This window comes from Pseudarthrobacter sp. lyk4-40-TYG-27 (genome assembly GCF_030209295.1).
GTDB lineage: Bacteria > Actinomycetota > Actinomycetes > Actinomycetales > Micrococcaceae > Arthrobacter.
In genome coordinates, this window is the sequence record NZ_JARVSH010000003.1 from 1 (window position 1) to 668,589 (window position 668,589).

The 668,589-nt window shown below is 66.8% G+C and carries 618 protein-coding genes, 4 tRNA genes, 3 pseudogenes and 4 riboswitches; of the genes and pseudogenes, 311 read left to right on the top strand and 314 right to left on the bottom strand.

Annotation, left to right across the window (positions count from 1 at the left end; genetic code table 11):
* The coding region (locus QRM96_RS04475) for an HNH endonuclease signature motif containing protein (RefSeq protein WP_285318573.1) at positions 1 to 791 on the top strand (791 nt) is incomplete at its 5' end.
* Between the two features lie 174 nt (positions 792 to 965).
* Here QRM96_RS04475 and QRM96_RS04480 read toward each other — a convergent pair.
* From QRM96_RS04480 to cycA, 3 genes are all read right to left on the bottom strand, one after another.
* Complete coding sequence (locus tag QRM96_RS04480; protein ID WP_109864392.1) at positions 966 to 1,715, bottom strand: LamB/YcsF family protein; 750 nt, start codon at positions 1,713 to 1,715, stop codon at positions 966 to 968.
* Positions 1,699 to 2,502, bottom strand: coding sequence for a hypothetical protein (locus QRM96_RS04485; RefSeq protein WP_285319059.1), 804 nt, complete (start codon positions 2,500 to 2,502; stop codon positions 1,699 to 1,701). The genes QRM96_RS04480 and QRM96_RS04485 overlap by 17 nt, the downstream gene beginning before the upstream one ends.
* 78 nt (positions 2,503 to 2,580) lie before the next feature.
* Positions 2,581 to 4,107 carry a D-serine/D-alanine/glycine transporter gene (cycA, locus tag QRM96_RS04490; RefSeq protein ID WP_133831185.1) on the bottom strand — a complete coding sequence of 509 codons (1,527 nt, stop codon included), beginning with the start codon at positions 4,105 to 4,107 and terminating at the stop codon, positions 2,581 to 2,583.
* A 48-nt stretch (positions 4,108 to 4,155) separates the two neighbouring features.
* A riboswitch (glycine riboswitch) is annotated at positions 4,156 to 4,251 on the bottom strand.
* Positions 4,252 to 4,350, bottom strand: a riboswitch (glycine riboswitch).
* 289 nt (positions 4,351 to 4,639) lie between these two features.
* Positions 4,640 to 4,740: riboswitch (glycine riboswitch) on the top strand.
* Positions 4,741 to 4,898: 158 nt separating this feature from the next.
* Between cycA and gcvP the strand changes: the two genes are divergently transcribed.
* The 6 genes from gcvP to QRM96_RS04520 all read left to right on the top strand — a co-directional run bounded on the left by gcvP (position 4,899) and on the right by QRM96_RS04520 (position 13,223).
* The gene (gene gcvP, locus QRM96_RS04495; RefSeq protein ID WP_285318575.1) at positions 4,899 to 7,781 is read left to right on the top strand and encodes an aminomethyl-transferring glycine dehydrogenase; all 2,883 of its coding nucleotides are present in this window, start codon (positions 4,899 to 4,901) and stop codon (positions 7,779 to 7,781) included.
* Between the two features lie 5 nt (positions 7,782 to 7,786).
* Positions 7,787 to 8,935, top strand: coding sequence for a glycine cleavage system aminomethyltransferase GcvT (gcvT, locus tag QRM96_RS04500; protein ID WP_018763958.1), 1,149 nt, complete (start codon positions 7,787 to 7,789; stop codon positions 8,933 to 8,935).
* A 119-nt stretch (positions 8,936 to 9,054) separates the two neighbouring features.
* Positions 9,055 to 9,438, top strand: coding sequence for a glycine cleavage system protein GcvH (gcvH, locus tag QRM96_RS04505; protein ID WP_018763959.1), 384 nt, complete (start codon positions 9,055 to 9,057; stop codon positions 9,436 to 9,438).
* Positions 9,435 to 10,757 carry a serine hydroxymethyltransferase gene (glyA, locus tag QRM96_RS04510; RefSeq protein WP_285318576.1) on the top strand — a complete coding sequence of 441 codons (1,323 nt, stop codon included), beginning with the start codon at positions 9,435 to 9,437 and terminating at the stop codon, positions 10,755 to 10,757. Before gcvH ends, glyA begins: the two co-directional genes overlap by 4 nt.
* Positions 10,758 to 10,830: 73 nt before the next feature.
* On the top strand, positions 10,831 to 11,844 hold the full coding sequence (gene lipA, locus QRM96_RS04515; protein ID WP_285318577.1) for a lipoyl synthase: 1,014 nt from the start codon (positions 10,831 to 10,833) through the stop codon (positions 11,842 to 11,844).
* A gap of 68 nt (positions 11,845 to 11,912) precedes the next feature.
* The gene (locus QRM96_RS04520; RefSeq protein WP_285318579.1) at positions 11,913 to 13,223 is read left to right on the top strand and encodes an MFS transporter; all 1,311 of its coding nucleotides are present in this window, start codon (positions 11,913 to 11,915) and stop codon (positions 13,221 to 13,223) included.
* 61 nt (positions 13,224 to 13,284) lie between these two features.
* On the opposite strand, the gene QRM96_RS04525 is transcribed toward QRM96_RS04520, so the two are convergent.
* The 3 genes from QRM96_RS04525 to QRM96_RS04535 form a co-directional block, all read right to left on the bottom strand.
* Complete coding sequence (locus tag QRM96_RS04525) at positions 13,285 to 15,630, bottom strand: glycoside hydrolase family 65 protein (protein ID WP_109863625.1); 2,346 nt, start codon at positions 15,628 to 15,630, stop codon at positions 13,285 to 13,287.
* A gap of 136 nt (positions 15,631 to 15,766) precedes the next feature.
* Positions 15,767 to 16,504, bottom strand: a complete 738-nt coding sequence (locus QRM96_RS04530; protein ID WP_133831191.1) for an HAD family hydrolase — start codon at positions 16,502 to 16,504, stop codon at positions 15,767 to 15,769.
* Positions 16,505 to 16,699: 195 nt separating this feature from the next.
* Positions 16,700 to 17,317 (bottom strand): alpha/beta hydrolase, encoded by a 618-nt coding sequence (locus tag QRM96_RS04535; RefSeq protein ID WP_026265134.1) that lies wholly within the window; start codon positions 17,315 to 17,317, stop codon positions 16,700 to 16,702.
* A 173-nt stretch (positions 17,318 to 17,490) separates the two neighbouring features.
* Here QRM96_RS04535 and QRM96_RS04540 point away from each other — a divergent pair, with 173 nt between their 5' ends.
* From QRM96_RS04540 to QRM96_RS04560, 5 genes are all read left to right on the top strand, one after another.
* Positions 17,491 to 17,748 carry a DUF6458 family protein gene (locus QRM96_RS04540; RefSeq protein ID WP_018763712.1) on the top strand — a complete coding sequence of 86 codons (258 nt, stop codon included), beginning with the start codon at positions 17,491 to 17,493 and terminating at the stop codon, positions 17,746 to 17,748.
* Between the two features lie 227 nt (positions 17,749 to 17,975).
* Positions 17,976 to 18,782 (top strand): DeoR/GlpR family DNA-binding transcription regulator, encoded by an 807-nt coding sequence (locus QRM96_RS04545; RefSeq protein WP_285318581.1) that lies wholly within the window; start codon positions 17,976 to 17,978, stop codon positions 18,780 to 18,782.
* Complete coding sequence (locus QRM96_RS04550; RefSeq protein WP_109863628.1) at positions 18,779 to 19,801, top strand: 1-phosphofructokinase family hexose kinase; 1,023 nt, start codon at positions 18,779 to 18,781, stop codon at positions 19,799 to 19,801. The genes QRM96_RS04545 and QRM96_RS04550 overlap by 4 nt, the downstream gene beginning before the upstream one ends.
* Before the next feature lie 2 nt (positions 19,802 to 19,803).
* Positions 19,804 to 21,900, top strand: coding sequence for a PTS fructose transporter subunit IIABC (locus QRM96_RS04555; protein ID WP_018763715.1), 2,097 nt, complete (start codon positions 19,804 to 19,806; stop codon positions 21,898 to 21,900).
* 67 nt (positions 21,901 to 21,967) lie between these two features.
* Positions 21,968 to 22,246: an HPr family phosphocarrier protein gene (locus QRM96_RS04560; protein ID WP_018763716.1), complete on the top strand. Its 279-nt coding sequence runs from the start codon at positions 21,968 to 21,970 to the stop codon at positions 22,244 to 22,246.
* A gap of 174 nt (positions 22,247 to 22,420) precedes the next feature.
* Here QRM96_RS04560 and QRM96_RS04565 read toward each other — a convergent pair whose 3' ends face one another.
* The 3 genes from QRM96_RS04565 to ku form a co-directional block, all read right to left on the bottom strand.
* The gene (locus tag QRM96_RS04565) at positions 22,421 to 22,852 is read right to left on the bottom strand and encodes an SRPBCC family protein (protein WP_018763717.1); all 432 of its coding nucleotides are present in this window, start codon (positions 22,850 to 22,852) and stop codon (positions 22,421 to 22,423) included.
* A 2-nt stretch (positions 22,853 to 22,854) separates the two neighbouring features.
* Positions 22,855 to 23,694, bottom strand: coding sequence for a class I SAM-dependent methyltransferase (locus tag QRM96_RS04570; protein ID WP_285318582.1), 840 nt, complete (start codon positions 23,692 to 23,694; stop codon positions 22,855 to 22,857).
* 148 nt (positions 23,695 to 23,842) lie between these two features.
* Positions 23,843 to 24,943 (bottom strand): non-homologous end joining protein Ku, encoded by a 1,101-nt coding sequence (ku, locus tag QRM96_RS04575; RefSeq protein WP_285318583.1) that lies wholly within the window; start codon positions 24,941 to 24,943, stop codon positions 23,843 to 23,845.
* Positions 24,944 to 24,983: 40 nt separating this feature from the next.
* Here ku and QRM96_RS04580 point away from each other — a divergent pair, with 40 nt between their 5' ends.
* Entirely contained in the window at positions 24,984 to 27,485 is a 2,502-nt protein-coding gene (locus QRM96_RS04580; protein ID WP_285318585.1) for an ATP-dependent DNA ligase, read from the top strand.
* Positions 27,486 to 27,603: 118 nt separating this feature from the next.
* Here the strand turns inward: QRM96_RS04580 and QRM96_RS04585 are convergent, their stop codons facing one another.
* Positions 27,604 to 27,861, bottom strand: coding sequence for a hypothetical protein (locus QRM96_RS04585; protein ID WP_285318587.1), 258 nt, complete (start codon positions 27,859 to 27,861; stop codon positions 27,604 to 27,606).
* Positions 27,862 to 28,293: 432 nt separating this feature from the next.
* Between QRM96_RS04585 and QRM96_RS04590 the strand changes: the two genes are divergently transcribed.
* Together QRM96_RS04590 and QRM96_RS04595 are read left to right on the top strand one after the other, a co-directional pair.
* On the top strand, positions 28,294 to 29,880 hold the full coding sequence (locus QRM96_RS04590) for an MFS transporter (protein ID WP_018763722.1): 1,587 nt from the start codon (positions 28,294 to 28,296) through the stop codon (positions 29,878 to 29,880).
* 220 nt (positions 29,881 to 30,100) lie between these two features.
* The gene (locus tag QRM96_RS04595) at positions 30,101 to 31,243 is read left to right on the top strand and encodes an FUSC family protein (protein WP_109863633.1); all 1,143 of its coding nucleotides are present in this window, start codon (positions 30,101 to 30,103) and stop codon (positions 31,241 to 31,243) included.
* Here QRM96_RS04595 and QRM96_RS04600 read toward each other — a convergent pair.
* The 5 genes from QRM96_RS04600 to QRM96_RS04620 are packed head-to-tail and all read right to left on the bottom strand — an operon-like array spanning position 31,193 to position 37,386.
* Positions 31,193 to 31,972: an SDR family NAD(P)-dependent oxidoreductase gene (locus QRM96_RS04600; protein ID WP_285318589.1), complete on the bottom strand. Its 780-nt coding sequence runs from the start codon at positions 31,970 to 31,972 to the stop codon at positions 31,193 to 31,195. The genes QRM96_RS04595 and QRM96_RS04600 overlap by 51 nt on opposite strands.
* A gap of 26 nt (positions 31,973 to 31,998) precedes the next feature.
* Positions 31,999 to 33,852: an IucA/IucC family protein gene (locus QRM96_RS04605; protein WP_285318590.1), complete on the bottom strand. Its 1,854-nt coding sequence runs from the start codon at positions 33,850 to 33,852 to the stop codon at positions 31,999 to 32,001.
* The gene (locus QRM96_RS04610) at positions 33,849 to 34,436 is read right to left on the bottom strand and encodes a GNAT family N-acetyltransferase (RefSeq protein ID WP_285318592.1); all 588 of its coding nucleotides are present in this window, start codon (positions 34,434 to 34,436) and stop codon (positions 33,849 to 33,851) included. The genes QRM96_RS04605 and QRM96_RS04610 overlap by 4 nt, the downstream gene beginning before the upstream one ends.
* Positions 34,433 to 35,773, bottom strand: a complete 1,341-nt coding sequence (locus tag QRM96_RS04615; RefSeq protein ID WP_285318593.1) for a lysine N(6)-hydroxylase/L-ornithine N(5)-oxygenase family protein — start codon at positions 35,771 to 35,773, stop codon at positions 34,433 to 34,435. Before QRM96_RS04615 ends, QRM96_RS04610 begins: the two co-directional genes overlap by 4 nt.
* Entirely contained in the window at positions 35,770 to 37,386 is a 1,617-nt protein-coding gene (locus QRM96_RS04620; RefSeq protein WP_285318594.1) for a pyridoxal phosphate-dependent decarboxylase family protein, read from the bottom strand. The genes QRM96_RS04615 and QRM96_RS04620 overlap by 4 nt, the downstream gene beginning before the upstream one ends.
* A gap of 362 nt (positions 37,387 to 37,748) precedes the next feature.
* Here QRM96_RS04620 and QRM96_RS04625 point away from each other — a divergent pair, with 362 nt between their 5' ends.
* Positions 37,749 to 38,069 (top strand): hypothetical protein, encoded by a 321-nt coding sequence (locus tag QRM96_RS04625; protein ID WP_285318595.1) that lies wholly within the window; start codon positions 37,749 to 37,751, stop codon positions 38,067 to 38,069.
* Positions 38,070 to 38,150: 81 nt separating this feature from the next.
* Here the strand turns inward: QRM96_RS04625 and QRM96_RS04630 are convergent, their stop codons facing one another.
* The 7 genes from QRM96_RS04630 to QRM96_RS04660 all read right to left on the bottom strand — a co-directional run bounded on the left by QRM96_RS04630 (position 38,151) and on the right by QRM96_RS04660 (position 45,285).
* Entirely contained in the window at positions 38,151 to 38,480 is a 330-nt protein-coding gene (locus QRM96_RS04630; protein WP_018763726.1) for a GNAT family N-acetyltransferase, read from the bottom strand.
* A gap of 15 nt (positions 38,481 to 38,495) precedes the next feature.
* Complete coding sequence (locus QRM96_RS04635) at positions 38,496 to 39,863, bottom strand: acyltransferase family protein (RefSeq protein ID WP_285318596.1); 1,368 nt, start codon at positions 39,861 to 39,863, stop codon at positions 38,496 to 38,498.
* An 85-nt stretch (positions 39,864 to 39,948) separates the two neighbouring features.
* Positions 39,949 to 40,347: a DUF1304 domain-containing protein gene (locus QRM96_RS04640; RefSeq protein WP_018763728.1), complete on the bottom strand. Its 399-nt coding sequence runs from the start codon at positions 40,345 to 40,347 to the stop codon at positions 39,949 to 39,951.
* A gap of 36 nt (positions 40,348 to 40,383) precedes the next feature.
* Entirely contained in the window at positions 40,384 to 41,235 is an 852-nt protein-coding gene (locus QRM96_RS04645) for a class II fructose-bisphosphate aldolase (protein ID WP_018763729.1), read from the bottom strand.
* On the bottom strand, positions 41,235 to 42,701 hold the full coding sequence (locus QRM96_RS04650) for a GntP family transporter (RefSeq protein WP_018763730.1): 1,467 nt from the start codon (positions 42,699 to 42,701) through the stop codon (positions 41,235 to 41,237). Before QRM96_RS04650 ends, QRM96_RS04645 begins: the two co-directional genes overlap by 1 nt.
* Before the next feature lie 154 nt (positions 42,702 to 42,855).
* Complete coding sequence (locus QRM96_RS04655; protein WP_018763731.1) at positions 42,856 to 43,755, bottom strand: NAD(P)-dependent oxidoreductase; 900 nt, start codon at positions 43,753 to 43,755, stop codon at positions 42,856 to 42,858.
* A gap of 30 nt (positions 43,756 to 43,785) precedes the next feature.
* Positions 43,786 to 45,285, bottom strand: a complete 1,500-nt coding sequence (locus QRM96_RS04660) for a four-carbon acid sugar kinase family protein (protein WP_109863641.1) — start codon at positions 45,283 to 45,285, stop codon at positions 43,786 to 43,788.
* A gap of 172 nt (positions 45,286 to 45,457) precedes the next feature.
* Here QRM96_RS04660 and QRM96_RS04665 point away from each other — a divergent pair, with 172 nt between their 5' ends.
* Entirely contained in the window at positions 45,458 to 46,162 is a 705-nt protein-coding gene (locus QRM96_RS04665; RefSeq protein WP_285318598.1) for a FadR/GntR family transcriptional regulator, read from the top strand.
* A 114-nt stretch (positions 46,163 to 46,276) separates the two neighbouring features.
* On the top strand, positions 46,277 to 46,489 hold the full coding sequence (locus tag QRM96_RS04670; RefSeq protein ID WP_018763734.1) for a dodecin: 213 nt from the start codon (positions 46,277 to 46,279) through the stop codon (positions 46,487 to 46,489).
* A gap of 83 nt (positions 46,490 to 46,572) precedes the next feature.
* Here QRM96_RS04670 and QRM96_RS04675 read toward each other — a convergent pair whose 3' ends face one another.
* On the bottom strand, positions 46,573 to 46,779 hold the full coding sequence (locus QRM96_RS04675; RefSeq protein WP_018763735.1) for a hypothetical protein: 207 nt from the start codon (positions 46,777 to 46,779) through the stop codon (positions 46,573 to 46,575).
* A gap of 149 nt (positions 46,780 to 46,928) precedes the next feature.
* Positions 46,929 to 47,843, bottom strand: coding sequence for a helix-turn-helix domain-containing protein (locus QRM96_RS04680; protein WP_109863642.1), 915 nt, complete (start codon positions 47,841 to 47,843; stop codon positions 46,929 to 46,931).
* 197 nt (positions 47,844 to 48,040) lie between these two features.
* Between QRM96_RS04680 and QRM96_RS04685 the strand changes: the two genes are divergently transcribed.
* The 10 genes from QRM96_RS04685 to QRM96_RS04730 all read left to right on the top strand — a co-directional run bounded on the left by QRM96_RS04685 (position 48,041) and on the right by QRM96_RS04730 (position 57,782).
* Positions 48,041 to 48,862: an aldo/keto reductase gene (locus QRM96_RS04685; protein WP_285318600.1), complete on the top strand. Its 822-nt coding sequence runs from the start codon at positions 48,041 to 48,043 to the stop codon at positions 48,860 to 48,862.
* Positions 48,863 to 48,917: 55 nt separating this feature from the next.
* On the top strand, positions 48,918 to 49,889 hold the full coding sequence (locus QRM96_RS04690; protein WP_018763738.1) for an aldo/keto reductase: 972 nt from the start codon (positions 48,918 to 48,920) through the stop codon (positions 49,887 to 49,889).
* Positions 49,883 to 50,905 carry an NAD-dependent epimerase/dehydratase family protein gene (locus QRM96_RS04695; protein ID WP_285318602.1) on the top strand — a complete coding sequence of 341 codons (1,023 nt, stop codon included), beginning with the start codon at positions 49,883 to 49,885 and terminating at the stop codon, positions 50,903 to 50,905. Before QRM96_RS04690 ends, QRM96_RS04695 begins: the two co-directional genes overlap by 7 nt.
* Positions 50,906 to 50,986: 81 nt before the next feature.
* Positions 50,987 to 51,703, top strand: a complete 717-nt coding sequence (locus tag QRM96_RS04700; RefSeq protein WP_018763740.1) for a TetR/AcrR family transcriptional regulator — start codon at positions 50,987 to 50,989, stop codon at positions 51,701 to 51,703.
* A 126-nt stretch (positions 51,704 to 51,829) separates the two neighbouring features.
* Entirely contained in the window at positions 51,830 to 53,086 is a 1,257-nt protein-coding gene (locus QRM96_RS04705; RefSeq protein ID WP_018763741.1) for an acyl-CoA dehydrogenase family protein, read from the top strand.
* A 48-nt stretch (positions 53,087 to 53,134) separates the two neighbouring features.
* Positions 53,135 to 54,331: an acetyl-CoA C-acetyltransferase gene (locus QRM96_RS04710; protein ID WP_285318605.1), complete on the top strand. Its 1,197-nt coding sequence runs from the start codon at positions 53,135 to 53,137 to the stop codon at positions 54,329 to 54,331.
* Between the two features lie 40 nt (positions 54,332 to 54,371).
* Positions 54,372 to 55,928, top strand: a complete 1,557-nt coding sequence (locus QRM96_RS04715) for a long-chain-fatty-acid--CoA ligase (protein WP_285318607.1) — start codon at positions 54,372 to 54,374, stop codon at positions 55,926 to 55,928.
* Between the two features lie 99 nt (positions 55,929 to 56,027).
* A complete protein-coding gene (locus QRM96_RS04720) occupies positions 56,028 to 56,861 on the top strand; it encodes an aldo/keto reductase (RefSeq protein WP_285318608.1) in 834 nt (277 codons plus the stop codon).
* Between the two features lie 130 nt (positions 56,862 to 56,991).
* Positions 56,992 to 57,255, top strand: coding sequence for a GlsB/YeaQ/YmgE family stress response membrane protein (locus QRM96_RS04725; RefSeq protein WP_018763745.1), 264 nt, complete (start codon positions 56,992 to 56,994; stop codon positions 57,253 to 57,255).
* A gap of 125 nt (positions 57,256 to 57,380) precedes the next feature.
* A complete protein-coding gene (locus tag QRM96_RS04730; protein WP_109863649.1) occupies positions 57,381 to 57,782 on the top strand; it encodes a hypothetical protein in 402 nt (133 codons plus the stop codon).
* Positions 57,783 to 57,963: 181 nt separating this feature from the next.
* Here the strand turns inward: QRM96_RS04730 and QRM96_RS04735 are convergent, their stop codons facing one another.
* A complete protein-coding gene (locus tag QRM96_RS04735) occupies positions 57,964 to 58,806 on the bottom strand; it encodes a putative protein N(5)-glutamine methyltransferase (protein WP_285318609.1) in 843 nt (280 codons plus the stop codon).
* Between the two features lie 189 nt (positions 58,807 to 58,995).
* Between QRM96_RS04735 and QRM96_RS04740 the strand changes: the two genes are divergently transcribed.
* Both QRM96_RS04740 and QRM96_RS04745 read left to right on the top strand, forming a co-directional pair.
* Positions 58,996 to 60,042, top strand: coding sequence for a lactonase family protein (locus QRM96_RS04740; RefSeq protein ID WP_285318610.1), 1,047 nt, complete (start codon positions 58,996 to 58,998; stop codon positions 60,040 to 60,042).
* A 176-nt stretch (positions 60,043 to 60,218) separates the two neighbouring features.
* Positions 60,219 to 63,395, top strand: coding sequence for an alpha-amylase family glycosyl hydrolase (locus tag QRM96_RS04745; RefSeq protein ID WP_285318611.1), 3,177 nt, complete (start codon positions 60,219 to 60,221; stop codon positions 63,393 to 63,395).
* A gap of 83 nt (positions 63,396 to 63,478) precedes the next feature.
* Here the strand turns inward: QRM96_RS04745 and malQ are convergent, their stop codons facing one another.
* A complete protein-coding gene (gene malQ / locus QRM96_RS04750) occupies positions 63,479 to 65,698 on the bottom strand; it encodes a 4-alpha-glucanotransferase (protein WP_285318613.1) in 2,220 nt (739 codons plus the stop codon).
* Between the two features lie 285 nt (positions 65,699 to 65,983).
* On the opposite strand from malQ, the gene QRM96_RS04755 reads away from it, so the two are divergent.
* Entirely contained in the window at positions 65,984 to 67,030 is a 1,047-nt protein-coding gene (locus QRM96_RS04755; RefSeq protein ID WP_018763751.1) for an aldo/keto reductase, read from the top strand.
* 184 nt (positions 67,031 to 67,214) lie between these two features.
* Positions 67,215 to 67,511: a DUF3040 domain-containing protein gene (locus QRM96_RS04760; protein WP_081624215.1), complete on the top strand. Its 297-nt coding sequence runs from the start codon at positions 67,215 to 67,217 to the stop codon at positions 67,509 to 67,511.
* On the opposite strand, the gene QRM96_RS04765 is transcribed toward QRM96_RS04760, so the two are convergent.
* From QRM96_RS04765 to QRM96_RS04810, 10 genes are all read right to left on the bottom strand, one after another.
* Complete coding sequence (locus QRM96_RS04765) at positions 67,422 to 68,468, bottom strand: DMT family transporter (RefSeq protein WP_285318615.1); 1,047 nt, start codon at positions 68,466 to 68,468, stop codon at positions 67,422 to 67,424. The genes QRM96_RS04760 and QRM96_RS04765 overlap by 90 nt on opposite strands.
* Positions 68,465 to 69,061, bottom strand: coding sequence for a TetR/AcrR family transcriptional regulator (locus QRM96_RS04770; protein WP_285318617.1), 597 nt, complete (start codon positions 69,059 to 69,061; stop codon positions 68,465 to 68,467). The genes QRM96_RS04765 and QRM96_RS04770 overlap by 4 nt, the downstream gene beginning before the upstream one ends.
* 73 nt (positions 69,062 to 69,134) lie before the next feature.
* Positions 69,135 to 69,677, bottom strand: a complete 543-nt coding sequence (locus QRM96_RS04775) for a gluconokinase (RefSeq protein WP_285318618.1) — start codon at positions 69,675 to 69,677, stop codon at positions 69,135 to 69,137.
* Positions 69,674 to 70,765, bottom strand: coding sequence for an L-idonate 5-dehydrogenase (locus QRM96_RS04780; protein ID WP_285318619.1), 1,092 nt, complete (start codon positions 70,763 to 70,765; stop codon positions 69,674 to 69,676). Before QRM96_RS04780 ends, QRM96_RS04775 begins: the two co-directional genes overlap by 4 nt.
* Positions 70,765 to 71,535: an SDR family oxidoreductase gene (locus tag QRM96_RS04785; protein WP_285318620.1), complete on the bottom strand. Its 771-nt coding sequence runs from the start codon at positions 71,533 to 71,535 to the stop codon at positions 70,765 to 70,767. The genes QRM96_RS04780 and QRM96_RS04785 overlap by 1 nt, the downstream gene beginning before the upstream one ends.
* Positions 71,532 to 72,473, bottom strand: a complete 942-nt coding sequence (locus QRM96_RS04790) for a 2-hydroxyacid dehydrogenase (RefSeq protein WP_285318621.1) — start codon at positions 72,471 to 72,473, stop codon at positions 71,532 to 71,534. The genes QRM96_RS04785 and QRM96_RS04790 overlap by 4 nt, the downstream gene beginning before the upstream one ends.
* Positions 72,474 to 72,516: 43 nt before the next feature.
* Positions 72,517 to 73,272 carry an SDR family oxidoreductase gene (locus tag QRM96_RS04795; RefSeq protein ID WP_285318622.1) on the bottom strand — a complete coding sequence of 252 codons (756 nt, stop codon included), beginning with the start codon at positions 73,270 to 73,272 and terminating at the stop codon, positions 72,517 to 72,519.
* A 143-nt stretch (positions 73,273 to 73,415) separates the two neighbouring features.
* On the bottom strand, positions 73,416 to 74,429 hold the full coding sequence (locus tag QRM96_RS04800; protein ID WP_285318623.1) for a 5-oxoprolinase subunit C family protein: 1,014 nt from the start codon (positions 74,427 to 74,429) through the stop codon (positions 73,416 to 73,418).
* Complete coding sequence (locus QRM96_RS04805; RefSeq protein WP_285318624.1) at positions 74,426 to 75,157, bottom strand: 5-oxoprolinase subunit B family protein; 732 nt, start codon at positions 75,155 to 75,157, stop codon at positions 74,426 to 74,428. The genes QRM96_RS04800 and QRM96_RS04805 overlap by 4 nt, the downstream gene beginning before the upstream one ends.
* Before the next feature lie 2 nt (positions 75,158 to 75,159).
* Positions 75,160 to 75,945, bottom strand: coding sequence for a LamB/YcsF family protein (locus tag QRM96_RS04810; RefSeq protein WP_018763289.1), 786 nt, complete (start codon positions 75,943 to 75,945; stop codon positions 75,160 to 75,162).
* A 392-nt stretch (positions 75,946 to 76,337) separates the two neighbouring features.
* Between QRM96_RS04810 and nac the strand changes: the two genes are divergently transcribed.
* Both nac and QRM96_RS04820 read left to right on the top strand, forming a co-directional pair.
* Positions 76,338 to 77,300, top strand: a complete 963-nt coding sequence (gene nac / locus QRM96_RS04815) for a nitrogen assimilation transcriptional regulator NAC (RefSeq protein WP_018763288.1) — start codon at positions 76,338 to 76,340, stop codon at positions 77,298 to 77,300.
* A gap of 123 nt (positions 77,301 to 77,423) precedes the next feature.
* Positions 77,424 to 77,666, top strand: coding sequence for a hypothetical protein (locus QRM96_RS04820; protein ID WP_018763287.1), 243 nt, complete (start codon positions 77,424 to 77,426; stop codon positions 77,664 to 77,666).
* A gap of 99 nt (positions 77,667 to 77,765) precedes the next feature.
* On the opposite strand, the gene QRM96_RS04825 is transcribed toward QRM96_RS04820, so the two are convergent.
* Together QRM96_RS04825 and QRM96_RS04830 are read right to left on the bottom strand one after the other, a co-directional pair.
* The gene (locus tag QRM96_RS04825) at positions 77,766 to 78,461 is read right to left on the bottom strand and encodes a 4-carboxy-4-hydroxy-2-oxoadipate aldolase/oxaloacetate decarboxylase (RefSeq protein ID WP_018763286.1); all 696 of its coding nucleotides are present in this window, start codon (positions 78,459 to 78,461) and stop codon (positions 77,766 to 77,768) included.
* Between the two features lie 46 nt (positions 78,462 to 78,507).
* Positions 78,508 to 79,716, bottom strand: coding sequence for an aspartate transaminase (locus QRM96_RS04830; RefSeq protein WP_285318626.1), 1,209 nt, complete (start codon positions 79,714 to 79,716; stop codon positions 78,508 to 78,510).
* A gap of 332 nt (positions 79,717 to 80,048) precedes the next feature.
* Here QRM96_RS04830 and QRM96_RS04835 point away from each other — a divergent pair, with 332 nt between their 5' ends.
* From QRM96_RS04835 to QRM96_RS04855, 5 genes are all read left to right on the top strand, one after another.
* A complete protein-coding gene (locus tag QRM96_RS04835; protein WP_285318627.1) occupies positions 80,049 to 80,612 on the top strand; it encodes a hypothetical protein in 564 nt (187 codons plus the stop codon).
* A gap of 322 nt (positions 80,613 to 80,934) precedes the next feature.
* Positions 80,935 to 82,314: an MFS transporter gene (locus tag QRM96_RS04840; protein ID WP_133831227.1), complete on the top strand. Its 1,380-nt coding sequence runs from the start codon at positions 80,935 to 80,937 to the stop codon at positions 82,312 to 82,314.
* Between the two features lie 252 nt (positions 82,315 to 82,566).
* Positions 82,567 to 83,427 (top strand): SDR family NAD(P)-dependent oxidoreductase, encoded by an 861-nt coding sequence (locus QRM96_RS04845; RefSeq protein WP_285318629.1) that lies wholly within the window; start codon positions 82,567 to 82,569, stop codon positions 83,425 to 83,427.
* A 123-nt stretch (positions 83,428 to 83,550) separates the two neighbouring features.
* The gene (locus QRM96_RS04850; RefSeq protein WP_018763281.1) at positions 83,551 to 83,850 is read left to right on the top strand and encodes a DUF4193 domain-containing protein; all 300 of its coding nucleotides are present in this window, start codon (positions 83,551 to 83,553) and stop codon (positions 83,848 to 83,850) included.
* Between the two features lie 125 nt (positions 83,851 to 83,975).
* On the top strand, positions 83,976 to 85,046 hold the full coding sequence (locus QRM96_RS04855; RefSeq protein ID WP_285318631.1) for a quercetin 2,3-dioxygenase: 1,071 nt from the start codon (positions 83,976 to 83,978) through the stop codon (positions 85,044 to 85,046).
* A gap of 53 nt (positions 85,047 to 85,099) precedes the next feature.
* Here the strand turns inward: QRM96_RS04855 and QRM96_RS04860 are convergent, their stop codons facing one another.
* The 11 genes from QRM96_RS04860 to QRM96_RS04910 form a co-directional block, all read right to left on the bottom strand.
* A complete protein-coding gene (locus tag QRM96_RS04860; RefSeq protein ID WP_285318632.1) occupies positions 85,100 to 86,335 on the bottom strand; it encodes a DUF3500 domain-containing protein in 1,236 nt (411 codons plus the stop codon).
* On the bottom strand, positions 86,313 to 88,046 hold the full coding sequence (locus QRM96_RS04865; RefSeq protein ID WP_285318634.1) for an FAD-dependent monooxygenase: 1,734 nt from the start codon (positions 88,044 to 88,046) through the stop codon (positions 86,313 to 86,315). The genes QRM96_RS04860 and QRM96_RS04865 overlap by 23 nt, the downstream gene beginning before the upstream one ends.
* Positions 88,046 to 88,927 (bottom strand): fumarylacetoacetate hydrolase family protein, encoded by an 882-nt coding sequence (locus tag QRM96_RS04870; RefSeq protein WP_109863668.1) that lies wholly within the window; start codon positions 88,925 to 88,927, stop codon positions 88,046 to 88,048. The genes QRM96_RS04865 and QRM96_RS04870 overlap by 1 nt, the downstream gene beginning before the upstream one ends.
* A 59-nt stretch (positions 88,928 to 88,986) precedes the next feature.
* Positions 88,987 to 89,976, bottom strand: a complete 990-nt coding sequence (locus QRM96_RS04875; protein WP_350224058.1) for an alpha/beta hydrolase fold domain-containing protein — start codon at positions 89,974 to 89,976, stop codon at positions 88,987 to 88,989.
* Between the two features lie 119 nt (positions 89,977 to 90,095).
* On the bottom strand, positions 90,096 to 91,109 hold the full coding sequence (locus tag QRM96_RS04880) for a bile acid:sodium symporter family protein (RefSeq protein ID WP_285318636.1): 1,014 nt from the start codon (positions 91,107 to 91,109) through the stop codon (positions 90,096 to 90,098).
* Positions 91,110 to 91,203: 94 nt separating this feature from the next.
* Entirely contained in the window at positions 91,204 to 92,763 is a 1,560-nt protein-coding gene (locus tag QRM96_RS04885; RefSeq protein WP_285318637.1) for an acyl-CoA synthetase, read from the bottom strand.
* A gap of 7 nt (positions 92,764 to 92,770) precedes the next feature.
* A complete protein-coding gene (locus tag QRM96_RS04890) occupies positions 92,771 to 94,099 on the bottom strand; it encodes an MFS transporter (protein WP_109863672.1) in 1,329 nt (442 codons plus the stop codon).
* Between the two features lie 106 nt (positions 94,100 to 94,205).
* A complete protein-coding gene (locus QRM96_RS04895) occupies positions 94,206 to 94,661 on the bottom strand; it encodes a MaoC family dehydratase (RefSeq protein WP_018763272.1) in 456 nt (151 codons plus the stop codon).
* Positions 94,662 to 94,704: 43 nt separating this feature from the next.
* On the bottom strand, positions 94,705 to 95,919 hold the full coding sequence (locus QRM96_RS04900; protein WP_285318640.1) for an acyl-CoA dehydrogenase family protein: 1,215 nt from the start codon (positions 95,917 to 95,919) through the stop codon (positions 94,705 to 94,707).
* Position 95,920: 1 nt separating this feature from the next.
* On the bottom strand, positions 95,921 to 96,814 hold the full coding sequence (locus QRM96_RS04905; protein ID WP_285318642.1) for an amidohydrolase family protein: 894 nt from the start codon (positions 96,812 to 96,814) through the stop codon (positions 95,921 to 95,923).
* Positions 96,815 to 96,816: 2 nt separating this feature from the next.
* Complete coding sequence (locus tag QRM96_RS04910) at positions 96,817 to 97,755, bottom strand: SDR family NAD(P)-dependent oxidoreductase (RefSeq protein WP_109863675.1); 939 nt, start codon at positions 97,753 to 97,755, stop codon at positions 96,817 to 96,819.
* Between the two features lie 131 nt (positions 97,756 to 97,886).
* Here QRM96_RS04910 and QRM96_RS04915 point away from each other — a divergent pair, with 131 nt between their 5' ends.
* Positions 97,887 to 98,354 carry a MarR family winged helix-turn-helix transcriptional regulator gene (locus QRM96_RS04915; RefSeq protein ID WP_133831446.1) on the top strand — a complete coding sequence of 156 codons (468 nt, stop codon included), beginning with the start codon at positions 97,887 to 97,889 and terminating at the stop codon, positions 98,352 to 98,354.
* A 1,289-nt stretch (positions 98,355 to 99,643) separates the two neighbouring features.
* On the top strand, positions 99,644 to 99,883 hold the full coding sequence (locus QRM96_RS04920; protein ID WP_285318644.1) for a hypothetical protein: 240 nt from the start codon (positions 99,644 to 99,646) through the stop codon (positions 99,881 to 99,883).
* Positions 99,884 to 100,150: 267 nt separating this feature from the next.
* Here the strand turns inward: QRM96_RS04920 and QRM96_RS04925 are convergent, their stop codons facing one another.
* Positions 100,151 to 101,074 (bottom strand): phosphotransferase family protein, encoded by a 924-nt coding sequence (locus QRM96_RS04925; protein ID WP_018763257.1) that lies wholly within the window; start codon positions 101,072 to 101,074, stop codon positions 100,151 to 100,153.
* 412 nt (positions 101,075 to 101,486) lie between these two features.
* Between QRM96_RS04925 and QRM96_RS04930 the strand changes: the two are divergent.
* Positions 101,487 to 101,885, top strand: a pseudogene (locus tag QRM96_RS04930) (recombinase family protein); the annotation flags it as partial.
* 427 nt (positions 101,886 to 102,312) lie between these two features.
* On the top strand, positions 102,313 to 102,492 hold the full coding sequence (locus QRM96_RS20995) for a PaaX family transcriptional regulator C-terminal domain-containing protein (protein ID WP_350224060.1): 180 nt from the start codon (positions 102,313 to 102,315) through the stop codon (positions 102,490 to 102,492).
* On the opposite strand, the gene QRM96_RS04935 is transcribed toward QRM96_RS20995, so the two are convergent.
* Genes QRM96_RS04935 through QRM96_RS04945 form a run of 3 tightly spaced genes read right to left on the bottom strand, consistent with a single transcriptional unit; the run spans position 102,410 to position 107,093 of the window.
* Entirely contained in the window at positions 102,410 to 103,378 is a 969-nt protein-coding gene (locus QRM96_RS04935; protein WP_018763256.1) for an alpha/beta hydrolase, read from the bottom strand. The genes QRM96_RS20995 and QRM96_RS04935 overlap by 83 nt on opposite strands.
* On the bottom strand, positions 103,375 to 104,367 hold the full coding sequence (locus tag QRM96_RS04940) for an alpha/beta hydrolase (RefSeq protein WP_018763255.1): 993 nt from the start codon (positions 104,365 to 104,367) through the stop codon (positions 103,375 to 103,377). The genes QRM96_RS04935 and QRM96_RS04940 overlap by 4 nt, the downstream gene beginning before the upstream one ends.
* A complete protein-coding gene (locus tag QRM96_RS04945; RefSeq protein ID WP_285318646.1) occupies positions 104,364 to 107,093 on the bottom strand; it encodes an alpha-L-rhamnosidase in 2,730 nt (909 codons plus the stop codon). The genes QRM96_RS04940 and QRM96_RS04945 overlap by 4 nt, the downstream gene beginning before the upstream one ends.
* Before the next feature lie 151 nt (positions 107,094 to 107,244).
* Between QRM96_RS04945 and QRM96_RS04950 the strand changes: the two genes are divergently transcribed.
* Entirely contained in the window at positions 107,245 to 108,075 is an 831-nt protein-coding gene (locus QRM96_RS04950; protein WP_109044001.1) for an IclR family transcriptional regulator, read from the top strand.
* Positions 108,076 to 108,107: 32 nt separating this feature from the next.
* On the opposite strand, the gene QRM96_RS04955 is transcribed toward QRM96_RS04950, so the two are convergent.
* Positions 108,108 to 109,607: a glycoside hydrolase family 43 protein gene (locus tag QRM96_RS04955; RefSeq protein ID WP_285318648.1), complete on the bottom strand. Its 1,500-nt coding sequence runs from the start codon at positions 109,605 to 109,607 to the stop codon at positions 108,108 to 108,110.
* Positions 109,608 to 109,971: 364 nt separating this feature from the next.
* Here QRM96_RS04955 and QRM96_RS04960 point away from each other — a divergent pair, with 364 nt between their 5' ends.
* Positions 109,972 to 111,135, top strand: coding sequence for a GDSL-type esterase/lipase family protein (locus QRM96_RS04960; RefSeq protein ID WP_285318650.1), 1,164 nt, complete (start codon positions 109,972 to 109,974; stop codon positions 111,133 to 111,135).
* A gap of 450 nt (positions 111,136 to 111,585) precedes the next feature.
* Here QRM96_RS04960 and QRM96_RS04965 read toward each other — a convergent pair whose 3' ends face one another.
* The 6 genes from QRM96_RS04965 to QRM96_RS04990 all read right to left on the bottom strand — a co-directional run bounded on the left by QRM96_RS04965 (position 111,586) and on the right by QRM96_RS04990 (position 120,232).
* Complete coding sequence (locus QRM96_RS04965; RefSeq protein ID WP_285318652.1) at positions 111,586 to 112,050, bottom strand: DUF8821 family protein; 465 nt, start codon at positions 112,048 to 112,050, stop codon at positions 111,586 to 111,588.
* Positions 112,051 to 112,220: 170 nt separating this feature from the next.
* Positions 112,221 to 114,512, bottom strand: coding sequence for a family 78 glycoside hydrolase catalytic domain (locus tag QRM96_RS04970; RefSeq protein ID WP_285318653.1), 2,292 nt, complete (start codon positions 114,510 to 114,512; stop codon positions 112,221 to 112,223).
* A 38-nt stretch (positions 114,513 to 114,550) separates the two neighbouring features.
* Entirely contained in the window at positions 114,551 to 115,558 is a 1,008-nt protein-coding gene (locus QRM96_RS04975; protein WP_285318654.1) for an oligopeptide/dipeptide ABC transporter ATP-binding protein, read from the bottom strand.
* Entirely contained in the window at positions 115,555 to 117,660 is a 2,106-nt protein-coding gene (locus tag QRM96_RS04980) for a dipeptide/oligopeptide/nickel ABC transporter permease/ATP-binding protein (protein WP_285318656.1), read from the bottom strand. Before QRM96_RS04980 ends, QRM96_RS04975 begins: the two co-directional genes overlap by 4 nt.
* A complete protein-coding gene (locus QRM96_RS04985) occupies positions 117,657 to 118,610 on the bottom strand; it encodes an ABC transporter permease (RefSeq protein ID WP_350224059.1) in 954 nt (317 codons plus the stop codon). Before QRM96_RS04985 ends, QRM96_RS04980 begins: the two co-directional genes overlap by 4 nt.
* A gap of 65 nt (positions 118,611 to 118,675) precedes the next feature.
* On the bottom strand, positions 118,676 to 120,232 hold the full coding sequence (locus QRM96_RS04990; RefSeq protein WP_285318659.1) for an ABC transporter substrate-binding protein: 1,557 nt from the start codon (positions 120,230 to 120,232) through the stop codon (positions 118,676 to 118,678).
* Positions 120,233 to 120,450: 218 nt separating this feature from the next.
* Between QRM96_RS04990 and QRM96_RS04995 the strand changes: the two genes are divergently transcribed.
* Complete coding sequence (locus QRM96_RS04995) at positions 120,451 to 121,710, top strand: glycoside hydrolase family 1 protein (RefSeq protein ID WP_285318660.1); 1,260 nt, start codon at positions 120,451 to 120,453, stop codon at positions 121,708 to 121,710.
* Between the two features lie 167 nt (positions 121,711 to 121,877).
* A complete protein-coding gene (locus QRM96_RS05000; RefSeq protein ID WP_285318662.1) occupies positions 121,878 to 122,786 on the top strand; it encodes a methyltransferase family protein in 909 nt (302 codons plus the stop codon).
* Here QRM96_RS05000 and QRM96_RS05005 read toward each other — a convergent pair.
* The 3 genes from QRM96_RS05005 to QRM96_RS05015 form a co-directional block, all read right to left on the bottom strand.
* Positions 122,761 to 123,198: a universal stress protein gene (locus QRM96_RS05005; RefSeq protein WP_285318663.1), complete on the bottom strand. Its 438-nt coding sequence runs from the start codon at positions 123,196 to 123,198 to the stop codon at positions 122,761 to 122,763. The two genes, QRM96_RS05000 and QRM96_RS05005, sit on opposite strands and share 26 nt — an antisense overlap.
* A gap of 34 nt (positions 123,199 to 123,232) precedes the next feature.
* Positions 123,233 to 123,517 (bottom strand): metallothionein, encoded by a 285-nt coding sequence (locus tag QRM96_RS05010; protein WP_502934876.1) that lies wholly within the window; start codon positions 123,515 to 123,517, stop codon positions 123,233 to 123,235.
* 92 nt (positions 123,518 to 123,609) lie between these two features.
* Positions 123,610 to 124,332 carry an AAA family ATPase gene (locus QRM96_RS05015; protein ID WP_109044013.1) on the bottom strand — a complete coding sequence of 241 codons (723 nt, stop codon included), beginning with the start codon at positions 124,330 to 124,332 and terminating at the stop codon, positions 123,610 to 123,612.
* 104 nt (positions 124,333 to 124,436) lie between these two features.
* Between QRM96_RS05015 and QRM96_RS05020 the strand changes: the two genes are divergently transcribed.
* Positions 124,437 to 124,733 (top strand): hypothetical protein, encoded by a 297-nt coding sequence (locus QRM96_RS05020; protein WP_018763239.1) that lies wholly within the window; start codon positions 124,437 to 124,439, stop codon positions 124,731 to 124,733.
* A gap of 51 nt (positions 124,734 to 124,784) precedes the next feature.
* Positions 124,785 to 126,332: a carboxylesterase/lipase family protein gene (locus tag QRM96_RS05025; protein ID WP_285318666.1), complete on the top strand. Its 1,548-nt coding sequence runs from the start codon at positions 124,785 to 124,787 to the stop codon at positions 126,330 to 126,332.
* On the opposite strand, the gene QRM96_RS05030 is transcribed toward QRM96_RS05025, so the two are convergent.
* The 5 genes from QRM96_RS05030 to QRM96_RS05050 form a co-directional block, all read right to left on the bottom strand.
* Complete coding sequence (locus QRM96_RS05030) at positions 126,310 to 126,750, bottom strand: SRPBCC family protein (protein WP_285318668.1); 441 nt, start codon at positions 126,748 to 126,750, stop codon at positions 126,310 to 126,312. The genes QRM96_RS05025 and QRM96_RS05030 overlap by 23 nt on opposite strands.
* Before the next feature lie 80 nt (positions 126,751 to 126,830).
* A complete protein-coding gene (locus tag QRM96_RS05035) occupies positions 126,831 to 127,322 on the bottom strand; it encodes an RpiB/LacA/LacB family sugar-phosphate isomerase (protein WP_285318670.1) in 492 nt (163 codons plus the stop codon).
* Positions 127,319 to 129,088: a dihydroxyacetone kinase family protein gene (locus tag QRM96_RS05040; RefSeq protein WP_285318672.1), complete on the bottom strand. Its 1,770-nt coding sequence runs from the start codon at positions 129,086 to 129,088 to the stop codon at positions 127,319 to 127,321. The genes QRM96_RS05035 and QRM96_RS05040 overlap by 4 nt, the downstream gene beginning before the upstream one ends.
* Positions 129,089 to 129,122: 34 nt before the next feature.
* Positions 129,123 to 129,896 carry an SDR family NAD(P)-dependent oxidoreductase gene (locus QRM96_RS05045; RefSeq protein WP_133831270.1) on the bottom strand — a complete coding sequence of 258 codons (774 nt, stop codon included), beginning with the start codon at positions 129,894 to 129,896 and terminating at the stop codon, positions 129,123 to 129,125.
* Between the two features lie 27 nt (positions 129,897 to 129,923).
* The gene (locus QRM96_RS05050; RefSeq protein ID WP_285318674.1) at positions 129,924 to 130,748 is read right to left on the bottom strand and encodes a sugar phosphate isomerase/epimerase family protein; all 825 of its coding nucleotides are present in this window, start codon (positions 130,746 to 130,748) and stop codon (positions 129,924 to 129,926) included.
* A gap of 187 nt (positions 130,749 to 130,935) precedes the next feature.
* On the opposite strand from QRM96_RS05050, the gene QRM96_RS05055 reads away from it, so the two are divergent.
* The 5 genes from QRM96_RS05055 to QRM96_RS05075 all read left to right on the top strand — a co-directional run bounded on the left by QRM96_RS05055 (position 130,936) and on the right by QRM96_RS05075 (position 135,571).
* Positions 130,936 to 132,273 (top strand): MFS transporter, encoded by a 1,338-nt coding sequence (locus QRM96_RS05055; RefSeq protein WP_285318676.1) that lies wholly within the window; start codon positions 130,936 to 130,938, stop codon positions 132,271 to 132,273.
* 36 nt (positions 132,274 to 132,309) lie between these two features.
* On the top strand, positions 132,310 to 133,221 hold the full coding sequence (locus QRM96_RS05060) for a transketolase (protein ID WP_285318677.1): 912 nt from the start codon (positions 132,310 to 132,312) through the stop codon (positions 133,219 to 133,221).
* A complete protein-coding gene (locus QRM96_RS05065) occupies positions 133,218 to 134,228 on the top strand; it encodes a transketolase family protein (protein WP_285318678.1) in 1,011 nt (336 codons plus the stop codon). Before QRM96_RS05060 ends, QRM96_RS05065 begins: the two co-directional genes overlap by 4 nt.
* 121 nt (positions 134,229 to 134,349) lie before the next feature.
* Entirely contained in the window at positions 134,350 to 135,009 is a 660-nt protein-coding gene (locus QRM96_RS05070; RefSeq protein ID WP_109044021.1) for a GntR family transcriptional regulator, read from the top strand.
* A 112-nt stretch (positions 135,010 to 135,121) separates the two neighbouring features.
* Positions 135,122 to 135,571, top strand: coding sequence for a transferase (locus QRM96_RS05075; protein WP_109044022.1), 450 nt, complete (start codon positions 135,122 to 135,124; stop codon positions 135,569 to 135,571).
* Positions 135,572 to 135,605: 34 nt separating this feature from the next.
* On the opposite strand, the gene QRM96_RS05080 is transcribed toward QRM96_RS05075, so the two are convergent.
* Positions 135,606 to 136,658: a LacI family DNA-binding transcriptional regulator gene (locus QRM96_RS05080; protein WP_285318680.1), complete on the bottom strand. Its 1,053-nt coding sequence runs from the start codon at positions 136,656 to 136,658 to the stop codon at positions 135,606 to 135,608.
* 161 nt (positions 136,659 to 136,819) lie between these two features.
* Between QRM96_RS05080 and QRM96_RS05085 the strand changes: the two genes are divergently transcribed.
* Positions 136,820 to 138,736, top strand: coding sequence for a pectate lyase-like domain-containing protein (locus tag QRM96_RS05085; RefSeq protein ID WP_502934877.1), 1,917 nt, complete (start codon positions 136,820 to 136,822; stop codon positions 138,734 to 138,736).
* An 81-nt stretch (positions 138,737 to 138,817) separates the two neighbouring features.
* Here the strand turns inward: QRM96_RS05085 and QRM96_RS05090 are convergent, their stop codons facing one another.
* The 11 genes from QRM96_RS05090 to arfA form a co-directional block, all read right to left on the bottom strand.
* A complete protein-coding gene (locus QRM96_RS05090) occupies positions 138,818 to 139,855 on the bottom strand; it encodes a HoxN/HupN/NixA family nickel/cobalt transporter (RefSeq protein WP_285318682.1) in 1,038 nt (345 codons plus the stop codon).
* Positions 139,855 to 140,823, bottom strand: a complete 969-nt coding sequence (locus tag QRM96_RS05095) for an urease accessory protein UreD (protein ID WP_285318684.1) — start codon at positions 140,821 to 140,823, stop codon at positions 139,855 to 139,857. Before QRM96_RS05095 ends, QRM96_RS05090 begins: the two co-directional genes overlap by 1 nt.
* Entirely contained in the window at positions 140,820 to 141,437 is a 618-nt protein-coding gene (gene ureG / locus QRM96_RS05100) for an urease accessory protein UreG (RefSeq protein ID WP_018763222.1), read from the bottom strand. Before ureG ends, QRM96_RS05095 begins: the two co-directional genes overlap by 4 nt.
* A 42-nt stretch (positions 141,438 to 141,479) precedes the next feature.
* Positions 141,480 to 142,148, bottom strand: a complete 669-nt coding sequence (locus QRM96_RS05105) for an urease accessory protein UreF (protein ID WP_285318685.1) — start codon at positions 142,146 to 142,148, stop codon at positions 141,480 to 141,482.
* 141 nt (positions 142,149 to 142,289) lie between these two features.
* Positions 142,290 to 142,769, bottom strand: coding sequence for an urease accessory protein UreE (gene ureE, locus QRM96_RS05110; RefSeq protein WP_018763220.1), 480 nt, complete (start codon positions 142,767 to 142,769; stop codon positions 142,290 to 142,292).
* Between the two features lie 19 nt (positions 142,770 to 142,788).
* Entirely contained in the window at positions 142,789 to 144,546 is a 1,758-nt protein-coding gene (gene ureC, locus QRM96_RS05115) for an urease subunit alpha (RefSeq protein ID WP_285318687.1), read from the bottom strand.
* Complete coding sequence (locus QRM96_RS05120) at positions 144,543 to 144,881, bottom strand: urease subunit beta (RefSeq protein ID WP_018763218.1); 339 nt, start codon at positions 144,879 to 144,881, stop codon at positions 144,543 to 144,545. Before QRM96_RS05120 ends, ureC begins: the two co-directional genes overlap by 4 nt.
* Before the next feature lie 11 nt (positions 144,882 to 144,892).
* Positions 144,893 to 145,195, bottom strand: coding sequence for an urease subunit gamma (locus QRM96_RS05125; protein ID WP_018763217.1), 303 nt, complete (start codon positions 145,193 to 145,195; stop codon positions 144,893 to 144,895).
* A 92-nt stretch (positions 145,196 to 145,287) separates the two neighbouring features.
* A complete protein-coding gene (locus QRM96_RS05130) occupies positions 145,288 to 146,292 on the bottom strand; it encodes a LacI family DNA-binding transcriptional regulator (RefSeq protein WP_285318688.1) in 1,005 nt (334 codons plus the stop codon).
* Positions 146,292 to 146,879: an HhH-GPD-type base excision DNA repair protein gene (locus QRM96_RS05135; RefSeq protein ID WP_018763215.1), complete on the bottom strand. Its 588-nt coding sequence runs from the start codon at positions 146,877 to 146,879 to the stop codon at positions 146,292 to 146,294. Before QRM96_RS05135 ends, QRM96_RS05130 begins: the two co-directional genes overlap by 1 nt.
* A gap of 59 nt (positions 146,880 to 146,938) precedes the next feature.
* Positions 146,939 to 148,465, bottom strand: coding sequence for an arabinosylfuranosidase ArfA (gene arfA, locus QRM96_RS05140; protein ID WP_285318689.1), 1,527 nt, complete (start codon positions 148,463 to 148,465; stop codon positions 146,939 to 146,941).
* A gap of 309 nt (positions 148,466 to 148,774) precedes the next feature.
* Between arfA and QRM96_RS05145 the strand changes: the two genes are divergently transcribed.
* Positions 148,775 to 149,722, top strand: coding sequence for an ANTAR domain-containing protein (locus QRM96_RS05145; RefSeq protein ID WP_285318691.1), 948 nt, complete (start codon positions 148,775 to 148,777; stop codon positions 149,720 to 149,722).
* A gap of 31 nt (positions 149,723 to 149,753) precedes the next feature.
* On the opposite strand, the gene QRM96_RS05150 is transcribed toward QRM96_RS05145, so the two are convergent.
* The 5 genes from QRM96_RS05150 to QRM96_RS05170 form a co-directional block, all read right to left on the bottom strand.
* Entirely contained in the window at positions 149,754 to 150,554 is an 801-nt protein-coding gene (locus tag QRM96_RS05150) for an anti-sigma factor domain-containing protein (RefSeq protein WP_285318692.1), read from the bottom strand.
* Complete coding sequence (locus QRM96_RS05155) at positions 150,541 to 151,119, bottom strand: RNA polymerase sigma factor (RefSeq protein ID WP_018763211.1); 579 nt, start codon at positions 151,117 to 151,119, stop codon at positions 150,541 to 150,543. The genes QRM96_RS05150 and QRM96_RS05155 overlap by 14 nt, the downstream gene beginning before the upstream one ends.
* A 50-nt stretch (positions 151,120 to 151,169) precedes the next feature.
* On the bottom strand, positions 151,170 to 151,613 hold the full coding sequence (locus QRM96_RS05160) for a class F sortase (protein WP_285318693.1): 444 nt from the start codon (positions 151,611 to 151,613) through the stop codon (positions 151,170 to 151,172).
* Between the two features lie 431 nt (positions 151,614 to 152,044).
* Positions 152,045 to 152,881 (bottom strand): DUF4397 domain-containing protein, encoded by an 837-nt coding sequence (locus QRM96_RS05165; RefSeq protein WP_285318694.1) that lies wholly within the window; start codon positions 152,879 to 152,881, stop codon positions 152,045 to 152,047.
* Positions 152,882 to 152,999: 118 nt separating this feature from the next.
* A complete protein-coding gene (locus QRM96_RS05170; RefSeq protein ID WP_109044035.1) occupies positions 153,000 to 154,013 on the bottom strand; it encodes a LacI family DNA-binding transcriptional regulator in 1,014 nt (337 codons plus the stop codon).
* Between the two features lie 132 nt (positions 154,014 to 154,145).
* On the opposite strand from QRM96_RS05170, the gene QRM96_RS05175 reads away from it, so the two are divergent.
* On the top strand, positions 154,146 to 154,487 hold the full coding sequence (locus tag QRM96_RS05175) for a YciI family protein (protein WP_109044036.1): 342 nt from the start codon (positions 154,146 to 154,148) through the stop codon (positions 154,485 to 154,487).
* Positions 154,488 to 154,652: 165 nt separating this feature from the next.
* Here the strand turns inward: QRM96_RS05175 and QRM96_RS05180 are convergent.
* Positions 154,653 to 154,725: transfer RNA gene (locus QRM96_RS05180), tRNA-Lys, on the bottom strand.
* 208 nt (positions 154,726 to 154,933) lie between these two features.
* On the opposite strand from QRM96_RS05180, the gene QRM96_RS05185 reads away from it, so the two are divergent.
* The 3 genes from QRM96_RS05185 (at position 154,934) to QRM96_RS05195 (ending at position 157,526) form a co-directional block, all read left to right on the top strand.
* Entirely contained in the window at positions 154,934 to 155,593 is a 660-nt protein-coding gene (locus tag QRM96_RS05185) for a hypothetical protein (RefSeq protein ID WP_018763206.1), read from the top strand.
* Positions 155,594 to 155,896: 303 nt separating this feature from the next.
* On the top strand, positions 155,897 to 156,514 hold the full coding sequence (locus QRM96_RS05190; protein ID WP_026264994.1) for a DUF47 domain-containing protein: 618 nt from the start codon (positions 155,897 to 155,899) through the stop codon (positions 156,512 to 156,514).
* A gap of 1 nt (position 156,515) precedes the next feature.
* On the top strand, positions 156,516 to 157,526 hold the full coding sequence (locus tag QRM96_RS05195; protein WP_109044037.1) for an inorganic phosphate transporter: 1,011 nt from the start codon (positions 156,516 to 156,518) through the stop codon (positions 157,524 to 157,526).
* A 25-nt stretch (positions 157,527 to 157,551) separates the two neighbouring features.
* Here the strand turns inward: QRM96_RS05195 and QRM96_RS05200 are convergent, their stop codons facing one another.
* The 5 genes from QRM96_RS05200 to pstS form a co-directional block, all read right to left on the bottom strand.
* The gene (locus QRM96_RS05200; protein ID WP_109044038.1) at positions 157,552 to 157,950 is read right to left on the bottom strand and encodes a hypothetical protein; all 399 of its coding nucleotides are present in this window, start codon (positions 157,948 to 157,950) and stop codon (positions 157,552 to 157,554) included.
* A gap of 94 nt (positions 157,951 to 158,044) precedes the next feature.
* Entirely contained in the window at positions 158,045 to 158,824 is a 780-nt protein-coding gene (pstB, locus tag QRM96_RS05205) for a phosphate ABC transporter ATP-binding protein PstB (RefSeq protein WP_018763202.1), read from the bottom strand.
* A 79-nt stretch (positions 158,825 to 158,903) separates the two neighbouring features.
* The gene (pstA, locus tag QRM96_RS05210) at positions 158,904 to 160,016 is read right to left on the bottom strand and encodes a phosphate ABC transporter permease PstA (RefSeq protein ID WP_018763201.1); all 1,113 of its coding nucleotides are present in this window, start codon (positions 160,014 to 160,016) and stop codon (positions 158,904 to 158,906) included.
* Positions 160,017 to 160,949: a phosphate ABC transporter permease subunit PstC gene (gene pstC / locus QRM96_RS05215; RefSeq protein ID WP_018763200.1), complete on the bottom strand. Its 933-nt coding sequence runs from the start codon at positions 160,947 to 160,949 to the stop codon at positions 160,017 to 160,019.
* Positions 160,950 to 161,052: 103 nt separating this feature from the next.
* The gene (gene pstS / locus QRM96_RS05220; protein ID WP_018763199.1) at positions 161,053 to 162,174 is read right to left on the bottom strand and encodes a phosphate ABC transporter substrate-binding protein PstS; all 1,122 of its coding nucleotides are present in this window, start codon (positions 162,172 to 162,174) and stop codon (positions 161,053 to 161,055) included.
* Positions 162,175 to 162,425: 251 nt separating this feature from the next.
* Between pstS and QRM96_RS05225 the strand changes: the two genes are divergently transcribed.
* From QRM96_RS05225 to QRM96_RS05235, 3 genes are all read left to right on the top strand, one after another.
* A complete protein-coding gene (locus tag QRM96_RS05225; RefSeq protein ID WP_285318697.1) occupies positions 162,426 to 163,553 on the top strand; it encodes an FUSC family protein in 1,128 nt (375 codons plus the stop codon).
* A gap of 126 nt (positions 163,554 to 163,679) precedes the next feature.
* Positions 163,680 to 165,053, top strand: coding sequence for a DNA repair protein RadA (gene radA / locus QRM96_RS05230; RefSeq protein ID WP_285318699.1), 1,374 nt, complete (start codon positions 163,680 to 163,682; stop codon positions 165,051 to 165,053).
* A 111-nt stretch (positions 165,054 to 165,164) separates the two neighbouring features.
* Positions 165,165 to 166,853, top strand: coding sequence for a sensor histidine kinase (locus tag QRM96_RS05235; protein WP_285318701.1), 1,689 nt, complete (start codon positions 165,165 to 165,167; stop codon positions 166,851 to 166,853).
* 17 nt (positions 166,854 to 166,870) lie between these two features.
* On the opposite strand, the gene QRM96_RS05240 is transcribed toward QRM96_RS05235, so the two are convergent.
* Positions 166,871 to 167,110, bottom strand: coding sequence for a hypothetical protein (locus QRM96_RS05240; RefSeq protein ID WP_285318703.1), 240 nt, complete (start codon positions 167,108 to 167,110; stop codon positions 166,871 to 166,873).
* A 116-nt stretch (positions 167,111 to 167,226) separates the two neighbouring features.
* Here QRM96_RS05240 and QRM96_RS05245 point away from each other — a divergent pair, with 116 nt between their 5' ends.
* The 4 genes from QRM96_RS05245 to QRM96_RS05260 all read left to right on the top strand — a co-directional run bounded on the left by QRM96_RS05245 (position 167,227) and on the right by QRM96_RS05260 (position 171,430).
* Entirely contained in the window at positions 167,227 to 167,715 is a 489-nt protein-coding gene (locus QRM96_RS05245) for an NUDIX hydrolase (protein WP_285318705.1), read from the top strand.
* A 103-nt stretch (positions 167,716 to 167,818) separates the two neighbouring features.
* Complete coding sequence (locus tag QRM96_RS05250) at positions 167,819 to 168,703, top strand: LysR family transcriptional regulator (RefSeq protein WP_285318707.1); 885 nt, start codon at positions 167,819 to 167,821, stop codon at positions 168,701 to 168,703.
* A gap of 161 nt (positions 168,704 to 168,864) precedes the next feature.
* Complete coding sequence (gene kdgD, locus QRM96_RS05255; RefSeq protein ID WP_285318709.1) at positions 168,865 to 169,779, top strand: 5-dehydro-4-deoxyglucarate dehydratase; 915 nt, start codon at positions 168,865 to 168,867, stop codon at positions 169,777 to 169,779.
* Between the two features lie 37 nt (positions 169,780 to 169,816).
* Positions 169,817 to 171,430 carry an aldehyde dehydrogenase (NADP(+)) gene (locus QRM96_RS05260; RefSeq protein ID WP_285318710.1) on the top strand — a complete coding sequence of 538 codons (1,614 nt, stop codon included), beginning with the start codon at positions 169,817 to 169,819 and terminating at the stop codon, positions 171,428 to 171,430.
* 1 nt (position 171,431) lies between these two features.
* On the opposite strand, the gene QRM96_RS05265 is transcribed toward QRM96_RS05260, so the two are convergent.
* Positions 171,432 to 172,667: a beta-ketoacyl-[acyl-carrier-protein] synthase family protein gene (locus QRM96_RS05265; RefSeq protein WP_285318712.1), complete on the bottom strand. Its 1,236-nt coding sequence runs from the start codon at positions 172,665 to 172,667 to the stop codon at positions 171,432 to 171,434.
* A gap of 10 nt (positions 172,668 to 172,677) precedes the next feature.
* Positions 172,678 to 174,291 (bottom strand): peptide chain release factor 3, encoded by a 1,614-nt coding sequence (locus QRM96_RS05270; protein ID WP_018763189.1) that lies wholly within the window; start codon positions 174,289 to 174,291, stop codon positions 172,678 to 172,680.
* A gap of 195 nt (positions 174,292 to 174,486) precedes the next feature.
* Between QRM96_RS05270 and QRM96_RS05275 the strand changes: the two genes are divergently transcribed.
* The 3 genes from QRM96_RS05275 (at position 174,487) to disA (ending at position 176,594) form a co-directional block, all read left to right on the top strand.
* Complete coding sequence (locus tag QRM96_RS05275) at positions 174,487 to 174,729, top strand: hypothetical protein (protein ID WP_109044044.1); 243 nt, start codon at positions 174,487 to 174,489, stop codon at positions 174,727 to 174,729.
* 40 nt (positions 174,730 to 174,769) lie between these two features.
* Positions 174,770 to 175,273, top strand: coding sequence for a 2'-5' RNA ligase family protein (locus tag QRM96_RS05280; protein ID WP_285318713.1), 504 nt, complete (start codon positions 174,770 to 174,772; stop codon positions 175,271 to 175,273).
* Positions 175,274 to 175,517: 244 nt separating this feature from the next.
* A complete protein-coding gene (gene disA / locus QRM96_RS05285; RefSeq protein WP_018763186.1) occupies positions 175,518 to 176,594 on the top strand; it encodes a DNA integrity scanning diadenylate cyclase DisA in 1,077 nt (358 codons plus the stop codon).
* Between the two features lie 54 nt (positions 176,595 to 176,648).
* Here the strand turns inward: disA and QRM96_RS05290 are convergent, their stop codons facing one another.
* The gene (locus QRM96_RS05290; RefSeq protein WP_285318714.1) at positions 176,649 to 177,332 is read right to left on the bottom strand and encodes a hypothetical protein; all 684 of its coding nucleotides are present in this window, start codon (positions 177,330 to 177,332) and stop codon (positions 176,649 to 176,651) included.
* A gap of 148 nt (positions 177,333 to 177,480) precedes the next feature.
* On the opposite strand from QRM96_RS05290, the gene QRM96_RS05295 reads away from it, so the two are divergent.
* From QRM96_RS05295 to QRM96_RS05305, 3 genes are all read left to right on the top strand, one after another.
* The gene (locus QRM96_RS05295; protein WP_018763184.1) at positions 177,481 to 178,425 is read left to right on the top strand and encodes an iron-sulfur binding domain-containing protein; all 945 of its coding nucleotides are present in this window, start codon (positions 177,481 to 177,483) and stop codon (positions 178,423 to 178,425) included.
* A gap of 60 nt (positions 178,426 to 178,485) precedes the next feature.
* Positions 178,486 to 178,917, top strand: coding sequence for a DUF3592 domain-containing protein (locus QRM96_RS05300; RefSeq protein WP_285318715.1), 432 nt, complete (start codon positions 178,486 to 178,488; stop codon positions 178,915 to 178,917).
* An 80-nt stretch (positions 178,918 to 178,997) separates the two neighbouring features.
* Positions 178,998 to 179,480 carry a hypothetical protein gene (locus QRM96_RS05305; protein ID WP_109044047.1) on the top strand — a complete coding sequence of 161 codons (483 nt, stop codon included), beginning with the start codon at positions 178,998 to 179,000 and terminating at the stop codon, positions 179,478 to 179,480.
* Positions 179,481 to 179,487: 7 nt separating this feature from the next.
* On the opposite strand, the gene QRM96_RS05310 is transcribed toward QRM96_RS05305, so the two are convergent.
* From QRM96_RS05310 to QRM96_RS05340, 7 genes are all read right to left on the bottom strand, one after another.
* Positions 179,488 to 179,661 carry a hypothetical protein gene (locus QRM96_RS05310; protein ID WP_018763181.1) on the bottom strand — a complete coding sequence of 58 codons (174 nt, stop codon included), beginning with the start codon at positions 179,659 to 179,661 and terminating at the stop codon, positions 179,488 to 179,490.
* 69 nt (positions 179,662 to 179,730) lie between these two features.
* On the bottom strand, positions 179,731 to 180,423 hold the full coding sequence (gene dhaM, locus QRM96_RS05315; protein ID WP_018763180.1) for a dihydroxyacetone kinase phosphoryl donor subunit DhaM: 693 nt from the start codon (positions 180,421 to 180,423) through the stop codon (positions 179,731 to 179,733).
* Positions 180,420 to 181,052, bottom strand: coding sequence for a dihydroxyacetone kinase subunit DhaL (gene dhaL, locus QRM96_RS05320; RefSeq protein WP_109044049.1), 633 nt, complete (start codon positions 181,050 to 181,052; stop codon positions 180,420 to 180,422). The genes dhaM and dhaL overlap by 4 nt, the downstream gene beginning before the upstream one ends.
* Before the next feature lie 2 nt (positions 181,053 to 181,054).
* Positions 181,055 to 182,056: a dihydroxyacetone kinase subunit DhaK gene (gene dhaK / locus QRM96_RS05325; RefSeq protein ID WP_109044050.1), complete on the bottom strand. Its 1,002-nt coding sequence runs from the start codon at positions 182,054 to 182,056 to the stop codon at positions 181,055 to 181,057.
* A gap of 238 nt (positions 182,057 to 182,294) precedes the next feature.
* Positions 182,295 to 182,804 carry an amino-acid N-acetyltransferase gene (locus QRM96_RS05330; protein WP_018763177.1) on the bottom strand — a complete coding sequence of 170 codons (510 nt, stop codon included), beginning with the start codon at positions 182,802 to 182,804 and terminating at the stop codon, positions 182,295 to 182,297.
* 34 nt (positions 182,805 to 182,838) lie between these two features.
* Entirely contained in the window at positions 182,839 to 184,965 is a 2,127-nt protein-coding gene (locus QRM96_RS05335; RefSeq protein ID WP_285318717.1) for a S9 family peptidase, read from the bottom strand.
* Positions 184,966 to 185,052: 87 nt separating this feature from the next.
* Positions 185,053 to 187,545 carry an ATP-dependent Clp protease ATP-binding subunit gene (locus tag QRM96_RS05340; protein WP_026264823.1) on the bottom strand — a complete coding sequence of 831 codons (2,493 nt, stop codon included), beginning with the start codon at positions 187,543 to 187,545 and terminating at the stop codon, positions 185,053 to 185,055.
* A 247-nt stretch (positions 187,546 to 187,792) separates the two neighbouring features.
* Between QRM96_RS05340 and QRM96_RS05345 the strand changes: the two genes are divergently transcribed.
* On the top strand, positions 187,793 to 188,434 hold the full coding sequence (locus tag QRM96_RS05345) for a hypothetical protein (RefSeq protein WP_240617655.1): 642 nt from the start codon (positions 187,793 to 187,795) through the stop codon (positions 188,432 to 188,434).
* Positions 188,435 to 188,523: 89 nt separating this feature from the next.
* On the opposite strand, the gene QRM96_RS05350 is transcribed toward QRM96_RS05345, so the two are convergent.
* The 3 genes from QRM96_RS05350 to lysS form a co-directional block, all read right to left on the bottom strand.
* Positions 188,524 to 188,856 carry a histone-like nucleoid-structuring protein Lsr2 gene (locus QRM96_RS05350; protein WP_018762634.1) on the bottom strand — a complete coding sequence of 111 codons (333 nt, stop codon included), beginning with the start codon at positions 188,854 to 188,856 and terminating at the stop codon, positions 188,524 to 188,526.
* A 142-nt stretch (positions 188,857 to 188,998) separates the two neighbouring features.
* The gene (locus tag QRM96_RS05355) at positions 188,999 to 189,175 is read right to left on the bottom strand and encodes a hypothetical protein (RefSeq protein ID WP_018762635.1); all 177 of its coding nucleotides are present in this window, start codon (positions 189,173 to 189,175) and stop codon (positions 188,999 to 189,001) included.
* Positions 189,176 to 189,177: 2 nt separating this feature from the next.
* A complete protein-coding gene (gene lysS, locus QRM96_RS05360; protein WP_018762636.1) occupies positions 189,178 to 190,716 on the bottom strand; it encodes a lysine--tRNA ligase in 1,539 nt (512 codons plus the stop codon).
* A 68-nt stretch (positions 190,717 to 190,784) separates the two neighbouring features.
* Here lysS and QRM96_RS05365 point away from each other — a divergent pair, with 68 nt between their 5' ends.
* Positions 190,785 to 191,699 (top strand): alpha/beta fold hydrolase, encoded by a 915-nt coding sequence (locus QRM96_RS05365; protein ID WP_285318720.1) that lies wholly within the window; start codon positions 190,785 to 190,787, stop codon positions 191,697 to 191,699.
* Here the strand turns inward: QRM96_RS05365 and atzF are convergent.
* Genes atzF through QRM96_RS05390 form a run of 5 tightly spaced genes read right to left on the bottom strand, consistent with a single transcriptional unit; the run spans position 191,677 to position 200,372 of the window.
* Positions 191,677 to 193,539 carry an allophanate hydrolase gene (gene atzF, locus QRM96_RS05370; RefSeq protein WP_285318722.1) on the bottom strand — a complete coding sequence of 621 codons (1,863 nt, stop codon included), beginning with the start codon at positions 193,537 to 193,539 and terminating at the stop codon, positions 191,677 to 191,679. The two genes, QRM96_RS05365 and atzF, sit on opposite strands and share 23 nt — an antisense overlap.
* Positions 193,536 to 197,282, bottom strand: coding sequence for an urea carboxylase (gene uca, locus QRM96_RS05375; protein ID WP_285318724.1), 3,747 nt, complete (start codon positions 197,280 to 197,282; stop codon positions 193,536 to 193,538). Before uca ends, atzF begins: the two co-directional genes overlap by 4 nt.
* Positions 197,279 to 197,950 (bottom strand): urea amidolyase associated protein UAAP2, encoded by a 672-nt coding sequence (locus QRM96_RS05380; protein ID WP_285318726.1) that lies wholly within the window; start codon positions 197,948 to 197,950, stop codon positions 197,279 to 197,281. Before QRM96_RS05380 ends, uca begins: the two co-directional genes overlap by 4 nt.
* A complete protein-coding gene (locus QRM96_RS05385; RefSeq protein WP_285318728.1) occupies positions 197,947 to 198,822 on the bottom strand; it encodes an urea amidolyase associated protein UAAP1 in 876 nt (291 codons plus the stop codon). The genes QRM96_RS05380 and QRM96_RS05385 overlap by 4 nt, the downstream gene beginning before the upstream one ends.
* Before the next feature lie 44 nt (positions 198,823 to 198,866).
* The gene (locus tag QRM96_RS05390) at positions 198,867 to 200,372 is read right to left on the bottom strand and encodes an amino acid permease (protein WP_285318729.1); all 1,506 of its coding nucleotides are present in this window, start codon (positions 200,370 to 200,372) and stop codon (positions 198,867 to 198,869) included.
* 229 nt (positions 200,373 to 200,601) lie between these two features.
* Between QRM96_RS05390 and QRM96_RS05395 the strand changes: the two genes are divergently transcribed.
* Both QRM96_RS05395 and QRM96_RS05400 read left to right on the top strand, forming a co-directional pair.
* Positions 200,602 to 201,273: a TetR/AcrR family transcriptional regulator gene (locus QRM96_RS05395; protein WP_018762643.1), complete on the top strand. Its 672-nt coding sequence runs from the start codon at positions 200,602 to 200,604 to the stop codon at positions 201,271 to 201,273.
* Positions 201,274 to 201,330: 57 nt separating this feature from the next.
* Positions 201,331 to 202,167 (top strand): alpha/beta fold hydrolase, encoded by an 837-nt coding sequence (locus QRM96_RS05400; RefSeq protein ID WP_018762644.1) that lies wholly within the window; start codon positions 201,331 to 201,333, stop codon positions 202,165 to 202,167.
* Positions 202,168 to 202,183: 16 nt separating this feature from the next.
* Here the strand turns inward: QRM96_RS05400 and QRM96_RS05405 are convergent, their stop codons facing one another.
* Positions 202,184 to 203,683: a DHA2 family efflux MFS transporter permease subunit gene (locus QRM96_RS05405; protein ID WP_018762645.1), complete on the bottom strand. Its 1,500-nt coding sequence runs from the start codon at positions 203,681 to 203,683 to the stop codon at positions 202,184 to 202,186.
* Positions 203,684 to 203,811: 128 nt separating this feature from the next.
* The gene (locus QRM96_RS05410) at positions 203,812 to 204,378 is read right to left on the bottom strand and encodes a type 1 glutamine amidotransferase domain-containing protein (protein ID WP_018762646.1); all 567 of its coding nucleotides are present in this window, start codon (positions 204,376 to 204,378) and stop codon (positions 203,812 to 203,814) included.
* 308 nt (positions 204,379 to 204,686) lie between these two features.
* On the opposite strand from QRM96_RS05410, the gene QRM96_RS05415 reads away from it, so the two are divergent.
* The gene (locus tag QRM96_RS05415) at positions 204,687 to 204,953 is read left to right on the top strand and encodes a hypothetical protein (RefSeq protein ID WP_018762647.1); all 267 of its coding nucleotides are present in this window, start codon (positions 204,687 to 204,689) and stop codon (positions 204,951 to 204,953) included.
* Positions 204,954 to 204,991: 38 nt separating this feature from the next.
* On the opposite strand, the gene QRM96_RS05420 is transcribed toward QRM96_RS05415, so the two are convergent.
* From QRM96_RS05420 to QRM96_RS05490, 15 genes are all read right to left on the bottom strand, one after another.
* The gene (locus tag QRM96_RS05420) at positions 204,992 to 205,918 is read right to left on the bottom strand and encodes a 4-phosphopantoate--beta-alanine ligase (RefSeq protein ID WP_285318732.1); all 927 of its coding nucleotides are present in this window, start codon (positions 205,916 to 205,918) and stop codon (positions 204,992 to 204,994) included.
* Complete coding sequence (locus tag QRM96_RS05425) at positions 205,919 to 206,812, bottom strand: Rossmann-like and DUF2520 domain-containing protein (protein ID WP_109044062.1); 894 nt, start codon at positions 206,810 to 206,812, stop codon at positions 205,919 to 205,921.
* Positions 206,805 to 208,364, bottom strand: coding sequence for a PH domain-containing protein (locus QRM96_RS05430; RefSeq protein WP_502934878.1), 1,560 nt, complete (start codon positions 208,362 to 208,364; stop codon positions 206,805 to 206,807). Before QRM96_RS05430 ends, QRM96_RS05425 begins: the two co-directional genes overlap by 8 nt.
* Positions 208,361 to 208,873: a PH domain-containing protein gene (locus tag QRM96_RS05435; protein WP_285318734.1), complete on the bottom strand. Its 513-nt coding sequence runs from the start codon at positions 208,871 to 208,873 to the stop codon at positions 208,361 to 208,363. Before QRM96_RS05435 ends, QRM96_RS05430 begins: the two co-directional genes overlap by 4 nt.
* Positions 208,854 to 209,399: a DUF3180 domain-containing protein gene (locus QRM96_RS05440; RefSeq protein WP_018762652.1), complete on the bottom strand. Its 546-nt coding sequence runs from the start codon at positions 209,397 to 209,399 to the stop codon at positions 208,854 to 208,856. Before QRM96_RS05440 ends, QRM96_RS05435 begins: the two co-directional genes overlap by 20 nt.
* The gene (gene folK / locus QRM96_RS05445) at positions 209,396 to 209,941 is read right to left on the bottom strand and encodes a 2-amino-4-hydroxy-6-hydroxymethyldihydropteridine diphosphokinase (protein WP_018762653.1); all 546 of its coding nucleotides are present in this window, start codon (positions 209,939 to 209,941) and stop codon (positions 209,396 to 209,398) included. Before folK ends, QRM96_RS05440 begins: the two co-directional genes overlap by 4 nt.
* Positions 209,938 to 210,330 carry a dihydroneopterin aldolase gene (gene folB / locus QRM96_RS05450; RefSeq protein ID WP_043424218.1) on the bottom strand — a complete coding sequence of 131 codons (393 nt, stop codon included), beginning with the start codon at positions 210,328 to 210,330 and terminating at the stop codon, positions 209,938 to 209,940. The genes folK and folB overlap by 4 nt, the downstream gene beginning before the upstream one ends.
* A gap of 14 nt (positions 210,331 to 210,344) precedes the next feature.
* The gene (gene folP, locus QRM96_RS05455) at positions 210,345 to 211,283 is read right to left on the bottom strand and encodes a dihydropteroate synthase (protein ID WP_018762655.1); all 939 of its coding nucleotides are present in this window, start codon (positions 211,281 to 211,283) and stop codon (positions 210,345 to 210,347) included.
* Between the two features lie 6 nt (positions 211,284 to 211,289).
* The gene (folE, locus tag QRM96_RS05460; RefSeq protein ID WP_026264829.1) at positions 211,290 to 211,934 is read right to left on the bottom strand and encodes a GTP cyclohydrolase I FolE; all 645 of its coding nucleotides are present in this window, start codon (positions 211,932 to 211,934) and stop codon (positions 211,290 to 211,292) included.
* A gap of 9 nt (positions 211,935 to 211,943) precedes the next feature.
* Positions 211,944 to 214,007: an ATP-dependent zinc metalloprotease FtsH gene (ftsH, locus tag QRM96_RS05465; protein ID WP_018762657.1), complete on the bottom strand. Its 2,064-nt coding sequence runs from the start codon at positions 214,005 to 214,007 to the stop codon at positions 211,944 to 211,946.
* 172 nt (positions 214,008 to 214,179) lie between these two features.
* Positions 214,180 to 215,268, bottom strand: a complete 1,089-nt coding sequence (locus tag QRM96_RS05470; protein WP_285318741.1) for a LacI family DNA-binding transcriptional regulator — start codon at positions 215,266 to 215,268, stop codon at positions 214,180 to 214,182.
* Between the two features lie 41 nt (positions 215,269 to 215,309).
* On the bottom strand, positions 215,310 to 215,861 hold the full coding sequence (gene hpt / locus QRM96_RS05475; RefSeq protein WP_018762659.1) for a hypoxanthine phosphoribosyltransferase: 552 nt from the start codon (positions 215,859 to 215,861) through the stop codon (positions 215,310 to 215,312).
* A 30-nt stretch (positions 215,862 to 215,891) separates the two neighbouring features.
* Positions 215,892 to 216,956, bottom strand: a complete 1,065-nt coding sequence (tilS, locus tag QRM96_RS05480; protein ID WP_285319066.1) for a tRNA lysidine(34) synthetase TilS — start codon at positions 216,954 to 216,956, stop codon at positions 215,892 to 215,894.
* Between the two features lie 123 nt (positions 216,957 to 217,079).
* Positions 217,080 to 218,210, bottom strand: a complete 1,131-nt coding sequence (locus QRM96_RS05485; RefSeq protein ID WP_018762661.1) for an Rv3626c family coenzyme F420 biosynthesis-associated protein — start codon at positions 218,208 to 218,210, stop codon at positions 217,080 to 217,082.
* Positions 218,211 to 218,474: 264 nt separating this feature from the next.
* Positions 218,475 to 219,992, bottom strand: coding sequence for a D-alanyl-D-alanine carboxypeptidase/D-alanyl-D-alanine-endopeptidase (locus QRM96_RS05490; protein WP_285318743.1), 1,518 nt, complete (start codon positions 219,990 to 219,992; stop codon positions 218,475 to 218,477).
* Positions 219,993 to 220,146: 154 nt separating this feature from the next.
* Between QRM96_RS05490 and QRM96_RS05495 the strand changes: the two genes are divergently transcribed.
* The 3 genes from QRM96_RS05495 (at position 220,147) to QRM96_RS05505 (ending at position 222,903) form a co-directional block, all read left to right on the top strand.
* Positions 220,147 to 220,635, top strand: a complete 489-nt coding sequence (locus tag QRM96_RS05495; protein WP_018762663.1) for an inorganic diphosphatase — start codon at positions 220,147 to 220,149, stop codon at positions 220,633 to 220,635.
* Positions 220,636 to 220,778: 143 nt separating this feature from the next.
* Positions 220,779 to 222,122: a carboxylesterase family protein gene (locus tag QRM96_RS05500; protein ID WP_285318745.1), complete on the top strand. Its 1,344-nt coding sequence runs from the start codon at positions 220,779 to 220,781 to the stop codon at positions 222,120 to 222,122.
* A gap of 7 nt (positions 222,123 to 222,129) precedes the next feature.
* Positions 222,130 to 222,903 (top strand): DUF429 domain-containing protein, encoded by a 774-nt coding sequence (locus QRM96_RS05505; protein WP_285318746.1) that lies wholly within the window; start codon positions 222,130 to 222,132, stop codon positions 222,901 to 222,903.
* Here QRM96_RS05505 and QRM96_RS05510 read toward each other — a convergent pair.
* On the bottom strand, positions 222,900 to 225,326 hold the full coding sequence (locus QRM96_RS05510) for a phosphoketolase family protein (RefSeq protein ID WP_285318748.1): 2,427 nt from the start codon (positions 225,324 to 225,326) through the stop codon (positions 222,900 to 222,902). The genes QRM96_RS05505 and QRM96_RS05510 overlap by 4 nt on opposite strands.
* Before the next feature lie 167 nt (positions 225,327 to 225,493).
* Between QRM96_RS05510 and QRM96_RS05515 the strand changes: the two genes are divergently transcribed.
* Positions 225,494 to 226,093 (top strand): hypothetical protein, encoded by a 600-nt coding sequence (locus QRM96_RS05515; protein WP_018762667.1) that lies wholly within the window; start codon positions 225,494 to 225,496, stop codon positions 226,091 to 226,093.
* A 53-nt stretch (positions 226,094 to 226,146) separates the two neighbouring features.
* On the opposite strand, the gene QRM96_RS05520 is transcribed toward QRM96_RS05515, so the two are convergent.
* The 4 genes from QRM96_RS05520 to serS all read right to left on the bottom strand — a co-directional run bounded on the left by QRM96_RS05520 (position 226,147) and on the right by serS (position 230,308).
* Entirely contained in the window at positions 226,147 to 226,731 is a 585-nt protein-coding gene (locus tag QRM96_RS05520; protein ID WP_285318751.1) for a histidine phosphatase family protein, read from the bottom strand.
* A gap of 60 nt (positions 226,732 to 226,791) precedes the next feature.
* Complete coding sequence (locus QRM96_RS05525; RefSeq protein ID WP_285318753.1) at positions 226,792 to 227,676, bottom strand: HAD family hydrolase; 885 nt, start codon at positions 227,674 to 227,676, stop codon at positions 226,792 to 226,794.
* Positions 227,677 to 227,880: 204 nt separating this feature from the next.
* The gene (locus tag QRM96_RS05530) at positions 227,881 to 228,885 is read right to left on the bottom strand and encodes a type IV toxin-antitoxin system AbiEi family antitoxin domain-containing protein (protein WP_285318754.1); all 1,005 of its coding nucleotides are present in this window, start codon (positions 228,883 to 228,885) and stop codon (positions 227,881 to 227,883) included.
* A 142-nt stretch (positions 228,886 to 229,027) separates the two neighbouring features.
* On the bottom strand, positions 229,028 to 230,308 hold the full coding sequence (gene serS, locus QRM96_RS05535) for a serine--tRNA ligase (protein ID WP_285318755.1): 1,281 nt from the start codon (positions 230,306 to 230,308) through the stop codon (positions 229,028 to 229,030).
* 88 nt (positions 230,309 to 230,396) lie between these two features.
* On the opposite strand from serS, the gene QRM96_RS05540 reads away from it, so the two are divergent.
* Entirely contained in the window at positions 230,397 to 231,485 is a 1,089-nt protein-coding gene (locus QRM96_RS05540; protein WP_109044075.1) for a diacylglycerol/lipid kinase family protein, read from the top strand.
* A gap of 64 nt (positions 231,486 to 231,549) precedes the next feature.
* On the opposite strand, the gene QRM96_RS05545 is transcribed toward QRM96_RS05540, so the two are convergent.
* From QRM96_RS05545 to QRM96_RS05555, 3 genes are all read right to left on the bottom strand, one after another.
* Positions 231,550 to 231,756, bottom strand: a complete 207-nt coding sequence (locus QRM96_RS05545; RefSeq protein WP_018762673.1) for a hypothetical protein — start codon at positions 231,754 to 231,756, stop codon at positions 231,550 to 231,552.
* A gap of 95 nt (positions 231,757 to 231,851) precedes the next feature.
* Positions 231,852 to 232,832, bottom strand: a complete 981-nt coding sequence (gene pheA / locus QRM96_RS05550; protein WP_018762674.1) for a prephenate dehydratase — start codon at positions 232,830 to 232,832, stop codon at positions 231,852 to 231,854.
* Complete coding sequence (locus QRM96_RS05555) at positions 232,832 to 233,158, bottom strand: rhodanese-like domain-containing protein (RefSeq protein ID WP_018762675.1); 327 nt, start codon at positions 233,156 to 233,158, stop codon at positions 232,832 to 232,834. The genes pheA and QRM96_RS05555 overlap by 1 nt, the downstream gene beginning before the upstream one ends.
* Positions 233,159 to 233,372: 214 nt before the next feature.
* Here QRM96_RS05555 and QRM96_RS05560 point away from each other — a divergent pair, with 214 nt between their 5' ends.
* The 3 genes from QRM96_RS05560 to QRM96_RS05570 all read left to right on the top strand — a co-directional run bounded on the left by QRM96_RS05560 (position 233,373) and on the right by QRM96_RS05570 (position 236,087).
* The gene (locus tag QRM96_RS05560; RefSeq protein ID WP_285318757.1) at positions 233,373 to 234,779 is read left to right on the top strand and encodes an amidase; all 1,407 of its coding nucleotides are present in this window, start codon (positions 233,373 to 233,375) and stop codon (positions 234,777 to 234,779) included.
* A gap of 136 nt (positions 234,780 to 234,915) precedes the next feature.
* Entirely contained in the window at positions 234,916 to 235,143 is a 228-nt protein-coding gene (locus QRM96_RS05565) for a hypothetical protein (protein ID WP_018762677.1), read from the top strand.
* 473 nt (positions 235,144 to 235,616) lie between these two features.
* Positions 235,617 to 236,087 (top strand): LapA family protein, encoded by a 471-nt coding sequence (locus QRM96_RS05570; protein ID WP_285318759.1) that lies wholly within the window; start codon positions 235,617 to 235,619, stop codon positions 236,085 to 236,087.
* Positions 236,088 to 236,149: 62 nt separating this feature from the next.
* Here QRM96_RS05570 and QRM96_RS05575 read toward each other — a convergent pair whose 3' ends face one another.
* Genes QRM96_RS05575 through QRM96_RS05585 form a run of 3 tightly spaced genes read right to left on the bottom strand, consistent with a single transcriptional unit; the run spans position 236,150 to position 240,313 of the window.
* Positions 236,150 to 237,676 (bottom strand): carboxyl transferase domain-containing protein, encoded by a 1,527-nt coding sequence (locus QRM96_RS05575; RefSeq protein ID WP_285318760.1) that lies wholly within the window; start codon positions 237,674 to 237,676, stop codon positions 236,150 to 236,152.
* A gap of 1 nt (position 237,677) precedes the next feature.
* Positions 237,678 to 238,892, bottom strand: coding sequence for a CaiB/BaiF CoA transferase family protein (locus QRM96_RS05580; protein WP_285318761.1), 1,215 nt, complete (start codon positions 238,890 to 238,892; stop codon positions 237,678 to 237,680).
* 53 nt (positions 238,893 to 238,945) lie between these two features.
* Positions 238,946 to 240,313, bottom strand: a complete 1,368-nt coding sequence (locus tag QRM96_RS05585) for an SLC13 family permease (RefSeq protein ID WP_285318763.1) — start codon at positions 240,311 to 240,313, stop codon at positions 238,946 to 238,948.
* Between the two features lie 129 nt (positions 240,314 to 240,442).
* Here QRM96_RS05585 and QRM96_RS05590 point away from each other — a divergent pair, with 129 nt between their 5' ends.
* Positions 240,443 to 241,141 (top strand): FadR/GntR family transcriptional regulator, encoded by a 699-nt coding sequence (locus tag QRM96_RS05590; RefSeq protein WP_018762683.1) that lies wholly within the window; start codon positions 240,443 to 240,445, stop codon positions 241,139 to 241,141.
* Between the two features lie 138 nt (positions 241,142 to 241,279).
* Here QRM96_RS05590 and QRM96_RS05595 read toward each other — a convergent pair whose 3' ends face one another.
* Together QRM96_RS05595 and QRM96_RS05600 are read right to left on the bottom strand one after the other, a co-directional pair.
* Positions 241,280 to 241,768 carry a DUF4190 domain-containing protein gene (locus QRM96_RS05595; RefSeq protein ID WP_285318765.1) on the bottom strand — a complete coding sequence of 163 codons (489 nt, stop codon included), beginning with the start codon at positions 241,766 to 241,768 and terminating at the stop codon, positions 241,280 to 241,282.
* A gap of 34 nt (positions 241,769 to 241,802) precedes the next feature.
* Positions 241,803 to 242,375 (bottom strand): LysE/ArgO family amino acid transporter, encoded by a 573-nt coding sequence (locus tag QRM96_RS05600; protein ID WP_285318767.1) that lies wholly within the window; start codon positions 242,373 to 242,375, stop codon positions 241,803 to 241,805.
* A gap of 95 nt (positions 242,376 to 242,470) precedes the next feature.
* Here QRM96_RS05600 and QRM96_RS05605 point away from each other — a divergent pair, with 95 nt between their 5' ends.
* On the top strand, positions 242,471 to 243,394 hold the full coding sequence (locus QRM96_RS05605; protein WP_109044085.1) for a LysR family transcriptional regulator ArgP: 924 nt from the start codon (positions 242,471 to 242,473) through the stop codon (positions 243,392 to 243,394).
* On the opposite strand, the gene QRM96_RS05610 is transcribed toward QRM96_RS05605, so the two are convergent.
* Positions 243,354 to 244,265 (bottom strand): nuclease-related domain-containing protein, encoded by a 912-nt coding sequence (locus QRM96_RS05610; protein WP_109044086.1) that lies wholly within the window; start codon positions 244,263 to 244,265, stop codon positions 243,354 to 243,356. The genes QRM96_RS05605 and QRM96_RS05610 overlap by 41 nt on opposite strands.
* Positions 244,266 to 244,505: 240 nt before the next feature.
* On the opposite strand from QRM96_RS05610, the gene pgm reads away from it, so the two are divergent.
* A complete protein-coding gene (gene pgm, locus QRM96_RS05615) occupies positions 244,506 to 246,167 on the top strand; it encodes a phosphoglucomutase (alpha-D-glucose-1,6-bisphosphate-dependent) (protein WP_285318768.1) in 1,662 nt (553 codons plus the stop codon).
* Positions 246,168 to 246,251: 84 nt separating this feature from the next.
* Here the strand turns inward: pgm and QRM96_RS05620 are convergent, their stop codons facing one another.
* A complete protein-coding gene (locus QRM96_RS05620) occupies positions 246,252 to 246,857 on the bottom strand; it encodes a malonic semialdehyde reductase (protein WP_285318769.1) in 606 nt (201 codons plus the stop codon).
* Positions 246,858 to 247,055: 198 nt separating this feature from the next.
* Between QRM96_RS05620 and QRM96_RS05625 the strand changes: the two genes are divergently transcribed.
* Positions 247,056 to 248,408, top strand: a complete 1,353-nt coding sequence (locus QRM96_RS05625; RefSeq protein ID WP_285318770.1) for a uracil-xanthine permease family protein — start codon at positions 247,056 to 247,058, stop codon at positions 248,406 to 248,408.
* A gap of 12 nt (positions 248,409 to 248,420) precedes the next feature.
* Here QRM96_RS05625 and QRM96_RS05630 read toward each other — a convergent pair whose 3' ends face one another.
* The gene (locus tag QRM96_RS05630) at positions 248,421 to 249,338 is read right to left on the bottom strand and encodes an SGNH/GDSL hydrolase family protein (RefSeq protein ID WP_285318772.1); all 918 of its coding nucleotides are present in this window, start codon (positions 249,336 to 249,338) and stop codon (positions 248,421 to 248,423) included.
* Positions 249,335 to 250,222: a GAF domain-containing protein gene (locus tag QRM96_RS05635; protein ID WP_285318774.1), complete on the bottom strand. Its 888-nt coding sequence runs from the start codon at positions 250,220 to 250,222 to the stop codon at positions 249,335 to 249,337. Before QRM96_RS05635 ends, QRM96_RS05630 begins: the two co-directional genes overlap by 4 nt.
* Positions 250,223 to 250,407: 185 nt before the next feature.
* Between QRM96_RS05635 and QRM96_RS05640 the strand changes: the two genes are divergently transcribed.
* The 5 genes from QRM96_RS05640 to treS all read left to right on the top strand — a co-directional run bounded on the left by QRM96_RS05640 (position 250,408) and on the right by treS (position 257,715).
* A complete protein-coding gene (locus tag QRM96_RS05640) occupies positions 250,408 to 251,292 on the top strand; it encodes a LysR family transcriptional regulator (RefSeq protein ID WP_285318776.1) in 885 nt (294 codons plus the stop codon).
* A 151-nt stretch (positions 251,293 to 251,443) separates the two neighbouring features.
* A complete protein-coding gene (locus QRM96_RS05645; RefSeq protein WP_285318777.1) occupies positions 251,444 to 252,541 on the top strand; it encodes a tartrate dehydrogenase in 1,098 nt (365 codons plus the stop codon).
* A gap of 138 nt (positions 252,542 to 252,679) precedes the next feature.
* A complete protein-coding gene (gene dctA / locus QRM96_RS05650; RefSeq protein WP_285318778.1) occupies positions 252,680 to 254,128 on the top strand; it encodes a C4-dicarboxylate transporter DctA in 1,449 nt (482 codons plus the stop codon).
* A 1-nt stretch (position 254,129) separates the two neighbouring features.
* A complete protein-coding gene (locus tag QRM96_RS05655) occupies positions 254,130 to 255,326 on the top strand; it encodes a glycerate kinase (protein ID WP_285318779.1) in 1,197 nt (398 codons plus the stop codon).
* A 112-nt stretch (positions 255,327 to 255,438) separates the two neighbouring features.
* Complete coding sequence (gene treS, locus QRM96_RS05660; protein WP_285246729.1) at positions 255,439 to 257,715, top strand: maltose alpha-D-glucosyltransferase; 2,277 nt, start codon at positions 255,439 to 255,441, stop codon at positions 257,713 to 257,715.
* A gap of 60 nt (positions 257,716 to 257,775) precedes the next feature.
* Here the strand turns inward: treS and QRM96_RS05665 are convergent, their stop codons facing one another.
* Positions 257,776 to 258,996, bottom strand: a complete 1,221-nt coding sequence (locus QRM96_RS05665) for an ROK family transcriptional regulator (protein ID WP_285318780.1) — start codon at positions 258,994 to 258,996, stop codon at positions 257,776 to 257,778.
* Between the two features lie 193 nt (positions 258,997 to 259,189).
* On the opposite strand from QRM96_RS05665, the gene QRM96_RS05670 reads away from it, so the two are divergent.
* The 9 genes from QRM96_RS05670 (at position 259,190) to QRM96_RS05710 (ending at position 268,575) form a co-directional block, all read left to right on the top strand.
* On the top strand, positions 259,190 to 260,287 hold the full coding sequence (locus tag QRM96_RS05670) for a Gfo/Idh/MocA family protein (RefSeq protein WP_243835394.1): 1,098 nt from the start codon (positions 259,190 to 259,192) through the stop codon (positions 260,285 to 260,287).
* A complete protein-coding gene (locus QRM96_RS05675) occupies positions 260,284 to 261,114 on the top strand; it encodes a hypothetical protein (RefSeq protein WP_285318781.1) in 831 nt (276 codons plus the stop codon). The genes QRM96_RS05670 and QRM96_RS05675 overlap by 4 nt, the downstream gene beginning before the upstream one ends.
* A 113-nt stretch (positions 261,115 to 261,227) precedes the next feature.
* Entirely contained in the window at positions 261,228 to 262,553 is a 1,326-nt protein-coding gene (locus tag QRM96_RS05680) for an ABC transporter substrate-binding protein (protein ID WP_109044098.1), read from the top strand.
* Between the two features lie 9 nt (positions 262,554 to 262,562).
* Positions 262,563 to 263,525 carry a carbohydrate ABC transporter permease gene (locus tag QRM96_RS05685; protein WP_018762698.1) on the top strand — a complete coding sequence of 321 codons (963 nt, stop codon included), beginning with the start codon at positions 262,563 to 262,565 and terminating at the stop codon, positions 263,523 to 263,525.
* Positions 263,525 to 264,418, top strand: coding sequence for a carbohydrate ABC transporter permease (locus QRM96_RS05690; RefSeq protein WP_018762699.1), 894 nt, complete (start codon positions 263,525 to 263,527; stop codon positions 264,416 to 264,418). Before QRM96_RS05685 ends, QRM96_RS05690 begins: the two co-directional genes overlap by 1 nt.
* Before the next feature lie 45 nt (positions 264,419 to 264,463).
* Complete coding sequence (locus QRM96_RS05695) at positions 264,464 to 265,216, top strand: sugar phosphate isomerase/epimerase family protein (protein ID WP_018762700.1); 753 nt, start codon at positions 264,464 to 264,466, stop codon at positions 265,214 to 265,216.
* Complete coding sequence (locus QRM96_RS05700; RefSeq protein WP_018762701.1) at positions 265,213 to 266,340, top strand: Gfo/Idh/MocA family protein; 1,128 nt, start codon at positions 265,213 to 265,215, stop codon at positions 266,338 to 266,340. The genes QRM96_RS05695 and QRM96_RS05700 overlap by 4 nt, the downstream gene beginning before the upstream one ends.
* Before the next feature lie 19 nt (positions 266,341 to 266,359).
* On the top strand, positions 266,360 to 267,550 hold the full coding sequence (locus QRM96_RS05705) for a Gfo/Idh/MocA family protein (protein ID WP_285318784.1): 1,191 nt from the start codon (positions 266,360 to 266,362) through the stop codon (positions 267,548 to 267,550).
* Positions 267,551 to 267,573: 23 nt separating this feature from the next.
* Positions 267,574 to 268,575 carry a sugar phosphate isomerase/epimerase family protein gene (locus QRM96_RS05710; protein WP_285318785.1) on the top strand — a complete coding sequence of 334 codons (1,002 nt, stop codon included), beginning with the start codon at positions 267,574 to 267,576 and terminating at the stop codon, positions 268,573 to 268,575.
* A 263-nt stretch (positions 268,576 to 268,838) separates the two neighbouring features.
* On the opposite strand, the gene QRM96_RS05715 is transcribed toward QRM96_RS05710, so the two are convergent.
* On the bottom strand, positions 268,839 to 269,192 hold the full coding sequence (locus QRM96_RS05715; RefSeq protein WP_018762704.1) for a hypothetical protein: 354 nt from the start codon (positions 269,190 to 269,192) through the stop codon (positions 268,839 to 268,841).
* 140 nt (positions 269,193 to 269,332) lie between these two features.
* Here QRM96_RS05715 and QRM96_RS05720 point away from each other — a divergent pair, with 140 nt between their 5' ends.
* A complete protein-coding gene (locus QRM96_RS05720) occupies positions 269,333 to 269,857 on the top strand; it encodes a DUF6328 family protein (protein WP_285318787.1) in 525 nt (174 codons plus the stop codon).
* 33 nt (positions 269,858 to 269,890) lie between these two features.
* Here the strand turns inward: QRM96_RS05720 and QRM96_RS05725 are convergent, their stop codons facing one another.
* From QRM96_RS05725 to QRM96_RS05740, 4 genes are all read right to left on the bottom strand, one after another.
* On the bottom strand, positions 269,891 to 271,015 hold the full coding sequence (locus tag QRM96_RS05725) for a glycerate kinase (protein WP_285318789.1): 1,125 nt from the start codon (positions 271,013 to 271,015) through the stop codon (positions 269,891 to 269,893).
* A 76-nt stretch (positions 271,016 to 271,091) separates the two neighbouring features.
* Positions 271,092 to 271,901: an SDR family oxidoreductase gene (locus tag QRM96_RS05730; protein ID WP_285318791.1), complete on the bottom strand. Its 810-nt coding sequence runs from the start codon at positions 271,899 to 271,901 to the stop codon at positions 271,092 to 271,094.
* A 35-nt stretch (positions 271,902 to 271,936) separates the two neighbouring features.
* Entirely contained in the window at positions 271,937 to 272,401 is a 465-nt protein-coding gene (locus QRM96_RS05735) for a hypothetical protein (RefSeq protein ID WP_018762708.1), read from the bottom strand.
* 153 nt (positions 272,402 to 272,554) lie between these two features.
* Positions 272,555 to 273,331 carry a class I SAM-dependent methyltransferase gene (locus QRM96_RS05740; protein ID WP_133831457.1) on the bottom strand — a complete coding sequence of 259 codons (777 nt, stop codon included), beginning with the start codon at positions 273,329 to 273,331 and terminating at the stop codon, positions 272,555 to 272,557.
* Between the two features lie 207 nt (positions 273,332 to 273,538).
* On the opposite strand from QRM96_RS05740, the gene QRM96_RS05745 reads away from it, so the two are divergent.
* From QRM96_RS05745 to QRM96_RS05755, 3 genes are all read left to right on the top strand, one after another.
* Positions 273,539 to 275,182 carry a sensor histidine kinase gene (locus QRM96_RS05745; RefSeq protein ID WP_285318793.1) on the top strand — a complete coding sequence of 548 codons (1,644 nt, stop codon included), beginning with the start codon at positions 273,539 to 273,541 and terminating at the stop codon, positions 275,180 to 275,182.
* A 19-nt stretch (positions 275,183 to 275,201) separates the two neighbouring features.
* On the top strand, positions 275,202 to 276,752 hold the full coding sequence (locus QRM96_RS05750) for a putative bifunctional diguanylate cyclase/phosphodiesterase (RefSeq protein WP_018762711.1): 1,551 nt from the start codon (positions 275,202 to 275,204) through the stop codon (positions 276,750 to 276,752).
* A gap of 175 nt (positions 276,753 to 276,927) precedes the next feature.
* Positions 276,928 to 277,959: an EAL domain-containing protein gene (locus tag QRM96_RS05755; protein ID WP_026264838.1), complete on the top strand. Its 1,032-nt coding sequence runs from the start codon at positions 276,928 to 276,930 to the stop codon at positions 277,957 to 277,959.
* 12 nt (positions 277,960 to 277,971) lie between these two features.
* Here the strand turns inward: QRM96_RS05755 and QRM96_RS05760 are convergent, their stop codons facing one another.
* The 3 genes from QRM96_RS05760 to QRM96_RS05770 all read right to left on the bottom strand — a co-directional run bounded on the left by QRM96_RS05760 (position 277,972) and on the right by QRM96_RS05770 (position 280,004).
* Entirely contained in the window at positions 277,972 to 278,787 is an 816-nt protein-coding gene (locus QRM96_RS05760) for a glycerophosphodiester phosphodiesterase family protein (RefSeq protein WP_018762713.1), read from the bottom strand.
* A gap of 28 nt (positions 278,788 to 278,815) precedes the next feature.
* Entirely contained in the window at positions 278,816 to 279,079 is a 264-nt protein-coding gene (locus QRM96_RS05765) for a hypothetical protein (RefSeq protein WP_285246709.1), read from the bottom strand.
* A 106-nt stretch (positions 279,080 to 279,185) separates the two neighbouring features.
* Positions 279,186 to 280,004: an HAD family hydrolase gene (locus tag QRM96_RS05770; RefSeq protein ID WP_285318796.1), complete on the bottom strand. Its 819-nt coding sequence runs from the start codon at positions 280,002 to 280,004 to the stop codon at positions 279,186 to 279,188.
* A gap of 89 nt (positions 280,005 to 280,093) precedes the next feature.
* Between QRM96_RS05770 and QRM96_RS05775 the strand changes: the two genes are divergently transcribed.
* Positions 280,094 to 280,525, top strand: a complete 432-nt coding sequence (locus QRM96_RS05775; RefSeq protein ID WP_026264842.1) for a LexA family protein — start codon at positions 280,094 to 280,096, stop codon at positions 280,523 to 280,525.
* A gap of 26 nt (positions 280,526 to 280,551) precedes the next feature.
* Positions 280,552 to 281,832 (top strand): Y-family DNA polymerase, encoded by a 1,281-nt coding sequence (locus QRM96_RS05780; protein ID WP_026264843.1) that lies wholly within the window; start codon positions 280,552 to 280,554, stop codon positions 281,830 to 281,832.
* 54 nt (positions 281,833 to 281,886) lie between these two features.
* Here QRM96_RS05780 and QRM96_RS05785 read toward each other — a convergent pair whose 3' ends face one another.
* The 4 genes from QRM96_RS05785 to QRM96_RS05800 all read right to left on the bottom strand — a co-directional run bounded on the left by QRM96_RS05785 (position 281,887) and on the right by QRM96_RS05800 (position 283,774).
* A complete protein-coding gene (locus QRM96_RS05785) occupies positions 281,887 to 282,033 on the bottom strand; it encodes a lmo0937 family membrane protein (protein ID WP_109044233.1) in 147 nt (48 codons plus the stop codon).
* Positions 282,034 to 282,355: 322 nt separating this feature from the next.
* Positions 282,356 to 282,964 (bottom strand): maleylpyruvate isomerase family mycothiol-dependent enzyme, encoded by a 609-nt coding sequence (locus tag QRM96_RS05790; protein ID WP_208294378.1) that lies wholly within the window; start codon positions 282,962 to 282,964, stop codon positions 282,356 to 282,358.
* 17 nt (positions 282,965 to 282,981) lie between these two features.
* On the bottom strand, positions 282,982 to 283,425 hold the full coding sequence (locus QRM96_RS05795; protein WP_165837967.1) for an SRPBCC family protein: 444 nt from the start codon (positions 283,423 to 283,425) through the stop codon (positions 282,982 to 282,984).
* Complete coding sequence (locus tag QRM96_RS05800) at positions 283,418 to 283,774, bottom strand: ArsR/SmtB family transcription factor (RefSeq protein ID WP_285318799.1); 357 nt, start codon at positions 283,772 to 283,774, stop codon at positions 283,418 to 283,420. The genes QRM96_RS05795 and QRM96_RS05800 overlap by 8 nt, the downstream gene beginning before the upstream one ends.
* Positions 283,775 to 284,020: 246 nt before the next feature.
* Between QRM96_RS05800 and QRM96_RS05805 the strand changes: the two genes are divergently transcribed.
* The 8 genes from QRM96_RS05805 to QRM96_RS05840 all read left to right on the top strand — a co-directional run bounded on the left by QRM96_RS05805 (position 284,021) and on the right by QRM96_RS05840 (position 292,756).
* On the top strand, positions 284,021 to 285,190 hold the full coding sequence (locus QRM96_RS05805) for an ABC transporter substrate-binding protein (protein ID WP_133831348.1): 1,170 nt from the start codon (positions 284,021 to 284,023) through the stop codon (positions 285,188 to 285,190).
* 274 nt (positions 285,191 to 285,464) lie between these two features.
* Positions 285,465 to 286,484: a VOC family protein gene (locus QRM96_RS05810; RefSeq protein WP_285318800.1), complete on the top strand. Its 1,020-nt coding sequence runs from the start codon at positions 285,465 to 285,467 to the stop codon at positions 286,482 to 286,484.
* Between the two features lie 7 nt (positions 286,485 to 286,491).
* On the top strand, positions 286,492 to 287,454 hold the full coding sequence (locus tag QRM96_RS05815) for a fumarylacetoacetate hydrolase family protein (protein WP_285318801.1): 963 nt from the start codon (positions 286,492 to 286,494) through the stop codon (positions 287,452 to 287,454).
* Positions 287,451 to 288,485, top strand: coding sequence for a cyclase family protein (locus QRM96_RS05820; RefSeq protein WP_285318802.1), 1,035 nt, complete (start codon positions 287,451 to 287,453; stop codon positions 288,483 to 288,485). Before QRM96_RS05815 ends, QRM96_RS05820 begins: the two co-directional genes overlap by 4 nt.
* Before the next feature lie 54 nt (positions 288,486 to 288,539).
* Positions 288,540 to 289,664 carry an FAD-dependent monooxygenase gene (locus QRM96_RS05825; protein WP_285318803.1) on the top strand — a complete coding sequence of 375 codons (1,125 nt, stop codon included), beginning with the start codon at positions 288,540 to 288,542 and terminating at the stop codon, positions 289,662 to 289,664.
* The gene (locus QRM96_RS05830) at positions 289,661 to 290,734 is read left to right on the top strand and encodes an amidohydrolase family protein (protein WP_285318804.1); all 1,074 of its coding nucleotides are present in this window, start codon (positions 289,661 to 289,663) and stop codon (positions 290,732 to 290,734) included. The genes QRM96_RS05825 and QRM96_RS05830 overlap by 4 nt, the downstream gene beginning before the upstream one ends.
* Positions 290,735 to 290,745: 11 nt before the next feature.
* Entirely contained in the window at positions 290,746 to 291,747 is a 1,002-nt protein-coding gene (locus tag QRM96_RS05835) for a fumarylacetoacetate hydrolase family protein (RefSeq protein ID WP_285318805.1), read from the top strand.
* 13 nt (positions 291,748 to 291,760) lie between these two features.
* Positions 291,761 to 292,756 carry a Gfo/Idh/MocA family protein gene (locus QRM96_RS05840; RefSeq protein WP_285318806.1) on the top strand — a complete coding sequence of 332 codons (996 nt, stop codon included), beginning with the start codon at positions 291,761 to 291,763 and terminating at the stop codon, positions 292,754 to 292,756.
* Positions 292,757 to 292,818: 62 nt separating this feature from the next.
* On the opposite strand, the gene QRM96_RS05845 is transcribed toward QRM96_RS05840, so the two are convergent.
* From QRM96_RS05845 to QRM96_RS05870, 6 genes are all read right to left on the bottom strand, one after another.
* The gene (locus tag QRM96_RS05845) at positions 292,819 to 293,601 is read right to left on the bottom strand and encodes an SDR family NAD(P)-dependent oxidoreductase (RefSeq protein WP_109044120.1); all 783 of its coding nucleotides are present in this window, start codon (positions 293,599 to 293,601) and stop codon (positions 292,819 to 292,821) included.
* Positions 293,602 to 293,672: 71 nt separating this feature from the next.
* On the bottom strand, positions 293,673 to 294,635 hold the full coding sequence (locus tag QRM96_RS05850) for a LysR family transcriptional regulator (protein WP_109044121.1): 963 nt from the start codon (positions 294,633 to 294,635) through the stop codon (positions 293,673 to 293,675).
* 55 nt (positions 294,636 to 294,690) lie between these two features.
* Positions 294,691 to 296,259, bottom strand: coding sequence for a GMC oxidoreductase (locus QRM96_RS05855; protein WP_285318808.1), 1,569 nt, complete (start codon positions 296,257 to 296,259; stop codon positions 294,691 to 294,693).
* Between the two features lie 16 nt (positions 296,260 to 296,275).
* Complete coding sequence (locus QRM96_RS05860; RefSeq protein ID WP_285318809.1) at positions 296,276 to 297,769, bottom strand: MFS transporter; 1,494 nt, start codon at positions 297,767 to 297,769, stop codon at positions 296,276 to 296,278.
* 158 nt (positions 297,770 to 297,927) lie between these two features.
* Entirely contained in the window at positions 297,928 to 298,737 is an 810-nt protein-coding gene (locus QRM96_RS05865) for a hypothetical protein (protein ID WP_285318810.1), read from the bottom strand.
* Positions 298,734 to 299,774, bottom strand: a complete 1,041-nt coding sequence (locus QRM96_RS05870; RefSeq protein ID WP_285318812.1) for a Gfo/Idh/MocA family protein — start codon at positions 299,772 to 299,774, stop codon at positions 298,734 to 298,736. The genes QRM96_RS05865 and QRM96_RS05870 overlap by 4 nt, the downstream gene beginning before the upstream one ends.
* A gap of 106 nt (positions 299,775 to 299,880) precedes the next feature.
* On the opposite strand from QRM96_RS05870, the gene QRM96_RS05875 reads away from it, so the two are divergent.
* Positions 299,881 to 301,143 carry an ROK family protein gene (locus tag QRM96_RS05875; RefSeq protein ID WP_109044126.1) on the top strand — a complete coding sequence of 421 codons (1,263 nt, stop codon included), beginning with the start codon at positions 299,881 to 299,883 and terminating at the stop codon, positions 301,141 to 301,143.
* Positions 301,144 to 301,170: 27 nt separating this feature from the next.
* Here QRM96_RS05875 and QRM96_RS05880 read toward each other — a convergent pair whose 3' ends face one another.
* On the bottom strand, positions 301,171 to 301,584 hold the full coding sequence (locus QRM96_RS05880; RefSeq protein WP_109044127.1) for a C-glycoside deglycosidase beta subunit domain-containing protein: 414 nt from the start codon (positions 301,582 to 301,584) through the stop codon (positions 301,171 to 301,173).
* Between the two features lie 70 nt (positions 301,585 to 301,654).
* Here QRM96_RS05880 and QRM96_RS05885 point away from each other — a divergent pair, with 70 nt between their 5' ends.
* Positions 301,655 to 302,644, top strand: coding sequence for a restriction endonuclease subunit R (locus QRM96_RS05885; RefSeq protein WP_285318814.1), 990 nt, complete (start codon positions 301,655 to 301,657; stop codon positions 302,642 to 302,644).
* 64 nt (positions 302,645 to 302,708) lie between these two features.
* Here the strand turns inward: QRM96_RS05885 and QRM96_RS05890 are convergent, their stop codons facing one another.
* From QRM96_RS05890 to QRM96_RS05970, 17 genes are all read right to left on the bottom strand, one after another.
* Positions 302,709 to 303,713 carry a sugar phosphate isomerase/epimerase family protein gene (locus QRM96_RS05890; protein WP_109044129.1) on the bottom strand — a complete coding sequence of 335 codons (1,005 nt, stop codon included), beginning with the start codon at positions 303,711 to 303,713 and terminating at the stop codon, positions 302,709 to 302,711.
* 13 nt (positions 303,714 to 303,726) lie between these two features.
* Positions 303,727 to 304,914, bottom strand: coding sequence for a Gfo/Idh/MocA family protein (locus tag QRM96_RS05895; RefSeq protein ID WP_206073858.1), 1,188 nt, complete (start codon positions 304,912 to 304,914; stop codon positions 303,727 to 303,729).
* Complete coding sequence (locus QRM96_RS05900; RefSeq protein ID WP_109044130.1) at positions 304,911 to 305,309, bottom strand: C-glycoside deglycosidase beta subunit domain-containing protein; 399 nt, start codon at positions 305,307 to 305,309, stop codon at positions 304,911 to 304,913. The genes QRM96_RS05895 and QRM96_RS05900 overlap by 4 nt, the downstream gene beginning before the upstream one ends.
* 9 nt (positions 305,310 to 305,318) lie before the next feature.
* Positions 305,319 to 306,089 (bottom strand): nuclear transport factor 2 family protein, encoded by a 771-nt coding sequence (locus QRM96_RS05905; RefSeq protein WP_285318816.1) that lies wholly within the window; start codon positions 306,087 to 306,089, stop codon positions 305,319 to 305,321.
* Between the two features lie 10 nt (positions 306,090 to 306,099).
* Positions 306,100 to 307,125, bottom strand: coding sequence for a sugar phosphate isomerase/epimerase family protein (locus QRM96_RS05910; RefSeq protein ID WP_109044132.1), 1,026 nt, complete (start codon positions 307,123 to 307,125; stop codon positions 306,100 to 306,102).
* Positions 307,126 to 307,145: 20 nt separating this feature from the next.
* Positions 307,146 to 308,249: a sugar phosphate isomerase/epimerase family protein gene (locus QRM96_RS05915; RefSeq protein ID WP_285318817.1), complete on the bottom strand. Its 1,104-nt coding sequence runs from the start codon at positions 308,247 to 308,249 to the stop codon at positions 307,146 to 307,148.
* A complete protein-coding gene (locus tag QRM96_RS05920; RefSeq protein WP_109044134.1) occupies positions 308,246 to 308,641 on the bottom strand; it encodes a C-glycoside deglycosidase beta subunit domain-containing protein in 396 nt (131 codons plus the stop codon). The genes QRM96_RS05915 and QRM96_RS05920 overlap by 4 nt, the downstream gene beginning before the upstream one ends.
* 64 nt (positions 308,642 to 308,705) lie before the next feature.
* A complete protein-coding gene (gene carA, locus QRM96_RS05925; RefSeq protein WP_285318819.1) occupies positions 308,706 to 310,265 on the bottom strand; it encodes a c-glycoside 3-oxidase CarA in 1,560 nt (519 codons plus the stop codon).
* Complete coding sequence (locus tag QRM96_RS05930; RefSeq protein WP_285318820.1) at positions 310,262 to 311,038, bottom strand: TIM barrel protein; 777 nt, start codon at positions 311,036 to 311,038, stop codon at positions 310,262 to 310,264. Before QRM96_RS05930 ends, carA begins: the two co-directional genes overlap by 4 nt.
* 33 nt (positions 311,039 to 311,071) lie before the next feature.
* A complete protein-coding gene (locus QRM96_RS05935) occupies positions 311,072 to 311,443 on the bottom strand; it encodes a nuclear transport factor 2 family protein (RefSeq protein ID WP_285318821.1) in 372 nt (123 codons plus the stop codon).
* Positions 311,444 to 311,448: 5 nt separating this feature from the next.
* Positions 311,449 to 312,285 carry a carbohydrate ABC transporter permease gene (locus QRM96_RS05940; protein ID WP_285318823.1) on the bottom strand — a complete coding sequence of 279 codons (837 nt, stop codon included), beginning with the start codon at positions 312,283 to 312,285 and terminating at the stop codon, positions 311,449 to 311,451.
* Positions 312,286 to 312,288: 3 nt separating this feature from the next.
* The gene (locus QRM96_RS05945; protein WP_285318825.1) at positions 312,289 to 313,248 is read right to left on the bottom strand and encodes a carbohydrate ABC transporter permease; all 960 of its coding nucleotides are present in this window, start codon (positions 313,246 to 313,248) and stop codon (positions 312,289 to 312,291) included.
* Between the two features lie 54 nt (positions 313,249 to 313,302).
* Positions 313,303 to 314,601 carry an ABC transporter substrate-binding protein gene (locus tag QRM96_RS05950; protein WP_109044140.1) on the bottom strand — a complete coding sequence of 433 codons (1,299 nt, stop codon included), beginning with the start codon at positions 314,599 to 314,601 and terminating at the stop codon, positions 313,303 to 313,305.
* Positions 314,602 to 314,831: 230 nt separating this feature from the next.
* Positions 314,832 to 316,046, bottom strand: a complete 1,215-nt coding sequence (locus tag QRM96_RS05955) for a sensor histidine kinase (RefSeq protein ID WP_285318827.1) — start codon at positions 316,044 to 316,046, stop codon at positions 314,832 to 314,834.
* 205 nt (positions 316,047 to 316,251) lie between these two features.
* Complete coding sequence (locus tag QRM96_RS05960) at positions 316,252 to 316,479, bottom strand: DUF2188 domain-containing protein (RefSeq protein ID WP_109044142.1); 228 nt, start codon at positions 316,477 to 316,479, stop codon at positions 316,252 to 316,254.
* A gap of 170 nt (positions 316,480 to 316,649) precedes the next feature.
* Positions 316,650 to 318,122, bottom strand: coding sequence for a C-glycoside deglycosidase beta subunit domain-containing protein (locus tag QRM96_RS05965; protein WP_109044143.1), 1,473 nt, complete (start codon positions 318,120 to 318,122; stop codon positions 316,650 to 316,652).
* A gap of 30 nt (positions 318,123 to 318,152) precedes the next feature.
* A complete protein-coding gene (locus QRM96_RS05970; protein WP_285318829.1) occupies positions 318,153 to 319,445 on the bottom strand; it encodes a C-glycoside deglycosidase beta subunit domain-containing protein in 1,293 nt (430 codons plus the stop codon).
* Between the two features lie 118 nt (positions 319,446 to 319,563).
* Between QRM96_RS05970 and QRM96_RS05975 the strand changes: the two genes are divergently transcribed.
* A complete protein-coding gene (locus tag QRM96_RS05975) occupies positions 319,564 to 320,433 on the top strand; it encodes a ThuA domain-containing protein (protein WP_285318831.1) in 870 nt (289 codons plus the stop codon).
* A 2-nt stretch (positions 320,434 to 320,435) separates the two neighbouring features.
* Here QRM96_RS05975 and QRM96_RS05980 read toward each other — a convergent pair whose 3' ends face one another.
* Together QRM96_RS05980 and QRM96_RS05985 are read right to left on the bottom strand one after the other, a co-directional pair.
* Complete coding sequence (locus tag QRM96_RS05980; protein ID WP_285318833.1) at positions 320,436 to 321,371, bottom strand: carbohydrate kinase family protein; 936 nt, start codon at positions 321,369 to 321,371, stop codon at positions 320,436 to 320,438.
* 42 nt (positions 321,372 to 321,413) lie between these two features.
* A complete protein-coding gene (locus tag QRM96_RS05985) occupies positions 321,414 to 322,202 on the bottom strand; it encodes an alpha/beta hydrolase (protein ID WP_285318834.1) in 789 nt (262 codons plus the stop codon).
* A gap of 179 nt (positions 322,203 to 322,381) precedes the next feature.
* On the opposite strand from QRM96_RS05985, the gene QRM96_RS05990 reads away from it, so the two are divergent.
* Positions 322,382 to 323,410 carry a hypothetical protein gene (locus tag QRM96_RS05990; protein WP_285318836.1) on the top strand — a complete coding sequence of 343 codons (1,029 nt, stop codon included), beginning with the start codon at positions 322,382 to 322,384 and terminating at the stop codon, positions 323,408 to 323,410.
* Positions 323,411 to 323,500: 90 nt separating this feature from the next.
* Positions 323,501 to 325,045, top strand: coding sequence for a chaplin family protein (locus QRM96_RS05995; protein ID WP_285318837.1), 1,545 nt, complete (start codon positions 323,501 to 323,503; stop codon positions 325,043 to 325,045).
* Positions 325,046 to 325,217: 172 nt separating this feature from the next.
* Here the strand turns inward: QRM96_RS05995 and QRM96_RS06000 are convergent, their stop codons facing one another.
* Both QRM96_RS06000 and QRM96_RS06005 read right to left on the bottom strand, forming a co-directional pair.
* Positions 325,218 to 327,296 (bottom strand): putative bifunctional diguanylate cyclase/phosphodiesterase, encoded by a 2,079-nt coding sequence (locus QRM96_RS06000; protein ID WP_165837968.1) that lies wholly within the window; start codon positions 327,294 to 327,296, stop codon positions 325,218 to 325,220.
* Positions 327,297 to 327,454: 158 nt separating this feature from the next.
* Positions 327,455 to 328,117, bottom strand: coding sequence for a GntR family transcriptional regulator (locus QRM96_RS06005; RefSeq protein ID WP_285318839.1), 663 nt, complete (start codon positions 328,115 to 328,117; stop codon positions 327,455 to 327,457).
* A gap of 262 nt (positions 328,118 to 328,379) precedes the next feature.
* Between QRM96_RS06005 and QRM96_RS06010 the strand changes: the two genes are divergently transcribed.
* The 12 genes from QRM96_RS06010 (at position 328,380) to QRM96_RS06065 (ending at position 341,375) form a co-directional block, all read left to right on the top strand.
* Positions 328,380 to 329,546, top strand: coding sequence for a 4-oxalomesaconate tautomerase (locus QRM96_RS06010; RefSeq protein WP_255414754.1), 1,167 nt, complete (start codon positions 328,380 to 328,382; stop codon positions 329,544 to 329,546).
* Positions 329,543 to 330,568 carry an amidohydrolase family protein gene (locus QRM96_RS06015; protein ID WP_018762740.1) on the top strand — a complete coding sequence of 342 codons (1,026 nt, stop codon included), beginning with the start codon at positions 329,543 to 329,545 and terminating at the stop codon, positions 330,566 to 330,568. Before QRM96_RS06010 ends, QRM96_RS06015 begins: the two co-directional genes overlap by 4 nt.
* Before the next feature lie 19 nt (positions 330,569 to 330,587).
* A complete protein-coding gene (ligK, locus tag QRM96_RS06020) occupies positions 330,588 to 331,271 on the top strand; it encodes a 4-carboxy-4-hydroxy-2-oxoadipate aldolase/oxaloacetate decarboxylase (RefSeq protein ID WP_285318842.1) in 684 nt (227 codons plus the stop codon).
* Positions 331,272 to 331,317: 46 nt separating this feature from the next.
* Positions 331,318 to 332,238: an amidohydrolase family protein gene (locus QRM96_RS06025; RefSeq protein ID WP_018762742.1), complete on the top strand. Its 921-nt coding sequence runs from the start codon at positions 331,318 to 331,320 to the stop codon at positions 332,236 to 332,238.
* 29 nt (positions 332,239 to 332,267) lie between these two features.
* Entirely contained in the window at positions 332,268 to 333,674 is a 1,407-nt protein-coding gene (locus QRM96_RS06030; protein ID WP_285318843.1) for an MFS transporter, read from the top strand.
* A gap of 158 nt (positions 333,675 to 333,832) precedes the next feature.
* Positions 333,833 to 335,176, top strand: coding sequence for an ABC transporter substrate-binding protein (locus tag QRM96_RS06035; protein ID WP_285318844.1), 1,344 nt, complete (start codon positions 333,833 to 333,835; stop codon positions 335,174 to 335,176).
* Entirely contained in the window at positions 335,176 to 336,069 is an 894-nt protein-coding gene (locus QRM96_RS06040; RefSeq protein WP_018762745.1) for a carbohydrate ABC transporter permease, read from the top strand. The genes QRM96_RS06035 and QRM96_RS06040 overlap by 1 nt, the downstream gene beginning before the upstream one ends.
* Positions 336,066 to 336,905 carry a carbohydrate ABC transporter permease gene (locus QRM96_RS06045; protein ID WP_018762746.1) on the top strand — a complete coding sequence of 280 codons (840 nt, stop codon included), beginning with the start codon at positions 336,066 to 336,068 and terminating at the stop codon, positions 336,903 to 336,905. Before QRM96_RS06040 ends, QRM96_RS06045 begins: the two co-directional genes overlap by 4 nt.
* Positions 336,906 to 336,946: 41 nt before the next feature.
* The gene (locus QRM96_RS06050; protein WP_285318846.1) at positions 336,947 to 338,029 is read left to right on the top strand and encodes an ABC transporter ATP-binding protein; all 1,083 of its coding nucleotides are present in this window, start codon (positions 336,947 to 336,949) and stop codon (positions 338,027 to 338,029) included.
* Positions 338,026 to 339,366 carry a glucosylglycerate hydrolase gene (ggh, locus tag QRM96_RS06055; RefSeq protein WP_285318848.1) on the top strand — a complete coding sequence of 447 codons (1,341 nt, stop codon included), beginning with the start codon at positions 338,026 to 338,028 and terminating at the stop codon, positions 339,364 to 339,366. The genes QRM96_RS06050 and ggh overlap by 4 nt, the downstream gene beginning before the upstream one ends.
* 45 nt (positions 339,367 to 339,411) lie before the next feature.
* On the top strand, positions 339,412 to 340,590 hold the full coding sequence (locus QRM96_RS06060) for an ROK family transcriptional regulator (protein WP_026264852.1): 1,179 nt from the start codon (positions 339,412 to 339,414) through the stop codon (positions 340,588 to 340,590).
* A gap of 44 nt (positions 340,591 to 340,634) precedes the next feature.
* Complete coding sequence (locus QRM96_RS06065; protein WP_285318851.1) at positions 340,635 to 341,375, top strand: SDR family NAD(P)-dependent oxidoreductase; 741 nt, start codon at positions 340,635 to 340,637, stop codon at positions 341,373 to 341,375.
* A gap of 5 nt (positions 341,376 to 341,380) precedes the next feature.
* Here the strand turns inward: QRM96_RS06065 and QRM96_RS06070 are convergent, their stop codons facing one another.
* Positions 341,381 to 342,934, bottom strand: a complete 1,554-nt coding sequence (locus QRM96_RS06070) for a glycoside hydrolase family 32 protein (RefSeq protein ID WP_285319067.1) — start codon at positions 342,932 to 342,934, stop codon at positions 341,381 to 341,383.
* Positions 342,935 to 343,209: 275 nt separating this feature from the next.
* Here QRM96_RS06070 and QRM96_RS06075 point away from each other — a divergent pair, with 275 nt between their 5' ends.
* The 5 genes from QRM96_RS06075 (at position 343,210) to QRM96_RS06095 (ending at position 348,957) form a co-directional block, all read left to right on the top strand.
* Positions 343,210 to 344,646, top strand: a complete 1,437-nt coding sequence (locus QRM96_RS06075) for a glycoside hydrolase family protein (RefSeq protein WP_285318852.1) — start codon at positions 343,210 to 343,212, stop codon at positions 344,644 to 344,646.
* A 65-nt stretch (positions 344,647 to 344,711) separates the two neighbouring features.
* A complete protein-coding gene (locus tag QRM96_RS06080) occupies positions 344,712 to 346,046 on the top strand; it encodes an ABC transporter substrate-binding protein (RefSeq protein WP_285318853.1) in 1,335 nt (444 codons plus the stop codon).
* A gap of 9 nt (positions 346,047 to 346,055) precedes the next feature.
* Entirely contained in the window at positions 346,056 to 346,937 is an 882-nt protein-coding gene (locus QRM96_RS06085) for a carbohydrate ABC transporter permease (RefSeq protein ID WP_285318854.1), read from the top strand.
* Positions 346,934 to 347,839, top strand: coding sequence for a carbohydrate ABC transporter permease (locus tag QRM96_RS06090; RefSeq protein ID WP_285318855.1), 906 nt, complete (start codon positions 346,934 to 346,936; stop codon positions 347,837 to 347,839). The genes QRM96_RS06085 and QRM96_RS06090 overlap by 4 nt, the downstream gene beginning before the upstream one ends.
* Before the next feature lie 47 nt (positions 347,840 to 347,886).
* Positions 347,887 to 348,957, top strand: coding sequence for a LacI family DNA-binding transcriptional regulator (locus QRM96_RS06095; protein WP_285319068.1), 1,071 nt, complete (start codon positions 347,887 to 347,889; stop codon positions 348,955 to 348,957).
* 25 nt (positions 348,958 to 348,982) lie between these two features.
* Here the strand turns inward: QRM96_RS06095 and QRM96_RS06100 are convergent, their stop codons facing one another.
* The 4 genes from QRM96_RS06100 to QRM96_RS06115 all read right to left on the bottom strand — a co-directional run bounded on the left by QRM96_RS06100 (position 348,983) and on the right by QRM96_RS06115 (position 353,461).
* The gene (locus QRM96_RS06100) at positions 348,983 to 349,951 is read right to left on the bottom strand and encodes a ribokinase (RefSeq protein WP_285318856.1); all 969 of its coding nucleotides are present in this window, start codon (positions 349,949 to 349,951) and stop codon (positions 348,983 to 348,985) included.
* A complete protein-coding gene (gene uriT, locus QRM96_RS06105; protein WP_109044159.1) occupies positions 349,948 to 351,375 on the bottom strand; it encodes a uridine transporter UriT in 1,428 nt (475 codons plus the stop codon). The genes QRM96_RS06100 and uriT overlap by 4 nt, the downstream gene beginning before the upstream one ends.
* Positions 351,376 to 352,449: a uridine-preferring nucleoside hydrolase UriH gene (uriH, locus tag QRM96_RS06110; protein WP_109044160.1), complete on the bottom strand. Its 1,074-nt coding sequence runs from the start codon at positions 352,447 to 352,449 to the stop codon at positions 351,376 to 351,378.
* A gap of 148 nt (positions 352,450 to 352,597) precedes the next feature.
* Positions 352,598 to 353,461, bottom strand: coding sequence for a GAP family protein (locus tag QRM96_RS06115; RefSeq protein WP_109044161.1), 864 nt, complete (start codon positions 353,459 to 353,461; stop codon positions 352,598 to 352,600).
* 125 nt (positions 353,462 to 353,586) lie between these two features.
* On the opposite strand from QRM96_RS06115, the gene QRM96_RS06120 reads away from it, so the two are divergent.
* From QRM96_RS06120 to QRM96_RS06135, 4 genes are all read left to right on the top strand, one after another.
* The gene (locus QRM96_RS06120; RefSeq protein WP_285318859.1) at positions 353,587 to 354,792 is read left to right on the top strand and encodes a sensor histidine kinase; all 1,206 of its coding nucleotides are present in this window, start codon (positions 353,587 to 353,589) and stop codon (positions 354,790 to 354,792) included.
* Complete coding sequence (locus QRM96_RS06125) at positions 354,789 to 355,430, top strand: response regulator (RefSeq protein WP_109044163.1); 642 nt, start codon at positions 354,789 to 354,791, stop codon at positions 355,428 to 355,430. The genes QRM96_RS06120 and QRM96_RS06125 overlap by 4 nt, the downstream gene beginning before the upstream one ends.
* Positions 355,431 to 355,514: 84 nt before the next feature.
* Positions 355,515 to 356,561: a LacI family DNA-binding transcriptional regulator gene (locus tag QRM96_RS06130; protein ID WP_109044164.1), complete on the top strand. Its 1,047-nt coding sequence runs from the start codon at positions 355,515 to 355,517 to the stop codon at positions 356,559 to 356,561.
* A gap of 45 nt (positions 356,562 to 356,606) precedes the next feature.
* On the top strand, positions 356,607 to 357,713 hold the full coding sequence (locus QRM96_RS06135) for a GTP pyrophosphokinase (protein ID WP_109044165.1): 1,107 nt from the start codon (positions 356,607 to 356,609) through the stop codon (positions 357,711 to 357,713).
* 58 nt (positions 357,714 to 357,771) lie between these two features.
* On the opposite strand, the gene QRM96_RS06140 is transcribed toward QRM96_RS06135, so the two are convergent.
* Complete coding sequence (locus QRM96_RS06140) at positions 357,772 to 358,113, bottom strand: YegP family protein (RefSeq protein ID WP_285318862.1); 342 nt, start codon at positions 358,111 to 358,113, stop codon at positions 357,772 to 357,774.
* Between the two features lie 297 nt (positions 358,114 to 358,410).
* On the opposite strand from QRM96_RS06140, the gene QRM96_RS06145 reads away from it, so the two are divergent.
* The gene (locus QRM96_RS06145) at positions 358,411 to 358,626 is read left to right on the top strand and encodes a transcriptional regulator (protein WP_109044167.1); all 216 of its coding nucleotides are present in this window, start codon (positions 358,411 to 358,413) and stop codon (positions 358,624 to 358,626) included.
* Between the two features lie 260 nt (positions 358,627 to 358,886).
* Here QRM96_RS06145 and QRM96_RS06150 read toward each other — a convergent pair whose 3' ends face one another.
* Entirely contained in the window at positions 358,887 to 359,840 is a 954-nt protein-coding gene (locus tag QRM96_RS06150; protein ID WP_109044168.1) for a carbohydrate ABC transporter permease, read from the bottom strand.
* Positions 359,840 to 360,808, bottom strand: coding sequence for a carbohydrate ABC transporter permease (locus QRM96_RS06155; protein ID WP_502934881.1), 969 nt, complete (start codon positions 360,806 to 360,808; stop codon positions 359,840 to 359,842). Before QRM96_RS06155 ends, QRM96_RS06150 begins: the two co-directional genes overlap by 1 nt.
* A 331-nt stretch (positions 360,809 to 361,139) precedes the next feature.
* Between QRM96_RS06155 and QRM96_RS06160 the strand changes: the two genes are divergently transcribed.
* The 4 genes from QRM96_RS06160 (at position 361,140) to QRM96_RS06175 (ending at position 363,631) form a co-directional block, all read left to right on the top strand.
* Positions 361,140 to 362,375 carry an ABC transporter substrate-binding protein gene (locus tag QRM96_RS06160; RefSeq protein ID WP_285318864.1) on the top strand — a complete coding sequence of 412 codons (1,236 nt, stop codon included), beginning with the start codon at positions 361,140 to 361,142 and terminating at the stop codon, positions 362,373 to 362,375.
* A gap of 147 nt (positions 362,376 to 362,522) precedes the next feature.
* On the top strand, positions 362,523 to 362,768 hold the full coding sequence (locus QRM96_RS06165) for a low affinity iron permease family protein (protein WP_206073861.1): 246 nt from the start codon (positions 362,523 to 362,525) through the stop codon (positions 362,766 to 362,768).
* Positions 362,731 to 362,958, top strand: a complete 228-nt coding sequence (locus QRM96_RS21000; protein WP_206073862.1) for a low affinity iron permease family protein — start codon at positions 362,731 to 362,733, stop codon at positions 362,956 to 362,958. Before QRM96_RS06165 ends, QRM96_RS21000 begins: the two co-directional genes overlap by 38 nt.
* Before the next feature lie 283 nt (positions 362,959 to 363,241).
* On the top strand, positions 363,242 to 363,631 hold the full coding sequence (locus tag QRM96_RS06175) for a hypothetical protein (RefSeq protein WP_285318867.1): 390 nt from the start codon (positions 363,242 to 363,244) through the stop codon (positions 363,629 to 363,631).
* 69 nt (positions 363,632 to 363,700) lie between these two features.
* Here QRM96_RS06175 and QRM96_RS06180 read toward each other — a convergent pair whose 3' ends face one another.
* Positions 363,701 to 363,880, bottom strand: coding sequence for a hypothetical protein (locus QRM96_RS06180; RefSeq protein ID WP_109044171.1), 180 nt, complete (start codon positions 363,878 to 363,880; stop codon positions 363,701 to 363,703).
* A 372-nt stretch (positions 363,881 to 364,252) separates the two neighbouring features.
* On the opposite strand from QRM96_RS06180, the gene QRM96_RS06185 reads away from it, so the two are divergent.
* The 3 genes from QRM96_RS06185 (at position 364,253) to QRM96_RS06195 (ending at position 366,322) form a co-directional block, all read left to right on the top strand.
* Positions 364,253 to 364,657 (top strand): hypothetical protein, encoded by a 405-nt coding sequence (locus tag QRM96_RS06185; RefSeq protein ID WP_285318869.1) that lies wholly within the window; start codon positions 364,253 to 364,255, stop codon positions 364,655 to 364,657.
* 159 nt (positions 364,658 to 364,816) lie between these two features.
* Positions 364,817 to 365,566, top strand: a complete 750-nt coding sequence (locus tag QRM96_RS06190; RefSeq protein WP_285318870.1) for a hypothetical protein — start codon at positions 364,817 to 364,819, stop codon at positions 365,564 to 365,566.
* A 33-nt stretch (positions 365,567 to 365,599) separates the two neighbouring features.
* Positions 365,600 to 366,322 (top strand): class F sortase, encoded by a 723-nt coding sequence (locus QRM96_RS06195; RefSeq protein ID WP_285318872.1) that lies wholly within the window; start codon positions 365,600 to 365,602, stop codon positions 366,320 to 366,322.
* Positions 366,323 to 366,342: 20 nt separating this feature from the next.
* Here the strand turns inward: QRM96_RS06195 and QRM96_RS06200 are convergent, their stop codons facing one another.
* Entirely contained in the window at positions 366,343 to 366,663 is a 321-nt protein-coding gene (locus tag QRM96_RS06200) for a hypothetical protein (protein ID WP_165837963.1), read from the bottom strand.
* Between QRM96_RS06200 and QRM96_RS06205 the strand changes: the two genes are divergently transcribed.
* Together QRM96_RS06205 and QRM96_RS06210 are read left to right on the top strand one after the other, a co-directional pair.
* The gene (locus QRM96_RS06205; RefSeq protein ID WP_109044176.1) at positions 366,599 to 366,889 is read left to right on the top strand and encodes a cupredoxin domain-containing protein; all 291 of its coding nucleotides are present in this window, start codon (positions 366,599 to 366,601) and stop codon (positions 366,887 to 366,889) included. The two genes, QRM96_RS06200 and QRM96_RS06205, sit on opposite strands and share 65 nt — an antisense overlap.
* 73 nt (positions 366,890 to 366,962) lie before the next feature.
* Positions 366,963 to 367,493: a YbhB/YbcL family Raf kinase inhibitor-like protein gene (locus QRM96_RS06210; RefSeq protein ID WP_285318874.1), complete on the top strand. Its 531-nt coding sequence runs from the start codon at positions 366,963 to 366,965 to the stop codon at positions 367,491 to 367,493.
* A 25-nt stretch (positions 367,494 to 367,518) separates the two neighbouring features.
* Here QRM96_RS06210 and QRM96_RS06215 read toward each other — a convergent pair whose 3' ends face one another.
* The 6 genes from QRM96_RS06215 to QRM96_RS06240 form a co-directional block, all read right to left on the bottom strand.
* Positions 367,519 to 368,406, bottom strand: a complete 888-nt coding sequence (locus QRM96_RS06215; RefSeq protein WP_285318875.1) for an SDR family oxidoreductase — start codon at positions 368,404 to 368,406, stop codon at positions 367,519 to 367,521.
* Positions 368,407 to 368,493: 87 nt separating this feature from the next.
* Positions 368,494 to 369,381 (bottom strand): helix-turn-helix transcriptional regulator, encoded by an 888-nt coding sequence (locus QRM96_RS06220; protein ID WP_285318876.1) that lies wholly within the window; start codon positions 369,379 to 369,381, stop codon positions 368,494 to 368,496.
* 30 nt (positions 369,382 to 369,411) lie between these two features.
* Positions 369,412 to 371,748, bottom strand: coding sequence for a beta-galactosidase (locus tag QRM96_RS06225; protein ID WP_285318877.1), 2,337 nt, complete (start codon positions 371,746 to 371,748; stop codon positions 369,412 to 369,414).
* Positions 371,749 to 371,758: 10 nt separating this feature from the next.
* The gene (locus tag QRM96_RS06230) at positions 371,759 to 373,075 is read right to left on the bottom strand and encodes a cellulase-like family protein (RefSeq protein WP_285318878.1); all 1,317 of its coding nucleotides are present in this window, start codon (positions 373,073 to 373,075) and stop codon (positions 371,759 to 371,761) included.
* Positions 373,072 to 376,389: a DUF5107 domain-containing protein gene (locus QRM96_RS06235; RefSeq protein ID WP_285318879.1), complete on the bottom strand. Its 3,318-nt coding sequence runs from the start codon at positions 376,387 to 376,389 to the stop codon at positions 373,072 to 373,074. Before QRM96_RS06235 ends, QRM96_RS06230 begins: the two co-directional genes overlap by 4 nt.
* 93 nt (positions 376,390 to 376,482) lie before the next feature.
* A complete protein-coding gene (locus QRM96_RS06240) occupies positions 376,483 to 376,869 on the bottom strand; it encodes a CBU_0592 family membrane protein (RefSeq protein ID WP_018763332.1) in 387 nt (128 codons plus the stop codon).
* 258 nt (positions 376,870 to 377,127) lie between these two features.
* On the opposite strand from QRM96_RS06240, the gene QRM96_RS06245 reads away from it, so the two are divergent.
* From QRM96_RS06245 to QRM96_RS06255, 3 genes are all read left to right on the top strand, one after another.
* Positions 377,128 to 377,577 (top strand): helix-turn-helix transcriptional regulator, encoded by a 450-nt coding sequence (locus QRM96_RS06245; protein WP_026265025.1) that lies wholly within the window; start codon positions 377,128 to 377,130, stop codon positions 377,575 to 377,577.
* On the top strand, positions 377,574 to 377,993 hold the full coding sequence (locus tag QRM96_RS06250) for a VOC family protein (RefSeq protein WP_018763334.1): 420 nt from the start codon (positions 377,574 to 377,576) through the stop codon (positions 377,991 to 377,993). The genes QRM96_RS06245 and QRM96_RS06250 overlap by 4 nt, the downstream gene beginning before the upstream one ends.
* Before the next feature lie 92 nt (positions 377,994 to 378,085).
* Positions 378,086 to 380,476, top strand: coding sequence for an ATP-binding cassette domain-containing protein (locus QRM96_RS06255; RefSeq protein ID WP_502934879.1), 2,391 nt, complete (start codon positions 378,086 to 378,088; stop codon positions 380,474 to 380,476).
* A 146-nt stretch (positions 380,477 to 380,622) separates the two neighbouring features.
* On the opposite strand, the gene QRM96_RS06260 is transcribed toward QRM96_RS06255, so the two are convergent.
* Positions 380,623 to 381,594: an alpha/beta hydrolase gene (locus tag QRM96_RS06260; RefSeq protein WP_285318881.1), complete on the bottom strand. Its 972-nt coding sequence runs from the start codon at positions 381,592 to 381,594 to the stop codon at positions 380,623 to 380,625.
* 56 nt (positions 381,595 to 381,650) lie between these two features.
* Between QRM96_RS06260 and QRM96_RS06265 the strand changes: the two genes are divergently transcribed.
* The gene (locus tag QRM96_RS06265; RefSeq protein ID WP_285318883.1) at positions 381,651 to 382,223 is read left to right on the top strand and encodes an MOSC domain-containing protein; all 573 of its coding nucleotides are present in this window, start codon (positions 381,651 to 381,653) and stop codon (positions 382,221 to 382,223) included.
* Positions 382,224 to 382,354: 131 nt separating this feature from the next.
* Here QRM96_RS06265 and QRM96_RS06270 read toward each other — a convergent pair whose 3' ends face one another.
* The 8 genes from QRM96_RS06270 to QRM96_RS06305 all read right to left on the bottom strand — a co-directional run bounded on the left by QRM96_RS06270 (position 382,355) and on the right by QRM96_RS06305 (position 389,555).
* Positions 382,355 to 383,335: a cyclase family protein gene (locus tag QRM96_RS06270; RefSeq protein ID WP_285318884.1), complete on the bottom strand. Its 981-nt coding sequence runs from the start codon at positions 383,333 to 383,335 to the stop codon at positions 382,355 to 382,357.
* Positions 383,332 to 383,589, bottom strand: coding sequence for a hypothetical protein (locus QRM96_RS06275; protein WP_018763339.1), 258 nt, complete (start codon positions 383,587 to 383,589; stop codon positions 383,332 to 383,334). The genes QRM96_RS06270 and QRM96_RS06275 overlap by 4 nt, the downstream gene beginning before the upstream one ends.
* Before the next feature lie 9 nt (positions 383,590 to 383,598).
* The gene (locus tag QRM96_RS06280; RefSeq protein ID WP_285318886.1) at positions 383,599 to 384,936 is read right to left on the bottom strand and encodes a TRAP transporter large permease subunit; all 1,338 of its coding nucleotides are present in this window, start codon (positions 384,934 to 384,936) and stop codon (positions 383,599 to 383,601) included.
* Between the two features lie 79 nt (positions 384,937 to 385,015).
* The gene (locus QRM96_RS06285) at positions 385,016 to 385,795 is read right to left on the bottom strand and encodes an NAD(P)-dependent oxidoreductase (protein WP_109044186.1); all 780 of its coding nucleotides are present in this window, start codon (positions 385,793 to 385,795) and stop codon (positions 385,016 to 385,018) included.
* A 45-nt stretch (positions 385,796 to 385,840) separates the two neighbouring features.
* Entirely contained in the window at positions 385,841 to 386,467 is a 627-nt protein-coding gene (locus tag QRM96_RS06290) for an RraA family protein (RefSeq protein ID WP_018763342.1), read from the bottom strand.
* 23 nt (positions 386,468 to 386,490) lie between these two features.
* Positions 386,491 to 387,498, bottom strand: coding sequence for a tripartite tricarboxylate transporter substrate binding protein (locus QRM96_RS06295; RefSeq protein WP_285318887.1), 1,008 nt, complete (start codon positions 387,496 to 387,498; stop codon positions 386,491 to 386,493).
* A gap of 48 nt (positions 387,499 to 387,546) precedes the next feature.
* The gene (locus tag QRM96_RS06300; protein WP_018763344.1) at positions 387,547 to 389,049 is read right to left on the bottom strand and encodes a tripartite tricarboxylate transporter permease; all 1,503 of its coding nucleotides are present in this window, start codon (positions 389,047 to 389,049) and stop codon (positions 387,547 to 387,549) included.
* Positions 389,050 to 389,051: 2 nt separating this feature from the next.
* Positions 389,052 to 389,555: a tripartite tricarboxylate transporter TctB family protein gene (locus QRM96_RS06305; protein WP_285318888.1), complete on the bottom strand. Its 504-nt coding sequence runs from the start codon at positions 389,553 to 389,555 to the stop codon at positions 389,052 to 389,054.
* Positions 389,556 to 389,675: 120 nt separating this feature from the next.
* On the opposite strand from QRM96_RS06305, the gene QRM96_RS06310 reads away from it, so the two are divergent.
* Positions 389,676 to 390,476 (top strand): IclR family transcriptional regulator, encoded by an 801-nt coding sequence (locus QRM96_RS06310; protein ID WP_285318890.1) that lies wholly within the window; start codon positions 389,676 to 389,678, stop codon positions 390,474 to 390,476.
* Between the two features lie 126 nt (positions 390,477 to 390,602).
* Here QRM96_RS06310 and QRM96_RS06315 read toward each other — a convergent pair whose 3' ends face one another.
* The 3 genes from QRM96_RS06315 to QRM96_RS06325 form a co-directional block, all read right to left on the bottom strand.
* On the bottom strand, positions 390,603 to 391,973 hold the full coding sequence (locus QRM96_RS06315) for an MFS transporter (RefSeq protein ID WP_285318891.1): 1,371 nt from the start codon (positions 391,971 to 391,973) through the stop codon (positions 390,603 to 390,605).
* 199 nt (positions 391,974 to 392,172) lie between these two features.
* Complete coding sequence (locus QRM96_RS06320; RefSeq protein ID WP_285318893.1) at positions 392,173 to 393,045, bottom strand: NAD(P)-dependent oxidoreductase; 873 nt, start codon at positions 393,043 to 393,045, stop codon at positions 392,173 to 392,175.
* A 134-nt stretch (positions 393,046 to 393,179) separates the two neighbouring features.
* Positions 393,180 to 393,383 carry a hypothetical protein gene (locus QRM96_RS06325; protein WP_018763349.1) on the bottom strand — a complete coding sequence of 68 codons (204 nt, stop codon included), beginning with the start codon at positions 393,381 to 393,383 and terminating at the stop codon, positions 393,180 to 393,182.
* Between the two features lie 305 nt (positions 393,384 to 393,688).
* Between QRM96_RS06325 and QRM96_RS06330 the strand changes: the two genes are divergently transcribed.
* Both QRM96_RS06330 and QRM96_RS06335 read left to right on the top strand, forming a co-directional pair.
* The gene (locus QRM96_RS06330; RefSeq protein ID WP_285318894.1) at positions 393,689 to 395,032 is read left to right on the top strand and encodes a glycosyltransferase family 87 protein; all 1,344 of its coding nucleotides are present in this window, start codon (positions 393,689 to 393,691) and stop codon (positions 395,030 to 395,032) included.
* Between the two features lie 28 nt (positions 395,033 to 395,060).
* Positions 395,061 to 396,317, top strand: a complete 1,257-nt coding sequence (locus tag QRM96_RS06335) for a glycosyltransferase 87 family protein (RefSeq protein WP_285318895.1) — start codon at positions 395,061 to 395,063, stop codon at positions 396,315 to 396,317.
* On the opposite strand, the gene mptB is transcribed toward QRM96_RS06335, so the two are convergent.
* Together mptB and QRM96_RS06345 are read right to left on the bottom strand one after the other, a co-directional pair.
* Positions 396,314 to 397,930 (bottom strand): polyprenol phosphomannose-dependent alpha 1,6 mannosyltransferase MptB, encoded by a 1,617-nt coding sequence (gene mptB, locus QRM96_RS06340; protein ID WP_018763352.1) that lies wholly within the window; start codon positions 397,928 to 397,930, stop codon positions 396,314 to 396,316. The two genes, QRM96_RS06335 and mptB, sit on opposite strands and share 4 nt — an antisense overlap.
* A gap of 86 nt (positions 397,931 to 398,016) precedes the next feature.
* A complete protein-coding gene (locus QRM96_RS06345; RefSeq protein WP_502934880.1) occupies positions 398,017 to 398,427 on the bottom strand; it encodes a MerR family transcriptional regulator in 411 nt (136 codons plus the stop codon).
* A gap of 196 nt (positions 398,428 to 398,623) precedes the next feature.
* On the opposite strand from QRM96_RS06345, the gene QRM96_RS06350 reads away from it, so the two are divergent.
* Positions 398,624 to 400,123, top strand: a complete 1,500-nt coding sequence (locus QRM96_RS06350) for a SulP family inorganic anion transporter (protein ID WP_285318897.1) — start codon at positions 398,624 to 398,626, stop codon at positions 400,121 to 400,123.
* Positions 400,124 to 400,203: 80 nt separating this feature from the next.
* Here QRM96_RS06350 and QRM96_RS06355 read toward each other — a convergent pair whose 3' ends face one another.
* The 5 genes from QRM96_RS06355 to QRM96_RS06375 form a co-directional block, all read right to left on the bottom strand.
* Complete coding sequence (locus tag QRM96_RS06355) at positions 400,204 to 401,325, bottom strand: NAD(P)/FAD-dependent oxidoreductase (RefSeq protein ID WP_133831400.1); 1,122 nt, start codon at positions 401,323 to 401,325, stop codon at positions 400,204 to 400,206.
* An 80-nt stretch (positions 401,326 to 401,405) separates the two neighbouring features.
* Positions 401,406 to 402,449, bottom strand: a complete 1,044-nt coding sequence (locus tag QRM96_RS06360) for a Gfo/Idh/MocA family protein (protein WP_285318899.1) — start codon at positions 402,447 to 402,449, stop codon at positions 401,406 to 401,408.
* Positions 402,449 to 403,231, bottom strand: a complete 783-nt coding sequence (locus QRM96_RS06365) for an amino acid ABC transporter ATP-binding protein (RefSeq protein ID WP_285318900.1) — start codon at positions 403,229 to 403,231, stop codon at positions 402,449 to 402,451. Before QRM96_RS06365 ends, QRM96_RS06360 begins: the two co-directional genes overlap by 1 nt.
* On the bottom strand, positions 403,228 to 404,016 hold the full coding sequence (locus tag QRM96_RS06370) for an amino acid ABC transporter permease (RefSeq protein WP_018770382.1): 789 nt from the start codon (positions 404,014 to 404,016) through the stop codon (positions 403,228 to 403,230). Before QRM96_RS06370 ends, QRM96_RS06365 begins: the two co-directional genes overlap by 4 nt.
* Positions 404,017 to 404,125: 109 nt before the next feature.
* Positions 404,126 to 404,983 carry an ABC transporter substrate-binding protein gene (locus QRM96_RS06375; RefSeq protein ID WP_109044197.1) on the bottom strand — a complete coding sequence of 286 codons (858 nt, stop codon included), beginning with the start codon at positions 404,981 to 404,983 and terminating at the stop codon, positions 404,126 to 404,128.
* A 172-nt stretch (positions 404,984 to 405,155) separates the two neighbouring features.
* Here QRM96_RS06375 and QRM96_RS06380 point away from each other — a divergent pair, with 172 nt between their 5' ends.
* On the top strand, positions 405,156 to 406,265 hold the full coding sequence (locus QRM96_RS06380; protein ID WP_018763360.1) for a LacI family DNA-binding transcriptional regulator: 1,110 nt from the start codon (positions 405,156 to 405,158) through the stop codon (positions 406,263 to 406,265).
* A 3-nt stretch (positions 406,266 to 406,268) separates the two neighbouring features.
* Entirely contained in the window at positions 406,269 to 406,673 is a 405-nt protein-coding gene (locus QRM96_RS06385) for a DUF1003 domain-containing protein (protein WP_018763361.1), read from the top strand.
* Between the two features lie 9 nt (positions 406,674 to 406,682).
* Here the strand turns inward: QRM96_RS06385 and QRM96_RS06390 are convergent, their stop codons facing one another.
* The gene (locus tag QRM96_RS06390; protein WP_018763362.1) at positions 406,683 to 407,426 is read right to left on the bottom strand and encodes a FadR/GntR family transcriptional regulator; all 744 of its coding nucleotides are present in this window, start codon (positions 407,424 to 407,426) and stop codon (positions 406,683 to 406,685) included.
* Between the two features lie 228 nt (positions 407,427 to 407,654).
* Between QRM96_RS06390 and QRM96_RS06395 the strand changes: the two genes are divergently transcribed.
* The 6 genes from QRM96_RS06395 (at position 407,655) to QRM96_RS06420 (ending at position 413,779) form a co-directional block, all read left to right on the top strand.
* Positions 407,655 to 409,019: an MFS transporter gene (locus tag QRM96_RS06395; protein ID WP_285318901.1), complete on the top strand. Its 1,365-nt coding sequence runs from the start codon at positions 407,655 to 407,657 to the stop codon at positions 409,017 to 409,019.
* Between the two features lie 95 nt (positions 409,020 to 409,114).
* Positions 409,115 to 410,857 (top strand): dihydroxyacetone kinase family protein, encoded by a 1,743-nt coding sequence (locus QRM96_RS06400; protein ID WP_285318902.1) that lies wholly within the window; start codon positions 409,115 to 409,117, stop codon positions 410,855 to 410,857.
* Positions 410,854 to 411,324 (top strand): ribose-5-phosphate isomerase, encoded by a 471-nt coding sequence (locus QRM96_RS06405; protein WP_109044201.1) that lies wholly within the window; start codon positions 410,854 to 410,856, stop codon positions 411,322 to 411,324. The genes QRM96_RS06400 and QRM96_RS06405 overlap by 4 nt, the downstream gene beginning before the upstream one ends.
* Complete coding sequence (locus QRM96_RS06410; protein WP_109044202.1) at positions 411,308 to 412,120, top strand: triose-phosphate isomerase family protein; 813 nt, start codon at positions 411,308 to 411,310, stop codon at positions 412,118 to 412,120. The genes QRM96_RS06405 and QRM96_RS06410 overlap by 17 nt, the downstream gene beginning before the upstream one ends.
* The gene (locus QRM96_RS06415) at positions 412,117 to 412,917 is read left to right on the top strand and encodes a sugar phosphate isomerase/epimerase family protein (protein ID WP_285318903.1); all 801 of its coding nucleotides are present in this window, start codon (positions 412,117 to 412,119) and stop codon (positions 412,915 to 412,917) included. The genes QRM96_RS06410 and QRM96_RS06415 overlap by 4 nt, the downstream gene beginning before the upstream one ends.
* Before the next feature lies 1 nt (position 412,918).
* Positions 412,919 to 413,779 carry a phosphogluconate dehydrogenase C-terminal domain-containing protein gene (locus QRM96_RS06420; protein WP_285318904.1) on the top strand — a complete coding sequence of 287 codons (861 nt, stop codon included), beginning with the start codon at positions 412,919 to 412,921 and terminating at the stop codon, positions 413,777 to 413,779.
* A gap of 99 nt (positions 413,780 to 413,878) precedes the next feature.
* Here QRM96_RS06420 and QRM96_RS06425 read toward each other — a convergent pair whose 3' ends face one another.
* Positions 413,879 to 414,919 carry a LacI family DNA-binding transcriptional regulator gene (locus QRM96_RS06425; protein WP_026265037.1) on the bottom strand — a complete coding sequence of 347 codons (1,041 nt, stop codon included), beginning with the start codon at positions 414,917 to 414,919 and terminating at the stop codon, positions 413,879 to 413,881.
* A 294-nt stretch (positions 414,920 to 415,213) separates the two neighbouring features.
* Here QRM96_RS06425 and QRM96_RS06430 point away from each other — a divergent pair, with 294 nt between their 5' ends.
* From QRM96_RS06430 to QRM96_RS06460, 7 genes are all read left to right on the top strand, one after another.
* The gene (locus tag QRM96_RS06430) at positions 415,214 to 416,533 is read left to right on the top strand and encodes an extracellular solute-binding protein (protein WP_133831408.1); all 1,320 of its coding nucleotides are present in this window, start codon (positions 415,214 to 415,216) and stop codon (positions 416,531 to 416,533) included.
* A 6-nt stretch (positions 416,534 to 416,539) separates the two neighbouring features.
* A complete protein-coding gene (locus tag QRM96_RS06435; RefSeq protein ID WP_018763371.1) occupies positions 416,540 to 417,442 on the top strand; it encodes a carbohydrate ABC transporter permease in 903 nt (300 codons plus the stop codon).
* Between the two features lie 92 nt (positions 417,443 to 417,534).
* Complete coding sequence (locus tag QRM96_RS06440) at positions 417,535 to 418,347, top strand: carbohydrate ABC transporter permease (RefSeq protein ID WP_018763372.1); 813 nt, start codon at positions 417,535 to 417,537, stop codon at positions 418,345 to 418,347.
* 14 nt (positions 418,348 to 418,361) lie between these two features.
* Positions 418,362 to 419,552 (top strand): Gfo/Idh/MocA family protein, encoded by a 1,191-nt coding sequence (locus tag QRM96_RS06445; protein ID WP_285318905.1) that lies wholly within the window; start codon positions 418,362 to 418,364, stop codon positions 419,550 to 419,552.
* A gap of 35 nt (positions 419,553 to 419,587) precedes the next feature.
* Complete coding sequence (locus tag QRM96_RS06450; RefSeq protein WP_285318906.1) at positions 419,588 to 420,592, top strand: sugar phosphate isomerase/epimerase family protein; 1,005 nt, start codon at positions 419,588 to 419,590, stop codon at positions 420,590 to 420,592.
* 50 nt (positions 420,593 to 420,642) lie between these two features.
* Positions 420,643 to 421,341 (top strand): ThuA domain-containing protein, encoded by a 699-nt coding sequence (locus tag QRM96_RS06455; protein WP_285318907.1) that lies wholly within the window; start codon positions 420,643 to 420,645, stop codon positions 421,339 to 421,341.
* Positions 421,326 to 422,441 (top strand): Gfo/Idh/MocA family protein, encoded by a 1,116-nt coding sequence (locus tag QRM96_RS06460; protein WP_285318908.1) that lies wholly within the window; start codon positions 421,326 to 421,328, stop codon positions 422,439 to 422,441. Before QRM96_RS06455 ends, QRM96_RS06460 begins: the two co-directional genes overlap by 16 nt.
* Positions 422,442 to 422,465: 24 nt before the next feature.
* Here the strand turns inward: QRM96_RS06460 and QRM96_RS06465 are convergent, their stop codons facing one another.
* Positions 422,466 to 423,617, bottom strand: a complete 1,152-nt coding sequence (locus tag QRM96_RS06465; protein WP_026265040.1) for a GGDEF domain-containing protein — start codon at positions 423,615 to 423,617, stop codon at positions 422,466 to 422,468.
* A gap of 246 nt (positions 423,618 to 423,863) precedes the next feature.
* On the opposite strand from QRM96_RS06465, the gene QRM96_RS06470 reads away from it, so the two are divergent.
* The 9 genes from QRM96_RS06470 to QRM96_RS06510 all read left to right on the top strand — a co-directional run bounded on the left by QRM96_RS06470 (position 423,864) and on the right by QRM96_RS06510 (position 434,072).
* Entirely contained in the window at positions 423,864 to 425,225 is a 1,362-nt protein-coding gene (locus QRM96_RS06470; protein ID WP_109044213.1) for a hemolysin family protein, read from the top strand.
* Positions 425,218 to 426,258, top strand: coding sequence for a hemolysin family protein (locus QRM96_RS06475; protein WP_109044214.1), 1,041 nt, complete (start codon positions 425,218 to 425,220; stop codon positions 426,256 to 426,258). Before QRM96_RS06470 ends, QRM96_RS06475 begins: the two co-directional genes overlap by 8 nt.
* 286 nt (positions 426,259 to 426,544) lie before the next feature.
* Positions 426,545 to 427,708 carry a ribosome small subunit-dependent GTPase A gene (rsgA, locus tag QRM96_RS06480; RefSeq protein WP_285318909.1) on the top strand — a complete coding sequence of 388 codons (1,164 nt, stop codon included), beginning with the start codon at positions 426,545 to 426,547 and terminating at the stop codon, positions 427,706 to 427,708.
* Positions 427,709 to 427,752: 44 nt separating this feature from the next.
* Complete coding sequence (locus tag QRM96_RS06485; RefSeq protein WP_285318910.1) at positions 427,753 to 428,463, top strand: alpha/beta fold hydrolase; 711 nt, start codon at positions 427,753 to 427,755, stop codon at positions 428,461 to 428,463.
* A gap of 49 nt (positions 428,464 to 428,512) precedes the next feature.
* Positions 428,513 to 429,613, top strand: coding sequence for an agmatine deiminase family protein (locus tag QRM96_RS06490; protein WP_018763382.1), 1,101 nt, complete (start codon positions 428,513 to 428,515; stop codon positions 429,611 to 429,613).
* Positions 429,610 to 431,382: an amidase gene (locus QRM96_RS06495; RefSeq protein ID WP_285318911.1), complete on the top strand. Its 1,773-nt coding sequence runs from the start codon at positions 429,610 to 429,612 to the stop codon at positions 431,380 to 431,382. Before QRM96_RS06490 ends, QRM96_RS06495 begins: the two co-directional genes overlap by 4 nt.
* 183 nt (positions 431,383 to 431,565) lie before the next feature.
* Positions 431,566 to 432,414, top strand: a complete 849-nt coding sequence (locus QRM96_RS06500; protein ID WP_285318912.1) for a pentapeptide repeat-containing protein — start codon at positions 431,566 to 431,568, stop codon at positions 432,412 to 432,414.
* A gap of 59 nt (positions 432,415 to 432,473) precedes the next feature.
* Positions 432,474 to 433,724, top strand: coding sequence for a D-arabinono-1,4-lactone oxidase (locus tag QRM96_RS06505; RefSeq protein WP_285318913.1), 1,251 nt, complete (start codon positions 432,474 to 432,476; stop codon positions 433,722 to 433,724).
* Between the two features lie 9 nt (positions 433,725 to 433,733).
* Complete coding sequence (locus QRM96_RS06510) at positions 433,734 to 434,072, top strand: hypothetical protein (protein ID WP_285318914.1); 339 nt, start codon at positions 433,734 to 433,736, stop codon at positions 434,070 to 434,072.
* Positions 434,073 to 434,118: 46 nt separating this feature from the next.
* On the opposite strand, the gene QRM96_RS06515 is transcribed toward QRM96_RS06510, so the two are convergent.
* Both QRM96_RS06515 and QRM96_RS06520 read right to left on the bottom strand, forming a co-directional pair.
* Positions 434,119 to 434,652, bottom strand: a complete 534-nt coding sequence (locus tag QRM96_RS06515) for a MarR family winged helix-turn-helix transcriptional regulator (protein WP_109044219.1) — start codon at positions 434,650 to 434,652, stop codon at positions 434,119 to 434,121.
* Between the two features lie 128 nt (positions 434,653 to 434,780).
* Positions 434,781 to 435,602 (bottom strand): LysR substrate-binding domain-containing protein, encoded by an 822-nt coding sequence (locus QRM96_RS06520; RefSeq protein WP_206073865.1) that lies wholly within the window; start codon positions 435,600 to 435,602, stop codon positions 434,781 to 434,783.
* Between QRM96_RS06520 and QRM96_RS06525 the strand changes: the two genes are divergently transcribed.
* Positions 435,565 to 435,969, top strand: a complete 405-nt coding sequence (locus QRM96_RS06525) for a DUF5997 family protein (protein WP_026265045.1) — start codon at positions 435,565 to 435,567, stop codon at positions 435,967 to 435,969. The two genes, QRM96_RS06520 and QRM96_RS06525, sit on opposite strands and share 38 nt — an antisense overlap.
* A 3-nt stretch (positions 435,970 to 435,972) precedes the next feature.
* On the opposite strand, the gene QRM96_RS06530 is transcribed toward QRM96_RS06525, so the two are convergent.
* Entirely contained in the window at positions 435,973 to 436,353 is a 381-nt protein-coding gene (locus QRM96_RS06530) for a VOC family protein (protein ID WP_109044220.1), read from the bottom strand.
* Positions 436,354 to 436,507: 154 nt separating this feature from the next.
* On the opposite strand from QRM96_RS06530, the gene QRM96_RS06535 reads away from it, so the two are divergent.
* Entirely contained in the window at positions 436,508 to 437,137 is a 630-nt protein-coding gene (locus QRM96_RS06535; protein WP_285318915.1) for a hypothetical protein, read from the top strand.
* Between the two features lie 60 nt (positions 437,138 to 437,197).
* Positions 437,198 to 437,806, top strand: a complete 609-nt coding sequence (locus tag QRM96_RS06540) for a DUF6919 domain-containing protein (protein ID WP_018763392.1) — start codon at positions 437,198 to 437,200, stop codon at positions 437,804 to 437,806.
* Between the two features lie 21 nt (positions 437,807 to 437,827).
* Here the strand turns inward: QRM96_RS06540 and QRM96_RS06545 are convergent, their stop codons facing one another.
* Entirely contained in the window at positions 437,828 to 438,310 is a 483-nt protein-coding gene (locus QRM96_RS06545) for a pyridoxamine 5'-phosphate oxidase family protein (protein ID WP_018763393.1), read from the bottom strand.
* 66 nt (positions 438,311 to 438,376) lie between these two features.
* Positions 438,377 to 439,768 (bottom strand): flavin monoamine oxidase family protein, encoded by a 1,392-nt coding sequence (locus QRM96_RS06550; protein WP_109044222.1) that lies wholly within the window; start codon positions 439,766 to 439,768, stop codon positions 438,377 to 438,379.
* A gap of 138 nt (positions 439,769 to 439,906) precedes the next feature.
* On the opposite strand from QRM96_RS06550, the gene QRM96_RS06555 reads away from it, so the two are divergent.
* Positions 439,907 to 440,617, top strand: a complete 711-nt coding sequence (locus tag QRM96_RS06555) for a TetR/AcrR family transcriptional regulator (RefSeq protein WP_231369923.1) — start codon at positions 439,907 to 439,909, stop codon at positions 440,615 to 440,617.
* A gap of 15 nt (positions 440,618 to 440,632) precedes the next feature.
* Here the strand turns inward: QRM96_RS06555 and QRM96_RS06560 are convergent, their stop codons facing one another.
* On the bottom strand, positions 440,633 to 441,562 hold the full coding sequence (locus QRM96_RS06560) for an NADP-dependent oxidoreductase (protein WP_285318918.1): 930 nt from the start codon (positions 441,560 to 441,562) through the stop codon (positions 440,633 to 440,635).
* Positions 441,563 to 441,712: 150 nt separating this feature from the next.
* On the opposite strand from QRM96_RS06560, the gene QRM96_RS06565 reads away from it, so the two are divergent.
* Both QRM96_RS06565 and QRM96_RS06570 read left to right on the top strand, forming a co-directional pair.
* On the top strand, positions 441,713 to 442,840 hold the full coding sequence (locus QRM96_RS06565; RefSeq protein ID WP_285318919.1) for an L-talarate/galactarate dehydratase: 1,128 nt from the start codon (positions 441,713 to 441,715) through the stop codon (positions 442,838 to 442,840).
* Positions 442,841 to 442,849: 9 nt separating this feature from the next.
* A complete protein-coding gene (locus QRM96_RS06570; RefSeq protein WP_109044860.1) occupies positions 442,850 to 443,581 on the top strand; it encodes a FadR/GntR family transcriptional regulator in 732 nt (243 codons plus the stop codon).
* 107 nt (positions 443,582 to 443,688) lie between these two features.
* On the opposite strand, the gene QRM96_RS06575 is transcribed toward QRM96_RS06570, so the two are convergent.
* Positions 443,689 to 443,771, bottom strand: a tRNA-Leu gene (locus QRM96_RS06575).
* Between the two features lie 396 nt (positions 443,772 to 444,167).
* On the opposite strand from QRM96_RS06575, the gene QRM96_RS06580 reads away from it, so the two are divergent.
* The 7 genes from QRM96_RS06580 to pknB are packed head-to-tail and all read left to right on the top strand — an operon-like array spanning position 444,168 to position 453,621.
* Positions 444,168 to 444,917 carry an FHA domain-containing protein gene (locus QRM96_RS06580; protein WP_018762788.1) on the top strand — a complete coding sequence of 250 codons (750 nt, stop codon included), beginning with the start codon at positions 444,168 to 444,170 and terminating at the stop codon, positions 444,915 to 444,917.
* Positions 444,914 to 445,396, top strand: coding sequence for an FHA domain-containing protein FhaB/FipA (locus QRM96_RS06585; protein WP_018762789.1), 483 nt, complete (start codon positions 444,914 to 444,916; stop codon positions 445,394 to 445,396). Before QRM96_RS06580 ends, QRM96_RS06585 begins: the two co-directional genes overlap by 4 nt.
* A 2-nt stretch (positions 445,397 to 445,398) precedes the next feature.
* Entirely contained in the window at positions 445,399 to 447,096 is a 1,698-nt protein-coding gene (locus QRM96_RS06590) for a PP2C family protein-serine/threonine phosphatase (RefSeq protein WP_109044858.1), read from the top strand.
* Positions 447,093 to 448,490: an FtsW/RodA/SpoVE family cell cycle protein gene (locus QRM96_RS06595; RefSeq protein WP_018762791.1), complete on the top strand. Its 1,398-nt coding sequence runs from the start codon at positions 447,093 to 447,095 to the stop codon at positions 448,488 to 448,490. Before QRM96_RS06590 ends, QRM96_RS06595 begins: the two co-directional genes overlap by 4 nt.
* The gene (locus tag QRM96_RS06600; RefSeq protein WP_026264867.1) at positions 448,487 to 449,947 is read left to right on the top strand and encodes a peptidoglycan D,D-transpeptidase FtsI family protein; all 1,461 of its coding nucleotides are present in this window, start codon (positions 448,487 to 448,489) and stop codon (positions 449,945 to 449,947) included. The genes QRM96_RS06595 and QRM96_RS06600 overlap by 4 nt, the downstream gene beginning before the upstream one ends.
* On the top strand, positions 449,944 to 451,659 hold the full coding sequence (locus tag QRM96_RS06605; RefSeq protein ID WP_133832428.1) for a serine/threonine-protein kinase: 1,716 nt from the start codon (positions 449,944 to 449,946) through the stop codon (positions 451,657 to 451,659). Before QRM96_RS06600 ends, QRM96_RS06605 begins: the two co-directional genes overlap by 4 nt.
* A 15-nt stretch (positions 451,660 to 451,674) precedes the next feature.
* Positions 451,675 to 453,621: a Stk1 family PASTA domain-containing Ser/Thr kinase gene (gene pknB / locus QRM96_RS06610; RefSeq protein ID WP_285318922.1), complete on the top strand. Its 1,947-nt coding sequence runs from the start codon at positions 451,675 to 451,677 to the stop codon at positions 453,619 to 453,621.
* A 20-nt stretch (positions 453,622 to 453,641) separates the two neighbouring features.
* On the opposite strand, the gene QRM96_RS06615 is transcribed toward pknB, so the two are convergent.
* From QRM96_RS06615 to QRM96_RS06625, 3 genes are read right to left on the bottom strand one after another with little or no spacing between them, the layout of a single operon-like run.
* Complete coding sequence (locus QRM96_RS06615) at positions 453,642 to 454,283, bottom strand: aminodeoxychorismate/anthranilate synthase component II (RefSeq protein ID WP_018762795.1); 642 nt, start codon at positions 454,281 to 454,283, stop codon at positions 453,642 to 453,644.
* Positions 454,280 to 454,450 (bottom strand): hypothetical protein, encoded by a 171-nt coding sequence (locus QRM96_RS06620; protein ID WP_018762796.1) that lies wholly within the window; start codon positions 454,448 to 454,450, stop codon positions 454,280 to 454,282. Before QRM96_RS06620 ends, QRM96_RS06615 begins: the two co-directional genes overlap by 4 nt.
* 2 nt (positions 454,451 to 454,452) lie before the next feature.
* Positions 454,453 to 455,247: a class E sortase gene (locus QRM96_RS06625; protein WP_018762797.1), complete on the bottom strand. Its 795-nt coding sequence runs from the start codon at positions 455,245 to 455,247 to the stop codon at positions 454,453 to 454,455.
* Positions 455,248 to 455,420: 173 nt separating this feature from the next.
* Between QRM96_RS06625 and QRM96_RS06630 the strand changes: the two genes are divergently transcribed.
* Together QRM96_RS06630 and QRM96_RS06635 are read left to right on the top strand one after the other, a co-directional pair.
* The gene (locus QRM96_RS06630; RefSeq protein ID WP_018762798.1) at positions 455,421 to 455,672 is read left to right on the top strand and encodes a cell division protein CrgA; all 252 of its coding nucleotides are present in this window, start codon (positions 455,421 to 455,423) and stop codon (positions 455,670 to 455,672) included.
* Between the two features lie 34 nt (positions 455,673 to 455,706).
* Positions 455,707 to 456,312 (top strand): DNA-3-methyladenine glycosylase I, encoded by a 606-nt coding sequence (locus QRM96_RS06635; RefSeq protein WP_109044856.1) that lies wholly within the window; start codon positions 455,707 to 455,709, stop codon positions 456,310 to 456,312.
* A gap of 189 nt (positions 456,313 to 456,501) precedes the next feature.
* Here QRM96_RS06635 and QRM96_RS06640 read toward each other — a convergent pair whose 3' ends face one another.
* The 3 genes from QRM96_RS06640 to QRM96_RS06650 all read right to left on the bottom strand — a co-directional run bounded on the left by QRM96_RS06640 (position 456,502) and on the right by QRM96_RS06650 (position 458,942).
* Positions 456,502 to 456,969 (bottom strand): carboxymuconolactone decarboxylase family protein, encoded by a 468-nt coding sequence (locus QRM96_RS06640; protein ID WP_018762800.1) that lies wholly within the window; start codon positions 456,967 to 456,969, stop codon positions 456,502 to 456,504.
* A gap of 539 nt (positions 456,970 to 457,508) precedes the next feature.
* The gene (locus tag QRM96_RS06645) at positions 457,509 to 458,387 is read right to left on the bottom strand and encodes a rhomboid family intramembrane serine protease (RefSeq protein WP_026264872.1); all 879 of its coding nucleotides are present in this window, start codon (positions 458,385 to 458,387) and stop codon (positions 457,509 to 457,511) included.
* Between the two features lie 9 nt (positions 458,388 to 458,396).
* A complete protein-coding gene (locus QRM96_RS06650; RefSeq protein ID WP_018762802.1) occupies positions 458,397 to 458,942 on the bottom strand; it encodes a peptidylprolyl isomerase in 546 nt (181 codons plus the stop codon).
* A gap of 155 nt (positions 458,943 to 459,097) precedes the next feature.
* On the opposite strand from QRM96_RS06650, the gene QRM96_RS06655 reads away from it, so the two are divergent.
* Complete coding sequence (locus QRM96_RS06655) at positions 459,098 to 460,084, top strand: hypothetical protein (protein ID WP_018762803.1); 987 nt, start codon at positions 459,098 to 459,100, stop codon at positions 460,082 to 460,084.
* Between the two features lie 112 nt (positions 460,085 to 460,196).
* Entirely contained in the window at positions 460,197 to 461,072 is an 876-nt protein-coding gene (locus QRM96_RS06660; RefSeq protein WP_109044853.1) for a glycosyltransferase family 2 protein, read from the top strand.
* Positions 461,073 to 461,096: 24 nt separating this feature from the next.
* On the opposite strand, the gene QRM96_RS06665 is transcribed toward QRM96_RS06660, so the two are convergent.
* The 12 genes from QRM96_RS06665 to dnaA form a co-directional block, all read right to left on the bottom strand.
* Entirely contained in the window at positions 461,097 to 462,038 is a 942-nt protein-coding gene (locus QRM96_RS06665) for a DMT family transporter (RefSeq protein ID WP_285318928.1), read from the bottom strand.
* An 82-nt stretch (positions 462,039 to 462,120) separates the two neighbouring features.
* Positions 462,121 to 462,196 (bottom strand) — tRNA-Ala (locus tag QRM96_RS06670).
* Between the two features lie 71 nt (positions 462,197 to 462,267).
* Entirely contained in the window at positions 462,268 to 462,447 is a 180-nt protein-coding gene (locus QRM96_RS06675; protein ID WP_491339498.1) for a DLW-39 family protein, read from the bottom strand.
* An 8-nt stretch (positions 462,448 to 462,455) separates the two neighbouring features.
* A tRNA-Ile gene (locus tag QRM96_RS06680) sits at positions 462,456 to 462,529 on the bottom strand.
* 97 nt (positions 462,530 to 462,626) lie between these two features.
* Positions 462,627 to 463,289, bottom strand: coding sequence for a DUF3566 domain-containing protein (locus tag QRM96_RS06685; protein ID WP_026264877.1), 663 nt, complete (start codon positions 463,287 to 463,289; stop codon positions 462,627 to 462,629).
* Positions 463,282 to 465,960, bottom strand: coding sequence for a DNA gyrase subunit A (gene gyrA / locus QRM96_RS06690; RefSeq protein WP_109044851.1), 2,679 nt, complete (start codon positions 465,958 to 465,960; stop codon positions 463,282 to 463,284). Before gyrA ends, QRM96_RS06685 begins: the two co-directional genes overlap by 8 nt.
* Positions 465,961 to 466,015: 55 nt before the next feature.
* Positions 466,016 to 468,103 (bottom strand): DNA topoisomerase (ATP-hydrolyzing) subunit B, encoded by a 2,088-nt coding sequence (gyrB, locus tag QRM96_RS06695; RefSeq protein ID WP_133832424.1) that lies wholly within the window; start codon positions 468,101 to 468,103, stop codon positions 466,016 to 466,018.
* 378 nt (positions 468,104 to 468,481) lie between these two features.
* On the bottom strand, positions 468,482 to 469,036 hold the full coding sequence (locus QRM96_RS06700) for a DciA family protein (RefSeq protein ID WP_018762810.1): 555 nt from the start codon (positions 469,034 to 469,036) through the stop codon (positions 468,482 to 468,484).
* A complete protein-coding gene (gene recF / locus QRM96_RS06705) occupies positions 469,026 to 470,231 on the bottom strand; it encodes a DNA replication/repair protein RecF (protein WP_285318930.1) in 1,206 nt (401 codons plus the stop codon). The genes QRM96_RS06700 and recF overlap by 11 nt, the downstream gene beginning before the upstream one ends.
* A 45-nt stretch (positions 470,232 to 470,276) precedes the next feature.
* Positions 470,277 to 471,161, bottom strand: a complete 885-nt coding sequence (gnd, locus tag QRM96_RS06710) for a phosphogluconate dehydrogenase (NAD(+)-dependent, decarboxylating) (protein ID WP_109044849.1) — start codon at positions 471,159 to 471,161, stop codon at positions 470,277 to 470,279.
* Between the two features lie 106 nt (positions 471,162 to 471,267).
* Positions 471,268 to 472,392 carry a DNA polymerase III subunit beta gene (gene dnaN / locus QRM96_RS06715; RefSeq protein ID WP_018762813.1) on the bottom strand — a complete coding sequence of 375 codons (1,125 nt, stop codon included), beginning with the start codon at positions 472,390 to 472,392 and terminating at the stop codon, positions 471,268 to 471,270.
* Between the two features lie 537 nt (positions 472,393 to 472,929).
* On the bottom strand, positions 472,930 to 474,351 hold the full coding sequence (dnaA, locus tag QRM96_RS06720) for a chromosomal replication initiator protein DnaA (protein ID WP_018762814.1): 1,422 nt from the start codon (positions 474,349 to 474,351) through the stop codon (positions 472,930 to 472,932).
* 466 nt (positions 474,352 to 474,817) lie between these two features.
* Here dnaA and rpmH point away from each other — a divergent pair, with 466 nt between their 5' ends.
* The 8 genes from rpmH to QRM96_RS06760 all read left to right on the top strand — a co-directional run bounded on the left by rpmH (position 474,818) and on the right by QRM96_RS06760 (position 480,504).
* Positions 474,818 to 474,955, top strand: coding sequence for a 50S ribosomal protein L34 (gene rpmH, locus QRM96_RS06725; protein ID WP_003800212.1), 138 nt, complete (start codon positions 474,818 to 474,820; stop codon positions 474,953 to 474,955).
* A gap of 40 nt (positions 474,956 to 474,995) precedes the next feature.
* Positions 474,996 to 475,406, top strand: coding sequence for a ribonuclease P protein component (rnpA, locus tag QRM96_RS06730; protein WP_081624186.1), 411 nt, complete (start codon positions 474,996 to 474,998; stop codon positions 475,404 to 475,406).
* Entirely contained in the window at positions 475,399 to 475,791 is a 393-nt protein-coding gene (gene yidD, locus QRM96_RS06735) for a membrane protein insertion efficiency factor YidD (RefSeq protein WP_018762815.1), read from the top strand. Before rnpA ends, yidD begins: the two co-directional genes overlap by 8 nt.
* A gap of 15 nt (positions 475,792 to 475,806) precedes the next feature.
* Entirely contained in the window at positions 475,807 to 476,772 is a 966-nt protein-coding gene (yidC, locus tag QRM96_RS06740) for a membrane protein insertase YidC (protein WP_018762816.1), read from the top strand.
* A complete protein-coding gene (locus tag QRM96_RS06745; protein ID WP_109044848.1) occupies positions 476,772 to 477,317 on the top strand; it encodes a Jag family protein in 546 nt (181 codons plus the stop codon). The genes yidC and QRM96_RS06745 overlap by 1 nt, the downstream gene beginning before the upstream one ends.
* Before the next feature lie 20 nt (positions 477,318 to 477,337).
* Positions 477,338 to 477,988, top strand: a complete 651-nt coding sequence (gene rsmG / locus QRM96_RS06750) for a 16S rRNA (guanine(527)-N(7))-methyltransferase RsmG (RefSeq protein ID WP_018762818.1) — start codon at positions 477,338 to 477,340, stop codon at positions 477,986 to 477,988.
* Positions 477,989 to 478,077: 89 nt separating this feature from the next.
* On the top strand, positions 478,078 to 479,157 hold the full coding sequence (locus QRM96_RS06755; protein WP_269208836.1) for a ParA family protein: 1,080 nt from the start codon (positions 478,078 to 478,080) through the stop codon (positions 479,155 to 479,157).
* Between the two features lie 66 nt (positions 479,158 to 479,223).
* Positions 479,224 to 480,504, top strand: a complete 1,281-nt coding sequence (locus QRM96_RS06760) for a ParB/RepB/Spo0J family partition protein (RefSeq protein ID WP_285318934.1) — start codon at positions 479,224 to 479,226, stop codon at positions 480,502 to 480,504.
* Positions 480,505 to 484,957: 4,453 nt separating this feature from the next.
* Here the strand turns inward: QRM96_RS06760 and trxA are convergent.
* The 5 genes from trxA to QRM96_RS06785 form a co-directional block, all read right to left on the bottom strand.
* Complete coding sequence (gene trxA, locus QRM96_RS06765) at positions 484,958 to 485,284, bottom strand: thioredoxin (protein WP_018762822.1); 327 nt, start codon at positions 485,282 to 485,284, stop codon at positions 484,958 to 484,960.
* Positions 485,285 to 485,320: 36 nt separating this feature from the next.
* On the bottom strand, positions 485,321 to 486,277 hold the full coding sequence (gene trxB / locus QRM96_RS06770; protein ID WP_133832420.1) for a thioredoxin-disulfide reductase: 957 nt from the start codon (positions 486,275 to 486,277) through the stop codon (positions 485,321 to 485,323).
* 208 nt (positions 486,278 to 486,485) lie between these two features.
* A complete protein-coding gene (locus QRM96_RS06775) occupies positions 486,486 to 488,099 on the bottom strand; it encodes an ABC transporter substrate-binding protein (protein WP_285318936.1) in 1,614 nt (537 codons plus the stop codon).
* A 164-nt stretch (positions 488,100 to 488,263) separates the two neighbouring features.
* The gene (gene murJ, locus QRM96_RS06780) at positions 488,264 to 490,396 is read right to left on the bottom strand and encodes a murein biosynthesis integral membrane protein MurJ (RefSeq protein WP_133832418.1); all 2,133 of its coding nucleotides are present in this window, start codon (positions 490,394 to 490,396) and stop codon (positions 488,264 to 488,266) included.
* Positions 490,397 to 490,456: 60 nt separating this feature from the next.
* Positions 490,457 to 490,957 (bottom strand): NUDIX hydrolase, encoded by a 501-nt coding sequence (locus QRM96_RS06785; protein WP_018762826.1) that lies wholly within the window; start codon positions 490,955 to 490,957, stop codon positions 490,457 to 490,459.
* 208 nt (positions 490,958 to 491,165) lie between these two features.
* Between QRM96_RS06785 and QRM96_RS06790 the strand changes: the two genes are divergently transcribed.
* From QRM96_RS06790 to QRM96_RS06865, 16 genes are all read left to right on the top strand, one after another.
* Positions 491,166 to 492,674 (top strand): CCA tRNA nucleotidyltransferase, encoded by a 1,509-nt coding sequence (locus QRM96_RS06790; protein ID WP_133832417.1) that lies wholly within the window; start codon positions 491,166 to 491,168, stop codon positions 492,672 to 492,674.
* Complete coding sequence (locus tag QRM96_RS06795; RefSeq protein WP_285318938.1) at positions 492,671 to 493,255, top strand: histidine phosphatase family protein; 585 nt, start codon at positions 492,671 to 492,673, stop codon at positions 493,253 to 493,255. Before QRM96_RS06790 ends, QRM96_RS06795 begins: the two co-directional genes overlap by 4 nt.
* A gap of 635 nt (positions 493,256 to 493,890) precedes the next feature.
* Positions 493,891 to 494,022 (top strand): hypothetical protein, encoded by a 132-nt coding sequence (locus QRM96_RS06800; protein ID WP_255414772.1) that lies wholly within the window; start codon positions 493,891 to 493,893, stop codon positions 494,020 to 494,022.
* A 48-nt stretch (positions 494,023 to 494,070) separates the two neighbouring features.
* A complete protein-coding gene (locus QRM96_RS06805; RefSeq protein ID WP_133832415.1) occupies positions 494,071 to 495,534 on the top strand; it encodes a glycosyltransferase family 87 protein in 1,464 nt (487 codons plus the stop codon).
* Positions 495,527 to 496,969 (top strand): phytoene desaturase family protein, encoded by a 1,443-nt coding sequence (locus QRM96_RS06810; protein WP_285318940.1) that lies wholly within the window; start codon positions 495,527 to 495,529, stop codon positions 496,967 to 496,969. Before QRM96_RS06805 ends, QRM96_RS06810 begins: the two co-directional genes overlap by 8 nt.
* Before the next feature lie 87 nt (positions 496,970 to 497,056).
* Positions 497,057 to 499,045: a penicillin-binding transpeptidase domain-containing protein gene (locus tag QRM96_RS06815; protein WP_018762832.1), complete on the top strand. Its 1,989-nt coding sequence runs from the start codon at positions 497,057 to 497,059 to the stop codon at positions 499,043 to 499,045.
* 25 nt (positions 499,046 to 499,070) lie between these two features.
* The gene (locus QRM96_RS06820; protein ID WP_109044839.1) at positions 499,071 to 500,753 is read left to right on the top strand and encodes an ABC-F family ATP-binding cassette domain-containing protein; all 1,683 of its coding nucleotides are present in this window, start codon (positions 499,071 to 499,073) and stop codon (positions 500,751 to 500,753) included.
* 54 nt (positions 500,754 to 500,807) lie between these two features.
* Entirely contained in the window at positions 500,808 to 501,581 is a 774-nt protein-coding gene (locus QRM96_RS06825) for a DeoR/GlpR family DNA-binding transcription regulator (protein ID WP_133832412.1), read from the top strand.
* Complete coding sequence (locus QRM96_RS06830; protein ID WP_018762835.1) at positions 501,578 to 502,786, top strand: MFS transporter; 1,209 nt, start codon at positions 501,578 to 501,580, stop codon at positions 502,784 to 502,786. The genes QRM96_RS06825 and QRM96_RS06830 overlap by 4 nt, the downstream gene beginning before the upstream one ends.
* Positions 502,787 to 502,859: 73 nt before the next feature.
* Positions 502,860 to 504,356: a bifunctional phosphatase PAP2/diacylglycerol kinase family protein gene (locus QRM96_RS06835; RefSeq protein ID WP_285318943.1), complete on the top strand. Its 1,497-nt coding sequence runs from the start codon at positions 502,860 to 502,862 to the stop codon at positions 504,354 to 504,356.
* Between the two features lie 149 nt (positions 504,357 to 504,505).
* Positions 504,506 to 505,429, top strand: coding sequence for an ABC transporter ATP-binding protein (locus QRM96_RS06840; RefSeq protein ID WP_109044837.1), 924 nt, complete (start codon positions 504,506 to 504,508; stop codon positions 505,427 to 505,429).
* Entirely contained in the window at positions 505,429 to 506,319 is an 891-nt protein-coding gene (locus QRM96_RS06845; RefSeq protein WP_231369906.1) for an ABC transporter permease, read from the top strand. The genes QRM96_RS06840 and QRM96_RS06845 overlap by 1 nt, the downstream gene beginning before the upstream one ends.
* A 261-nt stretch (positions 506,320 to 506,580) precedes the next feature.
* Positions 506,581 to 507,984: an amino acid permease gene (locus tag QRM96_RS06850; protein ID WP_285318944.1), complete on the top strand. Its 1,404-nt coding sequence runs from the start codon at positions 506,581 to 506,583 to the stop codon at positions 507,982 to 507,984.
* A 20-nt stretch (positions 507,985 to 508,004) separates the two neighbouring features.
* Positions 508,005 to 509,306 carry a M18 family aminopeptidase gene (locus QRM96_RS06855; RefSeq protein ID WP_285318945.1) on the top strand — a complete coding sequence of 434 codons (1,302 nt, stop codon included), beginning with the start codon at positions 508,005 to 508,007 and terminating at the stop codon, positions 509,304 to 509,306.
* Positions 509,307 to 509,599: 293 nt separating this feature from the next.
* Positions 509,600 to 512,329 (top strand): WecB/TagA/CpsF family glycosyltransferase, encoded by a 2,730-nt coding sequence (locus QRM96_RS06860; protein WP_285318946.1) that lies wholly within the window; start codon positions 509,600 to 509,602, stop codon positions 512,327 to 512,329.
* Positions 512,330 to 512,441: 112 nt separating this feature from the next.
* Positions 512,442 to 517,133, top strand: a complete 4,692-nt coding sequence (locus QRM96_RS06865) for a DUF4082 domain-containing protein (RefSeq protein WP_285318947.1) — start codon at positions 512,442 to 512,444, stop codon at positions 517,131 to 517,133.
* Positions 517,134 to 517,293: 160 nt separating this feature from the next.
* On the opposite strand, the gene QRM96_RS06870 is transcribed toward QRM96_RS06865, so the two are convergent.
* Complete coding sequence (locus QRM96_RS06870) at positions 517,294 to 518,547, bottom strand: hypothetical protein (RefSeq protein WP_018762843.1); 1,254 nt, start codon at positions 518,545 to 518,547, stop codon at positions 517,294 to 517,296.
* A 260-nt stretch (positions 518,548 to 518,807) separates the two neighbouring features.
* On the opposite strand from QRM96_RS06870, the gene QRM96_RS06875 reads away from it, so the two are divergent.
* The 3 genes from QRM96_RS06875 to QRM96_RS06885 are packed head-to-tail and all read left to right on the top strand — an operon-like array spanning position 518,808 to position 522,302.
* Positions 518,808 to 520,220, top strand: coding sequence for an O-antigen ligase family protein (locus QRM96_RS06875; protein WP_018762844.1), 1,413 nt, complete (start codon positions 518,808 to 518,810; stop codon positions 520,218 to 520,220).
* Positions 520,217 to 521,113, top strand: coding sequence for a chain-length determining protein (locus QRM96_RS06880; RefSeq protein ID WP_285318949.1), 897 nt, complete (start codon positions 520,217 to 520,219; stop codon positions 521,111 to 521,113). The genes QRM96_RS06875 and QRM96_RS06880 overlap by 4 nt, the downstream gene beginning before the upstream one ends.
* On the top strand, positions 521,094 to 522,302 hold the full coding sequence (locus QRM96_RS06885; RefSeq protein WP_018762846.1) for a glycosyltransferase: 1,209 nt from the start codon (positions 521,094 to 521,096) through the stop codon (positions 522,300 to 522,302). The genes QRM96_RS06880 and QRM96_RS06885 overlap by 20 nt, the downstream gene beginning before the upstream one ends.
* Here the strand turns inward: QRM96_RS06885 and QRM96_RS06890 are convergent.
* From QRM96_RS06890 to QRM96_RS06935, 10 genes are all read right to left on the bottom strand, one after another.
* Positions 522,286 to 523,872 (bottom strand): glycosyltransferase, encoded by a 1,587-nt coding sequence (locus QRM96_RS06890; RefSeq protein WP_018762847.1) that lies wholly within the window; start codon positions 523,870 to 523,872, stop codon positions 522,286 to 522,288. The genes QRM96_RS06885 and QRM96_RS06890 overlap by 17 nt on opposite strands.
* Positions 523,853 to 525,352, bottom strand: coding sequence for a lipopolysaccharide biosynthesis protein (locus tag QRM96_RS06895; protein ID WP_285318951.1), 1,500 nt, complete (start codon positions 525,350 to 525,352; stop codon positions 523,853 to 523,855). Before QRM96_RS06895 ends, QRM96_RS06890 begins: the two co-directional genes overlap by 20 nt.
* Positions 525,353 to 525,382: 30 nt before the next feature.
* Positions 525,383 to 526,507, bottom strand: coding sequence for a DegT/DnrJ/EryC1/StrS family aminotransferase (locus tag QRM96_RS06900; RefSeq protein ID WP_018762849.1), 1,125 nt, complete (start codon positions 526,505 to 526,507; stop codon positions 525,383 to 525,385).
* A complete protein-coding gene (locus QRM96_RS06905; RefSeq protein WP_285318953.1) occupies positions 526,504 to 527,163 on the bottom strand; it encodes an acetyltransferase in 660 nt (219 codons plus the stop codon). The genes QRM96_RS06900 and QRM96_RS06905 overlap by 4 nt, the downstream gene beginning before the upstream one ends.
* Positions 527,156 to 528,325: a DegT/DnrJ/EryC1/StrS family aminotransferase gene (locus QRM96_RS06910; protein WP_018762851.1), complete on the bottom strand. Its 1,170-nt coding sequence runs from the start codon at positions 528,323 to 528,325 to the stop codon at positions 527,156 to 527,158. The genes QRM96_RS06905 and QRM96_RS06910 overlap by 8 nt, the downstream gene beginning before the upstream one ends.
* Positions 528,325 to 529,317: an NAD-dependent epimerase/dehydratase family protein gene (locus QRM96_RS06915; RefSeq protein ID WP_285318955.1), complete on the bottom strand. Its 993-nt coding sequence runs from the start codon at positions 529,315 to 529,317 to the stop codon at positions 528,325 to 528,327. Before QRM96_RS06915 ends, QRM96_RS06910 begins: the two co-directional genes overlap by 1 nt.
* Complete coding sequence (locus tag QRM96_RS06920) at positions 529,314 to 530,438, bottom strand: Gfo/Idh/MocA family protein (protein ID WP_018762853.1); 1,125 nt, start codon at positions 530,436 to 530,438, stop codon at positions 529,314 to 529,316. The genes QRM96_RS06915 and QRM96_RS06920 overlap by 4 nt, the downstream gene beginning before the upstream one ends.
* Before the next feature lie 27 nt (positions 530,439 to 530,465).
* Positions 530,466 to 532,058, bottom strand: coding sequence for a sugar transferase (locus QRM96_RS06925; RefSeq protein WP_285318957.1), 1,593 nt, complete (start codon positions 532,056 to 532,058; stop codon positions 530,466 to 530,468).
* Between the two features lie 150 nt (positions 532,059 to 532,208).
* On the bottom strand, positions 532,209 to 534,896 hold the full coding sequence (locus QRM96_RS06930; RefSeq protein WP_026264892.1) for a helix-turn-helix transcriptional regulator: 2,688 nt from the start codon (positions 534,894 to 534,896) through the stop codon (positions 532,209 to 532,211).
* Between the two features lie 303 nt (positions 534,897 to 535,199).
* Entirely contained in the window at positions 535,200 to 537,440 is a 2,241-nt protein-coding gene (locus tag QRM96_RS06935; RefSeq protein WP_285318959.1) for a PKD domain-containing protein, read from the bottom strand.
* Between the two features lie 434 nt (positions 537,441 to 537,874).
* Here QRM96_RS06935 and QRM96_RS06940 point away from each other — a divergent pair, with 434 nt between their 5' ends.
* The 7 genes from QRM96_RS06940 (at position 537,875) to QRM96_RS06970 (ending at position 547,135) form a co-directional block, all read left to right on the top strand.
* Positions 537,875 to 538,741, top strand: coding sequence for a glycosyltransferase family 2 protein (locus QRM96_RS06940; RefSeq protein WP_231369907.1), 867 nt, complete (start codon positions 537,875 to 537,877; stop codon positions 538,739 to 538,741).
* Between the two features lie 4 nt (positions 538,742 to 538,745).
* The gene (locus tag QRM96_RS06945) at positions 538,746 to 539,738 is read left to right on the top strand and encodes a glycosyltransferase (RefSeq protein ID WP_018762858.1); all 993 of its coding nucleotides are present in this window, start codon (positions 538,746 to 538,748) and stop codon (positions 539,736 to 539,738) included.
* Positions 539,735 to 541,030 carry a glycosyltransferase family 2 protein gene (locus QRM96_RS06950; RefSeq protein WP_285318961.1) on the top strand — a complete coding sequence of 432 codons (1,296 nt, stop codon included), beginning with the start codon at positions 539,735 to 539,737 and terminating at the stop codon, positions 541,028 to 541,030. Before QRM96_RS06945 ends, QRM96_RS06950 begins: the two co-directional genes overlap by 4 nt.
* 75 nt (positions 541,031 to 541,105) lie before the next feature.
* Positions 541,106 to 543,319, top strand: coding sequence for a hypothetical protein (locus QRM96_RS06955; RefSeq protein WP_285318963.1), 2,214 nt, complete (start codon positions 541,106 to 541,108; stop codon positions 543,317 to 543,319).
* The gene (locus QRM96_RS06960) at positions 543,300 to 544,130 is read left to right on the top strand and encodes a glycoside hydrolase family 16 protein (RefSeq protein WP_165837987.1); all 831 of its coding nucleotides are present in this window, start codon (positions 543,300 to 543,302) and stop codon (positions 544,128 to 544,130) included. Before QRM96_RS06955 ends, QRM96_RS06960 begins: the two co-directional genes overlap by 20 nt.
* Positions 544,131 to 544,196: 66 nt before the next feature.
* Positions 544,197 to 546,131 carry a hypothetical protein gene (locus QRM96_RS06965; protein WP_285318964.1) on the top strand — a complete coding sequence of 645 codons (1,935 nt, stop codon included), beginning with the start codon at positions 544,197 to 544,199 and terminating at the stop codon, positions 546,129 to 546,131.
* A complete protein-coding gene (locus tag QRM96_RS06970; protein ID WP_285318966.1) occupies positions 546,128 to 547,135 on the top strand; it encodes an aminoglycoside phosphotransferase family protein in 1,008 nt (335 codons plus the stop codon). Before QRM96_RS06965 ends, QRM96_RS06970 begins: the two co-directional genes overlap by 4 nt.
* A gap of 78 nt (positions 547,136 to 547,213) precedes the next feature.
* Here the strand turns inward: QRM96_RS06970 and QRM96_RS06975 are convergent, their stop codons facing one another.
* From QRM96_RS06975 to QRM96_RS06985, 3 genes are all read right to left on the bottom strand, one after another.
* Positions 547,214 to 548,701 carry a lipopolysaccharide biosynthesis protein gene (locus QRM96_RS06975; RefSeq protein WP_285318968.1) on the bottom strand — a complete coding sequence of 496 codons (1,488 nt, stop codon included), beginning with the start codon at positions 548,699 to 548,701 and terminating at the stop codon, positions 547,214 to 547,216.
* Positions 548,698 to 549,888 carry a glycosyltransferase gene (locus QRM96_RS06980; protein WP_285318969.1) on the bottom strand — a complete coding sequence of 397 codons (1,191 nt, stop codon included), beginning with the start codon at positions 549,886 to 549,888 and terminating at the stop codon, positions 548,698 to 548,700. Before QRM96_RS06980 ends, QRM96_RS06975 begins: the two co-directional genes overlap by 4 nt.
* A gap of 131 nt (positions 549,889 to 550,019) precedes the next feature.
* Positions 550,020 to 551,039 carry a glycoside hydrolase family 16 protein gene (locus QRM96_RS06985; RefSeq protein ID WP_285318970.1) on the bottom strand — a complete coding sequence of 340 codons (1,020 nt, stop codon included), beginning with the start codon at positions 551,037 to 551,039 and terminating at the stop codon, positions 550,020 to 550,022.
* Between the two features lie 85 nt (positions 551,040 to 551,124).
* Positions 551,125 to 551,294, bottom strand: a riboswitch (cyclic di-AMP (ydaO/yuaA leader).
* Positions 551,295 to 551,664: 370 nt separating this feature from the next.
* Here QRM96_RS06985 and rpsF point away from each other — a divergent pair.
* From rpsF to QRM96_RS07020, 7 genes are all read left to right on the top strand, one after another.
* On the top strand, positions 551,665 to 551,970 hold the full coding sequence (rpsF, locus tag QRM96_RS06990; protein WP_013602900.1) for a 30S ribosomal protein S6: 306 nt from the start codon (positions 551,665 to 551,667) through the stop codon (positions 551,968 to 551,970).
* A 71-nt stretch (positions 551,971 to 552,041) separates the two neighbouring features.
* Positions 552,042 to 552,617 carry a single-stranded DNA-binding protein gene (locus QRM96_RS06995; RefSeq protein WP_018762866.1) on the top strand — a complete coding sequence of 192 codons (576 nt, stop codon included), beginning with the start codon at positions 552,042 to 552,044 and terminating at the stop codon, positions 552,615 to 552,617.
* Between the two features lie 126 nt (positions 552,618 to 552,743).
* Entirely contained in the window at positions 552,744 to 552,983 is a 240-nt protein-coding gene (gene rpsR / locus QRM96_RS07000) for a 30S ribosomal protein S18 (RefSeq protein ID WP_003800144.1), read from the top strand.
* 17 nt (positions 552,984 to 553,000) lie between these two features.
* Positions 553,001 to 553,453, top strand: coding sequence for a 50S ribosomal protein L9 (gene rplI / locus QRM96_RS07005; RefSeq protein ID WP_018762867.1), 453 nt, complete (start codon positions 553,001 to 553,003; stop codon positions 553,451 to 553,453).
* 172 nt (positions 553,454 to 553,625) lie between these two features.
* Positions 553,626 to 554,630 (top strand): YdcF family protein, encoded by a 1,005-nt coding sequence (locus QRM96_RS07010; protein WP_285318971.1) that lies wholly within the window; start codon positions 553,626 to 553,628, stop codon positions 554,628 to 554,630.
* Between the two features lie 41 nt (positions 554,631 to 554,671).
* Complete coding sequence (locus QRM96_RS07015) at positions 554,672 to 555,520, top strand: PhzF family phenazine biosynthesis protein (RefSeq protein ID WP_285318973.1); 849 nt, start codon at positions 554,672 to 554,674, stop codon at positions 555,518 to 555,520.
* A 94-nt stretch (positions 555,521 to 555,614) separates the two neighbouring features.
* On the top strand, positions 555,615 to 556,241 hold the full coding sequence (locus tag QRM96_RS07020) for an FMN reductase (RefSeq protein ID WP_133832437.1): 627 nt from the start codon (positions 555,615 to 555,617) through the stop codon (positions 556,239 to 556,241).
* Here QRM96_RS07020 and QRM96_RS07025 read toward each other — a convergent pair.
* A complete protein-coding gene (locus QRM96_RS07025) occupies positions 556,238 to 556,813 on the bottom strand; it encodes a hypothetical protein (RefSeq protein WP_285318975.1) in 576 nt (191 codons plus the stop codon). The two genes, QRM96_RS07020 and QRM96_RS07025, sit on opposite strands and share 4 nt — an antisense overlap.
* 720 nt (positions 556,814 to 557,533) lie before the next feature.
* Here QRM96_RS07025 and dnaB point away from each other — a divergent pair.
* The gene (gene dnaB / locus QRM96_RS07030) at positions 557,534 to 558,916 is read left to right on the top strand and encodes a replicative DNA helicase (RefSeq protein ID WP_109044819.1); all 1,383 of its coding nucleotides are present in this window, start codon (positions 557,534 to 557,536) and stop codon (positions 558,914 to 558,916) included.
* On the opposite strand, the gene QRM96_RS07035 is transcribed toward dnaB, so the two are convergent.
* A complete protein-coding gene (locus QRM96_RS07035; protein ID WP_285318976.1) occupies positions 558,913 to 559,914 on the bottom strand; it encodes an acyl-CoA thioesterase in 1,002 nt (333 codons plus the stop codon). The two genes, dnaB and QRM96_RS07035, sit on opposite strands and share 4 nt — an antisense overlap.
* Before the next feature lie 157 nt (positions 559,915 to 560,071).
* Complete coding sequence (locus tag QRM96_RS07040; RefSeq protein ID WP_018762874.1) at positions 560,072 to 560,506, bottom strand: DoxX family protein; 435 nt, start codon at positions 560,504 to 560,506, stop codon at positions 560,072 to 560,074.
* A gap of 179 nt (positions 560,507 to 560,685) precedes the next feature.
* Here QRM96_RS07040 and QRM96_RS07045 point away from each other — a divergent pair, with 179 nt between their 5' ends.
* From QRM96_RS07045 to QRM96_RS07055, 3 genes are all read left to right on the top strand, one after another.
* Positions 560,686 to 561,966: an MATE family efflux transporter gene (locus QRM96_RS07045; RefSeq protein ID WP_285318977.1), complete on the top strand. Its 1,281-nt coding sequence runs from the start codon at positions 560,686 to 560,688 to the stop codon at positions 561,964 to 561,966.
* Between the two features lie 55 nt (positions 561,967 to 562,021).
* A complete protein-coding gene (locus QRM96_RS07050; protein ID WP_285318979.1) occupies positions 562,022 to 562,612 on the top strand; it encodes a hypothetical protein in 591 nt (196 codons plus the stop codon).
* Positions 562,613 to 562,712: 100 nt separating this feature from the next.
* Positions 562,713 to 563,066 carry a hypothetical protein gene (locus QRM96_RS07055; RefSeq protein ID WP_018762877.1) on the top strand — a complete coding sequence of 118 codons (354 nt, stop codon included), beginning with the start codon at positions 562,713 to 562,715 and terminating at the stop codon, positions 563,064 to 563,066.
* 19 nt (positions 563,067 to 563,085) lie between these two features.
* On the opposite strand, the gene QRM96_RS07060 is transcribed toward QRM96_RS07055, so the two are convergent.
* Complete coding sequence (locus QRM96_RS07060; protein ID WP_285318981.1) at positions 563,086 to 563,631, bottom strand: CGNR zinc finger domain-containing protein; 546 nt, start codon at positions 563,629 to 563,631, stop codon at positions 563,086 to 563,088.
* Between the two features lie 71 nt (positions 563,632 to 563,702).
* Here QRM96_RS07060 and QRM96_RS07065 point away from each other — a divergent pair, with 71 nt between their 5' ends.
* Positions 563,703 to 564,737: an EamA family transporter gene (locus QRM96_RS07065; protein WP_109044816.1), complete on the top strand. Its 1,035-nt coding sequence runs from the start codon at positions 563,703 to 563,705 to the stop codon at positions 564,735 to 564,737.
* A gap of 98 nt (positions 564,738 to 564,835) precedes the next feature.
* Here the strand turns inward: QRM96_RS07065 and QRM96_RS07070 are convergent, their stop codons facing one another.
* Positions 564,836 to 565,102, bottom strand: a complete 267-nt coding sequence (locus tag QRM96_RS07070) for a WXG100 family type VII secretion target (protein WP_018762880.1) — start codon at positions 565,100 to 565,102, stop codon at positions 564,836 to 564,838.
* Positions 565,103 to 565,315: 213 nt separating this feature from the next.
* Here QRM96_RS07070 and QRM96_RS07075 point away from each other — a divergent pair, with 213 nt between their 5' ends.
* Entirely contained in the window at positions 565,316 to 565,588 is a 273-nt protein-coding gene (locus tag QRM96_RS07075) for a DUF2277 domain-containing protein (protein ID WP_018762881.1), read from the top strand.
* 3 nt (positions 565,589 to 565,591) lie between these two features.
* Here QRM96_RS07075 and QRM96_RS07080 read toward each other — a convergent pair whose 3' ends face one another.
* From QRM96_RS07080 to QRM96_RS07105, 6 genes are all read right to left on the bottom strand, one after another.
* A complete protein-coding gene (locus QRM96_RS07080; RefSeq protein ID WP_285318983.1) occupies positions 565,592 to 567,859 on the bottom strand; it encodes a heavy metal translocating P-type ATPase in 2,268 nt (755 codons plus the stop codon).
* Positions 567,860 to 567,887: 28 nt separating this feature from the next.
* Positions 567,888 to 568,127, bottom strand: coding sequence for a heavy-metal-associated domain-containing protein (locus QRM96_RS07085; RefSeq protein ID WP_018762883.1), 240 nt, complete (start codon positions 568,125 to 568,127; stop codon positions 567,888 to 567,890).
* A gap of 49 nt (positions 568,128 to 568,176) precedes the next feature.
* The gene (locus tag QRM96_RS07090; RefSeq protein ID WP_285319069.1) at positions 568,177 to 568,506 is read right to left on the bottom strand and encodes a metal-sensitive transcriptional regulator; all 330 of its coding nucleotides are present in this window, start codon (positions 568,504 to 568,506) and stop codon (positions 568,177 to 568,179) included.
* Positions 568,507 to 568,835: 329 nt separating this feature from the next.
* Positions 568,836 to 569,348: a universal stress protein gene (locus QRM96_RS07095; protein WP_026264907.1), complete on the bottom strand. Its 513-nt coding sequence runs from the start codon at positions 569,346 to 569,348 to the stop codon at positions 568,836 to 568,838.
* A gap of 94 nt (positions 569,349 to 569,442) precedes the next feature.
* Positions 569,443 to 570,207, bottom strand: coding sequence for a class F sortase (locus QRM96_RS07100; protein ID WP_285318984.1), 765 nt, complete (start codon positions 570,205 to 570,207; stop codon positions 569,443 to 569,445).
* A 102-nt stretch (positions 570,208 to 570,309) separates the two neighbouring features.
* Positions 570,310 to 571,074: a hypothetical protein gene (locus QRM96_RS07105; protein WP_285318985.1), complete on the bottom strand. Its 765-nt coding sequence runs from the start codon at positions 571,072 to 571,074 to the stop codon at positions 570,310 to 570,312.
* A gap of 276 nt (positions 571,075 to 571,350) precedes the next feature.
* Here QRM96_RS07105 and QRM96_RS07110 point away from each other — a divergent pair, with 276 nt between their 5' ends.
* The 3 genes from QRM96_RS07110 to QRM96_RS07120 are packed head-to-tail and all read left to right on the top strand — an operon-like array spanning position 571,351 to position 572,989.
* Entirely contained in the window at positions 571,351 to 571,551 is a 201-nt protein-coding gene (locus QRM96_RS07110; protein ID WP_018762888.1) for a hypothetical protein, read from the top strand.
* 51 nt (positions 571,552 to 571,602) lie between these two features.
* Positions 571,603 to 572,709, top strand: a complete 1,107-nt coding sequence (locus tag QRM96_RS07115; protein ID WP_285318986.1) for a WD40/YVTN/BNR-like repeat-containing protein — start codon at positions 571,603 to 571,605, stop codon at positions 572,707 to 572,709.
* Entirely contained in the window at positions 572,702 to 572,989 is a 288-nt protein-coding gene (locus QRM96_RS07120; RefSeq protein ID WP_026264908.1) for a MoaD/ThiS family protein, read from the top strand. Before QRM96_RS07115 ends, QRM96_RS07120 begins: the two co-directional genes overlap by 8 nt.
* Before the next feature lie 70 nt (positions 572,990 to 573,059).
* Here the strand turns inward: QRM96_RS07120 and QRM96_RS07125 are convergent, their stop codons facing one another.
* A complete protein-coding gene (locus tag QRM96_RS07125; protein ID WP_018762891.1) occupies positions 573,060 to 573,296 on the bottom strand; it encodes a hypothetical protein in 237 nt (78 codons plus the stop codon).
* Between the two features lie 123 nt (positions 573,297 to 573,419).
* Entirely contained in the window at positions 573,420 to 574,646 is a 1,227-nt protein-coding gene (locus QRM96_RS07130) for a pyridoxal phosphate-dependent aminotransferase (RefSeq protein WP_285318988.1), read from the bottom strand.
* 155 nt (positions 574,647 to 574,801) lie between these two features.
* On the opposite strand from QRM96_RS07130, the gene QRM96_RS07135 reads away from it, so the two are divergent.
* Together QRM96_RS07135 and QRM96_RS07140 are read left to right on the top strand one after the other, a co-directional pair.
* Positions 574,802 to 575,725 (top strand): AEC family transporter, encoded by a 924-nt coding sequence (locus tag QRM96_RS07135; RefSeq protein ID WP_285318989.1) that lies wholly within the window; start codon positions 574,802 to 574,804, stop codon positions 575,723 to 575,725.
* A 50-nt stretch (positions 575,726 to 575,775) separates the two neighbouring features.
* Positions 575,776 to 576,864, top strand: coding sequence for an ATP-dependent DNA ligase (locus QRM96_RS07140; RefSeq protein WP_285318990.1), 1,089 nt, complete (start codon positions 575,776 to 575,778; stop codon positions 576,862 to 576,864).
* Between the two features lie 106 nt (positions 576,865 to 576,970).
* Here the strand turns inward: QRM96_RS07140 and QRM96_RS07145 are convergent, their stop codons facing one another.
* Positions 576,971 to 578,290: an MFS transporter gene (locus tag QRM96_RS07145; protein WP_018762895.1), complete on the bottom strand. Its 1,320-nt coding sequence runs from the start codon at positions 578,288 to 578,290 to the stop codon at positions 576,971 to 576,973.
* Positions 578,291 to 578,520: 230 nt separating this feature from the next.
* Between QRM96_RS07145 and QRM96_RS07150 the strand changes: the two genes are divergently transcribed.
* From QRM96_RS07150 to QRM96_RS07205, 12 genes are all read left to right on the top strand, one after another.
* On the top strand, positions 578,521 to 579,396 hold the full coding sequence (locus tag QRM96_RS07150; RefSeq protein ID WP_285318992.1) for an IclR family transcriptional regulator: 876 nt from the start codon (positions 578,521 to 578,523) through the stop codon (positions 579,394 to 579,396).
* A gap of 164 nt (positions 579,397 to 579,560) precedes the next feature.
* Positions 579,561 to 580,442, top strand: a complete 882-nt coding sequence (locus QRM96_RS07155) for a shikimate dehydrogenase (protein WP_285318993.1) — start codon at positions 579,561 to 579,563, stop codon at positions 580,440 to 580,442.
* Entirely contained in the window at positions 580,442 to 582,319 is a 1,878-nt protein-coding gene (locus QRM96_RS07160; RefSeq protein WP_285318995.1) for a bifunctional sugar phosphate isomerase/epimerase/4-hydroxyphenylpyruvate dioxygenase family protein, read from the top strand. Before QRM96_RS07155 ends, QRM96_RS07160 begins: the two co-directional genes overlap by 1 nt.
* A gap of 53 nt (positions 582,320 to 582,372) precedes the next feature.
* Entirely contained in the window at positions 582,373 to 583,260 is an 888-nt protein-coding gene (gene pcaH, locus QRM96_RS07165) for a protocatechuate 3,4-dioxygenase subunit beta (RefSeq protein ID WP_285318996.1), read from the top strand.
* Positions 583,261 to 583,264: 4 nt separating this feature from the next.
* Positions 583,265 to 583,822: a protocatechuate 3,4-dioxygenase subunit alpha gene (pcaG, locus tag QRM96_RS07170; RefSeq protein ID WP_109044808.1), complete on the top strand. Its 558-nt coding sequence runs from the start codon at positions 583,265 to 583,267 to the stop codon at positions 583,820 to 583,822.
* A complete protein-coding gene (locus QRM96_RS07175; RefSeq protein ID WP_285318998.1) occupies positions 583,819 to 585,288 on the top strand; it encodes a lyase family protein in 1,470 nt (489 codons plus the stop codon). Before pcaG ends, QRM96_RS07175 begins: the two co-directional genes overlap by 4 nt.
* The gene (locus QRM96_RS07180) at positions 585,281 to 586,099 is read left to right on the top strand and encodes an alpha/beta fold hydrolase (RefSeq protein ID WP_285319000.1); all 819 of its coding nucleotides are present in this window, start codon (positions 585,281 to 585,283) and stop codon (positions 586,097 to 586,099) included. Before QRM96_RS07175 ends, QRM96_RS07180 begins: the two co-directional genes overlap by 8 nt.
* Positions 586,096 to 586,536, top strand: a complete 441-nt coding sequence (gene pcaC / locus QRM96_RS07185) for a 4-carboxymuconolactone decarboxylase (RefSeq protein WP_018762903.1) — start codon at positions 586,096 to 586,098, stop codon at positions 586,534 to 586,536. Before QRM96_RS07180 ends, pcaC begins: the two co-directional genes overlap by 4 nt.
* Positions 586,533 to 587,732, top strand: a complete 1,200-nt coding sequence (locus QRM96_RS07190) for a thiolase family protein (protein WP_285319002.1) — start codon at positions 586,533 to 586,535, stop codon at positions 587,730 to 587,732. Before pcaC ends, QRM96_RS07190 begins: the two co-directional genes overlap by 4 nt.
* Positions 587,732 to 588,421 carry a 3-oxoacid CoA-transferase subunit A gene (locus tag QRM96_RS07195; protein ID WP_018762905.1) on the top strand — a complete coding sequence of 230 codons (690 nt, stop codon included), beginning with the start codon at positions 587,732 to 587,734 and terminating at the stop codon, positions 588,419 to 588,421. The genes QRM96_RS07190 and QRM96_RS07195 overlap by 1 nt, the downstream gene beginning before the upstream one ends.
* 1 nt (position 588,422) lies before the next feature.
* Positions 588,423 to 589,097 (top strand): 3-oxoacid CoA-transferase subunit B, encoded by a 675-nt coding sequence (locus QRM96_RS07200; protein ID WP_109044803.1) that lies wholly within the window; start codon positions 588,423 to 588,425, stop codon positions 589,095 to 589,097.
* A gap of 23 nt (positions 589,098 to 589,120) precedes the next feature.
* Entirely contained in the window at positions 589,121 to 589,933 is an 813-nt protein-coding gene (locus QRM96_RS07205; RefSeq protein WP_285319004.1) for an IclR family transcriptional regulator domain-containing protein, read from the top strand.
* Between the two features lie 7 nt (positions 589,934 to 589,940).
* On the opposite strand, the gene QRM96_RS07210 is transcribed toward QRM96_RS07205, so the two are convergent.
* A complete protein-coding gene (locus QRM96_RS07210; protein WP_285319005.1) occupies positions 589,941 to 590,375 on the bottom strand; it encodes a hypothetical protein in 435 nt (144 codons plus the stop codon).
* 301 nt (positions 590,376 to 590,676) lie between these two features.
* Between QRM96_RS07210 and QRM96_RS07215 the strand changes: the two genes are divergently transcribed.
* The 8 genes from QRM96_RS07215 (at position 590,677) to QRM96_RS07250 (ending at position 598,815) form a co-directional block, all read left to right on the top strand.
* Positions 590,677 to 592,209 carry an efflux RND transporter periplasmic adaptor subunit gene (locus QRM96_RS07215; RefSeq protein WP_285319007.1) on the top strand — a complete coding sequence of 511 codons (1,533 nt, stop codon included), beginning with the start codon at positions 590,677 to 590,679 and terminating at the stop codon, positions 592,207 to 592,209.
* Positions 592,206 to 592,931 carry an ABC transporter ATP-binding protein gene (locus QRM96_RS07220; protein WP_018762910.1) on the top strand — a complete coding sequence of 242 codons (726 nt, stop codon included), beginning with the start codon at positions 592,206 to 592,208 and terminating at the stop codon, positions 592,929 to 592,931. The genes QRM96_RS07215 and QRM96_RS07220 overlap by 4 nt, the downstream gene beginning before the upstream one ends.
* Positions 592,928 to 594,169, top strand: coding sequence for an ABC transporter permease (locus QRM96_RS07225; RefSeq protein WP_285319009.1), 1,242 nt, complete (start codon positions 592,928 to 592,930; stop codon positions 594,167 to 594,169). Before QRM96_RS07220 ends, QRM96_RS07225 begins: the two co-directional genes overlap by 4 nt.
* A gap of 7 nt (positions 594,170 to 594,176) precedes the next feature.
* Positions 594,177 to 594,596 (top strand): hypothetical protein, encoded by a 420-nt coding sequence (locus QRM96_RS07230; RefSeq protein ID WP_285319010.1) that lies wholly within the window; start codon positions 594,177 to 594,179, stop codon positions 594,594 to 594,596.
* 364 nt (positions 594,597 to 594,960) lie between these two features.
* Positions 594,961 to 596,142, top strand: coding sequence for a Re/Si-specific NAD(P)(+) transhydrogenase subunit alpha (locus QRM96_RS07235; protein WP_285319011.1), 1,182 nt, complete (start codon positions 594,961 to 594,963; stop codon positions 596,140 to 596,142).
* A complete protein-coding gene (locus QRM96_RS07240) occupies positions 596,142 to 596,450 on the top strand; it encodes an NAD(P) transhydrogenase subunit alpha part 2 (protein ID WP_285319013.1) in 309 nt (102 codons plus the stop codon). The genes QRM96_RS07235 and QRM96_RS07240 overlap by 1 nt, the downstream gene beginning before the upstream one ends.
* On the top strand, positions 596,447 to 597,820 hold the full coding sequence (locus QRM96_RS07245; protein WP_285319015.1) for an NAD(P)(+) transhydrogenase (Re/Si-specific) subunit beta: 1,374 nt from the start codon (positions 596,447 to 596,449) through the stop codon (positions 597,818 to 597,820). Before QRM96_RS07240 ends, QRM96_RS07245 begins: the two co-directional genes overlap by 4 nt.
* A 74-nt stretch (positions 597,821 to 597,894) precedes the next feature.
* Complete coding sequence (locus QRM96_RS07250) at positions 597,895 to 598,815, top strand: diacylglycerol/lipid kinase family protein (RefSeq protein WP_018762917.1); 921 nt, start codon at positions 597,895 to 597,897, stop codon at positions 598,813 to 598,815.
* Between the two features lie 21 nt (positions 598,816 to 598,836).
* Here the strand turns inward: QRM96_RS07250 and QRM96_RS07255 are convergent, their stop codons facing one another.
* The 6 genes from QRM96_RS07255 to QRM96_RS07280 all read right to left on the bottom strand — a co-directional run bounded on the left by QRM96_RS07255 (position 598,837) and on the right by QRM96_RS07280 (position 604,945).
* Positions 598,837 to 599,562, bottom strand: coding sequence for a maleate cis-trans isomerase family protein (locus QRM96_RS07255; RefSeq protein WP_109044795.1), 726 nt, complete (start codon positions 599,560 to 599,562; stop codon positions 598,837 to 598,839).
* Between the two features lie 8 nt (positions 599,563 to 599,570).
* Positions 599,571 to 600,998: an amidohydrolase family protein gene (locus QRM96_RS07260; protein WP_285319017.1), complete on the bottom strand. Its 1,428-nt coding sequence runs from the start codon at positions 600,996 to 600,998 to the stop codon at positions 599,571 to 599,573.
* A 32-nt stretch (positions 600,999 to 601,030) separates the two neighbouring features.
* The gene (locus QRM96_RS07265; protein WP_285319019.1) at positions 601,031 to 601,819 is read right to left on the bottom strand and encodes an aspartate/glutamate racemase family protein; all 789 of its coding nucleotides are present in this window, start codon (positions 601,817 to 601,819) and stop codon (positions 601,031 to 601,033) included.
* Positions 601,816 to 602,499: a GntR family transcriptional regulator gene (locus QRM96_RS07270; protein ID WP_109044792.1), complete on the bottom strand. Its 684-nt coding sequence runs from the start codon at positions 602,497 to 602,499 to the stop codon at positions 601,816 to 601,818. Before QRM96_RS07270 ends, QRM96_RS07265 begins: the two co-directional genes overlap by 4 nt.
* Before the next feature lie 80 nt (positions 602,500 to 602,579).
* Entirely contained in the window at positions 602,580 to 603,935 is a 1,356-nt protein-coding gene (locus QRM96_RS07275) for an MFS transporter (protein WP_018762922.1), read from the bottom strand.
* Between the two features lie 176 nt (positions 603,936 to 604,111).
* Positions 604,112 to 604,945 (bottom strand): ACT domain-containing protein, encoded by an 834-nt coding sequence (locus QRM96_RS07280; RefSeq protein WP_109044791.1) that lies wholly within the window; start codon positions 604,943 to 604,945, stop codon positions 604,112 to 604,114.
* A gap of 157 nt (positions 604,946 to 605,102) precedes the next feature.
* Here QRM96_RS07280 and QRM96_RS07285 point away from each other — a divergent pair, with 157 nt between their 5' ends.
* Positions 605,103 to 606,167, top strand: coding sequence for an FUSC family protein (locus QRM96_RS07285; RefSeq protein ID WP_133832365.1), 1,065 nt, complete (start codon positions 605,103 to 605,105; stop codon positions 606,165 to 606,167).
* A gap of 49 nt (positions 606,168 to 606,216) precedes the next feature.
* On the opposite strand, the gene QRM96_RS07290 is transcribed toward QRM96_RS07285, so the two are convergent.
* Positions 606,217 to 607,461 (bottom strand): MFS transporter, encoded by a 1,245-nt coding sequence (locus tag QRM96_RS07290; RefSeq protein ID WP_240617706.1) that lies wholly within the window; start codon positions 607,459 to 607,461, stop codon positions 606,217 to 606,219.
* 155 nt (positions 607,462 to 607,616) lie between these two features.
* Here QRM96_RS07290 and QRM96_RS07295 point away from each other — a divergent pair, with 155 nt between their 5' ends.
* Positions 607,617 to 608,360, top strand: a complete 744-nt coding sequence (locus QRM96_RS07295; protein ID WP_109044861.1) for an IclR family transcriptional regulator — start codon at positions 607,617 to 607,619, stop codon at positions 608,358 to 608,360.
* Between the two features lie 112 nt (positions 608,361 to 608,472).
* Positions 608,473 to 609,660: a 4-hydroxybenzoate 3-monooxygenase gene (locus tag QRM96_RS07300; RefSeq protein WP_109044789.1), complete on the top strand. Its 1,188-nt coding sequence runs from the start codon at positions 608,473 to 608,475 to the stop codon at positions 609,658 to 609,660.
* A 37-nt stretch (positions 609,661 to 609,697) separates the two neighbouring features.
* On the opposite strand, the gene QRM96_RS07305 is transcribed toward QRM96_RS07300, so the two are convergent.
* Positions 609,698 to 610,237, bottom strand: a complete 540-nt coding sequence (locus QRM96_RS07305; protein ID WP_018763706.1) for a TetR/AcrR family transcriptional regulator — start codon at positions 610,235 to 610,237, stop codon at positions 609,698 to 609,700.
* Between the two features lie 55 nt (positions 610,238 to 610,292).
* On the opposite strand from QRM96_RS07305, the gene QRM96_RS07310 reads away from it, so the two are divergent.
* Positions 610,293 to 611,333 (top strand): FAD-dependent monooxygenase, encoded by a 1,041-nt coding sequence (locus tag QRM96_RS07310; protein WP_285319021.1) that lies wholly within the window; start codon positions 610,293 to 610,295, stop codon positions 611,331 to 611,333.
* On the opposite strand, the pseudogene QRM96_RS07315 reads toward QRM96_RS07310, so the two are convergent.
* A pseudogene (locus QRM96_RS07315) lies at positions 611,308 to 611,463 on the bottom strand (acyl-CoA thioesterase); the annotation flags it as partial. The gene QRM96_RS07310 and the pseudogene QRM96_RS07315 sit on opposite strands and share 26 nt — an antisense overlap.
* 7 nt (positions 611,464 to 611,470) lie before the next feature.
* Positions 611,471 to 611,974 (bottom strand): GNAT family N-acetyltransferase, encoded by a 504-nt coding sequence (locus tag QRM96_RS07320; protein WP_109044787.1) that lies wholly within the window; start codon positions 611,972 to 611,974, stop codon positions 611,471 to 611,473.
* Between the two features lie 155 nt (positions 611,975 to 612,129).
* Between QRM96_RS07320 and QRM96_RS07325 the strand changes: the two genes are divergently transcribed.
* From QRM96_RS07325 to QRM96_RS07335, 3 genes are all read left to right on the top strand, one after another.
* A complete protein-coding gene (locus tag QRM96_RS07325; RefSeq protein ID WP_018763702.1) occupies positions 612,130 to 612,645 on the top strand; it encodes a MarR family winged helix-turn-helix transcriptional regulator in 516 nt (171 codons plus the stop codon).
* Between the two features lie 131 nt (positions 612,646 to 612,776).
* The gene (locus QRM96_RS07330) at positions 612,777 to 613,064 is read left to right on the top strand and encodes a hypothetical protein (protein ID WP_285319024.1); all 288 of its coding nucleotides are present in this window, start codon (positions 612,777 to 612,779) and stop codon (positions 613,062 to 613,064) included.
* Positions 613,061 to 613,993: a serine/threonine-protein kinase gene (locus QRM96_RS07335; RefSeq protein WP_285319025.1), complete on the top strand. Its 933-nt coding sequence runs from the start codon at positions 613,061 to 613,063 to the stop codon at positions 613,991 to 613,993. The genes QRM96_RS07330 and QRM96_RS07335 overlap by 4 nt, the downstream gene beginning before the upstream one ends.
* Here the strand turns inward: QRM96_RS07335 and QRM96_RS07340 are convergent.
* Positions 613,990 to 614,667 carry a histidine phosphatase family protein gene (locus QRM96_RS07340; protein WP_285319027.1) on the bottom strand — a complete coding sequence of 226 codons (678 nt, stop codon included), beginning with the start codon at positions 614,665 to 614,667 and terminating at the stop codon, positions 613,990 to 613,992. The two genes, QRM96_RS07335 and QRM96_RS07340, sit on opposite strands and share 4 nt — an antisense overlap.
* 142 nt (positions 614,668 to 614,809) lie before the next feature.
* A complete protein-coding gene (gene purB, locus QRM96_RS07345) occupies positions 614,810 to 616,252 on the bottom strand; it encodes an adenylosuccinate lyase (RefSeq protein WP_285319029.1) in 1,443 nt (480 codons plus the stop codon).
* 167 nt (positions 616,253 to 616,419) lie between these two features.
* On the opposite strand from purB, the gene QRM96_RS07350 reads away from it, so the two are divergent.
* Both QRM96_RS07350 and QRM96_RS07355 read left to right on the top strand, forming a co-directional pair.
* Entirely contained in the window at positions 616,420 to 616,725 is a 306-nt protein-coding gene (locus QRM96_RS07350) for a hypothetical protein (RefSeq protein ID WP_109864191.1), read from the top strand.
* Complete coding sequence (locus tag QRM96_RS07355) at positions 616,722 to 618,095, top strand: hypothetical protein (protein WP_285319031.1); 1,374 nt, start codon at positions 616,722 to 616,724, stop codon at positions 618,093 to 618,095. The genes QRM96_RS07350 and QRM96_RS07355 overlap by 4 nt, the downstream gene beginning before the upstream one ends.
* A 1-nt stretch (position 618,096) precedes the next feature.
* On the opposite strand, the gene QRM96_RS07360 is transcribed toward QRM96_RS07355, so the two are convergent.
* Together QRM96_RS07360 and QRM96_RS07365 are read right to left on the bottom strand one after the other, a co-directional pair.
* Complete coding sequence (locus QRM96_RS07360) at positions 618,097 to 618,996, bottom strand: glycoside hydrolase family 25 domain-containing protein (RefSeq protein WP_231369934.1); 900 nt, start codon at positions 618,994 to 618,996, stop codon at positions 618,097 to 618,099.
* A 195-nt stretch (positions 618,997 to 619,191) separates the two neighbouring features.
* The gene (locus QRM96_RS07365) at positions 619,192 to 619,617 is read right to left on the bottom strand and encodes a phage holin family protein (RefSeq protein ID WP_285319034.1); all 426 of its coding nucleotides are present in this window, start codon (positions 619,615 to 619,617) and stop codon (positions 619,192 to 619,194) included.
* A 105-nt stretch (positions 619,618 to 619,722) separates the two neighbouring features.
* On the opposite strand from QRM96_RS07365, the gene QRM96_RS07370 reads away from it, so the two are divergent.
* The 5 genes from QRM96_RS07370 to QRM96_RS07390 all read left to right on the top strand — a co-directional run bounded on the left by QRM96_RS07370 (position 619,723) and on the right by QRM96_RS07390 (position 625,293).
* Complete coding sequence (locus tag QRM96_RS07370) at positions 619,723 to 620,841, top strand: histidinol-phosphate transaminase (protein ID WP_018763693.1); 1,119 nt, start codon at positions 619,723 to 619,725, stop codon at positions 620,839 to 620,841.
* Between the two features lie 150 nt (positions 620,842 to 620,991).
* Complete coding sequence (pdhA, locus tag QRM96_RS07375; protein WP_018763692.1) at positions 620,992 to 622,224, top strand: pyruvate dehydrogenase (acetyl-transferring) E1 component subunit alpha; 1,233 nt, start codon at positions 620,992 to 620,994, stop codon at positions 622,222 to 622,224.
* Positions 622,224 to 623,204, top strand: coding sequence for an alpha-ketoacid dehydrogenase subunit beta (locus tag QRM96_RS07380; protein WP_018763691.1), 981 nt, complete (start codon positions 622,224 to 622,226; stop codon positions 623,202 to 623,204). Before pdhA ends, QRM96_RS07380 begins: the two co-directional genes overlap by 1 nt.
* Before the next feature lie 7 nt (positions 623,205 to 623,211).
* Positions 623,212 to 624,672, top strand: coding sequence for a 2-oxo acid dehydrogenase subunit E2 (locus tag QRM96_RS07385; protein WP_285319036.1), 1,461 nt, complete (start codon positions 623,212 to 623,214; stop codon positions 624,670 to 624,672).
* 3 nt (positions 624,673 to 624,675) lie between these two features.
* Complete coding sequence (locus QRM96_RS07390) at positions 624,676 to 625,293, top strand: phosphatase PAP2 family protein (RefSeq protein ID WP_285319037.1); 618 nt, start codon at positions 624,676 to 624,678, stop codon at positions 625,291 to 625,293.
* A 39-nt stretch (positions 625,294 to 625,332) separates the two neighbouring features.
* Here QRM96_RS07390 and QRM96_RS07395 read toward each other — a convergent pair whose 3' ends face one another.
* The 4 genes from QRM96_RS07395 to QRM96_RS07410 all read right to left on the bottom strand — a co-directional run bounded on the left by QRM96_RS07395 (position 625,333) and on the right by QRM96_RS07410 (position 628,291).
* Positions 625,333 to 625,668: a hypothetical protein gene (locus QRM96_RS07395; protein ID WP_018763688.1), complete on the bottom strand. Its 336-nt coding sequence runs from the start codon at positions 625,666 to 625,668 to the stop codon at positions 625,333 to 625,335.
* Positions 625,669 to 625,824: 156 nt separating this feature from the next.
* Positions 625,825 to 626,253 carry a universal stress protein gene (locus tag QRM96_RS07400; RefSeq protein WP_285319070.1) on the bottom strand — a complete coding sequence of 143 codons (429 nt, stop codon included), beginning with the start codon at positions 626,251 to 626,253 and terminating at the stop codon, positions 625,825 to 625,827.
* Positions 626,254 to 626,297: 44 nt separating this feature from the next.
* Positions 626,298 to 627,590 (bottom strand): aminotransferase-like domain-containing protein, encoded by a 1,293-nt coding sequence (locus tag QRM96_RS07405; RefSeq protein WP_285319038.1) that lies wholly within the window; start codon positions 627,588 to 627,590, stop codon positions 626,298 to 626,300.
* A gap of 143 nt (positions 627,591 to 627,733) precedes the next feature.
* Entirely contained in the window at positions 627,734 to 628,291 is a 558-nt protein-coding gene (locus QRM96_RS07410; protein ID WP_018763685.1) for an NAD(P)H-dependent oxidoreductase, read from the bottom strand.
* 121 nt (positions 628,292 to 628,412) lie between these two features.
* Here QRM96_RS07410 and QRM96_RS07415 point away from each other — a divergent pair, with 121 nt between their 5' ends.
* From QRM96_RS07415 to QRM96_RS07440, 6 genes are all read left to right on the top strand, one after another.
* Positions 628,413 to 629,024 (top strand): TetR/AcrR family transcriptional regulator, encoded by a 612-nt coding sequence (locus QRM96_RS07415; protein ID WP_491328911.1) that lies wholly within the window; start codon positions 628,413 to 628,415, stop codon positions 629,022 to 629,024.
* 356 nt (positions 629,025 to 629,380) lie between these two features.
* Complete coding sequence (locus QRM96_RS07420) at positions 629,381 to 630,364, top strand: ABC transporter permease (protein WP_109864197.1); 984 nt, start codon at positions 629,381 to 629,383, stop codon at positions 630,362 to 630,364.
* Between the two features lie 2 nt (positions 630,365 to 630,366).
* The gene (locus tag QRM96_RS07425; protein ID WP_018763682.1) at positions 630,367 to 631,356 is read left to right on the top strand and encodes an ABC transporter permease; all 990 of its coding nucleotides are present in this window, start codon (positions 630,367 to 630,369) and stop codon (positions 631,354 to 631,356) included.
* Positions 631,353 to 633,590, top strand: coding sequence for an ABC transporter ATP-binding protein (locus QRM96_RS07430; RefSeq protein WP_109864198.1), 2,238 nt, complete (start codon positions 631,353 to 631,355; stop codon positions 633,588 to 633,590). The genes QRM96_RS07425 and QRM96_RS07430 overlap by 4 nt, the downstream gene beginning before the upstream one ends.
* A gap of 51 nt (positions 633,591 to 633,641) precedes the next feature.
* Positions 633,642 to 635,357: an ABC transporter family substrate-binding protein gene (locus tag QRM96_RS07435; RefSeq protein WP_285319041.1), complete on the top strand. Its 1,716-nt coding sequence runs from the start codon at positions 633,642 to 633,644 to the stop codon at positions 635,355 to 635,357.
* Positions 635,358 to 635,449: 92 nt separating this feature from the next.
* On the top strand, positions 635,450 to 636,514 hold the full coding sequence (locus QRM96_RS07440; protein WP_285319042.1) for a Gfo/Idh/MocA family protein: 1,065 nt from the start codon (positions 635,450 to 635,452) through the stop codon (positions 636,512 to 636,514).
* A gap of 99 nt (positions 636,515 to 636,613) precedes the next feature.
* Here the strand turns inward: QRM96_RS07440 and ald are convergent, their stop codons facing one another.
* Positions 636,614 to 637,732 carry an alanine dehydrogenase gene (gene ald / locus QRM96_RS07445; RefSeq protein WP_018763678.1) on the bottom strand — a complete coding sequence of 373 codons (1,119 nt, stop codon included), beginning with the start codon at positions 637,730 to 637,732 and terminating at the stop codon, positions 636,614 to 636,616.
* 233 nt (positions 637,733 to 637,965) lie between these two features.
* On the opposite strand from ald, the gene QRM96_RS07450 reads away from it, so the two are divergent.
* Positions 637,966 to 639,186, top strand: coding sequence for a PucR family transcriptional regulator (locus QRM96_RS07450; protein ID WP_285319043.1), 1,221 nt, complete (start codon positions 637,966 to 637,968; stop codon positions 639,184 to 639,186).
* Positions 639,187 to 639,202: 16 nt separating this feature from the next.
* Here the strand turns inward: QRM96_RS07450 and QRM96_RS07455 are convergent, their stop codons facing one another.
* From QRM96_RS07455 to ptsP, 3 genes are read right to left on the bottom strand one after another with little or no spacing between them, the layout of a single operon-like run.
* Entirely contained in the window at positions 639,203 to 640,018 is an 816-nt protein-coding gene (locus tag QRM96_RS07455; RefSeq protein ID WP_231369933.1) for an alpha/beta fold hydrolase, read from the bottom strand.
* A complete protein-coding gene (locus tag QRM96_RS07460; protein ID WP_018763675.1) occupies positions 640,018 to 640,440 on the bottom strand; it encodes a helix-turn-helix domain-containing protein in 423 nt (140 codons plus the stop codon). The genes QRM96_RS07455 and QRM96_RS07460 overlap by 1 nt, the downstream gene beginning before the upstream one ends.
* Before the next feature lie 53 nt (positions 640,441 to 640,493).
* A complete protein-coding gene (gene ptsP, locus QRM96_RS07465; RefSeq protein ID WP_285319044.1) occupies positions 640,494 to 642,179 on the bottom strand; it encodes a phosphoenolpyruvate--protein phosphotransferase in 1,686 nt (561 codons plus the stop codon).
* A 160-nt stretch (positions 642,180 to 642,339) separates the two neighbouring features.
* Between ptsP and QRM96_RS07470 the strand changes: the two genes are divergently transcribed.
* The 6 genes from QRM96_RS07470 to QRM96_RS07495 all read left to right on the top strand — a co-directional run bounded on the left by QRM96_RS07470 (position 642,340) and on the right by QRM96_RS07495 (position 648,809).
* Positions 642,340 to 643,068 carry a TetR/AcrR family transcriptional regulator gene (locus QRM96_RS07470; protein WP_109864202.1) on the top strand — a complete coding sequence of 243 codons (729 nt, stop codon included), beginning with the start codon at positions 642,340 to 642,342 and terminating at the stop codon, positions 643,066 to 643,068.
* 88 nt (positions 643,069 to 643,156) lie between these two features.
* On the top strand, positions 643,157 to 645,211 hold the full coding sequence (locus tag QRM96_RS07475; RefSeq protein ID WP_018763672.1) for a PTS mannitol transporter subunit IICBA: 2,055 nt from the start codon (positions 643,157 to 643,159) through the stop codon (positions 645,209 to 645,211).
* On the top strand, positions 645,211 to 646,374 hold the full coding sequence (locus QRM96_RS07480) for a mannitol-1-phosphate 5-dehydrogenase (RefSeq protein WP_018763671.1): 1,164 nt from the start codon (positions 645,211 to 645,213) through the stop codon (positions 646,372 to 646,374). Before QRM96_RS07475 ends, QRM96_RS07480 begins: the two co-directional genes overlap by 1 nt.
* Positions 646,375 to 646,583: 209 nt before the next feature.
* Positions 646,584 to 647,075 (top strand): GNAT family N-acetyltransferase, encoded by a 492-nt coding sequence (locus QRM96_RS07485; protein ID WP_285319071.1) that lies wholly within the window; start codon positions 646,584 to 646,586, stop codon positions 647,073 to 647,075.
* A 41-nt stretch (positions 647,076 to 647,116) separates the two neighbouring features.
* Positions 647,117 to 647,554 (top strand): MarR family winged helix-turn-helix transcriptional regulator, encoded by a 438-nt coding sequence (locus tag QRM96_RS07490; protein ID WP_285319045.1) that lies wholly within the window; start codon positions 647,117 to 647,119, stop codon positions 647,552 to 647,554.
* Between the two features lie 28 nt (positions 647,555 to 647,582).
* Positions 647,583 to 648,809: an MFS transporter gene (locus QRM96_RS07495; RefSeq protein WP_285319047.1), complete on the top strand. Its 1,227-nt coding sequence runs from the start codon at positions 647,583 to 647,585 to the stop codon at positions 648,807 to 648,809.
* Positions 648,810 to 648,888: 79 nt separating this feature from the next.
* Here the strand turns inward: QRM96_RS07495 and QRM96_RS07500 are convergent, their stop codons facing one another.
* From QRM96_RS07500 to rraA, 3 genes are all read right to left on the bottom strand, one after another.
* Positions 648,889 to 650,331, bottom strand: a complete 1,443-nt coding sequence (locus tag QRM96_RS07500) for a sugar porter family MFS transporter (RefSeq protein WP_133832346.1) — start codon at positions 650,329 to 650,331, stop codon at positions 648,889 to 648,891.
* Between the two features lie 211 nt (positions 650,332 to 650,542).
* On the bottom strand, positions 650,543 to 652,207 hold the full coding sequence (locus QRM96_RS07505) for an MDR family MFS transporter (protein ID WP_018763666.1): 1,665 nt from the start codon (positions 652,205 to 652,207) through the stop codon (positions 650,543 to 650,545).
* Positions 652,208 to 652,333: 126 nt separating this feature from the next.
* On the bottom strand, positions 652,334 to 652,828 hold the full coding sequence (gene rraA, locus QRM96_RS07510) for a ribonuclease E activity regulator RraA (RefSeq protein WP_285319048.1): 495 nt from the start codon (positions 652,826 to 652,828) through the stop codon (positions 652,334 to 652,336).
* A gap of 115 nt (positions 652,829 to 652,943) precedes the next feature.
* Here rraA and QRM96_RS07515 point away from each other — a divergent pair, with 115 nt between their 5' ends.
* From QRM96_RS07515 to QRM96_RS07535, 5 genes are all read left to right on the top strand, one after another.
* Positions 652,944 to 654,227 (top strand): MFS transporter, encoded by a 1,284-nt coding sequence (locus QRM96_RS07515; RefSeq protein ID WP_285319049.1) that lies wholly within the window; start codon positions 652,944 to 652,946, stop codon positions 654,225 to 654,227.
* Between the two features lie 137 nt (positions 654,228 to 654,364).
* The gene (locus QRM96_RS07520) at positions 654,365 to 654,973 is read left to right on the top strand and encodes a TetR/AcrR family transcriptional regulator (protein WP_018763663.1); all 609 of its coding nucleotides are present in this window, start codon (positions 654,365 to 654,367) and stop codon (positions 654,971 to 654,973) included.
* 287 nt (positions 654,974 to 655,260) lie between these two features.
* Positions 655,261 to 656,460, top strand: a complete 1,200-nt coding sequence (locus QRM96_RS07525) for an NAD(P)-dependent malic enzyme (protein ID WP_285319050.1) — start codon at positions 655,261 to 655,263, stop codon at positions 656,458 to 656,460.
* Positions 656,461 to 656,556: 96 nt separating this feature from the next.
* A complete protein-coding gene (locus QRM96_RS07530; protein ID WP_018763661.1) occupies positions 656,557 to 657,060 on the top strand; it encodes a DUF456 domain-containing protein in 504 nt (167 codons plus the stop codon).
* A 42-nt stretch (positions 657,061 to 657,102) separates the two neighbouring features.
* A complete protein-coding gene (locus QRM96_RS07535; protein WP_285319051.1) occupies positions 657,103 to 658,080 on the top strand; it encodes a hypothetical protein in 978 nt (325 codons plus the stop codon).
* Here QRM96_RS07535 and QRM96_RS07540 read toward each other — a convergent pair.
* A complete protein-coding gene (locus QRM96_RS07540) occupies positions 658,077 to 658,718 on the bottom strand; it encodes a LysE family translocator (RefSeq protein WP_285319052.1) in 642 nt (213 codons plus the stop codon). The genes QRM96_RS07535 and QRM96_RS07540 overlap by 4 nt on opposite strands.
* Positions 658,719 to 658,825: 107 nt before the next feature.
* On the opposite strand from QRM96_RS07540, the gene QRM96_RS07545 reads away from it, so the two are divergent.
* On the top strand, positions 658,826 to 659,281 hold the full coding sequence (locus QRM96_RS07545) for an Lrp/AsnC family transcriptional regulator (RefSeq protein ID WP_081624212.1): 456 nt from the start codon (positions 658,826 to 658,828) through the stop codon (positions 659,279 to 659,281).
* Positions 659,282 to 659,286: 5 nt separating this feature from the next.
* On the opposite strand, the gene QRM96_RS07550 is transcribed toward QRM96_RS07545, so the two are convergent.
* The 3 genes from QRM96_RS07550 to QRM96_RS07560 form a co-directional block, all read right to left on the bottom strand.
* Positions 659,287 to 659,952: a hypothetical protein gene (locus QRM96_RS07550; protein ID WP_285319054.1), complete on the bottom strand. Its 666-nt coding sequence runs from the start codon at positions 659,950 to 659,952 to the stop codon at positions 659,287 to 659,289.
* Entirely contained in the window at positions 659,949 to 661,430 is a 1,482-nt protein-coding gene (locus QRM96_RS07555) for a WXG100 family type VII secretion target (protein WP_018763656.1), read from the bottom strand. Before QRM96_RS07555 ends, QRM96_RS07550 begins: the two co-directional genes overlap by 4 nt.
* A gap of 84 nt (positions 661,431 to 661,514) precedes the next feature.
* Positions 661,515 to 661,982 carry an Lrp/AsnC family transcriptional regulator gene (locus tag QRM96_RS07560; protein WP_018763655.1) on the bottom strand — a complete coding sequence of 156 codons (468 nt, stop codon included), beginning with the start codon at positions 661,980 to 661,982 and terminating at the stop codon, positions 661,515 to 661,517.
* 329 nt (positions 661,983 to 662,311) lie between these two features.
* Between QRM96_RS07560 and gluQRS the strand changes: the two genes are divergently transcribed.
* Both gluQRS and QRM96_RS07570 read left to right on the top strand, forming a co-directional pair.
* On the top strand, positions 662,312 to 663,208 hold the full coding sequence (gluQRS, locus tag QRM96_RS07565; protein WP_285319056.1) for a tRNA glutamyl-Q(34) synthetase GluQRS: 897 nt from the start codon (positions 662,312 to 662,314) through the stop codon (positions 663,206 to 663,208).
* Between the two features lie 9 nt (positions 663,209 to 663,217).
* Positions 663,218 to 663,835, top strand: a complete 618-nt coding sequence (locus QRM96_RS07570) for an HD domain-containing protein (protein ID WP_018763653.1) — start codon at positions 663,218 to 663,220, stop codon at positions 663,833 to 663,835.
* Here the strand turns inward: QRM96_RS07570 and QRM96_RS07575 are convergent.
* Both QRM96_RS07575 and QRM96_RS07580 read right to left on the bottom strand, forming a co-directional pair.
* Positions 663,832 to 665,148 carry an ATP-binding protein gene (locus tag QRM96_RS07575; RefSeq protein WP_285319057.1) on the bottom strand — a complete coding sequence of 439 codons (1,317 nt, stop codon included), beginning with the start codon at positions 665,146 to 665,148 and terminating at the stop codon, positions 663,832 to 663,834. The genes QRM96_RS07570 and QRM96_RS07575 overlap by 4 nt on opposite strands.
* Before the next feature lie 125 nt (positions 665,149 to 665,273).
* Positions 665,274 to 666,224 carry an L-lactate dehydrogenase gene (locus QRM96_RS07580; protein ID WP_133832332.1) on the bottom strand — a complete coding sequence of 317 codons (951 nt, stop codon included), beginning with the start codon at positions 666,222 to 666,224 and terminating at the stop codon, positions 665,274 to 665,276.
* 87 nt (positions 666,225 to 666,311) lie between these two features.
* On the opposite strand from QRM96_RS07580, the gene ggt reads away from it, so the two are divergent.
* Entirely contained in the window at positions 666,312 to 668,144 is a 1,833-nt protein-coding gene (ggt, locus tag QRM96_RS07585; protein ID WP_285319058.1) for a gamma-glutamyltransferase, read from the top strand.
* 92 nt (positions 668,145 to 668,236) lie between these two features.
* On the opposite strand, the pseudogene QRM96_RS07590 reads toward ggt, so the two are convergent.
* Positions 668,237 to 668,589, bottom strand: a pseudogene (locus tag QRM96_RS07590) (amino acid permease); the annotation flags it as partial.

The window sequence follows — 668,589 nt, forward strand, 5'->3', positions numbered from 1 at the left end:
GCACCCTCACCCAGCTCCGCGCCGACGCCGCCGCGTCACTGCTCCTCGGCGCCGGAAACGCGACAGCCCCGGGTGAAGCTGCCGCAGATGCCGGTGCTATCGGCAAGATCCCCACGCCGCGGGCTGATGTCCTGGTCACGGTCCCGGTGTTCTCGCTGCTGGGCCTCACCGATGAGCCGGCCGTGCTGGACGGGTTCGGGCCGGTCCCGGCATCCATGGCACGCAAGCTCGTCGCCGGCGGCGCGGAATCGTTCTACCGGGTCCTGGTCGACCCCCGCGACGGGGCACCCCTGGAAATCGGCCGCACCCGCTACCGGCTCCCGGAGACCATCAAACAATGGCTCCGGCTGCGGGACACCACATGCACCTTCCCCGGCTGCACCAACCACACCCCCGACAACGACACCGACCACCTCAACCCCTGGCACCACGGCGGCACCACCGGAACCCACAACCTGGCCCAACTCTGCCCCCGACACCACCGCCTCAAACACCACACCGCCTGGACCCCCGACCCAGCCACCAAAAACAAACCACCCGGCTGGACCTCACCCACCGGCCGACACTACAAACCCGAACAACACGACCCCCAACCAACCCACTGGCCACCAGGAACCCTGCCGGCCAGAACTCATGCAATACCCATCCAATTCCACGGCGAACAGGCAGGCATTGAAGACCTCCCGCCATGGGAACCGGACGACGCCAACCTCATAGACCTCAGTGACCTGTCACCGGAAGACCCGCTCTGGGCAGAGTTCTTCGAGACGCCGTTTGCCCTGTCGGAGTGACGCCGGTCAGCTGAAGTGACACTGGGGCGACCCCGGTTCAGCGGATGCGACGCTGGGGGGGACCTCGGTTCGGTCAGAGTGACGCCGGTCAGCTGAAGTGGCACTGGTGCCGATTCCGGTCAGCTGCGGTGCCGCTGGAGCAGCTAAGCCGGCATGCCCTACGGCTGCAGGCTCCTAGGCGAAGGACTCCAGCCCGACGCCGGCTGCCTCAAGCCCTGCCCTGATCCGGGCCGCCATCTCTACGGCGTCAGGAGTCCCACCGTGAATGCACAGGGAGTCCGGCCGGAACGCAATGACAGTTCCGTCCGCGGCCGCCACTTCGCCTCGCGTAGCCAGGCGAACAGCCCGTTCGACCACCGCATCGACGTCGTACAGGACGGCATCGTCCTCGGAAAGCGGCACCAGGCTGCCATCGGCGCGGTAGGCACGGTCGGCGAAGGCCTCGACGAACACCGGGTGCCCCGCTTCCTTGGCCTGCTTGAGCAGCTCCGAGCCGGGGAAGCCCAGGATGGGCAGGCCGGGATCGTAGGCGTTGACGGCCGCCACCACGGCGGAGGCTTGCTCGGCGTCATGGATCACCGCTTCATACAGGGCTCCGTGAGGCTTGACGTAGTCCACAGAGGCACCCACCGCATGCGCTACGCCGTCGAGCGCCCCCAGTTGGTACAGCACGTCACCGAAGAGCTCATCAAAACTCATGTCCAGCGCGCGGCGGCCGTAGCCGGCCAGATCGCGGTAGCCGAGGTGGGCCCCGACGGTGACATCCAGTTCGTAGGCGGCCCTGCAGCTGTCCAGCATGGTGATGGGGTCACCGGCGTGGAGGCCGCACGCCACGTTTACGCTCGTGGCCACCTGGAACATCGCCGGATCGCCTCCTGCCGTCCAGGAGCCGAATGATTGCCCTACGTCAGCGTTGAGATCCAAGTGTGTTGCCTTCCAGCGTCAGGTTGTCCGGCGCGGCAGCGGCGGTCAGCTCGCCGGGAATGGTGTCCGGCATCGGCCCAAAAGCCTCGCGGGCGTTCCTGGCCACTGCGCGGCCCATCATGAGGTTACCGGCTCCACCCACAACAGCCCCTATCCCGAAGGGCAGGGCGCGGCCAAATAACGCAGTGCCCTGCCGCTTCAGGAGGTTCTTCAGGAAGGCCGACTGGATCCGCTTACGGACGCTCCCGAATCCCGGCACCACCATCGACTTGGACAGCACGCTCCCCCAGGCATTGCCTGCGCTGTTGCCGGCTGCCTGGCCGCTGAGGGTCCCCAGCAGCGCAGTGCCCTCTTCGCCGAGCATGATGGCCATGACCATGGTGCCGGCTTTCTCCGGGTTGGTCAGCCTGATGCCGTGCAGTTCAGCCAGCGACGTTGCGTAAAGGGCCGTGGCTTCCAGGAAGCCAACTGTGGCGGCCGCGGAAAGTCCCAGCGACGCCACGGTTCCAACGCCGGGGACGACGGCGGTGGCACCCACCAGGGCGCCTCCTCCGGCGACAGCCCGGAGGTAGTCGCGTTCCGCGATGTCTGCCAACTGCGCGGCTGTTGCCCGCGGATGCTTCTTCTGGAGCCTCCGGATGTAGCCCACCACCAAAGGCCGCTGGATCTGCACGGCCTTCAGGATAATGTTGTGAACGCCGGGCTTGGGCTTGCCCTGGGCGTCAAACATCGCGTTATGGGCGGTTTCCTGTGCGATACGGAGTGCGGGGTTGCTGCGCCGGGCCATGGTCACCTTCATTCAAATCGACCTGCAGCGCGTGGCTGCCGTGTCATCCCATCCTAAGTGGATAAACACTAAGCATGCTTACACTTTTTGGGCCGGCTCTTCTGCGTCCGCGCGTTCGCCGCGGCGACCGGCGGCCTCGTCGGCCCGAAGCTCGGCCCGGAAGACCTCGAAGCGGGCCAGGTGCGCGGGACGGCGCCGGAGAATGGCCCACGCCACGCCGAGGATGACGAACCAGACGGGAGTCACCAGCAGGGCAGCGAGCGTGTCGGGCTGGGTGGTCAGGGCCCAGAGAACGAAGGCGAAGAACGCGTACACCACCCACACGGCGGGGATGCCACCGGGCATCTTGAACTTCGAGGCCGCGTGCAGGTGCGGGCGGCGACGCCGGAAAGAGATGTAGCTCGCGAGGATGATCGACCAGACAAAGACGAAGCAGACGGCGGACACGGTGGTCACCATTTCAAAGGCCATGCCAACATCCTGGCCCGCATACATGAGTACGACGCCGGACAGCAGCAGGACGCAGGACAGGAACAGCGCGTTGCTGGGCACCTTCCTCGTGGAGAGCCGGCTGAAGACACCGGGGGCGTCGCCTTCCTGGGCCAGGCCGAAGACCATGCGGGACGTGGAGTAGATGCCGGAGTTCGCAGAGGACATCGCCGAAGTGAGGACCACCAGGTTGACCACCGTGGCCGCGGCGCCGAGGCCGGCCAGGGAGAACATCCCGATGAAGGGGCTGTGGCCGGCGGCGAACTGGGTCCACGGGGTGACTGCCATGAGGATGACCAGCGCGCCGACATAGAAGAGCAGCACGCGGACGGGGATGGCGTTGATGGCCCTGGGCAGCGTGCGCTCGGGATTCTTGGCCTCGGCGGCGGTGGTGCCCACCAGTTCGATGCCCACGAAGGCGAATACTGCAATCTGGAATCCGGCCACAAAGCCCATGAACTCATTGGGGAAGAACCCGCCATGGCTCCACAGGTTGGTGAAGCTAGCCGTGCCTGCGTCGCTCTGGAAACCGGTGAAGATCATGAAAAGTCCCACGATGATCAGGGCCGCGATGGCGACGATCTTGATGAGGGCGAACCAGAACTCTGTCTCGCCGAACGCCTTGACCGTGGCGAGGTTCAGCAGCAGCAGGATGCCCACCGTGGCCAGGCCCGGGATCCAAAGCGGCAGCGCCGGCCAAAGTTCTTTTGAGTACCCGGCGATGGCGATGACGTCCGCGATTCCGGTGATCACCCAGCAGAACCAGTACGTCCACCCGGTGAAGAAGCCTGCCCACGGACCCAGGAGGTCGGCGGCGAAATCACTGAAGGACTTGTAGTTCAGGTTGCTCAGCAGCAACTCGCCCATGGCCCGCATGACGAAGAAAAGCATGAAGCCGATGATCATGTACACGAAGATCACGGAAGGTCCGGCGGCGGAAATGGTCTTGCCGGAACCCATGAACAGGCCTGTGCCGATCGCGCCACCAATGGCGATGAGCTGGATATGCCGGTTGGTGAGTTGCCGTTCCAGGTGGGGAGGCCCGCTGCGGGCCGCCGTGGCAGCACCCTGGCCGCGGGCTGGTTCGCTGTTGGACGTGGGGGGATGAATCGCCATGAGGAACTCCATCGATAAAGCGGCTTTTGGAGCCGCAAAGATTTGGTTCCTCCCCGCTCTGTTGTGGACCTGAGAGTTTCCGCAGCCAAAGCCGCTTGCACCGTCGGTGAGCCAAGGTCATGCCCGGCTGCTTTCCAGAGTTGCCTGTCCGCGGCGGTACGTGGGCCTGAGAGTTTCCTGGGGAGGGTTTGCTCCTACGGCGCCTGCTGGGTGTACCCGGCAGGACTCTCCCGCCGCAGGTCGAAGGCGTATTCAGTTGGAGGTCGGCGGCTTTTTGGGCCGCCGCCGGGCATGCACGGGACAGGCGCCGACTGGTAGGCCGCTCCGGATACGCTGAGCCAGCCACCGGCGGCGCCAATCCCGGGTTCAGTGTGGTGTCCGTCACGATCGAATGTCAAACCCCTTCCGACACAAGCGGGAACGAAGGCATCACGCGCCCAGTCAAGCCCCTCACCGAACCTGGCCGATTTGCCAATGACGGGTTCGTCCCGATACCTTGTGAGCCGAATCACCCACATTTGAATAAGCCTTTCGAGCTGTGACGGGAGAGTCCTCCCGGCGAATCACCGGGCAGGCGCCGTAGGAGCAAATCCTCCCCAGGAATCTCTCAGGCCCATGTACCGTCACGGCGAGGCGACTCTGGAAAGCAACCAGGCTCCGGCCTGGTTCACCGACGGTGCAAGCGTCCCCTGCCGCCAGCAGGCAACGCGGAATCTCTCAGGTCCAATACAGAGCGGGGAGGAACCCATCCCACGCCGTGCCACCCTGGCCGGCCAGACCTGGAGTTCCTCATGACGATTCAGTCGCTTCCAACATCCTTCGTGGACCGCCATATCGGCGCGCGCCGCCAGGCCGACGTCGACACCATGCTCAAGGCCGTGGGCTACGACAGCGTGGACGGCCTGGTTGACGTGGCCGTCCCCGCGTCCATCCGGCAGGAAACTGCGCTCAAGCTGGCCGACGCCCTCAGCGAGGTTGAAGTCCTCACGGAACTGCGGAAGCTTGCCGCCAAGAACAAGACTGCCGTCCAGATGATCGGCCAGGGTTACTACGACACCGTGACGCCGCCGGTGATCCGCCGCAACATCCTGGAATCCCCGGCCTGGTACACCGCCTACACGCCCTACCAGCCGGAAATCTCGCAGGGCCGGCTTGAGGCGCTGCTGAACTTCCAGACCATGGTGCAGGACCTGACGGCGCTCCCGATAGCCAACGCTTCCTTGCTGGATGAAGCCACCGCCGTGGCCGAGGCCGTGCTCCTGATGCGCCGCGCCAACAAGTCCGCGGCAGCCAAGGACGGCAAGACTGTCCTGGACATCGACGTACTTCCGCAGACCATCGCTATTGTCAGGGGCCGTGCGGAGGCGCTGGGCTTCGAGGTGGAGGTCGCGGACCTGTCCAAGGGCCTGCCGGAGGGTGCCATCAATGGCGTCGTGCTGCAGCAGCCCGGCGCCTCCGGCCGCGTATGGGACCAGTCCGCCGTCATCACCGCTGCCAAGGACCGGGGCGCGCTGGTCACCGTGGCTGCGGACCTGCTGGCCCTGACACTGATCACACCTCCGGGCGAGCAGGGCGCGGACATTGCCGTTGGCTCGGCCCAGCGCTTTGGTGTGCCGTTGTTCTTTGGGGGGCCGCACGCCGCCTACATGGCTGTCCGCAAGGGCCTGGAACGTTCCCTGCCCGGCCGCCTGGTTGGGGTGTCCAAGGACGACGCCGGCGTTCCCGCTTACCGCCTGGCTTTGCAGACCCGCGAGCAGCACATCCGCCGCGAGAAGGCCACGTCCAACATCTGCACCGCCCAGGCGCTGCTGGCCATCGTTGCGTCCATGTACGCGGTGTACCACGGCCCCGACGGGCTGAAGGCGATCGCAGAGACCGTCCACAACAAGGCCAGGGTCTTGGCAACAGCACTCACGTCACTGGGCCGCGAACTGGTCACGGACTCCTTCTTCGACACCCTCACCGTCAGCGTTCCGGGCAAGGCCGCCAAGGTGGTCACCGCCGCTGAAGCCCGCGGCATCAACCTGCGCTTCATCGATCCGGACACGGTGGGCGTCTCCGTTGATGAGACGACGACGGCGGCAACACTTTCCGCCGTCGCCGTCGCCTTTGGCGCCGGTCCGGTGGGTGATGCCCAGGGATTCGAACTGCCCGACACTATTTTGCGCACCTCGGCCTACCTGCAGCATCCGGTGTTCAATACGCACCGGTCTGAACCCCAGTTGCTGCGTTACATTCGGAAGCTCTCGGACCGTGACCTGGCGCTGGACCGGACGATGATTCCGTTGGGTTCGTGCACCATGAAGCTGAACGCCACGGCCGAGATGGAGGCCATTTCCTGGCCGGAGTTCGCCTCGATCCACCCGTTCGCCCCGGACTCCCAGACCGAGGGCTGGCGCGAACTCATCGCCGGCCTGGAAGCGGACCTGGCCACGATCACCGGGTATGACCAGGTGTCCATCCAGCCCAACGCGGGCTCCCAGGGCGAACTCGCAGGGTTGCTCGCGATCCGCGGCTACCACCACTCCCGGGGCGAGCAGCAGCGCACCGTGTGCCTGATCCCGGCCTCGGCGCACGGCACCAACGCCGCCTCCGCCGTCCTGGCCGGGATGAAGGTGGTGGTGGTTGCCACCGCCGCTGACGGCACGATCGACCACGAGGACCTGACGGCCAAGATCGAGGCGAACCGGGACGTCCTGTCGGCCATCATGATCACCTACCCCTCCACCCACGGCGTGTTCGACGGGGACGTCCGCGAAGTCTGTGACGCCGTGCATGCTGCCGGCGGCCAGGTCTACATCGACGGGGCCAACCTGAACGCCCTGGTAGGACTCGCCCAGCCGGGCCGGTTCGGCGGCGACGTCTCGCACCTGAACCTGCACAAGACCTTCTGCATCCCGCACGGCGGCGGGGGACCCGGCGTCGGGCCCGTTGCCGCCAAGGCGCACCTGGCACCGTTCATGCCGGGCGATGCGAACAAAGCCGCGCACGAGCCCGGGCACGGTGTGGCGATCTCGGCGTCCCGGTTCGGTTCGGCCGGGGTGCTGCCGATTTCGTGGGCGTACGTGAAGCTGATGGGCGGGCAGGGCCTGACCGAGGCCACCAAGTCCGCGCTGCTGGCGGCCAACTATGTCGCGTCCCGCCTGAACGAGTACTTCCCGGTCCTGTACACCGGCGAAGGCGGGCTGGTGGCGCACGAGTGCATCCTGGACCTGCGCGAACTCACCGCGAAGACCGGGGTCACGGCCGAGGACGTGGCCAAGCGGCTGATCGACTTCGGTTTCCACGCCCCCACCCTGTCCTTCCCCGTCGCGGGCACGCTGATGGTGGAGCCCACCGAGTCCGAGGACCTGGCCGAGATCGACCGCTTCATCGAGGCCATGATCACCATTCATGGCGAGATCCAGCAGGTGGCCAGCGGCGACATCACCCTGGAGGCATCCCCGGTGCGCAACGCACCCCACACTGCGGCCGCCGTCGTCAGCTCTGACTGGGACCGCGCCTACCCGCGGGAGCAGGCGGCCTTCCCCGTAGCCTCGCTCCGCCAGGACAAGTATTTCCCGCCCGTCGGCCGGATCGACGGCGCCGCCGGCGACCGGAACCTGGTCTGCTCCTGCCCGCCCCTCGAAGCGTTCGAGACTTCGACAAGCTCAATCACCGGATTGGAAGACTGATTCCCATGACCGAGAACTACACCGCTCTTTTCGAGCAGCACAAGAAGGCCGGGGCCTCATTCACGGACTTCGGCGGCTGGCAGATGCCGCTCAAGTACGAGTCTGAACTCGCGGAACACCACGCCGTCCGCAAGGCCGCCGGGCTGTTCGACCTCTCCCACATGGGAGAAGTCTGGGTGACCGGCCCCGAGGCCGCCGCGTTCCTGGACTACGCCCTGGTGGGCAAGATCTCCGCGGTCGCCATCGGCAAGGCAAAGTACTCGCTGATCTGCAACGAAGACGGCGGCATCATCGACGACCTCATTACCTACCGCCGGCCATCCCCCGAAGAAGGCGTTGACAGGTACCTGGTGGTGCCCAACGCGGGCAACGCCGCAGTGGTGGCCAAGGAACTCCTGGAACGCTCCGCCGCCTTCGACGTCACTGTGGAGGACGCCTCCGCCAACACCTCGCTGATCGCCGTCCAGGGACCGAATTCCGAAGCGATCCTCCTGACGCTGGTCCCGGCCGAACAGCACGCACTACTCACCGGGCTCAAGTACTACGCCGCCGTGGAGGTGGGCATCGCCGTCAACGGCACGGTCCAAGACCTGCTCGTGGCCCGGACCGGCTACACCGGCGAGGACGGGTTCGAGATCTACGTTCCCAACCTGGACGCGCCCGCGCTGTGGGAGGCACTGCTCCAGGCCGGCGAAGGCTCCGGCCTGGTGCCCGCCGGCCTCGCCGCCCGCGACTCGCTACGCCTCGAAGCCGGGATGCCGCTCTACGGCAACGAACTCTCCCGCTACGTCAACGCTTACGCGGCAGGCCTGGGCCCCGTGGTGTCGCTGGCCAAGGAAGGCGACTTCGTGGGCAAGGACGCCCTGGCAGCCATCAAGGCCGCCGGAGTCGGATCAACCATCGGGCAGAAGCTGGTGGGCCTCAAGGGTGCCGGACGCCGCGCCGGCCGCGCCCATTACCCCGTCCTTAAGGACGGCACCCTGGTGGGCGAAGTAACCTCCGGCCAGCCCTCCCCCACCCTCGGATACCCCATCGCCATGGCCTACGTCGAGGTCGAATTTGCTGAAGTCGGCACCGTCCTTGACATCGACCTCCGCGGAAAGCCCGAGCGCTTCGAAGTGGTCCCCCTCCCGTTTTACAAGCGCCAGAAGTAGCTTCCGGGGCTGGGTTCGGCCCGGGGGGCCGCACCCGCAGGACCCAACGCCCGCTCACTTGTTGCGGGAATCAACCCAACGCTTTCTCACTTTCTCAACACGAACCCAAGGAAACACACATGGCAAAAGTTGTAGCTGAACTGAAATACTCCGCCGAGCACGAATGGGTTGCTGTGGACGGATCCGGGCCTGCGGGGATCGGGATTTCCGCCGTGGCGGCCGACGCCCTGGGCGACATCGTGTACGTGGACCTGCCGGAGGTCGGCTCCATCGTCACGGCCGGCGAAACCTGCGGCGAGGTGGAATCCACCAAGTCCGTCTCCGACCTCTACGCCCCGGTCACCGGCGAGGTCACCGAGATCAACGACGGCGTGGTCTCGGACCCCGCCCTGATCAACAGCGATCCCTACGGTGCAGGCTGGCTCTTCAAGGTGTCCGTCACCGAGGAAGGCCCGCTCATGTCCGCCGAGGAATACGCCGCAGCAAACGGCGGCGAGCTGTGAGCGCCCCGGCAGAAGTGGGCGCCTTCGAGCAGGTGGCCTCCCCCAGCCTGAACGCCGACCTGTCCGTCCTGGACCCTGAGGTTGCCGCCAGGATCGACGACGAGCTTGGCCGCCAGCGCGACGGCCTGGAAATGATCGCCTCCGAGAACCACACGGCCGCCGCCGTCATGCAGGCCCAAGGCTCAGTCCTGACCAACAAGTACGCTGAGGGCTACCCGGGCAAGCGCTACTACGGCGGCTGCGAACACGTCGACGTGATCGAGCAACTGGCGATCGACCGGGTGAAGGCCCTGTTCGGCGCGGAGTACGCCAACGTCCAGCCGCACTCCGGAGCCCAAGCCAACGCCTCCGTGATGCACGCCCTGATCAAGCCCGGCGATACCATCATGGGCCTGAACCTGGCGCACGGCGGCCACCTCACGCACGGCATGCGCATCAACTTCTCCGGCAAGCTCTACAACGTGGTGCCGTACCAGGTCCGGGAGGACACCCACACCATCGACATGGCCGAGGTGGAACGCCTGGCCCGGGAGCACAAGCCGCAGCTCATCGTGGCCGGCTGGTCCGCCTACGCCCGCCAGCTGGATTTCGCCGAGTTCCGCCGGATCGCCGATTCCGTGGGCGCGTACCTGATGGTGGACATGGCGCACTTCGCCGGGCTGGTCGCAGCAGGCCTTCACCCGAGCCCGGTGCCGCACGCGCACGTCACCACCTCCACCACGCACAAGACCCTCGCCGGTCCGCGCGGCGGGATCATCCTGAGCAACGACGCCGACATCGCCAAGAAGATCAACTCGGCAGTGTTCCCGGGACAGCAGGGCGGCCCGCTGGAACACGTCATCGCCGGCAAGGCGGTGGCCTTCAAGATCGCCGCCACCGAAGAGTTCCGCGAACGCCAGGAACGTGTGCTCGCCGGCGCGCGCCTGCTGGCAGAACGCCTGGTCCAGCCGGACGTCACCGCAAAGGGCATCAGTGTGGTCTCCGGCGGCACCGACGTGCACCTGGTCCTCGTCGACCTGCGCAACTGCGAACTTGACGGACAGCAGGCCGAGGACCGGCTCGCCGCGATCGACATCACCGTCAACCGCAACGCCGTGCCCTTCGACCCGCGCCCGCCCATGGTCACCTCAGGCCTGCGCATCGGCACCCCGGCGCTGGCCACCCGCGGGTTCGGCGAGGACGCCTTCCGGGAGGTTGCGGACATCATCGCCGAGGCATTGACGGCCGACGCCGGCGCGGACCTTTCCGGGCTCCGTCACCGCGTCGAGGCCCTGGCCAAAGCCCACCCGCTCTACCCAGGCATCGCACCCCTGTCCTGACCCTGGTTCCGACAGGCTCAGCGAACGGTCGTTGAGCCTGTCGGCCCCCCTTCGAGCAAACAAAGGAACAACGATGACATTGGCACCTGAAGGCCGGAAGATGCTGCGGATCGAGCAGCGCAATGCTGCCGTTCCGGTGGAGCGGAAGCCGGAATGGATCAAGGCCAAGGTCCAGATGGGCCCGGAGTTCGTCGGGCTGAAGAACCTGGTCAAAAAGGAAGGCCTGCACACCGTCTGTGAAGAGGCCGGCTGCCCGAACATCTTCGAATGCTGGGAAGACAAGGAAGCGACCTTCCTGATCGGCGGGTCCGAATGCACCCGCCGCTGCGACTTCTGCCAGATCGACACCGGCAAACCCTCCCCTATGGACATGTTCGAACCCACCAAGGTGGCCCGCTCCGTCCAGTCCATGCAACTGCGCTACGCCACCGTCACCGGCGTGGCCCGCGACGACCTCGAAGACGAAGGCGTCTGGCTCTACGCCGAAACCGTCCGCAAGATCCACGAACTGAACCCCGGCACCGGCGTGGAACTGCTCATCCCCGACTTCTCCGGCAACCCCGACCACATCAAAGCGATCTGCGACTCCGCCCCCGAAGTCTTCGCCCACAACGTCGAAACCGTGCCCCGGATCTTCAAACGGATCCGGCCCGCGTTCCGCTACGACCGCTCCCTGGACGTCATCACCCAGGGCCGCAACCTGGGCATGGTCACCAAATCCAACCTCATCCTGGGCATGGGCGAAACCCGCGAGGAAATCTCCGAAGCCCTCCGCGACCTCCACGAAGCCGGCTGCGACCTGATCACCATCACCCAATACCTCCGCCCCTCCGAACGCCACCTCCCCGTGGACCGCTGGGTCAAACCCCAGGAATTCGTGGACCTCCAGCACGAGGCCCAGGACATCGGCTTCCTCGGCGTCATGTCCGGCCCCCTGGTCCGCTCCTCCTACCGCGCCGGCCGCCTCTGGGCCACCGCCATGCGCAAAAAAGGCCGCGACATCCCCGCCGAACTCGCCCACATCGCCGACGGCATCCAGGACTCCGGCACCACCCGCCAGGAAGCCAGCACCCTCCTGGCCGGGTAATCCAGGACGAGGTTCGGCCGGCCCGGCCAGGGTGGTTGTCCCGGCCGGAACCCCCCTAGACTTGGCCTATGCCCACGCCCAAAGCTTTGCGGCCGTTTGCCCATCGCGAGTACCGTGTGCTGATTGCGGCCCTGGCCATCTCGATTTTCGGGTCCGGGATGTGGGCCGTGGCCATGGTCTACCAGGTGATCCACCTGGGTGGCGGCCCATTGGACCTCTCCCTGGTGGCAGCGGCGGGCAGCGTTGGCCTGGTGGCCTTCGTCCTGGCCGGCGGGATCGCGGCCGACCGGGTCCCCCAGCGCCGCCTCATCATCGCCGTGGAAGGCGCCAACCTTGCCGTGATCGCCGCCATCAGCGGGCTGGCGATCGCCGGTTGGCTGGAATTGTGGCACGTGGCGGTGGGCGCGTTCGTGCTGGGGGTGGGTGCGGCGTTCTTCTTCCCGGCGTACTCGGCCATCCTGCCGCGCATCCTGCCACCGGAGGACCTGCTGGCGGCCAACGGCATGGAAGGGTCCATGCGGCCGGTTTTGCAACAGGCGGCCGGGCCCGCGGCGGCAGGCGTCCTGGTGGCAGCGCTCTCGCCGTCGCACGCAGTAACCGCGGTTGCCGGTTGCCACTTCGCGGCTTTCGTCATCCTGAACTTCCTGCGCCCCCAGGAACGCCCGGACACCCGCGGCGAAGGCGGGGAAGCGGCGGAAGGCGCGGAACGCCGTCGGCAATCCTTCATCCGGGACTTGCGTGAGGGCGTCAGCTACACCGTGCGCACCCCTTGGCTCCTGTGGACACTCCTGTGGGCCTGCATCTCGGTGCTGTTCCTGATCGGCCCCATCGAGGTGCTGCTCCCGTTTGTGGTCCGCGACCAGCTCGGCGGGGATTCCAGCGCGTTCGGGTTCCTGCTCGCCATCATGGGCGTCGGCGCTGCCCTGGGCTCGCTGCTCACCGCGTCCTTCCGGCTGCCGCGGCGGTACCTCACGGTCATGATGGTGTCCTGGGGTGCCGGCAGCCTCCCCCTGGCCGCGATCGGCGTGATGGACAACTTCTGGGCGGTCGGGGCGGCCCTCCTCGTGTTCGGTGCCACCGGCAGCGTCGGCATGGTCATCTGGGGCACCCTGCTCCAGAGACGCGTGCCGCCGCACCTGCTGGGAAGGATTTCCAGCCTGGACTTTTTTGTGTCGCTGGCCCTGATGCCGGTCTCCATGGCGCTGGCAGGACCGGCGGCGGAGGTACTGCCCATCTGGCTGATCTTCCTCGTGGCCGGCGGCGTGTGCCCCATCGTGGCGGTGGTGGCCATGGCAGCCGCCAACATGTCCCGCGATGATCGCGCGCACCCGCTGGACGCGGCACTCCAGGTGGAACGGGCGACGACGGCAGGAGACTAGGGCGGCGGGCGCACCACCGTCTCCTCCCGCCGTCGGACCCACCCGGGTGCCCGGCAGGGGCCTAGCTGTGGCCGCGGACCACCGGGATACTCGCCGTCGGAAGGCCGCTGGGGAAGACCGTCGGTTCAGGAATGGCCACCGGCTCCAGCGGGACCTGTACGCCCTGCGCGGCCGCGAGGACCCGCTGGCCCCTGACGTCAACTTCCAGGGGTTCGCCTTCCTGCACGGTGAGGGTGATGGAACCGGACGCGAGCTGGACCAGCAGCAGCCGGCCCCTGACCTTCAGGTGGAAGGCCAGCGAATCCCACTCCGCGGGCAGGCGCGGATCGAAGAACGGGACCGGCCCTTGGTCCCGCAAGCCTGCGAAGCCGCACACCAGGGAGGACCACACGCCGCCGGTGGAGGCGATGTGGACGCCGTCGATCGTATTGCCGTGGGTGTCGTCCAGGTCGATGAACGCGGCACTGGTGAAGTGGTCCAGGGCTTCCTTTGAATACCCCACCTCGGCCGCCATGATCCCCTGCACGCAGGCGGACAGGGTGGAGTCGCCGGTGGTGATGGGATCGTAGAAGTCGAAGGCCCGCTGCTTCTCCCGTGCCGTGAAGTCCTGCCACTGGAGGAACATGGCCAGGACCGTGTCCGCCTGCTTGAGGACCTGGTGGCGGTAGATCACCAGCGGGTGGAAGTGCAGCAGCAGGGGGTACTTGGACCGCGGGGTGGTCCAGTCCCAGGCTTCCAGGGTCATGAAGTCGTTGTCCTGGGAGTGCACCTGCAGGTCCTCATCGAAGGGCAGCTGCATCCGGTTGGCGGCCTGCTCCCAGAGCTCCCGCTCGGCGTCGTCGATCCCGGGGTGGTCCAGCGCCGCGGCGACCCGCAGGTTGAAACGGGCCATCACGTTCGTATAGAGGTTGTCGTTCACCACGGCCGTGTATTCGTCGGGCCCGGTGACCCCATGGATGTGGAAAAGGCCGTCCTTGCCGAAGAAGCCCAGGGAGATCCACATCCGGGCCGTCTCGATGAGCAGTTGGGCACCCATTCCGTCCCGGAAGGCGGCATCGCCGGTGGCCCAGAGGTACCTGTTGGTGGCGAAGGCGATCGCGGCCGCGATGTGGAACTGGGCCGTTCCGGCAGCGTAATAGGCACTTGCTTCGAGTCCGTTGATGGTGCGCCACGGGAAGAGTGCACCATCAACGCTCAGTTCCTTGGCGCGGATCTTGGCCTCTGGCAGCATGCCGTGGCGGAACTCCAGGACCTGCCGCGCGCCGTCGGGGTTGGTGTAGGTGAGGTAGGGCAGCAGGTACACCTCCTGGTCCCAGAAGTAGTGCCCCTCGTAGCCGGAGCCGGTAACTCCCTTGGCGGGAATGCCGGCAACATCGGCGCGGGCCGTCGCCTGGGCAAGCTGGAAGAGGTTCCACCGGATGGCCTGCTGCAGCCCCGGGCTGCCGCCGCCCACCACAATGTCGGACGTTGCCCAGTAGCCGCGGTAGTGGGCCATGCTCTCGGCGAAGATCTCGTTCACCGGACGAAGGGCTTCCTCGGCCACCGCGGCTGCATCGACGTTCGGGTCCTGGACGCGGCGGCCGGCGGCGTAGCTGACGCTCTTTTCCAGCCGGAAGGGTTCGTCCGGCTCCACTGCCAGGACATACCGGACGCTGCTGTCATCCTGGTCCACCAGGGTTTCGAAGGGCTGGTGCCCCGCAGAGGTCCAGTGGTCCACGGCCAGGCCCACCCGTTGCTTTGATTCTGCGGCCTCCCACGAGAGGCGCAGCGAACCGTCGCCGCCGTCAAGGTTTACGGGCAGCAGTACCCGTCCGGCGTGGCGGCCGGACCGGCGCGGATCGTGCACGGAGTGGTCCTCCACCGGCTGGTCCTGGCGGTTGATCACCTGGGAGGTGACGTCCAGCGAAACCAGCCGGTCCGTGGCCACTTCCAGCGAGATGCCGAGGCAGCCGCGGGACTCGAAGCCGACGGCGCGCCGTTCAGTGGTGGTCACGGCGGCCCCGGAACGGCACTGCCAGGTGATGCGGCATTCGTAGATTCCGGTGGAAAAGTCCACGGCGCGCCGGTATTCCAGGACCTCGGACTCGGCGAGGCTGAGGCTTTCGCCGTCCACCACCACCGCGAAGTTGTTGGCATCCGGAACGTAGATGATGCGTTGCCCGGTCCGGGCAAAGCCAAAGGCGTTTTCCGCGTGCTTGATGTCCCAAATTTCATGCAGCCCGTTGATGAAGCTGCCGGGCAGGCCGCCATCCGCCGCCGCCCAGTGGGCGCCGCGGATACCCAGGTGCCCGTTTCCCAGGGCAAAGAGTGTTTCGAGGGTGCCTGCGCCACCAGCCTCGTGGCGGGTTTCGACGAGTTGCCAGGGGGTGTCGGGGAACCGTTCGCGGTCCGCGGTAATGACTGCCATGGTGGGGATCCTTTTGGCCTTGCTGGGTGCCGCCGGGGGGCGGGCACGAGGTATTCGGGGAGAATGCGCTGCTCGGATGGGTGCCGCTGGGGGGGGTAGCGGCACCGGAAGCCCGGGGGGAACGGGCATCACCGGCTTAGGGGATGAGTTCCTGAAGGTCATTGACCACCAAGGTGGCACCGGCGTCCAGGAGCGTCTGCCGGCCGGCGCCCCGGTCCACCCCAATGACGGAGTGGAACGATCCGGCCCGTCCGGCCTGCACCCCGGACACGGCGTCTTCAACCACCACGCACTCGGCGCTGGAGAGGTCCAGCAGTTTCGCGGCGTATTCGTAGGTGGCAGGGCTCGGCTTGCCGGGCAGGCCCTGTTCCGCGGCAACCACCCCGTCCACCACGACCGGGAAGTGATGGCTGAGCCCGGCCGCCTGCAGGACGGCGGGCGCGTTCCGGGAGGACGAGACGACGGCGACTTTGAGTCCCTGCGCCAGCACCGCTTCGAGGAACCGCACCGAGCCGTCGAAAGGTTCGACGCCGGCGCTGACGATGTCGTTGAAGATCCCGTTCTTCCGGTTGCCCAGGCCCTGGACCGTTTCGTGGGCGGGGTCGTCGTCGAGCGGGCCTTCGGGCAGGGTGATACCGCGGGACGAAAGGAAGTCCCGCACCCCGTCGAAGCGGGGCTTGCCGTCAATATGGTCGAAGTAGTCGCTTTCGCGGTACCCGGGAACGTCCGGATGCGAGGCCAGGTAGCCGTCGAAGAGTTCCTGCCACGCGCGCTCATGCACTGTGGCTGTGGGCGTCAGTACTCCGTCGAGGTCGAACAGGATTGCGGCGGCGCCGGTCCAGTCGGTAGTCCCGGGTGACGTGAGGTGTGTCATCAGCGGTGCGGTGTCCTTTCAGTCTGCGGACAGCCGGCCCCGCCGGTGCGGCCACAGGAGGCTCCCGTGCGCACGCGCACAGCAGCATCTCCGTGTCCGCCCACTGCAGGACCGATCATGGCCACAGACGAGTGTAAGCGCTTGCAAATTTGACTGGCAACTGTTTTTTCCCGGCCCGGCAGCACCGGGCGGAGTTCAGCGCAGCACGTAGTGGCGCAGGAATGCGCTGATGTCCACCATCTCGGCTTTGGACATGGCGTGCCCCATGCCCGGGTAGGTCCGGGCCGTCAGCAATGTGTTGGCAGCCAGCCACTCGGCGGTGTAGGCAGTGGCGTCCTCATTGATCACCAGGTCCGCCTTGTCCCGCCCCCAGAAGAACGGCGGTTTGGTGTCGAAGGAGTCCATCGTGGACAGGAGTTCGTTGTTGAGCACGAAGCCGGACAGCCCCACCACGGCCTTGTAGTCATCGGGGTGCAGCCGCATGAGCGTGCTTGCCATCGCCATCCCCTGGGAGTACCCCATCAGGGTGACGCTGCTGTGCTGGTCCTTGACCGATCCGATCCAGGCCCGCACGGAGGTGGCCGCGGAGATAACGTCCGCAAAGTCGTTGGCCAGGAAGTAGTCCAGCAGGAACCATCCCCAGTGGTCCCCGATGGGCATGGGAGCACGCAGCGCGGCGAACGTGAACTCCTGGGGCAGGTACTCGAAGAGGCGCACCATCCGGGACTCGTCCGTGCCGTAGCCGTGCATCATCACCAGCAAGGGGGTGCCGGCGCGCAACTCTTCCGGCTTGGACCACACAACTGTTTCCACCGGACCAGCCTAGCGAGGCGTGCACGCCGCCCCGGCGCGGTGATTGAATCCGGAATCGCCGGGAGGTAGCGTGTCGCCTGACAGACAGCATGCTTAGCAGTGGCACCATACGCACCACCATCACCGCAATGCCCTACCAGCGCCGCGCAGGACGCGGCTATAAGGAGCACGTCATGAGAATTGGCTCGTCTATCTTCCTCATCGCCCTCGGCGCCATCCTTGCCTGGGCCGTGGCTCCAGGGCTGATCCCGTTCGTGGACCAGCAGCTGGTGGGCTACATCCTGATCGCCGTGGGCGTGATTGGGTTGATCGCCTCGCTGATCCTGGCCTCCCCCGGCCGGAGCCGCCGCGTCAGCGAGTCCCGTTCGGTCATCGATCCCAACACTGGCGAGCGCATCACCCGGCACGAAACCCGCGACGGCGGCATCTAGCCACAGCGAATCCCGGAACGCGAGTCCGGAGTAAGCCATGAACCCGGAGAGCCGGGCTGGACCATCCCAAGTCCGGCCCGGCTTTCCTGCGTCAACAAGGGTTGCTCGCCAACCGATTTTGTTTCGTGTGGGTTTCCATTGACAAACCAACATAAGCAAAGATAAAGTCAAGTAACTCAACATCAATGTGATGCCAGTCACGCAGGAACCTACGCAACGGAGGGTACGTGTTCGCCGAAGAGCGCCAGCAAAAGATTGCCGAGCTTGTCGCCGGCAACGGCCGGGTCAGCGTGACCCTGCTGGCAGAGCGCTTCCGCATCACCACCGAAACCGTGCGCAGGGACCTTGCCGCCCTGGAGAACGCGGGTACCGTCCGCCGGGTCCACGGCGGCGCCGTGGCTGCCGACCGCTTCAGCACCACCGAAGAAAGCGTCACCGAGCGTGCCATCCAGCGGCCGGACCAGAAGATCCGCATCGCGGAGGCCGCACTCGCGCTCATTCCACGGAACTCGCCGGCCAGCGTCCTCATGGACGGCGGCACCACCACCGAGGTCCTGGCGGACCTGCTGGTGCGCCGTACCGCCATCGAACCGACCGACGGAACCGGGCCGCACCACGAACTGGTCGTCATTACCCACGCCGTCCCTATCGCCAGCAAGCTCTCCAACGTTCCCGGCGTAGCCCTGCAGATCCTGGGCGGGCGCGTCCGCGGCATTACCCAGGTGGCCGTGGGGCAGGCGACGGTGGACGCCGCCGCCCGCATCCGCCCGGACATAGCGTTCATCGGCACCAACGGCATCCACGCCACCTTCGGCGTCAGCACTCCCGATCCTGAAGAAGCGGCCGTCAAGGCCGCCTTCGTCCAGTCGGCACGCCGCATTGTGGTGTTGGCCGACTCCTCCAAGCTGGACACGGAAACCCTGGTCCAGTTCGCCTCCCTGAAAGACCTGGACACCTTGATCACAGACAGTGAACCCGGGCCCGAACTCGCGGCCGCCCTGGAAGACGCCGGCGTCGACGTGGTGATCGCATGATCGTCACCTTCACGGCCAACCCCAGCCTTGACCGGACCGTTGCCCTGCCCGGCCCGCTGGCCCGCGGTGAGGTGCAGCGTGCCGTCTCCGTCCGCCAGGAGTCCGGCGGCAAAGGAGTCAACGTCTCCCGCGCCCTGGTGGCGTCCGGCCTCGATTCCCTGGCGGTCCTGCCCGGAGCGGACGGCGATCCCGTCCTGGCCGGACTGCGCGAGCAGGGGGTGCCTTTCGTCTCCCTGCCCATCGACGAGCCGCTGCGGACCAATGTGGCGCTCACCGAACCCGGCGGCGTCACCACGAAGATCAACGAACCCGGGCCGGTCCTGGCCGCAGACCAGCAGGAAGCGCTCATCAAGTTGCTGCTGGAAAGCTCACGCGGCGCCAACTGGGTGGTCCTGGCCGGCTCGCTGCCACCCGGGTTCCCGGACAACTTCTACGCCATGGTGGCCCGGCGGATCCGGGAGGCGGGCAATGGCACAGCGCCGCTGATCGCCGTCGACTCCTCCGGGGCGCCCCTGGCCGCCTCCCTGACCGACGCCGGAAGCTCCGACGACGGTACGGGCAGCGGCGCAACAACCCCAGGTTCCGGGAAACCGGACCTCCTCAAACCCAACGCCGAAGAACTGGCTGAGCTGGCCGCAGCCGCCGGTTTTGCCCCGGCCACCGGAGACGAGCTGGAAGCGGACCCGGCTGCAGCCGCAGCCGCCGCGGCCGCCGTCGTTCGTTCCGGTGTGGGTGCTGTGCTGGCAACTCTCGGTTCCAAGGGAGCTGTCCTTGTAACGGCCGACGGCGCGTGGCTGGCCACGCACCCGCCGGTCGCCGCAGTGAGCACGGTGGGTGCGGGCGACTCCGCGCTGGCCGGCTACCTGCTCGCCCACGGCCGGGGATCCGCCCCGGCCGACTGCCTTCGTCAGGCGGTGGCCCACGGTGCCGCCGCCGCTTCCCTGCCGGGTTCCACTGTTCCGGCAGTACACCAAACAACCCCGGATGCCGTAACCATCACGGCCCTTCGAAAGGATTGACAGTGACTCAGCTCATCACCACGGAACTGGTCGAGCTCGACCAGAACCTGGGTAACGCGCCCGAAGCGGTGATCCGGCATCTGGCAAGCAAGGTAGCTGCCACCGGACGTGCCTCAGAAGTCGAGGGCCTCTTCGCCGACGCCTTTGCCCGCGAGCAGAAGACCGCCACCGGCATCCCCGGCGGCATCGCCATCCCGCACTGCCGCTCGGCCGCCGTCACGGTACCCACCCTGGCCATGGCCCGCCTGAACCCCAAGGTGGACTTCGGCGCCAAGGACGGCCCGGCGGACCTGGTCTTCTTCATCGCCGCCCCGGACGGCGCGGACCAGGAGCACCTGAAGCTGCTCTCCAAACTGGCCCGCTCCCTGATCAAGAAGGACTTCACCGCAGCGCTGCGCAACGCCTCCTCCGAGGCCGAGATCGTGGAACTCGTTGAAGGGGCCTTGGCGGACAAGCCCGCCGCGCACGCTGCCACCGCCCCCGCGGACGCGGTACCGGTTGGTGCCAGCGTTGGCGCAGGTGCCGCCGGCTCCGCCGCCGGTGCCCCCGCCGCCGGTGCGGCCGGGTCCGGCGGACGCGGCCCCAAGCGCCTGGTAGCCGTCACGGCCTGCCCCACCGGGATCGCGCACACCTACATGGCGGCCGATTCCCTCGTGGCAGCCGCCCGGGAAATGGGCGTGGACCTCCAGGTGGAAACCCAAGGCTCGTCCGGTGCCAAGGCACTGGACCCCGCCGTCATCGCCGCCGCGGACGCCGTCATCTTCGCGGTGGACGTGGATGTGCGCGGCAAGGAGCGCTTTGCCGGCAAGCCCGTGATCAACGCCCCCGTGAAGCGCGGCATCGACGAGCCGGACAAGATGGTCCAGGAAGCACTCGCCGCAGCCGACAACCCCCACGCCCGCCGCGTCCCGCACTTCGGTGCCGAGGAGCAGGCCGAGCACGAGGCTGAGGAGAAGGGCGAGCACATCGGGCAGAAGCTGAAGAAGGCCCTGCTCACCGGTGTCAGCTACATGATTCCGTTCGTGGCAGGTGGCGGCCTCCTGATCGCCCTCGGCTTCCTCATGGGCGGCTACCTGATCACCAAGTACGCGGACAACATCGTGGTCCAGAACAGCCTGTTCAACCTGCCCACCGAGTTCCCTGACAACGCGTGGGGTCCGCTGGGCGCCTACCTGGGTGCGGTGCTCTTCAAGATCGGCGCGCTCTCGCTGGGCTTCCTGGTCCCGGCGCTGGCCGGCTACATCGCCTACGCGATCGCCGACCGTCCGGGCATCGCCCCCGGCTTCGTCGCCGGTGCCGTGGCCGGATTCATGGGAGCCGGCTTCCTCGGCGGCATCGTCGGCGGCCTGCTCGCCGGTTACATCGCCCACGTGGTGGGCCGCCTGCAGGTAGCCCGTTGGCTGCGTGGCCTGATGCCCGTGGTGATCATCCCGCTGCTGGCATCGCTGGTGGCGTCCGGCCTGATGTTCCTGATCCTGGGCGGCCCGATCGTGGCCATCACCAAGGGCCTGAATGCCTGGCTGTCCGGCCTGACCGGTGCCGGCGCCATCGCGCTCGGCGTGATCCTGGGCCTGATGATGTGCTTCGACCTCGGCGGTCCCGTCAACAAGGTTGCCTACTCCTTCGCCGTCGCCGGCCTGGGGGCAGCAACCATCGACAACCAGGCACCCTGGCAGATCATGGCCGCGGTCATGGCCTCCGGCATGGTTCCCCCGCTGGCCATGGCGCTGGCCTCCACCGTCCTGAACAAGAAGCTGTTCAGCCTCGCAGAGCAGGAAAACGGCAAGGCCGCCTGGCTGCTGGGGGCGTCCTTCATCTCCGAAGGCGCCATCCCGTTCGCCGCTGCAGACCCCCTGCGCGTCATCCCCGCCAGCATGCTCGGCGGCGCGGTGACCGGCGCCATCTCGATGGCGGCGGGCGTCGGATCCAAGGCACCGCACGGCGGCATCTTCGTCTTCTTCGCCATCGACAACTTCCTGATGTTCGTCGTCTCGATCGTGGTCGGTACGGTAGTTACGGCCCTGTCCGTGATCGCCCTCAAACGCTGGGCAGTCAAGAAGACCGTTGATACGGTTGAACCGGTTCCCGTAACCGTCTAAGCCGGCCCCGACCCACCTATCCTCCCGGCGCTGAACCATCAGCACGCCGAACGACTAAGGAGCAACAATGCCAGAACGCACCGCAACCGTCGCCAGCCGAGTGGGCCTGCACGCACGCCCCGCCGCCATCTTCGCTGAGGCGGCAGGCGAGTTCGACCTGGAGATCACCATCGCCCGCGAAGGGGAGCCGGCAGACGAGGCAATGGATGCCGCCAGCATCCTGTCCCTCATGAGCCTGGGCGCCTCGCACGGCGACGTGGTGGTCCTCCGCGCCGAGGGCGCGGGTGCGGACGACGCCTTGGAACGCCTGGTGCAGATCCTGGAAACGGATCACGACGCCGAGTAGCAGCCACGCTGCCTGGCAGCACACAGCCGGCGGCCGCCGTCGGGCTTCCCTCAAGGAGGGGTGCCCGACGGCGGCCGCTTGGCTTTAAGCGCCACGCCACCCAAGCAACTCGCAGTTGTTGTCTTTTTGTACGCCCAAAACGACAACATGTGCGACCCAGTTGGGAGGCGGGGATCAGCCGCGTTCGGCGATGGCCTTTACGTCCGCCACCAGCTTGTCCCACATCGCCTGGGAGTGGGCGGCGGCTTCCTCGCTGGGGTTGTTGTCCTGGGCCAGGGACAGCCGGGTGGTGCCGTCCTGGTCCTCCAGGGTCCATTCGAGCGTGTGGTAGTTTCCGGGCTCGTCAGGCTGGCCGGAGAGCGGACTGAAGTGGGTGTGGACCAATTTCCGTCCAGGTTCCACGGCCAGGATCTCGCCCTTGTCCTGGTACGGTTTCCCTTCCCATTCGCCCAGCCAGATGATGGGGCTGCCAACCTTCCAGTCCGTCTGCAGGGTGGCTCCGAACATGAACTCCTTCACCGCCGCGGGGTCGGTGATCACCTCCCACACACGGTCCGGCGGGGCATCGATGGTGGTGACTGACGTTGCCACGTGGTTTCCGGTCATGCTCAATCCTTCCTCGCGGTGAAGACCAGGTATTCCCATTCCATCTGGAACGGGATGTCGCCGTGCGCGTCCCCATAGGAGTCCGCCAGGTCCGTGAGCGCCCGGTCCAGGGCTTTGACCTTGTCCGGGTCATCGGCCAGTGATTTGTACACGGAGATCATCGGGCCATAATGCGATTTGAAGTACCTGACGAAGTCCGCCGGCTGGTGGAAGCTCCGGACGGCCAGGTTCTGCTTCCGGGTGCGGATCCCGGCCGCCCTGTCCCCCAGGAGTTCGCGGAGGTGTTCCTCGCTCCCCCACAGCGTGGCGGGCTGGGCACCCGCCGGGGGTGGGGGCGCGAACGGTCCCAGGGCGGCAAACAATTCCCCGATGAAGCCTTCCGGCGTCCAGCAGAGCAGCCCGATGGTGCCACCCCGTTTGCAGACGCGGAGCAGTTCATCGGCGGCGGCCTGGTGGCGCGGCGCGAACATCACCCCGATGCAGCTCATGACGGCGTCGAACTCCTCATCGCCAAAGGGCAGGGCTTCGGCGTCAGCCTCCGTCCAGTCGAGGGTGACGCCCCGGTTGGCCGCCTCTTTCCGGCCTGCGTCGAACAGCTCTGGGGTGAGGTCGCTGGCCACTACTTTGGCGCCCATCATGGCAGCGGGAATGGCTGCGTTGCCGGTCCCTGCCGCAACGTCGAGGACACGCTGCCGCGGTTTGATGCCGCACGCCTCCACCAGCACGGCACCCAGTTCCAGGAGCAGTTCGTCCGCGAGCGCCGGGTAGTCCCCCGACGCCCACATGGCCCGGTGCTTTGCCTTGAGTTGCCGGTCCGCCTCCGCTGCTGCCTGGTCGTTCATGTCCGCGCCCCTTTACGTGCCCGTTCCCACGGGTCCGTTCCGAATGGGTGACAGCACGCTGTTGGCACAGCGGAGGCTGCGATGCGACTCATTGTGGACGCGATGGCAGCCCCTGTAAAGGCGCAGCAACTGTTCCGGCCGGACAGGATCAGGCAGGCTTGCGGGTCCTGGTGCTGGTCTTCGCGGCCGGTTTGCCATCCGCTGCGCCGGTGGATTTGGTGCCGGCGGACTTAGTGCCCGAGGTCTTGGCGGCGGTTTTGGCCGCCACCTTCGCGGCAGCCTTCGTGGCAGTGGCCTTGCCTGCCTGCCTCGTGGTGGCCGGCTTTGCCTCATCGGTACCTGTCTTGGCAGCGGCTGTCCTGGCGCCGGACGCTTTGGTGCCGGCGGCCTTGCGTGCTGGCTTGGCAGGTTCCCCGTCCGCCGCGTCCTCGCCGCCGTCGGAATCTCCGCCCGAGGCGGCACCTCCGCGCTTCCGGTCCAGGCTCCGCTTCAGGGCTTCCATCAGGTCGATGACCTCGCCCTTGCCGCCCTCACCGGACTCGACGCCGAAAGTCTCCTCCGTATCCAGCGATTCACCCTGTTCGAGTTTCGCCTCAATGAGCTGGCGGAGTTGCACCTGGTACTCGTCGGTAAAGGAGGTGGGGTCGAAATCAGCTGCCATGGACTCCACCAGGGCCGCGGACATGTCCCGTTCCTGCGCCGAAATCCGGATGTCTGCTTCGAGGGAGGGGAAGCTGGCCTCCCGCACCTCGTCCGGCCAGAGGAGGGACTGCAGCACCAGCACGTCGTCCTTGATCCGCAGGGCCCCCAGCCGGGTCTTCTCCCGCAGCGCGAATTGGACCACGGCCACCCGGTCCGTGTCCTCCAGGGCCCGCCGCAGCAGAACGTACGCCTTGGGCGACTTGGAATCCGGTTCCAGGTAGTAGCTCTTCTCGAACATCATGGGTTCTAGCTGCTCGGACGGCACGAACTGCACCACTTCGATCTCGTGGCTGTTCTCGGCCGGAATGGACTTGAGTTCCTCCTTGGACAGCACCACGGTCCGGCCGTCCTCCTCGAACGCCTTCTCAATGTCCGAGTAGTCCACCACCTCCCCGCAGACCTCGCACCGGCGCTGGTAGCGGATCCTTCCGCCGTCGGCGTTGTGCACCTGGTGCAGACTGATGTCATGATCCTCAGTGGCGCTGTAGACCTTCACGGGCACGTTGACCAGCCCGAACGCGATGGCACCCTTCCAGATGGCTCTCATTCATACAGTCAACATCAGAGCGGGCCGGAGGTGAAGACCTGTGGCCGGCACTAGGGAACGTGTCCGGGTGGCGGGACGCGAATTGACGCTCACCAACCTGGACAAAATCATCTATCCGGAGACCGGCACCACCAAGGCTGACGTGCTGGCTTACTACGCCGCAGTGGCCCACGTCCTGATCCCCGCCGCGGCCAACCGGCCGGCCACCCGCAAGCGGTGGGTCAACGGCGTGGGCACGGCAGGCAAGCCCGGTGAGGTGTTCTTCCAAAAGGACCTGGAGGACTCGGCCCCCGGCTGGCTGCCCCGGGCCGCGATCACCCACAAGGACCGGACCATCCACTACCCCCTGGTCAATGACGCCGCCACGCTGGCCTGGTTCGGGCAGATCAACTCACTCGAAATCCACGTGCCGCAGTGGCGGGTGGATGCACACGGCAACCAGTTGAACCCGGACCGGCTGGTACTGGACCTTGACCCGGGTGAGGGCGCGGGCCTGCCGGAATGCCGCGAGGTGGCACTGCTCGCGCGGTCCATCCTGGAGGACGTGGGCCTGGAACCGGTGCCGGTGACCAGCGGCAGCAAGGGCATCCATCTCTACGCCGCGCTGGACGGTTCCCAGACGTCCGAGCAGATCTCCGCTTTCGCCCGCGAACTGGCCCGGGCGCTCGAGGCGGACCACCCGGACCTCGCCGTCAGCGATATGAAGAAGACGCTGCGCAGGGGCAAGGTGCTGGTGGACTGGAGCCAGAACAACGCGGCGAAAACCACGGTGGTTCCCTACTCGCTGCGCGGCCGGCCCACGCCTATGGTGGCAGCCCCGCGGACGTGGCGGGAAATCGGGTCTCCCCGCCTGAAGCACCTGGACTACCGGGAAGTGCTGCGCCGGGTGCGGGACGGCAAGGACCCGTTCGCCGTCGTCGTCAATGCTGCGGCCCGCGCGGAGGAACCGGAGGACGGGCACGACGGCGACCCCCGCCTGGGCGCGTACCGCTCCATGCGTGATCCCAAGGCAACGCCCGAGCCTTTCGCGGGCATCCCGACGGGCGGGAACGCGTTCGTCATCCAGGAACACCACGCCAGCCGGCTGCACTGGGACCTGCGCCTGGAGCACGAGGGCGTCATGGTGTCCTGGGCGTTGCCCAAGGGGGTCCCCCAATCCGGCGGCAAGAACCACTTGGCCGTCCAGACCGAGGACCATCCCATGGACTACCTCACCTTCCACGGGACCATCCCCAAGGGACAATACGGGGCGGGTGAGATGACCATTTGGGACACCGGCACCTACGAACTGCACAAGTGGATCAATGGCAAGGAAGTCATCGTCACCCTGACCGGATCGGAGGGTGGTGGCCTGGGAGGGCCCACGAAACTGGCGCTCATCCACACCGGCCGCGGCCGGGACAAGGACGGGGAGAAGCAGTGGCTTATCCACCTCATGGACCCGGAACACGCGGGCGGGAGACCACGGCACGCGCCGACGGGAGCAGCAGAGCCGTCGCCGGAACGGGGCGAAGCCGGCGCAGGTGGCACGGCGTCTGCTGCGGAGCCTGCCCGGACCGCGCCCACCGCACCGGATCCGTCCCCGGACCCTGCCGAATACCGGCCCATGATGGCCACGGCGGGCACCGAAGCCGACCTGCGCGGCAGCACGTGGCAATTCGAACTCAAATGGGACGGGGTCCGGGCAATCCTGGTGGCCGACAGGGAAAAGATCCGGATATTGAGCCGCAACGGCAACGACGTGACCAAGACCTACCCGGAGCTTACGGACCGCGCCTGCTGGCCGGAGCAGCCGTTCGTGGCCGATGGCGAGATCATCGCCGTCGGCCCCGGCGGCAGGCCCGACTTTGGGCTCCTTCAGGGCAGGATGAAACTCACCCGGGCCGCCGACGTCGCCAAAGCCCGCACCGCCATCCCGGTGCAACTGATGCTGTTCGACCTGCTTTTCGACGACGGGAAAGACCTGCGGCGCCAGCCGCTCAGCACCCGGCGGCGGAGGCTCGAGGAGTTCTTCAGGCCGTCGGCCTGTCCGGTGGACCTGTCCATGGTGCTCGAGGAACCGGTGGGGCTCCTGCTGGACAGCGCCAGGGAGCTGGGCCTGGAAGGAATCATGGCCAAACGGACGGACAGCCGGTACGTCAGCGGCCAACGGACCCGGACCTGGATCAAACTCAAGCTTGAGCAAACCCAGGAAGTGGTGGTGGGCGGTTGGCGGCCGGGGAAGGGCGGCCGGGAAGAGACGGTGGGCTCACTGCTGGTGGGGATTCCCGATGGCGACAAGCTGCAGTACGTGGGCCGGGTGGGCAGTGGTTTCAGCATGCGCGAGCTCACGGAACTGCGGCAAACCGTGGAACGGCTGGGCCGGAAGGCATCCCCGTTCCACGATGTCCCCCGTTTGGACGCAGCGGACGCCCATTGGGTGGCCCCGGAACTGGTGGGAGAGGTGACCTACAGCGAATGGACCGGTCCGGGCAGGCTGCGGCACCCGCGGTGGCGGGGCTGGCGCGTTGACAAGGACCCGGCGGAGGTGGTCCGGGAATGAGGCCCCGGTTTGCGGCGTACAGTGCGCGCGGCAAGACGGAAATTACCCGGCGCCCGCGACATTTCCGGGGCGCCAGGTAATTTGCGTTTCGATCGGTGCAGTGGCCTTTGCCAGGCGGCTAGGAGGAGTGCGGCATCTGCGGCCGGCCGGTCCGGTGGACGGCGGTTACTGCCGCCTCGTGGCCCATGCGGCCGTATCCGGCAGCCCGGTCCTTCGGATGCCGGCGTTTGCCGCCGCCATCCGGCCATGCATTCTGCCGGGCCAGGGGGACAGCCCCGCTTACTGCGGGCCCGGGTGTGACCTGGGCGTCCATGGCTGCGGCAAGATGGTCCGCCACCTCTGGCCTGATGTGGAACTGGTTGGACTCTTCACCCATGTCTTTTTCCCTTCTTTCCATCGTTCTTCGTTGAAACGAGGCGCCGGCCGGGCGCCCGGGCGTGCGCGGGCAGTCAGCCGAAAAGAAGTGTGTTCATCGCTCTACCATAAGCACCCCGAAGGCTCCTGTGAACCCCTCCAGAGGCCGTGACCGTGCTCACTTCCGCGCCCGCATTTACCCAAATAAACGGCTTGAAACGGTTCCCGGGGAAAAATTTTTGGTAACGGCGCCGTTGATCAGCCTGCTTCCCAGTAGTAGCGCGGGAATCCACGGCGAAAAAAGGTACCAAATGCGGCGCTTCAGGGGTGGAAAAGGGAGCATGCTACGCCATTGAGCCGAGCAAACGCCATAGACATCCCGTAAAATTGAAGGCCTGCCCGGAGCGGGGCAGCTACAAGTCGCAAGCAAATGACCTCCACAGGAGTTGCCCAAATGCCCACAGACCGAAGCAGTAACCACTCTCCAGCAGGCGCCAAGAGCGCCCGCGGAACCGACCCTGCGGCCCCCACGGCTGCCAAGAAGCCCAGGCTCCTGCCACGCCGCCGGCTCAAGGAATCCGACGTCAACGTAGTTGACCAGCCCATGCTCAAAAAAGCACTGGGCGGCACCATCGTTGGAAACACGATGGAATGGTACGACGTCGGCGTTTTCGGCTACCTCATCACCACCATGGGGCCCGTGTTCCTGCCGGAATCCGATCCCACGACGCAGAACCTCTTCCTGCTGGGCACGTTTGCGGCGACCTTTATCGCCCGCCCCCTCGGTGGCGTCATCTTCGGCTGGCTCGGCGACAAAGTGGGCCGGCAAAAGATCCTGGCCACCACGCTGATGATCATGGCGGCCAGCACGTTCGCCGTCGGCCTGCTGCCCGGATACGCCCAGATTGGATTGTGGGCGGCAGCCTTGCTGGTGCTCCTCAAAGTCATCCAGGGTTTCTCCACCGGCGGTGAATATGCCGGTGCCACCACCTTCGTCAGCGAGTATGCCGCCGACAAGCGCCGTGGCTTCTTTGCCAGCTTCCTGGACCTGGGCAGCTACATGGGCTTCGCTATCGGCGCGGCCTTGGTCTCGGTCCTGCAGTTGACCCTGGGCCAGGCCACCATGGAGGACTGGGGCTGGCGTATCCCGTTCCTGATCGCGGGCCCGCTGGGCCTGATCGCTGTGTACTTCCGGAGCAAGATCGAGGAGTCGCCGCAGTTCCAGGCCACCCTGGACGCCCAGGAGGCAAACGCCAAGAACGCCTCCGAAGGCACCCCTACGGCCAAGGGACCTGTCGGTATCGTCAAGGCCTACTGGCGTCCGATCATCGTGGCCATGGTTGTGGTTGCGGCCGCCAACACGGCTGGTTACGCCCTGACCTCCTACATGCCCACCTACCTGACCGACGCCAAGGGTTACGACGAGCTCCACGGCACGCTGTTGACCATCCCGGTGCTGGTAGTCATGAGCCTTTGCATCCCACTGACCGGCAGGCTGTCTGACCGGATCGGCCGCCGCCCCGTGCTGTGGATCGGTGCGGTGAGCACCATCGTCCTGGCCGTTCCGGCGTTCCTGTTGATCGGTATCGGTGCCGTTTGGTCCACCCTGGCAGGCCTGGCCCTGGTTGCCTTCCCCGTGACCTTCTACGTGGCCAACCTCGCCTCAGCCCTGCCGGCCCAGTTCCCCACGTCGAGCCGCTACGGAGCCATGGGCATTGCCTACAACTTCGCGGTGGCGATCTTCGGCGGAACCACACCCTTCATCGTGGAACTGCTGATCAAATCGACCGGCAACGACATGATGCCGGCGTACTACCTGATGGCAACCTCTTTGGTTGGCGCCGTGGCCATTTACTTCCTGAAGGAATCCGCCAACCGCCCCCTCCCGGGATCGATGCCCAGCGTTGATACCCAGGCGGAAGCCAAGGAACTGGTGGAGACCCAGGACCAGAACCCGCTGATCAACCTGGACGAACTGCCGTTCGACACCCAGGACGGCACGGATCCGCATGCACACCGCGGTGTTCCGGCAGGAGCGTAAGCTCCCGCCTGCCGCCCGGGCATTCTTGTAGCCCACGCTCACAGGCCCGCTCCTGTGCTTCCTGCGGGAAGTACGGAAGCGGGCCTTCGCGTGCCCGCCGGATGTCCTGGTGTGTCAGGAGCCCAGCCGGCAACATATGACTCTGCGGGATGCCTGGTGATACGTTCCCAAAGGCCCTATCAGGCGCCGGCACCGCAGTAACAGGGAATGGATTCGGGATATGAAGCGCGTAGTGGACCAGGTGCGCGCGCTGCACCGGCTGGAACCGGCCACCAACGACCATCTTGCGGCGCTCCGGGTTGCCCTGAGTGTCGCAGCCCCCTCCCTGGTCCTGTTGGCCTTGGGCAGGACTGACCTGATCATCTACGCCGTGTTCGGTGCCCTTACCGGGATGTACGGCCGCTCGGAGCCCCACCAGTTGCGGCTTCGGCACCAAGGCCAGGCCGCCTTGGTACTGCTCTGCGGAGTGGCCGTGGGGATCACGCTGTCCATCAACCACCTCCATTCCTGGTGGCTGGTGGCCGTGGAAGCCACCCTTGCCGGGGTGGGCTCCGTCTACTCGGACCGGGTGCGGCTGAAACCCAACGGACCCTTCTTCGGCATCCTGGCCCTCGGAGCCTGCGCTTCCGTTCCTGTCGCGGTCCCTTGGTATGTGGCGATGCTCATCGCCGGCGGATCGGCTGTGTTCTCCATGGCTGTGGGCTTCAGCGGCTGGATACGGCGCAGGTCCTGGGAACCCGGCGCCACCAGGGCCGTGCCCTCCCCCACCCCGGCGGGCCGGCGTGAGCTGCTGGTCCACGCCGCACGGTATGTGCTGGCCGTGGGCGCAGCCGGAACAGTGGGCGTCCTCAGCGGCAGCGGCCATCCGCACTGGGCCATGGCAGCCGCGGCAGTGCCGCTCGCCGGGGCGGACCTTCCCAGCCGTGTCCGGCGCGGCATCCACCGCATCGTGGGGACCTTCCTGGGCCTGGCCGTGACCGCCGTCGTCCTCCTTCCGGCACCCTGGACGCTGGCCGGGCTCTACCCCGCGTTCCAGGAGCCCGCGCGCCATGCCCAGGTGCTGGCCCTCCTGGTGATCCTTTTCCAGTTCGCCACCGAGCTGTTCATGACCAGGCACTACGGCTTGGCCATGGTCTGGTTCACCCCGGTGATCCTGCTCATGACCCAACTGGCCTCGCCGGCCGAACCGGGGGTCCTGATCCTGGAGCGGGCCGTGGAAACGTTGGTGGGCGCGCTGCTGGGCATCCTGGTAGTGGTGGCCGTCCGCCGCTCCGGGCCGCAAGCAGGCACCGGCTTCGAAGGCCCGGTACAGCTACCCGGGGTTGCGCTCCGGCTTGGGTTTGCGCGCCGGTCCCGCCATTAGCCGCGCCGGCGCCAGCTTGGCCACGGCGGCCACCGCCTTGTAGCGCCTGGAAGGCACGGACACCGCCTTGCCGCGCTCGTTGTCCGCCAGGCCTTCCCGCACCACCCGCTCCGCACGCAGCCACGTCCAGGACGGGGCCACGGACTTGTCCATGCCCATCCGGTCGTGGAACTCGGTATGCGTAAACCCCGGACATACCGCGGTGACCTGGATCCCGCGCGAGCGGTACGCCAGGTTGGCCCACCGGCTGAAACTGACCAGCCATGCTTTCGCTGCCGAGTAGGTGCCGCGGGGTAGGAAGGCGGCCACGCTGGCCACATTGATGATCCTGCCCTCCCCGCGTTCGAGCATTCCGCCGAGCGCCGCGTGGGTGAGCACCATGGCCGTTTCCACGTGCAGCTTCAGGTGGTCTTTTTCCGCCCCGATCGGGTTGTCCTCGAAGTTGTGCAGCAGCCCGATACCGGCATTGTTCACCAGGATGCCCACCGGCCGCGCGGGGTCCTTGAGACGTTCGACGACGGCGGCGACGTCGGCGTCCACCGTGAGGTCAGCGGGCAGGACCTCAGCCGTGATTCCGTACCGCCGGTGCAGGTCCGCCGCGGTTTCCTCCAGGCGGGAGGCGCTGCGGGCCACCAGGACAAGGGGGTGCCCCTGGGCCGCGAGCTGCTTGGCGAATTCGTGTCCCAGCCCGGCGCTGGCTCCGGTAACGAGTGCGATTGTTGGCGTCATGCTGCCAGCCTAACCAGTTGCCGGTACTACACCCCTGCGAACCGGGCCAGCGGGTTGGCCAGGCGTCCGGCCAGCTGCAGGCCGCCGGAGGGATCGGAGAGGTCCAGCATGTGCTGGTTGTTGCGCAGCTGCAGCCGGTTGAGGCAGGACAGTGGAAAGTCCGGGGCGAACAGGTTGTGTCTTGCGAACTGGTCCGCAAGCTCTGGATGCTCCGCCTGGTAGTCCCGGATGGCTGCGGCTGCGGTGCGCCAGAACTCCTCTTGGGGCAGGGTGCCGTCCTCGTCCAGCAGGGCCGCGAGGAAGCGGAAGATGCAGTCGAAGACGTCGGTGAAGATCGCCAATACCTTCTCCCCGTCAGGAATCGCGGCCTTGATCCTTGCGGCTTCGGCGGGCACCTCCAGCCGGTCCCCCATCACGACGATTTCCTCGGCGATGTCCTTCATGACGGCCCGCACGGGCACGCCGTTTTCCAGGACCAGGATGACGTTTTCGCCGTGCGGCATGAACGCCAGCTCATAGCGGCAGAGGCAGTGCACCAGGGGAACCAGGTAGGCCTCGAAGTACCGGCGGAGCCATGTGGCGGGCGCCAGTCCGGAACGTTCGATCAGTGCGGCGGCCATCGGTTTTCCTGCCGCATCCACATGCAGGAGCGACGCCATGGTGGCCAGCTGCCCGCCGTCGCGCAGCAGCGGCAGCGGACTTTCCCGCCAGAGCGCGGACAGCATCTTCCGGTACGGTGAGCCTTCCGCGGAGCCGGCCTCGTAATGCGGGTTGTGGTAACCGACGGCGGCTACCTCGCCGATCATGGTGAACCCGCGGCGCTGCAGCGCCGGGTCTGAGCCGATCAGTTCCCGCAACCAGTCGTTGATGGCGGGCGTCGCCTTCATGTACTGAGGGGAGAGTCCGCGCATGAAGCCCATGTTCAGCACTGACAGGGCGGTCTTGACGTAGTGCTTGGCGGGGGCCGCGGTGTTGAAGAACGTCCGGATCGACTGCTGTGCCTGGTATTGATCGGTTCCCGTACCCAGGTGGACGATGCGTTGCCGGGCGATCTCCGCCGCGAACGTACCCGTGAGCTTGTTCTGCCACTGCCAGGGATGCACCGGCATGAGGAAGTACTGCTCCGGCTCGAGTCCCTGTTCCGCCAGCACGGCGTGGAAAGTGTCCAGCAGCGGCCCCAGTTCGGCGGCCAGGTGTGTCCGGTAGTCCAGCCCCGCTGCGCAGGTGAAGACGGCGCAGCTGCGGTGCACGGCGATCCATTCCAGGCGCACGGCGGCACCGGTTTCGGGAGCGAAGGCGTGGTAGTCGCCGATGCCGAAGCCCAGCCGGCCGTTGTTGGCCACGAAGCAGGGGTGGCCCTCGGACATGCTGCGTTCGATGGCCTGGAAATCGGCGGCAGCGTCCGCGCCGCGGGTTATTCCGGCCGCCAGTTCCGCGGAGTCCGGCCTGCGGTCCGCCAGTTTGTAGGCGTGTCCGGCCAGCGTGCTGCTGATTTCTTCCAGGTAGACCGGAAGCATGGAGATGGTGATGCCGAGGGTCGTGTGGAAGGCCGTGATGAACTCCATGGCGTCCAGCGGCGCCTCGGCGCCCTCGTGGAGATGCCGGATTGAACCGGCATCGATGGACCAGTGGTCCAGGTCCAGGATCCGCGCGTCGAAACGGTACTCGCGGGTTCCGTCGTCGCTGACCACCCGATAGCTGGCGGCGTGGTCCATCTCCTGAAGGCGCTCAGGCGCAAGGATCCGTTCGTGCGAGAACTCGGCGAGCGCTTTGCGGAGCAGATGCCTGTTGGCTGCCTCCCAGCGGTGCGGGCTGAGGTGGGAAACGTCGGACGGGAAGGCAGCGGCCGGGGCGGAGGCGGTGTACAGGTTTGTGGTCACAGTGGTGCTCCATTGCGGTCGGAGTAGCGGTCAGGCGGGTTGGTGGCGGTGAAGGGGCTCAACGCCCGGGCGGCCAGGTAGTCCTCCCGGCTGCAAAAGCTCAGGAGCGCGTCCTTGTCCGGGAGGGCCACCACCCCCTCAGGGCGGAAGCCGAGCCGTTTATTGAGGGCGTGGATCCGGGTATTCCGGACGTCGGGTTCCACAACGATCCGGTCCACCCCGGGCTTGGCGAACAGCCGGGCCAGCACGGCATCCATGACGGCCGTGGTGAAGCCGGCAACAGGAGCGTTCGACGGCGGAGCCACCAGCAGGTGCATGCCGGCGTCACCGGGCCGGACCGGGTAGGCCGTGGCCAGCGGTGAGGACGCGGGCAGGTACTCCTCAACGAGGAAGGCTGGAATGCCGTCGTCGAGCCCCAGCAGGGCATGGTGGTGTCCGCTCGACTGGATGGCTGCGTACTCCTTTTCGACGTCGTCAACGCCGGAGGCCAGCATTCCCCAAAAGGAGGCGTAGGGCCGCGTGACCCAGCTGTGCAGGAGCGGGGCGTCGGCCGCGGGGTCGACGCAGCGGAACGTGAATCTCATGCGGGCACCTCCGCCGTGATGCTCTCCGGTGCGCCGAACTGTTGGAACGCGATGCTGCGTTCCACCGGGTAGACCTCCCGGCCGCTAATTGCCCGGAGGATGCACGAGTTGCGGTAGGCGCCCATGCCCAGGTCCGGGGTGGCGAATCCGTGGGTGTGCAGCTCGGCGTTCTGGACGAAGATCTCTCCGGGTTCCACACCGGTGCTGTAGTTGCGGTCCACCGCAAAACGGCCCCCGCTGTCCCGGGCAATCCTGTCCCGGATTCCCGCGAGGAACTCCGGTTCCCGGTAGGTGTAGCCGGTGGCGAAAACCACGGCGTCGCTGTCCAGGGTGTAGGCGGTGCCCTGCTCGTCGTGGTGCAGGCGCAGGGTGTGGGTTCCGGCGGCGGCGTCCCATGCGGCGGCTGTGAGCGTGGAATGGGTCAGCAGCCGCGTGTCCACCATCCCGGCGAGGCTCCGGGTGTAGAGGAGGTCGTAGATTGCGTCGATCAGGTCCGCGTTGATGCCCTTGTAGAGGTTCTTCTGCGTCTTGTTGAGGTGGTCGCGGCGGTGCGGCGGGAGGCCATGGAAGTAGTCCACGTACTCGGGCGAGGTCATCTCGAGGGTCAGTTTGGTGTACTCCAGGGGAAAGAACCGGCCGGAGCGGGTCACCCAGTCCAGCCGGTACCCGTGGGCGTCCGCGTCCGTGAGCAGGTCATAGTAGATCTCCGCCGCACTCTGCCCGCTGCCCACGATGGTGATGCTGCGGCGCTGCTGCAGGTCCGCCTTCCGGGCCAGGTAGTCGGCATTGTGGAAGGCCATGCCCCCGCGGCCTGCGGCGGCCTCGGCCATGATGCCATGGCCGGCTTCCGGTACGTAGGGGCTGGTGCCGGTGCCCAGCACCAGCCGGCGGGCGGAAAGTACCTCCGTGCCGCCGGGGCCGGAGACGGCCAGCCGGTACACGCCGTCGTCGTACGCCGCATCCAGCACGGTTGTGCCAAAACGTACCGAAGGCAACTGCCCGGCCACCCACTGGCAGTACTGGTTGTATTCGGCTCGCAGCGGGTAGAAGTCCTCGCGGATGTAGAACCGGTACAGCCGGCCGGTCTGCTTGAGGAAGTTCAGGAACGAGTAGGGCGAGGTGGGATCCGCCATGGTCACCAGGTCCGCCAGGAAAGGGACCTGCAGGTGGGCCGGCTCCAGCATCATGCCGGGGTGCCACTCGAAGGATTCGCGCTGGTCGAGGAAGATGCCGGCCAGGCCCTCGACGGGCTCAGCCAGGGCGGCGAGGCCAAGGTTGAAGGGGCCGACGCCGATGGCTGCGAAGTCATGGACCTGGCCGGCTGCGGGGGTGGTCATGCGGCGGCACCGTCCTGCAGGAGGTCCGCGCCGGTGCGGCGCAGGAGGTCGATGATGCCGGCGATGTCCTCTAGGGTGGCTTCGGCATTGAGGAGGGTGAACTTCAGGTAGTGGCGGCCGCCCACCGTGGTCCCGGCAACCACCGCCCGCCCGGACGCGAAGACGGCGGCGCGCACGGCAGGATTGAGCGCGTCGGCGGCGTCCTCACTGAGCCGCGCTCCCCCGTCCAGCCGCGGGCGGTAGCGGAACACCAGGGTGCTGAGCTGCGGCGGTGCCGCGAGTTCGAAGTCGTCGTCTGCCTCCAGGAGCAATCCGACGCGACCCGCGAGGTCGATGGCTTCGTCGAACAGCGCGCCGATGGCGTCCGCCCCCATGATCCGCAGCGTGAGCCACAGTTTCAGGGCGTCGAAGCGGCGGGTGGTCTGGAGGCTCTTGTCCACCTGGTTGGGAATGTCCGCAAGGGCAGCACTTTCCGGGTTCAGGTAGTCGGCGTGGAAGGTGACGTGCCGCTGCATGGCCCGGTCGCGGACCAGAAGCGCGCTGGAGCTGACGGGCTGGAAGAAGGTCTTGTGGAAATCCACGGTGACCGAGTCCGCGAACCGGGTCCCGTCCAGGAGGTGCCGGTACCGGCCGGAGACCATGAGGCCGCCGCCGTAGGCGGCGTCCACGTGGAGCCAGGCGCCGGAGGCATGGGCAAGGGCAGCGAGGTCTGCGAGCGGGTCCACCGCGCCAAAGTCGGTGGTCCCGGCGGTGGCCACCACCGCCATCGGGACCAGGCCGGCCCGGTTGGCGTCGGCCAGGGCATCGGCCAGGGCTTCGGGGTCCATCCGGCGGTCCGGCGTGCAGGGGACGCTGATGACGGCGTCGAATCCGAGGCCGAGCATGGCGGCCGACTTTTGGATGCTGAAGTGGCTGTCCCCGGAGGTGAAGATCCGGAGTTTATCCAGCAGCGCCGGCAGGCGGAGGCCGCTGCGGGCCGGGTCCTGGCGGAGGCCTGCCACTGCGTGGTTGCGGGCGATCAGCAGCGCCTGCAGGTTGGACTGGCTGCCCCCGGAGGTGAAGATACCGTCAGCGGCGGCGCCCAGGTGCAGCCGTTGCGCGGTCCAGTCGATGAGGCGCCGCTCGATCATGGTGGCCCCCGCGCTTTGGTCCCAGGTGTCCAGCGAGGAGTTGACGGCGGAAAGGACGGCCTCGCCCACCAGTGCCGGGATCACCACCGGGCAGTTGAGGTGCGCCGCGTATTTGGGGTCATGGAAATAGACGGCGTCGCGCAGGTAGACGTCCTCGAGCTCCTCCAGTGCCGCAGCGGTGTCCCGCAGCGGCACGTCCAGGTCAACCGCCCCCACCCGGGCCTCCAGCGCTGACGGTTCGACGCCGGTAAAGGGCCGGGTGGTCCGCTCCAGCTTGGTGGCCACGGCAGTGACACCCTGCAGGACCTGCGCCACGTACCGGGCTGAATTCCTGGCATTGAGGAGGTGGTTGCTGGCCCCGAACGCCAGTTCCAGCCGCGAGGCAAAGTCCTGGCCGGCGGAAGCGGCTGGCGGGCCCTGTGGTGAGGCGGTGGCGGGAAGCGGTGTTTCCACGTGCGGAGCAGGGTGGGGCATCAGCGGCATGGGTTTCCTTTGCTGGGCATTGCCGGAGTGGCAGTGGTCGTAGCAGGCAGGGCTGGAGCGGAACGTCCCTGCCCTGCCTTTTTGTAAGGCAAGCCTTACTTAGGTAACCCTTTTAATCAAACTTTTGTGATGTATTTCGTGTTGAACCGCGGATTCGGCGTTCCGGAGCATCGGCAGGTCCCCGCGACGCTACGCTTGGGGTTAAGCGGGTACTGGGGATTGCGGGCCATCACCAGATGCCGGAACTTGTGCATCAATTAGTAAGCATGCTTTTCTTATGGGGTAGATGAACCTCCGCAAGCAGTTCGCGGCGGGACTGCCGGCCATGGCGGTTCCGTGAAAGAAGCCCAAGGAAGAACATAATGACCACCGCAATGGATGAGCAGCTGATGGCGTTTGGGGAGCGCCGCGAACCGGCTGAGCAGTTTCCGGCCACCACGGTACCTGTCGACGCAGGACTGCTGGTGACCCTCAATTCGCGCATGCACTGCCGCACGCCGATGCAGCTTGTCGATCACGGGGAACTTCCGGTCCGGCAGCCCGTTTACGTTGACGGAACCTCCGTGGTGGCACTGCGGCCGGAGGCGGCCGAAACCGTCACCACCTATCGCTGTGCCTGCGGCTTCACCATCGACGACCCCGGGACCGCCTGGGCGGTCAGCGATTCGGCCCTGGCCAGCTGACCCTGCTCCGAGCGCGGGCGCCGGCCCGCGGCCAGCGAATGTGATCGGCGGATGCGATCAGTGGATGGGGCCGGCGGGCGGTCAGCGCTCGGGCCAGTCCACGAACTGTTCGTAGCCCTCGTGCTTGCGGAGGTAGCTGGACATAAACGGGCAGTGCGGAATGATGCGTTTTCCGGTGGCTACCACGTCATCCAGGGCAAAATGCGCCAGCACCTTGCCCAGCCCCTGCCCCTCGAAGTCCTGGCCCGTTTCGGTATGGGTGAAGTCGATATGTCCCGGCAGGTCGTGGAAGAAGGCCTGGACAGCGAGCCTGCCGTCCACCAGGAGTTCGTACCGGTGGTCCGCGTCGTTGCGCCGCAGGGTGACGTTGGGGGTGAACTTATCCTCTGTGGACATGGTGTTCTCGGTCATGGTTTGACACTGGCACTACTTCACCCCGCTGGCAATGCCCCTTCGGCCGCGCCTCCGGCGGGAGGTGGTCCGGGCCGCCGGCCCGCCCGCCGGCCGTCGCGGGGGCCTGGTCCCGGCCGATGACCGTCGCCGCAGCGGAAACCCGCCCAGCAGGAGGATCGCCGCGGAAAAGCACAAGGTGCCGGCAGCCAGCAGCCCCAGTGACAATCCGTTGAGGGCGGCGTCCGCCGCGGGAAGGAAGACCACGACGACGGCGGCCGCAGCCAAGGCGGGCCGGCTGCGGTAGGCGTGTGGCGCCGTTACCCGGTCCTCAAGGCGGCCGAAGGCGGCAGCGACGGGGAGCAGCAGGACGACCAGGGCCAGGACCACCACGGGCCGCGACCACCACCACGCGGCGGTGCCGGCGCCGGGCTTGGGGAACGGCACCAGGAGCAGCAGCCCTGACATCGCGCCCAGCAGCGGCAGGTGCCACAAGTACACCGTCAGGGACCGGCTGCCCGCCACGCCCACGAGGCGGCCAATCCAGCGGACCTCGGCGAGCGACGCGAGGACCGGCCGCGCCAGCTCCATCGCGGCCAGCTGGGAAACGCCCAACAGGACCAGGGTGAGGTTGGGTGGATTGAGGTTCACCAGCATGTTGCCGGTGTACAGGCCCAGCCCCGTCACCACACCCAACGCAAGGTTTGCTGCCAACGCGATGGCCAGCAGGCCCGAACGGGAAAGCCGGGACGTCCAGCCGTCGGCCGCCAGGAAGCCCAGTTGCTGCACTGCGCACCACACGAACACCAGGTTCGCGTAGGCCAGGTTCGGCAGCGCCCCCCGGAGGCAATCCACGGCAACCACCAGGCCGAGGAGCAGGCCCAGCGCCAGCCAGGGGGAACGCGCATGGAGCGCCGCCAGGACCGGAATGTTCAACTGCGCCGCGAGGTAGGCGGCCAGGAACCACAGCGGCATGCCGGCGCCGGTGGCCATGAGCTGGACCACTTGAGGGTCCACCCCGAGGGCACGGGCCAACAACAGTCCCAGGACCATCGCCGCAAGCAGCGCGGTGGCCGGACGGACCAGGCGCAGCAGCCGTGCACGGATGAACTGGGCCGCCGTCCCGCCCCGCGCCTTCATCCGGCGCCAGGACTGCAGGCCGGTCACACCCCCGGTAACGAAGAACAGGGGCATGACCATGAAGATCCAGATGACGGGGACAAACCAGTCCTGGTCGCCAAGGGTGTTCTCCGTTGTCACGGTCCCGTCCGGGTGCAGGACCGGACTGACCATCATGGAATGGCCCACCACCACCAATGCCAGGCAGACGAAGCGGACAAGGTCGATCGCCGGATCACGGGCTGCCGTGTCCGCGTGGTCTTGGTTCCCCTGACCCCGCCGCACCGCGTGGCCTTACAGCGTTCCGACCCTGTTCACAGCACCATTCTGCGCCTGTTGCCGGTGGTGTAGAAGAGGCAGGGGTGCCGGGCTAGAGCACAGCCACCAGGCCCAGGACGACGGCGAGCAGCGGCGTTGCGCCCTGGGTGGCCGCCGCGCGGAGGTACTTGCGGCCGCTGAGGGCCAGGACCACGGCCGCCAGGAGCATGGAGCCGCAGCTTGAAAACACCAGGGTCCAGCCCGCCACGTGCTGCGCCGGACCGGCCCCGAACACCACCAGGCCGATTCCGACCAGGGCACCCACTGCCAGGAACAGGTTGTAGAACCCCTGGTTGTACGCCAGCGGCCTGGTGATCTCTGCATGGTCCTGGGATCCGATGCTGAAGCGTTTCCACGTGGCGGGCCGGGTCCAGGTCACGGATTCCATGGTGAAGATGAAAACGTGCAGCGCCGCGGCGAGGAAGGCAAAAAAGAGGGAGGCCAGGATCATGGCTTGATCCTAGCCTCCCCCGGAGTGGGGTCTTTCCTACCGTGCCAGCGTGGCCAGCGTGGCGGTGGCGAACTCCTTGGCCGAGTGGTTCCACCGGGCCAGCAGGCCCTGCAGGTTTTCGCCGTCCGCACGGTGGGCGGGCAGCTGGTCCTGGAGGGTGGCCAGCACGCCGGTCCGCAGCTCGGTGTTGAAGTTGACCTTGCCTACGTTCATGGCCGCGGCTTTCACCAGTTCCCCGGCGGGGATGCCGGAAGCGCCGTGCAGCACCAGCGGAATGTGGACCCGGGCCGCAATGTCCTGGAGCACGTCCCAGCGCAGCCGCGGCTCGCCCTTGTACTTGCCGTGGACATTGCCCACGGCCACGGCAAGCAGTTCCGCGCCGGTACGGGACACGAAGTCCTCCACCTGCGCCGAGTCGGTCAGGCCTGCAACGTCGGCGCCGGACTGGTCTGCACCGAAGGCGCGGTCCTCGTCGCCGGCCAGGCCGCCAAGTTCCGCTTCGAGCACCACGTCCGGGCCCAGCAGGGCGCGGGCCGACTTGACCAGGGCAATGTTGTCCTCGTAGGGAAGGGATGAACCGTCGGCGAGGACCGAATCCGCCCCTGCCGCGACGGCGTCGGCCATCACCTTGAGGTCGCTGGCGTGGTCAAGCTGCACGGCCACCGGAACCGCGGCCGCGTCGGCCAGGGTGCGGAGCGCCGCTATGAGCCTGAGCCCGTTCGCGGTGGCGGCGGTCTTGGGTGCCACCAGCAGGATGGCACCGCGTCCTGATTCCTCTGCGGCGCCCACCACGGCCAGCGCGGTGGTGAAGTCGTAGCAGGTGAAGGCCGGCACGGCGGAACCCTGCTGCAGGGCGGTGGTGACCAGGTGGTCCAGTCGGGTACGCATCAGACGCCCAGGCCTCCCACCAGGATCCAGGCCACGAAGGTCAGCGCGAAGCCGGCCAGGCCCAGGATGGTAGTCAGGACGGTCCAGGTCTTCAGGCCGTCCGAGACGGTCAGGCCGTAGTATCGCACCACCACCCAGAAGCCGGCGTCCGTGACGTGGGAGAGGCCCAAGGCGCCGAAGCCGATGGCGATCACGATCACGGCGATCTGGGCCGGGCTGTAGCCGCCGCCGCTGACCGCTGCGGAGAGCAGGCCGGTGGTGGTCACGATGGCCACGGTGGCCGAACCCTGGGCGGCACGCAGTGCGAGGGAAATGATGAAGCCGAGCAGCAGCAGCGGCACGCCGAGCGTGTCCAGGGTCTTGGAGAGCGCCCCGCCGATGCCCGAGACCTGCAGGACGTTGCCGAAGACGCCGCCGGCAGCCACCACCATCAGGATGGAGGCGATGGGAGGCAGGGCGCCTTCGAAGATTTCACCGGTCTCCTTGAAGGACCAGCCGCGGCGGACCGCGAGCAGGAAGAAGGACAGCGCCACGGCCACCAGCAGGGCCAGAAACGGGTTGCCGATGAAGGCTGCCAGGCCGTAGAGGGGATCGCTCTTGGGGAGGATGAGGGTGCCGGCGGTACCCAGGAGGATCTGCACGATCGGGGCGGCGATCAGGAAAATGATCAGGCCCGGGCGAGGGGGTGCGATGGCGGCGGCACCGGGGCCGTCGTGGCCCACCTTGACCAGTGAGTCGGAACCGAACTCCTCCACCTGGGTCTTCACGGCCGGCAGCAGCTCGTAGTCCTTGCGGTTCATGATGGACGCCACCCAGTAGGACAGGAAGCCGAGCGGAATGCAGATGAGCAGTGAGATCAGGGCGATCAGCCCGATGTCGGCACCCAGCACGCCGGCGCCGGCAACGATCCCCGGGTGCGGCGGAACGGCCACGTGGATGGCGAGCATGATGCCGGCCATGGGCAGGCCGAACTTAACCGGGTGGACTTTGGCGATCTTGGCGAAGGCGTAGACGATGGGCACCAGCACGATGATGCCGACTTCGAAGAACACGGGGATGGCCACCAGGAAGCCGACGGCGGTCAGCGCCACGGCCACCCGGCGGGCGCCGAGTTTGCGGGTGAAGTGGTCGGCCAGCGACTGGACACCGCCGGAGACCTCGATCATGCGGCCCAGCACGGCGCCGAGCGCGATCAGGATGGCCACCTTGCCCATGGTGCTGCCCACGCCGCCGGACACGACGGTGAAGATGTCCTGCAGCGGGATCGTGGCGGCCACGGCAACCAGGATGCTGACGGTCAGCAGGGCCACGAACGCCTGGATCTTGAAGCGGATGATCATCACCAGCAGGATGGCGATGCCAACGGCGGCGATGGTGAGCAGCAGCGGGGTGCCCAGCTCCACGGCGGGCTTGATGGCCGGAGCATCGGCCGCCCGCTGTATCAGCGGGCTCATCAGGTGGTTCACGGGAAATGTCTCCTTTGACGTGCCGGTCCGGGGCAGACGGGCATCAGGTATCACGGCGGGGATGGAACGCTGCGGAACTAAGCCGCAACGCTGGGAGGTACGACGACGGCGGAGGGGGGACCGCCGTCGTCGTACCGTTCGGGGGGAGAGACGCTTACTTGGTCCTCTTGGCCGGGGCGACCACCTTGATGACGGCGGAGTCATCGGCCGCGGCGAGGCCCTGGGCCTGGCCCAGCAGGTAGAGCTGCTCGGCGGCGGCGGCAACGGGGGCTGCCAGCCCGGCCGCGCGGGTGGCTTTGCCCACGATGCCCATGTCCTTGACGAAGATGTCCAGGCGGGACAGGACCTCGGCGCCTTCCTCGTTGTAGGCCTCCAGGATGCGGGGGCCACGGTTGGAGAGCATGAAGGAACCGGCAGCGCCGGCTTCGAGGGCGGCGAGGGTCTTGGCCTGGTCCAGTCCCAGCGCGTCGGCCAGGGCCAGGGCCTCGGCGGCCGCGGCGATGTGGACGCCGCACAGGAGCTGGTTGACGGTCTTCAGGGCTTGGCCGTCGCCGGGGTTGTCACCCACCACGGTGAGCGTGGAGGCCAGCAGGTCCAGGGCGGGGGCGGCCTTTTCGCGGGCTTCGGGGGACGCGCCGACGACGATCAGCAGGTCGCCTTCGCCGGCGCGCTTGGGGCCGCCGGACAGCGGGGCGTCCACCAGGTCCACCCCGTATTCGGCCAGCTTGGCCACGGTGGCGGGGATGGCGTCGGTGCCCACCGTGCTGCCGAGGATGACGACGGCGCCCGGCTCCAGGACGGAGGCCACGCCGTTTTCGCCGAAGAGGACGTCGTTGAGCTGCTCGCCGTTGCGGACGGCCAGGAGGACGGCGTCCGCTCCCTTGGCGGCTTCGCGGGCGGTGGTGAAGGTGGCGATGCCGGCTTCTTCGGCGAGCTTGAGGCGGGGCTCGGCGATGTCGAAGCCGTGGACTGTGAGCTGGGAGGCCAGTCGGGTGGCCATGGGCAGGCCCATGGCGCCGAGGCCCAGGACGGTGATGGTGTAGTTGCTGGTCATGGTGTTCTCCGTTGAATTTGTTCGGAACTCTTAGAACTTGTTGCTGAGCTTGCGGGTGACCTGGGCCAGGGAGTCGTCGTCGCCCACGTTGCCGGCGAACACGATGTAGGGGATGCCCTTGGCGGGGCCGTCCACCGGTTCCCAGAGGCTGACGATGCCCGGGAGCATGGGGCCGCGGACAATGCCGTGCCGGATTTCCAGGCCGTGGGCGGCGACGTCGGAGGACGTGATCCCGCCCTTGGCGATGACGAACCGCGGCGGGAAGGTCTTCAGGGTCCGGTTGACCACGTCCACGACGGCGGCGGAGACGGTACGGGCGATCCGCAGGCTTTCGGCGGGGTCGTCCGTCTTGATCAGCAGGCGGCTGGTGTGGACGATCACGTCGCCGGCGTGTAGGGCCTCGACCACGGCGTCCACCGTGCGGTCCAGGTGCTCCTTGGCGTTGGGGTCGGCTGTTCCAGCTTCGGCGGCGAGGAGCTTCTCGACGTCGATCTCGATGATGCGCGCCGAGCTGTGTTCGGCGGTGAGGACGTTGAGCTGCCGTGTGGTCACGCCGACGTGCGAGCCCACCACGATCAGGCCGCCCGCCTCCGACGGGGTGTTGCCTGCGTAGGCCTCTTCGGAAGTCAGTGCGGCCCGGATCTCCTGGCCGATGCGGCCGCGGACGAACGGCGGGCCCACTCGGTACAGGAGCTTCTTGCCGCGGCGTTCTGCCTCTTCCAGTCCCAGCGCCAGGGCGCGGAAGTCATTCTCGGTGACGATGTCCGCCACGATGGGCGTGGAATCGGTGGCGGGCTCGATGGCGTCCGCGATCGCCTTGGCGGAGATAGCTGGGTCCTGGGCGGCGGCGCCGGCACGGATGATGTTCAGGTCCAGGACGATCACTGAGTCCGCCGGGAACCTGCCCTGGGATTTCTCGGCGACGTAGTCGGCCATGACGGAGGTGCTGAAGCCGAAGGACGCATCCTTGGCGAATTCGGTCTCGGAGACGGGGACCACGGTGCCCTTCGCGTCACCGGTGCCGCGCATGTAGTGGACGCCGCCGATGGTGAGCCGGCCGGCGTCTGGGAATGCGGGGACCAGGACCACGCCGTCGGTCGTCTCGCCGCTGACCCCGGCAACGGTGGCCGCGATGACGTCAGGCTCCAGGGGGTAGTGGCCGCGGAGGGTGGAGTCGCTGCGGCTGACGAATCCCAGCCGCAGGGAGTCGGGCGATCCTGCCGCCGCGAGGGCGTTGCGGACCACTTCCTCATTGCGGGCAGCCGCTTCGGCGGGGTCGAGGGACCGGGTGTTGGTGAGGACGTAGACCGCGGGCTTTCCCTGCGCAAAAGCCCAGCTGAAGTCCTCTACGTCCCACCTGGTGAGCACGGGGAGGTCTGCCACGGACTGGGTGCCGGTGGGGTCGTCGTCGAGCACCACCAGGACGCGGGGAACCTCTGCGTTGGAAGCGGCCAGGGAGCCGGCAACGAGCCCTGCGGGGATCTCGAGGTCAGCCGGATAGGCGGCCAGAAGGTCTGCTTCAAGCGTCACAGTGCACTCCATTGTGTAGCGATCCGGGACCCGGATACTGATGTAAGGGTAACTGTAAGATGTCTGACATCTTGCATTTGAATGTTAGTGTGGCACACGGCATAAAGACGCGCAAGTAGACTTGTCTGACATATCCGCCGGGCGTTGGCCGGAAGCAGGAAGCGGGGGAACCATGGCAAGGAAATCGCTGGTCGGCATCGTGGCCGATGAGCTGCTGGACCGCATCATCGAAGGCGAGTTTCCGCCCGGCGCCACGGTTCCGGGAGAGCTGGAACTCAGCGCCCGCCATGAAGTCAGCCGCATGACGGTCCGTGAGGCGATGAAGACGCTCCAGGCCCAGCAGATCCTCAGCGTCGAACGAGGGCGGGGGACGTTCGTCAACCCCCTGAGCCGGTGGACATCGCTGGAAGCGGTGCTGCGGGCGGCATCGGAGGGCAAGAACGACGCCGACGCCTCCATCCAGCTCATCGAGCTCCGCCGGATGCTGGAAACAGGAGCCTGCGAACTTGCCGCCGGACGCATCTCGGAGGAGGACATTGCCTCCTTGTTCGCCTACGTCTCGGCCATGAAGGCCGCCAACAGCATCAACGACGTCGCAGCGTTCGTAGAGGCCGATCTCGGCTTCCACGAAGTCATCCTGCGCGCCTCGGGGAACGTCTTCGTCTCCGTCCTGTTCGAGCCGCTGCACCGCGTCCTGGAAAAGCGCCGTGCCGAGACGTCGGCGGTACCGGCCATCCAGGAACACGCCATCGGACACCACCAGAACATCGCCGAGGCCCTTGAGTCCCGCGACCCGGCCCGCTCCCGCACCGCCATGGACGCCCACATGCAGCAGACCCTGGACGACCTGCGGAACCTGGTCCTGCCCGCCAAGTGAGCCCGCGGGCGGCCTGCATGAAGGGGGCCGGTCCTCTGGTCAACGCTCTCGCAGTGCCACTAGGCTTCAGGGACGGCCCGCAACCGGGAGCAACGATGATCACGAGGAGCGAAGTTGTCCAACCACACGTACAGCATTTCTGAAATTGTCGGCACCTCCACCGAAGGCGTGGACGACGCCGTCCGGAACGGGATCGCCAAAGCCTCCCAGACCCTCCGGAACCTCGACTGGTTCGAGGTGAAGGAGATCCGCGGCCACCTGGAGGAAGGCAAGGTCGCGGACTGGCAGGTGACCATCAAACTCGGCTTCCGGCTGGAAGATCACTGAGCACTCCAGCCTTAACGCCGGGAGGTCGTGAAGCGATGGCTTCACGACCTCCCGATTTAAGCTTGGTGCCCCGGGCTCGTGCCTTAGTTGGCTGTTCCCGGGCTGCGGCGCCGCCAGACCGTTGGAACGCCGTCGAACGCGGGGAAAACCTGGCCTTCGAAGAAGGACAGGACGGTGCGGGAATCGGAGTCCGGGCTCCACAGTCCGGAGGCCGGGCAGTGCGAACCTGTGGCTGTGGACGTGGCGCCGGCGGAAGCCTGGCGTTCCTTCAGCAGTGCGATGCGTTTCATCGTTGAGACCATCCTGGGGTGGTAAGAACCGGGCGGGGAAGCTTGTTCTTCAACCCTAGGAAACAGCCGGCCGAAGCCCAATGGGCGGCTGGCCAGAATCGGTGCCATTCGCTGGACGAATGTACAGTTACGGTACCGAGCCGCGGCGCTTAGTCCGCCGGCCCGCCGTCGGCCACCGTGGCTGCGTCCCGCAGCGCGCCTGCATCTCCCGCACCGGGAGCACTGGGGGCACCCAGGCTGCCAAGCAGGGCCAATGCGTCCGACGACGGCGAGCCCGGACGGGCGGAATACACCCGCAGCATCTGGTCGGGATCCTCCGGCAGGACCAGGTTCTCGAAGTTCAATTCCAGGTCGCCCACCGCCGGATGGTGCAGCCGGACAGTGCCCGCCGCCCTCGTGGCCACCCGGTGCCCGGCCCACCACTGGCGGAAATGCTCGCTGTTCACGGCCAACTCCCCCACCAGGTGGTTGGCCTGCGGATCGTTGGGATGCCGGCCCACGTCGAGCCGAAGGGATCCGGCGGCTTCGGCAGCCACCGTCTTCCAGTCCCTGAAAAGCTCCCGCGCCGCTGGATCAAGGATGGTCCAGCGGGTGAGGTTCCGCTCCGCCGCCGGCAGCGCCGGAAAATCGGCGAACAGCAGGAACGCCATCCGGTTGCCGGCCAGGACATCGCTGCGCCGGCCCAGCACCAGGGCGGGCACCTCCCCCACCGCGTCGAGGAGCTGGCGCAGCGCGGGCCGGACGCCCTGCGCTGCGGCCGTACCGGCCTCGCGCGGACCACCGGCACAGTTCTCCAGCAGGTCCAGCATGTGCGCGTGCTCGCTGCTGTCCAGCCGCAGCGCCCTCGCGACGGCGTCCAGGACGGTGCGTGAGGGGTGGATGTTGCGCCCCTGCTCCAGCCGGACGTAGTAGTCGGTACTGACCCCGGCCAGCCGCGCCACTTCCTCCCGCCGCAGCCCCGGAACCCTGCGGGCACCGGTGCTGGGACCCGTTCCGGCAACCTCCGGACTCAGCCGGGACCGCATGGCTTTGAGGAATTTTCCGAACTCGGCGCTTTGACCCATGCAGACCATTCTGCCCGGGAAGGGTGCCCCGCTCCACCCAAAAGGTAGGACTGGGAATCCTAGGAAAAACAGGAACAGCCTTCTCTGCTGACTTGTCGGGCAAAAGTGCATAGTCTCAGGAGTGAGCCAGCGGAAACCGCTTTCTTCGTCGAGCAGCCGGCACCGATCCACATCACCATCGTCCTAGGAGCACACCCATGTCAGAGCTGACACTCAACAACGGCGTCACCATCCCGCAACTTGGCTTCGGCGTTTTCCAGGTTCCGCCGGAAGACACCCAGCGCACCGTCGAGGACGCCCTCGAGGCCGGCTACCGCCACATCGATACCGCCGCCGCCTACCGCAACGAGGCCGGAGTGGGTGCGGCGCTTGCCGCCACCGGCATCGCCCGCGACGAGATCTTCGTAACCACCAAGCTGCGCAACGGCGAGCAGGGCCGCGCGCAGGAGGCGTTCCAAAACAGCCGCAAAGCACTGGGCCTGGACTTCATCGACCTCTACCTCATCCACTGGCCGGTGCCCTCACAGGGTTTGTTCGTCCAGGCGTGGAAGGAGATGGAGCGGTTGTACCAGAACAAGGAAATCCGCGCGATCGGGGTCTCGAACTTCTTGTCCGACCACCTGGACACCCTGCTTGAGTCCGCCGAAACCGTCCCCGCCGTCAACCAGATCGAACTGCACCCCAGCTACCAGCAGGCGGACCTCGCCGCAAAGTGCCGGGACCTGGGCATCGCCGTGGAGGCGTACAGCCCGCTGGGCCAGGGCGGGGACCTGAACGGAAACGCCGTCACCGCGATTGCCAGCGCCCACGAGGCCACCACCGCCCAAGTGGTACTCGCCTGGCACCTGGCCCAGGGAAACATCGCCATCCCCAAGTCGGCCAACCCCGGCCGGATCCGGGAAAACTTCGCGGCATCATCGCTCACGCTCTCCGCCGACGAACTGGCCGCCATCACGGCGCTTGAGTCCGGTGCCCGCATCGGGTCCGATCCCGCCGTCGCGGCCTTCACCCAGATGTAGGTTTCGACAAGCCCGACCACCTGGCCGACAAGCTCCACCACCGAAAGGAATTTCCGTGCAGTACACCCACCTGGGCCGCTCCGGCCTGAAAGTTTCCCGCCTCTGCCTTGGCACCATGAACTTCGGGCCGCAGACGGAGGAAGCGGACGCCCACAGCATCATGGACTCCGCCCACGCGTCCGGCATCAACTTCTTCGACACCGCCAACGTCTACGGCGGGGCAGACCACCGCGGCTGGACCGAGGAAATCATTGGGCGCTGGTTCGCCAAGGGCGGCGAACGCCGCGAGCACACCGTCCTGGCCACCAAGCTCTACGGCACCATGACGGACCGGCCCAACGAGTCCAAGCTCTCGGCACTGAACATCCGCAGGGCCCTGGATGCGAGCCTCAAGCGGCTGCAGACGGACTACATCGATGTGTACCAGTTCCACCACATCGACCGTGACACACCGTGGGACGAGATCTGGCAGGCCATCGAGGTGGCGGTGCAGCAGGGAAAGATCCTGTACTCCGGCAGCAGCAACTTTGCCGGCTGGCACATCGCCCAAGCCCAGGAAGCGGCGCGGCGCCGGAATTACACCGGGCTGGTCAGCGAACAGTCCATCTACAACCTGTTCATGCGGCAGGTGGAGCTGGAAGTCATCCCGGCGGCGCAGCAGTATGGCCTGGGCCTGATCCCCTGGTCACCGCTGCAGGGCGGCCTGCTGGGCGGCGTGCTGAAGAAGGAGCGGCAGGGCGTGCGGCGTACCGAAGGCCGCGCCGCCGAGACATTGAAGAAGCATGAAGACCAGATCCGCCAGTACGAGGACTTCGCCGACGAACTGGGGCACGAACCGGGCGACGTCGCACTGGCGTGGCTGCTGCACCAGCCCGCCGTGACCGCCCCGATCGTGGGCCCGCGCACGCAGGAACAACTGGATGCCGCCATCCGCGCCCTGGACGTCACACTCGACGCAGACGCGCTCAAGCGGCTTGACGACATCTTCCCCGGCCACCGCACGGCACCGGAAGACTACGCGTGGTAACTCCCCTGGCTGCCGGCACGGTGGCGCCACGGAACCTCCTCTTCATCGGCGGCACCGGGGTCATCAGCGCGGCGGCGGCAGAACACGCCGTCGCGCTCGGCCACCGGCTGACCATCCTGAACCGGGGCCAATCCACCAGGCCGGTTCCGGACGGTGCTGAAGTGCTGCACGCGGACGTCCGGGATGCGGCCGCGGTCCGTGAGGTGCTGGGCGGCAGGGAGTTCGACGCCGTGGCGGACTTCATCGCCTATACCCCGGACCAGGCGCAAACCAGCATGGATCTGTTCCGGGACCGGGCGGGCCAGTACGTCTTCATCAGCTCCGCCTCCGCCTACCAGAAGCCGCCCACCAGGCTGCCCATCCTGGAGTCCACGCCGTTGAAGAATCCCTTCTGGCAGTACTCCCGGGACAAGATCGCGTGCGAGGAACTGTTGTTCCGGGCCTACCGGGAAGATGATTTTCCGCTGACGGTGGTCCGGCCGTCGCACACCTACGACCGCACCAAAATCGCCATGGTGGGCGGCTGGACGGACATCCACCGGATGCGGAGCGGGCTTCCGGTCATGGTGCACGGCGATGGCACCTCACTCTGGACGCTGACGCACAGCAAAGACTTCGCGAAGGCGTTTGTTGGCCTGCTCGGAAGGCCCCAGGCGGTGGGTGAAAGCTACACCATCACCTCGGACGAATACCTGCCGTGGAACCAGATCTACCGGCTGTTCGCCCGGGCGGCCGGCGTCCGTGAACCCGAACTGGTGCACGTGGCATCCCAGACCATCGCCGCGCACGACCAGGAACTGGGTTCAAACCTGCTGGGCGACCGGTCCCACTCGGTGGTCTTCGACAACACCAAGATCAAATCCTTGGTCCCGGACTACACCGCCACCATCCCGTTTGCGGACGGAGCCCGGGAAATTGTCCAGTGGTACGACGCCCACCCGGAGCTGCAGCAGGTCAACGAGGCCTACATGCAGCTTTCGGACAAGCTCACCGGCTGGGCCCGGCAAGGCGCCTGATCCGTACCTGCCGGCGTGGCCGGCCTGCCGCACCATCCCGCGGCAGGCCGGCCACAGTGCCGCTGTGCTAGATTTCGGCGCATGACCCCACCCCCTCCCAGCCATCCTGCCGACGGGCCTGTCGCCGCCGCCATCGAACTCCTGGCAAAGCAGGGTTTCGATGCAACGTCTGTTGAGGAACTCGCGGAGGCCTCGGGCATGAGCCGCAGCACGTTCTTCCGGAGGTTCGGATCCAAGGAGGATGTGGTCTTCGCTGACCACGAGCGCATCCTGCAGCAGGTGAACACCCGGCTGGCGGACTCACGGCTGGAGCCACTGGCCGCCGTCGCGGACGCCGCGCTCCTGGTGTTCGACCACCACTTGCGGAACCGCGCAACGTCCCTGGCCCGGTACGGGCTCCTGCAGGCGGTGCCGGCCCTCCGGGACCGGGAACTGGTCACCTCCCACCGCTATGAACGGGCATTCCTGCGGTACCTCAACGACACCCTGCCCAGGGACGGCCGCCGCGAGTACGCGGCCGTTGCCTTCGCCGCAGCCGTGGTGGCCGTGCACAACGCCTTCCTGCGGCAGTGGCTTCGCGCGCCCTTCGCGGCCGGGGAATCCGGGCAGCCTGACAGGTCGGCAGCCCTCGCCCGTGAACTCGCGGCCCTGGCCGAAACGTTCCGGCCAACCCTCCTCGGTCCCGGCGCCCCTGTTGACGCCACGGAGCAAAGGGCGGCCACCGTCGTCGTCACCGTGCTCGCCGGCCCGGCAGACAAGGATGCCATCGCCCGGGCGGTCCGCGATGCGTTGCCCTGACGCCCAGCCGCATCTGGTACGGAGTTTCTTGACGTGGAACTGCGTTTCAGTGCATTCTTAGTCGGTGCGGCGTGAGCCACATCACCCGGGTGGCCCGCAGCCGCCGCTGAACCAGAGGATGCAGACATGACGACGACGTCGCCCAGCCCAGCACCCACCGTCACCGGCGGTGCGCCGGACTTCCCGGCCGGGACGGTGGAACCCGAGTACCTTCTCACCGAGGCCCTCGGCACCGATCCCGCCTCCGTCTTCGCCGGCATCAGCGCCGAGGACCGGAAGTACTGGGACCGCGCCCGCTGCTTCGTCCAGGAGGAAGTCCTCCCCGTCATTGACGGCTACTGGGAGCGCGGCGAGTACCCGCTCCACCTCCTCCACCGCCTCGGCGAACTGGACCTGCTCCGCGACGGCACCGCCGTGGACGGCTTCGAACCGATGAGCAGCATGGCCGCCGGACTGGTGAACATGGAAATCAGCCGCGGGGACGGATCCGTGGCCACCATGATCGCGGTCCAGGGCGGCCTCGCCCTGCGGTCCGTCGCCGAGTGCGGATCCGAGGCGCAGAAGGAACGCTGGCTGCCCGCGATCGCCCGCGGAACCGAGTACGCAGCCTTTGCCCTCACAGAGCCCACCCATGGATCCGACTCCGTAGCCCTGGAAACCACGGCAACCCGCACTGACGGCGGATTCCTGCTCAATGGCGAAAAGAAGTGGATCGGCAACGGCTCCATCGGCGGGGTCAGCGTTGTCTGGGCGCGCGGCGACGATGGCCAGGTGCACGGCTACCTGGTCCCCCAGGATTCCCCCGGCTACGCCGCCACCAGGATCGAGGGCAAGCTGGCCCTTCGCGCCATCTGGCAGGCCCACATCCGGCTGGAGAACGTCTTCGTCCCCGAAAGCAACGTCCTGCCGGGCGCACGCACGTTCAAGGACACCGCCCGCGTCCTGTTGGCGACCCGGCTCGGCGTGGCCTGGTCCGCCGTCGGGCATGCCACGGCCTGCTACGAGACAGCCGTCCAGTACGCCAAGCAGCGCAAGCAGTTCGGCCGGCCGCTGGCCGCGTCCCAGATCATCCAGGAGCGCCTGGCGCGGATGCTCAGCGAACTGGCCACCATGCAGCTCATGGTGGTGCAGATGACCCGGCTCGACGAAGCCGGAACGCTGACCCCGGAGCAGGCCTCGCTGGTCAAGTACACCTGCACCCGGACGGCCCGCGGGATCGCCTCCAATGCCCGCGACATGTTGGGCGGCAACGGCATCCTGCTGGCCAACCGGGTGGCCCGGCACCTGGCCGATATCGAAGCGATCCATACCTACGAAGGCACCGAAACCGTGCAGGCCCTGATCATCGGCCGCGGCATCACGGGTGTCTCCGCCTTCGCCTGACCCTTACCGGCTGACTTTGGCCGCCCCATCGTCCCGAAAGGACTGTTCTTGAACCAGAACGCCAACATCCCCGTCATCCTCGGCGGCGCCCGGACACCTTTTGGCAGGTTCCGCGGCGGCCTCACCCCCTTCTCCTCGAGCGAGCTGGGCGCCCACGCGATCCGGGCGGCGCTGGAACGGACGGGCGTGGCCCCGAAACTCATCGGAGCCGTCATCGTGGGGCAGGTCATCCAGGCCGGGGCCGGCCAGGGCCCGGCGCGGCAGGCCAGCCTGGCCGCCGGCATCGGCTGGGACGTTCCCACCATCACCATCAACAAGCTCTGCCTGTCCGGCCTGACGGCAGTCATTGATGCCGCCCGGATGATCCGCACCGGCGAAGCCGACTTCATTGTCGCCGCCGGCCAGGAGTCCATGACCAATGCGCCGCACCTGGTCCCCGGGCTGCGCGCCGGCGTCGTCATCGGCGATGCCCCCATGCTGGACTCCCTGAACCATGACGGGCTCCAGGATCCGGTGAGCGGCAAACTGATGGGCGAGGCAACTGACGCCGGAAATGTTGAGCGCGGGATCACCCGTGCCGAGCAGGACGCCGTGGCCGCCCGCTCGCACCAGCGTGCCGAAGCGGCGCGCGCTTCCGGTGCCCTGGCAGAGGAAATCGCGCCGATCCAGGTACCGCAGCGCAAGGGCCCCGCCGTGACCCTTGAGCACGACGAGGGCATCCGGCCGGACACCACGGCCGAATCGCTGGCGCAGCTCCGGCCTGCCTTCTCAAAGGATGCCGCAGCCACCATCACCGCCGGCTCGGCGTCGCCCCTGTCCGACGGCGCGGCGGCGCTGGTGATTGCCAGCAAGGCCGCCGCCATCGCCGCGGGGCTGGAATGGATCGCCGAGATCGGCGCACACGGCCAGACTGCAGGCCCGGACGGATCGCTGCACTCCCAGCCCGCCCGGGCCATCGAGCGTGCCCTCAAGGTCGAGGGCCTCAGCACGCAGGACCTCGACCTGGTGGAAATCAACGAGGCCTTCGCCTCGGTCCTGATCCAGTCCGCGAACGATCTTGGCATCGACGCCGAAACGGTCAACGCCGAGGGCGGGGCGATTGCCCTGGGCCACCCCGTCGGCGCCTCGGGCGCCCGCCTGGTGCTGCACCAGGCATTGGCGCTGAAACGGCGTGGCGGCGGCACCGGCGTCGTAGCCCTCTGCGGGGGCGGCGGCCAAGGCGACGCCCTCATCCTCAAAGCCTGACCCTCCCACCAGCGAGTCCCTCCCACCAAGGAAGCAGGCCATGACCAACACCAGCACCGCCGACGGTTTTGCCACCATCTCCGTCGCCGCCATCCTGGCCGAATCGGCACACCGGACCCCGGACAGCATTGCCCTCGTCGTCGGTGAGGACCAGGTCCGCTACCGGGACCTGTGGAGCCAGACCCGCGCCTACGCCGGAGCGTTGCGGGCCCGCGGCATAGGTACGGGAGACGCCGTCGCCGTCCTGATTCCCAACGTTCCGGACTTCGCGCGGGTTTACTACGCCATCCTGTCCCTGGGCGCCATCGTGGTCCCCGTGCACGCCTTGCTCAAGGCCCGTGAGATCGAATATGTCCTGCAGGACAGCGGGGCCGGGCTGCTGATCTGCGCTGCCCCGCTCCTGGCCGAGGGTGCGGCGGGTGCTGCCGCCAGCGGAGTGGACGTTGTGACGGTGTTGGCACCGGACGACGACGGGTTCCCCCGGCTGGAGACGGAGGCCGCCGCCGCCGACCCCATCCGGACCTATGAACCCTGCCGCCCCTCGGACACGGCCACCATCCTTTACACCTCGGGCACCACGGGCAAACCGAAAGGGGCGCTGGGCACGCACTTCGCCCTGGTGGAACAGACCAGCGTCCTGCTCACCAGCGTGATGGACTTCCGGCCCGGCGACGTCCTGTTCGGTGGACTGCCCCTGTTCCACACCTTTGGCCAGACCGTTGTCCTCAACACGGGACTCCGCGCCGGCGCCACGATCGTCCTGATGCCGCGATTCACCGGCGCAGACGCCCTGCAGCTGCTGGTAAAGCACGACGTGAACATCTTCCTCGGCGTGCCCACCATGTACGTGGCTCTCCTGGAAGCCGCCAAGTCAGCGCCTGAACGGCCGGCGGCCTTGCGGTACGGCATCTCCGGCGGGGCCTCCCTTCCGCTGGCCGTGATGGACCGGTTCCGCGACGTCTTTGGGGTGGAAATCCATGAAGGCTACGGCCTCACCGAGACCTCCCCAGTGGCCGCCTTCAACCACGTGGGCACCCCTCCCCGGCCGGGAACCATCGGGGTCCCGATCTGGGGCGTGGACATCGAGATCGCCCGTCCCGAGACGGTGGAAAGCATCGAACTGCTGCCCAACGGGGAACTGGGCGAGCTCGTGATCCGCGGACACCTGCTGATGAAGGGCTACCTCAACCGCCCGGAGGCAACGGCAGAAGCCGTGGTGGACGGCTGGTTCCGCAGCGGCGACCTTGGGACAAAGGACGACGACGGCTACCTCACCATCGTGGACCGCAAGAAGGACATGATCATCCGCAACGGATACAACGTCTATCCCCGGGAGGTGGAGGAAGTCCTGCTGACCCACCCGGCCGTGGTCAGCGCCGCCGTTTACGGAATTCCGGACGAGATGCATGGGCAGGAGATCGCGGCCGCAATCGTACTGGACCCGGGAGCCGCCGTCACCGAATCCGAGCTGGTCGAGTTCGCCAGCACCCGGCTGGCGGCCTATAAGTACCCGCGGGTGGTCAGGATCCTCTCCGAACTGCCCCTCGGACCAAGTGGAAAGATCCTCAAGCGGAAACTGGCCGGGGACGCCGGCTAAGCCCGCGGGACCGGCACACCGGAGGACAAACCCCAAAGCTTCCCCCGAAACCTCATGGACGAAGGCACCGCCGCGGCCGATTCAGGGCAGACTGATGCCATGACACTTGCACCGCTCATCCCCCTCAATGACGGCAACAGCATTCCCCAAATGGGCCTTGGCACCTGGCCGCTGGACGACGACCAGGTGGCTGCCGCCGTCGTACATGCCGTGGAAGCCGGGTACCGGCACATCGATACCGCCGTGAAGTACGGCAACGAACGCGGCGTGGGCAACGGCATCCGGGCGAGCGGACTGGACCGCAGCGAGCTCTTCATCACCACCAAGCTCGACGGTGAGTTCCAGGGCCACGACCGCGCCGTCTCAGGGCTGGAAGACTCGCTGAAACGCCTGGGCCTGGAGTACGTTGACCTTCTGCTGATCCATTGGCCCCTCCCGGGCAGGGACCAATATATTTCCACCTGGCAGACGTTCGAGCGGCTGCAGGCGGAGGGGAAGGCCAGGTCCATTGGGGTGTCCAACTTCAAGCCGTCGCACCTGGAGCGCCTGATGGCGGAGACGGACGTGGTGCCCGCGGTCAACCAGGTCCAGCTCAGCCCCGCAATTACCCGGACCGCTGAGCGCGAATTCCATGCCAGGCATGGGATCGTCACGGAATCCTACAGCCCATTGGGCGGATCCGGAGCCGGTTTGCTGGGTGCCCCCATTCTGGCGCAACTGGCGGAAAAACACGGGAAAACACCTGGCCAGCTGGTCCTGCGATGGCACATACAAAACGGATTGGTAACGATTCCCAAGACCTCTTCCGCGGAGCGGATGCGGGAGAATCTGGACGTGTTCGATTTCGCCCTGGATCCGCAGGATCTAGCGGAACTTTCGGTATTGGACGAGGGTCCCGGCGCCGGCAACGATTCCGACAAAACCGGGCATTAAGAACAGCCTGGACAGCACTTTTCCACAAAACAGGTTGGCAAATAGATAGTAAGCATGATTACTATTGAGCCAGAAGGATGAAGTGCCTCCGGGACCCGGAGGCCTCCTCTACCTAGGAAGAGAGCAACAAATGGGATTTATTGCATTTCTGATTCTCGGACTTATCGCTGGTGCGATCGCTAAGGCGATCCTCCCGGGCAGGCAGGGTGGCGGCTGGGTCGTCACGCTGATCCTGGGCGTTGTTGGCGCGCTCCTCGGCGGCTGGCTGGGCGGAATGATCTTCGGCAGTGGACTGCAGGAGTTCTTCTCCATCCAGACGTGGCTGCTGGCGATCGTCGGCTCGCTGATCGTCCTTGCCATCTACGGCATGGTCACTCGGCGCAGCGCCCGCTAACAGCTCGGGCAAGCCAGGAAGCCGGCTTGGGGACACCCTCCCCAGGCCGGCTTTCATTTTCTCCGGCAACGGGTGCCCCCGCGTATGCCGGAACTGACAACCCTCTCGCAGAGCAGGAGTTCATCATGAAAAACAAGCTTCTTTTGGGTGTGGGCGTGGCTGTCGGCTACGTTCTCGGCTCACGGTCCGGCCGTGCAGCGTATGACAAGCTGAAGGCTCGCGCGGCCGGCCTGTGGGACAGCAAGCCGGTTCAGGACAAGGTGGCAGCAGCCACGGAGGCCGTCAAGGAAAAGGCCCCTGAAGTGGCCGACCAGCTCGGCGAAGCCGCCCGCAGGGCAGGCACTGTGGTTGGCTCGGCACTGCACCGCGAGGGTGCCTCCGACGGGAGCCGGACCTCCGCCACCGTTACCGGCACCCCACCGGCTGAGAGTGCGGCGGGGCTGGGCGAGGACCACATTCCCGCCCACAGCACCCACCCGGAGACCACCAACCTTGGCACCTCGGACGCGACCGCAGGAAAGGCCTGACTCCAGGTCTATTTGTTTGCATTTAGCGCTGCGGCCGTGTGACAAGCACAGCCGGCCAGTGTTGTGCTACAACTGAATCGCCTTGCTGGCCGTCGCGATCCTTGGGGGACGCGGCGGCCGGCATCGTCTTAAGGGCGGCGGGGTCACTTCCTTAGGCAAAATTCCTGCCCCGCGACAGCACTTAGCCCCGGCTGGTCCCGGGCAGGGCGCGCCCCGCCACCACCGTCGCGTCCAAGTCCTCCGAGCGGACCGTCTGCGTCCGGAACCCGGCCGCAGCCAGGATTGCAGATGTGCCGGCCGCCTGGCGTTCACTGGTTTCGATCAGCAAGTGTCCCCCGGGCGCGAGCCACTCGATGGAGCCGGCGGCAACGCGGCGGTGGAAGTCCAGCCCGTCCTCGCCGCCGTCCAGTGAAGCCACCGGCTCGTAGAGCCGGGCTTCGGGCGGCATGGTCCTGATGGCCCCGGTGGGCACATAGGGCGCGTTGACGGCCAACAGCCTGACCCGGCCGTGCAGCGAGGAAGGGAGTGCCTCGAACAGATCGCCCCGATGGACGCGGCCGCCCAGCGGCCCGATGTTTCGCATCGCACACCGTGCGGCTGTGGCGTCGATGTCGGCCGCGTGCAGCTCCACACCGGGCAGCGCGTAGAGGATGGCAGCCCCCACGGCGCCGGACCCGCAGCACAGGTCGACGACCACCTGAGCTACCGCCAGGGAAGAGCCGGACAAGAGGGCCACAGCATGGTTGACCAGCAGTTCAGTACGGCGACGCGGTACGAAAACCCCGGGCTCGACAACAATGCGGCGGCCCGCGAACTCCGCCCAGCCCAGCACGTACTCCAGCGGCACCCCTTCAACGCGCCGCTGCACATTCAGCGCGAGCTCCGCAGGCCCGGACGCGTCCGACAGCAGCAGCCGGGCCTCCTCCTCGGCGAAAACGCAGCCGGCGGAACGCAGGAGGGTGGCGATGTGGTCGAAGGCCCGGGTGGGGTGGCTGTCAACGGCGCTTGATTCAGGATCTGGCATATCGACGCCTCTCATGTGAATCAGCGGGAACACTCACCGACACCGTCCGCCACCAGTCTGGACCGGCATGCGGTGGACAACGAAAACTGCAGAAGACGGCATCGTCGCCTGCTGCAACAGCCGGACTTCCCCATGCTAACGGCCAGCCCGATGCAGGGAAATGGGGCCAAGTGTTGAAAGGATGGAACCATGACCACCGGCACAGCCAGCAGCGCTCTTTGGATCGGCAGCTACACCGACGACGCAGGCGGCCGTGCCAGCGGCATCGGCGCGGTGGGCACGCGCCAGGACGGAAGCCTTGAATGGCTGGGCACGGCGGTCGAGGCCCCGTCGCCGTCGTTCGTGGCCGTCCACCCAACTCAGCCGGTGGTGTACGCGGCCGCCGAGCACCGCCAGGAAGTGCGGGCCTACCGCCGCCGGGGCAATTTCGGTTTGGAGCCGCACGGACAGCCCCAACCGGCCGGCGAGGCCACGTGCCATGTCGCCGTGGATCCGGCCGGGCGGTTCCTCACTGCGGCGTGCTGGGGTGACGGTCAGGTCCTCCTCTACGAATTGGATAACGACGGCGCCATCACCGGGCGGTTCCCCGGCGCACCATCGGTGGATCCCTACGCCGGCACGGCCCCCGGCAGCCCCAGGCAAAGCCGCGCCCACGCCGGCCTGGTGCTGCAGGACGGCCGCATCATGACCACCGACCTGGGCCATGACGTGCTCCGTATCTGGAACTATGTGCCGGGAACCGGGCTGGTTCCCGACCATCATGTGGTCCTCCCCCGCGGCAGCGGTCCCCGGCACATGGTCCAGCACCATACCGGCGCCGTTTTCATCGTGTCCGAATACTCCGTGGAGGTCTTCGTGGTCCGCGCGGCGGCCGGCACCTACGAACTGATATTCAGCGGACCGGCCACGGCAAGCGGTGGCAAGGACAGCGATTCCGCGGCCGAGATCTGCCTCGGCCCCCAGGGCAGGTTCGCCTATGCCGGTGTCCGCGGCTCGAACATCATCAGCGTCCTGGCCGTCACAGAAGGCGGCACGGAACTCATCCCCGTCAAAGACGTCCCCAGTGGCGGTGACTGGCCCCGGCACCACCTGGTCCGGGGAAACCGGCTGCACGTAGCCCACGAACGGTCGGACAACATCGCCACATTTGACCTGGACCCCGCCAGCGGCATCCCCGGCCCGGTCCTGCACCGCCTTTCCACCCCGTCACCCACCGCCCTCATAAACGCCGGTTAACAGCAAGGCACCAGGGAACGCCAGCTTCCCCAAACGCTGGAGTAATCCGGTGCAAGCGCTTACAGTTGTGACTTGGTTCACAAGGACAGCAAGCTGCCCTTTCGAGCTCTCCTGCCGCATCCCCATGTCAACGGCACGCCTGTACAGCAGCGCTGCTTCCCAGGAAGGTCTCACCCTTGTTATTCCGCACCCCCCATGGCGCGCCCCCACGCGCCCACCTGCCGGGCACACCGGCAGCATCCCAGCACGTCACTGCGTCCCGGCGGAACAAACAGTCCCGCCGCGCCGCATCCCGGCCAACTTCCGCAATCCACCTCACCGCTGCCCGGTCCGCCGCCGCATTGCTGGCAACGGCACTCGCCGCAGGCATCGCGGTCCTTCCGGCCCAGGCGGCGCCCGGCATCAAGGATTCCGGACCCAAGAACCCGGACTCCGCTCCGGCACTGCATTCGCTGCGCGGCCCCGTGACCGACGAAAACTTCTACTTTGTCATGGCGGACCGGTTCAACAACGGCAGCACCGCCAACGACCAGGGCGGCCTGGGCCCGGATCCCATGGTGTCCGGCTTCGACCCCACCAAGAAGGGTTTCTACAACGGCGGCGACCTGGCCGGCCTGCGAAACAAGATCGATTACATCCAGGGCTTGGGCACCACCTCCATCTGGTTGACGCCCAGCTTCAAGAACAAGGCAGTCCAGCCGGAGGACAAGTCGGCCGGGTATCACGGTTACTGGGTCACCGACTTCACCCAGATCGATCCGCACCTGGGCACCAACGATGAACTCAAGGCGCTCATCGACGAGGCACACGCCCGCGGCATGAAGGTCTACTTCGACATCATCACCAACCACACGGCGGACGTCATCGGCTACGAAGAGGGCGACCGCAAAGGCTACGTATCCAAGGACGCCGCACCGTACAAAACTGCCTCGGGCCAACCGTTTGATGACCGGGATTACGCCGGCACCGGGACCTTCCCGCAGCTGGATGCCGGGACATCGTTCCCCTACAAGCCGGTCCTGGCGCCCGGCGAAGAAAACCTCAAAGTACCGGCCTGGTTGAACGATCCCACGCTGTACCACAACCGGGGCGACACCACCTTCACCGGCGAGGACTCCATGTACGGCGACTTCTTCGGCCTCGATGACCTCTTCACCGAAAACCCCACGGTGGTGCACGGCATGGAAGACATCTACACATCGTGGATCGGCAATTTTGGCGTGGACGGCTTCCGGATCGACACCATGAAGCACGTGAACAACGAGTTCTGGCAGGAATTCGGCCCCAAGGTCCTTAGCTACGCCAAGGAACACGGCAAGGCCGAATTCTTCATGTTCGGCGAGGTGTTCGATACCAGCAAGAGCTTCACCTCCCAATTCACCACCCGCAACAAAATGCAGGCAGTCCTGGATTTCCCGTTCCAGGATGCCGCCCGCAACTTCGCGTCCAAGAGCCAGGACGCCAAAGGACTCCAGGCCTTTTTCGCCGGCGATGACTGGTACACCGACGCCGATTCCAACGTCTACGAACTGCCCACCTTTCTCGGAAACCACGACATGGGCCGCATCGGCAGCTTCATCAGCCAGGACAACCCCGCCGCAGGCGACGCCGAGAAGGTGGCACGGGACGAACTGGCCCACGAGCTGATGTACTTCTCGCGCGGCAACCCGGTGGTGTACTACGGCGACGAACAGGGCTTCACCGGACCGGGCGGTGACCAGGATGCCCGGCAAACGCTCTTCGCCAGCAAAGTTCCGGACTACCTCGACGACGACCTGCTGGGCACGGACGCCACCCACGCCACCGACAACTTCAACCCAAGCCACCCGCTGTACGCCAAGATCCGGGAGCTTGCTGCCCTCACCAAGGAGCACCCGGCGCTGCGGAACGGCGCACACCAAAACCGTTACGCCTCCGACGGCCCGGGCATCTACGCCTTCTCCCGCACGGACGCCCAGGACCAGCGCGAATACGTGGTGGCACTGAACAACAGCGCCCAGGCCCGGACGGCGGACGTTCCCACCTACATCGCCAAGCGCAGCTACACGCGCGTTTACGGCGAAGGCGCCAATGAAGCCAAAACCTCTGACGACGCCAAACTGACGGTGACCGTCCCGCCGCTTTCCGCCGTCGTCTACGAATCCTCAGGCCGCATTCCGCACTCAAAGGCCGCTCCCGCCGTCGCCCTCCAACAGCCGGCAGCAGCCACGAGTGAAAACGGGCGCATCCAGGTGACGGCCGACGTCGACGGCAGGTCGTTCTACGAGGTCACCTTCGAGGCCAGGACGGCGGGCGGCAGCTGGGAGCCGATCGGGACGGACGACACCGCCCCGTACCAGGTGTTCCACGACGTTGCGGCCTTGGATGCCGGGACACCGCTGGAATACCGCGCCACCGTGCTGGACAACGGCGGCCACACAGCCACCAGCCAAAGCCGCTCCACCAACGTTCCCGCGCCCCTGCTGACCCTCCAGAAGCCTGCCGAAGGCAGCAGCGTCGAGGGCAAAGTGGAGCTGAGCGCCACGGCTGACCCGGAGAAGGCAAGCCATGTGGTGTCCTTCGAGCGCAGCGTCAATGGCGGGGATTGGACGTCGGTGGGCACCGACTCGTCCTCGCCCGTGTACTCGGCCACTGATGACGTCTCCGGACTGGCGGACGGTACCAAGGTCCAATACCGGGCGGCGATGATCGGCGCCGGCTTCAACGTCACCAGCGGCACCAGGACTGTCTTGGTGGGCCAGGCCCCGCAGCCCGACTCGGTCACGGTGGCCGGATCACTGAACCTGGCCATGGGTTGCACCGCGCAGTGGGATCCGGCCTGCCCGCAGGCAAAGATGGTCCTGGACCCGGCGGACCGGATCTGGCGGCTGACCGTGGACCTGCCGGCCGGGAAGTACGAATACAAGGCAGCGCTCAACGGCGGCTGGGACGAAAACTACGGCGCAGACGGCCAGCTCAACGGGCAGAACATCGTGCTGGACCACCCCGGCGGCCCGGTCACGTTCCGCTATGACAACAGCACCCACCTGCTCAGCGCCGTCTTCGCGTCGCAGCAGCCGGCCGCCGTGGCAGCCGCTGGAAGCATGGACAGCGAGCTGGGCTGTGCCTCGGACTGGGAGCCGTCCTGTGCCCAGGCGCAGCTGGTACTGGACCCGGCCGACCTCCTCTGGAAGCTGTCCATCCCGGACCTCCCGGCGGGAAGCTACGAGTTCAAGGCCGCCCTCAACAAGTCATGGGACGTCAGCTACGGAGCGGGCGGGGCAACGCCTGGCGCCAACATCGTGTTTAAGCACGACGGCGGCCCGGTCACCTTCCGCTACGACCACTTCACCCATGTGATGACCGCCGGCTAGCGTTCGCCGGCAACACACCGAAGGGCCCCGCCGCTTCCCGGGCAGTTCACCCAGCGGCGGGGCCCTTCGTCAATGAACACCAGTCAGGATCCGTGCAGGGCCCCCTCCACCACCGCGAGCAGCGAGTTGAACCTCTTGTTGGCCGGAAGGTCGTCCAGGAACACCGGTTTGCCGTCGGGGCCGCCCAAAGGCACCTGCCAGTTGGGGTACAGCGCTTCGGTGGTCCCGGGCTGGTTCTGGACCCGCCGCTCCCCCACCGCATCCACCAGGGCCACGCCGAGCAGCACCGAAGGCGCCTGGGCCAGCAGCAGGTGCAGCGCCTCGATGGTGTTCGCCTCGGCACCGGGTTCGCCCGGTCCGGTGGTGTTCGCCTCGGTGAGATAACCGCGTTCGCGCAGCAGGGCGAACATCTTTTCCAGCGACGCATTGTGCTCGGCCCGCTCGTCCTCCTCGGAGCGCTCCAGCAGGCCAAGACGGCTCCGCAACGCCACATGGTCACCCGCGAGGTAGCCGGCGGTGGGCGGGAGGTCGTGCGTGTTGACGCTGGCGAGTGCCTGCGTCCGGTACTTTTCGGGCGCCAGCGGGGAGTCGCCGTCGTACTCGAACCACAGGATGGACGTGCCCAGGATGCCGCGGGCAGCGAGGTAGTCACGCACCCACGGTTCAAAGGTTCCCAGGTCCTCCCCGATCACCACGGCACCGGCGCGGTGCGCTTCGAGGGCGAGGATGCCGATCAGGGCCTCATGGTCATACCGGACGTAGGCGCCGTCCCCCGGCGCGTTGCCGGCAGGGATCCACCACAACCGGAACAGGCCCAGGATGTGGTCAACGCGGATACCGCCGGCGTGCCTCAGCACGGTGGCGAGCATGTTGCGGAACGGCTCGTAGCCGGTTTCTGCAAGCCGGGTGGGGTGCCATGGCGGCTGGCCCCAATCCTGGCCCTGCTGGTTGTACATGTCCGGCGGCGCGCCCACGCTGGTGGCCGGCGCCAGCACGCCGCGCAGCGTCCACGCGTCGGCACTGCTGTGGTCAACCCCTACGGCGAGGTCGTGCACCACTCCCAGCCGCATTCCGGAGCGCAAGGCTGCCTGCTGCGCTTCTTCCAACTGTTCGTCGCAGATCCACTGAAGCCAGCGGTGGAAACCGATCCGGTCCGCCAATTTCTCCCGCAGTGCCTCCGCCTCGCGGGTTCCGATGGCGCAGGCCGGGTCTGTCCAGAGCGGATCGTCCGGCGCGAGGTCCTCCCTGATGGCGGACCAGAGGGCAAAGTCGTCCAGGCCGCTGCCGGAGATACGGCAGAACTCGTCGAACGCCGCCTGCCGGGCCGGCGAGCGCCGGGTGTGGTACAGCATTTCCAGCGCCTGCAGCTTCGCCGCGTAGACGGCATCGCGGTGCAGCCGGGCCCCGTCCCTGTTCAGCCCGGCGACTTCCTCGTGCAGCTTTTCCAGCGCCGCCCGTTTCCGCGGCCGCAAGTAGGCAAGCTCGGGGACCGCCTCAATACGGATGTAGAGCGGGTTGAAGAACCGCCGCGTGGACGGGGAATAGGGCGAGGGCTGGATGGGTGGCACCGGTTCCGCCGCATGCAGGGGATTGACCAGCACATAATCGGCGCCGCGCCCGCCACTGATCGCCGCCAGGTCCGCCAGGTCCGCGAAATCGCCGATGCCCCACGAGCGCTTGGACCGGACCGAATACAACTGCGTGGCCAGGCCCCAGCCGCGCCGCTCCATCAGGGGCGCCGCCGTGTCCAGGCGCCCCGGCGTCACCACCAGCGTGGCAGTGGCCGTGGCGCCCTCGGAGTCGGCGTGCAGGGTATGCCAGCCCAGCGGGAGATCCGGCGGCAGGGAAAAGGTGGCGCGTCCGGTGGGGATGCCGTCGACGTCCCGGGGCTGGACCCAGACGTCCTCCTGGGCCGCCTCGAGTGAGCCTGCGCCGCCTTCGAGGGCGACCGTCAGCCGGGCCGTTGCGCCGTCCCGGACATGGACCGGAACCTGGGCGGGCTCACCCTGCTTGATGACGACGGCGGGCGGCAGCATCCGCCGCCATGGCGCCAGTTCCGCTTCCGCCAGGGCAGCTTCGATGTGCTGGTTCGTATGGGCCTGCACACCCAGGGCGGCGAGCACCTTGATCAGCGTTGGCGCGGCCACGGAGTGCGGGAGCCCGTCCCAGCCTTGGAAGGACGTGCCCACGCCGTGCGCATCCGCCAACTGCTGGAGCAGGTGCGGATCCACCGGCGCCTGGGCGGCGGGAGGGTCTGCGGGCATGTTTGGCCGTGGTGCGTGCTGCTGGTCTGAAGCCGTCATGGGTGTCCGCCTCGTCTGTGATGGTCCCGAACTTACAGTGCTGCCTGTTGCCCCGGGAGCTGACACCCCAGTGCACAACCGTTGGTTCAGATTATTGCAGGGGGCAGCCGGGGCGAAACCCGGGCCGAGGATGGCGGCGGCCGCCACAAAACGTCATCCTGCGGCGCTCCGGTTACTCCATGCGACGAAAAGAGAAGGACTAAGGCGGAATTCTGCGGCCGTCCGCGGAATCTGTGTAGCGTCATGACGATCCACGGCGCGGCAACTATATGGAGGAGACCGGAGATGAGCCTTAGCGAACTGCGGGTGTTCGGACGGTCAGGCACCCCCATCAGCCCGCTCACCCTTGGCACCATGAACTTTGGCGAAGGAACCGGTGGGCCGCCGGGCGCCCCCACCGGCGCCGATGAGGCCATCCGCATCATCCACGCGGCGCTTGATGCCGGCATCACGGCGGTGGACACCGCCGATGTCTATTCCCAGGGCGAGTCCGAACAGGTGGTGGGGAGGGCACTGCGCGGCCGGCGGGATGACGTCTTCCTGGCCACCAAGTTCCACGGCCAGATGAGCCCCAATCCGGCGCACTCGGGCAACTCCCGCCGCTGGATCACCCAGGCCGTCGAGGGCAGCCTCCGCCGGCTGCAGACGGACCGCATCGACCTGTACCAGGCGCACCGGCCGGACTACAACACCGACGTCCTGGAAACCATCACCACCCTCAACGACCTCATCCGCCAGGGCAAGATCCTCTACTACGGCACGTCGGTGTTTACCCCGGCGCAGCTCGTCGAAGCGCAGTGGCTGGCAACCACCAACCACCTGATTCCGCCGCTGGGCAACCAGGTTCCCTATTCAATGCTGGTCCGCGGCAACGAACGCGACGTGCTGCCCATCGCCCAGCAGTACGGGCTGGGCGTGCTGGCGTACGGACCCTTGGCCGGCGGCTGGCTTTCCGGCAGCTTCGTCCTTGACTCGGGGAAGCCGCCCACCCGGGTGCACACGCTGCCGGGGCGGTACGACATTTCCGGGCCCTCCAGCGAGCGGAAGCTGCTGGCAGCGGATTCCCTGGCCCGGCTGGCGGACAAGCTGGAGATGCCCCTGGTGGACCTGGCCGTCGGCTTCGCCCTGACCCACCCCGCGATCAGCAGCGTAATCATCGGCCCGCGCAGCGAGGAACACCTCCAGGCATACCTCCGCGCCGCGGATGTCCAGTTGGGCGAGACGGTCCTGGACGCCATCGACGATCTGGTTCCGCCGGGGACCAACTTCGTGGAGCGGGACGCCGGGGCAATTGTCCCGTCCATCGAGTTCGCCGAATTACGACGCCGGTAGCGGGCCCACGGGCGCGGCAGCACGGTCAGCGTCCGGCAGCACCGTCACGGCCCAGCGTCGAACGACACCGGCGGGCGGGACGGCGGGGCGGGCGGGGCGGGCCGCCGGGGAAACTATTGACTAAGCGGTAGAAGACTCCTACGGTCGATAGCGAAACCGCCTCCCAGGGAATACAGGGGCTGCCATGCCAATGTCCGATGAGGAGCGACGCCTGCTCAAGGAGCTGGAACTGGGGCTGATCGCGGACGATCCCCATCTGGCCATGGAACTGCTGTCCGGCTATCCAGCGCGCCGTTTCCCCACAGCTCTCCTCCCGGGATTGGCGGTGGCGGTCATCGGCCTGGTGTTGATCCTGGCGGGGGCAGGTCTGCCGGCGCCGGGCGCGGTGGTGCTAGGAATCCTGCTGCTGGGGCTGGGCGCCTGCCTGTTGCTGGGCCCCATCGGGTTGAACAGGAGCGCGCGGCGGCAGCCCACCGCCTGACAGCGCCGCTGGTGAGCGCGGACCCGGGATGGCTGCCGGCCCTGGTACGGCCCGGGTGCGCGGCGCCAGGATGAACAGGCTGGCCAGGACCGCGGCGGCGCCAAGCCAGCCGAGCGCCGGAAGCCGTTCACCCACTACGAATACCGCCAGTACGGCGGCAACCACCGTTTCGAGCAGCGAGATGCCGGTGGCCGTGCTCGCCCCCACCCGGGCAAGGCCCCAGCCGAACAGGAGATAGCCGGCGAACATCGGCACCACCGCCATGTAGGCGCCGACGCCGACCGTGGACCAGGAGGCCAGGAGTGGGCCGCCCGTCAGGGCAAGGACCGGCATCAGGAAGAGCCCGCCCAGGCCAAAGACCGTGCCCATGGCCGCCCTGGGTGTGACACCGTCCCCGATCAGGCGGTGGGCTGCCCAGGAATACAGGGCGTACGTGCTGCCGGCCAGCAGTCCCAGGGCCACTCCCGCCGTGGTGGTCCAGGAATCCGGGGCGGCGGGCCCGGCAGGGCCATGCCCGACAAAGGAAAGGAGCGCCGCTCCACCCACTCCGAGCATTGCCCCGGCAATCCACCGCCGGCGCAGTGGATTCCTGTCCGCCGCCCGCTCGATGAGGGCCGCCGCGATGGGGGCCGAGCCGATGGAGACCACAGTTCCCACGGCCACGCCGGAGAGGTGCATTGAGCTGTAGAAGGCCAAGGGATAGACAGCCACCGCTGCCGCCCCCAACAACACCAGTCTCCACCGCCGGAACAGGCCGGCCGGCCGGCTGGCAATGTGCCGTGCGGCGTACAGAGCCTGCAGCAACCCGCCCGCCCCCATGGCCACCGCGCCGATGGCCAAGGGACTTACATCCGGTGCGAAGGTGGCGGCCGTCCCGGTGGTCCCCCAGAGGACGGACGCCGCCACCACGGACAACGCTCCCCAGGGCAACGCAGGGCGGCGTGGAGTGGAGTTCACAGCGCGTCCAACAGTTGCGCGGCGATGGCCCGGGCTTGCCGCAGCGGCGCGTCGCCGCCCTCCAGGCCTGCCCTGGCCATGGCACCTTCGAGGAGGAAGGCCAAGTGGGCGGCAACGGCGGGCGCCTGCCCCTCCCTCCCGGGCAACAGTGCCGTGACGTGCCGGGCCAGGAGTTCCTCTACTTCCTCCTTGTGGAGCCGCACTGCAGTCCGCCCGGGGTCCCCCGCGGGCAGTTCAGCCGCCGCGTTCAGCAGCCCGCAGCCGCGGAATCCTTGCTGGTAGGCGGCATTTGCGTGGTCCAGGTAGGCGTCGAAGACCGCGAGTGCCTGCTCCGTCGGGGTCCCGGCCCTTTCCAGCCGCGTCCGGTAAAGGCCCAGCCACTCCTCATGCCGTGCTTCCAGGTAGGCGGCCACGAGGTCCGCTTTGGACGCGAAGTTGTTGTAGAGGCTCTTTTTAGCCACGCCCGCCTCCGCAGTGATCGTGTCGATCCCGGTGGCCGCAACGCCGCGGGCATAAAAGAGGCGGGCGGCGGCGTCGAGCAGCAGTTCCCGGGCGGGAGGCCGGCTGGGCGCCGAGGCGCGTGACACAGGCATGGGGCTCCTTGCGGTGATGGTAGGTAGACCAGTCTACCTACCACCAGCGTAGGGCGGAACACTTGCTTCTTGACTAGGCGGTGCGGACCGTCCGGGCGGACATGGCCTGGAGCTCCGTGGCCAACCGTTCCACCAGGAGTGCCGGGGGTTCGGTGATATCGGCCAGGACGTGGGCCTCGTCCTGGTCCAGTTCCTCCAAGGCGGCGAACTGGGATTCCAGCAGGGTCCGCGGCATGAACTCGTGGGCGCGGGCTTCCATCCGCGCTCCAATGGTGTCTGTGCTTCCGGTGAGGTGGATGAAGACAACATCCGGCGCTGCGCTGCGCAGCAGGTCCCGGTACCGGCGCTTCAACGCTGAGCAGGCGACGATCGGCGGGACTGTCGTGACGCCGTCGGCCTTTCCTGCGAGCAACTCCCCCAGCGTGCCAAGCCAGGGCTCCCTGTCAGCGTCCGTGAGCGGTATGCCGGCGCCCATTTTCTGCTTGTTGGCGGCCGGATGGAAATCGTCGCCATCGAAGAACGGCATGTCCAGGCGCAGGCCCAGCAGGGAGCCCATGGTGGATTTCCCCGAGCCGGACACGCCCATCACCACCAGGGGCGGCAACGGGGCGTTCACCGTTGCTCCCCGTTCCCGTCGAAGCTGAGGAGGACTTTGCCGGAGCTGGTGGAGTCTTTGGCGACCTCGAAGGCGTGCAGGGCGTCCTCCACGGGGTATTGGTGGGTGATGACGGGGCTGATGTGCAGGGACCTGTCGGCAAGCGCCGCGATGACCTGGTCGATTTCGTCGTTGAAGCGGAAGGAGCCTTTGAGGTCCAGTTCGCGGGTGATGGCCAGCGAGATGGGCAGCGGTTGCATGCCGGTGGGCAGCAGCCCGACCATGACCACGGTCCCGCCGCGGACCGCGCCGCGGATGGCGGAGGCCAGTCCGTGGTGGTTGCCGGAGGATTCGATCACGACATCCGCCTCCACGGCGGCGATCGCTTCGGTGTCTGCGGCGTTGATGACCTGGTCGGCACCGACGGCCCGGGCGATCTCCAGCGGTTTGGGATGGAGGTCCACAGCGGTGATGTGCGCGGCTCCGGCGCGTTTGAGGACCGCGACGGCGAGGGCACCGATGGGGCCGGAGCCGATCACCAGCGCGGTTTTCCCGGCCACGTCCCCGGCCCGGGAGACCGCGTGCCAGGCCACGGACGCGGGTTCGACCAGGGCGGCTGTGCGCAGGTCGATGCCCTCGGGCAGGGACCGCAGCATCCGGGCCGGCAGGTTCACGTACCGGCTGAAGGCGCCGTCGGTGTGCGGGTAGCGGGCGGCGCTGCCCAGGTACGTGCACCCGGGTGAGAGGTTGGGCCGGTCCACAGGGTACCTGGCCGCGCCCGGACCCGGGGTGGCGGGGTGGACGGCGACGGCGGTTCCGGGCTGCGGCCCCTGGCCGTTGGCCGCTGCGCGGACCACCACACCGGAGATTTCGTGGCCCAGCACCAGGGGCGCCTTCAGGATGGATTCCCCGGCCGCACCGTGCAGCCAGTAATGCAGGTCCGACCCGCAGATCCCGCCATACAAGACCTCAACCACGGCCTGGTCATCCGCCGGCCGGGCCAGCGGGACCACATCGACCCGGAGATCCCCCGCGGCGTGGGCCACCACGGCCGGACCGGAGCCGGGCAGCATGTGGGCCCCTGGCTGGACGGGTGTGTTCGCGGGCATCAGACCACCACCGTCATTCCGCCGTCGATGAAAATGGTCTGCCCGTTCACGAAATCCGACCCGTCCGAAGCCAACCAGACCACCGGCCCGGCCAGATCCGCCGGCGTGCCCCAGCGGCGGGCCGGGGTGCGGCCCAGGATCCAGGCATTGAACTGTTCGTCATCCACCAGGTTCTGCGTCATCTCGGTGTGGATATACCCCGGCGCGATCCCGTTGACCTGCAGGCCGGACCCGGCCCACTCGGCCGTCATCGCCCGGGTCAGGTTCCGCAGCCCGCCCTTGGCCGCAACATACGGGGCAATCGTGGGGCGGGCCAGGTCCGTCTGCACCGAACAGATATTGATGATCTTGCCCCGGCCCCGCGGAATCATGCACCGGGCCGCCTCCCGCCCCACCAGGAACGCACTGGTCAGGTCCGTGGAAATCACCCGCTCCCAATCCGCCACGTCCAACTCCAGCATCGGCACCCGATGCTGGATCCCGGCATTATTCACCAGAATCTCCAACGGACCCACATGCTCTTCGATCCACGCGATACTGCGGCCTGCCGCCTCACCATCGGTAACGTCAAACGCGACACTATGCACCCGGCCCGGGGCATAATCGGCGGCCATCGCCGCCTCGGCCTCCTTGAGCCGCTCCCCGTTGATGCCATTCAACACAACCGTTGCACCGGCGTCCGCCAACGCCCGGGCCAGCGACGAGCCGATACCGCGGCTCGACCCCGTCACCAACGCAACCCGGTCCGACAAATCAAAAAGTGAACTCATGCGAACGGTCCCTGCTGCACCAGGTTGACCGGGGTTTCGCCGGCGGCGAGGGCCTCAAGCTGCCGTTTCAGGAGTTTGAGGATCCGCGGCTCGAACGCTGACGCGTTGCCGCCAACGTGGGGGGTGATGAGGGCGTTGTCCGAGGACCAGAGCGGGTGGCCGGCGGGCAGCGGTTCGGGGTCGACCACGTCGATGGCGCAGTGCAGGCGGCCGGACACCACTTCAGCCGTTAGGGCGTCGGTGTCGATCACGGAGCCGCGTCCGACATTGACCACCAGGGCGCCGTCCGGCAGGGCGGCCAGGACCTTGGCTCCCACCAGGTGGTGGGTCGCCTCGGTGAGGGGAAGGACGGAGACCAGGATGTCGTGGTCGGCGGCGAGCGCTGCGAGTTCATCCGGACCGTGGACCCGGCCGTCCGCATCGGTCCGTGCGGCGCTTCCCACCCGGGTCAGTGTGACTTCGAAAGGCTCCAGGCGGCGGGCCAACTCCTTCCCGATTCCGCCGATGCCCAGCAGCAGGACCTTCCGGTCGGCCAGCGACTGGCGGCGTTGCGGGGCCCAGTTCTCCACCTGCTGGTCCCGGACAGCTTGGTCAATGCCCCGCAGTTTGGCGAGGATAAGGCCAACGGCCAGCTCCGCGGTGGCAGCCGCATGGACGCCCGAGGCGTTTGCCACGGCGGCGGCCGGACCCGCTGCCTCGCGGACGCCGTCGAACCCTGTTGACTGTGTTTGCACGAACTTCAGGTCAGGCACCTTGCCCAGGGAACCCAGCACGGCGCCGGCGTCGATGTAGGGGAGGATGACGCCGTCGATCCCGCCCAGGTGGGCGCCCGGTGCTTCCGTCATGTCCCACACCACCCCGCGGAGGCTGCCCGGAAGTGGCGACAGCTGGGCCAGGAGCTCGGAATCGGGAAAACTGACGGTTTGCACGTGCTGCATCGTTGAAGGCCTATCGGTTGGTGGGAAGGTGCTGCGGGGATCGTTATGCGTCGCGGCGGTCGAAGGTGAGGCCACCCGGGACCTGGAAGGTGGGCATGAGTTCAAGCATGCCAACGTTGACGTGGCGCGGGGTTTCGATGGCGTAATCAAGGGCATTGACGATGTCGTCCGTGGTGAGTGATTCGTAGCCCTCGTAGTAGGTCTGCCAGGCTTCTTCCATGGCCTCGGGGCTGCCGCCCAGGTTGCGGCCGAAGATTTCGGTTTCCACCCGGCCGGGGCAGATTTCGGTGACGCGGATGCGCTTGCCGACCGTGTCGTTGCGCAACTGCCGGGAAATCTGGTGCACCGCGGCCTTGGTGGCGTGGTAGGCGGTGTGGCCGTAGAAGTTGTAGAGCCCGGCGATCGAACTGATGTTGACCACGTGGCCCAGGTCCCGCTCCACCATGCCGGGCAGCACCAGCCGCGTGAGCTGCAGCAGGCCGCGGAGGTTGACGTCGATGAGTTCGTCGATGTCCTGCTCGGAGGAGTCCAGGATGTTGCCTGTCCGGGAGACGCCGGCGCAGTTGACCAGGACGTCCACCTTGAGGTCGCGGACGACGCCGGCCAGGGCGGCGGTGTCGGTCAGGTCCACCACATGCTGGACTGCTCCCGTGCGGTCGGCCAGTTCGGCGAGGCGTTCCTCGTTGCGGGCCACCGCGTGGACGGTCAGTCCGCGCTTGGCGAGACGCTCGGCGATTGCCGCGCCCATGCCGGTGGACGCTCCGGTGACGAGGGCTGTGGTGTAGTCGGAAAAAGGCACAGGGACTCCAAAAAGTGGTAGGTGGCGGGGCTTTTAGGTCCGGCAATGGACTGGACGTTGTGGCCCCCCGGTTGGCAGGGGTTAGGGATCGCGCGGCATTCTGTGGGTGCGGTCCTGGGCGGTGGGACGGTCAATCATGATGTTCAGGCTCCTGACGCCGGGCTGAGTTCGTGCCAGCGCTGGCCGGCGCCGACCCCGAGGAGTCCGAAGACCGTGTTCACGGTGTTCCGGAGTCTGTCCAGTTCCAGGCAGGCTGTGCGGTGCATGGCTGTTGCTTCAGCCACGGTTGTCTTCCTGAAGGTGACGGTGTGTCCGGGCCTGGATTGCGCCAGGACATCCAGGGAGCGGCTAGTGACGACCCCCAGGACCGGATAGCCCGCCGTTACGCCCCGTCCCCGGTGCAGGACCAGCAGTTCGTCCCGGGACGGAACCTCGATGGCCCCCACCGGGACACCGCGGGAGAGGACCTCGGAGGTGAGCTGGCGTTCGGGCAGTGCGCCGCCGAGCCGGAGTCCGATGTGGTTGCTTCGGGGGCTCACGGTGTACTGCGTGGTGAAAAGCAGGTCTGCGGTGTCGCCGAATTCGGCTACGTCCGGCCCGTCGGTGACGTCGATGACCGGGTGGGTGGTGAATTCCGGCTTTGCCAGCCCCAGCCGGAACAGGGGCAGGCCGAAGTGCGGCTGGGTGATGGGTGCGGTGGTCTTTTGCGTTTCAAGTCGGGTGCCTTCAACAAGTTTCAGTCCGAAGCCCACCACCGTGTCCGGTGCGCAACTGCCCAGCAGCGTAGGGACGGTGAAGGATCCGCGGACGGCGATGTAGGCCCGGAGACCGGTGCGGATTCCGCGGACCGTCACTGTTTCGCCGGCCCGGACGGAGACGGGCTCCCATTGGGGGCAGTCGCGGCCGCCCACCGAGAGGTCCAGCGGGGCGCCGGTCACGGCGATCAGCAGGTCCGTGGTGGCGCGCATCCTGAAGTCCAGGGCGGTGAGTTCCAGCAGCGGATCGTTGTCCCCGTTGCCGGCCAGGATGTTCGCGGCCTTGGCCGAGAACTGGTCCAGGGCCCCGTTGACGGGAAGTCCGAATGCAGGACCCTTTGTCCGGCCAAGGTCGGTGACGACAGAGTGTCCGGGCTGGAGGACGATCAGTGCCCCGGTCATGGCCGGGCCTCCAGGAACTGCCCCTCGCACTTTTCGAAGTCCTCCGCTGGAATGCGGTAGAAGCGCAGTTCATCGCCGGGGACGTAGGGCACCAGTGGTTCGCGTGCTGCGTCCAGGACCGTCAGGGGGGTCTGGCCGATGACACACCAGCCTCCTGGTGCGACGGCGGGCGCGATCACGGCCTGGCGTCCGGCCACGGAGACTGCACCGGCGGGTACGGAGAGCCGCGGGTCCTTGAGCCTGGGGACGGGGACCGGGAAGTCTGGTCCGTCCATCATGGGCGAGCCTGCCGGCGCTCCGAGGCAGCGGATGACGTAGGTCTTGGCCGTGTGCCGGGCGATCACGTCCTGGACATCCAGGCCCTGGTGCTCTGCCACGCTTTCCAGGTCCGGCCCGTAGCTGCCCCCGTACACGACGGGTACCTCGAAGCGGCGCGGCTCGCGCAGGGTGGTGCCCACAAAGTCCAGCTGGCGCATCCCCAGGAGGATGAACGCCCTGACCTGGCGGGCGGAGGTGAGGTAGGGATCGAATTCCACCAGGACGGAGTCGTACGTGGGAACGGCGCCATGGATGCCGTCGACGCCGACGCTGGCCAGCCAGCCGGCCAGGGAGTGGACCGTGGCCCAGTTGGTTTCTGCGTCGCCGGACTGTGCCACCACACGCAGGGCGGCGTCGCCCGACTCGTAGATGTCCAGCATTGTTCGGCTGGTTGTCGTTGCGGCGGCCATGGTCAGGAAACCTTTTGCTTTGCGGCGAGCACCTGTGCCAACGGGGCGATGGTGACGCCTGCGGCGATCAGTTCGCTGCGGACCAGGCGGGCAAGTTCGACGGCGCCGGGGTTGTCGCCGTGGAGCAGCACCGTGTCGGCATGGATGGCGATGTGGCTGCCGGAGACTGTTTCGATGAGTCCTTCGGTCACCATCCGCACGGTGCGCCGGACAATGGCGGAGGGGTCGTGGATCACGGCGCCGGGCCGGCTGCGCGGCACCAGAGTCCCGTCATCCTGGTAGGCGCGGTCCGCGATGCCAACGATGGCCACCCGCAGGCCGCGCTCCGCCGCTGCAGTGGCGAGTTCACCGTCCTGCGCCAGGATGATCAGCTTCGGGTCCACCCGGGCGGCGGCATCTGCTACGGCCCGGGCGTAGTCCGCTCGGGTGGCCACCAGGTTGCCCAGGCGGCCGTGGGGAGCCAGGTGGGAGACGGTACCGCCGTGGTAGGCGGCAAACGCCGACAGGGCACCCAGCTGGTAGATGACGTCGTTGCGGACTTCGTCAGCCGTGAGGTCCATGGCGCGGCGGCCGAAGCCGCGAAGATCCGGGAAGCTCGGGTGGGCGCCGATGCCGACTCCCGTTCTGACACATTCAGCCACGGTGGCGTCCATGATGTCAGGGTCCCCTGCGTGGAAGCCGCAGGCGATGTTGGCGCTGGACACGATTTCCAGCAGGGCTTTGTCGTCACCGATCGAGTAGGCGCCAAAACCTTCACCAAGATCCGCTACGAGATCGACTGTGGGCATTGCGGGCCTTCCTCTGCTGGTGCTGCGGGTGTAAATCAGTGTGGCATCGGGATTGGAGCCACACAAAGACGAATGCGGTATCACGCTATAGGGAACAGTTATGACCTTTTGAGGCGCCATTGGCGACCCAAAAAATTCAACCGGACCATGTTTAGTGACGCCAAGACTGGTCTTTCCAGCAAATTGTTTCCCTGCTTATGCACAAAACATATGCCGGCATCAAAACCGGTGATGGCTTGGGTGGGGATAGAATGCTCTGGTCATTGGAAAGTCATCTGCAATTAACCTATGCCCGAGACTCGGATCACACAAAGACGTATTGCCTGTCCCGCCATAGCGCCAACGTATGACCCCGCAGGCTGTGCCGTCCCCGGCTGGAAAAGAGGAGCGCTATGGACACCCGGAAGCTGGCGTACTTCGTGAAGATCGTCGACTCAGGAAGCATCACGAAGGCGGCCGCCGCCCTCCACGTCGCCCAGCCGGCGCTGAGCCAGCAGGTGTCGGCCCTGGAAACGGAGCTGAAGCAGCGGCTCCTGATCCGGAGCAAGCAGGGCGTGGAGCCCACGGCGGCCGGCCATACCCTGTACCGGCATGCGCAGACCATCCTGCGGCAGGTGGAGCAGGCCAGGATCGATGTGGCAGCTTCAGGAGCTGCACCTTCAGGCCGCGTCTCCATAGCAATCGCTCCCTACAGCATGGCCTCAAGCCTCACTCCGCGGATTATCCGCGAAGTAGGACGGCGCTACCCAGACATCGTGCTGCACCTGACCGAGATTTACGGCGGCGTGCTCAGCGAGGCCATCAAGAACGGGCGGCTGGACATGGCCCTCATCTATGAACCGGGGCCCATCCGGGGCGTGCAGTTCACCACCCTCATCGTCGAGGACCTGTACCTGGTGGTCAACGCCGCGCGGGAGCTTCCGGTGGACCCAGGGGCCGGCACCATCGCCCTGGAAGCGGCGGCCACCCTGGGCCTGTTCCTGCCCGAACGGATCCACACCCTGCGCCAGGTGGTGGAGGCGGGCTTCGACAGCAAGGGCCTCACGCTGCACCTGGTAGGGGAAGTGGAATCGGTGCCGTCCCTGACCAGGTTGCTGCGCAGCGACCTGGGTGCGACCATCCTGCCCAAGTCGGCCGCGGATGCACTGTTCCACGAGGAGGACTTCCGGGTCCTGCGGATCACCGGGCCTGCATTGCAGTGCAAGATCGCGCTGTGCACTCCGGACCACGAACCGCTCTCCGAGGCCGGTTCCGCCGTACTGCTGGTACTGAAGGAAATGCTCCAGGAAATGCTGCGCAGCAAATACCAGCCGCTTTCCAGCGAAAAACCCTCCGCCGCCGCGGATGCGTCATAAGCGGCCCTTATCAGGTCACGCTCCATTAGTCTTATCCATGGAATTTACTGCGTCCTAGGATAAAAGCCATAAAGGTTCGCCAACGGCGTTTACCCGGCACAAATGATTTCCTTGGAGCCCAGCATGAAAAAAATCACCAGCCTGCAATACCGGAATTCCTCTGAACGACGGATCCAGCTCAAGGCCAGCACCGGTTCGCATTGCCCCACTAATGGCTTCTGGCGGGCCGAAGACGGCGCAGCTTCGGATCCGGTATTTGTCTTCGAGGGCAGCATGATGCCACCGGGCAAGCGGGGATCCACCATGTGGTACCTGGACGACTCCCAGGTGGGGCCGCCTGCGTACCTTCTTCCGGGGATGAACTGAGGTGGCGTGAACCACCGCACCGCCGGCGGCCAAGAAGGCCCGGAGTTCCGAAAGGAACGCCGGGCCTCTCTGCTTTAACCCCATCGATGGGGGGTGGAGCTACAGCGCAGGCTCCAATTCGGCGTCCTCCACCAGCAGGCCTTTGGCCTTCAGCACGTCGGTCAGTTTGCACAACTCGATGGTGGTGCCGCCTTCCTTATACCGGCGGATGAGGTCGTCCTCAGCGTCCACGCGTGCCTGCGACAGCTTGATGACTTCCTCGATCTCATCCTTGCGGACCACCACCACGCCGTCGGCATCACCCAGCAGGACATCGCCCGGGTAGACAATTTCGTCGCCGAACACCAGGGGATGGTTGATCGGGCCAATGGTTTCCTTGACGGTCCCCTTGATGCAGACACTGCCGGAGAACACCGGCAATCCGAGTTCAATCAGGTCCTTGGTGTCGCGGACACCTGAATCCGTGACCATACCCGCCAGGCCTTTCGCCTTCATGGCGTTGCCCAGCACGTCGCCGAATGTCCCGGCTTCCTCGTACTCACCGGCTGCCACCAGGACAACGTCACCCTTCCGGGCGTAGTGGATGGCCACCTGAAGCATCAGATTGTCCCGCGGTGCACAGACCACGGTGACGGCGGGGCCACAGAAGGACATGCTGCGGTCGATCGGCTTGATCTTCGAACTCAGCGCACCTTTGCGGCCCTGTGCTTCATGCACTGTGGCAGAGGAGAACTTGGAAAGTCGCTGAACGGCATCTTCGGAAGGGCGGTCGAATTTCGTTTTGACATGGATCATGGGGTACTCCTGTTTTGTAGAAAGCGTGGGCTGAGTAGTGGTTAGGTCAGGCCAGCGCCCTGACGGCCTTTTCGATGGCAGCGATGGCATCGTCGATCACCGGCAGCCCGGTGGCATAGGAAATCCGGAAGTAGGGGCTTAGTCCGTACGCCGATCCCTGGATGACGGCAACTGACGCCGCTTCCAGCAGGTACAGCGTGAAGTCCTCGTCGTTGCTGATCTGCCTGCCATCGGGCGTCGTCTTGCCGATGACACCGGCGCAGTTGACGTACGCGTAAAAGGCGCCTTCCGGCGTCGCGCACTGCAGGCCATTGACCGCGTTCAGCCCGGAGACTGCCGCATCACGCCGTTCGCGGTACACCTCCACGCTTTCGCGGACGAATGCGTGGTCTCCGGTGAGTGCCGCGGCGGCAGCCGCCTGGCTGATGGAGGACGGGCAGGAGGACATCTGGGACTGCAGCTTGTTGATGGCAGCCACCAGGGGCGCCGGTCCGCCGGCGTAACCCAAGCGCCATCCGGTCATCGCGTAGGCCTTGGACACCCCGTTGGTGACCAGCACACGGTCCTTAAGCTCAGGGGCAACAGCCACGAGACTGGTTATGGGCTCTTCGCCGAAGTGGATCTCGTCGTAGATCTCATCGGTGAGGACATAGACGCCAGGGTGGTCCTTGAGGACGGCGGCCAGGCCTGCCAGTTCTTCGCGGGAGTAGACGGCTCCTGTGGGGTTGGATGGCGTGTTGAGGATGACCCACTTGGTGTGCTCCGTCAGTGCGCCTGCCAGCGCCTCAGGGGTTAGTTTGAAACCGGAGTCCTCACCACAGGAAACGATGACGGGGGTGCCTTCGTTGGCGAGCACCATGTCCGGGTAGGAGACCCAGTACGGCGCGGGAATGACGACCTCGTCGCCCGGATCGAGGGTGGCCATGAACGCGGTGAAGATGACCTGCTTGCCGCCTCCCCCGATGGTGATTTCGCCGGCGGTGTATTGCTGCCCGGTTTTGCGGTGCAGCGTCTGCAGGATGGCCTTTTGCAGTTCGGGCGTCCCGGTGACCGAGGTGTACTTGGTTTCACCACGGTCGATGGCCGCGACGGCAGCGTCCTTGATGTGCTGCGGCGTGTCGAAATCCGGCTCGCCGACCGTCAGGTCCAGGATCCGGCGGCCCTCGGCCTTGAGCTCCCGGACACGGGCCGCCGCGGCAACGCTGGGTGAGGATTTGATACGGGTTACGCGTGATGCGGGCACGAATTCAGGCATGGTGTTTTCCAGGCTTCCGGTACGGATGGGGGTGGTTCATTTGAGCCTAGGGAAGGAGCCGCCCCCTTGGATAAGACCTAAAGTGCGTGGACAGATAAGCAGCCCTTATGACGGAGCACTTAGAACTTTCGCCTATTGCTCCACGCACTTTCGGTATTGCCCTGCCGGCTTGCCTGGGGCGTAGCCTGCAGGGTGGATCACGGGCCCACCGAACGCAACGCGCCGCTACCTCCCGCGACGCCTTCAATGCGATGGGCCGAACCGCAGGAGGGGTACGCCTGCCGGCGGGAGGCCGCGCGGCATGCAAACTCAAACGGAGACAAGGAGCAGAGGTGCCCGGCAGAGAAATTCACGATCGGATACCTCCGCGTACAGCCGGCACCGGAACGGGTGCGGCCGGCGTGGCAGCGTACCGGTACCGCGGCGTCCCGCAGCCGGACCCCGCCACGGCCCGAGCCCAGCAAGCCTTGGCCGTGCTGGCCCAGCTGAGGACGACCCTCGCACTTCGGTCCAGCAGGGTACGTGCCCTCACCGCCGAGTTGGGTGATTGCCTTGCCCAGGCCGTGTGCGATGGCGTGAAGGTTGCCGCGGTTGCGAAGGCCGCCGGACAGCCTGCAGCCAGTATCCGGTCTGCCGCCCTGGCACGCGGCGAACTGTACCCGTCCGGCCAAACCCGAAGCGGGCATCTTCATCTCATTGCGGGATTGGCGTCGGAGCTTGCGGCAGCCGAGGGCGCCCGGAGTGCAGCGGAAGACGAACGAACGCGGGTACTGGCTTTGGCCAGAAAATCCCGGCTCCTCGACGACTACCAACTTGCCGGGGCAAGCGGGCTCAAGTCCGACGAAATCCGCAAAATGACCAGGGGCGTCGGCTTGCGTGTAGCCCAGCCGCAGTAATCGTCCCGCCTGATCCCCGGCCGGCGGCCCGGCGGGCCTTCCGCTCTCCCATCCCCATTCCACGGCGGGCTTCCGTGTTGTCCAAGGTCTCCGGCTCGTCGACTCCAAGCCATAACGAATCGCTATGTAGGTACATAAAAGCCGACTTTGTGTGACCCATACCGCAAACGTTAACTTGATGTTTGAGGCCGGTCCGCAAAGCCGTCAACACGATTTGCGAGAGAGCTCACAGCAGGACCAACAGGACATTCCATTCAAGATCTCTTTCCGAGAGCCCAGGTTTAGCGGCAACCGGTGTTCACCCATCACCCACGGAGACGAAATGACAGAAACCACACTTCCCAGGAAGACCCCGGTCAAGGCCGCAATCGCGGCCTGGATCGGCACGACGTTGGAGTACTACGACTTCGCGGTGTATGGCACCTCGTCGGCGTTGGTTTTGAACGTGCTCTTCTTTTCACCCGATCTTCCCCAGGGCCTCAGCGTGCTGCTCGCCATGATCACCTTCGCGGTCGGCTACGCGGTACGCCCCCTCGGCGCCCTCATCCTGGGACCGCTGGGCGATCGTCGCGGCCGCAAGTTCGTCATGATGATCACACTGTTCGGCATCGGCGGCTGCACCTTCCTGATCGGGTGCCTGCCCACGTACGCCCAAATCGGTCCTCTTGCTCCGATCTTGCTCGTGCTGATCCGCGTCATCCAAGGACTGTGCCTTTCCGGTGAGCAGCCCAGTGCCATCACCATGAGCCTGGAGCATGCTTCCGAAGGCCGGCGCGGGTTCCTCGCGAGCTTCACCACCTTGGGTTCCTCCTCCGGCACGCTGCTCACCCTGCTGGTGTTCATCCCGATCGCCGCCATGCCCTCGGAGCAGTTGCTGAGCTGGGGTTGGCGGCTGCCGTTCTGGGCCTCCGCCCTCGTCGTCGTCGCTGCCTACCTGATCCGCCGCCACATCGAGGAGCCGCCGGAGTTCGTAAAGGCCCAGGCCGCCAAGGTGAACGCTGCTCCCCTCCGGCATCTTCTGCGCTTCCACTGGCGTGCTGTGCTGCGGATCGTGTTCTGTGCCCTCATCGCGGGCACCAGCTACATGATGCAGACCTTCTCGGTGGCATTCGGTACCGCCGGATACAAGCTGGATAAGCCGACCATGCTCCTGACGACTACCGTCTCGGCCGTGATCGCGCTCGGCATCACACCCCTGGCTGGATTCCTTGTGGACAAGATCGGCCGCAAGACGATGTTCCTCATCGCAACGGGCGGCGTGGGCGTCACGATGGCGCCCTATCTGTGGTCAATCACGACCGGCAACTGGTCGCTGATCTTCCTGTTTGGCATCATCAACTACTCCCTTTTCTACTCGATGGTGAACGCGTCCTGGCCGTCATTCTTCGCAGAGATGTTCCCCGGCCGGCTGCGCGTCTCCGGACTCGCCCTTGGGACCCAGGTCGGCTTTGCCATCTCGGGCGTCATCGGCCCCGTTCTCTCGACAGCACTCGCTGGCCCCGACCTGAAAGATTGGGTCGGACCGTCCATGGTCGCGCTCGGGTTCATGGTCCTGGCAGGAGCCTCAGCCCTGACCGCCAAGGAGACCAAAAAGTACACCCTCAAGGAGCTCGACGAGGTGCAGCAGAGCGAACGGGAAACGTCCGTCCTCACGGCCGCGGCCATGTCCCCAACCTCAGCTGCCCGGGGCCTCGCCGGTTAGCCGAATAACGGGATGACAGGTTATCTCCCTTGAGATGATCACGGACTCGCTGTACGTCCCACAACGTTGATTCCGTTGTGAACAAGTGAAGACCTCTTAGTGACGGCACCAACAGCCAACCACTAAGGGGTCTTCCTGTTGCCAGGGCCGCCGCACCACAAACACCCGCGTACCCTGGTTCCAGTCCGGAAGACCCTGGCCCGCCGCCCCAATAAGTGCTGGGATAGTGCTGGCGATGTGGAGGCGATGGCGATGGCACGGTTGGACGGGCGGATTGCGGTAGTGACCGGGGCAGCCGGCGGCATTGGACGGGCGGTTGCTGCCGGCCTTGCCCGCGAAGGGGCCGCCGTCGTGGTGGTGGCCCGCAGCCAGGCCCGCGCCCTGGCGGCCATGGCGGATATCCGGACCCGCGTCCCGGCCGCGGAGCTGGAGCCCCTGGCCTGTGACCTCTCGCTGCAATCGTCCATCCGTGAGGCCATGGCCCAACTTCTTTCCCGTCACGACCGGGTGGACGTCCTGGTGAACACCGCCGGCGTATTCCGCAAGGAACGCCAGGAAACCGCGGAAGGGCTGGAGCTCACCTTTGCCACGAACGTGATGTCTTATTTCCTGGTGACCGGACTCCTCCTGGATGCCCTCAAGAAGGGTGCCACAGCCGCCCTGCCGTCACGCATCATCAATATCGCCTCCAAATACGGCAACGTCAGGCTCCCGTTCGATGACCTGCAGACCGCCACGGGCAAATACAGTTTCCTCCGTTCCACGCCACCCACCATGCTGGCCCGGATCCTGCTGACGCAGGAGTTCGCCGAACGGCTCCGCGGCACGGGCGTGGTGGCCAATGCGGTGCACCCCGGACTGGTGCGGAATACGGGGCTGCTGCAGGACGTGGGCGGTCCGTTGCGCCGGCTGACCAACACGCTGGGCAAATCGGCGGAACGGGCCGCGGACACGCCGCTGTGGCTGGCAACCTCGCCCGAGGCTGCAGCCGTGACCGGAAAGTTGTGGGCGAAGCGGAAACAGCTTCCCACCCCGGGCATGGGATCGGACCCGGAAGCCAGGCGGCGGTTGTGGGAGGCGTGCGTGCGCCTGGCCGGTACGGATTTCGCGTGAACGGCTCCCGGACGGCAACGGACGGGCCAACGTAGCGGGCAGGGAATTTGTTGACGCGCCCCTGCGTTGTCGATCTGTCCAGAACAATCTGGACAACTGCAGCTCGACAGGAGAAAACACCACATGTCAGTTGACTACGACGCTCCGCGGGTTACTCCCGAGGAAGAGCCGAACGTCGCTTTGGAGGAGCTGAAGTCCGATAAGTCCGGCCGCCGGGAGGCCAGTCCCGACATGGACGAGACGGACCTCGCGGACAGCTTCGAGCTGCCCGGCGCGGATCTTTCCAACGAGGAACTCCTTATCCAGGTGGTCCCGGTGCAGGCCGATGAGTTCACCTGCATGTCCTGCTTCCTGGTCCACCACCGCAGCCAGCTGGCCCGGGAAAAGGACGGCAAGAAGTACTGCAAGGAATGTGAGGGATAGCCGGCAGGCAGGCCGGCCAGGTTCGGATTCCAACCATTGGAATCCGGGCTCGTGGACGGAGCGTGTGGAAGCCATGATGTAAGTCACGCTCCGGCAAGGGCCGGCCGACTGGAAAGAAGGAAACCATGTCCCTCAGCGTTGAGGAAATGAACAAGCAACTCCCGGTGGCCAACGCGCTGCCCGGCGAGGCAGTCCCGTATTACATGGCGTCCGGTGAGGGCGCACGCTACGAGATCAACGGCCAGCTGGTGACAGTTATCGCCCGCGCCGCCGATACCGGAGGGATCTTCAGCGCAGCCTACGTTTCAGGCGGCATGGGAGCCGAATCCCCCTTTGTCAGCCACAGCATCGAGCACAAGACGCTCTATGTGTTCGATGGAATCCTGCACGTCTGGCTGCCTGGCGAGAGCCGGATCCTCACGCCGGGCGACTCGGTGGTCATCCCCCCGAACACCCCGCACGCCTACCGGATGGCAAGCCACTACACCCGGTTCCTGAACTGGATGACTCCCGGCGGCGGCGAAGCCTACTACGAGCGGGTCGGCACCCCCATCGATTCTCACGTCCCGCCGGCCAGGCCCGGGCACAAGGCAAGCCTGCAGGAGCAGGCCGAGGTGGGCGCCGAGTTCGGCATCACGTTCCCCGACGTTGAGCGCGTGGCGCCGTCGTTCAAGCACGACGCCGGCCTGCCGCCCACGCAGAGCCCCTACTTCCTTAGCGCCGGCGAGGGGGAGCGGCTGGCCAGCTACCAGACGATGTTCACCTACCTGTCCCGGCCCGCCAACACCGGCTCCAACTACTTCGCCGTGCACACCAAGGGCGCCAAATCCCCCTACATTCCGCTGCACTTCCACTCGCAGCACACGGAGAACTTCCTCTGCACCGAAGGCCGGATGTGGCTCTACGCCAACGGCCGCGAGATGCTCCTGACCAAGGGCGACTTTGTGCATGCCCCCGCCGGAACCGTCCACTCGTTCGCGCTCGATGCCCACAACACCCAGATGGTGGGTTTCCTGACGCCCTCGGTGTTCAACGGGTTCTTTGAGTACTTCAACAAGCCCACGGAGGACTACATCTACACCGAAGGCGGCGAACCGTACATGGACATGGAAGGCTTCGGCCGCGCCCAGGCCGAGATGGACCTGACCGTGGTGGGTCCCCCGCCGCAGCGCCGCGCAGCCCTGGACATCCCCTAAGCCGCACCACAGAAGGCCCGGACTTCCGAAAGGAAATCCGGGCCTTCCCTGTGTCACCGGGTGGTTTGCCTGACGAGTTCCCGGCCGTAGTCGTTGCCGTTGGGCGTGCGGACCACGGTGTGCATGTGGAACGGGGCAGGCTCCTCGTTGCTGAGGAACACGCCGGTGTGGTGGTCCAGCTCCAGGACCACCACGGGGCTCTGCAGCCGGAAATAGAACGCCTCCCCGCCTTCCCAGCCGCCGATCCAGCTAAAGCATGTCTCGCCGTAGTGCTCGCGGATTTCGCGGCGGCGGGCTGCTCGCGGGCCTTCCGGGAGGTACGCGGTGAAATCGTCCACCACCGCGTCCAGCAAGGCGCGCGCCCCGGAGGGCATATCAGCAACCCGGATGCCCTCGTACGGGATCACCCGGTTGTCCTGGAAACAGCCGCCCAGGTGCCGTTCGTCCCCGGGGTGGAGGCGGCCTTCCGGCATGGCAGGGTCCACCATTGACCCGTAGACAACGGCGCCGGAGCGCAGCTCGGCTGGCAGGGCGCCCATCAGTTCCCGGGCCAGGGCGATGCGCTCCTTGAATACATTGACGCCCCGGTGTGGGCCGGCGTCGATCATGTCCGGCTCGGCGCCCATGAACACCGGCGAGATGACCAGCTGGGTCCCCGCGACCAGGCAGTTCAGCGCCGCGTGGTGGCCAAAGAGCTGCCACCCCCACGGTTCGGTTTCTGACGGCCCGCCGTAGAGGGCGAAGTTGTAGCTGAACTCGTTCATCAGCAGCGGCAGTTCCACCAGGTCACCCAGGAAGCCGTTGATGCGCATCAGGTTCCGCACCAGTTCAAACCCTTCGGCGCTCAGGCTGGCCTCCACCACCCCAAGCACGGCGTCGCGCACTGCGGGTTCCAGTTCATCGAGCCGGAGGCCGGTGTCGTGCTGCATGAACTCCGGGTTGGCCCAACTCTGCCATTCGGGGGCGTCCACCGCATAGCTGAGCTTCCGGGCCAGGTCAGTGTCCAGGGTGCCCAGGAGTTTGCGGGCTGCCGCCACCATCTGCGCGGTGCGCGCTTCTTCGCCGGGCCGTGCCGGTGCGAGCGGGTACAGGCCTTCCCGCCGGACGCCGTCGCTGGTGATCCCCGTGAAGGGCTGCGGGTAGAGCTGCTGCCACCCTTCGATCATGGGCCCGGCGAACGAATCGATCTTGGCGGCTTCCGCGTACTCGCGGGCGTCCAGTCCGCGGATCCCAGCGACGCGCGGGTGGTCCGGGGAGAACAGGTAGTCACGGAAGGACGGCGTCTGCACGGATGCTCCTGGTGGTCTCGAGGGAAGTGGGCGACCAGCCGGCCGCCACGGACAAGGCGGCGCCTGCGGCCGCGGCGGAATTGCCCCGCCACGCCACGTGCTGGTCCGGGCGGACCAGCAGGGTGCCGGCGCCCCATACCTGCGAAAGGTGCGTGCCGTCGTCGGCTGGTCCGACGACGGCGATGGTCACCGGGCAGCCGGTGCGGGCAGCCGCCGCCAGCACCGGCTGGTAGGCTTCCGCCGCCGGCACCCCGGCCAGCGCGCCGGCGTCGGCCAGCAGCGTGAAGCCGATTCCCAAGTGGCTGTACAGGGAGGTGCCGTCCGCCAGCCAGGCGTGTGGCAGCAGGGCGCCGGGGGTGGCTGAGGGAAGGTAGTGGATGGGGTCCTCGGCGGGGGCTGGCAGGGCGTCCGGCACCACCAGGGTTGAGTCCGCGTACGAATAGCCGAGCACCAGGCCCAGTGAGTCGAACTCGCTTTGCTTTATGGCCAGTGCCGCATTGGCGGCCCGCCGCGCCGCGTCGCCCCGTGCCCCTGGGGCCGCGAGGTGGGTGTCCGCGAAGTGGTACGCCAGGGCCTTGCCGTTTTCGGCGGCGTCCCGGATGGTGCGGGCGGCCACCGGGCGGCGCTCCTCCCCATAGCTGGGCAGGAGTCCGGGGCCGGCCCATCCGTTGATGGCGGCGGCGAGCTTCCAGGCCAGGTTGGCGGCGTCGCCGACGCAGGTGTTGAAGCCGTGGCCGCCCCACGGCGGGTTCAGGTGTGCGGCGTCGCCCACCAGGAAGATGCCGCCGTGGCTGTACTCCGGGGCCAGCAGCATCCGGGCGGTCCACGGGTCGGTGGCCACCACGTCAATGTCCACCTCCGCGCCCACGAGGGAGCGGACCATCGCGGCGGCATCTTCCGTGGTGACGTTGACGGCGGGATCCACGCCCTGGACGATCGCCCACCAGGTGCCTTCCAGGTCCATGGGCCCCACCATGCCGGAGGTTTCGGACCCCACCACCCAGTACTGGACGGCCGGGTCCAGTGCGATGGCGGATGCCAGGGACTGCGAGCGGAACAGGATGCTGACGTTGGACAACGCCGCGGAGCCGCCCTCCAGCCGCAGCCCCAGGCTGCGGCGGACGGTGGAGGACCCGCCGTCGGCTCCGATCAGGAACCGGGCGCAGATGGTGCGGCAGTCACCGGAGGAATCAGTGACGACGACGGCGTGCGGCCCGGTGGCATCGCCGCCGGCAGGGCCGACATCGGTGACTTTCCACCCGGTCACGAACGTGACCAGGGGGTTGTCCGTTGCGGCCTTGCGGAGGACTTCCTCAAGGACCGGCTGCGGCACCTGCTGGCCGCACTCGGGTTGCGGCCCGTACCGGCCGGGGACCAGTTGGAAGGCGTTGCGGAACCGGCGCAGTTCGTGGGCGTCGGAGCCGGTGAGCCCGGTGCAGAAGATCACGTCCTGCCCGTAGTCCACCGGCAGCGGCGCCGCGCCCCGAAGCAGGTCCGCGAGCCCAAGCCGACGCAGGTGGGTCATGGTGCGGGCGTTGGTGGTCTTGGCCCGCGGCCGGGTGTGGTCCACGGCGGTGCGGGGTTCGATGACGGTGCTGGCAATGCCGCGGGAGGCGAGGTCCAATGCCAGGAAGAGCCCGCTGGGGCCGCCGCCGGCGATGAGGACCTGCGCCTCCGCCGGAAGGTCTACAGCGTGATGGGATGCGGTCATCAGGCACGGCTCCGCAGGGAAAGGTCCCCCACCGGCGTGGTCAGCGTGCCGAGCTTCTCGATCTCCACTTCCACGGTGTCGCCGGGCTGGAGTAGCCACTGCGGGGTGCGGGCATAGCCAACGCCGTCGGGGGTGCCGGTGGCGATGACGTCGCCGGGGTGCAGCGTGAACGTCTGGCTGATGAGGGCGATGATGGCGGGGACGGAGAAGATCATGTCCCGGGTGTTGCCGTTCTGGGCCTCGATACCGTTGACGCGGGTGCGGACCTGCAGGCCGTCGCGGAGGTCCCCCACCTCGTCACGGCTGACCAGGGGGCCCAGCGGCCCGCTGAAATCGCCGTTCTTGCCCAGGGTCCACTGCGAGGTGAGCTTCTGGGCCCTGCGCGAGGTGATGTCGTTGAACGTGGAGTAGCCAAAGACGGCGTCCCCGGCGGCGGATTCGTCCACTGACTCGACCCGGCGGCCGATGTATGCCGCCACTTCACCTTCCCAGTCCAGCCCGTCTTCACCGGCGGGGACGGGGACCGGGACGTTGCCCACCGACAGGGACGCCGTCCAGCGGGCGAACAGGGTGGGGTACGGGGGCAGTTCCTGGTCCTTGAAGCTGCCCTCGGCAACGTGTGCCTTGTAGTTCAGCCCGACGCAGATGACCCGGGCCGAGGCCGGGACCAGCGGCACCTCGGTGACGCTGGCGCGCTCCAGCCAGGCGCCGGCGTCGGACCCTTCACTGCCTGCCGCGCCGGCAACCAGGCCCGCGGCCTTGTCCTGCCAGCCCTCGGCGTCGGCCCAGAAGCCGGGGACGGGTGCGAGCGGGAGGACGCGGGAACCGGCGAGGGTGGCTGCCCAGGGTTCGCCGTGGTGGGTGATGCCGATGAACTGCATGGGGGCCTTTCAGGTCCGGTTCCCGGAGTGCGCGTACACACCGGGCAAGGGTTGGCAAATCAGTGCAGGTCCGCCTGGCGGCGGAAGAACTCGATGGTGGCGGCGGTGGCCTGTTCCGCGGCCGTGGTGCTGCGGTCCGGGAGCTGCCACATGTGGTCCGCGTCCTCCAGCAGGAGGAGGTCGACGACGTTTCCGGCGGCTTCCAGCGCGGCGGCGAAGGCGGTGGACTGTTCCACGGGGACGAAGCGGTCGGCCGTGCCATGGATCAGCAGGAACGGCGGCGCGTCCGGGTGCACGTAGGTGGCGGGACTGGCGGCGCGTGCTTTGGCGGGGGCGTCCGCCGGCTGGGCGCCGATCAGCAGGGATTCCCGGGAGCCGGGGTCGTCGGCGCGTGCAACGGCGTCAGGCCGCGCCTGGGACCCCATGGCCGCAAGGTCAGTGGGCGGGTACCAGGCCACGACGCCGGCCACTTGGCTGCCCCCGTCAGCATCGGGGCTAGGGGCCGGGTCCACAAATTCCGCGCTTCCTGACGTCAGGCCGAGGAGGCTGGCCAGGTGGCCGCCGGCGGAGTCACCCCAGGCGTAGATCCGGTCCGGGTCCACCCCGTACTCAACAGCGTGGGCCTGGAGCCAGCGGACGGCTGCTTTGGCGTCCAGCAGCTGCGCCGGGAAGGTAGCGGTGTCCGTCAGGCGGTAGTCGGCCGAGGCCACCACGAAGCCGGCGGCCGCGAGCTGCTCAATGGGGCTGAGGCGGAAACCGTCCACGCCAGGGCCCAGGGAGGACCGCTCCCCCGTCCGCCAGCCGCCGCCGTGGAAATGGACGACGGCGGGGAGGCCGGCCTGGCGGCTGCCCGCGCCTGCCGCAGGCGCCGCCGCCGGAAGGTAAAGGTCCAGCAGCAGCGGGTCCGCGTTCTGTGGCCGGCCGAACTCGATCCCCCGGAGGATCCGCAGTGCCGTCATCGTTGACTCCATGTGTGCCGCGCCGTTTCTGTCCTGTTGCCTCTGTCCCGGCGTTGCCGGGCGCCGGACCAAGGTGTGGTCCGCGTTCATGGACTCAACTGTGGGGCATGGGCGGGTCCGGATGCGCGGGTGGTTTCACTGAATGAAACTGGTTCGCTGAGGACCGCACGGTGACTGGCAGGAGCCCGGGGATGACCCGGACGGTTCGGTCAGCGCGCTTCCTGCGCCGGTGGCTCTTCCTTCAGCGGACGCCTGGCCAGCCACGCCGCAACGATGGCGCCGGAGATGTTGTGCCACAGGGAGAAAACGGCGGACGGGAGTGCAGCGAGCGGGGTGAAGTGCGCGATGGCCAGCGTCGATGCAAGGCCGGAGTTCTGCATCCCCACTTCGAACGCCAGGGCACGGCGGGCCTTGTCGTCCAGGCGGCCCAGCTTGCCGGCCAGGTAGCCCAGGCCCAGGCCGAAACCGTTGTGGAGCACCACGGCAAGGAACACGATGGCACCGGCGTCGAGGATCTTGTTGGCGCTGCCGGCCATCACGATGGCCACGATCAGGGAGATCACGACGGCGGAGGCCCAGGGCAGCGCGGGCAGCACCTTCGCAACGAGCTTCTTGAGGAACAGCCGGGCCAGCAGTCCGGCGACCACGGGCAGGAGCACCGTCTTGACGATGTCCAGCACCATGCCGGCGGCGTCGATCTGCAGGTACGAGCCGGCCAGGAACAGGACCAGCAGCGGCGTGACGATCGGGGCGATCAGGGTTGAAACGGAGGCGACGGCGACCGAGAGGGCAACGTCGCCCTTGGCCAGGAACGCCATCACATTGGAAGCGGTTCCGGAGGGTGCGCAGCCCACCAGGATGACGCCGACAGCGAGTTCGGGGTTGAGGTTGAGGGCTCCGGCGATGAGCCAGCCGGCACCGGGCATGATGACGTAGTGCGCCACGATTCCGAGGGCCACCGCCCATGGCCGCTTGGCCACCGCCGCGAAATCCGGCGGGGTCAGGGTCAGGCCCATGCAGAACATGATGATGCCCAGCAGGTAGGGCACGCCCTGTCCCATGGGCTTGAAGACTGCGGGAAGCAGGAAGCCGGCGATGCCTGCGGCCACCACCAGGAGCGGGAACACCGTCACCGCGATGCGGGCGATCCGGCTTTCCGCTTCCAGCGCAGGGTTGGCGGGTGCCCCGTCCGGGGAATTCTGGGGTTTAGTTGCCTCAAGCATCCAATCATGGTGACACCGGCCGGCCGGGCTCCGCCAATTGATGACCGGGAAGGGTAACAACGGCGGAGCCCTGCCGCGCCAGGACGTTCACCCGTCAGAGCTGTTTGCGGAGCTCCATCTTGCGGATCTTCCCGCTGGCTGTGCGGGGCATCTCGGCCACCACCACCAGGGACTTGGGAATCTTGTACCGGGCCAGCCGGCCGTCGAGGAAGCTCCGCAGCTGCTCCTCCGTCAGCGATTCGCCCTCCCGCAGGGTCACGATCGCCTGCGGCACCTCGCCCCATTTCTCGTCCGGGACACCGATAACGGCCACGCTGCCCACGGCGCTGTGCTCGGCGATGACAGCCTCCACCTCGGCCGGGTAGATGTTCTCCCCGCCGGAGATGATCATGTCCTTGAGCCGATCGGAGACAAACAGGAAGCCTTCCCCGTCCCGGTAGCCCATGTCCCCGGAGCGGAACCAGACCGAATCGGCGTAGCTTGCGGCCGTCGCCTCAGGCCGGTTCCAGTACTCCTTGATCACGTTGGGCCCGGAGATCTGGATCTCCCCCACCTCCCCGGGAGCCACGGCGCCGCCCATGGGATCGGCGATCCGGACGTCGGTGAAGAAGTGCGGAAGGCCTGCCGAACCGGCCTTCTCCCGTGACCGCGCCACGGGGAGCATGGTGACTCCCGGCGCTGTTTCGGTCATGCCGTAGCAGCTGGTGAACCCGATGCCGCGGTCCTCGTACGCATCCAGGACCCGGCGGGGAATGGCGGAGCCGCCGCACGTGAGCTTGTCCAGGGAGCTGAGGTCCGCCCCCTCCCAGCCCGGGTGTTCGCAGAGCAGCTGGAACGTGGTGGGCACCCCGTTGAGGGTGGTCACCTTGTGCTGCTCGACCAGTTCCAGGACCCTGGCGGGATCGAACTTGGCTTCCAGCACCACGGTGGCGCCCTTCAGGAGCATCGGCAGCAGGCCCATGTCCAGCGATGCTACATGGAACAACGGCGAGATCATCAGTGCCACGTCGTTGCGGTTCAGGTCCATGTCCACGATGGTGTTGATGCAGTTCCACGTGATGTTCCCGTGGGTCAGGAGCGCACCCTTGGGTTTCCCGGTGGTCCCCGAGGTGTAGAGGATCATTGCCCCGTCATCGTGCCCCACCGGCACGTCGGGGTGGTCCGGCGCCGCCGCCCGCAGCGCCTCTTCGTAGGGTGCCACCTCACAGGGAACGACGGCGGCGGGTGAGGTGCCGGCGGAAGGTTCCGTCCCGCCGTCGGCCGCCATCACCAGGCGATGGGTGACCCCTGTCCCCTCCGCCGCGGCGGACGCGGACGGTTCCAGGGCGGCCGCGTTGACCAGGAGCCGGGCCCCGGAATCCTCCAGCTGGAACTGAAGTTCAGGCGGAGCCAGCCGGGTGTTGAGCGGGACGAAGATGGCGCCCAGCAGGCCGCAGGCGAAGAAGGTCTCCACGAAGGACGGGTGGTTCTCGCCCAGGTACGCCACCCGGTCCCCCTTGACCACTCCGCGGCCCCGGAGTGCGTTGGCCAGGCGGTCGGCCCGCTCGGCCAGTTCCTCGTAGCCAAGGGTGCTGGTTCCGGAAATGAGGGCTGCCTTGGAACCTGATTTGTGCCGGCGGCGCTGCAGCCAGGATCCAACTCCGTTGTTGTCCATGGTTCTCCTAACGGACCGTGGTGAGGTCGTTGTTCTTAGATTCCCGCGTCAGGGCGATGAAGACAATCGATACGAGGGCCATGACGGACAGGAACACCACCACCGGAACGATGCTCTGGCCGGAATCCTTATAGAGACCGGCGATGATGCCCGGGGTGAACCCTGCGCCGATGAGGGTGGCCAGCTGGTACCCCACCGCGGCACCGGTGTAGCGGGACGTGGTGCCGAACTGTTCGGACACGAACGCTGCCAGCGGCCCGTACAGGGATGAGTGCAGGACCAGCGCCACGGTAAATGCCACGAAGACCAAGCCGACATTGCCGGAGCCCAGCATGCCGAACATCGGGAACAGGTAGGCGATGAACAGGGCCAGGCCGGCGATCATCACGGGCCGGCGGCCGAACCGGTCTGACAGGCGGCCGCCCAGGAGGACGAAGACGATGGAGATGGCCGAGGCCCCGGCGAACGCGTACAGCACACCTTGCTGGGGTGCGCCCTTGGAGACGGCATAGGTGACCGAGAAGGTGGGCAGCACCACCTGCAGGCCGAACCCGGCGGCGCCGGCGAACATGATCATGATCAGCGCTTTGGGCCGGCGCAGCACCTCAAGGAGCGGGATCTTGCGCTTGGTGCCGGCCTGGGCCTCCTCCTGGGCCACCGCTTCGGCGAAAATGGGGCTTTCCGAGACCCGGAGGCGGACGAACATGCCCACGATCAGGAGCACAAAGGACAGCAGGAACGGCACCCGCCAGCCCCAGGCAAGGAAAGCGTCCTGCGGAAGGGCTGAGAAGGCACCCATCACCAGGGTGCCCAGCACGGCGCCGGTAGGCGCGCCGGCGTTGACGAACGACGCCGCGAAGCCGCGCCGTTTCGGGTCCGCGTGCTCCAGTGCCATGAGCGCGGCGCCGCCCCATTCACCGCCGACGGCGATGCCCTGGCAGACCCGCAGGAGCACCAGGATCACGGCGCCCCACGGCCCGATGACGCCGGCGCCCGGGATCAGGCCGATGAGGGTGGAGGCGATGCCCATCATGGCCATCGAGATGATCAGCATCCCCTTGCGGCCCACCTTGTCACCGAAGTGGCCGAAGATGACGCCGCCCAGCGGCCTGGCCACGTACCCGGCGGCGAAGGTGGCGTAGGCCGCCACCACGCCCACCCATTCGTCCGTGCCGGCGAAGAAGACCTTGGGGAAGGCCACCGCTGCGGCCGTGGCGTACAACAGGAAGTCGTAGAACTCGATGGTGCTGCCCAAATAGCTGGACAGGATGACCGTGCGCGCTTCCTTGCGCTTGGCGGCCGTGCCCGCGGGTGCGAGCGTGGTGTGTCCGGACATGGCCGTTCCTAAAGACGGAGGAATGTGGGGTTTTTGGGGTTGCCTGAGGCGGCGGCGCCGGAGGGCGCAGCCTGGGTTTGGATCGGCTGTTACTGGTTGAAGCGGCTTACTTGTAGAAGCGGGCCAGGAATTCGGCGACGACGGCGGGCCGTTCCTGGCCTTCGATCTCGATGGTGGCGTTGACCTTGATCTGGGCGCCGCCCTTGACCTCGGTGACGTCGGCGATGGTGGCCTGCATGCGGACCTTGGAGCCGACCTTCACCGGGGAGGTGAAGCGGACCTTGTCCAGGCCGTAGTTGACCTTGGTGGTGACGCCGTCGACGTCGAACAGCTCTCCCCAGAACGGGATGATCAGCGACAGGGTGAGGAAGCCGTGCGCGATGGGGGCGCCGAACGGGCCGTCTTTGGCGCGTTCGGGGTCGGTGTGGATCCACTGCTGGTCGTCGGTGGCGTCCGCGAACTGGTTGATCTGGTCCTGGGTGATCTGGCGGTAGTCGGTGGTGCCGAGGTCCTTGCCGGACAGGGTGAGCAGGGTGTCGAAATCGACGACGAGATTGGGCATCGTTGCCTCCTGGCAGTTGTTTGTTGGGTGAAGAAGTAGTGGTTCAGCGGGTGAAGGCGCTTTCGCCCGTGAGGGCGCGGCCGATGATGAGGGCGTTGATCTCGTGGGTGCCTTCGTAGGAGTAGACGGCCTCGGCGTCGGCGTGGAACCGCGCGACGTCGGCCGCGAGGGTGATGCCGTTTCCGCCCACCACTTCGCGGGCCAGCGCTACGGTGTCGCGCATGAACAGGGATGTCTGCATCTTGGCCAGGGCCGAGTCCTGGTCGCGGTAAATGCCTTTGGCCTGCTGCTCGGTGAGCCTGACCACCAGGGACAGGCTGGCCGTGACGTTCCCCAGCATGCGGGCCAGTTTCTCCTGGACCAGCTGGAAGGAACCCAGGGTGCGTCCGAACTGACGGCGTTCGTTGACGTAGGCAAGGGCTGCCTCGAAGGCACCTGCGGCTATTCCGGTGGCGATCCAGGCGACGTCCGAGCGCATGGCCCGGAGCATCGCCGCGACGTCCCTGAACGAGTCCACGTTGTGCAGCCGCATGGACTCGTGAACACGGACGCCTTCCAACGTGATGTGGGCGTTCTGCATCATCCGCAGGGCCGTCTTCCCGTGGATCTTCTCCAGCGTGACCCCGTCGGCCTCCCGGTCCACGAGGAAGGCCTTGACCTGTCCGTCGGCTGCATCCCTGGCGAAGACGGCCAGGACGTCCGCGGTGGCGGCGCCGCCGATCCAGCGCTTGGCGCCGTCAAGGATCCAGCCGTCCCCTTCACGGCGTGCGGTGGTGGAGAGGCCGCCGGCGATGTCCGATCCATGCTCGGGCTCGGTCAGGGAGAAGACGCCCTTGAGCGAGAAGTCGATGACCCGGGGCATCCACTCGCGCTGCTGCTCCGCCGAGGCGCCCACCCGGATGGCGGTGCGGAACAGGCCGGCCTGGGCGGTGTACCAGGTGGCCAGCGAGGCATCGGTGCGGGCAAGTTCGAAGATCCGGAAGCCCTGGTAGATTCCGCGCGCGGGCCCGTCTTTGGTGAGTTCCGCAGGTTCCATCAGGTCCAGGTCGATCAGGGGGCGGGCGAGTTGCTCCGGGAACTCCCCGCGTTCCCAATACTCGGCCAGCAGGGGTTTTGCTTCCCGGTCCAGGAAGTCACGCAGCCGGGACAGGACCCGGCGCTCGTCTTGAGTGAGCAGGGACTCCGCGTCGTACCAGTCCGCCGCTTGGTAGAGCCGGGCACCCACGCCCGCAGCCGTCGTCGTGCTGCTGGTGCCCATCTCAGCCGCCCAGCCCGAGGAGGCGCACCGCGTTGTCCTTGAGGATCTTGGGCCGGACCTCGTCCTTCAGGGGCAGGTCCGCGAAGGCACCGAGCCATTTCTGCGGGGTGATCAGCGGGAAGTCGGTGCCGAACAGCACTTTGTCCTGCAGGTAGGAATTGGAAGCCTTCACCAGGGACTCCGGAAAGTACTTGGGCGACCAACCGGAGAGGTCGATGAACACGTTGGCCTTGTGCGTGGCGATCGAGTTGGCCTCGTCCTGCCATGGCACCGAGGGGTGGGCCATGATGATCTGCAGGCCCGGGAAGTCCGCGGCCACGGCGTCCAGCAGCAACGGGTTGGAGTAGGCGAGCTTGATGCCGTACCCGCCGGGCAGGCCCGCTCCCATGCCGTTCTGACCCGTGTGGAAGATGGCCGGCAGGCCCAGTTCCTGGAGGGTCTCCCACAGCGGGTAGAAGCGTTCGCTGGACGGGTCGAAACCCTGCAGGGACGGGTGGAACTTGAAGCCGCGGGCGCCGAGTTCAACGGCCTGGTGCTTTGCTCCGGCGATGGCGTCTTCGCCGGTGCGTGGATCGACGCTGCCGAACGGGATCAGGACGTCATTGTTCCGGGCGGCGCCGGCGATGAGCTCCGGGATGCTGTTGGGTTCGTGCTTGAGCTGGATGCGGGCGTCCACGGTGAAGACGACGGCGGCCATGTTCAGTTCGCGGTACACCTCGGCGATGCGGTCCAGGGAGGGGGTGCGGTCCTCGGCCTTGAAGTACTTGGCGGAGGCTTCGGTCAGTTCCTCGGGCAGGGAGCCGTGGCCGCAGCTGTCCACCTCGAGGTGGACGTGCATGTCGATGGCGTCGAGCTTGCTGGCGTCGACGTCCAGCTCGTAGCGGTCCGTTGCCATGATCAGCGTACCTGGGCCGGTTCGGGCTTGAGGTCCTCCGGCAGTGGCAGGAATTCCTCGCCGTAGCTCTGCAGCGTTTCCGGGGTGAACAGCTGGCCGGCGTCTTCCTGCAGCGCCTCATAGCTCCAGCCGCCCTCACGGTACTCGGTGGTGGCCGCTTCCGGGTGGGTCCAGACCTGCAGCCGGTCACCGCCGGCGCCGATGGCCTGGCCGGTGATGGCGGCGGCCTCGTCGGAGGCGAGGAAGGCGACCAGCCCGGCGACGTCGTCGGCCGTTCCAAAGCCCAGGTCATGGCGGAAGAAGGACGGCATGGCCTCGCCGCGCTCGTCCGCCTCCACTGCCTTCTGAAAGTAGGGGACGGTCTTGGTCATGGGGGTGGCTGCCACGGGAATGACGCTGTTAACCGAGACGCCTGCCTTCTTCATTTCCAGCGCCCAGGTCCGGACCATGCCCACGATCCCGGCCTTCGCCGCCGCATAGTTGGTCTGGCCGAAGTTGCCGCGCTGCCCGGTGGGCGACCCGATGGTGATGATGCGGCCCTGCACGTTGTTCTCCTTGAAATACGCGAAGGCCTCCCGGACGCAGGTGAAAGTGCCCTTAAGGTGGACGTTGATGACCAGGTCGAAGTCCTCGTCCGTCATCTTCAGCAGGGACTTGTCCCGCAGGATTCCAGCGTTGGTGACCAGGATGTCCAGCCGTCCGAACGTGTCCACTGCTCCGGCCACCAGCGCCTTGGCGGCGTCCGTCGTCCCTACCGGAACCACCACCGCGGCGGCCCGGCCGCCGTCGGCCTCGATCTGCGCCACAGCCTGGGCGGCAGTCTCGGCGTTCACGTCGTTGATGACGACGGCGGCGCCCTGGCGGGCCAGTTCCCGTGCGTAGGCAAGGCCAAGGCCCTGCCCGCTGCCGGTGACGATTGCAACCTTGCCGTTCAAGCTCATTGGCCTGCTCCTTCGCATGCGCCGGCCGAAGCCGTTGGGGTGGTCCCACTGCGGTGTGAGATCCTTGTTGGGATCAATGAAATTACGGATCATTGAAAAAGTCAACGATTGTTTTTTACACCGGAGTTGTGATGGCCACCTTGGGCACCGAAGTTCAGACCCCCCGCCTTGCGGCAGCGAGGATCGGCAGTGATGTGGGCCTGCTGCTGGCCAAACTGCACGCCGCCGGCTCGGTGCTGAACAACAAAGCCCTGGCTGACTTTGGCCTGCGGGAGCGCTCCTTCTCGGTCCTGACGCTGGCGTGCAGCGGTCTGGAGCCGACGCAGCGGGAACTGGCGGACTTCCTCAGCCTGGACCCGAGCCAGGTGGTCACCTTGGTGGACGACCTGGAGCGCCGCGGCCTGGTGGAAAGGGCGCAGGGGAAGCAGGACCGGCGCGCCAAGATCATCGTCTCCACGGCCGAGGGCCGCAGGATGCATACCAAGGCCCGGGCAGCCCTGGACGCCGCGGAACTTCACCAGCTGGCCGGACTGACCGACGGTGAGTCCCAGGAACTGAAGCGGCTTTTGCGCAAGGCCCTGTGGGGCGCGGCGGAGTAGGCGTCCGGCTGGATTTCTGTAATTCTCATCGTCCCGCTGTGGCTACCACGACCCCGACGTTTCTTCGACGAGGTTTCGGACGACCCAGAATCCCCTGACGCCTCCCGTCAAACGCCGGGTCCCCACGGCAGAGCCGCCTAGACACGGCCTATGCCGTACACGTCATCCGAGCGCCCGCTGAAGGATCCTTTACCGGGCGCCGCCGACCCGGATGTAGTTGTCCGGCACCGAAAGTGAGTTTTGGTTTTTCAGCCAAGGCACCCAGCTAGATCGCGGTATAGAGCTGGACAAGGGTAAGTGCTCCAATAACGAGGCTGGCCATGCCGACCATGCCCGATCCGATGGTGCAAAACTCTTTTGCACGGGTCCCACGACGTAAGAAACTGGCGGCGGACAGACCAAGAGCTAGGATTCCGGCACCCCCAATGCAAAGAACTGCAGAAAAAGGGCGGATGGGCAGTCCGTCAGCCAGGAACAAAGTGAGCGGAAACGCCAGAAGGATTAACGCCGCCCCTGCCACTGCTGTCAAGACCAGGCCGACCCGGCTCCATCGAAAAGCGCTTGTCACCTTGCCCCTAATTGGATTGGACTACCTCCATCTTCATCTCGCCAGTCGCCGCTGGCCACCCTCGACAAACTGTGCCCGCTGGGGGATCCCCACCGGACGCCGTTGCCTCGGATACCTTCGGAGTAAATTTAGAGCATGAAAGAAAGGTCCGCCGACCGGGTAACGGTGCCTGATGTTGTCGGGCTGCCATTTCATCTCGGTCGCGATGTGGCATGGGAAGCTGGCGTGAGCCTAGCGAACCCGGATCCCGATGGACCGCCAATCGGCGCCCTAGCTTGGCCCGGACTTTTCTACATCACATCGCAGCGTCCCGCCACCGGCACCATCGTCTATCGCTGGGATTCTGTGGCAGTCGAGGTTATCGCGCACGGAGATGCGGAGTCCAACGCAGGGTTGGAGCACCCTGATGGCTCTCCTGCGGGCTCGGCCCATGCCACGACGCCGCGGCCTGAGCAACGCGTCGATCTCACGGAGACGGAGCCTCCATTGGAGTGACCTGCAAGGCACTGAGCAGCGGATATGAATACCGGCAAGGTCGAGCAACGTCTTCAGTTCGGTTTCCCATGCGCCCTGTAAAGGATGGTGCATGGGCCACCTGCTCCCGACTTCGCGGCGTAGGCTCGGGCCTATGCGGATTGTGCGAGCTGCTCCAGATGACTCCGTCGGAGGTGGCGATCTACCGCCGAGCTACAGAGTGCGTTTTTGGTTTCCACCGCCGGCCATGAATTTCGCCTGGCTCGTTGATGAATGGGATATCACCGATGCCAGAGAAGTCACTGACGTTATCGCCTGGGCAAGAAGCAAAGCAGGAGGAAATCCCTTCGAGATTTTCCTCCGCTGGGAGGATCACCATACCTCCAAAAACGATCAGCCAGAGCCGTACTCCCGGTATGCACTGATCTACGGGAAGCCTGCAGTCGAAGAAGCGACCACAGAGACCATCTCCTTGAAATCGAAGTAAACCGAGCGACGCTGGGGCGCCCGCTTGGGGATCCCTCACCGGGACATTCCAGCAGAGCCATGCGTCGTCAGTCGTCTGGCGGTTGCGTATTGGGGGGCTGGGGTTTCGTAGGGCGTGTGCTGCGCTTGTTCGAGGTGGCCCGGGGCGGCGCGGAGGCTGTCAGCGAGGTCGAACAGGACTCTGATGCCGGCCTAAAGGGCGCTCCTGCTCCTGTGGGGCGGTGCTTGGTCCGCGGTGTAAGCTGCGCTCCCGATTCCCGCGTCACTGTCACACGAGCAGCGCCTCGAGCTCCGGAAGTCGGCGGAACAGCTCGGGGAGGCCGCGCACCCCGTTGCGCACGGAATCGTGCGACAGCGCGAGGTCAGGGCCGGTGCTCGCCTCGACGCCGGCGAGGCACCGGAGGATGTTCCACCTCGTGTGCCCCAGCCAGCCGCCAATCATGAAAACAAACCAGCTTGGACCTGGCGGCGGCAGCGCCCCGCCCCCCGCGACATAGCCGTCGAGAACCGAGCGGAAAATGGCGGGCTTGATGTCGTTGAAGCCAGGTCCCTTCGCGAGGCTCAGCGCGGTCGAGCCGAGCTCACCGGACAGGTCGAGCATCCCCGAGAGCTCCCAGTCGAGCACCACCGGCCGTCCCTCTCGAGCGAGCAGGTTCCATGGTTGGATGTCCCCGTGGGTCAGCACGACGGGGCCGGGCCGTTCGCAGGTCTCGACGAAGTGGGCAATCGCGAGGAACGTCTCGACATGGGAGGCGAGCTCGTCGGCCCACGGTTGCCGGGTGGCCACCGCCCGCGCGGCGAGCTCGGCCCAGTCCCTTGACTTCGGGTCCTCGACCGACACACCGGTCCACGCGACGTCGAGCGCGTGGATGCGCGCGAGGATCTCACCGATCTCAAACGCGTACGCCGCCGACACCGGCGCTTCGGGCACCTTCTCGCCTTCGACCCACCGGTGAACAAGCGTGTAGTGGCTGGCCGAGAGCGGCTCCGGCATCGGAATGCCGGCAGCGAAGGCCGCCCGTTCAAAACTGAACACGTCCTCGACGCGATAGGTCCGGCGGCGGTCGACGAGGTTCAACTCTTTCACCGCGAACGACCCCTGATCGGTGTCGAGTCGGTACATCCGGTTGGCGAACCCGCCGTGGACGCGGATCATCGGCCCGGTCGGCGTACCGAGATCCGAAAGGTCCATCGAGTCATTCTAGGAGCCGGCACTTCATTGATGCACCGAACTTTCCCGTACATCGCTCACCGCGCGCTTGAAATTCCGGTAGATCGCTTCCCCGGCGCCTCCAGGAGCGGACCCAACCCGACTAGAACATGACGAGTGCACCTCCTGATTCGGAGACACAGTGTGCCTCCATACCTGGCTCTGTTCCTCAATTCCCAATTGTCGACCCGCCGGCCTCCCGGTACTAGAGGCCTCACCGCCTGACCGTGGACGAGGGTTCGACCAATGCGCCCGCAAGCCGGTCGTTCACCGGCCGCTCCGGCGCAGCCTTTCGGCTCTCTGTACTTCCGCGGGTTTCCGGCTTTCCAGGATTCCCGTATACCCCGCCCGAATTAATGCCCGGTGAAGGGGCCTTATACGCTACAGCCCAATCATGCTCATCGGTAATGCCCGCTGCTCGACCAGCAACCAGGACCTCACCGCCCAGCGTCATGCCCTCCACGGCCTGGGAGCCGACGTCGACATGGTCCACGCCGACCACGGATTTGCCGGCACTAAGCGTGACCTGCCCGGCCTGAAAAAGAACCTGGCGGCGTGCCGCAACGGCGACACCTTCGTTGTCACCAAACTTGACCGGTTGGCAAGGTCCCTGCCGGACGCAAGGGATATTGCCGACGAACTCACACGCAAGGGCGTAATCCTCAACATTGGAGGCAGCATCGACGATCTCCATGACCCGGCTGGAAAGCTGCTGTTCAACGTCCCTGGCATGGTCGCGGAATTTGAATCCGACTTTGTTCGCGCCCGGACCCGTGAAGGCATGGCGGTGGCGAACGTGATCGCTCCCCGGCAGTGAGGGCACGGCCTTGGAGCTTTCGTGCCGAAGACTCTCGACCAAAATGACGCCTCCTGCAGTGGACTTTGAACACTCCGATTTCCATACCCGTCTGCACACGTCCCGTACTTTCGGGGCAGCGTGTGCAGACGACTTCGGAAAATGAAAGCCACTTTGATTGCCAGTCATCGAGAGGGATCGTGACTTTTTCGAAGCCGGCATAGTTGGCGTCAGCCTACGCTCTGGCGTCGCCACCCATCTCTAGATCTGGGCCCGCCGCTCTGCGCGGACGGCCGCTGCTTGAGGCGTGGGATCCTGACGACGTCCGCCGGCAGTACACGCCATACATCGATACCTACGGCCCGGTCCCCTGGACCCGCACCAGCTCAGCGGCGAAGAGGCCTTCTGGCTGCGGACCGGGGTCATTGACGCGTGGCGGGCGTTCCCCTGGGAGGACCCCGGCCTGCCGCCGGAACTCCTCACCCGCGAATTTTCCGGGTCAGGGCGTAGGACCCCACCGCCTATGCCGCCCGAACCGCCGCCAGTTCCGCCGCCAGGAAGTCCAGGGCGGGCTGCCCCTCGGGAAGCCCTGCCGTGTGGTTGAGGTGGCCGTGGACGGCACCCCGGGCCAGGAAGGAGGACACCGGAACCCCGGCCCGCTCCAACGAGGAAGCAAAAAGCTCGGTCGAGCCGCGGGCGTCGTCGTATTCGCAGGCCAGGAGCGCTGTGGGCGGAAGGCCGGCGGGATCGGCATACCCGGGCATCGCATAGGACGGCGCCATGCTGACAGGTCCGCCCACGTAGTTCTCCGCCGTGCGGATGCAGTCCTCCAGGGTGAACCGTAAATGCCGGGGCAGGCCGGCCATGACCGCCTCGTCGAGGCCGCCGGCCGGCGGCGGGAGTTCGGCATGAAGGAAGGGGTAGGCCAGCAGGAGCTTGGCCGGCAGCGGCTTGCCCGCGTCAACCAGGTAGAGCGCGGCGCCCACGGCAAGGTTGCCGCCGGCACCGGCACCGCCCAAACAGAGCAGGTCCGGATCCAGCCCCAGGGATGCGGCGTTCTTCCGCGCCCAGAACCATCCCGTCAGGGCATCGTCATGCGGAATGGGGTAGGAGACCCCGTCCCGTGCCAGCCGGTAGTCAACGGACAGCACCGGCGTCCCCCGGTCCGCAAGCACCCGGGCCAGGTAATCAGATTCGGGAATGTCCACGCTGCCGCTGACGAAGCCGCCGCCGTGCAGCCACACCAGGGCCGGGCTGCCGGTTCCGGATGCTTCGCCGTAGATCCGGAGCGACACCGGCCCGTGCCGCCCGTCCGCAGTGACCGTGTGGATGGGGACGTCGGGGCCAGGCGTCCGGACGGCGTCGGGATTCAGGAACCGCGGGCCTTCAGGGCTGGCAAGGTATTCGGCGAAACCGTCGGCGGTTCCCCCCGGGCCGCCGGCCGTGGGAGCCTCCGCGGCAACCGCCGTCGGCTCTGTCCGTGGTGTCATGGCGTGCCCAGCTTCCTGGAGAAGTAGCGGACGGCAGAGTCGAGGATGTCCGCCATCCTGTCCTCCGCGCCGAAGAAGCAGTGGTCGGCGCCCTCGATGGTCACCACCTCATGCTCCACCCCCGCCTCGGCGAGCGCAGCGGCCAGCAGGTCGGTCTGCGAATGCGGTACCAGCCCGTCGGAGTCACCGTGCACCAGGAGGAACGGGGCGGCGCCGGCGTCCACGTAGCTGACCGGGCTGGCCGCAGCCAGCAGCTCCGGATCATCCGAGCCGCCCACCAGCATGTACTCAGGCTGCAGGGACATGCCCGGCGGCACCGCCGCGGTCAGGGCAGCGGGAAAAAGGCCCTCAGGCATGGACATGGGAGGGATGTCCACCAGCGAGGAAACACCGTAAAAGTCGACGACGGCGCTGACGCCACTGGAGTGCCCTTGCGCACCAAGTCCGCCTTCAAGGCCGCCGTGGTTGCCGGTCAGTCCAAGGAGGGCCACCAGGTGGCCGCCGGCAGATTCACCCCAGGCGCCGAACCGGTCCGGGTCGACGTTCAGCTCTGCGGCAAATTCGCGCAGGTACCGGACGGCGGCTTTGAGGTCGTGGAGCTGGGCGGGGAAGGGTGCCTCAAGGGAGTGCCGGTAGTCAGCCGTGGCACAGGCAATGCCGGCCTCGTTGAGCAGCCGGAACACCGAGTTGGGTGCGAACGTGGGCGGCAGTTCCCGGCGGTCGCCCAGCTGGAACGCGCCACCGTGCACCCAGAGCACCAGCGGTGTGGGGCCGGACGCCTGGCGCGGCAGCCAGATGTCCAGCTTCAGCGGCCGGAACCCGATGGCCCGGGCATACGTGATTTCCCGGTGCACTGCGGACACGTCGGAGACCTGCTCCGGTGTTCCGGGCGCGTCAAAGACGGGGAACGCCGGAACGTCCCTGCCGCCAGGCCGGGAAACGTCAGGACGGGCGGGGTCGAGTATGCCGGTAGCGTCTTCCACTGTCATAGTGTGCTCCTCATCAGTTCGGGTTTGGCAGCGTCCCCACCGGTGGCGGCAACGAAAGTATGGATTCCCGGCCCGACGACGACGGCCGGTTCGCCGGGCAGCAGCACCTCCGCGGTGGTGCCGGCGGGGATCGTGGCAGTGAGCGTCAGCCCGGCGTCGTGCTGTTTCCCCGGGGACGCTGCCCCCTCCGCCACGGCCCACTCCACCTGGATCAGGCCGCGTGGCCCCAGATGGGAGGTGGAGGCGGAGGCCAGCCCGGCGCCGGGGCGTGGCTCGATGATGATCCGTTCCCAGCCGGCGCTTCCCGGTGCCTGGCGCAGCCCGGCCGTATACCGGTGCAGGAAGGTCACCACGGCCCCCTTGCTGTAGTGGTTGAGGGACTGGTGTGCGGTGCCGGCGGCGTCGATACCGTTCCACAGCTCCCACACGGTGGTGGCGCAGCGGTCCACCATGGCCAGCCAGGACGGTTCCGTGTCCTGCATGAGCAGCTTGTAGGCCAGGTCCAGTTCACCGTTGTCGGCAAGGGCGGGGAGCAGGTAGGGCGTGGCCAGGAAGCCCGTGCCCAGGTGCGTGCCGGCGTCCCGGATCAGCTCCGCCAGCTGCGCGGTGACCCCGGCACGGCGGTCGGAGCCGACCAGGCCGAAGGCCAAGGCGCGGACGCAGTTGGCCTGGCTCGGTTGGGTGACGTGGCCGTCCGGTCCGAGGTATTCCGTTTCCCAGGCGTCCCGGATCCGGCCCGAGAGTTCTGCCAGCTCGGCCGCCTCGTCGTGGCGCCCCAAAACGCTGGCGATGCGTGCCATCAGGTCCGTGGTGTGGCGGTAGTAGGCGGTGGCCACGATGCCGTTGTCGGCGCTGCGGGCGGCGAAGAGGTCCGGCTCGGGGCCGTCCGGTTCCATCCATTCGCCGAAATGGAAGCCCGTGTCCCACAGGTATTGTTCGTGCGGTGCCGGGGTGGGGTGCGCGGCGGCCCTGGCGGGGTGCCGCTGGGTTTCGGCGGAGGTCCGGACGAAGCCGAGCCAGCGCTTCATCGCGTCAAAGTTTTCGGCCAGGATCGAGGCGTCACCGGTGGCCAGGTAGAGCTCCCACGGCACCATGACGATTGCGTCGCCCCAGCCGGCGGAGCCGTTGGTGAAGCCCATGAAGTCGGCCGAGGTGACGGCGGGGCCGGCCGACGGTGAAATGTTGGCGATGACGCCGTTCTCCCATTGGTCCGCTCGGACGTCCCGCAGCCACTTGCGGGAGAACCCGGTGACGTCGTACAGGTAGGCGGCGGCGGGGACGAACAACTGCCAGTCTCCGGTCCAGCCCGCTTTCTCGCGCTGGGGACAATCGGTAGGGACTTCGCAGGAGTTCCCCAGGAAGCTCCATTCCGCGATGTCGTGGAGCGTGTTCAGCCGCTCGTCGCTGCACCGGAAGGTGCCTAAGCGTTCCAGGTCCGTCCGGACCAGGCAGCCGGTGATGTCCCCCGGATGCAGGTCCCGGCTAAGGCCCTGCACGGACACGTACTGGAAGCCGTGGGTGGTGTGGCGGGGTTCGAAGACCTCGCCGGGTGCGCCGGAGGAGATGACCGTGTCCACCTGGCCGGCGTCGAGGAACGCCCCTGGTGAGCGGAAATTGTGCGGACGCAGGTGGTCCCGGGTGGCGTCGCCGTCGCTGCCGAGGGCCTCGGCGTATTCCAGCGTGACAACTTCGCCCGGCGCCCCCAGCTGCGTGAGGTGGATCCAACCGTGGATGTTCTGGCCGAAGTCCACCACCTGGTTGCCGTTTGGAAGGCGGGTGATGGAAGCGGGGGTGAGCTCGCGGGTGACCCGGGTGGGCGGGGCGAGGGGTCCGGCCAGTGCGTCCACACTGCCGGGACGGACGACGGCGGGACGGGGCAATGGTGCCGTGCCGGCGGAAAGTGCGCGGCCGGCGTCGTCCGATCGAAAATCGACGCGCTGGCCTGCCATGAGGTCCGCGCTGGTGATCTCCGTGGCCGACACCTGCCACGTCGCGTCCGTGCCGATGACCTGCCTGCCCGCCCCGGACTCCAGCTCGAGCTGCGCCAGGAGGGCGGTGTCCGTGCCGTACGTGTCGGCGTCGCGCGTGTAGCCGAAGCTGCCGCGGTACCAGCCGTCGGTGAGGACGGCGCGGATGGTGTTGACGCCTTCGCGGAGCAGGCCGGTGACGTCGTGGGCCTGGACCTGGAGGGTGGTGTTGTAGCTGGTGGAGCCGGGGGTGAGCTGCTGGTCTCCGACGCGGCGGCCGTTGATGAAGAGCTCGTAGATGCCGTGGGCAGTGGCGTAGGCGCGGGCCTGCTCCGGGGCGGTGTGCAGGGTGAAGGTTTTTGTGAGGGCCCAGCCGGGCCGCTCCCCGGGGGCGGGGACGTTCTCATCGCCGGGCCCGATCCACTGCGCCGTCCAGTCGGAGGCGTGCAGGAGGCCGAGCTCCACGGACATCGGTTCGGACCAGCCGCTGGCCGTTTCGGTGCCGGCGGGGTCGATGTTCCAGGTGCGGACCCGCCACTCGAACCGGCTGCGGGAGTCCAGCGCGGGGCCGCTGTAGGGGATGCCGCCGCTTTCAGCCGACTCCACCCTGCCGGTATCCCAGCCGTTGCCGGCGCTGATCCGGTAGGCGGCCTGGCGGACGGTTCCGGCGGGCGGTGTCCAGCTGAGCCGGGGTTCGCGGATGGTCAGGCCCATCGCCTCGGACAGGTGTTCGGCCCGAAGCCGGGTGGGGGCGGTCATGCGGCGGGACTCCTGGAGTGCGGTTGCTGGGAGTTCCAGCTTCGTGTGCCGCCACCGGTCCCCCACAGGGTGCTTTCAATGGTTGGAATAGTATTGTGGTTCAGCTCACTGCGGGCCACCGCAACGATCCACGGCGCGAGGAACCACTGCCATGACTGCCACCCCGGAAACGGATACCCCGCCTGCCCGCGGCAAGCGGCCGAAACAGGGCGAACCGGTCATTGACCGGGCGCTGAGCCTGCTCGCTGTCTTCTCGGACCGGCGCCGGGCACTGACCCTGTCCGAGTTGGCCCGGTACGCGGAGATGCCGGCGCCCACGGCGCTGCGGCTGATCGCCCGGCTGGTGGCGTGGGGTGCATTGGAACGGCTGGACGACGGCCGCTATGTGGTGGGGGTCCGGCTGTGGGAGGTGGCTTCGCTGTCGCCGCGCGGGCATGGGGTGCGGGAGATCGCGCTCCCCTACCTGGAGGACCTTTTCGAGGTCACCCGGCACCACGTCCTGCTGGCGGTGCGGGACAACGAGCAGGCGGTGCTGATCGAGCGTCTGTCCGCGAAGGACGCCACCGAGGTGGCGTACCGGGTGGGCGGCCGGGCACCGCTGCGGTCCACGGCCGTGGGCCTGGTGCTCCTGGCCGGAGCGGACCAGCAGTTCCAGGAAACCATCCTGAAGCGGCCGCCGGAGATCGAACCCGGCGTATCCGAGATGCCCGAGGGTCAGCTGCGCCGGACCTTGTCCGATGTGCGGCGGACCGGCATCGCCATGATCCGCCGCAGCCTGCCCTCCCGGACCGTGTCCGTGGCTTCGCCCATCTTCGACGCCCAGGGTGCCGTGGTGGCGTCCCTGTCCATCGTGGTTCCGGACGGCTCCACGCCGCCGAACGTCCTGGGCCCGGCGGTCCGCGCCGCCGCCAGGGCGGTGTCCCGCAACCTCGGCTTCCAAGCACAGGCAAGCGCGGACGTCAGGACGCACTCCCAGGGGTAGCGGCGGCACCGGCCGCGTCAGTCCTGGCCGCCTCAGTCCTTGCCGCAATAGTCCAGGCGGCGAACCACGACGTCTCCTTCCACGGCGTAGGCGCCGAAGGCCCGCCCGGTGAACGCCTTGGCGGTTTCAAACGCCCAGTGCCTGCCGTCCAGTTCGGTGAGCAGCACCTCACTGGCACGGCCATCCGGGGCAGCATCAGGTGCCGCAGGCCGGGCGAGGAGGCGGATCCTGTCGCCGCCCACGGCCCCGGCCGTGAAATCGCGCGACGGCGGCTCGGCCAGGATCGCCAATTCAACGTCACCGTGCGGGAGCGTTGCCTCCCAGGTGCGGTCAAAGCCTGCGACGACGGCCCGCGCGGTGACCGTCACACCTGCGCTGCTGCTGCCGGCTTCAACGCCGAACCAGTTGTCCTCCGCATTGCGCACGGCGATGCCGCCGCTCCCGCCGGTGACGTCCAGGACGGCCCGCAATTCGATGCCGAGGTGGCGCTGACGCTGCCCGACGAAGGCGGGCCGGGGCGCGTCAAGGGTGTTCCCACCACCAGTGATGACAAGTCCCCGATCCGTTGGCGTGGTGAAGTCCGATGGTGTCCGCCGGACTCCAATCCAGTGCAGATGGTCCAGGCCGGCACCCGCGGTGAAGTCATACCCGGCCCGTTCCCGCAGGACGGCGGAAGGCACCGGCATGCTCGCGTATGGCCAGTCGTCATCCCAGTCCACCGTGGTCAGGAAGGTTTCGCGGCCCAGCGGGGAGAACGCCTGGGTGAGGCCCACCGGACGGACGCCCAGCAGCACCATGGCGGTGCCGCCGTCGGGAAGCTCCACCAGGTCTGCGTGCCCGGTGTTCTGGATGGGCGAGCCCGTACCGGCCGCGGTGAGGATGGGATTGTGCGGCGCCGCCTCGAAGGGTCCGTCCGGGCGGCGCGAACGGGCCACCGTGACGGCGTGGCCCCTGTCCGTCCCGCCCTCGGCCGCCAGCAGGTACCACCAGTCGCCGCGCCGGTAGAGGTGCGGACCCTCAGGCGAGTAGAGGCCGCTGCCCCGCCAGAGCGGCCTGGGCTCCTCTAAGGCTGTCCCGGTCTCCAGATCCACGCGGACCTGCTGGATCGCGTCCGGGTGCCGGGCGAAGGTCACGTACGCGGTTCCGTCCTCATCCCAGGCCAGGTCCGGGTCGATGCCGTCCACCGCATCGATGACAATCCCGTCGCTCCAGGGGCCGGCGGGGTCTGTGGCCGTGAACAGCACGCAGCCGCGGCCCCCGAGGAAGACCGAGACGATCAGGTGGAACACGCCGTCCCGGTAACGGAGCGTCGGCGCCCGGGCCCCTCCGGGCGTCGGGACGTTGGCAACGTGGACCTGCTCCTCACGCGTGGCCACATGCCCGATCAGCGCCCAGCTTTGCAGGTCCTGGCTGTGATAAACCGGCAGTCCGGGGAGGTATTCGAACGATGACGTCACCACGTAGTAGCCGTCCGGGGTACTGACAATGGTCGGGTCCGGGTTGAAGCCGGGAAGGATGGGGTTGGAGTGCATCCAGCCATCCTTTCGCCTGGCCCGGCCCACCGTGTGGCCCTATTTCATTCGTTGGAAGGCGTGCCGGCGCAGGCGGCGCGGACCACTACTGGAAGCTGCCGCGGCGGAGCCCAAGATCTTCGGTGCCGGACAGGCCTGCGGTGATCCTGAGGCCGTCCAAGAAAACCTCCCGGTGGACGGGCGCGGCAGAGTTCCAGGGTCCTGGCAGCGGCGGTGGCGAGCGCCGGCGTGGCCTCAGTGTTCCACTGCCGCAAACATTGATCTTTCGCTCAATGAAAATCGCGATTCTTCTGCTACCCAGGGAGGACAATCCTTAGAAGGATCAACCGCGAGGGCGCGAACCTGGGAACATTGAGGAACTAAATTGACATCATCATTGACCGAGCTGGATCTTGCCACCGGAGACACCGCTCTTGTTTGTGGTGCACTCCGAGGCGCCCTAAACGTGGAAGTCGTAGCTGATGGAATCAGCATCTCCCGTCTGCCGGGATGGACTCGCGCTCAGTACGGTGATGACCTAATGATCGGCAGAGCCTCGTCCGAAAGCTCGGGCGTGCGGCTGGTGTTCTCGACGTCAGCCTCATGGGTTGAACTTGATATGACGTTCACTCGGGTCTCACTTGAGTTTCTGGGATTCCCTGTCCGTCCCGCGGCGGTTAGTCTCACGACCGAAGGTGGACACGAGGAAACCCTCTTCTTTGAGGAGGGAAGTGTCTTGCAGATTCGCCCCACCCAACCTCCTGTTGCGGTCCCCGGTTCGCCGAGTCGTGTTCGTTTCGAATTGCCGCCGACCGACGCTGATCAGACTGTGGAAATCTGGCTGCCCCACAACTCCAGCATCCGACTCCACCGGCTCCGTGCTGATGCTGAACTGAAGCCCGTCGCCCCTACAGGACCTCGGTGGATCCACTATGGCAGCTCCATTAGCCAAGCATCGGAGGCAGATACGCCGTTGGGTGTCTGGCCGGTGATAGCAGCACGCCAGTTGGGGCTGGATCTACTCAACCTCGGGCTCGGCGGTTCCGCGCAGCTGGACCCCTTCGCTGCCAGGTCCATCCGAGATGAGCCGGCTTCACTGATCACGCTCAAACTTGGAATCAATGTGGTCAACGGGGCGACATTTCGGACGCGCACTTTCGGTCCGGCCGTTCACGGTTTCCTCGATACAATCCGCGAAGGACAGCCCGAAACCCCTATCGTCGTCATCGCACCCATTTTCTGCCCGGCGCACGAAGACAATCCGGGACCTACGTTGGTTGAGAATGCCACCGCACGTGGAAGCGACATCCCACGGCGGCCAAATGATGGCCAGCTGACACTCCGGGAAATTCGACGGACACTTGCTTCCATAGTCGAGGCGAGGTCGGTTAGCGATCCGAATCTCTATTTCTTGGACGGGCTCGAACTCTTCGGCGCCGACGACGCCAAGTACCTGCCCGATGACCTCCACCCGGATAACACGGGCTACAAACTCATGGGCGAACGCTTCACGGCGATCGCCCGGCGAGAACCGTGGCTTTCCGTGTAGGAGCATTCCTGAGGGCCAAGTAATCGTCCTACGTGATAACGGGTCCACCCAAAGCCACGGAATGCACCCAGGTAGTCAGCGCCAGGTGTGCTTCCTGCTGACACAGGGACTCACCCAGCGAAGCCGCGCGAAGGCGGCTTCGCTGGGATCCCCCCAGTTCAGAACCGGCGCAATGCCGGATGTCACCGGCGGCCAAGTCAGGAACGGCACCCTGCCAGATCCCGTTCTCATTGGTGCCAGCGGACGAAACCGTCGTCAACAGCTGCCGCGGACTTGTCAACGTCTATTTCCAGGGCAGCAAGTGGCAGGTACGCCTGCGCGTCCGTTGCCCACCGGCAGGGACTCGACGAACCGTTCCGCCGGGCCCCCGGTACCAGAGCACGTGGGCGGGATCCGGGCCGGGCGCTCCAACCGGCCCCGCGGATCCAGGCGATGCCCCCGCTTCAGCGCTCAGTACTCGCCCTTGATGACGAAGTAGGAGCCGCGGATGGTGCCCGCAAGCTTGGACTTCTGGCGGGCGAACTTGAAGCTGGACGCCAGTTCCTCCGGAACGTCCATGCCGTCCGAGAGTTTGAACCCGACCGCCCGCTTGCCGCCTTCCTCAATGCCGTACATGACGTTGATGGCCAGCCCGGACTCATAGAACACGTACGCCATCCGCAGCCCGTCCACCTCGAAAGAGGACACCTCAAGCGGCTTGGAGGTGATCACCAGGTTCCGCTCGGTGGAGAGGATGTTGTGGACATAGTCAACCGTTTCCGGCGCCTCGTCCGCGGGGACCACGGTGAAGTCGTGGTCGTATTTGTTCTTGTAGTAGCGTGCCTCGTTGGCCCGCAGCCCGGCCAGCGCGTCGGCAACGGGCGACGATTCCAAACCAACGGTGGACACGTTCTTGAAATCCACGGTGTACGGCATGAGTCCTCCTGGGAATGGTCTTTTGCCACATCGTTGCAGATCAGCTCCTCCGCTGCACCATATTGATGCAGCGGAGGCGCCGTTTCCGTGGATTCTTACAGCCGTGAGCCTGCTGTACCCATGGCTCCTCGTCGGCTTTCAGGCAGGTTCCGCCCGGCCAGCGGCCCCCGTCAGCTGGCCACCGACGGTTCCCGCACGGCAACAGGGCATTCAAAGTGACGCGTCCCGCCCTCCATGGCGTGCCGGGAACCGTCCGGAAGCACGACGTCGGCCGCCACCCCGGCAGGGACGGCCGCCTCCAGGCGGAACGCACCGCCGTCGAGCGTCCATTCCACCCGGACCTCGCCGTGCGGGGTTTTCAGGGAGGTTTTGGCCCAGTTGATCCCGTCCCCCGGCTGCGGTGCGATGAGCACCCGGGCGTAGCCGGGTTGCAGCGGCCGGATGCCGCCGATGGCTTTGTGCATCCAGTCGGCCACCGCGCCCAGGGCGTAGTGGTTGAAGCTGGTCATTTCACCGGGGTTGATGGTGCCGTCCGGGAGCATGGAATCCCAGCGTTCCCAGACTGTGGTGGCTCCCATCGTCACCGGGTACAGCCAGGACGGGCAGCCCTCCTCCAGCAGCAGCCGGTAGGCCTCGTCCATGTGGCCGGTGTCCGTCAGCGCGTGGGTGATGAACGGGGTGCCGGCGAACCCGGTGGACACGCGGTAGTTGTTGGCCCTGACGAGTTCGGCCAGGCGGTTCCCGGCGAATTCCCGCAGCTCCGGGGTGGGCAGGATGCCGAAGGCGATGGCCAGCGCGTAGACGGTGGTGCAGTCGCTGCGGATGGTGCCGCCGGCTGCCACGTAGTGTTCAGCGAAGGCGGTCCGCACCCGGGCGGCGAGCGCCTCGAAATGCGCTTCGTCGTCGTGCTTTCCCAGCAGCCCGGCAGCCTGCGCTGTGAGGCGCGCGGTGCGGTACATGCAGGCGGTGGCCACCACGCCGGTGTCCGCCTTGGCCGCCCATGGCTGGTCCGGCGCGGCGTCCGGGTCCAGCCAGTCGCCGAACTGGAAGCCGGAGTCCCACAGGCCGGTGGGCGAGAGCAGCCCCTCCACGCGGCGGGTGTGCGAGGCCATTGACTCGTACTGGTTCCGCAGCACGCTGATGTCCCCGTAGGCCTCCCAGAGTGCCCACGGCACCCACACGGAGGCTTCGCTCCAGAGCGCCGAGGATTCCGGGGCCGGGAATTCCGGCGGTTGCGGGCAGTACTTCAGGGCATCGGGCACGGTGATGGGTACCAGGCCGTTTGCCGCTTTTTGCTCGGCGGCGAGGTCCAGCAGCCAGTCCTGCAGGAAGCCCTTGACGTCGTACAGGTAGGCGGCGGTGGGGGCGAAGACCGCGATGTCGCCGGTCCAGCCGAGACGCTCATCGCGCTGCGGGCAGTCGGTGGGCAGGTCCAGGAAGTTCCCGCGGAGGCCCCAGACGATGTTGCGGTGCAGCTGGTTGACGAGCTCGTTGGAGCATTCGAAGGTGCCGGTGCGCTCAAGGTCGGAGTGGACCACCACGGCCTCGACGTCATCCGCGGTCAGCGTTCCCGGCCAGCCGGCGATTTCGGCGTAGCGGAAGCCGTGGAAGGTCTTGGTGGGTTCAAAGACGTCTTCCCCGCCGGAGAGGATGAACGTGTCCGTGGCCTTCGCGGACCGCAGGGGCCGGACACCGAGTTCGCCGTTTTCCAGCACCTCGGCATGCCGGACGGTGATGGCCTGCCCGGCCTCGCCCCGAACGGTGAACCGGAGCCAGCCCACCAGGTTCTGGCCGAAGTCCACCAGTGTCCGGCCGCCGGGTGAGGTGAGGATTTCCACGGGACGGACGACGCCGGCGCGCACCACCGGCGGGCCCACCGGCTCAGCGAGCCGGCCGCCGTCGAACGCCAGTTCACGCACGCCCGTCCAGTCAGCGCCGGGCACATAGCCGGGCTCCGCCCAGCCCTTCTGATAAAGGCGGGCGTCGATGGTCTGCCCGTCGTAGAGGTCGTTGAAGGTGGTGGCGGAGGGGCCTGCCTGCCAGGTGGTGTCCGACGCGATCGACTGGACGTGGCCGTCCTCGAACTCGATGTCCAGCTGCCCGAAGAACCCCAGCTCACTGCCGTAGAGGTTGGACATGCCGTGCCAGGCCAGCCGGCCGCGGTACCAGCCGTTGCCCAGTTCCACCCCCAGCACGCTGGTGGGGGCCACCAGGGACGTGACGTCATAGCTGCGGTAGCGGAGCCGCCACTCGTAGGAGCTCCAGCCCGGGCTCAGGACGTCGTCCGCCACCGGTGAGCCGTTGATGAACGCCTCATAGACGCCGAAGGCAGTGGCCCGCAGCGTCGCCCTCACCACGCCGCCGTGGCCCTCCTCAAGCGTAAATTCCTTGCGGAGCAGCGGGGCGCCGTCGAAGTCCTGCTCGGGCGAAATCATGGCGGCGAGCCAGGGAGTGGAAGTCATGGAAGGAGGGATCCGTTCTGAAGTTGAGGCAAGGGGGTTCAGGCGTAATGGCAGGCGACGTCGGCCGTCCCCACCCGTCGCAGCGCCGGCCGCTCGGCGGCGCACAGGTCGGTGGCCAGGGGGCAGCGGAGCCGGAAGGGGCAGCCGCCGGGTGCGGGCACCGCAGCCGCCCCGGTGCGGACGCCCAGTGATTCGCGGGCCTCTCGGCGCGCCGCCTGCTCCGCCGGACGCGGCACCGGGGAGGCGGCCACGAGCGCCTGGGTGAAGGGGTGCCTCGGGTTTTCAGTAACGGCCGCGGCAGGTCCGCTTTCCATGACCTGCCCGCGGTACAGCACCACCACGCGCTGGGCCAGGAATTGCACCACGGCGATGTCGTGGGCGATGAACAGGTAGCTCAGGCCCCGCTCGTCGCGGAGGTCGGCCAGCAGGTTGAGCACCTGCGCCTGGGTGGAAAGGTCCAAGGCGCTGACGGCTTCGTCGCAGACCACCAGCTGGGGATCGCAGATCAGGGCACGCGCCACGGAAATGCGCTGGCGCTGGCCGCCGGAGAACTGGCTGGGGTACCGGTCCACGGCGTCCCGCGGCAGGCCCACGCGTTCCAGCATGTCCCCGGCCTTGGCGCGTGCCTCTGCCGCTGAAACCCCTCGCAGGCGCAGCGGTTCGGCCAGGGACGTGCCGATGGTGTTCCGCGGGTTCAGCGATGAGTTGGGGTCCTGGAAGACGGCACGCAGTTCCCCGCCCAGAGCCCGGCGCTCCGCGGCGCCGGCGGAGGTGATGTCCTTGCCCTGATAGGTGATGGTGCCACCAGAGACCTTTTGCAGGCCCAGGATTGCCTTGCCGATGGTGGACTTTCCGGATCCGGACTCCCCCACCAGTCCCACGGTCTCGCCGGGGGCGATGCTGAAGCTGACATGGTCGACGGCGGCGGGGGCCGCGGCTGCCTTCCGGCCCCGGCCGTAGCGGACCACCAGGTCCTTGACCTCCAGCATGGGAGTTGCGGCGGAAGGCGGCGTGGAATCGCGGCGTTCGGTGACTGCGGTGCTCATGCCAGGTCCTTTTCGACGATGGTCTGCAAACTGCGCGGGTTCTGTGTGGGGGTGATCTCCAGGGCGCGGGCTGCGGGTACGTCCGTGGCCAGCCAGTCCATGCCCTCGACGGCGAGCTGGTCCGCCTTGACGCACCGCACCAGCCCTTCGCCGGCCCCGGAGGGCAGCAGCGGCACGGGTTCCAGGCAGGCGGACCCGGCGAACTGGCAGCGGGCGGCGAACCGGCACCCGGTGGGCCAGTCCTTGGGCTGGGGGACCTGACCTTGAATCGTGGCGAGGCGTTCCGGCATATCGTCTGCGTGGTTGGCGTGCGGGTCTGCGGCCAGGAGCGCCAGGGTGTAGGGGTGCCGGGGATTGTCCAGGATGCTGTCCGTCCTGCCGTTCTCCACCACCTGGCCGGCGTACATGACGGCAACCTGGTCACAGATGTCCGCCACCACGCCGAGGTCGTGCGTCACCATCACCACGGACATGCCGGTGTCCGTCACCAGGGAGCGCAGCAGGGACAGGATTTCGGCCTGCACCGTGACGTCCAGGGCGGTGGTCGGTTCGTCAGCCACCAGCAGTTTCGGCTGCCCGGCGAGCGCCAGGGCGATGGCCACGCGCTGGGCCATGCCGCCGCTGATCTGGTGCGGATAGGTCTTCAGGATGCGTGCAGCGTCCACGATCCCCACCTTCTCCAGAAGGTTCCGGGCTTCCTCCCGGGCCTCCGCCTTGCCCATGCCGCGGAGCCGCCGGATGGTGGCGGTGAGCTGGTAGCCCACCGTGAACATGGGATCCAGGGCGCGCATGGGTTCCTGGCTGATCAGGGCGATGTCCCGGCCGCGGACGGTTTCCATGGCTTTGTCGGTGGTGGCGGCAAGGTTCCTGCCGTTCCAGAGGATGTGGCCGCCTGTGACGGAGACCCCGGACGGCAGCAGCCCCAGGAGGGACAGCGCGGTCATCGTCTTGCCGCAGCCGGACTCCCCCACCAGCCCCAGGACCGTGCCTTGTTCGACGTCGAAGGAGACATCGGTGACCAGGGGGACGCCGCTGCCCGCAACGGTACTGTCGACGCCGACGGAGAGGTTGCGGACGCTGAGCGTCCCCTTCGCCACGCCATCCTGCGTGACGGGAGCGGGGGCTGCTGAAGCGATGGTGGCGACTGCCTTGGCGCGCTGGCGCCGGGCGGCGGCGGAAGGCAGATGTGAAGCGGTGGCGTTGGGCGCCTTGCCGAGGGCGTTGCCGATTGCGTTGGCCGACAGGACGGTCAGGGCAAGTACGTGCCCGGTGGGCACCATCATCCAGGGTGCGTCATAGACGTGCTGGGAGGCGCCTTGAATCATTCCGCCCCAGCTGGGCTGCGGGATGGGCGGCCCGAATCCGATGAACGCCAGGCCTGCCTGGATCAGCATGCCGACGGCGAAGATCAGCGCGGCCTGGACGACGATGGTGTTGGTCAGGCCGGGCAGCACATGGCGCAGGCTGATACCGGCGGTGCTGACACCGTCCACTTTGGCGGCGTCCACGTACAGCTGCGACTGAAGGGATTTGGCCTGCCCGAGCATCACCCGGTAGATGCCGGCCGAGATCAGGACGCCCAGGATTCCCATGATCATCGGAATATTGGTTCCCACGGCACCGATCACGGCCAGGATGATCACGGTGCCGGGCAGCGACATCATGATCTCGGTGACGCGGCTGACCGCGTTCTCCACGCGCTCGCCGGCGGCTGCGGCCAGCATCGCAAGAAGCGTTCCGAGTCCGACGGCGACTATCACCGTGATTATTGACGTCCCGAGGGTGCCGGCGGCGGAGGCGAAGATCCGGCTCAGGAGGTCACGGCCCAGTTCATCCGTGCCAAGCCAGTGCGCGGCGGTTGGGCCGGAGAGGACGGCGGTGAAGTCCTGGTCCTCGGTCTTGAACGGCAGCCACAGCGGGGCAGTCAGGGAGGCGGCCACGAGGACGGCCAGCCAGGCCACCCCTGCGATGCTCCCGGGTGAGCCGAACAGCTTGCTGCCGGTGAACTTCTTCGGCGCGCCGTGGCGACGTGTGTTGCGAAGGTCCGCGGCCGTCGTCGGCTGTGCTTGGTCTGCGGGCGCGGGGGCAACGTTGGGAATCATGAGGCACGCAACTTCGGGTCGAGGAACTTGGTGGCGAGTTCGAGCACCAGGTTCACGGCGACCACCACCACGGTGGCGATCACCACCACGCCCTGCACGGACGGGGCGTCGTGGGTGCTGACGGAGTTCTGGACGGCCTGGCCCAGGCCGGGCATGGCGAACAGTTGCTCCGCGATGACCGAACCGCCGAACAGCTGGATGAACTGCAGGGCGATGCCGGCCACAATCGGGAGGCTGGCGTAGCGCAGGGCATGGACGTAGAGGATTTTCCAGGTGGGTGTGGCCGTGGCACGCAGCGTGCGGATGTGTTCCTGCTGGAGGGCCTCGAGCATGGAGGCACGGGTCTGCCGGGCGATGAATGCCCCTCCGCCCACCGCCAGGGTGATCACGGGCAACGCCAAGGACAGGGCCCAGTCCTGTGGGGAGGCGTCAAAGGGGACATAACCGGTCGCCGGGAAGACGGAGGACTGGACGGCCAGCAGGTAGACGAAGATGATGCCGATCCAGAAGGCGGGCAGGGCAACGGCCATGCCTGCCACTCCACCGATGATCCGGTCCACGACGCCGCCGCGGACGGCTGCGGTGACGCCCAGGCCGATGCCAAGGACCGCGCTGAGGACGGTGGCGCCGGCAGCCAGCGACGCGGTGACGGGCAGCCGGCTGGCGAGGTCGGCGCTGACCGAGCGGCCGTCGATGAGCGAGACGCCCAGGTCGCCCTGGACGGCGGAACCGAGCCAGGTGAAGAACTGCGCCGGCAGCGGATCGTTCCAGCCCATCCGCTGGTTGACCTCGTCGATCGCCTGCTGGGAGGCGCCTGCGCCGAGGGACACGGCCCCGGGGCTGCCCGGCATTGCGTGCACCAGCAGGAATGCCAGTACCGCAACCACCAGCACGGTGGCAAGCGCCATCAGCAGGCGCTTGGTAATGAATAGTGCCATGGTGACCTCCATCGGTCAGGCCCTCCCCGGGCGGCCCTGGCCTTGGTGGACAAGGGCCGCCCGGGACGGTGCGGGTATCAGCTGGCCGGCGTGTAGGACGAGAGGAGCGGGTAGGCGTTGGTGCCGGCGAACTTCACCTGCGCCACCTTCTTGGTGTTGTAGCCCTGGTTGGTCAGGGCCTCGTACAGCGGGATCATCCAACCGGATTCCACCAACCGGGTGTTCAGCTTCGTGGCGGCGGCCTTCACGGCGGCGTCGTCCTTCGCTGCAGCCAACTCGCCGGTGGCGGCGCTGAGCTGGTCATCGGTGGCCTTTTGGACGTTGGTGAATCCGTTGAGGACGGCGCCGTACATCACGCCGACGGGGTTGTCCCAGTTCAAGGGAGCGTAGCCCAGGGGCGTGGTGGCGACGGCGGCGAAGGCTTCGTCGGTGGAGGCTGCCATCTTCACGTTCATGGTGATGCCGACGGCGGCGAGGTCCTTCTGGACTGCCTGCAGGTCCGTCTGGGTTTGTGCGCTGGCGATGATGGTGAACTCGAAGCCGTTGGGGTAGCCAGCCTCGGCCAGCAGGCTCTTGGCCTTGTCCGGGTTGTACGCGAACTTGGTTTCGAGGTCCTTGGTGAAGCCGGCCGAATCCTTGGGGAGGGCGTTCCAGGCGGGGATGTCGCCCTTGTGCAAGGCGTCCACCAGGGCCTGGCGGTTGATGGCGTACTGGATGGCCTGGCGGACCTTCTCCTGGGCGAACGCCGGGGCGGTCTTGCCGATCTTGTCGAAGGAGATCATGGTGTTGACGGTGCCGCCGATCTGCGAAACGCCAATGCCCTTGGACTTCGCGAAGTCAACGGTGTTCGAGGTCAGCATGGCCACGTCGGCCTGGCCGGAGACCAGGGCGTTGGCGCGGGCCTGCGGGTCCTGGACAACACTGAAGACCACCTTCTTGTAGGCGTACTTGGAAGCGTCAGCGCTTTTGTCGTTCTTCACCAGGACGTACTTGTTGCCCTTCACGGTGGAGGGGTCAAGGGTGTACGGGCCGGAACCGTCAGGGGTCGCCGCGAGGCTGGAGGTGTCGGCGACACCGTTCTTGCCCACGATCATGCCGGTGGTGGAGGCCAGGTTCTTCTCGAATCCGGGCTGCGGCTTGGCGAAGGTCAGGGCCACCTGGGTGGGGCTGACCACGTCCACGGAGGTGATTTCCTGGGCGCCGCCCTTGGCGACGGCGGAGTAGGCGCTCAGTGCGGGATCGGACCGGCGGTCCAGGTTGGCCTTGACCAGGGCGGCATCCAGTTTGGAGCCGTCGGTGAACGTGACGTCGTCCTTGAGGTTCAGCGTCAGGACGGTGTTGTCCGCGTTGTAGCTGAAGTCCTTGGCGAGGCCCGGACCTGCGGAACCGTCCGGCTGAAGGGTCATCAGGCTGTCGTAGAGGCCTTCGAAGAACTGGCGCTGGGCTGCGGAGACGCGCAGCGGGTCGAAACCGAAGGAGGCTGAGTCGCTGTCGATGGCCAGGGTGAGGCTGCTGGTATCAGCCTTTGCGGCGGCTTGGCTGGACCCGCCGCCGCAGGCGGCCAGGGAACCCATCAGCAGGGCACCGGCCAGAACGGCGGAGCTCGCACGGGCGGTGGAGTTCGGAAGTTTCATGTAGTGCGCCTTTGCATTCTGATGTGATGACGGAGGAACGGTTGTGGGGGCTGGCTGCTCGCCGGCTCCCTTCAAGAATCAGCCGTGGCCGCAGGCGCCAAACATGACAATGTCATTGATTGAAAAAGTATTGTGGCGGCGGTCACGCCGGGCGGAAGGATGGATGGAAGGCAGCGAAGCCTCGGACGCCTGCACGCGTCCATCACGAAAGGAACCCCATGACCAACCCGTTCCCCCGCGACTTCCTTTGGGGCGTGGCCACCGCCGGCCACCAGGTGGAAGGCAACAACGTCAACAGCGATACTTGGTTCCTGGAGCACCTTCCCGAAACGATTTTCGCGGAGCCGTCCGGGGATGCCGTGGACCATTACCACCGTTACGCCGAGGACATCGCACTGATCGCCGGCCTCGGTTTTACCAGCTACCGTTTCTCCGTGGAATGGGCCCGGATCGAGCCGGAGGAAGGCCAGTTTTCGGTGGCTGCGCTGGACCACTACAAGCGGGTGCTGGAAGCCTGCCACGACCATGGACTCACCACGGTGGTCACGTTCCACCACTTCACGTCACCGCTGTGGCTCCTTCGGATCGGCGGTTGGGAGGGCAGCCGGACGCCCGAACTCTTTGCCCGCTATTGCGACCGGGTCATGGCCCACCTGGGTGACCTGATCGGCGTCGCCTGCACCCTGAACGAGCCCAACCTCCCTTGGCTGCTGGAGTCATTCGGCATCGGCGGGGAAGCCCCGGAGAACCGCGGCATGGTGCCCATCTGGGCCGCCGCCGCCGAGCGCCTGGGCGTGGAGGCAGCCACCCTCGCGCCGTTCCAGTTCTGCTCCACCGAGGCGGGGTTCCAGGTCAAGGTGGCCGCGCACCGGGCCGCCACCAAGGCCATCAAGGCCCGCCGCCCGGACCTCCAGGTGGGGTGGACCCTCGCAAACTCCGATATCCAGGCGCTGCCCGGTGGCGAAGGGATTGCAGACCAGGTACGCCGCGACGTCAACGAACGCTTCCTCGAAGCCTCCCGCGGCGACGACTTCGTGGGCATCCAAACCTACGGCCGCACCGTGTACGGCCCGGACGGCCATGCCCCGGCGCCGGAGGGTGTGGCCACCAACCAGATGGGCGAGGAAATCTATCCCCAGGCGCTGGAGGCCACCATCCGCGAGGCCCACAGGATCGCCGGCATCCCGGTGATTGTCACCGAGAACGGCCTGGCCACCGAGGATGACACGCAGCGGGTAGCGTACCTGCGGACGGCCGTCGACGGCGTAGCTTCCTGCCTCGCGGACGGCATCGATGTCCGCGGGTACATCGCCTGGACCGCGTTCGACAACTTCGAATGGATCTTTGGCTACGTGCCCAAGTTCGGCCTGATCGCCGTCGACCGCTCCACCCAGGAACGGACCCCCAAGGAGAGCGCACGCTGGTTGGGGAACCTGGCCAGGGAGCACGCCCGGGCCGGGGCACCGCAGCCCGCCTAGCATCAAGGGCAATGGTTCGGGTTTCCACGGGAAGCCCGGACCATTTCTGTTCCGCCGGAACCGGCGGCGCATTCGCTAGGCTGGGACATGCCGCAGACTGTCGCGGCGAGAATGGATTCGGGGGATCTGTGCCGCAGCCAGGCCAGTGGGGCAGGGCGTACTTTGCCGTGCAAGCTGTCGCCGGGTGTTTGTGGTGGATTGCGGTATTCCTGGACCCGGCGGTGCGCCGGGCAACGCTGGGAGGCCTGGACCCGGTCCTTGTTGCCGTATTCGACGTTCCGCTGTTTGTCCTTGCCTCTGCGGCCGCAGCCTGCGGAGTGCGGTCCGCAGCGTTTGCCGGCACCGCGTGGACCACCGTTGTTGCCGTCGCCCTGGCCGTCTATGCCACGGTGAGCACCCAGGCGGGCCCCGGTGTGCTGGCCATGGGCGCCGCCACTGCGGGGTCGGTTGCCGGACTGTGCCTGGTGCTGTTAGGCCGCATCCCCACGGCGTGGATTGTCCGGGGCCCGTTTGCGTTCCGTCCGGCCCCGAAACGCACCAAGGCAAGAGTCCATGTTGCCGCCACGTTCGGACAGATTGTCGTGTTCTGGGGTTTCTTCCTCGGGCTGGTACCGGCCTGCCTGGCCTTTCTCGAGCAGCGCTGGGGGTTGGGCCTGGACATCCCTGCCGTTGCCGTCCCGGCCGGCGTCGCCATCCTCATCCTTGCGAGCGCTTTGGGGATCTGGTCTGCCGCCGTGATGTCCACCCTCGGGGACGGGACACCGTTGCCGTCCGTGATGGCAAACCGCCTGGTGGTTGCCGGGCCGTACCGCTGGATCCGCAATCCGATGGCGGCGGCGGGCATTGTGCAGGGGGCCGCCGTCGGGCTCATCCTGCAGTCGTGGCTGGTGGTTGGCTATGCGGTGCTGGGCTCACTGGTGTGGAACTATGCCGTCAGGCCACTGGAAGAAGCAGACCTCTCGAAGCGTTTTGGCCAGGAATTCCAGCGCTACCGCGAAACCGTCCGGTGCTGGATCCCGACTTTTCCCGGCAGCCGCCGGACCGGCACCGCTAATCAACGGCCGGTTCGCGGATAACCAGCACCGGGCAGTGTGAATGGTGGATGGTCTGGTGCGAAACGGAGCCAAGCATCATGCCGGTGAATCCGCCGTGGCCGCGGGAGCCCACCACTATAAGGTTGGCATCTTTGGACGCCTCGATGAGCGCCGAAGCCGGGTTCCCCTCCACGACGCGGCCGGTGATGGCAACGTCCTGGTCCTTGACGCGTTCCAGCTCCGCCTCCAGGATCGCCTGCGCGTCCTTCTCGAAGATTTCATAGTCCCAGGCGGTGCCCAGTGCGTCACTGACGTAGGGGAAGTTCCAGGCGGTTACGGCCTGCACCTCACCGTGCCGCAGCCTGGCTTCCTGCACGGCCCAGTCCATGGCGGCCCGTGACTGTTCCGATCCGTCCGTTCCCACCACGATCTTGTACTTTCCGTTACCGGCCATGGCTCCCCTTTTCCGTTCCAGGCTTCCAGCCGGGTCACCCCTGGCCGGCGGCGGCGCCCTGGGCCGGAACGGCCACGGTCGAGTGCTCGGCTTTGGGGGCCCGGTGCGGATTTCCCGCTTCCTTGGCACAGTGGAGGCAGCAGTAGATGCCTGCTTCGCTTTCCACCGGATGGCCCAGGATCCGGCAGCCGCAGTGCTCGCAGGCGGGAGCCATCATGTGGATTGCACACTCAAAGCTGTCGAACGTGCCGGTCTGGTTTCCCATACTGACGGTAAACATGCGGCCCTCGCTGCTGCCGCAGACATCGCACGCGCCCATGGTCCCTGCCTCCTGATATTGCTGCCTGTTCCGGACAATCAAGTTGACCGCTTGGAGCCTTTTCCTGCCTAGGGGCGAAGGTCCTCCGGCAGCTAGAGGTGGCGGAGGTAGCGTTCGGGCGAGTCCATGAACCGTTGCCAGTTCGCCACGAGCTCCAGCTCCGCCCAGGACCGGGACCGCAAACCCCAAGGCCCCGCTTCCAGGATGGTCGCGCCGGGCAAGGCGGCCAGCAGCGGCGAATGGGTGGACATGATCACCTGGGACTGGCCGCCGGCCAACAGTTCCTTCAGGACGGACAGGAGGCTCAGGCAGCCCGAAAAGGACAGTGCAGACTCCGGTTCGTCAAGGACCCAGAGTCCGGCTCCGCGGAACCGGTCGGCTGCCAACTGCAGGAAGGACTCGCCATGGGACATGTCATGGAACGGGATGTCCGGCGTGAACGTGCTGGGATTCTTTTCCAGGTAGGTGTACAGCCCGTGCATTGTCTCGGCCCGGAGAAAGTAGCCCCGCCGGGTGGCGCCCGGGTTCCGGACCAGCTGCAAATGGTCGCCGAGGACGGACTCGGTAGGCCGGGTGGTGTGCCTGGCGCCCGTGGAACCGCCCTCCGGGGACAGCCCGTAGGCGAGCGCGATGCCTTCCACCAGCGTGGATTTACCCGAGCCGTTCTCACCCACCAGGATGGTGGCCGGGCCCAAGTCGAGCCCCTGATCGAGGACTTGGGCCACCGGCGGCAGGACGGCCGGCCAGCGTACGCGGTCAAGGACGTTCGAGGGGTCCTCTGCCAGCCGCCGGATCGGGTAGGAGCGCAGGGGCATGGGCCCATTCTTACAGGAAAAGATTCTTCTCCACTTCACCCATCCATCCCGGGTCCCGCTCCGAAGTCCAGTGGAACAGGTGGACCGAAGGCTAGGACGGGACAATGGATGCCGTGGACCAGCAAGCCCTGACGGGGGCCGTCATCAAGGAGCACCGGCTGGATATCTGGCAGCTGTGGATTGAGTTCGTGGGGCTGGGCGGCGACGCCTCGGAACAGCTCATCCGAGCGTACTGCGCCGGCGAAGCCACCCTGTCGGCGAAGGAACGGGACGCCCTGTCGTTGGCCGTCAATGAGCACTGCACTGCCAGGGGGCTGCCGCTCCGGGCACCACTGAGCAGTTCCGCCCTGCTCCTCGTGCACACCGGAAAGGACTCCCCGTCGGGAGGCCTGCAAAGCTAGGCAGGCCCCCGGGGAAGCCGTGGGCCTCCCCGGCGACGTAACCTGTCAACCATGACCCTCCTCTCCACCCCCGGCGGTTCCCTTCGCGGCACCTCCCTCGGAACTGACGGGACCACCGTCCACCGCTTCCTTGGCATCCCGTACGCCGGGCCGCCGTCGGGCGTGAACCGCTTCCGCCCGCCCGTGCCGCTGGAGTCGTGGGACGGGGTGCTGGACTGCACCGCCGCCGGGCCTGCGGCACCGCAAAACCCCGAATCCCCGGCACCTCCAGGTGCCGTGCCGCGGAGGTGGAGCGAAGACGGCTGCCTGAACCTGAACGTCTGGGTGCCGGAAACCGGCGGCCAGGCGCGGCCGGTGATGGTTTGGATCCACGGCGGTGCGTACCTGCTGGGCGCCAACAGCGATGCCATGTACGACGGCGCCAGGCTCGCCGCCGCGGCGGGCGCGGTGGTGGTGTCCATCAATTACAGGCTCGGCGCGCTGGGCTTCCTGCACCTGGCGGACCTGCTGGGGGACGGGTACGTCGACTCGTCCAACGTTGCATTGCTGGACCAGCTGGAGGCCCTTCGCTGGGTCCGCCGCAACATTGGCGCCTTCGGCGGCGACCCGGGGAACGTGACCATTTTTGGCGAGTCGGCAGGAGCCGCGGCGATTGGCACCCTGCTGGGGATGCCGGCGTCGGAAGGGCTGTTCCGCCGGGCCATCATGCAAAGCGGAACGGCCGAGCGCTTCCGCCAACCGGAGGAGTCCGCGCGGATCAGCGCGGCATTCCTTGACCTGTGCGGCCTGGCCCCCTCGTCTGCAGCGGAACTCCTCACCCTCCCGGCGGAGCAGCTGCTGGCAGCGCAAAAAGGCCTTGAGAAGCGTTTCGCCGCGCAGTCCTACGCAGTCCCGCTCCCCTTCCAGCCGACAGTGGGGACGCCGTCATTGCCGGCGCCGCCGCTCGACGCGGTCCGGAACGGGGTGAACAGCGGCGTCGGCCTGCTGATCGGAACCAACCTCAACGAGGGCTCGTTTGCGGTGGAGATGCGCCCGCCCTCGGCGGCCGACCCCGGATACCCGGAGCGTGCCGCCGCCGTCCTTGCCGCGGCCGGGATTCCAGCCGCCCATGCCGGCGGATACGCGGCCGCGCTGGAGGAGGTGCTGCAGCGTGAACCGGCAGGCAAGGAACTCCTGGAATCCGCCATTGCCGATTCCCTGTACCGGCAGCCCAGCAACCGGCTCCTGGCGGCACGGCGCGCGGCGGGCGCCGCCGGGAAAAGCTTCGCCTACCTGTTCACGTGGCGCAGCCCGGCCATGGGCGGCAGGCTCGGGGCCTGCCATGCCCTGGAAATCCCGTTCGTCTTCCGGCACCTGGACGCACCGGCGGCGGCTTTCCTCACCCGCGGCAGCGCACCACGCCGGCTCAGCGGCGCCATGAGCGGGGCCTGGGCAGCTTTTGCGCGGACGGGGTCACCGGACACGGCCCAGCTGGCGTGGCCCGAGTACGGGCACGGACGCAGCACCATGGTGTTCGACGACGAGACGCGCCTCGAGGCCGACCCGCGCGGTGCGCTCCGGGCGTTTTTTGAGGCCGTCAGCCCGCTGCCAGCGAGTTAAGCGTGTCCCGGATGCCGTTCAAGGCGGGGTCCCGCAGTGAGTTGAAGGCCGGTTTCAGCAGCGGCTGGATGATCTTGGCCGGCCCGTTGATGCTGAACTCGGCCGTGTACGTGACCACAGAACCTGTGCCGCTGGGCCGGACGTCGATGGAGTCGTACGAGGTGACGGTCTTGTTCTCGCCCCGGAGCTTGATGTGGTTGTCCGAGAGCTCGATGACCTCGTAGGTCAGGGCCTGGCGTTTGCCGCGAAACTCGGATTCGGCGTGGTACTTGTGCCCCACGGCCACCGGCCCCGGCGTGATCTTGTCCATGACAGGGGTGTTGGGGTCCCATTTGCTGGTGTTCTCGAACTCGCTCAGGAAGGCAAAGGCCTTCTCCGCGGACAGGTTGGTTTCCACACTTCCGGTGACTGTGATCATCACCCCAGTGTAGGAGGACCAGGGCGGGGAGCGGCGGCCATTCTGCGCCGTGGCCCCGCCCAGCTCCTAGGCAGCGCCTGTCAGCAGGACTCGAAGTCGGTGAGCACCTTCACTTTGCCCGCCGAGGCCGACGCCGGGTCGAACGTGTAGCCGATCCATTCCCTGGCGAGGCGGCGGGCGAGTTCGATGCCCACCACCCGCTGGCCCATGGTGAGGACCTGGCAGTCGTTGGACAGGATGGAGCGTTCCACGGAGAAAGAGTCGTGGGCGGCGGTGGCGCGGATGCCTTCGACTTTGTTGGCGGCGATGGCGACGCCGATTCCGGTACCGCAGAACAGGATGGCCCGGTCAGCGGCGCCGTCCCGGATAATCTCGCCGGCGGCAATGCCCACGTACGGGTAGGGCTTGGCGAAGTCATCCGGCGCGTCGCTCCGGTTGACGCCGATGTCGATGACCTCGCTGACGCGCGGATCGTTCCGCAGGTCCGCGAGGACCTTGTCCTTGTAGTCCACGCCCGCTTCATCCGCGCCGACAATGAGCCGCAGCCCCATGGTGTGCCCTTCCGTTGTCATGACTCAGCGGCCGCCGCCGCAACGGTGGCGGTGCTGCCTTCGGACCCGGCGGCGCCGGTGAAGTGCGGCCCCATGACGGCGAAGACCATGGCCAGCGATGTGGCGCCGGGATCCGCCGTGCCCAGGCTCTTTTCCGCAAGGGGCCGGGCCCGGCCCTTAAGGGGAAGGAGGTCCGCGGTGCCTTCCGCCGCAGCAGCGGATTCCTGCGCGGCTTCCTGCCATGCACGGCCCGTTTCCACGCCCTCGGCCACTGCGCGGCTAAAGGCGGAGGCGAAGGGCAGCAGGGCATCCACCATGGTCTTGTCGCCTGTTTCGGCCTTGCCCAACTGGATGATCCGGTCAGCGAATGCGGTCACGGCTGCTGCCAGCGCGCGCGGTTCAGGGGCCGAGGAGTTGCCCAGCGTCTCGCCAAATGCACGCAGCGCCGCTCCCCACAGGACGCCGGAGGTGCCCCCTGCCTTGTCCGCCCAGGCGTCCCCGGCGGCAGCCAGCACATCACCGGCACCGGCGCCGTGGCCCAGGGCGGCGGAGGCGGCTGCGGCGGCCGCGTCGACGCCGCGGACCATGCCCCGGCCGTGGTCGCCGTCGCCGGCAATCGCATCCATGCGGCCCAGCCGCTCTTCGGCGTCGTGCAGGGACGAACGGGCGGCATCAATGGCCGCTACGCAGGCGGCGGCGTACTCGCGGGAGGCGTCCGTGGCGACGAACGCCGCAGCGGCCGCGCCGCCGTCGGCCGTTTCCTCGACGCCCCGGGCCCCGGCCTCCAGGGCAGCGTTGCCGCGGCGGTAGGCAGGCGTCTCCGCAGGGGCAACCCACAGCGGCTCAAGTTCCTCATCAAGCCAGGTGATGGTGAGCGAGACGCCGGCCATGTCCAGGCTGGTCACCAACTCGCCCACCTCGGGCATCACCAGCGTGTAGCCGGCGGCACGCAGCAGTGGCGCCACGGTCCCCCAGAGGACGAAGAGCTCCTCATGCTTGGTGGAGCCGAGCCCGTTGAGGATGACGGCGATGCGCTTGCCGGCGTGCGGTGGCGTTTCAGCGAGCACCCGGGCCACCAGTTCGTGGCCAAGGTCCTTGGCCGAAGGCAGGTCGGTGTCGTGCAGGCCGGGTTCGCCGTGGATGCCCAGGCCCAGGCCCATCTGCCCTTCGGGCAGGGTGAACAGGGGCGATTCGGCGCCCGGGAAGGTGCAGCCGGCAAACGCGCTGCCGATGGTCCGCGTCAGGTCGTTGGCCTTGCGGCCCAGGCGGACCACCTCGGCCAGGTCCGCGCCGTTCTCGGCGGCGGCGCCCATGACCTTGAACACCGTGAAGTCACCGGCGATGCCGCGGCGTTTCGCTGATTCCGACGGCGGGGCGCTGGCGATATCGTCAGTGACCAGGACGTTCTCCACCGCGATGCCCTCGGCGGCAAGGCGCTCGCTGGCCATGCCGAAGTTCATCACGTCGCCGGCGTAGTTGCCGTAGGTGAAGACGACGCCGGCACCGGACTCGGCGGCCTTGGCCACCGAGTAGGCCTGCTGCGCCGACGGCGAGGTGAAGATGTTGCCCACCACCGCGCCATCGGCGAAGCCGGCACCGATCAGCCCTGCGAAGGCCGGGTAGTGGCCCGAGCCGCCGCCGGCCAGGACTGCCACCTTGGGCTGTGCCGGCCGGAAGCGGCGGACGGCACCGCCGGGAACCTGCCGGACCAGGTCCGCGTGGACGTCGCAGAACCCGGCGAGGGCTTCCTCGGCGAAGTCGGAAGGGTCGTTGAAGATCTTGGTCATGGAGGGAGCTTTCTGGCTGGCGAGGGGCCGGCTGCTAGTGGATGTGGCTGCCGCCATTGATGTCGATGGTGGTGCCGGTGAGGTAGGCGGAGTCCTCGGAGGACAGGAAGGTGATCACGGAGGCCACTTCTTCGGTGGTGGCGTTGCGGCCCAGCGGGATGCCGGCGTTGATGGCTGCTTCCTGTTCCTCGGTGCTGCCCACGCGGATGTTGGTGTCCACCGCACCCGGGGTGATGGCATTGACGGTGACGCCGGTGGTGCCGAGTTCACGGGCCAGGGCCTTGGTGAAGCCCAGGATGGCGGCCTTGGCAGCGGAGTAGGGAACCTTGCCGAAGACGCCGCCGCCGCGCTGGGCGGAGACGGAGGACATGTTGACGATCCGGCCCCAGCCGTTGTCGATCATGGCGGGCAGGAAGGCCTTGGTCACCAGGTAGGTGCCGGTGGCGTTGACGTCCATGACCTTGTGCCACAGCTCGAGGGTGGTTTCCAGGAATGGCACCGGGGAGGTGATGCCGGCGATGTTGGCCAGGGCGCCGACGGGCGGGAGGTTGCCGGCTGCCACTTCGGCGGCGACGGCGGCCTGGGCGGCGGTGACGGAGGCTTCGTTGGCGACGTCGATCTCGTGGCCGAACGCGGGGACATTGAATTCGTTGCCGATTTCGGCTGCGACCTTGGCGGACTTCTCGCCGTCGAGGTCCAGGATGGCGATGCCCCAGCCCTCACGGGCGTAACGGCGGGCGCTGGTGATGCCGATGCCCCGGTCCGAAGTTGCTCCGGTGAGGACGGCGGTGCGCTGGATGGCGGTCATGGTGGTGCTCCTTGGGGTGTGTGCAGGTCAGATGAGGTCGGTGATGAAGCTTGCAGCCTTGGCGGCGGCGGCCGGGCGTTCGTCATGGGTGACGTCCCGGGTTTCCAGTTCGAGCGAGAAGTGGCCGGCGTAGCCGTCGGCCGCGAGACGCTTCAGGCCCCCGGCGAAGTCGGCGTTACCGTTGCCGATGCTGAGGTTGATGTTCCCGGGCACGGCGTCGCGCAGGTGGACGTGGCTGATGCGTCCCGCATGAACGTCCAGATAGTCCTGGATGTCCTCGCCGGCGGCGGTGACATGACTGAAGTCCATGACGATTCCGACGCCGGATCCGGCCAGCCGTTCGGCCAGCAGTCCCGCACGTTCCAGGTTCCAGCAGAACCGCAGGAAGTGCAGGGACTCGGTCCAGAGTTCGACGCCGAACCCTGCAGCGCGCCGGGCCGCAGCCGCGAGCTGCCCGGCAATGAGGTCCAGGTCTTCCTCGACGCTCCGGACCGGGTTGTGATCGAGGGCGCCGCAGGGCAGCACCAGGGCGTTGGCCCCGATGTTGGCAGTGAGGGTGAGCAGGGCGTCCAGGTGGCGCCGCCTGGCGTCCTGTCCATTGGAGTCGAGGACTGCGTTCAAGTCCCCTATGTCGCCGTTCACTGAGCGGACCCGCAGACCGGAAGCGATGACTTCCTGCGACACCGCCGCCACGGCGGCCTCGTCAAGTTCGTAGGGGACGTGGTCGCAGACCCCGGGCAGGGCGCCCAGATCGATCTCTTCGAATCCCAGACCCTTCATGGTGCCCAGGGCAGTGCCCAGGTCCTGGTGCCGGAAGCTGATGGATGAGCACCCAAGTCTGGAATGGAACATCATTGATCCTTTGAATCGTGCCGAGCGGTAGTGATGGGCACCACAGTACTGGCGTTAACTGTCAACAGTCAACTCTGAAAGTCGACTGTTGACAGTAAAAATGAGGTGCGTCACACTGGGTCGTACCAATTTGTCAACAGTCGACAGCGGCGGACCTTCCACAGCCGCTTTTCGAAAGGGAACCACCATGAGCAAAGATGCTCTGACCATGCGCGGCCCGGTCCACGGCACCAAGGACGCCCGCCGAGTTGCCATCGGATCCGGCGTGGGGGCCGTCATCGAGACGTATGACTTCATCGGCTTCGGCACCGCTGCCGCACTGTATTTCGGCACCGCCTTCTTCCCCGGCAGCGATCCCGTCACGGGGACCCTCGCCTCCTTCGCCACCTTGGGCGTCGGCTTTGCGGCCCGTCCGCTGGGCGGCATCATCGGCGGGCACCTGGGCGACAAGGTGGGCCGCAAGCCCGTCCTGGTCTCCTCGCTGATCCTGATGGGCCTGGCCACCTTCGCCATCGGCCTGCTCCCCACCTACGCCGCCGTCGGCCTGTTGGCTCCGGCACTGCTGGTCTTCGTCCGCATCGTCCAGGGCCTGGCCTTCGGCGCGGAGTGGGGCGGCGCCATCCTGATGAGCTACGAGCATGCGCCGTGGAAGACCAAGGGCAAGTACACCGGCATTGTCCAGGCCGGCTTCCCGGTGGGCCTGCTGCTGGCCAACCTGACGTTCCTCGCAAGCGCCGGCCTCGGCGGTGAACTTGCCTGGCGCATCCCGTTCCTGGCCAGCATCGTGCTGGTCGCCGTCGGCCTGGTCATCCGGTCCAAGGTTCCCGAGTCCCCCGTTTTCGACGAGGTCAAGGACAGCGGCACCATCGTCAAGGCACCCATCGTCGAGGTCATCAAGACGGACTGGCGCAACATCGTCAAGGGCATCGGCCTGCGCATCGCCGAGACCGCCGGTTACGCCGTATCCATCACCTACATGATTTCCTACCTCAACAGCCAGCACTTGGCGGACAAGACCCAAACCCTCGTCGCCCTCTGCATCGCCTCCGCCATCGGCATCTTCGCCACCCAGGCCTGGGCGGCACTGACGGACCGCATCGGCCGCCGTCCCCTCTATGTCTGGTCCACGGCCTTCGCCGCACTGTTCGCGATCCCCATGTTCCTGCTGGTCAACACCGGCCTGTTCATCGCCATCATCCTCACCATCGTGATCTCCTACGCGGTCTGCCAGAACTCTCTGGCCGGTGCCCAGGGCGCCTGGTTCCCCGAGCTCTTCCAGGCCAAGACCCGCGCCTCCGGCGCCAGCCTGGCCTACCAGATCTCCGCCATGGTGTCCGGCTTTACGCCGTTCATCACCACCTTGCTGTTCGTCAGCTTCGGCTGGATGGGCCCGGCGCTGCTCTTCGGCGCCTACGCCCTGATCGGCCTCTGGGCCGCGATCGCCACCCGGGAAACCTGGGGCAAGCGGGAACGGCAGCTCGCAGACGAAGCCACCAAAAGCACCCCCAACACGGTCAACGCCTGAATGACCACCACGCACCAGAGAATCACGGAGCACGCAATGCCTACAGAAACCGTCCAGGACGCCGCCCCGCAGGGACAGACACATCAGGCTGGGGTGACCCCGGAGCGGGTGGACAAGATCAGCGCCGCCGCGTACCGCATCCGGCACCACGCCCTGAACATGGGCGAAGTCCAGGGCCAGGGCTACGTGGGGCAGGCCCTGGGCGCCGCGGACATGCTGGCCACCGTCTACGGGGACCAGCTGCGGTTCAGGGCGGAGGACCCGCACTGGGAGGCCCGCGACCGGTTCCTGCTTTCCACCGGCCACTACGCGATCGGCCACTACGCCGCCCTCGCCGAGGCCGGCATCGTCCCGGTCCAGGAGCTGGAAACCTATGGTTCGGATGACTCGCGGCTGCCGATGTCCGGGATGTCCACCTACACCCCCGGCATGGAAATCTCCGGCGGCTCCCTGGGCCACGGGCTGACCATCGCCGTCGGCATGGCCCTTGGCCTCCGCTACCAGGGCTCCAACGCCCGGGTGTTCAACTTCCTCTCCGACGGCGAACTGGATGAGGGCTCCACCTGGGAGGCCGCCATGGGCGCGCACCACCACCAGCTGGGCAACCTCACCGCCATGGTGGACATCAATGCCCTGCAGGCCGACGGCAAGACCGACACCGTGCTTCGGACCGAGCCGGTCACCGAAAAGTGGGAATCGTTCGGCTGGTACACCCAGCGCGTGGACGGGAACGACGTCGGCGCGCTGCTGGCAGCGTTCGACAACGCAGCCGCCCAGGCCGCCGCCGTCGGACGTCCCTCCGTGATCCTGTGCGACACCAAGGTGGGCCGCGGCGTTCCCCTGCTGGAGGAGCGCGAAAAAGCGCACTTCATGCGCATCGAAGAACACGAATGGCAGGTCTGCCGCGAGCAGCTCACCGCCGGATATGAAGGAAAGGCTTCAGCATGAGCACCACCACGACGACGGCCACGCCAGCCAAGCCCAAGCTGAAGACCTCGGCGATGATCGCCTCCTTCGCGGACCCCGGCCAGAAGACCTCCTCCGCGCCGTTCGGGCACGCCCTGGTCAAGGCCGCGCAGGAGAACGACAGGATCGTGGGCCTAACCGCGGACCTGGGCAAATACACGGACATGCACATCTTCGCCCAGGCCTTCCCGGAACGGTTCTTCCAGATGGGCATGGCAGAGCAGTTGCTCTTCGGCGCCGCGGCCGGCCTGGCCGAAACCGGGCTGGTCCCGTTCGCGTCCACCTATTCGGTGTTCGCGGCCCGCCGCGCCTACGACTTCCTGTGCCTGGACGCTGCCGAACCAAACCTGAATGTCAACATCGTGGGCGGCCTGCCCGGCCTCACCACCGGGTACGGGCCCAGCCACCAGGCCACCGAGGACATGGCGATCTTCCGCGGCATGCCCAACCTGACCATCGTGGACCCCTGCGATTCGGTGGACATCGAGCAGGCGGTGCCGCAGCTGGCAGCGTCGGAAGGCCCCACATACCTGCGACTGCTGCGCGGCAACGTGCCCACCGTCCTTGACGAGTACGGCTACACCTTCGAGCTGGGCAAGGCCAAGGTGCTGCGTGGCGGCAACGACGTCGTGTTCATCTCCTCCGGCCTGATGACCATGCGCGCCCTCCAGGCAGCCAAGGCGCTGGCGGCACACAACGTGGACGTCGCCGTCGTGCACACCCCCACCATCAAACCGTTCGACGCCGAAACCGTCCTCGCGGAGATCAATACCGGCCGCCTCGCCGTCACGCTGGAAAACCACTCCGTGGTGGGTGGACTGTTCGAAACCGTCGCCTCCGCCGTGGTCACCGCGGGCCTGGGCAAGCGCGTGGTGCCCGTGGCACTCCCGGACCAGTTCCTCGATGCCGGCGCCCTGCCCACCCTGCACGACCGCTACGGCCTGGCCACGGACCGCATCGTCGCCAAGGTCCTGGGCGAACTCGGCTAAAGGCAAGCCACCCCAGGAAAATGCACGGCACCGGTCCCAAGCCGGTGCCGTGCATTCTGCCGTACTATCGAAACTACTCCCGACTGTAGACAGTCGACTTATGACATTGAGGACAGAAGCCATGGCCGGACTGACCGCCCCGTTGCTGGGACTGGAAAAGAAGAGCCTCCGCGAGCAGGCGCTCTCGGCGCTGCGGACCGCCATCACCAGCGGAGAGCTGGAACCCGGGCGCCACTTGGTGGAAACCGAACTGTCCGAGATGCTGCAGATCAGCCGCGGCACCCTGCGCGAAGCCCTCCGCCAGCTTGAACAGGAGGGCCTGCTCTCCGCTGGGCCCCGCGGCAGGCTGTCCGTCCGCCACCTGGACGAAAAGGAAATCCGGGACATCTACTCCGTCCGCGCCGCCTTGGAGTCCCTCGCGGCCCGGACCCTGTGCGAACTGCCCGACCGGCAACAGGTCACCGACTCGCTGCACAAGGCCATTGACGCCATGGATGCCGCAGCCAGCGGCACCCTGGAGGAACGGATCGAATCCGACCTCGAATTCCACCGCACGCTGTGCCGGCTCACCGGCAACGAAACGCTCCTCCACTCCTGGGAGTCCCTGGAGGGCTCCATCCGGATGTCCATCATGTTCGCCGGCCTGGAAAAAGGCGTCCGCAACATGAGCGTGGACCGGCACAAGGACATCGTCGCCGCCATTGATACCGGCGACGCCGCGCTGGCCCGGAAGACCATCCTGGAACACATGGACACCGCGGCCGCCAACCTGGTGGCATAGCCCGTCGGCGGCACCAAAAACCGCGCCGCCTGGGCGCGTTTGGGAATCCTCGAAAGCTCCCGGCCGTTAACCTACTGTGCGGTAGAGTGCCGCAGCGTTAACGAGGGACGGTATGACCGCAAAGTTTGTGTCAGTTGAGGACGACGCCGGGAAGATCACCCGGTATGCCCGCCACGACAACGGCGGCGGCCTCATCGCTCCAGGAGCGAAGGTGGCCGAGAGCGCACGGATCGGCCCCATGACCTACGTGGAGCACGGTGCGCAGGTGGGTGCTGGCTGCAGGATCGGGCACGGCAGCTGGATTGACCGTGACGCACGGATCGGTGACCGGACCGTGATCGGCGACGGTGTGCGCATCGGTCGTGGCACAGTCATTGGCAACCGGGTCCATATTGGCAGCCATTCCAGGATCGGCTCCGGCGTCCTGGTGGAGCACGGCGCCCACCTGGTCACGGACAGCACCGTGCCCGATGGCAGCGAAGTCCTCGCCGGGGCGCACTCGCGCCTGGCCGCCACCGCGCACCGGCCGCACCGCAAAGCCAAGGGAAAGCTCGCGGCGTAGGCCCCGGCCTTTGCTGGAATGCGCGCCGGAACGGTCAGGGAACCGTACTGGCGCGCACCACCAGTTCCGCCGGATAGACCACCGGGTCCATGTGCTCCCCGGGGGATCCGATCGCGCTGACCAGGAGTTGTCCTGCCGCAGAAGCCATGTCCACCATGGGGTGCGCCACGGTAGTGAGTCCCAAGCCGTTTGATGCCTGGATGGCGTGGTTGTCGAAGCCCACCACTGCCACATCCTCCGGTACCCGCCGGCCCGTGCCCCGAAGGGCATCCACGACGCCGAGGGCCATGAGGTCGGAGGCGGCGAAAATCCCGTCCACTCCGGGCGCCTGGGCCAGCAGGCGCCCGGCCGCGGCGGCGCCTCCCGTCGTCGTAAAGTCCCCGTGGATGACGGGCCCGGGCTGCAGGCCCGCGTCCTTGAGTCCCTGGAGCCAGCCGTCAAGGCGGTCGACGGCGGCCGTCATGTCGGTGGGGCCGGCAACACTTGCCAGCGTGGTGCGGCCCGAGGATGCCAGGTGCCGGGCTGCCAGCCGGCCGCCCTCGAAGTTGTCCAGGTCCACGTAGGGGATTCCCGCTCCCGTGTCCCAGGGCCTGCCGATGAAGACGGTGGGCAGCCCCGTGGCACCCAAGGTCTCCACCCAGTCATCGGCGCGGTGGTGGGACACCACGATGGCACCGTCCACGTGCCCGCCGCGCAGGTAGCGGAGGGTCCGGGCGGAGTCGTCCCCGGCCCGGGACATCAGGAGCACCAACTGCAGGTCGGTGCCGCGCAGTGCTTCATTGACGCCCGTGATCACGGCAGCGAAGTAGGGGTCCATCATGACCCGGGCGTCAGGTTCAGGGATGACCAGCGCCACCGAACCGGCGCGCCGGGTGACCAGGCTCCGTGCAGCGCGGTTCGGGGTGTAGCCCAACGCCACGATTGCGGCATCGACGGCGGCCTGGGCGTGCGCACTCACCTTGGACCCGCCGTTGATGGCGCGGGATGCGGTGGAACGGGATACCCCGGCGGCCGACGCCAGGTCCTCCAGCGTGGGACTGGGCCGCCCTGCTCCTGGCGTGCCCGGGCGGCTGGAGTTTGCGTTCATTCCACCGACAATACGACACCGAGGGTGCGTGGGAGCGCTCCCGAAAAGCCTTGCCTGGGCAAAAACGCAATGCTACGCTTCCCCGACGGGAGCGCTCCCACCACTCGGCCCGGCTGCCCCAGTTGCCCTGGCCGTCCACCCCATCACCGACAGGACCAGCAATGCCGCTAGCCCCACGCCCTGATACAGCCAACCCCGTATTGTTACCGCGCCCGCACCGGGCCGGGACGATTGCGGCCGCCGCCGCCTTGCTCATGGGTCTCTTCGCCGCCGGCGGGGCAGCACCCGCGCAGGCCGCAGCACCGGCCCTGGGCCCGGCAGCCCAGGCACCGGCGTCGCCAGTGCCCCCAGCCCCGGCACCGGCTGCAGGGAATCCGTTCGGACCCAACACCTACGTTTTCGATCCCGGCATGCCGGTGGCCCGGATCCAGGCCACGGTGGACTCCATTGCGGCGCAGCAGGTGGACGACGAAATGGGGATCAAGCGCTATTCCCTGCTGTTCAAGCCCGGCACCTACGGCACGCCCCAGGAGCCGCTGATCATCCAGGTGGGGTATTCCACCGAGGTTGCGGGCCTGGGCGCTGCCCCCACCGACGTCACCATCAACGGGCACGTGGACGTCTACAACCGGTGCCTGGCCGCTGACAACTGCATCGCGCTCAACAACTTCTGGCGCTCCTTGTCCAACCTCACCATCAACGTCACGGGCCTTGAGGGCTGCCGGAGCTCCGCCAACTTCTGGGCCGCCTCCCAGGCCTCCCCCATGCGCCGGGTCAACATCACCGGCGGCAACCTCTCCCTGATGGACTACTGCACGGCCGGTCCGCAGTATGCCAGCGGCGGTTTCATCGCTGATTCAAAGACGGGCGCCGTCATCAATGGCTCCCAGCAGCAGTACCTGGTCCGCAACAGCAGCATCGGGAGTTGGTCCAATGGAGTCTGGAACCAGGTGTTTTCAGGGGTGAACGGGGCACCTGCCGATTCCTTTCCGAACCCGCCGTACACCACCTTGGACAGCACTCCCGTCAGCCGCGAGAAGCCCTACCTGACCGTGGATCCGGCCGGCCAGTACAGCGTCTTCGTGCCGGCCATCCGCCGGGACGCGGCCGGGACCTCGTGGGAGAACGGCCCGACGGCCGGCCGCAGCATCCCCCTCGCCGACTTCTACGTCGCGACGCCCGCCGATTCGGCGCAGGCCATCAACTCCCAGTTGGCCCGGGGAAAGAACCTGCTCCTGACCCCGGGGGTCTACGACGTTGACCGGAGCATCGAGGTCAAGCGGGCCGGAACCGTGGTCCTGGGACTCGGGATGGCAACCCTCACCGCCGTCAACGGCTCAGTTCCCCTGACGGTGGCAGATGTCCCCGGAGTGGACATCGCCGCCGTCACGGTGGACGCCGGCGAGGTGAATTCGCCCGCCCTGATGCGCATCGGGAAGGGCAATGGGCCGTCCAGCTCATCCGTGCACACCGATCCGGCAAACCCCACCACGCTCCATGATGTGTTCTTCCGCGTCGGTGGACCGCATAGCGGCAAAGCCTCGGTCAGCCTGGAAGTCAACAGCGACAACGTCCTTCTGGACCACATCTGGGCCTGGCGCGCCGACCATGGGAACGGCGTCGGCTGGACCACCAACACCGGTGCGAACGGTGTGATCGTCAACGGCAACAACGTCACGGCCACGGGCCTGTTCGTGGAGCACTACCAGCAGTACAACGTCATCTGGAATGGAGAAAGCGGGCGCACGGTCTTCTTCCAGAACGAGCTGCCCTACGACGCCCCCAACCAGGCCGCGTGGCAGCACGACGGGGTCCTGGGCTGGGCAGGCTACAAGGTGGCAGACTCCGTCAAGGCCCACGAGCTCTGGGGCGGCGGCAGCTACGTTTACACCAACGTCGACCCCAGCATCCACGCAACGAGGGGCTTTGAGGTGCCGGTAACGCCGGGCGTGAAGCTGCACAGCCTTTTGACGGTGAACCTCGGCGCAGGCACGCTCGATCACGTGGTCAACGACACGGGGGCGCCGGTCTCAACCGACGCCGTGGGGGTTCCCAGCTACGTGGCCGATTTCGGCTGACCGGCTGATTCCGTCCGTTGCTGATTCTGTCCGTTAAGGTCCGGACCTGGCGGGGCGCGGTGCCGGTGGTACCGCGCCCCGTCACTTGGTCCGGAACGCCTTGCCCTTCAGCGCCGCGCCGGCCCATACGGCCAGCAGCAGGGCCACCAGCAGCAGGCCGGCGTCGCCCAGGTCGATCGATCCGAGCCACCCCGTCACGGGGTCGTCAAGGGCCAACGCGGCGTGCAGGAATCCGCCGAGCGTGATCACGGCAATGAACAAGGCGGACACGGCCGAGATGCCCGTGACCACGGCGTTGAAACCGAGCTTCCGCCGGGGGTCGTCCAGCGCGGAGCGGTACATCCGCAGCATGGCCATGCCGTTCACCGAGTCGCAGAGTGTCATCGCGGCGGCGAAGGCGACCGGCAGCGCAAGCAGGGCGAACGGCGGCACTCCGGCCAGCGAGGCCGCCGTCGTCATCATCAGCAGCCCGATGGTGGTGGCAGTGTCAAAGCCCAGGCCGAACAGGAACCCGATCACGTAAATGTTCCGCGGACGGCGCACCCTGGACAGCGGCCGGGCCAGCAGCCGCGCCACCGCGCCTTGCGGTTCCAGGTCCCGGGGCTCGACGGCGGCGCCGTTGCGGGCGCGGCGGTAGGCGCCGGCGGAACGGACGAAGGCGGAGCCGTTGAACAGTCCCATGGCCAGCAGGAACAGGCCGGATACGCCGCTGCCGATCAGGCCCAGGACCAGGTTGCCGGCCGAACCGTCCTGCATCAGTCCGCCCACCAGGGATGCCCCCGCGATGACCAGCACCCCGGCGAGGGTCACCACGGAGCTGTGCCCCAGGCTGAAGGCGAAGCCAACGCTGACCGGGTCTTGACGTTGCGCCACGAACTTGCGGGTGGAGTTGTCGATGGCTGCCAGGTGGTCCCAGTCGTAGCTGTGCTTCACGCCGGCCAGGTAGGCGGTGAGGAACAGGCCCCAGGTCAGCGGTTGGCCGCCGCCGCCGGCCGTGCCGGCGAGCAGGAGGACGACGGCGGCGGCGTGCAGGGCGGCCACCGCGCCGAAAGTGAACAGCGCGCGGGTCCGGAGCGGCAGGGAGTCCCGGTCCCGGTAGAGGGCGGCGATGCTGGTCATCAGTGCTTCCGCAGGTCCAGCGGGCCCTGGCCGTACCAGCGACTGCGCAGGAAGTCGGTGCAGGACCGGAGCAGGCGGTTCAGTTCGTCGGTGCTGTTGGAGAGGCTCCGCAGAACCAGCCCGGAAGTCCCCGCAACTGGGCGCGTCAGTGAGATGCCGGTCAGCGCTTCGCGGCCGGCCGTGAGCCCGTGCAGGTCATCGGCGAGCGCCTGGTCCACCCTCGCATCCACCACCACCAGGGACCCGAGGTGGCTGTGGCCTTCCATGAATCCGAGCCCGGTGACGTCGTGCAGCGGTGGCCTGATCAGCAGGTTGTCCAGCGCCAGCAGGTGGGTTCCGCCGTCGGATTCGACGCGGATTTCGTTGCGCAGCCGCACTTCCCGGTATTGGAAAGCCGAACCGTCCGGCGACCAGCCGGGAGTGACCACCTCAGCCATGACCAAGGACGACGACGGCCGCAGGGTCACGGAGGTCCGCTGCCGGTAGCTGGCCTCGCGGTAGGCGATGAGCTGGTCCGGCATGAATTCCAGCCGCGCCGCCTCCCCCAGCCGCACCACCATCCGCTGCTCGGCAAAGGACCCGGGAGTCCGATAAATCTTGGTCGCGGACTGGGTGGTCAACAGCAGGTCAGCCCCCTCCCCGACCTCCACATCCAACACGAAAAGATCCGCCCCAAGATAAGCCCCGCCAGGATTGACGACGACATAACAAACCTGCCCGGAGTCATCAAGATAGTGCGGGCGGAGTACTCGAAGAGCGCCACGGTGATATTGATACGTCGCGACTGAACGCTGACCGCGTAAGGCGACCCGAAGCTCAAGCTCGCCCATCGGGGGCCGATCAGCGGACGCGGGTGATAGGGGCCGCGGCGTGGCGGGCACCGCGAAGCGGGCACGGCCCCTATCATCCGCGGGCGCAGGCCCCGGCGAGGTGCCTGCTTGAGGTGACCCGACCGCCGTCGTACTCATGAGGCCAAATCAAGCATCAGGACGTCGTGCCGGATCCAGTCGATGACCTTGTCCAGGCCCTCGTCAGTTTTCAGGTTGGTGAAGCAGAACGGTTTGTTGCCTCGGAATTCCTTGGAATCCCGCTCCATGACGGCCAGGTCAGCGCCGACGTGGGGCGCGAGGTCGGTTTTGTTGATGATGAAGAGGTCGGACTTGATCATGCCCTGGCCGGCTTTGCGGGGGATCTTTTCGCCTTGGGCCACGTCGATGATGTAGATGGAGAAGTCGACGAGTTCGGGGCTGAAGGTGGCGGAAAGGTTGTCGCCGCCGGATTCGACGAAGATGACTTGCAGGTCGGGGTGGCGGGTTTTGAGTTCCTCGATGGCGGCGGTGTTCATGGAGGTGTCTTCGCGGATGGCGGTGTGCGGGCAGCCGCCGGTTTCGACGCCGATGATCCGGTCCACGGGGAGGATGCCGTTGGCGGCAAGGATTTTGGCGTCCTCGATGGTGTAGATGTCGTTGGTGATGGCGGCCATGGAGATTTCCCCGCTCATGTGCCGGGTGAGCCGCTCCACGAGCTGGGTCTTGCCAGCTCCCACGGGTCCGCCGATGCCGATCTTGATGGGTTCAGACATGTGTCCTCCTTTGACTCAAAAGCACAGTATTTTCAAGCACGATCAGCTCATGAACATGCGGGCACGTTGGCGTTCGTGCCTCATTTGCGAGATTTCCAGGCCGGGGCTGACGGCCCCAAGGTCGTCCGGCGTGAGGTGCGCGATCGTGGCGATGGCGGCAGCGACGTCGTCGTGCGCTGCCCGCAGCACCCGCTGCCCGGCGTTCTGGCCCAGCGGAATGGCGCGCACGGCGTTCTGCGTCAGCGAGGTGACGGTGGCGAAAAGGTAGGCGGCGAGCGCTTCCTGGAGCGGAACGTCCAGGGAGCGGGCGACGACGGCGAACGCGAGCGGCTGGTGCCCTGCGGCCCGGCCGTCACCCACCAGGTCCCGGTACAGTCCCAGCGCAGGTGAAGGAAACACCTCAGCCCCAATCTCCAGCAGCCGGAGCCCCATTTTGACGCTCGCCTCCCGAACCTGCCGCGGCAGCAGAGAAGCAGAAAGAAGAGAATCCAGCTCCCCCACATCAGCCCCTTCATAAAGGAACCGAATCGCCAGCCCATCCGAGTAAGTAAGCTGCTGCGACACAAAAGCACCGAGCCACACCCCAAAAGAAGCCTCATCAGCGACCACCCCGGCGTCGACATAGGTCTCGAACCCAAGCGAGTGGGCAAACGCCCCAGTAGGAAGCGCAGAGTCAGTCAGCTGCTGCAGCGCCAGCTGATACCCGCTCACTAAGCGCCTCCCAAAGGCGCGAGACCCAAGCGACGGCCCGGGATGGGGGCTGCGGCGTGGTGGGCACCGCGAAGCGGGCACAGCCCCCATTCCGGGTCGGCGCAGCCAGCCCGGCCAGCGCCAAGAGCCGAAGACGACGACCTAGTGCGAGTGTTCAGCATGGCGGAAAGGCACAGGCATGACGCGTTCCTGGCGGGTGTAGGGCACTGAGTTGTGGCGGAGGTAGTCCTCGACGGTGTGGTCGTAGGCGCACACCATGACATCGGCCCCGTACTCGGAGGACGCGTCGAAGAACTGTGCCTGGAGGTGCCTGTTGCCGAGGGAGTGTGCGGTGACGCCCATTTCGTGGATGGTGCGGGGTGCGATGACCAGGACGTCGGTGGGCAGCACGGACACCACGATCATGTTGGCCTCTTCCACGTGGAGGATGTCGCCGTCGCGGAGGTCCCCGGAGCCGGCGGACAGTCGGATGCCGATCTCCTTGCCGTGGTCCGTGGTGGCGCGCTGGATGCGCTTGACCAGCTGGGAGCTGGGAAGCATCACCTTTTCCCGGTGCAGTCCGGCGTAGGTTTCGGGGTCCGGGAGGTCGTGCAGGTTGCCGAGGACTTTGTCGATGATCACGTGGGGGCTCCGGTGGGGTCTAGAACAGGAAGTAGCGCTGCGCCATGGGCAGGACGTCGGAGGGTTCGCAGGTGACGTCCGCGCCGTCGACCGTCACCTGGTAGGTTTCCGGGTCCACCTGGATGTCCGGGGTTGCGTCGTTGTATTTGAGGTCGGCTTTGGTGAGGTTGCGGATGCCGGAGACGGGCCGGATGACCTTCTCCAGCCCCAATTCCCCGGGCACGCCGGCGTCGATCGCTGCCTGGGACAGGAAGGTGATGGAGGACTGCTGCACAGCCTTGCCGAACGTGGCGAACATGGGCCGCATGGTGCGTGGCTGCGGTGTGGGGATGGAAGCGTTCGCGTCTCCCATCAGGGCGTAGGCAATCTGGCCGCCCTTGAGCACCAGCTCAGGTTTGACCCCGAAGAAGGCCGGGTCCCAGAGCACGAGGTCGGCGAATTTGCCCACCTCCACCGAGCCCACCGAGTCCGCGATGCCCTGGGCGATGGCCGGGTTGATCGTGTACTTGGCCACGTAGCGCTTGAGCCGGAAGTTGTCGCTGCCTGGCGAGCCGTGGCTGCCCGGGCCGGTCCTGCCGTCGCCCTCGTCCAGGGCGCCGCGCTGCTTCTTCATCTTGTCCGCCACCTGCCAGGTGCGGGTGATGACCTCACCCACCCGGCCCATGGCCTGCGAGTCGGAGGAGGTAATGGAGAAAATGCCCAGGTCCTGCAGGACGTCCTCGGCGGCGATGGTCTCGGCGCGGATGCGGGAGTCCGCGAAGGCCACGTCCTCGGGGATGTCCGGGTTGAGGTGGTGGCACACCATGAGCATGTCCAGGTGTTCTTCGATGGTGTTGCGGGTGTAGGGCAGGGTGGGGTTGGTGGAGGCGGGCAGGACGTTGGGCATGCCGGCGATCTTGATGATGTCCGGCGCGTGGCCGCCGCCGGCGCCTTCGGTGTGGAAGGTGTGGATCACGCGCCCGTTGATGGCCCGGATGGTGTCCTCCACGAACCCGCACTCGTTTAGGGTGTCGGTGTGGATGGCCACCTGGACGTCGTATTCGTCGGCGACGGTGAGCGAGGTGTCGATCGAGGAGGTGGTGGATCCCCAGTCCTCGTGGACTTTCAGGCCGATGGCGCCGGCTCGGATCTGCTCGGCGAGGGGTTCGACGGCGGACGCGTGGCCTTTCCCGAACAGGCCGATGTTCATGGGCAGCCCTTCGGCTGCCTGCAGCATCCGCTGGATGTGCCACTTTCCGGGCGTCACGGTGGTGGCCTTGGTGCCTTCAGCCGGGCCGGTGCCGCCGCCGATCATGGTGGTCACGCCGCTGGCCAGGGCGGTGGGCACCTGATCCGGGGAGATGAAGTGGATGTGGGTGTCGATGCCGCCGGCGGTAAGGATTTTCCGTTCCCCGGCGATGATTTCAGTGCTGGCCCCGATGACGATGTCCACGCCGTCGGTGATCTGCGGGTTGCCCGCCTTGCCGATCCTGAAGATGTGCCCGTCCCTGATGGCCACGTCCGCTTTGTAGATGCCGGTGTAGTCAAGGATGACGGCGTTGGTGATGACGGTGTCGGGGATGTCTGCGCCCTGGACGTTCCCGTCCCTGGTGGCCTGGCCGTTCTGGCCCATGCCGTCGCGGATGACCTTGCCGCCGCCGAACACCACTTCCTCGCCGTAGGCGGTGAAGTCTTTTTCGATCTCGAGGAACAGGTCGGTGTCCGCCAGGCGGATCTTGTCCCCGGCGGTGGGGCCGTAGAGGTCCGCGTACTGCCGGCGTGGAATCTCGAAGCTCACTTTGCGCCCCCGTCCAGGCGGGTGCCGCCGTCGAGCTTTCCGTTGACGGCGTTGCTGAGTCCGTAGACCTCGCGTGCGCCGGCCAGTTCGATCAGCCGTACGCTGCGGGAGTCGCCGGGTTCGAACCGGGCGGCTGTTCCGGCCGGAATGTCCAGGCGCCGGCCGTAGGCCGCCTCCCGGTCGAAGGACAGGGCGGCGTTGGCCTCGGCGAAGTGGAAGTGGGAGCCCACCTGGACGGGCCGGTCACCGGTGTTGGTCACCGCAACGTCGATGGACTCCCGGCCGGGGTTCGCCGTCACGGGCTCGGGCCGGAGGATGTACTCGCCTGGGATCATTGCGGCGCTCCTTAGCGGATCGGGTTGTGGACGGTGACCAGCTTGGTGCCGTCGGGGAACGTGGCCTCGACCTGCACGTCATGGATCATCTCGGGCACCCCTTCCATGACGTCGTCACGGCCCAGCAGGGTGGTGCCGTAGCTCATGAGCTCGGCCACGGTCCTGCCGTCCCGGGCACCTTCGATCAGTTCGTAGCTGATGATGGCCACGGCTTCGGGGTAGTTGAGCTTGAGTCCCCGCCCCTGGCGGCGGCGGGCGAGGTCCGCGGCCACTACGATCAGGAGCTTTTCCTGCTCACGCGGCATCAGATGCATGGGGTTCCCTTCGACGGCCTGGGGCGTGCTGCCAGCCAGCCTAGGCCGGTCACGTTTCCGCCACGTTTCAGGTCCATCATCCGGACGGAACGCTAGGGTGCGGATTCCCGGATCTTCAGCTCGAACCCTGATTCCATGTGCACGCCCTGCCCGGATGTTTCGCGCCCGCCGATCCGGTCCAGCAGCAGGCTGATCGAACGCTCCGCGATCTCATCCATGCCTGGGGAGATGGTGGTCAAGGACGGGGACGCGAAACGGGCCTCGTCGATGTCGTCAAAGCCCGCGACCGCCACGTCCCCCGGCACGCTGACGCCCCTGATCAACAATTCGTGCATGGCGCCCAATGCCAGGACGTCGTTCAGGCCGAAAACGGCGTCGAACTGCACGCCCGAGGCCATCAGTCCCGCCACGGCGGCGGCACCTGTATCGCGGCGCCATTCGGCGGGGGCCACCAGGTCGGCGTCGAATTGGACGCCCGCCTGTTCCAGCGCCTTCCGGTACCCGTTCATGCGCAGTCCCGCGGTCCCGGTGGACTCCTCCGGGTGGGCGCCGATGACGGCGATGCGACGGCGGCCGGCCTGCAGCAGGTGGGTGGTCAGCGCAGCCGCGGCTTCCCCGTTCTTCATGGTGACCAGGTCGAAGCGGGGGTCCATGATGTGCTCGCCGAGCATCACCAGGGGTTTGGTGCCGGCGCGGGCGGCGATGGCGTCGGCGTCCAGCACCAGCGGGGTGAAGAGCAGCCCGTCGGTGAGCTGCCGGAACGTCCCGTGCAGGGCGCTGAGTTCAACGGAAGCCTCAGCGCCGGACTGCTCCACCAGCACCCGGTAGCCGCGGCGCGATGCGGCCTTCATCAGCCTGGACGCCAGTTCCGCGTAGTAGGGCGCCGAGAGGTCGGAGAGCACCAGGCCCAGCATGGACGTCTTGCCCGAGCGCAGGCTTCGGGCGGTGAGGTTGGCCTCATACCCCAGTTCAGCAATGGCGTCCTGCACACGCTGCTTGGTGGCCGGGCGGATGAACTCGTAGTCGTTCAGGACGTTCGAGACCGTTTTGAGCGAAACGCCGGCCGCGCGGGCGACGTCGTTCATGGTGACTGCCATTAACGTTCTTTTCCTGCCTTCGCCGCCGCCTTGGCCGCTTGCTTGCTGGCCCGCACCTTGGCCAGGGATTCCGGGTCCACGATGTCCGCCACGGACAGGTAGGAGCCCTCTTCCCCGTAATGGCCGGCCGCTTCCCGCCAGCCGGGCGCGTCAAGGCCCCGCTGCTTGCCCAGCAGGGCCAGGAAGATCTTTGCTTTTTGCTCACCGAAGCCGGGCAGCGCCTTGAGCCGCTTCAACACCTCTGCACCGTCGGGTGAGCCCTTGGTCCAGATGGCTGCGGCATCGCCGTCCCAGTGGTCCCGGACAGCCTCGGCGAGCGCCTGCACCCTGCCGGCCATGGATCCGGGGAAGCGGTGGACGGCGGGCCGTTCCTTGAAGATCTCCACGAATTCCGCGGGGTCGTGCCCGGCGATGGCCTCGGGCGTCAGGGTGCCCATCCGGGTCCTGATCTTTTCCGGTCCGGCGAAGGCCGATTCCATGGTGACCTGCTGGTCCAGCAGCATGCCGGTCAGCAGGGCGAAGGCGTCCTCACTCAACAACTTGTCCGCGGCGGGATCGCCCGTGATGTGCAGTTCCATGCCGTCCATCCTCCCACCTGCGGGCCGTCGTCGTCATGGGGCCGCCTCCGCCCTGGCACGCGGCCCGTTCAGGCCTCCACGGCGAGCCGGATCATGGACCAGGACACGGCCGGGAGCTCGGCTGTCAGGTGTCCGCCGTCGGCCTTGGCCGTGACGTTCTCCGCCGGCAGGACGGAGCTGGAATCGTCGGCCGTGGCCTGCCAGTAGGGGTCCTTGTTGGAGTAGGTCAGCGCCTCGATGACCCGGACGTTGCCCAGTCCCCCGACGGCGGCGTCAAGTGTCAGTGCCCCGGCGGCCGAGCGGTTGACGGCGAACACCACCGCCTCGCCCTTTGCCGCGTCGTAGGTGGCGACGGCGGACAGGGCGGCGAAGTCGGCCGTCGTACCTCCGCTGACAAGGGGGGATTCGACGGCGAGTTGCAGGACCGTGCCGGACGCGTGCCGGGAGGTCAGGGCGAACGGGTGGAAGGTGGTCTGCTTCCAGGACCGGCCGCCGGGTTCGGTCATGATGGGGGCGATGACGTTCACCAGTTGCGCGAGGCTTGCCGAGTGGACGCGGTCCGTGTTCCGGAGCAGCGTGACCAGCAGGTCCCCCACCACCACGGCGTCGGCCACCGTGTAGGTGTCCTCCAACAGGACGGGGGCCACGGGCCAGTCGTTTCCGCTGGGGACTTTGGATTCGCCGCGGCTCATGTGCCAGACGTTCCATTCGTCGAAGGAGATGTTGACCTGTTTGGTGGACTTTCGGACGGACTTCACGTGGTCGATGTGGCTTATGATGTCGCGGATGAAGGCTTCCATCTTGTGCCCGGCGGCGAGGTGTTCCTGGAGGTCGCCGGAGTCTTCGAAGTACTGGTGCGCGGAGACCAGGTCCACCACGTCGTAGGTTTCGGTCAGGACCACACGCTCCCACTCACCGAACGTGGGCATCGTGGGGCCGGAGCTGCCGCAGGCCACGAGTTCCAGGCCGGGATCGATCATGCGCATTCCGCGGGCGGTGTCCGCGGCCAGCCTGCCGTACTCCTGGGCGTTCTTGTGCCCGATCTGCCAGGGGCCGTCCATTTCGTTGCCCAGGCACCACATCCTGATGCCGTAGCCGGTGGCGGCACCGTTGGCGCGTCGTTGCTCTGAGAGGGCGGTGCCGCCGTCGATGTTGCAGTACTCCAGCAGGTCAAGGGCCTCCTGGACGCCGCGGGTGCCCAGGTTGACGGCCATCATGGGCTCTACACCTGCCTTCGCGGACCACTTGGCGAACTCGTCCACGCCTACGGAGTTGGGGTCGGTGGAGTGCCAGGCCAAATCCAGCCGGACGGGCCGCTGGTCCACCGGTCCCACGCCGTCCTCCCAACGGTATCCGGAGACGAAGTTGCCGCCGGGGTACCGCACCGTGGAGACGCCCAGTTCACGGGTGAGCTCAAGTACATCCTTCCGGAAGCCGTCCTCGTCGGCATCGGGGTGGTCCGGCTCGAAGATTCCGGTGTACACACAGCGCCCGAGGTGCTCAACGAAAGCGCCAAAGGTGCGCCGCCGGACGGGGCCCACGGTGAAGGCGGGATCGAGGGTGATCGTTGCCGGGGTGGATTCTGTTGGGGTCACGAAAACATCCTTGTGTCAGATTATTTACAACGTTATAGAAACATTCTTTGCGGTTCTGTCCGGCGAGTCAAGGAAACGGGGAAGTCCGTGGTGTTTGCCCTCTCCCCCACATGCGCCCGGCGGGGCAGGGTCCCACCTGCGGCAATGGCCCGAAGGCATCGCAGGAGCAGGATTCCAAGTACTGCCCCATCCCAAAAACAGGTACCAGCTACGCATTCACCGGGTGCTTCCTGGCCACTAAATTCTTCCCAGAGGCAATACCACTTCCGGCTTTCGGTACTTGACTCACTAGGGGGTGTGGGACTGGCAATGAATGCACCACACCCACGTACAGGTTTCCCGGCCCGCAGGGCCCGGGTAGTAAGCGGGGCCGGCGACGAGGAGCTCTTTGAGACCAAGGGCTCTCCCCCAGCCGTCGCCGGCCCTCCATCCTCACGCGGCCCCGGCGGGGGCAGTGCTGCCACGGTTGCGCCTGCCTCTCCAGGACCCGACGGCCACCGTAATCCAGCCCTCCTGTTGGACCTGGTCAGCGGCGCCCAAACCCTCGCCGACTCCCTGGACCTGCTGGTGGCCGCATCCGCCGGGCACATCGCCAGGACGGCGGGGATTGAGGTGGGTTGCGGCCTGGTGCTGCAGCAGCCCAAGCGGAGTCCGGCGCTGTCCGGCACCTCCGAAGAGGTCCTCCGCCTGCTCGGCTGGGAACGCGGGTCCGCGGAGGGGCCGGTGACCGATGTCTTGTCGGGAGGCCACCCGGTGGCGGTGCTTCAACGGAACGGTGACTTCCGCTGGCGGCAGTACTCCGGGCGGCTGCAGTCCGCCGGATACGGCAGTGCCTTGGCAGTAAGGCTCCCGCTGGACGCCGGGGTCCAGCGGGAGCAGATATTTCCCGCCGAGGCCGACCCCCGCCGGATGACCGCGGCCCTCGCTTTCTTCGCACCGGATGCGAAAGCCTTTCCGCTCCAGGTCATCGCCGAGGCCCGCGGGTTCGCCACCCTGGCCGCCAGGAGCCTTCACATGGCCATCGACCTGCACGCTGCCCGGTCCCTCGCGACCGACCTCCACTCTGCCCTGGACAGCAGGACGTCCATCAACGTCGCCTGCGGGGTGATCATGGCCCAAAACAGGTGCTCCTACGAGGAGGCGTTCGCCATCCTCGCAAAGGCATCGAGCCACCGGAACATTAAGGTCCGCAAGGTGGCGGAGGGCATCCTGGAGCGGCTTCCGGAGGGGGCGCCGCAGCCGCACTTCGGCCGCTGACATGTTGTGATCCCTGCGTTTCACCCGTGGGTCAGGACGTCAGCGTGCCCCTGGCGATGCTCACGCTGGAGTGTGCGGGGTTGCCATCCATTGGTTCGTCCGACACATCCACCACCGGGTACTGGGAGAGGTCCAGGCCGGTGGGCACCTGAAAGGTTCCGGACGTGGAGTTCATGACGCCCAGGCTGACCAGCCGGGTCAGGTCCGGGGCGATCAGCCACACCTCCTGGTAGCCCTTGGCTTCATCCTTGTCCAAGCTGATTTCCAGCTTGCGGGAGCCGTCTGGACCCGTCACGACCTTCGCCGACCCTGACGCTGAGTGCTGGGCCAGCGGCGCCAGCCGGGCAGCAGCAAGTTCCTGGGGCCCGGGCGGACGGTTCAACGCCCAGATGGCACCGGAAACCACCAGCGCAGCAGCGGCCGCCGTTGCCAGCAACGGGCCGGGGCGGTGCCACCACGCGGCTTTGGTCCTGCCGCCCCCGGCCCGGCCACCGAGCCGGATGACGTTCGACGGCGGCGCCGGCGCCGGCGCCGGCGGCGCGGCCACCCCTGACGCCACCGGGCCTTCCGCCGACTCCTTCACGGCGAGCGGATCCTCCCGCAGTGATTCGGAAAGGCCCAACTCCCGATGGATTCCAGCCCATACCTGGGGCCCGGGCACGGCCAGGCGGCCGACGTCGGGGGATGCCTTCACGGCATCCACCGTGCGGCGAAGGGCGGCAAAGTCATTCGCGCACTCGGGGCAGGCCGCAAGGTGATCGCGGCCATCCGGGTCCTCCCGCCCCTCATAGAGTGCCAGGAGGCTCAACTGTTCCGGATCAAGATGCGGCATGGTCTACCTCCAATCTGCTGCGTAGATGCGACAGGCTCCGGCGGATGTGGCTCTTGACCGTACCAAGCGGGAGCCCGAGCTTTCGTGAGATCTGCTCGTGCGTCAGGTCCTCGTAGAAGGCCAGTTTCATGATGGACCCCTGCGGCTCGCCGAGCCTCTCCAACTCCCCGTCCAGAAGCAACCGGTCCGCCAGCATTTCCGCCGCCTCCGTGCCGGTTCCGGCATCGTCCCCCATGCCGGCCCCGGCCGCGGCGAAGGCCTTGCGCGCTTCCCGGGCCGCCGCCGAATGGGCGTCGGTAATGGCGTTGCGCGTGATTCCGACGATCCATGCCGGAAGCCTGGCCACCTGGGGGTTGAAGGTGTTCCGTGAACGCCAGGCCCGGATAAAGACCTCCTGGGTCACATCGTCGGCGGCCGCACGGTCCGGAAGGGAACGCAGGGCCAGGGTTTGCACCAGGGGCGCGAACTCGCGGTAGGCCGCTGCCAGCGCGTTCTCGTCCCCGGCCAGGAAAGAATCGGTCAGCGTGTCGTCCCACCCGCGGGAGGCCTGCCCGGGAAGCGTCACAGGCAACTCCTTCCCGGCTTCGGTGCACGAGTCAAGCGATTGGCCACCGATCATGCAGGAACCGCGGTGACAATCACATTGTCGCTGTAGTCCATCCGCTCGTCCAGCCACCTGCCGCCACAGGTGACCAGCTTGAGTTCGTGCGGGCCGGACCGGCGGAACAGGGCGCCGCCGTCGAATTTATCCTTGGCCATCATTTCCACTCCCACCACCCGGTAGGTAACCGGCGGGGCTCCGTCCCGGCCCACCCGGATGACGGTCCCGGCAGCGAGGGACTTCAATGCCGAAAACGGCGCCCGGTCCGAGGTGGTGTCGATATGGCCGGCAATGACGGCGGTTCCCTCCGCCGCGCCGGGGGCCGGACCGAATTTGTACCACGACGCCCGGTTGAAGGCCTCAGGAATTTCCATCACTCCCTCTGCGGAAACTCCCCCGGGCACCACCGGCATATCGATGGCCGTGCCCGCCACGGTCAAGGAGGTGGGCGCGGACACGGCCGGAGCTGCGGGCGCAGTGGCGGGCCGGACCGGGATACCCCCGGCAGGAGGAACAACCGGGCGGACGGGAACCGCAGTTCCGCCGGGACCGGTGGGAGTGGGCTCTTGTCCGGAGAGCGCCGGACCGGGAGAACCGGTCCCTGGCGACATAGTTGCCATCGGGGGGACCGCTTCTCCCCCTGGGTTGCCGGCTCCTCCGGAGCTGCCCAAACCGCAGCCGGACAGAACCAGCGCGGCAGCCACCAGCGCGGCGGCCCCGCCACCTGCCGCATGGCGCCGGCGGCAGTCCGGTGCCGTCGTCGAGCTTGCCGTCATTCCTAACGCCTCCCCTCCACGGTGCTTGTTGACCTTGGCAGGACCAGCCCAAGGGGCCCGTCCTTTGACGGGCCGGGCCCCTTGCGCTTACGTCCTTCGCGGATTCCGCGAGGCTACTGCCCCGCCCTCCGGGCACGGACCGTGCGGGCCGCGCCTACCGCGCCCGCGAGGAGGGCCAGTGCTGCCAGTCCGAATCCGGCCGTGGCTACGGCAGTACCCGCTCCGCCGGAACTCGCCGAACCGTTAAGCGCACCCGGCACCGAGCCCGGCGCCGAATGCAGGCCCTCGATGGTTTGCACGGCAAGTTTCAGGTTCTGGTCAGCCAGGCTCCCCCAGGCATAAACGATGGTGTGTGTTCCCTCGGCCACCGCCACGTCCGCCGGGCCTATCACCGGAGTGGTGGTGCCCGTGGCGGCCACTGCGGCCGGGACGGTGCCCGGATCGAGGGTGAGTGTCTTCTCGTTCGGGTTGGCCAAGTTGGTGATCACGGGGGTGGCGCCGGCCAGCACATCGACGGCTGGGGCGGCGGCGGCATGCCTGACTGTCAGTTTGCCTTTTCCGGCCGGGGTCTGGGACACATCATTGGTGAAGAGGCTGGCTGTCGGCTTGCCATCCGCACCCAGGTGGGCCGCGGCAGTGTAGTTCCCGTTGGCCGCAAGGTTGACGCTTACGGGACCAATGGCGGGTGCGGACGCGTCGGCGGCATCGGCCGCGGTGATCGCAATTTCGTAGCTGCCGGCCGGAAGCGCGAGCGGCCCGGCTAGGGTTCCCGGGGTGAAGTCATCAAGGGTACGGTTTCCGTTGACCCAGACGTCAACGGTCAGTCCGGGGACCCCGTGCAGCACGGAAAGCTGGGCGTCCCCGTCGGCTGCCTGGGCGGGACCGGCCAGAGCGATTGCGGCTGCAATGGCTGCTGCACCGGCGCCTGCGGCGAAGTATGTTTTGCGCATGTCCATCTCCTTGAACGGCCCGGCTGGCGGGCATTTTCTGCTGACACTCCTACTACCGGCCCAACCCCGGATTTGGATGCAGATTCATGGAGTTTTTTTGGTTCTGCGCGCTCCCCGCCTACGCGGGGGCGGCGGTGCTGGCCCGCACCACGAGCTCGGGCGGGACCACAGTTGAACTGACAGCGGCGCCGGACTCGATTTCCTTGAGCATGATGTCCATGCAGCGCCGTCCGAGTTCCTCGAAGTCCTGCCGGACGGTGGTCAGCGGCGGCGTGAAGTACCCCGCTTCCGGCTGGTCGTCGAAGCCCACCACGGAGACGTCGTCGGGCACTTTGATCCCCGCTTCCGTGAAGGCGCGCAGCAGGCCCAAAGCCATCTGGTCGTTGCCCACGAAGATGGCCGTCGCGGTGCGCCCGGACGCCAGCTTGCGGCCGATCGCGTAGCCGCTGCCTGCGCTCCAGTCCCCTTCCACCAACAGCGACTCCTCCAGCCCGGCCTCCCGGAGCGCGGCGCGCCAGCCCTCCGCACGCTCGGCGCCGTCAGTCCAGTCCGGCGGGCCCGCGATGTGCCCGATCTGCCGGTGGCCTTCCTTGATGAGATGTTCGACGGCGAGCCTGGCTCCCGCGCGCTGGTCCACCATCGCGCCGCTCACCGAGGCACTGCCGGCGGAGCCCACAGCCACCACGGGCACGGGAAGGTTCATCTGTTCCAGCACGGCCAGGGTGTCCGAATGCGGTACCAGCACGGCGATACCGTCCACGGCCTGGTCCATGAAATGGCCCACCGCGTTGGATATGGCGTCCCTGCCGACTTCCCGCAGCGCGGCGATACTGACGAAGTAGCCGGCGTTGCGTGCTGCCTGCTCGACGCCCAGGAGGGTATTGGCAGGGCCGTACTGCGAGAGTTCGCTGGCCAGCACGCCGATGGTCTGCGAGCGCCGGGTGACCAGGCTCCGGGCAGCGGTATTGCGCCGGTACCCCAGTTCGGCAATGGCCGCCTCCACCTTTTCCCGCGTCGCCTTGCTGACGTTGGGGTGGTTGTTCACCACCCGGGAAACGGTCTGGTGGGAGACGCCGGCTACCCTGGCCACGTCTTCCAGGCGCGGCATCCGGCCCTTGCTGGTATTTGCCATGTGCCTATTGTGCCTTTCGGCCGCGGCGGCAGCCTGTTTTGCAGCGCCAGCGGTGGGAACAAATCCTTGCGCGGCCCCCTGGTGATCGGAAGGATGAAGGTGATCCGCGCCTGCAAAGAAGGAGCCCGCCCAATGACCAAGTACCTGATCTCGTTCCCCAGTGGCGTCATGGACATCCCCGACGGCGGGCTGCAGGAAGTTGCCGACGCGGCCCATGCGGTGGTCCAGGAGGCAAAGGAAGCCGGTGTCTGGGTGTTTGGCGGGGGCATCGACGAGAGCGTCCCGCCCGTGATGGTCAGCGGCGACGGAGCAGTGCGCGAGGGCACCTACCCCCAGACAGCGCAGATCGAGGGCGGCTACACAATACTGGAGTTGCCCACGTACGACGCCGCCCTCCACTGGGCCTCCAAGATCGCCACCGCCTGCCGCTGCGCCCAGGAAGTGCGGGCCTTCCAATACGATCCCGCCAGCTGAACGCCGAACACGGCAGACACTGGGGCCCTGGAGCAGCGGTGGAGCTGGCGTTCCCATCTCGTTCCGTGGCGGGATACGGCGCAACGGGATAGTCGTGCGAGCCTGAATCCCAGCCTTAAAAGGAAAAGGCCCGCCTCACGGCGGACCTTCAAAACCTTCTGTGGGTGGGCCCTGTGGGGCTCGAACCCACGACCCACGGATTAAAAGTCCGATGCTCTACCAACTGAGCTAAAGGCCCCTGCCGGTCGGTCAGACACGCTGTGTCGTTCCGCCCGGCCCAGTCCATTTCTGGACGTTAATACTCTAACCCATGGTTCCGGCGTCTTTCGCACCTGGTCCGGGAGCCGCCGTCGTGCGCTTGTCCGGGACCAAAGGCACTTTCTGCGGGGACCGGGCGAACGCGAAGACGCTCGATTTCCGCTGCGGCACAGGAGTAGCGTGGGGGCATGAGCGAGCAAGCAGGAACCAGCCCCTACGGCGGCAGCAACCGGCACCACAAACCAAAGCCGTTCGCCCCAATGGATTTCGAGCCGTTCGCCGGCGGCGCCGATCCCGCCCGCGTCTCGGAGGCCGCCCACCTTGCCGCGCAGGCGCTGGTCCGCCATGGCCGGGACAGCGACGATCCCGTCATTACCGAACGCCTGGTGAAGCTCGCCGACGAGCAAGGCCTGGATGCCATTGCCGAGATGTGGGCCGAAAGCCCGGCCCGCTCCCTGCCCGGTGCGCTCTGGCGGCTCTACGCGCTCCGTGCCGCCACCGTCCGTGACCCCGAGCGGATATCTGTCTACTTCCGGGCCGGCCGGGACACGGCACAGGTGTCCAACGTGGTGGCCGGTGCCGCCGAGCCGCCGGGCGCTGATGAAATGCGCACCATGGCGGACGCCATCCTCTCAGGCGCGTTCGACGGCGATTTCGACGTCGCGCTGGAACGCTCGGCAGCTTTCTGCCGGGTGGTGGCCCTCGGCCAGGCCACGCTCGCGGACGGCGCCGAGCACGCCAATGAGGCCCACGCCAGCAAGCTGACCCGCAACTCGCACCAGCTGGTCAAGACCGCCGAAGACCTGGAACACGCCGCCAACGCGTGGCGCCTGGGCGAACTCGATTAGGCGCCGCCCTGATATTTTCCGCACCCGTCAACGGCCGGCTGTCAAGATTGACTTGGGCGGGGCGAAGTAGAAGACTGAAGCCGGTGCCGAGCCGCGAAACCCCCGGGCTTCAACAATTAGCCGCCTAGAGCGGCCTACCGCCGAGAGGCGTATCCGGTTCGGCACCATTTTTCTGCCCTCGTCCCGGCAGCCAATTCAAGGCACACTCTTTCGGGCCGGTAGAGTAGGCGACAGTTGCGCGTCGGCGTCAAGTCACACGGCAGCAACGCCCGCCTTGAACAGTCCCCGGAGACCGGTAAACACGTGAAGCTGCGCCTTTTTCCCCAGGAGCCCGCAGGGCTGAACCTCCTATCGCAGATGGCACAACAGATCGTGCTGGCCAGCGCAACCCTGGCCGAAATCCTTGGCGTACCCGCGGACGAACACGGCAAGCTCGTAGATCACATGCACAACCTCGAGGCCAAGTCCGCCGAGCTGCATTTCGCGCTGCTGACGCACATGCGCTCCAGCTTCGTGAACCCCCTCCCCCGCGAGGACATGTACGCCCTGTCCCGCTACCTCAACGAGGCCATGGAGAAGATGGACGCGGCCGCGGAACTGGTGGCCCTGTACAAGTTGGACCGCCTGCCCAAGCGGGCGGCCGACCAGCTGGAGATCATCAGCCGGCAGGCGGAGCTGACGGTTGATGCCATGCGCCGGCTCAATGACCTGGACGACCTCGAGGATTACTGGATCGAGATCCTGCGCCTTGCAAAACGCGCCGAACGCACCCACCGGGTGTGGGTTGCCGACATGATCGCCGACATGAAGTGGGCGCAGTACTCGCGCAACCGGGACATCGCCAACCAGCTGGTGGAGGTCACCAAGGACATGCGGCGGGTGGCCACCCAGGTAGGCAGCATCATCGTCAAGGAATCCTGACGTGGCCGCAGCCATCTTTGCTGGGGTGGTCCTGCTGGCCGCAGCGTTTGCCTTCCTGAACGGCTTCCGTGATGCCTCCACCTCGGTTGCCCTCGCCGTGCGGAACCGCGCACTCACGCCCAGCGTGGCCGTGCTCCTGGCTGCGTTCTTCAACTTCGTGGGCGCCCTGCTGAGCGCGATGCTTGCCGTTGCAGCCAGCCGGACCTGGATCAATCTCCCGGCCGGCCCGGGCGGCCTCGCCATCCTGGTGGCCGGCCTGGCCAGCGCCTGCGCCTGGGGCCTGCTGATGTGGCGCCGCGGCATCCCCGCCTCCTCCACCCATGCCCTGGTGGGCGGACTCGCAGGGGCGGGACTGGCCAGCCTTGCGGTGGGAGGCCCTGGGGTGGCCGGCGTGGACCAGTCGCTGCTGTTCCAGGTGGTCCTCCCGCTGGTGCTTTCCCCGCTCGTGGCCTACAGCGGATCCTTCCTGCTGGTCTATCCGGCCACCTGGGGAGCGCGCTACACCCAACCCAACGTGGTGAACCAGCGGTTCCGGAGGGCGCAGGCGATTGCCGCCGGCGCGGTGGCTTTCGGCCACGGCCTGCAGGACGGGCAGCGCGTCAGTGCCGTGCTGTTGCTGGCCCTGCTTGCGGCAGGGTACGCCGACGGCGGGATCCCCATCTGGGTGGCTTTGCTGTCGGCGGTGATGATGACAGCCGGGACGTTGTTCGGAGGATGGCGGATCTCGTACACCATCGGCTACAAGATCACCCGGATCGATCCCCTGCGCGGCTCCGTGGCGCAGACCTTCAGCGCGCTCATGCTCTTTGTGGGTGCCATCGGGTTGCACTGGCCGCTGTCCACCACCCACACCGTCACGGCGGGCACCCTGGGCGCGGGCGAGAACCAGCACTTTTCCGTGACCAACCGGAAGCTGGTCATCAGGATCATCTGGCTCTGGGTCCTGACGCCGGTAGCCACCTGCGCCTTGGCCTTCGTGCTGGCGCTGGCGCTGTCACCGCTGGCCAGGTAGCCGGGAACCGAAGAAGTGCGTGGCCCTAGATGGCAGCGGGTGCTGCGTCGGGGCCGAGCAGGATCGCGGCCAGCTCTTCGGCAGACAGGTTCGCCGCCGTGCAGAGTTCATCCCGGGCGACACCCGCAGAAGAAGCCTTCCGGACCGCCTGGCGCAGCGCTTCGAGGGCGCTGTCCAACTCCCACTGCTTGCCCTCGAGGTAGGAACTGGTCCGCCACACCTCCGTGAGCACATCCTCCGCATCCCCGGCCGCCGCTATTGCCTCCGGGTCGATTTGCGGGACGAGCGGCCCGCCCCCAAGGGTGGCGGCGAGTCCGGCGGCCGCGTCAAAGTCCTGCACGTGCACGGCGGGCTTCGCCGGTGCGCCCGCAGCGGGTACGGAAACCGTAAGCTGGGGGCCGGGGTTGCTGGCCGTCTGCGTCATGGCAAAACTCCTAAAGCTGGCTTACTACTAGTTTCAAAAGTATCTAGTTCAGCGTACTAAATGCTGTCGGAGTTCGCCACCACGGAGCAGCTGCCTACCCGAAGCGTCCCGAGACGTAGTCTTCGGTGGCCTTCTGCACCGGGTTGCTGAAGATGGTGTGGGTGTCACCGTACTCGATCAGCTTGCCCGGCTTGCCCGTGCCGGCAATGTTGAAGAAGGCCGTCTTATCGGAGACGCGGGCGGCCTGCTGCATGTTGTGGGTCACGATCACCACTGTGTACTGGTCCTTGAGCTCATTGATGAGGTCTTCAATGGCCAGGGTCGAAATCGGGTCCAGGGCGGAGCAGGGCTCGTCCATCAGGATCACCTGCGGCTCCACGGCGATGGCGCGGGCGATGCACAGCCGCTGCTGCTGGCCGCCGGAGAGGCCGGAGCCAGGCTTTTCGAGCCTGTCCTTGACCTCGTTCCAGAGGTTGGCGCCTTTGAGCGAGCGCTCCACCAGGACATCGGCCTCGCCCTTGGAGATCTTCTTGTTGTTCAGCTTGACGCCGGCCAGAACGTTGTCGCGGATGGACATGGTGGGGAACGGGTTGGGCCGCTGGAAAACCATTCCAATCTGCGAACGGACCGTCACAGGGTCCACGCCGGGGCCATAGAGGTTGTCGCCGTCCAGCAGCACCTCGCCTTCCACGCGGGCGCCGGGGATGACCTCGTGCATGCGGTTCAAGGTCCGCAGGAACGTGGACTTGCCACAGCCGGAGGGGCCGATGAACGCGGTGACGGACTTGGCCTCGATGTTGATGCTGACGTCCTCCACGGCGAGGAAATCGCCGTAATACACGTTCAGGTCCTTGACGTCGATGCGCTTAGACATGGTGTTCCTTCACTTACTGGGTATGGGTTGAAGTCTAGGATCCGCCACGGTGGGACGGAAGGCCGGGCCGGCGGCCTGGTTACCGGCCGGTCTTGGGGGCGAAGATCCTGGCAATCAGGCGGGCCGCCAGGTTCAGGACCATGACCAGGATGATCAGCACCAGTGCCGCGCCCCAGGCCCGCTGCGAGGACGGATCCGGGTTCGATGGCGAGGTGGGGTTCAGGATCTGGGTGTAGATGAACGTGGGCAGTGATGCCATCCACCCGCCGAATACATTGGAGTTGATGCTCGTGGCAAAGCCCGCGGTGACCAGGATGGGTGCCGTCTCGCCGATGACCCGGGCGATCGCCAGGGTGACGCCGGACGCGATGCCGGAAATCGCCGTCGGGATGACCACCTTGAGGATGGTCCGCCACTTGCGCACGCCCAGGGCGTAGGCGGCCTCGCGCAGTTCGTTGGGGACAATCTTGAGCATTTCCTCGCTCGAGCGGACCACCACGGGGATCATCAGGACAGAAAGGGCGACGGCGGCCACGGCACCGGTCTTGGTCCCCGGGCCCACCACCACGAAGAAGAATGCGGCGGCAAAGAGGCCGGCCACGATGGAGGGGATGCCGGTCATGACGTCCACGAAGAACGTGATGGCCTTGGCCAGGCGGCCGTCGTGGCCATACTCCACCAGGTAGATGGCCGTCAGCAGCCCCACGGGTACGGAGATGACGGTGGCCAGCAGGGTGATCTGTACGGTGCCCAGGATCGCGTGGTAGATGCCGCCCATGACCGGGCCACCACCCTCCACGGCCTTGTTGTCGAACGCGCCCGTGACGCCGTTCATGGAGGTGGTGAGGAAGCCGGGATCCAGGAGTCCCGGAATGCCGTTCACCAGCACCGTCCAGATCACCGAAACGAGCGGCAGGAGGGCCACCAGGAATGAGCCAACCACCAGGCAGGTGGCCAGCTTGTCCTTGGCCCTGCGGGAACCTTCCACCGCTGCGCTCCAGGACACCAGGCCGATGGCGAAGAGCAAGGCCGAGACCACTCCCCACCCGAACGCATTGAAGCCGATCAGGGCAAGGATGGCTGCGCCGACGATCAACGCCGCGGCAAGGACGGCGTAGGGGGCGTATTTGGGCAGCTGGCCCTTGGTGAGCGCGGACCGCTTGCTGCGGACCGGGGTAAGCGTGGAGGTCATTTAGTTGGCTCCCGAGAATTCTTTGTGCCGGGTGATGACCCAGCGGGCGATCATGTTCACGGCCAGGGTGATGACGAACAGGACCAGGCCGGCGGCGATCAGGGTGCTGACCTTGATGCCGCTGGCTTCCGGGAAGTTCAGGGCGATCTCGGCCGCGATGGTCTGGTTGCCGGACTGGATCAGGCTGGCGGTCAGGGCGCCGGAGGACAGGACCAGGGCAACGGCCATGGTTTCGCCCAGTGCGCGGCCCAGACCCAGCATGATTGCGCTGATGATGCCCGGGCGGGCGAAGGGCAGCACGGCCATCTTGATCATTTCCCAGCGGGTGGCACCGAGCGCCAGTGCCGCCTCCTCGTGCAGCTTGGGGGTCTGCAGGAAAATCTCCCGGGACAGCGAGGTGATGATGGGCAGGACCATGACAGACAGGACGATGCCCGCAGTGAGGATGGTCTTGCCGGTGGTGGAGGCGGGGCCCTGGAAGATGGGAAGCCAGCCCATGTTCTCCGCGAGCCATCCGTAGGCGGGAGAGATCTGCTTGGCCAGGAACGCCGCGCCCCAGGCGCCATAGACCACGGAGGGGATGGCGGCGAGCAGGTCCACGACGTAACCGAGTCCGGAGGCGAGCCGGCGCGGCGCAAAGTGCGAGATGAAGAGGGCTACTCCGATGGCCACCGGGGTGGCGATCACCAGCGCGATGACGGCGGCGATCAGGGTCCCAATGACAATGGGCCAGATGTAGGCGAAGAAGCCCTGTCCGCCCTGGATCTTGTCGGCGGGAGCGGTCAGCGCGGGAATTGCCTGGACCACCAGGAAGAGTGCGACGCCGAAGAGGACGGCGAGGATCAGGCAGCCGGCGGCCAGTGCGGCCCCGGAGAAGACTTTGTCCCCGGTGCGTCCGGCGCCCTGTGAACTGGTCAGGGAGGTGGCGGTCATTCGACGGCCCTTCGATTCGTTGCTGGATTAAGGAAGCAGGGTGCAAAGCCAAGTTCCCCGCACTGCCTTCCGGCAGGCGGGGAACCCGGTTTTGCGGCGATGGTTAGGACTTGACCTTGATCGAGTCGATGGCCTTGGCGGCCTTGGCTGCGAGGTCGGAGGACAGCGGAGCGGACTTGGCCGAGTCCGCGGCGGCCTTCTGGCCCTCAGCGGAAACTACGTAGTGCTCGAAAGCCTTGACCAGGTCAACGGTCTCCTGCTTGTCGTACGTGGTGCACAGGACGTGGAAGGACACCAGGACGATCGGGTAGGCGCCGGCGATGGTGGTCTTGCGGTCCAGCTTGATGGAGAGGTCGTTGGCGGCGCGGCCGTCAACGGGCTTGCCGGCGTCCACTGCCTTGGCGGCGGCATCGGCGGAGATCTTGGTGAAGGAATCGCCCACCTTGATCTGTGCAACGCCCAGCTTGCCGCTCACGGCGGAGTCGTCGGCGTAGGTCACGGCGCCGGGGGTGTCCGTCACGGTCTTGACCACGCCGGAGGTGCCCTTGGCGTTCTCGCCCTGGAGGCTGGCGGGCCAGACACCGGCGGCCTTGTCCGTCCAGACGTCGGAGGCTGCGGCGGACAGGTAGTCCGTGAAGTTCTGGGTGGTGCCGGAGTCGTCCGAGCGGTTCACCGGGGTGACCTTGAGGTCGGGCAGCGAGACGCCCGCGTTGAGGGCAGCGATCGCGGGGTCGTTCCACTTGGCGATCTGGCCGCGGAAGATCTTGGCGACGGTGGTGGCGTCCAGCTTCAGGTCGGTGACACCGGGAACGTTGAAGGCCACGGCGATCGGGGAGATGTAGACGGGGACGTTGATGGCGCCGTCGGGGCCGCACACGGACTTGGAGGAGGCGTATTCGTCATCCTTCAGGTAGGCATCCGAACCGGCGAACTGGGCCGAGCCGTCGAGGATTGCCTTGCGGCCGGCACCGGAACCGTCCGGGGAGTACTGCACGCTCGCGCCGGAGTTGGCGGAGGCGAAGTTCGTCTTCCATGCGTCCATGGCCGCACCCTGCGCAGAGGAACCGATGCCGGTCAGCGTGCCGGTGACCTTGGTGCCGGACGAAGCCTGGTTGCCTGCAGGCGCGGTGCCCGTGGCGTTGTCTGAACCGCAGGCGGACAGCGCGAGTGCGCCCGCAGCGATAACAGCGATAGCCGCGTGGCGGCCGAAGCGAAGTGCCTTCACTAGATGTACCCCTTCCAGGGTTATTCAGGTGCGGGACAGGGACGGAGAACCCTGCTGCGCGATGCGTACGTTGTGTACCTTCAAGAAAGTTATGGGCCGCAGGTAACGGGATGGGCTGTCCAAAGTGAACGGATGATTAACGACGGCGGGATATTGGCTGACAAATGCCGGGTCACCATTGCGCAGATCACATCCGCAGCCGTAGTGGAGCCGTGCCCGGCAGTGGACGGGCACTGAATAGACTTGACCGCATGGCCATCCCAGCAGGACTCTCAGCAGGCCGGCGGTTCCTGCGCACCCGCATCCGGACCGGGCTGATCCGCAGCCGCAACTCCTTCGTCCCAGCCATCCAGATGACCATCTGCGCCGTCGGCGCCTACGCTTTCGCGGAGTACGTCCTGGGCCATTCCGGGCCCCTGTTCGCCGCCACGTCCTCGCTGATCGCGCTCGGGTTTTCCCGGGAGCCGCGGCTGCGCAGGGTGATGGAGGTGGGCCTGGGCTGCACCATCGGCATCGCCGTGGGCGACCTGCTCCTGCACTGGCTGGGCGGCGAAATCTGGGTGGCCGCCGTCGTGCTTCTCTTCTCCATCCTGCTGGCCCGGTTCCTGGACAGCGGAAACATCTTCACCACCCAGTTGGCACTCCAGTCGCTGCTGGTGGTGCTGCTGCCGGCACCGTCCGGGGGCCCGTTCACCCGGAGTATCGACGCCGTGGTGGGCGGCCTGTGCGCGCTGCTGGTAACCATCCTGGTGCCCAAGGACCCCCGCCGTGAGCCACGCCGCGACGTCCAGAAACTGCTGCATGAACTGGCCGAGGTCCTGCGTGAATGCGCAGGTGCGCTGGCGAACAGCGATTCCACGCAGGCGTGGCACGCGCTGATCCGCGGCAGGAACTGCCAGCCCCTGGTGGATGCCATGCGGCAGTCCCTTCGGGCGTCAGGGGAAGTGGCCACGCTGGCGCCGGCCTACCGGCGGCACCGCGACGAGCTGGAACGGCTGAAGCAGTCGCTGGACTTCATCGACCTGGCGCTGCGGAACAGCCGCGTCTTCGCGCGGCGGCTGACCAGCGCCATCAACCACACCGCCCTCTCGGACGAGGCAACAGACAGCATTGCCGGGGTGCTCCAGGAGACGGCTGCCGCCATTGATGAGCTCTCGCTGGGCCTGGCGGAAACGCACGACGGCGTCCGGCGCGCCCACCTGCGCACGGCCCGGCGCGACCTCAGTGAGATAGCGCTGCGGCTGCACCCGAAGCTGTTGGAGGTCCAGCGGCTGGAGGGCGAAACGGTGGTCATGCTGTTCCGCCCCCTCATGGTGGACCTGCTTGAAGCAACAGGCATGGACGCGGCCGAGGCACGGGACATCCTGCCCGCGCTGTAAGAACCGGCGGCTAAGCCTGGGCCCATGGCCGCAGGGTTCCCCGGCCGGGCTTGCGAGGTCCGGGAGCGCGTGGGGACGAAGGCCGCGTCGACGCTGATGTCAGTGGCCGCCGCTAGGGTTGAACCCATGGCAACAAAGACTTCCCGGGCATCAAAGGCGCCCGCCTATAAATGCGCCGAATGCGGCTGGACCACCGCCAAATGGGTGGGCCGCTGCGGCGAGTGCCAGGCGTGGGGCACCGTCGAGGAAACGGGCACCGCGGTGGCCCGGACCACGGCCGCCACAACGGTGCTGGAACCGGCGCATCGTATCGCGGATGTTGACGCCACTACGGCGGCGTTCCTGCCCACCGGCGTGGACGAGCTGGACCGCGTCCTGGGCGGCGGGCTGGTTCCCGGCGCGGTGATCCTGCTGGCGGGTGAACCCGGCGTGGGCAAGTCGACGCTGCTCCTGGACGTGGCGGCCAAGTTCGCCCGGACAGCCCAGGACGTCCTCTACGTCACCGGGGAGGAGTCGGCAGCCCAGGTGAAGCTGCGCGCGGAGCGGATCGACGCCGTCGCGGAGTCCCTCTACTTGTCCGCGGAGACAGACTTGGGCCAGGCACTGGGCCAGGTGGAACAAATTGAACCGCGGCTGCTGATCGTGGACTCCGTGCAGACCCTCAGCAGTGCGGACGTTGATGGCAGTGCCGGCGGCGTTTCCCAGGTGCGCGAGGTGGCGGCATCGATCATTGCCGCGGCCAAGCGGCGGAACATGACCACTTTGCTGGTGGGGCATGTCACCAAAGACGGTTCGATCGCCGGGCCGCGGCTCCTGGAACACCTGGTGGATGTAGTGTGCCAGTTCGAGGGCGAGCGGCACTCCCGGCTGCGGATGCTGCGCGCCGTGAAGAACCGCTACGGACCCACCGATGACGTGGGCTGCTTCGACCTCAACGAAAACGGAATCGAGGGCCTCGCCGATCCCAGCGGGCTGTTCGTCAGCCGCACCAAGGACCCTGTTTCGGGCACTTGCATCACGGTCACCATGGAGGGGCGCCGTCCCCTGCTCGCCGAGGTTCAATCACTCCTGGCCGAAAGTCCCAACGCGCAGCCGCGCCGGGCCACCAGCGGCCTGGACAGTTCACGGGTGTCAATGCTGCTGGCGGTACTGCAGCAGCGAGCGGGAACCATGCTGCACAAGGACGATTCCTACGTCGCCACCGTTGGCGGCGTCAAGCTCAGCGAACCGGCCACGGACCTCGCCGTGGCCCTCGCAGTAGCATCGGCGAAGGCCCGCAAACCGCTGCCCATCCGGCTGATTGCTTTTGGCGAGGTGGGGCTGGCCGGCGAAGTCCGTCCGGTACCGGGGATCAACCAGCGCATCCAGGAGGCCCACCGGTTGGGATTCACGCACGCTGTGGTCCCCGCCAGCCACACGGGGCCCGGTCCCGTGCCCGCCGGTTTCTCAGTGCGGGAAGTGGAACACCTGACGGAGGCGCTGAGCCTTTTGATCGGGTGACCGCATGCCAATAAACCCGCCGCCCACCGTGAGAACCTGCATTCACCCGGGTACTGTGGCTGCAGGACCTTCTTGCAAACGGAGGCATGACATTTCTGTGCTGGGGGCAGCGTGGTAATCCGGGAACCGCAGGGCACCACCGATGTGCCCGGCCTGGCGCGCATTGCGCTGCCCGAACCAGTGGTGTCGGACCGGCTTGACGGGCTCTTCGGTGGGCTGAGCGCCCGGCAACGGGTGATGGCCAGCCAACTGCCCGTCAGCCTGACCGTGGCACTGGTGGTGGTGGCGGCCGCCGTGTTCAGCCCGTGGACCCTCACGGACAGCAGGTTCCTGAACGCTTTGCTGTTCCACCTGGCGATCGCCGCAGCGTGCGTCGCCGTCCCGTGGGGACGGCTCCCGTCCGGAGCATTCGCCGCCATCCCGCTTCTTGACTGCCTCGCCATCGGCTTTACCCGCGAGGCCGGCGGGCCGCCGTTCAGTGTCCTGAGCCTGATGCTGGTATTCCCCGTCATTTGGCTCTCGGCCCAGGTCCGGCCGTACATGCCCGCCCTCGCCATTGGCGGGACCGTCCTCAGCACCGTGGTCCCGGCAGCAGCACTGGGGTCGCCGCCTGTGGCCGGCTCGATGATCCGTGTCCTCATCCTGCCCCTGGTCATGTCCGTTATGGCCGTAACCGCGCACGTGGTGGCCACCACCATCCGCCGGCACCGGACCAAGCTGATGGACAGCGAGTATCACCTTGGCCGGACGCTGGACGAAAGCGTCCGGCGCCAGAACCTGCTTGATGCAGTGCTCGGCGCCGTGGGCGTAGGCGTGTGGGTGGTGGACCGCAACGGCAACACGGTGCTGACGAACAAGACCCTGCAGTCCGATCCCGCGCTGGCCGGCCTTGTTGCAGTGGGCGGCGGACATACCCAGTTGCTGGCGGCAGACCGCACCACCCCTGTTCCGGCCGGTTCACGTCCTGCTGAGCGCGCCGCCGTCGGGGAAGTGTTCATGGACGAGCTCTACTGGGCCGGACCGGCGGACGGCCAGCGCGCCTATTCAGTGAGCTCACATGGCTTTCCTGCTGCCGGCGGCCAGGAAGCCGGTGGGGTCATCACCTTCGCGGACGTGACCGAGCTGATCAGCGCCCTGGCTGCCAAGGACGACTTCGTGGCCACCGTTTCGCACGAGCTGCGGACTCCCCTGACCTCAATCCTCGGCTACCTCGAACTGGTCCTCGACGAGCCTGGCCACGACGACATCCGGGCAGAACTGCTGGTGGTCCGGCGCAACGCTGACCACCTGATGGGCCTGGTCAACGACCTCATTGCCGTGGCCTCCGAACGCGTGGAGCTGTCCCTGGAGGAGACGGACCTTGCCCAGCTGGTGAGCCGCGCGGTTGACGCCGCACTGCCCCGCGCGGCCGGGAACGGCCTGCAGGTGAAGCTCGAGGTGGAACAGCCGCTCCCCGTGCGCGCAGACCCGGCCAGGATCAGCCAGGTCCTGCACAACCTGCTGTCCAACGCCGTCAAATACTCCCCGGACGGTGGGCTCATCACCGCCACCGCTGCCAGGACCGAGGCCGGGCTGGTTTGTTCCATCACGGACACCGGCGTGGGCATGAGCGAAGAAGAGCAGGAGCAGGCATTTACCAAGTTCTTCCGCTCCGCGCGCTCGCGGTCCACCGCCATACCGGGGGCAGGGTTGGGATTGCCGGTCAGCAAGACCATCGTGGAAGGCCACGGCGGATCGATCAGCCTGGCCAGCGAACCCGGTGCGGGCACCAGCGCCACTTTCATCCTGCCGGAATCATGAGCCGCCCGGGGCGGCGATCAGGAACCGGAGCCGGTCAACCAGTTCGAGACGTCACTGCGCAGCACCAAAAGGGGCCCGCCGGTTGAGCTGACGTTGCCGTTTGCCACGTAGTAGCCGCGGCCGGATCCCGTTCCCCCGGCGGCACGGTCCAGCGCTTCCACCAGGTGCCGCGGCAGGTGGCCCTGCGGACCCAGGCTGCGGAGTTCAGCAACTTCCTCCGGCGTAAGCCGTCCCAAAACCTCAGCAATATTGGCCATGACCGGGTCCCTTCGAGCAGAGTGCCTGAAGGAATAACCTAAAGCAGGGCCGTGAATACCACGTTAACATCGGACGGCGATTGAGCGTCGTCAACAACAGCCGGGAAGGAACCCAAATGCCGGTTCGAAGTGCAGGCATCCTGCTGTACCAGCGGCCTCAGGGCCACGCGGTCGGCCCCGGCGATGGGCTGCAGGTGTGGATCGCCCACATGGGCGGCCCGTTCTGGAGCAGTAAGGACGCCCATGCCTGGTCCATCCCCAAAGGGGAGTACTCCGACGGCGAGGATGCACTGGCCGCGGCGCAGCGCGAATTCGCCGAGGAAATGGGCGTCCCCGCCCCTGACGCCGAATACCGCCTGTTGGGTGAATTCCGGCAGTCGTCGGGAAAAATCATTACCGTCTTCGCAGCCGAGGCCGGGTTTTCACCGGAAGCCATCCGCAGCAACACCTTCCCCCTTGAATGGCCCAAGGGATCGGGAAAGATCCAGCACTACCCCGAGATCGACGACGCCCGGTGGTTCCCGGAGCAAGAGGCCCGGCTCAAACTCGTGAAGGGCCAGCTGCCCGCCCTGGACGCGCTGCTCCAGGACCTTTCACCGGCTTAGGCAGGAGCTTGCAGCTGTTCCTTGGCCCGGCCCTGACGGCGGCCACTGACATTACGATGCCCGGCTAAGCTAAGTCGTTACCTTTTGATACCCGGAGGGCATCATGTTCACGTTCGACCAACTGGCCGGCTTCATCGCCGTAGCGGAGGAGCTGCACTTCGGCAGGGCTGCCGAGCGGCTGAACATGACGCAGCCTCCCCTGAGCCGGCAGATCCAAAAGCTGGAGAAGATCGTCGGGGCCGAGCTGCTGGAGCGGGACAACCGCAAGGTGGAGCTCACCTCCGCCGGCCGGACGTTCCTGGACGAGGCCCGACGGCTCATGGCGCTGGCCGAACGCGCACCTGCAACGGCCCGCCGGATCGCGTCCGGACGCTCGGGCGTGCTGCGGATCGGTTTCACGGCAGCCAGCGGCTTCAGCATTCTTGGCCCCGTGCTGGACGAGCTGTCACGCATCATCCCCGACGTCGATATCGAGCTGCAGGAACTGGTCACCGGCGAGCAACTTGCGGGGCTGCTGACCGGCGAACTGGACCTGGGCCTCGCCCGCCCACCCTTCGACCGTGCCACCTTTGACTCGCGCCTGCTTTACCGGGAATCCATGGTGCTTGCCGTACCGGAAGGTCACCGGCTCGCACTCCTGGACCGGCCGGTCACCGCGGACGACCTCAACGACGAGCCACTGATCATGTACTCCCCCACCCAGGCCCGATATTTCTACGACCTCGTCGTCCGCATGTTCCCCGTCCGGCACGCCAACGTGGTGCATACGGTCAGCCAGATCCTCACCATGGTTTCGCTGGTGGCCGCAAAGCGGGGTCTGGCCTTCGTTCCCCACTCGGCCACCACGCTGGGCATAGTCGGCGTCGGCTTCCTGCCACTGGCGGGCGGGAGCCGCGAGCCAGTGGAACTGCACGCCCTGTGGAACCGGCGGATCACCAACCCCGCGCTCTCCCGCCTGCTCCGGGACCTGGAATTCGCCACGGAATAACTGCGCTTCCCGGGTCCGGCACAAGGCACGCGGATTCATTCATCTATGCCTCAAAGGTATCAAAGCATCCAAAAAAGCACTTGGACAGGCATCAATGACGGTCCCTAGGCTGGAGAAAACCACCCAGACCCGCCGCCCGCGGCAACACACCGGAGGACCCCATGGCAAGGTACACACCCCAGGAACTGGCGGACACCCTCAAGGAAGGACTGCTGTCCTTTCCCGTCACCTCGTTCGATGCAAACTTGGCGTTCGACGAGGAGAACTACCGCAAGCACCTGGCGTGTCAGGCAAGCTTCCCGGTAGCCGGCCTGTTCGCTGCGGGCGGCACCGGCGAAGGCTTCTCCCTCACCCCGGCCGAATCGGAACGTGTGGTGCGCACCGCCGTCGACGAAGTGGGAGCCCGGGTCCCCGTGCTGGCATCGGCCGGCGGGTCCACCGCCCAAGCCATCGAAAACGCCAAGGCGGCAGAAGCCGCCGGCGCAGAAGGCATCCTGCTGCTGCCGCCCTACCTGACCGAAGCAGACCAGGAAGGGCTGGCCGGACACGTCAGTGCCGTCTGCCGCGCAACCTCGCTCGGCGTCATCATCTACAACCGCGCCAACGCCATCTACAAGGACACCACCGTGGCGACCCTGGCCGAACGGCACCAGAACCTGATCGGGTTCAAGGACGGCGTCGGAGACCTGGAACATGACGCCCGCGTCTACGCCAAGCTCGGTGACCGGCTCTTCTACCTGGGCGGCCTGCCCACCGCGGAAACGTTCGCCCTGCCCCTGCTGCAGCTGGGGATGAGCACCTACTCGAGCGCCATGTACAACTTCGTCCCGCAGTTCGCGCTGGATTTCTACCAGGACGTCCGCAACAACGACCGCGCCGCCGTCAACAAGAAGCTCAACGAGTTCGTGGTCCCCTACCTGGACATCCGCGACCGCGTGAAAGGCTACTCGGTGTCCATCGTGAAGGGCGGCCTGGACGCCATCGGCCGGTCGGCAGGGCCGGTGCGCACGCCGCTGCAGAACCTGGCTCCGCAGGACCTCGCGGACCTCAAAGCCCTGATCGCCACCGTTTCCTGAGAGACAAACAGCACCACTCCCACCACAGGAGGAACCCATGAACCTCACCGGACATTCACTCATCGCCGGCCGGACGGTTGCCGGCGACGGCAAGACCACCAACGGCTTCGATCCGGCCACCAATAAGGCCCTGGAACCGGCCTATTCCCTGCTCACCGCGGAACAGCTCAAGGCCGCAACGGCCGCAGCCGCCGAAGCGTTCCCGTCCTTTCGGGCCCTGGACCCGGAAACCCACGCCGCGTTCCTGGAAGCCATCGCGGACAACATCGACGCCATCGGGGATGAACTCATCACCCGCGCCGGGCAGGAAACCGGCCTGCCCGCAGCCCGGCTCACCGGTGAGCGTGCCCGCACCACCGGCCAGCTGCGCCTGTTCGCCGGCGTGGTCCGCCAGGGCGACTTCCGCGGCGTCCGGATCGACCCCGCCCTCCCCGACCGCACACCGCTCCCCCGCGCAGACATCCGCCAGCGCCAGATACCGCTCGGCCCGGTGGCCGTGTTCGGCGCCAGCAACTTCCCGCTCGCCTTCTCGACGGCGGGCGGAGACACTGCCTCGGCCCTCGCCGCAGGCTGCCCGGTCGTCTTCAAGGCCCACAACGCCCACCCCGGCACCAGCGAACTCGTCGGCCACGCCGTCACCAAAGCCGTCAAGGACCACGGCCTGCACCCCGGCGTGTTCTCCCTGATCTACGGTCCCGGCTCCAGCATCGGCCAGGCACTGGTCGCCGACCCCGCCATCAAGGCTGTCGGCTTCACCGGGTCCCAGACCGCCGGCATCGCCCTGATGCGCACCGCCGGCGCGCGCCCGGAACCCATCCCGGTCTACGCGGAAATGTCCTCCCTGAACCCGGTCTTCGTTTTCGAGGGCGCCCTCGCCGGCAGCCCCGAAAGCATCGACGCCCTGGCCCGGCAATACGTCGCCTCCGTCACGGGCAGCTCAGGCCAGCTGTGCACCTCCCCCGGCCTGCTGTTCGCCCCCGCAGGCGAGCCGGGAGACAAACTCGCCGCCGCCGTCGGACGCGCCATCGCCGCCAGCACCGGCCAAACCATGCTCACCGAAGGCATCGCCGCGTCCTGGAACACCGGAACCGAAGCGCTCAGCTCGGCCGCCGGCGTCGAACTCATCGGCCAGGGCTCTCCCGGCCCCACCGAAAACGCCCCGGCACCGGCCATCTACGGCACCGGCGTGGACCAGTTCACCGGCAACCCCATCCTGCACCAGGAAATCTTCGGTGCGGCGTCCCTGGTGATCCGCTACAAGAGCATCGAAGACCTGCTGCAGGCTGCCTCCCGGATAGAGGGCCAGCTCACCGCATCCCTGCAGCTCACCGAACCGGACTACCCGACGGCGGCACGGCTGATCCCCGTCCTCGAACAAAAAGTGGGACGCATCATCGTCAACGGCTGGCCCACCGGGGTGGAAGTAGGCCACGCCATGGTCCACGGCGGCCCCTTCCCCGCCACGTCGGACACCCGCACCACGTCGGTGGGAACGCTGGCCATCAACCGCTTCCTGCGCCCGGTGGCCTACCAGGACCTGCCCCAGGAACTGCTCCCCGAAGCGTTGCAGGACGCCAACCCCTGGCACCTGAACCGGCGGATCGACGGCGAGGTCGCCCCCGCCGAAGCGGAAGCCGCGCTGGGCGCGTAACTTACGCGCCCGTTATCACCAAGGCCACGCTGTGGCCGCCAAAACCGAAGGCATTCACCAGCCCTGCCGGGGCAAATCCCGGCGGAAGGCGGTGGGTGCCTTCGGTGATGACGTTGAGGTCCACGTCGGGGTCCTGCTCCTCCACGTTAAGCGTTCCCGGCACCTGGCCGGTCCGCAGGGCTTCGAGGACCACGACGGCGGCCAGGGACCCGGCACCGCCCAGCAGGTGGCCGGTGTGCCCCTTGGTGGAGGTGACCGGCACGTCGGCGCCGAAGACGGCGTTGATGGCCTGGCCTTCCAGCCGGTCACCAACGGGAGTGGAGGTGGCATGCGCATGGATGAACCCGATGTCCGCCGGCTGCATCCCGGCCGAGTCAAGCGCCTTCTGCATGACCCGGCGCTGCATGGCGGGGTCCGCGGCCACGATGTCGTTGGCGTCGGAGGTCACGGCCCCGCCGGCCACGGCACCCAGCACGGCGGCACCGCGCGCACGTGCGTGTGCCTCACTTTCCAGCACCACCACTGCGGCGCCTTCTGCCAGCACAAAGCCGTCCCTGCCGCCGTCGAACGGGCGGGAGGCGCGCTGCGGATCGCCGGTGCGCGTGGACAGGGCACGGATCTGCGAAAAGCCGCTGATCACCAAATCGTTCACCGAGGCGTCCACCCCGCCGGCAATCACGACGTCGGCGGCACCCGAGCGGATCATTTCGGCGGCCTGCACAATCGCCTCAGCCCCCGACGCGCAGGCGCTCACGGGCGTCCGGGCGCCGCCACGGGCACCAAGGTCGATGGACACCCACGCGGCGGGGCCGTTGACCATGAGGCGGGTGAGGGTGTGCGGGGACACCTTGCGCGGGCCGGAGCGTCCCAGCGCGCGGTCCTGCTCCAGGGTGGAGCCAAGGCCGCCGTAGGCGGAACCGATCACCACGGCGAACCGCTCCGGGTCCACGTCCGGGGTGCCCGCTTGGGTCCAGGCTTCCCGCGCCGCGACCAGGGCCAGCTGGCCGCAGCGGTCCATCCGTTTCATTTCACGGGTGCCCAGGTGCTCCGAAATGTCCGCCGTGACCTGCCCGGCGATCTTGACCGGCAACTGCTCCGCCCAGTCCTGGGTCAGCTCCGCAATCCCTGAGCGCCCGTCCAGAAGCGCCTCCCAGGTTTCCTTCACGGTGGAACCGAGCGGGTTGATGGTTCCGGCGCCGGTGACCAGGACGCGTGGTTGGACAGGCATGTCAGGCATCGGAGCCGCCTTACTTCGCCGGGTTGTGCGTGCCGATGGGCAGCAGCGTCAGGTCCGGATGGTTCTTCTCGATCCGCCGCAGCGCCCAAACGTCATTGAACAATGCGAGGTATTCGCCGTCGGACCGCAGGAGCACCTCCGCGCCCGGAACGTTGGCCAGGGCAGGCATAGCGTCCGCCGTCGAAATCCGGGCCAGGGAGTACGGCAGGCGCTCCAGGCGCATGGGAGCGCTGAAGTCGTGCGCCATGCGGTCCTCCACCACCTCGAACTGCATCGGTCCGACGGCGGCGAGCACCGGCGCCTGGTCGCCGCGGAGGTCGGAGCGGAGGAGCTGGATGACGCCCTCGTGCTCGAGTTGTTCGATGCCGCGGCGGAACTGCTTGAACTTGCTGGGGTCCTTGGACCGTGCCACCTGGAAGTGTTCCGGGGCGAACAGCGGGATGGCCGGGTATTCCACTGCTTCGTCAAGGAACAGGCTGTCTCCCACCCGCAGCGAGGAAGCGTTGACCAAGCCAACCACATCGCCGGGGTAGGCCTCGTCGATGACCTCGCGTTCGCGGCCGAAAACCTGCTGTGCGTACTTGGTGGCGAATGATTTTCCGGTGCGGGTCTGGGTGACCACCATCCCGCGCTCAAAGACGCCGGAGCAGACGCGGATAAAGGCCACGTGGTCCCGGTGCGCCTTGTTCATGCCGGCCTGGACCTTGAACACGAAGCCGGAGAACGGCGCTTCCACCGCTCGGGGGTTGCCGTCGATGTCCGGCCGGGGAGCTGCGGGCGGAGCGAAATCCACCAGGGCGTCCAGCAGTTCCTTGACACCGAAGTTGAGTGCGGCCGAACTGAACAGGATGGGGGTGGCCTTGCCGGCGTGGAAGGCATCGACGTCGAACTCAAGGTTGGACTCGATGACCAGTCCGGCCTCATCCACGGCGTCGGACCAGTTGCTGCCCTGGTTTTCGGCGGCTTCCTCCGGGGTGAAGTATTCCGTGATGGCGATCTGGGCGCCGGCATTGTTCCGCTGGAACCGGGCAAAGCGGTCGTTGCGGAGGTCCCAGACGCCGCGGAAATCGCCCGAGATGCCCACGGCCCAGGTCAGCGGCATGGGCTGCAGGCCGGTGCGTTCGGTGATTTCATCCATCAGGGCCAGGGCGTCCAGGCCCGGGCGGTCCCACTTGTTGATGACGGTGATGATGGGCAGGTTGCGCTGCTTGCAGACCTCGAAGAGCTTCATGGTCTGGGTTTCCAGGCCCTTGGCGGCGTCCACCAGCATCACTGCACAGTCGACGGCGGCGAGCACCCGGTAGGTGTCCTCGGAGAAGTCGGCGTGGCCGGGGGTGTCCAGCAGGTTGATGACGGTGTCCCGGTAGGAGAACTGCAGCGCCGCAGAGCTGATGGAGATACCGCGGTCCTTTTCCATCTGCATCCAGTCCGAGACCGTTTCCCGGCGGTTGGCCTTGCCGCTTGAGGCGCCGGCCGTGCCGATCACCTTTGCGTGCAGGGCCAGCGCTTCAGTGAGCGTGGACTTACCGGCGTCCGGGTGGGAAATGACGGCAAAGGTCCTGCGGCGGCCCGCTTCCTTGTGAATCTCGGAGATCCGGGCGGGGGTCAGGACATCTTGGGACACGGTGCTACTTTCGCTGCGGTTGTGGCTGCCCAGGGGCCTGTCGGGTAGTGCGCTGCGACTCAAGGGCGGGGAATGTCATTGGCAAGCGGCCAAAGTACAAGTTTATCGCAGGGCCGCAAACGGGAGCCGTTCCGCTTAACGAGTGCGAAACCGGACGTTCAAGGCCACGAAATGCGTACCGGCTAGCTTGGGCGGATGATGCACGGTCCCACCTTCTCCGGCAACCTTTTCTTCGATCCGCTGGCAACAAACCTCGGCAACAACCTCGCGGCAGGCCTGGCCACCGCCGGAACTGCCGACCCGGCTCCCGCCAGGCACCCCGGGGCGGCGCGGAAGCGCGGTGTCCAGTCGGCCGCCGAACACAAGGCGCTCCGGGCAGCCTCCCTCTCCAAAGTCAGCCGCGACCTGGAGCGGATGCTCAGGGAACGTAAACGCTGACGTTCCCACCATCGTGCCGCGGGAACGGCATGATGTGTTCATGCGCAGCATCGAGCTGGTCTTCGATGACCCCACCGATTCCCTGGTCAGGGCCGACTGGGCACGGCTTGCGGCTGCCGGCCTCCCCAGCCTGGCGGCGCACACCTCCCCCAGCAACAGCCCGCACATCACGCTGGCTGCAGGCGCAGAGCTGGAGGCCGGTCCGGATGGACCCTGGGACCAGCTGCCCCTGGACGTGACGTTCTCCGGGGCAATCATTTTCCCTGCGGGTACGGGGAAGTACGTCCTGGCCCGCTCGGTCCTGCTGGATCCCGCCCTCTTGGACCTGCACCGCGCGCTGCACCGGAACGTGTCCGGGGCGCTTCCACTGACGTGTCCGGGAGCCTGGACGCCGCACGTCACCATTGCCCGGCGCATCGCCGGGCCCCAACTCGGAACAGCGATGGACCTGCTGGACCTGCGCATCGAGGGCCGGTGCACCGGCGCCAGGCTTTGGGACGGGAGCACCAGGACCGTGACGCCCCTGGCCGCCGGGTCCTCCTGACCCGGGCCCGGAGTCCGGGCCAACGACGGGCAAAGTGCCCTCCCGGGACCGGCCGCAGCGCCCACTTTCCCTCCTGTTCCAAGCACCCCCTAATGAGGCACTTTGGGGCTTGCCCGTGCGGAAGTGGCGTTTCTTACCCCTATCATTGAGCTTGCGGGAATCAGCGCACTTTTTGATCCTGCCGGCCAACTGCGGATGCCGGCATTCCCGCGGCCGGCGGTCCGCACCTTTGAAGGGAAACACCATGGCGCGGAGCCCCGAAGAATCGCTGCGGGCCACTCTGGGCAGGGTAGCCCCCGGAACGCCCCTCCGCGACGGCCTGGAACGCATCCTCCGCGGGCGTACCGGTGCGCTGATCGTCCTGGGCTCCGACCGGACCATCGACTCCATCTGCTCCGGCGGTTTCGATATCGGGATCGAGTTCTCGCCCACCCGGCTGCGGGAGCTGGCCAAGATGGACGGTGCCATCATCTGCGACAAGGACGCCGGCAACATCCTGCGGGCCGCCGTCCAGCTGGTCCCGGACTCAAGCATCGAGACGCAGGAATCCGGAACCCGCCACCGCACGGCCGAGCGGGTGGCCAAACAGACCGGCGTCCCGGTAATCTCCGTGAGCCAGTCCATGCAGATCATCGCCCTCTACGTCAATGGCCTCCGGCACGTCCTGGAAGGCTCCGAAAACGTCCTGGCCCGCGCCAACCAGGCCCTTGCCACCCTTGAGCGCTACCGAGCCCGGCTGGACCAAGTCACCAGCTCCCTTTCGGCCCTGGAAATCGAGGCGATGGTGACGGTGCGGGACGTGGCCGTGACCTTGCAGCGGCAGGAAATGGTCCGCCGCATCTCCGAGGAAATCTCCCAGTATGTCCTGGAACTCGGCGAGGACGGCCGGCTTCTGTCCCTCCAGCTCGACGAGCTCACGGTGGGCCGGGGCCCCGGCAGCGACGTGATCATCCGCGACTACGCCAGCCCCAACGCCTCCGCGGAGGACATCGAGAAGGCCGTCAGTGAACTGGTGAACCTGGGGCCAACGGAATTGATCGACTTGGGCAAGATTTCGGCGATCGTGGGATTCGCCGGCGGCGAGGCCAATCTCGATGCCGTCGTGCAGCCGCGCGGCTACCGGCTGCTGTCCGGCCTGAAGGCAGTTCCCAAAGCCGTGGCGGACCGCCTGGTGGACCATTTCGGTGGCCTGCAGTTCCTGATGGCCGCCACCATCGATGACCTGATGACCGTGGACGGCATCGGCGACCAGCGCGCCCGCACGGTCCGCGAAGGACTGAGCCGGATGGCCGAAGCAAGCCTCCTGGACCGCTTCCTCTAAGCACGAATCGAGCTCCCGCGCACCGGGAAACCTCCCGGAGGTTTCCCGGTGGGCTCAGTTCAGCTGGAACACGGCCTTCGGGCTGGCCCGCGAGCCCAGTTTCGCGGTGAAGATGTAGTACGCCCCGCCACCGCCGGGTGCTGCCGAGACGGGCTTGCAGCCATCGGCGCTGCGGTTCCGGCCCCAAGGGAAGTTGGCGGTTTCGCTGGCGCCGGGGGCAATGACCTTCTCCAGGTCCTCGCTTGACGCCTGGCAGTCCTTGGAGGAGAAGATCCGGTCCGAGCCGCTGGTGACCAGGAACTCCATTTGCGAGGTTCCGATATTGACCTCGCAGGGCACGGTTCCGCCGTTGGTGACCTTCAGCGTGAGCATCGGGTTTTCGCCGGGACCATAGGCGGCCTTGTCCGTGGACGCCGTCACGGTCACCAGGTTCTGGTTGCACGTGGGTGTGGCTGCGGCAGTAGGCGACGGCGTTGCGGAGGGCGTCGCGGACGGCGTGGCGGGCGGCGCCGGGGAAGCCGCCGGATCAGCGGTGGAAGGTTGGGTCGAGGAGGCCTGCTGCGAGCCGCCCTTGAAGGCCCCCGCCAGGGCGAGGCCGCCCAGCACCAGGGCAATCACCAGGAGCAGGGCACCGCCGGCTGCCAGCCGGCGGCGACGGTACACGGCCGGGCTCGGCTTCCGGACGCTGCTGGAACCGGATGCCGTGCCGCGTGCTGATGAATTGCCTTGCCTGCCCATCCTCCTAGGCTATGGAACGCCTCTGGTTCTGCACGGCCACCACGCCGCCGGGCCGCCATCGCTCTGGTCACAACCGGTTTTCAGCGGGCCGGAAACGATCAACTACAGTGTTGGAATCGACACTCAAACCATCGCCACCACCCCGGCCGTGCCCGGCCCGGACCGCCTGCAGCGGCTCCATCACCGGATCAACGGCTGGTTCGCCGGCATCGCCCGCGACCTCCCCTGGCGGGAGCCTGACTGCTCCCCCTGGGGCGTACTGGTCAGCGAGATCATGCTGCAGCAGACCCCCGTGGTGCGGGTGCTTCCCGTCTGGCACGAATGGCTCAAGCGCTGGCCCACCCCGGCCGGCCTGGCCGGCGAACCCGCGGGCGAAGCCGTGCGGTCCTGGGGCCGGCTGGGCTACCCCAGGCGGGCACTCCGGCTGCACGCCGCGGCCACGGCCATTGTGCAGGACCATGGCGGCAAGGTCCCGGACACGTACGCGGCCCTGTTGGCACTTCCCGGGGTGGGCAGCTATACGGCTGCGGCGGTGGCCGCCTTCGCCTACGGCCGCCGGGAAACGGTGGTGGATACCAACATCCGCCGGGTGCACGCCCGGCTGATCTCCGGCGTCGCCCTTCCCGCCCCCGCGCTGACCGCGGCGGAGATGCGCCTGGCCGCGGCACTGCTGCCGGACGACGACGACACCTCCGTGCGCTGGAACGCTGCGGTCATGGAGCTGGGAGCGCTGGTGTGCACGGCCCGGGCACCCAAGTGTGCCGCGTGCCCGGTGAAGGACTCCTGTGCCTGGCTCGCGGCGGGTGAGCCGCCGCCGTCGTACGTGCCCAAAGGCCAGGCCTGGCACGGCACCGACCGGCAGGTCCGCGGCGCCGTCCTGGCCGTCCTGCGGCTGGCCGATGCGCCCGTGCCGCCGGAGATGTTCCAACGCGAACCCGCCGACCTCGGCTTCGCCCCGGAAGGCGTCGGCGTGCCGCTGGCCGCCCTGCACCGGCTCAACTCCGCGCCCGAACAGCTGGAACGGGCGCTTGCCGGGCTGCTCGCGGACGGCCTGGCAGAAATGCACGACGGCGGCTACCGGCTCCCGGCCTGAGCCGCCCGAAGTGCGGGACGGGGATGGCATACTTCTTGGTGACCGGAACCGGGGGAAGCCATGAAGATCATTCTGTACATCGTGTGGGCACTGTTCGTCGCCGCCGCCATCGTCGCGCTGGTGCGCTCCGTGCGCAAAACCAGGCAGCAGGACCAACGGACGGCGGCCTGGCCCAAGACGCAGGCCACAGTAACCGGCAGCACCACCGGCTGGACCAGCGGCGTGGGCGGCTCCAACCGGAACCTCCGCCACTACCCCACCTACCAGTTCACGGATCCGCAGGGCACCCGCTTCATGGGCAAGTCCGAGGTCTCCCTTGCCGAGCAGCCCGTCCCGGGATCCCTCGTGGAGGTGGCGTACAACCCGGCGAATCCCAACGAGTCGTTCCAGGTTTCCTCATCGTCACGTGCCGCCCTCGGCTGCCTGATCCCGTTCTTCGCGGTCTTCGCCATCGCCCTGTTCTGGTTCATCGGAATCTTCCCGTTCGGGTGACCGCGGGGGCGGGTAACGATGTTGCCGCTAATCCGGGACGAACCGCCCTGTAGTCCCGCCCCGGGACGTAGCCTGAAAGTATGGGCAGGCCCGGACTCCTGTTGGTTTTGATCACCGCCGCGGTGTCCCTGCCGGCGTGCGGATCCACCCCCAGCGCGTGCCCCGCCATCGCGCAGGCCACCGCCGTCTCCGTCACAGTCAGCGCCGACTACGCTCCGCGGGTCGGCAAGCTGCATCTTCGCGCCTGCCAGGACGGTACGTGCAAGGAAGGGGACCTTGAACTGCGCCCCGGCAGCGCATCCGTTGACCAAGGCTGCGCTGGTGGGATCTGTTCCGCCACGGCCTCGCCCGACGGAACCGCAGTGGGGATGCTCATGCTGGAAACCCTGACCGAATCACCCATGGCCATCACGGCCTCCGGCGCCGCCACAGACGGCTCCGCCCTGCCCGTGCGGACCCTGGAATTCCACCCGCAGGCGGCGTATCCCTTCGGTAAGGAATGCGGCAAGGTCGTGTCAGCATCCGTCACGCTGGACAGCTCGGGGCTGCACCCGCGGACCTGAGCCGGGGCTAGAAGAGAGCCGGCTGGCTGAAAGGTTCGCCTCCCGACGTTCCGGGCACCACACCGCCGTCCACCGGCTCAGCGGTCCATTCGAACCCGAGTTCCGCGAGCAGCTCCTCCACGGATATCTGGCCGTCCAGCACTTCAATATCCGGTGGGTTCTCTGCAGGCGGCCGTTCCATGGCATCGAGCTTATTCCCAGGAAAGCGCGCAGGCCTCCGGAACACACCGCGAAGCCACGGATTGGAACGTCACGGTTCACCGAAGCCGGACTGCACCAAGGCGCCCACGTAGCTCACGGCCCGTTCGGCATCCGCGCCCCAGGCCTCCACATGCAGGACCGAACCCTTGCCTGCGCCCAGGGTCATCAGGCCCGTCATGGAGGCGCCGTCCACCCCGTTGATGGTCACTTCCGCGTCGAGGGAGGACAGGCCGCCGGCCATTTTCGCCGCCGGCCGGGCGTGCATGCCGGCCTGGTTTACCAGCTCGAAGTCACCGGTGCAGTCCGGTGGTGCGCCGGCGCCCGGGCCCTCATCGGCGGCCTGGCCGGAATCCGGCGCCGGCTGGCGGGCCGGGCCGAACGCTGCCTCCGCAGCACGCTTGACTGCCTGCGCGTCAGCCCCGCCCTGCGCGGCCACCGCCGCGGCCACCAGGCCCTCCACCAGGGGCGCATCTGCGAGCAGGACGCCTTCGGGATCTCCCAGGAACTCGAGTGCCGATTCGGCGGTCATCACGGCCGACCCCAGGTCCGTGAGGACCACGGTCCCGTCCCCGCCGGCCTGCTCCAGGGCGGCGAGGACCTTTTCCAGGCTGGTGCCGATCCTGCCGTCGTCGGTGCCTCCGGCGGCAAGGAGCACCACACCAGGTGCCATCTGGGCGGCAAGTTCCGTGGCGCCATCGGCAATCTTTGCGCTGTGGGACACCACCACGATGCTTACGGTCACGCGGCAGCCCCGACTGCCGCGCGCAGGATCAAGGCGCTGGAAACAGCGCCGGGATCCCGGTGCCCGGCACTGCGTTCGCCGAGGTAGCTGGCGCGGCCCTTGCGGGCAATGAGCGGATCCGTGGCAACGGCACCGGCCTCGGCAGCTTCCGCTGCCGCCACGAGGACGCCAAGGAGGCCTGCGCTGCCGCCGTCCGCAGCCGCCCGCGCAGCGTCAACCGCGGGTGTCCACGCGTCCACCATCGTCTTGTCCCCTGGCTCCGCCTTTCCGCGCGCCACGATCCCGTCCCGGGCGGCTGCCAGTGCATCGGCCCAGGCGGAGGGATCGATCTCGGCAGCATCGCCCACCGCCGTGGCGGCGCGCAGGAAAGCGGTACCGTAGAGCGGGCCGGCAGCACCGCCAACCTTGGACATCAGGGTCATTGCCGTCATCTTCAAGGCCGCGCCGGGTGTCTCCGGCATGGATTCGCCGAGCTTGGCCAGGACCGCCTGGAAGCCGCGGTCCATGTTCTCGCCGTGGTCCGAGTCCCCGATGGCCCGGTCCAGTTCGATCAGTTCCACCCGGTGCTCGGCCATGGCCTGCGCGCAGAGGGTCAGCCATTTCACGGCCCAGTTCGCGTCCAGCCCCATGGTTAGACGCCCCAGCGCAGGGCAGCGGTGTGGACGGGGGCGTCCCACAGTTCCGTAAGCTCGTCATCGAGCCGGAGCACCGAGATGGAGCAGCCCTGCATCTCCAGGGCGGTGATGTAGTTGCCCACCAGCGAGCGCTCCACCGTGGCCCCGGCGTCGGCAAGCACCTGCACGGCCCGCCGGTACACGATGTAGAGCTCGCTCAGCGGGGTGCCGCCCATGCCGTTGACGAACAGCAGCACCTTGTCCCCTGCGCTGACGTGCAGGTCGGCAAGGACGGGTTCCAGCAGGCGGTTGGTGATGCTGTCTGCGTTTTCCATCGGGATTTTGTGCCGGCCTGGCTCGCCGTGGATACCGATGCCGATTTCGATCTCGTCGTCGGCAAGGTCGAAGCTCGGGGTGCCGGCGTGGGGAACGGTGCAGGCAGACAGCGCAACGCCCATGGTCCTGACGTTGGCATTGACCCTCTCGCCAATGGCGGCCACGGCGTCGAGGTCGTCGCCGCGTTCCGCCGCGGCCCCGGCGATCTTTTCCACCAGGACGGTGCCTCCCACTCCGCGTCGGCCGGCCGTGTAGAGCGAGTCCTCCACTGCGACGTCGTCGTTGACCAGGACGGTGCGGACGGTGACGCCTTCGGCCTCGGCGAGCTCGGCGGCGGTTTCGAAGTTCAGGACGTCACCGGTGTAGTTCTTGACGATATGCACCACCCCGGCGCCGGAATTGACGGCCAGGGTGGCCGGAAGGATCTGGTCAGGCGTCGGTGAGGTGAACACCGCCCCCGGCACGGCGGCGTCGAGCATTCCTTTGCCCACATAGCCGGCGTGCAGCGGCTCGTGGCCGCTGCCTCCGCCGGAAACCAGCCCCACCTTGCCGGCCACGGGCGCATCCTTGCGCGTGATGTAGATGGGGTCGTTGCTGACCGTGACAAGGTCGGCGTAAGCCAGGCCAAACCCCTGGACGGCTTCCTCGACGACGGATTTGGGATCGTTGATGAGTTTCTTCATGGCGGTGCTCCTGGCTGCGCTCCTGGAGGATGTGTTTTTTGACCCTACTACCGGGGTGGCCGGTGGCGGTAGGTTCGTTCGATCCGGTTTTCCCCGCACCCCTGCCCCGGACGCAGCAAAGGGACAGCCCCCAATGACCGTCCCTTTCCTGAGGCCCCCCATATCCCGGCCACAGATAGTTTATCCATCAATTCGAATAATGCAAGGACGGGTCATTGATTCCTTGCCGGGACGGCGTTCAGAGGATGCGGATCATCCGGGTGTTGCCCAGGGTATTCGGCTTGACGCGGGCCAGGTCCAGGAATTCCGCCACGCCTTCGTCATGGGAGCGCAGGAGCTCCGAGTACACCTCAGGGTCCACGGCGGACTGGTCGGCCATCACTTCGAATCCGTGGCGCTTGAAGAAGTCCACCTCGAATGTCAGGCAGAAAACCCGGGCCACGCCAAGGGCCCGGGCTTCCTCCAACAGCTTCTCCACCAGGACGTGCCCCACCCCCTTGCCCCGCCATTGCCCGGAGGCCGCGAGCGTCCGGATTTCGGCAAGGTCCTCCCACATGACGTGCAACGCCCCGCAGCCGATCACTTCGCCGTCACTGGACTCGGCGATCCTGAACTCCTGCAGGCTCTCGTAGTACGCCACAGTCTCCTTCGCCATCAGGATGCGTTCCTCAGCCAGGGGCGCCACGAGCTTCTTGATGGCCGGGACGTCGCTGGTGCGTGCAGGGCGGATGTGGAAGGAGTCAGTCACAAAGCCATCCTACGAGGTCGGGGTGGCCGGGAATTTAGAGGCCGAGTTCCGGCGGCAGCTCGGTCTCCTGGCCCAGGACGTTCCTGGCCAGGAACCACTCCACCACCTGGTACCAGACCTTGGCGTGCTGTGGCTTGAGGATCCAGTGGTTCTCGTCCGGGAAGTAGAGGAACCGGTGCGGCGTCTGCCCGTCGTCGTCCGCGGCCAGCCGGGACTTGGACAGCAGCTCATACCAGAGGCGCAGGCCCTCGCCGATGGGCACCCGGTAGTCCTTGTCGCCATGGATCACCAGCATGGGGGTGCTGATGTTTTCCGCGTGGAGATGCGGGGAGTTCTCCAGTGCCATCTCCTCGGTCATTTCCTTCAGCCAGTACTGCGAGGCATCCGTGGTGGGACCGAATTGGTCCAGGGCCCACAGGCTGGCGTGGGTCACCACGGCCTTGAACCGGTCCGTTTTGCCCGCAACCCAGTTGGCCATGTAGCCACCAAAGGAGCCTCCCATGGCGGCGGTCCGCGCCGGGTCAATATCCGGGCGCTCCACGGCGGCGTCCGTGACGGCCATGAGATCGGTGAACGGCGCTTTCCCCCAGGAACCCCAGCCGCGCTGGATGTGCGATTGCCCATATCCGGTGGACAAGGCCGGATCGGGGAGCAGGACGGCGTAGCCCTTGGCCGCCAGGAGCCAGGGGTTCCAACGCCAGGTCCAGGCGTTCCAGGAGCCCAGCGGACCGCCGTGGATCCAGAGCAGCAGCGGCGCCGGGGACCCGGCAGAGGCACCCTCCGGCAGCGCAAGGTATGCGGGGACGCGGGAACCGTCGGCAGCGGAGGCCGCGATGCGCTCCAGCCGTCCGGGACTAGCCGGGCGTTCGGCCGGAGCGGGCAGGCGCGTGGTTTCGCCGCTGGCCAGGTCGATGCGCACGGCCTCGGGTGGGAACGCATAGGAACTCCGGAGGGCGTACGCGTGGCGTCCCTCCGGAGAGATGGCGACGTCGGTGTACGCCGCGGAGTCCTGCGTCACCCGGGTGACGCCCACCTCGGCGGCAGCGGACGGAACGCTGACCCGAAAAACCGGCGACGCGCCGTCGTCGTCCGCCGTGACGAGGATGGCGGAGCCGTCCGGAAGCCAGGCTGCGGGCTTGGCCCAGCGGTCCCAGTCATGGGCGAGGGGCTGCAGGCCGGAAGCGTCGTCGACGGCGGCGTCACCGGACACGTCGAGCAGGTGCAGCTTGATCTCCGGCGCCTTGTGCGGGGTGGAGTCGGACTCGCTGACCACCACGAGCGTCCTGCCGTCAGGGCTGACGGGCCCCGGAAAGTAGCTCATGCCTTCGTGGTCCAGCAGGACCTTGAGGCTGCCCGAGGCCACATCCACGGCCACGAGGATGGATCGACTGTCAGCCTTGGCGAGGGGCTTGGCGTAACTGCTGTAAATGGTCTTCCCGTCCGGGCTGACCACGGTTTCCGCCTCGCGCAGCCGGGGCCCGGCGTCGGGCGTGAGGTTGCGCAGGGCAAGGGGTGCGGTGGCGTCAACCGTGGCGGGCTTGCCAGGAGCCGTGTCCTCCCCCGGTTCGACGGCAAAGATGCGCGGCTGGGCCGGCCCCAGGTCCGCGTCCCAGTAGCGGACCGGGTATTCGCTGTGCAGGATGGCCGAGACCTTCTTGTCCTTCCGGGACTTGCGCCGCTCGGCGTCGTCTCCTTCGTCGGCGGATCCGGCCAGGACCTCTGCCGTCACAAAGGCCGCGTCGGCGTCCCTGGCCGTCATGATGCGGCTGATGCCGCCGGGCCGGCTGAGGACCACCCGGGCTTCGCCGCCGTCGGAGGGAAGCATCCAGAGCGCGTTGACCGGCTCCTCGTCCGGGCTGTCCGGGTCCGGCCGTGCGGATGTGAAGTACACGTCACCGTTGGCCGCGAAGGCGGCACCCGCTTCGCCCTTGGCGCTGCGGGTGATGCGGCGGGCGTGTTTTTGTCCTGCCGGGTCCAGCTCCCACAGCGCCGTGGCGAATTCGGTGCCCTTGCCGTTCAGGGTGCTGACGGTGGTGACAAGCCGCGAACCGTCGGGGCTCAGGGCAAGGCCGCTTACCCGTGGGATGGAGAGGTAGTGGTCGAGGTCGTGGAAGGGGGTCAGTGGTTGCTCATCCGGGATCACCGGTTCCAAGTTAGCCATGCCCCGATTCAACACGGTTTGTGCCGCTGATCACAATGCGAAAGCCCCGCCGCTCCGAGGGGAGCGGCGGGGCTTTGGCTGTGGAGGCTAGACGCTTGGGGCGATCTCCGGGATGCGCGGCTTGGCGTTGCCGGCGAAGGTGAACTTCGCGTCGTCGCCTTCGCCCTCGACATCCACCACGACGATGTCGCCGGGGTGGATCTCGCCGAAGAGGATCTTCTCGGAGAGCTGGTCCTCGATCTCGCGCTGGATGGTGCGGCGCAGCGGCCGGGCACCCATGGCGGGATCGTAGCCGCGGGTTGCCAGGAGCACCTTGGCGGCCTTGGTGAGCTCGATGCCCATGTCCTTGTCCTTGAGGCGCTTCTCAAGGCGGGTGACGAACAGGTCCACGATCTCGATGATCTCGTCCTGGGTCAGCTGCGGGAACACCACGACGTCGTCAACACGGTTCAGGAACTCGGGGCGGAAGTGCTGCTTGAGTTCCTCCGTGACCCGTGCACGCATGCGGTTGTAGCCGGTCTGCGTGTCGGTGCCGGACTGGAAGCCGGTGGCGACGCTCTTGGAGATGTCCCGGGTACCCAGGTTGGTGGTCATGATGATCACGGTGTTCTTGAAGTCCACCACGCGGCCCTGGGAGTCGGTCAGGCGGCCGTCTTCCAGGATCTGCAGCAGCGAGTTGAAGAGGTCCGCGTGGGCCTTTTCCACTTCGTCGAACAGCACCACGGAGAACGGACGGCGGCGGACCTTCTCGGTCAGCTGGCCACCCTCTTCGTAGCCCACGTAGCCCGGAGGGGCACCGAAGAGCCGCGAGACGGTGTGCTTCTCTGAGTACTCGGACATGTCCAGGGTGATGAGGGCGTCCTCTTCACCGAACAGGAACTCGGCGAGGGCCTTTGCGAGCTCGGTCTTGCCGACGCCGGTGGGGCCGGCGAAGATGAACGAGCCGCCGGGGCGCTTGGGGTCCTTGAGCCCTGCACGGGTGCGGCGGATGGCCTGGGAGAGCGCCTTGATGGCCTCGTCCTGGCCGACGACGCGCTTGTGCAGTTCCTCTTCCATCTTGAGCAGGCGCGAGGACTCTTCCTCGGTCAGCTTGAAGACGGGAATGCCCGTGGAGTTGGCCAGCACCTCGGCGATGAGGTCCTCATCCACCTCGGAGATGTCGTCCATGCCGCCGGACTTCCAGTGCCGTTCCTTCTCCGCGCGCTCGGAGATCATCTTCTGCTCCTTGTCACGGAGCGAAGCTGCACCTTCGAAGTCCTGGGCGTCGATGGCGGATTCCTTCTCCATCTTCAGCTTGGCGATGCGCTCGTCCATGGCCTTGAGCTCCGGCGGAGCTGTCATGCGGCGGATGCGCAACCGGGCGCCGGCCTCGTCGATCAGGTCGATCGCCTTGTCCGGCAGGAAGCGGTCCGAGATGTAGCGCTCGGCGAGGCTTGCGGCGGAGGCCAGGGCACCGTCGGTGATGGTGACGCGGTGGTGTGCCTCGTACCGGTCGCGCAGGCCCTTGAGGATCTCGATGGCGTGGGCCACGGAGGGTTCCTTGACCTGGATCGGCTGGAAGCGGCGCTCCAGCGCGGCATCCTTCTCAATGTGCTTGCGGTACTCGTCCAGCGTGGTGGCACCGATGGTCTGCAGCTCGCCGCGGGCCAGCATGGGCTTCAGGATCGAGGCCGCATCGATGGCGCCTTCGGCGGCACCGGCACCCACCAGTGTGTGGATCTCGTCGATGAACAGGATGATGTCGCCGCGGGTGCGGATCTCCTTGAGGACCTTCTTGAGCCGCTCTTCGAAGTCGCCGCGGTAGCGGGAACCTGCCACCAGGGAGCCGAGGTCCAGCGTGTAAAGCTGCTTGTCGCGGATGGTCTCCGGAACATCGCCGCGCACGATCGCCTGGGCCAGGCCTTCGACGACGGCGGTCTTGCCGACGCCGGGCTCGCCAATGAGGACAGGGTTGTTCTTGGTGCGGCGGGAAAGGACCTGCATGACGCGTTCCATTTCCTGCTCGCGGCCGATGACGGGGTCCAGCTTGTTCTCGCGCGCAGCCTGGGTCAGGTTGCGGCCGAACTGGTCCAGGACGACGGAACCGGCGGGTGCGCCTTCGGGCTGTCCGCCACCGACGCCTGCGCCGGTGGTTTCCTTGCCCTGGTAGCCGGAGAGGAGCTGGATGACCTGCTGGCGGACCCGGTTGAGGTCTGCGCCGAGCTTGACCAGCACCTGGGCGGCGACGCCCTCACCCTCGCGGATGAGGCCGAGCAGGATGTGCTCCGTGCCGATGTAGTTGTGGCCCAACTGGAGGGCTTCGCGCAGCGAGAGCTCCAGTACCTTCTTGGCACGGGGGGTGAAGGGGATGTGGCCGGAAGGAGCCTGCTGGCCCTGCCCGATGATCTCCTGCACCTGCTCGCGAACGCCGTCGAGCGAAATGCTCAAGGACTCAAGAGCTTTAGCGGCAACACCCTCACCCTCATGGATCAGACCCAAGAGGATGTGTTCGGTACCGATGTAATTGTGGTTCAGCATGCGTGCCTCTTCTTGGGCAAGCACAACTACGCGACGGGCACGGTCCGTAAATCGCTCAAACATTTCGCCACACTCCTAGCTACGACGTACTTTGATGCTACGTGGCCGGTCCGGAGTTGTGGAGCGTGTTCGCCACAGGGGAAACATGGGTCTTGGCGGAATAATGCCGCGCCCACTCCAAAGGACCTGGGACACCGGGCATCAGCGGTCAAAGGAGTCCATCAAAGAACCCTTGTCCCCGGCCGGGTGTTGCGCCATTCTTGGCCATAACAACGGGCCTGGCCGCTTCAACGGGAGCAACGAGGGCAGCGTGAACCAACAGGGAGGGCGGGAGATGCCGAAGGTGGACCTGGAACGCGTCAGGCGCCCGGCGGGGGTTGCACTCGCGGCGGGCGGGGTTTGGCTGATCGGCATCAGCCCGGTGCCGGGGGTATACCTTGAGCCCGACGCTGCGCGGCGGCTGGACATGCTCCGCAAAGGGCAGCGCTGGTGGGTGGCGGGACAACATGTCGCCGCGGCGGGAACCGCTGCCATGCCCGCGGCGTTTGCGCGGCTGGCCCTCGCCCTCCCGCCGGGAAGGAGCAGGGCACTCGCCGGCACAGCCGCGGTCGCACTTGCCGCCGGAGCGCCTCTGTTCGTCTCCGAACTTGCAATGCGAGCATCGGACCTGGAGCGCTTCGCGGCGCGCCGCTTCCCGGCATGGCCGTTCTACGCCTATGCGTGGCTGCATGTGCTCGCGCTCGGGTCCCTCTCCGGTGCCCTGGCAACCTTGCCGCACCGGAAAAAGGAAGCGGCAGCGGTTGGCCTTGCCAGTGTCGGATGTGCGGTAGTGCTGGCGAAAACAGGCGATATTCCGCCTTTCGTCTTCTATGTCACCGAGCAGTTTGCTGCCGGCAGCCTGCTGCGCCGTGAATCGCGCCGCGGCGAATCCCCGGGTGCGCTGCGGGATTAATTCCGCCCATACCCTTATTACGTGCCGCAGACAAAAGCCCTGCCTCCCCAAGGCGGGAAGCAGGGCTTTTAGCCAGGTTGGCTCCGTAGCTAGGAATTTGCCTTTTGGTAGGCCTCCTGGATTTCAGCCTGAATTCGGCCGCGGCTGTTAACGGTGTAGCCGTTATCCCGGGCCCATTGCCGGATTTGCGCCGAATCGTGGCTGCGGCCGCCGGTGGGAGCCTTGGCCCGCTGGGCGGTGCGACCTCCGGTAGCCTTGCGTGCAGCGTTAATGAACCTCTCCAGTGAAGACCGAAGTTCAGCGGCATTGGCTGCCGACAGGTCAATCTCGTAGTTGACCCCATCGAGGCCGAACTTAACATTCTCGTCTGCGGATCCCCCATCCAGATCATCAACGAGGATGATGTTTACTTTCTGTGCCATTAAAAGTCTTCCTCTTGCTGGAAAGTTCGATTTTCAGAAAAGCAGGATGTTTCCCTAAAAAGTATGACTCTTATGTTGGCAACGCGTCAAAGCGCCTTTTGGTTCCCGGTGGATAAAGGCGGAAAGTCGGCGGGGATTTAATCTATTGCGATTCCGGCCGGGGGCCGTCGGCGGGCCGCGCCGGGAGCGAATCCGCCTCGGCCTGGGCACGGGCCTCGGCCTGGCGCTCAGCCTTGTCCGCGTTGAAGATCGCCTTCATGGCAAACCAGAAAATCAGGCCCACCACCAGGGAGGGAAGAATGACGGCTACGTATTCCATGGTCAGTGCCCTTCGGGCTTCAGCAGCGGGAACAGGATGGTTTCGCGGATACCGGCTCCGGTGAACAGCATCACCAGCCGGTCGATGCCCAGGCCGATGCCGCCCATGGGCGGGGCGCCGTACTCAAGGGCGCGCAGGAAGTCCTCGTCCAGCTGCATGGCTTCGACGTCGCCGGCGGCCGCGTGCAGGGACTGCTCGGTGAGGCGTTCGCGCTGGATGACGGGATCGATCAGCTCGGAAAACGCGGTGCCGCGTTCCATGCCGCCGATGATCAGGTCCCAGGCCTCGATCAGCCGGCCGTCCTCACGGTGCGGGCGGGCCAGCGGCTGGGCCGAGGGCGGGTAGTCGTACACGAAGGTGGGGTTGAGCAGGGTGGGCTCCACGATTTCGCCGAAGAGCTCAACCACCAGCTTCTCGGCGTCCCACTTGGGATCAACCTTGACCTCGTGCTTGGCCGCGAGCTCGCGGAGCACGTCCACGGAGGTGTCCGGCGTAATGTCCTGCCCGACCGCCTCGGAAAGCCCCGGGTAGACGGGCAACCAGGCCCAGTCGCCGTCGAGGTTGATCTCCCCCGCCTCGGTCTGCAGCACGCGTCCGGCCCCCACGGCGTCCGCGGCGTCAAGGATGATCTCCTTGATCCGTTCGGCCATGACGAACTGGTCAGCCCAGGCCTCGTAGCACTCAAGGGTGGTGAATTCGGGGCTGTGGGTGGAATCGACGCCCTCGTTGCGGAACACGCGGCCCATGTCGTAGACGCGGTCGATGCCGCCCACCACTGCCCGCTTGAGGTACAGCTCGGTGGCGATCCGGAGGGTCATCTTCTGGTCGAACGCGTTCATGTGGGTCTCGAACGGGCGTGCCAGGGCGCCGCCGTGGACCAGCTGCAGGATGGGCGTTTCCACTTCCACGTAGCGGTGGCGGAACAGCGTTTCGCGGATGGAGCGGGTGATGGCGGCCCGGGTGTAGACCATTTCGCGGGCTTCGTCACGGACCATCAGGTCCACGTAGCGCTGGCGGACGCGGGTTTCCTCGTTCAGGTCCGCGTGCAGGACGGGCAGCGGGCGGAGGGCCTTGGATGCCATGGACCAGGATTCGGCCATGACGGAGAGTTCGCCGCGGCGGGAGGAAATTACCTCGCCCTTGATGAACACATGGTCGCCCAAGTCCACCAGGGCTTTCCATTCCGCGAGGGCTTCCTCCCCCACGTTGGCCAGGCTCAGCATGGCCTGCAGGCGTGTGCCCTTGCCGTCGGTGCCGCCCTCCTGCAGGGTGGCGAAGCAGAGCTTGCCGGTGTTCCGGACGAAGACCACCCGGCCGGTGACGCCCACGGTGTCGCCGGTGGTGTCGTCCGCTTCGAGGTGGGCGTACTTTTCCCGGATCTCGGCGAGGGAATGCGTGCGTTCCACTCCCACGGGGTACGCCTCCGCGCCGCGCTCAAGAAGTTTGGCGCGCTTTTCCATGCGGATCCGCATCTGCTCGCTGGCGTCGAGGGGCTCCGGGGCGTTCTTGGGCGCGGGGGTGTTTTGGGAAGTCACAATCATCAAGTTTACCGGGATTTGGCCACCCGGACTTTCAGCTGGCCCGCAGGCTTGCCCCCTAGGATGGGCGGGTGAAAGAACGGGTACTTCCAACGCACGACGGCGGCAGGCTGGCTGTCTACAGCTACGGCACCGCGGATGCGCCGGGAGAACGGCGCGTCGTGGTGATCGGCGGCGCGTTCCTCACCGCCTCGATCTACCGCCCCTTCTCGGTGGAACTGGCGAAGGGGCTGGGCGAGGGCTGGGCGGTGGACGTGTACGACCGGCGCGGCCGGGGCAACTCCTCCGAGCAGCCGCCGGGCTACTCCATGGCCACCGAAATTTCGGATGTCCGGACCGTGATGGATGCCACCGGTGCCCGGAACATTCTGGGCCACAGCCTGGGCGGGGCGGTGGCGCTCAACGCCGTCCAGGAGTTCACTGGCACCGGGTACGTGCCGGACAAACTCGCGGTGTACGACGCCGCGGTGAACATCGACGGCAGCATCGACACCGCCTGGCTGGACGGATTCGAGGACGCCGTCAACAACGGCAGGGTTGGCCGCGCCCTGGCGTACATGGAGAAGGCCACCAGTCCCGGCTCCGTCATGGCACGGATCCCGGTTCCCGTGCTGGCCGGCCTGATGGCCGTGCTGTCCCGGACCAAGGTGAACACATTGTTCCGCGAGGTGATGCCCAGCGGAGTGGGTGAGCTGCGTGCGGCCTTCGACGAAAAGGACCACGCGCGGGACTTCAGCGTGCTGCCGGCCGGCACGCATTTCATGGCCGGCGGCAAGAGCCCCGACTACTACAAGGTGACCGCGGAGCGGCTGCACGCAGCCGTTCCGGGCAGCACCCACCAGCTCTCACCCAAATGCTTCCACGGCTCCATTCCGGCGGCGGTCAAGGAGCTCGTGGCTGATGTCTCCACGTACTTCACCGGCGGTAATCCGGGCGGGCCGCCCCGCCCGGATTCCTCCGGAGCTATCCCCGTTCCCCGCGGCTGAAGCCCGCCAAGGCAGCCTCCCCCAGGTCCCGCCACACGGTCCGCGGCTTCGGTTCTTTGCTCCGGTCAGCCAGCCAGTCGCCCCAGGCGGTGATGTCCTCCCCGCCCGCGGCGGCCACGGCGTCACAGGCGAAGCCGACGGCGGCCGTCCCGTCACGGAGCTGGACCGACCCGAGCAGCATTGGCTCGGGAAGGGCGGCCAGGAACGTCCCCAAGGCCGCGGGCGGCAGCAGCCACCGCTCCCCGGCCAGCTCTGCGCCGTCGTCGGACCGGTACACGCCTGGCTTCGGCGGCACCGTGTCCAGTGCCACCATCCGGTAGCGCGCAGCGGTGCGGACGGGCCCGTCCCAGAAGGCGCCGAGTTCCTCAAGCTCGCGGGCCAGCGGCTGGCCCTTGCGGTGCGCGCCCACCACCACCAGCGGCAGGGCCGTTGCGCCGGCGGCGACCGGCCAGGGAATGGGCGACGACGGCCGGGCGGCTCCTGCGGCTGCCTCCAGTCCTGCGGCACCAGGCGCCGCCCCGGCCGCGAAGAGTCCAGGCTGCGCTGGGGTGGTTTCCAGCCGGCGGGCGATGTCCGCCGCCACGGCGTCATCGAACGCCCGGCCCACCACCGTGACGCCGAACTGGGCGCCGTCCACCCCGCCGGCCGGGACAGCCACGGCACAAAGATCGAACAGGTTGCAGAAGTTCGTGTAGGTGCCCAGCAACGAGTTCACCCCCACCGGATCCGCGGCAACCTCTGCCAGGGTGGGGTGGAACGGCGCCGTCGGAACCAGGAGGGCATCGAAGCCCTGGAGGCGGCCCATGGCGGTGGCCTTCAATTCCTCCAGCCTGGCGGTGTCGGCGACGTACCGGGAGGCGGACACCGTGCCGGCGGCACGGATGATGCCTTCCACGGTGGAATCGATGCCTGCACGGCCGCCCGTGCCGGCGTCGTGCTTTGCCAGGAAGTCCCCAACTGCAGCGTGGCGTTCGGCCACCAGCGCTCCGTCGTAGAGCAGCCGTGCTGCCTGGAGGAACGCGTCGAACTCGATCGCTTCGGCATCCACCCCGCTGGACCGCAGGCGGTCCACCTGCCGCTGGAATTCCGCAGCCCACTCAGGCGGCAGGGCCGGGAGGCTCGCGGGGTAGGCCACCCGGGGCCGGGACGGCGCTGCGAGCTTTGTGTCCGCGGGCCACGCCCGGGCACCGCCGGCCATGATGCCCATGGCGAGCTCGGCCGTGGCCAGGTCCCGGGCGAAAATCGTGACGGCGTCCCAGGACCGGCAGGCCGGCACCACCCCTGCCGTGGAGACCACGTTCAGCGTTGCCTTGATGCCCACGATGCCCTGCAACCCGGCGGGAACCCGGCCGGATCCTGCCGTGTCGGTGCCGATGGCGATGTCCACCAGTCCCAGCGCCACGGCCACGGCGGACCCGGAGCTGGACCCGCCGGAGATCCGGTCCGGCCGGCGGGAGTCCCGGACGGCGCCGTAGGGGCTGCGCGTTCCCACCAGGCCGGTGGCGAACTGGTCAAGGTTGGTGGCGCCGAGGACCATGGCACCCGCGGCGCGGAGCCGCGCCACGGCTTCGGCATCCTGCTCCGGCACGTAGGCGAAGCCGGGGCAGGCCGCCGTGGTGGGAATCCCGGCCACGTCAACGTTGTTCTTCACGGCCAGCACCAGTCCGGCCAGCGGCAGGTGCGCACCCCGGGCAACGGCGGCGTCGATGGTTGCCGCTTCGGCCAGGACGTCCTCGCGGCCGCGTAGCATTATCCAGATTTCCGGGCGGTCCACGGCGCCAACCGCGGCCAGTGCTGCCTCGGCGCGCCGCGTGGCGGCGCCTGCGGGTGCCGGGTTCATACCGTGGCCCCTTCCAGTTCCAGGTCCTCCACCTCGAGCAGCGCAAGGTCGCTGCCGCCGAGGACAACCACCGCCTCCCCGGCAACCACCTGCGAACCCGCCGTGGGCAGGACACGGAGCACCACACCGTCGCACGGCGCCTCCAGGACTGTCTCCATTTTCATGGCCTCCAGCGAGACCAGCGGCTGGCCCTTCGCCACCCGGTCGCCCTCGGCCACATCCACCTTCCAGACGCTCGCGGCGAACGGGGCGGAGACCAGGGACCCGCCGTCCGGAACCACCACGTCATCTGCTGCGGGGGCGGCGACGGCGGCGAGCGCGTCGGCACGGTCGAACTCGCCGGCGTCAGCCCATGCCTGCCGTTCCACAGCGAAAGCCGCACCCTGCTTGTCCCGGAACGCCTCGATGGACGCGCGGTTTTCGGCCAGGAACTGTTCGTGCTCAGCGAGCGAGAACGTGCCGTCCTCGATCTCCACGCCGCGGCCGCGGCCGGCCGCCATGTCGGCGCGCAGGTCCAGGAGTTCCTCCGGGCTGACGGGGTACCAGGAAATCCGGTCGAAGAAACGGAGCAACCAAGGCGATCCGGGTTCGAACGGAGCGGAATCGGCGTACCGGGACCACACCTGGGTGGTGCGGCCCACGAACTGGTAGCCCCCGGGGCCCTCCATCCCGTAAATGCACATGTACGCGCCGCCGATGCCCACCGCGTTCTCCGGGGTCCAGGTGCGCGCCGGGTTGTACTTGGTGGTGACCAGGCGGTGCCGCGGATCCAGCGGCGTGGCCACAGGCGCACCCAGGTACACGTCGCCCAGGCCCAGGACCAGGTATTCGGCGTTGAAGACGGTGTCGAAGACGTCATTGACGGAGTCCAGGCCGTTGATCCGGCGGATGAACTCGATGTTCCACGGGCACCACGGTGCATCATCCCGGACGCCGGCCATGTAGCGTTCGATCGCCTCGCGGGTGGCGGGGTCGTCCCAGGACAGCGGCAGCCGGACGGTGCGGCTGGGAACCACCAGCTCGGAGCTCGCCGGCAGGGCTGCCTCGACCTCCTGGACCAGGCCCAGCAGCCGGCGGGTGGACAGGGCGGACGGGTCCACCTTGATCTGCAGCGACCGGATACCCGGGGTCAGGTCAACGATGCCGGGCACCCGGAGCGCTTCGATGTGCTGGTGCAGGGCGTGGACCCGGGCCCGCAGGCCCAGGTCGAGCACCATGTCGCCGTATTCCACCAGCAGGTTGTCATCGCCGGAGCGGCGGTACGTGACCGCGGGCCGGCCGGAACCGTCCGGCACCCGGCCCAGGACGCCGTCGTCGCCATCTCCGCGGACCGGCCCCGGCGTTGCCGCTTCCGCTGCCGGAAGCTTCAGGGCGGCACTGCCGGACCAGCCGGCGTCGCCCGGGAGGACCAGCTGGCGGCCGGGACCCAAGTCCGCGGCCGACGGCGCCTGGCTGGCTTTGATGGGCACGAACCGGACCTTGTCCCCCGGACGGAGCTGGCCGAGCTTCCAGCGCTCGGCCGTCACGACGGTGACGGGGCAGACGAACCCGCCCAGGCTGGGCCCGTCCGGGCCAAGCAGGATGGGGGTATCGCCGGTAAAGTCCAGGGCGCCCACCGAGTAGGCGGTGTCGTGGATGTTGGACGGGTGCAGGCCTGCCTCGCCGCCGTCGGTCCGTGCCCAGCGGGGTTTGGGGCCGATGAGACGGACGCCGGTGCGGGCGGAATTGAAGTGCACCTCATACTCCGCGGCATACAGGTCCTCGATATCTTCGCGCTGGAAGAACTCGGGGGCGCCGTGCGGCCCCTCGGCCACGGCCAGTTCCCAGGTGGACACGAGGACGGGGCGGCTGTCGGCGGGCACCGCTGCGGCCGGGCCTGCGGCCGGTACCCCATCCACCGTGACCGCGCGGAGTACGTCGCCGGCGCGCAGAACCCGTCCGGCGTGGCCGCCGAACTGGCCCAGGGTAAAGGTTGACGCGCTGCCCAGGTAGGCGGGAATGTCCAGGCCGCCCTGGAACAGGATGTAGCCGCGCAGGCCCTTGCCGGTGGCCGTGCCGACGTCGAGCGTCCCGCCTGCCGGGACGGTCACGGGGGTCCAGGCGGGCACCTCCACGCCGTCAACGGTCACTGTGACCTCCGCGCCGGTGACGCAGACGGTGGTGGCATGCGTGAACACCAGGCTGGGTCCAGTCATGGTGAACTCCAGGCCCGGGACCCCTTCGGGGTTGCCCAGCGCAGTGTTGCCCAGGCGGAAGGAGAGGTCATCCATGGGGCCGCTCGGCGGAACGCCGATCTGCCAGAGCCCGGTGCGTCCCGGCCAGTCCTGCACGCTGGTCTGCAGCCCGGGTCGTTCCACGGTGATCCGCGGTTCGGGGTCCCCCACGTTGTCCAGGGTGCTGGTGGAGTGCTCGACGGCGCGGACCACGTTCATGCCGCTCACGGCGCGGAGCAACCCTAAGTTGGTCTCGATGCCATCGATCCGGGTGTTGCCCAGCGCAACGGCGAGGCGGTCGAAGGCCTCGGTGCGGCTTGCGCCGGAGGTGATGATTTTGCCCAGGAGGGGATCGTAGTTGGTGGAGACGTCGGTGCCGGTCTCCACCCAGGTATCCACGCGCGCTTCCTCCGGCCCCGGGTAGGCGGCGCTGGTGACGGTTCCGGCGCTGGGCTGGAAGCCGCGTGCCGGGTCTTCTGCGTAAACGCGGGCCTCCACGGCGTGCCCGGATACCGGCAACGCATCGGGCACGTCCGCCAACACCGTGTGGGCTTCGGCGCCGGCCTGGGCGAGGCGGAGCATCCATTCCACCAGGTCCACCCCCGTGACGGACTCGGTGACGGGGTGCTCCACCTGGAGCCGGGCGTTGACTTCCAGGAAGGAGGCTTCCTTGCGGGCGGAGTCGTAGACGAACTCGACTGTGCCGGCCGAGCGGTAGTTAAGGGAGGCGCAGAGGGCGCGGGAACTGCGGTGCAGTTCCTCGCGCAGATCGACGGGCAGGTCCGGGGCGGGGGCCTCCTCGAGGACTTTCTGGTGGCGGCGCTGGAGGGAGCAGTCCCGGTCGCCCAGGCTGACCACCCGGCCTTCGCCGTCGCCAAAGACCTGGACCTCCACGTGGCGGGCGTTCTCCACATACCGTTCGGCGAAGACCCCTGCGGTGCCGAAGCTGGCACCGGCAAGCCGGGCGACGCGAGGGAAGCTGTCCACGAGCTCGGCCTCCGTGCGGCAGACCGTCATGCCGATCCCGCCGCCACCGCCGGTGGCCTTGAGCATCAGCGGGAACCCAATGGTTGCGGAGGCCGCGACGGCGGCGTCCACGTCCTCAAGCAGGCCGGAACCGGCGATCATGGGTACCCCGGCCGCCCGTGCGGCGTCGCGCGCGGTGTGCTTGGTTCCGAAGATCCGCAGCTGTTCGGGGGTGGGGCCAACAAAGGCGAGACCTGCGGCTTCCACGGCCTCGGCGAAGGCCGCGTCCTCGGACAGGAAGCCGTAACCAGGGTGGATGGCGCCGGCGCCGGTTTCCTTTGCCGCGGCCAGGATCGCCTCCACCCGGAGGTAGGACTCCTTGGCGGGCGCTGGCCCCAGCAGCACAGCCTCGTCGGCGAGCCGGACGTGCTTGGCGCCGCGGTCGGCCTCGGAGAAGACGGCGATGGTGCGCAGCCCCAGTTTCCTGGCAGATTCGATGATGCGGCACGCGATTTCGCCGCGGTTGGCGATCAGGAGGGTGTCGAAGAGTTTTGTGGTGGTCACAGTGCAGCCTCCGGCCGGGTGACGATCATGCGGACGGGCGTGGGGTTGAAGCCGTTGCACGGGTTGTTGATTTGCGGGCAGTTGGAGACGAGCACCAGGGTGTCCACCTCCGCCTTCAGCGCAACGCGCTTGCCGGGGGCGGACAGTCCGTCCACGATCCCCAGGGCGCCGTCCGGGTCCACCGGGACGTTCATGAACCAGTTGATGTTGGACACCAGGTCCCGCTTGCCCAGGCCCCAGCGGGAGCCCTCGATCAGGAAGTTCTCCACGCAGGCGTGCTGTTCGCGGGTGTGCTGGCCGTAGCGCAGGGTGTTGGATTCCTGCGAGCAGGCGCCGCCAATGGTGTCGTGCACGCCCACTTCGTCCGCAACAACGGTCATCAGGGCAGCATCGGTGTCGGCGCGCAGGACCGAACCGGTGGTGAGGACGATGGACTGCTGTGCGGCGATGGTGGCTGCCGCCGAGTAGCGCACGGTGGTGTCCCCGGCTGCGTAGAGCAGGCAGTCAACGGCCTGGTTGCCTTCCAGGTCCACGATGGTCAGCACGTCGCCGGCTACTACCACTGCCGACCAGGGGCCGCGGGCTTCGACAAATTCGTCCAGGATCAGGGTGCCGGGGGCAAGTGCCGTGCCTGCAGCGTCCGGGCGGGTCTCAATGGCGGTGTTCATCGGGCGTTCCTTGCGGTGAGATCGTGTTCGGTATTGAGCAGGGCCTGCAGGTGTTCCGGGGCCAGTGGGCCAACCAGGCGGCCGGCTTCGAGTTCGCGAAGGTCCTGCGGCGCGTGCCATGCAAGGATGTCCACGGCAGTTCCGGTGAACTCCCGGCGGGGGTCCAGCGGGTGCGCTGTGTTGGCCAGGACCAGGACGGCGTCCAGGTGGAGAAGGAGTTCGACGGCGGCACCGGGGCCTGCGCTGCCGGTGAAGGTGATGCTGCCGGCCGGGTCAACGGTGATGCCCTTGAAGAAGGACAGCGACGGAGCGACGTCCCGCGGACCCATCCCGTTCTTCAGGGCGCCCAGCGTGAGCAGTTCGCGCGCCGCCGGAGATGCGCTGTGGACTGTTCCCGCACCGTATTTCGCGGTGTTGCCGGTGAGCGTGGTGGCGCCCGTCAGGGCATCATGCCGGGCGGAGGTATCGGCCACGATGGTGGCCATCAGCCGGCCGGCGTCGGACAGCAGCGGGTGCCCGGCAGCGGGATAGGCCTGCCACGGGACCTTGACGGTGTCGGCGACATTCAGTCGTTCGTGGGTGGCACCGGTCCGGTACAGGAGCGCGTGGACGCAGCCGTCGCCGGCGGTATCCGTGAGCCGGATCCGGGTGCCGCGGGCCAATGCCATGGTGGTGTAGCGGCCAAAGGCGAGGGACTCCGCCCAGGTGGGGGATGCGTCGTCGGGCATCCCGGACAGGAGGCGCCCTGGCGCGGAGGCGGCCGGGACGAAGCGCATGGTTTCGGCGGTCTTGCCGTGCTGGTCCCTGGCGTGGGCGCGGGCGCCGGCCGTGGTGGCGGTGCCGGTGGCGGCCGTTTCGATGGTCTGTGTCATGGTCGAGGTCCTGGTTGTTGTCGGGAACGATGGGAATTTAGGGCTCAGGCCCTGGTGGCTGCGAGGTTCCTGCGCCGGACCCAGACGCCCAGGAGCAGGACGGCGGCGACCATGAGCGGTGCGGACCACAGGAGCAGCCCGTTGTCGCCGGAGGGGTCGTACACCTCGGGCCGGGGCCAGGCGAGGTTGACCACCATGAGGCCTCCGTAGAGGACGGCGAGGATGTTGACCGGCAGGCCCCAACGGCCCAGGGAGAACAGGCCGGCAGGCATGGTCTGGCCCACCCGCGCCCAGTCACCGCGGAGGCGGTTGATCAGCTGCGGGACGGTGACCAGGAGGTAGGCGATGTAAACCATCACGATGCAGACGCTGCACAGGGTGGTGAAGAGGGCAGCGTTGCCGACGTTGATGGCCAGCACGGCAACTGCCAGCGCGCCGATCACGATCGAGGGCCACATGGGCGTCCCGCGGGTGGGGTGGACGGAGGAGAGCAAGGCCGACGCCGGGAGCTTGCCGTCGCGGGCCATCGAGAATACGAGCCGGGAACCGGCGGTCTGGATTGCCAGGGTGCAGACGAAGATGGCAATGGCAACGTCAACCAGCAGGACCTTTCCCCAGAAGGTTCCCAGTACGGCGGTGAGGACGTAGGGCAGGCCTTCGGTGGCGAGGCGGCCGTCGTCGAGGCTGGGGGCGGCCATCAGGGCGGTGATGATCATCAGCGCGCCGCCAATGCCGGAGATGAGCAGGGCGGAGAGGATGGTCCGCGGTGCGGTGCGGCGCGGGTCCTTGGTTTCCTCGGAGAGCTCCCCGGCGGAGTTGAAGCCCACCATGACGTAGGCGGCCATGAGCCCCGAGACCAGGAAGGCTCCCACGGCGCCGAGGTCCGAGCCCACAAGGACGGTGGTGTCCGCCACCACGTCCGGACCGCGCTGGGCGGCGCTGATGAGGGCGAGGATCACGGCTGCGACGCCGACGATTTCGCAGGTGACACCGACGGAGTTCACGTGCGCCATGAGCTTGACGCCCAGGGAGTTGATGATGGTGGTGGCCACCAGCAGGACGGCACCCAGGATCACCGCGTTGGATGCCCCGGTGACGGTGTTGAGGGCGGGGTCACCACCCACCACCTGGAATCCGTCCCACAGCTGGGGCAGGACCACCTGCAGGGCGATGGCTGCGGCTGCCGCGGTGACCACCTGCGCGATGGCCATGAACCAGCCGGCAAACCAGCCCACGGCTTCCCCGCCGACGCGGCGCGCCCACTGGTAAACGGCTCCGGAGAGCGGGTAGCGGGCGGCGAGTTCGGCAAAATTGAGGGCCACGAGCAGCTGGCCCACCAGCACTACCGGCCAGGTCCAGAAGAACGCGGGACCAGCGAAGGAGTAGCCGAAGGCGAAGAGCTGGAAGATGGTGGTGAGGATGGAGACGAAGGAGAAACCGGCGGCAAAGGAAGCGTAGCGGCCGAGCTTTCGGTGCAGGGTGGGCTGGTAGCCAAGGGACGTCAGGTCTGCATCGTCCTGGTGGACGGTGGGAAGAACGGTGGATGTCATGGGAATCTCCGGGGCTGGAAAGGGATCTTGGGGGCGAAGCCTTCCGGCAGTGCAGCGCTCGGCCGAAGGCTGCGGATTACCGGTCACTTGATAGTTTTCCAGCGCGATGTCCCCAAACAGTTTCCCCTCTGTAAAAGGCGGATAGACATCTTGTTTCGGGGATATTTCCATCCCCTCACCGTTCCCGCAGGGCACCTTCGAGCCCGCTCTGCGGTGCAAGAATGAGTCGGTGACTTACGCCGGACCGGGACGCCCCCGCCACCAACAGCCATCACGGCCAGGCGCCACCGCCCGCGACGAAATCCTCGATGCCGCGGCGGAACTGTTCACCACCCAGGGTTTCGCCAGCACCTCCACCCGGTCCATCGCGGACGCGGTCGGGATCCGGCAGTCATCGCTCTACCACCACTTCAAGACCAAGGACGACATCCTTGAGGACCTGCTCGAGGGAACGGTGTCCGGCGGCCTGGAGTTTGCCCGGGCCGTGGCCGCGCTGCCCGCCGGCAGCACAGGGACCGAAAGCCCGGCCGGGAGCCGGCTGCACGCCGTCGCACTGTATGACGGCACGCAGCTGTGCAGCGCACGGTGGAACCTCGGCGTCCTCTACCACCTGCCCGAGGTCCGGAGCACGCGTTTTGCCCGGTTCCTGGCCGACCGGCAGGAACTGCGGCGGCTCTACGGGGAACTTGGCAGCGGCCTGTCCGCCACCGCCTCCGGGCCGGACGGCGGCGACTTCACCTTCCGCCTGGTCGAATCACTGATCTACCTCCGCGCAGACGGTGCGGCAAACGCAGAATCGGCCCTGCAGGCGGCGGATGCCGGGCTCATCCTTTGTGGACTCGGCGCGGAACTCCCGGCCATCCGCGCAGCCAGCAGGGAGCTGATCAGGCGGCTCGCCTGAGCCTGGCCGCACCGGCCAGTGATGCCCGCACCCGGCTTGCTCGGCTAGGCTCGGAACATGACGCGAGAGAACATCAGGACCCCCGACGGCGGCACTGTGGAGCTCTTCTCCACCGGCGCGGAACTCGCTTCGGCTGGTTCGGGCGTGGTGGTGGTGCCGCCCTCCATGGTGACGGCTGCGGACTACACCAAATTCGCCCAGAAACTGAGCGCCGCCCTGGGCCGGCCGGTGCACACGTTCAACCGCCGCGGCCGCGGCTCATCGTCCCCGCAGCCCGAGGACTACACGCTGGACGTGGACATCCGGGACCTGGACACCGTCATGAAGCACACCGCCAGCACTGACGTCTTCGGCCACAGCTTCGGTGGAGCGGTTGCCCTGCACGCGGCACGGACGCTGCCGGTGGAACGGCTGGCCGTCTACGACCCCGCCGTCTCGGTGAACGGCAGCGTCACGGCCAGCTGGATCGTGGAGTACGAACGCGCCGTTGCTGCCGGAGACGACGACCGGGCCCTCGCGGTGATCCAGCGCGGCCTTGAGGCCGGCGGCACGTTCTCCTCGCGCATGCCGCTGTCCATGCTGACGCTGGCCAACAAGCTGACCGCGGGCACCACGGAGGGCAAGCAGCAACGCGAACTGATGCGCACCGGCGTCCGCGAGATCAAGGCCATCATCGCCGCAGACATGCCGGCCGAACCGTTCCAGGCGCTCCCCCTGGAGACGCTGATCGTGGTGGGCGAAAAGAGCCCTGCCTACTTCGGCATCGCGTGCGGCCAGATCCACGACGTCCTCTCCGGCTCCAGCTACACCATCCTGCCCGGCTTCGGCCACGACGGCGCCATCAAGGCCCCCGACAAGCTGATCAAGGAACTGAGCGACTTCTTCGCCGGCTGATCCCGGCCCGGTTGGGCTAGTGGGCGCCGTGGCCCGGTCCGGCGCCTTCAGTCTTGCGCATCATGGCGGACAGCACGACGGCGGCAAGGGCTATGACGGTTGCCGTCAGGAAGGCGGCGCTCATCCCGGCGACGAGCCCCGACGTCGCACTCACCACGGCGAAGATGGACACGAGCAGCGCCGTCCCGGCGGCGCCGGCCACCTGCTGGGTGGTGCTCATGATCGCGGAGCCGTGCGAGTAGAGGTGCGGTGGCAGCGGGTTCAGGCCAGTGGTGAAGGCCGGGGTGAACAGCAGGGCCAGGCCGAAACTCAGCCCGACGTGCAGGGTGATGATCCACCACACCGCCGTGCCGGCGTCGAGCATTGAAAACTGCCAGAGCGTCACCACCATCAGGATGGATCCCGTCACGGTGAGCGGCAACGGGCCCACCCTGTCGAACGCGCGGCCGATCACCGGGCCGAGCAGCCCCATGGCCAGGCCGCCGGGGAGCAGCGCGAGTCCGGTTTCCAGCGAGCCCAGGCCCCGGACTTCCTGCAGGTAGAGCGGCAGCAGGATGACCCCGCCGAACAATGCCATCATGGCCACCACCATCAGCAGGACCGAGACGGTGAACATCCGGAATTTGAACGCACGCAGGTCCAGCAGCGGCGCAGCGGCCTTCTGCAGGCGGACCTGGCGGAGGATGAAAACCGCGAGGGCGGCCACGCCGATGACCAGGGCGGCGATGGCTGCGGCGCCGGGACCGGACTGGCCGCCGTGGCCGCCGCCGATTTGGCTGAGTCCGTACACAAGGCCGCCGAACGCGGGGACCGTGAGGAGCACGGAGGAGAAGTCCAGCTTGGTCTTCTCCGCCTCACCCACGTTGGTGAGGAATTTTGCGCCGATGGCCAGGGCCGCCAGCGCCACCGGCAACACGAACACGAACATGAAGCGCCAGGTGAAGTGTTCGAGGATCAGCCCGGAAACAGTGGGGCCCATGGCCGGGGCGACCGAGATGGCGATGCTGACGTTGCCCATGACCGCGCCGCGCCTGGCCAGCGGGACCAGGGTGAGGATGGTGGTCATCAGCAGCGGGAGCATGATGGCCGTGCCGCCTGCCTGGACGATGCGTGCCAGCAGGAGGACTTCGAATCCGGGGGCCACGGCGGCAAGTGCGGTGCCGCCGGCAAACAATCCCATGGCCAGCATGAAAACGGCCCGGGTGGACAGGCTTTGCAGGATGAAACCGGTGGTGGGGATGACCACGGCCATGGTGAGCATGAACCCGGTGGAGAGCCACTGGACGGTGGGTGCGTCCACGCGGAGGTCCACCATGAGCCGCTGCAGGGCGACGTTCATGATGGTCTCGTTGAGGATCACCACGAACGTCGCCACCAGCAGCGTGCTGATGATGGTCACTGACTCCCGGGACATCTTCTCCGGCGCAGCGGGCCCGGTGCCCGTGCGGGGTTCCGCGACGGTTCCTGCGGCGGGAACGGACTGGCCGCCGGCGTTGGGAGAGACTTCGGTAGACATGGGTGTTCCCTCAGGGGTTCTTGAAAGTGATGGGCGGTCGGCGCCGCTGCAGATGCCAACACTCTACCCGCTGGAGTAATTCCCCGGCACGGGAATTTCCCCTAAACCCTGAGGGAACAGTTGGGGCTTTAGGCTGTCTGGCCCGCGTGCCGGCCTTCCGAGATCTCCTCCACCAGCTTGCTGTTGAATGCCGGGAGGTCATCCGGGTTGCGGCTGGTCACCAGGCCTTGGTCCACCACAACTTCCTGGTCCGACCAGTTGGCGCCGGCGTTCTTCAGGTCCGTCTCAAGGGTGAAGTAGGACGTGACGTTCCGGCCCTTGATGACTCCTGCATCAATCAGCAGCCACGGCCCGTGGCAGATGGACGCCACCGGCTTGTGCTGTTCAAAGAAGCTGCGCGTGAAGGCCCGGGCGTCCTTGTCCACCCGCAGGTGGTCCGCGTTGACAACCCCGCCGGGAAGGACCAGCGCGTCATAATCGGAGGGATTTGCCTCCGCCACCGTGAGGTCGACGTCGAAGGTATCGCCCTTGTCCGTGCCGTTGTAGCCCTGCAGCTTGCCGCTCTTGGGCGCCAAAAGGGTGGGCTCGCCGCCGGCGTCCTTCACGGCCTGCCAGGGACTGGTGAGCTCCACCTGCTCCACGCCGTCAGTCAGCAGGAATGCGACCTTCTTGCCTGCGATGTTGTGCTCCGACATAGCTCCTCCTTGCCTGAGGCGGACCATGCACCACTGCGGTGCCCGGATCCGCTTCCAGAGTTGAATTCCTGACAACTTCCACCCTAGGAAAGGTGAAAGTGATAAGCAAGCTGACTATATTGGAATCCACGTGACGCCGTGGTGGCGGTTCCTTCCCGGGACCTTCGACTCTGGCGGTGCGGCTGTATGCGGGATTGGGGTACAGACAGGACCCGGTTTCCGGCAGTAAGGTTTCACCTACGCGCAGTGCTCTCGTAGCCGCAGCGGCCACCCCACGGGCCACTTCGGATTGGTGCAAGGAGGCCCCGATGACAGTAGAGCGAATGTTCCAAGGCGTCCCCTCGGACCCGGACCCGTGGATGTCCGGCGACACTCCCGAGGACGTCCGGCAGTTCGCCATCGAATCGCTCCGGTGGCAGGCGCAGGAGATCATCGATGAGGTGCTCTGCAGCAAGGATCCGCGGGAAGAGTGGGTGCGGGACCGGCTCCGCGGGTGCGTGGCCAGGAATCCCGGGCGCCCGGAGCGCGCGCTCCTCGAACAGCTCATGAACAGCCCGGACAGGCCGGGCTGGTAGCCCGGGCCATGTGACGCCGGGCTGCAAGCCGCCGGCGCTCAGGAACTCAACGGCATGTTGTCGATCAGGCGGACCGGGCCCACCTTGGCCGCGATGAGGGCCAGGGCGTCGCCGCGGAACGGGGTCTCCCTGCAGTTTTCCGCCAACGGCTCAAGCGTGCCGGGGTCCACCACGTCGAAGTAGTCCAGTTCCACCAGCGGCTGGGACTCCACCAGGGCCAGCGCCGATTCCAGGTCCAGCGGTTCGTGGGCATTTGCGCGCTGTTCCAGCAGCCGCAGTGCCCGGGACAGGACCAACGCGGCTTCCCGCTCGTCCGCGGACAGGAAGCGGTTGCGGCTGGACAAGGCCAGCCCGTCCGCAGACCTCACCGTGGGCACACCAACGATCTCCACCGGGAAGTTCAGGTCCGCCGCCATCCGCCGCACCAAGGCCAGCTGCTGGGCGTCTTTCTGTCCAAAGTACGCCCGGTACGCCGGCAGTCCGCCGGGCAAAGCCGGGTTCGCGGACCCGGCCGGAAGACCGGCAGCGGGCATGCCGTAATGCAGCAGCTTCGCCACCACGGTCAGCGCGCCGTCGAAATGGCCCGGACGCGACGCACCCTCCCACTTTTCGCCAAGGCGGCCGGAGGTGATCCGAACCAGGGGTTCCCCGTTTGGATAGACCTCCTCCACGGATGGCGCGAAGGCCAGGTCCACGCCCTGTTCCTCCAGCAGGGCAAGGTCCGCCTCAAGCGTCCGCGGGTAGCGGTCCAGGTCCCCGGCGTCGCCAAACTGCAGGGGGTTGACGAAGATGCTCGCCATCACCACGTCGTTCTGCTCGACGGCGGTGCGCGCCAGCGCGGCATGGCCGTCATGGAGTGCGCCCATGGTGGGCACCAGCCCCTGCGAGAGACCCTTCTTGGCGCCAAGGAGCCTGGCGCTCTCGGCGTGCAGGCCTGCGACGGTGGTGACGAGTTGAATGGACATTCAGTCTTCCTTCGGGTCGAGGGCCTCGCGCAGCCCCTTCAGCTGGTCGGGTTTGAGCAGTCCGCGGCCTTCTGCCCGCAGGGCTGTGGCCCGGGCCATCGCCAGGTAGGCTTCCAGCACGTCACCGTGCCCGCCGCCGTCGAACTCCCGCAGCGCTTCCGCGTGGGCACGGACCGTTCCCACGTCACCGCGGGCCACGGGGCCGGTCAGCGCGGATTCCCCGGAGGCCAGCGCGTTTTCCAGCGTTGCCCGCAGGAGCGGGCCGAGCATGCGCTCCGGCAGCTCCACCCCCACCTCGCGCAGCAACTGGGATGCCTGGGCAACCAGGGTGACCAGGTGGTTGGAACCATGGGCCAAGGCGGCGTGGTAGAGGGTCCTGTCCGCTTCGGCGATGGCCACCGGCTCCGCCCCCATCTCCACCACCAGGGCCTGGGCGATCGGCAGCATGGCGGCATCTGCGGTCACGCCAAAGGTGCAGTCCAGGAGCCGGGTAAGGTCCAGGCTCATGCCCGTGAACGTCATGGCCGGATGCAGGGCCAGCGGCACGGCACCGGCGGACCGCACCGGGTGCAGCACGCCCACGCCGAACCGGCCGGAGGTGTGGGCCACCAGCTGGCCGGGCTGCCAGGCGCCGAGCTTCGCCAGTCCCTCCACGAGGCCCGGCAGGGCGTCGTCGGGCACGGCCAGCAGCACCAGCTCGGCGCGCTCCACGATGTCCTGCACCTCCAGGATGGGAACGCCCGGCAGCAGGGCCTCAGCCCGTTCCCGGCTTGCGTCCGAGACCGCCGAGACCCCGACGACGGCGTGCTCTGCTGCGCGCAGGGCCGCGCCCAGCACGGCCCCCACCTTTCCGGCGCCGATGATTCCGACGCCGAGGCGTCCGGGTTTAGCCATGCTGCTGGCCCTCCTGTTGGTAAGGGGTGCTGGTGGTCATAGGTCCCGCGGCCGGGGCAACCTGCTGGAGCCACTGTTCCGTGGTTTGCCGTTTCCGGGCCAGCCGGGCACGCGCAGACTGGTCGTTGAAGAGCTGCCGGGCCTCATCCAGACCCGCCTGGGCCAGCCGCGGGACGACGGGTCCGGCGGTGGTGTGCAGCACCAGGTCCGCCACCCGGAACCGCCGCGCCAGGGGCCCCTGCTGCAGGGCCAGCGACTGCGTCCGCTGATGGGGAACCACCACCAGCTCACGCCACCACCGCCCGGAGCGGATCAACAGGGCCGTGTCCGTGGCGGCAAAGCCGTTGCGGCGCCACGCAAAGGGTGCCAGGAGCCAGGCCCGCCGCGGCGTGGTGATGAACCCGCCGTCGGAATCCCTGCCGTTCAAGCCGGCTGCAAAGACGGCCGCGGGCTGGTCAGTACCGGGGTCCGGCAGCACCAGGGAGAGCATGGCCAGGACGTCGGGAAGTTTACCCACCGGCAGGAGGATGGTCCGGGTATTGCCCTCGACGGCGTTGCCGGACTGCCCGTAACCGGCCACGTTCACCTGCATCCGGTACCAGCCGAACGGGCGCCACAGCGGGGACTGGGCCACTTTTACCGCCTGGATCCGGCCGGGCGGAAGGGTCTGCGCCTGGGTGTCCAGCAGCCCGTACCTCAGCCGGATGCCGTCCGGCGAGACTGCCGCCGTGAAGTTGTAGCCCCTGTTGAAGAAATTCCAGTAGCCGGCCGCCAGGCCCAGCACCGCCGGCACCAGGTAGAAGTAGAAGGCGCGGTTGTCCGTCACCGCGGACAGCACCACGGAGGCGGCGCCGCCCACCACCACGAAAAAGCTCTGCTCACTCAGCAGCAGCGAACCGAGAAGGCGCGACGGCGGGACGGCAAGTACCGGGAATTCGGGCTCCTCGGCTGCGGCCCGGGCCGGCTGTCCGGCACCGGAAAAGCCGGCCCCGGGCACGGCGACGGCTGCGGCACCCGACGCGCGGGCCAGGATGGTGGCACGCAGTTGGCGCGCATCATCGATCCTGAGGTAGGCGAGCCGCACCGCGGACTCCCCCGCGTCGGCCACCTCGAATTTGAGTTCGGCCAGGCCGAAGATGCGGGCCAGCAGCGGCTGCACGATGTCGATGGCCTGCACCCGGTCCAGCCGCGCCTGCCGGTGCTGGCGGAACAGCAAGCCGCTGGTGACCCGGACGTAGCCGCCGGACACCTGGTACTTGGTGAAGTACCAAGTCAGCACGAACCCCAGCACCGCCACCACCAGCACGGCCGCGCCACCGCCCAGGAGCCACGGAGCGCGCCGCCCCAGGCCTTCCTCGAAAACGGGCTGGCCCTGCAGGGCCCGTTCAAAAATGTCCCGCCCAAAGAAGAACGCAATGGCGGCCAGGGCAAACCAGCCCCTCACAAACGGTGACGCGGGGTGCACCCGCTGCCAGCCGTCGTCGGACGCTGCTGCGGTGTCCCGGCCGGCCGCTGCGGGCGGCACCGCCGGCAGTTGGCCGTCAGCGGTCACAGCCCGGCCAGCCTGGCTTCGCCGCGTGCCGTCAGCTCTTCCCTGAGCCGGGCGCCCTCAGCGGCCGGCAGGCCGGGAATGCGTGCATGGGTTCCGGGCGAGGCGGTGTGGAGCTTCAGCGTGCACAGGCCCAGGGCCCGCTCTACCGGCCCCACGGCGATATCCACGTACTGCATGCGGCCGTACGGCACGGCCATGGTGCGCTGGAAGAAGATGCCGCCCCTGACCAGCAGGTCCTCGTCCCGCTCGGCGTAACCGATGGCCCGGACCTGCCGCGGAATGAGCACCAGCCGCCACAAGGCCAGCACCAGCATGGCGGCCGGGACGGTCACGGCAAGCCACACAGGCGGCCAGGACCACCAGCCCAGGATGACAAACACCAGCGGAGCGGACAGGGCCAGCACCGCAACCAGGTTGCCGAGGGCCCACTCCGCCAGCCGGACCGTGACGTACCGTGGCGACACCCGCTGCCAGGAAATACCGGGCGGGTCAATCGCCTCGGTACGCATATTCGCCTTCCCCGGCAGCCTCGCCGCGGGCAGGGCGGCCCTTGCCGTCGGTGCTGGTGGTGTCGCCGTCCTCCGGAGGGATCCGGCAGAACCGTTCCACCACGAGCCCCACCACGATCATCACCAGGCCGCCGCCGGCCATGGCCAAGGCAAGCCAGGTGATGCCCTGGTCGCTCCGCAGGCTCCAGATCCGCAACTGGTCCAGGACGATGCCCGCGTGCCAGCCCAGCAGGACCGTTCCGGCGTAGGCGCACGCCTGGGCGAGGATCAGTGTCCTTGCGGCCAGGAGCGGATCAAGTTGGGTCTTCTTTGCCTTGCTGCCGGGCTTGAGGCTGTTGCGCCACCGCACGACGCGGATGCCCAGGATCAGCGTGATGATGACGATGACGCCCATGGTGGCCAGCGCGGTGGCGGGAAGGACTGGTGTGGCAATGCTGTAGCGGCTGGTGACCACGGTCGCCGACCAGCCCGCGACGGCAAGGATGACGCCGATCAGCATCAGGCGCAGCGGGTTGATGGGTTTCATCGCGGCTCCACCGCTCCTGCCGTCGGCATCCCGTCGAAGTCCCCGAAACCGTCGAACGGCGCAAGGTCGCCGAAGTCCGGGGCACGGACCGCCAGGGCGCTGATCCGTTCCCCGCCCAGCATGGCGGCGGGTTCGATCAGCGACCACGGGTACAGGACGAAGGCCCGGGTGGCAGCACGGGGATGCGGGAGCGTCAGCGCCGGATCGTCACTGTGCAGGTCGCCATAGGTGATGATGTCGACGTCGAGCGTCCGCGGCCCCCAGCGGACCTCGCGGACGCGGAGGTGCTTGTTCTCCACCGCCTGGCAGTGCTCCAGCAGTTCCTGCGCACCCAGGCTGGTCTCCACGGTAATCACCATGTTCAGGAAGTCCGGCTGGCCGGACGGGCCGCCCACGGCTTTGGTCTGGACGATCGGGGAGACAGCCAGGAGCCTGACTTCCGGCGGATCCACGAGGTCGGCCACGGCTTCGGTCAGGGTTTCATTCCGCTCGCCAAGGTTGCTGCCCAAGGCCAGCACGGCCTTGGTGTAGGCGCGGTTCATGCCGGCTCCCCGGACAGGCCGCTGTCGGCCGGGACACGGCTCCGGTGGACGGTCACGGCGACGTCGCCAAAAGGCACTGCGATGGGAGCCTGGGGTTTGTGGACGGTGATGTCCACCGCCTGGAGCGGGAATTCGTCAAGCAGGCTCTCGGCAATCCGCACGGCCAACGCCTCGATGAGGTTCAGGGGTTCCCCGGCGATCCAGTCGGTAATACGCTGCGCCACCTCGCCGTAGTGCGCGGTGTCCCGGACGTCGTCTGACTCCGCTGCTGCGGCGAAGTCAAGATAGAGCACCGCGTCCACCACGAAAGGCTGGCCCTCGCGGCGCTCAAAATCAAACACGCCGTGATGACCGACGGCGGTCACGCCCGTCAGCGTAATCCTGTCCATGGGGCCCCCCGGCCCTAGTGCGTCTTGGGTACGGCTTGTGGCGTGGGTACCGCTGCCATGCGGGCAGCGACCTTGACGGCGTCAAGGCTTGGCCCGACGTCGTGCACGCGGACTGCCCATGCGCCGCGCGAGGCGCTGATGGCGGTGATTGCCGCCGTGGCACCGTCCCGTTCCTCCGGAGCGGCGGACTTGCCGGCCACGGTGAGCAGCGTGCCCAGGAACCTCTTGCGGGAGGCCGCCACCAGGACCCGGTGGCCCAGGCTGTCCAGCTGGTCCAGGTTCTGCAGCAGCTCCCAGTTGTGGGCGTCGTTCTTGGCGAACCCCAGGCCGGGGTCCACGATGATCTGCTCGTGGCTGACTCCTGCGGCGTAGAGCTTGTCCCGCACCCCCGCCAGCTCGGCCACGACCTCGCCTGCCACGTCCGTGTACTCAGCGAGTGAATTCATGGTCCGGGCGTCCCCGCGGCGGTGCGTGAGGACGTAGGGGACCTTGGATGCTGCCACGAGCTCCGCCATCTCCGGTTCGATGGTCAGCCCGGAGACGTCATTGATGATGGCGGCGCCGGCCTTCAGGGCGGCGGCCGCAGTGGCGGCGTGGGTGGTGTCGATGCTGACCAGCGCACCGGCCTTCACGAGTGCTTCGATGACCGGCAGGACGCGCCGCTGCTCTTCTTCCGGCGTGACGTCCTCGGCACCGGGGCGGGTGGACTCCCCGCCGACGTCGATGATGTCCGCCCCTGCGTACAACATCCGCAGGCCGGCAGCGATGGCGGTGTCCGCGGTGGGGTGCTTTCCGCCGTCGCTGAAGGAATCCGGGGTGACGTTCAGGATCCCCATGACCAGTGTGCGGCCGGTGGGGAGGTCCTCGAAGCGGGCCGCCGGGCGGGGCTTGCGGAGGATGGGCAGCGGCGAGGTCGCGGGCCCCGTTCCGGGGGCTGCGGCTAGTGAATCCATGGTTTGTTACCTTCCGAGGATGAGGCTCATGGCCTCGGCACGGGTGGCCGGGTCATGCAGCTGCCCGCGGACCGCACTGGTGACGGTCTTCGCTCCGGGCTTGCGGATGCCGCGCATCGACATGCACATGTGCTCGCATTCGACAACGACGATCGCCCCGCGGGGCTTGAGGTAGCGGACCATCGCTTCGACGATCTCCGTGGTCAGCCGCTCCTGGACCTGCGGGCGGCGGGCGTAGATGTCCACCAGCCGGGCCAGCTTGCTCAACCCGGTGACCTTGCCGTCATGCGACGGGATGTAGCCAACGTGCGCCACCCCGTGGAATGGCACCAGGTGGTGCTCGCAGGTGGAATAGAACGGAATGTCCTTGACCAGGACGAGTTCCTCGTGGTCCAGGTCAAAGGTGGTGGACAGGACCTCGGCGGGGTCGTGGTGCAGCCCGGCGAACACCTCGGCGTACGCCTTCGCAACCCGTTTGGGGGTATCTACGAGCCCGCCGCGGTCCGGGTCCTCGCCGATGGCGAGGAGGATCTCGCGGACCGCCGCCTCGATCCGGGGCCGGTCCACTCTTTCATGTTTTGAGGACCGGTGACCGCCTTCCGCCAGGTGATCGGCGGAGGCGGAAACGTCGTCGTCGTCGAAGGAAGTCACAGGGAAAGCTTAGCCGCGAAGGGTGCCGGGCCCCGATTCGGGGGTGCCGCCATGAAACGGCGCATCCTCCGCAACACCTTGGGAATGCGGCGGCTGGGCGTCCAGCGGCTCGTCCATCCGGGCCTTCTTCGCTTCCTCCTGGGCCTCGCGTTCTGCCCGCTCCAGGCGGCTCTCCACCGGACCCGCCATCTGCACGGGGCGGGTTTCCTTGGACAGCCACACCTCGCGGAAGTCACGCTTGCGGACGTCACGGAAGATGTCGGCGATCTCGGCCTGGTTCAGGGTTTCCCGCTCCAGCAGTTCCAGGGCCAGGATGTCCAGGATGTCCCGGTTTTCGGTGAGGATTTCGTACGCTTCGTCATGGGCCTGCTCAATCAGGCGGCGCACTTCCTCATCCACGACGTACGCGATCTGGTCCGAGTAGTTGCGCTCGTGCCCGGCGTCGCGGCCCAGGAACGGCTCGCCGCCGCCCTGGCCCAGCCGGACCGCGCCGACGCGTTCGCTCATGCCGTATTCGGTAACCATCTTCCGGGCGGTGCCGGTGGCCTTTTCGATGTCGTTGGAGGCGCCGGTGGACGGATCGTGGAACACGATCTCCTCGGCGACGCGCCCGCCCATGGCGTACGCCATCTGGTCCAGGAGTTCGTTGCGGGTCACGGAGTACTTGTCGTTGTCCGGCACCACCATGGTGTAACCCAGGGCCCGGCCGCGCGGGAGGATGGTGATCTTGGTGACCGGCGCAGAGTTCCGCAGGGCCGCGGCAACCAGGGCGTGCCCGCCCTCGTGGTAGGCGGTGATCTTCCGCTCGTGTTCCTTCATGACGCGGCTGCGCTTCTGCGGGCCGGCCATGACGCGGTCGATGGCCTCGTCCAGGGCGCGGTCATCAATCAGGTTCGCGTTGGAGCGGGCGGTAAGCAGGGCGGCCTCGTTGAGGACGTTCGCCAGGTCCGCACCGGTGTAACCCGGCGTCTTCTTGGCGACGGCCTTGAGGTCGACGCCCGGAGCCATCGGCTTGCCCTTGGCGTGGACCTTGAGGATCTGGTCGCGGCCGATCAGGTCGGGGGCCTCCACACCGATCTGGCGGTCGAAGCGGCCCGGACGCAGCAGTGCCGGGTCCAGGACGTCGGGCCGGTTGGTGGCGGCGATCAGGATGACGTTGGTCTTGACGTCGAAGCCGTCCATCTCCACCAGCAGCTGGTTGAGGGTCTGCTCGCGTTCGTCGTTGCCGCCGCCAATGCCGGCGCCGCGGTGCCGGCCCACGGCGTCGATCTCGTCCACGAAGATGATGGCGGGCGAGTTGGCCTTGGCCTGTTCAAAGAGGTCGCGGACGCGGGAGGCACCGACGCCGACGAACATTTCCACGAAGTCCGAGCCCGAGATGGAGAAGAAGGGGACGCCTGCCTCACCGGCCACTGCGCGGGCCAGCAGCGTCTTACCGGTGCCTGGCGGCCCGTAGAGCAGCACGCCCTTGGGGATCTTGGCGCCGACGGCCTGGAACTTTGCAGGCTCCTGCAGGAATTCCTTGATTTCCTGCAGTTCCTCCACTGCCTCGTCGGAACCCGCGACATCGGCGAAGGTCACCTGCGGCATGTCCTTGCTGACCATCTTGGCCTTGGACTTGCCGAACTGCATGATCTTGGAGCCGCCGCCCTGCATCCGGGTCATCAGGAACCAGAACAGGGCGCCCAGGAGGATCACGGGGATCAGGAGCGAGAGCAGGCCGGAGAACCAGTTGCTCTCGATGGGCTGGTCTGTGAAGCCTTGGGCGGGCTTGGCGTCGGTGACAGCCTTCACCACATCCTGCGCGCGGGCGTCCACGAAGAAGAACTGTACGCTCTTGCCTTTGTCCTGCCCGTTCACCTGCAGGTTGTCCTTCAGCGTGAGGTCAACGCGGTTTTCGCCGTCGAAGATCTTGGCCTGCTCCACCTTGTTGCTGGAAAGCAGCTCCAGGCCCTTGTCCGTGTCGATCCGGGCTGCACCGCCGGGGGCGAGCGTTGCAAAAGCCACCAGGAGCAGACCGACCACAACGACGATCCAGATGCCCGGGCCTTTGAAGAAGTTCTTAGCTTTCATCTGTTCGGGGGCTCGCCCCGTCCCTTCCGGTAGTGCTTCACGGCGAGTAGTCTGCGCGCGTGATGGTGCTGCGTCAGCTTCTAGCTATACACCGTCCGGAGTACATCACGCATAGCGAAAAGCAAAAGTTCCCTGTGGGCGTAGCGGGCCCGGAAGTCAGGGAATGCCCCGGTCAGGGCTGTTCCGGCGGCGCTGCGACGGACCCGCGGGTTACCAGCGGGCAGCCGAGGAGCACCGGGCCGGATGTTCCGCCGCGGGCGTCGGCGCCGGTTCTGGGGGCTTCGCCGGATTCGGCTTCGATGGCGTCGGCTTCGATGGCGTCGATCAGCCGGTCCGCCGCCCACGCACCCATTTCGTAGTGCGGCAGGGCCACGGTGCTCAGGCCGGGGTGGAGGCTGGCGGCAATCAGTTCCTGGTCATCGAAGCCGACGACGGACAGGTCGCCCGGGATGGAGAGGCCCAGTTCCGCGGCCGCGCGGTAGGCGCCCATGGCCATGCGGTCGTTGTAGCAGAAAAGGCCCGACGGCGGGTGGCCGCTTCCCAGCATCCTGCGGGCGGCAGCGTATCCCCCGGCAGCATCGGACGACGCCGGCTCGACGGGGGCGGAGGAACCGTCCAGGCCCGCGCGGGTCAGCGTGTCCCGGAAACCCTGCAGCCGCCGGACGGTGGAGGGAACGTCCTCGGTGTTGTTGATGAACCCGATCCGGGTATGGCCCGCGGCAAGGAGGGCTTCCACCGCGGCGGCCGCACCGCCGTACTCGTCCGGGACCACTGCCGGAAAACTGTCATCCGCTGTGACGGCATCCACCAGCACCGAAGGGACCTTGCCGAGGTTGGCGGGCGCCTGCAGGTACCGGTGGTACATGGTGGCGTAGAGGATGCCGTCAACCTGCCGCTCCAGCAGGGACTCCACGTCGGTTTCACGGGAGCCGTGGTCCGCCGAGCCCGCAGTGTTGATGATCATCAGGGTGTAGCCCCGGGCGCGGGCCGCTTCATCGGCGCCGAGGATGATGCGGCCGGCATGCGGCGTGGTGGCCACATCCTCGCTGACCAGGCCCAGCACGCCTGACTTGCGGCTGCGGAGGGCCCGGGCCAGCCGGTTGGGCCCGTACCCCAGCCGGACCGCCGTCGACTTCACTTTTTCGCGGGTTTCGGGGCTGACGCGGGCGTATGGCGCGTCATTGAGGACATGGGAGACGGTGGTGGCGGACACCCCTGCCGCCCGGGCCACGTCCCTGATGCCAACGTTCCTGCTACCCACGGTGGTGGCCCCGGGCAGCAGGGGCTGCTGTCGCGGGCAGCTTATTCGTAGACGTGCGGGGCGAGGGTGCCCACGAAGTCCAGGTTGCGGTACTTTTCGGCGTAGTCCAGGCCGTAGCCCACCACGAATTCGTTGGGGATGTCGTAGCCAACGTACTTGACGTCGATCTCCACCTTGGCGGCCGTGGGCTTGCGGAAGGCGGTGCAGATCTCCACCGAGGCAGTGCCGCGGGATTCCAGGTTGGTCTTCAGCCAGGACAAGGTGAGGCCGGAATCGATGATGTCCTCGACGATCAGCACGTCCTTGCCCATCAGGTCGGTGTCCAGGTCCTTCAGGATCCGCACCACGCCGGAGGACTGCGTCCCGGAGCCGTAGGAAGACACCGCCATCCAGTCCATGGACACGTGGCTGTGCAGGGCCCTGGCCAGGTCCGCCATGACCATCACGGCCCCCTTGAGGACACCGACAACGAGGATCTCGCGCCCTTCATAGTCCTTGTCGATCTGCGCGGCGAGTTCGGTGATCCGCTGCTGGATCTGTTCCTTGGTGTAGAGAACGTGCTTGAGGTCTGCCTGGACGTCGTTTGAATCCACCAATGGCTCCTGTTTAGATGCGGGGTGCGACTATTTTTCGGGCGGTTTTTGAGGCCGGAATACTAGCTTCCCACAGCGCGCCCGTTCACGGGGAACGGAAGCGGCGCCTCCCGGGCTGCCGGCACCGGCAGGCCGTTCCAGTTGCGCCAGCGACAACCGGTACACGCTCACGCCGCCCGGAAGCTCCACCGGGCCTGCGGAACCCTGCCGCCGCAGCAGCGCTTCCGCCGCCAAAAGGCGCTGGTAGCCGGGCTGCTGGCCGCCGGCGTCGGCCGCTGCCTTGGCAATCACGCGGAACCTGATGGCTGGGGCCAAAGCCCCCAGCGCCTCCTCCGGCAGGCTGAGGTCCGTGCCGTCCCGCTCCACGAGGGAGGCATAGGTGCTTTCCGCCACATCTTCGAGGTAGTCCGCGTCCAGCTGCAGGATCGCGGCGGTGCGGGCCAGGGACTCGGCCACTCCCGGACCCAGCTTTTGCTCAAGGTGCGGGAGCACTTCCACCCTGGTGCGCGAGCGGGCGAAGGCAGGGTCGGTGTTGGTGGGGTCGTGCCAGGGTTCCAGCTCCTCGACGGCGCAGATCTCCTCCGTATCTGCCCGGCGCAGCCCCAGGAACGGGCGCAGCAGCACGCTGTGTCCGGTTCCTGCGCGGGCGGGCCGCATGCCGGCGAGGGACCGCGTTCCGGAGCCGCGGGCCAGGCCCAGCAGGACCTGTTCGGCCTGGTCGTCGAGGGTGTGTCCCAGGAGGATGGCGCCGGCGCCCTGCTGGTCCGCTGCAGCCTCCAGCGCGGCGTGCCGGGCCTCGCGGGCCGCAGCTTCGGGGCCCATGCCGGCCGCCGAGACCGTGACGGTGCGGATTTCGACAGGATCGAGGCCCAGCTCCCGCAGGGCTTCAGCGGTGCGGGCGGCAACCTGGGCGGACCCTGCCTGCAGCTGGTGGTCCACCACCACGGCGCCCACGGCCAGCGGGTGGCCGTCAACGTGGCCGCGCCGGGCGAAGTAGGCGGCCACCGCGGCGAGCGCCAGGGAGTCGGGCCCGCCGCTGCATGCCACGGTGATACGGCGGGGATAGCCGGCGTCGGCGAGCGCTTTTTGCAGCATTTTGCGAGCAGTGCCGACGACGGGGGCGAGCCTGCCGGGACGGCGCCGTCCGCTGCGGCGCGGGGTTGGGCCGGTGGAAGGATTCTCAGGCATGGGCGGGTGGTGCGGCTGGGCGTCCGGCAATCAGAGGCCCATCCGGTCAATCCACAGCTTGGCGTCGTGGATCTCCGGCTCCGTGGGCAAGTGGTCCACCGACTCCCAGACCCTGTTGAAGCCCTCCATGCCGGCCACGTCCACCACCGCGCGGACAAAGCGGGCGCCGTCGGAGTACTGGCGCATTTTCGCGTCCAGGCCCAGGAGGCTCCGGATGAACTTTTCGATCACGCCGCGGTCCTTGCCGCGGTCGTTGAACCGCTGCCGGATGGTCTTCACGGAGGGGACGATGCTGGCGTCAACGGCGTCCATCACCACGTTGGCGTGCCCTTCGAGGAGGCTCATCACCGCGGTGAGGTGGGAGATGGCGGCCTTCTCTTCGGGGTCCTGCAGCAGGTCCAGGATGGCGCCCCGGCCGGGCGTGTTTCCGGTGGCGGAACGGTCCTTCAACGAACGGGCAGCGGCGGAGGCGCGCTCCATCAGGGAATCGACGTTCCCCAGCAGGTGGCCGCTGAGTTCGTCGATCTGTTCGAGCATGTGGTGGCGCAGCCAAGGTGCCGCGGCGAACTGGACCCGGTGGGTCTGCTCGTGCAGGCACACCCAGAGCCTGAAGTCCTCCGGCGCGACGTTGAGTTCACGCTCCACCGAGACGATGTTCGGTGCTACGAGCAGGAGCCGGCCCGCAGCAGGCGCACTGGAGTTCTCGGCCAGGGCCGCGAAAGGATCGTACTGGCCCAGCACCTTGCTGGAGAGGAAGGCGAGCACGGCGCCGAGCTGGCCGCCGGTGATGGCGCCGCTGACGCTGGCCGCGGAGGGGCTCAGGGTGCCGCGGCGGCTGTCCAGCATCTTCTGCATGGCGGGCTTGAGCATCACCGCGAAGCTCTGGGTGTTGGCCTTGGCCCAGGATGCCCGGTCCACCACCAGCACGGAGGAGTCCCGCAGGTCCCGCGCGGCTTCCAGGCCGGTGATGTCGTGGACATGCGGGACGGATGCGTCGGCGAGCCGGCGGAGGCTGTCCACCGCCTCGCCAATGGCCTTTTCATCCAGCACCGGGCCGGCCGGAGCCAGCCGCGCCGCCGCGGAAGCAGCGAGGTCCCAGTTGATCAGGGACTGGGCCGTTGGGGACAACGTCGGTGCGGACTCGCGCGCGGTGGACTCCATGGTCCCATCAGAACACAGCGCGCCGGACAACGTCCTTAAAGTTCGCTGACCGGCGAACTTCCACAGCCACCGCACAGGGCGTCGAAAGCGGCGGCCCAGCCGGCCCGGCCATCGTTGGGGTACAGGCCAAGAACCCTCAGAAGGAGGCCGCCATGATCCCCTACCGCCCCATCCCGCCCCTGGCCGCAGGCCCGCGCAAGGGCTGGGCGTCGGTGCTTGCCGCCGTCGTCATGGCCGCATTGCTGGGCGTGCAGCCGCAGCAGGTCAGCGGCAGCCGCACCCGGCCAGCGCCGTGGCCGCACGGTCCAGCGCCTGCTTGTTCCCTGCCGCCCCCGGCGTGAGCCCGTTGCCGATGAACGAGAACACCAGGAGCCGGCCGTCCGCGTCCACCACGTAGCCGCTCAGGGCCAGCACGGTGTTCAAGGTCCCGGTCTTGGCGCGCACCAGGCCTGCCCCGCCCGCCGTGCCGGCATCCCCGTACCGGGTGTCCAGGGTGCCGGACAGGCCGCCCACCGGAAAGCCGTCCAAGGCGCCGCGAAGCCTGGCATCGGCACCGGTGGTCATGGCCCTGACCACGTCCGTGAACTGGCGGGCCGATACCTGGTTGCCCAGGGCCAGCCCGCACACGTCCGCCAGTTTGATGGTGTCCGTGGCGACTCCGGCGGCCCCCGCCTCGGCAACGACCGCTGCCGTTGCGCCGTCATTGCTGCCGGACCGGCCGGTGGCCAGCGCCGCCATCCGGCCCATGGTCTCGGCCAGGTAGTTGTCCGATACCTGCAGCATCAGGTCCACCTGCTCGGCCACGGTGGCCGATTCAACCTCTGCCAGCACCACGGGCTGCGCCTGCACGGCGGCGCCTGCCGCCGTGGCCGTGCCGGGTGCGCGTTCGACGCCGGCCGCGACGGTCAGGCCCGCTCCGGCACCTGCAGCGCGGAGCCGCGCAGCGAATTCCCCGGCCGCGGCCATGGCTGCGTCCTGCGGCCGTGGGCCTGTGGTGACCGCAGGATCGAAGCGCGCGGAGTTGAGGGCGAGTGGGTAGAGCGGGGCAATTTCGCCGGCTTCCACGTCGCCCGCCAGCCAGGCCGGGTTCAGCGCCGGACCGGTGAAGAGCGAGTCATCCAGCAGCACTGTAATTTCCCCGGTGGTGCCGGCAGCCCGCAAGGCATCCACGGCCTGCGCCGCAAGGGTGGCCAGGCCGGCGTGGCCCAGGGTTTGTTCGGGCCGCGACTCCCCGGCCCCCAGCAGGACGTCGCCGCCACCTACCAGCACTACCTGCCCGGGAGCGGGACCGCGCAGCACCTTGGTGGCGAAGCGGTGGTCCGGCCCCAGGGTCCGCAGCGCGGCTGCCGACGTCAGCAGCTTGAGGTTGGACGCCGGCACCCGGCCTTCCGAACCGCCCCGGTCAAAAAGGACCTGGCCGGTGGACGCGTCCTGCACCATGCCCGTGAAAGTGCCGCCGCCGTCGGTGGTCAACAGCGGATCCACTTGGGCCGCCACCGCCGAGGGCGCGGGCACCGGCGCGGACTGCTGGAGCGGGGCAAGGACTTGCGGGGCGGACACCGTGGCGGGGATCTGCTGCCAGGCCGGAACCGGCGCGGCCGGGACAGTCGCTCCGGGGGCGACGAATCCCGGTGCCACCAGCAGGGCCGCCGGGACTGCCAGGACCAACAGCAGCAAGACCACCAGCACCGGGGGGATGGCCGCCCGCAGGGCCTGGCCCAGGCCTGCGGAGCCCAGGGAACGCCGGCCACGCCGGGATTCCGTGCCGGTTGTGTTGCTCATGCTGGTGCTGGTCCTCAAGTCCTGAAATTTCCCCACAAGTTCCTGATTCCAGGGCCTCTCGCTATATCCTCAATAGTAGTCGGCGGTACCGACACTCTCTTTTGTGGGCCGTCAAGTGTGCCGCGCACCCCCTGTAATTGCCGAGGAGCATTCCATGAAGCACGACGTGACCATCGAGATCCCCAAGGGATCACGCGTCAAGTATGAAGTTGACCACGAGACCGGCCGCGTCCGCCTGGACCGCGTCCTCTTCACCTCCATGCAGTACCCCACCCACTACGGGTACTTCGAAAACACCCTCGGCGAGGACGGCGACCCGCTGGACGCGCTGGTGCTGCTGCAGGACTTCGACCTGCACCCCGGCGTCATCGTCGAATCCCGCCCCATCGGCGTCTTCAACATGACCGACGACGGCGGCGGAGACGCCAAGATCCTGTGCGTCCCGGTGGATGCCCGCTTTGACCACATCCAGGAAGTGAGCGATGTCAACGAGTTCCTGATCAAGGAAATCGAGCACTTCTTCACCCGCTACAAGGACCTGGAGCCCGGCAAGTGGGTCAAGGCCGAGGGCTGGGGCGACCGCGCCGCCGCCGAAGCCGAATTGGAAGCCTCCATCAAGCGCTACGTGCCCACCGGCCACTAATTCCTGCGGCGGCCCGCCTGGGCGCGGCCTTCGCCACAAGTCCCCGCATCTCGGACTATTCCCCGCATCACGCGATGGGGAATTGTCCGGGAGGCGGGGATTTCTGTTGTCCGGCCACTGGAAATCTGTGGAATCGTGGACCTGTGCCTACCGAGCCGACGCTTAACTCCACGTTGTTGTTCAATCCGCCCTGCGGCCCCGTCACCGGCTGGCGGGACGGCGATGTCCTTCGTGCCACCGGAATCCCGTACGCCCGGGCCCCACGTTTCCAAGCCCCGGCACCGGTCGCGGACTGGACCAGCGACTATGCCGCCACGGCGTTGGCCCCGGCCTGCCCGCAAGGCCCGGTCCCGTTCCTCGACGACGTCCTGGGCACCACCTACGGGGAGCTCCCGGGCAGCGAGGACTGCCAGAACCTCTCCATCACCATGCCCGGCGACCTCCAGCCGGGGGAACGGCTGCCCGTCATGGTGTGGATCCATGGAGGTTCCTACACCACCGGATCCGGAGACCTGGCCATCTTCGATCCCGCCAGGCTGGTGGCCGAAAACCGCGTGGTGGCGGTATCCGTGACCTACCGCCTGGGCCTGTTTGGGTTCCTGGCCACGCCGGCCGGGCGTCCAGGCAACCTGGGTCTCCTGGACCAACTGGAAGCCTTCCGCTGGGTACAGCGGAACATCGGGGCGTTCGGCGGCGACCCGGGCCGGGTGACCGCCTTCGGCCAGTCCGCCGGCGGCGACGCGATCGCCCACCTCATGGCCACGCCGGACGCGCCCGGGCTCTTCCAGCGTGCCATCATCCAAAGCGCACCGCTGGGCATTGCCCGGGGACGCGCCCGGATGAACCATGCCATGGGCATCGCCGCCGAAACGGTGACCGAGGAAACACCGGCCATGGAGGTGGTGGAACGCGAGGCACAGGTAGCCCAGGTGGCGCGGAAGTTCGGGATGCTCGCGGCCATGCCGTTTGGAACGCAGTACGGCCACGATCCGCTCCCGGAGGAGGATGCCATCGAGGCGGCCTGGGACCGGACCGCACCCGCGATTGACGTGCTGATCGGGCACACAACCGAGGAAGCCCGATTGTTCCTCCCCCGCAGCCCGTGGCTCATGCGGTTGGCCGCCGTTCCGTTGGTGGGTGCCACTGCCGTCCGCGCCATCGACTGGGTGGTCACCGAAACCGTGTACGGCCGGGCCACCCGCCGCTTTGCCCGCCGGCACGCAAAGGCAGGCGGCCGCGCGCACCGGTACGTCCTGGACTGGCACGCCCCCGGCAACATTTTCGGCGCAGCCCACACCATCGACCTGCCCCTGCTGCTCGGCACCCGGAAGACCTGGGACGGCGTGGGCCTGATCAACGGTGCCCGGTGGGAGGACGTGGACCTGACCGGCCGTTCAGTGCGGGCCCTGTGGGCCGGCTTTGCCCGGGGCGATGACCTGGGCGAAGCCGGAGCCGTTGACGGGGCGCTGCGCTACAGGCGCGTCTGAGCCCGGCATGAAGAGCCTCGGCGTGGACCTCGCGGCGGCCACCAAGAAGACCGCGGTGGCGGTCATCGAGTGGGGCGCAGGCAGCACGGGCAGCGGGGCCGCCCGGCTCACCCACCTGGCCCTGGACGTGGACGACCAGCACATCGTAGAGCTGTTCGGCAGCACCGACATGACCGGCGTCGACTGCCCCGTAGGCTGGCCCGATGCCCTGATCCCGTTCCTCACCGGGCACCTGGACAACATCGCGGCCCCCGTCCTTGAACACGACGGAATCGCCGGCCGCCGGCTGCTCGCGTACCGGGACACGGACCGCTTCGTCACGCGCGAAACCGGGCTGATCCCGCTCAGCGTCTCCGCGGACCGGCTGGCCCACCCTGCCATGCGCTGCGCGGTCATCCAGGCAAAGATCGCCCAACTCCACGGCCCGCAGCCAAGGGACGGTTCCGGCCGCCTGGCCGAGGTGTACCCCGCGGCGTCCCTGAAGATCTGGGGCCTCAACGGCCGCGGCTACAAGGGCCGCGGCGTCCCGGAAGCCGAGCGCCTGGCCCTCCTGCTGGCCGCCCTCGAGGAACAGGCGCCGTGGCTGGACCTGGCCGGGCACCGCGACAGCCTGGCAGGCTCGGACGACCTCTTCGACGCCGTCATCGCCTCCCTGACCGCCCGCGCCGCCGCCCGGCGTCGTACCCTCCTGCCGGACAGCACCCACGCAGCGGCCGCCCGCACCGAAGGCTGGATCCACCTTCCGGACTGCCGCCTCGACGAACTCCCGGACAGCTCCTAGCCGCCCAGGGTCCAGTTCCGGATTTCCGCCGGGTCCTCGCCATGCGTGCGGGTGTGCTCGCGGGCCCGGTTGCGCCGGTCCTGCAGCTCCTGGCGCAACAGCGCGTGCTTCCCCGCCAGGCCGGGGATACGGTCGATCGCGTCGATGGCCAGCGTGAAGCGGTCAATGCCGTTGAGCATGGCCATGTCGAACGGCGTGGTGGTGGTGCCCTCTTCCTTGTATCCGTGCACGTGCAGGCCCTGCTGGTTGGTGCGGCGGTACGCGAGCCGGTGGATCAGCGCCGGATAGCCGTGGTAGGCGAAAATGACCGGCTTGTCGGCGGTGAAGATCCCGTCGAAGTCGTGCGCGGGGAGGCCGTGGGGATGCTCGCTGTCATCCTGCAGCCGCATCAGGTCCACCACGTTCACCACCCGTACCTTGAGCTCGGGAGCGCCGTCCCGGAGCAGTTCCGCGGCGGCCACGGTCTCCACGGTGGGGACATCACCGGCGCAGGCCAGGACGACGTCGGGCTCCTCACCTGGCACCTCGGACCCCGCGAACGTCCAGATGCCCAGGCCACGCCGGCAATGGTTGGCGGCCTCCGCCGGACCCAGCCAGGTGGGTGACGGTTGCTTGCCGCTGACCACGATGTTCACGTAGTCCGTGGAGGCCAGGCAGTGCTCCATGACGGAGAGCAGGGTATTGGTGTCCGGCGGCAGGTAGACCCGGATGACCTCTGCCTTCTTGTTCACCGCGTGGTCGATGAACCCTGGATCCTGGTGCGAGAAGCCATTGTGGTCCTGCTGCCAGACGTGCGAGGACAGCAGGTAGTTCAGGGAAGCCACCGGCCGGCGCCATGGCAGCCCGCGGGAAACCTTCAGCCATTTGGCGTGCTGGTTGAACATGGAATCGACAATGTGGACGAAGGCCTCGTAGCAGTTGAAGACCCCGTGCCGGCCGGTTAGGAGATATCCTTCCAGCCAGCCCTGGCACAAGTGCTCGCTCAGCACCTCCAGGACCCGGCCGGAGCGCGCAAGGTGCTCGTCGACGTCGTCGATCCTGTACTGCCACACCTTGTCGGTGGCCTCGTAGACGTTCTGCAGCCGGTTGGAGGCCGTCTCGTCCGGGCCGAACAGCCGGAAGTTCTCCATGTTCTGCGCGATGACGTCCCGCATCCAGGAGCCCAGCGTGACCATGGGGCTCACCCGTTCGGTACCCGGGTGGTGTACCTCCACGGCGTGGTCCCGGTAGACGGGCAGCTTCAGGGCGCGCCTGAGCAGTCCGCCGTTGGCATGCGGTGTGGCGCTCATGCGGAAGTCGCCGGTGGGGGCGCCCTCGGCGACGTCGGCGCGGAGCCGGCCGCCGCCGTCGAACAGTTCCCGGGGCCGGTAGGACTGCATCCATTCCTCCAGCTGCTTCAGGTGGTCGCCGTTGGTGCGGACTTCGGCCAGCGGCACCTGGTGCGCCCGCCACGTGCCTTCAACCTGCAGCCCGTCCACGGTCCGCGGCCCGGTCCAGCCCTTGGGCGAGCGCAGCACGATCAGGGGCCAGCGGTGTCCGCCCTCCCCCGCGTCTTCACCGGAAGCGTCCTGCCGGTGGGCATCCTGGATTGCTTTGATGTCCGCCAGGCACCGGTCCAGGACGCCGGCGAAATCACGGTGTGCCTGTTCCGTGTTGTCCGGGTCGGCCACGGTGACGAAGTACGGTTCGTGTCCGTACCCGCGCAGCAGCTGCTCCAACTGCTGCTCAGGCATCCGGGCCAGGATGGTGGGATTGGCGATCTTGTAGCCGTTCAGGTGCAGGATGGGCAGCACCGCGCCGTCCGCTGCGGGATCCAGGAAGTTGTGGGAGTGCCAGCTGGCAGCCAGGGGCCCGGTTTCCGCCTCGCCGTCGCCAATCACGACGGCGGTCACCAGCTGCGGGTTGTCGAACACCGACCCGTACGCGTGCGCCAGGGAGTACCCGAGTTCCCCGCCTTCGCTGATGGAGCCGGGAGTTTCCGGGGCGGCATGGCTGGGGATGCCGCCGGGGTAGGAGAACTGCCGGAACAGTTCAGCCATGCCGGCCTCATCGTTGCCCACGTGCGCATAGATTTCGGAGTAGGTCCCCTCCATCCAGGCATTGGCGACGACGGCGGGACCGCCATGGCCGGGACCGGCAACAAAGAGCATCTCCAGGGAGTCGCGGCGGATCACGCGGTTCAGGTGGGCGTAGACGAAGTTAAGCCCGGGCGTGGTGCCCCAGTGGCCCAGCAGCCGGGACTTGGTGTCCGCCGCCTGCAGCGGCTCCCGCAGCAACGGGTTGGAGCGCAGGTAAATCTGCCCCACGGAGAGGTAGTTGGCGGCGCGCCACCAGCGGTCCACCAGGGCCAGATCGTCCGCCGACGCCCCGGCCTGCCCCCGCCGGTCGTGCCGCATGTCGTCGTGCCCTGTATTCCCGGCCATAGCCATCCTTACATCGGGTGTGCCGCTGGGCGGCCGTTCCCCCATGGCAACAGATGAAGGGGCACGCAGGCAAGGCCCGGCGTCGTGCCCCGCGCCCATTCTAGGACTTTCACACCCCCGGCCGCGGCGGTTTCGTCATTTCTACTTCCGGGTAGTGTGTACCCAGAATGTTCACGCTGACCATCAACCAGACTGACAGCCGGCGCGACGGCGACCAGGTGCCGCAGCTGCTCAAAGCGCTGCGACATATCCCTGCGCGCCTGGATTTTGACCGGTCCGTCGAGGATGAAGTGCAGGGTGTGGTGGACTGCCCGCACCAGGCTGTGGAGGCGGCGCTGATCGCTTTGCGCAGCGGATCCTGGTACGTGGGAATCGGCGCCGGGCCGGTGGACGAGCCGCTGCCCAACCAAATCAAGGACGCCACCGGCCATGGCCTGGTCTACGCGCGCAGGGCCGTGGACCGGCTCCGCAGCAGCAAGGAGCGGATTCCGGTTGCAGTGGAGGGGCCCCTTGCCGATGTGGCCCATGACGCGGAGGCCGTGCTGCGGCTGCTCGGACACATTGTCCGGGACCGTTCCGGCGCCGAATGGCGGGTGCTGGACCTGCTGACGCCCGGGGTCCGCGGCCAGCAAAAAGCGGTGGCGCAGGAACTGGGCATCACCACCCAGGCTGTCAGCAAGGCAGTGTCCCGGGCGCAGTGGAACGAGGAACATTCCGCCCGGCCCGCGGCAGCGAGGCTGCTGGCCCTGATCCTCGAAGCGAGGTAGCAGGGCCCGCCCTGCGCTGGGGCAGGCCTGCTTAGCCCCCGTCAGGAGGCTGTTCAGGCTCCCGCGGCCGCCATCATCGGTTCACCGTTGAAATACTCCAGCTTCCACCCGTCCACAGCATGGTGGTGTGCCACGTTCAGGGCGGCGTTGTCCACGCTGGCCAAGGTCTGGCCGATGGCACGGCTGAGGCTGACCCGCAGCAGGGTGCCGTGCGCCACCACCAGTATCCGCTGCCCACGGAATTCCTCCGCCAATGCCTCAAGCGCGGCGAGGCCACGGTCCGCCGCCTCGGCTTCGCTTTCAGCACCCTTGAACCCGCCGGGCACTCGCAGCGCCTCCAGTTCGGGGCCGGCCTGCATTCCTTCGGCCGGTCCGAAGCTGCGCTCGGTCAGTTCGGGGATGCGCCGGGCCACCGCGAACCCCAATCCTTCGGCGATCAGGTCCGCGGTCTCGGCGGCCCGGCTCAGCGGGGAGGACACGATCACGTCCCATTCGTACGGGGCCAGGACGGCGACAGCGTCACGTGCCTGGCCGCGTCCGACGTCGTTCAAGGGGATATCGGTGGCACCCTGCAGCCGGCGTTCGGCATTCCAGTCGGTCTGGCCATGGCGGACGAGGGCGAACGTCGTAAGGGTCATGGTCCTATTCTGCCTTGGTGCCCGGTGCCGGCTGGAATCCGGGCTGCCGGAGTGGGCAGGTCATAGGAGGCTGCGCAGTACGTGTGCGGCGCCGTCGTCGAACACCGAGTGGGTGACCTCATCGGCTGCCGCAATCACTTCCTCCGGAGCCTGCCCCATGGCAACTCCGCGGCCGGCCCAGCTGAGCATCTCGATATCGTTCCGGCCATCGCCAACGGCCACGGTGCGGTGCTGCTCGATCCCGAGCCGGAGCCGAAGGTTCTCCAGGGCACTGGCCTTGGTCACCCCTGCCGCTGCGATATCCAGCCATGCGGTCCAGCCCACCGAGTAGGTCACCCCGGCCAGTCCCACGTGGTCGATGGCCTCGTTGAATTCCTCGGGCGTGTTTTCAGTACTGAACACCACCACGCGCACCGCGGTGGCCTCCAGCATGGTGTGGAAGTCGACGCCTACGGCCTCGACACCGAAGCTGGCGTCCTGGAACCGTTCCGTGGAGAGGAAGTTTCCATCGGCATCCTCCAGCGCGTACTTGGCAGAGGGGAGCCGTTCCCGGAGGGCCCTCAGGGCAGGCCCAGGGTCGAAGGTGGCTTTGTGGATGACCTCGTAGCCGTTGGCCAGTTCGGGGTGGAGCCGGAGGGTCACGCCGCCGTTGCAGCAAACAGCGTAGCCGCGCTCTATGCCGATCTTTTCGATGACGGGGAGGGTGGCATTCAAGGAGCGGCCGGTGGCGATCATTACCTCGTGCCCGGCCGCCACTACCGCCTGCGCCGCGTCCCGCACGCCCGGCGTCATGTGGCCGTCGTGGTCCACCAGGGTGCCGTCCACGTCCAGCGCGACCATCAGCTTCTGGCCGATTCCCGAAAAGACGTAGGTGTTGGTGTTGTCTTGGTTGTTCTCTCGCCGGTCATCGTTGCCGGCGACTGAGGTTTCAGTCAGCGTTGTCATTGAAACAGTGAAGCAGACGTCACTGACAGGCGCTAGGACGCAGGACACAGCTTTACTGAACTGTTGATTAACTGCGGGTTTCCGCACCTCGAGGCGGGTCACCGGTGGTTCCGCGGTACCGCCTGTCAGAGGCTTGATCGCAGAGGACACCCTTCTAGAATCTGATTCGCGAACAAGCTTAGGGATAACCGGGGGTAGGGGCACTCACCTGCTCCGGATGCCGGCAGCCAGGAGTTTGGCGCGTAGCCGGTCAGGATTCTGCAAGTCGGCCCAGCGCCAACGGACGAAGCCATGACCAAGTGACCGGATCCGGTCCTCACGGATCTTCTCCCGATAGACCGCCTCCTCGGCGGTGATTCCTCCGCGCAGGGCGGCCTGAACATACTTGCCTTTGCCGTCGAATTCGCCAACCACCCCCGGGTTCGGCCACCAGCAGTCAGTCCTCCCAATGAAACCCTCCCGGTCGGCAAATGTGCGCTGAAGGACGGGCTGCTCAAAGCCAAGGAACTCGAAGACTGCCCTGCTGTAGGACTCCCCTACAGATTCCGATAACGGGCTGGCAAGGGAAGCGGCGCGTTCGGCACGTGCCGCGGCGGAAGCGTGCGGAAGCGCCCGGATCCCGTCCCGGATGTCCTGAAGCGACCACAAGCTGGCATCAGCGGGCATTCGGCCAGCCTTGTGCAGCTTTCGTGCGGCTCCGTCAGCAACAACCAGCGCCTGGCTCAGGCTGCGGGTTGCCATGATGTCCAAAGTGGTCTCCACCAGCCCGAGACTGAGGAACTCGCCGTGGCGCACAGGTTCATGTACCTGCTTTAGCCGGTATTGGAGGGGGTAGGACCGCACCTCCCGCGCTTCCCGGGCGGCCTTGTCCGTGCCGAGGACCACGAACGGCGACTTCCTGATCCCGCTGCGGCCCGGCAGGCTGGTTGCCAACTCCACACATTGGGGGTCGCCCAGCGTTGGTAGGCCGATGGCCCATGCAGCCGTCTGCCCACAGAGGACCGCGCCGCTGACGGATCTCGCAATCGCCGCCGTCGACCACGCGAAGCGTTGTGCGGGCGTGGCACCGATCCAGTCATTGGTCCGCACGTAGAAGCCTCGCCGGAGCCGTACGAGCTGCCCGGCCTTGAAGGCGCGGTGCAGGGCATCAGTGCCGACGCCGGTGCGGAGTATGGCGGCAGTATCAATCAGGCCAGGTGGTATCTCCATATCCCAAGGATGCGGGGCTGGAGCCTGCCGGGCGGTTCGCCCGCGGCCGTATGTGGACAGTTCTGGGCGAAACCAAAGCTTGTTCGCGCATCCGATCGGTGAAGGACTGGTTGCGCGAACAAGCCTATGAAAAGGGACGGCCCTACAGGACCGGCAGAACCTCGAGCCCGCCGAGGTACTTCTGCAGCGCTTTGGGTACCTTGACCGAGCCGTCCGCGTTCTGGTGGTGCTCCAGCAGCGCCACGATCCAGCGGGTGGTGGCCAGGGTGCCGTTCAGGGTGGCCACGGCGCGGGTGCCCTTGGCGACGCCGTCAGCCTTGACCGCGCGCTCACGGATGTTGAGGCGGCGCGCCTGGAACGTGGTGCAGTTGGAGGTGGAGGTCAGCTCGCGGTAGGCGCCCTGGGTGGGGACCCACGCTTCGCAGTCGTACTTCCGGGCCGCGGACATGCCGAGGTCGCCCGCCGCGGTGTCGATGACCCGGTACGGCAACTCGCACTTGGCCAGCATCTCCTCTTCCCAGGCCAGCAGGCGCTGATGCTCGGCGGCGGCTTCTTCGACCGTGGTGTAAATGAACATTTCCACCTTGTTGAACTGGTGCACGCGGATGATGCCGCGGGTGTCCTTGCCGTGCGAGCCGGCCTCGCGGCGGTAGCAGGAGCTTTGCCCGGCGTAGCGGATGGGGCCCTTGGAGAAGTCCAGGATCTCGTCCGCGTGGTAGCCGGCCAGGGCCACCTCGGAGGTGCCCACCAGGTAAAGGTCGTCTTCGGCGAGTCGGTAGATCTCGTCGTCGTGCTTCACATCGAAGCCGGTCCCCTGCATCGTCTCCGGACGCACCAGCGTGGGGGTGATCATGGGGATAAAGCCCGCTTCAATGGCCTGGTCCATGGCCATCTGCAGCAGCGCCATTTCCAGCCGGGCTCCAACGCCGCGGAGGAAGTAGAAGCGGGCACCGGAGACCTTGGCGCCGCGTTCCATGTCAATCGCGCCGATCAGCTCACCGATCTCCAGGTGGTCCTTGGGCTCAAAGTCCGGGAACTCGCGCGGGGTGCCGACGGTCTTGACCACCACGTAGTCGTCCTCGCCGCCTTCGGGAACACCATCCTCCACCAGGTTGGGGACGGTGCGCAGCAGCTCTTCCTGCTTGGTCTGCGCGGCATCGGCCTCGGCGGAGGCCGCCTTGACGGAGTTGGCCAGCTCCTTGACCTCTGCCAGCAGTGCCTGCTTCTCTTCACCCTTGGCCTGCGCCACCTTCTTACCGAAGGCGTTCTGCTCGGCGCGGAGGTTTTCGAAGCGGATCAGGGCGGCGCGGCGCGCGGCATCCGCGGAGATGATCGCGTCCACCACTGATTCGTCCGCGCCGCGGGCGCGCTGGCTGGCACGGAACTTGTCCGGGTTTTCGCTGAGGTCTTTTACGTCGATCACCAGACAAGGGTATCCAATACCGCGCACGACGGCGGGCGGCAGGCCCCGTGCGCCGGGCCGCCGCACGCCGGGCTACTGTTGAACCACCATGAGCGACTGGATTCTTTACCTGCTGATTGCGGTGGCCCTTGCCTTCGCCACCTCCAGCTGGTGGGGGGTCCGGCGCCTGCAGGCCCTGCACGTGCGCAGCACAGTGGCCGGCGAAGCCTACGATCCGGGCCTGGCGCAGCAGCGGGTGGCCGTTGTCCTCAATCCGATCAAGGCGCGGGCAGAGGAAGCAAAGGCCACCATCCAGCGCGCCTGCCTGGCAGCCGGCTGGGAGGAACCGGCCTTTTTCGAAACAACCGCGGACGACCCCGGCTTTTCCCAGATGCAGGCTGCCTTGGCCGGCAAGCCCGACGTCGTCCTGGTGGGCGGCGGGGATGGCACGGTCCGCGTGGTGGCCGAGGCCCTCGCACACACCGATGTTGCCATGGGTTTGATACCGCTGGGAACCGGCAACCTGCTGGCCAGGAACGTCGACCTTGACGTGAACGACCTCCACGGGAACGTTCAGACGGCGCTGTTTGGGCGGCAGCGCTACATCGACACCGCCCGGATGGCCATTGAGAACTCCCGCACCGGGCACTACTCAGAGCACGTCTTCCTGGTCATCGCCGGGATTGGCATGGATGCCGAGGTCCTGGCGGACACCAACGACGGGTTGAAGAAGGCGGTGGGCTGGCTCGCTTACACCGAGGCTGGCGTCCGGCACCTCCCGGGCCGGCGGAAGAAGGTGTCCATCTCGCTGGACGGCAGCCCGGAGCAGGTGCGGAACATCCGCAGCGTACTTTTCGCCAACTGCGGGCTGGTGCCGGGCGGCATCGACTTCATTCCGCAGGCAATGATTGACGACGGCATGCTGGACGTGGTGGTCATGAGTCCCCGCAGCGCCCTGGGCTGGCTGCTGATGTACATGAAGATCATGTTCAAGCACAGCGGAAAACTGCCGATCATGACGGTCTACAGGTCGGTCAAGGTGGTCATCAAGTGTCCCGAGCCCATGCCCACCCAAATCGATGGCGACACGTCCGGGGAAGCGACCCAACTCACCGTCCAGGTGGAACCGAAGTCATTGCTGGTAAGGGTCAAGGCACACGAGCCGGGCGGCCCGGGGCAGGCGAAAACCCGCATCTAGGCGTGCAAGGCCCATCAGCGGCTGGGGAAATGCCAGGCCGGCCTGACCGGCCGGCTCACGTGGATCAGGCTCCGGCGTCCTTCTTCTCCGCCTCAGCTGCTGCTTTGGCAGCGGCATGGGCCTCGGACTGTTCACGGATCATTGCCTGTTCCTCTTCGAAACGCAGGCGGTCCGCGCGGTCAGCATCGTCGCCATCCCAGTCCTGGTTGTCTGCGGCAGGCTTGGGGTTGACGATCATCCCCTGGCCGTCATTGTCAGTGGTGCTGGTCATGACCCGCTCCCTTCATTAGGGGCCATACCCCGTGTGGATCAAGCAAGCATACGCATTGTGCACACCCCGCGGAAGTAGTCCGAAAGGCAATTTGCCTACGCTGTGGGCGAAGATCCGGAACCGCTTTCACCTGCGGTGGATGCCGCGTCAAGTATGGATCCGACCCAGTCCCGGGCCGCCGAAAAGGCGGCATCGGAAGTATGCGCCGCCACCGCCGTGGCCTGCCTGTCCGCCCGGGCATACGAACCCAGGAAACGGGTCCCGGGGCTGATCCGGTGCAGTCCCGCCAGGGCATCCGCAACACGTGCCTCGCCGGCGTGGCCATCCGCGTCGATGCTGAAGAAGTAGTGGCCCAGGTACTGCCCCGTGGGACGCGATTCGATCCGGCTGAGGTTGACGCCGCGGCTGGCAAACTGGTCGAGGATCTCCATCAGCGCACCCGGACGGTCCTCCGGCAGCGGGACAACAAGCGTGGTCTTGTCCGCGCCGGTGCGTTCCGGAAGGACACCCGGACGGCTCACCAGGATGAAGCGCGTCACGGCGCCCGGATTGTCACCAATGTTTTCCGCCAAGACCTGCAGGCCCGGATGCGCTTGCGCTACGAGGGGCGCACAGATGGCGGCATCGTAATGGCAGTCACCGTCCAGCAGTCCCATGGCCGCGGCCGCGGTTGAAGACCCCGGAACATATTCCGCACGGGGCATGTTGTTTTCCATCCACATCCGGCACTGGGCCCACGCGTGGCCATGGGTGGACACGTGCCGTACGTCCTCCCTGCGCACGCCAGGCCGGGTCACCAGGACGAAGCTGATGGGTACCAGGACCTCGCGGATGATCCGCAGCTCTTGGCCGCTCGCTATCGCGTCGAGGGTGGCGGTGACGCCGCCTTCGACCGAATTTTCAATCGGAACCATGGCAGCGTCGGCAGAACCGCTGCGCACTTGGTCCAGGGCGGCATTGACGTTCGACGCCGGCACCCGGACTGCTTCTTGCGCACCGGGTACCTGCAACAGGGCAGCCTCGGTGAACGTGCCCTCGGGTCCGAGGAACGCGTAGGTGGGGGGACTGCCGTGCACTACAGCACCAGCGGCTTGAGTCCGTTGTCGGAGACCAAGGGTTTGCCCGATTCGAGCCACTGGTCCATCCCGCCGGAGACGTTGATGGCGGTGTACCCCTGGCCCGTGAGCCACTGGGCAACACGGAACGACCTTCCGCCGGTCCGGCAGATGACATACACGTCCTCATCCGGATCAAGTTCGCCCAGCCGGGCCGGGATCTGGTCCATGGGGATGTGGAGTGCACCGTCGGCATGCCCGGCGACCCACTCGTAGTCCTCCCGGACGTCCAGGATGACGGCATCAGCCGGGATGTCGTGGACGGGCACGGTATCAAAATCGCTCATCGGAGTCCTGTCGTGGCGGATCAGAGTCACGTTAAAGCCTAGTCCTTCGACCACGGGTGGTGCGGAAACCGGCAAGCTAGGCTGGTGGCTCCCGAGGAGGTTTCCATGTCCCGTCAGCAGCCTGCCCGTCCGGCGCCAATACAGTCGCGCCCCGGCCGGGACGTCGGCGGGGATGCCGGACCGTCCACGGCCAAGGAGCCGGAGGGCCGGGTCCTTGGCTGAACTTCACGAACTGCCCGCGCTGGACCTGCGGAACCTCCTCCGCGCCGGGACGGTGTCCGCTGCTGAGGCCACCACACATTTCCTGGCGCGGATCAGTCGGCAGAACCCGTTGCTGGGGGCCTTCATCACCGTTACCGCGGACCAGGCCATGGAACGGGCCCGGGCGACTGATGACCTCTACTCCCGCACCGGTACCGACGACCTCCCCCTGCTGCACGGCATGCCGCTGGGCTTCAAGGACCTCACCGATGTGGCGGGCGTGGTTACCACCCACGGAAGCGCCGCCGTCGAGCATAAACCGGCTCCCGCGGACGCTCCCCTGGTGGCACTCCTCACGGAGGCCGGCGCGGTTTCCCTGGGCAAGACCCAAGTACCCGAGTTCGGCCTGACGGCCTACAGCGAAAACCGCATCGCGCCGCCGTCGCGCAATCCTTACGCACCCAGCAGGAGTTCGGGCGGGTCCTCCGGCGGCAGCGCTGCCGCCGTGGCGGCGGGCTTGCTGCCCTTCGCGCCAGGGACCGACGGCGGTGGTTCAGTCAGGATTCCGGCAGCCGCCTGCGGCCTGGTGGGGCTGAAGCCGGGCCGTGGCCTGGTGGCTGCCGGGGAAAGCAGCGGTGACCCGGCCCGGCTGGTGGTCCCGGGCCCCCTTGCCCGGACCGCCAAGGATGCCGCCCTGATGCTGGACGCCATGGCCCCGGGGAACGAATACCTCGCGGGCATAGGCCAGGAGCCGCCACCGTTGAGGATCGGCGTCACGCTGGAGAGCCCTTGGTCCGGCACCTTCCCCTTCAGTATCGAACCCGAAGCACTCGATGCCCTCCGGGCAGGCGAAAGGCTCCTGGAACACGCCGGCCATAACCTGGCCGAAGCTGCCGTGCGGTACGACAACCGCTATCCCGATGCCTTCACCACCGCCTGGACGGCAGGAGTGGGTTCTGCACGGATCAGCCCCTCCCGCGAAGCGCTGCTGGCGCCGTTGACCCGGACCTTCCGGCGTCGGGCCCAACAACGCAGCCCGGCGAAGCTCGCCGAAGCCCTGGCGTTCCTGCGGCAGTTCCAGCACGACACCGTCGCGCAGTACGGCCAGTGGGACCTGATGATGATGCCCGCGCTGGCGCAGACACCCCGCCCCGTGGGCTGGTTCACCGGGACCGGCCACGGCGGCGGACGCTGGCCGGCCGTGCAATGGCCAGGAGATGCCGACGGCGACTACCGGAAGCAGTGCGAATATGCGCCGTGGTCCTCGATGGTGAACGTATGCGGATTGCCGGCCATAACGCTCCCTGTCCACTGGACCGGTGGATCCGCCGGAAGCGGACTCCCAATGGGCGTCCAACTGGTGGGTCCCTTAGGCTCGGAAGCCCTCCTGCTGCAGGTGGCGCATCAACTGGGCCTCTAGGCGCCGCGGCGGTGTGGTGTTGTTGACCTGAACCTAACGCCCGCTTAACCCGGCGGTAACCCCGGCGGCGCAGACTGGAAAAACCACCTTTCGCACCCTCCGTACGCCTTTCCGCCCAATGAGGAGCTGCACCACCATGAATGCTGAACAGCACGCCACCGGCGCCGGCCCCACAGAAACTGCTGACGACGGGCGGCCGGACCTGAGCAACTCCAACGTCAGGGAGGACCTGGCCATGGCCGGCCGCTGCGGCCTGGTGCACCTGCCGACGGGCCGGGCCTGCCTCCTTCCGCTGCGCCACGGCGGCCCCTGCGAGTTCCACCGCCCGCAGGAGGCGCAGGACGTGGTGACCGGCGGCCGCTGACAGGCGCCGGCCACCACGGTATCGACTCCGGCAACAAACAGGAGGACCATTAAAGGGCAGTCACCATGAGGAGGTCTGTGATGTGCTATTCATCAAGCAAGGACTTCGGGTGGGACGCCAGGAAAGAAACCAGGCGCCGGCCTGAAGAGCGGCCTGAGACCCACGAAACTCCGAAGCCGGCCAAGGCACCGGAATTCACGTTCTGGGCCTTTCCGAAGTGGCGCAGGTCGCCTGTGCCGGGGACTCCCTCCGCCGAACGGAGCAAGGAAAGGGTCTGACGCCCGGCCCTACACGGCCCGGGGCAGTAGTCCAAGGAGGGGTTCCCGTCGGGGCCCCTCCTTCCCCAGGGCTCCCAATCCAGCCTGCCTTTCATGCAGCAGTAGACGCGCGCGGCGCGCTCGTTGTGCTGCGGCAACCCGGGCGTCTATGGTTGCACCATAAGCATGCTTAGCATTCTGCGAAAGGACACGGGCATGAGCGAAGGACAGTACACGCCGGGACCGAACAGCCAGCCGGACCCGGACGTCAGCGTCACGCCGTCGGCCGCGGACCGGGCGGCAGGCGGCCGGGACGCAACCTACGGTGGCGCGCCGTCCTACGCCCCGGATGCCCCGGATACACCCGCGGTTCCAGCACCATCAGCGGGCACGGAAAAAGCCGCAGCGGGTGGCCGCACACCCGAAAGCAAAGTTACCCGCGCCGGCGTCATCTGGGCTGGCGTTGTCGCCTCACTGATCCTGTTGATCCTGCTGATCATCTTCATCCTGCAGAACCAGGAACAGGCCATGGTGCAGTTCCTGGGTTTTGAGGGGTCTGTCCCGCTGGGCATGGCACTCTTCATTGCCGCCGTCACCGGCGGGGTCCTGGTGGCTGTGGCAGGTGGGGCGCGCATCCTGCAACTGCGCGCCACAGCCCACCGCGCCAAGGTCCGTCAACGCCGCTAGGGCAAGCGACGGCCGGAGCCGCCGGAGCGAATCCGCCGGCGGCTCCCCGGGCGTGCGTTGCGTCAGTTGCCGCCCAGGTTCCGGTACTTCCGGAACCGCGCCCCCACCAGCCCGGCCACGGGGATGTCGGCAACGGATGCGAGTTCGTATTCGATGGCACGGGCCATCCGGGCACAGAATTCGCGCGGCTCCAGGGACGCGTCGTCGCGCTCGTCCACAATGTGGTCCACCAGTCCGTTCGCATACAGCGCCGCCACATTGACGCCCTGCGCCTGTGCCATCCCGGGCGCGAAGGCCGTGGTGCGGTGCACGATCGCACTGGCGCCCTCGGGCGGCAGCGGCGACAGCCAGCTGTGCTGCGCGGCGATGGTCCTGTCCGCGGGCAGCAGTGCCAGCGCCCCTCCCCCGGCACCCTGGCCAAGCAGCACCGAGACGGACGGCGATTCCAGGCCGATCAGTTCGTACAAAGAGCGTGCGATCTCGCCGGCGAGGCCGCCTTCTTCCGCCTCCTGGGAGAGCGCGGCGCCTGCGGTGTCGATGACAGTGAGCAGGGGGAGCCGCAGTTCTTGGGCCAGCTTCATGCCGCGGCGCGCTTCCCGCAATGACCCGGGCCCCATACCGGCGGCGTCCTTGCGCAGCGGGCGGGCATGGCCGAGCACAATGCAGGACCGGCTGCCGAACCGGGCCAGCGCCAGCAGCAACCCGGGGTCCTTTTCCCCCTGCCCCGTCCCGTTCAGCGGCAGGGCGTCGCTGGCGCCGAACTTGAGGAGCTGGCGCAGGTCCGGCCGCCGCGGCCGGCGCGAAATCCCGATCGACGTCCAGGCGTCCACGGGGGCCGGCCGCACGGCCAAAGTGGCCGGTGCGGCGGGCCGGACCACCGTCCCTGACGCCGCCTCCCGCCGGGGCGCCAGGATGTCCAGCGCCCGGGCCACCAGTTCCGCGAGCTCTTCGGGCTTCACGACGCCGTCGATGAGCCCCTTGTTGAACAGGTTTTCCGCCACCTGCACGTTGTCCGGGAAGGACTCCCCATGCAGTGCTTCGAACACCCGGGGGCCCAGGAATCCCAGCAGGGCGCCCGGTTCGGCAACATTGATGTGGCCCAGCGACCCCCAGGATGCCATCACGCCGCCGGTGGTGGGGTGCCGGAGGTAGACCAGGTAGGGCAGGCCGGCCTGGCGGTGCGCCCGGACGGCTCCGGTGATTTTGACCATGGACAGGAACGCCGGCGTCCCCTCCTGCATCCGGGTTCCCCCGGAGGCCGGGCCCGCCAGCAGCGGCAGTCCCTCCGAGGTGGCCCGTTCGACGGCGGCAACGATCCGCTGTGCCGCGGCGTGGCCGATGGAGCCGGCGAGGAAGGAAAACTCGCTGACGATCAGCGCCACCCGGCGCCCCCGGATCAGCCCGGTGCCGGTGAGCACCGATTCGTCGGCTCCGCTGCGTTCGCGGGCTTTGGCCAGGTCACGGGCATACTCTTCGGACAGCGCCGGCTGGTGCGGCGGCGTATCCCAGGAGACAAACGAATCCTGGTCCACCACGGCGTCGATCAGTTCGGCGGCGCGCAGGTGCCGCACTTTTTCGGTGGTTGGCATGCTAGTTCACCCCGGCCGCCACGGGAGCCGGCAAACCGAGCCATGCGCGGATGGCAGGACCGTCCGCGTCCAGCAGCGGCGGCGCGGCGTGGTCCTTCACGGTGGTTTCGGCTGTGTCCCCCTGTTCGAAGAACCGCAGCGGGGGCCCGGGGAGGCTGACGGTTCCGAGCAGCGGATGCTCCACGTCCACCACGAGCCCTTGGGAGGCCACCTGGTCCCACGCGTACACCTCGTCCAGGGAGCGCACCTTCCCTGCCGGGATCCCGGCGTCGTTCAGTTTCTCCAGCAGTTCCGCCGCGCCGTAGCCGGCGAAAGCGCGTTCGACGGCGGCAATCACCTCGGCGCGGTTCCGCACACGTTCGGCGTTGCTGGCGAATCCGGGCGCTGCCGGGTCCAGGCCGAAGGCCGCCGCAAATGACTGCCAGAGCTTCTCGCTGCCGACGCTGATCTGCACGCTGCCGTCCTTGCAGGTGAACAGCCCGTAGGGGGCGATGGACGGGTGGTGGTTGCCCTGTGCCTGCGGAACTTCGCCGGCCACGGTGGTCCGGGTGCCCTGGAAGGCGTGGACGCCGATCAGTGACGCCAACAGGGAGGTGCGCACCACCTGGCCGCGGCCGGTGTGGTTCCGTTCCACCAGCGCCGCCAGCACGCCAAAGGCTCCGTTCATGCCGGAAAGGAGGTCTGCGATGGGGACGCCGACGCGCTGCGGGTCTTCGGGCCCGGAGCCGGTGAGTGACATGAGTCCGGCCTCGCCCTGCAGGATCTGGTCGTAGCCGCTGCGCCGGGATTCGGGCCCGTCATGGCCGAAACCCGTGATGGACAGGATCACCAGCCGGGGGTTGAGCGCATGGATGGCGGCCGTGGAGAAGCCCAGCCGGTCCATCACGCCGGGACGGAAGTTCTCGATGACCACGTCCGCACGCTCCAGCAACCCGCGCAGCACTGCCTGCCCGTCCTGGCTCTTCAGGTCCAGGCTGATGGATTCCTTGTTGCGGTTGCAGGACATGAAATAGGTGGACTGCAGGTCATCTTCCGGGCCCACGAAGGGCGGCCCCCAGCCGCGGGTGTCATCCCCGGTGCCGGGGTTTTCCACCTTGATCACGCGGGCGCCGAGGTCCGCCAGCATCATGCCGGCGTGGGGCCCCGCCAGTGCACGGCTCAGGTCGACGACGGTGTGCCCCGCCAGGGGGCCTCGGGAATTTTCGGCTGAGCTCATGTGCTTGGGTTTCCTTTCTCAAGTGCGGGCGGCGTGGCGGGCGGCTGCGCCGGCTAGAGCCAGCCGGGGACCACCAGCGCCAGCCAGGCCAGGATGGGTCCGGCCACGATCACGATGCCGCTGTAGCCGAGGATCTTCTTGTAGAACCGGTCCTTGTCCACGCCCTCCGGGGCATTGGCCAGGACCAGGGCACCGTTGGTGGAGAACGGGGAGACGTCCACGATCGTGGCTGAGACCGCGAGCGCGCAGATGACGCCGACGGCGCCGATCTCACCGGTGGAGAGGAAGGGCACGGCCAGCGGGATGAGCGCGGCCAGGATGGCGGTGGAGGAGGCGAAGGCGGACACGATGGCGCCGATGAAGCAGATGATGAGGGCCGCCAGCAGCGGCATTCCCATGCCGGCCACGCCGCTGGAGACGAATTCGATGGTGCCCGCTTCTTCCAGGACGCCAACGAAAGTCAGCATGCCGCAGATGAGCAGCACGGTGGACCAGCTGATCTTGTTGATGGCACCCTTCTGGGCCGCCGGCGAGACCAGCGCAAGGACGATCGCGATGGTGATGGACACGAAGCCGACGTCCATCTTGAACCCGAGGGCCACGACGGCCAGCACGACCAGGCCCGCAATGGTGACCAGTTGCGGAATCCGCTCCTTGCGCTCCTTGGTGGCGGCAACGCCGTCGCCTGCCGGGTCGCGGGGGCCGTACATGCCGGAGCCGAAGCCTTTGAACGGAACATCGGTGCCGGCTTTGGCGCCGACGCTGACTGCCATCCGTGCCTCGGCGGCCTGCTCCACGAACTGACCCACCTTGGAGGACATGAGGTTCCTGCCGCCCAGGACCACAAAGAGGACCAGGGAGATGACCAGGTTGAAGATGAAGCTGGAGAGGAAGAGTGCTGCCGGGCTGAAGGCGAGATCGGTCTTGGCGATGATGCCGTTGACGGTGACGCCGTAGACGGCGATGGGCGAGAAGCCGCCGGCCTGGGCACCGTGGATCACCATCATGCCCATCAGCAACGGGCTGATCTTGTATTTTCCGGCGAAGCTGAGGGCAATCGGGGCAATGATGGCGACGGCGGCGGGAGACAGCGCGCCCACGGCCGTGATGACGGCGGTGATGGCGAACATGACCCAGGGAATCAGGGCGACGCGGCTGCCCACCAGCTTGACGGCGCCCCGGACCAGGAGGTCGATGGTGCCGTTGTTTTGCGCGATGGCGAACAGGTAGGTGACTCCGACGATCGTCAGGAAGAGGCCGCCGGGGAAGTTGGCAAGGATGTCATTGGTGGACATGCCCAGCACCAGTGAGCCAAGCAGGAAGGCGCCCACGAAGGCGAGGGCACCCATGTTGAGGGGCAGGACGGTGGCGAGCAGGAACATCGCCGCCAGGATGATGATCGATAAGACAGGAGCGGACATCGTTGGTCCTCCATTGGAACGAAAGAATGTGACGTGAGTTACTGGCTCACTGGACTAGCCTCTTAGACAGTGAGTCTATCTGTCAATAGATGAAGGGGGTATTCTGGTCCGAGAACCTCGGGAGGAACTGTGGAAAAGACGGCACGGGCGGGCCTGGAGCGGGTCTCGCGTCCCCGGCTCTATGAGCAGCTGGTGGAGCAGATCCTCGCCTACATCGAGTCGGCCCAGCTCCGCCCCGGGGACCTGCTGCCTGCCGAACGCGACCTTGCCGAGCGGCTGGGAGTTTCCCGCGCCACCCTGGCCCAGGCACTCGTGGCCCTCGAAGTGCTGGGAGTGATCGACGTGCAGCACGGCACAGGGGCAGTCCTGGCACGGCGTCCCAGCGTGGCATCCGTCATCAAGGGCCTCCGCGAGCACCAAAGCCGGCTGCCGGAGATCGTCGAAGCCCGCAGCACCCTGGAAGGGAAGCTCGCGGCACTGGCCGCCGAACGCCGGACCGGGGACGACCTCGCCGCCATCGACAACGCCCTGGACGTCATGGCACGGGAGATCAACGACGGCGATCGAGGCACCCATGGCGATGAGCTCTTCCACCAGGCCATAACCGCGGCGGCGCACTCCTCCGTGCTGGCGCAGCTGATGGCCTTCATCGCCGAGATGATCCTGGAAACCCGGATGGAATCGCTGGGCCAGCCCGGGCGTCCGGAACAGTCACTGGCGTCACACCGCCGGATCGCCGACGCCATCCGCGCGCAGGATCCGGCCGCAGCAACGGAGGCCATGCTGGCGCACATCGACCTCGTCTCGGACGTGGAACTGCTCCGCTAGCGGCACGACTGCAGGTTCGCAGCGGCAGCATCCCCGTCGCATGGACCAGTCCTCCTGCCATGCGCAGGGGAGCAGTCCAACCGGAGGGGACTTTATTCGGTGCCGACCCTTAACCGCCGCGCGGCGGGGGCAGGGCGCCTAGAACGTCCCGGAATTCGAACCCGTGGTGCTGGCAACGGTGAGGCCGATGATGAGCAGCAACCACAGGGCGCCGTAGCCCAGCAGGCACAGGTAGCCCAGTACCAGGCCTGAGATGGACATCCCCTTGCCGGACGGCTCGCGCCTGAGGGCGAGGTGGCCGGTAATGATGGCTGCCAGCTGGGGAAGGAGCAGCCAGCCCATGATGACGGAGGCGATGCCGCAGACCATGCTGGCGATGCTCAGGGTCTTTGGCTCGGCCGGCCTGCCATAGTAAGCCGGCTGGCCGAAGTATTGCCCCTGGCCGTACTGGGACTGGTTGAACTGGCCCTGGTTGTAGCTTGGGCCGTACTGGGACTGCCCGTATTGGCCGTGTCCGTACTGCGTCTGGCCGTATTGGGCCGGCGGTTGGTAGCTGGGCCACGGCGCATCGTTGCCCTGGCGGTCGGGACGCTGGTAGTCGGGCCCCTGGGACGGCTGGTCAGTCATGGTTTCTCCCCTGCGGATCTGGCTCCAGCCTACTTCAGTGCAGGACCAGGCGGACGGCCAGCACCAGCATCAAAACACCGATGCCTGCATCGATCCAGCGCCAGGTGCGCGGGCTGCCCAGGACGCCCGCCAGGGCCCGCGCCCCGTACCCCAACGCTGAGAACCACAGGATGCTTCCGGCCACGGCGCCGGCGGCAAAGATCCAGCGGAGGTCCGGCCCCTGCTGGTTGGCCAGGCTGCCGAGCAGCACCACGGTGTCCAGGTAGACGTGGGGATTCAGGAACGTGAGGGCCGCCGTGGTGGCGAAAACCGAGTGTTTGGACCGGGGCTCCTGCTCCGCCAACACTGAGGGCTTCGCTGCCGCCAGGAAGGACCGGACCACGAACCACAAAAGGTAGGCGGCCCCTGCCCACCGCAGGACTTCGAGCACCCCGGGGAAGCGGGTCACCACGGCCCCGATTCCGGCTGTACCGCCCACGATCAGCAGCGCGTCACCGGCCATGCACACCGCCACCACCACGCCGATGTGTTCGCGGCGGATCCCCTGCCGCAGGACGAAGGCGTTCTGGGCACCGATCGCCACGATGAGCGCCAATCCGGTCAGCATGCCGGTTATCCACGAAGTCCACATGGCTACGACGGTAGGGTCCTATGAGATATGTAGGCAAGTAAAGGATTCTGCGTACGCATTAGAATCTCTTCATGAATCTGGAGCATCTTAAGGCCCTGGTTGCGGTTATCGACGAAGGAACATTCGAGGCGGCGGCGGACCTCCTGCGCATCACGCCGTCAGCCGTCAGCCAGCGGATCAAGGCCCTCGAGGGATCCGTGGGCCAGGTCCTGGTCCGCCGCCGGTCGCCCTGCACCACCACGGACGCCGGCGCACTGCTGCTGCGCATGGCACGGCAGGTCCAGGTGCTGGAGGCGGAGACATCGGCGGCGCTGGGCGCGGGGCCGCCAGCCCGCGCCCACCTGCCCGTGGCCATCAACGCCGACTCCCTGGCCACCTGGTTCGTCCCCGTCCTCCATCGGGCCGCCGAATGGGAGGACGCCGTGCTGGACCTGCGTGTCGAAGACCAGGGCTACAGCAGCCAGCTGCTCCGCGAAGGAGACGTGATGGGCGCCGTAACCTCTGATCCCGTGCCCGTCAGCGGGTGCCGGGCAGAAATGCTGGGTTCCATGCGGTACATCCCGGTGGCCAGCGCCGGACTGCGGCGCCGGTTTGCGGCGGCCGACAGTGTTGACTGGGCCGCCATGCCCGTCCTGAAATTCAACGCCAAGGACAACCTCCAGCTGCAACTGCTGGCGGCCAAGGGCATTGCGCAGCCTCCCCCCACGCACACCGTGCCGTCATCGGAGGGCTTCTTCGCGGCGGTCAAGGCGGGCCTGGGCTGGGGCATGATCCCCGAGCTCCAGCTCACGGATGGCCTTTCGGACGGCACCCTGGTCCGGCTGGATGACGGCTACCAGGATGTGGCCCTCTACTGGCAGGCCTGGACCCTCGATTCTGACGGCCTGAACCGGATCACCCGCGCGGTACGGACCGCGGCCAAAGACCGGCTGCGGCCCGGCGGCGGAGAGGGTGTCAGCGGGCCAAGTAGGGCAGGAAATAAACGGCAAAAATGACGAAGGCCGCCAGCAGGGCCAACTTCCCGCCGCTGGTGCCGCTCTGCTGCGCTTTGGCTTTCCCGCCGCGCCGGCCGGCCCGGATCCCTGCCGGTGCTCCTGCCCGGGATCCGCCGGCCGGCAGGTTGCGGCCGGCCGGATGCCGGGACATGCTTCCGCTGCGGCCCTTGCCGTCAAGTGGCCTGCTCCCTTCCGCAGCACCCGCGACGGGGCCGCCAGGCGGCAGGGCCCCTGCCGGGCGCACCACGGTTCCGGGGCGGACGTTCCGCAGGGCCGTGATGCCGGGCTCCTGTTCATGCGTGAGCTGCTGGCCCAGTTGCTCGTACAACCCCACCACCGCCTGCGGATCCAGCACCGGCGGAAGCGCCTCAATGGTCCGCACCACCCGGTGGGAACCCGCCACGGCTACATCGGAGGCGGTCACCCCGAAGAGATCCGGCTGGGCCGCCATGCAGATGAGCGGACGCACCAGCCGGCGATGCTGGGGGGCCAGCACCGAGGCGACGGCGGCGCACTGTGCCAGCGCTCCCTCCACGGCCTGGGTCCGCGCGTAGCGGCCCTGCCAGAGCACGCCGGACACTACGCGCACTTCGCCGGACCAATTCTTCGAATCAACCACCACCACCCCGCCGGGGCCCACCAGGACATGGTCAAGGTTGGCCTTGGGCCGGCCCGGCCAGTGGACATCGTGCAGCACGTACCAGCCCCGCGGGACCAATTCGCTGAGCTTGTCCGCCACCACCCGCTCCCCCAGGGCTCCGGCGTCCCAGGCCTTGGTGGACCGTTCGGCCTCATCCAGCTGGCGCTTCAGCCTGGCAACGCGTTCGGCAGCGAGCCTGGACTGCTCGGCTGCCCCGTCTCCTGCCCCCATTGGACGTCCCCGCTTCCTTGCCGGACGGGACGATCGGCGGGTCCCGCCGTCGTCCGTTGCTTTCGCTTGCGTGCCTGGAATTTTCTTGAAAATAGCAGGGCGCTGAAGGGCCGGTATATAGGTACTTTCACGGCGCGGTACTCAGGTGCACTACTTGCTTGGTGACGTCATTGCGTGTCACAGCGTCCGGATCCTGGGCAATTCGTTTTGACTCCCGCCAGGTTCTGGCATGCTGGTCCCATGGCTAGCCGCGCGGGTACAGTTGCCCAACCCCAGGACCTTGTTGACATCACTGCGCTCCTTGATGCGTATTACGACATCGCGCCGGACCTGGGTGATCCCGGCCAGCGCGTGGTGTTCGGCACCTCCGGGCACCGGGGCTCCAGCCTCAAAGCGTCCTTCAATGAGCAGCACATCGTGGCCATCACCCAGGCGATCGTGGAATACCGGGCAGCGCAGGGTGTCACCGGCCCGCTGTTCCTGGCCAAGGACACCCATGCCCTGAGCGAACCGGCGCAGAACTCCGCCTTGGAGGTGCTGGCCGCCAATGGCGTCCACGTCCTGGTGGACGCCCGCCACGGCTACACCCCCACCCCGGCCTTGAGCCACGCCATCCTCACATACAACCGGAAGGCCGCGCCCGGCGCCCCGCAGGCTGACGGCATTGTGGTGACCCCCAGCCACAACCCGCCGGCCGATGGCGGCTTCAAGTACAACCCGCCGCACGGCGGACCCGCGGACTCGGACGCCACCGGCTGGATTGCCAACCGTGCCAACGAACTGCTGGAGAACGGACTGCGCGGCGTCAAGAGGATCCCGCTGGCCGACGCGCAGGCCGCGGACACTACCGGCAAGTTCGACTTCCTGAGCAGCTACGTGGATGACCTTCCGTCCGTCCTGAACCTGGACGCCATCCGCGAGGCCGGAGTCCGGATCGGCGCCGATCCCATGGGCGGGGCGTCCGTGGACTACTGGGGCGAGATCGCCGAACGGCACCACCTGAACCTCACCGTCGTCAACCCCACCGTGGACCCGCAGTGGGCCTTCATGACCCTGGACTGGGACGAGAAGATCCGGATGGACTGCTCGTCGCCGTCCGCCATGGCCTCCCTGATCAGCCGGATGTCGGTGGGTGCCGACGGGTCCGTGCCCTTCGACGTCGCCACCGGCAACGACGCCGACGCCGACCGCCACGGGATCGTCACCCCCGACGGCGGCCTGATGAACCCGAACCACTACCTCGCGGTCGCCATCGACTACCTCTACCGCAACCGCAGCGGCTGGAACCCCGAATCCGTGGTGGGCAAGACCCTCGTGTCCTCCTCGATCATCGACCGGGTGGCGGAGAGCCTGGGCCGCAAGTTGGTGGAAGTCCCGGTGGGCTTCAAATGGTTTGTCCCCGGTTTGCTCTCCGGTGAAGGCGCGTTCGGCGGCGAGGAATCCGCCGGCGCATCCTTCAACAAACTGGACGGCAGCGTGTGGACCACCGACAAGGACGGAATCCTGCTGGCGCTGCTGGCCTCCGAGATCACCGCCGTGACCGGGAAGTCGCCGTCACAGCTGTACAAGGCGTTGACGGACCAGTTCGGCGCTCCCGTCTACGCCCGCATTGACGCAGCCGCCACGCGTGAGCAGAAGTCCAAGCTGGGGAAGCTCTCCGCCGCTGACGTCACGGCCACCGAACTGGCCGGGGAGGCGATCACCGCCAAGCTCACCGAGGCACCCGGCAACGGCGCTGCCATCGGCGGCCTGAAAGTGGTCACCGAGAACGCCTGGTTCGCTGCCCGCCCGTCCGGCACCGAGGACGTGTACAAGATCTATGCCGAGTCCTTCAAGGGTGAGGAACACCTCAAGCAGGTGCAGGCCGAGGCCAAGGCGCTGGTCGACAGCGTCATCGCCTGACCGGAAGCCCCGCAGCTTAAGCACGAACGCCCCATCACCAAGTGATGGGGCGTTCGTGGTTTAGCCGCGGAACGTGCCGTGGCGTCAGACGGTGCGGACGGCGTCGTCGTAGGAGTACTTGGGCTTCGCCTCGCCCCAGGCTTCCTCACCGGGCTGGCCGATGTTGACCACCAGGAAGCTCTTCTGGTTACCGGCCGGGAAGAAGGCGGCGTCGATGGCCTTGAAGTCGGCGCCGGTCATCGGTCCTGCGGCGAAACCGAGTGAGCGGACGGCCAGGATGAAGTAGCCGGCCTGCAGGTGGGCGTTGTTGTTGCCCGTCGCGGCGGCGAGCTCGGGATCGGCATCGTACATGGCCTTGGGGGCGTTGTAGCCGGGCAGGAAGCTGTCCCACTTGCCCGCCCAGTCGGTGTCATAGCTAAGGATGGCCACCAGCGGAGCCGACGCGGTCTTGGCCTGGTTGCCGCGGGACAGCGCATCCACCAGGGTGGCGCGGGCTTCGGGCGAGCGAACGTACGTGACGCGCAGCGGCTGGGAGTTGAAGGCGGTGGGCCCGAACTTGGTCAGTTCGTAGATGGCCTGCGCCTGCTCCTCGGTCACCTCGCCGGTGAACGTGTTGGCGGTGCGGGCCCGGGCGAAGATCGCGTCCACGGCCGCCGAATCGATAACCGCTTCTTCGTGTGCAATGGTCATTGGCTTACCTTTCGCTGTGCCGCCCGCCTACCGGGGTGGCCTCTGTGCTTTCCATAGTTGCAACTTCAAGTGCTTGGTTCCTCTTCCCATGACGGCAGGTGACGTTGGCCACAACGGACGGCAGCGAAATACTTGGCGGTATTCTGGACCGAGTTATCCTTCGCCCCCTCGCGGCACCCCTGAAAGGCATTCCTTCCCATGAGCATGCTCGGAATCAAATGGAAGCTGCACGGCACCGGCAAAACCATCAAGCCCGGCCAGGTGGTGGCCCCGGATGAGCGGCTGGCCTGGCCCCTGACCATCGGCGTGGGCATGCAGCACGTGGTGGCAATGTTCGGCGCCACCTTCCTGGTGCCCATCATCACCGGGATGCCGCCGGCCACCACGCTGTTCTTCTCCGGCATCGGAACCCTGCTGTTCCTGGTGGTCACCAAGGGCCGGGTGCCCAGCTACCTCGGCTCCAGCTTTGCGTTCATCGCGCCCATCACAGCCTCGCAGGCACAGTTCGGCATCCCGGGCGCGCTGGGCGGCGTGGTGCTCGCCGGTGCCACCCTGGCCCTCGTGGGTGCCGTGGTGCAGAAGTTCGGCGCCGGGTGGATCAACCGGCTGATGCCGCCCATCGTCACCGGCGCCATCGTCGCGTTGATCGGCCTGAACCTTGCCCCCGCAGCCAAGCAGAACTTCGACGCCGCACCCATCACGGCCGTCGTCACGCTGGCCACGATCATCCTGGTCAGCGTCCTGTTCCGCGGAATCCTCGGCCGGCTCAGCATCCTGGCGGGCGTCGTGGTGGGTTACCTGGTGGCCATGCTCCGGGGCGAGGTGGCCTACGACAAGATGGACGCCGCAGCCTGGGTTGGCCTGCCGCAGTTCCAGACCCCCGAGTTCCACATCGGCGTGCTGGGACTGTTCGTCCCTGTAGTCCTGGTGCTGGTGGCGGAGAACATCGGCCATGTGAAGTCGGTTGCCGCCATGACGGGGCAAAACCTTGACGGCGTCTCCGGCCGGGCGCTGATGGCCGACGGCGCGGCAACAGTCCTCGCCGGCCTTGGCGGCGGCTCGGGAACCACCACCTACGCCGAGAACATCGGCGTCATGGCGGCTACCAAGGTGTATTCGACGGCGGCCTACTGGGTGGCCGGCATGTTCGCCATCCTGCTGAGCTTCTCCCCCAAGTTCGGCGAATTGATTGCCACCGTCCCGGCCGGCGTCCTGGGCGGCGCGGCCACCATGCTGTACGGCATGATCGGCATCCTCGGCGTGAAGATCTGGGTCCAGAACAAGGTGAACTTCGCCAATCCCGTAAACCTGACCACCGCGGCTGTGGCCCTGATCATCGGCATCGCCGACTACACCTGGACCATCGGCGACCTCAAGTTCACCGGCATCGCGCTGGGCTCGGCAGCCGCACTGGTGATCTACCACGGCATGCGCGCCATCGCCAAGGCGCGGGGAACAGCGGCCGAACCCGAAACCGAGCAGACGGGACTGCCGCCGGCCGTCAAGGCTGCCATGAATGCAGCCTCGAAGCGGACGCCCAGGAAGCGCTGACCCGGACCGGCGTCAGGCCACCCGGTCCGCCCTCCCATCCGGGCCGCCGGCTGCCGTGCCGGGGCCCATCGCCGGTCCCTTGGCCGGGTGTCCCGGCGGGAAGGGACCGGGCAGGCCTTGGCCGAAGACCGGGCCGGGCTGCGGCCGCTTGGCCGCCAGCGCGTCGGCCTGGCGGGGCCGCAACTGCTTGAGCACCCACGGCATGAAATATTGCCGCGCCCACACCAGGTCCTCCGCCCGGGCCTGCGTCCACCCGTGGGCCGGCAGCGGCTTCGGCTGCAACGGCTTGAGCGCATGCTCCACTCCCAGCGCATCAAGGGTTGCCGCGGCCACGGCGTGGTGGCCCAGCGGCGACAGATGCAGCCGGTCCGGGTCCCACATTGACGCGTGCTGAAGCTCGGGCAGGCACCACAGGTCAACCATGATGGCGTGGTGCCTGGCCCCGATGGTGTGCAGGTGCTCGTTGTAGATGGCCACGCGGCCGCGGATCTTGCCGAACACCGGTGTGTTGCCCCAGTCCGGGCCCGCAAAAAGAAGCACGGTGGCACCGGTGGCTGCGAGCGTGCCGATGGCATGGTCCAGCTTCCCGGCCAGTTTGTCCGGATCGCCATGCCTGAAGATGATGTCGTTGCCACCGGCGGCAATGGCGACAAGGTCCGGCTTCAAGGACAGCGCCGCGGCCAGTTGACCGTCGAGGATCTGCCGCAGCAGCAGTCCCCGGATGGCCAGGTTGGCGTACGCAAAGTCGGGACGGCGGGACGCCAGCTCCTCGGCCACACGGTCCGCCCAGCCCCGAAGGCCGCCCAGGCTGAGCGGTTCCGGGTCGCCGATTCCTTCGGTGTAGGAGTCTCCCAGGGCAACGAACCGGCGCCAGGGGTGGCCGTCCGGGCTGTCCGCGATGAGGCGCGGCTCCTGCTTCTGGATGGTCATGCTGTCCTCCCTTCTGCGGGAGGCGGGGTTTCCGTCTTCACCGCAGCGTTCCTGCGGGGTTGCTTTCCGGTTGGAAAGCCCCGCCCCGCCGCCGACGGGCGCGGAAGCTCCGCGACGCCGTCGTACGCTTCCTGCCGCAACGCGGACGGCGTTGCGCCGCTCCGGTCCCGGCCGGTCCCCGGGGCCACGACGTTCAGGGCCGCGTCCCGCAGGTCAAGCTCATGGTGCAGTGCCTGCGTCTGCAGGAAGAGCAGCGCGGCCTCCCTGCTGAGGCCGTATTCGCTGGAAAGGCTGCGCACGGCCAGGTCCACCAGGACCAGGGAGCTTTGGACGACGGCGAGGCCGGCCGTCGCTTCGGCTCTCTCGGCCACGCGGAACACGAGGCGAAGGGCCCGGGCCATCTGGCGCACAAAGCCCTGAATCCTGACCAGGTCATCGCTGGTAAACGCGTGCGGCACGCCCGCGTAGAAGGTGATGGCGGCACTCGTCCCGCCTTCAGACATGATGGGAACGGAGAGCATCGACTGCACCCCATGGCCCGACGCCGCACTCGCGTAACCGGGCCAGCGCCGGTCACGGCTGAGATCGGATACCAGGACGAATTCCTCGGTGCGCATGGCCTCCATGAGGGGCCCGTCGGCAAACGAGCACTGTTCCCGGTCCGCCTCCCGCGCCTGCTCCGCGCTGGCCGCAAGCGTGCGTCCCTGGCCCAGGCGGAAAAGCGTGGCGGCCCAGCCGATACCGCGGCGTTCACCCTTGATCTCGCTCATAAAGTCATGGGTGACTTCCCGGAGGAAGGTTTCGACATCCTTGTTGTCGAAGACCGGCTCCGGGGTAACAGGAAGCAGCCCCCAGCCAACCTGCTCCGAAGGTTCAGCCGCCATGTTCCAGCCCTGTTCGAAGCGCTTCGGCTTACTACAAAACCTGGTTCCCAGAATACGTCCGAACCGGGCCCTGGCGGGAGTGGCAGCAGGAATAAGCCAAAAAGAGGAAGAAATTGTTCGCTGATAGGGTCCCTGTACGGCAACAGCTGCACCGCAGCACAGGTCCGGCCGGAGAGGAGCCCCGTTTGGACACCCGGAAGCTGAAATATTTCCTGGCGGTGGTGGACCACGGCGGGTTCAACCGCGCGGCCGAACACCTGCTGATCGCCCAGCCTTCACTGTCCCAGACCATCGCGGGCCTGGAAAGGGAACTGGGTGTTCCGCTGTTCCACCGGATTGGCCGCCGCGCCGTCCTCAGCGACGCGGGCAGGGAGCTGGTGGGGCCGGCCCGGCTGGTGATGCGGGACCTGGACGCCGCGCAATCCGCGGTTCAGGCGTTGCGCGGCGTCCGCAGCGGGCAGCTGGACATCGTCACCATGCCCTCGCCCGGAATCGAACCGCTGACCTCCATGATCGCCGCGTTCACCCGGTCCTATCCGTCGGTGAGGCTGAACGTGGAGGCAGCCTTCACGCCGGAGGAGGTCATCGAGTCGGTGCGCAACGGCAGCACCGAGATCGGGCTGGCCGGTTCTGCCACCGCCATCCGCGTGCCCGGGGTGGAAGTGCTTGGGCTGGAGCGCCAGCCGCTGATCCTGATCGTCAATCCGCAGGCAGACACCTTTGGCCCGGGTAAGGCCATCGCGCGGGAGGACCTGAACGGGCACCGGCTCATCGCCAGCCAGCGGGGCTCCCTGATGCGCTGGCTGGTGGATGACGCCCTGGCGCGCGGGGTCAATGCCGAGATCGTCGTGGAAGTGGCCCACCGCACCTCGGTCCTGCCCCTCGTCCTGGCAGGGGTGGGGCACGCGGTGATGCCTTCCTCGTGGGCCCCGACCGCCGGGAAGGCTGGCTTGCGCACGCTCCTCATTGAGCCGGTTTCCCACCTGGAGGTGGCCATCCTGAGCCGCAAGGACGACCTCACGCCAGCGGCGCGCGCCTTCTTGCAGGTGGCCAAGGACCACGTGGAATAGCCACCCATCGTTGATAGGCCCTTCCTATCAGCAGGATCGAATCTTGGTCTTGGACGCCCAACCCGCTGCGCCCGTCTACTTGAAGAGGAAGAAAACAGTGTGACCGGGGCGACACCCGCACACTGCCCGCACTCAACGAGGAGGTAGGCACATGAGCGCCAACCAGACATTCAGCATCGCTTCGATCCCGGCCGACGGCGTGGGCAAGGAAGTGGTGTCCGCAGGCCGCCGAGTCCTGGACGCCCTGGCCGAACACTCGAACGGAAAGTTTGCCTTCGACTGGACCGAGTTCCCTTGGGGCAGCGAGTACTACGCCAGGACCGGCCAGATGATGGACCCCAAGGGCCTGGACGCCCTGAAGGACTTCGACGCCATCTACTTCGGGGCCGTCGGCTGGGAAAACGTCCCGGACCACATCAGCCTCTGGGGCCTGCGCCTGAACATCACCCAGAACTTCGACCAGTGGGCCAACATCCGCCCGGTGAAGTTCCTCCCCGGCGTGCAGTCCCCGCTCCGCAAGGCCGACACCACCGAATTGGACTGGGTGGTGGTCCGCGAGAACAGCGAGGGTGAATACGCCGGCCTCGGCGGCCGGAACCTCAGTGGGCGCGGACCCGGCAATGAGGTGGCGCTGCAGACCGCCCTGTTCACCGAGAAGGGCTGCGAGCGCATCATGCGGTTCGCCTTCGACCTGGCCCGGACCCGGGCCGTCAAGAAGGTTTCCTCAGTCACCAAGTCCAACGCGCAGCAGTACGGGATGGTCCTCTGGGACGAGGTCTTCAACCGCGTCGCCCTGGACTACCCGGACGTCCAGACCGAAAGCGTCCTGGTGGATGCCATGAGCGCCAAGTTCATCCTCAAGCCCGAGGATCTCTCCGTCGTCGTCGCCTCCAACCTGAACGCCGACATCCTCTCCGACCTCGGCTCGGCGCTGGCCGGCAGCCTGGGCCTGGCGGCCAGCGCCAACCTGAACCCGGAGCGCCGCTTCCCGTCCATGTTCGAACCCGTCCACGGCTCCGCACCGGACATCGCCGGCCAGGGCATCAGCAACCCGATCGGCGCCATCGCCAGCGCCGCCCTGATGCTGGACCACTTCGGCCTGCACGCGGAAGCCCGCCAGGTGGAAGCCGCCATCGAAGCGGCCACCGGCGCCGGCCACCTGACCCGCGACGTGGGGGGCAAGGCAAACACCGGGGACGTCACCGAAGCCATCATCAAGGCCCTGACGCTCACTCCGGCAGCGGTCTAGGCACGCAGTAGCCCCCGGCGCCGCCATCCGGTTGCCGATTCCAAGCACGGGGCGGGCGGTGAAGCAGTACCGCCGGCCGCCCCGCACCAACTTTCTTCAGAACATCCTCCAGCGACATTCCACAATGAGGTAGGAATCATGGACCACACCAGCACCGCCGCGGCTACAACAGCGGCCCCGAAAACCCGGTGGTACCGCCAGCTGTACTTCTGGGTACTGACGGCGATCGTCATCGGCATCCTGGTCGGCTGGCTCGCCCCGGCAACCGGTATCGCCATGGAACCGATCGGCACCACTTTCGTAAACGCGATGAAGATGCTCATCGGGCCCATCGTGTTCCTCACGATCGTCGGCGGCATCGCCAGCGTGGCTGACCTGAAGAAGGTGGGCATGACCGGGCTGAAGGCGCTGACCTACTTCCAGGTCGGCACCATCTGCGCCCTGGCATTCGGCCTGGTAGCCATCAACGTCTTCCGGCTCGGCGAAGGCGTGAACGCCGATCCGGGCGCCATAAAGACCTCGGACTCGGCCGCCAAGCTGATCGATGCGGGCCAGCACCAGGAATGGTGGCAGTTCATCACCAACATCATCCCCACCAGCGTGGTCCAGCCCTTCGTGGTTGGCGACATCCTGCAAATCATCTTCATTGCGGTGGTCTTCGGAATCGCCCTGAACGCCCTGGGCAAGGTGGGCGCCCCGGTCCTTGACGGGGTGCAGCGGCTGACCGGGGTCATGTTCAAGATCCTCGGCTTCATCATGAAAGCTGCGCCCCTGGGAGCCTTCGGTGCCATGGCCTTTGCCGTGGGCAAGTATGGCGTCTCATCGCTCACCAGCATGGGCGGCCTGATCGCCCTGTTCTATGCCACCTCCATCCTCTTCGTCGTGGTGGTCCTCGGCTCGGTCATGGCGTTCCTGAAGCTGAACATCTTCAGCATGATCCGGCACCTCAAGGAGGAATACATGCTCATCCTGGGCACCTCCACCGCCGAGCCCGCCCTTCCAGGCCTGATGCGCAAGCTTGAGAATGCCGGAGTCAAGAAGGAAACGGTCGGCCTGGTGGTCCCCACCGGCTACAGCTTCAACCTGGACGGCGCTGCCATCTACCTGTCTTTGGCCGCCCTTTACATTGCCCAGGCCACCAACACCCACCTGAGCATTGGCCAGCAGCTGGGCCTGCTCGCGGTCATGCTGCTCACCTCCAAGGGCGCGGCAGGAGTCGCCGGCGGCGGCTTCATCGCCCTCACCGCCACCCTGGCCACCATCGGGACCATCCCCGCCGCCGGAATCATGCTGATCTTCGGCATCGACAAGTTCATGTCCGAATGCCGGGCCCTGGTTAACTTCACCGGCAACGCCGTGGCCACCCTGTTTATCGCCTGGTGGGACCGCACCCTCGACGCCGACCGTGTGCGCCGCGTCTTCGCCGGCGAAGCCGTGGACCCGCTTCCGGCCCTGGCGCCGGGCCACCTCGAGGCCGCCGACGGTTCAGGCGCCCACCCCCACAAGGAGCCGGCCCTCCAGGAAAGTACCGCCGGCGTCGAACCTTCCCTGCCTGCCCGCAGTCCCTTCTACTCCGAAACCGCCTGACATGCCCGCCAACACCACGGTCCGCGCCCTGATCGCACCTGACAAATTCAAGGGCAGCCTCACCGCAGGCGAGGTGGCACACGCCCTGGCGGCCGGGCTCCGGTCCACCGCCGGGGCCGCCCGGACCATCGAATGCGAGCTGCTTCCGCTGGCCGACGGCGGGGACGGCAGCGTGGACGCGGCCGTCTCGGCCGGCTTCGCCCGGCACGCCTGCACCGTCACGGGCCCCACGGGTCAAACGGTCCGGTCGTCCATCGCATTCGACGGCGTCACCGCCGTCGTCGAAGTCGCCAACACCTGCGGGATCGCGCTCCTGGCGGACGGCTCCCTGGATGCCCTTAATGCATCCAGCCGCGGTTTCGGTGAGGCGGTCCGGTTCGCCCTGGGCCTGTCGCCCGCGAGGATCGTCCTGGCCTTGGGCGGCAGCGCCAGCACCGACGGCGGCATGGGAATGTTGTCCGCCCTGGGATACGCCTTCCTCGCGGCCGACGGCACGGAACTGCCGGGGACCGGCCACGCACTCGGCCGGATCCACGCCGTCCGGGGATCCCTCCTGCCAGGCCTGGCAGGGACGGAACTGGTGGTCGCCAGCGACGTCTCCAATCCCCTCACCGGACCGACCGGGGCAGCGGCCGTCTTCGGGCCGCAAAAAGGCGCCGGCCCGGCGGATGTCGACGCCCTCGACGCCGGGCTGGAACATTTCGTGGGCAGGATGGCGGACGCGGGGTTCGGCGCCCCGGCCGGCCTGGCACGGCATGACGGAGCCGGCAGCGCCGGGGGAATCGGGTTCGCCTGCCTGCTCCTGGGCGCGCGCCAAGTCTCCGGAGCGGACTTCTTCCTTGACCTGCTGGACTTCGATGCCCGCAAGGACGGCTGCGACGTCGTCATCACGGGCGAAGGCAGCATCGACGCGCAGACCCTCGCCGGCAAGCTGCCCGCCGCGGTGGCCCGGCGCTCCGGCACCCGCACCCTCATCGCCGTTGCCGGTCGCTCCCTGCTCCCCCGGGAACGCTGGGCGGACCTGTCCCTGGCGCAGGTCTACGCCCTGGCCGACTACACCAGCCGGGACTCCGCCAAGGACCCCGTGCTGTCCTCCGCCCTGCTCACCCGGATCGGCCGCGACATCGGCCGGCAGATCGGCCAAGGCATCCGCCAGCCCGGCACGTTTGTCCCGTCCACCGGTTGCACCGCCCAGTAGCATCGGGAGAGGGAACACCGAATACTCCCTGTCCGGCTGGGTACCTTTCCACGGGCAAGGGGCTACGGAGCATCCATGCCAGCACGGAGACGAGCAGTGGAAAGAGGAGCTTATGCGGGAGCCGGGGACCAGCGAGCGCGTTTCGGATGCGGATAACACCGCCGGAGTCGGGGAAGGGGAGGCAGCCGCCACGGAGCCGGCAGCGGACCTGGAAGTCACTTTCGACGAACAGTTCTTCGCCGCCCGGCCAAAAGCGCTGCGGCCCGTCGCGAGGCGGCGCCAATTCGTGGGCAACAGGCCCTCCTTCGAATTCGACGGCCGGAACGCTGCGTACGTGGATTGGCTGCGCAACCAGGCCATGCTCGGTGACGCCAACGTCCTGGCCCGGCAATTGTCCGGCCAGGCCAGCATGTGGCAGAACTCGTACGCGCATCCGAACCCCCGGGCCGCCGTCGAACGCGCCCCTGTCTGGTTCACCGCTTACCCGCTGTCCTTCATCACCGAGCCGGGCCGGTCCTTCCTGTCCGCCCTGGGAGACAAGGCCATGTGGGAAGCCTTCCGCGAGATCGGCATCCGCGGCATCCACACCGGGCCGGTGAAACTGGCCGGCGGCATCAGCGGCTGGTCGCACACGCCCAGTGTTGACGGGCACTTCGACCGGATCAGCATGGCGATCGATCCGGTCTTCGGCACCGAAGAAGAGTTCCGCAGCATGTGCGAGGTCGCTGCCGAGCACGGCGGCACGGTCATTGACGACATCGTCCCGGGCCACACCGGCAAGGGCGCCGACTTCCGGTTGGCCGAAATGAACTTCCGCGACTACCCCGGGATCTACCACATGGTGGACATTCCGGAGGAGGACTGGAACCTCCTGCCCGATGTCCCGGAGGGGGCAGATTCGGTCAACCTCAGCCCTGATTCTGAACAGGCGCTGCAGAAAGCCGGGTACATCATCGGCAGGCTCCAGCGCGTCATCTTCTACGAACCCGGGGTGAAGGAAACCAACTGGAGCGCCACCCGGCCCATCGTGGACACCACCGGCAAGACCCGCCGCTGGGTCTACCTGCACTACTTCAAGGCCGGGCAGCCCTCCATCAACTGGCTGGACCCCACCTTCGCCGGGATGCGGCTGGTGGTGGGCGACGCCCTGCACTCCCTGGTGGACCTGGGCACCGGGGCGCTCCGCCTTGACGCCAACGGGTTCCTGGGCGTGGAAAAGAGCGCCGAGGAACAGCCCGGCTGGTCCGAGGGCCACCCGCTGTCCGAGGCCGCCAACCAGCTGATCGGATCCATGATCCGCAAGGTGGGCGGGTTCTCCTTCCAGGAACTGAACCTCACCATCGACGACATCAAGGCAACCTCCGAATCGGGTCCCGACCTGTCGTACGACTTCATCACCCGCCCCGCGTACCACTACGCCCTTGTCACCGCGGACACCGAATTCCTGCGTCTGACGCTGCGCCTGTCCATGGAGATCGGGGTGGACCAGGCGTCCCTGGTCCACGCCCTGCAGAACCATGACGAACTGACCTACGAGCTCCTGCACTTCGCCGCCGGGCACCGGGAGGAGATGTTCGAACTCAACGGTGAGGAACTCACCGGCGCACAGCTCGCCGAGCAGGTCCAGCAGACCCTGCGGGACCGGCTGACCGGTGAGAACGGACCGTACAACGCCGTCTTCACCACCAACGGCATCGCCTGCACCACCGTCAGCTTCATCATGGCCGCCCTGGGCATCCAGGATCCGGACGCCGTGACCCCGGAGCAGGAGGCACAGATCCGGGACGTCCACATCCTCCTGGCCATGTACAACGCGCTGCAGCCGGGAGTCTTCGCCCTCTCCGGCTGGGACCTCACGGGCATCCTGGCCCTGGACCGGAGCAGCGTCCGGGAACTCACCTCCCAGGGCGACACCCGCTGGATCAACCGCGGCGCGCACGACCTCATGGGGACCAGCCCGGACGCCACCACGTCCTCGGCGGGCATGCCGCGGGCGCGCAGCCTGTACGGCACGCTGCCGGAGCAGCTTCAGGATGCGAACTCGTTCGCGCGCAGGCTGCAGCGGATCCTTGCCGTCCGTGAGGACAACGGGATTGCCACGGGCACGTTGCTCGATGTCCCCGAGGTCTCCAACCGCGGGGCACTGGTGCTGGTCAACCGGCTCCAGGACGGCGCCTTGCAGGTCACGGCGCTCAACTTCTCCGGGCAGGACATCGCCGGCAGCATCCAGTCCAACGAGCTGCCCTCCGGGGCGAACGTCAAGGACCTCTTCAGCGGCGAGACGGTGGGGCAGGTGGACGACCTGCACAGCTTCTTCCTCGAACTGCCGGCCTACGGCGGGACGGCACTGCTCCTTACCGAGGCGCCGGAGCCGGACGCGGAGGCTTAACGGAGGACGCCGGGCGGCGCCGGAGGATTCGTTCCCGGCGCCGCCCGGCGCTACTCTGTACTATCCCGCGATCGCGCCCGCCAGCGTGGCTTCGATGATGGACGGCGAGAGGACGTACTGGGTAACCAGCTGGCTCGCGCCGAGGACGGCCGCCTGGTCGCCTGCCCGGGAGACATTGATGCGCAGGTGCGAGGTGGCCAGCGGCGGGGAGCGCCGGTACACCACCTCACGGATTCCCGCCACCAGGTGCTCACCCGTTTCGCCGAAACTGCCGCCCACCACGATGACGGACGGGTTGAGCAGGTTCACCGCGGTGGCAAGCACCTCACCGATGTCCCGGCCGGCCTGCCGCAGCGCCTGGATGGCCTGCAGGTTGCCGTCGGCGGCGAGCCGGAGCACATCCGCGCCCCTGGCGACGTCCACGCCCTGGTCCCGGAGGGAGCGTGCGACGGCGGGCCCGGACGCGAGTGCCTCAAGGCACCCGTAGTTTCCGCAGGCACACAGGACCTCCGCACCGCGGGCCACCTGGACGTGGCCAAGGTCGCCGGCCGTGCCGTTCGCCCCGCGCTGCAGCTGCCCGTTGCTGATGATGCCGGACCCGATGCCGGTGGCCACCTTCACGAAGAAGAAATTGTTGTGCTCGGGCCAGTGGGCGGACTGCTCCCCCAGCGCCATGATGTTCACGTCGTTGTCCACGAGCACATGGACGGGCAGGGACCGCTGGACGTAGCTGACCACGTCGAACCCGTCCCAGCCAGGCATAATGGGCGGCTTGACCGGTTTTCCGGTGTCGTGTTCCACCGGCCCCGGAAGCCCGATGCCAATCCCGGCGAGTTCGGTGACGCTGCGTCCCGCGGACGCCAGCAGTTCCTTGCCCTGCGCAACCACCTGGTCCAGCACAGCTTCCGGCCCGTCTGCCACCTGCAGGGACAGCCGATGCTCGGCGAGGATTGTCCCGCCAAGGTCGGTGACGGCGACAATCACGTGCGTGGCACCGACGTCGACGGCCAACACCAGGCGGGCGGACGGGTTGAAAGCAAAGCGCGACGGCGGCCTCCCGCCGCTGGAGAGTGCCTCACCGGCAGGTCCCACCAGGCCGGAGAGCATGAGCGCGTCGATCCGGGAGGCAACCGTGGACCTGGCGAGGCCCGTGCTTAGGGCGAGCTCGGCACGGGTACGGGCCCTGCCGTCCCGCAGCAGCTGGAACAGGTCCCCCGCGCGCGACAGATTGCCGGCGTCGGATTCCTTTCCGAGCTGTTTCCCGGCGGGTGGAGAAGTCATGCACTAAGTCATAACACTCTTACTTAGCACTGTCATCACGCCAGAAGAATAACGAGAAACAAGCAACTTTTGCTTGACGCGCGGCAAAAGTAGTTCTACCTTGTGACTCAGGGCACATTCGTGAATCCGATGGCTGGTATCCACCACGGTGATCCCACCACTGCAGAGTCCGCTTACGAAGAGGTAATTGAACTTGTCCCATCACACCGCGCCGACAGACCAGCCCTTGGGGGTTGGCATCCTGGGGGCAGGACCGGTGACCCAAGCTATCCACCTTCCCGCCCTGGCCCGGCTCCGCGATGTCCTGGAGGTACGGCACATCATGGACGTCGACGCAGCCGTTGCGGCTTCCGTGGCGGCGCGCGTCGGGGCAACGTCCAGCACCAGCATGGACGAGCTGCTGGGCGATCCGGCCGTGGACATCGTCGCGATCTGCAGCCCCCACCAGTTCCACGCGGACCAGGTCATCGCCGCATGCCGGGCCGGCAAGAAGGCTGTCCTCTGCGAAAAGCCGTTTGCAATGAACGCCGAGGAAGCCACCCGCATCTCTGCGGTCAGCACCGAAACCGGGGTCCCGATCGTCGTCGGCGCCATGCACACCTTCGATCCGGGCTGGCTCGCAGCCGAACAGAACTGGGGCGACCTTCCCGAAACGGCCCACACCATCCGTTCCTCGATCGTCCTGCCACCGAACGCCCGGTTCGAAGACTTCGCCACGGAAATCCTCACCCGCCCCGCCGCCGGGCGGCCGGACTACTCGGACATCGAGGTCCTCAAAGCCGCCCTCCACGGCGGGATCATGGGCCTGGCCATCCACGACCTTCCGCTGGTACGCCGGTTCACGCCCGATTTCGAGCACGTCGACGTCCTGCAGGCACGGCACGTCCGCCCGTTCGGCTACGCGGTCTCGCTCCGGACCCCCTCCCGGGTCATTGAACTGCGGGCCGTCATGAACGGCACCTGGAAGCCCGAGTGGACTTTCGAGGCCATCGCCGACGATTCCGCGCTCCGGATCGACTTCACACCCTCCTACGTCCAGGCCGGCTCCGCTGTGGCCACCTTTACCCGCAATGACGGCAGCGAGACCACCAGCTTCGGCCCGTTCGGCCACAACGGCTACGAGGGCGAGTGGCGCGAACTTGCCGGGCTCGCCAACGGAACCCGGCAGGCCCCGCCCGCCCAAACCCTGATCGACGACCTCACGTTCGCCCTGGCCATCGCCGAGGCCACGGTGGAAAGCGCCGCCCTGGACCATGCGGCCGCAGCCGACACGGCAGGAGTTTCCGCATGAGCGCCCACTTCACGGTGCACGCCACGCCCGCAGCCCGGGAGGCAGGCGCCGTCACCGAGACCGTGGCATCGCTGCCTGCAACGTTCGGCCCTATGCCGGCCGGCCATTCCGGGCAGGCCGACGTGCGGGTGGTTGCGGGCAGCAGTGGATGGGCCGCCGAAGCCGCCGGCGCCGTGCAGGCAGGGGCCCGCGGCATTGTGGTGGCCAACCCCGTGCCCGAGGACACCTCGGGGCTCGCGGCTGCCGCGGACGCGGCGGGGGCCGTCGTCGTCCTCGATCTCCGTTGGGCAGCGAACCCGGCCCTGGTCGGCGAAGGTTCCGGCGCGGATGCCCGTGGCGCAGTGCGCAGCGGGCTCGGCAGCGCCTCGCTGCTGGACAGCGTGGCGACGGCGGCGCCCGGCACCGATCCACGGCAACTCCTCAGCGACCACTTCGCCGCCTTGCTTGCCGTGGCGGGCCGCCTGGACGGCGTGGCCATCCTGCGCCTGGACACCTCCGGTTACACGGCCAGCGGCCGGCTGGCAAACGGTGCGCCGTTCACCGCCCAGGGCGTGCTGACCGCCGCCCGGCCCGCCGGCGTCGACATCCGCCTTTACACCGCCGACGGCGGGGTTGCCGTCCGGGTCCCCGACCCTGACGCCGCATGGCCTGCCGAGGTCCGGGTCACCGGGCCGCACGGCGACCTCCTGCTTCCCACCCTGTACGAATCCGCCCACCGGTTTGCGTGGCGGCGCCTGAAGGAACACCTCAGCGCCGGCACCAGGCCGGACGACCTGGCCGGGTTCGCCCGGCTGACCGACCTTTACGCAACCCTTACCGCCACGTAACCGCCTTTTAGATACGCAACCGAACACAGCAGCCCAGTCCCACCTCCACTCTCAACGATGAGCAGGACCGTACCCACGGCACACTGCGTCCGACGGTCCCGAAAGGACACACCATGAATGCATCTTCCGAACCACGCCGCTCCTTCTCCCGCCGCGGTTTCCTGGGCCTGACAGCTGCCGCGGCCTCCGTGCCGCTGCTGGCAGCCTGTGGTGGCGGCTCGGCGTCCCAGGGCGGCGGAGGCGGGGCCGGCGGGACCGTCAAGTTCTGGGACATGCCCTGGGCAACGCCGGCCTACAACGACGCCGCCAAGAGCATCGCCGAGGGCTTCTCCGGTGCCAACGGCAGCAAGGCCAGCTACCAGATCATCCAGTGGAACAACTTCTACCAGACCTTCTCCTCCGCGATTGCTTCCAAGACCGGCCCCGCCGTTTCCACCGGCGGCGGCTTCCAGGCGTTCCAGTTCGAGCAGCAGGGCCAGATCGCCTACGCGGACAAGGTGATCGACAAGCTGAAGGCGAACGGCCAGTTCGACGACTTCCTGCCCGGCGTGCTGGACCCGTTCAAGTCGGACAAGGGCTATGTGGCTGTTCCCTGGCAGCTGGACATGCGCGTCTTCTGGTACCGCAAGTCCCTCTTCGAGAAGGCAAACGTTGCCCTGCCCACGGACTGGCCGTCCCTCCTTGAAGCCGGCAAGGCCCTGAAGAAGGTCGGCGCGTTCGGCTTCACCACCGGCGCAGGTGCCGGCAACAACTACGCCAACCACTCCATGATCATGATGATGGTCAACAACGGCGGCGGCGTGTTCAACAAGGACGGCGAGCTGGACCTGTTGAATGACCGCAACGTCGAGGCCATGGAGTTCGTCCTGGAGCTCGTGTCCAACGGCATCGTGGACCCCGCCGCGGTCAGCTACACCACCGACAACATGTCAGCCCAGTGGAAGGACGGCAAGGCGGGCTACGGCCTATTCCAGGTGAACGTTCCGCAGCGCGTGGGCGACACCTCCGGCGACCTCCTGGTCGCTGACCCGATCAAGGGCCCGCACGGGGACAAAGCCACCATCGTGTTCCCGAACAACATCATGATGTACACCAACACCCCGTCCCAAGACGCCTCCGAGGAGTTCCTGGTGTACTACCTGGGCCAGCTCAAGCAGCTGTGGCAGAAGAAGCTCATGTCCGCACTGCCGGTCTTCAAGTCCATCACGGAGATGCCCGAGTTCGCGGACGATCCCAACAACGTCAAGATCGTCAAGGACTGGCAGCCGATCGCCAAGACCTTCGCCTCCCAGGGCAGCAGGCTGAACGCGAATCTTGCCGCCCTCGACGGCGGCCAGGCCCTGAACCAGTTCAGCCAGACCATCATCACCGGAAAGGCCGACGCCAAGACCGCCCTGCAGACCTTCCAGTCCGGCCTCGAGTCCGTCCTGAAGAAGTAAGCGCCCGCCATGTCCTCCACCACTGCACAATCCGGCCTCGCCCGGGCCCGCCGCGGGCTTGCCCCCGGCGGGTCCGGGGCCGCCCCGGGCAAACGCAAGAGCAAGCTCTCGGCCCAGGCCACCAGGACCTTTTTCTGGCTCCTGCTCCCCTCTGTGGTCCTCCTGGTCCTGATCCACGGCTACCCGCTGATCTACGCCGCGGTCCAGGCTACGCACGACGGCGACCTGCTCCAGACCGGCAACTTCGTGGGCGTCCAGAACTTCTCCACTGTCCTGAGCTCACCGGCGTTCTGGAAAGCCGCCCAGTTCACCCTCTGGTTCACCATCGTCGGCGTGTTTGGATCCTGGCTCGTGGGCCTGGGCCTCGCCCTGCTCCTGCGCACCAAGATCCCCGCCGGCAATACGTTCAAGGTCCTGCTGCTCCTGCCCTGGGTGGTGCCGATCGTGGTGTCCTCCACCGCCTGGAACTGGCTGGTGGCCACCCCGGACAGCCTGATTCCCGCGCTGTTCCGGAACCTTGGCCTGGGCACCCCGCTGTTCCTGGCAGACCCCACCCTGGCCTCCATCACCGTGATGGTCTTCAAAGTCTGGGTCAGCTTCCCGTTCATGATGATGATGATCTCCGCCGCCCTGGCCTCCGTGGACACCACCGTCTATGAGGCCGCCAGCATGGACGGCGCCAGCCGCTGGCAGCAATTTACCCAGATCACCCTGCCGCTGATCGCCCGCTCCACCTACATCAGCTGGATCCTGATGACCATCTTCTGCGTCAACGACTTCCCCACCATCTACCTGCTCACCGGCGGCGGACCCGTCAACGCCACCACCTCCCTGGTGGTCTTGGCCTACCGCACCGTGTTCCAGGACTTCGCCACCGGCCCCGGCGTGGCCATCGCCTTCCTCATGACCATGACCCTGGTGGTCATCTCGGTCATCCTGTACCGCCAGATCCGAAAGTCGAGTGTCGAATAATGAGCGCAGCAGTCCACGCCCATCCCCAATCCGGCCCGGCCCTGGGAGTCGGCCAGGCAGGCAACACCCGCCGGGTACTCTCCGAAGCCGGCCAACGCGGCCGCTGGTGGCGGTTCATCGCCATCCTCATCATCACCGCGATCGTGCTGGTGCCCATCATGGTCACCATCGTGCTCGCCTTCACCCCCGGTCCCAACAGCACCGCCACCGGCCTGACCTTCGAGAACCTCAGCAACGTGTTCTCCAAGACCCTTGCCGCCACCTGGCTGAAGAACAGCCTGGTCACCACCCTCTCCACCGTGGTGGTATCGGTGGCGGTGGCCGCACCCGCCGGCTACGTCCTCTCCCGCGGCCGGTCCAAGGCCGTCTCCGGCTACTCCCTGCTCCTGTTCGTCATGCAGTCGCTGCCCATCATCACCTCGGTGGTGCCGCTGTTCATCCTGTTCGCCGGGATGGGCCTGGTGGACAACCTCCTGGGCCTGACCATCATCTACGTCGGTTCCACCATGACGGTGGCCACCTGGATGATGGCCGCATACTTCGACTCCATCCCCATCAGCCTCGAGGAAGCGTCCTGGATCGACGGCTGCTCCGTCTTCGGATCCTTCACCAAAGTGGTCCTCCGAAACTCCCTCCCCGGCGTCCTCTCCACCGCCATCTTCGCCTTCCTCTTGGCCTGGAACGACTACCTCGTGGCCATCGTCTTCCTCCGCTCCAACGAAATCTTCACCCTTCCCATGGGCGTGCAGTCCTTCTTCCAGCAAAACGCGACAGACTGGACCTCAGTCATGGCCCTGGCCGTGGTCATGATGCTTCCGCCCGTCATCGTGTTCGCCGCCCTGAACAAATACTTCAGCGTAGGTGGCATCGGCGGCTCCCTCGCCGGCCGCTGACCGCCGCATTCGACCAACCGCTTCCCAACACCGCTAAGGAAACCCATGTCCTACTCGCTTCAGCTCTACACGCTCCGCAACGCCATCTCCGAGGACCTGCCCGGCACCATCAAGAAGGTTGCTGATATCGGCTTCACCCAGGTGGAGCCCTACAACTTCGTAGCCACGGCCAAGGAACTCGGCGCAGCCCTGAAAGAGAACGGCCTCACCGCACCGTCCGGCCACGCCCCGCTGATGAGCCAGGACCAGGACGAGATCTTCACCGCGGCCAAGGAACTGGGCATCAGCACGGTCATTGACCCGTTCCTGCCCGCCGAGCACTGGCAGAAGGCCGAAGACATCCAAGCCACCGCCGAAAAGCTCAACCAGGCTGCCAGGAAGGGGGCCGAGTACGGCATCCGGGTGGGCTACCACAACCACGCCTGGGAGCTGGAGTCCATAATCGACGGCCGCACCGCGCTGGAATACTTCGAATCCCTGCTGGACCCGGAACTCGTCCTCGAAGTGGACACCTACTGGGTAGCCGTGGGCGGGCAGGACCCGGTGGACATCCTGGCAAAGCTGGGTGACCGGGTGAAGTTCATCCACATCAAGGACGGCCCCCTCACCAGGGACAACAAGGCCCAGCAGCCGGCGGGCCAGGGCAAAGTGCCGGTCATGGACGTGATCGCCGCGGCCACGTCGCTTGAAGTGGGAGTCGTGGAGTTCGACGACTACGCCGGTGACATCTTCGAAGGCATCGCCGAAAGCCTTGCTTTCCTGAACAGCAACACCGCAGCCGAGGGGGCCAACGCATGAGCACGCCCGCAGCAAAATCTTCCCGCAAGGGCCCGGTGGGCGTCGGCGTGATCGGCGCCGGGGTGATCAGCAAGCAGTACCTGGACAACCTCACTGCGTTCCCGGACTTGAAGGTCCACGTCATCGCGGACCTCTTCGAGGAGGCCGCCGAGGCGCGGGCCAAGGAGTACGGCATCCCCGAGTGGGGCGGGGTGGAGAAGGCCCTGAACCACCCCGACGTCGAAATCATCGTCAACCTCACCATCCCGGCAGCACACGTGGAGGTGGCCACCGCCGCCGTCAACGCCGGCAAGCACGTCTGGACCGAGAAGCCCTTCTCCCTGGACCGCGAGTCCGGGCTGGGCCTGCTCAAGACGGCGGACACCGCCGGTATCCGCCTGGGCTGCGCCCCGGACACGTTCCTCGGTGCCGGGATCCAGACCGCCCTGCGCCTGATCCAGCGCGGCGACATCGGCACCCCGCTGACGGCGATGACCACGTTCCAGACCCCCGGCCCGGAGTCCTGGCACCCCAACCCGGCGTTCCTCTTCCAGCACGGTGCCGGCCCGCTGTTCGACATGGGCCCGTACTACCTCACCACCCTGGTCCAGGCGTTCGGCTCCATCCGCAAGGTGGCCGCCGTCGGGTCCAAGGCCAAGGATGTGCGCGTGATCGGTTCCGGCCCCAAGGCGGGCGAGAAGTTCACCGTCGAGGTGCCCACCCACGTCTCTGCCATGGCGCAGTTCGAGTCCGGCGCCTCCTCGCACAGCGTCTTCTCCTTCGAGTCCCCCCGGACCCGGATGGGCTTCGTGGAGATCACGGGCACCGAAGCAACCCTGTCGCTGCCGGACCCCAACTACTTCACCGGCGAGATCAAGCTCTGGCGCGCCGGCGACGAGGACTGGACCACCGTTCCCGCCACCGGGCCCGCTAACGGCCGCGGCATGGGCGTGCTGGACATGGCTCGCTCACTGCGGGCAGGAACAGCCCACAGGGCCACCGGCGACCTGGCGTACCACGTGCTGGACACCATGGTTTCGATCAGTGAGTCCATCGACTCCGGCACGTTCATCGACGTCGAAAGCTCCGCCCCGGCATCCTCCGCCATCCCGGAGGACTGGGCTCCGGAAACCGCCACCCTCTGACAGGCAGCAGGAACGCATCATGAGCACACCCGCACACCCCTCCGATTCCACGCCCTCCCGACGGTCCGGCCGCCCGTTGGGTGTGGCCGCGATCGGTTACGCCTTCATGGGCAAGGCGCACTCCAACGCATGGCGGAACGTGGCCAGCTTCTTCGACGTCCCGGCCTTCGAGCAGAAGGTCCTCGTGGGCCGGGACGCCACCGCCGTGGCCGAGGCCGCGGCCGCGTACGGCTGGGCGGAGTCGGCCACCGACTGGCGCGCCGTGATTGAACGGGATGACATCGACATCGTGGACATCTGCGCGCCGGGGTGGATGCATGCCGAGATCGCGATCGCAGCGCTGGAGGCGGGCAAGCACGTGCTGGTGGAGAAGCCCCTGGCCAACACGCTGGCCGAGGCCGAACTCATGACGGCCGCTGCCGCCAAGGCCCGTGCCCGGGGCGTGCAGTCGATGATCGGCTTCAATTACCGGCGCGTCCCGGCACTTGCCCTGGCCAGGGAACTGATCGCCGAGGGACGCCTGGGCACGGTCCGGCACGTCCGCGCCGCCTACCTCCAGGACTGGCTCGCCGATGCGCAGGCGCCCATGACCTGGCGGCTGCGAAAGGAAACCGCCGGGTCCGGCGCGCTGGGGGACATCGCCAGCCACGCCATCGACCAGGTCCTCTTCCTCCTCGGCGACCAGGTCAGCGAGGTCAGCGGCCGGCTGCACACCTTCGTGGACCGCCGTCCCGGCACAAGTGGTCCCGCAGGCGGCCTCGAAGAGGTGACGGTCGACGACGCCGCCTGGGCCACATTATCCCTCACCTCCGGGGCGGTCGCCTCAGTGGAGGTCTCCCGGGTGGCCACCGGCCGGAAGAACGCCCTCCAGATCGAGGTGTACGGCGAGAAGGGCAGCCTCCTGTTCGACCTGGAAAACCTCAACGAACTCGGCTTCCTGGACGCCACCGCCCCCACCCGGGAGCAGGGCTTCCGCCGGATCCTGGTCAACGAACCCGAGCACCCCTACCTGGAAGCGTGGTGGCCGCAGGGACACATCATCGGCTGGGAACACACCTTCACCCACCAGGTCCGCGACTTCCTGCTGGCGGTCCGGGACGGAACCCAGCCGTCGCCGTCGTTCGAAGAAGGACTGAACGTCCAGTACGTCCTGGACGCCGTGGAGGAATCCGCAGCCAATAAGAGCACCCTCACCGTCGTGCGCCACTAGCGCCCCACCACCAAGGAGCCCCCATGCCCCGCCCGTTCACCCTGTTCACCGGCCAGTGGGCCGACCTGCCCTTCGAAGAAGTCGCGCGCCTGGCCTCCGGCTGGGGCTACGACGGACTGGAAATCGCCGTCTCCGGCGACCACCTGGACGCCTGGCGCTGGGACGAACCCGGCTACGTCGAGTCCAAACTCGAGATCCTGGACAAGTACAACCTCAAAGTCTGGGCCATCTCCAACCACCTCAAAGGCCAGGCAGTCTGCGATGACCCCATCGACTTCCGCCACCAGGCCATCGTCGGCTCCAAAGTCTGGGGCGACGGCGACCCCGAAGGTGTGCGCCAACGCGCCGCGGAGGAAATGAAACACACCGCCCGGCTCGCCAAAGCACTGGGCGTGGACACCGTGGTCGGGTTCACCGGCTCCGCCATCTGGCAGTACGTGGCCATGTTCCCGCCCGTCCCGGAAAAAGTCATCGACGCCGGCTACCAGGACTTCGCCGACCGCTGGAACCCCATCCTGGACGTCTTCGACGAACAAGGCGTCCGGTTCGCCCACGAAGTCCACCCCTCCGAGATCGCCTACGACTACTGGACCACCGTCCGCACCCTCGAAGCGATCGGCCACCGCGAAGCATTCGGCCTGAACTGGGACCCCTCGCACATGATGTGGCAAGGCATCGACCCCGTCTCCTTCATCTGGGACTTCAAGGACCGGATCTACCACGTGGACTGCAAGGACACCAAGATCCGCCAGACCGGACGCAACACCGTCATGGGCTCCCACCTGCCTTGGGGCGACCCCCGCCGCGGCTGGGACTTCGTCTCCGCCGGACGCGGCGACGTCCCCTGGGAAGCCTCCTTCCGGGCCCTCTCCGCCATCGGCTACAACGGCCCCATCAGCATCGAATGGGAGGACGCCGGCATGGACCGCCTCCACGGAGCCCCCGAAGCCCTCGCCGCCCTGAAAAAGTACGACTTCCCCGCCTCCCAAACCAGCTTCGACGCCGCCTTCAGCAGCAACGACTGACGCGGCGTGCGGACCCTCCGGCCGGGGCAGCAGTGCGAGGTGTGGATCGAATCCTGATGGCGAAACCATCTTCCTGTCCGCCAATGACGGCCACACGGAGTCTTTCTCGACCACGCACGGTCATGCCCAGCTCGCCCGGATCCGTGCAGATGGCACCGGCGTCGAACAACTCCCACGGAGGCTGATACAGCATAGGCCCATACAGCAAAAACGGTGGCCCCTGGTTCCAGTATCTGATCCAGGGGCCACCGTCTTAGGTCGCTTTATCCGGCGTCAAAGCTCTCGTCGTCGTCATTGGGCGATTCCTCCTGCGGGAGGTCGTTTCCGCTGCCGTCCGGAAGGCCCGTGGCTTCCTCGCCGGATTCGGAGGAAACCGGCGCCGAACCTTGGGAATCGTCATTCGACTCATCGATTTCCGCGGCGCTGGACGGAAGGTCCATGTCGTGGGGCACGGGTTCCTGGCCCGCTCCCTGCTGCGGTTCGTTGGTGTCCGCGCCGGCGGAAGACCCGCCACCGGACCCTTGGCCCTGCGTACCGGCCGCTTCCTGCTCGGCAGTGGGGGTGCCGTAACCGCCCGGGGCGGACTCGGGTTCAGCCTGCTGGTTTTCCTGCGTCATGCTTCCTCCTGTGTGCCAACTGCGGGTGATAATCAGCAAACTTATCAAGTCTGGGTGCAAGTGCAACGGGATGCCTTGTTTCCGGGTACGGGAGGAGTAGAAAGAAGACCTGGTACTTGGCCTGCAAGGAAGGAGCACCGGTGTCCAATGTTGAGGACTACACGGGCCGGACGGGACGGAATGAGACCCGCGAGGAGCAGCTGGACCGCAACTGGGCAGAACTCCTGCAGGAGCTTCGCGTGCTCCAGACCGGGGTGCAGATCCTGGCCGGCTTCCTGCTGACGCTGCCGTTCCAGCAGCGGTTTGAAACGCTTGATGGCGTAGAGGTGGCCCTCTACCTCGCGAACGTCGTGGTGGCGGCCCTGACCACCGCCTTCATCCTCCTTCCGGTGAGCGTGCACCGCAGGCTGTTCCGCAAACGGTTGAAGGAAACACTGGTGTCCAGCGCGGACACCATCACCAAGATTGCCCTTGGCGGCATCGCCCTGCTCAGCGCGGGCACGGCAGCCCTCGTCTTCGACGTCGCGGCCGGGCGCTCGGCCGGAGTTTCTGCCGGCGGAGCTTTGCTGGGCATCATGGTGGTGCTGTTGGTATTCGTTCCGTTCCGACTCAACAAGCGGGCTTCGGGGAAGCCCGCCCCGCTTCCTCCCGGCAAGGCGCAGTAAGGCGGACTTGGGCGCCCTGCAACCCCTGGCCGGCTAGGCGCCTTCGAGCACCTGGCTTGTTGCCCAGGCGAGGTACTTGCCCGCGTTGGCGACGGCGTCGTCCGGGCTCGCTGCCACGTCCAGCAACTGCGCCGCTGCCACCACGCCATGCTTGGCGAGGTCTTCGAGGGTCACCAGGATCCGGCCGGCCACCACGATGACCGGAATCCCGCGCTCCCGGGCTGCATCCGCGAGCGCAATCGGCGCTTTGCCGGTCAGCGACTGCGAATCCATGGACCCCTCCCCTGTGATCACCAGGTCTGCGCTGTCCAGCTGGCCGGCCAGGCCGGTCAGGCCGGCCACCAGCGCGAAGCCGCCCTCCAGCGTGGCGTCGGTGAAGGCAAGGAACGACGCCGGGAAGCCGCCGGCGGCGCCCGCCCCGGGGACGTTCACGTCCCGGCCCGTCACTTCCCGCAGTATGGATGCCCAGTTGCGCAGGCCGGCGTCGAGCAGTTCGGCAGCTTCCGGGTCCGCACCCTTCTGGGGGCCGAAGACGTGGGCTGCACCGGACGGTCCATACAGCGGGTTGCGGACGTCCACGGCGATCCGGAAGGTGGTGGCCGCGAGCCTCGGGTCCAGCCCGGATGTATCCAGGGATACGACGTCGGCCAGCGACCCGCCGCCCAGCGGCACCACATTCCCGGCACCATCAAGCGGCTTCAATCCCAGGGCGCGCAGGGCGCCGCTCCCGGCGTCGGTCATTGCCGAACCGCCCAGGCCCAGCACGATCTCGGTGGCGCCCGCGTCCAGGGCGGCGGCGATGAGCTGGCCGCAGCCGTAGCTGTGGGCGCGCAAGGCGTTGGCAGGGGTCGGTTCCATGTCGGCCAGTCCGGACGCCTGGGCCGTCTCGATCACTGCCGTGACCGTGCCGTCGGCCCCTTTGTGGATGGCCCAGGCGGCGCCGACGGGGGCAAGGATCGGTCCCACCACGGCGTTGAGCCGCTCCTCGTACCCGGCCGCGACGGCGGCCTCCAGGGTCCCCTCTCCGCCGTCGGCGATGGGGAACTGGGTGGCCACGGCATCCGGGTAGACCCGCAGTGCCCCTTCGGCGATGGCGGCGGCCGCTTCTGCCGCCGTGAGGGACCCCTTGAATTTGTCCGGAGCAATAAGAATGCGCATGCGCTCCATCATGCCAGTATCCGCCGGGAAAGCGCTTGCCATCGTAATACGGACGCCCAGGGCGCCGGAAGTGCTGTTACCCCTGGCGCCATTCGTCGCCGGCGAGGTGGGAGCCCGCTTGCGGTCCCATCTGCAGCATCCCGCCATCCACCACCCAGGCCGCACCGGTCACGTAGCTGGAGGCGGGCGAGGCGAGGAACGCAATGACGTCGGCGATCTCCCGCGCGTGCCCCGGCCGGCCGAGCGGGACACCGGGCCGCCTGATCGTCGTCGGGTCCTGGTCCTCCTGCCCCGTCATGGGCGTGGCGATCTCGCCTGGGGCCACCGTGTTGGCCGTGATGCCGTACTGGCCCAGTTCCAGGGCAAGCGTCTTCATGAGGCCGCCGAGGCCGTGCTTGGAGGCATCGTAGGCGGAGGAGCCGACGCGGGGCTGGAACTCATGGACGCTGGACACCGCAATCAGGCGCCCGCCGCTGCCGGCGCGGACCATGTACCGGGCCGCGGCCTGCAGGCAGACGAAGGCCCCATTGAGGTTGGTATCCAGGATCCGCATCCAGTCGTCGATGCCCATGTCCAAAAACCTGGTGTTCGCCCCGGTGCCGGCGTTGTTCACAAAGACGTCCAGGCCACCCAGCTCCCCGGCGAGGTCGTCGATGACTCCGGCGGCAGCACGGAGTTCGGTGGTGTCCAGCTGCCGGACTACGGCCCTCCGGCCCAGGCTCCGAACTTCCTCGGCAGTACCCTCGGCACCCGCCCTGTCCGTATGCCAGGTGACGCCAACATCCAGGCCGGCGCGCGCGAGCGCCACCGCGGTGGCCTTGCCGATCCCGGAATCGGAGGCAGTGACGATGGCAGCGGTAGGCGTGAAATTGCTGGTGTCCGGCATGGCGGGCCTTTCATCGGGGGCAGGCGGGTAGCAGGTCAGGCGGGGCGGCGGAGTTCCGGCTCGTAGGGCCCGTCGGTGCCGCTGGAGCGCCCGCGTGGTCCGGCGGCCAGGGTGGGCGGGCTCTCGGGCGCAGACATCCACGGCACGGCGAACGTCACCACGGGCCGGCCGTCGTCGTCCGCGGACCTGACGGTCAGGCTTCTGGTGCCGGGAGGCACCGACGGGGCAAAGACCTGCAGGTTGCGGGTGCCCACCGTGGCCGAATCCTGCAGGGTGTATTCGGTCCCGAAGTGATCCTGGAGCGTGAGCCGCGGCTCGGGCGCACCGTCCGAGGGCAGGTGGATGTTGACCACCAGCCCGGACGCCCACACCTCCACGGACAGGATGGTGAATTCGGCAACCTCGGTGACATGCCGCCCGTAGGTGGGCGGGAGCAGCAGCCTGCGGAGCGCCCCGGACGGAATGAACTGACGGGTGCTGTTGCCTTGGTCCCCTGCCACAGCTCTTTCCTTTCCTGCGGCCAATTGATAAGCGTACTTACCATAGAGCCTCCGGATCCGCTCCATGTCAAGGACCCGCGCCAGGACTGTGTGGATGGCCTGCGGAGATACCCACAGGCCTGCGGAAACGTGCGGAAAAGCAGGCCCAGCGCGCTACCGCCGGGGCCGGACCACCGCGTAATATCCGGGCACCCGGTCCTGCCCGGGGACGCCCGTGACCGGATTGGTTTCGATGGCAGCGTGGCCGTCTTCCAGGAGTTCCCAGTCCGACGGCGGGAACGCCCGTTCGCGTTCTTCGGGGCCGAAGTGGCCGGGCATCGGCAGCCCGCGGATGGCCAGTTCCAGCGGCGCCGGGATGCCGCGCGTGGTGGCACCGAGGTGGGACACGTACTCCACCGGGTTCCCGTGGAAGTTGGTTTCCGCCATGAAGACGGTGCCGCGGTTGCCGGCCAAGGTCCCCAGGTTTTCCACGAGCGCCTTCTGGTGGGCGGGATCGAGGACGTGCAGGACTCCGCGAATGAAGACGTTGGCGCCATCAGCACCCGCATGGATTGACTCTGCCAGGGCAGCGCCGGCGCCCGGTGCAGTCATGTCGAGCGCTTCGAAAGCAGGGTTGGCAGCTCCTGCGGACTGCCGCCGCGCTATGTCAACCGCGTGCGGCGACACATCCACGCCAATTACCCGCGGGAAGACACCCGCGAGCGCCCGGGTGAAACCGCCGTGGCCGCAACCGGCGTCCACCACCGGGAGGGCCGGGTCCAGGTAGCGCAGGAGGTTGTCCCGGTAGCCGAGGAACTCGTGGTCGCTGCCCGAATCCCACAGGACCTCGCCGCCCGGGCCCGTGGCGGTGATACCGGCCCAATACTGGTCCCACGCCTTATGCCGGTCCTTCGGAGCACTCCGGGACAACCTGACGAGCTTGGGGATCAACAAGTACTTCCGCCAGGCGGACGACGTCGATTTGGTTCGGGAGGACACGGCTCAAATATATGTTCCCGCTCCCGCAGGCGGCGCACCTTGCGCTACATTACGGCGCGCCCCGGCGCGGGGCGGCGGTTGGGGCGCGGGACGGCCGTAGTGGCCCCCTGCACCCTGCATCCCCCTACAATGTACTCAACTGGGAGGGAAGGGAGCACTGTGACGGCTGTCCCGAGTGATGTGCGCCTGCCCCGCACCGCCGTCGTTGCCGATCCCGACGCCGGGCGCCTGGCCCTTAACGCACACGCCCTGCGGGAGGCCGGCTACACCGTCCTGGAAGCCGCCGACGCCGCGTCCCTGGCCCGGCTGCTGGCTGCCGGCGAGCCTTCCATCATCGTCGCGGACGCGCCGCTGTCAGCGGTCCGGACGACCGCCCCGGTCCTGGTGATGGTGGACCTGGACGATCCGGCGGACATTGGGGCAGCGAACCCGCCCGGCATCCACGACTGCATCACCAAGCCGCCCGCACCGCAGGAACTGGTCCACCGCGCGTCGGTCCTTATCGAGCAGGCATCCCGCCGCCGCGCGTCACGGGAGGAGGCGGAGGGGCTCCGCGAACAGCTGCGTGAAGTGTCCGCGGCGGTGCGCGCCACCAACAATCCCCAGGAAATTGCCGACCACGTCGTGGCCGGATTCGGCCGGACCTTCAAGGCCGATTACGTTGTCCTTTCCACCTTCGAGGACCACAGGGTCCCGGTGATCACGGCCACCTGGCGCCGGGGCGGGCTCGTGGAGCTGCGCCCCGAAGCCCTGCCTGGCGAGGACGAAGCCCGTGCCACGGCGGATGCGCTCTGGGCGGGCACGGAAACGCTGTCTGCCGACGGCAGCGAGGCCGATGCGGATGCCCCCGCGAGGCCCGCACCCGCTGTAGCCGGGGCCGCCTCCACCCTGGCAGTTCCCATCGGCGAAGGAAACTCGTCCCTGGGCATCATCTGGATCGCCATGATGGAGCGGCCCAGGACCTGGTCCAGCGCCGAGCTCGGGCTGATCCAGCACGTGGCGGGCAACGCCGCGTACGGACTGATCCAGAGCCACCTGATCAACAGCCAGCAGCAGGTGGTCAAACAGCTGCGGGAACTCGACAAGGCAAAGACGGACTTCCTGGCCACCGTGAACCACGAGCTGAGGACGCCGCTGACCTCGATCATGGCCTACCTGGACATGATCCAGGAGAGCACTGAACACCCGGTATCCAAGGAAGTCCACCAGATGCTGGACATCGTGGTCCGCAACACCGAACGGCTGCGGACGCTCATCGAGGATATGCTCAGCGTCTCGCGTGGCGGACTGGATGACACCGTGATGCACTTGGCGCCCGTACGCCTGGGGCAGACCCTTGACCTGGTGGCCGCCGCACTGCGGCCGCTGGCCACGCTGCAGAACGTCACCATCGACGTCGATCCCGTTCCAGAGGATCCGGAGATCCTTGCCGACGAGGTACAGCTCCAGCAGGTCTTTACCAACCTGGTGTCCAACGCCATCAAGTTCACCCCCAGCGGCGGACGCATCGAGGTGGGCAGTGAGTCCTACGCCGGTGCCGACGGATCCAAATGGGCCACTGTCCGGATCGCCGACACCGGAATCGGCATTTCCAGCGACGAGATCAACCATGTGTTCACCCGCTTCTACCGGGCCTCCAACGCCATGAACGGGGCCATCCCGGGCACCGGCCTGGGCCTGGCCATCTCCAAGGACATCGTGGACCGCCACGGCGGCAGCATCGATGTGGCCTCCACCCTGGGCGCCGGGACCACGGTGACGGTCAGCCTTCCCCTAGGCACCGACCACGCCCAGGTCAACTAAGCGGGAAGGAGGACTGGCAATGTTTGCCGACGACGACCCCCGGCTTTCCCAGCTGCTGGAAGGCATTGTCCGGCTCGCTTCCGGCGACCTCACCTCCCGGATTGAGGTCTCCCCCGCCCGGGACGAACTGGACGCCATCATCATGGGCACCAACCTGCTCGCCGAGGACTTGGAGATCATCTACCAGGAACTCGAACAGCGGGTCCAGGTCCGGACCCAACTGCTGCACGAAGCCCACCTGGAAATGCAGAAAATGGCGATGCAGGACCCCCTGACCGGCCTGGCAAACCGGTCCGCCCTCATCGAAGCCCTTCGGACCGCGCTGCTGGCCGTGGACGGAAGGACCCTGGAACCGGCCGGCGAGTGCCCGGCAATCCTGCTGATGGACCTGGACTCGTTCAAGTCGATCAACGACAGCCTTGGACATACCGCCGGCGACCAGGTGCTGGTGACCGTGGGCGAACGGCTGCGGGGCGCGGTGCGCGTTTCCGACGTCGTAGCCCGCCTGGGCGGGGACGAATTCGCCATCGTGATGCCCACGGCATCACCGGACCAGGCCGCCATCGTGGCGCACCGCATCCTGGCGGCGCTCAGCGAACCCATCGAGCTCCCCGGCCGCAGCGTGCGCTGCGGTGCCAGCATCGGGCTCAGCCTGGGCAGCGAAGGCCAGAGCCCGGAGGACATGCTGATGGAGGCCGACGTCGCCATGTACGCCTCCAAGGCGGAGGGCCAGAACAAGCTGCACCGGTTCGAACCCGCGCTGCTGCTGATGCGGCGCCTCCGCAGCCAGCTGGTGGATGACCTGCGCGCAGCCATCAAGGAGGATGGCCTGACCCTCTACTACCAGCCGGTGGTTGAGCTCAACACCGGACGCGTCGAGGGCGTGGAGGCGCTGGTCCGCTGGAACCATCCCACCCGGGGCTTCATCATGCCGGACGAGTTCATCCCGCTGGCGGAGGAGGCGGGGCTGATCTCCGAGCTGGGCCTGTGGGTCCTCAGGACCGCTGTGTGGCAGCTGCGGGAATGGATCGACAGCTCGCTGGTGGACAGCGATTTCTCCGTGCGGATCAACATCTCCGCCACGGACCTCCAAAGCCTGCAGTTCATCGAGGACGTGCGCAACGTCCTGAAAGAAACCCGCGTGCGGCCCGACCAGGTGGTCCTGGAACTGACGGAAGTGGCAATCGTCAAGGGCAATGAGCTGGACCGATACTCGCTGGGCGGCCTGCGGGGCCTGGGCGTGGGCATTGAAATTGACGATTTTGGCACGGGCTACTCATCCATCAGCTACCTCCGCCGTTTGCCGGTGGACCGGGTCAAGGTTGACCGGTCGCTGATCACCGGACTGGAGAGCGATCCCAGCCAGCCGGGCCTGGTGGCAGCAGTCCTCCAGCTGGTGCGTGCCTGCGGGCTGGAAGCTGTCTGGGAGGGCGTGGAAACGGCGGAGCAGGCGGAAATCCTTCGCAGCCTGGGCTGCCGCAGCGCCCAGGGCTACTACTTCGGCCGGCCGGTCCCGCCCGACCAGATTCCAGGTTTATTGAAAGAGCGGGCGGAAAGCGCTAACCAGTAGTGCGCAAACTACTGCGCTTTTGTGGCCGCCGTTATACGATCAGCGTGCGGTGTCGGGCTTTTTCGTCGCCGCGGAATTTCAGGTCTCACAGCAGCACCGGACTCTAAAAGGCGTTTTTGAAATTGAACATTAATGGGCCAATGGGTCATTACTTCGTCAACTGGGGGCGTAGCTAATGTCGGTTCGTGTACAAGCATGGGGAATTATCGCCGCAGTACTCTCGGATACGGATCCCGCGGGGGCCGCTGTCCGGCAGCGGCTGAGCGACAGCCTCGATGAGAATCCCGGCGTGCCCGAGCGGGCCCTGCTGGAATATCTCCTGGAGGCCCGGAGGAGCGACGCCAACACGGCGGAAACCATTGAATCCGTACGGCAGATGCGCCTGGCGCCGCCCGTACTGCCACCGAAGCTGGCCGAACAGTTGGACGCCATCCGCAGCGCCTCCCGGATCAGCGCCCTGCTGGAAAACCACATGCTGATGACCGCCTTCCAGCCCATCTACGGGCTGGAAGGAAAGGCCGTGGTGGGTGTGGAGGCGCTCTCGCGCTTCGTCAGCGACGACGGCGCCACCGCGGAACTCTGGTTTGCCGAGGCAGAGGCCGTGGGCCTGGGCGCGAACCTCGAGTTCTCAGCCCTTGGCTCGGCTGCAGCAGCTGCCCGTGACCTGCCCGGTTCCCTCTACGTGTCCCTCAACATCTCCCCCACGTCCTGCATGGACCCGCGGCTGCCCGAACTGTTCGAGCACATCGAGCTCCCCATCGACCGGGTGGTGCTCGAATTGACGGAAGACATTCCGGAAGAGGAATACCTTCAGTTCATCTCCGCACTCAATCCCCTCCGCGAAAAGGGCCTCCGGATCGCCGTGGACGACACCCACACCGGAGCCGGCGCCCTGAGCCGCATGATCCACCTGCGCCCGGACTTCCTCAAGGTGGGCCGCAACGTGATCGGTGACGTGGACAAAGACGGCGTCCAGCGCGCCCTCGCCGCTTGCCTGGTGGACTTCACGGACCAGATCGGCATCACCCTGGTGGCCGAAGGCATTGAGACAGTGGGCGAGCTGAAGGTCCTGACGGAACTCGGCATCAGCGCCGGCCAGGGCTACCTGCTGGGCCGCCCCTCGGTACGGCCTGAGGACTGGGCCAACTGGAACACCCGCCTGGACGTGGACGGCCTGGAACGCCACCTGGCCAGCCCCGGCGAGTAGCCGGCACGGAACCTACCGGGGTTCCTGCGCCGGCGGCCACTGGCCGCGTGCACTGAGCACCTCGCGCAGCAGGTCCGCACGGTCCGTGACGATGCCGTCCACCCCCAGCTCGAGGAGGCGGTGCATCTCAGCGGCCTCGTTGATGGTCCAGACATGCACCACCAGGCCAAGGTCGTGGGCGCGGCGGATGAAGCCTGCGGTGACCACGGGGACCCGTCCGTACCGCACGGGAACCTGCAATGCCTGGATATCGCGGAGCGGCCGGCGCATGATCCGGCGGAAGGCCGCCCGCGGAAGGACAGGTCCCAGGAGGGTGAAGAGGGCATTCGAGGCCACGCCGGCGGAGGAGGCCACCGGCCGGCTGAGCAGCTTCAGCACCGCCCGCCGCCGCCGGTCCGAAAAGCTGGTGACCAGCACCCGGTGGTGCACCTGGTGCCGCTCGATCGCGGCGGCAGTGCTCCGCACCGAATCCCAGTCCTTGACGTCGAGGTTCAGCCTGGCCTCCGGCAGGCCGGTGACCAGCTCGTCGAACGTGGGAATGGGTTCACGGCCGTCGATCCGCGCCTTCGCCACCTCTGCGGCGGCAAGATCCCCGACCCTGCCTCTGCCGTCGGTCACCCGGTCCAGGAATTCATCGTGGAACAGCAGCAGCACGCCGTCCGCCGTGGTGTGGACATCCGTTTCGAGATAGCGGAAGCCGAGTTCGATGCCGGCGCGGAACGCGGCCATGGAGTTTTCCAGCCCGTCCACCGAGAAGCCCCGGTGGGCCATGGCGATGGGAAGCTGCCGCCCGGCGTCGTCGGGGTGTTGAAAAAAGGGCAGGGTCACCCTGCGAGCGTACCCGAGGCCCGCACCGTCAGTCCCGGCAGTCGGTCTCGCCACAGGGCAGGATGTCCACGCCGTCGCCGCAGTGCAGCAGGACGCGTCCGCGGCCGCCATCCAGGTGGACCCAGACGGCGCTGTGGTCTGCGGTAATGGTGTCCACTACCCCGCTCGCTTGGAAGCCGGGTGACAGCAGGACGCGGACCCTGTCGCCCTGGCGCAACTGCTTCCAGTGCGGATCAGGCGTTGCCTTGCGCAGCGGCGCATCTGCTGCGCGCTGTTTGACGCTTCGTGCCATCGGAACCCCCTGTGAGCCGGCCGGTGAGGGGCGAACCCTCCAGCCTTGACGGTACAGACGAAAGGTAAACGCCAGGTGAGCGCCAGCTGGAAGTACGGGGCGGGAGTCAGGAAAACTGGACGCCCAAGGCTGCCAGCCTGGCCTCCAGGACCTGGGCCACGCCGTCGTCGTCAAAATGCGGTGCCTGCCGGCCCGCCGCCCTGATGGCCTCGGGGTGGCCGCTGGCCATCGCGTAACCGTGACCGGCCCAGCGGAGCATTTCGATGTCGTTGGGCATGTCGCCGAAGGCGACCACGTCGGCGGCATCGATGCCCAGTGCGGCCGCGTACTCGGCCAGGGTGACGGCCTTGTTCACGCCCGGGAGGGACAGTTCCAGCATGGCGACGCCGGGCGAGGAGTGCGTGGCGGCGGCCAGGTGTTCGACGGCGGGCGCCACCTCGGCGAGGAAGTCGTCCGGGGTGCCCTCCCGGACAATGGCCAGGAATTTGACCACGGAATCGTCCCCGGTGAGCGTTTCATGGAGCGGCGCCGGAGTGAATTCGGCGAGGAGTTCGCTGGATTCGTTTTCGATGAAGCCCGGCTCAAGGTGGAACCCGGTGAGCGTTTCGGCGGCGAACAGCGCGGTGGGACGGAGTTCCTTGATGACGCGGCGGATTTCCAGGACAGCAGCGGTGGCCAGCGCACGGGCGGATACCAGTTGGTCCGCTTCCAGGTCCCAGACGACGGCACCGTTGGAGCAGATCACCCGTCCGGCGTGGCCCAGCTGCTCCTCAAGCGGGTGCAGCCAGCGCGGAGGGCGCCCGGTGACGAAGACCAGTTCGACGCCGGCATCCCGGCAGGCGTGGAAGGCGCGTATGGTGCGCGGGCTGATTTTTCCGTCGTGCCCAAGGATCGTTCCGTCAATATCGCTCGCAACCAACCGCATCCTGCAAGTCTACGTTGGCCGCCGGCTCCCGTTGTCGGCCTGCGGGGCTACACTGAAGTATCGAACATATATTCGAATAAAGGTGTGTTGTGGGCGTTATTATTGGTCCCCGCGTGATAGATGCGGGCGTCTCCTTGTTATCGGTGCTGATCTCGCCCGTGGCAGTGGCGGCGGGGTTTCCGTCGCCCGCACAGGACTACTTCGATGGCCGGATCGACCTGAACGCCCACCTGATCAAGGACATCACCAGCACGTTCGTGGTCCGGGTAACCGGGGACTCCATGGAAGGCGCGGGCATCAGCGACGGCGATGAACTCATTGTGAACCGGGCCCTGGAACCGCGGGACGGGTCTGTGGTGATCGCCGTCCTGGACGGAGAACTGACGGTCAAGCGCCTGCGCATCACCGGCAACGGCGTGGTGCTGCAGGCGGAAAACCCGCGGTATCCGGACATCCGGGTACCGGCCCTGTCCGAGCTGACCATCTGGGGCGTTGCCACCCGGTGCCTCCATCATGTGTGAAGTGCATCGTGGCTAAGCCGGCCCCCATGCGGAGGATGCCGCAGATCGCCCATGTGGACGTCAACTGCTTCTACGCGTCGGCGGAGCGCGCCTTCGATCCCTCCCTGGAGGGCCGGCCGCTCGTGGTCCTGTCCAACAATGACGGCTGCGCGGTTACCCGGTCCCCCGAGGCGAAAGCCCTCGGCATCTCCACCGGGGAGCCCTGGTTCAAGCTCGCGCCGCGGGCCAAGGAATGGGGCCTGGTGGCCAAGTCCAGCAATTATGAGTTGTACGGGGACATCAGCGCCCGAGTCATGGAACTTCTCGGCCGCTACTCGGCGTGGCTGGAGGTCTACAGCATTGACGAGGCGTTCCTCGGCGTCAAGGGCGAACCGGACCAGCTGTTGGTCCTTGGCCGCCGGATCAAGGAGGCCGTGCTGCGCCACGTCGGGGTTCCGGTGTGCGTAGGGATAGCTCCCACCAAAACACTGGCCAAGCTGTGCAACAAGTGGGCCAAGAACAATCCCGCATTTGGCGGGGTGTGCCTCTGGGAGTCAGTGCCGCCGCCGGTGCGGGAGGGCTTGATGGGCCGGTTGCCCGTGGACGAGATCTGGGGCGTCGCCGGGCGCCTGGCCAAGCGCCTGAATGCCATGGGGATCTTTACCGTGCTGGACCTGATGCACGCCGACCCGGTGGCGATCAGGGGCAAGTTTTCGGTGGTGCTGATGCGCACCGTCCTCGAACTGCGCGGCACTGCCTGCATTCCCATGGAGGAGGAGCGCGTTGGCCGCGACCAGTTGATCTTTTCCCGCTCGTTCGCCACCCCGGTGACCACCTCTGCCGGTGTGCGGGAGGTGCTGGGCATTTACAGCCAGCAGGCGAGCGCACGGCTGTCCAAACACGGCCTCCAGGCAAAGGTGCTGACGGCGTTCGCAGCCACCTCGCCGTTCCGGAACCAGGAGCAGGCGTATCCTACGGTGTGCGTCCGGCTTCCCATGCCCACCGCGGATCCGCTCCTGCTCACCAGGGCCGCGCACGCTCTGCTGCCGAAAATCCGGGAAGGGCTCAGGTATGCGAAGGCGGGCCTGATGCTGACCGATCTTCGGCCCACCGGCAACCAGCCACCGCTGGAGCCTTTCGAGAACCGGCACGAGGAACGCGGCATCGGGCCGCTGCTGGAGGACGTCAGCCGCCGCTTTGGGCGCGGTTCCATTGGATTGGGGTACGCAGGCGTCAAGTCCGGCCTTGACTGGACCATGAAGCGCAATATGCGTTCACCCCGGTACACAACCCACTGGGACGAACTGCCGCTGGTCAAGGCCGCCTGACCTTCGGGTCCCCGCCGGCGGCACCAAGGCCGGCGGCGGGGACCCTCGTGGCCATCAGGCGCGGGACCTGCCGCGGACAAAGTGGAAGATCAGGACTACCACGGCAACAACCAAAAGGATGTGGATGAGCCCGCCGCCAATATTGGCGAGCAGTCCGAGGAGCCAGAGAACGGCGATGATAATAGCGATCCAAAGCAACATGAATTTCTCCTGCATTGTTATTGGCTGGAACTGCTGCATGTGCAGTACGGCGCCTCAGCCGGGCCTACTGCAAGGAATACACCCCTACCTCCCACTCCAGGCCCCCATGCCGCTTCCGTTCATCAGCACGGCCGGTAAAACGTCGCAGTGGCCTGCTGAATCGCCACACCGAAATTGTGTGGCAAATCCCAGACTATTTCAGGACGCCCCTGCTGGAAATGGCAGGGCATCAAAAAAATAGACGTGTCCCCTTTGTGCGTGATTTCGCGCATGGATGCAAAATCCCCGCAGCTCTCCTGGAACGCACCGGGGCCGGGCAGGATCAGGCGGTGGTGAACCGGGCAGTTGCCCCGCCGTCGAGGGCCCCGCTGGGCAGCCGGCGGTCCATGAGCACCATCAGGAGGTGGTGGGCGGCGCCGCGGAGGGGCTCGCCGTCGCCGAAGGCCCAGTCCAGGTCTGTGGCCTCGAGCCGGACGCCGGCCAGGTCAAGCCGGAAATGCTTCCGGCTGAGGGGGCTGGTCGCATGATCGAGTACCGTGCGGAGGCTTGCATCACTGACCGGGTGTTTGAGGCCGAGCGGGATGGTGATGTCCAGGCCATGGACGATGTCGTGGGTAAGGGCTCCCTGGAGTCCACCGCCGGGCGGTTTCCACAGCGTGTCCTCGTTCGCGCGCCAGCGGTGAAGCAAGGTGCTGACCGGCTCCTGGGCGTCGTGGCGGGCGACCCGATCCGCCATGCGGGCGAAGTTGCCGCGCGAGCGGAGCAACTCGCCGATGAACCGTGGGGTGGAGAAGCGCAGGGGCATGGCCATGTGCGCGACGACTTCCCGCACGCGCCAGCCGGCGCAGAGCGAGGCGGCGTCCCACGCCTGTTGCGGCAGCACTTCCAGGATTTTGGTAAAGGCCCGCCGCTCGGCCGCTATGTTTGCCATGGAGTAGCTGTCCGCACTCATCGGTGGGCTCCGGCGTGCTGTGCCAGGTAGGCCTCGAAGCGGTCCAGCGAGGTGAGGAATCCGGCCTGGGCTGCGGGATCGAGCATTGGCTCCGGAACGTTCGTTTGTTCGATGTCGACTTGGGTACGGCGCGATCCCAGCTCGGTGAAGGTGATGGTCACGGTCATCCCCGAGTGGTCCTCAATCCACGACAGGCGCTCCGGCGGGGTCACCTCAACGTACCGTGCGCTGGTCGGGTAGGTGCTGCCGTCGCGGTCGTTGACCATGACGGTGGTGAAGGCACCCCCGACGCGGGCATCCACGGTGATTGTGTCCAAGGGCGTGGTGACGCCGGCCGGACCCCAGAAGTGGGTCAAATGCTCGGGTTCGACCATGCAGCTGAAGACCAGTTGCCGTGGCGCCTCGAAGATGCGGGTGAAGCGGAGGGTGTTCTCATTCATGGCGGTCTCCATTCGGGGGTTCCTGCAGGTTGCGGAGGTGTTGGTCGAGCTTGTCGAAGCGCTCGGACCAAAGGCGCCGGTTCTCCTCGATCCAGCCGGCAGCGACATCGAGGGCCTGCAACTCCAGGTGGCAGGGGCGGAACTGGGCTTTCCGGCCTCGACTGATCAATCCCGATCTCTCGAGAACCTTCAGATGCTTGGAGATACCCGGAAGGCTCAAGTTGAACGGTTCCGCCAGTTCGTTGACGGTGGCGTCGCCGGCGGCGAGCCGGACCACGATGGCCCGGCGCGTCGGGTCGGAAAGCGCACTGAACATCGCGTCGAGCCGCTGATCTTCCGCAACTGTCATGCGGGGCTCCAGAATTTCTCCATCCCTATATTTTACTTATTAGCTAATTAACCGTCAAGCAAAATAAGGTGGCTTCCGGGCTGGCGCTGCCACCCGCAAAAAGACGCTTCACGACGTTTTTTGACGCCTCGCGACGCCACGTTGCGCGTTCGCGTCGCCGGGTGAACCAGTACGACACGAACGATTGTGGGCCTGGTGGGCGCTCCGTAACCTCGTCTCAGCATCCGCCCCAGCAAAGGAATCCCCATGACCAACCCGCAGGACAACGGTCCGCAGAAGTCCACACGCATCGTGGCCGGCCAGTCAGCCAAACCCAAGCGCCCCCTGGGCCTGAAAATCGGCATTGCCGCCGCAATCCTGGCCCTGGTTGGCGGTGGCGCCGCCGTCGCCTCAGCCGTCAACACTGGCGCCCCGGCCGCAACCCCGGAAAGCGCCCCGGCCGGCAATCCGGCAGCCGAGCTGAAGCTGGGCTATTTCGGCAACGTCACGCACGCCCCGGCCCTGGTGGGCGTCAGCAAAGGCTTTATCGCCGGGGAACTGGGCAGCACCAAACTCAGCACCCAGGTCTTCAATGCCGGTCCGGCCGCCATCGAAGCCCTGAACGCAGGCGCCATCGATGCCACCTATATCGGCCCCAACCCGGCCATCAACTCGTTCGTCAAGAGCCAAGGCCAATCGGTGAGCATCATCGCCGGAGCCGCCGCCGGCGGGGCGCAGCTTGTGGTCAAGCCGGAGATCACCTCCGCCGCAGACCTCAAGGGCAAGACCCTTGCATCCCCCCAGCTGGGCGGCACCCAGGACGTCGCCCTTCGGGCCTGGCTCTCATCACAGGGCTACAAAACGAACGTGGACGGCAGTGGCGACGTCGCCATCAACCCCACCGAGAACGCCCAGACGCTCAAGCTGTTCCAGGACGGAAAGCTCGACGGCGCGTGGCTGCCCGAGCCTTGGGCCTCCCGCCTGGTGTTGAACGCCGGCGCCAAGGTGCTGGTGGATGAAAAGGACCTGTGGGACGGCTCCCTTTCGGGCAAGCCGGGCGAGTTCCCCACCACCATCCTGATCGTCAACCAGAAGTTCGCGGCGGACCACCCGGACACCGTCAAGGCGCTGCTGAAGGGCCACGTGAAATCGGTTGAGTGGCTCAACAACGCCTCTGCCGCCGACAAGGCCACGGTGATCAACTCCGCCTTGAAGGAAGCCGCCGGCGCGGAGCTGAAGCCGGATGTCATTGACCGGTCCCTGAAGAACATCGTCTTCACTGTGGACCCGCTTGCCGGAACCTACCAGAAACTGCTGGCCGACGGCGTGACCGCCGGTACCACCAAGCAGGCCGACATCAACGGCATCTTCGACCTGCGGGCGCTCAACAGCGTGTCCGGCGAGAAGACCTCGGCAGCCGGGCTCGGCAAGGAATAGTCCCGCCGCACGCCCGCTCACTTATTACCCCTTTTCGGTCAACGCCCGCTCACTTCTTTCGGGAAAGTGAGCGGGCGTTGCCGTTTTGGGAGCAACAAGTGAGCGGGCGTTGCCGTTTTGGGAGCAACAAGTGAGCGGGCGTTGCCGGGGGGAGTATCAGCGTGGCGGATATCTGATATCGAAAACCTGCCATTCCCCGAATATATGAAGTGCCTCACAGTGATTACAGGACCTGCACCAAACCGCAGCCGGTAAAACCCAGAAGGACTTCAACGTGGAAACTCCCCTCTCCCATCTTGCCCACCTCGAAATCACCAGCCCGGACGTCGAAGCGTCCGCACGGTTCTACGAGGAAAAGTTCGGCATGCGCGTCGTCGACCGTGTGGACGGCAACGTCTACCTCCGCTGCTGGGGCGACTACTACCGCTACAGCCTGGTGGTCACCGAAGGACCGGAAGCATCGCTGGGCCGGATGGCCTGGCGCACCAACTCGCAGGCCGCCCTCGAAGCAGCCGCCCAGCGCATCGAAGCGACCGGCGTGCAGGGCACCTGGACCGCAGGCGGCCATGGCTACGGCAAGGCCTACGAATTCACGGGCCCCTACGGCCACCACATGCGCGTCTTCTACGACGTGGAAAAGTTCGTCGCCGAGCCCGGCTTCGAATCCACCTACCCGGACCGGCCGGAGCGCCGCAGCAGCCACGCCGCAGCACCGCGTTTCCTCGACCACGTCACCGTCGCAGCCTCCGACGTGCGCGGCTTCGCCAAGTGGTACGGCGATGCCCTGGGCTTCCGCGTGATGGCCTTCGTGGACCTGGACGAAGCACCCATCACCGTGTTCTCGGTCCTGACCACCAACGAAAAGTCCCACGACCTCGGCGTCGTCAAGGACACGTCCCAGCGTGCCGGCCGAGTCAACCACATCGCTTTCTGGGTGGACACCACAGAGGACCTGCTCCGCACCGCGGACGTCATGATGGAAAACGGCACCCCCATGGAATATGGCCCCTCCATCCACGGCGTGGGCGAGCAGAACTTCCTCTACTTCCGCGAACCGTCCGGCCTGCGCGTCGAGCTGAACTCCGGCGGCTACCGCAACTACGTCCCGGACTGGGAGGCCAACACCTGGAAGCCGTCGGAGGGCTCCAACAACTTCTACAAGAACGGCGCCATGCCGCACTCCATGACCGAATCGTTCCCACCGGCTGAAGGCTTCACGGCCACCGAGGAAGGCGCGTCGCCGGAGATGAAGGAAGCCCTCCTGAACCCGTACGCCAAGCAGGGACGGGGCTAACGGCACCATGGCCGAAGCACCTTACGCACTCATCCGGTTCCAGGAGCCTGGCGGCGGCAAGGCCCGCGCGGGCCTGCTGGTTGATGACAGGGTCCTGCCCCTGGACGAGGACATCAACTCCCTGATCGAGCACTGGGACACCACCGAAGGCCAGCTGGACTCGCTGGCCGCCTCTGCAGGCGAGGACACAGGCCTGGCGATTGCCGACGTCGAGGTCCTGGCCCCCGTGGAGCCGGCCCAGATCCTGCAGACCGGCGCGAACTACCGCAAGCACGTGATCGACCTGGCCGTGGCGCACCGCGAGCCGGGCGAAGACGCGGAAGAGGTGCGCGCCAAGACTGCGGAGATGATGGACAAGCGCGCGGGCCAGGGCACGCCGTACTTCTTCATCGGGCTTCCGACGGCGGTCGCGTCCGCCACGGACGACCTCACCCTGCCCGCCTACAGCAAGTCCCACGACTGGGAGCTGGAACTGGCCGCGGTGATCGGGAAGACTGCGTTCCGGGTCACCCCCGAAGAAGCCCTGGAGCACGTCTTCGGGTACACCATGGTCAATGACATCACCACCCGCGAGTACGTCTTCCGCAAGGACATGCCCGCCATCGGTTCGGACTGGTACCGCGCCAAGAACGCCCCCGGCTTCCTGCCCACGGGCCCGCTGCTGGTGCCGGCCAAGTACTTCGGCGACCCGCAGGACGTCCAGGTGACGCTCAAGCTCAACGGCAAGGCCATGCAGGACGAGTCCACCCAGGACATGATCTTCGGCGTTGCCAAACTGGTCAGCGAAGCCTCGCAGATCATGCCGCTGCGCCCCGGCGACCTTATCCTCACAGGCAGCCCGGCCGGCAACGGCCAGCACTGGGGACGGCTGCTCCAGGACGGCGACGTCATGGAAGGCACCATCACCGGGCTGGGCACCCAGTTCATCCACTGCAAGGACGAAACTCCAACCGAAAGCAGCAAGCCGTGACCACCCAGGACACAGCAACCGGCGCCGGGGAATCAAGTACTGATTCCCCGGCCATCCGGCGTGAAGACCCGCTCGGCAGCATCCGCGCCATGGCCCGGGAACACAGCAACTGGGGCCGTTGGGGCCAGGACGACGTCCTGGGCACCCTGAACTTCATCGACGCCGCCAAGCGGGTCGAGGCCGCCGCGCTCGTCAGCACCGGGGAGGCGTTCTCGCTCTCCCAACCCTTCGATACCAACGGTCCGCAAAAAGGCTGGCGCCGCCGCACCAACCCGGTCCACACCATGACGGACACGGGCGTTGACGCTGAACGCGGCAACCAAGGCTTCCCGCACGGTTTCGGCGGCGCTGACGACGTGATCGCCATGCCGCTGCAATGCTCCACTCAGTGGGATGGCCTGGGCCACATCTTCGACCAAGGCAAGGCCTGGAACGGCCGGGCCGCCGGCGACGTCGTCACCTCCGAAGGCGACCTGGTCACCGGAATCGAAACCGCCGCGGCGAAGATCGTCACCCGGGGCGTCCTCCTCGACGTCGGCCGGGCGCTTGGTCCCGACCTGGGACGGGACGACGGCGAGCTCCCGGACGGGTTCGCCATCACCCCCGAGCACCTCGAGCGGACCATCGAACTCCAGGGGCCCAGCTCCGAGGTGCGGCGCGGCGACATCGTCGTGATCCGCACCGGGCAGTACACCCGGGTGAGCCGCGACGGCTGGGGCGACTATGCCGGTGGCTCGGCCCCGGGGCTGTCCTTCAGCACGGCACCCTGGCTGCACCGCAGCGAGATCGCCGGCATCGCCACCGACACCTGGGGTTTCGAGGTCCGGCCCAACGAGTTCGACGGCGCATTCCAGCCACTCCACCAGATCGCCATCCCCAACCTGGGCCTGTTCCTGGGCGAGATGTGGGACCCCGACGCATTGGCGGAGGCATGCGCGGCGGACGGCAGGTACGACTTCCTGCTGACCGCAGCACCGCTCCCCATCACCGGGGCCGTCGGATCACCGGTCAACCCGATCGCCGTCCGGTAGCTTTCACTACAACAAACCACCAGCAGTAACGCCGTCAATACAAAGGAGTCAGCGATGGCAGCAGTACAGAACGTCGGAATCGTGGGGGCGGGAGCCGCGGGGCTGGCCGCCGCCATCCTCCTGGCCGACGCCGGAATCCGGGTGGAAGTCCTCGAGAAGGCAGACGCCCCGCAGACCCTTGGGTCCGGCATCACGCTGCAGGGGAACGCCTTGCGCGTCCTCCGCCAGCTCGGCGTCTGGGACCAGGTGGAGGCCAAGGGCTACGCCTTCAGCACGCTCGGCCTGCGGGCCCCGGACCCGGCCGGCACGGTGCTCGCCGTCCTGGAGGACATCCGCACCGGCGGCGACGACCTCCCGGCCACCATGGGCATGTACCGGCCGGACCTTACAGCCATCCTCCGTGAACGTGCGGAACAGGCGGGTGCCCGGATCAGCTACGGCCGGACGGTCACCAGCATCACGGACGACGACGGTTCGGTCACCGTGGGCACCGCCGACGGCGGCACGGCCACTTACGACCTCCTGATCGGCGCCGACGGCCTGCACTCGGCCGTCCGCAAGGCCATTGGCATCGACGTGGAACCCCATCCAACCGGCATGGGCATCTGGCGGGCGTTCGTGGAACGGCCGGCGGAGGTGGTCCGAACCGACCTCACCTACGGCGGCCCCTGCTTCATTGCCGGCTACTGCCCCACCGGCCCGGACACCATCTACGCCTACCTGGTGGAGAAGGCCCAGGAACGCAAGCACGAGGACGGCCCCCGCATCATGGCCGAACTCGCAGCAGCCTATGGCGGGCCGTGGAACGAGATCCGCGCCAACCTGGACCACAGTGCCCGCATCAACTACACGTGGTTCACCACCCATCTGGTGAACGGACCCTGGAACCGCGGCCGCACGGTGATCATCGGCGACGCCGCGCACAGCTGCCCCCCAACGGTGGCACAGGGTGCCGCCATGGCCCTGGAGGACGCCGCCGTCCTGGCCGAGCTGCTGATCAAGGCCGACGACGTCACCGAGACTCTGTTCAAGGAGTTCAGCGACCGCCGGCTGGACCGCGCCACGGCAGTGGTGAACGCCTCGGCCCAGCTGGGCCAGTGGATGCTCGACGGCGTCCGCGACGCCGATGTGCCCGGCCTGATGCACGGTCTGTCCGTCATGTTGAAGGAGCCGGCATGAGCACCCGTCCCGGCCCGAACCCCACGGTGGATGTGCACGCCCACATCCTGCTGCCGGCCCTCCAGCAGCTGGTGGCCGACGCCGATCCGGAGGGCTTCGGCGCCCAGCAGGCCCTGGAGGTGCGCCGCAACGGACCCGAATCCATGGCCGCCTCGGGCCGGATGATCAAGGAACGCTGGCCGCAGCTGACCGACCTGGACCGCCGGCTGGCGGACATGGACGCCCAGGGCGTGGACGTGCAGCTGGTCTCGCCGTCGCCGTCGCACTTCTACTACTTCGCCGGGGAGGATCTGGCCCTTCAGCTCGCCCGGGCCGCAAACCAGGCGGTGCGCGGGTTCGTGGACCGCGCGCCGGGCAGGCTGAACGGGTTGGGCCTGGTCCCGCTCCAGCACCCGGGCCTGATGGTGGACGCCTTGGAACACGCCGTCCTGGAGTGCGGCCTGCTGGGCGTCGAAATCGGGTCCTTCGCCGCCACCCCCGGGGACCCGGAACGGAGCACCGTTGAACTCTCGGACCCCCGGCTGGAACCGTTCTGGACCCGCGCCGAAGAGCTGGGCGCCGTGGTGTTCCTGCACCCGTTCGGCTGCTCGCTGGATGAGCGGCTGGACCGCTTCTACCTGGCCAACACCGTGTCCCAGCCGGCCGAGAACGCCGTGGCCCTGTCCCACCTGATTTTCAGCGGTGTCCTGGACCGGCACCCCGCCTTGAAGGTCCTGGCCGCCCACGGCGGCGGCTACCTGCCCACGACGCTGGGCCGGTCGGACCGTGCCTGGAAAGTGCGTCCGGAGGCACACGGGTGCGCCGCGCCGCCGTCGTCCTACCTGAAGAAGCTGTACTTCGACTCCCTCGTCCACAGCCCGGCTGAACTGCGGGCCCTTCTTGCCGCCGCCGGGCCGGAGCAGGTGCTGCTCGGCTCGGACTACCCGTTCGACATGGGGTCCGACCTTCCGGTGGACGAGGTGGAAGCCGCCGCACTCCCGACCGACGACGAGACACGGGTCTTGGGCGGCAACGCACGGGCCCTGGGCATCACCGCGGCAGCCGCCCTGGCCACCCGCCCCAACGCCTAAGGAACACCCACATGGTTAAGATTGCCCGTTGGAACCACGACGGCGGGACGCGGTCCGGCTTCGTGGACGGCGAACACTGCTACGCGCTGCCGGCAGGCCAGTCCGTACAGACACTGCTCGATGCCGGCCTGCAGGAGACACTCGACCTTGCCCGAAAAGTCACCGCATCGGCCGCACCCGTACCGCTGGCGGAGGTGCGGCTGCTGGCCCCACTGGAACCGGCCACCATCCGGGACTTCGTGGCGTTTGAGGAACACGTGGAGGGAGTGCGGAAAAGCATCGACGGTGTGGCCGGCGTAGTGCCCGAATGGTACGAGGCACCCACGTTCTACTTCACCAACCCGCACACCGTCACCGGTACGGGCGAGGTGATTGGGATTCCCGCAGGCTGCACGGACCTGGACTTCGAAACGGAGGTTGCCGCCGTCGTCGGGCGCGTTCCCGGCAGCGACGGACGGAACCTGGACGCCGAGCAAGCCCACCGGCACATCTTCGGCTACACGGTGCTCAATGACTGGTCCGCCCGGGACCTCCAGCGCCGGGAGATGAAAGTCAGCCTGGGTCCGTGCAAAGGCAAGGACTTTGCCAACACGCTGGGGCCCTGGATCGTCACCGCCGACGAATTCGAGGCCCTGCACGACGCCGAGGGCTTCCTGCCCATCTCCATGTCCGTCGAAGTCAACGGGCAGCTGATCGGGCAGGACCTGCTCTCCAACATGGGCTGGCCGTTCGCCGAACTGGTGGCCTATGCGTCGCAGGATTCCGTGGTGCGGCCAGGGGACGTGCTGGGCTCCGGCACCTGCGGCAGCGGCTGCCTGGCCGAGCTCTGGGGCCGGAACGGGGCACAGACTCCCCCGCCGCTGAAAACCGGTGACGTGGTCCGGATGACCGTGGAGGGGATCGGCACCATCGAGAACACCGTGGGCTCCCGGCGCGAAGCCGTGACGCGCGTGCCTGCCCGGACCCGGCCGCGCACCCGCAGCATCCAGCCGGCCCCCGTGGCCTCCCCCTAAAGGAGAACTGAGAATGACAGGTCAACCGTTGAGGGTCGGCATCTTTGGAACCGGCGGCATCGCCGAACGGGCCATGGTGGAACCCTCCACCCTCGTCGACAGTGTGCAGGTCATCGCCGTCGGCTCCCGCGACCCTGAGCGCGCCCGGGCCTTTGCCGACCGGTTCGGGATTAAGGCGGCCGGTGACTACGCCAGCGTGATGGCGAATCCCGACGTCGACCTCGTATATGTGGCACTCCCGCCTACGGCCCATGCGCAGTGGGCGGTCGCCGCGCTGCGCGCAGGCAAACACATTCTTTGCGAAAAGCCGCTCTCCGCCAACGGAACCGACGCGCGGGCCATTGCCGACGCTGCCGAGGCCACCGGTCGCTCGGCGTTCGTCGGATTCCATTACCGACTTCACTCGTTCACCCAGCGGCTGCTCGACGTGATCGGATCGGGTGTGCTCGGCGACATCGACGACGCCTCGATCGACTTCAGCATCCCCCACTTTGTGGTGAAGCCCGGCAACATCAGGCTGAACGGCGACCTGGGCGGCGGGGCCGTGATGGACGTCGGCTGCTACGCCATCGACCTCCTGCGGGCGGCATGGGGCGAGGCGCACGTCGTATCGTCGTCGGCCCGGCTGTACGACGGCGATCCCCGCGTCGATATGCAGACCGATTTCGTGCTGGCGTTCGAGACGGGCATCAGAGCACGGGTCCGGGCCTCGTTCCTGGGCGACGACAAAGGTCAAATGTCGCTGACCATCGTCGGCTCCGCAGCCACCCTGCACGCGACAAGCGTCATCGTTCCGCAGTGGGGAGCCACGCTGCGCGTCGCCGCCGGCGAGAACCTGCTCATCGACGAAAAGGCCATGGAGGGTGAATCGAGTTACGTCGCCCAGCTTGAGCACCTCGTGGACGTGCTCGCCAGCGATGGCCCGTCACCCCTCACGGCAGCGCACGCCACGGCCACGATGGCCCTCGTCGACGACGTCTACCGCGCAGCGGGGCTGCAGCCCCGCTGAGGTGACGCCCAACTGGCACCCCACCTTCGCCACGGTCATGCCGTGCCCCAGCAGCCCATCTGTCAGCCCGGCAGCACAGCCGACCAGCCGCCGTCCACCATCAGGTTCGCTCCCGTCACGTAGGACGCTTCGTCGGACGCCAGGAACAGCGCGCAGGCGGCCACTTCCTCCGGCACGCCAATCCTGCCCAGCGGAATGCTGCCGGCGATGGTCCGCATGGGGTGGTCGGGTGCGAGGAGGTTGCCCTCGGTGGCGGCGGTGCGGACCATCCCTGGGCTGACGGCATTGACACGCAGCCCGTGCGGCGCCCCTTCGGCCGCCAGCTGTTTGGTCATGGCCACCACGGCTCCCTTGGTGGCGGTGTGCGCCAACCGGCCATTGGTCATGGAGCCCGTCACCCCGGCGGTGGAACCCACCAAAACGATGGCGGCGTTCCGCGCGGCGATCAGCTGCGGCCAGAAGTACTTCACGGGCAGGAACACCACGTCCATCTCGTGCTCCAGGTTCCACTTCCAGTCGGCGTACGTGAGCTGCTCCACGGGAGCGAACCGTGTGATGGCCGCATTGGCATAGAGGATATGGACCTGCCCCTGGGCTTCCGCGACTTCCCGGGCCCAGGCGGCTACGGCGGCCTCGTCCGTCAGGTCCACCCGGCTGCTGCCCATGCGGCCCCCGGCTGCCGTGACCGCCGCGACCGTGGCTGCCGCGCCGTCGTCGTCCATGTCGCAGCCCAGCACCATGGCACCGGCCGCAGCGAACGCTAGCGCCGCGGCCCTGCCCTGGCCGCTGGCCGTTCCGGTGATAACGGCGGTCTTGCCGGCCAGGCGCTGGCTGGAAACGGGCATGGGGTTCCTTCCGAAAGCATGTTTCTTCGACTTTCGCAGGAACCGGCCCGGCGCAGAACGCCGTCTTGGGTCTAGATGGTATCCGCCTCGTGGATGGTCAGGGGGTGGGCGGCGGCGGGAAAGAGTTCGTGCAGCCGGGCGCAGGAGCGCTGCACCACCGAACGCAGCCAGACACCGGCAGGGTCCTCCGCCTGCGAGGGGTGCCAGTACATGGCCTCCACCAGGGACGCTTCTGCATCGTCGTCGAACTGAAGCACCGCAATGTTGGCGCCGCGCTGGGCCCGGGCCGCCAGCATCCCGGGCACCAGCGCCACCAGGTCCGTTCCCTCCACCAGCAGGGGCAGCGACAGGAACCCGCCCACCACGGCGGCCACCCGGCGCTGGATGCCGCGCGATTCGAACAATTTGTCCGCGGGAGTGCTGATGCCCTCCCCGAAATAGCCGACGGCGTGAGGCACCTTGGCCAGGTCGGCAAGGGTAAGGCGGGGCTGCTGGAGCAAGGGGTTGCCGGCGTCGGCAACGGCCATGAAGCTGTCCCTGAAGAGCTGCCGGCTGGCCCCCTGCATCTGGTACCCGGTGGGCCCGACGAGCAGGTCGATCTTGGAGTAGTCAGCCATCTGGCCCTGGATCCCGGACTTTGACGTGGGAACGAAATCCACGGAGACCCCGGGCGCCTCCTCCCGCAGGATGCCCCGGAGCGGGCCCACGATCAGCGCCGCCGCATAGTCGGAGGCGGCAATCACGAACTCCCGCTCGCTGGACGCCGGATCGAACCCGGAGCGCACGCGGGTGGCCCGCTGGATGTGAAGCATGGCTTCATCAACCAGCGGGACCAGGGACTGGGCGAAGGGCGTCAGGTCGTAGGTGCGGCCATTGCGGACCAGGAGTTCGTCGTCGAAATGGCGCCGAAGCCTGGCCATGGCCGCGCTGGTGGCAGGTTGGCTGAGCTGGAGGCGCTCAGCGGCCCGGGTGATGTTCCTCAGCTCCAGCAGGACCTGCAGGTGGGGCAGCAGGTTCAGGTCCAGGTTCTTCATACCCACAGGTTAGCCGCGCCGGGGCGCCCGGAACCGCCGCCGGACCGCGCGCGCTTCAGGATCCCAGTTCTCGGGCGACGCGCCGGGCACCGCGGACGGCGATGGCCACGCTCATGAGCGTGGGGTTCATGGCCGTGGCTGTCGGTATGAGCGCGTTCCCGCCCACCACCAGGTTCTCGTAACCCCACACCCTGGACCATGGATCGGCAACCGAGCTGCCGTCGTCGGCTGCTCCCATGCGCATGGTGCCCTGGTAGTGCAGGCTGGAGCCGTTGGGCATCAGCCGGGGTTCGGCCACAAAGACGCCCAAGGCTTTGCCTGCACGCCTCAGCAGGTCGGTGGCCTGGGCAATTTCCGCCTCTTCGCGTTCGGTGAGTGCGTACTCGATGGTCATGTTGGGGAAACCGCGGTAGTCGGGCTCATGGTCGTCGAAGCTGACGGCGTCCTCGTAGCGGGGATGCTTGCGCATGCCGTAGCCCATGTTCACGTAGCCCCAGCGGTTGTCGGAGTACGGGGTGCCCGGTTCCATTGGGAACGGGGTGGACTCTGAGTACATGACCTGCACGGAGAAGGGGTGTTCGGGTTCGGAGAAGGGGATGCGGTTGACTGCGGCCACGGGGTCGGCGGGATTCTGGGCGCGCCGGGCCAGTTCCGCGTCAAGGTCACCCTCGGCGGCGAAGCGGAGCATCTTGTCGGCGTCGAGGGCCACGGTGGAGATCACCACCGGGTGTTCGGTCAGGTAGTGGCCCAGCGCTTGGGGGCGGATGCCCGAGGCCCACAGGAGCTGCGGCGAGCGGAAGGCATCTGCCGCTACCACCACCACGTCCGCCGGAACAAAGGACTCCGTACCCGTGCGGAGATCCTGCACGGTGACCCCGGTGGCCCGGTTTCCGTCGAGTTCAACCCGGCGGACCAGGGTGAGATCGCGGAGTTCGAACCGCTGTGAGAGCGCGTTGTCGGGATCGATCAACGGCCCGAGGACGACGTCGGCCCCCGCCCAGCGCACGGACCCGTCGGGTTGCGGGTCGCCGGCCACCGGAAGGGTGCCCACCCCGTAGCCGTCGGGCAGCTCGGCGCCGAACTCTTCGTCCAGGAGGGAGCGGATGGCTTCGCCGACCTTGGAGTCTGCGAAGGCTGCACTGTGGACGTGCAGGAGACCCTTGGCCTCTTCAATCAGGCCGTCCCACTCGTCGTCGGCGATGAAGGGGATCTTTTCGCTGAACGCGGGCGACGGCGTCGCGCAGGTCCAGTGCGCGCCCTGGCCGCCAACGTTGGTGGCGGCAGCCGCCGCCGGGAACGAGGGGGCGTGCGCTGACCCTTCTCCGCCGAAGTCCAGGAGGTGCGTGCCCTGGCGCGCGGTGAACATGCCCTCGGTGACTGTTGCTGCCGGAATGCCGAGGGACTCCCGGAACGCCCCGGCCTGCGGCCCCTGCGACATTTCCCGGGCGCGTGCTTTCTTGGCCGGGTCCGGGATGTTCCGGACGCTCTCGCCGGGAAGGGCTGTCAGTTGCGGCCCGGCTTCGAACATCACCACCCGGGCGGTGGGGACTTGCTCCAGCAACAGGCGGGCGTAGGTGGAACCGATAGGTCCGCTGCCGACGACGGCAATGGTGGGGTTGGACATGATGTCTCCTTTGAGATCAGGCCGGGAGGGTTTCGGAAGGTGCGTGGGCGGGGACGGGTTCGTCGGACAGGCGGCCGTGCGGGAGCAGTACTGCCGCCAGGATGCCCAGGGCGTAGGCGCAGGCAAGGGCAATGAAGATGGGTGTGAAGACGGACGAGTAGATCTGGGCGACGTCGGATTGGACCGCCGGTGACGCTTGGTGAACCTGCTGCGGGGTGAGGGTGGAGGCGTCCAGCCCTGCCGGCAGGAGGGCCGCCACCCCGGAGCCGATGACGCCGCCGATGACCGCCGTCGCCACGGTTGATCCCACCTGCCGGACCAGGTTGATGGTTGCGGTGATGGTGCCGGTCTGGCCTGCGGGGACGGCGCCCTGGACCACGGCCACGATGAGGCTCATGAACGCCCCGGTGCCCAGGCCCACGGCACCCATCACGATCATGGGCGCCCACAGCGGGAGGCCGGCCGGGAGCAGCGCCATCACCAGCAGGGCCACGGCTCCCAGCACCGTTCCGCCGACCGGGAAGATCCGGTAACGCCCGGTGCGGCTGGCCAGCCAGCCCGTGAGGAGGTTGCTGATCAGCATGCCGAAGACGGTGGCGATGGGAACCAGCCCGGACACCGTAGCCGAGGTCCGATAGGCCATCTGGAAGTAGGTGGGCAGGTAGGCGGTGATGGAGAAGAAGCCGACGCCGATGATCGCCGAGAGCGCCGTACCGGCAGCAATGGTGCGGTTAGCGAAGAAATGCAGCGGAATGATGGGCTCAGGTGCCCGCCGCTCGATCAGGAAAAAGGCGATAAAGCCCGCGATGCTGGCCGCGAGCGCGCTTCCGGCCGCAGGGCCGCTGTCCCTTTCCGCGGCCCAGGAGGCGGCAAGGACGAGCGCCACCAGCGCGGAGGTAAAGACGGCGGAGCCGGCGATGTCGAAGTGCCGGGGTGGCGGGCCCGGCTCCAGGTGGGGAACGGCCACCAGTGCCAGGGCGAACGCGGCGGCACCCACCGGGATGTTGATCCAGAAGACCCACTGCCAGCCCCAGTAATCGGTGATGGCACCGCCCACCACCGGGCCCACCAGGATGGCGATGGGAAAAGCCGCCCCGATGATGGCCATGTAGCGGGGCCGTTCCCGCTGCGTGGTGACGCGGGCGATGATGGTCTGCGACATGAGCTGCAGGCCCGCCGAGCTCATGCCCTGGAGGACACGGGCGGCAATGAGCCACGCGATGTCCGTGGCAAAACCGCAAGCCAGGGATGCGGCCAGGAACATCACCAGGGAAACAAGGAAGATCCGCCGGGCGCCGAGGACATCGCCGAGCCTGCCGAGCACGGGCAGCAGCACCGTGCTGGCCAGGGTGTAGCCCACCACCACCCAGCTCATCAGCTGCAGGGCACCCAGCTCTCCGGAAATGGTGGCAAGGGATGTGGAGACCACTGTGTGGTCCAGTGCCCCGAGGAACGAGACAGTGAGCAGGGAGGTGGTGAGGAGGCGAAGCTTTACAGGTGATAGTTGCATAGTGGTCTGTCCGAACGATCGGACCGTCGACGCGACGTGGTGTGCCCCCGGCGCACCAACACGACGGGGAACGGGTCCGGATGGGACCCCGGCGCCACTCCCCACCCTACAACCACTTAAGTCTAAAAACAACAAAAGATTGCATGGAATCGACGGAGTCACTGGGCCGCCCGCGCGCTCGCCACGTCGTGCGCCAGCCGTTGGTCTTCCAGCAATTCCTGCAGGTCAGCCACCTCCCTGCCGCTCGAGGCAGCTTCGATGGCGCGGCGCAAGGCCAGCCGGGCCGGAGCCTCGTAGCGCTCCGGCGCCCTCAGCGCCCCCTCCACCGTCGAGGTCTCCAGCTTGACCCGGCCGGCAGCATGGTCAATGGCAACCTCTGTCCTGACCTCGCCCAAGGCCAGGACCTGGATCAAGCCGCCCGCGGCGGGTCCTTCGAGGGCGGTGCCCACCAGGGTGGACGGAATGCGGCTTCCGCCGGCCACCGGAGAATCCAGCAGTGCCAGGACGCCCTGCGCGGCCGCCATACCCGCCCGGAGGGTCAGCTGGGAACCTGTCAGGGTCCGGGCCCAGCCGAGGCCGTCACGGATCACGGCATCCAGGAGCGCGGCGGGGGCGGCGCACTCCACGGTGACCACCCTCGGCAGGGTCCCGCGCCGCGCCCGGACCGCGTTCGCCACCATGTCGGCGCGGAGGCCGGGGCGGTCGACGACCACCGGGATATCTCCGGACCAGGTGCCCGCTGCGAAGACCTCCCGGGGCAGGGCCGCGGGATCCGCGATCACCACCGCCGCCGCTCCCTCGTCCCGGGCATCCAGCAGCCCGGCCCACCAGTTGCCGGAGCCGGGGATGACGGCAACAGCACCGCACACGTCATCCGCCAGCCTGGCACTGGCGGGAAGCCCGGCCGCGGCCGCCACGTACGCGGGCGACCGGGTAAAGACGCCGGCACGGGGCCCCAGCGGCGTCACTGCCGGCCCGCTTCGAGGATCTTTGCGGCGGCAGCATCAGCCAGGTCGACTGCGTGGTGCGCGTCAGCCAGCAGTTCGCGGTACTCCACCGGGACCCCCGCTTCAAGGCGCGAGGCCAGGGCGCGCCACTCAGCCACATAGCCATCCACGGGATCCCTCCCGTATCCGGTCCACTGTCCATCGTCCGCGCGTACATTGATGACGGCGCTTCCCGCATGGACGAAGGCCGGCGGGAAGGTGACCTCGATCCGGTCATGGGAGGTGGCGATGGCCATGCGCCAAAAGGCGTCAGGGCCTTCCGGAAGCATGGTGAGGGCGAGTTGGACCAGGACACTGCCTGCCCGGTACCCCACCAGGTAACCGATGGGCGGGGCGAGCCGTGCATAGACAACCTCGTCCACGCCTGGTGCGACGTCCCTGACCGCAGGCAGGTCATGGATGGCCAGCCCGATCAGCAGCTGCCGCAGGACTCCTGCAGCCACCGCCGGATCGCCCAGGTCCGGGCGGCCGTGGGCTGCGGCCTGGAACGGGCCGCCTTCCGCCACGAGCCGGTGGTACCTGTCGTTGGGCGGAAGCGCCAAAGTGACCGATACGGCCCGCACCCCGCCGTCGAGCGCAGCAAGGTGGCGCCTGGCGCGGCCCCAGGCTGCATCGAACACGTGGTTTGTGCCCACTAGGAGGATGGCGCCGGCCGCCCGGCAGGCATCGATGGCGCGGCTGGCATCTTGCTTGGTGGTGGCCAGGGGCTTTTCGCAGAAGATGGCCCGCTTGCCGGCCGCCACTGCCGCCAGGATATGGCGGGCGTGTTCTGACGGCGGGCTGCAGACAGCCACCACCTGCACCTCCGGGTCTGCCAGCAGCGCCCGATCCCCGCTGGACCAGCGCACACCACACGGTTCAGCAAGATCCCGGGAACGGCCACTTCCGGCGTCGGCGATATGCACCACATCAAACAGATCCGGGAGCCCGCGCAACACCGGCAAATGAAGGGCCGCAACGCCAGGTCCGGCTCCGAGTATCCCTATTTTCCAAGGCATCGTCGCCCCCTTCTTATGTCTCTATTATTCATAAGTTGGCGAATTTTTAGCCATAGTTGATCTGATTTCGCGCCTTAGTCGCGTGCAATGTGTGAGAATTGGTGCCATGACGACAGACTCCACCCTCCGTTTCGGAGCACAAACGGACGAAGTGACCAGCCTGCTGCGGATCGTCAACCTGGTGCGGACAGGCGAGGCAACCACCCGGCCGGAAATCGGCAAGGTTACCGGGCTGGGCCGGGGCGTCGTGAGCCAGCGGGTAGACCAGGCCATCGCGATTGGATTCCTGGGTGACGGCGACTTCGGAGCCTCGTCCGGAGGCCGCGCGCCGCGGACCCTCCGCTTTCGCTCAGAACAGGGGCGGATTGTCATCTGCGCCCTCGGCGCGGCACACATCAGGGTTGGCTTCGCGGCGCTCGACGGCGACATCATTGACCACGCACACCGCAGCTGGGACATCGCCCAGGGACCGGAGAAGACGATCGATGCCGTCATGGCCCTTGTTGAGGATGTGCTCAAGCATCATCCTCCCGTGCCGGTATGGGGCGTCGTGGTTGGCCTCCCGGGACCGGTGGACTTCGCCACAGGACAGCCCGTGGCTCCGCCGATCATGCCCGGTTGGAACGGCTTCGACGTCCGGACGCCCTTCGAGGAACGCTTCAACGCGCCGGTATGGGTGGATAACGACTCCAACCTGCTGGCGCTTGGTGAGCGGGCCCGCCGTCGCGACATGCTCACGGACCTGATCTACTGCAAGATCGGCTCGGGGGTCGGCTCCGGCCTGCTGTCCAAGGGCCGGATCCACCGTGGTGCCAACGGCGCTGCCGGGGACATCGGCCACGTCCGGGTTTCCGACTCCAACGAGCAGTGCCGCTGCGGCAAGGTCGGATGCCTCGAAGCCGTGGCCGGCGGATGGGCCCTGGTGCGGGACGCAGAGCAGGCCATCAAGGAAGGCGTCACCACTTCCCTGGCCGGCCGGGCAAAAGAGCGGGCACTGACGCTGGAGGACATCACGCTCGCGGCACAGGCCGGTGATTCGCTCGCCATCTCACTCGTCCAGAAGTCCGCCCATGTAGCCGGCGAGACCATTTCAGCCCTGGTCAACATGTTCAACCCGGGAGTCATTGTCATCGGCGGTGCCATTGCCTCCGCAGGCGAGGTGTTCCTGGCCGAGGTACGCCAACGCGTGTATGAGCTGTCACTGCCCCTCGCCACCCGCGACCTCACCATCACGTTGTCCGTGAACGACGAGCGCGAACCGTTGCGCGGCGGAGCCGAGCTTGCGCGCGAGCAGTTGTTCGACGTCACCTTCCCGCGCTGGTTTGCCGAAGGCCGGCCATCCCCCGAACGCACGGCAGTGCCGGCCTGACCTGGCATTCCCGTCCGGCAGCGCCGCTCACGCCACGTCGCGGGAAACGCCCGGCACCACGGCAGGACGTACAGCCAGCCGGGCCTCAACGCGGAACGGGAGTACCAGCGCAGACCCTGATGGTGCCTGAAGGTAAGGCACCATCAGGGTGAAATCGACAGCGACGGTGTGGGCGCCGGCGGAGATTTCCTGCGGGACCGCCAGGACAAGCCTGTCCTGGATGAACCACCAGCCGGGCTCGGCCCGCAAGGCCTCGGCAGGCACGCGCCTGGCACCCAGCACCACCGACACCCGGTCCGCCGCCACCGGCACTCCATCCACCTCCACAGCCAGGCCGGCCACACTGGAGAGCGGCATCGAACGGATCCACGGCAAACCGAGCCGGAGCTCGAAACCAGCGGGAACGGCGGTCAGCGCATCGTCACGTAAAGCGGTTTCCAATCCAACACCCTTCCTTTATCCTGAAACTGACATAAGTTTGTCAGTTAAGTGCATTAAAGGAAAGAGAGCCATGGCTAACGAAATTCCCGGCGGCTGGACCCTCTGCGCCAGCTCATTCAACTGGGTGCCCGACATCGTGGCCGCCCGGCGGACGGCCAGGGACATCGTTTCCGGCATTGCGGACTCGGTGCGGACGGTGGAGCTCGAACCGGGGCTCGTATGGCGGTCCTTTCCCGCTCCGCAGGACGATGAGGTGGACGCCCTCCGGGAGTCCCTGGCGGCGAAAGGGGCCCGCATCAGCATTGTCGGGGCGAGCCTGGACGACTTCACCGCCCCCGGCACCAGACGGTCCCAGAAGGAGCGGCTGGACTTCCTGGTGCCCCAACTGCACGCTGCGCACCGGGTGGGAGCCCACGGAGTGCGCCTGCCGATCGGCCAGGCAGGGCCAGAACTGCTCACCCTGCTGCAACCGTTGCTGCACCGGCTGGACCTGGTGTTGTACGAGGAAATCCAAGGGCGGCAGGCCCCGGGGAGCCCCGGCGTCGACCCTGCACTGGAGGCGATTGCCGCGCTGGCGGATGACCACGTGCGGGTGCTCGTGGACATCAGCATGCTCATGCCCGCCCTTCCCCCCACCTACCTCGGCGAACTTCGCCAAGGCGGCATTCCCGCGGACCTCCTGGCACGCCTGGAACACGACTGGCTGGATCCCGCCACCCTCGACGCCGTCACGGCCCTGCTCCGGTCGGGGCAGGTGCCGCCGCGGATCCACACCCTTTACATGAACCTGTTGATCCGTTTCGGCCGCAGCCAAGCAGGAGACCTGCAGGGCATCATGCCCTTGGTGGGGGCCTTCCACCTGAAGTTCTGGGACCTGCACGACGACGGCGGGCGGGTTTCGCAGCCGCTGCGGGACCTTGCCGCCCTGCTCAGCCGGAGCAGCTTCACCGGCACGCTGACCAGCGAGTGGGGCGGCCACGAGTGGCTGCAGGACGATCCCACCGAGATGACGCGGCGGCACCTGGCCCTGGCGGAGGCAGTCCTTTCCACGGGTGGTTGAGCCTGCGAACACAACACAACGGCCGGCCCGGAAACTTCCGGGCCGGCCGTTGTGTTTGGCTTTGCTATTTGGTGCTGAAGGCGGCGTCGAAGGCGGCCGCAGATGGCTCGTAGCCGGAAAGCCTGCGGACAAACTCAAGCGCTTCGGGCGCGCCGTCCAGCCGGTCCATGCCTGCGTCCTCCCATTCAACTGAGAGCGGTCCGCGGTAGCCGATCGAATTAAGCATCCGGAACGCGTCCTCCCAGGGCACATCGCCGTGGCCGGTGGAAATAAAATCCCAGCCCCGGCGCGGGTCGGCCCACGGCAGGTGGGACGACAGCCTGCCGTTGCGTCCGTTGACCAGCCGCTTCTTCGTGTCCTTGCAGTGCACGTGGTAAATGCGGTCCTGGAAGTCCCACAGGAATCCCACGGGATCAATGTCCTGCCAGACCATGTGGCTCGGGTCCCAGTTCAACCCGAAGGCTTCCCTGTGCCCGATCGCCTCCAGGGTGCGCCGGGTGGTCCAGTAGTCGTAGGCAATCTCGGACGGGTGCACCTCGTGGGCAAACCGGACGCCCACCTCGTCAAAGACGTCCAGGATCGGGTTCCACCGGTCGGCAAAGTCCTGGTAGCCGGCGTCGACCATCTTCTCCGTGGCCGGCGGGAACATGGCAACGTACTTCCAGATGGACGATCCCGTAAAGCCCGTCACCGTCTTCACGCCAAGCTTCGCGGCCAGCCGCGCGGTGTTCTTCAACTCCTCGGCGGCGCGCCGGCGGACGCCCTCAGGGTCGCCGTCGCCCCACACCACGTCCGGCAGGATACCCCGGTGCCGTTCGTCGATCGGGTCGTCGCACACTGCCTGGCCCTTGAGATGGTTTGAAATGGTCCATACCTTCAGGCCGTTGCGTTCGAGGATGTCCAGCTTGCCCTGAACATAGGCATCATCATCCCAGCGCCACGGATCCAGATGGTCGCCCCAGCAGGCGATCTCCAGGCCGTCATAGCCCCACTCGCCGGCGAGGCGGGCCACTTCTTCGAAGGGCAGGTCGGCCCACTGGCCGGTGAACAAAGTGATCGGTCGTGCCACGGATGTCTCCTCCCTATGCTGCCGGGGCGGGCACGCCGGCGGCGACCCGTGTCCAGGCGGAATCATTGTCAGAACTGCGTTCAACGGCCTCCAGCACCTGCTGCACCTGCAGCCCTTCGGCGAAGGTCGGTTGCGGGTGGGCGCCGTTGGCGATGCCCTCCACCAGATCCTTCACCTGGTGCGAGAACCCGTGCTCGTAGCCGAGCATGTGGCCGGCGGGCCACCACCCGGACAGGTACGGGTGCTCCGGCTCGGTGACCAGGATCTTCCGGAACCCTTGGCGGTCCGGGGAAGCGGTCCGGTCGTAGAACTGGACGCTGTTGAGGTCTTCGAGGTCGAAGGCGAGGGCCCCCTTGTCCCCGGAAACCTCAATGTGCAGGGCGTTTTTCCTGCCGGTCGCGAACCTGGATGCCTCGAAGGAGGCCAGGGCGCCGGATTCGAAGCGGCCGGTGAAAATGGCGATGTCATCCACCGTGACCTTGCCGAATCCCGCACCCGCGGTTCCGGACAGCCCCGCGCCCGATTCGAGCAGCGGCCGTTCCTTCACGATGGTCTCGATCACGCCGGAGACCGTGCGGAGGGTGAGGCCGGTGACGAACTGGGCGAGGTCGATGGCGTGGGCTCCGATGTCGCCCAGCGCACCGGATCCGGCGTGTTCCTTCTGCAGGCGCCAGGCGAGCGGCATGTCCGGGTCAACCAGCCAGTCCTGCCGGTAGGAGGCCCGGACCTGGCGGACTGTTCCCACCGCACCTTCGGCAATGAGATTGCGCATGAGGGTTACCGCGGGGACGCGGCGGTAGGTGAACCCCACCATCGCACGAAGGCCGCGTGCGGCGGCCCTTTCCGCAGCTTCGGCCATTGCTTCGGCTTCGGCCACGGTGTTGGCCAGCGGCTTCTCGCACAGGACGTGCTTTCCCGCCTCCAGGGCCGCAATGGCGATCTCGGCGTGGGAGTCCCCTGGGGTGACAATGTCGACGACGTCGATGTCTTCCCGCGCGATCACGTCGCGCCAGTCGGTGGCCGCCTCAGCCCACCCCCACTTCCGCGCCGCCTCATTCACCGCCTGGGCGTTCCGGCCGACAATGACCGCCATGTCCGGCTCGGCGGGAAGGTCGAACACCCGCGGAGCCGTGCGCCAGCCCTGGGAATGCGCAGCGCCCATGAACCCGTACCCGATCATGGCCACGCGCAGGGTTGTCATGCCAGCACAACCTTTCGGTCCACGGCCACCCGGTTCCCCACGTACCGCATTGGAGCGATCTGCATGTAGAGGAGGCGGAGGGTCAGGATGACCTCGACGTCGATTTCCTCGCCGGCGTCGGGAACACGGTCCAGCGGGATGATGATGTCCGGCTTGTCAGCCACGAACCACAGGGTGTCCCACTGCTCCGGAAGCTCCGCGATGGAGTAGGAACGGCCCTGCAGTTCGAAGCGGAGGGATTCCTTGGAGATTTCCACGCCGTTGACGGTTGCCGCGACGTCGTCCACGGCGGACAGCCAGAGACTCCGGTACCACGGGAGCTGGACGGCTACGGAGATGCCTTCCGGGTGCCGGCGGACGTCGGCGTCCTGGAAAAGGGAGTTATGGGTTGCCATGATTAGTCCTTACTCAAAGGTCTCGACGAAAGTCTGGTGGGGTGCCGGCGGCTGCGGTTCCAGCGTCTGCCGGGCGGACGGACTGTAGGGGTGGTACTCGCTCGGGACCGGCTGGTCCGCGGGCGGCATGAAGACGGGCTTTCCGTCGTCACCGAAGTACATGAGGTCCAGGGCGAAAGCGTGCTGGTTCTTCTCGGCGAAGCTGATCCAGTTTTCCTCGAAGGGTGCCCGCAGCAACTCGTAGCAGCGGAACTTCCAGATCTTCCATTCGCCGTCCTGGCGCAGGAAGTCCACCGCGTATTTGCACCAGACCCAGTGGGCCCAGACTTTCTTGCCCTGGACTTCGCCCGGCGAGTACATGTAGTCGGGGCTCTCCTTGGCCACGTCCGGGTCGGTCAGGCCGGACTCGTTGCCGGTCATGATCCAGACGCCCTTGGCGGTCTTGCCGTCGGCCGCCACTTCGATGACCGGAGTGGTGGTGTAGTGCAGGATCAGCTTGCCTACGGGTTTGGGGCGGCCCTGGTGGTACCGGATCACGCTGTCGTAGTCGGTGTACTGCCCGGCGTTCGTGTACCGGGCACGTACCCCCGGGGTGCCCGGCTTGACCCAGAGCGGGATGATTTGCTCATCCTCAAACGCATTGTGGAGGTACATGTAGCGGTTGAACAGGTTCTCGATGTCCCCCCGGTCGTTGGCCCGGCGCGCCAACCGGAGCGCTTCGCCAAGGTCGGCGCGGAGCCGGTCCACCTCGGCAGGGAGGTCGGTGTCGATCGCAGGCATTGAATTCTCCTTAGGCGGGAACCACTGATTCTTCGATGGCCTTGCGCATGAGGGCGTGCTGCTTCTTGACGAGCTCGATGGGGTCGGATTCGCCCAGGTCGGCAAACGCGTGGCCCTCCCACTCGCTGGACAGGAAGCCCTGGTAGCCGCCCTTGACGAACTGGCGCACAATCCTCGGAATGTCCATGGCGGGCTCGTTGCCGTCCCCGTCGATGTCATAGAACTTGGCGTGGACGTGGAACATCTGCGGCATGATGTCCAGCCATTCCTCCGGTGGAACCAGGCCGTGCATGTTGAAGGCGAGCCGGGTGAAGGGACCGAGCTGCGCCGGATCGAAGTTGTTCTCCCGCAGGTAGTCCTCAAATTCCTGGTTGCGTTCCTGCATGGGCAGGGGCTTGCGCCAGATGTCCTGCATGACGGCGAAGTGTTCCTGCGGCAGGCCCATCTGGGTCAGCGTGCGGAACAGGGTGGGAGAGAGGCTGTGCATGGTGGAGCTGAAGTCGGCGGTGAAACCCAGACGGTCGCTGTCCAGTTCGGCGTACATCTCCCGGATCTGCAGGATCTTCGGATCGTTGGGGCCCTGGGGGGCGTGGATCTCGTAGCCCAGCTTCTGGTCGTACTTTTCGGCCAGGGGAAGAAGCCGCCGCAGCAGTTCCTTGCCGGCGGACCGGATCACGATCTTGTTGAAGCCGAGCGTGTTGGCGGTTTTGAGTTGCCTGGCGAAGAAGTCGAATTCCTCGTCCGGCGTCATGTCCCGGTCCTTGCGCCGGCCCATGTCCAGGTTCGTGCCGACGGCGCTCGGGGTGAGGCCGTAGCGGTCCATGCTGTCGCGCCACAGTTTCACGAAGTCGTCATCCACGTCGGGATAGGTGCGCAGCATTTGCGCGATGTTGAATTCGACGCCGGGGCCCAGGCCTTCGTCGGCGACGGCCTTGATCAGGGTCTCGGGGGTGTACAGCCCGGCAGCGAATTCGGAGGTGAGTGAGTAAAGGGTGATGCCAAGCTCGATGCCGGAGCCTGCGATTCCTTCTGACATGTTCTGTGATCCCTTCGGTGTCAGCCGCGGACGGGCTGGGCGAGGTGGCTGTTGAGGATGCGTCGCGCTTCGGCGGCGTCGGTGACCATGGCTGAGCCGGCGTCGGCAGCGGCGGAGCGCTGGACGGCCTGCTCGCCGCGGATGATGTCGAACGGGTCCTGCCAGTTGTTCCAGTGCCAGCCTTCGTATTCGCTGGAAATCGCACCGGAATAGCCGTTCTCCACCAACTGGCGGACAAGGCCGCGCGCAGGCACGGACGGCTCTTCGCCGTTCTCGTCGATGCCGAAGAACTTTCCGTGGACGTGCCGGACCCACGGCATGATTTCCAGCCAGGTGTCCAGCGGCGCGGGGCCGAACAGGCCGGTTCCATTGATGGCAAAGTCGATGCCCAGGTCCGGGCGGCCGTTGCGTGCGGCCAGGCCGATAAAGGCGCCGAACCGCTCGCCGTGGACTTTCTGCGTGTTGGGCGGTCCTTCCGCGTAGAAACCGTTCCACAGGTCCACCACCTGCTGGAGCAGGTCCTCGGATGCTCCGCGGCGGCGGTAGGCCTCCAACAGCGAAGGGGCGAAGCCGGTGACGGTGGCGCCCCAGTCTGCGGTGAACCCCAGGAGCGGGGAGTCGAGCTTCTCGTAGCGGTCGCGCAACGCAAGGACGCGTTCGTGTGCCCCGTGCTGGTCGGCGTGGACCTCCAGCGCCAGTGTGACGCCGTACTTTTCTGCGACGGGAAGGAGGCTCTCCATGGCATCGGGTGTCAGGGAGATTTGAACCCGGGCGATCGGGAAGCCGAGCCTGGCTGCCACTTCGATCTGCTTGCGCATGTATTCGACCAGTTCATCGTGGTTCATGAGCCGGTCGCGGCGGATTCCGGTGTCAACGTTGACGGCGAGCGAGGTGGGCACCAGGTCCACCTCCGCCACAAGGTCCCGGAACTGCCCCACGAAATTGTCATCGACGTGGTCGGGGAAGCCGCGCAGGCTGGAGAAGCCAATGACTTCGAGCCCGGGTCCAAAGCCCTCGGCCGCCACTTTGCGGATCAGGCCGTCGAGATCGTATTGCCGGCCGTGGAAGGCGCGGGTGAAGCTGTAGAGGGTGACGCCCTGGATGGGCGTGCCAAGGCTGGTCATCGTTGTGCCACCTTCATGGTCTTGGTGTCGTGCTCTTCGATGTGCAGCACGCCGTGGTCGGTGATGATGTACGGAATGTAGAGCTTCAGGTCCACCCGCACCTCGTGCCCAGCCTTGGAAGGATCGACGGGAAGGTCCCCGGACAGCACGGCGGAGTCCAGCGGGAACCACCATTCGCCGGTCTGGTCCACGAGCTCCCCGAAGCTGAACGTGCGGTTGTTCATGGTCCAGCGCAGCGATTCCTCCGGTGCGGCGACACCGTCAATGGTGAGGGCGGCCCCGGCGATGCATGATCCCGGGAGGGCCCGGTACCAGGGAATGCGGACCTCGACGGCGGCGCGGCCGTCCTGGCTGGTAAGTGTTCCTTGCTCGATTATGCGGTCGGCGATCATCGAGACCTCCTTGTCTGCGGCATGCCTTGCCGGCATCGGAATAGCGGCAACGTGCGCTTATTCATTATTTAGTCATTCTATTGTCTGAATCAGACATAAGTAAAGCGTCGGCGAGTTCCGCCGCGATTTTCGCTGCGCCGCGGACCGCGAGCGCCACCGATGTCAGGGTGGGGTTGCACGCCGTGGCGGTGGGAATCACGCCATTGCCGGCCACGAAGAGGCCGGGGACCTGCCAGACCTCACTGTCCGGAGAACACACGCTTCCGCCGTCGTCGTACTGCCCCATCCGCGTGGTGCCCTGGTAGTGCAGCGAGGCACCCGGCGGGAGGACGAACGGCCGCTCATCGATCGGCTCTCCCACAGCCCTGCCGAGCCGCACAATCTCCTCCTTGGCCCGCTCAAGCACCCCCCGGTCCTTGTCGGTCAGGCTGTAGTGGATGCGCAGGGCAGGCATCCCATAGCTGTCCACGGCGGCGTCGTCGAAGGCGACCCTGTCGTCCCGCTGGAGGTCCTTGGCACAGAACAGCCCCAGCCCCACAATCGATCCGGGAACGACCGGGTCGTCGTCGGCAAGGGGGATGGGTGAAGCATCCAGCTGCATGATCTGGCCATGGAACGGCATCTCATCCGTGTACGGCACCCACGTCACTCCGCTTTGCTCACTGAGGGTTCCGTCCGCACTGGACCGACCCTCCTCGGCACTGACGCCGCGCAGCCGGGTGGCGAACACCACCTGGGCCTGGTCATTGAGGTAACGGCCCAAGGCCTCCGGCCGGATCCCGGAAGCCCACAACAGTTGGGGGGTGCGCAGGGCGTCACCGCCCACCACCACATAGCGCGCGGCAATCCGGTGCGTGCCGCCACCCCGGCGGTCTTCCACCTCGACCCCGGCGGCGCGGCCGCCCTCAACCAGGACCCGCCGGACCAGGGACTCGTCGAACAGGTCGAACCGCTGGTTATCCCGGGTGGCAGGACCCATCACGACGTCGGATCCGGACCATACAAGACGGCCGTCGGCTCGTCGGTGCACGGCGAGGGGCATGGGCTGGACGCGGAAGGCCGGGCTGCGGCCGTCGTCGACGGCGGCCGCGAGCCGATCGTGGACGAGGCCGGAGAACGGTGCCGCTTCAAAGGCAGAAGTGGTGACGCCGAGGAGGCGCTCGGCTTCGTCCAGCAGCTGGTCCAAGTCCGGCAGGAACCCAATGCGTTCCTTTCCGCCGGGGCGCGGGCAGGCGGCGGTCCAGTGGGCGGCCATGCCGCCCACGTTGCTGGACATTGCCGCGACGGGCATGCCGTCCTCGCCCGGGAAGGCGTAGCCGTCCTGCAGCAGATACGTTCCGGGACGGGCGCGCCGTTCGCCGCTCTTCACGGCGCCGGGCGAATTGACCGTCTCAGCCCCGGGGCCGGGGCCTTCCGAAGCCCGTTGGGCCGCTGCACGGCGGGCCTGGTCCTCGATGTTCTTGACGTGGGCGCCCGGCGGAGAACTGACCGTGGGTCCCACCTCGAACATGGCGATGCTGGCGCCGGGGGCCCGCTCACTGAGGATGCGGGCGTACGCGGATGCGGTGGGCCCGCTGCCGACGATGGCTACATCGACAGAGGCGGGGTAGCGGCTGGTGCTCACCGTCCTGCCGCCAGTTCCTGGATGCGCCGGACAGACTTGGCGGACTCAATCGTGGGGTAGTACTCAAGCCCGATGGGGCCGGCGTAGCCGCTGTCCTGCAGGTCGGTGAGCCTGGCGGCCCAGTCGATTGAACCTGATCCCGGTTCGCCGCGGCCCGGCGCGTCGGCAACCTGGACGTACTTGACCAGCCGGCCCGCGTTGGCGAGCTCAGCCGCCACGTCCTCCCGTTCCACTGTTGAGTGGTAGAGATCGTAGAGGACGCCGAAGTTGGGCGAGTCCACTCCCCTGGCGACATACACGGCCTCGGAGGTCCGGTCCAGCAACGCCCCGGGGTGGTCCACCCGGATGTTGACCGGCTCCAGGACAAGGGTGATCCCGGAGCCTTCGATGTGCGCAACGCCCTTGGTGAAGATCTCAATGAGTTCATCGAGCTGGTCCTGCCGCTTGCGTCCGCCGAAGCCGGTGCCGCTGCCTACGACGATCCGCGGGCAGCCCAGTTCCCGTGCCACCTTTACGCCGGCATCGAGGCCCTCGTAGAAGGGCTCGTGGTTCTTCGGCGGAATCATGAACTGCATCCGGGGCTCGGCTAGCTGGGCGGTGAGCTGGACACCGGTTTCCTCAAGTGCCGCCTTGAGAGCCGGGATGTCCTTGCCGGTGGGACCCCACATTTCCACGGCATCGAAGCCTGCCGCGGCCGCCGCGCGTACGCGGTCTGCGGCGCTGTCGCCTGCTTCGGAGAACAAAAGGTCGATATTGGGTGCGAGCTGGAACATGGCTGTCTCCTGGAATTCTTGGAAAGGGGGTGGCTAAAACATGGGGTGGTCGTGCACCGGGTGGTCCGGGACGGGCTGGAGCACATCCCAGTGCTCCACGATGCGCCCGGCTTCGAAGCGGTAGATATCTGCGACGGCGGCGTCGGGACGCCCGGGTCCTGATGCCCGGACGTGCACCATGGCCAGGTCTCCGTCAACGAGGATCCGCTGGACCTCGAAGCGCGAGTCCGGTGAACCGTCGAACTTCGGCGTGAGCATCCGGATGGCGGCCTCCGGACCGTCCGGGATGGTGGGATTGTGTTGCTTGTACTCATCGGCAACAAGGAACTCGAAGGCTTCCCGCACCCGTTTTTGGGTGTAGAAGATCTCCACGAAGCGTTCAAACGCTTCGCGGTTGCCGCTCATGCGGGTCAGCCTTTGAGTCCGCCGGAGAAGCCCTGGATGAAGCGCTTTTGCGCGAACAGGAACAACGCCAGGATGGGAATCATGGACACGATGACGATCGCGAAGATGGAATTCCACTTCGAGACCAGCGACCCGATGAAGTAGTACATGGCTACCGGGAGCGTCTGGTTGGCGGATCCGCCGAGGAAGATCAGCGAGGTGAAGAAATCGTTCCACACGATCAGTCCGGCGAAGATGGTGACTGTTCCGGTAGCCGGGGCCATCATGGGAAACACCACCTTGGAGAAGACTTGGGTCTTGCTGGCGCCGTCGATCGTGGCGGCTTCCTCGTAGTCCGTCCCGAGGCCCCGGAAGAAGTTTGAGTACAGGAAGATCGAGAGCGGCAGCAGCATCCCGGTATACAGGATGATCAGGCCCCAGGCCGATCCGGTGAGCCCCAGTCCGCGGGCGCCCATGTACAGCGGTACCGCGCCGAGTTGGCCCGGAAGGATGATGGCTACCAGGAAGAGGTAGTACGCCGCTTTGCTCCACCTGCGGGTGCTGCGGGAAATGACGTAGCCGGTAATGGAGCCCAGTGCGATCAACCCGAGGATGCTCCCGGTGGTGATGACGAGGCTGTTGACCAGTCCGGCCATGACGTTGGAATTGCCGGTTGCCGTAAGGACCTTGACGAAGTTGCCAAAGTCCGGATTGCCGGGCAGGGCCAGGGCGGAGGTGGTGTACATTTCGCTGTCCGGCTTCAGCGCCGTGGTCACCAGGAAGTAGAACGGGGCGAGGAAGATCAGGGCCAGGGCCCACAGCCCGATTTCGCGGATCAGGGTGAATTTCGTGTAGCGGAACATGGGTTAGTCCTCAGGATTCGATCGCGTCAGACGCTGCTGGATCACGGCGAAGATCAGGATGATGAAGGCGAGCACCAGGGCCAGGGCAGCGCCGCCGCCGAAGTTGCCCAGCGCGAATGCCTGCTTGTACACCTGGGTGGCCAGCGTTTCCGTGGCCCCTGCCGGGCCGCCGCCGGTAAGCGCCATGATGGGGTCGAAGACCCGGAGGCCCTGGACAATGCCCAGCGTGGTGGCGATTGCGACGGCGGGACGGATGGCCGGCAGGGTGACGTTCCGGAAGCGCTGCCACAAGTTGGCGCCGTCGATTGCCGCGGCTTCTTCCACCTCCACCGCAACACCGGTGAGTCCGGCCATGAAGATCACCATGGCGAACCCGGTGGAGGACCACACCAGGACCACCAGGACTGTCCAGATGGCCCACTGGGGGTCTGCGAGCCAGGGCTTTGCCAGTTCACCGAGGCCCACCGCCTTCAGCAGGACGTTGATGGGACCGTTGAAATCGAAGATGTACTTCCAGATGTAGGCGGTGGCGAGGGGGCTGAGGACCACCGGCATGAAGAACAGCGTGCGGAGGATGTAGCGCGTCTTCACCACACGGTTGAGTCCCAGCGCAATGATCAGCCCGGCGATGTTGCCCAGCAGTACCGATCCGAACGCGAGGAACAGTGTGTTGGAGAGGGCGCCAACCTTGGTGGGGTCCTTGAAGATTGCCTCGAAGTTGTTCAAACCGGTGATCTTGAAGGAACCGATTCCCGTCCAGTTGGTAAAGGCGAAGAACCCGCCGATACCGGTCGCCACGTAGTGGATGGCGATAACGAGGGCGATCCCGGGGAGCGCCCACCACCAGTGTCCAAATTCCAGGGAGCGGCCCCGGGGACGGGCAGGCCGGCCCGTCCCCGGGGCGCGCTTGCCTCGCCGGGGTGCTTCTGCTGCTTCGCTCTTGGGTTGCATCGTCGCAGTCATGATAATTCCTTGCTTGTCCCGTTGAGTCGTTGGAACGGTAGTGGAGTGGAAGACTTACTGTCCCCAGGCGGCATCCATGGCCTGCAGGACCTGGTCAGTGGTCTTCTGCCCGGTGATCAACCCCTGGACGCCGGTGGCCAGGGCGTCGTAGACGGACGAGTTGGGCCACTGGCTGTTGGGCAGGGGCCCATACTTTCCGCCCTTGATCAGGTCGGCTACGTTCTTGTAGGCACTGCCGTTGAAGTCATAGCTGTCCAGTCCGCTGACAGGAAGGGCGCCGTCAATCTCGGCAAAGGCCTTGGTCTGTTCCGGCTCGGCAGCCCAGTCGAGGAATGCTTTGGCAGCGTCCTTGTTCTTGGAGGCGGCATTGATGGAGAACGCGTAGTTGGCGCTGGCGAACGTGTAGGCCTTGTCGGAGGCCTGCTCGGCCGGGAGGGCGCGGACATCGAATTCCGAACCGGCTGCTGCGGTCTTCAGCTGCTTCCAGCTTGGGGCGGGGATGAAGCCGGCGACGGAAGTTCCGCTGGCAAGGCCTTGGGTAATGGCATCAAATCCCGCGCCGGCGGCACCTTGCTGGAAGCAGCCCGCATCATTGAGCTTCTTCACGGCGTCGAGGGCAGACTTCCACCCGTCCGAGCCGGCAAACGTTACCTGGTTCGAGGTCCGCTTGGCATTCCAGTCAGGATCGCCTGCATAGACCCGGCTGGCAGCAAGGGACATGGCCATCAGCCCGGTGTTCGGGGCGGCCGCGCCGGCCAAGGCGAAGAAGGACTTGCCGGAAGACTGAAGGTTCTTGCACTGCTTCTCCATGGCGGCGAAGTCTGCGGGGAAGTCGGTGATGCCGGAGGCCTTAGCGGCCGTTTCGTTGGCCACCAGGCCTACGACAGTGATCTCCATGGCTTGGCCGTAGACCTTGCTGTCCGCGCCGAAGAGGGCGTCGCTGCCGGAGGGAACCAGTTTTTTGGCGGCATCATCCAGCGGCTCCAGGAAGCCTGCCTGTGCGAGGGGAAGGATACTGCGTCCCTGCCCGGAACCCGGCGTCGTGACCACGACATCCGAGGCGTTACCGGCCTGGAGTTGGGTCCGCAGGGTCTGGTCGTAAGAATCATTGGGCTGCGGGTTGAACGTGATCTTCACGTTCGAGTGGGACTTCATGTAGTCCTCCGCCAGCGTCTGGAAGGGGCTCTCGATGGTGTTGGAAGTGGCGAAGGAGAGGGAAAATTCCTGCGATCCACCGGAAGAAGAGGTGCTGCTGGCGGAGGTGGAGCAGCCAGAGAGGGCGAGGGCCGCAATGGTGGGAACGGCGAGGGCGCCGACCACCTTCAATCCCGCGGGGCGACGGTGCTGTGTCATGTCCAGCCTTTCAGACTTCGTTGTCGAGGAATCCGGGGTCGTGACCCCGGTCACTCACAAGTATGCGGGAGATGTGTAGAAAAAGCACATAAGTATTGCAGATGACAGACATAAGTTTCACGAAGGTTCGCAGAAGGATCACATAGAGAGCAGTGATGGCGCGGCCGGTCCAGCACGCGTTGTGTGGGCTGCCCTTCGGTGCCACGCCCCGGAGGGCGCGTGGCGGCTGCTTAGCTGCCCGGCCCCAGGTAAATGGTGACGATGGTCCCGGTCTCGGGGGCGGGACCGAGGTCAAGTCGGCCACCGGCCGCAGCGGCAATCCGGGCACAGGTTGCCAGGCCCAGGCCGGATCCGGGCGGGTCACCCTGGCGGTCAAGGCGCACCAGCGGATCGAGCACGCGTTCGCGGTCGGCGGAGGCGATGCCCTTGCCGTTGTCGATGACGCGCAGGACCGCACCGTCGTCGCCACGGTGGCCGGTGATGTGGACGACCGGCGGGACGCCAGGCCGGCTGTAGGCCAGGGCGTTGTGGATGAGGTTTTGCAGGAGAACCCTGGTCTGGACCGGGTCCGCGGTAAACAGCAGCTCCCCCGAGTCCACGGACGCTCCCGACTCCTCCACGGCGGTGGCCAGGTCCGCGATGACGTCCCCCACGAGGTCCGCCAGGGAAACCGCGGCGGGCTGCAGGTCACCGCCGATGGTGGCGAAGGCCAGGACGTCCTCGACCATCGCCAGCATGCGCCGCCCGGTCCGGCCGACAATGCCCAGGTACTCCGGAAGCCGGGCGTCGTCGCCTGCTTCTGCGTCCATCTCGCCCAGTTCCACGAATCCGAGGATCGAGGTCAGCGGGTTGCGGAGGTCGTGGCTGATCCTGCCGGCAAACTCCGCCAGGAGGGTGTTGCTCCGCTCGGCTTCGGCCAGCGCATCAGCCAGGCGGCGTGCGCGGTGTTCCAATTGCAGGACGTCGACGATTTGGGCGGCGAGGATTTCAAGGCCGCGGAGTTGTTCGCCGCTGAGCCGGCCGGTTTCCCGGGCGCCGGCACAAAGGGTGCCAAGGACAAACCCGTCGTCGGTCACCAGCGGAATGGAGGCATAGAACCTGACACTGCCCCGCCGGCCGTCCACGTAGGGGCTTTCGCGGTACCGGGGGTCCAGGGAAGCGTCCTCGAGGACGGTGGGCTCACCGCTAAGGAACCCCACCGCGCACATCGAGTCTTCCCTGGTGCACAGATACGGTTCCAAGCCCGCGGTGGCTGCCTGGTACTGGAGGTCTTCGGTGATGATGTTGATGGCTGTCACCGGCTGGCCACAGACCGTGCGGGCCAGTTCAACAAGGTTCTGCAAGCGTTCCGAGGCAGCCGGAACTTCGACATGTCCGTCCGGACCTGGAATGGGCAGCCCGGTTCCGGCAAGGACTGCGTCTCGGACCATCTCGTTCACCGTCATGGCCGGCGCGCCTTGTTATTAGCGCGCTCGAACCACCGGCCATCCGCGCGTGCGGTGGCCAAGCCTTCCATGCCAGGATCGTCCACCGGTCCAGCATCGCATACCGGCGTCGCCGCACGGGGAAAACACAGGAGGGCCGGCTCAAATCCATGAGCCGGCCCTCCTTGCCTTCCCGGGCGCCGCGGCGTCCGGGAAGGTGAACCAATCAGCCCGGGACGTTCCGGGGATCGTTGCCGTAGCTGTACTTCTCCCCGATCTGGCCGTCCTGGTTTTTGATGACGTGTTCCACCTTGTCTGTTTTCGCGGCGTCGCGGCCGGCGGCCACCCCCTCTTCCTTGGTGCCGTAGCCCGCACCAAACGCGCGGTCAGCGCCTTCGCGCTTGTTCTTCCACTGGCCGTCTTCGTAGTACGTCTCGATATCGCCCTGAGCCATTGCACACTCCCTCTGCTGTTTGGTTCCAAGACGCCTGCTGCGCAAGCGCGGAAAACGAAAAGCCCCGCTGTACATGTTGTTGTAAAACGGGGCCTTCGCGGCAGCCACTCCGCCTGTTGGGGGGCCGGCGGAGGAGCTGACACCAAAGTAATAGAAAGCATGCTTAGTTTTCAAGCCGGAACGGAACGCATGCTCTTCCGAATCAGGTCATGCTGCCTGCGCACCAGCAGCAAGGGGTCCACCTCCCCCAGTTCGGCGAACGCATGCCCCTCCCATTCACTTGACCAGTAGCCGCGGTAGCCGGCTTCGACGAAGACGCGCACCAGCTCCGGATAGTCGATTGCGGGCTCGTTGCCGTCGTCGTCGATGTCGTAGAACTTGGCGTGGACGTGCAGGATCTGGGGCATAATGTCCGCCCACTCCCGCGGACTGACGTGGCCGTGCATGTTGAAGGCGAGATGGGCGAAGGAGCCAAGCCGGGCAGGATCGAAGGCCCGGCCTTTCAGGTATCCAATGAACTCCTCCTGGCGCGCCCGCATCGGCGCGTCGGTGGCCCAGATGGCCTGCAGCTTCTCCACTGCTTCGTTATCGAGCCCGGCACGGCGGACGGCCCGGAGGAGCGTGGGCGACATGCTGTGCATAGTCGAGGAAAAATCGGCGACAAAGCCCAACAGCGGCGAATCGAACTCCGCGTACACGTCCCGGACCTTCATGATTTCCGGCGAGTTCGGCCCGAGTGGGGCATGGATCTCGTACGCGAGCTGGAGTTCCAATTTTTCGGCCAAGGGCAGCAGGCGGCGCAGGAGGTCCGGTTTGGCGCTCTGGATCCGGACCAGCGGGAAGCCAAGTTTTTTGGCTCCGTGGAAAAGAGTCTCCGTGAACTCGTACTCCTCATCCGGGGTCATGTCACGGTCGCGCCGCCGGCCCATGTCCAGGTTGGCTCCAAAGGAGCTGGCGGTGAAGCCGTATTTGTCGAAGGAAGCGTGCCACGACCGGGCGAAATCATCTGTGACGCGCGGGTAGGAGGGCAGCACCTGGGATGCCACAATTTCGATGCCCGGCCCGATTCCCAGCTCTGCAACGCGGTTGAGCAGGCCGTCGAAGTCGTACCAGCCGGCCCTGAATTCGGCGCTTGCCGAGTAGAGCGTGAGGCCCAGCGAGAAGGGGTCCCCGGCAGCCGCGGGCGGAGGCGGTGTATCCGCCGTCGCCAATGCAGGTGCGGGTGCCGGCCTGTCCGTGACGCTCAATTCCAGCGTCTGGTTCACATAGTTGGGGACGTACATGCCCGGACCGCCATCCGGGCCCGGGGCAATCTGCATGTACGGCAGCCTCAGCTCACCGATGAGCTGGACCGTATGACGGCTGCCCAAGGTGGCGGCAGTGGCCCTTTTGGCGATGAGGAGGGGGTGGTCCTGGAGGTACCAGAGGGTTTCGCTGTGTGCGGCCAGGTCCGGGAGTGCGTAGCGGATGCCACCGAGTTCCAGGGACAAGTCCCCGGCCGGGATTTCCTCGCCGTCGATGGTGAGCGCGAGGCTGGTGACCGAGGAGAGCCAGAGGCTCCGGTACCACGGCAGGGTCAGGGAGAGGGCAAGGCCCTCCGGGTGGGCCCGGAGGCTGGATTGGTCAAGAAGTCCGTTCGGCATGGGTGTCTCTTTACTGGGAGCAGGAATAGGTCAGACGAGGTCGGAGGTGATGCGCCGGATCAGGGCGTGCTGGCGCCGCACCTGCTCGATGGCCCGCCACGGAGTCCGGTCGCCCTCGTACTCGCTGGAGAGGAAGCCGGTGTAGCCGGAGTCCTTGAGGGCTTGAAGCACCGGGCGCCACGGAATCTGCTGGTCTTCCAACTGTTCGTTGATGTCGTGGAATTTCGCCTGGATGAACACCACGTATGGTGCTATGTCCTTCAGGTCTGCGGGGTCCACGCCGATCCCGTCCAGGAAGGCGGGGCGTGCCTCCCGGGTCTCGCCTTCACGCAGCGGGATGGGGCGGTCCTGGAAGATCCCGGTATCGATGAGCAGGCCGAAGTTCTTGGTGCCAGTGCGCTCGATCAAGCCAATGTAGTCATCCACCACGGGATGTTTAATGGGTGTTGGTGAGTGGATCTCGGGGCAGATGACCACGTCCAACTCATGCGCCAGGTCCAGCGAGCGCTCCACGGATTCGGTCCAGATGGGGTCCGGTACAAGGTCACCGGAGATAACGCCGATCTTGGGCCGGACAAAGCTGAAGCCCAGCATGCCGGCAAGTTTCAGGTCGCGCTGGAGCGCTTCCGCCCCTTCCGCAGCGGTCATGGACCGGCCCGGGCGCAGCCGGGTGTCGATCCAGGACCCGTAGTTGGTGGGCTCGAGGGAGTACTTTTCCAGCAGGTTGAACCAGGTGTCGATCCAGGCCGGCGAGGGTTCCGGATAGCCGGGGACATGCGCCTCGCCGAGAATCTCCACCCCGGTGGCGCCGACATCGGCAACGTGGGCCAGGGCGGTTTCCAGGTCCAGGACCGTTCCGTAGTCGCCCATGTAGCTGTAAAGGGAGACGCCGTAGCGGAACGTACCCTCGCCGCCTTCGGGGGCCAGCGTGACCTTTCGGCTGACCCGGTGGATGGTGGGCTGGTGCTCCACCGGAATGTAGGACATCCGGAGGCGCAGTTCGACCGTAAGGTCGTGCACTCCCTGCGGCAGGCCGCCGTCGAACGGCACGGTGACTACCGCCGCTTCCTCCAGCGGCCAGCGGACGCCGTCGCTGTCCCATAGCTGCTGCAGGGTGAACGTGCGGCCACCAAAACTCCACAGCGGGACGTGCGGTTCAACATCCACCAGGCCGCCGACACGCACCGCGACGCCGTCGATGAGGGACGCGGCCATGCCCCGGTAGGAGGGCATCCGGAGCCGGAACTGGAAGCCCGTGACGCGGCCGCCTTCGGTGACATTACGGAAGCCGGCCGACTGGATGAGATCTCTTTCGAGAAGCATCGTTGCTCACTCTCTCTAGGTTCCCGACGAGCATACCAGCATTATGTCTCTTTTCTACTAAAGTATGTAGACTTCCATCCTAACTTCCCTACTATTCAAGAATCGAGGCGTTGATGCCATGACCGAGATGTTGAATGCCCTCATCCTTTCCGGCCACATGACCCGGGAGCACGACAACGAGGTCCGCAGCTTCCGCCAGCACAACCAATGGCTCACCACCGTCCTTGAGGACACCGGCCGGTTCCGGGTCAGGGTGGTGGAGGACCCTCGGGGGCTGGGGTCGAACATCATCGACAAGTACGACGTTGTCCTGGTGGTATTCGAGGGCCGCGACGGCTACCACGACAAGGCGGTGGGATTCGGCCCGGAGACCGACGCCGCGTTGCTGAAGTTCGTGCACCAGGACGGCAAGGGCATCGTTTGGTTCCATGGCTCTGCCGTGCAGGAGGACGACTGGGGCTACCCCGAGGAGTACAACATCATGCGTGGCGCGAAGCTCAGCGTGCCCACCGGACTCCGCCCGCGCCCGTGGGGGGAAGCCTTGCTGCAGACCGCCGAGCCCCGCCACCCCATCACGGAAGGCATCAGCCGGACCTGGACAGTGACCGGAGACGACATCCTGACCGGCGTCCACCTCTACGAAGGAGCAGAAGTGCTTCTCTCAGTATTCGACGACCTGGAATCCTACGAGCACGCACCCATGTGGCCGATGTCCCACTATCCCGTGGCCATCCCGCCGGAAGGACCAAGCGGCCTTCCGGGCATTAACACGCAGCAGCCGCTGGCCTGGATCAACAACTACGGCGAGGGCCGCAGCTTCACCATCACCATCGGGCACGATATCGACACTTTCCGGCGGATTGAGTTCATCCGGATGTTCCCCCGCGGCGTTGAGTGGGCCGCGACGGGGAAAGTCACCCTGGAAGGGCCGGACCGGCGCGGTGAGCGCCGCTTCCTGCCGTGGCCGTACTACAACCACGAAGGATAGCGCTACCCGCCCACTGTGTTCAGTTCGGTTCGGGTGGGCGGGTTGGCGCCGGGGCGCGACACCGTAACGGCAGCCGCGCGGGCAGCGTGCGCCAGGAGTTCGGCCAGCCCTTCGGCGGGCAGGCCGCGCAGTTCCTCGCGGTTCTGCGCGCCGTCCAACTCCCGGTCAACCAAGCCGGAGAGGAGCGCGGCCATGAACGAGTCGCCGGCGCCCACGGTGTCCGCCACCTCCACTTTGGGCGCGGGCACTGACGTTTCGCCGGCGCGGCAGATACCCCAGGGCCCGTCCGCGCCCCGGGTGACCACCACCAGGGCAGGGCCCTCCTCCCCGCCAAGCGCCAGCCAGGCGCGCGCGGAGTCCAGCACATCCTGGCCGGGGTAGAGCCATTCCAGGTCCTCGTCCGAGGCCTTGACCACGTCCGCCAGGCTGACGAACTTCTCCGCCTGCCGGCGCGCGTAGTCCACATCGGTGATGATGCTGGGACGGCAGTTGGGATCAAAGCTGATGGTGGCGGCCGGGTGGGCATGCTCGACGGCGGCCAGCACCTCGGCGGCGCCCGGCGCCAGCATGGTGGCAATGGAGCCGGTGTGCAGCAGCGTGGTGCCCTGCAGCATGAAGCCGAGCCGGTCCACAAGGCCGGGCAATTCCCAGGCGAGGTCGAACGTATAGGTGGCGGCGCCGTCGTCGTCAATCAACGCGGTGGCAACGCTGGTAGGCAACCCGTCCGGAGGCAGCGGCAGCATCACGGAACTGGCGCGAAGGTGCGCGGCCACGGAGTCGCCGTAGGCGTCCCGGCCGTAGCGGCCGATGAACTGCACCGGATGATCCAGCCGGGCCAGGCCGACCGCGACATTAAGGGGACTGCCGCCCACGTGCGCCTCGATTCCCGAGGCACGCTGGACGACGTCGACAAGGCCTTCGCCAATAACTGTGAGCATGGTCATACTCTGCCAGAAAGCGGGCCTGGTCAGCAGTTCATGTCAGCCCAGCAGCCGGGCCACCAGCTCGCGGCACACTTCATACGCCGGGGACTCGGGATTAATCAGGTCGAAGTGGTCACCGGGCACCATGACCAGTTGCGCAGGCACGCCTCCGGCTCCGCTTGCGTCCACGTACAGCGCAGACATGGCCAGCGGCACGTCGTCATCCGCCTCAGCATGCACCGCATAGACCGGGACATCCAGCGGCAGGGCGGCCATGGGGTCGGCGCGGCGGTAGCGTCGAGGAAATTCCGACGACGGACCGCCAAGCAGGTTGGCCACCGCGCCGTTGCTGAGGTTCAGGCGTTCGGCCTCGGCCACGTTCAGGACGCCCGATTGACTGACAACCCCCGCGAGGCGGACGCCGCCGGTGTCCGCGGGCTCCGCGCCCGGCCCCAGCCCGGCCAGGCGCCTGCGGCCCGCGGCCCAGACGGCAAGATGCCCGCCGGCAGAATGGCCCAGGGCCACCACTTTGCCGAGGTCAAGCGAGTGCCGCCCCGCCAGGTCGGCGAGTTTGTCGATCCCGGCCAGGACATCCTGGAAGGTGGCTGGCCAGCCCCCGCCGTTGCCGGCGCGGCGGTACTCCAGGTTCCAGGCAACCATCCCATGTTCGGCGAGATCCAAGGCAAGCGGCTCCCCAAGCTCCGCCCCGTACGTTGAGCGCCAGTAGCCGCCATGGATCACCACCACTACCCCCCGGCCCTGCCCGGCCGCGGGAAGGTCTGGCAGGAAAAGCTCACCCCATTGGCCGGGGTCCGCGCCATAGGAGTACTTCAGCCGCTGCACCATGCGCCAGAGACTACAGGGACCGGGCGTGGGCGGAAGCCGCGCCGGCGACAGCTGCAAACGATCCGGCATAAGCGAAAGTTCCCTCTTGCTTAGTTTTTCTATTTGCTGGACTTGGCCTAAGACCTGTGCCTATGCTTGGTGCTGCTTGTAAGAGCAATCTCTGGGGGGAGGCGTTCTGAGTGAAGTCACATCATAATCCGTGGGCTTTTCTCCGCCCCCTCCTGCTTGCCCTCGCCGCTACTGCCGCCTGGGTAGCGTTGTCCGCCGGAGGCGCTTCTGCTGATACCGGTGCGGACGATTCGGACTCCCGGCATTCCATGCTCGGATCGGTCGGATCATCCCTTCGCTCCGTCACCACCGCCGTTGCGCATCAAGCCAAAGGTGCCTTGGAACCGGTGGAGGCCACCCTCAAGGGCGGTCCGGACAATGCGCCTGTCGCGAGTGTTCCGGCGTTGATCCCCGCGCCATCCCTGGGCCCGGCGGTGAAAGACGTCACCGGACTTGCCGACCAGGTGGTGCAGTCCGTTCCCGTCGTCAACCGCGTAGTGCCTGCCGGAACGGTGGGCACGGTGGTGGACCCGGTTGCCGGCACTGTCGGTACCGTGCTGGACCGTGCGGTGGAAACCGTGGCCCCAATTGCCGGCGCTGTTCTTGAGCCCCTTGAGCCTGTTGTGGAACCTGTCACCGACGCCGTTCCCCTTCCCGGCGTTAACCCGGCTGACTCCGGCCCGGTTCCCCCCGTGGTCACCGACGCCATCGACACTCTCACCTCTGATCCGGCGTCGACCCCCGCTCCTTCCGTGACCGGCCTTCCGCAGGCAGGCCACGAAGCGGATGCGTCTGTCACGGTCGCAAACGCCGATGCCGCCGGCACCGCGCCGGGTCGAGCCGCGATGATTCTCGGAGACGCCCTGCCCGGAACCGGCCAGGCCTGTGACACCCGAATGAATTCGGTGGCAAACGCCCCGGCACTTGCCGAAGCCGGCCCGGACCACGCACCAATCCATGAACCTTCTGATTCCCTGCCGGGCGTGCCGGGTGCCACTACCGGCGGAAGCAGCTCCTCCGGGGGCAACGGCCCGGCCGTCCCCGCATGGCTCAACGCCCACCATTTCTACGTTCCTGCGGCGGGTACCGCCGCCATCGAGGGCCGTCTGCTCGCAGCCCCGGCACCGGTGTCCTTCGACCCCGGATCTTCCCCTGATTAGTTGAGGCCCCTCCGCGCACTCACGTGCGGAAACTGAGCCATTTCCGGGCCCAAGAAGTATGCCCTATTCAACTTTTCAGGAGAACTTAAAATGATGCATCGCAACATTCGCAGGTGCCTGCTCGGCACCGCATTTGCCGGCGGACTGCTGGCCTTCGGCGGTGTCGCCGCCAACGCAGCAGACACCACAACCTCGGGAAATGACGGGCTACTTTCAGGCACTCAGGTGGTGGCCCCGATCAACATCCCGGTCAACCTCGGAGCCACTTCGCTGGGACTTGTTGGCGACTCCGCAGCGAGCACACAGAATGCCGGAGCACCGGCAGCACCCGCTCCGGCACCCGCCGCATCCACTAACGGCGGCGACGGGATCGCATCCGGAACCCAGGTAGTGGCGCCGATCACCGTTCCCATCACCCTGGGGGCAACCTCGGTGGGCGCTGTTGGCGACTCGGCAGCAAGCACCCAGAACCCCGCCACTTCGGGCACGGCACCGGCAGCCCCCGCTCCAGCGGCGACCACCACTGGTAGTGACAGCATCGCGTCCGGAACCCAGGTAGTGGCGCCGATCACCGTTCCCATCACGCTGGGGGCAACCTCGGTGGGCGCTGTTGGCGACTCGGCAGCAAGCACCCAGGACCCCGCCACTTCGGGCACGGCACCGGCAGCCCCCGCTCCAGCGGCGACCACCACTGGTAGTGACAGCATCGCGTCCGGAACCCAGGTAGTGGCGCCGATCACCGTTCCCATCACGCTGGGGGCAACCTCGGTGGGCGCTGTTGGCGACTCGGCAGCAAGCACCCAGGACCCCGCCACTTCGGGCACGGCACCGGCAGCCCCGGCGCCCGCGGCGACCACCACCGGCGGCGACGGCATCGCGTCCGGAACCCAGGTAGTGGCGCCTGTAACTGCACCGATCAACCTCGGGGCCACGTCCGTGGGCCTCGTCGGTGATTCAGCTGCAAGCACCCAGAACCCCGCCACTTCGGGCACGGCACCGGCAGTCCCGGCGCCCGCGGCGACCACCACCGGTAGTGACAGCATCGCATCCGGAACCCAGGTAGTGGCGCCTGTAACAGCGCCGATCAACCTCGGGGCCACGTCCGTGGGCCTGGTCGGGGATTCCGTCGCCAGTGTTGAGGGCTCCAGCACCGCGGGCACCACGACGGCACCCGCTGGACCCATTACCACCGGCGGAACCGACGGGGTCCTCTCCGGAACGCAAGTGGCGGCCCCGATCACTCTTCCGGTCTCCCTTGGCGCCACCTCTGTGGGCGTGATCGGTAATTCAACGGCCACAGTAGTGAACCCCCCGGTTGTCACGCCGCCAGTTGTGACCCCGCCGGTGGTGAACCCCCCGGTGGTTACTCCTCCGGTCGTGAACCCTCCGGTAGTTACCCCGCCGACCATCACCACCCCGACAGTCACCACTCCGTCCACCGAGGTTCCGGCGGCCCAGCCGGGGGCCGGCGCTGCTGACATCCGCGCCGCAGCGGCTCCGATGCAGGCCAACTATGCTGCAGCCCCGACGGTCCTGGCCAACACGGGGGTGAACACCGGCTTGTTGCTGGTGGGCCTGCTGTTCCTGGCCTTCGGCGGTCTCCTCACCCTGGTCCTGCGTCGGAAAAGGGTCTAATCCCGGTCATGGCGTGAATCGTCTACGCACCTGAGAAGACGCCGGGAGTCCAGGAATTACAGTGGACCCAATCCGGCCGGGAAGGATGAATGGTTACAGCTGTGGCGCCGGGCGGTCGGGACAACGAACCGCTCGGCGCCGCTGCACGACCCGGTCCGGTCCCCCGGAGCCGTTAGCCAGGCGGACGCCTGCGGCCCTTCTTGGTCAGGTATGGAAGGGCCGCCTGGACATCACGGAGTGCCTGGGGGCGGCCGTAGAGATACCCTTGCCGGTAGTCGCACCCAATTCGATTCAGGTAATCGGCCTGCTCGTTGGTTTCGATCCCTTCGGCGGTAACCGCCATGCCAAGGTTGTGCGCCATGTCCACCATGGAGACCATGATTGGCGAGTGGTAGGCACCGCCGGTGATGAGCCGGGTAAAGGACTTGTCCAGCTTAACGGCGTCCACAGGCAGCTCGTGCAGACGGCCAAAGGATGAATAACCCGTACCAAAATCGTCCACGGAAATCCTAACGCCCCGGCGGCGAAGCTCCGCCAACTGCGTGATGACTTCGGTCTCCTCACCGAGAAACACACTCTCGGTGACCTCAAGAACCAGTTGTCCCGGATCAACCCCGGCGGTCTGCAAAATCCGCAGCACCGATCCCGCATACTCCGTGTCACGGATTTCCAGCCCCGAAACGTTGATTGCAATGCTGCGCCCGGCATCTTCCGCCAGCCATCCGGACATGTCCGTGCAGGCCTTGGTCAGCATCGCCGCACCGAGGTCCCGGATGAGGCCCGTGCTTTCGGCATGGGAGATGAAGTCGGAGGGCAATCGCAGCTTGCCCTCATGCTGCCACCGGGCCAGCGCCTCCAGCTGGACCACTTCCCCGCTGCGCGCCACCACCACCTGATAAAAGGGGACAACGGCGCCCGTGGCAAGTGCTTTTCGGAGGTTCTCCTGCAGTGCAGCGCGCTCGATGAGCTTGCTCATCATTTCTGGCTGGAAACTCACGAAACGGCTCTTGCCCGCGGCTTTTGCCGCATACATGGCGATATCGGCCCGCCGCAAGAGGTCCTCGCCGCTATCCCGGCCAGGACAGTCAGTACCGGACCGTGCTATCCCGATACTCAGGCTCGGCGTGATCTGGACACCCCCCACATCTATGGGTCGACGGGACAGATCTACGAGCCTCTCCGCGATACTGTCCGCGTCGCAGCCGTCTGGGATGATCACGACAAACTCGTCGCCCCCTATCCTGGCGACAATGTCGTCGTTACGGATAACGCCACGGATACGTCGGGCGAGCTCGATGAGCATCCGGTCTCCGGACTGGTGCCCATAGACATCGTTGACCTCTTTGAAATCATCCAGGTCCAACAGCAGCAACGCCGCATGCTGCGGACCGCCGGAGCTGCATGCCCTTCGCAATTCCTCATTGAACAGCGCCCGGTTCCCCAAGCCAGTCAGCGGATCGGTAAACGCGAGCCTCCGCAGGTCATCTGCCCTTTTGGCAAGGTCGCGCATGGCTTGATCGGCCTTGACCTCAGCCTGCCGCTTCGCAGTAACGTCCCGGAAGCTCCATACCCTCCCGACGATTCGATCCCCAATCATCTGGGGGCGGGAAAAACGCTCGAAAACCCTGCCGTCCTTGAACTCCAAAACATCCAGGCTCTCGGCCTGCGGCTGGTCATAAAGCTCCCGGACCTTGGCCAGGAAGGCGTCCGGTTCCTCCAGCTGTTCTACCACCAGATCAATCACTGCTTGATCGTCGTGGGTCGCCAACATGGTGCGCGGAATCCTCCACATAGACGCAAAATTTGCGTTGATGCCGGTGATCCGGCCATCCACTCCAACGACCAAGAGCCCGTCAGCAGTAGACTCAAGCGTCGCGTTTAGCAGCGAGACGAGATTCTGCAGCTCTGCCGTTCCACCCTCATGGTCCCGCAGCTCACGAATGGTGAGCACCACGTACGGGTCCCGGCTCGATCCGCCGAAGCCGACTTCAACCGTAAAGCTGTGGCCCCCTACCCACTGTCCACGCGTATGGAAAACGTCGGGGTCGCCTGCGGGTTCATTTGCGGCCCCGGCGACACCCGTGGTTGTTTGCATCTTCCACTCAGGAAGCAGGGACGTGACAGGTACTTCGTCAAGCTCTCCCGGGCCGCGCCCGAACAGTTTTTCCGCGGACGGATTTGCCGAGACGATAATCCCGTCTTCCCGCCTCAGGACGAGAATCGCGCACCGCGCCAGCTCAAGTACCTTCATGGCCGAAAAGGCTGGCCGAACAGCTGCCGCGTGACTGTCCATAAACCCCTCACATCCTCGAATCAGTTGCTGTCCAAGGTAACTTACTCCCGGGTAACCATGTGTGCCGGGTCCTCAGCACTCGTGGCGGGACCGCACGTTGTGCGGGGTGGCGCGTCCTAGGTGTGCGTTGAGCGGATGACGTCAGCGACGCTTTCCAAGTGCACCCGCATCGCATCAGCGGCCGCATCCGGATTGTGCGCGCAGACGGCATCGATGATCGCGAGGTGCTGGGGCAGCGAAACTGCCGGCCGGCCAGGCTGCCGGGCGAGCCGGAACTGGAAGCGAACGGCCTGGCCGCGGAGCCGGTGGATGGTAGCTGCGGCCGTTTGCTGTGCGCTGATGTCGATGACCCTGGCATGCAGGATCTGGTTGCACTCCGAATAGGAGTCCCGGTCGCCGCGTGCCACGGCGTCCTTCATCCGCCCGGCAAGCTCCTGAAGCTCGACGGCTTCATCGTCCGTGATCCGTTCGGCCGCCTTCCGTGCGCAGAGCGCCTCGAGGGCGGCACGGACCTCGGTGATCTCAACCGCCTCTTCCACGGAAACAGCGCGCACGCGGGCGCCGCGGTTCTGGACCCGCTCCACCAAGCCTTCGACCGTCAGTTCTGCCAACGCCGCCCGAATGTTTCCCCGGCTGGCTCCATATTCGGCGGCCAGGTCCGCCTCCACTAAGCGCTGGTTTGGCACCAGGTCTCCGCCCACGATGGCAGACCTCAGCATATCCACCAGTTCGGCAACCGTTAGGGACGGCCGGGCCGTGGTACCTCCCAGGGTTTCCATGCTTCGCCACCTCCGTGCGCCTGTCCAAGGCAAGCAATATTGTCAACAACTTTGTACCAGCCTACTTGCCCCTCCTTCCAGGGACATCCACGGCAAAGCGGACCGTCAACATAAATGTATAAGAAATTGTTGACAATCTTGAATGTAACTTGGTTCACTTGAGGCGACGGCGTCGCAACCGAGGGCGCCCTCCCACATCACCGAAGGACAGACCATGGATGAGGGCATTCCCTTGACGGCGAGCGCAGGCCGTGTGGACCCAGTGGCGCCGCATACCAAGCATGCTCACGTCGGACAGCCAGACGGGGGCCAAACCCCCGTACCCTGTTGGCTTATGCGCGGCGGGACGTCGAAGGGCCCGTTCTTCCGTGCCACCGATCTCCCGGCCGACACAGCCACCCGGGACGCGGTCCTGCTTGCTGCCATGGGCTCGCCGGATCCGCGACAAATCGACGGACTGGGCGGCGCCCACCCATTAACCAGCAAAGCCGGTATTGTCTCGATCTGTGATCGGGATGGGGTGGACCTTGAGTTCCTGTTTGCTCAACTCCAGCCGGACAGCAGCCAGGTGGATACCACGCCCAACTGCGGTAACATGCTGGCGGCCGCGCTCCCGTTCGCGATTGAGTCAGGACTTCTAACTCCCGACGGCGACACCACCACGGCGCGGGTCCTCACCGTGAACACCGGCATGGTCGCCGAGATTACAGTCCGGACGCCCATGGGGCCGGCAGGACGGTACGTCGAATACGCCGGAGACGCCCGGATCGACGGTGTTCCCGGCACGGCCGCGCCAGTGACCATCAACTTCCTGGACACGGCGGGCTCGGTCTGCGACTCACTGCTGCCCACCGGCAACCTCCGCGACACCGTGGATATCGCCGGGGTGGGGGCGGTGGAGGTGACCTGCATCGACAATGGCCAACCGCTGGTGATCATCAACGCCGGTGACCTGGGCCGCACGGGGCGGGAGTCCGTCGTCGACCTTAACAAGGACACCGAACTCAAGGGCCGCCTTGAGGACCTGCGGCTGGCATGCGGAAAACTCATGGGCCTCGGCGACGTGACGGGCAAGAACTACCCCAAAATGACCCTGGTCTCAGCGCCGGCCTCCGGCGGTGCGGTCAATACCCGCAGCTTCATCCCGCACGTCTGCCATGAATCCATCGGCGTGCTCGCCGCGGTCACGGCCGCCACCGCCGCAATCCTCAAAGGGACTGTGGCGCACGACGTCGCCGTACTGCCAGAGGGAACCGCGCCCACGGTCGCAGTTGAACACCCCAGCGGTGAATTCACCGTCGAGCTCGGCCTGGACGCCCACGACCCCACCAAAGTGGTCAAATCCGCGCTGATCCGCACGGCCCGGCTTCTCATGGCGGGCGCCGTCATGGTCCCCGCCCATCCCTCATTCCAGGAGCACACACTGTGATTATCGACATCCACGGCCACTACACCACGGCCCCGGCCGCCCTGGGGCAGTGGCGGGACCGGCAGGTCGCCGCACTGCAGGATCCCGCCTTGGCGCCGTCCCCGGCAGATTTGAGAATTTCCGACGACGAACTCCGGGAGAGCATCGAAGCGAACCAGCTGCGGCTCATGGACGAACGCGGGATCGACCTCACCGTCTTCTCGCCGCGGGCTTCCTTCATGGCACACCACATCGGTTCCTTCGAGACCTCGGCCGAGTGGGCGTCGATCTGCAATGAGCTCTGCTACCGGGTCAGCCGGCTCTTCCCGGACCGGTTCGTCCCGGCCGCGATGCTTCCCCAGTCCCCCGGCGTGGATCCGGCCACATCCATCCCGGAACTCACACGCTGCGTTGAGGAATACGGAGCCGTGGCCTTGAACCTGAACCCCGACCCTTCCGGCGGGCACTGGACCGCTCCGCCGCTGACGGACCGGTACTGGTACCCGATCTACGAAAAAATGGTCGAATTCGACATCCCCGCCATGGTCCATGTCAGCACGAGCGTCAATCCAGCCTTCCACACCACGGGCGCGCACTACCTCAACGCCGATACCACCGCCGTCATGCAACTCATCCAGGGCGACCTGTTCACCGACTTCCCCACCCTAAGACTCGTCATCCCGCACGGCGGCGGTGCCGTCCCGTACCACTGGGGACGCTTCCGGGGCCTGGCCATGGCACTGGGCAAACCGGCCCTCGAAGAACACCTGCTGCGCAACGTCTTCTTCGATACCTGCGTCTACCACCAGCCCGGGGTCGATCTGCTCCTGGACGTCATCCCCACCAGGAACATCCTGTTCGCCTCCGAAATGATCGGCGCAGTCCGGGACATCGACCCCTGCACCGGCCACAATTTCGACGACACTGCCCGCTACCTCGACGCCGCCGGGCTGAACGAAGCCGACCTTGCCGCCGTCCACGAACAGAACGCCCGCACCGTCTACCCCCGCCTCAACGCCCTGCTCAAGCAGCAGGGCCGCTAGCCATCCCAGGAGCCCGAACATGCAGGAACTCGGCGTGGTCCACACCACCATCACCCGCGCAGCGGAACAGGACGTCAAAGCCCTCTCCGCCTTCGGCGTCAGCACCATCCACGAAGCCATGGGCCGGCTGGGCCTCATGCGCCCCTACCTTCGCCCCGTCTACCCCGGCGCCGCCATGTGCGGCACCGCCGTCACCGTGCTGCTCCAGCCCGGAGACAACTGGATGATGCACGTCGCCGCCGAACAGGTCCAGCCCGGGGACGTCGTGGTGGCCGCGTGCACCACCGAAAGCGAAGACGGCTTCTTCGGCGACCTGCTCGCCACCTCACTCAAAGCCCGCGGCGCACGCGGATTGATCATCGACGGCGGCTGCCGCGACGTCGCCGCGCTGGAGGAGATGGACTTCCCGGTCTTCAGCCGCGCCATCAACTCCAAAGGCACCGTCAAAGCCACCCTCGGATCCGTCAACACCCCCGTTATCTGTGCCAACGCCCTGGTCAACCCGGGCGACGTAGTGGTCGCGGACGTCGACGGCGTCGTCGTCGTCCCCGCCGCGCGCGCCGCGGACGTCGCGGAGGCTGCGCGGAAGCGCGAAGACAACGAAGAGGCGAAACGCCTCCGTTTTGCCAACGGAGAACTCGGACTCGACATTTACAACATGCGCGGACCCCTCGAAGAGGCAGGCCTGCGCTATGTCCACTGACGCACGCGGGACTGCCGCCCATTCACCTGCCGGCCAAAGGAACCCCATGGACAGCACCTTCACCAAGTCACCCGGCTGGCTCGACTGGTACAGCAACCCCTCCACGCCACGCTTCACGCTTCCGGCGGGCACAGTGGACGCGCACTGCCACGTCTTCGGGCCCGGGAACGAGTTTCCGTTCGCGCCGGAGCGGAAGTACACGCCCTGCGACGCCGGCAAGGACCAATTGTTCGCCCTGCGGGACCACCTGGGCGTCAGCCGCAACGTGATCGTGCAGGCCACCTGCCACGGCGCCGACAACAGCGCCATGGTGGACGCCGTCCGAGCCTCCAAGGGCCGCGCCCGCGGAGTGGCCACCGTCCGCCCGGACATCAGCGACGCCGAGCTGGAACGGCTGGACGCCGCAGGGGTGCGTGGTGTCCGGTTCAACTTCCTGAAGCGGCTGGTCAACGCGGCACCGCAAGAGGAACTGGCCGCAATCGCCCGCAGGATCGCCCCGCTGGGCTGGCACGTGGTCATCTACTTCGAAGGCCAGGACCTAGAAGGGCTGGAAGGTTTCTTCGGTTCGCTGCCCACGCCGCTGGTGGTGGACCACATGGGGCGCCCCGACGTGGCCAAACCGGCGACCGGGCCGGAGTTCGGCAGGTTCCTGCGCTTCGTGGAGAACAATGACGTCTGGGTCAAGGTCAGCTGCCCGGAACGGCTCAGCATCTCCGGTCCGCCCGCGCTGGACGGGGAGCCCGCCCCGTACCGCGACGTTATGGCGTTCGGCCGCACCGTCGTCGAGGCATTTCCGGACCGTGTCCTGTGGGGAACCGACTGGCCACACCCGAACCTCACGCACCACATGCCGGACGACGGACTCCTGGTGGACTACATCCCGCACGTGGCCACCACCCCGGACCTCCAGCACAAACTCCTCGTCACCAACCCCATGAACCTCTACTGGCCCGGCGAAAACGCCTAGCCTGCCTCCCTCTTGCCCCAAGGATTCCAATGATGCATTCCAACGCCGCCAACCGCCTTGACCGGTTGCCAATTTCCAAATTCCATAAGATCGCCCTGGTGGCCGTCTCGTTCGCCTACTTCTTCGAGTTCGCCGACATCAACAGCTTCGCCACCACCGTGCCCAAACTGATCAAGCTGTGGGGTGTCAGCGTCAACGAGGTGGCATACGTGACGTCCGCTTCCTTCGTTGGCATGTTCTTCGGCTCACTCATCGCCAGCTGGATGGCAGACCGCTGGGGCCGCAAGAATGCCCTGGTCATCACCACCCTCTGGTACGCGTCCTTCTCGCTGGTAGCCGCGTTCTCCTGGGACATCGTGTCGCTGGGCCTCTTCCGGATCCTCACCTCGGCCGGGCTCTCCGCCATGACCGTGGTGGCGGTCATCTACGTCAACGAACTGTTCCCCGCGGCCAAGCGCGGCAAGTACCAGGCATACGCGATCGTCATCGGCATCTGCGGGACACCGGCCACCAACCTCATCGCCAGCCTGGTGGTCCCCCTGGCGGACTGGACCTGGCGGCTGGTCTACGTATGGGGCGCACTGGGCATCCTCTTCATCCTGTTCACGCGGCGGCTCAAGGAATCCCCGCGCTGGTATGAAAACAAGGGCGACTACGCCAAAGCAGACGCCATCCTCAAGGAAATCGAGGCCACCGTCAGCGCGGAGAAGGGAGCCCTCCCCGCGCCCGCCGCCCCGGTCGAAACTCCCGCCGCCGCCAAGGCACCCCTGACGCTGCTGCTGCAGAAGAAATACCTGGCACCCACCCTCCTCCTCACCGTCCTCTGGGTCACCCAGACCATCGGCTTCTTCGGCTACTCCAGCTGGGCACCCACGCTGCTGGCCAAGGAAGGCTTCAGCGTTGAAAACTCCATCTTCTACGTGGCACTGACCACGGTCGGCGCACCCCTCGGCTCCTACCTCGCGTCCCTGGTCACGGACCGCTTCGAGCGAAAGTGGTGCCTGGTGGTCTTTGGCACCGTCATCGCCGTATGCGGCCTCCTCTACGGCCTCACGTTCAACCCGGTGCTGATCGTCCTGTTCGGCTTCCTGGTCAACCTGTTCGAGCGCGGCTACACGGCACTTGCCTACGCCTACTCGCCCGAACTGTTCGACACCAACGGACGCTCCATGGGCACCGGCGTATCCTACGGACTGGGCCGGCTTTCCAATGCTGCCGGTCCGCTGATCATCGCTGCCCTCTATAACGGCAGCGGCTACCAGAGCGTCTTCTTCTTCATCGCCGGCACCTGGCTCTTCGGCGCCGTCGCCCTGGCCATCTTCGGCCCCGCAACGCAAAAGGCCCGCTTGTTCGCGGCAACGGGGGCAGACCCCGCAGCCGGGCCGGTGAACGGAACCGCCGCAGTCAGGACGCACGACGGCGGCATCCGCCACTAATCCGCGCGATCCAGAGCCCGGTGCCGCACGGCGGCACCGGGCTCTTTCCGTTAACTCCGGGGGCCGCACGCTCCCCACGGAGGGTTGACACTGCGCCACTTATGTCTAATGCTTAAACGAAAGTTTGTGCAGTGGCGCACATCCGATGGGAGCAGTCAATGACAGACACCACATTCCACCCCCGGCGCAGTGCCGTTTCCCGCAGAAGCCTCCTCCTGGCCGGATTGGGAACGGCCATGTCAGCGCCGTTCCTGGCATCCTGCGCGGGGTTCGACACCAGCGGCGCGGCCGCAGGCCAGGGAACCGTAGGGTTCCTGTCCACCCAGTTCACCCCGGTGGAGGAAAAGCAACGGTACGAAGCGGTCCTCAAGAAGTTCGCCAAGGTGCCCATGGCCTACAACTCCGTGGACCCCGGCGTTTTCTCCTCAACGGTGAGCACCCAGGCGGCCGCCGGGAACGTGAAAACCTCCCTTCTGGGCGGCCTGCACGGTGAACTGGCCCCGCTCGCCGACTCCCTCGAGGATGTCGACGCCCTCCTCCGGGACCTGGCCGGGCGCGGGTTCACCAAGGAAATGCTTGACCTCACCAAGGTGGGCGGCGCCACCTCGCGCTATGTCCCCTGGATGCAAGCCACCTACGTGGTGGCCGTGAACAAGAAGGCCCTGGAGTGGCTGCCCGCCGGCGTGGACGTCAACGACCTGACCTACGAGGGCTACCTGGCCTGGGCCAAAGCCGCCAAACAGGGTGCCGGCAGGCCGGTATTCGGGATGCCCGCCGGCCCCAAAGGCCTGCACCACCGCTTCTACCAGGGGTTCCTGCTGCCCAGCTTTACCGGCGGCCAAATCACCACGTTCCGCAACCAGGATGCGGTGGCCGCGTGGTCCTATATGCAGGAACTGTGGTCCGCCATGGCCCCGGCCTCCACCAACTACGACTACATGCAGGAACCCCTGGCCCGCGGCGAAATCCTGGTCGCCTGGGACCACGTTGCACGCCTGGTCAACGCGCCGGCAGACAAACCCGACGACTGGCTGATGGTCCCGGCGCCCCGTGGGCCGAAGGGGCGTGGATACATGCTGATCATCGCGGGTATGGCATTGCCCAGGAACGGCAAGGACCGCGATCTTGCCGAGAAGGCCATCCGGGCCCTGACCGAGCCGGCCTCCCAGATCGAGACCCTGCGCAGCAACGCGTTCTTCCCTGTGATCCAGACCGAACTTCCCTCGGACCTGACCGGTGCCATCGCGCTGGAGGCCGCAGCGGTACGCCGGCAACAGCGGTCCGCCGGGGCGTTGCTGGCACTTCCGCCGGTAGGGCTGGGCGCCAAGGAAGGGGAAGTTTCACAGATCTTCAAGAACTGCTTCCAGCAGATTTGCCTGGAAACCCGGCCCATCCAGCAGGTCCTCGATACGCAGGCAACCCAGCTGAACACCATCCTGAAGGGCCTGAATGTTCCTTGCTGGGCGCCCGATCCGATCTCGATGAAATGCGAGGTAGCGTAATGGCCGTAGAGGCACCCCCCACAGCAGCCGCAACAGTTGCTCCACCGCGGCGGCGCAGGATACCGCCCGCGGTCCTGCTGATTGCCCCGTCCGTCATCTTCATGGCCCTGCTCCTGGGCTGGCCCGTTATCCAGGGCGTCCTGCAGGCCTTCAAGGATGACCAGGGCTTCACCCTCGAGTTCGTCAGCCGCATGGTGCAGGACCCGTACTTTTGGCCGGCAGTCCGCAACACGCTGCTCCTGATCGTCGTGATGATCCCCCTGCAGTTCGCGCTTGCGATCGCCATGGCCCTGATGCTGCGGAGCAATCCGCGGCTGCACAAGGTCCACTTCTTCATCTGGGCCATTCCCCTGGCCCTCAGCGACCTGGCGGCCGGTTTGGTTTGGCTTGCGATCTTCAACGACCGCGGATACCTGAACTCGGTGCTCTCATGGATGGGCCTGCAGGGCACTTCGTGGCTCGCCTACGACAACCAGACCAGCATGTTCATCTGCGTCCTCATCGCCGAACTCTGGCGGGCAACCTCCCTGGTGCTGATCATCGTCGTCGCCGGGCTCCAAGGCATCCCCAAGGACTACGACGAGGCCGCGCAGGTATTTGGTGCCACGTTCTGGCAGCGCCTGCGGCACGTGACCCTGCCGCTGCTGAAACCCAGCCTCCAGGTGGCCTTGATCCTCCGGACCATCCTCGCTTTCCAGACGTTCGCCGTGGCGCAGGCGCTAACCGGCCAGAATTTCCCCCTGGTGGTGGGCGAAACGTACCGCTGGTACACCGGGCTGCAGAACCCCAACGTGGCTGCCGCACTGGCCCTGGTCATCCTCGTCGTCTCGATGGCCACGTCGATCTTTTACCTGCGGGCGCTCCGCGACAAGAACCAGGGAGGACTCCGATGAGCCCCACAGTGGACACCATACCCATCGCCCGGCAGAAGCGGAACCGGTTCCTGCTGCAGGCGGCATGCATCGCCGTCTCGCTGTTCATGCTGATTCCCATCTACCTGATCTCCCTCGCAGCGCTTTCCACCAGGGCGTCGCTCAACGATTTTCCGCTCTCGCTCCTTCCCACCAACCTCTCCGTGGAAACGCTCAACGGCTTCCTGGGGGCGACGGGCATTTTCGGGGCACTGGGGAACTCGCTGATCGTCGGGGCCGGAACGCTGGTCCTGGCGGCGCTGATCGGCGTACCCGCGGGATACGCGCTGGCCCGCTTCAGCTTCCGAGGCAAGGATCCCTACCAACTCTTCCTGCTGTTCACCCGTGCCCTGCCGATCGTGGTGCTGTCCGTCCCGCTCGCCAGGCTCTTCCTCACGGTGGACATTTACGACACGACCTATGCAGTGATCCTCCTGCACACCGCACTGGCGCTGCCCACCACAATCCTGATCTCCGCCAGCGTTTTCCTCAGCGTTCCCATCGATGTCGAGGAAGCGGCACGCCTTTTTGGCTGCTCACCGCTCGGCGCATTCGGGCGGGTGGTGCTGCCCATGGCACTGCCGGGCCTCGCCGCGGCGTCGATCTTTACCTTCGTCATGTCCTGGAACGAAGTGCTGGGTGCGTCGATCCTCACCCTTGACCACCGCACCCTCCCCGCCCAGGTCCTCAGCTCATTGTCCGACTCCCCGCTGGCGTACCGGTTTGCGGGCGGTTTTGCCCTGGTCATTCCGTCCATCATCTTTATCGCGCTGATGCGCCGCTACCTCACCAACATGTGGGGCTCAACCATCCGTTAGGCCGCGCCGGCCGCCCCCCACTTTCCCCAAAGGAGCCGATTGTGGCTGATATCCAGATTTCCAACCTCGTCAAGACCTATCCGGGCGGATCCGAGCGCGCCACGGACGACGTGTCCCTGTCCATCCGCGACGGCGAGTTCACCGTCCTGCTCGGACCGTCCGGCTGCGGGAAGACCACCCTGCTGCGGATGATCGCCGGACTCGAACTTCCGGACTCCGGCTCGATCTCCATCGGCGGCCGCGACGTCACTTACCTGCCGCCAAACAAGCGCAACCTCTCCATGGTGTTCCAGTCCTACGCCGTATTTCCGCACCGCAAGGTCCGCTACAACATCGGCTTCGGGCTGCGGATGGCGAAGGTGCCGGCCGACGAGATAGAGCGCAAGGTCCAGTGGGCCGCCGATCTTCTCCAACTGGGCCCATACCTGGACCGGCTTCCCGCCAACCTCTCCGGCGGACAACGGCAGCGGGTGGCCGTGGCACGGGCCATCGTGATGGATGCCGATGTGCTGCTAATGGATGAACCGCTGTCCAACCTCGACGCCCTGCTGCGCCTGACCTTCCGGTCCGAGCTCAAGAAGATCGTCCAGGACCTCGGCACCACAACGGTCTACGTCACCCACGACCAAAGCGAGGCGTTGTCCCTCGGGGACCAGGTGGCCATCATGCGCAAGGGCCGCATCGTCCAGCTGGGAGATCCGCTGGACGTCTACGATGCGCCCGCCGACCAGTTCGTGGGCGGCTTCATCGGGTCCCCGCCCATGAACTTCCTGGATGCCGCGGTCAGCCACGACGGCGGCACGCTGGTCCTGGGTGAACAGCAGCTCATGGCGCCGTCCATCCTGCGCTCTTTTGCGGGCAAGGACGTTCTCCTGGGCGTCCGGGCGGAGAACGTGACAGTCAGCAACCAGCGCTCTTCAGGCGACGTGGCGGCCACGGTCCTCGTCGTCGAACCGATGGGATCCACCGTCCTGCTCACGGTGGATGTGGACGGCCACAACCTCAAGGTCCAGGCACCGCCCACCTTTAAAACGGCTCCCCGGCACACCATCTGGCTGGGCTTCGCCCCGAACACCATGCGCGTCTACGACCGCGAAACATCAATGGCACTGGAGGCCAAATGAACCCGACACGCTCCCTGTCCAGTGAAGAACTGCGCTCAGCCGCCATCGACGTGCTGAAGATCAACGACCTGGGCACCATGACCAGCGCCGCCCCCAACCTGTACCCCCATATGTGGAGCTGGGACGCGGCATTCGTTGCCATCGGGCTTGCCCGCACGAACGTCCCCCGCGCCGTCACGGAATTGCGCAGCCTGCTCAGCGCGCAGTGGTCCACGGGGATGATTCCCCACATCGTCTTCAGCGACAACGACACCGGCTACTTCCCGGGCTTCGACCGGTGGGGAACAGCAGACGCTGCAGCACTGCCCGCAGGAATCCGCAGCAGCGGCATCTGCCAACCGCCCGTGCACGCCATCGCCCTGCGCCACATCGTTGACCGCGGGCGGGAAAACGGCGGCGCCGACCAGGAGGCGGCCGAGGAATTCCTGGCCGAGTCCTTTGACGGTTGGCTGGCGTGGCACCGGTGGCTGGCCACGGTCCGCGACCCGGACGGTGTGGGTCTGGTTGAAATCCACCACGGTTGGGAATCGGGCTTCGACAATTCACCCCGCTGGGATGGCCCCTACTCAAGGATCGTGCCGGGGACCGTTCCGGCCTACACCCGCCGGGATGTCCTGCACGTCGCAGACGCCAGCGAACGGCCCGACGACGCCGAGTACACCAAGTACCTCTGGCTGGTGCAGCAGATGGCAGAGGTTAAATTCGATGACGCCGCAGTGCAGGACGTGGTCGATTTTCGGGTCCGGGACGTCTTCTTCTCCGCCATCATGGCGGCGTCCAGCGAGGTCCTCGCCGGACTGGCCCTGGAACTCGGACGTGAACAAGACGCCCTGGAGCTCCAGGGAACGGCAGCGCGGTTCCGTGCGGGGGTGGCGTCCACGGTGGACCCGGAAACCGGGCTGGCCAGGGACTACGACGTGCTTGCCAAGGAATGGATCGGCACCGAGACGGTCTCCGGCTTCGCCCCCCTCGTCGCCGGCGGCGATACCGCCCTCCTCGCGGCCCAGCGGGACCTCCTGCGCGGACCGCGCTGGATGGGCTTCCCGGACCTCCGGTTTCCGCTGCCCCCTTCGACCTCGCCGGCCAGCGACGCGTTCCGGCCGCGGACCTATTGGCGTGGACCGGTATGGCCCTTCCTGAACCTGCTCCTGGGCTGGGCCAGCGCCCGTGACGGTGCCACGGGGCTCTTCGCGGAGCTCCGGTCCGCATCACTTCAGCAACTCTCCGACCTGCAGTTCGGCGAGTACTACGAGCCCTTCACCGGCGAACCGCTGGGGAGCCTCGCCCAGGCATGGACAGCGGCAGCAGCCTTGGAGTGGATGGGAACCGCGCGGTAGGACGCGTCGGGCAAGTAGGCTTGTGGACCGGGAGAAGGGGGCCGCGTGACCGTTGAAAGAGTGCCTGCCAGCTTGGGTGGAGCGACGTCGCACGGACACCTGCTGGAGCTGATCCGCGCCGCGGACGGATTGTCCCGCCAGCAGCTCCTTTCCACCACGGGGATGTCACGGGCCACGTTGTATGAACGGTTGGATACCCTCACCCGCCGGGGCTACATCTATGAAGCAGAACCGCTGGATTCAACCGGCGGACGCCCTTCGCGGAAGATCCGCTTCGAAGACCGGGGCCGGGTGGTCCTGGCCATCACGCTCGGCCAGACCCACGGCACCGTAAGCATTGCCGACACCACCGGCAGGCAATTGCGCTCCGTGACCAGGGGGCTCGACATCAGTGAGCCCGCCGCGTCCGTCCTGGATCCGTTGATCCAGGACGGACGCGCGCTGCTGGCGCAAGGCGCGGGTGAGACCCTCCTGGGCATCGGCGTCAGCCTCCCCGCGCCGGTGGAGGCAGTCACCGGATTCGTGAAACACCCAACCACCATCCCAGGCTGGGCCCCGGACTCGGTGGTGTCGGCCGTGAAAGCGGCATGGGATCTGCCCCTTGTCATCGAAAATGACGCGCGCGCCGCCGCCCTGGGCGAACGGAACAGCGACACCGAAACGGTTGTCTACGTGAAGGTCGGGACGGGCATCGGCTGCGGCATCGTGGTGGAGGGATCAATCCTCCGGGGCGCCCACGGGTCGGCCGGCGACATCGGCCACATCCGGATGACACCGGACGGGCCGCTGTGCCGGTGCGGGCGCCGCGGCTGCCTCGCAGCCTACAGTTCCGGCCGCGCCATCCAGGACCAGCTCGGTCATCTGGACTTTTCGACGGCGGGCCAGGTACGCGATGCAGCGATGGCCGGAAACGCCGAGGTGCTGAACGCCCTCGACTCGGCTGCGGACGTCCTGGGGCAGGCACTTGCCGCCACCGTCACCACGCTGAACCCGGACCGGCTGGTACTCGGCGGGCAGTTGGGTTCCCTGGCAACGTTCGTGGAGCGGGTGGGCCGCCGGGTCCTCGCCGACGTCGTTGACCGGATCGCCGAAGGCATGGTGGTGGAAGCAGGCCACCCGGAAGACCTGGCGGCCTGCCACGGACTCACCACACTGGTGATGCGCGACATCTTTGCCCCCCGCGCCGTTGACCGGATGTTCTCGGATGTGACGGCCCTGGCGTGACGCCTGGGCCGTCACGCCTCCCACCATCGAAGGAAAGGCTGACCGTGGCACGCATCTTCATCACCGGCTCCACTGACGGGCTGGGCCTGGCGACGGCGGAGACGCTGCTCCGGGACGGCCACGAGGTGATCGTGCATGCGCGGTCCTCCCGGCGGCTCCCCGCAGTACAGCACCTGCTGGACCGCGGGGCGCAGAGCGTCGTCGGAGACCTGGCCGTCCTAACGGACGTCAGGCAACTGGCGGCGGACGCCAACGGAATCGGCGGCATCGACGCCGTCATCCACAACGCCGGCGTACTCAGCGGCCCGGCGCTGCTGCCCGTCAACGTGGTTGCCCCTTACCTGTTGACGGCCCTCATGCCGGGTCCGCGCCGCCTGGTCTACCTGAGCAGCGGCATGCACCGCGGCGGCGACGCCGGCCTGGCCGGACTGGACTGGGAAGGGCGCACGACGACGGCCTCCTACTCCACCACCAAGCTCCAGGTCACTGCGCTGACCTTGGCGCTGGCCCGGCTGGTGCCACGCGTCGCCAGCAACGCCGTCGACCCCGGCTGGGTGCCCACCCGGATGGGTGGCCGGTCGGCGCCTGACAGCCTGGAACTGGGCCACCGCACCCAGGAGTGGCTGGCCACCAGCGATGATCCGGAGGCCTTGGCCAGCGGCGGCTACTGGTTTCACCAGGCGCGGCAAACCCCGCATCCGGCAGCCGGCGATCCCCGCTTCCAGGATGCTTTGCTGGCGCAGCTCGCGGACTGCACCGGCACCACCCTGGAAGCGCTCAGCTAGACCGTTCAGAAGGCACGGATGGTAATTCCGGAAAAGACGGCCGGTCCCCCGTCGCTGTAGAACGAGATGCCGGTATCGCCGTCGGTGAACTGCACCTGCTGCGACAACACCGTGTGCCCGGCGTTCACGAACACCTCCACGCTCTGGGTGTCCACGAAGATGCGCAGGTGCACGGACCTGGCGGCGGCGTCAATGGGGGCCGCGGCACGGGTATACGGCACCAGTGAGTAGCCGGCAAGGTCCGAGGGTGCACGGTCGACGTAGAGCTCAGCACCGTATTTGCCGATATTTGTGTGGCGGGCACCGTCCGCGGAGCGGCCGACGGACACGCCCACATTTGCCGCGGCGCTCCAGGAGATGTCCAGCTCCAGCTCATAGGCCCTGCCATTCCAGGGCAGGACGACGCTGCCCTCCACCGTCCGGTCCGGGAGCACCGTGGTGGAGGTGGCGTAGCCTGCCAGCGCGGGAACCGGGCTGCTCAACAGGCTGTACCAGCCTCCGCCCTGGCGCACCAGGCGAATTTCGCGGACGATCGAGTTTTGGCCGTTGTACCCGTCGGTGGCGTCTGTGGGAACATCCCGGGCCGCGTATTTCCAGTTGTTCATCCAGGCGACGGCGTACCGGCGCGTCTCCGGCGCATCCGGCACCGGCCAGGTCACCGCCGCATACGAGTCCCAGCCCCAGTCCAGCCATTGCGGATTGTCCACGTCGTCGGCAAGGAACTGGTTTCCGTCCCAGGTTCCGGTCCAGTAGGCGTACGTCATGGGCAGCCCGATGCTGTAGGCGTCCATGCTGGCGCCCAGCACCCAATGCCAGGTGCCGTCGTCGGCCTTCATCTGGAACAGGTCCGGACACTCGATGCCGCCCAGCGCGTGGTTGGGGTAGTCGAAGTTGCGTTTCAGCTGCCAGTCCCGCAGGTTCACGGATGTGTAGAAGGCGGCGTACCGGGCGCGGCCGATCACGCACACCCATTCGTTGCGGGCAGCGTCCCAGTGGATCTTGGGGTCCCGGAACCATTCCGCGTTGTCGATCTCTGCCTGTGTGGTGGCCGCCCGTCCGTCCGTGTTGACGATTACCGGGTCCGCGAGGGCCGTGAACGTGTAACCGCCGTCGATGGACCAGTAGAGGTACTGCTCCTGGTATTTCCTGATGCCGTCCGTGGGCTGCGTGGCGAGCACGACGATCGCTCCGGCGCCGAAGCCTGCGGTGTTGGCGGTGTCCACCACTGCGGATCCGGACCACACGGGAAAATCGGGCTGCAGCGGCAGCGCCACGCCGTGATGGGTGAAGGCCACGGCGTCGGTGGTGCTGGCATGGTCCCACCCGCCCTGCCCGTTGTTTTGAGTGGAATGCAGGTAGTACAGGTGGTGGGCCCCGTTGACGAACACCGGCCGCTGGGGATCGCACAGCCATCCCGATGGCGGGGTCATGTGGAAGACCGCGCGCAGGGAATCCCGGGCGTGCGCGGGTGGGGCGGAAATGGCTCCGGCCGCCAGGAGGGCGAACGCTCCTGCTCCGGTGCCTTGCAGGATGTGGCGGCGGGACATGGCATGGGTCATCATTGACTTCCTCTCGCGGGGGCGGCGGCTCCGCCGCCGGGCGCTCCGTGGGGAACACTCGTTGGTCCGCACGGTCACCGCAGTGCTTAAGCGCTTTAGCAGGACAAGTTACCCAGCGGCGGCGGATTGGTCAAGCGTTTCAGCAAAGTGGCCCACGTCATAAATGAGGCCGCGGGCCCTTAGGAAAGTATTTTTGCTAAAACGCTTGATCAGCGCCTGCTTTCACGCTAGCTTCTAGGTGATCAAACGCTTTAGCAGAACGGACATCACCGCTGATGAGCTACCCAGTCTTCTTCCAGCCCGCCGATGCGTGGGTTGGAGACCTTATCCCCTTCCAAAAGGATGGCGAGTTCTGGCTCTTCTATCTTCATGAAGTGCGCGCCGATCCGAAGCCCGGTACGGCGTGGAACCTGGTGACCACCAAAGACCTCACGCAGTTCCAGGACCATGGCGTGGCCCTCCCCCACGGCACCGCAAACGACCTGGACTTCAACTGCTATACCGGCAGCATCGTCGCCGACGAGTCCGGCGTCCACCACCTCTTCTACACGGGCCAGAACCCGGCCAACCTCGGCCCCGGCGGACTGCCCCTGCAACTGGTCATGCATGCCACCAGCACCGACGGGATGGCCACCTGGACCAAGCACCCCGAACTCACCTTCGGCGCCCCGGACGGGTACGATTCCGCAGACTGGCGGGACCCCTTCGTCTTCCGCGATGAGGCAGCCGGCGTGTGGCGAATGCTCCTCGCCGCCAGGCACTCCACCGGACCGGAACGCCGCCGGGGCGTGATCGCGCAGTGCGTCTCCACCGACCTGATGACCTGGTCCCACGCCGAACCCTTCTGGGATCCCCGCCGGTACATCACCCATGAGTGCCCCGACGTGTTCCAGTGGGGCGGCTGGTGGTACATGGTCTACTCGGAGTTCTCCGAAACCTTCACCACCCGGTACCGGATGGCCACGAGCCCCGACGGCCCGTGGACCGTTCCGGCCCGGGACAGCATCGACGGGCGCGCCTTCTACGCTGCAAAAACGGCGGAGCGGGACGGCAGGCGGTTCTTCTTCGGCTGGATCGCCAGCAAGGAAGGAAATTCCGACGACGGCGCCTGGCAGTGGGCGGGCACCATGGCCGTGCTGGAGGCCCGCCAAAACGCCGACGGGACGTTGGCGTTCGGGTTCGCCGACGAACTGGTGGACAGCTTCTGGGACGACGTCCCGCTTGAGCTTGGAAGCGGGCTGCCCCTCCGGCTGGACGTCCCGGACGGCTACGCTGCCGCCATGTCTGCGAATCCGATGCCCACGCAGTTCTACGCCAAGGCGGTGCTGTACATCGCCCCCGGCACCACGGAATGCGGGCTGCTGCTGCGGTCGACCGCGGACGGCGACCACTCCTACGTCCTCCGCCTCGAACCGAAACGCGGCCGCCTGGTGTTCGACCGCTGGCCACGAGCCGTCACCGGCGACGCCCAATGGCACGTCTCGGGCGACGTCCCATACGCCATAGAACTTGAACGCCCGTGCGACCTCGCACCCGGACGCCACACGCTGGAAGTGGTGGTGGACGGCGATCTGTGCGTCGCCGTCGTGGACCGGCAGGTGGCCCTGAGTACCCGCATCTACGACCTCCCCACCGGCGCACTGGGCGTGTTCGCCGGCGAAGGTTCGGTCACTGTCACAGATCTCGAAGTCCTCAAGCGCACCGACAACTGAATACCCATCCTCCATTCCATCCGACCCGTTCCAACGATCCGTTCAATCAAGGGAGATTGCCCCAAATGAAAAACCTGCTCCGCGCTGCCGCCGTCGCAGCCGCCACCGCCCTGGCACTGACCGCCTGTGGCGGCGGCAGTTCCACGAATTCCTCCGACGTCAGCCCCACCGGCGAGATCAAGCCCCATGAAATCTCCTGGCTCCTTTCCCGCCCGGCAGATGGCGCCGTCATCAACATCATGAAGAAGCTGGCCGACGAATACGCCGCGGACCACCCCGGCTTCAAGCTGAACCTGATCACCACCCCTGACCGGCCCTCCTACATCCAGAAGCTTGAGACCCTGGCCGCGGCCAACAAGCTTCCCGAACTTTTCGACACCGATGCCACCCCGTTCGCCCAGCAGCTGGCCAAACAGGGCAAGATGCTCGACGCCGAGAAGCTGCTGAAATCCCTGGACATCTACGGCAACTACCGCCCCGGGGCACTGGACTACCAGCGCTTCGACGACGGCTCCCTCTACATGATTCCGTTCCAGTTCGAGCTGGAGTTCATGTGGTACAACAAGGCACTGCTGGCCAAGGCCGGCGTAGCCGTACCCAAGTCCCTGGACGATATCCCCGCCATGTGCACCGCCCTGCGCAGCAAGGGAATCACCCCCATTGCCATCGACGGCCAGGACCAATGGCCGCTGGAGCGGTACGTTGCCTACCAGCCGTTCCGCGAAGCCGGCCCCGACTTTGTGCAGAAACTGAAAAAGGGCGATGCAAAGTTCAGCGATGCCGCCGGGCAGAAGACCGTCAACTGGATGGCCCAACTGGGCAAAGCCAAGTGCTTCCAGGACGGCTTCTCCGCACAAGGCTACTCCGACGCGCAGAACCAGTTCACCTCCGGCCAGGCCGCCATGTACAACATCGGAACCTGGGAGCTGCCCAGCCTGGCCACCGACAAGCTCAACCCCGCCGTCCGCAACGACGTCGACTTCTTCACCCTGCCCACCACCGCAGGATCGGTGACGGCTGCGAACGAGTTCGTCTCGCCGTCGGGCATTGGCATGGCCGTCAACGCCAAGACCTACGATCCCCTGGTCAGCGACTTCCTGAAGTTCGCCCTGAAGAAGTACCCCGCCCAATACGCGGCCACCGGCGCACTGTCGCCCACCACCGACGTCCAGACCACCGTCCCCGCCAACGCCACGCCGCTGTTCCAAAAGGCCCTGGACCAGGCAAAGGACCTCGGGTCCAAGCAGGCCATGCCGTGGGACACCCAGCTGGACCCCACCACCAACGGCCGGCTCCAGCAGGAACTGGTCCTGCTGGTCCAGGGCGAGGTCACTCCCCAGCAGTTCACGGAAACGCTGGACAGCACCATCGCCCAGAACGCCCCCAAGTTCTTCAAGTAAAGGTCCGCCATGCTGCCCAACAGGTCACGGACATCGGTCCTGGTCTTCCTGCTCCCGCCGCTGCTGCTCTATGGCGCTGCGGTCCTCTTCCCCATCCTGCAGTCCCTGTTCCTGAGCTTCTTCTCCTGGAACGGCATCAGCGAGATGGAATTCGTCGGCCTGGCGAACTACATCCGGATGTTCGTCGGCGATGACATCTTCTGGCGGGCGTTCCTGAACGCGCTGATCTACCTCGCCATCTGCCTGGTGCTGCAGCTCGGCGGGGCCCTGGCGGTCGCGAGCCTCCTTACCTCCCTCCGCCGCGGACGGGAGCTCATCAAGACCGTCTACCTGCTGCCGGCCGTGATTTCCACGGTGGCCATTGCCTTCCTCTTCGTCCGGATCTACTCGCTGGAACCAGTGGGGCTGCTGAACCAGCTGCTCCACTGGATCGGACTGGGCAGCCTGGAACGGCCGTGGCTTTCGGATGTGAACACGGTCCTGGCGGCCGTGTCCGCACCGGAAGGCTGGCGGTTCACCGGGTTGTACATGCTGATCATCTACGCGGCACTGCTCGCGGTGCCCAAGGAACTGGAGGAAGCGGCCGTCCTGGACGGCGCGTCCCGCTGGACCCTGTTCAGCAAGATCCGGTTCCCGTACATCCGCCCGGTGTGGATCACCACCACCATCATGGCCACCACCTACGGCCTGCGGGGGTTCGACATCCCCTACCTGATGACCAACGGCGGTCCGGGGCAGTCCTCCGAGCTGCTCACCACCTATATGTACAAGACGGCGTTCACCAGCACGGACTTTGGCTATGCGAGCACCATCTCGGTGTTCATCGTCATCGAGTGCCTCGCCGCCGTCGGCCTCATCCTGTTCCTGCTGAAGCGAAAGGCAGACGCATGATCACCCAGGCAGCCCCGCCCGCCCAGCCGCCCGCCGTCGTACCTCCCACGCCCACCGTGAAGCGCCGCAAGCGCCGGCCGGACCTGTTCCGCACACTCTCCCGGGTGCTGATCATGCTCATCGTGATCGTGCAGGTGTATCCGCTGGCATGGCTGTTCCTGACCAGCCTGCGCAGCGAACGCGACTTCGCCACCGGCGACCCCTTCGCGTTGCCGAGTTCGCTGACGTGGGAGAACTACGCCCGGGCCTTCGAAACCGGCGACCTGGGCCGGAACATCCTGAACAGCTTCGTGGTGACCATGGGCGCCAACGTGCTCATCGTCCTGCTGGGGATGATGGCCGCCTATGCCATCCAGGTGCTGGGGTTCCGGCTCAGCAAGCTGGTCCGCGGGCTGTTCCTCATCGGCATCATCGTCCCGGTGCAGATCGCGCTGGTTCCGCTGTTCATCGACTACTCGCAGGTGAACCTGCTGGATACGTACCAGTCGATGATCATCCCGCTGGCCGGTTTCTCCCTGCCCATGTCCGTCTATCTGTTCTCCTCGTTCTACGAATATATTCCCAAGGAGACATATGAGGCGGCGTCCCTGGACGGTGCGGGACCGTACCGGATCTTCGGCCTGATCACGCTGCCACTGTCAGTGAACACGGTGGTCACCGTGGTCCTGGTGAACAGCATCTTCATCTGGAACGACTTCATTTTCGCCAACACGTTCGTGCTCTCCGAGGACCTCAAGACCATCCCCCTGGGCCTGCAGAACTACATCGGCGCCATGGGCAAGGTGGACTGGACGGCAACCTTTGCGGCCGTGTGCGTGACCATCACCCCGCTCCTGCTGGTGTTCCTGGTGCTCAACAAGGCCATGATCCAGGGGCTCGAGAGCGGAGCGACCAAGGGATGACGGCCCCTGCTGCTGGATATACTCCTGAAGGAGGGCAGATGAGTTCAATGGAGAATGGTGCAGGCGCGGCCGGCGGCGTGCCGCAGGATCCGCCGCACGCGCCGGAGCGGGCCCACCCCGTGACCCTCCGCGAGGTCGCGGAAGCGGCCGGTGTTTCCACCGCCACGGTATCGCTGGTGGTCAACAAGAAGAAGGACGCCCGCATAGCGGAGGAAACCCGGCGGCGCGTGAAGGAGGCCCTCCGCACCCTGGGCTACCGGCCCAACGCGATGGCAAAGACCCTGGTCAGCGGCACCTCCAAATTCATCGGGCTGGTGGCCGACGGTGTGGCCACCACGCCCTTTGCCGGCCAGATCATCCACGGGGCGCAGGACGAGGCGTGGAAGCACGGGTATGCGCTGCTCATCGCCAATACCGAGGGCAATGGCGAGCTGGAGCAGGACGCCATCAGCATGATGCTCGAATACAAGGTCCGCGGCATCCTCTACTCCACCTGGTTCCACCGGGCCACCGATATTCCGGCCCCGTTGCGCGAAGCCGACTTCGTCCTGGTGAACTGCTTTTCCGATGAGCCGGGCGCCCGGGCCGTCGTCCCGGACGAGGTCCAGGGTGGCCGGTCTGCCACGGAGATCCTGCTGCGGAACGGCCACCGGCGCATTGCGTTCATCAATGCCACCATTCCGGCGCCGGCCAAGGATGGCCGGCTGGCCGGATACCGGCGGGCCCTTGAGGAGGCCGGTGTCCCGTTCGATCCGGCCCTGGTGATGGAGTCCTATCCGGACCAGGAAGGCGGCTACCGGGCCACGGCGGAACTGCTCACACGGGATGTCACCGCCGTGTTCTGCTACAACGACCGGATGGCCATGGGCCTCTACGACGGCCTGCGGGAACACGGCCTGGCCATCCCGGACGACATGGCAGTGGTGGGGTTCGACAACCAGGAAGTGATTGCCGCCCACCTGCGCCCGCCGCTGTCCACGGTTGCCCTGCCGCACTACGAGTTGGGCGCTGCGGGTGTCCGGATGCTCCTGGGCCTCGACCCAGCCGTCGGCGGGGCAGCGAAGATCCACTGCCCCGCCGTCGAGCGGGCCTCCGTCCAGACCAAGGCCCGGGCGTAACCCCCGGCTGATCCCGCCGGCGGCGTCAGGACGCGCGGAGGCGGCGTTCGACGTCGGCCGTCTCCGGGTACGCCGCCTGGGTGCCTTTCCGGGTGGTGGCCAGGGCGGCCGCCACAGAGGCGAAGGCGGCAGCTTCGGCGAGGGCGTCTCCGGCGGCCAGCCGGACGGCAACCGCTCCCGTGAAGGCGTCGCCGGCCCCGGTGGTGTCCACGGCGTCCACGCGCGTGGGCGCCACGAAGGTCACCTGGGCGCCGGGAGCCGCCTCCGAATCCAGCACCACGGACCCGTGCGCGCCGAGGGTGACGAGGACCTGCCGGATCCCCCGCCCGGCAAACCGCTCCCGGACCGTATCCCATTGCGCCGCGTGGGCCTCCGCGCCCGGGACCGAAGCCCCGGGGCCAAGGAACAGCGCCGCCTCGTGGGCGTTCACCAGCAGGACGTCTGTCAGTTCCGCCAGCTCCGCCGGAATGTGCGCGTACGGCGAGAGATTCAGCAGAACCGTTGCGCCGGCGTCGTGCCCTGCCTGCGCGGCGGCCAGCACGGTGGGCATGGCCACCTCCAGGCAGAGGCTGACGACGGCGGCACCGTCCAGGACGTCCGCGGCGCCGGCGACGTCGGCGGGGGACAGCGTGCCGTTGGCTCCTGCGGAGATGATGATGTTGTTCTCGCCGTGGGCGTCCACGGCGATCACCGCGACACCGGTGGGTTCGCTGGAGGTCCGCACGTGCCCTACGTCCACCCCTGCACCGGCAACCGAGGCCTGGAGCATGTTGCCGTTGGCGTCATCCCCCACGGCCCCCACCAGGCTGACGTGTCCGCCGAGCCGGCCCGCGGCCACGGCCTGGTTGGCGCTCTTGCCGCCCGGGTTCACGGCGAATCCGTTGCCGTGCACGGTCTCGCCGGGCTGCGGCAGGCGTTCGCAGTAGATGGTCAGATCTGCATTCAGGGAGCCGACGACGACGATCCGGCCGGTGTTCTGCGCCTCGCCACTCACGGGGCCACCTCGGCCTCAACCGGCTTGGGGATCAACAGCGAGGCGGCGAACGCCGCCACGGTGAGGGCCAGCCCGACAAGCACGACGGTCAGGTAGGAGGCCTTCGCATCGCCGAGCGCCTGCGTGGCCACCAGGACCGCGGGCAGGATGAGGAAGCTCAGGCCCGCACCCAGGTTGAAGGCGCCGGCATTCATGCCGGGCAGGAAGCCGGGGTTGCCGGCGGGCGAGAGGACAACGCCGAGTCCGTTGAGCATGATGTTGACGGTACCGGCGTACATGATGCCCAGCAAGACGGTGCCGGCAATCATCATCGGCAGGCTGCCCAGGCCGAAGAAGGCGATGACGGCCAGTGCTGCGATGCTGCCGAGGAGCCCGATCCGCAGCACCTTGGTGTACCCGAGGACGGGGGCCAGCCGCCCGCTGAGCGGACCCACCAGCCAGCCGAGCAGGGCGTACGGGGTGAGGATGATCAGCGACATTTCGGTGGGGCCGATGCTGAAGCCGGGCGCCGCGGCCTGGACGTAGGCCGGGACGATGCCGTTGATGACGGCGAAGATGCCGGTCATGGTCAGGGTGGTGGTGAGCAGGGGTGCCCAGGTGGCGCGCTGGCGCAGGTGCACGGTTTCCACCATCGGCTGGGCGGCCCGCTGTTCGGTGCGCCAGAAGGCGAAGAAGGCGACGGCGGAGACGAGGACCAGCGCCAGGCTCAGGATCAGCGTGGCGGCCGAGAAGCCGGCCACCAGCTTGGAGCCTTCGTTCAGGGCGGTCAGCAGGGCGCCCACAGCCACGACGATGAAGAAGACGCCGCGCCAGTCCATGGTGGTGCCGGCGGCAGGCTTGCTCTCCCTGGCAAGGACCAGGACGAGGGCGGTGGCGGCAGCGGCCAGGACCACCATCAGCCAGAAGATGCTGCGGAAGCCGAAGTGCTCGGCGAAGTAGCCGCCCACGAAGGAGTCGACGCCGGCCACGCCGCCGTTGACGGCGGTGATGAGGCCCATGAGCGTGCCGTATTTGCGCGGGTTGCTCACGGCGGAGCGCAACATGATCAGGCAGAGCGGGACGGTGGGTCCGCTGACGCCCTGGATGATGCGGCCCACGAAGAGCCAGGTGACGTCCGGGGCGAGCGCGGCGATGACGGAGCCCGCGGCCATCAGCACCATCATGCCCACCAGGACCTTCTTGCGTCCCACAATGTCGCTGAGGCGGGGCAGGAACAGGGAGAACAGGGCGGCGGCTGTGAAGAACCAGGTCTGGGAGAGGCCGATGACGGCCTGGTCGGTCTTGAGTTCCTCGCCCATGGTCACCAGGGCGGGGCTGAGCATGGAGGCGTTGAGCTGGAACGCCACGCAGGCGGCCAGCAGGGCGGTCATGAGGGCTGCGGTATTGCCGCGGCCGGTGGTGGTTTCGGTGGTCGTGGCGGTCATTTACTTGACCCCTACGGCGGTGAGGTGGGCACTGCGGCCGGGTTCGACGTCGGACGCGGTGCCGTTGTCCTTAAGGTCACGGGCGCCGGGCTCGCCGATGCGGACCAGCGCGTCGGTGACGAGGTCCCAGAACCGCGCGTGGTCCAGGTCCACGGCCACGCTGGTGTGGCAGTCGGCGGGAGCGGGGGCGCGGAAGTCGGCCACGGTCATGCCGAGGGTGAGGGTGCCCTGCAGTTCGATGTTGACCGGCACCTTGCGGGTGCTGACGATGCTGGGATCGATCACGTAGGCCACGGCACAGGGGTCGTGGACGGGCGGATAGTCGAAGCCCTGGGCGTCCTTGTAGGTGTGGGCGAAGAAGTCCATCAGTTCGGTGACGAACTTCGCCGGGGTGGTGCCGATGGCGGCGATTTTCGCCACGACGTCCGGGGTGGCGAGCGCTTGGTGGGTGAGGTCCAGGCCCACCATCACCACGGGCCACTTCTCGTTGAAGACGATGTTGGCTGCCTCGGGGTCGATGATGATGTTGAACTCGGCCACGGCGCTCCAGTTGCCCACGTGGTAGCCGCCGCCCATCAGGACCACTTCCTTGACCCGTTCCACGATGCGCGGTTCCTTGCGGGCGGCCAGGGCGATGTTGGTCAGGCCGGCAGTGGGGACCAGGGTGACGGTGCCGGGTTCGTGGGCCATGACGGTGTCGATGATGAGGTCCACGGCGTGGCGCGGGTCCAGCTCGATGGTGGACTCGGGCAGGGCGGGGCCGTCCATGCCGGACTCGCCGTGGATGTCCGGGGCGGTTTCGATGCTGCGGACCAGGGGCCGCGGGCAGCCGGCGGCGAAGGGGACTCCGGTGATGCCGGCGATGGTGCCTACGGCCAGGGCGTTGCGGGTGACTTTTTCGAGGGTCTGGTTGCCCACCACCGTGGTGACGGCCAGCAGTTCGATGTTCGGGTTGCCGTGCGCGAGCAGCAGGGCTACGGCGTCGTCGTGGCCGGGGTCGCAGTCCAGGATGATCTTCCGGGGCTGGTGCTGACTCTCTTGCGGGTTTGGTTCCACGATGGTTCTCCACGTCATTGGGGCCTGCCGGGGAGGCAGGGGTCCAGTATTCCGGGAGTGATCATGGCACCGTTTTGTGGTCCACGTCAAGCGCTTAACGTGGCGGCGGCGTTTGCCCACGTCAAACGCTTGATGCCTTGCGCCTGCTGACTGGACCAGCGGCTGCCTAACCGAAGGGATTCCAGGCCGCATCCGGGAAAAGTGCCGCCAGCGCGGCCCGGAGCATCAGGAACCCCACAATGCCTGCCACCCACAGCACCGCCTCCCCGGCCACCCGCGACAGCCACGCGCCAAGGCGCGCCAGCGGGGCATCCAGCACGCTGCCAAGGGCAAGCCTGCCGGCCACCAGGAGCCCGGCAGGCAGCAGCATCACCAGGCAGTAGGCGCCAAGGAGGGCAGCGGAAAGGGCCCAGCCAGCACTGGAGGTCGTCAGCAGCCCAATTGCGCCGATATACGGCAGCATGGTGGGCACCTCGAGCAATCCCGCGAGCAGCGCCAGGCCCAGCAGTCCGCCGGGGGTCCCCACTGCACGGCCAATCCTCCGCTGCCACCGGGCCTCGACCGGTGATGGCCCGGGCTCCTGCGCAGCGGCCACCCCGCTGGACCGCTCGGCACGGGCGCCGCGGCCCTGGAGGCGTGCAGTGTCCGGGGAACCGGTCATCCTGCTTGGAAAGGGCGGCTCCGTCGGCGTGGAAACCCCGCGCCCGGGCCTTCCTCCCAATACGGCCCACGCCAGCAAGCCGCCGCCCGCCACCAGCATTCCCCACTGCACGGCAGGCAACCCGCCGAGGGCCCCGAGGTCCGCACCCCACGCCCCGGCGGCCCCGGCCACACCTGTCAGCAGGCCAAGTCCGAGCAGGAAGTAGAAGAGCCCGATGGCTGCGAGGTAGGCCGCCGCCTTTCCGGTGACGGCTGCCCGCCCCCCGGAGTCCCGGCGCAGGAGCAGCCACACGGGAATCACCAGCGTGCCGATGCTGGTGCTGTCGATCAGGGCGAGGATGGCCAACTGGGCCAGGAGTTCTGCAGTCACAGGAAGAGTCTGCGCCAACCTGCCTCCTGGCGCGTCGGGCATCGGAGGGAGGGCGGACTCATCCTTTAGTCGCAGAAACCGCGCTTGAGACAGGCCGGCGCTCCCCTCTGCGGCAGGATGGGACCATGCATTCAACACCGGGCACCATCCGCCGTGAGGACGTGGTCCTGGCCCTGGCTTACGCGGGGCTCACCTGGCTGCTGCACTCACTGGGCATTACCGCTACCGGCGCCCCGGCAGTCCCTTCGCTGGAGCCATGGTGGCCCGCGCTGGCGCTGGCCGGATCCGCCGTCGTGGTGCTGCGCCGGAGCACCACCCGGGTGATGGTTCCGGTTTCCCTCCTCGCAGCGGTGGCGCTCCTGCTGGCGGGGGCGGCCGGCGGGTTCTTCCTGCTGTTCGAAGCCGTCTTCTCACTGGTGTTGTTCGGCACCGCGAAAGCGGCCAAGACGGCGGAGGTGGCGGTCCTTGTCCTGTGCGCGGCCGGAGGGGCGGCGGCATGGCTGGCAGGTGGGTCCTTCGCCGATGGCGTTGTAGCGCTGCTCGCCGGTGCCATGGTGCTGCTGCTGCCGGCCGAATGGGCAGGGAATGTCCGCAAGGCCAGGGAACTGGCCGTCAGCGAGGGGGCGCGTGCCGCTGCAATCCGAGGCGCGGCACGCGACCAGGCACGGCTGGCTGCCCGTGAGCACGAACTTGAGCTCGCCGGCGCGCGGCAGGAGATGGCGCGTGAGCTTCACGACGTCCTTTCGTCCAGGCTGTCCGCGATCGCGTTGCAGTCGGCTGCTGCGCTGAACACCGCGGACCCGGCCTTGGACCGGGAGGTCCTGGCCCATGTGCGCCGCGAAAGCGTAGCGGGGCTGCGCGACCTGAACGCCATGATCCGGATGTTGAACGCCGGGGAGCCGCGGGCCCTGGCCGGCGATGTCGGGGATTTGGACGCCGTCATTGCCGGCCATCGCGCTGCCGGGATGGACCTCGAATGGAACAACGCCCTCCCCGGCGGAGGCGAGGACCTTCCCGGCGGCACGCAGGCTGCCATCCACCGGTTGATTGCCGAATCACTGGTCAACGCCGGGCGGCATGCCGCGGGAGCCAGCGTCCGGGCCAGCCTTGAGGAAGTTCCTTCCGGCATCCGGCTGAGGGTTGCTGACGATGGCGGCACCGAGGAACCGCAGGGAAACACGGCCGGAACAGGGACGGGACTGCCCAGCATGAGGGCCCGGGCTGAGCAGCTGGGCGGGTATGCGATCGCCGGCCCTGAAGGCCACGGCTGGAGAGTAGAGGCGTTCCTTCCGACAAACGGCACGGGCACGGTGGAGAACGAGGCATCATGAGCGGACGAATCTCGGTATTGCTCGCGGACGACCATGCCGCCATCCGTGTGGGGATCAGGATGGTGCTCCACGGGGCACCCGGGTTCGATGTGGTCGGCGAGGCAGGTGACGGTGCCACCGCCGTCGCCATGGCCCGGACCCTGCGGCCGGACATCGTCCTGATGGACGTGCGGATGCCGGTGAGGGATGGAGTGTCGGCTACTGCCGAAATAGTCTCTGCCGGGTTGTCGAAAGTCTTGGCTTTGACCACTTTTGACCACGATTCCTATCTTTTTGGCATGCTGTCCGCCGGCGCCGCCGGCTTCCTGTTGAAGACCGCTGAACCCGCAGAAATACTCCATGCGCTGGGCCGCGTCCACGACGGCGGGACTGTGATCGCGCCCGAAGTGGCCGGCCGGTTGGTGTCTGCGGCCATCAATGGAGCAGCGGCGGCACCCACCCCGGCAGCGCCGGCCGGTGAGCTGACCGCCCGGGAACGGGAGGTGCTGGACTGCCTGGGCGATGGCCTCAGCAATGCCCGCATCGCACGCCACCTGTCCATCTCGGAAGCAACGGTCAAGACCCACGTTTCAAACGTATTGGCAAAGCTGCAGGTGGAATCCCGCCTGCAGGCTGCGTTGGTGGCAAGGACTCTGTAGCGGGAATGCCGCCGTACCGCGGCGGCGCGTCCGTGGTGGGCGGCCCGATCAGCTGCCGGCACCGGGTCGCACTACGATCGAGGTATGGATTCCGGGGAACGAGTGCAGCAGCGGGCGCGGCCCCGGAGGGTAACGGCGGCCATGGTGGCCGCGCGGGCCGGTGTTTCGGTTGCCACGGTGTCGCTGGTGGCCAACGGCAAGACGGCCGGCCGGGTCTCCGAGGACAACATTTCCCGGGTGCAGGAAGCCATTGCCGAGCTTGGCTACGTGGTGGATGGCATCGGCAGTTCGCTGGCCAAGGGCGTCAGTTCGATCGTGATCCTGGTGGCACCGGATATCTCCAACCCATTCTTCGCCAAGGTGATCAGCGGGGTCCGGGAATCGCTGGGGCCCAATTACCAGCTGCTCCTCTCGGTCACGGACTCAGGTGAATTTCCCAAGGCTGCGGACGTCCGGAAGCTGATGTCGCTGCGGCCGGCAGGCCTTTTGGTTGATGCCCCGAATGCCGGGTTCCTGGCGGACCTTTCCGTGGCCGGCCCCCTGGTCCTGCTGGACGCTCCCGGCCTGGAGTCGTTTGCGCCGGCCGTGAACCTTGACGTCGCCCAAGGTGCGCGGGAGCTGGCCGCGCACCTTGCCGGGGCGGGCCACCGACGCGTGGCCTACCTGGACAGCGTTACCGGAACCGCCACGTTCTCCATCCGCCGGGAGGCCTTCCTGGCCGAAGCCGCCTCACTGGGCATGACCGTGGATCCGGACCAAATGCCCGCCACCACCATCGATGTGGGTGCCGCGGCGGCTGTCTTCGCCGACGCGTGGCCGGACTGGCAGCGCGCGGGGGTGACCGCCGTCGTCTGCGCCACGGACACCCATGCGTACGGGGTGCTGCAGGAAGCCCGCGTGGCCGGGGTGCGCATTCCCGCGGAGCTGGCCGTGGCGGGGTTCGATGACCTGCCGTATTCGGCGACCAGCAGCCCGGGCCTGACCAGCGTGCACCTGCCGGCGGCAAGCCTGGGGCTGAAGGCTGGTGAACAGCTGCGCCGGCTGATGGAAGGGCGGGCGTTGGAGCAGGAGGAACTCGTCCTGGAAAGTTCCCTGGTGGTGCGCGGCTCCACGTCGGCAGGCGAAACGTAGCGGCGCCGGCGGGTTCCTGTCGGACCCCGGCCGTAAGCTGGGATTATGCCGAGTAACTGGGAGAGTCTGGACGCGTCGCAGCGTGAGTCGGTACAGCACAATGTGGAGATCTATGAGCGCGTCCGCCCTGCCCTGAAGCTCATCACCCGGGACGTCCTCCTCACCCTTCGTGACATGCTCAAGGGTACCGAGGTGACTCCGCTGTTCGTCAGCGGCCGCACCAAGACGGTGGAGTCTTTCAAGGAAAAGATCTCGCGGACCGAAGAGCCGCTGGAGCACGGCGGCCCGCGGCTGCTCAAGTTCCCGGACCCGTTCCGGACGCTCAATGACATGGTGGGCATCCGGGTGATCACCAAGCTCCCGGCGGAGAACGCCGTGGTGGCCAACATCATCAAGCGCCAGCGGCAACTCTTCGACTGCCGTGGCGACCGGGAGAAGGACATCGGCTCCATCGAATCCGGCACCTATGGATACTCCAGCCGGCACCTGATCCTGCGGACCATCCAGAACGAGGCCGTCAAGGAGTACCAGCAGGTCTTCAATCCGGACGCCGTGCCCAACGGCAGCTACTTCTTCGAGTGCCAGATCCGTACCATCTTCGCCCATGCGTGGAGCGAGATTGAGCATGACATCAGATTCAAGGCCGAGGATCCGCGCGCGTGGACACCGCACTTCGACCGGCAATTCACGGCCACCGCCGCCATGCTGGAGACCGTGGAGACGGCTTTCGCGGACCTGCATGAACGGTACGAGGAAGTCCGCAGCTTCTGGGACATGGACGGGGAAGGCGCGGCAGCCCTCACCCCGAACCGGATCCGCGACGTCTGGCGGACCCTGCTCCCGCACGTTGACCGGAAAGTGGACGACGACTGGGGCTGGGCCGCGGAACTCCTGGCCGCCCACGGCCTCAACCAGACCGTGCAACTGGCGGGCCTGCTCAGCGCCAACCGCATCACCGAGGTCCGCAAGGCCCTGGACCACCGCTACTCCCCCGGCCCCGACCGGCTGATGGATGACCTCCTGCTGTGGCAGTACGGCACCAAGCACATCGACCTCACCGCAGAACCGGCCGACGCCGTCCCGCACCCCCGGCGCGACAGCCTCCTGCGGCGGCTGCGGCAGATCGAGCGGTACAGGATGACGAAGACGTAAGGGTTCGTGTTAGGAGCATTTGGCTGCTCCATGGGGCGAAACCCTCTTCCCAGGCCGTTCAGGAAAGGTTGTGGACTGCCCCGGCCCAGCGGGGGCCGGAGACGGCCCGGCGGACAGCCCGGGCACGGGCGTGGAAGTCGATCTTTGGCATTCGCGGAGAAGGGTCAGCGCGACTGCCGGGATCATTCAAGGTGGCGGGCGGTGCCGCATTGGCGGCTGTTGTGGCGTGGTCGGCGATCAGTCCCATGCCGGCGTATTCGCGTACAGCGGCGATGCCGGCAACGGCGTCGGTCTTGGTATCGAAGGGCTTGGACACTGCCATAACGGTTCCATCGGGTGCTGTCAGCCGGAACCTGAACGCTGATTCTGCGTCGATAAATAGTTCGAACATTCCTGCCATTGCGATCCTTTCGTCTGCGGGATCTTGAGGCGGCACCGTTGCCGCCAGAGGGGCACGAGGCATCGTTGCCTTCGTTTTCCCTGGTAGATCCCGCCGTCCAAATTTTCATCAATTCAGCATGCGTTCCTCGAGTTTCTCGTGGGACCGCTTGCCGGCGCAAGGTGTCCCTCGGCATCCGGTAGAAGTGATCACCCGCTCTCGGGTGCGGGCGCACTCGCTTTCACGAGACGGCGTCGGCTCGCCGCATGTCGTCAACACATGTTGACCCAACTTCCATGCGTCAACTAATGTTGACGCATGGAGGTGGAGCAGATGAAAACTTTGGTTGCATCCATGGACGGGAAAGGACCGGCTGAAGCACTGCAGGCAGTCGCCCAGCTGCAAAAGGAAGTCGGGCGCGCGGAAGCGTCCCTGGTCCGGAAAGCCCGGCAGGCCGGCCTTTCCTGGGAAGCCATCGCCCTGTGCCTGGGCGTGAGCAAGCAGGCCGTCCACCGCAAATACGGGAAGCGGTAGATGCTGTTTCCCGCTCTTGGCTGCTGGCGGCGAGGTTGCTTCAGCTTTGCGTAGCGTCCGTTACCGGCGCTTTAGAGGGACGAGTAGAAGCCAAAGGCGTTCACCGGATGCGGGTATCAGCTGTTTCCAAACGTGGTTGCTGGGACGGCGCGAAACGATGGGTACCTGGGCGCCGGCCCGATCCATCCATCGTGTTCCCCCGTTCTGTGAAGGTCAATATGCAGGCATCCGCTCCCCTAGGACCCTCAAGAGCGCTCCGGTTACCCCTTCCTGCCTTCGGTGGCGACCCCTTCGATAAAGTGGCGCTGTCCGAAGGCAAAAAGGATGAGCATGGGGAGCGTGATCAGGAGCGTCGCGACCATGACGTATTGGTAGTCCCCTTGGCCGCCGTTGGTGGGGCTGTACTTAGTCATGGCGTAGGCGATGCCCAGCGGTGCCGTGAATCCCTCAACGGACCCGGCGTTGAGGTAAATGAGCGCGGACTGCAGGTTGTTCCAGCTTGCCTGGAATTCGAAGATGAAGATCACTACAAGCGAAGGCACAGACAGCGGCAGGGCGATCCTGCGGAACAACCCGAAGTAGCTGGCTCCGTCGATTCGCGCGGCCTCGAAGAGCTCCCGTGGCAGTCCCAGGAAGAACTGCCGTTGCAGGAAGATGTAGAACGCCGAGCCAAACAGGTTCATCCCGAAGAGCGGTATCCAGGTTCCCAGGACGCCCAGGTTTTTCCAGATGAGGTACTGCGGCACCATGGTGACGGCGCCCGGCAACATCATCGTCGCCAGCACAAGCCCGAAAAGGATGTTCCGGCCCGGGAAACGGAAATAAGCGAACCCGAACGCGACCAGGGAACTGGAGAGCGTCACCAGCGTGGCGGCCAGCACCGCGATCAGGAAGCTGTTGGTCACCCAGTTCACCAGCGGGAGCTGATCCCAGACTTCGACGTAGTTCTGCGGGGAAAACGTCGCGGGGATCAGGGCGTTGTCGAAAACCTCCCCACGGGGCTTGAGGCTGGCGGCAATGAGCCACACGAGGGGATATAGGAACACGGCACTGATCACCGTCAGGACGACGCCGAGCACCACCTTGCCCGCCGTGGTGCGGGGACGCCGGACACGACGGCGCGGGGCAGACGTGGCAGTGGCGGAACGGTCAGCTTCCGCCAGCAGGGTGCTGGACGCCGGTGTCGCGCCGGTGTCGGTATTGGTGGTGGCCATCAGCGCTTCTCCCCCTCGTAGTAGACGAACCGGTTTCCCACCCGGACCTGCACCAGGCTGATCAGCAGGATCAGCACGAACAGCACCCAGGCCATGGCAGAGGCGAACCCGAAGTTGAATTCCCGGAAGGCCTGCTGGAACAGGTAAATGCCGTAGAACAGCGAGGCCTCCGGCGAGGCGCTGGTCTGGTCACGCCAGAAGAGCAGATACGCCTGGTCGAAGACCTGGAGCGCCGCAATTGTCAGGACGATCACGTTGAAGAAGATGGCCCCCGAAATCATCGGGACGGTGATGGAGAAAAATTTCCGCACCGGGCCGGCGCCATCCAGGGCCGCGACCTCATAGAGTTCCCGCGGCACACTTTTGAGTGCGGCCAGAAAGATGACCATGGTGCCGCTGACCCCCCACAGCGTCATCAGCACGATCGACGGCTTTACCCACGCCGGGTCGATCAACCACTGCGGACCGGAGATGCCGAAGAACGCCAACGCCTGGTTAATGGCCCCCGTGTTGCCGTTGAGCAGCAGCAGGAAAACCGCCGCGGTCGCCACCGATGGTGTCATCTTCGGCAGGTAGTAGATGGTCCGAAAGATCCCGGCCCCCCGGCCCACGCGGTTTAGGAGCAGGGCAAGCCCCAGCGCGACACAGATCTCCAGGGGAACGGCCATAACCGCGTAGAAGAGCGTGTTGGCCAGCGAGGAGGCGACTTTCGGATCCTGAAACAGGAGCTGGTAGTTGGTCACACCGGCGGGCTTGGCCACGTTCGTCGCCAGGTTGTAGCGGCTGAAAGAGATAACCAGGCTGTAAGCCATCGCACCGAGCATGAAGACAAGGAAGCCCACAATCCACGGCGAGATGAACAGATAGCCCGCCAAGGCCTCCCTGCGGTTGTATTTCACCCGGGGCGCCCGGGCCCTCCGGGGTTCGCCCCCGGGGCGCCGGATTCGCGCGGCTGATTTGGCTGTCATGTGGCAACACCCTTTCTCCCGTGGCTCCACGGCGGTCTCTGCCCGGCGGCGCGCCGGCATCGGGGCCGGTCCCTTGCGTCACACCGCGGCGTGGGCTAGCTTTCGAATTAGGAAGCTTGCTTACAGTGTTGCACTCGAATCGCTTTTAGCCGAGGGTCTCGCGGCAGCGACCACCACCACTGACGATTAGGAGGATGCAATGATGCATTTCCGGAAGACGGCATACACCGCGGTTCTGGCTCTGGCGGTTACAGGCACGACGGCCTGTGGCGGCGGTGGCAGCAGTGCCCCCGCCGCAAGCGCAGACTTTTCCAAGGACGCCTCGGGGACGATGACGGCATGGGCCTTCGATAACGCCGACGACGTCGGCAAGGCACGCATGGGATACGCATCGTCCCAGCTCTCGAACGTGAAGATCACGATGGATCAGACGCCCTTCGATGCGCAGAAATTCACTACCCGCGCGGCCAGCGGCGAGGTACCCGACGTCGTCCAGATGGACCGCGCCTTCGTCGCGACGTACGCTGCCGAGGGGCTGATCAAGCCGCTGGACGGCTGCTTCAAGGCCCAAGGCATGGACCCGGCAAAGCAGTTCTACCCGGCCGTCACCCAGCAGGTGACCTATCAGGACAAGGTCTGGGCAGTGCCGCAGTTCTATCAGCCGGCAGCCATCATTCTGAACCAGAAGGTTCTCCAGGGCGCCGGCGTAACGGCTGCGGACATCGACACCTCAAACAAGACGAGGCTGCTGGACGCCGTCGGAAAAGCGTCGAAGGCCGACGGCGGTAACCCCTCAACGCTCGGCTTCGACCCGGTGGCCGCCGGGCAGGCCGAACTGTGGATCCTCGGCCAGGGCGGACGGCTGGTGGACGACAAGGGAGCCCCCGTCCTGGACGACCCGGCGAACGCAGCGGCGCTCAGCTTCCTGAAGCAGATCTACGACGCACAGGGCGGCTATGCCAAGGCCAAGAGCTTCTCCGATTCCTTCGACACGTTCGGTAAGCAGAACCAGTTCGTCAAGAACCAGGTGGGTGCCCAGGTTGACGCCCAGTGGTACGTCAACGTTCTGGCCCCCTATTCGCAGTCCCTGGACTTGTCCGCCGTTCCTTTTAGGGACAAGGACGGCAAACCGTTCACCGTGGCAGGAGGAACGTCCTTCGTCATTCCTGCGAACGCCAAGAATCCCAACGCCGCCTGCGCGTGGATGACATCCCTGGTCACCGACGACGCATGGAAGGCCGCCGGGGAGGCTCGTGCACAGAAAATCGCCTCGACGCCGGGCGGCATTAACACCGGGCTGTTCACCGGTTCCCCGTCGGCCGACAAGCTGATCAGGGACGCCTTCGTCAAGCCGAGCGGCAATCCCGGCTTCGACGAAACAATCAAGACGTACTACGACGTCCTCCCTGCCGGCAAGACCCTGGGTGCCTCCCCTGCGGGTCAGACCATCAAAACGGAACTGAACAACGCCATCGCCTCGGCCCTGCTGGGGACCAAGGATCCGGGCATGGCGCTTGCTGACGCCCAGGCCGCTGCCAAGCGCGCCTACGACCAGTCGGGTTCCTAAGCTGTTGTCGTTCCGCGCCGCGGTCAGGTCCGGGCTGTTGCGCGGAACGACTGTAGGCGTCTATCCGCCGGCGTTGGTGCCACACTGAAGGTAACCGGAAGACCGGCCTTCCCACTCCTGCCGGGCCGGCACTCCGCAAGGGAAAGCGTGACGGAATGGTTCAGCATGCGGGGCGGGAACGCCCGGATATCTTATCCGGTCCACAACCCGACGGCGGCGGTCCTCGGCCACGCGTGGGTGTTCGTCGGTGCGGTAGTCGTCCTGATCATCTGGCCCTTCACCGGCCCTCTCCTTGGCTTCTCCGACACCTGGCAGCTGGCGATCAATACCGGCAGCGACGATTGTCACCTTCCGTGTGGTCTTCATCATCATTCTGAACACCCAGAACCGTGACACGGCGGCCCTCCACGTAAAGTTGGATGCCCTAATGCTCGAGCTCCAGGTCGGGAATGCCAAGCTCTACGACGCCGAGCATGAGGGCGAGAAGGAGATCGAGGCCCAGCGGATGCGGATTGCTGGCGCCGCCGGACAAGGTGGCCGGGACCGCCGGGCGGATCCCCCTGCGGCCGCGGGTCTGGCCTAGGGTCATTCCGGGCGCCCTTATTGCTGGAGGGACCGTAATGCGGGGTCTGGAGAGCCGCGGAGAAGCGCGTTCAGAAAGCACTCGAAGGGCATCCTGTCCCCGTCGCGGTCGGCTAGCCAGGCCATCGCCAAGCTTCAGGAGGCCCTCACCCAGACGGCAACGAAAGCTCAGGGCGGCCAAACGGGGCAGGCCCAGCAAGGCACACCGGTCACGGTCCCTCAGGTAACTGTGACCGACGTCGTACCACTCTCACCTGACGACGCGCGCGGCACCGGACTCGCCGTTGCAGGCGTGGTTCCACACCCTCCAAGGCAGCTACTGGACGAATGCGGGCGCGATCGGACTGGGAATCGTTGCAACGGCCGCCATCATCGTGGGCCTCAATGCACTCATCGGGCAGCCGGGCATCGCGGTTGGCGCGATCATCACCCTCTTCATCGGCAACCCGCTTTCCTCACTGACCCAACCCAAGGAGTTCCTCCCCGCACCGTGGGGTGATGTCGGCCAATGGCTGGTCCCCGGCGCCTCCGGGACGCTCCTGCGCGACCTCTCCTACTTCCCCGACGCTGCCACCGCGTTCCCATGGCTCGTACTGGCCGGCTGGGCCACTGCCGGGGCGGTCCTGATCGCCGGAGGCCACTTTCGCAACGCTCCGGCCATCGCCGACATCTAGGACTGCCCATGGCGTCACAAGCCGGGCTCAGTGGTTGCCCCGGGAATGCGGGATGCCCAACTCGTGCAACTATTCGGACCCGTCGTCCGCTGCTTCAAGGTGCTTGGCCATGGCTTCAACTGCCTGGTTCCACCGTTGGGTAAGAGCTTGCTTGCTCAGTGGTTCGAACATGCCGGTCAGGACTTTCTCCAGCGCATCATAAGCGGCGTCTTTGACGCGTTCCTGAGCCGCCGGGCTGTAATAGTTCATACCAATGATTCGAGACTCCCCCCGCGAAGGATGGCCGCTTGCAGCCATCGGCCCTGGACCCGTCCGCGGGGGCAGCGGGCACGAATCATTAGTAGAGAGGGCGATACCATATCGGCCAAGACCTTTTGGAGGGGTGTACTCGTGCCGCAACGATTAACCCAAGCGCCAGCATCGCCCTCACGCCGTCCCGTGATGACGGTGGTCGCGGCCGTATCGATGTTCGCTTTGGCAGGATGCGGTGCGGGTCCTGGTAACCCCGTGTATGGTCCAGGCACGTCGGCAGCGGCCCCAGCTGTTGCAAGCTCCTCACCAGCACCAGCGCCGTCCGATATTCCCGCTACGGACGCTGGTGGGCCGTCGGGGGCTGCTTTGATGGTCTGCGGCGACGAGACGCGGGGCAACATCAGCCGGATTCTGGCCCTTTCCTCCGCTCCAGGGACCACCGCATCCTGGGCGGAAAAAATCTACACCTGCACCTATGCGCTTCCCGCCGGGCCCCTCGTCCTCTCGGTCAAAGAAGCCGCAGACACGGATACCGCCCGAGCCGACTTTCAGGACCTGCAGCAGACCACACCGGCGTCCGCACCGATCGAAGGATTGGCCAACCTCGGATTCCCGGCATTCCAAACGCCCGCCTCCGCCGTCTTCGCGAAGGACAACTTCGTGTTAACCGTGGACGCGGCAGCCCTCCCGGAAACAGTTGGACCAAACCAAGTCATGCGCGCCGCGTTCGCCTACCAGGTGGCGACTACAGTCCTTGCCTGCTGGTCCGAATAGCACCAAATTCCCCCGGCAGGAACTCCAAGCCCGCCTGGTTGGGACGAGGCGTTTCCCGGCAGTGACCAATCCGTGATCCAGGCCACAACGAATTGCTGAAGTCACAGTCATGGGCGTGCCCATCAGGGGAGCGTTCACTGTCAACGGAGGAAACTCGTCATGAAGAAATCCGCTTTCCTGATTGCCCCGGTCCTGGCCCTGGGCGCCCTCGCGCTCTCCACCAGCCCGGCCCTCGCCGCAGACAACACGATGTACCAGGCAAACCTCGCAGCTATCAACGGCAGCAATGCCTCTGGAACCGTCATGATCACCGTCAACGGCGACCAGGCCACCGTGACCGAGAAGGTTTCCGGCCTCGCTGCGATGTTCAACGGCAGCCCCTACCCGCACGTCCAGCACATCCATATCGGTGCCAAGGGAACCTGCCCGGACATGTCAGCTGATACCAGCAAGGACGGCGTCATCAGTACCACCGAGGGCGCCCCCTTCTACGGCGGGATCGGCACCACCTTGTCCACCAGCGGTGACACCAGCCCTGCTGCCGGAACCGACCTGAAGGTCGCCGGGATGGGTGCCTCCTACACCTATAACCGGACCTTCACTCTGGACGCAAAGACGGCTGATTCGCTCAAGGCCGGGACCGCCGTCGTCGTCGTCCATGGCTTGGATCCGGCAACCCTGCCCGCCGCCGCGCAAAAAGAACCCAGCGATCTGGTCCCGTCCCTGCCGCTGGCCGCTACCTCGCCGGCCCTTTGCGGGACGCTGAAGGCAATGCCTGCCGGAGCCCCGGGCACAGGCCTCGCCACTCCGGCCCCGGCTGGCCCGGACCTGGGACTCCTCGCCGCCGGTGGCGGCCTCTTCCTGGCAGCCGGCGGAGCCTACGCGCTGCGCCGCAAGATGGCAGCCTAAGGGCCGAGAAGCAAAGGGAATTTCAGGGCTCTGATGGGATCTGAAACGAGCAGCCGCCGCGGACGCCTTGTCGCGTCTGCGGCGGCCGCCATGCTCCTGGCCGGCGGCATCACCGCCATCGGCCTGGGCCTGCACGCCGAACCACCCAACCCTTCTCCAACCAGCAGGGTGACGGCTGCAGCACCATCTCCCGACCCAACGATTCAGGCGCCCCCTTCGTCGCAGGCGGCTGTGGATCCGGCAGCGACCGACCCGACCATGCTTCCCGCGCCGCCGGACGCCGCCCTGCCGGCCTCCGTCCCGGTCCGGGTCCAAGTCCCCTCCATCGGGGTCGATGCAGGCCTGATTCCACTGGGCAAGCAAGCGAACGGCGAAATCCAGACCCCGTCCGGTGAACCGGGTTCTCCCGGGGGCTGGTACCAGGACTCACCCACCCCCGGCCAAACGGGGTCCGCGATAATCCTTGGCCACGTGAACGCCACCAACAGCGATGTCGGGCTGTTCTACCGGCTTCACGAAGTCACCCCAGGCCAGGACATCACCATCACCCGCGCAGACCACACAGCTGCCGTGTTCACCGTGGACAAGGTCGATGTCTACCGCAAAGCCACGTTCCCCACGATCGAGGTCTACCAAAACGCGGACCGCCCCGAAGTCCGGCTCATCACATGCGGCGGCTACAACCCCGCTACGAGGGAATACCTGGACAACACCGTCGTATACGCACACCTCACCTCCAGCCACCCCGCATCCTGATGCCTGCACCGCCCGCCCGTTCACGGTCGGCCTCGGTCCCAGGGCTTTCCGATGCCGATCCCGAAGGCCAACTCCATGAAGACCATCAAGACCAGCCAACGCCTCACCCTGACCCTGATAGGCGCAGCGACGATCATTGGGGCCAGCGCGTGCGGAACCGCCAGCGGCACAAGTTCATCGCCGGCGTCGTCAACAGCGGCCGGATCCGCCAGCGCCTCCATGGATCCAGGCATGAACATGGGCTCCTCCCCAGTGGCTTCGGCAACACCGTCGTCAATGGGAGAGGCCACTGGCACCTCAAGCGGCTCCGCCGGGACGGCGGCCGAGAGGACGATCCACATCAAATCATTCGCATACACCGGCGCGGACAGTGTCCCGGCAGGATCGACGGTGACAGTGATGAACATGGACAACGTGGCCCACACCGTAACCGCAGACGACGGATCCTTCGACGCAGTCGTCAAAGCCGGGACCAGCACTACCTTCACCGCCCCGGCAAAGCCGGGCACCTACACCTACCACTGCACCTACCACTCCAACATGCAGGGAACACTGAACATCAAATGAGCCACAGCTTGCCCTATCGCAGGGCCCTAAGCATACTGATGAAACACCACAGAATCAGTGCGACAGGAGACACATGAATCTCGAACAGGACCCCTATTCCCGCCTGCCTCAACTTCCCGAGTTCACGCTGTCCAGCACAGACATTTCCGACGGCGAGACGCTTCCGGTGGCGCAAGCGAGCGGCAAAATGGGAATAGAGGGGGGCAAAGACCAGTCCCCCCAGCTCGCTTGGGAAGGATTCCCGCCGGAAACCCGCAGCTTCGCGGTCACCGTATTCGACCCCGACGCTCCCACCGGCAGCGGGTTCTGGCACTGGGCGGCGTTTAATCTTCCGGTATCCACCACATCCCTGCCATCGGGTGCGGCGGATTCCGGGCTGCCAGCCGGCGCCGTGCAGTTGGCCAACGACGCCGGCATGCGCGGCTTCGTTGGGGCTGCTCCCCCACCGGGGCACGGCGTGCACCACTATCACGTCGTCGTTCACGCCGTTGACGTCGAACACCTGGACATCCCGGCCGATGCCAGTCCCGCCTACCTCGGCTTCAACCTCTTTACCCACGCAATAGCGCGGGCCCGGATAGTGGCAACCTTCGAGCAGCCCTAGCAGGCGGCCTGGCGAACGAAACAGGTCACTCCTGTGGGGCAGCCACCCAGCCCGTGGTCAGGCCGGTGACCCGGCTGCCGTCCAGGTCGGCCAGTTTGGTGGCCACGAAGTCGTGCGCCCAGGACGAGGTCTGGATCCGGAAGGCCGGCTCAGCGCCTTCCATGGTGGCCAGCACCACCGCCGCGACATCCGCCGGTTGCTGCGCGCTGCTGCTGGCGAACTGTGTGCTGGTTCGTTCCAGGTAGGCCGAGATGGCAGGGGTGTAGGAGCCGGCCGTTTCCAGCAGGGCCGGGACATCGATCCCGGCGTTCGCCACGAAATTGCTGGACACGGCACCGGGTTCAATGACGTGCACCCCGACGCCAACGGTCTTGGCCACGGGCTGCAGGCTTTCCAGGAATCCCTCAACGGCGAATTTGGCGGCGCAATAGGCTTCGTTGAAGGGCTGGCCCACTATCCCGCCCACCGAACTGATGGTAACGACACGTCCGCCGCTCTCACGCAGGTGCGGCAGGGCGGCGCGGGTCAGGGCCACCACGCCAAAGAAGTTAACCTCCATGGCGCTGCGGAAATCTTCCAGACCCAGCATTTCCACCGTACCCACCGCCGCACTTCCGGCGTTGTTGACCAGCACGTCCAGCCGGCCGTAGGAACTGATGCAATACGCAATCTCACGGTCGATGTCCGCCGTGTCCGTAACGTCAAGCCGACGAATGTCCAGGGATACTCCGGCCTCATCGGCCGCGGCCCGAAGCGCGTCCGCGCGCTGCAGGTCGCGCATGGTGGCAATGACCGTCCAGCCTGCCCGCGCGGCCTCCACCGCGGTGGCAAGGCCTATGCCCGTGGACGTTCCGGTAATCAGCACCACACCCTTGGCCGGCGTAGGTGACGGGTCAACGTTCTGATCGCTCACGGGCGCTCCTTGGTGCTGCTGGTGCTTGGGCCATTGGATGCCTTCAGTTTCTCCGGAGTCCCCGGATCCAGCAAGGTGCAGGCTGCCTTACCCCTTCCGCTCCGCCCGGTACGCGCTGGGGCTGACCCCGTGCAGCCGGCGGAACTGGCGGGAGAAGTAGAACTGGTCCTGCAGCCCCACCTCGCGGCCCACCTGCGCGATAGTCAGGTCCGTGGTATCCAGCAGGTGCCGCGCCCGCGCCATTTTCAGGGCCGTGTGGTGTGCCAGCACTCCCCCGCCGGTCGCCTCCCGGAACAGCTTGCTTAGGTGCGACGACGAAACACCCACCAGCGCAGCCAGGTCAGCCAGCCGGATGGCACCGTCCGCCCGCTCCTCCAGGTAGTTCATGGCCTGCTGCAGCGGCGTCCCCTTCTCCGGAACCCGGCGATCCACGGCCAACATGGCCAGCAGCTTCCACGCCATCCCCGCCGTGGCCACCAGGCGGGCGGGTGACTGGTCCTTCTCCAGGGCGCTGACGATCTCATCCAGCATCGCTGTCATCCGGTCTGCCGCCACCACCGGAACAATGCACCGGCCGGGCCTGACCCCGGCGCCCTCAACCAGCTCCGCCGCATCCGTTCCGCGGACGTGGCACCACCAGATCGTCCATGGATCATCCGCGGCGGCACCATACGCGTGGGCCTTGCCCGTGCCGCCGGGAAGGACGACGGCGGTCCCCTTGCCGACGTCGGTCCGCGCACCGGCGGTTTCCACCCACCCGCGTCCGTCAACACACAGGATGACGATGGTTTCCTCCGCGCCCTGCGGCCGGTAGCGGCCATGGTCCGCGGCGGCGGGAAACAATCCTGCGTCGGTGACTATCAGGCGCCGGGTGATGGGACGGTTGAGGGCTTCGAGGACCAAGGGCCGGGGAACCACCACCAGCCGCTGATTCTGGAATCCATGCGCCCGTTCCACCTGCGTCCCCTCCGTCAAGAAACGTCCATCCTACGACGGCGGGAGGGCTCAGCCCAGGTCTTCCCGCCAATCGGACCAGCACACCAGCTGCACCCTTTCAACGGCAAGCAAGTCCCCGGACGTGGCGTCCCGCAGGCGCTGGGCCGCGGCGGGCAGCCCCACCTCTGCATCTTTGGAAAGCGGCAGGACCTGGAGCAAGACCTCCGAGCCGGCGCGGATGCCGGCATCGCCGGTGTCGATGACCCACTCCGATCCGTCCCAGAAGCGGTCGGCCACCACACGGCCGTCCACGAGCAGCCGGGCAACGTCACCCGCCCAGGTGACCTCCAGCTCGGTGGGCGCACCGCCGGTGGCGGCGTCCGTCGTCGGAAGTTCAATCCTGTACTCCGCGGAGAGCTCCGCCATCGCTTCCCGGCCCGGCGCGGCAGCCCGGCCCGCCAGCGAGCCGAAGGACGCCGGAATGGCGGCCGCAGCGCGGACCGGCACCAGGGGAACGTCGCGGCGGGCAGGTGCCCTCAACTGCATTGCGGCAGATACAGCCTCAAACCGCCCGGTTTCGCGTGCATACCGCCGGACCGAGGGCGCGCCCAGCGAGCGGCCCGCCAGCAAGCCGACGGCGTCCATCCACACCGGTTCGGCGGACAGCACCAGCTCCCGGCCGCGCGGCGTCTCCAGCACCCACGCCTGGTCCGCCAAGGAAGCGGGGAGGACCAGGATCTTCAAGGCACCCCCGGAACACGTCGCCGTCAGCTGAGCCAGGGAGGGGCGGACAGCCCAGGCATTCCCGCCCAGCGGAGCAGCCTCGCCTTCCAGGACCGTCCCCTCCGGCAGGCACAGCCGCGGTTCGATGCCCGCTTCCGCGGCGAGCACCAGTGTCGGCGGTCCCCCGGAATCGAGCACTGTCAGCGCGGACGCGGTGGCCCAGAGCAACCGGACGCCCCCAACCTCCAGGTTCACCGGCCAGGCGGCGATGGTGCCTGCGGGGATGTCGACGGGCACGTCCGGAACCGTCACAGGCCCATCTGCCAGACCCAGGCGGAACTGCGCACCACTATATGCCGGAAGCGGTATATGCGGCTGGTGCCAGGTAAGGAACACAAAACCGGACGTCCCGTCGGAGCGCAACGCCCAGCGCAGCGTCTCCGAGTCCTCCACGCCGGACGGCTCCCGGTCCGGCAGGGTGGACGGCATCGGCGCCAGGAGGTCCCCGAACGCGGCGAGGAACGCGTGCTGCCGGCGCAGCAGGGCAAAGCCCGGCGCCAGCCTGCCGGATGCACCGATGGGCGCATGGAAGTCGTAGTCGAACTCCGGGAGGTCGTTCGGGTAGCCAGTCGCCTGGGTCTCCTGCAGGCCGGCCGCGGGGTTCGTCCCGCCGGCGAACATGTAATAGCCCTGCCAGCCGGAGCCGCTGCCGATCTTGTTGTTGGACACGGCCGCCACGTCCTTGCCCGCTGGCCATGGCCGGCGTTGATAGGCCGTGGCCATGCCGCCGGTCAGCTCGCAGGTGGCCGCCGGATAAAGGTCGGAGGTGGACCGGGGCGGCGCGGCCTCGTTTCCGGACAGGTGTTCGCGGAGGTCGGCCCCGATGCCGGGATCGTCCCACTGGTGGCTGAAGAAGTAGTGCTGGCGGAACGTCGGATCCCACGGCGCGCCGGCATCCACCCAGAATCCGTCCCCGTAACCGCCGAAGACCGGCAGCACCTCGGCCCCGGGCAGGTCCGCCCCGCCCCACGCGGTCGCGGTCCAGAGGGGGGCGCCGAGCCCGGCCGCCCGGGCCAGCTCCTTCAACCGGGAAAGATGGGCCGGCTGGTCGTAGAGCTCGTTTTCCAACTGGATGCCGATCACGTTGCTGTCCGGCCCGCACAAGCCGCGCAGTTCGCCCCCCAGCCGGTTGTACCAGCGCTCCACCATGTCCAGGTAGGCGGGATCATTGGTGCGGTGGCGGACGGGGGCCGCCTGCACCCAGTCCGGAAAGCCGCCGTTGCGGACCTCGCCGTGGGCCCAGGGCCCGATGCGCAGGACGACGTCCAGGTCCAGCGCGGCACAGAGCCGGACGAACGCCGCAACATCGAGGTTGCCGTCAAAGCGCGGATCACCTTCCACCGGCTCGTGGTGGATCCAGAAGACGTAGCAGGCCACTACGGTGATACCGCCGGCTTTCATCAGGCGGAGCCTGTCCTCCCAGCGGTTCCTGGGCAGCCGGCTGAAGTGGATTTCCCCGGAGACCGGGATGGCCGGGCGTCCGCCACACTCCAAGTAGTGGTTGGTGACCCGCCACCTGCCGTGCGGATCCTCGGTGTTGCTCATGGCCGGCCGCAGCAAGGCATTGCCGTGCGGCCGGTGGGTGGCGGTCAGGAGGTCAAGGGCCGTGTTCGGGGAGGGCATGGCGGATCTTTCAGGTCACGGGTGCGGTACGGATCAGGTGGTTCATGCGGCGCTGCCAGTCTTCGTCGGCCCACAGGGGGTGGTGCGGCGCAGCGTTGGAGCACAGCACCATGCCCCACACGCCGTGCTCCAGGGCGGTGCGGATGGCGTGTTCGGCGAGGTCGCGGCCCACCGGCCCCTCCTCGAAGGTGCCCAGCAGCGGTGTGTAGCCGATCCAGCCCTCGCCCACCACCGCGGGAACGTCCTTCCAGCGGGCCCATGCGGCGATGGCGGTCACCCGCGATTCAATCTCGCGCCGCATCACTTCCCGGTAGGGCCCGTATTCGTTGTACAGCCAGGTGTCCCAGGCATCGGGATCGAGCCAGTCGTAGCCGTAGAGCATCTGGCCGGTGACCACGGTGGCGCGGTACTTCCATTCCGCCAGGCGGCCATACTCCGCGACCGAGGGTGCGCCAGGCTTCAGCAAAGCCCGCAGTGCCCGGTTGGGAAACCCGCCGCTCCCTTCGGAACGGATGTCGATCTGCTGCTGCAGGGCGTCCAGCACGCCGTAGCTGTACACGTGGAACTGCGCCGCGCCCAGGCCATCGGGCAGGGTATGCATGGCAAGGTGCGGCGGCTTGCCGTAGCTGGCCGTGATCAACAGGTCCGGATGCAGCGAGCGCAGCCGATCCACCTCACTACTGCCGTTGGCGAGCGGCGGGAGGATGGAGAAGTCCACCTCGTTGTGCAGTTCCACCAGGGCGATGCGGTCCCGGTGCCCGGCATCTGACACCTCGCCGATCAGCCGGTCCCAGGCGTCGGCCAGGACACGGTACCGGCCTTCCAGCGGGACGGCGTCGATGGCTTCGAACCATTCCGGCGATTCTGCGAAGGCGGGTGACTGCTGGTACTCCCAGCTGGCCAGGATCACCACCAGCCCGTGCCGGGCGGCGGCCTCGAACAGGTCCAGGAGCCGGGTCCGCAGGTTGATCCGGTACCCGCCGGGAACGTCATACCAGCGGGTCCCCCTGCCGTATATCCCGCCGTCGGGCGCCGTTCCCAGTCCTTCGATCACCAGGTCCTCCGCGAGCGCCTCCAGCCCCAGCCCGCCATGGAGCAGCAGCGGCGCAGCGCAGATGCGGACGGCGTTGTATCCGAGCCCGGCGGCCCGTGCGCAGGCGGCGTCCAGGTCCGCGTAGGGTCCGCCCGCCTCGGCGCGGGTGTACCAGGAGAAGTCCCAGAGGCTGATGGCCAGGCGGGGCGGAAGGTGCGACGGCGGTGCGCCCGTCAGGGAGCGCGTGTCGCCGTGCACCGTGCCGGACCCGAGGTAGCGGGGTTCCTCCGTCACGGGGCACCGGTTCCTTCCAGCTGCGGCTTGCGGGTCAGCAGGCGGCCCCGCCCGGCCAGGTCCCGCAGTGACGCAGCCGCCGTGCGGCGGGATGCAGCGGTGTCGGTGGCGAACAGCAACAGTTCCGGGAGGGATGTGGCGAAGTAGTCGGGCGCGGCTGGGGCGGCTTCGAGTTCGTCGGCCCGTTCCTCCAGCCGGCGCCATACGTCCTCGGCGTCGCCACCCCTGCCCAGGCGGGACATGGCGACGCCGCGCCAGTAGTCGGCCGGGCCGGCCGGGCCGGGGTCAACTGCCAGGGCGCCCGCCTGCCGGCAGGCCCGAGTCCAGGCCTCCACCGCGGCCTGAGCGTCCCCGGCACGTTCCAGCGCATCGCCGAGCGCCACGAAGCGTTCAGCCATGCTGTCCCGGGGATGCCGGCCTTCGCCCAGGTTCGCGGGCGCTTCGATGCCCGTGCGCAGCAAGGTGGCGGCCGCCGTCGGGTCCTGCTCCATCAACGTCCGCGCATGCTGCACCGCTGCCCGGTCGTAGGCGGCGAGCACCAGGCCCTCGCCCCCCTCGAACGGCTGGAACGTTCGGGATCCCAGGAGCACCAGGGCTTCCTGCGGCCGCCCCACGTCGGTCAGCAGGTTGGCGTAGAGAACGGCAAGATCGTCCCGCGCCAGGACGGCCGGTCCATGCTGTTCGATGGCGGCGAGCCGCTCCCCGGCGGGCAGCCCGCGGAGTTCCGACAGGACGGACCGTTCGAAGACGAGCCGCGCGTCATCCGGGCTTAGTTCCAGGGCCCGGGCAAAATACGCATCAGCGGCGGCGGGGTCGCCACCGGTATTAACCGTGGCCAGCGCAGCATTGCGCCACACCACGGGATCGGTGGACCCGTGGATCAACGCCTTCTGCAGGTGGCCCAGCGCATCCTTGGTCCGTTCCGCGTCAAGCAGCCAGCAACCCAGCAGCGCGTGCGCCACGGGATCACGCGGGTCGGCTTCGAGGGCCCGGTGCAGCGCATCGAACTCGTCCAGGCCGTACGGGAAGGCATGGGTGGTGTCCGCCCGCCGCGCCTTTGTCCGTTGCGCGGCAGCCTCCTGCGGGTCCAGCAGTTCTTCCAGCCATCCGGCGCGCAAGTAGTGGCGGATGGGCGCGGGGTTGCCGAAGGCCGGGTCAGCACCCGCGGGCGGCGCGCTTTCGGTCAGGTCCAGGGCGAGCTGCCACTGGCCTGCGCGGGCCAGCCAGCAGGCGACGGCCAGGCCGGTCTTGGGGTCTGCGACGTCAAGGGATCCGGCGAGCGAGAGGGCCACGGGATCGAGTGGATCCGCGGCCAGGATGTCCTGCAGCAGCCGGGCGCTGTCAGCCCTGCGGCCCAAGTTTTCCAGGGCCAGGTACCGGAGATGCCTGGCTTCCGGGCTGGTTGATTCCAGGGCCAGCGCGGCATCGGCATGACGGAGCCCGGTGGCCGGCTCACCTTCCCGGAGGGCCAACCGGGCCAAGGCGAGGCGGGCAGGGTGCGCCCAGGCCCTGTCCCAGGCGGCCTTCCCGAAGCGTTCACGGGCCTCAGCGAGCCGGCCCGTTCGTTCCAGGACCAGGCCCAGCCGGTAGCTTGCCTCCCCGCTGGGAGGGTTCAGGTTGCGGCCGGTCAGCCGGTCCAGGGCGGTTTCAAGGAGCTTCCGGGCCCCGGCATAGGCCCCGGTCCGATACTGGGTGGCAGCAAGGGCGGTGGCGGCGCGGGAATCCCCTGGATCCCGGCGGAGCATCTCCTCAAGGTAGGGCTGGGGCCTCCTGGTGGGGTGCCGGTTTTGGGCCAGGTGGGTTGCGGTGACATGGAGCTCGTCAGCGCTTTCGATCTCCCGCGGAGGCGCTGGTTCGGTGGCTGCCCAGGGCTCTGCGGGACGGTCCGTTGGCTGCCGTGGGGTCCAGGAGATGAGTTCCCTGGCGCCTTCCATGACGCTGAGGGCCAGGTCCGTTTCCTCGGCCGGGGCGGGCAGCTGAACCGTGGCGGTGAAGGGCCGGTCCGGGGATAGTCCGGCGGTCCACGTGTGGAGGGTTTCGCCATGCAGGGCCAGGACCACCGTGGCATTTTCCGTATGGCCCGTGCCGGCAACACCCACCGTGGCGGTCCGGCCGGCGTCGTCAAGGGTAAGCGCGACGGCGGCCTCCAGGTTCGCCTGGTGCGCCGGGCCGATGTGCCGGATGGGGTACCAGTACTGGCTGAAGGTGCGCGTCTCGCCAGGAGCGAGGTAGCTGAAGTCCGGCTGGTTGTCGGTGAAGACGCCGGCCATCAACTCGACGTACGGGCCGTCGTCGTCCGTTAGGTGCTTGTCCCAGGCCTTGCCCACGGAACCGTTCCCCCACGTCCACTGTTTCTTGCCGGGTGCAATGCTGCGGTCCGCCCAATGCACGAAGCCGGCCTTGGCGTCGTGGTCGTATCCGCCGAAGAAGCTGTCAGCCGTGTCTGTGACCATGTAGGACGTGGGGACGGGGATGTTGGCGTAGAAATCGAGCCGGTCGGCATCCGGGGTTCCATGCTGTCCGGCGAGCGCGGGGTAGTCCACGCCGTAGTAGGGCCGGTCGGCGCGGGGGAAGGCCGTGATGGCGCGGCGTGCATGGTCCGCCACGTGGGACACGTCGGTGGGGAAGAAGGACTGGTAGTTCCCGTGCACGCGGGCGGCGGCGTTCGCCCACCACAGGAAGGTTTGGGGCTCGTCCGTACGGTTGTAGAGCCGGGCCTCCACCTCGATGAGGGAGCTGCCTGGCCGGAGGCGGACGCCATGGGTTCCGCGCATCCGCTGCAACGGGTCCAGGTCCGTGTGCCAGGCGGTGACGCTGCCGTCGCCGGCAGGCTCCACGGCGGTTTCCACCGGCAGGAACGTGCCGGGCCGGTGGTGCTGGGGCCAGTTGAATTCCACTCCGCCGGAGATCCAGGGCCCGGCCAGTCCCACCAGCCCGGGCTTGATCACGTTGTTCCGGTAGAAGAAGTCATAGCCTGCGGTCTTGTCATATCCCACGTGGATGCGGCCGCCGATTTCGGGCAGCAGCATCAGGCGGACGTACCGGTTTTCCAGGTGGATGGCCTGCCACAGCCTGGGCTTCCTGTCCGGTTCGATGCTGTCGATGAACGGCATGGGGTACACCTTGCCGCTGGATCCCTGGTACACCCGCCGGTCAAGGAACAACGGATACCGGTCCGGCTCCCCTGGGGTGTAGGTGTCGATAAGGACGGGTTCGCTCCAGCAGGCCACGCCGCCTGCATCCAGGATGTCCTGCTGGTCCTGCGGCGCATCGGGCAGCACAATCCTGCCCGGCGGGGTAAGTTCGTTGGTCACCCCCCAAGGCTATGAAGGCGCCCTAGGCGGTGGCCATGGCAAAAACGCGCGATTATATGGACGATCGTGTACGCGGCGTTGGCCCCGATGAGCCTAAAGCGCCAGCCGCGGCCCGTCCCCGGCGGGATGGACCGACGGCATGACCGGCAGGGACCCGGTAAGGGCTTCCACCACAGCGAGCTGGCCGGTGCCGTCCGGAACCCCCGGGTACTGGACCTGCGCCGGTTCGAGGGAGGGGGCCGGGTCTTCCTGCCGCATCCGGACCAGCGCCACCGCGGAGATCAGGAACCAGGCCACGTTCGTGACGACGGACGGCCAGGCCCCGTGCAGGGTTCCGTTAATGATGAAGGCAACGGAACCGAACAGGTTGGCCGTCTGGAAGCCCTTGCCTGCCTTCAGCCAGCCCATGGAAACGGCCAGGTACGCACTGAGTATCGCAACCGCGCCTGCCCAGCCGGCAATTTCCCACAGCAGTTCCATGGCGTCCTTCCAAGATGGTGCCTGCGCAGTATCCGGGCAGGGCTCAAGATGGTGAATCAAGGTTTGGTTTCGCCGCGTGCCGGACCCGCGGGACCGCTCACATCCAGCTCTGCGTTGCCTCAAGCCCTGTTCGGGCGAGGACCTCATACGCTGGCCGGCGGCATAATCATACCCCGCACCCCGGAGCACTTTTGACGCCCGGTTCCCCGCCGCCGAAGAGGGTGGACAAGACCCCCGCGGCGTAGCACGATCGGAGCTGTGACCAGCAGTCCAGCCGCCGATCCCTACCTCCGGGAACTCACCCAACTCCGCCGCGTCAAGGACCGGATGGACCGGGAGTACGCGCAGCCGCTGGACGTTGAATCCCTCGCCAGGGACGTGCACATGTCCGCGGGCCACTTCAGCCGCCGGTTCAAGCTCGCCTACGGGGAATCCCCGTACAGCTACCTCATGACCCGCCGCATTGAACGCGCCATGGCGCTTCTCCGCATGGGGGACCTCAGCGTGACGGACGTGTGCTTCGCCGTCGGCTGTTCCTCGCTGGGGACCTTCAGCACCCGCTTCAGCGAACTGGTGGGGATGCCGCCCAGCGTCTACAAGCAGGAGGCAGCGAACTCGACGGCGGGGATCCCCGCCTGCGTGGCGAAGCAGGTCACCAGACCGGTCAGGAATCGAGAAGCGCCCGACCCTGAGCCGTTACTAGCATGACTGCCATGGACATCAACATTTCCTCAACCTTCCTTCCCGCCACCGATCCCGACGCCTCGCTGGCGTTCTACCGCGACGCCCTGGGCTTCGAAATCCGCAACGACGTTGGCCGGGGCACCATGCGGTGGATCACCGTGGGGCCGGCCGGCCAGAAGGACGTCTCCATCGTCCTGCATCCGCCGGCGGTAGACCCCGGCATCACCGACGACGAGCGCCGCACCATCGCCGAAATGATGGCCAAAGGCACCTACGCCACGATCGTCCTCTCGTCTCCGGACGTGGACGCGGCGTTCGCCAAGGTGGAGGCCGCCGGGGCCGACGTCGTGCAGGAACCCATCGACCAGCCCTACGGAGTCCGCGACTGCGCCTTCCGCGACCCGGCCGGCAACACCGTGCGCATCAACCAGCAGCCTTAGGCATATAACCAGCAACGTATAAAACGGACGACGCCGCGGGAGGCTGCCAGCGCAGCCTCCCCGCAGTGCCGCCCAGGACACAGGGGGACACCTTGAGCACCGACACCAGCACCGACGCCGCGCACACCGGAATGCATCTGGCCGACAGCCACGACATCATCCGGGTCCAGGGCGCACGGGAAAACAACCTCAAGGACGTCAGCCTTGAGCTGCCCAAGCGGCGGCTCACCGCGTTCACGGGAGTATCCGGCTCGGGCAAGAGCTCCCTGGTGTTCGCCACCATCGCCGCCGAATCGCAGCGCATGATCAACGAGACCTACAGTGCGTTCGTCCAAGGCTTCATGCCCAGCCTGGCCCGGCCTGATGTGGACCGGCTGGAGGGGCTCACGACGGCGATCATCGTGGACCAGGAGCGGATGGGCGCCAACCCGCGGTCCACCGTGGGCACCGCCACGGATGCCAACGCCATGCTGCGGATCCTGTTCAGCCGGCTGGGCCAGCCCTACGTCGGGCCGCCCACCGCCTTCTCCTTCAACGTGCCCACCCGCAAGGCCAGCGGCGTCATGAGCACCGAAAAGGGCGGCCGGGTGGAAAAGAACGTGGTCCGCCAGGTGACCTACCTCGGCGGCATGTGCCCGAGGTGCGAGGGCATGGGCAACGTCAGCGACATCGACCGGACCGCCCTGTACGACGATTCGAAGTCCCTGGCCGAGGGCGCCCTCACCGTCCCCGGCTACTCCATGGACGGCTGGTACGGCCGGCTGTTCGAGGGCATGGGCCTGCCCATGGACAAACCGATCGCGACGTTCACGGCGAAACAGCTGGACACGATGCTGTACGCCGAGCCCACCAAGATCAAGGTGGAGGGCGTCAACCTCACCTTCGAAGGCATCATCCCCAAGATCCAGAAGTCCATGCTGTCCAAGGACGTGGAGGCCATGCAGCCGCACGTGAAGCGGTTCGTGGAACGGGCGGTCACGTTCGCCACCTGCCCGGACTGCGGCGGCACGCGCCTCACGCCGGAGGTGCTCGACTCGCGGATCAACGGCAAGAACATCGCGGACCTGTGCACCATGCAGATCAGCGACCTCGCGCAGTGGATCCGCGGCCTGGACGAGCCCACGGTGCGCCCGCTGCTGGCCGGGCTGCGGGACCTCCTGGATTCCTTCGCGGAGATCGGCCTGGGCTACCTGTCACTGGACCGTCCGGCCGGCACCCTGTCCGGCGGCGAAGCGCAGCGGACCAAGATGATCCGGCACCTGGGCTCGTCCCTCACCGACGTCACCTATGTCTTCGACGAGCCAAGCATCGGCCTGCACCCGCACGACATCGAGCGGATGAACACGCTCCTGCTGCAGCTGCGGGACAAAGGCAACACCGTCCTGGTGGTGGAGCACAAACCGGAGATGATCGCGATCGCCGACCACGTCGTCGACCTCGGTCCGGGCGCCGGTGCCGGCGGTGGTGAGATCGTCTACGAGGGCGACGTCGACGGGTTGCGTGCCAGCGGCACCATCACCGGGCGGCACCTGGGTGACAAGTCCCGGCTGAAGGACTCGGTCCGGGCGGCCCGCGGCGCGCTGGAGGTGCGCGGCGCCTCCACCAACAACCTGCGCGACGTGGACGTCGACGTGCCGCTGGGGGTGCTGTGCGTGGTGACGGGCGTGGCGGGGTCCGGCAAGAGCTCGCTGATCCACGGCTCATTGGCGAAGCGTGACGGGGTGATCGTCATTGACCAGGGCGCCATCAAGGGGTCCCGGCGCAGCAATCCGGCCACCTACACCGGTCTGCTGGAACCCATCCGCAAAGCCTTCGCCAAAGCCAACGGGGTCAAGCCCGCGCTGTTCAGCTCAAACTCCGAGGGCGCCTGCCCCACCTGTAATGGCGCCGGCGTGATCTTCACCGAACTCGGCGTCATGGCCACGGTAGAGTCCACCTGCGAGGAATGTGAGGGCCGCCGGTTCCAGGCCGCCGTCCTGGAGTACACCCTGGGCGGGAAGAATATCGCCGACGTCCTGGACCTGTCCGTGGACGCGGCGCTGGCGTACTTTGCCGACGGCGAGGCCAAAACGCCCGCGGCGCACAAGGTCCTGGAGCGGCTTGCCGATGTCGGGCTGGGCTACATCACCCTGGGCCAGCCACTGACCACGTTGTCCGGCGGCGAGCGCCAGCGGCTCAAGCTTGCCTCGCAGATGGCTGAGGCCGGGGAGATCTACATCCTGGACGAGCCCACGGTGGGCCTGCATCTGGCCGACGTCGAACAGCTCCTTGGCCTGCTGGACCGGCTGGTCGGCTCCGGGAAGTCCGTCATCGTCATCGAGCACCACCAGGCGGTCATGGCGCACGCGGACTGGATCATCGACATCGGCCCGGGAGCCGGGCACGACGGCGGCTCGATCGTTTTTGAGGGTACGCCGGCGGATCTGGTGGCCGGCCGGGCCACGCTCACCGGGCAGCACCTGGCGGCCTACGTCGGAGCTTGATCCGGGCGGTGCCGGCGGTTGCGCCTGCCGGCGGTTGCGCCTGCCGGCGGTTGCGCCTGCCGGTGGTTGCGCCCGCCGGCGGTTGACCCCGGCGCCGGTTGCGCCTGCCGGCGGTTGACCCTTTCGGTGGTTGAGCCTGTCGAAACCTAGCTCCGCTGGAGCTGCCCCAGGAAGGACACGGTAGCTGCAGCGATCTGCTGCTGCGCTGCCTGCCGGCTGATACCGGGTTCGCCGTCACCGGGCTGCGCCCCGTAGTCGCCAAAGAACGCGTGCACCCCGCCCTGGACCGCGGCGAACTCCGTATCCACGGGGAGGAGGTCCCGGGATGCCTGGATCTTGGCGGGGGTGCTGAGTCCGTCCTGGCTGCCGGAAACGGACAGGACGGACAGGCCGGTCCGCCCGCGCAGGGATTCGATCGGGTAGGAAGCGTAGAGAACCAGCCCGCTGACATCGGTGTTGGCCAGGGCGAAGGACGATGCTGATACCCCGCCAAGTGAGTGGCCGCCCACCGCCCAGGTCCTGATGTCCGGGTTGTCGGCCATGGCGCTCCTGGCCTGGCTTCCGTCCAGCAGGCTGAGCCCCAGCGGTTCCTTCAGGATGACCACCCGGTATCCGGCCCCCACGGCGGGGGCCAGGATGTCCTGGTACGCCTTGGCGTCCACCCGGGCACCCGGGTAGAAAACCAACCCCTTGGTGGCAGTCCTGCCCTCCGGTGACATGGTGATGGCGGTGGCTGACTCGGTGACGGCGAGGTCCGACGTCGGGCCCGCCTCCGCTGCCTGGCCCGGCTGGTAGGCAAAGGGGCTTAGCCAGGCCAGGCCGGCGGCGAGCGCCAGCACGGCGATCCTGCCCGCCCAGGCGCCGACGGCCCGGACACGGGAGCGGGGCCGCGGAACATCGCGGCGCACCCACAGCAGGATGGCCCAGACGACGCCGGACGCAGCCGCCGCCAGCAGGAGGCCCGGCAGCAGGGGGTGTCCGCCCAGGACGGCGGGATTGCCGGCAAGCATCCACGCGGGAACCAGGAGGAGGGCGGCGGCACAGGCCACCGACGCCCAGAAGAGGACGGTCCTGTGCCTGGCGGGCAGAACCCGGGCTGCGGTTGGTGAGGTATCCATGGGTCTGATCTTTCCACCGGGCGGCCGGATTGCGGGGAACGGCATACGCTGGCGGTATGGCTGAAAGCTTCCGGTACGACGTCGAGATCCTGCACCTGCTGGTGTCCCCCGCGCACGCCTACTTCGGCCGCGCCCGGGACGGTGCCGCCGATGTTCCGACCGAAGATGCTGCGCAGGCTGAGGTGGTGGCCGGGAAGGGCATCGTGGGTGACCGGTTCTTCGGCAAGGCCGCCCACATGGACGCAGCGGTGACCCTGTTCGCCGTCGAATCCCTCGAGGCGATCGCCGCCGAGCTGGGCTCGCAGCCGTTCGATCCCCTGCTGACCCGGCGGAACGTGGTGCTCCGCGGGGCGCAGCTGGCGCCGCTGCTGGGCCACGATTTTTCGCTGGAGTCCGGCGGGGACGTGGTGGAGTTCCATGGCGGCAGGCATGCCCAGCCCTGCGCGTGGATGGACGGGATGCTCGCCCCGGGCGCCCACCCGGCCATGCGGGGCCGCGGCGGCATCCGGTGCCGCGCCCTGACCGGCGGGTTCCTGCACCGGGGCCCTGCCGTGCTGGCCAGTCCGGTGCCGCTGGATCCGGGCCGGGCCGGGGAGTCGAGTTTCCTGCGGCCGTCGCGGCTTCCCTAGTAACGCGTACGACGGCGTCACGCACGGCACGCTTTCGGCCCGCCATCGGCGGGGAAGCCCCGGAATCCCTGCCCACCGCCGTCGTGCGCTGCCTGAAAGCGTGCCCCGCGTGACGCGGGTGCGGCCTCAGCTCACATGATGGCGGTGGCGTTGGCCGGGGAGCCGGTGCCGCCGGTGATGTTCAGCGGCTTGATGCTGATGAACGCATCCCACGTGGCCGTGCTGCGCATGTGCCGCGCCAGGGGGCCGAGCCGCCACAGCTCCCCGAGCGGCATGCCGAGCTTGGCCAGGAGCTGCTGGTGCATCATGCCGTGGTCGTTGAAGGCGGACTCCCGGTAGGGACTGTCCGGGACGGCGGGGAGGCATTCGACGGCGAAGTTGTCGGCGGCGACGACGGCGAACCGGCTGTCCCAGGCCCAGGCCACGAACTCCTGCGACTGCGCCACGCCTGTTGCCTTCCGGCTCTCACGGAGGCGCCGTTTCTCTTCCGGGTCCAGCGCGAGGAACCATTCGCACCACCCGGTGTGGAGCAGGAGGATGTCGCCGGGACGGGTGGTCAGGGACTGGGACTCCATGGCCGCCTGAAGCAGGTCAAGGCCCAGCGGTTCCCCGCCAGCATGGTCGATGGGCTCCCCCACGCTTTTCCGGAAACCGTCGAGATCCACCAGGACTCCCCGCCCGGCGATGGGGTGCTCCGCCCATTCCTGGATGCCAAGGTCCGGCGTGCCCTCGGTGATCCGGTGGTCCGGGACGCCGTTGTAGAAGCCAACGTCATCTGCGCGACGGTGCCGGAGCCCGTCAATCTGCGTCGACCCTTGGAGGTAATACCCGTCCAGGTAGTCGTCCCGGTGGGCAGGGTGGGAGGAGTAAATGGTATGCCGGGGCGCGCTGCGTTTGAGCGACATCCCCGGGTCAAAGGCATCTGCGGGATAGTCCAGCCCGAACACGGTCCCGGACCGGATGCTGTTCCTGGCCTCGAGGAGGGCAGCCGGCGTGATGAAGGACGGCGTGCCCCTGCCCGGTTCGGGGAACAGGCCCCACGATGCACCCGCCAGGTTGCCCTCCCTCGCCAGGAGCTCCGCGAAGGTGGGAAAGGTTCCGGGTGCGGTCATCGGGTGGTGGCTTCCTGCTGCTGTTCGGCCTGTTTCCGGGGGCGCTGGTAGCTGAGCAGGAACCCGGCCACGGCGCACACCGATGCGGCAATGCACACGGGCGGCTTGACGTAGGTGTTGAAGAACTCGAGCCAGGCGTTTTGCCCGGCCACCAGGCCCGCGGCCTGCCCGGCAACGAACAGGACGCCGCCTGCCAGGAGGACGCCAAGGGTGAGGGTGAAGACGGTCTGGATGAACCTTCGGGGTGTGTTCATGGTGGTTCCTTAGATGGGCAGGATGCCGAGAATGATCAGCACGCCGATGACCAGCAGGGGCAGCGCATAGTGGGTGAGCAGGCGGGCGAAGGTCTTGATGGGATTGACGTCCGCGATGCCGCAGGCAACATACAGCGGTGCACCACCGGGCGGGACCGCGGCCTCGCAGGAGGAGAAAATGAGGACGGCGACGGCGGCAGTGGTGGCAGGCACCCCGGCCGCCACAAGGGCGGCCACGCCCACCGTTCCCACGGCAGCCATCGTGGCGGTGGCGGACAGGGGGGCTGCAACGGCGATGACGATCAGTCCGATCAGGATGGCAAGCAGCCACAGTGGCAGGTTCAGCCCGTTCAGCAGGGCGGTCATTTGCTTGGGCAGGCCGGTGGCGGCGAGCGCGTTGGCGCCGGCGAAAGCGAACAGCACCGTGACGCCGACGATGCCGAACCGCGGGGCCGAGCCCTGCAGCAAGGTTCCCCAGTCCCGGCCGGTGCGGGGCAGCTGTTTCCTGCCCAGCAGCGCACCCGTGATGAGGAGGACCACAGGGATCCAGACGATGACGCTGACGGACTTGCTGACGTCGCCACCGGTCCAGTCGGAGAGGGCCGAGGTGAGGAACCCGGAGGTGATGGCAAGGGGGATGGCGACGACGACGAACAGCAGGAGCGTGGCCCATCCCTGGCCGAACGCGGTCCGGACCGACAGGCGGTGGGCGGCGTCGAGCGGCGCCATTCCGCTCTTCCTGATGAGCAGCCACGTGACGATGAGCCGGTGCAGGAAGCACCACAGGCCGCCGAACAGCAGGGGAAGGACCAACGCGTTGATGTCCAGCAGGGGCCCCACCGTGGCCGAGCCGACCAGGACGAACATTGAGGCGCTGAACGGGAAGGTGATGCCCATTCCCGCGTTCCCGGCCACGAGGGTTGCGGCCGCCGGCTTGTCGAGCTTGGATTTTTCCATCCAGGGGATGGTCACGGAGCCTACCGTTGCGGCAATGGCGGCCTGGTTGTGGACCACTCCGCCCAGGCCGGCGGAGGCCACGGTGGAGACCCAGGCCGGACCGCCCTTGACTCCGCCGATGAGCGAGTTCAACAGGTCGATCAGCCGGTCCAGGACGCCGCCCTTGTCCAGCAGGTAGCCCATGAAGACGAACGCCATGGTGGCGTAGACAATTTCGTCGGTCGCTGCCGAGGAAAGCGCTGACCAACCAACCTGTGCCGCGGCGGCTCCGGTAAACGGCAGCACCACCAGGAAGCCCAAGATCATGGCTTCCCCCACGCTGCGCTTGATCGCCGTCGTCCAGAGCAGGATGACGGCAAGGTAGGCGCCAAGTGCCCAAATGCCGATCATGCTGCTGCTCCTGTCGGCGGAATGCCGGTTGCTGTTGACATCACGTATTTCCCGTTCTTGATTGTGCCCTGCTGTGCGGTCAGCGCAAGGCCGGTTCCGTGGCCTGCGCCATCCGGGCGAGGGCGGCGGCGGAGGCGGTGGTCATCTCGGCCGGGACACCGAGGTCTGAGAGATAGTTGGCGGTGTCCTGCATCTCCTTGGAGCGGCGGACGGCATGCTTGGCGGTTCCCGTGAGGAACCTGTCGATGACGGCCTGGCCGTCCCCCGCCAGCTGGTTCGCGATCTGGCCGCGGATCCACTCCTCCAGGCCTGCCGCGTGGCCGGCCTGGACCGCTTCGACCACCACGGACGCCAGGCCCTTCATGAGCACGCTGCGGAGCAGTTTGTGGGCCATCGCTGCACCGGGCTCGCCGTCGGCGATTTCCACCTGCACGCCGAGCGGTCGCAGCAGTTCCGCAACGGCCTGGGCGCCAGGACCGCTCACCATGAGCGGGGTCTTTTCCCCCAGGGCGGAGACGGGTCCAAGGATGGCGACGTCGGCAAAGCGGGCTTTGCTGGGCAGCTGTCCGAGTTCCTGCATGACGCCCGGGGAAGATGATGTGAAATCGGCGTAGACGCTGCCGTCACCCAGGACCGGCAGGCATTCCTGTGCCACGCTGCGCGCAGCCGCGGCTCCGGTCATCACCAGGACGATCTCAGCCCCGGCACAGGCCTCGGCCGCCGTTGCCGCCCGGGAAACACCTTCCGGGGTAGTGGCGGCAACGGGATCGAACCCGCTGACCTGGTGGCCCGCAGCTGCGAGCGCTGCGGCGTAGGTGGCTCCGGCTTCGCCGAGGCCAATGACGGTGCACGCTGTCATGGTTTGCTCAGTTCTTTCTCGTGACGATCTTGGTGGTGTGGCGTTTCAGTTGCGGGCGGCGACGATTGCCTGGCGCCGGCCGGTTTCATCAGCGAACACGGCCTCGGCGGCGTCGGCGACGACGGCGGCCTGGTCCCGGGGGATGACCACCACGCCGTCGGAGTCACCAACGATGACATCGCCGGGCAGGACGGGGACGCCGCCGAAGGCGACGGCGGTCCCCAGCCTGAAGGGGCCATCCTTGTAGGGGCCGGCGGGCGAAGTAGCCCGGGCGAAGACGGGCATGCCGATCTCGCCCAGCGCCTCGGCGTCGCGCGCTGCTCCGTCCAGCACGAAGCCCGCGACGCCGAGGTTGATGGCGCGCTCACCGATCAGTTCACCAAGGAGGGCGCGGGATTCATCTGCGCCGCCGGCGACCACGATGACGTCTCCGGGACGGGCCAGCTGCAGCGCTGCGTGGATGCCCTTGTTGTCGCCGGGCCGGGTCCACACGGTGAACGCCGGTCCGGCGAGCTTCGCCCCGGGCCAGACGGCCTGGATGGCGGAGTCCGCGACGCCGAGCCGGTCCATGGCGTCGCCGATGTTGGCGGCGGGCAGCTTGGCGAGCCGGTCCACGATGCCTTGGTCGGGGCGGGCGAAGTCGGCGGTGGTGTCGATGGCTGGAGTTGTCATGGTCGATTCCTTAGAGGTGCGGATCAGTCTTTTTTCTGGACTAGCGGAAGGACCTTCTTGAAGTCGTCTTCCTGGCCTGCCCAGAACTGCTGGTAGTCGGTGCCGTTGAGGTAGCTGGTCTGCAGGCCCAGGTCCTTCATCTTCTGCACCACTGCCGGGTCTTCGATGGCCTTCTCGATGGCGGCTTCGAGCTTCTTGGCCACGTCAGCGGGGAGCCCGGCGGGAGCGGAGTAGCCGCGGGCAGTCCCCGCGGTCAGGTCGTAGCCGGACTCCTTGAATGTGGGGATCTCCGGCAGTGAGGGGGCGCGGTCCCCGGACATGACACCCAGCACGCGTGCCTTGCCCTGCTTGCTGAGGTCGTTCACGTCGCTGACATTGGCCACCAGGACGTCAACATGCTTGCCCAGGAACGCGGTGGTGGCCTGCGAGGCGCCCTCGGAGAAGTGGACCGGGGCGAACTCCGAGCCGGTGCTTTCCTGGATCTGGGCCAGGGCGAAGTGTTCGCCGGTCTGGATGCCGGTGGTGCTGGCGGTGAGTGACTTCGGCTTGGCCTTGACCGCGTCGAGCAGCTCTTTCAGGGACTTGTACGGGCTGTCCGGCTGGACGGCGATAACGGTGGGGTCGATCACCTGCCGGCCCAGCGGCTGGAAGCTGTCCCTGGTGTACTTGGCGCCGCGGGCCGGGTCCAGGGGTGAGACCACCACCGAGGGGGACCCGGTGGCACCGATGGTGTAGCCGTCCGGCTTGGCACCGGTCAGCGCCGTGTAGCCGATCTGGCCGCCGGCACCTGGCTTGTTGATGACCTCAACGTTGGTGCCGAGTTCCTTTTCGAGGACCGGCTGGATGAGCCGGGCGGCGGTGTCCACGGCACCGCCCGACGAGAAGGCCACGATCAGGTCAATGGACTTGCCCTTCTTGGGAAAGTCGCCGGCGGCCGCACCGGAATTGCTGGCTCCGACGTTGGCGCCGCAGCCGGTGAGGGCGAGCAGGGACGCAGCTGCGACGGCTGCGAAAATCTTTTTGCGTGACATGGTTCTTCTCCTTTGAAGGGTGCGGGTGCAGGGATTGCGGGTGTGGAGTCAGGCCTCCGGGTCCTCCATGAGGGCCTTGGGCTTGCGGAGTTTGAGCAGCGGACTGCAGATGATGAGCAGGCCGATGCCGATCAGGACGGCGGAGATGGGACGGCTGGTGAAGACGGTGAAGTCGCCCTGGGAGATTTCCAGCGATTCGCGCAGGGAGCGTTCCATCAGCGGCCCGAGCACCAGGGTGAGCACCATCGGAGCCAGGGGGATGTCGAGGTTCCGCAGTGCCAGGCCAAGGAGGCCGAAGCCGATCATGACATAGACATCGAAGACGCTGAAGTTGATGGTGTAGGCCCCGATGACCATGAACACGAGGATCACGGCCGTCAGGATGGGGGTGGGCACGCGGAGGATGGAAGTCCACAGCCCCACGAGCGGGACGTTCAGCAGCAGCAGGAGGACGTTGCCGATGAAGAGGCTGGCGATGATGGCCCAGGCGATCTCCGAGTGATCCGTGAACAGGCTGGGTCCCGGGGTGAGGCCCTGCTGCAGGAACGCTCCCATCAGCACGGCGATGGTGGGCGAAGCGGGAATGCCAAGGGTAAACAGCGGGATGAGGGCAGCGTTGGCGTGGGCGTTGTTGGCGGTCTCCGGACCGGCGACGCCTTCGACGGCCCCCTTGCCGAGCTCGTGGCGGAACCGGGAGAACCTTTTCTCCGTAGCGTAGGAAAGGAGCGAGGACACGGACCCGGTCATGCCGGGAATGAGGCCCAGGCCGAAGCCGACGCCGGTGCCGCGGGCCATGGCGGGTGCACTGCGGCGCCATTCCGTCCGCGACGGGAACAGCTGCCGGAAACCGGGGGCATGCACCACCGGGGTGGGCTCGTTCCGGCGGAAGGAGAGGATTTCGGAGAGCCCGAAGACGCCGACGATGACGGCAACGAAGCTGACCCCGTCCATCAGGTTGTCGATCCCGAAGGTGAAGCGCGGTGCTCCGGCCACGGGATCGATGCCCACCATGGAGATCAGCAGGCCCAGGGCGCCGGAGATCAGTGCCTTGACCATGGACTTTCCCGCCAAGGCGACCAGCAGCGAGATGCCCACCACCATGAGCGCGAAGAATTCGGGCGGCCCCACCAGCAGGCCCATCTCACCAAGCGGCTTGGCTGCGGCCACCAGGCCGACTGTTGCGATGGTGCCGCCGATGAAGGAACCGACGGCGGCCAGCGTCAGTGCCGCTCCGGCCCTTCCCATTTTTGTCATGGCATAACCGTCGATGGTGGTGATGGCGGAGGAGGCTTCGCCGGGAGTGTTCAGCAGGACGCTGGTGATGGTGCCGCCGTACTGGGTTCCGTAGAAGATGGCACACAGCATGATGATGGACCCCGCGGGGTCGAGGTTGAGCGTCAGAGGGATGAGCAGTGCCACCCCTGCCACGGGGCCGACGCCGGGCAGGACGCCGATAATGGTGCCAAGCAGGCAGCCAAGGAAGGCAAACAGCAGGTTTTGCCAGGTCATGGCGGTGGCAAATCCGCCGAGCAGTTCGTTGAGGGTTTCCATGCCTAGAGTCCGATCAGGTTCAGCGGAGTAAATGCCGATACGGGAAGGGCCACGTTCAGGCCGTAGTTGAAGGCGTAGAAGGCACCGACGCTTCCCGCCAGGGCGATGATCAATGAGGGCACCCATGCCCGGCGTCCGCGGATTTTCAGGTGGTAGAGCAGGAACGCGAACATGCTCAGCTGGAAGCCCAGCAGGTCCATGACCGCTGCCAGGATGACCAGGCTGGCCACGACGGAGATGACCACCCCTTTGTCCACGCCCTCGCCCTTGGCGCTGGGCCGGCGGAGTTCCTGGAGGAGCCAGATGGCCGACATCGCCACCAGGAGAGCCCCCATGGCGAAGGGGAACAGGCCGGCACCGGGGCCCAGGGACGTCCAGAGCCCCAGGCTCACCGAGCTGACCAGGACATAGATGCCGACGGCGGCGAAGGCGCAGATCCCCGCCAGCACACCGCGGGCAACCCGAATGGTGCTCCCCGTTTTCGTCGTGACTGACTCCGTTGTCATGAGTTTCCTTTTCACAGCGCGTCATTGCGTTTCATAGAATGAAACTATATTGCGTACTGAGAAATAGTGACAGGAGACACAAGGACTGTCAAGCGCAAAGAACTTACATAGAATGAAAGAATGGCGACGATGACTTCCACCACGGCCGGCCCGGCAGAAGAGGGCCCCAAGTCCTCGAACATGCGCTCCCTTTCCAGGGCCATGGAGGTCTTCGCCGAGCTGCAGCGGGCCGAGCGGCCGCAGCGGCTCAGTGATCTGGCACGGAATTGCGGCATGAGCCTGCCCACCACGCTGCGGATCCTGCGGGTGCTGCAGGATTTCGGAATGGTGAGCCAGACGGACAAGTCCTACCGGATCGGCCCCGCCGTCCTGCCCGCCGCACGGAGCTTCTTGGAGAACGATCCCCTGGTGGTCGCTGCCCGCCCCGTCCTGCAGCAGGTCGCATCGCAAACCGGGCTGACAGCGTCGCTGTACTCACGGCTCGGCTTCGAGCGCATCCTGGTGGCCCGCGTCGACGGCGAGGCGCCCCTCCGCTACGATCTCCCGCTGGGCAAGCGGCTGCCCCTGACCCTCGGCGCCGCAGGAAAGATCCTGCTGGCATCCGCGTCCGATGACGAACTTCAGCAGGCGGTGGCGGCAGCTGCTGCAGCCGGCCAGGAAGACGCCGATCTGACGGCAGAGGAACTGCGCGCGCGGCTCCCTGAACCCGGAACCGACTACGCGTTCTCCGCCGACGAGCGTGCCACCGGCGTCCTGTCCGTGGCCATGGCCGTTCCCAACCGGACGGGCCGGCCAACCGAATCCATGTCCCTCACCAGCCCGGTGGAAGCGGCCAGCGAGGCCACGCTGAAGGCCGGGGTCCCGGAGCTGCGCCGCGCCGCAGTCCGGCTCTCCGAGCTCCTGGAGGGCTCGGTCTACTGAGCGGGCCCGGGACGTCGGACCGCCAGGAAACCATCCCGTGAGACGCCAAATGCCCGGCTGGGCTCCCCCTGCCGGGCATTTGGCGTGGCGGCCGACCCGGCGACCTCCCGCCGTCGTCCGTTGCCGTCAGCTGCCTGGGCGCGCTTCCTTCAGGCCCTCGAGGTCCTCAAGCGACTTGCCTTTCGTGTCCGAGGACATCAGGGTGGCCACCGCGGACACGAGGCAGATCCCCAGCGTGGTCAGGCCGATGGTGAGCGGCACGTTGGTGGAACCGGGAGGAGCGATCGCGGTGAAGATGCTCGGGAAGAATGAAGCGATCATCAGCCCGATGTTCTGCGAGACGGCGAAGCCGGTGACCCGGATCCGCATGGGGAACTGCTCCTGGAAGAACGTGGCGAAGGTGGCGTTCCACATCTGAAAGAAGATGCCCTGCACGATCACGACGCACACGAAGACCAGCGGCAGGCTGCCCTGCTGGATCGCCCACAGGTACCCGGTGACCAGTACGCCGCCAATGACCCCGCCGGCCGCCATGAGCATCCGCCGGCCGATCCGGTCGGACAGTGCACCGAAAAACGGGATGGTGATGACGGCAGCAATGTTGGCTACCAGGGTCACCCAAAGGAACTCGCTGCTGGAGAAGCCGTTGCCGTAGCCCTTCTGGGTGGCGTAGGAGACGCCGAAGATCAGGGTGGCCATGCCGATCACGTTGGTGAACGTCATGGCGACGCAGCGGACCAGGACGCCGGGGCGGGTGCGGAGGAGTTCGATGAGCGGGAAGCGCTGCTTGGCCGGGGCTGCTCCGGACTGCGCGGCGTACGCAGGGGGTTCGGTCACGCGGCGGCGGATCAGGTACCCGGCCAGGATGACGACGGCGCTGAGCAGGAACGGGATGCGCCAGCCCCAGGAGCTGAACTGGTCCGCCGGGAGGAGGACGGCGAGCGGGAGGAGGACGGCGGTGGCCAGGATCGAGCCCACCTGGGTGCCCTGCAGGCTGAAGCTGGCGAAGAACCCGCGCTTTGCGTCAGGGGAATGCTCCACGATCATGGCGCTGGCACCGCCCAGTTCACCGGCAACGGCGAAACCCTGGATGAGCCTGAGGATCACCAGCAGAGCGGGCGCCAGGAGGCCCACCTGGCCGTACGTGGGGAGCAGGCCAACAGCGAACGTCGCGAAGCCCATGAGCAGCATCGCGAACACGAGCACTTTCTTGCGGCCGTGCCGGTCACCATAGGCGCCGAGCACCACGGCGCCGATGGGACGGGAGACGTAGCCGACGGCGTAGGTGGCCAGGGAGGCGATGATGGCGACGGTGGGGTTCCCGGACGGGAAGAAGATGGCGGGGAAGACCAGGGTTGCCGCCAGGGAGTACAGCGCGAAGTCGTAGTACTCGAGGGCGCTTCCGATCCAGCCACTCATCGCGGCCTTCCTGGGGTCCCGAATGCCGGCTCCAGCCCCTTGGCTGGTGAGGGGCGCGCGGGTTGGGGTGGTGCTCATGTGCTTGTCCTTCGTCTTCATTGGCAAGGAACCGGAACCGCTGGTGGGCAATGCTCAGGGTTTGGTGTGTTGCGCCGGAGCCGGATCGGGCAGGAGCGGCAACTCTTGAATCGATTCATCAAATATAGAAGGTGACGCGGACAACGTCAACGGCAAGCGCTATCCCGACGGGCCGGGGCGCCCTGGAAAGGAGCCCCTGCTACCGGCTGGCGTGATAAGCGGCGGCCATGTCCTGCTTGGCGCGGCCCTGGTCAGCCACCCGGTCCAGCCGGGCGGCAGCGGCCTCGGCTCCGTCGAGTTTCAGGCCTTCGGCTGCGGCGGCATCGACAATGAGGTGGGCGTCCTTGCGGGCGGTGTCCACGGCGAAGGACGCCGGCTCCAGGCCGTCGTCAAGGATGAGTCCCATCTTGGTGCGCAGGTACGGCAGGTCCAGCGAACCGCCGTCGAGCACGTTGAGGAACTGCCCGGGATCCACGCCCAGCGCCTGGGCAAGCGCAACCACCTCGCCCGCGGCGTTGGAGGCGGCAATGACCCAGCTGTTGACCACCAGCTTGAGCCGGGCGGCCGAACCCTTGGCGGGGTCGTCGCCGGTCCAGAGGGTGCGGGCGCCGATGGCATCGAGGACCGGCGCTACGCGGGGGCGGATGGCTTCGGGGCCGGCGGCGAGGACCAGCAGTTGGCCCGCCTCGGCGGGGGCGCGGGTGCCGGAGACAGGTGCTTCCACCAGGTCCAGGCCGAGGTCGGCGGCCAAGGCGGCGAGAGTGGGAACGTCCTGCACTCCCACGGTGGTGGACTGGATCCAGGCCGTGCCGGCGCGGATGCCGGGCGCCGCCTGCCGCATGACCTGCGCCACCGCGGCGGCGTCGTACAGCATGGTGAGGACAACGTCGGCGGCTTCCACCGCGTCGGCGGGGCTGGCCGCCCGCAGGGCACCTTCGGCGGCGAGCGGCTCAGTTTTGGCCGGATCCCGGTTCCACACCGACACCTTGTGGCCGGCCCGGAGGAGGTTGCGCGCCATGGCCGCTCCCATGATTCCGGTCCCCAGCACCGCCACGCTCATCGAGTTATCCATGCGACTATTCTCCTGACCCTGCCCTGCTCTCAGGGCAGACGAACAGCAGGTACCCATGCCGGGATGAGCCCAAACGCGGGAGAACGCGCGTCACAAACGGGAGCGGCGCCGCTGGATTGGCGGCAAAGAAGCGGCTACCAGGCCTGGTGTTCCCGGGTGAGGCCGAAGGGGACCGCCTCGCTGAGGGCAACGGTGAATTTGTCCACGCCGTGCCGGGTGACGAGGATACCGTGTCGCTTGCCGGTGAGGGCGTGGGCCTTGGCGGCTGCGACGGCGGCGTCGAGTTCGCTGTCCATGCTCTGGCGGTCGGACACGGTCAGGGTCAGGGGGAAGTTCATTGAATGGCGCCTTATGTCTTTCGTGGGGTTGGGGTGGTCATTCGACGCCCTGCGCTCCCCCTGGCTGCATAGGCGGTAGGCACTCACGTGCCTCGCACCATGGTGCCTGAGCAAATAAGTGCCAGCAACTTTAGATAAAGGCCGCAGGTCAGGCGCGTGGAGTCCCTGGATTGTCCTGACAATTATTGGCGGAGATGCGCCGTGAATTAGAGTTGAACGGGACTGGAACCCGAAATCCAAGGCCTCCAATCTCCATGAGACCCGCTTCGGGGCATGACCCGAGCCATTTTGCGCCGCCGCTGACAGTGCAACGACCTGACAAGGAATCCGCCATTTCCACCGACGCTCTCTTCGGCAACCTCACCCGGATCCGCGACGTCATCCTCCCGGCGAGGGTGCGTACGGCGTTGAACAGCGGGCGCGGACTGCTGGGCGGCTTCATTGTGGTGCACCTGGTCTTCCTGGTGTTCGGCGCATCCTTGTCCCTGCGCGGTGAAGCTTTCAGCGACACCTTCATTTACCGCGAGTGGGCCATGGCCGGCTTCAACGACGCGAACCTCTCCGGCGGCCCCAGCCCCTGGGTCTACCCCATCCTGGCCTTGATCCCCATGGCCATAGCGGGCGTGGCGGGACCGGGGCCGTTCTTCTTCCTCTGGGTCCTCATGACCACGCTCCTCAACGGCTGGGCGCTGCTGAAACTCACGGAGCGGGGCCGCAACACCAACGCCATCCCCGCCGGCTGGTGGTGGCTGGCCTTCACGTTCCTGATGGGCTGGCTGGGATTCGCCCGCGTGGACGGACTCACCGCCCCGCTGGTCCTGGTAGCCCTGGCGTACGGGGTCCAGCGCCCGTTCGTGGCCTCGGTCCTGCTGGCCATCGGCACCTGGGTGAAGGTGTGGCCGGCAGCCATCATGCTGGCCCTCTTCGCGGTGGTAAAGAACCGCCTGCTGGTGGTGCTGGCAGGAATCGCGACGACGGCGGGCGTCGTGGCGCTGGCGGCCGCCCTGGGCAGCGTTCCCAAGCTCCTGAACTTCCTCACGCAGCAGGGCGACCGTGGCATGCAGCTTGAGGCCACCTTCACCACGCCTTGGCTCTGGCTGTCCGTCCTGAACGCGGGCGGTTCCCGGATGTACATGAACACGGACATCAACTCCATGCAGGTGGACGGTCCGGGCACCGCCACCATGTCCTTCCTGATGCAGCCGCTCCTGGTCCTGGCCGCGCTGCTGGTGGCAGGCCTTGCGTTCTGGGCGCTGCACAACGGCAAGCAGCACAAGGTGGCCGGCGGTGTAGACCGCACCGAACTGCTTCTCGCCGGCGCCCTCGCCCTGGCCGCCGCCTTCGTGGTCTTTAACAAGGTGGGCTCCCCGCAGTTCATGGTGTGGCTGGGACCTGCCGTCGCCGTCGGCCTGGCGCACAGCTGGCGCGAATGGCGCGTCCCGGCGGCGATGCTGATCGCCATCGCCGTGGCCACGTACTTCATCTACCCGCTGTTCTACGACGCCCTCAGCCACAACAACCCGTGGATGGCCCTGGTCCTGACCATCCGCAACGTCCTGCTCGTGGTCCTGTTCCTGTGGAGCGTCCGGCGCCTGTACTCCCTGGGCAGGAAGACCGCAGCACCCGCCCCCGCGCTCAAGGAGACCTGAGATTTCCACGAGGTTCTTTGACCGCCTGGTGACGGTCCGCAGCAAAGTCCTCCCGGCCACGGTGGTGGACTGGTTCGCCCGCCCGTCCAGTGTCTGGTGGGGCTTCGCCGTCGTGCACCTGTATTTCCTGGGCTGGATGGCGTCCTTCTTCCTGAACGGCAATACGTTCAGCGACACCGAGCAGTACCGGCAGTGGGCGATGGCCGGCTACAACCCGGCGGACCTGACCGGGAAGATCAGCCCCTGGGTCTACCCGGTGCTGGCGCAGATCCCCATCTTCCTTGCCAACATCGCCGGGCCCGGCCCCTACCTGCTGGTCTGGTTCCTGATCATCACGGCGCTGAACGCCGTCGGACTGCTCTACCTGACCCGCGGACCGCGGACCGTCACCGGTGTTGCCCCGGCCTGGTGGTGGCTGTTCTTCACGGTCTTCATGGGGTACCTCAGCTTTGCCCGGGTGGAAGGGATCACCGCCCCGATCGTCCTGATCGCGCTGCTCTATGTGGCGGAACGGCCCGTGGTGGCAGGCGTCCTGCTCAGCATCGCCACCTGGATCAAGGTGTGGCCCGCAGCCGTGCTGGTGCCCATCGTGATCGCCAGCCACAAGCGTGTCCAGGTGGTGCTCGCCGGCGCCGCTGTGACCGCCGTCGTCGGCCTGGGAACCTGGCTGACCGGCGGCCTGCCGCACATCATGGATTTCCTCACCAACCAGGGCGAGCGCGGCATGCAGCTCGAGGCCACGTTCTCCACCCCCTGGGTGTGGCTCAGCGTCTTCCACATTGCCGGCTCGAAAATGGCGGACAACACCGCCATCAACTCCACCGAGGTCTACGGGCCGGGGGCCGACGTGGCCGCGTTCCTGATGCAGCCGCTGCTCATCCTCGCCGCCCTTGGCGCTGCCATCCTGCTGGTGCGTGCCCTGCGGCGCGGCGCCGAGCGGGAAGAACTGTTCCTCGAAGGCGCCCTGATGATGGTCACCGCGTTCATCGTCTTCAACAAGGTGGGCTCCCCGCAGTTCATCATCTGGCTGGCACCGGTGATCATCTCCGGCCTCACCCACGACTGGGATCGTTGGAAGGTCCCGGCAGCGTTGCTGATGGGCATCGCCATGACCACCTTCGTGATCTACCCGCTGTTCTACACGCCGCTCATCCACGCCCACCCGGTCATGGCGGCCATCCTCACCACCCGCAACGTGCTCCTGGTGGTGCTGCTGTCGTGGTCGGTGAAGCGCACCGCGGAGCTGGGCCGGAAAACCGCCGCGCAGGTACCGGCAGGAGCCTAGGGCGCCTCGGAGCGGTCGACGGCGGCGCGGGCTTCAGCCCGTCGCGCAGCCCGGCGTTCCACCGCCCACGTCCACGCCCGCCGCGCCACATCCAGCGGCCTGCCTTCGATCAGCAGTTTCCGGGTGTGGACATCCAGGACCAGCAGGTAGAACGTGAAGGCCAGGGCGGTGAAGAATGCCAGGGACGAGGCGTCGATGGGCAGCTCCACGAAGGACCAGACCGAAAGCTGGTCTTGGGCGCCGAACACCACGAAGAACGTCACGCCCACGTACAGCGAGCGGATCTGCCAGTCGTCCCGGATGCCGGTGACGGCCAGGAACGGCAGGAACCACAGGATGTACCACGGCTGGATGATGGGGGAAAGCATCACGACGGCGGTGAACGCCAGGGCCATCCGCCGCACCGCCCGCGAGTAGTCGCCGCGGAACATCAGCAGCAGGACCAGCCCGATTGCGGCCCACTTCATGCCGGTCCGCAGCAGGGTGGCCAAGGTTCCGCCCGGCAGCCCCAGGGCGTTGGCCAGCATCTCCACCTGCTGGCCCAGGAAGCCGGAGGGCGAATAGCCCGTATAGCCGGGGGTGGGGTCCATGATGGCCCAGGTCCAGCCGATGCCCAGGTTGAACGGGATGCCGCTCAGGGCCAGGACGCCAAAACTGATGCCCGCCGTGGCCGCCCACATGAGGAACTTGCGCGGCCAGGTGGCGCCCGGGCCGGCCCACATCAGGCCGATGAACGGCAGCAGCAGCACCGTGATGGGCTTGATGCCGATTGAAGCGGTCACCAGGAGGATGCCCAGGAGGTAGCGGCGGGTGGCGGCCAGGTACACGCCGGCGACGGCGAGCCCCACCATGAGCGCGTCGTTGTGCGCGCTGGCGATGAAGCTGATGAGGAACAGCGGGTTGGCCACGGAGACCCAGAGTGCGCGCGCCCCGTTGATGCCGTGCAGCTCGGCGAGCTTGGGCACGTAGATGACGCAGAGCAGCACGCCGACGCCGGCCAGCAGGCGGAACAGCAGGACGGATGCGTCCGGTTGGGCACCGGTCAGTCCCACCACCCCGCGGGCCAGCCACAGGAAGTAGGGGCCGTAGGGTGTCCGGTTTTCCGCCCAGGCGGGGTCGGCGCCAAGCGCGAACCAGTTGTTGAGGGTGGAGATGCCAACCTCGTAGGGGTTTTGGCCTTCCATCACCAGCCGGCCCTGGCCCGTGTAGGCGTAGACGTCGCGGGAGAAGACCGGGACACAGAACAGCAAGGGCAACGACCAGGCGGAGATGGCCACCACCACGGACCGCAGCGAGGAATGGCCCCAGTCCCCCAGCCGCTGGCCCAGCCGGAGCCAGGAGCGCATCAGCAGCATGGCCCCGGCGGTCAACAGGACGGTGGAGACCGCCACTCCCCACCCCTCGGTGCGGAGCGCGATCACCACGGGCTGGCGGATCATGGGCGAGCCGTTGGCAATCCAGCCCGTGCCGATCGAACCGACGAACATCATCAGGGCGCCGATGAAACCTTCAATGGTTGCCAGGTAGGCGCGGCCCTTGGCAGGCACGGAAGCATCGGCCGGTTCGCCCGGCCGGCTGTCCGATGTCCTGAGGTGTGACCCGCCTGCCGTCATGATGTGTGTGGTCCCCTACCTTGTTACGGCCCTGGCTCAACCAGCTTCAAGGCCGCCCTGCAACCCGGCCATTTTATCAGCCATGCTTATTGCTGCCCCGGGCCATCCTGCCGGGCACGAAGCAGCGCAAGGAATTCGTCGGCCATGCCAAGTTGTTCCTCCAGCTTGGCCCGGCGCCGGGCAGTCTCCTCGATGAATTCGTTCAGTTCGGACCTTACACTTGCGTCCTCCACGCCCGGTTCGGCCGCCTCCAGCGCGTCGATGACCCGCAAGAGGCCGGACATGGCCTCGAGCGTGAACCCCAGTGGCTTCATCCGGCGGATCAGGAGCAGGCGCGTGAAGTCACGCTCGGTGTACAGGCGGAACCCGCCTTCGGTGCGCCCCGACGGTTTGAGCAGCCCAACCTCGTCGTAGTGGCGGATGGTCCGTAACGACATTTGGGAACGGTCGGCCAGTTCCCCGATATGCATCGTGGCCACCACTTCTTCAGCGGTCATTTCGTTCACCATCACGTCACCAATCCGGCTCAACCCTCACGTTAGGGTAGTGTTGCAGATGCAGCCGAGAGTTCCCGGCGCATTCTCTCTCCATCCCCATTGTCTTCCATGACCGGGCTGGACCCGTGCGCACCGTGGCACGCAAAACGTTGACCACCCACCCTCCCCTGAGGGCCCACGTCCCTGGAGCCGCCCCTTGTCCATCGCCGACAATCCCCGCCTTCTTCGGAAGCCGGTCACGGTCCTGACCGCGCTGCGCTCCCCGCGGCAGCTTTCCCGCGAGGTCCTTGCCGGCATGGTGACCACCCTTGCGCTGGTCCCTGAAGTCATATCGTTTTCGATCGTCGCCGGTGTCGATCCAATGGTCAGCCTGGTGGCCTCCATCGTGCTGGCCCTGACCATGTCGGTCCTCGGCGGCCGGCCGGGCGTGGTGACGGCGGCGGCGGGCTCCGTGGCATTGGTGATCGCGCCGCTGGTCCACGAGCACGGCGTCGAGTATGTCCTGCCCACGGTGCTCCTCGCCGGCGTCATCCAGATCGTCTTCGGCCTGGCCGGACTGGCCCGGCTGATGCGGTTCATCCCGCGTTCGGTGATGATCGGCTTCGTCAACGCCCTGGGCGTGCTGATCTTCATGGCACAGGTGCCGCACGTCCTCAATGTCCCCTGGCTCGCCTACGTCCTGTTCGGCCTGACGTTCGCGATCATCTTCATCCTCCCGCGCTTCACCAGGGCGGTCCCGTCGCCGCTGGTGGCGATCGTCGTCGTCACCGCCATCGCCATCATCGCCGGCCTCGCTGTTCCGAACGTCGCGGACGAGGGCCCGCTCACCGGCAAGATGCCCGGGATCACCCCGTTCCTGTTCCCGGTGAGTGTTGAGACCTTCCAGCTGATCCTGCCCACCGCGCTGAGCGTGGCGTTCGTGGGGCTCATGGAAACGCTCCTCACCGCAAAACTCGTGGACGACATCACGGACACCCCGTCGCACAAGGGCCGCGAGTCCTGGGCCCTGGGCGTCTCGAACATCTTCGCCGGCCTCTATGGCGGCATCGCCGGCTGCGCCATGATCGGCCAGACCGTCCTTAACGTAAAGACCGGGCAGGCCCGCACCCGCATTTCGACATTCGTGGCGGGGATCTTCCTTTTGGCCCTGGTGACGGGGCTCAGCTCGATCATGGGACAGATCCCCATGGTGGCGCTGGCGGCCGTGATGATGGTGGTCGCCGTGACCACTGTGGACTGGCACAGCGTCAAACCGTCCACGCTGAAGCGGATGCCGGTCCCCGAGACGCTCGTCATGGGTGTCACGGTCGCCGTCGTGGTCCTGACCGGAAATCTCGCGTACGGGGTTCTGGTGGGCGTCATCCTCGCGATGGTGCTGTTCGCACGCCGCGTGGCCCACGTCATCACCGTTGAGCGGACCTTGGCGGTCGACGGCGGGAGCGTCCGCTACGAGGTGGTGGGGCCATTGTTCTTCGGCAGCAGCAATGACCTCGTGGAGCACTTCGCCTACGCCGACGACCCCGCCTCCGTGACCATTGACCTCAGTCGGGCCCAAATCTGGGACGCTTCAACCGTTGCCGCCCTGGACTCGATCGAGACGAAGTACGCGGATCATGGCGCCGAAGTGGCAATCGACGGCCTGGACGAGCGCAGCACCGGGTTCCACCGCCGCCTCACGGGGCATTTGGGCGCCTGATTCCGGACGGCATCCGGTCCGGCAGGCACAGGCAAAGGGGCGGAGCCGCACTCAGCACGGCCCCGCCCCTTGGGCCCGGCCTAGGAGAAGCGTCCCGGCCGGAAGGTGGCCAGCATGGGGTGCTTCCTGCCGGTCAGGATTTCCCCGGCCAGGAGCTCACCGGCAATGAGTCCCAGCGTGGCGCCGGAGTGCGTGAAGGCAACGAAGCATCCGGGCACCTGGCCCAGTTCGCCCAGGACGGGTTCGCCGTCCCCGGGAATGGGCTTGTAGCCCATCTTCCAGGAGGCGGGCTTGAGTTCCGGATTGCCGGCAACAAGCTTCGATGCCTCATCGGCCAGTTCCTGGACCACCTCATCGGGGATGCTGAAGGAGCCGTCCGCGTGCTCGGTAATGCGTTCCTCGTACCAGTCGTGGTCCAGGGCAAACGTCCCGCCCGGGTTGGGCCGCAAGGCTGCGCGCGGGGTGTTCATCACCGCGGCCACATCGTGCTGCACCTGCTTGGTCACCACCAGCATGGACACGGGAGAGCCGTTCGGGATGTGCACTCCCAGGGGTTCGACGACTGCGGGGGTCGCTGCGCCGCAAGCCACCAGCACGGCGTCGGCCGGGTATGTCCCGCCCGACGCTGTCTCCACGCCGGAGGTGCGGCCGCCTTCCACCATGACGGTGGCTTTTCCGGCGTTCAGGACCAATTCGCCGCCGCGGGCGTGGAACTCCTCCATGAGGAAGTCGATCAGGTCCGGCAGGCTCACCCAGCCCTCGCCGGGATTGAAGATGGCATTCTCCGGCACGGCGTCCGCATCAATGCCGGGGGTGGTGGCTGCGATATGGCTGGGGGCGAGAAGCCGGGAGTCGTAGCCGATGGACTTTTCGTAGGCGTGCCGGCCCGCGGTGGCCTCGCCCTGCCCGGCAGCATTCCACATCAGGCCGCCGCCAAACTGCAGCCAGTCGCGGCTGGGGTCCGAGGCGAAGAGGGTACGGTAGCGGTCAACACCGGCCACCCGCAGCTGGTGGTACGGGGTGGACCGTTCGCCGGCGGAGTTGAGCCACGACAGCGAACGGCCGCTGGCCTCGCTGGCGAGCCCGCGCTCGGTCAGCAGGATCACGGACGCTCCCTCGCGGAGCAGGTGCACTGCGGTGGATACCCCGAGGATGCCGCCGCCGATGACGGCAACGCGCTTGGTGGCTGGAAGAGAGGACATGGTGTCCCTTTCTGTGGAATTCGTGGTTGCGGAAGACGCTGACGATGCGTCAGGGAAAGCAGGGGAAGTTAAGTGTGGCGTTAGGCCAGGGCGTGGATGCCCTCGATGACCTTCAACACCTCAAGCGGTTCGGCGGGATCCACCGGCAGCGGCCCGTTCCCGCGCAGGGCTGTGGCCAACCGGACGTAGAACTGCGGGTAGGCGCCGCGTTCGGCGCGGACCGGCGCGGTTGCCCCGTCCACCCCCAGGAGCCCCCAACGCTCCTGGGGTTCCACGCCATAGGCGGGGTCCGACGGCGGCATCCCGGCAACGAGGGCAGGTTCCTGTCCGTCCAGGCCCCACTTGGTGTAGCCGGCGCGGGAACCGAGGACGTGGAACCGCGGCCCGGCCTGGGCGGCCATGCCGTTCATCCAGAGCCGCGTGCGGACGCCGGAGGCGTGCAGCAACGACACGAAGGCTTCGGTATCCGCCGCGTCCGGATGCGGACCGCGATTCGCAGTTTCGCCGTAGCTCCGTTCCACCGGGCCGAAAAGGTGGATGGCCTGGTCGATCAGGTGCGCGCCGAGGTCGTGCAGGATGCCGCCGCCCTCGGAAAGGGACACCGTGTCACGCCAGTTGCCGAAGCCTTCGGGCCGCCACCATTCGAACCGCGATTCGAAGCTGGTGATCCTGCCAAGGCCTCCGGACGCCAACACTTTCTGGAGGGTGAGGAAGTCTGCATCCCACCGGCGGTTCTGGAACACCGTCAGCTGCACCCCGCCGTCGGCCGCCCTGCTGATCAGCTCCGCGCCCAAGGCGGAGGTGGGGACGAAAGGCTTGTCCACCACCACGTGCAGGCCGTGGGCGATGGCTGTCGCGGCCAGGCCGTAGTGCGTGTGTGGCGGGGTTCCCAGGATGACGAGGTCCAGGTCCGCTGCCAGGGCGAACAGCTCCTCCGGGGTGCCGGCAATCCGTGCCTGCGGATAGAGGCGTGCCGCCTCCGCCGCACGGTCCGGCTGGGCCGTGACGATGACGTCCAGCGAGAAGTCCGGGTTGGCCGCGACCAGGGGCGCGTGGAAGACCTTGCCGGAGATTCCAAAGCCGACGACGGCGGTCCGGATGGGTGCCGCTGCAACCGCACCCATCAGAGCACCTCGGAGAGGAAGCGCTGGAGGCGTTCGCTGCGGGGGTTGTCGAAGAGTTGGGCGGGTGTCCCGGCCTCTACCACTTCGCCTTCATCCATGAAGACCACTTGGTCTGCCACTTTCCGGGCGAAGCCCATTTCGTGGGTGACGACGAGCATGGTCATGCCGCGGCGGCCCAGGCCGGCCATGAGGTTCAGGACGCCTTTGACCAGTTCGGGGTCCAGGGCGCTGGTGGCCTCGTCGAAGAGCATCACTTCGGGTTCCATGGCCAGGGCGCGGGCGATGGCGACTCGTTGTTGCTGGCCGCCGGAGAGGTCACGGGGGCGGTGGTCGGCACGTTCGGCGAGGCCAACCTCGGCGAGCCGTTGGCGGGCGCATTCCATGGCCTGGGCCTTGGGCATGCCTTTGACACTCCAGAGGGCGAGTGCCACGTTTTCCTCGGCAGTGTGGTCTGGGAAGAGGTTGAAGTGCTGGAACACCATGCCGATGCGGGTGCGGAGGGTGTCCGGGTTGACGGTCAGGGTGCTGTCGCCCGCGAGCAGGACGTTTCCGCTTTTAGGTTCGTGCAGCCGGTTGACGCCGCGCAGCAAGGTGGATTTGCCGGATCCCGAGGGGCCGATGATGCAGGTGGTTGTGCCCGGCGCCACGGTGAGGCTGACGTTGCGCAGTACCTCGATGTCGCCGTACGCCATGGTGAGGTTGCGCAGTTCCAGGCTTGAGCCGCGGAACGACTGCGCCTCAGGGGTGGCGGTATTCATGGTGGTGGGGGTGGGGGTGTTCATGTGTTGCTCCCGGCTGTGAGCGGCGAGGCCGCGTCGAGTTCCTTGACTTCCTTCAGTCCGCTGGTGGGTGGTGCGGCGCGGCGGCGGCCGGTGCGGAACTTGTTGTCGAAGTGGTTCACCAGGTGCGTCAGCGGGACGGTGATCACCAGGTAGAGGAGGCCGGCGGCCACCAGGGGTGAAAGGTTCCCGGACAGCACGGCGGCGTCCTGGCCCACGCGGAAGAGTTCGCGTTCGGTGACCAGCAGGCCCAGGAAGTACACCAGGGAGGAGTCCTTGACGATGGCGATGAACTGGTTCACCAGCGCCGGGAGGACCCGGCGGACACCTTGGGGCACCACCACCAGGGCCATGGACTTGGCGTAGCTCATGCCCAGGGCACGGCAGGCCTCGCCTTGGCCCTTGTCCACGCTGAGGATCCCGGCGCGGAAGATCTCCCCAATGTAGGCGCTGGCGATGAGGCTCAGCGCGATGATTCCCAGCGGGTAGGGGGACGGGCCGAAGATCGACTGGCTCAGGCGGGCAAAGCCCTGGCCAATCAGCAGGATGGTGAGGATGGCGGGCAGGCCGCGGAAAAGGTCCGTGTAGATCCTGGCCGGGACGCGCAGCCACTTGGACGGTGAAATGCCCATGACGGCCACCACCATTCCCAGCACCGTGCCAAGGACGGTGGCGGCAATGGAGATGATCAGCGTGTTCAGCAGGCCGACCGCCAGGAGTTGGGGCAGGACCTCGGCCATAGCGCCGAAGTCAAAGAAGGTACGGATGATGGTGTTGAGCCAGTCCATGGTTGCTCTCAGACGTAGATGAAGGGGAGGTGCCGGGCAGGCCGCGTAAGGCGGCCCGCCCGGCCAGGTGGCCCGAAGGCCTGCCAGCCCGGCAAATGATGCTTGGGGCTTACTTGCTTGGCGAGGGTGATGCGGCCTGCTCAGCCTTGGGCAGGTACTGCTCGGGCATCGGTGAGCCCGGGAACCACTTCTGGTAGAGCTTCTTCCAGGTGCCGTCTTCCATGGCTGCGGCCAGGCCCTTGTTCAGGGCTTCCTTGAAGGCCGTCTTGCCCTTGGCCACTGCGAACCCGGCCGGGGCGTCGAAGGACGGTATATCCGCGGCGCTGACCAGGCCGTGCTGCTCCTCATAGGCCTTGGCGGCCTCATAGTCCAGGAAGTGCGCGTCCACGGTTCCGCTGTTCACGGCGGCGATGGCGGTGTTGTTGTCAGGGAAGCGGACCAGGCTGGCCGAGGTGAAGTTCTTTACCGCATAGGCTTCCTGCAGGGTTCCCTGGACCACGCCCAGGCGTTTGCCGGCCAGCCCGTCGGCGCTGGTGATGCCGGAGGTCTTGGTGGTGATGACCGTGAGGTAGCCGGCCAGGTAACCGTCCGAGAAGTCCACGGTTTCTTTCCGCTTGTCGGTGATGCCGATGGCGGCGACACCGGCGTCAAACTGTCCGTTGGCCACAGCGGCGAGGAGGCCCGAGAAGTCCTGCCCGGTGAAGACTACGTTGTCCACACCGGCCCGGTGGGCCACGTCCTTGAAGAGTTCGACGTCGAAGCCGGTGAAGTTTCCGGAGGCATCGGCGAACGTGTACGGCTTTGAGTCACCGAGGCTTGCCACCCGGATGGTGCCGGGCTGGATCAGTCCGTAGGGGTTGTTTTCGGTGGTGGAGGCGGCCGAGGTGGAGCCGCAGCCGGAAAGTGCCAGGACCGCGGCCAGGGCTGCTGCGGCAAATCCGGCAGGTCGGAGGTTCTTTTTCTTCACAGCGTTGTCCAATCGTTGGTGGGAAGGCGGTGCTGTCAGGGCCGCCGAAGAAAGTCGCCGATGGTCTTGTTGAGTCCGGTCTCACACCTTAAGATTGAGACCGGACTCACATCGATGGATAGAAATGTAGCTGAAGTCACAGGGGGCGTCAACACCCCCTCGAAAGGTGAAGATGAACGGTGATGGAGCACGACGGCGGGACGTAACCGTTGCCGACGTCGCAAAAGCTGCGCAGGTCTCCAAGGCGCAGGCCGCGCGGGCACTGGGCAATTACGGCGCTGTCAGCGACGACGTCCGCGAGCGCGTCCTCGCGGCCGCCGAAGCGCTTTCCTACCGGCCCAACGAGCTGGCCCGCAGCATGAACACCGGCAAATCGCACACCATCGGCGTGGTGGTGGGTGACATCGAAAACCCGCATTTTGGGCTTGCCACGCGGGGCATTACGGACACGGCCAAAAAAGCCGGCTACAACGTCATCCTGGTCAACACTGATGAGGACCGGGCCGCAGAAGTCGACGCGGTGCGGGTTTTGCTGGACAAGCGGGTGGACGGCCTTATCGTCGCCCCGGCGTCATCCGTGGACACCGAACACCTACAGGATGTCCACCGGTCCGGACGCCCCCTGGTGTTCATCGACCGCACCGCCGGTGACCTTGAGGTGGAGACCATGGCCGTGGACATGGTGAGGATTTCCCTGGAGGCCACACAATATCTTCTCGAGGCAGGGCACCGGCGCATCGCCTTTATTTCCACGCTGCGGACCGACTCGCCCTATACGCCGGGCATGACCTTGGAGTCCTCCCAGATTGCGGACCGCATTGAGGGGATGCGGCAGGCTTTCCTTGCTGCGGGACTGCCCTTCCCGGAAGACCTTGTCAGGTTGAATGCGGGCGACGAAGACTCCATCCGCAGCATCACCCGCGAAGTACTGCGGGACCCCAACCGCGCCACAGCCGTGGTGGCATCGGATGGCCTGATCGCCCTCAGTGTGGTCGAGGCCATCCAGGAACTGGGCCTGTCCATTCCGGCCGATGTTTCGTTCCTCATGTATGACGACTTCGCCTGGACCAGGCTCGTGAGCCCACCCCTTACCGTTATTGCCCAGCCCGTCTACAACATGGGCGTTGCAGCGGCCAAGGCGCTCATCCGCCAGATAGAGGGCCTACCCTCCGCCGCTCCGGCACAGTTTACTGCCACCTTGGTGCGGCGCGGATCGGTGGGACCGCTCCAGACGGGAGGGGACCGGGCCGACCTGCAACCGTCCGGACTGGGTCTACCCTGAGCCATGAGCCTCCAACAGAAGACCTGGCACGAGAAACACAAAGCTTCCCTGAGCAAGGGCCAGCGTGCCGCTGACATCATGCGCAACGGGATGGGAAGCTGGCCCTTCGTTGGCAGCTTCATCGGCTTCATGCTCATCTGGGCCGCCATCAATACCGTGGCACTTGCCGCCAACGCCTGGGACCCGTACCCCTACATCCTGCTGAACCTCCTGCTTTCCATGCTCGCCGGACTGCAGGGCGCCATTTTGCTCATCGCCGCCAAGCGGCAGGACGCCATTGCCGCAGCCATGGCCCAACACGACTACGACACCAATGTCGAGGCAAAAAAGGAGATCGAGCTGCTGATCTCCATGAACCGGGTCCAGCTGGAAATCCTGCAGGAATTGAAGAAGGCGGCTGCCAGATAGGGCGGCGCCCTACTGGGCGGCGTCGTATCCTGCCAGCAGGCGCCGGGACGCTGTCTGCATGTGCGAGCGCATGGTGGCGGTCACGGCGTCGGCATCGCGGGCCGCCAAGGCTTCGTGGATCCTGGCATGCTCCTTGAGGGCGGCCGCAGCATGGCCCTCATCAGTGAGGGCCCGGTCCACCCAGATCCGCAGCAGCGAGCGGATACTTTGCAGGAGTTCCTGGAGAACCTGGTTGCCTGAAGCCGCAGCGATTTCGCGGTGGAAGGCTGCGTCCGCCTCGACGAAGGCGCCGAGGTCATCCAAGGTGCGGGCCATGGTGTCCAGATTGTCGCGCATCCGTGCCAGCGCTTCATCCGTAATGCGCTCCGCGGCCAGCTGGGCAGCCTGCACTTCCAGTCCGCTGCGCAGTTCCACGAGCTCGCGCGTGCGTGGGGCGCCCAACATCATGCCCCAGCTCAGGGTGCGGGGCAGAAGCTCCGAGACACCGTCCCGAAGGTAGGTTCCGGACCCCGGCCGGACCACCACGATGCCCAGGATTTCCAGCGCGGCGAGGGCCTCACGCACCGCAGACCGGCCCACGCCAAGGGAGGCGGCCAGCGTGCGCTCGGCAGGCAGCCTGGTTCCCGGTGCAATGTCGCCACTCGTAAAGAAGGCCAGCAGGCGCTCGGCCACTTCCGACACTACTGAACCCTGCCCCAGAGAGCCCAGGGCGGCACTGATCTTGGCCGTCGAGGCGGCGGATTCTACGGACACCTCCCAAGCGTAACAACTGGTTGACCACGCCCGACTGCAGGGAGGGTCCGCATGATGACCGCAATGTACTGACTCCAACTCGTCAACCGGTTGACCAATTTACATTTCGGTCCTATGGTGGAACTCACAGCTTCACGCACCGCGGCGCCTCCCAGTCCGCGCGTATCTGAGACAACCCCACGCCTCCAGTGACGGATGCGGCCGGGGCACCAACATCTAGGAGTCAATGTGGACACCACACAATCGGTGGTCGAAAAATCCGCAATCAGGAAAGTGGCGATCCGGCTTGTCCCGTTCGTCGCACTGATGTTCTTCATCAACTACCTCGACCGCACCGCCATCTCTTTCGCCGGCCCCAACGGCATGAACAAGGACCTGGCGCTGAACGCCGCCCAGTTCGGTTTCGCCTCGGGCGTGTTCTTCATCGGCTACATCCTGCTTGAAGTCCCCTCCAACCTGGCGCTCCACAAGTTCGGCGCCCGCCGCTGGCTGGCCCGCATCATGGTCAGCTGGGGCATCGTCTCCCTGCTGTTCACCTGGGTGGCCAACGTTGAACAGCTCTACATCCTGCGCTTCATCCTGGGTGTGGCCGAGGCCGGCTTCTTCCCCGGCGCCATCCTCTTCCTGAGCCTCTGGGTTCCCGCACGGCACCGCAGCAAGATCCTGGCCTTGTTCTACCTGGCCCAGCCGCTCACCACCGTGGTCGGCGCCCCGCTGGCAGGCCTCTTGATCCAGCAGCACGGCCTCTTCGGCCTTGAAGGCTGGCGCGTCATGTTCCTCGGCGTGGCCGTTCCCGCCATCCTGATCGGCATCATTTCCTGGTTCTACCTGGCCGATTCCCCCGCGAAGGCCAAGTGGCTCTCCGCCGAGGAAAAGACCTGGCTGACGGGCGCCCTGGAAAAGGAAAAGCACGAAACGGCCGCCGGCAACAAGCACGTCAGCGTCCGCACCGTGTTCGGCAACGGCCGCGTCTGGATGCTCTCCCTGATCTACTTCGGCTTCATCTACGGCCTGTACGCCCTCGGCTTCTTCCTGCCCACCATCATCTCCGGCTTCGAAGGCATTTACGGCACCAAGTTTGACGTCCTCCAGAAGGGCCTGATCACTGCCATCCCGTACCTGCCGGCAGCCTTCGCCCTCTACTTCTGGTCAAAGGACGCCACCAAGCGCGGCGTCAAGACCTGGCACATTGCGGTTCCGGCACTGGTGGGTGGACTGAGCATCCCGCTGGCACTCTTTGCGGGAAGCCCGGCAGCCACCATCGCCGTCATCACCATCACGGCCATGGCCATCTTCGCGGCACTCCCCAACTTCTGGACGGTTCCCACCCAGTTCCTGACCGGCGCGGCAGCGGCAGCGGGCATCGCCCTGATCAACACCGTGGGCAACCTGGCAGGCTTCAGCGCCGGCTACATCACCGGCTGGCTCAAGGACTGGACAGGCGACTACACCGTGCCGATGTTCGTCGTGGGCGGGTTCATGCTGCTGTCCGCCGTCCTGATGGTGGCCCTCAGCCGCTCCGGCCGTGCCAACGAGGTCGTCCGCACCGAGGCACTGGATCCCGCCGGCGCCGCACAGCACGCCGAACCGTAGCAGCCCGGGGGCATCCGCCTCATCCGCGGGATGCCCCCGCACCATCCCACCCCCCGAACCAGATCGTCCCCCCAGCCAGGCCCAGGAGCTTTCCCATGACCCGCCTCTTCAACGAACCTTCAGCCTTCGCTGACGAAATGATCGAGGGCTTCGTCGCCTCCCACGGACGCTGGGTCAAACGCGTTTCGGGTGGCGTGGTCCGCAGCACCAAGAGCATCCCGGACACGGTGGCACTGGTGATCGGCGGAGGCTCCGGCCACTATCCCGCGTTTGCCGGCCTGGTGGGCCAAGGCCTGGCGCACGGTGCCGCAATGGGCAACCTGTTCGCGTCGCCGTCGGCGCAGCAGGTTTACAACGTGGCCAAGGCGGCCAACAACGGCACCGGGGTGCTGTTGGGCTACGGCAACTATGCCGGCGACGTCCTGCACTTCACCCAGGCCCAGGAGAAGCTGCGCAGGGAAGGCATCGATTGCCGCAGCATCGCCGTCACCGACGACGTCTCTTCCGCCCCGGTCGAAGAGCACACCAAGCGCCGCGGCATTGCCGGGGACCTGACCGTATTCAAGGTGGCGGCCGCCGCCGCGGAAGCACGCTACGGAATGGACGCGGTGATGGAAATCGCCGAACGCGCCAACCACCGCACCCGTTCCTTCGGGGTGGCCTTCAGCGGATGCACCCTGCCGGGAGCCACCCAGCCCCTGTTCTCTGTCCCCGAGGGCCGCATGGCCGTCGGCATGGGCATCCACGGAGAGCCGGGCATCGACGAAACGGCGATTCCGACGGCGGATGAGCTCGCCGGACTCCTCGTCGCCAAGCTCTTGACCGAGGTGCCGGAGGGCGTGGACCCCAAGGGTGCACGCGTGGTCCCCATCCTGAACGGCTTGGGCAGCGTGAAGTACGAGGAGCTGTTCGTGGTCTACCGCCGCGTGGCGCAACTCCTCGCCGAGGCCGGCCTGCAGGCAGTGGATCCGCAGGTGGGCGAGCTGGTCACCAGCTTCGACATGGCCGGCACGTCCCTGACGCTCTTCTGGCTCGACGACGAACTCGAAGCCCTCTGGAACGCCCCAGCGGACGCCCCGGCCTTCCGCCGCGGCGCCGTCACGGCCGAAGCGCTGCAAGAGACCGTCGACGAGGTGGCCGACGTCGAACTTCCCATTCCCGAGGCGACTCCCGCGTCCCGTGCCGGGGCCGTCCGTGTCCTCGCAGCGCTCGGCGCGGCCAAGGACGTGGTGGACGCCAACGCAGGCGAACTGGGCCGCATCGATGCGGTCGCCGGCGACGGCGACCACGGCATCGGCATGGAGCGGGGCGTCGGGGCCGCCGTGAAGGCCGCGGCAGACGCCGTCGCCCGCGGCGCCGGGGCTGCCACCACCCTCTACTTCGCCGCAGACGCCTGGGCGGACAAGGCCGGCGGCACCTCCGGCGCCCTGTGGGGCATGGCCCTGCGCGCCGTCGGTGACGCTGTGGGCGATGACAAAGCTCCCGACGCCGGTGCCGTCGCCACCGGAGTGGCCGGCGCCGCTGCAGCCATCATGGACTTCGGCAAGGCCAAGGTAGGTGACAAGACGCTGGTGGACGTGCTGGTTCCCTTCCGGGATGCCCTCACCGCCGGCGTGGACAGCGGAAAGCCGTTGTCCGGAGCCTGGGACGCTGCCGCCACCGCCGCGCAGCAGGCCGCCGAGGACACCGCCAACCTGCTGCCACTGATGGGCCGGGCACGTCAGCACGCCGAGAAGAGCCTTGGTACCCCGGATGCGGGCGCCGTCTCCATGGCCCTGATCGTGCGGGCCATCCACAACACCCTCAGCCAGAACACCACCATCAAGGAGAACGCATGAGCGCCAAACTGCGCCTGGTCATCGGAGCCGACGACGCCGGTTTCGACTACAAGGAAGCCCTCAAGGCCGACCTCGAGGCCTCCGACCTGGTCGAGTCCGTCGCTGACGTGGGCGTGGACGCCACCAGCCACACCCCTTATCCCTCCGTAGCCATCGCAGCGGCGGAACTCATCGCCGCAGGAAAGGCCGACCGCGCGCTGCTCGTCTGCGGAACCGGGCTCGGCGTCGCCATCGCAGCGAACAAGGTCCCCGGCATCCGCGCGGTGACCGCCCACGACAGCTTCTCCGTTGAACGCGCCGTCCTGAGCAACAACGCCCAGGTCCTGACCTTCGGCCAGCGCGTCGTCGGACTTGAACTCGCCCGGCGGCTCGCCAGGGAATGGCTCACCTACACCTTCGACGAAACCTCCGCCTCGGCAGAGAAAGTTTCCCTGATTAAGGACTACGAAGGTGTCACTTCCTGCTAAGCCCCGCACCGGACCCACGGCCATTATCGGTGTCAGCCTGAAGATGTACTTCGGCTACGCCCGCTCGGTGGACTACTGTCGCGATATCGCATCCATCGCCTTCGCCCACCCCGCGGTGCAAAACGGCGACATCGAACTCTTCGTCCTGCCCATCCTCCCGGCGCTCCCGGAAGCGGCACGGATCCTCGGTCCGGCAGGTGCTGCCACCGGAGCGCAGGACGTCTTCTGGGAAGACGAAGGCGCGTTCACCGGCGAAGTCGGCGGCAAAACAGTAGCTGAACTCGGTGGCCGCTACGCCGAGGTGGGCCACGCTGAACGCCGCCGGATCTTTGACGAGGACCAGCGCGTGATCGGACTGAAGACCGCCGCGGCCTACCGCAATGGCCTGACCCCCGTCCTGTGCGTCGGGGAACTGCACCGCGGATCCGTTGAGGAAGCCATCGCCCAGTGCACGGCGGAAATCGATGGCATCCTCAAACGCGCGTCATCGCTGGCAGCGGCCGCCAGGACCATCGTGGCATACGAGCCGCAGTGGGCCATCGGCGCTCCGGAGCCGGCCACGCCCGGGTATATCAACGCCGTCATTTCGGGCCTGGACGAGCACCTGCGCAGCCTCCCGGGGCAGGAAGACAGCCGCGTCATCTATGGCGGCAGCGCCGGGCCGGGCCTGATCACCCAACTCGGTCCCGCCGTCGCCGGCCTGTTCCTGGGCCGCTTCGCCCACGACCCCACAGCACTGAAGGCCGTCCTTGACGAAGCCGCGGCGCGGCTGCAAACGATGGCGGTGCCGGCATGACCTCACGGATTGGGCTGAGCAGTTACGCCTTCTTCTGGCAGCTCTCGGCCAAGGTCTCCCAGCCACTGAGCCTTCATGATGTCCTGGAGCGGACCGCGGAACTGGGCGTGGACCTGTTCCAGGTTTGCGACTACGCACCCCTGGAGGCCATGGCTGACACGGAACTCCGAGCCGTGCGGGACACCGCGGACAGGCTGGGAATCTCCCTGGAGCTGGGCACCAAGGGCATCCGACCGGACCACCTGCGAAGGTTCCTGCACATCGCCGGCATCCTCGGCTCGCCGCTTCTGCGCACCATGATCAACGCCCCCGGCCACAGCCCCACCACGGAGGAAGCGGTGGCGATCTTCAAGGACGTGCTGCCGGAATTCGAGGATGCCGGGGTGAAGATCGCAGTGGAAACCTACGAACAGGTCCCCACCGCCCGCATCCTGGACGTGATCCGCGGCGTGGACAGCCCGTACCTGGGGATCTGCAGCGACCCCGCCAACACCGTCGCAGCGCTGGAAATGCCCCGCGAGGTCATTGACGCCGTCGCCCCCTACGTCCTGAACATGCACATCAAGGACTTTGCCTTCAGCCGCAAGGACGGATGGGTGGGCTTCACCTACTCCGGCGCGCCGCTTGGCGAAGGCCTGCTCGACTACGCGTACATGGTCGAAAAAATCCGGCCGCACGAAAGAAACATCAACCAGATCGTCGAACACTGGCTGCCCAGGCAGGACACCGAGGCGGACACCATCCGGCTCGAAAACCAGTGGACCCGGCACAGCATCAAATTCCTAAGGAGCAAGTGAAATGTCAGCAGAAACTTTGACCGTCGCCGTCATCGGAGCCGGAGGCAAGATGGGGATGCGCGTTTCCCGCAACCTCCAGAAGTCCGGCCACATCGTCTTCTACAGCGAGAACTCCCCCGCCGGCCAGGAACGCGTCCAGGCCGAAGGCCGCCAGATCACCGCCACGGACGACGCCGTCAAGGGCGCCGACGTGGTGATCCTCGCCGTCCCCGACACCGTCCTGGGCATCGTCTCCGAAGGTTTGGTGCCGCAGATGAAGGCCGGCGCCATCCTGCTCACCCTTGACCCCGCTGCCGCCTACGCGGGCCTGCTGGCCAAGCGCGACGACGTCGTCCAGGCAGTCGCGCACCCGTGCCACCCGTCGGTGTTCCTGGAGCGCACCACCAAGGAGGAATGGGCCGACACCTTCGGCGGCGAGGGCGCCCCCCAGAACGTCGTCGCCGCCATCGACGACGACGCGCCGGCAGCCACCCGCGACTCTGCGGAGGCCGTCATCCGCACCATCTACGCGCCGGTCATCGACGTGCACTGGGTCACCGTCAAGCAGCTTGCCATCCTGGAGCCCACCCTGGTGGAAACCGTGGCCTGCATGATCGGTACGCTGCTCAACGAGGCGCTGCACGAGACCGTCCACACGGCCGGCGTGCCGGAGGAGGCGGCCAAGGCCATGTTGTTCGGCCACGTCCAGATCGCCCTGACCAACGCCCTGCGCGGGTCCAACCCCTTCTCGGAAGCCTGCGAAATCGCCATCCAGTACGGCAAGGACACCATCATCAAGGACGACTGGAAGAAGATCTTCGACGACTCCGAACTCGACGGCGTCATCGCCAAGATGCTCAAGCTCGAAGCCGTCAAACGCTAGGAATCCCACCGCACGGCGGCTGCCACCCCGGTCTTTTCGGCCGGGTGGGCGGCCGCCCGTCGTTTAAATCCTGGACCGGGCCAGGCCCCGTGCTCGCCGTCAGTCCGCGGGAGGTGCAGTGGATTCCCGGACGATCACCTGCGTGGCCAGTTCCACGCGGTGCGAATCCAGGACCTCACCGCGTGCTTGCCGCAGCAGCGACCGCAGGGCAGCCCGGCCCATCTCCTCCAGCGGTTGGGCCACGGACGTCAACGCCGGGACGGACTCTTCACCCTGGATGGTGCCGTCGAACCCGATGAGGCTGATGTCCCCGGGGACCCGGAGGCCGTGGTGTGCAGCTTCGGCCAGAACCCCCAGGGCAATGCTGTCGCTTCCGGCGAAGATGGCCGTGGGGCGGTTTTCGAGGCGGAGCAGTGCCTTCAGGCCGGCAACTCCGCTGTCCCGGCGGAACCTGCCGCCGGTGACGATGTATTGGGGATCCACGGGCACGCCGTGGGCCGTCAAGGCCGCCATGTAGCCGTGCAACCGGGCCTGATTGCACTCCGCCCGCTCGATTCCGCCGATGTAGGCAATGCGCCGGTGGCCCAGGTCCAGGAGGTGCTCGGTGGCGGCCTTCCCCCCGGCCCAGTTCGTGGCACCGATGCTGACCACGTCCGCCGGCGGCGGATTGAGCGGATCGATGACGACGACGGGAATGTGGCGCCGCCGGAAGGCATGCAGCTGCGCCTCGCTGAAGGCCGAGGTCACCACGATCATTCCCGCCCTGCCATCGTCGACCATGCGCTGGGCCCGGCGTTCAGCGCTTTGGGCGGAGGGTGCCGTGGGGCCCGTAACGCTCAGCATGACCTCGACGTCCTCGGCTGCGGCGAAGTTCAGTACTCCCGCCAGGACTTCGGAGGTATAGGCGGATGTGAGGACATCCACCACCACTTCGATCACCGTGCCTGTCCTGGTGGCGGTACGCCGCTGCACCGGCGACTGGTATCCGGCTTGTTCAAGTGCCCGGAGGATCCGGGCCCGGGTATCCGGTGCCACGTCCTCACGGCCGTTGACCACCTTCGAAACCGTGGGAGTCGAAACCCCTGCCTGCAAGGCAACTGCCGCCAGAGTCGCCTTTTGCGTGCGCTCAGTCCTTACCAAGGGACCATCCCATCCTTCGAAACATTTCGACTACGGCAATCTTGCACCCAATAACCCGAGGGGTCAATGAAGTCCCTGTAAGAATGCAAAAAGAGGCTGCTTGTGGCCCTTGACTGTGATGCGGCTCACCGATACATTTTGACAACCGGCCGCAAGTTTTCGAAATATTTCGAGCTATTGTCGGTGCGACCATCAACCGAATCGATGTGGGTGATCCGCCTCGGAGCCGAGGCAATGCCTGCTTCATACGTTACCGGGACCCAGCGTTGAGCCCGGAGGATGAACGGAAACGACATGACATTTCGAAAGTTGCGTTCGGCAGCCGTGGCAATCACTGCGGCAGGACTGGCAGTCAGCCTCGCCGCCTGCGGTTCTTCAGGACCGGCAGGTTCCAGCGTCAGCAGCGACTCGGCCAGCATGTGGGGCCTGACCGGCGGCAACCAGCCTGTCCTGCAGAAATCGGTGGACGATTGGAACCAGGCAAATCCGGACAAGTCGATCAAACTCGATTTCTTCGCCAACGACGCGTACAAGACAAAGGTCCGCACGGCCATCGGCGCCGGTGAAGGACCCACGTTCGTCTACGGCTGGGGCGGCGGCGTGCTGAAATCGTACGTCGATGCCGGCCAGGTGGATGACCTGTCCACGTTCGTCAAGGACAACCCGCAGGTCAAGGACCGCTACCTTCCATCGGTGCTCAAGAACGGTGAAGTAAACGGCAAGACCTACGCGTTGCCGAACAACAACGTCCAGCCGGTCGTCCTCTACTTCAACAAAGACGTCTTCGACAAGGTCGGTGCCCAGCCGCCCAAGACCTGGGACGACTTGATGGCCCTGGTGCCGAAGTTCAAGCAGGCCGGCATCGCTCCCTTCTCCCTGGGCGGCCAATCGAAGTGGCCGGACCTTATGTGGCTCGAGTACCTCGTGGAGCGCATCGGCGGCCCTGAAGTCTTCGCCAATATCGCTGCCAACAAGCCCGGTGCCTGGTCTGATCCTGCCGTGAAGGAAGCGCTCACGAAGATCCAGGAGCTGGCCGGCGCCGGCGGGTTCATCAACGGCTTCTCTTCGGTGGCTGCAGACAGCAACGCGGACCAGGCCCTGATGTACACCGGCAAGGCAGCGATGATCCTGCAGGGCGGCTGGATCTACCAGGGCATGAAGAAGGACGCCGCGGACTTCGTCAAGAGCGGGAAGCTTGGCTACACCACCTTCCCCACGGTCTCCGGCGGCAAGGGAGACCCGGCGAACGTCGTCGGAAATCCCTCCAACTTCTGGTCCATCTCAGCCAAGGCGACTGACGCCCAGAAGAAGGCCGCCTTGGACTATGTCAAGGACGGCATGTTCACCGACGCGAATACCGACGCCCTCATCAGTTCCGGCGCTGTGCCGGTGGTCAAGGGAATTGAAGACAAGCTGGCCGCCTCGCCGGACAAGGATTTCCTGACCTTCGTCTATGGCCTGGCCAAGAACGCCCCCAGCTTCACGCTCTCCTGGGACCAGGCGCTCAGCCCGGCCCAGGGAGACGCCATGCTGTCGAACCTGGACCAGATCTTCCTGCAGAAGATCAGCCCGGACCAGTTCATCAGCACCATGAACGCCACGATAGGAAAGTAAGCGGCCATGGCGGTTCTTGGTTCTACCAACCGGGGGGTCCGTGACTCGGGCCCCTCGGGGTGGCTCGCGGTCCCGGCGCTGGTCTTCTTCCTCGCCTTTGCCGTCATCCCGCTGATCGGCGTTGTCTTCCTCAGCTTCACAAGCTGGAACGGACTGGGCGAGATCAAGCTGCAGGGCCTGGCCAGCTGGACGACGGTACTGACCGATCCGGTAACGGGCAACGCGCTGGTCGTGACTGCCAAAGTCATGTTCTTCTCGTTCATCGTCCAGGCCCCCGTCAGCCTGCTGCTGGGGGTCTTCACCGCCGGCGGCCAAAAGTACCGGGCGGCCCTTGCCGTCCTCTACTTCCTGCCATTGCTGCTGTCGTCCGCGGCCGTTGCCATCGCTTTCAAAGCCCTGCTCGATCCCAACTTCGGCCTGGGCCCCGGATTCAACCTGCCCATCCTCGCCCAAGACTGGCTGGGCAACTCGGATCTGGTCCTCTTCGTGGTCGTCTTCGTTATTGCCTGGCAGTTTGTCCCGTTCCACACACTGATCTACCAAGGCGGCGTGCGCCAGATCCCGGCCTCGCTCTATGAGGCAGCTGAAATCGACGGCGCAGGCCGGTTGCGCCAGTTCTGGAACATCACCCTGCCGCAGCTGAAGTACACCATCATCACCTCCTCCACCCTGATGGTGGTGGGCAGCCTGGCCTACTTCGACCTGATCTTCGTGCTGACCGGCGGCGGACCGGGCTACAGCACCCGGCTCCTTCCGCTGCATATGTACCTCACGGGCTTCAAGGCCAATGACATGGGCGCGGCGAGCGCCCTCGGCGTCATGCTGATCGTCATCGGCCTGGGACTGGCGCTCCTGCTCCAGCGCCTGGGCGGAAAGAACCGCAACGCGAGCCAATTGGAAGGTGCCTGATGGCGTCCACGACACAACTCCCGATTCCCCCTTCGCCGGCCACCCGAACCATCGCGGAAAAACCGGCTGTCAGGTCCAAGGGGCCAGGCCGGATGCGGCCGAACCTCCTGGGCGGCCTGGGCGGCTGGCTTTGGCTCGCCGTCATCATCGTGCCCATCTATTACGTGGTGATCACCAGCTTCAAGAACCAGGCGGGGTTCTTCACGTCCAACCCGATGCTGCCGGCAACGGAACCTACGCTGGATAACTACAAGCTGGTGCTGGACAACAACTTCGCCAGGTACTTCGCCAACAGCCTGATCGTCACGCTGGGCACGGTGCTGCCGGCGCTGCTGGTCTCCTTCATGGCCGCGTACGCCATCGTCCGCGGACGGGGAAAATTCCTGAGCCTGACGAACAACCTTTTCCTCCTGGGCCTGGCCATCCCGCTGCACGCCACGATCATCCCCATCTACTGGATGATCACCAAGGCCCACATGTACGACACGTTGCTGGCGCTGATCCTGCCGTCCGTGGCCTTTGCCATCCCGGTCAGCGTCCTCATCCTCTCCAACTTCATGCGGGACGTCCCCAATGAGCTGTTTGAGTCGATGCGTCTGGATGGTTGCTCGGACTGGGCCATGATGTGGCGGCTTGCGCTTCCCATGACCAAGCCCGCCGTCATCACCGTGGGCATCTACAACGCCCTCCACGTCTGGAATGGCTTCCTCTTCCCACTGATCCTGACGCAGAGTCCCGCCACCAGGGTGCTGCCCCTGTCGCTGTGGACCTTCCAAGGCGAGTTCAGCGTGAACATCCCCGCCATTCTTGCCTCCGTCGTGCTGGCCACCCTTCCACTCCTCGTGGTGTACGTCATCGCCCGCCGGCAGCTGCTCAGCGGCCTGACCGCCGGCTTCAGCAAGTAGAAAGGACCGATGCCATGAGCATCGCCAAACCCCTCCGGGTGGGCATGGTGGGCTACGCCTTCATGGGTGCCGCCCACTCCCACGCCTGGCGCACCGCGCCACGGTTCTTCGACCTGCCGCTGCAGCCACAGCTCACCGCAGTGGCCGGGCGGAATGCCGACGGCGTCCAGGCGGCCGCAGACAAGCTGGGCTGGGACTCGGTGGAGACAGACTGGCGGCGCCTGATCGAACGCGACGACATCGACCTCATCGACATCTGCACGCCCGGCAACACCCACGCGGAGATCGCCATCGCGGCCCTCGAAGCCGGCAAGCACGTGCTGTGCGAAAAGCCGCTGGCCAACTCCGTGGAAGAAGCCGAACGGATGACACTGGCCGCGGAGACTGCCGCGAAGCACGGCGTCCTCTCCATGTGCGGCTTCAGCTACCGACGCACCCCGGCCCTGGCACTGGCCAAGCGCTTCGTGGAGCAGGGACGGATCGGCGACCTCCGGCACGTCCGGGCCCAATACCTGCAGGACTGGCTCGCCGACGCCAACGCCCCCATGACCTGGCGGCTGGACAAGGCCAAGTCCGGATCCGGGTCCCTGGGCGACATCGGTGCGCACAGCATCGACGCCGCCCAGTGGGTCACGGGGCAAAACATCAGCGGGGTCTCGGCACTGCTGGAAACCTTCGTCCCCGAACGTCCGCTGGCAGGCGACCTGGTGGGCCTGGGCGGCCACGGCGACGTCAGCAGCGAGGCCCCGCGCGGGAGTGTCACCGTCGATGATGCGGCCATCTTCAGCGCAAGGTTCGACGGCGGCGCCTCCGCGGGCGCGATCGGCGTGTTTGAAGCTACGCGGTACGCCCTGGGCCGGAAGAACGCCATGCGGCTGGAGATCAACGGCACCAAAGGTTCCCTCGCCTTTGACTTCGAGGAGATGAACGTCCTCTCCTTCTACGACGCGGCCGAATCGCCCGACGCAGGATTCCGCCGGATCTTCGTCACCGAGCCCGAGCACCCGTACGTCGGAAACTGGTGGCCCACCGGGCACGGCCTCGGGTACGAACACGGCTTCACCCACCAGGTAGTGGACCTCGTCACCGCCATCGGCGAAGGCCGGCAGCCTGAACCGTCCTTCGCGGATGCCCTGCAGGTACAGCGGGTCCTTGCTGCCGTGGAGTCCAGCGCCGCGAATTCGAGCCAATGGCAAAAAGTCTGAGCGATCCACAGCTCCAAGAACCCAAGGAACACCCAATGACACGACCAATCACGCTGTTCACCGGCCAATGGGCCGACCTGCCCTTCGAGGAAGTGGCCCGGCTTGCCGGCGAGTGGGGTTTTGACGGGCTGGAAATCGCCTGCTGGGGCGACCACCTGGACCCCCGCCGGGCAGCGGAGGACGACAACTACCTCCAGGGCCGGCTGGACATCCTCGAGAAGAACAACCTCCAGGTGTTCGCCATCGCCAACCACCTGACCGGCCAGGCCGTCTGCGACGACCCCATTGATGAGCGTCACCAGGGCATCCTCTCGGCGGAGGTCTGGGGCAACGGGGAGCCTGAAGGGGTACGCCGCCGGGCAGCGGAAGCCATGAAGGACACCGCCCGGGCGGCCGCACGGCTTGGCGTCAAGACCGTGACGGGGTTCACCGGTTCCTCCATCTGGAAGGCCGTCGCCATGTTCCCGCCCGCCACGCAGGCAATGGTCGACGCCGGCTACCAGGACTTCGCGGACCGGTGGAACCCCATCCTGGATGTCTTCGACGACGTGGGAGTCCGGTTTGCCCTGGAGGTCCACCCGTCCGAGATCGCCTACGACTACTGGACCACGAAGCGGACCCTTGAAGCTATTGGCCACAGGGAAAATTTTGGGCTGAACTTCGATCCCTCCCACTTCATCTGGCAGGACCTGGATCCCGTGATGTTCCTCCAGGACTTCGCGGACAGGATCTTCCATGTGCATGTGAAGGAGTCCGTCCGGCAGCTGGATGGGCGCAACGGCCGGCTGGGTTCACACCTCGCCTGGGCGGACCCCCGCCGGGGCTGGGACTTCGTCACGGCAGGACACGGTGACGTGCAGTGGAACCGCATCTTCCGGACACTGAACGCCATTGGCTACGAGGGTCCCACCAGCATCGAATGGGAGGATGCTGGAATGGACCGCCTCATCGGCGCCCCGCAGGCCCTTGCCATGGTCCGGGAACTGGCACGCATCGCCCCGCCCGCAGCCGCTTTCGACGCCGCCTTCGCGAGCCGCTGATCCCTGCTCCTTCCGGCCCGCGAGGCCGGTAGCCAAACAAAGGAAATCCAATGACAGAACGCAAGCATGCACTGGTGGTCCGGGGCGGCTGGGACGGCCACCAGCCCTACGAGGCCACCGAGCTCTTCATTCCCTATCTCAAAGACAACGGCTATGACGTCCGGGTGGAGGAATCCCCCAAGGTCTACGCCGACGCCGCGTACATGGCCGGGGTGGACCTGATCATGCAGTGCATGACCATGTCCACCATCGAAAAGGACGAGTTCGCCGGACTGCGGGCCGCCGTGGAGAACGGCACCGGCCTGGCCGGCTGGCACGGTGGAATCGCCGATTCCTACCGGAACACCTCCGACTACCTGCACCTGATCGGCGGCCAGTTCGCCTGCCACCCCGGCAAACACCCGGATGAGTGCATCGGCGAGCAGTCGGACAACTATGTGCCCTATACCGTCAATATGCTGCCCGCGGCGGCCGAACACCCCATCACCCGGGGCATCCAGGACTTCGACCTGGAGACCGAGCAGTACTGGGTCCTCTCGGACGACTACATCGACGTCCTCGCCACCACCACCCAAAAAGTCCGCGAGTGGGACCCCTGGCACCGCGAAGTCACCTCCCCCGCCATCTGGACCCGCCAGTGGGGCAAGGGCCGGATCTTCGTCTGCACGCCCGGGCACCGGGTGGAAATCCTGCAGGACCGGAACATACGCACCATCATCGAAAGGGGCCTGCTGTGGGCAAGCCGTTGAACGTAGGGATCATTGGCTGCGGAGCCATCATCGCCCAGTACCTCGCCAACTTCCCGCGCCTGGACCAGATCCAGCTGGTGGCCGTCGCGGACTTGGATCCCGCGCGTGCCCAGGCCGTGGCGGATGACTACGACGGAGTCCGCGCCGTCTCCGTGGACGAACTGCTCGCCGCTGACGACATCGACCTGGTCCTGAACCTGACCATCCCCGCCGCGCATGCTGACGTTGCGCTAAAGGCGATCGCCGCCGGCAAGAGCGTCTACGGCGAAAAGCCGCTGGCAGCCACAACCGAGGAAGCACGCCAGGTGCTGGATGCGGCACGCGAGGCCGGTGTCGCCGTCGGCTGCGCCCCTGACACCGTGCTGGGCACCGGGATCCAAACCGCCCGCAAAGCGATCGACGACGGCCTGATCGGCGCACCCATCTCGGCCACCGCCACCATGGCAACTCCGGGGCACGAACGCTGGCACCCAAACCCGGACTTCTACTACCAGCCCGGCGGCGGGCCCCTCCTGGACATGGGGCCCTACTACGTCACGGCCTTGGTGACGCTGCTGGGACCGGTGGTGTCCGTGGTGGGTGCCGCCAGCCATACCCGGAACCAACGAACCATCGGGTCCGGACCGCGGCAGGGCGAGCAGGTAGCCGTTAACATCGACTCCCACGTCACGGGCGTCCTGGTCCACGCCTCGGGTGCACTTTCCACCCTGTTCATGAGCTTCGACGCCGTGAAGTCCAAGTCCCCGAACATCGAAATCCACGGCGAACGCGGATCCCTGGTGGTGCCGGACCCCAACCACTTCGACGGCGACGTCCAGCTGTTCTCCCTGGGCGCCGAGGACTGGGAAACACTTCCCGCCTCCGCAGGCTACATCGACTCCGGACGCGGGTTCGGCATCGCTGACCTGGCTTCCACCCCGCAGGGCAAGGAACCGCGCGCGGGAGGTGCCCTGGCCTACCACGTCCTGGAAGTCATGGAATCCATCCTCGATTCGGCCCGCAAGGGCACCTCCGTGGCCATCCAGAGCACCGTGGACCGGCCCGAAGCCGTGGCCCTGACGCTCCTTGCCGGCCAGGCGGACGCCCTCCAGCCGCACTGACCGGCAGTCCGGAGCCGCGCCGCCCTACAGCATCTCGTCGCTGCGGGCGGCGCGGTTCCTGCCCAGCGATTTGGCCCGGTAGAGGGCCGCATCGGCCGAAGCGATAAGGCGGTCCACGCTGGAGGTGCCGGCGTCGTAGACGGAAATCCCGTAACTGGCCGTGGGCAGCTCCAATCCGCCCGGCGCGGCAGCGTCGGCCAGCCGCCTGCTGATCTCCTCCGCGATTGCCTCCGCCCGCTCGGCGCTGGCCCCGGGAACCAGGATGACGAACTCCTCCCCGCCGTACCTCCCGGTCAAGTCCGTGGAACGCACGGTGGCTACGCAGGCGTCAGCGAAGGCCTTCAGGGCAAAGTCCCCGGCAGCGTGCCCGTAGGTGTCGTTGACCGTCTTGAAATGGTCCAGGTCGGCAAGGATCAACGCCCCGGATCCGCGGGTGATGGCGCGGTCTGCGAGCTGCTCGGCAGCAAGGTCCAGGAACGCCTTGCGGTTCAGGAGCCCGGTGAGGTCATCGCGGGTGGCCACCACGCGGAGGGCACGCGTCTGCTGTTCGCTGCTCAGTGCTGCCATGCTGAAGGAGACCACCACCAGCAGCACCATGGTCACCATGGTGGTCACGGCGGACCCGAAGACCGTGACGAACACTGGACCGTCCTGGCCGTCCAGGAGGAAGGCCACCCACCGGAACAAGTAGAAAACGGACAGCCCTCCAGCAGCCACGGCCATGGGAATGCGGACCCTCGAGTAGCCGGGTTCCAGGCGCCACAGCTCATGGGATGCCAGCCCGATGGTGGCGCTCATGGCGGCGAGGAACACGGCGCCACCGGACCATGTGTTGGTGGCCGGGTGGTCCAGCACGGAGGCAACCAGCGTGACCAGCGGGATGCCCGTGAAGGCCCACTTCGGCGGCGGCGCCGTCCGCAGGGAACGTGCCCCGGCCCAGACCGCCACCGCACCGTACACCAGCACCGCGTTACCCAGCGGATTGGCCCAAACCTGGTGGGGGGTGCCGTTCAGCAGGAAGCAGCCCGACCCCGCCAGGAAGAACACCAGGGCAACGCACCACCAGCCGCTGTACGGGGAGCGCGTCACCCGGTAAGCGGAAAAGTAGAAGAGGACCACCAGCGCCAGGGCCATCAGGCCAAACGCGATGCGCAGGGTTGCGGTGTCCAGAACCATATGCAGGAAGTCCCCCCAAAAGCCCGAATGCTGCCGCAGCAAGTATCACACCCCGCCGCGCCTGGCAGAAGAACCCCGCACCATGATTAAGCGCGGAACCCCGCACTGGACGGGATCTGGAACCCGCTGGGAACTTCGCCGGCGGGAGCGGAGTTGAACCGGTTATGGACGACCCTCCTTCACACATGCCCTGGCCCCTCTGCCGCCTGACCGGACCACCGGCCACCACAGGAGAGGGGCGCCCCAATGTATGAATGGATCATGCTGGGCATCGGCCTGGTCCTGACCGTCGGTACCGGCTTCTTCGTCGCCTCCGAGTTCGCCCTGGTGAACCTTGACCGGCATGACCTCGAGTCCCGACAGGCCCGCGGCGAGAAGCGGCTGGGCCCCACCATCAAAGCGCTGCGGATCACCTCAACCCACCTTTCCGGTGCGCAGCTGGGTATCACGCTGACCACCCTCCTCACCGGCTACACCTTTGAACCGGCCATCAGCCGGCTGCTCAGCGCGCCGCTCACCTCGCTGGGCGTTCCCGATGCGGTGGTTCCCGCCGTTGGCTCCGTTGCCGGGATCTTCCTGGCCACGGTCTTTTCGATGGTGGTGGGCGAGCTCGTCCCGAAGAACTTCGCCCTGGCACTGCCGCTGGCTACCGCCAAGGTGGTGGTCCCGTTCCAGGCCCTGTTCACGGCTGTGTTCAAGCCGGTGATCCTGCTCTTCAACAACACAGCCAACCGGATCATCCGGGGGTTCGGGATCGAACCGAAGGAGGAGCTCTCCGGTGCGCGCAGCGCCGAGGAGCTGAGCTCCCTGGTGCGCCGCTCCGCCGTCGAAGGGGTCTTGGACCTTGACCACGCCACCCTGTTGCGCCGCACCCTGCGTTTTTCGGAGTACAGCGCAGCGGACGTGATGACTCCGCGCGTGCGCATGGCGGCTGTCGCGTCCGGTGACACCGCCGAGGACATTGTGGCCCTTGCCACGGCCACCGGCTACTCCCGCTTTCCCGTGATCGGCCGCGACCGGGACGAGGTGCTGGGCCTCCTGCACGTCAAGCAGGCGTTCGCGCTGCCCCTGGACCAGCGCGCCGGGACCACCGCGGCGGGGCTGATGGTTGAACCGCTCAGGGTCCCGGAGTCGATGGGCGTGGACACCCTCCTGGGCCTCCTCCGCCGGCAGGGGCTCCAGGTGGCCATCGTCTCCGACGAGTACGGCGGTACCGCCGGAATCGTCACGCTCGAGGACCTGGTGGAAGAGATAGTGGGCGAACTCGAGGATGAACACGACCGCGCACGGGCGGGTGTGGTCCGGGTTGGCCGGTCCGTCACGTTCGACGCGGCGCTGCGCCCCGATGAACTGCTGGACCGCACCGGCATCGAGGTTCCGGACGGGGAGGAGTACGACACAGTTGGCGGGTTCGTCACGGACCAGCTGGACCGGCTGCCGGAGCTGGGCGACGAAGTGGCGGTCGACGGCGGCACCCTCCGTGTGGAGCGCGTGGCGGGGATGCACGTGGAGCGGCTCCGCTTCACTCCCGCCGGGGCCGCCGAACCGCCGCGGAGCCCGCATGACCGGATGATCGACAACCTGACCCAGGAGCTGGCCCATGAGTGACTACCTTCCCGGCATCATCTGGCTGGCCGTGCTCCTGCTGGTGAACGGCTTCTTCGTCGGTGCCGAGTTTGCCGTCATTTCCGCACGCCGGTCCCAGATTGAGCCCAAGGCGGAGGCGGGGAGCAAGGCGGCCAAAACCACCCTGTGGGCCATGGAGCATGCCACCCTCATGCTGGCCACCAGCCAGTTGGGCATCACTGTCTGCTCGCTGGTCATCCTGAACGTCTCCGAGCCCGCCATCCACCATCTCCTGGAAATCCCGCTGGGCCTGACATCCCTGTCCTATGAGGCGATCAGCATCATCGCGTTCGTTGTGGCGCTGCTGCTGGTGACGTTCCTGCATGTAGTGGTGGGGGAAATGGTGCCCAAGAACATCTCCTTCTCGGTTCCCACCCGGGCGGCCCTGTTGCTCGCTCCCCCGTTGGTCCTGGTGGCCCGGGTTTTCAAACCGGTGATCTGGTCGCTGAACGGGATTGCCAATGCCGTCCTCCGGCTCTTCCGGGTGGAACCCAAGGATGAGGCCACCAGCGCTTACACGCTGGACGAGGTCGCCACCATCGTGGAGCAGTCCACCAGGGACGGGATGCTGGCCGACACCAGCGGCACCCTGAGCAACGCGTTCGAATTCACGGCCAAGACCGTGGCAGATGTCCAGGTCCCCCTGGCGGAGATGGTGCTGCTGCCGGAGTCGGCCACGCCTGCTGATATCCAGCTGGCCGTAGCCAGGCACGGCTACTCCCGGTACATCCTGACCAACCCGGCCGGGGAACCTGGCGGCTACCTCCACCTGAAGGACGTCATGGACCTGACCACGGCCGCGAAGTTCCACCAGCCGGTGCCGGCCAAGCGGATCCGGCGTCTCGCCTCGGCCTTCGCCGGCGCCGACCTTGAGGATGCGCTGGCCGCCATGCGCCGGACGGGGGCCCACGTGGCCCGGGTGTTCGACGCCGGCGGCAGGACCACCGGGATGCTCTTCCTCGAAGACATCATCGAGGAGCTGGTGGGCGAGGTCCAGGACGCCACCAGCGCCTAGCGGCCGGAGGGGGGTGGATCCACGGGAGTCCGCACCCTTGTGGTCCAGGCTCTGGTGCCCGACGCCGGCGGCCACTAAAGTGGGACCCGGCCCCATCCTGCCGTTCCCGGCAGGATGACGGGACCCGCACGAGGGAGAGGAGGTGGCTTTGATGACTGCGACTGCCGCGCGCCGTGAGCGCCCCGCATCAACACCATCAACCATCCTTTCCCGTTGCACGCGCCGTTCCTGAGATTCCTGACCGGTACCTCGCGCCTGCTCCGGGAACCTTTCCGAGGACACCAACGTGCATATTCCTTCAGGCAACGCCCTGGACAACCCTGGCATCAACAACCCTTCAACGGCCGAGGGCCCTTTCGCCTACGGCTACACGCCCGCCGTCGCCCGCCATTTCGCCGCGCATCCCAACCCCGAGGCCACCGGCACCGGGCGGGTGGTGCGCGTGGACCGAACGCTGCTGCTGGTCGCCGTCGCCGACGGGCTGCTCCACCTGCCCTACCCGCTCACCGGCGACCAGCCCGTCACCGGTGACTGGGTCTGGATCGGCCCCAACCGCGCCGGCGGGCGCCAGATCCTGGCCATCCTGCCCCGCCGGTCCGAGCTCAGCCGCAAACGTGCCTTCGAGGACTCGTCCGCCGAGCAGGTCCTTGCCGCCAACATGGACACCGTTGGCGTGGTGGTGCCCGTGGACCGGCCGCTCACCCACAACCGGCTGGAACGGACCCTGGTGGCGGTATGGGACTCGGGCGCCACTCCCCTGGTGATCATCACCAAGGCTGACCTTGCGCAGGTGGCGGACGACGTCGTCGGGAAGGTGGTCCTTCAGGCGGCGGGCGTGGACGTGGTGACCACCTCTGCCGAGAACGGCGACGGCATCGACGAATTGATGGGCCGCATTCCGGCCGGAGGCACCATTGTGCTCCTGGGTCCGTCCGGAGCCGGCAAGTCCACCTTGATCAACGCCTTGGCGGGGCAGGAAGTCCAAGAGACCGGTGCGGTGAGGTCCGGCGATTTCAAGGGCAAGCACACCACCACCGCCCGCGAACTGGTGCCGCTGTCCAACGGCACGGTGCTGATGGACACACCCGGCGTGCGGGGTTTCGGGCTGTTCGACGCCGGCGAAGGCCTGGGCGGGATGTTCGGCGACGTGGAGGAACTGGCCGCAAGCTGCCGGTTTGCGGACTGCGCGCACGGAACTGAGCCCGGTTGCGCAGTCCGGGAAGCGATTGACGCGGGCTTCCTGGAGGAACGGCGCTGGAATTCGTACCTGAAGATGCAGCGTGAACTCGCAGCCCTGGCCCGCCGCTCCGACGTCGCCGCCCAGCGCGCTTACCACCGGGAGTGGCAGCAGAAGGTGGTCTCCGCGGGAAAGTCGCAGCGCTCCGCAGAGCGCGAGGCCTTCGAACGCGGCAGCCGGAACGCCGGGAAGGGCCGGAACCGGAAGCGGTAGCGGCCCCTTGCTCCGGCGCAGGGGGTGGGGGGTAGGGTGCGGTCATGGACATCATCCTGGTACCCGGATTCTGGTTGGACGCTTCATCCTGGGCGGAGGTGACACCTGCCCTGGAGGCAGCGGGCCACCGCCCCCACCCCCTGACCCTGCCCGGACTGGAATCGGTGGACTCCAGCCGGGCCGGAATAGGGCTGCAGGACCACATAGACGCCGTGGTCCAGGCCGTCGATGCCATCGGCGGCAAGGTGGTCCTGGTGGGGCATTCGGGAGGTGGCGCCATCATCCACGGGGCCGTTGACGCACGGCCGGACAAGGTGGAGCGCGCCATCTACGTGGACAGCGGCCCACTGGGCGAAGGGGGTGTGATCAATGACGAACTGCCCGCCGAGGGTGACGACATTCCCCTTCCGCCTTGGGAAAGCTTCGATGACGCCGACCTGGTGGACCTGGACGACGGGCTCCGCCGGGCCTTCCGCGCACACGCCATTCCCGAACCGCGGGGCGTGGCCTACGGCAGGCAGCACCTGCATGACGAGCGCCGCTACGCCGTGCCCGCCACTGTGATTGCGTGCGAGTTTCCCGCGGCCCTGCTCAGGGAGTGGATCGCGGCCGGCAGTCCGTTCGTCGCCGAGCTGGCGCGGGTCCACGACGTCGACTATGTCGACCTGCCCACCGGCCACTGGCCGCAATTCACCAAGCCGGCGGAACTGGCACGCGCCATCCTGGCGGCCGTTGACCGGTCAGGCATGGACTGAATCGGCGTAACCCTTGCGCACGACACATCCGCCTCTCCATAATAAATGAATGTCATTCATTTATTCGACCGCCGTTGGGGCCACCGCCGCCCCCAACCACGTTTCGCCCTCCGCCACCACCGGGATGCCCGCCGAGTGGGAGGCCCACCAGCGCACCTGGATGGCATTTCCGCCACCCAACGAAACCTTCGGTCCAACAGGCAGCCCGACCCTTGACCGCGCCCGCGCCGCGTGGACCAGGGTGGCACAGACCATTGCCAGGTACGAGCCGGTCACCGTGGTCGCCGATCCCCGGGACGCCACGGCCGCACGGGAATGGCTCGGCACGGGCATCGACATCGTGGAGGTCCCCCTCGATGACGCCTGGCTTCGGGACAGCGGACCCACCTTCGTACACCAACCGGACGGATCAGTGGCCGCCGTGGACTGGATCTTCAACGGTTGGGGCGCCCAGGAATGGGCAGCCTGGGGCAACGACGAAGCAGTGGCAAAGGCCGTCGCCGCCACAACCGGCGTCCCCGTCCGGACAAGTCCACTGGTGAACGAGGGCGGCGGATTCCACGTGGACGGTGAGGGGACAGTGTTGCTGACCGAGACCGTCCAGCTTGATCCCGGCCGCAACCCCGGCGCCACCAAGGACTCCGTGGAAGCGGAGGTTTCCGCGGCACTGGGGACCAGCAAGGCCATCTGGCTGCCGCGCGGACTCACGCGCGATTACGACGAATTCGGCACCCGCGGCCATGTGGACATCGTGGCAACCTTCGCTGGACCCGGCACCATCCTGCTTCACCGCCAAGACGACCCCGCACACCCGGATCACGCCGTCTATCTCCAACTGAAGGCGGTCCTGTCCGGCCAAATGGACGCCCAGGGCCGGCCGCTGCGCATTATCGACGTTCCCGCGCCCACAACCCTCAAGGACGACGAAGGTTGGGTGGACTGGTCCTACATCAACCACTACGTGGCTAACGACGTGGTGGTGCTGTGCAGCTTCGATGATCCCAACGACGCCATCGCCGCAGGCATCCTCGAGCGCGCGTACCCGGGCCGAACTGTGGAACTGGTGGACGCCCGCGACATCTTCGCCTTCGGCGGCGGCATTCACTGCATCACCCAGCAGCAGCCTGCCCCGAGGGAGGAGGCCGCGTGAAACTGGTCGAGGAGCAAAAGTCCGCGCCCGCAGCCCGCCCGTTCAACGTCGTCGAGGCCGGCATCAGCCGGCTGCGTGCGGCGCTCGAGTCCGGCGAGGTCACCAGCGAGGAGCTGGTGGAGCTGTACCTGGAGCGGATCCGAAAATATGACTCATCAGGCATATGTCTAAATGCCATGGTGGTCATGAACCCTGCGGCGGTGGCCGAGGCGCAGGCGTCCGATCGGCGCCGGGCGGCCGGCTTCACGCTGGGCCCGCTGGACGGCATCCCCTACACGGCCAAGGACAGTTACCAGGTCCGCGGCCTCACCGTGGCCGCCGGTTCCCCGGCGTTCAAGGACCTGGTGGCGCAGCGCGACGCCTTCACCATTGAACGGCTCCGGGCCGGCGGCGCAGTCCTGATCGGGCTTACCAACATGCCTCCCATGGCCAACGGCGGGATGCAGCGCGGGGTCTACGGGCGGGCAGAAAGCCCATACAACGCGGACTACCTCACGGCCGCCTTCGCGTCAGGTTCGTCCAACGGCTCCGGGACCGCCACCGCCGCCAGTTTCGCGGCGTTCGGCCTCGCGGAAGAGACCTGGTCCTCCGGTCGCGCCCCGGCGTCCAACAACGCCCTGTGTGCCTATACCCCCTCGCGCGGGGTCATTTCCGTCCGCGGAAACTGGCCCCTGGTGCCCACCATGGACGTGGTGGTTCCGCACGCCCGGACCATGGCCGACCTGCTCGAAGTCCTGGACGTCGTGGTGGCGGACGACGCCGAGGCACGCGGGGATTTCTGGCGCGTCCAGCCGTGGGTGCCGGTACCCAAAACATCAAGTGTCCGCCCGCCGTCGTACGTTGAGCTGGCCGTGCCGGACGCTTTCGCAGCAGCCGGCGTCCTCGCGGGCAAGCGGCTGGGTATCCCCCGGATGTACATCAACGCCGATCCCGACGCCGGGACGTCGGACCATCCGGGCATCGGTGGTCCCACGGGGCAGCGGATCAATACCCGGGACTCGGTGCTGGACCTCTGGAACGCAGCCCGGCAGGACCTCGAGGCCGCAGGCGCGGAGGTCATCGAGGTGGACTTCCCCGTGGTGTCCAACTACGAAGGGGACCGGCCGGGCGCGCCCACCATCGCCACGCGGGGATTCGTGTCCCCGGAGTATCTGCGGCGGGAGATCGTGGACCTGTCAGCCTGGGCGTGGAATGACTTCCTTGATGCCAACGGTGATCCGCGGCTGAACCGCCTGTCTGACGTGGACGGCTCCGCCATCTTCCCAGCCCCTGAAGGTTCGCTGCCGGACCGCTACGACGGGTTCGATGACGACATCAGCGACTATCCCGCCTGGATCCGGGAGTACGGCGTTCCAGTCCTGGCCGATATTCCGCACCTGCCCGAAGGATTGGCGGGGCTGGAGGAAACCCGGCGCGTCGACCTGGAGGAATGGATGGACCGGCTGGGACTGGATGCCGTGGTGTTCCCGGCAGCTGCCGACGTTGCACCCGCCGATGCCGACAGCAACGAGGCTTCCGCAGACATCGCGTGGCGCAACGGCGTGTGGGTGGCCAACGGAAACCTGGTCCCCCGGCACCTGGGCATCCCCACGGTCACGGTCCCCATGGGAGTCGTGGCTGACCTTGCCATGCCCGTGGGCCTGACCATCGCCGGCAAAGCGTACAGCGACACGGACCTGCTCCGGCTGGCCGCGGCCTTCGAAACCACCGGCAGCCGCCGCGTCCCGCCGCCGCGCACCACGCAGGCAGGAGATACAGGGACCTCCTGACAGAGCACGCCCGCAATGGCTATTCTGGTCGCAGTGACTTGCATGCATTCCCTGTGACCTCCCGCTGCCGGCAGTTCTTGTCCTTCAGTACAGGAACGGTGATTCCGTGCGCCCCGGAGGGGGACCCGAACCCGGGTTCCCCTCCTTTCCGCACCCTTATCGGAACCACCCCAGGGAGCCCCCATGGAACCCACCACCCCACGCCTCACACCTGACTGCACCCAGTGCTTTGCACTGTGTTGCACCGCCTTCGGATTCACCCGCTCCGCGGACTTTGCCATCGACAAGCCGCCAGCCACCCCGTGCCCCAACCTGGCAGGCGACTTCTCCTGCACCATCCACCGCAGCCTGCGCGCCCGCGGGTTCGCAGGCTGCACGGCGTTTGACTGCTTCGGCGCCGGCCAGGCCGTCAGCCAGCGGCTCTTCGGAGGGACCAGCTGGCGGGACGATCCCCGGTCGGCCAAGGACATGTTTGCCGCCTTCAAGGTCCTGCGGCAGCTCCACGAAATGCTCTGGCAACTGGACCGGGCGGAGTCGCTTGCTTACAGCCCGGAAACGGCACGGGAGGTGGGCCAGGTACACAGCCTCGTACAGGGAATCGCCGGTGGAAGCCTCGAAACGGTCCTTGCAGCCGACGTCGGGTCCCTCCATGAGAGTGTTGGCGCGGTTCTGCGGGAGGTCAGCGAGGAGGTCCGCGCAGGTTACTTCGACCCCGATCCGCGCGTTGTCCGCCTGGCTCCAAGTGCCGATCTGGCAGGCGCCGACCTCCGCGGCTGGCAGCTGTGCGGTGCGGACCTGCGCGGGGCCTGCCTGATCGCCGCCGACCTGCGCGGCACGGACCTGACGGCTGTGGACCTGCTGGGCGCCGACCTGCGGGACGCAAGGCTGGACGACGCCGACCTGGCGGGAGCGCTGTTCCTCACCCAGGCGCAGGTTGCCGCGGCGCGGGGCAGCGCGGCCACGAGCCTCCCGGCGGGTATCGGACGGCCCGGACACTGGCGGGCCGCCGCCCGCACAGCGGAAGTGCCTTGACATCCCACTTTGTTAGCGCTGACAGTGGGATGACCCCAACACCAAGCGAAAGCCACTCAATGAAGAACTGGGCAGGAAACCTCCAATACTCCTCCGCTGATGTCCGGCGGCCGGAATCGGTCAGCGAACTGGCTGCCATCGTCGCCGGATCGACGCGGGTGAAGGCCTTGGGGTCACGGCACTCATTCAACAGCGTCGGCGACACGGACGGTGTGCACGTCCTCCTCGATGCACTCCCCCAGCAGGTGGAGGTGGGTGCGGACCGTTCAACGGTCCGGGTCAGCGGCGGGGTGAGCTACGGTGCCCTGTGCCGGAAGCTGGAAGAGGCCGGCCTTGCCATCCACAACATGGCATCACTGCCGCACATCTCGGTAGCCGGCGCGGTGCAGACCGGCACCCACGGTTCCGGCGTCAACAACCCCGCACTGGCCGGCGCCGTGGAATCGATCGACATGGTTCGGGCCTCGGGCGAGCAGGTCACGCTGTCCCGGAAGGACGGGGACGATTTCCTGGCCAGCGTGGTGGGCATGGGTGCCCTCGGCATCGTCACCGGGCTGGAACTGGCGGTACGGCCAAGCTTCAGCATGCGCCAGCGCGTCCTGGAAGACCTTCCGTGGGATGCCGCGCTGGAGGACTTCACCGCCATCGTGTCCAGCGCCTACAGCGTCAGCCTCTTTACGGACTATGCCGGTGACACCGTCAACCAGGTCTGGCTCAAAGCCCTTGACGGGGAAGAGCCGCTGGCCAACCTGTACGGCGCCACATCGGCCCAGCGCCCGCGCCATCCACTGCCGGACATGTCTGCCGAGAACTGCACCCTCCAGCTGGACCAGCCCGGGCCCTGGCTGGACCGTCTGCCGCATTTCCGCCATGAATTCACGCCGAGCAACGGGGACGAGCTGCAAAGCGAGTTCATCCTGCCCATCGGGCAGGCCCCCGCGGCCCTCCAGGCGGTCCGGGCCCTCGCGGACGAGCTCGCACCCCTGCTCTTCGTCTCGGAGATCCGCACCGGCGCCGCCGATAAGTTTTGGCTCAGCCCGTTCTTCCGGCAGCCGAGCGTGGCCTTGCACTTTACCTGGAAGCCGATGCAACCCGAGGTGGAGGCTTTCCTTCCGGTCCTTGAAGAAGCCCTGCGGCCCTTCGGGGCGAGGCCGCACTGGGGGAAGCTGTTTACCGCGGACGCTTACGACTGGGAGAAGCTCTATCCGCGCTTCGCAGACTTCCGGGCCTTCGCCGCCGGGCACGATCCGGAGGGCAAGTTCCGGAATGGGCTCCTGGACAGCATCCTGGGGGTTCCCGCGCGCCGGTAGGCTGGAAGCATGATCCGCCGCCACGCAGCCCTCACCGCCGTCCTGTCCGCAGGTTTGTTGTTGACCGGATGCGGAGCGGCAGGGGACGCGGCCGGCAACGCGGCCAGCGCCGCCGCTTCCCAGGCCGCCTCCGCCGTTGCCCAGGAGGTCACCAAGCAGATCTGCGCCAGGGTCCAGGACGGACTTGTCAGCGTGGACGATAAGAAGGCGCTGGCAGGGTTGGTGTCCGCGGCCCGGGAGGCCGGGGTCCCGGCGGAAATCACGACGCCGCTCGGCGACGTGGCTGCATCCGGGGACCAGGTGCCGGCGGACTCGGTCAAAGCCCTCAAGGACGCCTGCCCGGCCTGACCAGCACGAGGGTTCCGCGGACGTTCGGCACGCTCCCCGCGTGTGATCAGTTCTGCCGGGGCTGGTCCCAGCCGCGCATGCCGCCGGCACGGCTGGCCTGGCCGCGGTGCCCCGTACGGTGTTCGGGCGGCGCGAAGGGGACCACTCCGGAGTCATGGCCCGGCGGGACCGCGTGGACGAACTTCGTCAGCTCCTCGCGGAGGGCTTTCCACGAAATATCGGAGTCGCGCGGGTAGGCGTTGACCTCCGCTTCCCGTGCGGCTTCGACCGCGGCACTGCCCGCATCCGTCAGTTCCACCTTTAGTTGCCGGCGGTCCGTGACCTGGCGGGTCCGGGTAATCAGGCCGGCGGCTTCGAGCCGCAGGAGGACCCGGCCCAGCGTCTGGCTCTGGACCCGGATTTCCTCGGCAAGTTGTTCCTGGTTCAGCGGACCCTCCGTCAACCCTTCCAGGGCAATGACGGCGGCACGGGTGAGGCCAAGGTGGGCCAGGGCATCGTCCTGGCGCCGCTGGATCAGGCGCGCCGCCAACGCGATCAGGCGGTAACTGCTCCGGGCATCAGGATCGAGGTTGCTGGTCATCGGGCCGCGGCCTTCCTGCAGGTGGCAAGGTGCTGGTCACCCCGCGTCGCTACCCTCCTACAATAAGCATGCTTAGCAACATATTCGCAAGTAGACTTATTATTTGGCCGCGACGGACCCGTGAATGATTATCTTTTGCCCTTTTTCCGCGATCCCCTGCCACGGCCCTTGTCCGGGTTGGGAGCATAGCGCTGGGCCACTTTCGGGGCTTTTTTGGTGCCGGTTCCCCGCCGGTCCGGTTTGGGATCCTTCTTTTCCTTGACCGGCTGGGCAGAGGGCTGCCGCGAACTGTGGGCAGTGCGCCCGCGGACGATGCCGATGAACTCTTCAAGGACCTCGTCCGTGGCGTCAACAGGCCAGGCCAGCCCGATTTCCGTCCCGTCCAACCCGGTCAGCCGCCGCGCCACCGTGTCTTTGACGTTGAGGTGGCGCGCCACCGGCATGGGGAGGATCACCAGCCCGGCGCCGGTGGCAACCACCTGGAGCGCCGCCTCCGGTCCACCCAATGAGGCCACATCCAGGATCGATTCCTCTTCCAGGTCGGCGAGCGCCACTTCCTCGAACACGGAGATCTCGTGGCCTTTGGGGGCCACCACCACGGGCTGCTCCTCATACAGCGGGATGACATTGAGGCCGGTCCGGTCCACCGGAAGCCGGACAAAGGCCATGTCCGCCCTGCCGTCGCGAAGCACCTCCAGCTGGTCGCCGTCGTCAACCATGGATGCGCGCAGCGGAATATCCTGCATCCGCTCCTCCCACCGGCGGATCCACTTACCGGGCGTCACTCCTGCCACGTAGGAGATGCGAAGCATCCGCGGCTCTGCGCCGGCAACGGCGTCCGGGGCGTCAGGGGCAGGGGTATTGTCGGCGGGCACGTCTTCACAGTACCCGCCGCCCGGATACCCTTGAAGCATGACCTCTGCAAACTCCCAGTCCATGAAGCCGGCCACCGTTGCCAAGAAACTTGGCATCTACCTGCCTGCTGCGCCGCAGGAGTTCCAGGATTCAACCATCACCCGCGAGGAATTCGCCGAGCTCCAGGCCAACCCGCCGGAGTGGCTCGCCGAGCTCCGCCGCAACGGCCCGCACCCCCGCCCGGTGGTGGCACAGAAGCTGAACGTGTCCATCAGCGGCCTTGCCCGCGGCGGCGTGGAGGAAGCGCTTACGACGGCGGAAATCACCGCCCTGCTGCAGGCACCGCCACAATGGCTGGTCACCGAGCGTTCCACGCACGCTGCCGTCCGCGCCGAGGCCCAGCGGGTCAAGGAAGAGGCGGCGAAAAAGCAGGCCAAGAAGGACCGCGCGAAGGCGGAGTAGCCCTCAGTCCTGGTGGATCTGGATGTAGTTGCCGCAGCCGTCGTCGAACACGGCACTGGTGCCGAAGGGATCCGTGGTGGGCGGCGTCTTGAAGCTGACGCCGGCCGCCGTCAGCCGTTCGAATTCGGCCTGGACGTCCGGGACGCCGAAGACGATGGCGGGCAGGCCCGCTTCGCGCACGGAGTTCATGTAGTCCGCGCCGATCGGGTTGTCGCTGGGCTCCAGGAGCAACCCCGTGGAACTGTCGTCCGCGCCGGGGTCCTTGATGATGTAGAGGTTGTACTCAGGCATGGCCATGAGCGTGTCAAAGCCCAGGGTCCCCGTGTAGAAGGCATGGGCCGCTGCGGGATCCTGGACATGAATGCTGCACATTTTGATACGCATGGGTCCACGCTACCCACCTCCCGATGCTTTGCAGTACCCCCTGTGGCCATTCCCTGACGCCATTGACGCGGTGCCCGGAAGACGATGCAATGGAATGACCAGCCCGGGCGTTCCGGCCGGGGCCTGCGGGCGCTGGAGGTGCACAATGTCAGCCATGGCCGAATTCCTGTTCCAGGGACTGCATCAAGGTGCGTGGGCGGTCCTGTTGTGTGGTCCGGTCCTGGTTGCCAGCGTGGCCGCCACAGTTTTTGCCGTAAGACGCCGGGCACTGGGACCCAAGGGCCGCGCCGCCGAGGTGCCGGACCAGCTGTTCTGGGACCTTTTCCTGGGCTCGTGCGTTGCACTTCCGGCGTTGATCATCCCTGCGATGGTGTCCCCCTGGTCCGGGCTTGTCATGGCGGGCGCGGCGGTGGCCGCGGGAATTGCCGCCCACCACGCCACCCCCCGGTACCTGGCCTGGCATGCGGGCCGCCGTGAGCACCGCCGGCAGCTCTCTGCCCATCAGGCGGCGACGGCTCGGCATGACGAGCTTTTGCTCCGCTGGCGCCGCTATGAGCTCGATCCGGCCAGCATGATCGACTACCCCGCCCTGACGGACGTGCGCCTGCCGGAGACCTCCGCCCTGATCAAGGCGATGCGCACGGCGGACCAGCTGCGCACTGCCGCGCACGCGACGTACCCGGACGCCGTCGGGAGCCTGGCGGCGACCCTGGCGGCGGCCGAACGGGCGGCCGAACGGGCGGCCGGAATTCCATCCCGCCAGCCGGCCGACCAGGCCGGCTGAGGTTAACTGCTGTGTCGGGGGCGGTGGATCGGGCCGCCGCCCCGGCGATAGCATCCGAAGATGAAGCCTGAGGAAGTGCCCGTCCGTGACAAGTTCGGCCGGCTGTTGGAGGACCGTGGAGTCTGGCGCCAAGCCACTACCCTTGAGGCCGCCGGGGAACTGACGGCCCGGTGGCTGGAGGGCGGTAGTTCCTACCAGCCCGGACACTTTGCCCCGGGCTCCGACGACGAGACCAGGCCCATCGCCGGGGCCTTGGCAGAGCTGAACCGGCACGGCCTCTTCACCAAGGAATCCCAACCGGGCATCCGGGACGGTGCGGCGGCGCAACGCGAATACGTCACGGGCTTCTGCAGTGCGGCCACCGCTGGTGAACTGCTGGCGCTGTCCACCCGCACCGAACTGGTGACGGTGGCGCACGCGCCTGGCGAGGCCAGCAGCGCAGCCATCCCCGTGACCATCGCCGGATCGGAAGTGACCACGGTCCTCGGCTCCAGCGAAAACCCGGTGGAAGAGGAACAGATCCGGGACTGGGCCGTGGAAACCAACGATGCCCTGGCCCTGCTCCTCGCGGACTCCTGGTACGTGGAGATCCTGGATCCGCTGTGGGGCCGCAATGACGTGCTGCTGCCGGCAGTCCTGCAGGCGTTGAAAAGGGCGGAGCAGCCGTAGCCGCTCCGCCCCCTGGTTCTGCTAAAGCTCCACGGTTCCGCTCTCGCCAACACTCATCCGACTGTTGGTGACCTTAGACTTCACCCACTGCAGCACGGTGGCCGCAGTGCCACCCGGGCTGGTCCAGTACTCCGCGGAGTCCGATTCGACCCGGAGCAGGCACACTTCGGGGGTGTCCGGACCGTCGGGGAACCACGCCTCGACCACCTGGTTCCACATTTCGTGGATCTTGGCCCGGTCCGTGACCACCTCGGCGGTTCCGGCAACGGAAACCCATTCGGTGTTCTTGCCAAAGGCGACGTTGACGCGCGGATCTGCCCGGACGTGCGCCACCTGCGAGGTGCCCAGGCCGGTGAAGAACCACATATCGCCGTCGTCCATGACCTCCTGGACTGCCAGCGGCCGGCTGACGAGGGCGCCTTCTTCGTTGATGGTGGTGACCATCCCGATCTTGGCATCGTTGATGATCTCAGTAACCTTGCTGATGCTCTGCGCGTCAGTCATGCCTCACCTCGTTCGTCTGAAGTCGGGGACGCTCCCCGCCGCCAGCCTATTAGTAAGCATGCTTATTTACCAGCCGGCGGCAACCGGAACCTTCGCCACCTCGGCGATGCGCGCGGCGGTCAGGCGCCCCATGCGGACGGCACCGTCGACGTGCTGGTAGCCTTCCGCGGCCAGGTCGGACGAGGACCAGTAGATAGGACCCACGGGTGCCAGCTGGTCCTTGCCGTAACGATGCAGGCCGCCCAGGTCGTAGCTGGAAGCGTAGGCGCCCCGGGTCCACTCCTCCGAGCCCCAGTCGGACTCGTAGTAAACCTCCGGAGCCAGGGCTTCGTCGCCAAGGAAGCCGGCAATGGATTCCAGGATGGCCTTCTTCCGGGCGTCGGCGCTGAGCTCAAAGACGGCGTCCGCCTTCTCATCCGAGACGAAGCCCACCAGCGTGCCGCGGGAATCTCCGTAGTTGGTGTTGTCGTAGACCTCCTGCACCAAAGCATCCGCGCCAAAGCCGGTACCCGAAAGTCCCTTGTCCCGCCAGAAAGGAGTGGCGTAGACGGCGTGGACCTTGATGACCAGGCCCAGGGACTGGTGCTGGTGCATCTGGTGCTGGCGGCGCGGCAACGGCGGGTTGAACGAGACTCGGGAATAGAGGTTGGGCGGCACGGCCATGACCACAAACCGGGCGTTGACGGTAGCGCGGTCAGACTCGACGGCGGCCCGGTAGCCGCCGTCGGCATCCTGCTCCCAGTTGATGGTGCGCACCGGGGAGTCCAGGACGACGTCGTCGCCCAGTTCCTGCGCCTGAAGCAGCGAAACCTGTTGCATCCCGCCCACCACGCGCCGGTCGAGGATGAAGTCCTCGTCCGTCAGGTGGGTGAACGAGCCGGCGGAGGCGGCCATCAGGACCGCCTGCAGGGCGGAGAAGGCGTGGGCCGGCTTGGTGAGCATGCCGCCCGCGATGAAGAGGCCAATGTTCTTGCAGGCTTCCTCGTTGGCCGAGTGTTGCCGCAGCCAGTGATGGAAGGAAATGGTGTCCAGTTCGCGGGCCTTCGGGTGGGCCCACGGTTCCGTGGCGCCAATCTCGGCGGCCAGGCCGTCCAGGAGGGCCACCAGGCGGTCCATTTCGACGGCGGTGTCCGCGTCCACGGGGAAGGAGTCGCCGGTGTAGCGCACGGGGGTGCCGTCCGCGCCGATGTAGATGGACTCGCCGTCGCGGTAGCGCGGGTAGGTCTCCAGGTTCAGTTCCCGGAGGAGTTCCAGGAGGGCGGTCTGGTCCGGGGAAACCCACTGGCCGCCAATCTCGAGCATGGCGCCGTCCACGGTGTCCGTCCAGGTGCGGCCGCCCACGCGGTCGCGGGCCTCAAGTACGGCGACGGTGAGGCCGGCCTTCTTCAGTTCACGGGCGGCGGTGAGTCCGGACGGCCCGGCTCCAACGACCACGACGTCGCGGTTCAGGTTCAGCATGATGTCCTCTCTTCGGCTTCCCTAGTGATGGAAACCACTAAATGAATGGCATTCATTTAGTAGAACTATAACCGGTGGCATCCGGGAGCGGAAGTCCCGGATGGAATAATGCTGGAGACTACCGACGAAAGGGCAGGAATGCCGGCACTATCAGCCGCACAGGGACGCGCCGCCACCAGCGGGGGCGCGCAGAAGAGGCGGGCGGGCAGGCCGTCGGCGGCGGTCTTGGACAAAGCGGGGATTACCTCGGCCGCGCTGAAGCTGGTCAGCCGCAAAGGCTATGACGGGCTGACCATGGCCGCCCTCGCCAAGGTGTTGGACGTTGCGCCGTCCGCCCTCTACAACCACGTGGCGTCCAAGCACGACGTGCTGCTCCTGGTGGAGGACCATCTAATGTCCTTGGTGGATGTCTCCGGATTCGGCGGCAGCAGCTGGGAAGACGCCGTGCGCACCTGGGCCTGGAGCTACCGGGATGTCTTTGCAGAACACACCCCGCTGATTCCCGTCATCGCCGTCCTGCCTGTGACGGATGCCCCGCAGACCCTCGCCATGTACGAGACCGTCAGCAAGGGATTTTCGGACGCCGGCTTTCCCCAGGACCGGATCGTACCCTCCATCGTGGCACTGGAGTCCTTTATCTTCGGCTCCGCCTACGACGTCACGGCGCCCGAGGACATTTTCGACGCCGGTTCAATGGCGGAATCCACGCCCTATTTCACGGCGGCCGTGAGACATTCGGCATCAGGGCAGGAGGCCTCGGCCGGGCAGGAACGCGGCCGCCCGGCCGACACCGCCTTCCGCCTCGGACTCGAGGCGCTGATTGCAGGATTCGGCGCAATCAGGAAATAACGGGCAGTTGCGGACTCAGACTGTGTGATCCACCGTCACCACGATCTTGCCCCGGGTATGCCCCTCCATGTTGAGCCGGAATGCGTCCGCGGCCCGGGCCAGGGGAAACACCTCGGCAACCTCCACCCGCATCTTCCTTTCATCCACCAGGTCCGCCAGTTCCTGAAGCTGGGCGCCGACAGGGCTGACCCACATCCAGGTGCCGCCATGCTCTTCAACGTCACTGTCGGCGATCGAAGCATGCCGTCCGCCTTCTGCAAGCACGTCGAGGGTGGCCGCCAGGTTGCCGCCGACAAAATCGGCAACCACGTCCACCCCGCCGGGCCGCAGGGACCGGACCCGGTCGGCAAGACCGTCACCATACGTGACGGGGTGCGCGCCCAGGGAGCGGAGGAAATCGTGGTTCTTTTCCGACGCCGTCGCAATGACTTCGGCGCCCAGCGCCACGGCAATCTGGATGCCCAGGGATCCCACGCCGCCGGCGCCGCCATGGATCAGTACGGTCTCGCCTGCGCTGAGGCCAAGGCGGTTCAGCACCTGGTAGGCAGTCAAGCCCGCCAGCGGAAGGCCTGCGGACCCGCTCCAGTCAAGGGCGGCGGGTTTCCGCGCCAAGAGCCTTTCGGGCAAGGCAATGTATTCGGCGAAGCTGCCGCCGTGGACGTAGTCCTTGCGCCCGTAGGCGATCACTTCGTCGCCGGGTTTGAACTGCCGGGAATCGATTCCCACCGACTCCACCACGCCTGCCACATCCCATCCCGGGATCGCCGGGAACTGCAGGTCCATGGCCGCATCCAGGTAACCCGCCATGATCTTCCAGTCCACCGGATTGACTGCAGCCGCCTTCACCTTGACCAGGACCATTCCCGGACCCACCTTCGGCATGGGCTGCTCGGTGAGCTCAAGGACATCGGGGCTGCCGTATTCGCTGTAGGTAATTGCTTTCATGCCTGGGTCAACAGCACCGCAGCCCGGCGCTATTCCTGCCGCGATCCCGGAGTGGTGAGTACAACAAAAGCCCAAACTTGTAATACAAGTTATCAACTTATATCCTAAAGAGGTGGGCGATGGAGCCCAGTCACGCCCCTAGGAGTATCAATGAGTACTGTCGATCTGATCCGGCACGTCAAGCTGTCCACCGCGCGCCTGCCGCTCACTGTTCCCATCAGCGACGCCAAAGTCTTCACCGGCCGGCAGAAGCCCATGACCGAGGTGGTCTTCCTGTTCGCCGAGATCACCACCGAACTCGGGCATTCGGGCATCGGCTTCAGCTACTCCAAACGGGCCGGCGGACCGGCACAGTACGCCCACGCCAAAGAGGTCGCCGAGGGCCTGATCGGCGAGGACCCCAACGACATCGCCAGGATCTACACCAAACTCCTGTGGGCCGGGGCCTCCGTGGGCCGCTCCGGCGTCGCCACCCAGGCCCTGGCCGCCGTCGACATCGCCCTGTACGACCTGAAGGCAAAACGCGCGGGCCTGCCCCTGGCCAAGCTCCTGGGCTCGTACCGCGACTCGGTACGGACCTACAACACCTCCGGCGGCTTCCTTAACGCCACCCTCGAAGAAGTCAAGGACCGGGCCAGCCGGTCCATCGAGGAAGGCATCGGCGGCATCAAAATCAAAGTAGGCCTGCCGGACAGCACGGAAGACCTCCGCCGGGTCGCCGGCATCCGGGACCACATCGGCCCCGACGTCCCACTGATGGTCGACGCCAACCAACAGTGGGACCGCGCCACAGCCCTGCGCATGGGCCGCCGCCTCGAAGACTTCAACCTGGCCTGGATCGAAGAACCGCTGGACGCCTACGACTTCGAAGGCCACGCCCACCTCGCCCACGTCCTGGACACCCCCATCGCCACCGGCGAAATGCTCGCCTCCGTCGCCGAACACAAAGCCCTGATCAACGCCAACGGCTGCGACATCATCCAACCCGATGCCCCACGCGTCGGCGGCATCACCCAATTCCTCCGACTCGCCGCCCTCGCCGACGAACGCGGCCTGGGCCTAGCCCCGCACTTCGCCATGGAAATCCACCTCCACCTCGCCGCCACCTACCCCCGCGAACCCTGGGTAGAGCACTTCGACTGGCTCGACCCGCTGTTCAACGAACGCCTCGAAACCAAAGACGGCCGGATGATCGTCCCGGACCGCCCCGGCCTCGGCATCACCCTCAGCGACCAAGCCCGCGCCTGGACAACCGAAAGCGTGACCTTCGGCGCGTAACCTTGACCCATGAGCCGGAACCTCACCGCGGATCTCGCCGCTGACCTTCGCAACCGCATCGTCGACGGTGTCATCCAGCCGGGCGAGAAGCTGCCCAGCGAAAACACGCTCATCAATGATTTCGGCGTCAGCCGCACGGTGGTGCGTGCAGCCCTGACAAGGCTGCAGGCCGAGGGACTCGTTGAAACCGAACGCGGACGCGGCAGTTTCGCCCTCACGCCGCCCTCGGACGCACCGCCGGCCATGCCGGGTGGACGTCCAGTGGCCAGCACAGAGGACAGGCTCCACCTGCTGGAATTCCGCATGGGCGTGGAGACGGAGGCCGCGGCATTGGCGGCCCGCAACCGCACGGACAGGCAGTTGCGGGCCGTCGGCACCGCATTGGAGGCCTTTACCGAAAGCTCGGGCCACCCCGCCCACGCCATGAAGTCGGACTTCGAATTCCACCGGGCCGTGGCTGCGGCCTCCGGCAACCCCTATTACTCCGACTGCCTGGCAGCCCTGGGGCAGACCATGATCGCGATGCCGCGCACCCGCCTGATGACCGGCGTCGAGCATTATGCCCGGGACCATTTCGACCAGGTGGTGCTGGAGCACCGCTCCATCCTGGAGGCCATCGCCGATGGTGACGAGGCGGCCGCGGCAGCTGCCATGCGAAGCCACCTGGCCAATTCACGACGCCGGTTCAAGGCGTCCGCGCGCCCGGCCGCGCCGCAGGACGCTTCGCCGCCGCATTCCTAAGCGTGTTCGCACACCCGTTCTTTATAGGGACGGATCCGCGAACCAGCCCATGAGCGGCCGGGAACGCAAAAAAGCCCCGGTCCAAGACCGGGGCTTTTCCATATGCGTGCGCGAGGGGGGATTTGAACCCCCACGCCCTTTCGGACACTGGCACCTGAAGCCAGCGCGTCTGCCGTTCCGCCACTCGCGCGCAACTTCTTCCACTCAGCCGGCCCGGATTTCCGTACCTGCACCTCGTAAAAGCAGCGAGATCAAGCATAACGGACACATGCGGCAAATTACCAATTGGCCGCCAGGCCGCCGCCTTCGGCACCCCCGGACCCGGCTGTCGGCAGGGAAAAAACTGCACCGGAACGGGCCTTCGACGCCGCCGAACGCCGGGCCGGCGCGAGGGACGCCCGGATGTGAAGACGAACTTTTGCCGCCGCCCGGCCGTTGTGGATTAAGGTCATTCACGGGGCTGGACAGTAGTATCGGATACAGGAGCGGCTGCCGTCGGCAGCCACCCCACAATGCGGCGCACTGCACTGCAGGTGCTGGTCAGGAACAACGGCTTCCCTGGAACCGGGGGGAAAGGAGAAGAACCATGGGTCTGCTGGACAGGGTCGAACGCGGCATTGAAAAGGCCGTCCGCGGTGTCTTCTCCACCGGTTCCAAGGCCCAGGTCGAGCCCGTGGAGATTGCCAGCAGGCTCCGCCGCGAAGTGGACCACAAGGCCCTTACCGTGGCCGCAGGCCGCACATTGGTGCCCAACGTTTTCGATGTCCAGCTCAGCGATGAGGACTTCCGGCGGGCACAGGAGTGGGGCACTCCCCTCGCCGAAGAACTCTGCGACGTCGTCATCAACCATGTCCGCGGCCAGGGCTACATCCTCCAGGGGCCGGTCAGGATATCCTTTCGCCGGGAGTCCGGGCTTCGGGCCGGTGACTTCGAGATCGCTTCCTCGACCGAGAAATCCCAAGGTGCCCCGGCTCCGGCACCCGCCCAGGCGCGGCCCAATGTTCCCGCGGCACCGAGCCGGCAGCCGGCGAGGCTCCAGCCTGTGCTCGATATTGACGGCCAGCGTTATTCGCTGAACGCCCAGTCCATCATCCTGGGCCGGTCCTCCGAGGCAGACATCCACATCGAGGACACCGGTGTCTCGCGCCGCCACCTCGAAATCCGCACGGCCGACGGCGTAACGAATGCGGTGGACCTTGGTTCCACCAACGGCAGCTACGTCAACGGGCAGAGGGTCTCCGGAAGCACCGAACTCACGGACGGCTCCACCATCACGATGGGACGGACAAAGATTATCTTCCGCCTGCTTCCTGCCAGCCCGGGTGGCCGCGCATGAGCGACCTCACCATCACCGCGCTGCGGTTCGGCTTCCTGCTGCTCCTCTGGGTGCTCATCTTCAGCATCGTCTCGGCCATGCGCCGCGACCTCATGGTGGGCCGCAAGGCAGCTGCCGGCGCACCCACGGCACGCCAGGTCCGCCGTAACCCGGAACTGGCCGAACCGCTGCAACAGCCTGTGAAGCAGCAGGCCCGGCAGCTGGTCGTGGTGGAAGGCCCACTCAAGGGCAAAACCCTTCCCCTGGCCGCCAGCCCCATCCTCCTGGGACGCGCCCAGGAAGCCACCCTGGTCCTGGAGGACGATTACGCCTCCGGCCGCCACGCCAGGCTGTTCCCGCAGGGAAGCCGGTGGTTCATCGAAGATCTCGGCTCCACCAATGGAACATACCTGGGAGACCAGCAACTGACCCGCGCCTTGCCGGTTGAGCCAGGGGTACCCGTGAGAATCGGCAAGACGGTCATCGAATTGAGGCCGTAGCCGTGGCCGTCACTGAAAAAACCGCACCCGGACCCGATCCGGCGGAGCGGCCCCTCATCATGCGTTACGCAGCGCGTTCGGACGTGGGCCGGATCCGCTCCAAGAATGACGACTCCGCCTACGTGGGCCGGCACCTCGCGGTGGTGGCCGATGGCATGGGCGGGCACGCAGGTGGTGACGTCGCTTCCGCCGCCACCGTCCTGGACATGATCCACCTGGACCGGCCCGACTACGGCGACGATGCCGGCACCATCCTGGCCGACGAAATACAGACCGCCAACTCCCTGCTCTCCGAACTCGTGCACATCAACCCCAAGCTCGCGGGGATGGGCACCACCGTGACCGCCCTGCTGCTGGCCGGGGGGAAGCTGCACTTCGCCCACATCGGCGATTCCCGCGCCTACCGGCTCCGCGACGGAGAATTCAAGCAAGTCAGCGTTGACCACACCTTTGTCCAGCGGCTGATCGATGAGGGCCGCCTCCGGCCCGAGGAAGCCGAAACGCACCCGCACAAGAACGTCCTGATGCGCGTCCTGGGTGATGTCGACGCCAGCCCCGAGCTGGACCTGGACACACTGGAAGCGCGGCAGGGCGACCGCTGGCTGCTCTGCTCGGACGGACTGAACTACGTTGCAGGGCATGCCGTGGAACGGACAATCCGGGAAACCAAGGACCTGCGCGAGTGCGCGGAAACCCTGGTTGACCTGACCCTTGAGGCCGGATCCCCGGACAACGTCACCGTGGTGGTGCTGGACATCGTCCCGGAAACGGCCGACGACGTCAGCACGGCCGCCGTCGAGATCATCATGCCGCCGCCTGGCAGCATGCCCGCTGCCGCGGCAGCTGCCGGAGGGGCCGCCAAGCCTGCAGCCCCCGCTTCGGATCAAGCCAGGCAGGCTCCCGCGCCGCCGGACACCGGCACCGGCGACGATGCAAAGGAACCTACATCCACCGCAGCCGCCGACGGCGACGCCACTGACCCGGACTCACGTTCCGCCGAGCCCGGCAGCACGGACCCGCACTTGGGCGAACACCTGTCCGCCGAGGTCCTCCGCGAGGAGCTTGCCTCCCGCCCGCATGAACTGGTGGGTGCGGCTGCTTCCGCCGCGGAATCCGGGTCCATCCCCACGGTTGCCGGGCGCACCGTGGCCAGGCGCGCAGCAACATTGCTCACCCACAAAGCGGAACCGGCCGGCGACACCGCGGACACCCTTGTTCCGCTTCGTCCCCGCCGCTGGATCGCGTGGTCCGTTGCAGCCGCCGTGGTGGTCGTGGTGGCCATTGGCCTCTGGCTGGGCTATGCCTGGACTCAAACCCGCTATTACGTGGGCGAGTTTGATTCCCGGGTGGCCATCTACAACGGGGTTTCCCAGCGGCTTGGCCCCATCCAGCTCTCATCCCTCGAAGCCGTGACTGATATCCGGATGGATTCCCTGCCGCCCTTCTCGCAGCAGCGCGTCCGCCAAACCGTGCCGGCGAACGACCTCTACGACGCCCAGCGGATCGTCAAGAACCTCGAGCTGACGGGCAGCACGTCACCGGAAGAGGAATGCCCCAAGCCGTCCGCGTCCGCGTCGCCACCCGCACCAACCGACAGTGCGGCTCCTCCGCCGGCATCAGGCGCCCCCGTACCGGCGCCCACCCCGACGGCACCGTCACCATCTCCCACACCCACCATCACCTGCCAGGGGGCCAAATGAGCCAGGTCAACACCGCCCCCAAGCCCCGCCGCAACGTTGAGCTCCTCCTGCTGCTGCTTGCCCTGACGGTGGGCATCGGCGCGAACATGCTGGTGGGTGTGGACCAGCAGAAGGCCTTTGACTCCGATTTCTGGTTCCAGTCAAGCCTGTTGGCCGCAGCATCCCTGGCGTTCCACGGCGTCCTGCGCTTCCGCGCGAAATATGCTGATCCGGTAATACTTCCACTGGTAGTTGCCCTGAACGGCCTGGGCCTGGCGATGATCCACCGGCTGGACCCTCCCGGCGGTGATACCGGGAACAACCAGCTCCGCTGGACCCTGATCGCCATGGCCGTGGCCATTGCAGTCATCTGGTTCCTCAAAGACCACAGGGTGCTGCGCCGGTTCACGTTTATTTCACTGGCGGCCAGTGCAGTCCTGCTGGTGCTCCCCCTGATTCCAGGCATCAGCGCCGGTGAAATCCTCGGTGCCCGCGTGTGGATCCGGATAGGTCCCATGACCTTCCAGCCCGGTGAAATCGCAAAGATCACCCTGGCGATCTTCTTTGCCGGCTATCTCTCCTCCAACCGGGACCTCATCCTGCTCGCAGGCCGCAAGGTGGGGCCGCTGCAGTTCCCGCGTTTCAAGGACCTCGGCCCCATGATCGCCGCCTGGCTGGTGAGCATTGGCGTCCTGGTCTTCCAGAGCGACCTTGGCTCCTCCGTCCTGTTCTTCGGCCTGTTCATCGTCATGATCTATGTGGCCACCAGCCGCATCAGCTGGGTCGTCATTGGCATGGCGCTGTTCCTGGGTGGCGGCCTCATCGCCTCGCAGGTTTTCTCCCATGTGGGCCTGCGGATCGACGGCTGGCTGAACGCCTTCACCGATGAGGTCTACGGGCGGCAATACGGCGGCAGCTTCCAGATCGTCGAGGGCCTCTTCGGCATGGCCAACGGCGGCCTGGTGGGTACCGGCCTGGGGCAGGGGCGCCCCGACCTGGTTCCGTTCGCCAACAGCGACATGATCATTGCCTCCCTGGGCGAGGAGCTGGGCCTGATCGGACTTTTCGCGGTGGTCCTGATGTACCTGCTGCTGTTCACCCGCGGGTTCCGGGCCGCCCTGGGTACCCGGGACGCCTTTGGAAAGTTGCTGGCCTGCGGACTGTCCTTCGCAGTGGCGCTTCAGTGCTTTGTGGTGATCGGCGGCGTCACGCGGCTGATTCCGCTGACCGGCCTCACCACGCCCTTCCTGGCTGCGGGAGGCTCGTCCCTGCTGGCCAACTGGATCATCGTGGGGCTGCTGCTGATGATCTCGCACACGGCCCGTGGACCGGTGGACACCACTCCGCTGCCGCCGTCGGCCGGGTCCGAATCAACAGGTATTGATACTCCAACCGAGGCGGTGAAGCACGCATGAACCAGGCAATACGGCACTCATGGGTCGCGGCCATCGCAATGTTCGCCCTGATCTTCGGGGCCATCAGCTACGTGCAGGTGGTGGGCGCCGATGAGCTCAAGGACAACCCGTGGAACAAGCGCGCCATCCTCCAGACCTACTGCAATGACCGGGGTTCGATCATTGTGGGCGGAACTCCGGTGGCGGAGTCGGTGGAGAGCAACTCGGAAACCTGCAAATTCCAGCGCACGTACACCCAGCCCGAGCTGTACGCGGGACTGACCGGGTATTTCTCCCAGAACTACGGCGCCACGGGGCTGGAGCAGTCCATGGGGGCCGAACTGGCAGGCAACTCGGACCAGCTCTTCCTGGACCGCGTAGGCCAGCTCTTCCTGGGCAACCAGCCCAAGGGCGCGTCGGTGGAACTGACCATCGATCCACAGATCCAGCAGTTGGCCTACAGCCTCATCCCGGATGGCCAGCGCGGCTCGATCGTCGTCACCAATCCCAAGACGGGCGCCATCCTTGCGATGGTGTCCAAGCCGTCCTACAACCCGAACCTGGTGGCCACGCAGGATCCCACTGCGGAGAGCACCAACATCAACGAACTGGTCAAGGTGCCCGGCATTAACCTGAACCAGAACGTTAGCGGCCCCACCGGCGCGCTGCTCGCCCCGGGATCCGTTTTCAAGCTCGTGGACACGGCGGCCGCGCTTGCCTCGGGGAAATACAATAAGGACAGCGTGCTGCCCAATCCCGCTGAGATGCCATTTGACGGCATCCAGTACAAGCTGCCCAACTACGCCGGCGGCAACTGCTACACCAGGGACACCGCCACGTTCGCGTTCGCACTCCAGCAGTCCTGCAACACACCGTTCGCGAGCATCGCATTGGACCTTGGCCGCAACGCCATCGCCGACCAGGCTAAGAAGTTTGGGATTGGCGAGGATGTCGGGGACCAGCTCAAGCTCGGCCATGCCCAAGGCAACGTGTTCCCCGACAACCTGGACAAGCCCGGACTGGCCCAGTCCGCCATCGGCCAAAAGGACGTCCGGGTCACGCCGCTGCAGGTCAACATGATGACGAACGCCATCGCTAACGGCGGCGTCCAGATGGCGCCAAGCCTCGTCAAGACCCTGCGGTCCCCGGATCTGCGCGTCATTGACGAGCCCCAGCCGGCACAGCTCAGGACGTCCACTACCCCGGAAATCGCCAAGCAAATCACCGACTGGATGACCAGCGTGGTGACCGACGGCATCGCCAAGGGCGCGGCCGTCCCCGGGGTACAGGTCGCTGGCAAGACCGGCACCGCTGAACTCGGAAACGGAACCAACAACTCGTGGTTCACCGGGTTCGCCCCCGCTGATAACCCGAAGGTCAGCGTCACGATTGTCATGGAAGGCGTAGACATCTACGCGGGAGCAAAGCTGACCAGTCCCAACGCGAAGAAGATTTTTGAGGCGGTGTTGAATAAGTGAGGCCTACAACGGGAATCACCCTCGGCGGCAGATTCCAGCTGACCACGCGGATCGCGATCGGCGGTATGGGCGAAGTCTGGAAAGCCAAAGACCTCGTCCTGGGCCGCATCGTCGCGATCAAGGTGCTGAAGGAGGAGTACACCGGCGACCCCGGCTTCCTGCAGCGTTTCCGCGCCGAGGCCCGCCACACGGCCCTGCTGAACCACGTGGGCATCGCCAACGTCTTCGACTACGGCGAAGAGGAGGGCTCCGCCTACCTGGTCATGGAACTGGTTCCGGGGCAGCCGCTGAGCAGCATCATCGAGCACGAGCAGGTGCTTTCACCGGACCGTACGCTCTCGATGATCGCCCAGACTGCCCGGGCCTTGGCCGTCGCGCACGCGCAGGGCCTGGTCCACCGCGACGTCAAGCCGGGAAACCTGCTGATCACCCCCGACGGCCGGGTCAAGGTGACCGATTTCGGCATCGCCCGCCTCGCCGACCAGGTCCCCCTGACCCAGACGGGCCAGGTCATGGGAACAGCGCAGTACCTGGCGCCGGAACAGGCCACCGGGCAGACCGCCACCGGTTCATCGGACATCTATTCCTTGGGCGTCATCGGCTACGAGTGCCTCACCGGCCACCGGCCTTTCTCCGGTGAATCGCAGATCGCCATTGCCTTGGCCCAGGTGAACGATGCACCGCCACCGCTCCCGGAGTCTCTCCCCACCCCGGTCCGTGCGCTCCTGATGTCCATGCTGGCCAAGGATCCGAAGAACCGCCCGGCCAACGCCATCAAACTGGCCGAGGCCGCGGAGGCCATCCGGAACGGCGACATCAACGCAGCTCGCGCCGCCGTGCCGGGCATGCTGCTGTTCGATGCCGAGACCGGACCCATCACCGCCCCGGTGGACACAGCCACTGCTCCCACCGGCGTGATCGGCGCGCAGCGTGATTCCGCTCCCACCGCAACGTCGGCATTGCCGGTCCTGGGCGCCGGTGCCGCCGGTGCCGCGGCCGGGGTTGCTGCAGGCGCAGCGGCCGCCGGCGCGGACGGCCCGCAGGGGCATCTTGCGCGCGCCAACGCCCTGGCGGCGGAACGGAACTGGGACCAGGAGGAGGAGAGGTACGACGACGGCCCCGCCGACGAGCCGCGGCGCAAGGGCCGCAGTCCCTGGACCTGGCCTTTGGTCGCCCTAATCCTGCTGCTCCTGTTTGCCCTGGTGGGTTTCCTGTTGAACCAGGTGGGCCTCTTCTCGCCGGCCGGCAACCCGACGTCCGGCACCAGCACCAGCACCAGCAGCACCCCTTCCCCGTCGGCCACCCCAACCCGCACCACAGCGTCGGCCACGCCCACGCAGACCCGCAGCACACCAACGCCCACGCCCACGCCCACCCAGGACACGGTCAACGTGATTCCGGCGGCCTACCTGGGCAAGGATTACCGGCAGGTCCAGGCTTCGCTGGCCGGCCTGGGGCTCCAGGTGACGGTCCTGCCGCAGGAGAGCACCGCGACCCCGGGAACTGTCCTGGAGCTGAACCCCACCGGAACAGTGCCCAAGGGTTCGCTGATTACGGTCATCTACGCGACGGCTCCGAAACCCGCCCCCACCACGGCGGCCCCGACGCCGGCGCCCACCACCTCACCCGTGGCGGGGCCGACGCCCATCTCACCGCTGCCAACCTGTGCGGCCGGCCAAACGCCCGGAACGCCCCCGACCTGCACTCCCTGACCGCCGGGACCACCAGTGAATGAGTCATCACGCACACCGCTGCACCGGGAGGACAACGTCCCGGTGGATAACCGGCGTGTCCTGAGCGACCGGTACGAGCTCGGCAGCCTCATTGGCCGCGGTGGCATGGCTGATGTCTACCGGGGAACAGATACCCGCCTCGGCAGGACCGTGGCCATCAAACTGCTGCGCCCGGACATGGCCAGGGACCCCCAGTTCCAGGCACGGTTCAAGCGCGAGGCCCAGGCGGTGGCTGCCTTGAACCATCCCTCCATCGTGGCCATCTTCGATACCGGCGAGCACCTGGTCCACGATGGCTCCGCCGAGGATGTGCGGGTGCCCTACATCGTGATGGAATTCGTTGAGGGCAAGACGCTGCGCGACATGATCCGCGCCAAGGAAGTGACCATAGATCACGCCATCGATTACTGCCTTGGCGTGCTGGCGGCCCTGGAATACAGCCACAAGGCCGGGATCGTTCACCGGGACATCAAACCGGCCAACGTGATGTACTGCCCCGGAACCAATTCGGTGAAAGTGATGGACTTCGGCATCGCACGGGCCATCGCTGATTCCTCCGCCACCATGACCCAGACCCAGGCGGTGGTGGGCACGGCGCAGTACCTGTCTCCGGAGCAGGCCAGGGGCGAAACTGTCGACGCCCGCAGCGACCTCTACTCCGCAGCGTGCCTGCTCTACGAAATGCTGACTTCCCGGCCGCCGTTCGTTGGGGACAGTCCGGTATCCGTGGCGTACCAGCACGTTCGGGAAATCGCCGATCCACCCAGCAGCCTGAACCCCGACGTTTCTCCCGCCTTGGATACGGTCATCGCCAAGGCTCTGCAGAAGAACCGCGACGACAGGTTCCAGGATGCCGCAGCTTTCCGGCGTGCCCTGCGGGCTGCGAAGGCCGGCGTGGCCGTTCCGGCCGTGGCGGCGTCGGAGGCGCCCACGGATCCCAACGACCATGTACCGGATGCCCAGCCGCGCACTGAGGCTTTCGCGGCAACGGGCGCAAGCTTCCTTGATGATGCTCCCACCGGGCGGCTGGCTGCCGCCGGCCTGTACCACGACGACGACCCGGCCGGTCCGCTGGAAGTGGCGGACGCGCACACAACGGCTGAGCCGCTCCCGCTCGGCCTCCCTCCGGAACGCGAGCCCAGCAGGCCGCAGAAATCCCGTCGTCGTGCGTGGATTGCCACCCTGGTGATCTTCACCCTGCTGGTCCTGGCAGGGGCCGGCCTCTGGCTTTACGAAACAGTCAACCGGCCGGCGCCCGTGGCCAAGGTTCAGATACCTTCGGTGGCGGCCATGACGGAGAGCGCCGCGCTGCAGACGCTCTACAATGCGAACCTGCGTCCCAAGATCACCAGGCTTCAGAACGACACCGTTGCCAAGGGAACGGCCATCGGTACCGACCCTTCGGCCGGGGCGTCGATGGATCCAGGTGCCGAAGTGGTCCTGAACGTCTCGGATGGGCCCAGCGCGGTGAAGATTCCTGACAGCCTTCCGGGCAAGACCGAGGCTGCCGCACGCGACATCCTTCGCCAGGTGGGCCTGGTGGGCGCTCCATCGACCACCACGGCTAACAGCGCCACAGTGCCGGCGGGAATCGTCATTACGTCGAACCCGGCTCCCGGGCAGAGCGTCGGCGTGGGCACCAGCGTCGAGCTGGTGGTGTCCACGGGCAAGGTGGTGGTTCCAGAACTGCGGGGACTCTCACGCGAGGAAGCCGAGGCCGCGCTGAAGGGGATCGGTTTGGTCCCCCTGGTGGTGGAGGTGGAGAACTCCCAGGTGGAACCGGGCAAGGTGACGGATCAAAGCGACCCCGTCAACGCCGCCGTCGAACAAGGAAAGACCATCACGGTGGTGGTTGCCAAGGCCCCCGCCCCGGCGCCGTCCCCGACGCCGACCCCCACCGACACGCCCACGCCCACGCCGAAGCCCACCAAGAAGGGCTGAAGCGCCGTCCGGCGGTCCGGTTAGTGCTGGATAAGTGGGCTTAGCTTGGCCGCACGCGCCGCGGCGCCCTTCATGCCCAGGGACTCAAGCCAGTTGCCAAGCATCTGGTATCCGCCCTCGGTGAGGACCGATTCCGGATGGAACTGGACGCCGCAAAGCGGTGCGGTCTTGTGCTGCAGTCCCATCACCACCCCGGACGCGGTTTGTGCCGTGACCTCCAGGACGTCGGGAATGGATTCCCGGACCGCCGCCAGCGAGTGATAGCGGGTGGCCGTGATGGGGGAGGGGAGGCCGGCGAACACGCTGGTGCCGCTGTGCTCCACCTGCGAGGTCTTGCCATGCATCAACTCCGGGGCATGGGTGACCGTGCCGCCGAACGCCTCCGCCAGTGCCTGGTGGCCCAGGCACACACCGAACATCGGCACGCCGTGTTCGCCGCACCACTTGATCAGCTCGATGCAGACGCCTGCCTCGGCGGGGTTGCCGGGGCCGGGTGAAATCAAAACGCCGTCCCGGGCGCCGGCGAGTTCGATCGCCTCGGCCAGGGTGACGTCGTCGTTGCGGACCACCGTGGTTTCGGCGCCGAGCTCCTGGAGGTAACCCACCAGGGTGTAGACAAAGCTGTCGTAGTTATCCACTACGAGGATCTTGGTTGTGGTCATGGCTGGTCTGCTGAACCAATCGTCGAGTCGGTGAATTGGGTGAAGTGGGACATCCAGGGGAACAGGAACTGGACCATCAATACCAGGGCAAGGGCGACCAGTACCAATGAGAAGACAATCCTCAGCCAGAGCGGACCAGGGAGGTGGCGGAATATCCAGGCGTACATGCTCAGCCTTTCCCTGTGGCGGCTGCAACCTGTGCCGCGATCTCGGCCGGCGGGCCGGCGGACGCCGGACGCCAGCTGTCCAGCAGGGCATAGGCAATGATGCGTTCTTCGGCGCCGAAGCGGGGGTTGCAGCTGGTCATGGTGAGGTAACTTTCCGTGGGTGCCACACCGGGTTGGGTGGGTACCGGTTCCAGGACGTCAGTGCGCGACGGCAGCACGATCTGGTTGTTGCGAAAAACGTAGACATAGAAGCCGTCCCTGGTCTGGACGTAGATCTTGTCCCCCGGCACCAGGGTATGGATGTTGTCCAGCACCGCGCCGTGCGTCTGGCGGTGGCCGGCCACCGCGAAGTTGCCCACCGCACCGGGCATGGCCGTGTTGCTGTAGTGTCCCAGCCCCAAGGTGTCCAGCACATCCTGGCTGGTCCCCTGGACAATCGGACGGGTGTAGGTGGCTCCGAACCGGGGGATGTACATGATGCCGATCGTGCCGGCGTGGCCCGGGGCGGTACCCACCACTGGCGTGCCGAAATCCTGCCCGCCTGCCGGTGGCGCGGCGGGTGCCGTTGCTGCCGGGGACGGCGCAGCGGTGCTGAGGTCCTGGGCAAATTCCTTGATGACCTGGCTTTGCTTGGCGTCTGATTCAACGTTGGTCCACCACAGCTGCCACGCCACGAAGAGCAGGAGGATGATGCCGGCGGTGATCAACAGTTCCCCGATGACCTGGATGGTTCCACGTAGCAGGGAGCCACGGCGGGCGGGCGGGGCCACGGGCCCGGCCTTCTCCTGCAATACCACGCGTTCTCCTCCGGGCGTCCACCCAGGGCACCGGGTGCCCATCAACTGCGGCTAGAATTGGCTGCTAGTAAGAATCCAGATTTGACCAAGATCGCGCAGACCGCTGGCAATTTCCTTCTTGCAGGATATCAAGCCCGGGCCGCCGAGCTTGCCCAGCCTGCCAAGGAGAGCCAGTGCCCGAGTCGAAACCTCGCAAGAAGACTGCCAGCACCGCCCAGCCGGCTTCCACCGATTCATACAAGCCCAACCCCGTCTGGTTCAAGCCGGTGATGTTCGGCCTGATGATCATCGGACTCTTCTGGATCATCACGTTCTACATCAGTGAGGGACGTTTTCCGGTCCAGGCGTGGCAGTCGTGGAACATCGTGGCAGGCTTCGGCATTGCCATCGTGGGGTTCCTGATGACCACCCGCTGGCGTTCCTGACGCGTTCGCAACGCTACTTTCGAGGAGGATCCCCCTGTCTCCCGATTCCGCCGGCGTGATTATTGGCGACGACGGCCTGGCCCGGCCCGCGTGGGCATCCACGGATCCGTTGATGCGCGCGTACTACGACCAGGAGTGGGGGCTGCCCGTCACTGACGAGCAGGGCCTCTACGAACGTATTTGCCTGGAGGGATTCCAGGCCGGGCTCTCGTGGGCCACCATCCTGCGCAAGCGTCCCGGCTTCCGTGCCGCCTTTGCCGGTTTCGATCCCGACGCCGTGGCCTTGTTCGGCGATGCGGACGTGGAACGGCTGATGCGGGACCCGGGCATCGTCAGGAACCGCCTGAAGATCCACGCCGCGGTCAAGAACGCCCGGGCCACCGTGGAGCTTCGAAACGACGGCGGGCTGGTGGACTTTGTCTGGAGTTTCCGCCCGGCGAGCACCCCGCGTCCCCGAGTAGCGTCGGACATTCCCACCCAATCGGCGGAGTCGGTCGCATTGTCCAAGGCGTTACGGAAACGGGGCTTCTCGTTCGTTGGCCCCACCACCATGTTCGCCCTGATGGAAGCCGTGGGAATAGTGGACACGCACCTCCTGGCGAGCCACCGTCGCGGTTCCTCCGGGATCTGGGCCGAGTAGCGCCGCGCCGCGTCGGCTGTCCGCAGCTGTTGGCAAGGTTATCCACAGTGTGGATAACCTTTGTGGCATCGTGCCTCCGAGGTCTCCTGTGGCGCGTTGCTGCCCGACCGGCCGAAATTTGCCCGCAAGATGTGGTTATTAACAGTGTGGAATACCTGTGGATAACCAGCGTTGCGGCCGGACCCGTCATTACGGACGGCTGCGCCTGACGGGGTGGTGGCTGGTGATGGAAACCCGATTGAAGGCATTCATGGTGACAGCCACCCAGCTCACCGCGGAGAATTCCTCCGCCGTGAGGCACTGCCTTGCATAGGCTTCTTCACTCTCGCGCGATTCCTGGTCGGGGAGTTCCGTAATGCTTTCCACCAACGCCAGCGCAGCCCTTTCCTTGTCCGTGAACAGGGCCGTTTCCCGCCATGCCGGCAGCACCGCGAGCCGCTGTGGACTTTCACCTGCCTCAGCGGCCTTCCGCACGTGCAGGTCCAGGCAGTAGGCGCAGCCGTTGATCTGCGAGATCCGTACATTGAGGAGCTCCAGCAGGCCAGCGCCCAAGCCGGCGGCTTCCGCTGCTTCCTGCACCTTCAGTCCGAGGCCGCTGATCGCCCTCCACAGAGCCGGGTGCTGCTTGTCGAGGTACAGGTGCTCGGTGGCGCTCACGGGAGTCCTTCAAGGTAGTACGGCTGGGCAAGGCACCATCATAGGCAGAGGCGCCTGAGGGGCCGACGACGCGGTTATGCACTTAACAACATCCCGATACCCACAAGTTATCCACAACTGTGGGTAACCCCGTGGAAATCACAGGCGGTTGGGCGGTCTGGCCTACTCGCACCACGGATCCAGCGCGGGAAACTACAGGGTTGTTACTTATTAACAGTGTGCATAACGCTGTCGATAAATCCGGGTATTGCCTTCTATTGGCGCGCTCAGGGGGTGCTTTGCGGGCAGTTGTCCACATGTTGGTCCTGGATCGTCCGCTTATCCACTTACGCACACCCCTGTCCCCACAGGTTATCCACAGGTGTGGAGAAATCGAGGATATCCGGGGCCGAGAAGTAAATCGCTAGCCACTGTCCGGGAAACGGCGCCTGAACTACACCCCTGTAAGTTACCAACACTGTGGATAAGGCCTGTGGAAAAGACGAATGCCCGGCACCTGTGGTGCCGGGCATTCAGGGGTGCTTCTGGACCGCGGGGAGTTACAGGGAGACCCGCAACCATGTCAGGGCAACAAGCAGGGCCACCACCGCGGCGAGCCCTGCGGCCTGGATGAGGCCCTGCCGGCGTCCCCGCGGGGTATAGGCGAGGACGGCTGCACAAAGCCCGCCGGTGACCAGTCCGCCCAAGTGGGCCTGCCAGGCGATTTGGGGGACCAGGAAGCCGATGACACCGTTGATGGCAATCAAGACCCACAGCTGGCGGGTATCGCCTCCGCGCTGGCGCTGGACCAGCAGCATGGCGCCGAAGAGGCCGAAGATCGCTCCGGACGCCCCAACCACCCCGAAGAGTTGCTGGCCGGGAACATAAAGCGGTGTCAGCAGCAGGTACCCCACGGAACCGCCCAAGGCCGAAATAACGAACAGCGCAAGGAACCGCAGGCGGCCCAGGATTGGTTCCAGGGCCTGGCCGAAGATCCACAGCGTGTACATGTTAAGCAGAATGTGGAGGAGGTTGTCCGGCGAGTGCAGGAATGCCGAAGTGAGCATCCGCCATGGTTCGAACTCGTTGTACTTCGGTTCTGCGTAGATGTTGGCAAAGGCCAAGGCCCGGTAGACGCCTTCATTGGAAATGACGAACTGCAGGACCTGGAGAAGCGCGCAGACCGCAATGATGGCAAACGTCACCATCGGCCTGCCGGTGGCCACGGCCCCGCCGTAGACCGTCCGGACTTCGGGCGTCGTCCGCCGGGTTTCGTTGACGCAGTCAACGCACTGGAATCCGACGGCGGCCGCCCGCTGGCAGTCCGGGCACGCCGGGCGTCCGCAACGCTGGCAGCGCACATAGGAGGGCCGGTCCGGATGCCGGGGGCACACCGGAACCTGCGCGGACGGCTCAGCCGACGGAATTCCGTAACTCATGCTGTGGTGTTAAAGCTGTTCGATGTCGATGCTGTTGATGGTGACATCCTCCACGGGGCGGTCACCCATGCCGGTGCGGACACCCTCTATAGCGTCGACGACCTTCTTGGACTCCTCGTCCGCCACCTCACCGAAGATGGTGTGCTTGCCCTGCAGCCAGTCCGTGGGAATGGTGGTGATGAAGAACTGTGAACCGTTGGTGCCTTTGCCCATCTGGATGCCGGCGTTGGCCATGGCGAGCTTGTAGGGCTGGTTGAAGCTCAGTTCCGGGTGGATTTCGTCATCGAAGCGGTAGCCGGGGCCACCGGTTCCGCGGCCCAGGGGATCGCCGGCCTGAACCATGAAGTCCTTGATGATGCGGTGGAAGATGGTTCCGTTGTACAGCGGAGTGCCGGTCTTGTCCTCACCGGTTTCCGGGTGGGTCCAGGCCTGCTCGCCGGTGGCAAGGCCAACGAAGTTCTTGACCGTCTTGGGCGCGTGGTTCCCGAAGAGGTTAACCACGATGTCGCCGAGGCTGGTGTGGATGGTTGCTTTTGCAGTTGCGATGGCAGTCATAAGCCTCATTCTTCCATGTCCCCTATGGGCGGCAACGGCTGCGGCAGCAGTTCCGCGCTGGGTGAAATCGGCCTAAAATCCGCAGAGTGAATAGCCCGGGGTGGTCCGGGCACGTAGGCTAGCGACAGAACCGTCACATTAATCGGGAGGTAGTTGTGAAGAAATCGGATCGTATTGCCCGTGACCTTGAGCAGTCGGTCACCAGTGCGGTGGAAAATGCCAAGGACTGGGCGGCCCCCCGGGTGGAAGCAGCGGTGGATTGGGCTGTCCCGCGGCTCCAGCACAGCCTGGATACCGCATCTCCCAAAATCCAGGAAGGCCTGAAGACCGCAGCTCACAACCTGGCTGACGGTGTTGCCACCGTGACTCCCAGGATCCAGGACGGACTGGCCCAGTTGGCGCCGAAGATCAACGACGTCGTGGAAAACGCATCACCCAAGCTTCACGACGCCCTGGACAAGGCAACTCCGGTGGTCCTGAACGCCCGTGACCGCGTGGTGGTGGACTACCTGCCCAAGCTCTCCGACCAGATCGGCGTGGCTTCGGAGGCCGTTCACCGCACCCTTGAAGGCGCACCTGCCCGCGTCGACGCCGTCGCCCAGAAGCTTGGCGACGCGGGAATTGTGCACGCCATCCAGGAACAGGCACAGGCCACCGGTACGCAGCTCAAGGCCGCCGCAACCGAGGCTGGACGCACCGTCGGTATCCAGCTGTCCCAGCCCGAGCCCAAGAAGAAGCGCGGCTGGTTGGTCTTTGGCGTGATTGCCGCCGCAGTGGCCGCGGGCGTTGCCGCGTGGAAGGCTTCCAAGCCCGTGGAGGACCCCTGGAAGACTCCGTCGCCGGTTACCCCCACGCCTGCCCCGGTGCCGGCCACCACCGTCAGCGAGGTCAAGGAACACGTGGCTGACGCCGCTGGTAAGGCTGCAGACGCCGCAGGTTCCGCAGCCTCCGCCGTCGCGGACAAGGCAGCGGACGCCGCCGAAGCGGTCAAGGACAAGGCTGCAGACGCCGCTGACAAGGCCAAGCACGTGGCCGACGACGCGGCCGACGAAGCACCCACCGCCGCAACTGACGCCAAGACGGCTACCAAGAACATCGCGTCGAACATCGGCAACGACGTCAAGGGCACCACCGAGGCCTAGTCCTTCGCCGCGCACAAGGGGCTCCGTTTTGAACGGGGCCCCTTTTGTGTGTCCGCGGAAGCTCATGGGCCACGCCGCGGCAGGACACGGCCCGGATGCTAGATTTGATCTGATGTCAGCCGATCGATCCTCTGGGGATGCCTTGAACGACGCAGCCGAACAGCTCCGCGTGTCCATCGTTATCCCGGCGTACAACGAGGAAAGCGTTATCAGGCAGTGCCTCATCGCTGCCATCTACCAGTCGGTTCCCGCCCACGAAATCATCGTGGTGGACAACCTCTCGAGCGACCGCACTGCCGCGATCGTCAGCCAGATGCAGCTCGAATACCCGGAAAGCCCCATTATCCTGCTCAGCCAGGACCGGGAGCAGGGCCTGATCCCCACCAGGAACTTCGGGCTCGACCACGCCACGGGGGATGTCCTCGGGCGGATCGACGCGGATTCCATCGTCGAACCCGACTGGGTGGAGCAGGTCCAGAAGGCCTTTGCAGATCCCGTCGTCCAGGCCGCAACGGGGCCGGTGGTGTATTACGACATGCCCATGCGCCGTTTTGGGCTCAAAGCGGACGACAAAATGCGCCAGCTCATGCTGAAGCTGGCCAAGCACCAGTACCACTTCCTGTTCGGCTCCAACATGGCCCTGCGTGCCAGTGCCTGGGAAACCATCCGGGCCGAGACCTGCCGGGACGAGAAAGACGAGATGCACGAGGACATCGATTTGTCCCTGCACCTTGCCGACCATGAACTGCCGGTCCGCTACTGGCCGCAGATGGTGTCCGGCATGTCCGCACGCCGGCTTGAGGACTCTCCGCGGGACTACCGCTACTACGTCACCCGCTTCGACCGGACCTACAAAGCCCACAACGTGCGCAAAATGGCATTAAAGGCCCCCATGGTGGTCTTCTTTTCGGTGTATTTCCCGGCAAAGCTCCTGCGGGCCATCCACACCGTCAACACCGCCCAACCCGTCCGCCGCGGCGGACAGTAAGGCCCGGCGGCGGCAGGCTTCCTGTCAGTCCGTTCCCAGTTCCGCCAACGGACGGCCCGACGGCGGTTCCTCCCCGGGCGGCAGTGGCCGCTTCCCTGCCCTTCCGGACCGTTGCCCCAGGACAACGACGGCGAGTCCCGCCAGGATGAGGCCCAGCCCGGCGTACGTGCCAGCCGGAAGGGTCTCGTGCAGGAAGACGGCTGCCAGAAGTGCGGCCCCGGGAATTTCCAGCAGGATGATCATGGAGACGATGAGGGGACTCATGGTGGCCAGCAGGTGGTTGAAGGCCGTATGGCCCACCAACTGCGCGCAGACGGTGATGGCCGCGATACCCAGCCACCCTGCCGGCTCGAACCCTGCCAGGGGCTGGCTGGCCGCCAGGGCCAGCACCGCCACGAGGACCGCGCACATCCCGTAGCAGAGCGTGGTGTATGTCCCCGTGGTCATGCTCTGCCGGGCCTTGCCGCCTGCCAGCGTGTAGAGCCCCGCCAGCGCGCCGCCGGCCATCGCCAGCAGGTCTCCGGTGAGTGCCTGCGAAGAGGTTCCCAGGTCGAAGCCGGTAATGGCGACAACACCGCCGAAGGCAATCCCCAGTCCAGCGAGGACCTGCCAGCGGTGTCGGGTTCCGCGGACGAGCTGGAAGACGGCAATCCAGCCGGACTGCAGGCACACCAGGGCTGTGGCGGCCGCAACGGAGGTCAGTTGCAGCGAAGTGATGAAGCAGGCGAAGTGCAGGGCGAGGGCGACGGCGGCCAGCAGGGACCAGCGGAACTCGCGGGCCGTGATGCGGCCGAACTTGCGGGGCTCCCGGATGAGCGTGGGGGCAGCCATGACCACGGAACCGATGGCGTTGCGCCAAAAGGCAATGGCGAGGGCGCTGACGCTCGTGGCGCCCAGGGTTGCGGCGATCAAGGGGCCTGACGAGGCGACGCCGAGGACACCCAGGGCCGCGAAGAAGAAGTTCAATGGATACCCCCTGGAGCCGTCCCCGGAGGGAAAGGAGAACAAAAAGTCCCGGCCGGCGTTTCCGCCGACCGGGACTTTCCTATGGTGGAGGCACGGGGACTCGAACCCCGAACCCCCTGCTTGCAAAGCAGGTGCGCTACCAATTGCGCCATGCCCCCATAAGAAGCAACCCGTCCATCATACCCCAGGAACCGCGAGGCCTTGACGGCTTCCTTACCTGGCGCCCAAGCTAGTCAACCGTATCGGTTGACTTGCTCCAGACTGTTTTCCGGGCTTCGGATTCCTGTGCTTTACGGAAGACCAGGAAGCCTGCGATTGCCGCTGCGAGTACCAGCAACTTCTTCACATGCTCCCCGTTCCGGCCGGGTACCGGATGTATCCGGACCAAACCTCCGTTTGAAACCTGCACAGGTTCCGTGGGCGTACCAGGACTTGAACCTGGGACCTCTTCGTTATCAGCGAAGCGCTCTAACCGCCTGAGCTATACGCCCCGATGCCTCATCGGGCCGAGATATGACTTTACAGCACATCCCGGCCCGATCTCAAATCGGGCATTTCCACCGGATTACCCCCGGTGAAACCGGGTTCTTAATCGTCCGTCAAGGTGACGCCGATTCCACCCACCAGCGTGGCGGAAATGTTGTAGAGGACGGCGGAGAGCATGGACAGCGCCGTCAGCAGGACAACGTTGACCACAGCGATGATGGTGGCGAATGAGGCCACCTGCCCCAGCGATGCCACCTTCTTCAGTTCGAAGCCGCCGCTTTCGGAGCCGGCGAGCGTTCCCAGCAGGCTGTCCACCTGGTCGAAGATTCCGGTCAGGTCCAGCACCGTCCACAAGACGATTGCTGCCACCACGGTGACGATGCCAAGTGCCACCGAGAGCAGGAATGCCATCTTCAGTACGGACCAGGGGTCCACCTTGCTGATCAGCAGCCGGGCCCGCCGTACCTTTGCTTTCGGCGCGGGCTTCACCAGGCCGGGATTACCCTGTCCCTGGGCCGGCCGCTGGCCGGAGGCTGCAGGGCGCTGGCCCGGCTGACCCTGGAAGGGCCGCTGGCCGGGCTGCGCGGGGCGGTCGCCCTGCTGCGGGCGCTGGCCCGGAACCGCGGGACGCTGGCCCGGGGCACCTGCGGCCGCTGCCGGTCGCTGCTGCGGACGGACGGGGGCGTTCACGCGGGGCGCCGCTGAAGGCCGGTTCCCGTCAGGAACAGTGCTGTTCGGCTTGGGAAATGAGTCGGAATTACTCACTCGTTACCTCCGTGTTGTCTTCGTTCGGCTCAGCGTCGCCCGAGGCGTCCTCTGACTCAACGGCCGGTGATTCTTCTGCCATTGCTGGCTCGGCGGAATCCCCAGCGGGACCGCCATCTTCAGCCAACGTTACGTCATCCTCAGCGGATTCATCGTCCTCGAGGCCCCGTTCGCTGTTACGCGCCACCTCGATAATCCGGTCATTCTTGTCCGGCTTGGCGAAGATGACGCCCATCGTGTCACGACCCTTGGCCGGAACACCGGCCACGGAGGACCGGACCACCTTGCCGCCCTCCATGACCACCAGGACTTCATCCTCTTCCTGGACGATGAGGGCTCCCACGAGGTGGCCGCGTTCTTCCTGGTATTTGCCTACCTTGATGCCGAGACCGCCACGGCCCTGGAGGCGGTATTCCTCCACCGCCGTGCGCTTGGCGTACCCGCCTTCCGTCACGATGAAGACGAACGAGCCGTCAGTCACCACGTCGGCGGCCAGCAGTTCGTCGTCCTCGCGGAACTTCATCCCGGTAACGCCGGAGGTTGCCCGGCCCATGGGTCGCAGGGCGTCGTCCGTAGCGGTGAAGCGGATGGACTGGCCCATGCGGGAGACCAGGAAGAGGTCGTCTGTTTCCGAGACGAGCTGCGCCGACACCAGTTCGTCGCCGTCGCGCAGGTTGATGGCAATGACGCCGGCGGAACGGTTGGTGTCGTAGTCCTCGAGCCTGGTCTTCTTCACCAGGCCCCGCTTGGTGGCGAGCACCAGGTACGGCGCCTGCTGGTAGTCCTTCAGGTCCAGCACCTGGGCAATGTGTTCGTCAGGCTGGAATGCGAGCAGGTTGGCAACGTGCTGGCCCTTGGCGTCCCGGCCCGCTTCCATGAGCTCGTACGCCTTGGCACGGTATACACGGCCGAGGTTGGTGAAGAAGAGCAGCCAGTGGTGCGTTGTGGTGACGAAGAAGTGTTCCACGACGTCGTCGCCGCGAAGCTGGGCACCCTTGATGCCTTTGCCGCCGCGCTGTTGTGAGCGGTAGTTGTCACTGCGCGTGCGCTTGACGTAGCCGCCGCGGGTGATGGTGACCACCATTTCCTCTTCGGGGATCAGGTCTTCCATGGACATATCGCCATCGAAGCCCATGAGGATCTTGGTGCGGCGGTCGTCGCCGTGCTTGTCCACGATTTCGGCCAGCTCGACGCTGATGATCTCGCGCTGGCGCTGTTCGGAGGCCAGGATCGCGTTGTATTCGGCGATCAGGGCCTCGAGCTCGGTGTGCCGGTCCTGGATCTTCTGGCGTTCCAGGGCGGCGAGGCGGCGCAGCTGCATGTCCAGGATGGCGCGGGCCTGCAGCTCGTCGATATCAAGAAGTTCCATCAACCCGTCGCGTGCGGCTTCGGTGGTGTTCGAGGCGCGAATCAGGGCGATGACTTCGTCGAGCATATCCAGTGCCTTCAGCAGGGCACGGAGGATATGGGCTTCCTCCTCGGCCTTGCGCAGGCGGTACCGGGTTCGGCGTGCAATGACGTCCATTTGGTGCGTCACCCAGTGCCGGATGAAGGCGTCCAGGCTGAGTGTCCGGGGCACGCCGTCAACGATGGCCAGCATGTTGGCGGAGAAGTTGCTCTGCAGCTCGGTGTGCTTGTAGAGGTTGTTCAGCACCACCTTGGGTACGGCGTCGCGCTTCAACACGATCACCAGGCGCTGGCCGGTGCGGCCGGAGGTTTCATCGCGGAGGTCCGCGATGCCGGAGATTTTGCCGTCCTTGACCAATTCGGCGATCTTGATGGCCAGGTTGTCAGGGTTGGCCTGGTACGGCAGTTCCGTGACCACCAGGCAGGTGCGTCCCTGGAGTTCCTCCACCGCGACCACTGCACGCATGGTGACGGAACCGCGGCCGGTCCGGTAGGCGTCTTCGATGCCCTTGTGTCCCAGGATGGTGGCACCCGTGGGGAAATCCGGGCCCTTGACCCGCAGCAGCAGTTCTTCGAGGAGTTCCTCGCGGGTGGCGCCGGGGTTGGCCAGGTACCACTGGACCCCGTCCGCCACTTCCCGCAGGTTGTGCGGCGGGATGTTGGTGGCCATGCCGACCGCAATGCCGGAGGATCCGTTCACCAGCAGGTTGGGGAACCTGGCGGGCAGGATGGTGGGTTCCTGGTTCTTGCCGTCGTAGTTGTCCTGGAAATCGACGGTTTCCTCGTCGATGTCGCGGACCATTTCCATGGCCAGGGGCGCCATTTTGGTCTCGGTGTACCGGGGTGCGGCGGCACCGTCGTTGCCTGGTGAACCGAAGTTCCCCTGCCCGAGCGCCAGCGGATAGCGCATGGTCCAGTCCTGGATCAACCGGACCAGGGCATCGTAGATGGCAGTGTCGCCATGCGGGTGGTACTGGCCCATGACTTCGCCCACCACGCGGGCGCACTTGTTGAAGGAACGGTCGGGGCGGTATCCGCCGTCGAACATCGCGTAGAGCACGCGGCGGTGGACGGGCTTGAGGCCGTCGCGGACGTCCGGGAGGGCGCGCCCTACGATGACGGCCATGGCGTAGTCCAGGTAGGAACGCTGCATTTCCGTCTGCAGGTCCACCTGTTCAACGCGGTCGATCAGCACGTCGCCTTCAAGAACGGTGTCCGGTTCTCCGGCCTCGGGGGCGGGAATCTCGGGGGTTTCGTCGCTCATTCTTTATTTTCCGTTTCAGGTATATGTCTGGTTCCGAATACTTTGGAGCGGGTCCTTAGATGTCCAGGAACCTGACGTCCTTGGCGTTCTGCTGAATGAAGTTGCGCCGTGACTCCACGTCTTCGCCCATGAGGACGGAGAAGATCTGGTCGGCGGCGAGGGCGTCATCCATGGTCACCTGCAGCAGGGTGCGGTGGTCAGGGTCCATGGTGGTATCCCAGAGTTCGGTGTAGTCCATCTCGCCCAGGCCCTTGTAGCGCTGGATGCCGTTGTCCTTCGGGATGCGGCGTCCAGCCGCTTGGCCAGCCACCAGTTTGGCGTCGCGTTCGCGGTCGCTGTACACGTAGTCGTGCGGCGCGTTGGACCATTTGATCCGGTACAGCGGCGGTTGCGCCAGGTAGACGTAGCCGTTCTCGATCAGGGGACGCATGTAGCGGAACAGCAAGGTCATCAGCAAGGTGGTGATGTGCTGGCCGTCCACGTCGGCATCGGCCATGAGGACGATTTTGTGGTACCGAAGTTTGGCGAGGTCGAAGTCCTCGCCAATCCCGGTGCCGAACGCGGTGATCATGGACTGGACCTCCGCGTTGCCCAGGGCCTTGTCCAGGCGGGCACGTTCCACGTTCAGGATCTTGCCGCGCAGGGGCAGGATGGCCTGTGTTTCGGGGTTGCGGCCGCGCTTGGCGGAACCGCCGGCGGAGTCGCCCTCCACGATGTAGACCTCGCACTTTTCCGGGTCCTTGGAGGAGCAGTCGGAAAGCTTGCCCGGCATGCCGAACGATTCCAGCGGGCTCTTGCGCCGGGCGTTGTCGCGGGCCTTCCGCGCGGCCATGCGCGCCTGGGCCGCCGAAATGGCCTTGCGGATGACGTCACGGGCGGGGCCGGGGTTGCGCTCCAGCCAGTCACCCAGGCCGTCGGTGACCACGCGCTGGACGAATCCCTTGACCTCGGAGTTGCCCAGCTTCGTCTTGGTCTGGCCTTCGAACTGGGGCTCCGCCAGCTTGACGGAAATGACGGCGGTGAGGCCCTCGCGGATGTCGTCGCCCGTGAGGTTGTCGTCCTTTTCCTTGATGATGCCCTTTTCCCGGGCGTACCGGTTTATCAGGGACGTCAGTGCGGCACGGAAGCCTTCTTCGTGGGTGCCGCCCTCGTGGGTGTTGATGGTGTTGGCGTAGGTGTGCACGCTCTCGGAGTAGGCACTGGTCCACTGCATCGCCATTTCCAGGGCAATCCGGCGTTCGGTGTCCTCGGTTTCGAAGGCGATGACGTCCTCGTGGACCACCTCCACCTTCTTGCCCGAGTTCAGGTGCTTGACGTAGTCCAGCAGGCCTTCGTCGTACTGGTACACCACGGTTCGGTGTTCGGCGCTGATCTCACCGTCGGTGCTGAGGTCGTCAAGGTCGAGGTCGCCGTCGGCTTCATCACCTTCGGCGGCACGCTCATCCGTCAACGTTATGCGCAGGCCCTTGTTGAGGAAGGCCATCTGCTGGAAACGGGCGCGGAGGGTCTCGAAGTCAAACTCGGTGGTTTCAAAGATCGCCGGGTCCGGATAGAAGGTCTGGGTGGTGCCGGTGGCATCGGTCTCTTCACCCTGGACCAGGCTGCCCTGCGGCTTGCCTCCGTCGGCGAAGGACATCCGCCAGACGTGGCCCTGGCGCCGTACCTCGGTGTCCACCCTGCTGGAGAGGGCGTTGACCACGGAAATGCCCACACCGTGCAGGCCGCCGGAGACCGCGTAGCCGCCGCCACCGAACTTGCCGCCGGCGTGCAGGATGGTCATTACCACCTCGACGGTGGGCTTGTGCTCGGTGGGGTGCATGTCCACCGGGATTCCGCGGCCGTCGTCGACAACTTTGACGCCGCCGTCGGCCTGCAGGACCACTTCGATATGGCTGCAGTAACCGGCGAGTGCCTCATCCACGGAGTTGTCCACCACCTCATAGACCAGGTGGTGGAGTCCTCGGGGACCCGTGGAACCGATATACATGCCCGGGCGCTTGCGGACAGCTTCGAGGCCTTCAAGGACAGTGATGTCGCTGGCACCGTACTCCCTTGGGCTGGCAGACGCAGCCGGGGTGTCAGGGGTACGGCCATCCTCGACCGCTGTATCTGCTGCCAGAATATCTGTATTGTCGTTAGCCACAGGCGCTGCGACTCCTCTGTTCTCGATGATGGCCGGCTGATTTCTTTTCGCAGGGAAAAGTGACCCGCCAACAGGCACAAACTTATGGCGCCGGTGACTCGATGACGGTCGGTGATCCGCGCTCTGCGTGCGGGACGCGCGCGGAGAACGGACTGAAGTCAACGTTTCATCCGCGCCCAGTTATCTCGGTCAATTCTACCGCGAACACGCCCAGATCCTCGCATTCCAAGGCCGTGGGCGGACGGTGAATGTGCCTGTGCGAGGCTCTTGGCCCCGCCTAGGACGGCCCGGTGGTACGCCCTCCGGGTGCCCATACACGCCGCGGCCCTTACCGGCCTCTATACGCCTTTGGGCGAAGTTTCAAGACCTGCGGCCCGGCTATCCGTAGGTGTCCCGCGGACCACGCCCGTTGACACTGCGTCCACCCTTGCGCCAGCTGGGCGCTGTGGGGCCGAGGACCTGGATCCTGGTGACCACGCCGTCGCCCAGTTCCCGGCGGAATTTCTCCAGCAAGCTGGTGCTCAGCAGCCTGAGCTGGGTGGCCCAGGCCGTGGAGTCACACCGAACGTGCAGGGTGGTGTCGGTGAAGCTTTCGGGTGTGCAGTGGGCTGAAATCTCCGGGCCCACCAAGGTGGCCCACTCCGCCATGACGGAACCCACCGCTACCGGGGAGGTCCAGCCGCGTTCTGCAACCAGCCGCCCAACCACTTTGCCCAGGCCGAGCGGGTCCCGGCCGGTGGCATGAAACTGGCTGAAGCCCCGGGTGTCACGGATACTGCCCTTGGCTTTTTGCGAACCGGGCCGGGGCGCCTTCCTGCGGACTTCGCCGCGGGCGGCAGCCGCCTCCCGCATCCGGTTCAGTGCTGCTTGCGGGGCATCGATGTGGTCAGGTTCGCGGCCGGGCTGCAGCCCGGCATCCTCGTCACTGCTCATCGATTCCTCCCGGGATGACCTTCACCCGCCGTCCGGACAGCTCTTCCGGAATATCGGCGTCGACGGCGGCGGTCACCAGGACCTGTTCCGCGCCGGAGACTATAGCCGCCAGTTTACGCCGCCGCTGGACATCGAGTTCGGCAAAGACGTCGTCCAGGATGAGGATGGGGGCGGACCCGCCGGTGCGGGCGTCATCGAGCATGACGTAGTACGACGCCAACCGCAGGGAGAGGCACATGGACCAGGTCTCCCCGTGCGAGGCATATCCCTTCGCGGGTGCCTGTCCGAGGATGAGCTCCAGCTCGTCGCGGTGCGGGCCGACGAGCGAGATGCCACGTTCAAGTTCTTTCTTCCGTGATTCCGCGAAAGCCTGGATGTAGCGCTCCGTCAGCTGTTCGACACTGAGCAAGCGCAGGTCCTCCTGCGCGGCGGACGAAGCCCCGGCCGTGGTGCGCTGGGCGTATGCGGCCGGGACGCCGTCGTCGTCCATCTGGTTCTGGAGGGTCGAACGGTACAGGGCATCGGCGGGCTTGGAAGCATCCGTCAGCTCGGCGTAAGCGCGGGCGAGGTGCGGGCGGAGCCGTTCCACCAGTTCCAGCCGTGCGTGCAGCAGCTGTGCCCCGGCACGGGCCATGTGCTGGTCCCAAACATCCAGGGTGGCTTCATGGGCAGTCGTGAACCGTCCGGCCCGCGCTGATTTCAGCAGGGCGTTGCGTTGCTTCAGGACGCGGTCGTAATCGCTGCGGGTGGCTGCATGATGCGGAATGAGGCTGGCGAGCAGTTCGTCCAGGAAGCGCCGGCGGTTGGCGGGATCCCCCTTGACCAATGCCAGGTCCTCGGGAGCGAACAGGACGGTCTGGCAGATGCCCAGCAGGTCGCGGGCGCGGACCGGGTTGCTGCGATTGATCCGGCCGCGGTTGGCCCGGCCGGCATTGATTTCCAGCTCCAGCACCGTGGTCTGCTCTCCGCGGACCAAACGGGCCCGGACCAAGGCGCGCTCTGTGCCGAACCGGAGCAAGGGGCCATCGGAACTGACCCGGTGGGAGCTGAGCGTTGCCAGGTAGCCGATGGCCTCCATCAGATTGGTTTTGCCGATGCCGTTGTATCCCACCAGGACGGTAACGCCCGGGCCGAGGCTGAGGTCAACCTGGGCGTAGCTGCGGAAGTCCGTCAGGGAAAGATGTTCAAGATACACGCGGTGGTCGGCAATTCTGGAACCGGTGGCGGCTCCTGCTGGATGCTACTTGGCGGGACGGGTTGCATGGCCACCGAACTGGTGGCGCAGCGCAGAAACCATCTTCATCGCGGGGGACGTGTCCTCCCGGGAAGCAAAACGGGCAAACAGGGCGGCCGTGATGGCCGGGGCCGGAACCGCATTGGCGATGGCCTCTTCAACTGTCCAGCGGCCCTCACCCGAATCCTCCACGTAGTCGTCGATGGACTCCAGGCCTGGATCTTCATCCAAGGCTTTGACCATGAGGTCCAGCAGCCAGGAACGGACCACGGTTCCCTTTTGCCAAGCGCGGAACGTGCCCGGCAGGTCCGTGACGATGTCCTTGGCGGCAAGCAGTTCGTACCCTTCGGCGTACGCCTGCATCAGGCCGTATTCGATCCCGTTGTGGACCATCTTGGCGTAGTGGCCGGCGCCGATTCCGCCAACGTGGACAAAGCTGTCAGCCCTGTCGCCCTCAGGCCGCAAGGCATCAAAAACCGGCATGGCGCGTTCAATGTCGCCGGCGTCACCGCCTGCCATCAGGCCGTAGCCGTTCTGTAGGCCCCAAACCCCGCCGGACACCCCGCAGTCGGCGAACCGGATGCCCTTGGCGGCAAGCACCTCACCATGTTTCTGGTCTTCCGTGAACCGCGAGTTTCCACCGTCGATCACAAGGTCGCCGGGCTCGAGTTTGCCGGCCAATTCGGTGATGACGGAGTCTGTCACGGGGCCGGCCGGGACCATGACCCAGATGACCCTCGGCGCCGGGACGGCGGCGATCAGGTCTTCGACGCTTGCGGCATCCGTGACATCGGGATTCCGGTCGTAGCCGGTGACCTCCACGCCGCCCTTGCGCAGGCGTTCACGCATGTTGAAACCCATTTTGCCGAGGCCAATCAGTCCAATGTGCACGGTGAGACTCTTTTCTGCGCTGGTGTGTGAAGGCTGGGAGCCGATGGGTGGACCCACGCCGCCCGGGTTCCCTGGCCGAGCTTGCGAGGCAAGGCGGCGGTGGGGACTAGTTGGGCAGGCGGACAGGCATCACCAGGTAGCGGTAATCATCCTGGTCTTCGCCGTCGGCATCTGCCTGCGCCGTGATCATGGCGGGCTTGGGTGCCGTGGTGAACGAGAACCGGACGAATTTCGTCTCGATGACACTGAGGCCCTCAATCAGGTAGTGCGGGTTGAAGGCCACGGTGATGTCCTCGCCGGACAGCTGCGCTTCAAGCTCCTCCGACGCCTGGGCGTCCTCGCCGGTTCCGGCATCAAGGTTGAGCAGTCCGCTGCTGAAGGCCAGGCGGACCGGAGTGTTGCGTTCGGCGACAAGTGAGACGCGGCGGACGGCTTCCACCAGCTCTTGGGTTTGCACCGTGGCATGGATGGGTGTGGATTCCGGGAACAGGGACCGGATCTTCGGGTAATCGCCATCCACAAGCAGGGACGTGGTGGTGCGGCCGCCGCTTTCGAATCCGATCAGCCGGCTGTCATCGTCGGAGAGGGCAAGGTTGATGTCGCCGCTGTTGCCGAGGGTTTTGGCCACTTCGTTGAGGGTTTTGGCCTTCACCAGCGCGCTCGTGGAGATTCCTGGAGTCACAGGCTTCCACGGCACTTCGCGCATGGCCAGCCTGTACCGGTCGGTGGCAAGGAGGGTGATCAGGTCATCCTCGATTTCCATCCGCACGCCCGTGAGGATGGGCAAGGTGTCGTCCTTGCTGGCGGCGATGATCACCTGGGAAACAGCTTGCGCAAAAGCGTCCCCGGGAACGGTGCCGCTGATGGCAGGAAGGGCAGGCAGCGGCGGGTACTCGGCTTCCGGCATGGTGGCCAGGTGGAAGCTGCTTCGACGGCAGGTGAGTGTGACCTTGTTGCCGTCGGTTTCAACGTCCACCGGGGCCGAGGGGAGGCTGCGGCAGATGTCCGCAAGCAGCCGGCCGGAAACCAGGATGGTTCCTTCGTCCCTGATATCGGCGGCGATTTCCAGCCGTGCGGATGTTTCGTAGTCAAAGCTCGAGAGGCTGACTGTTCCCGCTTCGGCCTTCAGGAGCAGGCCGGAAAGGACGGGGACCGGCGGCCGCGGAGACAACGAGCGGGCTGTCCAGGTGACGGCTTCGGCCAGGACGTCCCGATCGACTCTGAACTTCACGGAAGGGTGCCGCCTTTCATTGCTGCTGCCATGTAAACCCGGGAACTTCGCAGTGAAACTCCGGAAGATGTTGTGCGCGCCGCGGCCGGTGCATGGTCCGTGCAGACGGAAACCACACAAAACCCAGGGATGGGAGCGCTGCTGACAGCTTAGCCGGAAGATCCGCGATTAACCCATCCCCAAGCACCCGGCCCGGCCCTTCAAGGGGCCGGAGGGCCCCCCCGGTTGAGGTGCCGATGGATCTTGTTGTTTGAGGGAATTCAATTTTTTGGGATTCGTAGTGTTAATAACTGCTGTGGAAACTGTGGATAACCCGATCCTGGCCCACGTTTCCGGGGTTAAGCCCTGTTCACGGACTGTGCGTTACCTGGGTTTTAAACAGGGTGTGGATGGGGACAACCCAAAGAGTCATTTTTGATGATCCACAGACGGCTTAAGGGTTTTAAGCCCATTAAGCGCGCTTGTCCCCTTAAGTATCCACAGGCTTATCCACATGCCCCTGTTAATAAGGTATAGAGTGCGTGGCCCGGTGTGGATTCAGGAGTCGCGCTGCTGCTGCTTGATCCGGTTGGTCAGTTCCGTCACCTGGTTGTAAATCACACGGCGTTCGGCCATCAGCTCACGGATCTTTCGGTCGGCATGGATCACTGTGGTGTGGTCGCGGCCGCCGAGTTCCTGGCCGATCTTGGGGAGCGACATGTCCGTCAGTTCCCGGCAGAGGTACATGGCGATCTGGCGGGCCGTGACAAGGGTCCGGGTGCGGGACTTGCTGCAGAGCTCTTCCATGCTGAGCTTGAAGTAGTCAGCGGTCTGCTGGAGGATCTGCGCTGACGTGATTTCCTGTGCACCGTCGTCAGTGATCAGGTCCTTGAGGACCATTTCCGCAAGCGCAACATCCACCGGCTGCCGGTTGAGGCTGGCGAAGGCGGTGACGCGGATCAGGGCGCCCTCAAGTTCGCGGATGTTGCTGGAAATCTTCGACGCGATGTACTCCAGGGCGTCATCAGGTGCCGACAGTCCCTCGCTGAGCGCCTTTTTCCGCAAAATTGCGATGCGCGTTTCGAGTTCCGGCGGCTGGATGTCTGTCAGCAGTCCCCATTCGAACCGCGACTTCATCCGGTCTTCGAACCCGGCGAGCAGCTTGGGCGGCTGGTCCGAGGTGATGACCACCTGTTTGTTGTTGTTGTGCAGCGAATTGAACGTGTGGAAGAACTCCTCCAGCGTGCGGTCCTTGCCGGCCAGGAACTGGATGTCATCGATCAGCAGGACGTCCACGTTGCGGTACGTGGTTTTGAAGCTGGCGCCTTCGTCGTCCCGGATGGAGTTGATGAAGTCGTTGGTGAATTCTTCGGAGTTGACGTACCGGACCCGGATCCCGCTGTAGAGCCGGCGGGCGTAGTGCCCGATGGCGTGCAGGAGGTGCGTTTTGCCGAGGCCGGAGTCGCCGTAGATGAACAGCGGGTTGTAGGCCTTGGCGGGTGCCTCGGCAACGGCGACGGCGGCTGCGTGGGCAAATCGGTTGGAGGAACCAATGACGAACGTGTCGAAGACGTACTTGGGGTTCAGCCGGCCGAATTCATGCGACGTGCTGGGCAGCATGGGCTGCGGCTTTTGTTCGATCAGCTGGTCCGGCGCGAACGCAGGCTCGACGACGGGTTCGGGCTCTTCGTGGATGGGCACCAGATCGGTGTCGACGTCGATGGCGCAGCGGATGTCCTCGGAGAAGACATTGTGCAGAGCATCGTCCAGGGCGTCCTTGACCTGGGTCTGGAGCACTTCGCGGGTGAGCTCGTTGGGGACGGCCACCAGGAGGGTGGAGCCGATCAGGCCTTGGGCCTGGGCGAGGATGACGAAACCCCGCTGGCGCGGTGAAACACGGTGGTCCTGTTCCAGCAGGCTGACAACCCGGCGCCAGGAACTTCCGACAGTATTGGCGTGGTTGGCTTCGTCTACTGTCATCAATCGGTTCCCTCAAAACTTGCTATGCCTGCATTGCCTGCAGCCCAAGTCCGGAACCAGGCTGCTGGCCCAACTTAATCCACAGGGTTATGCACAGTCCGTGGATAATCGGCTACTGGGACACTCTAGGGGATCAAAAGCCTAGAAGATAGCTGGCTATCCGGCTGTGGATAATTACACGGTTGTGGTTCCTTGGAGGCCCCTGTGAGCCACTTCATCCACAGCCTGTTGGGATACTTAGACACAGCTGGGGATAGCACCGCAGGGCCCTCCCGGTTTGACTCGGGGCCTCGAATTGCCCTAACGTTGTGAAGTCCTTTGTGTCCGCTTTTTGGCCCCATCTGAACTTCCAGGCGCAGTGCGCTTGGACAGCCGGGGGAAGCGTGCATATACAAAACTTAGCGTCGGCCAGTTCTTCCCCATATTGATCGGGTGGGCGCACCTTTGATCCACTGGAGTAACTAACGTGAGCAAGCGGACTTTTCAGCCGAATAACCGCCGTCGAGCCAAGAAGCACGGCTTCCGCCTTCGTATGCGTACCCGTGCCGGCCGCGCCATCCTGGCAGCCCGTCGTGGCAAGGGCCGCACCGAGCTTTCGGCCTAAATAACTGACTTGTCGGTAGACATCCCTTTGCGAGTTTAAGGTGCTGGCCGCCCGCAACCGCCTGAGGACTGCAACCGATTTTTCAATAACCGTACGTTCCGGTGTCCGCAATGGACGCCGGAACGTAGTGTTATATGCGGCAGCCATCGCTGCCGACGAACCCAGCCGGATCGGGTTCATTGTTTCCAAGAGTGTAGGGAACGCCGTGGTCAGGAACCTCGTTAAGAGGAGACTGAGGGAAGCGGCTGCCGCCTCACTGAGTGAACACGCAACTGGACTCGCCATCGTGGTGCGGGCACTGCCCGCCTCCGCGTCTGCCAGTTGGGATCAACTGCTGGCGGATTACAACGCAGCACTGGAAACAACGCAGAACCGGCTGGCCGGACGGCCACCACGGCCTGCCGCCAAAGGTTCGGCCGGTACAACACGGGAGGGGACAACGCGTGCCTAGCACCACTGCCGCCGTCGCCCGCATCCGGAACGTGACCGCCGCCGTCGCAAAGTTCCTCTGGAACCTGCCCCGGAACATCCTCATTCTCTTGCTGATGGCCTACCGCAAGGTGGTTTCTCCCTTGTACGGCCCCGTCTGCCGATTCTTCCCTTCATGCTCGGCCTATGCCCTTGAAGCGGTCACCGTACACGGCGCTGTGAAGGGAAGCTGGCTCGCAGTCAGGCGCCTTGGCCACTGCCACCCATGGAATGCCGGCGGAGTGGACCACGTCCCCGCCGGCGGCCGGGAATGGCCTGCGGGCCGAACCCCCACAATTGTTGTGCTGAACAATCCGGACCGGTACCTGGTTGCTCGGACTGATGAAGAAGGCCGCAGTGCGGCCTGACGAATAGGGATAAGTATGGACTTCTTTGGAACAATCATGGCCCCGTTCAAGTGGCTGGTTTCCATCATCATGATTGGATTCCACGATGGCTTGAGCGCCATCGGCATGCCCGCCGCAAACGGCTGGACCTGGACTCTGTCCATCATCGGACTGGTGCTGGTGATCCGTGCCGCCCTGATCCCCGTATTCGTCAAGCAGATCAAGGCGCAGCGCGGCATGCAGCTGCTGCAGCCCGACCTGAAGAAGCTGCAAGACAAGTACAAGGGCAAGACGGACCAGCTGTCCCGCCAGGCCATGGCCCAGGAACAGATGGCCATGTACAAGAAGCACGGCACCAACCCGTTCTCCGCCTGCCTTCCCATGCTGATCCAGATGCCCTTCTTCTTCGCACTGTTCCAGGTGCTTTCGGGCATTTCCCAGGCGAAAGACCAGGGAGCCGGCATTGGTGCGATGAGCCACGAACAGGTAGTGGAGTTCGATGCCTCCAGCATCTTCGGTGCGCCGCTGTCCGCCGCCCTGCTGCACGGCGGTGCCGGGAACACAGCCGTGGTGGTGCTCTCGATCGTGATGATCCTGGCCATGACGGCGTCCCAGTTCATCACCCAGAAGCAGATCATGGCCAAGAACATGTCTGAAGAAGCCATGGCCAGCCCATTCATGCGGCAGCAGAAGATGATGCTTTACATCCTGCCGGTAGTCTTCGGCGTGGGTGGCATCAACTTCCCCATCGGCGTTCTGATCTACTGGACCACCACCAACCTCTGGACCATGGGACAGCAGTTCTTCGTGATCCGCCGCATGCCGACGCCGGGATCCCCCGCTGCCAAGGCCCTCGCCGAACGCCGCGCAGCCAAGGGCCTGCCGGCCCTTTCCGTCCTCACCGGCAAGCGGGATGAAGCAGCCGACGCCGCCGCGGCTGCCGCCGTGGAAGCCAAGGGACAGCGCGTCCAGCCCCAGCGTAAGAACAGGAAGAAGAAGTAATGTCAGCCGAGAGCACCGAGCACGTCCTTTCCGAAGAGATTGCAGACCAGGACGAGTCCCCCGCTAAGGCCTCTGCGGCCAGCCGCCTCGAGGAAGAGGGCGACGTCGCCGCAGACTACCTGGAGGAACTGCTGGACATCGCCGACATCGACGGCGATATCGACATCGAGGTCCGCAACGGCCGCACCTACATCTCCATCGTCGCGGAGGAAGAAACCGAGGGCCTCGAAGGCCTGGTAGGAGAAGACGGCGAGGTGCTTGAGGCTCTCCAGGAGCTCACCCGGCTGGCCGTACTCTCCGCTACGGAGAACCGTTCACGGCTTGTGCTGGACATCAATGGCTACCGCCAGGAACGTACCGGCCACCTGCAGAAGATCGCCGAAGATGCCGCAGCATCCGTCAAGGAGACCGGTAAGCCGGTTGCCCTTGAGCCGATGAGTGCCTACGAGCGCAAGATCGTGCACGACGCCGTGGCTGACCTCGGATTGGTCAGTGAGTCCGAGGGTGAAGGCTCCGGACGCCACATTGTTGTTTCCGCAGACTAGAGAGTGCCAGCACGATAACCATGGTTGATATCACGGCAGCAGAGCTTCGGGCTGCTGAGAAGATTTTCGGCGACCGCCTCGACCTGGCCAAACGCTATGTTGAGCACCTGGCCACCTCCGGGACCGAACGCGGGCTGATTGGGCCCCGCGAGGTTCCCCGGTTGTGGAGCCGCCACGTGCTCAATTGCGCGGTCATCGAAAGTGAGATCCCCCAGGGAAGCCACGTTGCCGACGTCGGAAGCGGCGCAGGCCTGCCTGGCCTTTGCCTCGCCATTGCCCGCCCAGACCTCGAATTGACGCTCATCGAACCCCTCGAACGAAGGGTTATTTGGCTCCAAGAAGTGGTGGACGACCTCGGCCTGGACAACGTCACCGTCATGCGTACCAGGGCCGAACTGGCCGTGGGGCAGGTGGACGCCGACGTGGTCACGGCCCGTGCCGTGTCAGCCCTGACGAACCTCGCAGGCCTGACCATCCCGCTCCTCGCCGGACACGGTGAGGTGGTGGCCATCAAGGGCCGCAGTGCCGGGGAAGAGATCGAAAAGGCCGCGAAGGTCATCCGCAAGCTTGGCGGTGTGCAGACATCGGTGGTCACCGTCGGTGACAACATCCTTGAAGAGCCCACCACCGTGGTGCGCATCGTAGTGAACAAGTCCCAAAAGAAGTCCTAAAGTGGGCCCACTGACGGTGGTCAGACGGGTGGAGCAGTTAGGCTAGACAACGGCAGCAAAATTGGCTGAACGAGAGTGAGTGTGCCCCAGTGACGAGTAGTGAAGCCTCCGCACAACGGATCCCGCCGTTTGTGTCTCTGGGGTCGGCACGTTCCGTCGCTGGGTCCGGGTTGGCCGGTTTGGGAATGGCCCCGGCCCGGGGCGGGAACCATCCACGGCCGGCCACCGGTGCCGTTGGAAGCGGAGTTTCACGTGAAACAACCTCTTCCGGTAGGTCGAACGTCATCGATGCCATTGACGATTCGAGTCCTATCGCCCGTGAGCTCGCACACGAGACCAAACGCCGGGAACGCCTGATGGGTCGCCAGCTCCCGCGTCCGGAGCAGACCCGGATCTTCACCGTCTCCAACCAGAAGGGCGGCGTGGGCAAGACCACGACGACCGTAAACATTGCCGCAGCCCTTGCGGCCGCCGGACTCAACGTCCTGGTCATCGATATCGACCCCCAGGGAAACGCCTCCACCGCCCTCGGCATTGAACACCACGCCGATGTGGACAGCATCTACGACGTCCTGATCAACGACATCCCGCTGGCGGATGTTGTGGCTCCGTGCCCGGACATCGGGAAGCTGATCTGCGCCCCGGCCACCATCCATCTGGCCGGTGCCGAGATCGAGCTCGTCTCCCTGGTCGCCCGGGAACAACGGCTGCGGCGCGCTATCGACGTGTACGCCAAAACCCGCGAAAAGAACGGCGAAGAGCGCCTCGACTACGTCTTTATCGATTGCCCGCCCAGCCTCGGCCTCCTGACAGTCAACGCCTTCTGCGCCGCCAGTGAAGTGCTGATTCCTATCCAATGCGAGTACTACGCCCTGGAAGGCCTCAGCCAGCTCCTCAAGAACATCGAGATGATCCAGAAGCATCTCAACGCGGACCTCGTTGTTTCAACGATCCTGCTCACCATGTACGACGGCCGGACCAACCTCGCTGCCCAGGTTGCTGCTGAAGTGCGCCAGCACTTCCCTGAACAGGTGCTTTCCGCCGTCGTTCCCCGCTCGGTGCGGATCTCTGAAGCGCCCAGCTACCAGCAGACGGTCATGACCTACGACCCGTCCTCGAGTGGTGCCCTGTCCTATCTGGAAGCCGCCGCTGAAATAGCGGAACGCTAGAATCTTCAATACCGCAACGCATGGAGGCCCGGGTCATCCTGGCTTCACCACTGGAGGGATTTACCCATGAGCGAGAAGCGACGGGGCTTAGGCCGCGGTCTTGGCGCGCTGATTCCAAGTTCCGCCGCAGCCAATGGTTCTGCCAACGGTGCAGCGCAATCGCGGCCAGTGGACTTGTTTTTTCCGGAAGGCCGGAAGAAGACCGAACCCGTAGAGCAGCCTGCACCGCCGGCTGCAGCCAGGGCACAGGAAAAAGAAGGCCAAGCTCCTGCGGCCCGGATTTCTGCAGCGAAGACTACCCCCGCAAAATCGACGGCCACCGACAAGCCCTCCAAAACGGCCGCGGCCGCCAACGGGGCAGCCGACACGAAGGCCCCTGCCAAGAAGGCGCCGGGCCTGCGCTCCAAGGCTGCGGATGGGCCCGCCCCCTCAACGCCACCGGCGAAGGCACCCCAACCGGCTGAAGCCGGCGCAGCGGACAAGGTGGAAGCATCAGCGGCCCCGGAATCCGGCGTTGAGTTGGTTGAGGTACCAGGGGCACGGTTCGCGGAATTGCCGGTAGGCGACATCCACCCCAACCGTAAGCAGCCCCGAAATGTCTTTGATGAAGACGACATGGCCGAGCTGGTGCACTCCGTTCGTGAAATCGGAGTCCTGCAGCCAATTGTCGTTCGTACATCAACTGAATCTGGTAGTGAACCCTATGAACTGGTCATGGGTGAGCGCCGTTGGCGGGCGGTCCAGGCGGCAGGGCTGGAGACCATTCCTGCCATCATCCGTGACACCACCGATGACGACCTGCTGCGCGATGCCCTCTTGGAGAACCTGCACCGCAGCCAGCTGAATCCCCTGGAAGAGGCGGCGGCGTACCAGCAGCTTCTCGAGGACTTCGGTACCACCCACGAGCAGCTCGCTGACCGGATCGGCCGCTCGCGTCCCCAGGTGTCGAACACGCTTCGCCTGCTGAAGTTGCCGCCGCTCGTGCAGCGCCGCGTAGCCGCGGGCGTCCTGTCGGCCGGCCACGCCCGTGCTCTTCTCTCGCTGCCGGATGCAGCGGCCATGGAACGGCTCGCCCAGAAGATCGTGGCCGAGGGCATGTCCGTGCGCGCCACTGAAGAAGCAGTCACGCTCTACCAGGACCCGGCTAAACCGGCCAAAAACAACATTCCCCGCCCCGGGGCGCGGCATGAACGGCTCGACTACTTGGCGTCATCGCTTTCGGACCGGCTGGACACCAATGTGAAGATTTCCCTTGGCGTCCGAAAAGGTAAAGTCAGCATCGAGTTCGCCAGCGTAGAGGACCTCAACCGAATCATGGATGTGCTGGCGCCGGGAGCGACCAACTAGCGCTCACCGTTACTGGAGCCTAGGGAGGCCCGATTCACTGCGAATCGGGCCTCTTTGCGTTCCTGGGACGGTCGGCAAGACGGCCCCCGGATGCGAGGTCTCCGGGGCTGGCGAGAACTGACTCGGTTTAGGACCCGTCATGGCCCGAATTCGTCTGCCTGCTTACTGGGTCCCCGCTATGGAGCATTGCCGCATCCGACCGTCGGATGTGGCGGCAAGGATGTACTTTGCCTGCTTCGCGGGCATATTAGTCTGGGTTTGCCCACGTTCCGCTGGGCGTAGGACGTACAACCGGCGTTCTCTGGGCTGGTCGGGGGTGGTGCGGGTAGTTTGTGGCAAACCGTCGGATCGGGGCTTTGCGGTGCCCGTGAGGGCCCATAGGGCGAATACCAGGCCCAGGATCACGGTCGAGACCCTACTGACGTCGGCGCACAGAGATGTGTGGATGGAAGACGATTTTTAGAGGTGTCGGAGCCACACTGGCAGTGCACTTCCGTCCGTTGTTTCACGTGAAACGCGAGCAATGTGCTGCGCTCCTTGATGTGCCGGCCAATTGCATCTCCCCTGTGGGTACATCCGCGGCCGGTTCACTTTTCTCAAGGGTGTGCGGACAAGGTCTTGGGTGCCATAGTTCGCGGGCGAATGTGCTTCTGTCATCGGCAGGCCCAAATGCCATGGTCCTGCCGCAGAAAGTCATCAAGTTATACTGTGACTATTTGATTGGGCTACCTGGTGACGGATTTCCGTCAATATCGAAAGACGGTTGTGTCCTCAAAGACGGTTGTGTCCTTAGGTTGGTGATATGCCACGTCTGCGGTTCTTGCGCGCGTTGTAGGGCCACCGACTTCGCCGAAGCCGCACCGTGCTACTAACGGACTGCTGTGAACCGGGCATCACTAACACTGATCATTCGCGGGTCCTTGTGGCACGAAGCCAAGGACCCACCTGAAAAGAAATCACCAGGCTGGTGTCGCCGATCATCTCGTGACACAGGTGTCGTGTCCTACCAGGCAAGTGGTGCATAATCAAAATGCGGCTGTGCGATTTGGTCGAGTGCCCCGATACGGGAGAGTTCGGCTGATGTATGCAGTAGTACTGCTCTCCTCCTTAGTATCCATACTTGGCGATAGATTATTGGGACGTACTTTGTCGAAAGTAGCCATCCGTGTGGTTCCGTGTGTGCGGAGACCGTAGCTGTCCGCCTTGCACCGCCCGTCAATGTTTCACGTGAAACGGCGCAACTCCGGGTGGTGGCCGGCGCAGTCTAGATATGTTTCACGTGAAACACAATTGGTCGCTACTCATTCTCTCTCGCATAGGGAGTCGGAACTCCCGTGAGAGAGCCGGCGGAGCACGCGCATCCAGCTTCACGCGCTGCACTGCGGATGGACCCGAGAGCGGGGCGGACCTCGTGGCCGGCAAGGAAGGATGTTTCCGATCCACCACCCCTGAAATCACTGTGTGGCGTGGATGTCCCACAGCGTCCCGTGCTTCTTAGCGGGGCACATGGGAAGTGCATCGAGTGCAGTGTTGGACTATGGGTTCCACGGTCTTCGTTGGTGATCAGTAGTTCCTGAGGAGAGCTGCATTGGGCACTCGCTCAGTGAGTTGGAGTGCAGAAGCAGAGCTGCGAGGGCGCGTTGGGCCCCGCAATGATCAGGAGCATGACTTAAGCCGTCTTGCTGTTGTTGAGTGCGCTCAATACGCAATATGGGAACAGACATACGGTGTTTGCTTAGGTCGTGGAAGAGTCTCGTGGAAGGCGGATCAATATCGCCACGACGCTGCCCTGGGGCGTGTGCCACCACGGAACGAGTTGGCGCGGTTACTTGCACGGAATCCTTGCGATGAGCATGGGCACCGTGAGTCCCTAGCCTTCGATACCTGCTCCCCGATGACCCTGTCCCCCGGCCTTCGGCGTCGTCCTGGATAACCAATTCTGGATTTGGCACAGAGGCAAGGCGTGTGGCAATGCACTACCTCCTAGCGGCGCTGCAGAATACAGAGCTGCCGATGGCTATTGTTCGGCGGTGTTGGAATTACGCTCCGGGACGGGGGTTGGAGGGTTCACGGAGGTGTAGTTGCTTCGTTTCGGCGCCCAACCGACACTTTGCCGGGCGGAGCTCTTCCACGTCGGGTTGGCGCCGCGGGAGGCTGCTGTCCTTAAGAATCTCAACAACCGCCTGGACGCCGTGCGTCGACGTTAGGCAGCGTTGTTTGGAGCAGTCGCGATGCACCGGGAAGGCGGCCTAGCTCGGCGCGAATGTATCGGCACCGGGGAACCCTGGAAGTACCCGGAGCGCAACGGGCGATCCCCCGGAGCGTTTCATCTGCTTCGCTCGGCGGCAGATCATAGGTGGATATTCCTGTGGATAACTTTGTGAATAAGTTCTGTCCCTGATCCAAAGTTTCGCAGCACCTTGTGCTCCGCGACTGGCTGCGGGAAGGCTACAAACGTTGCGGCAACGTAACCCCTAGGCGTGACCGCAACGCTGGCGTTTCACGTGAGACATCGTGTGGCATTGCAGGGCAGCGATAAGCGCACATTTTAAGTGGAAAATGACAGCATTTCCGGCGTGTATGAGCTAGATCAGCTAGTATCGTTTCGCGGTCGTTCCCGGGAATAGGCGGACATGGTGTCTACACGAACACCTTGGGATTCGAATAGGCCGTTGAGGATCTGAGAATCCCTGGAATCGATGATCAGGCCGCCTGTGGATATCGCTGTGAATAACTCGACAGAGGTCCTGTGGATAACGCGTGCATAACTCAAGGCGGGATTGCCAAAGAGCGGATCGGTTGCCAGCTCAAGGCCCTCGGTGATGTCGCTGCAAATTGACCAAGAGGGGAACTTGGATCCGGGGTGGATTCGAGCTCCAAGGTATCTTCGAAGTTGAACTGCCCCAGCCGGAGCCCATGGGGGCGAACACTGTTCCGCGTGAGGAGCCTCAGGAATGCCGCCCGTGTAAGAGGCGGAGTCTTCATGTCGCACCGCTCACGGCCAATCCAGCGGTGCCCCGCAAATAGATCTTGGACGTGCCAACTCCCAATACCAGACGGATGCAGACAGCGGCATGCCCCCACCCCACCCATAAGATCAAAAGAGATATCGGAGCGCGCCTTCGTTTCACGTGAAACATCGACCCTCTCCCAGACCAAGTCGACCTCAGCGGCCGTACGCGAGCAATGTGAAGTCACCAATGAATAGCCGCGTTGGGATGAATTGCCGTCTAAGGGCGTGTGCGCTGAACTGAGCGCCAACGACGACGAACCATAGAGCTCTTAGGCTGGGCATCGATCCGATGCGTTGGAGGGCCGTTCGATCATCGACGCGGTGTACCGGTGACATCGCTGCACGCCCCCTGGGCGAGCTCACGACCCGACGAGGATCTGGCTCATGCGTCCGTGTCACCGGGTGGGGACCGCTGGTCCGGGTCAGGAAAGCGTAAAGAGGGGGCGCGGCTCCGCCTGGTCTCCCCCCAAGCGCTAGGCAAGCGACCATGAAGGTCCGGGGGCGGTCTGCCTGAGAACCCGTCCCCGCATGGACCGCATTCTTGCCGGCTGAATCGTGTATTCCCGGGTCCGGAGCAGGATTTGGAGCGTCAAGCTGTGAAGGAGCTAGGCAGGACAGCACTCTCCCCGGGCCATGGATGGAGGCGCTGTCCATTTGTGCTTTTCGTCTGGCCCCCTGAGGAATTGTCAGCTCACCGGTTCGCGCGGTCGCTGATGCCAGCTGCGATTTAGATTGATCTTGGACTTCGTAGGAACGATGGGAATGAGACCAGAAGTAGCAATCGTCCGTTCTCGATGTGTGCACTTGATGATTGGCTTCTCACAGGAAGCACGAGCAATCTCCAGCTTTGCGCACAAATATATGCCAAAGGACTCGATTCGTACTCTCCAAGACGAGACTCCCCTCCGCTTTGTCCCGTAGACGGCACGCGATCCTTGACCGCATCGGCGCTTGCCATTGGGGTGACAGCGTCTACGACGTTTCACGTGAAACCGGGGGAACTCACACACACACGGCTCACATCTTGGGCACCCTCGTACGCTACCGTGCCAGTGTCCCGAGATGTAGAGATGGCGGCCTTGGACAGCTTGAGGTGAGACGCGATGCCTATTCGGCACCGCACCGGCGTGGCGTAGCAGGTGGCCATAGATGCCCCTTGGGAGTCAGAGTCCCCCGCATCTATGGCGCACGTCTTGCAGGTCGGAACCATCGACAAGGGACCACGTGCAATCGGGTCAGGGAGACGGGACCGGGCGCGGAGGTGTTTCACGTGAAACGTACCTGTCAAGAACGATCTACGGTCACCCAAGCAGTGCCGAATTCAGGGTTGGATAGAAGTAGGCGCTCAAGCACGGCAGGCACTGGACAAAAAAGTGGCCCCCGCCAGGCGACGGGAGCCACTCTTTGACCTACTTCAGGTCAAGCCATATAGGCTGCAGTTCAGGAGAGGACGTCAGAGAATTCCTTCTCAAAGAACTGCTTCGGCTTTGCGCCGATAACAGTGCTCTTTACTTCGCCGCCCTGGAACAGGTAGACGGCCGGGATCGAGGTGATGCCGTATTCGGCAGCGATTGCCGGGTTGTCATCCACGTTGACTTTGACGACGTCGACTTTCTCGCTGTACTCGACCGAAATCTCGTCAAGGATCGGGCCAAGCTTACGGCAGGGGCCGCACCACTCAGCCCAGAAGTCGACGATGACAGGCTTTTCGGAGGACAGGACGTCAGTGCCGAAACTTGCGTCAGTTACATCTTTTGCGTTGCTCATAACCTTGTCTTTCTCTTCGGATAACAGTGTCGCGGATTATGCGGGCAGATCGGCCAGGTAGTGTTCGACGTCAATAGCCGCAACACATCCTGAACCGGAAGCGGTGATTGCCTGGCGGTACGTCGGGTCAACAACGTCGCCGGCAGCGAACACACCCGGGAGGCTTGTCCGGGAACTCCGGCCCTCCACGGCGATGGTGCCCTCGGGTGTCAATTCCAGGACGTCCTTGACCAAATCGGTCCGGGGATCGTTGCCGATGGCGACAAAGACACCCGTAACGGCAAGCTCAGACACTGACCCGTCCACCAGGTTCTTCAACCGCAGTCCGGTGACTTTGTCCTCGCCGAGAACGTCCTCTACCGTGCTGTTCCACGCAAAAGTGATCTTCTCGTGTGCGAGTGCACGGTCCGCCATGATTTTGGAAGCCTTGAGCGAATCACGGCGGTGTACAACCGTTACGGATTTCGCAAACTTTGTGAGGAAGAGGGCCTCCTCCATTGCTGAGTCGCCGCCGCCAATGACGGCAATGTCCTGGTCCTTGAAAAAGAAACCATCGCAGGTTGCGCACCAGCTGACACCATGTCCGGACAGGCGCTTTTCGTTGGGAAGCCCCAGTTCCCTGTAGGCCGACCCGGTGGAAAGGATGACGGCCTTTGCGCTGAAGGTCTCCCCCGTGCCGATGGTGACTTTCTTCACCGGTCCTTGGAGGTCGAGCCCGGTGACATCCTCAAACTGGATTTCAGTTCCAAACCTGGCGGCCTGCTTCTCAAAGTTCTCCATCAGGTCCGGCCCCATGATTCCTTCAGGGAAACCGGGGTAGTTTTCCACGTCCGTGGTGTTCATCAGCTCGCCGCCTGCAGTCACTGAACCTGCGAGCAACAGAGGCTTGAGGTTTGCCCGTGCGGTGTACACGGCCGCCGTGTACCCTGCCGGTCCCGAGCCTACGATGATGACATCACGTACGTCGGACGCCGTGTTTTCTGCGATGGTCACTGTAACGTGAACCTCTTCCTTGTTCGACTCGCCTCCCTTTGGAGGCCGGCCACATGGCACAACCGTGCCCGCGTGCTGAATATTCCAGCGCCCGGACAAGGTGAACCACCGCAAAAGGTACAGGACTATCCTTCGCAGGGCGCTCTTTCCAGATTACATTCCCCGCGCGCGGCGCCTGTCGCGGCTGTAACAACCGCGGCGTCGGGGCTTACTGGACCTTGATTTCTGCCAGGCGGAGACCGTAACCGTAACGGGTCTTTGGAGCCGCCAGCTTGGGAAGCGAATTGATGGAAACAAGCACGTACTGCGCCTGGACCGGCTCGGGAAGGGGCATGTTCAGGTCCGTGGAGGTGAAACTGCTGGTGCCAATGGACTTGGCTCCATCCAGGGATGGCTGGTCGTTGGTGTACACGGTGATGTTGCCGCCGGATCCCCCGAGCTGGGAGAGCGTAATGGAAGAAACCGTTGCCTTGCTCTTCAGCTTTACCACCAGCGGAACTCCCTGCGGGGCCAGGCCACCCCAGTTCTCCGTGGCGAACTCCATGTCGGACCAGTAGCTGGCGTTGTTGCCGTCGTAAGCCTTGACCAGGTCGCCATCGAATGTGGCAGCAAAGTCGAAGTTCCCCTGCCGGGTCACACTTTCAATAGCGGGCGGTACCGCGGGCGGAGCTGACGGGGCCGCCTGGGTGGCCGATGCAGACGCCTGCGGTGCGCTGGTGCTGGCGGGCGGAGTGGACTTGGCCTGGGGCTGCCCTGGGGTGAAGAGGCTGCCAAGGTTGGTGACGGCGAAGATCAGGCCTGCAATCAGCACAACGGCAAGGAGGCCGCCAACCAGCCAGCGCATGGAACGGGGCTGGTCGTCGGACTCATCATGGTCGTTGTCGTCGTCGCGATCGGCAAATGCGGTGCCTGCAGCGGCCGGGGCCGCCGCACGGGCAAACAGGGCTGACCTGCCGTTGCCGCTGCGGGGCTCTTGCGGGGCGTCGCCGTCCTGGTGATCGTCGTCGTCGCCCGATTGGGCGTAGTCGTCGTCAGACCACAAGGAAACCTTCGGCTTGCCGTCCGAAACGGACTGCTGTGGATGTGCCTGGGTGGTGTCGGTTGGACCGGTGTCCGTATCCGCAGTGTTTGCCGGCTCGAAGCCGGCGTGCTCGGCTGCAGGCTGTACGGGCTGGGCGGCAGTGGCATCGGGATCCACGTCGGCCGGTCGTCGTCCCGCCGAGGCTGCTGCTGCACCTGCACCTGCACCTGCACCTGCGGCGCCAGCGGCACCGGTGCGGCCTGAACCCGGGGGTACAGCGGGAGCCTGGCTTGCGGGCCGGACCGTGGGCCTTGGCGGCGCGGCCGGCGCCGAAGGATAAGGATCAACCTGGCTCGGGTGCGAGTCGGCGTAGTTGATGTACCCGGCGTCGACGTTGTCTTCCTCGTCGTAGGGCTCGGGTTCGTGGGAGCGGGCCTGGCCGAAGATCTCACTGCCCAGCGTGTCCGTGAAGAACGGTTCGACGTAGGGCGGGTTGGATGCCACCACAAGATCCAGTAGGTCTGCGGCGGAGGTGTGGTTGGTGATGAGGTAGGTGGTGTCTTCGGTGACGCCGAGGTCCAATACCTGTACCGTGCCGGGGCGTTCGCCGGTGGCCACTTCGCGGGCGCTCTGGGCAACCTGCTCGGTGTTTTCCGGGCCCGCCACCAGGATGCTGACCGGCCGGTTAAGGACCTGGTCCACGCCGTCCAGCACCAGATCGTGGTCGTGGGAGGCCAATACCGTGGCTGTGACCTTGTAACGGCCACCCAGTACTGATCCGACATCGATCGGGTTGGACACGTGTTCCTCCTAGACTGTCCGGGATTGCCGGCCTCAATGACGCAACCGCCAATCAGGCGCCGCGCACGGCCGAACCCTGACTGCAACTACCCCTGTACCTGTTCGATCCTAGCCGATCAGCCCCGGACGGCCGTGGAGAAGACCGGCGCCAGAGCGCAACGGCATCACTTTTTCCGTGGGCGGCGTTTCTTGAAGTACGGGTTCTCGCCGGCCTTGCCCTGGTACGTCCGGCGGCCCGGAAGGGGAATCTGTTCGCTGAGCAGGCCCCCACGCGCCGTGGCGGGCTGCTCCTCACCAGGCAGGTACTCGGCCACCGGCACCTGCTGGCGGCCGTCGTCGTGCAGGTCCTGGCGGCGCACGCCGCGCTCCGGATCCGGGCCCGCACGGAACGAGACGGCATCGAACTCGCCGGAAATCCGTGGAATGAGGCCGGTGTCCACGGAGGTGGTGGCCCGTTCAGGACGGTGCCCGGAGGAACCTGGGGCAGGAGCGGACGACGGCGCGTCCCCGGCTTCAGCAGCGGGGGCTTGGCCCCCGCGGCCCAGCCGGCCCAGCAGCGGCCGGAGCATGTCGCCCAGTTCGGTGACCCGGAACAGCCGAAGGAGGACGAAGTAGACGCCGAGCATGACAGGCCCTGCCACCGCGACCGTAAGCAGGGCCTGGAGGCGGCCGCTCCAAGCGAAACCATCAGGGTTGTAGCTGCCCAGCAGCCAGAGGGCGGCCGAACCTGCGACGGCGGAGCCAAGGGCCGCATAGCCCATGCGGATGTACGAATTGGCGATCCGCGGACCGTCCAGGCTGCCCAGCATGCGCCGCAGGAAGACCGCGCTGATGACCACCGAGAGGATGTTGCCCACCATATACAAAACGGCGATGGCGTAGATGATCTGGCCCACCGGCAGGAATTGGATGGCGAACGCACCGGCTACATAGACCACAGCCAGCAGCAGCTGCACGTAGAACGGCGTGCGGGCGTCCTCGTTGGCATAGAACACCCGGGACATCATGAAGTTGGCACTCATGAAGGGGGTGCTGAGGGCAAGGATGGTGAGCGTCTGGGCCAGCATGACGCCGTCCTGGCGCGAGCCGCCGGAGAAGAACATGCCCAGTGGACCCGCCAGGGCAAACAGCGCCAAGGCGCCGAACACCGTGGCGACGGCCATGGTGCGCAGCCCGTGCGAGAGTGCGTCACGAAGCTCCGCCCGGTTGCCGTCCTGCGAAGCCCGGGTCATCCGGTTGAACAGGACGGTGGCCAGGGACAGGGCAATAATCGAGTGCGGCAGCAGGTACAGCTGGCTGGCCACCTCCAGGACCGCGTTGCCGGGGAGGGTGGAGGCGGACGGGTCCCCCGCCTCCTGCAAGCGGATGCGTTCAGCGCCGGGAATGGTGGCGATGCGCATGACATAAAGGAAGGCCAGCTGCCCGACGGCGGCCGTCAGGAGGGTCCATACGCTCAGCCGCGCAGCGTGCCCCAGCCCCACGCCCCGCCAGCCGAACCGGGGCCGAAGCCCGAGCTTCAGACGGAAGACCGGCACCAGCAGGATGGCGGTTTGGGACAGTACGCCGATGGTGGAGAACCCGGCCACCAGGAGAGTCTGCGCGGAGCCCCAGTTGTCGATGGTGTGGGCGCTGAACTCGTTGGTCCCGAAGATCCAGATGAACATGCCCAGGCCGGCGATGGCCACCAGGTTGTTCAGGATGGGTGCCCACATAGCCGGACCAAACGCGCCGTTGGCGTTCAGGACCTGGGTAAGCAGGGCGTAAAGGCCGTAGAAGAAGATCTGCGGCAGGCACCAGAACGCGAACGTTACCGCGAGGGCCTTCTGCTGCGGCGAATATCCCTGGGTGGTCAGCTCGATGACCCCCGGCGCGGCCAGCGTCACCAGCGCCGTCAGTCCGAACAGGAGCAGGACAGCGAGCGTCAGCAGCCGGCTGATGTAGTCCGCTCCCCTGTCCGGGGCCTTGCTTGCCTTGATGATCTGCGGGACCAGCACGGCATTGAAGACACCGCCGGCCACCAAAAGGAAGATCAGGTTGGGCAGGTTGTTGGCGTTGATGAACGTGTCGTTGACCGTCGAGCCCAGGCCCAGCGCGGTGCCCAGCATCCAGGTCTTACCGAAGCCCAGGAAACGCGAAACGAGCGTCCCTGCGGCCATGATGGCGCTGGAACGGGACTCGCTGGGACCCGCGGCCGCGGGCTGCGCGGTCTCCGGTGCGGCCGCCCCGGCGGTGGCGTCGCCGGGTGCGGCATCATCGGGCCGGCCGGACCGGTCGGAAGGAAAGTTGGTAGCTGACATCGAGTTCATCGTCTCACCCACCGGCCCGTAACACCGCAATGACGACGGCGGCGTCCGGGCTTAGAGGTGTCCGGGCAGGACCTCGCGGGCAAGGTCCGCGATGCGGCGTTCGTTGGGGAAGGACAGCTTCCGGGCCAGTTCCTGGATGGGCACCCAGGCCACATCCACGGCTTCCTGGTCGGGATCGTTCTCGATGGTGAGCTCGCCTCCCGTGGCGCGCAGGAGGTAGTGGTGCACGGTTTTGTGGACCCGGTGCCCGCTGACCGTGAACCAGTAGTCGATGCTGCCCAAGGGCGCCAGGATGTCTCCCTCGATGCCGGTTTCTTCGGCAATTTCGCGGACGGCAGCCTGCTCGTTGTTCTCCTTGCCCTCCGGATGCCCCTTGGGGAGGCACCATTCCAACCGTCCGCCGCGATTAAGGCGGGCGATGATCGCAACCCTCAATTCGGCGTCGGACGTGTCCACCACAACGCCGCCGGCCGAGACTTCCTCAACCGTTGGCAGCGAGGCCGGTGCCGATTGCTGGGCAGGGGCAACGTGCGCCCCGATTGCCGATGGCAATGGTGCGTTCGTCCTCCTGCCGGGAGCGCTCGGTACTGGATGGGCCATGGAGTCCACTCTAACGACTGTTGCCCGTTCGTGATGACCGGAACATGACACCAACATGGACGGGATGTGACGCATTTTGGGGCCGGGAACGTCAATCAGCGCTGATCTTGACGCTTTTTTGGACTGCCGCGCCGCTGGTTTCTGCCAAGCTTAAGGAACTATGTCGCACGCACATCACAAGATTGATTCCCACACCGTTGACTTCAAGGTGGACCCGGTGGTCCTGGAGCTCGGTCAGCGGTTCGTGGATGCCGGCCACGAGCTGTCCCTCGTGGGCGGGCCGGTGCGCGACCTTTTCCTTGGCCGGGTTTCCCCCGACCTCGACTTCACCACGGATGCCACGCCGGACCAGACGGTGGCACTGATCAAGAAGTGGGCGGATAACTTCTGGGAGATCGGGCGCGCGTTTGGCACGATCGGCATGCGCAAGGGCGGCTTCCAGATCGAGATCACCACCTACCGGGCGGAGGCCTACGATCCCGACTCCCGCAAGCCCGTGGTGGCGTTCGGTTCCTCCCTCACCGACGATCTGCTGCGGCGCGACTTCACGATCAACGCCATGGCACTGAAACTGCCTTCCCTGGAACTGGTGGATCCGTTCGGCGGGGTGCGGGACCTGCATGCTTCCCTGCTGGCCACTCCCGGGGCGCCGGAGGCCTCCTTCTCAGATGACCCCTTGCGGATGATGCGGGCGGCCCGCTTCGCCGCGCAATTGGGCGTCTCGGTCCGCGACGACGTCCGCGAAGCCATGACCCACATGGCTGACCGGATCAAGATCATTTCCGCGGAGCGGGTGCGGGATGAACTGGTCAAACTGATCTGCGGTGCCCGGCCTCGCGTGGGCGTGGACCTCCTGGTGGACACGGGGCTGGCCGAGTATGTGCTGCCCGAGGTCTCCGCCCTCCGGCTCGAAGCCGATGAGCACCACCGGCACAAGGATGTCTACCAGCACTCCCTCCAGGTGTTGGAGCAGGCAGCGGAGCTTGAAACGGACGCCGAAGGCCCTGTGCCGGGCCCGGACTTCGTGCTGCGCTTCGCGGCGTTGATGCACGACGTCGGCAAGCCGGCGACGCGCCGGTTCGAACCGGGCGGGGCGGTGAGCTTCCGCCACCACGACATGGTGGGTGCCAAGCTCACCTCCAAACGGATGAAGGCGCTGCGCTTCGACAATGACACCACCAAGGCCGTTGCACGGCTGGTGGAACTCCACATGCGCTTCTATGGCTACGGCGATGCCGGCTGGAGCGACTCGGCTGTCCGGCGGTACGTCACCGACGCAGGCCCGCTGCTGGAACGGCTGCACCGGCTTACCCGGTCCGACGTCACCACCAGAAACCAGCGCAAGGCCGACCGGCTGTCCTTCGCTTACGACGACCTTGAGTCCCGCATTGCGGCGCTCCGGGAACAGGAATCCCTGGACGCAGTACGCCCGGACCTGGACGGAGCCCGGATCATGGAGCTGCTGGGCCTCAAACCGGGCCCCGTGGTGGGCCGCGCCTACAAGTTCCTCCTTAATGAGCGGATGGAACACGGACCGTTGCCCGCGGACGAGGCCGAGGCGCGCCTGCTCCGCTGGTGGGCCGAACAGCCTGAATCAGCACCTGCCGGGACCGAGCCCGGAACCCCTCCCGCCGACGTCGAACCTTCACCCGCTGAGGAGTCCAAATGACCAATCCCGCCTTCGCTCCGCGCCCCCAGCTGTGGATCCTCCGCCATGGTGAAACCGAATGGTCCAAGAGCGGGCAGTACACGGGCCTCACAGACCTCCCCCTGACAGTGGAAGGCGAACAGCAGGCCGTGGAGGCACGCAAGGTCCTGGACGGCGTCGACTTCGACCTGGTGCTCTCCTCGCCGCTGCGGCGTGCACGGCGCACTGCCGAGCTCGCCGGTTTCCCGGATGCCCGGCACGAACCGCTTGCCGTGGAGTGGAACTACGGGGACTACGAAGGCATCAGCTCGGACCTGATCCGCAAGGACAATCCCGACTACCTGATCTGGACCCACGGCGTTCCCAACGGTGAAAGCCTTGATGAGGTGGCCGCGAGGGCGGACAAGATCATCGGCCGGATCCTGGAATCCGGGATGGACAATGTGCTGATCGTGGCGCACGGTCATTTCTCCCGGATCCTTACCGCGCGCTGGCTGGAATTGCCGCCCACGGAAGGCCGCCACTTTATCCTCGGTACCGCCAAAGTATGCACCCTGGGCTGGGATAAGAAGACGCCCGCTATTGTGCGCTGGGGTCTCTGAATCGCCTTTAGTAAAAAACTTTTCCGCATTTCCCGGGAATTGCTGGCCTTTCGCGGATTCCTGGGGTACCTTTATTCCTGACCCCGCGGCAATCTGCCCGGGTCCAAGACCGCATTGCACACCACGCAGCGGACAGCAGAAAAGGAGGTTGGGAAAATGATGACTTTGACTGGCGAATGGAACACCCCCATCAATGCATTCCCGGCCTTTGCTGGTGCTGCGCGCGTTGCTCCGGTCGGCACCGGGTGGCGGTCCGCCGCCTTCCCCGGTTCTCCACGGCGCCGCTAACCGGAACCACGTTCCCCGGGACTTCGCCCTGCCTGGACCAGTCCCCGGGATAACGGCCGGTACGCCGCCGCACCTCCTGCGCTGTCTCCCCGGAACAGCACCTGCCTGAGCCCACGCTTCGCTGACGCCTGAAACCGCGTCCGCGCACTTGAGCGTTCCTGCTCTGCGCCAGGTGCTTGCTTTCCGGCATTGCCGGCGTCCCCCGGAATTTGTGTTCTTTCCTGCAATTTCCGCCTATTCCCGCCATGGAATTTACGCGCCTTCTTCTCGGGCTTTTTCGCGCCAAAAAGTAGCGCTAATTCGTCATGCACTTTTGTGCCCCATTAAAACGAAAGGAGGTGCCTTCCTTGATGCGAAAGATCCTGGGATTCCTGTCCCGCCCCCTGCAGCGACGCAGTTCGTTCAACAGTGACCTGTTGGAGCAGCATCGAAACGAAGTCTTCGTGCTCATGCACCAGCAGCTCGGCGGCTTGCGCTGACTGCCGGCCCCCGCGCTTTGCGCAGGGGCCGGCTGTAAGCTCGACTCCATGCACGAGACCCAGCCGCCGGAGGGTGGACGACGGCCCCGTATCGTGGTGCCGAGCCGCAGCGATGCGCTGCTCCGTAATTTCACGGAGGTGATCGGCGGGCCACTCGGGGCCAAGGCGGATCCCGGCGTTGCCTCCCCCGGGATCTTCACCGTGGAACGTGTGCTGGTGGTCCTGGCAGCACTGGCCGCCTTGGTGGGCATCCTGCTTAAGGGCTACTGCCGGGTCAACGGCTGGGAGACCCCAACCCAGTTCTACGCCACGTGCTACTCGGACTTCCCGGAGCTGTTCCGGAACCGCGGCCTGGCACAAGGGGTCTTCCCCATCCTCGGCAGCGGCAGCCAGTTTGAATACCCGGTGCTCATCGGGTTGATTGCGGGGCTGACGGCATGGCTGGTTCCCGGAGGAGACGCCAACGCCAGGGCTGTGGCCTACTTCGACATCAATGCCGTGCTGCTGGCGGCCGTGGCCATGGTCACTGTCCTGGCAGTTGCCCGCATGCCCGGCCGCCGTCCCTGGGATGCCGCCATGGTGGCGGTCGCCCCGGGGATTATCCTCGCCGGAACCATCAACTGGGATCTCTGGGCAGCCTGCCTGCTGGCTGTGGGCATGTACTTTTTCGCCAAGAACCGCCCGGTGCCGGCCGGCATCCTGATCGGGCTGGCCACGGCAACCAAGCTCTACCCGCTGCTGGTCCTCGGGGCCATCCTGCTGCTTGCCGCGCGGACCGGCCGGTGGCGGCCGCTGCTGGTGACCGCCGGCAGCGCCGCCGCCACCTGGCTGGTGGTCAACCTGCCGTTCGCGGCGGCCAACCCGTCCGGCTGGGCCTATTTTTTCCAGTACAGCGCGGAGCGGGGCGCCGGGTACAGTTCCCCGTGGTTCGCCTACAACCTGGTGGCCGGCAGGCTGGGCTGGTCCGGGCTGGCACCGGACGGAGTCAGCGCACTGTCAGCCGGACTGTTCGTCCTGTTGTGCGCCGCCATAGCAGCCGTTGCACTGACCGCTCCCCGCCGCCCCCGCCTGGCGCAGCTTGCTTTCCTGATCGTCGCGGCCTTCATCCTCACCAGCAAGGTCTACTCGCCCCAGTACGTCGTGTGGCTGATCCCGCTGCTAGCCCTCGCCAGGCCACGGTGGCGCGACTTCCTGGTCTGGCAGGGGATCGAAGCCCTGCACTGGGCCGCAATCTGGATGTACCTTGGACAGGTGACCAGCGCCGGTTCGTCCCAACACAACCTGGACATGCCGTACTACGTCCTCGCCGTCGCCGCTCACATGGCCGCCGTGGCGTACCTCATGGCGCGCATCGTGTGGGACATCTACGACCCCGCCTTTGACCCCATCCGCCGCCACCATGTTGATGATCCGCACGGCGGGCCGTTCGCGAACGCGCCCGACTGGTTCCGGCTGGATCCCGCCCGGCCCTCGGAATCGGTTACCCCCTGGAAAGCAGGGTTCCGTGCCTGATGTCGCGGTAGTAGGCTCCGGTCCCAACGGACTCTCTGCAGCGGCCGTCATGGCAAGGGCAGGGCTGTCGGTGGAAGTCTTCGAGGCAGCCCAGACCATCGGCGGTGGCACGCGCACCACCGAACTCATGCAGCCCGGACACTTCCACGACGTCTGCTCCGCGGTGCATCCCATGGCGCTGGCCTCCCCGTTTTTCCGTGCCTTCGAACTGCCCCGGAGGGTGGACCTGATCACCCCTGAAGTGTCATTCGGGTCCCCGCTGGATGGCGGCCGGGCGGCTTTGGCGTATACCTCGCTGGACCGGACTGCGACGGAGCTGGGCCGGGACGGCGCTGCCTACCGCAGGCTCATGGAACCGCTGGTCCGGCATATTGGCGACATCATGGATTTCACCCAAAACCAGCTGCTGCGGATCCCCCGCAACCCGGTGATGGCGGGCGTTTACGGATTGCGGACGCTGGAGCAGGGAACCGGATTATGGAACGCACGGTTCCGGGAGGATCTTGCACCCGCCCTCCTGAGCGGGGTTGCCGCCCACGCCATCTCGCATTTACCGTCCCTGGCGGCGTCCGGGGCCGGCCTCATGCTCGGTGCCCTGGGACATGCGGACGGATGGCCCATCCCCCGCGGCGGTTCCGCCTCCATCGCGGCAGCCCTCGCTGAAGACATCCGCGCCCACGGCGGCGTCATCCACACCGGCACCCCCATCGACCGGCTGGAACAACTGCCGGCCACCCGGGCCACCCTGCTGGATGTGGCGCCCCGCGGCCTGCTGGACATGGCAGGCGATGCGCTGCCTGGCCGCTATCGAAAAGTCCTCGAGGCGTTCCGGTACGGAAACGGCTCCTGCAAGGTGGACTTCATCCTGTCCGGTCCGGTGCCGTGGCAAGCCAGCGGGCTTGCCGACGCCGGCACGGTCCACGTGGGCGGGACCCGGACCGAACTGGCGGCTTCGGAGAACGAGGTCAGCGCCGGCCGGCATCCCGAGCGGCCGTATGTCCTGGTGGCCCAGCCCTCCCGGTTTGATCCGGGACGGGCCCCGGACGGGCGGCACACACTGTGGACGTATTGCCACGTCCCCGCAGGCTCCACGCGGGACATGACCGGCGAGGTGATGGCGCAGCTGGAACGGTTTGCCCCGGGATTCCGGGACCTCGTGGTGGAATCGCACGCCATTACGGCGGCGCAGCTGGCGCAGTACAACCGCAACTACGTTGGCGGCGACTTCAGCGCCGGAGTCATGGACGTGCGCGGCCTGGTCCAAAGGCCCGTGGCGTCCCCCGTCCCGTGGCGGACACCTCTGCTGGGCGTCTACCTCTGCTCATCCTCAACGCCACCGGGCCCGGGTGTCACGGGGATGCCCGGGATGCACGCGGCTACGTACGCCCTGAAGGACATTTTCCGGCTGCCTGTTCCGGACCTTTCCCTCGGCTAGGTCCTGCCGGCCGGCAGGACCCGCCACAACCTCCTGGCCCGCGACGGCACGGCACAGCACGGTGCCGGGGCGGGGGATAATGGCCGCATGGGGAAATCAACAAAACTTTCGCTTGCCGTAGCTGCGCTCGTCCTGGGTACCTCCCTGGTGGCCTGCGACGACGGTAAGAGCGGGGCCGAAGCCGCGGCCCAGCAGTTGGCCGGCGCGGTCTCATCGCTTGACGTTGGCTCGGTGGCCTTTGACGGCAAGGACGCCGCCGCGGCCAACGACCAGCTGCACCAGGTCTTCGCTGCCCTGGATCCGCAGAAGCCCGAGGTCCAGGCAGGCGGACTCACCCTCGACGGCGATAAAGCGTCCGCGCCGCTGAGCTATACCTGGAAGTTCGGCGACGCCGAATGGAAGTACACCAGCTCGGCGAACTTCAAGAAGTCAGGGGACAAGTGGCTGACGGTGTGGGACCCGGCCCTCCTGGCACCCGGCCTGACGGACAGTGAAATTGTCACCAAGGGCTCCCAGTCCCCCCAGCGTGCCGACATCCTTGGTGCCGGCGACGTACCCTTGGTCACCTACCGTCCCGTGGTGAATGTCGGTATCGACAAGCCGCAACTGGGCGCCGCAGACCCCTCCGATTCCGCCGGCAAGCTGGCCGCGCTGGTGGGAGTGGACCCGGCGGCGTATGCGCAACAGGTCAAGGCTGCCGGTGCACAGGCTTTTGTCCCTGCCATCACGCTGCGTGAAGAAGGCAGGACCATCTCGGATCAACAGATCCAGGCGATCCCCGGAGCGCGCGGCATCCCCGCGTCCATGCCGCTGGCTCCCAGCAGGACGTTTGCCCGCGCCGTGCTCGGTTCGGTCGGCGAAGCCACCGCGGAACAGATCGATGCATCCGAAGGCGCCCTGGACGCAGGGGATGTCACGGGCATCGGCGGGCTCCAGCAGCAGTACGACGCACAGCTCCGAGGATCAGATGCCGTGGTCATCCGGGCGCAGCGGGCCGACCTGACGCGCGAACAGATCCAGTCCGCCGGCACCGACCCCAGGCGCGTCCTTTTCGAGGTGGCACCCAAGCCCGGTACGCCGTTGAAGACCACCCTCGATCCGCGCCTCCAGACCCTGGCTGAGTCCACCCTGGAGGGTGTGGGCCCGGCGTCGGCCATCGTGGCGCTTCGGCCCTCCACCGGCGCCGTACTCGCCGCGGCCTCCGGCCCGGGCAGCAACGGCTACAACACGGCCATGCTGGGCCAGTACGCCCCGGGCTCGATCTTCAAGATGGTGGATTCCCTGGCCATGTTCCGCAACGGCATGAATCCCGATTCCACCGTCCAGTGCACCCCCACCCTCACAGTAGACGGGCGCACCTTCAAGAACTCCGAGGGCTACCCCGCGACCTCCCTTGGCGCGGTGACCCTCCGGGACGCCTTTGCGCACTCCTGCAATACCGCCTTCATTTCCCAGCGCGACTCGGTATCGCAGAGTCAGCTCGAAGCCGCGGCCACCTCCATGGGCGTCGCGGTGGAAGCGCCGAAACTCGGGGCGGAAGCGTTCTTGGGTTCCGTGCCGGGGCAGGCCCAGGGCACCGAACACGCGGCCTCCATGATTGGCCAGGGCAAGGTTTTGCTCTCCCCCCTGGCTGCTGCGATCATGGCCGGCTCTGTTGCCAAGGGCGCCCCCGTTTCGGCGCAGCTGGTCCTCAACCCCGATGCCGCTGCCCCCGCTGCGGGAACCACCGCCGGGTCCACTGCCCCGGCCGCCGCACCGACTGCCACGGCGACGGCCGAGGCGCCGTCCACGGCATCGGACAAACCGATCACGGCAGCGGAGGCGGCATCGCTGGCTGACATGATGCGCGCCGTGGTTACTTCCGGGCATGCAGGCTTCCTGTCCAGCGTCCCCGGGGCACCGGTAGGGGCGAAGACCGGAACCGCCGAATTCGGCACCGAGAACCCGCCCAAGACGCACGCGTGGATCGTGGCCGTCCACGGGGACCTGGCGGTGGCCGTCTTCGTGGAAGACGGCGGCCTGGGCGCCACCACCTCGGGTCCGCTGCTGAAGCAGTTCCTCACCGCCGCCGGCTAGGCTCCGCCGTGGGAGGATTGACGGCGTGGCCCATATTGACGTTTCCGGCATCGACTACTTCCTCTCCGACGGCACCCAGCTCCTGAACGGAGTCACCTTCAAGGTCCCGGACGGTACCAAGACCGCCTTGATCGGGCCCAACGGCACAGGAAAGACCACGCTTTTCCGGATCATCGCCGGAGACCTGGTCCCGGATGAGGGCGTCATCGGGCGGTCCGGGAACATGGGCATCATGCGCCAGTTCGTGGGGCAGGTCCGTGACGGTTCAACAGTCCGGGACCTCCTGGTGTCCGCTGCTCCCCCGGCTTTGGCGGCCGCTGCGCGCGAGGTGGATGATGCCGAGCTGGCCATGATGGAGCACGACGACGAGCCCACCCAGATGCGGTACGCCCAGGCCATCGTGGACTGGGGGGACGCCGGAGGCTACGACGTCGAGACCGTCTGGGACGAGGTCTGCATGGCCGCGCTGGGACTGCCGTTTGACCGCGCACAGCACCGCCCGGCGTCGACCCTTTCCGGCGGCGAGCAGAAACGCCTGGTGCTGGAAGCACTGTTCGCAGGCCCGGACGACCTCCTCCTCCTGGACGAGCCGGACAACTACCTTGACGTGCCGGGCAAACGCTGGCTCGAGGAGAAGCTGAACGAGTCAAGGAAGACCGTCTTCTTCATCAGCCACGACCGCGAGCTGCTGAACAACGCCGCCGGGCGCATTGTCACCCTGGAGCCGGGGATCAACGGAGCCGCAGCATGGATCCACGGCGGTGGATTCGAATCGTACGTGGAGGCCCGCGCGGACCGGAACGCCCGGTTCGAGGAATTGCGGAAGCGCTGGGACGAGGAGCACATCAAGCTCAAGGAACTCGTCAACATGTACAAGAACAAGGCCGCGTTCCGCTCTGACATGGCCAACCGCTACCACGCCGCCCAGACCCGGCTGGCAAAGTTCCTCGAAGTGGGTCCGCCGGAGGCACTGCCGATCGAACAGAACGTCCAGATGCGGCTCAAAGGCGGACGAACCGCCAAGCGCGCCATCGTTGCCGAACGGCTGGAACTGACCGGCCTGATGAAGCCCTTCTCCACCGAGGTCTGGTTCGGCGACCGGGTCGGCGTGCTCGGCTCCAACGGCTCCGGCAAGAGCCACTTCCTGCGGCTGCTCGCCACCGGCGGCACCGATCCCGAGCGGGAACACCTGCCGGTCTCCGATGTGGAAATCGCCGAGGTCCCGCACGAAGGGACCGTCAAGCTCGGTGCGCGGATCCGGCCCGGGTTCTTTGCCCAAACCCATGTCCGGCCGGATCTCCTGGGCAAGACGCTCCTGGAAATCCTGCACCGCGGTGACGAACACCGTTCGGGGCTGGGGCGGGAGGCGGCCGCCGGCGCCCTGGACGGCTATGGCCTGGCGGGACAGTCCGAGCAAAAGTACGAGTCGCTGTCCGGCGGCCAGCAGGCGCGTTTCCAGATCCTGCTCCTGCAGCTCAGCGGAGCCACCCTGCTGCTGTTGGACGAGCCAACGGACAACCTGGACCTGCACTCCGCCGAGGCGCTGGAGCGCGCCATTGACCACTTTGAGGGCACGGTCCTTGCCGTCACCCATGACCGCTGGTTCGCTCGGACGTTCGACCGGTTCCTGGTGTTCGGATCGGACGGGAAGGTGTACGAATCAGCGGAACCGGTCTGGGACGAACAGCGGGTGGAACGCGCCCGCTGAGAATTCGGTGAGCAGTCTGATGAGCAAATGATCATCAATTGATAGCATTTGATCATGAAGACGGATGAGCGGCACAGGACTATTGCCGAAATCCTCCGGCGGCAGGCCGAGGTGAGCGTCGAAGAACTGATGCTGGCCTGCGATGCTTCCGGGGCCACGATCCGTCGCGACCTTGAAGCACTGGCAGGCAACGGCGTCCTCCGTCGGATCCACGGCGGAGCCAGGAGCCTGATCGGGCAAGGGCAGCACCCCGGCTACGGGCTCCGGGAGCTGGAGGACCGGGACGCCAAGAGGCGCATCGCCGCCGCCGTCGCCGGGCTGCTGCTGGAACGCGAACACGTGTGGCTGGACAGCGGGAGCACGGCAACCGAGGTGGCCCGTGCCGTGACCGGCCGGGAACTGACCTTGATGCCGATGTCCCTGCCCGGACTCAATGCGGCCGCCGGCGGGGACACTGCCGCAGGCTCCAGGCCTGCACTGTTGCTGCCAGGAGGGAGCCTGGTGCCCGGTGAGCTCTGTTTCCGCGGACCCCTGGCGGAGTCCAACATCAGGTCGTTGCGTTTTGATACCGCCGTGCTCACCCCCTGTGCCGTTGACTTTACTGACGGCCTCCTGGCCCACGACCTGGACGATGCCGCGGTCAAGAGGGCCGGCCTGGACGCGTCGGCGCGGGTGGTGGTTGCCGCATCGGCGGCTAAATGGCAGGCGCACGCGAGGGTCCTTATCGGCGGCCTGGACCGGGTTGACGTGATTGTCACCGACCGGAAATTCAGTGGCCGGGAACAAGCCCAACTCGACCAATACTCTGTGGAAGTAGTGAACGTATGAGCACCAACGCCGGCACCGAACAGCACGTTGGACTGAAAGCGGCGGCCGCGGCCACGTTCGTGGTCTTTGGCATTAATGGACTGGTGTTCGCCAGCTGGGCTGCACGGATCCCGGCCGTCACGCAGACGCTGCACATCACCTCCGGCCAGATGGGCACGCTGCTGCTCTGCACGGCCGTCGGGTCGCTTTTGGCGCTCCCCACAGCGGGCATGGTGGTAGGCCGGATCGGAACGGCGAACACGGTCCGCTTCGCCGGCCTGCTGGCGGCCGCCGCGGGCATCGGCATCGCCCTGGCGCTCTCGGCCACCTCCATACCCGGAACCGCGGTCTCGCTGTTCTTCTTCGGAATCGGCATCGGCCTGTGGGATGTTGCGCAAAACATCGAAGGCGCGGACGTAGAACACAAACTCCGCCGGACTGTCATGCCGCAATTCCACGCTGCCTTCAGCGGTGGTGCGTTCGTAGGCGCACTGGTTGGCGCCGGCCTGTCCAGCCTGGGCGTGGACCTTCCCCTGCACCTGATGGTCATTGCCGGTGTGGTGGTGCTGGTGGCCCTGACCGCGCCGCGCTTCTTCCTCCCCCACATTTCCACGGCAGCCACGCCCGGGGAACCCGAACCTGCCAAGGGCCCCTCGGCATGGCGGGACAGCAGGACGTTGCTGATCGGCGTCGTGGTCCTGGGAGCCACCCTCACCGAGGGGGCCGGCAACGATTGGATCGCCAAAGCCTCCGTGGACGGCCTGGCCACCTCGGAGTCCACGGGCGCACTCATGTTTGCCCTCTTTGTCCTTGCCATGACAGCAATGCGCTTCCTCGGCGGCCGGGTGATCGACAAGTACGGCCGGGTGGCCGTGCTGCGGGCCAGCATGGCGGCCGCAGCAGCCGGGCTGGGCCTTTTCGTCCTGGCGCCGAACATCTGGCTGGCCGGTATCGGTGCGGCACTGTGGGGCGTCGGCGCAGCGCTGGCTTTCCCGATGGGGATGTCAGCAGCCTCCGACGACCCCAGGCATTCGGCAGCACGCGTATCCGTTGTATCCACTTTGGGTTATATATCGTTCCTGGCCGGCCCGCCGCTGCTCGGGTACCTCGGCGACCTCACCGGCATCCACACCGCGCTGCTGGCGATCATGGCACCGATCCTCGTGGCACTGCTGCTGGCCGGTGCCGCCAGGCCCCTGCGGCTGGAGGACACCAAGGAGCCCTGACAGGATCCGGGGCCGCCGCGCAGGCAAGGGCGTGGAACCGAATGCTAAAGCGGCAGGGGTTTAGGGTGATCACATGCAAAGCACCAGGCACCGCCGGCGGAGTTGGCCCAGCCGCGTCGACAGATTCCTTCTCCAGCATGTTTCTAACCTTCCCGGCGGCAGCCACGACGTGTTCTTCCGACGGCTCTCGGCCTCAGCGAACCAGGGAAAGCTCTGGATCGGTATCGCAGCCGTCCTGGCGCTGTTCCCCGGCAAATCCCGGCGCGCTGCCGTCCACGGGCTGATCGCCCAGGGCGTCGCCTCGGCCGTTACGAACATGGTGTTCAAGACCCTGCTCCCCCGGACCCGGCCGAAGCCGGAAAATCTCCCGGTGTTCCGCTTCGTCCACCCCCAGCCCCAGAGTTCCTCCATGCCTTCGGGGCATTCAGCGTCCGCCGTCGCCTTCGCGGTGGGCGCCGGCCTGGTCCAGCCCGCCCTTGGCGCTGCCTTGGCGCCCGCGGCCCTTGGTGTGGCCTACTCGAGGGTCCACACCGGTGCGCACTGGCCTTCGGACGTCATCTTCGGTTCGGCCCTCGGTGCGGGCGCCGCCCTGGTGACCCGGCACTGGTGGCCGGTCCGGCCGCCCATTCCGCAGACGGCCCGGACGTGGACCGATGCTCCTGGGCTGCCCGGTGGGGAAGGCCTCAGCATCGTGGTCAACACCCTGGGTGGATCCTTCAAGGTGGAAACGGCCGCCGCCCTCAAAGATGTATTCCCTAAGGCACATATAAACGTTGTGCAGCCGGACGATGACCTCGTGCAGCAGATCAACGCGACCGCGGACGTCCCCGGGACCCTTGCCCTGGGTGTGTGGGGCGGCGACGGAACCGTCGGCGCCGCGGCTGCTGCCGCCGTCGACCGTTCCCTGCCCCTGCTGGTTCTGCCCGGGGGAACCCTCAACCACTTTGCGCGGGACGCGGGGATCGGAAACCTCAAGGACGCCGTGAAAGCGGCGACCAAGGGTGAGGCCGCACTGGCGGACATCGGCCTGGTGACCGCGGAGCGTGGCCTCGCGGGCCATCCCGAAGTGTCCGAGCTGGTCATGCTCAACACGTCCAGTGTGGGCCTCTATCCCAATCTCGTACGTCGCCGGGAGCACCTGCAACCCGCGCTTGGAAAGCCGCTGGCCGGCGTCGTTGCCATGTTCCGCACGTTCGCCGCGGGAACCCCCATCACTCTTTCCGTCGACGGTGTCCGGCACAAGGTGTGGATCGCCTACCTTGGACGGGGCCGCTACTACCCCCGGGACCACGCGCCGCTCATCCGGCCCGTCATGGACGACGGCGTACTGGACGTCAGGCTGATCACCGCCGACGAGTCGTTCGCCCGCGTGCGGCTGCTCTGGGCCGTCCTGACCGGAACGGTGGCAAGTTCCAGGATCACGCACCTGCGCGAGGCCTCCACGGTCACCATTGATGCCGACGGCGCACCCATGGCCCTTGCCGTGGACGGTGAGGCACTGGCCGGAGTGCGCCGGGTCGCTTATTCAGTGCGGCGCAACGCGCTGACGTACTACTCCCCACGCCCCTGAACAGGGAAGGCTTTGGTCCGGAGCAACCCTGATTCTCCCCTGAATCATCCCTGAGTAGGGCGAAATGCGGCGGTGGCCCCGTTAGCGTAGGGAGTGAACTCCCACAGAACGCCATCTGCAGCCACGCGCTGCCGTCAAAAGGAAATTTCATGATCGAGGCAAACGGGCTGACAAAGGTGTACGGGGCGAAGACCGCCGTGGCCGGTGTCAGCTTCACCGTCAGGGCAGGGCAAGTCACAGGATTCCTGGGCCCGAACGGGGCAGGAAAGTCCACCACGATGCGCATGATCATGGGACTGGACCGGCCGACATCGGGATCGGTCACAGTGAACGGCCTCCCCTACGTCAAGCACACGGCTCCGCTGCGGCAGGTGGGCGCCCTACTGGATGCGAAAGCGGTCCATACCAGCCGCAGCGCGTACAACCACCTGCTGGCCATGGCCGCCACACACGGTATTCCCAAATCCCGGGTGCACGAAGTGATCGAGATGACCGGCCTCGACGCGGTGGCGCGAAAGAAAGCCGGCGGCTTCTCACTGGGCATGGGCCAGCGGCTGGGCATCGCTGCGGCGTTGCTCGGCGACCCGCAGACCTTGATCCTGGACGAACCCGTCAACGGGCTGGACCCGGAAGGCGTGGTCTGGGTGCGGAACCTGGTCCGTTACCTCGCCGGGCAGGGACGTACCGTGTTCCTCTCCAGCCACCTCATGAGCGAGATGGCCCAGACCGCCGACCACCTCATCGTCATCGGCCGCGGCCGGGTGATCGCCGATGCGCCCATCCGCGACATCATTACCGGCAAGGGCCAGGCCCGCGTCCGCGTCCGCACGGACCAGCCGGACCGGCTGCGGCAGCTGCTGGCCGGCCGCGGCGCCTCGATCGAGGTCCCGGAACGGGAAATGCTGGAAGTGACCGGCCTCGAACCGAAGGCAATCGCCGCGGCAGCCCTGGAAAACCAGGTCATGGTCTATGAACTCACCCCCCTGACGGCCAGCCTCGAGGAAGCGTACATGGAACTGACCAAAGACGACGTCGAATACCACTCCCTGCCCGCCGCGGAGGTAAGCAAATAATGAGCGCCATGACCACAGAATCCACGGCTTCGCCCGAACCGGCATCATCGTCCGCAGGCCACAGCCACGGCCACGGAGGGTCCCTGCCGGGCCCCACGTTCTTTCGGGTGCTCAACTCGGAACTCATCAAGTTCCGGAGCCTGCTCTCAACGCTGATCCTGCTCGCCGCCACGGCGGTTGTGATGGTGGGCTTTGGTGCGCTGTCCGCATGGGGCACCGGCCAGTTCGCCAACGCGGCATCGCGGGATCCGCAGGCGGCCGTGCGGGCGGCCTCCCAAGGCGGGGACCTCGCGATCAGCGTGCCCACCTCGGGGATCGCCTTCGCCCAGCTGATCCTTGGGTCCCTGGGCGTGCTCTTGATGAGCTCGGAATTCACCACCGGCATGGCGCGGTCCACGTTCGCGGCAGTGCCCAAGAGGCTGCCTGCGTTCACTGCCAAACTGGTGGTGGTCATGGTGGTCTCCTTCGCGGTCACGGCCCTCTCCACCTGGGTGGCCGGACTGGTGGCGGTTCCCATCCTGGACAACTACGGACTGAAGCTGGACCTGGCAAGTTCCGAATCCGTGAAACTGCTCCTGGTCAACAGCATCTACGTTGCAGCCGTGGCCGCGATCGGCATGGCCCTGGGCACGCTGCTTCGGAACTCGGCCGGCGGCATCATGAGCCTGGTGGGCATCTTCTTCGTGGCACCCATCGCTTTCCAGCTCATTCCCGGCGACTTCTTCAAGGAGGCCCGGAAATACCTGCCCGGCAACACGGTTGAGCCGCTGACCGCCGCCCAGCACGTGCCGGACACCCTCGAAACGTGGCAGGCGGCCTTGGTCCTGGGCGCCTGGGTGGTGATCCCCGTGCTGATCGCCGCCGTCCTGCTGAAGCGCCGGGACGTGTAGGAGGGATATCCTGCGCCGGTGGCCGGCGCGTGGTTTCCGGCACATTACAAAAGTGCCTGGTGGGAAACATTATTTGCCCATCATGGTTCCTGCTTGGAGTGCCGTCCTGTTAGGCGCAACCAGATCTGTTGGAGTGCACAAAGCAAGGCGCATAATGGCGGACCTAGGGTGAAACGACGATGTGGTGCACCACACGGTCCGCCGCGGTGCACCAATGAACGTCGCACAACCTCTGCAATTTCCCAACAGGACGGCACTTCCATGCATGCTGACCAGCAACTCTCAAAGTCCCTGAAACCCAGGCACCTGTCCATGATCGCCATAGCCGGCGTGATCGGTGCAGGGCTCTTCGTCGGCTCGGGGGCCGCGATCCAGCAGGCCGGCCCGGGCATCCTTGTCGCGTACGCAGCCGCCGGCCTCGTGGTCATCCTGGTGATGCGCATGCTGGGTGAAATGGCCGCAGCCAACAAGGAAACGGGCTCTTTCTCGACCTATGCGGACAAGGCCCTGGGCCGCTGGGCAGGGTTCAGCATCGGCTGGCTCTATGCCTGGTTCTGGATTATCGTCCTGGGCATCGAGGCCACCGCCGGTGCGGCCATCATGCACCGGTGGGTGCCGGGCATCGACCAGTGGGTCTGGGCCCTGGTCCTCATGGTGCTGCTGACCTTGACCAACCTCGGCTCGGTGAAGTCCTACGGCGAGTTCGAGTTCTGGTTCGCCTCCATCAAGGTGGCCGCGATCGTCCTCTTCCTGGTCTTCGGCGCCGCCGCCATCCTGGGCCTGGTCCCCGGCGTCCCGGCCCCCGGCCTGAGCAACCTGCTCAACAACGGCGGATTCATGCCCAACGGTCCGGGCGCCGTCCTGGCCGGCATCCTGGTGGTCGTCTTCTCCTTCTTCGGCGCCGAGATCGCCACGATCGCCGCCGGCGAATCCGAAAACCCCGTGGACGCCGTCAAGAAGGCCGTGAAGTCAACCGTCTGGCGCATCCTGGTGTTCTACATCGGTTCCATCGCCGTGGTGGTCACCCTGCTCCCCTGGAACTCTGCGTCCGTCGCCAAGAGCCCGTACGTTGCGGTCATCGAACTGTTCGGCATCCCCGGTGCCGGCACCATCATGGACGTCGTGGTCCTGACCTCCGTCCTGTCCTGCCTCAACTCCGGGCTGTACACCGCAAGCCGCATGCTGTTCTCGCTCTCCACCCGCGGTGACGCCCCGCGCTCCTGGACGAGGATCTCCCGGCGCGGAGTTCCCGCCGCCGCCGTGCTCGCTTCCACGGTGGTCGGCTTCATCACGGTGGGCCTGAACTACATCGCACCGGACACGGTGTTCCTGTTCCTGGTCAACACTTCCGGTGCCATCGCCCTCTTCGTCTGGCTGGTCATCTCCGTGTCGCAGCTGATCCTCCGCCGCCGGATGGGTGCCGCCGCACAGGACCTCCAGCTGAAGATGTGGCTGTTCCCCTACCTCACCTGGGCAGCAATCATCAGCATCGTGGCCCTGCTTATCGGCATGGTGATCGTGGAATCGACCCGCGAATCACTGTTGCTCTCCATCGCGTTGGCGGTGGTGGTGGTTGCTGTGGGCGTGCTGCGCTACCGGCGCAAGGACGCGGCCATGGCAGCGGAACCGGCAAGGGCATCCGAGGCCGCAGCGCCGGTGGAGTAGGCCGCATTAGACTCGGGACCATGCCTTTGACTTCCTCTGCCGCAGACCACATCCAGGACCTTGGCGCCTTTGTCAGCGCATCGCCGTCGAGCTTCCATGCTGCCCACGAGGGCGGCCGGAGGCTGGAGGAAGCCGGCTTCCTCCGCCTGGACGAGCTGCAGCCGTGGGAGGGCGGGCCCGGCTCCTTCTTCATGATCCGCGACGGCGCCCTGATCGCCTGGGTGGTTCCCGAAGGAGCCGGACCCGCCACCGGCTTCAATATCCTTGGCGCCCACACCGACTCGCCGTCCTTCAAGCTCAAGCCGAAGCCCACCACCGGCGCCCACGGCTGGCTCCAGGCCGGGGTGGAAATCTACGGCGGGCCCCTGCTCAACTCCTGGCTGGACCGGGAGCTCCGGCTCGCCGGCCGGCTGGTGATGCTCGATGGCACGCAACACCTGGCCGCCACCGGGCCGCTGCTCCGCTTCCCGCAGCTGGCTATCCACCTGGACCGGGCAGTGAATGACGGGCTTACCCTGGACAAGCAGCGCCATATGAACCCGGTGTGGGGGCTGGGAAACCCCACCGATGCGGACCTGTTGAGCGTCCTGGCCGCGTCCGTTGACGGCGCCTCCGTTGATCCTGCCGGCATTGGCGGGTACGACGTCGTCATTGCGGACACGCAGGCGCCTGCGGTTTTTGGGGGCAAGGGGGAGTTCTTCGCATCCGGGCGGCTGGACAACCTGTCGGCCACGCACGCCGGGCTTGCGGCCCTGGCCGCGCATGCTGCGTCCGGCACGGCCGGGGGACCCATTGCCGTGCTCGCAGCGTTCGACCACGAGGAAATCGGCTCCAACTCCCGCTCCGGTGCCTGCGGACCCATCCTTGAAGACGTGCTGGTGCGCATCTCCGACGGCCTGGGTGCGACGGTGAGCCAACGGCGGCAGGCCCTCGCGGCGTCGTTCTGCCTGTCAGCCGACGCCGGGCACGCGGTCCACCCCAACTACGCCGAGCGGCACGACCCCGCCAACCACCCCGTGCTCAACGGGGGACCGCTCCTGAAGATCAACGCCAACCAGCGCTACGCCACTGATGCGTTTGGCGCGGCCTTCTGGGCCAGGCTTTGCGGCGAAGCGGGCGTGCCGTACCAGGAATTCGTCTCCAACAACGTGGTGCCCTGCGGTTCCACCATCGGACCCCTCACCGCCACAAGGCTGGGCATCCGGACCGTGGACGTGGGCGTGCCGTTGCTGTCCATGCATTCCGCACGGGAGCTGTGCGGAGTGGAGGATCCCCTCCGCCTCGCCGCCGTCTCGGAGCTGTTCTTCCGCACCCCGGCCTAGCCAGGCAGTTTGTGGCACCACAAAGGTTCGTGCGGGTACCCACATAGGTAGCCTGCCGGACTCCGGCTAGGGGGTTTCCCCGGCCTACGGTGGGGACACACGGATGCCGTTGGGTGTCCGGCCCACGGTTCCGGGCCGGACACCAGGTCCTCGCAGTCCTGCCAACGATGGCATCCGTCGACCACTGACAGATGCGACAGGTGCCGTGCCGGGTGACCGGCGCGAGGCTGAAACGGGGAGTGCAGACCCCTTTTCCAGCCGACGTGCTCCTGCGCTGTGACCATGGAGCCGGAATGACATCTGCACTTGGGCGCCTGCCCCGCCGCATCCACAAACTGGGGATGGCCGGGTTGGTGACACCGCGGGGAACAACGGCCCTCGAGGGCCCGCTGCAGCGGGCTGTCACGCTGGGTGGCGTCAGGGTCGACCTGATGAGCCGTGAGGACGCCCTGGCAGCCATCATGGAACGAGCCGCGGGTGCCCCCGAGACCCCCCTGGGTGTGCTCTCCGCGAACCTGGACCACGTCAACCACTTCGGGACCGGCGGCCGCTGGGAAGGAACGCTGGAGATCCCGCAGTTGGAGTGGCTGACGTTGCTGGACGGCGCCCCCTTGGTGGCCAAGGCGGCGGAACTCACCGGCCAACGGTGGCCCCGCCTCGCAGGAAGTGACCTGATCGGCCACATCCTCGATGACGCCGCTGCACAAGGACGGACCGTCGGTTTCCTGGGTGGGAGCCCGGAAGCCCAGGAATTGGTTGCCACGCGGATCGAAGCGGAGCGCCCCACCCTGCGCGTGGCCGGCTGGTGGGCGCCGTCCCGCCAAATGCTGGGTGATGCCACCGCCGTCACGGAACTGTGTGCAGACATCCGGGCCGCCGGAGTGGACATCCTGGTGGTCTGTTTGGGCAAACCACGGCAGGAACTCTGGATCGGGGAGTACGGGCCGCAGACCGGGGCGAAGGTCCTGCTGGCGTTCGGGGCGGTCATCGATTTCCTCGCCGGCCACATACGCCGTGCGCCCCGGCAGGTGAGCGCTATGGGCCTTGAATGGGCGTGGCGGCTGGCCATGGAGCCACGACGGCTCGCCAAACGGTACGTCGTGGAGGGGCCCGAAGCCTACCTGAAGCTCCGCCGGCACAGTGCCAACGTCGCGCCCGGGCAAAGCACAGGCCCTGCCCCTCGACCCGCTTCCGGTCCCACCCGGCGGGCCGGCACCACGGCAGGGGACTTCACCCCGACCGACCAGCACGCCGATGTTGCCGCGCTGGTGGTGACCTACAACAATGGCGCGGACGTCTGCGGGCTGCTGGAGAGCCTCCGGCTCCAGACCCGGGAACAGTCCATCAAGGTGGTGGTTGCGGACAACTCGCCGAGCCCGGAGACCCTTTCCTGCCTGCAGGAGTTTCCTGTCGTGGCCGCCTTCCCCACCGGCGGGAACCTCGGGTACGCGGGCGGCATCAATGCGGCCTACGCGAAGGCGGGAAGTGCGGATTCGTACCTGGTCCTCAACCCGGACCTTAGGCTCTGCCCCGGCGCGGTGATGGCCCTGCGGAAATCCATGGCGGGCACCGGCGCGGGAGTGGTGGTCCCCTTGTTGCGAGACGACGACGGAAGCGTCTACCCCTCGCTGCGCAGGGAACCGAGCATCTCGCGCGCGCTGGGCGACGCCCTCCTCGGAAGCAGGTTCCAAGGACGCCCCGGATGGCTGACCGAAATGGACTTCGACGCCGAAAGCTACGCCCACCCGCACAAGGTGGATTGGGCCACCGGCGCCGCGCTGCTGATCCGCTCCGACATCGCGAAACAGGTCGGCGGCTGGGACGAGTCCTACTTCCTGTACTCGGAGGAGACGGACTACCTGCACCGTGTCCGCGAGCTCAAGGCCGACGTCTGGTTCGAGCCCCTTGCAGCCATGGTCCATTCCCGCGGCGGGTCCGGGAGCTCACCGTCCCTGGATGCCCTCATGGGGGCGAACAGGATCCGCTATGTCCGAAAATTCCATCACGGAAGCTACGCACGAATTTTCCGTGCCGCCGTCGTACTTTCTGCCCTGCTGCGGGCACCGCTGCCCGCCCACCGGGGAATCCTGGGACTGATCGCCAGGGAGTCACGATGGGCCGACCTGCCGCACGCCGTCGCCTACCCGGGTGGCCCCGGCCAGGAAAGGGATTTCCCCTCCGGGACGGTCATCATTCCAGCACACAACGAGGCCCCGGTCCTCGGGCGGACGCTGGCAGCACTCACCGCACCCATCGCGAGCGGGAAGGTGGACGTGGTGGTTGCCTGCAACGGTTGCACCGACGGAACTGAAGCCGTGGCCGGTTCCGTGCCGGGCGTCCGGGTTGTCTCCGTGGAGGCCGCGTCCAAGACCGCTGCCCTCAACGCCGGCGACCAAGCCGCCTGCGGGTGGCCGCGGCTGTACGTTGACGCCGATATCGAGGTGCCGCCGGCCGCCCTGCGTGCCACCTTGGAGGCATTGTCCGACGACGGCGGGCCCCTTTGCGCCCGCCCCGCCTTCACGTATGACACAGCGGGCGCCTCCTGGCCGGTCCGCGCCTACTACCGGGCACGCAACCGGCTGCCCCAGGCATCGGCATCGATGTGGGGTGCCGGCGTTTACGGCCTGAGCCGCAAGGGGCATGAACGGTTTGGTGAATTTCCGCCCATCACGGCCGACGACTGTTACATCGACCGATTGTTCGACGCCTCCGAAAAAGAAGTCATCGCCTGCCCGCCGGTGACAGTCCGCACGCCACGGACCGGAAAGGCCCTGCTCTCCACCCTGAGGCGCGTATATCGCGGGAACAACGAACTCCGCGATGTTCCGGGCACGCAGTCGGGACGCACGGCCAGTCAACTGGCGCATTCAATCAAGGGTCCCGGCTCCGCGGTGGATGCCGCCGTCTATGCCGCCTTCGCGCTTGCGGGCCGTGCGGCCCGGCGCCGAAAAAACACCGCGTGGGAGCGGGATGACAGCAGCCGCAATTATGAATTGCATTCCTGGGGAGTGGGTTGGGGATAAATTCCCTGAATTAAGGACCGAATTTAATCCCCGCATTCCTCAACAGCCGCCTATTCCTTGATCCGGGTAGTGCAGGCACCTGGCGCTATTCACGTCTCGAAATGGAGTTAAAGTGTTTGCAAAATCAAAGCCCGTCGAAAGCAGGCTGCGTGCGGCAGCAAGTTTTTCCGTATTGTTCCTTATCGCCGCGATGCTGTCTTTCAGTTCCACTCTTTACCAGGCTCCGGCGGCCCACGCCGATGCCTGCACGCCCCCCGTTGCCAGCGCCGTCGCGTGTGAAAACTCACTGCCAGGCACCCCGTCCTCGGACTGGGAGGTTTCCGGATCCGGCGACTCGTCCATCCAGGGCTTCGGAACGGCGATGAGCGTCAACCAGAGTGAATCCATCAGCTTCAAGATCAAGACCACCGCCAGCGCCTACCACATCGACATTCTTCGATTCGGCTACTACCAGGGGAACGGGGCCCGCAAGATCGCCGCCAGCATCCCACTAACGGCCAAACTGCCGCAATCCCAGCCCGCCTGCCTGACCCAGTCCGGGACGGGCCTCGTCGACTGTGGAAACTGGGGGGTTTCCGCGTCGTGGACAGTCCCGGCATCCGCAGTCTCGGGCGTGTACTTCGCCCACCTGGTCCGCAACGATACCGGCGGGGACAGCATGATTCCGTTCGTAGTCCGCAACGATGCGGGAAAGAGCGGCATCGTGGTGCAGACGTCCGACACAACGTGGCAGGCCTACAACACTTACGGCGGCAACAGCCTCTACCAATGCACGGTGGCATGCCCCACCGGCAATCCACAGGCCTACAAGTCAGCGTTCAAGGTGTCCTACAACAGGCCGTTCCTTTCCACGGGCGACCAAGGCCACAGCTGGCTCATGGACACCGAATACCCGATGATCCGCTTCCTGGAGGCGAACGGCTACGACGTCAGCTACATCAGCGGCCTGGACACGGCGACGCGAGGCCCGCTGCTGCTCAACCACAAAATGTTCATGTCCTCCGGACACGATGAGTACTGGAGCGGAACACAGCGCAGCAACGTGGAAGCCGCCCGGAACGCAGGCGTCAACCTGGCCTTCTTCAGCGGCAACGAGGCGTTCTGGCGCACCCGCTGGGAGGCCTCGATCGATGGCAGCCAGACCTCCGGGCGCACACTGGTCTCATACAAGGACACCCACTACAACACGCCCGTAGACCCGGTGGAATGGACCGGGACCTGGCGCGACCCGCGCTTCGGCACGTCCACCGGTGGCGGAAACCCGGAGAACTCGCTGACCGGACAGTTCTTCCTGGTCAATTCCGGCTCCGCGGACATCAAGGTCCCCGCCCAATACGCGGGCATGCGGCTGTGGCGCAACACTGCGGCCGCCAAACTGACGGGAACCCAATCACTCACGCTCGGAAGTGGCCTGGACACGCTCGGTTACGAGTGGGACATCGACGCCGACAACGGATTCCGTCCTGCCGGCGCATTCAAATTGTCCTCAACCACTGTTTCGGTGCCTGAGGCATTCACTGACTACGGCAGCACCACTGCTGCTTCCAGCCAAACACACAACCTGATCATGTACCGCGCCCCCAGCGGCGCACTTGTCTTCGGTGCCGGCACGGTCCAATGGGCCTACGGCCTGGACAACTTCACCATTCCCACAAGTACCCCCGACAAAAACATGCAGCAGGCCACCGTCAACCTGTTCGCCGACATGGGTGTCCAGCCGGTTACCCTGATGACGGGGCTGGTAGCGGCGGCAAAGTCCACCGACACCAGCGCCCCTGTTTCGACCATCACATCGGGGCTAAACGGCCAGACCCTTGCCGACGGCTCCAGCGTCACCATCTCGGGAACGGCCTCCGACGCCGGCGGGGTAGTGGCCGGCATCGAAGTATCCACCGACGGTGGAACCACGTGGCGCCCGGCCACCGGGACCACCAGCTGGTCCTACACCTGGACGGTGCACGGCAGCCCGGCAGTGACCGTGAAGACCCGAGCCACTGACGACTCGGGGAACACCGAGGTGCCAGGATCCGGGGCTGCGGTCAACGTTTCCTGCCCGTGTTCCATCTTCGGGTCCAGCATGATCCCCGACACGCCCGATTCCGGCGACGGCGGAAGCGTGGAAGTCGGGATGAAGTTCACCGCCCAGGCGGCAGGAACCGTCACCGGCGTCTCCTTCTACAAGTCAAGCCTGAACAAGGGAACGCACGTCGGCAGCTTGTGGACATCGGGCGGAGCCCGGCTGGCCACGGCAACCTTCACCAACGAGACGGCAACCGGCTGGCAAACGGTCAACTTCGCCACACCTGTGGCCATCACCGCAAACACCACCTATGTGGTCTCCTACTTCGCTCCCCAAGGGCATTATGCGCAGGCCGCGGGCTTCATGTATCCCAACCCGTCGCCCATGCCGGCCGGACACTCGTCCCTTGACAGCGGCGTGCTGCATGGCCTGAGGAACACCCCCAGCTCCGGCAACGGCGTCTACACCTACGGGGCCAGCAGCGTCTTTCCCCAGTCCTCCTACAACGCCGAGAACTATTGGGTGGACGTCAAGTTCGTTCCGTCGGCATCAGTGCCGCCGGCAGTCTCTTCGACCGACCCGGCCAATGCAGCCACCAACGTCGCAATCACCAAGGCGCCGTCGGCTACCTTCAACCAGGCCGTAACAGCGGGCAGCATCACCTTCACGCTGAAGAAGCCTGACAACACGGCAGTGGCAGGCAACGCCGCCTACAGCTCGGGCACAGTCACCTTCACCCCTTCCGCCGCGCTGGCGTACAACACCACGTACACGGCGACCGTCAGCGGCGCCACCAATGCGGCCGGCCAAGCAATGGCGGGCCCCTACACCTGGACGTTCACAACCGGGGCACCACCTCCCGCTCCGGCGGTCAGCAGCACATCGCCGGCAAACCAGGCCACGGGCGTGCCCATCTCCGTGACCCCGTCAGCGACGTTCAACCAGGCGGTGGTGCCCACCTCGGTGGTCTTCAGCGTGCTGGATCCGTCCCTGAACTCAGTGCCCGGGACAACCAGCTACAGCTCCGCGACCAACACCTCCACCTTTGCGCCCGGCAGCCCGCTCGCGTACAACACCACCTACACGGCTACGGTCAGTGGTGCCACGAACAGTTCCGGCCAGGCGATGGCAAGCCCTTACTCGTGGACCTTTACCACCGCCACAGCACCTGTCCCGCCCGCAGTGACGTCAACGCTGCCGGCAGACAAGGCGACGGCGATTGGCGTCAATACGGCACCAAGCGCGACGTTCAACCAGGTGGTTACCGCCAACAGCATTACCTTCACCCTCCAGGCCGGAACCACCAGCGTGACGGGTACCAGCAGCTACTCGGGGACCACCGTGACGTTCACGCCGGGCTCAGCACTGGCCTACAACACCACCTACACGGCGACCGTCAGCGGGGCGACGAATGCGGCGGGACAGGTAATGACCGCGCCCTACAGTTGGACCTTCACTACGGTGGCCCAACCCACGGCCAATTGCCCCTGCAGCGTGTTTGCCGCGAACGCCCTGCCCGGGACCATTGACCAGCCGGACGGATCGTCGGTGGAACTTGGGATGAAATTCCGTTCGGATATTGCCGGGAACGTCACCGGCGTCCGCTTCTACAAGAGTTCCGCAAACACCGGCACGCACACCGGAAAGCTCTGGACCAGCGGAGGGCAGTTGCTGGCCAGCGTGACCTTTACCGGAGAGTCGGGGTCCGGTTGGCAGCAGGCAAACTTCTCCACACCCGTGGCCATCCAGGCGAACACGACGTACATCGTTTCGTACTACGCACCCAACGGGCACTATTCGGCGGACGGAGCTTTCTTCACCAAAGGCGTGGACAACTATCCGCTTCACGGCCTGGCCAGCGGGGTGGACGGACTCAACGGCGTGTACCGTTACGGCACCTCCGCGTTCCCCTCCAGCAGCTACAACAACGCCAACTACTGGGTGGATGTGGTGCTGAACGGGTCGGCGTCGGTCAGCGTGCCCACGGTGTCATCCACCTCACCGGCTGCCGGTGCCACCAACGTGGCCACCACCAGCACGGTGAAGGCGACCTACGACAGGGCCGTTGACCCCAGCACCGTGGTCTTCAACGTCAAGGATGCTGCAAACGCCAACGTACCCGGGACCCTCAGCTATGACACGCTGACCAACACCTCGGTGTTCACCCCCGCCACTGCGCTGGCCTACAGCACAACCTTCACGGCTACGGTTTCGGGTGCCAAGGGAAGCAACGGACAGGCCATGGCAGCGCCCTACACCTGGTCGTTCACCACGGCTCCGCAGCCAACGGCCGGCTGCCCGTGCAGCGTCTTCGGTCCCACCGCGGTTCCATCCACGGTCACCGCCCAGGACAACTCATCGGTGGAACTGGGCATGAAGTTCACCTCGGACACCAACGCCACCGTCACGGCGGTCCGTTTCTATAAGGGACCGCAGAACACGGGTACGCACGTTGGCAAGCTCTGGACCTCAGGAGGCCAGCTGCTGGGCTCGGTCACGTTCACCAATGAGGGCGCGTCCGGATGGCAGCGGGCAACGTTCGCGACGCCGATTCCGATCAGCGCCAACACGGTCTACGTGGTCTCGTACCTGGCGCCCAATGGGTATTACTCGGCAGACGGCGCCTTCTTTGCCGGCAAGTCGGCGGACAGCGGCATCCTCCACGGTTTGGCTGACGGCACCAGCGGTCCCAACGGCGTCTATGCCTACGGCGCCGGAGGGTTCCCGAGCAACACCTGGAACGCCACCAACTACTGGGTGGATGTGGAAGTCACCACCCCCTAGCAGCCGGGGACAACCGGCGGGGCAGCCGCAGGGGCCCGCGACGCAATCCAGCGTCGCGGGCCCCACCCGTGCCAGGAGCGGGATGGGCGGGACATGATGCTTGGCCTGCGCAGTCGTCTTCCACGAGGTCGACCTTCACAAGGGCCGGGGGGAGGGGACCTCAGCCAAGGCCGCAGGTGTTGCCTCCGTTGAGGCGGTAGATGTGTACCGCATTGGCGTCGCTGAAGGAGTCCGTAAAGGCGTGGTTCGACACGGGCACCGAACGGTTTTCATCCAGCACTTCTGCCTGGTCCGGGCCGCCGCACCGAACAGAGAAGGTCACGGACTGGGGTCCGGGACGCGTGGCTGCCGCCAAAACATAGAAGTGGCCCGCATTGGCTTTCACGGCGAAATCAACGTCCTTGCTGTTTGCGGTCACGAGCCCCGTTACCGAACCCGTGTTCAGCGCCGGAGCGAGGGTGGTGATGAGCTTGTTCACGGCGGCTACCGTTGGACGGATCGCGGTGCCGCATTCATCCCGGAGCACATGCTGGGACTGGCACTGGCCGCCAAAATTGTGGTTGAAATAGACGATTCCCCGGGCGCCGTGGATGATGCTGCTCCATACGGCGGACCGAAGCTGGGCGGGACTGATGGTGAGTGAATCACTTTCGGAAAATGGGTGGCCCACCTCGACAAACGCCCAGACCGGTTTGGAGCCGGCGGGCTGGACCAGGGACCGTACCCGGTCAACCGTCCAGCCGTAGTGGGCCCCGGTGCGGCATTCCGCGTCAGTGAGATCCCGCCCATCCGCGAAAACTGCCCCGCCTTCGACATGGCTGCAGATATAGGGATCCGTAAACCAGTAGTTGTCCGCGGAGACGACGTCCTGGTAGCTGTTGACGAATTGCGCGGCCTGCGGATTCTTGAGTTGGAACGTTACGCCCTTGCCGTAATTGGAATAGAGCAACGCCCGCGGCGGGAAGAGTTTCACCAGCGCTTCCTGGACGGTGAAACCGCATTCGGAGGCCACGGGCTCGCAGATCACACCTTCACCTTGGGACTTGCCGGTCCACGAGGAGTTTCCCCCGCCCGCCCACATGTCCACTTCATCGGAGACGACGAACCCGGAAGCGCCGGGGACCACTGTGGAGGGGAGCGCATGAAGGCCGCTGCCCCGCACCAGCTCCACATTCGAGTCATCAGTGAGCTGCACGTAGGTGTTCAGGCCGGCACCGCGGTCCGCGGCGATATCCGCTTCCTGCAGGACGCTTTCAAACCACACGCCCAGGGGAAAGAAGCTCGGCTCGGCCGGCAGGGTCGGCGAGAACTTCCCGTAGAAGCCCGGGCCGCCGTCAATCCCCTGGACGCTGACCCCTTCAGGAAGCGGATCTTGAGCCGATCCTGAGGACGCGGAGAAGGCGCTTGACGACATGCATGACGTTCCTAAAAGGCAAGTCAATAGAATTGCGGTTTTCTTGATGAGTTTTGTGGAATTGCGCATGTCCCGGGCGGTTTTTCCAGGTGCTTCGAACAGGTTTTTCATGGCAATTCCTGTCGTAAAATCATGGGTCAAATGTCATACTGGATAAAAGGGAAATAAGCGGCGACAAGCAATGATTTTGGAGCTACGCTATCACCCTGAACATTGCGTGTATAAGGGTATTTCAACCCCGGCAGGAAGATTGGGGGGATGTGGGAAAGCATCTGCCAGCTCCATCCGCGCTGGGTCCGGAAGTCCGACTGGACACACCCCTGCGCGTTGACGGCGACGAGCAAAAGCCACCGCTGCTCCTGCGGGTGACGGCGGTAGCCTGTTTCGTTTTCCCCTCCAACCTCGTTCTGGAACCGCTGGGTGCCGCCGGCTATGTGGCCCACATTCTTGCGTTGCTGGTTTTCGCGCTGTGGGTGACGTCAGTCATGCTCGGCCTGCACAGGACCATCGACCGCGAGCACCCCGGACGCTTCGCGCTGGCAGCCCTTTTCGCGGTGTCGTGTGCCTCCTACGCCGCGATGTACGTGGGTATCAGCGGGAGCACGACGGATGCGACACGCGCGAGTGCTGACCGCTGGATGTTGTTGATGGTCGCCTCGTCCGGCCTGGTGCTCGTAACCACTGAGACAACGCGGACCGTGGACGCGGCGATGATGCTGGTGCGTGCGCTCCTGCGCGGTGCCGTGTTCTGCAGCATGGTGGCGGCAATCCAGTTCACCACCCATGTGGACCCCATGGCCTGGTTCCAAGGGGTCTTGCCCGGGTTCAAGGACAACGGCGGGAACCAGCCGTTCCAGGAACGCGGAAGCTTCCTCCGGGTGGCCGGCAGCACCTTCCATCCCATCGAGCTGGGGGTCATCGCCTCGATGCTCCTTCCGCTCTCGCTGTGGCGCGCACTGTACGACAAGTCGGGCCGCGCCTGGATGCACTGGACGGGGACGGGCTTCATTGTGTTCGCGATCGCCGCCACGATTTCCCGCTCGGCGGTCCTGGGTGTCCTGACCGTGGCACTGGTCTTCCTTCCGTTCCTTCCTTCCAGGTCCAGGCAGTGGACGGTCCTGGGGTTCGCCGGCGCTGCCACAGTGCTCTTCCTGGCGGTTCCCGGATTTGTCGCAACGCTGTTTGGTTCCGTCACCGCGGGGACGGCCGATCCTTCCATCACCGCACGGCTTGAGGACTACCCCAGGGTGGAAGCCATGGTCTCGGCCCGGCCATGGCTTGGAATAGGTCCCGGGGCGTACCTGACAAGGAACGCCATTGAGGTCCTGGATAACCAGTACCTGAAAACCATCGTCGAACTGGGAGTGCCGGGGTTCCTTGCACTCCTGCTGTACATGGTGGTACCCGGGATAGCGGCCTGGCTGGCGGCCTTCAACGCCAAAGAGGAACGCTTGAAGACACTTGCGGCCGCAGTCGCCGCCGCCTGCCTGGTGGCCGCCCCGGCGTCAGCCGCCTTTGACTCGCTGGGCTTCCCCGTCCTGGCACTCGTGTACCCGATATGCGTCGGGCTCTCCGGGACGGTCTGGTTGCTCGTCGCCGGCGAACGGCGGGCACTTGGCCCAACTACCAAGGAACAAGGCGCCAGCCTTGCAGAATCTGAAAGGCTCCCATGACTCCCGTCTCGGTTCTTAAAATCCTGTGGCGCCACAAGGTTTCGATGATTACCGTCCTGGTGCTCACCCTTGCTGCGGCAGCCTACGTCTTCTTCTTCGCGCCCCGGAGCTACATGGCGTCGACGGTGTACGTCCTGGTGACGCCCCGCGTGCCCAGCGTGGAAGAAATGCGCACCGATCCCGCCGTCGCCGCCGCAAACTCGGACAACCCCTACCTGCGCTCGGCGGACAGCTCCCTGATCACCCAGGTGATGGCGACAAAGTTGAGCTCAACCGACGTCGTTGACTCGCTTAAGGCCGCCGGCTTGTCACCCGACTACACGGTGACCCTGCCGGCCACCACGGGGGCGGGCCAGCTCATCAGGATGGAGGCCACGGGCCCCAGCCCGCAGCTGGCCATCACGACGGCAGAAGCCTTGGGCCAGCATCTCACCGCCAAACTGCGGGATGCGCAGAAAGTCAACGGGGCCGATGACCGCTACCTCTTCACGGCCCTCCAGATTGATCCCCCGAGCAAAGCGACAGAGCAATTCTCCAGCCGGCTCCGGTCGATGATCGTGGTGCTGATTGGCGGCGTCATCCTCCTGTTCGGCGCTGTTTCGATCGCCAGGATGCTGGAGAATTCGCGGGCTGCCCGGAAGGACGCCGTGGACAGGGGCAAGCCTGTGTCCCGGCGCAGGCGCTCCGCCGACCGCCACGCCGAACCGGCCGCAGTTGCGAACGAGCAACAGGACGGCGAACCTGGTGGCGGCAGTGTCGTGGCGGCGCGGGCGGTGAAGGACCGGAAGCCCGCAAGGTATGCGGTTGATGAGCCGCCGCTCCTGTTGCCACAGCCTGGGCTGGAGGACCTTTCCTTCGAGGAGCGACGCTCTGATGTCCCCGTCAAACGCTGACCGGGAGGGGCGAGTCCCGGTCTCTGTCGTCTGCGTCTTCAACAACCCGGCAGTGCTCCAGGAGTGCCTCACGGCTTCCGTCGAGGCCGGCCTCCCATGCGCCGTGGACCTCGAGTACCTGCCCATCGACAATACGGCACGGCAATTTTCCTCCGCCGGAGCGGCATTGAACCATGGTGCTGCCTCGGCGCGGAACGATGTGGTGGTCTTTGTCCACCAGGACGTTTTCCTGCACTCCATCCCGGCTTTGGAGAAGATCGCCGCCGCATTGATGGCAGATCTTTCCCTGGGAATGGTGGGCGCAACCGGGATGACCGGGGAGGGCCGCCTCGTGGGGCGGATCCGCGACCGCATCGTGTTATCCGGCCATCAGGAATCCGGGCTGGCGGACGTGGACAGCCTGGATGAAGTCTTGTTCATGGTGCGGCGGGACCACATCCTCCGGCAGCCGCTCAGCGAGGAGCCGGACCTGTCCTGGCACGCCTATGCCGTGGAATACGGAGCCCGGCTCCGGTCTACCGGCCACCGCGTGGCGGTAGCCAACATCCCCCTGACCCACAACAGCCTCACCATCAATCTTGACCGGCTGGCCGAGGCGCACCAGTGGATCGCCGGGGCGTATCCCAACCAGTTGCCGATCGTGACGACGTGCGGGACAGTGCAGCAACGGCGCCACGTACCCTCCCTCCTCTCCGGCCTGGTGGACTCGCAGAAGTGGCGGTACCGGTGGCTCCGGGAATCGGTATCGGCGCACAAGCTCCGGAATAAAGCCCCGCTGCGCCCCGTCACGGTCCTGGGTGACCTGCGCCGCGACATTGACGACATCTGTGCCGCAGCGGGCGCAGGCGCTGCCACCGTGATCAATGTGCTCCCCGGCGGACCCGGAGGGCATGAACTGGGCGAGCCCCTGGAGCTGGGGCGGCGAGGCGTCCGGTTCCGTTTCCTTGCAGCGGACGAGCGGGCCGTCGCTGCCCTGGTGCGCGCCCAAGGTCCGGACGTCACCGTCGCCGTGACCAACATCAGCTTTGACACTGCCGGCGAAGTGGTCGGCGCCCTGTCGGGCCGGAAGGTCATCCTGGGATTCCACGAAAATACAGGGCCATGGCTGCTCACCGGCCCGGCGGTTGATGCGGCCGGCGAACACTACCGCACCCCCCGCTCGACGCCCCTCGCTATGAAGGTTGGCTAAGGCGCCTGCGTGAGTCCGAAACCCACGCGCGGCTGTGGTCCGGTACCAACTGTGCCAGGCCCACATGGGGTGACTTCCGCCAGGCCGTCCACTGCCTGATGCGCTGGGCCGTTCCGAGGAAGGGCAGTATGTCAGCCCAGGCCGCATCCAGGCCGGCGAAGCCGGTCTCATGCTGCACCAGCCCCACCAGCTGGTCCAGGGGTCCGTCCGCCCAAGGAGTGGGTCCCGGTGCGATCGGTCCGCTTCGCGCCAGGGCGGCCTCGGTATAGACGCGCTCCGCTGTCTCCCGCCAGGCTGAGGGGCTGTGACCTTCAACGATTGCCCTGCGGGTGGCCGAGCCCCGAGCCGTCCTGGTGGACACCGAATCTGCCAGGTCCGCCAGGGTTGAGACGAAACCCGCCGGAGTCGAGGGCGTGAGGAGGAGGTCATCGAGGCCTGGTGAATCCGAGCCAAGGACCGCACATTCGGCCGGATGGCCCCTGTATGTCACCAGCGGCAGCCCGTGGGCACCGGCCTCCAACATTGAGGTCAACGAAGCGAAGGGAAACGAGTCAACGTAGGCATCGGCGATGGACAGAAGCGACGAGATGTTGGCAAGCCGCCCGACGGCCCGGATCCTTCCATTGGTGGCAGCCGCCGCGGCAGCCCAGGCTCCGGTGGGGGACGGGCCGGCCACGAGGAAGTGTGCATCCGGGCGCCGGAGCAGGAAGGACCGGAAGAGGCCTATCAGCGAGTCCGGGCCAACGGGATCGTATTTGCTGCCTGCCGCGGCGGACACCACGACGAAATCCGTCGCCGGGATGCCCCATCCAGTCCGCGCGGCCAGTTCATTCGATTCCTCCGCAGGCCCGGCAGGCGCAAGTTCGAGGGGCCGGTTGGCCACCATACAGCGGCCGGCATCAACCCCGCGGCGGCGGACGGTCAGCTCCCGGCCGCTTGCCCGCAGGCAGAGGACGACGGCGGCCGCCGAGGTCCCCTGCCAAAAGACGTGGTCAGCGTGGTTGACGTAGACAGCCGGAGGCGCTCCGGGGACACCCAACGCAAGGGAGGGGACGACGTCGTGTGGATGCGCATGCACAACGACGACGTCGGCCGGAGCGATGACCCGGCGCAATGCTCCCGCCCTTCTCATGAGCCCCCCGGGCCGGCGGTCCAGGAGGACCAGGTCACGGGGATCCGGCAGGCACGCGGCAATCTTGGCTGGACATTCGGTGCTGCCTTGGCGGGTGAGGACAACGTGGTGCCGCGAGCCAGGATCCTGGCGGATCCAGTGCGCAATGCTCTGGGTATGGCCGCCGGTCCCGTACAGCTGGGTGGCCACGTGGACCACAAGGCGCCCGGCCGGCTTTCCCGGCGCCGGGGGCGGAGGCTGTGGGATGGAGGACCGGAGCATCCCCAGGACTTCTTCGAGTCCCTGGTGGCCGAAATACCCGGTGTGGTCGGTCCAGGCGAAACGGGCGGCAAGCTGTGCCTGCACCGCCGCCTGCTCCCACCGTCCGGCTGCTGCCAGGCGGCCGGCGACCGCCACCAGGCGTTCAAAGGTGTCCCTGTTACCGCTGATGCCCTGCAAGGCCCCCGCTCCTTCCCAATTTCTTCAACGTGGCAACGTCGGCCCGCTTGAACCAGAGCAGGCCAGCGGTGACGGAGCCGGCTGCTGCCCCGGAGAGCAGGAGTGCCCAGGGGACACCGAAGTCCATCCGGCCGAGGAGGGCAGAGGCGGCCAGCAACGCTGCCGAAGCGGCCGAGGGCAGCAGCAGTTGCCGGATCACCCCGAGAGGCGGGACACCCACTGCCCGCAACCGCCAAAGATACAAGGGCAGGACCAGGGCGGCGACGACGAAGAATTGGGCCATGGCCACCCCGGCGATGCCGGCGCCGGTGCCAAGGAACAGGGCCGGTACCAGGGCCACCAGCCAGCACACCTGGATGGACATGATGGACCCTGTCATTCCCGCAACCACCAGGTAGTCGTAGATCAACTCGAAGAGGATCCGGAACCCGGCCACCATGGCAAGCCAAAACAGGGCGGCGCTTGCCCCCGCCCAGACGTCGCCGTACACAATCCGGACGACGGTTTCGGACTCTGCCGCCAGGAACGTGACAGCAGGGAAGACAACGCAGGACATCACCCCGATCAGGGCGGTGACTGTGGAGCGCATCCTTTCGGGGTCATGCTGCAGCCGGGCCAGCACGACCGGAGCCACGCTTCGCAGCGGCTGGGAGAACATGGTCACCGGCCAGCTCGACAGGTTAAAGGCCAAGACGTACATCCCCAGCATGACCGGACCGAGCGTACTGCCCGTCACCAGTTGGTCCAGGTAGCCGACGCAGAAGACGATGATGCTGGTCCCTGCCAGGGGCAGCCCGAACCGCAGCAACGGCATCAGGACGGTGCGGTCGAGGCCCAGCCGCAGGGGAAGCGGCGACCTGAGGACGAAGAGCAGGCCCCCGGCCGCCGTCCCCGCGAGCCGGCCCACCGCCAGGCTCATTGCGCCCATGCCGGCCAACACCAGGCAGATTGAAACGATGGCACCCACCCAGACATTCACCTGGTCGATCAGCATCTTCGTCTTTTGGTCAAAGGCCCGCTGCATCAGCGCTGCCGGTGTGGCGACCACCCCGCTGACCAGGACGCAGCACACCATGACCCGGACCACGTCGGTGGCACCGGGGTCGCCCATGCGGTCCGCGAACCAGGGGGCTGCGGCAAGGCCGGCCCCGCAAAGCACCGCACTGGAGAGGATCGAGATGGTGGTCACGGTGGGTGCGATCCGTGCGGGATCCTCCGGCCACCTCACGATCGCGAGGCTGACCCCCAGTTCGTTGATGGTCAGGACCGCCAGCAGCGCCACCATGGCCACCGCGAAGCTGCCGTATGAGTCGGGCCCCAGCAGGCGGGCCAGGACGATTCCGATTCCCAGCGTGCCGAACCTGGCCACCGCAGTATTCAGCAGGCTCCAGCCCAGTGCGGAGGTGGCGCCGGACGCATTCTGCGAGCCGGTGGGTTGGTGCCCGGCCTCCTGTACGGATGCCAGGCCGGGGCGCTTCATCGCCTTCCCCGCACGGACGGCCTCAACGGACTACTGCTTCGTCACTGCGCATGACAACGCCCCAGCAACCCGTTCCTGCTGTTCGGCAGTGATATGCGGGAACAGCGGGAGGGACAGGATGCGCCCGGCAGCATCCTCGGCCACGGGGAATGAACCGGATGTCCGGCCCGCGTACGCCCCGCTGCGGTGCACCGGAACCGGGTAGTGGATTCCCGCCTGGATCCCCGCCGCGTGCAACGACTCAAGGACAGCGTCCCGGTGCCGGACACGCACCACGTACAGGTGCCACACATCCGCGTTCCCCGGTGCCTCCTGCGGCAGCTCGACACCCGGCACATCCGCCAGCAACGCCGCATAGCGTTCCGCCGCAGCCCTGCGCCGCAGGTTCCAGCCCTGCAACCTCGCCAGCTTCGCTTTCAGGACGACCGCCTGGACGGTGTCCAGGCGCGAGTTGAAGCCGATGGCGTCGTGCCGGTACTTCACCGAACTCCCGTGCGCCCCCAACAACCTGACCTGGGCATCCACGCCGGGGTCGGATGTCAGCACGGCTCCCGCGTCCCCGGCGGCGCCAAGGTTCTTGCCGGGGTAGAAGCTGGTCCCGGCGGCAAGGCCCCAAGTGCCCGCGTGCCGGCCGAACCGTGTTGCGCCCTGGGACTGCGCGGCATCCTCGATGATCACCGCGCCGCAGGAGTCTGCAACGGGGATCAGTTTTTCCACGAAGGCGGTTTGCCCGAACAGGTGCACCGGCACGATCGCCTGCGTGCGGGAGGTTACGGCGGCCGCGGCGGCGTCGGGATCGATCAGGAGGAAGGAAGGGTCGACGTCGACAGGCACCGGGACTGCCCCGATCCGGCTGACCGCCTCGGCCGTGGCGATGAAGGTATTGGCCGGCAGGATGACTTCCCCGCCCGGCCGCACGCCCCCGGCACGCAGGGCAAGTTCCAGCGCATCCGTTCCGTTGGCAACGCCGGCGCAGTGCCGTGCGCCCAGGAAAGCGGCGTACGCCGCCTCGAACGACGCAACGGCCGGGCCGCCAATGAAGGACGCCGAACTCATGACTGTGTCCAGTTCGGCCATCACCTCGTCATGGATCTCAGCCTGCTGTGCTGCCAGGTCCACCAGCGGGACTGCCTGCACATCCACGTCGGAATTCATGAAATACCCCCAACACTGAATCTTTCGCCGTCAATTTCGTGGGCCGGCACCCCAACCCACGTCTGTCCGTCAGGCACGTTGCTCAGCACCGCCGCTCCCATCCCCACGGTGGCGTAGGCGCCCACTGAAGTGCGTTCGCGCACGCTGGCGTTCATTCCCAGGTAGGCTGCCCGGCCAATCCGGACTCCGCCGCCCAGTGACACACCCGCGGCAAACGTGGCGAAGTCGGCCACGTCGTCGTCGTGCGTGAAGGTCACCGAAGGCATGGCCACCACGTGCGCTCCCAGGGTGACGGATGCGGTGAGCGTGACGTTGCGGAGCAGGATGCTTCCCCTGCCCACCCGGCATCCTTCCGGGTACTGGACCGAGGGGTCGATCGCCGTCGCGTAGCGTGCCTCCGTGAGGCCCATGGCCGTCAGCCGCTCCACGACGGATTCCCGGATCCTGCCGGATCCAATGCATACCAGGACGAACGCGTGCGTGTACTTCGCGGCGTCATCGATGGTCCCAAGGACGGGTGCCCCGTCCACGGTGACGCCCGCCATCTCTTTGTCGTCGTCCAGCAGGCCGACGACGTCATATTGGCCGCTGCTGCGCACCATCGCCAGGACTTCGCGGGCCAGGCCACTGGCAGCTATCAGGATCAGCTCACTCACGCGCGTATCCTGCAGCCGCGCCCCGGATGGTGCCGATGATCCGGTCCAGCCCTTCGTCGTCCAGTTCGTGGTAGACGGGAAGGATCAGGGTCCTGTCGTTGAGCCGCTCGGTTTGTTGCAACAGGGAGCCGCCCGCGTTCCGCCACCGGTAGGCCGGCTGGCGGTGCGCGGCCATGATGCCCCGCCGTGCAGAGATCCCGGCGTCCGCCAGCAGTTCCATCAGCCCGTCCCGCGTGGTCCCAAAGCTGGGCAGCACCTCCACCCAGAACGACTGGAAGTTGGTGGTGCCGTAGGGCGGGTCCGATACCAGCCGGAGGCCCGGCACCCGGGAAAGGCCGGCCACGTAGCGCGCCGCGATGCTCCGCCGCCGTTCCAGCACCTCCGGCAGCCGGCCCAGCTGGACGATTCCGACGGCGGCCTGCAGGTCCGTCATCCGGTAGTTGAACCCGACTTCCAGGTACACCTCCGGCGGGGCCAGGAGCGATCCGTGCCGGTCGGCGGCGGACACGCTCATCGAGTGCTCCCGCAGGGTCCTGGCCCTGGCCGCCCAATCTGCCCGGTTGGTGGTGAGCATGCCGCCCTCACCGGTGGTGAGGATCTTGCGCGGATGGAAGGACCACACGGCCACATCCGCGCCCGCACCCACCGGCCTGCCCTTATACATCGACCCCACTGCGCAGGCGGCGTCCTCGATCACCATGATCTCGTGCCGGTCGCAGAGTTCGCGGATGGGGTCCAGGTCCAGCGGCACGCCGCCCTGGTCCACCACAATCACGGCCCTGGTGTCCAGGGTGAGGGCCGCGTGGAGGGTTTCCGCCGTCACGTTGCCGGTGGCCGGATCCACGTCGCAGAACACCGGCCTGGCACCGACGTAGGTCACCGCGTTGGCCGTGGCAATGAAGGACAGGGAGGGCACCACAACGTCATCCCCGGGTCCGATTCCGGCCACCACCAGGGCGAGGTGCAGGGCGGTGGTGCAACTGGACGTGGCCACCGCATGGCGGACACCCTGGTACTCCGCGAACCGGGACTCGAACTCCTTGACCTTGGGCCCCTGCGCCACCCAGCCGGAGGCCACCACCTCGGCCAGGGCCCGTGCCTCCTCGTCGCCGAGCCAAGGCTTCATGACATTGATCCGGGCGAGGACTGGTTCGGCAGTCATCAGGCACCAACTTTCCGTGTGGCGGCGATTTCGTTGCGCAGCGGCATCCACCAGCTGACGAGTTGGCGCAGTCCTTCGTCGAGTTCCACTTCCGCTTTGAAGCCAAGGTCGCGGGCGGCCGCGGACGTGTCGGCCAGCCGGCGCACCACGCTGTTCACCTGCCGTGCGGGGCCGTGCTCGACGCTGAGGTCCGAGCCCATGACCCGCAGCAGGGTGCGGGCCATGTCCAGCAGGCTGGTTTCCGTCCCGCTGGCCACGTTGTAGGTGCCTTCGGCAATGCTGCTGCCCGCGGCCAGCACGTTGGCTCGGGCCACGTCCGCCGTGTGGATGAAGTCCATGGTCTGGAGTCCGTCGCCGAAGATCAGCGGCGGCTGCCCGTCCATGATCCGTTCCATCCACCGCACCAGGACCTCGGTGTACAGGCCGTGGACGTCCATTCGCGGCCCGTAGACGTTGAAGTAGCGCAGCATCACGTAGTCCAGGCCCGTCATGGCACGGAAGCTCCGGGCCATCCCTTCGTTGAAGGACTTGGCAGCGCCGTAGAACGTGTCGTTGTTGGCGTGGTGGTGCCGTTCCGTGGTCGGGAACTCCTCGGCCATCCCGTAGACCGACGCACTGGAGGCGGCCACGAGCTTGGCCACCTTGTGTTCCGCGGCGGCCTCCAGGACATTGAAAGTGCCGTCCACCAGCACTTCCAAAGCCAGCCGGGGTTCCTCGGCGCATTGGGTGATCCGGATGGCCGCCTGGTGGAATACCAGGTCCTTGCCTCGGGTGACGTCATGGACCAGGTCACGGTCCTGGATGCTGCCCCGCACCAGTCCGACCTGCCCGGTGGCCAGGGCGCCGGAGAGGTTGTCCAGCCTGCCGCGGACCAGGTTGTCCAGGACGTCGATGCGGCGCACTCCCGCGGCCAGCAGGGCGTCCACCAGGGTGGAGCCGATGGTGCCGGCTCCGCCGGTGACCAGGACGTTGGCGCCCTCCAGGGTGCTCACCGGGCCCCCTCCAGTTCCGCGCCGGTGCCGGCCATCGCGGCACCCGCCACGGGGGTGGACCGGCCGTCCAGGGTCAGGCTGCGGGTGACCGCTTCGAGGACGGACAACACCCGGAGCCCGGAGGCGCCGCCTGTCCGTGCCTGCCGTCCGGTGCGGATGCAGGAGGCGAGTTCCTGCACCACCTGGCCGAGGGCCTCACGTTCGGGCAGCGCCGGGGACCACGTGTCCCCCAAACGGTAGGAGACGGCGGTGGACGCCTTCTCGCCGGCCGTTCTCGGCTGCCGGTCCAAGCTCACCCCGCGGTCGTAGACGCTGAGCCGTTGCTGGGGGTTCAGGTCGTCCCACACCAGCGTCCGCAAGGATCCGCCGATCACCATCTGGCGGATTTTGGTGGGGCTGAGCCAGTTCACGTGCACGTGGGCGGTGGCATCGTTGGGGAGCCGGAAGTTCAGGTGGCCCACGCAGTCGCGGCCGGTCCCCAGCGGGTCCGCCCCGAACGCCGAGACTTCGGCGGGGTTGAGGCCGCCCGGGAGGACGAAGTCCAGGATGGACAAGTCGTGCGGGGCGAGGTCCCAGAAAACGTCGACGTCGGGCTGCACCAGGCCCAGGTTGATCCGGGTCGAGTCCACGAACAGGATCTCGCCCAGGGATCCGGACTGCACCAGCTCCTGCATCTTCAGCACCGCCGGGGTGTAGCAGTAGGTGTGGTCGGCCATCAGGACCAGGCCGTTCGCCCGCGCTTCGGCCACCATCTCCAGCCCGTGTTCCCTGCTGTCCGCCAACGGCTTTTCCACCAGGACGTGCTTTCCGGCGCGCAACGCCGTCATGACCGCGCCATGGTGCGTTCGCGCCGGCGTCGCGATTGCCACGGCATCGACGTCGAAGCTGTCCAGGAGCTCGTCCATGGACTCGACGCAGGGTATCTGCCCCAGCGTGTCCGCCAGCTTGCGGGCCCGGTCGATGTCCAGGTCGCAGATGGCCACCAGGTCCCAGTCCGGGCTTGCCTGGAGGTTGCGCGCCAGGTTGGGACCCCAGTAGCCGGCTCCGACGACGGCGATGCGGAGTTTCGGTGCAGGTTGCGGGTGGTTGGCGGAGTGGAAGGGACTGCCGAATTTTCTCATGTCATTGTCTTCCCATTTGTGAGTGTGTCAGTAAGCGCCGGACGGCCGGACGACAGCCCGGAACGTCCGCCAAAGAATCAGGAGGTCACCGGCAAGGGACCAGTTTTCGACGTAGTAGAGGTCCAGCCGGACCGCTTCCTCCCACGGAAGGTCCGAGCGGCCGTTGATCTGCCAAAGGCCGGTGATACCCGGCTTGATCAGCAGCCGGCGGTGGGTGTGGCGCTCGTAGCCGCTGACCTCCCGGTCCAGCGGCGGCCGGGGACCCACCATGCTCATGTCGCCCAGCACCACGTTCCAAAGCTGGGGGAGCTCGTCGAGCGAGTATTTGCGCATCCAGCGGCCGCAGCGGGTCACTCTGGGATCGTCTTTCATCTTGAAGAGCACCCCGGCACCCTGGTTTTGCTGGTTCAACCCCGCCAGCCGCGCCTCGGCGTCGACCACCATGGACCGGAACTTGTACATCCCGAAGACGTGGCCGTCCTTGCCTATCCGGGCCTGCCGGAAAAGGACCGGCCCCGGACTGTCCCGTTTCACGATCAGCGCGAGCACCGCGAGGACCGGTGAGAGCACCAGGAGGGCCGCCAGCGCCGCGGCTACGTCCATGATCCGCTTCATGGCGTGTTTGGCCCCGCCGTACTGCGGGATGTCCACGTGCATGAGGGGCAGGCCGTCCACCGGCCGCCAGTGGATGCGGGGACCGGCAACATTGGTCAGCGTCGCTGCGAGGATCAGCTCCGCGGAGGACTCCTCGAGTTTCCAGCCAAGCTCGCGGATGAACCGGTTGCCGCCCGGCAGGGGGCCGGCGATGATCACGGAGTCAGCGTCCACCAAGCGGACTGTTCGGGCGATGTCGTCCGTGGAGGACAGGACCGGCACCGTGCAGCCGTCCACCCGCAGTCCTGCGCCGCGGCGTGCCCCCGGAAGGCAGGCGCCGAGAATCTCGTAGACAGCCCCGGACTTGCGGACCTGCTGGACCACGTACCGGACGTCCTCCGGCTCGCCTACCACCACGGCGCGGGAGAGGTGGCGCCCCTTGGCCTTTTCGGCGGTCAGGCGGCGGCGGAATGCCCGCCGGTTGAGCGTCAGGGCCGCCAGGCCCAGCGGAAGGGAAACGGTCACGAACGCGCTGGCACCATGGATGGAAAAGATCACGGCAGCGAGGGCCAGGAGGCCAAAGATGCGGAGCGTGGCAGCGGCCACCCGCTTGTACTCGTCAGCGCCGATTCCAAGCACCCTCGGATCCCTGGTGTGGTAGAGCTCCAGCGCCGCCAGCCAGGTTGCCGTCAGCGCGGCGGCCGCGGCAGCGGCGCCGCCGTCCCTTGGGCCCTCGGGTGAGAAGCCCGCTTCGGAAAGCAGGAATCCGGCATAGGCGGAGAGCATGACCACCACCGCGTCAGCGGACCGGAGGAGGTTGGTGTGCCGGTTGATCCAGGCTGCCGTTGCCTTGCGGGGCCGGGCGTGTGCCGCGGGAAGAAAGGGGGCTGCCGGTGGCAGGGGGAACCGGGTTCCTGCGGCTTCCCCTGCCACCGGCTGCTGTGTTGCCGCCCGCTGTGCAGCAGCGGGCGGAACAAGCCAGTCGAAGGCTGAACGTCGGGTCCTGACAACTGGTATCTCTGCCATGATCACCCTCTCGGTCGTAGCGCCTGTCCCCTGGCTGTGAAGCAAAACTAGCCGCGGAAAGTCGGCTTTGAAGGAGGCCGGCGCGGCCTTTGTGGGTCTTGCGAGGGAAGGCTGTGGAAACTGCGGGTACCGCAACTGAAGAAATTTCGCCTACAAAACGGGCAACACGTAGGGTTCCCTGGCGGCCGGTCCCTTGTCCGCCGCGAGGGCGGTGAGCTGGGCCCGGGACTCGACACCAAGCTTTCGGTAGATGGCAGTCAGGCGCACTTCCACAGTGCGCACAGAGACATACAGCGTGGCCGCAATTTCCTTGTTCCGCATGCCGCGGGCCACCATTTTGGCCAATGAGCGCTCATGGTCTGCGAGCATCAGCAAGGCCGGGTTGCCCTGCTGCCGGACCGGTTCCACGCGTTCGTCCAGGAGCAGGGCATCCACGTGCTGGGTCCAGGCGTCCGCTCCTGCCTCGTCGAACATCACCTTTGCCCGGAGCAGGGCGTCCCGTGCGTCGCGCAGCTTGCCAAAGGCGTGGAGCCGCTCCGCGTAGCACATCAGTGTCCTGGCGTGCTCCAGCATGTGCCCGTTCCGGCCCTGGAGGGCCTGGGAGAAGAGCTGCAGCGATTGTTCGCCGTCGGCCAGCATGGCGCGGCTCCGGGTTACGACCATCATCAGCCAGGGGGAACGCAACCCTGCGGAACGGCCCTCGAGGCGCATTAGCGCCTGGGTGGCCTCATGGTGCCGGCCAAGGCGGATGAGCACCTCCACCAGATCGGCTTCGCACCGCAGGAGGGTGGGGTTGCCGAACCCCATGCCGATCTCGACGGCCCGCGACAACTGGGCAACGGACTCCGCCAGGTCACCGCGCAGCAAGGCAAAATGCCCTTGGCATGCGGCGAGCTGGGCAGTAAGGGCCGGGTGGCTGTCCGTGCCCGCATAACGGTGGGCCTCGACGGCGTGCGCCTGGGCACGTGCGGCATCACCCGTGGCGTAGGCGCGCCAGACCCGGAAGTAGTGCCGTACCCCTCGGTGGTATTTGATCTCCGGTTCGGTGCGGTCCAGGTCGTCGATCAGCGTGACTGCGGCGCGGACGTTCCCCGCCCTGATTTCGTTGTCGACTGCCATCAGGGCTGCGGTTTCGCGCCAGTTGACGTGGCCGGGTTCCGCCGAGCCCCGGAGCATGGCAAAAGCTTCCTGGGCGCTTTCATAGTGCTCGGCGTAGGTCAGTGCCCGGCCTTGGACCAGGAGCCCGGCAACCCGCGCGGTGCCGGATTGCTCGTACTTGGAGGCAAGGTTCGCGGTATTGCCGCTGATGGATTCCACGAGGGTTGCGGCCCGGCCGGCAATAGCCAGGCACTGTGCGGAAGCGGAGCCCTTGAAGCCGCTGCCGCACCGGAGGAGCTCGGCCGCGTCCTTCAACTCCCACCGCTCGGCGTAGTAGAGGGCTCCGATGGCCAGCAGGCTCGCCGCGTAGGCGGGATCGTGCTGGCCGAACTCTTTCACGAGGCGCAGCACCATGCTGGAGCGCACGGCGGCGCCCTGGGCGAACTGGATCTCGAAGGACAGGCCGGTAAGCCGCAGGATCAGCGCCGGGTTCCGGGTCACCCGCTGCGCCCATTCCAGGTAGCGCCGGGCATAGACAAATTCACCCCGGTTGAACAGGAGTTCCGCCAGCGTGGTGAGCCGTGCCGCCGTTTCGGCCTCCCAGGGATTGATGGTCAGTGCCCGTTCGATGTACTCCACTGCGAAAACCACCTCGCCGCCGCGGATCAGGTCGACGGCGTGCCGGAGCAGCTGGAATGGGGTTTTGCGTTCCAGTGCGGTGAAACTCAGGTGCCACCTGCGGGCGTAGGGGTCGGTGTTGTTGGCTGCTTCCGCCAGGGCGCGGTGGTTGGCGGTGCGCACCGCAGGGGTCATGGCGTTGAAGACGGCTCCCCTGAGCAATTGGTCGCTAATCCCGAGGTGCGGCCCGGTGCGCTTGACCAGGCCGGCGCTGAGGAGCTCGTCCACGCTGGTCCACACGTCGTGGTCGATCTTTTCGATCGTGGAAATATCGCTGCGGTAGGACAGCGCCAGCAGGTCCAGGACGCCGCGGGCGCCGGGGGTCAGCGCACCCACCGCTGACGCGTACTCGGCGTCAAAGCTTCCCACCGATGCGAGCGGGACGGGCAGGGCGTACTTTCCTTCAGCGTGCCTGTCCATGAGCTGCTTGTAGAGTTCGACGGCGGCAAGGGGGTTGCCGCGGGTGGCTGCGGCCACCGCATGGGCGGCCGCCGTCGTGGTCCGCTTGGTGGGGATGCTTTCGAGCACCCGCACGGTGTCGCTGTACGTGAGCGGGCCAAGCTGCAGCACGGGCAAGCCGCTGAAAGGGCCTTCGGGCAGGTCCGCCCGCAGTCCGAAGACCAGGACGACGTCGGTGCCGGCGAGCCGGCGGGCCAGGAACCCGAGGACTTCCTGGCTGCTGTGGTCCAGCTGGTCGGCGTTGTCGATCACGATCACGGTCCGGGACGACGAACGCTGGTGCAGGCCGTTCAGGAGCATGCCGGACACGGCGGGAACGTTCAGGTCTCCGGCGGTGTCGCGGAGAAGATCGTCGGCGATCCGGTTGAGGACCGGATCGTCCATATTGTTCAGGAGCGCCGTCAGTCCGGACAGCGGCCAGTCCGATTCGGCGGCGCTGGCAGCCATGAAGACGGTCCGGTAGTCGGACAAGGTGGGGATTTCTGCAAGCAGGGCTGATTTTCCCGTGCCCCTGTTGCCGGCTATCGCCAAGGCAGCTTCCTTGGGTCCGCGGACGACGGACAGGATTCGGTCCAGTTCTTTGTTCCGGCCCACTAGCGGCATGGCGTTCCCCATTCGTCGAAGAAGGAGACCGCATTCTTGCACTGCCAATTTAAGGTTGATTCACGCGCCCCAGCGCGGGTTCATCCGGTATGAGTGAATATAGCCCCGGAATGAACCATTCCACCACACCGTTACCGCTGGATTTCATCAAGATTTGGCACGGAAATTACTCAAGAATGCGTCAGTATGCATTTGGTGCGAAATTTACTTCGCCATTTTTTGTATTTCGCCAAACGGCAAGGAGCGGCCCCGGGGCCGGTATGGATCCCCGGAACCGCTTCCCTTATCGCTCGTCGGGTATGCCTAGGCGGCCGGCTTAAGCGCCGTTCGCCAGGCAACGATCGCGCGGGCGGCACTCAACGTCCAGGTGGCTGTTCCGCTGGCCCCCGCCGTCGCCTGCGGTTTGTCCGCCTGCTCGGCAACCTGGCCGGCCGCGGCCTCCCAGCGTTCGGTCCAGCCCGATGGCGCGGTGACCACCGGGGCGCTGCAGTCGCAACCCACTCCGCCGATCAGCATGGCGCCGTTGGTGGCCGTGGTGATGCTGCCCACCGTGATGCTGGTGGCGGAGTAGCTGGTGTCAGCCGCCGTCACCACCGGGCTGTCCAGCGGCGCGGTGTTGTTGACTCCACGGTATGCCGTGATGCCGCCACCCCATTTTGCCGCTGAACTGAGGGTCCAGTTATAGGTGGCCGGGTCGGCGGCGCCCACCACTTTGTAGAAGGCGTAAGCCCGTGCTCCGGAGGTGGAGGAACTGTTGATGGACTGCCCGTTGACGATCGCGGTCCAGCCGGCAGGCGCCGTCAGGCCGGGATTGAGGTCCACGGTGATGGCGGCAACCAGGACGTCACCGGCGGAAGTGCCGGCGGGAACTGCCAGCGAAGCCGTGGTCACGGCGGTGCCCGAGTTCGCTGTGTTGGCGTTCACCACCGTGATCCCGCCGGATGTCGGCGGTGGTGGTGTGCTGGTGACGCTGATAGTGGCCGTCGCGGAGGACGAACCCGTGCTGTTGGTGGCCGTGAGCTTGGCGGTGTAGGTGCCAGCCGCCGCGTAGGAATGGGCGGGATTCTGGATTGTTGCCGTGCCGCCGTCGCCAAAGTCCCACGCCCAGGACGTGGGCGTATTCGTGGACGTGTCCGTGAAGGTGACGTTCAGCGGCGCCGTGCCCGTGGTGGGGTTGGCGGTGAACGATGCCACCGGCGCCTGCCCTGCCGGCGGCGGAGTGCCGCCCAAGGGCCGGTCGGAGAACCAGTAGCGCTTGGCCACGTTGTCGCTGGCCATGACCACCAGCCCGGTGGTGTTGTTCACGCTCTGCTTGCTGGTGGTGACGTCATTGATGTTCGACGACGACGCAGCCTGCATGATCGGTGTGCCGCGCCCCGATCCAAAGACAGGATTGTCCATGGAGGCGGTCTTCTCGTAGATGCTGCCGGCGACGCCGGAGAACGCGCAGCCGGACACCGACGTGGGCGGTGCCGTGTGGAATGCCCGCACCAGGTTGTTCTGGGTGTCCAGCACGATCTGTGGGCGGGAGACGCAGTCGCCGGTGGTGGCAATGGTGGACTGGGTGAAGGCGCCGGTGCCCGGCTTGAAGACCAACAGGACCAGCTGCGGAAGTGTCTTGTTGGAGGACGTGTCATTGAGGCTCGTCTTCACTGCGGCGAACACCCGGCCCGAGGTGTCTGCCTGCAGGGTCTTGAGGTTCAGGTGGTCATCGGCCTGACCGTTGCCCCTGATTGCCGGCTGGAGTTTCCAGTTGGAGTTGGCGGGCTTTCCGTCGGCGTGCGTGGCCCACCACATCGTGTCGGTCCGCTGGTCGCTCCACATGACGCCGATCTGGCCGCCGCCGAATGCCACCACGGCCGAAATGTCATCTGGCGCCGGGTTGGGGCTGGCCACCGGGAGGACGAACGGGGTACCCCACGTTGCGCCGTTGTTGCTGGAGTAGTTCACGTAGACAGTGTTGGTGAAGCCGGACGTCGAGTTCCCGCCCACCTGCGTCCACGTCGCCCAGATTCCGCCGATGGAGTCCGCATCGATCGTCATGGATTCACTTGAATTGTTGGTGATCGTGGTGGGGAAGCCGCTGTCCAGCGTGTACTTGCCGCCTGAATAGCTGTACCGGTAAAGCTTTGCCGGCTGGCCGGAAAGTGATGGCTTGGGAGTGCCGTCGGTGCTGACGGTCACCACATGCGAGGCGATGAACAGATGGGTGCCGTCCCAGAACGTATCCGCGAGGGTGCTGCCCCGGGTGTCGTTCACGACTCCGGTATCCACCCAGCTGTTGGAGGTCCGGTCCAGCCGGTAGATACTCCATCCGGTGCCGGTCTTCCACATGTCCGCCCACCAGGATCCGTCGTTCCACCACAACTTGCTCTGTGGTTTGTCCGATGTGGGCGGGTTCGCCACCCCGGAGTAGGCCATGCCTTGGGTGCCGTAAACGGTGTCGGCCACAGCGGCACCGGGTACGCCGAGGATGGAAGCTGCGAGAACGAGTGCGACGACGAGGGCCTGGCCCATCCGATGGGGGAAGTGTCTGAGCTTCATAAGGGAACTCCTGGGGCATGAGGAAAAGTTCAGGGGACGTATGCCCGTTGGCCCAGAAACAAAGAGCTCAAGCCCCCAAGTACCGAGAAGCGTAAGCCTGAACGCCGCCGTGGGCAATGTAGGTGGCTTACCTAAATGGGGGTTTTTGCACTCCCCCTACCTAATGGTTTCGGGCGCGCAGTAATCCCCTATACCTAATCGGAACGGCAAACACCGAGCCCTCTACTTGCCTAACAGGGGGTAAACCCCGGGTAAAAAGTGAGTACCTACTACTCGTGATACCCGGATTAGGTAGGGGGTAGTCTGCCGGGAACGGCCAGAGGATTGGCGATGGGTTGCTGGGGGATCAGCGACCAGACCATGACCGGATCAAGCGTATGTGCCGCGGCGAAACCGCCGGCGGCATTGTCCAGAATCCGAACTGTCATGAAGTGGTGAGGCAATTGTCGATTTCGCCCCAACTGCCGGCTTTGTTTTCCCAGCCGGGACTCTTATTTCCACAAGCTTCAATCAGCGTTGTTATTCCCACGTTGAACGAGGAAAAGAACCTTCCCTGGGTTCTGCGCCGGATGCCCTCTTACGTCGATGAAGTGGTGATCGTGGACGGGCGTTCGCAGGACAACACCGTCGAAGTGGCCAAGGCGCTTCGCTCGGACGTCGTGGTGGTCAACGAACCCCGGAAAGGCAAGGGCGTGGCCCTTCGTTCCGGCTTCGCGGCCGCCAGCGGGGACATCATCGTGATGCTGGATGCCGATGGCAGCATGGATCCGCAGGAGATCGGGTGGTTCGTGGCGCCCCTTCAGCATGACTTCGATTTCGTCAAGGGATCCCGGCACGTCACCGGCGGCGGGTCCGAAGACCTGACCCGGCTGCGGAAGGCCGGGAACCGGGCACTGACGGGACTTGCGAACGCTGTCCTGCACAGCAATTATTCGGACCTCTGCTACGGCTACATCGCTTTCCGGCGCGAATGCCTGGAGGTGCTGGAGCTTGAGTCCGACGGTTTCGAAATCGAAACCGAACTCATCGTCCGGGCCGCCAAGGCGGGACTGCGGATCGCCGAGGTCCCCAGCTTGGAGCTGGACAGGATCTCCGGCGCCTCCAACCTCCAGACGTTCCGCGACGGGTGGCGCGTGCTGCACACCCTGGCCCGGGAATGCGCCGTGTGGGAGGCCCCCACAGCCGGAGCACGCCCCGAGGCCCTCCGCCGCGTGAAGTACACCTACTCCAACGTCCGCTTCCCGCGCCTGCCCGTGGACCCGCACAGCGTCCTTACTCCGGCGGTGAGCCACCATGCTTGATCGCATGAAACCCCTTTCCGTGACGGTGGTGATCTGCGCGTACACGTCGGCGCGGTGGGGGATGTTGCTCGATGTCATCGAGTCGGTGCGCCAGCAAACCCTGGCCCCGGACCAGGTGCTGGTGGTGGTTGACCATAACGAGGACCTGTACGAGAGGCTCGTCGAGATCGTCGACGACGTCACCGTGGTGGAGAGCACCGGGCAGGCCGGTCTGTCCGGGGCACGCAATACCGGCGTTGGGCTCGCTGAGTCGGACATTGTCGCCTTCCTTGACGACGATGCCGAGGCAGCGCCGGACTGGCTCGAGCGCCTGGTGGCGCTGTACGACGATCCGGACGTTTTGGCCGTGGGCGGCAAGGTGGTCCCGCTGTGGGAGGCCGGCCGGCCGGGCTATTTCGCGGAGGAACTTGACTGGATCGTGGGCTGCAGTCACCGGGGCATGCCGCGGGTGGCCTCCGAAGTCCGCAACGTCATCGGCGCCAACATGTCCTTCCGGCTCGAGGTCCTGCGCCAAGTAGGCGGATTCAACCTCTCGCTGGGACGCAAGGGCACCTTGCCGCTGGGCTGTGAGGAGACCGAAATCTGCATCCGCTCCCAGATGGGGTCGCCCGGTTCGCGCATCGTGTACGAACCGGCGGCGCTGGTCCACCACCACGTCCCCGCCTCCCGCGGAACGTTGAGGTACATGATGTCCCGCTCCTGGTCCGAAGGGCTCTCCAAAGCCCAGGTCAGCCAGTTGGTGGGCCACAAACGGGCCCTCGGGCCCGAGCGCCGGTACGTGCGCAGCGTCCTTCCGCGGGCGGTGTTCACCGGGCTGCGTTCCTGGGGCCGCGACGGCAGCGCCGACGGGCTGGGCCGTGCGGGGGCCGTGATTGCGGTGCTTGCCTGCACTGCGGCCGGGTACTTCCAAGGGCGCCGCCTCCAACACTGGACCGGCCCCGATGAGGCGGACGACGCCCTGGTTCCGGCCGGCGGTCAGTGGAGGGAAGTGCAATGAGCGAGGGCGCCAGCCGTGTGCTTGAGGGTCTTCAGGGCGAAGCACTGATCCTGGTGCCCGCCATGGAGTCCGCGTTGCCTCCGGTCTGGCCGGGGGCCCGGTGGATCGGGTCAGTGGACCTGGAGGATCTTGCGGATTGCTCGCACTTTGAACTGGAGAACCATGCCGGATACGAACGGGCACGGCTGTTGGTGCGCGCGTCGGGGGTCGTGCGGGGATTTGTCGACGTGCCGTCGCCGTCGGGAATCGTGGATCGGGTTGTATTCGAGGACGCCTTGGCGGCCTTGCCACGTGTCACTTCATTCCCGCCGGCAGTGACGGCCCCGCACATCACAGTAGTGGTGTGCACCAGGGACCGCACGCCGCAGCTGCGGGGGGCGCTGATGACCATCCTTGCGCTCGACTATCCCCGCTTCGACGTGGTGGTGGTTGACAACGCACCGGCGACGCACGACACGGAGGAACTGGTGCGCCGGGACTTCAGGGACAAGCGCGTGCGCCTGGTCACCGAACCCGCTCCCGGCCTGTCCAACGCCAGGAACACCGGCCTGGAACACGCCAGGGGAAGCCTGGTGGCGTTCACGGACGACGACGTGGTTGTCGACAGGTCCTGGTTGTGGGAGATTGCCGCTGCGTTCGAAGCCGCTCCCGAGGCGGCCTGTGTCACCGGCCTGGTCCCGGCAGGGGAGCTCAGGACCCCCACCCAGGGCTACTTCGATGCGAAGGTGAGCTGGTCGCGGAGCCTGGTGCCGCGGGTCTATTCCCTGGCAGACCCGCCCGAGGGGCTGCCGAAGTTCCCGTTCAGCCCGGGGGCTTTCGGGACCGGAGCGAACTTCGCCCTGAAGCGCCACGCCGCCCTCACCCTCGGCGGATTCGACCCGGCCTTGGGTGTGGGTACCCCCACGGGCGGCGGCGAGGATATCGACATGTTCACCCGGGTCATCCTGGCCGGATATGCCCTGGTGGTCCAGCCGGCAGCGATCGTGTGGCACCGCCACCGGGACGGACTCGAAGACCTCCGGGTGCAGGCCCGCGGGTACGGCACCGGGCTGGGCGCATGGATGACGAAAGTGATGATGGACCCGCACACCGCCAGGCTGGCGCTGGCCAGGAGCTGGGGCGTGGGGATGGAATACCTGGCCCACCAGCACCCTGCCCGGCCGGCTCTCCAAGGTCCACCGGCCCACGGTTCCCTCGAAGCCCAGGTGGCCAGGCTCGCCTGGCTGCAGATGTTGGCCGTGGCCGTGGGCCCCTACAAGTACCTGCAGTCCCGCCGGACAGCCGGCAGTTAGCAAACACAGTCCACCCAGTGCTGGTGCGGAGTAACCCTCCGCCAGTGGCAAGCCAAACCCAGGAGTTGAAACAGTATGGCGCTTCTTATCAGGGGTGACGTCTCCGGTCCCATGAACTCCCGCACGTCGCGCCGGCGCAGGCCCGGATACGCCGATTACGCCCTGGCCTTGTTGAGCACCGTGACGGCGGCCCTGATCCTGTTCGACATCGGGGGTGAGACCTTCGCCGGCGCCAAACTCCTGGCTTGCCTGGTCCTGCCCGGCTGGGCGCTGGTGCGGTGGCTCCCCAGTGTGGACCCGGCAGCCCGCCTGGTATTCACGCTCGTTGCCGGCGCTACGGCCTTCGCCCTGACCGCCGCGGCCATGGGTTGGCTGCAACTCTGGAATCCCCGGCCCGCCGCCGTCGGGATCATGCTGGCAGCCGCCGTCGCCCTCCTGGTTCCCGGCCCGGAACGGATCCGGGCTGCCTCCTCCCCGCTGCCCCGCCCGCAACCCGGCACCTATGCGCCGTGGCTGGTCCTGGTGGCCGCCATGGGCATGTGGGTGGCCTCCCTTGCCGCGACTAACCCGCGCCTGGGTGACTTAGGGCTCCTGACTGCCTTCCCGGTGACCTGGTACGCCGCGCTGGCGCTGGTCGTGGCCCTGTGCATCTGGAGCATCTCGCGGCAGCGGCTGCATTCAGGCTGGCTCGCGGGAGCCTCCCTGACCGGGCTGGTGGTGATGTTGTACTCCTCTGCCGGGCTGCTGACCGCCGTCCCGCGGCTGCCGTGGACGTACAAACACATTGCCGTCACGGACCTGATCCAGACCACCGGGCATTTCGATCCCAGCATCGATATCTACAACCGCTGGCCCGGGTTTTTCCTCTTCAGCGCCTTCCTCGGCGAATCCAGCGGATACCAGGACCCCATGGCGTACGCAGGCTGGGCTGAACCGGTGTTCGCGCTCATGAGTGTTGCGCTGGTGCTCGCAATCGCCCGGGCCCTGACCCGGAACCCGCGGATCTACTGGACCGCCGCCCTGGTGTTCACCCTCACCAACTGGCTCAACCAGAACTACTACTCACCGCAGGCCTTTGCCTACACCCTGCACCTGACGATGTGCCTGGTGATCCTGACGTTCCTGCGCGGCACACCAGCCGGCTGGGTACTCAAGCTGGAGCGCCGGGTGGCGGCCCGGCTCGCCAAGTCCGAGGCCCAGGTGGATGAACCCCCAACGTACAGCGGCCGGCAGCAGGCGCTGGCTATCGTTGCGGTCCTTGTCCTGCAGGCAATGATCGTGATGAGCCACCAGTTGACTCCCTATCTGGCCATCCTGGGCCTCTTCCCCCTGTTCCTGACCCGCTACTTCAAGCCCGCCTGGGTTGCACCGGCACTTCTGCTGATGGCTTTGCTCTACCTCCTGCCCAACGTCGATTTCGTGGCGGGCAAGTACGGCCTTCTGAGCGGTTTCGATTTCTTCGCCAACGCCGGGTACAAGGCGTCCAACGGAAGTCCCGGCCCATCCCTCCTCTCCGGTCGGTGGCTGGCCCGCGAGGCGCTCGCCCTGTCCTTGTTCACCGCACTGCTGGCCGGTCTTGGATTCATCCGCAACATCCGCCTGGGCAACATCCGCACCACCCTGATCGTGGGGACGCTGGCTGCAACGCCGATCCTTGGGCTTTTCGGCACCTCCTATGGCGGCGAAGGCAGGCTCCGCGTGTTCATGTTTGCCCTTCCGTGGCTGGCCATCGGCGCGGCGTGGTTCCTCTGGGCCGGCAGGGTGCCCACCAGGAGGACCGTGGTAGGGGCAGCGTCGGCGGTCACAGTCCTGGCGGTCATGTTCACCGCGGTGTATTTCCAGAACGAGGCCAACGTCCGGGTGCCCGCGGCGGATGTTTCGGCCAGCCGCTGGCTCGATTCGAACGTCCGGAAGGGCGATGCGGTGGTGGAAACCAACTACCACCTGCCGCTCCTGATTGGCCCGCACTATTCCTTCTACCTCCGCACCGGCCAGTTGGTTTCGGTTGCCTCCAAGCTCCACAGTTCCACCCAGCCCTTCACCGGGGACGACATGGTGGCCTATGTGGACAAGACCCGGGCCGGAGCGAACCTGCGGGCCTCGGACCGGCTGTTCGTTGTGGTCTCCGACCTCCAGCAGCGGACCTCGACCGGTGTCCTGCGGCAGTTCTCCAAGGATGCCATGGTCCCGTTGGAGCACGACCTGGACGTATCCAAGGCCGCACAGGTTGTCTTTGAGAACAAGTCGGTGCGTATCTATGAGGTTTCCCGTGCTGACTGGGGCAACTAGCGGCCGGGTGTACCAACTGTCGCTGGTCACGGTGACGTCCCTTTCCCTGGTGGGGGCGGCCCTGCTGGCCCTGCATGCCGATTCATCGCAGGTCAACGGGGCGCCCCGCGGGGACCTGCCCTCCTGGCGCCAGACCATGGTCCAGGACTTCAACGTCGCTGCGGCACCAGGGGCCGTAGGCGGCGTCTACGGCCAGGACATGCGCGGCTACGACGGACTGTCCGATTCCTCAGGGTTCGGAACGTACACCCCTGACCAGGTCTTGTCGGTCCACGACGGCTACCTCGATTTCCACCTCCACTATTCGAACAACCGGCCGCGGGTGGCCAGCGTCATCCCCTTTGGGTACTCGGGCCAGACTTACGGAAGGTATTCCGTCCGGTTCAGGTACGACTCCATTCCGGGCTACAAGGTGGCATTCCTCCTCTGGCCGGCCAGCGACGACTGGAACGAGGGAGAGATCGACTGGCCGGAGGGCGCCCTGGACGGGTCCCTCTACGGAAACTCCGCGATCAAGGGAACCCGGACGCCGACCGGCATGCAGTTCGACCCCGGTGACAGGCGCTATTCGGCGGCCCGGCCGGGGCAGTGGCACGTTGCCACCATCGAATGGCGTCCCGGCCTGGTCCAGTGGTTCCTTGACGGGAAGCTCGTGGACCAGACCACCAAGCCGGCGGGAGTGCCGGACACCCCCATGCGCTGGACGCTCCAGGTGGAAACGGCCGACGACGCCTCCAGTACCTTCCCCGCCCCCGGCACTGCCGGACACCTCCAGGTCGATTGGGTGGTGCAGTATGCCTACACACCCTAGGCCCCCCGAACACCTTTGCCCCGTACCCCCGGAGTTGGCTCCGGCAACCGATTGGAGGGTGGCGCCGTGGACGTCCTGAACAACCTGCCGGCCGGTGGTGCCGCGACGGAAATCCTGCGCGTCCATCCCCGGCTGGCCGCGGTCTTCGATGCCCTCGATGCGTCCAGCTGGCCGTGGCTGCTGCTCCGCGGCGGGGATGACCTCGCCCTGCCGGCCGGCGACGTGGACATCCTTGTGGACAAAGGCGTCCTGCCCGTGCTGGATGGACTGCTGGCTGCCGCGGGGTTCTGCCGGGTCCGGGCGCCGGGCCACGGCAGCCACAGGTTCTACTTCCACTATGCGGTGGATGACGGGGCCTGGATCAAGCTCGATGTCGTCTCCGACCTCGCGTTCGGGCCCTACCAGCAGTGGCGCACCCCGTGGGCGGCCCGCTGCCTGCGCCGAAGGGTGCGCCGCGGAACGCACTGGATGCCGGACCCTGCCGACCAGGCATGGCTGCTCCTGCTCCACCTGTTCATGGACAAGGGCAGCATTTCCCCGGAGCGGCACCCGTTGGCGCGTGCCGCAGCAAGGACAGCGGCCGACGGCGGGCGCATCGCGGAGTCGGTCAGGCGCCGGGTGGGTGCCGGGCTGGTGGCCGAGATGGTGGAATCGGTCCTGGACGGACGGTTCGACGACGTTCCCGGGACGGCGGCCCGCATGCGTGCCGCTTGGCGCGGCGGCTTGAGCCCGCGCCTGATTGCGGGAGCCAACAGGGTGCTGAGGCATGCCGGGGCCCAAGTCCGCGGGCACACTCCGCTGCTGGGCGTCATGGCACCGGACGGAGCCGGGAAGACCACGTTGCTCAACGGCCTGCACGCCGACGTTCCGCTGCCTACCAAGTACGTTTACATGGGCCTGTGGGGAGCCGGCCCCTGGGACAAGGTCCTAGGCCGGATCCCCGGCGGACGGACCGGGAAGAAGATCTACCGGCTGGTGCGCGGCGGAGTACTGGCCAGGTTCTACCGCCGCATGGGCAAGGTAGTGCTGATGGACCGCGTAGCGTACGACGCGCTGCTGGGCGGCTCCGGCGGCGGACCCCTGGCCGGGATGAGCAACGCACTCGCGCTGGCGGTAATCCCGGCCCCGGACGTCCTCCTCGTGCTGGATGTACCCGGCCCCGTGATGTTTGAGCGGAAAGGCGAACACAGCCCGGAGCTGCTGGAATCCTGGCGGCAGGACTACCTGAAGCTGGCCGGGCGCCTCCCGGGCGGCCGGGTGGTCGATGCGGCGCAGCCGGCGGCGGCCGTCCAGCGGGTGGCCACCGGCATTGTCTGGGAGACGTTGTCGCGCCCTGCCGGCACCCGACCGGCCACCCGACGTCGCAATGCCGGTAACGGCAGGAGTCCTGCTGCGCAGGAAAGTGTGGCCCCGGCGGCTCCTGGCGCCGGCGCGGCGGAGGCCCTGGCCCTGCACCTCTGGCGCCTCCTGGACTGGCGATTCCTGATTCCGGTCCTGCAGCCCCGCAACCTTGGTTTCGCCGGACAGGTGAGCCAGGAAACGGAGGCGGCGCTGCGGCTCCTGGACCCGGAGGCCGTCCGCCTGGCCGGCCCGGCCGGCGCGTCATGCGACGTGGTGCTGCTGGCATCTCCGGGCCGCGGACACGTGGAAGCCGCCGGCCTGGCGCTGGAACCCGGGGGATGGATTTGCGTGGAAGCCAGCCGTTCGTTGCTCCAGCGCTCCGGCCCCCGGACACTCCGGGGATGGAAGCGGACACTGGAGCGCCGCGGATACCAGGACGTCACCCTCTACTGGAATGCCCCCAACCGTGACCGCACCGCCAGGCTGGTTCCGGTCCGGTCGGGCGTGGCCATCCGTGACACCCTGGCGCTGCGGAAGGATGTGCGGTTTGGACCGCTCAAAGCTGCCGCGGCCCACCTGGCCCTGGCACTTCACGTCTTCGACCTCATGGTTCCGGAGGGCACCGTCACGGGCAGGCGTCCGGAAGGGGGCCGGCCATGAGCTTCGTCGACCAGTTCCTCCGGGAGCACTTCGAGGAATTCGCCCTTGACCGCTACGGCCTTGGCAGCGGGTGGGAAACGCTGCTGCTGACTCCGCGCTTCACCACCTCCCGGCACGTGGTGGCCCTGGTTTTTCCGGCCCGCGGAACCGAACCCGCCCTGGTGGTGAAGATCCCGCGCCAGCCCGGAGACAGCAGCGGAGTCAGGCGTGAGGCCGCCATGCTGGACCAGCTCTCGGCCGCCGTCGACAGCCCGGGTGTTCCACGCCTGGTGGGAATCCGCGACGAGGGACCGTACACGGTCCTGGTCGAGACGGCATTGACGGGTATTCCCCTGGATCCGCGGAAAGTGGCCGCGGACCTCCCGGCTGCCGTCGCGGCCGGGACGGGCTTTGTGGGGTCCCTGCCCTGCACCCATGCTGCAACGGACAACCCTGACTGGTACCAGCGCGCCGTCACCGCCCCGCTGGCGGCCCTGGAGCGGCTGGCCGGACCGGACGCCCAAACCGGCCAGCTGGTTGAGCGTACCCACGAACTCCTCGAACCCCTGCGTGCCGCCCGGCTCCCGGCCGTCATTGAGCACGGCGACCTGAGCCACCCCAACCTGCTGGTCAAGCCCGGCAGTGGCCTGCAGGTCATGGACTGGGAACGCTCCCTGACCGACGGCGTCCCCGGCCACGACCTGGTGTTCTACCTCCAGTACCTCAGTGAGTCCAGCGAGCAGGCGTTCGCCCGGGACGCCCAGGTCGCAGCCTTCGACAAGGCATTTGGCCCCGGGGGTTGGGCGCTGGACCCGCTTTCGCGCCACCTTGGCACGCGGGGAGTGGAGGCCTCGCTGCTGCCGCTGCTGGTGATCACCACCTGGGCGCGGTCCACGGCAACGCTCGCCGACCGCCTGGCACAGGAAGCGGAAGCCGATCCGTCGCAGGGCAGGGACAAGGTTCGTGCCGCACTCCAGGCGGACCGGGACTACTGGCTGTGGCGCCACGCCGTCACAGCCGCCTAGGAAACGGCGCCGCCCGGGACACGCCGGCCCTTCGACGGCGCCCGGGAAACGACAGCGGCCCTTGGGAAACCGCCGGGCTCAGGACGCGTGGTCGCGTGCCGGACCTGAGGGTTCGTGGCGGCGCTTGAAGAGCCCCAGGATCTCGTCGTGCAGGTCCCGGTAGCCGAACCGCAGGACCGCGTAGACCAGGCCCACGCCGGCAACAACCATGACGGCGAGCGTCAGCACCGGTCCCAGCTCATGCCGTGCCAGGTTGAACAGGCCCACCAGGGCCACGGCCGCCCCGCACGCCAGGCCGGGTGCCGCGGCGCGGAGCATGCGGCGCATCCTTGTCCCCATGACCCTGGCGGCTACGGCCTGCATACCAAAAGCGAAGACCACCGCCACCACCATCTGGGCACACGCGACACCAACGATGCCCCAGCGCGTGGCGAAGACCAGCGCAGGGAGCAGGACCACCAGGCGGACCACGGAGATCCAGATGGAAAGCCCCGGCCTGCCCAGGGCTTTATAGACGTCATTCGCTCCGGCGCCCAGCGATCGAGCCGCCGCGTACAGGGCAAGGAACACCAGCGGCGTCACTGATTCCTCCCACTGCTGCCCGAACAGGACCGGCACCAGGACCGGAGCCACCACGGCAAGTCCCACCCCTGCCGTGATGCCGTACAGGGCCTGCACCGTGACGCTTTTCAGGTACCCGTCACGCAGTCGCTGCCGGTCACCGCGGACTTGCGTATAGAGCGGAAACAGGACGGTGGACAGCACGAAGAACACGTTGAGGATCAGGGCCTCCGGGAGCCGGAAGGCGAGCGTGTACAGGCCCAGCGCATGGGCCCCCAGGACGATCCCGATCACCAGGTAGTCGACGTCGAAGATTGCCCTGGCCAGCATGGTGCTCCCAGCAACGGGAGCACCAAAGCGGATGTTCTCGCCCAGGGCACTCCTGCTGACGCGCCAGAGTTGCCACGGCGCCTCGTGGCGGACCAGGAACCAGCAGGTGGCAGCGTAGGCCACCGAGCCTGCGGCCGTTCCGACGGCGAGCGACCACGCGCCGTGGCCGGTGAAGGCCAGGTACAGGGTCACCGTCCCCATGGTCGCGGCACGCAGCACCGGAGCGGCGGTGAGTTGCCGGAACTTCAGGTCCCGGCGCATGATCGCTTCCGGAACGGCGCCGCAGGCCGTGGCCAGGACGGAGACGCCGAGAACCTGCACCAGGGGAGCCACGCCGTCGAGCCCGATGAGGTCTTCCACAGCATCGGCCGCGAGCACGGCGGCCAGGGCCAGTACGGTTCCCAGCGCCACCGAGAGCAGGAGCGCTGAACGGGCAATCACCTTCGTTTTGGGCAGATACACCAGTGCCTGGCCCACCCCGGCATCGGCGATGGTCTCGGCGTATGCCATGAGGACCAGCGCCAGGGCTACGAGGCCATACTCTTCAGGAGAGAGGAGCCGGGCCAGCACCACGGTGGTGACCAGCACAATGATCCGCCCGGAGGCAAAGGCCAGCCCCTGCCACAAGGCTCCCCGGACTCCCCTGCGTTCCAGCTCGCCGGGCGCGTAGGTCACAGTTGCCTTGACGTGCCGGATAAGTCCCCGGCAGGGGATGACGCGGCCACGGCCGCCCGCACTTCGGCCAAGTACTCCGCGGCCACCGTGTCCCAGGACCGGACGGCGCGGGCGGCCTGGTCCAGTAGGCCGCCGGGGGTTACGTGCGGCGGCCGGGGTGCCCTGAGATGTTCTACGACCTTGTGGACCATCGCGTCCTGGCCGGCCTCGACGGTGAGCAGCGGGTGCGGCGGAAGTTCACGTGCCGCCACCGGGGAGGCCACTACAGGCAGCCCGGCGGCAAGGGCCTCAAGCACGGAGTTTCGGATGCCTACGCCGTGTTCGTCGGGGAAGACGGCGACGTCGGCCCCGTTGAAGACATCCGGGAGTGAGGGCACGTTGGCCAGGATTTCGATGTGTGGACCGGCCAGCGCCTGGACTGCCGCTGTGGGTTGCCGCCCGGCGATGACGAACCGTGCCTCCGGGACCTCCCGCCACACGAGGGGAGCGATACGGGTGGCCAGGACCGTGGCGCTGTCCACGTTGGGGGCGTAGTTGAGGCTGCCCGCGAAGCAAACCACCGGCGCCTTCCGGTCCGGACGCGGCCCCGCGGCCACGCTGGTTCCGTTGGGGATGCTTTTCACGGACCGGCCGAGCTTCGCGGACCAGGCTTCAGCGTCCTGTGCCCCGACGGTCAGCAGCCGCGCCCTGGCGGGCAGCGACCGTTCCGCCCGTTCGGCGAGGTGCTCGCGCAGCCGGTAGGCCGGCCGGAGGGAGCGGGCAATATCCGTGTCCATGGCGGCCCGGATGGACCAAGGGTCCACCGTTTGCAGCACCACGGGACCGGCCACATGATGCGAAAGGAAGAGGGCGTGCGGGCCATGGATGAGGGTGGCCTCACTGCTGCCGGACAGGGTGGCTGCCGCTGCCCGCGCTGACGGGGTGGAGCGCCGGTGCTTTCCCAGGCCGGCGAGGCCGCCGAAGGAGCGGACAAATGCGGCGGGGTCGTCCCGCGGGGCTAGTTCGTGGACGGTTTCGCAGCGGGCCCGGAGCTCCGCCGGAACCGGGACAGGGCCGGAAAACGTCAGCAGCGTGACGGCAACATCCGCGGGAAGGTGAAGGATCACTTCGTACGGGATCATGGAGCTTCCATCACCGAGTTGCGGGTCCCGGTTTGGCACGCTTTCCGTCACGTACAGGAGCTTCATTGCAAGAGTGTACTGGATCACACTCGGGTGGCAGGGTTGCTCTGGGCAACTTTGTGGGGAACCGCAGGAAGCCAAAAAGGGCGACGGCGGGAAGTCCCGCCGTCGCCCTTTCCAAGGGGGCGCGTGGCCGGCTACTGCCAGGCGCGGACGTAGTCCACCAGGAGTTGGGACTGCGGGCCGTACACCGGGTTCGTCGATGAAGCGCCGACGTTCAGCACGATGTACTGCGGGGCGTTTCCGTCGTCCGTGGGGTAGGACTTGACCTTCACGCCGTCGAAGTAGACGTCCGACGAGTTGGCCATCCGGTGCAAGCCGAAGGTGTGGTATTCGTTGGCCCAGTTGCCGCCGACGCCACCCTGGTTGTGTGACCCGGAGCCGGAGTGGTAATTCACGGTCATCTTGCCCTGGAGGACCTCCGCGATGTCGTTCTCGCCGGTGGCCGGCCAGGACTGCCCGGTGGTCCAGAACGCGGGCCAGTTATAGAGACCGTTGGCGTTGCCGGGGAACTTGATGCGGGCCTCGACATACCCGGTGGTGAACTGGTACCCGGTGCCCGCTCCACCCTTCGGGTTCGTGGAGACCAAGGACCCGGAAGACGAGGAGGCAAGGCTGAGGGCCAGGTTGCCGTTGGCCACGGAGACGTTGGCTGGGCTGGTGGCCACCTTGTTCATGGTTCCGCAGTTGGGGGAGAACCAGCAGTTGGACCATTTACCGCTGTCCAGGCCTGAACCGTTGAAATCGTCAGCGAAGGTCATGGTCCAGTTTCCGGGGACCCCTGCGGGCATGGGCGTCCCGCTGTTTGCCAGCGGTGCCGAGGCTGGTGCCACGGCGATGGGGGACTGCGGTGCAGGAGCCGCAACGGCCGGTGCCGGGGCGGGTGCCGCGGGAGCCGGCGCCTGGGACGGAGCCTGCTCTGGTGCGGGCGCGGGTGCGGCTGCCGGTGCCGGGGCGGGCGCCGGAGCGGACTGGACTGCGGCCGACGGGGTGGGCTGGACCTGTACCTCGCTGCCGGCCCCGGCGGCGCTGGCCACCCGGGATACGTCGGCAGCTTCATTGCCGTTGGCGACGCCGAGGCCAAGGGAGGCTGCGCCGAGGACGGCTGCTGCCAGGCCGGCGGCCAAGGGCAGGCGGCGGGAATCTCTGGATGTCAAGAACTGACGGAGCCCGGCCGATGGGGTCTCATTCTGATGACGGCGGGCGCGTTTGGCGCTCAATTTGCGGGATGCGGGCATGGGGAATTTACCTCTCAACGCCGGCGGGGTTAGCTGTCGGGTTCGAATGCTGCCATTCGGCCGCGGATCGCGGCTTCACCCCGAGGGCAGGCGGGAGCCATGCCCGTGACACTTGGGTCCCCCGCCTCTGCCTTGGAACCTGAGGGATCGCGGAAGCGGCAGAGTTGGGCGTCTTCCGGGATTGGGGCCGGCTGGGGCGGCCCACCCGAAGACCGTACACGAAAATCCCCGTGGAATCACAATTGGGTAACGGAAGCGGCGCGGTGGGCGTGGCGTCCCGCGGTGCACCCGCATAGACGTCTAACGGCGACCGGCATACTCCTGCGTTTTCCACATACGTGTCCGGTCGGGCTGCTCCTGCCACATCACGCGGCTAGCCTTGAGTCAAGCGCGAATCGCCTATCAGGTCCAGATGCACTAGGATATTGAAGTCTGTGCTGCGTCCTGCCTCCGTACTGGTGGCAAGGCACTCTGCAGAATCGCAAATGAACCTCCTGTTACGGAAATGCCGTAACCGCTTAGCCCAAAGGAGGTGGGTTCACATATGCGTCCTTACGAATTGATGGTAATCATCGACCCCGAGGTCGAAGAGCGTACCGTTGAGCCGTCGCTTCAGAAGTTCCTGAACGTCATCACCAACGATGGTGGAACCATCGAAAAGGTTGACATCTGGGGCCGTCGCCGTCTGGCTTACGAGATCAAGAAGAAGTCCGAAGGTATCTACGCCGTGGTGAATTTCACCGCCAAGCCGGAAACCGCCAAGGAACTTGACCGCCAGCTGTCTCTTAACGAGACCATCATGCGCACCAAGATCACCCGCCCCGAAGAGCAGAAGGTTGTTGCTGAGTAATCAGCACCAAAATTCATTCTTTACCCCGCAGGAACGCACTCTTCACCCAGGATCGAACAAGGAGGCAGTAGATGGCAGGCGAGACCACCATTACGGTCATCGGTAATCTCACCAATGACCCGGAATTGCGGTTCACACCGTCCGGTTCCGCAGTAGCGAACTTCACCATCGCTTCCACCCCCCGCACCTTTGATCGCCAGTCCAACGAGTGGAAGGACGGGGAGACCCTGTTCCTCCGCGCCGCGGTCTGGCGTGAAGCTGCCGAGAACGTCGCCGAATCCCTGACCAAGGGCATGCGCGTGATCGTCACCGGCCGCTTGAAGAGCCGTTCCTACGAAACAAAAGAAGGCGAAAAGCGCACCGTCATCGAGCTTGAGGTCGACGAAATCGGCCCCAGCCTGCGCTACGCCAACGCCAAGGTCAACCGCACCCAGCGCTCCGGCGGACAGGGTGGGGGCGGCTTCGGCGGCGGCAACGGCGGCGGTGGCTTCGGAGGCGGCAACCCTGGTGGAAACCAGGGCGGCAACTCCGGTGGAGGCTGGGGCGGCGGCAACCAGCAGGCTGCACAGGACGATCCCTGGGCCACGCCCGGCGTGTCCAATGCAGGCGGCTGGGGCAACGGCCCCGATTCCGAACCTCCCTTCTAAAACCCAAACAACGGCCCGATGCCGGGACTGCCCGGGAGCCGCAAGGCACCCAAGGTTTTGCCGCCGTCGGACCACCACCATCCCGTGGATCAATATCCACGGGCTCCCTAGAATAGGAGCTCCACGATGGCTAAGGCTGAACTCCGTAAGCCCAAACCAAAGTCCAACCCCTTGAAGGCCGCTGACATCACTGTCATCGACTACAAGGACGTAGCATTGCTGCGCAAGTTCATCTCCGACCGCGGAAAGATCCGCGCCCGTCGCGTCACTGGCGTCACGGTGCAGGAACAGCGCAAGATCGCCCAGGCAATCAAGAACGCCCGCGAAGTTGCTCTGCTGCCTTACTCCGGCGCTGGCCGCGGCTAAGGAAGGGATTAACTAACATGGCAAAGCTCATTCTGACCCACGAAGTAACCGGTCTCGGTGCTGCTGGCGATGTTGTCGAGGTCAAGGACGGTTACGCACGTAACTTCCTGCTGCCCCGCGGCTTCGCCCTGACCTGGACCAAGGGTGGCGAGAAGCAGGTTGAGTCCATCAAGGCTGCCCGCGCCGCCCGTGCGCACGCTTCTGTTGAAGCTGCACAGGCGCAGGCCCAGGCTCTGTCCTCCAAGAAGGTCAAGCTCGAGGTGAAGGCCGGCGAGTCCGGTCGTCTCTTCGGCACCGTCAAGCCTGCTGATGTCGCTGCCGCAGTCGAGGCCGCCGGCCTCGGTGCCATCGACAAGCGCAACGTTGAACTGCCGAACCACATCAAGTCTGTCGGTTCGTACACGGCCAACGTCCGCCTGCACGAGGATGTTTCCGCTGTCATCGACCTTGAGGTCGTTGCCGGAAAGTAGTTTCCGCACCGCAGTTCAGTGGCCCCCGCCCGGGATTCCGGTGCGGGGGCCATTTGCGTGCAAGGTCACTGCCGGGGTTTCCAGCGGCCGGCCGCGTGCGCCATAGGCTTGGGTGCGGGCCGCTGTTCCTGGCCTGCACCACTCCACCGTTTCCACGGAAGGTCACCCAGCATTGCCGTTCCTCTTCGTCAGCTGCATCCTCCTGCTGGCCGCAGCCGTCAGCTTTGCGACCGACCGGAGGCGCCTGCGGAACGGAGTCTTCCTCGTCTCAGGGGCGGTCATCGGCTGGCTTGGGCTCCTCCTGGTCTCCGGCAACAACTCCAACAACTCGGTCCCTGTCCTCATTACCGTGGCCTTGGGCCTCCTGCTCATCCTCTCAGTGCCCATCCTGGCCGTGTTCCTTGTCCTCAATGGCCTCATCATGCTGCGCCGCGAAGGCCGCAGACTGGCAAACCTGCTGTCCCTGCTGGCAGGGCTGGCCGTGGTGGCCGTTCCCCTTGTCCTGGCCGCCCTGCAGACGGCCGTACCCGCGCTAAGGGCGCTCACGTCGGCGGCTGCCCTGCTGACCGGCTACGTGGGCTTCGTGTTCGTCAGCTATCTGGTCTATTCGCTGATTTACTCGCACCTGCCGCCGCGCCGCCATCCCGAATACGTGGTGGTGTTGGGTTCCGGCCTGGCCGGCAGCTCGGTTCCGCCCCTGCTGGCCGCCCGGCTTGACGCGGCGGCGCGCATGTACCGGGGCAAGCATGGCGGGTCCATCAGGGCTCTGATTCCCAGTGGCGGGCAGGGAGCCGATGAACTCCTCGCCGAAGGGACAGCGATGGCCCGCTACCTGCAGGAGCAGGGTGTTCCTGCCAACAGGATCATCGTGGAGGACCGGGCAGCAACCACCATGGAGAACCTGCACTTTTCGCGCGCGCTGATGGAGCGGCCGGACGCGCCCGTCACGGTGGTCACCAGCAGCTACCACGTGTTTCGCGCGGCCATGTTCACCCGGCGTGCGGGCCTGCGCGCCCACGTCACCGGGGCCAGGACGGCGGGCTACTTTATCCCCAGCGCGTTCCTTCGGGAATTTGTCGCCATCCTCGCAACCTACCGGTGGATCAACCTTGGCTTTTGTGCTGTGCTCACCGCCATTCCGTTGGCCGCCATGGCCCTGCCGCTGCTCCCTTCCTAGGACCGGCAGTCCGCCCGGGGGGCCGGTGGTAACCTGCTCCGGTGAACCCGACACCCAGCAGCCGTCCTTTCCACCAGGTGGATGTTTTCGCCGGCAACGCCTACCGCGGCAACCCGCTCGCCGTCGTCCTCGATGCCCACGGTCTTGACGCGGCGACAATGCAGCACTTCGCGAACTGGACCAACCTCTCCGAAACCACCTTCCTCTTGCCCGCGGAGGATCCCCGCGCCGACTACAAGGTCCGGATCTTCACCGGGAGCGAGGAGTTCCCGTTCGCGGGGCACCCCACGCTGGGATCCGCACATACCTGGCTGCAGGCCGGCGGAGTTCCGAAGTCCAGCGGCTTCGTGGTCCAGGAGTGCGGTGCCGGTCTGGTCAGGATCAAGCGCGACGCCGGCCGATTGGCTTTCGCCGCACCGCCCTTGACCCGCTTTGAGGCCGTGGACGAGCCCCTTCGGCGCCAGTTGGCTGTCGCCCTGGGAATCCCGGCCGGTGACATCGTGGACGCATCCTGGCTGGTGAATGGGCCGGAGTGGATCGGTGTCCTGCTGGGGTCTGCGGACCAGGTGAAGGCGCTCGTGCCGGATCCGGTGGCCATGGGCAGCCTGAAGGTCGGAGTCATCGGGCCGCATCTGTCCGGCGGGGACGCCGACTTTGAGGTGCGGACGTTTATCCCGGGTGATGCGATGGTGGAGGATCCGGTGACGGGCAGCTTCAACGCTGGGGCCGCCCAGTGGCTTATTGGTAGCGGCAGGGCACCTCGGCGCTATGTCGCCGCGCAGGGTACCGTCCTGGGCCGGGCAGGGCGTGTCCATGTCACCGCCGAGGACGACGATGTGTGGGTGGGCGGAGAGTCCACTACCTGCATCCAGGGCACCGTCCTGATTTGATGCGGGTCACGGGAATACATGAGGAGGTACCGCCGTTCAGGGATATAGATGCAAATGCATGTATGATCGAATGAACGAGCACCAGGAGAATGCCATGGAAACCCGCCGTATCACAGTCCTCTCCGCCGGACTTGGCGTCCCGTCGTCCAGCCGGCTGCTGGCCGACCAGCTGGCGGCCGCTGCCGAGCGGCGGCTCACCGCCGGCGGCCACGAGGTGCTGGTCGACGTCGTCGAACTCCGGGACCTCGCCGTGGACATCGCCAACAACTTCGTCACGGGATACGCCGCACCGCGCTTGGCGGAAGTCATCGCCGGGGTGGAGGCGTCGGATGGGATCATCGCCGTGACGCCGGTCTTCAGCGCCTCCTACAGCGGCCTCTTCAAATCGTTCTTCGACGTCCTGGACCCCAAGTCCCTGGACGGCAAGGCTGTCCTGCTGGGCGCCACCGGAGGTACCGACCGGCACCAGATGGTGCTGGATTACGCCTTGCGCCCGTTGTTCAGCTACCTGCGCACCCGCACGGCCGCCACGGGAGTCTTTGCCGGGCCCCAGGATTGGGGAACCGCGGAAGAGGGTGGCTCGTCGCTGGCCGACCGCATTGAGCGCGCTGCCGCCGAATTTACCCTGCTGTTGGAGGGTCCCCAGCCGGGCCGGAAGCCCGCACCCCTGGAGTCCCTGCCTTTCGAGCAACTCCTGGCCGGAATCGCCGGACCGCGCTAGTCGTCCAGCAGCGCGATGAATTCCCGGGCCTGGACCCGGGAGATGTCCGAGTGGCGCGTCAAGGCGGTAACGGCAGCCTCGGTGTCCCCGCTGCGGGCCAAGGAGCGGATCCGGCCGTAGATTTCGTCGTTGAGCATATTGCTGCTCACTTCACGGGTCACGTCGCCCTTGCTGGCGATGGCGCGGTAGCGGTAGGGGAAGCGTTGTGGCTCGTCATCCTCCCGCACGGCCTCTACCGGCTCCTGCTGGCGGTAGGGCTGGGGGTGTGCCGCCAGGGCGCCGACGGCGTCGCGCGAGGCCCGGAGTCCCTCGCCCGTGACCTCCCGGTACAGCCTGATGGCGGCCAACGGCTGCCCCTGCGCGATCATGGCGTACAAGCGGCGGTGTTCGCTTTCTGACAACTTGCCGGCAGCGGCGCGGGCCAGTTCCGTCGCCTGGTCCTGTGCCGGGCCGGCCGGCCGGGACGGGGCTCCTCCACCTGACGCCCTGCGCCCGCGGACTGCGCGGTAGGCCACGATGACCCCCGCAACGACGGCGAGCAGGATAAGGACCGGGACCACTAGGGATTCCATTTTTTACGAGCCGTTCTGTGTACTTCCTGGCGGTCGCCAAGGCGGTTGCGTTGCCGGCTGTCCGTCCAGCCAAAGCCATACCTAGAGCTTAATCCAGAACCCGGTTATCCACAGCAATATTCACCGTGCTGCATACTGCAGCGTTCCCCTGCCGGTCAAGCTCCGCCAAGGGAATATGAGCAGCGCCACGCAGGCGGATGCCGGCATGCCGCGACCGGCCCCAGGCTGGTTCCGGCCTGCGGGTGCGGGCGCGGACCTGTGGATGAAATTCCTGGAAAGAAATATTTACTCCACATGCTGGTGAAGATGTTTCCGCAGGTCAGTGGGCTTTTAGGAGGTAAAAAAATTCTGTATCCACAGACTTCCCCACAGGCTGTGCACAAGCTATGCCCCGTAGTGCACAGGTTATCCACAGCAGTTCCGGCGTACTGGCTTTGCCGCTGGACCGGGGGCGGCTACCGTAGCGGGGTACCTGTTTTTCACGGCCAGGCCACGGCCTGTACGCCGCGATCCAGAGCCTCTCCCAGGGCCCTTTCCGGGCGCTCTGTGGAAAAGCTGTGGACAGTGGGGATAACTTCCGGCCGGAGGCGGCATCCGGCCCGCGGGAGCCTCATTGTCAGAGCTTCCGGGTAGTACTGGACGCGTGGCGGTTCTGTTTCGGATCCGCAAACAGGATGGATCACCGGGCGCCTGGCCCGGCACAAATGGAGGACGGCAGCTTTGACAATCGCGCATCTGGACCCGGTGGAAGCGACCCGCGGATCGGACGCGAGCCGGAAACCTCCCCAGGACATCCCCGCGGAACAGTCGGTCCTGGGCGGCATGATGTTGTCCAAGGACGCCATTGCTGATGTCGTGGAGATCCTCCGGGGCCAGGATTTCTACCGCCCGGCCCACGAGACCATTTATGAGGCCATCATCGACCTCTACGGACGCGGGGAACCGGCGGACGCCGTCACGGTGTCGGACGAACTGACCAAACGCGCCGAAATCAACAGGATTGGCGGCCCTGCCTATCTGCACGAGCTCATCCAGACCGTACCCACGGCGGCCAACGCCGGGTACTACGCCGAGATCGTCGCCGAACGGGCCGTACTGCGCCGGCTGGTCAACGCCGGCACCAAGATCGTCCAGTTGGGCTACGGCTCGGACGGCGAAGTGGAAGACCTGGTCAACCAGGCGCAGGCCGAAGTCTACGCCGTGGCGGAACGCCGCACCGCGGAAGACTACGTGGTCCTCAAGGACGTCATGGAATCCACGGTGGATGAAATCGAGGCGTCCGGACACCGCGGCGAGGGCATGACCGGTGTGCCCACCGGCTTCTACGAACTCGATGAGCTGACCCACGGCCTCCACCCGGGGCAGATGATCGTCATCGCGGCCCGCCCCGCCGTGGGTAAATCAACCTTCGCCCTGGACTTCGCACGGTCCGCGGCCATCAAGAACAACCTGTCCACCGTCATGTTCTCCCTGGAAATGGGCCGGAACGAGATCGCCATGCGCCTGCTGTCCGCCGAGGCCACCATTGGCCTGCAGGACCTCCGCAAGGGAACCATCAAGGACGAGCAGTGGTCCAAGATCGCCACCACCATGGGCAGGATGAATGATGCCCCGCTGTTCATCGACGACAGCCCCAACATGTCCCTGATGGAAATCAGGGCCAAGTGCCGGCGCCTGAAGCAGCAGCACGACCTCAAGCTGGTCATCCTCGACTACCTGCAGCTGATGAGCTCAGGCAAGAAGGTGGAATCGCGCCAGCAGGAAGTGTCCGAGTTTTCCCGTGCGCTCAAACTCCTCGCCAAGGAACTCCAGGTGCCCGTGATCGCACTGTCCCAGCTGAACCGTGGCTCGGAACAGCGCCAGGACAAGCGGCCCATGGTCTCTGACCTCCGCGAGTCAGGCTCCATCGAGCAGGACGCCGACATGGTGATCCTGCTGCACCGCGAGGATGTCTACGACAAGGAATCACCCCGTGCGGGCGAGGCGGACATCCTGGTGGCCAAGCACCGTAACGGCCCCACCAAGGACATCGTGGTGGCGTTCCAGGGCCATTACTCCCGCTTCGCCAACATGGCGGGCGACTCCGGGGGCGGCGGCTTCTAGGCTCCGTTCGCGGCGGTGGCTGCGGGAGCCGTGCCGGCCAGCAGGTGGTTGGGCAGCCGGTTTCCGGGCGCCGTTCCCCGGATCTCCAGGAGTTCGCGGGCGTGGGCGTGCAGCCGCTTGTCTTCGTCGCTGACCGGCACCCAGGGTGGTACGGGGACGGAGTTGCCGTCATCGTCGCGCGCCACCATCACGGTGAGGCAGTAGGTGGTGAGGCTAAGTTCGCGTCCCTTCGGGTCGCCGGAACGGACGTGGACGGCAATGTGCATGCCTTTGTTGCCGGTGTACACCAGCCGGGCCTCCACCTCCACCACGTGGCCGATCAGCAAAGGCCGGTAGAAGCGCACGCCGCCGGAGAAGACGGCCACGGTGTCCCGGCCGCAGTAGCGTGAGGCACACAGGTAGGCGGCCTCGTCGATCCACTTCATCACGATGCCGCCGTGGACCTTGCCGCCCCAGTTCACGTCGGTGGGGGCGGCCATGAACCGAAGCGTGACGCGTTCGGCGGTGCCGGCGTCCGTATATTCCTGGCGGTTCATGGCTTCCACGATCTGTTCGCGGACCTTGATCCTTGCCAGCGCATGGTCGCGCTGCTCAACCTCGGCGGGGGTGGCGGGCTCAAACTGGGGCACCGGGATGGGTTTGCCGTCCGCCCCTACGGCTACGAAGATCACCATGCACTGGCTGCGCATGGTGGCCGGGCCGCCTTTCGGATCCCCGGATGAGACCACGGTGCGGATATGCATCGAGGAGCGGCCGGTGTAGACGATGGTGGCTTCAACCTCCACCATGTCGCCGCTGTTGACCGGGTCGGCAAAGTGGATGTTTCCCACGTATGCGGTCACGCAGTAGGACTTGGCCCAGCCCACGGCCGCCGCGTACGCGGCCTTGTCCACCCATTCGAGCACCGTGCCGGCGTCCACGGAGCCGCTGTGCCCCACATCGGTGGGGGCGGCGAGGAAGCGGAGGGTCACGGAGTTGGGGTGGCCGGTCTCAGTCATGCTGCGATCATACTGAGGGCCCAGGTTACCGGCCGGTTCACGCCGCAGCGGCCTGGGCCGGCGTGCAGCCGCCCGGCGGAGCGCCGCTTAACGTCCGACGGCGGCCGGTCACCATGGCGTGGCCGGCCGCCGTGAGGCGTTTCGGGACGGAAGCGGACTAGGCCAGGACGGCCAGCCGTGAGGTGCGCCGGCCGAACAGCGCCCGGTCAATGGAGAGCCGGCCGGGGCCGGCCAGTGCCAGCGCGAAGGCTGCCGCGGCCAGGAGCAGTACCAGTTCGTAGCCTCCGTTCGCCGCGAAGACACCTGCGGGAGCGTGGACCAGGAAGAGTGCACCGAGCATATCGAGGACCAGGAGGGCGGCCACCACGCGGGTGAGGACACCGAGGATCAGGGCTGCGCCGCCTGCCAGTTCAAGGACGGCGACGGCCGGGGCCATGACGTCCGCAGCGGGGACGCCCATCTTGGCGAAGGAGGCCTGGGTGCCGGCGATGGTCCATTCATTGAACTTCTGCCAGCCGTGGGCCGCGAAGAGGAAACCCAGGATGACACGCAGGACGGCAAGGGCAACTGTGGTCAGTCGTGACTGGTTCATGGATTCCACCCTTCCCCACATATGCTTGAAGAGTCAACAAAATCCGGACGATTGTGGTCTTTGTCATGCTCTCTTCCGGGGTCATTGCGCCCGGTTAAGCTGGCACGGTGCCAATAGATCCCTCATCCGCCGCCACGGCCCCTCCCCGGAGCCATTCCCGGGAGATACTCCGCCTCGCCGTGCCAGCCTTTGGAGCGCTGGTTGCCGAGCCGCTCTTCCTGCTGGCGGATTCGGCCATCGTAGGGCACCTCGGCGTTCCCCAGCTCGCAGGCGTGGGCCTGGCCTCGGCGGTGCTGCAGACCGTCGTCGGTCTTATGGTGTTCCTTGCCTACTCAACCACCCCCGCCGTGGCCCGCGCCGTTGGCCAGGGCCAGGTGGGGAAGGCCTTGGCGGCCGGGCGCGACGGCGCCTGGCTGGCGCTGCTGCTGGGCCTGCTGCTGGCCGTGGCTGGATTCATCGCCGCGGAACCGCTCATCGGCCTGCTCGGCGCCGACGGCAGCGTGCGCAGCTTCGCCATCGACTACTTCCGCTGGTCCATGCCCGGACTCGTGGCCATGCTGCTGGTCTTCGCCGGGACCGGTGTGCTGCGCGGGTTGCAGGACACCAGGACGCCGCTGGTGGTGGCCACCGCCTGGTTCGGCGTGAATATCGTCCTGAATGTGTGGCTGGTGTACGGGCTGGGGTTGTCCGTGGTGGGTTCGGCGATGGGCACCAGCCTGGCGCAATGGGCCATGGCCGCCGTCTACCTGGTGATGGTGCGCAGGTACGCGGTCCGCCAGGGCGTCCCCCTGGTGCCCAGCTGGCGGGGCATCCGGAGCATGGCGCGCGTCGGGTCCTGGCTGATGCTGCGCACCCTCAGCCTGCGTGCGGCGATCCTGGCCACCGTGGTGGTGGTGACGGCGCAGGGTGAGGTCAACCTTGCCGCGCACCAGCTGGCCATGACCATCTTTTCCTTCCTGGCGTTCGCGCTGGATGCCTTGGCCATTGCCGCCCAAGCGCTGATCGGCAAGGAACTGGGCGCCTCCAATGCGGCCAAGGCCCGGGAGTTGACCAGGACCATGGTCCGTTGGGGAGCGGGGTTCGGGGTGGTGACGGGCGTGCTGCTCGCGGCGGTGGCCCCCTGGGTGGGGATCTTGTTCACCCCCGATGCCCGCGTGCAGTCGGTGCTCGCCGTTGCCCTGTGGGTGCTGGCCGCGGGCCAGCCCATCGCCGGATATGTCTTCGTCCTGGACGGGGTGCTGATCGGCGCCGGCGACGCCCGCTACCTGGCGCTGGCCGGCGTGGTGAACCTTGCTGCCTACCTGCCGCTGCTGGCGGCGGTGGCGCTCTCCGGTGGCCCGGGCGCTGCCGGGCTGGGGTGGCTGTGGGCTGCTTTCGCCCTGGGTTATATGGCGGCGCGGGCCGTCACCCTCGGACTGCGCTCCCGTTCAGACCGCTGGATGGTGCTTGGTCCAGCCTGAACACCGGCTGCGGGGCCCGGTTCTACCTTCCAGCTGCCCCCACTAAACTGGACCGGTGACGCAACCATCGACTCCCGCGGGCGAAGTTCCCGGAACCTCACCCCGCCCTGAACTCTGGAAGCCAATCCTGCTCCGTTCCGTGGTGGCGCTGGTGTTCGGCGCCGTAACGGTCTTCTGGACCTCCCCCTCCGTTGAGGTCATGGGCTGGGCGGGAGGACTCTACCTGCTGGCCGCCGGCGTCGTGTCCCAGCAAGCCATCCCGGCCGCCGGGTTTGCCCGGAACTCGGCTCCCGGCAAGCTGCTGTCCGCAGCGGGGTCGGCGCTTGCCGGCGCCGGTGTGGCGGTGATCCTGCTGCACAGCGACCTGCTGTTTGGTGTCATTGCCGCCTTGGGTCTCGGCGTGGCCGGGGTTCTTGAGCTGGCGTGCGGCCTGCGGCATCGGGGGCGGCACGTCCTGGCACGGGACTGGATCGCATCCGGGGCGATCGGGATTGGCACGGCAGTGCTGCTGCCCTTCTTCATCAACCTTGGTGCCCATGCGCTGCTGGGCGTGGCCGGCGGTGGCGCGATTATTTCGGGTGTGCTGTGGGTGCTTTCCGGCCTGACGCTGCGCCACGATGCCCGCGCCGGTGCCGTCAAGCCGTAAACTAGGAAGAGCGCCCTTCTACTAGTTGTAGAAATTTTGGTGCTACACCGCAATTCGTGAAACCAGGCCGGCCGTGTGCCGCCTGCAGGGAGGAACCACAGTGGCTGACCAGCATCCAGGAAAACCGCGCAAGCTGCGGACCTCGGTGAAGGGGCCGCTGATGTTCTCGGCGTTCTGGGCCGTCGTCGCTTTCGTTGCCGTACTGATCTTCGCTTCCGGCGGCAGTGCGCGCGCGCCCCGCTTCGATCTCGCCTTCACCGCAGCCGGCATCGCCTTCATCGTCACCCTGGTGGTGGCCGCCATGTTGTCCATGAGCTACAAGGAAAACGCCGAACACCTCGGCAAGGGATCCGGCGTGAACCTCAGTTCCGCGCCCAAGCCCGGCCATGGTTTCGGTACGCCCACCAGCCAGGACCCCGAGGACGACACGGGCGGCACCCGGCACCAGGGATAGGCACGCTGCGGCGGAACGCCTAACCCGCCGCTGCCTGCCTGGCACGGTAGGCGGCAACGTGTGCACGGTTGGCGCAGTTGCCGGTATCGCAGTACCGCTTGGAGCGGTTCCGGCTCAGGTCCAGGACGGCAGCATCGCAGTCCTCCGATTCGCATGTCCGCAGGCGGTCCATTTCCTTGCTGCGGATCACATCCGCCAGGGCCATGGCCGCCTCGGTGCTCATCCTGTCCGCCAGCGGGGCCTCGGGAGCCGTGGCATGCAGGTGCCAGTCCCAACCGTCGTGCTTCATCAGCTGCGGGAGGGCGTTGGCGTCCCGCAACAGCCGGTTGACGGTGTCCACGGCGGCGTCCTCGCCCGCTGTCCACACCCCTGCCAGTAAGCCCCGCAACTGCCGGACGCTCTGCAATTCCGCGGCGTCCCGTGTCCTCGCCCCGGAAAAGCCCTCGGCCGCCAGGAAGCTGTCCAGGTCCCTGACCGAGGCCAACCCTTCCCTGCCATTCGCGGCCGTATTGATGAGGTTCACCACCGTGCGGAGGGCCACCTCCGTGTCAGGGGCGAAAACCATGTTGACTCCTTACAGTGCGGAAGCGTACTGTCATGACCATTACCCCACTTTACTCCTGACAGGAGGCGACGGTGCCTGCCGCCACGAACCACACTCACCCCCAAGCGCCCTTCAGGCGGCCCGGCTTCCTCGCCTCCGGGCTTGGCATTGCGCTTTTTTCCTCCGCTGTCTTCGGCCTGTCCGGGTCCTTTGCCAAAGCGCTCCTCGAAACCGGCTGGTCCCCCGGGGCGGCCGTCACCGCCCGGCTGACGGGCGCCGCGCTGATCCTCGCCCTGCCGGCAGTCTCCGCGCTGAAGGGCCGCTGGCACCAGTTGCGGGACAACTGGCTCACCATTGGGCTGTTCGGGCTGATCGGGGTTGCGGCCTGCCAGCTGTTCTACTTCAACGCCGTGGCCCGGCTGTCCGTCGGGGTTGCGCTGCTGCTCGAATACCTTGCCCCGGTGATCATCGTCCTATGGCTCTGGGCCGCAAGCCGGCGGCGCCCCCGGGTGCTGACCTCCGTCGGGACGCTGCTCTCCCTGGCCGGGCTGATACTGGTCCTTGACCTCACCGGCGCCGTCAAGGTTGATCTGGCAGGCGTCCTGTGGGGCATGGCGGCCGCCGTCTGCCTGGCCATCTACTTCTTCATCACCGCAAAGGAAAACGACACCCTGCCGCCCATCGTCCTGGCCTCGGGCGGACTCCTGGTGGGTGCAGCCGTCATGTGGCTGGCGGGTGCCACGGGCGTGCTCCCCATGGCATTCAGCACGGCGGACACCCGCCTGGGCCCCTGGACCATGCCATGGTGGGGGCCGCTGGCGGGTTTGGTGGTGCTGGCCACTGTCCTGGCCTACACCTCAGGCATCATGGCGGCCCGGGCCCTGGGCTCCAAGGTGGCATCTTTCGTGTCGCTGACCGAGGTGCTGTTCGCCGTCGTCTGGGCGTGGCTGCTGCTGGGCGAGCTCCCGGGCGCCATCCAGCTGCTGGGCGGCGTGCTGATCGTCGGCGGCGTCATCCTGGTGCGGCTCGACGAGCTCCGCGCCGCGGCCGCGGCCGGGGAAGCGCCCGGAGCTCCCATGCCGGCGTCGGCCCTGGAGCACGCGAACGACGTCGAACCCGTGCCGTAGCCGCTGCCGCCCAGGGGAACCCATGCCTTAAAGGACAACGGCCCGGGCACCTTGCGGTACCCGGGCCGTCCGGGCGGCACATCGTGCCGCCCAAGGCATTAGCCGTTCGAGGCCTGGCTCTGCTGCTCAGCATTGCGCTTGGCCTTGCTGCCGGCCTCTTTCAAGGCCTCGGCAACCTTGGTCAGCAGCGTGGAGTGCTGGCCATCCCATTCGCTCTTGAACTTGTCCGCGTCCGGGCCCTTCCAGTCGGTCCCGTGCAGAAGTTTGGTAAGTGTGGATTTCTGCGTCTCGATCTCGGACGCCCCTGCCTGAAGCTTGCTGCCGAGCTGGCGAAGCTGCTCAACGTCTGCACCCCAAATAGCCATCAGTTTCTCCTTGTTAGAACGTGGATCCGAACCTGGTCGGCATCCCCAGCGGCCCCCCGGCTCATCCGGAAGATCCATTGCCTAAAACCTACCCCGGTCCGCAAAACGGTGTCGATGGGCAGCCCTGCCCATGCAGGCCTCCCCATGGCGCCGTGGCTGGATCCGGTAAAAAAGGGGTCGATCCCAGGCGTTCGAAGAGCCTAGCATGGCGGTATGTGCCGGAATATCCGAACCCTTCACAACTTTGAACCGCACGCCACGTCGGAGGAAGTCCATGCTGCCGCATTGCAGTATGTCCGCAAGATCAGCGGCAGCACCAAACCGTCCAAGGTCAACCAGGAAGCCTTTGACGATGCGGTGCACGAGATTGCGCACATCACGCAGCACCTGCTCGACGCCCTGGTGACGCAGGCGCCGCCGAAGGACCGTGAGGCCGAAGCGGCCAAGGCCAGGGCGCGCGCGTCCGTGCGGTACGGTACCGCCTGAGGTTCACTGCCCCGGTTTTCCGAAGCTGCGCAACCGCAGCGAGTTGGCAACCACCAGGACGGAGCTGGCGGCCATCGCGGCTCCGGCAACCATAGGGTTGAGCAGGCCGAAGGCCGCCACCGGGATGCCCACCGCGTTGTAGAAGAATGCCCAGAACAGGTTGGCCTTGATGGTGGCCAGGGTCTTCCGGGACAGCTCGATGGCCTGCGCCACTTGGGCCAGGTCGCTGCCCATGACGGTCAGGTCGGCGGCCTCGATGGCAACGTCGGTTCCGGACCCCATGGCAATCCCCAGATCCGCCTGCGCCAGGGCGGCGGCGTCATTTACGCCGTCGCCGGCCATGGCCACCGTGGCACCGCCGGCCTGGAGTTTGCGCACCGCTTCGACCTTTCCTTCGGGCAGGACGCCGGCGTGGACATCGTCCGCGGCGATGCCGACGGCGGCGGCCACCCGGGCGGCGACCGCGGCATTGTCCCCGGTCAGCAGGATGGGCCGCAGGCCCAGCGCCTTCAACCGGGCGACGGCGGCCGCGGAACCTTCCTTGACGGTGTCCCGGAGGCTGATGATTCCGGCCGGCATGCCGTCCACCGCGACGCAAACAGCCGTGGCACCGCTTTCCTCGGCGGCCATCAGGTTTACCTGCTGGGCGGGGTCCAGGATGATGCCGTTCTGCTCCAGCCAGCCGCTGCGCCCCGCCAACACAAACCTGCCCTGCACGGTTCCGGATACCCCGCCGCCCGGGGCGGAACTGAACCCTTGCACCGGCGGCAGGCCGTCGTCGTCCGTTGTGCCTGCAGGATCCAGGGCGGAAGCCGCGGCCGCAACGGCCCGGCCCACCGGGTGCTCGGAGGCGGCCTCGACGGCGCCGGCGAGCCGGAGGATTCCACCCCGGGTGAACCCGGGGAATGCCAGCACGGCGTCTACGGCCAAGGCGCCGGTGGTGACCGTGCCGGTCTTGTCCAGCAGGATGGTGTCCACGGTGCGGGTATCCTCCAGGACCTGCGGGCCCTTGATCAACAGGCCCAGCTGCGCTCCGCGGCCGCTGCCCGCCAGCAGGCCGACCGGGGTGGCCAGGCCCAGGGCGCACGGGCAGGCAATCACCAGCACGGCGACGGCCGCCGTGAAGGCCTGTCGAAGGTGGCCGCCGTCCGCGTCCGGGCCGGCGAGCAGGAGCCACAACACGAACGTGAGGGCGGCAATGGCCAGGACCGCCGGAACGAAGACGGCGCTGATGCGGTCCGCGAGGCGGGCAATAGGTGCCTTGCCGGTCTGGGCCTGGGATACCAGGCGGGCCATCTGGGCCAGGGTGGTCTGAGACCCCACCCGGGTTGCCCGGACCAGCAGACGCCCGGAAGTGTTGATGGTGGCGCCGGTTACGCGGCTGTCCGGGGCCACCTCCACGGGAACGGACTCGCCCGTGACCAGCGACGTGTCCACGGCGGAATCGCCCTCGATGACCACACCGTCGGTGGCGATCTTCTCGCCCGGGCGGACCACCAGGACGTCGCCCACCTGCAGGTGGTCCGCGGGGATCTGCTGTTCGCGTCCGCCGCGCAGGACCGTGGCGTCCTTGGCGCCCAGGTTCAGCAGGGCCTGGAGCGCGTCGCCGGCCTTGTGCTTGGCGTTGGCCTCCAAGTAGCGGCCGAGGAGCAGGAAGGTGGTGACCACGGACGCCACCTCGAAGTACAGGCCGCCGGACATGGCCTCCATGCCCGGGTGCTCCGTCATGCCGGGGTCGGCCACCAGCTGCCAGGCCGAGAAAAGGTAGGCGGCGGCGACGCCGAGCGACACCAGGGTGTCCATGGTGGATGCCAGATGCCTGGCGTTGACTGCGGCCGCGCGGTGGAAGGGCCACGCCGCCCAGGTAACCACGGGAAGCGACAGCAGGGCCGCCGCCCAGCCCCAGTTGGGGAACTGGAACGCCGGGACCATGCTCACCAGGAAGACCGGAACGGTCAGGACGGCGGCGAGGATGAGGCGGGGGCGAAGCTGTGCGGCGGCGTGTTCGACGCTGGGTTCCGCCGTGCGCGGCACGCGGACGCTCGCTGTGTACCCTGCGGCGTTGACCGTGTCCACCAGCTGCTCGTCGGTGATGCCGTCCGGGGCCGTCACGTAGGCCTGCTCCAGCGGGAGGTTGACCGTGGCTGCGACGCCGTCGAGCTTGCCGAGTTTCTTTTCCACCCGGTTGACGCAGGAGGCGCACGTCATCCCCTGGATGTCCAGTTCCACCACGCGGGTGCCCGGCGGGTGCAGCAGTTCTTGGTGGCTCATGTCCGCTTTCCGGTATGGGAGGGGTTTTTCAGGCCTCGTTGGCGACCATCAGGTAGCCGGCCTCAGCCACGGCCTCCCCGAGGTCCTGGGGCGAGAGGCCGCCGCTGGACGTGATGGTCACGGTGGAGATGCCGCCGGCGTTGAGGTCCACCTTCACGGCTTGGACCCCGTCCAGGGCTTCGATTTCTTCGCTGACCGCGGATACGCAGTGGCCGCAGGTCATGCCCGAGACACTGATGGTGGTGATGGCGGGGGAGGTGGTGCTCATGGCGTGCTCCTTCTTTCTGGCCGGCGGTAGCCGGGGTGGGGTTCTGTGGTCAGCGAAGCAGGCGGCCGATGGCGTCGGCGGCTTCCTTCACCTTGGCGTCGATCGCCTCGGCGCGCGCGGCGGGGTCCGGTTCCGAGGCAGCGCCCACCACGCAATGGCCGATGTGTTCCTCGACCAGGCCCAGGCTGACGGCATGCAGGGCCTTGGTGACGGCGGAAACCTGGGTCAGGATGTCGATGCAGTACTTGTCTTCATCCACCATGCGGGCGATGCCCCGGACCTGGCCTTCGATGCGCTTCAGGCGCCGAAGGTAGGCCTCCTTGTTCCCCGTGTACCCGTGCTGGGGCGTTTCATCGCCTGCCGGGCGGGCAGTATCCACCGCCGCGGCAGCTTCTTCGGTAGGGTTCACGTACCCAAAACTATACCCCGTGGGGGTATCTGGCAAGTACCCCGTGGGGGTATTACTCCCCGAAGGGATTCCTGCGTGGCCGGCTGCTGAAAGGGCACAAAAAAGCTCCGGAGTGCGTTATTGGGGGATACGCACTCCGGAGCAGCATTTGGGCAGTTTCCCGCTTTCCACTTCCGCGGAACCGGCCTGCTTGAATCAGCTTACTGGCTGGTAGGGCACCGCGCCAGCTACGCGAATAACTACTTTCGCTTTACTTTAGGCGGTCACCCGGCGGGCTGTTTGCCTTTGGAATCCGCGGGTCACGGTACGTCCTCATGGGCTGGCATCCGATAGGGGACCACCAGGACGGGGCGGCTCTGGTGATGGCTGAGCCACGTGCCCGCCGAGCCGCTGAGGGCCTCCGAAAGGCGGTGCGAAAAGCCGCGCTCGGAGGTTCCCACGATGATCATCGGGGCGTCCAGTTCGGCGGCGAGCTGCCCCAGGGCGCGGGCCGGATCCCCGGCAAGCGTGCGGAGCGACCACTCCGGCGCGCCGCCGCCGGACGCCGCTTTGTCCACGGCAGCACGGATCAGGGCCTTCAGTTCGGTTGCAACGCCGCGGATGTCGCTGTCGTCGTCCGGGTGCAGGGAGAGGCGGTGGGCGGATCGGGCAGGGTCCCACTCGACCAGGTAGCTGGCCTCATCCACGTAAGCGCATACCAGGGGCGCGGCCAGTCGGGCTGAAAGGTTGGCGGCGGTCTGGAGGACCTCGGGGTGCTGTCCGGGCGTAACGCCCACCAGCAGCGGTGCACCGTCAGCGTATTCCCACGTCATGCTGCCCATTGTCCGCCCGCGGGGTCCGGCGTCAACAGGTACCTTCGGCCTGTCGCATGGAGCCGTTCGCCCTGCGCTGTTGCCGGTTTCGGCGCTAGGCCGCTGCCGGGTAGGCAGTGACCACAATATTCTTGCCCCACGGATCTTCCGTGTAGCAACTGATCAGGACCAGCCGGTTGGGCACCATGTCCCAGACCGGGCTGTCCTTCAGGGTGGACTTCACGTAGGTGGTGACACTGTCCACCTTGTAGGTGATGGTGCCGGCAGCGGTTTCCACCTCAAAGCGGTCGCCCACGGCCGCCGTTGAACTGAGGTGGTTGAAGGGGGCGTCCGCGCCCTCCCAGCTGTGGCCGATCACGTAGGTGGTGTTGCCGGAGCCTTTGCCCGGGACTCCGAACGGTGTCAGCCAGTAGCCGTCCTTGGTGGCAGGCGGCTCGATGGTCCGGCTGGACTGGGCGGCGCCATCGAGGTCCAGGGGATGGATGGCCACATCGAAGTCAGCGGAGGGGTAGCGGATGTGGACGGGTTGCGCCGCAGCCGGAAGCTGGGGTCCTGCCGGGGCCGCCGAGCCCGGGATTGCGGCCGGTGACGCCTGGACAGGGGCGGACGTGGCATCCGGCGTGCCTGTTGACGCCATCGGGGCGGCCGCACTGCCGGACGGAACGGCGCCTGGCGTCATGGGGACCGTGACCGCGGAGCCGGTGTGGGACGCCGCGTGTCCTTGGGGGAACAACGGACTGCCAAAGGTGAACGACAGGAAGGCCACCACGCCGCAGGAGAGGATGGCCAGGTCGCCCCGGTTCACGCGCCGCCACGGCCGCCTGGCCCGGGCAGCATGCCGGCTCCGTTCCTGTGGCATGGCACTCCTCCTGCGTTGTTCGGTGGTGGAAGGAAGGCGTCCTGCCGGGCACTGGCAGGACGCCTTCCTTGTCGCGGGGCCGCTGCGAGCGGCCTGTCCCGGCTAGCCGGCGCTGTTCACGGAGCGGGACCGGCGGCGTACTGCCACCGCAGCTCCTGCGGCCGCCAGTGCCCCCACGCCGGCAAGCCATGCCGGGCCGCCGTCCCGGGCGTCAACCGCCGTCTGGGCGTTGAAGCCCTGGTTGGTTCCCACGCTGACTGGGGCTGCCACCGGAGCGGCCTGGGCTGCGGCCTGCGGGGACGCGGCAACCTGCTGGGCGGCAGCGGGCTGGGCCGGCGCGGCCGCAGCGACGACCGGGGCCGGCGGGTTGACCACCGGAGCCGCGGCCGGCGGCTGCACCACGGGCTGAGCGACGACGACGGGCGGATCGACGGCCGGCGGTGTGACCACGGGGGGATCGACGACGACCGGCGGTGTCACCACCGGTGGGGTCACCGCCGGGGGATCGACGACGACCGGCGGTGTCACGACCGGCGGTGTCACGACTGGCGGGGTCACCACGGGAGGATCGACGACGACGGGAGGATCGATGACCTCGCCCGGGGGCAGCGGCGCGCAATTGGCGACGTAGAGGATCTTTCCTGCGTTGGTCCAGTTCTTTCCCTGTGGAAGTTTGGGCGTTGGCGGGATGATGTCTTGTGCATGCTGGTCGTGACCGCCAATCCCGTTGACGTTGAACGACAACGGCGTCAGGCCGCCGCTTCCCTGATGGCAGACCACCACCTGGTCGGAGGCCGCCATGGCGGGTGCTGTGACGCTGAGCAGGCCCAGCCCCATCACCCCCAGTGTGGCTAAGGTGCGTTTCATGTTTTCTCCCCATATATATGTGTGAAACGGACCATGGTGGGGAAAGGCAGCGGTGGCGCCAATGGCCCCAGCAGCACGGTCAGCTTGCGTGAGTTTTCAGGCTAGGGGCGCCCCCGAAGGCAGTCGCGAGTAGCGGCTACTCGTCTTTTCTGCGGCCGGGGCGGCCAGGTTACTTGCGGGTACCCTAAAAGCCGCACGGCCCACCTGCTTCCGCTGCAAAGCCTTGTCCGCCACCTGCGCCCCGCCTAACGTTTTAAGTGACGCAGGGAGGTGAACATGGAAATCTTCATGTGGTGGCTGGACCTGGACCTTGCAAGCAAAGAGTGGCTCCGGGAAAACCTCTATGCGGAGGAGTTGCCGCTTCCGGTACTCCAGGGCATTGCGGAGGCCGGCGGACCCCACCCCGGTAATCCGGCGGCCGTCCTTAACGCCGCCGACTGGGACTTTATCCAGACCCAATCGGAGTTCGTGGACTGAACGCCTGCGGGACCTTGGAAACCATTGCGCGCTGATCCCTCGGGTGGTTGCATGGTGCGCATGGCAACGGCGCAAACATTCCTCCTGGCGATCGGCACTAAAAAGGGACTCTGGCTGGCCACAAGCCAGGACCGGCAGGAGTGGTCTTTCACCGGGCCCCATTTCCTGATGGCAGAAATCCCCAGCATCGGGATCGACACCAGGGAGGGCCGCACCAGGATCATGGTGGGAGTCAGCAGCCCGCACTGGGGTCCCACGGTGGCGCACTCCGATGACCTCGGCGCCACCTGGACCGAGCCGGAGCACGGGGCCATCAGGTTCCCGGAGGACACGGGCGCGGCCTTGGAGCGCGTCTGGCAGATCTATCCGGACGCGGAGTCACGCCCCGGTGTGGTGTGGGCAGGAGCCGAACCCATCTCGGTGTGGAAGTCCACGGACGGCGGCGAGCACTTCGAGCTGAACCGGGGTTTGTGGGACCACCCCCACCGCAGCGAATGGGGAGCCGGCTATGGCGGGGCGGCGGCGCACTCGATCGTGGTCCACCCCGGAGGGGACACCGTCCACGTGGCCATGAGCACCGGCGGCGTTTACCGCTCGCTCGACGGTGGCACGTCGTGGGAAGCGCGCAACAAGGGAATCTCCGCGTACTTCATGCCGGATCCCAACCCCGAGTTTGGCCAGTGCGTGCACAAGATCGCGGCGGACGCGGTGGTGGACGGGCGCCTCTACGCGCAAAACCATCACGGGGTCTACCGGACGGACAACAATGCCGAGAGCTGGGACTCCATCGCCGAGGGCCTGCCGGCCGATTTCGGCTTCGTCATGCTGGCCCACCCGCGCAGGGCGGGGACGGCATGGGTGGTTCCGCTGAAGGCCGACGGCGAACGCATCCCGCCCGGGGGCCAGCTCGCCGTGCACCGGACGGACGATGCCGGGAACACCTGGACGAGGCTCGATGCCGGCCTGCCGGACAAGGAATACAACAGCGTGCTCCGGGACGCGGCGTCGGTGGACACCGCCGAGCCGGCAGGGGTGTACTTCGGCACCCGGGGAGGGACCGTTTACGCGAGTGCGGATGAGGGCGGAACGTTCACGGAAGTGGCCACCCACCTGCCGGACGTCCTGTGCGTGCGGGCGGCAGTGGTGGCCGGTGCCTGACATTTCGTTGGTGCTTCCCAGCGTCCTGCAGCCCTTGGCCGGCGGGCAGTCCGTGCTGACTGCACCCGCCGACGGGCCGGTGACGGTGGGAAAACTCCTTGACTCGGTGGCCGCCGACTACGCCATCCTGGGCCGGCGGCTCCGCGACGAAACCGGCGCGCTGCGGCGGTTCGTCAACATCTACGTGGGTGGCGACGAGGTGCGGCGGCAGCAGGGCCTGGACACTGAAGTCGCGCCGGGCCAGGAGGTCCTGGTGATCCAGTCGGTGGCGGGCGGCTGAACGGCAGTGCCCGGTCGGCCTGGCGGCGGGCAGTCCTGACTGACTGCGCCCGCCGCCAAACGTCCGGTGCCTAGGCCACGCGCCACACGCTGCATTCGTCCGTATTGATGGCTTTCCGGACCCCCGTGATCCGGTCCAGGATCCAGACCACGCCGATCCCGGGGGCGGTTTCCTGGACGCTGCCGCGGCGGATCACCACGTCGTCGTAGGAGGGCCCCACCGAGAGGCGGGCTTCGATTTCGTCACCGCGGTGGAGCTGGTCCAGTGCGCGGACTCTGGTTACATGCGTGGTCGCCTTCTTCAACATCGCGGGGCCTCCTGGCTGGAGCTGGTGCCGGCTCTTGCCTGCGTTAACCAGTGTGGGCGCGGATTGTTGCGTGCCGGTTTCCTCGCGGTTAGGGCGCGGTTAGTTCTTCGCGCCGCGGCGGTTTCATGCCGCTGTTCCGCCCCGGTAGGCGGCCAGGAAGCTGGAGATCCGGCGGACCGCTTCCTCGATGTCCAGCACCGAGGGGAGGATCACGAAGCGGAAGTGGTCCGGTGCGGGCCAGTTGAAGGCCGAGCCGTGGGAGACCAGGATCTTTTGGTCCCGGAGCAGGTCCAGGACGAACTGTTCGTCGCTCTTAATGGGGTAGAGCTCCGGATCCAGGCGGGGAAAGAGGTACATGGCGCCCGATGCCGGCACGCAGGTGACGCCGGGGATGGCCGTGAGCAGCTTGTGGGCGAGGTCGCGCTGTTCCCGCAGCCGGCCGCCCGGCTTCACCAGGGCCTCGATGCTCTGGTAGCCGCCCAGGCAGGTCTGGATGGCGTGTTGGGCGGGTACGTTGGCGCACAGGCGCAGCGACGCGAGCAGTTCCAGGGCTTCGCGGTACCCGGCGGTAGCGGCCAGCGGCCCGGTGACCGCCACCCAGCCGGCCCGGTAGCCGGGCATCCGGTAGGCCTTGGACAGCCCGCTGAACGTCAGGCAGCAGATGTCCTCGGCAACCGCCGCGGTATGGATGTGCTGGGCATCCGCGTACAGCACTTTTTCGTAGATCTCGTCAGAGAACAGGACCAGGTTGTGCTTCCGGGCCAATGCCGCGAACTGCTCCAGGATGTGGCGCGGGTAGACGGCGCCGGTGGGGTTGTTCGGGTTGATGATCACGATGCCCTTGGTGCGGGCAGTGATCTTCGCTTCCACATTGGCCATGTCCGGCCACCAGCTCTCCGCTTCGTCGCAGAGGTAGTGCACCGGCTTGCCGCCGGTCAGGGTCACGGCGGCCGTCCACAGCGGATAATCCGGTGCCGGGACCAGGATTTCGTCGCCGTTTTCCAGGAACGCCTGCAGGCACATGTTGATCAGTTCGCTGACGCCGTTGCCGATCACGATGTCCTCGACGCCGATGTTCATCAGGCCCCGGGTCTGGTAGTACTGCGAGATGGCGGTCCGCGCCGTGAAGATACCCTTGGAATCGCTGTAGCCCTGGGCGCCGCGGAGGTGGTGGATCATGTCCACCACCACGGACTCCGGCGCTTCCAGCCCGAAAGGTGCGGTGTCCCCAAGGTTCATCTTGAGGATCCGGTGGCCCTCTGCCTCCATGTTCTTGGCCGCCTGCAGGATCGGTCCCCGGAGTTCGTACCGGACGTTCTGGAGTTTGCTGGAATGTTGCATGGCGCGCATGGTTGATTTTTTCACACCCGCCGGTCCGCGGCGTGCGGCAGCCCACGTCGTGGACGCCTGCCGACCGAAGGCCACTTGTTCGATAAGTTGGATACTTGTAGTCCCACTCGTCCCAAACCGGGCAGCAGGCGCGGGACCGGAAGGAAGTACCTCCTATGGGCGGAGTGCTCATCGGCCTCGCCGTGATCGGCGTCGTCATCGCCGTGGGCTACCTTGCTGCGCGCTGCGGCCTGGGCGACGAACCCACCATCATGGCACTGACCCGGACCGCCTTCTTTATCACCAACCCGGTGCTGCTCTTCACGGTGGTGTTGAAATCGGATCTGTCAGTGGTCTTCTCCGCCTACGTACCGCTTGCCGTGATCACGGCCGCCGCCACCGCGTTGCTGTATGTGGCAGCCAGCCGGATCTGGTTTCCGCGGCCGCTTGCGGAGACGGCCGTCGGCGCGATGGCGGGGTCCTATGTCAACGCCAACAACATTGGCATCCCCATCACGCTCTACGCCTTGGGGGACGCCACACCTGTGGCCCCCGTGCTCCTGGTCCAGCTGCTCCTGTTCGCCCCGCTGGTCCTCACCCTGCTGGACCTCTCCGCCGCGGGACGGTTCTCTCCCCGGCTGATGCTCACCCAGCCCTTCCGGAACCCCATGATCATCGCCTCGCTCCTGGGCGTGGTCCTGGCCGCGTTGCACGTGGAGCTCCCGGCCCCGGTGATGGCCCCGCTGACGCTCCTGGGCGGGGCGGCCGTCCCGGTGGTGCTGCTGGCATTCGGGATGTCCCTGCGCGGAACCACCATGCTTCGGAGTGCCGGCCACACCCCCGAAATCCTTACTGCCACGGCACTGAAGTCCGCGGTGATGCCCGTGGTGGCCTTCGTCGTCGGACGCCTTCTGTTCAACCTTGACCATCACATGCTCCTGGGCGTGGTGCTCATGGCGGCGCTTCCTTCGGCGCAGAACGTGTTCCTGTTTGCCAGCAAGTACGGCCGGGGCGTGGCCGTGGCACGGGAAACCATCCTGCTGTCCACTGCCGCCGCGGCGCCGGTGCTGGTGCTGATCGTCTGGCTTTTGGCCGCCTGAAACCGTGCCGCCCTACCGTCGAGGGGTGCGGCCGGGCAAGAATGGGCGCTATGGAACTTCCCGTGATGCCGCCCGTCCCGCCCATGCTCGCCAAGGCCGTCAGCGGCATCGATGGCATTCCAGGCGGCGGGGACCTCAGCTACGAGCCCAAATGGGACGGCTTCCGGTCCATCATCTTCAGGGATGGGGACGACCTCGAGATCGGCAGCCGCAATGAGAAACCCATGACCCGGTACTTCCCGGAACTGGTGGCCGCCCTGAAGGAGAACCTGCCGCCCCGCTGCGTGGTGGACGGCGAGATCATCCTGGTGGGCGCCTCCGGAGACCGGCTCGATTTCGATACCCTGCAGCAGCGCATCCACCCCGCCGCCAGCCGGGTGAAGCTGCTGGCCCAGCAGACACCTGCCTCCTTCGTGGCCTTCGACCTCCTGGCCCTGGGCGATGACGACTACACCGGCCGGCCGTTCTCGGAGCGGCGGGCAGCCCTCGAGAAGGCGCTCGCGGGCAGCAGCGCGCCCGTCCACCTGACGGCAGCCACTACGGACAAGGACACCGCCGCGCAGTGGTTTGAGCAGTTCGAGGGGGCGGGCCTGGACGGTATCGTGGCCAAGCGGCTGGAGGGCCGCTACGAACCTGACAAGCGCGTGATGTTCAAGGTCAAGCACGAACGGACCGCTGACTGCGTGGTGGCCGGCTACCGGCTCCACAAGAGCGGGCCCGACGCCATCGGTTCCCTGCTGCTGGGCTTGTACAAGGACGACGGCGGCCTGGCCAGCGTGGGCGTGATCGGCGCCTTCCCGATGAAGCGGCGCAAGGAATTGTTCGACGAGCTCCAGCCGCTGGTGACGGACTTCGACCACCACCCATGGGCCTGGGCCAAGCAGGAGGAGGGTGAGCGGACGCCGCGGAACGCCGAGGGCAGCCGCTGGAGCGCCGGCAAGGACCTGTCCTTCATCCCCCTGCGGCCCGAGTTCGTGGTGGAAGTCCGCTACGACCACATGGAGGGCGAGAGGTTCCGGCACACCGCGCAGTTCAATCGCTGGCGCCCGGACCGGGACCCGGAATCCTGTACCTACGCCCAGCTCGAGGAGCCGGTGAACTTCGACCTCGCTTCGGTGCTGGAGACCGGCCGGCCGTAGCAGACTGCTGCGGAAGCAGCCCACCTTTATCAAAGGAAAGCCCGCCATTTGGGGGAATGGCGGGCTTTCCGGCTCTAAAACCGGGCTGGTGTGACGCTTTCGGCGCCTATTTCACGCCCAGCAGCCTGGTGGGGGTGCGGAAGGACTCCCTGGCAGTCAGGGCCGAGACGGCGGCGATGGCGCAGATGATGCCGGTGAAGACGGAGATCTGAACCCAGCCGCCGGGCTGGATGCCGCCCATGGCCGCAACGATGGCGGGGGCGAAGCCTGCCATCAGGAAGCCGAGCTGCGTGCCGATGGCCAGGCCGGAGAAGCGGACTTTGGTGCTGAACATCTCGGCGTAGAAGGATGGCCAGACGGCGTTGGCTGCCGCGTAGCCTCCGGAGAAGTAGCCAATGGCGGCCAGGAACATCAAGGGGATGCTGCCGGACTCCAGGCTGAGCAGGAACACCGGCGTGAGGATCGCGCTGGCCACGGCGCCGTAGATGAAGACGGGCTTGCGGCCGATCTTGTCCGCCAGCATCCCGAAGAGCGGCTGCGTGCCCAGGGCCACCAGGTTTGCACCCACCACGAGCCACAGGGTGGTGGTGCCGTCGACGCCGGCCACGGTCTTGGCGTAGCTGATGGCAAGCGTGCCGAACACGGTGGACACGGCGGCGATGAACGCGCAGCAGATGACGCGGAGGACGTCGCGCCAGTGGCCCTTGAGCAGGTCGGCGACGGGCAGCTTGGCGATCTGGGCGGTCTTGCGGGCTTCTTCGAAGGCGGGCGGTTCGTGCAGGGTGCGCCGGATCAGGAACGCCACAACCACCACAACGGCACTGAGCCAGAACGGGATGCGCCAGCCGATGCCGAACTTGATCTCGTCCGGCAGGGCCAGGACGGGGATAAAGACGAGTGCGGCGAGGATTTGGCCGCCTTGGGTGCCGGTAAGGGTCCATGAGGTAAAGAAGGAGCGGCGGTTGTCCGGGGCGTGCTCGAGCGTCATGGAGGAGGCGCCGGCTTGCTCGCCTGCGGCCGAGAGGCCCTGGCAGAGGCGGGCGAGCACCAGGAGGACGGGAGCCCACCAGCCGACGGTCTTGAAGTCCGGCAGGCAGCCGATCACGAAGGTGGAGGCGCCCATCAGCAACAGCGTAAACATCAGTACCTTGCGGCGGCCCACGCGGTCGCCGAAGTGGCCCAGGATGATGGCGCCCACCGGCCGGGCCACGTAGGCGAAGCCGAACGTCGCAAAGGACATGATCGCGGCATTCGTGTCGGCGTCGGGGAAGAAGACCTTGGGAAAGATCAGTGCGGCTGCGGAGCCGAAGATGAAGAAGTCGTAATACTCGACGGCGCTGCCGAGGAAGCTGGCAAGGGCTGCCTTCTTGGGCGTCCCGCCGGAGGTGAGGGCACCCGCCCCGGCGGACGGAAGTGTCTGGCTCATGGTGTTCCTTTGGTGTGACGACATTGTCGCGGATGGATCTGGTGGTCGCAGCCGCCGCTGCCTGGGTGCGGGCGGCGCGATGCGGCTGGAGTCCGGAAAGACCCGGCAATTCGTAGCCACATGGTGAGAGCTACTTTTGCGATACAGAAACTATGACTGTGAGCGCAGTCACTTGTCAAGAAAATACTCACGATCTAGAAATAGCTCTCACATTGTGGCAACATCGAGACATGAGTGTGAACCAAGCCACAGTGGCCGACGACGAATCCACTGTTCCCGGCCCGACTGTCCCCGACCAAGCGCCCGTCAATGCTTTGCCTCCCGAACCCAAGGCCGCCACCAAGGCGGCCGAGCGCCCGGACATGGTGGGCAAGGCCCTCAGCCTGCTGGTCCTCCTGGGGGACGAACCCCGCGGTGCAAGCGCCGCCGAAATCTCGCGGCGCGCGGAGCTGCCGTTCAGCACAACGTACAGGCTGCTGGGGTCGCTGGCGCGCGACGGTTTCGTTGATTATGAGCCGGAGGGCCGCCGCTACCACCTGGGCTTGCGGATCTTCCAGCTCGGCCAGCGGGTCTCCAACCATCACGGCTTCGCCGGCACCGCCCTGCCCATCCTGCGGCGGGTGACCGAGCGGACGGGGGAGGCCACCATCCTCAGTGTCCGCAACGGCCTCCACCACCTGACGGTCAGCAAGGTGGACGGCCCGCAGATCTTCCGGGTCACCAGCGACCCCGGCCACCTGGGCTCACTCTCCACCACTGCCGTGGGGAAGGCCCTGGTGGCTTTCGCCGACGATGCGGAACGCGAGCGGCTGCTCTTGGAGCTTCCGCTGGAAGCCCTCACCGAACGTTCCATCACGGACCGCGATGCCTTCCGCAGGGAAATCGACGAAGTGCGCCGCCGCGGCTACGCGGTCATGGACGAAGAGAATGAGGCCGGCATGCGCGCCGTGGCCGTCCCGCTGCTCAACAGCCAAGGGCACGCCTTCGCCTCATTGGCCACGGCAGTCCCCGTGTTCCGCCTCAGCCTTGAAGAGCTGGAGGCGCACGTTCCCGTCCTGCAGGAGGCGGCCGCAGAGCTGGCTGACCGCCTGCCCCAGCGCGGCTGACCGCCTCGAGCCGCGCCAACCAACCCTGCAAGCCATCAAAATGTTCGTATCTCGAACTAGAGTGCGCAAGGTGAACAATTGCTGTACTGTAATCCCTGTCACCGGACAAGCCGCTCCCCGCGTGGAGGCAGCTCTCCGGTGCCGTTACCAAAGGAGCTGCACGGATGAGTCATCGAACTGAGTCCTACCTCGTGGGACTGGTCGGAGACGGCGTCACGCCATCACTCACCCCTCCCATGCATGAACGCGAAGGGGACGTGCAGGGCCTGCGCTACCTCTACCGGCCCATTGACCTCCTCGATCTGGGCTTGCCCGGCGAATCCGTCGGCACCATCCTGCAGAGCGCACGCACCCTGGGCTTCAACGGCCTGAACATCACCCACCCGTGCAAGCAGCTCGTCCTGGAACACCTGGATGAGGTCTCCCCGGACGCCCGCCGCCTGGGTGCCGTCAACACCGTGGTCATCCGGGACGGCCGCTTCATCGGGCACAACACCGATTTCTCCGGTTTCGCCGCCGCCCTGGCATCCGGCCTCCCCGGAGCCCGCCTGGACCGCGTCGTGCAGCTGGGCGCCGGCGGCGCCGGATCCGCCGTCGCCTATGCCCTGCTCACCGCCGGCGTGCGGACCCTTGACCTCGTCGACATGGACCCTGCCCGGGCAGCTGCCCGGGCCGCCGAGCTGCAGGGCTTCTTCCCGGACAGCACCATCACGTCAGGGACGCCGGGGGACCTGCCGCGGCTGATGCCGCTGGCCGACGGGCTGGTGCACTGCACCCCCGTGGGAATGGCCGCCCACCCAGGCCTCCCGCTGGACCTGGGCCTGCTGGAGCAACGCCACTGGGTGGCGGACATCGTCTACCGTCCCATCGAGACCGAACTGGTCCGTGGGGCCCGCGCCAAGGGCTGCGAGGTCCTGGACGGCGGCCGGATGGCCGTGGGACAGGCAGCGGATGCCTTCCGGATCTTCACCGGCCAGGACGCGGACCCGGACCGGATGCGGGCACACTTCCTGGAGCTTGTAGCCGCCGAGGAGGTGGCGGCCTGATGCGTACGGGAATCGCCACGGTCTGCCTGTCCGGGACGCTGAAGGAAAAGATGCAGGCCTGCGCGATCGCCGGGTTCGACGGCATCGAGATTTTTGAGCAGGACCTGGTCACGTCGCCCCTCAGCCCGGAGGACGTGCGGAAAATGGCGGCCGACCTTGGCCTCGGCCTGGACCTCTACCAGCCGTTCCGGGACTTCGACGGCGTCACCCCGGACCTGCTCAAGGCCAACCTCCGGCGCGCCGAGGCGAAGTTCAAGCTCATGTCCCGCCTGGGCATGGACACCATCCTGGTGTGCTCCAACGTTGCCACGGCCACCATCGACGACGACGGCCTGCGTGCCGAACAGCTCGCCGAGTTGGCACAGCTGGCCGGGGACCACGGCGTCAAGGTGGCATACGAGGCACTCGCCTGGGGCAAGTACGTCAACGACTACGAGCACGCCTACCGGCTGGTGGAGACCGTGGACCACCCCAATCTGGGGACCTGCCTGGACTCCTTCCACATCCTCTCCCGGGACTGGGACACCTCCCACATCGAAGGCTTCAACCCGGACAAGATCTTTTTCGTCCAGGTGGCCGACGCCCCCAAACTCTCCATGGACGTGCTGTCCTGGAGCCGCCACTACCGGGTTTTCCCCGGCGAGGGGCAGTTCGAGCTGGCCAAGTTCATGGGCCACGTGGTCCGTGCCGGGTACACCGGCCCGGTTTCCCTGGAGGTCTTCAACGACGTCTTCCGGCAGTCCGACGTGGACCGCACAGCCGTCGACGCCATGCGGTCACTCATCTGGCTGGAGGAACAGAGCGCCAACTGGCTCGCTGACACCCCCGCGGCCGGCACCGAAGGCGCACCAAGCAACGGAGCCGCGCCCCGCCGTCGTTATCCCATGGAACTGGCCACCCTGCCCAAGGTCAACGAACCGGCCGGGTTCAACTTCGCCGAGGTCAAGGCGGACGATACCGCGCAGCTGGAGAAGCTCCTGGGCCAGCTCGGCTTCGCGTTCGAGGGGCGGCACCGCACCAAGGACGTCCAGCTCTGGAGCATGGGCCAGGCCCGCGTGATCATCAATGAACAGGCGGCCTCGCACGCCGAACCCGCCATCGCCGCGCTGGGGTTCGACGTCGATTCCCCCGTGATTGCCTCGGCCCGGGCCCAGCAGCTCAAGGCGCCCGTGGTGGCCCGCAAGGTCCAGGCGGACGAGGAAGTCTTCCAGGGCATCGCCGCCCCGGACTCCACCGAAATCTTCCTCTGCCAGGGCAGCCCGGACGGCACCGCCGCCTGGACCCACGAGTTCGGCGAAGGCCTCGAACACCCCTCCGCGGGCGCCCGGGCCGTGATTGACCACGTCAACCTCGCCCAGCCGTGGCAGCACTTCGACGAAGCCGTCCTCTTCTATACCAGCGCCCTGGCCCTGGAGCCCCAGCCGTTCGCCGAGGTGCCCAGCCCCAGCGGCCTGGTGCGCTCGCAGGTCATGCAGACCTCCAACGGAGCGGTGCGGCTGGTGCTCAACCTCGCCCCGGTGCAGCAGGCGCACGGCCAGAAAACGTACCAGGAACACATCGCCTTCGCCGTGGACGACCTCGTGGCCACGGCCCGCGCCGCCCGCGACAAGGGCCTCGAGTTCCTGCAGATCCCCGCCAACTACTACGAGGACCTGGACGCCCGGTTCGACCTTGAACCCGGATTCCTGGCCACGCTGCAGGAACTCAACCTGCTCTTCGACCGGGACGCGGACGGGGAATTCCTGCATTTCTACACCGCCACCGTTGGCAGCGTGTTCTTCGAAATGGTGGAACGCCGCGGCAGCTACGACGGTTACGGCGCCCCCAACGCCCCGGTGCGCCACGCGGTTCAGTACGACTCACTGCACCGCACGTGAGCCAACCCAGACCACAGACACTGCAAACCCAACAGATGAGAAAGGAGCCAGCCATGCCGGAAGACATCACCGCGGAGCTGGAGTCGGAGGAACTCGTGCCCCCGGCCGAACCGAAGGCTGCCCACCAGCCACTGGACAAGGCCATCGAATCGCAGGCGGACCTCAGCGCAGAGATCAACGCCATCGGCGAGGCATACCAGCGGGCATTGAAGGACGGCGCCCAGCCGGAAACCCAGCCGCGGCTGGACTACCCGCCGTACCGCAGCAGCATCCTGCGCCACCCCACCAAGAGCCTGCAGCACGCCGACCCCGAAACCATTGAGCTCTACTCGCCGGCCTTCGGGCACCAGGACGTGCACGCCCTGGAGTCCGACCTGACCATCCAGCACAACGGCGAACCCCTGGGTGAGCGGATCATCGTCTCCGGCAAGGTCCTGGACGGCGACGGCCGTCCGGTGGCGGGACAGCTGGTGGAGATCTGGCAGGCCAACTCCTCAGGCCGGTACATCCACAAGCGCGACCAGCACCCGGCCCCGATCGACCCCAACTTCACGGGCATCGGCCGCTGCATCACGGGCCCGGACGGCTCGTACCGGTTCGTCACCATCAAGCCCGGTGCCTACCCCTGGAAGAACCACCTGAACGCGTGGCGCCCGGCGCACATCCACTTCTCGCTGTTCGGCACCGAGTTCACCCAGCGCATCATCACCCAGATGTACTTCCCCGGCGACCAGCTCTTCCCGCTGGACCCGATCTACCAGACCATCGTGGACCAGGACGCCCGCGACCGGCTGGTGGCCACCTACGACCACAGCCTCACCGAGCCCGAATGGGCGCTGGGGTACAACTGGGACATCGTCCTGACCGGGCCCAAGCGGACCTGGACCGAAAACGAAGCTTTCGGTACAGCAGGCGACAGTAGTGACGAGGCAGGAGAGTAGGAAAATGAGCACCAAACTTGTTCCCACCCCGGGCCAGACCGTTGGCCCCTTCTATGGCTATGCGCTTCCGTTCGAGAAAGACAACGAGCTCCTGGCACCCGGCTCGCCCGGCTCCATCCGCCTCCAGGGCACCGTTTACGACGGTGCCGGCCACACCGTCCCGGACGCCATCCTGGAAATCTGGCAGCCCGACGCCAAGGGCAACGTCGTCCAGCGCACCGGTTCCCTTGTCCGTGACGGCTACACCTTCACCGGGTGGGGCCGCGGCGCCGTGGGCAACTCCGGCGTTTTCACGTTCACCACGGTCAACCCCGGCCCCACCAAACCGGGCGCGGCGCCGTTCATCTCCGTGGCGCTCTTTGCCCGCGGCCTGACCAACCGGCTGTTCACCCGCATCTACCTGCCTGAGGACGCCGAGGCGCTGGCCAAGGACCCCCTGCTCAGCTCGCTGGATCCGGAGCGCCGCAAGACGCTCATCGCCCGCCGCGACCCTGACGGCGGCCTCACCTGGGACATCCGCCTCCAGGGCGAGGGCGAGACGGTCTTCCTGGACTTCCAGTGACCAACGCCGCCCCGGGAGATCTGCGCGCCTTCGCGGAAGAGGCCGACGCCGGCCTGCTCAGTCCCGTATCAGCGTCACCGTTGGTGGCGGCGCTGACGGGGGACCGGGCAGTGCTGGCGGCGATCCTCGCCGTCGAATCGGGCTGGGCAGCCGTGCTGCAACGGGCCGGCCTGGCACCTGCCGGTTCTGCCGCCGTCGTGGCTTCCGCTGCCGAGGCAGGGCGATACGACCTCGCCGACATCGCGCTGCGTGCCCAAGGCGGCGGCAACCCGGTCATTCCGCTGGTGGCGCACCTCCGGAAGAAGGTGGCCGCGCTGGACAGCGCCGGGATTGGTGCCGGGAAAGCCGTCCATACCTCCCTGACCAGCCAGGACGTGCTGGATACCGCCCTGATGCTGGTGGCCCGCAACACCGTCCATGCCGTGCTGGCCGACCTGAAAGCCACCGCGGCGGCGCTCGCCGCCCTGGCGGGGCAGCATGCGCAGACGCTGTGCGTGGGCAGGAGCCTGGCGCAGCATTCGCTTCCGTATACCTTCGGGCTCCGGGCCGCGCAGTGGTTCCAGGGCGTGGCCGCCGCAGGCCGGCAGCTGGAAGGCCTGGAGTTCCCGGTCCAGTTCGGCGGGGCGGCGGGAACGCTTGCTGCCGGAACAGTGCTGACGGAGGGCTCCACCGCCACCCCGTTTACCTTGGCCGATGCCCTGGCAGCCCAGCTCGGCCTGGCCCCCGCGACGGCTCCCTGGCACACCAACCGCCTGGCCGTCACGTCCCTGGGGCACGCCCTGGCGTCCGTGCTGGACGCCTTTGGCAAGATCGCCGCGGACGTCCTGTTCCTGAGCCGTCCGGAAGTAGCCGAGCTGGCCGAGCCGCGGGCCGCCGGCCGCGGCGTGTCCTCCGCCATGCCGCAAAAACAGAACCCCGTGCTGTCCGTCCTGGTCCGCAGCGCCGCGCTGCAGGCACCGCAACTGGCTGCCCAGCTGCACCTGGCCGCCGCCACCTTCAACGACGAACGCCCGGACGGGGCCTGGCACACCGAGTGGCCGGCTCTCCGGCAGCTGCTGGCCCTTACCCTCGGGGCCGCCGGCCATATCCGCGAACTTGCCGAAGGGCTGCGGGTTTTCCCGGACGCCATGCGCCGCAACCTGGACCTTGCCGGACCGCTGCTGCTGGCCGAGGGCGTGAACGCTGCCGTGGCTCCGCTGCTGGAGGAGAAGGACGGCCGAAGCGGCAAGCAGCAACTGCAGGACGTGGTGGACCAAACGCTGCAGGAGCCCCCCGCTGGGCAGGCCGCCACCTACCGGAAGCTGCTCCGCGAAGCCGTTCCCGCCGCCGTCGTTCCTGACGCAAGGCTGGAAGAGCTTCTGGACCCCGCCAGCTACCTTGGCCAGGCGGCGGAGATTGCCCGCCGCATCCTGGCATCTTTCCCAGACCATGTTTCCCCCAACGCGAACGGAGCTTCCCGTGGCTAAACCGGCCGTCAAAGCAGCGCTGCTCTCACCCCAGCGACCCTTGGGTAACCACCCCCTGCTGGTGGTCGGTCCTTCCCTGGGCACATCATCCATCCTCTGGAACCGGGCGGCGTCCCTGCTCGGCAACGACTACGACGTGGTGGCCTGGGACCTGCCCGGGCACGGCGTCTCACCGGCCGCAACGGAACCCTTCGACGTCGCTGCCCTGGCTGACGCCGTTGTGGACCTGGTGGATTCCATCGCCCCGGACGAGGCGTTCCACTACGCGGGTGTCTCCCTGGGCGGCGCGGTGGGCCTGCAGCTCGGGATCCAGCACGGTGAACGGCTCAAGAGCCTCTCCGTACAGAACAGCGGCGCGAAGATCGGCACCCCCGAAGGCTGGCTGGAGCGCGCCGAAACGGTCCGCACCCAGGGCACGCCCGTGATGATCCAGGGCTCCGCCCAACGGTGGTTCGCCCCCGGCTTCATGGACCGCGAACCGGAGTTCAGCAGCCGGCTCTTGCATTCACTGCGCGATGCCGACCGCTTCAGCTACGCTTTCTGCTGCGAAGCTCTGGCAGCCTTCGACGTGCGCGGTGAACTCGGCGGCATATCCGTCCCCACCCAGGTCATTGCCGGTGCGCTGGACGCCGTGGCCACGCCGGACATGGCGGACGAAGTGGCCACCGGCATCACCGCCGGGGGCGGCACTGCCACCGCCGTGACGGTGGATGGCATCTCGCACCTCGCTCCCGCGGAAGCCCCCGCCCACGTGGCCGACCTGATGCGCCGCCTGATCAGCTGGGCCGAATCAAGGGAGGCCGCCAAATGAGCGCCGCCGAGCGCGCCGGCCTGGAGCGCCACGGCGTGGTCCAGCCCGGGGCCACCAGCCAGGAAATTTACGACGGCGGCATGGTGGTCCGGCGCGAAGTGCTCGGCGACGCGCACGTGGACCGGGCCAACGCCAACAAAGATGAGTTCACCAACGACTTCCAGGACATGATCACCCGGATCGCCTGGGGCGGCATCTGGACCCGGCCTGGACTGTCCCGGCAGATGCGTTCCGCGGTCACCATCACCGCCATGGTGGCCCACGGGCACTGGGAGGAGCTGGCAATGCACATCCGCGCCGCCCTTCGGAACGGCCTCAGCAGGGACGAAATCAAGGAAATTTTGCTGCAGACCGCCATCTATTGCGGAGTTCCGTCCGCCAATACCGCCTTCAAGACTGCCCAGCAGGTCTTCAAAGAAATGGACGCCCCGTCATGAACCAGGCATTTGTGTACGACGCCGTGCGCACCCCCTTCGGCAAGTTCGGTTCCGGCCTCGCCGGGGTCCGGCCGGATGACCTTGCCGCGCACGTGATCAAGGAATCCGTGAAGCGGGCACCCGGGCTTGATCCCGAGCGGATTGATGAGGTGGTGTTCGGCAACGCCAACGGCGCGGGCGAGGAAAACCGCAACATCGCCCGGATGGGAACCCTCCTGGCCGGGCTGCCGGTGTCCATCCCGGGCACAACGGTCAACAGGCTCTGCGGTTCATCCCTGGACGCGGCGATCATCGCGTCCCGCCAAATCAACGCCGGCGACGCCGACCTGATGCTCGTGGGCGGGGCCGAGTCGATGTCCCGTGCCCCGTGGGTGCTGCCCAAGACGGAAAAGCCCTACCCGGCCGGGGACATGACCCTGGCCTCCACCACCCTCGGGTGGCGGCTGGTGAACAAGGCCATGCCCAAGGAGTGGACCATCTCCCTGGGTGAGGCCACCGAGCGGCTGCGCGAAAAGTACGGGGTGACCCGCGAGGCGCAGGACGAGTTCGCCGCTGCCTCGCACAATCTCTCCGCCGCGGCCTGGGATGAGGGGTTTTATGACAACCTGGTCGCCCCGGTGCCCGGGACGGACCTGGTGCGGGACGAAGGGATCCGCGCCGGTTCGTCGGCCGAGAAACTTGCCGGGTTGAAGACGGTGTTCCGGGCAGAGGACGGCACGGTCACTGCGGGGAACGCATCCCCGCTGTCCGACGGCGCCTCCGCGGCCTGGATCGGGTCCGAGGCGGCCGCCGGGCTGCTGGGGCTGGACCCGCTGGCCCGGATCGCGGGCCGCGGCGCGCACGCCAATGATCCGCAGTTCTTCGGCTACGCCCCGGTGGAGGCGGCGAACAAGGCCCTCGCGAAGGCGGGGATCGGCTGGGACCAGGTGGGCGCCGTCGAACTTAACGAAGCCTTTGCTGCGCAGTCCCTGGCCTGCATCAATGCCTGGGGGATTGACCCCGGAATCGTGAACCGGCACGGTGGGGCGATCGCCATGGGCCACCCGCTGGGTGCTTCCGGCACCCGGATCCTGGGCACCCTGGCCCGGTCACTGCAGGCCTCCGGCCAGCGCTGGGGTGTCGCCGCGATCTGTATCGGCGTGGGCCAGGGCCTGGCCGTGGTACTTGAGAACGTGACCGCTGGAAAGGACCAGTAATGCTGACTTTTGTTGATTCGGTCCAGGAGGCCGTGGCCGGGATCAAGGACGGTTCCACCGTGATGATCGGCGGGTTCGGCAACGCCGGGCAGCCGTTCGAACTGATCGATGCGCTGCTGGAGTGTGGGGCCACGGACCTGACCGTGGTGAACAACAACGCCGGCCAGGGCGACCAGGGCTTGGCTCTGCTCATCAAGGAAGGCCGGGTGCGGAAGATGATCTGCTCCTTCCCGCGGCAGTCTGATTCGTGGCACTTCGATGCCAAGTACAAGGCCGGGGAGATTGAGCTGGAGTTGGTGCCGCAGGGCAACCTGGCCGAACGCATCCGTGCCGCCGGGGCCGGGATCGGCGGGTTCTTCACGCCCACCGGGTACGGCACCATGCTGGCCGAGGGTAAGGAAACCCGGATCATTGACGGCCGCGGGCAGGTCTTCGAGACCCCCATCCACGCCGATGTGGCCCTGATCAAGGCGCTGAAGGCGGACGGGAAGGGCAACCTGGTGTACCGGAAGACGGCCCGGAACTTCGGCCCCATCATGGCCGCGGCGGCGAAGCACACCATCGTCCAGGTCTCCGAGATTGTCCCCACCGGCGGGCTGGACCCGGAAAACGTGGTCACCCCCGGCATTTACGTCAACACCGTGGTAAGAGTTGCCCGCAGCGGCAGCGCAGCAGAAAAGGTGGCCTGAGATGAGCCTCACCGAAACCAGCATCAAGACGTCCGAGACGCCCCTGGGCCGTGATGACCTGGCCCGGCTCGTGGCCCGCGACATCGCCCCGGGCTCGTTCGTGAACCTCGGGATCGGCCAGCCCACCCTGGTGTCCAACTACCTCACCGAGGAACAGAACATCACCCTCCACACCGAGAACGGGATGCTCGGCATGGGACCCGAAGCCACGGGCGGGGAGATTGACGAGGACCTCATCAACGCGGGCAAGATCCCGGTCACCGAACTGCCCGGCGCCTCGTACTTCCACCACGCCGATTCCTTCGCGATCATGCGCGGCGGGCACCTGGACATCTGCGTCCTGGGCGCCTTCCAGGTCTCGGCCACCGGTGACCTCGCCAACTGGCACACCGGGGCACCCGGGGCAATCCCCGCCGTCGGCGGCGCCATGGACCTGGCCACCGGCGCGAAGGACGTCTTCGTCATGATGACCCTCCTCACCCGCGATGGCGCCTCCAAAATCGTCGAGGCCTGCACCTACCCGGTCACCGGCGTCGGCTGCGTCACCCGCGTCTACACCGACAAGGGCGTCTTCCTCACCGGCCCCGAGGGCGTCACCGTCCGCGAAACCTTCGGCTGCACCCTCGAAGAACTCCAGGAACTCCTCCCCGTCCCCCTCAAGGCCGCGGCTGCCTGAGGACAGCCCTAGGATTGGGAACCATGACCGACGCCGTCCGCACAGACACCCAGGCCACACCGCAGGCCACCGACCAGTACGTCCAGTCGCTGGCCCGCGGCCTGGCCGTGATCCGCGCCTTCGACGCCGAGCGTCCCGTCATGACGCTCACCGAGGTCGCGTCCCGCACCGGCCTGACCCGGGCCACCGCTCGCAGGTTCCTGCACACCCTGGTGGAACTGGGCTACGTGCGGACCGACGGGAAGACGTTCGCGCTGACGGCCAAGGTGCTCCAGCTGGGATACGCGTACCTTTCCGGGCTGTCACTGCCGCAGCTGGCCCAGCCGCACCTCGAGGAGCTCTCCCTGAAGCTGGGCGAGTCCACCTCCGCCGCGGTGCTGGACGGTACGGACATTGCCTACATCGCCCGGGTGACCACCCGCCGCATCATGAACATCGGCATCACGGTGGGCACCCGCTTCCCGGCGTACGCCACGTCGATGGGCCGCGTCCTGCTGGCGCACCTGCCGGCGTCGGACCTCAAGGCCTACCTGGCGGCGGCCGACGTCAAGCCGCTCACCCCCCGCGCCCTGGGCAGCGTCCTGGAGTTGCTGGCCGTGCTGGAGACCGTCCGGGCCCAAGGCTGGTGCCTGCTGGACCAGGAACTTGAACTGGGCCTGATGTCCGTGGCTGCCCCCGTCTATGACGGTTCCAAGGTGGTCGCTGCGGTCAACGTGTCCCTGCAGGCCCAGTCGGTGGACGCCAAACCGGACCGGGACGCCTACCTGGCTTCCGTGGCACGCGAAATCGTGGCGACGGCGAAACTCATTTCCGCCGACCTCACCGCCCGCGGTTAAGGGGGAATTAGCTGGTCCGGGTCTGTGCGAACAGCCGGCGGAGTGTAAAAAAGCAGCCCAACCCGCTGAACAGCAGGGCCATCAGGAAATCGCCGCCGTACCCGTCAACGAGTTCGCGGTTGGTGGCCAGGTTGAAGAACAGGAGGTCCCAGGTTTCGGCATCCGCCAGCATTGTCAGCGGAGAGCCGCCGCCAAGGAACTTCGCCGCGTCTACCAGCATGCCGCCCCAAAACGCCAGCAGCACGGTCCCAACGGTCACGACCGCAACAACCCAGGCGCCCCGCCGGCTGATCAGTCCTCCTGTTCCGAGGACGTACAACCGGGCAGCCAGGGAAGCGGCGATGAGCGCGACGATGGAGGCCACCCAGCCCATGTTCCACAGCACCAGCCACGCCACTACGCCAACGGGTACGGCCGCAAGGGCATAGACAGCCCCGCGCACCACATCTTCCCGTGCGGCCGGTTGCGGGAGCGGGGGCTGAAAATGCTCCGCAGGAGGTACCCACGCGTCGGAAGATGTCTGGCCGTACTGCGGTAGTCGAGCTCCATGCCCACCCTCCCGGCCGGACGGTGTGGAATCGAAATCTGCGCGCTCTGACATGGGTCCCCCAAAATGTGTGATGTGTAAATCCCGCCTATTCTCACACAGCCGCTCCCGGAGCGGGACGACACAAAAGGTCCCCAGCGCCCCGCTCCCACCATTTTCACGGCATTTCTTCAGGTGCCCCTTTTAAGGTCCAGCCATGACCTCAAAATCCCTTGTTATCAACCTGGGCCTGGGCGCCGTCATTCTCGCCCTCGGCGCAGGCACCTACCTCACGGCCACGGCGGCTGGCTCCACCACCCCGTCGGCGGCCGCGCGCACGGTAACGGTGGGCAAGGCGGCCATTTCTTCGGTGGCCACAGCCTCGGGCAATGTCGCCCCGCAAACCACCACGGTGGTCAGCGCCCAGAACTGCAGCGGCGTGATCCAATCGGTGGCAGCGACATTGGGCCAGCAGGTGACTGCCGGGCAGTTGCTCGTGTCCATTGATCCCACCAACGCCCAGAACGCCCTGAACGCGGCCCAAGCCCAGCTGGATTCGGTGACGGCACAGGCCAACCAGCAGCAGGTATCCGCCGCCGGGCAGGTGGCATCGGCGAACCAGAGCCTGGTGAACGCCCAGCAGTCCGCCGGCCTGGACTCCTCCCAGCAGTCCGCTGCGGTGGCCGCGGCCCAGAAAGCCGTGGATGCCGACAACGCTGCCGTGACCGCCTCCCAGGCAGTGCCCGCCCCCACCCCGAAGCCTGCCAACTGGACGGACCCTGTGGCGGCGGCCCAGAACCAGCTGGCCAAGGACCAGGCCGCGCTGACCCAGGCGCAGAACCAAGCCGCCTCCACACAGCTCAAGGACAAGCAGCAGGTTGCCTCCGCCACCACTGCCCTGGGCAATGCCCAGAACGCGGCGGCCTCGGCAGGGGGGACCAATGTCACCAGTGCCCAGCTCGCCGTCGAGACGGACAAAGCGAACCTCGCCGCGTGCAACCTGACCTCGCCGGTGACCGGAACCGTCACGTCCGTCACCGCAACGGCCGGTGCGCTGACGGGATCCTCCTCGGGGTCCCCGGCAGCGTCGTCAGGGTCCGCCGCCAGCGGGGGCACCGGAGCGGCCACGTCCGCGTCCTCCGGGGCAGCGTCCTCCGCCGGGTCAAGCTCCGGCAGTGGCCTGGTCACCATCAGCGACACCGGCCACCTGCAGGTGGTGGCCGGGTTCTCCGAGTCCGATGTCACCAGCATGAAGCCGGACCAGACGGCCCAGTTCACCTTCCCCGCCCTGGCCCGGGATCCTGCCGCCCCACCCGTCACCGGCAAGGTGGTTTCCATAGCCCAGACCTCAAGCACCACCAACGGCGTGGTCACCTATCCGGTGACGGTCTCCATCGCCAACCCGCCTGCCGGACTGCGCCTGGGCCAGAGCGCCAACATTTCGGTCACCACCGCCACGGCCGACGACGCCTTGGTAGTGCCCAGCCTCGCCATCACCACCACGGGGAACCGGCAAACGGTCAACGTCCTCAAGAACGGCACCCCGACGCCGGTGACGGTCACCACCGGGATCAGCGCCAACGGGCGCACCCAGGTCCTGACCGGTCTGGCCGACGGGGACCAGGTGGAGCTTCCGGCTATTTCCGGCACGCTTGACAGCGGCAGCACGTCCACCGGAGGCGGATTCGGCGCCGGCGGCCTGGGCGGCGCGGGCACCCGCGGCGGCGGCACCCGGAACGGCGGCCAGTGACCGTGGCAGCCGTCATCGAACTGTCCGGCGTCAGCAAGGTCTACGGCAAGGGTGAGGCAGAGGTGCGCGCGCTGGACGCCGTGGACATCGCGATCGAGCGGGGTGACTTCGTGGCCATCATCGGAGCCTCGGGTTCCGGGAAGTCCACGATGATGAACATCATCGGCTGCCTCGACGCGCCCAGCACCGGAAGCTACCACCTGGACGGCATCAATACCCGGGAACTGGACGAGTACCAGCAGGCCCAGATCCGCAACCGCAAGATCGGCTTCGTGTTCCAGAACTTCAACCTGATCTCCAGGACCCGGGCGGTGGACAATGTGGCCATGCCGCTCGCCTACGCCAAGGTGGGACGCCACGAGCGCCGCAGCCGCGCACTGGCCATGCTCGATACCGTGGGGTTGTCCAGCCGCGCCGGCCACAAGCCGTCGCAGCTCTCCGGCGGCCAGCAGCAGCGCGTGGCCATTGCGAGGGCCTTGGTGACCAACCCCGTCCTCCTGCTGGCCGATGAGCCCACGGGGGCGCTGGACTCGCGGTCCTCGGCCGAGATCCTGGACCTTTTCGGGAACCTGCACGCCAGCGGGCGGACCATCGTGATGATCACGCACGAAATGGATGTCGCCGAGCGGGCCGGCAGGGTGGTGCGGATGCAGGACGGCCGGATCGTCTCCGATGTCCGGCAGCAGCCGGTACCCGCAGGAACCTTCGCGGTGGCGCCGTGAACCTCCTCGAATCGGCGCGCTTCGCCCTGTCCGGGGTGGCCGCCAACAAAATGCGTTCCGTCCTCACCACGCTGGGGATCCTGATCGGCATTGCCGCCGTCATCATCCTGCTTGCGGTCGGCGCGGGGACCAGCAACAACATCAAAGCCCAGATCGGCAAGCTGGGCACCAACGTCCTCACCGTCAGCCGGTCCACCAGCGTGGGCGGCCGCAGTACCGGCGGCCAGGCCGGGGCAAGCCGTACACGCAGCACCAACCTCACCCTCGAGGACGAGCACGCCCTCACGGATGCAGTCCTGGCCCCCGATGTGGCCCGCACGGCGCCGATCGTCCAGGCGCAGGGCGTCACGGCAACGTACACCAGCGCCACCCACTCCGTTGCCAGCTTCCTCGGGACCACGTCCTCGTACTTCGATATCACCAACAGCGCCATGGCGTCAGGGGCGTCTTTCACCGAAGCCGACCAGCAGGCAGGGAACCCGGTGGCCGTCATCGGAAATACGGTGGCCAGTGATCTCTTCGGCGCCACCACCGCTTCCGCGGTGGGCCGGACCATCCAGCTGAACGGCCAAAATTTCACGGTGTCCGGCGTGCTCGCGGTCAAGGGGTCCACCGGCCTGAACGATCCCGACGACATCGTGGTGGTGCCGTTCTCCGCCGCGCAGAACAAGTTCACCGGCTATGCGCCCACCCTCGCGTCCATTACGGTGCAGGCGGCCTCCGCGGACGTCATGAACCAAGCCCAAAACGAGATCCAGATGATCCTGGACGCCCGCCACCACGTCGACTCCACCAACCGGGACTACCAGGTCCGCAACCAGGCGCAGATACTCACCACCGCCACCAACACCACCCAAACACTGACCATCCTGCTGGGCGCGGTGGCTGCCATCAGCCTCCTGGTCGGCGGCATCGGCGTCATGAACATCATGCTGGTCACCGTGACGGAACGGACCCGGGAGATCGGCATCAGGAAGGCCATCGGCGCGTCCCGGGGCAGTATCGTGACGCAGTTCCTGATCGAATCCCTGGTGATTTCGGTCATCGGCGGGGTGGCCGGGATCGCCGTCGGCTTCGCGGGCAGCGCGTTCCCCGTGCTCGGCGTCCAGCCCGAGGTGCAGGCCTGGACAGTCTGGCTGTCCCTGGCGGTTTCAGCCGTCATTGGACTGGTTTTTGGGGTCTACCCCGCCAACAAGGCCGCGAAGCTGCGGCCCATCGATGCCCTCCGCTATGAATAGGAAACCCGTGAACAGCTCCAGCCCATACACCCCGGACACCGACGCAGCCACCGAAGCGCTGCCCGTTCCCCTGACCGCCCCCGGCGAGGACCACGGGCCGTTCCGGGACCAGCCGGCCGAAGTCCCCGCCGACGACGAACCCTTCATTCCCAGGAAGCGGTACACGCCAGGCCGCACCACGAAAGTCCTGGTCTGCGTACTGCTGGTGGTGGCCGGATTCTTCGGCGGCTCGATGGTGCAGAAGCAGCTTGACCTCGGCGCCCGGGCCGGCCGGACAAACGTGGGCAACTTCCAGGGAACCAACGGCCGTGCCGGGGCCGGTGCCGGCGACACCCCCGGCACCCAAACGCCCGGCCAGGGCCGCCGCAACGGCAACAACGGTGCTGCCGCGCCAACCGCCGCGCCCACCGGTGATGCCGGCCAGTAGGGCGTCCGGCCCGCAAAGGTAAGGCCGACGGCGGGAGTTGCGTCCCGTCGTCGGCCTCGCTTTTCGCTGCGGGTCCGGGCAGTCCGGGGTCTACCTGACCGGGTTGCCGAGTTCACGCAGCGGGGTGAATGCAGACGCACCGAGCCGCAGCCCAGGACATCGAGGCGACAGTCCTCCCCGAGTTGCTGGAAGCCGCGCGGCGGATCGCCCTGGATTAAGGCGGGTCGGCGGGCGCTGCCGCGAGGTAACTGTTTGCCATCCAAGCCGGCCACCCTACTCCCGCCGCGGCGCGCAGGGCTCTAGACTCAAGCCAACTGCGTGCAGCAGAGCCGCTGCCACGCCCTTCAGGAAGAGGAGGCAGCGGGTGAAACTGGGCATTCCGCGGGAACGCCGGGAGGGCGAGCGGCGCGTGGCCGCCACCCCCGACACCGTCAGGCAGTTGACCGGAATGGGCCTGGACGTCCTGCTCGAAACCGGGGCCGGGACAGCCGCGGGCCACTCCGACCATGACTACCGGCAGGCGGGCGCGGAGATCGTCGCGGAACTGGACCACGGCGCCCTCGACATCCTGGCCCACGTCCGAGCGCTGGACCCGGACACCGCTGCCGCCTTGAAACGGGAAGCGGTGGCTGTGGGGCTCGGGTCGCCGTCGTCCGAACTGCCCACGGTGCAGGCGCTCGCGGACAACGGCGTCACCTCCTTCGCCCTGGAGCTGGTGCCCCGCATTTCCCGGGCCCAGTCCATGGATGCGCTGACCTCGCAGGCGCTGGTGGCCGGCTACCGCTGCGTGCTCGAAGCGGCCATCCGGCTGCCACGGTTCTTCCCGCTGTACATGACCGCCGCCGGGACCATCCCGCCGGCGCGCGTCCTGGTCCTCGGCGCGGGCGTGGCGGGACTGCAGGCCATCGGGACGGCAAAGCGGCTGGGGGCGCGGGTGTTCGCCAACGACATCCGGCCCGCCTCTGCTGACGAGGTGGCTTCCATGGGGGGCACCTTCATCCGGCTGGACCTTGAAACCGCGGAAGCGGCCGGCGGCTACGCGCGGCAGCTGAGCTCCGATGCCGGCACCAGGCAGCGCCAGCTGCTGGCCCCGCACGTCGCCCAATCGGACGTTTTGATCACGACGGCGGCCGTCCCGGGCCGTCCCGCGCCCCTCCTGGTGACCCGCGAGATGGTGCAGGGCATGCGCCCCGGATCGGTCGTCGTCGACCTCGCCGCGGAGTCCGGCGGAAACGTGGAGGGATCCGTGCCCGGCCAGGACATCCCCATCCCCACCGCGGACGGGTCCGGGCAGATTACCCTGGTGGGCCTGAAGGACCCGGCCTCCGCGATGGCGTCCGACGCCTCCCGCCTGTACGCCAAGAACGTGGCCAACCTGCTGGCCCTGATGGTGCGGGACGGCGCGCTGGCCCTGGATTTCGACGACGAAGTGGTGGCCGGAGCCTGCCTGACCCACGACGGCGTGGTGCGGCACCAGCCGACCGCCGCACTGCTGGCCGCCCGGACCGGCGCAGCCGCCACGGCCCGGCAGGACGGAGCACTCTGATGGACGGGACAGCCCTGCTGACCATTACAGTACTGGCAGTGTTCGTCGGCTTCGAGGTGGTGTCCAAGGTCTCCAGCACCCTCCACACGCCGCTGATGTCCGGCGCGAATGCCATCCACGGGATCATCCTGGTGGGTGCCATCATCGTGGCCGGCCAGGCGGCAGACCCGTGGGTCCTGGCGGTGGCACTGCTCGCGGTGGTCCTCGCCACCGCGAACCTGGTGGGCGGGTTCGTGGTGACGGACCGGATGCTGCACATGTTCCATGCGAAAAAGGATGCCGGGCAACCCAAGGGCGGCAGCAAATGAGCATCCTCGATCCCGTCTGGACCGCCCTGCTGTACCTGGCCGCAGCGGTCTTCTTCATCCTGGCGCTGCGCGGACTCAGTTCGCCGCGCACCGCCCGCCGCGGAAACCTGGTGGGCGCCCTGGGTGCCGTGATCGCCGTCGTGACCGTCTTCCTGTCCGCCCGGCTCGAGAACATCCCGTGGATCCTGGGCGCGATCGTGGTGGGCTCCGCCGTCGCCGCTCCCGTGGCGCGGCGGGTCAGGATGACGCAGATGCCGCAGCTGGTGGCCCTGTTCAACGGGGTGGGGGGCGGCGCTGCCGCGCTGGTGGCCCTCCTCGAGCTGGGCCATGCGGGGGAACCGTGGGTCCGCGTGGCCATCGTTTTCACGCTCCTGGTGGGGGCCGTTTCGTTCGCCGGCTCGGGCATCACGTTCGCCAAGCTGCAGGAGCTGATGACCACCCGGCCCGTGGTGTTCTCCGGGCTGCCCGTGGTGATGTCGGTGGTGCTGCTGGCGGCGGTGGCCTCCGGCATCGCCGTCGTCGTTTCCGGGTCGCTGCCCCTTGCGGTCCTGCTGCTGGTCCTGGGCCTGGCCGCGGGCGTCCTGCTGGTCCTGCCCGTGGGCGGCGCGGACGTGCCCATCGTCATCTCGCTGCTCAACGCCTTCACCGGCCTGGCCGTCGCGGCGTCCGGCGTGGTGCTCGGCAACGTCCTGCTGGTGGTGGCCGGCACGCTGGTGGGCGCCTCGGGCACCATCCTCACCCGCGCCATGGCGGCGGCCATGGGCCGGAGCGTCGCGGGCATCCTGTTTGGCGCCTTCCGCGGAGGGTCGACGGCGGGATCCACGGCAGTGAGCGAGCGTCCGGTCCGGTCCTCCTCGCCGGAGGACGTGGCGGTCCTGCTGGGCTACGCCCAGCGCGTGATCATTGTTCCCGGCTACGGCTTGGCCGTGGCGCAGGGGCAGCACACCGCCGCCGAACTGGCGCTGGCCCTGGAAGCCCGGGGCATCCAGGTGGACTTCGCCATCCACCCGGTGGCCGGCCGCATGCCCGGCCACATGAACGTGCTGCTGGCGGAAGCCAACGTTCCCTACGAATCGCTCAAGGAAATGGGCGAGATCAACCCGGAGTTCAAGACCACCGACGTCGCCCTGGTGGTGGGTGCCAATGACGTGGTCAACCCGGCGGCCAAGACATCCTCCGGGTCGCCGATCTACGGGATGCCCATCCTGGAGGTGGCGGAAGCGCGGCAGGTGGTGTTCCTGAAGCGTTCCATGCGCCCGGGGTTCGCCGGCATCGAGAATGAACTCCTGTTCGAGCCGCAGACGTCCCTGCTGTTCGGCGACGCCAAGGAGTCCCTGGCCCAGGTGCTGGGCGCCGTCAAAGCACTGTAGGCGCGGAACTGCAGCCGCTTCGGGTTACTCTTCTCTCAACAGCCTGCTTGCTTTCCACCCCACCAGAGGACGCCATGACTGACACCAGCTCCACTTCGCCCAAACGTGCCGCCATCATTGTCAATCCTGCCAAGCCGGTGGACTTCGACGTGCGCGGCCTGGTGGCCAAGCACTGTGTCGAGAACGGCTGGGGCGAGCCCATCTGGCTGGAGACCACCAAGGAGGACCCCGGCGTCGGGCAGGCAAAGGAAGCCCTGGCTCAAGGGGCGGACCTCGTCATCGCGGCCGGCGGCGACGGTACCGTGCGCTGCGTCGCCGAGGTCCTGGCCGGCGGTGATACGCCCATGGGCCTGCTCCCCCTGGGGACCGGGAACCTGCTGGCACGCAACCTGGGCATGGACGTGACCGATTACGACGGCGCCATGGCCGGCGCCCTGACCGGCGCCGAACGGAAGATCGACGTGGTCCGCGCCAAGCGGAGCGATCCGGACCAGGACCAGCTCTTCCTGGTCATGGCGGGCCTGGGCTACGACGCCACCATCATGGGCGACACCAACGAGGACCTCAAGGACAAGGTGGGGTGGCTGGCCTACGTGGACGCCGGCATCCGGAACCTGCCCGGAAAGCCCGTGAAGGCCACCTTGGCGATTGACGGCAAGACCGTGATGCACCGCGGCGTGCGCAGCGTGATGGTGGGCAACTGCGGCAAGGTCCAGGGCGGCGTGGAGATCTTCCCCGACGCCAAGATCGACGACGGCCTGCTGGACATCGCGGTCCTGGCACCCCACCACGGCAAGCTCGGCTGGCTGTCCGTGCTGGCCGGCATCATCGGCAAGGGCCGGAACCGGGATACGGCGGTGGAGTATTTCCAAGGCAAGACGGTTGAGATCACCCTGGAGCACAAGGACGACTACCAATTGGACGGGGACCACGAGGGTGAGGGCAAGCACGTGCTGATGAGCATCGAGCCCGGAGCCCTGACGCTGCGGATGTAAGCGCCCGGCGGGGCAGGCCGGCTAGGCCAGGAGCCTGCCCCAGCGCGGGTCCAGCAGCGGAGCACCCGCCAGTTTCAGGGCGTGCCAGAGGGTGACCGCCACGGAGTCAAGGACCGGGACGCCGGTGCTCTCCTCGATCTCGGCGGTGATGTTGGCGCCGTAGAGGTTGGTGCACAGGTACACCAGGGCGTCGGGCGCGGCGGCGGCGAGTTCCCGCGATCCCGGCAGCATCTCCGCGTCCGTGACCCTGGCGAACGACTCGTTGTTGCTGAGCCCGAGCGCCCGGTGGTCCACGGTCTTAATGCCTTCGCGCTCGTAGGAGGCGATGACCTGGTGGTTCACATCGCCTGTATACGGCGTGAACAGGCCGATCCGTTCAGTGCCGAAGGCCCGGAACGCCTCAAGGTAGGCCAGCGTGGAGGTGGTGGCCGGGACGCCCGTGGCGCCGGTAATTTCCGCCGCCAGCTCCCGGTCGTGCGCCGAACCCAGCCACGACCCCGAGGTGCCGTTCCAGGCGATGACGTCCACGTCCGCCGTCGCCAGCAGCCGTGCGGCCTCCCGCATGACGGCGGGGTCGAACTGGCGGTTGGCGGAGTCGTCCAGGGCGATCCGGGTGACGGGAATGCGGGTGAAGTGGACCGTGACGTCGCTGCGGCCACCGAGGATCCGGTAGGTCTGCGGCTCCAGGCAGGTGTTGGAGGACGGCACGATCATGCCGATCCGGCGGGGACGTGTGGATGCAGGCATGGGAACTCCTAGAGGGCGGCGGCGGCGTGCGCCGCGCCGGCGGAAAGGGACTGGTGCTCGCGGAAGCCGTTGCGGTTGATGAACCGGCCTGCGGGGCCGGGATCGTGGAAGCCGTCCGCGTCCAGCACCACCCGGCCGTTGGAAACCACGACGGCGGGCCAGCCGGTGAGTGCCTGTCCGTCGAAGGGCGAGAAATCCGTCCCCATGTGCAAGGCGGCGCCATCCACCGTCCGTTCCTCGGCGGGGTCGAAAACCACCAGGTCGGCGTCGAATCCCTCGGCGATGCGGCCTTTGCCGGGGACCGCGTTGATGCGGGCAGGGCCGGCCGCGAAGGCCTCGACGAACTGCTCCACGGAGGCACCGGCGGAGGTCATCGCGGTGAACGTCACCGGCATCCGGGTCTCCACGCCGGGCAGCCCGTGCGGCATGGCGCGCACGTCATCGGTGCGCTCGCGCTTCTGGGACAGGTCGTAGCAGGAGTGGTCGGAGGACATGGTGTGGATGGCCCCGGACGCCAGCCGCTCCTTGAGCGCGGCCACGGTTTCCGGGCTGCGCATGGGCGGGCAGCAGGCGAACCATTCCGGGAAGGCGGACGCGTAGACAGTGTCGTCCAAGGTGACGTAGTGCGGGCAGGTCTCGGAGAACGTCTCCAGTCCCCGGGAGCGGGCTTCGCTCACCAGGTCCACCGCCCCGGGCGTGGATTGATGGACAAAGTACACGGGTGCGCCGGTGTATTCGGCCATGGCCAGGGTTTCCTTCACCGAGATCTCCTCGGCCAGCTCAGGCCGTGTCCGGTGCAGGTGTTCGATCCCAATCCGGCCGTCCTGGGCGTGCTGTTCGGTGCAGTCGGCGATGATGGGATCGTGTTCGGCGTGGATGTAGGCCAGGCCGTCCAGCCGGACCAGCTCCCGCATGACCTTCAGGATGGTGTCCCCGTCAGCCATGGTGGTGCCGCGGTTGGTGGTGTACATCTTCACGGAGCGGACGCCCTCGGCGGCAAGCTGCTCCAGCTGCCAGGGGATGGTTTCGTCCCAGGCGACCACCGCGCCGTGGAGGGCGACGTCGCACCGGGATTCGGTGGCGAGTTCCTTCTTGTGCAGGGCGGCGGCGAGTGGGGTCTCCTGGGCGTCCCGGGGGATGCCGAAGTCGATGATGGTGGTGGTACCGCCCCACAGTGCCGCGGTGGACGTGGTCCGGAAGTCGTCAAGGGTACGGAAGCGTCCGGTGACCTGGGCGACGTGGCAGTGTCCGTCAACGCCGCCGGGGATGACAAGTTTGCCGGCGGCGTCGATGGTGCGGCCGGCGGCGGGGACCGGCTGGTCAACGTCGATGAGGGCGGCGATGCGGCCCTCCTGCACCACGATGTGGGCGGCCTGGCGGCCATGGCTGTTGACGATTGTGGCGTTGGCAATGACGAGTTCTGGCTGGTGGGACATCGGTGTCCTCCTTGTGGGTATGGTGTCTGGCTTTAGGCGGCAGGCTGGGGCGCGCCGGCGTGCTCCTGGCGGGCCGCAAGGGCTGCGTCCAGGCTGCCGGAGAGGCCTTTTCGGTCTTTCGCCGGGGGAGGGGCGAACGCGCCGGCGCGGTGCGATCCGGACTGCAGCCCGGCCACCGCCTCGGCCATGCGGATCCCGGCGGAGATGCCGTCAACCACCGGCACGGGGATCTGCCCCTTGAGGTCGCGGGCGAGTCCTGCCAGCGGGGCGCCGGCGAGGATGACGACGTCGGCGCCGTCCTCCGCCACGGCCTGCCGGCTAAGTGCCAGCAGGGTTTCCTTGAAGTCCTGCTGGACCGAGCCGATGCTGGTGAGGGACTCGTTGATGGAACGGATGGAGGCCAGCCGGCCGGCGAGCCCGAAGCGTTCCACGCACTCGCGGTACCAGGGCTTGATCCGGTCCGAGATGGCGATGATGGAGAAGCGGTGGCCCTGCAGCGCCGCCGCGCAGAGTGCGGCCTCGGTGATGCCGATGACCGGGACGTCCGCCAATTCCTTCAAGGCGGGCATGCCGGGGTCGCCGAAGGCTGCCACCACGATGGCGTCAACCGGGTCCGCGCCGGGGCGGGTGTGCTCGGCGACGATTTCGGCGACGGCCCCGGCGGCGATGAGGGCTTCGAACCGGGTTTCGATGTATTCGACGCCGTGGCCGGCGGTCCGCACCAGCAGTTCGGTGCCAGGGGCTGCGGAGCGGTGCGCCTCGGATTCGATCAGGGCCGTGACGTCGGCGCTGATGTTGGGGTTGATGACCAGGAGTTTCATTTTCTCTTCCGGTGGAATTCTGGTTCGGTTTTCTGGAAGTCCTCGGGGAACTGTTCCCGGTACTTTCCGATGTGGGAGGCGGATTGGGCGGCCGCCCGGTCGGGGTCGCCGCTGGCAATGGCGGCGTAGAGCTCCCGGTGTTCGCGGATCAGTTCGGGCAGGTCGCTGACGTGCCGGAACAGCCAGTGCATCCGGCCCTGCAGGGGTTCCAGGGCCGATTTGAGGAAGTTGTTGTCCGCAATCCCGGTGATGGCGTCGTGGAACTCGCTGTTGGAGCGGTGCGCTTCCATCACCGCGCCTTTGGCAAGGAAAGCCTCTGCGTTGTCCAGCAGCCCCTTAAGGTAGGCCAGGTCTTCAGCGGTGGCGCGGCGCGCGGCGAGCCGGCAGGCCAGCACCTCGAGGGACTGGCGGACATCGAAGAGGTCCTCAACATCCTTGGGGCTGAGGCTGCTGACTTCCGCCCCGCGGGCCCCGCGGTCGCTGATGAGGCCTTCCTGCCGGAGCATGCGGAGGGCTTCGCGGACCGGCAGGCGGGACACGGAGAATTCGGCGGCGAGGTCGCGTTCCACCAGCCGCGTGCCGGGAGCGTAGTGCCCTTCGAAAATGCGGGTGCGGAGGGTGTCCCGGACAGTCTCGCGGAGGGGGCGGTCCTTGTCCTGGGTCTCTTCTGCGGTCAGCATGGTGCTCCATTTTCGATTCTTGTATGGCACTGCTCCCGGCTGCGGGGGCGTGGTTTGCAAGTTTCCCTGCGAGGGCCAGCTTAGACAGGAAGCCGCTTGTTGTAGTTCAGGGTGAGGACCGATGCGCCCATGATCACCGCGGAACCGACAAAGTACAGCAGCGCCCACGTGTAGGAGCCGGTGGCCCCGACGATCAGGCCGACGACGATGGGGGTCACGAAGCCGGAGATGTTGCCACTGAGGTTCATGGCGCCGCCCAGGACCCCGGCGTTGGTGCGTCCGCCGAGGATGGACGGAATGCTCCAGAACAGGCCCACCCAGCGCAGGAAGAACAGGACCACGGAGAGCAGCACGACGGCGGTGGTGGCGTCGGGGACCACGGTGACGCCTACCAGGCCCGCTACGACGATGGCGCTGGAGATGCCCAGGAGGGTGCGCATGACCAGGTTTGCGGAGGCGCCGGAGGCCCGCCATTTGTCGGCGATGGTGCCGCCGATGATTTCTCCGACGAACCCGGCGCCGAAGATCACCAGGGTGGACCAGCCGATGGTTTTCAGGTCGAAGCCCTTGGCTTGGGCCAGGTACAGCGGCCCCCAGGTCAGCAGGCCGTAGAAGACTCCGTTGAATCCGAGCCAGCCCAGGCACATGGCCCAGAAGGAGCGGAACTTCAGGTAGGGGAGGAGGCCGCGTTTGCCCGTGCTGCCGTCCAGGGTGGCTTCGGCGTCCTCGGCGGCGTGCGAGGCTTCGATGTAGGATGCTTCGGCTTCGTTGACGGCACGGTGTTCCCGGGGGTTGTCCCGGACGTACCACCAGACGGCGAGTCCCATGAGGACGGTGGCGGCGCCGGCGATCACGAAGGACCAGCGCCAGCTGCCGGTGGTGGCAATGAGGCCGGCAATGATGATGCCGCCAAGCCCGGCACCCAGGGGTGCGCCGGCGTCCAGGATGGTGGCGCCGCGGCCGCGTTCGGACCGGTGCATCCAGATGGCGTTGAGCTTGCCCCCGGCGGGCATGACGCCGGCCTCGGTCACGCCGATTCCAAGCCGGGCGATGAACATGCTCAGGAAACCGCCGGCCATGCCGGACGCTGCCGTGGCCGCGCCCCAGCCGATGCAGGAGGCGGTCATGACCTTGCGCGGGCCGAACTTGTCGATCAGCCAGCCCACGGGAACCTGCATCAGGGCGTAGGTCCAGAAGAAGGCGGACAGCAGCAGGCCCACCAGTTCGGGGGCGAGGTTGAATTCCTTTTGGATGATGGGCAAGGCCACGGAGATGGAGCCGCGGTCGATGTAGTTGACGGACACGAGGACCAGGAGCAGCAGGAAGAGCCGCCACCGGACGGAGCTGCGCCGTTGCAGTCCGTCCTTTCGGGGCTGGGTGGTTTGGGAGGCGGATTCGGCGGATGGCGCCGTTGTTTCAGTGTTTGGGACGGACACAGCTTCTCCTTCACGGGGAAGTTCACGAATGGGGAGGATTCGATTTTGGGATCCCAATTTGGGATCCCAAAAACAAAGTTAGAAGTGACTCCCGCCACTGTCAAGGGTTTTTTGCCCGACAGCGTTCCGCGGCTCCTCCGAACGGATTGTGACTGGTGCCCGCACGGTCTCGACGACTAGGGGGAGGAACCCGCGGGGCGGTGGGACAGGGTTTCGGCCAGCTCGGCGAGGCGGTGGGCCCGTGCGGATTCGGCCGGAGTGAACGGCTCACCCGGCCGGGAAAAGGTGATGGGCCCCTGCCAGGCCGTGGGGATCTTCAGGCGCGTCCCGTCGTCGGCCGGTGACCCGGCGTCCTGTGGCGGCACGATCTGCGCATGCAGCAGCTCGGCCACCGCCAAGGGGAGTTCGTCCGGCGCGGCAGCGATCCGCGCCGCGAGGCTGAGCGCCTTCGTCTGCCCGTCCGCCATCGCCAGGGACGTGGTGGGCCATACGTGCGGACGGCTGCCGCCGCCGTCGTGCAGGGCTGCCAGCAGCTCGCGCTCGCCCACCTCGCCCGGGACCGCGAGGACGAACTCGTCCAGGACGCCGGCCGGGGCGGGGTGCACGTGCAGGCCCAGGATGTTGGCATCCAGCCGGGCCAGTGCCCGGGTCATCCTTTGCAGCGAACCGGGCTGGTCCGCCAGCAGTGTCCGTGCCCGCCACAGCGACGGGGCCGCCGCCAGCTGGCGGCGGTGCCGCAGTGCCGGCGCATGGAGCCAGCTGCGCAGGATCCTCGCCGCCGACGGTTCGGCCACCCAAATCACCAGGACTGTGGCAGTCAGGGTCAGCACCAGGACCTTGGCCACGTAGGGAAGGTGGGTCTCCACCACCAGGGCGTGGACCAGCAGCTCGATGGGCAGCATTACGGCCACGTTGGCAACGGTGAGCCGCGCCTTGGGCGGCTCGGGCATCCGGCCGCAGACCTCGCAGCTCAGGTCGGCCGCGGGCGTGTTGTGCGGAGGGCGCTTCATGACTCAAGCATCACCGGGTGCTGTTTCCGCCGCGTTGCCTCCTGATTCCATTCATGGGAACGTGCCAGGGGCCTTCCGGGTCCCGCACCGTAGGATTTATCAGGAACGTCAGCGCGGCCGCCCGTCAGAATCCACCCCCAAGGAAGGCGCTGCCCACGTGAAGTTGTTTGCCGAGATGTTCAGCATTGGTCCCGGCAACAAGGACCACCATCCTGCCTTGAGGTGCGCTGTCGGTGTGTTCGTGCCGCTGATTACCTTGGTGCTCCTGGGCCGGCTGGACCTGGCAATCTTCGCGTCCTTCGGGGCGTTCACGGGCATCTACGGCCGCGGCGAGCCGCACGCGGTCCGGTTCGTGCTGCAGTTGCGGGCCGGACTGCTGATGTTGCTGGTGATCTTCCTGGCGGCGCTCGCCGCACGAATGGAATCCGCCTGGGGTCTTGAACGCGCCACCACCACCTGGCTGCTGGTCCTGGCCACCACCCTGGTTGCCGGGGCCTGCTCGGTGGCTATTTCCTGGTTGCGGCTTCGCCCCGCCGGGTCCCTCTTCCACATTTTCGCCTTTGCCGCCATCGCTTCCATTCCCAACCAGCCGCCGCTGTGGCAGGGGATGCTGGTGGCCGTCCTCACCACCGTGTTCGCCCTGCTCATCGGCTTCTCGGCCCGGATCCTTCCCAGCCACCGGACCCCCTGGACCCGGCCGGCCCCGATCCGCCGTACCCCCGCTGAGAAGCGTGCGGCCCGGCTTGAAGGCTTCGGTTACCTGGTGGCCGCCGGACTTGCCGGGTCACTGGCCACATGGGCCGGCAGCCGCCTGGGATTCGGCCACAACTATTGGGCCATGGTGGCGGCGGTGGTGCCCCTGGTGGGCCACTCCACGCGGCACCGGGTCCGCCGGGGCATCCAAAGGATCATCGGCACCGTCCTGGGCCTCGCGGTGCTGGCCGCCGTCCTGCTGCTCGGCCTGCAACCCTGGCAGACCGTGCTCGTCATGGCGCTGTGCCAGTTCGGCGCCGAAATGTTCATCCTCCGCCAGTACCTGCTGGCCCAGGTTTTCGTTACGCCCCTGGCGCTGGTGTCAACGCTGCTGGTGGTCCCGGCGTCGCCAACCCTCTTGCTGCGCGACCGCATCATCGAAACCGTCATCGGTGCCGCCGTCGGCATTGCCGTGGTGCTGGCGCCCGGCGCGTGGCGCCGCCTCAGGCAGCGTTCGACGACGGCCTGACCGCCTTGTGCCTGCCCCTGCACCAGGGGCAGGGGCGGACGGTGACGCGTTACGGACGTTCGGTGGCTGATGCTTCCGGGACCGCTTCTGCCCGGACCGCAGCGATGGCGTGCGGCACCGTCACCAGCGCCACCACGGCAATCGCGGCAGCAGCCGCAAAGACGTAGAAGCCCCAGGGATAGGCGATGTTGGCAGCCACCAGCGTGCCGGTGACGGCAGGGCCCATGATCGCGCCGAGCCGGCCCACGCCGGCGGCGAAGCCGAGGGCTGTAGCACGGAGGGTTGCCGGGAACAGCTGGCTGACCCATGCGTAGACCAGTACCTGTGCGCTGAAGACGAACACGCCGGTGACAAAGACTGCCGCGTTGAGCAGCAGTTCATTCTGGATCTTGACGCTCAGGACAGCCAGGAAAACCGCAGAGAGTCCGAACCACAGCAGCACCACACGCTTGGTGCCGTGCTTGTCGGCCAGGATCCCTGCGATCACCAGGCCCACCACGGCCCCCACGTTGAGGACCAGCAGGAGGACCAGGCCGGTGCTGACGGTGTACCCGGCGCCGGCCATCAGCTGCGGAAGCCAGGTGTTCAGGCCGTAGACCAGGAGCAACCCCATGAAGGACGCCGCGGCGATGGCCAGCGCCACCAGTGGGTAGGGCTTCCGTGCCAGGTCCCGGAAACCGGTGCGGGCTGCGGCCGGTTCGGTTCCTGCCTCAGCCGGGGGAAGGGTTTCGGGGAGCTTGAACCACAGGAAGGGTGCCAGGGCGAAGCCTGCGAGTCCGCCCACGATGAACATCATCCGCCAGTCCGGGATCAGCAGCAGGGCAAGGAAGGCCGTGGCCACAGCGCCGGCGTGGTAGCCGGTCATGGTCCGGGTGGTCGACTTTCCGGCGGTACCTGCCGGGGCGTAGTCGTTCATGTAGGCCAAGGCGGCCGGGAGGCAGGCGCCCAGTCCCAGCCCGGCAAGAAGCCGGAAGGCGCAGAACACCGCCACGTTGGGTGCGAACACCACGGCGATGGTGAAGATCGAAAACCACAGGACGCAGGCCACCAGGAGGCGGCGCCGGCCAAAGCGGTCGGACAGCGGGGCGATGAACAGGGCACCGGCGCCAACCCCCACCAGTGAGATTGTGGCGGCCAAGGTGGCGCCCACCGCGTCGAAGCCAAGGTCATGGGTCTTGATGAGTGTGGGAATGACCGTGCCCAAAACCACCAGGTCAAAACCGTCCAGAACCATGGCCAGCCAGCAAAGCCAGACCGGCCACGTGGAACGGTGCTGGGATGGCGCAAATGACATAGAAATACCTCGGTGTATCTTCCAGGAGTTTTGAGCGGCAGGCTGCTTTGCCGGTCGTGGGTGGGCGGCATTGCCCGCATCCCCAGTGAGGTTTGTATCACTATCGGGTGTAATCTGGGACAACTTTTCCCATTCAATGGAAGCAGGTGGTCACGCTGGCCAACTCCCCGTCCGGCGACTCCGTGGTGGACCGGATCGTGCGGCTGATCTCCGCGTTTCCCCAGGATGTCAATGCCCTCCAGTTGTCTGACCTTGCCGGCCGGGCAGGCCTTCCGCTGACCACCACCCACCGGCTGGTGGGCCAGCTGGCAGGTCACGGACTGCTGGAGACTGCTCCCGGCGGGATGGTGCGGCCTGGACTCCGGCTGTGGGAACTGGTGAACCGTGCCTCGCCGGCGCTGGCGCTCCGGCAGGCAGCCATGCCGTTCATGGAGGACATCCAGCAGGTGCTGAACCAAAACGTGAACCTGGCAGTGCTCGATGGCTGGGAGGCCCTCTTTGTGGAGCGCCTGTCACGGCGCGGCTCGGTGGCCAACCGGGCCCAGGTGGCGGGGAGGATGCCCATCCATATCTCGTCCGCCGGACTGGCACTGATGGCCCACCAGGACAAGGCCATGCAGCAGGAGTACCTGGGCCAGTTCACCGATCCCGAGGGAAGGCTGGCTGCGGCCGACGTGCGGGCGCTGCTGGCCGAGGCCGCCCATCAGGGCTTTGCGCAACTGAAAGGCGTAGTGGATGCGGGCACCTGGGGAATCGCGGTGCCCGTGCTGGACCGCCGGCAGCGGGCCGTAGCCTCACTGGGTGTCGTGGTGCCCCTGCAGGAGATGCGCCTGCAGGCACTGGTTCCGGCCCTGCAAACGGCTGCCCGGGGCATCGCCCGGCAACTTGCCGACGCCTGAGCCATTCAACGGAATTTCTGTAACGCCGGTCACCCGGCTTCCCCCACACTGATGGCAGACAAACGATCCGGTGCCGCCCGTGGCGGGACCCGCAGCGAAGCGAGACGCAGCCATGGCACGAAAAACCATCACCACCCAAGTGGCCATCATGGGAGGCGGTCCGGCAGGGCTGATGCTGTCCCATCTCCTGGCGAAGGCAGGCATCGAGTCAACGGTCATTGAGGTCCGCAGCCACGAGGAGATCGCCCACACCGTCCGCGCCGGAATCCTGGAGCACGGCACTGTGAATCTGCTGGTGGACAGCGGGGTTTCGGACCGTGTGCTGCGCGAGGGCGACCGGCACGATGGCATCGAACTGCGGTTCAACGGCGAGAGCCACCGCGTCGACTTCAAGGACCTCGTGGGCGAGTCCGTCTGGCTCTACCCGCAGACGGACGTCTTCCTCGACCTCGCCGCGCGGAGGAAGGACGACGGCGGCGACGTCCGCTTCAGCGTCACCGACACCTCCGTCCATGACCTGGAAGGCAGCCCGAAGGTCTGGTTTACCGACGCCGAAGGCGTTGAATTCGAGATCCAGGCGGATTTCCTGGTGGGTGCCGACGGCTCCCGCAGCCACTGCCGGTTCCAGATCCCGGAGGCCCACCGCAAGTGGTACTTCCACGAGTACCCGTTCGCATGGTTCGGCATCCTGGCCGAGGCTCCCCGCAGTTCCGACGAACTGATCTACGCCAACTCGGCCAACGGCTTCGCCCTGATCAGCCAGCGTACGGAGACGGTCCAGCGGATGTATTTCCAGTGTGATCCCAAGGAGAACGTGGCGGAGTGGGACGATGACCGGATCTGGGCCGAATTCCGGAGCCGCGTCAACGGGAACGGCTTCGAGCTCAAGGAGGGCCCGGTCATCGAGAAGATGGTCCTTCCGTTCCGCAGCTTCGTCCACACCCCCATGCGCCACGGCAACCTGTTCCTCGCCGGGGATGCCGCACACACTGTGCCGCCCACCGGAGCCAAGGGCCTGAACCTGGCCATCAACGACGTCAAGGTCCTCTTCGAGGGGCTGGACAGCCACTACAACTCCGGATCGGGACACCTGCTGGACACCTACAGCGACCGCGCCCTGGACCGGGTCTGGAAGGCGCAGCAGTTCTCGTACTGGATGACCACCATGCTGCACACCCCCGCGGACGCCGACGACTTCTCCCGGGCCCGCCAGCTTGGCGAACTGAATTCCGTGGTTTCATCGCGGCACGGCATGGCCTACCTTGCCGAGGCGTACACAGGCTGGCCCGGCGCGTCCTAGGGGCCAGGGAGGACGACGACGGACTGCCGGGCCCGCTTTACGGGGCCAGCAGGCGGCGGATCGCCGCTGCGGTTGCGGCCACGTCGGGCTGCTGGTCCCGGCGGACGGTGAGCAGGTGGAGCAACAGGCCATCGGCGTAGTCGGCGACGTCCTGCGCCCGCCTTGCTGCGCCCGCCACTCCCAAGCCATCCAGGGCCTGCTCCAACCCGCCCACCAGCAGGTAGTGGCCGGCGGTCACCGCCTCGGGCCGGTCCAGCGAAAGGGCCAGCCGCGCCCGCGTAAGGCCGGCGTGCTGCCGGGCCAGGGCGAGCACCATGGCGGCCAGCTGGTCCGCCAGTTCCGGAATGCCCGGCGGCGGTCCGGCCGGACCGGCCTCCCGCAGCAGTCCGGCGTCAAGCTGCAGGAGGCGGTCCAGCGCGGCCTCCACGAGGGCTGCCCGGCTCCGGAAGTAGTTGGACGTGGTGCCTTCCGGGAGTCCGGCGGCGGCGTCGACGGCGCGATGGGTCAGGCCTTTCATTCCCTTGTTCGCAACCACCCCCAGGGCGGCATCCATCAGTTCCGTGCGGCGGTCAGGCATGCGCCCAGTGTAAGTGCCTCTTCCATGCCACTACAAAAGTAGTAAAATTGCCTGCATGGAAGCGATCTCGATCGTGGGCGGCGGCATCGCGGGCCTGGCCCTGGCGGCCAGCCTGGACCCTTCACGCTATGACGTGTCCATTTTCGAGAAACGCCCCGAACTGCCCACGGTGGGCACCGTGCTGGCCATGTGGCCCAATGCGCAGCGTGCGCTGGCGCGGGTGGGGGTCCTGGCCGGGGCGCGTGCGGTCAGCCCGGTGCTGGGAAACGGGTCCATCCGCAATGCCGCAGGCAAGCCCTGGGTCACCGTCCGGGGCGGGGAGTTGTTCGGCATTTCCCGGGTGGACCTGTTGCGGCTGCTGGATGGAGCCGTGCCCGGAACCGTCCGCAGGGTGGCTTCCCATGTGCGGCAATTGCCTCCGGTGGACGGGCTGCTGGTGGGTGCCGACGGGGTGCACAGCGTGGTCCGCCGCGAAGTGTGGGGCACTGCATCGGATGCCAGGCTGACTTCCGCCCTCGCTGTCCGCGGCACCATTCCGTCCCCGGTAGAAGCCGGCGAGGTGGGGGAGTATTGGGGGCGGGGCGACCTGTTCGGCATTGCCGCCGCCCCCGGGGGAACCAACTGGTACGGGAGCTGGCGGTCAACGCTCGGCCCCACGGGAATCGACGTGGAAGAGGCGCTCACGCAGGCCAGGCGGCGCTTTGCGGACCACGCACCCGCCATCCGGCAGGTGCTGGCCGCCGCGAGTCCGGAGCTTTCGTTGGCCCAAAGGATCTGGACTGTGCCCCCATTGCGGTCCTATGTCAGCGGTGCGGCGGTGCTGGTAGGGGACGCGGCGCATGCCATGACGCCCAACCTCGGCCGGGGCGCCTGTGAATCGCTGGTGGACGCCGTGGTCCTGGCGGATCTGCTGAACAGCCTGCCGCGGGAAAAGGCGCTCGCCGCCTACGACCGGCAGCGCCGGCTGCGGACGCGCGCCCTTAGCCTAGGGTCCGCGGCGATGATGAAGGTGGCTCTGGCGGACGGTGCCCAACCCTTCCGGGACCGCCTGCTCAACCTCGCCGCCCGGCTCAGTCCTGCTGCAGCGTATCCGTGAGGCGGTGGGTGGGGATCCGGTTGCGGTCGTAGGTGGTCTCCGTGTAACCGTGCGGTGCGGGTTTGCCGGATGCGTTCAGGTTGACGGAGGCGATCTCCTCGATGGTGAGGACGGCTTGCATGGTGATCATGCCGGTCCTAGGCCATGGCCGTGTGGGCGGCGCTGCGGGCGTTGATGCTCTTGGCGTAGCAGTAAGAGTGCTGCACCCCGATATAGGGCCCAAAATTTGGAATCGCCTCAAAGCCGGAATTTTCGTAGAAATTCCTTCCGTCGGGCTGGGCCGAGCCGGCTTCCGCCTTGATGCGCGTGATGCCCTGCTTGAAGGCCTCTGCCTCCAGGGCCGCCAGGATGGAGCTGGCGACGCCCGAACCGCGCGTGTAGGGCAGGACGTAGAGCCTTTTGATCTCCGCCGTCGATCCGTCCAGGAGCCGCAGCCCGCCGCAGCCCACGGGCTGTCCCGAGCCCTTGTCATAGGCCACCAGGAAGACGGCGCAGTCGGCGCCCGACGGCGGCGGGCCGGGTTCGTGGTCCGGCCGGCCAAAGCGGGCGTCGAGTTCGGCCTGCTGGGCGCGGCGAAGATCAGCGCCCACGGGATTGGACCAGGGGACCTGCCTGATGTTCAGCCTGGGGTTTGTCTGCATATCTGCCTCGATTCGCCGGAGGGGTATGCCTGACAAGGCTAGGTGTCCGGGATTACGCGGGTGTTTCCTAACGGTAAGCACCTGGATAACGCCATTCCGCTGCGTATCCGTAAGTTGCTTGGCAGGCTAGTTATCAGTTGGTCTAAAATGATTCCATGGTTTCTACGGGCAATGAGGGCTCCGGCTACTGGTACGGGCCTGACGGGCAGCTGGACTATAGCGCAGCGGTTTTGAAGTCGCTCCGCGACTACCGGTCGGCGGAGACGGAAATCCGCCGTACCACCAGGGATTCCATGGGCATGGGCGAAACGGACATTCTCGCCCTGCGGTACCTATTGCGGGTGCAGGCGTCCGGCAAGCAGGCGGTGCCCAAGGACCTGAGCCAGTTCCTCAATATTACGAGCGCTTCCACGACGTCGCTGATCGACCGGCTGGTTGCCAGCGGCCATGTCCGGCGTGAACCGCACCCCACCGACCGGCGCTCTGTGGTGGTCATCGCCACCGGGGAATCGGATAAGGAAGTCCGCGAAACGCTGGGGGCCATGCATCGCCGAATGATGTCCGTGGCGGAAAGCCTCTCTGCCGAGGATGCGCGCATCGTGGTTGATTTCCTGCAGCGGATGACGGACGCCCTTGCTGCGCATGACGGGGAAGCAAAGAAGATTAGCTAGGCGGACTAGCTAGATCAACTAGTTATATGTAAGCTTACGATTGTTCCCCGAAGCTGCTTCCCAACGGAGTCGTGAGTGAGTTGGTTACTTTCACCGAAATTTCACCGCCTGATCCCTGCGATGATGCGGCAATGCTGACGAGTCCCCGCCTGGTGCGACCCTCCCTGGACGGCAATCCCGCGCCGCAGGGAAAGTCCGCGATCCACTGCGGTACTGCAATGCAGCTGGTCACTCCCGCTGTGGGATCCGAGGGCGCCAGCTACACGTTCGCGCCGGCTGACAGCAACAGCATTGAACTTCCGCCCGTGTGGCGCTGCGGCTGCGGGTTCCAGCTCGATGCGTGGCCTGCGGGCGGTGACCGCAAACGATCAGCGGGCGCCTCCCGCCAGGGATCCTCCTCAGCTGTCCTGCCGGCATGACCGCCGTCGGGACGGTGCTGCCCGCGGCAGTGCAGCAGCCCCCCAATCCGGCCGCAGGCGTCGTGTTGGCCGGGCGGTACCGGATTGGCGAAAGGCTGGGTCGCGGATCCGCTGCCGAGGTGTTCCGGGCCGTTGACCTGGAAGGCGGCCCCGATGCCGCCGTCAAGATTGCCACAGCAGGACACCGGAAGCACCAGCAGCGGATCCACAATGAGGCGGCGGTCCTGGCCGGGCTGGACCACCCCTCCATCGTGAGGTTTATTGCCGGAGGCGTCATGCCTGCCGGTGGTCCTTCCGCCGGGCATGCCTTCCTGATCGAAGAACTGGCGCTCGGGACAAGCCTCGCGGAGGCCATCCGGATGCGGAGCATGCCCCAGGCAGATATTGCCGTGTGGGCGCGCGGTCTCTTCGGTGCGCTGGCGCACCTTCATTCCAGGGGACTGGTGCACCGCGACATCAAACCGGCCAACCTGATGTTGAGCGGCCTGCGGAGGAGTCCGGTGCGGATTATCGATTTCGGGATTGCCGCGCCTGCGGGTTCTGCCCCCGAACCGGGCATCTCCTCCGGGACTGTGCATTACATGAGTCCGGAGCAGGCTTCCGGCCACGTAGCGGACCCGTCGTGGGATGTTTATGCCCTGGGCCTGGTCCTCCTGGAACTCCTCACCGGGACCAAGGCGTTCCCAGGGACGGCAATCGAGTCCCTCGTGGCCCGGACCCTGAGGTCCCCGAAGGTCCCGGACCACCTGGGCGACTGGGGCGTCCTGTTGCGCGCACTGACTGCGATGGACGCCACGCAGAGGCCGGCGGCGGCGGACGCAGCCGCAATGGCAGCCCGGCTTGTCCCCGCGGTTCCGCGGGGCAGCCAGGGCAGTCCGTGCAGGACGCGGCGGATCTTCCCCGGCCGCCGGCACCGGCAGCAGCTCTAGGGAGCCGTGACGTCCCGGCCGGTCGGATCTTCTGCCGTCGGGTCGGCCAAGGCAAGGCCGCCTACGGGGCTGCCGTCCCAGTGGATCAGGTTCCACCCGCCATCCAGGCTCCCCTCGACCGCCACGATTCCGGTGTTTGCCAGGATGTGCCGGGCCGCAAACTCGTGTCCTGCACCCCGGGCCCGCAGCCCCGTCCACGTACGGATCGCGGCGCCGTGGCTGACGACGGCCGCCGTGCCGTGCCGGTCCCGCACCGCCCGCTCCACCACGTTCGCGATGGCAGCGTCGAAGCGGTCGAAGAAGGCATGGCCGTCGGGTCCCGCCGGCATGCGCTGGTCCAGGTTCCCGGCGGCCCAGGAGATAACGGTCCCCATGTAGCGCTTGTGCGATTCGTGGTCCGTGAGCTTCTCCAGGGAGCCTGCCTCGATTTCATGCAGGCCGTCCAGGACTTCAATGTCCAGGGAATGCAGCCGGGCCAGCGGGGCCGCGGTGATCTGCGTCCGGATCAGCGTGGAGGCGTAGAGCGCCCCGATCCGCTCGTTGGCCAGGGCCCGTGCCATGGCCTCGGCCTGGCGTTCACCCAGTTCGGTCAATCCAGGACCGGGGTGGTCGGTGTCCAGTTGGCCCAGGACGTTGCCGGGGGTCTCGCCGTGTCGGATCAGGAGCAGCCTCATGATTCCAGTTTCCCACCCGATCGGACACCGGCTCTCACCTGCGCCGCAGCGGCAGGCCGGCACGCGGGCCGGGATTCACGGACGGCGCCGGACCCTCCCGGGCCCGGCGCCGCCGTCGTGCATTCCTGCCCTGCTGTGGGCTTTACTTCAGGTGGTCCACCAGCTGGTCCGCAATGCCGGTGTACTTGCCGGGCGTGAGGTCCAGGAGCCGGGCCTCGGCCTCGGGGGACAAGCCCAGGCCCTGCACGAATTCCCGCATGCGGGCGGCGTCCACGCGGTGGCCGCGCGTGAGGTCCTTCAGCCGTTCGTACGGGTTCTCCATGCCTTCGACGCCGGCGATCGCCTCTGCGCGCATGACCATCTGGATGGCCTCTCCCAGGACTTCCCAGTTGGTGTCCAGGTCGCCTGCCAGCACGTCCTCGGCCACGTCCAGGCGCTCCAGGCCCTTGGCAACGTTCGAGATGGCAAGCAGGGAGTGGCCGAAAGCGACGCCGATGTTGCGCTGGCTGGAGGAGTCGGTGAGGTCGCGCTGCCAGCGGGAGGTGACCAGGGTGGAACCCAGGACGTCCAGCAGGCCGGAGGAGATCTCCAGGTTGGCTTCAGCGTTTTCGAACCGGATGGGGTTGACCTTGTGCGGCATGGTGGAGGAGCCCGTGGCGCCGGCGACGGGGATCTGCGCGAAGTAGCCGATGGAGATGTAGCTCCAGATGTCGGTGCAGACATTGTGCAGGATCCGGTTGAAGCGGGCGACGTCGGCGTACAGCTCGGCCTGCCAGTCGTGGCTTTCGATCTGGGTGGTCAGCGGGTTCCAGGTGAGGCCCAAACCCTCAACGAAGGACTTGGACACCTGCTGCCAGTCAGCACCCGGGACAGAGGCCACATGGGCGGCGTAGGTGCCGGTGGCGCCATTGATCTTGCCCAGGTATTCGGTCCTGGCAATCCGATCCAGCTGGCGGGTCAGGCGGTGCGCGATGACAGCCAGTTCCTTGCCCAGGGTGGTGGGGGTGGCGGGCTGGCCGTGCGTGCGGGACAGCATGGGAACCGCGCGGTTCTCCTCCGCCATGGTCCTGATTTGCGCCACGAGCTTGCGGGCAGCGGGGAGCCACACGTCCTCCACGGCACCCTTCACGCCGAGGGCGTAGGACAGGTTGTTGATGTCCTCGGACGTGCAGCCGAAGTGGACCATGGCGGTCAGGTTTTCGATGCCGATGGCGGGCAGGCGGCGCCCGATGTAGTACTCCACAGCCTTCACGTCGTGGACCGTAACGGCCTCGATCTCTGCGAGTTCGGCCACCGAGGCGGCGTCGAACTCCGTGACGACGGCACGGAGCTGCTCCTGCTGTTCCGTGCTCAGCGGGCCGGCGCCGGGAAGGACGTTGTTGCTGGTCAGGTGGATGAGCCACTCCACTTCAACGGCCACGCGGTCCCGGTTCAGTGCTGCCTCTGACAAGTAATCGACCAGGGGCGCGACGGCGGGCTGGTAGCGGCCGTCGAGGGGTCCGAGCGCGATTTTTTCCGGCGACGCGGCGAGGGCCAGGCGTCCTGAGGGCGTACGGGTGTCAGCTGTGGCGGCAGTTTCAGGCATGCGTTGATTCTTTCACGAAGTCGGGCGGCGCCTTAAGCGGGCAGCTCACGTTACTTGTCCACATAGCCGACGGCGGCCCTTATGCGCGGCGGCCGGTGTTCCTAGCGTTGGGATGGCAGGTGGTGGGGCGGGGCGTGATGAGCCCGGAAGGCAGGGTAGGAGAGGGCATGGGGAACGATGTGACGGAGGGGATTTGGGGCAGTGCGCAGCGCACCGGCGGCGAGCTCCAGCAACTGACAGGCCGGATCGCGGGCTGTGAGGGCCGGGTGGAACAGGTCTTGGCAGGTATCCGCGACACCCAGCTGCTCACCTGGGAGTCGCCGGCGGGCCGCGCCTACCGGGATGCGCTTTCAGTGCAGGCTGCCGCGTTGCGTTCGGCAGTCAGGTGGCTGGAGGATGCCAGGCAAGCGGTGGGCCGCCGTGCGGGCGAGCAGGTTCCCCTGCTCCCCACCGGTTCGGGGTGGCCGGGATGACTACAGACTTTCCGCCCGGCTCCGAGGGCATCAGGCTGTCCCGCTCCTCGAGGGACGGGGACCTGACGGTGCGCGGCGGGGTCGGCGGCATCAGCGTTCAGCTCGAGGAACTGACAAGCGGCGCACGCAGGATTGATGACCTTGCCGGAGATCTCCTGGACGCGGAGGTGGAGATGGGGCGTGTCCTGGACGACCTCTGCATGCTCGACCATCAGCCCCCGTGGTCAGATGCGCCGCACGTGGGGGCTGTGCGGGAAGGCCACTTCCGGCTTCGCACTGTGCGCAGCGGGATGCAGGAACTTGCCGCCCATGTTCGGGCCTGCGTGCGTGACTACGCTGACGCCGAGCACTGGGCCGCAGCGGGCCGGCGGATTGGTATCAACTGGTCCAGCGACGCCGGACCTTCCCTCGAACTCATGACCCAAGCCCGCGCGGTGGACCGTTCCGCGATGGAATCGATCATTGTGGGCCTGGGACTTGGGGCGCCGGAAATGCAAAAGGGCATCGATAATGCGCCCCATGCCAGGGACCTGGTCCTGAAGCTCTTTGCCGGGAACGCGGTTCCACGGGCCATCTCTGTTCGGCAGGAGGAATCAGTGCGTGTTGACCTTGATACCTCACCGGCCGGTCTCCTGGAACAGATCCGCCTCATCGATGCCCGCGGGGCCGGTTTTATCGAGGTCATCCAGGTCGATAACGGCGGTCAAAAGACGTTCGTCGTCGTGATTCCGGGTACCCAGTCCGCCGGAAAGTACGCCGGCGGTTCAAACCCTTTCGATGAGGCCGGCATCGCCGAGGGAATGCTCTACGACTCCGAGCAGATCAACGCTGCCGTGCTGCAGGCACTGGCTGCCGCCGGGGCCGAACCAGGAGCACCCGTGGTGGCGGTGGGATACAGCCAGGGTGGCATCCACGCCATGAACTTTGCCTCCGACCCGCGGGTTGGGCAGGAATACGACGTGAGGTATGTGCTGACGGCAGGGTCGCCGGTGGCGGGGATCAGCGTTGACGAAAAGATTTCGGCCCTGCACCTGGAGCACCAGGCCGATTGGGTTCCGGGCGCGGACGGTGCGGCGAACCCCGAAACCCGCAATCGCGTTACCGTCTCCCTCGACACCCCGCTCCGTGAGGTGCAGGGCGAGGGCGCCCTCGGGCTGGGCCACGGCTTGGCCGGCTACCAGGAAGGTGCGCGGCTGGTCTCGGCAAGCAGCGATCCCTCACTTGTCAGGTCCACCGCAGCTTTGGGCGGCGTCTTGGGAGCAGGCGGGGTTGCCACTGCCACGCGGTTTTCCTTGACCCGGGCAAAAGCGCCATCATCCCTGGTTCCCCCTGATGCCCGCGCCAGGGAGCGACACCTCGGCGGCCGCTGAATCACGCGATCTGGGCGGCGTGCATCGCGGCGTAGGCATCAAGCGGGGCCGGGTCCGGCGGCGGGACCGGCAGCGGAGCCGCGGGGGCGGGGGCCGCGCCGGGGCACCGGTAGTTGTAGTCGAGGTCCCCGTCAGTGAACTGCGTGAGGGCAACCATGCCGCCTGGCGTGAGGGGTACTTCCCCGCACAGCTCCCGCGCCGTGGAGGTGGATTCCGCACCCGCCAGCCAGCTCTTGAGCCCGGAGAGGTTGCTTCCCGGATTGATGGCGCCGACGATTTCGCCGAATTGATATGCCGTGGAGTAGATCCCCACCTCTGCCCCCGCGCTTTGCAGGTACGCCGCCATGCCTTCCAGTTCGGCGGCGTTGGCGGCCTTGTCCCAGAGCCAGCTGTTTCCGGTTTCAACGTCCAGCCACCACGTACGCCGCTCCCCGCCGCCCGCTTCCTTCAGGATCGCCACGTCATTGAGGGCCATGGCGTACCCGTGGACATAGGCGCAGGCCGGCGATGCCGAGCCGTCGCACACTCCGTAGGGGTTCCCGACGTCCTTGCCCTGGTACGTGTTGCCCGCCGGCCACCACAAGGGTTCCACCGGCCCGGTGGCGGCGGTGTTCACGTACACCGCCGCCGGAGTTCCTGCGGTGGCATCGGAGGTGCGCTCCGCCCAGGCCAATTGGGCGGACAGGCAGGGATTGACCGTGTCCGGACGCCCGCCGTTGACCCCCACGATCGCAAAGGCCGGCGGTCCGGGAAGGTCGCCGCCGCATTGCGGCCAGGAGATGTCGTTGCCGAGCGCGGCTCCGTCGGCAGGGGCGGCCCCTGCTGTGACTGCCCCTTGTGCCGGGCCCGCCTGCCAGGCGAACAGCAGGCAGGCGGCAACCATGATTCTTATGGCCCTCACTGATGGCCCCCGTTCCAGTAACTGACAGCAACGGGCCGCACGGCGGCCCAACTGGCAGCAGCCTAGGAGGCCGGGTCCCGCGGGTCATGGGTGGCCGGTACTGCAATTTCAGAGCGGTTCAGAGGACGCGCACCTGCCGAGTACTTGGTTCGGGGCGTATTCCTACTTGGGCGGGAAGGTCCCGGACGGCCGGAATCAGCGCCGGCGGCCCGGCAGGATGCCCGCCACCATGGAGACCAGGGAGATGATGATGGCGGCCAGCACCGCGGTCCAGAAGAAGGAATCAATGGTGAGGTGTACGGGGGTGTAACTGCTGATCCATGCGGTCAGGTAGAGCATGGCGGCGTTGATGACGATGGCGAACAGGCCAAGCGTCAGGATGGTGATGGGCAGGGCCAGGAGCCTTACCAATGGCCGCACGAAGGCGTTGACCACCCCGAAGATGAGGCCGATGAAGAGATAGGCCAGGACAATCCCGATGGTGCCGGTATCCTGCGATATCCCGGACCGTGCCGCCGCATCGGACGTCGCGGTGCTTGAGATGTCCATTCCCGGCAGTATCCAACTGGCCACCCAGAGGGCTGCTGCGTTGACGATGACGCGAAGGATGAAGGAACCCATGTCACCATGCTTCCACATGGTCAGGGGCGCCGGCTTGCAGCGCGGGCGTGGATTTCCGGGTTTGCCTCCCGGGTGCCCCCGGCAGCCGCGAAGTAGGCTGGAACCATGACCTCATCTGAGACCAGGGAAGGCGGAATAGCGCCGCGCCCGGTGCTGGACCGGCTGCCCCGTTATGCCGCAGGAAAACCGCCCGCCGCCGTCAGCGGACTGGCCAGCTATAAGTTGTCATCAAACGAGAACCCGCTGCCGCCGATTCCTGCGGTGCTGGAGGCCATTGCCCGGCAGGATGACTTCAACCGGTATCCGGATCCCCTGAGCAGCAAGCTGAGGGCAGCACTTGCCAAATTCCTTGGCGTACCGGCCGAGGACATCGTGACCGGCGCGGGAAGCCTGGGGGCCCTGGGCCAGATCCTTGCGGCCTTTGCCGGTCAGAATGAGGACGGCAAGGCCGACGAGGTGATCTATGCGTGGCGGTCTTTCGAGGCCTACCCCATCAGCGTCGGCCTTGCAGGTGCGGAAAGTGTGCGCATCCCCGTGCTGCCGGACGGCCGGCATGACCTGGACGCCATGGCCGCTGCAGTCACAGCCCGCACCAGGGTCATCATCCTCTGCACGCCCAACAATCCCACCGGGCCCGCCCTCACGGCGGCCGAGACTGAGGCCTTCATCCGGTCCGTTCCCGCCGATGTGGTGGTGGTGATCGACGAGGCCTACCAGGAGTTCGTCAGGGCGGCAGGCGCCGTCGACGGGATCGACCTCTACCGCAAATACCCCAATGTCGTCGTGCTCCGGACGTTCTCCAAGGCCCATGGCCTGGCAGGACTCCGGGTCGGCTACAGCGTGTCCCGTCCCCAGCTGACCCAGTACCTTCGCATCGCAGCAACGCCCTTTGCGGTGTCCCAAATTGCGGAGCGTGCGGCCATTGTTTCACTCGAGAACTATGGCCAGGTTGTGGAAAGGGTACAAAAGCTCGTCGACGAGAGGGAGCGTGTCACCGCTGGCCTGCGGGATCTGGGCTGGGATATTCCCGATGCGCAGGGCAACTTCGTATGGCTGGCCCTCGGCGCCGAAAGTGCTGCGTTTGCGGAGCTGGCAGGCTCGCGTGCCCTCTCCGTGCGGGCGTTTCCCGGCGAAGGTGTAAGGGTAAGTATCGGGGAGGCTGAAGCCAACACGCGTTTCCTCCAGTTGTGTGCCGACTATACAAAGGCACCGGCCAGTTCCTAGCACTTAACAAGTAGCCCTTCCGCTACCTACCGAAGATAAAGTTAGGATCAGTAAGCCAATGTATATGCCGCAAGCGGAATGTATTCCATGTGCGGCATATATCCCAGCGACATTTGCATTGCATCCGGATGCGGCAAGCAAGGAGACGGTATGGGCACTCATCTGCCTTCCACCGAGTTCGACGGAACAGCGGTAGACGACCAGCGGGAAGCTGATGCTGAGGCTGTCTTGGGCGAGCCCGCGGCCCCCATGGTCCAGCTGCTCGGCCCCGATGGGAAGCTCGGCGCCGATCCGGTGTTCAGCAGGTATGCGGACAAGCTCACCCCCGAAGCGCTGCGCGGCCTGTACGCCGACATGGCCGCGATCCGCCGGTTCGACGTTGAAGCCACCGCCCTGCAGCGCCAGGGCCAGCTGGCATTGTGGGTGCCGCTCACGGGCCAGGAAGCTGCGCAGATCGGCTCGGGCCGTGCCAGCCAGCCGCAGGACTACATCTTCCCCACGTACCGTGAGCACGGCGTCGCCCTGACCCGCAACGTGGACCTTGCCGAACTCCTGCGCCAGTTCCGCGGAGTCTCCAACGGCGGCTGGAACCCCAAGGACACCAACTTCCACCTGTACACGCTGGTCCTGGCCGCACAGACCCTCCATGCCGTTGGCTATGCGATGGGAATCCAGCGCGACCAGAAGCTCGCCGCCGCAACCGATGGCGCAGGCAAGGAGCCGGACGCCGCCGTGATCGCCTACTTCGGCGACGGCGCCAGCTCCGAAGGCGACGTCCACGAATCAATGGTGTTCGCCTCCTCCTACAACGCCCCGGTGGTGTTCTTCTGCCAGAACAACCACTGGGCCATTTCCGTGCCCACCAACGTCCAGACCCGGGTCCCGCTCTCCAACCGGGCCAAAGGGTATGGCTTCCCGGGCATCCGGGTGGACGGCAACGACGTGATCGCCGTGCACGCGGTCACCGAGTGGGCGCTGGAGCACGCCCGCCAGGGCAAGGGGCCGGTCCTGATCGAGGCCTTCACATACCGGGTGGGAGCGCATACCACCGCCGACGATCCCACCAAGTACCGCCAGTCTGCCGAAGAGGACGCGTGGCGGGCGAAGGATCCGCTGGCGCGGCTGGAGAAGTACCTGCGCGCCGAGGGCCTGGCGGCTGACGACTTCTTCGCCAAGGTCAGGGCCGACGGCGACGAGCTCGCCTCCTACGTCCGGCGCACCGCCCACGACCTTCAGGACCCGGACATCCGGCAGGCTTTCGCCAACGTCTATGCCGAGGCCCACCCGCTGGTGGCCGAGGAACTGGCGTGGTTCGAGGAATACAGCGCAGGATTTGCCGGCGAGGACGAGTCCGCCGGGCAGGCAGCAAAGGCAGGCCACTGATGACCACCATGACCATCGCGAAGGCCATCAACGAAGGCCTCCGCGCCACGCTGGCGGCCAACCCTAAATCGCTCCTGATGGGCGAGGACATCGGCCCCCTCGGCGGTGTCTACCGGGTAACGGACGGGCTGATCGGCGAATTCGGCCCCGACCGGGTCGTGGACACGCCGCTGGCCGAGTCCGGGATCATCGGCACCGCGATAGGCCTGGCCCTGCGCGGGTACAGCCCGGTGTGCGAGATCCAGTTCGACGGCTTCGTCTTCCCCGGCTTCAACCAGATCACCACCCAGCTGGCCAAGATCCATTCGCGCAGCAGCGGCAACCTCAGCGTGCCCGTCGTCATCCGGATCCCCTACGGCGGCGGCATCGGCTCCATCGAGCACCACTCCGAGTCTCCCGAGGCGCTGTTCGCGCACACGGCCGGCCTGCGCATCATCACCCCGTCCAACCCGCATGACGCCTACTGGATGATCCAACAGGCCGTGGAGTGCAAGGATCCGGTGATCATCTTCGAACCCAAGCGGCGCTATTGGCTCAAGGGCGACGTTGACGTCCAGGCCCCAGGCCCCTCCGCGGACCCCTTCAAGGCCCACGTCCTCCGCGAGGGAACGGACGCCACCGTGGTCGCATACGGCCCCCTGGTGCCCGTTGCCCTGGCGGCCGCGAATGCCGCGGAGGAGGACGGCAGGAGCCTTGAGGTCATCGACCTCCGGTCCATCTCCCCGATCGACTTCGACACCGTCACCGCGTCCGTCCTGAAGACCGGCCGGCTGATCGTCGCGCACGAGGCTCCCACGTTCGGCGGAGTGGGCGGCGAGATCGCCGCCAGGATCAGCGAGCGGGCGTTCCACTCCCTGGAGGCGCCGGTAATCCGCGTCGGCGGTTTCCACATGCCGTACCCCGTTGCCAAGGTGGAGGAAGACTACCTTCCGGACATCGACCGCATCCTGGAGGCGCTGGACCGCGCCCTCTCCTACTGAGGACACCATGACCCTTAACAAGTTCAACCTGCCGGACGTCGGCGAGGGCCTTACCGAGGCTGAAATCGTTTCCTGGAAGGTCAAGCCGGGCGACGCCGTCGCCATCAACGACGTGATCTGCGAGATCGAAACCGCAAAGTCGATCGTGGAACTGCCGTCCCCCTTTGCCGGGACCGTCAGCGAGCTGCTGGTGGAGGAGGGCGTGACCGTTGACGTCGGCACGGCCATTATCAGCGTCAGCGACGAAGTCTCCGGCGACCCCACTCCTGCCGATGTCCGCGCGCCGGAGCCCCCGGCGCAGCCGCTGTACGGCAAGCTCCCCGTGGACGGGGCAGAAGAACCGACGGCGGCCGGCAGCGGGAGCTCCCCGGCCAATGCTCCCTTGGTGGGCTCCGGACCCAAGGCCGACGCCGTCAAGCGGCGCCCCCGCAAGAACGCACCCGCCGCCTCGGTGACGGTAAACGCTCCCGAAGTTGAGCCGGTGCAGCCGCGGACGCCAGCCGAGGTGACCGGCAGCGAAACTGCCGCGGTGGACAACCGCCCCACCCTGGGCGGCACCATCACGGGCCTGGTCAACCGGGTCCTGGCCAAGCCGCCGGTCCGCAAGATCGCCCGCGACCTCGGCATCGACCTCGCGGATGTGGTGGCCACCGGTTCCCGCGGCGAGGTCACGCGCGAGGACCTGGTCAGCTACCAGGCGCAGCGCGATGCGGAACTGGACAAGGCTGACGGCTTCTGGGGCAAGGCCGGCAAGCCACAGGACCAGCGCATCGAGCGTATCCCGGTCAAGGGTGTCCGCAAGGCCACGGCCAAGGCGATGGTGGAGTCCGCTTTCGCGGCCCCGCACGTCAGCATCTTCGTGGACGTCGACGCCAGCCGCACCATGGAATTCGTCAAGCGGCTCAAGGCCTCCCGCGATTTTGAGGGCATCAGGGTATCCCCGCTCCTCATCCTCGCCAAGGCCGTTATCTGGGCCGCCGCCCGCAACCCCAGCGTGAACGCATCGTGGGTGGACAACGGCGACGGCAGCGCCGAGATCCAGGTCAAGCACTTCATGAACCTGGGCATTGCCGCCGCCACCCCGCGCGGATTGATGGTCCCGAACATCAAGAACGCCCAGGACCTGTCGCTGAAGGAACTGGCCCTGGCGCTGAACAACCTGGCCACCACCGCCCGGGCAGGGAAAACCCAGCCCGCGGAAATGCAGGGCGGCACGCTCACGGTCACCAACATCGGGGCACTGGGCATCGACACGGGAACGCCCATCATCAACCCGGGTGAGGTGGCCATCGTCGCGTTCGGCACCATCAAGCAGAAGCCGTGGGTCCTGGATGGCGAGGTGATTCCGCGCTGGATCACCACGCTGGGCGGATCCTTTGACCACCGTGTGGTGGACGGTGATTTGTCCGCCCGCTTCATGGCCGACGTCGCGGCCATCCTGGAAGAGCCCGCGCTCCTCCTGGACTAGGCCGTGCCCGTCAACACCGTGCCGCTGCGGGCGAAGAACCGCGCGGCCACCTGGATCACGGAGGTGTTCCAGCCGCCGGTGGTGGTCAGCATCCAGCTGTTGATCAGCCCGCTGGCCGAGCCGGGATTTCCGGGAACCATCGGCTACGGTGCACTCGCGGCGTTGTTTGTCTGCGTGCTGCCGCTGGCGGTGCTGCTGGTCCTGGTCCGGCTGGGCAAGGTCACGGACCACCATGTAAGCGACCGCAAGCAGCGCGCGCCCGTGCTCCTGATGGCATTGGCATGCATCGCCGTCGGACTGCTGGTCCTGGCAGCGGCAGGTGCGCCGCACAGCGTGGTTGCCATGGTCCTGGCGGTGGTGGGCGGCGTGGCGGTGTTGGCCGCGGTCAGCCTGTTCTGGAAAATGAGCGGCCATGCCGCTGCCATATCTTGCGCCGCCGTCGTATCGGTGCTGATGCTCGGCGCCGCCTGGGCGCCGTTGCTGGTGCTGGTTCCGGCGGTCTGCTGGTCGCGCGTTGTGCTTCGGGCGCATACGCTGCCCCAGGTGGTGGCCGGTGCACTCTTTGGCGGGGTGGTGATGGCCGGGATCTGGTGGCTGCTGCGGGGCTGGCTGCTGGGCTGAATGCCCGTCCCGGGGTACGGGGAAGTACGGCGCGCGGGCCTAGTAGGCGGCGTAGGCCGTGAAGGCTTCAAGGACGGCCGGGTCGGCGCTGGTGCCGAGGAAGACGGTTGCGGCCGTCATCAGGCCTCCCAACAGGGCTGCTGCACCTGCCCAGGCGCTGAGGAGTTTCCAGTCCTCGCGCAGGACGCTGCGCACGGTCTGCGGCAGCTGCAGTCCGGGGGCGATCAGGTTGGGAGCGCTGTCCAGGCTGCCGTCGTCGAGCAGTGCCACCACCCTGCCGTTGCTGCGGTCCACCCGCATGGAGGAGATGTGGTTCCCGTGGCGGGCCAGGAGGATGTCGTGGCCGACGAGCTGACGGCGCTGCAGAGTAATCAAGGGAGGCCTTTGCTGGAGGTGAATGGACGTGTCCACGCCTTTGGGGGCCTCTCCAATTTTATCGATGCAGACCGTGCCGGGCCGCCGTTTCGGCGGTGAGAACGGACACCCCCCGCAGCGATGTCCGCCACCACGGGGAGTGTCCGCCGTTACGCCTCAGTCGGCGTCGTAGGTGTTGGCGATGTAGACATCGCAGGGCGCGCTGTGCGCCACGCTGTTGGCCACGCTGCCCAGTACCCGGCCGATTCCGTGCATCCGCCGGTTCCCCACCACAATCATGCGTGCGTCCACGCGCAGGGCTTCCTTGATGAGGGCGTCCGCCGGCCGTCCGCGCGCGGCCGAGTACGTCACCGTGACATCCCGGCCCAGGGATTCCGCCACCGTGCGGGCAACCTGTTCGGCGGCATCGGCGTCGGACACGATCCAGCGGTCGCTGCCGCTGCCGAACACCTCAGTCTTGTCGCTGTCGAACGCGGACACCACGTGCAGCGAGCTGCCCAGCGCCGCGGCCAGGTCCTTTGCCGACTCCGCCGCTTTCTTTGCCGTTGCGCTGCCGTCGACCCCTACAACGATGATTCCACCCATATGCATGCTCCCTTGCTCGGTTTTCGGCACTCGTGAGCCTTACGCTACAGCGCCGCAATCGCTTCCTGAAGCACCGGCGCCAATCGGCGGACGCCTTCCGCGATGGCGTCCGGGGGGACGGCGCTGAAGGCGAGCCGCAGTTTGTTGGACGGCTCGTCCGACGGCGTGAAGGCGGCTCCGGGGATGAACACCACCCCGGCGTCGATCGCTTTGTGCAGCAGCGGGTAGGTATCCACGCCCTGGGGCAGCGTCACCCAGACGAAGAACCCGCCCTGCGGGCTGGTCCAGGTGGTTCCGGCCGGCATGTATTCCTCGAGGGCGGCCAGCATGGCCCGGCACCGTTCGGCGTAGAGGACCCGGTAGGTTTCGATCTGGCCCTTCCAGTCGTACTCGCGCAGGTACGCGGAGACCAGCATCTGGTTCAGGGCCGGCGGGCAGAGGGTGACGGACTCGGCGGCCAGGTAGTAGCGCCGCTGCAGGTGTTCAGGGACCAGGGCCCAGCCGATCCGCAGGCCCGGGGCGAAGATCTTGGAGAACGAGCCCAGATAGATGACGTCGTCGGGATTGGCGGCGCGCAGGGGTGCCAGCGGTTCGCCCTCGAAGCGGAGGAGGCCGTAGGGGTTGTCCTCGAGCACAAGGATATTCGCCCTGCGGCATATATCCACCACCTGCTGCCGGCGCTCCTTGGCCAGCGTGACGCCGGAGGGGTTGTTGAAGTTGGGAATTGTGTACAGGAACTTGATGCTTTTGCCGGCGAGCTGGAGGGCCGCGATCCGGGCTTCCAGCAGCTCCGGGACCAAGCCGTACTGGTCCATCTCCACCGTTTCAACCTGGACCTGGTAGGCCTCGAACGTATTGAGCGCCCCGACGTAGGTGGGGTCCTCCACCAGGACGACGTCGCCGGGATTGCAGAAGAGCTTGGTGGCCACGTCCTGTGCCGACTGCGAGCCTGCGGTAATCACTACGTTCCGGGGGTTCGCGTCCAGGATGCCCTCCGCGGCCATGACCTCGCAGATTTGTTCCCGGAGCTCCTCCGTGCCCTGGCCCGCCCCGTATTGAAGCGCGGTCAACCCGTCGTTGGCGATGATCGCGGCCGCCGTTTCCGCCAGACGTTCCAGCGGGAGCGACTGCAGGTAGGGGCTGCCGCCGGCCAGCGAGACCAGGCCGGGGCGCAGCGAAATGTCGAAGACATCCCGGACGGCTGACTGGCGGATGTTGGCAGCCCGTTCGGAGAAGAGCTCCTCGTGGCGGTGTGCCGAGGTGGCGGCACGCTCGATCGCATCGATGGCCTCCGCGGGCAGCGTGCCGGCGGACGCGTCAAGTGTTTCGTGGGTCACAGAGCCAGAATACAACCAGCTGTTGCTTGAAAGGCAACAGCTGTTGATTCCTTATTTACGCGCGCGGGATGTGGAACCCCAGGAGACGCCGGTGCCCGGCACGCGTGATGCGTACCGGGCACTGAAAAGGATGCCGGGCCGTCTTATGCCGCCGGGGTGGAGGCGGCGAGGGAGTCGAAGATGCCCTTGATCTGTTCCACGATCTCTGCGTCGTCCTTGGGGTGGACTTCGGCGAAGCGGACCATGGAGCCCGGCACGGCAAGCTTGACGTCCTCCAGGACGCGGGCGCCGGCGATGCCGGCGGCCTTGCGTGCTTCGTCCTGGGCCCAGACGCCGCCGTACTGGCCAAAAGCGGTCCCGACGACGGCGGTCGGCTTGCCTGCCAGCGCGCCGGCGCCGAAGGGGCGGGACAGCCAGTCGATGGCGTTCTTCAGCGTTGCGGGAACGGTGCCGTTGTATTCCGGCGTGACCAGCAGGACACTGTCGGCCTCCTCGGCTGCGGCGCGCAGGGCGGCGGCCGCGGCCGGCACCTCGCCTTCGACGTCGATGTCCTCGTTGTAGAAGGGGATGTTGCCCAGGCTCTCGTGGATCACAACGTCCACCTGCTCCGGTGCGTTGAGTTGGATCGCTTCCGCCAGCTTCTGGTTGGTTGACTCGGCGCGAAGACTGCCGACGAGGGTCAGTACGGTGCTCTTGCTCATGGGAACTCCTGGCTAGGGGCGCGGCGGGGGCCGCGATCGGTCAGAGGGCAGGCTCAGGGGAGCCTTCACCAGACTAAACGGACCGCGGTCCGTTTATATTCCCCATGGCTACACTGTCTTTGTGAGTTCCATCCCAGTGCGGCCGGGTATGACGCCGGTGACGGCCGCGGAACGCAGCGATGCTGCCCGCAACCGGGAGCGCCTCCTGCTCGCTGCCCGCGACCTGATCGAACAGGGGGGCGCCGCGGCGCTCACCATGGACCGCCTGGCGGAACACGCCGGAGTGGGCAAGGGGACGGTCTTCCGGCGTTTTGGGAGCCGCGCGGGACTCATGCTGACGCTGTTGAACGACTCCGAGGCCGCGTTCCAGGCCCGATTCCTGTTTGGGCCGCCGCCCCTGGGGCCGGGCGCCGCGCCCATGGACCGGCTGATTGCTTTCGGTACCGAAAGGATCGCCTATGTGGTCGAGTACGGGGACTTGGTCCTGGCTGCTGGAAACGCCTCCCGGGGCAGGTTCGAAGTTCCGGCGGTGGCCCTCTGGAACCAGCATGTGGAAATGCTGCTGCGCGCCGGTGGCGTCGAGTCCCGGGAGCCGGGGCTGCTGGCCGGTTCCCTGACGGCGACCCTCGACCCTGAGCGGCTCCTGCACCTCATCCGGGAGCACGGCGTCACGAGCGAGCGCCTGGCCGCATCGTGGTCCGAACTTGTCACACGGGTGGCGGGGTCGGCGTAGATTACGCGGAGGAAAGCCCTTTCGTCCAGTCAAGCCAACTTCACAGAACTATTCATAACGATCTGATACGGCCCGCGGTATTTCGGGGGATTACTGCGCTTTCCGGCTGATTGCTTGTGATAGTTTCCTCTGGAATGTGACCCGCAACATAGTCCACCAGGACGTGCCCTAGAGGCGGCGGGAGGCCAGCTATCCGCTGGCCGCAGGTCCCGGGGAGGCCGGCACAACCCGTGCTCGCCCGGGGAAGACGGAAGGATCCAGCAGTGATGGTTGATGTGGGTGGCATGGCATACCAGCGGACACCGGAGTGTTTTTCGATTCACCGCACGGCGGCGCCGCGGAAGAAATAGCGCCCCATGCTCAAATACCTCGCCAAGCGCGGCATTACCTACGTGGTGATGATCTTCCTCACCACGTCCGCCGGCTACTTCCTGGCTGTCAGTTCACTCAAGCCGGCACTCCTCGAGCAGGAACGCATCCCCCGGCCCACCCCCGAACAGGTCGCCAACTCCATGCGGCTCAAGGGCCTGGACCCGGACCTCAGCCCGTGGGAGCGCTACGTTGACTGGATCACCGGCATCATCACCCGGTGGGACTGGGGCCGGAGCCCCAACGGCGCGTACATCAACGCCGAGTTCGGGGACCGCGTCTGGATCTCCACCCGCCTTTTCCTGGCCTCGATCATCCTGACCCTGGTCATTGGCGTCGCCCTGGGCGTGTACTCGGCGGCGCGGCAGTACAAGTTCCAGGACCGGGTCATCACGTCCTACAGCTACCTCGCCTACATCGTGCCCGCACCCATCGCCTACTTCCTGGTGCAGCTGGGTGCCATCAACATCAACGAATCCGTCGGTGACCGGATCTTCTTCGTCACGGGCATCTCAACCCCGGGTGTTGCACCCGGCTGGCCCCAGTTCGCCGACCTGATGGCGCACTACGTGGTGCCCACGGTGGCCATCACCCTCGTGGGCTGGGGCGCCTACCAGATCGCCCAGCGGCAGTACCTGCTGGACAACGTCAACGCCGATTTCGTCCGCACCGCCCGGGCCAAGGGCCTGAGCCGGAACCAGGCGATCGCGCGGCACGCGCTCCGGGTTTCCTTCATTCCGGTGGCCCAGAGCATCGCCTTCACCATTCCGGCCATCTTCGCCGGCGGTTTCTTCGCCGAGAAGATCTTCGCGTGGCCCGGCGTGGGGTCGTGGAGCATTGACGCCATCTCGCTGCAGGACGTCAATGCCGCCACTGCCACGCTCGCTTACGGATCAGTGATCTTCGCCTTGGGCGCCATCCTGGCGGACTTCGCCACCACGCTTGTCGACCCGAGAGTGCGGGTGCAGTAGCCATGACCAACCTGAACGCCGTTGACCCGGCAGCCGTGGCGCAGGACGCGCACCTGGAAAGCGCGGACGTCGTCATTGGCAAGTCCACCATCATCATCCGCCGGTTCCTGCGCAATAAGACTGCCGTGACGGGCTTGGCCATCTTCGTAGCCCTGACCGTCTTCTCGTTCATCGGGGGCTTCTTCACCCAGTGGGACAAGGAAACCATCGACCCCTTCAACATCGGGATGCCGCCCTCCGGCGAGCACTACCTTGGCACCTCGCAGGCGGGGATCGATCTCTACGCCATGACAGTCGAAGGAACCAGGATCTCCATCCTGATCGGCCTGGTGGTGGGCCTGGTGTCGGTGCTGATTGCCGCCGTCTACGGCTGCAGCATGGCCTACTTCGGGGGCAAGGTGGACAAAGTCATGCTGTTCATCCTGGAAGCACTGATCATGATGCCGGCGCTCCTGGTGGTGGCCGTTGCCACCAGCGGGGGCGGGGCGGGACTGAAACGCGACCTGCCGTCCTGGCTGCTGCTGATCATCGTCCTGCTCGTGTTCAGCTGGATGGGAACCGCCAGGCTGATCCGGTCCATGTCCATGTCCCTCATGCAGCGCGACTTCGTCAAGGCGGCCCAGTACATGGGCGTCCCGCCGCGCCGGATCGTTTGGCGGCACCTGGTGCCCAACATCGGCTCGCTGCTGATCCTGGACATCACCCGCGGCGTCACCGCAGCCATCCTGGCCGAGGTCGCCTTCTCCTTCATCGGCATCGGCATCAAAGTCCCCGACGTGAGCCTGGGCGTGCTGATCGGCCAGGCCACCTCCCAGGTCTCAACCTTCCCGTGGATGTTCTGGGTTCCGTTGACCGTGATGTTCCTGCTGACCGGCTCCCTGGCCATGATGAACGACGGCCTGCGCGACGCCTTCGACCCCAGCTCCACTTCCAGCGGCAAAGCCAAAAAAGCCAAAGCCCGGACTATCCGTGCGGAGAAGAAGACGCCATGAGCAGCGAAACCACCACCGGAGCCACGGACCCGTCGCAGTCGACCGTGGAGCGCCTGCACGTGGCAGGGCTGCACGCCCCCGGGGACGCCGTCCTGTCAGTCCGGGACCTGAACGTGCGGTTCAATACCGAAAACGGTGTTGTGCATGCCGTCCGCGGTATCGATTTCGACCTGCTGCCCGGCCGCACCCTGGGAATCGTGGGGGAATCGGGCTCCGGCAAATCGGTCACGTCCCTGGCCATCATGGGCTTGCTCGCGCCGACGGCCGAGGTCACCGGATCTGTTCGGCTCAAGGGCCGGGAGTTGCTCGGGCTGAGCGACAAGGCCATGTGCGAATACCGCGGCAACGAGCTCGCGATGGTCTTCCAGGACCCATTGTCATCCCTCACCCCGGTGTTCACCGTGGGCACCCAGATCATCGAAGCACTCACCATCCACAACCCCACGATGAGCAAGAAGGCCAAGGAAGCCCGCGCCGTCGAACTCCTGGCCATGGTGGGAATCCCCAGCCCCAAGGACCGGCTGAAGGCCTTTCCGCACGAATTCTCCGGCGGCATGCGCCAGCGCGTCATGATCGCGATCGCGATCGCCAACAACCCACGCGTCCTGATCGCGGACGAGCCGACGACGGCGCTGGACGTCACCATCCAGGCCCAGGTCCTCGAGGTGCTGCACAAGGCGCAGGAGGAGACCGGCGCCGCCGTCGTCATGATCACCCACGACCTGGGCGTGGTGGCCGGAATGGCCGACGACATCATGGTCATGTACGCGGGCAAGCCGGTGGAAACCGGGGCCGTGGACCACATCTACTACAACCCGCGGATGCCCTACACCATGGGCCTGCTCGGCGCCGTCCCGCGCGTGGACGTGGCCGAGAAATCCTCGCTCGTGCCCATCGAGGGGATGCCGCCGAACCTCCTGCAGGCCCCCACCGGCTGCTCGTTCGCGCCCCGCTGCCCGCTGGCGTCGGACGCCTGCCTTGACGGCGAACCCGCCCTGGCGCCCGTGGCCGACGACGGACTGCACCGCGCCGCCTGCATCAAGTCCGACTCCCTGGGCGGGACGGTGGACGTGCGCGATGTCTTCGCCGCCCCGCCGGTACCGGTCTCCCGTTTTGACGCCATCCCGCGTGCTGAACGGGCCACCGTCCTGCAACTCACGGACGTCCGCAAGCACTTCCCGCTGACCAGGGGCGCCCTGATCAAGCGCAGGATTGGCACCGTCAAGGCGGTGGACGGCCTGAGCTTCGACATCCGCGAGGGCGAATGCTTCTCCATCGTGGGCGAGTCCGGCTCGGGAAAGACCACCACCCTCCTGGAAATCATGGAATTCCACCCGGACCAGGATGGCGAGGTGGTGATCGGCGGCCTGAGCAACAAGCAGGCGGCCGATGCCAAGACCAAGGGCAGGATGCGCCGCGAACTGCAGATGGTCTTCCAGGACCCCACAGGTGCCCTGGACCCGCGCTTCACGGTCTACGAGGTCCTGGCCGAACCACTGCAGAACGCGGGCATGGACCGGGCGGCCATCAAGAAGCGGATCATGGAGCTGATGAAGCTCGTGGGCCTGCAGCCGGACCACGTCAACCGGTTCCCCAACCAGTTCTCCGGTGGCCAGCGGCAGCGGATCGGGATCGCCCGGGCCCTGGCCGTGAATCCCAAGCTGGTGGTCCTGGATGAACCCGTCTCCGCATTGGACGTATCGGTCCAGGCCGGCGTCATCAACCTCCTGGACCAGCTCCGCGCCGAACTGGGCCTGAGCTACCTGCTGGTGGCCCACGACCTGTCGGTAGTGCGCCACATTTCCAACCGCGTGGCCGTGATGTACCTCGGGAAGATCGTAGAGATCGGGGCTGTGGACCGGGTGTTCGACAACCCCCGCCACCCCTACACCCGTGCCCTCCTGTCCGCCATCCCGGTACCCGATCCGCACCTGGAACGGACCCGCGAACGCATCATCCTCCAAGGCGACCTGCCCTCCCCGCTGCAAGCCCCCAAAGGCTGCAACTTCGCCACCCGCTGCCCGGTCTTCGCCGCGCTGCCGCCCGCGAAGCAGGAAAAATGCCTCACCCTCGAACCGCTCCTGGAAGCCGCGGCACCCTCGGCGGCCGTGCAGGTCCTGCAACAGGCTCCCGTGCCCGTGCCGGACCAGCAGTTCGCCTGCTTCTATCCGGACGGGGAAATTGATGAGGACATGCTGGTGGTCCATGAACCGGCGGACCACCTTGCACCCTAGGATTTTTTCGACCCACCCGCACCACCACTCGCACCAATCGAAGGGAAAACCATGAGGAAACTGAACAGGATCGGCGGGGCAGCAGCCATTGCTGCCGCCCTGACGCTGACGGCCTGCGGAGGTGGCGGTGCCAGCGGCCCCGAAACAGCCAAGGGGCAGGAGGCAGGCAGCGACCTGTCCAAGCTGATCAGCATCAACGAGAAGCCGGCAGCCGACCTCCAGCAGGGCGGCAAGGTCACCCTGCCGCTGGGCAATATCGGCCCGGACTTCAACGGCTTCTCCAACAACGGAAACAGCGCTGACAACTCTGCCCTGCAGATTCCCATGAACCCGGTCGCCATGAACAGCGGCGGCATTGGTGGCTGCTGGAAGGTGGACTTCAAGGGCAAGGTCACCGCAAACCCCGATTTCTGCGAGTCGGTGAAGAGCGAGGTGAAGGACGGCAAGCAGACCATCACCATCGAGGTCAACCCCAAGGCCACGTACAACGACGGCACCCCGATTGACGTCAAGGCCTTCAAGAACACCTGGAATATCCTCAAGAGCGCGGACGCCGGCTACGACATTGTCAGCTCCGGAGCCTACGAATTCGTGGATTCCGTTGAGGCCGGCAGCAGCGACAAGGAAGTCATCGTCAAGACGTCCCGCCCGGTATTCCCGGTCGATTCGCTGTTCTTCGGCCTGATCCACCCCGCCGTGAACACCCCGGAGATCTTCAACGAAGGCTTCAACGGCAACATGCACCCGGAGTGGATGGCGGGGCCGTTCAAGCTGGACCAGTACGACACCGCGGCCAAGACCGTGACCCTGGTTCCGAACGACAAGTGGTGGGGCCAGAAGCCGGTCCTGGCCAACGTGACCTTCCGCCAGCTGGAGACCAGCGCACAGATCGCGGCGTTCAAGAACGGTGAGATCGATGCCATGTCCGCCAACACCATCTCGCTGTACAAGCAGCTGGACGGCACCAAGGATTCAGACATCCGCCGCGGCCAGCGCCTCTTTGCCGGTGGCCTGAACCTCAACGCCCAGCGCATCACCGACGTCAACGTCCGCAAGGCCATCTTCGCCGCCGTGGACCGCGAAGCACTCCGCAAGGTCCGCTTCAACGGCCTGAACTGGGAAGAGCCCAGCTCCGGTTCCATGATGCTGCTGCCGTTCTCCGAGTACTACCAGGACAACTACCCGGTCAAGGAAACCGGCCCCGACGCCGCCAAGAAGGTCCTCACCGACGCCGGCTACACCGCCAACGCCAGTGGCGTCATGGAGAAGGACGGCAAGCCCGCCTCCTTCAAGATCAGCAACTTCGGTGACGATCCCACCACACTGGCCGTGGCCCAGACCCTGCAGAAGCAGCTCCAGGCCAGCGGCATGGATGTGGGCATCGACCAGCGCGCCTCCGCCGACTTCGGCAAGGTCCTGGGCAGCCGCGAGTTCGACCTGAGCATCTCCGGCTACACCGTGGGCCCGGATGCCACCGACGCCGTCAAGCAGTACTACGACTCCAAGGTCAACGAGAACAAGCTGGGCGACGCCGACCTGGACAAGAAGATCGCCGACCTCGCCTCCATCGAGGACAACGCAGCGCGCAACAAGGCTGCCATGGACGTGGAGAAGGAGCACATGGCGAAGTACTACTCCATGGGCGTGGTCTTCAACGGCCCGCAGATCTCCTTCGTCCGCACCGGCCTGGCCAACTACGGCCCGTCGCTCTTCCAGAGCACCTCGCAGGTCCCGGACTGGACCACCATCGGCTGGGAAAAGAAGTAACCCACCGCGGTCCAACCAAAAAGCCGGCACCCCTGGTTCACCAGGGGTGCCGGCCCGTTTAACGCTGCGCGCTCCGCGGTAGCGTAGCTTCCATGACTGGAGCTGAAGGCGACCCCCGCACCATCCGCACCGCCGTCGTCGGCTACGGGCTGGCAGGGAGCGTGTTCCACGCCCCGTTGCTGGCAGCCGACGGCAACTATTCGCTGGACCTCATTGCCACGTCCGACGCCGGGCGGCAGGCGGCTGCCGCATCCCGGCTGCCGGGGGCGGACGTGGTGCGCGACGGCGCCGCTGTCCTTGCGCGGGCAGCTGACCTTGACCTGGTGGTATTGGCGACGCCGCCGGACACGCACTATCCGCTGGCCAAGGCGGCCCTGGAGACCGGGCTGGACGTGGTGGTGGACAAACCGTTCACGGTGACCCGCGCGCAGGGGCAGGACCTGGTTGAGGTGGCCCGGCAGCGGGGCAGGGTATTGACGGTGTTCCACAACCGGCGGTGGGACGGTGATTTCCTGACCCTGCGGAAACTGCTGGCTGCCCGGTCCCTGGGTGAGGTGACACGCTTCGAGTCCCGGTTCGAGCGCTGGCAGCCCACTATCGCCAAGCCGTGGAAAGCACGGGCTACGGCCGCGGACGGGGGAGGGGCACTGTTCGACCTTGGCAGCCACCTGGTGGACCAGGCGCTGCAGTTGTTCGGTCCCGCCACGGTGGCTCACGCCGAGCTGTCGGCGCGCCGGTCCGATGAGCGCGCGGACGATGACGTCTTCCTGGTCCTGCGGCACGAATCGGGCGTCACCAGCCACTTGGCCATGAACATGCTGTGCGCGCAGCAGGAGCCGCGCTTCCGGGTGCTTGGTTCGGTGGGCGGGTACACGAAAAACGGCGTGGACCCCCAGGAGCCCTACCTTGCCGCCGGCGGCAGCCCCCTGGACGCCGCGTACGGGCAGGAAGCGCCCGAGTGGGCGGGGCTGCTGGGCCGTGACGGCCACCTGGACCGACTCCCCACAGAACGGGGGAACTACCCGGAGTTCTACCGGATCCTGGCGGACAAGATCCTCGACGGCGGCGCAGCCTCGTCCCAGCCCCTCCCGGTAAATCCGGAGGATGCCGTGGAGGTCCTGAAAATCATAGAAAAAGCGCGGGAACTGGCCTCATAAGTGCCTTAACGTCGGAACGGCAGCCATCCAGAAAGCGTGCGTCAAAGCGACGAAGGAGCAGCACGCGTTGGATGACTGCCGTTCCGACGGCAACAGGGCCTAGGCCGAAACGAGCTCGTGCCAGTCGGCTACGAGCGGCAGGTTGTGCGCCTCGGACACCGAGTGGTGTGCCACGTGGCCGGCGGCGATGTTGAGGCCGGCGGCCAGTGCGGGGTCGCGGTCGAACGCGGCCTTGACGCCCAGGTTGGCCAGGGACACGGCGTAGCGCAGGGTGACGTTGGTCAGTGCGTACGTGGAGGTGTTGGGCACGGCGCCGGGCATGTTGGCCACACAGTAGAAGATGGTGTTGTGCACCTTGTAGGTGGGTTCCTGGTGCGTGGTGGGGTGCGTGTCCTCGAAGCAGCCGCCCTGGTCCACGGCGATGTCCACCAGGACAGAACCGGGCTTCATCCGGGCCACGAGGTCGTTGGTGACCAGCTTGGGAGCCTTGGCGCCGGGGATCAGCACCGAACCAATCACGAGGTCGGCGTCCACCACTGACTTTTCGATCTCGTACTTGTTGGAGGCGACCGTCTTCAGCCGGCCCTGGTACTGGGCGTCGAGTTCGCGGAGCCGGTTGATGTTGATGTCCAGGATGGTCACGTCGGCGCCCAGGCCCAGGGCCATGGCGGCGGCGTTGGTTCCGGCCACGCCGGCGCCCAGGACAACCACCTTGGCGGGGCGGACGCCCGGGACGCCGCCCAGCAGCACGCCCTTGCCGCCGGCGGGTGCCATCAGCGAGGTGGCGCCCACCTGGACGGACAGGCGTCCGGCCACCTCGGACATCGGGGCCAGCAGCGGCAGCGTGCGGCCTTCCTGCACGGTCTCGTAGGCGATCGCGGTGACGCCGGAGTTGATGAGTTCCTGCGTCAGTTCCGGCTCTGCTGCGAGGTGCAGGTAGGTGAACAGGATCAGGCCCTTGCGGAAGCGGTGGTACTCGGCCTTCACCGGTTCCTTGACCTTCATGACCATGTCGGCGCGGGACCAGACGTCGTCCGCCTCGTTGACGATCTCGGCGCCCGCGATCGCGTATTCCTCGTCGGTGATGCCCGAGCCCAGGCCGGCCCCGCGCTCCACCAGGACGGTGTGGCCGTGGGTGCGGAACTCGTGGACGCCGGCAGCGGTGATCGCTACGCGGAATTCGTTGTTCTTGATCTCTTTGGGGACGCCGATGATCATCGTCTGCTCCAAGGTGTGGTCCCGGCGGGCCGGGAAAGTGGAAGGATTTTCGTGTTTCAACGATAAATCCGCCTGTGAGCCAGGCGACATGGGCGGGTGTGAGGCCCGCCGGGGCAGGCGCGTGATTCCGGGGTTTTTGCCGCGCCAGGCTCGACAACTGTCGACTCCTGAAGCGTCAGGTGTCGCCTCGTGTTGGTTCGTGGGTCCGGCTGCGCAGGCAGTAGTGTGAGCCCATGCAGCAGCAGGGTGTGGAGCAACTCGTCGAACAGGTGGCACAGAAGCTTGGCCGCGGCCTATCCCTGGAGGACCTGGACGGCCTGCTGCTTGCCTACAGCTCCAACCAGTCCCACGCAGACCGAGTCCGGGTGAATTTCCTGCTGAGCAAGAAGGTCCCGGCGGATGTCAGCGCCTGGCAGCTCTCCCACGGGATAGCCACCGCCGTCCGGCCGGTGGTCATTCCGGGCAATCCGGACCTGGGCATGCTTGGCCGGGTCTGCGTCCCGCTGATGGTCCGGGGCTTCCGCGTCGGCTATCTGTGGGTGCAGCAGGACTCGGCAGAGGAAAGCCCGACGGCGATCCTCACCCAGTTGCCCGGCGTCAACCATGAGCTCGAGCTGCTTTCGGGGCTCCTGCTCGACTCGAACACGGCGGAATCAGAATTCCGGCGGGGCCGGGAGCGCGAGTTCCTGGCAGCCTGCGCCGGTGAACCCAACGCGGTGGCGGCGGTGGCGGGCTGGAAGGAAGTCCAGGGCCGCGGCCCCTGGCAGATGGTCACCATCCTCGACGCGGACGGCTGGGCCAGCGGGCCGGATCCCATCGCATCGGCCCTGATCCACCGTTCTACGGCGCTGCAGGCAACGGTGGGTGTGGATGCGGCCCTCTTCAGTGCCGGCACCGAAACCCATTCGGTGGTGCTGTTCCGCGAATCGACGGGCAGGGCCAACCACGCCCAGGTGCTGGTGCACTACCGGCTGGAGCTGGCCAAGCGCTCCGGCCGGCCGGTCCACCGGATCATCCTGGGCATCAGCGAGGGGTTCGCCAGGACGCGCCAGCTCGCAGAGGCCTACCGGCAGTCCCGGCTGGCAGCCCAGGCGGCCGCCGTCGACCCGCAGCTGGGCGAACTCGTGGACTGCCGCGCCACCGGCGTCTACCAGCTGCTCGCGTCGGCCGGCGGGGGAGTGGGTGCGTGGGCGGACTCCGGGTCCGTGTACTTCCGGATGCTTGAGGACCACGACCGCAACGGCGAGCTCATCCCCGTCCTGGAGCTGCTGTATGACAATGACGGCTCCGTCCAGGACGTGGCAACCCGGCTCCACTTGCACCGCAGCAGCATCTACAACCGGCTGGGGCGGATCCGTCAACTGCTGGGGGTGGACCCGCTGAAGGGCTTGCCGCGGCTGGAACTGCATGCCGCGCTCAAGATGCGGCGCTGGGCGGCAAGGCCCAGGATCTGACGCCAGGGAATCCCGGTTAGCGGGAGGGCGCCCCGACGAAGGACCGGATGGCCTCCGCAACCTGCCGCGGGCGCACATGCTGGACCACGTGGCCTGCCTGCGGTATTTCCACGAAACTTCCCTGCGGCACGGCCTGGGCGAGCCGGATGCACCACTCCGGCCCGGCCACCTGGTCATGGCTGCCGCGCAGGACCAGGACGGGCACATTGATGCCGGCCAGCCGCCGCTCCGTGGGGTAACCCATCATCACCGGCACTTCAGTGAGATACCAGCGCGGCCCGCAGCGGAAGTAGTCGGTGACCACAATCCAGTTGGACGAGGCACTTTCCCGGAGCAGCGCGTCCAGGAAGAGGGCCACTCCCTGCCGCAGGACGCTCCGGTGCCGGGAATCCACTACGGGTCCCATCAGGACCAGCCGGCGTGCCCGTTCGGGTGCGTAGAGCGCGGCCTCGATGGTGAACTGCACGCCCATCGAGTGTCCGACGAGGATGTAGGAGTCGATGCCGCTTGCCTTCAGTGCCTGGGCGATGAACGCGCCGTAGTCCGCCGCGGAGAGCTGCCTGCCGGGCCGGGGGGTGCCGGCGAAACCCGGCAGGTCAAAGGAGTAGGTGGGGGCGCCGGCCAGTTCGCCGTGCAAACGGCGAAGGTAGCGGTGGGAGACGCCGATGCCGTGAATGAGGACATAGGCCGGTCCGGCCGGGTTGCCTGCAGCGTCCTGTCCGGGTGCGGGCGTACCGTCAGCCCAGAACAACCTCCCCGTCAAACCATTGGCGGCCACCTCCGTAGAGCGCAGCCCGGCGTCTTTCCGGCGCAGGCCACGGGGAAACCGCACTACTCCGCCTCGCCGGCGCGGCCGGCGGCGGCCTTGTCCTGCTTGCGCTTCCGGTCCTCAAGCTTCTGGTGCTCCAGCCATGCAAGGATGTCGGCCTGCCGGATCCTGCGGTGCGAGCCGCGGTACTCCACCGGGATCTCGCCGCGGTCGGTCATGTTGCGCAGGTACGTGTGCGAGATCCCCGCCAGTTCCGCGGCCTGGGAGGTGGTCAGCATTTCCTCCACGCTGCTCACAGTCACCGTTTCGCCGCGGCCCAGCCGTGCCAGGAGATCCACGACGGCGTCCCGTGCCTGCGCGGGCAGCCGGTGGACGGTGCCGTCAACGAAGACGGTGATGTCGTTGCTGTCCTCCAGGGCGCGCGCAAGGCTGCCGGCCTCGCCTGCGGGCAGGCCGGCCGTAACGCGGGGGGCTATCAATGCCATGGACGTAGCCTATCCCGCGTCCGGCTGCCGGCAGGCGAGGCCGTTCCTCCGGATCAGAGCCCCAGTTCCTCCAGGACCGGCAGTTTCTCCCGGACCCATGCGCGGGCTTCCGTGGCGCTCGGCGCGGAGAGGGCAAGTCTTGCCAGTTCCTGGGCCTCGGAGAGCGTCACCGTCTTCAGCACGGCGGCCACCGCGGCGAGCGAGCGGGCCGTCATGGACAGGGTGGTCACGCCAAGCCCGGTGAGGACGACGGCGAGGGCGGGGTCCGCGGCAGCCTCACCGCAGACACCCACGGGCTTGTTGTGGCCTTCGGCCCTGGACCCTTCAACCGTGAGCCCGACGAGGCGCAGGACCGCGGGCTGCCACGGGGTGTTCAGGTTGGCCAGGGGGCCGAGCTGGCGGTCGGCGGCCATGGCGTACTGGGTGAGGTCGTTGGTGCCCAGGCTGGCGAAGCCCACTTCGCGGAGGATCGCTTCGGCGGTGAGGGCGGCGGAGGGGACCTCCACCATGACGCCAGGGGTCTTGATGCCGGCGTCCGCGCACATGGAGGCGAAGCGCGCGGCTTCCTCGGCGGTGGAGATCATGGGGGCCATGACCCAGACGTCGGCCTCGGACTGCTGCTGGGCCAGTGCGATGGCTTCCAGCTGCCGGTCCAGGACGCCGGGGGTGGTGAAGTCGGTGCGGTAGCCGCGGACCCCCAGGGCCGGGTTGGGTTCCGTGGAGTCGGTCAGGAAGGGCAGGGGCTTGTCGGCGCCGGCGTCCAGTGTGCGAAGGACCACTTTCTTGCCGGGGAACGCGTCGAAGACGCTCTTGTAGGCAGCTGCCTGCTCTTCGACGCTGGGTTCGGTGTCGCGTTCCAGGAAGCAGAACTCGGTGCGGAACAAGCCCACACCCTGGGCTCCGAGCTTCGCAGCGGCCTCGGCGTCCTTGCCGCCGCCCACGTTGGCGAGCAGCGGCACCTCGTGGCCGTCCGCCGTCGTGCCCGTGCCGTTGAATTCTGCCAGCAGCGACGCCGTGGCAGCCCAGGCCTCGGCTGTCGCCCGGAGGGTCTCGTCCGGTTCCGAGGTGATGTTGCCGGCGGCGCCGTCGACGTACACTTCGGTGCCGTCCGCGAGTTCGTCAACGCCGACGGCGGCAACGACTGCCGGCAGGCCCAGGGACCGGGCGATGATGGCCGTGTGGGACTGCGGGCCACCCCCGGCGGTGACCAGCGCCAGGACCTTGTTGGGGTCCAGCGTGGCGGTGTCGGCCGGCGCCAGGTCCTCGGCCACCAGGACGAATGGGGTGTTGGAGGCGGGGATGCCGGGGGCGGGAACCCCGCGGAGCTCCGCGACGATCCGGGCACGGACGTCCAGGACGTCGGTGGCGCGTTCGGCCATGTAGCCGCCCAGGTTGTGCAGCATCTCGGAAACCGAGGAGCCGGATTCCCAGATGGCGCGTTCGGCGGAGGTCCCGCGCGCCACAAGCTTGGCCGCGCCCTTGATCAGCATGGTGTCCTTGGCCATCAACGCGGTGGCCTCCAGGACGGCCTTGCCGTCACCCACGGCATGGGTGGCCCGGTCCTTCAGTTCGTCGTGCACGGCCTGGGCCGCGGCCTTCAGTGCTGCAGTCGCTTCCTCGGCAGTGGTGCCGGCCGCCAGCTGCTCGCCGGCGGGCGGCTCGCTGATTGGTTTGGGCATCTGGCGGATGATGCCGATGACGCGGCCCGGACTGACGCCTACTCCTGGGAAGTTCTGCACTGAAGGTCCTCATTCTCTGCCGGTAGACAGGCCCGCCAAGGTCTCCGGCGCCGTGCCGGGGCTGCCGATGGACTGCTACGTCCGGGGCAGGAAACGTGCCTGAAAAAATTGTATGTGATTCAGTTCATATAGCAACGCTATAGGTGCTAGGGTAGCGGTTATGAGTTTGGATGGCCAGCTTCCCCCCAAAATGCGGCTGCTCCGCGCAGCCGCGGAGTTGCTGGCAAATTCCGCGGGAGCGCCGGTGTCCACCCGCCAGATCACCCAGCTGGCGGGCGTTTCGGCGCCCACGCTGTACCACCACTTCGGTGACAAGGAAGGACTGTTCGACGCCGTCGTCGCCGCAGGGTTTGAGGAATATGTCGCGGGCGAAAGGGATTTCGCCCCTTCCGGACAGCCGCTTGAGGACATCCGGAGAATGTGGGACAACCACGTCCAGTTCGGCCTGAACCAGCCCGAGCTGTACCTGGTGATGTTTGGCAACATCCGCCCGGAGAGCCGGCCCGCCATCGTGGCGGACGCCGAGTCGCTGATGGAGGAGATGCTGAACAAGGCAGCGGCGGCGGGCCAGCTGAACGTCCAGCCCAGGGAAGCGGCCAGGTCCATCCTGGCGGCCAACGTGGGTGTGACGTTGATGCTGATTGCGGAGTCTGCCGCCGAGAGGAACCTCGAATTGTCCACCATGACCCGGGACGCCATGATCTTCGCGGTGTCCGCCGAGCCCGCCAGCGGCCCGGCCGCGGGCAGCACCGGAAAATCCTCGGTGGTGGTGGCAGCGATCGCCCTGAACGCCGCACTTCAGGCCTCGCACTCTGACCAGCTTTCCAGCTCGGAACTCAAGCTCTTCCTCGAATGGCTGCACCGGATCTCCACCAGCACCGCCGGCTAAGCCCCAATCAGCGCATTACCCAGCACTACGTCGTCGTAATCATTCGGACCATCCTGCGGAGCAGCAGGAATGACGGTTAGGAAATCACATGGCAACAGAGACAGTTGCAAAACCCCGCACCAGCGCGCGCGTGCACGTCCAAAAGTTCGGGACATTCCTGTCCGGCATGATCATGCCCAACATCGGTGCGTTCATCGCCTGGGGCATCATCACCGCCCTCTTCATTGAGAAGGGCTGGCTGCCGGTGCCGCAGCTGGGTGGATTCGGCGAAACCGACGGGAAGCCCAACATCGGCCTCGTTGGCCCCATGATCACCTACCTGCTTCCCCTGCTGATCGGCTACACCGGCGGCAAGATGGTCTACGACGTCCGCGGCGGCGTGGTGGGTGCCATCGGCACCATGGGTGTGATCGTCGGTGCCGGCATCCCCATGTTCATCGGCGCCATGATCATGGGCCCGCTGGGCGGCTGGACCATGAAGAAGATCGACATGCTGTGGGAAGGCAAGATCCGCCCCGGCTTCGAGATGCTGGTCAACAATTTCTCCGCCGGCATTTGGGGTGCCTTGCTGGCCCTGCTGGGCTTCTATGGCATATCGCCCCTGGTCACTGCGTTCAGTACTGCTGCGGGCAACTTCGTGCAGTTCCTGGTCCACAACGGCCTCCTGCCGCTGACCAGCATTTTCATCGAGCCGGCCAAGGTCCTGTTCCTGAACAACGCCATCAACCACGGCGTGCTCACCCCCCTGGGCGTCCAGCAGTCGCTGGACCAGGGCAAGTCCATCCTGTTCCTGCTCGAAGCCAATCCCGGCCCCGGCTTGGGTATCCTGCTCGCGTACACGTTCTTCGGCCGCGGCGCAGCCAAGGCGTCGGCCCCCGGCGCAGCCATCATCCAGTTCTTCGGCGGCATCCACGAGATCTACTTCCCGTACGTCCTGATGCGCCCGCTGCTGATCCTCGGCGCCATCGCCGGCGGCATGACCGGCATCGCCACCCTCGCCGTCACCAACTCCGGCCTGGTGGCACCGGCCGCCCCGGGCTCCATCTTCGCCGTGCTGGCCCAGACCTCCCGCGACAGCTACTTCGGTGTGATCCTGTCCGTGGTCCTCGCGGCGGCAGTTTCCTTCCTGGTGTCCTCGGTCATCCTGCGGACCACCAAGCACAGCGATGAGGCGGACCTCGGCGACGCCACCGCCCGCATGGAAGAGATGAAGGGCAAGAAGAGCTCGGTTGCCTCAACCCTCACCGGCGCCGGCGTCGGAACTGCCGCGGGTGCGGCCGCCGGCCGCGGCGGGGTAGGCGTCCTGGCCGGCCCGGTGCGCAACGTGGTGTTCGCCTGCGACGCCGGCATGGGCTCCAGCGCCATGGGAGCCTCGGTGCTGCGGAACAAGATCAAGGCCGCCGGGTTCCCCGACGTCAAGGTCACCAACGCCTCGATCGCCAACCTCACCGACAGCTACGACGTCGTGGTCACCCACCAGGACCTCACCGAGCGTGCCAAGCCCGCGACGTCCAGCGCCGTGCACTACTCCGTGGACAACTTCATGAGCAGCCCGCGGTATGACGAGATTGTTGAACTGGTCCGCGAGAGCAACACCGAGCGCGAAGGCTCGGCCGACGCCGGCGCCACCCACGGTGCGCACGCCGCCGAAGCCCCGGTGGACGCTGCGCCCGCTGCCGCGGCAGGAACCGCCGCTTCCACGGCCGGGACCTCCGAGATCCTGGCACGGGAGAGCGTGGTCCTGACGGGTTCGGCCACCACCCGCGACGCTGCCATTGACGAAGCCGGCAGGCTCCTGCTGGCCCGGGGTGCCGTGGATGAGGGCTACATCGCCGCCATGCACGAGCGCGAGGAATCGGTGTCCACCTACATGGGCAGCTTCCTGGCCATCCCGCACGGCACCAACGCCGCCAAGGACCACATCCGCAAGTCCGCGGTGTCCGTGATCCGCTACCCCGAAGGCATCGACTGGAACGGCAAGGAAGTGAAGTTTGTGGTGGGTGTCGCAGGCATCAACAACGAACACCTGCACATCCTGTCCTCCATCGCCAAGGTCTTCACGAACAAGGAGCAGGTGGCCCGGCTCGAGGCTGCCACGTCCGAGGATGAAGTCCTGGAGCTTTTCGGAAAGGTCAACTCATAGTGAAGGCAGTACATTTTGGCGCCGGCAACATCGGCCGCGGCTTCGTGGGCCTGCTCCTGCACGATGCCGGCTACGAGGTGGTGTTCGCGGACGTGGCCGATGAACTGATCACCCGGCTGGCGGCCGCGGACAGCTATGCGGTCCACGAGGTGGGTGAGAACCCCGCCGTGCGGACCGTGGACAACTTCCGGGCGCTGAATTCCAACACCCAGGAGGCTGAGCTGGTCGCGGAAATCGCGACCGCGGATATCGTCACCACAGCGGTGGGTCCGCACATCCTGAAGTTCGTGGCGCCCGTGATCGCCAAGGGCATCGTCGCCAGGGAGCCCGGCCGGGCTCCCCTGCAGGTGATGGCCTGCGAGAACGCCATCAACGCCACGGACATCCTGGCCAAGGAAGTGGCCGCCCAGCCAGGCGCCGCAGCCGGGGCCCTGGATGGGAAGGTGGTCTTCGCGAACACGGCCGTGGACAGGATCGTGCCCAACCAGGAGCCCGGCCAAGGCCTGGACGTCACCGTGGAAACCTTCTACGAATGGGTCATCGACCGCACCCCGTTGGGTGACTCCGCGCCCGTGATCCCCGGGGCCACCTTCGTGGACGACCTCTCGCCGTACATCGAACGGAAGCTCTTCACCGTGAACACCGGGCACGCCTCCGCCGCCTACCTGGGGTTTGAGGCGGGGCTGGAAAAGATCTCCGACGCCATGGCGGACCAGGATGTGGCGGAAGATGTCCGGGCGGTGCTGGAGGAGACCAAACAGCTCCTGGTGGCCAAGCACGGGTTCAGCAACGACGAGCAGGAGGCGTATGTCCAGAAGATCCTGGTCCGGTTCTCCAACCCCTACCTGCCGGACACCGTCAACCGGGTGGGCCGCGCCCCGCTGCGGAAGCTGAGCCGCCACGAGAGGTTCATCGGCCCGGCGGCGGAGCTGGCAGAACGCGGCGTGGTGCCGGAGGCCCTGCTGGGCGCGATCGCTGCCGCACTCCGCTTCAACGATCCCGCAGACGCCGAGGCCACCGAACTCGCGGGCATCCTCGGCTCCGCCAGCCCGGCTGATGCCACGGCCAGGATCACCGGACTTGAAGCGGACCACCCGCTGTTCAGCGCCGTCGCCACCCTCGTGGAGGAACGGCAGGCCGAACTGGCAGGCGCCCCCGCCTGACGCGCGCCATCCCAGCGACGCCGGCACCCACTTCATCGCAGGAGTGGGTGCCGGCGTTCGTCCGTCGTGCAATACCCCGGAAACCCCCGCTCACCTTTTGCCCGCTTTCCCCAAACCCCCGCTCACCTTTTGCAGGCTTTCCCCAAACCCCCGCTCAGATCCTGTGCCAAGCTGGGCAGGTGACCGATACCCAACCTGCCGTGACTCCCTTGCTGACCGCCGACGTCGACGGCGGTACGTTCCGCCTCCGCCATGCCACCCCTGCCGACCTCCCGGCCATGGTGCAGCTGCTCGCCGATGACGCCCTGGGCGCCGCCCGCGAGACCGCACAGGACATGGAGCCGTACCAGCGGGCCTTTGGCGCGATCGACGCCGACCCAGCCCACCTCTTGATCGTCGGCGAGACCGTTCCGGCGGGGGACCCGGACGGCACCGTGGTGGCCACCTTCCAGCTCAGTTTCCTTCCCGGCATCTCCCGGCAGGGGGCGTGGCGTTCGCAGCTCGAGGGCGTCCGCGTTGCCGCGTCCCTTCGCGGGCAGGGCCTGGGGAAGCTCATGGTGGGCTGGGCCATCGCGGAGTCCCGGCGCCGGGGTTGCACCCTGATGCAGCTGACCACGCACCACAGCCGCTCCGCCGCGCACCGGTTCTACGGGCAGCTGGGCTTTGAGGCGAGTCACATCGGGATGAAGTTGACTCTCTAAGCCTTGACTGTTAGGTACCCTAAATGTTAGGCTACCTAACGATGAATGACGATAACGCACTCCAGGAACTTGCCAGCGGATTCCGCGAGGCCCTCCGGCACAGCGTCTACCTGGTCCGGCGCCTCGACGCCGACGGTGAACTCAGCGCCGCCCAGCTCAGCACCCTCAAGATGCTGCTTGACGAGGGCCAGCGCGTCGGCGAGATCGCCCGCAATCTTGGGGTCCGCGTCCCCAGCGCCACCGAGCAGATCATCAAGCTCGAGCGCGCCGGGCTGGCCCGCCGTGAGCCGGATCCGAACGACTCCCGCGCTGTCAGGGTGATCCTGACCCCCGAGGGCCGGGACGCCGTCGACTCGGCAAACCGGCGCCGCAACCAGGTGATGGCAGGCATCCTGTGCACCCTCAGCGACCAGGACCGCAAAGCCCTGGCGGACGCGCTGCCGGTCATCGACAAAATCAACGCTTACCTCCAGAACTGAACCAGTGACGAATTTAGGAGTACCCTCCATGGACGGCCAGCTCGCAGAAACCCTGCCGGCACCTGAAAACACCTTGCAGGCTGAAAAGGCCTCATTCCTCAAGCAGCCGAAGGCGGTGTGGGCCACCGCGCTCGCTGCAGTGTTCGCCTTCATGGGCATCGGCCTGGTGGACCCCATCCTCCCCGCCATTGCCACCAACCTGCAGGCCAGCCCGAGCCAGGTCTCTCTGCTGTTCACCAGCTACTTCCTGGTCACTGCCCTCGCCATGCTGATCACCGGGTTTGTCTCGTCCCGGATCGGCGGCAAACGGACCCTGCTGATCGGCCTGGCCGTCATCGTCGTCTTCTCCTCGCTCTCCGGCCTGTCCGCCAGCGTCAGTGAGCTGGTGGGCTTCCGGGCCGGCTGGGGCCTGGGCAACGCCCTGTTCGTGGCCACGGCCCTCGCCGTCATCGTAGGCGTCGCCAGCGGCGGCGCCGGGACCGCGATCATCCTCTACGAAGCCGCCCTGGGCCTGGGCATCTCGCTCGGCCCGCTCCTGGGTGCCCTCCTGGGCGGCTGGCAGTGGCGCGCACCCTTCTTCGGCACCGCCGTTCTCATGGCGGCCGCCTTCATCGCCTTGATTGCCCTGCTGCCCAAGACGCCGCTGCCCGAGCGCAAGGTCCGCCTGCGGGACCCCTTGCTGGCCCTGGGCCACAAGGGACTGCGGACGACGGCGGCGAGCGGCCTGTTCTACAACTACGGCTTCTTCACCATCCTGGCTTTCACCCCGTTCATCCTGGGCATGAACGCCTACGGAATCGGTGGCGTCTTCTTCGGCTGGGGCGTGGCCGTGGCCGTCTTCTCCGTCTTCGTGGCACCGCCGCTGCAGGCCCGCTTCGGTGCCGTCAAGGTGCTGACCAGCACGTTGTTCCTGCTCATGCTGGACCTGGCCGGGCTGGGCCTGGCGGCGGGGCATTCGGTGCCGGCCGTCGTCGTCCTGGTGATCGTTGCCGGTGCCCTGCTGGGCGTCAACAACACCATCTACACGGAACTGGCCATGGGTGTCTCCGATTCGCCCCGCCCGGTGGCGTCCTCCGGCTACAACTTCGTCCGCTGGATGGGCGGCGCGCTGGCCCCGTTCGCGGCTGCACAGCTCGGTGAGCACTTTGGCCCGCAGGTTCCGTTCTTTGCCGGCGCGGCGGCCATGGTGGTGGCCATCCTGATCGCCCTCGGCGGCCGGGCCTACCTCTCCTCACACGAACCGCACGTGGTGTAAGCGGCCCGACAACAAACAAACCCTCCATCTCGCCAGGTGATGGAGGGTTTTGTTGTTTCCAGCGAAAGCCGGGGCGGCGTTACGAGGCCTTCTTGGAACCCTTGGGCACGAACAGCGTCTCTGCCTGCTCCAGGGACATTCCGTTGGTCTCCGGCACCTTGAACATCACGAAGAAGAAGGAAGCCGCCGCGAACAGCGCGTACATGGCGTACGTCAGGGGCAGCGAGCCTGCGGCCATCACCGGGAAGCTGAGGGTGATGGCGAAGTTGGCCACCCACTGCGCGGCAGCTGCCAGGCCCAGGGCCCGGGCGCGGATCTTGGATGGGAAGATCTCGCCCAGGAGCACCCACACCAGCGGTCCCCAGGACGCGCCGAAGCTGATCACGAACACATTGGCTGCCACGAGCGCCACCGGTCCCCAGGCGCCCGGCAGGGTGATGTCCTCGCCGCTGCCCGTTGCCGAGGAGAACGCAAGGGCCATGGCGCCCAGGGATACCGCCATTCCCACGGAGCCGGTGAGGAGTATGGGGCGCCGCCCAATACGGTCCACGAGGGCGATGGCCACCAAGGTAACCAGGATGTTGGTGACCGCCGTTGCCACCGAAATGGCCAGCGAGTCCTTTTCCTGGAACCCGACGGCCTTCCACAGGGTGGTGGAGTAGTAGAAGATCACGTTGATGCCCACGAACTGCTGCAGCACGGACAGGATGATGCCCACCCACACCACCGCCTGCAGGCCAAAGGCCTTGCCGCGGAGGGAGCCCTTTTGCCCGGCCAGCTTGTCTTCCTCGATGGCTTCCCGGATGTCGCGGATGTGCCTGTCGGTGTCCTCGGCGGGCGCAATCGAATCAAAGACCGTCCGTGCCTGGTCCTCCTTGCCTTGGAACACCAGGAAGCGCGGGGATTCAGGCAGCGTGAAGGCCACCCAGCCGTAGACGACGGCGGGAACGGCGGCGGCAAGGAACATCCACCGCCAGGCTTCGATACCGAGCCAGAACGACTGGTCCGCGCCGCCGGCGGTCGTGGCCAGGAGCGCATCGGAGAGCAGGGCCGCGAAGATACCGGTGGTGATGGCCAGCTGCTGCAGGGAGGCCAGGCGTCCCCGGACCTTGCGCGGTGAAATCTCGGAAATGTAGGCGGGGGCGATCACGGACGCCAGGCCGATGCCCAGGCCGCCCACCAGGCGCCAGAAGATCAGGTCCCAGACGCCGAAGCAGAAGCCCGTGCCCACGGCGCTGACCAGGAAGAGCAAGGCGCCCAGCTTCATGGCGGGAATGCGGCCGTAGCGGTCCGCCACCTTGCCGGCCAGGAAGGCCCCGGCGGCGCAGCCAAGCAAGGCGATGGCGACGGCGAAGCCGGTCACGGCCTCGGACAGGGCGAATTCTTCCTTCATGGCGTCCACTGCACCGTTGACCACGGACGAATCGAAGCCGAAGAGGAATCCGCCCACCGCCCCCGCGAGCGCCAGCCAGATCACCCGCCGTGGAATCCGGGTGGTTGTCTGCTCCTGTGCAGTGGGCATGGTTCTCCCTGGTGTTGGGGGTTTATGGATGCGGTGCGGACGTCGTCGGCTGCTGTACCGGCCCAAAGGGCCGGCGCACACGCGCTAAACAGTGTGGCACGCCACCGCCGCAGGTTCCACTTGGCGCCCCTTGCCCCACAACTTGCCCCGCAACGAAAAACGACGACGGCGGGCCGTGCCGCCGTCGTCGTTTCTCCGTGCGCTTCCGGGCCTAGTGGGCCGGAATCTGCATGTCGTCCTTGTCCTGCGGCGAGGCCTTCTGGTCCGTCAGCTTCTTCCGCGGCAACGCAAAGCTGATGAGGAACGCCAGGCCCGTCAGGGCAGCAGCGGTCAGCATCACGGTGTCGATCGAGGTGGCGAAGCCTTCGGTGATGGGCCTGGTCAGGGTGGAGTTGGCCGTGTGCAGCCAGCTGGTGTCGTTCAGCGAATCGTTGGAGGCGCCGTTCTTGAAGAAGTCATACAGCTTGGCGTTGGCGGGATCGGACGCGACGGCGGGGTCCTTCAGGACGGCGAGGTAGGCAGGATCCGTGGTGGCGCTCTTCATGCCGTCCGCGATCCGGCTGGCGGCCAGGCTGAAGAGCATGGAGATGAACACGGCGGTACCTACGGCGCCGCCCATGGAGCGGAAGAACGCCGCGGAGGAGGTGCCTACGCCCATGTCGCGCGGCGGAACGGAGGTCTGCATGGCAAGGGTGAGGGGCTGCATGCAAAAGCCCAGGCCCACGCCGAAGAACACGGCGATGAGGCCGGGAACCCACAACCCGGTGTCCACGCCCAGGGAGAAGCCCATCACCAGGGCGGCAGCGGTCAGGATGCCGGTGCCCATGATGGGGAAGATGCGGAACGTTCCGGACGCGGAAATGGTGCGGCCGGCGGTGATGGAACCGAACAGGATGCCCACCGTGAAGGTGATCATCATCAGGCCCGCCTGTGTGGGGGTGAGGCCCTTCACCAGCTGCAGGTACATGGGAAGCATGGCGATGGCGCCGAACATGCCGATGCCGATGATGAAGTTCAGCAGCGAGGACAGCCCGAACGTGACGTTGTGGAAGAGCCGCAGCGGGATCAGGGCGTAGTCGCCGGCGCGCTTCTCGGCGAGCAGGAACCAGGCAATGCCCACGACGCCCAGGCCGTAGCAGAGGAAGGAGTTGACCGAGGCCCAGCCCCAGGAGCGGCCCTGCTCGGCCACCAGCAGGAGCGGAACGATCGCCACCGTGATGGCCGCGGCGCCCCAGTAGTCGATCTTCTGCTTCAGGTGCTTCGCCGGCAGGTGCAGGAACAGGAACACCACCGTCAGGGCGGCAAGGCCGATGGGGATGTTGATGAAGAAGACCCAGCGCCAGCCGTCAAAGCCCAGGATGTTGGCTGATCCGGCGAACGCGCCGCCCACCACAGGGCCGAGAACCGAGGAAATACCGAAGACGGACATGAAGTAGCCCTGGAACTTGGCACGGTCCTTGAGGGAGACGATGTCGCCGATGATGGTCAGCGCCAGGGCCAGCAGCCCGCCCGCGCCGAGGCCCTGGATGCCGCGGGCAATGGCCAGTTCGGTCATCGAGTGCACCGAGCCCGCGTACAGCGAACCCACCAGGAAGATGGCGATGGCCGTCAGGTACAGCGGCCGGCGGCCGAAGATGTCGCTCAGCTTGCCGTACAGCGGGGTGCTGACGGTGGACGTGATCAGGTACGCGGTGGTGGCCCACGCCTGCAGCGAGAGCCCGTCGAGATCGTTGGCGATGGTGTAGATGGACGTCGAAACGATGGTCTGGTCCAGGGATGCGAGGAACATGCCCAGCATCAGGCCAACCATTACCGTGACGATCTGGCGTTGCGTCAGTGTTTCTCCGGCGCGGGGCGCGGCAGAGGCTTTGGACATGGGGGCTCCAGGGGAAGAAAAGGATATAAGCAGCGATAGTTGCTTTCAGTAACTATCTTACTCGCACATTTTATTCCCCGCCCTGCCAACTTTCTGCGGTTGCCGTTGCCGGGCGGCGCTCCCTGCCTAGGCCTCCACGAGGATGCCGTCCGGGTCGCACCAGATGGCGGCCCCGGCACGGATGGTCACGCCGTCAATCACCACGTCCACGTCGACCTCCCCGGCGCCGGTCTTCAGGCTCTTCTTAGGGTTGCTGCCGAGTGCCTTGACCCCAAGGTCCAGCCGGGCAAGGGCCTCCCGGTCCCGGATGGCGCCATTGATCACGACGCCGGCCCAGCCGTTCGCCACGGCGCTTTCGGCGATCATGTCCCCCATGAGGGCCGTCCCCAGCGATCCGCCGCCGTCCACCACCAGGACGGCGCCGTTCCCCGGGGATGCGAGCGTCGACTTCACCAGGGCGTTGTCCTGGAAGCACCGGATGGTCCGGGCCGGGCCGTTGAAATGCGTCCGTCCGCCCAGGGACTGGAACTGCAGGGAGATCGATGCCAGTTCGGAGCCGCGCTCGTCATAGAGGTCTGCAGTGTTCACGGCTGGGTTTCCTGCGGGAGTGGGTGCGCTCATCTGTTGCTCCTTGGTCTTCAGTGACGGGGCACCGGGGCGGGGCCCCGCGGCCAGGTACGGCCCACGATAGTCTGATTCCCACCGCCAACCGGCCGCACCAGGGGGAGCCAAGCCAATGAGTCTGTCCAAGAAGCCTCTGCCGCCGGGCGGCTCCGCACCGGAAAGTGCGACGGCGGCGCTCGCCGAGCCGGTGCAGAAGGTCACCGCTCGGTGGGTCACCGGCCTGGTGTTGGTGAACGTCGGCATCAACGCCGCCTTCTTCGGCCCGATCAACGTGTTCATCGGCCAACAGGCCATCAGTATCGACGCGCCCAGCAAGGAAGCCATCCTTTCCTTGGTGACGGCCTGCGGTGCCGCCGTGTCCTTGGTGGCCAACCCGCTTTTCGGCGCCCTCTCGGACCGGACCACCTCGCGCTTTGGCCGCCGTGCCCCGTGGATTTTGGCAGGGGCGGTGCTGGCGACGGCGGCCCTGCTGGCGATGTCGTTTTCCGCCGCCGTGGCGCTCATGGTGCTTTTCTGGTGCCTGGTGCAACTGGGTGCGAACGCCGCCTATGCTGCCATCACCGCCGCCGTCCCGGACCGGGTGCCCGTGGCCCAGCGCGGCGGCGTGGGCGGGCTCGCGGCCATGGGCCAGACCCTGGGCATCCTCACCGGCGCCGTCTTCGGGGCGGTGGTTGCCGGCAACTTCATGGTGGGCTACTGGCTGTGCGCCACGGCCCTCCTGCTGTCCGTCCTGCCGTACCTCTTCCACCGGAACGATCCCGTCCTGCCGGCGTCGGAACTGGAGGCTTTCCGCCCCCGCGTCTTTGCCAAGGGCTTCTGGATCAGCCCGGCGCGGTATCCGGACTTCGCCTGGGCGTGGCTGACGCGGTTCCTGGTGAACGTGGGCAACCAGCTGACCATCGTGTACCTGCTGTTCTTCCTGCGGGACGTGATCGGCTACCCTGACCCGGCCGCGGGGGTACTGGTCCTGACCGGCATCTATGCGGTGATGGTGATGATCACCGCCGTGCTGGCCGGTCCCTGGAGCGACAGGGTGGGCCGGCGGAAGCCGTTCGTCATCGGTTCGTCCGCCACGATCGCCATGGCCGGGGCCATCATGGCGTTCTTCCCGGTGTGGCCGGGCGCCCTCGCGGGGGCAGCGGTCCTGGGCATCGGCTTCGGTGCCTACCTCGCGGTGGACTTCGCTCTGCTGACCCAGGTCCTCCCGTTCGCCGTCAGCCGCGGGAAGGACATGGGCGTAATCAATGTGGCCAACTCCCTGCCCCAGGTGGTTGCCCCGGCCCTGGCGCTGGTGGCCGTGACGTACGCGGGCGGCTACCGGACCTTGTTCCTCACCGCCGCCGTCATCGGGCTTTTGGGCGCTGTTTTCGTCGTCAAGATCAAGGGCGTGGACTGACCCGAAGGCGGCCGAAGGTAAGCCCGCTGACCAACCTGCTCGGTGCGGTTGCCGTATAGTTGAACCGGGCTGCAGGGTGGTACGGAAGTGGGGGCACTCCTGGCCGCAGTCCCCTAAAACACAACCCCGGAATGCTGATGCCCGAGACTTTTTCAGACCATCCGCCCATGGCCGCCCGGCCTTCCGCTCCCCGCCAGCGCCTCCGTTACGCGCGGATCCTCGACACCGCCGCAGCGTTTGCCCGCAAGGGACTGGACGCTGTGGAGCTCTCCGAAGTCGCAGAAAAAGCCGACGTCCCGCTGGGGACGCTCTACCGGTATTTCCCGTCTCCCACCCACCTGATGCTCGCGCTCTTCCGGCACCAGCTGGACGAACTGCAGGCCGGTGCCCGTGGATCATCGCCGCGTTTCCGCGGACGTGCCCTCTCCGGCCTGGTGATGGAGATTTTCCACATGCGCGTCATGCAGCCTGCCGTGGAACAGTGCCTGAGCCGGAGTGTCTACCTGCCGGAGCGGGATACCACGGAGCTCCTGCGCGAGATCGACGCGCTCAGCGAGAAGCTCGTTGCCGGCGCGTGCGGCGATGCGGTGGGCGCGCGGGTCCTCCTGCTGACCGTCACTGGTCTGGTCCAGTCCGTGCGGAACCGCCGGCTTTCCCTCTTCGAAGCCGAGGAAGACCTCAAAAAAGCCTGCGGTCGCTTGTCTCCGGAGGCTGAATCCGGATTAACAGTGACTAAATCCGCGTAACTGGTCTAGACCAACGCGCGATTAAATCCGCCATAATACCGTGATCTGGATCACTAAAAGGCCTGCTTAAACCTTTTGGCACTGCATCAGGGGTTCCTTGACGTTCCTGCCGGACGCTTGTGGGTGCCTACCATGGTCGCACCGGAGCGGCAGGGCGGAAACACCCCCGGCGTTCCCCCTGGACCCGCCACCCTTGGGTTTCCGGTCGCACTACTTTCCCCGCTGGGCCCGGCCGGGTTCCAGCTCCATGTGCCGTGCGCCCACGGCGAGCACCAGGAGACAACGACGTGTCCATTGACGCAGTTACCGCCACCGACAACTCAGCAGCGACGGCCCTGACCGAAGACGAAATCTTCGGCGCCCACCAAGGCGGCAAGCTGTCCGTGACCAGCACCGTTCCGCTCTCCAACAAGCGGGACCTGTCCATCGCCTACACCCCTGGTGTTGCCGAAGTCAGCCGCGCCATCCACGCCAGGCCTGAACTGGCCCGCACCCTCACCTGGGCCGAGCGCCTGGTGGTCGTGGTCAGCGACGGCACGGCCGTCCTGGGCCTGGGCAACATCGGCGCCAGCGCCTCGCTGCCCGTCATGGAAGGCAAATCGGCGCTCTTCAAGACCTTCGGCGACCTCGACTCCATCCCGCTGGTCCTGAACACCACCGACGTGGACGAGATCGTGGAGACCCTGGTCCGGCTGCGCCCCAGCTTCGGCGCCGTCAACCTCGAAGACATCTCCGCACCGCGCTGCTTTGAACTCGAGGAAAAGCTGATCGAGGCGCTGGACTGCCCCGTCATGCACGATGACCAGCATGGGACCGCCGTCGTGGCCCTCGCAGCCCTCACTAACGCCGCCAAGGTGACCGGCCGGGGCCTGGAAGGCCTCAAGGTGGTGGTGTCCGGTGCCGGTGCCGCCGGGATCGCCGTCGCCGAGATCCTGCTGGCCGCCGGCATCACCGACGTCGTCCTGCTGGACTCCCGCGGTGTCATCAACAGCAGCCGCGCCGACCTTGCGGCCGACACCGCCAGCAAGAAGGCGGACATCGCAGCCCGCAGCAACCCCCGCGGCATCACCGGCGGCCCCGCCGAAGCGCTGGCCGGCGCGGACGTGTTCATCGGCGTCTCCTCCTCCAAGCTGGCCGAGGAACACCTGGCCCTGATGAACCAGGACGCCATTGTGTTTGCCCTGTCCAACCCGGACCCCGAAGTCCTGCCCGAGGTAGCCGTGAAGTACGCCGCGGTGGTGGCTACCGGCCGCAGCGACTTCCCGAACCAGATCAACAACGTCCTGGCCTTCCCGGGTATCTTCCGCGGCGCGCTGGACGCCGGCGCACGCCGCATCACGCCGGCCATGAAGCTGGCTGCCGCCCGCGCCATCGCGGAGCTGGCCGCCGGGGACCTGTCGGCCGACTACATCGTGCCCAGCCCGCTGGACCTCCGCGTCGCCCCCGCGGTCACCGCAGCCGTCGCCGCGGCGGTGGAAGCGGAGTAGGCCCCCGCCTGGGGACAGGCAACGACGGCGGTGCCTCCTTCGCGGAAGGAGGCACCGCCGTCGGGGCTCTTGAGGAGCGCCCCTAGACTGGGGACCATGACCTCCGAAACCGTGGTGACCATCCTGTGCGGCCTGGGAATCCTGGTGGGCGTGGCCGGCACCATCATCCCCGTCCTTCCCGGCAGCGTCCTGGTAGGCATCAGCCTGCTGGCCTGGGCCATCTGGGGCGGCGCCGGCACCGTGGGGTGGGTGGTTTTCGCGGTGGCCATGATCTTTGTTGCCGCGGGCATGACCGCCGGCGCCGTGCTCACCGGCAGGAAGCTCAAGCAGCACGCCATCCCCAGCCGGAGCGTCGTGGTGGCGCTCGTGGCGGCCGTTGTGGGGATGTTCATCATCCCGGTGCTGGGACTCTTCGTTGGTTTTGCCGCCGGCCTGCTGGTCAGCGAGTTCCTCCGCACCAGGGATTTTCCGACGGCGGCCAGGTCCAGTTGGGCTGCCCTGAAGGCCACCGGCCTGGGGATGCTCGCCGAGTTCGGGCTGGCCTGCCTGGCCGCCAGCACCTGGGTGGTCGGAGTATGGATTGCGGCCGCCGGCCGCTGACCGCCCGGCGGGGCCCCGCCCCTTCCCGGTTAGCATGGAACGATGAGCGCCGGGGACACCGCACCGATCTATTGGGACAGCCGTGACCTCACGCCGTTCGGGCACGCCCAGCTGCGGACGCCGGTCCACGACCTTGCCGGCGGCGTGGGCGGCCTGCTTACCGGCGTGCTGGGCGGACGGAACCCGGCCCTGCTGTCCATCGACGGCGAGGTTCCTCGGCTTAAGCGGTTGCCGTCAAAGCCCGCCAGGGCAGTCCACGAGGCGGTTTTCTCCAGCCGCGAACCCGAGCGGCTGATCTACCTGGCGCGGACCTACCCCGGCTGGGCCGGGCTGTGCTACCTCATGGCAGGCCTCCTCGAGTACAAACACGGCGGCTACCTCCGTGCCTCCGAACTCCTGCAGCGCGGGCTGACCACCCGGAACGATGAGGAGGCCAACCGGTACTCCTCCACCTACCTCACCAGGATCGTCACCCGGATCGAACTGGCTGAACGGGTGGAAATCCCGGTGCTGTTCAGCGAGGAGTCGGTGTTCCTGGCCCTGGCCCATTCGTTGCGCGAGACAGGCCGCACGGAAGCTGCCCTGGACGCCCTCTCGGGGTTGCCGCCGTCACTCCCCATGGCCTTGGCCCGCTGCTCGCTGGCCCTGGACCTTGGCCGGAGCCGCACTGTCATCGACTGGACGGAGGGCTTGCTGAACGCCGACGACCTCTCTGCTGCCCTGCTCCTGGTCCGAGCCCGGGCGCTGCGCCGGGAAGGTCGGCTGGACGCGGCGCAGCAGGCCATCGCCGAGGTCCTGCGCCGCCGCAAGACCCACCTGGCACTCCGCAACGACGCCCTGACGGACCGCGCGCTGCTGGTCTTGGAGTCAAGCCGGCGGTCCCTGAATCCGCGCGACTGGGGACGCCGGCGCGGGGACCCGGAGCCGCAACGGGAAATCGGGGCGCCGGTGCCCATCCGCAAGGACGAGGAAATGCGGCGGATGTGGGAGCAGGACTGGAAGGAACTCAGCGGTGACTAGGCGCGGCCGGCGAGGAACGGCACCACCTGCTCGCCGAGCAGGACGGTCCCCAAAGCAACCATGATGATGCCGCTGGCAAGGGTCACCACGCGCGCAGCCCCGGGCCGGCTCTGCAGGAGCGTCCTCGAGAGCAGTGCCACCGCCGTGTAGACCAGCCCCGCCAGGGCCACGAACGTCATACCCAGCAGTCCCGACTGCACCGGCACCGGCAGGGAGGCGTCCGCGCTGACGAACTGCGGAATCAGCGCCACATAGAACAGCAGCCCCTTGGGGTTGATTCCGCTGGTCCCCATGCCCTGCAGGAAGGTGCGCAGCCGCGTTCCGGAGCCGCCTGCCGCCGCGGCACCAAAGCTTGCACCCCGCCAGGACCGGAGGGTCCCAATGCCGAGCCAGAGAAGATAGGCCGCACCGGCCAGGGTGATCCAGCCCAGGAGACCAGGCATTCCGGCCAACAGCGCCGCCAGGCCTGCCACCAGCAGGACGGTGTGGAGGATGTAGCCACCGCAGAGCCCCGCCACCGCCGGCACCAAACTGCGCTGCCGGAGGCCGGCGGCAATGGTGTACGCCCAGTCCACTCCCGGCGTGCAGGCCAAAGCGGCGGCCACCACGATAAAGGCCAGGAACAGCTGGGGATTCACGGGGGTTCTCCTGTCGGCGGTGTCTCAAGAGCAACCTTAGAGAGAATCACGCCATAAGTGCTGTCCGGTTTTCGCCCGCCTCGCGGTACGGGCAGTATGTTTATTGCGTGATAGACGGCATTGACAGGAATATTTTGCGCTACCTCCAGGAGGATGGCCGGATGACTGCCACGGCGCTCGCCGCAAAGGTGGGGCTGACGGTGGCGCCCTGCCACCGCCGGCTGCGTGACCTGGAGCAGTCCGGCGTGATCCGCGGCTACAAGGCGGACATTGACCCGGCGGCGGTCGGCCTGGGTTTCGAGGCGATCGTGTTCGTCACCCTGCGCCAGGTGGACCGTCCCACCATGGAAATCTTCGAGAACCGGGTGGCGGACAATCCCAACATCGTGGAGGCGCAGCGGTTGTTCGGCTCGCCCGACTACCTGCTGAAGATCATCGCCGCAGACCTGCCCGCCTACCAGCGTTTTTACGACACCGAACTGACATCGCTTCCCGGGGTGGAGCGGTTGACGTCCACCCTCGTGATGAAGAACCTCAAGTCCAACGCCGGTCCGCCCGTGTAGGAAGGCTAGGTCAGCGGGTTGACGTGGACGATGATGACCTGGACGTCCTTCGAGCCGTCGTAGCGGAGGTCGTAGTTCACTTCAAGTCCCGTGCTGGTGCCGGACGTGATGGAGAAATTGCTCTTGGTGCCCGGATTGCTTTCCATGCTGCTGATCCACCTCTCCGCGGCGGCAGAGTCCACCCCATACTTCTCAACCCCGTCCCGGATCAGGCCGGTGTACTCCTCCAGCGACCCTGCAGTCAGGAAATAGGTCACCTCGCGGAAATCGGGCTCCTGTTCCGTGGTGCTGAAGCGGATGCGGTCTGTTTCGGCCTGCACGTCTCCGGTGGGACCGGCAATGGTCAGGGAAATCTTGCCGAGGTCGCGGGTGTTGATCTCCGGGCCAAAGCTGTCGTCGGTCAGCCTCACCGACGCTTTTTGCAGCCTGCCCGAGCGCATGTCCAGGCGGGCCTTCCTCGTCTCGCGGATGGCATCCACGCCGGCGGCGTCAAGAGTGGAAAATTCGGAAGTGTGCACGGTGCTCCCTGCGGAAGGTGATGAGGCGGACGGCGGAGTGGAGGTCGGGGCGGCGGGCGCGCAGCCCGCCAGTGCAGCAGCGGCCAGGAGGACCAGGACGACGCCGGCACGCGGCCGCAGTGCGCGGCCGGCAGAAAGAAAGGGCGTCGTCACTGGTGCACCTCGGCTCCGAAACCATCAAGGAAGCGGCCCATGATGGCAGGGATGTTGTTGGTGGGCCGGTACTGGTCCACCCGGGCATCGAAGTCGGATCCGATGATCCCGGCCGCGCGGGCCGGATCTGTTGCCAACAGATGCTGATAGGCAGGCAGCGTGTCCTGCTTGATGAGGTTCCAGCGCTGGTCCGCGTTGGCGATGTTGCCGTCCGGGAAGCCGGTGGTGAAATCGGTGCGGAACTGGGCCGGGTTGTCCCAGTTGGTGAACGGGATGTTCTGCGGGCCGGGACTTTCCACGCTGAAGCTGTAAGGAAATACCTCCGGATAGCTCCTGGCGCCCGGGATGGAGGGTTCGCCGGCGAGGGTCACCATGTATGTCACGGCTTCACCGCCGGGGTGGCTGCGCATGGAGTCGTAGTCGTCCGCGATGATGTCGTTCTGCTCGCGGTAAAGCAGGGCCGTATTGCCCTTCCGAACTTCATCCGGAATGCCGGAGTCCACCTGGGCCCATGCACGCGCCGTCTCGGGATCGATGGCGCCTGAGTCGCGGAGCCGGTTGATTTCTTCGATACCGCCGTTGAGGTAGGCCTGGTGCTGGCGTGCCTGGTCAAGGAAGATTTCCTTGTTCATGTCCAGCATGCTGGTTTCGTAGAAGCGGATCTCCTGGTCTGACATGCCGGCAAGCTGCTCCAGCTGGTCCAGGACCGGCAGGGGAACATCGGAGGCCGGGTTGTCCGCGATCTGGCGGGCCAAGTCCCGCAGCACGGCCATGTCCCGGAAACCGCCGGCGAACGATGGCCCGATCATGTTGGCCATTCCAGCCCACTGGAGGTCGGGGTTCGCGAGGTAGGCCTGTCCGTAATAGTCGTAGACGCTGCGGATGGTATTCCAGTTGTATTCGGTCCCCTTGGAGGTGTCCCAGGTGGAGGGGTCGATCCCCATCTGCAGCATCGCCTGGTTGTTCCAGTACGAGCTGAGGAAGTCCGCATATTCCGGGGACTTCTTCTCGATCAGCCCGGAATCTGCGGCGGCGTCCATTGCTGCCTTGGCCGCCTCCGGGTTGGCCAGGGCCCACTGGCGGAACTCCGCGCCCTGCAGGTACTGCAGCCGCTCCGAGGGGGACATGCCGGTCAGCAGATCCGTCAGTTCCTGCGCAGTACCGCCACCGGACGCGCCCGAGCCTCCTGTTCCAGTCCCGCCGGAACCGCCGGCACTGGCTTTCTCCTGCTCGTCCGCGTTGGCCAGCAATGCTTTGGACGCCGATTCCAGCCCTGCGGTGGCAGACCTCAGCAACCTGGCGTGGGAGGAGGTCCACTCGCTGCGGAACCTGTCGCCGTCGTGCCCCTTCCACAGCCCTGAAGCGATGCTGCTGGAGAGCTGCTGGCCCAGGGACTCGAGCCGGCTCGCACTCCTGGACAGGTCCTTGGCAAGCTGCCGGAGCTGTGCCACATCACCGCCGTAAAAATTCCCCGCCATATTTTCCCCCTGTTGGATCCCGTGCCAGCCTAGCCGCAGCCGCCGACCGGCGGCGATGGGGAGAGCTGCCCTGTGGGCGCCAGGCTACCCCTGCCCCTCCTGCAGGAGCCCGGTGGTCCGGTACGGGATGACCTCGCGCAGGAACATGCTCGTTGAGGTGCGGACAATGCCCGGGCAGAGGCGGATCTCCTCGGAGACCCGGTAGAGATCGTCGGGGCTTTTGGCCACCACGCGGATCAGCAGGTCAGTGTCCCCCGCGGGGGCATGGCATTCCAGGACTTCGGGGATCTTGCGCAGCGCAGCGATCGCCTCGTTAAGGTGGCTTTGGTCCAGTTCTGCGCTGACAGCTGCGGCCACGCCACGGCCGAGCGCGGAGGGCAGGACCCGGCTGCTGTTGGGGCGGAGGGCGCCCGAGGCGGCCATCCGCTCCAGGCGCGACTGGACGGTGCCGCGGGCAAGGCCCAGTTTCTGGGCAAGCACCATGATGGGCACCCGTGGATCGTTATCAAGCGCGGCCAGGATGCGCCTGTCGGTCGAATCGAGTTCCTGCAATCTGACCACTTCCTGCTTTGCTGTGCATCATCAATTAGTCAGTCTGACCAGTCCGAGTGACCTCGGTTGCGCCTACTGTAGGGCATCTGCTGAAATCATGGCAATAAGGGATGCAGGCTACCGCCGCAGTCCCGCAGGCTACAGGATCCCCGGCACACCACCCGGTCCCTGGACCAAGCTTCCCGCAAGGACGCTGCCGCAGATTGACTCTTGTTCACACCAATGTCATTCCGCATCACACGGCAAGAGCCCCTGAGCTACCGACGTCGGCATTCCCGAAGTCATCGGTAGCTGAGGGGCTCTTGTGCTGTTCCGTTTAAGGTGGATTTATGACCTCCGCCGGACGTTTCGCCCCCAGTCCCTCCGGTGACCTGCACATCGGAAACCTGCGGACCGCCATCCTCGCCTGGCTCTTTGCCCGATCCACGGGACGGGCGTTCCTCCTGCGGGTGGAGGACCTGGACCGCGCCCGCGCCGGATCAGAGGCGGGACAGCTGCGGGACCTCCAGGCCGTCGGCGTGACCTGGGACGGCGACGTGGTGCGGCAGACGACACGCGGTCCCCTCTACGCCCGGGCCATTGCCGGCCTGGAACAGGCGGGGCTCACCTACGAGTGCTTCTGCACGCGCCGGGAAATCCAGGAAGCAGCCTCCGCGCCGCACGCTCCCCAAGGCGCCTACCCGGGGACCTGCCGGAACCTGGGCCGGGCGGAGCTGGAGTTCAAGCGCTCCACCCGGCCCGCGGCCCTCCGGCTGCGGGCGGACGTCACCGAATTCACGGTCCATGACACCCTGCACGGCAAGTTCACCGGGATGGTGGACGACCTGGTGCTGCGCCGCAATGACGGTGTCACCGCGTACAACCTCGCGGTGGTGGTGGACGATGCCGCGCAGGGCATAGACCAGGTGGTCCGGGGTGGGGACCTCCTGCCGTCCACGCCACGCCAGGCGTATCTCGCGTCCCTGCTGAATATTCCCGTACCGGAATATGCGCATGTGCCCCTCGTGGTAAACGTCGACGGCGCCCGGCTGGCGAAGCGCGACGGCGCCGTGACCCTGGCGGACCTGGCAACGGCCGGAGCGGACCCAACCCGGGTCCGCGACGCCATCCTTGAGTCCGTGGGCCTTCCGCCCGGTCCGTTGGACCATGCCCTGGAGTCCTTTGACCCCAGCTCGCTCCCCATGAATCCATGGACGTGGCCGGGCGTGCCCGGGGCGGGCGCGTAGGCTGGAACCATGCCAGAAACAGGAACCGCGGACGCGAGCCTCCACGGGCCGCGATTCACGGTGGAGACTGCCAAGGTCCTCGCCGAAGTTGCCCACAACCGCCAAAAGGACAAACTCAAGCGGCCGTACCGCGAGCATGTCCTGGCCGTCGGCGACGCCCTTGCGGACTTCGACGACGACATCCGGATCGCCGGCTACCTGCATGACATCGCGGAAGACACCCCGATCACCCGGCAGGCGCTGCTGGACATGGGCGTCTCCGAGCGCGCCGTGCGCATCATCGAGCGCGTCACCAAACGGCTGCACGACAACCCCGACGACTACCAGGCCGGAATCCGCTTCATCGCCGAGGACCACGACGCGACCCTGGTCAAAATTGCCGACAACGCCCATAACTCGCTGCCCGAACGGGTGAAGGCCCTCGCGGAAAAGTGGCCGGACAAACCGCCCGTCACCCGCTACGACGACGCCCGGCCGGTGCTGTACGCGGCGGTTCCCGTGGAGGAAACCCGCAAGATCCTGGCCCGGATCAACCCCTGGCTGCTGGAGGAATTCGACGCCATGCTGGACGAGGACGACGACACCGACTACGAGAACCTCTCCTACGACGACGTTTCCAGGGATTAGACCCGGCCGAGCGAGCCGATGTCTTCCAGGAAATCCGCCTGCACCTCCGCGCTGACGGTGGTGCGCGTTTCACCGATCGCATCCAGGTAATCCTGGGTGGACGGGCCCTTCCGCACCGCCTCGCGCACCGAAGCGTCACCGCCCGATGCCAGCCCGCCGTCGTCGTACACTGCCTTTTCCAAAGCCCGCTGGGAAGCGCTGCGGGCAGCGTACTCGATGTCCGCCGGCGAAAACCCTTCGGTGCGTTCCACCAGCAGTTCCACGTCCACGGCGTCCACCACGGCCGCGGGGATGAACCGCTGCCACATCGCCCCGCGTGCCTGCCGGTCCGGCAATCCGATGGGAATCACGTAGTCGAACCTGCCGTGGCGCAGGAAGGCGGAGTCCAGCGCCCGGATGAAATTGGTGGCGCACACCAGCAGCCGGCCGGGCTGCTCGCGGAATGCCGGAATGATCTTCAGCAGCTCATTGGTCACACCCTGCAGCGGCGACGGCGGATCACCGGCCCGCTGGGACGCGATCTCCTCCACCTCGTCGATGAACACCACGGCGTGCTCCAGCTCCGCGATCTCCAGGAAGGTCTCCCGCAGCGCACCGGCCAGGCCCTGCGGGTCGCCGGCCAGCCGGGACGGGAACACCTCCACGAACGGCCACTCGAGCCGGGATGCGATGGCCTTCGCGAAAGTGGTCTTGCCGGTGCCAGGCGGGCCGAAGAGGACGACGGCGCGCGGCGGCACCACGCCGAATTCATCCGCAAGGTCCGCCTCGGCCAGCGGGAGCACCAGGCGGCGTTCCAGCAGCTCCTTTTCCTTGCGCATGCCGGCCACGTTCTCCCACAGGTCCCGGGCGAGGACGCGGCCGCCCAGCTGGCCCAGGGCCCCCAGTTCCTGGCGCTGCACCGGAATGGTGCGCTCGAAGTACCGCAGGTTCTTCTTCAGCGCAAAGCCCCTGCCCAGGAAGGCCTCCACCCGCGTTTCGGACTCCGGCATCAGCGCTGAGAGCTTGTTCAGCCCGTGCGGGGCCATCCGGCTCTCGACGGCGGCCAGCAGCGAGGTGCCGATGCCGCGGCCCCGGTATTCGGGGAGGGTGGCCAGGAACACGATCCATCCTTGGTCGTGCGCGGCGCGTCCGACCGCGGCGCCCACCACCTGGTCGCCCTGCACCGCCACCACCGCGTGGTCCTTCTCGCAGGACGCGAGGACCTCGGAGAGCGCATACACAGGTTCGACGTTGTTCGCCTTCAGGGTCTCCCAAAGGTGCAGGATCCCGTCGAGGTCCGCTGAGTGGAAATCCCTGATCCGCCAGTTGGTCATGGGTTGCTCCTGTTGGTTCGTCGTTGAGCCAGTGTGGACATCTCAGGTGAGCATATGCGAACCGCGCAGCGGGCGGGGTTGCGGCGGCGTTGCATGACGCCGGCCGCCCGTCCCCGTGGCCCCGCTCAGATCCCCAGCCTGTCCATCGTGTTCCGCAAGGTGTCAGCGGAAACCTGCAGGGCCGCCAGTTCACCGCCGTCCATGGGTGTGTCCAGGACCCGGTGCACCCCGCCGCGGCCCACCACGCTGGGAAGTGACAGCGCCACTCCCGAGATTCCGTACTGCCCGGACAACACCGTGGAGACGGGGAGGACGGCATTGTCATCGCGCAGCAGCGCCTCCACGATGCGTGCGCCGGAGAGGCCGATGGCATAGTTGGTGGCCCCCTTGCCGGCGATGACCTTGTACGCGGCCTGCACCACGTCCCGGGCCGTGGCGGCCAGGTTCTCGGAGGTGAAGACCCGCCCGCCGCCGTCCGTCCAGTCGCGGATCGGGACAGGCCCGATCGTGGCCCCGGACCACAGCGGAAATTCGGTGTCGCCGTGTTCGCCCACCATGCTGGCATGCACGCTGGTGACGGAGACACCTGCACGCCGGGCCAGCAGCCAGCGCAGCCGGGAGGTGTCCAGGACGGTGCCGGAAGAGAAGATCCGCTCCGGCGGCAGCCCGGAGATGCGCTGGGCCGCGACCGTCAGGACGTCGCACGGGTTGGTGACGAGGACGTAGACGGCGTCCGGCGCCCGCTCCAGGAGCTGCGGCATCAGCTGTTCAAGGATCCGGACGTTGGTGCCGGCCAGGTCCAGGCGGCTCTGCCCTGGGTTCTGCTTGGCACCCGCGGTAATCACCACGACGTCGGCACCCTCCGTGACGGCGATGTCCCCGCCGCCGGCCACCGTCGCGGACGCCGCGGCGAACTGGCTGCCATGGGCAAGGTCCAGGGCCTCCGCTTCGGCCTTGGGCGCATTGACGTCGAACAGGGCGATACTGCTTGCCGAGCCGCGGATCAGCGCGGCGTAGGCCAGCGACGTGCCTACGCTCCCGGCCCCCACTACGGCGAGTTTGGATCCACCAGGCATGGTGCCCTTCCTTTCGGAATCGTTGAGTGTGTCCTACCCGAAGAGTAGCGTGGCCACCATCACACGAACCCCCACTAAGGAGCCACCATGCCACATTTCGGACGCCGGCTCGCTGCTGTGACGGCGGCGCTGGCCATCGGCGTGACCACCGGGGCTATCAGTCCCGCTGCAGCGGACCCCCGGCAGACCGACAAGAGTCCCACGGCCAACGGGTACGGCGGCGCGGTCAGCACGGTGGACCCGGAAGCGTCGGCAGCGGCCATCGACGTCCTCCGGAAGGGCGGGAACGCCGTGGACGCCGCGGTTGCCGCCGCAGCTACGCTGGGCGTCACCGAACCCTACAGCGCCGGCATCGGCGGGGGCGGCTATTTTGTCTACTACGACGCCAAATCCGGGAAGGTCAGCACCATTGACGGCCGCGAGACTGCGCCGGCCGGAATCAAGCCGGATGCCTTCATCAATCCCGCTACCGGCAAGCCCTACCCGTTCACCCCTGAACTGGTCACCAGCGGCGTCTCCGTGGGCGTGCCCGGCACCCCGGCCACATGGGAACGTGCGCTGGACCGATGGGGCAGCATCAGCCTGGGGGAGGCACTGAAACCGGCCATCAAGGTGGCGGACCGAGGTTTCGTGGTGGATGAGACCTTCCGCAACCAGACCCAGGACAACCAGACGCGGTTCGCGGCGTTCACCTCCACCAAGGACCTGTACCTCCAGGGCGGCAAGCTGCCGGAGGTGGGCTCGGTCTTCAAGAACCACGACCTCGCGGACACCTACCGGCTGCTGGCACGCAACGGAATGGACGCGTTCTACGACGGTCCGCTCGCCGAAGAGATCGCCAACACCGTCCAGAATCCGCCCAAGTCCCCGGACACCAAGCTTCCCGTTCCCGTTGGCTCCATGACGGCGGAGGACCTGGAAAACTACCGGGCGGTGGACCAGGACCCCACCCACGTGAACTACCGCGGCTATGACGTCTATGGCATGGCACCATCCAGCAGCGGCGGCACCACCGTCGGGGAGTCTCTGAACATCCTGGACGTCTTCGACCTGCCGGCCTTGAAGGCAGACCAGCCTGCCGTCCTGCACCACTACCTCGAAGCCAGTGCCCTCGCGTTTGCCGACCGCGGGAAGTACGTCGGCGATCCTGCCTTCGTGAAAGTCCCCACGAAAGCCCTGACTGATCCCGTCTTCGGCAAGGAACGCGCCTGCGAGCTGGACCCAACCCATGCCGCAACCAAGCCGGTCCTGCCCGGCGACGTGACCTCCTACGACGGCGCCTGCCCGGCCGGCCCGGCTGCTGCCGCCGAGGAGAAGGACACCGAAAACATCTCCACCACCAACATGACTGTCTCCGATAAGTGGGGAAACGTGGTGGAGTACACGCTGACCATCGAACAGACCGGCGGGTCCGGCATGGTGGTCCCCGGCCGCGGCTTCCTGCTGAACAACGAGCTCACGGACTTCTCCACGGTGTACAGCGCCACCGATCCCAACCGGATTGAGCCGGGCAAACGGCCGCGGTCCTCGATGTCGCCCACCATCCTGCTGGAGGACGGCAAGCCGTTCCTGGCCCTGGGCTCCCCGGGTGGCTCCACCATCATCACCACGGTGCTGCAGACCCTGGTGAACAAGATCGACTTGGGTATGAGCACCCCGGACGCCATCGCCGCGCCGCGTGCGTCGCAACGGAACACGGCCAGCGTCACGGCCGAGCCTGCCTTCATCGACAAGTACGGGGCAGCCCTGACCTCGCGATTCGGCCACACGCTGACCCCGTCCGGCGACTCCTTCACCTCCGCCTCGGAGATCGGGGCGGCCACCGCCATCGAATTCCTGAAGGACGGCCGGACCCTCGCCGCCGCGGAGCCGGTCAGGCGCGGCGGCGGCTCGGCCATGGTGGTCAAACCGTCACAGTAGGAGGACCACCGCATTAAGCGCCCGACGGCGGCACCCGGGTTCCGGAATTCCAGAACCCAGGTGCCGCCGTCGGCGGTTAAGCCCGAAGGCCGTTACTTCTTGAAGGTGTCCGCCGGCGCGTTGGCGATGACGGGGGAGGTGCCGGTGTAGCCGTCGCGGGTTTCGGCGATGTGGCGGATGCGGGTGCGGCAGGCGTACCAGCCGATGACCATGAGGATGGAGGCGATGGCGGTGACGAGCATGGTCAGGGGTGAGTCGATGAAGACCATGATGAGGACGCCGATGAGGAAGAGGAGGGAGAGGTAGCCGGTGTAGGGGGCGCCGAACATGCGGAAGGTGGGGCGTTGGACCCAGCCTTTGTCGGCCCAGCGTTTGAGTTGGATTTGGCACAGGACGATGGTGGCCCAGGTCATGATGATGCCGACGGAGGCGATGTTGAGGACGA

Bases quoted from the DNA above. Each gene is read 5' to 3' on its own strand.
- QRM96_RS04485 (WP_285319059.1), bottom strand. From the start codon at position 2,502: ATGGCCCGGCGCAGCAACCCCGCACTCCGTATCGCACAGGAAACCGCC.
- cycA (WP_133831185.1), bottom strand. From the start codon at position 4,107: ATGGCGATTCATCCCCCCACGTCCAACAGCGAACCAGCCCGCGGCCAG.
- gcvP (WP_285318575.1), top strand. From the start codon at position 4,899: ATGACGATTCAGTCGCTTCCAACATCCTTCGTGGACCGCCATATCGGC.
- gcvT (WP_018763958.1), top strand. From the start codon at position 7,787: ATGACCGAGAACTACACCGCTCTTTTCGAGCAGCACAAGAAGGCCGGG.
- gcvH (WP_018763959.1), top strand. From the start codon at position 9,055: ATGGCAAAAGTTGTAGCTGAACTGAAATACTCCGCCGAGCACGAATGG.
- lipA (WP_285318577.1), top strand. From the start codon at position 10,831: ATGACATTGGCACCTGAAGGCCGGAAGATGCTGCGGATCGAGCAGCGC.
- QRM96_RS04520 (WP_285318579.1), top strand. From the start codon at position 11,913: ATGCCCACGCCCAAAGCTTTGCGGCCGTTTGCCCATCGCGAGTACCGT.
- QRM96_RS04525 (WP_109863625.1), bottom strand. From the start codon at position 15,630: ATGGCAGTCATTACCGCGGACCGCGAACGGTTCCCCGACACCCCCTGG.
- QRM96_RS04530 (WP_133831191.1), bottom strand. From the start codon at position 16,504: ATGACACACCTCACGTCACCCGGGACTACCGACTGGACCGGCGCCGCC.
- QRM96_RS04540 (WP_018763712.1), top strand. From the start codon at position 17,491: ATGAGAATTGGCTCGTCTATCTTCCTCATCGCCCTCGGCGCCATCCTT.
- QRM96_RS04550 (WP_109863628.1), top strand. From the start codon at position 18,779: ATGATCGTCACCTTCACGGCCAACCCCAGCCTTGACCGGACCGTTGCC.
- QRM96_RS04560 (WP_018763716.1), top strand. From the start codon at position 21,968: ATGCCAGAACGCACCGCAACCGTCGCCAGCCGAGTGGGCCTGCACGCA.
- QRM96_RS04565 (WP_018763717.1), bottom strand. From the start codon at position 22,852: ATGACCGGAAACCACGTGGCAACGTCAGTCACCACCATCGATGCCCCG.
- QRM96_RS04570 (WP_285318582.1), bottom strand. From the start codon at position 23,694: ATGAACGACCAGGCAGCAGCGGAGGCGGACCGGCAACTCAAGGCAAAG.
- ku (WP_285318583.1), bottom strand. From the start codon at position 24,943: ATGAGAGCCATCTGGAAGGGTGCCATCGCGTTCGGGCTGGTCAACGTG.
- QRM96_RS04585 (WP_285318587.1), bottom strand. From the start codon at position 27,861: ATGGGTGAAGAGTCCAACCAGTTCCACATCAGGCCAGAGGTGGCGGAC.
- QRM96_RS04590 (WP_018763722.1), top strand. From the start codon at position 28,294: ATGCCCACAGACCGAAGCAGTAACCACTCTCCAGCAGGCGCCAAGAGC.
- QRM96_RS04595 (WP_109863633.1), top strand. From the start codon at position 30,101: ATGAAGCGCGTAGTGGACCAGGTGCGCGCGCTGCACCGGCTGGAACCG.
- QRM96_RS04600 (WP_285318589.1), bottom strand. From the start codon at position 31,972: ATGACGCCAACAATCGCACTCGTTACCGGAGCCAGCGCCGGGCTGGGA.
- QRM96_RS04610 (WP_285318592.1), bottom strand. From the start codon at position 34,436: ATGAGATTCACGTTCCGCTGCGTCGACCCCGCGGCCGACGCCCCGCTC.
- QRM96_RS04615 (WP_285318593.1), bottom strand. From the start codon at position 35,773: ATGACCACCCCCGCAGCCGGCCAGGTCCATGACTTCGCAGCCATCGGC.
- QRM96_RS04620 (WP_285318594.1), bottom strand. From the start codon at position 37,386: ATGCCGCTGATGCCCCACCCTGCTCCGCACGTGGAAACACCGCTTCCC.
- QRM96_RS04625 (WP_285318595.1), top strand. From the start codon at position 37,749: ATGACCACCGCAATGGATGAGCAGCTGATGGCGTTTGGGGAGCGCCGC.
- QRM96_RS04630 (WP_018763726.1), bottom strand. From the start codon at position 38,480: ATGACCGAGAACACCATGTCCACAGAGGATAAGTTCACCCCCAACGTC.
- QRM96_RS04640 (WP_018763728.1), bottom strand. From the start codon at position 40,347: ATGATCCTGGCCTCCCTCTTTTTTGCCTTCCTCGCCGCGGCGCTGCAC.
- QRM96_RS04645 (WP_018763729.1), bottom strand. From the start codon at position 41,235: ATGCGTACCCGACTGGACCACCTGGTCACCACCGCCCTGCAGCAGGGT.
- QRM96_RS04655 (WP_018763731.1), bottom strand. From the start codon at position 43,755: ATGACCAGCAACTACACCATCACCGTCCTGGGCCTCGGCGCCATGGGC.
- QRM96_RS04665 (WP_285318598.1), top strand. From the start codon at position 45,458: ATGGCAAGGAAATCGCTGGTCGGCATCGTGGCCGATGAGCTGCTGGAC.
- QRM96_RS04675 (WP_018763735.1), bottom strand. From the start codon at position 46,779: ATGAAACGCATCGCACTGCTGAAGGAACGCCAGGCTTCCGCCGGCGCC.
- QRM96_RS04680 (WP_109863642.1), bottom strand. From the start codon at position 47,843: ATGGGTCAAAGCGCCGAGTTCGGAAAATTCCTCAAAGCCATGCGGTCC.
- QRM96_RS04685 (WP_285318600.1), top strand. From the start codon at position 48,041: ATGTCAGAGCTGACACTCAACAACGGCGTCACCATCCCGCAACTTGGC.
- QRM96_RS04700 (WP_018763740.1), top strand. From the start codon at position 50,987: ATGACCCCACCCCCTCCCAGCCATCCTGCCGACGGGCCTGTCGCCGCC.
- QRM96_RS04705 (WP_018763741.1), top strand. From the start codon at position 51,830: ATGACGACGACGTCGCCCAGCCCAGCACCCACCGTCACCGGCGGTGCG.
- QRM96_RS04715 (WP_285318607.1), top strand. From the start codon at position 54,372: ATGACCAACACCAGCACCGCCGACGGTTTTGCCACCATCTCCGTCGCC.
- QRM96_RS04720 (WP_285318608.1), top strand. From the start codon at position 56,028: ATGACACTTGCACCGCTCATCCCCCTCAATGACGGCAACAGCATTCCC.
- QRM96_RS04725 (WP_018763745.1), top strand. From the start codon at position 56,992: ATGGGATTTATTGCATTTCTGATTCTCGGACTTATCGCTGGTGCGATC.
- QRM96_RS04730 (WP_109863649.1), top strand. From the start codon at position 57,381: ATGAAAAACAAGCTTCTTTTGGGTGTGGGCGTGGCTGTCGGCTACGTT.
- QRM96_RS04735 (WP_285318609.1), bottom strand. From the start codon at position 58,806: ATGCCAGATCCTGAATCAAGCGCCGTTGACAGCCACCCCACCCGGGCC.
- QRM96_RS04740 (WP_285318610.1), top strand. From the start codon at position 58,996: ATGACCACCGGCACAGCCAGCAGCGCTCTTTGGATCGGCAGCTACACC.
- malQ (WP_285318613.1), bottom strand. From the start codon at position 65,698: ATGACGGCTTCAGACCAGCAGCACGCACCACGGCCAAACATGCCCGCA.
- QRM96_RS04755 (WP_018763751.1), top strand. From the start codon at position 65,984: ATGAGCCTTAGCGAACTGCGGGTGTTCGGACGGTCAGGCACCCCCATC.
- QRM96_RS04760 (WP_081624215.1), top strand. From the start codon at position 67,215: ATGCCAATGTCCGATGAGGAGCGACGCCTGCTCAAGGAGCTGGAACTG.
- QRM96_RS04770 (WP_285318617.1), bottom strand. From the start codon at position 69,061: ATGCCTGTGTCACGCGCCTCGGCGCCCAGCCGGCCTCCCGCCCGGGAA.
- QRM96_RS04780 (WP_285318619.1), bottom strand. From the start codon at position 70,765: ATGCCCGCGAACACACCCGTCCAGCCAGGGGCCCACATGCTGCCCGGC.
- QRM96_RS04785 (WP_285318620.1), bottom strand. From the start codon at position 71,535: ATGAGTTCACTTTTTGATTTGTCGGACCGGGTTGCGTTGGTGACGGGG.
- QRM96_RS04790 (WP_285318621.1), bottom strand. From the start codon at position 72,473: ATGCAGCACGTGCAAACCGTCAGTTTTCCCGATTCCGAGCTCCTGGCC.
- QRM96_RS04800 (WP_285318623.1), bottom strand. From the start codon at position 74,429: ATGACCGGGGCACTGATCGTCCTCCAGCCCGGACACTCTGTCGTCACC.
- QRM96_RS04805 (WP_285318624.1), bottom strand. From the start codon at position 75,157: ATGGCCGCCGCAACGACAACCAGCCGAACAATGCTGGACATCTACGAG.
- QRM96_RS04810 (WP_018763289.1), bottom strand. From the start codon at position 75,945: ATGCCCACAGTCGATCTCGTAGCGGATCTTGGTGAAGGTTTTGGCGCC.
- nac (WP_018763288.1), top strand. From the start codon at position 76,338: ATGGACACCCGGAAGCTGGCGTACTTCGTGAAGATCGTCGACTCAGGA.
- QRM96_RS04820 (WP_018763287.1), top strand. From the start codon at position 77,424: ATGAAAAAAATCACCAGCCTGCAATACCGGAATTCCTCTGAACGACGG.
- QRM96_RS04825 (WP_018763286.1), bottom strand. From the start codon at position 78,461: ATGATCCATGTCAAAACGAAATTCGACCGCCCTTCCGAAGATGCCGTT.
- QRM96_RS04830 (WP_285318626.1), bottom strand. From the start codon at position 79,716: ATGCCTGAATTCGTGCCCGCATCACGCGTAACCCGTATCAAATCCTCA.
- QRM96_RS04840 (WP_133831227.1), top strand. From the start codon at position 80,935: ATGACAGAAACCACACTTCCCAGGAAGACCCCGGTCAAGGCCGCAATC.
- QRM96_RS04845 (WP_285318629.1), top strand. From the start codon at position 82,567: ATGGCACGGTTGGACGGGCGGATTGCGGTAGTGACCGGGGCAGCCGGC.
- QRM96_RS04850 (WP_018763281.1), top strand. From the start codon at position 83,551: ATGTCAGTTGACTACGACGCTCCGCGGGTTACTCCCGAGGAAGAGCCG.
- QRM96_RS04855 (WP_285318631.1), top strand. From the start codon at position 83,976: ATGTCCCTCAGCGTTGAGGAAATGAACAAGCAACTCCCGGTGGCCAAC.
- QRM96_RS04865 (WP_285318634.1), bottom strand. From the start codon at position 88,046: ATGACCGCATCCCATCACGCTGTAGACCTTCCGGCGGAGGCGCAGGTC.
- QRM96_RS04870 (WP_109863668.1), bottom strand. From the start codon at position 88,927: ATGCAGTTCATCGGCATCACCCACCACGGCGAACCCTGGGCAGCCACC.
- QRM96_RS04875 (WP_350224058.1), bottom strand. From the start codon at position 89,976: ATGAACGCGGACCACACCTTGGTCCGGCGCCCGGCAACGCCGGGACAG.
- QRM96_RS04880 (WP_285318636.1), bottom strand. From the start codon at position 91,109: ATGCTTGAGGCAACTAAACCCCAGAATTCCCCGGACGGGGCACCCGCC.
- QRM96_RS04885 (WP_285318637.1), bottom strand. From the start codon at position 92,763: ATGGACAACAACGGAGTTGGATCCTGGCTGCAGCGCCGCCGGCACAAA.
- QRM96_RS04890 (WP_109863672.1), bottom strand. From the start codon at position 94,099: ATGTCCGGACACACCACGCTCGCACCCGCGGGCACGGCCGCCAAGCGC.
- QRM96_RS04895 (WP_018763272.1), bottom strand. From the start codon at position 94,661: ATGCCCAATCTCGTCGTCGATTTCGACACCCTGCTCACCCTGTCCGGC.
- QRM96_RS04900 (WP_285318640.1), bottom strand. From the start codon at position 95,919: ATGGGCACCAGCAGCACGACGACGGCTGCGGGCGTGGGTGCCCGGCTC.
- QRM96_RS04905 (WP_285318642.1), bottom strand. From the start codon at position 96,814: ATGGCAACGGACCGCTACGAGCTGGACGTCGACGCCAGCAAGCTCGAC.
- QRM96_RS04910 (WP_109863675.1), bottom strand. From the start codon at position 97,755: ATGAGCTTGAACGGCAAGGTTGCAATCGTCACCGGCAGCGGGCAGGGC.
- QRM96_RS04915 (WP_133831446.1), top strand. From the start codon at position 97,887: ATGGCCACCTTGGGCACCGAAGTTCAGACCCCCCGCCTTGCGGCAGCG.
- QRM96_RS04920 (WP_285318644.1), top strand. From the start codon at position 99,644: ATGAATTTCGCCTGGCTCGTTGATGAATGGGATATCACCGATGCCAGA.
- QRM96_RS04925 (WP_018763257.1), bottom strand. From the start codon at position 101,074: ATGGACCTTTCGGATCTCGGTACGCCGACCGGGCCGATGATCCGCGTC.
- QRM96_RS04935 (WP_018763256.1), bottom strand. From the start codon at position 103,378: ATGACACCACGGACAGAGCCGACGGCGGTTGCCGCGGAGGCTCCCACG.
- QRM96_RS04940 (WP_018763255.1), bottom strand. From the start codon at position 104,367: ATGACAGTGGAAGACGCTACCGGCATACTCGACCCCGCCCGTCCTGAC.
- QRM96_RS04945 (WP_285318646.1), bottom strand. From the start codon at position 107,093: ATGACCGCCCCCACCCGGCTTCGGGCCGAACACCTGTCCGAGGCGATG.
- QRM96_RS04950 (WP_109044001.1), top strand. From the start codon at position 107,245: ATGACTGCCACCCCGGAAACGGATACCCCGCCTGCCCGCGGCAAGCGG.
- QRM96_RS04955 (WP_285318648.1), bottom strand. From the start codon at position 109,607: ATGCACTCCAACCCCATCCTTCCCGGCTTCAACCCGGACCCGACCATT.
- QRM96_RS04965 (WP_285318652.1), bottom strand. From the start codon at position 112,050: ATGCCGTACACCGTGGATTTCAAGAACGTGTCCACCGTTGGTTTGGAA.
- QRM96_RS04970 (WP_285318653.1), bottom strand. From the start codon at position 114,512: ATGACTTCCACTCCCTGGCTCGCCGCCATGATTTCGCCCGAGCAGGAC.
- QRM96_RS04975 (WP_285318654.1), bottom strand. From the start codon at position 115,558: ATGAGCACCGCAGTCACCGAACGCCGCGATTCCACGCCGCCTTCCGCC.
- QRM96_RS04980 (WP_285318656.1), bottom strand. From the start codon at position 117,660: ATGATTCCCAACGTTGCCCCCGCGCCCGCAGACCAAGCACAGCCGACG.
- QRM96_RS04985 (WP_350224059.1), bottom strand. From the start codon at position 118,610: ATGGAGGTCACCATGGCACTATTCATTACCAAGCGCCTGCTGATGGCG.
- QRM96_RS04990 (WP_285318659.1), bottom strand. From the start codon at position 120,232: ATGAAACTTCCGAACTCCACCGCCCGTGCGAGCTCCGCCGTTCTGGCC.
- QRM96_RS04995 (WP_285318660.1), top strand. From the start codon at position 120,451: ATGACCAACCCGTTCCCCCGCGACTTCCTTTGGGGCGTGGCCACCGCC.
- QRM96_RS05005 (WP_285318663.1), bottom strand. From the start codon at position 123,198: ATGGCCGGTAACGGAAAGTACAAGATCGTGGTGGGAACGGACGGATCG.
- QRM96_RS05010 (WP_502934876.1), bottom strand. From the start codon at position 123,517: ATGGGCGCGTGCGATGTCTGCGGCAGCAGCGAGGGCCGCATGTTTACC.
- QRM96_RS05015 (WP_109044013.1), bottom strand. From the start codon at position 124,332: ATGCCCCTGCGCTCCTACCCGATCCGGCGGCTGGCAGAGGACCCCTCG.
- QRM96_RS05020 (WP_018763239.1), top strand. From the start codon at position 124,437: ATGGATGCCGTGGACCAGCAAGCCCTGACGGGGGCCGTCATCAAGGAG.
- QRM96_RS05025 (WP_285318666.1), top strand. From the start codon at position 124,785: ATGACCCTCCTCTCCACCCCCGGCGGTTCCCTTCGCGGCACCTCCCTC.
- QRM96_RS05030 (WP_285318668.1), bottom strand. From the start codon at position 126,750: ATGATCACAGTCACCGGAAGTGTGGAAACCAACCTGTCCGCGGAGAAG.
- QRM96_RS05035 (WP_285318670.1), bottom strand. From the start codon at position 127,322: ATGACAACGGAAGGGCACACCATGGGGCTGCGGCTCATTGTCGGCGCG.
- QRM96_RS05040 (WP_285318672.1), bottom strand. From the start codon at position 129,088: ATGACCAAGATCTTCAACGACCCTTCCGACTTCGCCGAGGAAGCCCTC.
- QRM96_RS05045 (WP_133831270.1), bottom strand. From the start codon at position 129,896: ATGACCGCCATCCAGCGCACCGCCGTCCTCACCGGAGCAACTTCGGAC.
- QRM96_RS05050 (WP_285318674.1), bottom strand. From the start codon at position 130,748: ATGTTCCATTCCAGACTTGGGTGCTCATCCATCAGCTTCCGGCACCAG.
- QRM96_RS05055 (WP_285318676.1), top strand. From the start codon at position 130,936: ATGAGCAAAGATGCTCTGACCATGCGCGGCCCGGTCCACGGCACCAAG.
- QRM96_RS05060 (WP_285318677.1), top strand. From the start codon at position 132,310: ATGCCTACAGAAACCGTCCAGGACGCCGCCCCGCAGGGACAGACACAT.
- QRM96_RS05065 (WP_285318678.1), top strand. From the start codon at position 133,218: ATGAGCACCACCACGACGACGGCCACGCCAGCCAAGCCCAAGCTGAAG.
- QRM96_RS05070 (WP_109044021.1), top strand. From the start codon at position 134,350: ATGGCCGGACTGACCGCCCCGTTGCTGGGACTGGAAAAGAAGAGCCTC.
- QRM96_RS05075 (WP_109044022.1), top strand. From the start codon at position 135,122: ATGACCGCAAAGTTTGTGTCAGTTGAGGACGACGCCGGGAAGATCACC.
- QRM96_RS05080 (WP_285318680.1), bottom strand. From the start codon at position 136,658: ATGAACGCAAACTCCAGCCGCCCGGGCACGCCAGGAGCAGGGCGGCCC.
- QRM96_RS05085 (WP_502934877.1), top strand. From the start codon at position 136,820: ATGCCGCTAGCCCCACGCCCTGATACAGCCAACCCCGTATTGTTACCG.
- QRM96_RS05090 (WP_285318682.1), bottom strand. From the start codon at position 139,855: ATGACCAGCATCGCCGCCCTCTACCGGGACCGGGACTCCCTGCCGCTC.
- QRM96_RS05095 (WP_285318684.1), bottom strand. From the start codon at position 140,823: ATGAGTACGACGGCGGTCGGGTCACCTCAAGCAGGCACCTCGCCGGGG.
- ureG (WP_018763222.1), bottom strand. From the start codon at position 141,437: ATGTCTGAACCCATCAAGATCGGCATCGGCGGACCCGTGGGAGCTGGC.
- QRM96_RS05120 (WP_018763218.1), bottom strand. From the start codon at position 144,881: ATGATCCCAGGCGAGTACATCCTCCGGCCCGAGCCCGTGACGGCGAAC.
- QRM96_RS05125 (WP_018763217.1), bottom strand. From the start codon at position 145,195: ATGCATCTGATGCCGCGTGAGCAGGAAAAGCTCCTGATCGTAGTGGCC.
- QRM96_RS05130 (WP_285318688.1), bottom strand. From the start codon at position 146,292: ATGGCAGTCACCATGAACGACGTCGCCCGCGCGGCCGGCGTTTCGCTC.
- QRM96_RS05135 (WP_018763215.1), bottom strand. From the start codon at position 146,879: ATGGACGGCATGGAACTGCACATCACGGGCGATCCCGCCGCGGACAAG.
- QRM96_RS05145 (WP_285318691.1), top strand. From the start codon at position 148,775: ATGAATGCACCACACCCACGTACAGGTTTCCCGGCCCGCAGGGCCCGG.
- QRM96_RS05150 (WP_285318692.1), bottom strand. From the start codon at position 150,554: ATGCCGCATCTTGATCCGGAACAGTTGAGCCTCCTGGCACTCTATGAG.
- QRM96_RS05165 (WP_285318694.1), bottom strand. From the start codon at position 152,881: ATGCGCAAAACATACTTCGCCGCAGGCGCCGGTGCAGCAGCCATTGCA.
- QRM96_RS05170 (WP_109044035.1), bottom strand. From the start codon at position 154,013: ATGGCAAATACCAGCAAGGGCCGGATGCCGCGCCTGGAAGACGTGGCC.
- QRM96_RS05175 (WP_109044036.1), top strand. From the start codon at position 154,146: ATGACCAAGTACCTGATCTCGTTCCCCAGTGGCGTCATGGACATCCCC.
- QRM96_RS05185 (WP_018763206.1), top strand. From the start codon at position 154,934: ATGAGCGAGCAAGCAGGAACCAGCCCCTACGGCGGCAGCAACCGGCAC.
- QRM96_RS05200 (WP_109044038.1), bottom strand. From the start codon at position 157,950: ATGACGCAGACGGCCAGCAACCCCGGCCCCCAGCTTACGGTTTCCGTA.
- pstB (WP_018763202.1), bottom strand. From the start codon at position 158,824: ATGTCTAAGCGCATCGACGTCAAGGACCTGAACGTGTATTACGGCGAT.
- pstA (WP_018763201.1), bottom strand. From the start codon at position 160,016: ATGACCTCCACGCTTACCCCGGTCCGCAGCAAGCGGTCCGCGCTCACC.
- pstC (WP_018763200.1), bottom strand. From the start codon at position 160,949: ATGACCGCCACCTCCCTGACCAGTTCACAGGGCGCCGGACGCACCGGG.
- QRM96_RS05225 (WP_285318697.1), top strand. From the start codon at position 162,426: ATGGCCATCCCAGCAGGACTCTCAGCAGGCCGGCGGTTCCTGCGCACC.
- radA (WP_285318699.1), top strand. From the start codon at position 163,680: ATGGCAACAAAGACTTCCCGGGCATCAAAGGCGCCCGCCTATAAATGC.
- QRM96_RS05240 (WP_285318703.1), bottom strand. From the start codon at position 167,110: ATGGCCAATATTGCTGAGGTTTTGGGACGGCTTACGCCGGAGGAAGTT.
- QRM96_RS05245 (WP_285318705.1), top strand. From the start codon at position 167,227: ATGCCGGTTCGAAGTGCAGGCATCCTGCTGTACCAGCGGCCTCAGGGC.
- QRM96_RS05250 (WP_285318707.1), top strand. From the start codon at position 167,819: ATGTTCACGTTCGACCAACTGGCCGGCTTCATCGCCGTAGCGGAGGAG.
- kdgD (WP_285318709.1), top strand. From the start codon at position 168,865: ATGGCAAGGTACACACCCCAGGAACTGGCGGACACCCTCAAGGAAGGA.
- QRM96_RS05260 (WP_285318710.1), top strand. From the start codon at position 169,817: ATGAACCTCACCGGACATTCACTCATCGCCGGCCGGACGGTTGCCGGC.
- QRM96_RS05265 (WP_285318712.1), bottom strand. From the start codon at position 172,667: ATGCCTGACATGCCTGTCCAACCACGCGTCCTGGTCACCGGCGCCGGA.
- QRM96_RS05275 (WP_109044044.1), top strand. From the start codon at position 174,487: ATGATGCACGGTCCCACCTTCTCCGGCAACCTTTTCTTCGATCCGCTG.
- QRM96_RS05280 (WP_285318713.1), top strand. From the start codon at position 174,770: ATGCGCAGCATCGAGCTGGTCTTCGATGACCCCACCGATTCCCTGGTC.
- disA (WP_018763186.1), top strand. From the start codon at position 175,518: ATGGCGCGGAGCCCCGAAGAATCGCTGCGGGCCACTCTGGGCAGGGTA.
- QRM96_RS05290 (WP_285318714.1), bottom strand. From the start codon at position 177,332: ATGGGCAGGCAAGGCAATTCATCAGCACGCGGCACGGCATCCGGTTCC.
- QRM96_RS05300 (WP_285318715.1), top strand. From the start codon at position 178,486: ATGAAGATCATTCTGTACATCGTGTGGGCACTGTTCGTCGCCGCCGCC.
- QRM96_RS05305 (WP_109044047.1), top strand. From the start codon at position 178,998: ATGGGCAGGCCCGGACTCCTGTTGGTTTTGATCACCGCCGCGGTGTCC.
- QRM96_RS05310 (WP_018763181.1), bottom strand. From the start codon at position 179,661: ATGGAACGGCCGCCTGCAGAGAACCCACCGGATATTGAAGTGCTGGAC.
- dhaL (WP_109044049.1), bottom strand. From the start codon at position 181,052: ATGGGGCTGGACGCGAACTGGGCCGTGAAATGGCTGACCCTCTGCGCG.
- dhaK (WP_109044050.1), bottom strand. From the start codon at position 182,056: ATGAAGAAACTCATCAACGATCCCAAATCCGTCGTCGAGGAAGCCGTC.
- QRM96_RS05335 (WP_285318717.1), bottom strand. From the start codon at position 184,965: ATGGCTAACTTGGAACCGGTGATCCCGGATGAGCAACCACTGACCCCC.
- QRM96_RS05340 (WP_026264823.1), bottom strand. From the start codon at position 187,545: ATGTTTGAGCGATTTACGGACCGTGCCCGTCGCGTAGTTGTGCTTGCC.
- QRM96_RS05350 (WP_018762634.1), bottom strand. From the start codon at position 188,856: ATGGCACAGAAAGTAAACATCATCCTCGTTGATGATCTGGATGGGGGA.
- QRM96_RS05355 (WP_018762635.1), bottom strand. From the start codon at position 189,175: ATGGAATACGTAGCCGTCATTCTTCCCTCCCTGGTGGTGGGCCTGATT.
- lysS (WP_018762636.1), bottom strand. From the start codon at position 190,716: ATGATTGTGACTTCCCAAAACACCCCCGCGCCCAAGAACGCCCCGGAG.
- atzF (WP_285318722.1), bottom strand. From the start codon at position 193,539: ATGAACCCGGCACCCGCAGGCGCCGCCACGCGGCGCGCCGAGGCAGCA.
- QRM96_RS05380 (WP_285318726.1), bottom strand. From the start codon at position 197,950: ATGAACACCGCCATTGAGACCCGCCCGGACGCTGCAGGCACGGCACTT.
- QRM96_RS05385 (WP_285318728.1), bottom strand. From the start codon at position 198,822: ATGACACAGACCATCGAAACGGCCGCCACCGGCACCGCCACCACGGCC.
- QRM96_RS05390 (WP_285318729.1), bottom strand. From the start codon at position 200,372: ATGACATCCACCGTTCTTCCCACCGTCCACCAGGACGATGCAGACCTG.
- QRM96_RS05400 (WP_018762644.1), top strand. From the start codon at position 201,331: ATGACGCGAGAGAACATCAGGACCCCCGACGGCGGCACTGTGGAGCTC.
- QRM96_RS05405 (WP_018762645.1), bottom strand. From the start codon at position 203,683: ATGTCTACCGAAGTCTCTCCCAACGCCGGCGGCCAGTCCGTTCCCGCC.
- QRM96_RS05410 (WP_018762646.1), bottom strand. From the start codon at position 204,378: ATGTCGGAGCACAACATCGCAGGCAAGAAGGTCGCATTCCTGCTGACT.
- QRM96_RS05415 (WP_018762647.1), top strand. From the start codon at position 204,687: ATGACAGTAGAGCGAATGTTCCAAGGCGTCCCCTCGGACCCGGACCCG.
- QRM96_RS05420 (WP_285318732.1), bottom strand. From the start codon at position 205,918: ATGTCCATTCAACTCGTCACCACCGTCGCAGGCCTGCACGCCGAGAGC.
- QRM96_RS05425 (WP_109044062.1), bottom strand. From the start codon at position 206,812: ATGGCTAAACCCGGACGCCTCGGCGTCGGAATCATCGGCGCCGGAAAG.
- QRM96_RS05435 (WP_285318734.1), bottom strand. From the start codon at position 208,873: ATGCGTACCGAGGCGATTGACCCGCCCGGTATTTCCTGGCAGCGGGTG.
- QRM96_RS05440 (WP_018762652.1), bottom strand. From the start codon at position 209,399: ATGAAACCCATCAACCCGCTGCGCCTGATGCTGATCGGCGTCATCCTT.
- folK (WP_018762653.1), bottom strand. From the start codon at position 209,941: ATGAACCGCGCCTACACCAAGGCCGTGCTGGCCTTGGGCAGCAACCTT.
- folB (WP_043424218.1), bottom strand. From the start codon at position 210,330: ATGGACAGGATTACGCTGACGGGCGTGACCGCCGTCGGTCATCACGGC.
- folP (WP_018762655.1), bottom strand. From the start codon at position 211,283: ATGGATTCACTAGCCGCAGCCCCCGGAACGGGGCCCGCGACCTCGCCG.
- ftsH (WP_018762657.1), bottom strand. From the start codon at position 214,007: ATGAAAGCTAAGAACTTCTTCAAAGGCCCGGGCATCTGGATCGTCGTT.
- tilS (WP_285319066.1), bottom strand. From the start codon at position 216,956: ATGCTGCAAAAAGCGCTCGCCGACGCCGGCTATCCCCGCCGTATCACC.
- QRM96_RS05485 (WP_018762661.1), bottom strand. From the start codon at position 218,210: ATGGAGTCCACCGCGCGCGAGTCCGCACCGACGTTGTCCCCAACGGCC.
- QRM96_RS05490 (WP_285318743.1), bottom strand. From the start codon at position 219,992: ATGAGCAACACAACCGGCACGGAATCCCGGCGTGGCCGGCGTTCCCTG.
- QRM96_RS05495 (WP_018762663.1), top strand. From the start codon at position 220,147: ATGAAGCACGACGTGACCATCGAGATCCCCAAGGGATCACGCGTCAAG.
- QRM96_RS05505 (WP_285318746.1), top strand. From the start codon at position 222,130: ATGAAGAGCCTCGGCGTGGACCTCGCGGCGGCCACCAAGAAGACCGCG.
- QRM96_RS05510 (WP_285318748.1), bottom strand. From the start codon at position 225,326: ATGGCCGGGAATACAGGGCACGACGACATGCGGCACGACCGGCGGGGG.
- QRM96_RS05515 (WP_018762667.1), top strand. From the start codon at position 225,494: ATGTTCACGCTGACCATCAACCAGACTGACAGCCGGCGCGACGGCGAC.
- QRM96_RS05520 (WP_285318751.1), bottom strand. From the start codon at position 226,731: ATGACCCTTACGACGTTCGCCCTCGTCCGCCATGGCCAGACCGACTGG.
- QRM96_RS05525 (WP_285318753.1), bottom strand. From the start codon at position 227,676: ATGACAACGCTGACTGAAACCTCAGTCGCCGGCAACGATGACCGGCGA.
- QRM96_RS05530 (WP_285318754.1), bottom strand. From the start codon at position 228,885: ATGGAGATACCACCTGGCCTGATTGATACTGCCGCCATACTCCGCACC.
- QRM96_RS05540 (WP_109044075.1), top strand. From the start codon at position 230,397: ATGAGCGACTGGATTCTTTACCTGCTGATTGCGGTGGCCCTTGCCTTC.
- QRM96_RS05545 (WP_018762673.1), bottom strand. From the start codon at position 231,756: ATGACCAGCACCACTGACAATGACGGCCAGGGGATGATCGTCAACCCC.
- QRM96_RS05555 (WP_018762675.1), bottom strand. From the start codon at position 233,158: ATGAGCGATTTTGATACCGTGCCCGTCCACGACATCCCGGCTGATGCC.
- QRM96_RS05565 (WP_018762677.1), top strand. From the start codon at position 234,916: ATGAATGCTGAACAGCACGCCACCGGCGCCGGCCCCACAGAAACTGCT.
- QRM96_RS05570 (WP_285318759.1), top strand. From the start codon at position 235,617: ATGAGCGAAGGACAGTACACGCCGGGACCGAACAGCCAGCCGGACCCG.
- QRM96_RS05575 (WP_285318760.1), bottom strand. From the start codon at position 237,676: ATGCCAACCACCGAAAAAGTGCGGCACCTGCGCGCCGCCGAACTGATC.
- QRM96_RS05580 (WP_285318761.1), bottom strand. From the start codon at position 238,892: ATGAGCTCAGCCGAAAATTCCCGAGGCCCCCTGGCGGGGCACACCGTC.
- QRM96_RS05585 (WP_285318763.1), bottom strand. From the start codon at position 240,313: ATGTCCGCTCCTGTCTTATCGATCATCATCCTGGCGGCGATGTTCCTG.
- QRM96_RS05595 (WP_285318765.1), bottom strand. From the start codon at position 241,768: ATGACTGACCAGCCGTCCCAGGGGCCCGACTACCAGCGTCCCGACCGC.
- QRM96_RS05600 (WP_285318767.1), bottom strand. From the start codon at position 242,375: ATGCTGACCGGATTGGCGCTCATCGTGGCGATCGGTGCCCAGAACGCC.
- QRM96_RS05605 (WP_109044085.1), top strand. From the start codon at position 242,471: ATGAATCTGGAGCATCTTAAGGCCCTGGTTGCGGTTATCGACGAAGGA.
- QRM96_RS05610 (WP_109044086.1), bottom strand. From the start codon at position 244,265: ATGGGGGCAGGAGACGGGGCAGCCGAGCAGTCCAGGCTCGCTGCCGAA.
- pgm (WP_285318768.1), top strand. From the start codon at position 244,506: ATGGCTAGCCGCGCGGGTACAGTTGCCCAACCCCAGGACCTTGTTGAC.
- QRM96_RS05620 (WP_285318769.1), bottom strand. From the start codon at position 246,857: ATGACCATTGCACACGAAGAAGCGGTTATCGATTCGGCGGCCGTGGAC.
- QRM96_RS05625 (WP_285318770.1), top strand. From the start codon at position 247,056: ATGAGCATGCTCGGAATCAAATGGAAGCTGCACGGCACCGGCAAAACC.
- QRM96_RS05630 (WP_285318772.1), bottom strand. From the start codon at position 249,338: ATGACCATCCAGAAGCAGGAGCCGCGCCTCATCGCGGACAGCCCGGAC.
- QRM96_RS05635 (WP_285318774.1), bottom strand. From the start codon at position 250,222: ATGGCGGCTGAACCTTCGGAGCAGGTTGGCTGGGGGCTGCTTCCTGTT.
- QRM96_RS05645 (WP_285318777.1), top strand. From the start codon at position 251,444: ATGAGCGCCAACCAGACATTCAGCATCGCTTCGATCCCGGCCGACGGC.
- dctA (WP_285318778.1), top strand. From the start codon at position 252,680: ATGGACCACACCAGCACCGCCGCGGCTACAACAGCGGCCCCGAAAACC.
- QRM96_RS05655 (WP_285318779.1), top strand. From the start codon at position 254,130: ATGCCCGCCAACACCACGGTCCGCGCCCTGATCGCACCTGACAAATTC.
- treS (WP_285246729.1), top strand. From the start codon at position 255,439: ATGCGGGAGCCGGGGACCAGCGAGCGCGTTTCGGATGCGGATAACACC.
- QRM96_RS05665 (WP_285318780.1), bottom strand. From the start codon at position 258,996: ATGACTTCTCCACCCGCCGGGAAACAGCTCGGAAAGGAATCCGACGCC.
- QRM96_RS05675 (WP_285318781.1), top strand. From the start codon at position 260,284: ATGAGCGCCCACTTCACGGTGCACGCCACGCCCGCAGCCCGGGAGGCA.
- QRM96_RS05680 (WP_109044098.1), top strand. From the start codon at position 261,228: ATGAATGCATCTTCCGAACCACGCCGCTCCTTCTCCCGCCGCGGTTTC.
- QRM96_RS05685 (WP_018762698.1), top strand. From the start codon at position 262,563: ATGTCCTCCACCACTGCACAATCCGGCCTCGCCCGGGCCCGCCGCGGG.
- QRM96_RS05690 (WP_018762699.1), top strand. From the start codon at position 263,525: ATGAGCGCAGCAGTCCACGCCCATCCCCAATCCGGCCCGGCCCTGGGA.
- QRM96_RS05695 (WP_018762700.1), top strand. From the start codon at position 264,464: ATGTCCTACTCGCTTCAGCTCTACACGCTCCGCAACGCCATCTCCGAG.
- QRM96_RS05700 (WP_018762701.1), top strand. From the start codon at position 265,213: ATGAGCACGCCCGCAGCAAAATCTTCCCGCAAGGGCCCGGTGGGCGTC.
- QRM96_RS05705 (WP_285318784.1), top strand. From the start codon at position 266,360: ATGAGCACACCCGCACACCCCTCCGATTCCACGCCCTCCCGACGGTCC.
- QRM96_RS05710 (WP_285318785.1), top strand. From the start codon at position 267,574: ATGCCCCGCCCGTTCACCCTGTTCACCGGCCAGTGGGCCGACCTGCCC.
- QRM96_RS05715 (WP_018762704.1), bottom strand. From the start codon at position 269,192: ATGACGCAGGAAAACCAGCAGGCTGAACCCGAGTCCGCCCCGGGCGGT.
- QRM96_RS05725 (WP_285318789.1), bottom strand. From the start codon at position 271,015: ATGCGCATTCTTATTGCTCCGGACAAATTCAAGGGGTCCCTCACGGCG.
- QRM96_RS05730 (WP_285318791.1), bottom strand. From the start codon at position 271,901: ATGCCGGACACCAGCAATTTCACGCCTACCGCTGCCATCGTCACTGCC.
- QRM96_RS05750 (WP_018762711.1), top strand. From the start codon at position 275,202: ATGTTTGCCGACGACGACCCCCGGCTTTCCCAGCTGCTGGAAGGCATT.
- QRM96_RS05755 (WP_026264838.1), top strand. From the start codon at position 276,928: ATGTCGGTTCGTGTACAAGCATGGGGAATTATCGCCGCAGTACTCTCG.
- QRM96_RS05765 (WP_285246709.1), bottom strand. From the start codon at position 279,079: ATGGCACGAAGCGTCAAACAGCGCGCAGCAGATGCGCCGCTGCGCAAG.
- QRM96_RS05770 (WP_285318796.1), bottom strand. From the start codon at position 280,004: ATGCGGTTGGTTGCGAGCGATATTGACGGAACGATCCTTGGGCACGAC.
- QRM96_RS05780 (WP_026264843.1), top strand. From the start codon at position 280,552: ATGCGGAGGATGCCGCAGATCGCCCATGTGGACGTCAACTGCTTCTAC.
- QRM96_RS05785 (WP_109044233.1), bottom strand. From the start codon at position 282,033: ATGTTGCTTTGGATCGCTATTATCATCGCCGTTCTCTGGCTCCTCGGA.
- QRM96_RS05790 (WP_208294378.1), bottom strand. From the start codon at position 282,964: ATGGCAAACATAGCGGCCGAGCGGCGGGCCTTTACCAAAATCCTGGAA.
- QRM96_RS05795 (WP_165837967.1), bottom strand. From the start codon at position 283,425: ATGAATGAGAACACCCTCCGCTTCACCCGCATCTTCGAGGCGCCACGG.
- QRM96_RS05800 (WP_285318799.1), bottom strand. From the start codon at position 283,774: ATGACAGTTGCGGAAGATCAGCGGCTCGACGCGATGTTCAGTGCGCTT.
- QRM96_RS05805 (WP_133831348.1), top strand. From the start codon at position 284,021: ATGACCAACCCGCAGGACAACGGTCCGCAGAAGTCCACACGCATCGTG.
- QRM96_RS05815 (WP_285318801.1), top strand. From the start codon at position 286,492: ATGGCCGAAGCACCTTACGCACTCATCCGGTTCCAGGAGCCTGGCGGC.
- QRM96_RS05825 (WP_285318803.1), top strand. From the start codon at position 288,540: ATGGCAGCAGTACAGAACGTCGGAATCGTGGGGGCGGGAGCCGCGGGG.
- QRM96_RS05830 (WP_285318804.1), top strand. From the start codon at position 289,661: ATGAGCACCCGTCCCGGCCCGAACCCCACGGTGGATGTGCACGCCCAC.
- QRM96_RS05835 (WP_285318805.1), top strand. From the start codon at position 290,746: ATGGTTAAGATTGCCCGTTGGAACCACGACGGCGGGACGCGGTCCGGC.
- QRM96_RS05840 (WP_285318806.1), top strand. From the start codon at position 291,761: ATGACAGGTCAACCGTTGAGGGTCGGCATCTTTGGAACCGGCGGCATC.
- QRM96_RS05845 (WP_109044120.1), bottom strand. From the start codon at position 293,601: ATGCCCGTTTCCAGCCAGCGCCTGGCCGGCAAGACCGCCGTTATCACC.
- QRM96_RS05850 (WP_109044121.1), bottom strand. From the start codon at position 294,635: ATGAAGAACCTGGACCTGAACCTGCTGCCCCACCTGCAGGTCCTGCTG.
- QRM96_RS05855 (WP_285318808.1), bottom strand. From the start codon at position 296,259: ATGTCCAACCCCACCATTGCCGTCGTCGGCAGCGGACCTATCGGTTCC.
- QRM96_RS05860 (WP_285318809.1), bottom strand. From the start codon at position 297,769: ATGCAACTATCACCTGTAAAGCTTCGCCTCCTCACCACCTCCCTGCTC.
- QRM96_RS05870 (WP_285318812.1), bottom strand. From the start codon at position 299,774: ATGCCTTGGAAAATAGGGATACTCGGAGCCGGACCTGGCGTTGCGGCC.
- QRM96_RS05875 (WP_109044126.1), top strand. From the start codon at position 299,881: ATGACGACAGACTCCACCCTCCGTTTCGGAGCACAAACGGACGAAGTG.
- QRM96_RS05885 (WP_285318814.1), top strand. From the start codon at position 301,655: ATGGCTAACGAAATTCCCGGCGGCTGGACCCTCTGCGCCAGCTCATTC.
- QRM96_RS05895 (WP_206073858.1), bottom strand. From the start codon at position 304,914: ATGACAACCCTGCGCGTGGCCATGATCGGGTACGGGTTCATGGGCGCT.
- QRM96_RS05900 (WP_109044130.1), bottom strand. From the start codon at position 305,309: ATGGCAACCCATAACTCCCTTTTCCAGGACGCCGACGTCCGCCGGCAC.
- QRM96_RS05905 (WP_285318816.1), bottom strand. From the start codon at position 306,089: ATGCCTGCGATCGACACCGACCTCCCTGCCGAGGTGGACCGGCTCCGC.
- QRM96_RS05910 (WP_109044132.1), bottom strand. From the start codon at position 307,125: ATGTCAGAAGGAATCGCAGGCTCCGGCATCGAGCTTGGCATCACCCTT.
- QRM96_RS05915 (WP_285318817.1), bottom strand. From the start codon at position 308,249: ATGACCAGCCTTGGCACGCCCATCCAGGGCGTCACCCTCTACAGCTTC.
- QRM96_RS05920 (WP_109044134.1), bottom strand. From the start codon at position 308,641: ATGATCGCCGACCGCATAATCGAGCAAGGAACACTTACCAGCCAGGAC.
- QRM96_RS05930 (WP_285318820.1), bottom strand. From the start codon at position 311,038: ATGTTCCAGCTCGCACCCAATATCGACCTTTTGTTCTCCGAAGCAGGC.
- QRM96_RS05935 (WP_285318821.1), bottom strand. From the start codon at position 311,443: ATGAGCGGCAACCGCGAAGCGTTTGAACGCTTCGTGGAGATCTTCTAC.
- QRM96_RS05940 (WP_285318823.1), bottom strand. From the start codon at position 312,285: ATGTTCCGCTACACGAAATTCACCCTGATCCGCGAAATCGGGCTGTGG.
- QRM96_RS05945 (WP_285318825.1), bottom strand. From the start codon at position 313,248: ATGACTGCGACGATGCAACCCAAGAGCGAAGCAGCAGAAGCACCCCGG.
- QRM96_RS05950 (WP_109044140.1), bottom strand. From the start codon at position 314,601: ATGACACAGCACCGTCGCCCCGCGGGATTGAAGGTGGTCGGCGCCCTC.
- QRM96_RS05955 (WP_285318827.1), bottom strand. From the start codon at position 316,046: ATGACGGTGAACGAGATGGTCCGAGACGCAGTCCTTGCCGGAACCGGG.
- QRM96_RS05960 (WP_109044142.1), bottom strand. From the start codon at position 316,479: ATGGCTCAGGGCGATATCGAGACGTACTACGAAGACGGCCAGTGGAAG.
- QRM96_RS05965 (WP_109044143.1), bottom strand. From the start codon at position 318,122: ATGCCGAACGGACTTCTTGACCAATCCAGCCTCCGGGCCCACCCGGAG.
- QRM96_RS05970 (WP_285318829.1), bottom strand. From the start codon at position 319,445: ATGCTTCTCGAAAGAGATCTCATCCAGTCGGCCGGCTTCCGTAATGTC.
- QRM96_RS05975 (WP_285318831.1), top strand. From the start codon at position 319,564: ATGACCGAGATGTTGAATGCCCTCATCCTTTCCGGCCACATGACCCGG.
- QRM96_RS05980 (WP_285318833.1), bottom strand. From the start codon at position 321,371: ATGCTCACAGTTATTGGCGAAGGCCTTGTCGACGTCGTCCAGCGTGCC.
- QRM96_RS05985 (WP_285318834.1), bottom strand. From the start codon at position 322,202: ATGGTGCAGCGGCTGAAGTACTCCTATGGCGCGGACCCCGGCCAATGG.
- QRM96_RS05995 (WP_285318837.1), top strand. From the start codon at position 323,501: ATGATGCATCGCAACATTCGCAGGTGCCTGCTCGGCACCGCATTTGCC.
- QRM96_RS06000 (WP_165837968.1), bottom strand. From the start codon at position 327,296: ATGAAGGTACTTGAGCTGGCGCGGTGCGCGATTCTCGTCCTGAGGCGG.
- QRM96_RS06005 (WP_285318839.1), bottom strand. From the start codon at position 328,117: ATGGAAACCCTGGGAGGTACCACGGCCCGGCCGTCCCTAACGGTTGCC.
- ligK (WP_285318842.1), top strand. From the start codon at position 330,588: ATGCAGGAACTCGGCGTGGTCCACACCACCATCACCCGCGCAGCGGAA.
- QRM96_RS06025 (WP_018762742.1), top strand. From the start codon at position 331,318: ATGGACAGCACCTTCACCAAGTCACCCGGCTGGCTCGACTGGTACAGC.
- QRM96_RS06030 (WP_285318843.1), top strand. From the start codon at position 332,268: ATGATGCATTCCAACGCCGCCAACCGCCTTGACCGGTTGCCAATTTCC.
- QRM96_RS06035 (WP_285318844.1), top strand. From the start codon at position 333,833: ATGACAGACACCACATTCCACCCCCGGCGCAGTGCCGTTTCCCGCAGA.
- QRM96_RS06040 (WP_018762745.1), top strand. From the start codon at position 335,176: ATGGCCGTAGAGGCACCCCCCACAGCAGCCGCAACAGTTGCTCCACCG.
- QRM96_RS06045 (WP_018762746.1), top strand. From the start codon at position 336,066: ATGAGCCCCACAGTGGACACCATACCCATCGCCCGGCAGAAGCGGAAC.
- ggh (WP_285318848.1), top strand. From the start codon at position 338,026: ATGAACCCGACACGCTCCCTGTCCAGTGAAGAACTGCGCTCAGCCGCC.
- QRM96_RS06070 (WP_285319067.1), bottom strand. From the start codon at position 342,934: ATGACCCATGCCATGTCCCGCCGCCACATCCTGCAAGGCACCGGAGCA.
- QRM96_RS06075 (WP_285318852.1), top strand. From the start codon at position 343,210: ATGAGCTACCCAGTCTTCTTCCAGCCCGCCGATGCGTGGGTTGGAGAC.
- QRM96_RS06080 (WP_285318853.1), top strand. From the start codon at position 344,712: ATGAAAAACCTGCTCCGCGCTGCCGCCGTCGCAGCCGCCACCGCCCTG.
- QRM96_RS06085 (WP_285318854.1), top strand. From the start codon at position 346,056: ATGCTGCCCAACAGGTCACGGACATCGGTCCTGGTCTTCCTGCTCCCG.
- QRM96_RS06090 (WP_285318855.1), top strand. From the start codon at position 346,934: ATGATCACCCAGGCAGCCCCGCCCGCCCAGCCGCCCGCCGTCGTACCT.
- QRM96_RS06095 (WP_285319068.1), top strand. From the start codon at position 347,887: ATGGAGAATGGTGCAGGCGCGGCCGGCGGCGTGCCGCAGGATCCGCCG.
- uriT (WP_109044159.1), bottom strand. From the start codon at position 351,375: ATGACCGCCACGACCACCGAAACCACCACCGGCCGCGGCAATACCGCA.
- uriH (WP_109044160.1), bottom strand. From the start codon at position 352,449: ATGACGTGGAGAACCATCGTGGAACCAAACCCGCAAGAGAGTCAGCAC.
- QRM96_RS06120 (WP_285318859.1), top strand. From the start codon at position 353,587: ATGCATTCAACACCGGGCACCATCCGCCGTGAGGACGTGGTCCTGGCC.
- QRM96_RS06125 (WP_109044163.1), top strand. From the start codon at position 354,789: ATGAGCGGACGAATCTCGGTATTGCTCGCGGACGACCATGCCGCCATC.
- QRM96_RS06130 (WP_109044164.1), top strand. From the start codon at position 355,515: ATGGATTCCGGGGAACGAGTGCAGCAGCGGGCGCGGCCCCGGAGGGTA.
- QRM96_RS06135 (WP_109044165.1), top strand. From the start codon at position 356,607: ATGCCGAGTAACTGGGAGAGTCTGGACGCGTCGCAGCGTGAGTCGGTA.
- QRM96_RS06140 (WP_285318862.1), bottom strand. From the start codon at position 358,113: ATGGCAGGAATGTTCGAACTATTTATCGACGCAGAATCAGCGTTCAGG.
- QRM96_RS06145 (WP_109044167.1), top strand. From the start codon at position 358,411: ATGGAGGTGGAGCAGATGAAAACTTTGGTTGCATCCATGGACGGGAAA.
- QRM96_RS06150 (WP_109044168.1), bottom strand. From the start codon at position 359,840: ATGGCCACCACCAATACCGACACCGGCGCGACACCGGCGTCCAGCACC.
- QRM96_RS06155 (WP_502934881.1), bottom strand. From the start codon at position 360,808: ATGACAGCCAAATCAGCCGCGCGAATCCGGCGCCCCGGGGGCGAACCC.
- QRM96_RS06160 (WP_285318864.1), top strand. From the start codon at position 361,140: ATGACGGCATGGGCCTTCGATAACGCCGACGACGTCGGCAAGGCACGC.
- QRM96_RS06180 (WP_109044171.1), bottom strand. From the start codon at position 363,880: ATGAACTATTACAGCCCGGCGGCTCAGGAACGCGTCAAAGACGCCGCT.
- QRM96_RS06185 (WP_285318869.1), top strand. From the start codon at position 364,253: ATGGTCTGCGGCGACGAGACGCGGGGCAACATCAGCCGGATTCTGGCC.
- QRM96_RS06190 (WP_285318870.1), top strand. From the start codon at position 364,817: ATGAAGAAATCCGCTTTCCTGATTGCCCCGGTCCTGGCCCTGGGCGCC.
- QRM96_RS06195 (WP_285318872.1), top strand. From the start codon at position 365,600: ATGGGATCTGAAACGAGCAGCCGCCGCGGACGCCTTGTCGCGTCTGCG.
- QRM96_RS06205 (WP_109044176.1), top strand. From the start codon at position 366,599: ATGGGAGAGGCCACTGGCACCTCAAGCGGCTCCGCCGGGACGGCGGCC.
- QRM96_RS06200 (WP_165837963.1), bottom strand. From the start codon at position 366,663: ATGTGGATCGTCCTCTCGGCCGCCGTCCCGGCGGAGCCGCTTGAGGTG.
- QRM96_RS06210 (WP_285318874.1), top strand. From the start codon at position 366,963: ATGAATCTCGAACAGGACCCCTATTCCCGCCTGCCTCAACTTCCCGAG.
- QRM96_RS06225 (WP_285318877.1), bottom strand. From the start codon at position 371,748: ATGCCCTCCCCGAACACGGCCCTTGACCTCCTGACCGCCACCCACCGG.
- QRM96_RS06240 (WP_018763332.1), bottom strand. From the start codon at position 376,869: ATGGAACTGCTGTGGGAAATTGCCGGCTGGGCAGGCGCGGTTGCGATA.
- QRM96_RS06250 (WP_018763334.1), top strand. From the start codon at position 377,574: ATGACTGCCATGGACATCAACATTTCCTCAACCTTCCTTCCCGCCACC.
- QRM96_RS06260 (WP_285318881.1), bottom strand. From the start codon at position 381,594: ATGGATACCTCACCAACCGCAGCCCGGGTTCTGCCCGCCAGGCACAGG.
- QRM96_RS06265 (WP_285318883.1), top strand. From the start codon at position 381,651: ATGGCTGAAAGCTTCCGGTACGACGTCGAGATCCTGCACCTGCTGGTG.
- QRM96_RS06270 (WP_285318884.1), bottom strand. From the start codon at position 383,335: ATGACCGCACCCGGAACCTTTCCCACCTTCGCGGAGCTCCTGGCGAGG.
- QRM96_RS06275 (WP_018763339.1), bottom strand. From the start codon at position 383,589: ATGAACACACCCCGAAGGTTCATCCAGACCGTCTTCACCCTCACCCTT.
- QRM96_RS06280 (WP_285318886.1), bottom strand. From the start codon at position 384,936: ATGATCGGCATTTGGGCACTTGGCGCCTACCTTGCCGTCATCCTGCTC.
- QRM96_RS06285 (WP_109044186.1), bottom strand. From the start codon at position 385,795: ATGACAGCGTGCACCGTCATTGGCCTCGGCGAAGCCGGAGCCACCTAC.
- QRM96_RS06290 (WP_018763342.1), bottom strand. From the start codon at position 386,467: ATGACAACTCCAGCCATCGACACCACCGCCGACTTCGCCCGCCCCGAC.
- QRM96_RS06295 (WP_285318887.1), bottom strand. From the start codon at position 387,498: ATGTCACGCAAAAAGATTTTCGCAGCCGTCGCAGCTGCGTCCCTGCTC.
- QRM96_RS06300 (WP_018763344.1), bottom strand. From the start codon at position 389,049: ATGGAAACCCTCAACGAACTGCTCGGCGGATTTGCCACCGCCATGACC.
- QRM96_RS06305 (WP_285318888.1), bottom strand. From the start codon at position 389,555: ATGACAACGGAGTCAGTCACGACGAAAACGGGGAGCACCATTCGGGTT.
- QRM96_RS06310 (WP_285318890.1), top strand. From the start codon at position 389,676: ATGGCGACGATGACTTCCACCACGGCCGGCCCGGCAGAAGAGGGCCCC.
- QRM96_RS06315 (WP_285318891.1), bottom strand. From the start codon at position 391,973: ATGAGCACCACCCCAACCCGCGCGCCCCTCACCAGCCAAGGGGCTGGA.
- QRM96_RS06320 (WP_285318893.1), bottom strand. From the start codon at position 393,045: ATGGATAACTCGATGAGCGTGGCGGTGCTGGGGACCGGAATCATGGGA.
- QRM96_RS06325 (WP_018763349.1), bottom strand. From the start codon at position 393,383: ATGAACTTCCCCCTGACCCTGACCGTGTCCGACCGCCAGAGCATGGAC.
- mptB (WP_018763352.1), bottom strand. From the start codon at position 397,930: ATGACGGCAGGCGGGTCACACCTCAGGACATCGGACAGCCGGCCGGGC.
- QRM96_RS06345 (WP_502934880.1), bottom strand. From the start codon at position 398,427: ATGACCGCTGAAGAAGTGGTGGCCACGATGCATATCGGGGAACTGGCC.
- QRM96_RS06355 (WP_133831400.1), bottom strand. From the start codon at position 401,325: ATGTCCTCTCTTCCAGCCACCAAGCGCGTTGCCGTCATCGGCGGCGGC.
- QRM96_RS06360 (WP_285318899.1), bottom strand. From the start codon at position 402,449: ATGGGTGCGGTTGCAGCGGCACCCATCCGGACCGCCGTCGTCGGCTTT.
- QRM96_RS06365 (WP_285318900.1), bottom strand. From the start codon at position 403,231: ATGAACACCCCCACCCCCACCACCATGAATACCGCCACCCCTGAGGCG.
- QRM96_RS06370 (WP_018770382.1), bottom strand. From the start codon at position 404,016: ATGGACTGGCTCAACACCATCATCCGTACCTTCTTTGACTTCGGCGCT.
- QRM96_RS06380 (WP_018763360.1), top strand. From the start codon at position 405,156: ATGAACGGTGATGGAGCACGACGGCGGGACGTAACCGTTGCCGACGTC.
- QRM96_RS06385 (WP_018763361.1), top strand. From the start codon at position 406,269: ATGAGCCTCCAACAGAAGACCTGGCACGAGAAACACAAAGCTTCCCTG.
- QRM96_RS06400 (WP_285318902.1), top strand. From the start codon at position 409,115: ATGACCCGCCTCTTCAACGAACCTTCAGCCTTCGCTGACGAAATGATC.
- QRM96_RS06405 (WP_109044201.1), top strand. From the start codon at position 410,854: ATGAGCGCCAAACTGCGCCTGGTCATCGGAGCCGACGACGCCGGTTTC.
- QRM96_RS06415 (WP_285318903.1), top strand. From the start codon at position 412,117: ATGACCTCACGGATTGGGCTGAGCAGTTACGCCTTCTTCTGGCAGCTC.
- QRM96_RS06420 (WP_285318904.1), top strand. From the start codon at position 412,919: ATGTCAGCAGAAACTTTGACCGTCGCCGTCATCGGAGCCGGAGGCAAG.
- QRM96_RS06430 (WP_133831408.1), top strand. From the start codon at position 415,214: ATGACATTTCGAAAGTTGCGTTCGGCAGCCGTGGCAATCACTGCGGCA.
- QRM96_RS06435 (WP_018763371.1), top strand. From the start codon at position 416,540: ATGGCGGTTCTTGGTTCTACCAACCGGGGGGTCCGTGACTCGGGCCCC.
- QRM96_RS06440 (WP_018763372.1), top strand. From the start codon at position 417,535: ATGCGGCCGAACCTCCTGGGCGGCCTGGGCGGCTGGCTTTGGCTCGCC.
- QRM96_RS06445 (WP_285318905.1), top strand. From the start codon at position 418,362: ATGAGCATCGCCAAACCCCTCCGGGTGGGCATGGTGGGCTACGCCTTC.
- QRM96_RS06450 (WP_285318906.1), top strand. From the start codon at position 419,588: ATGACACGACCAATCACGCTGTTCACCGGCCAATGGGCCGACCTGCCC.
- QRM96_RS06455 (WP_285318907.1), top strand. From the start codon at position 420,643: ATGACAGAACGCAAGCATGCACTGGTGGTCCGGGGCGGCTGGGACGGC.
- QRM96_RS06465 (WP_026265040.1), bottom strand. From the start codon at position 423,617: ATGGTTCTGGACACCGCAACCCTGCGCATCGCGTTTGGCCTGATGGCC.
- QRM96_RS06470 (WP_109044213.1), top strand. From the start codon at position 423,864: ATGTATGAATGGATCATGCTGGGCATCGGCCTGGTCCTGACCGTCGGT.
- QRM96_RS06475 (WP_109044214.1), top strand. From the start codon at position 425,218: ATGAGTGACTACCTTCCCGGCATCATCTGGCTGGCCGTGCTCCTGCTG.
- QRM96_RS06485 (WP_285318910.1), top strand. From the start codon at position 427,753: ATGGACATCATCCTGGTACCCGGATTCTGGTTGGACGCTTCATCCTGG.
- QRM96_RS06490 (WP_018763382.1), top strand. From the start codon at position 428,513: ATGTCATTCATTTATTCGACCGCCGTTGGGGCCACCGCCGCCCCCAAC.
- QRM96_RS06500 (WP_285318912.1), top strand. From the start codon at position 431,566: ATGGAACCCACCACCCCACGCCTCACACCTGACTGCACCCAGTGCTTT.
- QRM96_RS06505 (WP_285318913.1), top strand. From the start codon at position 432,474: ATGAAGAACTGGGCAGGAAACCTCCAATACTCCTCCGCTGATGTCCGG.
- QRM96_RS06510 (WP_285318914.1), top strand. From the start codon at position 433,734: ATGATCCGCCGCCACGCAGCCCTCACCGCCGTCCTGTCCGCAGGTTTG.
- QRM96_RS06515 (WP_109044219.1), bottom strand. From the start codon at position 434,652: ATGACCAGCAACCTCGATCCTGATGCCCGGAGCAGTTACCGCCTGATC.
- QRM96_RS06525 (WP_026265045.1), top strand. From the start codon at position 435,565: ATGACCTCTGCAAACTCCCAGTCCATGAAGCCGGCCACCGTTGCCAAG.
- QRM96_RS06530 (WP_109044220.1), bottom strand. From the start codon at position 436,353: ATGCGTATCAAAATGTGCAGCATTCATGTCCAGGATCCCGCAGCGGCC.
- QRM96_RS06535 (WP_285318915.1), top strand. From the start codon at position 436,508: ATGGCCGAATTCCTGTTCCAGGGACTGCATCAAGGTGCGTGGGCGGTC.
- QRM96_RS06540 (WP_018763392.1), top strand. From the start codon at position 437,198: ATGAAGCCTGAGGAAGTGCCCGTCCGTGACAAGTTCGGCCGGCTGTTG.
- QRM96_RS06545 (WP_018763393.1), bottom strand. From the start codon at position 438,310: ATGACTGACGCGCAGAGCATCAGCAAGGTTACTGAGATCATCAACGAT.
- QRM96_RS06550 (WP_109044222.1), bottom strand. From the start codon at position 439,768: ATGCTGAACCTGAACCGCGACGTCGTGGTCGTTGGAGCCGGGCCGTCC.
- QRM96_RS06555 (WP_231369923.1), top strand. From the start codon at position 439,907: ATGCCGGCACTATCAGCCGCACAGGGACGCGCCGCCACCAGCGGGGGC.
- QRM96_RS06560 (WP_285318918.1), bottom strand. From the start codon at position 441,562: ATGAAAGCAATTACCTACAGCGAATACGGCAGCCCCGATGTCCTTGAG.
- QRM96_RS06565 (WP_285318919.1), top strand. From the start codon at position 441,713: ATGAGTACTGTCGATCTGATCCGGCACGTCAAGCTGTCCACCGCGCGC.
- QRM96_RS06570 (WP_109044860.1), top strand. From the start codon at position 442,850: ATGAGCCGGAACCTCACCGCGGATCTCGCCGCTGACCTTCGCAACCGC.
- QRM96_RS06580 (WP_018762788.1), top strand. From the start codon at position 444,168: ATGGGTCTGCTGGACAGGGTCGAACGCGGCATTGAAAAGGCCGTCCGC.
- QRM96_RS06585 (WP_018762789.1), top strand. From the start codon at position 444,914: ATGAGCGACCTCACCATCACCGCGCTGCGGTTCGGCTTCCTGCTGCTC.
- QRM96_RS06595 (WP_018762791.1), top strand. From the start codon at position 447,093: ATGAGCCAGGTCAACACCGCCCCCAAGCCCCGCCGCAACGTTGAGCTC.
- QRM96_RS06600 (WP_026264867.1), top strand. From the start codon at position 448,487: ATGAACCAGGCAATACGGCACTCATGGGTCGCGGCCATCGCAATGTTC.
- QRM96_RS06615 (WP_018762795.1), bottom strand. From the start codon at position 454,283: ATGACCACAACCAAGATCCTCGTAGTGGATAACTACGACAGCTTTGTC.
- QRM96_RS06620 (WP_018762796.1), bottom strand. From the start codon at position 454,450: ATGTACGCCTGGATATTCCGCCACCTCCCTGGTCCGCTCTGGCTGAGG.
- QRM96_RS06645 (WP_026264872.1), bottom strand. From the start codon at position 458,387: ATGAGTTACGGAATTCCGTCGGCTGAGCCGTCCGCGCAGGTTCCGGTG.
- QRM96_RS06650 (WP_018762802.1), bottom strand. From the start codon at position 458,942: ATGACTGCCATCGCAACTGCAAAAGCAACCATCCACACCAGCCTCGGC.
- QRM96_RS06660 (WP_109044853.1), top strand. From the start codon at position 460,197: ATGTCAGCCGATCGATCCTCTGGGGATGCCTTGAACGACGCAGCCGAA.
- gyrA (WP_109044851.1), bottom strand. From the start codon at position 465,960: ATGAGCGACGAAACCCCCGAGATTCCCGCCCCCGAGGCCGGAGAACCG.
- QRM96_RS06700 (WP_018762810.1), bottom strand. From the start codon at position 469,036: ATGAGCAGTGACGAGGATGCCGGGCTGCAGCCCGGCCGCGAACCTGAC.
- dnaA (WP_018762814.1), bottom strand. From the start codon at position 474,351: ATGACAGTAGACGAAGCCAACCACGCCAATACTGTCGGAAGTTCCTGG.
- yidC (WP_018762816.1), top strand. From the start codon at position 475,807: ATGGACTTCTTTGGAACAATCATGGCCCCGTTCAAGTGGCTGGTTTCC.
- QRM96_RS06745 (WP_109044848.1), top strand. From the start codon at position 476,772: ATGTCAGCCGAGAGCACCGAGCACGTCCTTTCCGAAGAGATTGCAGAC.
- rsmG (WP_018762818.1), top strand. From the start codon at position 477,338: ATGGTTGATATCACGGCAGCAGAGCTTCGGGCTGCTGAGAAGATTTTC.
- QRM96_RS06760 (WP_285318934.1), top strand. From the start codon at position 479,224: ATGAGCGAGAAGCGACGGGGCTTAGGCCGCGGTCTTGGCGCGCTGATT.
- trxA (WP_018762822.1), bottom strand. From the start codon at position 485,284: ATGAGCAACGCAAAAGATGTAACTGACGCAAGTTTCGGCACTGACGTC.
- murJ (WP_133832418.1), bottom strand. From the start codon at position 490,396: ATGTCAGCTACCAACTTTCCTTCCGACCGGTCCGGCCGGCCCGATGAT.
- QRM96_RS06790 (WP_133832417.1), top strand. From the start codon at position 491,166: ATGTCGCACGCACATCACAAGATTGATTCCCACACCGTTGACTTCAAG.
- QRM96_RS06795 (WP_285318938.1), top strand. From the start codon at position 492,671: ATGACCAATCCCGCCTTCGCTCCGCGCCCCCAGCTGTGGATCCTCCGC.
- QRM96_RS06805 (WP_133832415.1), top strand. From the start codon at position 494,071: ATGCACGAGACCCAGCCGCCGGAGGGTGGACGACGGCCCCGTATCGTG.
- QRM96_RS06815 (WP_018762832.1), top strand. From the start codon at position 497,057: ATGGGGAAATCAACAAAACTTTCGCTTGCCGTAGCTGCGCTCGTCCTG.
- QRM96_RS06825 (WP_133832412.1), top strand. From the start codon at position 500,808: ATGAAGACGGATGAGCGGCACAGGACTATTGCCGAAATCCTCCGGCGG.
- QRM96_RS06830 (WP_018762835.1), top strand. From the start codon at position 501,578: ATGAGCACCAACGCCGGCACCGAACAGCACGTTGGACTGAAAGCGGCG.
- QRM96_RS06835 (WP_285318943.1), top strand. From the start codon at position 502,860: ATGCAAAGCACCAGGCACCGCCGGCGGAGTTGGCCCAGCCGCGTCGAC.
- QRM96_RS06840 (WP_109044837.1), top strand. From the start codon at position 504,506: ATGATCGAGGCAAACGGGCTGACAAAGGTGTACGGGGCGAAGACCGCC.
- QRM96_RS06845 (WP_231369906.1), top strand. From the start codon at position 505,429: ATGAGCGCCATGACCACAGAATCCACGGCTTCGCCCGAACCGGCATCA.
- QRM96_RS06850 (WP_285318944.1), top strand. From the start codon at position 506,581: ATGCATGCTGACCAGCAACTCTCAAAGTCCCTGAAACCCAGGCACCTG.
- QRM96_RS06855 (WP_285318945.1), top strand. From the start codon at position 508,005: ATGCCTTTGACTTCCTCTGCCGCAGACCACATCCAGGACCTTGGCGCC.
- QRM96_RS06860 (WP_285318946.1), top strand. From the start codon at position 509,600: ATGACATCTGCACTTGGGCGCCTGCCCCGCCGCATCCACAAACTGGGG.
- QRM96_RS06870 (WP_018762843.1), bottom strand. From the start codon at position 518,547: ATGTCGTCAAGCGCCTTCTCCGCGTCCTCAGGATCGGCTCAAGATCCG.
- QRM96_RS06880 (WP_285318949.1), top strand. From the start codon at position 520,217: ATGACTCCCGTCTCGGTTCTTAAAATCCTGTGGCGCCACAAGGTTTCG.
- QRM96_RS06885 (WP_018762846.1), top strand. From the start codon at position 521,094: ATGTCCCCGTCAAACGCTGACCGGGAGGGGCGAGTCCCGGTCTCTGTC.
- QRM96_RS06895 (WP_285318951.1), bottom strand. From the start codon at position 525,352: ATGAAGCGCCCCGGCCTGGCATCCGTACAGGAGGCCGGGCACCAACCC.
- QRM96_RS06900 (WP_018762849.1), bottom strand. From the start codon at position 526,507: ATGAATTCCGACGTGGATGTGCAGGCAGTCCCGCTGGTGGACCTGGCA.
- QRM96_RS06910 (WP_018762851.1), bottom strand. From the start codon at position 528,325: ATGACTGCCGAACCAGTCCTCGCCCGGATCAATGTCATGAAGCCTTGG.
- QRM96_RS06920 (WP_018762853.1), bottom strand. From the start codon at position 530,438: ATGAGAAAATTCGGCAGTCCCTTCCACTCCGCCAACCACCCGCAACCT.
- QRM96_RS06925 (WP_285318957.1), bottom strand. From the start codon at position 532,058: ATGGCAGAGATACCAGTTGTCAGGACCCGACGTTCAGCCTTCGACTGG.
- QRM96_RS06930 (WP_026264892.1), bottom strand. From the start codon at position 534,896: ATGCCGCTAGTGGGCCGGAACAAAGAACTGGACCGAATCCTGTCCGTC.
- QRM96_RS06935 (WP_285318959.1), bottom strand. From the start codon at position 537,440: ATGAAGCTCAGACACTTCCCCCATCGGATGGGCCAGGCCCTCGTCGTC.
- QRM96_RS06945 (WP_018762858.1), top strand. From the start codon at position 538,746: ATGAAACCCCTTTCCGTGACGGTGGTGATCTGCGCGTACACGTCGGCG.
- QRM96_RS06950 (WP_285318961.1), top strand. From the start codon at position 539,735: ATGAGCGAGGGCGCCAGCCGTGTGCTTGAGGGTCTTCAGGGCGAAGCA.
- QRM96_RS06955 (WP_285318963.1), top strand. From the start codon at position 541,106: ATGGCGCTTCTTATCAGGGGTGACGTCTCCGGTCCCATGAACTCCCGC.
- QRM96_RS06970 (WP_285318966.1), top strand. From the start codon at position 546,128: ATGAGCTTCGTCGACCAGTTCCTCCGGGAGCACTTCGAGGAATTCGCC.
- QRM96_RS06980 (WP_285318969.1), bottom strand. From the start codon at position 549,888: ATGAAGCTCCTGTACGTGACGGAAAGCGTGCCAAACCGGGACCCGCAA.
- rpsF (WP_013602900.1), top strand. From the start codon at position 551,665: ATGCGTCCTTACGAATTGATGGTAATCATCGACCCCGAGGTCGAAGAG.
- QRM96_RS06995 (WP_018762866.1), top strand. From the start codon at position 552,042: ATGGCAGGCGAGACCACCATTACGGTCATCGGTAATCTCACCAATGAC.
- rpsR (WP_003800144.1), top strand. From the start codon at position 552,744: ATGGCTAAGGCTGAACTCCGTAAGCCCAAACCAAAGTCCAACCCCTTG.
- rplI (WP_018762867.1), top strand. From the start codon at position 553,001: ATGGCAAAGCTCATTCTGACCCACGAAGTAACCGGTCTCGGTGCTGCT.
- QRM96_RS07020 (WP_133832437.1), top strand. From the start codon at position 555,615: ATGGAAACCCGCCGTATCACAGTCCTCTCCGCCGGACTTGGCGTCCCG.
- QRM96_RS07025 (WP_285318975.1), bottom strand. From the start codon at position 556,813: ATGGAATCCCTAGTGGTCCCGGTCCTTATCCTGCTCGCCGTCGTTGCG.
- QRM96_RS07035 (WP_285318976.1), bottom strand. From the start codon at position 559,914: ATGACTGAGACCGGCCACCCCAACTCCGTGACCCTCCGCTTCCTCGCC.
- QRM96_RS07040 (WP_018762874.1), bottom strand. From the start codon at position 560,506: ATGAACCAGTCACGACTGACCACAGTTGCCCTTGCCGTCCTGCGTGTC.
- QRM96_RS07060 (WP_285318981.1), bottom strand. From the start codon at position 563,631: ATGGTTTTCGCCCCTGACACGGAGGTGGCCCTCCGCACGGTGGTGAAC.
- QRM96_RS07070 (WP_018762880.1), bottom strand. From the start codon at position 565,102: ATGGCTATTTGGGGTGCAGACGTTGAGCAGCTTCGCCAGCTCGGCAGC.
- QRM96_RS07075 (WP_018762881.1), top strand. From the start codon at position 565,316: ATGTGCCGGAATATCCGAACCCTTCACAACTTTGAACCGCACGCCACG.
- QRM96_RS07080 (WP_285318983.1), bottom strand. From the start codon at position 567,859: ATGAGCCACCAAGAACTGCTGCACCCGCCGGGCACCCGCGTGGTGGAA.
- QRM96_RS07085 (WP_018762883.1), bottom strand. From the start codon at position 568,127: ATGAGCACCACCTCCCCCGCCATCACCACCATCAGTGTCTCGGGCATG.
- QRM96_RS07095 (WP_026264907.1), bottom strand. From the start codon at position 569,348: ATGACGTGGGAATACGCTGACGGTGCACCGCTGCTGGTGGGCGTTACG.
- QRM96_RS07100 (WP_285318984.1), bottom strand. From the start codon at position 570,207: ATGCCACAGGAACGGAGCCGGCATGCTGCCCGGGCCAGGCGGCCGTGG.
- QRM96_RS07105 (WP_285318985.1), bottom strand. From the start codon at position 571,074: ATGAAACGCACCTTAGCCACACTGGGGGTGATGGGGCTGGGCCTGCTC.
- QRM96_RS07110 (WP_018762888.1), top strand. From the start codon at position 571,351: ATGGAAATCTTCATGTGGTGGCTGGACCTGGACCTTGCAAGCAAAGAG.
- QRM96_RS07115 (WP_285318986.1), top strand. From the start codon at position 571,603: ATGGTGCGCATGGCAACGGCGCAAACATTCCTCCTGGCGATCGGCACT.
- QRM96_RS07125 (WP_018762891.1), bottom strand. From the start codon at position 573,296: ATGTTGAAGAAGGCGACCACGCATGTAACCAGAGTCCGCGCACTGGAC.
- QRM96_RS07130 (WP_285318988.1), bottom strand. From the start codon at position 574,646: ATGCGCGCCATGCAACATTCCAGCAAACTCCAGAACGTCCGGTACGAA.
- QRM96_RS07135 (WP_285318989.1), top strand. From the start codon at position 574,802: ATGGGCGGAGTGCTCATCGGCCTCGCCGTGATCGGCGTCGTCATCGCC.
- QRM96_RS07140 (WP_285318990.1), top strand. From the start codon at position 575,776: ATGGAACTTCCCGTGATGCCGCCCGTCCCGCCCATGCTCGCCAAGGCC.
- QRM96_RS07145 (WP_018762895.1), bottom strand. From the start codon at position 578,290: ATGAGCCAGACACTTCCGTCCGCCGGGGCGGGTGCCCTCACCTCCGGC.
- QRM96_RS07150 (WP_285318992.1), top strand. From the start codon at position 578,521: ATGAGTGTGAACCAAGCCACAGTGGCCGACGACGAATCCACTGTTCCC.
- QRM96_RS07155 (WP_285318993.1), top strand. From the start codon at position 579,561: ATGAGTCATCGAACTGAGTCCTACCTCGTGGGACTGGTCGGAGACGGC.
- QRM96_RS07160 (WP_285318995.1), top strand. From the start codon at position 580,442: ATGCGTACGGGAATCGCCACGGTCTGCCTGTCCGGGACGCTGAAGGAA.
- pcaH (WP_285318996.1), top strand. From the start codon at position 582,373: ATGCCGGAAGACATCACCGCGGAGCTGGAGTCGGAGGAACTCGTGCCC.
- pcaG (WP_109044808.1), top strand. From the start codon at position 583,265: ATGAGCACCAAACTTGTTCCCACCCCGGGCCAGACCGTTGGCCCCTTC.
- pcaC (WP_018762903.1), top strand. From the start codon at position 586,096: ATGAGCGCCGCCGAGCGCGCCGGCCTGGAGCGCCACGGCGTGGTCCAG.
- QRM96_RS07190 (WP_285319002.1), top strand. From the start codon at position 586,533: ATGAACCAGGCATTTGTGTACGACGCCGTGCGCACCCCCTTCGGCAAG.
- QRM96_RS07195 (WP_018762905.1), top strand. From the start codon at position 587,732: ATGCTGACTTTTGTTGATTCGGTCCAGGAGGCCGTGGCCGGGATCAAG.
- QRM96_RS07200 (WP_109044803.1), top strand. From the start codon at position 588,423: ATGAGCCTCACCGAAACCAGCATCAAGACGTCCGAGACGCCCCTGGGC.
- QRM96_RS07205 (WP_285319004.1), top strand. From the start codon at position 589,121: ATGACCGACGCCGTCCGCACAGACACCCAGGCCACACCGCAGGCCACC.
- QRM96_RS07215 (WP_285319007.1), top strand. From the start codon at position 590,677: ATGACCTCAAAATCCCTTGTTATCAACCTGGGCCTGGGCGCCGTCATT.
- QRM96_RS07240 (WP_285319013.1), top strand. From the start codon at position 596,142: ATGGACGGGACAGCCCTGCTGACCATTACAGTACTGGCAGTGTTCGTC.
- QRM96_RS07245 (WP_285319015.1), top strand. From the start codon at position 596,447: ATGAGCATCCTCGATCCCGTCTGGACCGCCCTGCTGTACCTGGCCGCA.
- QRM96_RS07250 (WP_018762917.1), top strand. From the start codon at position 597,895: ATGACTGACACCAGCTCCACTTCGCCCAAACGTGCCGCCATCATTGTC.
- QRM96_RS07255 (WP_109044795.1), bottom strand. From the start codon at position 599,562: ATGCCTGCATCCACACGTCCCCGCCGGATCGGCATGATCGTGCCGTCC.
- QRM96_RS07260 (WP_285319017.1), bottom strand. From the start codon at position 600,998: ATGTCCCACCAGCCAGAACTCGTCATTGCCAACGCCACAATCGTCAAC.
- QRM96_RS07265 (WP_285319019.1), bottom strand. From the start codon at position 601,819: ATGAAACTCCTGGTCATCAACCCCAACATCAGCGCCGACGTCACGGCC.
- QRM96_RS07270 (WP_109044792.1), bottom strand. From the start codon at position 602,499: ATGCTGACCGCAGAAGAGACCCAGGACAAGGACCGCCCCCTCCGCGAG.
- QRM96_RS07280 (WP_109044791.1), bottom strand. From the start codon at position 604,945: ATGAAGCGCCCTCCGCACAACACGCCCGCGGCCGACCTGAGCTGCGAG.
- QRM96_RS07290 (WP_240617706.1), bottom strand. From the start codon at position 607,461: ATGTCATTTGCGCCATCCCAGCACCGTTCCACGTGGCCGGTCTGGCTT.
- QRM96_RS07300 (WP_109044789.1), top strand. From the start codon at position 608,473: ATGGCACGAAAAACCATCACCACCCAAGTGGCCATCATGGGAGGCGGT.
- QRM96_RS07305 (WP_018763706.1), bottom strand. From the start codon at position 610,237: ATGCCTGACCGCCGCACGGAACTGATGGATGCCGCCCTGGGGGTGGTT.
- QRM96_RS07310 (WP_285319021.1), top strand. From the start codon at position 610,293: ATGGAAGCGATCTCGATCGTGGGCGGCGGCATCGCGGGCCTGGCCCTG.
- QRM96_RS07320 (WP_109044787.1), bottom strand. From the start codon at position 611,974: ATGCAGACAAACCCCAGGCTGAACATCAGGCAGGTCCCCTGGTCCAAT.
- QRM96_RS07325 (WP_018763702.1), top strand. From the start codon at position 612,130: ATGGTTTCTACGGGCAATGAGGGCTCCGGCTACTGGTACGGGCCTGAC.
- QRM96_RS07330 (WP_285319024.1), top strand. From the start codon at position 612,777: ATGCTGACGAGTCCCCGCCTGGTGCGACCCTCCCTGGACGGCAATCCC.
- QRM96_RS07335 (WP_285319025.1), top strand. From the start codon at position 613,061: ATGACCGCCGTCGGGACGGTGCTGCCCGCGGCAGTGCAGCAGCCCCCC.
- QRM96_RS07340 (WP_285319027.1), bottom strand. From the start codon at position 614,667: ATGAGGCTGCTCCTGATCCGACACGGCGAGACCCCCGGCAACGTCCTG.
- purB (WP_285319029.1), bottom strand. From the start codon at position 616,252: ATGCCTGAAACTGCCGCCACAGCTGACACCCGTACGCCCTCAGGACGC.
- QRM96_RS07350 (WP_109864191.1), top strand. From the start codon at position 616,420: ATGGGGAACGATGTGACGGAGGGGATTTGGGGCAGTGCGCAGCGCACC.
- QRM96_RS07355 (WP_285319031.1), top strand. From the start codon at position 616,722: ATGACTACAGACTTTCCGCCCGGCTCCGAGGGCATCAGGCTGTCCCGC.
- QRM96_RS07365 (WP_285319034.1), bottom strand. From the start codon at position 619,617: ATGGGTTCCTTCATCCTTCGCGTCATCGTCAACGCAGCAGCCCTCTGG.
- QRM96_RS07370 (WP_018763693.1), top strand. From the start codon at position 619,723: ATGACCTCATCTGAGACCAGGGAAGGCGGAATAGCGCCGCGCCCGGTG.
- pdhA (WP_018763692.1), top strand. From the start codon at position 620,992: ATGGGCACTCATCTGCCTTCCACCGAGTTCGACGGAACAGCGGTAGAC.
- QRM96_RS07380 (WP_018763691.1), top strand. From the start codon at position 622,224: ATGACCACCATGACCATCGCGAAGGCCATCAACGAAGGCCTCCGCGCC.
- QRM96_RS07385 (WP_285319036.1), top strand. From the start codon at position 623,212: ATGACCCTTAACAAGTTCAACCTGCCGGACGTCGGCGAGGGCCTTACC.
- QRM96_RS07400 (WP_285319070.1), bottom strand. From the start codon at position 626,253: ATGGGTGGAATCATCGTTGTAGGGGTCGACGGCAGCGCAACGGCAAAG.
- QRM96_RS07410 (WP_018763685.1), bottom strand. From the start codon at position 628,291: ATGAGCAAGAGCACCGTACTGACCCTCGTCGGCAGTCTTCGCGCCGAG.
- QRM96_RS07420 (WP_109864197.1), top strand. From the start codon at position 629,381: ATGCTCAAATACCTCGCCAAGCGCGGCATTACCTACGTGGTGATGATC.
- QRM96_RS07425 (WP_018763682.1), top strand. From the start codon at position 630,367: ATGACCAACCTGAACGCCGTTGACCCGGCAGCCGTGGCGCAGGACGCG.
- QRM96_RS07430 (WP_109864198.1), top strand. From the start codon at position 631,353: ATGAGCAGCGAAACCACCACCGGAGCCACGGACCCGTCGCAGTCGACC.
- QRM96_RS07435 (WP_285319041.1), top strand. From the start codon at position 633,642: ATGAGGAAACTGAACAGGATCGGCGGGGCAGCAGCCATTGCTGCCGCC.
- QRM96_RS07440 (WP_285319042.1), top strand. From the start codon at position 635,450: ATGACTGGAGCTGAAGGCGACCCCCGCACCATCCGCACCGCCGTCGTC.
- ald (WP_018763678.1), bottom strand. From the start codon at position 637,732: ATGATCATCGGCGTCCCCAAAGAGATCAAGAACAACGAATTCCGCGTA.
- QRM96_RS07450 (WP_285319043.1), top strand. From the start codon at position 637,966: ATGCAGCAGCAGGGTGTGGAGCAACTCGTCGAACAGGTGGCACAGAAG.
- QRM96_RS07460 (WP_018763675.1), bottom strand. From the start codon at position 640,440: ATGGCATTGATAGCCCCCCGCGTTACGGCCGGCCTGCCCGCAGGCGAG.
- QRM96_RS07470 (WP_109864202.1), top strand. From the start codon at position 642,340: ATGAGTTTGGATGGCCAGCTTCCCCCCAAAATGCGGCTGCTCCGCGCA.
- QRM96_RS07475 (WP_018763672.1), top strand. From the start codon at position 643,157: ATGGCAACAGAGACAGTTGCAAAACCCCGCACCAGCGCGCGCGTGCAC.
- QRM96_RS07490 (WP_285319045.1), top strand. From the start codon at position 647,117: ATGAATGACGATAACGCACTCCAGGAACTTGCCAGCGGATTCCGCGAG.
- QRM96_RS07495 (WP_285319047.1), top strand. From the start codon at position 647,583: ATGGACGGCCAGCTCGCAGAAACCCTGCCGGCACCTGAAAACACCTTG.
- QRM96_RS07500 (WP_133832346.1), bottom strand. From the start codon at position 650,331: ATGCCCACTGCACAGGAGCAGACAACCACCCGGATTCCACGGCGGGTG.
- QRM96_RS07505 (WP_018763666.1), bottom strand. From the start codon at position 652,207: ATGTCCAAAGCCTCTGCCGCGCCCCGCGCCGGAGAAACACTGACGCAA.
- rraA (WP_285319048.1), bottom strand. From the start codon at position 652,828: ATGAGCGCACCCACTCCCGCAGGAAACCCAGCCGTGAACACTGCAGAC.
- QRM96_RS07515 (WP_285319049.1), top strand. From the start codon at position 652,944: ATGAGTCTGTCCAAGAAGCCTCTGCCGCCGGGCGGCTCCGCACCGGAA.
- QRM96_RS07520 (WP_018763663.1), top strand. From the start codon at position 654,365: ATGCCCGAGACTTTTTCAGACCATCCGCCCATGGCCGCCCGGCCTTCC.
- QRM96_RS07530 (WP_018763661.1), top strand. From the start codon at position 656,557: ATGACCTCCGAAACCGTGGTGACCATCCTGTGCGGCCTGGGAATCCTG.
- QRM96_RS07535 (WP_285319051.1), top strand. From the start codon at position 657,103: ATGAGCGCCGGGGACACCGCACCGATCTATTGGGACAGCCGTGACCTC.
- QRM96_RS07555 (WP_018763656.1), bottom strand. From the start codon at position 661,430: ATGGCGGGGAATTTTTACGGCGGTGATGTGGCACAGCTCCGGCAGCTT.
- gluQRS (WP_285319056.1), top strand. From the start codon at position 662,312: ATGACCTCCGCCGGACGTTTCGCCCCCAGTCCCTCCGGTGACCTGCAC.
- QRM96_RS07570 (WP_018763653.1), top strand. From the start codon at position 663,218: ATGCCAGAAACAGGAACCGCGGACGCGAGCCTCCACGGGCCGCGATTC.
- QRM96_RS07575 (WP_285319057.1), bottom strand. From the start codon at position 665,148: ATGACCAACTGGCGGATCAGGGATTTCCACTCAGCGGACCTCGACGGG.
- QRM96_RS07580 (WP_133832332.1), bottom strand. From the start codon at position 666,224: ATGCCTGGTGGATCCAAACTCGCCGTAGTGGGGGCCGGGAGCGTAGGC.
- ggt (WP_285319058.1), top strand. From the start codon at position 666,312: ATGCCACATTTCGGACGCCGGCTCGCTGCTGTGACGGCGGCGCTGGCC.